The sequence below is a fragment of the Chryseobacterium ginsenosidimutans genome (assembly GCF_024807225.1).
In the GTDB taxonomy this organism is placed as follows: domain Bacteria; phylum Bacteroidota; class Bacteroidia; order Flavobacteriales; family Weeksellaceae; genus Chryseobacterium; species Chryseobacterium ginsenosidimutans.
In genome coordinates, this window is sequence record NZ_JANUCO010000001.1 from 1 (window position 1) to 922,746 (window position 922,746).

The 922,746-nt window shown below is 34.8% G+C and carries 840 protein-coding genes, 10 tRNA genes, 62 pseudogenes and 4 riboswitches (1 of these 916 only partly in view); of the genes and pseudogenes, 463 read left to right on the forward strand and 449 right to left on the reverse strand.

The genetic code is table 11. The features are described 5' to 3' along the window. The 11 genes and pseudogenes from J3D55_RS00005 to J3D55_RS00050 form a co-directional block, all read right to left on the reverse strand. Positions 1–392: pseudogene (locus tag J3D55_RS00005) on the reverse strand (outer membrane protein assembly factor BamA); the annotation flags it as partial. A 28-nt stretch (positions 393–420) separates the two neighbouring features. Next, positions 421–1,170 (reverse strand): undecaprenyl pyrophosphate synthase, encoded by a 750-nt coding sequence (gene uppS, locus J3D55_RS00010; protein WP_259127087.1) that lies wholly within the window; start codon positions 1,168–1,170, stop codon positions 421–423. Positions 1,171–1,173: 3 nt separating this feature from the next. Beyond that, positions 1,174–2,067, reverse strand: a complete 894-nt coding sequence (gene porG, locus J3D55_RS00015; RefSeq protein ID WP_259127088.1) for a type IX secretion system protein PorG — start codon at positions 2,065–2,067, stop codon at positions 1,174–1,176. Between the two features lie 214 nt (positions 2,068–2,281). Continuing rightward, positions 2,282–4,777, reverse strand: coding sequence for an exopolysaccharide transport family protein (locus J3D55_RS00020; protein ID WP_259127089.1), 2,496 nt, complete (start codon positions 4,775–4,777; stop codon positions 2,282–2,284). A 4-nt stretch (positions 4,778–4,781) separates the two neighbouring features. After that, entirely contained in the window at positions 4,782–5,657 is an 876-nt protein-coding gene (locus tag J3D55_RS00025) for a polysaccharide biosynthesis/export family protein (protein WP_374759515.1), read from the reverse strand. Positions 5,658–5,690: 33 nt separating this feature from the next. Beyond that, on the reverse strand, positions 5,691–6,113 hold the full coding sequence (locus J3D55_RS22250) for an MraY family glycosyltransferase (RefSeq protein WP_310466681.1): 423 nt from the start codon (positions 6,111–6,113) through the stop codon (positions 5,691–5,693). Further along, positions 6,067–6,819, reverse strand: a complete 753-nt coding sequence (locus J3D55_RS00030) for a glycosyltransferase family 4 protein (RefSeq protein ID WP_310466682.1) — start codon at positions 6,817–6,819, stop codon at positions 6,067–6,069. Before J3D55_RS00030 ends, J3D55_RS22250 begins: the two co-directional genes overlap by 47 nt. A 104-nt stretch (positions 6,820–6,923) precedes the next feature. Continuing rightward, the gene (locus J3D55_RS00035; protein WP_259127092.1) at positions 6,924–7,925 is read right to left on the reverse strand and encodes a glycosyltransferase family 2 protein; all 1,002 of its coding nucleotides are present in this window, start codon (positions 7,923–7,925) and stop codon (positions 6,924–6,926) included. Between the two features lie 3 nt (positions 7,926–7,928). Continuing rightward, positions 7,929–8,999 (reverse strand): formimidoylglutamase, encoded by a 1,071-nt coding sequence (locus J3D55_RS00040; RefSeq protein ID WP_259127093.1) that lies wholly within the window; start codon positions 8,997–8,999, stop codon positions 7,929–7,931. A 172-nt stretch (positions 9,000–9,171) separates the two neighbouring features. After that, a complete protein-coding gene (locus J3D55_RS00045) occupies positions 9,172–9,777 on the reverse strand; it encodes a glycoside hydrolase family protein (RefSeq protein WP_259127094.1) in 606 nt (201 codons plus the stop codon). Further along, positions 9,668–10,255 (reverse strand): glycoside hydrolase family protein, encoded by a 588-nt coding sequence (locus tag J3D55_RS00050; protein ID WP_259127096.1) that lies wholly within the window; start codon positions 10,253–10,255, stop codon positions 9,668–9,670. Before J3D55_RS00050 ends, J3D55_RS00045 begins: the two co-directional genes overlap by 110 nt. Positions 10,256–10,418: 163 nt before the next feature. Here J3D55_RS00050 and J3D55_RS00055 point away from each other — a divergent pair, with 163 nt between their 5' ends. The 3 genes from J3D55_RS00055 to J3D55_RS00065 all read left to right on the forward strand — a co-directional run bounded on the left by J3D55_RS00055 (position 10,419) and on the right by J3D55_RS00065 (position 12,343). Then, entirely contained in the window at positions 10,419–11,195 is a 777-nt protein-coding gene (locus tag J3D55_RS00055; protein ID WP_259127098.1) for an alpha/beta hydrolase family protein, read from the forward strand. 216 nt (positions 11,196–11,411) lie between these two features. Then, positions 11,412–11,585 (forward strand): ankyrin repeat domain-containing protein, encoded by a 174-nt coding sequence (locus tag J3D55_RS00060; protein ID WP_259134982.1) that lies wholly within the window; start codon positions 11,412–11,414, stop codon positions 11,583–11,585. Beyond that, positions 11,582–12,343 (forward strand): hypothetical protein, encoded by a 762-nt coding sequence (locus J3D55_RS00065; RefSeq protein ID WP_259127099.1) that lies wholly within the window; start codon positions 11,582–11,584, stop codon positions 12,341–12,343. The genes J3D55_RS00060 and J3D55_RS00065 overlap by 4 nt, the downstream gene beginning before the upstream one ends. Before the next feature lie 87 nt (positions 12,344–12,430). On the opposite strand, the gene topA is transcribed toward J3D55_RS00065, so the two are convergent. From topA to J3D55_RS00095, 6 genes are all read right to left on the reverse strand, one after another. After that, positions 12,431–15,004, reverse strand: coding sequence for a type I DNA topoisomerase (topA, locus tag J3D55_RS00070; RefSeq protein WP_259127100.1), 2,574 nt, complete (start codon positions 15,002–15,004; stop codon positions 12,431–12,433). Between the two features lie 49 nt (positions 15,005–15,053). After that, positions 15,054–16,202, reverse strand: a complete 1,149-nt coding sequence (locus J3D55_RS00075; RefSeq protein WP_259127101.1) for a hypothetical protein — start codon at positions 16,200–16,202, stop codon at positions 15,054–15,056. A 395-nt stretch (positions 16,203–16,597) separates the two neighbouring features. After that, on the reverse strand, positions 16,598–17,971 hold the full coding sequence (locus J3D55_RS00080) for a T9SS type A sorting domain-containing protein (RefSeq protein WP_259127102.1): 1,374 nt from the start codon (positions 17,969–17,971) through the stop codon (positions 16,598–16,600). Beyond that, entirely contained in the window at positions 17,919–20,129 is a 2,211-nt protein-coding gene (locus tag J3D55_RS00085; RefSeq protein ID WP_259127103.1) for a hypothetical protein, read from the reverse strand. The genes J3D55_RS00080 and J3D55_RS00085 overlap by 53 nt, the downstream gene beginning before the upstream one ends. A 320-nt stretch (positions 20,130–20,449) precedes the next feature. Continuing rightward, on the reverse strand, positions 20,450–21,589 hold the full coding sequence (locus tag J3D55_RS00090; protein ID WP_259127104.1) for an EpsG family protein: 1,140 nt from the start codon (positions 21,587–21,589) through the stop codon (positions 20,450–20,452). Continuing rightward, positions 21,586–22,521, reverse strand: a complete 936-nt coding sequence (locus tag J3D55_RS00095; protein WP_259127105.1) for a hypothetical protein — start codon at positions 22,519–22,521, stop codon at positions 21,586–21,588. Before J3D55_RS00095 ends, J3D55_RS00090 begins: the two co-directional genes overlap by 4 nt. Before the next feature lie 268 nt (positions 22,522–22,789). On the opposite strand from J3D55_RS00095, the gene J3D55_RS00100 reads away from it, so the two are divergent. From J3D55_RS00100 to J3D55_RS00220, 26 genes are all read left to right on the forward strand, one after another. Beyond that, a complete protein-coding gene (locus J3D55_RS00100) occupies positions 22,790–26,443 on the forward strand; it encodes an MMPL family transporter (RefSeq protein WP_259127106.1) in 3,654 nt (1,217 codons plus the stop codon). A 42-nt stretch (positions 26,444–26,485) separates the two neighbouring features. After that, a complete protein-coding gene (locus tag J3D55_RS00105) occupies positions 26,486–27,400 on the forward strand; it encodes a dialkylrecorsinol condensing enzyme DarA (RefSeq protein WP_259127107.1) in 915 nt (304 codons plus the stop codon). Position 27,401: 1 nt separating this feature from the next. After that, on the forward strand, positions 27,402–28,541 hold the full coding sequence (gene darB / locus J3D55_RS00110; protein WP_259127109.1) for a dialkylresorcinol biosynthesis protein DarB: 1,140 nt from the start codon (positions 27,402–27,404) through the stop codon (positions 28,539–28,541). After that, the gene (locus J3D55_RS00115; protein WP_259127110.1) at positions 28,541–28,972 is read left to right on the forward strand and encodes a hotdog family protein; all 432 of its coding nucleotides are present in this window, start codon (positions 28,541–28,543) and stop codon (positions 28,970–28,972) included. Before darB ends, J3D55_RS00115 begins: the two co-directional genes overlap by 1 nt. Positions 28,973–29,040: 68 nt before the next feature. Further along, the gene (locus J3D55_RS00120) at positions 29,041–29,484 is read left to right on the forward strand and encodes a hotdog family protein (RefSeq protein WP_259127111.1); all 444 of its coding nucleotides are present in this window, start codon (positions 29,041–29,043) and stop codon (positions 29,482–29,484) included. Between the two features lie 6 nt (positions 29,485–29,490). Then, the gene (gene DarG / locus J3D55_RS00125; RefSeq protein ID WP_259127113.1) at positions 29,491–29,895 is read left to right on the forward strand and encodes a flexirubin biosynthesis protein DarG; all 405 of its coding nucleotides are present in this window, start codon (positions 29,491–29,493) and stop codon (positions 29,893–29,895) included. Positions 29,896–29,946: 51 nt separating this feature from the next. Then, positions 29,947–30,942 (forward strand): BtrH-related acyltransferase DarH, encoded by a 996-nt coding sequence (darH, locus tag J3D55_RS00130; RefSeq protein WP_259127115.1) that lies wholly within the window; start codon positions 29,947–29,949, stop codon positions 30,940–30,942. A gap of 1 nt (position 30,943) precedes the next feature. Then, complete coding sequence (locus J3D55_RS00135; protein WP_259127116.1) at positions 30,944–31,699, forward strand: ABC transporter ATP-binding protein; 756 nt, start codon at positions 30,944–30,946, stop codon at positions 31,697–31,699. Further along, positions 31,686–32,957: an ABC transporter permease gene (locus J3D55_RS00140; RefSeq protein ID WP_259127118.1), complete on the forward strand. Its 1,272-nt coding sequence runs from the start codon at positions 31,686–31,688 to the stop codon at positions 32,955–32,957. The genes J3D55_RS00135 and J3D55_RS00140 overlap by 14 nt, the downstream gene beginning before the upstream one ends. After that, on the forward strand, positions 32,947–33,375 hold the full coding sequence (locus J3D55_RS00145) for an acyl-CoA thioesterase (RefSeq protein WP_259127119.1): 429 nt from the start codon (positions 32,947–32,949) through the stop codon (positions 33,373–33,375). Before J3D55_RS00140 ends, J3D55_RS00145 begins: the two co-directional genes overlap by 11 nt. After that, a complete protein-coding gene (locus tag J3D55_RS00150; RefSeq protein WP_310466683.1) occupies positions 33,375–34,130 on the forward strand; it encodes a beta-ketoacyl synthase N-terminal-like domain-containing protein in 756 nt (251 codons plus the stop codon). Before J3D55_RS00145 ends, J3D55_RS00150 begins: the two co-directional genes overlap by 1 nt. Further along, entirely contained in the window at positions 34,090–34,524 is a 435-nt protein-coding gene (locus J3D55_RS22255) for a hypothetical protein (RefSeq protein ID WP_310466684.1), read from the forward strand. The genes J3D55_RS00150 and J3D55_RS22255 overlap by 41 nt, the downstream gene beginning before the upstream one ends. 39 nt (positions 34,525–34,563) lie before the next feature. Beyond that, complete coding sequence (locus J3D55_RS00155) at positions 34,564–34,806, forward strand: addiction module family protein (protein WP_259127121.1); 243 nt, start codon at positions 34,564–34,566, stop codon at positions 34,804–34,806. After that, the gene (locus J3D55_RS00160) at positions 34,796–35,083 is read left to right on the forward strand and encodes a type II toxin-antitoxin system RelE/ParE family toxin (protein ID WP_259127122.1); all 288 of its coding nucleotides are present in this window, start codon (positions 34,796–34,798) and stop codon (positions 35,081–35,083) included. The genes J3D55_RS00155 and J3D55_RS00160 overlap by 11 nt, the downstream gene beginning before the upstream one ends. A gap of 19 nt (positions 35,084–35,102) precedes the next feature. Beyond that, positions 35,103–35,642, forward strand: a complete 540-nt coding sequence (locus J3D55_RS00165; protein WP_259127123.1) for a 3-oxoacyl-ACP synthase — start codon at positions 35,103–35,105, stop codon at positions 35,640–35,642. 76 nt (positions 35,643–35,718) lie between these two features. Next, positions 35,719–35,976, forward strand: coding sequence for a phosphopantetheine-binding protein (locus J3D55_RS00170; protein ID WP_259127124.1), 258 nt, complete (start codon positions 35,719–35,721; stop codon positions 35,974–35,976). Between the two features lie 79 nt (positions 35,977–36,055). Beyond that, positions 36,056–37,252 carry a beta-ketoacyl-[acyl-carrier-protein] synthase family protein gene (locus J3D55_RS00175; RefSeq protein ID WP_259127126.1) on the forward strand — a complete coding sequence of 399 codons (1,197 nt, stop codon included), beginning with the start codon at positions 36,056–36,058 and terminating at the stop codon, positions 37,250–37,252. Beyond that, the gene (locus tag J3D55_RS00180; protein WP_259127127.1) at positions 37,252–38,313 is read left to right on the forward strand and encodes a beta-ketoacyl synthase N-terminal-like domain-containing protein; all 1,062 of its coding nucleotides are present in this window, start codon (positions 37,252–37,254) and stop codon (positions 38,311–38,313) included. The genes J3D55_RS00175 and J3D55_RS00180 overlap by 1 nt, the downstream gene beginning before the upstream one ends. A 176-nt stretch (positions 38,314–38,489) precedes the next feature. Next, positions 38,490–39,221: a polysaccharide deacetylase family protein gene (locus tag J3D55_RS00185; RefSeq protein ID WP_259127128.1), complete on the forward strand. Its 732-nt coding sequence runs from the start codon at positions 38,490–38,492 to the stop codon at positions 39,219–39,221. A 56-nt stretch (positions 39,222–39,277) separates the two neighbouring features. Beyond that, a complete protein-coding gene (lolA2, locus tag J3D55_RS00190) occupies positions 39,278–39,904 on the forward strand; it encodes a flexirubin biosynthesis/transport protein LolA2 (RefSeq protein ID WP_259127130.1) in 627 nt (208 codons plus the stop codon). Further along, positions 39,870–40,505 carry a flexirubin biosynthesis protein LolB2 gene (lolB2, locus tag J3D55_RS00195; RefSeq protein WP_259127132.1) on the forward strand — a complete coding sequence of 212 codons (636 nt, stop codon included), beginning with the start codon at positions 39,870–39,872 and terminating at the stop codon, positions 40,503–40,505. The genes lolA2 and lolB2 overlap by 35 nt, the downstream gene beginning before the upstream one ends. Positions 40,506–40,512: 7 nt before the next feature. After that, positions 40,513–40,827, forward strand: a complete 315-nt coding sequence (locus J3D55_RS00200; protein ID WP_259127134.1) for an outer membrane beta-barrel protein — start codon at positions 40,513–40,515, stop codon at positions 40,825–40,827. Positions 40,828–40,867: 40 nt separating this feature from the next. Continuing rightward, positions 40,868–41,125, forward strand: a complete 258-nt coding sequence (locus J3D55_RS00205) for a hypothetical protein (RefSeq protein WP_259127136.1) — start codon at positions 40,868–40,870, stop codon at positions 41,123–41,125. A 4-nt stretch (positions 41,126–41,129) separates the two neighbouring features. Further along, positions 41,130–41,510, forward strand: coding sequence for an ApeI family dehydratase (locus J3D55_RS00210; protein WP_259127138.1), 381 nt, complete (start codon positions 41,130–41,132; stop codon positions 41,508–41,510). Next, entirely contained in the window at positions 41,507–41,983 is a 477-nt protein-coding gene (locus tag J3D55_RS00215) for a hypothetical protein (protein WP_259127139.1), read from the forward strand. Before J3D55_RS00210 ends, J3D55_RS00215 begins: the two co-directional genes overlap by 4 nt. A 4-nt stretch (positions 41,984–41,987) precedes the next feature. Continuing rightward, complete coding sequence (locus J3D55_RS00220; RefSeq protein WP_259127141.1) at positions 41,988–43,160, forward strand: DUF2062 domain-containing protein; 1,173 nt, start codon at positions 41,988–41,990, stop codon at positions 43,158–43,160. A 60-nt stretch (positions 43,161–43,220) separates the two neighbouring features. On the opposite strand, the gene J3D55_RS00225 is transcribed toward J3D55_RS00220, so the two are convergent. From J3D55_RS00225 to flxA, 12 genes and pseudogenes are all read right to left on the reverse strand, one after another. Then, on the reverse strand, positions 43,221–45,182 hold the full coding sequence (locus J3D55_RS00225; RefSeq protein ID WP_259127142.1) for an FG-GAP-like repeat-containing protein: 1,962 nt from the start codon (positions 45,180–45,182) through the stop codon (positions 43,221–43,223). A gap of 81 nt (positions 45,183–45,263) precedes the next feature. Further along, entirely contained in the window at positions 45,264–46,358 is a 1,095-nt protein-coding gene (locus tag J3D55_RS00230) for a hypothetical protein (protein ID WP_259127143.1), read from the reverse strand. 196 nt (positions 46,359–46,554) lie between these two features. Then, positions 46,555–47,808, reverse strand: coding sequence for an alpha/beta hydrolase (locus J3D55_RS00235; RefSeq protein ID WP_259127144.1), 1,254 nt, complete (start codon positions 47,806–47,808; stop codon positions 46,555–46,557). 6 nt (positions 47,809–47,814) lie between these two features. Beyond that, on the reverse strand, positions 47,815–48,180 hold the full coding sequence (locus J3D55_RS00240; protein ID WP_259127145.1) for a hypothetical protein: 366 nt from the start codon (positions 48,178–48,180) through the stop codon (positions 47,815–47,817). After that, positions 48,177–49,922, reverse strand: coding sequence for a C45 family autoproteolytic acyltransferase/hydrolase (locus tag J3D55_RS00245; protein ID WP_259127146.1), 1,746 nt, complete (start codon positions 49,920–49,922; stop codon positions 48,177–48,179). Before J3D55_RS00245 ends, J3D55_RS00240 begins: the two co-directional genes overlap by 4 nt. A 1-nt stretch (position 49,923) precedes the next feature. After that, positions 49,924–51,463, reverse strand: a pseudogene (locus tag J3D55_RS00250) (phytoene desaturase family protein). A gap of 222 nt (positions 51,464–51,685) precedes the next feature. Then, on the reverse strand, positions 51,686–52,570 hold the full coding sequence (locus J3D55_RS00255) for a lysophospholipid acyltransferase family protein (protein WP_259127147.1): 885 nt from the start codon (positions 52,568–52,570) through the stop codon (positions 51,686–51,688). A 122-nt stretch (positions 52,571–52,692) separates the two neighbouring features. After that, positions 52,693–52,947, reverse strand: a complete 255-nt coding sequence (locus J3D55_RS00260) for an acyl carrier protein (protein ID WP_259127148.1) — start codon at positions 52,945–52,947, stop codon at positions 52,693–52,695. Between the two features lie 4 nt (positions 52,948–52,951). Next, positions 52,952–54,173: pseudogene (locus J3D55_RS00265) on the reverse strand (beta-ketoacyl-[acyl-carrier-protein] synthase family protein). 100 nt (positions 54,174–54,273) lie between these two features. Further along, positions 54,274–55,006 (reverse strand): annotated as a pseudogene (gene flxB, locus J3D55_RS00270) (flexirubin biosynthesis SDR family reductase FlxB). A 16-nt stretch (positions 55,007–55,022) separates the two neighbouring features. Beyond that, on the reverse strand, positions 55,023–56,129 hold the full coding sequence (locus J3D55_RS00275) for a WG repeat-containing protein (RefSeq protein WP_259127149.1): 1,107 nt from the start codon (positions 56,127–56,129) through the stop codon (positions 55,023–55,025). Continuing rightward, positions 56,130–57,653 carry a flexirubin biosynthesis tyrosine ammonia-lyase FlxA gene (gene flxA / locus J3D55_RS00280; RefSeq protein ID WP_259127150.1) on the reverse strand — a complete coding sequence of 508 codons (1,524 nt, stop codon included), beginning with the start codon at positions 57,651–57,653 and terminating at the stop codon, positions 56,130–56,132. 97 nt (positions 57,654–57,750) lie between these two features. On the opposite strand from flxA, the pseudogene J3D55_RS00285 reads away from it, so the two are divergent. Further along, positions 57,751–58,996: pseudogene (locus tag J3D55_RS00285) on the forward strand (NAD(P)/FAD-dependent oxidoreductase). Between the two features lie 32 nt (positions 58,997–59,028). On the opposite strand, the gene J3D55_RS00290 reads toward J3D55_RS00285, so the two are convergent. The 3 genes from J3D55_RS00290 to J3D55_RS00300 all read right to left on the reverse strand — a co-directional run bounded on the left by J3D55_RS00290 (position 59,029) and on the right by J3D55_RS00300 (position 63,285). After that, positions 59,029–59,631, reverse strand: coding sequence for a hypothetical protein (locus J3D55_RS00290; RefSeq protein WP_259127153.1), 603 nt, complete (start codon positions 59,629–59,631; stop codon positions 59,029–59,031). A gap of 19 nt (positions 59,632–59,650) precedes the next feature. Then, positions 59,651–60,943, reverse strand: coding sequence for a flexirubin biosynthesis putative acyl-CoA ligase FlxY (flxY, locus tag J3D55_RS00295; RefSeq protein WP_259127155.1), 1,293 nt, complete (start codon positions 60,941–60,943; stop codon positions 59,651–59,653). Positions 60,944–61,605: 662 nt separating this feature from the next. Next, positions 61,606–63,285, reverse strand: a complete 1,680-nt coding sequence (locus tag J3D55_RS00300; RefSeq protein ID WP_259127158.1) for a M23 family metallopeptidase — start codon at positions 63,283–63,285, stop codon at positions 61,606–61,608. A gap of 290 nt (positions 63,286–63,575) precedes the next feature. On the opposite strand from J3D55_RS00300, the gene ileS reads away from it, so the two are divergent. The 7 genes from ileS to trpS all read left to right on the forward strand — a co-directional run bounded on the left by ileS (position 63,576) and on the right by trpS (position 70,751). After that, positions 63,576–66,962, forward strand: coding sequence for an isoleucine--tRNA ligase (gene ileS / locus J3D55_RS00305; protein ID WP_259127160.1), 3,387 nt, complete (start codon positions 63,576–63,578; stop codon positions 66,960–66,962). Positions 66,963–67,021: 59 nt separating this feature from the next. After that, positions 67,022–67,402: a TraR/DksA family transcriptional regulator gene (locus tag J3D55_RS00310; protein WP_259127161.1), complete on the forward strand. Its 381-nt coding sequence runs from the start codon at positions 67,022–67,024 to the stop codon at positions 67,400–67,402. 82 nt (positions 67,403–67,484) lie between these two features. Next, positions 67,485–67,730 (forward strand): DUF6576 domain-containing protein, encoded by a 246-nt coding sequence (locus tag J3D55_RS00315; RefSeq protein ID WP_259127163.1) that lies wholly within the window; start codon positions 67,485–67,487, stop codon positions 67,728–67,730. Between the two features lie 19 nt (positions 67,731–67,749). Continuing rightward, positions 67,750–67,947 carry a DUF2683 family protein gene (locus tag J3D55_RS00320; RefSeq protein WP_259127165.1) on the forward strand — a complete coding sequence of 66 codons (198 nt, stop codon included), beginning with the start codon at positions 67,750–67,752 and terminating at the stop codon, positions 67,945–67,947. Continuing rightward, on the forward strand, positions 67,947–68,585 hold the full coding sequence (locus J3D55_RS00325; RefSeq protein ID WP_259127167.1) for a lipoprotein signal peptidase: 639 nt from the start codon (positions 67,947–67,949) through the stop codon (positions 68,583–68,585). Before J3D55_RS00320 ends, J3D55_RS00325 begins: the two co-directional genes overlap by 1 nt. Before the next feature lie 15 nt (positions 68,586–68,600). Beyond that, the gene (locus J3D55_RS00330) at positions 68,601–69,245 is read left to right on the forward strand and encodes a SanA/YdcF family protein (protein WP_259127168.1); all 645 of its coding nucleotides are present in this window, start codon (positions 68,601–68,603) and stop codon (positions 69,243–69,245) included. 537 nt (positions 69,246–69,782) lie between these two features. Next, positions 69,783–70,751 (forward strand): tryptophan--tRNA ligase, encoded by a 969-nt coding sequence (trpS, locus tag J3D55_RS00335; RefSeq protein WP_259127169.1) that lies wholly within the window; start codon positions 69,783–69,785, stop codon positions 70,749–70,751. Positions 70,752–70,823: 72 nt separating this feature from the next. Here the strand turns inward: trpS and J3D55_RS00340 are convergent, their stop codons facing one another. From J3D55_RS00340 to J3D55_RS00375, 8 genes are all read right to left on the reverse strand, one after another. Next, the gene (locus J3D55_RS00340; RefSeq protein ID WP_259127170.1) at positions 70,824–72,101 is read right to left on the reverse strand and encodes a sensor histidine kinase; all 1,278 of its coding nucleotides are present in this window, start codon (positions 72,099–72,101) and stop codon (positions 70,824–70,826) included. Next, positions 72,101–72,772, reverse strand: a complete 672-nt coding sequence (locus J3D55_RS00345) for a response regulator transcription factor (RefSeq protein ID WP_259127171.1) — start codon at positions 72,770–72,772, stop codon at positions 72,101–72,103. The genes J3D55_RS00340 and J3D55_RS00345 overlap by 1 nt, the downstream gene beginning before the upstream one ends. A 93-nt stretch (positions 72,773–72,865) precedes the next feature. Then, positions 72,866–73,315, reverse strand: coding sequence for a PepSY-like domain-containing protein (locus J3D55_RS00350; protein ID WP_259127172.1), 450 nt, complete (start codon positions 73,313–73,315; stop codon positions 72,866–72,868). An 85-nt stretch (positions 73,316–73,400) separates the two neighbouring features. Continuing rightward, positions 73,401–74,096 carry a YjjG family noncanonical pyrimidine nucleotidase gene (locus tag J3D55_RS00355; protein WP_259127173.1) on the reverse strand — a complete coding sequence of 232 codons (696 nt, stop codon included), beginning with the start codon at positions 74,094–74,096 and terminating at the stop codon, positions 73,401–73,403. 203 nt (positions 74,097–74,299) lie between these two features. Further along, positions 74,300–74,890 (reverse strand): RNA polymerase sigma factor, encoded by a 591-nt coding sequence (locus J3D55_RS00360; protein ID WP_259127174.1) that lies wholly within the window; start codon positions 74,888–74,890, stop codon positions 74,300–74,302. Positions 74,891–75,087: 197 nt separating this feature from the next. Further along, positions 75,088–75,579 (reverse strand): hypothetical protein, encoded by a 492-nt coding sequence (locus J3D55_RS00365; RefSeq protein WP_259127175.1) that lies wholly within the window; start codon positions 75,577–75,579, stop codon positions 75,088–75,090. Between the two features lie 83 nt (positions 75,580–75,662). Then, positions 75,663–76,943 carry a methionine adenosyltransferase gene (gene metK, locus J3D55_RS00370; RefSeq protein ID WP_259127178.1) on the reverse strand — a complete coding sequence of 427 codons (1,281 nt, stop codon included), beginning with the start codon at positions 76,941–76,943 and terminating at the stop codon, positions 75,663–75,665. Positions 76,944–77,185: 242 nt separating this feature from the next. Then, positions 77,186–78,136 (reverse strand): LysR substrate-binding domain-containing protein, encoded by a 951-nt coding sequence (locus tag J3D55_RS00375; protein ID WP_259127179.1) that lies wholly within the window; start codon positions 78,134–78,136, stop codon positions 77,186–77,188. A gap of 133 nt (positions 78,137–78,269) precedes the next feature. Between J3D55_RS00375 and J3D55_RS00380 the strand changes: the two genes are divergently transcribed. The 5 genes from J3D55_RS00380 to J3D55_RS00400 all read left to right on the forward strand — a co-directional run bounded on the left by J3D55_RS00380 (position 78,270) and on the right by J3D55_RS00400 (position 82,534). Then, positions 78,270–79,757, forward strand: a complete 1,488-nt coding sequence (locus tag J3D55_RS00380) for a catalase (protein WP_259127181.1) — start codon at positions 78,270–78,272, stop codon at positions 79,755–79,757. Positions 79,758–79,862: 105 nt separating this feature from the next. Next, the gene (locus tag J3D55_RS00385; protein ID WP_259127184.1) at positions 79,863–80,630 is read left to right on the forward strand and encodes an enoyl-CoA hydratase/isomerase family protein; all 768 of its coding nucleotides are present in this window, start codon (positions 79,863–79,865) and stop codon (positions 80,628–80,630) included. Positions 80,631–80,675: 45 nt separating this feature from the next. Beyond that, a complete protein-coding gene (locus J3D55_RS00390) occupies positions 80,676–81,098 on the forward strand; it encodes a deoxycytidylate deaminase (RefSeq protein WP_259127187.1) in 423 nt (140 codons plus the stop codon). Positions 81,099–81,107: 9 nt separating this feature from the next. Next, a complete protein-coding gene (xerD, locus tag J3D55_RS00395) occupies positions 81,108–82,022 on the forward strand; it encodes a site-specific tyrosine recombinase XerD (RefSeq protein WP_259127189.1) in 915 nt (304 codons plus the stop codon). Beyond that, entirely contained in the window at positions 82,019–82,534 is a 516-nt protein-coding gene (locus tag J3D55_RS00400) for an NUDIX hydrolase (protein ID WP_259127191.1), read from the forward strand. Before xerD ends, J3D55_RS00400 begins: the two co-directional genes overlap by 4 nt. 142 nt (positions 82,535–82,676) lie before the next feature. Here the strand turns inward: J3D55_RS00400 and J3D55_RS00405 are convergent, their stop codons facing one another. The 9 genes from J3D55_RS00405 to J3D55_RS00445 form a co-directional block, all read right to left on the reverse strand. Beyond that, a complete protein-coding gene (locus tag J3D55_RS00405; RefSeq protein ID WP_259127193.1) occupies positions 82,677–83,135 on the reverse strand; it encodes a heme-binding domain-containing protein in 459 nt (152 codons plus the stop codon). 2 nt (positions 83,136–83,137) lie between these two features. Continuing rightward, positions 83,138–84,880 carry an Ig-like domain-containing domain gene (locus tag J3D55_RS00410; protein ID WP_259127195.1) on the reverse strand — a complete coding sequence of 581 codons (1,743 nt, stop codon included), beginning with the start codon at positions 84,878–84,880 and terminating at the stop codon, positions 83,138–83,140. Between the two features lie 25 nt (positions 84,881–84,905). Next, positions 84,906–86,168, reverse strand: coding sequence for a serine hydrolase domain-containing protein (locus J3D55_RS00415; protein WP_259134984.1), 1,263 nt, complete (start codon positions 86,166–86,168; stop codon positions 84,906–84,908). 362 nt (positions 86,169–86,530) lie between these two features. Beyond that, a complete protein-coding gene (locus tag J3D55_RS00420) occupies positions 86,531–87,460 on the reverse strand; it encodes a 2-hydroxyacid dehydrogenase (RefSeq protein ID WP_259127196.1) in 930 nt (309 codons plus the stop codon). Between the two features lie 57 nt (positions 87,461–87,517). Further along, positions 87,518–87,910 (reverse strand): GxxExxY protein, encoded by a 393-nt coding sequence (locus tag J3D55_RS00425; protein WP_259127198.1) that lies wholly within the window; start codon positions 87,908–87,910, stop codon positions 87,518–87,520. Positions 87,911–88,031: 121 nt separating this feature from the next. Continuing rightward, complete coding sequence (locus tag J3D55_RS00430) at positions 88,032–88,553, reverse strand: acyl-CoA thioesterase (protein WP_259127199.1); 522 nt, start codon at positions 88,551–88,553, stop codon at positions 88,032–88,034. Then, positions 88,554–89,306 (reverse strand): hypothetical protein, encoded by a 753-nt coding sequence (locus tag J3D55_RS00435; protein ID WP_259127201.1) that lies wholly within the window; start codon positions 89,304–89,306, stop codon positions 88,554–88,556. A gap of 496 nt (positions 89,307–89,802) precedes the next feature. Then, positions 89,803–91,908: a TonB-dependent receptor gene (locus tag J3D55_RS00440; protein ID WP_259127202.1), complete on the reverse strand. Its 2,106-nt coding sequence runs from the start codon at positions 91,906–91,908 to the stop codon at positions 89,803–89,805. A gap of 364 nt (positions 91,909–92,272) precedes the next feature. Next, complete coding sequence (locus J3D55_RS00445; RefSeq protein ID WP_259127203.1) at positions 92,273–93,043, reverse strand: WG repeat-containing protein; 771 nt, start codon at positions 93,041–93,043, stop codon at positions 92,273–92,275. Between the two features lie 442 nt (positions 93,044–93,485). Between J3D55_RS00445 and J3D55_RS00450 the strand changes: the two genes are divergently transcribed. Continuing rightward, a complete protein-coding gene (locus J3D55_RS00450; RefSeq protein ID WP_259127204.1) occupies positions 93,486–96,266 on the forward strand; it encodes a bifunctional aconitate hydratase 2/2-methylisocitrate dehydratase in 2,781 nt (926 codons plus the stop codon). 324 nt (positions 96,267–96,590) lie between these two features. Continuing rightward, positions 96,591–98,859: pseudogene (locus J3D55_RS00455) on the forward strand (aconitate hydratase). Between the two features lie 54 nt (positions 98,860–98,913). Here J3D55_RS00455 and J3D55_RS00460 read toward each other — a convergent pair. Continuing rightward, positions 98,914–99,600, reverse strand: a complete 687-nt coding sequence (locus J3D55_RS00460; RefSeq protein ID WP_259127205.1) for a LytR/AlgR family response regulator transcription factor — start codon at positions 99,598–99,600, stop codon at positions 98,914–98,916. Beyond that, positions 99,593–100,603 (reverse strand): sensor histidine kinase, encoded by a 1,011-nt coding sequence (locus tag J3D55_RS00465; protein WP_259127206.1) that lies wholly within the window; start codon positions 100,601–100,603, stop codon positions 99,593–99,595. The genes J3D55_RS00460 and J3D55_RS00465 overlap by 8 nt, the downstream gene beginning before the upstream one ends. Positions 100,604–100,762: 159 nt before the next feature. Between J3D55_RS00465 and J3D55_RS00470 the strand changes: the two genes are divergently transcribed. Next, on the forward strand, positions 100,763–101,599 hold the full coding sequence (locus J3D55_RS00470) for a DUF5694 domain-containing protein (RefSeq protein ID WP_259127207.1): 837 nt from the start codon (positions 100,763–100,765) through the stop codon (positions 101,597–101,599). Between the two features lie 70 nt (positions 101,600–101,669). Continuing rightward, positions 101,670–103,908, forward strand: a pseudogene (locus J3D55_RS00475) (TonB-dependent receptor domain-containing protein). 66 nt (positions 103,909–103,974) lie between these two features. Here the strand turns inward: J3D55_RS00475 and J3D55_RS00480 are convergent. The 13 genes and pseudogenes from J3D55_RS00480 to J3D55_RS00540 all read right to left on the reverse strand — a co-directional run bounded on the left by J3D55_RS00480 (position 103,975) and on the right by J3D55_RS00540 (position 115,867). Then, positions 103,975–104,685 carry a HesA/MoeB/ThiF family protein gene (locus J3D55_RS00480; protein ID WP_259127208.1) on the reverse strand — a complete coding sequence of 237 codons (711 nt, stop codon included), beginning with the start codon at positions 104,683–104,685 and terminating at the stop codon, positions 103,975–103,977. Between the two features lie 207 nt (positions 104,686–104,892). Next, on the reverse strand, positions 104,893–106,011 hold the full coding sequence (gene thiH, locus J3D55_RS00485) for a 2-iminoacetate synthase ThiH (RefSeq protein ID WP_259127209.1): 1,119 nt from the start codon (positions 106,009–106,011) through the stop codon (positions 104,893–104,895). Positions 106,012–106,021: 10 nt separating this feature from the next. Beyond that, complete coding sequence (locus tag J3D55_RS00490; protein ID WP_259127212.1) at positions 106,022–106,798, reverse strand: thiazole synthase; 777 nt, start codon at positions 106,796–106,798, stop codon at positions 106,022–106,024. 99 nt (positions 106,799–106,897) lie between these two features. Further along, positions 106,898–107,410, reverse strand: a complete 513-nt coding sequence (locus J3D55_RS00495; protein WP_310466685.1) for a thiamine phosphate synthase — start codon at positions 107,408–107,410, stop codon at positions 106,898–106,900. 3 nt (positions 107,411–107,413) lie between these two features. After that, complete coding sequence (locus J3D55_RS00500; protein ID WP_259127215.1) at positions 107,414–108,160, reverse strand: hydroxymethylpyrimidine/phosphomethylpyrimidine kinase; 747 nt, start codon at positions 108,158–108,160, stop codon at positions 107,414–107,416. Further along, positions 108,136–108,720 carry a thiamine phosphate synthase gene (locus tag J3D55_RS00505; RefSeq protein WP_259127218.1) on the reverse strand — a complete coding sequence of 195 codons (585 nt, stop codon included), beginning with the start codon at positions 108,718–108,720 and terminating at the stop codon, positions 108,136–108,138. Before J3D55_RS00505 ends, J3D55_RS00500 begins: the two co-directional genes overlap by 25 nt. Then, positions 108,717–110,529: pseudogene (thiC, locus tag J3D55_RS00510) on the reverse strand (phosphomethylpyrimidine synthase ThiC). The gene J3D55_RS00505 and the pseudogene thiC overlap by 4 nt, the downstream one beginning before the upstream one ends. 24 nt (positions 110,530–110,553) lie before the next feature. Then, on the reverse strand, positions 110,554–110,760 hold the full coding sequence (gene thiS / locus J3D55_RS00515) for a sulfur carrier protein ThiS (protein ID WP_259127219.1): 207 nt from the start codon (positions 110,758–110,760) through the stop codon (positions 110,554–110,556). Positions 110,761–110,818: 58 nt separating this feature from the next. Continuing rightward, positions 110,819–110,918, reverse strand: a riboswitch (TPP riboswitch). Positions 110,919–111,026: 108 nt separating this feature from the next. Further along, a complete protein-coding gene (locus tag J3D55_RS00520) occupies positions 111,027–113,096 on the reverse strand; it encodes an NIDO-like domain-containing protein (RefSeq protein ID WP_259127220.1) in 2,070 nt (689 codons plus the stop codon). A gap of 172 nt (positions 113,097–113,268) precedes the next feature. Continuing rightward, a complete protein-coding gene (locus J3D55_RS00525; protein ID WP_259127221.1) occupies positions 113,269–113,943 on the reverse strand; it encodes an RluA family pseudouridine synthase in 675 nt (224 codons plus the stop codon). 3 nt (positions 113,944–113,946) lie between these two features. Next, positions 113,947–114,273, reverse strand: coding sequence for a hypothetical protein (locus J3D55_RS00530; RefSeq protein WP_259127222.1), 327 nt, complete (start codon positions 114,271–114,273; stop codon positions 113,947–113,949). After that, positions 114,273–115,088 (reverse strand): 3-methyl-2-oxobutanoate hydroxymethyltransferase, encoded by an 816-nt coding sequence (panB, locus tag J3D55_RS00535; RefSeq protein WP_259127223.1) that lies wholly within the window; start codon positions 115,086–115,088, stop codon positions 114,273–114,275. The genes J3D55_RS00530 and panB overlap by 1 nt, the downstream gene beginning before the upstream one ends. A 65-nt stretch (positions 115,089–115,153) precedes the next feature. Then, a complete protein-coding gene (locus tag J3D55_RS00540; protein WP_259127224.1) occupies positions 115,154–115,867 on the reverse strand; it encodes a Crp/Fnr family transcriptional regulator in 714 nt (237 codons plus the stop codon). A gap of 89 nt (positions 115,868–115,956) precedes the next feature. Between J3D55_RS00540 and J3D55_RS00545 the strand changes: the two genes are divergently transcribed. The 9 genes from J3D55_RS00545 to J3D55_RS00585 all read left to right on the forward strand — a co-directional run bounded on the left by J3D55_RS00545 (position 115,957) and on the right by J3D55_RS00585 (position 125,592). After that, positions 115,957–118,326, forward strand: a complete 2,370-nt coding sequence (locus J3D55_RS00545; protein ID WP_259127226.1) for a heavy metal translocating P-type ATPase — start codon at positions 115,957–115,959, stop codon at positions 118,324–118,326. Positions 118,327–118,444: 118 nt separating this feature from the next. Continuing rightward, complete coding sequence (gene ccoS, locus J3D55_RS00550) at positions 118,445–118,669, forward strand: cbb3-type cytochrome oxidase assembly protein CcoS (RefSeq protein ID WP_259127227.1); 225 nt, start codon at positions 118,445–118,447, stop codon at positions 118,667–118,669. Positions 118,670–118,674: 5 nt separating this feature from the next. After that, positions 118,675–120,933 carry a cytochrome-c oxidase, cbb3-type subunit I gene (gene ccoN, locus J3D55_RS00555; protein ID WP_259127229.1) on the forward strand — a complete coding sequence of 753 codons (2,259 nt, stop codon included), beginning with the start codon at positions 118,675–118,677 and terminating at the stop codon, positions 120,931–120,933. Positions 120,934–120,952: 19 nt separating this feature from the next. Next, the gene (locus J3D55_RS00560; RefSeq protein WP_047398710.1) at positions 120,953–121,153 is read left to right on the forward strand and encodes a cbb3-type cytochrome oxidase subunit 3; all 201 of its coding nucleotides are present in this window, start codon (positions 120,953–120,955) and stop codon (positions 121,151–121,153) included. 10 nt (positions 121,154–121,163) lie between these two features. Next, the gene (locus J3D55_RS00565) at positions 121,164–122,045 is read left to right on the forward strand and encodes a cbb3-type cytochrome c oxidase N-terminal domain-containing protein (protein ID WP_259127232.1); all 882 of its coding nucleotides are present in this window, start codon (positions 121,164–121,166) and stop codon (positions 122,043–122,045) included. 184 nt (positions 122,046–122,229) lie between these two features. Next, positions 122,230–123,600: a cytochrome c oxidase accessory protein CcoG gene (ccoG, locus tag J3D55_RS00570; protein WP_259127234.1), complete on the forward strand. Its 1,371-nt coding sequence runs from the start codon at positions 122,230–122,232 to the stop codon at positions 123,598–123,600. A 9-nt stretch (positions 123,601–123,609) separates the two neighbouring features. Further along, positions 123,610–124,062, forward strand: coding sequence for a FixH family protein (locus tag J3D55_RS00575; protein WP_259127235.1), 453 nt, complete (start codon positions 123,610–123,612; stop codon positions 124,060–124,062). Next, complete coding sequence (locus tag J3D55_RS00580; RefSeq protein ID WP_259127236.1) at positions 124,053–124,820, forward strand: sulfite exporter TauE/SafE family protein; 768 nt, start codon at positions 124,053–124,055, stop codon at positions 124,818–124,820. The genes J3D55_RS00575 and J3D55_RS00580 overlap by 10 nt, the downstream gene beginning before the upstream one ends. A 16-nt stretch (positions 124,821–124,836) precedes the next feature. Then, positions 124,837–125,592, forward strand: a complete 756-nt coding sequence (locus J3D55_RS00585; protein WP_259127237.1) for a hypothetical protein — start codon at positions 124,837–124,839, stop codon at positions 125,590–125,592. A gap of 58 nt (positions 125,593–125,650) precedes the next feature. Here the strand turns inward: J3D55_RS00585 and serS are convergent, their stop codons facing one another. From serS to J3D55_RS00635, 10 genes and pseudogenes are all read right to left on the reverse strand, one after another. Next, on the reverse strand, positions 125,651–126,919 hold the full coding sequence (serS, locus tag J3D55_RS00590; protein WP_259127238.1) for a serine--tRNA ligase: 1,269 nt from the start codon (positions 126,917–126,919) through the stop codon (positions 125,651–125,653). Positions 126,920–126,986: 67 nt separating this feature from the next. Continuing rightward, positions 126,987–127,490 carry a hypothetical protein gene (locus J3D55_RS00595; RefSeq protein ID WP_259127239.1) on the reverse strand — a complete coding sequence of 168 codons (504 nt, stop codon included), beginning with the start codon at positions 127,488–127,490 and terminating at the stop codon, positions 126,987–126,989. A 39-nt stretch (positions 127,491–127,529) separates the two neighbouring features. Further along, entirely contained in the window at positions 127,530–128,786 is a 1,257-nt protein-coding gene (locus J3D55_RS00600) for an MATE family efflux transporter (protein ID WP_259127240.1), read from the reverse strand. Position 128,787: 1 nt separating this feature from the next. Beyond that, positions 128,788–129,918 (reverse strand): glycosyltransferase, encoded by a 1,131-nt coding sequence (locus J3D55_RS00605; protein ID WP_259127241.1) that lies wholly within the window; start codon positions 129,916–129,918, stop codon positions 128,788–128,790. A 117-nt stretch (positions 129,919–130,035) separates the two neighbouring features. Then, entirely contained in the window at positions 130,036–130,524 is a 489-nt protein-coding gene (locus J3D55_RS00610) for a hypothetical protein (RefSeq protein WP_259127243.1), read from the reverse strand. A gap of 24 nt (positions 130,525–130,548) precedes the next feature. Continuing rightward, complete coding sequence (locus tag J3D55_RS00615) at positions 130,549–131,688, reverse strand: hypothetical protein (RefSeq protein WP_259127245.1); 1,140 nt, start codon at positions 131,686–131,688, stop codon at positions 130,549–130,551. A gap of 43 nt (positions 131,689–131,731) precedes the next feature. Next, positions 131,732–132,517, reverse strand: coding sequence for a (Fe-S)-binding protein (locus J3D55_RS00620; RefSeq protein WP_259127246.1), 786 nt, complete (start codon positions 132,515–132,517; stop codon positions 131,732–131,734). 87 nt (positions 132,518–132,604) lie between these two features. Next, a complete protein-coding gene (locus J3D55_RS00625; RefSeq protein WP_259127248.1) occupies positions 132,605–133,939 on the reverse strand; it encodes a 4Fe-4S dicluster domain-containing protein in 1,335 nt (444 codons plus the stop codon). Positions 133,940–133,949: 10 nt separating this feature from the next. Further along, entirely contained in the window at positions 133,950–134,900 is a 951-nt protein-coding gene (locus tag J3D55_RS00630; RefSeq protein WP_259127249.1) for an MlaD family protein, read from the reverse strand. A gap of 129 nt (positions 134,901–135,029) precedes the next feature. Beyond that, positions 135,030–137,169: pseudogene (locus tag J3D55_RS00635) on the reverse strand (peptidylprolyl isomerase). 259 nt (positions 137,170–137,428) lie between these two features. Here J3D55_RS00635 and lon point away from each other — a divergent pair. After that, positions 137,429–139,834, forward strand: a complete 2,406-nt coding sequence (gene lon / locus J3D55_RS00640; RefSeq protein WP_259127252.1) for an endopeptidase La — start codon at positions 137,429–137,431, stop codon at positions 139,832–139,834. Positions 139,835–139,937: 103 nt separating this feature from the next. On the opposite strand, the gene J3D55_RS00645 is transcribed toward lon, so the two are convergent. Next, the gene (locus J3D55_RS00645) at positions 139,938–140,852 is read right to left on the reverse strand and encodes a helix-turn-helix domain-containing protein (protein ID WP_259127253.1); all 915 of its coding nucleotides are present in this window, start codon (positions 140,850–140,852) and stop codon (positions 139,938–139,940) included. A 169-nt stretch (positions 140,853–141,021) separates the two neighbouring features. On the opposite strand from J3D55_RS00645, the gene J3D55_RS00650 reads away from it, so the two are divergent. The 5 genes from J3D55_RS00650 to J3D55_RS00670 all read left to right on the forward strand — a co-directional run bounded on the left by J3D55_RS00650 (position 141,022) and on the right by J3D55_RS00670 (position 144,011). Then, positions 141,022–141,426 carry a GlcG/HbpS family heme-binding protein gene (locus J3D55_RS00650; RefSeq protein ID WP_259127254.1) on the forward strand — a complete coding sequence of 135 codons (405 nt, stop codon included), beginning with the start codon at positions 141,022–141,024 and terminating at the stop codon, positions 141,424–141,426. 52 nt (positions 141,427–141,478) lie between these two features. Continuing rightward, entirely contained in the window at positions 141,479–142,288 is an 810-nt protein-coding gene (locus J3D55_RS00655; protein WP_259127255.1) for an SDR family oxidoreductase, read from the forward strand. A 75-nt stretch (positions 142,289–142,363) separates the two neighbouring features. Beyond that, positions 142,364–142,594 carry a hypothetical protein gene (locus J3D55_RS00660; RefSeq protein WP_259127256.1) on the forward strand — a complete coding sequence of 77 codons (231 nt, stop codon included), beginning with the start codon at positions 142,364–142,366 and terminating at the stop codon, positions 142,592–142,594. A gap of 25 nt (positions 142,595–142,619) precedes the next feature. Further along, complete coding sequence (locus J3D55_RS00665) at positions 142,620–142,838, forward strand: nuclear transport factor 2 family protein (protein ID WP_259127257.1); 219 nt, start codon at positions 142,620–142,622, stop codon at positions 142,836–142,838. A gap of 60 nt (positions 142,839–142,898) precedes the next feature. Next, positions 142,899–144,011, forward strand: coding sequence for an AI-2E family transporter (locus tag J3D55_RS00670; RefSeq protein ID WP_259127258.1), 1,113 nt, complete (start codon positions 142,899–142,901; stop codon positions 144,009–144,011). Positions 144,012–144,107: 96 nt separating this feature from the next. On the opposite strand, the gene J3D55_RS00675 is transcribed toward J3D55_RS00670, so the two are convergent. After that, positions 144,108–144,359: a bacteriocin-like protein gene (locus tag J3D55_RS00675; protein ID WP_259127259.1), complete on the reverse strand. Its 252-nt coding sequence runs from the start codon at positions 144,357–144,359 to the stop codon at positions 144,108–144,110. Positions 144,360–144,512: 153 nt separating this feature from the next. Between J3D55_RS00675 and J3D55_RS00680 the strand changes: the two genes are divergently transcribed. After that, entirely contained in the window at positions 144,513–144,890 is a 378-nt protein-coding gene (locus J3D55_RS00680; protein WP_259127260.1) for a DoxX family protein, read from the forward strand. Positions 144,891–144,962: 72 nt separating this feature from the next. Here J3D55_RS00680 and J3D55_RS00685 read toward each other — a convergent pair whose 3' ends face one another. Next, entirely contained in the window at positions 144,963–146,321 is a 1,359-nt protein-coding gene (locus J3D55_RS00685; protein WP_259127261.1) for an acyl-CoA dehydrogenase family protein, read from the reverse strand. Positions 146,322–146,527: 206 nt separating this feature from the next. On the opposite strand from J3D55_RS00685, the gene J3D55_RS00690 reads away from it, so the two are divergent. Further along, on the forward strand, positions 146,528–147,439 hold the full coding sequence (locus tag J3D55_RS00690; RefSeq protein ID WP_259127262.1) for a DUF4349 domain-containing protein: 912 nt from the start codon (positions 146,528–146,530) through the stop codon (positions 147,437–147,439). An 88-nt stretch (positions 147,440–147,527) separates the two neighbouring features. On the opposite strand, the gene J3D55_RS00695 is transcribed toward J3D55_RS00690, so the two are convergent. Beyond that, positions 147,528–148,958, reverse strand: coding sequence for a glycoside hydrolase family 125 protein (locus J3D55_RS00695; protein WP_259127263.1), 1,431 nt, complete (start codon positions 148,956–148,958; stop codon positions 147,528–147,530). A gap of 121 nt (positions 148,959–149,079) precedes the next feature. On the opposite strand from J3D55_RS00695, the gene J3D55_RS00700 reads away from it, so the two are divergent. The 10 genes and pseudogenes from J3D55_RS00700 to J3D55_RS22635 all read left to right on the forward strand — a co-directional run bounded on the left by J3D55_RS00700 (position 149,080) and on the right by J3D55_RS22635 (position 157,511). Next, positions 149,080–149,952: a hypothetical protein gene (locus tag J3D55_RS00700; protein WP_259127264.1), complete on the forward strand. Its 873-nt coding sequence runs from the start codon at positions 149,080–149,082 to the stop codon at positions 149,950–149,952. A gap of 125 nt (positions 149,953–150,077) precedes the next feature. Then, positions 150,078–151,719, forward strand: a pseudogene (gene pgi, locus J3D55_RS00705) (glucose-6-phosphate isomerase). A 42-nt stretch (positions 151,720–151,761) separates the two neighbouring features. Then, complete coding sequence (locus J3D55_RS00710; RefSeq protein ID WP_259127265.1) at positions 151,762–151,980, forward strand: hypothetical protein; 219 nt, start codon at positions 151,762–151,764, stop codon at positions 151,978–151,980. Beyond that, positions 151,970–152,260: a type II toxin-antitoxin system RelE/ParE family toxin gene (locus tag J3D55_RS00715; protein ID WP_259127266.1), complete on the forward strand. Its 291-nt coding sequence runs from the start codon at positions 151,970–151,972 to the stop codon at positions 152,258–152,260. The genes J3D55_RS00710 and J3D55_RS00715 overlap by 11 nt, the downstream gene beginning before the upstream one ends. 41 nt (positions 152,261–152,301) lie before the next feature. Further along, positions 152,302–153,186, forward strand: coding sequence for a bifunctional 5,10-methylenetetrahydrofolate dehydrogenase/5,10-methenyltetrahydrofolate cyclohydrolase (locus J3D55_RS00720; RefSeq protein ID WP_259127267.1), 885 nt, complete (start codon positions 152,302–152,304; stop codon positions 153,184–153,186). A 7-nt stretch (positions 153,187–153,193) separates the two neighbouring features. After that, positions 153,194–153,823, forward strand: a complete 630-nt coding sequence (locus tag J3D55_RS00725; protein WP_259127268.1) for a 7-carboxy-7-deazaguanine synthase QueE — start codon at positions 153,194–153,196, stop codon at positions 153,821–153,823. Positions 153,824–153,866: 43 nt separating this feature from the next. Then, positions 153,867–155,237 carry an exopolysaccharide biosynthesis polyprenyl glycosylphosphotransferase gene (locus J3D55_RS00730; RefSeq protein ID WP_259127269.1) on the forward strand — a complete coding sequence of 457 codons (1,371 nt, stop codon included), beginning with the start codon at positions 153,867–153,869 and terminating at the stop codon, positions 155,235–155,237. A gap of 104 nt (positions 155,238–155,341) precedes the next feature. After that, the gene (locus J3D55_RS00735) at positions 155,342–156,094 is read left to right on the forward strand and encodes an MlaE family ABC transporter permease (protein WP_259127270.1); all 753 of its coding nucleotides are present in this window, start codon (positions 155,342–155,344) and stop codon (positions 156,092–156,094) included. After that, complete coding sequence (locus J3D55_RS00740; protein ID WP_259127271.1) at positions 156,094–156,909, forward strand: ABC transporter ATP-binding protein; 816 nt, start codon at positions 156,094–156,096, stop codon at positions 156,907–156,909. Before J3D55_RS00735 ends, J3D55_RS00740 begins: the two co-directional genes overlap by 1 nt. Continuing rightward, a pseudogene (locus tag J3D55_RS22635) lies at positions 156,893–157,511 on the forward strand (outer membrane beta-barrel protein). Before J3D55_RS00740 ends, J3D55_RS22635 begins: the two are co-directional and overlap by 17 nt. Positions 157,512–157,549: 38 nt before the next feature. Here J3D55_RS22635 and J3D55_RS00755 read toward each other — a convergent pair. Together J3D55_RS00755 and J3D55_RS00760 are read right to left on the reverse strand one after the other, a co-directional pair. Next, the gene (locus J3D55_RS00755) at positions 157,550–157,867 is read right to left on the reverse strand and encodes a hypothetical protein (protein ID WP_259127274.1); all 318 of its coding nucleotides are present in this window, start codon (positions 157,865–157,867) and stop codon (positions 157,550–157,552) included. Positions 157,868–157,963: 96 nt separating this feature from the next. Further along, positions 157,964–158,770 (reverse strand): M48 family metallopeptidase, encoded by an 807-nt coding sequence (locus J3D55_RS00760; RefSeq protein ID WP_259127276.1) that lies wholly within the window; start codon positions 158,768–158,770, stop codon positions 157,964–157,966. A gap of 108 nt (positions 158,771–158,878) precedes the next feature. Here J3D55_RS00760 and J3D55_RS00765 point away from each other — a divergent pair, with 108 nt between their 5' ends. Continuing rightward, positions 158,879–159,424: a DUF4251 domain-containing protein gene (locus J3D55_RS00765; RefSeq protein WP_259127277.1), complete on the forward strand. Its 546-nt coding sequence runs from the start codon at positions 158,879–158,881 to the stop codon at positions 159,422–159,424. A gap of 71 nt (positions 159,425–159,495) precedes the next feature. On the opposite strand, the gene meaB is transcribed toward J3D55_RS00765, so the two are convergent. Then, a complete protein-coding gene (gene meaB / locus J3D55_RS00770) occupies positions 159,496–160,488 on the reverse strand; it encodes a methylmalonyl Co-A mutase-associated GTPase MeaB (protein WP_259127278.1) in 993 nt (330 codons plus the stop codon). Positions 160,489–160,859: 371 nt separating this feature from the next. Between meaB and J3D55_RS00775 the strand changes: the two genes are divergently transcribed. Together J3D55_RS00775 and J3D55_RS00780 are read left to right on the forward strand one after the other, a co-directional pair. Next, positions 160,860–161,150: a cytochrome c family protein gene (locus J3D55_RS00775; protein ID WP_259127279.1), complete on the forward strand. Its 291-nt coding sequence runs from the start codon at positions 160,860–160,862 to the stop codon at positions 161,148–161,150. Between the two features lie 19 nt (positions 161,151–161,169). After that, the gene (locus J3D55_RS00780) at positions 161,170–161,460 is read left to right on the forward strand and encodes a cytochrome C (protein ID WP_259127281.1); all 291 of its coding nucleotides are present in this window, start codon (positions 161,170–161,172) and stop codon (positions 161,458–161,460) included. Between the two features lie 22 nt (positions 161,461–161,482). Here J3D55_RS00780 and J3D55_RS00785 read toward each other — a convergent pair whose 3' ends face one another. The 18 genes and pseudogenes from J3D55_RS00785 to J3D55_RS00870 form a co-directional block, all read right to left on the reverse strand. After that, positions 161,483–162,475: an enolase C-terminal domain-like protein gene (locus J3D55_RS00785; RefSeq protein WP_259127283.1), complete on the reverse strand. Its 993-nt coding sequence runs from the start codon at positions 162,473–162,475 to the stop codon at positions 161,483–161,485. 122 nt (positions 162,476–162,597) lie between these two features. Continuing rightward, on the reverse strand, positions 162,598–165,168 hold the full coding sequence (locus tag J3D55_RS00790) for a T9SS-dependent M36 family metallopeptidase (RefSeq protein ID WP_259127284.1): 2,571 nt from the start codon (positions 165,166–165,168) through the stop codon (positions 162,598–162,600). 82 nt (positions 165,169–165,250) lie between these two features. Next, complete coding sequence (locus tag J3D55_RS00795; RefSeq protein ID WP_259127285.1) at positions 165,251–165,772, reverse strand: tetratricopeptide repeat protein; 522 nt, start codon at positions 165,770–165,772, stop codon at positions 165,251–165,253. Beyond that, positions 165,759–166,457, reverse strand: coding sequence for a peptide chain release factor H (gene prfH, locus J3D55_RS00800; RefSeq protein WP_259127286.1), 699 nt, complete (start codon positions 166,455–166,457; stop codon positions 165,759–165,761). Before prfH ends, J3D55_RS00795 begins: the two co-directional genes overlap by 14 nt. An 85-nt stretch (positions 166,458–166,542) precedes the next feature. Continuing rightward, a pseudogene (locus J3D55_RS00805) lies at positions 166,543–167,935 on the reverse strand (RtcB family protein). Between the two features lie 27 nt (positions 167,936–167,962). Further along, positions 167,963–168,697: a hypothetical protein gene (locus J3D55_RS00810; RefSeq protein WP_259127287.1), complete on the reverse strand. Its 735-nt coding sequence runs from the start codon at positions 168,695–168,697 to the stop codon at positions 167,963–167,965. A gap of 494 nt (positions 168,698–169,191) precedes the next feature. Continuing rightward, on the reverse strand, positions 169,192–170,172 hold the full coding sequence (locus J3D55_RS00815; protein WP_259127288.1) for a M28 family peptidase: 981 nt from the start codon (positions 170,170–170,172) through the stop codon (positions 169,192–169,194). 17 nt (positions 170,173–170,189) lie between these two features. Beyond that, positions 170,190–170,681, reverse strand: coding sequence for a hypothetical protein (locus J3D55_RS00820; RefSeq protein WP_259127289.1), 492 nt, complete (start codon positions 170,679–170,681; stop codon positions 170,190–170,192). Between the two features lie 67 nt (positions 170,682–170,748). Next, positions 170,749–172,869 (reverse strand): methylmalonyl-CoA mutase, encoded by a 2,121-nt coding sequence (gene scpA, locus J3D55_RS00825; RefSeq protein WP_259134986.1) that lies wholly within the window; start codon positions 172,867–172,869, stop codon positions 170,749–170,751. Between the two features lie 934 nt (positions 172,870–173,803). Continuing rightward, positions 173,804–174,037, reverse strand: a complete 234-nt coding sequence (locus tag J3D55_RS00830; protein ID WP_259127290.1) for a hypothetical protein — start codon at positions 174,035–174,037, stop codon at positions 173,804–173,806. A 191-nt stretch (positions 174,038–174,228) separates the two neighbouring features. Further along, on the reverse strand, positions 174,229–175,350 hold the full coding sequence (locus tag J3D55_RS00835) for a serine hydrolase domain-containing protein (RefSeq protein ID WP_259127292.1): 1,122 nt from the start codon (positions 175,348–175,350) through the stop codon (positions 174,229–174,231). 93 nt (positions 175,351–175,443) lie between these two features. Then, positions 175,444–176,382 (reverse strand): annotated as a pseudogene (locus J3D55_RS00840) (prolyl oligopeptidase family serine peptidase); the annotation flags it as partial. Positions 176,383–176,529: 147 nt separating this feature from the next. Beyond that, positions 176,530–177,147 (reverse strand): CpXC domain-containing protein, encoded by a 618-nt coding sequence (locus J3D55_RS00845; RefSeq protein WP_259127293.1) that lies wholly within the window; start codon positions 177,145–177,147, stop codon positions 176,530–176,532. A gap of 98 nt (positions 177,148–177,245) precedes the next feature. Continuing rightward, positions 177,246–179,289: pseudogene (locus tag J3D55_RS00850) on the reverse strand (prolyl oligopeptidase family serine peptidase). Positions 179,290–179,480: 191 nt separating this feature from the next. Beyond that, positions 179,481–180,335 (reverse strand): DNA damage-inducible protein D, encoded by an 855-nt coding sequence (dinD, locus tag J3D55_RS00855; protein ID WP_259127295.1) that lies wholly within the window; start codon positions 180,333–180,335, stop codon positions 179,481–179,483. 187 nt (positions 180,336–180,522) lie between these two features. After that, positions 180,523–181,608: a peptide chain release factor 1 gene (gene prfA, locus J3D55_RS00860; protein ID WP_259127296.1), complete on the reverse strand. Its 1,086-nt coding sequence runs from the start codon at positions 181,606–181,608 to the stop codon at positions 180,523–180,525. A gap of 275 nt (positions 181,609–181,883) precedes the next feature. Continuing rightward, positions 181,884–183,182 (reverse strand): APC family permease, encoded by a 1,299-nt coding sequence (locus J3D55_RS00865; RefSeq protein WP_259127298.1) that lies wholly within the window; start codon positions 183,180–183,182, stop codon positions 181,884–181,886. A 4-nt stretch (positions 183,183–183,186) separates the two neighbouring features. Further along, a complete protein-coding gene (locus tag J3D55_RS00870; protein WP_259127299.1) occupies positions 183,187–185,607 on the reverse strand; it encodes a TonB-dependent receptor plug domain-containing protein in 2,421 nt (806 codons plus the stop codon). Positions 185,608–185,713: 106 nt separating this feature from the next. Beyond that, positions 185,714–185,821: riboswitch (SAM riboswitch) on the reverse strand. Between the two features lie 206 nt (positions 185,822–186,027). Between J3D55_RS00870 and J3D55_RS00875 the strand changes: the two genes are divergently transcribed. The 3 genes from J3D55_RS00875 (at position 186,028) to J3D55_RS00885 (ending at position 187,742) form a co-directional block, all read left to right on the forward strand. Further along, the gene (locus tag J3D55_RS00875; protein ID WP_259127302.1) at positions 186,028–186,546 is read left to right on the forward strand and encodes an alpha/beta fold hydrolase; all 519 of its coding nucleotides are present in this window, start codon (positions 186,028–186,030) and stop codon (positions 186,544–186,546) included. Then, entirely contained in the window at positions 186,476–187,036 is a 561-nt protein-coding gene (locus tag J3D55_RS00880; protein WP_259127303.1) for an alpha/beta hydrolase, read from the forward strand. Before J3D55_RS00875 ends, J3D55_RS00880 begins: the two co-directional genes overlap by 71 nt. A gap of 274 nt (positions 187,037–187,310) precedes the next feature. After that, positions 187,311–187,742 carry an organic hydroperoxide resistance protein gene (locus J3D55_RS00885; RefSeq protein WP_259127304.1) on the forward strand — a complete coding sequence of 144 codons (432 nt, stop codon included), beginning with the start codon at positions 187,311–187,313 and terminating at the stop codon, positions 187,740–187,742. Positions 187,743–187,895: 153 nt separating this feature from the next. Here the strand turns inward: J3D55_RS00885 and J3D55_RS00890 are convergent, their stop codons facing one another. Further along, positions 187,896–189,953: a T9SS type A sorting domain-containing protein gene (locus J3D55_RS00890; RefSeq protein ID WP_259127305.1), complete on the reverse strand. Its 2,058-nt coding sequence runs from the start codon at positions 189,951–189,953 to the stop codon at positions 187,896–187,898. A gap of 596 nt (positions 189,954–190,549) precedes the next feature. Here J3D55_RS00890 and J3D55_RS00895 point away from each other — a divergent pair. Beyond that, positions 190,550–191,419, forward strand: coding sequence for a helix-turn-helix transcriptional regulator (locus tag J3D55_RS00895; protein ID WP_259127306.1), 870 nt, complete (start codon positions 190,550–190,552; stop codon positions 191,417–191,419). Positions 191,420–191,521: 102 nt separating this feature from the next. On the opposite strand, the gene J3D55_RS00900 is transcribed toward J3D55_RS00895, so the two are convergent. Then, entirely contained in the window at positions 191,522–191,806 is a 285-nt protein-coding gene (locus J3D55_RS00900; protein WP_259127308.1) for a hypothetical protein, read from the reverse strand. A gap of 179 nt (positions 191,807–191,985) precedes the next feature. Continuing rightward, positions 191,986–193,594: pseudogene (locus J3D55_RS00905) on the reverse strand (fumarate hydratase). Positions 193,595–193,903: 309 nt separating this feature from the next. On the opposite strand from J3D55_RS00905, the gene fumC reads away from it, so the two are divergent. Together fumC and J3D55_RS00915 are read left to right on the forward strand one after the other, a co-directional pair. Beyond that, positions 193,904–195,298 carry a class II fumarate hydratase gene (gene fumC / locus J3D55_RS00910; protein WP_259127310.1) on the forward strand — a complete coding sequence of 465 codons (1,395 nt, stop codon included), beginning with the start codon at positions 193,904–193,906 and terminating at the stop codon, positions 195,296–195,298. A 158-nt stretch (positions 195,299–195,456) separates the two neighbouring features. Continuing rightward, on the forward strand, positions 195,457–195,651 hold the full coding sequence (locus J3D55_RS00915; protein ID WP_259127311.1) for a bacteriocin-like protein: 195 nt from the start codon (positions 195,457–195,459) through the stop codon (positions 195,649–195,651). 84 nt (positions 195,652–195,735) lie between these two features. On the opposite strand, the gene J3D55_RS00920 is transcribed toward J3D55_RS00915, so the two are convergent. The 10 genes and pseudogenes from J3D55_RS00920 to J3D55_RS00965 form a co-directional block, all read right to left on the reverse strand. Then, complete coding sequence (locus tag J3D55_RS00920; protein ID WP_259127312.1) at positions 195,736–196,173, reverse strand: hypothetical protein; 438 nt, start codon at positions 196,171–196,173, stop codon at positions 195,736–195,738. Beyond that, the gene (locus tag J3D55_RS00925; RefSeq protein WP_259127314.1) at positions 196,163–196,777 is read right to left on the reverse strand and encodes a hypothetical protein; all 615 of its coding nucleotides are present in this window, start codon (positions 196,775–196,777) and stop codon (positions 196,163–196,165) included. Before J3D55_RS00925 ends, J3D55_RS00920 begins: the two co-directional genes overlap by 11 nt. Positions 196,778–196,806: 29 nt before the next feature. Beyond that, positions 196,807–197,421, reverse strand: coding sequence for a hypothetical protein (locus J3D55_RS00930; RefSeq protein WP_259127317.1), 615 nt, complete (start codon positions 197,419–197,421; stop codon positions 196,807–196,809). Next, positions 197,408–197,968 (reverse strand): RNA polymerase sigma factor, encoded by a 561-nt coding sequence (locus J3D55_RS00935; protein ID WP_259127320.1) that lies wholly within the window; start codon positions 197,966–197,968, stop codon positions 197,408–197,410. Before J3D55_RS00935 ends, J3D55_RS00930 begins: the two co-directional genes overlap by 14 nt. Before the next feature lie 154 nt (positions 197,969–198,122). Further along, on the reverse strand, positions 198,123–198,938 hold the full coding sequence (locus tag J3D55_RS00940) for a T9SS-dependent choice-of-anchor J family protein (protein ID WP_259127322.1): 816 nt from the start codon (positions 198,936–198,938) through the stop codon (positions 198,123–198,125). Positions 198,939–199,092: 154 nt separating this feature from the next. After that, positions 199,093–200,313: an aminotransferase class V-fold PLP-dependent enzyme gene (locus J3D55_RS00945; protein WP_259127325.1), complete on the reverse strand. Its 1,221-nt coding sequence runs from the start codon at positions 200,311–200,313 to the stop codon at positions 199,093–199,095. A gap of 245 nt (positions 200,314–200,558) precedes the next feature. Beyond that, entirely contained in the window at positions 200,559–201,203 is a 645-nt protein-coding gene (locus tag J3D55_RS00950) for a 50S ribosomal protein L25/general stress protein Ctc (protein WP_259127327.1), read from the reverse strand. Between the two features lie 55 nt (positions 201,204–201,258). Then, complete coding sequence (locus tag J3D55_RS00955; RefSeq protein ID WP_259127330.1) at positions 201,259–202,197, reverse strand: ribose-phosphate pyrophosphokinase; 939 nt, start codon at positions 202,195–202,197, stop codon at positions 201,259–201,261. An 84-nt stretch (positions 202,198–202,281) separates the two neighbouring features. After that, positions 202,282–203,851: pseudogene (locus J3D55_RS00960) on the reverse strand (G-D-S-L family lipolytic protein). Between the two features lie 10 nt (positions 203,852–203,861). After that, the gene (locus J3D55_RS00965; RefSeq protein WP_259127331.1) at positions 203,862–205,097 is read right to left on the reverse strand and encodes an OmpP1/FadL family transporter; all 1,236 of its coding nucleotides are present in this window, start codon (positions 205,095–205,097) and stop codon (positions 203,862–203,864) included. Positions 205,098–205,373: 276 nt separating this feature from the next. Between J3D55_RS00965 and J3D55_RS00970 the strand changes: the two genes are divergently transcribed. The 5 genes from J3D55_RS00970 to J3D55_RS00990 all read left to right on the forward strand — a co-directional run bounded on the left by J3D55_RS00970 (position 205,374) and on the right by J3D55_RS00990 (position 212,615). Beyond that, positions 205,374–206,801 (forward strand): PSP1 domain-containing protein, encoded by a 1,428-nt coding sequence (locus J3D55_RS00970; RefSeq protein ID WP_259127332.1) that lies wholly within the window; start codon positions 205,374–205,376, stop codon positions 206,799–206,801. After that, complete coding sequence (locus tag J3D55_RS00975; RefSeq protein WP_259127333.1) at positions 206,794–207,258, forward strand: gliding motility lipoprotein GldH; 465 nt, start codon at positions 206,794–206,796, stop codon at positions 207,256–207,258. Before J3D55_RS00970 ends, J3D55_RS00975 begins: the two co-directional genes overlap by 8 nt. Positions 207,259–207,264: 6 nt before the next feature. Next, positions 207,265–209,643, forward strand: a complete 2,379-nt coding sequence (locus tag J3D55_RS00980) for a penicillin-binding protein 1A (RefSeq protein ID WP_259127334.1) — start codon at positions 207,265–207,267, stop codon at positions 209,641–209,643. A gap of 75 nt (positions 209,644–209,718) precedes the next feature. Beyond that, complete coding sequence (locus J3D55_RS00985) at positions 209,719–211,260, forward strand: protein adenylyltransferase SelO (protein ID WP_259127335.1); 1,542 nt, start codon at positions 209,719–209,721, stop codon at positions 211,258–211,260. 80 nt (positions 211,261–211,340) lie between these two features. Then, positions 211,341–212,615 carry a DUF6080 domain-containing protein gene (locus J3D55_RS00990; protein ID WP_259127336.1) on the forward strand — a complete coding sequence of 425 codons (1,275 nt, stop codon included), beginning with the start codon at positions 211,341–211,343 and terminating at the stop codon, positions 212,613–212,615. Positions 212,616–213,128: 513 nt separating this feature from the next. Here the strand turns inward: J3D55_RS00990 and J3D55_RS00995 are convergent. Further along, a complete protein-coding gene (locus J3D55_RS00995; RefSeq protein WP_259127337.1) occupies positions 213,129–213,668 on the reverse strand; it encodes an SPOR domain-containing protein in 540 nt (179 codons plus the stop codon). A 184-nt stretch (positions 213,669–213,852) separates the two neighbouring features. Between J3D55_RS00995 and J3D55_RS01000 the strand changes: the two genes are divergently transcribed. From J3D55_RS01000 to J3D55_RS01070, 15 genes and pseudogenes are all read left to right on the forward strand, one after another. Next, positions 213,853–215,211, forward strand: a complete 1,359-nt coding sequence (locus J3D55_RS01000; RefSeq protein WP_259127339.1) for a c-type cytochrome — start codon at positions 213,853–213,855, stop codon at positions 215,209–215,211. Between the two features lie 22 nt (positions 215,212–215,233). Further along, positions 215,234–218,302, forward strand: a complete 3,069-nt coding sequence (locus tag J3D55_RS01005) for a TAT-variant-translocated molybdopterin oxidoreductase (RefSeq protein ID WP_259127341.1) — start codon at positions 215,234–215,236, stop codon at positions 218,300–218,302. Positions 218,303–218,327: 25 nt separating this feature from the next. Next, positions 218,328–219,725, forward strand: a complete 1,398-nt coding sequence (nrfD, locus tag J3D55_RS01010) for an NrfD/PsrC family molybdoenzyme membrane anchor subunit (RefSeq protein ID WP_259127342.1) — start codon at positions 218,328–218,330, stop codon at positions 219,723–219,725. Then, on the forward strand, positions 219,712–220,233 hold the full coding sequence (locus J3D55_RS01015) for a DUF3341 domain-containing protein (RefSeq protein WP_259127344.1): 522 nt from the start codon (positions 219,712–219,714) through the stop codon (positions 220,231–220,233). The genes nrfD and J3D55_RS01015 overlap by 14 nt, the downstream gene beginning before the upstream one ends. 1 nt (position 220,234) lies before the next feature. Continuing rightward, positions 220,235–220,924 carry a c-type cytochrome gene (locus J3D55_RS01020; RefSeq protein ID WP_259127345.1) on the forward strand — a complete coding sequence of 230 codons (690 nt, stop codon included), beginning with the start codon at positions 220,235–220,237 and terminating at the stop codon, positions 220,922–220,924. 8 nt (positions 220,925–220,932) lie between these two features. Continuing rightward, positions 220,933–222,265, forward strand: a pseudogene (locus J3D55_RS01025) (quinol:cytochrome C oxidoreductase). A 156-nt stretch (positions 222,266–222,421) separates the two neighbouring features. Further along, positions 222,422–223,438 carry a hypothetical protein gene (locus J3D55_RS01030; protein ID WP_259127348.1) on the forward strand — a complete coding sequence of 339 codons (1,017 nt, stop codon included), beginning with the start codon at positions 222,422–222,424 and terminating at the stop codon, positions 223,436–223,438. Between the two features lie 49 nt (positions 223,439–223,487). Next, positions 223,488–224,687, forward strand: coding sequence for a hypothetical protein (locus J3D55_RS01035; RefSeq protein ID WP_259127350.1), 1,200 nt, complete (start codon positions 223,488–223,490; stop codon positions 224,685–224,687). Positions 224,688–224,690: 3 nt separating this feature from the next. Then, positions 224,691–225,227 carry an adenine phosphoribosyltransferase gene (locus tag J3D55_RS01040; protein ID WP_259127351.1) on the forward strand — a complete coding sequence of 179 codons (537 nt, stop codon included), beginning with the start codon at positions 224,691–224,693 and terminating at the stop codon, positions 225,225–225,227. 216 nt (positions 225,228–225,443) lie between these two features. Continuing rightward, on the forward strand, positions 225,444–226,139 hold the full coding sequence (locus J3D55_RS01045; RefSeq protein WP_259127353.1) for a YfgM family protein: 696 nt from the start codon (positions 225,444–225,446) through the stop codon (positions 226,137–226,139). A 3-nt stretch (positions 226,140–226,142) separates the two neighbouring features. Beyond that, positions 226,143–226,664 carry a 6,7-dimethyl-8-ribityllumazine synthase gene (ribH, locus tag J3D55_RS01050; RefSeq protein ID WP_259127355.1) on the forward strand — a complete coding sequence of 174 codons (522 nt, stop codon included), beginning with the start codon at positions 226,143–226,145 and terminating at the stop codon, positions 226,662–226,664. A 480-nt stretch (positions 226,665–227,144) separates the two neighbouring features. After that, positions 227,145–229,230: pseudogene (locus J3D55_RS01055) on the forward strand (LTA synthase family protein). A 78-nt stretch (positions 229,231–229,308) separates the two neighbouring features. After that, positions 229,309–230,163 (forward strand): KPN_02809 family neutral zinc metallopeptidase, encoded by an 855-nt coding sequence (gene ypfJ / locus J3D55_RS01060; RefSeq protein ID WP_259127356.1) that lies wholly within the window; start codon positions 229,309–229,311, stop codon positions 230,161–230,163. Positions 230,164–230,684: 521 nt separating this feature from the next. After that, on the forward strand, positions 230,685–232,289 hold the full coding sequence (locus J3D55_RS01065; RefSeq protein ID WP_259127358.1) for a helix-turn-helix domain-containing protein: 1,605 nt from the start codon (positions 230,685–230,687) through the stop codon (positions 232,287–232,289). A 299-nt stretch (positions 232,290–232,588) separates the two neighbouring features. Next, positions 232,589–233,386: a phage tail-like protein gene (locus J3D55_RS01070; RefSeq protein ID WP_259127360.1), complete on the forward strand. Its 798-nt coding sequence runs from the start codon at positions 232,589–232,591 to the stop codon at positions 233,384–233,386. 69 nt (positions 233,387–233,455) lie between these two features. On the opposite strand, the gene J3D55_RS01075 is transcribed toward J3D55_RS01070, so the two are convergent. Next, positions 233,456–234,307, reverse strand: coding sequence for a GLPGLI family protein (locus tag J3D55_RS01075; RefSeq protein WP_259127363.1), 852 nt, complete (start codon positions 234,305–234,307; stop codon positions 233,456–233,458). Positions 234,308–234,355: 48 nt separating this feature from the next. Further along, the gene (locus tag J3D55_RS01080; protein ID WP_259127364.1) at positions 234,356–235,273 is read right to left on the reverse strand and encodes a GLPGLI family protein; all 918 of its coding nucleotides are present in this window, start codon (positions 235,271–235,273) and stop codon (positions 234,356–234,358) included. Positions 235,274–235,488: 215 nt separating this feature from the next. On the opposite strand from J3D55_RS01080, the gene J3D55_RS01085 reads away from it, so the two are divergent. From J3D55_RS01085 to J3D55_RS01105, 5 genes are all read left to right on the forward strand, one after another. Continuing rightward, on the forward strand, positions 235,489–235,818 hold the full coding sequence (locus tag J3D55_RS01085) for a HesB/IscA family protein (protein WP_259127366.1): 330 nt from the start codon (positions 235,489–235,491) through the stop codon (positions 235,816–235,818). Between the two features lie 80 nt (positions 235,819–235,898). Beyond that, positions 235,899–237,347, forward strand: a complete 1,449-nt coding sequence (gene sufB / locus J3D55_RS01090) for a Fe-S cluster assembly protein SufB (protein WP_259127367.1) — start codon at positions 235,899–235,901, stop codon at positions 237,345–237,347. Positions 237,348–237,600: 253 nt separating this feature from the next. Next, positions 237,601–238,344, forward strand: coding sequence for a Fe-S cluster assembly ATPase SufC (gene sufC, locus J3D55_RS01095; RefSeq protein WP_259127368.1), 744 nt, complete (start codon positions 237,601–237,603; stop codon positions 238,342–238,344). Between the two features lie 163 nt (positions 238,345–238,507). Next, complete coding sequence (gene sufD, locus J3D55_RS01100; protein ID WP_259134989.1) at positions 238,508–239,815, forward strand: Fe-S cluster assembly protein SufD; 1,308 nt, start codon at positions 238,508–238,510, stop codon at positions 239,813–239,815. Between the two features lie 240 nt (positions 239,816–240,055). Continuing rightward, positions 240,056–241,534, forward strand: coding sequence for a YifB family Mg chelatase-like AAA ATPase (locus J3D55_RS01105; protein WP_374759516.1), 1,479 nt, complete (start codon positions 240,056–240,058; stop codon positions 241,532–241,534). A gap of 93 nt (positions 241,535–241,627) precedes the next feature. On the opposite strand, the gene J3D55_RS01110 is transcribed toward J3D55_RS01105, so the two are convergent. Further along, a complete protein-coding gene (locus J3D55_RS01110; protein ID WP_259127369.1) occupies positions 241,628–242,845 on the reverse strand; it encodes a spondin domain-containing protein in 1,218 nt (405 codons plus the stop codon). Positions 242,846–243,171: 326 nt separating this feature from the next. Beyond that, positions 243,172–245,373 (reverse strand): S46 family peptidase, encoded by a 2,202-nt coding sequence (locus tag J3D55_RS01115; RefSeq protein ID WP_259127370.1) that lies wholly within the window; start codon positions 245,371–245,373, stop codon positions 243,172–243,174. Positions 245,374–245,460: 87 nt separating this feature from the next. Between J3D55_RS01115 and J3D55_RS01120 the strand changes: the two genes are divergently transcribed. Then, complete coding sequence (locus tag J3D55_RS01120; protein WP_259127371.1) at positions 245,461–245,895, forward strand: META domain-containing protein; 435 nt, start codon at positions 245,461–245,463, stop codon at positions 245,893–245,895. 78 nt (positions 245,896–245,973) lie between these two features. Here the strand turns inward: J3D55_RS01120 and J3D55_RS01125 are convergent, their stop codons facing one another. The 3 genes from J3D55_RS01125 to J3D55_RS01135 are packed head-to-tail and all read right to left on the reverse strand — an operon-like array spanning position 245,974 to position 249,440. Continuing rightward, the gene (locus J3D55_RS01125) at positions 245,974–246,390 is read right to left on the reverse strand and encodes a hypothetical protein (RefSeq protein ID WP_259127372.1); all 417 of its coding nucleotides are present in this window, start codon (positions 246,388–246,390) and stop codon (positions 245,974–245,976) included. A 6-nt stretch (positions 246,391–246,396) separates the two neighbouring features. Then, positions 246,397–248,949 (reverse strand): beta strand repeat-containing protein, encoded by a 2,553-nt coding sequence (locus J3D55_RS01130; RefSeq protein WP_259127373.1) that lies wholly within the window; start codon positions 248,947–248,949, stop codon positions 246,397–246,399. Between the two features lie 5 nt (positions 248,950–248,954). Next, on the reverse strand, positions 248,955–249,440 hold the full coding sequence (locus J3D55_RS01135; protein WP_259127374.1) for a T9SS type A sorting domain-containing protein: 486 nt from the start codon (positions 249,438–249,440) through the stop codon (positions 248,955–248,957). Between the two features lie 167 nt (positions 249,441–249,607). Between J3D55_RS01135 and J3D55_RS01140 the strand changes: the two genes are divergently transcribed. Next, positions 249,608–251,614: a tetratricopeptide repeat-containing sensor histidine kinase gene (locus J3D55_RS01140; RefSeq protein WP_259127375.1), complete on the forward strand. Its 2,007-nt coding sequence runs from the start codon at positions 249,608–249,610 to the stop codon at positions 251,612–251,614. On the opposite strand, the gene J3D55_RS01145 is transcribed toward J3D55_RS01140, so the two are convergent. Beyond that, positions 251,594–252,301, reverse strand: coding sequence for a LytR/AlgR family response regulator transcription factor (locus J3D55_RS01145; protein ID WP_259127377.1), 708 nt, complete (start codon positions 252,299–252,301; stop codon positions 251,594–251,596). The two genes, J3D55_RS01140 and J3D55_RS01145, sit on opposite strands and share 21 nt — an antisense overlap. A 204-nt stretch (positions 252,302–252,505) precedes the next feature. Here J3D55_RS01145 and hflX point away from each other — a divergent pair, with 204 nt between their 5' ends. The 9 genes from hflX (at position 252,506) to J3D55_RS01190 (ending at position 261,900) form a co-directional block, all read left to right on the forward strand. Continuing rightward, entirely contained in the window at positions 252,506–253,741 is a 1,236-nt protein-coding gene (hflX, locus tag J3D55_RS01150; RefSeq protein WP_259127379.1) for a GTPase HflX, read from the forward strand. Continuing rightward, positions 253,741–254,370: a DUF4919 domain-containing protein gene (locus J3D55_RS01155; protein ID WP_259127380.1), complete on the forward strand. Its 630-nt coding sequence runs from the start codon at positions 253,741–253,743 to the stop codon at positions 254,368–254,370. Before hflX ends, J3D55_RS01155 begins: the two co-directional genes overlap by 1 nt. A gap of 28 nt (positions 254,371–254,398) precedes the next feature. Then, a complete protein-coding gene (locus tag J3D55_RS01160; protein WP_259127382.1) occupies positions 254,399–255,685 on the forward strand; it encodes a cation:proton antiporter in 1,287 nt (428 codons plus the stop codon). A gap of 15 nt (positions 255,686–255,700) precedes the next feature. After that, the gene (locus J3D55_RS01165; protein WP_259127384.1) at positions 255,701–256,420 is read left to right on the forward strand and encodes a DNA alkylation repair protein; all 720 of its coding nucleotides are present in this window, start codon (positions 255,701–255,703) and stop codon (positions 256,418–256,420) included. A 31-nt stretch (positions 256,421–256,451) separates the two neighbouring features. Further along, positions 256,452–257,120 (forward strand): hypothetical protein, encoded by a 669-nt coding sequence (locus J3D55_RS01170; protein ID WP_259127386.1) that lies wholly within the window; start codon positions 256,452–256,454, stop codon positions 257,118–257,120. Positions 257,121–257,126: 6 nt separating this feature from the next. Further along, entirely contained in the window at positions 257,127–259,178 is a 2,052-nt protein-coding gene (locus J3D55_RS01175; RefSeq protein WP_259127387.1) for a hypothetical protein, read from the forward strand. Further along, the gene (locus J3D55_RS01180; RefSeq protein ID WP_259127389.1) at positions 259,179–260,414 is read left to right on the forward strand and encodes a hypothetical protein; all 1,236 of its coding nucleotides are present in this window, start codon (positions 259,179–259,181) and stop codon (positions 260,412–260,414) included. It abuts the gene before it with no gap. A 13-nt stretch (positions 260,415–260,427) separates the two neighbouring features. Next, entirely contained in the window at positions 260,428–260,766 is a 339-nt protein-coding gene (locus J3D55_RS01185; protein ID WP_259127390.1) for a DUF6122 family protein, read from the forward strand. 63 nt (positions 260,767–260,829) lie between these two features. After that, positions 260,830–261,900: a calcium:cation antiporter gene (locus J3D55_RS01190; protein ID WP_259127392.1), complete on the forward strand. Its 1,071-nt coding sequence runs from the start codon at positions 260,830–260,832 to the stop codon at positions 261,898–261,900. 44 nt (positions 261,901–261,944) lie between these two features. On the opposite strand, the gene J3D55_RS01195 is transcribed toward J3D55_RS01190, so the two are convergent. After that, positions 261,945–262,325 carry a group III truncated hemoglobin gene (locus J3D55_RS01195; protein WP_259127393.1) on the reverse strand — a complete coding sequence of 127 codons (381 nt, stop codon included), beginning with the start codon at positions 262,323–262,325 and terminating at the stop codon, positions 261,945–261,947. 1,446 nt (positions 262,326–263,771) lie between these two features. Between J3D55_RS01195 and J3D55_RS22465 the strand changes: the two are divergent. The 6 genes and pseudogenes from J3D55_RS22465 to J3D55_RS01220 form a co-directional block, all read left to right on the forward strand. Further along, positions 263,772–264,002 (forward strand): annotated as a pseudogene (locus J3D55_RS22465) (helix-turn-helix domain-containing protein); the annotation flags it as partial. A 182-nt stretch (positions 264,003–264,184) separates the two neighbouring features. Beyond that, positions 264,185–265,156: an ion channel gene (locus J3D55_RS01200; RefSeq protein ID WP_259127395.1), complete on the forward strand. Its 972-nt coding sequence runs from the start codon at positions 264,185–264,187 to the stop codon at positions 265,154–265,156. Further along, a complete protein-coding gene (locus J3D55_RS01205; protein WP_259127398.1) occupies positions 265,157–265,648 on the forward strand; it encodes a YkgJ family cysteine cluster protein in 492 nt (163 codons plus the stop codon). It begins immediately after the preceding gene. A gap of 117 nt (positions 265,649–265,765) precedes the next feature. After that, a complete protein-coding gene (locus tag J3D55_RS01210) occupies positions 265,766–266,080 on the forward strand; it encodes a RodZ family helix-turn-helix domain-containing protein (protein WP_259127399.1) in 315 nt (104 codons plus the stop codon). Positions 266,081–266,191: 111 nt separating this feature from the next. Continuing rightward, positions 266,192–266,932: a LytTR family DNA-binding domain-containing protein gene (locus tag J3D55_RS01215; RefSeq protein WP_259127401.1), complete on the forward strand. Its 741-nt coding sequence runs from the start codon at positions 266,192–266,194 to the stop codon at positions 266,930–266,932. Positions 266,933–267,044: 112 nt separating this feature from the next. Next, complete coding sequence (locus J3D55_RS01220) at positions 267,045–268,562, forward strand: amidohydrolase family protein (protein ID WP_259127403.1); 1,518 nt, start codon at positions 267,045–267,047, stop codon at positions 268,560–268,562. A gap of 122 nt (positions 268,563–268,684) precedes the next feature. Here J3D55_RS01220 and gdhA read toward each other — a convergent pair whose 3' ends face one another. The 3 genes from gdhA to J3D55_RS01235 all read right to left on the reverse strand — a co-directional run bounded on the left by gdhA (position 268,685) and on the right by J3D55_RS01235 (position 272,358). Continuing rightward, positions 268,685–270,043 carry an NADP-specific glutamate dehydrogenase gene (gene gdhA / locus J3D55_RS01225; protein ID WP_259127404.1) on the reverse strand — a complete coding sequence of 453 codons (1,359 nt, stop codon included), beginning with the start codon at positions 270,041–270,043 and terminating at the stop codon, positions 268,685–268,687. 190 nt (positions 270,044–270,233) lie between these two features. Further along, complete coding sequence (gene dprA / locus J3D55_RS01230) at positions 270,234–271,343, reverse strand: DNA-processing protein DprA (protein WP_259134991.1); 1,110 nt, start codon at positions 271,341–271,343, stop codon at positions 270,234–270,236. 244 nt (positions 271,344–271,587) lie between these two features. Next, positions 271,588–272,358, reverse strand: a complete 771-nt coding sequence (locus tag J3D55_RS01235; protein ID WP_259127406.1) for a rhomboid family intramembrane serine protease — start codon at positions 272,356–272,358, stop codon at positions 271,588–271,590. Between the two features lie 272 nt (positions 272,359–272,630). On the opposite strand from J3D55_RS01235, the gene J3D55_RS01240 reads away from it, so the two are divergent. Continuing rightward, entirely contained in the window at positions 272,631–273,557 is a 927-nt protein-coding gene (locus J3D55_RS01240) for a DUF3078 domain-containing protein (RefSeq protein WP_259127407.1), read from the forward strand. A gap of 387 nt (positions 273,558–273,944) precedes the next feature. On the opposite strand, the gene J3D55_RS01245 is transcribed toward J3D55_RS01240, so the two are convergent. The 4 genes from J3D55_RS01245 to J3D55_RS01260 all read right to left on the reverse strand — a co-directional run bounded on the left by J3D55_RS01245 (position 273,945) and on the right by J3D55_RS01260 (position 277,613). Next, a complete protein-coding gene (locus tag J3D55_RS01245) occupies positions 273,945–274,913 on the reverse strand; it encodes a T9SS type A sorting domain-containing protein (RefSeq protein ID WP_259127409.1) in 969 nt (322 codons plus the stop codon). Between the two features lie 36 nt (positions 274,914–274,949). Then, entirely contained in the window at positions 274,950–276,341 is a 1,392-nt protein-coding gene (locus J3D55_RS01250; RefSeq protein ID WP_259127410.1) for a putative outer membrane beta-barrel protein, read from the reverse strand. 28 nt (positions 276,342–276,369) lie between these two features. Beyond that, entirely contained in the window at positions 276,370–276,939 is a 570-nt protein-coding gene (locus J3D55_RS01255) for an RNA polymerase sigma factor (RefSeq protein ID WP_259127412.1), read from the reverse strand. Positions 276,940–277,040: 101 nt separating this feature from the next. Continuing rightward, positions 277,041–277,613 (reverse strand): DUF4840 domain-containing protein, encoded by a 573-nt coding sequence (locus J3D55_RS01260; RefSeq protein WP_259127413.1) that lies wholly within the window; start codon positions 277,611–277,613, stop codon positions 277,041–277,043. Positions 277,614–277,816: 203 nt separating this feature from the next. Between J3D55_RS01260 and J3D55_RS01265 the strand changes: the two genes are divergently transcribed. From J3D55_RS01265 to J3D55_RS01295, 7 genes are all read left to right on the forward strand, one after another. Continuing rightward, positions 277,817–278,326 carry a hypothetical protein gene (locus J3D55_RS01265; RefSeq protein ID WP_259127415.1) on the forward strand — a complete coding sequence of 170 codons (510 nt, stop codon included), beginning with the start codon at positions 277,817–277,819 and terminating at the stop codon, positions 278,324–278,326. Next, complete coding sequence (locus tag J3D55_RS01270) at positions 278,323–278,670, forward strand: tRNA-binding protein (RefSeq protein ID WP_259127417.1); 348 nt, start codon at positions 278,323–278,325, stop codon at positions 278,668–278,670. The genes J3D55_RS01265 and J3D55_RS01270 overlap by 4 nt, the downstream gene beginning before the upstream one ends. Positions 278,671–278,711: 41 nt before the next feature. Continuing rightward, positions 278,712–279,416 carry a 3'-5' exonuclease gene (locus J3D55_RS01275; protein ID WP_259127419.1) on the forward strand — a complete coding sequence of 235 codons (705 nt, stop codon included), beginning with the start codon at positions 278,712–278,714 and terminating at the stop codon, positions 279,414–279,416. 3 nt (positions 279,417–279,419) lie between these two features. Beyond that, positions 279,420–279,746 carry an SUF system Fe-S cluster assembly protein gene (locus tag J3D55_RS01280; RefSeq protein ID WP_047398853.1) on the forward strand — a complete coding sequence of 109 codons (327 nt, stop codon included), beginning with the start codon at positions 279,420–279,422 and terminating at the stop codon, positions 279,744–279,746. A 203-nt stretch (positions 279,747–279,949) separates the two neighbouring features. After that, entirely contained in the window at positions 279,950–280,339 is a 390-nt protein-coding gene (locus J3D55_RS01285) for a hypothetical protein (RefSeq protein WP_259127421.1), read from the forward strand. A gap of 14 nt (positions 280,340–280,353) precedes the next feature. Beyond that, positions 280,354–280,548 (forward strand): hypothetical protein, encoded by a 195-nt coding sequence (locus tag J3D55_RS01290; protein WP_259127424.1) that lies wholly within the window; start codon positions 280,354–280,356, stop codon positions 280,546–280,548. Beyond that, a complete protein-coding gene (locus tag J3D55_RS01295) occupies positions 280,529–281,656 on the forward strand; it encodes a C2 family cysteine protease (protein ID WP_259127426.1) in 1,128 nt (375 codons plus the stop codon). Before J3D55_RS01290 ends, J3D55_RS01295 begins: the two co-directional genes overlap by 20 nt. A gap of 71 nt (positions 281,657–281,727) precedes the next feature. Here the strand turns inward: J3D55_RS01295 and J3D55_RS01300 are convergent, their stop codons facing one another. After that, positions 281,728–282,564 (reverse strand): sulfurtransferase, encoded by an 837-nt coding sequence (locus J3D55_RS01300; RefSeq protein ID WP_259127428.1) that lies wholly within the window; start codon positions 282,562–282,564, stop codon positions 281,728–281,730. Positions 282,565–282,663: 99 nt separating this feature from the next. Here J3D55_RS01300 and J3D55_RS01305 point away from each other — a divergent pair, with 99 nt between their 5' ends. Continuing rightward, positions 282,664–283,398, forward strand: coding sequence for an ETRAMP family protein (locus tag J3D55_RS01305; RefSeq protein WP_259127429.1), 735 nt, complete (start codon positions 282,664–282,666; stop codon positions 283,396–283,398). Positions 283,399–283,421: 23 nt separating this feature from the next. Here the strand turns inward: J3D55_RS01305 and J3D55_RS01310 are convergent, their stop codons facing one another. Next, positions 283,422–284,270, reverse strand: coding sequence for a hydroxymethylglutaryl-CoA lyase (locus tag J3D55_RS01310; protein ID WP_259127431.1), 849 nt, complete (start codon positions 284,268–284,270; stop codon positions 283,422–283,424). A gap of 186 nt (positions 284,271–284,456) precedes the next feature. Between J3D55_RS01310 and pepT the strand changes: the two are divergent. After that, positions 284,457–285,705: pseudogene (gene pepT, locus J3D55_RS01315) on the forward strand (peptidase T). Positions 285,706–285,765: 60 nt separating this feature from the next. Here pepT and J3D55_RS01320 read toward each other — a convergent pair. The 4 genes from J3D55_RS01320 to J3D55_RS01335 all read right to left on the reverse strand — a co-directional run bounded on the left by J3D55_RS01320 (position 285,766) and on the right by J3D55_RS01335 (position 288,335). After that, the gene (locus J3D55_RS01320) at positions 285,766–286,119 is read right to left on the reverse strand and encodes a hypothetical protein (RefSeq protein ID WP_259127433.1); all 354 of its coding nucleotides are present in this window, start codon (positions 286,117–286,119) and stop codon (positions 285,766–285,768) included. Positions 286,120–286,281: 162 nt separating this feature from the next. After that, positions 286,282–286,617 carry a hypothetical protein gene (locus J3D55_RS01325; RefSeq protein ID WP_259127435.1) on the reverse strand — a complete coding sequence of 112 codons (336 nt, stop codon included), beginning with the start codon at positions 286,615–286,617 and terminating at the stop codon, positions 286,282–286,284. Between the two features lie 80 nt (positions 286,618–286,697). Further along, the gene (gene thiL / locus J3D55_RS01330; protein WP_259127436.1) at positions 286,698–287,762 is read right to left on the reverse strand and encodes a thiamine-phosphate kinase; all 1,065 of its coding nucleotides are present in this window, start codon (positions 287,760–287,762) and stop codon (positions 286,698–286,700) included. 81 nt (positions 287,763–287,843) lie between these two features. After that, positions 287,844–288,335: an acyl-CoA thioesterase gene (locus tag J3D55_RS01335; RefSeq protein ID WP_259127438.1), complete on the reverse strand. Its 492-nt coding sequence runs from the start codon at positions 288,333–288,335 to the stop codon at positions 287,844–287,846. A gap of 295 nt (positions 288,336–288,630) precedes the next feature. On the opposite strand from J3D55_RS01335, the gene J3D55_RS01340 reads away from it, so the two are divergent. The 3 genes from J3D55_RS01340 (at position 288,631) to J3D55_RS01350 (ending at position 291,540) form a co-directional block, all read left to right on the forward strand. Continuing rightward, positions 288,631–289,845: a BaiN/RdsA family NAD(P)/FAD-dependent oxidoreductase gene (locus J3D55_RS01340; protein WP_374759517.1), complete on the forward strand. Its 1,215-nt coding sequence runs from the start codon at positions 288,631–288,633 to the stop codon at positions 289,843–289,845. A 142-nt stretch (positions 289,846–289,987) separates the two neighbouring features. After that, positions 289,988–290,626 (forward strand): DUF2306 domain-containing protein, encoded by a 639-nt coding sequence (locus J3D55_RS01345; protein WP_259127441.1) that lies wholly within the window; start codon positions 289,988–289,990, stop codon positions 290,624–290,626. Continuing rightward, positions 290,623–291,540, forward strand: a complete 918-nt coding sequence (locus J3D55_RS01350) for a YARHG domain-containing protein (RefSeq protein WP_259127442.1) — start codon at positions 290,623–290,625, stop codon at positions 291,538–291,540. The genes J3D55_RS01345 and J3D55_RS01350 overlap by 4 nt, the downstream gene beginning before the upstream one ends. Before the next feature lie 41 nt (positions 291,541–291,581). On the opposite strand, the gene J3D55_RS01355 is transcribed toward J3D55_RS01350, so the two are convergent. From J3D55_RS01355 to J3D55_RS01365, 3 genes are all read right to left on the reverse strand, one after another. Next, positions 291,582–291,977, reverse strand: coding sequence for a ribosomal maturation YjgA family protein (locus J3D55_RS01355; protein ID WP_259134993.1), 396 nt, complete (start codon positions 291,975–291,977; stop codon positions 291,582–291,584). A gap of 70 nt (positions 291,978–292,047) precedes the next feature. Beyond that, the gene (locus J3D55_RS01360) at positions 292,048–292,704 is read right to left on the reverse strand and encodes a thioredoxin family protein (protein ID WP_259127444.1); all 657 of its coding nucleotides are present in this window, start codon (positions 292,702–292,704) and stop codon (positions 292,048–292,050) included. A 10-nt stretch (positions 292,705–292,714) separates the two neighbouring features. Beyond that, entirely contained in the window at positions 292,715–293,191 is a 477-nt protein-coding gene (locus J3D55_RS01365) for a TlpA family protein disulfide reductase (RefSeq protein WP_259127445.1), read from the reverse strand. Positions 293,192–293,430: 239 nt separating this feature from the next. On the opposite strand from J3D55_RS01365, the gene J3D55_RS01370 reads away from it, so the two are divergent. Next, positions 293,431–294,249 (forward strand): hypothetical protein, encoded by an 819-nt coding sequence (locus J3D55_RS01370; protein WP_259127447.1) that lies wholly within the window; start codon positions 293,431–293,433, stop codon positions 294,247–294,249. 62 nt (positions 294,250–294,311) lie between these two features. Continuing rightward, entirely contained in the window at positions 294,312–294,740 is a 429-nt protein-coding gene (locus tag J3D55_RS01375) for an energy transducer TonB (RefSeq protein ID WP_259127448.1), read from the forward strand. A gap of 61 nt (positions 294,741–294,801) precedes the next feature. On the opposite strand, the gene mutS is transcribed toward J3D55_RS01375, so the two are convergent. The 3 genes from mutS to J3D55_RS01390 form a co-directional block, all read right to left on the reverse strand. Beyond that, entirely contained in the window at positions 294,802–297,396 is a 2,595-nt protein-coding gene (gene mutS / locus J3D55_RS01380; RefSeq protein WP_259127449.1) for a DNA mismatch repair protein MutS, read from the reverse strand. A gap of 227 nt (positions 297,397–297,623) precedes the next feature. Next, complete coding sequence (locus tag J3D55_RS01385) at positions 297,624–298,112, reverse strand: hypothetical protein (protein WP_259127451.1); 489 nt, start codon at positions 298,110–298,112, stop codon at positions 297,624–297,626. An 18-nt stretch (positions 298,113–298,130) separates the two neighbouring features. Then, positions 298,131–299,024 carry a cupin-like domain-containing protein gene (locus J3D55_RS01390; protein ID WP_259127453.1) on the reverse strand — a complete coding sequence of 298 codons (894 nt, stop codon included), beginning with the start codon at positions 299,022–299,024 and terminating at the stop codon, positions 298,131–298,133. 235 nt (positions 299,025–299,259) lie between these two features. Here J3D55_RS01390 and J3D55_RS01395 point away from each other — a divergent pair, with 235 nt between their 5' ends. The 10 genes and pseudogenes from J3D55_RS01395 (at position 299,260) to J3D55_RS01440 (ending at position 307,835) form a co-directional block, all read left to right on the forward strand. After that, positions 299,260–300,141, forward strand: a complete 882-nt coding sequence (locus J3D55_RS01395; RefSeq protein ID WP_259127454.1) for a bestrophin family protein — start codon at positions 299,260–299,262, stop codon at positions 300,139–300,141. A 62-nt stretch (positions 300,142–300,203) separates the two neighbouring features. After that, positions 300,204–300,734 carry an RNA methyltransferase gene (locus J3D55_RS01400; protein ID WP_259127455.1) on the forward strand — a complete coding sequence of 177 codons (531 nt, stop codon included), beginning with the start codon at positions 300,204–300,206 and terminating at the stop codon, positions 300,732–300,734. 260 nt (positions 300,735–300,994) lie between these two features. After that, entirely contained in the window at positions 300,995–301,567 is a 573-nt protein-coding gene (locus J3D55_RS01405; protein ID WP_259127457.1) for a CBS domain-containing protein, read from the forward strand. Positions 301,568–301,573: 6 nt separating this feature from the next. Continuing rightward, entirely contained in the window at positions 301,574–302,440 is an 867-nt protein-coding gene (locus tag J3D55_RS01410) for an NAD kinase (protein WP_259127458.1), read from the forward strand. 71 nt (positions 302,441–302,511) lie between these two features. Next, positions 302,512–303,583 (forward strand): annotated as a pseudogene (fbaA, locus tag J3D55_RS01415) (class II fructose-bisphosphate aldolase). Positions 303,584–303,673: 90 nt separating this feature from the next. Then, the gene (gene accD, locus J3D55_RS01420) at positions 303,674–304,528 is read left to right on the forward strand and encodes an acetyl-CoA carboxylase, carboxyltransferase subunit beta (RefSeq protein ID WP_259127460.1); all 855 of its coding nucleotides are present in this window, start codon (positions 303,674–303,676) and stop codon (positions 304,526–304,528) included. A gap of 54 nt (positions 304,529–304,582) precedes the next feature. After that, positions 304,583–305,092, forward strand: coding sequence for a DUF6973 domain-containing protein (locus tag J3D55_RS01425; protein ID WP_259127461.1), 510 nt, complete (start codon positions 304,583–304,585; stop codon positions 305,090–305,092). A 184-nt stretch (positions 305,093–305,276) separates the two neighbouring features. Continuing rightward, positions 305,277–306,681, forward strand: a pseudogene (locus J3D55_RS01430) (spore maturation protein). A gap of 9 nt (positions 306,682–306,690) precedes the next feature. Beyond that, complete coding sequence (locus J3D55_RS01435; RefSeq protein ID WP_259127465.1) at positions 306,691–307,425, forward strand: ATP-grasp domain-containing protein; 735 nt, start codon at positions 306,691–306,693, stop codon at positions 307,423–307,425. Positions 307,426–307,442: 17 nt separating this feature from the next. Then, positions 307,443–307,835, forward strand: coding sequence for a hypothetical protein (locus tag J3D55_RS01440; protein ID WP_259127466.1), 393 nt, complete (start codon positions 307,443–307,445; stop codon positions 307,833–307,835). A 15-nt stretch (positions 307,836–307,850) separates the two neighbouring features. Here J3D55_RS01440 and J3D55_RS01445 read toward each other — a convergent pair whose 3' ends face one another. Next, positions 307,851–308,072: a hypothetical protein gene (locus J3D55_RS01445; protein WP_259127468.1), complete on the reverse strand. Its 222-nt coding sequence runs from the start codon at positions 308,070–308,072 to the stop codon at positions 307,851–307,853. Positions 308,073–308,265: 193 nt separating this feature from the next. On the opposite strand from J3D55_RS01445, the gene J3D55_RS01450 reads away from it, so the two are divergent. Then, a complete protein-coding gene (locus J3D55_RS01450) occupies positions 308,266–308,523 on the forward strand; it encodes a hypothetical protein (protein WP_259127469.1) in 258 nt (85 codons plus the stop codon). Here J3D55_RS01450 and J3D55_RS01455 read toward each other — a convergent pair. The 4 genes and pseudogenes from J3D55_RS01455 to J3D55_RS01470 all read right to left on the reverse strand — a co-directional run bounded on the left by J3D55_RS01455 (position 308,494) and on the right by J3D55_RS01470 (position 310,517). Continuing rightward, positions 308,494–308,733, reverse strand: a complete 240-nt coding sequence (locus J3D55_RS01455; protein ID WP_259127471.1) for a hypothetical protein — start codon at positions 308,731–308,733, stop codon at positions 308,494–308,496. The two genes, J3D55_RS01450 and J3D55_RS01455, sit on opposite strands and share 30 nt — an antisense overlap. A 34-nt stretch (positions 308,734–308,767) precedes the next feature. Beyond that, positions 308,768–309,166, reverse strand: a complete 399-nt coding sequence (locus J3D55_RS01460; protein ID WP_259127472.1) for an ExbD/TolR family protein — start codon at positions 309,164–309,166, stop codon at positions 308,768–308,770. A 9-nt stretch (positions 309,167–309,175) separates the two neighbouring features. Continuing rightward, positions 309,176–309,880, reverse strand: a complete 705-nt coding sequence (locus tag J3D55_RS01465) for a MotA/TolQ/ExbB proton channel family protein (RefSeq protein ID WP_259127474.1) — start codon at positions 309,878–309,880, stop codon at positions 309,176–309,178. 174 nt (positions 309,881–310,054) lie between these two features. Then, positions 310,055–310,517: pseudogene (locus J3D55_RS01470) on the reverse strand (hypothetical protein). 277 nt (positions 310,518–310,794) lie between these two features. Between J3D55_RS01470 and J3D55_RS01475 the strand changes: the two are divergent. From J3D55_RS01475 to J3D55_RS01485, 3 genes are all read left to right on the forward strand, one after another. Further along, the gene (locus J3D55_RS01475; RefSeq protein WP_259127477.1) at positions 310,795–312,591 is read left to right on the forward strand and encodes a DUF885 domain-containing protein; all 1,797 of its coding nucleotides are present in this window, start codon (positions 310,795–310,797) and stop codon (positions 312,589–312,591) included. 91 nt (positions 312,592–312,682) lie between these two features. Next, positions 312,683–313,276: a hypothetical protein gene (locus J3D55_RS01480; protein WP_259127480.1), complete on the forward strand. Its 594-nt coding sequence runs from the start codon at positions 312,683–312,685 to the stop codon at positions 313,274–313,276. A gap of 5 nt (positions 313,277–313,281) precedes the next feature. After that, positions 313,282–313,725: a DinB family protein gene (locus J3D55_RS01485; protein WP_259127481.1), complete on the forward strand. Its 444-nt coding sequence runs from the start codon at positions 313,282–313,284 to the stop codon at positions 313,723–313,725. Between the two features lie 39 nt (positions 313,726–313,764). Here the strand turns inward: J3D55_RS01485 and J3D55_RS01490 are convergent. Next, a pseudogene (locus J3D55_RS01490) lies at positions 313,765–314,386 on the reverse strand (endonuclease III domain-containing protein). Positions 314,387–314,419: 33 nt separating this feature from the next. Between J3D55_RS01490 and bcp the strand changes: the two are divergent. The 3 genes from bcp (at position 314,420) to J3D55_RS01505 (ending at position 316,946) form a co-directional block, all read left to right on the forward strand. After that, positions 314,420–314,869, forward strand: a complete 450-nt coding sequence (gene bcp, locus J3D55_RS01495) for a thioredoxin-dependent thiol peroxidase (RefSeq protein WP_259127483.1) — start codon at positions 314,420–314,422, stop codon at positions 314,867–314,869. Positions 314,870–315,051: 182 nt separating this feature from the next. Continuing rightward, positions 315,052–315,462, forward strand: a complete 411-nt coding sequence (locus tag J3D55_RS01500; protein WP_259127484.1) for a hypothetical protein — start codon at positions 315,052–315,054, stop codon at positions 315,460–315,462. Further along, positions 315,423–316,946 (forward strand): T9SS type A sorting domain-containing protein, encoded by a 1,524-nt coding sequence (locus tag J3D55_RS01505; RefSeq protein ID WP_259127486.1) that lies wholly within the window; start codon positions 315,423–315,425, stop codon positions 316,944–316,946. The genes J3D55_RS01500 and J3D55_RS01505 overlap by 40 nt, the downstream gene beginning before the upstream one ends. 83 nt (positions 316,947–317,029) lie before the next feature. On the opposite strand, the gene J3D55_RS01510 is transcribed toward J3D55_RS01505, so the two are convergent. From J3D55_RS01510 to J3D55_RS01530, 5 genes are read right to left on the reverse strand one after another with little or no spacing between them, the layout of a single operon-like run. Then, entirely contained in the window at positions 317,030–317,572 is a 543-nt protein-coding gene (locus J3D55_RS01510; RefSeq protein WP_259127490.1) for a GNAT family N-acetyltransferase, read from the reverse strand. After that, positions 317,532–318,206 (reverse strand): hypothetical protein, encoded by a 675-nt coding sequence (locus tag J3D55_RS01515; RefSeq protein WP_259127494.1) that lies wholly within the window; start codon positions 318,204–318,206, stop codon positions 317,532–317,534. The genes J3D55_RS01510 and J3D55_RS01515 overlap by 41 nt, the downstream gene beginning before the upstream one ends. A gap of 33 nt (positions 318,207–318,239) precedes the next feature. Continuing rightward, the gene (locus J3D55_RS01520) at positions 318,240–319,325 is read right to left on the reverse strand and encodes a mannose-1-phosphate guanylyltransferase (protein WP_259127497.1); all 1,086 of its coding nucleotides are present in this window, start codon (positions 319,323–319,325) and stop codon (positions 318,240–318,242) included. Positions 319,326–319,327: 2 nt separating this feature from the next. Beyond that, entirely contained in the window at positions 319,328–319,918 is a 591-nt protein-coding gene (locus J3D55_RS01525) for a SprT-like domain-containing protein (RefSeq protein ID WP_259127498.1), read from the reverse strand. A gap of 1 nt (position 319,919) precedes the next feature. Beyond that, positions 319,920–321,242 (reverse strand): TolC family protein, encoded by a 1,323-nt coding sequence (locus tag J3D55_RS01530; RefSeq protein ID WP_259127500.1) that lies wholly within the window; start codon positions 321,240–321,242, stop codon positions 319,920–319,922. A gap of 98 nt (positions 321,243–321,340) precedes the next feature. Here J3D55_RS01530 and J3D55_RS01535 point away from each other — a divergent pair, with 98 nt between their 5' ends. The 3 genes from J3D55_RS01535 (at position 321,341) to J3D55_RS01545 (ending at position 322,811) form a co-directional block, all read left to right on the forward strand. Then, on the forward strand, positions 321,341–322,585 hold the full coding sequence (locus tag J3D55_RS01535; protein ID WP_259127501.1) for a bifunctional folylpolyglutamate synthase/dihydrofolate synthase: 1,245 nt from the start codon (positions 321,341–321,343) through the stop codon (positions 322,583–322,585). Positions 322,586–322,626: 41 nt separating this feature from the next. Next, positions 322,627–322,701 (forward strand) — tRNA-Val (locus tag J3D55_RS01540). Positions 322,702–322,736: 35 nt separating this feature from the next. Continuing rightward, positions 322,737–322,811 (forward strand) — tRNA-Val (locus J3D55_RS01545). A 105-nt stretch (positions 322,812–322,916) separates the two neighbouring features. On the opposite strand, the gene J3D55_RS01550 is transcribed toward J3D55_RS01545, so the two are convergent. From J3D55_RS01550 to J3D55_RS01565, 4 genes are all read right to left on the reverse strand, one after another. Then, positions 322,917–323,885, reverse strand: coding sequence for a glycosyltransferase family 9 protein (locus tag J3D55_RS01550; RefSeq protein WP_259127502.1), 969 nt, complete (start codon positions 323,883–323,885; stop codon positions 322,917–322,919). A gap of 2 nt (positions 323,886–323,887) precedes the next feature. Beyond that, positions 323,888–324,307: a SufE family protein gene (locus J3D55_RS01555; RefSeq protein WP_259127503.1), complete on the reverse strand. Its 420-nt coding sequence runs from the start codon at positions 324,305–324,307 to the stop codon at positions 323,888–323,890. A 297-nt stretch (positions 324,308–324,604) separates the two neighbouring features. Next, positions 324,605–325,702 carry a glycosyltransferase gene (locus tag J3D55_RS01560; RefSeq protein ID WP_259127504.1) on the reverse strand — a complete coding sequence of 366 codons (1,098 nt, stop codon included), beginning with the start codon at positions 325,700–325,702 and terminating at the stop codon, positions 324,605–324,607. Continuing rightward, positions 325,702–325,926, reverse strand: a complete 225-nt coding sequence (locus tag J3D55_RS01565) for a uroporphyrinogen decarboxylase (protein WP_259127505.1) — start codon at positions 325,924–325,926, stop codon at positions 325,702–325,704. Before J3D55_RS01565 ends, J3D55_RS01560 begins: the two co-directional genes overlap by 1 nt. Before the next feature lie 152 nt (positions 325,927–326,078). On the opposite strand from J3D55_RS01565, the gene J3D55_RS01570 reads away from it, so the two are divergent. Next, positions 326,079–328,610, forward strand: a complete 2,532-nt coding sequence (locus tag J3D55_RS01570; protein WP_259127506.1) for an ATP-dependent Clp protease ATP-binding subunit — start codon at positions 326,079–326,081, stop codon at positions 328,608–328,610. A gap of 230 nt (positions 328,611–328,840) precedes the next feature. Here J3D55_RS01570 and J3D55_RS01575 read toward each other — a convergent pair whose 3' ends face one another. Further along, positions 328,841–329,368 (reverse strand): hypothetical protein, encoded by a 528-nt coding sequence (locus J3D55_RS01575; protein ID WP_259127507.1) that lies wholly within the window; start codon positions 329,366–329,368, stop codon positions 328,841–328,843. 115 nt (positions 329,369–329,483) lie between these two features. Between J3D55_RS01575 and mnmA the strand changes: the two genes are divergently transcribed. After that, positions 329,484–330,671 (forward strand): tRNA 2-thiouridine(34) synthase MnmA, encoded by a 1,188-nt coding sequence (mnmA, locus tag J3D55_RS01580; RefSeq protein WP_259127508.1) that lies wholly within the window; start codon positions 329,484–329,486, stop codon positions 330,669–330,671. Between the two features lie 101 nt (positions 330,672–330,772). On the opposite strand, the gene J3D55_RS01585 is transcribed toward mnmA, so the two are convergent. Continuing rightward, complete coding sequence (locus tag J3D55_RS01585) at positions 330,773–331,180, reverse strand: winged helix-turn-helix transcriptional regulator (RefSeq protein ID WP_259127509.1); 408 nt, start codon at positions 331,178–331,180, stop codon at positions 330,773–330,775. A 116-nt stretch (positions 331,181–331,296) separates the two neighbouring features. Between J3D55_RS01585 and J3D55_RS01590 the strand changes: the two genes are divergently transcribed. The 4 genes from J3D55_RS01590 to J3D55_RS01605 all read left to right on the forward strand — a co-directional run bounded on the left by J3D55_RS01590 (position 331,297) and on the right by J3D55_RS01605 (position 333,619). Then, complete coding sequence (locus J3D55_RS01590; RefSeq protein WP_259127510.1) at positions 331,297–332,052, forward strand: SDR family NAD(P)-dependent oxidoreductase; 756 nt, start codon at positions 331,297–331,299, stop codon at positions 332,050–332,052. Between the two features lie 18 nt (positions 332,053–332,070). Continuing rightward, on the forward strand, positions 332,071–332,841 hold the full coding sequence (locus J3D55_RS01595) for an SDR family oxidoreductase (protein ID WP_259127511.1): 771 nt from the start codon (positions 332,071–332,073) through the stop codon (positions 332,839–332,841). Positions 332,842–332,991: 150 nt separating this feature from the next. Beyond that, positions 332,992–333,294, forward strand: coding sequence for a hypothetical protein (locus J3D55_RS01600; protein WP_259127513.1), 303 nt, complete (start codon positions 332,992–332,994; stop codon positions 333,292–333,294). Between the two features lie 118 nt (positions 333,295–333,412). Then, entirely contained in the window at positions 333,413–333,619 is a 207-nt protein-coding gene (locus J3D55_RS01605) for a hypothetical protein (protein ID WP_259127515.1), read from the forward strand. A gap of 286 nt (positions 333,620–333,905) precedes the next feature. Here the strand turns inward: J3D55_RS01605 and J3D55_RS01610 are convergent, their stop codons facing one another. Further along, positions 333,906–335,024 carry a glycine-rich domain-containing protein gene (locus J3D55_RS01610; RefSeq protein WP_259127517.1) on the reverse strand — a complete coding sequence of 373 codons (1,119 nt, stop codon included), beginning with the start codon at positions 335,022–335,024 and terminating at the stop codon, positions 333,906–333,908. Positions 335,025–335,138: 114 nt separating this feature from the next. Here J3D55_RS01610 and J3D55_RS01615 point away from each other — a divergent pair, with 114 nt between their 5' ends. Both J3D55_RS01615 and J3D55_RS01620 read left to right on the forward strand, forming a co-directional pair. Continuing rightward, positions 335,139–335,525, forward strand: coding sequence for a hypothetical protein (locus J3D55_RS01615; protein ID WP_259127519.1), 387 nt, complete (start codon positions 335,139–335,141; stop codon positions 335,523–335,525). A gap of 14 nt (positions 335,526–335,539) precedes the next feature. Next, entirely contained in the window at positions 335,540–336,034 is a 495-nt protein-coding gene (locus J3D55_RS01620) for a hypothetical protein (RefSeq protein ID WP_259127520.1), read from the forward strand. 41 nt (positions 336,035–336,075) lie between these two features. On the opposite strand, the gene J3D55_RS01625 is transcribed toward J3D55_RS01620, so the two are convergent. The 9 genes from J3D55_RS01625 to J3D55_RS01665 form a co-directional block, all read right to left on the reverse strand. Next, the gene (locus tag J3D55_RS01625; protein WP_259127523.1) at positions 336,076–336,819 is read right to left on the reverse strand and encodes a LytR/AlgR family response regulator transcription factor; all 744 of its coding nucleotides are present in this window, start codon (positions 336,817–336,819) and stop codon (positions 336,076–336,078) included. A 41-nt stretch (positions 336,820–336,860) separates the two neighbouring features. Beyond that, complete coding sequence (locus J3D55_RS01630) at positions 336,861–337,154, reverse strand: 2TM domain-containing protein (RefSeq protein WP_259127524.1); 294 nt, start codon at positions 337,152–337,154, stop codon at positions 336,861–336,863. Positions 337,155–337,187: 33 nt separating this feature from the next. Continuing rightward, entirely contained in the window at positions 337,188–337,481 is a 294-nt protein-coding gene (locus J3D55_RS01635; RefSeq protein WP_259127525.1) for a 2TM domain-containing protein, read from the reverse strand. Positions 337,482–337,804: 323 nt separating this feature from the next. Then, positions 337,805–338,374, reverse strand: coding sequence for a methyltransferase family protein (locus J3D55_RS01640; protein ID WP_259127527.1), 570 nt, complete (start codon positions 338,372–338,374; stop codon positions 337,805–337,807). 15 nt (positions 338,375–338,389) lie between these two features. Further along, positions 338,390–338,695 (reverse strand): 2TM domain-containing protein, encoded by a 306-nt coding sequence (locus J3D55_RS01645; RefSeq protein ID WP_259127528.1) that lies wholly within the window; start codon positions 338,693–338,695, stop codon positions 338,390–338,392. 9 nt (positions 338,696–338,704) lie between these two features. Beyond that, positions 338,705–340,021: a 2TM domain-containing protein gene (locus J3D55_RS01650; protein ID WP_259127529.1), complete on the reverse strand. Its 1,317-nt coding sequence runs from the start codon at positions 340,019–340,021 to the stop codon at positions 338,705–338,707. Positions 340,022–340,157: 136 nt separating this feature from the next. After that, positions 340,158–340,808: a hypothetical protein gene (locus J3D55_RS01655; protein ID WP_259127530.1), complete on the reverse strand. Its 651-nt coding sequence runs from the start codon at positions 340,806–340,808 to the stop codon at positions 340,158–340,160. Between the two features lie 69 nt (positions 340,809–340,877). Next, complete coding sequence (locus J3D55_RS01660) at positions 340,878–343,118, reverse strand: TonB-dependent receptor (protein WP_259127531.1); 2,241 nt, start codon at positions 343,116–343,118, stop codon at positions 340,878–340,880. A 294-nt stretch (positions 343,119–343,412) separates the two neighbouring features. Beyond that, positions 343,413–344,294 (reverse strand): AraC family transcriptional regulator, encoded by an 882-nt coding sequence (locus J3D55_RS01665; protein WP_259127533.1) that lies wholly within the window; start codon positions 344,292–344,294, stop codon positions 343,413–343,415. A 167-nt stretch (positions 344,295–344,461) separates the two neighbouring features. Here J3D55_RS01665 and J3D55_RS01670 point away from each other — a divergent pair, with 167 nt between their 5' ends. Next, positions 344,462–344,965: a superoxide dismutase family protein gene (locus tag J3D55_RS01670; protein ID WP_259127534.1), complete on the forward strand. Its 504-nt coding sequence runs from the start codon at positions 344,462–344,464 to the stop codon at positions 344,963–344,965. 73 nt (positions 344,966–345,038) lie between these two features. Here the strand turns inward: J3D55_RS01670 and J3D55_RS01675 are convergent, their stop codons facing one another. The 3 genes from J3D55_RS01675 to J3D55_RS01685 all read right to left on the reverse strand — a co-directional run bounded on the left by J3D55_RS01675 (position 345,039) and on the right by J3D55_RS01685 (position 347,934). Then, positions 345,039–345,371: a helix-turn-helix domain-containing protein gene (locus J3D55_RS01675; protein ID WP_259127536.1), complete on the reverse strand. Its 333-nt coding sequence runs from the start codon at positions 345,369–345,371 to the stop codon at positions 345,039–345,041. A 4-nt stretch (positions 345,372–345,375) separates the two neighbouring features. Next, positions 345,376–345,702 carry a type II toxin-antitoxin system RelE/ParE family toxin gene (locus J3D55_RS01680; RefSeq protein WP_259127537.1) on the reverse strand — a complete coding sequence of 109 codons (327 nt, stop codon included), beginning with the start codon at positions 345,700–345,702 and terminating at the stop codon, positions 345,376–345,378. A 105-nt stretch (positions 345,703–345,807) separates the two neighbouring features. Continuing rightward, positions 345,808–347,934, reverse strand: coding sequence for a carboxy terminal-processing peptidase (locus J3D55_RS01685; protein ID WP_259127538.1), 2,127 nt, complete (start codon positions 347,932–347,934; stop codon positions 345,808–345,810). Positions 347,935–348,079: 145 nt separating this feature from the next. On the opposite strand from J3D55_RS01685, the gene surE reads away from it, so the two are divergent. Beyond that, positions 348,080–348,850 carry a 5'/3'-nucleotidase SurE gene (gene surE, locus J3D55_RS01690; RefSeq protein ID WP_259127539.1) on the forward strand — a complete coding sequence of 257 codons (771 nt, stop codon included), beginning with the start codon at positions 348,080–348,082 and terminating at the stop codon, positions 348,848–348,850. Between the two features lie 90 nt (positions 348,851–348,940). Here the strand turns inward: surE and J3D55_RS01695 are convergent. The 3 genes and pseudogenes from J3D55_RS01695 to J3D55_RS01705 form a co-directional block, all read right to left on the reverse strand. Continuing rightward, a pseudogene (locus J3D55_RS01695) lies at positions 348,941–350,345 on the reverse strand (radical SAM protein). 9 nt (positions 350,346–350,354) lie between these two features. Beyond that, positions 350,355–350,588: a hypothetical protein gene (locus J3D55_RS01700; RefSeq protein ID WP_259127540.1), complete on the reverse strand. Its 234-nt coding sequence runs from the start codon at positions 350,586–350,588 to the stop codon at positions 350,355–350,357. A gap of 12 nt (positions 350,589–350,600) precedes the next feature. After that, positions 350,601–351,347, reverse strand: coding sequence for a prolipoprotein diacylglyceryl transferase (locus J3D55_RS01705; protein ID WP_259127541.1), 747 nt, complete (start codon positions 351,345–351,347; stop codon positions 350,601–350,603). A gap of 171 nt (positions 351,348–351,518) precedes the next feature. Here J3D55_RS01705 and J3D55_RS01710 point away from each other — a divergent pair. After that, a pseudogene (locus J3D55_RS01710) lies at positions 351,519–352,560 on the forward strand (GMP reductase). Positions 352,561–352,563: 3 nt separating this feature from the next. Further along, the gene (locus tag J3D55_RS01715) at positions 352,564–353,301 is read left to right on the forward strand and encodes a DUF1835 domain-containing protein (protein ID WP_259127542.1); all 738 of its coding nucleotides are present in this window, start codon (positions 352,564–352,566) and stop codon (positions 353,299–353,301) included. 15 nt (positions 353,302–353,316) lie between these two features. On the opposite strand, the gene J3D55_RS01720 is transcribed toward J3D55_RS01715, so the two are convergent. The 5 genes and pseudogenes from J3D55_RS01720 to J3D55_RS01740 form a co-directional block, all read right to left on the reverse strand. Beyond that, complete coding sequence (locus tag J3D55_RS01720) at positions 353,317–354,636, reverse strand: DUF6056 family protein (protein ID WP_259127543.1); 1,320 nt, start codon at positions 354,634–354,636, stop codon at positions 353,317–353,319. Between the two features lie 5 nt (positions 354,637–354,641). Then, positions 354,642–355,386 (reverse strand): annotated as a pseudogene (gene fabG, locus J3D55_RS01725) (3-oxoacyl-[acyl-carrier-protein] reductase). A 184-nt stretch (positions 355,387–355,570) separates the two neighbouring features. Continuing rightward, positions 355,571–357,046, reverse strand: coding sequence for a WG repeat-containing protein (locus tag J3D55_RS01730; protein WP_259127545.1), 1,476 nt, complete (start codon positions 357,044–357,046; stop codon positions 355,571–355,573). Continuing rightward, a pseudogene (gene rsmI / locus J3D55_RS01735) lies at positions 357,047–357,722 on the reverse strand (16S rRNA (cytidine(1402)-2'-O)-methyltransferase). Between the two features lie 8 nt (positions 357,723–357,730). Continuing rightward, entirely contained in the window at positions 357,731–359,257 is a 1,527-nt protein-coding gene (locus J3D55_RS01740; RefSeq protein ID WP_259127546.1) for a DUF8457 domain-containing protein, read from the reverse strand. Positions 359,258–359,318: 61 nt separating this feature from the next. On the opposite strand from J3D55_RS01740, the gene J3D55_RS01745 reads away from it, so the two are divergent. The 8 genes and pseudogenes from J3D55_RS01745 (at position 359,319) to J3D55_RS01780 (ending at position 368,583) form a co-directional block, all read left to right on the forward strand. Further along, complete coding sequence (locus J3D55_RS01745) at positions 359,319–359,909, forward strand: thymidine kinase (protein WP_259127548.1); 591 nt, start codon at positions 359,319–359,321, stop codon at positions 359,907–359,909. A gap of 53 nt (positions 359,910–359,962) precedes the next feature. Beyond that, positions 359,963–360,283 (forward strand): hypothetical protein, encoded by a 321-nt coding sequence (locus tag J3D55_RS01750; RefSeq protein WP_259127550.1) that lies wholly within the window; start codon positions 359,963–359,965, stop codon positions 360,281–360,283. Then, positions 360,264–360,569: a type II toxin-antitoxin system RelE/ParE family toxin gene (locus tag J3D55_RS01755; protein ID WP_259127551.1), complete on the forward strand. Its 306-nt coding sequence runs from the start codon at positions 360,264–360,266 to the stop codon at positions 360,567–360,569. The genes J3D55_RS01750 and J3D55_RS01755 overlap by 20 nt, the downstream gene beginning before the upstream one ends. Continuing rightward, a pseudogene (locus J3D55_RS01760) lies at positions 360,570–363,015 on the forward strand (bifunctional UDP-N-acetylmuramoyl-tripeptide:D-alanyl-D-alanine ligase/alanine racemase). A gap of 2 nt (positions 363,016–363,017) precedes the next feature. Next, positions 363,018–365,177: a patatin-like phospholipase family protein gene (locus tag J3D55_RS01765; RefSeq protein ID WP_259127552.1), complete on the forward strand. Its 2,160-nt coding sequence runs from the start codon at positions 363,018–363,020 to the stop codon at positions 365,175–365,177. 4 nt (positions 365,178–365,181) lie between these two features. Continuing rightward, positions 365,182–365,598 carry an rRNA maturation RNase YbeY gene (gene ybeY / locus J3D55_RS01770; RefSeq protein WP_259127553.1) on the forward strand — a complete coding sequence of 139 codons (417 nt, stop codon included), beginning with the start codon at positions 365,182–365,184 and terminating at the stop codon, positions 365,596–365,598. 188 nt (positions 365,599–365,786) lie between these two features. Further along, entirely contained in the window at positions 365,787–367,649 is a 1,863-nt protein-coding gene (gene mnmG / locus J3D55_RS01775; RefSeq protein WP_259127554.1) for a tRNA uridine-5-carboxymethylaminomethyl(34) synthesis enzyme MnmG, read from the forward strand. Between the two features lie 112 nt (positions 367,650–367,761). Beyond that, positions 367,762–368,583 (forward strand): class I SAM-dependent methyltransferase, encoded by an 822-nt coding sequence (locus J3D55_RS01780; RefSeq protein ID WP_259127555.1) that lies wholly within the window; start codon positions 367,762–367,764, stop codon positions 368,581–368,583. Positions 368,584–369,160: 577 nt separating this feature from the next. Here the strand turns inward: J3D55_RS01780 and J3D55_RS01785 are convergent. Then, positions 369,161–370,351 (reverse strand): phosphoglycerate kinase, encoded by a 1,191-nt coding sequence (locus J3D55_RS01785; protein WP_259127556.1) that lies wholly within the window; start codon positions 370,349–370,351, stop codon positions 369,161–369,163. A 640-nt stretch (positions 370,352–370,991) separates the two neighbouring features. Here J3D55_RS01785 and rpiB point away from each other — a divergent pair. The 9 genes and pseudogenes from rpiB to tsaB all read left to right on the forward strand — a co-directional run bounded on the left by rpiB (position 370,992) and on the right by tsaB (position 379,178). Then, complete coding sequence (rpiB, locus tag J3D55_RS01790; protein ID WP_259127558.1) at positions 370,992–371,426, forward strand: ribose 5-phosphate isomerase B; 435 nt, start codon at positions 370,992–370,994, stop codon at positions 371,424–371,426. A 338-nt stretch (positions 371,427–371,764) separates the two neighbouring features. Further along, a pseudogene (gene rnr / locus J3D55_RS01795) lies at positions 371,765–373,919 on the forward strand (ribonuclease R). A 199-nt stretch (positions 373,920–374,118) separates the two neighbouring features. After that, positions 374,119–374,805 (forward strand): LysE family translocator, encoded by a 687-nt coding sequence (locus J3D55_RS01800; protein WP_259127559.1) that lies wholly within the window; start codon positions 374,119–374,121, stop codon positions 374,803–374,805. Then, a pseudogene (locus tag J3D55_RS01805) lies at positions 374,802–375,732 on the forward strand (S66 peptidase family protein). The gene J3D55_RS01800 and the pseudogene J3D55_RS01805 overlap by 4 nt, the downstream one beginning before the upstream one ends. 2 nt (positions 375,733–375,734) lie before the next feature. Next, a complete protein-coding gene (locus J3D55_RS01810) occupies positions 375,735–376,220 on the forward strand; it encodes a hypothetical protein (RefSeq protein WP_259127561.1) in 486 nt (161 codons plus the stop codon). Between the two features lie 4 nt (positions 376,221–376,224). After that, the gene (locus tag J3D55_RS01815) at positions 376,225–376,596 is read left to right on the forward strand and encodes a YraN family protein (RefSeq protein ID WP_259127563.1); all 372 of its coding nucleotides are present in this window, start codon (positions 376,225–376,227) and stop codon (positions 376,594–376,596) included. An 85-nt stretch (positions 376,597–376,681) separates the two neighbouring features. Continuing rightward, on the forward strand, positions 376,682–377,443 hold the full coding sequence (locus J3D55_RS01820; protein WP_259127564.1) for an SDR family NAD(P)-dependent oxidoreductase: 762 nt from the start codon (positions 376,682–376,684) through the stop codon (positions 377,441–377,443). Positions 377,444–377,459: 16 nt separating this feature from the next. Continuing rightward, positions 377,460–378,461: a virulence RhuM family protein gene (locus J3D55_RS01825; RefSeq protein WP_259134995.1), complete on the forward strand. Its 1,002-nt coding sequence runs from the start codon at positions 377,460–377,462 to the stop codon at positions 378,459–378,461. A gap of 33 nt (positions 378,462–378,494) precedes the next feature. Continuing rightward, positions 378,495–379,178 carry a tRNA (adenosine(37)-N6)-threonylcarbamoyltransferase complex dimerization subunit type 1 TsaB gene (gene tsaB / locus J3D55_RS01830; protein ID WP_259127566.1) on the forward strand — a complete coding sequence of 228 codons (684 nt, stop codon included), beginning with the start codon at positions 378,495–378,497 and terminating at the stop codon, positions 379,176–379,178. Between the two features lie 56 nt (positions 379,179–379,234). On the opposite strand, the gene porW is transcribed toward tsaB, so the two are convergent. The 4 genes from porW to J3D55_RS01850 form a co-directional block, all read right to left on the reverse strand. Further along, positions 379,235–381,877, reverse strand: coding sequence for a type IX secretion system periplasmic lipoprotein PorW/SprE (porW, locus tag J3D55_RS01835; RefSeq protein WP_259127569.1), 2,643 nt, complete (start codon positions 381,875–381,877; stop codon positions 379,235–379,237). 87 nt (positions 381,878–381,964) lie between these two features. Beyond that, entirely contained in the window at positions 381,965–382,519 is a 555-nt protein-coding gene (locus tag J3D55_RS01840; RefSeq protein WP_259127570.1) for a Maf family protein, read from the reverse strand. A 10-nt stretch (positions 382,520–382,529) separates the two neighbouring features. Continuing rightward, a complete protein-coding gene (locus J3D55_RS01845) occupies positions 382,530–383,048 on the reverse strand; it encodes a KdsC family phosphatase (RefSeq protein WP_259127572.1) in 519 nt (172 codons plus the stop codon). Next, positions 383,038–383,793 carry a Rossmann-like and DUF2520 domain-containing protein gene (locus J3D55_RS01850; RefSeq protein WP_259127573.1) on the reverse strand — a complete coding sequence of 252 codons (756 nt, stop codon included), beginning with the start codon at positions 383,791–383,793 and terminating at the stop codon, positions 383,038–383,040. The genes J3D55_RS01845 and J3D55_RS01850 overlap by 11 nt, the downstream gene beginning before the upstream one ends. Before the next feature lie 497 nt (positions 383,794–384,290). Here J3D55_RS01850 and J3D55_RS01855 point away from each other — a divergent pair, with 497 nt between their 5' ends. The 4 genes from J3D55_RS01855 (at position 384,291) to J3D55_RS01870 (ending at position 387,141) form a co-directional block, all read left to right on the forward strand. Continuing rightward, on the forward strand, positions 384,291–384,842 hold the full coding sequence (locus tag J3D55_RS01855) for an RNA polymerase sigma factor (RefSeq protein ID WP_259127575.1): 552 nt from the start codon (positions 384,291–384,293) through the stop codon (positions 384,840–384,842). Between the two features lie 18 nt (positions 384,843–384,860). Next, positions 384,861–385,493, forward strand: a complete 633-nt coding sequence (locus J3D55_RS01860; RefSeq protein WP_259127577.1) for a hypothetical protein — start codon at positions 384,861–384,863, stop codon at positions 385,491–385,493. A gap of 5 nt (positions 385,494–385,498) precedes the next feature. Next, complete coding sequence (locus J3D55_RS01865; protein WP_259127578.1) at positions 385,499–386,011, forward strand: hypothetical protein; 513 nt, start codon at positions 385,499–385,501, stop codon at positions 386,009–386,011. A 98-nt stretch (positions 386,012–386,109) separates the two neighbouring features. After that, entirely contained in the window at positions 386,110–387,141 is a 1,032-nt protein-coding gene (locus J3D55_RS01870; RefSeq protein WP_259127579.1) for a hypothetical protein, read from the forward strand. A 38-nt stretch (positions 387,142–387,179) separates the two neighbouring features. Here the strand turns inward: J3D55_RS01870 and J3D55_RS01875 are convergent. Beyond that, positions 387,180–389,469: pseudogene (locus J3D55_RS01875) on the reverse strand (GH92 family glycosyl hydrolase). Positions 389,470–389,924: 455 nt separating this feature from the next. Here J3D55_RS01875 and lepA point away from each other — a divergent pair. After that, positions 389,925–391,721, forward strand: coding sequence for a translation elongation factor 4 (gene lepA, locus J3D55_RS01880; RefSeq protein ID WP_259127580.1), 1,797 nt, complete (start codon positions 389,925–389,927; stop codon positions 391,719–391,721). Between the two features lie 66 nt (positions 391,722–391,787). Here the strand turns inward: lepA and J3D55_RS01885 are convergent, their stop codons facing one another. From J3D55_RS01885 to J3D55_RS01895, 3 genes are all read right to left on the reverse strand, one after another. Further along, complete coding sequence (locus J3D55_RS01885; protein ID WP_259127581.1) at positions 391,788–392,564, reverse strand: hypothetical protein; 777 nt, start codon at positions 392,562–392,564, stop codon at positions 391,788–391,790. A 67-nt stretch (positions 392,565–392,631) separates the two neighbouring features. Then, positions 392,632–393,270, reverse strand: coding sequence for a DUF1579 domain-containing protein (locus tag J3D55_RS01890; RefSeq protein WP_259127582.1), 639 nt, complete (start codon positions 393,268–393,270; stop codon positions 392,632–392,634). Positions 393,271–393,411: 141 nt separating this feature from the next. After that, positions 393,412–395,538, reverse strand: a complete 2,127-nt coding sequence (locus J3D55_RS01895) for a glycosyl hydrolase family 28-related protein (protein WP_259127583.1) — start codon at positions 395,536–395,538, stop codon at positions 393,412–393,414. Between the two features lie 182 nt (positions 395,539–395,720). Here J3D55_RS01895 and J3D55_RS01900 point away from each other — a divergent pair, with 182 nt between their 5' ends. From J3D55_RS01900 to J3D55_RS01985, 18 genes are all read left to right on the forward strand, one after another. Further along, entirely contained in the window at positions 395,721–396,416 is a 696-nt protein-coding gene (locus J3D55_RS01900; RefSeq protein WP_259127584.1) for an NUDIX hydrolase, read from the forward strand. Positions 396,417–396,754: 338 nt separating this feature from the next. Beyond that, positions 396,755–397,297 carry a riboflavin biosynthesis intermediates N-glycosidase gene (gene ybiA, locus J3D55_RS01905; RefSeq protein WP_259127585.1) on the forward strand — a complete coding sequence of 181 codons (543 nt, stop codon included), beginning with the start codon at positions 396,755–396,757 and terminating at the stop codon, positions 397,295–397,297. A 29-nt stretch (positions 397,298–397,326) separates the two neighbouring features. After that, entirely contained in the window at positions 397,327–397,827 is a 501-nt protein-coding gene (locus J3D55_RS01910) for a 2OG-Fe(II) oxygenase (protein ID WP_259127586.1), read from the forward strand. A 53-nt stretch (positions 397,828–397,880) separates the two neighbouring features. Beyond that, a complete protein-coding gene (locus tag J3D55_RS01915) occupies positions 397,881–398,288 on the forward strand; it encodes a hypothetical protein (RefSeq protein ID WP_259127588.1) in 408 nt (135 codons plus the stop codon). Between the two features lie 2 nt (positions 398,289–398,290). Then, on the forward strand, positions 398,291–398,764 hold the full coding sequence (locus J3D55_RS01920) for a macro domain-containing protein (protein ID WP_259127590.1): 474 nt from the start codon (positions 398,291–398,293) through the stop codon (positions 398,762–398,764). Between the two features lie 9 nt (positions 398,765–398,773). Further along, entirely contained in the window at positions 398,774–399,415 is a 642-nt protein-coding gene (locus tag J3D55_RS01925) for a DUF4291 domain-containing protein (RefSeq protein ID WP_259127591.1), read from the forward strand. Next, on the forward strand, positions 399,402–400,313 hold the full coding sequence (locus J3D55_RS01930) for an ADP-ribosylglycohydrolase family protein (protein WP_259127593.1): 912 nt from the start codon (positions 399,402–399,404) through the stop codon (positions 400,311–400,313). Before J3D55_RS01925 ends, J3D55_RS01930 begins: the two co-directional genes overlap by 14 nt. Continuing rightward, complete coding sequence (locus J3D55_RS01935; RefSeq protein ID WP_259127596.1) at positions 400,303–400,812, forward strand: O-acetyl-ADP-ribose deacetylase; 510 nt, start codon at positions 400,303–400,305, stop codon at positions 400,810–400,812. The genes J3D55_RS01930 and J3D55_RS01935 overlap by 11 nt, the downstream gene beginning before the upstream one ends. A gap of 4 nt (positions 400,813–400,816) precedes the next feature. Further along, positions 400,817–402,796, forward strand: coding sequence for a TonB-dependent receptor (locus tag J3D55_RS01940; protein ID WP_259127597.1), 1,980 nt, complete (start codon positions 400,817–400,819; stop codon positions 402,794–402,796). A 1-nt stretch (position 402,797) separates the two neighbouring features. Continuing rightward, entirely contained in the window at positions 402,798–403,793 is a 996-nt protein-coding gene (locus J3D55_RS01945; protein ID WP_259127598.1) for an AAA family ATPase, read from the forward strand. Positions 403,794–403,982: 189 nt separating this feature from the next. Beyond that, complete coding sequence (locus J3D55_RS01950) at positions 403,983–404,669, forward strand: SIR2 family NAD-dependent protein deacylase (RefSeq protein ID WP_259127599.1); 687 nt, start codon at positions 403,983–403,985, stop codon at positions 404,667–404,669. Beyond that, a complete protein-coding gene (locus J3D55_RS01955) occupies positions 404,669–405,631 on the forward strand; it encodes an ADP-ribosylglycohydrolase family protein (RefSeq protein ID WP_259127600.1) in 963 nt (320 codons plus the stop codon). Before J3D55_RS01950 ends, J3D55_RS01955 begins: the two co-directional genes overlap by 1 nt. After that, positions 405,628–406,788, forward strand: a complete 1,161-nt coding sequence (locus tag J3D55_RS01960; RefSeq protein WP_259127601.1) for a hypothetical protein — start codon at positions 405,628–405,630, stop codon at positions 406,786–406,788. Before J3D55_RS01955 ends, J3D55_RS01960 begins: the two co-directional genes overlap by 4 nt. Continuing rightward, entirely contained in the window at positions 406,785–407,339 is a 555-nt protein-coding gene (locus tag J3D55_RS01965; RefSeq protein ID WP_259127602.1) for an RNA 2'-phosphotransferase, read from the forward strand. The genes J3D55_RS01960 and J3D55_RS01965 overlap by 4 nt, the downstream gene beginning before the upstream one ends. A 118-nt stretch (positions 407,340–407,457) precedes the next feature. Next, the gene (locus tag J3D55_RS01970; RefSeq protein ID WP_259127603.1) at positions 407,458–407,658 is read left to right on the forward strand and encodes a hypothetical protein; all 201 of its coding nucleotides are present in this window, start codon (positions 407,458–407,460) and stop codon (positions 407,656–407,658) included. A 201-nt stretch (positions 407,659–407,859) separates the two neighbouring features. Beyond that, positions 407,860–408,108: an RNA 2'-phosphotransferase gene (locus J3D55_RS01975; protein WP_259127605.1), complete on the forward strand. Its 249-nt coding sequence runs from the start codon at positions 407,860–407,862 to the stop codon at positions 408,106–408,108. Positions 408,109–408,304: 196 nt separating this feature from the next. Then, positions 408,305–409,036: a metallophosphoesterase gene (locus tag J3D55_RS01980; RefSeq protein WP_259127607.1), complete on the forward strand. Its 732-nt coding sequence runs from the start codon at positions 408,305–408,307 to the stop codon at positions 409,034–409,036. A 367-nt stretch (positions 409,037–409,403) separates the two neighbouring features. Further along, the gene (locus J3D55_RS01985) at positions 409,404–411,128 is read left to right on the forward strand and encodes a M14 family metallopeptidase (protein ID WP_259127608.1); all 1,725 of its coding nucleotides are present in this window, start codon (positions 409,404–409,406) and stop codon (positions 411,126–411,128) included. Positions 411,129–411,204: 76 nt separating this feature from the next. On the opposite strand, the gene J3D55_RS01990 is transcribed toward J3D55_RS01985, so the two are convergent. Beyond that, a complete protein-coding gene (locus J3D55_RS01990; protein ID WP_259127609.1) occupies positions 411,205–412,086 on the reverse strand; it encodes a cupin-like domain-containing protein in 882 nt (293 codons plus the stop codon). A 397-nt stretch (positions 412,087–412,483) separates the two neighbouring features. On the opposite strand from J3D55_RS01990, the pseudogene J3D55_RS01995 reads away from it, so the two are divergent. Continuing rightward, positions 412,484–415,193, forward strand: a pseudogene (locus J3D55_RS01995) (carboxypeptidase regulatory-like domain-containing protein). Between the two features lie 94 nt (positions 415,194–415,287). Here J3D55_RS01995 and J3D55_RS02000 read toward each other — a convergent pair. Continuing rightward, entirely contained in the window at positions 415,288–415,785 is a 498-nt protein-coding gene (locus J3D55_RS02000) for a DinB family protein (RefSeq protein WP_259127611.1), read from the reverse strand. A 308-nt stretch (positions 415,786–416,093) separates the two neighbouring features. Here J3D55_RS02000 and J3D55_RS02005 point away from each other — a divergent pair, with 308 nt between their 5' ends. The 8 genes from J3D55_RS02005 to J3D55_RS02040 all read left to right on the forward strand — a co-directional run bounded on the left by J3D55_RS02005 (position 416,094) and on the right by J3D55_RS02040 (position 425,310). Continuing rightward, complete coding sequence (locus J3D55_RS02005; protein ID WP_259127612.1) at positions 416,094–417,023, forward strand: GLPGLI family protein; 930 nt, start codon at positions 416,094–416,096, stop codon at positions 417,021–417,023. Positions 417,024–417,160: 137 nt separating this feature from the next. Continuing rightward, positions 417,161–417,415, forward strand: a complete 255-nt coding sequence (locus J3D55_RS02010; protein WP_259127613.1) for a FeoA family protein — start codon at positions 417,161–417,163, stop codon at positions 417,413–417,415. After that, positions 417,415–419,448 carry a ferrous iron transport protein B gene (feoB, locus tag J3D55_RS02015; RefSeq protein ID WP_259127615.1) on the forward strand — a complete coding sequence of 678 codons (2,034 nt, stop codon included), beginning with the start codon at positions 417,415–417,417 and terminating at the stop codon, positions 419,446–419,448. The genes J3D55_RS02010 and feoB overlap by 1 nt, the downstream gene beginning before the upstream one ends. A gap of 235 nt (positions 419,449–419,683) precedes the next feature. Beyond that, positions 419,684–420,520: a DNA damage-inducible protein D gene (dinD, locus tag J3D55_RS02020; RefSeq protein ID WP_259127616.1), complete on the forward strand. Its 837-nt coding sequence runs from the start codon at positions 419,684–419,686 to the stop codon at positions 420,518–420,520. 2 nt (positions 420,521–420,522) lie between these two features. Further along, positions 420,523–421,905, forward strand: coding sequence for a phosphoglucosamine mutase (gene glmM, locus J3D55_RS02025; protein ID WP_259127617.1), 1,383 nt, complete (start codon positions 420,523–420,525; stop codon positions 421,903–421,905). Positions 421,906–421,953: 48 nt separating this feature from the next. Beyond that, a complete protein-coding gene (locus tag J3D55_RS02030) occupies positions 421,954–422,532 on the forward strand; it encodes a Crp/Fnr family transcriptional regulator (protein WP_259127618.1) in 579 nt (192 codons plus the stop codon). A 214-nt stretch (positions 422,533–422,746) separates the two neighbouring features. Then, complete coding sequence (locus J3D55_RS02035) at positions 422,747–423,718, forward strand: quinone oxidoreductase family protein (RefSeq protein ID WP_259127619.1); 972 nt, start codon at positions 422,747–422,749, stop codon at positions 423,716–423,718. 212 nt (positions 423,719–423,930) lie between these two features. Next, positions 423,931–425,310, forward strand: coding sequence for a tetratricopeptide repeat protein (locus J3D55_RS02040; protein WP_259127620.1), 1,380 nt, complete (start codon positions 423,931–423,933; stop codon positions 425,308–425,310). Positions 425,311–425,343: 33 nt separating this feature from the next. Here J3D55_RS02040 and J3D55_RS02045 read toward each other — a convergent pair whose 3' ends face one another. The 3 genes from J3D55_RS02045 to J3D55_RS02055 all read right to left on the reverse strand — a co-directional run bounded on the left by J3D55_RS02045 (position 425,344) and on the right by J3D55_RS02055 (position 427,312). Continuing rightward, positions 425,344–426,087, reverse strand: a complete 744-nt coding sequence (locus tag J3D55_RS02045) for a DMT family transporter (RefSeq protein ID WP_259127621.1) — start codon at positions 426,085–426,087, stop codon at positions 425,344–425,346. A 137-nt stretch (positions 426,088–426,224) separates the two neighbouring features. Further along, positions 426,225–426,875 carry a leucyl/phenylalanyl-tRNA--protein transferase gene (aat, locus tag J3D55_RS02050; RefSeq protein ID WP_259127622.1) on the reverse strand — a complete coding sequence of 217 codons (651 nt, stop codon included), beginning with the start codon at positions 426,873–426,875 and terminating at the stop codon, positions 426,225–426,227. Between the two features lie 59 nt (positions 426,876–426,934). Continuing rightward, positions 426,935–427,312, reverse strand: a complete 378-nt coding sequence (locus J3D55_RS02055; RefSeq protein ID WP_259127623.1) for a DUF3127 domain-containing protein — start codon at positions 427,310–427,312, stop codon at positions 426,935–426,937. Positions 427,313–427,494: 182 nt separating this feature from the next. On the opposite strand from J3D55_RS02055, the gene J3D55_RS02060 reads away from it, so the two are divergent. The 3 genes from J3D55_RS02060 to J3D55_RS02070 all read left to right on the forward strand — a co-directional run bounded on the left by J3D55_RS02060 (position 427,495) and on the right by J3D55_RS02070 (position 427,748). Next, positions 427,495–427,576, forward strand: a tRNA-Leu gene (locus J3D55_RS02060). 6 nt (positions 427,577–427,582) lie between these two features. After that, positions 427,583–427,658: transfer RNA gene (locus J3D55_RS02065), tRNA-Gly, on the forward strand. Between the two features lie 6 nt (positions 427,659–427,664). Beyond that, positions 427,665–427,748: transfer RNA gene (locus J3D55_RS02070), tRNA-Leu, on the forward strand. Positions 427,749–427,817: 69 nt separating this feature from the next. Here the strand turns inward: J3D55_RS02070 and J3D55_RS02075 are convergent. Beyond that, the gene (locus J3D55_RS02075; RefSeq protein ID WP_259127625.1) at positions 427,818–428,051 is read right to left on the reverse strand and encodes a hypothetical protein; all 234 of its coding nucleotides are present in this window, start codon (positions 428,049–428,051) and stop codon (positions 427,818–427,820) included. Between the two features lie 217 nt (positions 428,052–428,268). Here J3D55_RS02075 and J3D55_RS02080 point away from each other — a divergent pair, with 217 nt between their 5' ends. The 10 genes and pseudogenes from J3D55_RS02080 (at position 428,269) to J3D55_RS02125 (ending at position 437,945) form a co-directional block, all read left to right on the forward strand. Then, entirely contained in the window at positions 428,269–428,976 is a 708-nt protein-coding gene (locus tag J3D55_RS02080; protein WP_259134997.1) for a response regulator transcription factor, read from the forward strand. Positions 428,977–428,979: 3 nt separating this feature from the next. Beyond that, entirely contained in the window at positions 428,980–430,389 is a 1,410-nt protein-coding gene (locus J3D55_RS02085) for a sensor histidine kinase (protein WP_259127626.1), read from the forward strand. A 269-nt stretch (positions 430,390–430,658) separates the two neighbouring features. After that, entirely contained in the window at positions 430,659–431,153 is a 495-nt protein-coding gene (locus tag J3D55_RS02090) for a hypothetical protein (protein WP_259127627.1), read from the forward strand. Positions 431,154–431,181: 28 nt separating this feature from the next. After that, entirely contained in the window at positions 431,182–432,033 is an 852-nt protein-coding gene (locus tag J3D55_RS02095; protein ID WP_259127628.1) for a YoaK family protein, read from the forward strand. Positions 432,034–432,330: 297 nt separating this feature from the next. Then, a pseudogene (gene mutL / locus J3D55_RS02100) lies at positions 432,331–434,122 on the forward strand (DNA mismatch repair endonuclease MutL). A gap of 2 nt (positions 434,123–434,124) precedes the next feature. Further along, positions 434,125–434,859, forward strand: coding sequence for a rhomboid family intramembrane serine protease (locus J3D55_RS02105; protein WP_259127629.1), 735 nt, complete (start codon positions 434,125–434,127; stop codon positions 434,857–434,859). Between the two features lie 7 nt (positions 434,860–434,866). Then, positions 434,867–435,862 (forward strand): endonuclease/exonuclease/phosphatase family protein, encoded by a 996-nt coding sequence (locus J3D55_RS02110; RefSeq protein WP_259127630.1) that lies wholly within the window; start codon positions 434,867–434,869, stop codon positions 435,860–435,862. 75 nt (positions 435,863–435,937) lie between these two features. Next, on the forward strand, positions 435,938–436,912 hold the full coding sequence (locus J3D55_RS02115; RefSeq protein WP_259127631.1) for an endonuclease/exonuclease/phosphatase family protein: 975 nt from the start codon (positions 435,938–435,940) through the stop codon (positions 436,910–436,912). A gap of 125 nt (positions 436,913–437,037) precedes the next feature. Continuing rightward, positions 437,038–437,280, forward strand: coding sequence for a hypothetical protein (locus tag J3D55_RS02120; protein ID WP_259127632.1), 243 nt, complete (start codon positions 437,038–437,040; stop codon positions 437,278–437,280). Between the two features lie 254 nt (positions 437,281–437,534). Then, positions 437,535–437,945 (forward strand): hypothetical protein, encoded by a 411-nt coding sequence (locus J3D55_RS02125; protein WP_259127633.1) that lies wholly within the window; start codon positions 437,535–437,537, stop codon positions 437,943–437,945. A gap of 31 nt (positions 437,946–437,976) precedes the next feature. Here J3D55_RS02125 and J3D55_RS02130 read toward each other — a convergent pair whose 3' ends face one another. The 26 genes and pseudogenes from J3D55_RS02130 to mraZ form a co-directional block, all read right to left on the reverse strand. Next, entirely contained in the window at positions 437,977–439,491 is a 1,515-nt protein-coding gene (locus J3D55_RS02130; protein WP_259127635.1) for a GH3 auxin-responsive promoter family protein, read from the reverse strand. A gap of 96 nt (positions 439,492–439,587) precedes the next feature. Continuing rightward, positions 439,588–439,833, reverse strand: coding sequence for a hypothetical protein (locus tag J3D55_RS02135; protein WP_259127636.1), 246 nt, complete (start codon positions 439,831–439,833; stop codon positions 439,588–439,590). A gap of 80 nt (positions 439,834–439,913) precedes the next feature. Continuing rightward, positions 439,914–440,147: a DUF6705 family protein gene (locus J3D55_RS22470; protein ID WP_374759454.1), complete on the reverse strand. Its 234-nt coding sequence runs from the start codon at positions 440,145–440,147 to the stop codon at positions 439,914–439,916. A gap of 56 nt (positions 440,148–440,203) precedes the next feature. Further along, the gene (locus tag J3D55_RS02140; protein WP_259127638.1) at positions 440,204–440,761 is read right to left on the reverse strand and encodes a DUF6705 family protein; all 558 of its coding nucleotides are present in this window, start codon (positions 440,759–440,761) and stop codon (positions 440,204–440,206) included. Beyond that, complete coding sequence (locus J3D55_RS02145; RefSeq protein ID WP_259127639.1) at positions 440,761–441,318, reverse strand: DUF6705 family protein; 558 nt, start codon at positions 441,316–441,318, stop codon at positions 440,761–440,763. Before J3D55_RS02145 ends, J3D55_RS02140 begins: the two co-directional genes overlap by 1 nt. Positions 441,319–441,370: 52 nt before the next feature. Next, positions 441,371–441,928, reverse strand: a complete 558-nt coding sequence (locus J3D55_RS02150; RefSeq protein ID WP_259127640.1) for a DUF6705 family protein — start codon at positions 441,926–441,928, stop codon at positions 441,371–441,373. A gap of 11 nt (positions 441,929–441,939) precedes the next feature. Beyond that, positions 441,940–443,406 carry a hypothetical protein gene (locus J3D55_RS02155; RefSeq protein ID WP_259127641.1) on the reverse strand — a complete coding sequence of 489 codons (1,467 nt, stop codon included), beginning with the start codon at positions 443,404–443,406 and terminating at the stop codon, positions 441,940–441,942. A gap of 108 nt (positions 443,407–443,514) precedes the next feature. Beyond that, a complete protein-coding gene (locus tag J3D55_RS02160) occupies positions 443,515–443,925 on the reverse strand; it encodes a BrxA/BrxB family bacilliredoxin (protein WP_259127642.1) in 411 nt (136 codons plus the stop codon). Positions 443,926–444,368: 443 nt separating this feature from the next. After that, positions 444,369–444,815 (reverse strand): GatB/YqeY domain-containing protein, encoded by a 447-nt coding sequence (locus J3D55_RS02165; protein WP_259127643.1) that lies wholly within the window; start codon positions 444,813–444,815, stop codon positions 444,369–444,371. A gap of 100 nt (positions 444,816–444,915) precedes the next feature. Then, positions 444,916–446,818, reverse strand: a pseudogene (gene ftsZ, locus J3D55_RS02175) (cell division protein FtsZ). A gap of 82 nt (positions 446,819–446,900) precedes the next feature. Beyond that, positions 446,901–448,292: a cell division protein FtsA gene (gene ftsA / locus J3D55_RS02180; protein ID WP_259127646.1), complete on the reverse strand. Its 1,392-nt coding sequence runs from the start codon at positions 448,290–448,292 to the stop codon at positions 446,901–446,903. A gap of 97 nt (positions 448,293–448,389) precedes the next feature. Then, complete coding sequence (locus J3D55_RS02185; protein WP_259127647.1) at positions 448,390–449,373, reverse strand: cell division protein FtsQ/DivIB; 984 nt, start codon at positions 449,371–449,373, stop codon at positions 448,390–448,392. 104 nt (positions 449,374–449,477) lie between these two features. Then, a complete protein-coding gene (locus J3D55_RS02190) occupies positions 449,478–449,855 on the reverse strand; it encodes a GxxExxY protein (protein ID WP_259127650.1) in 378 nt (125 codons plus the stop codon). Between the two features lie 117 nt (positions 449,856–449,972). Then, positions 449,973–451,332, reverse strand: a pseudogene (gene murC / locus J3D55_RS02195) (UDP-N-acetylmuramate--L-alanine ligase). Next, positions 451,333–451,992: a hypothetical protein gene (locus J3D55_RS02200; RefSeq protein ID WP_259127653.1), complete on the reverse strand. Its 660-nt coding sequence runs from the start codon at positions 451,990–451,992 to the stop codon at positions 451,333–451,335. Positions 451,993–451,998: 6 nt separating this feature from the next. Beyond that, positions 451,999–452,475, reverse strand: coding sequence for a hypothetical protein (locus tag J3D55_RS02205; protein ID WP_259127655.1), 477 nt, complete (start codon positions 452,473–452,475; stop codon positions 451,999–452,001). Between the two features lies 1 nt (position 452,476). Then, positions 452,477–453,617: pseudogene (gene murG / locus J3D55_RS02210) on the reverse strand (undecaprenyldiphospho-muramoylpentapeptide beta-N-acetylglucosaminyltransferase). A gap of 10 nt (positions 453,618–453,627) precedes the next feature. Continuing rightward, positions 453,628–453,870, reverse strand: coding sequence for a hypothetical protein (locus J3D55_RS02215; protein WP_259127657.1), 243 nt, complete (start codon positions 453,868–453,870; stop codon positions 453,628–453,630). A 12-nt stretch (positions 453,871–453,882) separates the two neighbouring features. Next, entirely contained in the window at positions 453,883–455,121 is a 1,239-nt protein-coding gene (locus J3D55_RS02220) for an FtsW/RodA/SpoVE family cell cycle protein (protein WP_259127658.1), read from the reverse strand. A gap of 11 nt (positions 455,122–455,132) precedes the next feature. Further along, a complete protein-coding gene (gene murD / locus J3D55_RS02225) occupies positions 455,133–456,473 on the reverse strand; it encodes a UDP-N-acetylmuramoyl-L-alanine--D-glutamate ligase (protein WP_259127659.1) in 1,341 nt (446 codons plus the stop codon). Between the two features lie 63 nt (positions 456,474–456,536). Further along, a complete protein-coding gene (gene mraY, locus J3D55_RS02230) occupies positions 456,537–457,778 on the reverse strand; it encodes a phospho-N-acetylmuramoyl-pentapeptide-transferase (protein ID WP_259127660.1) in 1,242 nt (413 codons plus the stop codon). Positions 457,779–457,805: 27 nt separating this feature from the next. After that, positions 457,806–459,266, reverse strand: a complete 1,461-nt coding sequence (locus tag J3D55_RS02235) for a UDP-N-acetylmuramoyl-L-alanyl-D-glutamate--2,6-diaminopimelate ligase (protein ID WP_259127661.1) — start codon at positions 459,264–459,266, stop codon at positions 457,806–457,808. 19 nt (positions 459,267–459,285) lie between these two features. Next, entirely contained in the window at positions 459,286–461,277 is a 1,992-nt protein-coding gene (locus J3D55_RS02240; protein ID WP_259127662.1) for a penicillin-binding transpeptidase domain-containing protein, read from the reverse strand. Then, positions 461,261–461,629 (reverse strand): FtsL-like putative cell division protein, encoded by a 369-nt coding sequence (locus J3D55_RS02245; RefSeq protein WP_259127663.1) that lies wholly within the window; start codon positions 461,627–461,629, stop codon positions 461,261–461,263. Before J3D55_RS02245 ends, J3D55_RS02240 begins: the two co-directional genes overlap by 17 nt. Positions 461,630–461,699: 70 nt before the next feature. After that, entirely contained in the window at positions 461,700–462,593 is an 894-nt protein-coding gene (rsmH, locus tag J3D55_RS02250) for a 16S rRNA (cytosine(1402)-N(4))-methyltransferase RsmH (RefSeq protein WP_259127664.1), read from the reverse strand. Positions 462,594–462,638: 45 nt separating this feature from the next. Next, on the reverse strand, positions 462,639–463,097 hold the full coding sequence (gene mraZ, locus J3D55_RS02255; protein WP_259127666.1) for a division/cell wall cluster transcriptional repressor MraZ: 459 nt from the start codon (positions 463,095–463,097) through the stop codon (positions 462,639–462,641). Between the two features lie 272 nt (positions 463,098–463,369). Here mraZ and J3D55_RS02260 point away from each other — a divergent pair, with 272 nt between their 5' ends. The 3 genes from J3D55_RS02260 (at position 463,370) to J3D55_RS02270 (ending at position 465,265) form a co-directional block, all read left to right on the forward strand. Beyond that, on the forward strand, positions 463,370–464,131 hold the full coding sequence (locus J3D55_RS02260) for an alpha/beta fold hydrolase (RefSeq protein ID WP_259127668.1): 762 nt from the start codon (positions 463,370–463,372) through the stop codon (positions 464,129–464,131). 68 nt (positions 464,132–464,199) lie between these two features. Then, positions 464,200–464,823, forward strand: coding sequence for a ribosome biogenesis GTP-binding protein YihA/YsxC (gene yihA / locus J3D55_RS02265; protein ID WP_259127670.1), 624 nt, complete (start codon positions 464,200–464,202; stop codon positions 464,821–464,823). Continuing rightward, positions 464,816–465,265, forward strand: coding sequence for a GNAT family N-acetyltransferase (locus J3D55_RS02270; protein ID WP_259127671.1), 450 nt, complete (start codon positions 464,816–464,818; stop codon positions 465,263–465,265). Before yihA ends, J3D55_RS02270 begins: the two co-directional genes overlap by 8 nt. A 58-nt stretch (positions 465,266–465,323) precedes the next feature. Here the strand turns inward: J3D55_RS02270 and J3D55_RS02275 are convergent, their stop codons facing one another. The 10 genes from J3D55_RS02275 to J3D55_RS02320 all read right to left on the reverse strand — a co-directional run bounded on the left by J3D55_RS02275 (position 465,324) and on the right by J3D55_RS02320 (position 472,098). Beyond that, complete coding sequence (locus J3D55_RS02275; RefSeq protein ID WP_259127673.1) at positions 465,324–466,214, reverse strand: hypothetical protein; 891 nt, start codon at positions 466,212–466,214, stop codon at positions 465,324–465,326. 8 nt (positions 466,215–466,222) lie between these two features. Then, positions 466,223–467,554 carry a beta-carotene 15,15'-monooxygenase gene (locus J3D55_RS02280; protein ID WP_259127674.1) on the reverse strand — a complete coding sequence of 444 codons (1,332 nt, stop codon included), beginning with the start codon at positions 467,552–467,554 and terminating at the stop codon, positions 466,223–466,225. A 6-nt stretch (positions 467,555–467,560) separates the two neighbouring features. Next, entirely contained in the window at positions 467,561–467,968 is a 408-nt protein-coding gene (locus J3D55_RS02285; RefSeq protein ID WP_259127676.1) for a hypothetical protein, read from the reverse strand. A gap of 5 nt (positions 467,969–467,973) precedes the next feature. Further along, positions 467,974–468,336, reverse strand: coding sequence for a DUF6804 family protein (locus J3D55_RS02290; protein WP_259127678.1), 363 nt, complete (start codon positions 468,334–468,336; stop codon positions 467,974–467,976). 29 nt (positions 468,337–468,365) lie between these two features. Further along, complete coding sequence (locus tag J3D55_RS02295) at positions 468,366–468,677, reverse strand: hypothetical protein (protein ID WP_259127679.1); 312 nt, start codon at positions 468,675–468,677, stop codon at positions 468,366–468,368. Positions 468,678–468,707: 30 nt separating this feature from the next. Beyond that, on the reverse strand, positions 468,708–469,124 hold the full coding sequence (locus tag J3D55_RS02300) for a DUF6232 family protein (RefSeq protein ID WP_310466716.1): 417 nt from the start codon (positions 469,122–469,124) through the stop codon (positions 468,708–468,710). Further along, positions 469,109–469,315, reverse strand: coding sequence for a hypothetical protein (locus J3D55_RS02305; protein ID WP_259127682.1), 207 nt, complete (start codon positions 469,313–469,315; stop codon positions 469,109–469,111). The genes J3D55_RS02300 and J3D55_RS02305 overlap by 16 nt, the downstream gene beginning before the upstream one ends. Before the next feature lie 143 nt (positions 469,316–469,458). After that, a complete protein-coding gene (locus J3D55_RS02310; protein WP_259127683.1) occupies positions 469,459–470,124 on the reverse strand; it encodes a response regulator in 666 nt (221 codons plus the stop codon). A gap of 6 nt (positions 470,125–470,130) precedes the next feature. Beyond that, the gene (locus J3D55_RS02315; protein WP_259127685.1) at positions 470,131–471,792 is read right to left on the reverse strand and encodes a tetratricopeptide repeat-containing sensor histidine kinase; all 1,662 of its coding nucleotides are present in this window, start codon (positions 471,790–471,792) and stop codon (positions 470,131–470,133) included. Between the two features lie 72 nt (positions 471,793–471,864). After that, positions 471,865–472,098, reverse strand: a complete 234-nt coding sequence (locus J3D55_RS02320) for a hypothetical protein (RefSeq protein ID WP_259127686.1) — start codon at positions 472,096–472,098, stop codon at positions 471,865–471,867. A gap of 378 nt (positions 472,099–472,476) precedes the next feature. Here J3D55_RS02320 and J3D55_RS02325 point away from each other — a divergent pair, with 378 nt between their 5' ends. From J3D55_RS02325 to J3D55_RS02335, 3 genes are all read left to right on the forward strand, one after another. After that, positions 472,477–473,328, forward strand: a complete 852-nt coding sequence (locus J3D55_RS02325) for a hypothetical protein (protein ID WP_259127688.1) — start codon at positions 472,477–472,479, stop codon at positions 473,326–473,328. Positions 473,329–473,404: 76 nt separating this feature from the next. Continuing rightward, positions 473,405–474,448, forward strand: a complete 1,044-nt coding sequence (locus tag J3D55_RS02330) for a metallophosphoesterase family protein (protein ID WP_259127689.1) — start codon at positions 473,405–473,407, stop codon at positions 474,446–474,448. 4 nt (positions 474,449–474,452) lie between these two features. Beyond that, the gene (locus J3D55_RS02335) at positions 474,453–475,196 is read left to right on the forward strand and encodes a hypothetical protein (protein ID WP_259127690.1); all 744 of its coding nucleotides are present in this window, start codon (positions 474,453–474,455) and stop codon (positions 475,194–475,196) included. Positions 475,197–475,430: 234 nt separating this feature from the next. On the opposite strand, the gene J3D55_RS02340 is transcribed toward J3D55_RS02335, so the two are convergent. Further along, positions 475,431–476,498 (reverse strand): phosphatidylinositol-specific phospholipase C1-like protein, encoded by a 1,068-nt coding sequence (locus J3D55_RS02340; RefSeq protein ID WP_259127691.1) that lies wholly within the window; start codon positions 476,496–476,498, stop codon positions 475,431–475,433. A gap of 326 nt (positions 476,499–476,824) precedes the next feature. Here J3D55_RS02340 and J3D55_RS02345 point away from each other — a divergent pair, with 326 nt between their 5' ends. Together J3D55_RS02345 and J3D55_RS02350 are read left to right on the forward strand one after the other, a co-directional pair. Then, positions 476,825–479,869, forward strand: coding sequence for a SusC/RagA family TonB-linked outer membrane protein (locus tag J3D55_RS02345; RefSeq protein WP_259127692.1), 3,045 nt, complete (start codon positions 476,825–476,827; stop codon positions 479,867–479,869). Positions 479,870–479,887: 18 nt separating this feature from the next. Then, the gene (locus tag J3D55_RS02350; RefSeq protein WP_259127693.1) at positions 479,888–481,654 is read left to right on the forward strand and encodes a RagB/SusD family nutrient uptake outer membrane protein; all 1,767 of its coding nucleotides are present in this window, start codon (positions 479,888–479,890) and stop codon (positions 481,652–481,654) included. Between the two features lie 207 nt (positions 481,655–481,861). Here the strand turns inward: J3D55_RS02350 and msrA are convergent, their stop codons facing one another. From msrA to J3D55_RS02415, 12 genes and pseudogenes are all read right to left on the reverse strand, one after another. After that, positions 481,862–482,416: a peptide-methionine (S)-S-oxide reductase MsrA gene (gene msrA, locus J3D55_RS02355; protein ID WP_259127694.1), complete on the reverse strand. Its 555-nt coding sequence runs from the start codon at positions 482,414–482,416 to the stop codon at positions 481,862–481,864. A gap of 823 nt (positions 482,417–483,239) precedes the next feature. Beyond that, positions 483,240–483,689: a transposase gene (locus J3D55_RS02360; protein ID WP_259127695.1), complete on the reverse strand. Its 450-nt coding sequence runs from the start codon at positions 483,687–483,689 to the stop codon at positions 483,240–483,242. A gap of 10 nt (positions 483,690–483,699) precedes the next feature. After that, positions 483,700–484,275, reverse strand: a complete 576-nt coding sequence (locus tag J3D55_RS02365; protein WP_259127696.1) for an IS110 family transposase — start codon at positions 484,273–484,275, stop codon at positions 483,700–483,702. Between the two features lie 371 nt (positions 484,276–484,646). Then, entirely contained in the window at positions 484,647–485,615 is a 969-nt protein-coding gene (locus J3D55_RS02370; protein ID WP_259127698.1) for an ROK family protein, read from the reverse strand. An 87-nt stretch (positions 485,616–485,702) separates the two neighbouring features. Next, positions 485,703–486,914 (reverse strand): PepSY-associated TM helix domain-containing protein, encoded by a 1,212-nt coding sequence (locus tag J3D55_RS02375; protein ID WP_259127699.1) that lies wholly within the window; start codon positions 486,912–486,914, stop codon positions 485,703–485,705. A 374-nt stretch (positions 486,915–487,288) separates the two neighbouring features. Continuing rightward, entirely contained in the window at positions 487,289–489,130 is a 1,842-nt protein-coding gene (locus tag J3D55_RS02380) for a TonB-dependent receptor (RefSeq protein ID WP_259127701.1), read from the reverse strand. After that, positions 489,099–489,407, reverse strand: coding sequence for a hypothetical protein (locus J3D55_RS02385; RefSeq protein ID WP_259127703.1), 309 nt, complete (start codon positions 489,405–489,407; stop codon positions 489,099–489,101). The genes J3D55_RS02380 and J3D55_RS02385 overlap by 32 nt, the downstream gene beginning before the upstream one ends. After that, entirely contained in the window at positions 489,404–490,603 is a 1,200-nt protein-coding gene (locus tag J3D55_RS02390) for a PepSY-associated TM helix domain-containing protein (RefSeq protein WP_259127704.1), read from the reverse strand. The genes J3D55_RS02385 and J3D55_RS02390 overlap by 4 nt, the downstream gene beginning before the upstream one ends. Before the next feature lie 42 nt (positions 490,604–490,645). Beyond that, positions 490,646–492,838 (reverse strand): TonB-dependent siderophore receptor, encoded by a 2,193-nt coding sequence (locus J3D55_RS02395; protein WP_259127705.1) that lies wholly within the window; start codon positions 492,836–492,838, stop codon positions 490,646–490,648. Between the two features lie 151 nt (positions 492,839–492,989). Beyond that, a pseudogene (gene secA / locus J3D55_RS02405) lies at positions 492,990–496,065 on the reverse strand (preprotein translocase subunit SecA). A gap of 124 nt (positions 496,066–496,189) precedes the next feature. Beyond that, on the reverse strand, positions 496,190–496,411 hold the full coding sequence (locus J3D55_RS02410) for a DUF2795 domain-containing protein (protein ID WP_047399050.1): 222 nt from the start codon (positions 496,409–496,411) through the stop codon (positions 496,190–496,192). Between the two features lie 139 nt (positions 496,412–496,550). Next, on the reverse strand, positions 496,551–497,573 hold the full coding sequence (locus tag J3D55_RS02415) for a GDP-mannose 4,6-dehydratase (RefSeq protein WP_259127708.1): 1,023 nt from the start codon (positions 497,571–497,573) through the stop codon (positions 496,551–496,553). Between the two features lie 91 nt (positions 497,574–497,664). Between J3D55_RS02415 and J3D55_RS02420 the strand changes: the two genes are divergently transcribed. Both J3D55_RS02420 and J3D55_RS02425 read left to right on the forward strand, forming a co-directional pair. Beyond that, complete coding sequence (locus J3D55_RS02420; protein ID WP_259127709.1) at positions 497,665–498,462, forward strand: DUF2797 domain-containing protein; 798 nt, start codon at positions 497,665–497,667, stop codon at positions 498,460–498,462. A gap of 36 nt (positions 498,463–498,498) precedes the next feature. After that, complete coding sequence (locus tag J3D55_RS02425) at positions 498,499–501,159, forward strand: hypothetical protein (protein ID WP_259127710.1); 2,661 nt, start codon at positions 498,499–498,501, stop codon at positions 501,157–501,159. 19 nt (positions 501,160–501,178) lie between these two features. Here the strand turns inward: J3D55_RS02425 and J3D55_RS02430 are convergent, their stop codons facing one another. After that, positions 501,179–501,520 (reverse strand): hypothetical protein, encoded by a 342-nt coding sequence (locus tag J3D55_RS02430; protein ID WP_259127711.1) that lies wholly within the window; start codon positions 501,518–501,520, stop codon positions 501,179–501,181. Positions 501,521–501,694: 174 nt separating this feature from the next. Between J3D55_RS02430 and J3D55_RS02435 the strand changes: the two genes are divergently transcribed. Both J3D55_RS02435 and J3D55_RS02440 read left to right on the forward strand, forming a co-directional pair. Continuing rightward, entirely contained in the window at positions 501,695–501,889 is a 195-nt protein-coding gene (locus J3D55_RS02435; RefSeq protein ID WP_259127712.1) for a hypothetical protein, read from the forward strand. 122 nt (positions 501,890–502,011) lie between these two features. Then, the gene (locus J3D55_RS02440) at positions 502,012–503,058 is read left to right on the forward strand and encodes a PA0069 family radical SAM protein (RefSeq protein ID WP_259127713.1); all 1,047 of its coding nucleotides are present in this window, start codon (positions 502,012–502,014) and stop codon (positions 503,056–503,058) included. 149 nt (positions 503,059–503,207) lie between these two features. Here the strand turns inward: J3D55_RS02440 and J3D55_RS02445 are convergent, their stop codons facing one another. After that, a complete protein-coding gene (locus J3D55_RS02445; protein WP_259127715.1) occupies positions 503,208–503,372 on the reverse strand; it encodes a bacteriocin-like protein in 165 nt (54 codons plus the stop codon). Positions 503,373–503,494: 122 nt separating this feature from the next. On the opposite strand from J3D55_RS02445, the gene J3D55_RS02450 reads away from it, so the two are divergent. Beyond that, the gene (locus tag J3D55_RS02450) at positions 503,495–504,394 is read left to right on the forward strand and encodes a hypothetical protein (RefSeq protein ID WP_259127716.1); all 900 of its coding nucleotides are present in this window, start codon (positions 503,495–503,497) and stop codon (positions 504,392–504,394) included. A 40-nt stretch (positions 504,395–504,434) separates the two neighbouring features. Here J3D55_RS02450 and J3D55_RS02455 read toward each other — a convergent pair whose 3' ends face one another. Next, positions 504,435–505,385, reverse strand: coding sequence for an isopenicillin N synthase family dioxygenase (locus J3D55_RS02455; protein WP_259127717.1), 951 nt, complete (start codon positions 505,383–505,385; stop codon positions 504,435–504,437). Positions 505,386–505,469: 84 nt separating this feature from the next. On the opposite strand from J3D55_RS02455, the gene menD reads away from it, so the two are divergent. Next, a complete protein-coding gene (gene menD / locus J3D55_RS02460) occupies positions 505,470–507,146 on the forward strand; it encodes a 2-succinyl-5-enolpyruvyl-6-hydroxy-3-cyclohexene-1-carboxylic-acid synthase (protein WP_259127718.1) in 1,677 nt (558 codons plus the stop codon). Here menD and J3D55_RS02465 read toward each other — a convergent pair. Together J3D55_RS02465 and J3D55_RS02470 are read right to left on the reverse strand one after the other, a co-directional pair. Next, positions 507,143–507,769, reverse strand: coding sequence for an aminotransferase class IV (locus J3D55_RS02465; protein WP_259127719.1), 627 nt, complete (start codon positions 507,767–507,769; stop codon positions 507,143–507,145). The two genes, menD and J3D55_RS02465, sit on opposite strands and share 4 nt — an antisense overlap. Beyond that, positions 507,753–508,730, reverse strand: coding sequence for an aminodeoxychorismate synthase component I (locus tag J3D55_RS02470; RefSeq protein WP_259127720.1), 978 nt, complete (start codon positions 508,728–508,730; stop codon positions 507,753–507,755). The genes J3D55_RS02465 and J3D55_RS02470 overlap by 17 nt, the downstream gene beginning before the upstream one ends. A gap of 47 nt (positions 508,731–508,777) precedes the next feature. Between J3D55_RS02470 and J3D55_RS02475 the strand changes: the two genes are divergently transcribed. The 4 genes from J3D55_RS02475 to J3D55_RS02490 all read left to right on the forward strand — a co-directional run bounded on the left by J3D55_RS02475 (position 508,778) and on the right by J3D55_RS02490 (position 511,666). Continuing rightward, positions 508,778–509,500, forward strand: coding sequence for a hypothetical protein (locus J3D55_RS02475; protein WP_259127721.1), 723 nt, complete (start codon positions 508,778–508,780; stop codon positions 509,498–509,500). A gap of 74 nt (positions 509,501–509,574) precedes the next feature. Then, the gene (locus J3D55_RS02480) at positions 509,575–510,312 is read left to right on the forward strand and encodes a beta-carotene 15,15'-monooxygenase (RefSeq protein WP_259127723.1); all 738 of its coding nucleotides are present in this window, start codon (positions 509,575–509,577) and stop codon (positions 510,310–510,312) included. After that, a complete protein-coding gene (locus tag J3D55_RS02485) occupies positions 510,313–511,398 on the forward strand; it encodes an AI-2E family transporter (protein ID WP_259127724.1) in 1,086 nt (361 codons plus the stop codon). A gap of 13 nt (positions 511,399–511,411) precedes the next feature. Next, positions 511,412–511,666, forward strand: a complete 255-nt coding sequence (locus tag J3D55_RS02490) for a DUF3820 family protein (protein ID WP_259134999.1) — start codon at positions 511,412–511,414, stop codon at positions 511,664–511,666. Positions 511,667–511,729: 63 nt separating this feature from the next. Here J3D55_RS02490 and J3D55_RS02495 read toward each other — a convergent pair. The 5 genes and pseudogenes from J3D55_RS02495 to J3D55_RS02515 all read right to left on the reverse strand — a co-directional run bounded on the left by J3D55_RS02495 (position 511,730) and on the right by J3D55_RS02515 (position 516,373). After that, positions 511,730–512,105: pseudogene (locus J3D55_RS02495) on the reverse strand (VOC family protein). Between the two features lie 57 nt (positions 512,106–512,162). Then, on the reverse strand, positions 512,163–514,154 hold the full coding sequence (gene uvrB, locus J3D55_RS02500) for an excinuclease ABC subunit UvrB (protein ID WP_259127726.1): 1,992 nt from the start codon (positions 514,152–514,154) through the stop codon (positions 512,163–512,165). Positions 514,155–514,584: 430 nt separating this feature from the next. Next, on the reverse strand, positions 514,585–514,791 hold the full coding sequence (locus tag J3D55_RS02505) for an energy transducer TonB (RefSeq protein WP_259127727.1): 207 nt from the start codon (positions 514,789–514,791) through the stop codon (positions 514,585–514,587). 34 nt (positions 514,792–514,825) lie between these two features. After that, positions 514,826–516,001, reverse strand: a complete 1,176-nt coding sequence (locus J3D55_RS02510) for a M56 family metallopeptidase (protein WP_259127728.1) — start codon at positions 515,999–516,001, stop codon at positions 514,826–514,828. Further along, positions 515,998–516,373, reverse strand: a pseudogene (locus tag J3D55_RS02515) (BlaI/MecI/CopY family transcriptional regulator). The gene J3D55_RS02510 and the pseudogene J3D55_RS02515 overlap by 4 nt, the downstream one beginning before the upstream one ends. 107 nt (positions 516,374–516,480) lie before the next feature. On the opposite strand from J3D55_RS02515, the gene J3D55_RS02520 reads away from it, so the two are divergent. Further along, positions 516,481–517,698 carry a PQQ-dependent sugar dehydrogenase gene (locus J3D55_RS02520; RefSeq protein ID WP_259127729.1) on the forward strand — a complete coding sequence of 406 codons (1,218 nt, stop codon included), beginning with the start codon at positions 516,481–516,483 and terminating at the stop codon, positions 517,696–517,698. A 72-nt stretch (positions 517,699–517,770) separates the two neighbouring features. Here the strand turns inward: J3D55_RS02520 and J3D55_RS02525 are convergent, their stop codons facing one another. The 5 genes from J3D55_RS02525 to J3D55_RS02545 form a co-directional block, all read right to left on the reverse strand. Beyond that, positions 517,771–518,928, reverse strand: coding sequence for a pyridoxal phosphate-dependent aminotransferase (locus tag J3D55_RS02525; RefSeq protein WP_259127730.1), 1,158 nt, complete (start codon positions 518,926–518,928; stop codon positions 517,771–517,773). Positions 518,929–518,930: 2 nt separating this feature from the next. Further along, positions 518,931–519,707, reverse strand: a complete 777-nt coding sequence (locus J3D55_RS02530) for an FAD-dependent oxidoreductase (protein WP_259127731.1) — start codon at positions 519,705–519,707, stop codon at positions 518,931–518,933. Then, positions 519,694–520,017, reverse strand: coding sequence for an FAD-dependent oxidoreductase (locus J3D55_RS02535; protein WP_259127732.1), 324 nt, complete (start codon positions 520,015–520,017; stop codon positions 519,694–519,696). Before J3D55_RS02535 ends, J3D55_RS02530 begins: the two co-directional genes overlap by 14 nt. A 208-nt stretch (positions 520,018–520,225) precedes the next feature. After that, entirely contained in the window at positions 520,226–520,843 is a 618-nt protein-coding gene (locus J3D55_RS02540) for a DUF502 domain-containing protein (RefSeq protein WP_259127734.1), read from the reverse strand. A gap of 12 nt (positions 520,844–520,855) precedes the next feature. Beyond that, complete coding sequence (locus J3D55_RS02545; protein ID WP_259127736.1) at positions 520,856–521,434, reverse strand: MiaE family protein; 579 nt, start codon at positions 521,432–521,434, stop codon at positions 520,856–520,858. Between the two features lie 152 nt (positions 521,435–521,586). Between J3D55_RS02545 and J3D55_RS02550 the strand changes: the two genes are divergently transcribed. After that, positions 521,587–521,820, forward strand: a complete 234-nt coding sequence (locus tag J3D55_RS02550) for a hypothetical protein (protein WP_259127738.1) — start codon at positions 521,587–521,589, stop codon at positions 521,818–521,820. Positions 521,821–521,835: 15 nt separating this feature from the next. Here J3D55_RS02550 and J3D55_RS02555 read toward each other — a convergent pair whose 3' ends face one another. Together J3D55_RS02555 and J3D55_RS02560 are read right to left on the reverse strand one after the other, a co-directional pair. After that, positions 521,836–522,924, reverse strand: coding sequence for an acyltransferase family protein (locus J3D55_RS02555; RefSeq protein WP_259127739.1), 1,089 nt, complete (start codon positions 522,922–522,924; stop codon positions 521,836–521,838). A gap of 112 nt (positions 522,925–523,036) precedes the next feature. Further along, positions 523,037–523,924: a neutral zinc metallopeptidase gene (locus tag J3D55_RS02560; protein WP_259127741.1), complete on the reverse strand. Its 888-nt coding sequence runs from the start codon at positions 523,922–523,924 to the stop codon at positions 523,037–523,039. A gap of 181 nt (positions 523,925–524,105) precedes the next feature. On the opposite strand from J3D55_RS02560, the gene rplU reads away from it, so the two are divergent. From rplU to J3D55_RS02580, 4 genes are all read left to right on the forward strand, one after another. Then, positions 524,106–524,681 carry a 50S ribosomal protein L21 gene (gene rplU, locus J3D55_RS02565; protein ID WP_259127742.1) on the forward strand — a complete coding sequence of 192 codons (576 nt, stop codon included), beginning with the start codon at positions 524,106–524,108 and terminating at the stop codon, positions 524,679–524,681. A gap of 12 nt (positions 524,682–524,693) precedes the next feature. Then, positions 524,694–524,951: a 50S ribosomal protein L27 gene (gene rpmA, locus J3D55_RS02570; protein ID WP_034701234.1), complete on the forward strand. Its 258-nt coding sequence runs from the start codon at positions 524,694–524,696 to the stop codon at positions 524,949–524,951. 203 nt (positions 524,952–525,154) lie between these two features. Beyond that, the gene (locus J3D55_RS02575; RefSeq protein ID WP_259127745.1) at positions 525,155–525,322 is read left to right on the forward strand and encodes a bacteriocin-like protein; all 168 of its coding nucleotides are present in this window, start codon (positions 525,155–525,157) and stop codon (positions 525,320–525,322) included. A 160-nt stretch (positions 525,323–525,482) separates the two neighbouring features. After that, entirely contained in the window at positions 525,483–525,668 is a 186-nt protein-coding gene (locus tag J3D55_RS02580; RefSeq protein WP_259127746.1) for a bacteriocin-like protein, read from the forward strand. A gap of 41 nt (positions 525,669–525,709) precedes the next feature. Here the strand turns inward: J3D55_RS02580 and J3D55_RS02585 are convergent, their stop codons facing one another. The 7 genes from J3D55_RS02585 to J3D55_RS02615 form a co-directional block, all read right to left on the reverse strand. Then, the gene (locus tag J3D55_RS02585; protein WP_259127748.1) at positions 525,710–526,090 is read right to left on the reverse strand and encodes a DUF5686 family C-terminal domain-containing protein; all 381 of its coding nucleotides are present in this window, start codon (positions 526,088–526,090) and stop codon (positions 525,710–525,712) included. Next, on the reverse strand, positions 526,062–528,239 hold the full coding sequence (locus J3D55_RS02590) for a DUF5686 family protein (RefSeq protein ID WP_259127749.1): 2,178 nt from the start codon (positions 528,237–528,239) through the stop codon (positions 526,062–526,064). Before J3D55_RS02590 ends, J3D55_RS02585 begins: the two co-directional genes overlap by 29 nt. Positions 528,240–528,417: 178 nt before the next feature. Then, on the reverse strand, positions 528,418–529,455 hold the full coding sequence (locus tag J3D55_RS02595) for a phage tail-like protein (protein WP_259127751.1): 1,038 nt from the start codon (positions 529,453–529,455) through the stop codon (positions 528,418–528,420). Between the two features lie 138 nt (positions 529,456–529,593). Further along, positions 529,594–529,667: transfer RNA gene (locus J3D55_RS02600), tRNA-Asn, on the reverse strand. Positions 529,668–530,005: 338 nt separating this feature from the next. Then, a tRNA-Asn gene (locus tag J3D55_RS02605) sits at positions 530,006–530,079 on the reverse strand. 81 nt (positions 530,080–530,160) lie between these two features. Next, positions 530,161–531,516: an RIP metalloprotease RseP gene (rseP, locus tag J3D55_RS02610; protein WP_259127754.1), complete on the reverse strand. Its 1,356-nt coding sequence runs from the start codon at positions 531,514–531,516 to the stop codon at positions 530,161–530,163. 104 nt (positions 531,517–531,620) lie between these two features. Then, positions 531,621–532,061: a DUF6646 family protein gene (locus J3D55_RS02615; protein ID WP_259127756.1), complete on the reverse strand. Its 441-nt coding sequence runs from the start codon at positions 532,059–532,061 to the stop codon at positions 531,621–531,623. Between the two features lie 103 nt (positions 532,062–532,164). Between J3D55_RS02615 and J3D55_RS02620 the strand changes: the two genes are divergently transcribed. Then, entirely contained in the window at positions 532,165–532,917 is a 753-nt protein-coding gene (locus tag J3D55_RS02620; protein ID WP_259127758.1) for a nitrilase-related carbon-nitrogen hydrolase, read from the forward strand. 186 nt (positions 532,918–533,103) lie between these two features. On the opposite strand, the gene J3D55_RS02625 is transcribed toward J3D55_RS02620, so the two are convergent. The 3 genes from J3D55_RS02625 to J3D55_RS02635 are packed head-to-tail and all read right to left on the reverse strand — an operon-like array spanning position 533,104 to position 535,229. After that, positions 533,104–533,403 (reverse strand): thioredoxin family protein, encoded by a 300-nt coding sequence (locus J3D55_RS02625; protein ID WP_259127760.1) that lies wholly within the window; start codon positions 533,401–533,403, stop codon positions 533,104–533,106. A gap of 40 nt (positions 533,404–533,443) precedes the next feature. Further along, on the reverse strand, positions 533,444–533,809 hold the full coding sequence (locus tag J3D55_RS02630) for a rhodanese-like domain-containing protein (RefSeq protein WP_259127761.1): 366 nt from the start codon (positions 533,807–533,809) through the stop codon (positions 533,444–533,446). A gap of 10 nt (positions 533,810–533,819) precedes the next feature. Then, positions 533,820–535,229 (reverse strand): MBL fold metallo-hydrolase, encoded by a 1,410-nt coding sequence (locus tag J3D55_RS02635; protein WP_259127762.1) that lies wholly within the window; start codon positions 535,227–535,229, stop codon positions 533,820–533,822. A 272-nt stretch (positions 535,230–535,501) separates the two neighbouring features. On the opposite strand from J3D55_RS02635, the gene J3D55_RS02640 reads away from it, so the two are divergent. The 4 genes and pseudogenes from J3D55_RS02640 to lysA all read left to right on the forward strand — a co-directional run bounded on the left by J3D55_RS02640 (position 535,502) and on the right by lysA (position 539,979). Further along, on the forward strand, positions 535,502–537,028 hold the full coding sequence (locus J3D55_RS02640) for a helicase HerA-like domain-containing protein (protein WP_259127763.1): 1,527 nt from the start codon (positions 535,502–535,504) through the stop codon (positions 537,026–537,028). 150 nt (positions 537,029–537,178) lie between these two features. Continuing rightward, complete coding sequence (locus J3D55_RS02645) at positions 537,179–538,402, forward strand: 3'-5' exonuclease (RefSeq protein ID WP_259127764.1); 1,224 nt, start codon at positions 537,179–537,181, stop codon at positions 538,400–538,402. Positions 538,403–538,425: 23 nt separating this feature from the next. Next, entirely contained in the window at positions 538,426–538,617 is a 192-nt protein-coding gene (locus tag J3D55_RS02650; protein WP_259127765.1) for a DUF5808 domain-containing protein, read from the forward strand. A 161-nt stretch (positions 538,618–538,778) separates the two neighbouring features. Beyond that, positions 538,779–539,979 (forward strand): annotated as a pseudogene (lysA, locus tag J3D55_RS02655) (diaminopimelate decarboxylase). Positions 539,980–540,240: 261 nt separating this feature from the next. Here lysA and J3D55_RS02660 read toward each other — a convergent pair. Further along, positions 540,241–540,777, reverse strand: a complete 537-nt coding sequence (locus tag J3D55_RS02660; protein WP_310467481.1) for a transposase — start codon at positions 540,775–540,777, stop codon at positions 540,241–540,243. Next, positions 540,746–541,069, reverse strand: coding sequence for an IS630 transposase-related protein (locus J3D55_RS02665; RefSeq protein WP_259127766.1), 324 nt, complete (start codon positions 541,067–541,069; stop codon positions 540,746–540,748). The genes J3D55_RS02660 and J3D55_RS02665 overlap by 32 nt, the downstream gene beginning before the upstream one ends. Before the next feature lie 50 nt (positions 541,070–541,119). On the opposite strand from J3D55_RS02665, the gene J3D55_RS02670 reads away from it, so the two are divergent. The 13 genes and pseudogenes from J3D55_RS02670 to J3D55_RS02730 all read left to right on the forward strand — a co-directional run bounded on the left by J3D55_RS02670 (position 541,120) and on the right by J3D55_RS02730 (position 553,865). Beyond that, the gene (locus J3D55_RS02670) at positions 541,120–542,853 is read left to right on the forward strand and encodes a thiamine pyrophosphate-dependent enzyme (RefSeq protein WP_259127767.1); all 1,734 of its coding nucleotides are present in this window, start codon (positions 541,120–541,122) and stop codon (positions 542,851–542,853) included. An 11-nt stretch (positions 542,854–542,864) separates the two neighbouring features. Next, on the forward strand, positions 542,865–544,088 hold the full coding sequence (locus J3D55_RS02675) for an MFS transporter (RefSeq protein ID WP_259127769.1): 1,224 nt from the start codon (positions 542,865–542,867) through the stop codon (positions 544,086–544,088). Between the two features lie 99 nt (positions 544,089–544,187). Further along, a complete protein-coding gene (locus J3D55_RS02680) occupies positions 544,188–544,673 on the forward strand; it encodes a hypothetical protein (RefSeq protein ID WP_259127770.1) in 486 nt (161 codons plus the stop codon). Between the two features lie 17 nt (positions 544,674–544,690). Continuing rightward, the gene (locus J3D55_RS02685; protein ID WP_259127771.1) at positions 544,691–545,107 is read left to right on the forward strand and encodes an energy transducer TonB; all 417 of its coding nucleotides are present in this window, start codon (positions 544,691–544,693) and stop codon (positions 545,105–545,107) included. After that, the gene (locus J3D55_RS02690; protein ID WP_259127772.1) at positions 545,094–545,822 is read left to right on the forward strand and encodes an energy transducer TonB; all 729 of its coding nucleotides are present in this window, start codon (positions 545,094–545,096) and stop codon (positions 545,820–545,822) included. Before J3D55_RS02685 ends, J3D55_RS02690 begins: the two co-directional genes overlap by 14 nt. Before the next feature lie 119 nt (positions 545,823–545,941). After that, complete coding sequence (miaB, locus tag J3D55_RS02695; RefSeq protein WP_259127773.1) at positions 545,942–547,381, forward strand: tRNA (N6-isopentenyl adenosine(37)-C2)-methylthiotransferase MiaB; 1,440 nt, start codon at positions 545,942–545,944, stop codon at positions 547,379–547,381. A gap of 3 nt (positions 547,382–547,384) precedes the next feature. Further along, a complete protein-coding gene (locus tag J3D55_RS02700) occupies positions 547,385–548,500 on the forward strand; it encodes a PDDEXK nuclease domain-containing protein (protein ID WP_259127774.1) in 1,116 nt (371 codons plus the stop codon). Next, positions 548,484–548,915: a hypothetical protein gene (locus J3D55_RS02705; protein WP_259127775.1), complete on the forward strand. Its 432-nt coding sequence runs from the start codon at positions 548,484–548,486 to the stop codon at positions 548,913–548,915. Before J3D55_RS02700 ends, J3D55_RS02705 begins: the two co-directional genes overlap by 17 nt. A 96-nt stretch (positions 548,916–549,011) precedes the next feature. Next, entirely contained in the window at positions 549,012–550,301 is a 1,290-nt protein-coding gene (locus tag J3D55_RS02710) for a sigma-54 interaction domain-containing protein (RefSeq protein WP_259127776.1), read from the forward strand. 17 nt (positions 550,302–550,318) lie between these two features. Next, positions 550,319–551,014, forward strand: a complete 696-nt coding sequence (locus J3D55_RS02715) for a hypothetical protein (protein WP_259127777.1) — start codon at positions 550,319–550,321, stop codon at positions 551,012–551,014. After that, positions 551,004–551,556, forward strand: a pseudogene (lptE, locus tag J3D55_RS02720) (LPS assembly lipoprotein LptE). The gene J3D55_RS02715 and the pseudogene lptE overlap by 11 nt, the downstream one beginning before the upstream one ends. A 1-nt stretch (position 551,557) precedes the next feature. After that, positions 551,558–553,561, forward strand: a complete 2,004-nt coding sequence (locus J3D55_RS02725) for a DUF8458 domain-containing protein (RefSeq protein WP_259127778.1) — start codon at positions 551,558–551,560, stop codon at positions 553,559–553,561. A 118-nt stretch (positions 553,562–553,679) separates the two neighbouring features. Further along, the gene (locus J3D55_RS02730) at positions 553,680–553,865 is read left to right on the forward strand and encodes a hypothetical protein (protein ID WP_259127780.1); all 186 of its coding nucleotides are present in this window, start codon (positions 553,680–553,682) and stop codon (positions 553,863–553,865) included. Between the two features lie 230 nt (positions 553,866–554,095). Here J3D55_RS02730 and J3D55_RS02735 read toward each other — a convergent pair whose 3' ends face one another. The 4 genes from J3D55_RS02735 to J3D55_RS02750 form a co-directional block, all read right to left on the reverse strand. After that, the gene (locus J3D55_RS02735) at positions 554,096–554,704 is read right to left on the reverse strand and encodes a DUF4126 domain-containing protein (protein WP_259127781.1); all 609 of its coding nucleotides are present in this window, start codon (positions 554,702–554,704) and stop codon (positions 554,096–554,098) included. A 223-nt stretch (positions 554,705–554,927) separates the two neighbouring features. Next, positions 554,928–555,302 carry a ribonuclease P protein component gene (gene rnpA / locus J3D55_RS02740; RefSeq protein WP_259127783.1) on the reverse strand — a complete coding sequence of 125 codons (375 nt, stop codon included), beginning with the start codon at positions 555,300–555,302 and terminating at the stop codon, positions 554,928–554,930. A 113-nt stretch (positions 555,303–555,415) separates the two neighbouring features. Beyond that, complete coding sequence (locus tag J3D55_RS02745; RefSeq protein ID WP_259127784.1) at positions 555,416–556,144, reverse strand: tRNA threonylcarbamoyladenosine dehydratase; 729 nt, start codon at positions 556,142–556,144, stop codon at positions 555,416–555,418. Beyond that, positions 556,137–556,763 carry a TatD family hydrolase gene (locus J3D55_RS02750; RefSeq protein WP_259127786.1) on the reverse strand — a complete coding sequence of 209 codons (627 nt, stop codon included), beginning with the start codon at positions 556,761–556,763 and terminating at the stop codon, positions 556,137–556,139. Before J3D55_RS02750 ends, J3D55_RS02745 begins: the two co-directional genes overlap by 8 nt. Before the next feature lie 96 nt (positions 556,764–556,859). Here J3D55_RS02750 and J3D55_RS02755 point away from each other — a divergent pair, with 96 nt between their 5' ends. The 10 genes from J3D55_RS02755 to J3D55_RS02800 all read left to right on the forward strand — a co-directional run bounded on the left by J3D55_RS02755 (position 556,860) and on the right by J3D55_RS02800 (position 567,142). Then, positions 556,860–557,489 carry a TetR/AcrR family transcriptional regulator gene (locus tag J3D55_RS02755; protein ID WP_047399110.1) on the forward strand — a complete coding sequence of 210 codons (630 nt, stop codon included), beginning with the start codon at positions 556,860–556,862 and terminating at the stop codon, positions 557,487–557,489. 103 nt (positions 557,490–557,592) lie between these two features. Beyond that, on the forward strand, positions 557,593–558,588 hold the full coding sequence (locus J3D55_RS02760) for an outer membrane protein assembly factor BamD (RefSeq protein WP_259127788.1): 996 nt from the start codon (positions 557,593–557,595) through the stop codon (positions 558,586–558,588). Between the two features lie 41 nt (positions 558,589–558,629). Further along, positions 558,630–558,953: a DNA-directed RNA polymerase subunit omega gene (locus J3D55_RS02765; protein ID WP_029298198.1), complete on the forward strand. Its 324-nt coding sequence runs from the start codon at positions 558,630–558,632 to the stop codon at positions 558,951–558,953. A 121-nt stretch (positions 558,954–559,074) separates the two neighbouring features. Continuing rightward, on the forward strand, positions 559,075–560,277 hold the full coding sequence (coaBC, locus tag J3D55_RS02770) for a bifunctional phosphopantothenoylcysteine decarboxylase/phosphopantothenate--cysteine ligase CoaBC (protein ID WP_259127793.1): 1,203 nt from the start codon (positions 559,075–559,077) through the stop codon (positions 560,275–560,277). A 36-nt stretch (positions 560,278–560,313) separates the two neighbouring features. Continuing rightward, the gene (gene porD / locus J3D55_RS02775; protein ID WP_259127795.1) at positions 560,314–561,222 is read left to right on the forward strand and encodes a type IX secretion system protein PorD; all 909 of its coding nucleotides are present in this window, start codon (positions 560,314–560,316) and stop codon (positions 561,220–561,222) included. A 64-nt stretch (positions 561,223–561,286) separates the two neighbouring features. Continuing rightward, positions 561,287–562,936, forward strand: a complete 1,650-nt coding sequence (locus J3D55_RS02780; protein WP_259127797.1) for a DNA repair protein RecN — start codon at positions 561,287–561,289, stop codon at positions 562,934–562,936. A gap of 329 nt (positions 562,937–563,265) precedes the next feature. Beyond that, positions 563,266–564,732, forward strand: coding sequence for a DUF5687 family protein (locus J3D55_RS02785; RefSeq protein WP_259127798.1), 1,467 nt, complete (start codon positions 563,266–563,268; stop codon positions 564,730–564,732). 1 nt (position 564,733) lies between these two features. After that, positions 564,734–565,456, forward strand: coding sequence for an ABC transporter ATP-binding protein (locus J3D55_RS02790; RefSeq protein WP_259127800.1), 723 nt, complete (start codon positions 564,734–564,736; stop codon positions 565,454–565,456). A 22-nt stretch (positions 565,457–565,478) separates the two neighbouring features. Further along, positions 565,479–566,402, forward strand: a complete 924-nt coding sequence (locus tag J3D55_RS02795; protein WP_259135009.1) for a Dyp-type peroxidase — start codon at positions 565,479–565,481, stop codon at positions 566,400–566,402. Between the two features lie 107 nt (positions 566,403–566,509). Next, positions 566,510–567,142, forward strand: coding sequence for an NAD(P)H-dependent oxidoreductase (locus J3D55_RS02800; RefSeq protein WP_259127802.1), 633 nt, complete (start codon positions 566,510–566,512; stop codon positions 567,140–567,142). 137 nt (positions 567,143–567,279) lie between these two features. On the opposite strand, the gene J3D55_RS02805 is transcribed toward J3D55_RS02800, so the two are convergent. The 7 genes from J3D55_RS02805 to hemA all read right to left on the reverse strand — a co-directional run bounded on the left by J3D55_RS02805 (position 567,280) and on the right by hemA (position 572,959). Beyond that, positions 567,280–567,510, reverse strand: coding sequence for a hypothetical protein (locus tag J3D55_RS02805; protein ID WP_259127804.1), 231 nt, complete (start codon positions 567,508–567,510; stop codon positions 567,280–567,282). Between the two features lie 257 nt (positions 567,511–567,767). Next, positions 567,768–568,799 carry a uroporphyrinogen decarboxylase gene (gene hemE / locus J3D55_RS02810; protein ID WP_259127805.1) on the reverse strand — a complete coding sequence of 344 codons (1,032 nt, stop codon included), beginning with the start codon at positions 568,797–568,799 and terminating at the stop codon, positions 567,768–567,770. A gap of 38 nt (positions 568,800–568,837) precedes the next feature. Next, complete coding sequence (locus J3D55_RS02815) at positions 568,838–569,524, reverse strand: uroporphyrinogen-III synthase (protein ID WP_259127806.1); 687 nt, start codon at positions 569,522–569,524, stop codon at positions 568,838–568,840. After that, on the reverse strand, positions 569,524–570,180 hold the full coding sequence (locus J3D55_RS02820) for a peptidoglycan recognition protein family protein (protein ID WP_259127807.1): 657 nt from the start codon (positions 570,178–570,180) through the stop codon (positions 569,524–569,526). Before J3D55_RS02820 ends, J3D55_RS02815 begins: the two co-directional genes overlap by 1 nt. Positions 570,181–570,185: 5 nt before the next feature. Beyond that, entirely contained in the window at positions 570,186–570,767 is a 582-nt protein-coding gene (locus J3D55_RS02825; RefSeq protein ID WP_259127808.1) for a DUF1287 domain-containing protein, read from the reverse strand. A 22-nt stretch (positions 570,768–570,789) separates the two neighbouring features. Next, positions 570,790–571,698 carry a hydroxymethylbilane synthase gene (gene hemC / locus J3D55_RS02830; protein WP_259127809.1) on the reverse strand — a complete coding sequence of 303 codons (909 nt, stop codon included), beginning with the start codon at positions 571,696–571,698 and terminating at the stop codon, positions 570,790–570,792. Next, on the reverse strand, positions 571,685–572,959 hold the full coding sequence (hemA, locus tag J3D55_RS02835; RefSeq protein ID WP_259127810.1) for a glutamyl-tRNA reductase: 1,275 nt from the start codon (positions 572,957–572,959) through the stop codon (positions 571,685–571,687). The genes hemC and hemA overlap by 14 nt, the downstream gene beginning before the upstream one ends. A 404-nt stretch (positions 572,960–573,363) precedes the next feature. Here hemA and J3D55_RS02840 point away from each other — a divergent pair, with 404 nt between their 5' ends. The 8 genes from J3D55_RS02840 (at position 573,364) to J3D55_RS02875 (ending at position 580,618) form a co-directional block, all read left to right on the forward strand. Beyond that, a complete protein-coding gene (locus J3D55_RS02840; protein WP_047399129.1) occupies positions 573,364–574,389 on the forward strand; it encodes a rod shape-determining protein in 1,026 nt (341 codons plus the stop codon). A gap of 27 nt (positions 574,390–574,416) precedes the next feature. Further along, positions 574,417–575,271 (forward strand): rod shape-determining protein MreC, encoded by an 855-nt coding sequence (gene mreC / locus J3D55_RS02845; RefSeq protein WP_259127811.1) that lies wholly within the window; start codon positions 574,417–574,419, stop codon positions 575,269–575,271. After that, entirely contained in the window at positions 575,264–575,770 is a 507-nt protein-coding gene (locus J3D55_RS02850) for a rod shape-determining protein MreD (protein WP_259127812.1), read from the forward strand. The genes mreC and J3D55_RS02850 overlap by 8 nt, the downstream gene beginning before the upstream one ends. Beyond that, a complete protein-coding gene (locus J3D55_RS02855) occupies positions 575,767–577,806 on the forward strand; it encodes a peptidoglycan D,D-transpeptidase FtsI family protein (protein ID WP_259127814.1) in 2,040 nt (679 codons plus the stop codon). The genes J3D55_RS02850 and J3D55_RS02855 overlap by 4 nt, the downstream gene beginning before the upstream one ends. Then, positions 577,803–579,032 carry a rod shape-determining protein RodA gene (gene rodA, locus J3D55_RS02860; protein WP_259127816.1) on the forward strand — a complete coding sequence of 410 codons (1,230 nt, stop codon included), beginning with the start codon at positions 577,803–577,805 and terminating at the stop codon, positions 579,030–579,032. The genes J3D55_RS02855 and rodA overlap by 4 nt, the downstream gene beginning before the upstream one ends. A 118-nt stretch (positions 579,033–579,150) precedes the next feature. Then, positions 579,151–579,732, forward strand: a complete 582-nt coding sequence (locus tag J3D55_RS02865; protein ID WP_259127819.1) for a pentapeptide repeat-containing protein — start codon at positions 579,151–579,153, stop codon at positions 579,730–579,732. A gap of 57 nt (positions 579,733–579,789) precedes the next feature. After that, entirely contained in the window at positions 579,790–580,113 is a 324-nt protein-coding gene (locus J3D55_RS02870; protein WP_259127766.1) for an IS630 transposase-related protein, read from the forward strand. Positions 580,114–580,186: 73 nt separating this feature from the next. After that, positions 580,187–580,618, forward strand: coding sequence for a transposase (locus tag J3D55_RS02875; protein ID WP_259135011.1), 432 nt, complete (start codon positions 580,187–580,189; stop codon positions 580,616–580,618). 238 nt (positions 580,619–580,856) lie between these two features. Here J3D55_RS02875 and J3D55_RS02880 read toward each other — a convergent pair whose 3' ends face one another. Both J3D55_RS02880 and J3D55_RS02885 read right to left on the reverse strand, forming a co-directional pair. Continuing rightward, entirely contained in the window at positions 580,857–581,570 is a 714-nt protein-coding gene (locus tag J3D55_RS02880; protein WP_259127821.1) for a C40 family peptidase, read from the reverse strand. Between the two features lie 340 nt (positions 581,571–581,910). Continuing rightward, a pseudogene (locus J3D55_RS02885) lies at positions 581,911–584,107 on the reverse strand (glutamine synthetase III family protein). Positions 584,108–584,562: 455 nt separating this feature from the next. On the opposite strand from J3D55_RS02885, the gene J3D55_RS02890 reads away from it, so the two are divergent. The 6 genes from J3D55_RS02890 to J3D55_RS02915 all read left to right on the forward strand — a co-directional run bounded on the left by J3D55_RS02890 (position 584,563) and on the right by J3D55_RS02915 (position 591,351). Continuing rightward, a complete protein-coding gene (locus J3D55_RS02890) occupies positions 584,563–584,862 on the forward strand; it encodes a hypothetical protein (RefSeq protein ID WP_259127823.1) in 300 nt (99 codons plus the stop codon). Positions 584,863–584,952: 90 nt separating this feature from the next. Next, on the forward strand, positions 584,953–585,711 hold the full coding sequence (locus J3D55_RS02895) for an IS5 family transposase (protein ID WP_259127825.1): 759 nt from the start codon (positions 584,953–584,955) through the stop codon (positions 585,709–585,711). Positions 585,712–585,957: 246 nt separating this feature from the next. After that, positions 585,958–586,497, forward strand: a complete 540-nt coding sequence (locus J3D55_RS02900; protein ID WP_259127828.1) for a TlpA family protein disulfide reductase — start codon at positions 585,958–585,960, stop codon at positions 586,495–586,497. Positions 586,498–586,911: 414 nt separating this feature from the next. Beyond that, on the forward strand, positions 586,912–588,603 hold the full coding sequence (locus tag J3D55_RS02905) for a DUF6909 family protein (protein WP_259127829.1): 1,692 nt from the start codon (positions 586,912–586,914) through the stop codon (positions 588,601–588,603). A gap of 204 nt (positions 588,604–588,807) precedes the next feature. Next, the gene (locus J3D55_RS02910) at positions 588,808–589,272 is read left to right on the forward strand and encodes a DUF1572 domain-containing protein (RefSeq protein WP_259127832.1); all 465 of its coding nucleotides are present in this window, start codon (positions 588,808–588,810) and stop codon (positions 589,270–589,272) included. A 234-nt stretch (positions 589,273–589,506) separates the two neighbouring features. Continuing rightward, the gene (locus J3D55_RS02915) at positions 589,507–591,351 is read left to right on the forward strand and encodes a M1 family metallopeptidase (protein ID WP_259127834.1); all 1,845 of its coding nucleotides are present in this window, start codon (positions 589,507–589,509) and stop codon (positions 591,349–591,351) included. A gap of 275 nt (positions 591,352–591,626) precedes the next feature. Here the strand turns inward: J3D55_RS02915 and J3D55_RS02920 are convergent, their stop codons facing one another. Continuing rightward, entirely contained in the window at positions 591,627–592,463 is an 837-nt protein-coding gene (locus J3D55_RS02920) for a M23 family metallopeptidase (protein ID WP_310466730.1), read from the reverse strand. A 9-nt stretch (positions 592,464–592,472) separates the two neighbouring features. Further along, positions 592,473–593,075, reverse strand: coding sequence for a hypothetical protein (locus J3D55_RS02925; RefSeq protein ID WP_259127836.1), 603 nt, complete (start codon positions 593,073–593,075; stop codon positions 592,473–592,475). A 159-nt stretch (positions 593,076–593,234) separates the two neighbouring features. Here J3D55_RS02925 and J3D55_RS02930 point away from each other — a divergent pair, with 159 nt between their 5' ends. After that, complete coding sequence (locus tag J3D55_RS02930) at positions 593,235–593,993, forward strand: type III pantothenate kinase (protein WP_259127837.1); 759 nt, start codon at positions 593,235–593,237, stop codon at positions 593,991–593,993. Positions 593,994–594,103: 110 nt separating this feature from the next. Further along, positions 594,104–595,054 (forward strand): hypothetical protein, encoded by a 951-nt coding sequence (locus J3D55_RS02935; RefSeq protein ID WP_259127839.1) that lies wholly within the window; start codon positions 594,104–594,106, stop codon positions 595,052–595,054. A 2-nt stretch (positions 595,055–595,056) separates the two neighbouring features. Here J3D55_RS02935 and J3D55_RS02940 read toward each other — a convergent pair whose 3' ends face one another. From J3D55_RS02940 to J3D55_RS03015, 16 genes are all read right to left on the reverse strand, one after another. Continuing rightward, positions 595,057–595,488 (reverse strand): nucleoside deaminase, encoded by a 432-nt coding sequence (locus J3D55_RS02940; protein ID WP_259127841.1) that lies wholly within the window; start codon positions 595,486–595,488, stop codon positions 595,057–595,059. Continuing rightward, positions 595,489–596,121: an energy transducer TonB gene (locus tag J3D55_RS02945; protein ID WP_259127843.1), complete on the reverse strand. Its 633-nt coding sequence runs from the start codon at positions 596,119–596,121 to the stop codon at positions 595,489–595,491. Positions 596,122–596,174: 53 nt separating this feature from the next. Further along, a complete protein-coding gene (locus tag J3D55_RS02950) occupies positions 596,175–597,095 on the reverse strand; it encodes a helix-turn-helix transcriptional regulator (protein WP_259127844.1) in 921 nt (306 codons plus the stop codon). A 92-nt stretch (positions 597,096–597,187) separates the two neighbouring features. Continuing rightward, positions 597,188–597,553 (reverse strand): hypothetical protein, encoded by a 366-nt coding sequence (locus J3D55_RS02955; RefSeq protein WP_259127847.1) that lies wholly within the window; start codon positions 597,551–597,553, stop codon positions 597,188–597,190. A 227-nt stretch (positions 597,554–597,780) separates the two neighbouring features. Then, complete coding sequence (locus tag J3D55_RS02960) at positions 597,781–598,149, reverse strand: hypothetical protein (protein ID WP_259127850.1); 369 nt, start codon at positions 598,147–598,149, stop codon at positions 597,781–597,783. Positions 598,150–598,220: 71 nt separating this feature from the next. Then, positions 598,221–598,577 carry a hypothetical protein gene (locus J3D55_RS02965; protein WP_259127851.1) on the reverse strand — a complete coding sequence of 119 codons (357 nt, stop codon included), beginning with the start codon at positions 598,575–598,577 and terminating at the stop codon, positions 598,221–598,223. A gap of 9 nt (positions 598,578–598,586) precedes the next feature. Beyond that, positions 598,587–598,829, reverse strand: coding sequence for an EndoU domain-containing protein (locus J3D55_RS02970; protein WP_259127853.1), 243 nt, complete (start codon positions 598,827–598,829; stop codon positions 598,587–598,589). Then, positions 598,777–599,094: a hypothetical protein gene (locus tag J3D55_RS02975; RefSeq protein WP_259127854.1), complete on the reverse strand. Its 318-nt coding sequence runs from the start codon at positions 599,092–599,094 to the stop codon at positions 598,777–598,779. The genes J3D55_RS02970 and J3D55_RS02975 overlap by 53 nt, the downstream gene beginning before the upstream one ends. 351 nt (positions 599,095–599,445) lie before the next feature. Then, positions 599,446–599,715 carry a hypothetical protein gene (locus J3D55_RS02980; RefSeq protein WP_259127856.1) on the reverse strand — a complete coding sequence of 90 codons (270 nt, stop codon included), beginning with the start codon at positions 599,713–599,715 and terminating at the stop codon, positions 599,446–599,448. A gap of 3 nt (positions 599,716–599,718) precedes the next feature. Beyond that, on the reverse strand, positions 599,719–600,375 hold the full coding sequence (locus J3D55_RS02985; protein ID WP_259127858.1) for a CdiA C-terminal domain-containing protein: 657 nt from the start codon (positions 600,373–600,375) through the stop codon (positions 599,719–599,721). A gap of 8 nt (positions 600,376–600,383) precedes the next feature. Then, complete coding sequence (locus J3D55_RS02990) at positions 600,384–602,141, reverse strand: phage tail family protein (protein WP_259127859.1); 1,758 nt, start codon at positions 602,139–602,141, stop codon at positions 600,384–600,386. A 378-nt stretch (positions 602,142–602,519) separates the two neighbouring features. Beyond that, positions 602,520–604,658 carry an SGNH/GDSL hydrolase family protein gene (locus J3D55_RS02995; protein ID WP_259127861.1) on the reverse strand — a complete coding sequence of 713 codons (2,139 nt, stop codon included), beginning with the start codon at positions 604,656–604,658 and terminating at the stop codon, positions 602,520–602,522. A 29-nt stretch (positions 604,659–604,687) separates the two neighbouring features. Further along, positions 604,688–608,329 (reverse strand): hypothetical protein, encoded by a 3,642-nt coding sequence (locus tag J3D55_RS03000; protein ID WP_259127862.1) that lies wholly within the window; start codon positions 608,327–608,329, stop codon positions 604,688–604,690. A 305-nt stretch (positions 608,330–608,634) separates the two neighbouring features. Next, the gene (locus J3D55_RS03005; RefSeq protein ID WP_259127864.1) at positions 608,635–608,880 is read right to left on the reverse strand and encodes a hypothetical protein; all 246 of its coding nucleotides are present in this window, start codon (positions 608,878–608,880) and stop codon (positions 608,635–608,637) included. A 396-nt stretch (positions 608,881–609,276) separates the two neighbouring features. Then, positions 609,277–610,314, reverse strand: a complete 1,038-nt coding sequence (locus J3D55_RS03010) for a patatin-like phospholipase family protein (RefSeq protein WP_259127865.1) — start codon at positions 610,312–610,314, stop codon at positions 609,277–609,279. 189 nt (positions 610,315–610,503) lie between these two features. Continuing rightward, complete coding sequence (locus tag J3D55_RS03015) at positions 610,504–611,004, reverse strand: M15 family metallopeptidase (RefSeq protein ID WP_259127867.1); 501 nt, start codon at positions 611,002–611,004, stop codon at positions 610,504–610,506. Positions 611,005–611,189: 185 nt separating this feature from the next. Here J3D55_RS03015 and J3D55_RS03020 point away from each other — a divergent pair, with 185 nt between their 5' ends. After that, positions 611,190–612,467: a Y-family DNA polymerase gene (locus tag J3D55_RS03020; RefSeq protein ID WP_259127869.1), complete on the forward strand. Its 1,278-nt coding sequence runs from the start codon at positions 611,190–611,192 to the stop codon at positions 612,465–612,467. Positions 612,468–612,481: 14 nt separating this feature from the next. Here the strand turns inward: J3D55_RS03020 and J3D55_RS03025 are convergent, their stop codons facing one another. From J3D55_RS03025 to J3D55_RS03035, 3 genes are read right to left on the reverse strand one after another with little or no spacing between them, the layout of a single operon-like run. After that, positions 612,482–613,093, reverse strand: coding sequence for a YdeI/OmpD-associated family protein (locus tag J3D55_RS03025; protein ID WP_259127870.1), 612 nt, complete (start codon positions 613,091–613,093; stop codon positions 612,482–612,484). Positions 613,094–613,096: 3 nt separating this feature from the next. After that, positions 613,097–613,540 carry a serine hydrolase gene (locus J3D55_RS03030; protein ID WP_259127872.1) on the reverse strand — a complete coding sequence of 148 codons (444 nt, stop codon included), beginning with the start codon at positions 613,538–613,540 and terminating at the stop codon, positions 613,097–613,099. After that, the gene (locus J3D55_RS03035; RefSeq protein WP_259127874.1) at positions 613,521–614,231 is read right to left on the reverse strand and encodes a serine hydrolase domain-containing protein; all 711 of its coding nucleotides are present in this window, start codon (positions 614,229–614,231) and stop codon (positions 613,521–613,523) included. Before J3D55_RS03035 ends, J3D55_RS03030 begins: the two co-directional genes overlap by 20 nt. 86 nt (positions 614,232–614,317) lie before the next feature. On the opposite strand from J3D55_RS03035, the gene J3D55_RS03040 reads away from it, so the two are divergent. Then, complete coding sequence (locus J3D55_RS03040; protein ID WP_259127877.1) at positions 614,318–615,616, forward strand: M48 family metalloprotease; 1,299 nt, start codon at positions 614,318–614,320, stop codon at positions 615,614–615,616. A gap of 25 nt (positions 615,617–615,641) precedes the next feature. Here the strand turns inward: J3D55_RS03040 and J3D55_RS03045 are convergent, their stop codons facing one another. From J3D55_RS03045 to J3D55_RS03055, 3 genes are all read right to left on the reverse strand, one after another. After that, the gene (locus J3D55_RS03045) at positions 615,642–617,171 is read right to left on the reverse strand and encodes a hypothetical protein (protein WP_259127879.1); all 1,530 of its coding nucleotides are present in this window, start codon (positions 617,169–617,171) and stop codon (positions 615,642–615,644) included. A gap of 103 nt (positions 617,172–617,274) precedes the next feature. Continuing rightward, entirely contained in the window at positions 617,275–618,039 is a 765-nt protein-coding gene (locus tag J3D55_RS03050) for a hypothetical protein (protein ID WP_259127882.1), read from the reverse strand. A 111-nt stretch (positions 618,040–618,150) separates the two neighbouring features. Next, a complete protein-coding gene (locus J3D55_RS03055; protein ID WP_259127885.1) occupies positions 618,151–619,692 on the reverse strand; it encodes a glycine--tRNA ligase in 1,542 nt (513 codons plus the stop codon). Between the two features lie 332 nt (positions 619,693–620,024). On the opposite strand from J3D55_RS03055, the gene J3D55_RS03060 reads away from it, so the two are divergent. The 3 genes from J3D55_RS03060 (at position 620,025) to J3D55_RS03070 (ending at position 623,336) form a co-directional block, all read left to right on the forward strand. Further along, positions 620,025–621,041 (forward strand): alpha/beta hydrolase-fold protein, encoded by a 1,017-nt coding sequence (locus J3D55_RS03060; protein ID WP_259127888.1) that lies wholly within the window; start codon positions 620,025–620,027, stop codon positions 621,039–621,041. 25 nt (positions 621,042–621,066) lie between these two features. Then, a complete protein-coding gene (locus J3D55_RS03065) occupies positions 621,067–621,762 on the forward strand; it encodes a pseudouridine synthase (protein ID WP_259127891.1) in 696 nt (231 codons plus the stop codon). A gap of 536 nt (positions 621,763–622,298) precedes the next feature. Further along, entirely contained in the window at positions 622,299–623,336 is a 1,038-nt protein-coding gene (locus J3D55_RS03070) for a quinone-dependent dihydroorotate dehydrogenase (RefSeq protein WP_259127893.1), read from the forward strand. 44 nt (positions 623,337–623,380) lie between these two features. On the opposite strand, the gene J3D55_RS03075 is transcribed toward J3D55_RS03070, so the two are convergent. The 4 genes from J3D55_RS03075 to J3D55_RS03090 all read right to left on the reverse strand — a co-directional run bounded on the left by J3D55_RS03075 (position 623,381) and on the right by J3D55_RS03090 (position 627,406). Then, a complete protein-coding gene (locus J3D55_RS03075; RefSeq protein ID WP_259127895.1) occupies positions 623,381–624,268 on the reverse strand; it encodes a hypothetical protein in 888 nt (295 codons plus the stop codon). A 27-nt stretch (positions 624,269–624,295) separates the two neighbouring features. After that, entirely contained in the window at positions 624,296–625,540 is a 1,245-nt protein-coding gene (locus J3D55_RS03080) for a DUF445 domain-containing protein (protein WP_259127897.1), read from the reverse strand. A gap of 128 nt (positions 625,541–625,668) precedes the next feature. Next, on the reverse strand, positions 625,669–626,598 hold the full coding sequence (locus J3D55_RS03085) for an amino acid permease (protein WP_259127899.1): 930 nt from the start codon (positions 626,596–626,598) through the stop codon (positions 625,669–625,671). Then, complete coding sequence (locus J3D55_RS03090) at positions 626,483–627,406, reverse strand: APC family permease (RefSeq protein ID WP_259127901.1); 924 nt, start codon at positions 627,404–627,406, stop codon at positions 626,483–626,485. Before J3D55_RS03090 ends, J3D55_RS03085 begins: the two co-directional genes overlap by 116 nt. A 247-nt stretch (positions 627,407–627,653) precedes the next feature. On the opposite strand from J3D55_RS03090, the gene J3D55_RS03095 reads away from it, so the two are divergent. Genes J3D55_RS03095 through J3D55_RS03105 form a run of 3 tightly spaced genes read left to right on the forward strand, consistent with a single transcriptional unit; the run spans position 627,654 to position 628,792 of the window. Further along, entirely contained in the window at positions 627,654–627,860 is a 207-nt protein-coding gene (locus J3D55_RS03095) for a hypothetical protein (RefSeq protein WP_259127902.1), read from the forward strand. Further along, positions 627,850–628,407 (forward strand): murein L,D-transpeptidase catalytic domain family protein, encoded by a 558-nt coding sequence (locus tag J3D55_RS03100; protein ID WP_259127904.1) that lies wholly within the window; start codon positions 627,850–627,852, stop codon positions 628,405–628,407. Before J3D55_RS03095 ends, J3D55_RS03100 begins: the two co-directional genes overlap by 11 nt. 4 nt (positions 628,408–628,411) lie before the next feature. After that, positions 628,412–628,792 (forward strand): cupin domain-containing protein, encoded by a 381-nt coding sequence (locus J3D55_RS03105; RefSeq protein WP_259127905.1) that lies wholly within the window; start codon positions 628,412–628,414, stop codon positions 628,790–628,792. Positions 628,793–628,868: 76 nt separating this feature from the next. Here J3D55_RS03105 and J3D55_RS03110 read toward each other — a convergent pair whose 3' ends face one another. The 13 genes and pseudogenes from J3D55_RS03110 to J3D55_RS03170 all read right to left on the reverse strand — a co-directional run bounded on the left by J3D55_RS03110 (position 628,869) and on the right by J3D55_RS03170 (position 641,719). Then, positions 628,869–629,987, reverse strand: coding sequence for a TlpA family protein disulfide reductase (locus J3D55_RS03110; RefSeq protein WP_259127907.1), 1,119 nt, complete (start codon positions 629,985–629,987; stop codon positions 628,869–628,871). 229 nt (positions 629,988–630,216) lie between these two features. Continuing rightward, positions 630,217–631,458, reverse strand: coding sequence for a beta-ketoacyl-ACP synthase II (fabF, locus tag J3D55_RS03115; RefSeq protein WP_259127908.1), 1,242 nt, complete (start codon positions 631,456–631,458; stop codon positions 630,217–630,219). Positions 631,459–631,460: 2 nt separating this feature from the next. Next, entirely contained in the window at positions 631,461–631,886 is a 426-nt protein-coding gene (locus J3D55_RS03120; protein ID WP_259127910.1) for a PaaI family thioesterase, read from the reverse strand. Between the two features lie 6 nt (positions 631,887–631,892). Beyond that, positions 631,893–633,161 (reverse strand): acetyl-CoA C-acetyltransferase, encoded by a 1,269-nt coding sequence (locus tag J3D55_RS03125; protein WP_259127912.1) that lies wholly within the window; start codon positions 633,159–633,161, stop codon positions 631,893–631,895. A gap of 10 nt (positions 633,162–633,171) precedes the next feature. Further along, positions 633,172–633,780: a TetR/AcrR family transcriptional regulator gene (locus J3D55_RS03130; RefSeq protein WP_259127914.1), complete on the reverse strand. Its 609-nt coding sequence runs from the start codon at positions 633,778–633,780 to the stop codon at positions 633,172–633,174. Between the two features lie 246 nt (positions 633,781–634,026). Next, positions 634,027–634,446 (reverse strand): OsmC family protein, encoded by a 420-nt coding sequence (locus J3D55_RS03135; protein ID WP_259127916.1) that lies wholly within the window; start codon positions 634,444–634,446, stop codon positions 634,027–634,029. Between the two features lie 88 nt (positions 634,447–634,534). Next, positions 634,535–635,401, reverse strand: a complete 867-nt coding sequence (locus tag J3D55_RS03140; protein WP_259127917.1) for a helix-turn-helix domain-containing protein — start codon at positions 635,399–635,401, stop codon at positions 634,535–634,537. 149 nt (positions 635,402–635,550) lie between these two features. After that, a pseudogene (locus J3D55_RS03145) lies at positions 635,551–638,218 on the reverse strand (TonB-dependent receptor domain-containing protein). 66 nt (positions 638,219–638,284) lie between these two features. Further along, entirely contained in the window at positions 638,285–638,572 is a 288-nt protein-coding gene (locus J3D55_RS03150) for a hypothetical protein (protein WP_259127919.1), read from the reverse strand. Positions 638,573–638,671: 99 nt separating this feature from the next. After that, a complete protein-coding gene (locus tag J3D55_RS03155) occupies positions 638,672–638,884 on the reverse strand; it encodes a hypothetical protein (RefSeq protein WP_259127921.1) in 213 nt (70 codons plus the stop codon). Further along, positions 638,865–639,314 (reverse strand): hypothetical protein, encoded by a 450-nt coding sequence (locus tag J3D55_RS03160; RefSeq protein ID WP_259127922.1) that lies wholly within the window; start codon positions 639,312–639,314, stop codon positions 638,865–638,867. Before J3D55_RS03160 ends, J3D55_RS03155 begins: the two co-directional genes overlap by 20 nt. 79 nt (positions 639,315–639,393) lie before the next feature. Continuing rightward, the gene (locus J3D55_RS03165; protein WP_027380477.1) at positions 639,394–640,080 is read right to left on the reverse strand and encodes a response regulator transcription factor; all 687 of its coding nucleotides are present in this window, start codon (positions 640,078–640,080) and stop codon (positions 639,394–639,396) included. A 91-nt stretch (positions 640,081–640,171) separates the two neighbouring features. Next, a complete protein-coding gene (locus tag J3D55_RS03170; RefSeq protein ID WP_259127924.1) occupies positions 640,172–641,719 on the reverse strand; it encodes a sensor histidine kinase in 1,548 nt (515 codons plus the stop codon). A gap of 203 nt (positions 641,720–641,922) precedes the next feature. Here J3D55_RS03170 and J3D55_RS03175 point away from each other — a divergent pair, with 203 nt between their 5' ends. After that, positions 641,923–642,408 carry an SRPBCC family protein gene (locus J3D55_RS03175; RefSeq protein WP_259127925.1) on the forward strand — a complete coding sequence of 162 codons (486 nt, stop codon included), beginning with the start codon at positions 641,923–641,925 and terminating at the stop codon, positions 642,406–642,408. 133 nt (positions 642,409–642,541) lie between these two features. Here J3D55_RS03175 and J3D55_RS03180 read toward each other — a convergent pair whose 3' ends face one another. The 4 genes from J3D55_RS03180 to J3D55_RS03195 all read right to left on the reverse strand — a co-directional run bounded on the left by J3D55_RS03180 (position 642,542) and on the right by J3D55_RS03195 (position 646,532). After that, entirely contained in the window at positions 642,542–642,886 is a 345-nt protein-coding gene (locus J3D55_RS03180; protein WP_259127926.1) for a hypothetical protein, read from the reverse strand. After that, complete coding sequence (locus J3D55_RS03185; protein WP_259127929.1) at positions 642,879–644,930, reverse strand: S9 family peptidase; 2,052 nt, start codon at positions 644,928–644,930, stop codon at positions 642,879–642,881. The genes J3D55_RS03180 and J3D55_RS03185 overlap by 8 nt, the downstream gene beginning before the upstream one ends. A gap of 87 nt (positions 644,931–645,017) precedes the next feature. Further along, positions 645,018–645,758: a uroporphyrinogen-III synthase gene (locus tag J3D55_RS03190; RefSeq protein WP_259135015.1), complete on the reverse strand. Its 741-nt coding sequence runs from the start codon at positions 645,756–645,758 to the stop codon at positions 645,018–645,020. A gap of 12 nt (positions 645,759–645,770) precedes the next feature. Then, positions 645,771–646,532: a DUF4271 domain-containing protein gene (locus tag J3D55_RS03195; protein WP_310466736.1), complete on the reverse strand. Its 762-nt coding sequence runs from the start codon at positions 646,530–646,532 to the stop codon at positions 645,771–645,773. Here J3D55_RS03195 and J3D55_RS03200 point away from each other — a divergent pair. From J3D55_RS03200 to J3D55_RS03215, 4 genes are all read left to right on the forward strand, one after another. Beyond that, on the forward strand, positions 646,516–647,232 hold the full coding sequence (locus J3D55_RS03200; protein ID WP_259127930.1) for a polyprenol monophosphomannose synthase: 717 nt from the start codon (positions 646,516–646,518) through the stop codon (positions 647,230–647,232). The genes J3D55_RS03195 and J3D55_RS03200 overlap by 17 nt on opposite strands. Next, positions 647,229–647,606, forward strand: a complete 378-nt coding sequence (locus J3D55_RS03205) for a DUF4296 domain-containing protein (protein WP_259127932.1) — start codon at positions 647,229–647,231, stop codon at positions 647,604–647,606. Before J3D55_RS03200 ends, J3D55_RS03205 begins: the two co-directional genes overlap by 4 nt. A gap of 6 nt (positions 647,607–647,612) precedes the next feature. Beyond that, a complete protein-coding gene (tgt, locus tag J3D55_RS03210; protein ID WP_259135020.1) occupies positions 647,613–648,746 on the forward strand; it encodes a tRNA guanosine(34) transglycosylase Tgt in 1,134 nt (377 codons plus the stop codon). Between the two features lie 101 nt (positions 648,747–648,847). Next, positions 648,848–649,960, forward strand: a complete 1,113-nt coding sequence (locus tag J3D55_RS03215; protein ID WP_259127933.1) for an LptF/LptG family permease — start codon at positions 648,848–648,850, stop codon at positions 649,958–649,960. On the opposite strand, the gene J3D55_RS03220 is transcribed toward J3D55_RS03215, so the two are convergent. Beyond that, complete coding sequence (locus J3D55_RS03220) at positions 649,954–650,667, reverse strand: biotin--[acetyl-CoA-carboxylase] ligase (RefSeq protein WP_259127934.1); 714 nt, start codon at positions 650,665–650,667, stop codon at positions 649,954–649,956. The genes J3D55_RS03215 and J3D55_RS03220 overlap by 7 nt on opposite strands. Positions 650,668–650,752: 85 nt before the next feature. Here J3D55_RS03220 and rsfS point away from each other — a divergent pair, with 85 nt between their 5' ends. From rsfS to J3D55_RS03245, 5 genes and pseudogenes are all read left to right on the forward strand, one after another. Further along, positions 650,753–651,115, forward strand: a complete 363-nt coding sequence (rsfS, locus tag J3D55_RS03225; RefSeq protein WP_259135022.1) for a ribosome silencing factor — start codon at positions 650,753–650,755, stop codon at positions 651,113–651,115. A gap of 22 nt (positions 651,116–651,137) precedes the next feature. Then, positions 651,138–653,150, forward strand: a complete 2,013-nt coding sequence (gene ftsH, locus J3D55_RS03230) for an ATP-dependent zinc metalloprotease FtsH (RefSeq protein ID WP_259127935.1) — start codon at positions 651,138–651,140, stop codon at positions 653,148–653,150. Positions 653,151–653,285: 135 nt separating this feature from the next. Then, entirely contained in the window at positions 653,286–653,867 is a 582-nt protein-coding gene (locus J3D55_RS03235; RefSeq protein WP_259127936.1) for an LUD domain-containing protein, read from the forward strand. A gap of 24 nt (positions 653,868–653,891) precedes the next feature. Beyond that, a pseudogene (locus J3D55_RS03240) lies at positions 653,892–654,765 on the forward strand (phosphatidate cytidylyltransferase). Positions 654,766–654,769: 4 nt separating this feature from the next. Further along, entirely contained in the window at positions 654,770–655,426 is a 657-nt protein-coding gene (locus J3D55_RS03245; protein ID WP_259127938.1) for a phosphatidylserine decarboxylase family protein, read from the forward strand. Positions 655,427–655,665: 239 nt separating this feature from the next. Here the strand turns inward: J3D55_RS03245 and J3D55_RS03250 are convergent, their stop codons facing one another. The 5 genes from J3D55_RS03250 to J3D55_RS03270 all read right to left on the reverse strand — a co-directional run bounded on the left by J3D55_RS03250 (position 655,666) and on the right by J3D55_RS03270 (position 659,681). Next, positions 655,666–656,013: a DUF1801 domain-containing protein gene (locus J3D55_RS03250; protein WP_259127939.1), complete on the reverse strand. Its 348-nt coding sequence runs from the start codon at positions 656,011–656,013 to the stop codon at positions 655,666–655,668. 24 nt (positions 656,014–656,037) lie between these two features. Continuing rightward, positions 656,038–657,876 carry an ABC transporter ATP-binding protein gene (locus J3D55_RS03255; RefSeq protein ID WP_259127940.1) on the reverse strand — a complete coding sequence of 613 codons (1,839 nt, stop codon included), beginning with the start codon at positions 657,874–657,876 and terminating at the stop codon, positions 656,038–656,040. A 171-nt stretch (positions 657,877–658,047) separates the two neighbouring features. Beyond that, the gene (locus tag J3D55_RS03260) at positions 658,048–658,848 is read right to left on the reverse strand and encodes a M28 family metallopeptidase (RefSeq protein ID WP_259127942.1); all 801 of its coding nucleotides are present in this window, start codon (positions 658,846–658,848) and stop codon (positions 658,048–658,050) included. Then, the gene (locus tag J3D55_RS03265) at positions 658,823–658,969 is read right to left on the reverse strand and encodes a hypothetical protein (protein ID WP_259127943.1); all 147 of its coding nucleotides are present in this window, start codon (positions 658,967–658,969) and stop codon (positions 658,823–658,825) included. Before J3D55_RS03265 ends, J3D55_RS03260 begins: the two co-directional genes overlap by 26 nt. A 322-nt stretch (positions 658,970–659,291) precedes the next feature. Continuing rightward, positions 659,292–659,681, reverse strand: a complete 390-nt coding sequence (locus tag J3D55_RS03270) for a DUF4293 family protein (protein ID WP_259127944.1) — start codon at positions 659,679–659,681, stop codon at positions 659,292–659,294. 146 nt (positions 659,682–659,827) lie between these two features. On the opposite strand from J3D55_RS03270, the gene rho reads away from it, so the two are divergent. The 3 genes from rho to J3D55_RS03285 all read left to right on the forward strand — a co-directional run bounded on the left by rho (position 659,828) and on the right by J3D55_RS03285 (position 664,774). Continuing rightward, positions 659,828–661,789 (forward strand): transcription termination factor Rho, encoded by a 1,962-nt coding sequence (gene rho, locus J3D55_RS03275; RefSeq protein WP_259127946.1) that lies wholly within the window; start codon positions 659,828–659,830, stop codon positions 661,787–661,789. Between the two features lie 167 nt (positions 661,790–661,956). Further along, positions 661,957–664,056: a DUF8189 domain-containing protein gene (locus J3D55_RS03280; protein WP_259127947.1), complete on the forward strand. Its 2,100-nt coding sequence runs from the start codon at positions 661,957–661,959 to the stop codon at positions 664,054–664,056. Between the two features lie 121 nt (positions 664,057–664,177). Then, a complete protein-coding gene (locus J3D55_RS03285) occupies positions 664,178–664,774 on the forward strand; it encodes a superoxide dismutase (RefSeq protein WP_259127948.1) in 597 nt (198 codons plus the stop codon). Between the two features lie 51 nt (positions 664,775–664,825). Here J3D55_RS03285 and J3D55_RS03290 read toward each other — a convergent pair whose 3' ends face one another. Beyond that, the gene (locus tag J3D55_RS03290; RefSeq protein WP_259127950.1) at positions 664,826–665,248 is read right to left on the reverse strand and encodes a DUF6146 family protein; all 423 of its coding nucleotides are present in this window, start codon (positions 665,246–665,248) and stop codon (positions 664,826–664,828) included. 51 nt (positions 665,249–665,299) lie between these two features. Further along, entirely contained in the window at positions 665,300–666,490 is a 1,191-nt protein-coding gene (locus tag J3D55_RS03295) for an endonuclease/exonuclease/phosphatase family protein (RefSeq protein ID WP_259127951.1), read from the reverse strand. A 251-nt stretch (positions 666,491–666,741) separates the two neighbouring features. Between J3D55_RS03295 and J3D55_RS22640 the strand changes: the two genes are divergently transcribed. From J3D55_RS22640 to J3D55_RS03305, 3 genes are read left to right on the forward strand one after another with little or no spacing between them, the layout of a single operon-like run. Then, positions 666,742–667,938: a carboxypeptidase regulatory-like domain-containing protein gene (locus J3D55_RS22640; RefSeq protein WP_445432962.1), complete on the forward strand. Its 1,197-nt coding sequence runs from the start codon at positions 666,742–666,744 to the stop codon at positions 667,936–667,938. Beyond that, positions 667,895–669,592, forward strand: a complete 1,698-nt coding sequence (locus tag J3D55_RS22645) for a TonB-dependent receptor (RefSeq protein WP_445432963.1) — start codon at positions 667,895–667,897, stop codon at positions 669,590–669,592. The genes J3D55_RS22640 and J3D55_RS22645 overlap by 44 nt, the downstream gene beginning before the upstream one ends. A gap of 29 nt (positions 669,593–669,621) precedes the next feature. Beyond that, positions 669,622–671,037, forward strand: a complete 1,416-nt coding sequence (locus J3D55_RS03305) for a M949_1556 family lipoprotein (RefSeq protein WP_259127952.1) — start codon at positions 669,622–669,624, stop codon at positions 671,035–671,037. A gap of 164 nt (positions 671,038–671,201) precedes the next feature. Here J3D55_RS03305 and J3D55_RS03310 read toward each other — a convergent pair whose 3' ends face one another. The 6 genes and pseudogenes from J3D55_RS03310 to J3D55_RS03335 all read right to left on the reverse strand — a co-directional run bounded on the left by J3D55_RS03310 (position 671,202) and on the right by J3D55_RS03335 (position 675,305). Continuing rightward, on the reverse strand, positions 671,202–671,573 hold the full coding sequence (locus J3D55_RS03310) for a DUF6896 domain-containing protein (RefSeq protein ID WP_259127953.1): 372 nt from the start codon (positions 671,571–671,573) through the stop codon (positions 671,202–671,204). Further along, positions 671,557–672,027, reverse strand: coding sequence for a DUF6702 family protein (locus J3D55_RS03315; RefSeq protein WP_259127954.1), 471 nt, complete (start codon positions 672,025–672,027; stop codon positions 671,557–671,559). Before J3D55_RS03315 ends, J3D55_RS03310 begins: the two co-directional genes overlap by 17 nt. A 58-nt stretch (positions 672,028–672,085) precedes the next feature. Then, a complete protein-coding gene (locus J3D55_RS03320; RefSeq protein ID WP_259127955.1) occupies positions 672,086–672,838 on the reverse strand; it encodes an LOG family protein in 753 nt (250 codons plus the stop codon). A gap of 7 nt (positions 672,839–672,845) precedes the next feature. Beyond that, a pseudogene (locus J3D55_RS03325) lies at positions 672,846–673,560 on the reverse strand (nucleotidyltransferase family protein). 85 nt (positions 673,561–673,645) lie between these two features. Then, a complete protein-coding gene (locus J3D55_RS03330) occupies positions 673,646–674,062 on the reverse strand; it encodes a RapZ C-terminal domain-containing protein (protein ID WP_259127956.1) in 417 nt (138 codons plus the stop codon). 223 nt (positions 674,063–674,285) lie between these two features. Further along, complete coding sequence (locus tag J3D55_RS03335) at positions 674,286–675,305, reverse strand: aminoglycoside phosphotransferase family protein (RefSeq protein WP_259127957.1); 1,020 nt, start codon at positions 675,303–675,305, stop codon at positions 674,286–674,288. Positions 675,306–675,353: 48 nt separating this feature from the next. Between J3D55_RS03335 and xrtF the strand changes: the two genes are divergently transcribed. Both xrtF and J3D55_RS03345 read left to right on the forward strand, forming a co-directional pair. Beyond that, positions 675,354–675,884 (forward strand): exosortase family protein XrtF, encoded by a 531-nt coding sequence (xrtF, locus tag J3D55_RS03340; protein WP_259127960.1) that lies wholly within the window; start codon positions 675,354–675,356, stop codon positions 675,882–675,884. Continuing rightward, on the forward strand, positions 675,871–676,296 hold the full coding sequence (locus tag J3D55_RS03345) for an exosortase F system-associated membrane protein (RefSeq protein ID WP_259127962.1): 426 nt from the start codon (positions 675,871–675,873) through the stop codon (positions 676,294–676,296). Before xrtF ends, J3D55_RS03345 begins: the two co-directional genes overlap by 14 nt. A gap of 13 nt (positions 676,297–676,309) precedes the next feature. Here J3D55_RS03345 and J3D55_RS03350 read toward each other — a convergent pair whose 3' ends face one another. The 25 genes and pseudogenes from J3D55_RS03350 to J3D55_RS03470 all read right to left on the reverse strand — a co-directional run bounded on the left by J3D55_RS03350 (position 676,310) and on the right by J3D55_RS03470 (position 709,867). After that, positions 676,310–676,717 carry a protease inhibitor I42 family protein gene (locus J3D55_RS03350; protein WP_259127963.1) on the reverse strand — a complete coding sequence of 136 codons (408 nt, stop codon included), beginning with the start codon at positions 676,715–676,717 and terminating at the stop codon, positions 676,310–676,312. 102 nt (positions 676,718–676,819) lie between these two features. After that, entirely contained in the window at positions 676,820–677,821 is a 1,002-nt protein-coding gene (locus J3D55_RS03355) for a cation diffusion facilitator family transporter (protein ID WP_259127964.1), read from the reverse strand. A 54-nt stretch (positions 677,822–677,875) separates the two neighbouring features. After that, positions 677,876–678,868, reverse strand: coding sequence for an aspartate-semialdehyde dehydrogenase (locus tag J3D55_RS03360; protein WP_259127965.1), 993 nt, complete (start codon positions 678,866–678,868; stop codon positions 677,876–677,878). A 32-nt stretch (positions 678,869–678,900) separates the two neighbouring features. Further along, positions 678,901–679,341 (reverse strand): hypothetical protein, encoded by a 441-nt coding sequence (locus tag J3D55_RS03365; RefSeq protein ID WP_259127966.1) that lies wholly within the window; start codon positions 679,339–679,341, stop codon positions 678,901–678,903. A gap of 95 nt (positions 679,342–679,436) precedes the next feature. Beyond that, complete coding sequence (locus J3D55_RS03370; RefSeq protein WP_259127967.1) at positions 679,437–682,079, reverse strand: TonB-dependent receptor; 2,643 nt, start codon at positions 682,077–682,079, stop codon at positions 679,437–679,439. A 209-nt stretch (positions 682,080–682,288) separates the two neighbouring features. After that, on the reverse strand, positions 682,289–683,149 hold the full coding sequence (gene nadC / locus J3D55_RS03375; protein WP_259127968.1) for a carboxylating nicotinate-nucleotide diphosphorylase: 861 nt from the start codon (positions 683,147–683,149) through the stop codon (positions 682,289–682,291). 10 nt (positions 683,150–683,159) lie between these two features. Next, a complete protein-coding gene (locus J3D55_RS03380) occupies positions 683,160–683,795 on the reverse strand; it encodes a hypothetical protein (RefSeq protein WP_259127969.1) in 636 nt (211 codons plus the stop codon). 13 nt (positions 683,796–683,808) lie between these two features. Beyond that, positions 683,809–685,381: pseudogene (gene nadB / locus J3D55_RS03385) on the reverse strand (L-aspartate oxidase). Between the two features lie 30 nt (positions 685,382–685,411). Beyond that, positions 685,412–686,038 carry an NAD(P)H-dependent oxidoreductase gene (locus J3D55_RS03390; RefSeq protein WP_259127970.1) on the reverse strand — a complete coding sequence of 209 codons (627 nt, stop codon included), beginning with the start codon at positions 686,036–686,038 and terminating at the stop codon, positions 685,412–685,414. A 127-nt stretch (positions 686,039–686,165) separates the two neighbouring features. Next, a complete protein-coding gene (locus J3D55_RS03395; protein WP_259127971.1) occupies positions 686,166–688,058 on the reverse strand; it encodes an FIDD domain-containing protein in 1,893 nt (630 codons plus the stop codon). A gap of 258 nt (positions 688,059–688,316) precedes the next feature. After that, on the reverse strand, positions 688,317–690,581 hold the full coding sequence (locus tag J3D55_RS03400; protein WP_259127972.1) for an FIDD domain-containing protein: 2,265 nt from the start codon (positions 690,579–690,581) through the stop codon (positions 688,317–688,319). A 498-nt stretch (positions 690,582–691,079) separates the two neighbouring features. After that, the gene (locus J3D55_RS03405; protein ID WP_259127973.1) at positions 691,080–693,074 is read right to left on the reverse strand and encodes an FIDD domain-containing protein; all 1,995 of its coding nucleotides are present in this window, start codon (positions 693,072–693,074) and stop codon (positions 691,080–691,082) included. A gap of 245 nt (positions 693,075–693,319) precedes the next feature. After that, positions 693,320–694,609: an FIDD domain-containing protein gene (locus J3D55_RS22265; RefSeq protein WP_510185687.1), complete on the reverse strand. Its 1,290-nt coding sequence runs from the start codon at positions 694,607–694,609 to the stop codon at positions 693,320–693,322. Continuing rightward, positions 694,575–695,582, reverse strand: coding sequence for an L-type lectin family protein (locus J3D55_RS03415; protein ID WP_259127974.1), 1,008 nt, complete (start codon positions 695,580–695,582; stop codon positions 694,575–694,577). Before J3D55_RS03415 ends, J3D55_RS22265 begins: the two co-directional genes overlap by 35 nt. A 191-nt stretch (positions 695,583–695,773) precedes the next feature. Further along, complete coding sequence (locus J3D55_RS03420) at positions 695,774–698,029, reverse strand: FIDD domain-containing protein (RefSeq protein WP_259127975.1); 2,256 nt, start codon at positions 698,027–698,029, stop codon at positions 695,774–695,776. Between the two features lie 164 nt (positions 698,030–698,193). After that, on the reverse strand, positions 698,194–698,670 hold the full coding sequence (gene rnhA, locus J3D55_RS03425) for a ribonuclease HI (protein WP_259127976.1): 477 nt from the start codon (positions 698,668–698,670) through the stop codon (positions 698,194–698,196). Between the two features lie 34 nt (positions 698,671–698,704). Further along, a complete protein-coding gene (dnaB, locus tag J3D55_RS03430) occupies positions 698,705–700,297 on the reverse strand; it encodes a replicative DNA helicase (protein WP_259127977.1) in 1,593 nt (530 codons plus the stop codon). Positions 700,298–700,436: 139 nt separating this feature from the next. After that, positions 700,437–702,449, reverse strand: a complete 2,013-nt coding sequence (locus tag J3D55_RS03435; RefSeq protein ID WP_259127979.1) for an FIDD domain-containing protein — start codon at positions 702,447–702,449, stop codon at positions 700,437–700,439. A 191-nt stretch (positions 702,450–702,640) separates the two neighbouring features. Next, complete coding sequence (locus tag J3D55_RS03440) at positions 702,641–704,710, reverse strand: FIDD domain-containing protein (protein WP_259127980.1); 2,070 nt, start codon at positions 704,708–704,710, stop codon at positions 702,641–702,643. 34 nt (positions 704,711–704,744) lie between these two features. Beyond that, positions 704,745–705,359, reverse strand: coding sequence for a tetratricopeptide repeat protein (locus tag J3D55_RS03445; protein WP_259127981.1), 615 nt, complete (start codon positions 705,357–705,359; stop codon positions 704,745–704,747). A gap of 90 nt (positions 705,360–705,449) precedes the next feature. Then, positions 705,450–706,685 carry an MFS transporter gene (locus J3D55_RS03450; RefSeq protein ID WP_259127983.1) on the reverse strand — a complete coding sequence of 412 codons (1,236 nt, stop codon included), beginning with the start codon at positions 706,683–706,685 and terminating at the stop codon, positions 705,450–705,452. 92 nt (positions 706,686–706,777) lie between these two features. Beyond that, on the reverse strand, positions 706,778–707,143 hold the full coding sequence (locus J3D55_RS03455) for a hypothetical protein (RefSeq protein ID WP_259127984.1): 366 nt from the start codon (positions 707,141–707,143) through the stop codon (positions 706,778–706,780). Between the two features lie 69 nt (positions 707,144–707,212). Further along, a complete protein-coding gene (locus tag J3D55_RS03460) occupies positions 707,213–708,712 on the reverse strand; it encodes a GH3 auxin-responsive promoter family protein (protein ID WP_259127985.1) in 1,500 nt (499 codons plus the stop codon). Between the two features lie 130 nt (positions 708,713–708,842). After that, positions 708,843–709,118 (reverse strand): hypothetical protein, encoded by a 276-nt coding sequence (locus tag J3D55_RS03465; RefSeq protein WP_259127986.1) that lies wholly within the window; start codon positions 709,116–709,118, stop codon positions 708,843–708,845. Between the two features lie 356 nt (positions 709,119–709,474). Beyond that, the gene (locus J3D55_RS03470; RefSeq protein ID WP_259127988.1) at positions 709,475–709,867 is read right to left on the reverse strand and encodes a hypothetical protein; all 393 of its coding nucleotides are present in this window, start codon (positions 709,865–709,867) and stop codon (positions 709,475–709,477) included. Positions 709,868–710,123: 256 nt separating this feature from the next. Between J3D55_RS03470 and mfd the strand changes: the two genes are divergently transcribed. The 4 genes from mfd (at position 710,124) to J3D55_RS03490 (ending at position 716,481) form a co-directional block, all read left to right on the forward strand. Continuing rightward, positions 710,124–713,495, forward strand: a complete 3,372-nt coding sequence (mfd, locus tag J3D55_RS03475) for a transcription-repair coupling factor (protein ID WP_259127989.1) — start codon at positions 710,124–710,126, stop codon at positions 713,493–713,495. Between the two features lie 586 nt (positions 713,496–714,081). Continuing rightward, on the forward strand, positions 714,082–714,900 hold the full coding sequence (locus J3D55_RS03480) for a hypothetical protein (protein WP_259127991.1): 819 nt from the start codon (positions 714,082–714,084) through the stop codon (positions 714,898–714,900). 16 nt (positions 714,901–714,916) lie between these two features. Next, complete coding sequence (locus J3D55_RS03485) at positions 714,917–715,732, forward strand: hypothetical protein (protein ID WP_259127992.1); 816 nt, start codon at positions 714,917–714,919, stop codon at positions 715,730–715,732. Positions 715,733–715,737: 5 nt separating this feature from the next. Beyond that, positions 715,738–716,481, forward strand: coding sequence for a hypothetical protein (locus J3D55_RS03490; protein WP_259127994.1), 744 nt, complete (start codon positions 715,738–715,740; stop codon positions 716,479–716,481). A gap of 310 nt (positions 716,482–716,791) precedes the next feature. On the opposite strand, the gene J3D55_RS03495 is transcribed toward J3D55_RS03490, so the two are convergent. Then, positions 716,792–717,544, reverse strand: a complete 753-nt coding sequence (locus J3D55_RS03495) for a phage tail-like protein (protein ID WP_259127995.1) — start codon at positions 717,542–717,544, stop codon at positions 716,792–716,794. A 138-nt stretch (positions 717,545–717,682) separates the two neighbouring features. Here J3D55_RS03495 and J3D55_RS03500 point away from each other — a divergent pair, with 138 nt between their 5' ends. From J3D55_RS03500 to pth, 4 genes are all read left to right on the forward strand, one after another. After that, positions 717,683–718,441, forward strand: a complete 759-nt coding sequence (locus J3D55_RS03500) for an IS5 family transposase (RefSeq protein ID WP_259127825.1) — start codon at positions 717,683–717,685, stop codon at positions 718,439–718,441. 243 nt (positions 718,442–718,684) lie between these two features. Continuing rightward, complete coding sequence (locus tag J3D55_RS03505; RefSeq protein ID WP_259127996.1) at positions 718,685–719,539, forward strand: hypothetical protein; 855 nt, start codon at positions 718,685–718,687, stop codon at positions 719,537–719,539. A gap of 95 nt (positions 719,540–719,634) precedes the next feature. Then, on the forward strand, positions 719,635–720,573 hold the full coding sequence (locus J3D55_RS03510; protein ID WP_259127997.1) for a hypothetical protein: 939 nt from the start codon (positions 719,635–719,637) through the stop codon (positions 720,571–720,573). Positions 720,574–720,661: 88 nt separating this feature from the next. Then, a complete protein-coding gene (pth, locus tag J3D55_RS03515; RefSeq protein ID WP_259127998.1) occupies positions 720,662–721,225 on the forward strand; it encodes an aminoacyl-tRNA hydrolase in 564 nt (187 codons plus the stop codon). 115 nt (positions 721,226–721,340) lie between these two features. Here pth and J3D55_RS03520 read toward each other — a convergent pair whose 3' ends face one another. The 12 genes and pseudogenes from J3D55_RS03520 to J3D55_RS03575 form a co-directional block, all read right to left on the reverse strand. After that, positions 721,341–722,375, reverse strand: coding sequence for an IS110 family RNA-guided transposase (locus tag J3D55_RS03520; protein ID WP_259127999.1), 1,035 nt, complete (start codon positions 722,373–722,375; stop codon positions 721,341–721,343). Between the two features lie 409 nt (positions 722,376–722,784). Continuing rightward, complete coding sequence (locus tag J3D55_RS03525; protein WP_259128000.1) at positions 722,785–723,207, reverse strand: hypothetical protein; 423 nt, start codon at positions 723,205–723,207, stop codon at positions 722,785–722,787. 434 nt (positions 723,208–723,641) lie between these two features. Then, positions 723,642–724,278: pseudogene (locus J3D55_RS03530) on the reverse strand (carbonic anhydrase). A 53-nt stretch (positions 724,279–724,331) separates the two neighbouring features. Further along, on the reverse strand, positions 724,332–725,924 hold the full coding sequence (locus J3D55_RS03535; protein WP_259128001.1) for a SulP family inorganic anion transporter: 1,593 nt from the start codon (positions 725,922–725,924) through the stop codon (positions 724,332–724,334). A gap of 147 nt (positions 725,925–726,071) precedes the next feature. Continuing rightward, entirely contained in the window at positions 726,072–726,371 is a 300-nt protein-coding gene (locus J3D55_RS03540; RefSeq protein WP_259128003.1) for a hypothetical protein, read from the reverse strand. A gap of 23 nt (positions 726,372–726,394) precedes the next feature. After that, positions 726,395–727,063, reverse strand: a complete 669-nt coding sequence (locus tag J3D55_RS03545; protein WP_259128005.1) for a carbonic anhydrase — start codon at positions 727,061–727,063, stop codon at positions 726,395–726,397. A gap of 298 nt (positions 727,064–727,361) precedes the next feature. Then, positions 727,362–727,919, reverse strand: coding sequence for a serine acetyltransferase (locus J3D55_RS03550; protein WP_259128006.1), 558 nt, complete (start codon positions 727,917–727,919; stop codon positions 727,362–727,364). A 43-nt stretch (positions 727,920–727,962) separates the two neighbouring features. Then, on the reverse strand, positions 727,963–729,114 hold the full coding sequence (locus tag J3D55_RS03555) for a glycosyltransferase (RefSeq protein ID WP_259128008.1): 1,152 nt from the start codon (positions 729,112–729,114) through the stop codon (positions 727,963–727,965). Further along, the gene (locus J3D55_RS03560) at positions 729,115–729,279 is read right to left on the reverse strand and encodes a hypothetical protein (protein ID WP_259128010.1); all 165 of its coding nucleotides are present in this window, start codon (positions 729,277–729,279) and stop codon (positions 729,115–729,117) included. Then, complete coding sequence (locus tag J3D55_RS03565; protein ID WP_259128011.1) at positions 729,242–729,679, reverse strand: DapH/DapD/GlmU-related protein; 438 nt, start codon at positions 729,677–729,679, stop codon at positions 729,242–729,244. The genes J3D55_RS03560 and J3D55_RS03565 overlap by 38 nt, the downstream gene beginning before the upstream one ends. Then, the gene (locus J3D55_RS03570; protein WP_259128013.1) at positions 729,676–730,839 is read right to left on the reverse strand and encodes a glycosyltransferase; all 1,164 of its coding nucleotides are present in this window, start codon (positions 730,837–730,839) and stop codon (positions 729,676–729,678) included. The genes J3D55_RS03565 and J3D55_RS03570 overlap by 4 nt, the downstream gene beginning before the upstream one ends. Further along, entirely contained in the window at positions 730,839–731,678 is an 840-nt protein-coding gene (locus J3D55_RS03575) for a glycosyltransferase family 2 protein (RefSeq protein WP_259128014.1), read from the reverse strand. Before J3D55_RS03575 ends, J3D55_RS03570 begins: the two co-directional genes overlap by 1 nt. A gap of 88 nt (positions 731,679–731,766) precedes the next feature. Here J3D55_RS03575 and J3D55_RS03580 point away from each other — a divergent pair, with 88 nt between their 5' ends. The 4 genes from J3D55_RS03580 (at position 731,767) to J3D55_RS03595 (ending at position 736,094) form a co-directional block, all read left to right on the forward strand. After that, entirely contained in the window at positions 731,767–732,537 is a 771-nt protein-coding gene (locus J3D55_RS03580; protein ID WP_259128016.1) for a class I SAM-dependent methyltransferase, read from the forward strand. A gap of 24 nt (positions 732,538–732,561) precedes the next feature. Then, positions 732,562–733,590, forward strand: a complete 1,029-nt coding sequence (locus J3D55_RS03585; RefSeq protein WP_259128018.1) for an acyltransferase family protein — start codon at positions 732,562–732,564, stop codon at positions 733,588–733,590. A 142-nt stretch (positions 733,591–733,732) separates the two neighbouring features. After that, the gene (locus J3D55_RS03590; protein ID WP_259128022.1) at positions 733,733–735,166 is read left to right on the forward strand and encodes an MBOAT family O-acyltransferase; all 1,434 of its coding nucleotides are present in this window, start codon (positions 733,733–733,735) and stop codon (positions 735,164–735,166) included. A 1-nt stretch (position 735,167) separates the two neighbouring features. Then, a complete protein-coding gene (locus J3D55_RS03595; RefSeq protein WP_259128023.1) occupies positions 735,168–736,094 on the forward strand; it encodes an SGNH/GDSL hydrolase family protein in 927 nt (308 codons plus the stop codon). Here the strand turns inward: J3D55_RS03595 and J3D55_RS03600 are convergent. The 24 genes and pseudogenes from J3D55_RS03600 to J3D55_RS03710 form a co-directional block, all read right to left on the reverse strand. After that, entirely contained in the window at positions 736,086–737,027 is a 942-nt protein-coding gene (locus J3D55_RS03600) for a glycosyltransferase family 2 protein (protein ID WP_259128024.1), read from the reverse strand. The two genes, J3D55_RS03595 and J3D55_RS03600, sit on opposite strands and share 9 nt — an antisense overlap. A gap of 22 nt (positions 737,028–737,049) precedes the next feature. Beyond that, entirely contained in the window at positions 737,050–737,991 is a 942-nt protein-coding gene (locus J3D55_RS03605; protein ID WP_259128025.1) for a glycosyltransferase family 2 protein, read from the reverse strand. Next, positions 737,992–738,927 (reverse strand): glycosyltransferase family 2 protein, encoded by a 936-nt coding sequence (locus J3D55_RS03610; RefSeq protein ID WP_259128026.1) that lies wholly within the window; start codon positions 738,925–738,927, stop codon positions 737,992–737,994. Beyond that, a complete protein-coding gene (asnB, locus tag J3D55_RS03615) occupies positions 738,927–740,723 on the reverse strand; it encodes an asparagine synthase (glutamine-hydrolyzing) (protein WP_259128027.1) in 1,797 nt (598 codons plus the stop codon). The genes J3D55_RS03610 and asnB overlap by 1 nt, the downstream gene beginning before the upstream one ends. A 6-nt stretch (positions 740,724–740,729) precedes the next feature. Continuing rightward, the gene (locus J3D55_RS03620; RefSeq protein WP_259128028.1) at positions 740,730–742,307 is read right to left on the reverse strand and encodes a hypothetical protein; all 1,578 of its coding nucleotides are present in this window, start codon (positions 742,305–742,307) and stop codon (positions 740,730–740,732) included. Positions 742,308–742,311: 4 nt separating this feature from the next. Continuing rightward, positions 742,312–743,097 (reverse strand): class I SAM-dependent methyltransferase, encoded by a 786-nt coding sequence (locus tag J3D55_RS03625; protein ID WP_259128029.1) that lies wholly within the window; start codon positions 743,095–743,097, stop codon positions 742,312–742,314. Positions 743,098–743,107: 10 nt separating this feature from the next. After that, positions 743,108–743,539: a DegT/DnrJ/EryC1/StrS family aminotransferase gene (locus J3D55_RS22650; RefSeq protein WP_310467487.1), complete on the reverse strand. Its 432-nt coding sequence runs from the start codon at positions 743,537–743,539 to the stop codon at positions 743,108–743,110. After that, positions 743,511–744,233 carry an aminotransferase class I/II-fold pyridoxal phosphate-dependent enzyme gene (locus J3D55_RS22655; RefSeq protein WP_310466743.1) on the reverse strand — a complete coding sequence of 241 codons (723 nt, stop codon included), beginning with the start codon at positions 744,231–744,233 and terminating at the stop codon, positions 743,511–743,513. The genes J3D55_RS22650 and J3D55_RS22655 overlap by 29 nt, the downstream gene beginning before the upstream one ends. After that, entirely contained in the window at positions 744,230–744,913 is a 684-nt protein-coding gene (locus J3D55_RS03635) for a GNAT family N-acetyltransferase (RefSeq protein ID WP_259128030.1), read from the reverse strand. Before J3D55_RS03635 ends, J3D55_RS22655 begins: the two co-directional genes overlap by 4 nt. Beyond that, positions 744,903–745,820, reverse strand: a complete 918-nt coding sequence (locus tag J3D55_RS03640; protein WP_259128031.1) for a glycosyltransferase family 2 protein — start codon at positions 745,818–745,820, stop codon at positions 744,903–744,905. Before J3D55_RS03640 ends, J3D55_RS03635 begins: the two co-directional genes overlap by 11 nt. An 82-nt stretch (positions 745,821–745,902) precedes the next feature. Beyond that, the gene (locus J3D55_RS03645) at positions 745,903–746,823 is read right to left on the reverse strand and encodes a glycosyltransferase family 2 protein (protein ID WP_259128032.1); all 921 of its coding nucleotides are present in this window, start codon (positions 746,821–746,823) and stop codon (positions 745,903–745,905) included. A 12-nt stretch (positions 746,824–746,835) separates the two neighbouring features. After that, entirely contained in the window at positions 746,836–747,504 is a 669-nt protein-coding gene (locus tag J3D55_RS03650) for an NAD-dependent epimerase/dehydratase family protein (RefSeq protein WP_259128033.1), read from the reverse strand. 26 nt (positions 747,505–747,530) lie between these two features. Beyond that, positions 747,531–748,400, reverse strand: a complete 870-nt coding sequence (locus J3D55_RS03655; RefSeq protein ID WP_259128034.1) for a glycosyltransferase — start codon at positions 748,398–748,400, stop codon at positions 747,531–747,533. 86 nt (positions 748,401–748,486) lie between these two features. Then, positions 748,487–749,584: a glycosyltransferase gene (locus J3D55_RS03660; protein WP_259128035.1), complete on the reverse strand. Its 1,098-nt coding sequence runs from the start codon at positions 749,582–749,584 to the stop codon at positions 748,487–748,489. A 28-nt stretch (positions 749,585–749,612) separates the two neighbouring features. Beyond that, positions 749,613–750,512 (reverse strand): glycosyltransferase family 2 protein, encoded by a 900-nt coding sequence (locus J3D55_RS03665; RefSeq protein ID WP_259128036.1) that lies wholly within the window; start codon positions 750,510–750,512, stop codon positions 749,613–749,615. Continuing rightward, on the reverse strand, positions 750,512–751,612 hold the full coding sequence (locus J3D55_RS03670; protein ID WP_259128037.1) for a DegT/DnrJ/EryC1/StrS family aminotransferase: 1,101 nt from the start codon (positions 751,610–751,612) through the stop codon (positions 750,512–750,514). The genes J3D55_RS03665 and J3D55_RS03670 overlap by 1 nt, the downstream gene beginning before the upstream one ends. Before the next feature lie 270 nt (positions 751,613–751,882). Next, the gene (locus J3D55_RS03675) at positions 751,883–752,434 is read right to left on the reverse strand and encodes an acyltransferase (RefSeq protein WP_259128038.1); all 552 of its coding nucleotides are present in this window, start codon (positions 752,432–752,434) and stop codon (positions 751,883–751,885) included. Continuing rightward, positions 752,424–752,846 carry a sugar 3,4-ketoisomerase gene (locus J3D55_RS03680; protein ID WP_259128039.1) on the reverse strand — a complete coding sequence of 141 codons (423 nt, stop codon included), beginning with the start codon at positions 752,844–752,846 and terminating at the stop codon, positions 752,424–752,426. Before J3D55_RS03680 ends, J3D55_RS03675 begins: the two co-directional genes overlap by 11 nt. After that, entirely contained in the window at positions 752,836–753,237 is a 402-nt protein-coding gene (locus J3D55_RS03685) for a sugar 3,4-ketoisomerase (RefSeq protein WP_259128040.1), read from the reverse strand. The genes J3D55_RS03680 and J3D55_RS03685 overlap by 11 nt, the downstream gene beginning before the upstream one ends. Beyond that, on the reverse strand, positions 753,234–754,493 hold the full coding sequence (locus J3D55_RS03690; RefSeq protein ID WP_259128041.1) for an ABC transporter ATP-binding protein: 1,260 nt from the start codon (positions 754,491–754,493) through the stop codon (positions 753,234–753,236). The genes J3D55_RS03685 and J3D55_RS03690 overlap by 4 nt, the downstream gene beginning before the upstream one ends. A 31-nt stretch (positions 754,494–754,524) precedes the next feature. Next, on the reverse strand, positions 754,525–755,373 hold the full coding sequence (locus tag J3D55_RS03695; RefSeq protein WP_259128042.1) for an ABC transporter permease: 849 nt from the start codon (positions 755,371–755,373) through the stop codon (positions 754,525–754,527). 177 nt (positions 755,374–755,550) lie between these two features. After that, positions 755,551–756,414 carry a glucose-1-phosphate thymidylyltransferase RfbA gene (rfbA, locus tag J3D55_RS03700; protein WP_259128043.1) on the reverse strand — a complete coding sequence of 288 codons (864 nt, stop codon included), beginning with the start codon at positions 756,412–756,414 and terminating at the stop codon, positions 755,551–755,553. Between the two features lie 17 nt (positions 756,415–756,431). Then, entirely contained in the window at positions 756,432–757,511 is a 1,080-nt protein-coding gene (rfbB, locus tag J3D55_RS03705; protein WP_259128044.1) for a dTDP-glucose 4,6-dehydratase, read from the reverse strand. Positions 757,512–757,515: 4 nt separating this feature from the next. Continuing rightward, a pseudogene (locus tag J3D55_RS03710) lies at positions 757,516–758,830 on the reverse strand (UDP-glucose dehydrogenase family protein). Positions 758,831–759,050: 220 nt separating this feature from the next. Between J3D55_RS03710 and rimP the strand changes: the two are divergent. The 13 genes and pseudogenes from rimP to pckA all read left to right on the forward strand — a co-directional run bounded on the left by rimP (position 759,051) and on the right by pckA (position 777,705). Beyond that, positions 759,051–759,518 (forward strand): ribosome assembly cofactor RimP, encoded by a 468-nt coding sequence (gene rimP / locus J3D55_RS03715; protein ID WP_259128045.1) that lies wholly within the window; start codon positions 759,051–759,053, stop codon positions 759,516–759,518. Between the two features lie 15 nt (positions 759,519–759,533). Then, on the forward strand, positions 759,534–760,769 hold the full coding sequence (gene nusA / locus J3D55_RS03720) for a transcription termination factor NusA (protein WP_259128047.1): 1,236 nt from the start codon (positions 759,534–759,536) through the stop codon (positions 760,767–760,769). Between the two features lie 77 nt (positions 760,770–760,846). Next, positions 760,847–763,877: pseudogene (gene infB, locus J3D55_RS03725) on the forward strand (translation initiation factor IF-2). Between the two features lie 291 nt (positions 763,878–764,168). Further along, complete coding sequence (locus J3D55_RS03730; RefSeq protein ID WP_259128049.1) at positions 764,169–765,677, forward strand: TonB-dependent receptor plug domain-containing protein; 1,509 nt, start codon at positions 764,169–764,171, stop codon at positions 765,675–765,677. Positions 765,678–765,765: 88 nt separating this feature from the next. After that, a complete protein-coding gene (locus tag J3D55_RS03735; protein WP_259128051.1) occupies positions 765,766–767,010 on the forward strand; it encodes a SusC/RagA family TonB-linked outer membrane protein in 1,245 nt (414 codons plus the stop codon). Between the two features lie 14 nt (positions 767,011–767,024). Then, positions 767,025–768,428 (forward strand): RagB/SusD family nutrient uptake outer membrane protein, encoded by a 1,404-nt coding sequence (locus J3D55_RS03740; RefSeq protein ID WP_259128059.1) that lies wholly within the window; start codon positions 767,025–767,027, stop codon positions 768,426–768,428. A 136-nt stretch (positions 768,429–768,564) separates the two neighbouring features. Continuing rightward, positions 768,565–769,524: a putative porin gene (locus tag J3D55_RS22280; protein WP_310466748.1), complete on the forward strand. Its 960-nt coding sequence runs from the start codon at positions 768,565–768,567 to the stop codon at positions 769,522–769,524. Then, entirely contained in the window at positions 769,463–770,503 is a 1,041-nt protein-coding gene (locus tag J3D55_RS22285) for a putative porin (protein ID WP_310466750.1), read from the forward strand. The genes J3D55_RS22280 and J3D55_RS22285 overlap by 62 nt, the downstream gene beginning before the upstream one ends. Before the next feature lie 13 nt (positions 770,504–770,516). Beyond that, positions 770,517–772,103 carry a bacillithiol biosynthesis cysteine-adding enzyme BshC gene (gene bshC / locus J3D55_RS03750; protein ID WP_259128060.1) on the forward strand — a complete coding sequence of 529 codons (1,587 nt, stop codon included), beginning with the start codon at positions 770,517–770,519 and terminating at the stop codon, positions 772,101–772,103. 36 nt (positions 772,104–772,139) lie between these two features. After that, a complete protein-coding gene (locus J3D55_RS03755; protein ID WP_259128065.1) occupies positions 772,140–774,089 on the forward strand; it encodes a LysM peptidoglycan-binding domain-containing protein in 1,950 nt (649 codons plus the stop codon). A 70-nt stretch (positions 774,090–774,159) separates the two neighbouring features. Further along, positions 774,160–775,035: an ACP S-malonyltransferase gene (fabD, locus tag J3D55_RS03760; RefSeq protein WP_259128078.1), complete on the forward strand. Its 876-nt coding sequence runs from the start codon at positions 774,160–774,162 to the stop codon at positions 775,033–775,035. Positions 775,036–775,050: 15 nt separating this feature from the next. Then, the gene (locus J3D55_RS03765; protein WP_259128079.1) at positions 775,051–775,956 is read left to right on the forward strand and encodes a GYDIA family GHMP kinase; all 906 of its coding nucleotides are present in this window, start codon (positions 775,051–775,053) and stop codon (positions 775,954–775,956) included. A 128-nt stretch (positions 775,957–776,084) separates the two neighbouring features. After that, positions 776,085–777,705 (forward strand): annotated as a pseudogene (pckA, locus tag J3D55_RS03770) (phosphoenolpyruvate carboxykinase (ATP)). A 117-nt stretch (positions 777,706–777,822) separates the two neighbouring features. Here the strand turns inward: pckA and J3D55_RS03775 are convergent. After that, entirely contained in the window at positions 777,823–778,233 is a 411-nt protein-coding gene (locus J3D55_RS03775; RefSeq protein WP_259128080.1) for a type II 3-dehydroquinate dehydratase, read from the reverse strand. A gap of 112 nt (positions 778,234–778,345) precedes the next feature. Between J3D55_RS03775 and J3D55_RS03780 the strand changes: the two genes are divergently transcribed. The 18 genes and pseudogenes from J3D55_RS03780 (at position 778,346) to J3D55_RS03865 (ending at position 800,320) form a co-directional block, all read left to right on the forward strand. Next, complete coding sequence (locus J3D55_RS03780) at positions 778,346–778,669, forward strand: DUF6660 family protein (protein ID WP_259128081.1); 324 nt, start codon at positions 778,346–778,348, stop codon at positions 778,667–778,669. A gap of 251 nt (positions 778,670–778,920) precedes the next feature. Next, positions 778,921–783,280: pseudogene (locus J3D55_RS03785) on the forward strand (CusA/CzcA family heavy metal efflux RND transporter). 1 nt (position 783,281) lies between these two features. After that, on the forward strand, positions 783,282–784,535 hold the full coding sequence (locus tag J3D55_RS03790) for an efflux RND transporter periplasmic adaptor subunit (RefSeq protein ID WP_259128082.1): 1,254 nt from the start codon (positions 783,282–783,284) through the stop codon (positions 784,533–784,535). A gap of 12 nt (positions 784,536–784,547) precedes the next feature. Next, positions 784,548–784,967 (forward strand): Fur family transcriptional regulator, encoded by a 420-nt coding sequence (locus J3D55_RS03795; RefSeq protein WP_259128083.1) that lies wholly within the window; start codon positions 784,548–784,550, stop codon positions 784,965–784,967. A gap of 45 nt (positions 784,968–785,012) precedes the next feature. Then, on the forward strand, positions 785,013–786,965 hold the full coding sequence (locus tag J3D55_RS03800; RefSeq protein ID WP_259128084.1) for a heavy metal translocating P-type ATPase: 1,953 nt from the start codon (positions 785,013–785,015) through the stop codon (positions 786,963–786,965). A gap of 334 nt (positions 786,966–787,299) precedes the next feature. After that, entirely contained in the window at positions 787,300–787,662 is a 363-nt protein-coding gene (locus J3D55_RS03805; protein ID WP_259128085.1) for a hypothetical protein, read from the forward strand. Between the two features lie 214 nt (positions 787,663–787,876). Beyond that, positions 787,877–788,152, forward strand: a complete 276-nt coding sequence (locus J3D55_RS03810; protein ID WP_259128086.1) for a YHS domain-containing protein — start codon at positions 787,877–787,879, stop codon at positions 788,150–788,152. Beyond that, positions 788,139–788,819 (forward strand): SCO family protein, encoded by a 681-nt coding sequence (locus J3D55_RS03815; RefSeq protein WP_259128087.1) that lies wholly within the window; start codon positions 788,139–788,141, stop codon positions 788,817–788,819. Before J3D55_RS03810 ends, J3D55_RS03815 begins: the two co-directional genes overlap by 14 nt. 116 nt (positions 788,820–788,935) lie before the next feature. Next, the gene (locus tag J3D55_RS03820; protein WP_259128088.1) at positions 788,936–789,610 is read left to right on the forward strand and encodes a superoxide dismutase; all 675 of its coding nucleotides are present in this window, start codon (positions 788,936–788,938) and stop codon (positions 789,608–789,610) included. A gap of 3 nt (positions 789,611–789,613) precedes the next feature. After that, positions 789,614–789,982, forward strand: coding sequence for a hypothetical protein (locus tag J3D55_RS03825; protein WP_259128089.1), 369 nt, complete (start codon positions 789,614–789,616; stop codon positions 789,980–789,982). Positions 789,983–790,230: 248 nt separating this feature from the next. Beyond that, the gene (locus J3D55_RS03830) at positions 790,231–791,058 is read left to right on the forward strand and encodes an MbnP family protein (protein ID WP_259128092.1); all 828 of its coding nucleotides are present in this window, start codon (positions 790,231–790,233) and stop codon (positions 791,056–791,058) included. Beyond that, on the forward strand, positions 791,051–792,094 hold the full coding sequence (locus tag J3D55_RS03835; protein ID WP_259135027.1) for a cytochrome-c peroxidase: 1,044 nt from the start codon (positions 791,051–791,053) through the stop codon (positions 792,092–792,094). Before J3D55_RS03830 ends, J3D55_RS03835 begins: the two co-directional genes overlap by 8 nt. A 12-nt stretch (positions 792,095–792,106) precedes the next feature. After that, the gene (locus J3D55_RS03840; RefSeq protein ID WP_259128093.1) at positions 792,107–793,048 is read left to right on the forward strand and encodes a transporter; all 942 of its coding nucleotides are present in this window, start codon (positions 792,107–792,109) and stop codon (positions 793,046–793,048) included. Between the two features lie 284 nt (positions 793,049–793,332). After that, positions 793,333–793,518: riboswitch (cobalamin riboswitch) on the forward strand. A 112-nt stretch (positions 793,519–793,630) separates the two neighbouring features. Beyond that, the gene (locus J3D55_RS03845; protein WP_259128096.1) at positions 793,631–795,652 is read left to right on the forward strand and encodes a TonB-dependent receptor plug domain-containing protein; all 2,022 of its coding nucleotides are present in this window, start codon (positions 793,631–793,633) and stop codon (positions 795,650–795,652) included. Next, positions 795,649–796,785 carry a YncE family protein gene (locus J3D55_RS03850; protein ID WP_259128097.1) on the forward strand — a complete coding sequence of 379 codons (1,137 nt, stop codon included), beginning with the start codon at positions 795,649–795,651 and terminating at the stop codon, positions 796,783–796,785. Before J3D55_RS03845 ends, J3D55_RS03850 begins: the two co-directional genes overlap by 4 nt. A gap of 13 nt (positions 796,786–796,798) precedes the next feature. Then, the gene (locus tag J3D55_RS03855; protein ID WP_259128098.1) at positions 796,799–797,995 is read left to right on the forward strand and encodes a cell surface protein; all 1,197 of its coding nucleotides are present in this window, start codon (positions 796,799–796,801) and stop codon (positions 797,993–797,995) included. Positions 797,996–798,027: 32 nt separating this feature from the next. Next, positions 798,028–798,819: a hypothetical protein gene (locus J3D55_RS03860; protein ID WP_259128100.1), complete on the forward strand. Its 792-nt coding sequence runs from the start codon at positions 798,028–798,030 to the stop codon at positions 798,817–798,819. Beyond that, positions 798,773–800,320: a T9SS type A sorting domain-containing protein gene (locus J3D55_RS03865; protein ID WP_259128101.1), complete on the forward strand. Its 1,548-nt coding sequence runs from the start codon at positions 798,773–798,775 to the stop codon at positions 800,318–800,320. The genes J3D55_RS03860 and J3D55_RS03865 overlap by 47 nt, the downstream gene beginning before the upstream one ends. Positions 800,321–800,382: 62 nt before the next feature. Here the strand turns inward: J3D55_RS03865 and J3D55_RS03870 are convergent, their stop codons facing one another. The 8 genes from J3D55_RS03870 to J3D55_RS03905 form a co-directional block, all read right to left on the reverse strand. Beyond that, positions 800,383–801,579, reverse strand: a complete 1,197-nt coding sequence (locus J3D55_RS03870) for an MFS transporter (protein ID WP_259128102.1) — start codon at positions 801,577–801,579, stop codon at positions 800,383–800,385. Between the two features lie 52 nt (positions 801,580–801,631). After that, positions 801,632–802,285: a FadR/GntR family transcriptional regulator gene (locus tag J3D55_RS03875; RefSeq protein ID WP_259128103.1), complete on the reverse strand. Its 654-nt coding sequence runs from the start codon at positions 802,283–802,285 to the stop codon at positions 801,632–801,634. Between the two features lie 197 nt (positions 802,286–802,482). Continuing rightward, a tRNA-Glu gene (locus tag J3D55_RS03880) sits at positions 802,483–802,554 on the reverse strand. A 97-nt stretch (positions 802,555–802,651) separates the two neighbouring features. Further along, a tRNA-Glu gene (locus tag J3D55_RS03885) sits at positions 802,652–802,723 on the reverse strand. 11 nt (positions 802,724–802,734) lie between these two features. Continuing rightward, the gene (gene rpsT, locus J3D55_RS03890) at positions 802,735–802,989 is read right to left on the reverse strand and encodes a 30S ribosomal protein S20 (RefSeq protein WP_259128104.1); all 255 of its coding nucleotides are present in this window, start codon (positions 802,987–802,989) and stop codon (positions 802,735–802,737) included. Between the two features lie 67 nt (positions 802,990–803,056). After that, positions 803,057–803,377, reverse strand: coding sequence for a hypothetical protein (locus tag J3D55_RS03895; protein ID WP_259128105.1), 321 nt, complete (start codon positions 803,375–803,377; stop codon positions 803,057–803,059). Between the two features lie 423 nt (positions 803,378–803,800). After that, positions 803,801–803,875, reverse strand: a tRNA-Glu gene (locus tag J3D55_RS03900). Between the two features lie 56 nt (positions 803,876–803,931). Further along, complete coding sequence (locus J3D55_RS03905; protein WP_259128106.1) at positions 803,932–805,218, reverse strand: N-acetylmuramoyl-L-alanine amidase family protein; 1,287 nt, start codon at positions 805,216–805,218, stop codon at positions 803,932–803,934. Positions 805,219–805,283: 65 nt separating this feature from the next. Here J3D55_RS03905 and J3D55_RS03910 point away from each other — a divergent pair, with 65 nt between their 5' ends. From J3D55_RS03910 to J3D55_RS03920, 3 genes are all read left to right on the forward strand, one after another. Further along, positions 805,284–807,872: a putative LPS assembly protein LptD gene (locus tag J3D55_RS03910; protein WP_259128107.1), complete on the forward strand. Its 2,589-nt coding sequence runs from the start codon at positions 805,284–805,286 to the stop codon at positions 807,870–807,872. 67 nt (positions 807,873–807,939) lie between these two features. Further along, positions 807,940–808,320 carry a RidA family protein gene (locus J3D55_RS03915; RefSeq protein ID WP_047401234.1) on the forward strand — a complete coding sequence of 127 codons (381 nt, stop codon included), beginning with the start codon at positions 807,940–807,942 and terminating at the stop codon, positions 808,318–808,320. Next, positions 808,320–808,772, forward strand: coding sequence for a hypothetical protein (locus J3D55_RS03920; RefSeq protein WP_259128137.1), 453 nt, complete (start codon positions 808,320–808,322; stop codon positions 808,770–808,772). The genes J3D55_RS03915 and J3D55_RS03920 overlap by 1 nt, the downstream gene beginning before the upstream one ends. Positions 808,773–808,835: 63 nt before the next feature. On the opposite strand, the pseudogene J3D55_RS03925 reads toward J3D55_RS03920, so the two are convergent. Continuing rightward, positions 808,836–810,369, reverse strand: a pseudogene (locus J3D55_RS03925) (trypsin-like peptidase domain-containing protein). 433 nt (positions 810,370–810,802) lie between these two features. Here J3D55_RS03925 and trhO point away from each other — a divergent pair. After that, a complete protein-coding gene (gene trhO / locus J3D55_RS03930) occupies positions 810,803–812,164 on the forward strand; it encodes an oxygen-dependent tRNA uridine(34) hydroxylase TrhO (RefSeq protein ID WP_259128138.1) in 1,362 nt (453 codons plus the stop codon). Positions 812,165–812,184: 20 nt separating this feature from the next. Next, positions 812,185–812,763: a 5-formyltetrahydrofolate cyclo-ligase gene (locus tag J3D55_RS03935; RefSeq protein WP_259128139.1), complete on the forward strand. Its 579-nt coding sequence runs from the start codon at positions 812,185–812,187 to the stop codon at positions 812,761–812,763. On the opposite strand, the gene J3D55_RS03940 is transcribed toward J3D55_RS03935, so the two are convergent. Further along, a complete protein-coding gene (locus J3D55_RS03940) occupies positions 812,709–813,299 on the reverse strand; it encodes a hypothetical protein (RefSeq protein WP_259128140.1) in 591 nt (196 codons plus the stop codon). The genes J3D55_RS03935 and J3D55_RS03940 overlap by 55 nt on opposite strands. Then, positions 813,283–814,446, reverse strand: a complete 1,164-nt coding sequence (locus J3D55_RS03945) for a hypothetical protein (protein ID WP_259128148.1) — start codon at positions 814,444–814,446, stop codon at positions 813,283–813,285. The genes J3D55_RS03940 and J3D55_RS03945 overlap by 17 nt, the downstream gene beginning before the upstream one ends. Before the next feature lie 183 nt (positions 814,447–814,629). Here J3D55_RS03945 and J3D55_RS03950 point away from each other — a divergent pair, with 183 nt between their 5' ends. After that, on the forward strand, positions 814,630–814,902 hold the full coding sequence (locus J3D55_RS03950) for a hypothetical protein (RefSeq protein ID WP_259128149.1): 273 nt from the start codon (positions 814,630–814,632) through the stop codon (positions 814,900–814,902). 176 nt (positions 814,903–815,078) lie between these two features. On the opposite strand, the gene J3D55_RS03955 is transcribed toward J3D55_RS03950, so the two are convergent. From J3D55_RS03955 to J3D55_RS03995, 9 genes are all read right to left on the reverse strand, one after another. Continuing rightward, positions 815,079–815,846 carry a TrmH family RNA methyltransferase gene (locus J3D55_RS03955; protein ID WP_259128190.1) on the reverse strand — a complete coding sequence of 256 codons (768 nt, stop codon included), beginning with the start codon at positions 815,844–815,846 and terminating at the stop codon, positions 815,079–815,081. A 109-nt stretch (positions 815,847–815,955) separates the two neighbouring features. Further along, a complete protein-coding gene (locus J3D55_RS03960) occupies positions 815,956–817,464 on the reverse strand; it encodes a DNA recombination protein RmuC (RefSeq protein WP_374759458.1) in 1,509 nt (502 codons plus the stop codon). Positions 817,465–817,523: 59 nt separating this feature from the next. Beyond that, a complete protein-coding gene (locus J3D55_RS03965) occupies positions 817,524–818,216 on the reverse strand; it encodes a hypothetical protein (RefSeq protein ID WP_259128192.1) in 693 nt (230 codons plus the stop codon). Between the two features lie 30 nt (positions 818,217–818,246). Continuing rightward, complete coding sequence (locus J3D55_RS03970) at positions 818,247–819,002, reverse strand: DUF5995 family protein (RefSeq protein ID WP_259128193.1); 756 nt, start codon at positions 819,000–819,002, stop codon at positions 818,247–818,249. A gap of 108 nt (positions 819,003–819,110) precedes the next feature. Then, positions 819,111–819,356 carry a hypothetical protein gene (locus tag J3D55_RS03975; protein ID WP_259128194.1) on the reverse strand — a complete coding sequence of 82 codons (246 nt, stop codon included), beginning with the start codon at positions 819,354–819,356 and terminating at the stop codon, positions 819,111–819,113. Between the two features lie 159 nt (positions 819,357–819,515). Further along, positions 819,516–820,106 (reverse strand): hypothetical protein, encoded by a 591-nt coding sequence (locus J3D55_RS03980; protein WP_259128195.1) that lies wholly within the window; start codon positions 820,104–820,106, stop codon positions 819,516–819,518. 81 nt (positions 820,107–820,187) lie between these two features. Next, positions 820,188–820,577, reverse strand: coding sequence for a YciI family protein (locus J3D55_RS03985; RefSeq protein WP_259128196.1), 390 nt, complete (start codon positions 820,575–820,577; stop codon positions 820,188–820,190). A 4-nt stretch (positions 820,578–820,581) separates the two neighbouring features. Then, positions 820,582–821,760, reverse strand: coding sequence for a nicotinate phosphoribosyltransferase (gene pncB, locus J3D55_RS03990; protein ID WP_259128197.1), 1,179 nt, complete (start codon positions 821,758–821,760; stop codon positions 820,582–820,584). A gap of 94 nt (positions 821,761–821,854) precedes the next feature. Beyond that, positions 821,855–822,331, reverse strand: a complete 477-nt coding sequence (locus tag J3D55_RS03995; protein WP_259128198.1) for a Dps family protein — start codon at positions 822,329–822,331, stop codon at positions 821,855–821,857. A 112-nt stretch (positions 822,332–822,443) separates the two neighbouring features. Between J3D55_RS03995 and J3D55_RS04000 the strand changes: the two genes are divergently transcribed. The 6 genes and pseudogenes from J3D55_RS04000 to J3D55_RS04025 all read left to right on the forward strand — a co-directional run bounded on the left by J3D55_RS04000 (position 822,444) and on the right by J3D55_RS04025 (position 828,239). Then, positions 822,444–824,033 carry a DUF8728 domain-containing protein gene (locus J3D55_RS04000; protein WP_259128201.1) on the forward strand — a complete coding sequence of 530 codons (1,590 nt, stop codon included), beginning with the start codon at positions 822,444–822,446 and terminating at the stop codon, positions 824,031–824,033. A 109-nt stretch (positions 824,034–824,142) separates the two neighbouring features. After that, entirely contained in the window at positions 824,143–824,556 is a 414-nt protein-coding gene (rpsL, locus tag J3D55_RS04005) for a 30S ribosomal protein S12 (protein ID WP_259128204.1), read from the forward strand. Between the two features lie 23 nt (positions 824,557–824,579). Further along, a complete protein-coding gene (gene rpsG, locus J3D55_RS04010; protein WP_259128207.1) occupies positions 824,580–825,056 on the forward strand; it encodes a 30S ribosomal protein S7 in 477 nt (158 codons plus the stop codon). Between the two features lie 6 nt (positions 825,057–825,062). Next, positions 825,063–827,180 carry an elongation factor G gene (fusA, locus tag J3D55_RS04015; RefSeq protein WP_259128209.1) on the forward strand — a complete coding sequence of 706 codons (2,118 nt, stop codon included), beginning with the start codon at positions 825,063–825,065 and terminating at the stop codon, positions 827,178–827,180. Between the two features lie 17 nt (positions 827,181–827,197). Beyond that, the gene (rpsJ, locus tag J3D55_RS04020; protein WP_002661363.1) at positions 827,198–827,503 is read left to right on the forward strand and encodes a 30S ribosomal protein S10; all 306 of its coding nucleotides are present in this window, start codon (positions 827,198–827,200) and stop codon (positions 827,501–827,503) included. 234 nt (positions 827,504–827,737) lie between these two features. Then, positions 827,738–828,239, forward strand: a pseudogene (locus tag J3D55_RS04025) (low affinity iron permease family protein). 29 nt (positions 828,240–828,268) lie between these two features. Here the strand turns inward: J3D55_RS04025 and J3D55_RS04030 are convergent. The 7 genes from J3D55_RS04030 to J3D55_RS04060 all read right to left on the reverse strand — a co-directional run bounded on the left by J3D55_RS04030 (position 828,269) and on the right by J3D55_RS04060 (position 837,547). Beyond that, positions 828,269–830,974 carry a hypothetical protein gene (locus tag J3D55_RS04030; protein WP_259128210.1) on the reverse strand — a complete coding sequence of 902 codons (2,706 nt, stop codon included), beginning with the start codon at positions 830,972–830,974 and terminating at the stop codon, positions 828,269–828,271. 125 nt (positions 830,975–831,099) lie between these two features. Next, positions 831,100–832,077, reverse strand: a complete 978-nt coding sequence (locus J3D55_RS04035; protein ID WP_259128211.1) for a hypothetical protein — start codon at positions 832,075–832,077, stop codon at positions 831,100–831,102. Continuing rightward, positions 832,077–832,490, reverse strand: a complete 414-nt coding sequence (locus J3D55_RS04040) for a hypothetical protein (RefSeq protein WP_259128214.1) — start codon at positions 832,488–832,490, stop codon at positions 832,077–832,079. The genes J3D55_RS04035 and J3D55_RS04040 overlap by 1 nt, the downstream gene beginning before the upstream one ends. Positions 832,491–832,865: 375 nt before the next feature. Beyond that, positions 832,866–833,666 carry a hypothetical protein gene (locus tag J3D55_RS04045; RefSeq protein WP_259128215.1) on the reverse strand — a complete coding sequence of 267 codons (801 nt, stop codon included), beginning with the start codon at positions 833,664–833,666 and terminating at the stop codon, positions 832,866–832,868. Positions 833,667–833,684: 18 nt separating this feature from the next. Further along, on the reverse strand, positions 833,685–834,416 hold the full coding sequence (locus J3D55_RS04050) for an MIP/aquaporin family protein (protein ID WP_259128217.1): 732 nt from the start codon (positions 834,414–834,416) through the stop codon (positions 833,685–833,687). Between the two features lie 25 nt (positions 834,417–834,441). Further along, a complete protein-coding gene (gene glpK, locus J3D55_RS04055) occupies positions 834,442–835,938 on the reverse strand; it encodes a glycerol kinase GlpK (protein ID WP_259128218.1) in 1,497 nt (498 codons plus the stop codon). A gap of 19 nt (positions 835,939–835,957) precedes the next feature. Next, positions 835,958–837,547 (reverse strand): glycerol-3-phosphate dehydrogenase/oxidase, encoded by a 1,590-nt coding sequence (locus J3D55_RS04060; protein ID WP_259128224.1) that lies wholly within the window; start codon positions 837,545–837,547, stop codon positions 835,958–835,960. Between the two features lie 115 nt (positions 837,548–837,662). Between J3D55_RS04060 and J3D55_RS04065 the strand changes: the two genes are divergently transcribed. The 29 genes and pseudogenes from J3D55_RS04065 to rplQ all read left to right on the forward strand — a co-directional run bounded on the left by J3D55_RS04065 (position 837,663) and on the right by rplQ (position 852,496). Next, positions 837,663–838,427 carry a DeoR/GlpR family DNA-binding transcription regulator gene (locus tag J3D55_RS04065; protein WP_259128225.1) on the forward strand — a complete coding sequence of 255 codons (765 nt, stop codon included), beginning with the start codon at positions 837,663–837,665 and terminating at the stop codon, positions 838,425–838,427. A 253-nt stretch (positions 838,428–838,680) separates the two neighbouring features. Next, a complete protein-coding gene (gene rplC, locus J3D55_RS04070) occupies positions 838,681–839,307 on the forward strand; it encodes a 50S ribosomal protein L3 (protein WP_259128226.1) in 627 nt (208 codons plus the stop codon). Next, complete coding sequence (rplD, locus tag J3D55_RS04075; protein ID WP_259128229.1) at positions 839,298–839,927, forward strand: 50S ribosomal protein L4; 630 nt, start codon at positions 839,298–839,300, stop codon at positions 839,925–839,927. Before rplC ends, rplD begins: the two co-directional genes overlap by 10 nt. 3 nt (positions 839,928–839,930) lie before the next feature. Further along, positions 839,931–840,221, forward strand: coding sequence for a 50S ribosomal protein L23 (gene rplW / locus J3D55_RS04080; RefSeq protein WP_259128230.1), 291 nt, complete (start codon positions 839,931–839,933; stop codon positions 840,219–840,221). 22 nt (positions 840,222–840,243) lie between these two features. Further along, complete coding sequence (gene rplB, locus J3D55_RS04085) at positions 840,244–841,065, forward strand: 50S ribosomal protein L2 (RefSeq protein ID WP_259128231.1); 822 nt, start codon at positions 840,244–840,246, stop codon at positions 841,063–841,065. Positions 841,066–841,067: 2 nt separating this feature from the next. Beyond that, on the forward strand, positions 841,068–841,346 hold the full coding sequence (rpsS, locus tag J3D55_RS04090) for a 30S ribosomal protein S19 (protein ID WP_259128232.1): 279 nt from the start codon (positions 841,068–841,070) through the stop codon (positions 841,344–841,346). Between the two features lie 2 nt (positions 841,347–841,348). Then, the gene (gene rplV, locus J3D55_RS04095) at positions 841,349–841,747 is read left to right on the forward strand and encodes a 50S ribosomal protein L22 (protein ID WP_055987504.1); all 399 of its coding nucleotides are present in this window, start codon (positions 841,349–841,351) and stop codon (positions 841,745–841,747) included. Positions 841,748–841,755: 8 nt separating this feature from the next. After that, entirely contained in the window at positions 841,756–842,517 is a 762-nt protein-coding gene (gene rpsC, locus J3D55_RS04100; RefSeq protein ID WP_259128233.1) for a 30S ribosomal protein S3, read from the forward strand. A gap of 97 nt (positions 842,518–842,614) precedes the next feature. Continuing rightward, positions 842,615–843,040 (forward strand): 50S ribosomal protein L16, encoded by a 426-nt coding sequence (gene rplP, locus J3D55_RS04105; RefSeq protein ID WP_259128234.1) that lies wholly within the window; start codon positions 842,615–842,617, stop codon positions 843,038–843,040. A 12-nt stretch (positions 843,041–843,052) separates the two neighbouring features. Beyond that, a complete protein-coding gene (gene rpmC, locus J3D55_RS04110; RefSeq protein WP_259128241.1) occupies positions 843,053–843,238 on the forward strand; it encodes a 50S ribosomal protein L29 in 186 nt (61 codons plus the stop codon). Positions 843,239–843,249: 11 nt separating this feature from the next. Further along, positions 843,250–843,504 (forward strand): 30S ribosomal protein S17, encoded by a 255-nt coding sequence (rpsQ, locus tag J3D55_RS04115; protein WP_027371715.1) that lies wholly within the window; start codon positions 843,250–843,252, stop codon positions 843,502–843,504. Beyond that, on the forward strand, positions 843,504–843,872 hold the full coding sequence (gene rplN / locus J3D55_RS04120; RefSeq protein ID WP_034684837.1) for a 50S ribosomal protein L14: 369 nt from the start codon (positions 843,504–843,506) through the stop codon (positions 843,870–843,872). The genes rpsQ and rplN overlap by 1 nt, the downstream gene beginning before the upstream one ends. A 22-nt stretch (positions 843,873–843,894) precedes the next feature. Continuing rightward, positions 843,895–844,221: a 50S ribosomal protein L24 gene (rplX, locus tag J3D55_RS04125; RefSeq protein WP_054512040.1), complete on the forward strand. Its 327-nt coding sequence runs from the start codon at positions 843,895–843,897 to the stop codon at positions 844,219–844,221. Between the two features lie 13 nt (positions 844,222–844,234). After that, complete coding sequence (rplE, locus tag J3D55_RS04130; RefSeq protein WP_259128249.1) at positions 844,235–844,786, forward strand: 50S ribosomal protein L5; 552 nt, start codon at positions 844,235–844,237, stop codon at positions 844,784–844,786. Positions 844,787–844,789: 3 nt separating this feature from the next. Further along, positions 844,790–845,059: a 30S ribosomal protein S14 gene (rpsN, locus tag J3D55_RS04135; protein WP_027387207.1), complete on the forward strand. Its 270-nt coding sequence runs from the start codon at positions 844,790–844,792 to the stop codon at positions 845,057–845,059. Between the two features lie 151 nt (positions 845,060–845,210). Next, positions 845,211–845,609, forward strand: coding sequence for a 30S ribosomal protein S8 (rpsH, locus tag J3D55_RS04140; protein WP_062162720.1), 399 nt, complete (start codon positions 845,211–845,213; stop codon positions 845,607–845,609). Between the two features lie 18 nt (positions 845,610–845,627). Further along, entirely contained in the window at positions 845,628–846,173 is a 546-nt protein-coding gene (gene rplF / locus J3D55_RS04145) for a 50S ribosomal protein L6 (protein WP_259128252.1), read from the forward strand. Between the two features lie 15 nt (positions 846,174–846,188). Next, positions 846,189–846,542 (forward strand): 50S ribosomal protein L18, encoded by a 354-nt coding sequence (gene rplR, locus J3D55_RS04150; RefSeq protein WP_259128259.1) that lies wholly within the window; start codon positions 846,189–846,191, stop codon positions 846,540–846,542. 18 nt (positions 846,543–846,560) lie between these two features. Beyond that, positions 846,561–847,082: a 30S ribosomal protein S5 gene (gene rpsE / locus J3D55_RS04155; RefSeq protein ID WP_042721505.1), complete on the forward strand. Its 522-nt coding sequence runs from the start codon at positions 846,561–846,563 to the stop codon at positions 847,080–847,082. Positions 847,083–847,092: 10 nt separating this feature from the next. Beyond that, positions 847,093–847,269, forward strand: a complete 177-nt coding sequence (gene rpmD / locus J3D55_RS04160) for a 50S ribosomal protein L30 (protein ID WP_029297759.1) — start codon at positions 847,093–847,095, stop codon at positions 847,267–847,269. Between the two features lie 19 nt (positions 847,270–847,288). Continuing rightward, entirely contained in the window at positions 847,289–847,738 is a 450-nt protein-coding gene (gene rplO / locus J3D55_RS04165; protein ID WP_259128267.1) for a 50S ribosomal protein L15, read from the forward strand. 9 nt (positions 847,739–847,747) lie between these two features. Then, positions 847,748–849,128: pseudogene (gene secY, locus J3D55_RS04170) on the forward strand (preprotein translocase subunit SecY). A 3-nt stretch (positions 849,129–849,131) separates the two neighbouring features. Beyond that, positions 849,132–849,347 carry a translation initiation factor IF-1 gene (infA, locus tag J3D55_RS04175; protein WP_047401287.1) on the forward strand — a complete coding sequence of 72 codons (216 nt, stop codon included), beginning with the start codon at positions 849,132–849,134 and terminating at the stop codon, positions 849,345–849,347. 62 nt (positions 849,348–849,409) lie between these two features. Further along, entirely contained in the window at positions 849,410–849,526 is a 117-nt protein-coding gene (gene rpmJ / locus J3D55_RS04180) for a 50S ribosomal protein L36 (protein ID WP_007839480.1), read from the forward strand. Between the two features lie 9 nt (positions 849,527–849,535). Next, positions 849,536–849,913, forward strand: coding sequence for a 30S ribosomal protein S13 (gene rpsM / locus J3D55_RS04185; protein ID WP_007839478.1), 378 nt, complete (start codon positions 849,536–849,538; stop codon positions 849,911–849,913). 12 nt (positions 849,914–849,925) lie between these two features. Further along, positions 849,926–850,315, forward strand: a complete 390-nt coding sequence (rpsK, locus tag J3D55_RS04190; protein WP_259128270.1) for a 30S ribosomal protein S11 — start codon at positions 849,926–849,928, stop codon at positions 850,313–850,315. A 19-nt stretch (positions 850,316–850,334) separates the two neighbouring features. Continuing rightward, positions 850,335–850,943, forward strand: coding sequence for a 30S ribosomal protein S4 (gene rpsD, locus J3D55_RS04195; RefSeq protein ID WP_259128289.1), 609 nt, complete (start codon positions 850,335–850,337; stop codon positions 850,941–850,943). Positions 850,944–850,975: 32 nt separating this feature from the next. Beyond that, positions 850,976–851,971 carry a DNA-directed RNA polymerase subunit alpha gene (locus J3D55_RS04200; protein ID WP_259128292.1) on the forward strand — a complete coding sequence of 332 codons (996 nt, stop codon included), beginning with the start codon at positions 850,976–850,978 and terminating at the stop codon, positions 851,969–851,971. Between the two features lie 6 nt (positions 851,972–851,977). After that, on the forward strand, positions 851,978–852,496 hold the full coding sequence (rplQ, locus tag J3D55_RS04205; protein WP_259128295.1) for a 50S ribosomal protein L17: 519 nt from the start codon (positions 851,978–851,980) through the stop codon (positions 852,494–852,496). A 55-nt stretch (positions 852,497–852,551) separates the two neighbouring features. Here the strand turns inward: rplQ and J3D55_RS04210 are convergent, their stop codons facing one another. Then, on the reverse strand, positions 852,552–852,977 hold the full coding sequence (locus J3D55_RS04210) for a hypothetical protein (RefSeq protein WP_259128296.1): 426 nt from the start codon (positions 852,975–852,977) through the stop codon (positions 852,552–852,554). Between the two features lie 179 nt (positions 852,978–853,156). On the opposite strand from J3D55_RS04210, the gene J3D55_RS04215 reads away from it, so the two are divergent. From J3D55_RS04215 to J3D55_RS04250, 8 genes and pseudogenes are all read left to right on the forward strand, one after another. After that, positions 853,157–853,489 (forward strand): LytR/AlgR family response regulator transcription factor, encoded by a 333-nt coding sequence (locus J3D55_RS04215; protein ID WP_259128298.1) that lies wholly within the window; start codon positions 853,157–853,159, stop codon positions 853,487–853,489. After that, positions 853,455–853,790: a response regulator transcription factor gene (locus J3D55_RS04220; RefSeq protein WP_259128299.1), complete on the forward strand. Its 336-nt coding sequence runs from the start codon at positions 853,455–853,457 to the stop codon at positions 853,788–853,790. Before J3D55_RS04215 ends, J3D55_RS04220 begins: the two co-directional genes overlap by 35 nt. Before the next feature lie 5 nt (positions 853,791–853,795). Beyond that, positions 853,796–854,590, forward strand: coding sequence for a hypothetical protein (locus tag J3D55_RS04225; RefSeq protein ID WP_259128301.1), 795 nt, complete (start codon positions 853,796–853,798; stop codon positions 854,588–854,590). Between the two features lie 599 nt (positions 854,591–855,189). Beyond that, entirely contained in the window at positions 855,190–855,975 is a 786-nt protein-coding gene (locus J3D55_RS04230) for a sensor histidine kinase (protein WP_259128302.1), read from the forward strand. Between the two features lie 133 nt (positions 855,976–856,108). Continuing rightward, positions 856,109–856,525, forward strand: a complete 417-nt coding sequence (locus J3D55_RS04235; RefSeq protein ID WP_259128309.1) for a hypothetical protein — start codon at positions 856,109–856,111, stop codon at positions 856,523–856,525. A gap of 9 nt (positions 856,526–856,534) precedes the next feature. Beyond that, positions 856,535–857,770, forward strand: a complete 1,236-nt coding sequence (locus J3D55_RS04240; RefSeq protein WP_259128311.1) for a hypothetical protein — start codon at positions 856,535–856,537, stop codon at positions 857,768–857,770. Between the two features lie 188 nt (positions 857,771–857,958). Next, positions 857,959–859,251, forward strand: a complete 1,293-nt coding sequence (eno, locus tag J3D55_RS04245; RefSeq protein ID WP_259128316.1) for a phosphopyruvate hydratase — start codon at positions 857,959–857,961, stop codon at positions 859,249–859,251. A gap of 90 nt (positions 859,252–859,341) precedes the next feature. Continuing rightward, positions 859,342–860,629, forward strand: a pseudogene (locus J3D55_RS04250) (citrate synthase). Between the two features lie 103 nt (positions 860,630–860,732). Here J3D55_RS04250 and J3D55_RS04255 read toward each other — a convergent pair. The 4 genes from J3D55_RS04255 to J3D55_RS04270 all read right to left on the reverse strand — a co-directional run bounded on the left by J3D55_RS04255 (position 860,733) and on the right by J3D55_RS04270 (position 862,974). Further along, positions 860,733–861,269 carry a transposase gene (locus J3D55_RS04255; RefSeq protein ID WP_310467490.1) on the reverse strand — a complete coding sequence of 179 codons (537 nt, stop codon included), beginning with the start codon at positions 861,267–861,269 and terminating at the stop codon, positions 860,733–860,735. Further along, a complete protein-coding gene (locus J3D55_RS04260) occupies positions 861,238–861,561 on the reverse strand; it encodes an IS630 transposase-related protein (protein WP_259127766.1) in 324 nt (107 codons plus the stop codon). Before J3D55_RS04260 ends, J3D55_RS04255 begins: the two co-directional genes overlap by 32 nt. 75 nt (positions 861,562–861,636) lie before the next feature. Then, the gene (locus tag J3D55_RS04265; protein ID WP_259128317.1) at positions 861,637–862,134 is read right to left on the reverse strand and encodes a hypothetical protein; all 498 of its coding nucleotides are present in this window, start codon (positions 862,132–862,134) and stop codon (positions 861,637–861,639) included. 45 nt (positions 862,135–862,179) lie between these two features. After that, positions 862,180–862,974 carry an SDR family oxidoreductase gene (locus J3D55_RS04270; protein ID WP_259128319.1) on the reverse strand — a complete coding sequence of 265 codons (795 nt, stop codon included), beginning with the start codon at positions 862,972–862,974 and terminating at the stop codon, positions 862,180–862,182. A gap of 123 nt (positions 862,975–863,097) precedes the next feature. Between J3D55_RS04270 and J3D55_RS04275 the strand changes: the two genes are divergently transcribed. From J3D55_RS04275 to J3D55_RS04350, 17 genes and pseudogenes are all read left to right on the forward strand, one after another. Then, a complete protein-coding gene (locus J3D55_RS04275; protein WP_259128327.1) occupies positions 863,098–863,469 on the forward strand; it encodes a winged helix-turn-helix transcriptional regulator in 372 nt (123 codons plus the stop codon). Between the two features lie 165 nt (positions 863,470–863,634). Then, the gene (locus J3D55_RS04280) at positions 863,635–864,603 is read left to right on the forward strand and encodes a helix-turn-helix domain-containing protein (protein WP_259128328.1); all 969 of its coding nucleotides are present in this window, start codon (positions 863,635–863,637) and stop codon (positions 864,601–864,603) included. 80 nt (positions 864,604–864,683) lie between these two features. Then, entirely contained in the window at positions 864,684–865,085 is a 402-nt protein-coding gene (locus J3D55_RS04285; protein ID WP_259128330.1) for a hypothetical protein, read from the forward strand. Further along, positions 865,069–866,880: an outer membrane beta-barrel family protein gene (locus J3D55_RS04290; RefSeq protein ID WP_259128331.1), complete on the forward strand. Its 1,812-nt coding sequence runs from the start codon at positions 865,069–865,071 to the stop codon at positions 866,878–866,880. The genes J3D55_RS04285 and J3D55_RS04290 overlap by 17 nt, the downstream gene beginning before the upstream one ends. Positions 866,881–867,356: 476 nt before the next feature. Beyond that, positions 867,357–868,272, forward strand: a pseudogene (locus J3D55_RS04295) (dimethylarginine dimethylaminohydrolase family protein). A gap of 97 nt (positions 868,273–868,369) precedes the next feature. After that, positions 868,370–868,762 (forward strand): four helix bundle protein, encoded by a 393-nt coding sequence (locus J3D55_RS04300; protein ID WP_259128333.1) that lies wholly within the window; start codon positions 868,370–868,372, stop codon positions 868,760–868,762. A gap of 103 nt (positions 868,763–868,865) precedes the next feature. Continuing rightward, entirely contained in the window at positions 868,866–869,789 is a 924-nt protein-coding gene (ctlX, locus tag J3D55_RS04305; protein WP_259128341.1) for a citrulline utilization hydrolase CtlX, read from the forward strand. 24 nt (positions 869,790–869,813) lie between these two features. Next, the gene (locus J3D55_RS04310) at positions 869,814–870,173 is read left to right on the forward strand and encodes an S-adenosylmethionine decarboxylase family protein (protein ID WP_259128343.1); all 360 of its coding nucleotides are present in this window, start codon (positions 869,814–869,816) and stop codon (positions 870,171–870,173) included. Then, entirely contained in the window at positions 870,174–871,643 is a 1,470-nt protein-coding gene (locus tag J3D55_RS04315) for a DUF4178 domain-containing protein (protein WP_259128344.1), read from the forward strand. Position 871,644: 1 nt separating this feature from the next. Further along, positions 871,645–871,839, forward strand: a complete 195-nt coding sequence (locus J3D55_RS04320) for a hypothetical protein (protein WP_259128355.1) — start codon at positions 871,645–871,647, stop codon at positions 871,837–871,839. Between the two features lie 11 nt (positions 871,840–871,850). Then, a complete protein-coding gene (locus tag J3D55_RS04325) occupies positions 871,851–872,066 on the forward strand; it encodes a DUF350 domain-containing protein (RefSeq protein ID WP_259128356.1) in 216 nt (71 codons plus the stop codon). Continuing rightward, on the forward strand, positions 872,059–873,573 hold the full coding sequence (locus tag J3D55_RS04330; protein ID WP_259128358.1) for a polyamine aminopropyltransferase: 1,515 nt from the start codon (positions 872,059–872,061) through the stop codon (positions 873,571–873,573). The genes J3D55_RS04325 and J3D55_RS04330 overlap by 8 nt, the downstream gene beginning before the upstream one ends. Further along, positions 873,548–875,131, forward strand: a complete 1,584-nt coding sequence (locus J3D55_RS04335; RefSeq protein ID WP_259128363.1) for an NAD(P)/FAD-dependent oxidoreductase — start codon at positions 873,548–873,550, stop codon at positions 875,129–875,131. Before J3D55_RS04330 ends, J3D55_RS04335 begins: the two co-directional genes overlap by 26 nt. Continuing rightward, positions 875,128–876,153 (forward strand): hypothetical protein, encoded by a 1,026-nt coding sequence (locus J3D55_RS04340; protein ID WP_259128364.1) that lies wholly within the window; start codon positions 875,128–875,130, stop codon positions 876,151–876,153. Before J3D55_RS04335 ends, J3D55_RS04340 begins: the two co-directional genes overlap by 4 nt. Positions 876,154–876,182: 29 nt before the next feature. After that, a complete protein-coding gene (locus tag J3D55_RS04345) occupies positions 876,183–877,718 on the forward strand; it encodes a discoidin domain-containing protein (protein ID WP_374759460.1) in 1,536 nt (511 codons plus the stop codon). A gap of 16 nt (positions 877,719–877,734) precedes the next feature. Then, a complete protein-coding gene (locus tag J3D55_RS22480) occupies positions 877,735–877,941 on the forward strand; it encodes a hypothetical protein (protein ID WP_374759461.1) in 207 nt (68 codons plus the stop codon). 177 nt (positions 877,942–878,118) lie between these two features. Then, a complete protein-coding gene (locus tag J3D55_RS04350) occupies positions 878,119–879,336 on the forward strand; it encodes a serine hydrolase domain-containing protein (RefSeq protein ID WP_259128366.1) in 1,218 nt (405 codons plus the stop codon). Positions 879,337–879,682: 346 nt separating this feature from the next. Here J3D55_RS04350 and J3D55_RS04355 read toward each other — a convergent pair whose 3' ends face one another. Further along, complete coding sequence (locus J3D55_RS04355; RefSeq protein ID WP_259128368.1) at positions 879,683–881,977, reverse strand: TonB-dependent receptor domain-containing protein; 2,295 nt, start codon at positions 881,975–881,977, stop codon at positions 879,683–879,685. Between the two features lie 324 nt (positions 881,978–882,301). On the opposite strand from J3D55_RS04355, the gene J3D55_RS04360 reads away from it, so the two are divergent. Beyond that, a complete protein-coding gene (locus tag J3D55_RS04360; RefSeq protein ID WP_259128369.1) occupies positions 882,302–884,083 on the forward strand; it encodes a peptidase associated/transthyretin-like domain-containing protein in 1,782 nt (593 codons plus the stop codon). Positions 884,084–884,142: 59 nt separating this feature from the next. Here J3D55_RS04360 and J3D55_RS04365 read toward each other — a convergent pair whose 3' ends face one another. The 3 genes and pseudogenes from J3D55_RS04365 to recJ form a co-directional block, all read right to left on the reverse strand. Continuing rightward, the gene (locus J3D55_RS04365; protein WP_259128371.1) at positions 884,143–884,481 is read right to left on the reverse strand and encodes a DUF3817 domain-containing protein; all 339 of its coding nucleotides are present in this window, start codon (positions 884,479–884,481) and stop codon (positions 884,143–884,145) included. A gap of 83 nt (positions 884,482–884,564) precedes the next feature. Further along, entirely contained in the window at positions 884,565–885,149 is a 585-nt protein-coding gene (gene nadD, locus J3D55_RS04370; RefSeq protein ID WP_259128372.1) for a nicotinate (nicotinamide) nucleotide adenylyltransferase, read from the reverse strand. Positions 885,150–885,173: 24 nt separating this feature from the next. Continuing rightward, positions 885,174–886,887, reverse strand: a pseudogene (gene recJ, locus J3D55_RS04375) (single-stranded-DNA-specific exonuclease RecJ). A gap of 203 nt (positions 886,888–887,090) precedes the next feature. Between recJ and J3D55_RS04380 the strand changes: the two are divergent. Next, a complete protein-coding gene (locus J3D55_RS04380; protein WP_259128378.1) occupies positions 887,091–887,906 on the forward strand; it encodes a M48 family metalloprotease in 816 nt (271 codons plus the stop codon). Between the two features lie 83 nt (positions 887,907–887,989). On the opposite strand, the gene J3D55_RS04385 is transcribed toward J3D55_RS04380, so the two are convergent. Then, positions 887,990–889,612, reverse strand: a complete 1,623-nt coding sequence (locus tag J3D55_RS04385) for an ABC-F family ATP-binding cassette domain-containing protein (RefSeq protein ID WP_259128380.1) — start codon at positions 889,610–889,612, stop codon at positions 887,990–887,992. Between the two features lie 205 nt (positions 889,613–889,817). On the opposite strand from J3D55_RS04385, the gene smpB reads away from it, so the two are divergent. The 5 genes from smpB (at position 889,818) to J3D55_RS04410 (ending at position 894,541) form a co-directional block, all read left to right on the forward strand. After that, positions 889,818–890,276, forward strand: coding sequence for an SsrA-binding protein SmpB (gene smpB / locus J3D55_RS04390; RefSeq protein ID WP_259128411.1), 459 nt, complete (start codon positions 889,818–889,820; stop codon positions 890,274–890,276). 77 nt (positions 890,277–890,353) lie between these two features. Then, positions 890,354–891,853 (forward strand): OmpA family protein, encoded by a 1,500-nt coding sequence (locus tag J3D55_RS04395; RefSeq protein ID WP_259128413.1) that lies wholly within the window; start codon positions 890,354–890,356, stop codon positions 891,851–891,853. 94 nt (positions 891,854–891,947) lie between these two features. Beyond that, complete coding sequence (locus J3D55_RS04400; RefSeq protein WP_259128415.1) at positions 891,948–892,688, forward strand: YebC/PmpR family DNA-binding transcriptional regulator; 741 nt, start codon at positions 891,948–891,950, stop codon at positions 892,686–892,688. Between the two features lie 57 nt (positions 892,689–892,745). Next, a complete protein-coding gene (locus tag J3D55_RS04405) occupies positions 892,746–893,573 on the forward strand; it encodes a UDP-2,3-diacylglucosamine diphosphatase (protein ID WP_259128427.1) in 828 nt (275 codons plus the stop codon). Continuing rightward, a complete protein-coding gene (locus J3D55_RS04410) occupies positions 893,570–894,541 on the forward strand; it encodes a glycosyltransferase family protein (protein WP_259128429.1) in 972 nt (323 codons plus the stop codon). The genes J3D55_RS04405 and J3D55_RS04410 overlap by 4 nt, the downstream gene beginning before the upstream one ends. Here J3D55_RS04410 and J3D55_RS04415 read toward each other — a convergent pair. Together J3D55_RS04415 and J3D55_RS04420 are read right to left on the reverse strand one after the other, a co-directional pair. Beyond that, a complete protein-coding gene (locus J3D55_RS04415) occupies positions 894,530–894,820 on the reverse strand; it encodes a GNAT family N-acetyltransferase (protein WP_259128430.1) in 291 nt (96 codons plus the stop codon). The two genes, J3D55_RS04410 and J3D55_RS04415, sit on opposite strands and share 12 nt — an antisense overlap. A 250-nt stretch (positions 894,821–895,070) precedes the next feature. Further along, complete coding sequence (locus tag J3D55_RS04420) at positions 895,071–895,820, reverse strand: RDD family protein (RefSeq protein ID WP_259128431.1); 750 nt, start codon at positions 895,818–895,820, stop codon at positions 895,071–895,073. Positions 895,821–895,847: 27 nt separating this feature from the next. Between J3D55_RS04420 and J3D55_RS04425 the strand changes: the two genes are divergently transcribed. From J3D55_RS04425 to J3D55_RS04465, 9 genes and pseudogenes are all read left to right on the forward strand, one after another. Beyond that, a complete protein-coding gene (locus J3D55_RS04425; RefSeq protein WP_259128432.1) occupies positions 895,848–896,831 on the forward strand; it encodes a stage II sporulation protein M in 984 nt (327 codons plus the stop codon). Then, positions 896,815–897,777, forward strand: coding sequence for a DUF4013 domain-containing protein (locus J3D55_RS04430; RefSeq protein ID WP_259128436.1), 963 nt, complete (start codon positions 896,815–896,817; stop codon positions 897,775–897,777). The genes J3D55_RS04425 and J3D55_RS04430 overlap by 17 nt, the downstream gene beginning before the upstream one ends. Further along, entirely contained in the window at positions 897,770–898,567 is a 798-nt protein-coding gene (locus J3D55_RS04435; RefSeq protein ID WP_259128439.1) for a DUF4129 domain-containing protein, read from the forward strand. Before J3D55_RS04430 ends, J3D55_RS04435 begins: the two co-directional genes overlap by 8 nt. A gap of 13 nt (positions 898,568–898,580) precedes the next feature. After that, entirely contained in the window at positions 898,581–899,735 is a 1,155-nt protein-coding gene (locus tag J3D55_RS04440) for a DUF4350 family protein (RefSeq protein WP_259128441.1), read from the forward strand. A 113-nt stretch (positions 899,736–899,848) separates the two neighbouring features. Next, on the forward strand, positions 899,849–900,880 hold the full coding sequence (locus J3D55_RS04445; protein WP_259128442.1) for an AAA family ATPase: 1,032 nt from the start codon (positions 899,849–899,851) through the stop codon (positions 900,878–900,880). Positions 900,881–900,935: 55 nt separating this feature from the next. Then, a complete protein-coding gene (locus J3D55_RS04450) occupies positions 900,936–901,286 on the forward strand; it encodes a four helix bundle protein (RefSeq protein ID WP_259128450.1) in 351 nt (116 codons plus the stop codon). Positions 901,287–901,350: 64 nt separating this feature from the next. Continuing rightward, positions 901,351–902,674: pseudogene (locus tag J3D55_RS04455) on the forward strand (DUF58 domain-containing protein). A gap of 56 nt (positions 902,675–902,730) precedes the next feature. Further along, positions 902,731–903,444 carry a phosphodiester glycosidase family protein gene (locus J3D55_RS04460; protein ID WP_259128455.1) on the forward strand — a complete coding sequence of 238 codons (714 nt, stop codon included), beginning with the start codon at positions 902,731–902,733 and terminating at the stop codon, positions 903,442–903,444. Positions 903,445–903,452: 8 nt separating this feature from the next. Then, complete coding sequence (locus J3D55_RS04465; protein WP_259128469.1) at positions 903,453–903,878, forward strand: OsmC family protein; 426 nt, start codon at positions 903,453–903,455, stop codon at positions 903,876–903,878. Positions 903,879–903,958: 80 nt separating this feature from the next. Here the strand turns inward: J3D55_RS04465 and J3D55_RS04470 are convergent, their stop codons facing one another. Together J3D55_RS04470 and J3D55_RS04475 are read right to left on the reverse strand one after the other, a co-directional pair. Continuing rightward, entirely contained in the window at positions 903,959–905,635 is a 1,677-nt protein-coding gene (locus J3D55_RS04470) for a T9SS type A sorting domain-containing protein (protein ID WP_259128477.1), read from the reverse strand. Between the two features lie 221 nt (positions 905,636–905,856). Further along, positions 905,857–908,472, reverse strand: a complete 2,616-nt coding sequence (locus tag J3D55_RS04475; RefSeq protein WP_259128479.1) for an MGH1-like glycoside hydrolase domain-containing protein — start codon at positions 908,470–908,472, stop codon at positions 905,857–905,859. Positions 908,473–908,660: 188 nt separating this feature from the next. Next, a riboswitch (SAM riboswitch) is annotated at positions 908,661–908,769 on the forward strand. Between the two features lie 67 nt (positions 908,770–908,836). Here J3D55_RS04475 and J3D55_RS04480 point away from each other — a divergent pair. The 7 genes and pseudogenes from J3D55_RS04480 (at position 908,837) to metF (ending at position 917,913) form a co-directional block, all read left to right on the forward strand. Then, positions 908,837–909,775, forward strand: a complete 939-nt coding sequence (locus J3D55_RS04480; protein WP_259128480.1) for an alpha/beta fold hydrolase — start codon at positions 908,837–908,839, stop codon at positions 909,773–909,775. Positions 909,776–909,836: 61 nt separating this feature from the next. Continuing rightward, positions 909,837–911,375: an ACT domain-containing protein gene (locus J3D55_RS04485; protein WP_259128486.1), complete on the forward strand. Its 1,539-nt coding sequence runs from the start codon at positions 909,837–909,839 to the stop codon at positions 911,373–911,375. A gap of 39 nt (positions 911,376–911,414) precedes the next feature. Then, positions 911,415–912,582: pseudogene (locus J3D55_RS04490) on the forward strand (O-succinylhomoserine sulfhydrylase). Between the two features lie 166 nt (positions 912,583–912,748). Continuing rightward, positions 912,749–913,759, forward strand: a complete 1,011-nt coding sequence (locus tag J3D55_RS04495) for a homocysteine S-methyltransferase family protein (RefSeq protein WP_259128492.1) — start codon at positions 912,749–912,751, stop codon at positions 913,757–913,759. A gap of 30 nt (positions 913,760–913,789) precedes the next feature. Continuing rightward, the gene (locus J3D55_RS04500) at positions 913,790–914,164 is read left to right on the forward strand and encodes a four helix bundle protein (protein ID WP_259128494.1); all 375 of its coding nucleotides are present in this window, start codon (positions 913,790–913,792) and stop codon (positions 914,162–914,164) included. Positions 914,165–914,171: 7 nt separating this feature from the next. Next, positions 914,172–916,863 (forward strand): annotated as a pseudogene (metH, locus tag J3D55_RS04505) (methionine synthase). A gap of 90 nt (positions 916,864–916,953) precedes the next feature. Beyond that, entirely contained in the window at positions 916,954–917,913 is a 960-nt protein-coding gene (metF, locus tag J3D55_RS04510; protein WP_259128495.1) for a methylenetetrahydrofolate reductase [NAD(P)H], read from the forward strand. 85 nt (positions 917,914–917,998) lie between these two features. On the opposite strand, the gene J3D55_RS04515 is transcribed toward metF, so the two are convergent. Continuing rightward, complete coding sequence (locus J3D55_RS04515; protein WP_259128497.1) at positions 917,999–919,150, reverse strand: hypothetical protein; 1,152 nt, start codon at positions 919,148–919,150, stop codon at positions 917,999–918,001. A gap of 99 nt (positions 919,151–919,249) precedes the next feature. Here J3D55_RS04515 and folE point away from each other — a divergent pair, with 99 nt between their 5' ends. The 4 genes and pseudogenes from folE to J3D55_RS04535 form a co-directional block, all read left to right on the forward strand. Then, a complete protein-coding gene (gene folE / locus J3D55_RS04520) occupies positions 919,250–919,918 on the forward strand; it encodes a GTP cyclohydrolase I FolE (RefSeq protein ID WP_259128499.1) in 669 nt (222 codons plus the stop codon). A 5-nt stretch (positions 919,919–919,923) separates the two neighbouring features. After that, positions 919,924–920,400: a hypothetical protein gene (locus tag J3D55_RS04525; RefSeq protein WP_259128501.1), complete on the forward strand. Its 477-nt coding sequence runs from the start codon at positions 919,924–919,926 to the stop codon at positions 920,398–920,400. Between the two features lie 131 nt (positions 920,401–920,531). Next, positions 920,532–921,999 (forward strand): annotated as a pseudogene (gene cysS, locus J3D55_RS04530) (cysteine--tRNA ligase). 331 nt (positions 922,000–922,330) lie between these two features. Beyond that, on the forward strand, positions 922,331–922,746 hold the 5' portion of the coding sequence (locus J3D55_RS04535) for a T9SS type A sorting domain-containing protein (RefSeq protein WP_259128502.1). It continues 751 nt past the right edge of the window; only the first 416 of its 1,167 coding nucleotides appear in the window; its start codon is at positions 922,331–922,333; its stop codon lies off the right edge, out of view.

Consider the following 922,746-nt stretch of genomic DNA (forward strand, 5'->3'; position numbering starts at 1 on the left):
TTACCAATCCCTTTACCTGTGAACTTCACTTCACCAAGGTCTTTCAGGTCCTGTAAGTAAAATTTTAAGATAATCGTCTCGCCTTCAATACTCTGAACATATACTTCCACCTCAGAAAAGGATTGAGTGTCCCAAAGTTTTTTTACAGCGTTACTGATTTTCTGCCCCGGAATATCTACAGTTTCTCCTTTGGATAACCCTGTAAATCTCAGAATCTGAGCCGGCGTATATTTTTTAACCCCATCTACAACGATGTCTTTCAGTGTGTATGTTCCTGCTTGGTTTTCTGCGTGTACAGATTTGCTCACCTGTGTGCTGTCTTGTGGAGTTATCTGTCCATAAAAATGTGCAGAAGCAACAAACATAATGATGGGTAATAGTCTAAACTTCATTTTATCGTAGTCTTTCTTTTCTTAAAATTTACTGGATCTTTATTTGTTCTCCGGTCATCCCGAATCTTCTTTCTTTGTTTTGATAATCAACAATACACTGAAAGAAAATATCTTTTGTAAAATCCGGCCATAGAACATTTAAAAACTGCAGTTCCGCATAGGCGATCTGCCAAAGGAGGAAATTACTTATTCTTATTTCACCACTTGTTCTGATTAATAAATCAACGGGTGGAAAATCTTTAGTATAGAGATAGTTTTCGAATAGTTTTTCATTAATATTCTCAACTTCTACCTTACCTTCCTTTACATCCTCGCTAATACTTTTTACGGCATTCAGTATTTCGCTTTGCGAACCATAGCTTATTGCTAATACCAAATTACCTTTTGTGTTTTCTTTTGTGAGTTCCATCACTCTAAGGAGCTGGTCTCTTACAAGCGACGGCAATATTTCAAGATTCCCAATCACATGCATTCTTAACCCTTTACTGAAAATTTCTTCAGCCTCGAGCAATAAAGTTTCTACAAGTAAATTCATTAAAGTATTTACTTCTTCTGCAGGACGGCTCCAGTTTTCCGAAGAAAAGGTATAAAGCGTTAAGTATGGAATATTTATTTCATTACAAGCATTAATGGCATTCCTTACCGCATCAATGGCATTCTTGTGACCAAAAGTTCTTTGCTCGCCACGAGATTTTGCCCACCTCCCATTACCATCCATGATGATTGCAACATGTTTTGGTAAATTCTCAGGATCTATTTTATCTTTTATCAACGACATATATTAATCACAATAGCATGGAGGTCTTCCGAATGAATACGTTAAGCCTAAACTCACGGTGTTCATCCAATCTTTAGACTTAAGATCTCCAACATTTCTTTGTCCTGCAAGAGCTGCTTCTCTTTCTTTAGATACTACATAATAAGCATCTGACTGAAGAAGCGAACCTCCTGTAATAGGACTTAAAATATCTGCATTATAGGTAGATACTACATCTTTACTCAAGATCTTGCTGTGATCCAGCTGATCTGTAAGAGTATATCTGAATGTAGCTTCTGCGAAGATCGCCCAGCTATAATTAAATTTATATTTCAAACCTACTCCAAAAGGAATATGCATGGTTGTCTTTTTCCCTGTACTATAAACTGCTGTACTTGTAAAGTCGAGTTCATTAATGGGAGCCTGCGCAACACCATCTGCATCTCTTCTAAAGTCGTTCACTATAGTCGCTTTCGGAGCATCGAACATTAAAGCTCCTACCCCACCAAAAATATATGGGCTCACCATGCCTTTCTGCTCATTATTCACAGGAAAGAAATTATATTCGAAAACTAAACTTGCTTCATACACATCGTTTTTTCCGAAAGCATTTCTGTTTTGCCTGTATTCTTCTTTAGCAACTTTGTCGCTAAACTGAATCTGGTTGTATCCTAGATCTAACCTTACTGTCTGATGAGGATTAAAATTAAACCTATATAAAATACCTCCATAAAACGGAACTCCCCAGTCCGACGCTTTACTTAAATCCAATGGCTTCTGTAAAATATAATTCGTTCTCCCTATATCCCCAACTAGGTTACTCATACCTAGACGAACTCCCAGTTCGTTTCTTTGAGCTTTAACACTTACCACCGTTCCTAAAGCGGCAAGGAAGCTAAACAATAATTTTCTATTCATAAAAGAATATGGATTTATGGTTATTTTAAAATTTAATTTTTGCAAATATAAAACATTTTTATATTAATGATAATCTTAATGTTTAGTTAAAAATAAACAAAAAAACATAATTTGTTATAAAGTAAACGATAAACTCGTTAAATTATTCTTTTTTTAATAGAATCAAAATTATCACTCCTATAATAAACCCCCATTAAATGAGGGCCTAAATGTATTATTTTTTATTGAATATAGACTGCACTTTATTCCGAATTCTTATCAACAATGGTTCTTTATAATTTTTATCTTCATCAAAATAGCCGTAACCGTAGCCGTAACCATAGCCGTAACCGTAGCCATAACCGTATCCCTGCTTCGTATTATAGTCATTGTAAACAAGTCCTAAATGATCAATTTCTCCGTTATGATATTTCTCGGTGATCATTTTCAGCATATATTTTTCTGTGTATTCATGACGAACAACGTAAATATTGGCATCAGAATGCTTCATTAATTCATAAGAATCTGCAACCAGACCTACCGGTGGAGAATCAATAATGATAAAATCGTACAGTTTTTTAAGGTCTTCGATGAACTGAATATTTTTATCGCCCATCAAAAGTTCTGAAGGATTCGGCGGAATAGGTCCCGATGTTGCCACATCAAGATTCGGAATTTTCGTTTTATTGATAATCTGGCCTATTTCTACTTCACCAGTAAGATAGTTCGAAATTCCATACTTATTATCAATATTAAAATCTCCGAAAATTTTAGGCTTTCTTAAATCCATTCCCAAAAGAATCGTCTTTTTATCACTTAAACCAAGAACTGAAGCTAGGTTGATGGAAACATACGTTTTTCCTTCGCCTCCAATAGAAGAAGTTATCAAAATTACTTTACTGCCTTCATTTTCGCCGAATAAGAATCTCACATTGGCTCTCGCTCCTCTAAACGCTTCTGAAACCGAAGATTTAGGCTGATTAAGAACAGTAAGCATATTATCATGGCTATTGTTCCCAATTACCCCAAGTAATGGTATTTTAGTGGCTCCAAGCAATTCTTTAATACTTCTGATTTTACTGTCTAGCAATTCTCCTACTAAGATAAATAGCAAAGGTAAAATCAGCAGACCACCTATGATACCTGCTTTTGTGGCTTTTATATTCGGACCGATTGGCGGCTGTCCCACATTTTTTGCAGGGTCAATCACACTGATATCAGACTGATTAGCAGCCATTCTCATCTGCGTTTCGTTCTGTCTTCCCAATAAGCTGTTATAAGTCGCCTCAATCATGTTATATCCTCTTTCGGCATCCAAATATTTTCTTTCCTTTTCAGGATAAGTAGCTAAATCTGCATTGGCATTGTTTACTTGCTGATTTATTTTATTGATTTCAGAATAATATCCTGTATAGTAATTTCTTAATGCTCCATTTGAACTTGTTTTGGCTTCATCAATCAATCTGTTGATCTCTTTCATGGGCTCAGAATTCGGCTTATAAATCAAAGCCATTTCTCTTCTTTTCAGATAGAGTGCTTTCAATTCTGAAACAGATGCCGTAAATAAACCGTCTTGAAAACCAGCAGCAGAGGTACTGATCATTTTTTCAAAATTCTGTGCTTCAAGGCTTTGTTTTATTTGATTTAATGAAGTTACTTTACTTTCAAGATCTGCTTTTTTGGCTTCAAGCTCTTTAATTTTAGATAAAGATTTTTCATCTCTGTCTTTAATATCATAAAGCTTTTCATTCGTTTTCATAAAATTCAAGACATCTGCGCTTGAATCTAATTTTTTTCTGATTTTTTCAAGATTTCCTTGTAAATAAATATCTGTATTCTTATCTACTGTTATTTTATCCGCAAGTCTTTTCTTCTGAAGCTGATTAACAGATCTGTTAAGGAAATTTACCGTATTATTAAGATTATATCCTTTTTTAGAAATAATCATAATGGTGTTGATCTCTTTATCAAATTCCACCCCTACCGTTGAAACAATATCATTAACCGACTGATTTACAGTAGTAAGATTAACAATAATATTATCTAATTTAATCTTTGTAGCAACAGGGTTTGAAATTAATCTGAATTTTAAATTCGGGGAAGTGTACCATTCTCCTAATTTTATAATTTTATTTGCCGGTCTTTCAAAAGGGTTAATCGTAGAAAATCCTTCCGTCCAATAGCTGTATAAATTTGTTGACTGCCCTTCTTCAGGTAAAACGACTTCAAAAGTATTCCCACTTTTAGGGATTAAAGTAATCGGATAGTCGACCTGTTGAGGGGTTTTTTTATCAATTTGTAAGAAAACAGGAGAATCATCTTTATCTAAATAAGTAGATTTTATGGTTCCTTTTGTAGAATAATTTACAAAAAGATCTAATTCTTTTACCAAAAATTCGTTATGAGTTCTCGATAAAAGCATTTTCTTTAAATACACTCCATCCTGATTTCCTCCCTGTCCCCAAATGAAATTAATCGACTGGGTTGGGGTAAAATAACTCGATGTATTATTAGATATACTTAAAGATAAATTAGATTCATAGATATTTTGTGCATAATATTTACTGTAAACCCAAGAAATACCATAGCCAATCAGCAACATCAAAACAAACCAATACCAATTTCTTAAAATTCTTCTTAAAAAGTGTTCAACATCAAACAGAGTGAAAGAACCTTGTTTTTCTTTTTGAGAATCAACCTTCTCTACCGTAGCATCTTTTTCTGGAATCATGATATTAAAGGTTTTTTAGAAGTAGATAAATTGATAATGCTGTAGTAATTACAGACACACCCGTCGTTAAAGTCTGAACAGGATCTTTTCCGAATCCGTTCAGGCTCTTTGCTCTTGTGTTCAGGTAGATTTCATCTCCGTTTTGTACGTAATAGTATGGGGAATTCATCACATCTTCACGGGTAAGATCTATTCTTGCAATTTTGATCCCTTCCGGAAGTTTTCTGTGAATAACAATATTTTTTCTGTCTACGGTTCTGTTTAAACCTCCACTAATAGATAATGCTTCCGTAATGGTAAGCGTGTTCTTATGAACTACTTTTTCACCTGTGATGCCTGTTGTTTCTACATCTCCAAGAATATAGAAAGTGATTCCGTTTGTATTTAATCGTACTTCGGATTTTCCTTCCTGGAAATTTTCATTTACTTTTTGCTGAATTTCTTCGCTTACTTCTTCTATCGTTCTTCCTTCCGCTTTTACGTATCCGATTCCGAAAATGTTTAAATCTCCTTTTGAATCTACCTTTAAACCACTAAAGTAAAAAACAACGTTTCCTCCGGAATTACTTCCTCCTGTTCCTGAAATCGAACCTGTCCCTCCGTTGGCAACAGCATTTGTACTCGGCGCTGTAGTAGATCCCGATGTATTTAAAGAAGAATAAAACTGTGCTGCATCTCCTTTGGGAGTTGTAACAATATTCAGGTTTAAGATGTCGTTCTTGGTAATCCTATAAATGGGAATATTATAGGGCACCAAACCTTCTTCGTTAATTACAAGGCTCTCATTTGGCTGCATGTATCGCACATCTTTTGTTGTAACACAAGATGTGGTAATCAGAAAAGGGAAAATTAAAAGTAATAAATATTTAAAATTCTTCATCATATTTTTCAAGTTGTTTGCAAAAATAAAGATTTAATTGATAGTCTTTTTATTATTTTTCAAAACATAGATAATATCAGGAATATAAGCTCCAAAAAAACCTAAGAATAAAATAATTAGCAATAATAAATTCACATCTATATGTCTGAAATAATAAGCTATAGTAACCACAAAAAGATAATACATAATGATATAAAAGCTAGATCTTCTATGGGTAAGATTTAGTTTTAAAAGCTTGTGATGTATATGATTTTTGTCTGCGTCGAAAGGAGATCTTTTGTTGATAAGCCTTATGATAATTACATTTAAGGTATCCACAATCGGTAAAATCAAAATTGCAACTGCCACTACCGGAGCAGACTGCAGGTGATATCTAGGAACATCAGGAAGCTTTTTATCAATAAAAATATCAATAAAACAAATAGAAGTAAATGCCAATAAAAAACCTAAAAGCATGGAAACCCGTATCTCCCATAAAGATCTTATTCGTCCTGTAATTTGATAAATTATAATACAAAAATGCCAAAACAGCTCCTATTATTATCACCGATAAAACCACCAACGGATAATTATATTCCCCTAATCTATAGTAACTTATCCCGAAAAGCGCACTGCAAATCACAGAATATCCGCCGGCAAGACCGTCAATTCCGTCAATTAAATTAAATGCATTAATAAGGATAATAAAAGTAGTAATACTAAACAAGATGCTTACAAGATAACTCATCTCATAGATCCCGAAAACCCCGAAAAGACTTCGGATTCTAATGTCTGAGCCCACCACAATTAAGGAGGAAACCATGATCTGCGCCACCAGCTTTTTATAAGCTCTCATCACCACAATATCATCCATTACGCCGATGTAAAGGAGAATAACCAGTGATGCAAATAAAAATTTATACAGATCAAAAAGCTCATAAGCAAAGACTGAAGCACTAATTCCTATGGAATAAAAAATAGCAATACCGCCAAGATTAGGGATTTTTCGCAGATGCGAACTTCTCACGCCCGGTTCATCCATTAAGTTTTTCCTTCTGGAAATCTTGATAATGGTAGGAACGGAGAAAAACGTGATTAGGAACGAGAATAAGAAACCCAACCCTATTTTTACGTAAAAAATAGGAATACCAGATTCAGTTAAGAACAATTCAAAATTCTTCATTTTTTTCTATTCAAGTACTCATGTTTCATTAAGGAAGGTTTTCTATCTTAAAAACGCAATCCCAAATTTTTGCAATACCGAAACAACAGTACTTACATTTGTGTTTAAACTAATTTTCTTATCAATTTTTTCTGCCCAGCAAAAAACAACAGATAAAATATCTTTTTTTTCAGTGGCAAAGATAACAGATAATTTTTACCAAAACGACTATAACCCAATATATCTTTCATTTTTATGCCTCTTTCCTTCATGAAAAGCTTCAGTTTTTCAGACATTTTATTAAAAGTTGTTTCATTTTTAACAAAGGCCAAATAAGCCAGAAAAGAATAAACGCCTTCAAAAATCTGGAAATTTTTAAGCTCTTTATTTTTATAAGAATAATTGGAGTTTTTGAAATAATTTTCTACATCTTCAACAGCTTTCAAAATATCAAGACCTTTTTCTGTGTGGGTTTTTGTGATAGAATCTGTACGCTCAAGATACTGATAATGAAAATTTTGAGTCTGCGCAATTATTTCACATTCCAACAAAAGCTGCGGAATGAGTTGAATATCTTCAAAATGAACCCCTTTTTTAAATCTTTTACCTTCAAAAAGCTCTTTTTTAAACAATTTATTGCACGCAAAATAACTTAAGTCAGCAAAAACAGAAAAGTTTTTTTTAAGATCAATTTTTTCGGGCATGTTGGGAATCTGCGTCAGCTTTTGAGTCACATTTCCGTTTTGATCTACTTTCTGAATATTGCAGATCACCATTTTCGACTGATGTTTTTCCGCAAGGTTTACCATTTCTGCAAACATGGTGGGCGTTACATAATCGTCGCTGTCTACAAAACCGATGTAATCTCCGGTTGCACGGTCGATTCCGAAATTTCGGGCATCACTTAAACCGCCATTTTCTTTCGTAAAAGGTTTAATTTTTTCAGGATATTTTTTTGCATAACCCTGAATAATCTGTTCAGAATTATCTTTACTTCCATCATTTACAACCAGAATCTCAATATGTTGATGGGTCTGATTTATCAAAGAATCAAGGCATTTTGCCAGATAATTTTCGACATTATAAACAGGAACAATGATGGAAACTTTTGAGGGAACGTTTGTCATACATTAAATTTTCGTCAGTCGTGCATTCAACCAGCCTTTTTTGGCTTCATCGAAATCTTTCCTCGAACAAGGAATACAGTTTTCTATATTTTCATCATCTCCAAAATACCAAAGATTACTGAAAATATCGCGCTTAAAAGCGTATTCTCTGTCATCAACAAGTACGTAAAATATTTCGTAATGCCTTTCTTTGGGATGAGATTGCTGAATATTGATTCCTTCCATCAAATACCAGATCATTTGTGCGAGAAGCTGGTGATTCAACTGGTTTTCAGAATAAATATTATAATTAAAAATCCCTACAGATTTCAGGTTTTCGCTTAACCCGATTTCTTTCATATAAGCACAGATTTCCCGTCGGTTTAATCCATTCACCTGCGGATTCATCGAAAAAGGCTCGCTGAAACTTTCAATCGCATCGCAATTTACCGTCACCAAATCTGCTTTTCTGAAGAAAGGCTCTGTTTTTTCGGTAGAATTCATCATTTCTGCCAAACGGATAATATCGAACTCCACTTCTTTAATTAATCTTACAGAATCTGCTTCATTCAAATGTTTCTGATAGCCTAAATGATGATAATTTTTAATGGCAAAATTCTTCGTCCCAAACATTTTACTTAAAAAAGTATGCTCGTTGATGGTTTCACCTTGTTTAAGAGAAATAATATTGCTTATCTGAGTATAATTAATACTTTTTGTATGGAAATTTAACGCCGAAAAAAGCGAGAATGCAAAATCATTAGAACCGCCAACAATCACCGGAATCGCTCTCTTGTAATGACAAGCCGACAACACCTCCTGCAAAATATAATGAGAATCCTGTACCGATTTCCCGGAAACCAAATCTCCCAGATCCACAATCGGAATTTCAAAATCCAGTTGTGATAATTTATAAAATTCTTTTCTGATACTCGTAAAATCCTGTACTTCTGCATCACCATTTGCACCTCTATAATCCGAAACAAACAGAAGAACAATACTGTCTTCCTTTATATGTTTTGTAATCCGATTCCCGATTTGCCAGCTTTCAGTTTTGAAATTTCTCGGGGATATGATAAAATCTTCAAAATTCATTTATATAATTAATCTATGTTTCGCAAACATACAAAAAACCTCTCAAGTAAGAATCCTATCACTCTTTTTGTCAATAAAAAAACCATTAACAAATTGTAAATGGTTTTGTATTATTTGATCAACCTTGTCAAAGTTTTGAACTTTGACAAGGATACTTTCTTCATTTTAAATTTCAGGATTTTAAAATCTCAAAAATAAAAGTCGTAGAAGTTTCAAATTCTCCACCTTGTGTTGCACCGACTAAAAATTTAGGCGTTTTTCCATCCTTATCCATTAAAATCATTGGGCGTTCCAGTCTTCCGAATCGGTTTAAATTTTTGGGAGGAGTCGGTTCCTGAATATAATGTTTCATTTCCAAATAAGCGATTTCCGGTTTCGTCCAGTGAAGTCCGTCTTTTGTGGTTAAATGCAAACCATATTCGTGGTTATAAAATCCCATATCGCGTGCTACCATGTGATATTTCCCGTTTTGTTTCCAGACAAAAGCATCTTCTAATTGAGCATTATTTGGTAACGATGAAAAATCAATCACCGGATTTTCAGACACTTTTTCATAAGGTCCCGTCGGAGAATCTGATTTTGCCAAGCCGTATTTTCTATTTCCTCTAATGGGTCCTTTCTGAGTTTCGTACTCATGGGTGTTCCAAGATTTATAAAACAGCCAATATTTACCGTCGTTTCCTTTTACAAAAGCGGGATTTGTAGTGCAATGGTCGTCCCAAGAAACCTTCTTTTCCGGGAAGAAGAAGAGGTTGATCAGGTCTTGTCCATTCACCATCAAGATCTTTTGAAGTCGCCAATCCTATCCTTTTGGTATTTGTCTTTCCATTAGAATTTCCCATGAAAAATAATAAATATTGATCTCCCACTTTTTTAATCAAAGGATTGTGACAGGTTGTTGCATCCCAAAAACCTTCACCTCTCGGCGTAAGAATAACCTGTTTATGTTCAAATTTATGAAAAGGAGAATCTGCTTCTGCGCGACAAATCTCAGAACCGTTGAGCCAACCTCCCATTCCTTTTTCTTTTTTCCATCTGGAATAAAAAAGATGAACCTTTCCGTCTTCACCCCAAATCGGAGAAGTACACCAAATGAAGTAGCCTTCCAAAGAAAATTGTCGCCCGATTGGTTTTAGATTAAAATAAGGCTTTTCTTCTGAAGATAATAAACTGGTAAATGATGATCCAAAAACCACAGCCATCATTCCTAAACCTGAAATTTTTAAAAAATCTTTGCGCGTGAACGGTTTGCTCATTTTATTTATTTGAAAGCTAATTTAGTACAAGTGTTTAAATAGAGTGTCCCGTACTTTGGGGTGATTGAATTATGATTATATTTGATTGATTAAAATAGGAAAAAAATTGTCTTCAATCCTATAATCGTAAGACTTTACATGAATAGAGAACAAATAATCTAAAATGAAAAATATAAATAAATTGACTATTTTTAAAAACACTGTAATTACAAAACAATTTTACAAGAATTTTCTTCTGCTATTATTTCTTTTTGGAACTATTACTCACGTATCGGCAATTCCGCCAAGCTTTACCACTAAGAATATAAAATTTATAAGTGAAGGAGATTCGCTTTCGGGAACAATTTTTAAGCCTGATCATATTTCTGCGGCTGTTGTACTTATTCATGGATCGGGGCAGGAAAAAAGAATGATAGAATTTGCAACATTATTAGCCAAAAATGGTATTGCTGTTTTTACTTATGACAAACGCGGTGTCGGAGAATCTGCCGGTCTATACGCAGGACCTGAAGTAGGAACCAATAATGTGGACGCCCAAAATCTTAATCTTTTATCTCTGGATGCGAGTGCTGCAGTGAATGTATTATCCAAAAATCTATCAAACAATAAAACACCCATAGGATTAATGGGTGGAAGCCAAGCCGGATGGATCATTCCGTTGGCTGCAGAGAAAAACAAGAAAGTCAAATTCATGACTATATTCAGTGGAGCATTGATAACCGTAAAAGAACAACTTAGGTTTCAGTTTTACACCAACGGAAATACAAATTTCTGGGATACCCACACAGAAGAAGACGCACGCAAACACACAATGACTGATCCCGATAAATACGAGTTCATTGACACAGATCCACTGGAAGTTTCTTTCCAAATTATCAATTCCGGGATTTTGGATTTATGGTGGGAAAGATATTCAGGTTCCTGTGAATCTATCCATTGAACACCTCAACACATTAAAATCCAAAGGCAAACGCTATGAATATAAATTATTTCCAGCATTAGGACATAATACGGCATTCTCAAAAGATGAAGAGCCTGTGAAGGATGCTATTGAATGGATGAAAAATGTAAAAGCATCTAAACCAAAAAAACTCTGACAATCAACAAAATATTACTGAAATTGGAAAACGAAGATAAATTATGGGAGTTACTTGAAATGTGCTTTTATGGTCATATTGATCAAGTGAAACTATTATTGGAAGAAGGTGTTGACATCAACGGAATTGGTTATAATGGAATGTCTCCATTAGATGCTGCTAAATATGGAGAAAATGACGATATCGTTGAATATCTTTTAAGTATCGGAGCAAAAGAAAAACAACCTAAATGAGAAACCGCATTTTTTTAATTGCATTCTTTTGCATGTTGGCTTGTAAAAAAGAAGTAATTTCCAAACCGACATCTCATAACGAGTCTCCCAATAAACAGCAAATCGACACGCTAAAAATTACAAAATCTAAAAAATCAATACTTTCTAATGACATTCAATTCATAAACGATTCTATTCTTGAGGGAAAATTTAAATTAGACATTTCAAAATACGAGTTAGAGAATTCAAAGAAAGGATGCTCTCCCAACTTACTCGAAAAAGAAGATTTTTTTGAATATTCGCTTGATGCGGGTAGAACACCTACTAAAGAGTTCAAAAATTTGGAAGACTTGAATGGCGACGGAAAAAAAGATTACGTTTTCATTTTACCAGCTTTAGGATGGTGTGAAGAGGGACAGTCTTATTATCTTACCGATAACAAAATTCCAAGAATACAAACAGAATCAAATTGCTGTCATATTGAAAGTGTATTTAGCATTGGTGATATCGATGAAGATGGAGGAAATGAAATTGCAGAATATAATTCATCGTGTGCAAGTAATTTTAAAACTATTAATATTTGGACTTTAAAAGAAAACAAATGGAAACTGGTTGATAGGTTTGAATTTTATTATAGTAATGGCAAATATCAGGCATTTAAAGATTTTCACAAAATGCACAAGAAAATTGCAAAAAACAAGTTTAAGTTCTTAGAAATATCAGACATGTTAGGAGATGGAGAATTGGTAATGGAATGGAAAACAGTAACAATGAAATAATTATCGGATTCTAAATTTCAAACTTATAATTAAAACAAAACCCCTTTTGAAATCATCAAAAGGGGTTTATATTTAAGTCTAAAACTATTATTTCTTAGCAGCCGGTTTTTTAACAGCCGGTTTCTTAGCAGTCGTAGTTGCCTTTTTTGCGGCAGGTTTCTTAGCTGCAGGTTTTTTCTTTTCAGCAAATGCTTTCGGATCTTGATCGGTGATCCATTTTTTAACCTCATCAAAAGAAATATCTTTCAATTCTTCTCCGTCATATTTGGTATCATCTGCTTTTTTCGGAATCTTGAACATTGTTTTTCCGAATTTAATGAATGGTCCCCATCTTCCGTTTTCAATGGAGATTTTTTCTTTTTCCCATTGTTGAATGTATCGGTTGGCTTCTTTTTCAAGCTTAGCATCAATCAATTCATTAATATCACTTTGAGAAAGATTGTCGAAGTCATATTTCTTAGGAACATTCACGAAAATACTTTTGTATTTGATGAAAGGTCCGAATCTTCCTGTTCCTTTTGTTACGCCTTCTCCTTTATAAGTGGCAATCGGCGCGTCTGCGATTTTCTTTTCACTAATGATTTCCTCCGCACGTTTTTGATCTACAGAAAGCGGATCTTCCCCTTTTGGAATGCTAATATACGTTTCGCCCCACTTCACATAAGGTCCGAATCTTCCGACCCCTACAGAAACCGGCTGTTCATCAACTTCACCAAGATCGAAAGGAAGTCTGAACAATTCCAGCGCTTCTTCATAAGTGATGGTTGCGATATTTTGACCTGTCATTAACGAAGCGAAGATTGGTTTTTCTTCATCCTCCGTTTCGCCAATCTGAATCATTGCACCGAATCTTCCGATTCTTGCATGAACATTTTTACCGGTTTTAGGATCAACTCCCAGAAGTCTGTCTCCCGTTGCTCTTTCTGCATTTTCTTCTACATCTTCAATTCTCGGATGGAATTTTGAGTAGAAATCCGTCATCATTTCTTTCCATTTTTGTCCACCGTTTGCGATTTCGTCAAAACTTTGTTCTACTCTTGCCGTGAAACCGTAATCTAAGATTTCCGTAAAATTATTCGTAAGAAAATCACTTACCACTTCACCCGTGTCTGTTGGAAGGAATTTATTTTTATCCCCTCCGAATTTCTCATCAAGGACTTCTTTTTTAATTGTATTTTTCACTAAAGACATCTTCACCACTTCTCTCGTCTGTGGATCGATTTCTCTTTTGTCAACATATTCACGATTTTGAATCGTCTGAATTGTCGGTGCATAAGTCGATGGACGACCGATTCCCAATTCCTCCAGTTTTCTAACCAACCCAGCCTCCGTATATCTTGCGCTTGGTCTTGTGAATTTTTCTGTTGCCGTGATTCTTTTATAGCCTAAAACTTCTCCAACGCTTACTTTCGGAAGTAATTTTTCGTTGTTTTCTTCATCTTCTTCCTCGGTTTTAACGATTCCGTAAGCTTTTAAGAAACCATCAAAAATGATAACTTCTCCTTGTGCTTCAAAGTTTTGAGGCAATTTTGCATTTCCTATTTCGATTACCGTTTTCTCAATTTTAGCATTTGCCATCTGAGAAGCCAGCGTTCTTCTGTAAATTAATTGATATAATCTGTTCAATTGAGCATCACCGATACTTTTCACCGCAAAATCTGTCGGACGGATCGCCTCGTGAGCTTCCTGTGCAGATGCCGATTTTGTGGTGTAATTTCTTGGTGAAGAATATTCTGACCCGTATTCTGAAGTGATCTGTTTTTTTGCCCCTTCAATGGCTTCCTGAGAAAGGTTTACGGAGTCTGTTCTCATATACGTAATGTATCCTTCTTCGTACAGCCTTTGTGCAAGACGCATCGTGTTGGTCACATTATATCCTAATCTTGATGAAGCTTCCTGCTGCAGCGTAGAAGTTGTAAAAGGTGCAGATGCAGAACGTGTTCCCGGTCTTGTTTCAACATTTAGAACTTTAAACTCGGTCGTTTTTGCTAATTCTAAGAATTTCTCTGCGTCTTCTTCTTTTTCGAAATCTTTTTTAAGCTTTGCAGCAATGTCCTGCTCGGTTTTATTTAAGAAAATTCCGTCTAATTTGAAACTCGCTTTCGGTTTAAAATCACGGATTTCTTTTTCTCTTTCAACAATTAATCTTACCGCAACCGATTGTACTCTTCCTGCAGACAATCCCGGTTTTACTTTTTTCCAAAGAACAGGAGACATTTCAAAACCTACAATTCTGTCTAGCAATCTTCTTGCCTGTTGAGCATTTACCAGATTTTGGTCTATATCTCTTGGGTTTTCAATTGCTTTTAAAATAGCATTTTTAGTTATCTCATGGAAAACAATTCTTTTTCTGTTTTCGGGTTTTAATTTCAACTCGTCCGCCAAGTGCCATGCAATAGCTTCTCCCTCGCGGTCTTCATCGGAAGCCAGCCAAACCATTTCGGCTTTCTTTACTGCGGCTTTCAATTCTGTTACTAATTTCTTCTTGTCGGCAGAAACTTCGTAATCCGGACTGAAGGTAGCAAGATCAATTCCCATTCCCTTTTTAGGCAAATCACGGATGTGTCCGAAGCTGGATTTCACATCGAAATCCTTACCTAAATACTTCTGAATAGTTTTTGCTTTTGCCGGTGACTCGACGATTACTAAATTTTTCGACATTCTAAAATTTTTGCAAAAGTAAAGTTTTTTTATTAGATAGGTTTTGGAATTACATTTTATTTAATAATTCGAGGGGTGCAATGAAGACTCTGTACAGAATTCCTTCGAAGGTAAAGCCCTTTCCGGACATCTCGACGCGATAAATTAATGAGAAAATAATAATGAATAATATAATGTAGAATTTTCTGTTGACAACAATTGGCTCAAATACGTATGCAGACTTGTCTTTCTTCAATAATAAAGCAAAAAGCACGATGATGAGCATCATATGAATATACATCCATCTTCCCCAATCGATTGCCAGATAAAACAGTGGAAAAGTGAACAAAAATGCACCCATTAATAAAATAGATAACACCTTTCTGTTGTTTAGATATTTTAAATAATATCCTACATGAAAAACACTGATAACAAGACTTATAAAATACAGAAGATATTCATTGATGTGTTGTTTGATATAATCTCTCTCATTAATATTCCAATAGAAAATTCCGTAGGTTGGATGAACTCCCCTTTCGGCAAGAATTTGTAACGACATTCCTTCGTTGACGTTTTTCCCGAATTTTAAAATCAAAAGTGTGGGAATCCCGACTGACAGGAAATATTTAATATATCTTTTAAACTCAAATTTTTCTGTTTTTACATATAATGCGATGGCAAAATAAGGAACGTAAAATAAAACCACTTCATGCAAAAAAGTCGTCACACAAAGTGCAATACAGAAAATATATTCTTTGTTTTTTGAAAGCTTATCATTATCCAAAAGATAAACAAACCAAGTGAATAAAAGAAAAACAAGAAATTCTTTTTTCCCCACATAAGTCACTGTATTTAAAAGCCCTACAAAACCAATGGAAGACAACAAAAGTGATAAATACAATAAATCTGTGACTTTATAACGAATCAGTTTCGTATACAACCAAAAGAATCCTGAAATAATTAAAAACTGAAAAAAATACACGAGATAATTCAGCCGGATATCCGTAATATCCTGCAACAGAAAAAAGAAACTTCCCGACAACCCTCTTCTTTTGAAACCACCATCCTGATAATTAATAAGCCAGTCGGCAAGAATATATCCGTCGTCCTTCAGATTGTAATAATAAGTAAAAACGAGTGTGTAAACAGCCGTAACTGCAATAAGAAAATAAATAAAAACCTTAATATTAAAATATGGTACAATCTTGTTTAGCTTCATAATGTGTTTTAAAAAAAATTGGGAACAAAAAAAAGAGAAATAAAACAGTTTTCGGTTTATATTCACCATTTTCAGACTTCAAAAATAATGATTTTAACTTAATGGGCGTTTTATTTCTCTTTAGCGATGTATTAAATCTCTTAGAGCTTTTTTAATTTTTTTAATCTAAATTTTCTTAATCTAAGGACTTGTTTGAATTTTACATCCCGTATTATTTTAGAAAGCAAAGGCAAATAAAATTTGCTTCGCAAAGCGTGAAAATAGCGCTTCATCAAATCAACTTGTTGATTCATCTTTGCTTACTTAATTAAATTACTATTGAATTAAAACTTTGCGTTAAAAAATCAGCATTACTTTTTAAAATGTTTGAATAAAATTTAAACAAGCTCTTTTACTTATTCTTTTATAATTTTCACCATTTCTTCAGAATCATTAATTCTTAACAAATAAGCTCCCGAAATCAAAGAAGAAAGGTCGGTTTTCCCGTTTTCAAACTTACCGGATTTCACAAGCTGACCCAACATATTGTAAACCTGATAATAATACCCGTCTTTATTATCTCGCGCCTGAATATGCAATTCATCTTTCACAGGATTCGGGAAAAATGAAACTTCATCTTCTTTCACAACATCCTGAACCTCTTTTGCTGCCAAAATTGCTGCAGGTTTTGCGATCGGCAAAGAAGTAACCGGAAGTCTAGGAATGACGCCTTCTTCATTTCCATTAGCATCATATTTTATTCTTGCACAACGACAGCTCATCCCGAAATAAGGATCATTATTATCCTGAAAAGCAATCATTCGGTTGGCTGTAGAAGCGGCATCAAATAAGATATTGATGGGTCTTCCGATATAATTGGTATTCAATGCGGCTGTCCAGACTCCGGGATATTGATAATTAATAGTGTTAAAAGTTCCCGTTGCCGTTTGATTTCCCGTAACACTTCGGAAACCTCTCGACCCCGAATTGGGATAGTTTCCGACTCTGTAAGAAGAATCATTGTAAATATATCCGATGGTATAACTCGCAGAAGCGCTTCGTCGCACTCTTTGTCCTAAATAATCATTAATAACACTGTAAGAAGTTGCTGCATTTTTATCTTTTTTATACCAAGGCGTCAAACCAAAATCTTGTCCGGAAGCAATTGCGACACCTGTAAGATCCGGAATTCTCCAACCTTCAGGACACGGATCAAAAGGAGATTTTTTTCCACCTCTTCCCCATCTGTCGGGCGCTAAATTCGGTTCGTTTGCCAACCAGTCTGTTCCGTTGGTATAAGCCGGAGTTACCGTATTGTATGTTGCAAAAGTACTCGGAATCATATATACCAAAGGGTTTTTCACGGAGTACGACAATACTTTCGCAATTTTATCAGCAACCTTATCCGTCGTTGCAAAATTAGCGTTTGCCGCATTTGTATACGTGTTGTAAGGCACAATATAATTTCCTGCCAAATCATTATAAGCAGCAGCATTAAGCGTGGTATAAACTGTTGTTCCGCTCGCTGTAACACTGACTAAATAAATAGAATACGAAGCTCTGTCATCCGCAAATTGGAAAACAGGAATCGGATCTTTTCTTCCCCATTGATAATGCATACCAGTGGAAGCTTTAATTTTCGCTAATTCCGCGGAAGTTGGTGTAAGCGGATTCGCAACAACCGGAAACGCATCTGTTGCTCCTAAGTTTCTGTCCATAAATTCTGTCTGGAAAACATTATCTGCTTTTGGAACATAATTTACATAATTCGTAGCCGAAGTTACGGGCAATTCTGTGGTATAACTGTAAGAAACCGACCGCAGTATCTGTCACCCAAATATGCCACGACCAGTAAACAGGATTTGAGACACTTCCGTTATGTAAAGTGACTACGGCATTTCCGCTTTGATTCGGATTGATTCTTACCGAAATTTTTGAAGATGAAATCGCTCCCAAAGAACTTGGTGATGGATTAATAACCGTTGCGCTACTTATTAAACTTGTATTTGTTGTCCAGAGAATATTAGCTTTAAGATTATTAAAATTAGCTGTATTTAAAATTTCTTTGTTATTTAAAAGCTGACTTTGCACAGAAAATGCCTTACTCACCGGAATATCAATTGTAAAAGCAGAAGCATTTTTTACAACCTGATACGTATTTGGATTATTAAGACCTTCGCGATATTCTGTTTCCGGGGCTAAATATTCCGTCGGGAAATCATAATCATTCACCACATACAAAGGATCTTTTATGCATCTGCAACCTGCCGCATCTGTCGTAGAATTACTTCCCAAAGGAAAATACCAGTATCTTCCCTGAACAGTTGGAAAATTAGAATCAGGAATATCTGTCTGCATTTTATCGGGAATCATAAACAAAGTTCTTGCTCCCACTGCAGGCGTTGCATCAAAATGTCTCGCCATTGTCGCCGTCCATAAAGTTGTCTGATGCTGATCTGTATACTGACCTTGATGCGCATTGAAAACCACCGCTCCTGTTCCGGGGAAAACACCCATATTAAAACCTCCTGCATTGGATAAATCAAATCCTAGATTTGGATAAAGCTTAAAATTGGTCATAAAACCCGGAACTCCAGAATCTGTAGGCTTTATTTTGTGATAATTATTAGCTTCAAAAACATTTTTAGCCATATTGGTTCTCACTCCGAAAGGCGAATAATCGACTCTGATATCATCCACATACGTCGACGAAGCCAAATTTGCAACCAACACCGAAGGAATTCTCCAACCGTTCGGACAAGGGTCATAAGGAGATTTGTTTTTATATGGCTGAGCTGAAGCATTATCATTGTAATTTGCATTAAGTCTTCCCTGAGAATTATCCGACCAAAGATTAAGCTCCGGCAATTGGTTATCATTCAGTCCAGACATTTTACCAAACCAATTCACCATAAGATTCGCATTATTATTGTAATAAGCAATTCCTGAATTGTCATCTTTGTTGACATACATCAGACTCATCGGGTTTTTCACCGAAAGTCTTATATTGTTGGTAACCGTCGCGTTAGAAAGCAGAACAAATTTTCTTAAGTTATCAAAATTCGTTGCGCCGGTGAAGTTTTTTGCTCCGCGATGTCTTATTCTTCCGATCGATCCGGAAACTTCATAGAAGTCATTTCCTTTGTAAACCAATGGCGGAATGGGATCTTTTCTTCCCCATTGATAAAGAAGTCCTCCGTTTTTAATCCACTCGTTTGCTGTAAGAGAACTGCTTACTGCTCCAAGATTTCTATCCATCCAACCCCAGTCTGTGTCGGGAATTACCTCAACGGTGCCGTCTGTTCTTTGTCTTTTTACGTTCGGATAACTTTTATATTTCGATCCGTTGGAAGGATCATCGGTTACCCAAACATGCCACGACCAAAAAATTTCTCCATCTACCCTGAAAGCAATGACTGCATTTCCTTTTTTTGCTTTATTGATAGGAACTTTGATCTTTGCATTCTGTCCGGAATCCAAAATTTCCAAAGCATAACCTGTTCCGGATTTTATTAAACCGGGAATATCTTCCCATAAAACATCGGCGGTAACTTTTCCGTTGGGAATGGCAGATCCTCCGATATATTTGTCTGAACTCCACATGTAATAAGCTTTTTTTACAGGAATATAGATACCGTCATTGCTTTGGTTTGGATCGAATATATAACTGTTGGGAGCTTTTGACCAATCCGGGAGAGAAGCTTCCGATAAGCTATTTAAGGTATTCGTTTTTGTAAAGACAGATTTTGTAGTATTTCCATCATTATTATTGTGTTTTTTATCTAAACTTCCAGAAGATTTAATTAAAGAATCCGAGCCTTTAAAATATATTTTTCTTGATATTTCAAAACGATCAAATTTCTTGATTTCCAACCCTTCTTTAGCATAGATTCCATGCGAGACTAGGCAATACAATATTGCCGCTAAATTTTTAATTGACTTTTTCATATCCTTGACTTTGTGCTGTTATATCAGAAATACAACATTTAAACCCTTGTTAAAAAAAATCAATTTATTTTATAAATAATCAAACAATAACAATACTAATCTGTAAAAACAGTAATATTATTAAATTATATATGCATAATTTTCATTTCAAACTTAGGAATTGCGAAAATACAGCATTTTCTAAGGAAATTTTTATGAGTATACTCAGTTTGAATTAATTTTAATAATAGAAAATTATATAGATGATGTAAATAATGCAACAACAAAAAGACAACGTTTATTCAACATTGTCTTTTTATTCGCCTTTATTTAACTTTATTTTAAGGTAAAATATGATTTTTGTAAAGTTCTGCGGTAAATCTTCCTCCGATAATATTCTTGAAACTGGAGAATACCACAAAGTTGAAAATTGTTAATGCTATAATAAAAGAATAGATCATCCTTTTTGAGTTTGCAGAAACCACATACATGGCATTAGGAATAATAATATAGGCAAAACCGATGAACGCTCCCGCCAATCTGGAAGAGAAAATAGGATTGCTCCTGAAAATAAAATAAAAACAGATCCCAATCACGACATAAGCCCGGTGATATTCGTAATAAGGGAATTTTTCTTTCATTTTGGTATCAAAAGTAAAGAGGAAAAATGTGAGAATGGCCATCATTACTTCCGGAATACCGATTGCTCCGTTCAATCTTTCTACAGACTCATCCACATATCCGTTGAAACCTACTGCAACTGTATTGTCTGCCGAAATGCTGGTCAGTAAATCACCAAATACACGATACACTTCAAACGGTGATAAAAATACCGAAATAATGATCAAACTGAGCATGACATATTTGTTCAGAGGAATTCTTACCAGCCAATACATTGGTAAAAATATATAACAAACCGTATGAACACCCGCTGCGAGATAGATACAAATAAGATATGCCCAGAGTTTCCGCTCTTTGATAAACCTTATCCCAAAATAGGCGATAAAGGAACCCAAATTCTGTCTGATCTGCCCGTTTTCCCCAATAAAAAACCCGGGAATGAACAGGAAAAGCATAAATGTAAACGGATAAAAAGTATTATCATCCGTATATTCTACTTTGAAATATATCGCCAGAATCGCAATCACAAAAGTAAGTATGTAAAACGGCGCATTGAAAATATTAAGTAACAGCTTATTGATAAATACATACAGCCATTCTACCTCCATCGGCTGCGGACCATTCATCCCAAATGCTTTCATGATGATCGTTATATACTCTTTGGTATCCGAATAAACATAAATCCCTCGATAACTTCCATAATCGGGTCCTACTTCATCACGAAGTCCTGCAATGATAATTAAATACACTCCTAAAGCCCAAAGCCACTTTTTTTCAACTTTACCATTAAATACTTCCTGATAACTAAAAATCATCATGTAGATAATCGCAATGATATAATATGGATGTAATAAACTCATTTGTTGGATATGATATTTTTAAACTGATAAGAAGCCATCACAATTCCTGTAAGAATTAAAGGCATAAACAATCTTGTTTCCCAAAAAAGCCCCACTAAAGTAATCATTATAAGATAAGGCGAAGAGAAAAACAGATATTTTTTAATCATCGTTTTCCCCGTTTCATCAGAAAATTTGTAACTGAAATAAATACTTATTATTCCAAACAAAAGTCCCATCAGATTATACGGGCTCGTAAAATTTTTAATTAAATAAATCCCTTCAAAGAAAGAAGTATGCTGATGAATCATTATTCTCAAACCGACATACGGCAAAATAAAAGCAATAATTAAAAAAACCAATTCTTTTACAAAAGCAAAATTTTTCTTCTTTATATTTTCAAAATCTATAAAAACCGCTGCAAAAAATGCAATATTCAGGCAGGCTGTCTCTCTTACGAATGTTGAAATAAAAATAACGATACTCAACCCAATCAAATCTGTCGGTTTTCTTTCCTGAAGATATTTTAAGGTAAAAAATACGCCCCACATATAAAAAAACGCGGCAATACAATCACAATTTGTAGGAACATACTGCAAGATCACCATAAAAAATATCGCGATAAGATGAACCATTCTTCTTACATTCTGATTCACGAGAAGTTCTACAGGCTTTAATTTTAAAATCCTATTCAAAACAATTGAAGTAAGAATAAAAAAGAAAACATTGGTAAGAAACGTACTGTGGTAAAATAACGAGCCTTGCTTCAAAAGAAAACTCTTGGCAAAAGGCAAATAATTATTCACGATAAAAGTTACCGTATCTGTCACATGTACACTCAGGAAATTCGGGATGACACGATAGGCGTAAACCGAGGAGAACATAAAATCCGGTGCTTTTTCCCAGGATTTGATTCCGACCACGTAAGAAGTCTCAAACCCGTAATAGGACATAAAAAAAAGCAGGAAAGGGAGAATTATTACAAATAAAAATCCATCAATTTTTTCATCAAATATTTTAAACATATCAAAATCTAAGTCTTATTACTTAGTTAATTTTTGTTTACAAAATGCGTTTCATTAAGTGGGAACTTTTGCAAAAGTAGATTTTTTTTTCATTTCGCCTAAATATTTTATTGATTTTCAGGTAAAACTTATTGTTAAAAACATTTTGAACTCGTCATGAAAAATTTAAATTTGCAAACTTGATTTTTACAATATAATGCATCGGTTCTTCATTTATTTATATTATCTGATCTCTAAAAACAAGCTTCTCTCTGTATTTCTTGCAGTCGGAATAGCAGTTTTGTGCGGTTTTTTTGCTTCAAAAATTAATTTTGAGGAAGATATTAATCAGATTATTCCCAAAAATGAAAAATCCGATCTTACCGCAAAAGTTTTGAAACAGCTTAATTTCTCGGATAAGATCATCGTTATTATTGAAAACAAATCCAAAGAAGACAATTTTCAGCTTTCGGAAACTGCTGATACTTTTTTAACCAAAATTGAACCTTTACAAAAATACATCGGCTCGGTTCAGGGAAAAGTGAACGATAATGAAATTTCGGAAACCTTCGATTTTGTGAATCAAAACCTTCCTTTATTCTTAAATGAAAACGATTACAAAGAAATTGAAAGGAAACTGCAGAAAGACAGCATTGCAAAACAAGTTGAAAATAATTACGTTTCTCTGGTTTCGCCGACAAGTTTGGTGACGAAAGAATTCATCAAAAAAGATCCGTTGGGAATTACTTTTTTAGGAATAAAAAAACTGAATGCCTTAAACATCAGTAAAGATTTCAAGCTGGAAGACAACTACATCGTTACCAAAGACGGAAAAAACCTCTTGCTTTTCATCGAACCAAAAAATAAAAGCAACGATACCAAAAACAACGAAACATTTATCAATCAATTAAATGAAATAAAAGAGGGCATCAACAAACAATTCAAAGGAAAAACGGAGATCAGCTATTTCGGTTCGCCTGTGATTGCGGTTGCGAATGCACAACAGATTAAAAAAGACATCCAAAATACGGTCATGATTTCGATGACGGTACTTTTGATTTTGTTGATTTATTATTTCAGAAACTTTTTCACACCGATTATTGTTTTTCTTCCGACCGTTTTCTCTGTTTTACTGGCTTTATTGATTTTATATTTTATTAAGGATAAAATTTCAGCCATTTCGTTAAGTGTAGGAGCTATTTTGATCGGGATTACGATCGATTATGCGCTGCATATTCTCACGCATTACAAACACAACAACAATATTGAAGAGCTTTATAAAGAAATTACGCAGCCTATTATTTTAAGCAGTGCGACAACCGCGGTTTCTTTTCTTTGCTTAGTTTTTGTTCGTTCGGAAGCGTTGAAAGATTTGGGACTTTTTGCGGCGATTACTGTGATTCTATCTTCAATTACAGCCTTGATAATTGTTCCTCAATTGTACAAACCGAAGCAAGATAAAAAGAATGTTAAAGTCAATTTTATTGATAAAATCGGTTCTTATCCTTATGAAAAAAATAAACCTTTAATTATTGTCTGTTCGATCATTATTCTGGCGTGTCTTTTTGGTTTCAGGCATGTTGGTTTTAATGAAGATATTGGAGACCTCAATTATATTCCGAAGGATTTAAAAATAAGTGAAGCAAAACTGGAGAAACTTTCCGACATCACTTCAAAATCTATCTACACAATTTCTTACGGAGATTCGGAGGAACAGGCTTTGGCAAGAAATTCTCAACTCAGCAACTTTTTAGAAAAAGAAAAAAAAGACGGAAAAATTTTAAGCTATAATTCTCTCGGAAATGTTGTTTTATCTAAAAAAGATCAACAGGAAAAGATCGAAAAGTGGCAGAAATTCTGGGATGCGAATAAGAAAAATCAAACGATTTCTGAATTGGTTAAAAACGGAAATCAATTTGGCTTCAACAAATCTGCGTTCGATCAGTTTAATGAAAATTTAAATAAAAACTACTCTACATTAACCTTAAAAGATTACGAGAAAGTAAAAGCGCTCCAAATTTCTGAGTTTTTAAGTCAGGAAAATGGTTTTTACACGGTTTCGAATGTGGTAAAAGTTAACGAAAATAAAAGAGATGCTTTCATTAAAGACGTTGAAAAAAAGCATGAAGCTTTGGCAATCGACCGTCAACAGATGAATGAAAACTTTTTAGGCTTATTGAAAAGAGACTTTAATACCTTAATTAATTATTCTCTTCTCGCCATTGTTTTAACCATCATTGTTTTCTTCAGAAACTTCGAACTGACGATTCTTACCATGTTTCCAATTGTGTTAACAGGAATTGTAACGGCAGGAATTCTCTATTTCCTGGGATTGGAATTAAATATTTTCAGCACGGTTGTCTGTACATTGGTTTTCGGAGTTGGAGACGATTTCAGTATTTTCCTTACGCAAGCGATGCAAAAGGAACATACGACAGGGAAAAATGAACTTCCGACGTATAGAACTTCAATTATTCTGGCGGTTTTCACTACCATTTTATCCATCGGATCTTTAATATTTGCAAAACATCCGGCTTTACATTCATTAGCATTGGTCGCTTTAATCGGAATGTTTTCTGTGATTATTATTACCTCAACATTATATCCGTTTTGGTTTAGATTATTAATTACCAACAGAGCAAAAAAAGGACTTTCGCCGATTACATTCAGATTATTTTTACGTTCTGTTCTTTCATTTATATATTACGGATTGGGCGGACTTATCTTCTCTTTCTTCGGACATTTCTTTGTAAAAAAAGCAAAAGGAAAAACATTAGACAACATCAAAAAAGCAATTGCTTTATTTTTGAAATCTGTTTTGCATCTTTCCCCATTTGTAAAGAAAACCGTGATTAAAAATCCGAATGAAGATTTCAGCAAACCTTCCGTGATTATCGCTAATCACACCTCATTTTTGGATACTTTGGCGTTGGCAATGGCAACTCACAAGATTATTTACTTGGTTAATGATTGGGTTTATGATTCTCCGGTTTTCGGAAAACTGGTAAAAGCTTTAGGTTTCTTCCCTGTTTCTCAAGGCATCGAAAACGGAATGGAGAAATTGAGAGAAAAAATCGATCAGGGATATTCTTTAATGGTGTTTCCGGAAGCGGAACGTTCTTATACCAATGATGTGAAAAGATTCCATAAAGGTGCTTTTTATATTGCAGAACAGTTTGGCTTGGATGTTGTCCCTGTCTATATTCACGGGAATTCGGAAGTGCTTCCGAAAGGTGATTTTATCATCTACGACGGCGCAATTACGGTGAAAGTTGGCGATAGAATTAATAAAGACGACTTGAATTTCGGGAAAACCTATTCTGAAAGATCAAAAAAAATAAATTCTTATTTTAGAAATGAGTTTGCAAAACTGAGAAACGAACTTGAAGATGAAAATTATTTTAAGAAAAAGCTGTTTTTAAGCTATTTGTATAAAGATAATGATGTTGTAAAAGAAATAAAGCAAGATTTTAACACCAACAAATCGGTTTACTTTGAGCTGAACAAAAATATTCCGAAAGATGCCAATATTTTGCATATTGCAAATGATTTCGGGCAAAAAGACATTTTATTAACGCTTCAGCAAGCAGGAAGAAGAATCTTTAGTTTCATTAAAAATGATGAACGAAGAGAAACTGCCGAACAGACTTATTTAGTAAAAAGAAGAAAAATAAATTACATAAAAGATACCACAGAAATCAATAAAAAAATTGACGTTCTTTTGGTTTCCGACGAAAATTTCAACATCAGTGAACTTGCAGAACTCCCTGAAACTGTCATTTTTGTAAACATAAAAAACACTTGGTCTGAAAATAATAATTATACGTTAGAATTCAGTTCTGAATCATTAAAAGTATTCAAGACTAAATAATAAATCTGAAAAGCATATTTTTGTAACCGATAAAAAAAACTAATGCAAAAAAATATACTCGTTATATATTATTCACAAACCGGACAATTAGAAGATATTGTAAGGAATGTTGCAAAACCTTTTGAAGAAAAAAAGGAAGAATATAACGTTACCTATTATAATATAGAACTCAAGAAAGACTTTCCTTTTCCCTGGTCGAATGATGTTTTTTTCAACACATTTCCAGAATCTTATCTTCAGATTCCCAGTGAAATTCTTCCGCCATCAGAAGAAGTGTTAAACAAAAAATTCGATCTTATTTTATTTGGTTATCAGGTTTGGTATTTAACGCCGTCTATCCCTATTATTTCATTTTTAAAAAGCGGTTACGCCGAAAAAATACTGAAAGACACTCCGGTTGTTACCATTTCGGGAACAAGAAATATGTGGATGCTTTCTCAGGAAAAATTAAAAGTATATTTAAAAGACTTAAAAGCCAAGCTTGTAGGAAACATAGCTTTGGTAGACAGACACGACAACTACACAAGTGTATTGACGGTGGTTCGTTGGATGGTAGGCGGACAAAAAGAAAAATCGGGACTCCTTCCTGCAGCCGGAGTTTCAGACGAAGAAATTATTGGTTCTGTGAAATACGGACAAATTATTGAAAAACATTTTTCAGGAAACACGCTGGAAAACCTGCAACCCGAGCTGGTAAAAAACGGAGCGATCGAGATCAGACCTTTCCTGGTAAGAGTGGAGAAAGTAGGGAACAAAATTTTCACAATCTGGTCGAATCTTATCATGAAGAAAAAAGAGAAGCGCCCATTGCTTATCAAATTCTTTAAGGTATATTTGATGGCTGCGATATGGGTTATTTCACCAATCGTATTGGTTTTACACCTGTTGACAACACCAATTTTTTGGGTTAAAAGAAAAAAACAAAGAGAATATTTACAAGGAATTAATTTAAAATAGAATGTACGACGTATTTATAACAAAAGCAGCAAAATACTTGCCCAATGAGCCGGTTTCTAATGACGAAATGGAAACGTATCTTGGTTATATAAATGGCGCGAGGTCTAAAGCAAAATCGATTATTTTAAGAAATAACAAAATCACGACAAGATATTACGCTTTAGACAAAGAAGGAAATCCTACTCATACCAATGCCCAATTAACGGCAAAGGCAATTGAGGGACTTTTTGATGAAAACTTCAAAAAAGAAGACATGAAATTATTGTCTGTAGGAACCACTTCTCCGGATCAGATCCAGCCTTCACACGCTTCAATGGTTCATGGTGAGCTAAACATCGGAAAATCTATTGAAATTAATACCGCTACAGGACTTTGTAATTCTGGGATGAACGCCCTGAACTACGGATTCCTTTCCATTAAAGCAGGAGTTCAGGAAGCTGCCGTTTGTGCAGGTTCCGAGAGAATGTCGGCTTGGATGACGGCTGATAAATTCAACCACGAAGCAGAAAATTTAATTTTACTGGAAGAAAGACCGATCATTGCTTTCAAAAGAGAGTTTTTGAGATGGATGCTTTCTGACGGAGCGGGCGCTTTCTTATTGCAAAACAAACCGAGAGAAAACGAAACCAATCTAAAAGTAGAATGGATAGATTTCTATTCTTACGCTCACGAAATTGAAGCTTGTATGTATTCCGGTTGCGAAAAACAGGAAGACGGAAGCTTAAAATCTTGGGCAGATTATCCATCAGATGAATGGTTGAAGCAATCTATCTTTTCTTTAAAACAAGATACTAAAATCTTAGATAAATATATTTTGGTAAAAGGTGCCGAAAGCTTAAGATCTTCTTTCGACAAGCATGATTTGGAACCAGAATCTATCGATCACGTTTTGGCTCATATTTCTTCAGGTTATTTTAAAGAAGGCTTAAAAGAAGAATTTGCCAATGTAGGATTGGATTTCCCTTGGGAAAAATGGTATTACAACCTTTCTGAAATCGGAAATATCGGTGCAGGTTCTATTTTTGTGGCATTAGAAGAATTAATGAATTCAGGGAAATTGAAAAAAGGAGAAAAAGTACTTCTTTGCGTTCCTGAAAGCGGAAGATTCGCTTATTCTTGTTCTCTGTTAACGGTTTGCTAATGGAAAACAACTTACCAACAACGGATCAGAATTTTGTGGAAAGTTTAATTCCCCAACGGTTTCCTTTTGTAATGGTAAACAGCATTGCAGAGTATTCTGAAACTCAATTGGTTTCAGGATTTGAAATAAAAGAAGACAATATTTTTGTTCAAAACGGAGTTTTTCAGGCTTCTGGATTAATAGAACATCAGGCGCAAAGTGTGGCTTTACACACCGGCTACAAATTCTATTTATTGGGAAAAGAAGCTCCGACAGGTTATATCGGCGCTATCAAATCTTTTGAAACCCATGAATTACCGAAAATTGGAGACACTCTGAAAACAGAAGTTACCATTCTGAACGAAATAATGGGAGTAACTTTGGTAGATGCCGTTACGAAGCTAAATGATGAGGTTATTGCAAGTTCTCAAATGAAAACTGTGGTAAAATAATTATTAAAAATTTGAATTAAAAATTGCGAATTTTGCAGTAAAAATAAATTCAGAAACAATATAATGTAATGGAAATCAAGGAAGAAAATATCATCAACATCCACAATTTTTTGCCGCATCGCGAACCGATGTTAATGGCAGATTATATCTTAGAATTAACTAAAGAAAAAGTGGTGACTTCCTTTGAAATCCTTGAAGACAATATTTTTGTTCATAATAATCATTTTGTTGAAGCCGGTTTGATCGAAAATTTAGCGCAAACCTGTTCATCTATTCTCGGACAAAGCTTCTTCGAAAATCCTGAAGCAGACACAAAAGTAATTGGTTTTATTACCAATATCAAAAAGATTGAAATTTTTGCCTTACCAAAAGTGGGTGACAAGATCATCTCAAAAGCGTCATTGATTTCTCAGTTTGAAAACATCTGCAATATTTTTTGTGAGACTTTTAATAATGATGAATTGTTGATACGAGCAGAAATTAATTTGTTTATTCAGGAAGTAAAACACTAATAGACCATGAAAAAGCAAGACCTTCCTCAAGACGAAAGCAATCTGAAGTCCGCCAACATGACAGAAGTTCTGTATGTGACTGATGAGAATAATAATTATACCACTGCAAACAGTGTGGGTTGGGATATTAAAAAAGCCGCTTTGGATGAATCTTTGGCTTTAATTAACGAAAGAATCGAAGAAGCAAAACAAAACGTTGCCAACAATATTGTAAGTCCGATTATCTATTTCATGGAATTAAATAAAATGGATGTACAGGTTCTTGCAGCCTATGTCGGAATGTGGCAATGGCGCGTAAAAAGACATGCAAAACCAAAAATTTTTAAAACACTAAGCGAATCCGTACTGAAAAAATATGCCGATGCATTCGGAATTTCAGTGGATGAATTAAAAAACTTTAACGGTAAATAGCAACCTTCAAGGTCTTAAAAACCCTGAACGTTTGGTAAAATCAAGCTAAAAATGGAACTCAATTTTGAACATCACCAGACAGCACATTGTGAAAATGGTGTTGCATCCAACTTATTACTCAACAGAGGGTTAAAACTCAGTGAGCCTATGATTTTCGGAATCGGTTCCGGATTGTTTTTCGTGTATTTACCTTTCTTAAAAGTAAATTTTGCCCCCGGTTTCAGTTACAGACCGATGCCCGGAGCTATTTTCAGCAAAGCGGCAAAAAGACTGGGAATTAAAATTAAAAGAGAAAAATTTTCTAATCCGGCAGAAGCTCAAAAGGCATTAGAAAGAAATTTGGATAACAATGTACCGACAGGTTTACAGGTTGGCGTTTTCAACCTTACGTATTTTCCTGAAGAATATAAATTCCATTTCAACGCCCACAATTTGGTGGTTTACGGAAAAGAAAACGGAAAATTCCTGATCAGTGATCCTGTGATGGATTACACAACTTCTCTTACCGAAGCCGAACTGGAAAAAGTAAGATACGCAAAAGGCGCACTTCCGCCGAAAGGTCATATGTACTACCCTACTTACATTCCCGAAAATGTAAATCTGGAAGAAGCCATCAAAAAAGGAATTAAAGATACCTGCAAAAATATGTTGGCTCCTGTTCCGATTATTGGAGTAAGAGCTATGAGATGGGTCGCAAGAAGCATCCCGAAATGGGCAGCAAAAAAAGGAACAAAAACAACCAATCATTATCTTGGTCAGTTAATCAGAATGCAAGAGGAAATCGGAACCGGCGGTGGCGGTTTCAGGTTTATTTATGGTGCATTTTTGCAAGAAGCTGCTGTGATTCTTAAAAATGATGAGTTGAAAGAACTTTCTAAGGAAATCACAACAATCGGTGACCTTTGGAGAGATTTTGCCGTTGATATTGCCCGAGTTTACAAGAACAGAAACTCGAAAAGTGATATCTACAACCAACTTTCAAAAACGATGCTTCATATTGCAGATCTGGAAGAAGCTTTTTATAAAAAACTGAGAAAAGCAATTTAACGTGGAGAATATCATTGAAATAAAAAACCTGTACAAAAAATACAAACACGCAGAAGAATTTTCTGTAAATGATATCTCGTTGAATATTGAGGAAAACGAAATCTACGGAATTCTTGGACCCAACGGAGCTGGGAAAACGACGTTGATTTCCATGCTTTCGGGTTTAATTAAGCCAACTTCGGGAACATTTAAAATTAATGGATTATCGCCTCAGAAAGACGGGTATAAATTAAGACAAATCATAGGAATCGTTCCACAGGAATATGCGCTTTATCCGACTTTAACGGCGAAAGAAAACTTAATGTATTTCGGAAGTCTGTATGGTTTAAGCCACAAAAAATTAAGAAATACGATTGATGAATCCTTAGAACTTATGGGTCTATCAAAATTCGCAGATAAAAAAGTAGAACAGTTCTCAGGAGGAATGAAGCGCCGTTGCAATTTGATTGCAGGAACTCTGCACAATCCGAAAGTGTTGTTTCTGGACGAACCCACCGTCGGTGTTGATGTACAGTCTAAAAAAGCAATCATCGATTATCTTTTAGATTTAAATAAAAAAGGAACGTGCATCATTTACACGTCGCATCACCTTTCTGAAGCGGAAGAATTCTGTACAAAAATTGCTATCATCGATCACGGAAAAATCCACGCTGTAGGAACTCCCGAAGAATTGGTGAATCGAGTGGCAAGTGCCGAGAATTTAGAAGATGTTTTCATTTCATTAACCGGAAAAGAATTAAGAGATGTTGTTGTATAAATTGTGGAGAAGTTTCGTTAAAGAAATCCTTTTGCTAAAAAGAGATATCGGAGGAATCGTCATTATTTTCGTGATGCCTTTATTGTTGATTATCACGATCACCTTAATTCAGGATTCTACTTTCAAAAATCTGGAAGGCTCAAAAATTCCGATTATTTTTATTGATAACGACAAATCAGAAATTTCAAAAAATATAAAACACGAGCTGGAAACCAGTAAAACGTTCGAGCTTTTGACCAATTATAATGAAAAATCTGCTCAGGAAGCCGTTTTTTCAGGAGATTATCAAATGGCGATCGTTATTCCTGAAAATTTAACCAAAGATTTAAATTCAAATATCGACTCCAAAGTTCAGACGATTGTAAGTTCGTTTGGATTGGAAGACAATTCAGATAAAAAAGCTCAGTTACCGGATGTAAAAGCGAAAGACATTCATTTGTATTTTGATCCTGCCACCAATATCGGCTTCAAAAACAATGTGATGAATGCCGTGAATAAAATGGTTTTTGAGATCGAAAATAAGAAGATTTACTCCGCTTTTCAAGATCAACTGGGAACAACCGAAAATCTTTCGGAGAATAAAAATTTAATCAGCTTTAAAGAAATCACTCCCAAAAAAGGAAAGATGGATGTGATGCCGAATTCCGTTCAGCATAACGTTCCAGCTTGGGCGTTGTTTGCGATATTTTTTATCGTCGTGCCTTTGTCTATCAATTTAGTTAAAGAAAAAAGTCAGGGAACGAGCGTGAGAGCAAGAATCAGCCCGACTCCTTATTTTGTGCATATTTTGGGTAAAACATTTACGTACCTTATCATCTGTATCATTCAGTTTTTGTTGATGGTTGCAGTCGGAATTTACCTTTTCCCTTATATGGATTTACCACAATTTGACGTCACCGGAAAAATGTTTCAGCTACTCGTTGTGACTTTATTTTCAGGTTTGGCAGCGATTGGTTTTGGTATTTTATTAGGAACCATTGCCGATACTCAGGAACAATCTGCACCGTTTGGCGCAACTTCGGTTGTTGTTTTGGCCGCTGTTGGAGGAATCTGGGTTCCGGTATTTTTAATGCCCGAATTTATGCAGTCCGTTGCGAAATTTTCTCCAATGAACTGGGGATTGAATGCCTATTACGATATCATTTTAAGAAACAGCGGAATCGGAGGAATTGCCAAGGAACTTGCTTTCTTATTCTTATTTTATCTTGCAATGGTCGGTATTTCATTAATTTACGAAAGAAAACAAAATGCAGTCTAAAGAACAAAACATATTAACTTGTACGGAAAAAGTCCGCGTAAGATTCAATGAGACAGATCCTTTGGGAATTGTTTGGCACGGACATTACATCGTATATTTCGAAGACGGAAGAGAAGCTTTCGGAAGACAGCACGGTTTAACGTATCTCGATATTCAAAAAGCAGGATTTGTAACGCCGATTGTAAAAAGTACTTGCGAACATTTTCTTCCTTTAAAATACGGAGAAACGTTCAATATTGTAACGACTTTCGTGAACTCGACTTCAGCGAAATTAATTTATCGATACGAGCTTTTTAACGAAGAAAATAAATTGGTGTGTTCAGGAGAAACCATTCAGGTTTTTCTGGATTCTGATAACAATTTATGCTTATACAATCCCGAGTTTTTTCAGGCTTGGAAAGATAAAATGGGATTATAATGAGCAAGGAAATTTACATCACAGATTACAACTGCGTCACGCCTTTGGGTTTTGATGTTTCCTCTAATTGGAATGCCCTTTTGGAAGGAAAATCCGGCGTAGCTTTACATAAAATCATAGAAAATCAAGACGCTTTTTATGCTTCGATTATTGATTCGGAAAAACTGGAAATTGAATTTAATAAATTCTTCGACATAGCTCAGAATGACAGTCAGGATTTTACAAGGCTGGAAAAAATGTTTTTGCTAAGCTTAAAACCTTTGGTTGAAAGACATCCTATTTCAGACGAAACGGCTTTCATTTTATCGACAACAAAAGGAAATATCAGTTTATTAAAAAATCAGACGGCTTTACCGGAAGGCGTTTTTCTTTCAAGTTTAGCTCAAAAATTGGCTGATTTTTTCGGATTTAAAACTAAACCCATTGTTGTTTCGAATGCCTGTGTTTCAGGAGTTATGGCGATTGCTGTCGCGAAAAATATGATTCAGGCAGGAAAATATAAAGATGCTTTTGTGGTTGCCGGAGACGAAATTTCAGAGTTTGTCATTTCAGGATTCAATTCCTTCCAGGCAATCGGAACGGAAATCTGTAAACCTTACGACAAAAACCGTGACGGAATCAATATCGGTGAAGCAACGGCGGCTGTTTTTATTACTTCAGAATTAAATCAAAACGAAAATTTTAGTTTTAAAATATTAGGCGACTCTGCCATCAATGATGCGAATCATATTTCCGGCCCATCAAGAAACCGGTGACGGATTGTTTGCGAGCATCAACAATGCAATGAAAGAAGCCCAAGTTTCAGCAGAACAAATCGATTTTATTTCTGCACACGGAACAGCAACAATATACAACGACGAAATGGAAGCCATCGCTTTCAACAGAATGGAATTGCAAAATGTCCCACTCAATAGTATGAAAGGTTATTACGGGCATTGTTTGGGAGCATCAGGATTATTGGAAAGTATTATTTCAATGGAATCTGCTTTGAAAAATACCTTAATTCCATCTAAAAACTTTGAAGAAACGGGAACTTCCAAACCTTTGAATATCATCAAAGAAAATCAACCCGCAGAAATCAAATATATTTTGAAAACTGCTTCAGGTTTTGGCGGATGTAATGCGGCAATTGTTTTGGAGAAAGCATAAAATAATTTTGTAATTTTGATAGAATTAAAGTTTTAGGAAATGGAATCTACTTTAGAAATCAGAAAAAGAATTCACGAGTTTATTGATATTGCAGACGAAAGAATCTTACGCATTATCAACGGAATTATAGATGCTGAAGAACAGGAAGATAATTATCCTGCAGTTCCGGATTGGTATTACGAAAAGCTTGAAATTGAAAGGGAAAAACACCTCAAAGGTGAAACAAAATCTTATTCTTGGGAAGAAGTTAAGCAAAGATTGATGAAAGATTATGACTTATAAATTAATTTTAAAGTCAAATGCTCACAAAGATTTAGCAGATGGAATTGAATATTATCAAAGCCAAAAAAAAGGCTTGGGTCTTCAGTTTTTAAAATGCGTTCAAAAGTTTTTTGACAGAATTAGTAAAAACCCATTTCACTATTCTTTAAAGAGCAATCAATTTCGCGAAGCATACATTCAGAAATTCCCTTACGTTATTATTTATCAAATTATAGAAAGTGAAATTATAATTTTCTCTGTTTTTAACACTCATCAAAATCCACAGCGAAAGCCTTAAACTTTTTTGAAATTTATTAATGAAAAAAACAGACAATTGCACCATAGAAAACTCAAAAATCATTCTCAATAACGAAATTATTTTTGAAACTCAAACTGAAAACTTTTCAGAATTTGCGAAAGAAGCCTATAAAAGTTTAGAACTGAATTATCCTAAATTTCATAAAATGGATAACTTAAGTAAATTGGCTTTTCTAGCTTCCGAGAAGATTTTAAAAGACGAAGATCACAGCAGAACGGCATTGGTTTTCGCCAACAAATCATCAAGTTTAGACACCGATTTTAAATATCAGGAAAGCATTAATTCTCAGGAAAATTATTTCCCGAGTCCAGCTGTTTTTGTGTACACTTTACCGAACATTTGTGTAGGTGAAATCAGCATTAAACATAAAATGCAGACAGAGAATGCTTTTTTCGTTTTGGACGAATTTGATGAAAAATTTTTAAATGATTACTCAGAACAGATTTTGCAGTCAAGAAAGGCTGACAAAGTGTTGTGTGGCTGGGTAGAACTATATCAGGAAAGTTATAATGCTTTCGTATATTTGCTAGCTTTATAAATGTAACAATATAACAGTGTAAAAATGTAACAATCTTAAAACTGGCACATTCATACATTGGTAAATTAAAGAAACTATGGAAAACTTAAGAGAAGAATTAAAACACAAAATCATTGAAGTTCTTAACCTTGAAGACGTTGCAATAGATGAAATAAAAGATACAGATCCTTTATTCGGAGGAGGTCTTGGATTGGATTCTATCGACGCTCTTGAATTAATTGTTCTTCTTGATAAAGAATACGGAATAAAATTAGCCGATCCTAAAAAAGGAAAGGAAATTTTTACATCAATCGATACAATGGCGAAATTCATTGAAGAAAACAGAACGAAATAAATTAATATACCAATGTATCAATGTAACAGTCTAGCAATTGGTAAACTGTTACATTGATACATTGTTACATTTTGTAAAAATGAGTCAGAAAATTGCCATAACAGGAATGGGCATCATTTCCTCCATTGGAAACAATGTGGAGGAAAATTTTATTTCGTTAACAACCGGAAAACACGGAATTTCAGACATTCAGTTGTTTGAAACACGTCATTCCGGAAACATCAAAACGGGCGAGATAAAATTGTCTAATGAAGAACTCGTGCAAAAACTTCAGTTGAGTGAAGATAATAATGCAACAAGAACCTCTTTATTAGGAATGGTTGCTGCAAAAGAAGCCGTAGAAAGTGCCGGAATTTCGGATATTAACGAATATAAAACAGGTCTGATTTCCTCAACCAGCGTTGGTGGAATGGACATCACTGAAAAATATTTCTACACCTACGAAGATTTTCCTGAAAAGCAAAAATATATCGACTCTCACGATGCCGGAAATTCATCATTATTGATTGCGGATTATCTTGGCTTAAAAGGGATGGTTTCGACGATCAGCACAGCTTGTTCATCTGCAGCAAACGCGATTATGATGGGCGCAAAACTTATTAAAAACGGAGTTCTTGACCGTGTTATTGTTGGCGGAACAGATTCTCTTTCAAAATTTACGTTGAACGGATTCAGTACGTTAATGATTCTTACGGATTCTTATAACACGCCTTTTGACAACGACAGAAAAGGTCTGAATTTGGGTGAGGCAGCCGCTTTCATCGTTTTAGAATCTGATGAAGTCGTGAAAAAAGAAAACAAAAAAGTGTTGGGTTATCTTTCCGGATATGGAAATGCCAATGATGCGCATCATCAAACCGCTTCTTCGGAAAACGGACAAGGCGCATTTCTGGCAATGGAAAAGGCTTTGAAAGTTTCAGGTTTGGGTAAAGAAAATATTGATTATATCAACGTTCACGGAACGGCAACTCCCAATAATGATTTATCTGAAGGTATTGCAATGATCCGAATTTTTGGCGAAAATAAAGTTCCAGAATTCAGCTCTACGAAAGCATTTACAGGTCATACGTTGGCTGCAGCGGCGGGAATTGAAGCGGTTTATTCATTATTGGCGATTCAAAACAATGTCATTTTCCCGAATCTGAATTTTAAAACTAAGATGGAAGAATTTGATTTGACACCTGTTACAGAATTGAAAGAGAAGAATATTAATCACGTTCTTTCCAATTCATTTGGTTTTGGCGGAAATTGTTCAACCTTAATTTTCTCAAAATAATGAGTGCCGTTTACATCAATAGTGCAGCCTGTATTTCAGTTCAGGACACGTTAAATGAAAATTTTTTCCAAAATCTTAAGCCTGAAAATTCAACTCAGGTTTTAAAAGCTATCGAACCGAATTACAAAGAATTCATTCCTCCCGCAATGAGCAGAAGAATGTCTAAAACGGTAAAAATGAGTTCTGTAGCATCGAAATACGCTTTAAAAGAAGCCGGAATCGAAAATCCTGATGCGATTATCGTCGGAACAGGAATGGGTTGTTCCCAAGATTCTGAAAAGTTTTTAAAAAATGTGATTGATAATAATGAAGAGTTTTTGACTCCGACGTTTTTCATTCAATCTACACACAATACCGTTGCGGGACAAATCGCTTTGGCTTTGCAATGTCACGCTTACAATTTCACTTATGTGAACACTTCTTCGTCTCTGGAATTTTCGTTTTTGGATGCAAAATTGCAGATCAACGATGGTGAAGCTGATAATGTTTTGGTGGGTTCAACAGACGAACAAACCGACAGAACAATGGAATTGTATACATTAAACAAAACCATTAAAAAAGAAGAAAATCTTCCGGTTGATTACTTAAACTCAACAACGGAAGGTGTAATTTGGGGTGAAGGTTCAAGTTTTTTTGTTTTAGGAAAAGATAAAACAGAAAATTCTTATACTCAACTCAAAGACATTCAGATCAGTAGCAGATTAGACATAGAAGAAACTCAACAATTTATTACGGATTTTTTAGCTAAAAATAATCTTACAAATAATGATATTGACGCTGTTATTTTAGGTTTCAGTGGAGATAAAGCATCTGATGTTTATTATACAAAAGCAATGGATTTATTTCATAATTCGGCTTTGTTATATTATAAACATTTAAGTGGAGAATTCAATACGGCAAGTGGTTTTTCAACGTTTATGGCTTGTCATATTCTTAGAAATCAAGAGATTCCGGAAGTGATGATGATTAATACTTTAAAGAAAGAAGGAATTAAAAATATTCTACTTTATAATCATTTGGGCGGAAATGACCATAGTTTGGTTTTGTTGGAGAAAGCTTGATTTATCAAATTAATTATAACGTAAAGTAATCAGTCTTTTTGTCATTCAGAGCGAAACGAAGTGGAGCGTGGAATCTAAGCAATTTTTAAAACTTTGCCGAGATTCCTACGGAATGACAAAAATACTGTTTAACCCCGTTAAAAAACTGAAAATTTTAAATCAAAAACAATAAAAAGATGAAACATTATCCATTTATCCTATTTTATCTTTTCTGCAACGTTTTCATCTATGCGTTTCACGGAGGTTTTTTGGTGTATTTCTTTTGTTTCCTTGGGTTTACAGCGGTTTTAGCTTGGGGTTCGTTTGATATTGAATTGGGATATTTTGTCAACAGCATTACTCATAAGCGAACGAAAATCAAAGAAGTTGCCTTGACTTTCGATGATGGACCAACTGAATTTACTCCAAAATTTTTAGATCTATTAAAAGAAAACAATACAAAAGCGACCTTTTTCTGCATCGGAAAACAGATCGAGAAATATCCTGAAACTTTCAAAAGAATTATAGAAGAAGGTCATACGATTGGAAATCATACCCTTTCACATTCGAACAATACTGGTTTTTTATCCACTTCAAAAATGGTTGAAGAGATTGAAAAATGCGATGAAGTGATGTTAAAAGTTGGAGATATTAAAACCAATTTATATCGTCCTCCTTTTGGTGTTACCAATCCAAATATTGCAAAAGCCATCAAAAAAACCCACAAAAAAAGCATCGGCTGGAATGTTCGTTCCTTGGATACGATTACAGACGATGAGAAAAAAATTTACCGAAAAGTCACAAAAGGTTTAAAAAAAGGAAGCATCATTCTTCTTCACGATACTTCGGAAAAAACGTATGATGTTTTGGTAGATTTATTGTTATTTTTGAAGGATAAAAAATATTCAACTTTTACAGTTGATAAATAAATCGTTTAGAATTACTGAAACCTAACGGGTTTTTGATAATACAAAAAAGTAAAACAATGATTAAAAATATAATATTAACAACATTTTTCTTAATTTCAAGCTTCTTTTTTGCACAAAATACAGCAATGTCCGGAGCTGAAGCAAAAGCATTCGTAACCAAAGTTTCATCCGAAACAAAAGAAATAAAAACATTACAAAGCGATTTTACTCAAACCAAAAAAATGGATTTTTTGGATAAAAATATTGTCACTTACGGAAAAATGTCTTTAAAAACACCTAATATTTTAAGTTGGAAATATGTAAAACCTTATCAATACAGCATTATTTTTAAGGATAATAAAATTTTCATTAACGATCAGGGGAAAAAATCTTCGGTTGATGCCAAGAGCAAAACTTTTGAGAAAATTAATAAATTAATTGTCGGAAGTTCAAACGGACAAATGTTCAATGACCCAGAATTTTCTGTAACTTATTTGAAAAACGCGAATTTCAACATTGCAAAATTTACTCCGAAATCTGCTCAATTATTGAAATATATTAAGCAAATCGAGCTTCATTTTCCTAAAAACCAATCAACGGTTTCGCAGGTAAATATGACGGAAGCTTCGGGAGATACAACGAATATTGTTTTCAAAAACACCAAAATCAATGCGCCGATTTCTGCTTCAGAGTTTTCTTTATAGTCTGATTTTCTTATTATTTGTTTCGTGTAAAACGTACAAATTATCGGACGCAAAACCTGTTTCAAATTCTGAAAAAACAGTCGAAAACCTATACTTTTCTTCCCAAGAAGACTATGTTTATAAATGCCAGATGGATATTTATAAAAATCACGTCAGCGGAATTTTAATATTAAAAAAAATTAATGACACCACTCACCGTGTTGTGTTAACTTCAGATTTCGGAAATAAATTAATTGATTTTGAGATTTCTGAGAATGATTTTAAGCTTAATTATGTTTTACCGGATTTGGATAAGAAAATTGTCATCAACTTTTTAAAGAACGATTTTCAACATCTTTTAAGACAAAAATATCCTGTTTCCGAAAGTTTTGAAAATGATAATTCTAACATTTATCTTTCAAAAATTGATAAGAAATCTTATTATTTATTCTTTAACAAAGAAAATAAATTCTTGAAACAAATCGTTTACACGAAAAATAATAAGGAAAAAATCGATTTTACTTTTGATGCAAAAAAACATATCTTCGCGGATAGTTTGAACCTTCAACATAAGGACTTCAAGATCAATATAAAACTATTTCAAATAACCGAAACCGAATAAATCATTCATGAAAAAATTTTATTTCTTAGCTTTTCTATTTTTTGCCAGTTTATCTTTTGCACAGGTAACTTTTAAGCTGGGACTAAGAGGAGGAGCCAATTTTTCGCATTTTTCACAAGGAAAAGGAGTTCAAGAATATTGGGATTATGACGAAAGCACGAATTCTTATGAAGAAGTAAAGCGTTCTTTCAAATTTACCAACAGAACAGATTTTTACTTTGGTATTTTCGGGAACATCAGATTGGCAAAATTTTATGCTTTACAACCTGAATTTAATTATTCAAGACAAGGTTCGAAGGTAGAAAGTTTCTGGGAAATATGATCGAGATGAATATAAGGTTTCTTATTTTGGAACTCAATTGGTGAATAAATTTTACTTCAAAAATTTCAATGTTCTTGTAGGACCGACAATCGATATTGCGGTTGAGAAAGATTTTGATGCTTCTTACGATTTCGATTTAGGAATTACAGCGGGAGCGGGATATGATATTACTCCAAATCTGGGTGTTGAAGCCAGAGTAAAACAAGGATTTTTACATACCATTAATAATTATCAGGGTAAACACGCCAATATTGTTTTTCAGGCGGGACTTTACTATACATTCAATCTGAAAAAATAATTTTATGCAGACCATTCTTACAGACTTTTATACGTTACAATCATACGAAAAGGCAGAAAACGGAAGTTTTGTAGCTACTATTTCTTTAAACAAAGATCATGATATTTTCAAAGGACATTTCCCTGGAAATCCGGTGACTCCGGGTGTTTGTATGATGCAGATCGTAAAAGAATTAACTGAAGAATTTACAGGCTTGCCATTATTCTTAAAAACGGCTTCTAATGTGAAATTCATGGCGATTATCAATCCTTTTGAAACGCCGGATCTGAAATTACAATTAGACATTACGCAAACCGAAGAAGAAGTGAAGGTAAAAAATATCACTTCTTTTGGCGAGACTATTGCATTAAAACTGTCAGTAAACTATAAAAAATTGGCATCATGAAATTGATCCTGTCATTCATCACAGCTTTTATTTTTTTCTTCCAGACCGATCTTGAAGCATTAAGAAACAGCTATGCAAAGGCAAATTCGTCTAATGCAAATACAGAAGCTTTCATCAATATTGCCGAAAAGCAATCCGGTTCTGATGCAGTGACCACCGGTTATAAAGCTGCTGCACAGATTATGGAAGCTAAAATTGCAATCAAAAACAGAAAAGCTCTTGTAAAATCGGGAGCCACAAATCTTGAAAGTATTATTAAATCTAATCCAAACAATATTGAACTGAGATTGATAAGAATGAGCGTTCAGGAAAATATTCCGAAAATTGTAGGATACAGAGGAGGTCTTAAAGATGACAAAGCATTTATCTTAAATAATTACAGCAAGCAAAATACAACGTTGAAAAATTATATTAAAAGATTTGCCGCTCAATCCAAAACAATGACAGAAGCAGAAAGAGCAACATTAAAATAAAACAATGACCCTTCCTGAAGTACAAAATGCAATTTCTGAAAAGAAAATATGCATTTTAATTCCTACTTATAACAACGAAAAAACTCTGAAAAGAGTGATCGACGGTGTGTTGGACTATACCGGAAATATTATTGTTGTAAACGATGGTTCTACCGATTCTACCTCAAAAATCCTTCTTGAATATCCTCAAATTAATACCATTAATCTACCGGAAAATAAAGGAAAAGGAAACGGTCTTAAAATCGGCTTCAGAAAGGCAAAAGAACTCGGTTATCATCATGCAATAACCATCGATTCCGACGGACAGCATTATTCGGATGATATTCCTGTTTTTGTAGAAGCTTTGCTTGGGGAAGAAAAAGATATTTTATTAATCGGAAACCGGAATATGTCGCAGGACGGAATCCCAAAGAAAAGCAGTTTTGGAAACCGTTTTTCTAATTTCTGGTTCTGGTTTGAAACAGGAATCAAGCTGGAAGACACGCAATCCGGTTATCGCTTATACCCTTTACATAAAATTCCCAAGAAATATTTCACGCCGAAATTTGAATTTGAGATTGAAATTATTGTGCGAACTGCGTGGAGACATGTTCCCGTAAAAAACATTCCCATTAAAGTTTTGTACGATCCTGCGGAAAGGGTTTCTCATTTCAGACCGTTCAAGGATTTTACCCGAATCAGTATTCTAAATACGATTTTGGTGACAATTACTCTGCTTTATATTATTCCGAGAAACTTCGTGAATAATTTCAGAAAAAAAAGTTTTAAAAGATTCATCAAAGAAGATGTTCTGGAAAGCGACGGAACCAACCGTACAAAGGCATTTTCTATCGCACTTGGAGTCTTTATCGGCTTTTCTCCTCTTTGGGGATTTCATACTTTATTAACGATTTCTCTTGCCGTTCTTTTCAAGCTGAATAAAGTATTGGCATTCGTAGCTTCCAATGTGAGTTTACCGCCTTTTATACCTTTTATTATCGCTGCTGCATTGTTTCTGGGATCGCCGTTTGTACACGGAGAAAGCAATATTCTAAGTCAGGAATGGAATTTTGAATTAATAAAAAACAACCTTCTGCAATACGTTATCGGAAGTTTCATTTTGGCAACCGCGATGTCTGCGATTTCTGGAATTGCCACTTTTCTTTTTCTGAATAAAGTGAGCCCGGATAATAATTAATTTTAATAAAAAACTGCAAAGCCTTTCGACCTTGCAGTAATTAATTATAGTAAAATTTTATTATTTCTTGGTGACTTTCTGTGAATATGTTTTACCGTTTTTATCCGTTAAAATCAGTAAATAATTACCTGTATTCAACTCTCTGATAGAGATTGAATTTCGTTCAACTTTTGTCTGTAAAACCATTCTCCCACTCATTTCGTATACTTTTGCCTCTACCGGAGTAAAGTTATTGGCCGTTTTAAAATTGATGATATCATGCGTCGGATTTGGATAAATCGTGAATGTTTCCTGAGAAGTCTGAACATCTTTCACATCTAAGAATGTTCCTTCTATGACGTGTAATGTTGTATTTGGTGTTACATTATTTATCACATCCACAATTCCTGAAGGCCATTTTACGACAACCTTTGTAATCGCTGTAGCCTGACCGATTCCGAAATGTGCATTCAGTGTATTCATATTTCCGAATCCGATTCCGCTCTGTATATCACGGATTTGTTTTCCCCATACACCATAGATTTCTACTCTGGCTCCTATCCCGTTTCTGTTGCTTTGTATTCCTTTCAGCGTTACTTTCAGCCATTTATTTGTATTTCCGGCATTAATTAGAATGTTATTACCATTCTGAATATCTAAAAATCCATCGTTATTTAAATCTCCGATGGGACGGTCATAGTAATCAATATTATAGACGCTTGCATTTGGAACAAACGTAAAATCACCATTTCCAAACATGATCGTATTACTAGCTCCTAAAACATCCAGAAATCCGTCATTATCAAAATCATACGCAACATATTCTCTGCTTAAAGCATTGGTCGTATCATAACCAGAACCTACCGACTTATCCGTAAATGTTCCGTCTCCGTTATTTTTCATTACTTTACTTAAGCCATTGCTTGTGGAATTAATTCCTACCACAGCGTCCATCCATCCGTCATTATTGAAGTCTCCCCATGCTGCAGACCATGTCTGAGTAGGATTCGCCATATTTGACGTAAGAGCAACATTAGTGAATGTTCCATCTCCATTATTTTTGTGCAGTTCATCAATATTTCCACCAGGACCTGAACCTCCTCCACTACATTTTGCAATATAGAGATCCATATCTCCGTCATTATCATAATCGATCCAGATAGAACCGTAATTTCCGCCGGAAGGGAAATCTCCCAATCCTCCCTGATGATGATTCATATTCGTACCATCATTTAAATAATATCTGTTCGGAGCGTTATCATCACAAATGAAAGCATCTAATTTTCCATCATTATTAATATCAATAAAATTGGTTCTCTGAACTAAAAAAGATTGTGTTTTCCTGTCTGAAGTATAAGCCGTTCCGTTTGAATTTGCCTTTAAAAAAGCAATTCCGCTTCCCGAACCATAAACAAGATCATTATAACCGTTATTATCATAATCTCCTGCAGCAATACTCCACGACGGAGTTATGGTAGTGGTAGGAACCGTATAACTCGTATTGGTAAATCCGCCACCCGTCTGTTGGTAAGAAATGTTAATTTGAGTAGGACTTACCACGGTAACAATATCATCAAGATAGTCTCCGTTCATATCCACAATACAATTGTTAAGAGTTCCTCCTGTTGATATTGATTGTGAAGTGAAAGACAAGCGATCCGGCACAACAACAACTTCAGAAAGCGTAATATTAAAGCCTAAGGAAGAATATTTATTATCAAATACAATATAATAAGTCGTCCCGGCAACTACATTAAAGGTAACCTGAGAAAATGTTCCTGCAAAATCATCATTAGCAGTAAGGCAGCTTAATGCTGTACAGCTTCCTGTAAATACAACCAAACGTGTATCTGCATTTTGTCCGGCAGTTGAAGTGGCTACTCTAATCGTTTTATTCTGTGTAGCAGTATATTTATACCATAAGCCTTTTGATCCGGAAGAACCTAAAGAACAGGCTGTTGTCGGCGCATCTCCTGTAACATCGGGTGCAGTGATTGTTCCCAAACTGAGGGGAAACTGCTGTGGCGCATGTGAGCTGAGCAAACATCCATGTGCTATTTAACAATAAGAAAAAAAGGGGGAATATTTTTTTCATGAGTTATAAGTTTTGTTATTATCAATTTTTTACGGACAATTCTGAGTTAATCCAGAAATCCATTGTTTTAAAAGATCAACACCTTCATCATGAACAATCGTTCTTCCTAATAAAGGCATTCTGTTGCTTTCATTAGTAGAACTCAACCTGAAATGCATCACAGATTTGCCAGGATTTCCGGGAGTGATAATTCTTTCCAATGATGGATCTATAGGCTCATCTGCGAATATGCAGACTCCTAATTTTGCCAAGTTTGTCGTCTGGCTGAAGCTTAATCGTATTGCCCGGTAATCGCAGCGTGCATTATCCTGATGACAATGCGCACAGTTGATATCAAGATAAGAACGTAAACGAATATCCAAAGGCTTACTTGTATCTTTATAATTCACTGTGGAAACAATATTGGAAGGATAGCTCTGAAGATAACCTTCATCCACCAGTTTTTGCAACTGATTTTTCAGTCCGTTGGGATAATTGTATGCTACGTTAAGGTTTTGAGGCTTTACACCAATCGGAACGGGTTTGTTATCTAATTTATGACAGGCGTAACATTCTGTTTCAGAAGGGATTCTATAATCAGTTGTAATCACATCGCCATTATCTTTTTTGAATGTAATATTTTTAGAACTCCCGCTCGTGAAGTCGGTTCCGGTAACTAAATTTGCTTCTGTCTGATCATCATTCCATAAATATTCAGCAAAAATCCAACCACTTGATTTTTTGATCATTAATCGAGTTTCGATAATTTTAGTGGTGTTTCCGGGTTGTATGGTGTTGTAATAAAAGTTTTTAATCAAAACCGTTCCCATAGGAAAATTCAGCGTTTTATCATCTGCATCAAAAGTAGCTTTTACATCTTGCGGCATCCAGATAAATCTCTTTTTTGAAGCATAATCGGTAAAAAGTGAACTCGCAGGTTCATAAGGAATTACTTTATCGACAGGATCTAAATTTTTAAGATCTCCTTTAAAAAAGGCATAAGTAGATAATTTGGAATAAGGAACTGCATTAATATCAAAATTAACAAAAGAACTTTCGACCTTTACTCCTTCCATTCTCTCATCATCTTTACAAGAGAAAATCATTAATAAAAAGATAAGAGATAAAAAATATATTTTTCTCATTCGCTTCCATGGTTTTAAGGAAACGAATATAAATAATAAAACTAGTAAGCGCCAAACATTTTACATCAAAAAAGCAAAATCAATTAAAATAATAAAATTAAACAGCTAAAACAAAATGAATAAATCAATAAAAATAGCACAAACGCTTATAAAATCATAAACAGAATTTATTACATGAAATGAAAATAATTTGAATCTATTTTAAAATAAACTGCGTCAAATCCTTCAAAAATTCCTCATCCACATTTCCTTTGATCTCATAATCTTTCGGAGAAGGCGTTCCGGAACCTTTTATAAATAAATGACTCAAAGTAGGATAAAATTTAAATTCCGCAGATTTATTATTTTTCAACTGATTTTTCCAAAGGGTAAAATCTTTTTCCGTTACCTGATAATCTCTTCCACCTTGTGCAAAAAACATCGGCACTTTGATTGATTTTACAGCGTCAAGAGGCTTATAATTAACCAAATATTTCCAATAAGCGGCAGGTTGTTCCAAAGGAAGATCTGATTTTTGAGAATTTAGATTAAATTTATTAGAATTCAAGAAATCAACTTGTTTCTTCATATTCTGAACATCTTTTTCAGAAACATTGGAAGGATTTATTTTATGAAGGTATTCATACTGTTCAACCAATAAATTCTGTAATGGTCTTGCATTTCCAGCCATGAAAACATACTTTGAAACCTGAGCTTTTTCAGCAATTTCCGGCATCAGAAAAGCACCTTGACTGTGTCCCAAAATAATAATCTGATACCCTTTAAAACTGTCGTTATTTTTAAAATAATTCGAAATATTTACCGCATCATTGATCGTTTCTTGCTCAACGGTAGACTGATCGTTGAAAGTTTCAGGATGTGAATAGGTTCTTTTGTCGTATCTGTACGAAGAAATTCCGTTTTTCAATAGGTATTCAGCAATATCTTTGAAAGGCTTATTTTCACCAATCGTTTCATCTCTGTCTTGCGGTCCGGAACCGTGAACAAGAATTACTAATTTTTTCTGATTGTTTTCCGTTGGCTGTAAAAGCGTTCCTTTTAACTCAATATCGTCACTTTTTATTTTCAAAGCAGTTTTATCGTCTTCTTTATCGAAAATTTTATGGGGTGTAAAATAAAAACCGATGATTTTATTGTTTTCATTAAATGTGATCTGAATATCTAATTTTGTCTTAGAAAACTCTGAATAGAAATAATACGTATCTTTTTCATTATTCACTTCAAGAATATTTTTAAGTTCGCCCAATTGTCCTTCAAGCTGGTCTGCAAGAGATTTTAAATCTGTTGTAGAAACCTGTCCGGCAATTGAAGAATCGAAAAAAGTATGTGCTTTCTCTACATTTTTTTCAACAAACAGATTTTTTATGAACTCATTTCCTGCTTCTTTTTTACTTTGAGCAAATGAAAATAATACACTAAAAATCAAAAATAAACTTAAAATTTTCTTCATGATACATTATTTATAAACAACATCCGAGAATAATAAAAGTGTTGTAATAATCGTTACAAATATCGCCATAATTACCAAAACGAGCTGTATGGTATAATATGTTTTTGCCTTATCTTCTTCTTTTATTTCATAGGGAAATTTGAAACTTTCGGGCTTTTTAATAGTCAGCCAAATGAAAAATAAAATAATAAGATTAAGGATAATCGGTAAAAACAGAAACATTTTGCTTCCGAACCCGTCCGTATTTTTTGAATATCCGTGAATCGGAATAATATCAGGAATCGAGCTGTATGTATTGATTAAATAAACAGAATAACAAACAATTATCACAAAAGGGACAGCAAACAAAATCTTTATACTTTTTGGAATCATTTTAACTTTTTTACTGTTTTCTGCAAATATTTTTCAACATTCTTTTTGTCGGGAACGGTTGTGATTTCTTTAGATAAAGCTTTTTCAAAGTCAATTTTTGCTTTAGAATATTCTTTTTTACTAAAATAATATTTTCCGGCTTGATAATAAACCAACCAAAAATCTGGGTTTAAATTTTTATAATGATTGATAAATTCTTCTGAAAGCACTTTTTCTTTATCATCAATAGCGTCTTCAATTTGAGAACTTAATTTTTTATATTCCTCATAATTTTTAAAATCCTGAGAATCTACAAAAGGATCTTTCGCAATATTTAAATCTGACTTGGCAAATTCGCCTTTTTTTAATCTTTTATCGGAAAAAATTTCATTCAGGTCATAACAGACAAATTCTCCCAATTGATACGGATTTGCAGAAACCCAAACCAGTTTTTTCTGAGGTGAAAAAATCACCGCATGATGCGCCAGTAATTGGTTAATTGCCTTTTCATTTCCATAACCGATCTTCTCCCCTTTTAAGCCCGATTTATCTCTTAGAATCGAAGCCATTTTTTCAGGATTCAATTTTTTGTTTTCCTCTAAAAGTTCCTGCAATTTTTCGTAACGGTATTCAGAATGACTTTCTAAAATATGTTTTTGATTTCTTTTATCATCTTTGTAAGCATCAGACTGAAAATGATTTGTACAGAAAACCCTGCTTGTATTTTCAACTTTATAGACTCCAAAATTATCCGGAGAAACTTCAATAATTACTGCATTTTTATCGTTCGCGCTTCCCACAAGAATCGATTCGGAAACAAAAACTTTACGCTTTTTGGCAATAGAAATAGCTTCATCAATATTTTTTGCATATTGTAAAATTTCCCGTGTCACCAAAGAAATAGGCGTTTTTGCCGTCAACGGAATTTTCGATTTTCCCGCATTGATTGTTACTGTAATTCCTTCTTTATTCATCCCCGAAACGACGCCGATCATTCCCGGCCAACTTACAGACATATAAGGAATTCCGTCTTCCGGTTCTACAAATTCGACGAGTTTATTTTTAGCAAAATCATCACCCACATAAAAGTCAAAATTTCTTCCGATCAGCAAATCTCCGTCTTCTGTATTTTCGTTCCAGACTGCGAGAGAAGTGCAACCAACAACCATCAAATCCTGCATTGCATGACCGATGTCGTGAGCGCCGTGTAAATATAAACTTCGAAGATACTTTGGGGCAATAAAATCATATTTATCCGATGAATATTGGGATAATCCGAACAATTCTGCCTGATAATCTTCTCTTACATTCAGATACATTTTGCGGTTGTACCATTTCAGAAAACCACGTAATAAATTTTGCTTAAACTTTGAAGGAACAAAACCTTCTACCTTTGAAAAGAAGATTTCTTCCTGTTTCTGCATTAAATTTTGCATCAAAGCTCCGTTATTATAGCCCAACTGCAAAGGATTCCCTTTGATATACAATTCCCAAAGCTGCTGTTTATTTTTTGTCAGATAATTTTGATTAAAACTAAAAGTAGAATCGTTGATTTTACTGACTTTCGGGATTTCTAATGAATATTGTTTTACGTCAGGAACGTGTTTTATTGATTTTCTGACACCACAAGATGTGAGATTGAAGATAACAAAAATACTTAATAAAAACTTCCAAATGTCATTTCGAAGAAAGGAGAAATCTGTCTTTAGAAAATTAGATTCTTCACTCCACTTCCTTCTGTTCTGAATGACAGTACGCCACATATTATTCTTCACTTTTATTCTTATTAATCATTTGTGTCAATCGATCATCGATCAGGCTTTTTCCCAACATTTCAGCGCAAGTATTGAACGCACCGATTGTACAACCCAAAATTCCGTGCATATTGACGGATTGTCCTGTGAGAAACAGATTATTAATTTTTGTACGTGGAGAAACCATCGTTTTCAGCGGGTTTTCCGAACTTTTGGCATAACCGTACATATTCCCCTCGAAACTTCCGATATAATCGCGGTAAGACAACGGAGAAGACGTATAGATTTTCTTAATTGAGTCTCTTAAATCCGGAATTTTCTTTTCCAGCGCCTCAATCATTTTTTCTGCTTTTTCCAGTTTAAATTTTTCATACTGTTTTCCTCTTTCGTGTTCATCCGCAACCGTATTCACGGTTTTTTCCCATTCTTTCACTTCCTCAAAATCCATGTACGAAATCGCGGTTAAGCTTTCTGCAAATTCGGGATCATGTTTCGATTGCGTGGAAGAAAGCATATAGGTTTCAGGCCAGTTTTCTTTTTTGTATTGATAGGCATTCCAAACCAGTTTCTTCCGATGAATAATGATAAATATTATAATTAAAATTCGGAATAGACTGAGATTTCAGCACAAAATAAACACTGAAACATGAAGGAACAGGTTCCCAACTCAGTACTCTGTTTAAAAAGGATTTTTTTAAATAAGCTTCACCAATCAGTTTAATCGTCGAACGGATCTCAATATTTGAAATGATCTGTTTTGCGGAATATTCTTTTCCTGATTTGGTTTTCGCACCTGTTAATGTATTATTTTCATTAAAAACAAATTCCGAAACTTCAGCATGTTTATGTACTTCTGCTCCGTATTGGCGAAGCTTTCGAATCAGTAATTTTGAAATCTGGCTTCCGCCTTTTATGCATTTATAAGCACTTTGAATGTAAGAATTCACCGTCAAAGCATGAACGTAAAACGGAATATTCTCTGAATCTCCCGCATACAGGAAATTTGAACCTAATAAAACCGATTGCAGCTTTTGATTAGAAGTAATCGATTCGATGAATCTTTTTGTATTGAGATGGAGAATTTCTTCGTTGTAATTATCTTTTCCCACCACATTATATCTCGGAAACTGACTGCAAACCCGCTGAATTTCTTCGCAATAATCTTCTAAATTTTCTCTTTCTTCAGGAAAATACTGAGACAACTGTTCAACAAAATTTTCATACCCTTGAGCATGAGGATATTCGATTTCATCGTCTCCAAAAGTGATTTTATCATAGCCGTTTTCATCCATTTGCTGGATTTCAAGATCATCCATAATTTCCAGATAAGAAAAATACTGATGGAGGTTTTGCCCTTTTGAAAGTCCGCCCAAATAATGAACTCCGGTATCGAAAATAAGTTTGTCGCGGGAAAAGGTCTGTAAGTTTCCTCCGTATTGATTATTTTTCTCCAGGACACAGACTTTCAAGCCTTCTTTCGCCAAAATTAGAGCCGAAACAAGACCTCCCAATCCGCTACCGATTACAAGTATGTCGTATTCTTTTTTCAATGGAGAAAATGCGTTTTCTTTAAAGGTAAGAAATTTGGGAATTAAAAGCTATATAAGTTCTCTTTTGTCTTACTGAAAGCATTTCAACATCGCTTAGATTCCTACGGAATGACAAACTTTGAGATAGCAATTAGGTACAAATTAAAACTGAATAATTAATTCTAAATAATCTTAATGGGTTTGAGTTTTAAATATTAGTTTTTCGGGAGTAAAAGTAGGAAATTAATCCATATCATCCCAAAAATCAAAGTAATTGAACCATTGAAGGGGATATTTTTTAATCATGGACTCCAGATTTTGGGTGTAAGAATTCAAAAGTCCTTGTGCATCACGTTTTTTGACTTGCTGAGCGACTCTTGCAAATAAGTGATAATGAAGGTTATTTTCTTTCATTACATAAACATACACAACAGGAACGCCCAGTCTGGACGCAATAAGGAAAGGACCTGCCGGAAATTTTGTACTTTTCCCGAGAAGATCTCCTTCCAGAAATTTTGAGCCTTCAAAATAACGGTCGCCGGTAAAACAAATCAATTCATTTTTCGACAACGCTTCATTGATGTCGAAAATATGCGACATATCGTCTTTTACATAGATGAATTTGATGTTGCTTTTTTTAACGGTAACGCTTTCAAGATATTCTTTAATGACGGTAACTTCCTGATCTGTTGTGACTAAATTAATCTGACAATCAAAATCAATATCTGCAAAAAAATGTTCTGCAATTTCAAAATTCCCGATGTGGGCGCTAATTAAAACGCCGCCTTTTTTTTCTTCTAAAAGATTTTTGAGGTTTTCGACACCGTCGAATTCGTAGGTATATTTATCTCTTAATCCTGCGGAAATAGCCGTTTTGTCTATCAAAACTTTTCCGAAAGTGAAATAACTTTTAAAAACAGAGATTTTTGTTTTCCAGAAACTGTAATTCAGTCGCCTTTTGAAGTAATATGAAATGTACTGATTGCTCTTTTTCTCAAATATAAAGTAATACGTTGCAACGAAATAAAGCACAAAATACGAACTTCGGATACCAATATTTCTAATACACCAGACAAATATTTTATAACCCAATATGGTGCCTTTAGATTTACCTTTCCACTTGTTCATAGTTTTAATTTAGCAATGTATCAATTTAACAGTGTAACAATTGATTAGACTTAAAAAAGCATTGCTAAACTGTTAAATTGGTATATTGTTATTTTTAATTTAGAGTAAATTTTAATCGATAATTATGCGTTTTTCTCAGCAATTTTGTTCTCGATCGTTGAATAGAAATCAGCGAAAGTGATCATTTTCTTGAAGTCAGCTTCACCCAATTTCACTCCGAAATTAGATTCAATCACCACAACCATATCAATATAATCTAAGCTGTCTAAGCCTAAAGTCGTTTTTAAGTTTGCTTCATTGCTGATCTCATCGCCGTCTACTTCGAATTCATTTACTAAAAAATCGTTCACAATAGCAATAATTTTCTCCCTTTCCATGTTTTTAATTAAATTTTTTAACGATTAATGCGGAATTGGTTCCCCCAAATCCGAAAGAATTCGACAAAAATACGTCAATTTTTTGACTTTTTGTTTTGGCGACTAAATTTATCTTTTTCGCCTCATCATCAGGATTTTCCAGATTGATATTCGGAGCAACGAAATCATTTTGCATCATCAAAATCGAGTAAATAACTTCACTTGCACCCGCCATCCAACATTCGTGACCGGTCATCGATTTTGTAGAAACTCACCGGAACTTCATTCCCGAAAATTTCGTAAATCGCTTTCGCTTCATTCGCATCACCAAGCGGTGTGGACGTCGCGTGAGCATTAATATAATCAATATCTTTCACCTGTAAACCAGACTGTTGCAGTGCTCTTTTCATAGCTAAAGCCGGTCCGTCTACATTGGGTGTAGAAATATGTCCGCCGTTTGAAGAAAAGCCATACCCTACAATTTCAGCTAAAATAGTTGCGCCTCTTCTTTGTGCAGATTCTAAGCTTTCGACAATTAAAGATGCCGCTCCTCCACTCGGAATTAAGCCGTCTCTATCTTTATCGAAAGGTCTTGAAGCTTTTGTAGGTTCGTCTTCTCTCACAGAAAAAACGCCCAATCCGTCAAAACTCGCCATCGAATATTTGTTGGTTTCCTGAGCTCCTCCACAAACAATCAAATCCTGAAAACCGTTTTTAATCATCATATAAGCGAGTCCCAAAGAATGAGAACCGCTTGCACAAGCCGCGCTGATGGTTAAATTGATTCCTCTTAACTTAAAGATCGTGGAAAGATTCATCGTAACTGTAGAGTTCATCGATTTGAAAATCGCTCCTGAGCCCATCAAAGTAGTATCTTTTTTTTCTCTTGCAATGTCGATAGATTCTACCACTGCCTGAGAAACACTGTCGTTTCCGTATAAAATACCGACTTCATTGTTGTCTAGGAAGTCCTGGTCTATATTTGCCTGTTTTAAAGCATTAAGCGTGGCAATATAAGCATATTCGCTTTCTTCGCCCATGCTTACACGTTGCCTTCTGTTCAAAAGATTTTTTAAGTCAGGCTTCGGAACAACACCCGATAATCCTGATCTGAAACCAAATTCTTTTCTTTCATCCACCAAAACAATCCCGGATTTTCCTTGAAATAACGATTCTTTCACCTCGTCCAAAGAAGTTCCGATGCAGGAATAAATTCCCATTCCAGTAATTACAACCCTATTTTCCATCTTTATAAATTTAACAATGTATCAATCTAACAATGTAACAATCGCAAACCCACGTTGTTATTCATTGGTATATCGGTACATTGGTATATTGTTACATTAATTAGGAGTAGATTCCGCCGTTGATATTAATCACTTCACCTGTAATGTACGATGATTTTCTGGAAGCTAAAAATGCAACTAAATCTGCCACTTCTTCTGCTTCACCAAATCTGTTCGCGGGAATCATTGCCTTCAATTCATCTTCGTTAAAATCCTGAGTCATATCCGTTTTGATGAATCCCGGTGCAACTGCATTTACAGTGATATTTCTTTTCGCCACTTCCTGAGCCAAAGCTTTTGTAGCTCCAACTAAGGCGCCTTTTGCTGCAGAATAATTGGTTTGTCCTGCCGTTCCTTTCACTCCGGAAACAGAAACCATATTGATAATTCTGCCGTATTTATTACGCAACAATTTTTGAATAAAGAAATTCGTTACGTTGAAAAAACCATTTAAACTCGTGTTAATCACCGCGTTCCAATCTTCACTCGGCATCCACATGAATAAGCCGTCTCTTGTGATTCCGGCATTATTTACGATCACTTCAACAATAGCTTTCGGGTTGTTTTCCTGCCATTCTCCTAAAACTTTAAGCGTTTCTTCGGCATTTCCTACATCGAATTTAAGAATTTCACCTGTAGAAACCCAATTCTTCAACTTTCGCCAACGTTTCCTTTGCTGCCGTTTCGTTTGAAGTATAATTAATTAAAATATGATAATTTTTTTCTTCCGCCAGTTTTATACAGATTGCCCTTCCAATTCCTCGGGATCCCCCTGTTATAATTGCACATTTCATGTCTTAGTATTAGTTTTTAATTTTGAAAAAGTTCGGCATTGTAGAACCATTTATCTCCTAATAGATTTCCAGATGTATCAACAAATCCCCATTTTCCACCTTTCTTTATTCTGGAAACACCTTGATTAAAGCCTTTATTTTTCTGTCCGAAACCGAAGCTTGACGAGATCTCGTATCCCATCGGAATAACTAATTTCCCGGTCTTATCGATAAATCCCCAACCTTTTCCTCTTACCGGAGCAAGATTATCATCGCTGAAAACTTCAGCATCGCTGTACATTGGTTCTACGACAAAATTTCCTGTTGTATCAATATATCCCCACTTACTGCCTACTGCAACCGGAGCCAAATTTTGATTAAAACTTCTTGCCTTATCAAATTTTGGTTCAATAATCCAGTTTCCTGTTTTATCTACAAATCCTACTTTATTATTTTTTCGGGCGTAAGTCATTAACTGACCTTCAAAATCCCAGATTCGATCAACCTCATCCATGATTTTAAACTCTTTTCCGTCAATAATTCCGTATAAGCTTCCTTTCTTAGCCCAAGTTGTTCCATCTGCATATTCTCCGATATCACCATATTCAAAAGGAACAATTACATTTCCTTTTGAATCAATAATTCCCCAACGGGTATCTTTAGAAGCTCTTGCAAAACCATTTTGAAAAGGTTTGATGATGTCATATTCCTCACGAATCACAACTTTGCCATTGGTATTGAATGCTCCGATTTTATCATTGATTTTCATGAAAGCCAACCCATTATTAAAATCATAGAGCTTTTCCGAAGAAGGCATTGTCAGTTTTTCACCTTTTTTATTGATGTACATCCATGCTCCGTCTTTTTCGACGATGCAAATTCCGTCATTGAATTCTTTTACGTTGGTAAAAGAAGGCTCGATAACCATTTTACCGTCTTTCCCGATGAATCCCCAAAGTTGCCTTATTTTCACAGCCGCTAAACCGTCCGAAAAACTTTTTGCGGTGTCGAAACTTGGTTCAATAACGTAGTTTCCGGATTTATCAATATATCCGATTTTCGACTTTTCTTTTACCAAAGCTAATTCCTGGGCAAAAAATATTTGTCCTAAAGCTAACAGAAACAAAATCAGCCCTTTTTTCATTTATTTTGTATTTTTAAGATATTGTTTTACTTTCTCCAAATACGGATACATTACCATATCATCTGAGAACGCAGGAATGATCTTTCTTATTTCATCGTACAATTCTTTTGTTGATGATGAGACTTTATCTTTAAAATCAAGATATTCAATCGCCTGAATAATCGTGATCGCTTCAATCGCCAACACTTCAAAAGCATTGTCGATTACCTTTCTGCAAATTACTGCAGCATTCGTTCCCATGCTTACAATATCCTGATTATCATTATTATTAGGTATGCTGTGAACATACATCGGGTTTGATAACATCTGACTTTCCGCCGTTGTGGAAGTTGCCGTAAACTGAACACCCTGCATCCCGAAATTGAAACCTAATTTACCTAAATTTACAAAAGGAGGCAAGATTTCGTTGATTTTAGCATTCAACAAATAGTTTAATTGTCTTTCGGCAAGCATTGTTAATTTAGTAACAACGATTTTCAACTTATCCATTTCCAGAGAAATATAATCTCCGTGGAAGTTCCCACCGTGGTAAACGTGCTGATTTTCAACATCTATGATCGGATTATCATTCGCTGAATTGATTTCGTTTTCCAACACTTTCTCCGTGTATTCCAACGTATCTAAAACAGGTCCTAAAATCTGCGGAACACATCTTAAAGAATAATATTCCTGAACTTTTTCTTTGAAGACCTTTTCTTGTTCCTCAAAATGAGTATATAAATGGTCTGCTCTTTTTCTGATCAATTGACTGTCAGACAAATGTTCGCGCATTCTTGCGGCGATTTTTTGCTGACCCGTGTGCAATTTCGTTCCGTTCAAAGCTTCCGATAAATGATCGTCGTACGCCTGAACAATTTCATTAATTGCACAAGATAATTTTATGGAAATATCAGTTAATTGATTGGCTTTGTATGCATTAACAATGCCAATTCCTGACATCACAGAAGTTCCGTTCATTAAAGCCAACCCTTCACGAATTTCAACTTGAATGGGTTCTAAACCTTCGATTTCGAAAACTTCCTTTGTCGATTTTCTTTCTCCTTTATAGAAAACTTCGCCTTCGCCAATTAAGACCAAAGCCAAATGCGCCAACTGAACCAAATCACCACTCGCACCCACACCTCCGTGTTCGAAGATCAACGGTGTAATATCTCTGTTTATTAATTCTTTAAGTAAATTAATTACAGAATGATGAACTCCCGAATTTCCTAGAGATAAGGTATTCAATCTTGCCAACATACAAGCTTTCACTTCTGTCGGAGGAAGCGGATTTCCGATTCCTGAAGAATGGCTTCTTATTAAATTATATTGTAATTGATGCGTGTCTTCATCACTGATTTTGAACTGTGCCATCGGTCCGAAACCGGTATTCACACCATATATTACTTTATTTTTGGAAAAATCCTTTAAGAAATGAAAACTTTTATCCACTCTGGCAAGAAGTGTTTCATCCAGTTCTATTTTTTCATTCTCAATGATGATTTTTTTAAAGTCACTCAGTTCTAAAAAGTTATTTATTTTCATTAATTAAAAGTAATAATAGATAATTTTGTAATTATTAATTAATTGTCATTAATTTTGCGGCAAAGATAGAAGTTATTATTAAAATAAAAAATCAAAGATGAGCAAAGAATTTGTTGATGTTCTCGTAATCGGCGCCGGACCGTCGGGTTGCGTATCTTCTTCATACTTAAAGAAGAACAATATCAACGTAAAAGTTGTTGAAAAGACAAAATTTCCAAGACTGGTTGTAGGCGAAAGCTTGATTCCAAGAGTAATGGACCATTTTGACGAGGCAGGACTTTTCCCCGCTTTGGATAAAATGGGCTTTGAAAAGAAATTGGGAGCTCGTTTTTTACGTGGCAACGAAGTCTGCATTTTTGATTTTAGTAACAAATTCGGAGAAGGATGGGACTGGACGTGGCAGGTTTCCGAGAGCTGATTTTGATAATGCTCTTGCTCAAGAAGTTATTAATAAAGGAATAGACCTTGAATTTGAAACTGAAGTGATCGGTATTGAATTTAACGGAACAGATTCTATCACCACCGTAAAAAACAAAAACGGCGAAACGAAGGAAATTCATGCCAAATTCGTGATCGATTCCAGTGGTTACGGAAGAGTTTTGCCTCGTCTTTTAGATTTAGAAAAACCTTCAAAACTATCTCCACATTCTGCCATTTTTTCTCATGTAAAAGATAGTAACAGAGAAGAAGGCACGGAAGGAACATTGATTTCTTTTGATATTATAGAAACTGAAGTCTGGCTTTGGGTAATTCCTTTTTCTAATGGAAACACGAGTGTAGGAATTGTCGGTCCGACTGAATATATCGATAAATTATCTGAAAACGGAGACACAATGGAAGCGTTGAAAAAAGCGATTTCACTTTCTGATTATTATGTAAAACGTTTCGGAGATGTAGATTTCCTTTTTGAACCAAAACATTTGAAAGACTATTCTTGTTCGGTTAAACAATTATTCGGAGACGGATTTGCGTTAACGGGAAATGCTTCGGAATTCTTAGATCCGGTTTTCTCATCGGGAATGGCTTTTGCAACGGAAGGCGGAATGACGGCCGCGAAATTGGCAATAAGACAACTGAACGGTGAAAAGGTTGACTGGCAAACAGAATTCGCCGATTATATTTTATACGGTGTTGATGTTTTCACGACGTATGTAAAAGAATGGTACACCGGAAATCTTCAGGAATTATTTTTCCATCAACCCGAAAATCCTGATGTTAAAAGAAAAATTTGCGCTGTTCTAGCAGGTTATGTTTGGGATAAAAAAAATACATTTGTGAGAATACACGATACCGCGATCAAGAATCTCGCAGAATTTATTAAAACAGAAAAAATACAATCATAAAAAATGGTCTGAGATTTTCAGACCGTTTTTGTTTATTTTTTATTAACGTAATGATCAACTTTCAGGGCAAGCATTTTTGAAGTTTTCGCATAACATTCTGCAATCCTGTCGTTGTTATTAGGAATTCCGATGACGTTGTCGCCTGTTGCTTTTATTCCTTCAACTACCATTAAGACATGGCTTGGATTATCTGTTTCTACAAAACTCATTCGTGTATTCAACAGAGCAGGATCATTCATTATTCCGGCAAACCATCCTTGAAAAATCCAAGTTGGCTCTACAATTAGTGTATATTTTGTTTTTTCAAAATTTGTGGAAGCTTCGATTTTAGTATTTTTATTCCATGAAGCCAGAAATTTATCCTGAAAAGTTTTGTCTTTAGAATATTCCCAATCTTTTTTCCATTTTTCCGCTTCTTCTTTTCCGTCTGTTTTCTCAATATCTTCCATTCTTTCGGCAATATATTGATCTTCTGTGATTTTTTTCTTGGCAAAAGTTACTCCTTCAAATTTGAAAACAACTTTTAAAAATTTCTCACCTTTCAAAAAATTATAATCTCCTGAAATTACCTTTACCCTTTGAGCCATTAAGCATGTCGAAAGAGTTATTAAGAATAGAAATAATGTTTTTTTCATTGTCATTTGTGTTTGCTTTTTATCTTAAATCTATAAATGTAATCGGTTTTCTGCTGTTAGGATTAAAGACAACTTTAGACAAAACATCAAAATCAACGATCTCAATTTTCGGACTTACTCTTAATTTTGCACGAAAATGGTCTCTTACTTCACTTACAAAATTTTCAGAATCGCTGTCTGTACTTATTTTAATGATAATTTCATCCAACCCGATTTCATTCGACTGAATAACGATCTGATAGCACAAAATATTATTAAAATCATTTAAAATATCATTCATTGCAGGCGGATACAAAGTCGTTCCTTTATATTTTATCATCTGCTGTTTTCGCCCGACAACAGGACCCAACCTCATTGTATTTCTTCCGCATTCACAAGGTTCGTAATGTGCTTTTACAATATCTCCCGTTTTGAATCTTAACAAAGGAAGCGCTTCAACGCCCAACGTTGTAATCGTTAATTCCCCGCTTTCGCCTTCCTGAACAAGGTTTCCATTGTCATCAAGAATTTCTGTGATGATTAATTCCGGATGTTGATGTCCTCCGATTTGATGTTCGCATTCCGTAAAAGCCGTGCTCATTTCTGTGGAAGCATAGGTTGAGAATAATTTAATATCCCACTTTTCTTTGATCTTTTGAGACAAAATATTATCTGTAAAATCCTGATTTTTGATGCTTTCACCAATACAAACTGCCCCATAAACACTGGAATTTTTATAATCTACTCCATGTTTTTCGGCATAATCGATCATTTTCAACAAAAACGATGGAACCGTGATCAGATATTTTGGTTTATATCTAAAAATAGAATCCCACTGCAATTCGGGAATTCCAGGACCCATTCTGACAACACTTGCGCCCATTTTTCTCAACCCTAAAAAATAAGCTAAACCAGCCATAAATCTTTTATCAATGGTTGTAATCATCTGTACGACATCTCCTTTCTGAACTCCTGCACACACAAAAGAAATTGCTTCGTTGTAAGCCAACCTTTCAAGGTCGTTGTCGGATAATCCGAAAGTTACGGGATCGCCCAACGTTCCTGAAGTTGTGCTGTAATCGACAATTTTATCGGGAGTGATGCAGAAAAAATCATCATTATTCTGCTGAATATCATTCTTGGTTGTCGTCGGGATTTTCTGCAAATCTTCCAACGTCTGAATATCAGTAATATTGATTTTGTTTTCCTTAAATAATTTCTGATAAAAAGGTGAATTGTTTTCAAGATACGTTAAAAGCTCCTGAAGTTTTTGCTCCTGAAACTTTTTTATTTCCTGAATATCTGATTTTTCGATTGATGGATAGAATTCCAATGGCTTTATTTTTAAAGGACAAATTTATTTAATTAAAATTAAAAGATCGGGTTATTAAAAATTTCTCCCACAGATTACACAAATTTTCACAGATGAGTGTGTTTTAATTCGTGATTATTTGTGTAAATATTCGTGCTATTTGTGTTTAATTAAACGCAAAGATTAATTTATTCATACTATTGATTTTAGAAGGCAAAGGCAAATAACTTTGCTGCGCGAAGCTTGAAAATACAGCTTCATCAAATCAACTTGTTGATTCTTCTTGGCTCACTTGAAATTGTTTATTAAATTAAAACTTTGCTTTAAAAAAAATCTCCCACAGATTACACAAATTTTCACAGATGACTGTGTTTTTACTTCGTGATTATTTGTGGAAATATTTGTGGTATTTGTGTTTAATTTAAACGCAAAGATTAATTTATTCATACTATTGATTTTAGAAGGCAAAGGCAAATAAATTTGCTGCGCGAAGCTTGAAAATACAGCTTCATCAAATCAACTTGTTGATTCTTCTTTGCTCACTTGAATTTAATTATCAATAAAATTAAAACTTTGCGTTAAAAATATTTCTCCCACATATTACATAAATTTTCATAGATGATTGTGTTTTTACTTTTGTGTTTATTTGTGGAAATATTTGTGTCATTTGTGTTTAAATAAAATTATCTCTGAAAAGTAAAAGTCTGCGTGTTTGCATTTCCAGCACTATTGACTGTTATCACTTTCAATGTATGCAAACCAGAATCTTTCGGGCATTTCTCATCGAAAACATAAACAAAATCATCTTTTACGCGAGAAAAACGAAGCCATTTTCCATCCAATTCTGCACGGAACGATTCAACGTCACCGATTTTTGTTGTTCCTTTTAGCCTTAATGAATTTGCGGTTACCATTACTCCTTCTTTCCAGTTTGGAGAAACAGAAGGCAAAGTATTATCCAATAACAATCGTGTTGTTCCTGATCTGTTGAATTGTCCTTCTGCCCAATCGCCACTCCATTTTGGTTTGATGATATTTTTATCGCTTCCGTAATTGAGTTCTATAACGGTTTTATCTTTTTCTTCGTTGGATAATTTTCTGTTGGTCTTAATTTTTAAAGTATAAAAATCATGAATCGGAATGTATGGATTATTTAAAACAATAGCATTTGAAACCGCTTCAGTATCGGGTTTTTCATACATATTAAAATTCACGGCATCATACATTGCATTTTTACTCAAATTAATTTCTGCATTCTCTGTTTTAATCGTTTTTGCTTCGTTTGGTTTTACTGTTTTATCATTCGATGAAATTTTATCTGACTCTTTATTGAACTGAACTTTTGTTGTCAATCGGCTTGTGTTTCCGTTGACATCTTTTAAAATAATTTCAATAGTATGAATCTCGTTATCCTGAAGATTGATAATCCCATCGGAGCCTGAACTGTAATTTTGTAATTTCATTCCCGGCAACGTTGATAAATGCTGAATGCTCATTTTATCTTTGACAAACTTTGTATAATCGACACAACCGTTAATGTAACGCGTATCGTCATAATGTATTTTATCAATTTTAAAACTGTAAACCAATTTGCCATCCATCAATAATTCTGCATCATAAATTCCCAGATTAAAACCTTTATTGGCTTTATCCACCGCTTTTATCGCAAAACTAATTGACGGAGAATTCACCTGAATAACATTAGATGTATAAACGTTTCCTGCTTTTTTCACAGCAATTCCCTTCGCTCCGGGTTCATACGTACTGAAACGTCGGTCGTACCAATACAATCCACTGATAATTGGTGCAATATTATCTGGAATATCAAAACCAAAAAGCAACGGATTGATACATTCTTCTGTTTTTGTATCCCTGATTTCAAAATGTAAATGCGGACCTGCAGAACCTCCTGTATTTCCGCTCAACGCAATTGGTTCGCCTTTCGTCACAGGAAACTGATTCGGTGAAAACGTAATATCCTGTTCCCATTTTTCGTCTTTGTATTGTTTTTCTTTTACAAATTCATCGAGCTTATCGAAATATTTATTTAAATGAGCGTAAAGTGTAGTGTAACCATTCGAATGAGTGACATAAACCGCATTCCCGAAACCATATCTTTCCACTTTTATTCGGCTTACGTAACCATCTGCAGCTGCAACTACGGGTAAGTTTTCCTGACTGTTGGTTCGAATATCCAATCCCATGTGAAAATGATTGGAACGAACCGCTCCGAAATTAGCAGCAAGATTAATCGGAATATTTAAAGGGTTTCGAAAATAATTCTGTGGATAATTATTTTGAGCTTGTGTTATCATTCCGATAAGAAAGCAAACAATGAATAGTAATCGTGAAAAGAATTTCATACAAATGGTTTTAGGTGTTATTTAAAGTTACTCAATTTTATTTTTATTTCCCACAGATTTCACGGATTTTCACAGATGTTTTCGTTTAAAATATAATTAAACTTTGCGCTTAATAATATGCGCAATCATCTGTGAAAATCCGTGAAATCTGTGGGAGAAAATCATTCAAACATATATATTTCTGAAACAGAACTTTTTAATACAAAATCTCAAAATAAAACATATATTATAAACCGACAAATTTTAGTAAATTTGCCAACTTAATTAATCAACGATATTGATATATTACAATGAGCCAATTTAAAGAATACAAAAACCTCAACCTTATTGACGTAGCAGAGAATGTAGCGGAATTTTGGAAACAAAATAAAACCTTCAATAAGAGTGTTGAGATTCGTGAGGGGAAACCTGAGTTTGTTTTTTATGAAGGTCCGCCTTCAGCAAACGGTATGCCCGGAATTCACCACGTTATGGCTAGAGCATTAAAGGATATCTTCTGTCGTTATCAGACTCAAAACGGGAAACAGGTTTTCCGTAAAGCGGGTTGGGATACACACGGACTTCCTGTGGAGCTAGGCGTAGAAAAAGAATTAGGAATCACTAAAGAAGATATTGGCAAAAAAATTTCTATTGAAGATTACAATCAGGCATGTCGTGAAGCGGTAATGCGTTACACCGATGTTTGGAACAACCTTACCGAGAAAATCGGATATTGGGTAGATCTTGAAGATCCGTATATCACGTATAAGTCAAAATATATGGAAACGGTTTGGTGGTTGCTGAAGCAATTGTATGATAAAGGATTATTATACAAAGGTTACACAATTCAGCCTTATTCTCCAAAAGCAGGAACAGGACTTTCTTCACACGAAGTTAACCAACCCGGAGCTTACCGTGACGTTTCCGATACAACAATTGTTGCGCAGTTCAAGACATTACCGGAAACATTACCTTCATTTTTACAAGGTTTTGGAGATGTACATTTCTTAGCGTGGACGACAACTCCTTGGACGTTGCCTTCTAACACGGCTTTGACTGTAGGACCAAAAATCGATTATGTTTTAGTAAAAACTTTCAATCAATATACTTTTGAGCCGATTAATATTGTTTTGGCTAAACCTTTGGTTGGAAAACAATTTGGAAAGAAATTCAGTGAAGGAACAGATGAAGATTTCGTCAATTATACTTCAGAAAGCAAAGTAATTCCTTTCAAAATTCTAGCAGAATTCAAAGGTTCTGATTTGGTTGGAATTAAATATGAGCAATTATTGCCTTATGCTTTACCTTACCAAAATCCGGAAAATGCTTTCAGAGTAATTTCAGGAGACTTCGTTACGACAGAAGACGGAACAGGTATCGTTCATACAGCGCCGACTTTTGGAGCTGATGATGCGAAAGTAGCAAAAGAAGCTACTCCTGAAGTTCCGCCGATGCTGGTTTTAAATGAAAACGGAAATCCTATTCCTTTGGTGAATTTACAAGGGAAATTTACGGCTCACATGGGAGATTTTGCCGGTAAATATGTAAAAAATGAATATTATGATGCAGGAACAGCCCCTGAAAAGTCTGTCGATGTTGAAATTGCTATCCGTTTAAAAGAAGAAAATAAAGCTTTTAAAGTTGAAAAATACGTTCACAGTTATCCACACAGCTGGAGAACTGATGAGCCGTTGTTATATTATCCGTTGGATTCTTGGTTCGTTAAAATGACTGCTGTAAAAGACAGATTGGTTGAATTAAACAAAGGAATCAACTGGAAACCAAAATCTACCGGAGAAGGACGTTTCGGCAATTGGTTGGAAAATGTAAACGACTGGAACCTTTCCCGTTCAAGATATTGGGGAATCCCGTTGCCAATCTGGAGAACTGAAGATTTGAAAGAAGAAATCATCATCGGTTCTGTAGAAGAATTGTACAACGAGATCGAAAAATCTATCGAAGCAGGATTCATGACAGAAAATCCATTCAAAGATTTTGAGATCGGAAATATGTCTGAAGAAAATTATTCTTTGGTTGATCTGCACAAAAATATCGTTGATAAAATTGTTTTAGTTTCGGCTTCAGGAAGAGAAATGAACCGTGAGAGTGACTTGATCGACGTTTGGTTCGATTCAGGTTCGATGCCTTATGCGCAGTTGCATTATCCTTTTGAGAATAAAGAATTAATTGATACTCATAAAGCATTCCCAGCAGATTTCATTGCGGAAGGAGTTGACCAGACTCGTGGTTGGTTCTACACACTTCATGCGATCGGAACGGCAGTTTTTGACTCAGTTGCTTATAAAAATGTAATGAGTAACGGTCTTGTTTTGGATAAAAACGGGGTGAAAATGTCAAAATCCAAAGGAAATGCAGTTGACCCTTTTGAAACTTTAGCTAATTATGGACCGGATGCAACGCGTTGGTACATGGTTTCGAATGCAAATCCTTGGGAAAACCTAAAATTTGACAGCGAAGGAATTGATGAAGTTAGAAGAAAATTCTTCGGAACATTGTACAACACCTATTCATTCTTTGCTTTGTACGCCAATGTTGACGGATTTAATTATTCTGAAAAAGAGGTTGAAAACAGACCTGAAATCGACAGATGGATTTTGTCTGAATTAAATTTATTAATCAAGGAAGTAAAAGCATTCTACGAAGATTACGAACCGACAAGAGTCGCAAGAGCAATCAACACATTTGTGAACGATAACTTAAGTAACTGGTACGTAAGATTATGCAGAAGACGTTTTTGGAAAGGAGATTATTCGGAAGATAAAATCTCTGCTTACCAGACTTTATATACTTGTCTTGAAACTGTAGCAAAATTATCTGCACCAATCGCTCCGTTCTTTATGGATCAATTGTATCAGGATCTTAATAAGGTAACAGGAAAGGAAAACAGTGAATCTATTCACCTGACAGATTTCCCGATTGCTGATGAAAGCTTGATCGATGAAGATCTGGTTGAAAAAACGCACTTGGCTCAGAGTATTACAAGTATGGTTTTCTCACTGAGAAAGAAAGAAAACATAAAAGTTCGTCAACCGTTACAGAAAGTTTTAATTCCTGTTTTGGATTCTAAAGTAGAAGAACAAATCTCGGCGGTTGCAGAATTAATTAAACAAGAAGTAAATGTTAAAGAATTGCAATTAATCAATGCGGAAGAAGCATCTCATTTAATTGTAAAACAGATAAAACCGAATTTCAAAACACTAGGTTCAAGACTTGGAAAAGATATGAAAACAGTTGGAGGAGAAATTTCAAATCTTACTGCAGAGCAAATTTCAGGTTTAGAAAAAGAAGGAAAATTAGACATTCAAGGGTACGAAATTACGCTTGATGATGTTGAAATTTCAACTAAAGATATTCCGGGATGGACGGTAACTTCCGACGGAAAAACAACTGTGGCATTAGATTTGACACTCACAGATGAATTAAAATCTGAAGGTATCGCAAGAGAATTCATCAACAGAGTTCAGAACCTGCGAAAAGAGAAGGATTTCGATTTGACAGACAGAATCAATATTTTCTTGGAAGAAAACGCTCCTTTCCTGAGTGATATTCAGAAAAATGAAGAATATATTTCATCGGAGGTCTTGTCAAATAAAATAGAAATTGTATCTTCACTTTCAAATTTTAACGAAATCGAAATAGATGAGGTTAATTTTAAGATAAATGTTGAAAAAAATTAACATATAGTTATTGTTTTTTAAATTCCATTTCATAATTTTATTAAAAAAGAGAAACGAACATGTCAGACGAAAGAGTAAGATACAGTGATGCTGATTTACAAGAGTTTAAAGCGATCATTAAGGAAAAAATAGAGAAAGCTGAAAAAGATTTACAACTGATCAGAGAGAGTTTTATCAACGACCAGAATAATGGGACTGATGATACCTCACCTACATTCAAAGCATTTGAGGAAGGTGCAGAAACGTTGAGCAAAGAACAGAATTCTATTTTAGCAGGAAGACAGGAAAAATTCGTACGCGATCTTAGAAATGCTCTTATAAGAATTGAAAATAAAACGTACGGAGTTTGCAGAGTAACCGGAAAACTGATCCCTAAGGAAAGATTGTTGGCCGTTCCTCATGCTACACTAAGCATCGAAGCGAAAAATATGCAGAAATAACCAATTAGGTTAGTTAAAATAAATTTGGGTTTATATCGTATTTCATGAAATACTTTATAAACCTAATTTGTAATGTATACCCATGACGGAATTATTATTTTTAGGCATTATTATTGCCGCTGTTTTAGCGTTTTTCAACAGAGACCGGATTAAGAACAGATTCTTTCCTGATAAACAACGAAATTACACGATGGATGATAAGTTTAATTCTGATAAACGGGACAGGGAAAAAGAGATTGACGAGCTTCTAAGCAAAATGGGCAAAAACGGGATCAATGATTTATCTGCGCGGGACCGAAAAAGATTGGATGAATTGTCCAAAAAATAAAAAATAAATTAGAATAAAGATGGAGGCATTAATTGTACACCCAAAGAATCAAATGGAGCTGAACGCACTGAAAAGCGTGATGAAAGATATGGGAATTCGTTACGAAAAATTTCATACAAGAGGAGCAAAAACTCAAACTTTCGAGCCACGAACAGCTCCTATTAAAAAAGAAAATACCGGGAAAAACTTTAAAGACAAACCAAAGACGAACCTGTAATGAAAAAGATATTATTTGTAACCTTTCTTATTTTATTAATTGATCAAGCTTCAAAAATTTACATAAAAACGCATTTCAACTTAGACGACAGTATTTCTATTTTACCGGGCTTCAAGCTTACTTTTGTAGAAAACCCGGGAATGGCTTACGGACTTCATTTTGGTGGAGTTATCGGCAAATATTCTCTTGTCTTGGTAAGAGTTATTCTGATCGGAGGAATGATTTATTTATTTAAAAAATGGCTTCAGAAAGGAGAATCCAATTATCTTTTGATCCCGATGGCAATGATTTTTGCAGGAGCTATCGGAAATTTGATTGACGGAATGTTCTACGGATTAATTTTCGACAGCGGAACCGTTTATGATGAAAGTATCGACCGATGGATCGGCTATGGCGGAATTTCTAAAGTCGTAGGATTTGGCCACGGTTATTCTACTTTCATGAGAGGTTGCGTGGTTGATATGCTGCATTTCCCATTGGTAGACTGGAATGTGCCTTCAAGTTGGCCTTTAATAGGAGGAAAACATATTGAATTTTTTAAATACATTTTCAACGTTGCAGATTCGGCGATTACAGTAGGTGCCGCTTTATTATTGATTTTCAGAAAAAAAGCTTTCCCGAACGGTCTGGAATTTTAAAGACTTTTACACACGATGAAAAAATTAATTAAAAATATTTTTAAAATTTTCCTGCTTCTTCTCGTTGCAGGAATTATTTTTATTGCCTGGTCAAATTACAGTATTAAAAAAAGTACGGAAGCCTATGTTTCCTACAATATTGCAGATGTTCCCGAAACGAAAACCGCTCTGCTTTTAGGAACAAGTAAAACGCTAAATAACGGTCAACCCAATGCTTATTTTTTTAACAGAATTCAGGCGACTGCAGATTTATACAAAAGCGGAAAAATTCAGTATATTATTGTAAGCGGCGATAACAGTCAAAAAGATTATAATGAACCTGAAGATATGCAGCTTGCTTTAATGGAATACGGAATTCCTAAGGATAAGATATTTCTTGATTTTGCAGGTTTCAGAACGCTGGATTCTGTTGTGAGAGCTAAAGAGATTTTCGGACAGACAAAACTGGTTATCGTTTCACAAAAATTTCATAACGAAAGAGCGGTGTTTTTAGCCAAACAAATCGGAATGGAAGCTTTCGGATATAATGCAAAAGATGTGAATAAATATGCAGGTTTTAAAACCAATATGAGAGAATATCTTGCTAAAGCAAAAGCGTATTGGGATCTTATTTTTGGGATTGAACCTAAGTTTGGGGGAGATAAGATTTTGATTCCTTAATTTTTTCTTGCTGATTGAGCTGATTTTTTTGACGCAAAGTTTTATTTTGTGAATTTTAAACTTAAAGGAGCAAAGAGGAATCAACAAATGATTTGATTAAGCTCTGTTTTTAAGTTTTGGCTAAAGCCAATTTTATAACTCTTTTTTGAAAACGGACTAAAGTCCGCTCCTATTGATACGCTACTTTTCATAATTTTCAAAGTCTGACACAATCATCTGTGAAAATTTGTGTAATCTGTGGGAGAAATTTACACAATCTTTTATTTTTTAGAAGTAATTTTTTGACGCAAAGTTTTTATTTGATAATAAACAGTTTCGAGTGAGCAAAGAAGAATCAACAAGTTGATTTGATGAAGGTTTGTTTTAAGCTTCGCGCAGCAAATTTATTTGCCTTTGCCTTCTAAAAGTAATCGGTTTAGAAATAAAATCTTTGCGTTTAAATAAAGATAAAGCACAATCATCTGTGAAAATCCGTGCAATCAGTGGGAAAATAATTAAATTTGCAATTCATTAATTTTTAAATATAAATTTTAAACAATGTCAAGAATTCTTACCGGCATTCAAGCCACCGGAACACCACACCTTGGAAACTTGTTGGGTGCAATTATTCCTGCGATAGAACTATCGAAACAGGAAGGAAATGAGTCATTTTTATTCATCGCGAATCTACATTCGCTTACCCAGATTAAAGATGCTAAAGAGCTTAAACAGAACACCTACGAGATCGCTGCGGCTTGGCTTGCTTGTGGATTAGATACCGAAAAAACATTTTTTTACAGACAGAGCGACATCCCTGAAACCTGTGAACTTTCTTGGCATTTATCATGTTTTTTTCCTTATCAGAGACTTACTTTGGCGCATTCGTTTAAAGATAAAGCAGACCGATTGCAGGATGTAAATGCAGGTTTGTTTACGTATCCTATTTTGATGGCTGCAGATATTTTATTGTATGATGCGGAAATCGTACCTGTAGGAAAAGACCAGCTTCAGCATTTGGAAATTGCGCGTGACGTAGCTTCCAGATTCAATAATCAGATGGGCGAGGTTTTGGTTTTACCTCAAGCTGAGCTTCAGGAAAGCACAAAATATGTTCCCGGAGTTGATGGACAAAAAATGTCTAAATCCAGAGGAAATATCATCAATATTTTCTTACCTGAAAAGGAATTGAAAAAGCAGGTAATGAGCATTGAAAGCGATTCTAAATCTTTGGAAGAGCCTAAAGATCCTTCTACAGATAAGACATTCGCGATCTATGAGCTTATTGCAACGCCTGAACAGACAGAAGAGTTAAGAGCTAAATATTTAGCAGGAAACTTTGGTTATGGTCATGCTAAAAAAGAGCTTTTGGACTTAATTCTTGTAAAATTCGAGAAAGAAAGAGAGTTGTTTTCTTATTACATGAATAATCTTGAAGAATTGGAAGCAAAACTTCAGGAAGGAGCAGGAAAAACAAGAGTTATCGCTACACAAACTATTAAAAGAGTAAGAGAAAGTTTGGGAATTTAATTCTAACTTTTTTTAATATAAGAAAGCCTTTCGATTTGAAAGGCTTTTGTTTTTTGTAATTTTAATTGAGTATTAATTTTTCAAAAGAATAAAACAATGCATCCTATCACTAAACTCATACGCAATATTCCACCGCGGATATTGTTTTATGATCGTTTTAATAATGGCCAATCCCAAACCTGTAGATCCATGATCTGAACCCTGCTTGTAAAAACGGTTAAAAATCTGAGATTTATCTAAAGGAATTCCGGAACCCGTATTTTGAAATATCAGTCTTTCTTTTTCTGTGATAATGGTAATGATTCCGTTTTGCTTGTTATATTTTACCGCATTTTTAAGCAGATTGGATAAAAGAATATTGGCTAAATCGGGATCAAAAGTTGCTTCAAAAACTTCTTTTTCTACAACATTCACGTCGATCTTTTTGTATTCAATAAAATCTTCATAGCTTTTCACCAAATCATTAATCATCAGATTAAAATTGACATTAGATATTTTATTAAACTGATTATTTTCAATCTTAGAAAGCATTAATAACGATTTATTCAATCCTGCCATTCTTCGGAGATCATTTTTTACCTCATTCAAAAAGTTGAGATTCTTCTTATCCAACTCATTGTTCTGAATCGAGAGATCTATTTTATTAATCACAATTGCTAATGGTGTTTGCAGTTCGTGAGAAGCATTTTCTATAAACTGTTTCTGCTGATGAAAAACGAGTTCGTTTCGCTCGATCATTTCATTAATTTCAATATTCAATTCCTCAAATTCTTTGATGGAATAATTTTGAGGTTCTTGAGAAGAAGTAACACCAAACTGATATTTTTTAAGCTTATCAAGAATTAAATAAAACGGTCTCATCGCCTTATGAAGCAAAAATCCGTTAACAGCAACAATACTTACGACCAACAGAAGGTACAGAACAATCAACGCTGTTGTAAGGTCATATACCAACTCATCCTCCTCTACTGTAGACGTTCTGATGATCAATTGCTGATGTTTTCCAAACTGGTCGATAAAATCTGTTTTAAGAACCCGATAGGGTTGTTCTTCGTCATCATATTCCATATAATACATTTTATTATACAGATTGTTTTTATCTTTATATTGTGATGCAGAAATTGGGTTTATTTTAAATTCATTAAAGCCAAATTCATTATTCTTTAGCAGATTTTCATCAAGATAAACCGCTTTAATAATTTGTATTTTCCTGTTTTTTAAACCATCATCTACATTATCATATACTTCATCTAAAATATAAGCGTAAAACAATGCCGCCCAAACAGCAATGATCAACAATAAGATTGCAATCAGATATTTTATGGTATAATATTTTAGAGAAATTTTCATTAAATAAATTTATAACCAATCCCATAAACAGCCTGAAAATCTGCTTTTGAATTGAATGTTTTCAATTTTTTACGAAGATTTTTTATCTGAGAATAAATAAAATCCAAACTATCTGCTTGATCGATATAATCTCCCCAAATCGCTTCTGCAAGCATGGTTTTTTGTAACGTTTTCTCCGGATTTACAACAAAATAATAGAGAAGATCATATTCTTTTCGATTAAGAATCAATTCATTATTATCAATCTTCACGATTCTGCTTTCCGGATCTATATGAATATTTTTGTAGCTGATTGTATTTTCACCATCCTGATTTTTTCTTCTGATGACAGATTTAATTCTTGCCATCAATTCCGCCAGATGGAAAGGTTTTGCGAGATAATCGTCTGCCCCAATTTCCAATCCGTTTACCTTATCGTCTACCGAATCTTTCGCAGACAGAATAATTACAGGATCTTTTTTGTGTATATTTTTAATTTCCTTCAGAAGATCCATCCCGTTTCCGTCCGGAAGCATGATATCCAAAAGAATACAGTCATATTCATAAGAGATAATCTTTTCTAAACCTGATTGATAATTTTCAGCATATTCTACAATGAAATGTTCTGCTTCAAGAAAATTTTGCACGACATTTCTTAATTCCGGTTCATCTTCTATAATCAAAATCTTCATGTTGTTTCTTATTTAAAATCCTTTCTTTCAAATATATAAAATTATTAACCTCCTGTTGACAAGAGGTTAATTTAGTTGTAATCGATAATTTTATTAATCATCAATTCGTTTAAAGTTTCCACTACCATCGAATTCCAGGTCTACTCCATTAGAAAGTTCGGCTTTATAAGACCATCTTTTTCTTTCTATGTTTGTGATATGCGTATTGGGAAAACTTTTGGCAACATAGTTTTTTATATTTGCCGGGATAAATCCGTAAGGCACTTTTTGATGTTCGCCATCCACTTCTTTCCAGCTTCCTTTGCTGTCGAATTCGGCTTTCATTCCGTTGGCTAAACGTACTTTATACTCATCAATACCATAAATTTCACGATCTTCTATCACAGAACTTACAGTGATCCCTTTAAAATTGGTGGCAAGAAAACTTTTAGCCGATTTCGGCAATTGGTTTGGGCTTATTGCTCTGTCCTGTGCAAAGACAAAGCCCGTCATCAATAAGAAAATAAAGGAAAATGTACCTGTGATATTTTTTAATTTTTTCATAATATAAAATTGTTTGTTCGTTATTATGAAGCAAAATTCTATATTAATTTAGGAAAGAATTAGGAATGAATCACAAAAGCAATTTTTACAAATATTCTTTAATCTGTAAAAGATGGGTGATCGACTTCAACCCTTCTTCCTGTTTATTCTCCTTGTATACATCAAAGAAAATAACATCCATGCCGAAATTTTGAGCTCCGACAACATCTGCAATCCAGTCATCACCAATTAAAATACTGTTTTCTTTTGTAGCATCAGAAAGTCCTAGAGAATATTCAAAAATCTCAGGTCGGGGTTTTCTTACGCCAATAGAATCTGCGCTGGTAATCGTTTGAAAATACTTGTCGATTCCTGATAAAATGCATTTTCTTTCCGTTACTTCTTTGAAGCCGTTGGAAATAATGTGCAGAGTATATTTTTTAGCTTTAAGATATTCTAAAATATATGCTGCGCCTTCTACCAATTCATTATGATTAAGAATTTTATCTAAAAAATGCTCTTCAAAATACATCGACAGTTCTTCGTCATCAACTCCGAAATGCTTGAAAGTATCATAAAAACGATGCTTTCTCAGATATTCTTTATCAATAATTCCGTCGCGGATTTTTTCCCAAAGACTTTCATTAACTTCATGATAAAAAGAGTGAAACTCTTCAAAATCAATACTATATTTTAACCCTATTTCTTCTTTTTCAAAAAGATTTTTGATGGTAAGATAGGCGTTCTTGCGGTGATCCCAAAGCGTATTGTCGAGGTCAAAAAAAATGTGCTGAATTTTCATACAGCACAAAATTAATACTTTTAATTTTTAGTAATCGGATAATTCTTGTTCTTGATTTTTACAATCTCAAGACTCTTCGAAAAACTGAGCAAAAACTCAATTGTTTGTTTCTTAGGTTTCAAAGTTTTCACTTTTAAGGAATCATTTTTTCTCATAGGCGGCTAAATGTTTTCCTTAAAACGAGAATTTTCCGAAATTATTATCTATCTCGTTAAGACAATATTTTTTTCTTCCATGATTTTTCTCAGGTTGATCAAAGCATAACGCACTCTTCCCAGTGTAGTATTGATACTCATGTCGGTATGATCTGCGATTTCTTTGAAGCTTAATCCGTCAAAAAATCTTAATTTAATTACTTCCTGCTGGTTTTGGGGCAATAATTGAAGCATTCTTAAAAGATCTTCCTGAATCTGGTTGGTGACCAACTGATCTTCAATATTTTCAGAAGGCTCCCTCAGCAAATCAAAAATAGAATATTCGTCTGTTTCAAAAGTAGTTTCCGAAACTTTAATATTTTTTGATTTTGATCTGAAATGATCGATAATAAGATTATAAGCAATTCTTTTTGCCCAAAGGATGAATTTTCCTTCTTCGTTGTAGCGACCTTCTTTTAGCATCACGATAATCTTCATGAATGTATCCTGAAACACATCGTTTGCTAGATCTTCATCATTAATTTTGTAAAAAATGAATGTAAACAGTTCTCTCTGGTGGCGGTGAATAAGGGTTGATAACGCCTCTTCGTCTCCTTTCTGGTAAAGGGAAATTAGTAAACTATCCGATTTTGATTTCATAACTTCTTCTCAATAAATATTTTCGCTGACAATCTTTTTTCCAGATATTTTATCTGGTTTCAGCTGTAAATACAAAACAATTCTTCAGAGTAAAGTATAATCAATAGGCGGATACAATTTTATATGGTGTAAATATAATAAAATTTTAATAACTGTTAACCTATTATTAATTTTTTAAGAGAAAAATTTAAAAAAAATCAGTTAAACATGTCGTGAATGAATACAGTAGGGATATTTAGTGTAAAATTAACATTCAAACCTTTCAATTCTTTGCCGTTTATTCCGCTATCTCCTATCGGAAAAGCATATCCTCCTGCCAAATCGAGAATCCCAAAGAGCGTAACTCCAATTTTCGGAGCCACATATTTGTTGGTTCCTTCTGCTCCGATCAGGAAATAATAAGAGTGAGTGAAGTCTACATTTTTTTCAAAATTTAACAAAACATCCGCGGAAATTTTTGGCATAATGGCAAATTGCGAATTCGCAGAACCCATCAACGCAGAAGCTCCCAATCGGTAAATAACATCATCATTTTTAAGGAAAAGCAATTTACCACCCAATTCCCCAAAACTCTGGTTTTGATAAGTATATCCTACATTTATCATTTTATGCACCGTGTATTGTGCGTTGGCAAATGTGCTCAGGAAAAACAGGGAAAGTATTGTAATTGCAAATCTAGCGTGCTTCATCTTCTATTTATTTAAATGTAAAATTAAAAAAAACTGCCTTACCGGAAAGATAAAGCAGTTATTTATTGTGTTAAAGAAAAAAATTAAATCCCGAAAGAAGCTTTAATTTCTTCTACTTTGTCTAGTTTTTCCCAAGTAAAGAATTCTAATCCTTTAAGAGTCAACTCGTTCTTGTGACCTTTATTGAAGGTTTTATCAGCTACATAAGGCTCTCTTCCCATGTGTCCGTAAGAAGCGGTATCCTGATAAATTGGGTTTCTCAATTTCAAGTTTTGCTCGATCGCGTAAGGTCTCAAATCGAAAATTGTAGATACTTTTTTAGCAATATCTCCATCATGAAGATCTACTTTTGAAGTTCCGTAGGTGTTGATGTATAAACCACAAGGTTCAGCAACACCAATCGCATAAGAAACCTGTACCAAAACTTCATCTGCAACACCTGCAGCGACTAAGTTTTTAGCGATGTGTCTTGTTGCATACGCAGCACTTCTGTCTACTTTTGAAGGATCTTTCCCGGAGAAAGCACCACCACCGTGAGCTCCTTTTCCACCGTATGTATCTACGATGATTTTTCTTCCTGTAAGACCTGTATCTCCGTGAGGACCACCGATTACGAACTTACCAGTCGGGTTGATGTGATATTTGATCTGATCGTTGAATAACGCTTTAATTTCGTCAGACTGCAAAGCAACCACTCTTGGAATCAAGATATTTTTAATGTCTTCTCTGATTTTGTTAAGCATTTCTTCTTCAGCCGCGAAATCATCGTGCTGAGTTGAAACTACGATAGAATCGATTCTTACCGGTTTGTGATCGTCAGAATATTCAATGGTAACCTGAGATTTTGCATCAGGACGAAGATATTTGATTTCAGAATCTTCTCTTCTGATTGCAGAAAGTTCTTTAAGAATAGTATGTGCCAAATCCAATGCAAGAGGCATATAGTTTGCCGTTTCATTAGTCGCATATCCAAACATCATACCTTGGTCTCCTGCACCTTGCGCGTTTGCTTTAGCTTCGAAAGACTCGTCATTTACAGCTCTGTCTACACCCTGATTGATATCCGGAGATTGCTCGTGAATTGCAGAAATAACTCCACAAGAATCACCATTAAACATATATTCTCCTTTTGTATACCCAATTCCGTTGATTACGTCTCTTGCAATCGTCTGAACATCAAGATAAGCATCAGATTTTACCTCACCTGCCAAAACTACCTGTCCTGTTGTCACAAGAGTTTCACAAGCTACTTTTGAAGTTTTATCGTATGCTAAAAAGTTGTCGATTAATGCATCGGAAATTTGGTCGGCGATTTTATCCGGATGTCCTTCTGAAACTGATTCAGATGTAAATAAATAAGACATATTATTCTATTTGTTTTTTAGATTAAAAAATTCACGAAGAAAAATAAGAATAATTGCCCAGAAATGTCTAAAAAAAGTAATACTGTTTTAGCATTTTTTTATAGAGGTTGCAATCAGGTCAAATTTTTCCTCGTTCGTAAACTTTGGCAAATTTAAGTACTATTTTTTAATACTCAAAATTTTTGCTTACTAATTATAATTTTCTTTAAATTAATGATTTATCAGGCATTAACAATAAAAAACTATTGTGGTTTTATGCTTACGAATTCTTTCGGGTTTTCATGATAATTCAACTTTTTCTCCAATGAAGTTCTGATAGAATGCGATAATTCATCAATAATTTTCTGTTTGAATGTCGGTTTGTAGTAAATAATACTGATTTCTCTGTATGGGAAAGGCTTTTTGAATCTGAAAACATTTTCTTTTTGGATCTCAGAAAGCTGGCTTAATGCCAATTCGGGTAAAATACTGATTCCCCCTACTTTATCTACCATATGCACCAACGTCTGAATATTTGAAGCCAAGAAATCCAAATTCTTAGGTTTCAACGTATTTTCTTTTAAATGACAGATATTTTCAAATTGATTTCTCAGGCAGTTTCCTTCTTCAAGCAACCAAACTTTTTCTACATTAAGATCTTCAGGAACTACGTAAGAATTCTTTTTATTAGCCTCAGTATTAGAACTATAAATCATCAATTCTTCATTAAATAAGAAATCCTGATAAAATTCGTCTGCAGTATCGTAAGGCGTAGAAATAATTCCTGCATCCAGTTCTCCTGCTTTTAAAGCTTTGATAATATTATCGGTTGTCATTTCCTTTACATTCATCTGGATTTTCGGATTATCTTCTAAAAACTTGAAAATCTCAGTAGGCAGAATAAAAGAAGAAACAGTAGGAATAATCCCAAGATTAATGGTACCTCCCAAAATATTATTCAGCAAATTGGCCTTATTTTTCAGCTCATTGACAGATTCTATGATGACTTTTGCCTGATCAATAATCTGCAGTCCTACATCCGTCGTACGGATTGGGTGTGTTGTTCTGTCGAATACTTTTACATCCAGTTCATCCTCAAATTTCTGAATCATTGCACTTAACGTAGGCTGAGTGATGAAGCACGCTTGAGCTGCTTTACCAAAATGTTTGTACTTATCTACAGCGATAAGATACTCCAGTTGCTGAATGTTCATTGTGATTAATATTATCTATTACAAAGATAAAATGTTTTTGCTATTAGTAATTAAAAATTGAAGTAAATTTGATATTTAATACGTCAATACAAATTGGTTTACGAACAAAACCGATTATTCAAATCATAACTCTATGGATTCTAAAAAATTAACATTAAGTAACGGCTCACCCTATTTCGAACATCAGGATTCACAAACAGCAGGTCCTAGAGGTCCGGTTCTTTTACAGGATTTTATTTTGCAGGAAAATCTTGCGCATTTTGTGAGAGAAAGAATTCCCGAGAGAATTGTTCATGCAAAAGGAAGCGGCGCTTACGGAACTTTCACCGTAACACACGATATCAGTCAATATACCAAAGCAAAATTATTTTCAAACGTTGGTAATTCATCCAGAATGTTTGCCCGCTTTTCTACCGTTGGAGGCGAAAAAGGAAGTGCAGATACTGCAAGAGATCCTAGAGGTTTTGCTTTAAAATTTTATACAGAAGACGGAAACTGGGATTTGGTTGGTAACAACACGCCTGTTTTCTTTATTAAAGATGCTAAAAAATTCCCCGACTTTATCCATACTCAAAAAAGAGTTCCGAAAACGAACTTGAAAAGTGCCACCATGATGTGGGATTTCTGGAGCTTAAATCCAGAGTCTTTGCATCAGGTTTTAATTCTAATGTCCGACAGAGGAACACCTCACGGATACAGACATATGAACGGCTTCGGATCTCACACTTTCGCAATGATTAATGATAAAAACGAAAGAACTTGGGTGAAATTTCATTTTAAAACAAAACAAGGCGTTAAGAATTTTTCTAATGATGATGCCGTAAAAATGGCAGGAGAAAATCCGGATTTTGCACAAGAAGATCTTTGTAACGCCATAGAAGAAGGAAACTTCCCGAAATGGACAATGTATATCCAAGTGATGACCGAAGAGCAGGCAAGAGATTTCAGATGGAATCCTTTTGATGTAACGAAAGTTTGGTTTCATGACGATTTCCCTATGATTGAAGTAGGAGAAATGGAATTGAATGAAGTTCCGGTCAATTATTTTGCCCATGTGGAGCAATCTACTTTTTCACCAAGCAACTTAATCAACGGAATTAGCTTTTCACCCGACAAAATGCTTCAGGGAAGATTATTTTCTTATCCGGATGCTCACCGATACAGAGTTGGTGTAAACTCTCATTTATTAGAAGTGAACAGATGTCCTTTTGCCGTTAATAATTATCAGAGAGACGGTTTCATGGCAGATTCAAGCGAATATCAGGACAAACCGAATTATCATCCGAATAGTTTTGATGATATTAAGGCTGATTCTTCGTATAAAAATCATGAATACGAATTAGACAGCGCTCATGTCGCAAGCTACAACAGAAACGAAAACGACGACGATCATTACACTCAGCCGGGATTATTGTATTCAAAAGCAATGAATGCGGAAGAGAGACAAAATCTGGTGAATAATATCATCGGAAGTATGAAAGGAATTACAGGTCCGAAAAAAGACGAAATCATTAATCGCCAATTGTGCCACTTTTTCAGAGCCAATATTGAGCTTGGCATGAAAGTAGCTTCACAACTTAATGTCGTTATTGATGCCAATATGATGAACCATTCCAAATAATTATAGTAAAGAATAATTTTAATCAAAAGGAAAAAAAGTCAATATTTTTTCCTTTTTTTTGCAAAAAATTTATAATTTGCAGGAAATAATATTTTAAAGTGAAAAATGAGTTTCGAAAACATATTATTAAATAAAGAAGATAAGGTATCTATAATTACAATAAATAGACCTGAAAGTTTAAATGCGTTAAATGCTCAAACAATCAGGGAAATAAGTTCTGCTTTGGACGAATTGAATTCGGACACCTCTTGCAGGGTAATTATCCTTACGGGAAGTGGCGAAAAATCTTTCGTTGCGGGAGCTGATATAAAAGAATTCAGTGATTTTGGACAGGAAAAAGCAGAAGAGCTTGCCAGAAACGGACAAAATACGTTATTCAACAAAATAGAAAATATGACCAAACCTGTAATTGCAGCCGTGAACGGTTTTGCTCTAGGAGGTGGTCTGGAGCTTGCAATGGCATGCCACATCAGATACGCATCGGAAAATGCGAGATTGGGACTTCCGGAAGTAACTTTAGGGTTAATTCCCGGTTATGGAGGAACTCAAAGGCTTCCGAAGCTTGTAGGAAAAGGTATTGCCAACGAAATTATATTCTCTGCCAAAATGGTTCCTGCTAAGAGAGCAAAAGAAATCGGCTTGGTAAATGAAGTGTACCCTATTGAAGAATTATTAACCAAAACAAAAGAATTAGCAAACGTTATTGCCCACAATTCACCGATGGCAATTTCTAAGGCGATTCATGCTGTAAACTTATCGGACACGGAAAAAGGTTTTGAAACTGAAATTAAATATTTCGGAGAGCTTTTTGACTTAGATGATAAAAAGGAAGGAGTTTCTGCGTTTTTAGAAAAAAGAAAACCGAATTTCTAACCTGACCTTAATACAAATTATTTCGAAAAAAAACAATGCTGCCGTATGAATAAGTTTGACAAAGCTTATCTAAAAATGGCTCAGGAATGGGCAAAACTATCCTACTGTAAACGAAAGCAAGTAGGAGCTCTTATCGTAAAAGATAGGATGATTATTTCAGATGGTTATAATGGTACTCCTTCGGGGTTTGAAAACTGTTGTGAGGACAATGAAGGCAAAACACACTGGTATGTGCTGCATGCGGAAGCCAATGCTATTTTAAAACTGGCAGCTTCCTCGCAATCTGCAAAAGGCGGAACGTTGTATTTAACGCTCTCTCCGTGCAAAGATTGCAGCAAGCTCATTCTCCAGGCGGGAATTGCAAGATTGGTCTACATTAATGAATATTCAGACGATGACGGGATATCGTTTTTAAGAAACCATAATATTGAAATAGAGCAAATTTCGGACTGTGAACTAAAAAAATAACACAACAACATGACTTGGGATGAAAAAATTAAGGATTTTGAAATATTTCTTCGCTTCGAAAGAAATTTTTCAGACAACACGCTCGACGCCTATATTCGAGACATTAAAAAACTAAGAGAATACGCAGTAGTAGATCTGGAAAACGTCGGACCAGACATCATAGGCTACGAAAACCTGCAAGAATACATCTTCAATCTTTCCAAACAAAAATTCAGTGAGAGATCTCAAGCGAGATGGATATCTTCGATTAAAGCATTCTTCAAATTCTTACTGGAGGATGAATATCGTGAAGATAATCCGGCTTCTCTGCTTGAAGGTCCGAAATTGGGTCTCTATTTACCCGATACATTAAGCCTGGTTGATATCAACAAAATCATCAGTGCCATCGAGATCAATTCTGATTTAGGAAAGAGAAATCAATGTATCATTGAAGTATTGTACGGATGCGGACTTCGCGTTTCGGAACTTATCGAACTTAAAATTTCGAATATTAATATCAAAGAACAGTACATCAAAGTAAACGGAAAGGGAAATAAAACCCGTTTCGTTCCTTTGGCTGATTATACCTCAGAATTACTGCAGGAATACATTAAGGAGACTCGTTCTAAGAATAAAATTAATAAAAAGTACGAAGACACCCTTTTCTTAAATAGCAGAGGAACATCGATGTCCAGAGTCATCGTATTCTTAATCATAAAAGAATTAACAGATAAAGCCGGTGTAAGCAAGAAAATCTCTCCTCACACATTCAGACATTCTTTTGCGACGCATTTGTTGCAAAATGGTGCAGATCTTCGTTATATTCAGGAAATGCTTGGTCATTCGAGCATTACCACAACGGAAATCTATACCCATCTGAAAACGGAGGAACTTCGAGATGTTATCTTGAATTATCACCCGAGAAATATTAATATTGTTCAATGAAAATATTGAAATATTGCCCAAGCTGTGGCAAAGAATCTTTACAATGGGACGGTGAAAAAAAATGGAGCTGCCCCAACTGTAATTTCACATTATACAACAACGTTGCAGGAGCTGTAGCCGTAGTGATAAGACATAATGATGAAATTTACCTTACAAGAAGAAACAGAGATCCGAAAAAAGGAAAACTCGATCTTGCCGGAGGATTTGTAGATCCAAAGGAAAGCGCGGAAGAAACGTGCAAAAGAGAGCTTTTTGAGGAATTGCAGCTTGATGTTGATATTTCAAATTTAAAATACTTAACAAGCCTTCCGAATGTATATCAATACAAAGAGATTGATTATAATACGATTGATCTTTTTTATGAATACAATGTTTCGGAAAAATTCAAAGTAAATCTTGAATTGTCTGAAATTTCAGAAGCAGTCTGGATTCCGTTAAAAGAACTGGATCTTGAAGACCTTGCTTTTGATTCTCAGAAAAAGTTTTTTGAAAAGTATTTAAAGAATATTTAATTTCTGACTAAAAATATTTTTCCCACAGATCTTACAGATTTTCACTGATGGTTGCGCATATTCTTTCTTTTTTAGAAGAATTTAAAACATAAACATCTGTTAAAATCTGCGAGATTTGTGGGAATTTTTTATTTAATCTAAATTAATACGTTTTCGATTTCAGCATTTCCTCAAAGTATTTTGTCAGCAATGTTCTTTCTGCATCGGATAAATTAGCTTCTTTATGATAAGCTATATATCCCGGCAACGGCATCAATTTCCCATGAACTGTTTCAATTACCTGACTAAGCATACTTTCTTTCAATTCTTTGTTGTAAGAATCCCAAATCGAAAAATTCAGGTGTTCTCTGCCTTCATTGACGTGGCTTTTTATCGACCATGAAATCGGTGCAATATAAGCGTATTTCGGATAAACCGTTTCATTGGAATGGCAATCGTAGCAAGCTCCTTTTATCAATCCTCTGATTTTTTCAGGAGTTTTTTTAGCATCCACAAAATTCACTTTGTGATCTATCGGTTGATTTACTTTATCCGTTGGAATAAACTGAATTAGAGCAAAACCAACTAAGCTCCAGAAAAGTATTTTTTTAAACGTTTTCATTTTTATCTCGTGGGTGATAACAAAGCGTTATCAGTCTTTAAATCCGGTTTCTTAGGATCTTTTTTCGGAATATCAGTATTTGTTTTTGGAATACTTAATTTTGAAACATCCAATACTCTGGTATTTTTCAAATCCCAGTTTTCAATGCCGTCCCAAAGCGGTCTCACAACCGCTGTTTTATAATAAATATAAGAATCTTCTGCAAAAACACCATTTAGGAAATCGGCTTCGTCCCAGAATTTATTTTCATTATTATCAACCAAAATTCTCACGATATATTCGCCGGGTTTCAGAATATCAAATTTAACTTCACTGCCTTTCGTATATTTTTGGAATAAAACTTTATCGGAAGCATCTAATAATTGAAGCCAATAGCTTGAAGTCGGTGCATTTTCTAAGATAAATTTCAAACTTCCGAAGTTTTCAATTTTATCAACTTCAAAATCAAAACGTTTAGACTGTGTATTTTTAGCATAAAAAGATGAAACCGTTTCTTTCGGAACTGTCAACTGATATTTTTTCCCGGAAACAAAATCTGCATTTACCTGAATCTGATAAGGATTTGTCTCTGAAATTTTTGCCGTAAAAGGAATCGTATTGATAGAATCTCCTCCTACTTTGAAAACCCATTTATCGGTATTAATTTTATCTAAATAATAATTCGAGCTGATCTTAAAGTCCGACTGTGGAGCCAACATACCGCCTCCATTATCGCTGTTGATATCCATCGTGCCTTTCGTATTGTACTTGTAAAACAGCGATGCATTATAAAGAGTATCTTTTTTGACATCTGCATTATAACCAAACTTCAAATTTTCGGTTGTATTTTGTCCGATCTCGCTTTTTACGGCATCAAACCAGATTCTTACCGTATCAGATTTCGGAGCGTGGGTAACTTTATAATCCTTAAGCTTTTCACTTAAAGGCTGAACTTTCACATTATTGGGTCTTCCTTCAAAAGCCATGACAATTCCACCTGCGGTTTCCTTCATTTCAAGATATTTCACTGCTTTTTTAGAAGGATATAATTTTAAGTTTAATCCAGAAACAGATTTCTCAACATCTACAGGATCTTTCTGGAAACCAACCTTTTCTTTACCCGCATCATACATTGAATTTCCGTTTTCATCTTCAAAAGCGATGATTTTATATTTTCCGGGAGCCAGATAATTCAATTCATAATATCCGTCGTCATCAACTTTTGTGATATAATAAGGTTTTTGCTTATAATTGATCGTATCTTTTACCTGATAAAGACCAACGACAAATTTATTTTCTCCGGCTTTTTTAGTGGATAAAGCGTCTTTAATTTCTCCACTCACGTAGAGATCATCCAGCTTTTCACCGGTAGAAAATGCAAAATTGTAATATCTTAAAATATTCGATTCATTATTATCCGCAATCGCATTTCCGAAGTTGAAATTGTACGTCGTATTTGCCTGCAAAGTATCTGTCCATTGAATCAGAACAAATTTATTCGCAATAGTAGAAGGAATAATACGCTTGATATTTTTAATCGGAGGAGAAATACTTAAATTCTTATTGATGTCTTTTAATGTCACATATTCATCAAAATCAAGACGCAATTCTTTAATATCTCTTGGAACATTAATTTTGGTCGTATCAATATTTGAACTTAAAAATTTCGGAGCTAAGGTATCTTTTGATCCACCAACAGGCGAACCCACTCTTGCACAGGACTGCAACAGAAAACCGACGGCAAATAATAGAAGAAGTCTTTTCATGAACATGTTTACGCAAAAATAAACATTATTCTCCATAAACTTCACTATGTCCGTTCAATGTATCTTTATCATCGCTCATAATGCTGTGAAGTTTGTCTTTCTGAGGCGGAAAATCCTCGAATAATCCGGATAAAGCCAATGCTGTATATACTCGGTTTGAATATTTATTTCCGATCGCAATAATCGTCACTTTTGATTTTAACAAATGGGCAAAAACAGAGTTTGTTCCGTGCCACCAACCGTTGTGATAGGTTAATTTTTCACCGTTATCAAAAATTTTCATTCTAAAACCGAAACCATAATTATTCATTCCGAATTTTTCGTTGCTGTAAGGCGTGAAAACCATTTCCATAACATCCGGTCTTAAAAAGTTCTTCGAAAACATCGCTTTTGAAAAATTATACAGATCTCTTGGCGTTGTATATACGTTTTTGTCTCCGTAAATTAAATCTAATCGATCTAAAGGATACAATTTGTTTCCACCATAATAAAATGATTGAGAAGCGGTCGGAATATCTTTTTCCTGAAAAATGTACGTATTTTTCATTTTTAAAGGATCAAAAACCATTTCTTTCATCGCTTGTGGAAAAGGTACTTTGGTTACTTTTTCGATCAGTAAAGCCAACATTGCAAAATTCGTGTTGCAATACATGAAACCTGTGTCTGTATCTCTTGCCAAATCAGGTTTGTATTTAATAATCATATTTAAAATATCCTGATTGCTAATAAAAGTCTTTGAAAGTTCCGCCGGAGCAGGCTGAATTTTTGTAATGAAATATTCGTATTTCGGAAGTCCGCTTCTTTGGGACAATAATGTTTTAACGGTGACATTAGGATAAGGAAATCCTGGGAAAAACTGTGTTAAATGATCCGTTAATTTGATCTTTCCTGCTTCTACCAATTTAAGCATTGCCATTGCCGTCAATGTTTTTGAAACCGAAGCTACGTGAAGCGGTGTATTTTTATCTATCGCTTTTTGATTGTCCTCTCTCGCGACACCCCTGTAATTTTCGTAAATAATATCGTCTCCTTTTGCGACCAAAATCCCACCACTCAGATCGCTTCCTTCCCAAACTCTTTTGTAATATTGGTCGATATAACGCACCAATGATGCTTTATCAGGAATCTGACTGTCCCCTTTCGTGAAAACATTGCTCAGGTCTACATTTCCGTAATTCGGAAGATTGGTCGTATTTTCAACGACGTTTTCTTGAGTTTCAGATTTTTTTTTGCAGGAAAAAAGGAATAAAAAGGCAGATAAAATAAGTACAAAATTACGCATCCTCATGAGTTTCAAAATGACCGGCAATTTAATAAAACTCAAAATAAATAGTAAATATTGAGGCTGAATTATGAATTATTTAACATAAAAAATGAAAATGATGAATAAGCTAAATTGGATACTTCGACAGTTTCAGCATAATATTCCTACTACTAATTCCTCTATTTTAACAGAATATTTCTAACGTTGTCAAGTTGAACCTGTCGGAACATTCTATACTTGGTGTCGTTAAACTAATATAGATTTTGAATATTTGATTGAAGTTTTTAAAATCATATGAAATTTAAAATGTTGATTTTCAAATTTATTCAAACCTAACAGGTTTTAAAAACCTGTTAGGTTTAATTTAACGATACCCTATATTTTAATTAAGCAAACCCCGTCACAATCTTATCTACAATCACCTGCGCCAGCTTTTCCTTGCTTTGAACCGTCCAACCTGCAATATGCGGCGTAACGATTACTTTTTCAGAATCTAAAAGATATTTTAGATCTTCATTTTCCATTTCTAGATTTTCGAAAGAGGATTTTTCATATTCCAATACATCAAGACAGGCTCCTTTTACTTTTCCGGCTTTCAGGGCTTCAACCAGACTTTTCGTTTCTATGTTTTTTCCTCTTGCGGTATTCACGAAATAGAAGTCGTTTTTCATATCAGAAATGAAGGGTCCGTCGATCAGATAATACGATTCTTCCGTCAAAGGAATGTGTAAACTTAATACTTCAGCTTTTTCTTTCAACTCTTGTAAAGAAACCTGAGTTGCATATTCATCAGAAAGATCAGGCAAGATATCATGGAAAATCACTTTACAGCCAAAACCCGAAAGTCTTTTTGCCGTTGCTTTTCCCATGTTTCCGTAACCGATTAAGCCTACCGTTTTTCCGAGTAATTCGTCGCCTCTGTTTTCTTCGCGAAGCCAGATTCCATTTTTCACTTCCTGAGATGCGATGAAAAGTCGGTTCATTAAAATTAATAACATTCCGACAACATGTTCTGCAACAGAATCTCTGTTTCCTTCCGGAGAATTGATGAGCTGAATTCCTAATTTTTCAGCAACCGGAATATCAATATTTTCCATTCCCGCTCCTACTCTTGCAATGAATTTCAGATTTTTCCCTTTCTCCAAAAAGTTTTTATCCAAAGGAATTCTGCTTCGGATAATAATCCCTTCATAGTTTTCAATCTTGTTGCAAACCTCATCATACGAAGATGTGAAATCTTCTTCCAGAATAAAGTTCTTTGCTAAAAGCTGTTCGGTAATTAATGGGTGATTTTTATCTAAAAGAAGGATTTTCATTTTATTTTTTTAACACAAATGACACTAATATTTTCACGAATAACACGAATGTACACGTTATAAATTTCCATTTATTACTCTTTTTACACCATTCTTAAAGTGAAGAGTATTGAAATTGATTAACATTCCTAATTTACAGTTACCTAAACGAAGGTAAGTTAAAATCTGAGCCAGATGAATATCGTTCAAAGATTCTACAGATTTAATCTCTACAATAAATTTATTTTCAATTATTAAGTCCAACCGATAACCTAAATCCAGCTTTAATTCGTCATAAATCAAAGGCATCGGTTTTTGCTTTTCCACAAGAAGATGATGTTTTTTAAGCTCATAAAACATACATTCTTCATAGGCACTTTCTAATAATCCGGGTCCTAAATTGCGATGAACCAAATATCCTGATTCATACACGATTTTCGATATATCATTCTCTGAAATATCTGTTTTCATATTTTTTCATCATTTTTTAAGTGTTTTTTATTTTTTAAACACAAGCAATTTTAATATTCTCACTCATAACGCGTTACATTATTTGTGAAAATCTGTGCAAAAAATTTGTGCTTATTTGTGTTTAGCTCGGCTCCTGGAAAAGCTTCTTCAATTCCACAGATTCTGAAGGTTTCATTCTTCCGGAAAGGATAAGAGAAAGTTCTTTTCTTCTTAAAGCTGCGGCAAATCGTTCTTTTTCAAGATCTGTTTCCGGTTCCATTTGGGGAATTGGGATAGGTCTGTTAAATTCATCTACTGCCACAAAAGTATAAATTCCTGTATTGGTCTGAATTTTTTTATGATTGATAGGATCATCCAACCAAACATCAACGTAAATTTCCATTGAAGTAGAAAAAGCTCTGGAAACTTTAGATTCCATCACGACAATTCCTCCTTCGGGAATCGGATGATCGAACGAAACATGGTTTACAGACGCCGTTACTACTCTTCTTTCGCAATGTCTTGTTGCGGAAATTGAAGCACATCTGTCCATTCTTGCCAACAATTCTCCACCGAAAAGATTTCTCAACTGGTTGGTATCATTGGGAAGTACAATATTCGTCATTATCGTCAGAGATTCTGACGCTTTTTTTATTTTTGCCATTTATTTCTTAGTGTTGTTTGTAGTTACAGGAGCTTTTACACTCTTTTCTACTGCAGGTTGAACGGGTTGTTTCATCACCGAATCTTTTTTCAGAGAATCTACAACCGGAGCATGAGTCTGTACTTTCACCGTATCTTTTTCGATTCTGTGGGTTTTTGTCTGTACAGAAATATTTGTTTTATCGAAAGATTTTTTCCCGAAAAGAAGTTCCTGTTGAGAATAAGCAACATACAAAATTCCCAACACCGGAATAACAATCAGGAAAGCCCAAAGAATGGACTTATTAAATTGATAATCCTTTTCCTTATTTACAGAAACATTGGGTTTCAAATCTTTATTATTGATATCCGAAATTTTAATTTCTTCCAACCCGTAAAAATCAGGATGATCAGACTGCAATCTGTTTCCTTTAAAATGAGTTTCACCGTCTTCAATAAAGATAATTCCCAAGCCCTGAATTTCCAAAGTCTGGTCTGCCTGCAGTTTTTTCTTCCAAAAATCGGTCTGAATCTGCAGATCGGTTTTCGAAGCTTCCAACGTCATCTGCTTTTGGTTGGCTATAAAACCTGCCAATTCATCGGACTGAACTTCATAATCCGAGAGATAGACAATTTTGCTGGCAGGAGGAAGAATACTCCCATTTTCGGAATTGATAATTGCTTTGGAATTTTCTAGAGAAAATACCCCAAAATTCGGAACCTTCACAGTTCCAAATTGTTTCAAATATTCTAAAATGTAAGCTGAAATATTCATTTGGTCGCAAATTTATGACTTTTTCGTGACTTTTGAGGAGATTTATTTTTTATGAACAAGACTTTAAATAGTTTTATATTTTACGAATTATTCAATTTCACAGTACAAGTTCGATATTACCTGATCTTCTTTATTTTTATGGTTGAAAATATTGTTTTTGAGTCTTAAAATTTGAGTTTTTTTTGAATGTTTGCTTTTAATGAAAATGTCTTTTTAACGCAAAGTCCGCAAAGATTTTTTACTACTAAATGCTTTTAAAGCTCGCAAAGGCGTTTCACTCAGCAAAGGACACAAAGCCTTTCAATTATGAAGCGAGTATTTGTGAGCCTTGTCAAGGTTTAAACCTTGACAAGGCTTTGATTGTTATTAATTATTAATGATGAATTATAATGATTTTAGATTTGTAGAAAAGCTTCAAATAAAAAAGACTGCCGAAGCAGCCTTAAAAAATCTAACTTTACTTTTTACTATAATTTATTAAATATAGCCTGATTGATTACTGAATTTTCCAGCTGATCCCAACCATAAAGTTGGTTCCTGCCTGAGAAAAATAGTAAGGTTCGCCGTCGTAAACAGCGCCATTGTTGACATATTTTTTATTGAAAATATTATTCACCAATAATTTCAACGCAATGTCATTATTCTTGATTTTAAACTGATATTGAGCATTAAAATCCGTCAAAAGATAGTCTTTCAACTGCAGATTTTGATCTTCTGTATTATCCAGATATTGTTTTCCGACATATTGATTCATCAAAGCAAACTGGAAATTTTTGGTGGGATTGAATTTCAAACCTAAATTGGCGATAACGTCCGGTGAGAAAGAAATCTGAGTATTTCCCAAGTTTTTTGCGGCATCTTCATTTTCGATTTTAAAATCTAAATTTCTGTTGTTACTGAAACTTACATTCCCCGTCAGTTCCCATTGTTTTGAAAGTTTCGCCAAAGCAGCCAATTCGATTCCGCTTCTGTAGCTTTTCCCTGAGTTGGTTCTTATGAAAGCTCCTACATTGTTCAGTTCGCCATTTAAAACCAACTGATTCACGTAATACATATAATATAAATTCGCCGTAAACGATACAATTCCGAATTGTCTTTCAAAACCAGCCTCGAAATCGTGAAGCTTTTCTGCTTTCACGTCATTGTTTGCCAACAAATCGTCTCTGTTGGGTTCGCGATGGGCATGTGCGTAAGAAACAAAGACTTTTCCACTTCCTATTCTATAATTAACCCCAACTTTTGGATTGAAGAACAGCCAGTTTTTGTCCAGATTTGCGCCTTCATCGTCTCCTGCAGTGATAATTTTTGTGTCGTAATCGATATTTCTCAACTGCAAATCTCCGAAGATTTCGAAATCATGAAGTTTAACCAACGCTTTTGCAAAACCTGCGACTTCATTTTTCACAGAACGACTTCTGTAATATTCGTGTTCATCAATTTGAGGCAAGAAAACACCGGTTACATTCCCAAAATGTCTTCCGTAATATTGATTGGCAACAGCTCCGAAATTAACATCAACAATTCCTAATTTTCCGTAAAGTGTGGAAACCATTCCGTAGAAATCGTTATTCAGCCATTTTTTTCTGATAAAATCTGAGTATTCTTCACCATTTACATCCGCCAAATTGTATCTCGCAAAAGGATCGCCTTGCTTGTAATTTTCGTAATATCCTTTTCCTTTCGTGTAATGTAAAGTGGTTTCTAAATTCCATTTATCATTAAACTTTTGTTCCCAAAGCAATTGATAATGATTTTGTCTGTAATTATCGGTTTCATTGCCATAAAAACCAACAATATTTTCCCAGTTTGCATCATAAATCGCTCCGGAATAATTGAACTTTGGATCTGTTTCCCAAGTTTTTCTGTCGATTCCGTTCCAAGCCTGATACGTTTTTTCTTTTCCTCCGAAAGCCATCAGACGAATTCTCGTATTTCCTTCTTCATACAAAGCCGTGAAATTGTAAGAATCTAAATTTGATGAAGCTCTGTCGATATATCCATCGGAATTAATGTGAGTATAACGTCCCATCACAGAAAGCTTGTTGCCCCAGAATTTTCCGGAACCGATTTCCGCAGAATATTTATACGTATTGAATGATCCGTAACTGTCATCTGTTTTAAAATAAAACTTTTCTTCCGGATCTTTTGAAAGTACATTGATACTCGCTCCAAACGCAGAAACGCCATTGTTGGAAGTTCCGACCCCTCTCTGAATCACGATTTGTGAAGCAGAGCTCGTTAAATCCGGAACATTCACGAAGAAAGTTCCCTGACTTTCGGAATCGTTGTACGGAACGCCATTCATCATGACATTAATACCGCTTCCCGAAACTCCACGAATTCTAAAACCTGTGTAACCAACGCCATTTCCGGCATCAGAAGTTGAAATTATGGAAGTTTGGTTTTTAAGTAAAATCGGTAAATCCTGTCCAAGATTTTTGCTATCAAGATCTTTGGCTACATTGATGATTTCTTTAGCAACAGGAAGTCTTTTGGTAAAATTAACTGCTTCAATTTCCCTTACTTTCAGAGAATCTGTATTCTGAGCTTGTAAAAAAGCGAAAGAGCCAACGGTAAGCCCTAAAAAAAATAATCCTTTCATTCTATAAATCTTTAAAATTTAATGAATAAAAGGGGCGGATTAAATAATGTAACAATTTATTAATTTAACAGTCTAACAATGCAAATTGGTATATTGTTTCACTGTTCCATTGGTACATTTTAAATTCCCTAAACAGCATTATCTGTTCCAGGTTCATTGGGTATAATCTCAGCTTGTTACAGCACCCCTTTATTTCAGCCGCGAAATTACAAAAAAATTATGAAATGTGAGTTGTAAGTTTTTTAAAGCGCTCTTTTTACAGCATTGAATTGTGTTATTCGTGAAAAATTTGTGCTGATTTGTGTTTAAATTTTTCTTCCACGGATTTCACAGATTGACACGGATGTTTGCGTTTTATTTAAACTTAATAGGTTTTATTTTTTGAATCAATATAATAGTAATTTTTGCCATCTTTGGAAACATCGAACATTCTGCCCAGTTTCCAGCTGAAATTACGTTTAATATCTTCATATTCAAAAGGGACAATGATGTTATTATGAACATCAATAACTCCGAATACATTGTTTTTAGACGCGATAATCATCGGATTCGACACATCATCGCCTTCCATAATATACAAATATTCATATTGAGGATAAATCTGAAACTGCTTATAATCCTGAGGATTTTTAAAGGTAGCTTTTTCAATAATTCCGAAAAAACCATTCATCGTATACGCCTGAAACAATTGCTGTACATATTCTTTATGAGCACATTGCGCAAGATCTGATTGCTTGAATTGATAGACTCTTTTCCCTTTTTTATCTACTCTGTATGAAATTTCATTCTTTTCTACCGTTGCATAATCTGCAGTCCCGAATTTTCTCACTTTTTCGTTGGGAGAATTCAACAGATTACAATCTTCATAGAAAAAAACAGCAATATGATATTCCGGCTGAATGATAAATTTCCCTTTCTGATTCACATATCCAAAATTTCCATTTTTCTTTTTCGGAATTAAAACAGGAAGTTCTTCATTGATAACAGGAAGATCCGGAACTTTATTTGCCGATGCGAAATTCTTTTTAACAGTAGTTTTAGACGTGTTTTTAATTGATAATTTCTTCACAGATTGAGTCTGAGAAAAAACAGAAATCGAAATAAAAAAGCACAAAAACGGAACTACATTTTTCATAATCATCATTTGGATGCAAAAATAGGATTAAAAATAGAAAATATAAAATTCATATTTATAAAGAATCTAAATAATTTCGAGTACAAAAAATAGTAAAAATCCGTAAATTTGGGAACATTTTTAAGTGTTTGATAATCTAAAAACGTTTTGGAGATATGTTTTTTGGGATTGATATTATCAAAAAAGTGTACCAATCTTACCTCAAAAGAGCCTTTTTTCAACAAGACGAATCGCAGGTAAGCCACTTACACTTCCAGAAAATCATATACTTAACTCTCTGAAACGGAACATTATCTCACATTTTAAAGGAGGTAGATTATGTTGTTATTACTAAAGTCGTTTTACGGCAGCTTTTAAATAATTTTATTGTAATTTAAACACTGTTAAGAAAAAACCTGACAGTATTAGCAACTGTTTTAAAATTGAAAAGATTTCTATTATTATGAATATTTATCAGGATTACATCCAAGAGATTGAAGAAAGAAAAAACCAAGGGCTTCATCCAAAGCCAATTGACGGTGCAGAACTATTAAGTGAAATTATTGCACAAATAAAAGATACAGCCAACGAATACAGAGCTGACTCTCTTAATTTTTTTATTTATAACACGTTACCCGGAACCACAAGTGCAGCGGGTGTAAAAGCCAAGTTTTTAAAAGAAATCATTCTGGGTGAATCCATAGTAGAAGAAATAACACCTGCTTTTGCCTTCGAATTATTATCTCACATGAAAGGTGGCCCTTCAATTGAAGTATTGCTAGATCTTGCGTTGGGTAACGATCCAGCTATTGCGAAAGAAGCGGCAAACGTTCTTAAGACACAGGTTTTCCTTTATGATGCTGATACAGACCGTCTGAAGGAAGCATTCAATAGCGGTAACGAAATCGCACAAGAAATTGTTGAAAGCTATGCAAAAGCTGAATTCTTCACTAAACTTCCAGAAGTTGCTGAAGAAATTAAAGTGGTTACATTTATCGCGGGTGAAGGTGACATTTCAACAGATTTACTTTCTCCGGGAAATCAGGCTCACTCAAGATCTGATAGAGAATTGCACGGTAAATGTATGATTACTCCTGAAGCTCAGGAAGAAATTAAAGCTTTACAGGCTCAACATCCTGATGCAAGTGTAATGCTTATCGCTGAAAAAGGTACGATGGGTGTTGGTTCATCAAGAATGTCGGGAGTAAACAACGTGGCTCTTTGGACAGGTAAGCAAGCAAGCCCATATATTCCATTTGTGAATATCGCTCCGATTGTTGGAGGTACAAACGGTATTTCTCCGATTTTCCTTACTACGGTTGACGTAACAGGTGGTATTGGTATCGACCTTAAAAACTGGGTAAAAAAACTGGATGAAAACGGAAACCCTATTCGTAACGAAAACGGTGACGTTGTTCTTGAAGAGACGTATTCTGTGGCTACAGGAACAGTTTTGACAATCAATACAAAAGAAAAGAAATTATATAACGGAGATCAGGAATTAATTGATCTTACAAAATCTTTCACTCCTCAAAAAGTTGAATTTATCAAAGCTGGTGGATCTTACGCTATCGTTTTTGGTAAAAAGCTACAAACTTTTGCTGCAAAACTTTTAGGAATCGAAACGCCTCTTGTTTTTGCTCCATCAAAAGAAATTTCTCACGAAGGACAAGGCTTGACTGCTGTTGAAAAAATCTTCAACAGAAATGCAGTTGGTGTTACTGAAGGAAAATTATTACACGCTGGTTCAGACGTTCGTGTAGAAGTAAACATCGTTGGATCTCAGGATACAACAGGTTTGATGACTGCTCAGGAATTGGAATCTATGGCAGCGACAGTGATTTCACCAATCGTTGACGGTGCTTATCAGTCAGGATGTCACACTGCTTCTGTTTGGGATAAAAAAGCTCAGGCTAATATTCCTAAATTAATGAAATTCATGAACGAATTCGGTTTGATCACCGCTCGTGACCCGAAAGGTGAATATCACGCGATGACAGACGTTATTCACAAAGTTCTTAACGATATTACGATCGACGAATGGGCGATCATCATCGGAGGAGATTCTCACACAAGAATGTCTAAAGGTGTTGCTTTTGGAGCTGACTCAGGAACAGTTGCTCTTGCTTTGGCTACAGGTGAAGCATCAATGCCGATTCCTGAATCTGTAAAAGTAACATTCAAAGGAAATATGAAAGAACACATGGATTTCCGTGATGTTGTTCATGCTACTCAAGCTCAGATGTTGAAGCAGTTTGGTGGAGAAAACGTATTCCAAGGTAGAATCATTGAGGTTCACATTGGTACGCTTCCTGCAGATCAGGCATTCACATTTACAGACTGGACTGCTGAAATGAAAGCAAAAGCTTCTATCAATATTTCTGAAGATGATACTTTAATTGAATCACTGGAAATTGCAAAAGGCAGAATCCAGATCATGATTGATAAAGGGATGGATAATCACAATCATGTTCTTCAAGGATTGATTAATAAAGCTAATAAAAGAATCGAAGAAGTTAAAACAGGTGATAAACCAGCTCTGACTCCGGATTCAAATGCAAAATATTACGCAGAAGTTGTTGTTGATCTTGATATCATCGTAGAACCTATGATTGCCGATCCGGATGTAAACAATGATGATGTTTCTAAACGATACACTCACGATACGATCAGAGCACTTTCTTTCTATGGCGGCGAGAAAAAAGTAGATCTTGGTTTTGTTGGATCTTGTATGGTTCACAAAGGAGATTTGAAAATTGTTTCTCAAATGCTTAGAAATATCGAACAGAAACAAGGTAAAGTAGAATTCAGTGCTCCTCTTGTAGTTGCTGCTCCTACTTATAATATCATTGATGAATTAAAAGCAGAAGGAGATTGGGAATTATTGGAGAAATATTCAGGATTCGAATTTGATGATAAAGCTCCGAAAGGTGCAGCTCGTACAGAATACGAAAACATGATGTATCTAGAGCGTCCTGGCTGTAACCTTTGTATGGGTAATCAGGAAAAAGCTGAAAAAGGAGATACCGTATTGGCAACTTCTACCCGTCTTTTCCAAGGAAGAGTGGTTGAAGATTCTGAACGTAAAAAAGGAGAATCTTTATTGGCTTCAACTCCGGTTGTTGTACTTTCTGCAATTATGGGAAGAATTCCTAATATTGATGAATATAAAGCAGCTGTTGAAGGTATCGACCTGACTAAATTCACCCCTTCAATTAAGGAATTGGTGCAGGTTGGTCATTAATAAAATTAAATAATAAGTCGAAAGACTGTTTTTAAATTATATAAGAAAGATTTTAGTCCATTGGATTTAAAATCTTTCTTTTTTTTATTTAGAACCTTTCCATTTAAGAGTCATGAGAATTATTTTAACTTATATCAATAACTCAAAAATTATTTTTCCTTAACTTGATAGGTATTTAAAATAGTAATCATTCATCTTATGTATGCCGTTTTATGCAGAGTAGGAATAGAATTTGATTAATTTGCGTTTGAGGAAATTTCCGGACTTTAATCTAAAATTAAAGCCTTGAAAAACTTATTGGAAAATAGAAAAATTAAAACAGATATGACTTTCGACATTGACATGATCAAAAAAGTATACGAGCGTTATCCCGAAAGAATTGCTGCGGCAAGACAAATCGTGGGAAAACCTCTTACACTTTCAGAAAAAATCCTTTACACTCACCTTTGGGAAGGAAATGCTACATCAGTACATGAAAGAGGAAACTCTTACGTAGACTTCGCACCAGACAGAGTAGCAATGCAGGATGCAACGGCGCAGATGGCGCTTTTACAATTTATGCAGGCGGGAAAACCCAAAGTGGCTGTTCCTTCAACCGCTCATGCCGATCACTTGATTCAGGCAAGAGTAGGTGCACAGGCAGATTTACAGGAAGGTCTTAATAAGAATTCAGAAGTTTTCAATTTCTTGGGTTCTGTTTGCGACAAATACGGAATCGGTTTCTGGAAGCCGGGAGCGGGTATCATTCACCAGGTTGTTTTAGAAAATTATGCATTCCCAGGAGGTATGATGATCGGAACCGACTCTCACACGGTAAACGCAGGAGGATTAGGAATGGTTGCCATCGGAGTTGGTGGTGCAGATGCCGTAGACGTAATGGCAGGAATGGCTTGGGAATTGAAGATGCCAAAATTAATTGGTATTAAATTAACAGGAAAAATGTCCGGCTGGACTTCCGCAAAAGACGTTATCTTAAAAGTAGCAGGAATTCTTACCGTAAAAGGTGGAACAGGATGTATCGTAGAATATTTCGGGGAAGGAGCGCAGTCTTTATCTGCAACAGGTAAAGGAACAATCTGTAACATGGGTGCTGAAATCGGAGCGACAACTTCTACTTTCGGATATGATGATTCTATGAGAAGATATTTGGCTTCTACGGGAAGACAGGATGTTGTAGACGCTGCAGACGTAATTGCAGAACATTTAACAGGTGATGCTGAAGTCTACGCAAATCCAGAACAATATTTTGATCAGGTTATTGAAATCAACCTTTCTGAATTGGCTCCACACTTAAACGGACCTTTCACACCAGATTTGGCGACTCCTGTTTCTGAATTTAAAGCGAAAGCGGAAGCAAACGGATGGCCAATTGAAGTAGAATGGGCATTAATCGGTTCTTGTACCAACTCTTCTTACGAAGATCTTTCAAGAGCGGCTTCTATCGTTGAAGATGCGGTTGCAAAAGGCGTGAAACCTAAAGCGATCTTAGGAATCAATCCAGGTTTCTGAGCAGGTGAAATTCACGGCGGAAAGAGACGGCTTCTTAGATTCTTTCAGAAAATTTGAAAATGCTAGAATCTTTACCAACGCTTGTGGACCTTGTATCGGACAATGGGACAGAGAAGGTGCTGAAAAAGGAGAGAAAAACTCAATTATTCACTCTTTCAACAGAAACTTTGCAAAAAGAGCAGATGGAAATCCAAATACTCACGCATTCGTAGCTTCTCCTGAAATGGTGGCTGCCATTGCAATTTCCGGAAGATTAGACTTTAATCCTATCACAGATACGTTAACCAATGAATCTGGAGAACAAATAAAATTAAACGAACCTCAAGGTTTAGAATTACCTGAAAAAGGTTTCGCTGTAGACGACAACGGCTATCAAGCTCCATCTGCAGACGGATCTGCTGTTCAGGTAAATGTAAGCCCAACTTCGGACAGACTTCAGTTATTGGAAGAATTCCCGGCTTGGAACGGCAAAAACATTATCGGAGCGAGACTTTTGATCAAAGCTTTCGGAAAATGTACAACCGACCATATTTCTATGGCTGGACCTTGGTTGAAATACAGAGGTCATCTTGATAATATTTCAAACAATATGTTGATCGGAGCTGTAAATGCTTTCAACATGGAAACGAATAAGGTGAAAAATGTATTGACTGCAGAATACGGTGAAGTTCCTGCTGTACAAAGAGCTTACAAAGCTGCAGGTGTACCTTCAATCGTTGTCGGAGACCAAAACTACGGTGAAGGTTCTTCAAGAGAGCACGCTGCAATGGAACCAAGACATCTTGGTGTAAAAGCAGTATTGGTAAAATCATTCGCGAGAATCCATGAAACAAACCTTAAAAAACAAGGAATGTTGGGATTAACTTTCGCTAATGAAGCAGATTATGATAAAATTTTAGAAGACGATGTTATCAACTTCTTAGATCTTGATCAATTTGCTCCTGCGAAACAATTGACTTTAGAGTTCATCCATTCTGACGGAACGAAAGACATTATCATGGCAAACCACACGTACAACGATCAACAGATCGATTGGTTCAAGGCTGGTTCTGCATTAAACCTGATTAAGCAACAAGAAAATTAATTGTTAGATTTTAATTAATCATAGAAAAAGCAACTTCAGACTGGAGTTGTTTTTTCATTTTATTTTCGTTAAAAGATTCATGCGGAAGCTCTCTCCTATCGGGATTTCCTGATCTGAAACCAAGGTTACTTTTTTTGATCCTAAACTTTTAATCTGATTTAAATTAATAATAAAAGACTTATGAATTCTCACAAAAGAACTTTCCGGAAGCTGCTGCTCCATCGATTTCAAAGTATCTAAAACAATATATTCCTGTTCTCCGGTTCTGATATTGACGTAATCTTTGATGCTTTCAACATAAAGAATTTCATCAAAACTAATTCTATGTTGCTGTCCCGAAGATTTTACAAAGAAATGAGAATCTTCTTTATTTTCATTGACAGAAAAACGTTCCTGGGCTTTTAAAGCACTTTTATAAAAACGTTCAAACGAAATGGGTTTTAAAAGATAATCGACAATATTGTGTTCATAGCCCTCCAAAGCAAATTCGGAATAAGCTGTTGTTAAGATATATTTTTGTTTGTCACCCAGAATTTTCATGAAATTAATTCCCGTAAGTTCCGGCATCTGAATATCGAGAAAGACAAGATCAGATTCATTATTTTGAATATATTCTAACGCCTCAATCGGATTTTCGGAAGAGAAAACCAGCTCCAGAAAAGGAACTTTCTGCACATAATTTTCCAACAGCGAAATCGCCAATGGTTCGTCGTCTACAATAATGCATTTAATTTTACTCATTTCGCAAATTGATTTTTAAATCTACGATAAATTCTGTTTCCGTATTTTTTATGTTTAATTCATATTTTTTTGGATACAGAATTTCCAGTCGTTTTTTCACATTTTCAATTCCGATTCCCGAAAGTGAGTCTTTCATTCGTTCTTTTTTATAATTTAAAAGATAAAAATGCAGGATTTGATTATCGTCAGAAAGTTTCATTTCGAAGCCTTTATTTCTAAAATCACCATGTTTAAAAGCATTTTCTACAAACGGAACTAAAATCATCGGTGAAATCTTCAATGTTGGATGATTGATGTTTTTTTCTATCATTAATAATTCCGGATTTTTAATCCTCAACTTTTCAAGAGCGGTCAAACTATCGATATAGCCAATTTCTTTATCCAGAGAAATTACATCTTTTTCGAGATCTTTTGTCGTGTATCTCAGTAATTTACTCAGTTCTTCAATTGCGGGTAAAGCGCTGTCTGATTTCTGATAGACCAAAGAATAAATATTATTCAAAGAATTAAAGATAAAATGAGGATTGATCTGTGTTTTTAAAGCCTGTAATTCTGCATTCTTTCTGGCTTTTACCAATTCTGTTTTCTCAACTTCAGTTTTAATAAAATACCTGAAAAACCAAAACGTCGTACTGATGAAAATCGTTGTGCTGCTGTAGAAAATATTATCAAAGTAATAATAAATAAACGGTGTTTCTTTCGCATAATTCCTGATCCCGAAAAAGGTGGGCAAAAACCATTCTTCCATGAAATAACGAACGCATACAAAACAGCTTGCACTCAAAAAAAATACAATGACAGATTTGTAAATTTTATCCCCATCAAAGAACTTTGGAACGACCACAAAATAATTGAAATAAAAGCAAATAATACTCGTGATAAAGAAAGTAACATTGAAAATCGTATTCGGGGAGTTATAAACAAAATAAGGAATAAGAACCGACCCAACGATATAGATCGACCAAAAGAAAATATGCAGATAAAGAAGCTTATTGATTTTCATAGAACAAAAATAGATTTTCTAAGAAATTGCAGGGCTTTTTTTCGACAAACCGTTCATTTTTTCCGATGAAAATGATTTCGTGCCATTTCAGCTTCCGTTGATCGAAACACTGTTTCATTCTATTTCCGGGAAATATAATTTTGTCAAAAAAATAATCCTATGAAAACATTATTGTATACTTTCTTACTTTGTTTATCAGCGGTAATTTCTGCTCAGAAAAAACCTTCAGACTATTTTCCAGATCCAAAAACTAAAGTTTTAGTTGTAGGATCATTTCACTTCGATTATCCGAATCTTGACGCCCATAAAACCGAGAAAGGAGATCAGGTAGATGTCTTGTCACCCAAAACAGCAAAAGAAGTGACTGAGCTTATTAATTATATCAAAAAATTTAAGCCTACAAAAATCGCTATCGAAGCTTGGCCAAAATGGAGTGCCAATCAAAAATTAAAAGAATACAAAGAAGGTAAACACAAAGATCAACGGGATGAACGTTACCAGATCGCGATGCGCCTTGCAAAAGAGCTTAATTTGAATGAACTATATAGCATTGATGCGAGTTCTGTTTTGGATGATCTTGGAGAAAAATTTAAGAAAGATTCTGTATACTTTAAAAATATGAGTGCAGATTATGATTTTTTAAGTGATGATGCTATTTCAAAACAATATGATACTTTCTTTAAAAACTCAGAGCGAAAAAACTTTAAATCGATTTTGGATCTTTTTAAATTCATGAACAGCAAAGAATATCATAAATATGAATACGGCGCTTATCTGAGTGGAGATTTTAAACTGAGAGCACACGACGGTGCAGATATGCTGGCTTTGTACTGGTACGACAGAAATCTGAGAATGTTTAGAAATATTCAGAACATTCCGCATACTTCGGATGACAGAATATTAGTGATTGCAGGAAACGGTCATGCATCTGTTTTACGACAATTATTTACTTCGTCTCCAGAGTTTGATTATGTTGAATTTGACTCATTAAAATAAAGCAAATAGGACATTTTTTGTAACAAAGCCAGATTTTCAACGTCTAACTGAATAGAGAAGAAAAAACATTATGAGAAAAACAATTATTGCTTTATCTTTTTTGGGTACGGTATTTACTTACGCCCAGGAAAAAACTAATAACCCGCCAACGCAAGAAAAACAGATCCAAGAGGTAGTTCTTACCAAAACTAAAAAAGCCGTTGAGCAGAAAGCAGACCGTACTATTTTTGATTTTTCAGAACAACCTCAGCTTAATAACGGAAACGTTTTGGAAGGTATTAAAAAACTTCCGGGATTGGTTTCTACAGACATCGCAGGAATGATGTATCAGGGGAAAGTTCTTGACGTTTATTTGAATGGAAGACCATTAAATATTACGTCCAACGAACTGAATTCTTTCCTTGAAGGAATGCCCGCAAACTCCGTCGACAGAATAGAAGTGATTACACAACCCGGTGCAGAATTTCCGGCAACTTCCGGAGGTGCGATCATGAATATTATTACGAATAAAAATGCTAATAAATATTTAACGGCAACCTATTCTGGAAATTATTCTTTTACGAATTCCAATAAATTCAGAAACAGAGCGACCAACTCGATGAATCTGAATGCCCGAAATAAACTATTCGGATGGCAATTGAATTTTGGGCAGAATTATCGTGAAAGTGGATTGAATACGAATCAAGATAATTTATTATTGAGCAATACAGACAGAGTGGGTCGCGGATATTTTGCCAAATCAGGAGTCACTTTCGATCTCGGACAAGATAGATTATTGCTGAACTACGATATTTATCATAATAATAATGACAATTATACTTTGAGTAACGGGGAAGGCGTTGAGAAACTTAAAGTTCCTAATACTAATCCACAACAATATCAATACAGAGATTTTATATTTGATGCTTCTGATGCCGCTCATACCAATAATATCAGACAGGAAGCAGTTGTTACTTATCAAAAACGTTTCACAGATAAAGCTCAAAAATTAGACTTCCAGTTTGGATATACAAAATCTGACAGCAAATTCGATCAGGACAATATTTTCAGAACAGGAAAATATTCTGATAACAATCAAGCAATTTCTATTGTTGGAGGGAATGTTCTAAACAATAAATCTGATATGAAAATTGCCAACTTCAAAGTAGATTATTCTCAGCCTTTAAAAATTCTTGACGGCGGAAAAGTGAGCTTAGGAGGTTTGTATGAAAATCAGGATTTTGATACGGAAAGCAAAGGTTTAACCAATTTGGAATATAAAAGACAAACAACCGCAACGTATCTGGAATTTCAGGCTAAACTGAAAAAGTTTGATTTTACGTTGGGAACACGCGCGGAAAACTACGATATTTCGGGGGTTACGAGAGTTCTGGACAGTACCAATACTGTTGTTCAGAAAGATTTACTTCCTTTTAATAAGTTTAAATTATTTCCGAATGCAAGTGTTCAGTATAATGTAATGAATCAGGTCTACGTTGCTGCGAATTATAATAAAAAGATCAGTTTACCGAGTATTTCTGCTTTAAATCCGAATAATACGACGTTTCAGGGACCGAATACACAGGTAACCGGAAATCCGAATCTACAGCCTACAATTTTTGATAATTATGAAATAAAAATTTCGGCGTTTGATTATGCTTTCATCGGATATAGCGTGAGTTTCTGCGAAAAATCAGGTGGCACAAATTATCAGAAAAGACGGAAAAAATCTTTACAATGAGCAGGTGAATATTTCGAGTATGAGAATTCACAATTTCAATCTTGGAGTGCCGATTCCGTTTATGATTTTCAGCAAGCCATTGAGTGAGATCATGAAGTTTGATTTTAATCCTGATAAAATTAATTTCATGTATCTGTACGCAGGATATCAAAAACATGATATCGACAATCTGGATAATAAAGGGTTCTGGATCTTCAATGTGATGGCTCAGGTTCTTTTACCAAAAGACATCAAGTTAACGGCGAATTACAGTTATTTAACTCCAAAAGCAGGATATTTCTACTTCACTGCAGAAAAACCTTTCAACAATAATGTAGACATTACTTTAACTAAAAAATTCATGGATAACCGCTTGACGCTTTCTGTTTTTGCGAATGATATTTTCAACGGACAGGTAATGCAGGTACGCTCTAATCCGCCTGGAGGAGGTGAAAGTGTAGTGCTGAGAAATAAATATGACAGTCGAAATTTCGGTTTATCAATCAATTATAAAATTCCAACAAAAAATAAATTGGCAAAAGAAGACACCAATATCTTAAATCAAACGAAGAAAGATGATAGCGGTGGTGTGATGCAGCAAGGACAATAATAAACGTAAATAATTAAAAACGAGTCAGCAAATATTTTGTTGACTCGTTTTTTTTAACAATATAATTTAAAAATCAATCGTCTGAAATCGCCAGTTCAGTGTATCGATTAATGTAATTTGGTTTAATTGTAAAGGTAAATCGGTTATTACTTTCAATGTCTGATTTGCCATCATACTTCCCACAATTCCTGACAAAGCACCTAAAACTCCGAGGCTGTCACAATCTGGAAGATTTTCATCAAAAGGCGGCTCCGGGAAAATATCTCTTAAGTTTTTGCTTCCTTTATGATTAAAAACCGCAACCTGCCCCGAAAATCCTAAAATACTCCCGTAAACCAAAGGTTTTCCAAGTTTCACACAAGTATCATTAATTAAATATCTTGTTTTAAAATTATCCGAACCGTCAACAATAACATCAAACTGTGAAAGAAGTTCTTCTGCATTCGATTCATCAATTTTACTTTCAATCCCAATAAAATTGACTTGATGATTAAGGTTTTTTATAAATTGCTCTGCACTTTTGACTTTAGAACTTCCAACAGAATTTTCATTGTGAATGATTTGTCTGTTTAAATTATGTAATTCAACCTCATCAAAATCGGCAACACCTAAAGTTCCGACTCCCGCCGCCGCCAAATATTGAATGACCGGACTTCCCAAACCTCCCGCTCCTATCACAAGAACTTTAGCATTCACGAGCTTCCGTTGACCTTCCAACCCTATTTCTTCAATAAAAATCTGTCGGCTGTATCGTGCAAAAATGTCTTCGTTTTTCATTAATAATTTATTGTTGAATTTTTTTTAACGCAGAGAACGCAAGGTAATTTTAAAATTATTCTGTAGATTTTTCGTTCGCAAAGGCATTTCATTCAGCAATGGGTGATCTTCGCTGAGTGCTATCGCCCTTGCGAACGAAAAAACATTATATAAGAAATAATTCTTTGCGAGCATTGCGTTAAAAATAATTTGAAATATTTATTAAATTTAAACTCCGCTATACACAGAATCCCAGTCCTTCATAATTGGGTCATATCCAGCTTTTTTAATAATATTTCTAATTTCATCCATACTCCTCTCATCACTCGTTTCAAACTGTTCCAAAGATTCTTTATCAACCGCATAACCACCCGGATTGGTTTTAGAAGCAGCACTCATCGCCGTGGCTCCTAATGAAATAATATGGTCTCTGAACTTTTCACTTTCTCTGGTTGAAATAGAAATTTCCAAATCTTCATTCCAAATTCGGTAGGCACAAATTAATTGTAATAAATCTTTATCAGACATAATAAAATTCGGTTCAATAATTCCTTCTGCAGGTCGAAGTCTCGGAAATGAAACTGAAAATTTACTCTTCCAATATTGCTTTTGAAGATAATCGATGTGAAGCGCATTGAAAAAACTGTCGACACGCCAATCTTCTAAACCTAGCAAAACGCCCAATCCCATTTTATGAATTCCTGCTTTCCCAATTCTATCGGGGGTTTCCAGACGAAAATTAAAATTTGATTTTTTACCTTTCGGATGATATTCTTTATAAACTTCCTGATGATAGGTTTCCTGATAGACCAAAACAGCATTCACACCCGCATCATGAAGTTGTTGATATTCTTCCTCCGACAACGGCTGAACTTCAATCGAAATATTCGCAAAATGCGGCTTTAACAAGCGAACAGCCTTCAGAAAATAATCAATTCCGACTGTTTTATTTGCTTCTCCGCTTACCAGCAAAACATGATTGATACCCATTGATTTTAAAACGGAAGCTTCAATCATTAATTCCGTATCAGAAAGTGTTTTTCTTTTAATGGAGTTATCTAAACTAAAACCGCAGTACGTACAAATATTCTGACATTCATTACTCAAATACAACGGCGCATACAACTGAATCGTTTTCCCGAATCGTTTTTGTGTAACTTGTTGTGTCATTTTCGCCATTAATTCTAGCTTTTGAGCAGCAACAGGCGAAAGAAAATTCAGGAAATCTTCTATTGTTTTATTCTTTTTTTGAAGGCTGTTTTCCACATCAGATAATGTCACTTTTTCAAGTTTCGTTTTCACCTCATCCCATTGATATTTTTCAAAAAAATCTTTAAAACTCTTCATAAAATTAAGTTTAATCAAACAAAAAAGATGTCAACGGACTTGATGCTTCTGCATGGTTTCCGATTGCTCCCAAACCAGATTCAAAAGCTCTTCTTCCGGCAATCACGCCTTCTTTAAAAGCCAATGCCATATTGATAGGATTTCTCGCAACCGCAATTGCCGTGTTCACCAAAACCGCATCAGCTCCCATTTCCATAGCTTTTGCCGCATCGGAAGGCGCACCAATTCCCGCATCAACGACAACAGGAACATTGCTTTGAGCTATAATTATTTCTAAAAAGTCCAAAGTTCTCAAGCCTTTATTGGTTCCAATCGGCGCTCCCAAAGGCATCACAACCGCTGTTCCTGCATCTTCCAAACGCTTACATAAAACCGGATCGGCATGAATGTAAGGCATCACGATAAATCCTAATTTTGCCAATTCTTCAGTGGCATACAACGTTTCAATCGGATCGGGCAACAAATATTTTGGGTCTGGATGAATTTCCAGTTTCACCCAGTTTGTTTCCAGAGCTTCTCTTGCCAATTGCGCTGCCAAAACAGCTTCCTTTGCAGTTCTTGCTCCTGAAGTGTTCGGTAAAAGGTGAGACTTCGTCGGTTTTAAAGCACTCAACAAATCGTCTTCTGAAGATTGAGAATCGATGCGCTTCAAAGCCATTGTTACCATTTCACTTCCTGAAGCAATGATGGAATCTGTCATTTCCGAGAGATTTCCGAATTTTCCTGTTCCTAAAAACAATCTCGATTCAAAAATTCTGTCTGCTATTAGTAATGGTTGATTTTTCATTGTAAAACGTTTTTAAATTCGTTAATAACGGAAGGCTGATTGGTGATTTGCCCTGAAACCGCCACTCCGTAAATTCCTATTTGTTGTAATAATTCGATGTCACTCAGAAACTACTCCACCGATGGCAAATATTTTTGGAATTTCTAATGATTTTTCTTGTAAAGTTTGAATGATTTTTTCATAGCCTTCAAAATCTAAAATCGGACTCAGTTTTTCTTTGGTTGAAGTAAATCTTAACGGACCTAAGCCGATATAATCACATCCTTCGTTCATTCTTTGAAGAACATCTGAAGCGGTATTTGCCGTTCCTCCAATGATTTTATTTTGACCTAAAATTTGTCTTGCCACTTCAACTGATTCATCATTCAATCCTAAATGGACTCCATCTGCATCGACCAATTTTGCAATTTGAATATGGTCATTGATAATGCAAATTGCCTGATTATCTGAACAAAGTTTTTTAGAGATTTCACAAAGCTTGATGAATTCATTTTCAGGAGCATTTTTCCAACGAACCTGAATCCATTTTACTCCGTTATCAAGAGCCTTTCGGATGTTTAGTTCCTGATCTTCTATGGTAAATCCTTGAGATATGTATTGTAATTTTTCCATTTTTTAATTTGAATGAAATCCTAGCAAAGTAGGATTGCTTGTTAAAAATTTTTCAATGTATAATTTTCCGTTTCGGCAGGCTTCTTCTACATTTTTTCCTAAAGCTAAATGACTTGCAATCGCTGAAGAAAGTACGCAACCGGAGCCATGTTTTGGATAATAAACAGAAGTTTCATCAGTTGGATGAATTGAAATTTCTTTTCCGTTTTCTATTAAAATATCTGTTCCTAATTTGTCTTCCCGATGACCTCCTTTAATTAAAACTGAGCAAGAATTTTCAGATTTTTTAAAAAGGCCAGCTTCCTGTAAAACCTTGTATTCATTGTAGTTTGGTGTAATTAAATCAATCTGATTCAAAACATTTTTCAACTCTGAAATTGTATTCAAATCAAAAAAAGAAAACTCTGAAGTACTTTTTAAAACCGGATCCCAAACAATTTTTGCTTCAGAATTATTTGATTTAATTGTTTTAATAATTTCACTTAGAAATCCTGCATCTTTAACCACTCCAATTTTTACAACCTGAACGGAATATTTTTTCATTAAGACATCAATTGATTTCAAAATTTCATCTAAAGGTTGCCAATTCAGGCTCAAGCATTGAGATTCTGTCTGTAAAGTCATTGCCGTACAAACTCCCAACCCTTGAACTTTCAATTGTTCCATTGTTTTGATGTCTGCTAACAAACCCGCTCCACCACTTGGATCGAAACCTGCAATACTCATTACGAAAGGACGTTCTGTCTGCATTTTTTGAAAACATTTATCGGTTCATTACTTTCCCAAATTGCCCCTAACAAAGCCACTCCGTCTACTCCACTTTCAAAGGTTTCATTGATATTTTTTTCATTAATTCCTCCCAAAGCAATTAGTTTTACATCTGAATTATTGCGGTTTTTAATATCATTTAAAATCATTGAATTTTCGCCATATCCTTTTTTAGAAATACTCGGAAAAACCGGACTGATAAATGAGTATTCCCAATCCTTATTCAATTCATTAAAACTTTTAATATCATGAACAGACGTTGAAATCGTTTTATCTGTGAAAGATTTAAACAAATCATTTTGTCTGTCAATTTCTCTGAAATGAAACCTTGAAATATCAAAATCTTTCGCCAAATCATAATGACTGTGCAACACCAACCGATGATGAAATTCAGAATTCATCTTTTGAATAAAATCCGCCATTTCTTCTGAATTAATGAAAGGTTTTCTGATGTGAAGCAAATCCAAACCTTCCTGAAATAATTCATTTATGATTTCAGTTTCGTTCATCATCATTTCTTCGGGAGTGATTACGATAATCATATATAAATTTCTTTCCCTTTTTCGATGAATTCCTGTGATTTGTCAAACATTCCTTTCTCTGCTGATTCACGGATTTCCTGTGTAATTTTCATTGAACAGAATTTTGGTCCGCACATCGAACAGAAATGCGCAATCTTCGCTCCGTCTGCAGGAAGTGTTTCATCGTGATAAGATCTTGCCGTTTCAGGATCTAGTGAAAGATTAAACTGATCTTCCCATCTGAACTCGAATCTTGCTTTACTCAACGCATTATCTCTGTATTGCGCTCCGGGATGTCCTTTTGCTAAATCAGCCGCATGAGCAGCCAGTTTATAAGTAATAACTCCAACTTTTACATCTTCTTTATTCGGAAGTCCTAAATGTTCTTTGGGTGTCACATAACACAACATCGCACAACCAAACCAACCGATCATCGCCGCTCCGATTCCTGAAGTTATATGGTCGTAACCTGGTGCAATATCCGTCGTCAAAGGACCTAAAGTATAAAACGGAGCTTCATCACATACTTCTAATTGCTTCTCCATATTTTCTTTAATCAAATGCATCGGAACGTGACCGGGACCTTCAACCATTACCTGAACATTGTGTTTCCAGGCGATTTTTGTCAACTCACCTAATGTTTCCAGTTCTGCGAACTGTGCTTCATCATTGGCATCGGCAATCGAACCCGGACGAAGACCGTCACCCAAAGAAAAGGCAACATCATATTTTTTCATGATTTCGCAGATCTCCTCGAAATGCGTGTACAAAAAGTTTTCTTTGTGATGAAAAAGACACCATTTTGCCATGATAGAACCTCCTCTTGAAACAATTCCGGTGACACGTTTTGCTGTCAAATGAATATATCTCAACAAAACTCCGGCGTGAATCGTGAAATAAGAAACTCCCTGTTCTGCCTGCTCAATTAAAGTATCTTTAAAAATTTCCCAAGTAAGATCTTCTGCAACACCTTTTACTTTTTCGAGTGCTTGATAAATTGGAACAGTACCAATCGGAAACTGGACTATTTCTGATGATCCATTCTCTGGTTTCGTGGATATTTTTTCCTGTGGATAAATCCATAATCGTATCGGCTCCCCATCGACAAGCCCAAACTGCTTTTTCCACTTCTTCTTCAATGCTCGATGAAACGGCACTGTTTCCGATATTGGCATTAATTTTAACTAAAAAATTTCGCCCGATAATCATCGGTTCGCTTTCGGGGTGATTGATATTGTTGGGAATGATTGCTCTTCCGGCTGCAATTTCGTCTCTTACAAATTCGGGAGTGATTTTACTTTTTGGAGTTCTTGCGCCAAAACTGTTTCCCGGATGTTGAAAAGCCATATCTTTTGAAACAGAATCCAATTGCTCGATTTTTTGATTTTCTCTGATTGCAATATATTCCATTTCGGGAGTGATGATTCCCTGTCTTGCGTAGTATAATTGGGTAACTTCTTGTCCTTCTTTGGCAACTTTTGGTTTGTGATTATAAGAAAAACGCAGTTCATCCAGTTTTGAATCGGCAAGACGTTTTTTTCCGTAATTAGAAGTAATTCCATCCAGAATTTCTACGTCATTTCTATCCAGAATCCATTGTTCTCTGATTCGGGGAAGTCCTTTTTCAATATCAACTTCAGAATTTTCATCGGTGTAAGGTCCTGATGTATCGTAAATTGTGACAGGCGGATTTTCTTCAATTTTTCCGTTACTGAGTTTTGTCGGACTTAAATGTATTTCTCGCATCGCTACATTGATCGGGTGAATTGTTCCTTCAACATAGATTTTTTTTGAGTTCGGAAACGGCGAACGTGTGATGTTGTGAGCCATAAAATGATTGTTTTTTTATGAGAATTAACCGCCTTGAGTAGCAGTGATAATTAAAATTGAATCTTTGTCGTTGAGAATGGTTTCCGCCCAGAATGATTTCGGAATAATGCGATTGTTGAGCGCTACAGCGATACCTTTTTTCTTTTCGGGTAATTCCATAGCGATGAGTGCTTCCAGATTTTCGGGAAGTACATCAAAAGTTTTTTGGGTGTGATTGATTGTGAGCTCCATTCCTAAATTTTTAAATATACTTTAGGAATGCCCATCATTGTACAATAGAATGTACAGCAAAAGTCATCTCACTTTTCCCTACGCTAGTATGATCTAGAAATCAGGTTCAAAGGGTAAAATCTCAGCCTGTTTGTCAACAGACACCCCTAAAGTTGGGACGAAGTTAGACATTTTTTTGAAATGCGCAAAATTTTGTTTTTTCCGGAAAATAGAAAAAGCGGTGTATATTCACCGCTTTTTAAATTAAAAATATTTTGTTTTATTTTTTATTTCTTAATAACCTTAATGGATTGTTGAGTTCCATTTTTCATTTCTAAAATTAAAATATAAAGTCCTTCTGAAAGATCTTGTAAATTTAAGGTAGACTGAGGATTATTAATTGTTCTAATTAATTTACCCGAAGTATCCATCACCTTAACAGTTCTTACTAATTCAGATTTATTAATATTGATTATTTCTGTGAAAGGATTTGGATGAATTTTTAGATTTTCTTTAACTTCAGCTTCAGAAACACCCAGACAAGCAGCCGCATCCAAAGTAGCAGTTACCTGCTGACGAGGAGATTCACACTCCGTTAAAATACCCCATTTGTAGAAAAAGTAATAATATGGGGTCGTTAAGCTACCACCAGTAATATCTACTACCCCTGCAAAAGAATATGGAAAACCTAAATTAGTACTATCCCTGTACATATTTGTAATCCCCGTCCATGCACCAACACCCAATCGATAATTGCTTCCCGGAGGTATAACAAAATCCAGAACCACTGTTTGCGGTATAGAATTAGCCGTAGAATTATGACCTATCACATTCACTACTTTAGATGCAATTACGGTACCTGATGAATTTCTTAATTCTATAGTAGCGGTTCCTGGAGTTCCATCAGTTGCAGAATAAGGATATAAATCTACTGTTTGTAATGTAAAAGTTGAAAATACCGAAAATATCATGTACGAAGATAGACCTCCTCCCGTTGACGCTCCCGTTTCGATAGTCTGCTTTCCAACAATTCCTGACGATGCTTTCGCAGCACTCGCCCAGTAGTTCGTTGTCGTTGTAAGCATTGGTGTGGTATATGAGTTTCCGCTTGCTATTGAAGTTCCTCCTGTTGCCGCGTCATACCATTTTACGGTCGCTCCTGCATCAGCTGTAGCATTCAAAGTAGCAGTTGTTCCTGAACAAATTGTAGCTCCTGTAGTCGAAATTAAATTTGGAGGTTGACAAGATGTATTGATGGAGATCGGCTCGGCAGACCATGTACTATAGCTTCCTGATCCACAATTAGATCTTACCCAAATATAATATATAGTCGCTGGAGCTAATGAATTAATTGTTGTAGACGTACCAGTAATATTAGTTTGCGTTGGCGTTGTAGTACTTATTGGCTCTGTATTGGAAGTACTATAATATATCTCATAACTACTTGGCGCCGGTGTAGGAGCAGTCCAATTGACTGAAATAGTATTTGGAGTAGCCGAAATTGTTGTTAAAGTAGGAGCAAAACAAGCAGGAGGAGTCCACGTATAAGTAAATCCTGCCGGAGGCATTCCAGATGCTGCAGAGGATGTTGTACTTGTATATTGTGTACTTGAATTTGCAGTTCCAGGGGTAGAGCTTACAAACGCTAAAGTACTCGCATTTAAACGATTGTTATAGTCTGTGTTGGAAGCACCTCGAAGTCCTATTTGAGCAGTTCCGGAAACATTCGTAGAACCAATAGCAAAAGCTCCGCTATTGTACACCATATCAATAACATTGCTTGTTTCTTTTAATTTAATTTGAAAAGAAAATGCATAGGCAGTTGTAGAAGAAGTACTGTACGCCGGTCTGAAATTCGTCCATTGAATAACCATTTCGCGATTAGGAGTAGTACCCACAACATCTGTTCTAATATCTCCGGTAAGCCCGCCTAAATTAGCAAAAGTATTTAAACTTTTACCAAATACAGAGATTGCTCCATTGTAAGCCTCTGTTGATGATATTGGTGTAGAATTAGAGTTCCCTGGCGAAGTTGTTCCAAAAGTAATATACCCATTAGAAGAGACTTTAATACTTGAGTAAACGGTACCATTATAATTAAAATTAAAAGGCAGTGCTACATCATAAGGCGGTACCTGATATAAGCTGGCTGTTCCTGAATTGGCTGTTGCCGTTCCTAAAACCGTTCCCCCGGTAACAGTTGTAAAAGTGCCTGTAGATTGGGCAAAAGAGTAAGCTTTAGCTTGTGCGTTAATAGGAGCGTATGAACCTAATAAAAATAGAGAACATAGCGCTGTTATTTTTAAGCTCCTTTTTTTAGAATTCTTAAAAATTTTTGATTTGTAAAAGTTTTTCATTGGAATTGGATTAGATTAAAAACTCCTCCAATTTAATAAAAAATCAACAAAATAACAATTAAAATATCTATACGATAAAAATATAATTAAATCATTGCACGCAACTCAAAACATCACAATTATACGAATTAAAATTACATCAAAAAAAATCCTGCAAATTGCAGGAAGTTTATTATTCACAAGCTCTCCAGATCGCATCATTCTGCGGAACGGGAGCTATAATTTCAACATTTTCTTTGGTGACAGGATGAATAAACTCCAGTTTTCTGGCATGAAGGTTTATTCCTCCATCGGGGTTGGAACGTGGTGCTCCGTATTTTAAATCTCCTTTAATCGGAACTCCTGTTTTCGACAACTGAGCTCTGATTTGATGATGTCTCCCTGTTTCCAGATCGATTTCCAGCAAAAGATAATTATCTAAACTTTTAATGACATTATACGTAAGAATCGCTTCTTTTGCGCCATCCGTCACTTTTGTAAAAACAATGGCCTTATTATTTTTTTCGTTCTTCTGTAAATAATGAACCAATCTTTGGCTTTTAGGAATCATTTCCTTTGCCACAACCGCCCAATAGGTCTTTTTAATCTCTCGGTTTTTAACCATTTGAGTCAAACGGGACAAAGCTTTGGAAGTTTTAGCATAAATCACCAAACCCGAAGTGGGTCGGTCGATACGATGAACCAAACCGAGAAAAACATTTCCCGGCTTGTCATCTCTTATTTTTATAAAATTCTTGATTGAGTCTAATAAAGATTCATCGCCGGTTTTATCGCCCTGTACAAGCTGTCCGACTTTTTTATTAATGACCAAAAGATGGTTGTCTTCATAAACAATCTGCTCCTTCATGACTTACTGACGATAATTGGGTCTATTTACAAATGACAGAATAATTCCTCCTAATAAACCGATAGTTTTAATAAATTCTAACTTAGAATCTCTAGGAATTAATAAACCTCCAAGTACGCAAATTGCCGCTGCTGCGTACATTGCATATGTGAAATTTTTGTTCTTCAGTGAAGGTGCCTGCAAGAAAAAACTTATCCCGATTAAGACATAAAAAACTCTTCGGGAAAGCAGATTATTGATTTCCGGAGAAAAGAGATTGAACCATCCTGCTGCAAGACAAAGCAAGGCAACAATAGATAAAATCCCTTGAGTAGACTGTTGGTTTCTCATTAATAACTTTCGTTTTCGTTAGGGAATTCCTGACTTTTTACATCTTTAACATATTGAGCGACTGCTCCTGTAATTTCTGTATAAAGATCAAGATATCTTCTTAAAAATTTCGGACTGAATCCTTTGTTCATTCCTACCATATCGTGATATACCAAAACCTGACCGTCACAATGAGCTCCAGCTCCGATTCCGATAGTCGGGATTGAAATGGCTTCCGTTACTTTTTTTGCTAAATCTGCCGGAATTTTCTCCAAAACAACAGCAAAACAGCCCAATTCTTCTAAAAGTTGAGCATCAGCAATTAATTTCTCGGCTTCCGCTTCGTCTTTTGCTCTTACTTTATAGGTTCCGAATTTGTAAATCGATTGAGGCGTCAAACCCAAATGTCCCATTACAGGAATTCCAGCGTTGATAATTTTCTTAATAGATTTTGAAATCTCCTTTCCGCCTTCAATTTTCACAGCATGAGCTCCTCCTTCCTTCATCATCCTTACTGCAGATTCCAATGCCTTTTCAGGATTGCTCTGATAAGTTCCGAAAGGTAAATCTGCTACCACCAAAGCTCTGTCGGTTCCTCTCACCACACTTTGAGAATGATAAATCATCTGATCCAACGTAATCGGCAGCGTTGTTTCAAAACCCGCCATCACATTAGCTGCAGAATCTCCTATCAAAACAGCATCAATTCCTCCCGCATCTACCATTTTCGCAGTGGTAAAATCGTATGCCGTAAGCATTGTTATTTTTTCCTTGTCGAATTTCATTTTTCGCAAGGTTTCAGTTGTAACTTTTTTAATTTCAGAATGAACAGACATAATTTATCTATTTTTAAAAGTTAAAAAAGTCGGCGCTAAGCCGACCTAAAGTTTTGTTATGATTTTTATAAAACTACGTGACCTAGTTTCATTAATTTGTCGTGGTTGAGGATTCTTATATTTCTCCCGTCTACTTCGATGAGATTATCTCCTTTAAATTCAGAAATTAAACGGATGGCACTTTCTGTAGCCGTTCCGATGATATTGGCAATTTCTTCTCTCGTTAAAGATATTTTGATAAATCCTTCAGGATCTACTCCCAATTTTTGCTCTAAAAGAATTAAAATTTCCGCTAATCTTTCTCTTACCGTTTTCTGAGCCAGGAAAGTAATCGTGTTGGATGATTCTCCCAATTCGTAAGAAATCTTCTGAAGCATCACAAAAGAAAGTTGAGGATCAACTTCCAGAAGATACATAAAAACATCTGCGGGCAAGAAAGTAACCTCAAGATCAGTCATTGCTTCAGCTTTTGCCTGAAAATTTTCTCCGCAAAGTAAAGACCGATAACCGATGATATCTCCTTCTTTGATAAACCTTAAAATCTGATCTTTTCCAAAAGCTCCCGATTTCGACAATTTGGCAGCCCCTTTTTCCAGGAAGTAGATTCCTTTTGGGATTTCCCCGTCCTCGAAAATGGTATCATGCTTTTGAAAAGTAAGTTTCTTTTTTGCGTTTATATATTTCTCAAAATCAGTGCTAGAAAGTCTTTCCTTAAATGATTTATCATTAAAAACTCTGGCGAACCTCTCCTCGATTGCAATCTGTTGTTCCTGCGACATTTTATATGACATTTATCACAAAAATAGAACTTTTTAACTCGATAAACAAAAAAAATTGTTATAATTTTGTCGTTCAATAATTTATGGTGGTGAGCGAGAACTGTTTTCATTGTGGTCAAGAGATCGAAAAGGAAAGAATTTTGTTTGATGAAAGAATCTTCTGTTGCAATGGGTGCAAATCGGTCTACGAAATTCTAAATACCAATAATTTAACTAATTTTTACGAGCTGAATAAGCGAGCGGGAATTCGTCCGGGTGATGAAAATTCTACGCAGTACGATTATTTAGACACTCAAGAAATCTTTGACAAGGTTACAGATTTTTCTGAAGGAAACACGAGCTTAGTCACATTTAAAATCCCTGTAATCCATTGTTCTTCTTGCATTTGGTTATTAGAAAGTCTTCATACCATTAATAAAGATATTAAATATTCTCAGGTTAATTTTACTAGAAAGACCTTACAAATCTCATTCAATCATAACGATATCAAATTAAGCGAATTAGCTAATTTTTTAACCAATTTAGGATATAAACCTGTTATCAGTCTTGAAACTGCCGATAAAAACGTAGAACACCTCGATAAGTCGTTACTGATAAAATTTGCCATTGCAGCTTTTGCTTTCGGAAACGGAATGTTCTTGGCTTTCCCGGAATATATTGGTGGCGAAGATTATTGGATGGATCATTACAAAGGTCTTTTCCGAGCTTTGATGTGCTTTTTGGCAATTCCGGTTGTGGTTTATTCTGCTTCGGATTATTATAAATCTGCTTGGTACGGTTTAAAAAACAAGATCGTGAATATTGATGTTCCTATTGTTTTGGGAATTATCGTTCTTTTCGGGCGAAGTTTATATGAAGTTGCCACGAATTACGGACCGGGATATTTCGATACCTTGTGTGGCCTTTTATTCTTCATGCTTTTGGGGAAAATTTTCCAGAAAAGAACGTACAGTGCACTTTCTTACGACAGAGATTACAAATCATTCTACCCGATTGCGGTAACGAAGGTTGATTTTGAAGGAAAACAGAACAATATTTTACTTTCCGAAATTAAAATCGGAGATCGAATTTTAGTCAGAAATCAGGAAATTATTCCTGTTGATGCCATTTTGATTAATGGGGAAGGAAATATCGACAACAGTTTTATTACCGGAGAAAGCGAAAGCATCAGCAAACAACCCGGAGATAAAATTTTCGCAGGAGGAAAACAAATCGGCTCTTCTTTGGAACTGGAAGTTATTAAAAATGTAGACCAAAGTTATTTAACCCAGCTTTGGAATAAAGAAGCTTTCAAAAAGCATGAAACAGGACTCGACACCCTTACAAACAACATCAGTAAATACTTCACATTCATTATTTTAGGCATTGCATTGGTTGCAGGAATTTATTGGTATTTTATTGATTTAAATATAATGTTCCAGGTGATTTCTGCGATTTTAATTATCGCGTGTCCTTGTGCGCTTGCGTTATCTGCTCCGTTCACTTTCGGTCACATTATGAGGATTTTAGGTCGAAATAAGTTTTACGTAAAAGACACTTTAACGATTGAAAAAATCGCGAAACTTGACACGATTGTTTTCGATAAAACAGGAACAATTACCCACAGAAAAAAATCTAATATTAAATTTGAAGGTTCTGAGATTAACGAATTTGATTTGCTGAATATCAAGACTTTACTAAAAAACTCCAATCACCCGCTTTCAAAATCTCTGTATGAATTTATTGAGATTAAAGATGATTATTTCCCTGTTGAACATTTTGTTGAAATTTCAGGAAAAGGTTATGAAGCGAGTGTGAGAGGAAATCTTTATAAAATCGGCTCTGCGAAATACAATAATCAGGAATCCAAAAATCTTGAAACAGCCGTTTATATCAGCAAAAACGATGCGTTTTTAGGGAAATTTATCTTTAAAAATGAATATCGTGAAAACCTTAAAGACCTCTTCAAAAAACTTACTCATTATAAAGTTTTCATCTTAAGTGGCGACAATTCTTCTGAAGAAAATCAACTGAAAGAATTAATTCCGAATTACGAAGGAATGGCTTTCAACCAAAATCCGGAAGACAAGCTGAATTATATCCAACATCTTCAGAATCAAAACATGAGAGTTGCAATGCTTGGAGATGGATTAAATGATGCCGGAGCTTTAAAACAAAGCAATGTGGGAATCGCAATTGCAGACGACTCCAACAGTTTTACACCTTCATCCGATGTCATCATGAATGGTGAAAAAGTAGTGGGATTAGACAAATACTTAAATGTTTGTAAAGGTTCGATCACGATTGTGAAAATTACATTTATAATTAGTTTTCTTTACAATATTATTGGTTTAAGTTACGCAGTCACAGGACATATGCATCCTCTTTTCGCTGCTATCTTTATGCCTGCAAGTTCTATCACAGTAGTTTCGTTCACTACACTTTCAACTTGGATTTTAGGAAGGAAATACTTCAAATAACGCGCTAAAAAGCCCTTATTTAGACTGATTTTAAATTAGCCAAAACCCGTATTTCGTGATGAATGTCATTATTTTTCACTAAATTTGAACCCCGAAAATAGGTTAATTTTGTTGTCTAATGGATATTCTATATTTAATGATCTTATGCAGTGTTTCTTTGGCTGCAGTTTTCCTGGTCGTGTTTATAGTATACGCCAGAAAAGGGCAGTTTGAAGATGATGAATCTCCGGCTGTTAGAATTCTTTTTGACTCCGAAATCATAACGGAAAAAGAAGAAACTGGCAACAAAGAAAGCGATAATGAAAAAGGAGAAAATAATAAAATTGAAGAAAAAAGTGAATAGTTGATATGGAAACACAAAAGTTTAGTTATGACAACAGTATTGTTCGGGCATTCCTTTATGCGACCGTAGGATTCGGGATCATTGGGTTTTTGTTCGGGCTTACAGCGGCATTAATGCTTTTCTATCCTGAACTTCCAGAATTCTTTTTTGGAACGGATGATACAACCATTAACAGTATTGGTGGTGGTATACAAGGGTTAATAAAAACACACGGTGCGTTTGGGTTCGGAAGAATCAGAATGCTGCACACATCCACTGTAATCTTTGCATTCGTAATGAACATCGTTTATGTAGGGGTTTATTACTCGCTACAGCGATTATTAAAAACAAGAATGTACAGTGATACATTGTCTTGGATCCACTTCTGGACTTGGCAAATCATGATTTTGGTGACTTACGTTACATTCTTTATGGGAATTAACACTTCTAAAGAATACGCAGAACACGAATGGCCAATCGATATTTTGATCACATTCTCATGGGTCATTTTCGGGGCAAATATGTTCTTAACGATTGCAAAAAGAAGAGTAAGACACTTATACGTAGCCATTTGGTTCTATATCGGAACTTGGATTGCGGTAGCAATGCTTCACATTTTTAACAATTTGGAAGTTCCGTTATCTTTCACAGGCTGGAAATCTTATTCAGCTTATGCAGGGGTAAAAGATGCTATTGTACAATGGTGGTACGGTCACAATGCGGTTGCATTCGTACTGACGACTCCGGTTCTTGGTTTGATGTATTATTTCTTACCAAAAGCTGCAGACAGACCGGTATTCTCATACAAACTGTCTATTATTCACTTCTGGTCATTAATTTTCGTATATATCTGGGCTGGTCCTCACCACCTTCAGTATACAGCTTTACCAGCATGGGCTCAAGCGGTAGGAACAGGTTTCTCTATCATGTTGATCGCACCATCTTGGGGAGGAATGCTAAACGGACTTCTTACATTGAGAGGAGCTTGGGATAAGGTAAGAGAAAATCCTATCTTGAAGTTCTTCGTAGTTGCTGTTACTTGTTATGGTATGGCAACATTTGAAGGTCCACTTTTGGCAACTAAAAACATTAACAAAATCGGTCACTTTACAGACTGGGTAATTGGTCACGTACATTTAGGTGCATTGGGATGGAATGGTTTCATGGCATTCGGTGTTATTTATTACCTGATCCCAATCTTGTGGAGAACGAAAATATATTCTACAAAATTAGCTAACTGGCATTTCTGGTTAGGAACATTAGGTATCATTTTCTATGCGGTACCAATGTATATCTCAGGATTTACTCAGGGATTAATGTGGAAACAATTCAACCCGGACGGAACTTTAGTTTGGAAAAACTGGTTGGATACAGTAACGGCGATTATTCCTTACTTTAAAATGAGGTTCGTAGGAGGATTATTCTATCTTTCAGGAGCTTTATTAATGGTTGTTAACCTTATTGCTACGGTAAGAAAAGGATCATTCCAGAAAGATGTACCTGCAGAAGCTCCGGCTTTAGCAAACATCGGAAAAAACAGAAAAGAAGGAGAAGGTACTCACCTTTGGTTAGAAAGAACTCCTATATTACTAGGTATTTTATCTTTATTAACGATCTCAATCGGTAGTATGGTGGAAATCATCCCTACTCTATCGCTTAAGAAAAGTGTACCTACGATTTCAGCAGTAAAGCCATATTCTCCACTAGAATTAGAAGGTAGAGATATTTATATCAGAGAAGGATGTAACGCTTGTCACTCACAGATGGTAAGACCATTCAGAGATGAGATTACGAGATTCAACGGTAAAAACGGACAGTACTCTAAAGCAGGAGAATTCATTTATGACAGACCGTTCCTTTGGGGTTCAAAAAGAACCGGACCAGATTTGCATAGAGAAGGTGGTAAAAACCCAAGTGCATGGCATTACAAACACATGTACAACCCAAGATCTACTTCTGCAGGTTCTATCATGCCTCGTTACCCTTGGTTGATCGCTACAGACTTAGACAGATCTAAGATGGTAGACAAGATTAAGCTGATGAAAAGTGCATTTGATGTACCTTACACAAAAGCAGGAATCGATTCTGCAAACTCTTGGGCAGACAATCAGGCAAAGAAAATCGTAAAAGAAATTATGTCTGAAGCACCTGACTTGAAAGATGCTTATGCTAAGAAACCGAAAGGAGAATTGGAGAAAAAAGAAATTGTAGCTCTTATCTCTTATCTGCAAAGATTAGGAACAGACATCAAGACAACTGAAATAAAAACAGCAAGTAATAACTAAACATTAAAAGGTTCACATCATGATACCTCAGAACTTTAAAGATATATTATCCAACACAGAAAACGCAGGTTTTTACCAAACACTGGCTCTGATTTTCTTTATGCTGTTCTTCGTAGCTCTGGTAATCTATGTTTTTAGCAAGCCTAAAAAATATTACAAAGAAGAAGAAGAGGCGCCTCTGCAGGACGATCAGGATGACGATTTTAATCTAAAAAATTAAACGACTTATTATGAAACAAAGAACACCGGTTGTTGTAAACATTTTAATAATAATTGGACTTTTAATAGTTTTCTATTATCTGTTTGTACAAAGTTATGCTTTCTTAGGATCTCCTTATTTCTGGGGAACTGTAGTGATTGGTGGTATTTTAGCATACATCCACAGTGCGATCGGAGATTTGATTGAGAATAATAAATTCAAAAAATTATCCTCTGAAGAAAAAGCAGCCTATTTAGCAGAAAAGAAAGTTCCTTTCTTGAAAAGAATGTATGATGCAGCTTTCAAAAAGCAATCTGCAGCTGAAGAAAAAGATATCCTTATCGACCATGGTTTCGACGGAATTATGGAGCTGGATAACCAATTACCAAAATGGTGGGTAGGTTTATTCTATTTTGGGACTGCTTTTTGTATTGTATATATCTGCGCATTCTCTTTCACAGATTTCGCTCACCCGTTAAGCGAATATGAAAAAGAATATAAAGAGCAATTGGCAGCAATTGATAAATACAACAAAGAACAACCTCCTGTAACGATTGAAACAGCTAAATATTCGGCTGATAATATTGCAGAAGGTAAAGAGTTATTCAAAACCAACTGTGCTTCTTGTCACAGAGAAGACGGTGGTGGTGGTATCGGTCCGAACTTAACAGATAATTTCTGGATCAATCAACCTGAGAAGACTTTGTTCAAGAATGTATTCCATATGGACTGGAACGGTTCGCCAAACAATCCTACCATGAGACCGTTCGGTAAAAACGGAGAAGTTTCTGGTGGTGAAATTGAAAAGATTGCAGCGTATGTGTATCACATCAACCAAGAACAGGCTCCTGTAACACAGGCTCAAGGTGGAGCAGCTCCTCAGGGAACTGAAGCTCATTGGGAAAAAGAATAATTTAACTTCAATAAATTAAAACATATGAATAGACATAATTTGTTATTACCTTAAAAATAGTAACGAATTATGTCTTTCTTTTTTTAAATACTTTACAAAATGTCAGATATAGAAGATATAGAAGTACGCGGCGGACAGGGACAAGTTTCTGGACCCTGAAACTTACAGAGATTCTATCGGGACAATGTATCAATCCGGAAAAAGGAAATGGGTATATCCCAGAAAACCAAAAGGTAAATACACCAATTATAGAAATCTTGTAAGCTATATTTTATTACTTGTTTACTTTGTTGTACCATTCATTAAGATCAATGGTAATCCGCTTATTTTATTTAATGTAATCGATAGAGCGTTTTTCATTTTCGGACAGCCTTTCTATCCTCAGGATTTTTTCATCCTTACTCTTGGAGCAATTGTCTCTTTAATATCAATTATCATTTTTACAATTGCGTTCGGAAGAATTTTCTGCGGGTGGATTTGCCCTCAGACAATTTTTATGGAATCTATATTTCGTAAAATAGAATATATTATTGAGGGTGACAGAAACAGCCAAATGAGACTGGACAGACAAGAATGGAACACCGAAAAGATCTGGAAAAGAAGTTTGAAATGGACTGTTTATCTTATCACCTCTCTTATCATCACTCACTTCATGTTCATGTACATTGTGGGTTATGAAGAGGTACTGAAGATTGTGTCTGAAGGGCCATTTACCCATCCTACCAATTTTATTGTAATGATTCTCTTAACGGCGGCATTTTACTTTGTATTTGCGTGGTTTAGAGAGCAGGTTTGTACATTGGTTTGTCCATACGGAAGATTACAAGGAGTTTTAATTGATAAAGACACCGTAAATGTTTTTTACGATTTCAACAGAGGCGAAGGCAGATCAAAATGGAGAAAAGGAGAAGACCGAAAAGCAGCCGGAAAAGGTGATTGTATCGACTGTCATCAATGCGTAGTAGTTTGTCCTACCGGAATCGACATCAGAGACGGGCAACAGCTGGAATGCATCAACTGTACAGCTTGTATCGATGCGTGTGATGAAGTAATGGAGAAAGTGGGCCTTCCGAAAGGTCTAATAAGATATGCCACAGAAAATGAAATTGAAAACCAGACTCCGTTTAAATTTACCGGAAGAATGAAAGGTTTTGCAATCGTTTTGGCACTCTTAACCGGAATTTTAGGCTATCTTCTTACCAGCAGAGGTGAAATGGAAGCCAAATTCATTAAACCGGCAGGAAGTACATTCTTTGTAAGAGACGGAAAAATTACCAATACCTACAATTATACTTTCTTAAATAAAACGAACGATAAGAAAGTGGTTACGATTAAAGTAATTGAGCCGATACACGGAGAAATTATCTACAGTGCTTCAAGCAAAATTACGGTAGACAGAGATAAAATCACGAAAGGAACCATTAATATCAGCTTCCCAGAAGATGATATGACACTTTCTAAACAGAATATCACGATCGGAGTTTATGACCTGAAAGGAAAACTGATCGATTCTTATAAAACTTATTTTGAAGGACCATTCAAATTACAATTTTAATTAAAAAAAATGAAAAAATTTAGTTGGGGACACGGTGTTGTAATCGCATTAGCGTCGTTCATTATTTTTATATTATCTATGCTGTTTCTTTTCCCAAACGGGCAAAAAAACTCTGAAATGGTAACCGATAATTACTACGAAGAAGAACTAAAATATCAGGATGTAATCGATGCTAAGAAAAGAGCAGACGAATTACAGGAAAAACCTGTTTACAGTCAGGATAAAAACGGAATTAAAGTAACTTTCCCGAAAGATGCTGACAATTCTAATACCACGGTAAAATTTGTTTTAAACAGAACCGACGACCAGAATTTAGATATTAAAAAATCTGTTCAGCTTGATGCCAATAAATCATTTACAATTCCTGCACAGGTTTTAAAAATCGGGAATTATACTTTAAGATTAAATTGGACGAAAGACAAAACAGACTACCGACTGGATTATGATGTGATATGGAAATAGCACTTATTGTATCGGCGATTGGGTTGGGTTTTGCTTCCGGATTTCACTGTATCGGAATGTGCGGACCTATTGCCTTGTCGATGGGATTAACGAAGAAACAGGCTACCAATTATTACCTTCAGAATCTTACCTATCAGTTCGGAAGAATTTTCACATACTCACTTTTGGGAGCCATTTTAGGAATTATTGGTGAAGGTTTTGAGATGGCTGGTTTTCAGAAATATCTTACGATTGCTGTCGGAATTTTATTGATTGTTATGGCTCTTTTTTCATTTGGCGGAAAAGATTTTGCTTCAAAAATTCCTTTCTTTTCTAAATTTTTATTTAAAGTTAAATCAAACTTAGGAAGGCTGCTCCAAAAAGCAGATTACCGTTCCAGATTCACAACCGGTGTTTTGAACGGTTTTTTACCTTGCGGAATGGTTTATATGGCTTTAACAGCGAGTTTAGCAAGCGGAGGAATATGGCAGGGAGCTTCCTATATGGCGTTATTCGGATTGGGAACACTTCCATTCATGTTTGCGGTAGTTTTGGTCGGAAATCTAATGAATCAGACTTTCAGAGTAAAAGTTTTAAAAGTGATTCCTTTAGTGATGATTATTTTGGGTGGATTATTTATTGTAAGAGGTCTTGAATTGGGAATTCCTTACATTTCTCCAAGAGCGGAAGCCATGACGATTTCAAAAGACAATCAAGGTGACTGTCATTTACCCGGAGATCACAGTACACACGATCACAGCAGGGTTAATTGCCATTAAAGAGATTCAAAATCATATGAAAAAGGTTTTATTTTTACTTTTAATCAGCTTTTTTGCGCTTCAGTCATGCTCAGTGGAATCTGAGGTTATTTTTCATAAAAACAGTACGTCAACCACAATGATTGATATTGATATGAAGGATGCGATGGCTGTTTTAAAATCAAGAGTGGCAGCCACTTCTCAAACCCAAAACACAGGACTTGAAGACCTCGGAAAATTACCAAAAAATTGGACGAGCGTTTATAAATTGGGTAAAGAAATACGAAAACTCGACATCAAAGATCCCGATTCTATTAAGATCATGAAAAAAATCTTCATGAAATCTAATTTTGATAAGGAGGAAATGAAAGGATTTGCCCTGAAAATGGATCATTTTTCACAAGACGATTATCAATCAGCAGGAAAATTATCAAAAAATTATCAGCTTCCGATCGATCGATTAGCAATGAATTCGTGGGACGGAAAAACACTGACTATTAATACGCAGGAACTTACGTTAAACGGGATTAAAAACATCCTCAACAACAAAGATATTTCTTCTTTACAAGCTCAGACTTCAGTGGAATATGTAAAAATGATGTACAAAAATATCGGTACCACCTTAAAATTTGAGAAGAAAATAAAATCCATCACCGGAAAACACGACTGGATCACAAAAACCGACGATTATTCTTTAAAGATAAATTATGATCTGAATTATTTATTCAGCCCGGAAAAGGATAGAAAACCTCTTTTGAATGGGGATGAAAGGATTGTTATTGTTACTGAATAAAAAAACAAAACCACCGAAAATTTCGGTGGTTTCTATTTATAACTTATATCATTCAATATTAATTAATCACATCAAATCTCGCATATTCAGCAATCTTCTTTGGAAGCTTAATTCCTTCCGCTGTCTGATTGTTTTCAAGCAAAGCTGCCATAATTCTTGGTAAAGCCATCGCTGAACCGTTCAATGTATGAACCAATTGAGATTTTCCGTCTGCTTTGTAACGGCATTTTAGTCTGTTCGCCTGAAAAGTTTCAAAATTAGAAACAGAACTTACTTCCAGCCACATTTCCTGAGCCGCACTCCAAACTTCGAAATCATACGTCATTGCCGCAGCAAAACCTGTATCTCCACCACAAAGTCTTAACACTCTGTAAGGAAGCTCAAGATCAGTCAATATTTCTTTGATATGTTCTACCATTTCCTCCAACACAGCATAAGAATTTTCAGGTTTTTCGATTCTTACAATTTCTACTTTTTCGAATTGGTGAAGACGGTTCAACCCTCTTACGTGAGCTCCGTAACTTCCCGCTTCTCTTCTGTAGCATTGAGAAAAAGCCGTATTTTTAATCGGAAGATCTTTTTCTTCCAACAAAATATCACGATACAAATTCGTCACAGGAACTTCCGCTGTAGGAATTAAATATAAATTATCTTCATTAATAAAATACATTTGTCCCTCTTTATCAGGTAATTGCCCTGTTCCGTAACCGGATGCTTCATTCACAACGTGAGGCGGATTTACTTCCATATATCCTTTCTCAACATTTTTATCCAAGAAATACTGAACCAAAGCTCTCTGCAATCTTGCGCCTTTTCCAAGATAAACAGGGAAACCTGCACCTGCAATTTTTACGCCTAATTCAAAATCGATAAGGTTATATTTTTTTGCCAGTTCCCAGTGAGGAATTGCTCCTTCACCAAGACCTTCCACATCGTGAGACTGAAAAATCATCTCGTTATCCTCCGCAGAAGCACCGCTTTTTACCAATTCATTCGGAATGTTCGGAAGCTGATATAAAATCTCTAATAAAGCCTTTTCTTTTGCATCTAACTGAATTTTCAATTCCGACGTCGACTCTTTGTATTGTGCTGTTTTAGATTTTGAGGATTCTGCTTCTTCTTTTTTTCCTTCTTTCATTAAAATCCCGATTTCTTTGGAGATTTTGTTGATTTCGGAAAGTTGAGAATCTAATTCAAACTGAATTTTTTTTCTTTCTTCGTCAGTAGCAATAGCCTCGTCTACCAACTCAAGATTCTTGAATTGTCTTTTCTTAAGACCTTCTAAAACGCGCTCTTTGTTGTCGCGCAAAAAATTGACTTGTAACATTTTATTTAGATGTTAGTTATTAGAATGTTGAGCATCAAAATGTCAACAGTTTTGCAAATGTAAAAAATTATTTTACGATAGTAACTACGTTTGAGCTTCCAGGTTGTTTTGTAAATCTCAACGTATCATTATAATATACTTTCGAGACTTCAAAAACCGACGGTGTCATTCTGTACTGAATTTCCAGTTTATCGTTAATTGTATCGAGAATCGTGGCATTCAATCTTTTCACCATGGAGACCGTAATTACCGAATGGTAGGTTTTATTGTTCGGATCAAGCGTGTCCAGTCCTACTCTTTTCGCGCCTGCAATATATTCTATAAAAAGTGTAGAATCTGCCGTTGCTCTCAATGAGCTGCTTACAGGAGCCAGATCTGCAAGTCCGTTTACATCATTCATTGAATAGGTGAAATAGGACATATCTTTCTTGGCATGAAACAAATCTCGTCCCGCACCATTTTTCACATAAACATTCAAGATCTGATCTATCTTCTGCACATCGTCTTCATCGCCTTTACAGCTTAGAAAAGCGAAGAAAATAATCAGAAATCCAAAAACAATATTCCTCATTTCCAACAAAGATAAAAACTTATTTTTAATTCTATAATCTTATTTTTTCTTTAAAACTTTATTTAAAAGTAAATTAATTTCAGATTTTGAAAGAATAAAATCATGAATATGAAATTCTGTAATCTTATAAAATCTCCAGAATAATAATCCTGACGACAAACAATACGAAATCGAAGTAATTACACAAGCTCCCCGAATTCCCCATTTCGGAATGATGAAAAAAGACGAAATTACGGTGAAAACAAGTCCGATAATTGCTTTGACATTTAAAATTCTCAGCTTATTAATTCCGGCAAAATAATATCCGATAATATTACTTGTTGCGATTGCTAAAATTCCGGGCGACAGAAACAGAACAATTTCTTTGGTCTGACTAAAATCTTTCCCGAAAATCATCGAATATAATGGTGCGGGAATTAGCAACATGACAACGATGAATAGCAAAGTAATCAAAAAACTGATCCGTAAAGAAACTTTTGTTTTTTCAATCGCTTCGTTTGAGTTCGTATTATTCACAACATCGGCGTAAAGCACTACCGAAAGGCTTCGACTTACCGTCCAGATCGCTTCTGAGAAAGCAATTCCGACAGAAAAAACGCCGACACTTACAATTCCTTTAAAATATTCAAGAAAATAGAATGACAACCTGTTATTTAAAAACTGAAGAAATGCACTTAACTGGGTTTTCCATCCATAATCGAATAACTTAACACCAATTGTTTTAGAAAACGAAATCTTTTTAACATCACAACGTTTAAGAACCTGAAAAGTACTCATCAGAAACAATACTCCAAAACAGCTTATCTGCGCCATAAAATAAGCATTAACGGAAGTAATTTTAACAATATAAACGATAACGGCAATAAATACAATGTGTATAATCTGCTGTAAAACCGTGTATAAATTGAACATTTTAATATTCTGCTGTCCGACAAACAGATTCACATTTGCGGCAAGAAGCGAAGAAAGGACAGAAAGTCCGATCAAATAATTTGAGTATTCTAAAGCATGATTAAAACTGAAAATTACAGGAATTAGAACGCCGACCAAAATCGACCAAAGATGAGCGAACGGTAAAATTTCTTCCGTTTTGAACTTCGAAGCAAAATAACTCATGCTGCTTCCCACGAAGATATTTGCAAAAAAACTGATGATCGTAAGATCGGCAATCACTATCGAAATAACTCCTTTCCCTTCACTTCCCCACTTATTTGTAGTGTAAATGACCAGTCCGAAATTTAATATCAAAATTAAAAAACGGGAAACAAAAGTTTTCAAAATAGTGCTCTTCATCATCTTATTGCATTGATTTTTTGATGAAGTCTACGAACTGATCTTTAATAACATTCCAATTGTATTTTTCCTCATATTCTTTTCTTGCATTCTGAGCTTGATTTGAATATAATTCAGGATTTTCGATATATTGTAGAATATTATTCGCAATCGCATCTGAATTTTCGGGATCAACCAAAAAACCAAATTTTGAAACATCCAGATGTTGTCTCGTTGCTTTCAGATCGGTATAAATAACAGGCTTTCCGGAAGCTGCATAATAAAATATTTTGATAGGCAGACAATGATGATTTTCGTAATTAACCGTTCTTACATCAAAACAAATATCTGCATCGGCATACGCTTCCGTAAATGTTTCAAAAGAAGTTGACTTCCCTATTTTAATATTTTCAAACTGATATTTTTTAACCAATTCAGAAAAATATTTTTCGTCTTTTTCCTTTCTTGAACCTCCGATTAACAGGATTGAAATATCAAGTTTAGGTTTCTTTTTTCTTAAATTATCAATTGCTGAGAAAAAATTTCCTATTCCTTTTTCTTCGGAAAATTGTCCGGTGTAGCAAAGCGTAATTTTATTCGGTTCTAATTTCTTTATATTTTGATGAATGTAAATATCATCGGGATAATACGGCGAAACAATACTTTTTTTAAACGGAAAAAAATAAGCCAGTGGAAATTTTTTCGTGTCTTCACCAAAAATATAGTGAGTACTTATGAATCCTGCATATAATTGAATCAGAAAAAATTTAAAAGCATGAATGATATTTAAAGGAAACGAATAATTTTCGACCATTCTCATCGAAGGATACCATTCTGTGATATCGTAAATAATGCTGATTTTATTCTTCTTTTTGAACTTTTTTGCAGCGATCACCGCCAAAGGTTCGGAACAGATAACAGAATCGGGTTGAAAAGAATTTAGCACTCTTTCGAAAACTGTCGTTTTCTCTTCCGTGCTTTTTTCTAAAACTGAATAAGACTCGACTTCAATTCCGTCAATAAAACCTTGAAATTCTGAAGAAAGACTGCAAATTTTAATCTCATTTCCCTGATTTTTCAACGCTTTTGCCTGATGATAAAAAATTCTATCATCGTCGTATCGGTGAGCGGTTGTTAAAAAAAGGATTTTAGACATCTATTTCCGAAAATTTTTAATCAAAATCTGTATAAGCATTGATTTTTTACAAATATACTTTAAAGCAAAAAAGTGGAACAACTCCACTTTTTATTTTTTTTTATTTAAATATAAATTTTATTTAATTCCGGATGCCCAACTTCTTTCGAAAGGCAAAAGGAAGTTCCCGATAAATTCCATATAGGTATTCTTTGAAAAATCAAAAACCTGAATGTCTTTAGAAATTTCTCCATTTCTTACTTTTGATTTAAAATCAATAAGCTTCAATGTTTTTACTTCGCCATTTTCTACAAAACTGGCTTTCATTCTGTCGAAAAGTCCCAACTGATATTCGCCATCAATTTCTCTCATGATCTTTCCTAATGCATCGATACTGCATCCGGAAGCCATTTCTTTTTCTTCATCCACGCAAATGACGATAAACTGATTTTTTTCAATTTTAAAAGATGAGGAAAGTGGTTTTCCGTGAGCTGCCCAAGTTGCCAGAAAATCGTACAATTTTTCGGTAATTACTTTCGCCTCTTTTGTCTCAAAAGGTCTTGACGCAGGATATATGATAACTCTATAATCGTTGGTTTCTACTATGCTTGATTCTTCAATCTTCATTTCTGATACATTTAGAGTTCAAAATTACGCAATTTTCCTGAGTTTGAAACCATTGTATTTTTTGCTTACTGCATACAAAAATACAATCAGAAGCATCATGATATAGCCGAAGAAAAATCTTAATCCCGATGAATGCGGGAAAAATAAAAATTTGATATAAATATTTACTAAAATAATCACAGCCAGCGTTCTTATCCAAGAATCTTTTGACAAATAAAATGTAAGTCCAAGAAGTCCAAAAGAGACTACTGTCACTTTTTTAAAGTAAATAATTTTTTTATAAATAATTGTAAGATATTCTTGAAGGCTAAAATCTGGCGACGATCCGGAAATAAAAGAACGTCTATGGATGAAAGTGTCGTAAAAAAGATGTTTCCAACCCGGATAATGAGAAATTTTGATAATTGCAAAATACAAAACCAAAAGAATTACACCCTGAATAACAAATCTGAAATCTAATTTTTTATTTTTAAAATATTCATAAATTCCTGTAATTCCCAAATAACTTAATGTGAACGGAGCATAATCTGGTCTTGTAAAAGTAATTGCAAAAAGTACTAAAAACATGATCCATGAGCTCCATTTTTTGATTAATGCTATCATAAAAACCAGCAAAAACTGCAAAATGAACATGTCCGGAGTTGCCACTCTCGACATATAAGTCATTGGTGGCAAAAGCATTATTCCAATAGTTAAAATAACTGTCACAAGATAATTTTCAGGAAAAATAATTTTAAGAATAAAAAAGAGGAGTAATCCAGAAATAAAATACGAAATAATACTTAAAAAAGTCACTGAATCGGGGGAAGAAAATCCCAGTTCATACAGAATTAAAATTCCGAGATTATATCCGACCTTAATCTGAAAGTAAGGCAATTGTTCGGTAAAAGCTTTTGTATTATTGGCAAAAGCCTGTCGCGCTTTGTCGGCAGGCTTTAACGTTCCTAGAATATCTTTATACTCCAAATCCGGAGCTTTTTTTTGTATTTCTGTGTAAGTAAGTTCCCGAATTTTATCAGGAGAATCCGGAAATTTCAAAGTATATAAACAACCTATATAACCCGGCATATCCCAATCATAGACTCTGTTTTTATAATTCCAAAAACTAAGAAATGTGATAACTGCTATTATGAAAAAAAAGGAAATTCTCCATTTTGTTTTCATGGAAATATTGATTCGTTTAAATACTTTTTGATTCCAATGATTATTATAGATCTTCCGCTTCTGCAAGCAGCTCAACAATATCTTTCACGGCAACTTCTTCGTTTTTATTGAAGTGTTTCACCCCATCTGTCATCATCGTATTACAGAAAGGGCAGCCTGTTGCGATTATTTTAGGCTCAGAAGATAAAGCTTCTTCAGTTCTTTCGATATTGATGTCTTTTTTACCTTTTTCAGGCTCTTTAAACATCTGTGCACCTCCTGCTCCACAACAAAGTCCGTTGGTTTTGCAACGCTTCATTTCTACAAGTTCGGCATCCAGTTTTTCAAGTAAAACTCTTGGCGCTTCATATTCGTCATTTGCTCTTCCTAAATAACAAGGATCGTGGAAAGTGATCTTTTTACCTTTGAAAGCTCCGCCTTCGATCTTTAATCGACCATCTTCCATTAATTTTCTAAGAAACTGAGTATGGTGAATAACTTCGAAATTCCCGCCTAAGCTAGGATATTCATTTTTAAGGGTATTGAAACAGTGCGGACAAGCCGTTACGATTTTTTTTACTTCGTAAGCGTTCAGAACTTCAATGTTCGTTAAAGCCATCATCTGGAAAACAAATTCGTTTCCTGCACGTTTTGCGGGATCTCCTGTACAGCTTTCTTCCTGTCCTAAAACAGCGAATTCAACGCCTATTTTATTTAATATTTTGCAAAATGCTTTCGTGATTTTTTTGGCACGGTCGTCGAAACTTCCTGCACAACCCACCCAGAATAAAACTTCAGGTGATTTTCCTTCGGCATCATATTCTGCCATTGTTTTTATATTGAAATCCATTTTAAATCAATTTATCAATATAGCAATGTAACAGTTTACCAATGGAATGATCGTTACATCGTTACATTATTTACATTGTTACATTAATTAATCATTTGCCCAATTCAGACGATCTGCCTGATTATATTGCCACGGTGCAGCATTATTTTCTACATTCGTCATCATCAGATTCAGTTCTTGTGGAGCAGCAGACTGTTCCATGACCAAGAATCTTCTCATTTCGAAAATAATAGAAAGAGGATCAAGCAATACCGGACAAGCTTCTGTACATGCATTACATGTCGTACAAGCCCAAAGTTCTTCTTTTGTGATATAATCGTTCAAAAGTTTTTTCCCGTCGTCTTCGAATTTACCGTTTTTATCGATATTTCTTCCAACTTCTTCCAGACGATCTCTGGTTTTCATTAAAATTAATCTTGGAGACAGTTTTTTACCTGTAATATTTGCCGGACAAACAGATGTACAACGACCACATTCTGTACAAGAATACGCGTTTAACAACTGAACCTGATTTAAATCAAAAACATCTTCAGCACCAAATTTTGAAGGAACATCCGCCTCACTTCCTTCTGCCGGAGCAGCGTAAGGATCTGCGTTTGGATCCATCATTAATTTAATTTCTTTCGTTACAGATTCCAGATTATTGAATTTCCCTTTCTTTTCTAAGTTGGCATACCACGTACTTGGGAAAGCCAAAATAATATGTAAATGTTTAGAATAATAAAGATAATTCATGAAAAACAGAATTCCCACAAAGTGAAACCACCAAGCTGCTTTTTCTGTAAAAATTAAAAATCCGCTGTCAAAGCTGAAAACTTCTAAAAACGGAACAAAAATCATTTCACTGATCGGGAAGCTCCCATGTTCCGGAAAAATACCTCTGTGTTGAAGAATCAAATCTGACGCATTCATTTTAAAGAAAGCCATCATTAAAGCAAATTCAATGATCAAAATCCAGTTGGCATCATGTTTTGGCCATCCGAAAAGTTCTTTCATTGTTAATCTTTTCACCCCATAAAAGTTTCTACGGATGAAGAAAGCAACAACTCCGATCACCACCAAAAGTGCTAGAACTTCTAATGTTGCTGTAAAGAAATTGTAAAAAGTATGTCCGAAAATGGATGATAAAAATCTATGTGTTCCGAAGATTCCATCGACGATTATCTCAATAAGTTCTATATTAATAATGACAAAACCGACATACACAAAAAGGTGTAAAACTCCTGCTACAGGACGTTTACTCATTTTGCTCTGTCCCATAGCTACTCTTGCCATGGTTTCCCAGCGCTCTCCTTTTCTGTCGTTTCGGTTGATTTCTCGTCCTAATCTGATGTTTCTGTATATCTTCTGCAGACTTTTTGCAAACAGCCCAAAACCTGCAACCAATAAGATCAGAAAAATAACATTATCGATATATTGCATGGTCTATATATTAGTCTTTACTGTTCTTACCGAAAACCGAGAAATTAACGTATTTCTTAGGGTTAGCTTTTAAATCTTCGATCAAAGCATTCAAATTGTTTGATGCTGCGTTAAGATTATTATAAAGCTGGTCGTCTTTCATTATTTTACCTAAACTTCCTTCACCTCTGTCGATCCCAGAAACTACGTTATTCAACTGACCAACAGTAGCATCTAAGTTTGCAATCGTTGCATTCAGTTTTTTAGTATCAATACTTTCTGCTAAATTTCCGTATTTGTCTAAAGTAACTTTACCAGTCTGCATCGTTACACTTGCATCATCCAAGACTTTCTGAAGCTTCGGATCGTTGTGCCCAACCAAAGAATTTACACTTCCTGCAGTTGTTTGTAGAGCAGCAACGGTTTTATTAAGATTAGCCAGTAATAGTTTAATCTCCTGTCTGTTTTGTGAGTCTACCAATTGATTGGCGTTCGTCATCAAAGAATCTACTCTATGTAAAACGGTCTGTAGCTGATCTTTCACTGGACCTACTTGAGAAGAAAGACTTCCTAGAGTTCCAAGTTTGAAAGCACCTTTTAAAGTATCGCCATCTTTTGCGGTTTGTCCACCATACATCAGATTGATTCTCATTTCTTTCCCGCCCATTAAACTCGGTTCAAAAATCTCTAATGTAGAATTTCTTGAAAACTCAAAATTGTTATCAACCGTTATTTTTACTAAGAAATCGATTTTTCCGTCTTTGGCTGTACGAGGAATGATTTTATCAACCTGCCCTACTTTCAACCCATTGATTGAAACAGGAGAAGATTGTGCCAATCCCTCTACATTTTCATATTGTGCGTAAAATATATTATCGGTAGTAAAAAGGCTTCTGCCTTTCATAAATTGAAACAGCACTACGAAACCAATAATGGCCAAAAGTGCGATCACACCAGCTTTTATTTCTTTACTGAACTTCACTTGCTAAATTTTTTCTAATGAGCAAATATACTACATTTAAATTAATGTTTTTCTGTATTGCTCTGCGTTAAATACAAAAAAAGCGGCAAAAACTTTGCCGCTTTTTTTCTCTGTGAGAAATATTTTTTATTATTTAGAACCTAACTTATTCCAGATTTCGATTCTGTAATCATCGATATCGGCGTTGTCCTGCAAGCTTTTTAACCAAGCCTGTCCGAACATTCCTGCACTTCTCTGATTAATAGATTCTGTGAATTGTTTAAGATCTCCAGGTTGTTTGTTTACTGTTTCGTTCTTTTTGATTAAAACATAAACTCCCGTTCCACCTTCAACCGGATTAGAAAGTTTCCCTTTCGCAACTCCGAATGCAGCACCTGCAACTTTAGGCTCCATAGAACCTGCAACTGATGGGCTTAACAGGTTAACCTGTGCAGTTTGTTTTGTCGTTGCAAATTGCTTAGCGATTTGATCCAGGCTACCTGCTTTACCAATTTTATCAGAAATTTGTTTTGCAGCCAATTTGTTTTTCACTACTACTTCGATCTGATCTCTTACAGATTCAGGATCTGCAGTTCCTTTTTCCTGCTTACCGTTTAAGTAAACTACGATTTTATCTCCTGTTCCGTCTACTGTAAAGAATTCAGTATCTCCTTTCTCTCTTTTCTTATCGAAAGCCCAAGCAAGGATTTCACCATCTTTATCAGTTCCCAACCCTTGAAGTTGTCCATCGAATCTCTTCGCCTGTTTAGGATTAGAGAACTGGAAGTTTCCTTTCTTAGCAATATTCACGAAATCGTTGAAAGATTTCCCTTGAATTTGTTGAATGAATCTTCTTGCTTTTTTATCCGTTTCAGCTTCTGTAGCATCAGACGGTTTTACAGTTTTCACTAAATGAGCTACTTTATAACCCATCGTTCCTGCTTTTTTATCTTCTACATTGATGATGTGGTAACCGAATTCTGTTTCCGCAAGACCTGTAGAACCTTTAGCATTGCTTGCCAAGAAATTAAGATATCCCGGAGCGAACTGACTCTGAGGAGTCGTCCAACCCACACTACCGTTTCTTTCAACCGCGTTTGGTTCGTCAGAAAGCTTAAGACCGTTTGCAAATGCAGCAGGATTAGCTTTAATAGCACCTAAAAGGCTGTCAGCAATCTTTTTCGCTTGCTCTTTGGTTCTTGTCGCTGTAGATCTTTCTGCACCTTTGTATGCAATCAAGATATGTTTAGACAATGTAGAGTCTGAAGCTTTTTTATCCAAAAGTTTAGAAACCACATAGAAGTTTTGTTCTTTGTAAGGTCCGAAAGTCTGTCCGATCGCCGCCGTTGCAACTTGCCCCTGAATAGTTTGTGGCAACTGAGTTGGTGGCACATACTGAGGGTTGAAAGGCATATCAGAATTCGCCATTACAAACATCGAGTCGTTCTTTGTATTCTGGAAGTTTTCTGTACCTCCACTTGCATCAGTTTCCTGCAGAGAATAATTTTGTAATCTCTTTTTGAGTTGCTGCATCATCTCCTGCACTTGGAGCAGAAGGGAAATAAACAATCCCTAAGTTTCTGCTTGGTTCAGCTTTGAACATTGTAGGATGCTTATTGATGTAATTTGCTAAATCTTCAGTCGTAACTTTGATATTGTTTTTTTGAAGATAAGTTGTATAATCAATTTTAACGAAATCGATATCAGCTAACTGATCTCTTTCTTTCATTAATTCTTCCGCTTCTTTTTTACCTGTAGTGATACCTGTAGAAACATTAGCAAAAACCTGTCTCGCCATCAATCTGTATTCAACTGATTTTCTGGTTTTCAACCATTGATTGTACCCTTCCGGAGAAGTTGCTTTCATGTCTTCGATCTGCTTCTTAAGCTCCTGAGTTTTGAAGTTACCCTTCTCATCAAAAAATTGTTTTTGCTGAGCAAACATTTGATCATACGGAAGTTGATTCCAGAAATAATCTTCTGTCATTTCGAAGCCCAGTTTCTCAAACTGCTGCTTGATAAGTTTGGATTGTACCAGTAGCTGCCAAGCTTGTTCTTCAAGACCATTTTTTGGTTGCCCTTGTTGATCAGCCTGTTGTTGCAGCACGAAAAGTTGATCGTCAAACTCTTCACGGGTAATTTTCTCACCATTTACTTTTCCTAAAACATCAGGATTTTTCCCAAAAACCTTTTCAATACTATCGGGGTTTACAAGGAACGCCAAAAGCGCCAATGCAATTACTCCCATCAAAAGCCAAGGTCTACTCCTAATTTGTCCTAAAATCGCCATTATATATATTATAGTTTTTTATCAGTTTGCGAAAATACACATTTTTAAGAAATTACGGAACTCCAAGTGCTTTTTTTAATTTTTAAAATTCAAATTTTACAAAAAAAGGAAATTTTGACCATATTTTTTACCAAAAAACAAATGGCATAGCTCTTGTGCAATCTAATGCCACATGCTATGTTACTCTATTTAAAAGCATACTGTGAAATTTCACGTTAACGAATAAAAACGACAATGACAATTTGTCATTCGATTTACTATGACAGAATTTGAAGATATAAGTTTAGAAGAAATGATAAGCGACGGATTTAATATTGTAGCCGAAGAGATCAACCTTGCTGATCTTGCGGAGACAGAAAAAAATTCTGAGCAAAAAATATTCCCCATCCTTCCTGTAAGAAATATGGTAATGTTCCCGAACGTTGTCATTCCTATTACAGCAGGGAGAAAAACATCGATACAACTTCTTGAGGAAGCTCAGAAAAACGGAGATCTAATCGGGATTGTAAGCCAGAAAAATTCTGATCTGGAGCAGCCGGGCGAAAAAGATTTTTATCAGACAGGAACTTTAGCCAAGATTATTAAAATCATTAAACTTCCTGAAGGCAATATTACAGCGATTACAAAAGGTTTCCACAGATTTAAGATCAAAAAAATTGTTGAAAACCAACCTTATTTCAAAGCTGAAATTTCAAAATTGAAAGATGGAAAACCAAAAAACAAGGAAGAATATGAAGCATTACTGGAAAATGTTAAAGATTTAGCTTTAAAAATAATTGAGCTTGATCCGAACATTCCCAATGCTGCAAATTTTGCGATAAAGAACATTAATAATAATGATGATCTGCTAAATTTCATCTGCACAAACGCCAATTTCCCTTCTACTGAAAAGCAAAAACTGCTTGAAGAGAAAAATTTAATGGAAAGAGCCAATAAGTGTTATGAAATGATGCACGAAGATTTCAGAAAGCTGGAATTAAGAAATCAGATTCATCAGAAAACATCAAAGGATCTCGACAAACAGCAGAAAGAATACTTTCTAAATCAACAGATTAGAACCATTCAGGAAGAATTGGGAGGCGGAACTGAAAGTGATATTGAAGATCTTATTGCAAAAGCAAGCAAGAAAAAATGGAGTAATGAAGTTGAAGAGCATTTCCAAAAGGAAATCAACAGATTACAACGTCAAAACCCCAATTCACCCGATTATAATGTTCAGAGAAATTACTTAGATTTTTTCACAGATCTTCCTTGGGAAACTTACACAAAAGACGTTTTTGATATTGCAAAAGCCGAAAAAGTTTTAGATAAAGCTCATTTCGGATTAGAAGACATCAAGAAAAGAATCTTGGAGCACATGGCTGTTTTAAAATTAAAAAACAACATGAAATCCCCTATTCTATTATTGGTAGGACCTCCGGGAGTGGGTAAAACTTCGTTAGGAAAATCTATTGCAGATGCGTTGGGAAGAAAATATGTAAGACTTTCTTTGGGTGGACTTCATGACGAAAGTGAAATCCGCGGACACAGAAAAACATATATTGGTGCGATGGCGGGAAGAATTCTTCAATCTATCAAGAAATCAGGAACTTCCAATCCTGTAATTGTTTTGGATGAGATGGATAAAATTGCTCAAGGACTGCACGGCGATCCAAGTTCGGCGCTTCTTGAAGTTCTTGATCCTGAACAAAATAAGTCTTTCTACGACAATTTCCTTGAAATGGGGTATGATTTGTCTAAAGTCATGTTCATCGCAACAGCCAACTCATTATCCACGATTCAAAGTCCACTTTTGGACAGAACTGAAATCATTCAGATTGCGGGATATACTTTGGAGGAAAAAATTGAGATCGCCAAAAGACATTTAATAAAAAAACAACAGGAAGAAAACGGATTGGATCTAAAATCATTCAAGCTTGGAAATCCTGAATTAAAGCATATTATTGAAGCTCACACTTCAGAAAGCGGGGTAAGATCTTTAGAAAAAAGAATTGCAGGAATCGCACGTTGGGTAGCTTTACAAACCGCTTTGGTAAAAGAATACGATCCTAAGATTTCGCTTGAAAAAGTGGATGAGATTTTGGGTGTTCCAAGACCGAAAAGCTTGTCGGAAATCACAGGAGTTCCGGGAGTTGTAACAGGTCTTGCCTGGACAAGCGTCGGAGGAGATATCTTATTCATTGAAAGTATTTTAAGCAATGGAAAAGGCGCTTTAACGATGACAGGAAATTTAGGAACGGTGATGAAAGAATCGGCAACGATTGCTTTGGAATATATTAAGGCAAAACATGACGATTTGGGCATTTCTCAGGATGATATAGAGAAGAAAAACATCCACGTTCACGTTCCGGAAGGTGCAACGCCGAAAGACGGACCTTCTGCGGGAATTGCCATGCTGACTTCTATGGTTTCTTCTTTCAAAAATAAAAAAGTAAAACCTCATCTTGCGATGACCGGTGAAATTACTTTAAGAGGAAAAGTACTTCCTGTAGGCGGAATTAAAGAAAAATTGCTGGCTGCAACAAGAGCCGGAATTCAGGAAGTGATTCTTTGTGAAGCGAACAGAAAAGATGTTGAAGAAATTAAAAAAGATTATCTTAAAAACCTTAAAGTTCACTACGTCAACAGAATGGAAGACGTAATTGACATTGCGATCGAAAAATAAGCAAACATATTAATATTCTCAATACAAGAAAACACGTCTCAGATTTTTGGGACGTGTTTTTTGTTTTTATGGTTAAATTATGTATTAGAATTTTAATTAAAAACTACTGCAAAACCCCTTTTCTAAAAGCATTCGGAGTAAAACCTGTATTCTTTTTAAAGAAAAAATTAAAATTCGGTTGGTCTGAAAAACCTACAGCATAACTGATTTGTTCCAACGTCCAACTTGTTTGTAAAAGAAGTGCTTTACATTCATCCAGAAGCCTTCCTTTAATATGTTTGCTTACATTTTGACCCGTTCTTTTCTTTAAAATTCTGTTTAAATAATTTGGGTGAAGCTTCAGAGAATCTGCAAATTCCTGGGCGGTTCTTAATTTTATTGGTCTTTCATAATTAATATTCGAAACCTCTTCTTCCAGTAATCCGAAAAAACGATGAATATGATCGTAATCCTCGCCCGTACTTTCAGGAATGGCTATTTTTGAAATTCTCGAGCTATCAATCATCAATAATTGAATATATGCCTGAATCGCATCATGTCCCAATTGATTTTCCTGTTCCTGATACATACTTTCCCAAAGACGTGTAAATCCCCGAAGATCATTTTCATCAACACAAATCACACTTTTTGATTTATCATTAAATAAGGAAAGCCTTTCCACCGTAGATTTCAACATCGGATGATGATTGATAAAATCTTTTTTGAACAACAAATAATATCCCGCCGATTCTCCCGAAGTTTTCTGCCACGAAATAATATCATTCGGATGAATGAAAATCATGGTTGGTTTATCGATCACATATTTATTTAAGCCTAAAGTAAAAATACCGTCGCCTCCCGTAATCATCAGAATCTTATAAAAATCTCTTCTGTTGGCGGAAAGATAATTTCTGCAGTCTTCAATTTCACGGTTGAAAACCTTAATCTGTTTAGAATCATGCGTTTCCCTGTAAATCGGAGTAAGATCCGGAAAGTCACGGAGAAGGTCTATTTCTTTGAGATCCAATGTTGTTTTCATCGTTTAATTAAGTTTTCGGCTTATAAAATTATGAAAATTCGCTCGAAACATTCAAAAGGTTTGATTTTCATAAAAACGGGCTTTTTTTTCCTATAAAAATCCGTCTTAAACTGACGCAACTTTGTCATATCAAAATGAAACAACAAAACAAAATTTAAAAAACAGCATTATGGAAATCAATCTCAACGAATCAAGACAAGTTGTACAACAGGCAAGAGCAAAAGCAATACAACTGAATGTAAATGTGAACATTGCAATTCTTGACACCGCAGGACACATGAAAAATTTTGAAAGAATGGATGATGCCTTTTTAGGATCAATGGATATCGCCATTAAGAAAGCAAAAACAGCAAGCCTTTTCAGAACAAGCAGCGAAAACGTAGGCGAATATCTAAAACCGGAATCTAAAACGTACGGAATGACAGCCACCAACGACGGATTAGTAGGTTTTGCAGGCGGACTTCCTATTCTTAAAAACCATGAAATCATCGGATATATCGGAGTTTCGGGAGGAGCCGTTTCAGAAGATCTTCAAATCGCTACAGCCGGAGCGGAAATTTTAAATCAAAATTAATTCAACACTTAAAAATTTAAACTTAATAAGTAATCACTAAAATTTTAAAACAATGGAAACTAAAACAATTTTAATCACAGGAGCAGGTACAGGATTCGGAAAAGGAGCAGCCATCGGAATGGCAAAAAACGGACACAACATTATCGCAACAGTGCATGTTTCATCACAGGTAACTCCGCTTCGAGAAGAAGTTGCCGCTTTAGGTTTATCAGATAAAATAAGAGTAGAAAGATTGGATCTTACCGATCAATACGACATCAAACAAGCTTTAAAATGGGACTTTGATATCCTTTGGAACAACGCAGGAATGGGAGAAGCCGGTCCGGTTTGGGAAATCCCTGTTGACATCGTGAGAAAAAATTATGAAGTAAATGTCTTTTTACCATTAATTCTTACACAAGGCGTTGTACAAAGATGGGTAAGAGAAGGCAAAAAAGGAAAAGTGGTGTTTACTTCTTCAATGGGAGGCTTGTTCACACCGGCAAATTGGGGAACTTATGTTTCCACAAAACATGCTTTGGAAGCTTTTGCAGAAGCGATGCAACAGGAGCTTGAATCTTACGGAATCAAGGTACAGACCATCAATCCAGGAGCTTATTATACAGGTTATAATGAAACGATGGCAGACAACCCATTCCGTTGGTTGGATGATGAAGTTAATTTCACAAAAAGAGCAGATCTACGCAAAGGTTTTGATGATTTCTTCGCAACACCGGAAGGAAAAATGGATCCACAGGAAATGATCGACCGTATGATAGAAATCGTGCCTTCTGATGAAGGAAAATTCAGAAATGTAGTTCCAAAAATAGTTGAAGATATGTTGAAAGATCATCAATTAAAAGCTTGGGAAAACACGATTTAAACTTAAAATTAAACAAACCTGAAAGCTTTTCGGGTTTGTTTTTTCTTTATCAAAGAAACTTTAAAATTAATTCTAATGAAAATTTTACTACTACTATTCGCTATGATTATTTTTTCAACCTCACATGCTCAAAACTACAGCCAAGAAGAACTTTTAAACAAAGAAATTATTACAAAAGCTTTTCAAAACTGGCACGACGGAAACGGAAATTTTTTTGATCTTTTGAATGACGACATGCATTGGGAAATTACGGGTTTCTACACCTTATTCCAAAGTTTATACTTCAAAACAGCAATTTCTGGATGAAGTTATTATTCCTTTAAATAAAAAATTGAAAGTAAAAATAAAACCGACCGTCAGAAATATTTTTGCAGATCAGGATATGGTCATTGCTTTGTGGGATGGTGAAGCTGTTGCTTTGGACGGCAAACCTTATCTTTCTACTTACTCGTGGTACATGAAAATGAAAGACGGAAAAATCACAAATGTGGTAGCTTTTCTCGATGGTATAGAATTTTCGGATGTGATGAAAAGAATTCACGTTAAATAACGAAATAAACCCTCCGAATCGAAGGGTTTTTCTTATTTTTATAGGGAAGATTTTGAAATTATGAATTTACTTCGGTTACCCTTTTTGGTGAAACTTACGCTTGTTGTCATTTCCATTATTGGTCTTGGTTATCTTTTAGCGTTGGGTCAAAGCATTTTAGCGCCTTTCTTTCTGGCATTTTTAATGGCGATGCTTTTTTTGCCGATTGCCACTTTTATGGAAAAAAGGTTGAGATTCACGAGATCTATGTCTACGATAACTTCTGTTTTGATTATGTTGATGATTTTAACGGGATTAATTTATTTCTTCGGATCACAATTATCAGATTTCAGTAAAGATATTCCACATTTGAGAGGACAGTTTACATCGGTTTTTGAAGATCTTCAACATTGGGTTTCAAAAACTTTTCATGTAAAAATTGATGAACAGTTTACTTATCTCGATCAAGGCTTGGATAAACTTCTCTCTTCTACAGGCGTTATTCTGGGTTTTACTTTTGGCGTTTTTTCGACGGGACTTGGTTTTATTGTTTTCTTTATCCTGTTTTTTATCTTCATCTTAAATTACAGACGACTTTTAAATAATTTCATCGTAACGGTTTTTAACGAAAAGCATAAAGCAAGCGTTCAGGAAATCGTGAATGAAGTGAGGATTATGACAAAAAAATACATCTTCGGACTTTGTCTTCAGGTGATTATTATGTCTATTCTTACCTCAACACTTCTTACTATTTTAGGTGTAAAATATGCTATTCTTCTGGGAATTCTGACTGGTTTATTAAATGTAATTCCTTATTTGGGAGTGTGTATTTCACTTTTAATTTCATGCTTTATTGCTTTTGCAACTACTACTCCATCCACTTGCATTTATGTAGCCATCGGTTATATCTGCATTCACATTGTTGACGGAAATATTGTTTTGCCATTTGTAGTGGGTTCAAAAGTAAAGATCAATGCCTTATTCTCTTTTCTTGGGATTCTTTTGGGAGAACATCTTTGGGGAATTGCAGGCATGTTTTTGTGTATTCCGGCAATCGCAATCATTAAAATTATTTTTGAAAGAGTGGACGGCTTAAAACCTTGGGGAAAACTATTAGGCGAGGAAGAAAAACCTCATAAAAAGAAAAAAAGCTATAAGATCTCGAAGAATATTACGTTGAAGGAAATGGACTGATTCATGGGTAATGAGTAATTGGTAATGAGTAATTTTTAAATTAATCAGTTTTTAATTTATATAAAGAAAGCCTTCAAATTGAAGGCTTCTTATTTTTTACAATGCGCAAAGTGGCTGTAATCCGTTTGGACAAGTTTCTGTACAAAAAATGTACGTTCCGCTGTCTGCACAAAATCCGATCGGGTCTCCCGGTGGATCAGTCGGTCCGCCTCCACCACCTAAACATGGATCTCCCGGTGGAATTTTACATGGACAACCGATGGGTCCGATATCGCATTGACCGCCACCACCGCCACCTTGAATTTCTTTTAAATCTGTACGATTTAATTTTTTAAGATTTTTCAACATACTATTCGTTTTAATTTGACTTGTCAAACAAATATATAAAATCAAAGCATACAAACTATTAAATATTTCTCCAAAAAGAGAATATATAAAATTTTTACTTCCTTTTTAATCAACGGATTATAATTTTATTTAATTTTAATAAAAAATCAACTCATGAAAATCATAAAATTTATTCTGTCCCTACTTTTCGGATTGATGTTTATCAATGCCGGATTAAACAAATTCTTTAATTACATGCCAATGGAGAAACCCACCCCTGAGCAAATGAAACTTTTTGCTGCATTTGCGGAAATTCATTGGTTGATGCCATTAGTAGGAATTGTGGAAATCGTTGGCGGATTATTATTTATTTTTCCTAAAACACGAGCTTTAGGAGCTATTGTTATTTTGCCGGTTATGGTAGGAATTGTTGTTCATGTTTTCACGATGGACAAATCTACAATGGGAATGTCAATCTCCGGAGTTCTATTCCTGATTAACCTTTGGATGATTATCGACAATAAAGACAAGTATAAAGCTTTATTTAGCTAAATCGTTAATGATTAATAGTCAATTGTGAATTTACTTGCATACAAAATTCACAATTGACTATTTACTTTATCATCATACAAATGCACTGAAACCCGTAATTGATCTTCCGACAATCAGTGAATTGATTTCTTTTGTTCCTTCGTAAGAATAGATCGCTTCCGAATCGGCTACAAATCTTGCCACATCATATTCAAGCAGAATTCCGTTTCCACCCATCACTTCACGGGCTCTGGAAACAATATCTCTTGTTCTTAAAGTACAGAAAACTTTGGCTAATGAAGCGTGTTCATCTTTTAAAATACCTTCATCCTGCATTTCAGAAAGCCTGAAAACCATGGTTTGCATTGCCGTCAAATTCGACAACATTTCTACCAAATGCCCCTGAATCATCTGAAAAGAAGCAATCGGTTTCCCGAATTGTTCACGAGTTCTCGTGTAAGCTAAAGCACTTTCATAGGCACCTCTCGCGCAACCTGTTGCCATCCAGGCAACTCCTGCTCTTGTCATTCTCAATACTTTTGCCGTGTCTTTGAATGAATTGGCATTTTGTAATCTGTTTTCTTCGGTAACTAAACAATCTTTCAATGTAATCAATCCGTTCTGAACAATTCTTAACGCCATTTTCCCTTTGATTTTCTCCACAGAATAGCCCGGATTATCTTTTTCAACAATAAAACCTTTTACTTCACCGTCACCTAAATCTCTTGCCCAAATAATAATTAAATCTGCAAATGTTGCATTTCCAATCCATTTTTTTTGTCCATTTAAAATCCAGCCTTCCGGAGTTTTTTTACAGGTTACCGTTAAACCTCCTGCAGCTCCGGAACCAACTTCCGGTTCTGTTAATCCAAATGCTCCGATTTTTTCAAACTTCTGCATTTGTGGAAGCCACTTTTGTTTTTGCTCTTCCGAACCGCAAATGTATATTGAACCCATCGACAAACCGGACTGAACCCCAAAGAACGTCGCAATCGAAGCATCAATTCTCGCCATTTCCATTGCAATAACGCCTTCCATTAAAAAAGGCATTCCCGGACAACCGTAACCTTCATACGTTACGCCACAAATATCCAGTTTTTGGAATTTTGAAATTAATTCAAAAGGAAATTCATCTCTCAGCCAATAATGATTCACCAAAGGTTTCACTTCTTTTTCCATGAAAGCTCTTACTTTCAACTGAATTTCCCGCTGTTCTGGACTTAATGTGTGATAAATATCGTAGAAATCACCATCAATGGGCGGAAGCTCTTTCTTTTTCTTGTTCGGATCGAGCATTTTCATCAATCCTCCAAGCTGTTTATCATCGAGTTTTGAGAAGTTTTGCATCAATTTCGGCAGGTCAACTTTTTGAGAAATAGCACTTAACTGATCAAAATCTATTGATCTGAATAGATCTATTGCGTTTCTGATTTTGGAAAAAGTATTTGACATAGTAATTGTTTGTGTGTTGATTTGTAAAAGTTAAGCAAAAATTAATCCGAAAACAAGCATCTCACATTCAATTTATTTTACAAAACACTGATCTTAAAACGGTTAAAACAGATTTTTCTTCTTTACAAATTTTTACCCGCAATTTTCAAACGTTACAAAAGATTCTGCTGGAACTTTGGAATAAGCAAAACATTAAAAATAAATATATGAAAACGACTTACATCAGATTATCAATCGCAACAGCGCTTTTATTAGGAATTTATTCGTGTAAAAAAGGAGAAGCTTCGGCAACAGAACTTGAAGCATACGCATCTGCAGATTCAGCCGTAGTTGTATCATCAGACAGCATTTCTTCCGTGGCAACCATGAAAGTAAAAGACAAACAATTCATCAAAACAGCGGATGTAAACATAGAAGTGAAAGATGTTTACGAAGCGACAATTTCCATTGAAAAATCGGTTCAGGAATTGGGAGGATTTGTGACACACAGCAATTTGAAAAGTAATGTCGTTTCAGAAGATACCTACAACACTTCAAACGAAGAAGCCATGTTGGTAAAAAAATATCAGACGGAAAACACGATGCAATTGAGAGTTCCGACCGAAAAATTGGGTGAATTGCTAACTTTAATCAACAGTAAAAAATTATTCCTGAATTCAAGATCCATCAATGCAGAAGACGTGACTTCAAGTATAAAATACGCTGAATTAGAAGGAAAAAGAATTAAAAAAACAAGCGAAAATATTGACCAACTGAAAACCAATAAAGACAAAGTCAATATGAGTAACGACAATATGTCGGAAAACAATCAACAGCAATTAGCAAACATGGATGTTACCGATAATCTTAAATACAGTACGATTGATATTTACATCAAAGAACCAAAACTTCGCATCGCCGAAATCGCGATTACCAATACAAAAAGCATCGATGATAAATATAAATTCAATTTCATGTACAGTGCAAAATCTGCTTTTGTGGAAGGATATTATTTAATCCAGAGAATTGTGGTGGGATTAATTACTGTTTGGCCACTTCTATTGATCGGAGCGGTGATTGTTTATTTTTTAAGAAAAAGAAAACCTGTTAAAAAAGAACAGGCAACCACCGAAATATAAGCTATCCTAACCTTTGGTTATCAATATATATCAACCTTTTTTTAGATTTTACAAAGAAACCTCCAGATTTTTCCGGAGGTTTTTATGTTTAAAATTTTCTTTTCAGAATTTCAGGTTTTGTTTTATATAAATGAAGAATCAGCTCGCCAAAAAGCGTATTTGCCCATGCAAACCAAGATCTCGTATAATCTTTCGGATTGTCTACATCAAAAGATTCATGGATAAAACCTGTTCCGGCGTGAGTTGCTTTTAATGTTTTTAAACAATAGATAATTTCCTCATCGTTATCGGTTGTCAAAGCCTGCATAATCAAACCGAGAGGCCAGATTTTGTGTTCTCCGATGTGCGGCCCGCCAATTCCTTTGGCAAATTTACCTTCACTGTACCACGGATTTGCTTTGCTTAAAGAAAACTTTCGAGTATTTTTATACACTTCATCTTCTTTTGAAGCATATCCTAAATAAGGAATCGACAATAAATTCGGAACATTTGCATCGTCCATAAACAACGCATTTCCGAAGCCATCGATTTCTAATGCGTAAATTTTTCCGGCTTCAGGATGATTTAAAATGGCATATTTCTGAATGGCTTCATCCACTTCTTTTGCTAAATTTTTAAATTGAGCTGAGGAATTTTCATCTTTTAAAATCTTAGAAAAAATTTCTGCCGTTTCCTTCAAAGAAACCACCGCAAACATATTCGAAGAAATCAAAAACGGATAAAAAGTAGCATCATCAGAAGGTCGAAACATGGAATGAATCAAACCGATTTTCTTTGTCGGATTTCCGTAACCACCGCCAAATTGTGTATCTAAAGGATTCCCATTCGATCGCTGAAAATGATAAGAACCCTTTGAATCTTTTCTTTGCTGTTCTTTAAAAGTCTGTAAAATCTGAAGCATTGCTTTTTTCCAATCCGCATCAAAAACTGAAGAATCTCCCGTTGTTTTCCAATAATTGTAAGACAAACGCATCACGTAACATAAAGAATCGATTTCCCATTTTCTTTCATGAATTCCGGGTTTCATTTCTGTAGAGTCGGCTTTCCATTCGCTTATTTTACTTGCATCATCAAAAAATGCATTGGCGTAAGGATCGAGAAGAACGCATTCAACTTGTTTATTAATAACGCCTTTCAACAGATTTTTCAGTTTTTCATCTTCATTCGCAAGACTTAAATAAGGATAAACCTGCGCCGAAGAATCACGAAGCCACATCGCATCAATATCTCCTGTGATTACGTAACTGTAAGGTTTGTTGTTTTTCTGGTAAAATTTTACCGTTGTATCCAACGTATTGGGAAAACAGTTTTCAAACATCCACGCCAATTCCGGATCAGCAATAGATTTTTTGATGGTTTTAATCGTATTTTCAACAGCCTGAGAAATGAATTTTCTTTGATCCAAACTCGGTCTTTTTGAAATATAATCTTCTGTAAATAAAAATTTTGCAGAAACCGGTAAAGCGAAAAACCCAAGTCCCAAAGATGATTTTTTTATGAAATTCCTTCTATTAAGCATGATTTTAATGAAAATATTAAACTTAAAAGTATACATTTTAAAGTTAACTTAAAATATAACTCTTGTAATTATTCAATAAAGCTTTATAAACTTCGTTAAAGAGACAAATAACAACTACAAAATGATCAAAAAAATCAGTATTTTGATAATTCTTTTATTTTCTATCGTAAGTTTTTCTCAAACTCAAATTAAAGTTGTAGACGCAGAAAACAAAAAGCCCATTCCTTATGCAAAACTTATTTTACAAGGCAAAGATTACTACAAAAACACAGAAGAAAACGGAGAAGCTGCTTTAGAAAAAGGTGAAAATATCTATGAAATAGAATCATTTGGTTACGAAAAAATGAATGTTTCAAAACAGGAAACCACGTATTCTTTACATCCAAAATTCCAGGAAATAGAAGGCGTTGAAATTGCCAAACCTAAATTTACAGAAGCATTTACATCGGGCTCTGTAAAAAAAGATAATTTTGGTTTTATGGGAACCAAAATATCTTGGAGTGTTATTGATTTTTTTGAAAACAATTTTGCCCACGAAAAAATATTTATAAAGAAAATTAAAATTCCTACGGATGTTAAAGACAGAAAAACTGATGCCGTTTTTAACTTGGTTTTCTACGAAAATATTGATGGAAAACCAGCTCCTGAAAAATTTAAAAACATTATCGTAACTTGTAAAAAAGGAAAGAATCTCACTGAAATAGATTTTTCTAAAAACCCTGTCACTTTTCCCAGAGAAGGAATATTTATAGGTATCGAATGGATTATTAATGAACAAAACCATTATTTAGACAAAGTCACAAAGATGAATCTTGACGGAAGCAAGGAAAAAAATGTAATTGTTGATCGAACAAATCCCTTTTTCTTTGGCTATGAATCAAAAGATTCAACCGTTTTCGGAAAATCTCAAAATAATTGGTACAAGATCTTTAACCATAAAGGAAATATTGTATCACCCCACAAATTATCTTTGGAACTCGAACTTACCAATTGATTTTTAATCATCAATTAACATCATTGAAGTAAAATTCCGTAAATTTGCAAATCAATAATTTTGCAAGAGGATTTGGCATTCAACAATCCTGAATCCAACGCTTTAAAACCCTAATTTCTAAATATATGCTATCAAAAATAAATCCTACCCAAACAAATAGCTGGAAGGCTCTTGACGAACATTTTGGAAACAATGATTTCGATTTAAGAAGTCTTTTTGCATATAATCCGGACCGTTTTAACGAGTTTTCTATCAAAAGAACCAATTTTCTTTTTGATTATTCTAAAAACCTTATCGATTCTAAAACAAAAAATCTTTTGTTAAATCTTGCGGAAGAATGTCAGTTGAAAGATGCGATTTCTAAAATGTTTTCGGGAGATAAAATCAACGAAACAGAAGGAAGAGCGGTTTTACATACAGCTTTGAGGGATTTTTCTGATAAAGAAATTTTGGTAGACGGAGAAAACATCAAACCTCAGATCAAAAGAGTTTTGGATCATATGAAATCTTTTTCTGAAAGCATTATTTCGGGAGATCACAAAGGTTTCAGCGGAAAAGAAATTACAGATGTTGTAAATATCGGAATCGGAGGTTCAGATTTGGGACCTGTGATGGTAGTTTCAGCTTTGAAACATTTTAAAACTAGGTTAAACGTTCATTTTGTTTCCAATGTGGACGGAAATCATATCGCAGAAGTTGTAAAGAACTTAAATCCTGAAACAACTTTATTCATCATTGCTTCTAAAACGTTTACAACTCAGGAGACAATGACGAATGCAAATTCAGCAAAAGACTGGTTCTTAAAAACTGGAAAACAGGAAGATGTAGCGAAACATTTCGTCGCTTTATCAACTAATGTTCAAGCAGTTAAAGACTTCGGAATCGTAGAAGAAAACATCTTCGAGTTCTGGGATTGGGTTGGCGGAAGATATTCACTTTGGAGCGCGATCGGCTTAAGTATCGTTCTTTCAGTTGGATATGAAAATTTTGAACAATTATTAAAAGGAGCAAACGATACGGATCAACATTTCCAGACGACAGATTTCTCTGAAAACATTCCTGTTTTAATGGGATTGATTGGAATTTGGTATCGTAATTTCTATGCAGCAACAACGTATGCAATTCTTCCTTATTCTCAATATTTGGATAGATTTCCAGCATATTTCCAACAGGGAGATATGGAAAGTAACGGAAAATGCGTCGACAGAAACGGGGAATTCGTAGAATATGAAACAGGACCAATTATTTGGGGCGAACCGGGAACAAACGGGCAACACGCTTTCTATCAATTGATTCACCAGGGAACAGAATTGATTCCTGCTGATTTTATTGCGTATGCGAAAAGCCCGAACAAAGTTTCTGATCACCAAGATAAATTGTTGGCTAACTTTTTCGCCCAGACGGAAGCACTTGCCTTCGGAAAAACAGAAGAAGAAGTTGAAGAAGAAACTGAAAGCTTCAGGAAAATCTGATGAAGAAATTGATTTCTTGTTAAACTATAAAGTCTTCCACGGAAACACACCTACTAATTCAATCATATTCAATGAATTAACTCCTTTTTCATTAGGACAATTGATTGCAATGTATGAACATAAAATTTTCGTTCAGGGAGTAATTTGGAATATTTTCAGTTTCGACCAGTTCGGTGTAGAATTAGGAAAAGTTTTAGCAAATAAAATTTTACCTGAACTTGAAAACAATGAAGCAGTTAACTCTCATGATACTTCTACAAATGGGTTGATTAATTATTATAAAGCGAATAAATAAATTGTTGTTGATTTTCATTAATTTTGATTAAAAATAAAAGATATGAGTACCATTACAATACATCTTAAAGATAAGGAAGAAGAAACTTTAATGGAAAGTCTTTTGAAAAGAATGAAAATTAGCTTTGAAAAAAACGAGGATGATTTTGAATTGACGGATGGGATAAAAAAAATGATCGATGAAAGATTATTAGAAGATAAGAATACGTATGTAGATGCTGAAGAATCTTTGAGAAAGATTTCTGAAAAATATGGTATATAAAATCGTTTTATCTCCAAAAGCTGAAATAGAAATTGATGATGCTATTAATTATTATAGTAAATTTTCTAAATCAGCTGCAACATCTTTTAAGAAACAACTTTCGGATTCATATAGAAAAATTCGACAGAATCCTTTTTTTGAAAAAAAATATAACGATGTAAGAATTTTACCTTTTTCAAAATATCCTTACATTATTATATTTCGGATTGATGAAACAGCAAAAAAGGCTTTTATACTTTCTATATTCTGCACTCATCAAAATCCGGATAAATATCCTTAAAAATCTAATAAAAAGTAAAAAATAAATCAATAAAAGTAAAAATGGCAGAAATTCTTGACGGATTAAAAGTATCCAAAGAAATAAAAGCAGAGATCAAGGTTGAAGTTGATAAAATCCTTGAAAGCAAAAGAAGAGCACCGCATTTGGTGGCTATTCTCGTTGGGAACAATGGAGCAAGTAAGGCATATGTAAATGCTAAAGTGAAAGACTGCGAAGAAGTAGGTTTTCAATCGAGCTTAGTTAAATTTCCAAGCACGGTTTCTGAATCTGAATTATTGGAAAAAATTGAGGAACTTAATAAAGATAAATCTGTAGATGGTTTTATTGTTCAGTTGCCTTTACCAGACCAAGTTGATCAGGAAAAAATCATTAATGCGATCGATCCGAGAAAAGATGTTGACGGTTTCCACCCTACCAATTTCGGGAAAATGGCATTGGAAATGGATACATTTTTACCAGCAACTCCATTCGGGATTTTAACATTATTGGAAAGATATAATATTGAAACAAAAGGTAAAGACTGTGTTATCATCGGAAGAAGTAAAATCGTAGGAAGACCTATGAGTATCTTGATGGGAAGAAAAGATTTCCCTGGAAACTCAACGGTTACTTTGACGCACTCTTACACGAAAGACATCGAAGAATATACTAAAAAAGCAGACATCGTAATTACGGCTTTGGGAGATCCTCACTTCTTAAAAGGAGAAATGATCAAAGAAGGAGCGGTAATTGTGGACGTAGGAATTACAAGAGTTGACAACGATTCTCCAAAAGGATATTATTTGGCGGGTGACGTAGATTTTGACAGTTGTGCTGCAAAAGCAAGCTGGATCACGCCTGTTCCGGGAGGAGTAGGACCTATGACAAGAGCGATGTTGATGAAAAACACCATCATTGCTTACAAAACTTCAGTCTATAACGACTAATTTTAAAATGAATAAAGAAGAAGATATTTTATTAAAAGAAGGTAAAATGCTCCCTGTAATGGAGCATTTTTACACTCTTCAGGGAGAAGGAGCACACACGGGGAAAGCAGCCTATTTCATCCGATTGGGCGGTTGCGACGTCGGGTGTCACTGGTGTGATGTGAAGGAAAGCTGGGATCCTACTTTACATCCATTAATGAATGCGGAAGATATTGCAACCACAGCGGCCAATCACTGTAAAACAATTGTTTTAACAGGTGGCGAACCATTAATGTGGAATTTAGATATTTTAACATCCAAATTGAAAGAATTGGGATGCACGGTTCATATTGAGACTTCGGGAGCTTATCCTATGAGCGGACAGATCGACTGGATTACCCTTTCGCCAAAGAAAACGGGACTTCCAAAAGAGGAAATTTACGAAAAGGCAAGCGAACTTAAAATGATTATCTTCAACAATAATGATTTTAAATTTGCCGAAGAACAGGCAGCAAAAGTTTCAGAAAACTGTACCTTATATCTTCAGAGTGAATGGAGCAAACGAGATGAAATGTATCCAAAAATTACAGATTTCATTTTAGAACATCCGGAATGGAGAGCATCAGTTCAGACCCATAAATATCTGAATATACCATAAAAAATATGTAACTTCGCTCTTCGTATCCCTAGAAAACCGATAGATGCAGAGAATTCGATACTCTAGATACCTTAAATCGATCATTATTTTGCTTGACCTTTTGGTTATTGCATCTATTTTCATATTCTTTTTCGTAAGCCGAAATCAGAGCCTTAAATATAATCAGGAAACATGGTATCAGAATTCTTTTTCGCTGGTGTTATTATTTTTGTTTTGGATGCTTCTAAGCGGCAGAACAAAGATTTATAATATCCCGAGAAACCTGACGTATACTTTGTTTCTCGAGAGGCTTCTCGTACACTTTTTATTATTTATTCTTGGAATTTTATTGATTGGAAAAGTCAGTTACAACATATTTTTTAATTCAGATATTTATTGGCTTTCGTTTTATCTGTTTTTCTTTATTTTCTTAGCAAAATCATTAATATTTTTTGGAATTAAATATTTCCGTAGTCTGGGGATTAACCATAGAAATATTATGTTTTTGAATGAAAACAGCTCCACGGAAGTTTTAAAAAATATTTTAAAGGACAGAAAAGATTACGGTTACAAAATTTTCGATTACAACAATCCTGAAATTAAAGCGGAAGAACTGATAGAATTCTGGAAAACAAACGGAATTCACACCTTATTTATTCCGACTGAAAATTCTTACAACGAAAGAACGGAAAAAGAGCTTTTCAGATTAGCCGAAGCTAACAAGGTTCACATTTCATTGATTCCCAGCATCACACAAAGCGATTTTTTCCTTTATGATATGGGATATATTCAGACGCAGCCCGTTCTTAATCAGGCAAGATATCCGTTGGATTACTATTCTAATTTTTTATTAAAAAGAACCTTCGATATTGCTTTTTCAGCGATTGTTTTGGTTACAATTTGTTCGTGGCTGTTTCCGGTTATTGCCATTTTAATTAAATCTTCATCAAAAGGACCTGTTTTTTTCATACAAAAAAGATATGGCTTTCATGAGGAGGTTTTTGATTGTATCAAGTTCCGAACAATGGTTGTGAATGATGAGTCTTCAACAAAAACGACCGCTAAAAACGACGCAAGAATAACGAAAATCGGTAAATTCTTAAGAAAGACAAGTCTTGATGAAATGCCACAGTTTTTGAATGTTTTAAAAGGACAAATGTCTATCGTAGGACCAAGACCACATATGTTGGCGGTCGACAATTATTATAAACCGAAAATCGGGCGATATAGTCTGAGAAGCATGGTAAGTCCGGGAATTACGGGTCTTGCACAGGTAAACGGACTTCGTGGTGATGCCGGAGATGTAGAAGTGGAGATGAATAAGCGGGTTTTGGCAGATGCTTTCTATGTAAGAAACTGGAGTTTTGTACTGGATTTGGTCATTACTTTGAAAACCGTTTTACTGGTTATCGGTGGAGATAAAAATGCAAAATAATAATTTTGGTCTACATTATGATATATAAGTTTAGTAGCAAAACGGAGGCTCAGTCTTCATCTCAAGTTTAATTTAATTCAATAAAAAAAGTCTAATTTAGCAGAATGTTAAAAAAGTTTTTCACAGCAGTAGGAGAATACATGATCCTTATGGGTAAATCCATGCAGAAGCCTCAGAAAATGAGGGTTTTCTGGAAGCTGTTCATGAGAGAAATCAATGATTTGGGAGTCAACTCTTTTGGGTTGGTGATCTTTACATCTATATTCGTTGGGGCGGTTGTTGCCATTCAAATGTTTAATAACTTTGATGCTTCAGATTTCCCGATTCCTCCTTCATTTGTAGGATATGCAACAAAGGCGGTTTTGGTTTTGGAATTTGCTCCTACCATTATCAGTTTGATCTTAGCCGGAAAAGTGGGTTCATATATTGCATCAAGTATCGGAACCATGAGGGTTTCCGAGCAAATTGATGCCTTAGATATCATGGGTGTAAACTCCCCTAACTTCCTTATTTTACCAAAAATACTGGCTTGTATGATTTTTAATCCTTTATTAATTGCCATCAGTATTGTCTTTGGTATCAGTGGAGGATATATCGCAGGAATTTTAACCGGAAACTGGACGACCAACGATTATATCATTGGTATTCAAATGTATATGCCCAATCTTTTCATTTATTATGCATTTTCTAAAACGATTGTTTTCGCATTCGTTATTGCAACCGTACCTTCTTATTTTGGGTATAATGTAAAAGGAGGTTCGTTGGAAGTAGGTAGAGCAAGTACACAGGCGGTAGTTTGGACGATGGTATTCATTATCCTTTCAGAATTACTATTAACCCAATTAATATTAAGCTAATGATTGAGGTAAAAGATCTTAAGAAAAGTTTTGATGATGTTGAAGTGCTTAAAGGAATTTCAACCACCTTTGACAAAGGAAAAGTAAATCTTATCATTGGGCAAAGTGGTTCCGGAAAAACCGTTTTCCTTAAAAGTTTATTGAATGTTTATCAGCCTTCATCAGGAGAAATTCTTTTTGATGGCAGAGACATCAATGTCATGAATAGAGAAGAAAAACAGCATTTACGATCCGAAATCGGAACACTGTTTCAGGGAAGTGCATTGTTTGACTCTTTAACGGTGGAAGAAAATATTATGTTTCCTTTGGATATGTTCACCAATTTGACGTTCAGAGAGAAAAAAAGAAGAGTTTTTGAGGTAATCGGAAGAGTACATTTAGATAAAGCCAACAGAAAATTCCCGTCAGAAATTTCTGGTGGGATGCAAAAACGTGTGGCAATTGCAAGAGCGATAGTAAACCACCCAAAATATCTTTTCTGTGACGAACCCAACTCAGGATTAGATCCTTATACTTCGAATATTATTGATGATCTTTTGCTGGAAATCACAAAAGAATACAACACCACTACCATCATCAATACCCACGATATGAATTCTGTAATGACGATTGGCGAGAAAATTGTATATCTGAGATTAGGAATCAAAGAATGGGAAGGAAACAAGGATATTCTGATCACGGCAGGTAATAAAAACCTGATTGATTTCGTTTATTCTTCGGAGTTGTTTAAACAATTAAGAGAATATATGCTCGAAAATAACAAAACTATTGAGAATACAATCACAAAAATTGACGATAATGAAAAAGGCATTTAGTATAGCATTAATAGGTTTTTCTATGTTTGCTTCTGCACAGATTTCTTTGGCAGGGAAAGCAAATTTAATTTTCCCGACAGGGTCAGCTTCTTGGCAGAATATTAAAGGAACAGTAAATCAGGCAATCGAAGGAGAAGGAAAAAACAATGTAGGTTTCAACGTTGGGCTTTCATTGAAAGCTAATCTTCCTGCATCATTTTTCGTAATGCCGGAATTGTACTACACTTCTTTTAAAAATGAATTTACAGATCCTACATCCAATACAACTTTTGATATCAAGAGCAACCGTATTGATTTGCCGGTTTCTTTTAGGACATAAAGTTTTAGGAGATTTCTTAGGAGTTTTCGTAGGTCCCGTTGCAAGTTATAATTTAAGCAAAGAAGATACTTTCAACGACTTTAAAGAAAATGCAAGAGATAATTTCACGGTAGGTTACCAGTTTGGTGCTCAACTTGAAATTAAGAAATTACTTTTGAATGCAAGATATGAAGGCGCTTTCAGTAAAGATTCTAGAAACTTCATCAATAAAGTTTCAGGAGACGAAATAAGATACGACAACAGACCAAATTTATTTATGGTAGGAGTCGGATACAAATTCTAAGTTCATAGAAAATATCAACTATAAAAAATCCTCAGGTCTTAGACTTGAGGATTTTGATTTTCTTGATTTCGAAGTTCAGCTTCACGTCTTGCAATTTCGGCAGCCTGCTTTTCAAGATCTTCTTTATCTTTTTGCAGTTGTTTGAACTCTTTCTTTTTTTGCTCTTGCTTTATCGCGCTTCCTTTACTTACATAACCTACCATTCCGCCGATGATTAAACCAATCCCAATTCCTCCCAGGATTCCCATAACATGAGACATTCCTAAATCATTAACTGTAAAATTAGATGATGTTAAATAGAATAAGAGCACCGATAATGCTAAAAGTACAAGTCCGATAATCGTTAAATTTTTCATAGTATTTTGTGTTTAAGTGTTTATATTAAAAAGCCTTACCAAATTTAGTGAAAATTCAATAAGGCTTTTACTCAAGATTAAAAAATTCTTTATTAATTATATTTTTCCACCTGCAGCCTTATAATATTCCAATGCTTTAGGTAAGTTTTTATTGATATCTGAAATCCTTGTTTCAGGATTCGGGTGGGTGGATAAAAATTCCGGCTGTCTTGCTCCTGAAGCCGAAGCTTCCATCCTGTTCCAGAAAGGAATTGCTTCTCTCGGATCGTAACCTGCCATTCCCATTAAATATAATCCCATTTGATCTGCTTCAGACTCCTGATTTCTTCCGTATTTCAACAATGCAACCTGAGAACCGATAGGATACACTTTCTCAAAAACACTTGCCCATTGACCGTTAGAGATTGTTCCTCCCAAAATTTGTCCTCCATATTGAGCAACCATTGCCTGAGAAATTCTTTCGTTTCCGTGTCCCGCCAAAGCGTGAGAAACTTCGTGTCCCAAAACTACAGCTAATCCGTTATCGTTTTTCGTAACCGGTAAAATTCCTGTATAAACCGCTACTTTTCCGCCCGGCATACACCAAGCATTCAATTCGGTACTTTGGATAAGATTAAACTCCCAATTGTAGTTCGCAAGATCTGCAGAACGCCCGATTTGCTGATAATATCTTTCGGCTGCAGATTTTATTCTGGAACCTACACTTGTCACTCTTTTTGCATCTGCCGTTCCCGCAATTACTTTAGACTTACCCAATGTCGTTTTGTATTCCTGAGCAGACATGGTCATAATTTCCGAATTATTTGCCAATTGCAAAGAAGATCTTCCCGTAATCGGGTTTGTAGTACAAGCTACAACTGACAGAGCAATGGCTCCCATTCCAAAAAAGTGTTTTATTTTCATAGTTTCGAGTGTATTAATTCAACCTTTACAATTTTTATTCCAAAATAGAATCTAAGCGATATATTTGCATACATTTTGCTATTTAAATTTAACAATTATTTTACTATCATGAAAAAGTATATTTCAATCATATTTATTTTTGGGTTTTTATTGATTTCCCAAAACGTTTTTTCTCAAAGCAATCTTGATACGCAAACCGTCACGGCACTTGTAAATTCGGATGATTATTCATTTCATGCACAAAGAGCCACGCCTACCAATTACGATGTTATTAATATCATGAACTCGATGCCGAATTCTACCTCAACCAGAATTCTGGATCTTTCGGGAAGCAATTATTCAATTGATTTAAGAAAGAATAATCTTGAAGTCACTTTGCCTTATTTCGGAAGAGTTTTTAATCCTACTTACGGAAATACAAGCCAAAACAGTTACAGATTTACCTCAAAAGATTTTACGGTAACTAAATCTCAAGGTAAAAAAGGAAAATGGATCGTGAAAATTAAGGTAAACGATCAAAGTACTGTAGATGAAATTATTATTGAGGTTTTCAAAAACGGAAAAGCCTACACCTCCATCAGAAGTAACGACAGACAGCCGATTTCTTACGACGGATATATTGCAAAAAATGAAGAGCAGAAAGAGAAACTTTAGTCGAGTTTTTGAGGTTCGTGATGCGTGATGCGTGATGCGTGATGCGAAGTTATTAAAACTCTGAAATCTCGCTACTCGGATCTTGAATCTCGTAAAAACTTTTCTACAAATAATTTTGCTTCGGTACTTGGATTTGAAACCATTGTCGAAGCATTTTTTTTGTGCTGAACATACGCTTCTTCCACAGAATTACTCTTCTTCATCATTGATAAAATATATGCCTGAACCCAATATTCAAAACGTTTTTCGGCTTGCTGCGTTCTTACTTCTTCGAATCGGTTGGTTTTCTTTTTAAGATTAATAAAATCATCGATTTTTTCAAAAACATCACTCAACCCTTCATTATGCAAAGCTGAACCCAATAAAACCGGAATTTTCCAATCTTTTTCTTTAGGCGGAATAAAATCCAGTGCCCGTTTTAATTCTAATCTTGTATTTTTTGCTTTTTGGAGATTGTCTTTTTCAACTTTATTAATGAAAATCACGTCGACCATTTCCATGATTCCACGCTTGATTCCCTGAAGTTCGTCGCCACCGCCAATTATTTTTAAAAACAAAAAGACATCGGTAATATCTGCCACCAAAACTTCAGACTGCCCTACTCCAACAGTTTCTATTAAAATATAATCATAACCTGCAGCTTCGCAGATCATCATCGTTTCAAAAGTCGTATTGGCAACTCCGCCCAAAAATCCGGAACTCGGAGAAGGGCGAATGAACGCATTTTCTTCTTTCGACAATTCTTCCATTCTGGTTTTATCGCCCAAAATACTTCCTTTATTAATGGCAGAACTGGGATCAATCGCCAAAACAGCGACTTTTTTACCATTCGAAATAACCAATCTCCCGAAATTTTCTATAAAAGTTGATTTTCCTGCACCCGGAACTCCCGTCACTCCTACTCGAATTGAGTTTCCTGTGAAAGGCATGATTTGTTTTAGCAGTTCTTCAGCTTGTTGTCTGTGTTCGGCTTTTTTACTTTCAACTAATGTAATCGCTTTTGCAATCAGGCGTTTGTTTCCCGATCGTATTCCTTCCATTAGTTCTTCTGTAGAAAATTTCATTGATTCAAAAATAAACAATTAAATGTCAACGATCAATAGTGAATTTGCTTTGCCGTCAATTTTTTACTGTTGAATATTATTTTAATTCATCTTAAATTCAAAAATGTAGAAGTTAATAATAGTGATGGTATCATGAGATTCTTGAAGTATCTATACACCACCTTATCAAAAATTCTTTCGAATTTTCGCCACTTCTCCAAAGAAGGGGAATTTACAGGGTAAAAATTTATTAATTGTTTAAAAAAATTACTGTTGATAACTCACATTCATTCTTTTTATTCTTCTAATTTGTATTTCTTCTAAATTATATACCGCCTTTTCAATGAGAAAGGGAATTTCCTACATTTGTTTTAATCAAATAGTTTAAACAAATGAAAAAAATAATCGCTGTAGCATCATTCAGTGCCGTTCTATTAGCGTCTTGTACACCAAAAGCTTCAACAGCAACAGCTCCGGTGGCTGCAACTTCTACAGCAGAGCAGATTGCTCAGGGAAAAACGATCTTCGAAAATTCATGCGGAAGATGTCACAAATTGCCAGATCCAACGTCTCGTACTTCGGTACAGTGGGTGGGAATCATGAATTCTATGGCTCCAAAAGCGAAACTTACAGATGAGCAGCATCAGTGGGTTTACGATTATATCGTATCTGTGAAAAAATAAATCACTAAAAAATAGCAGTATGAAAAAATTGATTTTGGGTATGATCTTAGGTTCTGCAACGATGGTTGTATCATGCGGACCGAAAAGTGTAGCCGTAACCGGACCAAAATACACTTCTTCTGAGCAATTTGCTCAGGGAAAAACAATTTTTGAAAATTCATGCAACAGATGTCACAAACTACCGGATCCTACAAAACACGACGATCAGGGATGGATAAACACATTGAGCAGAATGGCTCCCAAAGCCAAATTGAACGATGACCAACATCAAATGGTTTATGATTATCTGATTTCTGTAAATAAAAAATAGGCTTTCTTTTGAAAGTCTTTTTTTATTTTAACTCAATTCCCAAACCTGGTTTCTGGGACAGCATTATTTTGCCATTTTCTACAAAATTTCCGGTGGCATAATCATTGGAAACGAGATTGGCTCCGTCTAAATCTGCGTAATCAACAAGTCCGGTCAAAACACAGCCTGCGGAAATTCCAACGGTGGATTCTGTCATACAGCCGATCATAATTTTGTAGTTTAATTCACGCGCTTTTTTAATCATTTCTAATGCAGGAGTTAATCCGCCACATTTCATTAATTTGATGTTGACACTTTTGTAATAAGGAATTAATTCTTCCAAAGAATCCAGATTCTGACAATCTTCATCTGCCATCCAATTGGCAAAACCTTCTTTTTTTAAGATCTTGTAATGGTCGATCGGTCTTGGTTGTTCGAGATAGGAAAACTTCTGAACCTCATCGTTTTCCTGAAGCCAGACGCAATCTTCATCGGTGAAACTTGCGTTGGAATCTAAAGCCATATTTTTATTTAATAGTAAAAGTTTTTCGACATTTTTTTTATCTAAACCTTTGCATTTCACTTTGAATGTATTCCAACTGCTTTTTTCAATTTTCTGAATCTGTTTTTCTATTTCTCCGACGGAAATGGTGATCGAACTTTCTACTAAGTTTTCAGACGGAAGCTGATTTAATTCAATAAAATTTTTGTTCTCCAGTTTCCCAAAAAGATCCCAGTAAGCACAATCTAATGCAGAAAGTAAAAACGGATGAAGATTTAAGTTTAATAAAAATTGGAAAAATGCTTTCGGATGAATGATTTTCTGAGCTTCAATTTGGGTTTGAATTTCCTTTAATTTTAAAACAAAATTTTGAAGATCGATGTGATAATAATCGATCGCAACACATTCTCCGTAACCTTTGCAATTTTGATGAGATAATTGTATAAGCAATGCGTCTCTCTTGTTATAGTTCCCGTAAGCAATTGAAAATGTTTCTTTTAACCGTAATTCTTTTAGTGTGAAATTTATCTTCATATTTTAACTTACCCAATGATCATTAGTAAAAGCAAAAAGAATAACTATTACTTCATCTATTAAAGCTACAAAAAAGGAAGCCAAAACTGACTTCCTTTCTAAAAATTATTGTTTTAAGTATTTTATTTTACGATCAGTTTTTCAGTCTGAGTTTTTTCTCCCTGTTTGATATTAACCATATAAACTCCTTTCTGTAATCCTTTTGTTGAAAAGGCTTTTTTGGAAGTATTTTCTCTTGTATCAGACAATACCAATTTTCCTGACATGTCGAAAAGCTTCACTTTAACTTCTTCTTTTGACTTATCAATATTTCCTACAAAGAATTCATCATATGTCGGATTCGGGAAAACTACAAATTTTGTTTCTGAAGCTCCGGCTTCCTGAGTTGCCAATACAATATCGCATTCTGCAGGATACGTGAAATTTTCTACCTGATCTGTTCCCACAGTTTTACTACCGGTTGAAGCAGTAACTCCTAATCCTCTTTTTGCAAAAGCTTTCCAGATCATACATTTGTCTGCGCCTCCGGTTTTCACCTGATCTGCCTGAATGATGGCGTCTCTTCCGTCGATAAAACTAGGGCTACAAACCTGAAGTTTCAAGCCATCCATTACTAATTGTAAAATTTTGGCATTCCCAGAATTCGGATTGGCTAAAACATCATTATTATAACCATATTTTTCTACATATTTCCACGTAAGATCCCAAAGCATTGATGCCCATACAAAACCTATAGAGTGAGGATCACCAACCATCGTATTTGTATTGGCATATGTATAATTATTTACTGCAAAATCAGGAGAATATTTTGTCGGTCTTATTCCGTTTCCTGTAGTTGGCTGTTCAGCAACATAAGTTGCCATCCCTCTTGCCAAACCAGATGTATCACCCGGTCTTGCCGTAAGCATCAAAGCAAAAAAGTCTGACCAGCCTTCACCCATTTGTTCCGTAGAATTGGTTGTTGAAAGACAGCTGTATCCTTGTCCTGTCAATCTATTAGAAATTCCGTGACCGTATTCGTGCGCTATAACTCCATTATCCAGACTTGAATGTTTAAATCCGTTAAAATCGGTACCCAACGTAGTATTAATTACTGTTCCTCCAGTAATTTGAGCAACAAGATATTGCCCCTCCGTTTTACCGATCATAATTGTCGGAATTGTAATTGTAGAATCTGTTCCTCCTAATGCAATCGGAGTGTCACTTGATGGATGATATTGGATAACTCCCACTGCACCTGCATCTTGTAAGTTTTTTGTTTTTACCGTAAAATTACATCCTGCTGCATTAACCACTCCTATTTTCCCTGTCATGCTTCCTGCAGTAACGGCTGTACATGCATCAGCAGGTGAAGATACAGCAAGATCTCCTGTCACAGATTGCCCTTCAAACAATATAGATCCGAAAGTAGCTGTTTCCGACATCACTTTAGGTCGGCTTGTCACTGTTGCCGGAGAATTATACTGATATCTTGAAATAGGATCTGTCGCTGTCTGGCTTCTCGACCAAACATACATCTGCATTCTAGGTGCAAGAAGATAAGTTGTACCTGCGATTACCGTTTCATATCCCGAATTAAAATTGGCGTTATTTAATCCGCTTCCATCAAAAGCTTCAGCATTTACAGCATCTCCTCCAATTCCTGGGTTTCCAAAATTATTGGTCTGGAAATTCCTTGCCGCTTCAGTAAATCCGAATTTATAAAATACATCGTGAACCTTATTATTCATATAAAAAAGATTCGTAATAGCTGCATCTTTTTGAGCAAAAGGACTGACATATCTTCCTTCGGCAAACGGAAAATCAAAGTTTCTTGAAATTCCTCCATCGGGAGAATATCCCGGCGTATTTGCATTTGCCTGATCCGAGTAAGCATACACATTATTTCCTCTTGTATTGGTATAGCTGTCTGTTACTGTTGAATGCCACCCTTCCGGAGATGCTGTAATATCCCAAGGATTACTCAAAATAGAACGCGATCCGAAACTTGGAGCTTCAACCGGAAGAGGAAAAACATTATAAGACGCAGCAGACGGAACCAATAATAACGTGTTTTTCTGAGAATCTGAAATTTTAGTCTTGAATTTCACCGGTTCTGAATAATTTACATCTGATTCTGTATTGTTATGTTCAAAATCACAACTTACCGTCAAATTATCTTTTGCCAACACTTCACCTGTTGAAGCATCTGCAATGACATGCCAAACATCTGAAGATTTCTTATCTGATACGAATAATTCTTTTGCCAAAACAAATACATTATTTTTTTCAAAATAAACATTTGGCAGATATTGTACTCTTGAGATTTCCTGTAAGTTCAGATTTTGTTTTAATGTTTCTTCGGAAATTTTTTCCTTAGGATTTCCCTGATTTCCAATGACAATTTCTTTCTTGAAATCATTTTTTTCTGAGATAATCTTTTCGTCTCTTATAATCACTTTTCCAAGTGCATTATATACTCGCAGACCGTCATAAGTCTGTTGAACATTCACAATATTTGCACCTAAACTTTTAGAATTATCTTCATTAAGAATGATAAAATCTAATTTACTATCAAAACTATTCTTTTGAGAGAGCTGTGCGCCCTTTTTGTAATAATCCTGAATCAGTGCTTTAGAGTTTTGCCCGTTCATTGTGTTGAACGCAAATACTGCCGCTATCGAAAGCGGAATCATAAATAATTTTTTTGTCATATTACTCTGGTTTTTGACAAAGCTAACATATTTTCTGAACCATGAAAGAAAAATTATATTATGTTAAAAACCAGAAACTTAATCAATTCCCTTTCTTCTTTTTAACCCTTTTCTTATTAGACTTTCCAGGCATTTTTCCTTTGATAAATTTTTCTCTATTCTTTAAAAAATCTATCATAATTTGGTCATAAGCAAATTTTTTTGCTTCCTTTAATGGCTTCAAAGCTTTATTATATTCAAACTTGATCTCAAACAGCAAAGATTTGTGAATCAAAATTCTGCAATTATCTATTCCTTTGATTTTCAATGCATATTCGATTAATTTTTCAGCTTCTTGCAAATCTTCATTATCCAAGAGACATTTGATATAATATTGCGGCGTATTGAGATTAGCGACGTTACATTTCATCGCTTCTTCAAAATAGAGCTTTGCTTTTTCGTAGTCAGTCAACATTTCGCTGTAGATTCTTCCCATTAAACACAGGCTGTCTGCATCTTCGGGATCGTATGACAAAGCATAATTCAGAGCTTCCAGACAATCCGGTAAACTATAAGGATAATTATCTAAAGCCTCGAAGTAGTATTTACTTTTAGTTAAGGTCATTTTTGTAGTTTTTTAATTCGTTTTTCAGGACGTTTCTTTGTTTTTTGAACGATTTTTCCTGATAATTTTTTTTAAAATCTGTTCCCGAAAAAGTACGGATCGGGCTTCCTCTTTGCACCTGCAAATGATTGTTCCATGTTTCCTGCATTCTTTTTTGAAGCTGAATAATATTCTGTTCCAACACTTTTTCTTTTAATCTTGTGATAGACAGCTTTTTATTATCCAATTGTGATCGTGAATCTTGCACAAAAACACTTTGTCCTGTCGGCAAATGTGTCGCACGAACTGCGGTATTCACTTTATTTACATTTTGTCCTCCACTTCCCTGGCTTCTTGTTGTTTGAAATTGAATATCTTTTTCATTAAAATTAATTTTCTCCAATCCATCCAATTTAAAAATTCCGATGAACCAGTTGCTTCTTTTGTGTAGTTTCCGGAAGGTACTTTTCCCCGTCCAACAAATACTTCCCAACCATATTTTTAAAAATTCATTTAATTCTTTTCCTTTTAAAAGTAGAGTTACGGATTTCAATGTTAGATTTTCATCACCATTTTCACGGTGTATGATTTCGTAGTCTATTTTATTATCTTTTGCTTCCTCAAGGAAGACCTTCAGTACTTTCGCCACCACCCATTGGCATTCTAAAGGTCCTCTTCCTGAGGTTATTTGTATTAATTTATCCATTGTTTTTTGTTTGTTGTCGGTTGATGGTTGTCAGTTGATGGCGTTAAAAATTCTAACAACCATCAACCAAAAACTAACAACCAATTTACTTATCCATCCTCACAATTCTTGGTTGGAAAGTTCCGAGAATATCCACCAATTCGCTTTGGGCATTCATGACTTCGTTGATGTCTTTGTACGCCATTGGTGCTTCTTCCGTGTTTCCGCCCATCAAAGTGACATTCTTTAGTTTTAATTCTTTTTTGATGTCATTTTGAGTGAAAAGATTTCTGCATTCTCCTCTCGAATGAGCTCTTCCCGCTCCATGTGAAGCCGAGTTCAACGAATCCGGGTTTCCTTTTCCGCGCACGATGAAACCTTTTGCGGTCATTGATCCGGGAATCATTCCCAATTCATTTTCATTCGCGGGAGTTGCCCCTTTTCTGTGAACAATCACTTCTTTCCCATTATGGATCTCTTTCCATGCAAAGTTGTGATGGTTTTCAATTCTGGCTTTTACTCTTCCGCCGACTGCTTTCACCAATCTTCGGTGAATATCGTCGTGACAGGCTGAAGCGTAATCTCCTGCGAGATTCATCGCCATCCAATATTCTAAACCAAGGTGCGTATTCAAATCCAACCAAGCGAAGTTTTGAGCTTCTTTTGGTAACGGACATTGCTCTGTCGCAACTCTCGAATAATACTGAGCGATTTCTGCTCCTAAGCCACGCGAACCGCTGTGCGAAAGAATTCCAAGGTATTTTCCTTTTGGAAGGTTGATTTGTTCGTCTTCTTCCGTAATTTCGACTTCTCCGAATTCTACAAAGTGATTTCCACCGCCGGAAACTTCCCATTTGTTTGATGCCTTTTCCTTTTAATCTTCTTAAGATCGGGATCATATCGAAAGTATCTCTGTCGAAAATTTCGTGATCGATGTGAGATTTATGTGTTTCATACATCCCGAATTTGGTATGTTCGGCAAGAGCTTTTTCATATTTATCTCTTGCGCCGTCTAGATAAGAAACAGGGGTATCCAAAATACTGAGACTCATTCTGCAGCCAATATCCATCCCGACTCCGTAAGGAATTACAGCATTTTCAACCGCCAAAACTCCACCGATCGGAAGCCCGTAACCGCTGTGCGCGTCGGGCATTAAAGCTCCCTGCGTTGCAATTGGAAGTTTCAATGCAGTGTACAACTGACTTTTCGCTTCATCTGAAATATTGTTTCCGAAAATTTGGAAAGAAGTTCGATTGGTATTGAGCATTCTTTTTTCTGTTTTCTTGGATGAAAGCAAGGCTTCAGCGATTTGTCCAAAGGTTAAATCTTTTTCGTAATTCTCCGGATTGGTCAGGATTTCCTTTAAAAGAGATTTCACATGATGAATATTTTTAGTTGCAAAATTTCTTTTCATAACTTCCAAAGCGATGTTGACACTCTGATTGTTTGGATAGCCTAATTTTAATATATCTTTTCCTTTAAGTTTTAAATTTCCCATTGTTTTTGTTTTAAACATTTGTTGGACTCATTCGTCCATAAAATAATCTGCAAACGCTGTTGCGGACATGTTGTAGAGAAAGTATTTTTTACTTTCGTTGAGATCAGATTCATATTTAATTTTCCATGAATTTGATTTACCATAAATTTTCTTTTGAATAATCCCCTGAACTTTATATTGCTTTACATAAAATTCAACTTCTGCATATTCCTTTTCCAACTCTGCATTTACAGGTTTGTAATGTGTAATCATATTTGGTTTTATTCTTAACGTAAATCTCCAAGGTTCAATGAAATCGCAGTAATCGTAATACATTTTGCGGAAAGGACAATATTCTCTTCTTTTTAAAAAGTATTGTCTTTCTCGAGCTGTAAATTGGATTTTTGGATTATCCCATTCATAGGATGAAAGAGATTTTAATTTTTGTTCTCTCTCCACATAGATTCTTCGTCCGAATTTTCTTTTCTTTTTTAAAAAGTGTCGAATTTCCGAATACATGAATGTGTTGATTTTCTTAAGAATCCCTTCAAAGAATTCTGCGTCTTTCGTTCGCATTACTTCTTCTGTAACAGCGAAGAATCTTACAAAACCTCTTTGATATGGCTCTTCTAAAGGAATCCAAGGAATATCTCTCTTAATTTTCCAAAGTTCTTTACTACGTTTATACTTTTTTCTGATCTGTTTTTCTACATCTTTTTTTACTATTCTTTTTCTGCTTCTCAGACTTCTTAATCGAAAAGACAGAAGGTTATCATTTTCCATTTATTAATAAGATTTGGGATGCAAAACGGCAGATTTCAGACTTTCTGAAATGGTAAATTTTGCATTAAATCTCTGTCAACTAAAATTTTAGTTGATTGATTATTCAAACCTTGAAGGTTTATTGGCAGAGCGTTATTATTAGCCCCGATTGCAACGACATCCTTTTTTTGCGTGGGCTTGAAAAAAGCGTGGGCAAAAAAGATATAGCGGAAAGCGGGATTAAGCTCCTGATAAAAAAATAGATTTCGGGGAAACTTGATTTGAGTTTGAAATATTGCGCAATAAAAAACCCGAAATCTTACGACTTCGGGTTTTGATATTTCAATATACTGTTATTCTATGAGTGTACCAAACCACGAAGCCTCGCCTTTGCAAAAGGCAATCCTACTGATGAATGTTGATTGTATTTGAACATTGCTTCGTTGTTTTTTAAATGGTTAAACTTTATTTTCAGATGCAAATATATTAATTTTTCCGGAATTCCAAATATTTTTTTATTTTAAATGAATCAAGCTGAGGAAAATCCCGTCAATTACTTTTGTCATTCTCTGTAAATCCAATGTTTCCAACGTATCCGTTGGTTGATGATAATTTTTATTTCTGAAAAACGAAGTATCAGTAATCATCATGGCGGAATACCCAAATTTCCAGTAATTCAAATGATCGGAAAAATCGGTTCCTACAACAAATTTTGGAGATGAAAAGGTTTCTGTTTTCATCTGATTGGCTTTTTTAAATTGTTCACCGAAATTTTCTACAAATTTTCCGCCGCCGAACTTTTTAATCAATGTTATAAAATCTCCCTTATTCCCGTAATACCACGAAAGGATTCCCAAAGGATAGTTTTGAGAATTTTCTTCGTCTTTAAAATATCCTATCATTTCTACGCTTGCCATTCCGTACACATCGATATTGTTGTCTTTAAGGTATTTTGCATGAATGTAACTTCCCATATTTTCAGTTCTGAAATACGGAGGCTCTTCTAAAGTATAAGCGACAAGATCTATTCTGTAATTGAGTTTTTGACCTTGAAGCATTCTTGCCAATTCTAACAATGCCGTAACTCCGGTCGCATTATCATCGGCTCCCTGTTGATCTCCACAGACATCATAATGAGCTCCGATAATGATTCTTTTTTTGTTTTCTGTCCCGAAAGAGCAGATTACATTTTTATATATTTCTTCTCCAACTTGATACTCTTGAAAGCTTGTGCTGTCGCTGTATTTATTAAAATCTTGATGAATGTATTCCGCAATCGTATTAAGTTGATCTAAGTTTTTATAGTTGCGAAACTGAAGAGTTTGAGTGAGTGCAGTCAAATGTTCTTTAACTAAATTGATATCAGCCGGAACAGGTGATTTTTCCGGTATTCGATTTTCTTTAAAAGGATTAAAAATAAAAACACCTATAAAAAATAAACCCACGAAAAGAATGATTTTTCTCTTCGTAGGTTTTAGTATGTTTTTAATTTTCATTTTCTATAAGTGGTCATTTAATCTTTTGATCCAAGATCATCCATGGTATCGTCCATTCCTCTTGTATTTGGGCGATAAACCCTTTCGGAATCAAGAAAATAGATGTCATTTTTTGCTTTTGCAATGATCCCGTTATATTTTTCCTGAGACATTCCTTCAGGAGCTTGAGATTCGGGTTCATCTCCATGAACTTCAACCGCTCCTTTAGCATTAAGAATTCCTTTCGCCTTATGAGCTTCCTCAAGATTATCAGCGTACACAACAACGTTACTTTTTCCTACGCTGTGCTTGCTGTAAGCATCTAAAAGCTCCACATCCTGTGCAAAAACATAATCCCAAAAGCTTTTTGTTTTTGCATCATCTTCATAATTATCATGTGATGATTCGTCTTCTAATTTAGATTTTGAAACGATAATATTCGCATCGTCAAAACCCTGATCTCTCAAATCTTTTTTAATTTCCTCAGTATCTACAGTTGCCGGAAATACTGAAATTACTGTATAAGCCATACTATTTTGTTTTTTGGTTATGGTCTACAGTACAAATGTTATGCAATTTATTCTTTGAAAAAGTTAATTAATTCAAAAATCTCTTCAAAATATCTACGGCACATTTCGGAAGATTCGTTCCGGGACCGAAGATGAAATCTGCTCCGTTCGCATATAAAAATTCATAATCCTGTTGCGGAATTACTCCTCCTACAACGATCGTAATATCATCTGCACCCAGTTTTTTCAGTTCCTCAACCACTTGCGGAACCAATGTTTTGTGACCAGCCGCCAAAGATGAAACTCCCAAAATATGAATATCATTTTCTACTGCCTGTTTTGCCACTTCTTCCGGAGTCTGGAACAATGGAGCAACATCGACATCGAATCCCATGTCTGCAAACGCCGTTGCAACTACTTTGGCACCTCTGTCATGACCGTCCTGTCCCATTTTTGCGACCATTAATCTTGGTCGGCGACCTTCTTCTTCTTCAAATTTTTGAGTAAGAATAAGAGCTTCTCCGAAATATTCGTTTTTTCCTGCATTCATAGCATAAACTCCTGAAATTGTTCTGATATTTGCTTTATATCGACCGAAAGTTTCTTCCATCGCATCACTCATTTCACCAAGCGTCACTCTTCTACGAGCAGCTTCGATGCACAATGCCAAAAGATTTCCTTTTCCTGTTTTTGCAGACTCTCTTATTTCATTTAAAATCTGCTCAACTGCTTCAGAATTTCTTTCTGTTTTTATTGAATTTAATCTTTCGATCTGTTTTCTGCGAACTTCCGTATTATCAATATCTAAAATCTCGATTTGACCTTGTTTTAAAGTAGATCTGAATGAATTTACTCCAATAATAAATTCTTCGCCACTATCAATTTTAGCCTGTTTTTTAGCTGCAGCTTCTTCGATTCTCATCTTTGGAATTCCGGCTTCGATGGCTTTCGTCATTCCGCCTTCCTGCTCCACCTCATCGATGTATTTCATGGCTTCCTCAATCATTTGCTGAGTTAAGCTTTCCACTAAATTACTTCCGCCCATCGGATCTACAACATCGCAGATTCCGCTTTCCTGTTGAAGAATAATCTGAGTATTTCTGGCAATTTTCGCAGAATAATCTGTCGGAAGCGCAATCGCTTCATCCAAAGCATTCGTATGCAAAGACTGAGTTCCGCCCAACGCAGAAGATAATGCTTCAATCGCTGTTCTTGTGATATTATTGAAAGGTTCCTGCTCTGTTAAAGACCAACCGGAAGTTTGTGAATGCGTTCTTAAGGCTAAAGATTTTGGATTTTGAGGATTAAACTGCTTCAACAATTCAGCCCAAATATATCTTGCGGCTCTCATTTTTGCGATTTCCATGAAGTGATTCATACCGATTGCCCAGAAAAAGGATAATCTTGGTGCGAAATCATCCACATTCATGCCTGCTTTTATTCCTGTTCTTACGTATTCAAGACCATCTGCTAAAGTATAAGCCATTTCCAAAACAGGGGTCGCTCCAGCTTCCTGCATATGGTATCCTGAAATAGAAATTGAGTTGAATTTCGGAATGTTTTGAGAAGTATATTCAAAAATATCTGCAATAATTTTCATGGAAGGTGCAGGTGGATAAATGTAGGTATTTCTCACCATGAATTCTTTCAAAATATCATTCTGAATCGTTCCTGAAAGCAATTCCTGACCAACTCCCTGCTCTTCTGCAGCCACAATATAAAAAGATAAAATCGGAAGAACCGCTCCGTTCATCGTCATAGAAACCGAGATCTGATCTAATGGAATTTCATTAAATAAAATCTTCATATCCTCCACAGAATCAATCGCAACACCGGCTTTACCAACATCTCCAACAACTCTTGCATGATCTGAATCATACCCTCTGTGCGTCGCCAAATCAAACGCCACAGAAAGCCCTTTTTGACCTGCCGCCAAGTTTCTTCTGTAAAAAGCATTTGATTCTTCTGCCGTTGAGAAACCTGCGTATTGACGAACCGTCCAAGGTTTTTGAACATACATCGTAGAATACGGACCTCTTAAATAAGGAGCAATTCCCGGAGAAGTCTCTGTTAAAGCTTCATTTTTAACATCTTCTGCTTTATAGGATGATTTTAATTGTAATCCATCTTTTTCGAAAGGATAGACTTCCGTGATTTTTTCAGTGATATTATTAAATTGAGGAGTTTTATTCTGAACTGCCCTTCTCATACTTTCGGATTTATAGATGGCTAAAATTACACATTTTTGAAATAATAATTTTGCGCTCATTTTTTAATGAACATTGTTTTAAAATAGCTTTGATTGTTAATTCAATAAGAATCAAATGAATTTGTTTTTTTTGTTCCCACAGATTACACGGATTTACACAGATGATTGTGGATATTTGTGTAAAAATTGTACTAATTATAGTTTCAATGCATAATATTAATTTAAACACAAAACTCACAAAGATTTTTTAACTACTAACTGTTTTTAAGTTATACAAAGGCGTTCTACTTAAAAAAGAACACAACGTTTTCCATTACTTAAACAGGTTAGGTTTAAAAACGGATATTCAAATTAATATTAGTTTAAAGTAAGTTTGGCTAAAGCCAATTGAATTTATTCACAAAAAAACGGGCTAAAGCACGTTCCTATTGATGTTGATCGTTTATTTATAATTGAGATCTTACATGAGGTAACTTAATATTCTTAATTTCTTAAATAAAATCTTAATGGTTTAATTATTTTCCTAAGCTTTTTATTTCATATAAAGCAAAAGAAAGAAGTCTCCATTTTCACAAATTGACTGTTCTGTAAATCTTATTAAATTGAATTGAACTTAAAAACATTGTGCTCTTTATTGTCAAGGTTTTTGGAAGAATATACACTCATCTTGTTAAAATAGAAGTTTACAACGTGGCAATATAAAACATCATCATAAGAATATTGTTTTACATGATTAAAATATAAGTTTACATTGGCATAATATTATTCGACATCGTACCAATATAAAATGATATTAGGAAAATATAAAGTTACATCGTAAGAATATGACTTTACATCTAGAGAATATTAAACGGTGGAGCATCAATATGTGAAAATTTCAGGCTTTAGATTTTCCGACTAAGGGAAATGTACAAGTCATTGCGACTAACCGCTGTTAGAGATTTTTCCGTTTATTTTTTGAGATTAAAATTCTAATGTCTACATATAGATAAACACAAGCAGCCACAATTTCTCCAATTCCACGCAATTTATCTTTCGGAGTCGTCGGAGAATTTGTTAATGTATAAAATCCCAACCAAAGGAAGAATGCACAAAATGAATAAGCAAAAACCCGAACAATGGTCTTTTTTGAGATCCATTTGCTGTTTTCTTTTTCTGAATTTTGCATTGATTGATATTTGGTCGTTAATTTATTTTTGTCCTGTTGCTGGTTTCTTAGCTTGACTGTTTACGGCTTGGCGATGTGGCGGGTTTTTAGCACTAAAGTTCAATGGAATTACTGCTGTTGAACCCTGCACAAATGTTTCATAGAAGCACTTCTGCCGCCATATTGCCAAACCGATGTTAGCGGTAGGTTTTTTAATTCTCTTTTAAAGTAATTTCTAATTTATTTAAAGCATCTTCTATGTTTGTACCTGTATTTCTATCATTTTGATTTGCAATAATTAAAATGCCCAAATTGTATTTTGGTAAAATTTTAAGTACATTAGATATTCCATTTGAACCACCGTCTTTTATATAGTTTGTATTGCCATTATCATCTGCTATAGTGTCCCAAAAATATCCCATATTTATGTTTGAATAAACTTTTCTATGAGATTCAATAATAACCTTATTATTTGAATTTAATTCAAACTTGATAAATTTACTTAAATCATCCATTGTTGATTTGAGGAATTTTGAAGCACCCCAAATACTGATAGTTAAAGGTTCCATCGTATCACCTTTTGCATTATACCCATTTGCAAGAATCTCGTTATTCTCTAAATTAAGTTTTGTAGATTTCATTCCTGCTTTCTTAAAAATCTCCTCATTTAATAGGTCATTATAGCTTTTTTTATATACATTTTCTAAAATATAGGCACACAATTCTGGTGCTAAAGCACCATACTTATAGCCAGTTCCCGGAAGTGAATCTACTTTTACTTTTCGTAAATCAGCTAAGAAAAGTTCTTTTGTATATGCTTTATCGAGTCTATTTTTATAATAAAGGAAGCGTTCAGCAGGATATTTATCTCTTATTTGTTGAGTAACAGGAAAAGGTGTTTGTATTCCACTTCTATGGACAAGTAAATCCTTTATTTTTATTGGATTGCCTTGAAACTCTAAATTAGAAAAATCTTCATTCAGATATTTTCTAATATCGTCATCTAATCCAATTTTATTTTCTAATACAGCATTAGCCATAAGCGTTCCTGTAAATATTTTAGTTGTAGAGCCTATTTCAAAAAGTGTTTGATTAGTTGCTTTATTACCTTTTCCTTTATCCAACTCTCCGTAGTGTTTTATATATGTTTTTTTATTTTTAACAATTGCTATTGAAACAGAATTAGCTCCTGATTTTTTTAGAAAAGAGTCTGCAACTGTATCCATTGAATGGTATACAGATTTATCAAAATTATTTTTGCTTGAATTTAATTTTTTTTGTCCAAAAGAATGAACAGAAAGAAATACAAAAAAGATGAATGAAAATTTTGTCATAATGTTATTGCTCTAAAATTTAGTGGGTTTTGGAAACTTACCGCTAACTCCCAAACATACGCAAGTTTTCAAACCCTCTCAAAAAACAAAAAATTATTTCCCTAATTTTTTTATTCCCATTTCAAATAAAGCGAAAGAAAGTAAATCAGCATTTTCACCGATTATCTGATCTGTTGCTCTTCCCGCTCCGTGACCTGCATTTTTTTCAATTCGTAATAAAATCGGGTTGTTACAGGCTTGTTTTTCCTGTAATTCTGCTCCGAATTTGAAAGAATGCGCCGGAACCACCCTGTCATCGTGATCACTCGTAATAATCATTGTGGATGGATAACACGTTGATTTTACATTATGAACCGGAGAGTATGATTTTAAATATTCAAACATTTCTTTGCTGTCTTCCGCCGTTCCGTAATCGTAAGACCAACCCGCTCCTGCTGTAAATTTATTATACCTCAACATATCTAAAACCCCAACTCCAGGGAAAGCGACTCTCGCCAAATCGGGACGCATCGTCATTGTCGCGCCTACCAATAATCCTCCGTTTGATCTTCCGGAAAGTGCCATAAAATCTTTTGAAGTATAGCCTTTTGCCTGTAAATATTCTCCCGCTGCGATGAAGTCTTCGAAAACATTTTTCTTTTGCTGTTTTGTTCCTGCATCGTGCCATTTTTTACCGTATTCGCCACCACCACGGATGTTTGGAACGGCATAAATTCCTCCGTTTTCCATCCAGATTGCGTTGACAACGGAGAAAGCAGGTTGTAAACTGATGTTGAAACCTCCGTAAGAATAAAGGATGGTAGGATTTTTACCGTCAAGCTTAGTTCCTTTTTTATAATTAATCATCATCGGGATTTTTGTTCCGTCTTTTGAGCTGTAGAAAACCTGTTCGGAAACGTAATTTTCAGGATTAAATTTCACTTTCGGCTTCTGATAAACTTCTGATTTCCCTGAATCTGCATTGAATTTATACGTTGTTCCCGGTGTGATATAATTGCTAAATGAAAAATAAAGTTCTTTCTTCCGATGTCGCGGATTTGTAATCCGTGACTTTGCTTTATATTATACACACGGACTACAAGTCCGCGCGATCGGGTAAAGTAAAATTCAATGGAAGAACTATCGTTGAATTTTGCAGTTTAGCCTTACTATTGCAAAAGCCTAGTTGGCAGAATTTTTTTATTTTCTAAGGATTTCAATATTATATAAATTGTTCTTTTCATTAGTTTCAAGATTTTTAATATCATATTTCATTTCCATTATCTGGCTTGGATGACTAAAGCAATAGAAAGAAATTTTCTTTTTAAACAATCCAGTTTCTATTTTCTTGAAGAATACTTTGAAATTGAAATCTCCATTTATTTCTGCTACTTCTTTTATGGATTCGTCTAACATATTTTTCATTTTGCCAGAAACTTTTTCAACTACTAAATCATTTAGTTTGCTGTCAAAAATATTTATCTTTTCGATAAGTTTTTCATATTCATAAACTTTTCGATAGATATAGCCTTGCGCTATCATATTTTCGATTATTTTATTCTTTCCTTCATCTTTTTCTTCTTCATTTGCTATAGATAATTCAAGCATTATTTGATTTTTCATATCGTGATAAAGAAAACCAGAAACTATATTTATTTCTTTTTTGCAATTTGAACAAACATTTTCGTTCATTTTACCAGAAAGAACTTTGTTTTTCAGTTCTGGTTGTAGAGTAATATTTACAGTTTGGTAGTATTCTAATTCTTGTTCAAAATTACAATGAGGACAATTTTGCTTAATTCTATTATTTAAACTCATTTTCGATTAAATTTCGTTAAAGGGGGTCAGTTTTTATAAAACATCACATAACCCCTAAATATATGCAACTTTTCAAACCCTCTCAAAAATCAAAAAAATTATTTCCCTAATTTTTTTATTCCCATTTCAAATAAAGCGAAAGAAAGTAAATCTGCATTTTCGCCTATTACCTGATCTGTTGCTCTTCCCGCTCCGTGACCTGCATTTTTTTCAATTCTTAATAAAATCGGGTTGTTGCAAGCTTGTTTTTCCTGTAATTCTGCACCAAATTTGAAAGAATGCGCCGGAACCACTCTGTCATCGTGATCACTTGTGATAATCATTGTGGATGGATAACACGTTGATTTTACATTATGAACCGGAGAATATGATTTTAAATATTCAAACATTTCTTTGCTGTCTTCTGCCGTTCCGTAGTCGTAAGACCAACCCGCTCCTGCTGTAAATTTATTATACCTCAACATATCTAAAACCCCAACTCCAGGGAAAGCCACTCTTGCCAAATCGGGGCGCATCGTCATTGTCGCGCCTACCAATAATCCTCCGTTTGATCTTCCCGAAAGTGCCATAAAATCTTTTGAAGTATAGCCTTTTGCCTGTAAATATTCTCCAGCTGCGATGAAGTCTTCGAAAACATTTTTCTTTTGCTGTTTTGTTCCTGCATCGTGCCATTTTTTACCATATTCGCCACCACCACGGATGTTTGGAACGGCATAAATCCCTCCATTTTCCATCCAGATTGCGTTCACAACGGAGAAAGCAGGTTGTAAGCTGATGTTGAAACCTCCGTAAGAATAAAGGATTGTAGGATTTTTCCCGTCAAGCTTAGTTCCTTTTTTATAATTAATCATCATCGGAATTTTCGTTCCGTCTTTTGAGGTGTAGAAAACCTGTTCGGAAACGTAATTTTCAGGATTGAATTTCACTTTCGGCTTCTGATAAACCTCTGATTTCCCGGAATCTGCATTGAATTTATAGGTTGTTCCCGGTGTGATATAATTGCTAAATGAAAAATAAAGTTCTTTCTCCTTTTCTTTTCCGCCAAAACCGCCAATCGTTCCTTTTCCCGGAAGAGCAATTTCTCTTATTAATTTTCCGGTTTCTGTCGAATTGTTTTACCTTATCAATGGCATCGATCATATAAGTTGCGAAGAAATATCCTCCTCCAGTCGTAATTCCCAGCACATTTTCAGTTTCCGGAATTAAGTCTTTCCAAGTTTCAGGAGATGGATTTTTGATACTGGTTTTTACCAAACGCATATTCGGAGCGTCTTTGTCTGTGAAAATATAAAGATCATCGCCTTGAGTATCAACAATACTTACATTGATATCAAAACCTTTGTTGATCTGAACAAAATCTCCTCCGTTTTTTAAATCTTTGATGTACAATTCATTTCCGTTGGTCGCGTTTGCTGCAGAAATAATTAAATATCTCTGATCTTCCGAAACACCCGCTCCCAAATATCTTCTCGGCGTTTTATCACCTCCGAAAATCAATTGATCTGCCGATTGTTTTGTATTTAATTTATGAAAATAAACCTTGTGTTTATCTGTCATTCCGGAAAGTACGGTTCCTTCTTTCGGCTTGTCGTAGCTTGAATAATAGAAACCTTCATCACCTTGCCAAGAAATTCCGCTGAATTTCACATCAACAATTGTTTCGTCAATTTGTTTTTTGGTAATTGCATCGATGATGATGATTTTGTTCCAGTCGCTTCCGCCTTCCGAAATGGAATAGGCTGCCAAATTTCCTTTTTTGTTAAAAGAAAGCTGCGATAAAGATGTTGTTCCTTTTTCTGAGAATTTATTCGGGTCTAAGAAAACTTCTGTTGCTTTTGTCTTGTTATTGGTTCTGTATAAAACCGATTGCGCCTGCAATCCGTCGTTTTTGTAATAATAGGTATAATCTCCTTCTTTGAAAGGCGCTGAAATTTTTTCATAATTCCAGATGTCTCTCAACTGATTTTTAATCTGATCTCTGAACGGGATTTTCGAAAGATAATTCTGGCTGTTTGCCACTTCTTCGTCTACCCATTTTTTGGTAGCTTCTGAGTCGTTTTCCAAATCACGGTACGGGTCTGCAACGGCAGTTCCGAAATATGTATCTGTCTGATTTCCTTTTAATGTTTTTGGATAAATCATTTTTTGCGAATAAAATGTTGCCGAAAACAAAACTCCGGCGGTTAATAATATAGGTCTTAATTTCATATCAAAATGGATTTTACCAAAAATACATAAAGTTGAGGTAATAAAAAAAGCTTCCGAAAATCAGAAGCTTTAGATTATGTATTTTGTTGAATATCAAATTTATAATCTTTAACTTTAATATAAATTTATTTTAGTTTTTTTGATTGTTGCTCTAATTTACTTTTTTCCTTTTCCACATCTTTAATACTTTCAGCTACAGGCAAATTTTCCGGCATTGTTCCTCCAAGTTCTTGAATCGTTTTTCGAACTTTTGCCCCTACTTCAAAATGAGTTTTATTAGCATCTGCTTTCCCTTTAATCTTATCGTTTTTTAATTTTTCTTCAGTTTGTGTCGCCCGGAATAGATTTGCAGCTAATTCCGTACTATTCATATGATCTAATATTTGTTGGCTTTTCTTTAATCCTTTTTTATTATGTATTCCTTTTGCATCTAAACCTCCATAAAGACCTTTATAACCATGATTTTGAAAAATTGCATAATCTATCAGCTTTATAACTCCTGCCTCTTTTGCGGTTGCCGCTAAATGAATGTTGTGTTTTACCATTTCATTTCTTAGAAATAATCTTTTCTCGTCCTCCGAAGATAATTGATTATACTCATCTAATTTTTGGATTTCTTGAATTCTTGTTTGTACAGCAAAATATGTTTGTCCCAATGCAACAACTTCTTTCGCAGGATCTGCATTTTGAACGATTAAATAACATGCATAACGAGATAATTTTACACCATCATCAAAGCCTCTTTCAGCACCATATCCTATTTTAACCATTTCGTGGAATTCCACGAAATGGTTTCCAATTTCCTCTCCGCTATTCTCACATGCTTCTTTAGCTTTTTCTATAACTGGCTTAAAGTTTCTATATTCCGAATAATCTAAAACTTTACTGAGGTCTCGTGCGCTCCAAAATTCAATTCCATTCTGATCAATTTGCTCAATTTGTTCAAACTTTGAAAAATTATGCTCAAGTTTATTTTCCATCCAATTAATATTTTTTATCCTATAAATATAACATTTCTTTTAAGTCAGAATAATGTTATAGATTTTCAACTTCTTATCATATTACTTTAAAAAGAGTAATACATTATTATACTTGAAAATATTTTATTTTGAGAACAAAAAAAGCTCCCGATTTCTCAGAAGCTTTAGATATTTTAAAAGAAAGATTTTAATAATTATCTTCCTCTCCTTTCATTTTTTCGGCATTTTCTGCCATGATTACGGCATCGATCATTTCAGAGATATCTCCATTCATGTACGCATCAAGATTGTACATAGACTTGTTGATTCTGTGATCGGTAACTCTTCCTTGAGGATAGTTGTAGGTTTTGATCTTTGCAGAACGGTCACCTGTAGAAACCATTGATTTACGCTGTGCAGCAATATCTCCGACAGATTTTTGTACTTCGATATCATATAATTTGGTACGAAGCATTTCCATCGCCAATTCCCTGTTTGCTAACTGAGAACGTGCCTGCTGACAAACAACCACCATTCCTGAAGGTTTGTGGGTCAACTGTACTTTGGTTTCAACCTTGTTTACGTTTTGTCCACCCGCTCCACCTGAACGTGAAGTCTGCATTTCGATATCGGCAGGATTTAATTCAAAATCGATTTCTTCAGCTTCCGGTAAAACAGCAACGGTAATTGCCGAAGTGTGCACTCTACCTTGAGATTCTGTTTCCGGAACACGTTGTACACGGTGAACACCGGACTCAAACTTCATGATTCCGTACACGCCGTCTCCTTCAATTTTGATGATTAATTCTTTATAACCTTTTGCAGCTTCGCTAGAATCTGTTATTTCGTGCTTCCAACCTTTAGTCTTAAAGAACATGGCATATGCTCTGTAAACATCTTCCACAAAGATAGCCGCTTCATCTCCACCGGTTCCGGCACGAAGTTCTACGATTACGTTTTTATCATCGGTTGGATCTTTAGGAATTAAAAGTACCTTCAATTCTTCTTCCAAACCTGGAAGTTTACCCTGAGCTTCTACTTTTTCTTCTTTAGCCATATCGACCAAGTCTCTGTCTGAACCATCAGCGATGATTTCCTCAGATTCTGCGATATTATCTAAAGCGCCTTTATACTGATCGTAAACTCTTACAATTTTTCCTAAATCGCTGTATTCTTTGTTTAAAGAAGAATATCTTTTTTGATCTGAAATTACATCCGGCTGTATAATAAGGTCTGCAACCTCATTATAGCGTTGTTTTATAGCTTCTAATTTTGGAATTAATGATTTAGACATTATGAAAATTTTGTAGGAGCAAAGATACGGATTATTAATTCAATTTTAAAACTAATAGTTTGCCATTCTGAATGTAGTGAAAGCGTGGTGAAGAATCTATTTTTAATATAAAACTTACTCAACATTTGTCTTTTTGAAAAGCATCTAAGCTTTATTGAAAGGTCCTTCGACGAGCTCAGGATGACATTGCTAATACTAACTTTTCAAATTGCAGTCAGACTCAATTTAACACAACTTTTAACCAGTGTCAGTCTGAGCTTGTCGAAGACTTTAAATTAAATATTATTTTTAGAAAACTTTCTATCCATTAAATACAAAACAATTCCCAGTGCGACAATTCCCAATCCTATGATGCTCTCTTTCGGATTGTGAATCAATGTGAAATACAAAATATAAACACTGAACAACAAGAAAACAGTCGGGAAAACGTAAAATAAGTTGGATTTAAATATCTTTCTCTGATCTTTTTTAATAAAATAAGCCGTAGAAATCGCCAAACTTGCAAACAATTGAAGAATAAAAGCGGTATAAACGAAAATTTCTTTAAAACTTCCCGTTAAAATAATCAACGTTGCAATCACAGCATGCGCAAAAATGGCACGAACAGGAATTCCTTTTTTATTGCCGACGGATAAAGACTTCCACAATTTATTTTCTTTCGCAAAAGCCTGCGTCAATCTTGAACCGACCCACAAATATCCGCTGATCGTTGCTACCAATTGCAATGCGATAAAAACATTCACCACTTTTCCGAAAGTATGACCCAACATATTATTGGCAGCTTCTCCCATCACATCTTCTTTTCCCGCCAATTGATTGATTGGCGCATGTTTTAGCATGATAAAATTCACCAGAAGATAGCAAACCGTCACAAAAACCGTTCCCACAATCAAAGCTTTCGGAAGATTTTTCTGAACATCTTTAATTTCTCCCGCAATATAAGAAGCCGAGTTCCAGCCTGTATATGAATACGTTACAAAAACCAACGACGTTGCAAAAGCGGGAAGCATGATTTCATTTTTCCAGTCGTTTCCGAAATTTAAGCTGTTTCCTACTCCCGATTCTGAAAGTCCTACGCCGAGAATAATTAAAACAATAATAAAAGCTACTTTAATGAAAGTGAAAAAGTTATGAAACTTACTCGATGTTTTTAAACTGAACGACAAAGAAGCAGCAACCAAAAAAATAATCCCAATTGCAAAGCCGTTTCCAAAGGAATCATTGAATGCGGAAAGATATTTTGACATCGCCAAAGCCGCCAAAGCAACAGGCGAAGAAAACCCGATAATCAAAGAAATCCAGCTTACCAGATATCCCAAAACCGGATGATATGTTTCTTTAAGATAAATAAAATCACCGCCGTTTCCTTTAAAATGAGAACCTAATTCTGCATAACAAAACGCTCCAAAAAGTGCTAAAATTCCTCCGATCACCCAAAGAAAAATAATGCTGTAGGTATTGGTAATATCAACCAGCTGGAAACCCAAAGTCGTGAAAATACCTGTTCCGATCATGTTCGAAACAACGATTGCAACGGCGGTTTTCCAGCCGATCTGATGTGAAGTAGAATCCATTTAATTAAAAAGTAAAATTAAGTCTTCCGAAGAAATAATTCCCCAATGTTCCCATTTGAACCGGAGCATATTTGAACACTCCAAAATAAGAATTTTCGTAGATCTGCAAATCAGGAAAGACATCAAAAACATTATTTGCCCCAATTGTAAGGTTAATATTTTTCGTAAAATCATAACCAACACTTATATCTGTCACCACTTTTGGAGCAAATTCCTGAACACCGCCGAAAGGATAACCGTCTCTGATCACCTTTCCAAAATAAGTATTTCTTACGAGGAAATTGAATTTACCAATTCCGTAATTTAATCCCAATGTTGCTTTTGTTTTTGGTGATAATGTTTCAATGATGTTGATCTGATCCGGTCCGAAAAATTCATTCTGCGGAGTTTGCAGATTTGCCGGAAAATGGAAATCGGTGATTTTTGTTTCGGTGTAATTTCCTGCCAAATTGATGTTTAAATTTCCGCTGCCCAATCTCCAGTCGTAGGAAACAACCAAATCAACCCCTTTCGTTTCCGTATCAATGGCATTGGCAAAAAATCGTCCGCTTTCGACACCATAAGCCGTCAATCGATCGTCGGTAATATTACTTGTTATGACGATTCTGTCTTTCACTTTAATTAAATATCCATCCAACGTAATAAGAAGCTTACTGACTGGTTTTAAGGTAAATCCAACGCTTCCATTGACAGACGTTTCTTGTTTTAACTGATCAAAACCAAGCGCTTTTGCCGCTTCACTGTCACTGTTAAAAATCCCTTTTGTAACGATAGAATTTCCTGTCGTAGAAATATCTGCGTAAGAATTATTAAAATATTGCTGTTGCAAAGACGGCGCTCTGAAACCCGTTCCAACGGCAGCACGGATGGCATAATTTTTTACAAATTCATATCTCACGGCTAATTTCCCGTTCAATGTACTTCCGAAATCTGAATAATTTTCAAATCTTGCGGCAGCGTCGATATTTAATTTTTTATCTAAATCATAAGAAATATCTGCATAAACGGCGGTTGAATTTCTCGATTTCGTTAAAGCATTTTGCGGCGAAAAACCGATGAAAGACTGCGAACCACCATTTCCAACAGTTACAGAACCGGGAACGGCAATATTTCCGTTCACATCATATTTTGAATAAGACGCTTCTTCTCCTGCTTTGATGTCGTATTGTTCAAACCTGAATTCTCCTCCGAAAGCAAAATTGAAGTTTTTAACATTTTTAGAAATATCAAGATTAATTGTATTTTGAAGGAAACTGTGAGCTCCTGCATTGAAACTCGTCGGCGAATTTGCTCCTAGTGAAGCATTTACCGTATTATTGACATCATAATTAAAGGTGTTGCTTCCGAAAGTATTGCTCAGATCAAAAAACCAATCATTCATATTGTATTTAGCTCCGACTGCATAAGAAATATCGTACACTTTTGAACCCAAAGACGGCTGAAAACCGTTTGGATAAATAGATTCAACATTATTATCCTTTTCACTCGGAAGTCTTCTGAAGCCAAAACCTTCGCCTTCTTTTATGCTGAAACCTCCGAAAGAATATAATTTAAAATTGTCATTAAAAGGATATTCTGAATTAAAAACCAATTGAGCCTGCTTGATTCGGGCATCACCAATCTGGAAATTGAAATCATCTCTCGTTAAACCTCTTTGCTGAATGATGGCATCGTCTGCAGCACTTGCAGCAGCAGGATTATCGGCATAATCATACGCAAAATTATCTCCGAAAATATCCAGATTATGATTCTGTGTTCTGGTTGTTTTTCCTCTGTAATTTAATTGTAAAGACAAACTTACGTAGCTGTCTTTTTTACCTAAAGAAGTTCCGTAATTGGCTCCTGCTTGATAGGTATCACCGTCATTTCTGCCTGTAATTCCGTAGTTTAAACTGGCTGTTCCGCCAATATTTTTTTTAAGAATGATATTAATGACTCCCGCAATAGCATCTGAACCGTATTGCGCTGCAGCTCCGTCTCTTAACACCTCAATCCTGTCAATCGCAATTACAGGAATTGTGCCTAAATCTGTTCCGACAGAACCGTTTCCTACCGTATTCTGATAATTAACCAACGATGTGGAATGTCTTCTTTTTCCATTCACCAACACCAAAACCTGATCTGGTCCCATTCCTCTTAAACTTATAGGATCAATATGTTCCGTTCCGTCAGAAGCCGACTGGCGAACCGAATTGAACGAAGGAATCACATAATTCAGCAAATCCTGAACAGTTGTCTGCGGTGAAGATTTTTGTATTTTATCGATATTGATGATGTCTACCGGAACCGGAGTTTCCAATTTGGTTCTTTTAGCGTTACGATTTCCTACGATGATGACATCTTCGATCTGTTTTTCTTTTTCCTGTTCCTGTGCAGATAAAAATCCAACCGCCAAAAGCAGCACACTTACGCTGAGTTTCTTCATTTCCTTCAGTTTTTTTTTTATTTTAAACTAATTAATATTCGCTTACGAAACATCGCAAACCACAAAAAGACCTTCAAGAAAATGGAATAATATAGAATATTGACTTCACTTATCTTCCCCCAATCGGGTTGGAATTAGCACCTTTACACTCGTAGAACAGCGTTGGTTGCTAAGGTTTCACAGGGCCAAATCCCTCCACCTTTCTTGATAATCTACCGCAAAGGTAGACTATTGTTTTTGAATGGCAAAAAATGGAGGTTGAAATGTGGATTTGATTGTGAATGTTAAATGAAAAAATTGATGTTAAAAATCAAAATGTCTAATTCAAGGTTGAGTTTGTCCGGTTGAGCTCATTTGTGATGGATTTGCATGAATTCTGTTTCTACTTTTGACCCATCAAATTAAAAAAACTCAACGATTATGCTTACCCAATCAAACCAACAACAGATTTATTTTATTAAAAAATATATCATCAGTGCGATCCTCATTTTGATTTTCAATATGGGATTAAATGCTCAGGAAACAAAAAGTTCATTGGGAACTTTAAAACAAATCGACGCAGGTTTCCTGAACATCGGTTATACAGAAGCCGGATCTCCAAGCGGAACGCCTGTGATTTTACTTCACGGTTGGCCTTACGATATTCACAGTTATGAAGACGTTGTTCCGATGTTGACCGCAAAAGGTTACAGAGTAATTACTCCTTATTTGAGAGGTTTTGGAACGACAAGATTTCTTTCTGATAAGACCATGAGAAACGGACAGCAAGCCGCGGTTGCGAGTGATATTATTGCTTTAATGAATGCTTTAAAAATCGATAAAGCAATCGTCGGAGGATTCGATTGGGGCGCAAGAAACTGCCGATGTGATGGCTGCACTTTGGCCCGAAAGAGTAAAAGGTCTGGTTTCTGTGAGCGGTTATTTGATTACCAATCTTGAATTTAATAAAAAGCCATTGCCTCCTACAGCTGAATTGGGTTGGTGGTATCAATATTATTTTTCTACCGATCGTGGTGAAAAAGGATATAAAGACAATACGTATGAATTCAACAAACTGATCTGGAAAACCGCTTCTCCATTATGGAATTTTGATAAAGCAACTTACGATCAGACAGCGAAATCTTTCGATAATCCCGATCATGTCGCGATTGTTATTCACAATTACCGTTGGAGATTGTCTTTGGCAAAAGGAGAAGCAAAGTATGATGAGTTGGAGAAAAAACTTTCAACAAAGCCTAAAATTATTGTTCCTGCAATTACAATCAGCAGTGATTTTGATGGTGCTGCCATTAATGGTAAAGCGTACGAAAATCAGTTTACAGGAAAGTATTCTCATAAAATTTTAAGGGGAATCGGACACAATGTTCCGCAGGAAGATCCGAAATCTTTTGCTGATGCTATTGTTGAAGTTGATGGATATTCAAAATAATTCAACCTCACTCGGATGAGAGCTCTTATATATTTTAAACGCTATGATCGCAAAGTCTTTTTAATTAGGCTTGAAAAGATTTCCGTTCGCAAGGGCGTTTCACTCAGCTAAAATCGCAATTTTCCCGAACTCAGATTAACTTCATCCTTTTCAATGTCTTATTCAGGTTTATGATTGTCCGTTTCACCTATTTTATGGTTACACATCATTTTAATCTGAACTAATTTTGACTCATCATTTAAAACCAATTAATAACAATCTAAATTTTTTAATAATGGAAAATAATCAAACTTTACAAGCAGAAAAAGTATTATACACAGGAAAAACTCATACAACAGGCGGTCGCGACGGATTTTCTAAAAGTTCTGACGAGAACCTTAGTGTAAAACTTTCAACTCCGGGCGGAACAGAACCGGGAACGAATCCGGAACAGCTTTTTGCAGCGGGTTGGTCGGCTTGTTTTATTGGAGCGTTGGGAATTGCAGCGAGAAAAAGAAAAATCAGACTTTCTCCTGAAACAGCGGTAGATGCAGAAGTCGATCTTTGTATGAATGACGATGCTTATTTTTTACAAGCCCGTTTGAATATCAGTCTTCCCGGAATTGACAGCGAAACAGCGAAATTATTAGCCGAAGAAGCTCACCAAACGTGCCCTTATTCTAAAGCAACGAGAGGAAATATTAATGTAGAAATTAATATTATCTAATCTTTTTCATATCATCCCTATATTTTTTATGTAAAAGCGATTACGGCGATGTCCAAATGACATCGCCGTAATCTATGTAATTTAAATGAACTCGCTTTTAAAAACAAAAGGCTTTTTGCAAAGCCTTTGTCTATCAATCAAATATGGTGGAAATTAATTCTTAACCACTTTCTTAGAAATTATCTGTCCGCTTTTTAATTTTAATTCTATAATATATATTCCGTTGGGAAGACCTTGCATATTAATCTGATTATTAGAGAACTGAACATTTATTTTTTGTCCTACAATATTGGTAACATTTACTGTTTCAATAGCTGAATCTGCTTTAACATTCAGAATTCCGTTGGTTGGATTAGGATAAATCCCGATTGGCTTAATGGTAAGATTAATATCTGAAGTTGCCAATCCTGTGAAATCTTTGGTACATCTTACAGATTCTCCCTGTCCTCTCGGTCCTCCAGAAGTCGGAGTTACAATCGTTGTTCCTACATACAAATATTTACCTCCTGTACTTGCCGTATCCGAACTCCAAAAATATCCTCTCTGACCTACAAAAGTGAATCCTCCTGTTGAACTGCTTCTGTATCCTCCTGCAGGTAATTTTAAATAACTTGCATAGGCTGTTGCAGGATTATTAATCGATTCTGCTCCTACCAATGTTACCCATTCTGCAGTAGTCGGAAGTCTCCATCCTTGTCCGATTGCTTTACACGGATCTGCTCCGATTGCCGGACTAATATTCGCTGATGAAGAGGCATTCCAGGCATCACTTGTTGCATTAGTTCCCCACCAAGAAGCTGAAGAAGCACCAATAACGAAAGAATTTATTCCCGATAATCCATCAGGTGAATTGGTAGAAGGCGTTGAAATCGTTGTAGAATTTCTCAATTGGTGACCATCGTCCCATCTTCCCCACTGGAAAAGATCTCCAAAAGAATTGGCGTCATCAAAAGATGTTGCGACCTGGGAACTTCCTAAATTCTGTTGAAGCCAAACTTTTCCATCTGCTCCTCTTACGGTTGTATAACTAACTGTTTGTCCTCCGTAACTGAATTTCACACAGCCCAAATCACCTGCATTTGTTCCCGGATCCGTATTATTACAAGTCGGAGTAAGAGAAATTCTCTTCACTTTTGTTCCGTCTTGTGAATAAGCCAACACAAGATAATTATTGGTTTTGTCGACTGCTAAATCATTATAAGTTGCCTGTCCGTCAGAAATGAAATTTCCTCCGAAAGCTCCCCAAGTTTGCGTTGCTGTATCTAATTTATAAGCTGTATTTCTTAAAAAATCATCGTTTTCCCAACGGCTTGCTACCACATATGGAGTTCCTGTAGAAGTCACCGCGATGGCAACATGCTGTATTCTTCCGCTAGAAAAATTGGTATTTCCTACTTGTACCCAGCTGGTTCCGTCGAATTTTTTTACATTTAATTTTTGTCCGTTTGCTGAATTCGAAACATATGCTACATATAAATTGTTATTAGCATCAATTGCAATATCAGAATTATACTGCTCACTTGAAGATGCAGCGTCTACAATATTTCCACCAACCAATGTCCAGCTATCTGAAGCTGTTGCTGTAGTTGTATTTTCGTATACTCTCAGTCCGCTTGATACATTGCTTGTATAAACTTTGTTATTGGTACCAATTACCATTTCGGCAAAGGCTGCACCGCTGGAAAATCCTGTATTCCCCACCTGTTCCCAAGCTCCGTTTACGTAACGCTGAACTGTTCCTGAATTATGTGTTGAATAAGTAAATACAACATTTGAAGGAGAAACCGCAGAAGCCTGATAATTTACCGTCGTCGTTGTCGGACTTGGCAATTGCGTCCAAGAAGCTCCGTTAAACTGACGAACTTCTAAGCCCGTCCCTTGATTTGTATAATATAAATTACCTAGACCATCTATCGATAAAGAATTGTATAAAGCTGTTCCTGTCGTAATTCCTGCGCTTCCGCCCACATAAGACCAAGAAGTCCCGTTGAACATCTGCACAGAGCCTTTAGCAACAGAAGTATCGTAATAAGAAACATAATATTTCCCATTATTTATCACCAAATTATTAAAACTGCTTCCTCCTGCAGAAATCGTTTGTACACCACTTACATTTTCCCATTGCTGAGCATATGCATAATTCCCCGCGATACCCAACAACACTAAGCCTGCTCCAATTTTCCGCGCCGCAATATGTAATTTTCCAAACATAATTAATATTATTTTTATTTATTCTAAATTATACTTAATTTTCCGCAAAAGTAATTCCTTTTATCAAAAGACACTTATCATTTTCAACCTTTTAATTATCTTACCTGAAACTTTAGAGCCTTTTTAAATGTGGTTTAAATATTTTAAAAATCACTGCTCATTTTTTTAACGCAAAGTTTTGATTCAATATGATTTAATTAAGTGAGCAAAGATGAATCAACAAGTTGATTTGATGAAATACTATTTTTACGCTTCGCAAAGCAAATTCTACTTGCCTTTGCTTTCTAACAATAATGCAGTATGAAATAGATCTTTGTGTTAAAAAAATAACGGATTCCGTTTGAAAGAAATCTTAAGTATTTTGACACAAAAATTTTCACTTTCTAGAAAATTGCGGATAAAATATCTCTAAGACAAACTATTCACCTATCCATATTGACAATCATAAAAGTTTTATTTTTAATTATTCTAAATTTAATTTACATTTGTGCAAAATTAGCTGGTGTGATAGTTTCATAATAATCATTCCCGAACTTTTGGTTATCTGTACTCAGCTTTTATTTCAAAATGTACCCATGTCCGTAAAAACTGCTCGTATGAAGAATCAATCTCATCAAGGATTATTGTTCAGATCCGAAGACATTAAAATTTTAATGAAGGAAGAGATTTCTCCTGAAAAATTTTTAAAATCGAATATGATTGAAGGCAAATCGAGTTTTAATTTACTTTTTTTGCTGAGTCAGAATATCAATCTTGAAGCTGAGGATTGCGGAACGAAGTTTTTATTTAAAAAAAATCAATACATTCTTCATTATTCTCAGCAGGAAAGTGTGGCAGAATTGTGGACGGAAAATCAGGAAATACTGAAATATCTTCAGGTTCAGATTAATTACAATTACATTTTCAACCTCATCAATCCGAAATCCAACAGCGAAAGCGCCCATATTCTGGAAAGCATGATTCAAAACAATTATATTTTCCTTCACAAGCAGACTCCACCTTATATGACCGTTGAGATGCATATGATTTTAAAGGAAATTATAAGCTATTCTAAAAAAGGAGTGATGCAGAAATTATTCGTTGAAGCTAAGATTATCAAACTTTTAATTTTGATTTTTGAACAATTCAATGAAAAAAATACGGTTGAAGAAACGCCGCAAATACCTTCCATCATTAAAAAATTTGTTGATGAAAATTATCACAGAAATATCAAAGTAGAAGAAATCGGAAAGCTGATCGGGATTAATCAAAATAAAATCAGGAAAGAATTTAAAGCTCAATATCATATTACAGTGAGCGATTATATTTCGGAATTAAGAATGTTGAAAGCAAAAAAACTGATCATTAATAAAAATATCATGATTAAAGAAATCGCAATAGAATGCGGTTATGAGTACGTTCAGAATTTTACAAGAGCTTTCAAGAAAAAATTTGGTGTTTCTCCTGAAAAACTGAGAACACAATAAAAGAAACGAAAAAACCACCTAATAAATTAAGTGGTTTTATATATGTTGTTTTGCTTTGATATTACTTTTTCAGAATTCAGGTGAAAAAGCAATGACAATCAATTAATGATGTCCGTGACTATCATGTAAGAAAGGTCCGTTACCTTTAGGATTGCTGAAGATTACTTCTACACCTTCCTGTTCGTTCACTTGCTTTCTTCTAATATCTTCAGGATCAAAAGGTTTCACTTTTCCAAAATATTCCATCAACCCTTCAGTCAACCATATTGGAATAACCCATCCGAAGAACATAAAAATACACCAGAACCCTACCAAGAACATTGTTACGAAGAAAATTGTCCAAAGGAACTGGTAAAACGGCCAAAACGCTGATAAAATCGTTATCATTTCTTAAAGATTTTAGGCAAAAATAGGACTTTTTATTTGGGTACACAAAAGATATACATCCTATTTTTATTATTTATTTTAATTTTAAACTAAATTCAGATACTTAGATAATAGATGGATGGATAATAGACGCTTATCTATGCTCGATTTGCTATCATCTATTTGTCATTTATATAGTATTAATGCGCAAGATTTGCAAAGAAATCATTTCCTTTATCATCCGTAATAATGAATGCAGGGAAATCTTTCACCTCGATTTTTCTTACCGCTTCCATTCCTAATTCAGGGAAATCTACCACTTCAACCGACAAAATATTATCTTTTGCCAAGATCGCAGCAGGCCCACCAATTGAACCGATATAGAAACCTCCGTATTTGTGACAAGCGTTGGTAACATCTGCCGTTCTGTTTCCTTTTGCCAACATCACCATACTTCCGCCGTGGCTTTGGAATTCGTCTACATAAACGTCCATTCTTCCCGCCGTTGTAGGTCCGAAACTTCCTGAAGCCATTCCTTCCGGAGTTTTTGCAGGTCCTGCGTAATAAATCGGGTGATTTTTGAAATATTCAGGCATTGGTTGTCCGGAATCTAATAATTCTTTGATTTTTGCGTGAGCGATATCTCTTGCAACGATCAAGGTTCCGTTTAATTTTAATCTTGTTTTGATTGGATATTTTGAAAGTTCAGCCAAAATTTCTGGCATTGGTTTATTTAAATCAATGTCAACTGCAGCTTCCAAATGTGGTGGCGTTGCAGGTAAAAATTTCTTCGGATCTACTTCCAATTGCTCTAAGAAAATACCGTCTTTTGTAATTTTCCCTTTAATATTTCTGTCTGCCGAACAAGAAACTCCCATCCCAACCGGACAAGAAGCCGCGTGACGAGGAAGTCTGATTACTCGAACATCGTGTGTTAAATATTTTCCACCAAACTGAGCGCCAATCGCACTTTCCTGACAGATTTTCTGAACTTTTGCTTCCCATTCCAAATCTCTGAAAGCCTGTCCCGCTTCGTTTCCTTCTGTTGGAAGATGATCATAATATTTTGCTGATGCTTTTTTCACGGCAGCCAAATTTGCTTCCGCAGAAGTTCCTCCAATTACCAAAGCCAAGTGATAAGGCGGACAAGCAGCCGTTCCCAAATCTGAAATTCTCTCTTTTACAAAAGCCTCAAGAGATTTTTCATTTAATAAAGATTTTGTTTTTTGATATAGGAAAGTCTTGTTAGCAGAAACCTCCTCCTTTCGTTAAGAATAAAAATTCGTAGTAATCTCCTTTTTTAGCATAAATATCAATCTGTGCCGGAAGATTTGAACCAGAATTTTTTTCATCAAACATCGTTAAAGGAATAACCTGAGAATATCTTAAGTTTCTTTTTTGGTAAGTATTGTAAATTCCTTTGCTTAAATATTCACCGTCATCAACGCCTGTGTAAACATTTTCTCCTTTTTTACCCATCACAATCGCCGTTCCTGTATCTTGGCAAGAAGGTAAAGCTCCCTCAACAGCAACTGCAGCATTTTGCAACAAATTATAAGCAACGAATCTGTCGTTATCTGTAGCTTCAGGATCGTCAATAATTCTTTTCAAACTTTCTAAGTGAGAAGAACGAAGCATAAAAGAAACATCTGCCATCGCTTCTTCAGCCAATAACTCAAGACCTTTCGGATCGATGGTTAAAATTTCTCTGTCTCCCAGTTTTTCAACTTTTACATAATCTGACGTAAGCTTCTTATACTCCGTATCATCTTTCAAAATTGGATACGGATCCTGATATTTAAAATCCATTTACTTTCTATTTTCGGTGCAAAAATACGGCTTACCTAAAAAAACATGAGTAAAATCAGTGACTTGAATTGATATTTATAATGATTATAAATTGCGAGGTTTTTCATTTATAGTTAATTTTATAGAAACATATTTTAACCAAAATAGTCGCAATTTTTCGCATTCACTTTGTCATTCCGTAGAAATCTAAAGTATATACGTTAAATTCTTTGCTGAAATTCCTACGGTATGACAAAATAAGTGGATAATTATTACGGTTAAAATTTGTGATAAAAAATTAAACCTAAACAGAAATAAATTTCAATCACAATGAATTACAGAATAGAAAAAGACACCATGGGTGAAGTGCAGGTTCCTGCTGATAAGTTTTGGGGCGCGCAAACAGAACGTTCTAGAAACAATTTCAAGATCGGTCCGGAAGGTTCTATGCCCCACGAAATTATCGAAGCTTTTGCTTATCTGAAAAAAGCTGCAGCCTTTACCAATACAGATTTGGGAGTTCTTCCTGCTGAAAAAAGAGATATGATCGCTAAAGTTTGCGAAGAAATTTTAGAAGGCAAATTAAACGATCAATTTCCTTTGGTGATCTGGCAAACCGGTTCAGGAACACAGTCTAATATGAATGTGAATGAAGTTATTTCCAACAAAGCACACGTTAATAATGGTGGAAATTTAGGTGATAAATCTGAAATTCATGCAAATGATGATGTGAACAAATCTCAATCATCCAACGATACGTATCCAACAGCAATGCACATTGCAGCCTATAAGAAAGTTGTTGAAACGGCGATTCCTGCGGTGGAAAAATTAAGAGATACATTAAAAGAAAAATCAGAAGCCTTTAAAGATATTGTTAAAATCGGAAGAACGCATTTGATGGATGCTACTCCATTGACTTTGGGACAGGAATTTTCAGGATATGTCGCTCAATTAAATTACGGAATTAAAGCGTTAAAAAACACATTACCACATCTTTCCGAGCTTGCTTTAGGAGGAACCGCCGTAGGAACAGGCTTAAATACCCCTCAAGGCTATGATGTAAAAGTTGCTGAATATATTGCAAAATTCACCAACCTTCCTTTTGTAACGGCTGAAAATAAATTTGAAGCTTTGGCGGCTCACGACGCGATCGTAGAATCTCATGGAGCGTTGAAGCAATTGGCGGTTTCTTTATATAAAATCGCTCAGGATATCAGATTAATGGCTTCAGGACCTCGTTCCGGGATTGGTGAAATTCACATTCCAGAAAATGAACCAGGTTCTTCAATTATGCCCGGAAAAGTAAATCCTACTCAAAATGAAGCGATAACGATGGTTTGCGCTCAGGTTTTAGGAAACGATACAACGATCTCATTTGCAGGAACTCAAGGAAATTACGAACTGAATGTTTTTAAACCGGTGATGGCTTATAATTTTTTACAGTCGGCTCAGTTAATTGCAGATGCATGTATTTCATTTAATGATCATTGCGCGGTTGGAATTGAACCTAATATTGACAGAATTAAAGAATTAGTAGACAAATCTTTGATGTTGGTAACTGCTTTGAACACACACATCGGTTATGAAAATGCAGCAAAAATTGCAAAAACCGCTCACAAAAACGGAACTACGCTGAAAGAAGAAGCGATCAATCTTGGATTTGTAACTTCTGAACAGTTCGACGAATGGGTGAAACCTGAAGATATGGTGGGAAGTTTGAAATGATTTAAATAAATAATAGATTAAATGTTTGAAACCTTCAGAATTTCTGAGGGTTTCTATTTTTACTAAAATACTGATTTACAAATATTAATTCGATATATTTTTAATTAAATTTTTCATACATTAGGGATTAATTACAAATCACCATAAAACAAAACATTATGAAAAATTTAAAGAAAATTGACAGACAAAATTTAAAACAAGTTTTAGGAGGTCATACTTGTCCTGGAAATTTAATCCATCTGACATGGAATGGATATCATGCTTGCTGCATTACGCCACCTCCAGGAGGAAATCCTTGCAATGGAACTGCATGTCTGATTCCTGTTGATATGTGTGACGGTGGTCTAAATTAGATGAGTAATAAAATTTAAAAACAAAAAACGCTGAGAAAATTTTCCAGCGTTTTTTTATCAATTTATCTATGAATGTAATGTGTTTTACCACCAAAGTGCTACACCGAAAACCAACGCTTTATCGTTTTCAAACTTGTTGTCTTTAAAAAAGTTTCCGAAATCTTTTTTCACGAAAATACTGAAATCATCGTAAGAAACCGTGAACTGACCTCCGTAAATAAAAGGATTCACCTGATAATTCTCTCTTCCTCTGTCGCTGATTCCGTCGCCTTTTATGATATTATTAGTTGCCATTTTTACGCCTCCATAAATATTTGCACCGATTTTAAATCCATTATTATAATCTCTGTACTGAATATCCATTCCTGCATTTTTCACCTTAGAAAAATTATATTGAAGACCTAAAGGAACGATGATATAACCCGTTCTAAGTTTACTTTTGCTTAAATTCTTTTCATAATTTGCCAGAAAAACATCTGCATTTCCATCTTTCGCAAAATACATATTATTATCAATATTCAAAGTTTCTCCATGAAAATCCGATTCCAGAAATTAATCCCCACGGACTGGTTCTCCCAAACTGATAATTGAATTTCAACCCAAATTCAAAATTCCCTGCGTATCCGAGGTTTTTATCAAGACTATTATCGGCTTTGCTGTTTGTAAGATTCATAATTCCGTATGAAATATAGCCTGCAAAATTCTTGGTCGGTCTGAATTTCTTAAGAAGTTTCGCTTTCAATTCTTCATTGGAAGTCACATCAGAATTAAGAAGAGAGTATCTTACCTGCTTCTGAATCACCGTATCAAGATCAAAACCCAATTCTTCGATTCTCTGATCTATTTTTTCTGAAAAACGATCGGCGATGATTGATTTTTGCTTATCAAATTCGCTTTTGTCAAGGTTTTTTGCCTGAAGAGTAATCAATTCGGCTTCCATCAGCTTTTTTTCTTCCTGAATAATGCCGTCTATTTTTTTGGCATATTCATCCACTTTTTCTTTTACGATCGGGCTTACTTCCGTATCTTCTTTTGACTGGAGATTCAGTTTATTAAGGTTTCTTTGCGAATAAACAGTGCCGGATAAAAGGCATACGAATCCCATTAAGATAAATTTCTTGATCATATTATTAAGTTTTAATTGTTAAAAAAGTATTATTTTCCGTTCAGATCGATGGTTGCAACGTTACTTTGCTTCGTTTTTTCAATAACGTCTTTATGCTCCACCGAAAAAAGCAAAGTAGAAGGATCTACATATTTTTTCCTTTTTACGGGGCTTTTTGCAGAATCCGTTTGCGCAATAATTTTTTCTGCCGGAATTTTCGAAATATTGGATGCTATTTCAGAAGCATTTTCTTTTATTAAAGGCAATTCTTTTTTCTCTGTAACGATTGGTAGATTTACAATCTCTATTTTTTTCTCGGGAGAAATATTTTCTATGGCTACAGATTCTTTTTGATTTTGTCTGATTAATTCAGGAGATTTTACCGTTGTTGTTCTTATATTTTCCTGAATTTTTGGATTATTAACTTCAGCGACAACATTAGGTTTTACAATGTCGTTATCTTTTTTATTAAAAACCAAAACAGCTCCTAAACTGAATGTTAAGACCAAACAAGCCGCAACCAAAAACCAATTAACCTTTGTCTTTGACGGCTTTTCCGCAGATTGCATTTCAATTTCAGACCACAAATCTCTCGAAGGAGTAATTTCCCTTTCTGCAATTTGTTTTTTGATCTGATATTCTATTGTATTTTTAGTAGTGTTCATTTCTTACTGCTTTTTGTTGTTGAAAGTAGATTTTTCTCATCTTCTCTTTTGCTCTGAATAATTGCGTCTTGCTCACCGCTGTTGAAATCTGCAGCGTATCGGCAATTTCCTGATGCGAATAATCTTCCAGAACATATAAGTTAAAAACCATTCTGTAGGCATCCGGAAGCTGATCCAGAAGATCTTGCACATTAAAATCAAAAGCCACTTCTTCCTCATGAATTTCTTCCAGATAAGACTGGTTGATATCATCCAGATAAAAAACCGTTTTATGACTTTTAATAAAATTCAGGCATTCGTTCACCACGATTCTTCTTGCCCATCCGTCAAAACTTCCTTCTCCGCGAAAACTTTCAATACTTTTAAAAATTTTGCAAAATGCTTTGATAAGACAATCTTCCGCCTGATACAGATCGCTGATGTAGCTTCTGCTTACACTCAGAAATTTCTTTGCATTCTGATCATAAAAAATTTTCTGTGCAGCCGGATCCTGTTTTTTCAGGCGACTTAGCAAATCATCTTTTTTATTTCCGAACAAAAGCTTCATAATTATTTGTTTCTACTAGTAAGACAAAGAAAAGTTGAAAAGGTTACACAGTAAAGAATTTTTTTTCCAAAAAATAGTAAAAAATTTAATTTACATTAAAAGTAAACATTGTATTTAAACAAAAAGCTCCTGATTTCCAGAAGCTTTCGAGTTTTTATTCTTTTATAATTTTTTTCCTGATGGTTCCTTTATCGCTATCAATCAAGATCATATACGTTCCTTTCGGAAGATCTGATAGATTATATGATTCTGATTTTCCGGTGAACGTTTTCAATAATTTTCCGGACATATCGATGACAGAAATTTTTGAGTCAGATTTTAAATCAGATTTAATGTAAAGATTGTCTTTTACAGGATTTGGATAAATTTCAACTTTATCTTTAAGCGAAACATCAGAAGTCGCCAAAACATTTCCTGAAATAACAACATCATCTACAACAACTCCGAAAGAATAATCTCCTACATCATCGTAAACAAATCTAAGTTGGAAATTAGCATTTGCATATGGTGTTAAATCAATATTTGTAGCATTTGCATACGTAGTAAGTACGTAGGTAAGTGTACTCAAATCGATGGTAAAATCTCCTGCCGCTCCTGAAAAAGTGAAGACCTGAACCCAAGAAGTTCCGTTAAAAGCTTCAACTTTCAGGGTTGAATCATCGTCATAAATGATATTGGCATATTTAAAAGACAATTTAGGATTAGAAACTGCCGAAAGGTTAATCACAGGCGAAACCAATCTTGCATTGTGGTTTACACTTCCCGGTCCTGCATCGTCATCGTCAAAAAAAGCCGCACCATTCGGAAATGAAGAAAACCCGGCCGCTGCTCCCACCCCCCAGTTGTAAGCGGTATCGGGGTTATTGACAGTCCATCCGGAAGGCATCGTTCCAGCGTTGAAATTTTCGGAAAAGATTTGCGCATTGCTAAAGGCACACACAAACAAAAGGGGGAATAATAATCGTTTCATGGTAGTTGTTTTAGTGGTTATGCAAAATTAACCATTAATTTTTTAACATAATATGATTATGGTTGAAAAGATTGATATTTAACTTATTTATAAAATTAAAAAGACTTCCAAAAATTTTGAAAGTCTTTTATTATAATTTGTATTTAAAACTAGTTTAGCTTAGCATTTTTTGTGCTTTTTTTACCCCTTCTACCAATACATCAATCTCATTGAAAGTATTGTAAACGGCAAAACTTGCTCTCACGGTTCCTGCGATATTAAAGAAATCCATGATAGGCTGCGTACAGTGATGCCCAGTTCTTACGGCAACGCCTAATTTATCGAGAATCATTCCTACGTCAGAAGCAATTCCGATTCCTTCCAGATTAAAGGAAACAACACCTGTTCTGTTGGCTTTTTCGCCGTAAATTTTTAATCCTTCAATTTCCAAAAGTTGTCTTTGAGCATATTCCAGCAAAGCATTTTCATGATTTTGGATGTTTTCCTGCCCTACTTTCTGGATAAAGTCTATTGCTGCTCCTAACGCAATATTTCCACCAACATTTGGCGTTCCTGCTTCAAATTTAAAAGGAAGACCTGCATACGTCGTTCCGTCGAAAGAACATGTCGCAATCATTTCTCCTCCTCCATGAAACGGCGGCAAATCTTCAAGGATCTCCTGTTTCCCGTATAAAATACCTGTTCCCATCGGAGCATACATTTTGTGTCCGGAGAAAACGAAGAAATCACAATCCATTTTCTGAACGTCAATCGTAAAGTGTGGTGCAGATTGCGCGCCGTCGATGACAATATAAGCGTCTGAATTTTTTCTTGTTTTAGCAATAATTTCTTCGATAGGGTTTACAATTCCCAACGCATTTGAAACCTGATTAACAGAGACTACCTTTGTTTTTTCACTTAAAAATTCATCCAGATAATTAAGCTGAAGAATTCCATTTTCATCCATCGGGATTACTCTTAATTTTGCCCCTGTTCTGTCACAAAGCAATTGCCATGGAACGATATTCGAGTGATGCTCCAGATAAGAAATAATAATTTCATCGTCTTTTTTTAATTTTTGAGTTAAAATATAAGAGATGAGATTCAATCCTTCTGTAGTTCCTTTCGTAAAAATGACTTCAAAATCGTGTTTAGCATTAATGAATTTCTGGACTTTTCTTCTTGAAAGCTCCATTTCTTCGGTTGCCAACTGACTTAATGTATGAATTCCTCTATGTACGTTTGCGTTAAGCTCTGTGTAATATTGATTCCAAACTTCCAACACTGAATTTGGCTTTTGAGATGTCGCTGCATTATCTAAGTAAACTAATGGTTTACCGTTCACTTCCTTGTTTAATATCGTAAACTGACTTCTGATTTCCTGAATGTCAAACATTTATTAAATTTTTAAATTAAAACGCTCTTATTTAGAACACTTCAAATTTACGGCTTTTTTTCCGAAAGAAAGTTTTCAGGAGAGGGTTCATTGTTGTGGGTTGATAGAAAGATTCGATGAATAAATTATATTTCTTTAATCGCTTATCAGTAATTCAAGTTTATTAGCCTTGAAACATTGACTTTTGCGCATAAAAAAACCTGCCAATAAAATTGACAGGTTTAATATTTTCAAATAAGTAATCCTTATTCTGCTGCTGCTTCTTCAGTTGCAGGAGCTTCTCCTTCAACTTCAGCCACAACTTCTTCATCATCATCGTCATCTGCTGCTGCACCACCTTTAGCTGCATTTCTAGACATTTTAACAGCTACAACAACTGCATTGTCTGGGTGTACGAAAGAATATCCTTCTGTTTTGATACCTCCAACATAAAGTTTGTTACCAATTTTAAGCGCAGTAATATCTACAACGATCTCGTCTGGCAAGTTTGCAGGAATAGCTTTTACTTTCAATTTTCTGAAAGACTGACGTAAAACACCACCAGCTACAACACCTTTAGAACGACCTGTAATTCTTACCGGAACCTCCATAACAACTGGCTTATCCTCAGATAGTTGATAGAAATCTGCGTGAAGAATTTTGTCTGTAATCGGGTGGAACTGAATATCTTGAAGAACAGCAGGAATTACCTGTCCGTCAACCTCAATAGATACCGTGTGTGCTTCAGGAGTATATACCAAACCTTTGAATGCTTTCTCTGCTGCAGAGAAGTTCAATGGCTCGCCACCTCCGTAAACAACACAAGGAACTAATTCAGCATCACGTAAAGCTTTTGTCGACTTTTTGCCCACGCTTTCTCTTTTTGTACCTTGAATTGTAATAGATTTCATTTTATAAAAATTTAAAAAATTGTTTAATTTTAGTTTACAAACAGCTAAAAATCAATTAAATAACAAATTTACTGCTAATTGATTGATGCTCATGAACCATCTTCATAACGTCTGCAAATAATGGGGCGCAAGATAGCACTTTTATTTTAGTTGTCAAATTATTTTTTACAGGAATTGAGTCAGTTACAATAACTTCCAATAATTTTGAGTTCTCAATATTTTCATAAGCCTTCCCAGAAAGCACTCCGTGAGTCGCCATAGCTCTTACAGATTTTGCTCCTTTTTCCATTAAGATGTCTGCTGCTTTGCAAAGTGTACCTGCAGTATCGATCATGTCATCAATAAGGATAACATTCTTGCCTTCTACATCTCCGATAAGGAACATTTCCTCAACAACGTTTGCTTTTTTTCTTTCTTTATAAGCAATTACTACATCTGCACCAAGGTGACCTGCATAGTTTTTCGCTCTTTTTGCACCTCCCATATCCGGAGAAGCGATGGTAAGTTTATCCAATTTCAGATCTCTGATATAATCTACGAAAATTGTAGAAGCATATAAATGATCCACCGGAATTTCAAAAAAACCTTGGATTTGATCCGCGTGAAGATCCATCGTCATAATTCTTGTTGCTCCTGCAGCAGTCAAAAGATTTGCCACCAATTTTGCGCCGATTGGCGCTCTTGGCTTGTCTTTTCTGTCTTGTCTTGCAAGTCCGAAATAAGGAAGTACAACGGTAATGCTCTTTGCAGATGCTCTTTTTGCAGCATCAATCATTAGAAGAAGCTCTAATAAATTGTCTGCCGGAGGGAATGTAGATCCAATTAAGAAAACTCTTCCTCCTCTTACAGATTCATCAAGAACCGGCTCGAATTCGCCATCGCTGAACTCCTGAAAGTTGATTTTTCCTAATTCTTTCCCATAATGTTGGGCAATTTTCTCTGCCAAGTCCTTACTCGTCCTTGTACTAAATAGATAACTTAACTGATCGGCCATTTTTACTTTTTAAAGATTTTGCAAATTTAAAAAAAAACCACAAGAATTAGTCTTGTGGTTTCTAAGTTTTTATTTATATAAACATTAAGGGAATTTTATGCCCGAATATTTATTAGGATCTACCTCTGGAAGTGTAGATCTATATTTTTTATTTATTGATTTAATAAACTCATTGGCAACGATAGCATATCCTCTACCTGTAAGGTGAACTCCGTCTAGTGAGAAAGTACCCCCTGTAACGAATTTTGCAGAGTATTTTACTCCGTCCCAAGAAATTCCTGATTGAGAATTAAGATCAACCATTTTGTTGTTTGCATCTACGAACGCCAATCCGTAAGAATCTGCCAATCCCATGATTGCTGTATTATAAGCATCTACTGCTGTTTTTACTGCAGCTGCTTCTGTTTTAGATAAAACATGCTGATTTTCCAATGGGTAAGAAATTCCATACACATTAACCGGCGAAGGAGCTCCCGTCACAGGAGTTCCAATTACAGATCTTGAAGTAAGAAGAATATAGTCTTCTACTGTTGTCTGTCTTGCCTGTCCGAAAATCTGCCCGAAAGCTGTTGCCGTAGGAAGACCCAATGAAGGAGTAAGAGCAGCCGTAAGCTGTGCAGATAAATTAGGTAAAGAAACATCCTTTATTAAAACAGGATTTGAAGATGTAGAAGAAAGTAAATTAATTCTGTCTCCAGCTCCGAAAGCTGTTAAAGCTTGTTTTAATGGTCCATACAAATTCGTATTCAAAGTCGTTAGATTCGTGCCTAAAGCAGCAGGAGTCAAAGGATTATAAGGCACTGTTGTAAAAAACGGAATAGATGTAACATAAGGGATATTCGCAATAACACCTTTTGTAGCACCCCCTGCTTTTAATTTGTCTAAACCTGCTTTTATAGCACCCGCAACAAGAGCTGGGCTGGAAATATCATTAGGCTTATAAGTAGTAGCATCTACGCTGGTTTGTACTGTTGCGGGAGTATAAGTTGTAATTCCACCAACAATGGCTGAGTTTGTACCTCCGTTGGTTGCATAGCTTAACACATCGTTATTCCCTATCCAGTAAGAAAAGAATGTCGGGCTTTTCGCTACTGCATCATCTACAACAGACGAAGTATTGCTTGAAGAAAACCTTGCATAATAAGGATTTGCTGTTCCCAATAAAATTCCTGAAGGGTTTCCGTAGTTCGGAGCTACCAAATGAAATGATTTTGCGCCCGGAACCCCGAAATTATTTAGTGGTCCTGTAATTTTAGTTAAAACATTTGTAGTAGGAGTTCCTGCAACATTTATAATATCCGGAGAAACCGTTTGTAAATGATTTAATATAAAGTTTTGTTGACTGAATAGTATTTCCTAATAACACTAATCCTCCGTTATTATCCGCCATTAAAGGTTGTACGAAGTTTCCTCCACCTGCAAGTTTCATTTGCCCTGCAATAATGTTTGGATAAGATTCATTCTGCCCGTCGATATACAAAGCATTATCTCTATATCCTGAAGTCAGTGAATTTCCTATAGAAACATAGTTTTTAAAATTTGCTTCTCCGGAAGTCACCACAATATCTTGTACATCTTTATCGAAATCATCCTCGCAACTCGTCGTAAAGAGAAGTGCGGAAATAGCGAATGTAGAAATTATAATTTTTTTCATAGTCTTTCAATTAAAAAGGGTTGTAAGATAAACCTAAACCTAAATAGAACGCTGTAGCTTTAGCTTCTCCATAAAAGCCTAAAGCTTTATTAGTCACATTTCTTGTTTGTGGCATTGCATAACCTCCCGCAATATCAACTCCGAATTGTTTCAACTTAAATCCAACCCCACCCGTTACAACATATGTGTTGAATGAAGGCGTTTCTGCAATAAAGTTATCATCAGAATAAGGAGATTCATCATAATATGCACCAAGACGTCCGTAGATCATATTTGTGAAAGCATATTGAGTTCCTAATCTTACTGTTTTAGAATTTCTAAAGTTTTTAGGAGATACAGAAACCGTAGGATCTGCCTGATTTCCAACAGGAGCAGTGGCAAAATCCAAAGTCAGTTTGCTGTATCTAGACCATCCGTGGTAATTGAAATCACCAGAAATCAACCATTTTGGAGTAATCTTATATGTTAAACCGATTGTATATTCTTCTACCAAAGGTAACGTTGCCGAAAAACCGTCTGTTCCCGTTGATGCATCCAACCCTAATAACGGATAAATAGAAGCTGATGGGAATTTGAATGTAGCCGTACCGTCTTTAGCTTTCATATCAACCGGTGAACGGTAAGCAATACTTACATCCAACTTCGGGTCTGGTCTGAAATAGAACCCAAAACCGTAACCGTGTCCGCTCGCTTTACTGTCAAGATTAAGCTCTCCTCCGAATTGAGTAACGGCTTTATCCCAATTTACATTTCCTCTTGCATAAATATAGCTTGCTCCGAAAGCCAACCAATCATTAAATTTATATGAAACCATTGGCTGGAAATAGAAACTTTTCAGCTCAAGCTTTTCAACCATTTCTTTTCCTTCCCAATCACTCGGCCATTCAATAGTACTTCCAAAAGGAGTTGTAAAACTGAAACCAACTGATAATTTGGACGTTGCCTTATAAGCAATTGCCGCATAAAGTGGTGTTCCCATCGGGTTATCGGTGTGCGTACTTTGCAAAGTGTTTAAGTTCTGAAAAGTAACTTTGTTGCTTGCTCCAAATCCTCCCGCAACAATACTCAGTTTCGAAGGAATGAAAGACATACCCGCCGGGTTAAAGAATGCAACACTTGCATCTTCAGCATGCGCACTGGTATGTGCCATTGCCAATTGCTTTACCCCTTGCAGAGAAACCCTGAAGCCTCCCGCGTAAGATAAAACACCTGCCAATAATGCAGTTGATACTAATATTTTTTTCATAGACCATTATTATATAACCCAAATATAAAATTATTTTAGTTATACCTGTTAATAAATCATAAAATTTTAAACAATATAAACAAAGAAAATTATGTTTAAAATAACACTTTCACAAAAAAGGGACTTAAACAGATAGCTGTTAGAGGATTAATAGAATTTTAACGAACAATCTAATCATTTGTTTAATATTAAACAATCATGTTTCGGAATATTTGAGTATTTTAGAATTGCATAAAGATAAAAAATTATAAATTTGCAAGATTAAATATATAATATATGAGTTGTGGATGTAAAACATCCGGCGATTCTGCACATTCTTGCGGACCCAAGAAAACCGCGAATGGCTGTGAAAATGTAAATACCTGTGGTAATAGTTATAAATTAAGTGTTTTTGACTGGCTTTCTAACATCAACAATCCCACACAGAACAGATGTGATTTTGTGGAAGTTAGATTTAAAAATGACAGAAAATCGTTTTTTAAAAATGTAAATAATATCCCGTTACATATAGGTAGTGTAGTAACAGTAGAATCAAGTCCCGGACATGATGTAGGTGTGGTAAGTCTCACCGGAGAACTAGTGAAAATACAGATGAAGAAGAAAAAATCTTCTGAAGAATTGGCACTTAAAATATACAGACAGGCCAACCAGAAAGATCTGGAAGTTTGGCAGGAAGTAAGAAAAAAAGAAGATAACGTAAAAATAGACGCCCGAAAAATTGCTCACAGATTAGGTCTTGAAATGAAGATCACAGATGTGGAGTATCAAGGGGATGCATCGAAAGTCACATTCTATTACACCGCAGATAACCGTGTGGATTTCAGAATGTTGATTAAAGAATACGCCGGAGCTTTCCGAACGAAAATCGACATGAAGCAGATCGGTTTCAGACAGGAAGCTGCAAAAGTAGGCGGAATCGGATCTTGTGGAAGAGAACTTTGCTGTTCTACTTGGTTAACGGATTTCAGATCTGTAAATACCAACGTGGCAAGATATCAGCAATTAAGCATCAATCCTCAAAAATTGGCAGGACAATGCGGTAAGCTTAAATGTTGTCTTAATTACGAATTAGACAGTTATCTTGATGCATTAAGCAATTTCCCTTCTTCTTCAACCATGTTGGATACGGAAAAAGGAAGAGCTTTCTGTATTAAAATCGACGTTTTCAAAAAGAAAATGTGGTTTGCTTATGTAGACAGTTCTATGGCGTGGTATGATTTTGATATCGATTTGGTTAAAAAATTAATCGCAAAAAATAAAAAAGGCGAAAGAGTACCTCCTCTGGAAGACCTTAAACAACCTGAAGCTCCGTTGCAAACAATAGATCTTATTCAGGAAAACAGCGTAGACCGATTCGAGAAGAAAAACAGAAGCAATAACAACAGGAATAAACCTCAGAACAGACCTAATAATAATCAGAACAGTCAAAACCAACCTCAAGGTCAAGGTCCTAAAAAGCCCAACAACAGACCCGAAAGACAAGATCGTCCTGAGAGAACCGAAAGGCCTGAAAGACAGGAAAAGCAACAAAATCCTAATGCAAATTCTAACAACAACCAGCCAAGACAGCAAAAGCCTCAACAGCCGAAAGCTCAATTGGAGAAGATAGAAACTGCACCAAATGCTGATGCTGAGAAAAAACCGGCTCCGAATAAGAAAAAATTCAAAAAGAAATTTCCTCCAAAAAAAGACAACAATGCGTAAAATTTTAGGATTATTGACTCTTATCCTTTTCTTTAGCTGTAATTCTTCCTCTGAAGGAGAAGTTACAATGAATTCTGTTGATAATAAATGGAATAAGAAAAGCGAACAAAAATTTAATCTTGAAATTTCAGATCCCCAAAATCCTAAAAATATTATATTTGTTGTAAGAAATAACAATGATTATCCTTACAGCAACGTAAGGTTTATTGTTAATTTCACCGACCTTCAAACCAAGAAAAAAGAAACCGACACGTTGAATTACGTATTGGCAAAACCAAACGGAGAATGGCTTGGTACAGGATTTGGTGACACGAAGGAGACTTTATTTCAGTACAAAATGAACTATCAGTTTCCGAAAAAAGGGAAGTATGAAATTGGCATTACTCAGGCAATGAGAAATGATATCCTTCCGGGAATTGAAGACATTGGAGTAAAAATAGAAACGGCTAAACCGTAACCATAAATGGAAGAAAACAAAAAAAATACAGGAAATAAAGGGAAAACTTTCCCTCTTCCTCCCAAAAAGAAAAATACCGCTTGGAAAAGATGGGTTAAATTTATCTGGATCGGATTCATTGCTGTAGTTTTAGGAATTTCAGGAACTTTCTTCGCTGTTTCCCAAGGTTTTCTTGGAGAAATGCCCGATGTAAAAGAGCTTGAAAATCCGGATATTTATGTTGCCTCAGAAATCTATTCTTCAGATGGCGTTTTATTAGGCAAATTCGAAAAAGAAAAAACCCAGCCTATCATCTATAAAGACCTTCCTCCTTATTTAATTTATGCTTTACAGGCTAAAGAGGATGAGCGTTTCAAAGAACACTCAGGAATTGATTTAAAATCAATCTTAAGAGCTGTAAGATATGGTGGAGACAGAGGTGGAGGTTCGACTATTACTCAACAGTTGGCAAAACTTTTGTTCACAAAAGCGCCTTCTAAAAACCCTATTACAAGAGCTATTCAAAAGCTAAAAGAATGGGTTGTTGCTGTAAGTCTTGAGAAAAGATATACGAAAGAAGAAATTGTAACTCTCTATTTTAATAAATTTGATTTCACTTACAATGCGAACGGTATTGAAATGGCTTCAAAAATTTATTTCAATAAAAAAACCTCTCAACTTACACTTCCGGAAGCTGCCATGTTTGTTGCAATGCTAGAAGCACCTATTGCCAACAATCCTATGAGAAATCCGGAAAGAGCAAAAAGAAGAAGAGATGTAGTATTATCTCAAATGCTTGAAACCGGATATATTGACAAGGCTACTTTCGACAAAGCAACGTCAGCAAGTGTAGTTACAGATTACCATCCTATTAAAAGTATTAATGATGATTATTCTGCTTATTATAAGTTTTATTTAAGAAAGGAAATCGATCATTATCTTAGTGATTACGAAAAAGAGACAGGTAAAAAACTAAATCTTTATAAAGACGGTTTAAAAATATTCGTAACGCTTGATTCCAAAATGCAGAGATACGCAGAAGAATCAATCAGAGAACATTTAACAGATCTTCAGAAAAGATTTGATGCAGAGCAGAGAGGAAGAAAAAACTGGCCTTTCTATTATGTGAATGATAAACAAGTCAGTAGCTTAATGTTTCAGGCAATGAAGAGAACCGGACGTTACAAACAGCTGAAAGCTGCCGGAGTTTCTGAAGATTCTATTATGCTTGAATTCAAAAAGCCAATTAAAACCTCTCGTTTCACTTGGGCTGGAGAAGAAGAAGTTGAAATGTCACCTTGGGATTCTATCAGATGGCACAAAAAAGTTGCTCAGGCAGGATTGATGTCAGTTACACCAGGATCAGGAGAGATCAAAGCTTGGGTTGGAGGTATCGATTGGCAGCATTTCCAATACGATCACATTAAACAAGGGAAAAGACAGGTTGGTTCAACATTCAAACCTTTCGTATATGCAACAGCTATTATGAAACTTGGGATGACACCTTGTTCTGTAGTTTCAAATGCAAGTTTTAATAAAGGAACATATCACGTTCCGGGAAGAGGCGGAATGCTTACCTTGAAAGATGCTTTGGCATATTCGCAAAACCCTGTAGCATTAAGATTAGCTGAAATGACGGGAACTCAAAGTGTCATACAAACCGCAAGAGATCTTGGAGTAACAGAAGATATTTCTACAAGTTTACCGATGGCTTTAGGTTCTTCAGACATTACCATCTTCGAAATGGTAGGAGCTTACAGTACTTTTGCCAATTATGGTAACTACAACAAACCGGAAATGATCTGGAGAATTGAAGATGCCAACGCAAGAGTAATAAAAGAAGTAAGCGTAAATCCAAAAGAAGTAATGAACCCATTGTATGCTTACACCATGATTGAATTAATGAAAGGTGTTGCACAATTCGGTACAGCTTCAGGAGAGCTTGGAAGAAAAGGGATTTCAAAAGATGTAGAGATTGCAGGAAAAACGGGTACAACTCAGAATAACTCTGATGGTTGGTTTATGGGGATCGTTCCTAAACTGGCAACCGGAGCTTGGGTTGGATGGGAAGACAGAGCCACTCACTTCTTAGGAACCGGTGAAGGTCAAGGTGCGAAAATGGCACTTCCGATTTGGGCGATCTTCATGAAAAAAGTCTGGGCTGATAAAAGTTTAGGAATTTCACCTGATGATAAATTTGTAAAACCTTCGGAATGGAAAGACGGATGTTCTAATCTTAAAGGATTAGGCTCAGGCTACGGAGATGACGGCGGATTACAGACCATCGATGAGATTAAAAACCCTAAACCGGAAGAGACAAACGGAGAAAAAAGTCCGGGTAAAAAAGAAGACAACGTGAATGAAAATCTGAACACTGGTGAAGATATAGATTTCAATAATAAATAATTTCTCTTAGAGAAATACACAAGACCTTTCAATCATTTGGAAGGTCTTTTCTTTTATAATTAATATCTTTGAAGTATGAATATCGAAAACATCAAACAACCCTTTATAAAAATATTTCCCGGAGACTTTTCAGGCAACACGATGCAGAGAAACACTCCAAAAGTTTTGTTCTCGACCATCGATCCCGTTGGTTTTGATCATCCAAAAATGATTGCATTTAATGAACAACTGTCAGAAGAAATCGGACTGGGAAAATTTGAGGAAAAAGATCTTGACTTTCTGGTTGGAAACAATCTTCCCGAAAATGTAAAAACCTATTCCACCGCTTATGCAGGTCATCAGTTTGGAAACTGGGCAGGACAATTGGGCGACGGAAGAGCAATTCTTGCCGGAGAAATCACTAATGATTCCGGTAGAAAAACAGAAATCCAATGGAAAGGAGCCGGAGCAACACCTTATTCCAGACATGCCGATGGAAGAGCCGTTTTGCGTTCTTCTGTCCGAGAATATCTGATGAGTGAAGCCATGTTTCATTTGGGAGTTCCCACAACGCGAGCTTTAAGTTTATCTTTCACAGGAGAAGATGTAGTAAGAGACATGATGTACAGCGGAAATCCGCAGGATGAAAAAGGCGCTGTAGTTATCAGAACAGCAGAAAGCTTTCTTCGTTTTGGTCACTTTGAGTTGATGTCTGCTCAACAGGAGCACAAAACTTTACAGGAACTTGTCGATTTTACCATTGAAAATTATTTTAAAGAAATCACTTCGGAAGGCATTCAGAAATATAAAAATTTCTTTGAAAATGTGTGCAGAAGAACCGCCGATCTTATGGTTGAATGGTACAGAACAGGTTTCGTACATGGTGTAATGAATACCGATAATATGTCTATTTTAGGCTTAACAATTGATTACGGTCCTTACTCGATGATGGATGAATACAACTTAAATTTCACTCCAAATACCACCGACCTTCCGGGAAGAAGATATGCTTTCGGAAAGCAGGGACAAATTTCTCAATGGAATCTTTGGCAGTTGGCAAATGCGCTTCATCCGTTAATTAAGGATGAGAAGTTTTTGGAAGAAATTCTGAACGATTACGGAAGTTATTTCTGGGAATCTCACGATAAAATGCTTTGCAGAAAATTTGGGTTCGACGAATTGCTGAAAAGTGACGAAAGATTCTTCACCAATTGGCAGAGTTTAATGCAGAATCTGCAATTCGACTATACTTTATTTTTTAATGAACTTGAAAAATATGACGATCAAAAAGATTTAAGACAACAATTTGAAGATGTTTCTTATACTTTTTTAAATGACGAAAAATTGACCCAGTTGCAACATTTTATCACAGATTATATGTCGAGATTGGAGGAAAACACGATTTCAAAAGAAGAATCTTTGAAATTAATGCATACAACAAACCCAAAATTCATCTTGAGAAATTATCTTTTATACCAATGTATCGAAGAAATTAATGAAGGAAAAACAGACATGCTGCACAAATTAACGCATGCATTAGAAAATCCGTATAAGAGAATTTACCCTGAGTTTTCGGCAAAAAGACCTTCAGATTATGACGATATTTCGGGATGTTCGACGCTTTCTTGCAGTTCTTAATTTTAAATCATTCAAATCAATATACAAACTCATCAATTTTGATGGGTTTTTTATTTTATTTTTGCAAAAACTTTTAGCACGTGTCGAAGTTCAAAACAAAATTTATTCATTTTTTAAAGCTCCTCTTTCCTTCAACAGGGATTGAGTTGCTCGTTTTTCTTTTCTTTTTGGTCGTTTATGGATATTTGGGATCCTATATTGCCATTAATTATAAGATTATTTTCGACGATAGAATTCCTTGGGATGCTTATTTTAGTTTTGATAACAAATCGATCGTATTGTCCGGCGGAAGCTTTGAAAGACATCCTCTCTCCTACTATTTTTTCAATTGGATCAGAGAATTGGCGCTGCTTTTTTCTAATGGAAAAATGGATGGAAACTTTAGATTTGCTTTGGCGTGGTTCAGCAATATTGCGGTAAGTCTCAGTGTTCTTCAGATTTTTAAATATTTAAAAAACATTATCGGGCTTCCTTTGATGATAAATCTTTTGTTAGTCTTGTTTTTCGGATCATTTTCGACGACGATTTTGCTTTCATTTACTCCTGAAAACTTCACGTATTCTCTATTTTTTCTGACCTTATTTCACCATTATTCGGCAATAAAACTGAAAAAAGAAGAGAAGATTCCGGTTTTGGCTTTAGCCCTTTCGGGAATTTCTATAGGAGGTTTAACGGTGACAAATATTGCTAAAGTTTTCATTCCGGTTGCTTTTGAAAAAGGACTTTTCAGAAGTTGGAAAAAACTCGGAAATGCCATTTTTAGAGTAGCTTTTACCTGTATTTGCTTTATTTTACTGTATCTGAACAGAATTGATTTTAAATATGAAAATATCTTCAGCAAAACGAACGAACAGTACGAAAAGTTCTCGAATGTAAGATCGACTCCGACTTGGGATATGCTCCTTTCCTATTTTTTTGGCGGCAATATTTTGTTTTCAAATTTCATCGTTCGCGACAAGCATAATATGCAGGGTTTTGATTATAAAGGCATCATCATGGATGTCTATTCATCATGGATTCCTTATATTTTTATCGCTGTTTTATTGATTCTTATTTTTTGGAGTTATTTCAAAAATTTTAAAAATAAAATGGTTCAGGTCATCATGATTTCTTTCTTGTTGGATATTATTATTCATTGCATCATGAAATTCGGCTTGCATACCTCTTATATCTACGGCGGACATTTTGTCTTTGTTTATCCTTTACTTTTGGGCTGGCTTTTTTATGCTTACAAAGAATCTCCCAAAATGTTATCATTTCTTATGGCTGTTTTCTGCATTTTAATCACGTATCTCGCAACAAATAATTACCTGAGAATGACAGAATTCTTTTGGTTTTTAGATACTTACTATTAATAAATCTTTTTAAACAAATAAAAACTTAGCCACAAAAATTTATAAAGTTATTGTGTTCTTATTTAGAGTCTATTTAAATTTAATTCAAACATTTTAAAAGCAATACTAATTTTTTAACGTAAAGATTTAATTCATTATTAATTTAATTGAAGTGAGCAAAGACGAATCAACAAGTTGATTTGATGAAGCACTCTTTTCACGCTTTGCGAAGCAAATTTTATTTGTCTTTGCTTTCTAAAATAATGCAGAATGTAATATAATCTTTGCGCCAAAAACAATAGTAGATCCCATTTGAAAGAAGTCTAAGTCTTTCGATACAAAACTTTTACTCTCAAGAAAATATAAAAACTATATTTGAAACAGGGTTACAAAAATTTGTACTTTAAAATTTAAACAGACTCTTAAAATTTAAATCTTTTGCCACTTTTATGGTAAAATAAAAGCAACAAAAGTTTAATAAAAAAAGCCGGGAAATTTCTTTACCGGCTTTTGTATTTTATGCTAAAAAAAATCTTATTTCGCTTCAGCACAGAAGATTCTGTATTGTACAGCAATGGCAGATTTAAAATATTCTTTTACTTTTGAAAGATCAGATGCCGCACTTTGTTTTGTGAAATAACTTCCTGCCAAAATTTTGTAATTCGGTCTTAAAGAAGCATCCGTTTCCACTTTAAGATTCGGGAATCTTTTTCTGAAATACGATTTTACTTCATTCGCTTCCTCGTTACTTTTTACGGTTGTAATTTGGATTTTGTAGCCCAAAATTCTAGGATTTTTTCTGCAAATCTCCGCATTTGTCAGTTCTCTGCTCGGAACATAGATCTTTGTAGGTTTAGAATACGAAGAATCTTCATCGTCATCTCTCGAAGATATGGTACTTGTGGTTTTAGAACATTTGTCTTCTATACTTTCCAAAGCACTGTTTACTTTAGAATCCATAGTCATAATAAGCTCTGTTCCTGCCAAAGTATCTTTCCTCACAATCTGCTGTGCATCAATATTATAAAATGCTAATATAGATAATATCGAAAATAATTTAATCAAATTTTTCATTTAAACTTGTTTGCGCAAATTTAGACAAATTAAAAAATTATACCAAACACAGTTATTTAGAATAGTTACAAATTATACGTAAATGACATTTTCCCCTTTACTTATGCCGTTAAATTCCTGTTAAAAATATTATTTTTGCGGGATTGATTGAATGTTCAATATTTACTAACATAAGATAATTTAAATGATTAGTTGGAGAAAGCATTATAGACAAACGTTGATCGCAATAGGCTTATTGCTATCGACAAGTGCTTCAATTTACGGGCAGGACGGCGATCCTAAAAATGGAGAGAAGCTTTTCAAAGCAAATTGTACCGCTTGTCACGCACTAGACAAACAAGTTGTGGGACCACCTCTGAAGGGGATTGTAGAACGAGTGAAGACAGAAGGCGGTAAGGATACGGCTTGGCTTCATAAGTGGATCAAAAACAACAAAGAAGTGAGAGCTTCGGGCGACAAGTACGCTAACGAAATTTTCGAAAAATTCAACAAGACTGAGATGCAGCTCTTTCCTAATCTTACAGATAAGGATATTGATGACATCTTAGCATTTACAACTAATCCTCCGGCTCCAGAAGCGGCTCCGGCTGCTACAGCAGCACCAACAACCGATGCACAGGCAGCTCCGGCAAACTCTACTACAACAAGCGTAGTGATTATTTCACTTTTAGCAATTGCTGCTTTATTGGTTTGGATCTTAATTAAACTAAGACAATTAGTGAAATTAGGTCAGTCTGAAGACTTAGCAGGGCTGAACGAAACGAGAATAAAATCGTTTAGTGAAATCTACGAAAAGTACCATTATGTAGGTAAAGGATTGATCGCAATTCTTGCACTTCTGGCAACTTATGGCGTTTGGAACTGGATCATGTGGATCGGGGTTTACAAAGGGTACAAACCAGAACAACCTATCTATTTCTCACACAAAATTCACGCGGGAGAGCAAAAGATTGACTGTCAATTGTGTCACTCAAGTGCTAAATACGGTAAGGTATCTGAAATTCCATCAATGAACGTTTGTATGAACTGTCACAGAACAATTTCTGAGTACGGTGCAAAAGACTACATGGAACCAGGAAAAGACAAAGCATTCTACGACGGAGAAATCCAGAAAATATATGCGGCTACAGGTTGGGATCCTGCGAAACAACAGTACACAGGAAAAACTCAGCCCGTTGAATGGACAAGAATCCACAATATGCCGGATTTCGTGTACTTCAATCACTCTCAACACGTTGTAGCGGGTGAGCAAGCAATTATTAATTCTTTCAACAAAAAGAATCCTACCAACAAAATTGATGTTGTATGTAAAGCTTGTCACGGAAAAATTGATACAATGAATGTTGTTCAAATGGCTAATGACTTCACAATGGGATGGTGTATCGAGTGTCACAGAACTACTGAAGTTGATATGAACAACGGTTATAATAAAGAATACTTCAAGAATCTACATGACAAGTTGAAAAAACAATACCCGAAAGATGGTGGTAAGATTACTGTAGATGCAATTGGAGGTCTTGAGTGTGGTAAATGTCATTATTAATAACTAAAAATTAGAAGTATAAATGGCTTCAAACAAAATACAATTTAGAAGTATTCACGAACTTAAAGACCCGGCTTTAAACAATAAGCTGGCTCAGAAAGAGTTCCAGGAAGAAATTCCGGTAGAAGATTTCCTTGGAGATGCTGAACAGAATGGTTCTAGTACTTCAAGAAGAGATTTCTTAAAATTATTAGGATTCTCTACTGCAGCCGTAACATTGGCTGCTTGTGAAGCTCCGGTAATTAAAACGATTCCTTACGTGGTAAAACCTCACGATATTATTCCGGGGGTTCCTAATTACTACGCTTCAACATATTTTGATGGTTTCGATTTTGCTAGTGTTTTAGTAAAAACCCGTGAAGGGAGACCCATTAAAATTGATCCGAACCCGGCTGCTGGTGATTTAGGTAAAACTAATGCAAGAGCTCAGGCAAGTGTACTTTCTCTTTATGATAATGATAAAGTAAAACAACCTAAGTTCGAAGGTAAGGATGAAACTTTCGATAAAGTAGACGGTTTTGTAATTAAGGGGTTGGAAGAAGCTAAGGCTTCAGGTAAAAAAATTGTGTTATTATCACATTCTTTTGCTTCACCTACTTTCAAAAAATTATTCGCTGAATTTAAAGAAAAATATCCTACAGCTGAATTAGTAACTTATGATGCTTTCCCTTATTCTGCAGCATTAGATGCAGCTCAGGAAGTTTTCGGACAAAGAGCATTACCGGTTTACGATCTTAAAGGATCTGAATTAGTAGTTGCTTTCCAGGCTGATTTCTTAGGAGATTATAACGCAGGAAGTGTTGAAACTTCTTATGCAGCGGCAAGAAAACCGGGAGCAACCATGTTGAGACACGTACAAGTGGAATCAAACATGTCTATCACTGGTGCTAATGCTGACGAAAGAGTGAGATTAAAGCCAAGTCAGGTAAACAAAACATTAGTTGAAGTTTACAATGCAATCGTAGGAGGTGCTACTTCTGACAAAGTTGCTTCTGAGCTTGCAAAAGAACTTCAGGCAAAAGGCAGCAAAGCTGTTGTTTTCGCTGACGGTTCTAAAGGTGCTCAGGTTTTAGCTCATTTAATTAACCAAAAATTAGGTTCAGTTGCTTTCACTGGTAAAGCTAACTTCCTAAGAGATTTCGACAACGCAAGATTCCAGGAATTCCTAGGATGGGTAAATGCAGGTCAGGTTGGTGTTTTAATCACAAACAACGTAGATCCTATTTATTCTTACCACAAAGGAGAAGATTTCAAAAAATCTTTATCTAAAGTTCCTTACGTAATCGCTGTTGCCGATAAGAAAAATGAAATGTACAAAGCAGCTAAGGCTGTAATTCCTGTAGCTAACTGGCTAGAATCTTGGGGTGATATTGAACCTCAGACAGGTGTATATTCATTAATGCAGCCTACGATCCAAAAAATCTATAAATCAAGACAGATTGAAGAATCTTTATTGGTTTGGAAAAACGGAAAAAACAGCGCTGCTAATAATTACTACGATTATTTAAAGAATAGTGCAACTTCTATTTTAGGAGCTACTTCTTTCAACAAAGCTTTATATAACGGGATCAATGTTTCCAACAATGCAACGACATTGTCTTACGCAGGTGGAAACGGAGCTCAGGCTATTGCTGAATTAGGAAACTTTAAAGCTTCTGACTTAGAATTGGTATTATATACTAAGACTTCAATGGGAGACGGAACTCAGGCAAACAACCCTTGGTTGCAGGAATTACCGGATCCGTTAACAAGAATGTCTTGGGATAATTACTTGACAATTTCTCCGAAAGATGCAGAAAGATTAGGTATTGATAACGATCTGAATGCAAGAATGCAGCTGGATGGTTCTATCGTAAACCTTACTGTAAACGGAGTAACAATAAAAGATGTTCCTGTATTTGTACAACCCGGTCAAGCTGACGGATCTGTAGGTCTTGCACTTGGTTATGGTAAAAAAGATTCAGGAGCAACAGCTGATACAGGTGTAAATGCTTATCCTTTATTCGACGGTTCTAACTTAGTTGTTTCTAACGCTAAAATCGAAAAAACAGGAGAAGATCACGAATTTGCAGGTATCCAGCTTCAAAATACATTAATGGGACGTTACGAAATCGCGAAGGAAGTTCCTTTGGCTGAGTTCTTAAACGTAGCATTCGATGATGAGCATAAAGGATGGAATAAGCCTTTGGAATATCACACCATTAGTGGAGCTCTTCCGGCTAGAAAGATTGACCTTTGGGATGCTTTCGATGATACGGACGGACCTCACTTCAACTTATCTGTTGACTTGAACTCTTGTACTGGTTGTGGAGCATGTATTATTGCTTGTCAGGCAGAAAACAACGTTCCTGTTGTAGGTAAAGAAGAGATAAGAATGTCTAGAGATATGTATTGGTTAAGAATTGACCGTTACTATTCTTCAAGACAAAAAGTGGAAGTATATGAAGGATTAAAAGAAGGAATGGCTGTACCAGAATTGTACGGAACTGCTTTTGGCGGCGACGGAGGTGCATTGAACCACCCTGCTGATAACCCGGATGTAATCTTCCAGCCGGTAATGTGTCAGCACTGTAACCACGCTCCTTGTGAAACTGTATGTCCGGTAGCGGCTACTTCACACAGTAAGCAAGGACAAAACCACATGGCTTACAACAGATGTATCGGTACGAGATATTGTGCAAACAACTGTCCTTATAAAGTAAGACGTTTCAACTGGTTTACTTATAACCTGAATGATAAATTCGACTTTAATCAAAATAACGATTTAGGAAGAATGGTGCTTAACCCGGATGTTGTGGTAAGAACGAGAGGGGTAATGGAGAAATGTTCAATGTGTATCCAGGAAACTCAAGCTACAATCTTAGCTGCTAAGAGAGAAAACAGAAAAGTATCTGACACAGAATTTAAAAATTCTTGTGCTTGTGCTGCTGCTTGTTCTACCGGAGCAATGACGTTTGGAGACATGAATGACAAAGAATCTGAAGTGAGAGAATTATATTCTAGCAACAGAAGATATTATTTACTAGAAGAGATCGGAACAAAACCAAATGTGTTCTATCACACTAAAGTAAGAAACAGAGTAGAAAAATAAAGTTTAAATAATAAATAGGTAAAAAATGTCAGGACATTACGAAGCTCCGATAAGGGAACCTCTAATTATTGGTCACAAAACTTATCACGATATCACAGAAGATATTGCACGACCTATCGAAGAAAGAGCAGGTAAATTATGGTGGATCTCACTATACGCAGCCTTAGTTCTATTTTTATACGGATTCGGCTGTATCGCCTACACTATCGGGACAGGTATTGGAGCATGGGGGCTTAACAGAACTATTAACTGGGGTTGGGATATTACCAACTTCGTATGGTGGGTAGGTATCGGTCACGCCGGAACACTTATCTCCGCAGTATTATTATTATTTAGACAGCGTTGGAGAATGTCTGTAAACCGTTCAGCGGAAGCGATGACGATCTTCGCAGTTGTACAGGCGGCAATCTTCCCTGTAATCCACATGGGTAGAGTCTGGGTAGGATATTGGGTATTCCCTCTTCCAAACCAGTTCGGTTCTCTTTGGGGGAACTTCAACTCTCCTCTACTTTGGGACGTATTTGCGATCTCTACATATTTCTCAGTATCAACTGTATTCTGGTTCATGGGATTAATCCCTGACTTTGCAATGATCAGAGATAGAGCAAAAACTCCTTGGACGAGAAAAATTTATACATTCCTAGCATTCGGTTGGGGTGGTAAAGCAAAACACTGGCAGAGATTCGAAGAACTATCTTTGGTTCTTGCAGGTTTGGCAACTCCACTTGTATTCTCGGTACACACAACCGTATCTTTTGACTTCGCAACTTCGGTTATTAAAGGATGGCACTCTACGATCTATCCTCCTTACTTCGTTGCGGGAGCAATCTTCTCAGGATTTGCAATGGTACAGACCCTATTGTTGATTGCTAGAAAAGTTTGTCACTTAGAAGACTATATTACAATGTATCATATCGAAATTATGAACATCGTAATCATCCTTACAGGTGGTATGGTAACGGTAGCTTATGCTACAGAATACTTCATCGGATGGTATTCTGGATCTAGATTTGAAGACTTTACTTATCTTTCTCCGGGTGCTGCTGTTGGACCTTACTGGTGGGCTTTCTGGGCATTGATTACTTGTAACTTAATTGTTCCTGCTTCATTCTGGTTCAAGAGATTGAGAACGAATATTATCTGGACTTTCATCGTTGCATTAATCATTAACATCGGTATGTGGTTTGAACGTTTTGATATCATCGTTATCAACCTTTCTAGAGACTACTTACCAGGATCTTGGACAATGTTTAAACCAACGATCATTGATGTGGGTGTATACTTAGGAACAATCGGGTTCTTCTCTGTATTATTCTTATTATATGCAAGAACATTCCCTGTAATTGCACAGGCCGAATTGAAATCGATTTTGAAAATATCAGGTGAAACTTATAAATCAAAAGAAGGAGATGAGCACCACTAAAATTGTATATGGACTTTATGCTGACGACGACGATTTAATGAACGGCGTTAAAGCATTCAACGATAAAGGAATCGCAATAAACGAAGTTTATACTCCGTTTCCGGTTCACGGGCTAGACAAAGCTTTAGGGTTAAAGAAAACAAGAATTTCTGATGCTGCCTTCTTCTATGCTCTGTATGGTATCACCATCGGGAGTACTGTAACTTGGTATGTGATGAATCACGACTGGCCTCAAAACATTGGTGGTAAACCTGCTTTCGACTGGGCACACAATATGCCTGCTTTCGTAGTTCCAATGTTTGAATTGATGGTTTTCTGTGCCGCTCACATGATGTCATTAACTTTCTTAGTAAGAAACAAAATGTATCCTGGAGCTCCAGCTCAGAACCCAGATCCAAGAACGACTGATGATAAATTCATGATGGAATTCGTAACTGAAGATGTAGAATCTGTAAAACAGTTGCTTATTGAAACTGGAGTTGAAGAAATAACTGTTAAAGACGCTTAAAATGAAAAAGAATGTATTAAAAATTACAGCGGTTTTAGGTTTAACAGCAGTTTTGCTTAATTCTTGCGGACCAAAAGAAAATACACCATTGGTATATTTCCCTGATATGTATTTTCCCGTAGCTTATGATCCATTGATGAAAGCTCAGGATGCGTATTCAGATCATGAAAATGAAATTCCTGCATTTGTTAAAAATAACGGCGCAACAGGTCTTTCTCCTGTAGAAGGAAGTGTTGCTCAGAATAAAGATGGCGTTTTTGAAGAAAGCTTGCTTCCAAAAAACGTAAATGAATATAACGCTGGTTATGACGCATCAAAATCAATGACTTCTTCCCCTTTAAATCCTGCAAATGCTGCTAAGGACATCGAAAGAGGAAAAATGTTGTTCGACCATACTTGTTCTGCTTGTCATGGTGTAGGTGGAGATGGACAAGGACCAATCGTTCAATCAGGAGCTTTCTCTGGTGTACCAAACTATGCCGATAGAGAAATTACTGTAGGATCTGTTCATTATGTATTAACAAACGGTAGAAATGCGATGGGATCTTATGCGGGACAATTAAACGCAGGAGATAGATGGAGAGTAGCAATGTATGTGATGAGTGCCTTCAAAAAAGGAGGAGCAGCACCGGCAGCCGCTACAGCGACAGCGGAAGCAAAACCTGAAACTACTACCGAAACTAAAAAATAAGAAAAGAAATGTATAGTTTTTCACCAAAATTAAAATCAACTTCTTTAATACTTCTTGTTGCAGGTTTAGTTCTGTTCGGCATTGGTTTCTTTATGAATAAAGGACTTAGTACTGAAAAGATAGAACAAATGATGGAAGCTGTTCATGCTTCTGGTCATAATGCACCTACCCATTCAAGTGAAATGGTAGGACCACAAGATCACGCTGCTCACTTAGAGCACACTGAGCTTCAGGTTCACAACCAGCCTTTAGCAGCAATACATTTTGTAGCTGTATTTTTCTTCGGAGTAAGTTGTGCCGTACTGTTCTTTTACTGTATTCAGCACGCAGCTCACGCAGGTTGGCCAATTATTATTACAAGAGTCATGGAAGCTATTGCTTCTTATATTCCATACGGAGGAGCTATTTTGATCATTTTAATGCTTTTAAATATCACCCACCAAGGACACCTTTTCCATTGGATGGATCCGGATTTGACAGATCCTAATTCTGCTCATTTCGATGTGATCTTATTCGAAAAGAAAAGATTCTTAAACATCCCTTTCTATTTTGTCAGAACTTTCATTTATGTATTGGGAGCTTCTTTCTTCGCTTGGAAACTGAAAGCTCAGTCTAAAAAAGTAGATGAGACAAAATCAAAAGTAGAATACCAATTCCTTTACAGATGGGCAGTAGGATATATCGCATTCTTCGGATTTGCTTCTGCAGCTTGGGCTTGGGATTGGTTGATGTCTATTGACCCTCACTGGTATTCTACAATGTATATCTGGTATTCTATGGTTAGCTGTCTTTCAAGTGGTATTGCTGTAATTATCTTACTAAGTGTATATCTTAAGAAAAACGGATTCCTTCCTCAGTTCAATGATAATCACTTGCATGATTTAGGAGTATTCCTTTTCGCTACAAGTATGCTTTGGACGTATACATGGTTCGCTCAGTTTCATGCTATATTGGTATGCGAACGTTCCGGAAGAGGTGAACTACTTCTTTGGAAGATTCCAACACTATGGTATTACATTCTTACCAATGTTGATCATTAACTTCGTGTTACCATTATTGGTATTGGTAAGTTCAAGCATCAAGAGAAACTACAGAGTGGTTACCATTATGGCAGTAGTAGTGATCTTAGGTCACCTTTTAGATTACTTCAACATGGTAATGCCGGGAACAGTAGGACCATACTGGAACACTCCTGAAGTATTCTTATTAGTATTGGGAGCTGTTTTATTCGTAGTTGGATTATTTATGTTTACAGTGCTTTCAGCATTAGCTAAATTAAAATTGATCCCTACAGGAAACCCTTTCCTACACGAATCTGAAATTTACGAATACCCTTTTTAAGGATTTTGTAACAAAATAAATTTATAAAAGACTGATTAGTAAAATAATCAGTCTTTTTTTATGCAATAAAGTGAATAATGGAAAATTTCCCTGTAACCTTTTGTAACTTTACTTGTCTTACTGATCAAAGATGATATTTAAACTAAAAAAATAACTATGAAAAAAACCTTACTGTTACAAATCATTTTCATTTTTGCCTTGCAGTTTTTCAATGCACAGACCATCACTTTCATTTCAGAAAAAACAAATAAGCCTTTACCAAAAATATCCGTGTTCGGAAAAGACGGAAGCATTCTTGCCTTTTCGGACATCGACGGTAAAATTGAAAAACAATTATTAAAACCCGATCAGGAAAAATTTCAGATTGTCTATGATAATTTGTCGGTGGCAAGTTTATCGTATTCGGATTTTGATAAAGAAGTGATAAAGATTAATGACCGGATAAAAGACATCGAAGCAGTTGTCATCAAAAATAATAAACCTGCAAAATACATTTTTGTAAAAGGTAATTTCAATACTTACGTTACGGTAAACAGCAAACTGAATTGCTATGCCGACGGAATTGTAACTTATATTTTCGATAACAAAACAAAAAAACTGAAAAGCACGAATGTTGAACAATACCGTGTTTTCAGATTAGAAGATGTAAAGTTTGAGAAAAAACAAACTGCAATGTGGGATTACGATGCCACAATGGAAGTTCCGGATTTGAAGGAAGTCGGAAATATTTTAGATTACAAGCAAAGAAATTCTGTGATGAAAGAATTGAAAGGCGATCAAAAAGATCAGGTTGAAATTACCGGAGAAGCGTTACAGAAAAAAGAATTTGCTCTATTCGGATATCGATTTTTTGATATGAAAAGTATCTTGAATGTTTCTTACGAAAAAGCATCAAAAAAAACATTGAGAGATTTATTGGAATTTAACGAAATCGGTTTTATTAAACTTAAACATAAAAGCGAACCCGAATACAACCAACTCGTTCTTTATACCAACTTCTACCCTACAGAATTAGACTTCAAAAACGACAACGATATTGAAAAAGTAAAATTCAAAACAGACAACAGCGATTACACCACAAAATATTGGGAAGATTCTTCTTTTCCGAATATGCAGACTGTTTTCAGTTCGTTTTTTAAGGATGATTTAAAAGAGAAACAAAATAAAAAATAAAATCCTCTATTAATAAAGGTTTTAGTATTTTTGTGGTAAACCGAAAAAAATGAAAAAGTTTTCTTTTCTACTAATTCTCAGCTTATTGCTTTTTACAGCATGTAAGAAAGATCATGTAGATGCTACGAATACTAAAACTTTACAGTCGAGTATCAATGATATGACGGCTAGTCTTCCTACCATTAAACAAATTAAATTTAATGAAGCGCTTTACATCCTGAAAACTTTCGGTGTAGAAGCGGATGGCGATGTAGCAGAATTAAAAGCTCTTGGGCAATTGATTAACGGAAAAAAAGTTCCGGAAATCCTGACAATGGCAGACCAGACCGCACAGAAAAACGGCATCGAATGGGCAAGTACAGCCCCACCATCATTAGGAGAAATGAATATCTTCGGTGACGATAAAGCAAAAGAAAGCGATCCGAATGATGTAAAAGCAAATTCATTAAGCATCATCACAAGACCAACAGGAGACGACGGAGCGGGAGCACCAACAGCGCTTCAGATTGTACCAAGATTGGTAGACAATGCCGGAAATCCGGTTGCATTTACCGGTGCAGGTTTAGAAGCGACTTTAGAGGTTTTCAGTAATGGTGTAAAGCTTTCTACCGCGAAAAACTTAATGCAGGATAATAATTTCAAAGGATTTAATTTAAAATTCTCTTCAATTCCTGCAGCTCAGGTTGTTGATAATAAAATTGATATTACGATTTCGGTAAAAACTACGGCAAAAACTTTCAAAATGACTAAAATTGGGTTGGATGTAAATCCTTCTCTACTGAAAGTTCCTGCTGCTCCAAAAGTAGATTCAACAGCTGTAAACCAGGATCCAGCGGTAATCGATCCGAATAATCCGGGAGCAACTGTACCTACTACAGATCCAAATGCAACGACTACACCTGCGACAACTCCGGCTGCACCAAAACAGCCTGCAGATCCTAAAAATACAGTAAGCAGCTTCTTAAATAATGTAAGCTCACAAAATTTAAAGGCAGCATACAATTCGGCAAATAACCCAAGTTGGGGAAGCTATGAATCTTTTTCTAATCCAAACTCAGGGTTTGGATCTGTGAAAAATGTAAGTGTAAAAAACATTACAACAAATGCCAATAATGCAAGTGCTGCAAGTGTAAATGCTACTTATGACGTTACCGATAAAAGTGGAAAAACAACTTCCCTGAAAGTAACTTTCGGACTTAAAAATGTAAACGGAGACTGGAAAATCTCCAGCTACAAAATCAATCCGTAAAAAATGGCTTCGCAAGATTTAATTAAGAAATTAGAGGAAACGATTGAAAACATACCTGATTTTCCGATTCCGGGAATTCAGTTCAAAGACATCTCTCCTATTTTCTTGAATCCTAAACTGTACGAAGATGTGATCGCAGATTTAGTTGAGTTCAGTAAAGGAAAAGTGGATGCCGTTTGCGGAATCGAAAGCCGCGGTTATCTTTTCGGAATTGCGATTGCAGTAGCTTTGGAAGTTCCGTTTATCTTAATTAGAAAAGCCGGAAAACTTCCACCACCGGTAATTTCAGAAAAATATGATCTGGAATACGGAAGTGCCATCATCGAAACCCGTGAAGGACAAATAAAACCCGGACAGAGAATTCTCATCCACGATGATCTTTTGGCAACAGGAGGAACTACGGAAGCCGCAGCAAAATTAGTTGAAAAACAAGGCGCAACAGTTTCTCAATTCAGCTTCCTGATTGGCTTAAAAGAATTGAACGGAAAGGAAAAATTAAAAAAATTCAATGCAGAAGTTTATCATATTTTAGAATATTAAACTTTTGATATAAAGAATAAATGCTTCGACTCCGCTCAGCATGACAATGGCTAAAAATATAATTTCACAGATGTCACGCAGAGCGGAGTCGAAGCGTTTTAATGATATATAAATAGCAATTCGATTTAATTCTTTAAATAAAATCAATAATACTGACAAAGTATTTTGTAAATCACTCAGAAACAATTAAATTTGCAGTTCAATTTTTAATAATTTATGGCAAAACTTACAAACGAGCAAGAGGGTAAAGAAACAGTTGAGTTTTTTAAAGATCTTGACAGAGAGGCTTTAAACACAGAAAAATTCCTTGAAAAATACTCTAAACAACTAGCTATTGTTTTTGGAGTACTTGTTTTAGGTGTTCTGGGTTTCTTCGGTTACAAACAATTTGTTGTGACTCCTAAAAATGCAGAGGCTGTAAAAAGCTTCCTTGCAGCTCAGAAAAATCTTGTCGATGGTAAAGATAAAGAAGCATTGGGAGGAAAATCTGCTGCAAACCCTGGTTTTGTAGGAACTTACAATGAATATTCTGCAACAAACATCGGTAAACTTTCTGCTTACAACGCAGGGGTTTTGAAGTTTAAGGAAGGAAAATTCCAGGAGGCATATGATCTTTTAGATAATTTTTCGTCTGATAACAAAACCATGATGGCAATGAAATTCGGTGTAATGGCAGATGCAAAATCTGGTCTTAATAAGAATGACGAGGCTTTACAGTTACTAGACAAAGCGTCTTCTGCGACCAACGATCCTTATACGACGTATTATTTTACTAGAAAAGCTGGTATTTTGGCTCTAGGTTTAAATAAAAAGCCGGAAGCTAAAAAATATTTTGCTACAATTGACGAAAAATATCAGGACTACGACAACGGAATGTCTGATTCTTATATTGAAATGACTAAATATTACTAAACAATGGCAACAGTTAATCTTTCCGATTACAAGCCACTTAATATAACCAATGCCGATGAATTTTCTATCGGCATTGTTTTTTCTGAGTGGAATGATTTTGTAACCTACAATCTTCGTGATGCGGCTCTGGAAATCCTTCAAAAAGAAGGGGTAAAATCTGAAAATATCAAACTTTTTCCGGTTCCGGGAGCTTTCGAACTTAATTATGCAAGCATGCAGCTTTGCAAGGAGCGCAAATATGACGCGGTAATTTCCATCGGATGTGTAATCCGTGGAGAAACACCTCACTTCGATTACGTTTGCTCTGCAGTTGCTCAGGGAATCAAAGATTGTAACATTATGACAGACACTCCTACCATTTTCTGTGTATTGACAGACGATACGAAAGAACAGTCTATCGCAAGAAGCGGTGGAGACTTAGGAAATAAAGGAGTTGAAGCAGCAGTAACGGCTTTAAGAATGATCGATTTCAAGAAAAATCTTACCGACAGAAAAGGAAACATCGGCTTCGGACATTCTTCTTAAGATCTCTTATAAATTAAAATATGAAGGACTATTTTTTATAGTCCTTTTTTTTGTTGAGAAACAAAATATTCATTATTTAGAACCTGTTTAAATTTTATTCAAACATTTTAAAAAGCAATACTAATTTTTTTACGCAAAGTTTAATTCAATAGTAATTTAATTGAAGTGAGCAAAGATGAATCAACAAGTTGATTTGATGAAGCGCTGTTTTCACGCTTTGCGAAGCAAATTTTATTTGCCTTTGCCTTCTAAAATAATGCGAGATGTAAATATAATCTTTGCGTTAAAAATAATAATGTATTCCCCTTAAGTCTTTCGATACAAAACTTTTACTATCAAGAAAATATAAAAAACCTATTTCAAACAGTTACAAAAATTCTAAATGTCTTCAAAATTCATCATTAATATTACATTTTAGTTTTATATTAGATGATTCTATATATCAACTATATTTGTAAAAATTAATATAATCATAACGTAATGTTTATTCAAAAAATAAAACCTTTCCTGTATTTAGGAGTTTTTTATCTTATTCTTTCTTTAATTGTAAGATTGGTATTCATCTTCCATCCTATTACAACAGCCAGTTTTGGATTATTTGAGATACTAAAAATATTGCTGATCGGAATTCTAAATGACGCTTTGGTTTTCGTTTTAGCGAGTTCCTTTTTGGCGCTTTACTTTTTATTTTTATCTAATTCTAAATACAAAAAGCCTTACGGACAGATCATTTTAGGGATTTTAATATTGATATTTTTATACATTCTACTCATTCCAAATAATATTTTTAAGCAATATGGAGGTTCAATTGCAGAAATTGCTTTGGCTTTTATTGGTTTAAAAATAATTTTATCTGCTCTAATGCTTTTCTTACCGGAAAAACGTTTGAAAATCAGAAACATCCTGTATTTCATCACTGTTTTTCTGTATGTTGTATTAATTGTTTTCAATGCGGTAAGCGAATATTTCTTTTATAATGAATTTGGCTTAAGATATAATTTCATTGCGGTAGATTATCTTATTTACACCAACGAAGTCATTGGAAACGTGATGGAAAGTTACCCTGTCGTTCCTTTATTCTTGGGGATTTTTGCTATTGCCATTTCAATTACCATTTTCATTTATAAGAAAACAAAAAATGAACTTCTGGAGCTTCCGAATCTGAAACAGAAATTCGTTTTATTGGGTTCATTTCTAGTTTTAATTGCAATCAGCTTGTTTGGATTAAGTTTTACGACAAATTTTAAATCACCTAATGTTTTTGAAGAAGAAATTCAGGCAAACGGTTTACCCAAATTCTATTGGGCATTTACGCATAACGAATTAGATTATTTCCAGTTTTATCCTCAAATGAGCCAGAATCAGGCTGAAAAAAACTTTTTAAGCCAATATTCTCAACCTGTTTTAAAAAGAAATATTACTCCTGATCAACCCGAATTAAAGAAAAATGTTGTCTTAATCTCTATCGAAAGTTTATCGGCAGATTTTCTGGAACATTACGGAAATACGCAGAAAATAACACCTTTTCTGGATAGTTTAGCCGATCGTTCGTTGATGTTTACCGATCTTTATGCCACAGGAAACAGAAACCGTTCGTGGTCTGGAAGCTTTGACGCTTTGTATTCCGCCGACTGCAGGAGAAAGTGTGATAAAAAGAGAGAACAATAAAAATAAATTCACGACCGGAAGTGTATTCAAATCTAAAGGGTATGATGTGAAATTTTTATACGGCGGTTACAGTTATTTCGATAATATGCAGGATTTCTTTGCCGGAAACGGATATGGAATTGTCGACAGAAATAATTTTAAACCCGAAGAAATCACTTTTGCCAACGTTTGGGGAGTTGCCGATGAAGATATGGCGAAAAAAGCAATCCAGACGATGAATGCAGAATCAAAATCCGGAAAGCCGTTTTTCAATCATTGGATGACGGTTTCCAATCACCGACCTTTTACGTATCCGAATGGGAAAATAGATATTCCCGGAGATGCAAAATCTCGTGAAGGAGGCGTAAAATACACCGATTATTCTTTGCGTAAGTTTTTCGAAATGGCAAAAAAACAGGATTGGTACAAAAATACGGTTTTCGTCATCATTGCAGATCACTGCGCTTCAAGTGCGGGAGACACCGAGCTTCCGATGGATAAATACAGAATTCCGGCTATGATTTTCTCTGAAGGATTTATTCAGCCTCAAAAGTTTACAAAAACAATGTCACAGATTGATGTGATGCCAACTCTTTTCGGTTTGTTGAATTTTAATTATCAATCTAAATTTTTGGGTCAGGATATTTTCACAAAAGAGTTTCAGCCGAAAGCTTATATTGCAACGTATCAGGATTTAGGATTTGTAAAGGATAATTATTTAACGATCATTTCTCCGTTAAGAAAAGTAAAACAATATGCTTTAACTCAACAAAAAAACAATCTGAGTCCGGAATTTAATATTTATTTTGACGAAAAGCATTTAAATGAACCTGAACAGAATAAAAAACGTATTGACGAAACGATTTCTGCTTATCAGTCTACCTCATTCTGGTTGAAAAAGAATCAGCTTAACCGCTAATTAATGACAAAAATATTTTCTTCATTCATAGAAAGTATGCTTTAAATTTTTAAATTTACATACAAATAAATACAAACTATGAAATGGACAGACGACAGAAGCGATAATGTGGACGACAGACGCGGAATCGGCGGTGGAGCCGTTGTAGGAGGCGGATTGGGAACCCTTATTATTGCTGCAATTATATTTTTCTTAGGCGGAGATCCTTCAGCTGTACTTTCTTCGGGAAATACGGGAACGAACTCTGCAAGAACAGAACAAAGAGATTTAACTCCTTCTGAACTTAAGGTTCGTGACTTCGTGAAAATGGTGACCGCCGAAAACGAGCAAACATGGACGAAAGTGTTCGCAGAAAACGGCTTGAAATATACGCCTGCAAAAGTAGTTTTGTTTGAAAGCGCAACACAATCCGGTTGCGGAACGGCACAATCTGCGATGGGACCTTTTTATTGTCCTGCAGATCAAACCGTTTATATGGATATGAGTTTCTTTAAGGAACTGGAGCAACAATTTGGTGCAAAAGTGACAGAGTTCTCGATTGCTTATGTTATGGCTCACGAAATGGGACATCATGTTCAGAATCTTTTGGGAGTCTTAGATGAAACCAATAAAGCAAGAACAAGCGGAAATTATTCGGAGTCACAACTCAACAGAGTTTCTGTTGCCACAGAACTTCAGGCAGATTTTTATGCCGGACTTTGGGCGAAACAAACCGATAGCAGAGAACATATTTTAGAACCCGGAGATATTCAGTCTGCGATGGATGCTGCAGAAGCGGTTGGAGACGATAATATTCAGAAAAGATCACAAGGATATGTGAATCAGGAAAGCTTTACACACGGTTCTTCTGCGCAACGTAAAGAATGGTTCATGAAAGGCTACAACACCGGAGACATGCGACAAGGCGATACTTTTAATCAGCTTTTGAAATAATTAATTTAAATCATATAAAAATAAAAATCCCTGAAGAGTTTCTTCAGGGATTTGTTTTATTGTAATTCGATCGGATTACTGTTTTTCTTAGCATCATCTTTCACTCTCTCCTCCATTCTTTTTCTCATATCGGCAGGATTTTATAATCCGAGCCTTTGAGTTTATGCTTAAATTCTCAGGTTCATTTACGCTAGCTTTATATTTTACATTTCACACCATATTCCTGCATAATAAAATGAATCGATGGTTGGTAAAATCGATCGATTTTTTGTTTCCTGAATCCTTTTATATTTCCTTTTAAAATCCACAACATTATTCATTAATTTCTAATGGTTATATTCAAATTATTATCTTTTATAATGATATAGATCAGAAGTTTAACTGTTAATTTGTAATCTAGGGAATTGCCCAAAACCAAGCATCCGAATTTCATATATTTCAACAAATTTATTCCAGCAAATAATAAATTATTAAGAAAATAACTCTACTTTTGAGTATGTTTAGGTAGGGAAAATCACATCATGAAAAAATTTATTATTTTATTACTGTGTTTGCTTAGTAATTTTTGTTTTGCACAATCATATGCTAAGCTTTTAAGCAAAGAGGTTTTTGATTTGAATCAAGAAAGACTTTCAGACCCAGATAGAATGATTTCTGTGGGAGAGCAAATACTCAGTGTTTCAAAGAACCAGTATGATATTTCTGTGGGGTATTTCAACATAGCAAGTGGATACGGAAGAAAAGAAAATTTTGCTAAAGCCATTTTTTTTGCAAAAAAATCGGATTCTATACTTAAAAAGCTAAATATAGAAAAAGAGCGTTTTGCGATGAATTATCTTATAGGACTCGGCTATAAAAAAACAGGTTTAATGCCTCAAGCTTATGAGCAATTGACAGAATTAAAGAAAATGACGAAGCAGCTTAATAACCAAGATTATTATTCTAAAGTTTTACTTTTTGAGTCGTTGCTTTTATTTGATGATAAGAAATATTGCCAGGATATACCCGTAAAAGAAAAGACCATTAAACTTTATCTCAGCAATATTGACATTGCTAAGAAAAATAAAGAACCAAAAAATATACTCACTTCGATGTATATGATTCTTTCTAAACTGAGAGCCTATCTCTCGTTTGAATGTATTGCCTGTGGAGATTTTGTATCGGCTAAAAAACAGGTCTTAAGGTATGAAAAAATGTATGAGGACAAAGATATCAAACCTTATCTTGAGGAAAAGTTTGAGTTGTATTTTCTATCTAAGGCATTAATCGATACAAGAGAAAACCGTGTAAACAGCGCAAGAATAAATTTTGACAAAGCAGAAGGTGCCGTACGACACCGCAAATACAAGTCTATGCATCTTCTCATATTAGAACAGCGCCTGAAAGCCGATATTGATAGTAATGCAGTAAAGAATAAGCTTTTTGATGATTTTGTAAAATTAAGAGACAGCTTAAAAGAACATAGAACTCAGACAATATCTGTGGAAAGTGCTGTACAACATAAAAAAGCTGAATCTTTGAGCAAATCTAAAAATATTTTGCTGGTTATGGTCGGCTTATTAATGTTTGCAATTTTTACATTGGTATATTTTCACATAAAAAGAGAAAAAAGAAACCGGGAAAAGTTCAATAAAATTAATAAAACATTAGAAGAGAGTCTCAAAAAAAAGAAAGCTCGTACAGGTACACAAAATACTGTTGGCATTTTACCCATAAAGGAAATAATCGACAAAACAGGCTCAAGAATAATGTCTGAACAAAAGGAAGCCGAGCTCTTACAAAAGCTGAATGAATTTGAAAAAGGAAAACAATTTACCACAAAAAACTTCACGTTGAGCGATCTTGCCCATTTACTCAATACCAATACAAAATATACGAATTATCTCATCAAAAAGTATCGAAAAAAAAGCTATAGTGATTATATCAACGGATTGAAAATTCATTTTATTTTAGAATACTTCTATGAAGACCCCGTACACTTGAAATATAAAATTCAGTATTTTTCAGAATTGGCTGGCTTTTCATCCAGTGGTTATTTTGCTAAAATATTTATGCAGGAAACAGGACTTTCTCCTTCGAAATTCATTTCTTCTTTAAAAAAGCAACCACTCGCAACAAAACTCTAAAAATCTAAATATTAACCAATTGCAACTTTAATGTCGATAATATTCTGGAATATTATCGATATATTGTTTGTTTTTAACCTCATGTTAAGAGTAGTTTTGCAAAAGGTATCAGGCAATATGTTTGATTATATTTCATTCAAAACACACACACACTAAAAACATCAAGACGATGAAAAAAAAAGTTATTAACATCCCAAGCAAGTTAAAAACCAAAAAAATTTAACATTAAACAAAAAAAACAATGAAAAAATTATTTATTATTTCGAGTACTTTAATTTGTAATCTGATGTTCAGTCAAGTTGGTATCAACACAACAACTCCTGACTCAAGTTTCTGCACTTGATATTCATTCTGATAACAAAGGAACACTTTTCCCAAGAGTTGAAATTACGTCTGTCACAGATGCGGTTACGATCCCCAATCCAGCAAAAGGATTGATGATATACAAACCATCTTCCACAAACATAGAAGAAGGGCTATATGTAAATGTAGGAACGCCATCAAGTCCTAAATGGTATTTGGCTACCAATACAAAAAAAACCGACGCTGTCTTAACGAATCCTGCCTATATGATGGCGTATGAAAACGGAGTTACTGATCAATATATGGTCTACAGTCCCACAGTTCCTTTGTATACCTTTAAAACAATTGAGTTTAAGAGCTTCACAAGCCCAACACATTCTACAGAAATCACATTGCCAAAAGACGGTATTTTCGCCCTTTTGGTAAGACCTGCATTTAATGTCACCTTTAATTCTATTGCAACCAGAGCCACATCGAATGCATTTATGAAAGTTCAGTTCAAAGTTGACAAAACTGATCTGAACAATGTTACGTCAGTGTTTGATTTTTTTAGAACTCAGTTTTATATCCGTCCTGCGACTGGAACATCTAGTAACGACCAAACTTCACTTCAGGCAAGCACACTCTTTATCTCCGGAAAAGCAGGTGAAAAGTTTACTTTATCCGTAAGAATGGAACAATTGACGGATAATGATGGTCTAGTTGAAAGTGTGAGATTATTAGGAGGTAGCAATTCAGGATATTCATCTTTTGCCATTACTAATGCAGAATCTCCGGATCTGTATTTACAATAAGAATCATCATCATCATTAAAGTAAATATTTGTTATTAAGCCATCCCTTAAAAAAGGATGGCTTAATTTTTTATTGTAATTCGATCGGATTACTATTTTTCTTAGCATCATCTTTCACTCTCTCCTCCATTCTTTTTCTCATATCGGCAGGATTTTGGTTTCCACCACCGCCTCCGCCACGGTTTCCTCCTCCGCCGCCAATTCTCATGGGACCACCACCTCCACCTTGAGTCATAAACGACATCGGATCTTCCTGGAATTTTTTCTGCTGTTTCACATAATCTCCTCTTTTTACTTTAATGGTATTTCCAAATTGGTTTAAAGTTGGGAAATCAGCGATTTTATAGTTTTTCATTAAATCAAAAGAATATTCTCCTTTATCATCTTCCGCTTTTACAATTAATCCTGGAAGTCCCCCGAATTTATACGGTCCATCCTGATAAGGCAAATCTGTTGTAAACCAAGCCGTCCATTTTCTCCCTCCGAAATCCGCTTCAGCTTTCTGTACTTTGTACTCCCCTATTTTTGTGGTTTCAGAAGAGATTTTCCAGTTGATGGGTCTGTCTTCCTCATACGTATAAGCATCTCTGCCTATTCTGTCTTTGAAAGTTGTTTTTTGATTTTTTTTATCTTTTTCGATAGAATAATTGATATTCGATCTTAAACCTTCCATTTGATCTCTGTTGAAACTTCTCGCTCCGCCACTTTGAAAAGTCGCCTGCATGATAGAATCTCTTTTAATCCTGTTTTCAGAATAAAAAACAGATTTTTCAGGAGAAATATCTAGGTATGCATTTTCTGTTTTAACATCGCTTTTATTAGAAGCGTCGGGTTTCATGGTAACCTGATACACAAATCTGTTGGTTTGCGCAAACGCAGTCTGCATGAATAACGCTAAAGCAATAACGCCTAATTTTTTCATTTATATTATCTTATTTATTTTAATTCAATTGGGTTTTGACTTCCGCCGCTAAAAGAACCTCCGTCTTGGGTAGAAACCTTGCATCTGGAAACCATTTCCTCCACCCATTCCTCCTCGGTGCATTCCACCGCCACCGCCGTGACCACCGCCACCTCTCATTCCGCCCATTCCGCCGCCATTCATTCCTCCTCCTTGTCTTCCGCCACCGTCAAAATCCTGCATTTGTCCACTTTTATTTCCTGCCATAGATTTTCCACTTTTAACTTCTAATGCCAATGCGGCTTTATCTCCGTGGAAATTAATTCTTGTACTTTGTTTAGCTTCAGAACTTATGGGTTCTTCAAAAGCATTTTGAACGGTAATTTTTTTAACAAGATCAAATTTATAATCTCCGTTCTCGTCTTCCAGTTTCACAATGAGTCCCGGTAATCCGGAGAATTTATAAGGTCCGTCTGAAACATTTATATCTTTTGTAAACCACGCCGTCCAGATTCTGCCTCCAAAATTTACCGTCGCTTTTTGGGCAGAATACCCGTTTTGTTTTTCAACATCGTTTGTTATTTCCCATTTTATCGGTCGGTCTTCCTGATAATAAATTTGCTTCCCACCTACTCTGTCATAGTAATAAACCTTTTGCTCAGGAATACTTTTAGTGATGAAATATTCAAAAAAAGTGGGCTCGATATGCTTTTTCGTTCCCGATTTTGATAAATCTTTCCCTTCTTTTTTATTATTTTCTTTTTCGTCAGGTTTAAAAGAAGCAAAAAGAGAATCTTTTATTAATTTATTTTCACTGATGAATAAAGATTTACTGCCTTTAACATCGAGAAACGTTTTTTCGATCTTCATGCTTACCAGATTAATTGAATCCGGATTTACAGAAGTTTCATAAACGTATCTTGTAGTCTGCCCATGCGACATTGCTACTATAAACAATACAAAAAAACCAAGTAATTTTTGTCTCATTGTTAATTTTCTTTATAGATGAATAATATGATTCAAAGTTAAATCAAAAACAGAGTCTCAGCGGTTTTGCAAGAAAATTTATACAATTTTAACATTTTCAATTATCGTTAAAATAGAGTTAATAAGATCGGAATCATTAAAATAGATATCTTCGATTTGAGATTGCGGAAATTAGTTCGTATTTTTGCACTATTAAATCATTCTAAATAAATACAATGATAAAAGTATCAGACCAAGCAAAGGCAAAAGCGATCCAACTTATGACGGAGGATGGCTTCAACCCTGCTGAAGATTATATAAGAGTAGGGGTAAAAAGTGGAGGATGTTCTGGGTTAGAGTATGTTTTGGGATTCGACAATCAAAAAACAGACACAGATCAAATTTTTGAAGACAATGACGTGAAAATCGTTGTTGAAAAAAAAGCTATCCTTTATCTTGCAGGAACAGTTCTTGAATATTCAGGAGGATTAAACGGAAAGGGGTTTGTTTTCAACAATCCTAATGCATCCAGAACGTGTGGTTGTGGAGAGAGTTTTTCTTTATAATTAGAAATTAGAAGCTAAAGGTTAGAAATTGGCAGATCGCAAAAACTAACATTAAGGTCTAAATTCTATAATTTATTAAAATGAGTAAATATACTGAAGACGACTTAAGAGTCGATTTAGAAAATAAAAAGTATGAATTCGGTTGGGAAACAAAAATCGATTACGAAGATTTTCCAATTGGTTTAAATGAAGACATCGTTCGTGCAATCTCTGCTAAAAAAGAGGAACCGGAATGGATGACAGAATGGCGTTTAGAGTCTTTCAAAATTTGGTTGAAAATGATTGAGCCGGAATGGGCAAACATTAAATATACAAAACCCGATTTTCAGGCGATTAAATATTATGCGGCACCGAAAGCAAAACCTGAATTGGATAGCTTAGATGAAGTAGATCCGGAATTATTGGCAACTTTTGCAAAATTAGGAATCAATATCGAGGAACAAAAAAGACTTTCAGGAGTTGCTGTAGATATCGTAATAGATTCAGTTTCTGTAAAGACCACTTTTCAGGACACCTTGATGGAAAAAGGAATTATTTTCTGCTCTATCTCTGAAGCTATTAAAAATCATCCTGATTTAGTAAGAAAATATCTTGGAAAAGTAGTTCCGAGAGGAGATAATTTTTATGCAGCATTGAATTCCGCAGTATTTTCTGACGGAAGTTTCTGCTATATTCCAAAAGGCGTAAAATGTCCGATGGAATTATCTACGTATTTCCGTATCAATCAGGCAGGAACAGGTCAGTTTGAAAGAACACTTGTGATTGCAGATGAAGGAAGTTACGTTTCTTATCTTGAAGGTTGTACCGCTCCGTCGAGAGACGAAAACCAGCTTCACGCTGCGGTTGTTGAGCTTATTGCAATGGATGGTGCTGAAATTAAATATTCAACTGTTCAAAACTGGTATCCGGGAAATGAAGAAGGAAAAGGTGGAGTTTTCAATTTTGTAACGAAAAGAGGACTTTGCGAAAAAAATGCAAAAATCTCTTGGACACAGGTAGAAACAGGTTCTGCCGTAACTTGGAAATATCCTTCTTGTATCTTGAAAGGTGACAATTCAATCGGTGAGTTCTACTCTATTGCCGTGACCAACAATCACCAATATGCAGATACAGGAACGAAAATGATCCACATCGGGAAAAATACGAGATCCACGATTATTTCTAAAGGTATTTCTGCAGGAAAATCTCAGAATTCATACAGAGGTTTGGTAAAAGTAATGCCAACTGCAAAAGGAGCGAGAAATTTCTCTCAGTGTGATTCTTTATTGATGGGTAATGAGTGTGGAGCACATACTTTCCCTTATATCGAGATCAAAGATCCTACCGCACAATTGGAACATGAAGCAACAACTTCGAAAATCGGTGAAGACCAGATTTTCTATTGTAACCAAAGAGGTATCAGTACCGAAAAAGCAATCGCTTTGATTGTAAATGGTTTCAGTAAAGAAGTTCTAAATAAATTACCAATGGAATTCGCTATTGAAGCTCAAAAACTACTTGAGATTTCTTTGGAGGGATCTGTAGGATAAAATTTTAATTCGCTTAAATATGAGCGAAATGTCATTCTGAGCGAAATGAAATAGAGTGAAGAATCTCATGTTTAATAGATTTCTCATTCGTCGAAATGACAAAATGATACATTAGAATTAACTTAAATTCTTAATGTTAAAAAAATAAAAACGAAATAGTATTTCATTGATAAGCGTTAGCGCCTTTGTTTATCTTAAAAAAGCAAAGGAGATTAAAAAAATCTTAGTCTAGCCTTGCGATAAATTTAAATGTATGTTAAATATAAAAAACTTGCACGCCAAAATTGAAGACGGCGCAGAAATTTTAAAAGGTATCAATCTTGAAATAAAGCCGGGTGAAGTTCATGCCATCATGGGACCGAACGGAGCCGGAAAATCTACGCTTTCTTCTGTGATTGCAGGGAAAGAAGATTACGAAGTTACAGACGGAGAGATCTTTTTTGAAGGTGAAGACATCATCGAAGATGCTCCTGAAGATAGAGCTCACAAAGGTATTTTCCTTTCTTTCCAGTATCCGGTAGAAATTCCGGGGGTTTCTGTGACCAACTTCATCAAAGCTGCGATGAACGAGAACAGAAAAGCAAAAGGATTATCCGAAATGCCTGCAAAAGAAATGTTGGCGATGATTCGTGAGAAATCTGAGCAATTGGGTATTAAAAAAGATTTCCTTTCAAGATCATTGAACGAAGGTTTTTCGGGAGGTGAAAAGAAAAGAAATGAGATCTTCCAGATGATGATGCTTAATCCGAAATTGGCTATTCTTGATGAAACCGATTCAGGATTAGACATTGATGCATTGAGAATCGTTGCAGACGGTGTAAATGCTTTTAAAAATGAAGGGAATGCAGTGCTTTTGATTACTCACTATCAAAGATTGCTTAACTATATTCAACCTGACTTCGTTCACGTTTTAGCAAACGGAAAAATCATCAAAACCGGTGACAAATCTCTTGCTTTGGAACTGGAAGAAAAAGGGTACGACTGGCTTTTAAATTAATTAAAAGAGCAAAAAAATTCAGAGATTTATACATTTCAGTCTTATTATTTTTTAAGTTTAATAAAAGTGGAATCTCTGGTTTAATATATTATCCATTCTTCGGAATGACAGATTTCAGCCAAATAAAAAGAAAAAAATGGTGCAAACCACAGATATACCAGTAATGGCATTAAAAGAACAAATTATAGAAAATCACGGTGAATTTTTGGAGAGTCTTCGTCACAGATTTCTGGATGATGATAGAAAAGCTGCTCTTCGAAGATTTGAAAAACTTGGTTTTCCGACAAAAAAAGACGAAGAATATAGATATACCAACCTAAAGGAGATTACTGAAAAAGGATATAACTTTTTCCCGAAAGAAAGTCATAATATCACCAAAGAGCAGTTGGAAGACTTGCATCTCGGTGAAGAAAATTTTGACTGGATTACTTTTGTGAACGGTAAACTTCGCAAAGAATTATCAAAAGTTTCGATTGAAAACGTAGAGTTTCTTTCATTCAATTATGCCTTGAATGATGATAAGCACAGAGATATCTTCGATCAATATTTTAATACAATTGCTTCAGACAAATCTGCTTTCACGAATTTAAATCAGGCGTATTGCAAGTATGGTTTCTTTTTGAAAGTTCCTAAAAATGTGGTAATTGAAAAACCAATTCACGTTTTCTATATTTCTCAAAATCAGGAAGAAAATACCTTCTACAACACGAGAAATTTATTAATAGTAGAGGAAGGTGCAAAAGTGGAGATCATTGAAAGTCACCACAATTTTGACAGTACTTACGTTTTGACAAATTCTGTGACAGAAATTTTCACTCATCCAAATGCAAAAGCAGATTGGCACAAAGTTCAGAACGATAATGATACTTCTTATTTAGTTGACAATACTTTCGCAAAACAGGAAAAAGATAGTTTAACGACGGTTAATACGTTTTCTTTCGGAGGTAAATTGGTAAGAAACAACCTTGATTTTATTCAAAATGGATCGAATATCAATTCATTCATGAACGGAATCACGATTATCGGGAAAGATCAGTTGGTAGATCACCACACGGCGGTTCACCACAATCAGCCACACTGTGAAAGTTATCAGAATTACAAAGGTATTTTCAGCGGAAATTCTCACGGAGTTTTCAACGGGAAAGTATTTGTAGATAAATTGGCTCAGAAAACGAATGCTTATCAGCAAAACAACAACGTTTTATTAAGCGAAGGCGCTAAAATTGATACAAAACCACAATTGGAGATTTTTGCAGATGATGTGAAATGTTCTCACGGTTGTACGGTTGGTCAATTAAATGAAGATGCGATGTTTTATTTGAGAGCAAGAGGTATTTCTAAAAAAGAAGCTCAGGCTTTATTGTTGTATGCATTTGCAAACGATGCGATGCAAAACATTGATATTGAGCCTTTAAAAGAAAAAATTTCAAAGCTTTTGGCTGAGAAATTAGAAGTTGATATAGAGTTTTAACAATATATAGTAATTGATAATAAAAAAGGCTGTTTCATTCATGAGACAGCCTTTTTGAATTTTACACGCTCTGTGCATTATATTTTTCATCAGCAAAATAAATATTTCACCAATTTTCTATTTTTAATGTAAAAAATATATTTATTTAAAATAAATCATGAATAATATTTTAAGATTTATACTTTCAAATGAATTTTAATAAGAAAAACGAATAGTTTGTAGAAATTTTCTACATTTACAATAAACACAACACATGCTGATCAAAATTTATGGCAGCGCAATTCATGGAGTTGCAGCAATGCCATTAAAGAAAGCAGTTACAGAATTTCCGCGGCTTTGAAAAACGTAGGCTATAAAATTCCGGGAAAGAAAATTACGATCAATATGGCTCCTGCAGATCTCCGTAAAGAAGGTGCTGCTTATGATTTGAGTATTGCCATCGGAATTCTCGCTGCTTCAGATCAGATTCTTGCCGAAAATATTCAGGATTATGTTATTATGGGAGAACTTTCTCTCGACGGAACTTTGCAGCCGATTCAGGGCGTTTTACCGATTGCTATTCAGGCTCGTGAAGAAGGTTTTAAAGGCATTATTCTACCCAAACAAAATACGCGGGAAGCTGCAATTGTAAATAGTCTTGATGTTTATGCCGCAGAAAATATTAAAGAAGTTATTGATTTTTTTAATGAAGGAAAAACGCTTCCAAAAGTTGTAATCGATACCAGAAAAGAATTTCAGGAAAAGATTAATGATTTTCCGTTTGATTTTTCTGAAGTGAAAGGACAGGAAACCGCAAAAAGAGCAATGGAAGTTGCCGCAGCAGGAGGACATAACATCATCCTGATCGGACCTCCCGGAAGCGGAAAAACAATGCTTGCCAAAAGAGTTCCGAGTATTTTGCCTCCTTTAACATTAAAAGAAGCGCTGGAAACTACGAAAATACATTCTGTCGCAGGAAAAATGGGTAGAGAAACTTCACTCATGACGGTTCGCCCTTTTCGTGCACCTCATCATACGATATCGGATGTTGCTTTGGTTGGTGGCGGAAGCTATCCTCAACCCGGAGAAATTTCTCTGGCTCACAACGGTGTTTTATTTTTAGATGAAATGCCTGAATTTAAAAGAACCGTTCTTGAAGTGATGAGACAGCCTTTGGAAGATCGTGAAGTGACTATTTCCAGAGCTCGGTTTACGGTAAATTATCCTGCAAGTTTTATGCTGGTTGCTTCGATGAACCCAAGTCCGAGTGGCTTTTTTCCTGATGATCCCAATAATACCTCATCTGTTTACGAAATGCAAAGGTATATGAATAAGCTTTCCGGTCCTCTTTTAGATAGAATTGATATTCATATTGAAGTGCAGAAAGTTGAATTTGAGCAATTAACCGAAAAACGGAAAGGCGAGAAAAGTGAACAAATCAGGAAACGTGTTTTAATTGCCCGTGAAATTCAGGGTGAGCGGTACAAGGATTTAAACATAAGTTATAATGCACAAATTGGACCTAAAGAAATAGAAAAGTTTTGTGAGCTGGACTCCGCATCTTTCAACCTTATCAAATTAGCTATGGAAAAACTGAATCTTTCGGCAAGAGCTTTTGACAGAATTTTGAAAGTATCCAGAACAATTGCCGATCTTGAAGAATCTCCAAATATTTTATCTCATCATATTTCTGAAGCGATACAATACAGAAGCTTAGACAGAGAGTTTTGGAATGTATAAGTAATGTTTTGTTTTAATTAAAGACAAAAAAAGCTGCCTCACTTTTTATTGTGAGACAGCTTCCCTTATTATTATGAAAATTTATATATGAGACTAATTAATAGTTACTTTCAAAATATTTTTAACGGCAGGAATTGGGTATGTATTTCCTACTTTCATAATGACTTTGCTTTCTGCCTGAGGAGTTCCTCCAAATAAAGCCTGATGATTTCCGGCTCCAGGATATTGGCTGATCCCTGTTCCTGAATCAAATAACATCGTGTTTAAAGTAACATCACCTTTTGTATTGGCACTGATGCTTTGTTCGTTAGAAAAAAACCAGTCATTAGAAAATCCGAACATCGTTGCATAAGCAATCTTATCTCCGGGACTTGACTGGAAAGTAGTCATAACTTTAGTTCCTGGTGCAACCGGTGCACTTCCCGCTACATAAACGCCTTTTACATTTGGTAATGCTTTTAAGCTATTCTGAAGATTCGTAACATTTCCCATTTGCGAAAGTTCTTTTAATCCTTTACCAGCATCTAGCTGACCAAGCTCATAAATTGGGTTTTTATCTCCCGTATAAACCACCACCAAAGCTGGAGAAAGACCTGTCATAATTTCGGTGTTTGCGGTAAGCTTAGTTATCATCTTCGTAATATCGCCCATTTGAGAGATATCTGTAATCTCCGGATTAGACATTGCATTTGGAGTAAAGAAAGGTGCAGAATTCAATAATTGTGAACCATTATAATTAGAAACCGCCCAAGCTCCAGGGGAGAAAGGTGTCTCATTGGCTGTACCTCCTGATGTATTAGTGATCGTTAATGTAAATTCAGAAGAAATATCATCGTATGCAAGATTTAATTTCATAAGTTGAGAAGCAGTTACCCCAGGAACCTGTGCAATAACCTTGCTTTCTGCCTGTCCTGATGTATTATCTTTAGTTCCGTTATCCCATAAAAGGACTTGTGAAGAAACGTCTCCTGTAATTGCATTTCCACTACTATCAAATAGCTTGATTCCGGGTTGCTGAGAAGCAAAAAACCAGTCTTTTGAAGCTCCGTACATCGTTGCAAACATTAATGACTGTGCTTTTCCTGCACTAAATTTAAAAGAAGCAGATGTTCCCGGTGCAATAATGGAACCTCCCCCACCAAGGAAACTTCCACTTTCAACAAAATCTTTAGGAACTACAACATTTTCAAATGTAATTGTTTTTTCTGATGACGGATATTCTACTGTATCGTCATTATCACAAGATGTAAGACTGAACGCTGTCATAATACCAACTGCCAACGTAGCAATTTTAAAAATGTTCTTTTTCATAAATAAATTTTTGTAATTATTATATATATTACAATTACAGTCGGTATTGTCGCTAAATCCTGACAAAAAAATATATTTTATTTCTACATTCTATTATAACTAATTAATAATCAATATGTTTAACCTGTATTAAAAAAGAAGGTTTATTTTATTATCACTTTATTTTATTATCAAAAAATGTTGAGTTATTTTAGAAAAATTGATTTAAGTAATACAAAGACGATAATAAAAACCAATAAATTCTGCCTTTCCGAAAGGCTACAAAAACAAAAACCACCGAAAATTTCGGTGGTTTCTGTTTTATTAAGATTGTTTAGTCAGAAAGACTATTTTCCTTTTTTAGCTGCTTTCATTGGTCTAGCAGGTTTTGTCTTTGTGTCTGCAGGAGTGTTTGCATCTTTTACCAATTGTAATTCGTCAATTAGTCTTCTTGCACCCGCATATTTGTCGATTGTCCAAAGAACAAAACGAACGTCTACGTTGATTGTTTTTTGCCATTCTTGTTCGAAAACGATGTCACCACTTAAAGCCTCACTGTTTCCGTCGAATGCGATACCGATAAGGTTTCCGTCTCCATCGATTACCGGAGAACCAGAGTTACCACCCGTAATATCGTTGTTTGATAAGAAGTTTACCGGCATATACCCTTTAGCATCGGCATACTGACCGAAATCTTTGATGTTATAAAGATCAATTACTCTTTGTGGAAGATCAAATTCTTCGTCCCCTTTCTTGTATTTTCCTACAAGACCCGTCATGTCTGTATAATAGTTATCCGTAACACCGAAGTAGTTTCTGTCTTCTCTGATAGGCAATTTATCTACAGTTCCGTACGTTAATCTCATGGTAGAGTTTGCATCCGGATAGAATTTCTTTTCAGGCATTGTCTTCATTAATCCTGCTAAGAATAATCTGTTGTTTTTAGCAAAATTATCATCAATTTTCACAAATCTTTCGCCAGAAGCTTTTTGATCAGCAACAATTCCGTTTGCAATTTTCAAAAGCGGATCTGCATCTAATTTTAAACGGTCTGGGTTTAAAATAAAGTTTGTAGCAGAAGTTTTATTAGCAAAGATTGAAGAGTAAGCAACATTAGAAAGAGATTTTGCATCTAATCCCATAATTGTTTCAGAAGCTACATCTTTGTTCACTCTTGTCTGGTAAAGATTCACCATAGAGTTCATCATTTCCCCTTCAAGCTTTGTATTGATGTTTTCGTAAGCCGCTTTAATGGCAGCATCTACTTTTGGCTTCATTGCTAATCTTCCTTTCATATCCTGCTCAGCATACGCTCTAAGAACAGGACCTACCTGTAATGCAAGAGTGAAATATTTAGAATTTCTTAAAAGTTGAGAAGCATAGTTTCTTTCAACATTTCTGTCAGAAGTCTGCTTATAATAAATACCTATATCTTCTAAAACTGTTTCGTACTCAGCAATATTTGCAGGTTGTACAGCCCATGTTTTGAATTTTTCTTCGATCGCTTGTTTTTCCGTAATTGTTCCGTTTTTGATAACGGCATCAATTGTTCCTTGTCTATTTTTCCAGTAGTTTGCTACAGAAGCGTACTGAGAAGCATAGTTAAGTTGAGTTCCTTTATCTTTATCCATGTACTTCTTCATTACATCCATTGCCAATTTAGAAGCTTCAACCCAAGCCGGATAATCTTTACCTACCATTTGTTGAATTCCGTAAGAAGTCAAATAACGGTTTGTTCTTCCCGGATATCCCAAGATCATTGAGAAATCTCCCGGTTTCACTCCTTTAAGAGAAACAGGTAAGAAATGTTTAGGCTTTAAAGGAACGTTTGTAGGAGCAAATTCAGCAGGGTTTCCTGCAGCATCAGCATACACTCTGAAAACTGTAAAGTCTGCAGTATGTCTCGGCCACTCCCAGTTATCTGTATCACCACCAAATTTTCCTAATGATGAAGGCGGAGCTCCCACCAATCTGATGTCTTTGTAATCTTGATAAACAAAATAATAGAACTCGTTTCCGTTGAAGAAATCTCTTACTACTACAGTATATTTTCCGTTTTCAGAGTTTTCAGACTGGATTGCTTTAGTTTCAGCATCGATCACAGCTTTTCTCTCTGCAGCAGACATGTTGTTGTTTAGTTTAGAATTGATTCTCTGTGAAGCATCATCCATTCTTACCAAAAATCTTACATAAAGATCTTTTGCATTGAATTCGTCTTTTTGCTTCATTGCCCAGAACCCGTTCTTCAGGTAGTCTTTTTCCGGTGTAGAAGCCGCAGCTACAGCACCATAACCACAGTGGTGGTTTGTGAAAATAAGACCTTGGCTGGAAACAATCTCTCCTGTACAGAAACCACCGAAACTTACGATTGCATCTTTCAAGCTTGAATTGTTGACAGAATAAATTTCTTCAGGCGTAAGATGCAAACCTTCTTTTTGCATATCTACACCATTAAGTCTTTTTACGAGCATTAACAGCCACATTCCCTCGTCTGCCCTCATTTGAACAAAACTTAAAAGGAAAGTGAATAGTAGTAATATTCTTTTCATTTTATAAAATAATTTTTGTGTTGCTAATTTACTAAAATTTTTACTCTCTCCTATCTGTGATGGTATGAAAATGGATGAGAATGGGTTATGAAAAAAATATTATTTACGGTTTTAGCCGTTTTATGTCTAAGTTTTGTCTTTAATTGTTCTTCAGTTCCCACAAAAAATCCTCAAATCCAAAGAGAATGGATGTTGGTTTCTTTTGAAAATTATGCTAAACAAGATTTAATTAAAAGCAATGCTAAAATCAATTTAACCTCAGCAATCGAAAACGGAAAAATTAAAGGTGGAGCTTTTATGGGCTGCAACAATATGTTTTTCTCTTCTGAATTTAAAAAAGACGGTAAAGTAACAATCTCCGAAATGGGTTCAACGATGAAGGCTTGTCTGAATATGAAACTGGAAAGCGATTTTTCCAAGAGTTTTAAAGATATGACGAACTATAAAATTGAAGGGCACTTTTTGACATTCACTGATGATAAAGGAAATTCGATGAAGTTTATTGCCGCAGATTGGGATTAATTTTAATAAAAATTTAAATAGAAAAAGTCCACCTTGTTAGGTGGACTTTCTTTTTGTTGAAAAATCTAGTTGTTGTTATTAGTTTTTCGGAATAGTTTTTTTTATTTCAGCCAAAGTCGCTGTACTTGGTAAACCTTGTACGGTGCTACTTGAAGTTTTGGCTGCATGGTTTGCCGCTTTTCTGTTGGGTATACTAGCTTTTATTTCTTCAATAGTCGCTGTATTGGGCAACAATTTCCCTGAGTTTGCAGCTGCAACGACAGGCTGAGTTTTTGTCTCTTTATTTTTCACTTCAAGACCTTGGTCAGAAGCCAACCCTGTTGAAGCTTTCTTTTGAGGAGCATTTTCCAAAGACAATTTTGCCATTTGAGCCTCATTTTCTTTAGCCTGCTTTACAACTTGTGCCTGATCTTCAAGTTCTGAAACCTTCTTGTTTTCCTGGGCATAAATATTTAAGCTTAACGCTAAAAATGCAATGATATATAGTGATTTCATGATCGTTTATTTAATGTTTACTAATACTTTGATTTTTCCGATTCCGTTTTGGTCATAATCCTGAAGCGCTTTTCCGATTACCTGTCCTATTTTTACTTTTTTAGGATTGGCTCTCATCGCAACTCCCGATTTTGATGAAGTCACTAAAAGATCTCCTCTTTTAATATTTCCACCTTCAAGACAAACTTTCGTAGGAATTACCCCGATTACTCCCATCGGAACCTTTCCGATCAGTTCTGAGTCTATATTTTCTTCTGTTAAAAGCACTCCCGGTTTTGTAGCATAAACTCCCGCAACAAGGTTTGAGTAAGGTTTTGAAGATTTTTCTACTGTTCTGTCCGAATCTGTTGAAATAATTAAGATATCTCCCGGTTCGTATTCTGAAGTATTCCCTTCTACATCGAAAGCTTCTGCTAAATCGGCTCCACTGTTTTGTGTACCTCCGTTAAAAAATCCTTTTCCTGTTTTATCGATACGGGCAACGTTGGTTGATGCACTCTGATAAGTGGCAATACTACCCGATGGTCCCTGATGATTAATGAGTAAAGTAGATCCTGTACCAGTTGTGGTTATATTCACTACCGGTTGTCCATTAGCATTATTAAAGTTTCTGAAATATCCCGCTCTACCAGTCCCGAAATTAGGAACCCAACCATAAATAGCAGAACCCGTTCCATCTACTGTAGCTTCTACACCATCACCACTTCCGCCTGCATTTGCAGTAATCCCGTTTCCGTTTCCTTCTGTAAGCGCAATTAAAGCAGGTCCGTTTCCACCTGCATTACTTTGATAGAATAAACCTGCAAAACCGCCTGTTCCTGTAGATTCACCGTAAACTCCTGCAGTTCCGAAGTTAGCAAACTGAGAATTTACTTTTCCGTGTACAGCAGCTGAAGTTCCACCAGTATTGTCTACAAAGAAATCTCCTGCCATACCGTTTCCGACTGTTTTAGCGGTTACTACAGCGTTTGTATTTGATGTATTAAAATTCTGAAATTCAGCAGGTTTCCCTAAACTGAATGTAGGAGTCCAGCCATAAATTGCACGACCTGCTCCGTCTATATTGGCTTCTATTGCATCACCGTCTTTTCCTGCATTGGCGACGATGGCATCACCATTCCCATCTGTTATTGCAACTAAAGCACGTCCGTTTCCTGAAACGTTTGAAGCAAAGAAAAGACCTCCGAATCCTCCGGTTCCTGAAGCTACACCGAAAAGTCCAGCTGCACCAAAGTTTCCGAAAATAGTTTTGGTTTCACCTCTTACGGCTGCACTTACACTGTTTGTATTATTTGAAAGGAAAGACGCAACATTTCCTAATGTATTATCAGGAATATTTCCTGTACTGTTTGATTCTACTTCGAAAGTGTTTCTGTCATTCGCAGCGTTTAAATTTTCGAATCTTCCTGCACGACCTTTACCACTGTTTTGTCCAACTTGTCCTAAAACACCAACAGATGTTCCTGTAGCATTGGTTGCAACAAAACCTCTTACTCCATAACCTCCACCGTCATTTCTACCTACAACAGCTCCTGCAATGTCACTGGTATTTCTACCTACGACAGCTTCACCGCCTCCGTTATTATCGGCGATAACACCGGCAGAAGTTTGCTGACTGGTAATTCCATGTACTGCAAAACCGCTTCCTGTAGAACTTAAAACACCGGCTCCACTTCCTGAAGTGGTTACATTAATAACGGTTCCGTTTCCTAAAGTGGAAGCATTAAGTACATTATTGGCATTTGCATTATTTGATAATGAAATATTGGCTGCAACCCCATTGGTACTGGTCGCATTAAGACCAGTTCCTGTATTACTGTTGGCATATACTCCGTATCCTGCTCCTGATGAATTTCCGTAAACTCCCAAACCTGTTGGTGTAACACCGTAAACTCCCCATCCACTTCCGTTCTGGCTTCCCCAAACACCGACACCTAAACCTCCGGTTCCGTTATTGATCCCTCGAACTCCCGAAGAAAATCCTCCCGGAGATACATTAGTAACGATACCTCGAACAGCAGCAATACTTGATGAAGTTGTAGTATTGTTTCCTTCTATAGAAGTTCCGTCGCCGTCATTGGTTAAAGAGAAAAGAGTGGATGCATTATTAACTGTATTCGTATAAGGAATTGTAAAAGTTCCGCCACCGCTTAAAGCACCTGCTGATTTAGCAAACATGGCATAAGGAACGCTTAGCAACTGGCTTGTTCCTGTAATCGTATAGTTTGTTCCTCCAGCCGGGTCAGTTTCTGTTTTTAAATAATAACTTCCCGTTGGCCAGTTAATCGTATTAAAAGTTCCTGTAAGTACAGTTCCCGTACCGATTTCCATGGTGATAAGACCATTTGTGTTGGTGCTTCCCGTAAGTCTTTCAGAATAAACTACCGTTCCTGCAGGCGAACCCTGTAGAACGCTTACTCTTACTCCGATACTTTGGTTTTGTAATACCTGTCCTGTTGTATTTCTAATGATCGCTTGATAGCTCATTTTTTCGGGTGCTTGTGCAAAGGCCAGATGTGTGCCAAGCAGAAGTCCCGCCGTGATTAATATTTTTTTCATGGTTGTTATTTTTTAATGATTTTAAATGTTTTGATGTTTTTACCTTCCTGATTTATCCTGATGATATACATCGCAGATGGCAGATAAGAAAAATTGAATTCAGATTTAGACTGACTTATTTTATCTGTTTTAATTAATTTTCCCTGAGAATCAAAAAGTTGATACTCTGAACCTTTGAAATTATTTGTGGTAAAGTCCAGATACAAATAATCTTTAAAAGGATTAGGATACAGTAAAATGCCTTCTTCAGTTGAATTTGAGATTTCATTGGTTGCAAGTGTAGTAATTTCGAAGACCTGTTGTACGCCTTCAGAAACCTGACGGTTACTTCCCTTTACGAGATAAGCAACCTGCCCTACACTATAAGAAACCGAGCCGTTACTTCCTGTAGCGTTTGCTCCTGTTGCCAAAACTGCCGATTGCGCTTTCAGCAAAGAGATGGGGACCAGGAAAAGCATGAGAAAGAAGCATTGAATAGATGTTCTTTTCATATAAAATGGTTTTGTGGTTATTAATTGGTTATGTCAAAATTTTAAAGAGAATTCTGAATGGCTAAATTACCACATATGAAAGGTGGATATTTTTAAAATAGATGAACGACGAAAAAAATCGACGAATGACATCTAATAAAATATTATCTTAGTGAAAATAATGTATTATGATTACAAGATTTACACTGTTTTTCTTGTTCTTGCCGTTACTATTATTTCCGCAAGAGTTTTCTAAGCTTGAATTCTTCAAAAAAGAACTGAAAACAAATCCTTCTGAAGAAAAACGTTTTGCGCTACAGCAAAGTTTAGTCAATATTTACAGAATTTATAATCCCGACAGTTGCCTTTTTTATACGCAAAAGAATCTTGAACTGATTAAAAAAAACAAATGGAACTCCCGAAAAGGGAAAGCTTTTTTGGGCTTGGTAAGTTATTATACCGAAAAAAATAAAATCAGTCGGGCTTTTAAATACAATCAGGAATCCTTCAATATTAATACAAAAAACAAAGATGAATACACTTTGGCGGACAATTATTACATGTTCGGAAGGCTTTCTCATCAAAAAGGAGAACATGCAGAAGCTGTCAAAAATTATTTAAAATCAATTGATTTAGGTACGAAAAGTAAAAATCTTTGGATCGTCAATTCCGCGTACAGAAGTCTGGCTTTTCTTTATTTGGATGAATCTAATAAAGAAAAATCTTACGAAAACATCAATAAAGCTTTGAAAGCTGCCCAAGAATCTAATTCACCGGAAGCATTGGGATTTTGTCACGGTGTTTTGGCGGAAATCGACAGAAGTCTCGGAAATATAAAAGAAGCTCAGATTAATTTTGAAAAAGCCTATCAATATTTCAAAAAAACTCAAAACGAATACGGACAGGCTTGGCTTTTTACAAACTGGTCGCTTCTCGATGTCAGCAAATTGATGGAAAGCTACCAAATGCAGTTGAAAGCACAGGAAATTTGGGACAAAACTTCGCCCAATCATTATATGTCCGTCGCCAATCATTACAATATCGCTTATACGTATCTGGATTTTTACAAACAGTACGAAAAGTATCATAATCAGCTGAAATGGAGTAAGGATCAGCTTTTAAAAGAAGCCCGAAAAGAATTTGATATCAGTAAAAATATTGCCGCAAACAATAATAATAAACAATGGGTGATGTTCAATTATCTTGGAATGTCAGAATTAAGCAGACTAAAAGGTGATCTTGATGATTACGCTCAAAATATTCAGGAATATTACAATACACGGGATTCTATTTATTCTCAAGGCAGAAAAAACGAAATGGCAAAACTGGAAAGCCAAAAAGTTGTCGAACAGAAAAATAAGGAAATTAAATTTAACAAACTGATTATCAAAAATAAAGAGCAAGAAAGATTATATTACATTTTAGGACTTTTTGCACTTTTAACGATTGGAGTTTTGATGTTTTTCTTATATAAACAATCGAAAAAGAACAGCGATCGACTTCAAAAACTGAATACAGAACTCGATAAAGCCAATAAAACCAACATGAAGTTTTTTGGAATCCTTAATCACGATCTTCGTAGTCCGGTTGTGGGATTGATTCACTTTCTTCATTTGCAGAAAGAAGCTCCCGAAATCATGGACGACGAAACCAAAAACCGTCTTGAAAACAAAGTCATCAACGCTTCCGAAAAACTGCTGCAGCAAATGGAAGACCTTCTTCTCTGGAGCAAAGGACAAATGGATAATTTTTCACCCGATATTAAAACCGTTTTCATTAAAGATATTTTTAAAGACATTGAAGAAAGTTTTTCGTGGGTGGAAAATATCAAATTTACATTTGATTTCCCTGAAAACATGAGCATTTCAACAGATCAGGAATATCTTAAAACCATTACAAGAAATTTAACCAACAACGCCGTAAAAGTTTTAGAACAAAAAGAAGGCGATAAAATAATTCTTTGGAAGGCTTTTTCGGATGAAAATAAAAATTACATCAGTATTACAGACAACGGAGAAGGTGCTTCAACAGAGAAGTTCAAGGCTTTATTTGATGACAGTGTGACGATTGGAACCAAAAAAGGGCTGGGTTTACATCTCATTCGAGATCTTTCAAAAGCAATTGATATGGAAATTGAAGTTAAATCTGAACAAAATCTGGGAAGTACGATTACATTAAGCTCCAAAAAAGTCTAGATTACTCTTGTAAGTTCTCCCAATCGGCAATTTTATCTGATGCACCAATTCTACTTCATGCGTATTTTTACTTCTGATCAAATGTCTCGGAACGGCGTAACTCCTATGAATTCTAATAAAAGAACCAAAATAACTTTTATGCAAAATATTCCCGATAGAATCTAAAATGCAGTGCCTTTTCTCTGTCGTTACAATTCTGGTATAATCTTTCAAGGCTTCCAGATAAAGAATATCGCTGATTCTAATCTGCGAAATGCTGTTTCCTTCTTTTACTCTAATATTATTTTCACCAACAAGCGCATCAAAACTTTCAGACTTTTCTTTCATTTCAAAAAAATCAAAAAGCTTTTGCATAGAAGAGTTGAAACGTTCTGATTTTAAAGGTTTTGTAATAAAATCAAAGGTGTCTACCTCGAATGTATTGATCGCGTATTCAGGATGTGAACTCACGAAAATACACGCAGGAATTTTTTGCGTCATCTTTCTGAATTCAATACCGCTCATTCCCGGTAAATCTATATCTAAAATAATAAGGTCGATTGGCGTATTAAGAAACGGAATGGCTTTTTCAGCAGAATCAAAAGAGCCGACAACAGAAATGTTTTCAAACTGCTTAACATGCTGATGCAGAACCAGTCTATCCAGTTCATCATCCTCAATAATTATGCATCGTATGTTGCCAATCATGGTTTTCTCAGTGTTAGTTTTTTATAGTCATGCAAATTACGTTTATAAAATAAACAAATTCACAGGATAAAGGTATTAAATTTATATAGAACCCATGATACTATGAATTTAAATTAACAGTAAAAACAGCTACCACAAAAAATCATCTTGGTTTTTTTCCCGAAAAATGGTAACTTGTAAATCTTACAAACATAGACAGAATTAATGCTAGAAAAGAAAGAACATAATTACGAAAAGGCAATTTTGGTAGGTGTTGTTACGCAGCATCAGGATGAAGATAAGCTTCAGGAATATATGGATGAGCTGGAGTTTTTGGCCTTTACAGCCGGAGCTACAGTAGACAGACGTTTTACTCAGAAATTAACGCAGCCGGATTCCAAAACCTTTATCGGGAGCGGGAAAGCTCAGGAAATAAAAGAATACGTAAAAGAAAACGAGATAGGAACTGTTATTTTTGACGACGAATTGTCTCCTTCACAGCTTAAAAACCTGGAAAAAGAAATTGAAGTTAAAATCCTCGACAGAACCAATCTTATTCTTGATATTTTTGCTCAGCGAGCACAGACTTCTTATGCAAGAACGCAGGTAGAATTGGCTCAATATCAATATCTTTTACCTCGATTGACAAGAATGTGGACTCACCTTGAGCGTCAGAAAGGGGGAATCGGGATGAGAGGTCCCGGTGAAACGGAAATTGAAACAGACAGACGTATCATTCGCGACAGGATTTCATTATTGAAAGACAAGCTGAAAACGATCGACAAACAGATGGCAACCCAACGAAACAATCGTGGGAAAGTTGTACGTGCCGCTTTGGTAGGATACACGAACGTGGGAAAATCTACGTTGATGAATGCTTTGTCTAAATCTGATGTTTTCGCTGAAAATAAATTATTCGCAACACTTGATACAACGGTAAGAAAAGTCGTAATCGGAAATCTTCCGTTTTTGTTGACAGATACGGTAGGATTCATCAGAAAATTGCCTACTCAGCTTGTAGAATCGTTCAAATCTACGTTGGATGAGGTGCGTGAAGCAGATCTTTTGATTCACGTGGTGGATATTTCTCACGAAAGTTTTGAAGATCATATTGATTCTGTGAATCAGATCTTAATGGAAATCAATGCGCATCAGAAACCGATGATTATGGTTTTCAATAAAATTGATGATTTCAGCTACGAGAAAAAAGACGAAGATGATTTAACACCATCGACGAATAAAAACATTTCTCTGGAAGAATGGACGAAAACCTGGATGGCTAAGTCTAAATATCCGACTGTTTTCATTTCAGCTTTAACGAAAGAAAACTTTCCGGAAATGAAAAAAATGATCTACGATGAGGTCATGAAAATCCATATTTCAAGGTTTCCTTACAACGATTTCCTTTTCGAATATTTCGATAACGACGAGGAAGAACAAGAAAATACCGACGAAGATTAATGAAATATCCCTTTTTCCTGTTATTGCTGTTGGTTTCGGTTTTTGGCTTTAGCCAGAAATCAAAAATTGATTTTAAAGCGATTCAGAAAGATCTTAAAAACGACAAGTCTCCTTACAATTACGAGAAACTGATTTTTAAGTATAAAGGTTACCCAAAATCTTTGGACACAATAGAAAGCCAACATCTTTACTATGGAAGAAATTTCCGTAAAGATGTGGTTTCTACCACCGATGACGATTTTAAAAGTCTTGCGGAAGCTTACAAAGCCGAAAATTTTGACGAATGCATAAAGCAAGGCAAGGTTTTATACGAGAAAGATCCTACGAATATGGATATTCTTTTGATTTTGCTTAAATCTTATGATGTTAAACAGGATGCCGATAACGTGATTCATTATCTCGGTCAGTTCAGAGCTTTAACGGGAGCAATCCGAGCTTCCGGTGACGGGAAATCTGAAAAAACACCGTATCTGGTAAATTCTGTAGGCGACGAATATATTTTATTAAATATTCTGAATCTCGGACAAGAATATACAAGAGGATCAAAGTCTATGAAAGACGGAATTCTTGACATTTGGGAAAAAGAAAACAACAAAGTTTTTATCAAAGTACTTTACATCGATTATTAATTAAATAAATTAAAAAAAACACAGCTTAGTGGAATTATATTATTCATTTTCAGCTTTAATAGTTTTAGCATCAATATTTTCATACCTTAATTACAGATTCCTGAAACTTCCGAGCACCATCGGAATTATGGTCATTGCCATTGTCGTTTCAATATTTTTGGTTTCTTTCGGAGAAGCCATTTTACCGAGAACTTTCGGACACCTTAACAATCTGATGAACGGCATCGATTTTACAGAGGTTTTAATGGGCGCTATGCTTAATTTTCTTCTATTCGCAGGAGGAATTCACATCAATATAGACGATCTTAAAGAACAGCTTTGGCCTGTTGTCATATTTTCAACAGTGGGCGTTGTGATTTCCACATTTGTGGTGGGTTTTGGAGTGTTTTACTTATTGCCTTTGGTCGGGCTTCAACTTCCTTTTATTTACTGTTTGCTTTTCGGAGCACTGATCTCTCCTACCGATCCTGTTGCCGTTTTAAGTATTCTAAAACAGGCAAACGTTTCCAAAGCTTTGGAAACAAAAGTTGCGGGAGAATCTCTCTTCAATGACGGTGTGGCGGTTGTTGTTTTTACCGTTGTCCTTGAGTTAGCGATTGGTAATAAAGTTGATCTGGGCGTTGAAACGATTGGGCTTTTATTGCTAAAAGAAGCTGGTGGAGGAATTCTGTTGGGAGTCATTTTAGGATGGGTAACTTCAAAATTAATGCGTGAAGTTGATGATTATATTATTTCTGTATTGGTAACGCTATCTGTGGTAATGGGAGGTTATCTTATTGCAAGACAGATGCATATTTCAGGACCTTTAACGATGGTTGCAGCGGGATTATTTATGGGTAATTTTAATGTTAAATTTAAAATGAAATCCATAACGCAGGATTATCTGATTAAATTCTGGGAACTAATCGACGAGATTCTGAATGCCGTTCTTTTCCTTTTCATCGGTTTTGAACTTTTGCTGATAAAAGATTTAAAACACTTTATGATTCCGGGAGTTCTGGCGATTGCTGTCGTTTTGTTTGCCCGATTTATTTCGATTTGGGGACCTACGAAGTTTATGCCTTCTAAAACAAGATTCAGTCCGCAGACGGTAAAAGTTTTGGTTTGGGGAGGAATTCGTGGCGGTGTTTCCATTGCGTTGGCTTTATCCATTCCGAAGAACGAAAACAGTACGATTGTTTTAAGTATTACTTATTGTGTAGTCGTGTTTTCTATTATTGTTCAAGGACTTACAATTGGAAAACTTGCCAATCCGAAGAAGATTGCCAACGAAGAAGAATCAAAGGAAAGTGTTACTTTAGATAATATTGACTAATCATTTAAAAACCAAATGAGTAAAATCATTAAGGAAATCCAAGAAGCTCTCGCCGTTCTCTCAATTCCTGAAAAAGCAGAATTTTTCCCAAAATTTTTCAAAACAGGAAAAGGTGAATACGGAGAAGGAGATGTATTCCTTGGCGTAAAAGTTCCGGATCAAAGATCTGTGGCAAAAGAATATTATTCAAAGATTTCTTTGGATGAATTAAGCGAATTGCTGTCTTCAAAATATCACGAACATCGATTAACGGCATTGTTTATATTGATCTCAAAATTCGAAAAAACAAAAGATAAAGCCATAAAAGGTGAGATTGTAGCATTTTATCTGAATCACCTGCAACATGTTAATAATTGGGATTTGGTAGATTCGAGCTGTTATAAGATTTTAGGTCGGTATGCTTTTGAAAATCAGCGAGAAGACTTATTAAAAAAGCTTTCTGATTCCGATGAAATGTGGCACAAAAGAATCGCTGTTGTTGGAACAATGCATTATGTAAAAAAAGGTTCATTTGATCTTACAAAAGAATTGGTAACCCAAAATTTAAAGCATTCTCACGATCTGATGCACAAAGCAAACGGCTGGCTTTTAAGAGAAATGGGACAGAAAAATGAGGCAGAACTGATTACTTATCTCAACAAATATTACAAAGAAATGCCCAGAACCTGTTTGAGATATTCCATCGAAAAACTGGATGAAGAATTGCGTCAGGATTATCTGAAAGGCAGAATTTAGAAATATCGTACTTTTACAAAAAAACTCAACTATGAAAAATTTCCTTAAACAGCTTTTTCTGTTTATTCCTCTGTTATTACTTTCGAGCTGTTTCGATATTTTAGATAAAGTAAATGTAAAAGCCGATGGAAGTGGAGAATACACCATTATTCTCAACGCAAGCAAAAGCAAAACACGGTTGGCTTCCATTTCTAAAATGGAAACAATTAACGGAAAAAAAGTACCGAAAAGACCTGAAATCGAAAGCAAGATCAATGAAGCTTCAAGGATTTTCAAAGCAACGCCGGGAATTAGCAATGTAAAAACTTCAATGGATTTTGATAATTATATCATTAAATTGAGCTGTAATTTCAAGAAAATTGAAAACATCAATGCCGGATTAGAACAATTAAAGGCTAAAAATATTCTTGGAAAAATGATTCCGACACAGATTTACAGTCAGAATATTGCCGGTAAATCATTTACAAGAAACAAAGTAAATACCTTCAAAAGCGACTACGACAAGATGAGTAAGGCTGATAAAGAAATCTTTAACGATGCCAAATATACTTCCGTATTGCAATTTGAAAACACTATAAAATCGCAGACCAACAATTCGTACTTACTTTCTCCCAACAAAAAAGCGGTGAAACTGGAAGCCAATGTCTTAGATTTTATCCTTCAGAAAAAACAAATTCAAAATAATATTCTCTTTCAATAATAAACCATGAACTCTACTTTACAAAAAATACAAACAACGATCTTTTTGCTTTTCGGCTTTGTGCTGATATTTTCACAGCAAAAAATGAAGCTTCCGAAAGATGCCGTTTTCTATATGGAAATCAACGGAAAACAGCTTGATAAAAAGATAAACTGGGAAAAATTCAACCCTTTTTTACAGGAAGTCACCAAAAAAGGCAAGGAAAAACCGTCTTGGACAGATTATTCCAAAACAGGAATTAAATATGATGCTACACAATATCATTACGCAAGTTTTAATGATTCTGTGAAGGCTTATACAGCTCATTTTATTGTAGATAATAAAGAAAAATTTCAGGAATTCGTAAATTCTGTCAAGAAAAAAGGACTGGAAGTTTCTAAGAAAAACAACTATTCCTACATCAACCTTGATGATGATGTTTTCGTGGCGTGGAACGGAAATCGTGCCGTCCTGAAAATGATCAGCTACAGCAAACCTTATAAATATGATGATCTTGATGTTGCTGTTGATAGTGCTGCAATGGTCGTAGATACCGCTGCAGTAACCGCAGACAGTGCCGCTGTTGTTGTTGATTCCGCTTATGCTGCAGAACCTTTTAATTATAAAGAAGAAATCAACTATCTGAAAGATGATATTAAAGATTTAAAGGAAGACATTAAAGGGCACAACGCGGAAATTGCAAAAATGCAAAAGGATATCAAATATCTTGAAAAGCATCACGAATATCCGAAAGAGAAAAAAGATTCGACGGATAAAGAGTATTCGGATGAGCCGCAAGTTGAAGCCGTACCTCCGCCAATTATTGATGAAGATATGGCAGAAACGGAAGATGATTTAGCCTATAAAAAAGAAACAGATTCTCTGAATATTGAGAAATTTAAGATCGTAAAAAAACTGGCGGAAGCAGATTTCGACAGCTATTTCAATTCGAATCTCGACCTTGACGTTTCTAAAGATATTCTGGCTTTCCGAGACGCCAATTCTGATGTTTTTGTCTACACAGATTACGGCAGAATTGTGAATGAAGGGATTTATGGTAAAATGATGAAAGCTTACGAATTCGGACAGGTTTTCAATAAAATATACAACTCCAATTCTTCATACAATTTGTATTTTGATAAAGATAAAGTAAGATTGGTAAGCAGTTATCAGCATAAAGACCCGGAAGTTCAGAAAACCTTTTCTGCAATCTATAAAGGAAAGAAAAACAAGAAACTAATGTCGCTTATCAATGACAAAAGCATTGGCTACTACTCTATTAACGTAGACGGAAGCAAGTATTTTGATCTGATGTACAGTTTGTTTAAAAACTCCGGAGACTCAGATTATCAAAAGGAAATGGATCTGATGATGGAAACCATGAAAATTGTTCTGGACGAAGAAGCTATCTCCAAAATCGCACCTGGAAACGGGATTTTCGTGCTGAATGAATTAAAGACAAAAACGGTAGAATACACCGATTTTGACTACGACGACGATTACAACGAGAAAGAAGTAAAGAAAACAAAAGAAGTAGCAGTACCGAATTTCACGTTTGCTTTTGCTACAGAAAATGAAGGATATTGGAATCGCGTTTTCAATGTATTAACAACCAACAAAGTAACCGCAAAAAACTTCATCAAAAAAGGAGATTTTTATTCTTTTAAAGATGATAAAAAAGATGGTTATGTAGATCAGCTATTCTTCACGGTAAAAGACGGAGTCGTGTATGTGACGACTGCTACAGACAATATTCTTCCTAAAAACCAATCTGATATTTCTAAAAACTGGGCAAAAGATTCAGCGAAATATCCTGCGTCGGGAAGGTTTGATATTGAGAGACTTTTGACGGGTCTGGAAAAAGAATTCAAGAGCCCTTCTGAAAGAAAAACGTTGGATTTTATGAAGAAAAATGTGGGGGAAATGTATTTTAAATCTGAAGTAAAAAGCGATAGAATAGAAACAGAATTAGATTATACGATTAAAAACTCATCAGAAAACAGCCTGATGTATTTTTTCGATTTGTTTGATGAAGTCTACAAAAACAACGAATCTGAGAAAAAAACACCCATCTTATAAATGAAAAAGAAACTTATTGTCTTAGTTGTTTTTCTGTTTGCAGGGCTTATTTATTTTGTGTTTTATCACAAAAAAAGTTCTTTCACAATTGTTTCTGCAAATGCAGATGTGATTATTTTAGTCGATGCAAAAAAACTAACGAGACAATATGTTTACAGTCTTGCAACCCATCCTTCGCAATGGTCTGGAAGCAAAAATGAAGATAAAAATTCAATTTCTATATTAAAATCGGGAGTGGAAATTCCCGATTTTTTTCAGGTTTTCCATTTGAAGAATTCTAAATTTTCCGATTGGTACAGTGTTTTTGAATTAAAAGACAAGCAAAAATTTATTGCATTTTTAAAACAGCAAAAATTTTCAGACCAAGGAAATAATATCTTCAGAAAAGATCAGTTATACATTAAAATGTTGAATAAAAACTGTATCGTGGGAACTTCTGATCGGGGTTTTGAAAGTATCGATTATCAAAGGCTTCCTTCTTCTAAAATTAATATTCTTGATGCTGAAGAACTTATCACTGATGGTTTGGGAACTATTTTATTCACTTCTGAAAAAGGCGGCTCCAATCTTTCTATTGAATTAAATTCTGATGAAATTATAATTAAAAACAATTTAGATTCAAACGATCCCCCTTCTATAATTTCCAAACTGCAACAGACAAAATCTTTTATTGAAACTGAATTAAATGCCGAAAATATTAAGAATTTCAGTTCTCTTTTTGATAAAACTTTTGCAAAATCTTCACAAATCAATTATTTTAAAGCAACTGCGAATCTTGAACAAGTAAATGATACAATAATTACTTACGGTTACGACGATAATTTCAATGAAGTTGAAAAAAAGAGCATTCAAAAAATCGTTCAGCCGAATTATGTGATTGATCTTCAGAGTTCAAATCCAGAAAAAACAGAATATTATTTTCAGAATAAAAAATGGATCAATGCTCAGAAACAATTCACGGCAATTCCGTTTCAGCCTAATACTATTGAAAAAAATAAAACAGGTTTTGAAATAAAATCAACCAGAAAACCCATTCAATTATCGCCTAAGTTAAACGAAAATTATATTTTTGTCAGAAATAATGCCTCATTGCTGTCTTCTTTCAAATCTTTAACAAAACCTGAAAAGAAATTAATTTCCGATATCGATTATATTTTCTACGGAAATAATGAGCAGGATTATTATTTGAAATTACAATTTAAAAAAGGAAACCTGCCTTTAATTTTAAGATGGTAAAAAATAAATACTGATGGATTCTTCACAAATTGCTTTACTTAAAACTTTTACCCATTATTTCTTACATTTAGTATTTCCTGTTTTTATTGCCTTAATTTTCTATCGCGAAAACTGGAAGAAAGTGTATCTCATTCTATTGGCAACCATGCTTGTAGACCTCGATCACCTTTTTGCCACTCCTATTTTTGATCCGAACCGCGGAAGCATCGGATTTCACTTTTTACATTCTTATTATGCCATTGCGGTGTATTTTTTGATGCTCTTCTTTAAAGGAAATATAAGAATCATTGGCATCGGACTTTTGTTTCATATGTTGACCGATTTTCAGGATTTTTATTGTTGGAGTCATTAAACATTATTAATATTTTCTTTTAAAATATCAAATCTCATAGATTTTTTGTATTTTAGAGACATTATGAAATTAAAGGAACTTTTACATTATACTTACATTTTTCCTCTTTTGGCAGTGGGATATTATTTCTCAGGATTCATAGGAACAGGTGTTCTGTCTGATGTAATTGCCGGAATTTTATTAATAGGAAGTGTTTTATCTGCCGTTCATCACGCAGAAGTTGTTGCGCATAAAGTCGGCGAACCTTTCGGCACGATTATTTTGGCACTTTGTATTACGATTATTGAAGTCGCCTTAATCATTTCATTAATGGTTGCAGGTGGAGATGAAGCAATTACACTTGCCCGTGACACAATATTTGCCGCCGTCATGATTATCCTCAACGGGATTTTAGGAATCTGCATTTTAATAGGTGGTGTAAAATATTATGAACAGTTTTTCGCAAGAACCTCTGCTACAACCTATTTGGTAAGTATTGTTTCTATTTTAGTTTTAACATTAGTTCTTCCGAATTTTACTTCGAGCGTGAACGGACCTTTTTATAATACTCCTCAATTGATTTTCATTTCTATTGCGTGTCTCGTTATTTATGGAATATTTTTGATGGTTCAGACGGTAAGACACAGAAATTATTTCATCGTTCCGGAGGAACATCCAGAAGGAGTTTATATTCCTTCTTCTTCAAAAACTGTTATCAGCTTCGTTTTGTTGGTTATTTGTCTGGCAATTGTCGTGATGATGGCAAAAGGACTTTCTACAACGATAGAAAATATGGTGCGTGGTTTTGGAGCTCCAAAATCTTTGGTCGGAGTCATTATTGCAGGCGTAGTTCTACTTCCTGAAGGGGTTGCGGCGATCAGAGCGGCTCGAAGCAATCAGATTCAGTCGAGTTTAAATTTGGCTCTAGGATCGGCTTTGGCGAGTATCGGATTAACGATTCCTGCAGTTGCGATCGTTTGTATTATGTATGATATTCCTTTGGTTTTAGGATTGGACAAAAAAGACATTATCCTCCTTTCTTTATCGGTTTTTATCGTAATGCTTTCTTTAAGTCGCGGTAAAACAAACATTTTGTACGGAACGGTTTTATTGGTAAATCTTGCCGCCTATATTTTTACGGTAATCGTTCCTTAATTAAATATTATTAACAAAAACCCGCATCACGAATCTCGAAACTCTTACAATCTTCTCGCCAAATCCATTTTAAAAGCCATTAATTTGGCAATATTTTCGGATTTATAAATTGCTGTATCCGCATTTTCTCCGACAAAATTTTCCTCAACCGAAATTCTCCAAAGTTCCAGCCAGCGATTGAAATGTTTCTGCTCCATCGCCTGAATTTCATTAATCGGAAAATGAACCCCCATCGGATTTCCTTTGTAAGACATCTGTCCAAAAAGAATCGATTCCCAAAACGAATACATTTTCGGTAAATGTTTGTCCCAATCTACTTTAGCAACATCATTAAAGAAAAACCCAATCGTTTCATCCTTAACGACTTTGGCATAAAATGAATTCACAAGATGTTTAATATCTTCTCTTGATTCCAATTTTTTCATCCATCAAAGTTAATTTAAATTCAATTGAGAAATTCAATCATTGAGTTGATAAATTTCATTATCAAAAGTTTTTTTTAATCAAAAGTTTATTTTAGTTATGGTTGTAAGTCGCTGAAAACTAAGAGTTCTTTTGATAATTAAAATATTTAACCCTAAACTCTATATGCTTTTGAATTTCATTAAAAAGGAAAGAATTTAATAAATCTACAAGTACTAGCTTAATTTAAAATGATGTTCAATCTTCCAAGAGTTGTAATAATGATCTCATAATTTTTGATGTGAACAAGAATGGGCTTACTAAAAATTAGACAAGGCTGAAAAGTAAAAAAACTAAAATCAATATATTCTCAAAAAACGATGATTTGAAATACATTAAAACACCAACATATTCTGTAAAAATTGGAGATTTATTAGTTAGTTGTTGTACAGAGATTGAAGCATCAAGATTCAATTTATAATTTTCCCATTCTTTCCAGAGAAACAAGATTTCTTCATTCTCTTTAAAAAATAATTCATTTTCTACATTAATGTAATCTTCAAATGCTGACTGTTCTGGATACTATTTTGCTACACAATAAAAAATATAAACAATTAATTTTCAGGGATTATAAATGCTGTAGTATAAATGCAGTAGTATTTTTTTATTCCCATATTTATATATTTATGCGCTATAATTCAGCAACATACTATATCAGCAATGCTGAAATTCTATGTTTTGAGACAGAAAATATTTATAATGATGTTATTTAAATTTAAATTAAACATGTTCAGGAAAAAAAAGATTAAGTCATTATCCCTTGAAAAATTTTTACATTCCCAACCGTACTTAAGAAAAAAGCAGCAAAATCTACTTTCTCATGAGATGATAAAGATTGAAAATGGAGATGATTCAGTAGAAAGTGATTATATTAATCACAAAGGATATTACTATTATAACGGAAATAATTGGAAGAAACTAAAAACTGGAATTTTTAAAAATAGAATTTTAGATTGATGCTTTAGAAATGTATTTCTAAGCCTATTATAGATTTTGAAAATAAACTCAACGATCGGATTTTTGTTTTTCCTGTTATTCTTAATAGTTTAATGATAACAAATGGTTTAGTGCAAAAATTAAAGCAAATTCAAAAAAAATAAAAGCATCCGCAAGGATGTTTTTTTGTTAAAAATTGTTTATTCCCTTTTTCGATAAACCTTTAGCTAGGTGGTTTTACATTGGAAATCCCCTTTCATACCGCTTCTTTTATAGTTCCTTAATACAGCAGCTAATAATTTTTCGCGCCCATACATTGGCTCTTTATTTACTTAAAAATATTGCTTAGATTCTAAATTGATTTTGCCTGGTCTTCGATTTTTAAGCTTTAATTTTTTCTACTCTTAAAAATAAAGAGGATAAAAATCATGTCCTGAAAAAGGTAGAAACTCCCATCCTTTCTTGCCACTGAATTTAATACAAATAGCAGATACATTTCATATGTGGTAAAAAAATATAAGAATACTGATTTTAAAAATCATATTAATAAACTGAGGATCAATTACATTATCCACAAACTAAATACCTCAGAGATCCACAGAAGACATAAAGTAGGAGCTTTAGCGGAAGAATGCGGCTTTACATCACACAGTACATTTGCGACGGTGTTTAAATCTATCACAGACTTTATCAAAAGCTTTTGATAAATTTCATGAAAACAATATTTTATCTTTGCATATTGATTAACAATTTTCAAATTGAAAAAATTTGTAGAAAAATATACCCTCAAAGAATCTAAGCAATAATTATAATACTAAACCGCCGAGATTTCTACGGAAAGACAAAATAGACTTGATTTTAGAATTAAAAACTAATGAGATAAAAAATGGCAAGAGGATTCAGACAAAAAATTCCCCAAAAAAACACAGAAAATAGTGGTTTCGGAGACAACGCTTCCGGAAGATTTATCAATAAAGACGGGCTTCCGAACGTTCACAGAAAAGGGGTAAATATCTTCAATCGTTTCAGCTGGTATCATACGATGCTGGATTTGTCGACATTTAAGTTTCTTTCTTATTTGGTGATCGCTTATATTTTGGTGAATATTTTCTTCGCTTTCATTTATGCTGCAATCGGTGTAGAACACCTTACCGGAATCGATAAAAGTAACACGGTCAATGAATTTATCGACGTTTTTTTCTTCAGTTCACAGACTTTTACGACCGTTGGTTACGGGAGAATTGCTCCGTTGGGATTTACGGCTAGTTTAGTGGCTACATTTGAAGCTTTTCTGGGATTGCTTACCTTTGCGATTGCAACGGGACTTTTTTACGGGAGATTTTCCAGACCGAGAGCTTATTTAAAATTTTCTGATATTGCGGTTATTGCTCCGTTTAAAGGAGTTTCAGCGTTAATGTTCAGATTGGCACCTTATAAAAACAATGCTTTAACAGATGCAGATATTATTGTTTCAACAGCTATTGAAGTGATTGACGAAAGTGTTCCGAAGACTAATTTTTATACGCTAAAAACTCAATTAAACAAAATTAATACATTAGCGCTGAACTGGACAATCGTTCATAAAATAGATGAAGAATCACCGTTTTATGGATTTTCGGATGAAGATTTTAAGAATACGAATATTGAAATTATCGTTCATGTAAGAGCTTTTGATGAAGTATTTTCGAATACGGTGGTTCAAAGATCTTCTTATATTTCAAAAGAAATAATCTACGGTGCCAAATTTATCCCGATGTATTATCCTGATAAAGAGAACCTTTCCACGGTTTTGGATCTGGATAAAATTAATGATTATCAAAGAGCAGATCTTCCGGTTTTGATGGAAGAACAACTATAAATGGATTTAGAACTTTACAAAAAACAGGCTTTACAAAGACAAAAGGAGCATAAGAAATTTCTGGACGGATTGAAAAAGAAACCGCCCAAGAATCTCGATTATATTGTTCAGGAAACGCATGATGAAGTTTTTGAAAAGGTGATCGACTGTCTTCAATGCGCTAATTGCTGCAAAACAACCGGACCTTTATACACTGAAAAAGACATTGAAAGAATTTCAAAACATCTTCGCATGAAACCCGCCGATTTTGAAGAGAAATTTCTAAGAGTGGATGAAGACAATGATAAAGTACTGCAAAATCTTCCCTGTCATTTTTTAAATGATGACAATACCTGCTCGATCTACGAAGTTCGCCCGAAAGCATGCAGAGAATATCCTCATACCGACCGAAAAAAGATCTATCAGATTAATAATTTGATGATTAAAAACACAGTGATATGTCCGGCTGCTTATGAATTTGTGGAGAGAATTATGAAAAATTTGGGAAAGTAAGGTATAATCCAAAATCGGTCTTAAATAATTATAAAGTCCGTTAAATAAATACTTTAGACATACTATTCAATACTAAGGCGGCGTTTTATTTAAACAACCATTTAAAATATTAATATTATGAAAAAGTTAGTTTTAACAGCAGCGTTTACATTAGTCGGAGTAATCGCGGTATCGGCACAGACGCAAACAACAACGTCGCAAAACTCTAATAACCAAACGACAACTCAAGACCAACAAAAGAACGCACAGACCGCTTCAGGAACGGCTGTCCAAAGTCAAAATACAGCCGCAACCGCAGCGGTAGACTCAACTCCTGTTACAACAGCAACCGAAGCTCCTGCAAGTTTAAGTGCAGATACAGCCAAGGATGCAACAAAACCTGCAGACGCCGTGAAAGAAGAAAAGAAGTCTAAAAAGAAAAGATCTAAGTAGTATTAAATTCAAGCAAAGTAGAAATGAGATCCTGGAATGTAGTGTTTCAGGATTTTTTTTGTAAATATGTGCGAATAATTATTCAATATATAATCGCCATTTTCTTATTGCATGAAAAAACTAAACCCATCGATTAAGCATCATTTACTCATAGGAATCTTCCTCAGTATCTGGCTTTTTATCTTTGCTTTTTTTATAAGACCGTTTGACGATGGAACGATAAGTTTTAAAGTATGGATTATTATCAGCAGTGGCTTCAGCTTCATCGCATTTCTATGTTACGGCGTACTTGCTTTCCTTCAAAAAAAGATGTATCATAAGCTTTCAAAATGGAATATCGGGTTTGAGCTAGGAAGTCTTCTCTTTTTTCAACTTCTTTTTTGTGTATTTACTTTTTGCTTTTACAAAAGTCCTGTTTTACATGGAGGATATGATTTTTTCACCTTTTTAAAGATGATAATTCTTAAATCAGCTTTAATTTCAACCCCCATAATCGTGTTGGCAAGAATATATTCCGTTACATTAATTCCTGCGAAAGACAACAACATTATTATGAGAGGAGAGAATAAATTGGATATTTTAAAAATAAGAAAAGATGATCTGATCTGTGTTTCAAATTCGCAAAATTATGTCGAGATTTTCTTTATAGATGGTGGCGAACTCAAAACAAAACTCATCCGGAGTACGCTTAAAAAAATTCAGAATGATTTTGATTTTTTGGTTCAGGTTCATCGTTCACACTTGATAAATCCATCCCATTTTAAGGCGTGGAAAAATCAAGATACCATTTCTCTTACCCAAATTGAACTTCCTGTTTCTAAAAATTATAGAGAACATTTATTGGCTTTATAATTTCCGTACCTAAAACGGCGTATTTCATACCTAATCCCCATTTCAACATAGTTTTAGAGAGTATTTGTATTTATTTTGTTTTCAAATTAAACGAGATAATTTATGAAAAAACGTGGGGTTAGGAGAATTCTGTATTCAGTTTCTGGCATTATTAGGGGTTCTTATCTGTGCTTTTATTTGGGCAGATCATGAATTAAATAAAGTCACTGGAAAATCTACCAACAGTATTGATATTTCTTCAATTATTAAACCTTCTAAAATAATTCAAATAAGAAATGTCAACGTTCTGTCAGAAGATTGCAGTCATTTTATTAAAAATCAAAATGTACTTATTAAAGACGGCGTGATTATTCAATTAAGTGAAAATTTAGCTATAAATAAAGACGCAATTATTATTGACGGAACCGACCAATATCTGATTCCGGGTTTGGTAGACAGCCATGTTCATTTAAAAGAAAGTAAAAATGATTTGTTTTTATATTTGGCAAATGGCGTTACTTACATCAGAGAAATGGCGGGACAACCTGTTGTTTTAGAATGGAGAAAATCAATACAAAAAAATGGTCTCGGTCCGCGAATGTTTATTGCATCTCCGCCAATCTATAGCGAGAGCGGATTGATGGGTTATTATTACAGCTGGACAAGAAAATCTATCAACTATTCAAATAAAAAGGATGCCGAAAAAGCGATTAAAAAAATACGCGAACAAGGCTATGATGCCATTAAAATGTATGGTTTTGTGAATCCGGAAATGGTTAAAACAACCAACGAGATTGCTAAAGAAAATAATATTCCTGTGATTGGGCATATCCCTTTGGTTAATTTAGAAACATTTTATCAATCAGGTCAAAAAGAAGTAGCTCATATTGAAGAGCTTACCGTTAAAACGATCGATGAATTCGGAAAGCCAATTTCTAAAAATCCCGAAGAATATCTTACATTTTTAAAAGCACGTTCAACTATAATCGCGAAAAAGCTAAAAGAAAATAATATCAGTGTTACTTCAACGGTTTGGTCGTGTGAAAGTTTTGTGGGACAACGATTTAATTTAAAATCTAAACTTAAAGAAGTAGAATTAAAATATGTAAATCCCAAAATTATTGAAGGAACTCCGCTGTACAAACTAGGTTGGCTACCCAATAAAAACGGCTATGAATATGATGGAAAAGACGAACTCGACGCAAGAAAATCATCATTAACATTCTGGAAAACCTATGTAGAAGCTATACACATCATGACAAAAGCATTAGTCGATCATCATGTTCCCATTATGGCAGGAACAGATGCGAATGTACCTGTTTCTGTTCCCGGATTTTCTCTTCACAATGAATTGGAATCTTTGTCCAAATCCGGAATGACCAACTCACAAGCCCTTTATTCTGCAACGGTTGCGCCTGCCAATTGGATGAAAACCAAGACCGGAAAAATAAAAGCAGGATATTATTCGGATCTGGTTCTGCTTAGAAAAAATCCGTTAGAAAATATGAAGAATACAAAGACTATTGAATATGTGTTTTTTAATAAATATGCCATTAACAAAAGTCAAATCAAAACTATTTTGAAAGCCATAGAAGATGCGAATAACGAAAACAGAAGTATAAAAATTGATGAATATTTACATTTTAAATAACAAAAAAAAGCGTTGAAATAAATCAACGCTTTCTCCTTTCACTTTTTACTTTTTTCCCATTTATAAATCCCGGGAACAGGTTATATTAAAAAAGGTCGGGAAATTTTCCCAACCTTTATATTTTATACTACTCCTTGAGCCAACATTGCTTCTGCAACTTTCACGAATCCGGCGATATTTGCGCCTTTTACGTAGTTTACATAGCCGTCTTCCTCTTTTCCGTAGTCTCTACATGCTTTGTGAATTCCGATCATGATCTCTTTCAATCTTGCATCTACTTCTTCAGAAGTCCAGTTTAGACGAATAGAGTTTTGCGTCATTTCTAATCCAGAAGTGGCAACACCACCTGCGTTAGAAGCTTTACCCGGAGAGAACAATACCTTATTGTCTAAGAAATAATTGATGGCATCTAAAGTTGAAGGCATATTCGCTGCTTCAGTTACACACACACATCCGTTTTCTACCAATAATTTAGCATCTTCAAGATCCAATTCGTTTTGAGTTGCAGAAGGGATGGCAACATCACACTTCACTTCCCAAGGACGTTTTCCAGGGAAAAATTCTGCAGAAGGATATTTTTTAGCATAATCTTCCGCTCTGTTGTTTCCTGAATTTCTAAGCTCTAACAAATAATCGATTTTGTCTCCATCGATACCGTCTTTATCATAGACATATCCATCTGGTCCGGAAATAGTGACAACTTTTCCACCCAACTCAGATATTTTTTTGATAACTCCCCAAGCTACGTTTCCGAAACCTGAAACCGTTACCGTTTTATCTTTGAAAGTTTGTCCGATTGTTTTAAGCATTTGCTCAGCAAAGTAAACCACACCGTATCCTGTAGCTTCAGGACGGATTAATGAACCACCGTAAGCAAGACCTTTACCTGTCAATACACCTGTAAACTCATTTCTTACTTTCTTGTATTGTCCGAATAAATATCCTATTTCTCTCGCTCCAACACCGATGTCTCCCGCAGGAACGTCAGTTTCAGGACCGATATGCTTGCATAATTCTGTCATGAAAGCCTGGCAAAAACGCATTACTTCCATATCAGATTTACCTTGTGGGTCGAAGTCTGAACCTCCTTTACCACCTCCCATCGGAAGCGTCGTTAAAGAGTTTTTGAAAACTTGCTCGAAAGCTAAGAATTTAAGCACCGAAAGATTTACCGTAGGATGGAAACGAATTCCTCCTTTGTATGGTCCGATTGCAGAGTTCATTTGTATTCTGAAGCCTCTGTTTACCTGGATTTCTCCTTTATCGTCAACCCATGGAACTCTGAAAATGATTACTCTTTCAGGTTCCGCCATTCTTTCAAGAAGTTTCATTCCTGTGTATTCCTTTTTGGTCATAATAAACGGAATTACAGTAACAGCAACTTCTTTTACGGCTTGTAAAAATTCTGGCTCATTAGGGTTTTTTGCCTCAATTTTTGCAATAAACTCCTGGATTTTCTGGTCAATATTATATTGTTCCATATATTAGGGTTGAATATTATTGCCAACAAATTTAATTTTTTTTTCAAGATTCACAACACCTTAAAGAATGATTGTTGAAAATTTAATAAAATAATTACTTAATATTATTAAACTGATAATTTATGCTTTAATCTTATTAAAAATTAAATATTATCTCAAAAACAATGTAATATTAAGAAATCATTAATTGTCATATCGCTATAAATTGTCTCCCCGAAAATGATTTTAGTTTCCCTAAAAGCTCCAATTCTAGAATTATGGGTAAAATTTTGTGTGATGAAAGATTCAATTTCTCCACGATATCATCCAGAGAAATCTGTGGATTATTCAAAATTATATTAAATATTATTTCTTGATTTTCAGTTAATTGAATACTGATCTCATTGCGGGGAAATAGCTCCTCGGTTTTCAACTTTGCATTATTAAATCCTAAATTATCAATAAGATCTGTTATCGTTGAAATTGTCGTTGCTTTGTTCTGAAAAATCAACTGATTGCAGCCTTGGCTTTGTTTATCCGTAATTTTCCCCGGAAGCGCAAAAACTTCTCTGTTATAATTATTCGCAAATGTTGCCGTGCTTATTGAACCGCCGCCAAATGCCGTTTCTACCACAATCGTTGCAGGAGAAATACCCGCGACAATTCTGTTTCGCTGAATAAAATTTTCCCGATCCGGTTTTCTGGATGAATTAAATTCGGTGAATAAAGTTCCGCCTTCTTCAAGTATTTTCTCTGATAGTTTTTTGTTTTTTGAAGGATACAAAAGATGAAACCCATGCGCCAAAACCGCAGCCGTAGAAATCTGATTATAAATAGATTGCTCATGAACTTCCTTATCCACCCCCAAAGCTAAACCACTGACTGATATGCAATTATAGGATTTTATATCTTCAAAAAAATCCTGAACAAACTGCTTTCCGTAGGAAGTCATATTTCTCGTTCCGACGATACTTACTATTTGTTTGGAATTATCAAAATTCCCTTTTTGATATAAAATTGCAGGAGCGTCGTCGCATTCATTCAACAAATGCGGAAGATCGTTGAGATGTCTGATATTAATTTTAATGGTATTCTTTTCGCAAAATTCCAGTTCTTTTTCTGCAAATTTCAGATGTTCGGGATTTCCAATATCAGAAACTATTTTATGCCCGAATCCGTCCAGCTTTTTATACTCCTTTTTTGTGTTTTCCCAGGCATTTTTAGCGCTTCCGAAAATCCTGACAAGTTTATAAAAATTGATGTCGCCAATTAAGTTACATTCGCGCAAAGCGATCGCATAAAGATGCTCTTCAGAATACATTTGTGTTGTTTTCACAAATGTAAAAATTTTATGAATATATTTTGTGGATTATTTTAAGCTTGAGTTTTCAATTTCTCTCGCTGATTTTTATAATTAACCCTACTAAAACTTAGCACCAATGCTTCGAGAGCCTCAGTATGACATTTCTAACACTATCCTTAACTTACTGACAGTTAATTCCTAGCGATGTCATGCTGCTCTCGAAGCATTTTAAATTTATCTTAAATTGATTATATTTAAATTGTTATTTCCCTCTCAATTCATCCAGACGATCCCAGATATCGTCTTTCTTTTTATAAGGCAATTCCATAAAATCTTCAGGATGATTTTCTTTGTATTCCTGCCAAAGTTTATCGTCTTTTTCGCTATAATAATTAGGGAATTCCCAGATGTATCTTTTCTTTTTATCGCCTACTTTTTTAAACATAAAAGCAAGGATAATTCCTACAACCCCACCCGCAAGGTGAGCCTGCCAGGAAATTTTGCTCGGTTCCTGAAGATTTGAAAATAGTTCTTCGGGCAGCATTCCCCAAACCAGACTTCCATAATATAAAACAACAAGTAAAGAAATGGTCAAAAGTTTTGTATTCCATTTAAAAACTCCGCTAAAAAAGAGGAAAAAAGCAAGAACATATACAACACCACTCGCTCCGATGGTACAAGTATAAAGGTAATCTCCCGTCATAATATCGATCGGCGGAAGAAGCCACACCAAAAATCCTGTCGCCAACCAGCCAATAATAAAAACTCTGTTGGCAACCAAAGGATAAAATTGATACAGCAAAAACATCAACACCACAATCGGTATCGAGTTTCCTACAATATGATCTAGGTTTCCATGTAAAAGAGGTGAAGTGATAATCCCCAACAGACCTTCCGGCAACAATGGAATAATCGCCCCGAAACAACTTTGAAAAAAGCCCTGCAACTGAAGGAAGTAGCCCAACCACATTGCTGCAAGCATGAGCAAAGGATAGATAACGGCTGTTTTGGAAATTACACTATTTTTAAACATAACCTTTCAACGTCAAATGGAAAGCCAATGATAAATTTCGGAAAAAATGTCGATGAATTATTGACTTTCAATTTTATTTCAGACAAAAAGTTATGATTTTGATCAGTTTTAATTTTTTAGCGTAATATTTTGTCATTGAAATAATTAAAGTGGCTTGGTTTTAGCAGACAAATGAGAAAAATACATTGGGTAAGACATTTATAGTCTGTTTAAACCTTATTTTTAGTCAAAAAAATATATTTGATATTTTTGTAAACGAAAATTTTTGAATAATGAAGAAGTTTCTAATGGTTCCATCCATTTCTTTAGGAATCTTTGCTCATGCGCAAGAAGAAATAAAAAAAGATTCTGTAATTGTAGACACCGTAAAACACTGGTCGGTTTTGGGAAAACAATCCTTAATGATTAATCAGGCAGCTTTCTCCAATTGGGTCGGCGGTGGCGCAAATAATGTAGGCTGGCTTGCCGGACTTGATTACAATCTCACCTACGAAAAAGACAAAGATCTGTGGGAAAACCTCATCCTTTTAAATTACGGACAAAATAATACGCAAGGCATCGGTGTAAGGAAAACTCAGGATGTCATTAATATTTCTACAAACTATGGAAGAAAGGTTTCAAAAAGCTGGTATCTTTCTGTGGGAGCAGGTTTTCAGTCTCAGTTTTCGACAGGATATGAAGACGGAAATAATCCTGAAGCGAAAAAAATATCCAATTTTATGGCTCCCGGATATCTGAATGTCGGTATGGGGATCACGTATAGACCGAATGACAATCTCAATGTCACGCTTCGTCCCAGCAACGCGAGATGGGCTTTTGTTTTGGATAAAGATTTACAATTGGCAGGAAATTACGGTCTAAAAGCAGATGGCGATTCTTCTTTGCTGCAATACGGTTTCCTGGGAACGGCTTCCTATAAAGTTAAACTGATGGAAAACGTAAATATAGCAAACACCGCTTCTGTTTTCTCCAATTATCTGGATCACCCTGAAAGGCTGGTTCTGGCGTACGGAATGGTTTTGAATTTAAAGGTTAATAAATTCATTTCTTCAAATATAACGGTTGACGTGTTGTACGATCACAATCAAGTCCAAAAAACACAGCTTAAGCAGACGTTGGGAGTTGGTTTTGCCTACACTTTGAATAATGGAGTGAAGCGATCCGAAAGAAAAGACAGCCAATGGTGGATTAAGAAATAAATTTTTTGTTTAAAACAGCTGAATATCCGCTTTTAATAATAATATTTTTTGGTCAATCAAAATCGTTTGTTTTACTTTCATAAACGGAGTGGCTTTGTTTTCCTTTAATTAAAACGGTTTATTTTCAAAACTCTTTGTTTTCCCTTGTGATAATAAAAAAACGCAAAGCTATACAAAGACGATCCAATATGATAATCATTAAGCTAAACAAAGGCGTTTCACTTATTTTTGAAAAACAAAGATTCAAAATTTACAGATGAATAATAGTTACTATTGGAATGAGACAGTTCTTTACGCAATATCTATAAAAAAGAGACTGCTTAAAAAAACAGTCTCTTGAGAGAATTATTGAAAAAACTAAATCCACTGTATTGGATTTTCTATGCTCTATTTTTTGATGAATTTATTTCTGTACAGCTTTCCGTCTGCACTTTTAGAAACAATCATGTAGGTTCCCGGAACAAGGCTGCTTACGTCAATTGCTTCATTATATTGATGATTCTTTTTTTGCTGAATCAATTTTCCTGACATATCGATGATGGTAACTTCAGGATATTTTTTGTCGGATTCTCTTCCGATGTATAAAACCTGTGTCGCCGGATTCGGATAAATACTTAAACTGTTTTCTTTCGGTTTTGTTTCTCCTGTAGAAAGACTTTCACAGAAGTTCCAGTTTCCGAAATTTAATTTGATAAATGCAAAATCACCTAAAAACTCACATTGATCGGGGCAATATTGCGTACAGGCATAAAATCCGTAGTTTCCGGAAGTTGTTGCCGTGTAAGAATCTCCCGTTTCCCCCGGAATAATACAAGGATCCGTCGGTGAAGCCGGAATCGTTCCCGGAACACATTTAAACCAGGTATGAATTCCGTAAACCAATGGAAACCCGTCATTAAGCTGTACCGAAGCGCCATTACAAACATTATATTCACCATTCACTTCTTCGTACGTTCCCGGCTGAAAATCTGCCATCATAAACGGAAGTCCGTACACATATCCATCTGCCAAAATCGGCTCACTTTCACCGGCACAATCATTTTCATTTACGACTACTTTGAAATAATACAGCATGTCGCTTGATCCGTTAATCGTCAACGTCTGTGAAGTCGCTCCCGAGATTGCAACCCAAGGATTCGTATTCGGCGTTTGCCAATCCCATTCTTGTTTGTACCATTGATAAGTAGCGTAAGTCTGCGTTGTAGAAAGCGTTTCACTTTCCGAATTACAAAAAACTACTTCGTTCTGAAACATTGTTCCCAATCTCGGACTTGTAATGACTGGAGTACACTGCTGTGCTTTTAGATTTAGGGCACTTAAAAATAAAAGACTTAAAAAAATTAGTCTTGCTTTCATATAAAGAATTTATTTGATTTGGTGTTTAAGGCTTACTTAATCAAGCAATACTCTGATCCCGAATTTCAGATTGAAATTCATGGGTTTTTCTTTATAAATGGTATTTAATGAGCTGTTGTCATTAAAATGATATCCTATTCCCGGTTCGGCGTAGATCCCAATGTTTTTAATCAGCTTCAGCTGCAATCCGACCGCGGTATTTACTGAAACCTGAACTGGTTTTTCACGGATATCTTCCGTAGTTTCCTCCTTCACTACTCCATCCACGATATATTTGGTTTTAATATCTCCCGAAACGGCTTTTTCGACAACTCCACCTCCCGTCACATAACCTGTGAAAGCTCCTTTCTGAATCACATTATAATTAACCTGTACCGGAATTCCCACATAATGAATATTCTGCTCACTGCTGATAAAATAATTCTCGCTTCCGGAGGTAAGCCCCGCGGAAAGTTTTGTATAATTAATTCCCGTTCCGATTCCCCATCTTTTCCCGACATTATAGTAAACAGAAGCCCCGAAAGTGATCGGTGTTTTATGTTTTATCTTCGCATCCACTTTTTTATCCTGATTGGCTATAAGTATTGCCATCAAAGGATTTTCTTCATAACCCACGCTCCAAACATCAGGAAGACTTAGTGTAGTCCCATTTAAAGTAGCATATCCTGGGAACTGGTCGGTCGAATTCGAAGAAGCATTGCCTGTGAGTACTCCTAATATCCACATTCCTTTAGATTTATATCCAGCTGACTTTGCTTTTTTCGCTTCCTCAAATTTTTCCTTCCAGTCTCTTTCCTGTTTAGTAAGGAGCTCGTGAGTTTCTACCTCTTCATTGTTTTTTTGTTCTTCAACAGCAGTGCTGTTTTGTTCCTGAGCTAAGCTTTGATTATTTGGATTAAATAAATTCTCAGCCTGATTTTGTTGTTGGCTTTCAAGAATTTTGTTTGTCCAAAGATCCGTCTCAGGGTTTTTTGTTTTATTTAAAAGATTTTCAAGACTATTTTTCGTGAAAACCTGATTTGTATTTTGTTCTTTATCTGTATTAATTCTGTTTACGTCATTTCCTTTTTTAAAAGAATTTTCAACAGCCGTATTCTCTTTTTCGCGTGATAGTTTCTGATGATAAGAAATCGCTTCTTGGGGTTCGTTTTTGGTTTGATCGACATATTTTGGTTGTTGTAAGGGTTCTTTTTTGCCATTAAAATCAATTAACCTGCCCAAAATAAAGAACATTGCAATCGCTGCCGCAACACCGCCAATACGATAAAATAGAGATTTTTGATTACTTTCTTTCACAGTTTTTCCCTGCGCTTTCAGATCCTCATTCATTAAGCCAAGAACCGGGTTCTTCGCTTCATCTTCTTCAAATAATTCGTCCCTAATATCTTCCCACAATCCATCAGGAACACCTTCTGAGTGATCCTCCATTTTTCTGCGCAGATCATTTAACCATTCATTACTCATATTGCGCTGCTTTAGACTTTTTATATTCTTTTATTTTCTGGGCAAGCATTGATTTTGCTCTGTGAAACTGTGAGGCCGAAGAATTTTCAGCTATTCCCAGTGTTTCTGCAATCTCTTTATGGCTTTTCTTCTCGAAAACATACAGGTTGAAAACCGTTCTGTAGCCTTCCGGAAGAGAGCGAATCATCGTCATAATGGTCTCCTGCGAAATTTCTTCAAAATCCGGGTCTGCATCATCCTGCTCATCCGGAATTTCAAAATCCTCCGAAACTGATTTAAAATCAACATTTTGCTTGATGTGTTTTAAGGATTCATTTACCACAATCCTTGTAATCCAGGCTTTCAAAGAACCACTTCCTCTATATTCAAAAGAACCGATCGAACGGAACATCTGTATAAAACTATTCTGCAAGACATCGTGAACATCATCTCTGTCGATAACATATCGCGAACAGACATAGGTAAGACTGCCTGAATAAGCTCCGAAAAGCTCCTTCCAAGCCGCTTCTTCCTTTTGCAAAAGGCGGTTTACCAAAATCTGCTCCTTATTATTATCTTTCATTAACTATTGATGCCATCATCCCAACTAACTATCAATTTAACATAATGCAAAGATAGGCAGCCTCAAGTTGAGGCTTTACCTACTTGACAATAACCATTTATTTAATTCTTAAGACTGATCGGGATTTCATATTTTATGATCTGATAAGGAGCCAAATCTACTCCGTCAACAGTTATTTTTTCTGCTTCCAACCCAAATCTCATCGACCAGTCGTATCCTACAAAGAACCCTTTTTGCTTTGCTGCCAATTTCACCACTGTATTTTTCATCGCTCCGTTTACAGGAATCTGGAAAGACAGTGTTTTTGGTTCAAAAGACAATTCTACTACGTTCTGATCTGTATTTAATTTTGATTTATAATTTAATTTATATTCAATTTTTCCGATGTGTGCCAAAGCAGAATCTGCTTTCACCGGATCTGTCACAATCGTTTTTACAATTTCTCTCACAGGAAAATCCTTGAAAGTAATGATGGTATCTTTCGCCACAAAATCAATGATCTTATCATTAAACTTTCCGCCTTGTGAAGTAATCAATCTTGCTCTATAAGTTCCATTTACATCATTAAGCTTCACGGCAACCGGTTCATATCTGTCATCATTACAAGACATTAGGGAAAATCCCAACACTGCGGTCATTGCAACCATGAAAGATTTAAGTACTAATTTCTTCATTATTCTTAATTTTTTAGCATTAAACATTATTCCTTTGAGTACTCACTTATATAAATCCGTTTTTTTGCGAATCTTGCATGAGAATTAACAAAAATGTTTCAAAAACTTAATAACCAATTGATACTCAATAGTAAAATTTTTATATTTTAAAATCATTTCTTAAGTTTCATTATTTTAATACATTTGTTAAAACATATTATAAGATGAATTTCGAACAAGTCAATCTACATCTTGAGGCTTATAAAGAACACGACCAAATCATTGATGCGGCAGAATATTTAATCCGTTCTTTTGATCTGGAACACGAAAATTTCGGCGGATTTGGTTTCCGGGAAGAGCTTTCTCCCAACTCTTTGCTTTTGACAGCCGAAGGAGTTTTAGGAGGTTTACAAAAAGTAATGATTCCTAAGAATTTATTTGATTTTGAACTGGATTTGGTCTTGAATATGGTCGCTCATGAAATGCTTCACGTAAGACAAAAAGCTCCGGGACAAGTGATTGAAGATAAGAATGAAAGAGAATTTCAGGCATATTATGAAATGCTTTTTCATACCGTTTTTCCTCAAATTCCCGAAGTTTCCGATTTTTATAAAAAAGACTTCGGAAATAAAGCGCTGGAATATTACAAAAGAATGGGCGAAGGTTCTGAACTCCAACAAAAATATGCCGCACAGAAAACAGAAGTAGAACAACTAATCAATTCATTATCATGATTATAAAACCCGAAATCTCATGGACAGATTTTGAAAAAATAGACATCCGATGCGGAACCATCATCTCAGTAAGTGATTTTGAGAAAGCCCGAAATCCTTCTTATCAATTAGAAATAGATTTTGGAGACTTGGGAATCAAAAAATCTTCTGCGCAAATCACTTCATTATATCAGAAAGAAGAATTAATTGGTCAGCAGATTTTGGCTGTCGTCAATTTTCCAAAGAAGCAGATCGCGAATTTTTTCAGCGAATGTCTTGTGTTGGGAGTTTATGGTGAAGATAAAAAAGATGTGACGCTTTTATCGCCTTCACTTCCAACGAAAAACGGACTTCAAATTGGTTAAATATTTAACTAATCAAAATTCAATTAAACTCATCAAAGCAAATGATACAAAAAATTCCTTTAGAAAAAATCTTATTTATTGATATTGAAACAGTTCCGGGCTTTGGAATGTGGGAAGATTTATCTGAAACCGAACAAATGCTTTGGGATAAAAAAACCAGATATCAAAGGAAGGATGAATTTTCTGCTGAAGAGTTTTATCCCGAAAGAGCCGGAATTATGGCTGAATTTGGAAAAATTATCTGCATTACCATCGGAATGATCGAAAAAAATGACACTTTAAAGATCAAAAGCTTCGCGGATGATGATGAAAAGAAACTGTTGCTAGAATTTGGCGAGATTTTTAACAGTCAGAGACTTCGGAACGTTATTCTTTGTGCCCACAACGGAAAAGAATTTGATTTTCCGTGGATTGCGAGACGATTCTTAATCAACGGAATCATGCCTCCTACTCCATTTCAGTTGTTTGGGAAAAAACCTTGGGAAATCCCGCATATTGATACGATGGAACTCTGGAAATTCGGAGATTATAAAAGCTTCGTTTCTTTGGAATTACTGGCTCATGTTTTCGGAATTCCCACTCCGAAAGACGATATCGACGGCTCAATGGTTTCATCAATCTACTACATAGAAAAAGACTTGCAAAGAATAGTTGACTATTGTGAAAAAGATGTCTTAACTTTGGCAAACATTTTCCGACGAATGCGTCAGGAAGATTTGTTGAAAAGGTACATCAATTTAGATTAAAAAATGAAATTTACAGACGATCAGATTGCCGACATTGGTGAAGAAATCATCACAGTTCTAAAAAGCGTATATGACCCTGAAATTCCTGTAGACATCTACGAATTGGGCTTGGTTTATGACGTACAAATTTCCGATGATGCGGATGTTAAAATCATCATGACATTGACGACTCCGAACTGTCCCGTTGCTGAAACGCTTCCTCAAGAGGTAAAAGACAAGGTGGCAGAAGTAGAAAATGTGAAAAGTGTAGACTTGGAACTTACTTTCGAGCCTAGCTGGAACAAGGATATGATGAGCGAAGAAGCGAAGTTTGAGCTTGGAATGCTTTAAAATTTTTAATAAAGCTTAAAAGACACTGTTATTTTTCAAATACGGTGCTACAATAATTAATTTAATATCACGCTATTAAATAGTTGGCTGTTTCATTTTGAGACAGCCTTTTTCTTTATCCGTTATTTTCCCAACACGAATTAGTGTATTCCCTAATACATAGACAATCAGCTTCCTATACTTTTGGTGTAAGAAAAAAGAATATGAAAGCTAATAAAATTATTGTTTCATTTAATAACGGAAGTGTTCCGCCAATATATGCCTACAGGTATCAGATTGTGTTTTCTGAAGAAACAGGAGATGCAGACCTGAAACTTTTTAAGGGATATGATGTAAATGAAGAAATGATTTTATCTGAATCAAAGAAATTTAATCTTGAAATTTTCCAGCAGCTTCTTTCCTTATTAGAAAAAAAAGAGAATTCTGAAAAACTGTCAAATATGACAGGAGGAAGCCAAAGAAGTATCGAGATTAATGCTAAAAAAATCATGATCGAAGCTGATGATGAAGCAGGAATCTCTTTGTTCAACCGCTTTTTATATTTATACAATCCTGAGGTTTTACATCTCATTAACCAAAACATTAACCCTTAAAAAAACCAATTATCATGGATCAAGCACCTAAAGAAATGTTTGTAGGAGTAATCAATCCTTATGCATTAACCGAAGCTATTACAGGAAGAAGATTTGACTGGAAAGACCCAAGATCTTCCCAAATTATCGAAGAAGCCTTAGAAACAAATTACGCTGAACTTTTTGACATTAAATACAATTCTCCGCTATATGCAGGATTGGAAACTTAACCGAGACAATACCGTAAAAGCAGTAAAAGTGGAAGACATCAAACTGAGAGCGACAGACAAATTGCAGTCTATAAATCTTTCGAATATCAGAAGCCTTAATGATCTTTCAAATACAGGTATAAAAGACCTTAACAGCATCCCTGTAAGAAATGCAAGATTAGACAAAGGTGAAGTAAAAGTGGTATTAAATATCCCGAAACTGAACAATACAATTAATAATAAACTGATTTCTCCTTCTATTAAAAACATCCTTTTCGGAGTTGCCACTGCAACAGGATGGACACCCGCAAATACTTCATGGAGCGACAGAGGAAACTTTTTCAATGACGTTACAGAGTACAATGACCCAATTCAGGGATCTGTAGCCAACTGTTATTTCATCTCAGCTATTGCAGCTATTGCATGGGCATCGCCGTTTTCTATTGAACATAAAGTAAGAGCGACAGGAACAGGAGAAGCAGATCGCACCAATGCTATTCAGTTTTACACAAAAGGCGGCGGAAAAGACGCAGCGAGCAAATTGGTAGAAGTTACCGATAATACGATCATCAATTCTTCCAGCAATCCTGTGTATTGCAGAAGTAATGACGGCGGAGAAATTTGGCCTGCAGTCTACGAAAAAGCCTTTGCAAAATGGATCAACAATACCAACGACGACAAACCGGACATTTCTAAAACAGCGTATGGAGACCCTGTAAAAGCCGTTGCACAGCTCATTAATAAAACTCCGCTTTACTATTATACGACTCCAAGAACCGCTCTTGATCTTTTCGGAATTGTAAGAGAAAATTCTATGAGTCTTAAAACCATCAATCCTATGGTTGCGTGGACTTACGGATCAGGAAAAGATTATTCTGGATCGAATATCGTTGGAAATCATGCTTATACAATCTTAGGATGGTCTACTGTTAACAATAAAAACTACATCATTCTGAGAAATCCGTGGGGAGTAACCGAACCGAATGGTTTGAATTCTTATCAAGGATTAATCAGTTTCTTTGACGGAAGTTTCTGGAGACCCATTAATATGATCGGAAACGACGGAGTTTTTGCACTGGAAATCAATGCTTTCAAAAATTATTTTGAAGGGATGGGTGTTGCAAAATAAACAATAGAACACATTATAACCACTTTATATCCTTTTACTTTCACAGATTGTTATGATCTGTGGAAGTTTTTTTATATTTCTTTAGCCACTTCTTTTCCTTCTCTTCTGCTCCACTCACTCCAAGAACCAACATATAAATTCGGGATTTCCAACCCTGCATAATCCAGCGCTAAAATCGTATGACAAGCCGTCACTCCAGAACCGCAGTGGATGATTAAGTTTTGAGGTTTTCCCTGCAAAAGTTTAGAATATTTTTCTTTTAAAATTTCAGGAGAAAGGAAATTTCCGTTTTCATCCAAGTTTTCAGAAAAAGGAATATTGATAGCTCCCGGAATATGACCGGCAATCAAATCGATGGGTTCAGATTCGCCATTGTAGCGATAAGCATCTCTCACATCGATTACAGTTGAAGAATTGTTTATTAATTCATTTTCAATAGTTTCCAGCATCGAAGTAGGAAGAAGCCAATTGTCTTTTTTAATTAATTCTGTCTTTTCAAAAGTTTCTTTACCTGATGAAAATTCCAACCCTTCTTTTTCAGCAGCCTGAAAACCGCCATCTAAAACCTGTACCTTCTCAAAACCGAAAGATTTCAGCATCCACCAAGCTCTTGCCGCTGCATTTGCACCATTTTTATCATCATAAATAACGATATGAGAATCTTCTGAAATTCCAAGATTTGCTAGTGTTTCTGCAAATTTCTCAACATCAGGAAGCGGATGTCTTCCACCAAAAGCCGCATCTTCACCAATTTCCGCCAAATCTTTATCTAAATCTATAAATCTTGCTCCTTTGATATGCTTGTTTAAATAAGTTTGATGAATATCTTTTCCGACTCTCGCATCAAGGATGATAAGATTTTCGGATGGAAGATTTTTTAATTGGAATGGTGAGATGATTGGTGACATTTTGTTGATTTTTTTTGGTTTAATTACATTTAAGCTTAAGAAACTTAATAGACTTAAGCAAAAAAAGTTTTATTTTGTATAAAAATAAGAAAAATACAAATGGAACAAGAGAAAAAAAAATCAAGCAGAAAAAAAATCGTTATTTCAATTTTAGTCGTCATTTTAATAGCATGTTTAGGATTAAGTTTCTATGTCTATAAAAAAAATTCTGAAAAACAGGATTATGGCACAGATTCAACAACAACTACAGATGACTATAATTATTGGAAAGACACCACTTTCCGAGTGAGTGAATATGATGATATTCCTGAAAACTACAAAAGAGCAATTGTAAAACTCTTTATTGATAATAATTTCTACTCGCCAAAAGACGGAGAACCCTCTTATTATCTGACAAGAATAAAAGACAGAGCAAAAGATGTTTATGCTTTTGGGAACTTTACAGGAAAAACAGAACAGGATGGTGAAGATATGGCATTTATCTTAGAAAAAAATGACTTTAAAAGCAGTGCCATCTATATTATTTCCAGCGGTGGCGACCTTCTACATTGGCAAGAATATGAGGGAGAGCTTCCTATTATCAGCAGTTTTGCGAAGGGGAGCAAAATTTTTATGGACGATACCGTATTACAGCCATCTCCGGAAGACGGATTAATTGTAAAATTTAATAGTTACAGAAAAGTAGCCCTCGTTTATAACAGTAAAATCAAAAAATTCGAAGAGTACCATCAATATTCTAAAGACGAACTTGAAGATATGAAAAACCAAAGCGAATACGAGGAAGGCGATGAGGAAGAACCTGCTGTAGAAGCAATTAGTGATTCCGCAAAATAGGAACCACTAATTGTTTTATATCATTAAAAATGAAAAATATCCTTCGCTTTATTATAAGAACTTTCGAAGTTAAGCAGATTCAGTTTATGGTCTGCTTTTTCTACGCTCATAAAGTTGATGACCTGTTCGGTCGGCATATTTCCAACCAAGTCGTCTTTTGCCATCGGACAACCGCCAATTCCTTTTATGGCGCTGTCGAATCTTCTACAACCTTGGTCGTAAGCAGCTTTTAATTTAGAATAAGAATCTTCGTAACGGTTATGAAAATGCCCTCCGAAATTGATTTCAGGATATTTTGATGGTATTTTTTCAAACAAAAGAGAGATTGTTTCTGGTGTTGCAACTCCCGTTGTATCAGAAAGTAAGATATCTTTAACTCCAATTTCCGAAAACCTTTGAGCCCAGAAATCTACGTCTTCCCATTTCCACATTTCGCCATAGGGATTTCCGAAAGCCATTGAGAAATAGATATTTAATTGTTTGCTTTCACTTTTTACCAGCTCAAGCATTCTGACGATTTCACAGAAAGCTTCTTCCTGATTTTTATTGGTATTTCTGTGTTGAAAAGTCTCAGAAATAGAAAACGGAAAGCCGATAATATCCACCGACTGATGTTTTAGCGCCTTTTCAGCGCCTTTATAATTTGCAATAATTGCAGAAACTTTCGTGTTGGAGCGCGATTTATCGATATTTTCGGCAACCTCATCAGAGTCAGCCATTTGCGGAATCGCTTTTGGAGATACAAAGCTCAGACAATCCAATACATCAAAACCAACATCCATTAAAGAGTTGATATAATCTATTTTTTTATCGGTCGGGATAAATTCTCCCCAACCCTGCATTGCATCACGTGGACATTCAGTAAGAAACATTTTACTTTTAGATTTTCTCAAATATAACAAAACTAAACAAGTTTAGTCTCCTTATTCACAAATCTACCATTATTTTGATTATCAAATATTTATAACCCATTTAAAATTTCAATAACTGATATTGGATTACAAATAAATTATTCTGAAGATCAAAATTATTAACTTTGCCGGAAATTTATACGAATAATGAGTGCAATAGAATTCAACCAATTGTGGAAAGAAAAGTTACTGAACCGTTTTCTTACTTATGTAAAAATCTATTCAACAAGCGACGCAGAAAGCGAAACAACGCCTTCTACGGAAAGACAGTGGGACATCGCAAGATATATTGTTGAGGAACTACGAACCATCGGTCTTGAAAATGTTTCCATTGATGACAACGGTTACATTATGGGTTACGTCCCTTCAAACCTTGAAAATGATGATAAGCCTACAATCGGATTTATTTCGCATTATGATACTTCACCGGATTTTAGCGGGGAAAATGTAAAACCTCAGATTTGGGAAAATTACGACGGAAGTGATTTGGTCTTGAATCAGGCAACAGGATTCACTTTATCGCCTTCAAAATTTGAAAGTTTAAAAAGACATATCGGTCAGACTTTAATTACAACTGACGGAAATACCCTTCTTGGAGCCGATGACAAAGCTGGTTGCGCGGAAATCGTGACTGCGGCAGAATATTTAATCGCTCATCCAGAAATCAAACACGGAAGAGTTGCGATTGGATTTACTCCGGATGAAGAAATCGGAAGAGGAGCGCATAAATTTGATGTGGCTAAATTTGGGGCAGAATTCGCTTATACAATGGACGGAAGCGAGGTTGGAGAATTGGAATATGAAAATTTCAATGCTGCAGGAGCTGTCGTGAAAATCCACGGATTGAGCGTTCACCCAGGTTATGCTTACGGAAAAATGGTAAATGCAGTGCTTTTGGCCGCTGAATTTGCACAATCTCTTCCTGCAAATGAAACTCCGGCTACAACGAAAGGTTTTGACGGTTTTTATCATTTAATGGATTTAAATGCAGATATTTCTGAAGCTAAACTTCAATATATTATCCGTGATCACGATGCTGATAAATTTGAAGCGAGAAAGAAATTCATGGAAGAAAAAGTAGCAGAATTTAATCAAAAACATGGCGCTGGAACGGCTGAAGTTGAGATTAAAGAGCAATACAGAAACATGAAACAGCAGTTTGAAGGCAAAATGTACATCATCGATATTGCAGCAGAAGCTATGAAAGAAGCCGGAATCGAGCCGAAAATCAAGGCAATCAGAGGTGGAAACTGACGGAGCGCAATTATCTTACATGGGACTTCCTTGTCCGAATATTTTTGCAGGAGGTCTTAATTTCCACGGACCTTATGAATATGTGGCGTTGGAAAGTATGGAAAAGGCGACTGAGGTGATTATTAATATTGTGAAAGCGTAATATCTTACCTTATAAATTGAAAGCCAGCTTGATGAAGCTGGCTTTTTTGTTTCTAATATATTATTTTTCAAAAACATTATAATACCAAAGTCTTACTTCTCCTTCAAAAGAATCTGGTTTCTTATTTGGATCGAAAGGTTCTTCTCCTCCATTACCAATTACTTCTTGAGAATAACCTCTTTCTTTAAATATCCTTTCTCTATTTTTATTTGCTATAATTATAAAAAAGCTCAAAACAATAAGAATGACACCGACAAAAAACACGACATTTCTATAATTGTAGTAAAAATAACTATTTAAAAATTTTTCTTTTCTTAAATAAAGATAATTTGGAAGCCATATAATTGTCATAAAAATTAAAATATAAAACCCGGAAAATATATCATCATTAAAGCCTTTAAGTTCTGAAATCATTTTTAAACAAAAAATTATAATAACTATAATCAATGTTAAAATAAGTGAAGTCGTAAAAACTAATTTCGAGTGACTATCCTTCTTTTTAATTCTACTAAAAATTGAATAAATAGAAAATGCCAGATAATTGTAGAGTTTCATAAAAAAACAAAAATACTTTATTTAATTAGAGATTCCAGGTTGAGATAAATTCAATCTAAATACACTATCTTTTCTAATAACAGTCATATAAGTCGTTCCTTTTTTCTTTATAATACTATCTCCTATTGCTAATTTTTGAAAAACAAAGTTAATATTCATTGTTTTCCCATCACGTAAGATAGCAACAGGAACATGGTGACTATTAAAATCGCCTTTCAATTTCACAATTCGTCCTTGCATGCTTATTTTTTTCAAAATTGAATCATTAAACCCCTTGCTGGAAACATAATCCACAAGTCTTTTCATTATAAAAATTAATATTACAACCGTTAATATTGTGATGATGTTCTTTTTCATGTTAGATAGATTATTAAAATTAACCAAAAAAACCACTACAAAAGCAGTGGTTTTCACAATATTAAAAAATTAAATAAAATTTAATCATTTTGCTGATTCCCAAGAAAAGCATCCCAACCCTGCGCCGTTAAAGCAACCAATTGATTAGAACCTCTTGCTACCATAAAGTTTCCTTCTTCCTTATCAACCGCATGTCCGATAATGGTAAAATCCGGGTGGTTTTTCATTTTCTCAAAATCATTTGGAGAAATCGTGAACAATAATTCATAATCTTCACCGCCACTTAAAGCCGTCATGACAGGATTTAAATTAAATTCGTCCGCCGTCGTGATCGTCAGATTATCCATCGGAACTTTCTCCTCATACAATCTGAAACCAACTTTGGACTGATCAGAAAGATGCAGAATTTCTGAAGCCAAACCGTCAGAAATATCAATCATAGAAGTTGGTTTAATATCCAATTGTTCTAAAATCGCTTTTACATCCGTTCTTGCTTCCGGTTTTAATTGTCTTTCCAGAATATAGTCGTAGCCTTCCATTTCAGGCTGCATATTCGGATCTGCCAAGAAAACGGCGTGTTCTCTTTCCAAAATCTGAAGTCCCATATAAGCGCCACCCAAATCTCCTGTTACCACAAGAAGATCGTTTGGTTTTGCCGTACTCCTTTTTACGATATTTTCATCATTTTCAAGTCCGATTGCTGTAATGCTCATCACAAGTCCTGCATTTGAACTTGTAGTGTCGCCACCAATCAAATCAACTTTATATCTCGTACAAGCAGCCTGAATTCCTGAATAAATTTCTTCCAACGCTTCTACCGGAAAACGATTAGAAACTGCCAAAGAAACCAAAATTTGCGTTGGAGTTGCATTCATTGCTGCGATATCACTTAGATTCACAACAACCGCTTTATATCCTAAATGCTTCAACGGAACATATCCCAAATTGAAATGAACGCCTTCTGCCAAAACATCCGTCGTTAAAACAACTTTTTTATTTCCAGGATTAATAACTGCCGCATCATCTCCCACTCCAAGCTCCGAAGATTCATTGGACAAAGGAAAATGTTCTGTAAGGTGTTTTATTAAGCCAAATTCTCCTAATTTCGAGATCGGTGTTAATTCCGGTTCTTTATCTTCAAACATAAATTTTTATTATAAGTAATGTGTAAAAGGTAATAAGTAATGTTTTAATTTTTAACATTAATCTTTAAACCCTCAATTAATTTATACCAATTTTGCCGGATCAATATTTTCCGGACGGAAAGGAAGCTTTTTAAAATCTTCTCTTGTTAAGACCACTGTTTCCGGAGATTTGTATTTATTCATTGCTTCTACCACATCATCCGGCGGCGTTGTCATTTTTCTCAACATCGTATCGATCCAAACACCTGTTGCTTCTGAAGTGGCACAATGTTCTCCTTCAGGCGTATAAAACTTGTGTACAAAACGATAAATTGAGCAATCTTCCGCACATCCGTCAATCTCCAAACTTACGATAACGATCTGATCTGCAAATATTTCCTTAAAAAAAGAAAACCTCTCATGCATAATTACAGGACCAATTCCCCATCGGCTCATTTGGGTCACCCCCATTTTTTCCTGCTTCATAAAAGCCATTCTGGTTTGCGCACAAAATTGCACATAAGATGAGTTTGCTAAATGTTTGTTGGCATCAAGATCGCTCCAACGAACTTCGAATTTATGGTAAAAAATCATTTAAAATTGGTTTTAAAATATGAACTCCAGAGTTTATCAATCACAAATACTTAAGAAAATAATCGTCCTGTTTGTCATTCCGTGGGAATCTCAACAACATTATTCAAAATTCAGCTCAGATTCCTGCGGAATGACAAACTGAATGGATATTGAAAATCAGTAATTAAAAAACTTAAATTCCTTTTTATGGTTAATAATTTTCATGGTAAAGTTCAAAAAATTATATTCTTCAAAATTACTCAAATAAGATGGTTTATAAAAATTGTAGTTTTGTAAAAATAATCTTGAGCATAAGATTAATAAAACTATGAAGCAAATTATCATTATCGGAGGCGGTGCAGCAGGATTTTTCGCAGCAGCAAATCTTGACGAAAAGAAATATAAAATTACGATTCTCGAGCAAAATTCGGATGTTCTTCAGAAAGTTAAGGTTTCCGGAGGCGGAAGATGCAATGTCACTCATGCCTGTTTTGATCCGAAAGAACTGGTTCAGTTTTATCCTCGTGGAAATAAGGAATTATTAAGTGTTTTCACCAAATTTCAGCCAGGAGATACGATGGATTGGTTCGATCAGAGAAAAGTTTCGTTGAAAATAGAAAACGACAACAGAATTTTTCCTGAAAGCAATTCTTCACAGACAATTATCAATACTTTTTTGAATGAAATTCAGAAAAAAAACGTTGATGTCAAAACAAAATGTTCCGTCAAAGAAATTGAAAAACTGAACGAAAAATATATCGTTAAAACAAGTTTGGGCGATTTTGAAGCAGATTTTGTGATTTATACCACCGGAAGTTCTCCGAAATCGTTGAAAATGATTGAGAATTTGGGTCACAAAATCATTGATTTGGTTCCTTCGCTTTTTACATTTAATATTAAAGATGATTTGCTGAAAGATATCGCCGGAACAAGTTTTGAAATGGCAGAAACATCAATTCCGAAACTGAAAACGGAAGAAAGCGGCCCTATGATTATTACGCATTGGGGACTTTCCGGACCTGCGATTTTGAAAATTTCGGCTTGGGAAGCGATCAATCTGGCAAAAGTGAAATACAATTTTGAAATTGAAGTGAATTTTATTTCTAAAGATATTGATGATGCGGAAGAATTGTTTCAAAATTTCAAACAATCGAATCCGAAAAAAACCATTGGACAATCAAAGATTTTTGATATTACGAATCGTTTTTGGCAAAGGATTTTAGACGTTTCAAAAGTTGATTTGAATAAACAGGTGGCCCAACTTTCAGGAAAAGAAATGCAGACGATTCTTGAAAATTTATGCAAAAAGAAATTTCATGTGACCGGAAAATCGACTTTTAAAGACGAGTTTGTAACCGCGGGAGGCGTTGATTTAAAGGAAATTAACTTTAAAAATATGACTTCGAAAATTTTGCCTAATTTTTACGTTGCCGGAGAAGTGTTGAATATTGATGCGGTGACGGGTGGCTTTAATTTTCAGGCTTGCTGGAGTGAGGCTTGGCTGATTGCGCAGGATTTGAATTTTAAGTAATTTCGAAATAAAAATAATACATAACGTTTGTCATTCCGTAGGAATCTTACCAATATTATTTTAATAAAGAAGTCTAGATTTCTACGGAATGACAAACTCAACGTAAATACTTTTCATCTAGCAAAGAACACAAATAATTAGAATGCTTTTCGCTAAAAAAAATATTTCAAATACACTTAAAATCCTTTTAATCATCGGGTTTGGGTATTTCTTTTGGCTGATGCTGAAAATCACACTGGAATATGTTCCTTTAAAAACGGATGTGAGTTTTTTAATGATCAAACAGACTGAAGTCGGACAAAGATCAGAATATCTTTACTTTTTCTATACTCATGTTTACACTAGTATTTTTGTTTTACTGAGTGGATTTTTGGCGATTCTCAGAAGAGATTTTGGGTTAAAAAATTTCCATAAAAATGCGGGAAAGGTTTATATTTTTCTCATTTTGCTATTTGCTGCCCCATCAGGAATTTACATGGGTATTTTTGCCAATGGCGGAATTTTATCTAAGATTTCCTTCGTGATTTTGGGATGTTTGTGGTGGTTTTCGACCCTTAAGGCGTATCAATTAGCCAAACAGAAAAAATTTAAAGATCATAAACAATGGATGTGGCGAAGTTTTGTGCTCACTTTATCTGCTGTCACTTTGAGAATGTGGAAAGTAATTATTGTATATTTATTCCACCCAAATCCGATGGATGTTTATCAGATTATTGCTTGGCTCGGATGGATTCCCAACCTATTATTAATTGAATATTTAATTGCAAAAAAACATATATGAAAACTTTAAAATTAACATTAATCTCCTTATTTACAATTAGTTTAATCTCCTGCAAGAAGGATGGAAAGGTAACTGATTCTTCAAAAGACAGCCTTACTGCAAAAAAAGATTCTGTGGTCGTTCCTGAAATTTATAAAGAATATTATGGAATTTACATGGGAGATTTTGCGGGAAAAGGAATGGTGACTTCCGAAGACGGAGAAGAATATGAAGGCGAAATCTACAAGAAAATTTCTTTAAAAATTAACAGAATTACAAAGGACAGCGTTTACGGACAGAGTATTGTGGAGGGAAATCAGCGTCCGTTCCGGGGAGTTTTCAACGAAACGACGAAATCTTTTGTGTTGGATGAGCCCGGAAATGATAAAACCGATGGAAGATTTGAGGTTAAATTAGATCATGACAGTCTTACCGGAAACTGGAATGCATTTAATAAAAAAGCTGTAAAATCACCTTTAAAAACTTTAAAACTGATTAAAAAAGAGTTTGTCTACAATCCAAACTTTATGCTGAATCCAGACAACGAGCTGATCGACTGGGAAAATCCGAAAGATTTTATTGAAAAATATACCGACGAAGAAACAGGAAAAACAGAAACTTATACCGCTTCCAAGAACAGAATTGCTTCTGATGCTGTTTTTAAAATTAATGCTTCAAAGCAAAAATTAACGGAAAAAGACCTTAAAAATCTTCGAAAACTGGATATGGAAATCATTAAAAATTCGGTTTTTGCAAGACACGGTTATTCTTTCAAGAAGGCGACTTATAGGAATTTCTTTGAGCAGACAGATTGGTATATTCCGGTTTCAAACAATGTTGACAATCAGCTTTCTCCGATGGAAAAAGAAAATGTGGCTTTACTGAACCGTTTTATAAAATATGCGGAAGATAAATATGATCAGTTTGGAAGATAATTTTTAAATATCAACATGAAAATCCTTCGACTGCTTCGCGCTCAGGATGACATCGCTGTATTATTTTTCTGCAATTTCACAAAAAGAAAAAGCAACAAACATCCGGCTGCATAACACAAAATATCGATCCACGAAAACGAATTTCCGATCACGATATACATCAGGCTTCCTCTGCGGAAGCCTAATTTTTCTGCAATATTGAAGTATTGTGCAAACTCAACAAGACAGGAAAAAATAAGAATCCCGAAAATCAGTTTTTGGTTGTTGTTAATTGTAAAGAAACATTTGATAAAAGTATAGATCAATAGGATCACAATAACGTCTCCAAGATAGGCTCTGACGAAGAAAATGTCTTTTAATTTTGTGGCAATCAATACTTCTATTAAGAAAATGGCGATTGTAAGAAGGAAATATTTTAAGCTAGATTTTAATTTCATCATTTTAAATTTTCAACCATAAAAAATCGGTATCCAAATGAACACCGATTTATCATTTTTTGCAACTCTATTATTTCTTTACTTTCACTGTACATCCGATGGCGACAGTTTTTGTCATTTTTATCTGTTCATTTTTAATCAACGCATTTACGGCATCCTGAACATAATATTCTGAAACATCATTCGGATTTTCATAATTATTGTCGATCGCACCGATGTATTTTACGATATTTTTACCATTTTCCTTTTGCAGAAGAAAAACATGAGGCGTTTTTGTGGCTCCATATTGAGGGAAAATTTTCTGCCCTTCATCAACTAAATAAGGAAATGTAAACCCTTTTTCTTTTGCTCTTTCGATCATTTGTTTGTAGCCATCTTCAGGCTGTACAGACGGATCATTTGGATTAATTGCAATTACGGGGTAACCTTGAGACTTGTATTTCTTATCTAATTCTACAATCCTTTCTTCATATTTTTTGGCGTAAGGACAATGGTTGCAGGTAAAAACCACGATAAATCCTTTTGCGCTTTTAAAATCTGACAGAGAAACCATTTTCCCGTCAATATTTTTCAGCTTAAAATCTGTGGCTTCGTCTCCTACTTCATAGCCTTTTATAGAAGTTGTTTTTTCTTTTCCGGGCTTTGTATCATCATGATTCATTGTCGTAAAGCTCAGTAAACCAATTCCGACGATGAAAGCTGTTATTAAAATTTTAAAGTTTTTCATATTATTTTGTTTAATTCAAATTTTTTGTAATCGTATTTTCAAGATCTTCTTTACTCATTTCGCCGTCGTTAAAATGCACTTTCTCCCCGTTTTTATAGAAAATCGTCACCGGAATATTTCCGTCCCAGTCTTTTTCAAATTTTGGAATCCAGGTGTTCATTCTTTTGATATCGTCTAATAAAATAACTTCGGCAGTCAGGTTTTTATTTTTAATGAATTTAATTACCCTTTCTTTATCCACCAATCTGTCAAGAGAAACCAATATCATTTTAAACTTCGGATTCTCGGAATATTTTTTATTTATTTCCATAAAATGCGGCAGTTCTTTCACACACGGCGCGCAAGTGGTTGCCCAAAAATTCACGACAAGAAGTTTATCTTTTTCCTGTTGAATCCGCTTTTCCAAATCTTCATATTTTACAGATTCAACTTTTGTCTGCTGAGCTTTAAAAATCATCAATCCGAAAAACAGAAATAGTATTTTCATTAAATTCTTCATACTCAAAATTAAGGAATTATTGAATTCAAAAACTTGTCATTTCTTTTTAAAGATCGTTTTAACATTTGAAAAGTAAGAAAATATTGTTTATATAAAACAGAAGCTTTAGCTCTCTATACCTTTGTAAAACACTTATCTTCAATAAATTATTTTATTAAAATTTAATTCTTCAAAGAAATATATCGTTTTTTTATATATTTTTGCTTTTTTAATTTAAGAATTCAAATATGAAAAATTATTATTTACTATTGCCAATTTTTTTATTGGCATCTTGTTCTAGTGGTACTGATGAAGCCACAGACAACAGCGGAAGCGACAACAATACTCCTGTTTTAGTTACTAAAATGGTAGAAGATGGGGAAACTTATACATTCACGTATAATGGAACTAAAATCTCAGAAAAGAAACATTCAAGCGGAGATGCTACAACTTACACTTACACAGGAGATTTAATCACCAAATTTGTTGAAAAAGATGGAAGCATCACAGAATCAACTGTGTTGACTTATGACAGCAGCAGCAGACTTAGTAAAAAAGTGATGACCCATACGAGTACAGGAATCAATAATTATACAACAACTATTGATTACACTTATTTAACCATCAATAATGTTAAAATTGTAGAGACAACAAACAATCCTACCGCTAATTACACCAAAACTCATACAAGAGATGTTTTATTAAATACAGATAACTCACTTAAAGGCTGGACGACTACTGTAACCGAGACTCAGTCTTCAGGAACACTCACAGGAAGTGGCGGATTATTAGGAGTTTTATATGATTCATCTAATTCTCCTTTCAAAAACATAACAGGATATTTAAAAATCATTGATGCTGAAGGAATGACTGGCTCTCCTCATAATCTTTTGAATTATAGCGATAAAGTTTCCTATACAGACGGCGGATGGGAGACGACAATCTTCTCTTCTGTATTAGAATATAACTCATCAAGCTATCCTACAAAGGAAACAAAAAAGTATAAGGATCAAAATGGCACTTTATACTCCACAAGAATCAATACTTACGAATACAATCATTTATAATATCAGGAGAGCTTCGGCTCTCTTTTTGCTTTCCTAAAAAACATATCCTATTTTTGTAAAATATGAAGAAGATACTATTTTTTTTAGGTTTGTTTTTTAGCATTTCTTTATTTGCACAAACCGAATTCAATTCCGTTTCAGAACTTCCTGATTACGCTGTTTTAAAAACAAAAATGAAACTGGACGATGTGGTTACCAAAGCAGATACTCCTGCCGAATTTCCGGGAGGAATGGAGGTTTTCAAAAAGAAATTCGCAGAAAGCATGGATGTTATTGATGTAAAAACAAAAAAAATCAATACCCGTGTTTATTTTATTGTCGAAAAATCAGGCTATGTAAGATTCGTCACTGCAACAGGAAATGATCCCAAACATTCAAAAGCTGCAGAAGTAGCGGTAAGAAGGCTTTTTGTAAAATGGAAACCGGCTACCATTAACGGAGAACCTGTTCGTTACCTTTATACTTTTCCTTTGACTTTGAAAAAGTTTTAAACGAATAACTTATTTAAAATATGTCATAAAAAATCTCAAGAAAAACTCTTGAGATTTTATTTTATTTTCCAATCATTTTTTTTATCGAATTCAGCTTCATTAAAGCTTCAATCGGTGTCAAAGTATTAATATCAATTTTCGTCAGTTCTTCGCGGATATTTTCCAAAACAGGATCATCTAACTGGAAAAAAGACAATTGCATATTTTCTTCGGTTACTCTTTTTATATTTTCTGAAGAACCGCCTTGTGTACGGCTTGCTTCCAATGTTTTCAGGATTTCGTTGGCTCTGTTGACCACTTTTGCAGGCATTCCTGCTAATTTTGCTACGTGAATACCGAAACTGTGCTCACTTCCACCCGGAACAAGTTTTCTTAAAAAGATAATATTCCCCTTATTCTCCTGAATAGAAACATGGAAGTTTTTCACACGCTCAAAATTCACGGTCATTTCATTCAATTCATGATAATGCGTTGCAAATAAAGTCTTTGCCTGAGTCGGATGTTGATGAAGATATTCCGCAATCGCCCATGCAATTGAAACCCCGTCGTACGTGGAAGTTCCACGTCCGATTTCATCTAGCAAAATCAAACTGCGATCAGAAATATTATTCAAAATATTTGCGGCTTCATTCATTTCCACCATGAAAGTTGATTCGCCTGCAGAAATATTATCCGTCGCTCCTACTCTCGTAAAAATTTTATCCAACACTCCGATTTCGGCATGTTTTGCAGGAACAAAACTTCCGATTTGAGCCATTAAACAAACAATTGCTGTCTGACGAAGAATCGCCGATTTACCCGCCATGTTCGGTCCGGTAACCATGATAATCTGCTGAGAATCTTTGTCTAAGAAAATATCATTCGGAATATATTTTTCACCTAAAGGCAATGCATTTTCGATAATCGGGTGTCTTGCTTCCTTTAAATCTATCGAAAAAGTTTCGGTTAAAACAGGTTTTGTATAACTCTCAGAAACAGCCAGTTCCGATAAACCAACCGCAACATCCAACTGCGCAATAATATTAGAATTTTCCTGAATCTGGTCGATATAAATCATTGTTTCAGCACATACATTCCTGTACAGCTGATTTTCCAATACTCCGATTTTCTCTTCCGCGCCAAGAATCTGACTTTCGTATTCTTTTAATTCTTCGGTGATATAGCGTTCGGCATTTACCAGCGTCTGTTTTCTCAACCAATCACTCGGAACTTTATCTTTATGTGTATTTCGGACTTCAATATAATATCCGAAAACATTATTAAAATCAATTTTAAGACTCGTAATTCCTGTTCTTTCGATTTCTCGTTGGCACATTTCGTCTAAGAAACCACGCCCTTTAGATTGAAGACCTCTCAATCTGTCCAGTTCTTCAGAAATCCCTTCTTTAATGACGTTTCCTTTGGCAAGACTTACAGGAAGCTCTTCATTTAAATGATTTTGCAAGATTTTAATTAATTCATGCTGATCGTACAAAGGTTCAAGCCAAGCCAAAACATCAGCATGAGGATGAAGCAACGCTTTGATTTTATGAATATTAATTAAACTCTGACGCAAATGTCCCAATTCTCTAGGTGAAATTTTTTCCGCTGCCAGTTTTCCCATCAATCGATCCAGATCGGAAATTGATTTTAATAATTGGGAAATTTCATATTTAAGATGATCGTTTTCGTTTAAAAAATCAATTAATGATAGTCTTCTTCCAATTTCCTGTACTGATTTTAACGGTAAAATAATTCGCCTTCTCAGCAATCTTCCACCCATCGGTGTTGATGTTCTATCGATAATATCCAACAAAGATTTCCCTTGCGGATTGCTTGGATATACGATTTCGAGGTTTCTTAAGGTAAAACTATCCATCATCAGAAAATCCTCCTGCGGAATAATCTGAATTTTGGTGATGTGAGCCAATAAATTATGGTGTGTATCTTCAACCAAATAAGCGAAAATAGCTCCCGCTGCCGTAATTGCCAACGGTTGATTTTCAACACCGAAACCTTTTAATGAATTGGTTTTAAAATGATTGGTCAATTTTTCGTAAGCGAAACTATATTGAAAAGCCCAATCTTCAAGCTTAAAAGCATTTTTATTTTTAATCTGCTCCGGAACCTGAACACTTCTCTGATAAATAATTTCACTCGGATCAAATGTATTGATGATGTGCAAAATTTTATCTAAATTTCCCTCACTCACCAAAAATTCGCCCGTAGAAATATCCACCAAAGCGATCCCGAATTTCTCTTTTTCTTTATGAAGAGACAGCAGAAAATTATTCTTTTTTGAATTTAAAACCTGATCGTTAAACGTAACTCCGGGTGTCACCAATTCAGTAACGCCACGTTTTACAATTCCTTTTACTGTTTTCGGATCTTCCAACTGGTCACAAATGGCAACTCTCATCCCTGCTCTCACCAATTTTGGGAGGTAAGAATCTACGGAATGATGCGGAAAACCAGCCAATTCTATGTGTCCGTCTCCGTTTGCTCTTTTCGTAAGAACAATTCCTAAAATCTGAGAAGTTCTCACAGCATCCTGCCCGAAAGTTTCATAGAAATCTCCCACTCTGAATAGTAAAAGCGCATCCGGATATTTCGCCTTGATAGTGTTGTACTGCGTCATTAACGGGGTTTCTTTCTTTTCTTTCGTCGCCTTTGCCATTAAAATCTTTCTTAAAAAATTAGGATGGTAAAAGTATGAAATAAAACAGAAGGAGTAAAGTGCTTCCTAATTTAAAATAATTTTTCTCCCACTGATTTCACGGATTTACACAGATGATTCTGTATATTTTGTGTATTCACAATCCTTGTCAAGATTTTAAATCTTGACAAGGATAATTGAGAAAACGGTGGAAATCTACGGAACTAAGGATTTTTTTAAATAAACAATTACAACGTAATAATTTGTAAATTACTTTTTACGACTTGAGCTTTAGTTTTGTATTTGGTTTCACTTACTATTTCATTAAGGTTATTAATTAATTCTGTTTCATCTTCCAAAGTCATTATTATTTTGGTTGCTGATTTTTTATTGGATTCCAGATTATTAATCATAAGTCGTATTATTTCCAAACTAAATTTATCTTCAACTTTCTGAAACTCTTCAAAAACAAAAAGACAATTGTTATCGGAAATCCAATCCATATGAAAATCTAAAATTTGATTTAAATTATATTTTCCTTTTGTTTCGTAAAATGGAGAAAAGAGTTTTTTAGATTGAATTACATCCAGATAATCAGAAAATGATTTCAAAGATTTAGGAAACCTAATACATTCAAGATTAGAACACTCAAGAATGCGAGCCAAACTTTTTTGCCTTTCCATTTCAGTTTTTCCAACAATCAAAATATGTTTCTGAAAAGTAAAATTCTTATCCATTTTTTTATAAACCTATAGCTATTTGTAAATCCTTATCTCTTTTTTATTCTCAAATCTCCCCAAAGCTTTCAAGCTCTTTTCATACGCCCATTTCTGTTTGTAATTCACCCATTTAGCTTTAAAAATCTTCCGCATTAATTTATCTGTATACCTCATAATAAAAACATGATACAGCATATTAGCAAAAACATTCGGTTTATGGGGAAGCGCGCGAAGCGACATTGAAAAACCAGGTTCCAAATATCTGTTGAAATGCCAAAACGCTCCGGGAATAAAAAGCGCATCACCATGTTCCATGAAAATTTCAAAACCTTTGGCGTGCTTTAAGGCTGGAAATTTTTCATAATCAGGATTTTCATAATCCAAATCATAAATGGTATGAACCGACAACGGAACTTTATATAAAAACGCAGACTGCTTTTGATCGAATAACAAGATTCTTTTTTTTCCTTCAAAATGGATATGAAGAAAATCGCCCAAATCTACATCATAATGCATCAGAACATGAGCATCACTTCCTCCGAAAAACAAGGTCGGAAGGCGTTTAAAAAACTTCATTCCCAAATCCGGATACGTAAAGTTTTTCAACAGCTCCGGAAGGCGGTCTGTGATGATGTAAAAGAAAATACGAAGATCGGAAGGTTTACTTTTGATCGTATCAATATAATCCTTCATTTTCATCTTCATAATCGGTGCATCTGTGCTTTTTGACGCATCAGTAGGTTTGTTATCATACAAAGGAACTTCCTGTTCGCCGGCTTTTTCACGGATAAAATCGAAATTCCATTGGTCGAAAGCATCCCAACGACTCGCGAAGTTTTTGATCAGAAGAGGTTTGTGTTTTTTAAAATAATTTTTTTGAAAATCTTCCTTATTAATATCTGTTACAACATCTACGTTTTCGAGAATCATTTTGATTTGGTATTTAAAATGAGGACTAAAAATAGTGTTTTTTTGAAATTCAGAAAAATTTTGGGATTAAATTACTTCCCACAGATTACACAGATGTTTGAAAATAATTTTAAGAACTGTGCAAATCCGTATTATCTGTGGGATATTAATTTTCCGTTTTTTTTAAAATAATTTTAGTATCTCATCAAAAGAAAATGAGGTTGAAAAAATTATCTTTGTAAGACCAAGAGAATTTATGAGAGCCTACAACACCAAACATTTCCTGAAAATCCTTTTCAGTCTGCATAAAAGTGATACCTTAAAAATCTTATTTCCAAGTATGGTTCTTATAGGATTGTATTCTTGGGGCGTGAAGTATCTGGAAATAGAACATTTTCATTTAACCACAAAATCCGGAATCAGCAATGTGGGATTGATTCATTCTATGTTGGGTTTCGTACTTTCTTTATTGCTGGTTTTCAGGACAAATACAGCTTACGACAGATGGTGGGAAGGCAGAAAATTGTGGGGAAAATTGGTGAATGATACAAGAAATTTCGCTATAAAAATCAATGCAATTCTTGAAGACGACAGACAAAGTGCCGAACAAATCGCAAGATATCTAAAGTTTTATCCTCACTTTTTAGCAAAACATTTATCTAAAGAATCAACAAGACTGGCTCTGGATGAAGATTACACCGAACTTGAAAATCATATAAAACATCACGGACCAAGTGAAATAATAATTCTATTAACCCACAAATTGAACCAGTTAAAAAAAGAAGGAAAAATCTCTGATATCGAGATGCTGTATTTAGATACTCAACTTTCCGGTTTTCTTGATGTTTGCGGAGGTTGTGAGAGAATTAAAAATACGCCCATTCCGTATTCTTATTCTTCATTTATAAAGAAATTCATTATCCTTTATGTTTTTGCTGTGCCGATTGCTTATGTGATTAACATTGGGAATTTTATCATTCCGCTGACGATTTTTATTTATTATGTTCTTATGAGTCTTGAATTGATTGCTGAAGAAATTGAAGATCCTTTTAATAATGACGAAAATGACATTCCTATGGAAACCATCGCCCAAAATATTGAAAAAAGTGTACATCAGATTATGGGATTGAAAAAATAATAAAAATCCCTTCTGACTTAAAAATCGTAAATATTTATAGTTATTTTTGACAAAAAAATAAATTGGTACATAAATTAAAACTGGAAGAACTCAATAGAATCGACGTAGAAACCTTCAAGACTGTTGAAAAAATTCCGTTGATCGTGGTTTTAGATAATATCCGAAGTATGCACAATGTGGGGGCAACTTTCAGAACGGCAGATGCTTTTTTGGTTCAGAAGATCATTCTTTGCGGCATTACGCCTCAACCTCCGCATCGCGAAATTCATAAAGCTGCGTTGGGGGCAACGGAAAGCGTTGACTGGAGCCATGAGAATGATATTAATGTAACAATCAGCGATTTAAAATCGCAAGGGTTTGAAATTATCGGGATCGAACAGACTTCAAACAGCCAGATGATTTCAGATTTTAAGATTGATATATCGAAAAAATACGCGGTTATTTTAGGAAATGAAGTAGAAGGAATAAGCGATGAAGCGCTACCCAATATTGATACTTTCTTAGAAATTCCTCAGTTGGGAACAAAGCATTCTTTAAATGTAAGTGTTTGCGGAGGAATCGTAATGTGGGAGTTTGCAAAAGCCTTAAAATAAAAAAACTGCATGTGTCTAAAAGACAGTGCAGTTTGAAATAAATCTAATAAAAAGTAAAAATGAAAGGCGACAAAGATACTTTTTTTTCTTTTACAAACAAATTTTAGGTTCATTTTTCTTTATTTTATTGAAAAAAAGTTTGAATTTCAGAAAAAGTTTCATTTAATTTTTTATAAATTAGCACAATGTTTATCAAGGATTATATCTCAAAAGACTTTCCGTGTTTTAGTTTGACTGATTCGATAGAATCAGCAAGAGAAATGTTAGAAGCATTTGGATATTCCCATATTTTCATCAAAAAATCTCACCATTTTTACGGAGCCATTGCACAGGACTTTCTTTACGAAGACGGTATCCTGAAAAATCTTGAACACCAGATCGAGCGCTTTGCCATTCTTGAGGATAACAATATTATGGATAGCATCAGATTGTTTCACACATTCAATGCAAACGTAATTCCTGTTATTAATAAAGGTGAAAAATATTTGGGATACATAAGCTGTGAAGATATTTTTCAGGATTTGTCGAAATATCCGCTTTTTTCAGAGTCGGGAGCTATTCTTACGGTAGAAGTCCCGTCCAGAAAATATTCAATGACGGAAATTGCCAAAATTGTGGAAAGTAACAACTCAAAATTTTACGGCGCTTTTATCAGCTTCATGTCTGATGAAGTGATTCAGGTGACGATAAAAATCAGCAATGAAAACTTGAGCTCCATTGATGAAACATTCGACCGATATGATTATAGAATAGTCGAAAAATATTATTCTGATGAAAAATCGGATTTGTTTAATGACAGATTTGGGTTTTTCCAAAAATTCATAGAAATATAAAAACTAATGAAGGCAGCCATATATTCTCAAAAAAAGGATCTCGATACTTTTTTATATTTAAGCAAATTTATTTCCGAGCTGGAAAACAGAGGCGTAAAATCTGTTTTGTATGATGAAATGGCTGAAGCACTTCAGTTTTCAAAAATTTTCGAAACATTTAATAACAAACAGGATCTTCTGGATAAAGAAGTCGATCTTTTCTTCACTTTCGGTGGAGACGGAACGATCGTAAATTCTTTAACCTTTATCGAAGACCTTGAAATCCCGATTGTTGGTGTAAACACCGGAAGATTAGGGTTTTTGGCAAGTTTTACCAAAGAAGAAGCTTTTAAAGAACTAGATTCTATCTTAAAAGGTGATGTGAAAACAAGCCGTCGTTCTGTTATTCAGGTCGTTTCACCCGAATTAGAAGATTTTTTCCCGTATGCCTTAAATGATGTTACCGTTTCCAGAAAAGAAACAACATCAATGGTGACGGTGGATTCTTATATTAATGATGAATTTTTAAATGTTTTCTGGGGAGACGGTGTTATCGTTTCTACGCCGACCGGTTCTACCGCTTATTCTTTAAGCTGTGGCGGACCGATTATTTCTCCGAACAACGAAAATTTTGTCATCACTCCCATCGCTCCTCACAACCTGAATGTAAGACCTTTAGTAGTGAACGACAGCGTTGAAATTAAATTTAAAGTAGAAAGTAGAGTTTCGCAATACTCCCTTTCTCTGGACTCAAGATTGATCCATATAGAAACAGATAAAGAAATTGTTGTAAGAAAGGCTAGTTTCCAGCTTTTACTGGTTCAGCCCAACAATCTGAGCTTCTATGAAACCATCCGCCAAAAGCTACTTTGGGGAAGGGACAAAAGAAATTAACAATATCTTAAAAATTATTACCTTTACAGGAATTTAAAAACACCCTAATAATTTATATTAAAAAGTAAAACATGAGCAGAATTTTCCCGGCAGGAGTTGCCACAGGTCAATTAGTTACTGATATTTTTCAGCACGCTAAAGAAAACAAATATGCATTACCTGCAGTAAACGTAATCGGTTCTAGCAACGTAAATGCAGTATTGGAAACTGCAGCAAAACTAAACTCACCTGTTATCATTCAGTTTTCTAATGGTGGAGCTGTTTATAATGCAGGAAAAGGATTAAGCAATGACGGACAAAAAGCTGCCATTTTAGGAGCAATTGCTGGTGCAAAACACATTCATACTCTTGCAGAAGCTTACGGAGCAACTGTAATTTTACATACAGACCACTGTGCAAAAAAATTATTGCCTTGGATCGACGGAATCATGGATGCCAACGAAGAATTCTACAAGCAAACTGGTAAATCTCTTTATTCTTCTCATATGCTTGATCTTTCTGAAGAATCTTTAGAAGAAAACTTAGAAATTTCTGCTAAATATTTCGAAAGAATGGCTAAAATCCAGATGACTCTTGAAGTAGAAATCGGAGTAACAGGAGGTGAAGAAGATGGTGTTGACAATTCAGATGTTGATAACTCAAAATTATATACTCAACCGGAAGATATCGCTTACACATACGAAAAACTGAAAGCTATTTCTGATAACTTTACCATTGCTGCTGCATTTGGTAACGTACACGGAGTTTACAAGCCAGGAAACGTGGTTCTTACACCAAAAATCCTTGACAACTCTCAGAAATTTGTTCAGGAGAAATTCGGAACTGCTGATAAGCCAATCAACTTCGTATTCCACGGAGGTTTCTGGTTCTACTTTGGAAGAAATCAGAGAAGCGATCGATTACGGTGTGATCAAAATGAATATTGATACAGACCTTCAATTTGCTTACACAGAAGGAGTAAGAGATTATATGGTAAACAATGTTGAGTATTTAAGAACTCAGATCGGAAACCCTGAAGGAGAAGAAAAACCAAACAAAAAATTCTATGACCCAAGAGTTTGGGTAAGAAAAGGTGAAGAAACTTTCTCTACAAGATTGGTTCAGGCGTTTGAAGACTTAAATAACGTAAACACTTTAAAATAAGAACTGTACAATTGTATTCAATTAAAAAGTTTTACTAATTAAGATTTTTTAATTGAATACATTTTACATTTATACATTAATACAGACAATATGGCATTCGAGTGGTTTAAAAGAAAAGCACAAAATATTACGACATCTACTGATGAGAAAAAAGACGTTCCCAAAGGTCTTTGGCATCAGACTCCATCAGGAAAAGTGGTGGAACATGACGAACTGAAGAGAAATAATTACGTTTCTCCGGAAGACGGATTTCATGTAAGAATAGGAAGTGCAGAATTTTTTGATATCCTTTTCGACGAAGGTAAATTCACGGAGCTTGATGCTAATGTTGAAAGTATTGACATCCTGAACTTCAAAGATACAAAGCCTTACGCAGACCGTTTAAAAGAAGTAAGAGCTAAAACAAAACTGACAGATTCTATCAGAAACGCTGTAGGAACCGTAAAAGGAACTGAAATGGTGGTTTCTTGTATGGATTTTGCTTTTATCGGAGGTTCTTTAGGCTCTGTAATGGGTGAAAAAATCAGAAGAGCGATTGATTACTGTATGGCAAACAAGCTTCCTTACATGATTATTTGTCAGTCGGGAGGTGCGAGAATGCAGGAAGCTACGTATTCTTTGATGCAGTTGGCAAAAGTACAGTCGAAACTGGCTCAGCTTTCAGAAGCAGGATTGTTGTACATCGCTTATCTTTGTGACCCTACTTTCGGAGGTATTACCGCTTCTTTTGCAATGACAGCAGATATCATCATGGCTGAACCAAAAGCGCTGATCGGTTTTGCAGGACCAAGAGTTATCCGTGAAACAATCGGTAGAGATTTACCGGAAGGTTTCCAGACCTCAGAATTCCTTCAGGAAAAAGGATTTGTAGATTTCATTGTGAAAAGAACAGAAATCAGAGATACAATTGCTAAAACACTAAATTTATTAGCCGTAAAAGCTTAATAATTTGTAACAAAATACGATAATCTCTCTCTAATTAGGGAGAGATTTTTATTTATGAGAACGTTCAGAATATTTTTTAATACGATCCGAAGTATGAGTTTTAAAAAGATTATGCGTCTTTTTTCGCTCGTTCTGCCCCATCCTATTTTTTCTTTATTAAGTTTTCATGCAACAGTTCAGGCTTTCACAATTGCCCAGAAAAAATTCCCTGAAACAGCTTCTAATAATGGAATCGGAAATTCTTTCAGACATGCGCTTTGGTGTTGTTTTATCGCCATGTATTGTTCTAAAGTTTCATCTCCCGAAAAAGCACTCGATTTCTGCAAAAGAATCACAGATATGCACGAAGAACTCTTTCCCAACAAGCCTTTGGAAACAAAAATGGATCTTCATAACAATAAATTTGGGATGGATTATTTTAAAGAACTCTTACCGGGAGTTCACCGTCAGTTTTTTGAAAAAAGCTTTTTCATCGACGGCTTGGAAAAGAAAATGAAGGATGCAAAAGTCTTGAAAAATCTGGATGATGATTTTGAGGGCTTCTTGGTTTATTTAAATGAATAAAAATTAAATATCCTTCGAAAACCTCAGCGTGACATCGCTACAAAAGATCGTTAAATAAAGCAATTAGTATTAGAAATGTCATGCTAAGGCTCTCGAAGCATCTCAATAAAAGTTCAAAAAATAAAAGTTTCAATTTTTTTCACATTAAATTTATTATCTTTTCTAAAATTTTTAATTTAATCAAATGGTTCTCAGCAGAATTTGGTCCGCATTCATCATCATTGCTATTGCTATTGCAAGTATAAAATACGTTTCGTCAAGCCATTACAAAACCATCTTCAATGATATGGTTGTTGGGAAAGGTGGTGATACGGTGCAGATTGCAACACAGAAAATCAATGCCCTCTCTCCTATTGTCCGAGACAGTTTGATGAAAAAAAATGATTTTGCAGACAGCAGAATTCATTATAAAACAGATTCTCTGAAACAAGATGTAAAAGTGTATCGTGTTCAGGAAGCAGACGGCGTGATCGGAACTTCGAAAACTGCCGTAGATATCTGTATTGGTTTAATAGGAATCATGACCTTATTCATGGGATTCATGAGTATTGCAGAAAAAGCAGGCGGAATCAATCTGTTAAGCCGTTTAATTCAGCCGTTTTTCTCAAAACTATTTCCCGACATTCCGAAAAACCATCCCGCTTTCGGACATATGCTGATGAATTTCAGTGCCAATCTTTTAGGTTTGGACAATGCAGCAACTCCTTTTGGTTTAAAAGCCATGGAAAGTCTCCAAACTTTAAATCCAAATAAAGACACGGCAAGTAATTCTCAGATTATGTTTCTTTGCCTTCACGCAGGAGGAATGACTTTGATTCCGGTTTCTATTATTGCAATCCGGGCTTCAATGGGATCAAAAACACCGACTGATATTTTCCTTCCTTGTATGATCGCAACTTTTGCAGCGACTTTAGCCGCAATGATCGTTGTTTCTTTATATCAAAAAATAAATCTCTTAAAACCTATTGTTCTTGCCTATGTTGGCGGAATTTCGGCATTGATTGCACTTCTTGTTCTTTATTTAGTTCAATTAAGCAAAGATGAATTGGATACGTTCAGTAAAGTTTTAAGTAACGGATTGATTCTTTTTATCTTTTTAGCGATCGTTCTTGGGGCTGTTTATAAAAAAATAAATGTTTTTGATGCTTTTATTGAAGGCGCAAAAGAAGGTTTTACAACCTGTGTGAAGATCATTCCGTATTTAGTTGGGATGTTGATCGCTATTTCGTTATTAAGAACTTCAGGCGTTTTTGATGTTATTATTGACGGAATGAAATGGATCGCTTATTCCGCGAATTTAGATGCAAGATTTGTGGACGGACTTCCGACTGCTTTAATCAAACCTTTATCTGGTTCAGGAGCTCGCGGAATGATGGTTGATACAATGTCAACTTTCGGAGCAGACAGTTTCCAGGGGAAATTGGCAGCGGTTTCTTCAGGGAAGTTCAGATACGACGTTTTATGTGATTGCCGTTTATTTTGGAGCTGTAGCCGTGAAGAACACAAGATATGCTGTCATTGCCATGCTTTTGGCGGATTTGGTGGGTGTTATTACTGCGATTGGTCTTGCTTATCTTTTCTTTGCTTAAACTAAATTCATGAAAGCTTACATTCAGACCGATAAAGACGGTGAATTTTATAACGTTAATGCTTTTGTGGCTTTTGAAGGTTTCAAAAACTTTGGTTATGAAACAGAGAAGTTTTTTGATGCAGATGAAATTTCAGATGATAATCCCGAAAATATCCTCGTTGGTGGAATCGGAAATGTGAGAAAAAGACTTCAAAACCTAAATATAAATCGTCCCAAAAAAGAAATTGATTATCCTGAAGAATTAAAACCATTTTTAAAAAGAAAAATCTGGGAATCATCTATTAATGAAGTTTTCAATAAAAAAGAATGGAATATTTTCATTAAACCTAAAACTGAAACAAAATTGTTTACAGGAAAGGTCATTAACAACGAAATGGATCTTTTAGGATTAATGTATAAAGAAGATGACATAAAAATCTGGTGTTCTGAATTGATTGATTTTAAAACGGAATGGCGATGTTTTATCCGGTACAAAGAGATTTTAGATATCAGAAGATATAAAGGAGACTGGGACACGAAAATAGATGTAAAAACAGTTGCATCAGCAATAGAATCTTTCACTTCACAACCCTATTCATTCGCTTTGGATTTTGGTGTTAATAAGAATGGAGAAACTATATTAGTAGAAGTTAACGACGGGCATTCATTAGGAACTTACGGACTTTCATCGACTCATTATGCGAAATTTCTTTCAGCCAGATGGAGCGAATTAACCCAAACAGAAGATTATTTATATTTTTAATTAAAAAAATATCAACAATGATAACAGATAAAGAATTCACCTTACGACTGATCCGTCAGTTAACTCAAGCATTGGAAAAACTTATTTTAGACAAACCTGAAGAAAGTCTGATGCAGAAAGAATTAGATTTTGAGACTTTGATGAGAGATATTTTCAAATTTGATTTTACTACACTTTCCTCGAAATCAAAAGAAGAAATCATCGAAATCGTCAACGAAAGACAAGAAAGAGATCACAAAGATTATTACGAAATGCTTGGAAATCTTTTCTATTTTACAGGCAGAGGACAAAAAAATAATGACTTTTTAGATAAAGCAAAAACATTCTACGAATTGTATCTTCAAACCAGCGGAATTTTTGCACTTCCCGTTATCAACAGAATCAACGAAATAAAAAAAGCACTTGAATAAAGTGCTTTTGTATTTTTAGAATGTAATTTTATACGTTCCGGTGGAAGATGTGTTGGCTTTTTCGGCTTTTACATATTTCTTAACCCAGGAAACCGCGTTTGAACTGATGCATGGATCAGCCGTTCCTCCCGATCTTCTTGCAGAAACCACGTTTCCGGCTTTATCCACTGTGTAAGCAACGGTAATCGTTCCGCTTGCGGTACAGCTGTTTGATGGTTGCGATCCGCCTCTTCCCATCGTTCCGGGAATGAATCCGACCAGTTTCCTGTCGATTCCTACTTTGCTGTCACCATTTCCGTCGCCGCCTAAAGGATCTCCGTTATTTCCGATTCCTTGACCATCACCTTGGCTTCCCGCTTTTGTTCCTCTTCCTCTGATAAGGTTTCCGATTGCGGCAGTTCCTTTTCCGTCGCCGTTTCCGGTTTTAGAATTGGCAGTTGTAGCACCCGATTTTTTAGTATTCTTAGTTGCAGAAGTACTTGTAGCTGCTGCTTTATCAGATTTTTTTGATTCTTCTTTTTTCGGAACAGTGAGTTTAGAATTTTTTCCTGTAATGATTTTTTCCTTTACATCTGCCTTTTTCGTTTCAAGTTGCGGCTCAGGTTTTATTACCGTTTTTGTTTCAGGAACAGCCGCTTCTGCAGGTTCAGGAGTTACTTCAGCAACAGCAGCCAGACTTCCGGGTTGATCTGCAGGTTTCTTCCGCTCCTTTTCCGTTTCTGTTATCCCCGAAATTGACTAACATTGTTGTAATCACTTCCGGCTGTTCATCCAGTTCCGGTTTTAATTTATATAGAAAAACAAATAACAGGATGGCAGACCAAATCAGGATAGAAAGCAACGCGCTTTTTACCCTATCTCTGTTTTCCTCCTCTTTGTTTATAATATGACTTCTCATTTTAAAATGATCTTTTCCGAGATTTTCGGAGGTACTATTTATCTTTAACCGTTGCAATGGCAATATTGAATTTATTTTTTTCAGCAATTTCCATTACAAAAACGACATCTTTATGCATCGTATTTTCGTCTGCTCTGATCGTGAAAGATTTATTGATTTGATTGGTCAATTTACTCACAATCATTTGTTCCAATTCGCCTTTATTCACAGGATTATCATCTACAAAATAAGATCCGTCTGGCTTTATGCTTACCACCAACGGATTAGGAATATTGTCTTCTACTGCTCCCGCTTTAGGCAAATTAACTTCAATCGCACTTTGATTGGCCGCTGATGAAGTAATCATAAAGAATATCAACATCAGCAAGATAACATCTGTCATCGCTGCCAAACTGAATTCGGGGTTTGCTTTATTTCTTCTCTGAATTTTCATAAGAAAGAATTATAAAGGTTTATTGATAAGATCTAAAAATTCGCCGGACATATTCTGAGCTCTCAATACAAATTTATCAATTCTCGTTAAAAGAATATTGTAGAAAAAGTTGGCAGGAATTGCCACCGCAAGACCAACCGCAGTTTGTCCCAACGCTGTATAAATACCTTCAGACAAAGTTTTTGGAGAGAAAGATCCGCTTGCGTGAGATAGATTAAAGAACGCAATAATCATCCCGATCACCGTTCCCAGCAATCCCAACATCGGAGCAATACTCGGAACAACCGCCAAAAGGTTCAGGTTTTTCTCCATATTCGCTACTTCTATCTGAGCCTGAGATTCCATCGCGCTTACGATATCAGAAACAGGACGTCCCAATCTTGAGATCCCTTTTTCTAAAATCCTTCCTTCCGGTGAATTTTGTCTTTTACAATAATCTGCTGCAGATTCCATTTTGCCTTCTTTGATAAAATCTTCAATATTATCCATAAAGTTGGAGTCGGTTTTTGAAGCCAGTCTTTTAATAAAGAAAAATCTTTCAAAAAACAAGTAGACAGAAAAAACGCCAAGTGCCAATACAGTAAACATCACTATTTTAGCGAAAGCTCCTCCGTGGAACATGATCTTCCAAAATGAAAATTCTAAATCGTCTGCAGCTACAGCAGGTGCAGCAACCTGTGCAAATAAAATCTGAGTAAGTTCCGTTAACAGCATTAAAGTGTATTTTATAAAAGTTTTAACGACAAATGTAGTCGAATATTATGAATAGTACTCTTAAAAATTGCTTAAAAACAACTTAAAATTGTTATAAAAAGTAAACAGCAAATTTCTTTCCAAAAAAGTATTTGAAAAGAAATCTGCTTATAAAAAATACTGAGTATCGAGATTTTAATCTTCGTCTACTACAATATCGTCTTGTTTAAATTCGCATTTGAGTCTAAAAGGAATCGGAGTTTCCTGATCCTGTGTAGAAATCGTCGATCGTCCCTTTCCAGATTACCTGAAGTTCTCCTTCTTCGTTCTTTTCGAATAAAAGCTCATTATCATAGAGAAAAGCCTCTTCATCGTCGAAAAGATCTACTTCTGTGAAAGTATCTTCTTCAGAATCGTTTATGGTAATTGTTTTTCCTTCTATTTCCTCTGAATCAATGGGAAAATCGAAAACTTCTAGTGAAAGTTGCGGAAAATTGTACTGTAAAGAATCATCGTCTACATGATCCAGACCATCATCCGTGATAATTTCAACTTCTAATAAGTGTTGTTGATTGCTGTAAACCGCTTTACAATAAGTATTTCTAATATTGTACTTTAGCGTTTCTTCCGGATGGTAAATTTTTAAAATCCCTTTCATTATTTCCTAAAAAAAGAACTGTAATAATATGATTGTTAAACTGTTTCAGCAAAGATAAAAAATAGATTGATTGTGGAAAATTATTTGAAAATTATTTTCGAAAATTTGAGCATAATTAATAATAACATCATTTAAAGAGTCCGTTTTAATGATCAAAAAATAAAAACCTTTGTGATTTGCCAAAAGTTACTGTGTAAAATTATATCGTCTTAATAATCTTTTGCCCCTTTTATCGTTTTAATATTTACTTTTGTTTTTATAAAGAATTTCGAAAAAAATGAAAAATATCTTATCTAAAAGTATTTTAGGCTTAACCTTGGTGATGAGTCTTGCCTCGTGCAAAAAGAGCGACTCGCCTTTAACCAAAGTTACACCTTCCAATTTAGATTCTATTGCTTCCAATTATTATGAGCAATATTTAAAATTATATCCGTTGGATGCTACTTCACAAGGAGATTTGAGATATAACGACCAGCTTCCTATTAATATTGATAAAGATTTTATTTCCGGGGAAGTTGCTTTTTATAATTCTGTGCAGAAACAATTGGACAATGTAGATTACAAAAGCCTTTCCGATGAAGATAAGGTAGTGTATGATGTGTTGGATTATACTTTAAAAGATAAAACTCAAGCTTACATTTATCATCCCGAATACATTCCTTTCACGCAATTTGGCGGACTTCCGCTTACTTTCCCGTTGTACGGAAGCGGAGAAGGAAGCCAGCCTTTTAAAACAGAAAAAGATTATAGCGACTGGCTGAAAAGAATGGAAAAATTTTCGGATTGGATGAATGCGGCGGCTGATAATTTCCGTGAAGGAATTAATAATAAAATGGTTTTGCCTAAAAAACTGGTTGTTAAAATGATTCCTCAAATGAGAGCTGAAGAAATCACGACGACAGATTTAGACAAAAATATTTTCTACGGACCGATAAGAAATCTGCCAAAAAGCTTCACCAAAGAGCAAAAAGAAAAACTTTCAGCGCTTTACAAAGAGGCTATTACGCAGAAAATTATTCCGGCTTATACCAAAATGGGTAATTTCTTAGAGAAAGAATATCTGCCAAAAGCAAGAGATACAGATGGTTACAACAGCCTTCCAAACGGTAAAGAAATTTATCAGTATTACGCAAAAAGCTGGACGACAACTAATAAACCTCCTGAAGAGATCAATAAAATAGGTCTTCAGCAGGTCGCCATGCTTCGTGGAGAAATGGAAAAAGTAAAACAGCAGGTTGGTTTCACAGGAACGTTGGAAGAATTCATCAATTTTGTAAAAACCGATCCAAAAGCAATGCCTTATAAAACATCGGAAGAAGTTTTGGGAGCATTCAATGGGATTTTAGCTAAAATAACGCCGAAGCTGAAAACGATGTTCTCCGTAACGCCGAAAACGAAATTTGAGATCAGACAAACGGAAAAATTCAGGGAAGCAAGTGCGAGTGCAGAATACATTCAGGGAACTCCGGATGGAAAAAGACCGGGAATTTTCTATGTTCCGCTTCCTGATGCTTCAAAATTCAATGTAACTTCAGGGATGGAATCTCTTTTCCTTCATGAAGCAATTCCGGGGCACCATTATCAGGTTTCTCTTCAACAGGAAAATACGAAACTTCCGAAATTCATGAGATTTGGATGGTTTGGAGCTTATGGTGAAGGTTGGGCACATTATTGTGAGACTTTAGGTCCGGAATTCGGGCTGTACACCGATCCTTATCAGAAAATGGGATATTTGAGTGATCAAATGCTGAGAGCCGTGAGATTGGTGGTAGACACAGGGTTGCACACCGGAAGAATGACGAGAGAAGATGCAATAAAGTATTTCTTAAGCAATATTTCTTATGATGAAGCCGGTGCAACTGCCGAAGTAGAAAGATATATGGCAATGCCGGGACAAGCTTTAGGCTATAAAATCGGCTCATTGAGAATCCGTGAATTGAGAGAAAAATATCAGAAAGAACTGGGAAGTAAATTCAATCTGGCTAAATTCCATGATGAAATTTTGAGTCAGGGCTGTCTTCCTTTGGATGTTTTGAACAGAAAAATGGAGCTTTGGGCGAAAAATCAAAAATAATTTAGCGGAAGAAATTCTTCTTTATAAATATGAAAGTCACAAATTAATTTTTGTGGCTTTTTTGTTTAGCTTTATCTTTTTAATTAAAATCATGATAAAAACGTTTTATTTTATTGTAATTTTCATTTTTGGATTGTGCTTTTTAAGCTGTAAAAAAGGAGGAAAGAATGAAATAAACTTTGAAAAATTCATTGTAGATAAAGACCTTCCGCAAAACGATACGATTAAACTTCTTTCAAAATATCCTGAACTTCAATTATTTAATAGCGAAAAAGTTGAAAATCTAACACGAACTGCTTATATCGTGCAGGAAGATGGTTATTTTGAACGTGTTTTTTATGGAGAAAAAAGATATAAATTTTTTCAGTTTGATAATTATAAATGTAAAGCGATATGCAGTGGAGATACAATCAATATTTGGCTTAATAATTACAATGGATATTTTGGAAACGGCGTTTTGGTAAAGGTTTTTAATAATCAATTTTTAATTAAAGATATTGATCCGAAAACTTTGAAGGGTGAAATTAAGTTCATTGAAACTCATCCCAATTCTCAGAAACTGGTTCTTAATAGTGCTAAATTTCAGAAGAATGACAGCATGTATGGATTTATAGATTATAACACGAGTCTGGATTCCTTGGTCACAAAAAATTTTAAAGGATATTTTAAAACAAAAATTAAATAGAAAAAATGATACAAAGTCTACAATCACTGTTCACAAGAGATTTAAACAAATTAAAAACAGAAATCGAAGCGTACCAAAATGAAGACATTATCTGGAAAATCGATAAAAATATTTTAAATTCTGCAGGAAATTTATCCCTTCACTTAGTTGGAAATATCAGTCATTTTGTCGGAGCAATCCTTGGAAATTCAGGATATATCAGAAATCGCGAACAGGAATTTTCATTAAAAGATATTCCCAGAGCTGAACTTATTCAACAAATAGAAAACACCATTGAAGTGGTAAATTCTTCGCTTGAAAAACTATCTGCAGAAGATTTGGAAAAAGAATATCCTATCGAACCTTTGGGATATAAAATGACGACAGACTATTTTTTAATTCATTTGATTGGGCACTTGGAATATCATTTGGGACAGATTAATTATCATAGAAGATTGCTAGATAATTAAATACAAAACGAAAAACAACCTTTTCTCAAGGTTGTTTTTTTATTTCTCAAACATCATTTTCGTAATAAAATCTTTCTCTCCTTTTCCTCTTGCGGGAGAATATTCTCTTCCGTAGAAAATGATTTGAAGATGCAGTTTATTCCAAACGCTTTCTTTCCAAATATTTTTGGCGTCTTTTTCCGTTTCTACAACGTTTTTTCCGGAAGTAAGCTTCCATTGCGTCATTAATCTGTGAATATGGGTGTCGACAGGAAAAGCAGGAAATCCAAAACCTTGACTCATCACAACAGAAGCCGTTTTGTGACCAACTCCGGGCAGCGCTTCCAATTCCTCATAGGTTTGCGGTACTACTCCATTATGCCTTTCCAGAAGAAGTTTCTGCCATCCTTTTCAGGTTTTTGGCTTTTGTATTGGCAAGCCCGATTTCTTTGATGAGTTCTTTTATTTCCGGAACTTCCAGTTTTGCCATTTTTTCGGGACTTCCTGCTACTTTAAAAAGATTCGGCGTCACCTGATTCACTTTCTTATCGGTTGTCTGCGCAGAAAGCGCCACAGCAACCATTAAAGTATAGGCATCTGTATGCTCCAACGGAATCGGAACTTCAGGATATAATTTTTCTAATTCTATCTGAACGAGCTCGGCTCTTTGCTTTTTTGTCATTTAACCATTAAATTTGAACAAAAATAAATTATTATGTTGAAAGTTGGAGATAAATTACCTGAATTTGAAGGAGTAAACCAAGACGGAGAAACGGTAACCTCATCAAAATTAATAGGAAAAAAATTAGTCATTTTCTTTTATCCTCAAGCAAATACACCAACATGTACTGTTGAAGCGTGTAATCTGAGTGATAATTACTCAAAACTGGAAAAAGCGGGTTTTCAATTATTAGGAATAAGTGGTGATTCTGTAAAGAAACAGAAAAATTTTCACAGCAAATTTGCATTCCCTTACAGTCTTATTGCCGATGAAAATCACGATGTTATAGAAAAATTCGGAGTTTGGCAGGAGAAAAAAACTTTCGGAAAAACATATATGGGAATTGTAAGAACTACCTTTATTTTCGATGAAAAGGGAGTTTGTACAAGAGTTATCGAAAAAGTGACTTCGAAGACCGCTGCTGAACAAATTTTGGAAGAATAGGCTTGGTTATTGAGAATATTCATTTCTCACTTAAAATTTATTAATTCTTATGTTAAAATTAATATTGGTTAAATAATTTTTATTACATTTAGCTAAGTAATATATAGTTAACAATTAACTTATATATTTAATTATCAATTTTAATAAAAAAAAACATGAGAAAAATTTTATTTTCGAGCCTGATGCTATTCGGGCTTTACGCCAGTGCGCAGATTAATGTGACCGCAACAGCCGGCACAGCGACAGCAACCTACACTACATTAAAAGATGCGTTCGACGCTATTAATGCAGGAACACATCAGGGAAGCATCAATTTAAGTATTACAGCCAACACCACAGAAACAGCAACTGCCGTTTTGAATGCGGGTACTACGTATACTTCTATTATGATTAAGCCTACCGTTGCAGCTACGATCTCCGGAGCTGTTGCATCAAATCCTTTAGTGAAGATTTTAGGATCAAATGTTACTATTGACGGATCTACAACTAACGGAGGAACACCCGAGACCTTACTTTCAGTAATACTTCCACAACAGGTCCATCTGTTCTTTTTATGGGATCGCCAACAAGTACTGCTCCTCTTGCGAATGTAGCAGTTAAAAACGCAATTTTCATCAATGGATCTAATGGCAGTACAAATTTCGTAGTCGCAAACGGAGCAACTGCTGTCGGTTACTTCAATAATGTTACCGTGCAAAATAATGACATTAGAGTGGGATTTAATGGTTTATATGTTTTAGCAGATGCTACAGCAGCAGCAAACGGAAACAATTTATTAATCACTGGAAATACTATCAATAATAATATTCTTCAAAACGGAATATATGAAGCCGGGATTGGTGGAACAGCGACTATTTCTAACAATACAATAGGTATTGTTCGCACAACTTCAGGTACAACTACAACTGCAGCGGCGGCTTTTGGAATTTCTGTTTCAACCGGCTCCAACAATACGACCGTAAGTGGAAATACGATCAGTGTAAAAAATACTGCAACTTCTACCACAGGGATTAATTATAACATAGGAATCTCCATTGGTCCGGGAGCAACAAATGTTTCTACGCAGGTTTACAATAACACAATTACAGAGGTTAGCGGAATATTAACTTATGTAAACAGTAGCGCAATATATTTGGGAGGCGCAACAGCAAATGTGAGTATTTACTCTAATAAACTGTCTGGACTTAAAAACACGATGTCAGGAAACTTAATGCAGGCAATTGTTTTAGGAACTACATCAACCGCAGCTAATACGTTGGTATACAATAATCTTATTTCAGATGTTTTAGCAACCGGAGCAGGACAAGCTACCGGAATTTATGTCTATTCAGGAGCAGGATATAAGATATACAGCAACACCGTAAATCTTAATACCTCCAATGCTGAAACTGGAATATCTACCGCATTATCTGTTTTAGGAACAAATGTAACTGCCGCCAATGCTTTGGATGTGAGAAATAACCTCTTTATCAATAACAAGACATCGGGCTCAAGATTCGCTATTTATTCTACATCACCAAGTACCGTGTTCGGAAATATTAATTATAATGATTATGCTACTACAGGAACTGCTTTAGGATATATCGGCAGTGCAAACAAAACAACATTGGCAGACATCCAAACAGGATTCGGAGGAAATGCAAATTCTCTTAACATTTCTCCAGTTTTTGTAAGCGGAACAGATCTTCATTTAAATACTTCTGCACCTGCAAATTCAGGTTTAGACAATGCGGGCGTTGCTCTTCCTGAAGTAACCATGGATTTCGCAGGAATGCCAAGAGGTTCAACTCCCGATCTAGGTGGTTATGAATTCTCCTATCTTGTTCTTGCTACAAATGATGTAACTAAGAATAAAAATAATATCTCCGTTTATCCCAATCCTTTTGCTGAGACTCTGAAAATTTCAGATATAAAAGGTATTAAATCGATCAACGTTACAGACCTATCAGGAAGAAATCTAAAAACATTGTCTCCTTCGAATGAGCTTGATTTAAGAGATTTGAAAACCGGTTTATATGTGATCTCATTCCAGTTGGAAGATGGATCTAGACAGACCGTTAAAGTAATTAAAAAATAAATAAACTTCTCTTTTCATTAAAGCTCCGGCGACCTTTGGTCGCCGGAGCTTCTTATTTTCAACAAATCTTTGTTTAAAAAATTTTATTCTGTTTCGTAGTACATTAGTTCTTCCGGATCATCAGGAATTGTAACATATTTTTGAAATTTCAGCCCTAATTTTTCAATGAGTTTCTGAGACGAAAAATTATCTTTTGTCGTGATGGCCGAAATTTTATTTAAACCAAAATCATCCATTCCGATAGATTTTATTTTGAAAGCAGCTTCGTAAGCATAGCCTTTTCCTTCAAATTCATCCAATAAAGAAAACCCGATATCCACGACATCTAAACCTTCTCTTTCAAAGATTCCAACAGCTCCTATTTTAACATTCCCTTCTTTGGTGAGCATTAAATAATTTCCATAGCCAAGCTTTTCCATTTGAGGAAGAAACCTGTTTTTAATATAGTTTTCGGCATCAGAAACCGTTTTTAAATTGCGATCTCCTATAAATTGAATAAATTTTGGTCTGTTGTAAAGGTCGAGAATAAATTCTCCATCCTCCAAAGACACGGGACGAAGGATTAATCGCTCTGTTTCGTAGAAATTATCTGCGTTTTGTAGATCTTGTTGATTTTTTAGGCTCATCTTTGGGTTCTTCTTTTTTCTCGATTTTTAAAAGCCTCGGATTATTGGTGCATTTTTTATTGTATAGCTCAATATAAGCTCCGTTATCTTTAACATTGGTAATCGTTCCTGACGATTTACTGATTATTAATGTAAAATGTTTTTTCTGATAAGGGCATTCTTTTGAAGTAAGCTTCCCTAAATCCAGGTAATAATTAGATTTATCTTCATAATAATTTCCTGCCATATCTCTGAACTCTTCATCAACAATATAACCTTCTGTTGCTGCAAAAATGGCAGCATCCTCAATATCATCAACTTTTCCCACAAACTTTTTAAGCCCGTCAAAATCAGTTACATATTCCGTTTTACCACCTGAAGAATACACAATGTAGTAAAATTCATCCTCTTCGGCGATCCCCATATTAAATCCTGAAGATTGGGGAATATAATCTTTTACCGCTCCTGATTGTTTAATAATATTATCTTTTCCATAGCTTTTATGAATTAAAACCCATGAATCTGTTTTAATATTCGGAATAATACTCTGTAAAATATTCGAAACATTAGAGAACTGTTTTTTTTGCTGAGAATATGAAAATACTCCCAAAAATAAGAAAACGAATACACTAAGTTTATATGTAAGTTTCATCATAATTCAGATAACGCAGAAAGCATACCAATTATTTTACATGAATTTGTCTCCCTTTTTGAGGTTTTTTAGATCAAGAACATAATCTTTTATCAACTGATCATTATCTCTCGGGCAAATAAGCAGTGCTTTATCCGTATCTACGATGATGTAATTCTCCAATCCATCAATAATGACGGCTTTATTCGTATTTTTCAAACGAATAACGTTTCCTTTTGAGTTATAGGTAAGAATATGTTGTCTGGGTTTTATAGCATTTTGATTTTCATCTTTATCGGCATTTTCATAGACAGAAGTCCATGTTCCGAGATCACTCCATCCGAGATCCGCAGGAATTACATAAACATTCTTTGCTTTCTCCAGAATTCCGTTATCGATGGATATTTTCTGAACTTTAGGATAAATAAGATCAATACAGCTTTTTTCACTATCTGCATTATATTCACAAGCCATAAAATGCTGTGTCATTTCAGGAAGATACGTCGCAAAAGCATGATGAATACTTTTTACGTTCCAAATGAAAATCCCTGCATTCCATAGAAAATCACCACTTTCCAAAAAGCTTTTTGCAATTTCGAGAATAGGTTTTTCCGTGAAGGTTTTTACTTTATAATAATCGGAATTGTGCTTATCTACAAACTGAATATATCCATAACCTGTATCGGGCCTTGTAGGAGTAATTCCTAACGTAATCAAATATTCATTTTTAGCTGCAACATCGAAAGCCAGTTCTACTTTTTCTAAAAAAGTTTGTTCTTTTAAAATCAAATGATCTGCAGGCAACACTATCATTGTAGCATCCGGATTAATCTCAGCAATTTTATTTGCCATGTAAAGATTACAAGGTGCTGTATTTTTTAATAATGGCTCTCCAACAATATTTTCTTGCGGAATTTCAGGCAACTGCAGGTGAGAAAGCTCAATATATTCTTTATTTGTGATTACAAATATATTCTCATTAGGAATAATCTTACTGATTCTATCATAAGTTTGCTGAATCATTGTACGCCCAACTCCTAAAATATCCTGAAATTGTTTTGGAAACTTTTGCGTACTCATAGGCCAGAATCTACTACCGATTCCTCCCGCCATAATTACGCAATATCTATCTGATTTTGACATTCTTAAGTGCATTTTTCTACCCTTGCCAAAGGTTTGAAAGAATACTTTCTTCCAGTAGCGAGGTTCTTACAAAGATAGTTTTTTTTAATTAGACCTTCTAACAAATACTTTTCATTTCGGTAAATAAAGAAGTCTCCTTTTTGTAGTTTTTCGATAAACGAAAGGTTATCATCTTGTTTTTCAATGTGAAAATATTTAACCAAATCCGGACTCGCCATAAAATTGGCTTTTGGAGATTTTGAGAACCTCACAATGATTGGTCTTAGATTTTCGTCATACACTTCAAGACTTTGCAACAGCATTTGTCTGAAGGTTTCTTTCCACTCATTTCCGTGAGGAGAAATTCTTCTTCCGTATTTTTCAAACGCTATGAGATGTGCCAATTCATGAGTGAGCACAAAGAAAAAAAGCTCAGGAACCAACGTTGAATTGATCGTTATTTCGTGGGAATGATCCGGAAGTTTACGATAATCTCCTAACTTAGAATTCCTGTTTTTTGTAACTTTTATATGTATATAATAATCTGCAAACCAGATTTTTAAATATTGAAGTGTATCTTTTGGTAAATATTTTTCTAGCGACTGGATAGACATTTTACAAACTTAATGGAATTCCTGCATAGAAATTCAACAATTTAAGACTGAAAAGATAATTAAATTTAGCCTGAGCCACAGAACCTTGAGCGTTCGCGTAGTTATTTCTGGCAACATTCACATCATAGATTGTTGATCTTCCTGCTCCATAACTTTTATCAGCAAAATCCAAAGCCAGTTTTGTACTTTTCTCTGTTTGAACTGCTGATAAATAAATTTCATAATTGGCATCAACATCAAACTGAGCCTTCTGAACATTCTGTCTTACCGTCTGTTTTTGCTGTTCTAGCGTAACTTTAGCAATACTTTCATTAATTTTCGATTGTTCAACCTGCAGTTTGGTAATTCCTTTGTTGAAGATAGGAATATTAAGTGATAGCCCTGCACTTTGTCCAAATTGATCTTTATATTGCTCAAAAAAAGTTCCTTGTACAACGCCAGGAGGAACGTTAAATGATTTATTGTAAAAAGTATTAAGACCTGCACTGGCTGTTAATGTAGGCCAAAAAGCTGTTTTCGTAACCTCAGTCTGAGCTTCTGCAGATCGGATCCTACTTTTTGCCGCTTTTATCTGAGGCTGTGTTTCATAAGCTGTTGCTAAAACCTCTTCACCAGATTTTAGTTGTGCCTCCAATTGATCAGGAACATTTACATCTTCCACATCAAAACCTTTATACTCTTCCAGTTGTAAAAGCTGAACCAGAGAAAACAAACTGCGATCTACATTAATTTCCGCAGTTTTAAGATTTTGTTTTTCTCTTGCTAAACCTGATTCTGCTTCTGCAAAAACCGTTTGAGCTGTAGTCCCTACTTTCGTGGTAATTTTCGCTCTATCATATTGTTTCTGAGCATTTTCTACAGCTGCCTTAGAGATTTTTACAATTTCTTTATTTAATAACGTTGTTAAATATTGTTGTGCAATCTGAAGAGAAATATCATTTTTAATCGTTTCGATATCGTATTGACTTGCTTCTACATCAAATTCAGTTTTTCTAACGGTTTTTTCCAGTCTTCCATTGTTGTAAACCAAGATATCTGCCCCAAGATTGGGACTGTTATTGAACCTATCATTTCTATAACTTCCTGCTCCTAATGATCCCTGTCCGAAGCTCACGCTGTTTCCAATACTTGCAGATACGGAAGGAAGGTAATTTCTTTTGGCAACTTTCAGGTTAGAGTCCTGCATTTGTTTCGAATACTCATTTTGGATCACCTGAAGATTATGTTTGGTTGCGTAATCTACACATTCTCTCAACGACCACTTTTTCTGGGCATTGACAGCCAGGCAAGATAATCCCAAAATAATAGTCAAAACTTTTTTCATATTAGATTTTTCCCTATTAGACGAAGTAAATATAAAAAAGTTACAGTTTTAAAAAAATTATTGTTTCATTTTAATTAAACTTTTGAGAATTTTGTATCATGACAAACGAACAATATCAGGAAGCCGTAGATTGGCTTTTCGTACAAGCGCCGAATTACCAGATTGATGGAGAGAAAGCATATAAACCAGGATTAGACAATATCACGAGACTTTGTGAGTTTTTCGGGAATCCTCAGGAAAAAATAAAGTGCATCCATATTGGAGGAACCAACGGAAAAGGTTCTTCGAGCAATATGCTGGCTTCAGTTTTACAGGAATCCGGATATAAAGTGGGTTTATACAATTCACCTCATCTTATCGATTTTACAGAACGTATTAAAGTAAACGGTAAAAATTGTGATAAAAAATTTGTCTTCCAATTTATTCAAAAACTGAAAGGTCTTCCGGAAGATATTCTTCCTTCTTTCTTTGAATTTACGACGATTATGGCTTTTGAATACTTTTATCAACAGCAAGTAGATTTTGCTATTATTGAAGTTGGATTGGGCGGAAGATTGGATTCAACCAATATTATTACCCCTTTGGTTTCTGCAATCACAAATGTTCAATTGGATCATCAAAATATTTTAGGAGATACAATTGAACAAATTGCATGGGAAAAAGCCGGAATTGTAAAAAATAAGATCCCAATTATTTCCGGAGATGAAACCGATGCGGTAAAAAATATTATTAAAAATAAAGCAGAAAAGGAAAACGCGACTTTTATTGATGCAACTTTATTAAAAACAAATCTAAAATCTGATTTAAAAGGAAATTATCAGGAGAAAAACATCAAAGTTGTTGTAGCTTTAATGGAAGAATTAAGAAAATTGAATTTCACTATTTCTGATCAAAATATCGAAGAAGGTCTTTTAAATGTTCACAAAAACACAGGATTCATCGGTCGTTGGTTTGAATTTTCCAAAAACCCTCTGACAATCTGCGATACGGGACACAATCAAGCCGGTTTAGAATATGTTTTTTCTCAATTAAATTCTATCGATAAGCATAAGCACGTTATTTTGGGTTTTGTGAACGATAAAAAGATCGATGAAGTAATGAATTTACTTCCGGAAAATTCTGAGTTTTATTTTGCAAAACCTTCTATCAGCCGAGGCAGACACCCGAAAGATTATGAAGATTTGTTGATCGGAGCAAAAATTTTTTATAAAATTTTTGATTCTGTACAGGAAGCGTATCTTTCTGCAAAAGAGGAATGTACAAATGAAGAAATGATTTTTATCGGCGGAAGTAACTTTGTAGTGGGAGAATTTTTAGAAAAAAATTTGGAGATTTCCGAATAAGTCGTATATTTGCACCACTCTATACGAGGAAACAAGTATAGGGGCTCTTAGCTCAGTTGGTTCAGAGCATCTGGTTTACACCCAGAGGGTCGGGGGTTCGAATCCCTCAGGGCCCACTAAAAAGGATACTGAAGCCTTTCAAAAAATTTCAGGGCTCTTAGCTCAGTTGGTTCAGAGCATCTGGTTTACACCCAGAGGGTCGGGGGTTCGAATCCCTCAGGGCCCACAAAACCTCTCAATTTATTGGGAGGTTTTTTTTGTTATATAGCAATCACAATTTTTTGAGAAAAATATCGTCATAAAAAAAGTCCCTCAAACTGAGAGACTGTATTTATAAAACTTTATCTACAATTTTCTGCACATTAAGCTCCTCAAGACAAGCCCAATCTCCGCGATAACATTCTTTATCCCCAAAAACGGAGCATGGTCTGCAGGTAAGGTCACTCACCTGTACTACATCGTTTTCACTTTGTCCGAAGCCTAAAAATCCAGCATAAGGATGCGTCGAGCCCCAAACAGAAACACATCTTGTTCCCATTAAACTCGCCAAATGCATATTGGCAGAATCCATGGAAATCATTAATTCCAGTTGTGAGATTTTATTTAATTCTTCTGTAAGACTTAATTTCCCTGATAAACTAGACGTATTTGGGATTTCCCTCTCCCACTTTTCCAGCGTTTCGGTTTCTTGTTTTCCACCTCCAAAAAAGTAGATTTTATGCTTTTGAGACAGAATCTTTACCAGTTCATAAGATTTTTCCAAAGGAAGCATTTTCCCCCGATGCTGAGCAAAAGGAGCAAAACCAATTCCTAATTTATCTGTTGAAACCGGTCTTAATTGATGTGATAATTCAATTGTAAAACCCATTTCACGAAAAACATCCGCATAACGTTCAACTGTTCTTCGTAGCTGAACTTTATTCAGGTTCCAAATGTCAGTTAACTGTTCTTTTTCTTCTTTTCCTTTATTGATTTTAAAGACTTTAAGTCCTTTTCTTCTGTAGATTTTATCTAAAATTTTCGTTCTGATGACGTCGTGAAGATTCGCAACCAAATCGGGCTGAAATTCCTTAATTAATTCGTTCGCCAATCGTGTCAATCCAAAGAAACCTTTATAATCATCAAGGTTAATTCCTTTGAATATAACATTCGGAATATCAGTAAACAAAGCCTCAAAATTACTTCTTGAGACCATCACAATTTCCACATCCGGATTTTGTTCTAAAAACTCACGGAACACCGGCGCTGTCATCGCAACATCACCAAAGGCGGAAAAACGATATGCTAAAATCCTTGTCAAACCTAAGACTTGAGTTGATATGCTACTGCGTAAAATTTAATTTGTTTTGTCATCGCCATCAAACCGTTGGCTCTTGACGGAGAAAGAAACTCCTGTAACCCGATTTCAGAAATAAACTCGAAATCAGAATCCAAAATTTCCTGTGTAGAATGACCGCTATAAATCGTTACCAATAAAGAAACAATTCCTTTCGGTAAAATACCGTCAGAATCTGCATCGAAAAACAATTTTCCATCCTTAAATTCAGCGTCGATCCAAACCTTGCTTTGGCAGCCTTTGATCAGATTATCAACCGTTTTTTTGCTCTCCTGAAGTCCTTTCAATTCTTTTCCGAGATCAATGATGTATTCATATTTCTGCTCCCAATCTTCAAGAAACGCAAATTCGTCGATTATTTCCTGCTGTTTTTCTTTAATGGTCATTTCTATACTTTCTTTATGCAAAGTTAATCAAATTTAAAAAGATAATTTTAATATGGATGTAATGTGAAATCTATTTATAATTATTCTTAAATGATTTGATTTTTATTTTAACCCCAAGCTTAGGGAAGTTTATTTTAAACTCTTTAAAAATATTTAATGTCAAAAAAGTGTTCGCTTGTTTTAGAAATACGAGTTTTAGAATTATTTACTTTGTTTTACCTTGATAAGTGAAACGCCTCAGTTTACCTTTAAAACACACTCAATTTAATAATCTTTGTCTGACTTTGCGATAAAAATTTACTCAGAAGCCTTTTCAAACACCTGCAACAATTTCACTTCCTCATTTTCCCAACAAAGAATGTTTGCCGCTTTTTCAAGTTCAGGCTGATAATTTTTTCTTCCTTTATTTAAAATTAAATTAACTGACTCTGCAATAGTTGAAGGTTGATGATCTTTGATAATTTCTCCTACATCAAATTGATTTTTTATATATTGCATCTCTGGAAGCCCAGATAAAATCAAAGGAACTCGTGCCTGAATACAATCCAAGACCTTATTCGGCAAAGAATAAAAATAGCTTTCGCCCCCATTTTCCTCAATGCTCATTCCGCAATCTGCAGTTAAAGTGATTTTTCTTAAATCTTCGGGCAATAATTTTCCTAAAAACTCCACTTTATTCTGAAGATTTTCTTTAATAATTAATTCTTCATATTCTTTTCTTTTTGGTCCGTCTCCTGCAATTTTAAAAATAACATTGTCTAGATATTTCATTGCTAAAATAGCCTTATCAATTCCCCGAAACGGATTAATCACGCCTTGATATAAAAGAATTCTTGGATTGTTTTCAGGAATTTCAATTGTAAAATCTAATTTTCTCGGAGCATTTTGAACAACAACAGGATCAACTCCATATTGATTTTTAAACCAATTTGCATATCCCGAACTTGCCGTAATCATATATTTTATGTTCGGAACGACAGATTTTTGAAGATATCTCCACAATTTTTGTGACATTTTGCCCTGAATTGCCGGCATTTCGGAAAAAATTTCATGGCTGTCAAAAATTAACGGAATATTTAACTTTTTTGAGATCAAATAATTAGGAAGTAAAGCATCCAAATCATTGGCATGAAGGATTGTATTTTTATCTGCCTTTTTCTTTAATTCATGGTATAATTTCCAGTTGAATTCGAAATAAGCTGTTTTAAGATTTTTAGAAATTAATTTAATTCTTGAAAAAGAATACGGACGCGACATTTCTTCCGCGCCGCCCCAGTTATTTCCGATTAACTCAATGCTGTAGCCGTTTTCGTGTAAAGTACTGCATCCCTTTTCGATACGCTGATCTGTATATAAATTGCTGAACGCAGAGGTGATAATTTTTTTTCTGCTCATTACTTTTTCTTATTCGCCAAAAGATGGTAAATTTGTATAAAGCAGATCAATCCGTTGGGTATAATGACCGGCCAAAGCATTCCGCTGAATATGCCATAAATGACGAAACAGATACATCCGATCATATTAACGATTCTGATTTTTCTAATATCTTTCAAGATAAAGCTCAGAACAATGAAAAGTGAAGCGGAATATCCGATATAAGTAGCAATTTCGGGATTCATGAAAAAAAAATTATGAATAACAAACTTAATCATTTTCAATAAGATAATAAAATTTTTTCTGCCATAAAGTCATTTATTGATTTTTGGTAAAATATTTGTAATTTAGATAATGAATAAATGGCAATGTTGCTTTTATTCTAATGAGATATATTATGGATTATAAGTTTTCACAAGGTTTGAGCCAAGTGTTCAAACAAAGCAAAAGCGAAGCTAAACGGCTGAAAAGTGAATTTCTTAATACAGAACATCTACTTTTAGGTATTATAAAAACGGAAAACTCTGCAAAAGAAATCCTTCAAAACCTTAATGCGGATTTAACACAAATCAGAAGAAAAATTGAAACTCTAAACTCAGCAAGTCTTAATCCTATTTCTGAAGAGGTTACCAATATTTCTTTCACCAAGATGGCAGATCATGCGATCAAACGTGCGGAGTTAGAATGCAGACAATATAAAAGTAATGAGATTAATACCGTTCATTTGCTTTTAGGCATTCTTTATAAATATGAGGATCCTACTTCAAATATTTTGGGAGCTTACGATATCGACTACGAAGGTGTTTCAAAAGAGTACCAAACGATGCTTAAAAATTCTGGTCAGTCACCACAAAACAGTGCGTATGACGATGATGATGACAGAGAGGAATTTGAGCAAATGAGAAAGCCTACAGGAAATTTAGGTTCTGCAAAAAGTAAAACTCCTACTTTGGATAACTTTGGTAGAGACCTTACTTCTTTAGCTAGAGACGGGAAATTAGACCCGGTAATCGGTCGTGAAAAAGAAATTGAGAGAGTTTCTCAGATTTTATCAAGAAGAAAGAAAAACAATCCGTTGCTTATTGGTGAACCGGGAGTTGGTAAATCTGCCATCGCTGAAGGTTTGGCTTTAAGAATTCAACAGAAAAAAGTTTCTAGAGTTCTCTATGGTAAAAGAGTGATCACTTTGGATTTGGCGAGTTTAGTTGCCGGAACAAAATACCGTGGTCAGTTTGAGGAAAGAATGAAGGCGATCATGACGGAGCTGGAAAAAAACAGAGATGTCATCTTATTCATTGATGAGCTTCACACCATTGTTGGTGCAGGAAGTTCTACAGGAAGTTTGGACGCATCAAATATGTTTAAACCCGCTTTGGCAAGAGGAGAAATCCAATGTATTGGTGCTACAACTCTTGACGAATACCGTCAGTACATCGAAAAAGATGGTGCTTTAGAAAGAAGATTCCAGAAAGTAATGGTAGAACCTACCAATATTGAGGAAACGATTCAGATTTTAAATCAGATTAAAGATAAATACGAAGAACATCATAATGTAGTATATACACCGGAAGCAATTTTGGCTTGTGTCAACTTGACAGCAAGATATATTACAGACCGATTCTTACCGGACAAAGCGATTGATGCAATGGATGAAGCCGGATCTCGTGTTTATATTAAAAATATGAAAGTTCCTACCGAGATCATTGATTTTGAAAAACAAATCGAAGATATCAAGGAAATGAAGCAGAAAGCTGTAAAAGCTCAGGATTATCTTGAAGCAAGAAAGCTGAAAGATGAAGAAGAAAGACTTCAGATGGAACTGAATTCTGCTCAGGATAAATGGGACAAAGATGTAAAAGAGAAAAAAGAAACTGTATCTGAAGAGAGTGTTGCTGAAGTAGTTTCTATGATGAGTGGTGTTCCGGTAACGAAAGTTGGTAAGAATGAGCTTGATAAATTAGCTCAGATGGATGAAAAACTGAACGGAAAAGTAATCGGTCAGGAAGACGCTGTGAAAAAAGTTGTTAAGGCAATTCAAAGAAACAGAGCCGGTCTTAAAGATCCGAACCGCCCGATCGGTACATTCATTTTCTTAGGAACAACCGGAGTTGGTAAAACTGAGTTGGCCAAAGTAATGGCAAGAGAATTATTCGAATCTGATGAATCTTTGATCAGAATCGATATGAGTGAATACATGGAAAAATTCGCGGTTTCAAGATTGGTTGGAGCGCCTCCGGGATACGTTGGATACGAAGAAGGCGGACAATTAACGGAAGCTGTAAGAAGAAAACCTTATGCTGTGGTTCTTTTGGATGAGATTGAAAAAGCTCACCCCGATGTATTCAATATCTTGTTGCAGATCTTAGATGAAGGTCACGTTACGGACAGTTTAGGAAGAAAAATTGATTTTAGAAATACAATTATCATCCTTACTTCAAACATCGGAACGAGAGATCTTAAAGATTTCGGAGACGGTGTAGGATTCGGAACTTCGGCTAAGAAAACAAACACCGATTCCAGAGCGAGAAGCACGATTGAAAATGCCCTTAAAAAAGCGTTTGCACCGGAATTCTTAAACAGAATTGATGATATTGTGATCTTCAACTCTCTTGAGCAGTCTGATATCAAGAAAATCATTGATCTTGAATTGAATAAATTGTACAGCAGACTTGAAAAATTAGGATATAAAGTTGAATTAACTGAAGAAGCAAAAGACTTTATTTCTGAAAAAGGCTGGGACAAAGATTTCGGAGCAAGACCATTGAAAAGAGCGATCCAGAAATATATTGAAGATTTATTAGCCGAAATGCTTGTAAACAAACAATTAAACGAAGGAGAAACTGTAGTTCTTGAAGTGAATGAAGCGAAAGACGGTTTGACAGGAAAAACTTCAAAGCCAAAGAAATCAGCGGCTGAAAAGTCTTCTTAACCTTAAATAAATAATTTAATATAAAAAAGCATCGGGAATTTTCTCGATGCTTTTTTGTTTTCTCTTTTCTCCCACGGATTTCACAGATTTGCACAGATGATTACTACTAAAAATCAGCGTTATCTGCAAAATCAGCGAGAATATTTTTAAAACATAATTAATCCAAATATTTTTCAAAAATAAAAACACAAACATCCGTGAAAATCTGTGTAATCCGTGGGAAAATAAAATCAAAGTCCCACCACAAAACCAATATTAGGAACCAGCCCACTAGAAAAAATACTAGAATTTTCTTTCCAAAGCACATTATACATCAAGCCAAGCTGCATGTAAGAATTGTTCCCGATTCTTTGCATATAACCTCCGCCAAGATATAAAGCATCTTCTTCCGCATTCATTTTATAATCGTAAAATTTGTCTTTATAATTGATGAAATAATGCTGATAATTAGCGCTCAAATAAAAAGTTCTTGCAATATAATAATTCAGGAACGGACCAACTCCAAGCATTGTTGAACGGTAATAATCTGAGGTCTGCCATGAAACACTTCCGATTACTCCACCTTCCAAATCATCTGTAAGTCGGTAACCAACTCTCGGAGAAGCCTGTAAATAAAATGCACTTTGGCTTCCAAAACCCACTCCGATTCCGCCACCAAAAGTCCAGTGATTGTTATTTTCGGGTGTCGTTCCTACAGCGACTTGGGAAAATACAGATCCTGAAATCATTAAAAATAAAGAAATAATAAACTTTTTCATATAAATTGTTTTTATCGATGTTTAAAATTATGGTTTTTTTACGAATTTTTTTAGTTGTATTTTTGCCGCGTCAAACTAAGAACTCCCGTTAAGAGTTTCGTAAAATTGAAATACAATGAAAGTAGTAGTAGGATTATCAGGAGGTGTAGACTCCAGTGTTACAGCATATTTGCTGCAGCAGCAAGGTCATGAGGTCGTGGCTTTGTTTATGAGAAACTGGAATGATGCTTCCGTTACATTGGAAGATGAATGTCCGTGGATTGAGGACAGTAATGACGCTTTAATGGTTGCCCAGAAATTGGGAATTCCTTTTCAGGTGATCGATATGAGCGAGCTTTACAAGGAAAGAATCGTTGATTATATGTTCGATGAATATCAGAAAGGAAGAACTCCGAATCCTGATGTTTTGTGCAACAGAGAAGTAAAATTCGATGTCTTTATGAAAACGGCAATGTCTTTGGGTGCAGATAAAGTGGCAACAGGACATTATGCAAGAGTAGATTCTACTATTGATGAAAATGGGAAAGAAATTTTCCATCTTTTAGCAGGAAAGGATAACAACAAAGACCAGTCCTATTTTCTGTGTCAGTTGAATCAAGATCAATTATCTAAGGCTTTGTTTCCGATTGGAGAACTGACAAAACCTGAAGTAAGAGAAATTGCAAAAGAAATCGGCTTGGTAACCGCTGATAAAAAAGATTCGCAGGGATTATGTTTTATCGGAAAAGTAAGTCTTCCGCAGTTTTTACAACAGCAATTGGTTCCAAAAGAAGGTGAAATTGTAGAAATTTTCAAAGATTCGCCTTTATTTTCTCAGGAAACTCCAAGTTTTTCATCAAAAGAAGAAGAATTAGAATATTTAAGTCAAAAAATCAATTATAAAAAAGCAGACGGAAAAGTAATTGGGAAGCATCAAGGTGCTCAATTTTTCACGATCGGTCAAAGCAAAGGATTAGGAATAGGCGGACACAAAGAAAGCTGTTTTATCGTGTCCAGAGACATGGAAAACAACATTATTTTCGTCGGAGAAGGTCACAGTTTCCAAGGTTTGCATAAAAAAGCATTGAAAGTTGATAATCCGGAATTACATTGGGTTCGAGAAGATTTAAGGCTAAAAAACGGAGAATCTATGGAAGTAATGGCAAGATTCCGTTACAGACAGGCTTTGCAGAAAGCTACGATTTTCCAGTTTGAAAATGCTTTTTATATGGAATTTGAAGAACCACAATCCGCCATTGCAGAAGGACAGTTTGCATCGTGGTATATTGATGATGAATTGATAGGAAGCGGAGTTATTTCGTAAATATATTAAGACCTTTTAAAAAGGTCTTTTTTTATGGCTAATTTTAAACTTTTTAGGCTCTCGCTTATTAGACAGATTACGCAGATTTAAAAATGCTAAGCTTACATATTCTCAACTAAAACATTCTCCGCTTCTGTATGAGTAATTGTTTCGGAATTATTTCCTATAATTTCCTTTCTGTGTTTTATTCCCCAATCTTTTAAATTATTTATAATCGTTTGCAGCGACTTGCCATGCTCTGTAAGCTCATATTGAACTGTTATAGGTTGAGTATCTAAAACCGTTCGTTTAATGAGTTTGTTGATTTCCAGTTCTTTCAATTCTTTACTCAGCATCTTATTAGAAATCCCGATTACATCATTTAAGATATCAGAAAAACGTCTTTTATTGTAATAACAAATCGAAGAAATAATGGATATTTTCCATTTTCCCTGCAATGCATCCATTGAGTCCTGAACGGCCATCAAATCTTTTTTATGCTCTTCTGTTCTGATTGGTTTACAATTCATAAGGTTACTTTTATGTTACAACGTTACTCCGTAGTTACTGTTACTTTTAGTTACAAAGTTACCAAAATAAATTTAAATGTAATAATTTTGCTCTCAAGTTTTTAAACAAAAAAACAATGAATAAATTAGAAAATAAAGTAGCTGTAGTTACAGGTGCTTCAAAAGGAATAGGAGCATCAATAGCAAAACATTTTGCCGCAGAAGGCGCAAAAGTAGTCGTGAACTACGCATCAAGTAAAACAGATGCAGAAAAAGTAGTAAAATCTATCACCGATAATGGCGGAACCGCAATTGCCGTACAAGGCGACGTGTCGGTAGAAGCAGATATCATCAGACTTTTTGATGAAACAAAAAATGCTTTCGGCACATTGGATATTTTGGTAAACAATGCCGGAATCTACAATTACGAACCGATCGAACAGGTATCTGCGGAGACCTTCCATCAGCAATTTAACATTAATGTTTTAGGATCTATCTTTGCGATTCAATCTGCATTAAAATTGTTTGGCGAAAAAGGCGGCAATATCATCAATATCAGTTCTGGAGCAAGCAGATCACCATTACCTACAGGTTCTGTTTATTCTGCAACGAAGACCGCTTTAGATGCTTTTACAGTGGCTTTATCAAAAGAATTCTCTGGAAGAAATATCCGTATCAATTCTATTTTACCGGGTGTTGTAGAAACGGAAGGTTCTCACAGCGCTAGATTCATCGGCAGTGAGTTTGAAGCAAAATTGGTATCCACTACTCCGCTTGGACGTACCGGACAGCCGGAAGATATTGCAAAAGTTGCCGTATTTATTGCTTCTGATGATGCAGGATGGATTACGGGTGAGCAAATTGCGGTTTCCGGTGGAATTTATGGTTTATAAAAATTTAATCAATTAAAAATGAACAGATTAAAAAACAAAGTAGCCGTAGTTACAGGCGGTAATAGCGGTATTGGATTTGGCATTGCAGAATCATTCAAAAATGAAGGAGCGGTCGGAACGATTACAGGAAGAAATGAGACGACTCTAAAAATCTCTGCAGATGCTTTAAATAATGAATTTATCGGCATTAAAGGAGATGTCAACAATCTTGATGATCTTGAAAATGTATTTAAGAAAACAGCAGAAAAATTTGGAAAAATTGATGTATTAGTAGTAAATGCAGGAGGAGTTGTAGACGGTGTTCCGTTGGATAGTATCGAAAATGTGACTGAGGAAAGCTACGATCAATACATGGATTTAAATCTGAAAAGTGCTTACTTCACCGTACAAAAATCACTTCCCTATTTAAATGATGGCGCTTCTATCATTCTTATCGGATCAAGTGCTGCGCATCGTGCCGCACCGGGAATGGCAATTTACGGAGCCGCAAAAGCAGCAATTGTCTTCTTGGCAAAAGGTTTATCCCTAGATTTATTACCAAGAAAAATAAGAGTAAATACCCTTTCTCCCGGATCGATTGATACACCGGTATTCGGAAAACTTGTCCCTGAAGAACAGTTGGAGCTGGTAAAACAAATGTGGTCAGACATCACCCCAATTGGCAGACAAGGACTTCCTTCTGAGATCGGAAATGCTGCCGTTTTCTTGGCTTCAGACGAATCTTCTTTCATCGTAGGAACCGAAATTCTTGCAGACGGAGGTCTTACCAATATCAGTCTGATGAAATAATTTCTTCGTCGTCGATTAAATTTCACCATTCATCTATAAAAAAGGCTTATACTTCTATAAGCCTTTATTTGTGGCAGTTTCAGGCATATCTATTGTTTAGTATTAAGTAAGAAAAACAAAATAGATTATCAATCTTAAAATTTAATTATTATGAAAAAGTTAGTTTTAGTAGCAAGTTTATTTATCGCATTCGCTGCAAATGCACAACATAGAAACGACGACAGAAGAAATGACAACATCGAATATCACCAAGGTTCAAGAGGGTTTGAAGGATTGAGGTTGTCTCCTTTCCAGGAAAAACAAATCAGCATGTTGTCAAGAGAAAGACTGAACCCAAGAGAATATGACATCCGTCTTAGAAAAATCTTAAACAGAGGTCAATATGCTCAATATCAGAGAAATGATCACAATAAAGACAGAAGAGTTGCCGTAAACCGTGGTTTTAGAAAGTAAAAAACATATTAATGCTTATGATAAAGTCTGGAAATAAATTTTCCGGACTTTTTTATTTTTTGTAACATATTTTGAATTATTATACTTACTTGATAAATAACAATTTAAAATATTACTTATGAAAACTACTTTAAAAAATCAGTACACCATTACCAACCAGATTTTACTTGCCGTTGTATCTTCCACTTTCGGATACAATCTTTATCAGGCAATCGCACATCCCGAAAAATCACACCTTGTTTTGAGTATTCTTTTGCTTGCCTTCACTTACGTTATGGTAGAAAAATACGGAACCAAAATTGAGCACGAAAAGGAAAAGATATAAGCTATTCTGAGCTTTGGATAAGACTGGTTAACATATTTTCTTGATATAAATTATTTTAACGCAATGCTCGCAAGGTTTTATTAATAACTATTTTTTATTGTTCCGGTCGCAAAGACACTCTGTTCAGCAAAGGCTGATTGCGATATTAGCTGAGTGAAACGCCTTTGCGAACGAAAATATTTTCATGTTTAATTAAAAAAATATTTGCGATCATAGCGTTTAAAAGATATTACAAAGCCCGAAGCATTTTGTTTCGGGTTTATTTTTTGAAATAATCAGTGCGAAATTATTTCATTTTACACTTTAATTTAATCGAATTAACACACAGCATAACAATTAATTCCAAGAATAAAATCATGATTAAAAATCCGACAGGTTTTCCTAAGAATATTCCTCGTATTAATTTTATAATTCCTAAAATAAAAATAGAAATCATAAAGTAAAATGTCGTTTTGGAAACCTCTTCTTTAAATAATTGTAAGATGAAAACCGAGCTGTAAAATCCTAATAAAAGAATCTGGTAAAATTTAAGAAAATCAGATCCTTTCAAAAAAATAGGGTTAAAAGTATGATTGATTAAAACAAGCCAGAGAAAACTTATCAAAACCGGAACTGTGTGAATGATAATTTTTTTCATAATCTTCGGTTTTAAAATTAACTTCCGCCACAACCACCGCATCCACCGCCACCACAACTGCTTCCGCAAGAAACTGCTGCTGTAACCTGAGCTTCCTCCGCTGCAACTTCCCCCAAAAGTACTGTCGCCGCCGTCGTTTTTATTTTGACTTTTCGGATCATGATTTCCGCTGAAAACTTTGGAAAGAATAGATATCACTAAGAATACCAAAGGAATTACTATAAATATGACAGACAACAAATTACTTACATCATCTGAACAAGAACTTAAAATAAAACCAATCAAAATAACTGAGAAGATTTTAAACCTGTTCATCCAAAATTCTCTTTGTTTTGGCTTTTCATTTTGGCTTAACCAAATATCTTCCGGAGCTTTCTCCATGAAAATTTCTTGGTAATTTTTCAACGTATCCCGAAACCAGTTTTCGTGTTTTTCTGTTTCGTTTGAACCTCCTTTTGAAGGACGATGATGAAGTTTTTGCTGTAAAATATCCGGGCAGAATTCTTCCCAATAATTTTGTGTGTAGATTAAATGCATGTGCCAAACTTTGTCTACAATGTCACTCGGGGAAGCCCCGTTTGGAAGAATACAGCACAGATAAACGAATTTTTTATACTCTTCTATCGCTTTCTTAGTAAAATCTAAAGTCCAGTTTTCTTCTTTTGCCAGCTTTTTTGAAAAAGGAAAAGCGACATTCGGATTGTCTAATGAAAAACTCTGAAGTCTGCTCCAAAGAGAATCATTCTGTAATAAGATTTTTGTTTCCATTTGTTTTAACTTTTATTTCTATTCAAATATGGCTTTGATTTAAAATATAAAAGTCTTGCAAAAATCTTTTTTGGTTTTAAAATAATCTTAAATTAGTCTTACAAAAATAAACCAATGAAAAAAGAAGATATTCTGCATCTGGAGAAATTAATGAACTTCTTAAGCCTTCATTTTTTAAAGAAAAACCATTGGGAAGATGTTTCAAAAACCGAATGGTCTTATATTGTTGCAGAACTTAATGATTTAATTATCAACGAAAACACTGAAAAAAGCATAAAAAAAGAACCCGATGTATTAGGTTCAAATTATTTGTACGAACATTTGATTATCAATAAATTAAAGAAATATTATCATAATGAAAATGCTGTTTTAAGCAAACCGAATCTGGCAAAATTAAGTCTGATTGTCAAAGTTTTAGGTTATTCAAATTATATTGATTTCATTAATTCAAATACGGAATCGTTTGATTTTAATGATCTGAGAATTGATATAATAACGTAAAACAAAACACAGAATTGCTCGACAGACTCGTTGGTTGTTGGTATTCTTACAACAGAAATCTTCCCGACAATCCTTTGCTCGCGAAAGAAGACCGAATCTGGCGTTCTGCGACGGAAATCTACAAATCAGAAACTTCCGGTGAATATTTCGTTGAAAGAAGCGGTGGCGACCGTCACAAGTATTTTGGGAAAATTACAGCGTATTCAGATTATATTTTTATCATCATGAACAGCAATACGTTCATTCGTCAACGTCATTTTATTTCAAGGATAAAAGACATCAAGGAAAAGCTGAAAAATCCAGAATATAAGCTCCATGAGTTGCATTTTATAAGTACGTGTATCAGTTTTAATCAAGAGCCGATTGCTCTTTTCGAAATCTTTCAGAAAGCAGACAGAAAAAATTTTATTCCGGACTCCATAAGCTTTCCGATTGACAGCGATGAGATTCCAAAATCAATTATAAAACAGCTTGAAGACACAGAAGCTAACCGTATAGATTATAAGTAGTTGATGGGTTTTGGTTGATTGTTGATGGATTGAAACCTTACTTAGCCGACCAACCAATCTTTGAAATCTTTCACGCGATCTCGGCTTATTGTGATCTCTTCTTTTGGCTGAAATTCCATTTCAACTTTATAATTGGGGGAAGTGTGAATGTTTTTTATGTAATCCGAATTAATGATAAACTGTCGGTTGGCGCGGAAAAATTTCTTTTCATCCAAGACATCTTCCAGCTCATCCAACGTGAAATCTGACGGATAAGTACGTTCCTGAGTCTGCAGATAAACAATTTTATTTTCGCTGAAAAAACAGCTTACTTCATGCGTCTGAACAATTTTCAGATTATACCCGATTTTAACCAAGATTCTGGAAAGTGTCGTTTTATCTTTCTTAATTAACTGTTTGATTTCGTGTGAACTCACAGAATTATCTGCAGGAAGAAACGACTTGAATTTTTCAATAGCGCCACCCAAATCTTCATCCAAAATCGGTTTTAAAAGATAATCGATGCTGTTTAATTTAAATGCTTTCAACGTGTATTGATCGAAAGCCGTGGTGTAAATAATGAAACCTTTCGTAGGAACTTTTTCAAAAATATCGAATGATAAACCGTCGCCCAGAACGATATCCGAGAAAATAAGTTGTGGATGTTCGTTTTCAGAAAACCACTGAACGCCTTCTTCCACCGATTCTATTTTTGCAACGACTTCGATTTCAGGAAATTCGCTGAGCATTCTTTCTAATTTCCTTGAAGCCGGTTTTTCGTCTTCGATAATGACTGTTTTGATCATTGAGTTCCTGTTTTAGTTTTAAAATTTCGAAATAAAATTAGTCAAAACTTATCAGCTTTTAAAACTGAATCGGTTTCTTTCGTTTTTCTCATCTCTTTTTCCATCACATCTCTTTCCCATTCAGAATCCAGAAGGAATAGTTTTACAGCTTTTACAGTAAGAATAATTCCCCAGATTACCAGAAAAATTGATCCGTCCCAAAGTGAAAAATTGAAAATTCCTTTTTCAAAAATATCATCAAAGAAAATGATAAAAGTGACGATTCCGAACCATAAAACGCTTTTGTAGAATCTTTTAAGTTCTTTTACTCTTTGTGTAGCTTGATTGTAGTCCATTGTAGTAAGTTTTTAAGGTTATTTTTAAATTATTTAAAGTGTTTTTACGTTTCTTCTGTCTTCCTCCATCAATTCCTTGATTTTTTTCTCTTCCCAGGTTTTTCCGATTCCGAAAGTGTTCATTGCATGAGCGGCAATTCCCATTCCCCATCCTAACATCGGCCATAAAAACCATAAATATTCCGGAGCTGTTAAAAGATTCAATGCTGCTAAAAACGGAATTACCAAGCAATATGAAGTCAGATTTCCGTAGAATCCTTTTAATTCTTTTACCCTTCTTGCTGCTTTTCTGTAGGCTAAATTTTCTTTGTTGATTATTGTTTCCATCGTATTTATTTTAAAAGATGTAAGTTGTTTGTTTTTGTTGAGACAAATGTAGGTCAAGAATTACCCTCAAATCAATTTTATATGACCGAACCGTAGAAAATGAGACCTGAATTGTAAAAATCCCGACTCAACGGAGAATCGGGATTTTTTTGTTTTTATGTTTATCTGAATATTCTTACAAAGAGCAATAAATTACACAGATTTTATATCATATTGTCATTCCGTAGGAATCTCGGCAATCATATTAGAATTAGTGCTTAGATTCCTACGGAATGACAAACTTTATTAAAAATTATGCCTAAAAGATTCAAATATCTTTTCTTCTAATAAACAAAAGGAATCAGTTTCTTCGTTTTTCTTCTGTATTCCAAATATTCTTCGCCAAATTGTTCAATTAAAGCTCTTTCTTCAATGGTAATTCTATAACTGAATGCCAGAAACGTAGGAACAAATGCTAAAACCAATGACAACCAGTTGTTTAAATACAATCCAAGACCCAAAGATGTCAGTAAAGAAAATGCATAAGAAGGATGTCTGAGATATTTGTAAAAACCTTCTTTTTTGATTTTATGATCTTCTCGAATCGTCACATCAACGGTAAAATATTTTCCTAAAGATTTGATGATGATGAATCTTAAAATAATTCCGACTACAATAAAAATGACTCCTAAATAATAGATCCAAACCTCATCAGAAATCGGAAATTTTGTGTAGTAAGAAATCGTGACAGAGCTTGCAATCGAAAAAGGGATCGCGATCCAAAGAAGATTTAAGGTAGATTTATCTTTGTCTTTTTTATCTTTTTCGTTGGATTTTAAGATGTTTTTGTAAAGAATTTCACTTAAAAACCAAGCGAACATTGAAGCCGTGAAAATAATTTGGAGTGTTTTCATTTTGTGATTTTTAAATTAAACCTCCTTCTCTTTCTCCATCAGTTCTTTAATCTTCTTTTCTTCCCATTTGTTTCCCAAGATGAATCCCGGTAAAAAAACGCTCATTCCATAGCCGATTACGCCAATTCCCCAAAACAACGGAAGCGAAAAATATTTCAATTGCCAGATTGTTTCATTGGGTTTTAAATCTCTGTAATTCATATACAAAATAAAAATATTCACTGCGAAATAAATGAATATAAAAGTGTAAAATCTCCTGATTTTTCTCACTCTTCTTTCAGCTTCTTTGTATCTGATATCGTCTTTGCTTATATTTTCCATGATTATTTTTTATTGTTTATTTTGTTTTTCTAAAAGTTCTCTTATCTTTCTTTCTTCCCAGTTTTTACCGATCGCAAAAACGTTCATTCCGTGTGCTGCAAGTCCGATTCCCCAACCCAACATCGGGAAGTAAAACCATATATCATCGGGACTTGTCATGAGATTAATTATAATTAAAGCAGGAATCACAATACAGTAAGAAATCAGGTTTCCGTAGAAGCTTTTTATTTCTTTTACTCGCTTTTGAGCTCTTTGGTAAGATTTATCCTGATCGTCGATTATCTCACTCACAACGTTTGGTCTGGCTGATAATACCGGAAGTTTTACTTTAAAATAATCTTCAGATTTTTCGATGAAAACATTTCGTTTCGTGAGTAAAGAATACCGCTGAACAATATTCGACAACCCAATTCCTGAACTTTCTTTGATCTGTTCTCTTACCTGCAGATTATTTTCAATGCAAAGTGTATCATTTTCGGAGAAAATTTTAATAATTAAAGGTTTTGAAGAAGTCGCAAAATTATGTTTAATGCAGTTTTCCAAAAGCAATTGCAATGAAAGCGGAACGACAAATCTTCTGTAATCTTCTTTCTTCACATCAAAAACAAAATCTACACTGTCTTCAAATCTTGTTTTTAAAAGATCGCAATATGTTTTTGCAAATTCCAGTTCATCTTCTACGGTTACCAATTCTTTGTCTTTCTGTTCCAACACATATCTGTAAATCTTTGACATTGAAGCCGTAAACTTCTGCGCCTGTCTCGGATTTTCATCAATTAACGAACTTAAAACATTCAAAGAATTAAACAAAAAATGCGGATCTAATTGATTTTTAAGACTTTCAAACTGTGCGTTTGCCGATTTTGCAATTAATTTCTGTTCTACAACTTCTTTTTTGGACGTTTTTTTCAGTTCCTCCATGAAGCTTTTTGCATGAAGAAAAGCCGAAATCAACAAAGCGATGTTAATCATAAACCAATTCGACGTGTTGTATTTGCTTGAGAAAAACTCATCTATCGTCGCAGTTTTCTGAATGACCACAAAATTCATATAGTTGCAGAAATAGACCAGAATAAAATTGGCAATAAGAATAGAAACGACACTTAAAATCGCCCTCAACCTCGTTGTTTCAGACCATGGAAACTTTCTGTTGAGAAAATCATTTATAAATGCGTTTCCAAGCCCCAAAACGAACGAATACATCGTGGAAATCAAAAGAGTGATCGCAAAATTCTTGAAAGTCTTTTCGTCGTTAAAAACAAAAAAGAAAAACAAAGCCGTTCCCAGCGATACCCAAAATAATATTATTATGCCTTTACGTTTCATGATCTTTTATCTTGGTTCAAAAATACTCGATATTAAAAGTATTTAAAACTATTTTTCACCGAATCGTCATTTTTCCTGACTGAACTGCATAAAAAAACCTTCCGCGATGGAAGGTTTTATATAAGATATTTAAAATTTATTTTGCAGCACCGCTTACAAAGTATTCTGCTTCTGCTTTGCCCCAATTCGGGTCTATTCCAGATTTCGGAGCAAATGTTTTAAATTTTGTCAAAGCATCCTGAAATTGTTCCATTCCTTTTGTTTTGCTTCCGCCGTATTGTTCCGGTGTAAAGTAAGTATCTTCAGCTTTAATTAAAGCAACTCTAGGATTTCCCGGATCAAGACTTTCTGCTTTTTTAAGCTCTTCCATGGCTTTCATTCCGTCTGTCATGTATCTTTCTGCAGGGTTTTCCATCATTTTCAGAGAAGATGCCATTTTTTTAAGCAAATGAATCTCGGCATTGTCATTTCCAGCGATCGTTTCCGCCTGATCCAGATATTTTTCGGCAGCATTTGCCTGTGTAGAAAGTTCAGACATTTTACCGTCTCTCATTAATGTTCTTCCTTTTTGAATATAGGCGAAAGCGGCGTAATAAGAAGGCAGCCATTGTTTCGTTTCCTTTTTCCCGATTCTGTCGAAATCATTTGCCAAAGTTTGAAACTCATCGACCGATTTGCAGGCTTCAAGTTTGGAGATTTTTTCTTTCATTACTTTTTCGTAATCTGTCTGAGCAAAAGCCGTTAAACTCATAAAAGCTAAAGCAAAACTTAAGAGATATTTTTTCATTTTTTCTAATTTTTAATGTTGATATTTGATTTAATAAAGATAGATTTTTAGTTGATTGAAATTATTTTTTTATAAATTATTATTGATGGCATCTTGCGTTTTATCCACTCCAAAACTGATGAAAGCGCCTATAAAAACGAAAGTATTCACCGGTGGAACGACTGCAGAATTTCTAGATCCGTCCATTGAAAAATTGTAACCGTAAATATTTTTTGACCCTAAAACATTGGTAACACTCAATACCAAAACAGTAAATGCTTTTGCGTCTTTTTTACCCAGATTCGGAAGATAATTTACACTGAAATTCAATGCATTGTAATCTCTTAAACTTCCTTCATTTCTTACGAAATATTTTGGTTCTCCATTGACGTCTTTCGTTGCAATATCGTAATAAGGTCGCCCTTTTGCATACGTATAAGAAAGATTGAAACCTGTTTTCCATTTTGGAACAAATCTTTTGGCAACGGCAGAAATCGTATGTTCTGAAGCGAAATTTGGCTTTAAGCTCACCGGATAATTCAGGAAATCCCTTTTTGAATCGAGGAATGAATAACTGATCCAATAATCGATATTTTCAAACGTTTTTTTGTCTCTCCAGAATAGCTCCAACCCTTTTGCATACCCATTACCGCTGTTGTTATCCGCAGTCTGAACGTATTGATTTTGTCCGTCTACATATTCAAGATTTTTAACTTTTAACAAATCATCATATTTTTTGTAAAAAGCCTCAAACCTCAAACTTCTTCTATCCGTCGTTCTCTGCACCTGAAAAATATAATGCTGCGATTGCTGGAAACCTAAATTTGCAGGACCGTTGATATATTTACTTTCTGGATTTTGGTAGAACAGTCCATAAGCAAATGAAGTCGTCCAATCTTTCGCAAAACGGTAAGCCAAAGCTAAACGCGGCGCAATATTACTTTTTCCAAGATAAGATGAATGCTCTGCTCTCACTCCTATTTTTGCTGATAATTGATTACTGAAACCCAAATCTGTTTCCACAAAAGCAGCCGAAATTAAATCTTTGTAATTTTTTTCTACAAAATCATTGAAGTTCAGTTTTTCGTTGGTGCTGTTTAATTCAAAACCTCCTCTTAATGCGCTTATTTTATTTATTTTTCTTTCTAAAACTGCTTTAAAGTTGATATAATTTCCGTTGGTCAACAGTTTTGTATTTCCTGTTTCTATCTCATTTTTTTGAGTGGAAAAATCCAGATCCGATCGATTGAAAGAATAAGAAGCTCCTGCATTCAACAGATATTTCCCGAATTTTTGCTTGAAAGATAAATTGTGATACGTATTTTTCCCTTTTAATTTAACCAAAGATAGATCGTAATCTTCAGGCTCTAAACTCTCAGTTTGTACTCCCATTCTGTTGGAATCATACATTCCGTAATATTTGAAGAAACCGCCTGATTTTGTTTTAATTCTGAAATTAAAATCACCATTCAGACCTTGTGGAGCATCTGTAAAATTAGTATTAAAATTAAAAGCTTCCTGCATTAATTTCAAATTTGAATAACCCAACGTTGCACCAAAAGAATAGTTTTTATTGTCACTTAATTTTTGAAATCCGGCATTCCAAAAAATCGGGGAAACTCCGAAATCATAAGAACTCTGATCCGGAAGATCCACACTTTCCAACATCAACGCTCCGGAAAGAGCCTGTCCGTAAAGTGCAGAATATCCACCACTTGAAAATATATTTCCTTTAAAAAGCGAAGTATTGAAACGATCTCTACCCGCAATTCCAGGAACCGAGCTGGAGAAATAATTGTTAATCAAGCTTCCATCCATGAAAATTTTGGATTCCGTTCCTGTTCCACCCCTCACGAAAAGACCTTCCGTTTCGCCCACTTTCTGAACTCCCGGAAGATAATTTAAAGCTGAAGAAATTTGTCCATCTGCTCCGGCTGTGGTGTAAATATCAATCGGGGTCAAAAGTGCCGTCGCTCTTTTTCTGTCACTTGCTTCGATCGAACCTGCCGAAACGACAACCGCATCGATCTCATTGATCTGTTCTTTCAGTTCCGCATTTACAGAAACTTCCTGATTATCAATTACAATCGGTTTTTCAACATCGATATATTTCGGATGTGTGAAGACCAAGATATGATTTCCTTTTTCTGAAGTTTCAAAAGAGAAATTTCCGTTGGTATCTGTTGTTGCTCCGTCGTAAGTATCTTTTAATGTTACGTTTACCTCTCCTACTCCTTTATTTTTAAACGTTACTTTCCCTGAAATTTTTGTCTGAGCAAAACTCAGCGCAAATGAGAAAAAAGAGATAAGAAATAATAATTTTGTTTTCATAGTCGTTTTTATTTCGATTCAAAAATAAGATGAATTTTTATTGGTTTTAAATTTTTGTTGCTGAGTGGTAGAATTTGGATTCTGAATCGTTGATTTTGATTTTTTAACGCGATGTACGCAAAGTTTTTTTGAAAGTTTAATGTATATTTTTCGTTCGCAAGGGCGTTTCACTCAGCGAATGAAAAATTATTTGTCATTCTGACGAAGGAAGAATCTCAACAATCAATTATTAGAGATTCTTCAATACGCTTAGCTTCTTTCAGAATGACAAATGTAACGTCTTAAATAATCATTTTAATTAATAGGAATACAAAAATCGACGAGCATTTTTCCTTCGGGATGTTCTTTGAAGTTGGTGTGATAAATTTCGAAAGGAAAGGCTTTTCTTACGGAATAATTGTTTTCATTCATCCATAAAAACAGGGAAACCCAACATTGTTCAAAGTCGTTCAAGGTGACTTCACCGCTTCCGACGATGAATTTTCCGGCTTCGATGGTTTCAGGGAAAACCTGACCTTCCTGTTGTTTTAATTGTTCATCCAAAAGCATACATGCGTGAATTCTTACTTTATCCGGTGGCGTGACTTTAAAACTGTCATGATAAACAGAAATCATCTTTACGTTTTCTTTTGGGAATAGTTTTTTCTCTTTTGCCCAATCGATTAAGATATTAAAAGAAGGTTCAACATTGGCAATTCCAAGGCTCATAACTGCTGCCAAATTCATTTCCGGAAGCTCGGTTACTTTAATTTTTAAATTCATTGTCGTCCAATTTAATAGGTTTTCTATATTGCAAATATATTGTTGAAAAACCGCATCAGTTTGTCCGTTCTTGCTTTGTTTTAATTGAATTTTATGAAACTTTTCGGGAGCCGATTTTCTGAATTCAGAGGGAGATTTCCCGTAATATTTTTTAAAGGTTTTATTAAATGCTGAATGATTTGAAAATCCTAATTCAAGATAAATATCTTTTAAAATTATATTCTTTTTTACAGCTAAATAAAAGGCACTTTTTTCAATTCTTTTTCTGATAATGTAATTCTGCAGGGTTTCTCCAGTAATCAACCTAAAAACCCTGTGAAAATGAAAAGGAGAATACGCCGCGAGTTCTGAAACCTTTTCTAAAGAAAGCTCCGTATCGAGATTGTTATCAATGTATTGAATAGTTTTCACCATTCTTTTTTTGTACTCTTCCAAACCAAAAATGCTTCCGGTAAAGGTATCAACATCCAGTGAAAGTGATTTGTCTTTTATTGCTATTTATGAAAAAAGGACTGGAATCATAAGGCGCTTTGGAAAATGTTGTTTAAATTTAGCCTTAAATCACTTTAAATCATTTAAAAATGAAAGGCAAAACATTAGCATTATTAGCAGGATGTGCATTATTCGCTGTTTCTTGTGGAACTACGAATACGTACCAAGTCCTATCTAAAAGCAACACACAGACAGGTGGAACTGCAAAATTCACTCAAAAAGGAGACGAAGTTGTGATGAAATTGGATGTAACGAATCTTACTCCGGGAATTCACGCAGTACACATTCATGAAAAAGGAGACTGTTCTGCAGCAGACGGAACCTCAACCGGAGGACACTGGAATCCTTCTAAAAATGACCACGGAAAATGGGGCGCTGAACATTTCCACATGGGAGATATCGGGAATTTAGTGGCTGACCAAAGCGGAAATGCAACGTTGACATTTAAGACCAACAAATGGTGTCTTGGATGTGCAGATGAATCTAAAAACATCATCGGAAAAGGGATGATTGTACATGCAGCAGCAGATGATTTCCATACTCAACCGACCGGGAATGCAGGAGGAAGAGTTGGTTGCGTTGAGATTAAATAATACAACAATTTGACTTTAAATAAAAATACCGCTAATTTTCATGAGCGGTATTTTTATTTTTATTACTTTTAATTTAGCTTACTTCCAGCTCCAGTTCTTTATCTTCTAATTTAACTTTAAAACTTATGTCTGCATTAAGAGCATCAAAAACCTTTAGTATTGTTGCTATTGTAACGTTGTTTATATTGTTTTCTATTTTTGAAATTTGAGACTTTTGTACGCCTACCAGATTTCCCAATTCTACCTGTGTCAGTTTTCTTTCTTTACGGGCTGCTTTTATCAAATGTCCTAAAACATCCATTCTCAGGTCGTACTCATAACTATGTCTTTCTTCACTTCCTTCTTTGCCGATGTAGCGATCTTTCATCTCGGCAAGAGTATATTTTTTATTTTCTCTCTTAGCCATATCCTTATTTTAAGTAATTCTTTCTTATTTTCTCTGCTTTGTCGATTTCCTTTTTGGGAACCTTCTGATCCTTTTTTATAAAACCATGAGTAGCTATAACCAAAATCTGCTTATCATCTCTTTTATCCCAAAAAGCAAGCAGCCTATATTGATTTCCTAAATATTTTGTTCTGAATTCCCAAATTTCATTATTCAGTTTTTTAAATAGTTTAGGATCATTTGTTTGCTGTGCTAAATCAATATTATAAATGATTTTACCTGCCGATTTTCTATCTATTTTTGAAATGAATTCTTCTGCCTCTTCCAAAAATATTGTTTCAAAATATTTCACCGTTAATGTTTACTCAAAAATAGAAAAAAGTTTCCAAATATAGAAACTTTAGCAATAAAAAAAACCGTTGCCAAAATAACAACGGTTTCCTATTAAAATATTTTATTAAGATTTTACACCCATATCTGCAATAATGTTCATTGCTTCCTGAAGGTAAAGATCCTTCTTAAGATTTTTGATCCACATTTCAGATTTTTTCTTGAATGCTTCATCTTTTTTCTCTCTTTCCATTTCGCTTTCATACATAGAGAACTGAAGACCGTTTTCAAATTTCGTTAATGATTTGAATTTTTCGATCTGAGCTTTTCTTTGCTTCATTAAGTCATTAAACTTATTGAGATTAAGCGTAATGGTCTCTTCTTTATCCAGTTTTTCTCTCCATTGAGCAGATTCTAACAACAACTGATATTTTGCATTTTTCGCCATTCTGTCGTTGCTTGCTTTTTCAAGAGCCTGAACATTGAAATAATTCAGCTTTTGGAAGCTTGTAGCCGGAATTTTATCCCAAGCTAAAGCATAATCATCATATCTTTCTCCAACTTCAGCATATGTAAAGAAATCTTTCATCTGAATATCAGAAACAATTCCTTTTCTCTGAGTAGACTCACCCGTAATTCTGTAGAATTTCTGAATCGTTAATTTTAAAGATCCGAAATCATCTTCTGTATTTAAGAACCTGTTTAGATCAACAAAAGTCTGAACTGTTCCTTTTCCGAAAGACTGTGGCGAACCGATAATCATCGCTCTACCCGTATCCTGCATTGCACCTGCCAAAATCTCAGAAGCCGAAGCCGAAAGTTCGTTTTGCATAATCACAAGAGGACCTGTCCAGATCGGAGCTTCCTGTTTGTTTTTTAATGTCTGAATCTTTCCGTTTCCGTCTTTTACCTGAACATATGGTCCTGCATTCATGAAAAGTCCCATGATATCACCAACTTCCGTTAATGAACCACCACCATTATTTCTTAAATCTAAAACAATTCCTTCGATGTTCTGACCTTTCAGTTTAAGGATCTCGTTTTTAATATCGTCAGAAGCGTTTCTTCCATTAGGATTTTCAAAATCAGCGTTGAAGCTTGGTAAATTGATGAATCCGTATTTTTTACCGTTAGAATTTACGACAATACTTCTTGCGAAAGTATCTTCAATAGCAACCTCCTCACGAATCATGGTAACGTCTTTGGTTGTCCCGTCTTTTTTCTGAACCGTCAATGTAACAGGAGTTCCTTTTTCACCTCTGATCAAACGTACCGCTTCATCAGAAAGCATTCCGACAACGTTTACGGCATCTTCTTTAGGTTTAGATCTAACTTTTAAAATTTTATCACCTTCCGAAAGCTGTTTCGATTTCCAAGCCGGAGCTCCGATTGTAAGCGCCCCTAAATAAAGGTTTCCTTTTTTCTCCTGAATAATTGCCCCGATTCCGATTACTTTTCCTGTGAAATTAGTATCAAAATCTTCTTTATCTTTCGGAGAATAATAGTTGGTGTGCGGATCGAAAACTTCAGTATAAGCGTTCATATACACCGTAAACCAATCCATTTTCTTTCTCTTTTTAAATCTCGTAAATGTTTCTTTTACAAGATCTTTCACCTCATCAGTTGCTTTTTTCATCTTCTGATCAGGATTAAGAGGTTGATATTTGATGGTATCTTTTAAATTATACTTCTGAACAGAATCTTTCTTCTCTTTCTGAGCCTCTTCTTTGCTGTTCATCGATTCAATTTCCTGAAGAATATTGTATTTAATAAACTTTTTCCATTCTGTGTACTGTTCCTGTTTGTTGGCAGGTACTTTTTTCAGTTTTGGCTCAAGCGTTAAATTTTCATCTTCTTCCAAGTTGATCGGTTTGCTGAAAATATCCTGAGTGATTTTGTCGATTTCGTCAACTCGTTGATATAATCTGTCGATAGTAAGTTTATAAAAAGTAAGATCTCCCTGATTGATATAATCGTCAAGCTTGGTTTCATGCTTTCCAAACTCATCCATATCCGACTGCACGAAGTATCTTTTACCCGGATCTACCAACTCAAAATAATGCTTGTAAACATCCTTAGAATAAGCATCATTAATAGGTTTTGGGCTATAGTGCAAATAAGAAAGTGTATTTTTTACGCTCACCATTATCGTCTGCATTTTTTCGTCATCGTCTTTTGGCGAGTTGAAACAAAACATTAGACTTGTTAATGGAATTAGGAGTAAAAATTTATTTAGCTTAAAATTTTTCCACATAAATCTGTAATGTATTTTATTAATTTTTTAAAAAGTATTTTAATTAGTAGTAATTTTTAATTTCCTGTTACAAACTATCAAATTTAATACCTTATTTATAAATATCGGATAGTTTTAAGTATTTTTGTTAAAATTAAATTTTAATATGGAAAGACCACTTATTCTGGTTACTAATGACGACGGAATTACAGCACCTGGTATCAGAAATCTTGTAAGTTTCATGAACGAAATCGGAGAAGTAGTTGTTGTTGCTCCAAACTCCCCTCAAAGTGGCAAAGGTCACGCGATTACCATTAATTCTACCTTAAGTTACGAAGAAGTACAGCTTGAAGGCCCGCAAACAGATTTTTCTTGCAGCGGAACTCCCGTTGACTGTGTAAAAATGGCTCTTGACAAAATTTTACCGAGAAGACCGGATATCGTAGTTTCAGGAATTAATCATGGGGCGAATTCTTCTATTAACGTAATCTATTCCGGAACGATGTCTGCAGCAGTTGAAGCGGGCGTAGAAAATCTTCCTGCGATTGGTTTTTCGCTACAGGATTTCAGTTGGGAAGCAGATTTTACTCAGGCAAAAGAATATATTCAGAATATTGTAAAAAGAACGCTGGAAAACCCGATGCCAAAAGGAATTGTTTTAAATGTAAATATTCCTAAGCTTTTAAAAGACGAAATTAAAGGCATAAAAGTCTGCAAGCAGGCTAAAGCAAAATGGGAAGAAAGTTTCGACGAAAGAATAAATCCGCACGGTAAAAAATATTATTGGTTAACAGGATATTTCAACAATATGGATGAGTCTGAAGATGCAGATGAAACTGCTTTGGCAAACGGATATATCTCCATTGTTCCTGTAAAGTTTGATATGACGGCTTATGAATACATGAAGACTCTGGAAGAAGTAATGAATTTTGATTAATTATATTTAGATCTTTATAATTTCCCCACAGATTACACAAATTACACAGAAAAACCTGTCAGATTTGTGTAATCTGTGGGATTTTTTGTTTTAAAATAAGACCTTATCATCTTTTCTCAATTCCTCAAGATATTTGATTTTATCGTCTCTGTAAAAAAGATTCATCGTCTCAAAAGGAATTAATTTTAAATCTTTATTGACGATATGAACGCAAGATTTCTTCACCGCACGAACATCGAAATCATGAGCATCCATGAAATTCATAATAATAATTCTAAATAAATTATCATAATCGAGATTCGGAGCAGAAACTTCTGGAAGACAACACAATAACTGGTTCACTTTAGGCTGTACTTTATCTACCGAAATTCCAGTGCTGAAAATGTCCAAAAGCTGCATTTGCAATCCTGTATCCTGTTCGTAGACAATAGTGTTTCGGGTTTCATTATTCAGTAAATCAGCAGGATTGATATATCGTGTTAAAGGAATAATTTCATCTTCCAGCTTCAAAATATACCCCATCGCCAATGCATCAGGATTACACGGAAACCGGAATAATATCATCCGAATTAAGAATTGGAAACTGGTTTAAAATTTCCTGTCTTACTTCCGTCAACGTTATTTTTTCATGCGCTGAATCATCTCTGTTTCTCCCTGCAATCTCTACAGGCTGAAAAGTAATTCCGCGGACGCATTTTTGTTTTAAAGCAAAATCGATGATCTTCCCAATTTCATCAATATTTTTATCTTTTTGAAGAACGATAACGAGTGTTGTAGAAAGATTTAAAGCATTTAATTTTTCCAACGCTTTCATTCTAACGTCCGTAAGATCTTTTCCTCTGAAATCCTGTAAAACTTCCGGTTTAAAAGAATCAAACTGAAGATAAATTTCAAATTCTGGAGCATAAGTTGCTAATTTTTCGGCAAAACCGGGATCATTGGCAATTCGTACTCCATTGGTATTCAACATTAAATGTTTAATCGGTTTTGTTTTAGCAATATCCATTATTTTGAAAAACTCCGGATGAATGGTTGGTTCACCTCCACTGATTTGAACAACATCGGGTTCGCCTTCATTTTTAACAATAATATCAAACATCGCTTCAATTTCTTCCAACGTTCGATGGCTTCCGTAATGGGGCGAAGACATCGCATAACAGGTCGGACAAGTAAGATTACACCGATCCGTCACTTCCACGATAGAAAGACAGCTATGCTGCTCATGATCAACACATAAACCACAATCGTAAGGACAGCCATATTCAACATCTGTTCCAAAATGATGAGGCATTTCCGAAGCTTTATTATAATTTCTGATGTTTTTGTAATAATGAACATCAGAAGCAATTTTTGTCTTAAAAAATCCGTGATCAGGGCATCTTTTCGTCATGAAAACAGCTTCATCTTCTATGATAATCTTCGCTCCAACTCTTTTCAGACATTCCGGACAAAGACTGATTGTATAATCGTAATAGGTATAATTTCTTACAGGCATAATTTTATTTTATAGTCCACCACAAATAACACCGCTTATCAAACCGCAGATTAACAAACTAATAATCATTGTCTGAATAAACTGCTTTCGGGAAAATTTCTTATCATCTTTCCACTCGTACCATACTTTTATAATCGTTGTAAGCATAAACGAAAGAGATAATGCTACAAAAAGAATGATGAGGATGATTATTACAACTAATCCGTCCAGATTTCCGACCTCCAACAGTATTAATGGTTTCATATGGTGAATATTTTAATGTGAATTTACAGCTTTTACCTTTCTTATTTTAAAAATATAATAAATAATAACTCCAATACACATCAATTGAATAGTTCCTAAATTTTCTATCAATTCCTCTCTCGGTTTTATAAAATCCAACGAAAACCTAAACGTAAAATAACTCAACATAAATACCTGAAAGACAAAACCTGAAGGATATTTCTTTTTATTCTGAATGAGTTTTAAACAGATCCAAAGAATAACTAAAAAAGCAATTTCATATAACGAAACGGGATGTCTTAAATATTGATCCCCTAAATGCATTCCAAAAATCGAGTGTGTCGGCAGTCCGTAAGTTTCTTCATAAATTCCTGTCAGAAAACAGCCGATTCTTCCAATAATCATCGCCAACATCAAAGGAAAAACAATCAAATCTCCTGTACTTTCTTTGTGTTTCACAATTTTTTTTGCCAGTTCTACTCCAATTAAACCAAAAGCCAATCCCCCAACAATGGTGTTATTTGTCCAAAACGTTTTTAAATCAAAATGTTCAAAAAGTTTGTAAGGATTTTCGAGATTCCCAATTAATTTAGAACCCATTAAAGCTCCTGCTGTTGCTCCAATAAGAACTGCAGCCGAAGTATTGAATGATGTCTTTTCTTTTGATTTCCTTTTTAAATAGAAATAAAAACGCATCCCAATAAACATCCCTAAAGCTTCAAAAAGTGGATGCGCAAGAACGGTTTTACCGAAAATATGAAAACTGACAGGAAAATCCATAGTTTCAAAAGTATCGTTTTTAATTAAAACTGAATAATTTTATCTCACAGGTTTAGAAATTAAGCAGATTTTTTCATCATTGGTTTAATCTTAAAAAATTTATAAAATCCATTATTTTAAAACTTCCAATCAATCTTTTCCCTAAATTTAATTAAAATAATTTTCCAAATTATGAGAATAGAATACGATATAAAGTTAGGTTTTAAAGATGTCATGTTTCGCCCGAAACGTTCTACATTAAAATCCCGTTCGGAAGTTGATCTTGAAAGAGAATTCACCTTCTTACATACCAAAAAGAAATGGCAGGGAACACCGATCATCGCAGCGAATATGGATACGGTGGGAACTTTTGAAATGGCGGTAGAGCTCGCAAAAGATAAAATCATCACAGCCATTCACAAACATTATTCGATTGAAGAATGGAGCGAATTTTTAGATAATCAACCCGAAAGCATTCATCAGTATATCGCTTTAAGTACAGGAACAGGAAAAGCCGACGAAGAAAAGCTCAGACAAATCCTTGAAAAACATCCAAAAATCGAGTTTCTATGCATTGATGTTGCCAATGGCTATTCCGAGCATTTTGTGGGCTTTGTGAAGAAGGCAAGAACCAATTTTCCGGATAAAATTATTATTGCAGGAAACGTTGTAACCGGAGAAATGGTTGAAGAGCTGCTTTTGGTCGGTGCAGATATCATTAAAGTCGGGATTGGTCCCGGTTTCTGTCTGTACAACGCGTGTAAAAACCGGAGTCGGCTATCCCCAACTTTCTGCCGTTATTGAATGTTCTGATGCTGCTCATGGATTGGGCGGTCATATTATTGCAGACGGCGGTTGTAAAGTTCCGGGAGATGTGGCAAAAGCTTTCGGTGGCGGTGCAGATTTTGTGATGTTGGGCGGAATGTTTGCCGGTCACGACGAAAGTGGTGGTGAAATCATCGAAGAAAATGGCAAAAAATACCGTACTTTTTATGGAATGAGTTCAAAAACAGCCATGGATAAACATTCAGGAGGTGTTGCAGAATACAGAGCTTCCGAAGGCAAAACCGTGAAAGTAGCTTACAAAGGTCCGGTTTCGGAGACGGTGAAAGATATTTTGGGTGGCGTTCGTTCTACTTGTACTTATGTCGGAGCTTCAAAATTAAAAGAACTGTCGAAAAGAACAACTTTCATAAGAGTTCAAGAACAAGAAAATCAAGTATTTAAAGACTAGCAATTGAATACAATATTTAATATTTTAAATGGTGATTATCTCGCCGATCAATTAGATAAAACAATGATTGAAGGCGAGATCATTATTTGCAGAGAAGCTTTAACTACGGGTGACTTACAAGCTGATAATCTGGAAGATCTTTGGAAAACAAGAGCCGAATCTATCTCGAAAGATTATCAGGTTAAACAGAAAAGTTATTACAAAAAAGTCGTTTCTGAATTTGAAAAGATCTTGGATATTCCTGAAAATTCTGTGGTGAATCTTTGGTTTGAAGATGATCTATTTTGTCAGGTAAATATGTGGTTTTGCCTCTTTTTATTAAACAATAAAGACTTAAAAATCTACAGAATATTTCCGAAAACAACGAAAGAAAATAATTGGAAAGGGTTTTCTGTTTCAGATAATTTTGAGCTGGAAGAAACAGCAGAATCAAAGGTATTATTTAATGAAAAAGATATTGAATTAGGGATCAATCTTTGGAAAGCTTATCAGAATAATGACAAGAATTCTTTACAGCAACTTTCAGAAAATCAATCGGATTGCTTTCGTTTTTTACAGGAAGTCATTGATTCTTATTTGAATATAAATCCCGAAGTTCTGGTTAAAAATTTAATTAAAAGCGGAACAACGGATTTTAATCTGATCTTTGAAAAATTTCAGGATGAATTGGGAATTTTCGGTTTTGGAGATCTTCAGGTGAAATCGATTTACAATAAAATTCTGAGAGAAATTAAGAATTGAACGCCGAAAAAAACTCTATTTTGTTCTTATGTATTTCTTGTCAAAATATTTTTCCTGCTGCATATTTACATAACCGCGAGGTTCGTTAACAGAAGATAATTCTCCAAAATATAAAACTTTGGGAATTGTTTTTATCTTATCCAAAATCACAGAATCCTGCGACGAATTTTTCAGTGTATAAACTCTGTTTTCAATCTCCTGATCATACGTTTTCAAATCAGTTTGCAAGACTTCATGAGTAAGATTATTCACATTAAAATCAAGGTTAAAATTCGCATAATTTTGTGGAAAAAAGTTGGTTTCAGGTAAGAAAATAACAACACAGCTGATCCACCAGAATTTTTTAATCTTCTCAAATTTAAACATCGTCACAACCGAAAAACTTAGAAGATAAAAGAAAATAATATGCTCAAATTGTCTTCCGATGATATTCATGAGATAGCCTAAAAAGATCAATGGGAGAAAAGAAATTGACCAGATAATCAATGCCTTTTTTATGTTTATTTTGCTCTTGATTTCATTTAATTCTTTTTCAAAAACTTTAATAAAAAATGGAAGAAGTAAGAGTACTTTAATAGAAATATACCCTGTATTTGCCACAGAAAAAGCTATTCTTCTGAGCCAGGTTCTGTAAAAAGGTTCATCCAAATCAATCAATCTTTTAAAGTTTCCGGGAGCTAAAAAGGTGACTAAAATTCCTACACAACCAACTGCTAATAAAATTCTTGCTTCTTTGGACTTGTTTTGGGTATTAAAATAAACCAATATTCCGAGAAGAATTAATGCCAATATTTCATTTGAACCCATTAAAATGGCAATCAATAATAGACTTAGATAAAACCATATTTTTTTGCCCGTTTCTCTAAATTTGCCATAAAGGAAAAGCAAAAATCCGGATAAAATAGTCGGCAAAAAATATACATTTGACCCTGTAAACCAATAATAATGTTCAGAAATATTGACTAAAAGAACAGTGTAAAAGAAAAACAACAATAATCCTTTCACGATTGATTCACGAAGGGAATATTTAAAATATTGTTTAAAATTTAAAGCTGAAACACCAATAAAAGCGAAAAATAGAAATATGGGATAAATTTTAGGCAGAATATTTTCCGGATCTTTGGAAAGAGGAGTAAACATATTGATAGTATATCCGAAATATCTTCCGCCCCAATTCATGTAAAAATCCCGAATATTTCCTGCTATTCCAAGCGTTTTTGTGCTGTAGGAATATATATAATCATCGGTCTGATACACATTAAAAAAAGAAATGTAAACCAGACCGATGCATAATAAAATCGACAAGAATAAAGTGATATTCTGTGCTAATTTCATATTTTTTATGTCAATAAACCTCCGTCAACATTCAGTGTTTGTCCGGTAATGTAATTCGCCATGTCGCTTCCTAAAAAGATACACGCATTGGCAACGTCGGTCGTTTTTCCTAATTTTTTCATTGGGATGGCTTCATTCCATTTCTGGGTTGCTTTTTCGTCTAAAGCTGCCGTCATTTCAGTTTCGATAAATCCAGGAGCAATCGCATTACAACGGATGTTTCTAGAACCCAGTTTCCAATGCAACAGACTTTGTAAAACCAATTACACCCGCTTTTGAAGCTGCATAATTTGCCTGTCCTGCATTTCCGCTGATTCCCACTACTGAAGTCATATTGATGATAGATCCCGATTTTGCCTTCATCATCGGCTTTATCACCGCTTTTGTAAGGTTGAATACAGAATCAAGGTTTACTTTTATTACTTTATCCCAATCGTCTTTTGACATTCTTAGCAACAAATTGTCCCTTGTAATTCCTGCGTTATTTACAAGAATATCAATCTGACCAAATTCAGCCATTACTTCGTCTACTAATGTTTGAGCCGCATCAAAATCTGATGCATCCGATTGGTAACCTTTAATTTGAGTTACAGAACTTAAAGTCGCTTCTAATTCCTTTGCTTTGTCTACAGATCCGGCATAGGTAAAAGCTACTTTTGCACCTTGCTGAGCGTACATTTCAGCGATACTTTTACCGATTCCTCTTGTAGCTCCCGTTATTAGCGCTACTTTTCCTTCTAATAGTTTCATATTTATGACAATTATTTTCTTTATAACTTACTAGCTTTTTGAAAGTTGGCTAATATAACACATTTAATTCTATTCAAATTAAGCAGTGCGCAAAGATATTATAAAATGTTATTCAAAGCATTTGAAATGCCGTTTTTAGTAAAATTTTATAACTGTTTTTTGTCATAAATCGCATCAGAAAGTATTAATCGATAAAATTTCTGTCTTTTTGTTCCGTAAAATAGATGAATTCGGTGTCTTTTCCTTTGGTAAGCTTAATTCCTTTTTTGTCCGGGAAGTACTTTTCGAAAATAACTTCTGTCAAAGGTTCGTTCTTATGATTGGTAACGCCAAATTTGTTGTCTTTCTTTACGACAAACTCATTTGAGCCGAGAAAAGTGGTAATATCATCGTAAATAAATGGCACTACTTCATTTCCTTCTTCATCCATAACGCCGTAGAAATTATCTATATTTTTTCCTACCAACATCGGATATAATTCGGAAGGCTTTATTTCTTTGAAACCCTTTAGTTCCTTATATTTTCTGTCTTTCGGAGAGAATTCATAATACGTATCTTCTTTTCTTACAATCAATGTATTAGGAAATATTTTTTCAATTTCATAATCATCATTTAAAACACTTTTTAAATTTTTGTCTAAAAGCGTTTCTTCATCGTCTTTTCTTAAATATAGATATTTTTCACCTGCAATACTCAACCCTTCTATCCTGTCATATTCTTTTGGAAACACAATTTCTCCGTTTAATCGAACGACGGAAGTTTTAAGATTTTTCTGATCCTGAGAAGTTTTAAATAACCCGTTAAAAAGAGGGTTTACATAATGATAATCAAGATCATATACCTTCCCTTCTTTTTTAGAAAAAATGCTTACTTTATCGTCTTTTGTAAGATAAATATACTCTCTTCCCACAAAAGCCTGCTCGTAAATCTCGTCTGAAATTACGTTTTCCTTTTCATCAATAATTCCATATCTGTTTTTCGCGGTGTCGAGTGTCACCAAATAAGGAAAAGCATTGATATTATCGATATTATGATTGGAAATTGTGCTTAAAGTTTTGCCGTTGTTATCGATAATTTCACCGGATTTTTCCCCTTTTGTAAGAAAAGTTCTGCCCTTGTAAAAACGCAGATCGTCTGTAAATTCTCTGTCAGAAATCTTCTTTCCGTCAAAATCATAAATTAACCATACTCCATCATTTTTAACAAAAAGTCGGCTGTCGCTTGCAAATACGATCTTTTCAGAAAAAGGAATAATCAGTTTTCCGTTAAAATCATAAAAGCATTCTTTCCCTTTTTTTGAATAAATCAATCGGTCTTTATTCTCCCAGGTTCTGAATTTAAATTGATCCAAAGGAATCAGTTCTTTCCCTTTTTCGTCAATTAAAGCTGTTTTTCCGTTAGAACTTCCCGCTTTTACTCTTAAAATGAATCTGTTCTTCCACAAATGGGAAATCTCACTTTTAAAAGGAGAATCGAAGATAATATTGCCTAAAGAATCGACAATTCCGGATTTTCCGGTTTTGGTGTCGCTGATCATTCCGTAACCTTTCGAGTAGGAATGCACTTCTTTGCCCAGTTTTTTTGTTAAAAGTATCTGTTTGTACTGATCCGTCTGTGCAAGGCAAACCGACGAAAACAGCACGAAAATTAATTTTTTCAATTAAATAGAATTATTTACAATGAGTACGATCTCACCTTTTAAGGTTTTGCTTTTTGAGAATTCAATTAATTCATTGATGGTCCCGCGTTTCGTTTCCTCAAATTTCTTGGAAATTTCTCTGCTGAGACTTACTTTTGTTTCTTCGCCAAAGAATTCTTTGATCTGTTCTAAAGTTGTATTGATCTTATGCGGACTTTCGTATAAAACAATGGTCTTTTTTTCTTCTGCAAGCTGTTTAAGCTTCGTTTGTCTTCCTTTTTTCTGAGGCAGAAATCCTGCAAAAAGAAATTCGTTATTCGGCAGTCCTGAAACCACCAAAGCCGGAACAAATGCCGTTGCTCCGGGAAGACAGATCATTTCAATATTATGATCCGAACCTGCTTTTCCCAGCAAATAACCGGGATCTGAAATTCCGGGAGTTCCCGCGTCGGTAATAATCGCGATATTCTGACCGCTTTTAAGATCATTAATCACTTTTTCCGTCGCTTGATGCTCATTATGCAGATGATACGATTTTAAAGGCTTAGAAATCTCGAAATGCTTCAGAAGAATTCCGGAAGTTTCTGGTGTCTTCACATAAAATATAATCAACCTCTTTCAGTATTTTTACCGCTCTGAAAGTCATATCTTCCAAGTTCCCGACCGGTGTGGGAACAAAATATAGGATTCCGCTCAAAATCTAGTTTATAAAAATTTATTTTCTACCAATATCCAAAGTCGCTGAGCATATTCATCTACTTTATTCCATTTTTTGTGGTAATAAAGATCACTCAAATATTCTTTTGCGTCTTCAAGAGTCCCGAAACTGTTCAGATTATTGATCACTTCATTCATTTCAGACTGGCTTCCGCCGAATAGCATTTTTGAGAACGCAATTCTGTCATTCAAATCAAGCCTAAACTCCGGTTTTGGTTTCCCCGCCTCCATAAAGTTGGTAGGAATATTGGTTTTTAAAATGCTTCCTGTATCTTCTTTTTCTACAGGAATAGTTTTTTCTTTAGGCAATTCTCTCTCCAGATGATCGTCGTCAAAAAGTGACTGCACGGCTTTCATTCCTTTGATATTTGCCAGTTTTATTTTTTTCTCGTTCTGATAATCTTCTAAATTTTCGAAGCTTTCATCAGACGCCAATTTCTCTTTTTCAATCTCAGAAACAGGTCTGTTGATCTCAACAATTTTTCTTCTGTCATTAATTTCCGCTAAAACCGATTGCTCCTGTCTTTCTTCTACAAAAGCTTCATTTTTGATTTCGCTTACAATATTCTCAACATTAGAAGTATCTGTTGCCATCTCTCCCTGTTCTATCATAGCATTTGAAGTCATGAATCTTTCTTCCGTCTCTTCTACAAGAATTTCTTCTTCATCGTCCAAAATTTCAGTATCAAAAATACTTGGGATGGGTTCTGAAACTTCTGCTCCGTTTTTTACATTGGATTCAAAATTATCCTGAATTTTTTCCTCTTCTTCAAAACCTTCTACACTTCCCTGATCATCGGAAACTTCATTTTCAAACTCGTCAATTTCGTTTAATTGATTGTTAAAAATAACCTCTTCTTCCGTCGTTTTTTCATCAAACATTCCTTCATGGATGTCGTCATCATTTTCGGGTTCTGCATCTGCCAAAATTCTTTCTTCATCTACAAAATTAAGTGCACTTCCGCTGTAATCAGACGGTTCACATTCATCAATTTCGTTCAGCTGATTATTGAAAATAGCTTCTTCTTCCGTCACATCATTATGAATATTTATTCCTAAATCTTCAACGCTTTCGGGTTCAGAATTTTCTCCTGCAAAATTAACTAAAGTTTCGTGAAGTTCACCCTCAACGATCTCATTTAATTGATTATTAAAAATGGCTTCTTCTTCAATGCCTTTATTTGGGAAAGATTCGTTACCGTTTTTATCTATTTCGTTCAATTCATTGTTAAAAATCGCTTCCTCTTCCATCACTTCATCATTCAGATCATGAATTTCTTCAAGTGTTTTTGAAGAAAAATTCATCTGATTTTCTGAAACGACCGGAGAATTTTCGTTATCGAAATACTCGATATTTTTCTCAAGCAAACGCAGGAAAGAAATCCTGTTAGCAAGCTCATCTACAAGATCCAGCTTGGAAAGTAATTCGTTTACATTACCTATTTTGTCCAAAATACCAATGATATTCTTGGATTCAAAAAAAATCTTTTCCTTTAAATCTTGGATGTTCTGCATATTAAGAATCTTGTTAAAATTGCTTACTTTTGATCTTAAAAATATACGGCTAATTTAACAAATGTTTTTAGAAAATACAATTAATCATTCCAAACAAAGTGGTTGGATGGAAGTTATTTGTGGCTCAATGTTTTCCGGAAAAACCGAAGAGTTGATTCGAAGGCTGAGAAGAGCTGAAATGGCGGGGCAGAATGTGGAGATTTTTAAACCAAAACTGGATACGCGATATTCTGAAGAGGACGTAATTTCTCATAATCAGAATAAAATTCGCAGTACACCGGTAGAAAATCCCAACGAAATACTTTTGTTGGCATCCAATTGTGATGTCGTAGGAATTGATGAAGCACAATTTTTCGACGAAGGCATTGTAGATGTAGCAAATCAATTAGCAAATAGCGGAGTAAGAGTAGTGATTGCAGGATTGGATATGGATTTTTTGGGACGACCTTTCGGACCGATGCCGAATCTGATGGCAACTGCAGAGTATGTGACGAAAGTACATGCGATCTGCAGAAGAACCGGAAATCTTGCTAATTATTCGATGAGAACTTCTGCAGGAAAAGATCTTGTAGAGCTCGGAGAAACAGAATCTTACGATGCCGTAAGCAGAAGAGTTTTTGTGGATGAAGTTTTACATAAAAAGGACATTTAATATCAAATTTATTTTAAATTTGTTTAGAATTTAATAGTAAAAACTATCAAAAAATGATATTAGAAATCAAAAATTATATAAAAATCAGCAATTCTATTGATGAGATTTTGAAAAATTCGCCTTTCAAATTGAAATATATCATTGAAAAAAGCGGAATTTCTGAACCTACCTTTTTCAGAAAAATGAAAGAAAAAAAATTTCTTCCGGAAGAATTGTTGAAGATTGCAGAAATTATTGAGCCGGAAGAATCTTTTTTGAAATCTCTGGAAGAAGCAGAAAATGACTTCAAAAACGGAGTTTATTATTCCCATGATGAAGTAATGAAAATTTCTGAAGAACGTTTTCTGAAAAAATATGGAAATAAGGTGGTCTAGATTTGCCCTCCAAGATCTGGAGCAGATAGAAGATTATATTGGGAATAGGTTTACCTACAGAGAATATCAAAATTTTATGAATATTCTTAATCATAAGATTAGGATAATTCTCGATAAAAAAGTGGTATTTCAAAAGCTGGAAAAATTTCCTGACTACAATAAAATTTTAATTACAGAACAAACAACTCTGATCTACAGATTAGAATCAAAATACCTGAAAATATTGCGTTTGTATAATAATTTTCAGGATGAAGACAAAAAATTTATAATAGACGATTATTTATAAATGAATTATACAGTAGAAGATATTGCAAAAATTACCAATGCTCATGTAATTGGAGACGAAAGTTTAATAATTAAAAACATTGCTTTCGACAGCAGAATTATTTATTCTACTAAAAACATGGCTTTTATCGCCATCAATACTCCTAAAAATTCGGGAGAAAAATTCATTGAAGCTGCTATTGACAGAGGAATCAACGTCATTATTTCCGAACACCAATATCCTCAGTTTGAAAATATAACATGGATTATTGTTGAGAACTCTGTAGAGTTTCTTCAAAAATTGGCCAAATATCATTTCGAAAATTCACATTTAAAGTCTATCGGAATTACAGGAAGCAACGGGAAAACCATTTTAAAAGAATGGCTCTATCAATGTCTCTGGAATGAATTCCCTACGGTAAAAAGTCCGAAAAGTTTCAATTCTCAGATCGGACTTCCGCTTTCTTTGCTTCAAATAAATGATTCTCATGAACTGGGAATTTTTGAAGTCGGAATTTCCAAACCCGACGAAATGGAAAAACTCGAAAATATTTTCCATCCGCAGATTGGTTTGCTGACACATATCGGAAACCGCTCACCTTGCGAATTTCAAATCGGAAGAAGAATTGATTGATGAAAAAATTAAATTGTTCAAAAATTCTGAAGTCATTATTTACAATGGTGACAATTTATTGGTTGACAAAAAAATAAAGGAATTATATTCAAGCAAAAAATTAATCTCTTACGGTCTGAAAGAAAACAATGATGTTCATCTCGAAAAGAATGTAAAGGATGAAGATCTTATTGTGCAGTATTTTGAAGAAAAAATTTCATTTCCGGCAAACCAACGAGACGAAGCGACATTAACCAATGCTTTGGCGCTTCTAACGGTCTTAAAGGAGTTAGATATCGAAAATCAAAAAATCGTCCAAAAAATCAACGCTCTGAAAGCCGTTGAAATGAGACTTGAAGCCATTGAAGGAATTAAAAATAATATTGTTATCAATGATTCTTTTAATCTGGATCTGGATTCTTTGAAAACTGCCCTTCAATTTTTAAATGAATATAAGAAATCAAAAAAATCTTTGGTTTTAACGGATATTGTCGGAGTCAATTCAAATTCAAAAGAATTGTATGAAGAAGTTTCTGATTTGGTGAACGAACAAAAGTTTGATTTTGTTTTCCTAATTGGTAATGAAATATCCAAATTTAGTGAATTATTTAAAGCTAAAACTTTTACTTTTATTAATACTCAGGAGTTAATTGACAGTAAACACCTTACAGAAATTGAAAACCAGATTATTTTATTAAAAGGAGCAAGAAAATTTGAGATCGAAAGATTGAAAGACATTCTCGAGCTCAGAAAACATGATACGGTTTTAGAAATCAATCTGAATGCCATTCTTCATAACATTAATTATCATAAATCTTTACTGAAACCAACCACCAAAATGATGGCAATGGTAAAGGCAAATTCTTATGGATTAGGAAGTTATGAGATTTCAGAATTCCTACAGCATCATCATATTGATTATTTGGGCGTTGCTTTTGTGGATGAAGGGGTTGAGCTTCGTAAAAAAGGAATCACCGTTCCTATCGTTGTCATGAATCCTGAACAACACAGCTACGAAACTGTGATAGAATACAATCTGGAACCGGAAATATACAGTTTCAGAGTTCTCGAATTGTTTTATCAGGCTGTTCAAAAATCCGGTTACGATAAAAAATATCCCGTTCATATTAAACTGGAAACCGGGATGCATCGTCTCGGTTTTAAAGGATATGAATTGGATCAATTAAGCCAGACTTTAGATCATAAAAATTTAAAAGTTCAAAGTATTTTCAGCCATCTTTCGTCTTCAGATATACCAACTGAAAAAGAGTTTACTTTGCATCAGCTGGAAACATTTGAAAAAAATTCAACTTATTTGATTGAAAAACTGGGATATACCCCTATCCGACATATATTAAATTCATCAGGAATTACAAGCTACACCAATCATCAATATGACATGGTGAGAATTGGTATCGGAATGTTAGGAGAATCACCAAGTAGTGAAATACAGAAACAATTACAGTCTGTTGTAAGTTTTAAAACAGTCATTTCACAGATTTCAATTGTAGACAATGGAGAATCTGTAGGGTACAGCCGCAGATTTAAAACAGATCATAAAACAAAAATTGCCACCATTCCTGTAGGATATGCAGACGGAATCCCAAGATTAATTGGAAATGAGATCGGAAATGTAGGAATTAATAAAACGCTTGCACCGATCGTAGGAAGCATTTGTATGGATATGATGATGATTAATGTAGACAATGTTCCGAACGTAAAAGAAGGCGATACTGTAACCGTTTTCAATGCTAAACCAAGCCTCAAAGAATTCGCAGAATACTGCAAAACCATCACATACGAAGTATTAACCTCTATTTCGCCACGAGTGAAACGGATTTATGTAAAAGATTAACTATGAGAAAACTTCTGATTCTTTTTTTAATATTCCAAATGCTTTTGATCCAATCTCAGGTAAAAAAAGATTTGGTGATTCCTAAAAACCCAAGAATCGGACTTTCACTTGCCGGTGGCGGAGCTAAAGGATTTTCTCATGTCGGCGTACTTAAAGTACTGGATTCTTTGGGAGTAAAGGTCGACTACATTTCCGGAACCAGCATGGGAGCGGTTGTTGGAGGTTTGTACGCTTCAGGATATTCCGGAAAAGAGATTGAGAAGATTGTGATGGATACGGATTTCTATTCTTTAATTTTAGATCCGAAAGCAAAACGTCAGGAAACCAGTTTTTACAATAAATCCGTTGACAAATATCTTTTGTCAATTCCTTTAAAAAACGGAAAAATTACTCTACCCTCTTCCATCAGTTCCGGACAGAAAAATGTTTATCTTTTGAAAGAGCTTTTCAAAAATGTTTCGAACATCAATGATTTCTCAAAACTTCCCATTCCTTTCATGTGCGTTGCTACGAATCTCGAAAGCGGAAATATGCAGATTTTTGAGAAAGGAGATTTGGTACAGTCGATCATGGCCAGTTCTGCATTTCCTTCTTTGATGGATCCCGTAAAAATCGGAGACAGCATTTATATTGACGGAGCAATGACGGTAAATTATCCTTCAAAGCCATTAAAAGATAAAGGAATCGATATCGTGATCGGTGTAGATCTTAACCAGGATTTATCGAAAAGAGAAGATTTAAATAATATTATCTCCATTTTAAATCAAATCATAGATTTCGGAATTAAAAAAGATACAAGAAGACAATACAGATATACCGACATAAATATTAAGCCAGATTTAAAAGGCATGACCGCCACAAGCTACGACGATAAGAAGAAAATTCTCGACAGCGGTTATGTGGAAGGTCTAAAATACGTCAATATTCTGGATCAATTACCGAAACGCCCGTTTGACCGCATTAGACAGCGTATAAATCCAATATATTCTAATGTCTATAAGATTGACAGTGTTTCGATAGAAGGCGGCAGAATCTACGGTAAAAACTACGTTCTCGGGAAAATGGGACTGCGACTTCCCTCCATGCAAACCTATGGAAGCATAAATAAAAAAATTGATAAGCTGGTTGCTACTAATAATTATAAATTCATCAATTATGATATTATCTCGGAAAATGAAGCCAATTATCTCAAACTCTATGTAACCGAAGACGACGCACGACATTTCTTAAAATTCGGATTACACTTTGACGAAGTTTTCAAAACAGGTCTTCTTTTAAACTATTCAGCAAAACGTCTTCTATTCAGAAATTCAAATCTTTCATTTGATGTAATTATCGGGGACAAACCAAGATATTATTTAAATTATTTTGTAGACAACGGCTATATTCCCGGATTTGGAATCTATTCTTCAGGAATGAGTTTTAATGTAAAAGATATCAATAATTATGATGTCGATAAATGGGATTGGCTAAGAAACGAAATCTACATTCAATCGATCTGGAAAGACAAATTTGCCGTTGGTGGCGGAATCAGCCATGATTATTTCGAAGCAGAAACCGACGCAAATAATAAAAGATACAGTCGTTTTCTGAATCCTTATGTATTCTTAAAAAGCGATACTCAAAATGACAAAGACTTCCCTACCCGCGGAATTTTCATCAGTGCGGAAGGAAAAGTAATCGACTTAATGAAATCTGAAGTTGATAAAAGGCTCGTTCAGGTAAAAGCTGATATCAGGATAAATATTCCTCTTTCAAAACAATTTACCTATCGATTGAATCTCTACGGCGGAATTTCAATTGGAGAAAATCTTCCTCAGTTCTATCAATACAGATTGGGCGGGATTTTTGAACAGAATATTGTTAATTTCAAAAACTTCGGAGGTTTTTATTTTGGACAGTTAAACACCAATAATGTTGTTTTAGTTTCAAATGATCTTCAGTTTAAATTTAATAAGAACTATTTCATAAGCGGAAATTTCTCTTTTGCGAATCTTTCCGACGATTTGAAATTTGAAGATGCTGTAAAGTTAAACTACAGCTCTGTAGGGCTTAATGTAGGATACAAATCTCCTTTCGGACAAATTAAAATCAACTTCAGTCACTCACTTAAAAATAATCAAAAAGGCATATTCAGTGTTATTTTAGGGCACTGGTTTTAATACGATGATACAATTCTTTTACGAAAATTTACCAGAATCTGTAAATACAGATTACACAGCATGGCTGGAAGATATCATTCTTTCAGAAGGAAAAAAGCTTGGCGAAATCAACTATATATTCTGCGACGACGAATATTTGTTGAAAGTAAATCAAGATTATTTGCAGCACGATTACTATACAGACATCATTACTTTCGACTATGTGAAAGGCAAGACAATAAGCGGAGAGATTTTCGTATCTTTGCAGCGCATTTTAGATAACGCTTCTACTCTATCCAAAGAATACGAAGAAGAATTAAGAAGAGTCTTGGCTCACGGCATTCTTCATCTTTCAGGATACAAGGATAAAACCGAGCAAGAAGAACAGTTGATGCGAAGTAAAGAAGATCATTATTTAGCAAAATATCCTTTAAATAATTAGAAGCTATTTCCCGCTTTCCGCACTCGCTATTTTTCTTTTTCAAAGAAAAATGAGCTCAAACAAATGCTGCAATCGGGGCTAAATAAACAACGCCACAAGCCATTTTAGCTTGTTAATTTAAATAATGTTTCACGTGAAACATTTGTAAAAAAAATTAAAATTTAAGGCTTAAAACAAGCAATAAAGAAATGATTTCAGAAATATATGATGTAATCGTAGTTGGTGCCGGTCACGCAGGATGTGAAGCAGCAGCTGCAGCAGCCAATTTGGGCTCAAAAACGCTGCTTGTTACAATGAACATGCAGACCATCGGACAGATGAGTTGCAACCCCGCGATGGGAGGAATCGCAAAAGGACAAATTGTACGGGAAATCGATGCAATGGGAGGTTATTCAGGGATTATAGCGGATAAATCTGCTATACAATTCAAGATGCTTAATCTTTCCAAAGGTCCTGCAATGTGGTCTCCAAGAACGCAAAACGACAGAATGCTTTTTGCGGAAGAATGGCGTTTAGCATTAGAAAACACCCCTAATCTTGATTTCTTTCAGGATATGGTAAAAAGTTTAATTATTGAGAATAACAGAGCTGTAGGAGTTGTTACTTCATTAGGAATCGAGATCAGATCGAAGTCTGTAGTTCTTACAAATGGTACTTTTCTTAATGGATTAATTCACGTTGGAGATAAGCAATTAGGAGGCGGAAGAATGGGGGAACCAAGAGCTTTCGGAATCACCGAACAGTTGGTTTCTTTAGGTTTTGAAGCAGGAAGAATGAAGACCGGTACTCCACCGAGAGTAGACGGAAGAAGCCTTGATTATTCTAAAATGGAAGAGCAAAAAGGAGACGAAAATCCTCAAAAATTCAGCTATTTAGATACTCCTAAGTTAACCAAACAATTAAGTTGCCATATCGTTTATACCAACGAAACGGTACACGATATTTTACGTGAAGGATTCGACAGAAGCCCGATGTTTAATGGTACCATTCAGAGTTTAGGACCAAGATATTGTCCAAGTATTGAGGATAAAATCAATCGTTTTGCAGAAAGAAACAGACATCAGCTTTTCGTAGAACCGGAAGGTTGGAGAACGGTAGAAATCTATGTTAACGGATTCAGTTCTTCTCTTCCTGAAGATGTTCAGATCAAAGCAATGAAGCATATTCCAGGATTTGAGAACGTAAAAGTATTCCGTCCAGGCTATGCCATCGAGTATGACTACTTCCCTCCTACCCAATTAAAACATACTTTAGAGACAAAATTGATCGATAATTTATACTTTGCAGGGCAAATAAATGGTACAACGGGATATGAAGAAGCAGCTGGACAAGGTTTAATTGCAGGGATCAATGCTCACAATAAAGTAAAAGGAAAAGAAGAATTTATCCTTAACAGAGATGAAGCGTATATCGGTGTTTTAGTAGACGATTTGATTACAAAAGGAACTGAAGAGCCGTACAGAATGTTTACTTCAAGAGCAGAATATAGGCTTCTTTTAAGACAGGATAACGCAGATATCAGATTAACAGAAAAAGCTTTTGAACTTGGTTTAGCCAAAGAAGACAGATTAAAAAGAGTTCAGGAGAAAATAGCTAAAAGCCAGGAACTTGAAGCTTTTTTACGAGAAACTTCTTTAAAACCAGGATTGATTAATCCTATTCTGGAAAGTATCGAAAGTAATCCTGTAGATCAGGCTTACAGAGCTTCTCAATTCCTTACAAGACCAAATATTACGCTGGAAAAGCTTGAAAATATTGAAGCTATTAAAGAATTTACTTCTCAATTTGATGATGAAGTAAGAGAACAGGCAGAAGTAAATATTAAATATAAAGGATATATAGAAAAGGAAAAAGAAAACGTAGCTAAGCTGAATCGTTTGGAAAATATCAAGATTCCAGAAGATTTTGATTATAAAAGCATATCAAGTCTGTCTTCAGAAGCGAAACAGAAAATGTCTAATGTAAGACCAAAGACGATCGCTCAAGCAGGAAGAATCAGTGGTGTTTCACCTGCCGATATAAACGTTTTATTAGTCTTTTTAGGACGTTAAATTCAAAATGTTTCACGTGAAACATTTATAAAATAGAAGCAAAAATTAAGGTATTTAAGAGATTATTTCAAGCTCTGAATATCTTAATTTTTAATTTAAAAGAACAAATTCAATGAAAATAAAAGATCATTTTCTTTCTCAGGAAATATTTGAAATCAAAGAAACGGAAACAAAAGGTGTTTTCAAGACCTCCCCTATTCCATCAAATATTTCTAAATATTATGAAAGTGAAGATTACATTTCCCATCATCAGGATTCAGGAAGTTTAAAAGAAAAGCTTTACAAATTTTTACAATCCTTCAATTTGCAGTATAAAAAAACGATTCTTTTGGACAGAATAAATAAAGGTTCAAAGGTTTTAGATTATGGTTGTGGAGCCGGAGAATTTGTGAAATTTATAGAAAATGATTTCGAAACTTTAGGATTCGAACCTGATGCAGATGCAAGAAAAGCAGCACAGACAAAAATTTCAAAAGCTACCATTTTAGATAATATTAATCTTATTGAAAACGGAAGTTTAGATGCAATTACACTTTGGCATGTATTCGAGCACGTGGAAAATCAGGATGAGATGCTTCAGATTTTTAATAGCAAATTAAAAGAAAAGGGATTATTAATTATCGCTGTTCCCAACCCTACTTCTTACGATGCAAAACATTATAAAGAATTTTGGGCGGCTTATGATGTACCAAGACACATCTACCATTTTTCTAAAAACGGAATGGAAAATTTAATTGCAAAGAAACCAAATTGGAAAATGAGAAAAATCAAACCTTTGGTTCTCGATTCGTATTATATCTCTATGTTGAGCGAAAAATACAAGAAATCACCTCTTTTTTGGCTAAAAGCAACGATCTACGGAACGATTTCTAACGTAAAAGCCCTTTTTTCGAACGAATTTTCAAGTTTGATATACATTATCGAAAAAAAGTAGAAAATCGATTTTTAAAGCATTTATAGAGGTAAATTTTTACCATTTTTCACTAAAAATAGAAACTCGAGGTCATTTCTCGAGTTTTTTTGTTATCTATTAAATTATCCCTAGTCCACTATTTTTCATAAATTTTTTTATTAAAAATGAAAATCCGAAAAAATAAATAATATCTCCATTCAAATTGTTAGTAAAAAGTTAGTAAGCTTTTCAATAAAAAAGAATTCTTTAAAATAATGTTAACTGTGATAATAATTATTTCTAAATTCTTGTTCGAAAAAAATAAATAAGCGAAAATTTACATTTCAAAAAACAAATTCTCACAAAAACATATCATTTTAAGCCTTAATCATATTTTATGTGTTAATCGTCGGAAAATTATTATTTTTTAATTTTAAGCATCAATCTAAAAGCCAATTTTTAGTCGATTTTTAGAAATTTGTCCTTTTTCAAAATATTTTACGAATTTGAAGGACTGCAGTAAAAATTAAATTTTCATCAAAGAATTAGAATTTACTATAAAATAAAAAAGTCTACTGAAAAAATCAGCAGACCTAAATTTATATGAAAATAAAATTTCTTAATTATTAATCGCAGCAACTCCGGGAAGTTCGAGACCTTCCAAACTTTCAAGCATCGCTCCACCTCCGGTAGAAACATAACTTACTTTTTCGCCGTAACCAAATTGTTTTACAAAAGCAACACTGTCTCCTCCTCCAACTAAAGAGAAAGCTCCTTGTCTTGTTGCTTCGGCAATACTTTCACCAAGAGCAATTGTTCCTGCAGAAAAATTCGGCATTTCGAAAACTCCAATTGGTCCGTTCCAAAGAATTGTTCTTGAATCTAAAAGTACATCGTTGAACTGGTCTCTAGATTTTGGACCAGCATCCAATCCCATCCATCCTTCAGGAATTTCATAAATGTCCACTTCTTTTCTTTCAGCATCATTACTGAAACTTTCAGCGATGATTGTATCAGACGGAAGATAAACTTTTACTTTATGTTCTTTTGCTTTTGCAAGAATTTCAAGAGCAAGAGGTAATTTATCTTCTTCCACCAATGATGTTCCGATTTTACCGCCAAGAGCTTTAACAAACGTAAATGCCATTCCGCCACCAATGATCAAATTATCAACAGCCGGTAAAATATTTTCTATAATGGTAATTTTAGTTGAAACTTTTGATCCACCAAGTATAGCTGTTACAGGACGTTCACCTGATTTCAAAACTTTATCAATTGCCTGAAGTTCTTTAGCCATCAATAAACCGAAGAATTTAGTTGAAGGAAAAAATTTAGCAATCACGGCTGTAGAAGCATGAGCTCTGTGAGCTGTACCAAAAGCATCATTCACGTAAGCATCGGCTAATTTAGAAAGTTGCTCTGCAAAACCTTCATGCCCTTTTTCTTCTTCGTTATGAAAACGTAAATTTTCCAATAAAAGGATTTCCCCGGGTTTAAGCTCAGAAGCAGCCTGTTCAGCTTTCTCTCCTATGCATTCTTCAACGAATTTTACTTCCTGACCCAATACGTTAGAAACTTCATCTAGGATGTGTTTAAGTGAAAATTCATCTTTCACCTCTCCTTTCGGTCTTCCCAAGTGAGCCATTAAGATCACAGAACCTCCGTCTTTAAGAATTTTATCAACTGTTGGCTTTACCGCAACAATTCTCGTGTTGTCTGTAACTTTCAACTGGTCGTCCTGCGGAACATTGAAATCAACTCTTACCAGAGCCTTCTTGTCATTAAAATTGAAATCATTGATTGTTTTCATATGTCATTTTTATTATTTCTTCGGTCATATCGAATCGAGTCCTCGGGAAAGATTAGCAAACAACTTCGGCCAGGTCGATTTTATACATTTCGTTGAATTTTCGTTTCACAAATGTAAGATTTTAAAATTTTTGAAAAGCCGCAACCCGACAAAAGTTTTTGAAAAGTTTCCCCCAGACTCAACATTCATCTATCAACAATTTTCTCTTTTATTAAAAAAAAGAATATGGTATTGTTGTTGAGTGTTTGTTAGTAACGGGGATAAATTTTATGAAAATACTTTATCACATTTAATTTTTATGTAATTAACAATTTATAGACATTATAATCTGCTGTAAATAGGGTTTTTATATTCGTTACTAACAATTATGGATAACTTTTCCCCAATTCCCATTATTAATAACTGATTTATGGAAAAAGCACAGAATTCTCCCCAACAACTTTTTTGAAATTGTGGGCAAAAAATTTGGAGCATCTTTCCATTACAAAAAATTTTAATGTTACGAAAGGTTTACTTTCCAACATTTCTCCACATTTACTAACAATGCTTTCAACAATTAATTCCCAAAAATTTAAGAGTTATCCACATTATACTTACATTTGTGTGGAAATAAATCTAAAAAAGGCTTAATACAAGAATTATGAAAAGAAAAATCGCTATTGCTGCTGACCACGCTGGTTTCGAGTATAAGGAGATTGTTAAGAACTATTTATCAGAAAACTTTGAGGTTCAGGATTTTGGAACGTTTTCCACAGACAGTGTGGATTATCCGGACTTTGTACACCCTGCTGCAACGTCTGTTGAGAATGGTGAGAATGAATTGGGAATTTTATTTTGCGGAAGCGGAAATGGTGTTCAGATCACGGCGAACAAGCATCAGAAAATTCGTTGCGCTCTTTGCTGGATGCCGGAGATTGCGACGTTGGCAAGACAACACAATGATGCAAACATGATTTCAATTCCTGCAAGATTCATATCTAAAGAACTGGCGATCGAAATTGTAAATAATTTTCTTTCAACAGATTTCGAAGGTGGAAGACACCAGAACAGAGTTGATAAAATTGCATTTTGCTAAACATATAAAGGCTTGTAAATCAAATTATAAGCCTTATTTATTTTTTATTTTGTATCTTTGTGCCGTCCAATAGAAATTACCACTCTATTATTTCCATTTAAACCGATATCAATATTAAAAATTATTTAATAAAAGGTTTTTCTCCACTCTTCTCCATATTTGTATTAAATTTATACAAAACTAAATCTTCCGTTATAAAAGGTGGAAGGAAAATTGATGTTGTAGAATTTAAAGGGAACTTTAGAATACATATTAAAATTATCTTTATAATGAGTTAAGATAATTTTGAATAGTTTTAATCTACTATTAAAGCTATTACTAATTAAGAATAAATTAAAATGGCAAAAAAAAGAAAATATATAAGTCAGAAAAATGATCATAAAATCATGGAAATCGGAAGATTGATCCTGCGTTTTATGAATGAAAATTCCACGAAAGTTTATAACTATAAGCAGATTTCGGACGGAATAGATTATAAAAATCCAAGACAAAGAGAGCTTGTGATTCAAGCTTTACATAAACTTCAGGCTTCCGAAAGAGTGAAGGAAACTGATAAAGGAAAATATATCATCAACCTGAATATTGCAGGAACTTTGACGGGAGTTATCGATTTCAACCAATCAGGAAATGCTTACGTGAGAGTCGAAGGTATGGAAGATGATGTCTTTATTCACTCCAAAAACGTGAAAGATGCGTTGCAGGGTGATAAAGTTTTAATTGTAACATACACCTACAAAGGGAAAAAACTGGAAGGTTCGGTTCTGGAAGTGTTGGAAAGAACAAGAACAGAATTTGTAGGAACTTTACAAATGGTTCCTCATAAAGATTTCGGGTTTGTTGTTTGCGATAAAAAAACGATTAATACCGATATTTTTATTCCGAGAGGAAAATTCGGAGGTGCTGAAGACGGCGATAAAGTGATCGTAAAAATGACAGAATGGAGACCGGGAGATAAAAATCCTGAAGGTGAAATTATTAAGGTTTTAGGTGCTCCTGGAGAGCATGAAACCGAGATCCACTCTATTCTTGCTGAATACGGTTTGCCTTACACTTTCCCTGAAGAAGTGGAAAGAGATGCCGATAAAATCGACAGAACGATCAACGAAGCAGAAGTAGCGAAACGTTGGGATATGCGTGATGTTCTTACATTTACGATTGACCCGAAAGATGCCAAAGATTTCGATGATGCTTTATCAATGAGGAAGTTAGATAATGGAAACTGGGAAATAGGGGTTCATATTGCAGACGTTTCTCATTATGTAGTTCCGGGAACTCTTTTGGATGATGAAGCATATCAGAGAGCAACTTCGGTTTATTTGGTAGACCGTGTTGTACCGATGCTTCCGGAGGTTTTGAGTAACGATGTATGTTCACTTCGTCCGAATGAAGATAAATTTACTTTCTCAGCAGTTTTTGAATTGAATGATGCTGCGGAAATTCAGAAACAATGGTTTGGTAGAACGGTAACTCATTCCGACAGAAGATTCACGTATGAGGAAGCTCAGGAAAGAATTGAAACGAAAGAAGGAGATTTAGCAGAAGAAATTTTGGTTCTGGATAAACTGGCGAAAATTATGCGTCAGGCAAGAATCAAAAACGGAGCAATTACTTTCGACAGAAGTGAAGTTCGATTTAATTTAGATGAAAATAACCAGCCAATTGGGGTTTATTTTAAGATAAGCAAAGATTCGAATCATTTGATTGAAGAATTTATGTTATTAGCGAATAAAAAAGTATCTGAATTTGTTTCATTAAATAAAAGAGGAGATATTTCTCAAAATACCTTTATTTACAGGGTTCACGACGATCCGGATCCTGCAAAATTAGAGTCTTTAAGAGATTTTGTTTCTACTTTCGGATATAAAATGGATCTGGCTAATACCAAAAAAGTAGCAGAATCTTTAAACAGATTATTGCACGATGTAAAAGGTAAAGGCGAAGAAAATATGATCGAAACTCTCGCGATGCGAAGCATGAGTAAAGCGATCTATTCTACAGAACCGATCGGTCACTACGGTCTTGGTTTCGAGTATTATAGCCACTTCACCTCTCCTATCCGTCGTTATCCCGATTTGCTTGCTCATAGATTACTGCAACATTATCTGGATGGAGGAAAATCTCCAAGCAAGGATGAATTAGAACAAAAAGCAAAACATTGCAGTTCAATGGAAAGATTGGCAGCCGATGCAGAAAGAGATTCGATCAAATACATGCAGGTGAAATTCATGGAAAAACATTTGGGAGAAACTTTCACGGGTGTTATTTCCGGAGTGGCAGAGTTTGGTTTCTGGGTAGAAATTCCTGAAAACGGTGCAGAAGGTTTGATTAAATTAAGAGATCTGATGGATGATTCTTATATGTATGACAAAGCGACTCATGCGGTGTATGGAAGCAGAAACCGGAAACAGATATCAATTGGGAGATCAGGTTCAGATCAAAGTGGTGAAAGCTAATTTAATTCAGAAACAATTGGATTTCAAGATTGTTGATTAAGAACGATAAAATATACTTACGAAAAGCTGCTATTTATGGCGGCTTTTTTATTTTTAATCAACAATAAAATGATGATCTTATAAAAAATAATAGATAGGTTTCTGTTCATTGAGATTGATTTTCTTATTGATTAATTAAAACATAAAAGTTAACTTTGTATAAATGGGATGAAATTTTTTTTCATTTAAAAAGCTATTTAATGTTTGAACTCATACTATCTGCCGTTGTTTTAGGCTTTATGTTAAGCTTGGTTTTTATAGGACCAATTTTTTTCCTTTTAATTGAAACCAGCTTTTCGAGAGGACCGAAACATGCTTTGGCATTGGATATTGGCGTAATTTCCGCAGATCTTTTGTGTATTTTGGCAGCTTATTATGCGAGTGCAGATATTGTGACGTTAATTGATAAACATCCTGGTTTCTACAGAATTACGTCTATACTTATTTTTGTCTACGGAATTGTCATGCTGGTCACAAAAACCAAAATGCACATGCCGGGAGAAGAAAAAATAATCAATCAGAATTATCTGAAGACTTTTATGAATGGTTTTTTATTCAATCTTTTAAATGTAGGAGTCATTCTTTTTTGGCTGGTAACGGTGATTTCTGTGAGAAATCAATATCCGGATACCGGCAGTTTTGTTTTATACATCGGGATTGTGATCGGAACTTACCTTTTTATTGATCTGATAAAAATCTTTTTGGCGAAACAATTTCACGATAAATTAACACAAACTTTAGCCAACAAAATCAGAAGAATCGTTGGCGGAATTCTTATAATGTTCAGTTTCTTCATCTTTTTACAGAGCTTCAAAAAATTCAATCAGTTTGATAAACGACTGGAAGAAGCCGAAAAGAAAGAAGTAAAATATCAAAAAACCAAATGAAAAAAATAATCTTTCCAAAATCACTTAAAAAAGGTGATAAAATAGCTGTGATTTCCCCTGCAGGAGCCGTTGATACCACTCAACTTGAAAAGGGAATAGAAATGATTAAAAGTAATGGCTACGAACCTGTTTTGGGTGAACATCTTTACACGAAATTTTCTAATGGCTACAACTACGCAGGAACAGAGCAGGAAAGAATAAAAGACATCAACTGGGCTTTAAACGATAATGAAATCTCTGCAATCTGGGCTTCCAGAGGCGGTTATGGTTGTCAGCATTTGATCGAACATTTAGATCTTAAAAATTTTACCACAAATCCGAAATGGTACATTGGTTATTCTGATAATACGGTGATCCAAAGTTATTTGTTGAAAAAAGGGTTTGCTTCGATTCACGGACAAACCATTAAAACATCAAGTTTTGGAGTGACTGAAGAAAGTTATGATCTGATTTTTGATATTTTAAAAGGAAAAAAGCCAAAATATAGCCTTACATCGAATCAATTTAATAAGAAGGGTATTATTGAAGGTGAATTGGTTGGAGGGAATTTAGCCCTTATTTACGCCCTTCTGGGAACCAAATATTCTTTTGACTTTAAGGATAAAATTTTATTCATTGAAGATATCGGTGAAAATTTCTACGCTTTGGATCGAATGATTATGAGTCTGGAAACTTGCCGGAGTTTTCAATAAAATTTCCGGATTAATCATTGGTGGAATGACCAATATGGGCGATGAAAAGGAGAACAAACAATACGAAGAAAGCTTCGACGAATTTGCCTATCAATTAATTTCAGATAGAATTTCAAAGTATAATTTCCCTGTAGTTTTCGGTTTTCCGAATGGTCATATCAAAGACAACCGACCTTTGATTATTGGTGGGAATGTGAAGTTAAAGGTTGAGGATAAGGTTAAGATTGAGTTTTAGAAATGGATAAAATAATTCTTCAATATCATTATAGTCCTGGATTTATAGGAGATTTTGTAATGAAAGATTTATATATTTCAGAATCTTTTGAATTTTATCTAAAATTTTTCTGGAGTTATAAAGTTGAAACACTTTCAGACTCTGATTTTGAAAGAAAACAATGGAGAAGATTCACAACAATAAAAGATACTCTATCAGAAGAATTAAAACTGAAAGTTCAGGAAATTTTAAACTTAGATTTAAAAGTTATTAAACCTGAAATAGTAAAAACTGATAAAATTATTTATGAGACTTCTGAACATTCTAAAAGTGAATATTATAAATTAAAAGAAGAGAAAAGTATCAGTATTCCTTACAATCTTTCTGAAACAATGATTGAAGGAAAAAATAAAGAATTATTTATAAATTTTCATGAGGAATTAATAATCTGGATTGAAGAACAATTTGAGATCATTTCTGAGGGAAAAGCAATACGATTTAACAAATAATCAGATGGCGCAACACAACGACCTCGGAAAAAAGGCAGAAGATTTAGCTGCAGAATTTCTATTGAAGAATGGATACAAAATTTTAGCGAGAAACTTTCGCTATCAAAAAGCCGAGATTGATATCATCACCGAAAAAGATAGTTTAATTATTGTTGTTGAAGTAAAGGCGCGTTCAACAGACGTTTTTAATCTTCCCCAAGAAGCTGTCAATAAAAAGAAAATTAAATTACTAGTTTCCGCTGCAGACCATTATCTGGAAAAGTTTAATAAGAACCAAGAAGTAAGATTTGATATTATTTCTGTCCTCCCCGATGAAAAAGGAAATTTATCTATAGAACATATTATCAATGCTTTTGAAGCGTTTGATGCCAATTGATATACTGAGTATAATCTAACAATTTATCCATACTTGTCACTTTGATAAATACTGGATTGTAACATTTAAAAAATTACAATTTTTTATGAAGACAATATTAATCACCGGAGCTACGTCCGGAATAGGAAAATCCACTGCTGAGCTTTTTGCAAAACAAGGAAACAGAATCATTATTTGCGGAAGAAGATCTAAGGCTTTGGAATCAGTAAAAACTGAACTTTCTGCATTTACCGAAATATTTAGTTTAAAATTTGATGTAAGAAATTTAGAAGAAGTTGAAACAGCGATCAACTCGCTTCCGGAAGAATGGAAAAATATTGATGTTTTGGTGAACAATGCAGGAAATGCTCACGGTTTAGATCCTCTTTCTGCCGGAAAAACTGACGACTGGGATTCTATGATCGATGGAAATGTGAAAGGACTTTTATATGTTTCCAAAATGATTATTCCGATCATGAAAGAAAGAAATTCCGGACATATCGTAAACATCAGTTCTGTGGCTGCAAGACAAACGTACGCAAATGGAGTTGTTTATTGTGCGACGAAAAAAGCGGTTGACGTGATTTCCGAAGGAATGAGAATTGAACTGACAGAATTCGGAATCAAAGTAACCAATATTCAGCCGGGAGCTGTGGAAACAGATTTTTCTATGGTGAGATTCAAAGGGGACAGCGAAAGAGCTTCAACAGTTTACGCAGGTTATGAACCTTTGAAAGCCGAAGATATTGCAGATTCAATTGCCTATTGCGTAAACGCTCCAAAGCACGTCTGTGTTTCAGATATGACGATTTATCCGACGGCTCAGGCAGAAACCGCGAACGATTTACAGAAAATAAACTTATTTTAAAGTAAATAAATTTATGATGGAAAGTGATGCTCAAAATTTTTTGATTTACAATACTCCTAATGAAAAGATAAGAGTAGATGTATTTTTGCAGAATGAAACACTTTGGCTTACTCAAAAAGCTATGGCAAATTTATTTAATGTGAATGTTCCTGCCATAAGTAAACATATTTCTAATATTTTTGAAGAAGGAGAATTAAATCAAGAAGCAACTGTTTCCATTTTGGAAACAGTTCAACAGGAAGGTAACAGACAAGTAAAACGAAATGTAGAATATTATAATTTAGACGTCATCATTTCAGTAGGTTATCGTGTAAATTCGAGCAAGGCAACGCAGTTTAGAATTTGGGCAACACAAACGTTGAAAGAATTTATCATTAAAGGTTTTGTCATTGATGATGAACGGTTGAAGCAAGGTCAAACGGTATTTGGGAAGGATTATTTTAAAGAACTTTTACAAAGGATTCGTTCCATACGAGCAAGTGAAAGACGTATTTATCAGCAAATCACCGATATTTTTGCGGAGTGCAGTATTGATTACGACAGAAATTCTGAGATCACAAAAAACTTTTATGCTATAGTTCAGAATAAATTCCATTTTGCTATTACAGGAAAAACGGCTGCTGAAATAATCTATCAAAAAGCGAATAAAGATGCAGAAAATATGGGTTTGAATACATGGAAAAATTCACCGGATGGGAGAATTCTGAAATCTGATATTGTTGTTGCAAAAAACTATTTAGAAGAAACTGAAATCAAACAATTAGAAAGAACCGTAACAGGATATTTCGATTATATTGAAGGTTTGATAGAAAGACAAAGTACTTTTACGATGGAAGCCTTAGCTTTAAGTGTAAATAAATTTCTAGATTTTAACGAATATAAAATTTTAGAAGGAAAAGGAAATATTTCTAAAATAACTGCAGAAAAAAAAGCAATCGCTGAATATGAAACATTCAATAAAACTCAGAAAATAGTATCTGATTTTGATAAGAAGATAAAGAAAATCGGTAAAAAATAATGCTTTAAATTTGCGTAAAATTATTTAATTAAAATGAAAATTTTATACATAGAAACTTCCTCAAGAAACTGTTCAGTCGCTATTTCGGATAACGAAAAGGTATTGTGCGTGACGGAAGAGGTTTCTGAAAATTATAAACAGTCTGAAAGTCTGCATACTTTCATAGAATGGGCTTTGGAAGGCGCAGGAATTTCTATAAAAGAGATTGAAGCCGTTTCTTTGGGAAAAGGTCCGGGTTCTTATACAGGATTGAGAATTGGTGCTTCTTCTGCGAAAGGATTTTGCTATGGATTGAAAGTCCCATTAATCGCAGTGAATTCTTTGGAAACCATGATAGAGCCTTTTTTAAATCAAAACTACGACTTTGTTGTACCTTTGGTCGATGCAAGAAGAATGGAGGTTTATACGGCTGTTTATGATGGTAAAACGGGCGAAGAACTTTCTGAGACGGAAGCCAAAATTTTAGATGAAACTTCTTTTGAAGAATTTAAAGATAAAAAAGTACTATTTGTAGGAGACGGAGCGAAGAAAGCACGGGAAATTTTACAGCTTCCGAATGCTGATTTTAATGAAACGATCTACCCTTCTGCACAATATTTAATTAAGAAAAGCCTTGAAAAAATTGATAAAAAAGAGTTTGAAGATATTGCTTATTTCGAACCGTTTTATCTCAAAGATTTTCATGGAGTAAAGAAAAAGAAATCAACAGATTTATAAAAAAATAAAAAGCAACTGCATAAAAAAAGCGAAGAATTAATCTTCGCTTTTTTGTTTTATTGTGGTTTTGCAGGCACTGTTCCTGTGGGCTGCAAAGGCTGATTTGGATTTAGTTTTTTCTGTGGTCTGTTGCCATTTCCACCCGATGGTGTTGGTTGAGGATTATTCATAAAAGTGGTTCCATCCGGTTTTTGCGGAATACCAGTTGCGTTAAGTTGTTGTGAAGGTTGCTGCGGAACATTATTGCTCATATTGGCAGGATTTTGAGGCATCGTATTTCCTTTGTTATCCGTTGGTTGGAAAGACAGGTCTGTTTTTAAATAATTCAGCATTTCTTTGGCTTTTTCGCCTTCCGGAGTTTTAGCATAATTCAAAACAATTTGTTCCAGCTGAAGAATCATCACCTCTTTCCCACTCGATTTTCCTGAATTAAAGGCATTTAACAAATATAATTTAGGAATTAAAGCGTCTTTAGGATATTTCTGAATGGTCTGTTCAATAACATCTTTACTTTCCCCGAATTTCTCGGTTTCATATAATGCGAAAGCCTGTTTGTATTGATTTTCAACGTCTTCAGAAGATTTTACGAAAGTTTTATTCTTAGGATTTCTCGCAAATTCTGCATAAGAAGTGTAAGGATAATCAGTCATTAATATTTGTTTTGCTCTCTCCGATGCTTGCGGATTTTTCTCATAATTCATGGCAAAAATCTCATATAAAGCCTGCAACATTACCTTTTCCTCAGGTTTTACATCTACAAGATCATACAACGTTTTTGTCGCTAAAGAAGTATTGGTGAAATAATTCTGATACATCACGCCCAATCCTAAAGAAGCAGTGTCTCGGTCTTTCTTTAATTGATCTAATTTTGCAAGATCGGTAGGAATCTGCTCGATATAAAAAGCAGGTTCAAAACGTCTCGGATTCGGTGCTGCATTTGTTCCCAAAGCATCATTTTTCATATCCTCGATGGTTGCCATTTTCTTAGAAAAACGCCAGTTATCGATCAATGCTCTGTCGCCCCATGTTTGCTTAAAGGTAGAAGTTCCTTTGGAAACTGTTCCTGTATTTGAGAAATAGAAACCTTTTGTAGCCACTCCAAAATCTTCAAAAGAGTTTGAACTGTTGGCAAAAATTGATTTAGAATTATAATCCCCGGTATCAAAACCTTTCAGTCTTTCGGCACGTTTTCTTTCTAATTCCTCTCTTTCTTCTTTTACTTTAACTTTTGCGATATATTTTGTGAAAAAGTCAGTTTTCTGTTCCGGTGTCATTTTCGCTAAGTTCAGAACACTGTCATTTTTCTTGATTAAATAATAGTTTTTAGAGATCTTTTTGATGTAGATAGATTGGTCTGCCAAAAGAACTTTTGAAGGTTCGTACGTCATTACCGCCAAAGCTGAATCGTAGTAAGCTCCTGCTCCAATGTAATCGTTTTTATCCAAATATCCTTTCCCGATTTCATAATAAGCCAAACCACGGATTTGTCCGTCAGAAACCTTTTCTTTCAGAGATTTTCTGAAATATTCCTGCGCTTCATCTTTTTTACCTGCTTTGTTTGCCATTAAACCTAAAGCATAGTAAAATTCATTCTTTCTGGATGCGTAAGTTCCTTTTTCACTGATGTTTTCAAGATATTTTCTCGCACCACTGTAATCACCGTTTCCGTTGAAAGTTTTTGCAATTTCGATCTGAGATTTTACTTCAAATTCAAAATCGTTGGCATATTTGTAAGCTGCCATAAAGCTTTCTCTGGCTTTTTCATTTTGATTAAGATTTTCTAAAATTTGTCCTCTCAAGAAAGCAATTCTGCTTTTCAGTTTCCTGTTGCTGTTAAGTTCAAAAGCGCGATCAAGCTCTTTTACGGCTTCCTCTTTTTTACCTTCATCCAAATACGCTTCGGATTGGTAGATGCTTAAAAGCTTATCATACGTTTTACTTATTTTTTCCGTTTTAAGTTTAGCAAAAACCTCTTGGGATTTATGATAATTTTTAATCTCGGCATACGCAAGACCCTGATAAACTCTTGCTAAAGGAATCCTTTTATCGTCTTTCATGTGCGTGAAAACGTAGTTTAAGGCATCCAGAGCTTCCAAAGATTTTCCTCTGTAAATTCTTGACTGTGCAAGGATCATATAAGCATCAAAAATCTGCTTGTTTTGTTCTTCACCATGTCTGATGACAGAATATTTGTTGATTGCTTTTAAAGCTTTTGCTTCTGCGATTTCCAGTGTTGTAGCCCCCTTTTTTTCCGGCTCACCTTCCGAACCATTTCGTAATCCCATTTTATCCATTCCTCCATTTACAGCACCGGATAACTGAGCCATTCCCGGTCCGCCGGACGCTGGATTTTGTGGCATTCCCGGAGGTCCTCCTCTGCCATTGTTGTTTTGAGTAGGTCTGTTCACTTCCGCCATTTTCATAGAATTTTCTGCGAAAGCGGTAGATTGCCCAAGATCACTTCCTAAAGGCTGGTCTTCATAGGTAAGAATGGGAATAAACGGCGCATAAAAATTGTCTTTATGGGCTTTATCTCTTGTTTCAAACTCGTTATTTAATGCGTCTTTTGCATTAAAAAGCGTGTTGTAATATGTGGTAAACCCTTTCATGAACTTCGATCGCTGCTCCGGTCTCTTGGGTTTCGTGACACAGGAGACAACTATACAAAGGACTAAAAGGAAGAAAATATTTTTTTTCATTATTCAATATAACTCGCTAATCTACTTTTTATTATCCAGTAGGATTGATGATTTTGTAAAAATAATAAAATTTTATATGGAAACTCATTATATTTCTTTCAAAATTTTGTAAACCAAATGAGTAGGAAGTCCCATTATCGTATAAAAGCTGCCATTTATATTTTTTATTTTCGACATTCCAAGCCATTCTTGGATGCCATAACTTCCTGCTTTGTCAAAGGGTTTGTAGTTCTGAATATAAAATTCTATTTCGCTATCTGAAATTTCATCAAATTCTACATCTGCCACATCGGTTTCTGTAATGGTTTTATCTAAAGTTTTAATCGTAATTCCTGTATAAACCTGATGTGTTTTTCCTGAAAGAAGTTTCAGCATTTTTCTTGCATCGTCTTCATCCTGAGGTTTTCCAAGAAATTGATTGTCAATCGCAACAACCGTATCGGCTGTTAATAAAACTTCATCTTCTTCCAATTTTCGGAAAGCATCTGCTTTTAATTCTGATAAATATGCTGCAGACTCTCCTACTTTGATATGTTCGGGAACAATTTCTTCACAATCGATTTTCACCAACTCAAATTCGAAGCCTAAACTTCCCAGTAATTCTTTTCTTCTTGGAGATTGTGATGCTAATAATAATTTCATTGTCAATTAATTAAACAGATTGTGTGTTATCGTCATGCCAATTTCCCTGAACCTTCATTACCTGCTCGATCACATCGCGCACTGCTCCACTTCCGCCTTTTATCGGAGAAATATAAGTGGAAATCCCTTTTACTTCGGGCACTGCATTTTCGGGACACGCTGCAATTGCAGAATTTTCCATCATATGAATGTCCGGTAAATCGTCTCCCATCGTTAAAATTTCTTCGTTTTTAAGATGATGTTTTGCTTTAAAATCTTCAAAATCGACCATTTTATTATGAGATTTTGGGTAATAATCCTGAATTCCAAGGTAATTGATTCTGTGTTTCACCATTTCGTCATTTCCTCCTGTAATTACACCGATTATATAATTGTTTTTTAAAGCTTTTACGACTGCATAACCATCCAAGACGTTCATTACTCGCGACATATTTCCTCCCGGCATCAAATAGACGCTTCCGTCTGTGAAAACGCCGTCTACATCGAATACAAATGCTTTAATATCTTTTAATTTCTCTTTATAACTCATACATTTTTTGAATTGAGTGATTCATTGTTTTATAGATCTCAAGACTTTCATCTTTTAATAATTGCTCATGTAATTCCAGAATCCTTTTGTCGTTTCTTACGGCAGGTCCTGTTTGTGCTGATTTGGGTTCAATTTCATGAATTTTCTGAACGGTTTCATCAATTAACGGTAAAAAATAATCAAACGGAATTTCCTGAGAATCCGAAATTTCTTTTGCCCTTGAAAAAAGATGATTCACAAAATTACAGGCAAAAACTGCAGTCAAATGAATATATTTTCTTTTTTCATGCGTACTTTCCATGACGTTTTGGGAAATCTTGGAAGCGATTTCAAAAAGAATTTTTTTATCATCTTCATCTTCATTTTCTGTTTCAATAAAAAACGGAATTTTTGAATAATCCAGTTCTTTCGATTTTGAAAAGGTCTGCAAAGGATAAAGACTTGCTTTTCGATAGTCTCCAGCTAATATTTCTTTCGGTAAAGAGCCGGAAGTATGAGCAACAAGACAATCTTTTTTAGTAATCAACTCAGAAACTTTTTCTACAGAATTGTCGCTTACACAAATAATATACAAATCCGCGTCAACTAAAATTTTAGTTGAATAAGGAATATTTAATTCTTCAGAAATTTTATTTAATTCATTTTCGTTCCTGCCAAAAATCTGCGCCAAAGGAATATTGTTCAGAACAAAGGCTTTTGCCATGTGATAGGCTACATTTCCGGAACCGATAATTACAATTTGCATAAAACAAAGATAGGGTTTTTGGTCAGGAAGATGGGAGAGGGAAGTGGGAAGTTTTTATAATTTGAGGTTTTATTTTGGTTGTTTTTGATTTTTAATTTAAATTATTCTGTGTATTTTTTGTTTATAAAGGTACTATACTCTAAAAATAATATTGATATTCTTCCTACGTCAGATTGAGAAACGTCAGAGGTATTTTTTATTTATTCTCGCTGATTTTGCTGATTACGCAGATGTTTGTGTTTTTATTTGAGAAAAGATTCGTGAAAATCTGTGATTGAATGGTTGAGTAAATTTTTTTTAATCAAATAATTATCAGTTAAATAAGATTTTAAATAACTGTACCATCGAGTATAAAAGGGAAAATTAGAATTATTATTAAAATCCATTTTATGCGGAATAGTGAAAATTTATGTAAATAATTAATTTATTGGACTAAAAATTGAATAAGTAATTTAACTTTCAGCTATTTTTGTAATCCAAAACAGTGAAAGCATCTTATGAAGATTAAGGACGCGGAAATTATTTCGTTGATGCAAAATCCACGAACTCTGGAGCAGGGAGTTCGCGCGTTGATGGATGCTTATCAAAGTAGATTGTATTGGCACATAAGAAGAATTATTGTGGACGGAGATCTTGCTCAGGATACATTGCAGGAGACTTTTATTAAAGCTTATCAGAATTTTCACCAGTTCAAAAACGATAGTCAACTGTACACATGGCTGTACAGAATCGCTACCAACGAAGCATTACAGCAAATAAATAAGATGAAGAAGATGCAGAAAACTGATGAAGATCCTGAATATTATATGCAAAATCTGGTCGCCGATAATACAGAAGGAGATGCCGAGGAAATACAGATTCTACTACAGAACGCTATACAGAGCCTGCCCGAAAAGCAGAAACTGGTATTTATGATGCGGTATTATGATGATTTGCCTTACGAAGAGATATCAAAAATTGTAGATATGTCGGTAGGGACGTTGAAAACGAATTATCATTATGCCAAACAAAAAATAGAAGATTATATTAAGCAAAATTACGAGAGATAATTTTTGAAAAACAGCAAGATGAAAGACTTTGATCTAGAAAAATTAGAACGCAAAAATATCTATAAAGTCCCTGAAAATTTGTTTGAAAATATTCAAGGAAAGGTATTGAGCGGATTAAATGATTTTGATCTAGAAAAATTAGAACGTAAAAATATTTACACAGTTCCTGAGAATTTATTCGAAAATATTCAGGAAAATGTATTGAAGAATGTTTTGCCAGCCAAAAAAGCGCCAATTTTCAAGATGAATTGGGCATATGCTGCAGCGGCATCTTTGGCTTTGATTTTTGGAGCAACTTTTGTCTTCAATAATGATCATGCAAACGGAACGGAGAATTCTCAGGCGGAATATACTTCGAATACCTCGGAAACAAAGACTGAAGGCGAGATCGCTTATGAAACTTTAAAATCTGATTTAACTTCTGTTGAAAATAATAATCAAACAGTTGAAAATCAGATTGATGATAAATCTTATGCTCAGGATAATGGAGCGGGAAAGGCTATAACTGAGACAAAAGCTGAAACAGTAAAACCTGTTAAAAAACAAAATGAAGCTCAAGTAAACGAGTATCTGGATTCTTTCTCAAATTCTGAAATTTCGGAATTAGCAAGTAATTCTACTCAGGACGTTTATTTGGATTTATATAACTAAAAAAGATGAAAAAGATATTATTTACACTTTTTATTATTTATGGTTTTGGCTTGAATGCCCAAAGGACGGATTACGACTGGAAAAAAATGGACCCTAAACAAAGAAAAGAGGTAATAAACAATCTTTCTCCGGAAGAAAGAAAGTCGCTTCTCACCAAGTTCAGGAACAATATGGTAATGGATAATCTGAATATTGACCCAAGCGATAAAACTGAATTTACAGAAATTTATAATGAATATCTGGACAGTCAGAAGCAAATAAAAAGCCAGTTTAATTCTAATTTTAATCCCGAAACTTTATCTGATGATGAAGCCAAAGCCAAGCTACAGCAAAGCTTTGAAGTAGGGCAGAAATTATTAGATAACCGCAAAAAATATGCTGATAAAATGCAGCAGATAATACCTTGCCAGAAAGTCTTGAAGCTGTTTCAGTCTGAAGGAATGATGAGAGATAAAATGAACGAAAGAAAGCCTCACGGAAACAACAACAATGCTGCAAGACCGAAGCAAGACCCATAATAGTTTATTTTTTTAATGTTGGACGACTCTTACAAAACTTTTTTGTGAGAGTCGTTTAATTTTAAACTTATTTCTATTTTTGCGGGAAATTATTAATCATGAAAAAAACACTTTTGTTCTTTTTATTTTCAGTATTCATTTCTGCTCAGAAAAATCAGTTTATAGAACTTAGGGGTAATATAAAAGATAAAAATCATGTCGCGCAATCTCTTACTTTGCTTGATAAGAGAGAAGATAAAACCATAGGAATTGTTTCTCACAGGAAAAAGCCTTTTGAAGTAAAATTTGAAAAAGATGATCTGGAAAAATTATTTTCAGATTGGTTTTTAGAAGATAATAAAGAACGAGGAAAGACTCAATATTTCCTTATGTTGGAAGAACTAAAGGTTAATGATATTCCTGCTGAAAGATCAGTTACAGGACATCTGGAAATGCGGATGTCTACCTTTTTAAAAAGAAATGACAAATATTATTTTTTGAAGAAAATTAGAATTTCAAAAGATTATCCGCAAAGAGATCATGCTTATATCACGAGAGCTATCGCGGCCAAAATATCAGCAGAATTAACCAATATTGTAAAGGATTCATATACTGAAACTGGTTTGAATGTTCCTATTTCTGAGACCGATCTTGGAAATTATGAAAAAATAATTTCAGAACAGTTGCCGGTTTATAGTTCGCAGTCTTTTACAGATGGAGTCTACAGAGATTATAAATCATTTGCAGAACAAAAGCCGGATAAAGAATTTACAGTAAGAAAGAATAAAGATGGCATGATTAAAGGGGTGAAAAGAGTCGATGGTTATGATAATTTGAGTAAAGATATTTTTGCAATCATCGATAACGGAATTGCTTATAAAAAAACACCCATAAGTATCATCGAAATTGAAAAAGATGATGAAGGGATTTTTATAATGGCATCTCAGGAAGAAATCTTTCCTCAATATACCAGTACATCGATTATTGTAGGAAAAGGCGCTTCTGGTGTTATTGCAGGTATAGTAGTAGCTGTAATAGTAGATGTTGCAGCCTCAAAAATCCGCAAGCAGAATGCAATGTATTATAGAGTGGGAATTGATAAGCTTACAGGAGAATATATTTTGCCCGAAGACTTTGGTAAATCTAAATAGAACAACAAAAAAGAGAGACACACTGTCTCTCTTTTGCTTTATTTCTTATCTGTAGAATAAGAATAAGGAAAATCTTTTTCGTTGGTTCCCCTTTCTTTATTTGGTTGAGGAATCATATCAAACTTTAAGGTTACTCCTTTCATTAATTCTTCATGACTTAGCCAATTTTTAGAATATTTTTTACTGTTGAATTTTAATGAATTGACATATCGATTTTCGTCGCTATTATTATCAGCTTTAATCTCAATATTTTTTCCATTTTCTAAATGAATCGTAGCTTTTTTAAACAATGGAGCGCCCAGAAACATACTGATCCGTTGCGGGAGTTACAGGATAAAAACCAAGCGCCGAGAAAATATACCACGCCGAAGTTTGTCCGTTATCTTCATCACCACAATAGCCGTCGGGAGTTGGCTGATATAATCGATTCATTGTTTCGCGAACCCAATATTGTGTTTTCCAGGGTTCTCCGGAATAATTATAGAGATAAATAATATGTTGAGCAGGCTGATTTCCATGAGCATATTGTCCCATATTGGCGTTCACCATTTCCTGAATTTCGTGAATTGTTGAGCCATAATAAGAATCATCAAAAACAGGAGGCATTTCAAAAACTTTATCTAAATTTTTCGAAAACTCTTTTCTTCCGCCCATCAATTTTGCCAGTCCCTCAATATCCTGAAAAACCGACCATGTATAATGCCATGAATTTCCCTCTGTAAAAGCATCGCCCCATTTAAAAGGATTAAAAGGTGCCTGAAAACTCCCATCCTGATTTCTTCCACGTGCTAATTTTGTTTCCGGATCGATCACTTTCTGGAAATTCTGTGAGCGTCTGTAATATTCTCCCCATTCAGATTCTGGCTTTCCTAAAGCTTTTCCTAATTGAGCAATCGCGAAATCATCATAAGCATATTCCAATGTTCTCGCTGCATTTTCATCAATTTTTACATCATAAGGAACGTAGCCTAATTTTTTATAATATTCAATTCCCAATCTTCCGGTTGCTTGCGGGCCTTCATTATTTGCGCCGTGAAGCAAAGCCTGATACAAAGTTTCAATATCGTAACCTCGAAGACCCTTCATATAGGCATCTGCAACCACAGAAGCAGAATTATTTCCAATCATAATATCAGAATACGATGGGCTCGACCATTCCGGCAACCAACCGCCTTCTTTATAATCGCTTATTAAGCCTTTTTGCATCTCCACATTGATGCTTGGATAAACTAAATTTAAGAAAGGGTAGAGCGCTCTGAAAGTGTCCCAAAAACCTGTTCCTGCAAAGCGATATCCAGCTTCCGTTTTCCCTGAATATGGACTATAATGAACAATTTCTCCGGCTTTATTGATCTCATACATTTTATGCGGGAAACACAACATTCTGTAGAGTGAAGAATAGAAAGTTCTCATTTGGTCAATCGTTCCGCCCGCGACTTCAACTCTTTTTAATTTTTCATTCCAAGCTAATTTTGCTTTTTTAAAAGTATCGTCGAAAGAATCTTTACTTAATTCTCTTTGTAAATTCAATTCTGCCTGTTCTAAACTAATAAAAGATGAAGCAATTCTTAAATTCACTTTCTCACCTTTTTTTGTGGCAAAACCAACAACCGCCCCGCAATGATCTCCTGTAATTTCTAAGGTATCTTTTACAAAATCTTTATCTTTCCAAGTTGAATATTTTGTGAAAGGTTTATCAGCGTAAATCACAAAATAATTCTTAAAACCAACCAATTTTCCACGCGAATATTTCGTTGAATAACCAACAATTTTATTTTGAGAAGGAATAATCGTAATACTTGAACCTTTATCAAAAGCATCCACCACAAACCATGAATTCTTGGAATCGGGATAAGTTAGGCGCATTTGTGCGGCTCTTTCAGTTGGCGTTATTTCTGCGGTTACATTATGGTCTGCCAAATAAACACTATAATAATATGGTTTTGAAACTTCCGATTTATGAGAAAACCAACTTGCTCTTTCCTCTTCATTAAAACGCATTTTTCCGGTTATGGGCATGATAGAAAACATTCCGTAATCGTTCATCCAAGGCGATGGTTGATGGGTTTGTTTGATTCCACGGATTTTATCTGCATCGTAAGTGTATTGCCATCCGTTTCCGTTTTTTCCGGTTTGAGGTGTCCAGAGATTCATTCCGTGAGGAACAGCAATGGCAGGATACGTATTTCCGTTGGATAATGAAGGTTTTGAAAGTGAACCGATCAAAGGATTGACAAATTCTTCAGGATTTTCCGGTGCTTTTTCAATCCACTGCGATTTGAAATACACAAATGGAATAATTAAAAGGAATAAAAGAACTTTTTTCATGAGTAAAAGTAAGTTTTGGCTTTCTGTAAAGATTTTTTAAAGTGAAAAGTTAGAGAATTTATAAAGAATAAAAGTGAGTTTTTCATTTTTATTGGTTTTCCTCTCTGTTTGTCATCCCGTAGGGATCTAGGCAAAGTTATTAGATATTAATTTGGAAAGATTCGTGTTTAGATCCCTACGGGATGACAAACGGAGCGTTTATTCGAAATCTTGAAAGGAACGGCTGCAATCTTAGCCCCGATCGCAGCTTTTGTTTGAGCTCATTTTGTTTATGTATCGGCGCGGCAGCAAAGCCGCCGCGCCGATACATAAACAAAATAGCGAGTGCGAAGAGCGGGAAATAGCTTCTAAAAAAATTAAATCATTTTAAGCTTTAAATTAAATTTTTACGTGACAAAATAAGAATGAGGAATTGTCTTGCTTTTTTTTATCTTTGCAAATTACAAGGTTCTTAAATGAAAAACATACGAAATTTTTGCATAATCGCTCATATCGACCACGGTAAAAGTACTTTGGCGGATCGACTATTGGAATATACCAATACGGTAACCCAAAGAGAATTACAGTCTCAGACGCTGGATGATATGGATTTGGAGAAAGAACGTGGGATTACGATAAAATCTCACGCCATCCAAATGGATTATGAGCTTAATGGCGAAAAATATATTTTAAATCTGATTGATACACCGGGACACGTAGATTTCTCTTACGAAGTTTCCCGTTCTATTGCTGCTTGTGAAGGGGCGCTTTTGATTGTGGATGCTGCTCAAAGTATTCAGGCACAGACAATTAGTAATCTTTATTTGGCGTTAGAAAACGACTTAGAAATTATTCCTATTCTTAATAAAATCGATCTTCCATCTGCAAATCCGGAAGAAGTTACCGATGAAATCATGGGTCTTTTGGGATGTAAATACGAAGATGTTCTGAGAGTTTCCGGGAAAACAGGAGAAGGTGTTCATGATTTGTTGGAACAGATTGTCAACAGGATTCCGGCTCCGGTTGGAGATCCGAAAGCCCCGCTTCAGGCATTGATTTTTGACTCTGTTTACAATCCTTTCAGAGGGATAGAAGCATATTTCAAAGTGGTGAACGGAAGTATTTCTAAAAACGAAAAGATTAAATTTTTCGCAACAGGAAAGGAATATGGCGCAGATGAGGTGGGAACTTTAAAACTAAAGCAAGTTCCAAAGAAAACAATCGAATGTGGTGATGTAGGTTACATTATTTCTGGTATTAAAGATGCAAGAGAAGTAAAAGTAGGTGATACGATTACCTCTTTTGTAAATCCTGCGGACGCTGCAATCGATGGTTTTGAAGAAGTAAAACCAATGGTTTTTGCCGGAATTTATCCTATTGAATCTGAAGACTTTGAGGAACTAAGATTCTCATTAGAAAAATTAAGATTGAATGATGCTTCTTTGGTTTTCGAACCCGAAAGTTCAGCAGCACTTGGTTTTGGTTTCCGTTGCGGATTCTTAGGGATGCTTCACATGGAAATCGTTCAGGAACGTCTGGAGAGAGAGTTTAATATGAACGTTATCACAACGGTTCCCAACGTTTCATACCATGGATATTCTAAAAAAGACCCCGAAACTACAATTTTAATCAACAACCCGTCTGAAATGATTGATCCCAATCTTTTAGACCGAGTTGAAGAGCCTTATATAAAAGCTTCTATTATCACTAAATCTGATTTCGTGGGGGCTGTAATGACGCTTTGTATCGAGAAAAGAGGGGAGATTGTAAACCAAAGTTATTTAACGGCAGACAGAGTAGAACTAACCTTCAATATGCCTTTGGCAGAGGTTGTTTTCGACTTCTACGACCGTCTAAAATCCATTTCTAAAGGATATGCATCATTTGATTATTCACCAATCGGAATGCGTTCTTCGAAATTGGTGAAAATGGATATTCTGATTAACGGAGATATGGTAGATGCTTTATCTTCATTAATTCACGATTCTAATGCGTATTACATCGGTAAAAAGATGTGTGAAAAACTTCGTGAACTGATCCCGAGACAGCAGTTTGATATTGCTGTTCAGGCAGCTTTGGGAGCGAAAGTTATCGCCAGAGAAACCATTAAAGCATTAAGAAAAGACGTTACTGCAAAATGTTACGGAGGAGATATTTCAAGAAAGAGAAAGCTTCTTGAGAAGCAGAAAGAAGGTAAAAAGAAAATGAAGCAGATTGGTAGAGTAGAAGTGCCGCAATCGGCGTTTATGGCTGTTTTGAAACTGAATGATTAGTAATAAATAAGTCATTAAAAAGGCAAAAAGATAAAAGTGAATCCGCAGATTTTTTCTGCGGATTTTTTATTCAAGAAATCCTTCATGAAGCATTTTTCTTATAATATTTTCATCAACAGAAATTTCGAATTCTTTTGATTCGGCAGTTCCAAATTCGATTTTTGCTTTTCTTTTTTCTCCTTTTTTAAAATATGGACAAGAGTAAATTAATATTTCATCAGGCTTTAATTCAAAATATGAAATTTTTTGTAACTCGCTTCCCCGAAGTATATAATTACTATTTCTTACATGTCGAAATTGAGTATTATTTAAAATCCAAAGATCAACACTTTTAGGATCGGTAGGAATTTTCAAAACCTTAGTGGAGATATTTTTTATAATTACAGGAAAGGCCTTGTATTTCTTTATTTCGTTGGTTTTATAATATTGTTTATAAAGAGGAATTGTATCTTTTTCTCTGACAAGAATTGATAAATTCTTACTGTTTAAGGGGTCTGCGAAAACTTCGTTAGTTTCGAGAATTTTAATCTTTTCTGTTCTGAAGAAAGATTGTTGTGCCAGTTCAATAGAATCTTCAAACTTTTTTCTTGTTTTTGAATTTTGAATATCATCATTATAAGGTGTCACTGGCGGTATAATGTATTTGTAATATTTTACTGCAATTTGAGGACGAATTTCACCAATATAAATCAGTGGTGTGCCTCGGTGAGTTAAATCGTTATTAAACTCTTGAAAAGTCAGTTTTTCATCTTTCGGGAAATCCAAAACAATATCATCCCCAAAAGTTTTCTCCTCTTTACAACCTATTAATAATACGACTAAAACCAAAAGAAATTTATTCATTCACGTCTTTTTTAAAGAATTTTGAATGTACAAAAAAACCGCCTCAATCGAAGCGGTTTTTGGTTGATTATTTTTTGCGGGTATATTTTATTTCCATTGTTTTATACTCTTTTCCGGTCTTAGAATCGGGTCCGTACATTTCCATAACGTGATGATTATCGTCTACAATTGTGAAAACTTCTCTCACATCACAGTTTTCTCCGGGTCTTGTCGGATCTGTCATTTTTCCTTTAAATTCAATTGATTTTTTTGAGGAATTCCATTCGCCTTCCATATTCATAATTCCAGTTCCCATATTATCAATCCACGTACTTACAAACTTCTTTTTTGCGTTGTCATAACCCACGATGCTCATTCCTTCGAAAGGCATTCCCATGAAATTTCCTTTATGTTCGCCCACTTGATAACGTCCATCAAAAACCATTTTATTGGTAGCTTCCGAAGTGGTTGTCATTGGTTTTCCGCCGTTTTCCATCCACATTGTATTTTCTCCGGTCCATGTTCCGTCAGATTTTGCAAGCATTTTGTGCATTTCTCCCGGAGTTGCATAATCCATCCAGGCTTTGTTTGCTGTGGCAGAATCTACAGGTTTCCATTCTTTACTCGTTAAAGAATCTGCTTCTTTTCCTGTTTTCACATCCATTTTTACTTTGTCGCAAGCAATAAAAAGAAAAGCTGTTGAGACAGCAAAGAATAAATTTTTCATAATTGTTTAGTTTTAAGTTGTTTATAAATTTAATGAAAATTCTTTAATTGTAATGAAGATTAACTCAATGAAAATTAACAGAATAAAAAAAATGGTCGTAAAAGTTTCTTACGACCATATAGTTAATAATTTATAGTTTAATTAAATTACTGATATTGTTGGAGGACTAAAAGTAACTGGAGAATTGCTAAAATTGCTGGTTAAACTTTTATTCAGATAGAACTTTGTTCCGTTTTCGCAGCCAACTATTCTGTAGGTATCAGGTAAGTTTTCAAATTTTATATATTGTCCGATTGTAAACTTTTCAGAATTACTAACAGAATCTAGATATTCTTTCCCATTAGTTCCAGAGGCGGTTACGTTAGTTAAAAAGTTTCCACTATCTATTGTACCACTTTGTTTTACTACGTTAAGATTTCCAGCTGTATCTACAAACGTTTGCCCTTTTTCAAATGTGCCTACTTTTTCTACTATATTGGATTTTTGATAATATGGCAAAATTTTCGGATTTTCATCTTCAATTGTAAAATAGGTAATATCGGTGGCAATTAATATATTTTTTTCTTGAAGATTATACATTGTCAATCCTGCAGAAAAACCATTAAAATCAGTTGTAGAAGGATATAAATTCTCAGCTGGAAGAATAAGAATGAACAAACCTTCTCCTCCTTGTTGACTCAGCATTCCTTTTACATATTTTGGGGCAGGCAGTGAATGGATAATATTATTTTCTTGATAAAAGATACTAAAAAAACCATCTGAAGCAAAATTCCCTAATCTTTGGTCTATTTTAAAAGCAGCCCCTAAATATGCAGGGGTTTCTTTAAAAGTCATCGTAGCTCCGCCATTAAAAAAAACAGGAGAAGAATTATCTTTATTACCAAAACTATCATATTGCTCCCCGTTGATATACAATGTTTTTGAACTTGGCGCTTTTACGGTAGTAAGATTATTCAATGTATTATCAAAAAGATAAGAAGACCCTTTGGTATCGGAGAATTTGATTATAGTCCCATTTTTCTTTGCGTTTTTGTTGAGAAAAATATTGGGGGAAGTGGCTAGGTTTTCTACAATTTCGCAGGCATCAATGTAAAGATTAGATGTATCTTTATTAATAATTTGCAATCCTGAAAGATCAAATTCTATAAGACCAAAATCGGCAGCCATTCCATCTGTATTATTTCCTGAAATTTCAACTTTGTTTTGATTAGATAATGCGGTAGTATTCGTAAATGAAATGTAGTCGCCATTGCTATTTTTTGGTAATGAGGAAATATATACAGCGTTACTTTTCATTGTTTCAAAATGATTTCCAAAAAACTGAACGGTACAATTACTGATCTCAATATCAACTGCATAATGTTTAGGCTTTTGAGGATCTATGTAATAAGAAAAATCTGTTGAACCTTCAAAATTGTTATCTACTATTCTTACCAAATCTTTAGCAAATTTTCCATAGATTGTCCTTGCATTATCATGACATTTGTTATTTTCAAAAACAAATCCCCAGCAAAGATTACGCTTTTCGTTATCATCAGCAAAACCGAAATATACACATTCATCATTTTGAGAAAATGCACAGCCGGTAATTTGTACGAAAGCAACATTATAAGCAGTTACACTTTTAAATGATATAGCGCGATTGAAACCTCTGAAATGACAGTCTCTGACAATAAAAGGCCATGTAGGTCCGTTAAATTCAGACTTGAAATCAATAGCATAGGTTGTTCCTGGGGTTGTTTCTGTTGTTTCGATTCTTCCTTCTTTTGATAAAAATTGTATAGACTCTATAAATATAGGATCTGTTACTGTATTTTTAAATACAAAGCCACTGCTGTTTTGAGGAATTATCAAAGAACATCCTGAAAATGGAGAATGCGGCTGTTGTCCATTCCACCAACTTTCTTCTCTCAAAAGTGCGCCTGAACCAATAAATTTTACTCCACCTCTTGAGTTTTCAACAGGAGTATTAAGAAGGTAGTTTCCGGGCGGAAAGAACAACGTTTTTTGGGATGTTCTCTCGCAAAAGTCAACTGCTTTTTGGATTGCCTCCGAATCATCCGTTAATCCATCTCCGATAGCACCGTACATTTTTACAGTGATGTAGTCATTTAATACTCTTTTGTAATATTTGTGCTCATGCTGAATATACACTACATGATCGCAAAGGCTGTCATCCATAGGTGTAGTATTGTCATACCACATTTCTGTTTCTACATATTTACACTGTTCGCCAGTATATTTGTCAATAATTAATAAGTCGCTCATTTTTTTCAAATTAAATTATAAATTGGTGTTAGTTATTCTGCAGAATAATTGAACTTTCTTTAGCAAAAATACTTGCTGATAGCGACAGAAACTCGACGTATTAAATAAAATTTACAAATTAAATTAAGGTAAAAATTAATAAAAAGATGTAATTTTGTGTATTCACAACGCAAATTAAAACAATGGAGTCTCCAAAAAAATTACAGGATATAAAAGTTGCTGTAGATGCAGTTATTTTCGGATATTTTGATAAAAAAGATCTGCAGATTCTTTTGATTAAAAGAAATATTGATCCCTTCAAAGGAGGTTGGGCGCTTCCGGGAGGGTTGGTTTTAGATGATGAAAATCTGGATGATGCCGTAAAAAGGGAATTGCACGAAGAAGCAGGCATAAAACCAGATTTTCTAGAGCAACTCTATACTTTTGGTAATGTGGGTCGCGATCCGCGAAATAGAGTGGTTTCTATCGCGTATTTGGGGCTTGTCAATCCTTCTTATCACGAGCTTTTTGCTGATTCTGATGCAGAAGATGCGCAATGGTTCGGTATTAACAGTCTTCCGAAGCTGGCTTTTGATCATCAAAAAATTATTGATATTGCTTTAAAAAGACTTCGTACCAAAATTCAATACCAACCGATCGGCTTTAATCTTTTGAATGAAGAATTCCCTTTTTCAGACCTTGAAAATCTTTATAAAACGATCATCGGACAGGAAATCGACCGTCGAAATTTCCGCAAAAAAATAATGAGTTACGGACTTTTGAACGAAACAAATAACGTTAAAAAAGAAGGCAGCGGAAGACCCGGAAAATTATTTACTTTTAATCAGGAAAAATATAAAGAACTTGAAGAAGAAGGTTTTTATTTTGAAATTAAATAGTTTTCTAAACACGAAAAGCACAAATATTTTGAGCTAATTTTAACGAATATTTTTATTAAAATTTACAGATTCTTAAAAAAATAACAACAAATATCAAGATCAATAGCAACGGACTTCAGTCCGTTTTTTTATTTAGATCGAGCAAATGCTTTAGCTAAAATAGATAATAATCATTTAAATTGGTGTTACTTGTGAAAATATTTGCGTCATTCGTATTTAAATAAAATAAATTTTTATCATTGATAATCAGTTGATTAAATTAATTAGTGTAAAATTAACACAAATAAATTTGGTTAATAAATCCATATTATTTTAAATTTGTGTAAAAATAACACAATATGAAATACACATTACAAAATACAATAGAAAGCTTTCAGAGAAAAGAGAAGTTAAATTTTCTGTTCTTTTGGGGACACACGGTGAAAGATGAAATGACAAAAGCATGTTTCAGCCAATGGTTTCCTTTGGAGTTTCAGGAAGATGGAATTATTTACAAAACAGCAGAGCATTTTATGATGGCTGGAAAAGCAAAGCTTTTTAATGATAATGAAACGTTGAAAGAAATATTAACATCTGAAACTCCAAAACAGGCAAAAGATTTAGGAAGAAAAGTGAAAAATTTTGATGCTCAGCTTTGGGAAGAAAATAAATATGAAATTGTAAAAAAAGGAAATTTTTTGAAGTTTTCGCAAAATGAAAATCTAAAAGATTTTCTTCTTTCAACCCATGATAAAATTTTAGTAGAAGCAAGTCCGTACGACAGAATTTGGGGAATCGGAATGCTGGAAACAGATCCAAAATCACAAAACCCATCACTTTGGAACGGTGAAAATCTTCTGGGATTTGCTTTAATGGAAGTAAGAGACGAATTAAAAAGGTAAAAACAATAACGAAACACAAGATATTAAGTATGAAAAAGATAGAATTACATCCACAGATATTTTTGATTGAAAATTTTCTTTCCAATGAAGAATGTGATCACTATATAGAACTCACTCAGGACAAGGTTTTTGAAGAGGCAAAAATCAATATGCGTGGTCGACAACTCATAAATAAAGGAGTCAGAAATAATGACAGATTGATGATTTTTGATAAAGATTTGGCAGAAAATCTCTTCAGAAAATCAGTTGAATTTCTTCCTCTAATTCATCAGGATTACAAAATTTTAGATTTTAATGAAATGTTCAGAATCTATAAATATTCTCCCGGACAACAATTCAAGATGCATCACGACGGAAGCTATATCAGAAATGAAAAGGAGAAGAGTTTTTACACCTTCATGGTGTATTTAAATGATGATTTTGAAGGAGGTGAAACGGAATTCGAAAATCTATTCGAAGTTGCTCCAAAGAAAGGTTTCTGCTTTGGTTTTTCATCATCCGTTGAGACACGAAGGAAAAACTTTAATTAGTGGAGAAAAGTATGTTTTGAGAACGGATGTGATGTATTTAAAAGTTTAGAAAAATGAAAAAGATATATGTATCAGGAAATGGAAATCTATCTTGGGAAAATTTTCATCAATTTTATATTGAACCCTTAAAAAAATTAAATCTTTCCGAATGTGAGTTTATTATCAGAGATTTTTCAGGAACAGATACTTTAATGATGGAATTTTTAAAGGATAAATCTGAAAACGTTACGATTCTTCACGTCGGACAAAGACCAAGATATCTTATCAATAAGTTTAAAACCAAGGCAGAAAAATGGAATGTAATAGGCGGCTTTACTTCGAATTATGAAAGAGATCTATTCGGAATTGAATTGTGCACTCATTTTCTTGCCATCGATTTTAATACGGATGAAAATAGAAAAAGTGGGACATTAAAAAACATTGAAAAGTGTCTGAATTTAAATAAGATTAAAATCAAATAACCATGAAAACTATACAATACTTAAAAGGAGACGCTACAAATCCTCAAGCAGAAGGGAATAAGATCATTGTTCATATTTGTAATGATATTGGAGGTTGGGGAAAAGGTTTTGTAATGGCAATTTCCAAAAGATGGAAGAAACCAGAAAATGAATATAGAGAATGGTTTCAAAGTGAAGAGAATTTTAATCTTGGAGAAATTCAAATGGTTCAGGTTGAAAGCGATATTTGGATTTGTAATATGATTGGACAGCATAAAACAATTTCAAACTCCAAAGGAATTCCGCCGATAAGATATGAAGCTGTTGAAAGCTGTTTGGAAAAAGTTTCGATTGAAGCTTTAAAAATCAATGCAAGTATTCACATGCCGAGAATTGGCTGCGGTTTGGCAGGCGGGAAATGGGGAGAAGTAGAATCAATCATTACAAAGACATTATTAAAGGATGATGTGGAAGTAAATGTTTATGACTTTGGATAAATTAAAATCATGAAACTTAAATTAAAAAAATATAAAGAACAACTACAAGATTGGCCTCAAAAAGGGCATCACATCATGGCTCAGTATGATGATGAAAAAATAATTGTTTATCAGTCTTATCGAAAAGAAATTGGTGAATTTGCTATTCAAAATCAATATTTCGGAGGAGATTTCAGCTTGGAAAGAATGACCTGGATAAAACCAAATTTTCTCTGGATGATGTACCGAAATGGATGGGGAACGAAAGAAGGACAAGAATCTGTTTTGGCAATTCATTTAAAAATGGATGCTTTTAAAAAGTACTTAGAAAATGCCGTTTATTCTTCTTACAACGAAAGGTTAGAATTATCAAGAGAAGAATGGCAAAACCAGGTAAAAGAATCATCTGTGAGATTGCAGTGGGATCCGGATCATGATCCTTTCGGAAATAAATTGGAGAGAAGAGCAATACAAATTGGGTTGAGAAATGAATTCATCAAATCTTTTGCTCAGGAAGATATTATTTTAATCGAAAATATTTCAACTTTTGTGAAAGAACAGCATCAGTTTGTTTTAAATGATGGCTTGGATAATTTGATGATTCCTGAAGAAAGACCATTACTATTTGATGAAAATTTGAATAAAAAATTGAGATTAAATGAAAACAAATAAACTTATTCTTGCCGAAAAATCTTTAAAAGGAATTTCCTTTGGCGATGCTTTTGGAGAAAGTTTTTTTGGAGAAGAAAGCTTAATGAAGAACCAGATTCATCAAAAAATTCTGCCTGAAAGCTTGTTAGATTTTACAGATGATACAATTATGGCAATTGCTGTTTTTAAATCATTAGAAAAATTTGGAGAAATAAATCAGGATTTTCTGGCAGAAGAGTTTACGAAGAACTATTATTTGGATGTCAACAGAGGTTACGGACCGTCAATGCACCAATATTTCAGAGCTGTAAAAAGCGGAGAAAACTGGAAAGAAGTTTCTTATTCAAAGTTTGAAGGACAAGGTTCGATGGGGAATGGCGGAGCGATGAGAGCATCAGTAATGGGAGGCTATTTTTATGATGATTTGGATAAGCTTAAACTTAATGCAGAGCTTTCCTGTGAAGTTACTCACGCCAACAAAGAAGCGATAGAAGGAACAAAAACAATTGCGTTGGCGGCGGCTTTTGCCATTCAGGAAAAATTAGGAACTATACAATTGAATCAACGGGAATTTATCCAAAAAATTCAAAATGAGTTAGATGATTCGGATATGAAAAGTAAGTTAAATAAAGTTCTTTATTTAGAAGGAAATCCAAGCATTGAATTATTGGTGAAAACCTTAGGAAACGGAACGAAAATGACCGCTCAGGATACTGTTCCGATTGTTATCTGGATGATTTCAAGATACCGAAATAATTTTGAAGAATGTCTTTGGAATACCGTTTCTGCTTTAGGAGACAGAGATACGACTTGCGCAATGGCGGGAGGAATAAGCGCTTTATGTGGTGATGAAAATACAATTCCTCAGTGGACGAAAAATGTAGAAAATTGGAAAAAAAGCGAATTTTATGAAAATTGAATTAATAAAAGGCGATATCACCAAAATAAAAGCCGACGCAATCGTTAATGCTGCCAATTCATCTTTATTGGGAGGTGGTGGAGTTGACGGAGCAATTCATCGTGTGGGAGGAAAGCAAATTTTAGATGAATGCATTGAAATTAGAAATAGACAGGGAAAATGTAAAACCGGTGAAGCTGTCGTGACAACAGCCGGAAATCTTCCTGCAAAATATGTCATTCATACGGTTGGTTCGGTTTGGAATAATAATGAAGAAAAAAGCTCAGAATTATTGGCAAATTGCTATAAAAATTCTTTGAAATTGGCAGAAAGCCTCGATGTTAAAACCATTGCTTTTCCAAATATCAGCACAGGAGTTTATAGATTTCCAAAAGAATTGGCTGGAGAAATTGCTGTTCGTGAAGTCCAGAATTTCAAATCTGAAACCATTGAAAAAATTGTTTTTGTTTGCTTTGACGATGAAAATGAAATGATTTATAGACGACTTTTAAATCTTTAAAACCATGAAAAAAACACTACTTTTAGCAATATTGATCCCGTTTACCAATGCTTTTTCTCAGGAAAAAGATTCGATCAGAGATATTCAGGAAGTTGTGATACAAAGTGAGGCGGGAAGATTGCAGGCGGTGAATTTTCACAATATCAATCCGGCTAAAAGTATTCAAAATGTAGGGAAGGAGCCTTCATTTTTATTGTCAGAATCTGTTCCGTCGGTTACGGCATATTCGGATACGGGCGGAAATAATGGTTATTCTTATTACAGAATTCGTGGGATTGATCAGACGAGAATCAACATTTCTATGGATGGAGCACCGATGAATGAGCCGGAAGATCAGGGTTCTTATTTTTCGAATTATCCGGATATTTTTAATTCTTTTGATAAAATTCAGATCCAGAAAGGAGTGGGTTTATCGAAGAACGGAACGGCAAGTTATGGCGGAAGCATTCAGTTGTTTTCTCCTGATTTAAAAGAAAAAAACCTTGAATTTGGAGCAAATTATGGTTCGTACAATTCATTGAGGTTGTACGGAAAATACACTTCAGGAATTAAAAATAATATGGGAATTCATGTGAGATTATCCGAAATTTATTCTGATGGTTACAAGTATAATTCCTCTAATCATGGACAGTCTGCGTTTATCAGCGGCGGAATTTTCAAAGATAAAAGTATCTGGAAATTCAATGCATTGATGGGAAATCAAAGAAATCAACAGGCTTGGTTGGGTGTTACTCAGGAACAAATTGATAAAGATCCGCGAACGAATGGAAACAGGGATGAAAAAGACCGGTTTTTTCAGACGTTTCTGCAGGTTTTTAATCAGACGAAACTAAGCGAATCTTCTTCTCTTCAAAGCAGTATTCATTATACGAATTTGAATGGAAATTATGATTTTAACGTAAATAATTTCATCGGATTGCCGGAAAATGGAGAAATTTACAATTATGCTTTTAACTCGAATTTCTTGGGATTTTACACCAATTTTCAGAATAAATTTAAAAACGGAAAAATTGTCGCCGGAATTAATGGAAATGTATACAGTAGAAATCACACGGGAAGCGAGCTTTCTTTGGGAGAATTGTACAGAAATACAGGGTATAAAAATGATGTAAGTGCTTTTGCTCAGGCAGAATTTAAGGCTGGAAAGTGGGTTTTTTCCGGAGATGTTCAGTATAGATTTGCAGATTTCAGATATAAAGGAGATCTTTCGATGAATGAATTGGAGTGGAATTTCTTTAATCCAAAAGTTGGAATTAATTATCTGATTAACAATGAGTCAAACGTGTATTTCAGTTTGGGAACAGTAGGAAGAGAACCGACCAGAAATGATATTTTTATGGGAAATGATAACTTGATGTTGGGTGAAAATAATCAATTAGCGCTTGGAACCATTACGCCTGAATATGTGACTGATTATGAGTTAGGTTACCGTTTTAATAAAGAAAAAATAAAACTGGAATTCAATGTCTTTTACATGGATTTTAAAGATGAAATTGTCCTCAACGGAAACTTCGGACCCAACGGATTGGCGTTAACCAATAAAGTGGATAAAAGTTACAGATTGGGAGCAGAAATATCATTCAATTATCAGATGAATGAGCATTGGAATTTGAAAAATAACTCGTCTTTTTTGTATTCAAGAATTAAAGAAGAAAATATTTCGTTTAGTCCGGTATTGACTCCGAAATTTATTGTAAATCAGGAAGTAAGCTATAAATTGAAGAATTTTACGATTAACGTAAGTTCCAGATTTCAGGGCAGTTCGTATATGGATTTTTCAAACACTGCAAAACTTCCGTCTTATGTAATTTTGAATTCCGGAGTTTTGTATGATTGGAATCAATGGCAAATCGGATTTTTTGTGAATAATATAACGAACAAGCGGTATTATAATTACGGTTACACGGAAACAGATGGCACGGGAAAATATTTTATTCAGATGCCGAGGAATTTTATGGCTTCTTTAAAATTTAAAGTTTTTTAAAATGAAGGGTTTTGTATTTGGAAAGTTTTATCCGTTTCATATCGGTCATCAGAAGATGATCGAATTCGCCCTTGAAAAAGGAAGTGTAACGGTTTTGGTATGTGCCGAAGAAAAGGAAAAAATAGACGGAAATATCAGAAAAGAATGGATTAAGGAAACTTTTAAAGGGAACAAAAATCTGAAGGTTAAAGTTTTTAAATACGATGAAAATAATTTCCCTAATACTTCTGTTTCAGACTGGGAAGTTTCCAAAATATGGAGTGAAGTTTTTAAAGAATATTTTAAAGAGGAGGAGTTTCTCGTGACTTCTGAGGAATATGGCGAAATGCTTTCTATGATTATGGATATCGACCATTTTATGTTTGATGAAAACAGGGAAAATATTCAAATTTCAGCTTCAGAAATTCGTGAAAATTTGTTTGAAAACTGGAATTATCTTCCGTTATCTGTTCAAAAATATTTTGCTTTAAAAGTTGTTTTTCTTGGCACGGAATCTACCGGAAAAACTGTGATGACAAATAATTTATCTGAATATTTTGGAGCAAACAAGGTTTCAGAAGCGGGACGAGATCTTATTTCAGATTCAAAAGAATTTGATTGTAATGATTTGAAAAAAGTGTACACAGAACACGCCAATCGAATTGAAAATGTGGATTATCGTGAAAGTTTTTTAACGTTGATCGACACTGATATTCACATTACAAAATCGTATTCTGAATTTATTTTCGGTAAAAAATTATCGGTTCCGGAAGAAATTATAGAGAAAAATAAAGCCGATCTCTATCTTTATTCCACGAAAGATGCAGAGTATATTCAGGACGGAACAAGGCTTGAAATCGATGACAGAAATAAATTAGACGAAAGCCATCGAAACATTTTAAAAGAAGACAAAATAGATTTTTTGGAAATTTCCGGAAGCTGGAATGACAGGGAAAAAATGGCGGTTGAAAACATCAAAAATTTAATTTTGAAAAGACAAATGATGTTCAAAAATTAATCTGATTGTCCCATAATCCAGCAGAGTTGAAAAGACTTTGGGTTCTTTGCTAAGTAGAACGCCTTTGCGAACTTTAAAATCAACAGCATTATTTGCAAAAAATCTTTGTGGACTTTGCGTTTAAAAAAAGGCATTATTATTATTATTAAAAGCGGACATTCAAGAAAATTAATATTTAATAAAAAACAAATGAAAAAATTAACCATATTAAGCGGTGCCGGAATCAGCGCCGAAAGCGGAATAAAAACATTCAGAGACGGAGATGGTCTTTGGGAAAATCATAGTATAACAGATGTTGCAAGTCCGGAAGGATGGCGAAAAGACAGAGCTTTGGTATTGGAATTTTACAACCAGAGACGTCGCCAGATTCATGAAGTACATCCAAACGATGCACACAAATTAATTGCAGATTTAGAAAAACATTTCGATGTTCAGATCATCACACAAAATATCGATGATCTGCACGAAAGAGCAGGATCTACAAACATTCTTCATATTCACGGAGAATTGTTGAAATCTTGCTCATGCAATAATAAAAATCTTGTTTACGATCAAAAAGAAGATATCAATATCGGAGACAAAGCAGAAGATGGAGCTCAATTGAGACCTTTTATCGTTTGGTTCGGAGAAGATGTTCCTTCGATGAAAGAAGCGACAAAAAAAGCAAAAGAAGCAGATATTTTCCTGGTAATCGGAACGTCTCTACAGGTTTATCCGGCTGCAGGATTGCTTCATGATATTAAAGATGATTGTCTTTTAATTGTAATCAATCCCAACGAAACAGGCTTCGGATACGGACAAAGAGCGGTCGTAATGAAAGAAACCGCAACAAAAGGAATGCAATTATTATTTGATAAATTAGTAAATCTTGCCTAATGGAAAACATTGTAAAAGCTGGGGTTTTTGGGGTTTGCATCGCTGATGCGTTGGGTGTTCCGGTGGAGTTCAGAAGCAGGGAACAATTAAAACGCTCGCCGGTTACAAAAATGAGAGCTTTAGGAACACATCATCAACCTGCGGGAACGTGGAGTGATGATGGTTCTTTAACGTTATGTCTTGCAGATAGCCTTTGTAATGGATATAATTTGGAAGATATTGCTTTGAAGTTTTTACAATGGTACAATGCGGAAATTTGGACTCCACACGGAAGAGTTTTCGATATTGGAATAGCAACTTCACAAGCCATCCATAGAATTAGCAAAGGAACTTCCCCTACTTTATGTGGTGGAACAAGTGAGTTTGATAATGGCAATGGTTCGTTGATGAGAATTTTACCGTTATTATTTTATAGTAAAGATTTTCCTATTGAGAAACGTTTTGATATTACAAAAGATGTTTCCAGGATCACACACGGACACATTCGTTCTACTTTGGCTTGCTTTATTTATTTGGAACTCGCTTTGGAAATTCTGAAAGGAAAAGATAAATGGGATGCGTACAAAACAATGCAGACAACAGTTCGGAACTTTTTGGATCATAATCCGATTTGTTCTCAAGATGAAATGGATAAATTCCATCGAATTTTAGAATTAAAGGTTGGCGAATATGATCTGGCTCCGTTACATATTTTGAAAGAAGAAGAAATAAGTTCATCAGGTTACGTTCTCCACAGTTTAGAGGCTTCATTATGGTGTTTTCTAAATTCTGAAAGTTATTCTGAAGCAGTTTTGAAAGCAGTCAATTTAGGAGAAGATACCGATACAACAGGAGCGATTACAGGAGGAATTGCCGGAATTTATTATGGTTTTGAAAATATTCCTGAGGAGTGGGTTGCTGAATTGGTGAGGAAGGAGGATATTGGAAAACTGTGTGAGAAATTAAATGAGAAATTAAAATGAAAACAGTCACATTTTACGTCTTGCTTGGATTGAAGGATCTTGAGTTTTTGGATAAAAATAGTTTTACAGTACTACCATCTAATGAAATACCTTTTACTTTCAAGAAGGAGGATATTGAAAAATATGCAGAAACTTCAAAAGAGTATACAGATAATATTTTAATTACAGCAAGAGTTGAGTGTGACTTGGATCGGTTTACTGAATACAGAGATTCTCATCCAGACGAAAATTTGACTGAGTTTGGAGGACTTTCAGAAGTAAAAACGGATACGCTTAATCATTCTTTAATTGATAAAATTATAATAGAAAATGTTTTTGGAAAAGATCTTCAAAACTCTAATAATGAAAAAATACTATCAATTCTTGAATTTGAAGAGTCCTTTTTTAGTTTTAGATTGAGGACTTTTCTAAATACTAATTCCAGGGATGTAATTCCAGCGGATTATTTTGACGAACCCGTTGAGGATAATATTATGAAAGAAGAAAATGATGAAAATTTTAAAAAAATTGTCAAAGAACAAAGAGATTTTATAAATGAAACTAAAGAGATTACTTCAAAAATCAATACGGTGGAAGAGGCTGTTGACTTTTTAATTAATAAAGATTTAAACAAAAAGGATTTTGAAGAAATTAAAAATAAATCTGTAGCAAATCAATTTGAGGAAACTGTAGAACATTTTGGCTATGGAATGTATCTTCGCAATTTCTTTATTTATCCAAACGAAAATAAAATTTTTCTTGAGAATTTAAGAAACTATAAAGGTCATTATATAGATGATTTTGGGGAATTTGGGGTAGGAATCATCGGAGATTTACTATGGAGGAAAATAAATAATTGTGAAACAACAGAACAAAATAGTACAAAAATAAAAGAAATTCAAGAAAGAATTAACAGTGATATTGAAAGAGATTCTCATTGGGATTTGCATATCAAAATGAAACTTCTTTCTTATAATTTTACAGAAGATGAGATTGAAAAACATCTGAAATTACAAAAAAAGATGGATGATGAAAATGCTAATTTTGATGAATATTATTTTCAACAAAAAGCTCTTTTAGCAAGATTAAATGAAGAAGAAAAACAAACTTTCGAAAATTTGAAACAAGATTATTTAAACATACAAAATGTAATAAATAAACTAAAACACAAACCATGAACGAACAACAAAATAAAAAAACAAGCAAATTCCTGAGCTACGTTCTCAGGCATCATCCCGAAATTATCGGGTTGAATTTAGATGAAAACGGATGGGCAAATGTTGATGAATTAATCACAAAATCAAAAAGAGATTCTTATGAAGGTTTTACCTTTGAAGAACTGGATGAAATTGTGCAGACCAATGCTAAAAAACGATTTGCTTTTAATGAAGATAAAACAAGAATCAGAGCCAGTCAGGGACATTCGATTGATATTAATCTGGATTTAATTCCACAACAGCCGCCCGAATTTTTGTATCACGGAACGGCTCAAAATAATATCGATTCCATTTTAGAAAAAGGTATTGAAAAAAGAAACCGACAACACGTTCATTTAAGCATCGATAAAGAGACCGCAACAAATGTCGGAATGCGCCACGGAAAACCGATTATTCTGACCATAAGCACAAGGAAAATGTTTGAGGATGGTATCGAATTTTATCTTTCAGAAAACGAAGTCTGGCTGACGGATTTTGTGGATGCAAAATATATTGCGCATAGCAAAGATTAATATAAAAAAATAATACTCTTATAAAGAATATTTATTTATATTAAATATTTCTTATATTGGTGTATTAAATCGGGGTGTCCGAAAAACGTACAGAGTAGGAAAATCAAACAAAATCATTATGAAAAAATTAAACAAAATCTCAAGAGAAAATTTAAAATCTATTAAAGGAGGAATTACTCAGGAATGTGCAGCTTGGTGGGGATCAGGTAGACCATATTACAGTAATCAGGCAACCTGCCTTCAAGCTCCTTCAAGTGATCCTGAATTTGAAAATATTTGCACAAATCAATGTGGACGTTGGTATGTGGTGAATTACTAATTAATGAATAAAGTAAAAAATGCCCCTGTAAAGTATCAAACTTTTAGGGGTTTTTTTATGGAAAACAAAATTTACAGTTTAGGAAAATCAAAAAAAGAGATTCTCGTGGAGCTTTACCTCTTTTAACGAAGATAAAACCAGAATCAGAGCCAATCAATTGATATTAATCTGGATTTAATTCCACAACAGCCGCCCGAATTTTTGTATCACGGAACGGCTCAAAATAATATCGAATCCATTTTAGAAAAAGGAATTGAAAAAAGAAACCGACAACACGTTCATTTAAGCTTTGATAAAGAAACCGCAACCAGTGTTGGAATGCGCCACGGAAAACCGATTATTCTGACCATAAGTACAAGGAAAATGTTTGAAGACGGAGTTTTGTTTTATCTTTCAGAAAACGGAGTTTGGCTGACAGATTTTGTGGAAGCAAAATACATTTCGAGATGACGGATCGGGAATTTTTAGATGAGATAAAAAACTTTTCTCTTGATAAAGAAGATTTAATTAAAAAAGGTGATGATTTATTAGAAAAAGGGGCGAGTAAAGTTTCAATTATACACTTCATCATAGCACACAAAAATTGTAAATTATCAGAAGCAATGGAAATTATTGAATCTTGTCCGAATTATAACAAAAGATTTAAATGAAAAGAACATTAGCAATAGGAGACATTCACGGAGGATTCAAAGCTTTAATGCAAGTTTTGGTAAGAGCCCATGTTACCGAAAATGATACCTTAATTTTCTTGGGAGATTATGTCGACGGTTGGAGCGAATCTTCCCAAATTATCCGGTTTTTAATGGAACTTTCCCAAAGGCAGGAATGTATTTTCATTAAAGGAAATCACGATGCATGGACAGAAGATTGGCTTTCTTTCGAAAATGCTCCCGATGTATGGCTTCAAAATGGGGGAAAAAGTACAGTTGAGAGCTATTCCGATTATTCTTTGGAAGACTTGGAAAAGCATCTGGAGTTTTTCCAAAAAATGAAAAATTATTATGTTGACGAAGAAAACCGTTTGTTTATTCATGCGGGTTATTCGTCTATGCATGGTCCTGAAAAGGAAGTGTATTCCAGCAATTACCGTTGGGACAGAACGCTTTGGGAAACTGCTGTTGCGATGGATAAAAAACTTGCGAAAAACTCAGAATTATATCCCAAAAGATTTCTTTTATTCAACGAAATTTTCATCGGTCACACCCCGACTTTACATTTAGGAATTACTAAACCTGTCAACAAAGCCAATATCTGGAATCTCGATACAGGAGCAGCTTTCACCGGATCTTTGACGATGATGGATGTCAATACAAAACAATTCTGGCAAAGCGATCCGCTACCGTCTTTATATCTTGATGAAAAAGGGCGAAATAATTAAATTGAATAAGATATTCCCACAGATTTCACAGATGTTTATGTTTTAATTTCTTAAAAAAAATATGCGCAATCATCTGTGTAAATCCGTGTGATCTGTGGGAAATAAAATCACAAGTAAAGCTATCATTCCTTAGAAATCTAGACACGAATCTTTCCTAATTAATCTCTAAAAACTTTGCTTAGATCCTACGGGAAGACAAACAGAAAGGAAATAACAAACCTTATGTTTAATTCCTTTGCTGAGTGAAACGCCTTTGCGAACGAAAATATACGAACAGTTGTAAAAAAAAATCTTTGCGACCATTGCGTTAAAAAATATTTCTATTCTACAAAAACGAAGTAATTTTGAAGCTCGAAATATCACTTCAATGAAACTGAAATATCTTTTATTTTTCCTGAGTTCATCTTTGTTTTTTGCTCAAAATAATTTTCAGACACCTTTTGAAAAAGGAAATGGAAATCAAACCGTTACGTATGACGAAATGAATTCTTATTATCAAAATTTAGCAAAAAACTTCAATACGATTCAATATCTTAAAAAAGGAGAAGACGATAACGGAAAACCGATTTATGTCGTGGTTTACAATCCTTTTCCTGAAAAAGATGTAGATAAATTAAGAAAAGAAAAAGCCATTTTGTTCGTCAACAACGGAATTCATCCCGGTGAACCCGACGGAATTGATGCAACGATGATGTTGATGCGAGATTTAGCAACAAAGAAAATCAAAACGCCACAGAATTTTATTATTGCTGCGATTTCGGCTTATAATGTAAGCGGAATGTTGAATCGCGGTTCGTTTTCCAGAGCCAATCAAAATGGTCCTGAACAATATGGCTTTCGTGGAAATGCACGAAATTATGACTTAAACAGAGATTTCATTAAGACAGATTCTAAAAATGCCAGAAGTTTTCAGGAGATTTATCAATGGCTGAAACCTGATGTTTTTATTGACAATCATGTGAGTAACGGAGCCGATTATCAATATACTTTCACTTATATTTCTACTTTTAAAGAGCGTTTGGGGAATGTTTTGGGTGAGTATTTCTACAACAATTATCAGGCTAAAAACCTCGAAGATTTAAAGAAATTAGGGTATGAAAGTACACCGTATGTCAATATTCATGGGGATATTCCGGAGGTTGGTTTTGCTTCGTTTGAGGATTCTCCGAGATATTCTACGGGTTATACGACACTGTTCAATTCTTTGGGAACGGTTCCGGAAACGCATATGTTGAAACCGTATGATAAAAGAGTGGATGCGACGTACAAATATATGTTGGTCAACCTTCAGAATTTGGATAGAGATTATAAAAAAATCAAACAGCTTCGAATTGAAAATTTAAAACAATATCAAGCCGGAAAACAATATGGAATCCGATGGAAAATAGATTCTACGAAATATTCTACGATGGATTTTAAAGGATATGAAGGAAAATATAAACCGAGCGAAATTTCCGGAAAACCGAGATTGTTTTATGACAGAAATAAACCTTTCACAAAGAATATAAAACTGTTTACAACGGCAGTTCCTACAGGTTACATCACGATTCCGAAATATTATGTGATTCCGCAGTCACAATATCGTGTGATTGAAGAATTCAAGAGAAATAAAATTCAGATGAAACCGATTCAAAAAGACAGTACAATTGCGGTGGAATCTTATAAAATTAATGATTTTAAAACTGTTAAAAATCCTTACGAAGGTCATTACTCACATTTTGAAACAACGGTTGACAAATCAAATAAAAAGCTGATTTTTTCTGCGGGAGATTATATTGTTCCGACCAATCAGGAAGGGGTAAAATATATTATTGAAACACTGGAACCGGAAGCACTGGATTCTTTCTTCAACTGGAATTTCTTCGACGGGATTTTAGCGCAGAAAGAATATTATTCAGCGTATATTTTTGAAGATACTGCGGCAGAATTATTGAAAAAAGATAAAGATTTAAAACAAAAATTTGAAGCCCAAAAAGCTTCCGATAAAAAGTTTGCAGAAGACGGAACAGCTCAGCTGGACTGGATCTACAGAAATTCTCCTTATTTCGAGGAAAAAACTTTCAGACAATATCCGATTTATAAAGTCTTGTAGATTTTTAAATATTATGGAATTAAAGCTAACAGGTTTAAAATAAAAAAAGACGTTTCACACAGAAACGTCTTTCATTTTATCTTGGTAAGCCTCTTTTTAAAGCAATTTCTGCTCGTTTGACGGCTACTTTTTCTTTCCAGTCCATGTATTTCTTTTTGAACTTCTTCTTCATGACATCATCGAATTTACGCTGAACCGTAAGATTCCATAAAGATTGTGCTTTTACCGCCCACGATTTGTCCCACGCTCTTAAAGAAAGAGAGAAACTTCCGTCTAGATATTTCATCCAGTGCCACCAACCGGTTGGCATGAATAACGTATCGCCGTGCTCAAGATAGCAGTCGATTCCTTCGATACCATTTAAGGCAGGATATTTTTCGAAATCCGGATGTTCAATATCATAATCTTCCAAGGCGTAAGTAGCGTAAGGAAGCTGATAGAGTCTTTCTTTCCATTTGTTTTCAAATAACATCACATGCTTTCTCCCATTAAAATGAGTGTGGAAGATGTGCGCCAGATCGATATCATAATGCAGAAACGTCACAGAACCTTTACCCCCGAAAAACATTCCAGGATATTTGTCTAAAAAGCCACCCATCAATTCTTTTGGAGGAATATACTCTTCAAGTAGTTTTGAGGCGTGTTTTATTGGGTCAAAAAAGAAAATTCTAAGATCGGTAGGCTCTCTTTGGATGAGGTCTATATAATCTGCAAATTTCATTTTTGTAGTAGGAGTATTAAGGGGAACTGCAGGATCGGCTTTTTTAGAATCATAAAGGGGCACTTCTATATCTCCAACGACTTCCTTTACGTATTCCATGGTCCATTTTTGATATGCAGGCCATTTTTTCGCCATGTTTTTTATTACAACAGGCTTTCTTGGCTTTAGATATTTTTGAATGAATTCTTCTTGCGTAATGTCATCTACGATATCTATAGGCTTTAAGTTGATTCCCATTTATTAAAATTTAGTGTTACAAAATTATTAAATAAAAGTAGATGTTAACATGTTTAATCTTTTTTTAATCTATGATTCAAATCATTTTTACCTATTTGGACTAAATATATACATGAAAACTCTTTTTTAAGAGCCTTATTCTCGTATAAAGATAAACCCAGTAAGGCTTGTTTATATTTTTCAATTCTTTTATTAAATTACAACAATTTGCAGAAGCATCGCTTTTTTTATCAATTAAAGTGAAATACCAATAATCAATAAATTTCGGCATACAATAGAAAAATATCACTATGTTTGTAGTGATAAAAGATTGATTTAACTTTTCCATTTAAAATCAATCTTTATAGATGTGTAACAAAAAGCTTTAACCATTAACTAATTAGGCAAATAATAAATTATGAAAAAGAAAATATCTTTGTTCCTGATGATTTTTTTCTCCGTGCTTTCCTTTGCACAGAAAACAGTTTCGGGGAAAATCACGGATGAAGACGGCGTTGGGATTCCAAGTGCGAGTGTTACGGTAGAAGAGCCGGGAAAAGACGCGATCTTGGCTTATGCCATTACCAATTCTAAAGGTGAATATAAAGTAACGTTCACTTCTGCAGAATCAAATGTAGACCTGAAAGTAAAGGCTTTTAACCAAAGACCTTTAACCAAACAAATCAATAACGGCGACCAGACTTTAAGTTTTAAAATGGAGTCTGAAGCTACGGAAATTAAAGAAGTTCAGTTAAAAACAAAAATGATCACGTCGAGAGGCGATACAATTGCGTATGATCTTAAAGCTTTCGACAGCAAAAGTGACAGAACGTTGGCGGATGTAATGAAGAAAATCCCGGGAATCGAAGTCAATACAGACGGAACAATTCTTTATCAGGGAAACGCGATCAATAAATTCTATGTCAACGGAAAAGATTTAATGGAAGGCGGTTACGGAACCATCAACAACTCGCTTCCGAAAGATGCCGTACAAAAAGTTGAGGTTCTTGAAAATCACCAACCCGTAAAAATATTACAAGATAAAGTACCTTCTGATCAGGCAGCCATCAATATCAAACTGAAAAACTCTGTGACAATGACAGGTCGTGGTGAAGTAGGTGTAGGTGCAGATCCTCTCCTTTGGAATGTAAAATTGACGCCGATGTTTTTTGGACAGAAAAGTCAGTGGGTTGTTAATTATAAATCAAATAATGTAGGAGAACAGGTAGAAAACGAGGGAAATATTCTGGCTTTCGGAAACAGATTTGAGGGAAGAAGAATCAACGCTTCTCAAAACGATTGGCTGAATGTAGAAAATGCAAGCACTCCAAATCTTCCGGTGAAGAGATATTTGATGAACAGCGTTCATTATGTGTCTGCAAATTATCTTACGAATATCGATAAGAAAAAAGAATGGGAATTGAAGGTGAATGCTAATTATACAAATAATGCTGTTAACAGAGAATCTTATAGCGAAACAGATTATTTTGCTACAACAGATGAGCCTGCATCAAAAGTTACTCAGAATATTTTAAATAATTTTTATACCGATAAAGCAAAAGGGGAACTGATTTTCACGAAAAATGCTAAAAAAGGATTTTTCAAAAATACAACGAGCTTCTCCCAATATTGGAATGCAGATAGAGGAGTTGTAGATAGAACAGTTAATAGTTTCTGTAAATTCCACAAGACACGGAGAAGAGGCTATTGAATCTCCTACAACATCATTCCAAAACTCATTGAGTACAATAGTTCCATGGAAAGAGAAAATGGTAAATGTTTTATCTTTTATAAGTTATCAGACAGACAGACAGACTCTGGATGTTTCTCCGGCATCATATCTTACTATTCCTGGATTTAACGCAGGTCCTTATGCGGAAACAGTAAGACAAAATTTAAGATTGAAAACTTTTGAAGCCAATCATTCTGCAAATATTGGTTTCTCTACAAAAGGATGGACGTTTACTCCTGAAGTCGGATTTAATTTTAAATCAACAGATTTAAATTCTGCTTTAACAAATTATCAGGAAGGAACCTATTTCGGTTATGGACAGGCTTATTATAATGACTTGAAATACACCACTGCAACACCTTATGGAAGTGTAGGAGTAAATTATAAAAATGATTCATGGATGCTATATGCTAATTTCCCGGTAAATTCTAATAATATTAAAGCAGAAGATCCGTTGAGAAATGTTTCAAAAGATGTAAATAAAGTTACTTTTGAACCAAGTATCTTTGCGCAATATACTTTTGCTTCTTTCTGGAAAGCTTCGGTAAATACCAATATCAATAATAATTTTGGTGAGATAAATACAGCTTATTCAGGATTCTTAATGACCTCGCCAAATGGAATTAATGCAATGGATGCAAACAATCCTATTCCTCAAAACAACAACAAATCTGCAGGAACAAGATTAGAATACAGAAACCCGTTAAATAATTTATTTTTCAATGTCAATTATCGTTATTCGGATGCAAAAAGAAATTTAATTTCATCTCCGATAAGAAATAATTCCGGGCAAACTATTATGAGGTATTTAGAACAGGAAAATCATGCTTTAAGCAATGCTTATTCTGCTGAAGTGGGTAAATATTTTCCTAAATTTAAGACTAATGCTTCTTTGAGCTATAGCAACAATACTTCAAAATCTGATGCTTATCAAAATGATTTTGCTTATACAAGTAGAAACAATTCTCAGTCTTACGGATTTAAATTCAACAACACTTATTTCAGTTGGATGAGTATTGATTATAACTTTAATATTACAAGAACAAAACAGTTAAGTAAGAGTGTTACTCCACAGTTGAATAACGAAAACTCAAGAAGAGGATTTAACCATAATTTAGGAGTTTTCTTCTATCCGATAGAAAATCATACCATTGGATTCAATTGGGATCAGGTAAATACAAGCGCTGCTGATCAAAAATATAATAATGGATTCTATGATTTATCATATCAATTTACCTGGGCTAAAAAGAAAATCGATTTCGAATTGAAATGGATGAATATAGCGAATAAAAGGGTATTTGAAACATATGATATCAATCCACAAAATATTGCTTACACAAGAATACAACTTCGACCAAGTCAAGTCATGTTCACAGTAAAATTCAACTTTAAATAAAACAGAAACCCAACCTCACTGAGGTTGGGTTTTTTGATTATGATTAATGCGATTATTCTTAGATTAAACTCTAAACCCGAATCTCGTAACCCGACTAAAACCCCGGATTATCTGCACTTGGACCATAACTTCCCGGCAAAGGAATATCATTCAGTCTGTAATAAACGCCCAATTGTGCTCTGTGATGCGTAATCTGATTCAAGCTATGACGGATCGATCCGTATTTTGACCATTTTGCCATTTCCTCACCATTATTTTTCAATGCCCATGTTTCGTTGAGGTCGCTTTCATTGGCATTTCCTAATGCTTCATTACTGGCGTTATAATTTTCATCCAAAACTTTTAACAGGTCTTCTTTGGTTGATAATTTTTTAGGTTGATAATCGGTTGTAGCAAAATCCAGATCAGAGGTTTTCAGCATCGTATCTGTCCAGCCAAAAACTTCTCCGATATGAGTGGCAAGAGGCATCAATTTCATGCTTTTTTCGTGTGGAGCGAAATCATTTTTCCCTTCAGGATAAGCTTCAAAAAACTTTCGGGTGGTCTGATACTCTTCCTGAAGTTCGTTTTTTAGTTGAGATAATGTGTCCATAATATTTTGTTTTAAAGTAGCTTAAAGATAAGATTTTTAAAAATGAAAATATTTTAACGGAATCATAAAATTTGTTTTACATAAAATATAACGTCTTGTCTGTCATTCAGAACGAAGCGGAAACGCAGTGAAGAATCTATTATTCGAGATAGATTTTTCCTTTGTGGAAATGACAAAAGAAAATACTCTCAATCATCTATGAAAATCTGTGAAAACCGAGGGAAACAAAAATCCGAAAAATAAAAATCAAAAAAAATCTGTAACATATTTCTATAACTGTAAACTAATTATGTAAACCTCTATTAAAAATGAAAAAACTATTTTCAATATTTTTTATCGCTCTTTTTGCTTTTGCAAGTGCTCAGGATAATGATTCGAAAGAAACAGCCAACCGATTTTTTTATGAATTAACTTTTAAGCCGAAAAAAGATTCTGCAAAACTTGAAAAAGTAATGTCGGTTTTAGATATCGTAAAAGACAGATCGGTGTATAGAGACTACACGGTGATTGCACAGGATTCAATCATCAAAATTCAGATCGAAATGATGCAGAAATCAGGAGTTTTCAAAGATTTGTCTAAGTCGATCAGAATGCCCAAGTTTTCTGAAAAGATCGTAAAGACTTATCCCGACATGAAAATTCAGTATATCGAAAGAATAGCAAGCGGATTTTCACCATTGGGGATTGGGTACAATGAAACGATAAAATTCGATTGGAAAATTTTAAACGAAAAAGAAAAAGTAGGAGCTTACAACGCTCAGAAAGCAACAGTAGAATTCGGAGGAAAAAAATGGACGGCTTGGTTCAGTTCAGAGCTTCCGTTCCAGGATGGTCCGTATAAATTCTCTGGACTTCCGGGATTGATCGTGAAAATCGAAGATGAAGGCAAAAACTATTCTTGGGTTCTTCAGGGGAACAAAAAAATTCCGAATTGGGAAGAACTGTCTTACTCTGAAAAAATCTCGAATATGAGCTTGAAGGTAACGGAAATGCCAAGAGAAAAATTTGAGAAAACATTCAATGATTTCAAAAAAGATCCTTTTGCTACAGCAAGACCGATGATGACTCAGGAAATTATGTCTAAAACAATTCCGGGAATGGACGGAACAATCGGAGACATGATGAAAAAACAGGAGAAAATGTACAAAGATTTCTTCAATGCAAATGACAACCCGATCGAACCTCCTTACGAAAAATTAAAAGTCGGAAAAGTAGAGAAGGTAGGAAAAGCAGACTAAAAACAAACATTCATATCAACTAATTATATTTAAATCAACCCAAATGTATCATGCATTTGGGTTGATTTCTTTCATAGGACGATGTTATTTAGATTAGATTTAAATAGCGTATATTTGTAGACACAAAAATTTCGGCTTTGAAAGAGAAGGGTTTACATAAGTTGAGCGGATTTCCTAAAAACAAAATGGGAAAGATTTTGGGGTATGATAATAATAGTCTTAGAATGCCGAATAAAATCATCGAAATGGGACTTCTTCCCGAAACTTCTTTCAGGATTTTGTATCAGGCGCCTTTCAGCGGACCGATGTATGTGGAATTTGGGGATGAAAAAAGCCGGATTGCTCTTCGTGAGGAAGAAGGAGATTATATCATTGTTGAAGAATTGAATTAATGCAGGAAACTCAAAAAAAACAGGTACTTTTAGTCGGAAACCCGAATGTAGGAAAGTCTACGGTTTTCAATGCTTTAAGCAATAAAAAGCAGAAAACCGGAAACTATGCAGGAGTTACTGTTGCAAGCCATTCAGGGAATTACAGCTATAAGAATGAGGAGGTTGAAATTATAGATTTGCCGGGTTCTTACAGTATTTATCCGAGTTCGGAGGATGAAGCTATTTTTTCTAAATTTCTTATTGACAATCAGAAAGATTACGCAGGAGTGATCTATATTCTTGAAGCATTAAGCCTAAAAAGAGGTCTTCTTTTGTTCCAGCAGATTCAGGATCTTGGTGTTCCGATGATTTTGGTGGTCAATCAGATCGATCAGGCGGAAAGAAGAGGAATTAATATTGATATTGAACAATTCTCAGAAGCTTTAGGCATTAAAATTATTCAGACCAACGCAAAAGAACACGTTGGAATTACTGAAATTAAAGAAGCTGTTTTAAATAACGAATTTGCAAAGGCCGACAAAATCTCTTTTGAAACACCCAACGAACATAAAGATTTTATTCAGAAGCTTACTTCTCACAAAAGCTTTGAGAATGAATATAAAGCGTGGATGAGCCTTTCTTTGGGAACAGATTTGGGCAGAATAGATTCCATCATGGGTTTAATGAATGAGCCCGATTCTAAAAGCTTAGTTCCAAAAAGATTACAGGTTCAGGAAACGGTAAGAAGATACCAGAAAGTCGATAAAATCTTATCGAATGTGATCACTAAAAAACCGCAGTTCAAAGAATTATTAACGGAAAAATTAGACAGAGTTTTAGTTCATAAATTCTGGGGATATGTTGTTTTCTTATTGATTTTATTAATCATTTTCCAAAGTGTTTTCTTCTTGGCAGAATATCCAATGAACTGGATCGATGATCTTTTTTCTTGGTTAACAGCTTTTGCAGCAGAAAACTTACCAAAAGGACCCATTAATTCATTAATTTCAAACGGAATCGTTCCCGGAATCGGAGGAATCGTAGTTTTCGCCCCGCAAATCGGAATCTTATTATATTTCCTTTATTTATTGGAAGATTCAGGATATATGGCAAGAGTCGTTTTCCTGATGGACAGGCTTCTGCGCCCCTTTGGATTAAACGGAAAAAGTATCGTCCCATTGGTTTCAGGAACGGCTTGTGCAATTCCTGCGGTAATTTCAACCAGAAATATTGAAAATTTAAAAGAAAGATTATTAACCATTTTGGTAACGCCTTTCATGACGTGTTCTGCAAGACTTCCGGTCTACAGCATCATTATTGGGTTAATTATTTCAGATAAAACTTTTTTAGGAATAAAATATAAAGCTTTGGTGTTGATGGGAATGTATTTGCTTGGTTTTGCCGTAGCATTATTTTCCGCAGCAGTTCTTAAAAGATTTATTAAAAATAAAGGGAAAACCTATTTGGTGATGGATTTACCGACGTACAAAAAACCACTTTTTCTATATGATTTTAAAATGGTTTTGGGTAAAGTCTGGGATTTCATTACGGGAGCAGGAAAAATTATTTTCATCGTAAGTATCATCATTTGGTTCCTGAGTTATTTCGGACCAAAACAGAAACCCGACCAGTTTGTTGCTACCAATGTTCAGCTCGACCATTCTTATTTAGCAAAAATGGGAAAAGGAATTGAGCCTGTCATCGCACCGCTTGGTTACGACTGGAAAATGGGCGTAGGAATTCTGACAAGTTTCGTAGCGAGAGAAGTTTTCGTAGGAACAATGTCAACTTTATACAGCCTTGAAGATGATGCTCCGGAAGTAAAAGTAATCGATAAAATGAGACGCGATGTAAAGCCGAACGGCGAAAAAGTCTTCAGTTTTGCCACAGGAATTTCGGTGCTTTTATTTTACGCATTTGCAATGCAGTGTGTTTCTACACTTGCAGTAGTCTACAGAGAAACCAAAAGCTGGAAATGGACCGGCTTGCAGTTGACCATGATGACCGGTTTGGCATATTTTGTGTCGATGTTAGTATATCAAATATTAAAATAATGGATTTCTCATTAATTTTACAATACGTAATCGTCTTATTGATCGTTGCATTCGCCTGTTATTCTTTGTTTAAAATACTCAGAAAGAACTTTGCACCAAAAAAATTCAGCTCCAAAAGAACAGGGTGTGATAAAGATTGCGGATGTTCTTAAAAATTAATATTCCTTGTGGAGCATTAAACCTTTTTCAGATTTAAATTTTACTTATTTTTGTGAAAAATAACGCACAAAATAATATGAAAAAAGAATTAATAGAAGAACTCTTTCTAAAATTCGAAAATGCAAGAAACATTGTTGAAAGTATTGAATGTTGGAGTGCAAGAGATGTTCAGGAAATTTTGGGATATACAAAATGGGATAATTTTTTAAAGGTAATAGAAAAAGCAAAAAAATCTTGTGAAAATGCTGGTGGAGGCATTTCTGATCATTTTGCCGACGTCGGCAAAATGATCGAACTGGCTAAAGGTGCTCAAAGAGAAATTGCTGATATTGTATTAACTCGTTACGGTTGTTATCTTGTTGCTCAGAATGGAGATTCTTCAAAATCTGAAGTTGCTTTTGCTCAAACCTATTTTGCTGTTCAAACTAGAAAACAGGAGATTATTGAGAAGAGATTGCTGGATGTAGCAAGAGTAACGGCAAGAGAAAAATTATCAAAAACAGAGAAAAACCTTTCCGGTATTATCTACGAAAGAGGGGTTGATGAAAAAAGTTTCTCAATAATTCGCTCAAAAGGGGATCAAGCTTTGTTTGGTGGATTTACAACAAATGCTATGAAAACAAGATTGCATGTTCCACAAACCAGACCTTTAGCAGATTTCCTTCCTACATTGACAATAAAAGCAAAAGATTTTGCTACCGAATTAACGAGCCATAATGTTGTTGAAAAAGACTTAAATGGTGATTCTCAAATTACCAATGAACATATTGAAAACAATTTAGCAGTAAGAAAAATGTTGGGAGAAAGAGGTATAAAACCAGAAAATCTTCCTGCATTAGAAGATATTAAAAAAGTCCAGCGAAAACTGGAAGGTGATGAGAAGAAAATTTTAAAACAAACTAAGAAAAAATAAGAATGTCATTAATAAAAAGTATTTCAGGAATCCGAGGAACAATTGGCGGAAAAGTAAACGATAACTTAACGCCGCTTGACGTGGTAAAATTTGCTTCGGCATTCGGAACCTGGCTTCAGAACAATAAAAATAAAAAAGACTTAACGTTAATCATCGGAAGAGACGCCAGAATTTCTGGTCAGATGGTTTCTTCATTGGTGACGGCAACATTGCAGGGTCTTGGAATCAATGTGGTTGATTTGGGACTTTCTACAACGCCGACTGTTGAAATAATGGTTCCGGAATTGAAAGCCGACGGTGGAATTATCTTGACCGCTTCTCACAATCCAAAACAATGGAACGCTCTTAAATTATTAAATGAAAAAGGAGAATTCATCACGGGTGAAAACGGAGCAGAGGTTTTGGCTTTGGCAGAAAGTGAAGATTTCAACTATGCAGAAGTGGATGATTTGGGGAAATATGAAACGAGAGACGATGCTTTTGACATTCATATTCAGCAGATTTTAGATTTGCCGATGGTAGATGTTGAAGCGATTAAATCTAAGAATTTCAAGGTCGTTTTAGATGCGGTAAATTCTACAGGAGGAATTGCAATCCCAATGTTATTGGATAAATTAGGTTGTGAAACCGTAAAATTATATTGCGAACCGAATGGACAGTTTCCACACAATCCTGAACCTTTGAAAGAACATTTAGGAGACATTTGTGAATTGGTGAAAAAAGAAGGAGCAAATGTAGGAGTTGTTGTAGATCCGGATGTTGACAGATTGGCTTTAATCGATGAGAAAGGAGAAATGTTCGGCGAAGAATACACATTGGTTGCTGTTGCAGATTATTTATTGAAAAATAAAAATGGCGTGGCAATTTCAAATCTTTCTTCAAGCCGTGCTTTGAGAGATGTTGCGCAGACGCATAATTCAGAATATTTTGCAAGTGCTGTAGGAGAAGTGAACGTAGTTACTTTAATGAAAGAGAAAAATGCAGTAATCGGAGGTGAAGGAAACGGAGGAATTATTTACCCTGAATTGCATTACGGAAGAGATTCTTTGGTAGGTGTAGCCTTATTTTTGACTCATTTAGCGAAAGAAAATAAAACGGTTTCTGAGTTAAGAGCAGGATATCCGAGCTATTTTATGGGTAAAAAGAAAATTGAATTAACGCCGGAAATCAACGTAGATGATATTTTATCTAAAATGGAAAAAGAATATCAAAACGAAAATGTTTCCACAATTGACGGAGTGAAAATCGATTTTGAAAACAACTGGGTTCACCTTAGAAAATCAAATACAGAACCGATTATCAGAATTTATACGGAAGCTAAATCTCAGGAAGAAGCCGACAAATTAGGAGATGATATTATCGCAAAAATCAAGAGTTTGATTTAAAAAAATATAGGGAACGAGGCTTTTGGTCTCGTTCTTTTTTTAATTAAGATGTTTGAGCATTTACAAAACAGATTCTCTTTCCCGAAAGAAACTTGGGGAAAATACAGGAAGAACTTCACACGATTGGAAGTTCCGGCAAAAACGATTCTTTTAAATGAAAATGAAATTTCACAGAACGCCTATTTTATCGAAAAAGGAATTGTAAGAGCTTGGTACAACAACGACGGAAAAGACATTACCTTCCAGTTTTTCGTGGAAAATACAATGTTTTCTTCGCTCGAAAGTTTTAGAAAAGGATTACCGAGTATGGTTTCGTTTGAAACGATCGAGCCTTGCATTTTGTGGCAGATTGATAAACCGACTGCCGATAAGATTTTAGAAGAAGTTTATGAAGATCCAAAGTTGAGAAGTGAATTCATGGATTCTGTTTTCGAAAGGGTTTTCGATTATATGAAACATTTTTTTTCGTTCATTAAAGAAAGTCCACAAGAGCGATATCTCAATCTTTGTAAAGGCAAACCGAACATTATCAAAAGAGTTCCGCAACATTATATTGCCTCTTATTTGGGAATCACGACGGTTCATTTAAGCAGAATTAAAAGTAAAATTTTGAAAGAGAAGCTTTGAGAGGATGGAAGATGGGAGCTGGATGATGGAAGCTTCCTGTGCGACCGTATATAATTGCAAATTTAAAAAAGGACTTAATTTATTTGTCCTTATTTTTTTTAATTGACTTCAAAACCTTCCAGCTTCCATCCTCTAGCTTCCATCTCAACTCATAACAAATGTTATTGCACTTTGATACGTTTTCCAAATAATTTTGCATTACAATTTAAAACAAATGAAAGCAGCAGTAGTAATTGAAAAAGGCGGAATTCCTCAATACGCAGATTTTCCCGATCCGATTGTTAATAATGATAATGAGGCTTTAATATTCGTAAAAGCAGCGTCCATCAAACATCTCGACAGAGCCAGAGCGAGCGGAAAACATTATTCCACAGAAAATACCGAACATCAGCCAACAATTGTGGGAAGCGATGGAGTAGGTTTCTTAGAAAATGGTTCTAAAGTTTATTTCTTCAGTAAAAAAGGAACTGTTGCCGAAAAAGCAGTAGCCGACAAAAAAATGATCGTTCCCATTCCTGAAGAGTTGGATTTCGAGATTGCTGCAGCGTTGCCAAATGCGGTGATGGGTTCTGCAATGGGATTGAAGTTTAAAACCAATTTAAAAGCGGGAGAAACTGTTCTCATTAATGGAGCAACAGGAATCACCGGAAAAGTGGCGGTGCAAATTGCCAAATTATATGGCGCTAAAAAAGTTATCGCAACCGGAAGAAACGAAGAAGCTCTGCAATCTTTGCTTGAGTTGGGTGCAGATGAAGTTATTTCTTTACAATTAAGCGATGAAGATTTTAAGAAAAAAATTAAAGCCATTCATCAGGAAACTCCGATTGATGTTATTGTAGATTATATTTGGGGACATCCGGTGGAGATGTTATTATCAGCTTTAAAAGGTGACGGTACTTTTTCCCATAAAACCCGATTGGTTTCCGTGGGCGGAATGAGTGGCGACACGATTCAGTTATCCTCTCAGATTTTGCGCGGAACAGATATTCAGATTTCCGGTTCCGGGTTGGGAAGCTGGACGCAGGAGGAGATGAAATTGCTGCTTTCTGAGATTATTCCCGAGATGTTTCAGGCGGCAGTTAACGGGAAATTAAAGATTGATACAGAAACCGTTCACTTAAAAAATATTGAAACCGTTTGGGAAAGTGAAATTTCGAACAGAAAGAGATTAATTGTGTTAATTTAACAATAACTCTTCTTTTTTTATCCACAATTCTTTGATTATAATGTTCTTTTCACTATCTTTAAGATAGAAATTTACAAATAAAAATGTCAAAAAAAAGTTGCAACTTTGCATACATTTTGAATGTGTAAAATTTTCAGAAGTAATATTAATTTAAAAAGTTTGTCGAGGTTTGTAAGTAAATTCAAACATTGGCCTGACTAAGGATACAAGTATTGGAAGAGTATTTTGGAAATGAACTTGTGAAAAAGTTCGAAGAAATGATGGAAAATAATGACGAATTCTACTTTGATACAGAAGAGCTAGAAGACATCATTGTTTATTACTTGGAGCTGGGTGATTTTAATTACGCTGATACAGCGGTTAATTATGGTCTGAAGCTTCATCCCAATTCTTTAGATATCAAGATCAAAAGACTTGAAATTCTTCTGGAATGGGAAGATTATAATGCTGCAAAAGAACTTATCAATGAGCTAAAAGGTGCATCGATGGAGAACACCGACTTTTTGGTTTGCTATGCGAAGTATTATTCGAATTTAGGAAATCCTAGAAGATCCATAGAAATTTGCGAAAAAGCTTTGGAACTTAATGAAGAAGAAAATTTTCTTCACAACTTTATTGCAGATGAATATGTGAATTTGGGAGATCCTTTTAACGCTCTTAAACACTACAAGGAAGCCCTAAAAGAAGATCCGACGGATGAATATTCTTTGGAAAACTGTATGGTTTGTTTTGCAGATTTGAATAAGAGTGAGGAGGCAATTGTCTTTCTTAATGAGTATTTAGATGAATTTGCTTATTCAGAGCTGGCTTGGTTCGAGTACGGACAGTATTATTTCAACAGAAAAAATTATGAGGAAGCGATAAAAGGTTACGACTATTTATTGGCAATCAATTCTAGTTCTGTTGGGGTTTATGCAAACAAAGCGGCTTGTTATGAAGCTTTAGGGCAGTATAAAAAAGCAATCGAGGTTTATGAAGAAATGCTTGAGTTGGAATATACCAAAGCGTTTACTTTTTATAAAATCGGACTTTGCTATAAAGCTTTAAAACAGTCGATTGTAGCTTTAAATTTTTTCCAGAAATCGTTGAGAGAAGATCCTCAGTTTTATCTTGCAATGATGGAACAGTCTTATCTTTACGAAGAAATGGGAGGAATGCCGGAAGCGTTACATTTTGCAAAAGAAGCCACTCATTTGAATGATAGTAATCTTGAGTATCAAAAGAGATTAGCATTTTTGTTTATCGATTCAGGAAAGTTTGAGGAAAGTCTCTCTTGTCTGAAAAAATTGGTTGATGCCGAGCCGACAAGATTTTACAATTGGTACGCCTACTCGGAAGTATTGATGCTTTTGGGTGAATATGATGAAGCGGTAACTCTTCTGAACAAAGCAGTAAAAGCGCATCATAGAGCAGAATTGTATTATCAGCTAAGCAACTGTTACTTTAATCTTAAAGAGCAGGAAAAAGGCAAATCAACGCTTTTGGAAGCGATGGATATAGATCCTTCTTTGGTTTCGGATATGCAGAAAAAATATCCTTTCATTAAAGATGAGGTGAAAAAAGCCAGAGCTAAAGTCAAAAAGAAAAATTAATTTCAAATAAAGAATCCCGCAGAAATGTGGGATTTATTTTTTTATAATATTGGGTTTGGTTCTTAAAAAGATCAATCCCGCGATGATAATTCCGGTTCCTATAAATTGTACCAATCCCAATTTTTCACCATCTAAAATACCCCAAATAATTGCGACAATCGGCATCAATAAGGTTACTGTTGATGCAAAAAGCGACGAAGATACTTTCAACAGGCGATAATTCATCATCATTGCCAATCCTGTCCCGAAGATGGAAAGTAAGCTTACAAACATCAATCCGGTTAAATTATTTTCGTTAAAACTAAAGGTTGAAAAGAATCCTGTAAAGCTTAATGAAATTAATGAAGGGAAAAATAATACAAAAGAGAACACAAATGCAGATAAAACGGTAGAAGAAACGTCCATGAGTTTAGATTTTACCGTTGTTGTGCTTATTGCGTAGCATAATGTTGCCAATAATAACAGCAAAATAGGAATCAGTTTGAATTTTCCATCTTCACCATCTCCTCCAAAAGCGAGAAGACAAACGCCTGTAAAACTTATTAAAGTTCCTACCATCTGTTGTTTTGTGGTTTCAAATTTCCAAATCAAAGCACCGACAATAATCACGAAAATAGGCATCATGGAGTTGATAATTCCTGCAATACTGCTGCTTACCTCAGTTTCTGCAATCGGAAATAAAAACATCGGAATGAAATTCCCTGTAAAAGCTGCCAGAAGTAACCATTTTAAATGTCTTTTCGGAAATAATTTATATTTGGAAATAGCAATCGGCATTAAAATAATTCCGGCAATGAGAAACCCTCAAAGCTCCGACTTGATAAGGATTAAAATGCTCTAAGGATTTTTTAATTAAAATAAAAGACGATCCCCAGATGATACTTAATATTGCGAGAAGAATCCATTTTTCTTTATCAGCGTTCATTATTTTTGTATAAAATTTTTAAAAATTCTTTTTTAGAAATCATCTTTGCGCCAAGACTTTCCAGATGTTCTGTATGAGATTGGCAATCAATTAATTCTAAGCTGCCTTTGTGGGTTTCAACAAAATGAATAAATCCTGCTTTTGAAGCGTTGCTTACTTTTGCAAACATACTTTCGCCACAGAAAACGTTCCCGATTTGAAGACCGTAAAATCCGCCAACCAATTCTCCGTTTTGCCAGACTTCAATACTTTTTGCGACACCGTATTCGTGAAGTTTAATAAAAGATTCCATCAATTCATCCGAAAGCCAAGTTCCACTCTGTCCTTTTCTGTTGGTTTGCTGACAGTTTTTAATCACTTCTTTAAAGTTTTGATTCTCAGAAAATGTAAAAACCTCGCGATGTAAGATTTTTCTCATTGATTTTGAAACCTTTAATTCGTCAGGAACCAAAACAAATCGGGGATCGGGACACCACCAAAGAATCTCTTCCCCCGGATTATACCATGGGAAAATACCAAGTTGATACCCAAACCAAAGTCTTTCTAAAGACAGATCGCCGCCAAATGCAATCACGCCTTCGTGACCATCATAAAGCTCAGGATCGGGAAATGAAATCTCGTTTTCGTCTAATCGAACCATTGTAGTAAAAAAAATCCCACTTAAAAAGCAGGATTAATATTTTCAGTATTATCTTTTAATTAAAAAGGTAAATCGTCGTCGTCGTCTCCGGCAAAAGGATTTTCGTTAGAAACTGGAGATGCAGACTGAGAAGGTGCAGCTTGTGTAGGCTCTGAACCGTTATCTAAAACTTTCTCCACTCTCCATCCTGTAATAGAGTTGAAGTATTTCGTTTCACCTTGAGGAGAAACCCATTCTCTACCTCTGATGTTGATACCAATCTTTACATTTTCTCCTTCTTTAAGGTTATCTAATAAATTTATCTTATCAGACAAAAATTCTATGTTTATCGGCTGTGGATACTGTTCCTGCGTCAAAATCACCATTTCTCTTTTTTGAAAACCGCTCGCAAATGTCTGAGCATCAAATATTTTCTTTACCGTTCCTTGTAATTCCATATCATAATAATTAACGATGTAAAAGTAAGAAAATGAATCGTAATAAAGGCTACGAGAGAAAAAAAATGTAAAAATTTTAATTTTTTTCACAGAAAAATTTGGAGATAAAAGAAAATATCCTATCTTTGCACCACTGAAAAACGAAACACGCTCTTTAAAATACAATTTTCAGAATAAACAACGCGGATGTGGTGTAATTGGTAGCCACGCCAGACTTAGGATCTGGTGCCGAGAGGCGTGGGGGTTCGAGTCCCTTCATCCGCACAGTATGCGAAAATAGCTCAGCTGGTAGAGCACAACCTTGCCAAGGTTGGGGTCGCGGGTTCGAATCCCGTTTTTCGCTCCACTCCATGCCCTGGTGGTGGAACTGGTAGACACGCAGGACTTAAAATCCTGTGTTCGTAAGAACGTGCGGGTTCAAGTCCCGCCCGGGGTACTAAAACTCTCTGTAACTTTGTTATAGAGAGTTTTTTGTTTTAGAAGCTAATTAAAATATTCTCTATTATTAATTTATACCTTCTGTAGTTTGTTCTGGGAGGTTTACTTTGTCATTAGCTTTTTTCATAACCCCTTTAAATTTTAGAACACAAGCTACCGAAACCATATTGTTATTGTCAATAACGTGAGAAACAGAGACGATTTCCCAATCTGGGATGTTGTGTACGGAACGATCGATAAATTGTGTTGCTTCGATATAATTTTTTGCAACAAAGAATCTGACGATGTTTGGTGGATTCATAATAATAATTTTTAGGATTAATATTTAAAATGTTTATGTGAAATTAAAGAAATGAGATTCACTAAAAAATAACCATTTTGTGTAATATTTAAACTCGACTTCGTACAAAATATCAACACCCTACAGGTAAATTAAATAGGCTTAATTGACTTCCAACATCAGACTTCCTTCTTCAAACCAAAATAAAATTTCTACTTTTGTGAAATTCCTTATTTCAATGAAAAAAATTATTCTCATCGAAGACGAAACCAGTGTGGTGTCTTTTATAAAAAAAGGACTTCAGGAAAACGGATACGAAATTTCTGTAGCTTTTGACGGGCGAACAGGAGTTCAATTGGTGCAGTCAAACGACTTTGATCTGGTGATTTTGGATATTATGCTTCCGGAAATGAATGGTCTAGATGTCTGTAAAGAAATCAGAAAAACCAATCAACATGTTCCGATCTTGTTTTTGACGGCGTTGGGAACCTCCGAAAATATTGTTCTCGGGTTGGAAAGTGGAGGTGATGATTATTTGGTTAAGCCATTCAAATTCATTGAGTTGGTTGCCCGTATAAAATCTTTATTAAGAAGAAGTAATAACGGAAATATTCCTGAAATTGCTGAACCTGAAGTTGATAGCGAATATATTTTTCAGTTCTCGGATTTGATTTTAAACGATTATACAAAGAAAGTTACCCGAAGCGGGGAAGAAATTTCATTGACTTCCACAGAATATAAATTATTGATGTATTTCCTGAATAACCCGGAAAAAGTGATTTCCAGAACGGAAGTTTTGGAAGCAGTTTGGGGCGTGAATTATGAGCTGGGAACGAATGTTGTGGACGTTTACGTTAATTATTTAAGAAAGAAACTGGATAATCAGGATGATAATAAACTGATTCATACGGTGATAGGAATGGGATATGTTTTAAAAAAGCCTTAAAGAATGTTTAATAAAGTTGTCACAAATCAGACCAAAACGATGGTGCTTCTGATGTTGGTTTTTACGGCCATCATCTTGCTGTTCAGTGGATTGGTTTATTTTTCGATTGTCAACTTTTCTCATCAAAGGTTTTATGAATTATTAAAAATAAGAACCACGACAATTGTTCAGATTGAAAAAGGGAAAGGCGATCTCGATCTTCCTGAAAATTATATTTTAAACAGCCTAAACGACGAAGAACTTCCGATGGAGCGCGATTATGTTTTCGCCATTCCTACGGATTCTAATTATAAGAAAATCTCTCATGAAGTTCATATTCCGGATTATTTTTTCAAGAATATTGTCAAAAACGGGGAAGCCAACTATAATGATAAGGAGTTTTACTATATCGGGCAAACTTTTAAGCATGAGAATAAGAATTATATTGCGATAGCTTCTGCCAAAAACCATTATGTGGTGTATTATTTGGGGTTTTTGAAGCGTACTTTGATGACGTGTATCGTACTTTCGTTGTTTTTCAGTATGATTTTTTCTTTTTATTTATCTAAAACTTTATTTAAGCCTATTTTAAAAATTACAGGAAAAGTAAAGGAAATAAGCTCCGAAAATCTTCATTTACGTCTTGAATCTCAACCGGATAACAAAGAATTGAACGAACTCGTTGATACTTTTAATGACATGCTTAATCGTATTGAAACCTCTTTTGAAACCCAAAATCACTTGATTGGAAATGTTTCTCATGAATTGAGAACGCCTTTAACATCCATTATGGGAGAAGCGGATGTGGCACTTTCTATTTCCAGAACAAACGATGAATACAAGGAAACATTAGGAATTATTCTTGATGAAGCTGAAAAGCTGGATAAAAAAATCAATGCTTTATTAATGATTGCTCAAACCGGTTTCGACGGAAAAATCCAGAAAATGGATAAAGTGCGAATTGATCAGTTGCTTTGGGATGTTATCGAAACGTTGAGACGGATCAATTCAAAAAACAATATCTATTTGGACATCAGTATGTTGCCGGATAATCCGAAAAAACTGAAAGTTCAAGGGAACGAGCAATTATTGCATCTTGCGGTGACGAATATTATTCAAAATGGCTGTAAATATTCTAATTTTCAACAGGTTAAAGTTTCGTTAGGAGCAACCGACACAGATGTTTACATCATCGTAAAAGACAACGGAATCGGAATTCCTGAAGAGGAAATGAACAAAATCTATGATCCGTTTTTCCGTGCTTCCAATACAAAAAACTACGAAGGCTACGGAATCGGGCTTCCTTTAGCAAGAAACATCGTAAGAATGCATCACGGAGAATTAATTGTAAGTTCTCACGAAAATCAAGGAACGACGGTGCAGCTTCGTTTTCCAAATTTTTACAGCACGCAGACTGAAGAAAAGCTACTGTAAATAAGATGCTTTGACCTCGCTCAAAAGGATTTTCTAATACTAACTGTTTATTATAGCGTACTTTATTGGCGGTGTCATGTTGAGGTTCTCGAAACATTTCACATAAAATATAGAAGAAATCCTTTTCGTTATATTAACCATCGTTAACAATTTTCTAATCTCATTCTAATCTCTTTAATCACATTTTAATTCCGTTCCAAAGGGCTTCTAATCTGGTCGCTTTAGTTTTGTAGTATCAAAAAAGATACACGAACCTAAATCTTAATAATATGACTAAAACGATTTTAATAGCCACAGATTATTCTCTTGAGTCTTTAAACATTCTGAAAAAAGTGATGCGAGAGAAAGATGCTTCGGAAGACCAAAATCAATACAATATTCTTTTGGTTTCGGGATATGACACGGGAGATTCTATCAGAGATCTTTTGTTTAATACAAAAAGTACGATTTTCAATAAGTTGAGACCGCAGGAATTTTGCGATGCTTATGGAATTATCAATAATAAATATCCTCATTTAATTAATAAAATTGTCTGCGATATTTTCACGGGAAGTTTTCAAAGAACTTTCAATAATTATGTGAATGCAGAAAATATTGAGGAAGCGTATTATTCTCCATCGATTAAAAGCAAAGGAAAAGGGAAATTCGACTTAATTCCTTACATCAAAAAATGCAAAGACCTTGAATCTCACGAAATTTCTGTTGAGGTTCGCAAAAGCCTTCCCGAAAAAGGAAGACTGGCGGAGATTTTTGTAGAAGCTTAAAATAATACAACGCTAAAAAATTAAAAAAATGTTAAGGAATTATAGTAACAGCAGGACGTTGGGAGACAACATTAGACTGGGGACGCTGACTGCCTTTACGGCAGGTACTATAAATATAGCTTCTCTATTGATATTTCTCTCTTTTACGTCAAACGTGACGGGGCATTACGCCATTTTGGCGGCAGAGATCAGTAAAGGAAACTGGGCGCAGGTTGCCGTTGTAGGATTGTGGATTTTCCTGTTCTTCTTCGGAGGATTTGTATCTAATTTTATTGTCATTAATTTTAATAAGAAAAGTAAATATTTTGCCCATTCAATGCCTTTAATCTTAGAAATAATGTGTTTATTATTTGTAGGAATTTACGGACAGTTTTATTATCAGAAAACATTAGAAGAAACGGAATATCTGGTTGCACTCATGTTGTTTGCGACGGGTCTACAGAATGGTTTAACGGCAAGTATTTCAAACTTTTCGGTAAAAACAACCCACCTTACCGGTACAACTACGGATTTGGGGATTTTATTTTCCATGTTTACCCAGAAAAAATTCAGGAAGAATGGTGAATTGGTTGGAAGAGCAAAATTGCTCTCAAGTATCATGGTTGCTTATGTTTTTGGAGCGGTTTTCTCGGGATTGACGTATTATTATCTTGAGTTCAGGGTTTTCTATGTCATCAGTTTGTGTTTGTTGGTGGTTATCGGATATGATGCTTATAAAATTCATATAAGACATTTCAATACGCAATACAGATACAGCAAGATTTATAAAAAGCCGACTTTAATGGCTTATTTATACGACAAAATCCACGGAATTCCTGAGTTTAAAACCGAGATTAAAGAGAAGCGCGAGAAGAAAAGAACGCTTGTTTTTGAAGATTAAATGTTTATTAAAACTTGTAAATATTTTTACATACTCTATTTTTCAACAGACAATAGTAAGTAAGAGATATAAATATCAGTATTAATTTTGTGTAAACTAGCTGTGAATCAATCCTCTAATTGTATGGTGCAATTAGGGGATTGTGATTTTGTGCAAACAGTGATTAACAGGACATTTTGGCTAAAAATACGCTATGGCTAGGTTGTTGATATGTTGATAATTAAATTTTAATTCGGGGGTTTATTGTTTTAATTCTTGTTCTGAATGACTATTTTTGTAAGTTGATTTACGTTTTTTATGTCAGATATTATTCAGCTTTTACCGGATCATGTAGCCAACCAAATTGCGGCAGGAGAAGTGGTGCAGAGACCTGCGTCTATTGTGAAAGAACTTTTGGAAAATGCCGTTGATGCGGATTCTACGAAAATTGAGTTGATCATAAGAGATGCCGGAAAAAACTTAATCCAGGTTGTGGACGACGGTAAAGGAATGTCTGAAACAGATGCAAGAATGGCATTTGAGAGACATGCCACATCCAAGATCAGAGGAACAGAAGATATTTTCAAAATTTCTACGAAAGGCTTTCGTGGAGAAGCTTTGGCGTCTATCGCTGCAGTTTCTCAGGTTGAATTAAGAACAAAACAGAAAGATTCAACAATCGGGACGAATATTTATATTGAAGGCGGAGTTTTCCAGTTTCAGGATCCTGCACAAACTGCGGAAGGTTCTAATTTCTTGGTTAAAAATCTGTTTTATAACGTCCCTGCAAGAAGAAAATTTCTTAAAAATAATAATATAGAATTCAGACATGTCATTGATGAATTCCAGCGAGTGGCATTGGCTCACGAAAGCTTGGAGTTTTCTTTATTTCATGATGATGAAGCGGTTTTTAGGCTGAGAAAAGGAAGCCAGATGCAGCGTATTGTAGATATTTTCGGAAGAAAACTACAACCGCAGTTAATTCCGATTAAAGAAGATATAATCTGGTGCAAGCTTCACGGATTTGTTGCCAAACCTGAAGGAGCGAAGAAAACAAGAGGCGAACAATTCCTTTTTGTAAACGGAAGATATTTTAAAAGTCCGTATTTTAATAAAGCGGTTCAGGAAGCATTTGAAGGCTTGTTGTTACCGGGATATATTCCGACGTTTTTCCTGTTCCTGGAGCTTGATCCGGAGAAAATTGATGTTAATATTCATCCTCAAAAAACAGAAGTTAAGTTTGAAGATGAGCATTTAATTTTCGCCTTGCTTCGTTCAACAATTAAAAGATCTTTAGGAATTTATAATGTTTCGCCAAGCCTCGATTTCGAAAGAGATCCGGAATTGGATGCCATTATGCAGAAAACTTTCCCTAGCAAAAGCAATGGCAGCGGAGGAAGCGGGTTTCTTAAGATGCCTGAAATTATTGTAGATAAAGACTACAATCCCTTTTTGGAAGAAAGAGGAGTAAATCCTGCGGAAATTCAGAATCTTACAGAAATGTACCATCAGAATATCTCTGCAGAAACCTTCAAAAATTAATTTATTTGAAGATGAAGATTTCGATGAAGATCTGATGAGGTTGCCGAATGGATATTGGTTGTTCAACAAAGGCGATAGAACGTTGATGTTGGATTTGGGAAGAATGCACAGACTTTGGGTTTCCGAAAATACAAAACCTTTGAAAAAAGGAACGACAAACAGTCACGCATTGCTTTTCTCTCTTGAATATCACATGAATGAAATTGAAAAGACCAAGTATAAATCGATCAAAAAATATCTTCCGGAGCTTGGTTTTGAAACAAGTGTTGCTCATGAAAATGTAATGAGAATTGAAGCTGTTCCTGAAGGTTTGAAAGAAACTCAGGTCATGAAATTCCTGGAAAATCTCTTTGAAATTCTGGAGTATAAGACGGAGGAAGAATTTATGCAGTTTTATCAGAATCAATGGAGTAAAATGCAGTCGAAATCGAGGTTTGATTTTATTTATAAAAAAGACGCAGAACAATTAATTAAAGACTTCACGGCATTAGGTTTCCCGGAATTTTTACCGAACGGAAAAAGATGCTTTTTTGAAGTTCCTTTTAATGATATTAAAAATAAATTTTAAAGATGTTTAATAATATACCACCGATTACACGAAATATTATCATTTTAAATGTGATCGTTTTTATTGTGACATTGATTATGCCACAACTATACGAGACGCTTTCAGGATTTTATCCCTTTTCTCCAAATTTTAAATCTTGGCAGATTATTACGCATATGTTTATGCATGGTGGATATATGCATATTTTATTCAATATGTTTACTTTATTTAGTTTTGGACCTGTTTTAGAACAAGCTTTAGGTGAGAAAAAATATTTGATTCTTTATTTTGTAAGTGGATTGGGAGCTTTTTTCCTATTTAATCTTTGGAATTTCATTGAAGTTCAGCAAATTGTTTCCGGTTTAGAAAGTTTAGGATTAAATGCTTCAGAATTATACTCAAAATCGGTAATCGGTTATTCCGGAAATATGAATATCAGTGCAACCACAACTGAAGGAAAAGAATTATCCCAACAGCTTTATGATGTTTTAAGAACTCCAATGGTTGGAGCTTCCGGAGCAATTTTCGGGGTTGTAGCAGCTTTTGCGACACTTTATCCTAATGCTAAAATAGGGATTATGTTTATTCCGATTCCGATGAAAGTAAAATATGTTTTACCGGTTGTGGTAATAGGCTCTATATATTTAGGCGTTTCAGGAAATGGTGGAGGAATTGCCCATTTAGCGCACGTCGGAGGTGCAATTGTCGGTTTTATTCTGGCGAGAATCTGGAGAAAACATTTGTACAGATTTAATTAATTAAACTGTGAAAATCGTCCGCCTCATACTTCTGATTTTACACGTAGGAATATTCCTTCTTTTATCAGGAATGTTAATGAATACCTATGTTCCGCCCAAGATTTTTCCTTGGTTGAATCTCCTTTCTTTAGCTTTTCCGGGCTTAATATTTGGATATATTGTCTTAACGATTTTCTGGATTTTCAGTTGGAAAAAAAGAGCTTTTGTGTTTCTTTTCTTAGGGTTATTATTTTTTAACTCTACAATAAGATGGATCAATTATTCTCCTGCAAAAAATGAAACTCCTGATTTAAAAATTGTTTCTTTGAATGCAAAGAATGGAAATTTGGGGGTAAAAAACATAGAGTCTTTTATTAATGCTCAAAATGCTGATGTAGTTTTGTTGCAGGAATATGGAGGGGAAAAAGATTATCATTTAGATGGATTAAAAAGATTTCCTGATACTGCTATTGTTGCTGTCTTTTCAAAGTTTAGAATTGTTGCCCATAAAGAATTGGTCAAGGGTAATTACGATCATACTAATGTCTATGCAACCCAAGCCGATATTGCTATAAAGGGAAAGATCTTGCGTTTTATAAATGTGCATCTTCAGCCATTTAGATTTGAAAAAGATATGGTAAAACTTGAAGGCAGTAATTCTCAAGATAAAGAAAAACTAAAAAATATTGTTAAAAGGCTAATTCCTGTTTTCAAAACACATCAGGATGAGATTAAAATTATCCGGAAAGCTATAGAAGTTTCTCCTTATCCCGTAATTCTAGCCGGAGATTTTAATTCTGTTCCCAGTTCTTACGAATATTATCATTTGGTAGAAGGGTTGCAAGATGCCTTTGTAGAATCGGGACGTGGAAGCGCAACAAGCTTTCACGATTACAAATTTCCTATAAGAATTGACTATATTTTTGCTTCAAAAACAATACAACCAATCACTTATAAAGTGGATCGTTCTGTGCATATTTCTGATCATTATCCGGTAATTGCGACATTTAAATTAAACAAGTAAATCACAAAAACAGTTAAAATTATTCACCTTGGTAGGGTTTTTGCTTAAAAATCTGGGTATCCTTAGATTGTTTTCATGAAGCCGCGCCAGATATTGTTGTTTTCCCATATTACCGTTGTTATTTTACTCCTTTGTACATTAGGAAATGCTTGGATTCCGCCTAATCTTCTGGGCAATCTCAATCTCCTTTCTTTAGGATTTCCGTACTTAATTTCATTACACATTATATTTACCCTTGTTTGGGTTTTTAAAAGAAAAAAAATTGCCATTGCTTTTGTTCTGGGAACTTTTCTTTTCTATAATCCGATCAGAAGATGGGTGAATTTTACTCCCAAAAACGATAATTTAAAATCGATCCGAGATATAAAAGTGCTTACTTTTAATGTAAAATATGGTGATTTTGGCTGGGATAAAGTGAAAAAATACATCAAAGATCAAGATGCGGATATCATTTTAGTTCAGGAAAGGGATACGAATCGTGCACTGAGACAGGATCTTGTAAAATATCCTTCCGTTATTTTAAAAACAAAGCATAAGATCATAAGACAGGAAGAATTAATCACAGATAATTCCAGAGGAAATTCTTTCTATGCAGATGTTGATATTCACGGTAAAATAGTGCGGATTGTAAATGTGTATCTTGAGCCGTTCAGACTGCATAAATCGATGTTGCAATTTGATGGTTTGGGAAAAGAAGGCGGAAAAATTAATACCCTTCTTTCACACATGATTCCTACTTTCAAAGCACATGAAGATCAGATAAAAAAAATTAGAAAAGTGATCGATCTTTCGCCATATCCTGTGATTTTGGCGGGTGATTTTAATTCTGTTCCGAATTCTTATGAATATTATAATCTGGGAAAAGATCTTCAGGATGCCTTTTTGGAAGCCGGAAACGGAAGTTCTTCAAGTTTTCATGATTATAAAGTTCCTTTGAGAATTGATTATATTTTTACTTCAAAATCAATTATTCCATTAAGCTATAAAGTTGATAATTCTGTACTATTATCGGATCACTATCCTGTAATTGCAGAATTTCTACTAAATTAGTTCCATGAAAAATTTACTTTTTGCAGCCTTTATTTTTTTGGTTTTACTAGTTTCCTGTTCTAAGCAAGAAACCGGCAGATTTTTATCCTACAGACAGTGCAAAAGCGAGTTATGATACGATTCCCGTGGATTCTTTTTCGGATGGCGCTACTTCTGTTGATATTGTGGAACAGATCAGAATGTCTTCTCAGAAATATCAAGATTCTGTAAAAGAAGCTTTGAAACTTCAGGAGCAGGAGAAAAAACTGAAGGAAGAGCTGGAAAAAGAGAACAAAAAGAAGGCGGAAGACGAAAAGAAAAAAACTGATGAAGAGAAAAAACAAAAAGTATCTGAAACTCCGGCTGCAAATGGAACAAAAACAGAATAATATTTAAATCCGGATTTAAAATTTTCTACAAAGATTTTTTAACATTAAGGAATTAAGATTTTCAGGATTTTATTCTTAAAAAGCTTTAAAAAATCAACTCATTGATTTCTCAATTCTTAGTAAAGGGCAAAATTTCTTAAATTCTTAATGCTTAAAATAAAGAATAAACTTTGTTTATTTACGTTAAGAAAATTTAGATTATAAAATTTAAAGAAACTCTTAAATCAAACCACACTTTTAAATAATCAATACCTATGAAAAAAAGCATTTTATCAGCAGTAATGGTAGCAACATTGGTTGTATCATGTACAAAATCGAGTTCAAAAACAGAAAAAATAGAAAATCCTGATGGTTCGGTAACGATTACCACAACAACAGAAAGCCAGACCGGAATTGATGTTGATACCGCAAAAATCAATCAGGCAAAAGAAAAAGCACAGACGAAAATCGATGCTGCCGGAGAAAAGATAGACAAAGCTGCAGATGATGCGAAATCTAAAATCGATGCCACTGCAGATAAGACAAAAGAAGATCTTCACAAAGCAGGACAGGACATTAAAACTGAAGCGAATAAAGTAGGTAAAGATGTGAAAACTGCCGCTGCAAAAGGAGCTTCGAAAGTAGAAGAAGGAGCAAAAAAGCTGAAAGAAGATTTAAGTAAATAAAACAAAAACCGCAGAATCTCCTGCGGTTTTTTTATTTGTTCAATTCCAGTAAAGGATCGATATATTCTCTGTCGTTGCTCAATCTCGGAACTTTATTCTGTCCCCCGAGTTTTCCTTTGGATTCCAGCCATTGATAGAATAGCTTATCTTTTGCGATATGTACAATTGGTCTTTTCAATGTGAGATTGTTGTATCGTTTTGCTTCGTAATCCGAGTTGATGGATTTCAAGTGTTGGTCGAAAATGTCTATAAAACGCTCTAAATCGTTCGGTTTTTCGCAGAATTCGAAAATCCACTCATGAGCACCACCTTCATTTTCTTTCATGAAAACAGGGGCTCCTGTGAAGTCAGAAACCGCCGAGTTGGTTGCTTCACAAGCTTTGGAAAGTGCAGATTCTACGTTGGTGATCATTAATTCTTCCCCAAAAGCATTAATATAATGTTTCGTTCTTCCTGTAATCTTTATTCTGAAAGGATTAACTGACGTGAAAATTACAGTGTCCCCGATTAAATATCTCCACAAACCGCCGTTGGTGGTAATCACCATCGCATAGTTTTTCCCAACCTCTACGTCTTCAAGACTCACCACTTTTGGGTTTGAATAATGAAACTCATCCATTGGGATAAATTCGTAGAAAATCCCGTAATCGAGCATCAGTAGCATTTCATCACTATTCGATCTGTCCTGAATTCCGAAAAAGCCTTCAGAAGCATTATAGATCTCGTAATAATTAATGTTTTTCCCGATAATCTGTTTGTATTGTTCTTTATAAGGTTTAAAACTTATTCCGCCATGAAAGAAAACTTCGAGATTAGGCCATAATTCTGAAACGTTTTTAACATCCGTCTCTTTCATAACTCTCTGCAAAAGAACCAGCATCCAGCTCGGAACCCCCAAAATACTTCCGATATCTTGATTTTTAACCTCAGAAGTGATCGCTTTCAGTTTGCTTTCCCATTCTCCCATTAAAGAAACTTTCTTACTTGGAGTCGTGGTAATTTCTACCCAAAACGGAAGATTATCAATTAAAATAGCAGACAAGTCGCCAAATTTTGTGTTAAAATCCGCATACAATTCAGAACTTCCTCCTAAACGCAAGTTTTTATAATTAAAAAGCTGATTTTCAGGATGATTATTGGCATAAATGGAAACCATATCTTTTCCGGCTTTCATGTGACAGTATTCCAGACTTTCGGCTGAAATCGGGATAAACTTGCTTTTTGCGTTTGTTGTTCCTGAGGATTTGGCAAAATGTTTAATGTAACCGGGCCAGCTTACATCTTTGTATCCTTGCCGCGCTCTTTCAATATAAGGCTCCATTTCTTCATACGTAACAACCGGAACCTTGTTCTTAAAGTCCTGATAACTCGAAATAGAATTAAAACCATACTTCCTGCCGTATTCCGTATCTTCGGCATGAAACAATTGGGAAAATAAGATACCCTTCTGTGTTTCAATAGGATGATCCATGAAATTCTGAATCTGATCTATCCTTTGACGGATAAACCAATTCACCACAGTATTGAATAATGCTTTCGTTGCCATTTCAACAAATATAATAATATTTGAATTTTTATAGTATTTTTTATTGCGATAAATGGAAAAACCGCTACAAAATTTGTAACGGTTTGATATTTAGATTTACTGTTTTATAAAAATAGCATCATAAGGAAGAGGTTCTGGTCTCTGGTTTGGCGGATAATTGTAGTAAAAGCAATCCGGCTCAAGCCAGTTCTCATCTTCTCCATAATGCCATTTTAATTGTGTTTTAGTAGAATCTGTAAAATTAATTATTATAGTACCGGATCGCATACATAAATCCCTATCCACATATCCTAAAATATATTTTTCTTCTCCATTTTTGAAATTAATACCTTTTATTTTCACATTATCACCTGAAAGATTAGTATTATCAAATAATAAATTGCCTGAAGAATCTAAAACTTTGAAATTAATAATAAGATAATCTAAATATGAATATAAACCAGATCTATATTTATTAACTTCTTTTGATATATATATATATACACAGTTTTATTATTCCAAGTCGCCTTCCAAGTTCCGGTATAATCATTTAGTTCATTATTTGTATCTTTTAAATATGAATTATCGGGAATATCAGTGTACGTTCTGAGTGGATAGGTTTGAGATTTACAGCTGAATGTAAATAATATAAGTAATATTAAAATAATGTTTTTCATAAATGTGTTTGGAAATTAAAAACTATCCCTAATATAGAGAGATAGTTTTTGTTTATTTATTGTTTTGTAAAAACAGCATTGTATGGAAGAGGTTCTGGTCTTTGGTTTGGCGGATAATTGTAGTAAAAGCAATCGCTATCTATCAAATTTTCGGTTTCTCCGTAATGCCACTTTAATTGTGTTTTAGTACTATCTGTAAAACTTATATCAACAAATCCAGTGCGTAAACATAGGTCAGTATCTACATAAGTAAAATAATATTTATTTTCCCCATTTCTAAAATTAATACCATTAATCTTTACATAATCTCCGGTTAGATTTGTATTATCAAATAAAATATTACCTGCTATATCGGTTACTTTAAATTTAATAATAAGAGAATCAATATATACATATAACCCTGAATTATATTTATTTACTTCTTTCGATATATATATAAATATCGTTTTGCTATTCCAATTTGCTTTCCATGTACCAACATAATCAGCAAGTTCATTATTTGTATCTTTTAAATATGAATTATCGGGAATATCAGTGTACGTTCTGAGTGGATAAGTTTGAGATTTACAGCTAATTGTAAATAATATAAATAGTATTAAAATAATATTTTTCATCACTGCTTTATAAAAATGGCATCTTTAGGTATTGCCTCTGGTCTTTGAGCCGGTGGAAGACCATAATAAAAGCAATCTTGATCAATCCAGTTTTCAAATTCACTAAAAACCCATTTCAATTGTGTTTTGCTTGAGTCTGTGAAATTAATAGCTATAATACCAGATTTCAAACACAAATCCCTGTCCACATAACTTAAAGAATATTTATTAGTATTAGCTTTAAATCCTACACCATGTATTTTAATCTCGTCATTTGTAAGATTAGTGTCATTAAACAAAATATTACCTGCCAAATCTGTGACTTTAAATTTTATTATAAGGAAATCCATGTACACATATAAAGAAGATCTATATTTATTAACTTCTTTTGATATATATATATACACAGTTTTATTATTCCAAGTCGCCTTCCAAGTTCCGGTATAATCATTTAGTTCATTATTTGTATCTTTTAAATATGAATTATCGGGAATATCAGTGTACGTTCTGAGTGGATAGGTTTGAGATTTACAGCTGAATGTAAATAATATAAGTAGTATTAAAATAATGTTTTTCATAAATGTGTTTGGAAATTAAAAACTATCCCTAATATAGAGAGATAGTTTTTGTTTATTGTTTTGTAAAAACAGCACTTTGGGGAAGTGGTTCTGGTCTTTGGTCTAAAGGATAGTTATAATAAAAACAATCAGGTTCAAGCCAGTTTTCTTGTTCAGAATAAACCCAATTTAATTGTGTTTTGGTAGAATCAGTAAAATTAATTCGTATAAGGCCCCATTTTCCACACAAGTCATCATCCCCATATCCTAAAGAGTATGTATCAGTACCGCCTTTAAAATTAGATCCAAAAATTTTTGCATCATTGTTGGAAAGGTTAGTATTATTGAACAAGATATTACCTAATGCATCAGTGACTTTAAATTTAATAATCAGATAATCCTTATAAATATTTAAAGAGTTGTTATATTTATTAATTTCTTCGAATATATATATATATATGGTTTTATTGTTCCATGTGGCTTTCCAAGTTCCAACATAATCATTAAGCTCATTATTCATATCTTTTAAATATGAATTATCAGGAACATCAGTGTAGGTTCTAAGTGGATATGTTTGAGATTTACAGCTGAGTGTAAATAATATAGATAATATTAGAATAATATTTTTCATAATAGTAGGTTTTAAGGACACGGGGTTTCTTTTATTCTGTTAGGTGAAGAGAAATTATATTCAATTTTTGTGGCAGAGTTTGCGGCTATTCTATATATCTCCAAACCCGGTTTGTTGATTTTTTCTTTTATAAACCTTAAAAGTTCCGCTTCCACATCTTTTTGCGTATAATTTGGATTATCATATGCTCTTAATAGAAAATTAATATAATCATTTTTAAGTGTTTTTAATTGATTTGCGTTAATCTCTCCCGGATCGTTTGTTCCCGAATACATGAGCATATAATTTCCTCCAGAAGTGGTGATTAAAGAGTAGGCATTGGCATAGCTTCCTGTATTTGCCATGGCATGGGGCATAAGATCATTAATAAATGTCTTTATATCTATATGAGAAGGAAATTTCCCCGGTGGATAATCATCTGGGTTACAACTATGGTTTTGGTGATCGTGGATCAACCCATATACCATAGGATCTTTTACAATGGGTTGATTTCCTTCAGAAGCGCAATTGGGTAAATCTGTATTTATATATTCCGGCTCGGTATTCGCAGAACCAAGACTTGGGAATTTTACGGCATATACCTTTTCATGGTTCAGATTAAAAACAGAAGGTACATTTATTTCGTTATATTTATCTAAAAAGCCTTGCTGCAAAAAAAGTTCTGCAATTTTTCCGCAAGGTGTATCAAAATTAGGTATCCCTCCACTTCCATGCGGATTGTAAGGTCCGGTAGTAACCGGGCTGGTTCCAGGGCCATTACCTGGTGTAGCTCCACCGCCACCACAATCTGTAGGCAATAAAGTGTATTGTATAATATAAAATCCGTTATCTGCGGGAGTGCAGTCCATATGTCCGGGTGTACCGCATAAACAGGCCGGATCGCCGGTTTCATGTTGTTGGCTGCTGCTGCATACTCCGGGAACCCAAATGTATTCCTGAAAAGGAACTTGTGGGCAATACATTGCCTTTTGTGCTGATGGATTATCAGGTATTTGCCCCAAATATTCTACCTGAATGTGTTTAGGAACTTCTTCATTGCCAATAATCTGACTCTTCTGATTTACGATGGTGCTGTCGTAGCGGATAATATAAGCATCAAAAACTCCTCTATCCTGTTCGTTTAAAACATAGTTTTCAAGATACCAGGACTTTTCACCTTTTTCTAAGGTAAATGTATAAGTTTTTTTTCCGTCATCATGCTCAGAAACATATACATATTCTGCATCGACTGAAAAATCATTGATCATGAAGTTTTTTGCCTGTTCAGTTTTCTTAGACTTTTTGGCAAATTTTAATTTTAGATTTTCAAAGAGGTTAGGAGATTCATTTTTAAATTCATTGTAACGTAACTGCCGTACAAGATTTTGATTAGAACTGTTGTGGTAATCCTGCCCGGTTTGAAGAAGCTCACTCGTACAGGAGAAGAGAGTGAAGACAAAAGCCATCATCAATAAATAATGAGAAAATTTAGTTTTCATCGTTTTAGTTTAAAAAAAATTTCAAGATTTGTTGTGCAAATATAATTAATTCACATAAAAAAACCGCTACAAAATTTGTAACGGTTTGATATCTAGATTTATTGTTTCTTAGCAATACTCGTTGTAAGCTGCCTGAAGGTTTTCAGCAATTGCTCCTGCAGGATTTCCTTCAATGTGGTGTCTTTCCAGCATGTGAACCAATTCTCCGTCTTTGAAAAGAGCTACACATGGTGAGCTTGGAGGGAATGGAGCCAAATGCTTTCTAGCTTCTGAAACAGCGTCTCCGTCGAAACCTGCGAAAACAGTTGTTAAATGATCAGGTTTTTTATCTCCTGTTAAAGAATAAACAACTCCCGGTCTTGCAGCTCCTGCAGCACATCCGCATACAGAATTGATGACCAATAGAGTAGTTCCTGATTGTTTTAAAGCTTCTTCCACCTGAGCCGGAGTTGTCAAATCTTCGAAACCTTTATCTGTAAGTTCAGCCTTCATAGGCATTACTAAATCTGTTGGGTACATATTTTTGTTTTTAAATCTATGCAAAGTTAAGCAATTCTTTATTGTTCGTCAATTTATAAAAACTATTAAATCATTCAGAAAAGAGAATGATATAAACGGCTCAATGTGAATATTATTTAATGATATTTAAAATTAAGTAAAATTAATTTGTTAATAATCATTAAAATTTGCTAAATTTGAAATGATTCTGAAAACGATGACCATGAAAAAACATTTACAAACATCCCTCGACTTTTAAGTAACCTTTAAATCTGTCTGAAAAGACAGGTATGTTGAGTATTTAATTCGAAAAATAATGAAGCCCGAAACGTAAAGTCTCGGGCTTCTTTAAATCAAATCGATATGCAAAGGTTGGATATCCTTTAGTAAAATAGTTGATGGTTGTTGGGTTTTTGTTGATGGTCAGAAAGTAAAAACTAACAATCGTAACAATCTGCCAACAACTAAGAAAGCAGCTTTTTCGCCATCTCGGAAATACTTTTTCCGTCAGATTTTCCGGCAAATGTTTTTGATGCTACTCCCATTACCTTTCCTAAATCCTTCATAGATTCAGCGCCGGTTTCAGCGATAATATTTTTCATTTCCGCTTCTAATTCTTCAGCAGAAAGCTGTTTTGGTAAAAATTGCTCGATTATTTTCATCTGAGCGTCTTCTACTTCAGCAAGGTCATTTCTTCCCTGCGCACTGAACTGGTCGTAAGAATCTTTACGTTGCTTCACCATTCTCTGAAGAATAGCAATCTCCTGCTCTGGTGAAACTTCTGCGCCTACTGCTTCGGTTTTCAGTAATAATATTTGAGATTTTACAGCACGAAGAGAATCCAAAGCAACTCTGTCTTTCGCTCTCATCGCTGTTTTTATAGCTTCGCTTATTGTATTTTCTAAACTCATTTTATGTTAATTTACCAATGTAAAAGTGTAGCAATGTACCAATAATTAGCAATGCACAAAATTGTTACATTATTAGATTGATACATTGTTACATTATTTTTTAGTCTACATCTTTATTCAAGAATCTGTTTTCTCTGATCTGCATTGAACCGTTGTTATCAGACAAATACGTGTTGATATTCTGGTCTGAAGCATTGTTTCCGTCAAGGGAAATATTTTTTCTCTTGAACGCAGGTACGGATTCGAACTCACTTGAACTGTCAAAACTCTGATAACGGGAATTGAATTCTTTTAATTTATTTCTTCTTTCAATCACTCTATCCTGATCAACAGTTTTATTCACAAACGTGAATTCTTCTTCTGCAGGTTTCGGAGTTTCAATTTCTACTTTATTTTCAACAACAGGTTCTTCCTGAATATTCTGAAAGAAATGTTCTACTTTTTGAAGAGGTTTCTTCCGTTAATTGATTCACCTCAGTGGTAGAAACAAACTCAGCTTTTGGCTGTCCAAAATCAGATTTCGGTTCGTTTTTAACGGTTTCATTAACAAAGAAGCTAAATTCAACAGGTTTTTCCTCCGAAAAAGAATTGCTGATTGTATTTTGCTGAGGTTCTTCTTTTTTGCTGTCAAAATCAAACTTAAAAGATTCGATTTCCAAATCATGAGGATCCTCATTCTCATCGTCACCGGAAAACAATCTGAAAGATTCTTCCTCTTCTTCGTTTCTCCAGCTCTGGATAGGGTTGTTCAGCGTATCTTCCTCTTTATCAAAGAAATTGATTTCAGTTTTTATCTCTTCGCTCCCAATAGTCATTTTTTTTTCAGTAGATGTAGCCCCGAAATGTGGAGTATCGTGGTCTTCATCATCTAATCTGAAAAGGCTTTTTCCTCCAAAATCATAATCCTGCTCAGGAACCGCTTTTCTTTCTTCTCTTGATTTAAAAGGCGATTCTTTTGGAGAATCAAAGCTGTCATTTAAGCTGATCTTGATTTTCTCTGTAGGTCCTGCAAACTTTTTATCATCGTTTGAAAAACCTGTAGCAATCACAAGAACGCTTACCGCATCACCTAATTCTTCATCAGAACCAACCCCAAAAATGATATCTGCAGTGTGTCCTGCTTCTTTCTGGATATGATCCATGATGATACCGATCTCGTCCATTGTAACCTCTTCCGTACCGCTTCTGATCAACAATAGAACGTTTTTAGCACCGGTGATTTTGTTATCATTCAATAACGGGGAATCAAGGGCTTTTCTTACCGCTTCTTCGGCCTTATTTTCACCGGAAGCCAATCCTGTAGACATCAATGCTGTTCCGGAGTTTTGAAGCACAGATTTAGCATCTCTAAAGTCAATGTTGACATCAAAATACCCTGTAATAACTTCTGCCATTCCTTTTGCAGCATTCGTCAACACTTCATCGGCTTTCGAGAACCCTTGTTTGAATCCAAGGTTTCCGAATTGCTGTCTTAGCTTATCGTTATTGATTACAATAAGTGAATCAACATTATTTCTTAATTTATCAAGACCATTTTCGGCTTGTTCTAATCTTCTTTTACCTTCAAAACTGAAAGGAACGGTAACGATACCCACCGTAAGAATACCCATATCTTTTGCTACTTTAGCAATAACGGGAGCCGCACCAGTTCCTGTACCACCGCCCATTCCGGCAGTGATAAACACCATTTTGGTGTTTTGTCCCATGGCAGCTTTTATCTCTTCGATGCTTTCGATAGCCGACTTTTCGCCAACTTCCGGGTCTGCTCCTGCGCCAAGACCTTCAGTAATAGTAGTTCCCAACTGTACTTTGTTGGCAACCGGGTTGTTATCTAAAGTTTGGGCGTCCGTATTACAAACTACGAAATCTACACCATAAATTCCTTTCTCGTACATGTGCTTCAGGGCGTTGTTTCCACCGCCACCGACACCGATTACTTTGATGATCGATGAATTTCCTTTTGGTAAATCAAATGAAAATCCTTGTGTACCTATATTTTCCATACCTTTTTTTTAAATAATTGATAATCGACTGATGATAATTGATAAGAAAGACATTTATCGATTACCATTCATCATTTATATTTTACTCTACTTCTTCAAAGAATTTTTTTACTTTTTCCATCAGCGACTGACCGAAAGTCAGTTTTGCCGCTCTTTTTTGTCGCTGTTCATTCAGAATTTCCTGCTGCTGAATGGTTTCTACCTGCTGAACGGGCTGCTGAATTGTCTCTTCCTGTACAGTTACCGTTTCCGCTTTTGGCTGAGCTTGTTCCTGAACAATTTCTTCTTCTTCAGCAATCGTAATTTTTTTGTCCCTGATCTTTAAACTTTCCATTAATAATCCAATAGACGTAGCAAATTCTGGTCCTTTAAGATACTGATTTTTATCGTTCGCAATGTATTCATTTGCAAAACCTATTCTGCTGTCGAAACCTGTGGTATAATTGGCAAGCTGACGAAGATGTTTCAGGTTTGAACCACCTCCTGTCAATACGATTCCTGCGATCAGTTTTTTCTTCTGTTCGAATGCGCCGTAAGCCTTTAATTCGGTATTTACCATTTCCAAAATCTCTTCAACTCGGGCATTGATAATCTGTGCTAAAGTTTTCAGCGAAATTTCTTTATCCGGTCTCCCATGAAGCCCGGGAATGGTAACATAGGTGCTGTCTTTCTCCAATTCGGGAACGGCAGAACCAAATTTAACCTTTAATTGTTCGGCATGCTTTTCAATAATTGAACAGCCTTCTTTTATGTCTTCCGTAATAATCCCGCCTCCGTAAGGAATAACGCAGGTATGACGAATGATATTATCTTTAAAAATAGCAATGTCTGTAGTACCCCCACCGATGTCTACAATAGCAACACCTGCTTCTTTTTCTTCTTTTGTAAGAACAGCTTCCGAAGACGCCAAGGGTTCTAAGGTAAGAGCTTCCATTTCTAAACCAGCTTCACGAACACATCTTGCAATGTTTCGGATGCTGCCCATTTGTCCTACTACAACGTGGAAGTTTGCCTCTAAACGTTTTCCGTGCATCCCGACAGGTTCTTGAATTTCGCCTTCGGAATCCACTTTATATTCTTGAGGAAGGACATGGATGATTTCTTCTCCAGGAAGCATGACCAGCTTTTTCACCTGATCTTTTAATGCTTCAATGTCATCGTCTGTGATGAATTTATCCGGATGTTCACGCATAATATAATCGGAGTGCTGCAAAGAACGGATGTGCTTTCCTGCGATCCCAACCGTTACTTTACGGATAGGAACTCCTGAGCTAGACTGTGCTTCTGACACAGCAGCTTTGATTGAATTAATAGTTTGCGAAATATTATTCACAATACCTTTGTGAACCCCAAGACTTTTGGCCTTACCAACACCGAGAACCTCTATTTTCCCGTGTGCATTCCTCCTTCCGACAATCGCGACAATCTTCGTTGTCCCGATGTCCAGACCTACTGAATACTCTTGATTTTCCATTTTTTATATCGATTTGATTTTTTTGTTGTCTTGTTTTTATTGGGTCGACAGGATTTCATCCTATCTTATTTTAAATCGTCCTTTCAGGACTCTTTCTTTATTCTATCTTGACTTTAGCTTTTGTCTTCGGTTTTGTTGCCGTGTTTTTTTTCTCTGTCTTTTTGGTTTCCTTTGGCTTTGTTACAGCTTTTGGTTTTGTGCTTGTCTTCGGTTTTAGTGAAGTGGAGCTTGGCTTTTTAGTTTCTTTTTTTGCTTCAGCTATTTTTGGCTTGCTATCCGTTTTTTTTGCCGAAAATACCGGAGCTTTTGCAAGTTCTTGATTTCCGACTTTTAAAATACTGTCGTTTTCTTTAAAATGAGGATTTAAAGTGGTTACGATCTGATTCTGGTATTTCACAGAAATCATCTTGTACTTTTCCGGATCCTGAAAAACCAGATATTTTTCTACAAAAGTTTTAAAACCTTTCACTTTTAAGTCAATATTATCCAGATCTCCGATTTCTACTTTATAATTTCCTTCACTCGTCAGAAGATTATAATCATCATTTTTATCCTTTGAAATTCCGATAAAATATTTTTTGCTGAAATCATCTTTATCAATTTTCCCAACCAACTCAGCCAGCTTTTCGTATTCGTCTTGTTTCACATTTCCCGTTATAAGCATACAAGGATGTGAATATGCTTTTGAAATCGGAAACTCAGTTCCTTTTTCGTCTACGTAAAAATCTTTTCCCGCGTTATTTAATCTGAAAACAGGAACTCTCTGTATAATATCTAAATTTAATTTTCCATTTAAGTTTAAATAAACATTCGCACTGTCAACAGCAGGAAGATTTTTAATTCTCTTTTCCAACGCCGGAATATTAAGATTTCCCACTTTTCCGGACGGATTTTCTTGTTTTACAATCTCTATGATATCTTTCTGATCAATAAAATCGACCTGATTTTTTTCATGGATATTTACAGAAATATTATCATCCGTAATCTTCTGACCGCTGAATTTCTTCAAAGAGAAGCTCAACAGGAAACCAAGAATGATTACTGTGATGGCAATTTTTAATATTCTGTATTTATTTTTCATTTTTTTGTTTTGCTTTCTGTTTTTAACGCTATGTTCGCAAAGAATTTTTACATTGTTATTTCTTTTCGTTCGCAAGGGCGTTTCACTCAGCCACGGCTTAATTTTTATAATTTGTTTACTACTCTTTTTACGCCGTTTTTAAATAAAGTTGAATGAAAATTTAAAATCATTCCTAACTTCATGTCTGTTATTCTTAAATAATTTAAAAGCTGGAAAAAATGATAATCATTAATATCCGGGACTGCTTTTATTTCAATGATTACTTTATTTTCAATTAATAAATCTGCTCTGAATGCCTTTTCTATTTTTAAACCTTCATAGTCGATGCTAATATCTTTTTGGCTTTCAATGTGAAGTCCACTATTTTTCAATTCGTGAATTAAACATTGTTCATACACGTTCTCATAAAGCCCAATTCCAAGTCTGCGATGGATTTTCATCCCTGCATCAAAAACTAAACTTGAAATTTCATTCTCTGTCATGTGTGTTTTTTATTCTAAATGATATTTTCTGTTATCATTTGCTGAGTGAAACGCCCTTGCGAACGAAAATTATTTTCTTTTTAAATTTCCTTCGCGAACGTTGCGTTTAATGTAAACTCAGCTTTTATTCATCCACTCACAAATAGGATCATACAACGTATCAATATTTCCTGCGCCTACTGTAAGAAGAATATCAAAATCTTTTTCTTTTATTTTACTGAAAGCATCACTTAAAGCTGATACCTCTTTTTTATCTAAAGTCACTTTTTCTAACAACCAACTTGACGTAATTCCTTCAAAATTCTCCTGAAGCTCTCTTGCCGGATAAATATCAAGCAAAACCAATTCGTCAGCTTGACTCAGACTTTCCGCAAATCCGTCTGCGAAATCTCTCGTTCTGCTGAACAAATGCGGTTGAAAAGCCACCAATAATTTTTTTCCAGGATAAAAAGTTCGGATTGAGCTCATCACCGCATTGATTTCTGTCGGATGATGGGCATAATCGTCGATATAAATTTTACCTTTTTCGTATCTGTGTTTGGTATATCTTCTTTTTATGCCTTTAAAATTGGCAATTGCTTTCTTCAACGTTTTAAAATCTACTCCCAAATTGTTTAAAATAGCCAATGCAACCGTCGCATTTTCAACATTGTGGATTCCCGGAACGTCCCAGATGAAATCTTTCACCGTTTCAGTCGGAGTATGGAAATCAAAATAGATTTTATCATTCTCCATTCGTAAGTTATCTGAGTAATAATCAGCAACTTCATTTACGGCATAGGTAAGATGAGGTCTTCCAATTTCAATTCCTTTTCTTACAAAAAGCTGTTTGTCGTTCGGAAACTAAAGCCGCAAATTGTTTAAAACCCTCTTCAATCGTATTTTTATCCCCATAAATATCCAAATGGTCTGCATCTGTGGAAGTGATCACCGCCCAATCCGGAGAAAGGTTCAGGAAACTTCTGTCATATTCATCGGCTTCAACCACAGAATATTGTGAACCGTTGTACAGGAAATTTGACTTAAAATTCTCAGAAATACCGCCTAAAAAACATGAGAAAGGCAAATCTGCTTCCTTGCACAAATGAGCAACCAAAGTTGACGTTGTGGTCTTTCCGTGAGTTCCTGCAACAGCGATACAATCTGTGTTTTCGGTGATTAAACCCAACACTTTTGCCCGTTTCAACACTTCAAACTGATTCTCATTAAAATAATCTAAAATCCCCAGTTTTTTAATTGCCGGAGTATAAATTACCAATGTATTTTCTTTCTGAAGAGAAGTGATTTTTTCATCAGTTATATCATCAAAAACAATATCAATTCCCTCATTCAGCAACTGCTGAGTAAGCTTCGTATTGGTTTTATCATAACCCAAAACATTTTTACCCGAAGCATGGAAGTAACGAGCCAAAGCGCTCATACCGATACCTCCGATCCCGACGAAGTAAAAAGTTTGATATTTATTTATGATATTCATTTAATAATTTTTATTTATAAATCTTACAATAATCCAAAAAATAATTCCAATTATTGAACAGATTAAAATGTTTTGACCTTGTTTTCTGTCTTCTTTTCTATAGAGATAAGCTGAATTTCCATTTGATAAATTCCTTTTATAAGACATTATCGTATAGCCTATTATGACTCCGATAAACCCACCTATAATGGCAAATAAATATCCAAAATAAATCCACATTTTCGGAACTTCTTCTTCTTGTGATAATTCTTTAATCCTTTGCTTTGAAATCACATTTAGAAGCTCTGGTCTTATTTCTTTTCCTCTTTCTTTTAAAATTTTCTGAGCTAGTAAATAATCAAATTTGTTCCATTCTTCTTTTTTTAGAACAATTTCTATCAGTTCTTCATCAGAATATTCAAAAAGATAATAATCTCTTTCAATATTTTCTACATCATTTTTTACTAACTCTTCTTCTAATTTTTCAACGTTATCAAAATCTTCCTTCTGAATTTTTAACTCAAACTGTTTCGCATTAATATCTCCACCAAAACTTGAATCCAATCGTGAAGAATTATCTTCTAATTCAAATATTATTTCGTTTTGTTCAAGGGTTTTGATAAGTTCGAGAGCGTCATCTTTATAAATAAATTTTCGATATGTTGAAAAATTGTTTGACATTTTTATTTAATTATAACTGATAATTTTATCTTTATCTAAACCATAAGCATCGCCTTGGTACAAAAAGAATTCGGCTACTGCATCTTCCAGTGTTTCATTCGTATAACCTCCGTGAACCCAGAAGTAATACCTGAATGCCAATGAATTCTGACTTTCCTGATAACCAACTCTAATCATGCCTACATTATTGATTTGATTAACTAAGCTGTCGATTTTAGCCTTACTCGTCCCCGTTACGATAGAAATGTTTACGTTGAAAAGAATATATTTCTTATCTGCATCCAAATCCATGTACAGAAGAGATTTGTGACTGTTGGTAAGCTTTACAAACGTATCTGTCTGCTCGGCAATATCATATCCTTTGCTCTTTAAAAAAGTAGCAATCGATGGCATTTTAATGTCTGCAGGCTTCACTAAAGTCTGCGCAATGAATAGATTTGCAAAAAAACAAATCAGAAACGCAGTGATTAATTTTGTTTTCATATTATTCAAGGTTTAGTTTTTTTATAATCTCGTCTACAATCTCTTTTGCGGCGTTTGGCTTGGCAAAATATTGCTGGTTTTCAGACATTTCTTTTCTTACGCTTTCATTTTCACAGATTTCTGATAATGTATTCCAGAATTTCTCCTGCATTTCAGAATCTTTTACCATTCTTGCGGCATTTTTTTCAACCAAATTCATCGCATTTTTGGTTTGATGATCTTCCGCTGCAAAAGGAAACGGAACCAATAAAACCGGTTTTTGCGCCACCGCCAACTCAGAAATAGCAATTGCACCCGCTCTTGAAACAATTACATCTGCTGCAGAATAAGCGGTTTCCATGTCTTTGATGAATTCCTTGATTTGTATCTGGTTGTTGGTTGTTGGTTGTTGGTTGTTTGAATTTCCATCAACTGATAACTGACAACTATCAACAATCTCTTTATAATCCAGTTTTCCCGTTTGCCAGATTAATTGATAGCCTTTTTCTTTTAGCTTATCTAAATTTTCTTTCCAGCCGTTATTTAATGTTCTTGAACCTAAAGAAACCACCGACAGAAAGAATCGTCAGTTTATCTTTATCCAAGCCCATTTTTTCTTTTGCCTGAGCTGTTTCCTGCATTCCCGAAATAATCGTTGAACGAATCGGATTACCCAAGAATTTTATTTTTTCAGCCGGAAAACCTTCCACTTTTGGATAAGCTGTAAATACGGCTTGAGCTTTTTTACTTAAAATTTTATTCGTTACGCCTGCATGTGCATTTTGCTCCTGAATAAAAATCGGAATTCCCAATTTGCTGGCTTCATATAAAGCCGGGCCGCTTGCAAAACCTCCTGTTCCCACTGCGAAATCCGGAGAAAAAGCTTTAATAATTCTTTTAGATTTAGATAAACTTTTCAAAATTTTGAAAGGCAGACCTAAATTTGACAGCATATTTCCTCTGTCGATTCCCGCGATATCAATTCCTTCGATGTTGTAGCCAGCTTGCGGAACTTTTTCCATTTCCATCTTTCCGTTGGCTCCGATGAACAAAAACTCTGCATTAGGAAATCTTTTCTTGATCTCATCTGCAATAGCGATAGCCGGGAAGATGTGACCTCCTGTTCCGCCGCCTGATAATAGTATTTTTAGTTTTTTGTTCATTTTATCAATATTATGCTGTTGGTAGATTCTCAATTAAGTCGATAAAGTCAACAGATACTTCGATCTCGATTTTATCTTCAATTAGTTTTATTGAGATTTCTCCAACGTTATAAATAGAATCATTAAGTTCAATAATTTCGGAAAACTCCAACTTATAAGATTTCAAAAAATTGATAATTTGTTCATCGGTATCATAAACCGATAAATCCTCTGTGCTTTTCTTATCAATAAATCTTATTAATCTTGTTTCCATTTTATTTTGTTTTTAAGCAATATCATTTATCTCAGCAATACTTTGTTTTTTGCCCATTCCTTCTTCATCATATATTTGTATTCTTGAGCTGATGTTCAAGATAATTCCTAATTGCAAATACGTTACCAACATTGATGTTCCCCCGTAGCTTATCAATGGCAGCGGTTGCCCTGTAACAGGGATTAAATTGATTGCAACTGCTATATTTACAGCAAGTTGTATAAAGATCATCACCCCGAGACTGAGAACGAGCAAAGACCCGAAAAAAGCGGGCATCTTACTGGCTATCATTACGATACGGATAATCATAATTAAATACAAACAGATCAGAAATGCCGCTCCGATTGCGCCATATTCTTCAACAATTACTGCAAAAATAAAATCGGATGCAGACTGCGGAAGCATTTGTTTTAAAGCGCTTTTCCCGGGTCCCATTCCTGTAATTCCACCATGAACGATGGCAGCTTTCGCCTGCATGACCTGATAATTTTTTGCTTTAATGCTTTCATCATCCACGTCGGAAGTTTTTGCCTTGCTTGAAGTAAACGTTTCAATACGGCTCATCCAGGTGTGAACACGGTTTCCGCCGATCATGTTGGTATTTAAAGCAATCAATAAAAACAAAACAATGGCAATAAATGATGAGGAAATGAATCCTGCAATGTATTTCCAGTGCAATTGCCCTATAACCAAAACAACTACAGAAACCATTAAAATCATTAATGCTGTAGAACCGTTATCTTTTGCAACCAGTACGAAAACCAATAAAATAGGACCGAAAATGTACATAATGTTCTCAATCGGAAGCCTTTCTCTGGTTATTTTCTTGGTTAAATATCTGCACAAATAAATAATCAACATTAAAAAAGCAAACGAAGACGGCTGGAATGAAATCGGCGTTCCCGGAATTTTCAACCATCTTGAAGCACTCGCTCCATCGATTGTCTGTCCCGTAAACATGGTGACAACCAATAAGATAATCATTAAACCGAGCAAAATGCTGCTGAGTTTCCCGATGTATTCGTATTTCACCATTCCGACCACTCGCATGATCCCTAAACCTAAGACAACGAAGAACATATGCTTGATAACGTGACCTGTTGTAGTCCCGTTATTTACGATATATTCCAGATTCGAACTTGCAGAATATACAGGGAAAATAGAGAAAATGGAGATCACAAGGATGACCATCCAAAGCACTTTATCGCCCTTTAGAAATTCAAATCTGTTTTCTGTGTCTTGTTCGTTCATAATTAATGCTTTTAGCTGTGGCTATTAGCTTTTAAAACCTGCTCTTTAAACTGATTTCCTCTGTCTTCATAGCTTTTAAATAAATCAAAACTCGCACAACAAGGAGAAAGTAAAACTGTATCTCCTTTTTTGGCTAAAGATTTTGAGATCTCTACTGCTTTTTCCATGCTTGAGGTATCATAAATAAACTCTTTTTTATCTTTAAAGAAGTTGATAATCTTGTCATTATCAATCCCTAAGCAGATAATTGCTTTTACTTTTCTTTTAACTAAATCCTCAATTTCGGTATAGTCGTTTCCTTTATCTAAACCACCAACAATCCAAACGGTCGGTGTTTTCATGCTTTCCAACGCGTAATAGGTTGCATTTACGTTGGTTGCTTTACTGTCGTTGATGTATTTTACCCCTTCAATTTCAGTTACAAATTCCAGCCTGTGTTCAACTGCCTGAAAGGTCATTAATGAATTTCTGATGCTTTCATTATTGATTTCCAATATTTTACCTGCTATTGAAGCCGCCAAACTATTCGCAACGTTATGATTTCCAATCAATGATAATTCTTCAACTTTCATTGAGAATTCATCCTGCAGTTTTACTACAATTTTATCGTCGTTAATAAAACCTCCTTCAGACAGTTTTTCTTTTGTTGAAAAAGGAATCATTTTCGCTTTTATCTCTAATTTTTCAAGAAGATTTTTGCTCATTTCGTCATCTTTATTGTAGATGAAAAAATTGTCATTCTCCTGATTTTCAGTGATTCTGAATTTTGCTAATGCATATTCTTCATAGTTGTAATTGTACTGATCCAGATGATCCTGCGACAAATTCAACAATAAAGAAATATAAGGTCTAAAGTTTTGAATATCATCCAGTTGGAAAGAACTTACCTCCAAAACATAATATTCATGGTTTTCATCGGCAACTTGTTTTGCAAAACTGTAACCGATGTTTCCGCCCAAACCTACATTCAATCCGTCATTTTTCAGGATGTAATAGATTAAAGACGTGGTCGTTGTTTTTCCGTTGCTTCCTGTAATCGCAATGATTTTAGCATTGGTAAACTCCGAAGCGAACTCAATTTCAGAAGAAAGTCTGATTCCTTTCTCATGAATTTGTTGAATGATTCCTGCTTTTTTCGGAATTCCCGGGCTTTTTACGATCCAGTCTGCATTTAAAATTCTTTCTTCGTCGTGGCTTCCCTCTTCAAATTCAATTTCATTTTCGGTAAGAAACTGCTTATAGTTATCCTTAATGGCTCCTTTGTCTGAAAGAAAAACTTCCATACCCTGTTTTTTAGCCAAATATGCAGCTCCACAACCGCTTTCTCCTCCTCCTAAAACAACTATTTTCATATTTTTTTGATTTAATGATTGAAGAATTTTAATTATTCAGATTCTTCAATTTTTAAATTATTCTTATCTCATTTTTAATGTGATCAGACATACAATTGCCAACATAACACCGATGATTATCATTCTGTTAACGATCTTACTTTCGTGAAAACCTACTTTCTGATAATGATGATGTAAAGGTGACATCTTAAATAATCTATTGTTTTGGGCATATTCCAGCCCGAATTTTCTTTTTCTGTATTTGAAAACAACAACCTGAAGCATGACAGAGATGTTTTCAATTAAGAAGATTCCGCATAACACAGGAATCATTAATTCTTTTCTTAAAATAATCGCCAACACAGCAATTACACCGCCCAACATCAAACTTCCTGTATCGCCCATGAAAACCTGTGCAGGATACGTGTTGTACCAGAAAAATCCGATGACAGCTCCTACCATGGCGACGACAAAAATGGTGGTTTCCCCCATATTCGGGAGGAACATGATATTGAGATAATCGGCGAAAATGATGTTCCCGGAAACATACGTGAAGAATGCTAAAGCAAGCAGTATCACGGTACTTGTTCCGGCGGCGAGACCATCAATTCCGTCGGTAATATTGGCTCCGTTTGAAACCGCTGTCACGATGAAAATAACAATCGGGATGAAAACAATCCATGCCCATTCGTGAGCGTCTTTATCATTCATCCAGAATAGCATTCCGCTGTAGTCGAACTCATTATTTTTAGCAAAAGGAACGGTAGAAACAGCGATTTTTTCTGTAGGCATAAAATTTTGCTCTACATTATTTCTGTTGACCACTTTTGCATCTGCATATTTTCTTTTAACCGTAATGTCGGGATGGAAATACATTGTAACTCCGACAATTAGTCCTAATCCGACCTGTCCTACAATCTTAAGTTTCCCGCTTAATCCGTCTTTATTTTTCTTAACCTTTTTTAAATAATCGTCTATAAAACCAATAGCTCCCATCCAAACGACAGTAACAATCAAAAGAACAATATAAACATTGGTAATTCTTGTAAATAACAAAACAGGAACGAGCGTGGCTAAAATTATGATAAAACCTCCCATTGTAGGTGTTCCTTCTTTCTGCTTCTGTCCGTCTAATCCAAGATCACGCACCAATTCTCCCATCTGTTTTGCTCTCAGATAATTAATGATTCTTTTCCCATACACAAGAGCGATGGTTAAAGACAGCAAAACCGCCATTCCTGCACGGAAAGAAATGTATTTCAACAATCCTAATCCCGGAACGTGGATTCCCATGCTGGTAAGATATTCGTATAGATAGTATAACATGTTTCTTTTTTAAATCGTTAAATCAAACTATTTACTCATTAACTTCCAAAGCTCATTAATTACTTCTTTGTCATCAAAATGATGTTTCACACCATTAATCTCCTGATAGTTTTCGTGCCCTTTTCCGGCTACGAGAACGATATCTTTCGGTTCTGAAAACTTGATCGCCATTTTTATGGCTTCTCTTCTGTCGGGAATTGAAGTGTATTTGCTGAAATATTGAGGTTCAACACCTGCTTCAATTTCTTTTATAATTGCTGTCGGATCTTCTGTTCTCGGATTATCTGAAGTGATGATCGCCAACGTTGATTTTTTGCTGGCAATATTCCCCATTTCAGGTCTTTTTGAGTGGTCTCTGTCACCTCCGCAACCAAAAACAGTAATCAACCTTTCGTTTTTTGTTCTGATATCATTAATGCTGTCTAGGATGTTTTCCAACGCATCCGGAGTGTGTGCATAATCTACGATGAAGAAAATTCCGCCATCTGATTTGAAGGTTTCAAATCTTCCGGAAACTCTTTTTAATTTACTGATCGCCTGAAGAATTTCGTCTTGCTCAAAACCAAGTTCAGAAGCGATTCCGAAGACCAATAATAAATTGTAGACATTGAATTTTCCTGTTAATGTTGTCCAGAATTCTTTTCCGTTAAAATTCAACAGCATTCCGTTGAAATCAACTTCCAATGATTTTCCGTGAAAATCTGCCATCGTTTTCAAAGCATAAGACTTTTTCGTTGCCTTTGTGTTTTGAAGCATGACATTTCCGTTTTTATCATCAACATTCGTGATGGCAACGGCTGTATCTTCTAATTGATCAAAAAATCTTTTCTTCGTTTTTAAATATTCATCAAAAGTTTTATGATAATCTAAGTGATCGTGTGTAAGGTTGGTAAAACCTGCAATTTTAAAGTGAAGTCCTTCAATTCTGTTTTGAGAAATCCCGTGAGAACTTACTTCCATAAAAGCAAAATCACAACCTTCTTCAACCGCCTGAGCTAAAATTTTATTAATTGTAATAACATCCGGAGTCGTGTGAGTTGCCGGAATTATTTTATCTCCAATTCTGATTTCAACCGTTGAAAGCAAAGCCGAATCGTAACCTAAATTTTTAAAAACATCAAAAAGCAATGTAGAAACAGACGTTTTTCCGTTTGTTCCCGTAACTCCGATTAATTTTAATTTTTCAGAAGGGTTGCCGTAGAAATTGGAAGCCAATTGACCCAAAGTTTTAGAAGAATCTTTTACTTTAACATAGGTAACATTTTCATCTAAATTCTCAGGAAATTCTTCACAAACGATTGCGATTGCGCCTTTTTCAATAGAAGATGCAATAAATGAATGTCCATCCACAACAGTTCCTCTCATTGCGATGTACAAAGAGTTTTCCGTAACCTTTCTGCTGTCGAAAACCAATTCTGAAACCTCACGAGTTTCGTCACCGTGAATTTCTAATACTGGAATTCTTTTTAATAATTCAATTAATTGCATTTTTTTGATGCTTTATATTTTAATTCTGCAGAGACAAATAAATTCTCTGATTTTTACTGATTGTAGTGCCTTCCAGCGGGAATTGTTCTGTGATTCTTCCAACTCCTTTGAAATCGACACGATAGCCTAAATTTTCCAATTGCGGGATCACGTTTTTACCGATTAATCCAACCACGCTTGGCATTTGTTTATTATTAACTGCTACTTTCACATTGGGTTCAACCATTTTGTTTAGGTTTACCTTTCGGTCGACAAGCATTTCTTTTTCAACGTTTTGCGGGGTTTTCAGGAATGTTTTTCCTGCAATTTCCTTAAACACCGGTGCTGAAACGGTTGCTCCGTAAAACCCTTTTGCCGTATTGGGCTCACTGATCATCACGTAACACGTATATTTCGGATTATCAGCCGGATAAAAACCTGCAAAAGATGCACGGTATTTCATCGGACCAGGCAACCAATATTCAAATCTTGCGGTTCCTGTTTTTCCTGCCATTTTTAAATTCGGCGTGAAAATACTTTTCCCTGTTCCTTTTTCAACGGCTTTTGTTAAAGCACTCGTCATCATTTTGATGGCCTTTTCGGAAGCCATTTTATCAACCATTACTTCGGGTTTTGCAGTGTACATTACCTTTCCGTCTTTCATTATTTTATCGATGAATAAAGGCTTCAGCATTTTACCACCATTCGCAACTCCGTTGTAGAAAGTTGTTAATTGTAACAAATTGATATTCGTTGAATATCCGTATGCAATGGATGCTAATGTTGCGGCGTTCCATCTTTTGTTTTCGGGAGTTACAATTCTTGGTTTTGTGATTCCCGGAAGTTCGAGATCCATTTTGTCGAATAGTTTCCAACGTCTTAAATGATCAAGGAAAATTTGTGGCTTCTCTGCGTAATATTTTGTAATTAATTTCGCTGATCCCACGTTGCTCGATTTTGCCAAAACATCACTGATGTCGTAAATTCCGCCACCGTGCCCGTCTGAAATTCTCTGTTTTGAATAGACCCAAACTCCGTTTCCTACATCTACCGTAGTATTTTCATCGATAAAACCGTCGTCCATCGCTGCTAACAAAGAAATTGTTTTGAAAGTAGAACCAGGTTCGATATTATCTTTTAAAGCATAATTGTATGAATCGACATAATTTCCGTCGTCATCTCTTCTTAAATTAACCAAAGCGCGAACTTTTCCCGTTGCAACTTCCATAACAACTACAGTTCCGTGTTTTGCTTCGAAATTGATAAGTTGTTTTTGAAGAGCCGAATGTGCAATATCCTGAATTCTAAGGTCTAACGTTGTGTAAACATCTTCACCATCAGTTGGTTCCTGAACTTTCCAGAAATCGATTGGCTTCCATTGAGAAGAATTAATTCTTTGTTCTAATCTTTTTCCGTCGGTTCCTTTTAAATATTTTGAAAAAGCACCTTCCAATCCTGCTTTATGCTCGCCATCATCCATTCCGATGGTTCCGGCTCCGATTTCTGAAGTTGCCAATTCTCTTTTGTAGTTTCTGTCTACAATGAAACCGCCTTTATTTTTACCTCTTCTAAAGATCGGGAATTGTCTGATTCTGTCGTATTGATCAAAATCCAATCCTCTCGCCAAAGTGTAGTATTGGTTTTTTTTACTTCTTTGTTCGTCAAACTTTTTTCTGAATTCACTTCTCGGTTTTCCGAACATTTTGCTTAAAGAATCTGTTAAAGCACCAATGTTGTTGGTGTAAATGGTATCCTTCATTGTTTTAAAATCAAGAAAGATATCATAACGCATCACCGTTGTTGCCAAAATAGAACCGTCTGAAGCAAATAAATTTCCACGGGCGGCTTTAAGAGTTGCTGTACGATAATTTTTGTTAATATAATCGTCTTTGATCTCCTGAACATTGGTGTTTTGAAGAATCACAATTCTCGCCAGGAACAGTACAAATACGCACAAAGCCACCACTGCGAAGAGGTAGCCCCACCTTAACGTATTCTTACGTTTGTTGTCGTATTCACTTGGCTTTTGCATCTGTATTGTCCAGTTTTATTAGCAATTTATGAGGATGATTTTCCAAGGTCATTAAAGAGTCCTTGGCAACTTCTTTCCCCAATTCTGATTCCATTTTTACTTTGATAAGCTTACTTTGGGCGTAAGCGTTTCTCGATTTGTATTCTTCTGTTTGTTCTTTTAAAGCATTAACAATTTTAATTTTCTTATTGACGAGATGATTGCTGTAAATCATCGCCATCATTAGGATAAACAACAATAAAAAATACTTGTAATGTACTTTTATCTCATCACGGTTCAGGAAATTTCCTTTTATAATATCTATAAAAGTTAATCTCTTCTGAGGGCGATTTGTTGTTGTTCTTTTTGCCACCTTATTTATTAGTAATAGATAATTAGTAATGTGTAATATTTAAAATTACTTATTACCCATTGCTCATTATTTATATTTTTATTCCTGTTCTCATTTTAGCACTTCTGGCTCTGGAGTTTTCTTCGATTTCCTTATCGTCGGGAATAATCGCTTTGCTCTTTACCAATTCAAATGCTTTTTGATAATTTCCGTAAATGTCTCTTTGCGGTTCACCTTCAAACATTCCGTTTTTCAAAAATCTTTTTACCAATCTGTCTTCCAGAGAATGATAAGAAATTACGACCAATCTTCCTTCCGGTTTTAAAACATTGTAAGCCTGAACAAGCATTTCTTTTAAAACTTCGAGTTCCTGGTTTACTTCAATTCTTATCGCCTGAAAAAGCTGTGCATAAAACTTATTGATCTTATGCGGCGGAAGAAAATTGAATAATTTTTTCAGATCTTCCGTCGTATTGATGGCTTTAATTTTTCTGTGGTGAACAATATCTCTGGCTAATTTTCTCGATTCTCTGAGTTCACCGTAATAATAAAAAATATTTGCAAGCTGCTCTTCCTCATAATCATTGATGACTCTTTTGGCATCAAGACCCTGCATTACGTTCATTCTCATATCGAGAGGAGCGTTGCTTCTGGTAGAAAAACCTCTTTCTGCTTCGTCAAACTGATGAGAAGAAACTCCTAAATCTGCCAAAACGCCATCCACTTTCGGAACTCCGTACATCAACAAAGAGTTTTCCAGAAATCTGAAATTTTGATTAATTAATGTAAATCTTGAATCATCAATTGTATTTTTAAGAGCATCTAAGTCCTGATCGAAACCGAACAGTTTTCCTTTGTCGGAAAGTCTGCTCAATATTTCTTTTGAATGACCTCCGCCACCAAAAGTACAGTCTACATATGTTCCATCCGGATTCGTTACCAAATCATCAACACTTTGTTTCAGCAAAACGGGGTTATGATACATGTCTAAGTTGTGTTTTTTTACGCCTTTTTTTAATAATCAGCGTGGTTATTCTTCATCGAAGGCTCCCATTACATCTTCGGCAAGGCTCGCAAAATCAACTTCATTGGTAGAAATTACTTTCTCATAAGCTTCTTTATCCCAGATTTCGAATAATTCTCCTGCACTTGTAATCACAATATCTTTTTGAAGACTTGCGAAAACAGTGAGATCTTTTGAAATCTGTAATCTTCCTGCGTTATCCAGTTCTACAGTTTTTACTCCTGCCGTAAACATTCTAATGAAATCAGCATTCTTTTTAATGAATCTGTTTAGTTTATTAATTTTGCCCATCACTTTATCCCATGCATTCATAGGATAAACTTCCAGACAAGGTTGGAACACAGATCTTTTGACTACAAATGCCTTGTCTTCGAAGTCTTCCATCTGTTTGATAAGAGATGAAGGTACTTTTAAACGGCCTTTGTCGTCAATTTTACACTCATATGTTCCAATGAAACTTTTCATTTGGAGCAAATTTATATAATAATTTCCAAAATTTCCCACTTTTTCCCACTTTTTGACTCAATGTTAATAAGTTTTATTAAAGATTGAGATTTTGCTATGTAAGTATTTGATATTTCGCTGTTTGAAAAAGGTATTATTTGCGCCATAATAAAGAGATTTTCAAAAAAAAAGTTAAATAATAGGTTATTATATTATTTTTATTTTAAATTAGGGTAATCAAAATATTTTTGAGGTTTAATTTGTATTTTTGCAAGGCTTTATTAAGGCATCTTATGATATTTAGTACAAAAAAAGAAAAGAAATATACTTTTGTTGAGGCGGGAGAAGGACATCCATTGGTGCTGTTGCACGGTTTAATGGGTGGGTTGAGTAATTTCGATAAGATGGTAGATTTTTTTTCAGACCGAGGTTTCAAAGTATATGTTCCTCAGTTGCCGATCTACGATTTGCCGGTACTCAATACGAATCTTACCACGATCGCAAAATATATTGTCAAGTTTATAGAAAGTAATATTTCCGGACCTGTTACTATTGTAGGAAACTCAATGGGAGGTCACATCGGTCTTATTTTAACCTTGGCAAGACCCGATTTGGTTAAGAATCTTGTTCTTACGGGAAGTTCAGGTTTGTATGAAAGAACTTTCGGGGATAGTTTTCCGAGAAAGAACGACCGTTCCTACATAAGAAAGAAAACGGAAGAGGTTTTTTATGATCCGTCTGTGGCAACCGAAGATTTGGTAGATGAAGTTTTTGGCGTGGTGAATGACAGGATGAAAGGCATCAAAACCGTGATGTTGGCGAGAAGCGCAATTAAACACAATATGCTGAACGATCTCCCTAAAATTTTGACACCAACGTGTCTGATCTGGGGAAAACAGGATAATGTAACACCTCCTGAAGTTGCAGAAGACATGCACAAATTTATCCCGAATTCAGAGCTTTTCTGGATTGATAAATGCGGACATGCAGCGATGATGGAAAAACCAGACGAGTTCAACGAAATTCTCTACAGCTGGGTAAAAGATAAAGTTTAAAAATAAAATATAAATAAACCATTAGGAGCTTTCTTAATGGTTTATTTTTCTAAAAAAGAATCTAGAAAATGGTTATTAAAACAGCAACATTTGTAAAAAGCAGCGGAAAATGGCAGGAATGTCCCGAACCTGATATGGCAGAATATGCTTTTATCGGAAGATCTAATGTTGGAAAATCGTCGTTGATTAATGCAATGATGAATCATAAAGATTTGGCCAAAACTTCCGGAACTCCGGGGAAAACTCAACTTATTAATCATTTTTTAGTTAATGAAAGTTGGTATTTGACCGATTTGCCGGGTTACGGATATGCAAAGGTTTCGAAGTCGATCAGAAAAGATTTTGAAAAGCTGATCACCAATTATATTTTAAACAGAAAAAATTTAGTTAATCTTTTTGTGTTGGTAGACTCGAGACATACGCCGCAGCAAATTGACCTTGAATTTATCCAATGGTGTGGTGAAAGTGGAGTGCCGTTTTCAATTGTTTTCACAAAAGTTGACAAGCTGAAACCGAATATTGCGATTAAAAACGTAGAAAATTATAAAGCTGAGCTTCACAAAACTTGGGAAGACCTACCGGAAATCTATGTGACCTCAGCGGAAAAGAAAACTGGTGGAGACGAAATTCTGAATTTCATTCAGAAAACAAACGAGTTTTTAATCAATAATCACGTGAATTTCAATGAGTAATATTATTTGGAAAATCAAAACTTTCGAAGAATTTACTGTTCCTGAATTATATGCGGTTTTAAAAGCGAGAATCGATGTTTTTGTGATCGAACAAAACTGTCCTTATCCGGATCTAGATAATTATGATCAGAAAGCCATTCATATTTGGGCGGAAGAAAATGGAGATGTTTTGGCTTACTGTAGAGTTTTTGATAAAGGAATAAAGTACGATGAAACTTCATTAGGAAGAGTGTTAACAACAGAAAAAGCGAGAGGAAAAAGTCTCGGAAAACTGTTGATAAAATACGCTGTTGAAACCATCGAAAACCGTTTCCACACTTCTGAAATCAGAATTTCTGCACAGGATTATCTATTGAAATTCTATTCAGATTTTGGATTTGTAGATACAGGAAAAAAATATTTGGAAGACGACATTCCGCACACGGAGATGTTTAGAAAATAAAGAAAAGCGAGGAAATTATTCTTCGCTTTTTTTGATAAGTAAAATATATAGAGTGTTTTTATTTTCCGGAAATAGCTTTTAAAATAATAGGTTCAAGATTCGATGGGAGATCAGCCGATTTTATCTGATAATTCTTGATTTTCATTTCTTTGAACCAGTTTTCCCAGTATTCTTTGATGACATCACCTTCGAACGGATTTCCTTTCACCGGATTGATGCCCAAAACAATAACTTCTAGGTTGTCTAAATCATCATTAGCTTTAATAAAACCTAGACCTTTATCCTGAATTTTTGCTTTAAAATCTGAAGTATTCAGTTTTAATGATTTTACTAATTCCGGAGTCAGATATGAAGTCATTTTGCCTTCAGAAAACTTGGAGTCTTTATGATAAATATAGCCGTCTGTTAAAATGAAAAGGATATTTCGATGATTATCTTTAACACAATAATCTTTCACTTTGTTTTTAAAGAATTCCCAAATGTCGGAACCAACATATTGCTTGTCTTTTATGGCAGACTGATAAATTTGCAATGGTAAAGACGAGTATTTTTTATCGACGAGATTAATATTGTCTTTTGTTGTGTTTCTATCAAAAGAGACTTTCAATTCTTTTGTCAGTTCATTCATTTTCGGATCGGAAGGTTCCGGATTGAAGAAAACCTGCATCTGATCATTCAACTGAATTACTCTTTTGGTTTTAATGTGGTCTAAAAACCCTTTGTCTATGGCTTTGATATATTCCACATCACGCTGGAAATATTCCATTGTCGGGTTCGGATTTTTTTCGGGATCAATTCTATCGGAAAGATCGATCAGAACACTTACATTTAAATTTTTAAGATGAGCAGTATTGCTGACAGAAGCCGAAACTCCCTGAACCTGTTCTTTAGGTTTTCCACACTGAATAAAAAGTGCGGAAGAGAGTAAGAAATACATTATTTTTTTCATAACAGTTTTTATAAAATTGACATGTAAACAGTGTTCTGGCTATCGGAGCTTGCTCCAACTTTCTTGAGATTGGCGTTGTATCTTTCCATACATTCTTCGACTAGTTTCTGAGAGTGAATTCTTTCATTAATATTCGTAATCCAGCCTTGCATGTATTCTGAAGCGTACAATTTGTAATCTTTTGTGGGGATAATAGTACCATCAATAATATTCTGAAGCTCCTCGATTCTGCCTTTTGCTTTAGCAATCATTTCTTTGATGCCTCCGATAGCTGTACGAACCTCTTCTTTGTGTTTCTCATGATCTCCGATTTTTTCCTGATAAACCAAGATGTCTTGCTGCCTTTTTGTTTGCTCGTGTTTGATCTTATCTTTTTCTTTATGCTCCTTCATAACAAAATCAAAAACAAGTCCCCAAATAATGTAAACAATAAACCCGGCGAAAATAATTCCCCAAAACTGATTTTTTGTAAAAGCTATTGAAAGATCGAAAGGAGAGGAGTTGAAGGTTTTGTTTAATTCATATAATTTAGATTCAATTTCGTAGGCTAAAATCGCATCAAAAACGAATGTTATTATGAAAAGTAAGGCGACTTTGGAATAATTGACGAAACTTTTGTTCTCACCAAACATATGGATCAAATATCCCAATCCTAAAAAGACAAACGGGATCAATGTCACAAAAGCACCTTCCAAAGGACCTTCGTCCCACGCTTTATTGAAAGCCTGTGCATCCAAAACATTCTGAATGATGTTTCCGGTAGTGTCAAAATTTTTGAAGAATGCCGAATAAGAAGTAGAAATGTAAAAAGTGAAAAGGTATAAACTGATCGGAATCAAAATAATTAATCCAATCCAAAACTTTGTAGAAGCTCCTTTTGTGGCTTTAACATTATAAGTTTCGGGATTTCTTGGAAGATCGTTAATCTCGAATTTTATCTTTTCAATTTTATCCTGAACAGCTTCAATATCTTCACCAATATTTTTTAATTGATCTTCTTTATTGTCAAGAGAAACAGTGAGTCCTTTGATCTCGGTTTCCTTGTTTTTCTGCTCGTTGAGGTAAGGTTCTTTTAATTTTTTCTGTTTTTCGACAAGTTCTTTTTCTTCATTTTGAAATTTAGAATAGATTGCATCCAGACAGATGGATAAGGCGGTGTGATTTCCGTTGTTTCGGGTACTGTCTCTGTAGCCGTTTTCATGGTAACTTCTCTTTCTGTTTTCTTCCGTGGATTCAGAATTGGTCTCCATCTGAAATGTGACGGTATCGTCTTTCGAATCATCGATTGGGACGGGCTTTAATCGGAATAGGTTTTTAATATTGGTTGTCATAGTATTCATGGTTAATTAGCTTTTTAGATCATTGAGAATATCAGTTTTTGTTTTTCCTTGCTTTACAGCTTCGATGAAATAATCTGAAATATCTTTCACGTTTTCCTCCATAAAGCCGAACATTGCGACATATTTTTTCAACGCCGAATATTCGTTTTCGGAAACAATTCCATCTGCCCAGATCATTACCGTGAGATCAAATAGATATTCTACTTTTTCTTCAATCGTTTCGGGAATTAATGATTTTGAATTGATGGGATTTAAAAGAATTTCATCCAGTTTTTTAGGTGGAATTCCTCTTTCTTCTGCTGATTTATAAAGCATTTTAAGCTCTAAAGGACTGAAATCGTCGTCGCAGATTGCCATTTGATATAATCTTAGAAAATGAGCTTTGAGATTTTCAGGTATTTGTATGGTTTCCATAGTTTTTATTTAATTATTCGGTCTCGGGTTTTGGGAATTTCCTGATGTTTCACGTCAATGATTTCAGGTTCTTTTACTTTCTTTTTCGGGAGTAAGGTGTAGAAATAATAGAGAAACAAAAGCCCGACAACAATATCAATCATGAGCCAAAGTGACTTTAAATAAAGGTAAATGGGAATAATCGGATTGAATATTACAAAGATGAGTAAGAATGCAATAAGCCAAAAACTTCTGGTTCTGAATTCATTAACAATAATGACCAATGCCATAAACGAAACTAAAACCCGGAGAAATGTGTAATATCCGTAAGGCAGCTCGAAAATGCCGATGAAACAGAGAAGTGCGGCGATTATGATAAGGTATTTCATGGTTATGTTTTTATCGGGCTTTTGAAAATTTAGTTACAACCAGAACAATAAGATCTGTCTACATATTCTTTGCTGCTTCCTGAGTAATAATAGCATCCGCCTCTCGGACCAAGCGTTAAAGCATGACCATTATAAGTACAGCCTTTACTTTGAGAATAAGATCTTGAACTTCTTGCTTTGTTCCTTTTGCTTTTTCTGCTTTTTTTAGCACCCGATTTCTTTTTCTTTCCTTTTTTTGCAAAAAATTCTGTTGTTGAAGACGTGTGGTCTGTAGATGCTGAATAAGTTGTCGGTAATAATAAGCCTAAACCTAGTAAGCTTGTAAGTAATAGTTTTTTCATGGTAATTTTAATTTTTTAATGTTGAGTTGATTATCCTCTGTGAATAATTGCATCGTTCAATGCAGATACAATTTTTTGAACGTAATCTTTGTTTTTTGACACAATGCTGTTTGCTTCTCCCGCATTAGTGCTAATTCTTACTGCAAATTCATTTTTAATGGATAACAGTATTAATATTCCTAAAATGATTAATATTAAACCAATCCAAAAAATATCTCCAGAAAAAAGAAATGGAATTCCAAAAAGAATCATTAAAATAGGAATGGCTCTGCTTTTTTTAATTTCAAAAATATGAACAGAGGAAATGTTTCTCATCGCATAGGTTTTCGATTGTGTTATATATCTAGATTGAGTAACGGTGACAGAAACTATCCTGATAGAATGTAGTTTCATGTTGAATTTGAGTTTCCATATTTTTGAGTTTAAAATTATTAGCTTGTATGACATTCTTTAGAACATGTTTTACAGCCATTTGATTTAGAATAATCCTTTTTTGCTTCTTCTACTGCATCTTTACAGGAAGAGAATTGACCAAGGTATTTTCTGTTTTCTGTAGATGGCAGATAAATGCAATCTTCTTGGTGTACTTCATGATCACAATTGCTTTGAGCTTTTTTGTTTACGTAATACTTTTTCATAGCATTTAATTTAAATTGTTTAACACTCCAAAAGTATAACCCTTTAAAATCCAATCCTTACGGGAATCCGTAAAACCGGCAAAAAACAAGAAAACCTTTCATTTTTTGAAAGGTTTCTATTAAATAGGCTTGAAAAATTTGTTTTAAATAATTCCGATGTCTTTGCAAAAGGCGACCAATTGCTCGTTGCTTGTGACTTCGAGGTCTTCTTTTAAGCTGTTTAGTTTTTTCTCAACACTGCTTAAACTGTAAGGTTTTATATCTTTTTCCTGAAGATGAGTAGGAATATTTTTCTGTAAAATTCCTTTAGAAAGAAGAGAAACCAACGTAATATCGTATGCCGAAAACTCATAACTGTTGAATTTTTTCACATCCTGTTTCATATCAAGAGACAAATAATTTTCGTCGATATAAACCGATGCGATGGATTTTTTCAACTCTTTAGAATCATTTCTAGCTTTTCGTACATAACCGTTAATTTCATATTCCTTGAAAAGCGAATCTATAACTCCGGATTTGTGTTCGGCAGAAAAAACAATCACTTTTAAAGAAGGCTGAATTTCTTTTACTTTCTGAATCAATTCTCTACCGTCTTTAATTTCCTGCTCCCGATGGTCTTCTTCATAGTAAAGATCGGTAATCAGAAGGTCGTAAGGTTCGTTTTCACGGATTGATTTCTGAATTTTTGCCAATGCATCATCACAATAATACACATAATCAACATTCGGAATGTTGAGATCCTCCAATGTTTTCTGTACAGACAAATTGATGCTTTCGTGGTCTTCTGCGATTAAAATTTTTTTGAACATTCTTTTTTAGTTTTTAAGAACAGGAAATGAAATATTGATCTTCAATCCCTTTTCAATTTTGGTGTCAAAAATAATTTCTCCGTTGATAGTTTCTATACGGGAAACCGTAGAAGATAGGCCATTCTTATAAATTACATCTCCGGAAATTCCGATCCCGTTGTCGGTGTAAAAGATTTTGATGAGGTTATTCTCTCTTTCAAATCTGAAAACTACGCGATCTGCCTGGCTGTGTTTTTTCATATTGACAAGCAATTCCCGAACGATTTGATACACTTCTTCCTGAGTAGATTCCTTTGTGTTTTTCCAGATACCTTTTTCGTTTCCGGCGATATAAGTATTCACGGTTTCATTTTTAAAAGAACCGACTAATTCTGATATTTTTTCGCTAAAATCTTTCTCATCATTTTTAGGATCTGTTTTTTCGTAGGAAATATCTCTCGATTTTTCGTAAACAAATTCGAGTTCGTCCAGCGCTTCATTTTTATCAAAATGTTCCTGATTTTCAATCTTCGTCATCACCTGATAAATCCCATTAGCAACCACATCATGAACTTTTTTCGATATTTTGAGTTGCGTGTTTTTGACTTCGAGCTCTTTTTCTTGTTGAAGGCGTTTTCTTCTTTTTTTGTACCAGAAGAATGCAATAATTAATAGTAATGATAAGATTATTAAAACGACATTTCGATATAAAATATTAATTTTATTTTCAGTGTCTTGAAGTTTTAGATTTTGATTTTCAGTGTTTTTTTGATCTACATCATACCTTACAACTGCAAATTGATTTTTTGTTTTAGTTCTTAATATCTGTAAACTATCATTTAATACTTGAAATTGTCTGAAATAACTTAAATAATTTTTATTATCTAAATTGACTATTTTTTGTAAGGCTTGTAACTGATCCTCTTTACTATTATTTTTAGTTGATATTTTCAACATTTTTTTTGCATAATCAAGAGACTTTGCCTTGTCTTTGTCAAAAAAATAATCAGATAATGTCGCATAACTTGAATTTTGAGCAAAAGCGTCATTTTGTTCTTGCCTAATTTTTAAAGCTTCAAAAAATTCTGGAAGAGGATTATAGTTTTTATTTTCATAATATTTTGCTTTTGCTAGATTATTTAATGCTCTTGCATAATTGATCTTAGTTTTTGTTTGAAGAGCTATTTCGAAGTTTTGTTGTGCTTGTCTATATTTTCCTAAAGTCGTTAAGACGTCACCAAAATTATTATGATAAAGATATTTGCTTTCGGGATCATTTACATACTTCAGTGCTTCTTTGTAAAATTTTACAGAATTATCAAACTCATACAAATAAGATGAACAAATTCCCATACTATTGTAATTTGAAGCCAATGAAAATCTAATTATACTGTCTTCCAATTTTCTAAGAAACTTATTTGCTTCAAGGGAAGTTTCAATACTTCCATAATAATCACCACGGTCATGCTGAATAATAGCCATATTTACTAATGAACGACCAACTCCGGAAGAGTCTTTAATGTCTAAATATGAATTCTTTGCTAGATTAAAATAATAAAAAGCGGAATCATTGTCGATTTTCTTTGCTTTTTTATAATAAATATTGGCAATACTTTGATCTTGATTATTTGTTTTTTTGCTGCAAGACCAAAAGAATATTATAAAAATAAGTAAAAAATAGTTTTTCATAGGTTTTGTTAGTTTTTGAACTACAAAGTAAATAAAAAAGAGCAGATTTAAATGATCTGCTCTTATAATTAATTATGGTTGTGTAAACGGAGGAGGGTTTTGTCCTGTATTACCCCCTGTGCTTCCGCCGTTCCCCGGCCCCCCTGTTCCGTCACCTGGGTCAGTTCCCGTTCCCGGATCAGTTCCGCCACCTGGATTTGTAAGTTGAGTGGTTGGTTGTCCGTTATTATCGTGATTACATGATGATGTATTTGCATTATTATGTCCGAATGCCATTCCCAATAGCATCAATATTAATTGTAACATTGTTTAAAAATTTTAAGATTTTGAAATATTTTTCTTCCTCTCATGATTTTCTCATGAGCAGTACACGTTTAAAATTTCGAAGCGCTTCTTAAATTTTTTGGGAAGTGAACCTTCAAAAACGGAAGAGAAACATCTGCTTCCCAACCCGGAGTTTTCTTCCGTTTTATCTGGTGTTTTTGAAATCAGTTTTGTAAATTTGTTTTTGTAATGTTTTGTTTATCACTGATTTTCTGAAGCAAAGATGCGACAAGAAGTGACGCATGTGTTAGACAAAACATGGACATCAATAGACAGAAAATGGACAGGAATTCGTTACGGAAACCCGTAATGCGACACGGTAGAAAATCTTCTATTTTGTAATACCCTTAAAAACTAATTATGTCCAAAAGAAAACTACTGATTCATGAGGTATTTGAACAAGCTAAAAGAGAGTCACAAAAAGACACAAAAAGTGGTTTAGCTTTTTATCTTTGGGGAAGGCTTGAAGATAATCATGACTTTAAAATTTCGGAAAAAACTCTTATCAGATATTATGAGGCTTTTATAGAAAATAATAGCGATGTTAATATTGAACCATATAAGCTGGATAAACTAAGTCAATATATCGGATATGATGATTTTAAAGACTTTAATTACACATATGAAAAGAAAATTGAAGGGGAAGGAGAAAATACTACGTCAGTTAAATTTCTTTTAGATGGAGAAGAAGTATCTGTACCAGAAAAGATTTTTAATATTATTATTAAAATAACGAACAACCCGAATTTTAATGTTCCTGATTTCATGAAGAAAAACGGATTAGGTGTATTAGAATTTGTTTTTGTTGCACTCCTTGTTACTGGAGGTGTTGTATTTTCAAATCCTATCGATAAAAATAACAGAAATACATTTGGTTTTATGAATTCAAAATTTGATACTGAAAAAAGCTATATGTATTGGAATGGGGAAGAATACATTGGTACGGATAGCAGTTATATAAGTCCTGAATTTAAAGTTGTTGCAATGGACAAACAACAACATAAATATTTGAGAAGGATAACAAGAAAAGACACGATGACTGTTGATAATTCCCTTGGAAAAACGTGGTATTCAAAATATAACGGAGAGGTAGAATTTTTTACAAACGACGGGATAGATCCGGATAATGGTAGAGAATTAAAGAAGTCGACTTCGTTTATGATTGAAAAATATGCAGGAAAAAATATAGACTCAATCCAAGTCGCAGAATAATATTCCTTCACAATTATTTAAAATCCAGTTAAAACAATTCACGTAATATTCCTTTAATTTCGTTTTATTTTATAAGATGAATAAAGGAATATTCTCATTTTTACTTTTTACGTTTTCTATATTTTCGGCTCAGCAGAAACCTATACAGATCGCTTTTCTTTCGGATGTGCATTTTCAGGATTTGTTTGGAAGCTTTTCGGATAACGATTTTAAAGGAATTATCAATCCTAAAACAGGGAAACCAACGATTCTGAGAACGATGGATTCTCAGTTGCATTCCACCAGAATTTTTAATGAAAACTATTTTGCTTTCCTAAAAGCATTGGACGATATTGCGAAAAAAGGAATCAAAATTGTCGCGATGCCCGGAGATTTTTCGGATGACGGACAAGCATACAACATCCGCGGATTAAACAAAATTTTAGATCAATATCACAAAAATTACGGGATTGATTTTTATATTACGACAGGAAATCATGATCCGGTTGGTCCGTTTCGGCAGGATGCCGGAAAAGATGATTTTCTCGGACAGGACGGACATCCACTGGGAATTTACAGCACAGAAAATATCGGAAAAATCAGCAAGAAAATCATTACAAAAGACATCTCAGAATCCGGATATCTGGAAATTTTAGAGGAATTGAAAGACTTCGGTTTTTATCCTAAAAAAGAAAATCTATTTTGGAGCACGCCTTTTGATTCCGGTTCTTTTAAAAATTATTCCTATGAAAAAGCTTTGCAAAACGCCGATTATTCCAAGAGAATGTATGAAGTTGAAAAAGGTTTTTCTGTTCCGGATTTAAGTTATGTTGTCGAACCTGTGAAAGGAATTTGGATGATTGCGATCGACGGAAATACCTACATTCCGAAAAATATAAATGAAAATCCCAAAAATGCTTCAAATTATAAAGGCGCAAGTATCGGTTACAACAATGTTTTGAAGAATAAAAAACATTTGATCGAATGGGTAAGAAAAATTATGCAGGAAGCAAAAACCAACGGAAAAACAGTCATTGCCTTCACTCATTATCCGATGATCGATTTTAATGATGGAGCGACAGGTGAAATTAAAAATCTGTTGGGTGAAAAAAAATGGCAGTTAGAGCGAGTTTCCGGATGAAGAAGTGGCAAAAGCCTTTGCTGAAGCTGGTTTACAGGTTCATTTTGCGGGACATATGCACATCAATGACACAGGAATTCGAAAATTTGGAGATAAAATGTTGGTGAATGTTCAGGTTCCTTCGTTGGCGGCTTATCTTCCTGCGTACAAAATTCTCACAATTAAATCTTCTGGAAAGCTGGAAGTGCAAACGGAAGTTTTAAATGATGTTCCCAATTTTGATGAATTATTTCCACTCTACGAAAAAGAATATGAAGCCTTAAAAAAAGACAGCAGCAAAACCCGTTGGAATAAAGATATTTTACAGTCGAAATCGTATCATGATTTTATGTTGTTTCATCTAAAAGAACTGGTTCGTTTGAGAATGATTCCCGATGATTGGCCGAAAGATTTCGTCGAAAAAGCTGAAAAGTTGAATGGAGAAGACCTGTTGTTATTAATTCAAGATAAAGATCAGTTAAAGCAGAAAAAAATCAACTCTGAAATCTTCAGAAAATGGAATTTCGAAGATGTTTTACTTGACTTATATAAATTTCAATCTGCCGATGAATTAGCAAAAAAAGACATTCCGAAAGAGAGATTGCAGCAATATCAAACGTTGGAAAAACTATATCAGGAGAATCAATCAAAGGATTTATTTATTGTGAAACTGAAATCTGTATTTAAAATACTTTCTTTGCTTTCAAACGGCGATCCTGCAGATCATTTCGAAATAGATTTGAAGAAGCAGGAGATAAGACGACTGTGATTTTTTCTTTCCCACGGATCTCACAGATTTACACAGATGTTTGCGTTCAATTTCTTTGTGTTTATTTGTGAAAAACATTAGCTTCATTCGTGTTTAAAAGAGATCTGCGCAATCCGCCAAATCAGCGAGAAACAAAAAAATCTGTGTAAATCTGCGGGAGAGTAAACAAAAAACAGAAAAGACCATCAAAAATCTGACAGCCTTTTCCTAGTAAATCTAATCGTAAAAAATGTTCTATTTTCCGTTCACCGGATTTTTTCTTTCGTAAGTATTATTGTCAAAACTAATTTTATAGTTTGACTTAAAAAGTTTGCTCGGCTGATAATAATCCGTTGTAATAATCTGCGCTCCGCTTTCCTTTGCCTTTTCAAATCTCGAATAATCCTCCTTTCTTGCTTCCATTGTATCGGCATCCGCTCTTGTTCTGATAATATAGCCCTGTTTCACCAATTCTGCAATTTTCGGACTCGGATCATTCATCAGCATAACGGCAGATTCAGGCGTTCCCGGACTTGAATTTGTGAAAACCATTCTCCCTTTCAAAGAAGGATGATCTTTCATATAAATGTCACGGTTTTCGCTGTTGTTATCCAGAACAAAAAGAAATTTTCCCTTTGCATCTTTCACTTTCGGCCAGTTTTTATTTAAAACAGCTTCGTTTAATGTGTTGTAAGAGCCACGAATATCATCCGGAGTAATGATTTTATTTTTCCCTAAATATTTTTTCAGTTCATTATCCAGATCATCGAAAAGTTTTGAAGTATAATGTTCCGGTTCTGTTCCGAATTTATTGGCTTTTCCGTCTTTTGGCTCAAGCGTAATGAAAACTGGATCGTGATCAGGATGTGCATCAGACCATTTTTTCAGGTCTTTCAAACAATCTTCCAACGTATAATACCAAGTCTGATAATCAATATCCGTAATATGAATCATTTTATAACCCGGTTTTTTCATTTTTCCTTCCGGATCGAAAGGCTGCGTTGTTTTTACCAGATCTAAAATTTTTGGATGAGCATATTTTCCACCTTTGCTGTCTGCATACACATCAATTTCAAGATTTCTCAATCCCATATCCAATTGTTGTGGAATAGGAATGTGTTCATATTGAATTCTCGGAAGAAAATTCAGGGTATCTTTTTTAGATAAATAACTGTAAACTTCCGGAAGGATCGCCTTTTTATAAGAATTGTGCGAACCAATTACCTGAATTTCATTGATTTTTAAATCATTTAAATTTTGAGACTGTGCCCAGAATAGGTTTAATGAAGATAAATATAAACCTAGGAAAACTGCCTTTTTCATTACTTCAATTTTTGTAATGGCGAAATTAACGAGTCTTGATTCTTGAAAGTTTATATATTATGTTAAGTGTTTTTTAAGATTGTGTGAATGAAGAAAATTATAGTTTCATAACTCATTGATAATTAATGATATTTTATTTTCTCATTTTGGGATATTTATGTTTTATTGACTTTAAGATAATATTATGTTAAAGTGATTTCGTGGTATATCCTTTTACTTTGTATGCCGAAAAATGAAACGAAAGGTGAGAAAAAATACCGCCGTTGCGGGAACAACAGCGGATTTTTATTAAGCAGGCAACGTTTATAATTACTTTACTTAATGATATGTACCACAAAATTAATTTTTTTAAGTTTAAAAAACTAATTCCGATCGCATTGATTTTTTTGGTCGCAAACCAAGCTCATGCAGAAGGATTTACAAAAACGCATTCTGTTTTTTCGCAGGTGAATGAAACGATCACCGGAAATGTAACAGATCAGGAGGGTTCTACAGTTGAAGGGGCGAAAGTCACTGTTGTGGAAACCGGCGCTACAACCACTACCGATGCTTCAGGAAATTTCAGTATTTCAGCAAATATCGGGCAGACATTATCCATTTCTTACGAAGGATATGGAGTACAGATGGTGAAAATTTCAAGTACTTCGGTTTCTATTAATTTAAAATCTAAAAAAGAAGCAACTTCTATTGAAGAGGTAACTTTGGTGGGTTATGGATCTCAGAAAAAATCAGATTTAACGGGAGCTGTAAGCCAATTGAAAGCAGAGAATTTCAAGGAAGGAATGAATATTTCCGTTGATAATTTGATGCAGGGAAAAATCGCAGGTGTTCGTATCGTTCAGTCGAGCGGTGAACCGGGAGCGGGAGTGAATGTTTCGATTAGAGGTATTGGTTCTATCAGAAGCGGAAGTACCCCTTTATTCGTTGTAGACGGTGTCCCTTTGAGTAATGATGCAGTAAGCGCACAAAGCCCGAATGTTGGTCTTGGAAACACATCGGCAAAAAATCCGTTAAACTTTTTAAATACAAGTGACATTGAGTCCATCACTGTTTTGAAAGACGCTTCTGCGGCTGCGATTTATGGAGCGAGAGGTTCAAACGGTGTTGTCTTGGTAACGACAAAAAGAGGTAAAAAAGGCGAGCCGATGTTTACGTATGATACGTATTTAGGTTTTTCTTCTGTGATTAAAAAATTAGATTTATTGACTGCCAATGAATACAGATCAGCGGGAATAGATAAAGCGTATGATCACGGCGGAAATACAGACTGGCAAGACGAAATCTACAGAAATGCAGTGTCATCCAATCATTCGGTTTCATTCTCAAAAGCTACGGAAACAGGGAATTATTTTGCATCAATTTCTCACATGGATCAGGATGGTATCGTGTTGAACAGTAGTTTTAAAAGAACAACAGCTCGTTTGAATGCAGAAGAATCTTTTTTCGATAACAAAAGATTAAAAGTTAAAGTAAATCTTACGGCGAGTGACATTAAAGAAACAGGAATTCCGAATGGCGGAAATGCAGGATCGGACGGACAGTTGATTATCCACGCTTTGATGGCGAATCCTACCCGTTCTGTATATGATGAAAACGGAAACTATACCAACTTCAATATGAACGCTCATTACAATCCTTTGTATTTATTGAGTGTTTATACTGATAAAACCAATACATTCAGAGTGTTGGGGAATACAGAAGCGACGTTGAGGATTTTACCGGGATTAAATTATAAATTCAATTTGGGGATCGATAAAACAATGTCGGAAAGAAATACGACCATGTATCCGAATGTTACCGACAGAACGCCAAAAGGAATGTATGTTCAGGCAAATCTGGATTCTTATAATGTGCTTTTGGAACATTATTTAACGTATGATTTTAGCTTAAACAAGCATAATTTTAGTGCGTTGGGAGGTTTCTCTTATCAGAAATTCAAATCTACAGGAACTTATTTTGGACTAACAGATATTGCCGCTCAAGGAGCGGGAATTGCTCCGGAAATTAACCCTGGGTATTCAGGAAAAGCATTTGTTCCGGCAGCAGGTTATGCTCAGGAAAACGAATTGCAGTCGTATTTCGGAAGAGTAAATTACAATTTTGATAAAAAATATTTATTAACGGCTTCATTAAGAGCAGACGGTTCTACACGTTTCGGTAAGAACAATAAATACGGGTATTTCCCTTCTGTTGCCGTAGGTTGGACGATCTCTAATGAAAATTTCCTGAAAGGCTCTTCAATCATTAATGAATTAAAATTAAGAGGAAGTTGGGGACAAACCGGAAACCAGGAAGTTCCGAACAAAATTACACAGGCGAGCTCTTCATTGACGCAGGCTGCAGGATATTATTTATATGATAATTTAAACCTTATCAACGGAGTTTCGATCAACAGAACGGTAAATCCTGATCTGAAATGGGAAGTTGTAGAGCAAACCAATATTGGTGCAGATTTTAGTTTATTCAGAAATAAATTGTACGGATCATTAGAATATTACCACAAAACAACGAAAGATCCTATCTTGAATATTCCTTCAAGCCCTTTAAGTCCTACAAGTACAGTCTGGAGAAATGTGGATGCACAGATCGTGAATAAAGGTTTTGAATTCTCTTTAGGTTCAGAAATTATTAAAAACGAAAATTTCACTTGGAATCTTGATGTGAATGGAGCAACGGTAAACAATGTTGTTAAAGATCTTCCTGTTTCTGCAGTTTATTCAGGAGAAGTTTCAGGACCCGGACTTTCAGGAGTTACCGCGAATATCTACAAAAACGGTTACGAAGCCGGATCTTTCTATATGTACAATTATTTGGGAGTTGATGCCAACGGAAAATACATCTATGAAGATATAAATAGTGACGGAAGAATCGATCAGAATGACAGAAAAATTTTCGAAGGTGCTATTCCTAATTTCACTTTCGGAGTTAATTCTTACATGAAGTACAAGCAGTTTGATTTCTCATTCTCTTTCATCGGACAAACGGGAGGTTATTTGGTTAATAATACAGCATTAGATTTAAATATCAATAACTTGGCTTCAGACAGAAACGTGTTGAAAAACTTCTACGATTCAGGAGCAAGTTTTACCAACCAGCCTCAATTATCTTCTTTATATCTTGAAAAATCAGACTTTCTTCGTCTGAATAACGTAAGATTAGGATATACTTTCGATATGAAACAATTAAAATTCCTGAGAAGTATCAATTTGTATGTAAGTGCACAGAATTTATTTACAATTACAAGTTATACAGGGTATGATCCGCTTGTTGATACCAACAAACAAGTTGGAGGTAACCAGTCTTTGGGAATTGATTACACGACGTATCCGTCTGCGAAAACTTTCATTTTGGGAGCAACTGTTAAATTTTAATTTAAGTTAAAAGAAATCATGAAATCTAAATTTTTTAATATTAATAAAATCGTTTTATCCATTGCCGTATTGTCTTTAGTAGGATGTACAAATCTGGATGAAAAAGTGATCGATGAGGTTTTAGGTTCTGAAATTGCAGATCCTGAAGCGGCTTTGGCTGCAGCTTACAGCCAGCTTGGTGAAGGAACGTATGTAGACCATGGAAGTGTTTTTGCTCTACAGGAATATTCTACCGACGAAGCAATCTTGCCAACAAGAGGAAGCGACTGGGGAGATGGTGGAAAATGGAGAGCGATGCACGAATTTTCTTGGGATGCCAACAGTGATGTTGTAAAAACAACTTGGAATCAACTGAATTTCGGGATTACAAAATCTTTAACGGCAATATCAAGCGCCAACAAAAGTACCGGAACCAATAAAGCATTATTTTTAGCAGAAGCGAAAGGATTATTGGCTTATTATACCTATACAACAATCGATTTGTTTGGACAGGCGCCATACAGAGATCCGAACAATATCAATGCTCCGATCGAAATCAGAAAAGCGGAAACGACAATTGATGCTTTAATTACTGAAGTGGAAGGACTTATTCCAAATCTTGCTGAAATTAAAACTCAGAATACCCATGCGGGAAGATTCACAAAGCAGGCTGCTTATGCGCTGTTGGCAGATATGTATCTGAACAGGGCGGTTTTGAAGAATAGAACAGCGAGTAATTTTAATTTTCTGGAACAAGCTGTAAATGGAGGAGGAACGGATATGGATAAAGTGATTATGTATTCTGATTTGTTGATTAATAATGCAAACTTCAGTTTAGAATCAAATTATTTCCACAATTTTGATATCAATAATGATACGAGTAAGGAAATGATCTTTACAATCGTTCAGAAGAAGATTTCTGGCTCAGACAAAGGTTCGGATAATGACTTGGCATATATGTCAATGGAAAGAATCCAGAAACCTTCTCCTGACAACAGAGGAACAAACGCAAATTGTATCACTCCGGAATTCTATTATTCTTGGGATGGAAATCATAATGACCCTCGTTTTCAGAGAACGTATCAATATGCTGATGGAACATGGTTCAGAAATGACGGAACAGACGTAAGCGTACCATCGACAAGTAAAGTCGAAGGAACGGGAAAACCATGGTTTCATTTTAACAGAGGATTGCAGGTTGGTCAGCAATATGGTCCAAAAATTCTTTCGAACGGAGACTTTGATATGACTTCAGACGGGAGAATTAAGGTGTATAAATTATTTACAGAAAAAAATACGACACTTGCAGCGGATTTTACGCCTGAATTAAATTTTGATAACCCTTCAGAAGCCGTATTTACTCAAGCTCAAATCAACAGAGGAGTAAGAAACTTCAAATTCGAGTTCGACCCAAGTTTAGGAAACAACGGAACAAGCGGAATGGATGTTCCATTGTACAGATTAGGAACAATCTACATAATGAGAGCGGAAGCGTATTTCAGAAGCGGAAACGTGTCTGGAGCTTTGGCTGATATTAATAAATTGAGAACGAGCAGAACGAACGATGCTTTAAAAGGAAATACTCCTGGTGCTACGCTTACTTCTTTGGACGCAAATACATTATTGAGAGAGTCAGGATTTGAATTGTATTGGGAAATGTACAGAAGAAAAGCGATGATAAGATTCGGTAAGTTTGATCTTCCGGGAACTGCAAAACCAGCTTCTCAACCTTACAGACGAATTTTCCCGATTCCTCAGGCAACGCTTGATGCATCAAAAGATTTTACACAAAATCCGGGATACTAATTTTTTCTTCATTTAAAACGATTATTTTTTATAAACAAAAAGCGAAGAGGTTTTTATCTTCGCTTTTGTTATTTTATGATTTATATTATTCTATCTCCATCCAGTTTGTCATTCCGCAGGAATCTAAGCTCATTTTATAGAGATCGAATTATAAAAATTTATAAATCAAACCGGGTTTTAGTCAAAACTTAAAGAAGATTTAAAATCTTATTCCTCATTCAACATTCCCAATTCACCGAAATGTTTTTTAAACTTCTGAATTTTCGGACCAACAACAGCGCTGCAATAAGGCTGTGTCGGGTTTTCATTGTAATATCCTTGATGGTACTGTTCTGCAGCCCAGAATTTCTCGAATTTCGTTACTTCTGTGACATATGTTCCTGCCCATCTTCCTGATTCCTGAGATGCTTTGATCGCCTCTTCAGCTTTGGCCTTTTCAGCATCGTCTTTATAGTAAATCACAGAACGGTATTGCGTTCCGATATCATTTCCCTGTCTGTTTAATTGGGTTGGATCGTGAAGGAAAAAGAAAACATCCATCAATTGCTCATAAGAAATAATTGCCGGATCATAAGTGATCTGTACCACTTCTGCATGACCGGTTTCTCCGCCACAAACCTCTTCGTAAGTCGGATTATCTTTATGACCACCGGAATATCCTGAAATGGCAGATTTTACACCTTTTAGCATGTTGAAACAGCTTTCCACACACCAGAAACATCCGCCTCCGAAAGTGATCTGTTCTAAATTATTGTTATCCATTTTAAGTTGATTATTGTATTTAAATAGTTTCTCTTTTAAAAATTAATTTAACGCAGAAAAAACTAATCAAAAATAGGAAAAACTTTTTCAATTTATGCTTTATCAAACCTCCTAAACGCAAATTACAATAATAGATGAGACAAATTATTTTAAACACGAATTGTACAAATATTTTACACGAATAAACACGAACCATGTAGGCGAAATTCAATTTAAAATTAAAATCAACAGTGTTTTTGTCATTCAGGAGGAATCTGAATTTTATTATTAAAATCCTTCGACTGCTTTGCGCTCAGGATGACAACTTAGAAAATAAAAAGGTTGATAAATCTGCGTAATCTGCAAAATCAGCGAGATAATTTTTTAACGCAAAGATTTTATTTTAATACAATGAATATTTTAGAGAGCAAAGATGAATCAACAAGTTGATTTGAAGAAGCGAATGTTCAAGCTTCGCGTAGCAAATTTATTTGCCTTTGTAAGCCTTACAATCAGAAGTTAAAAGATTTAAATCTTTGCGTTTAAAATAAAACACAAAAGCCACAAATATGTTCACTAATAAACGCAAATATAAAGCGCAAACATCTGTGAAAATTCGTGAAATCCGTGGGACAAAATTTTAGGGAGCAAAGATGAATCAACAAGTTGATTTGAAAAAGCGGATGTTCAAGTTTTGCGCAGCAAATTTATTTGCCTTTGTAAGCCTTAAAATCAGAAGTTAAAAGATTTAAATCTTTGCGTTTAAAATAAAACACAAAAGGTACTGTGTTCATTTCCAAATATTTTCAGATATTTGTATAAACTATTTAAGGAGAATATTTATTCATCCTGTGTAGGCAGGCGCAACCCTGTCTATTTTTTTATTTTCTATATAATTAGGATCAAATTCCATATTGCTTTTCCAAAGTTTATAAATTAAAATGAGCAACTTTCTTGCGACTGCTATTACTGCTATTTTTTTCACAGGTTTTCTGTCTTTTAGATTGTTATAAAACTCTTTCATTAACGGATTGAATCTGGTTGCACATAAAGCGGGCATATATAAAGAATGGCGGATAAAACTGTTTCCCTTTTTAGATATTCTTGTCTTCCCTTCCTTATTCCCAGACTGATTGTGCTGAATATCTAAACCTGCATAACTTGCCAGTTGTCTTCCATTTGTTATTAACGCAAAGGCATTGGTTTCTGCAATAATACATATTGTTGTAATAAAACTTACTCCCGGAATACTGCATATTTTTTTAACTTTATCAGAAAACTCTGTATCAGACATTACTAAAAGCCTAAGTTTCCGACTCGATCTCCGATACCTGTACTTCTAATAAGGAAACCTGTGTTTTTAACCTTTTTTGAGTGGAGACAGGGCAGTCATGACTGTGATGTTTTGCATGAAGCTGATTCTTAGCCTGATTGATTTTAGCTTTTACTTCACGGTATTCACGGCTTAAAAATTTTAAATCACGCATAATTTTAGTAGGCATATTCCAGGTTCTTAATTTCCTTTCCAATCCTAACCTGCATAAAACCTCTGAATCCTTTTGATCTGTCTTGGTTTTCACATTAAGACTGCGGGAATAATGCTTCACCATATTGGGTAATAGCACAGATAATTTACAATGATGCTCATTTAAAAAATAAGCCAAATGCTCATAATAAACGCCCGTGGCTTCCATTACATAAAATACTTCTCTTGAGGCATTCTGTTCATCCGACCACTGCAATAATTCTTTATATCCACAATAGTCATTTTTAAATCTTTTACTCTTCCCAAATTTTTGATTTTGAAAGCTGTCTGAAGTTCCAAAACAACAGTCTAGATAATCTTTTGAAATATCAATACCGATACATTGCTTTTCCATGATGTTTAATTTTAAGTGAAAAAACTGCAGTTTCTTGTAATCTTTTCTCGCATTTATACGGAATGTAAAAACTTCCTAAGTACTGTTCAGATTTTAAAGAAACTTAGAGACAGAGAATCTTTCTTTTTCCGGTATATTAATAAAAATTACCTCTCACAAAATATTTCTGCTGCCTCTTAGTTTTATTATTTAAAGTAACTTATATTTATAAATACAAACATACGAGCCACAAATATATTCACAAATAAACACAAATATAAATAAAGCGCAAACATCTGTGAAAATTTGTGAAATCTGTGGGACAAAGAATTAACAAAAACAAAAAAGCACCCTAAAAAAGGATGCTCAATATCATTTAAGAAAGCTTTCAGTTATTTTTCCCAAACCAAAGCACTTGCGCCAAGAATAGCTGCATCCGCTTCGTCCAGTTCACTGAAAACCAATTTCACTTTATTTCTGAAAATCGGAAGAAGATTTCTTTCCATATGAAGTTTTGCAGGCTTTAAAATAAAATCTCCTGCTTTGATAACTCCACCAAATAAAAGAATAGCTTCCGGAGAAGAAAACATGACAAAATTCGCCAATGCTTCCCCTAATTTCTGTCCTGTATATCGGAATACTTCAATAGCAATAAGATCGCCTTTTAAAGCACATTCATGAACCGTTTTAGAATTAATTTCCTCTTCAGGAAACTGATTCAGCATAGATTCCGGGAATTCTGCTCTCATTTTTTTTGCTGTGATCGCGATTCCTGTTGCAGAAGCGTAAGCTTCCAAACTTCCTTCAGAACCTGTGCTCCAGTGTTTTCTTCCGCCCGGTTTTACGATCGTGTGTCCCAATTCTCCTGCAAATCCGTCATGTCCGTAGATTAATTTTCCGCTGGATACGATTCCGCTTCCTACACCTGTTCCCAGAGTAATCATGATGAAATCTTTCATTCCGCGAGCTGCCCCGAAAAGCATTTCACCAAAAGCTGCTGCATTAGCATCATTGGTCATGGTTGCAGGAAGACCGAATTTTTCAGTCATCAATTTTCCAAAAGGAATTACGCCTTTCCAAGGTAAGTTCGGAGCCTGTTCGATGGTTCCTGTATAGTAATTGCCATTAGGAGCACCGATCCCGATTCCGTCGAAGGTCCTCTCTTTGCTGTGTCTTTCTATCAATGGATTGATATTTTCGTACAAAGCATCAATATATTCCTCCACCGTTTCGTAGGCATCTGTACGCAGATGTCCTTTTTCAATAACTTCACCTCGGTGGTTTACAACTCCAAATTTCGTATTCGTTCCGCCTATGTCAATACCAAGGGCAACGTTTTTTGATAAATCGATTAATGACATTTTCTATTCTTATAATTCTAAAAGGTTAAAATTATAAAAAAGATTGTATTCTGAGACGATTAACCAAATATTTATTTGAAAAAAATATTATATTATTTTTACGGTTTTCTTTTTTCTTCTTCCCCACCAAATCATAAAGCCAGTCACTGGTAATGAGGCACATATCAAGCTTACGATGAATGCGATGATCTTCGTAGGAAGTCCCAAAATCGATCCTACATGGATATCATAATTGGCTCCGACCGTTTTTTCGCCGAAATTTTTGTCTTTCATGTCGTGAGTATGAAGCAATTCGCCTGAGTTTTCATCAAAGATCAAACTGCTGCTTTTGTGGTAAGAATAGGATAAATGTTTCACATAAACTTCGAAATTCGGATGTTCGTGATCATCCATATGTTCATGTCCTAGATCGATCGAGAAACCGAAAGAATCCGGATATTTAGCTTTAACCGTATTGCTGATTTTATCTAAAGTTCCTTCTGTTCTTAATTCAATCGGAGCTTTTGTTTTAATGGACGAAAAATCAGGATAAGCTGTTTTCCCGCCTGAAAAGATAAAATAAAATGCTGCCTGAACTAGAAAGAACGCATAGAAAAGTCCTGTTAATGAAAAAACTAATGCAAAAATAGAAGCGTAAAAACCTAAGACATTGTGAAGGTCATAATTCTTTCTCTTCCAGTTTTTTACATTCTGCCATTTGAAAGAGAAACGTTGCTTTCTTGCTGCTTTATTTTTAGGCCACCAAAGGATAATCCCTGAAATCAGCATAATGACAAAAATAATCACCGGAATTCCTACCACATAAGTTCCCCATTCCTGTTTTAAAAGATAACTCCAATGGATCATTTTTACGATTTGGAAGAAGCCGTTTTTTTCATCATACATTCTTAAAACTTTTCCGTTGTAAGGGTTGACGTACGCTGCTTTATAGATAGGGAATTCATCAAAATAATTCCAGCCTTTCGGGTTGTGTTCGTACCAGTAAAAGAGATAAGACATCTTTTTATCAATCGGGATATTCACCCAATGAACGGGATATTTTTCTTTCACCTGTTCCACCACAGCTTTCTCCAAAACGCGGATCGGAAGAACCTGTTTCTGCTCGATATTCTGCTCGTTGTGATAAATGACGTCTTTTCGGGTAATGTTTTCAATTTCATCCTTAAAAACATACAAAGCTCCTGTAATGGAGATAATAAAGATCAGAAATCCAATACCCAGACCGAACCACAGATGCAGTTTTCCTGTCCATTTTTTGAATGCGCTTGGTTTTTTCTTGTGATTATGTTTTTTCTTCATATTTTTCTTAAGTTCGACAAAGATAGGTCTTTTGATTTTTATTTAGAATGTTTATAAATTGTCTGGATTTGAGAGTTAAAACTTCCTTTAAACGCAAGTTGAGACAAAGTTTTTCTTCTAAATTTATTTTACACAGTTTGTCTTCCCGTAGGGATCTAGGCTCGAATCTTTCCATACTATTTGCTAATACTATGCTTAGATCCCTACGGATGACAATATTGTGTATATTTTACAATGTTTAAATTGATTCCTGTGAACTAGCCTCGATTGCAACGACATCCTTTTTCTGAAATGGCTTTGAAAAAAAGCGCTGGCGAAAAAGATATAGTGGAAAGCGGGAAAAAGCTTCAAATAAAAATCTAAACAGGCTTTAATTAAAATTTATATTCAACCATAAATGTTCCTCTCATTCCCAAAGAATTGGTAAAATCGGCGTCTCTTGCTCCCCACCAAGCGATTGCAGGTTGATACATTTTGTTGAAAACGTTTTCAACACCTAGAGAAACCTTCCAGCTTTTGTTAACGTCATAGCTTGATTTAAAGTTGAAAACCGTGTAATCCGGAACTTCTCCTTCACCGTAAACATATAATCCGGTTTTTGCATTGGGATCGAACCTGTCTTGTCCGAAAGCGTGAAGCATATCAAGACCGACAGATAATTTCTGGGTAGGTCTCACCTGAACATACGCCAATACTTTTGGAGCAGAAATTCTGCTGTTGTTGATCTTTGTTGAATAATCTCCATCGTCTTTCGGAGAAGTGATTCCTTCCATCCAGCTGTAGCTTCCTCCGAAGTTGATCCAGTTTGCGGGAGTGAAGTGTAAAAATCCTTCGACACCATAAACCACTTCCGGCGCTCTTTGAATCGTCAACGCTCTGTCCGGACTTTGAATGAAAGTTGCTCCCAATTTTGAAGTGCTTACATAAGAAGTGACTTCATAATTCAGCCATTTTGTAATGTTTCCTGTTGCTCCCAATTCGTAATTATTAACGATAATGGGTTTTGTTTCAAGATTATTGATCGTATCGGAAGTTGAGGTTCTCAAAATCCTTCCCAATTCATTGATCGAGTAAGCTTGAGAAAAGCTTCCGAAAATATTGATCATCGGATTGATGTTGTAACGAACTCCAAGATTCGCAACCAAAGCGTTGTATTCTAGATTTCCGCCAGTCACGAAAATACTTTTTGTAAATGTTCCGTCTGATTTTACAGTAGAAAGGGTGTTGAAATCGCCGACTTTCACCTTCATATTTTCATATCGAAGACCTCCTTTGATGGTTATTTTCTTTAATAAATCAATTTTAACCAAAGCAAAAGGAGCAATGTTGGTCATGTTCATATCGGGAGTCCAGTAACGACCGTCTTCCAACTTTTGAACAGTTTGATCGTTTAAAATATCAACTCCGTAAATAACTTCCGCCTGAGAATTTTTCGCAGTCCAAAGTTGAGTGTCGAAATTGGCTCTTGCTCCGTATTTTTTAGAAATTACATTCGACTGACCTCCGTTTAAGAAAGTATCGCTGTATCCGTAAACGGTTCGGAAATCCTGCATGTAAAGATTTACATTCAATGAAGTGCCTTTCCAGATATTTTTGTTGTCGTAACTTACTTTTACGTTATGGTTTCTTGGAGTTCCTTGTGGCGTGGTTTCCAAATTAAGACCTCTTCCTTCTCCGATTGTTGGAGTAATGCCGTATTTTCCTGTTTTTAAACCTAAATCCAAATCAGATCTTGAAGCATATCCAATATAAGAAGCTTCAATTCTTTGATTGTCATTGATGTTGTAGCCTAATTTCAACATTCCGTTGTAGTTATCCATTTTTGCAGGACTGTACGTCGGACTTAAATTTACGCCATCTGCATCTTTCATATAACCCGTTCTTTCGTAAGCGAATGACGCAACGTAATCGAACTTTTTAGCAAAATTTCCTGAAAGCAACTGGCTTACTCTGAAACCTAACGTTCCGCCATAAGGCTGTCCCGTAATGCCAACCTGAGAAATTCCCGAGATCTTTTTATCGGAATTGTTTTTTCTCGTAATATAATTAATGATTCCTCCGTCTGCACCGTTTCCGTAGATGGATGAAGCGCCTTTAATAACCTCAATTCTTTCAATAACAGAAGGGTCGATAGATCTTAAATCTCTCGCTCCGTTTCGAAGGGGAGTAGACTGTGGAACTCCATCAATTAAGACCAAAACCTGACGTCCTCTCAACGTTTGCCCGGTGTTGGAAGTCTGCCCAGAAACTTGTTGCCAAACTCGGAACCGTATATTGTAAAATGCTTGTAATATCAGAATTCACCGTCAATTGTGACTGAATCAGTTTTTGACCGACAATCGTTACAGAACTTGGTATTTCCTTGATGCTTTCTCTTTTTCTTGACGCCGTCATGACAACTTCGTCTACATCTTTTACCTGTAAAGAATCTTTTTGCTGTGCAAATGTGGTGATGGTAGCTAATGTGGCTACAGATAGTATTATTTTCTTCATTTTTTAATTCCTTTTTTCTTCTTCCCCAGCCATACCAAAAATCCTGTTACGGGCAATGATGCACAGACTAAACCTGTGATGAACCAGATGATTTTTCCAACGATACCGAAATACGATCCTGTATGAATATCATAATTCGCATTGGCGTATTTTTCTGCGTTATTGAGCTTCTGATGAGGTTTATTTGAGAGTAATTTTCCTGAGTATTTATCAAAAGCAAGCTGATTTCTGATGGCAAATTTTCCGTCTTCACCATAGACCGAAACCGGAATGTTTTTAAGATCTTTTCCTTTTTTATTTTTTCCGTTTAGCGGAATTCTGAAACTTGATGAGGTTGAATATAATTTTCTTGTTTCCTGAGCGGTAAGATCCAGAATCGCATTGTTTTTTGCTAATAATGAATCCGGAGATTTAATTTCTTTTTCTTTTGGAAGCTCAAGAGAACCCGATAATGTGAAATTGAAAGCATTTTTTACCCACGGATAAGCAAAATAAAGTCCTGATAAGCTTAAGATTATAGCAACAAATGAAGCATAGAATCCTAAAATATTGTGGAGATCATAGTTTTTGCGTTTCCATGTTTTTACGTTTTTCCAGTCGAATGAAAAACGTCCTTTTCTCATTTTTTTGTTTTTCGGCCACCAAAGAATAATTCCTGTAATCAGCATAATGATAAATAAAACCCCCGGAATTCCCACCACATATTTTCCCCAATCGGAATTCAATAATAAACTCCAGTGAATGGCTTTTAAAATAGGGAAGAGGTCATACTTCTCATTGTAAATTCCAAGAATCTGACCTGTGTATTGATTAACGTAAATAAGTTTATTGACTTTAACCTCATCGAAATAATTCCACGCTTTTTTATCTTTTTCGTAATAGATAAATTCGTAAGATTTGTTTTTATCTAAAGAAATCTCAACCGCAGTGATCGGATATTTTTCATTGACTTCCAACGAAACTTTTTCCTTCAAAACTTCAATAGAAAGCGGCTGTTGCGAAATCGTTTCAGCTTTTACATAAACGACATCTTTTCGTAAAACACCCTGAATCTCATCCTTGAAAATATACATCGTTCCCGTTAAAGCAACAATAAAGACAATAATCCCAACAGATAAACCAAACCACAAATGCAGTTTGGCAGACCATTTCTTGGTGAAAGAAGGTTTCTTTTTATGGTGATGCTTCTTTTTCATAGTAAAAAGCTAACCTTTTTGAGGGGTTAGCTTTTGTTTTATTTAGAATTTGTACGCTATTGATAATCTGAAATTTCTAGGAGCTTCTGCTTGGTAATAGTAGTAATTTCCATAAGGAGAACCTGAATAAAGATATCTGTTGAATACATTAAATACGTTAAGACCAACTCTGAATTTTGTGTTTTCCCAAGACGCACCTGCATCGAATTTCACATAATCATTCATTTGTAGAGTATTTGTTCCACCCCAATCCCAGCTACTTCTATCGCCAAGATAAGTTCCTCCGAATGATAATCCAAAACCTTCTAAAGCTCCTTCAGTAAATGTATAATTTAACCATGCGTTTGCCGTATGTTTTGCATATCCGGGAACTCTCGTTCCTACAGGATTATTAGCAGGATCGTTAGATTCTGTAATTTTGTTTTCTGTAAATGCATAATTGAAAATAGCATTGAATCCTTTAGTGATTTCTCCTTTTAAATCGAATTCAACTCCTTGTACTCTCGTTTTCCCTAGTAAAATTGAGTATTGCTCTGATGGGCTGTTTGTAGGATCTCCTACTGTAGCATTGTTTTTTATGATATTATATGCAGAAATTGTTGTGTTCCATTTTCCTCCAAACCAATCTTTTTTTACCCCAACTTCTATATTATTTCCAGTAATTGGTTTTACGGTGCTGCCATCTCTGAAAATCGCAGCCTGTGGAACAAACGCCTGATCATATAAACCATAAACAGATGTATTATCATCAATAGAATAGCTGATACCAACACGTGGAGTTATTTTATCTGCTTCAGATTTAGTTCCATAGTTATTTTCTGTTACGTTTGTGTAGCGTGCAGCAAGAGTAAGTCTTAATTTATCATTTAAGAATCCTAGTTCATCTTGTAAATACAAACCTGTATAATTTTGTACAATTGTACTTCCTGCTCCTGCTCTTACAGATAAAGGTTTGCTTGTTCCGTCAAATGCCACAAATGTATTATTTGGACCGTAGTAACCTCCTGTACCATTGGCGTTGTAGTTATTAGTATTTAAATTATACCAATAATTGTGATCGGCTGCTAATGAATAATCATCAGTTGCATTATATTTATCAAGGTTGTAGCCTTGAGACCAATCTGCCATATATTTTTTGCTTCCAAGATCAAGTCCTGCTAAAATTTTATGACTTACAACTCCTGTTTTTGCATAACCGTTTAAGAAAACCTGTCCAAATTTCATCGTGTTATCGGCTTCCCAATAGTTTAAGCGACGAATCATATAATTTCCTTCAAACATACTTGGCCAAAGATCGCTTCCTAATGTATACTCATTTACATACGTTAACTGAGAAGTTAATTTCCAGTTTTCGTTAAATTTATGCTGCAAATTAATATTTACAGTATTGTTATCAACTCTAGTTGGGTCAATTCCAGGATCTGTTTGTGTATAACTTTGAGGTCTTGTAGCATATCCGTCAAAGCTGAAAACATAGGCAGAACCTACTTCAGACATTTTTGCTTTTTGGTAGATATATTCTGCTGTTAAAGTAGTTTTATCTGAAAGATTTACTTTTAATGAAGGATTGATGATATATCTATCATTAAATTCATAGTCTCTGAAACTATTTTTGTTCTGAGCCATTAAATTTAATCTGAAAGCGACCTTATCAGTAATTTTTGTATCAATATCAGCTTCTCCTCTGTACATATTGTAGCTTCCAAGAGTTACTCTTGCAGAACCATTTAAAGACTGTCCTGTCGGTTTTTTAGTTACAATATTGTAAATACCGCTTGGCTCACCATTAGACATTAGAAATCCTGAAGGCCCTTTGATAAATTCGATATGATCGACGAAAGACATATCTTCACTTAATGGACCCCAGTTTGAAGTAACATTTACTCCATTCATGAAAGCCGCAGCTCTAGAACCTCTCATGTTTACTCTTGTATACATGTCTCCCCAGTGCTCTAATCTTTGTGCTCCGGCAACATTTCTAAGAACACCATCGCTCAAAGTAGTTACCTGCTGATCTTCTAACGCTCTGTTTGTAATGATTGAAATGTTTTGAGGAATCTTAATCAACTCTTCGTCTAAACGCATAGAAGATGATCCTTCCTTTTCTACATATTTTTTGTAATATTTTCCATTTACAACAACTTCTTCAATATCATTCGATTTGATAGAATCTTTTTCTTGTGCAAACGTTAGCATAGAGCCCAATAATGAAGCACAGATCAGTACATTTTTCATGAAAGTCTAATTTTGTGCAAATATATTGTTTTTAATTATTCTAAATAAATTACAGGATTGATATTTATCATATAATTGTTATACAATAAATAGCAAAAACCCGCAACAATGTGTATTGATGCGGGTTTCATATTATGAATTAATTATTTTCTTATGCAGGAATTTCTCCTTTGTACAAGAATGAAATAATTTCTTTGTTTAATTTGTCTATCATTTCACTGAATAAGTGGAAAGATTCTTGTTTGTAAATTACCAAAGGATCTTTTTGCTCGTAAACAGCTCCTTGTGAAGATCTTCTTAAATCATCCATTTCACGAAGGTGAAGTTTCCAGTTTTCATCGATAATTGAAAGAGTGATGTTCTTTTCAAAATCGTTGATTAAGCTTTCACATTGTGTATCATAAGCTTCTTTAAGATCTGCCACAATCGTCATTGTTTTGTGACCGTCTGTGAAAGGAACCTGGATCATTTTAAACATCGAACCTTGATTTTGGTATACATTCTCAATAATCGGGAATGATTTTTCTTTCAATAAGTTCAACTTCATCTGATAATCTTCCTGAGCAGCTTTGAATAAGATATTCGTCAAGTCCGGAACTTGTTTGTTACCAAAATCGCTTTCAGAAATAGGAGAACCCATTGTGAAATGTTTGATAATTTCAAATTCGAAATCTTTATAGCTTCCGTTTGCTTTTCCTTTCGCCACGATAGAATTAGCAACATCGAAAATCATATTCGTGATATCATATTTCAAGTGATCTCCGAATAGAGCGTTCTTTCTTCTCTTGTAGATTACGTCACGTTGTTTGTTCATTACGTCATCATATTCAAGAAGTCTTTTTCTTGTTCCGAAGTTGTTTTCTTCTACTTTTTTCTGTGCTCTTTCAATAGACTTAGAAATCATAGAATGCTGAATAACTTCACCATCTTTATGACCCATTCTGTCCATCATTTTAGCGATTCTTTCAGAACCGAATAGTCGCATCAAGTTGTCTTCCAATGAAACATAGAACTGAGAAACTTCCCGGATCTCCCTGACGTCCCGCTCTACCTCTCAACTGTCTGTCAACACGTCTGGAATCGTGTCTTTCTGTACCGATAATGGCTAAACCTCCTGCTTCTTTTACTTCTTTAGCCAATTTAATATCCGTACCACGACCTGCCATGTTGGTTGCAATGGTTACAGCTCCCGGTTGTCCTGCTCCGGCAACGATTTCTGCTTCCTTCTTGTGAAGTTTAGCATTCAATACTTGGTGCTGGATTTTTCTTAATTGTAATGCCTTTGATAGCAATTGAGAAATCTCAACAGAAGTCGTACCTACAAGTACAGGTCTTCTTGCTGCTGTTAATTTTTCAATTTCTTCAATTACGGCGTTATATTTTTCTCTGTTAGTTTTGAAAACTAAATCTTGTCTATCGTCTCTTAAAATAACACGGTTGGTAGGAATTACCACAACGTCTAGTTTATAAATTTCCCAAAGTTCACCTGCTTCAGTTTCGGCAGTACCTGTCATCCCCGCAAGTTTGTTGTACATACGGAAATAGTTCTGAAGCGTTACCGTTGCAAAAGTCTGCGTTGCCGCTTCAATTTTTACATTTTCTTTAGCTTCGATCGCTTGGTGAAGACCATCAGAGTAACGTCTTCCTTCCATGATACGACCGGTTTGCTCGTCAACGATTTTTACTTCACCATCAATTACCACATATTCATCATCTTTTTCGAATAATGTATACGCTTTCAATAATTGACTCATGGTGTGAACACGCTCAGATTTTTCAGCAAAATCAGAGAATAATTTTTCTTTAGCTTCGAATTCTTCTTCTTTCGTTAAATTTTTAGCTTCAACTTCAGCGATTTCTGTTCCGATATCCGGAAGAACGAAGAAATTGTTGTCTTCGTTTCCTTGAGACATATATTCAACACCTTTGTCCGTCAAATCAACCTGATTGTTCTTTTCTTCGATGACGAAATAAAGATCTTTATCTACGATCGGCATGTCACGGTTGTTATCCTGCATGTATTGACCTTCAACTTTTTGAAGCAATGCACGATTTCCGCTTTCCGATAAGAATTTAATTAATTGTCTGTTTTTAGGAAGACCTCTGTAAGCCTGAAGCAATTTAAATCCTCCTTCTTTTGTATTCCCTGCAGCGATTAATTTTTTAGCTTCATTAAAGATTACAGAAACAGTTTTCTTTTGAACTTCAACGATTCTGTCGATAGAAGGTTTAAGAACATCAAATTCCTGTCTGTCTCCCTGTGGAACAGGACCGGAAATAATCAAAGGTGTTCTTGCGTCATCTACCAATACAGAGTCAACCTCATCCACGATAGCAAAGTTTAGTTCTCTTTGTACCAGTTCTGAAGGTGAAGTTACCATGTTATCTCTCAAATAATCGAAACCGAATTCGTTATTTGTTCCGTAAGTAATGTCTGAATTGTATGCTTTTCTTCTTCCGTCTGAGTTGGGTTGGTGATTATCGATACAATCGATGCTCATTCCGTGGAATTGGTACAATGGTCCCATCCACGCCGAGTCTCTTTTGGCAAGGTAGTCATTCACCGTTACGACGTGAACTCCTCTTTCTGGAAGTGCATTTAAGAAAATAGGAAGCGTACCTACCAACGTTTTACCTTCACCGGTTGCCATTTCGGCAATTTTACCACTGTGAAGAATAACCCCTCCGATAAACTGGACGTCGTAATGTACCATATCCCAGTTTACAGGTGTTCCGGCAGCATCCCATGAGTTTTTCCAAACAGCTTGATCTCCCTGAATTTCTACGAAATCTTTACCGGCAGCAGCCAATTGTCTGTCCCAGTCTGATGCTGTAATACGGATTTCTCCGTTCTCAGCCCATCTTCTTGCTGTTTCTTTTACCACTGCAAAAGCTTCAGGAAGAATTTGTAGAAGAACTTTTTCTTCAATTTCGTATGATTCTTTTTTTAGAGTCTCAATCTTTGAAAAAAGAGCTTCTTTTTCGTCAACATTTGTCGAATTCTTTATCTGCTCTTGTGTCTGTTCTATTTGCGCTGTGATCTTACTGGTCGCAGATTTAATATTTTCTTTAAACTCAGCAGTTTTCTCTCTTAAACCATCATCAGACAATTGCTGAATAGACGGTTCAACAGCTTTGATTTTTGTTACAACTTTTTTTACTTCTTTTAGGTCCTGCGCTTTTTTGTCTCCCAAAAACCCTTTTAGAACTTTGTTTAAAAAACTCATAAATTTTTTGCTTTATGCCTAAAGTGATACTTTAAGCGTTTTTAATAACACTTATCGTGTAAAAATTGATATTTAAAAAAGGGCAAAAAAGCTCTAAGCAAGGCCTAAAGCTTAATGCATTTAATTAATATTCGTCTTCGTTCCAAAGATAATCTTCGTCCGTAGGATAGTCGCTCCAGATCTCGTCGATCGCGTCATAGATCTCTCCTTCGTCTTCGATTGCCTGAAGGTTTTCTACCACTTCCATAGGTGCACCAGTTCTGATTGCATAGTCGATAAGTTCAGACTTAGTCATTGGCCAAGGTGCGTCGCTTAAATATGAAGCTAATTCTAATGTCCAGTACATAATTTTCTAATTTTTTGCAAAAGTATAAAAATAGCTTATATTATATGCTTTTTTATACCTGATTTTCAATTCTTTTTATTAAATTTTGTTCATTATACGTCACAGCCCGCATTACAGCTATGTCGATAATTGCTTGATGTCATTTTCTCAAAAACCATTCCACAAATTTTTTTATGCCATTTTGGAAGTTTGTGTCAGGTTTGTAGCCAATTAATGTCTTGGCTTTTGTAATATCCGCATTGGTTTTCTGTACATCTCCCGGTTGCATTGGCAGATTTTTCCGGATGGCAGATTTTCCTAATGCTTTCTCTATGGTGGAAACCATTTCATTTAAATCAATAACCTGACTTTCACCCAAATTTATAATTTCGTAAATATCAGAATTGTTTTCAAGATAATGGATAGATTTTGTAATCCCGTCAATAATATCATCCACATACGTATAATCTCTGGCGGTCGTTCCGTCTCCGTAAAAAGGAATTTCCTGATTTTCTGAAATTAATCTCGTGAATTTATGAATCGCCAGATCCGGTCTTTGTCTCGGTCCGTAAACCGTAAAAAACCTCAATTGGATCATATCAAGATTGTATAATTGATGATAAACATGACCTAAAATTTCGCCACATTTTTTCGTTGCCGCATACGGAGAAATAGGATTGTCGACATTGTCGGTTTCTGCAAAAGGAACTTTTTCGTTGTTTCCGTAAACGCTTGAAGACGATGCACAAACGAATTTTTTAATAGTGAAATCGTTGCATAATTCCCAAAGATTCATCGTTCCGCGGACGTTGACTTCTTCGTATTCCAAAGGTCTTTCGATAGAAGGGCGAACTCCTGCAAGCGCCGCAAGATGGATAATTAAATCAATCTGATGATTTTTAAATATGTCTTCAAGCCCTTTTTTATCTCTGATGTCTTGATAATAAAGCGTGTAATTTTCTGATTTTGAAATAGAAACTAAATTTTTAATATCAGTCTCTTTGTCGCGGAACTCAAAAGCAGAATTTTTATCAATTGACGCTAAAGTGTTTTTAATCTTTATCTGATAATTATAGAAGTCATCAAAATTGTCAATGTTTATGACAGAATGTCCTTTTTTCAATAATTGCTCGACTAAGTGGGAACCAATAAAACCGCTTCCTCCGGTTACAAGATAATTCATCTGTATGTTTTTCTTACTGCAAAAATATAAATTTACTTCGTGAAAAATATAATCATTAAATTTACTTAAAAAAGTAATATAAAATTAATATATGCAGTTTCAAGGGCAAATTTTAAAGATGACGAGCTTCAATGACGAGCCGATTCAATACTATCTTAATCTTTCAGGCGATCTTATTCACATGAATGAGCTGTTTGGAAAAGAATTAACCATAAAACATACCGGTTTCCAATGTGTGAATTGTCAATTAAACAAAACGATTTACAGAATGGGTTTCTGCAAAAGCTGTTTTTTCGAAAGTCCTTATGCAAGTGATACCATTATCCGTCCGGAGCTTTCAACGGCGCATCTTGGTGTTGCAGAACGTAATCTGGAGGTCGAGCAAGAAATCCAATTGCAGCCGCACACCGTATATTTAGCTTATACGGGAGATGTAAAGGTGGGTGTGACGAGAAATACGCAAATTCCTACACGATGGATCGATCAGGGCGCGACTTTTGCTCTACCCATTGCCAGAACTGAAAACCGCTATGAAGCGGGAATGATAGAGGTTGCTTTAAAAAATCATCTTCCGGATAAAACGAACTGGAGAAAAATGCTTCAGGATGATTTTGAAGGAGAAATTGATTTAGCAGATTTTCAGCGAAAAATTAAAGAATATTTCCCTGAAGATTTTCAGAAATTCTACAGTGAAGGAGAAAATCTTTGGAAATTCGATTATCCTTTTGATAAACCTGAGAAAGTAACGTCTTTTACGTTGGACAAGAAACCTGAATTCACTGGGAAACTTACAGGAATTAAAGGTCAATATCTTGGTTTTGAAGGCGGAAATTTTATTAATGTAAGAGGACACGAAGGATATGTGATTGAATTGAGTGTAAGAAATTAACGAGATTTTTAAAATGAATTAAACCAAATCACGAATATGAAAAAATGGGTTAAGAAGTTAATGATTGGTCTTGGAGTTTTGCTGTTGGTCATTTTACTGGCAAACTTCGGGCTTAATATTTGGCTTAAAACCCAACTTCCAAACTACATCAAAAACAATACAGATTACAAGGTTTCCTACAAATTGTTGGAGGTAGATTTAATGTCCGGAAATATTCTTGCGACAGGAATTTCCGTGAACAGTAAAAATCCGCAAAACATTAATGTGATGGGGTTGCAAGGAACTATTGACACCTTGAAAATCACCCGTTTCGGTATTTATGATGCGATTTTTAATAAGCAGATCAGTTCTTCGGATATTTTGCTTTCAAAACCAAATTTAAACATCATTCTTGCTAAACCTGTCGATGCAAAAAAAGGTAAAAAAAGAAGTCCTTTTTTGTTTGAAAATATCAGAATTAATGAAGGAAATATCAGTGTTTTTCGATATACAAAACAAAAATTTCTTTCGGTTCAGGATCTTCATCTTTATGTGGAAAACCTGCAGATGACGGAAGAATCTGTAGAGGATAAATTGCCGGTAATTTTTGACAAATATGACATCAGAGGAAAGAATTTTTTCGTTCGTCCAAATACTATTTATGCATTAAAAATCAGTGCAATAAAGACTTCGAACGGTCATATGTCTGTTGATGATTTTCAATTGATTCCTTTGCTGAGCTTCGATCAGTTTAAAAAATATTATCCTAAAAAAACGAAACTTTTTCAGTTCAATATCCAAAAAATGGAATTCACGGATATTGTTTTGAGAAAAAATAAGGTTGCTCTTGCTAATGCGACTTTTTACAACCCTGATTTGTTGGTTTATACGACAAATGCACTTCCTGTAAAAGTAAAAAAGCCTGCCAATTTTGAACTTAATCTTGAAGATATAAAGTTGAATAATGCAACTGTTCAGGTTATGAAGCCAGATGGAAATAAGTTGTTGTACGCGAAAAATGTCAACTTAAATATTAATCAGCTAAAATTTGATAAGGGGACAAGAGAAGCGGTGATTCCTGTAGGATATAAAGATTTTCAGTTTTCGGGGAATGACATTTTGTATTCCAATCGTCAGAATTTCAATATAGGAAACTTGACTTTAAATCCTAAAAAAGGAGAAATAAAGAATATTTCAATTGTTCCGAATGGTTCTGCAAATGGGAAAACTTCAATGAATCTTGTTGCCAATTATATCGGTTTTACGATTAATAAATGGGAATTTGTAGATAAAAAACTTAGTCTTAACGTAAATGAGGTTCTTGTAAATAACGTGAACGGAACAATTAAAGCAGGTGAAATTAAGAACAATAAAAAAGCAAATTTGGCCGGAATTCAGTTTCCGATTGTCATAAGAAAAGTGATGTTGAAAAACTCTAATATTACTTATGATAAAGGAAATCAGCCGCTTATCTTTAATGGCCTTAATGCAACTCTGAATGATATTCAGCTTACTTCAAATCCGAATAAGTCGGGATTGGGCGTGAATATTAAAAATTATTCTGTTACAACTAAAAATTTCGCTTACAAAACACAGTTTTATAATATGACTGGCGGATTTTTAAAGTTGAATAAAAACAATATAGAAATCAATAATTTTGCGATGAAACCTCTCATTTCGAGAGCTCAGTTTATCAAAATGATTCCTGTTGAGAGGGATTTGTATGATATTAAAGCCAATCAGATTACGGCAGTCGGGACTTGGGATTTGTTTTCAAATAATAAATCGATCAATGCTTCAAATGTGACGATTCAATCTGCGGATGCCAATATTTTCAGAAGTAAAATTCCGAATGATGATACGAAAGAAAAACCGCTGTATTCCAGAATGTTACGATCGATTAAAATTCCGATGATTGTTAGTAATCTTAATCTTAAAAATTCAAAATTAGTATACGAAGAAGACACGCCGGAAAGTGCTGGTCCGGGGAAACTGATATTCAATGATTTTAATATGAATGTTAAAAATTTAAATTCAGCAAAACTTAAAGGAAAACCTACAAAAGTTGACATCAAAATAGACTGTTCATTCATGAATTTTGCACCACTTTCTGTCAATTGGAATTTTGATGTTGCCGATCAACGCGACATATTTTATATTTCCGGGAAAGCTGTCAATCTTCCTGCGGCGGGAATTAATCCTTTTATCCGCCCATATTTGCATGTGATAGCAACGGGAACAATTCAGGAAATGCTTTTTAATTTTAAAGGAGATCCGAAAGGACTGAACGGAAGTTTTAATCTGAGACACAAAGACTTGAAAGTTGCCATTTTAGATAAAAACAACCAGGAAAAGAAAGGCTTTTTGACAGCTGTTGCCAATTTGTTGGTGAAATCAAATTCCGGGAAACTTCCTGAAGATGTGAATGTGGAAGATGTAGAAAGAGATCCTACAAAGTCATTTTTTAATCTATTTTGGAAAGGAATTGAACAAGGTTTGAAGAAAACGTTAATAGGAATTAATATTGATAAAGCTAAAAAGACAGTCGATAACGCAAAAACTACCGTAAAAGAAGTGAAGAAAGATGTGAAAGAAATCGGTCAGGAAATTAAAAAGAATTCAAACGAAAATAAAGAGGAAAAACCAAAAGAAGAAACTGAGAAAAAAGGCTTTCTGAAAGGTGTTTTTAAGAAAAAAGAAAAGCCCGAAACTGAATAGTTCCGAACTTTTTTATATTTTAATAACTGTAATCTTCACTTTCCTCAACCGGAATATCTCTTAAAAATTTATCAAACTCTTCGCCCGGATAATTGCTGTCTGCACCGTAAGAATCAATGATCATACCCATATTTCCGGCAGTATCTTTTACTAAATAAAGAACCGCATTGTCATCCGGATTGCTGTCGCCCTCGAAACGATATGTTTTTATTATCGTTAGGTCAACAGGTTTGTAATTGGTATCCGAATTTTCGAATTTCATCTCACAATTTTCATTCATTCTGAATTCTCTGTGAACGCCTCTTTCTTTTAATCTTTCCATAACCTGGCTCAGGGTCGTCATGTTTTCTGAATTTTCCATAATGCTATTTTTCTTCTAAAATACAATAATTAAACCATTGATATTTAAATTGTGGTATTTTAATCGATTGTTCATTTCGCAAAAATTAAATCATATGTTAACAAAATTTATAATACAAGAACTTTAATTGGGTACACTTTTTGCAATATCATACTAAATTAAATCGGACAAAACATGAAAAAAGAGGTCGGCGTTTTACTGGCGGGAGGAGTTGGACTTTTGGCAGTATTAAGTATCATAGGAATAAAGAAAATATTAAACAGAAAAGATAAAAAATATAGTGATGCCTATTCGGATTATCACAGACATTTTGATGAAAAAAACCACGAAGATGAATATCACGGCGTGGAATTTTATGCACTGAAGTAGTTAAAAAATATATTCAATTATGTTGAAATCCGGCACTGTCACAGTGTTGGATTTTTTTGTGGAAAACTTTAGTGTTAAAACGTATTATTTTTGAAAAATTCTGTTTTAATTTTACACTTGAAATGCAGAACGAAAATATCATAAAAGGTCAGGGAGCTCAGCGAAATGTAATCAACCGTTTCGACCGATATACCTTTGAACCGGAAGATGAAGATTTCGAAACCGTAAAAACCTCCTTCATAGAAGTATTTCCGAAAACCATTGTAAATCAGGTGAAAAGCGAAGATTTACCGATGGAATATTCTATGAATCCTTATCAAGGCTGTGAACACGGATGTTCTTATTGTTTTGCAAGACCGACCCACGAATATTGGGGATACAGCGCCGGAATTGATTTCGAAAGAAAGATTATGATAAAGAAAAGTACTCCCGAATTATTGGAGAAATTTTTCCAGAAAAGAGGATACAAACCAGCTTCAATTTTGCTTTCCGGAAACACAGATTGTTATCAGCCTGCAGAAAGAAAATTTGAGATCACAAGAAAAATATTGCAGGTTTGTCTCGATTACAGACATCCTGTCAATATTCTGACAAAAAATGCTTTGGTTCTGAGAGATCTGGATATTTTAATACCTATGGCGGAACAAAATCTGGTTTCTGTTTCTTTAAGTATTCCGACAATTAATGAAGATCTGCGAAGAAAAATGGAGCCGAGAACAAGCTCTTCAAAAAATAAATTAAAGGCCGTAGAAATTCTTTCTGAAAATAAAATTCCTGTGAATGTGATGGTTGCACCCATCATTCCCGGGCTAAACAGCGATGAACCTTTGTCGATTTTAAAAGCCATTTCAGACGCAGGAGCACAAAGTTTCGGATATACGATGGTGAGATTGAATGATACCGTAGAACCTGTTTTTGTAAAATGGATTGAAGATGCTTTTCCGGATCGTGCCCAGAAAGTTTTAAATTTAATCCGTTCCATGCGTGGAGGAAAATTAGGCGAAAAAAGATATTTTGACCGACAAAAAGGAGAAGGAAATATTGCAGAAATGATTCACAATACCTTTAAAATAGGAAGAAAAAAATTCTTTGACGGAAAAGAATTTCCAAAGCTTTCAACCGCAAACTTTACGGGATCGAAAGATCAGCAGTTGAGATTGTTTGATTGAATTTAAGCAGAAGTTTACGGTAATTTACTGCAGATTATTAGTGTTTATTTGTGGAAAGCATTTGTGGTATTAGTGTTTAATCGGAATATTTTACCAAACAAAAAACCGCTCCAAAAGGAACGGTTTTCTTATGATTTGTAGATATAATCTTACATTGTGTTGTCATCCGGACATTTGAAGTCTTTGCTGCATGTTGCGCAGATTACCACATCGCCACAAACATACATACAAAATTCTGGTTCTGGAAGTTTAATTCCTCCTGCTCCTGTAATACTTTTTAATTGACCTTTGCTTAGTTTTTTTAGATTTTTCATATTGTTTTAGTTAAAAGTTTGATACTAACGTAAAGATAATCAAAAAAGTAATAACTCAACATACTGTGGTATATTTTTAATAAAAAATTGTTTTTCCGGACAAAATTCTTAAGTTTATAGCTATGATAAAGCATAAAAGATTAAAAGAAAGGACTCAATTGTTATTATTTCTATTATTTTCCTGCTTTTGTTCGGCACAGAAAATAACGATCGATAATAAAAGCGACTTTCCTGTTGAGATCGAATATTCTCATAAGAAAATGGAAATCGGAATTAATCAGAAACAAACAATTAATGAAAAAAACGGAATAAAAAATCTCTCCATACTTTACAAAAATGATAAGAAATTAAAAAGAAATATTCATGTGTTCCTAAGTCCTCAAGAATCTTTGAATATAAATCTAAGAAAAGACTCGGTTAAATTTAAAGGAGATAAAGACGCGCTTCATGATTATGTCAACGGACAATTTGGGGAATTGATGTTCAAAATTACTGAGTATCAGAAATATGCTCGAAATAATGATGCTAAAGGATTTATTCGAACTTCCGAAATGTATCTTGCAGATGTTCTCGCAAAGGCTGAAAAATTAAACAACTCGCCATCCGGAAGAGAAGATATTCATTACAAAGAAATTGAAAAATTGGTTAAAGATCGTTGGTTTTTTACTGTTTTTGTTAGCTTTAATGGGGGTCAACTGAATAATACCGGAAAAGAACTGATGCTTTATTATTTTGAAAAGTATTTTAAAAAAGATATTGGCAATTATTCGTGTAATGATTCATCCTATCAATATGAAATTATAAGGACATATTCCCAAAATATAAAATTACTCAATCTAAAGCTTCCGAAATATGAAATCGTAGAGCATTCTGAAGATGATGAAGTGAATCAATATCTGCCGACAAAATGTCAGGGAGAATATTTCAGAGGTTCTTATAACTTTTGGGTTCACAAAAAAGATTTGGTAAGAGCAGAAAAATATAAGAAGATTTTAGAAGAAAAGTTTCACGTGAAACGATAATAGAAAATAAAAAACCGCTCCAATTGGAACGGTTTTCTTATTATTTTTTGATCAAACCTAGTTCGATCAGTCTTTCATGTAAAAACTCTCCTGCTGTTGTGTCTTCATACAATTTTGGGTTGTTTTCGTCAACACAGTTTTCAAGGGCATTTAATGACATTGAACTTACCGGATGCATAAAGAAAGGAATAGAATATCTTGAAGTTCCCCACAATTCTCTCGGCGGATTTACCACTCTGTGAATCGTAGATTTCAGTTTGTTGTTGGTATGTCTCGAAAGCATATCTCCAACATTTATCATCAATTCGTCCGGTTCTGCAATCGCGTCGATCCAGTCTCCGTTGTGGTTCTGAACCTGAAGACCTTTTCCTTGGGAACCCATTAAAAGAGTAATCAAATTAATATCTCCATGAGCTGCAGCTCTTACCGCATCGTCTGGTTCTTGCGTGATGGGCGGATAATGAATGGGTCTTAAAATAGAATTTCCTTCTGCGATTTTGTCGTCAAAATAAAATTCGTCCAAACCAAGATAAATAGCCAAAGCTCTCAAAACATATTGTCCTGTTTTTTCAAGCATTTGATAGGCTTCTTTGCCTACCTCGTTGAACTTTGGAAGTTCATCTACAATTACGTTATCAGGATACTCGCTTTTGTATTTTGAATCATCAGACACATATTGTCCGAAGTGCCAAAATTCTTTCAAGTCTCCTTTTTTGAAGCCTTTTGCAGTCTCTTTACCGAATCCTACATAGCCTCTCTGTCCCCCAATTCCCGGAATTTCGTACTTCTGTTTCGTTTCCGTTGGTAATTCAAAAAAGTTTTTTACCTCTCCATACAATTCACTCACTAGCTTGTCATCAAGAAAGTGCCCTTTTAAGGCCACAAACCCGATTTCTTCATAAGCTTTTCCGATTTCATTTACAAATTTCTGTTTGCGTTCCGGGTCACCCGAAAGGAAATCACGCAGGTCTACACTAGGTATTTTATCCATTTTTAGAAATTTAACGAATGCTAAATTACAGATTTTAAATTAAATTCTTTTTTATGTTAAGCATTTATAAATTAAATTTGTGCTATGAAAAAATATTCTTCCAAAAGAAGTATTCAGATACTTGCACATCTTCTTCAGCAATACGGAATTTCAGATATTATTATTTCGCCGGGATCAAGAAATGCTCCTTTGGCGATTCATTTTTCGGAAATGGATAACTTCAATTGTTTCAGTATTGTGGATGAAAGAAGTGCAGCTTTTGTAGGAATGGGAATGGCGATGAGTGATAAAAAACCTGTTGCAATTACCTGTACAAGTGGTTCTGCATCAGTAAATTACTATCCGGCAATTACGGAAGCTTTTTATTCTAATATCCCTCTTTTGGTGTTAACCGCCGACAGACCAGTAGATTATGTGGATATTTTTGACGGACAAACCATCAGACAGAATAATCTTTTTCATCAGCATTCTTACGGAGATTTCCAGCTTTTGGAAGACAATAAAGAGCATGCAGAAGATATTAATTTTGAGACCATTAAAAAAGCAATCGAGCTTTGTATTGAAAAACAAGGTCCGGTTCATATCAATATTCCTTTGGAAGAACCTTTGTATGATTTGATTTCTGAACTTCCGACTTTTCCGACGGTTGAAAAAACGATCAAACATAAAGAATACGAAATTCCGTCAAATCTGGTTGCAGATTGGAATACATCTCAAAGAATATTAATTCTTGTCGGAACAAAAGATCACAGTCCGGAATTGGAAAATCAATTAACGCAATTGATTAAAAATCATTCTGTTGTAGTTTTAAGTGAAGCGAATTCAAATTTATATCACGAAAAATTCTTCAAGTACATTGATAGATACGTTTTCAATTTTACAGAAGAAGATTTTAAAACCTATGCTCCTGATTTGCTGATTACTGTGGGACAAAATGTGGTCTCCAAAAAAGTAAAACAGTTTTTAAGAAAAGCGAGACCAAAACAACATTGGCATTTGGATCCTGTTTGGCAGCCGGATACATATTTTGCATTGACCGAAAAAATCGAGATCAAACCGGAAATTTTCTTTTCTAAATTATTGAAATTCGTTAATCTTGAACCAAAACCTTATTTCAATCTTTGGGATGTTTTAAGGGATAAAAAAGATGCAAAACACGAAAAGTTCTTAAATTCTGCCGAGTTTTCAGACTTTTATTTCTTTAATAAAACTTCGCAGACGATTCCAGAGAATTATAATATTCATTTCAGCAACAGTTCGGCGATCAGATATGCGCAGCTTTTTGATTATGGCAAAAGAAAAATCTACTGCAACAGAGGAACAAGCGGAATTGACGGTTCGACTTCTACAGCGATGGGATTTGCGATCAAAAATGCTAATCCAACTTTGTTGATTACGGGAGATTTAAGCTTTTTCTACGATATTAATGGTCTTTGGAACCAATATATTCCGCCGTTTGTAAGAATTATGATCTTTAATAACGGAGAAGGAAATATCTTCAAAATTATTCCGGGACCGGGAAATGCAAACCCAAATACGCTGGATGAATTCATCGCAACGAGACATCACAAAAATGCAGAACATTTGGCGAAACACTTCGGATTCTCTTACACCAAAGTAGATGAAGAAGCTACATTGGATAGAGTTCTGGAGAATTTCTTCAAGCCGGATGTGCAACCTAAAATACTGGAAGTCAATACAAACGGGCAAAATAATGCGGAAGTACAGAAAGCTTATTTCAACTTTTTAAAAGAAAGCTAAAGGTCTAAATATTCTTCGTTACCGGGTAAATTTATAATTCTGTCTAGAGGATAAATAAAATTTTCATCAAAATCATTCAAAGCATTAATCAGTTGAAAATGAGTAAACTGCTTAATGTTTTGTAAGGTGATTTCCGTTTCTTTAATTTTCTTGTGCTTTAACAGATTTTGTCTCTGTACACCATTCAAAAGGTAAGAAGAAGGCGTAAACCAGTCTTTCCCTTTCAAAAACAGTAGATTGGAAAATGAAGTATCGGTAATATGATTGTTTTTAACGATAATAATCTCTTCAGCTTTAGATTTCATCTTCATTTTTTCCAGCTCTTTTCGGTCTTCAAATTTGAAAGAATAATCATAAATGTTATTTTCAACCAACTGAAAATCTTCTATTTGCGGAATCGCGTAAGGAATCATCTGTGTACGAACTTTTTTGTCGAGATCATAAACAATTCTTAATTTGTAAAGCCCATCTTCATCGTGCTCCAGATGTTTGTAAATTTTAGCAATATCTATAGAACCTTCTTTCCCAAAATGGGCGAAAGTCTGATCCACACGCTTCTGATGAAATTCTAATAAAAAAATTTCCTGATCTTCTATCTTAATACTTTCAATAAATTGGGACATAGATTTTGTTTTTCATTTCCTGATATTCGTCTTCTAATTTGCTCATGTGAGTGATTCCGCCACCGCTTTTGAAATAAAGTTCGTCACCTTCTTTTTCAATAAAGCGGATCATAACACAGCTGTCTACATTTTCACCATCAAACCATCCGCAAACTCCCGTGTAATAACCTCTTTCGTAGCCTTCCGCTTCAAGAATTATTTCCAAAGTTTTCGGTTTTGGAGCTCCTAAAATAGAACCTGCAGGAAGTAATTTTTTCATAATACTTCCCAGTTTTCCATCAAATTCAGGCTTTAAATTCCCCGAAATTTCGGAACTCATCGCATACAAATCCTTTTGCTGTGTTTTGATGAAATCAATGTGTTGGAATTTATCAACTTTCACATTGTCTGCCACCATGCTTAGATCGTTTCGGAGCAAATCTACAACCGTGTAATGCTCTGCTTTCTCCTTTTTATCGTTCTTCAGAACTTCCGCTGCGTTCTCCAATGAAGCATCGATTGTGCCTTTCATCGGATAAGTCAGAATTTTTCCGTCAATAATCTTTACAAAAGTTTCAGGAGAAAAAAATACAAAAAAATCTTTATAAAAAACTTTATATTTTGCACTGGAATGATAAAAAATTTCTTTAAGCGTCAAATTCGTCTTAATCTTAGTTTTTCTAGTATAATTTACCAAATAAGAATTTCCTAAGTGAATATTTTTCTGAACTTTATCAAAACCTGATTTAAAATTTTCTAACGTTTCAGGATAAGATTTCCATTCGATTTTTTTATGCAATTCGTGTTTGCTTTTTGCGTTTGAATAGTGTTGGAAATCAACTAATAAGTCTGATTTTTCAATTTCATTTTCTTTGAAGATTTCGACATTCTCCGTAAGGAAATCGATGATGAAAAAATAGGGAACATTCTGGAGTGAAAGTTCGTCCATTTCCATAAATTTTTGATGATTCACTGAAAACATTCTGCAAAAGTACTTATTGATGATTACTTTTGCACAAAATTTTTTTCATGCAGAACAAATATCCTCAGAAACCGGGACTAGATTTTATATTGAAGCAGGCATTTTTCTATTGGAATAAAACGCTGATTTTTCAGCTCATGTTTTCAATCATGTATTTTGGAATTCTTATGACAGTTTTCTTTTTCTGTGATTCTAAGTACGGAATCATGAGTCAATATATTGAAACGGCAAAGTATGCAAAAGACGGAATGCAGGTGTATACAGCGGAAATTCAGAAAATGCTTGCAACAGATTCTTTTCAGAATTTTTCTTTGTGGATAATAGGAGCGACGATATTTTTGTATCCTCTGAATCTTGGTTTTTATCAGATCTACAGAAAGATTGATCTTGGCGAAAAGCCTGAATTAAGTGATTTATTCGTTGGTTACAACGGCTTGAATTTTTTCAAATACATTGGATATTATATTTTTTGGTATTTTATTTTTGCTTACACGATTCAGACCGTAATTCTTGGAGTTCTTTGGGTGTGTCTCACAATTTTTGTAGCACCAATGATGTTCTTTATGAATAAAACGATCTTCGAAGCGATTTCTTTAAACTTTAAAGCATTGAAAATGTATTTTCTGGAAATATTTGTCTGCGTAATCGTGGCGATTTTCTTTAAATATATTGGTTTTGCATTATTTTTAGTTGGTGGATTATTCACTTTTCCGTTTTGGAATGCTATGATTTATTCGCTTTATAAAACCGTTTTTTCAGAGAAAAATTAAATTTTAACGGGTTTTAATGTTTTTCTATCGAAATAAAGTTAAATTTGGTAGAAACAACATAAAAAAATAACACCATGTCAGAGTTTAACGAATTTGATCAGCAGGGTTCTGTTCCGGAAAGAGATACAGGCTCGATTATTTCTCATGCTTTCGAAATGTACAAAGGGATTTTCCTGTACGCTATCATTGCAATGATTATATATTTGCTTGGAGATTTTGTATTGCAGTCCATTACAGGATTTAATTCTTGGGGCGGATTTTCGGATTTCAAAGATTTAGATGGAGATTATTCGCGATACGAATATTGGGACAAACCTGGTTTTTCTCTTTATTATTCCTCTTCCAGTATTTTGGGGATTTTACTCTCTCCTATTTATGTAGGCTTAATTTACATGGCTAATAAGTTTAATACCAAAAGCCAGATAGAGTTTGCAGATTTGTTTATAGGATACCGTCAGAATTTAGGAAATATCCTTTTATATAGCTTGATTACGACAATTATTTTCGGAATTTCTGCAGCAATGTGCGGGATTCCTTTCTTTTTTGTTTATCCTCTTTTTCTTTTGGGTTATCCAATCTTATTGTTTGAAAATTCTAATGCGATGGATGCAATTAGTAAGACTTTTAACATTGCAAAAGAAAATTACGGTACGTTTTTAGGTGCAGGTTTATTGGGCGGACTTATCAGTATCGCAGGGATTGTTCTTTGCTGCATAGGAATTATCGTTACGGCTCCATTTATCATGATCGTGATGTATTCTACGTATTGTGCTTTTTTAGGAAAACCAAGAGAAATAATTTTAAAAAAATAAATGAATAAAGATCAACAAATAAGCAGTGTTAAAATAAAACAGGTTTCCTTACTTGTTATTATTTTGGTGTTGGCGGGCTTAATCTGTTTTAATCTTGCACTTTTTATACCTTCCGTTTTGGGAGCGATTACAATTTATGTAGTTTGCCGAAGGTATAATTTTTATCTGCAGGAAGAAAAAAAATGGAAACCTTGGGCTTCATCACTGGTTTTAATGTTTGCAAGTTTGATAATTCTTATTCTTCCGCTTTATTTTATTGGAGATTTGCTGATTGAAAAATTAGGAAATGCGCAGGTTTACATGACGAAGTTTAATGTATTCCTTGAAAAAATTCACGCTTATATTTATTCAAAAACAAATTTTGATATTTTAAGTAAAGAAAATATGGATAAGCTGAAAGGCTTTGTCGGACAGTTTTCTACCAAGGCTCTTAGCGGGACATTCAATACACTTACGGTGGTAATGTCGATGTATTTTATTCTTTATTTCATGTTGGAGAAACCAAGGTTTTTTGAAAGAATTCTTTCTTCATCCGCACCTTTAAAAAGAGCAAACGTTTCTTTAATCGGCGAAAAATTAAGAAAATTAATCATGGCAAACGCGATCGGAATTCCGGTTGTAGCTCTAGGTCAGGGAATTGTTGCTTTAATCGGGTACTTTATTTTCGGTGCACCGAGTCCGGTTTTGCTTTTTGCTTTAACGGCGGCGGCATCAATGGTTCCGGTGGTGGGAGCGGCAATTGTTTATATTCCGGTTTGTATTTTCATCATTGCAGAAGGAAATACAGGAACTGGACTTGGTTTGGCTGCCTATTGTTTGGTAGTGGTTGGTTTAACGGATAATCTGTTGCGTTTCACCCTCCTGAAAAAACTGGAAGATATTCATCCTTTAAATACGGTATTCGGAATTATTATGGGAATGAATTTATTTGGCTTTATGGGGCTTATTTTCGGACCTATTTTGATTTCTCTTACCCTTTTGCTTATTCAAGTGTATAGAAACGAATTTTCAGACGATGATACTCCCGATCTTCAGTTGCCGGATAAAGATGATGATTTAGAACAAAGAATTGATTTAATTGTATAAAATGGAAAACGGAATAAACCCCGAAATATTAAAAGAAATCTGTGTCATGAAAATGCCTTTCGGTAAATATCAAGGTACAATTTTAGCAGACTTGCCGATAAGTTATCTGGAATGGTTTTATCGAAAAGGAATGCCAACAGGAAAGCTGGGAATGCAGTTGTCGACGATTTATGAAATAAAATTAAATGGTTTGATGGATTTGCTGACTCCAATTCGTGGAGGAAAGGTAAGTTATGAAAAACCTAAAACAAAGATTTACAAATTTTAGGATAGAGTTTCGGCGGCATCAAAGATGCCGCCGAAACTATTTTATATCAAGATAATTTCAATATTATTTAGGCTCCCAAAGTTCAACTTTGTTTCCTTCAAGATCAAGAATATGAACGAATTTTCCGAAATCATAAACAGCGATTTCGTCTACAATTTCTACTCCTTCTTTTTTCAATTCTGTAACCAATGCTTCTAAATCTGCAACGGTATAATTAATCATAAATTCTCTTGTCGACGGCTCGAAATATTTTGTTGTTTCCGGAGACGGGCTCCATGTCAAAGAAACCTTTTGGGTTTGAATCAGAAACCTCTTTCCAGTCAAAGGTTGCTCCGTATTCGTTAACATCGATTCCAAGGTGAGTTTTATACCATTCTTTCAATGCTTTCGGATCTTTGCATTTGAAGAATATTCCTCCAATTCCTGTTACTCTTTTCATTTTTATTATCGTTAGTTTTATTTTACAATATATTTTGAGATGCCGCCGAATTATTCATTATGCTCTTAAAGCAGCAATTTCATCTCTTAATTTAGCAGCTTTTATAAAATCAAGATTTTTGGCAGCGGCTTCCATTTCTTTTTGCTTTTGTGCGATTACTTTTTCCATATCTTCACTGGTGTAGGTTGCTTTTGCTTCGGCAACTTTTTGAAGAATCTCTTTTTGGGTATATTTTTCGTCAGGGAAATCTTTGCTTCTTCCAACGAGATTTTCAGAAATCTTTTTATTTAAAGCGACAGGAACTTGCCCGTGTTCTTCATTGTATTGAATTTGTTTTTCTCGACGGTATTCTGTTTCGTCAAGAGTTGCCTGCATCGATTTTGTGATCTTATCGGCATACATAATGGCTCTTCCGTTGATGTTTCTTGCGGCACGACCAACCGTTTGAATCATTGATCTTCTGCTTCTTAGCATTCCTTCTTTGTCGGCGTCGAGAATAGCAACCAATGAAACTTCCGGTAAATCCAGACCTTCTCTTAATAAGTTGACTCCAATTAAAACATCAAAAAGCCCCAAACGTAAATCCTGCATGATTTGAATACGCTCCAACGTTTCAACATCGGAGTGAATATATCTCGTTCTGATCCCAAATTTTACAAAATATTTGGTCAGTTCTTCCGCCATTTTTTTAGTTAAAGTTGTCACCAAAACCCTTTCATCGACATCCGATCTTTTTCGAATTTCTTCCATTAAATCATCAATTTGATTCAATGATGGTCTGATTTCGATAACCGGATCTAAAAGTCCTGTCGGACGAATAAGCTGTTCGATATAAGCTCCTCCTGTTTTCTCCAATTCGTAATCTGCAGGGGTTGCAGAAACATAAATTACCTGATTCTGGATGTCTTCAAATTCATTAAATTTCAAAGGTCTGTTATCCATTGCGGCAGGAAGTCTAAAGCCATATTCTACCAAAGCTTCTTTTCGGCTTCGGTCGCCTCCGTACATCGCATGAACCTGCGGAACGGTAACGTGGCTTTCATCAATCACCATTAAAAAATCTTTCGGAAAATAATCGAGAAGGCAGAAAGGTCGTGTTCCCGGTAATCTTCCGTCGAGATATCTCGAATAGTTCTCAATTCCTGAACAGTATCCCAATTCTTTAATCATTTCAAGATCAAGCTCGGTTCTTTCCTGTAATCTTTTGGCTTCTAATGGTTTTTCAATGGAATGAAAGAAATCCACCTGCTTCACCATATCGTCTTGGATATGTCTGATCGCTCCGTTTAAAGTTTCTTTTGACGTCACGAAAAGATTAGCAGGATAAATCTGAATTTGCTCAAAAGCTCCTGTCACATTTCCTGAAACAGGATCAAAACTTTGTATTTTTTCAATTTGATCACCAAAAAACTGAATTCTTACGGCATTATCTGCATACGCCGGAAAAACGTCAATTACATCCCCTTTCACACGGAATGTTCCTCTCTGGAATTCGTTTAATGTTCTGGCATATAAAGCATTCACTAAAGAATGGAGAAGAGAGGTTCTTGTTACCTTGTCGCCGATAGCGATGGAAATTAAAGACTTATGAAATTCCGTCGGGTTTCCGATACCGTAAATACATGAAACTGAGGCTACAATCAATACGTCTCTTCTTCCTGAAAGCAAACTTGCCGTTGCAGAAAGCCTGAGTTTTTCAACTTCCTCATTGATGCTCAAGTCTTTCTCAATATAAGTTCCTGATGAAGCAATGTAAGCTTCGGGTTGATAATAGTCGTAGTAACTTACAAAATATTCGACAGCATTTTCCGGGAAGAATTCTTTAAACTCCATGAAAAGCTGTGCTGCCAAAGTCTTATTATGCGCCAAAACCAAAGTCGGCTTCTGAACATTCTGTACAACATTGGCAACGGTAAATGTTTTCCCGGATCCGGTAACTCCCAATAAAGTCTGGTATTTTTCCCCAATTTCGAGGCCTTCGGTTAGTTTTTCGATGGCTTTGGGTTGGTCTCCGGTTGGTTTATATTCTGATTGAAGTTTGAAATCCATAGAAAAAGTGATCTTATATAACAAAAATACGAAAGAAATTTCTGATTAATGCTTTTCCTTGATTTTGAATTTAATAATGGTTTTAAAGGTCTTTATATTTTCTTGAGAGTAAAATTTTGTATCGAAAGATTTAGGCTTCTTTCAAATGGAATCCTTTATTTTTTAACGCAAAGATTATATTTAATCCCGCATTATTTTTAGAAGGCAAAAGCAAATAAGATTTGCTCCGCGAAGCGTTAAAACAGTATTTCATCAAATCAACTTGTTGATTCATCTTTGCTCACCTCAGAGTAAATACTATTGAATTAAAGCTTTGCGTCAAAAAATGAGCAGTGATTTCTAATATGTTTGAATCAAATTTAAACAGACCCTAAGTGGAAATGAAATAGGTTAAAATAAAAACAGCACTCAAACCGGGTGCTGTTTTTGTTTATTCGAAAGACATTGTTAATGGAATTCTCATTCTGTAGCGAACAGGTTTTCCGTCTTTTTCTGCGGGTTTCCAGGTTATATTTTCATTAGCTCTTTTAAAGGATGATACTGTTTCATTATTAAAAAGTTCATTATTTCCTGAAGCCTTTATATCTGCTAAACTTCCATCTTCTGTGACTGTATACGAAAGATTAGTTTTGTACATTTCCTTACTTTTGTTAGGTGCTATTTTTGCTCCGTCAAATGACTTTGAAATTTTGTTTCTCAATTCGTTCATGCCACCAGGATATTCTGGAAACTACCGTGACTTCTTCATTTTCTCCAATATTTATATTTTTGTTTTGTGAACTTTCAGGAGCTACATTTACATTTTGATTAGCTTTCGGGCGAATCGTATCTGAAATTTTTTCATCATTTGTTGTTTTTAAAGGCTCTTTTTCTGCTGTATTTTCTTCAATTAATGTAGTTGAGTCATTATTTAAAGGGGCTTGGACAGTATTTTCAGAAGTAGATTTCTTTTCCGGTTCTGAAAGTTTGCTCTGTGTTTCTTTAATGATATGTTCAATATTATTTGCATAGGTTTTTTGTACAAATAATCCGAATGCAGCAATCAAAATCGGAATACTTACCGCTTTTTTAATGTTTGCCAGTTTTGATTTTTTGGTGTTCATCATAATAAATCGTTTTTTGGTGTTATTAAAATTGAATGTATGCGTAAGGTTATAGTTTTGAGAGAAAATAATTTCGTCAAGAATTAAATTCTGATAATCTTTTACGTTAAAATCATTTTTTAAGACAGATTCATCCGCCAAAAATTCATGATTGGTTACAATCGCTTTTTTATAAAAATAAACGGAAGGATTAAACCATGTGAAAATCTTTAAAATTTCAATAAATAAAAGATCAATGCTGTGTTTTTGCTCCAAATGACTCTTTTCATGAAGAAAAATCCTTGAATCTATTTGGTTATTAATCAAATAATTCTTTCCCAAATAAATCGTTTTCCAAAAACTGAAAGGCGACAGATTTTCTTTGGTTAATACAATAATTTGATCTTGATAAATAATTTTTTCGCCTTTTAAACTTTTAATTTTTAAAATCGAAATAACTCCTTTTATTAAGAAAATCAACGTGATAATTCCGTAAAATATCCAGACAATATTCGCCCAGTTGAAACTTTCGTGTGTGGAAGTAAGATCTAAAACCTGTTGTGTTACTGCGATCGTTGTTTGCAGACGATTTGCCGGTTTTGGAGTTTCTGTTGTAATGGAAATAAATGGAACGGTGTAAGAAAACATCAGTGCAAAAAGTAAATAAAACCTGTTGAAAGTAAAGGTTTTTTCCTTTGCTAAGAATAGGTGATATAAGCCTAATAAAAGCCCTGAACACAAAATTATTTTTAAAAGAATAATCATTTTTCGTCGATTTGCTGGTCGATAATTTCTCGGAGTTTCTTTCAGTTGTTTTTGTGACAGTTTTGTATTTGATGTGAAAAATGATGCAAACTGAGTCACGGAACTGTTGAAAAAACGGTCAATCATAGAAGACATTTCTTCCTTGAAATATTCCCCTTTGGCAACTTTCGGAAAGTATTCGCGGGAATTTCCATACAATGTGTAGCCGACAAGATCTTTGTTTTGCATTCTTTTCAGAAGCGTAGCAACGGTTGTTGTCGCTGGTTTGGGTTCGGGATAGGATTCTAAAATATCTTTCATGAAAATTTTTTCTTTTTCCCAAAGAATTTCCATGAGGTCTTTTTCAGAATCGGTGAGTTTTATTTCTTTCATATTCTACGAGGTGTTACTTTGTTCTACAAATGTAGAGTAAAAAATTAAACTACCAAATTTTATGGCATTATTTTTCCATTCATTTTGAAACTCTTAATCATAACAATATGAAATTCAATAAATTTTACATTTCAGCAGTCAGTTTATTTATAATTTTTTCGTCGTGCCAGAAAAATAATGCAAACGCCCAAGTTGGTAAAGACGGAAGTGTGGAAACCAATAAACCGAATTCTCCGGACTACAAACCTGCGTTCGTTGGACAGACAAGAATCAAGGCGGTAAAAAGCTCAACTCCTTATAATATTGAAATTTTAAATAAAGATTTGGGTCGACCTTGGGGAATTATCAATTTACCGGACGGAAGATTTTTAATTACAGACAAGAAAGGATATATGAACGTAGTTTCTACCGACGGAAAACAGGTTGCAAAAATTGATGGATTTCCAAAAGTAGATTCAAAAGGGCAGGGCGGAATGCTTGACGTTGCTCTTGATCCTGATTTTACAACCAATAATATCATTTATTTCAGCTTTTCAGAACCTTATGAAAAAGGAAATCATACTGCCGTTGCAAAAGGAATGCTTTCTCAGGATTTAAAAAATATTTCTGATGTACAAGTTATTTTCCGGGCAACTCCAACTTATGATGGTGATAAACACTACGGAAGTCGATTGGCTTTTGACAAAGACGGAAATTTATTTGTAAGCACAGGCGAAAGATCGGATAAGCAAACAAGAGTGTATGCTCAAAGAACGGATAATTATTTGGGTAAAATTTTAAAAATAACAAAAGAAGGAAAACCCGCGCCGGGAAATCCTTTCATCGGAAAATCGGGATTTAAACCTGAAATTTATGCCTATGGAATCAGAAATCCACAAGGATTGGCGATCGATCCGAGCGGAAATCTTTGGGATGTGGAAATGGGACCGAGAGGTGGTGATGAAATTAATTTAATCAAACCCGGAAAAAATTACGGTTGGGGAGACGTGACGTATGGAATCGAATATTCAGGCGAAAAAATAAATAACGGAACCACTCAAAAAGCAGGAACAGAGCAGCCTGTTTATTATTGGGATCCCGTGATTTCTCCCAGCGGAGTTACTTTCTATACAGGAAATATCGATGAATGGAAAGGTAATTTAATGATCGGATGTTTAAGCGGCGAACATATCAACAGAATTGTCATCAAAGACAATAAAGTAGTTGGTGAAGAGCGTCTTTTGGCAGATCAAAAAGAAAGATTTCGTGATGTTCTGAATGGAAGTGACGGAAATTTGTATGCCGTGACGGATAGCGGGAAATTGTATAAAATTTCGAAGAAATAATAAAAAATTCCCACAGATTTCACGGATTACACAGATTTTGTGCGATTTGTGAAATCTGTGGGAAAATAGTATTTAAAAGCTATTAATAACCCTGTGTAAACCTTCAGTCAGGATTTCTTGCGAAGTAGAAAAACAGATTCTGACGTGACCTTCTGCGCCCTTTCCGAACCATCTTTCGGAGCCGGGAACGATGGCTACTTTTCCTTGTTTTAAAACGTGTTGTGCAAACTCGTCACTCGACATTCCGTTTTCAATTTTAGGGAAAATTACGAAAGTTGCTTCAGGCAAATTAGGTGTTAAAATTCCTGAATTGCTTAACATGCTATGAGCTAAATCTCTGTTATGCTGTAAATGCGTCAGGAAATCATTAAACCAAGGTTTTGCTTTGTCAATCGCAACACTTGCAGCAATTTGAGACAATGTAGAAACGCCTTCAATCGTAGAATTGAATTGAGATTTTTCGGTAAAATCATCCAACAAATCCTGATCATTACATAAAACAGCACCGATTCTTAATCCTGCAATTCCGAAAGATTTTGAAAACCCAAAGACCGTAAAACTTTTCTTTTTCGCTTCCTCAGAAACAGAAGAATATGTGTTGAATTCTCTTTTATCATAGACAATATCACTCCAGATTTCGTCACTCATTACCCAAAGATCATGAGCTGCAGCGATTTCAGAAATTTTCTGTAGAATTTCTTTAGAATAAACTCTACCAACCGGATTGTGAGGATTACAGATGCTGATTAATTTTGTTTTTGGTCCGATTAAAGAAACCAACATTTCGAAATCGATGTCTCCGGTTTGAGAATCTACAGCGCACAATTTAATGTTTCCGCCAACGGCATCTACTGTTTTTTTAAACAAGAAATCAACCGGATCGAAAATAATGGCTTCGTCACCCGGATTTAAAACATATTTCGCAACCATAAACATTCCCATTGCGGCACTGTTTACAGCTAATACGTTTTCAGGAGTGAAGTTTCCATTTTTTCCTGTGTTAAAGTGCTCTGCAACACTTTTTTTGAACTCAGGAAGTCCTGAAAAAGGACCGTAACTTAAATAACCATCCTTAATATATTCAATAATTCCGTTTTCTATTTCTGTTGACATTCTGAAGTCAGGATCTGCTGCCGTTAAAGGAATTATTCCGTCTTCCAGTGTCGCCCATCTTCCGTTGTAAGCTTTTCTTTTCAGAGCTTCGAAGTTGATATCTTTATTTGTAAACATGTTTATTTATATGAAATTGGTAATGTGTTTTTCGGTTGTTCGCTTAGTGGTAAAAGGAATTGATCGAGCAATGCTCTTCCGTTTTTGATGTGAATGTCGATTTCCGGTCTTCTGTTGTCTTCATATGTTTTGAAGGTTTCCTGAAGATTGTTTCCTTCTACTAAAAGATTAGTTAAAGTAAAAGAATCCTTCAATGCAGAAGTAACTCCCTGGCTTGTAAAAGGAATCAATGGATGTGCTGCATCGCCGATGAAAACTATATTTTCGTGATAAAAAGGATTTAATTTTTCCAATTCATACACTCTCCAGATGTGAGCGTTTTCGTAGCTTGAACCTTCAATAATTGATGAAACCAAAGGATTCCAGTCACCGAAATTATCCAGCATGAATTGTCTGATGCAATCCGGCGTGTAATCTTCATTAATGAAAAATTTAGTAATATCAAACTGACAGTACCAAAGGATTTTTGAAGAAGAAAGTTTTAAAACACCAAAAGTAAGTCCTCCCTTTTCATGATGGAATTTCAGGAAATTGCTTTCAATCTGGCTTGCTAATTCTTCGTTTTCGATGATGTTTACAACTTCGTTTTCCAGCACCGCTTTCATCGTTTCCTCCTGAAAAATGGTTCTTCTGATTCTGCTTCTTGAACCATCTGAAGCAATAACGATATCCGCCTCAAGAGAATTGTTTTCATCAAGCGTAATGTTTGCTTTTCCGTCAGAAAATCCGTTAAGAGTAACAGTCGATTTGTATGAAATTTTGTCTTTAGGAAACTCCATTTGCCAAGATTTCTATCAAGGCACTTCTGGAAACTACAAAAACATCATCAAGATCTTTTTCAGAAATAATTTCTCCGTTTTGGCTGTAATGAATGTATTTTTTCAGGAAACTTCCCTTTTCGTAAAGATCATCAATATTAATAATGTTTGAAAGAAACTCAATGCCTTCTTTTGGGAGGATAAATCCGTGTCCTTTCAGGTCATTTGGGGTTCTTCTTTCGTAGAGATGATAGTCAATATTATTTTTTTCTAAATAATTTGCCATACTCAAGCCAGAAACTCCAGCTCCTATGATTGCAACTTTGCCCATCGTTTTAATTTAAGTATTGTTAGTTTTATTTGTTTAAATCTGTAATGTCTGAATCAATAAAACGGATAAACTGTAAGAAAATATTTTTCTTTCGGCAGAATATGTTTTGTTGATATGAGAAATGATTTCTTTAATCAAGTGTATTTAAATAAAGAAAAGTATAGTTAATAATACCTGATTTTGATATTATTATAGAAGTAAAAAAGCCCTATTCCGGTGCTTTGAAAATATTGTCATCAGAATGGAACCCTGCAACACCGCCACTTACCGCAAATTTCATTGCAGAAGCAGCTGTCATACCCACAACGGGTTTGATGTTTTTTTCCTCAGTCACGATTACCCAACCCGAAATTGCGTAAGAATGAGGAAGATATACGGCTACATAATTGTGTTTTTCAACGTCTGCCATTTCCTTTTGAGTTAAAAATCCGATTCTCCATATTTCAGGATTTGCGTTTGTCTTAACCCAAACAGGATCATTAAATTTTTTCTTATCCCCTACAAATGAAGACATGACGTCTTTTGTTGGAGTGTAAATGTGCTTTACTCCGGGAGTTTTTTCCAATAGACTGTCCATCGTATCGAAAAAGAATCTTCCGACAACGAATTTGTTTCCTAAAAATCCTAAAATCGCAGTAATTAAAATAATTGAAATAAAAACTAACCCCGGAATTTCCTTTGCAACAGACGGAATAATATTGTCAATAGATGTGATGACATACCAAATCACAAAAATTGTCAGCCCGATCGGACCGATAATTACTAATCCCTGAAAGAAATTTTTCAGGAAGAAATTGGCAATATTTTCAAACGTCAGTTTTTTCAATGCAAATATTTTTTATCCGTGAATAGTTTCGCTTTTTCCATAAGACTGAATGATCTTTGCTTCATATTCCAGCCATTCTTCCCAACGCTTATTTACAACTTCCACATCGCCCATTTGTCTTGCAAACCCGATGAATGTGGTGTAATGATTGGCTTCGGAAATCATTAATTCTTTATAAAAAGTTTTTAATTCTTCGTCTTTTATGTTTTCTGTCAGTACTTTAAATCTCTCACAGCTTCTGGCTTCAATCATCGCTGCAAAAAGTAATTTGTCGACAATAAGTTTCTCTCTTGTTCCCTGAACTACAAATTTAGCAAGTTCATTCACATAATCGTCTTTTCTTGCTTTTCCAAAAATGTAACCTCTTTTCTTAATGATCTCATGAACCTGATTAAAATGATCAAGCTCTTCCTGAGCAATTACGAGAAGTTCGGTAACGATTTCCGGATATTCCGAAAGCATAATAATAAGGCTGATCGCATTGGTAGCTGCTTTTTGCTCGCACCAAGCATGATCGGTCAAAATTTCCTGAATGTTTCCTTCTGCAATATTTGCCCACCTTGGATCGGTAGGAAGTTTCAACTTAAACATGTTTTAAAAATTTATGCAAAATTAAAATAAATTGCGATACGATAGAAGTTTTATTTTTGATTAAAATTTTTCGTCAAAGTTCTTGCTTTCATGTAAATAGATAACCAGATGGTCTCTCTTTTGATATTATTTAAACAATTAAACTCAAAACAATGAAAACCATCACAATTATTAAAAAGAAAATGAATGCCTTGTTCATCTTTGCATTCACAATGTTGATGTCTTTATTTGCTTTTGCTCAGGATACAACCGGAGTTGTTACAAAAGAAAATAAAACGACGACCACAACGACGACAGAATGGTATGCCGATCCAATGTATCTTATTGGAGGCGGAGTTTCTTCTGCTCATTATTATTGTTTTAATAGCGAGAAGCGGAAGAAATAGAAGAGACTAAAAAATTTAAGAAGCGGTTTTTCTTCTTAAAAATTCTAAGACTTTCCAGCCCAACTTATCAACCTTCTTCAGTCCGATCGAAATGATGAAGGCTAAAATGATATTGATAACATACACGATAATCATTAAAACCCACCAAGACATATTTTCTTTTAAAGGAACAACCAGAAAATAAATAAGAGAAGAGCTGATTCCCTGTGCGAAATAGAAGAATATGGCGTTTTTCCCGATATGCGTTACAAAACTTTCTTTTGTGATCTTTAATTTGTTGTAAAAAACGAATAAAGTAACCAAAGAGAATGAAGCCCAGATAATGTAAGGTATTTTCGGGGGGAATTTATTTCTGTTGATTTTGTAAAATATATCGTTTCCGTAATTCCAGAACATCCATATCAAAGCTAATGCTACAATACTATAAAGAACTGGAATCATTTTCACAGGAATTGTTTTTCCTCTCATTTTGTTGGCGACTAAAAAAACGGTCATATAAAAAGCAACGTAACCAACCTGTCCTGAAGGATAAATTTCCGGTAAAATATTAAATAGTAAGGTTAAACCGATGCAAATTCCAATAAACCAATTGATATGTTTTGGGAAAAATCTTAATATTAAAACTCCAAAAACCGTTAAAATAAAATAAACTCTTAAATACCAGAAACTTCCCATAACTACAGGAAAAGTATCTGCATTCGTATATTGATGAAGATACCAGTTGCCCAGATTTTCCCATTGTGGAACTATAGAAATACTTGTTGCCGCATATTTTGATCCAAATGTTGAATAAAAACTTTGCAGCCATTCCAAAGAGAAAAAAGTTAACCCAAAAACTTTAAAAAAGTAATCCAAAAAGAACAAAAAGGTTACAAAAATCATGTAGGTGATCTGTAACTTTAATAATCTGTATAATGTTTTTTCGATATTTGAACCAGAAGTAATTCCACTTAACGCATAAAATAAAGCAACATCAAAGACCAGAGAAAATACCCTCACTTCAGCCGGAATATAAAGTTGTCCCGACCAAAAAGCGGTATGGATAAATATAATGGAAAGGGTTGCCAATCCTTTTGCAAAATCAATGTAAAGGTCTCTGTTCATGTTTTAGATATGATTTTCAAATGTAAATAAACTTTATGAATTTTTTGGATAAAGAAAAAGAGGCAAGGACGATGCCTTACCTCTTGAGAAAAGATATATCAAAAATGAATGTTTATTGCAGGTCTTTAAATTCTTCCGCAGAAATTTCTCCGTTCTGAATTTTTCTTAATTCGTCCATATATTGACTCATGTAAGCGTCAAGTTCAGGATTTTGAGTGTTTTTCCCCATTTTATAAGTTCCGTTTAGAACTCCCTGATAATAATAGAAAAAGTTATAATCAAATGAAGAAGCAGAAAGATCGTATTGTCCTAAAAGGAATCCCAGACGAACTGCAGATCTTCTTTGTGGAGGCGTTCCGTGGTGTCCGGAACTTGTCGTTTGATAATCGCCGATGCTTTGTGCAAATTCATAAGCTGCTGCGATCTGAGCAAAAGTGGTTTGGTTGTAGCCATTTGGTCTTCTTAGATAATATCCTGCAAAACCGTCTGCTTCCAGTTCGTTTGGTCTTGCTGTAGATTCACTTACGGAAGGCAATCCGAAAATGTACTGCAACTGATGTCCGTATTCATGAGCGAGAATCATTGCGTTCACAATATCGCCTCCTTTTGATTTAGCATCATAATAGATAGCGTAACCATAATAGATTTTTCCTGTTGAATAGGAAATCGCGTTGTACGTTGAATTAACATTCGAAGGATCGTTCACGAATCTTAAAGTTGGATTGCTTCTTCCCCAAAGGCTTGCAATTTTCGTCATTTGAGAGTTCATAAAATTGGTATCTGTGGAATTTTGCAGAGAAGTTGCCAAAACAGATGAAGAACTCCAGTACTGATCTACGTAATAGCATACTTTTTCAAGTTCGTTTGGCTGATCGATTTTTAAGTTTTCTGTCTGTTGTTCTGGTTGTACGGGAGTTTCCAGATTGTCGTCGTTACATGCTGATAATGAGAGTACAGCAAAAGCTCCCGCAAGTAAGCGGAAATTAAAGTTTGTTTTCATATTAAATAAATTAGGTGTAAACGAAGATATTAATTTAAACGGAAATTAATATCACTTTATTGTGAAAAATTATTCAAAACATAGTTAAAATTTTAATGCTAAAAAAAGATGGGTTTGATTGTAAGCTATTTAGAAAAAATTCTTATATTTGCACCTCGAAATAACTAAAAATTTATAAACAATGTTTGCAATTGTAGAAATAGCAGGGCTTCAATACAAAGTTGAGCAAGACCAGAAGTTGTTTGTGAACCGTTTAAAAGGAGACAAAGGAGGAAAAGTATCTTTCGATAAAGTACTTCTTACTGTAAACGGAGCAATCACTGTAGGCGCCCCAGCTGTAAGCGGAATCACTGTGGAAGCAGAGATCCTAGACCACGTAAAAGCTGATAAAGTAATCGTTTTCAAAAAGAAAAGAAGAAAAGGTTACCAAGTGAAAAACGGTCACAGACAATCTTTGACTCAAATTCAGATTACTGGTATCACAGGATTTGATGCTGCTCCAAAGAAAGCTGCTAAAAAAGAAACTGCTAAAGCGGAAATTCTTTCTGACAACGCAACTGTTAACTTCGGTGAAGATCACGAATTGAACTACCACTTGAAGAAAAACAACTTGTCTCAGTCTAAAGAAAACAGAGAAACTTTAATTACTTTAGGTAAAGCAGTTAAAGTTGAATTAGAAAAGACTGTTCTTACACACGAAGAAGTAGATGCTGCTATCGTAAAGAACATTGATACTTTTAAAGCGTTAAATAAATAATCCACTAATAAAATGGCACACAAGAAAGGAGTCGGTAGTTCCAAGAACGGTAGAGAATCTCACTCTAAAAGATTAGGTGTGAAGATCTTCGGAGGACAAGAAGCTATTGCCGGAAACATTATTATCAGACAAAGAGGTACGCAACACCACCCAGGTACTAACGTGGGAATGGGTAAAGACCACACTTTGTTTGCTCTAGTAGACGGTAAAGTAGTTTTCAGAAAGAAAGCAAACAACAGATCTTTCGTATCTGTAGAACCAAACGCATAATTTTTAAGCGTTTTATAAAAATTAAAACCTCAACATTTTTGTTGAGGTTTTTTTGTGTTTAATTAATGTTAAAAAAGTTAAAAATTTTCATAATTATTCTAATTAATGTGAAATATTTATATATTTGGTAACAATCAAATAACAAATCATTTGCGGAAGCCGAAAAGCGAATAGAGTAGGCGTCAAATTAAAACGAAATATTTATGAAAAATTTAAAAAAATTGACAAAGAAGAATTTAAAAAACATTAATGGAGGTGCTGAAAGATGTCCTCCTCTGGCAAGCTGGTGTACAGAATGGTGTACTTGGTCTGCATGGCAAAAAGAACATTGCCTAAATGCGGTTCTTGATGTTATGCCATGCGATTGTTAAGAAAAATCACTCATATTTGTTATATGCCTCATTTTATGGGGCATTTTTATTGATATAAATAACTAAAAGAAATTTTCTATATTTGTTAAGTATCAAACACTAAATCAATTGCGATTGCCGAAAAGCATAAAGAGTAGGCACAAAACTAAAACAAAATATTATGAAAAATTTAAAGAAAATCAAAAGAGAAGAACTTAAAAATGTAATGGGAGGAGCGCTTCCGGTAAAAGATTGTTTGCCATGTGGTGTGTACTGCAAAATCCCGGAGGGGGAAAGACCTTCTTGTGGTATTGTTTATATTGTAGCCCATTGTAATAGCTGCAAAGATTATCCTGTAGAATCTTAATAAATAAAAAAATCTCCTTCAATTTGAAGGAGATTTGTATTTTAAAAACCAACCTGGAATCCTGCTTTGATTCCGAAAGTTGAAATATCCGGTCGGTCGAGATAATTTCCTCGCCAGTTAAAATCTACACGGAAAATTCTAAGATTTCCAAAACCTATATTTTCAATTCCGACACCGTATTCGTAATAAATATGTTCGCTTGGTGCAGAATATTTGAAGCCTTCTACATTAATGGCTTTTGAAGCATCACTCAAAGTTCCGTAAGCTCCTCTGATAAACGCAATTTCTCTTAATTTTAATTTCTTAATCAAAGGAATGTAAGAAAGTATTTTACCGTTAAAATGATGCTCTAAATGAAGTGTTGTATAAGTGTCCGCAACGAATTCATAATAATTAAGCTGAGCAAAAGTATTTTGAGCCAAACTGTAAGACTGGTTTCCAGGAAACTACATTCTGTAAAGCCAAAGGAACGGTATTAAAGTTTTTCCCAGCCTCGAAACTGATCAGGGTTTTTCCCCAACTTCCGATTAAAACAGGCTTGTAAAACATGAACTGTAATTTATTATAATTAAAGTCCGATCCGAACAATCCCTCAACACCTCTCGTGTATTTCAAAACGATCGTCGGAGCCAATGTTCCGTGTTCGTATCTGTCGATTCCGGTTTGTGAGAATTTTGCGCCCGGTCTTGCGATTAAGCTTAACGTGAAGTGAGAGTCATTCGTAGTTTTTCTCAAATCTCCGTTTTTATAATACATTAGATTAAATCCATCCGGATTAGCAGATTGAATGCTTTGCATTGTTCCGTCTAGCCTGATCTGGAAGTTTTTCCAAGGTTCAATAGAAGTGAAAACATTGGTTTGGTTTACGGAGCTTAATGAAGCGTTTTCTCCTCTCGCAAAAAGAGTGGAAGAAGCAAATGTTCTCGCCATAATTCCGTCGTCGTTGGTTAATTGAACTCCCAATTGCAGGACGTCTCTTCTTGTTCCCGCTCCCACTGTAAATCGGTTCACTCTGTTGAACATGAATCTCCCTTCAGCGCCGTATTTTACCTGATGGTCTTTGAAGCCATAAGCCGTATAAAACTGAACTCTCCAAGGGTCGTTTCTTGTAAAGTACGTTCTTGCGCCCAATCTTATTCTGTCGCCCTCGATTTCATTTTTACCGTAAATAGAGAAAATAGGACCTAAATCAAGACCTAATTTCTTAACATTGTAATATCCTGATCCCAAAGTTTCATACAGCTTTACGATTCTGTTGAATTTTGGCGTCTGCTGAAGCTTATCAAGCATATCGTAGATTCCTTGTTCGCTTTTTGATAATGAATCGGGTCTTGCTTTTAGCCAATAACTATCGTCTTTATCAACGAATTTATCACTGTATTCCTCTTCCGTTCTCTTGAAAAGTTTGTCTTCAAGAGGTTTATTAAATTGATAATCAGAATAATCGACAGATCTTTTAGCAATAATACTCTTCGAGGTTTTCTTTTTCGAAAATGGTGTCATTTCAATCTCGGTCACGAATTTTCGTGGTAAGAAAGTATTTTCGTCGGGATTATCGTATTCCAGCTCTGTTGAAATTCCGTTGATGAAATTAACGTTGATTTTCTGTGTGGATTTTAAAGTAGCTCCCACAACAGCATAACTGTCGGTATCGATAAAAAGATACCCTTGAAATGCTAAAACTTCCGTTCTTTTCGGCTGATATCTTATTTTAAAAGCTCTTTCGCCACGGATGGAAATGGTATCAGTCAAATTATAATCATACGTACTGAACCCGTTTTCTCCTACTGGGCTTGGAAACCCAATATCAAAGTAATTTAAAGTATTATCGTAAATATTAATATCACGATAAAGATTTTTCGCCGTTAAAGTAATAATCTGATTATCCTGAAAACCTGATGTTTTCTGAGCCACTAAAAGTCTTTTTGTTTTTTTTGAAGGCTTGTTTTCACCGTAATTTTCATAAACGGCTTCATTTAAGAAAACAGGAAGACCTATTTTTCCGCTTGCAGTAGAATCTTTATAATCAAAAATAAATTCAAGTTTGTTGAAGATTTTTCTCTTCATAAAGGCACTGTCCAGATTATTAGCATCAAACTGAATTTTCTCGTATTCTTTGTAAGTGTAGGTGTCGAATTTGTCTAATCCGTTGTTCCTTTTTCTTTTCCAGACTTCCTGCATGATCGCGTAAGCCGGATTTTCCTTTTTGTTTTTGTATTTAGGCTTTTCGTTGTGGATGACAACTTCCTGAATATTGCTCACCTTTTCCTGAGAAAGTTTCACGAAAATATTTGAAGCCTTTTCGGGACTAACTTCTACGCTTTCTAACGAATAGTTTTTTCTTAAAAATTTTAATTTATAGATAATACTGTCGGACTGAACCATAAAGTTTCCCGAAGTAGTCGTTAAAGCAGGGTTTTTATCTTCATTGATGAATACATCAACGCCGCTGATATCTTTATTTGTTTTGGCATCTACAATTCTGCCGTTTGCCGAGTTTTGTGCGTAGACGAAATCAGCAAAAAAAAGAAATAAAAAGAGGGAGTAATATTTAGAGTTGTTAATTGACATTTGTTGTTCTTCAAGCTATTTGCATAAACAAAAAGTATGCAGTTTTATTGTAAAAAGTAAATAATATTTAAACTTTAATTAAATTAATTGTAAAACGGCAAAGGTAACAAAAATAACACCATCAAAATGACGGTGTTATAGTTATTAATTTGTTAAAAAAGCTGAAAATCTAAACAGGCTATTTCTGAAGTTCTACAAAAATGTATCCTAATGCTCCAAAACCTAAACTGTCAGTATCTGAAATGTTTATATTAACTCTATAAAAAGTTCGGTCTGTATAAGAGAAAAAAATAAATTGTGCGTGGCTGTCATTTACACAGTTTAAAGGGATTCCAATATCAGCAAAACTAGTTGTATAGCCTACTGGTTGCGTATTAAGAAAAGAGGATGTATTTTGTGCTGTTAAGAACGTTGCGTGTTGTGCTCCTAAATTAGTAGCCCCGCTTGTAGATCTTACCTGCATAAAAGATGAAGAATCTGTACATGTAGTGGATGGATAGCGAAACTCTAATGATCCGATAGTGATTAATGAGTTTACAGCACTGTTTGCATTAATATTGAAAGATTTAAAAGCTGTGGTTAAGGGAGCTGTATTTTGTATTACCACATTTCCGGTGGCATCAACTCCTAAAGCTGCCACATTTTGTGTAGTCGTTGTTGAGCTGTTCATATTTGTGAATTTTAATCCTGAAGCTCCGGCAGTTCCCGAATCTACTTCCAATTTTGCAGTAGGGGCAGTTGTTCCCACGCCAACTCTGTGATTGGAAGCGTCTATGGATAATGAAGTTCCGTCCACCGAAAAAGCATTTGTTGCAGATCCTGTAAATGCCAATGTAGAAGCTCCTTGTGTTACTGTTCTGTTTCCTGTGAGTGTTCCGTTGTTTTCGTAGACGTTGTTGTCTGTTTTTATCCAAGCTGTGCCATTGAAATAATAGAAGCCTGGAGTGCCCACGTTTGCTGTAGTTCCGGTTTGTGTTCCTGTAATAACTTCATTGATGTAAATCATGGTTGAAGTGGGTACTCCGGTCATGTTTTGGGCTCTCTCTCTTGTTACTCTTGGGATAAGTATTCCTTCTGTTGTGGTTGTTGTTCCTGTCGCTACTTTTGCTGTTACATCTAATGTAGCTGATGGATTGGGTTGGTTGATCCCAATCTGTGCAAGTGATATTACGGACAAAAATATTGCCCATGTAATAAATAATTTTTTCGTATACATCTGATTGTGTTTTTTATCAAATTTATTAATAAATTATTAATAAAACAATAGAATTATTATAGAATTTTTAAATGAAAAAGGAGTTGCTTGATAGAGTGTAAAAAACAAAAAAGACCTACATTGCTGTAAGTCTTTTTGCTCCTCCTCTTGGGCTCGAACCAAGGACCCTCTGATTAACAGTCAGATGCTCTAACCAACTGAGCTAAGGAGGAATGTTATTCCCTTTTGGGTGGTGCAAATATAATATGAAAAATAATATTATGCAAATAATTATTTTAAAAATATTGAATTTTTTCCTTTGGTGATGGGTGTTTTGAAGTTATTTTGTTATTTTTCAGAGATTTAGGTTGAAATAGTTTTTTCCTTTGCTTTCTAAATTGATTAAAATAATTTTCTTGAATTAAAAGCTCTCATGAAAAAGGGTAAGATTTGGAGGTGGTTGAATAACGGTCTCCCTCTTTTTCAAACTTAAAAGGAAATGATTAACTATGGAATAAAATTTATGATTATAAAAACGAAAAAAGACTCACATTTCTGTAAGTCTTTTTTGCTCCTCCTCTTGGGCTCGAACCAAGGACCCTCTGATTAACAGTCAGATGCTCTAACCAACTGAGCTAAGGAGGAATGTCCTTTGTTTTTAGTGGTGCAAATATAGGACGAATATTTATACCTTACAAATATTTTTATTAAAAAATTTTAAAAATATTATAGCTTGTTAGTGAAGATCTTAAAGATATCACTTCCAAAGATTACTAACATTAAGCCTAACAGGAAGATAACTCCTACCATCTGTGCATTTTCCAGTATTTTTTGAGGTACAGGTTTCCCGACAATCATCTCATATAATGTGAAAATAACGTGTCCACCATCCAATCCCGGGATAGGAATTAAGTTCAAAAATGCCAACCAAACAGAGAACATCGCTGTGAAACTCCAGAAAGCCGGCCAGTTGATTCCGATACTTCCGTCAGCAGATTTGTCAACAGGCATGTTTTTTATGATCGCAATCGGTCCACCGACATTTTTATACCCTTGAATTTTAGAGTTAAACATAATTTTAAACTGTTTAACCTGCATTGTCAAAGCCTCGATTGATCTTTCAAAACCTCTTGGGATTGCTTCTCCGAAAGAATATTTCTTATTGGTTGTGATAGATTTTAAAATATCTTTTGTGTTAACCTGAACACCCAATTTTCCGTTTTTATCTACAGAAACTGCAGGAATATTCTGAACCGTTCCGTTTCTTTCAACATCTATAGAAACTGTTTTTCCTTTATTTTGATTCAAAAGAGCTCCTACTTCATCGTAATACGCTGCTTTTTGTCCGTTAATGGCGATCACTTTATCTCCTTTAGCCAAACCTGAAGCCTGAGAAGCTGGTGTTGCCAAAGACTCAATTTGCATGGCAATTCTTGGAGTAAGATATAATCTTGCCTCTTTTTGTTTTAAAACTTCAGCAACTCCTTCTGTATTTACAGGGAAAGTTACTTCCTGTCCGTTTCTAAGAACCGTAACGTTGTCACCTAAAAGAATATTAATAGAAGTGTTTTCTAACCTTTCAGCTGGTTTTCCGTCAACGTTTACAATTTTATCACCGTTTTGGAAACCCATTTTCTTTCCGGCAGAAGTAACTTCTACACCGTTTGTGAATTTATTAAGATCCGTATACGTTTCGCCATTGAAAAGAGAAAGGCAGCTATAAATCAACCAAGCCAAGAAAAAGTTTACCGTAACTCCTCCCAACATGATGATCAGCCTTTGCCAAGCCGGTTTTGCTCTGAATTCCCAAGGTTGAGCAGGTTGCTTCAATTGCTCGGTATCCATGCTTTCATCTACCATTCCGGCGATTTTTACATATCCTCCGAAAGGAAGCCAGCCAATTCCGTATTCTGTTTCGCCAATTTTTTTCTTAGCGATAGAAAACCATGGATCGAAGAAAAGATAGAATTTTTCAACTTTGGTCTTAAAGTATTTTGCTGGTAAGAAATGCCCAAGTTCATGAAGGATTACCAAGATAGAAATGCTCAATATAAATTGAAACAGTTTGATTGCTATTTCCATTAATGCTTTTTATGTTTAATTTGCAAAGGTAAGAATTATCAAAACTATGCCAAATAAAAAAGCTCCCCGAAACGAGAAGCTTTGTCATATAATAGAATGATTTCTTATAAATTGATGGAAACTCCCAGACTGCCATTGTTGCCGACTTCTGCGAATACCCCGATTCTGTCAGTAAAAAAGTATCTTGCACCGATGTGAGCACCGATTCCGAAATCTTTTCCTAAAACGCCGACATCAACTCCCGGATAAATATCCAGTTTTTCAGGTAATTGTAACGTTTCTTTCAGATGGAAATTCACTCTTCCGAAGACAAAAACCCTGTTGTCATCGTTATTATCTTTATAATCGCTAAAATATCCGTTGATACCTGCTCCCACAGAGATTAATTTGTTTAAACCATAATCATAAGTTCCTGTAATTCCCGTTCCATATCCCCAAGCGCTCAATCCGGCATTGATTTTCTGATCTCCTTTTCCTGTCCAAGCTTGTGCATTTGCTGTAGCTCCTGCGAAGATCAGCATGAACATAAAAACCAATTTCTTCATAATTTTTACTCTTTTACTATTATTACTAAAAAATATCCGCAACAAAAATAGAACCGAAATCATTGGAAAATCGTATTTTTAATGAAGTTTTTTAACAAAGTTTATGAAGATCACAGGACTGAATTTAGATATCATCTGGAAAAATAAAGCAGAAAATTTTCAATTAATAGAAAAGGAATTACAAAATCAGGAAGCTGATCTTTTTCTTTTGCCGGAAATGTTTCCAACAGGTTTTTGCATGGATGCTTCCGAAGTTTCAGATAGGAATTGGGAATCTTTGGAGTTTTTAAAAAAGATTTCAAAAGAAAAAAATGCTGCATTTTGCGGAAGTACTCCGGTTGAAGATGGTGGTAATTTTTACAACAGAATGTATTTCGTTCAGCCCGATTCTCAGGTTGATTTTTATGATAAAAGACATTTGTTTTCTTTTTCCGGAGAAGATAAAGTCTACACGCCCGGAAAAGAAAGGGTAATTGTGAATTACAAAGGTTTCAGAATTTTACTGCAGGTTTGTTATGATCTTCGTTTCCCTGTTTTTGCAAGAAATAATGATGATTATGATGCCATTTTGTATGTTGCGAATTGGCCCGAAAAAAGAGTGGGAGCTTGGGAACATTTGCTGAAAGCCAGAGCGATTGAAAATTTATCTTTTGTTTTTGGTTTAAACAGAATCGGAACGGATGGAAATAATCTTTTTTATCAGGAAAGCTCGCATTGCTTTTTCGCGGACGGAAAAGAAATTTCTCAAAAAAATAGAAATATCGTTTCTGCAGAATGGAATTTGGATGAATTAAATGATTTCAGAAATCATTTTCAGTTTTTGAATGATCGTGATGCTTTTTCGATTGAATTGTGATTTTTCTCTCACAGATTTCACAGATGTTTGTGCGGCGTTTTTTTTCAATAATCCTTGTCAAGGTTTTAAAACCTTGACAAGGGTTAAGATTACAGCTTACATTTAAAATGAGATTATCCACAGTCATCTGTGAAAATCTGTGAAATACGTGGGAAATAACTAAAAAAAACTGTGAAAAATCACAGTTTAAGCATATTGTTGTAAAAGTTGCGTCAACGTATTCACGTCATGCACGCCGCTTTCTTTCCAGAGCATTTCTCCTTTCTTGAAGATCGCTAACGTCGGAACTCCACGAACGCCGTATTGAGAGGCAAGAGCAGGATATTGATCCACGTCTACTTTTATAATTCTGGCTTCTTCGCCAATTTTTTCTTTTACGGTATTCAAAACCGAAGATTGCACTTTGCAAGGTTGACACCAGGTTGCAAAAAAGTCGATCAAGACTGGTCTTTCGGAGTCTATAATTTCCTGAAATTTTTGTGACATAGCTTTAATTTTTAATTTAATTCAGAATTGAACTTCTTATTTAAAGAGTAGATTCCTGAACAGCTTTTATATTTTGTATACTCGTTCCGTCATAAGCATCAACGCCGTTTTTCTTTAAAATCTTTACGGCTTCATCAGCTTGTATTCCTTTATTGCAAAAGACAACGACCTTTTTTCCTTTTAAAGAAGTCGGATTTTTCTGAATTTCCGCTAAAGGAACATTAATAGCATTTTCAATTGATCCATTCGCAAACTGTTCCGGAGTTCTTACATCTACAAAAGTAACATTTGGATCGGTGATTGCTTTTTTAATGCTTGCATTTGAGACAGCTTCATTTTTCGCTGTTTTACAAGCAGTTAATACTAAAGCTGAGGCAAGAATTAATCCAATAAATTTATATTTCATATCTAAAATGTTACAATGTTTTCGATTGACAAACAAAATCTGAAGTCGGGAATTTTTCTGTTTTCTTAATTCCGCTAAAACCACCGTCGATCTCCGTAAAGTTTCTGATTCCGTGTGAATTAAGAATGCTTGCGGCAATCATACTTCTGTAACCTCCTGCGCAATGCAAGAAAAAATGTTCAGAATCGTCGATCGTTTTTACCCAATCGCTGATTAGATCCAAAGGTTTATTATACGCATTATCAATATGTTCTGCAGAATATTCTGTGATTTTACGAACATCAATTACTTTTGAATTTTCTGTAAACTGTTCTGCAAAATCAGCCGCAGAAATTCTGTTTACCTCATCGGTTTCCTGTCCTCCGTTTTTCCAGGCTTCAAAACCTCCATTTAAATATCCTACCACATTATCAAAGCCAACTCTGCTTAATCTTGTGATCGCTTCTTCTTCCGTTCCTTCGTCAACGATTAATAATAACGGATGCTTTACATCAACAATTAAGGTTCCGACCCAAGGAGCGAAATCGCCTTTTAAACCGATGTTTACTGAGTTCGGAACAAATCCTTTGTAGAATTCTCCCGGACTTCTTGTATCTAAAATTAAAGCTCCGGTTTCTTCCGCATACGCTTCAAAATCTTCAACTGCAATTGGAGATAATCCTTTATCCATTACAATATCAAGACTTTCGTAACCTCCTTTATTCATGGCTACATTCATCCCAAAATATTTTGGCGGCGCTGTCAATCCGTCCAGAACTTCTTTAATAAAAGATTCTTTATCCGGCTGATTCAGAGCGTAATTCGTTTTCTTTTGATTTCCTAAAATATCAACCGTTTCTTTCTGCATATTCTTTCCGCAAGCAGAACCTGCACCATGAGCCGGGTAAACCGTAATGCTGTCGTCTAAAGGCAATATTTTCGAGTGTAAACTCTCATACAAAATTCCTGCAAGATCTTCCTGAGTAAGACTTCCTGCTTTTTGAGCAAGATCCGGTCTCCCCACATCTCCTAAAAACAACGTGTCACCTGTGAAAATTGCCGTTTCTACCCCATTTTCGTCGATCAAAAGGTAAGTAGTACTTTCCATCGTATGACCGGGAGTGTGAAGTGCTTTTATTTTTACGTTGCCGATTTCGAAAATCTGTTCGTCTTCCGCAATTGTTGCTTCAAATTCCGGCTGAGCAGTAGGTCCGTAAACAATCGGAGCATTTGTTTTTTTGCTTAAATCCAAGTGTCCCGAGACAAAATCTGCGTGGAAGTGTGTTTCAAAAATATATTTTAAAGTTACATTGTCTTTTTCCAAACGATCCAGATAAGGTTTTACTTCTCTTAGAGGATCGATGATTGCTGCTTCATTTTCCGACACGATGTAATACGCGCCTTGAGCGAGGCATCCTGTATATATTTGTTCGACTTTCATTATGTGATTGTAACCGTTTTAATGTTTTAATTGAAATACAAAAATCGGCTTTATTTTTTTAAATCAAAGTAAAATAAATAACCGATAATGATAGAATAAATCTATAAAGCCTTTATTTGTTCTAATTTACTTAGCTTATATTGAATGATTCAGAATTTTAAGTGTTAAATTAACATATTTATAAAATTTAATCATTAAAATTAAATATGATTACTATTCAATACTCGAATATTTTCCAGAATATTTTATATTTATAAGTTAAAAAATAGCAAATGGCAGACAAAGCAAAATTTATTGAAGAACTGAATGCAAGATACACTCCGAAAGGAGAACACATTATATTGGGAAAAGGAATGTTGGACGGAGAAGTTGTTCCGGAAATCAATGTGACGATTCCTTTAAAAACCATCAACCGACACGGACTTATTTCCGGCGCAACAGGAACGGGGAAAACGAAAACTTTGCAGGTTTTTGCAGAACAGCTTTCTCATCAGGGAATTCCTTCTTTAGTTTTAGATATTAAAGGAGACTTTTCAGGAATTGCAGAAGCTGGAACAAAAAATCCGGCGATTGAAGAACGATATGCAAAAACGCAGCTTCCTTACAATCCGCAGCCGTTTCCTGTAGAATTGATGACGATTTCGGGAGAAAGAGGGGTTAAATTGAGAGCTACCGTTACGGAATTCGGTCCTGTTTTATTAAGTAAAATTTTAGAATTGAATGACACTCAGCAAAGTATCATGTCAATCGTTTTTAAATATTGTGATGATAAAGGACTGCCTTTAATTGATTTGAATGACCTTAAAAAAGTTCTTCAATATGTCACTGAAAATCCACAAGGTAAGGCTGAGCTTTCTTCTAATTACGGTTCAATTGCTTCGGCTTCTTTGGGGGCGATCTTAAGATCAATCGTTGCTTTGGAACAGCAAGGAGCGTCGAGTTTCTTTGGAGAATTGAGCTTTGATGTTCATGATTTGTTGGAGATAAGAGACGGAAAAGGAGTTGTAAATATTTTGAGAGTTGCCGATATTCAGAGTAAACCGCAATTGTTTTCAACATTTATGCTTTCTCTTTTTGCAGAAATTTATATGACTTTTCCGGAAGAGGGCGACAGCGGAAAACCGAAACTGGTTTTATTTATCGATGAAGCCCATTTAATTTTTGATGAATCTTCAAAAGCGTTGGTTTCTCAAATCGAAACAATGGTAAAACTGATCCGCTCGAAAGGAGTAGGAATTTATTTTATTACTCAGATTCCGGGTGATGTTCCTGAAGCGGTTCTTTCTCAATTAGGATTAAAAATTCAACATGCGTTGAGAGGTTTTACGGCAAAAGATAAAAAAGAAATATCGAAAGCAGTAGAAAATTATCCTACAACAGAATTTTATGATGCTTCCACTTTAATTCAGAATTTAGGAATCGGAGAAGCATTTATTACAGCTTTGGATGAAAAAGGAATTCCGACGCCGCTGGTTCACACCTATTTAATTTCTCCGGAATCAAGAATGGATGTTTTAAACGATGCAGAAATCTCTGAACTGACAGGTAAATCTGCCTTAGTTGCTAAATATGAGAAAGTTGTAGACAATGAATCTGCTTACGAAATATTAGTGAAAAGAATGGAAGAAGCTGCAGAAACAGCCGAGCCGAATCAAAAAACTAAGCCCGTAAAAGAAGAGCCAGGAATGTTTGAACAGGTGTTGCAAAGTAAAGCGGGAAGAACTTTTACGAGTACTTTGATGCGTGAAGGAGCGAAAGCAATTCTGGGAATGCTTGGTTTAGGTGGAAGGAGACGATAGGATTTATATAAAAATTTATTATTTTAGCAGGATTGGCTAAATTCAAGAGAATGTATTGGCATAAGTTATGTATCTAAGCTTATTAGATTAAGCTAATACCTTTTGAAAAAGGAATAGAATTAATATTAAAGAAATTTGTATAAAAATTTAATGTATTCAATAATTGACATAGAGAGCAATGGTGCAGGTTACAGACAAGAATGCATTATAGATATTGCTATTTTCAGGTACGATGGTCAGAAGATTGTTGACCAGTTTATTTCACTGGTAAACCCTGAAAGTGATATCACCCCTTTTGTACAGAAACTGACCAATATTGCGCCGAAAATGGTGAAAACGGCTCCGAAATTCCATGAAATTGCCAAAAGAATCGTTGAAATTACCGCCAATACAACATTGGTAGGTCACAATATCGATTTTGATTACAGAATGCTGCGCCAGTCTTTTCAAAGGTTGGGTTATGATTTTAAAATCAATACGCTCGATACCATTCCTTTGGCGAAAAAACTGATTCCAGATGAAGTAAGTTATTCTCTTGGGAAATTGGTAAAATCTCTCGGAATTCCCTTAACCAATCATCACAGAGCAGAAGGTGATGCTCGTGCAACATTGGAATTGTTCAAGCTTTTGGTGTCAAAAGATACCGAAAATGAGATTGTTCAAAATCAATATGACGAATCTAATGCGAAAACGTATATCAATAAGATTAAAATATTAACGCAGGATCTTCCGAACGAAAAAGGGTTTGTTTATTTTCAGGATGAGGCGGGGAAAATTATTTTTTCGGATCATGTTCAGGATATTAATAAGTTTTCAAAGAAAATTTTTAATTCTAAATCTGCAAAATGGGAAGCCATTCAGAGAGGTGTTGAACAAATTAATTATGAACTTACAGGAACAGAGGTTATTGCTAAATTGATTTTAAATTCTAAAGGAATCAGGAAAAGAGATACCCTTGCTTTCGGGCTTTATCACAGAAGCAACAAATATATCGTTGAAAAAAATAAATTAAATAAAGCTGATAAACCAATCCTTAAATTCAGATCTTTCACGCAAGGATCAAAAGCCGTACAGTTTATCGGAAGGCTTGAAAAATACAATGATATTGAAGTTTTCAAAAATGAAATCGATTTCAAAAAGCGAAACGAACTTTGGCTTGGACAAGGAAGGAAATTAGGCGAAAAACTATTCCTGATTGTAGAAAACGGAAAAGTGCTTTCTTACGGTTTTTACGATCTTTTCACGCAGATTCAGACATTGAGCAAGCTTTCAAAATTAAAGATAGATCTCCAATATCAATCGACAGATCTTAATAATGAGCTGCAATTGGCTTTGCTTCGCGGTGATTTTGAAACATTGCCGCTGCCGAAATAATTCGATGTAATAAATTCGCAGTTATGGATAATTTTAATAAAAAATCTTCTCCTTGGAAATTAGGTGTTTTCTATTTCAATAAAGAAGATAAAAGATTATTTCCACCAAAAAGAATAGGATTGGGTTGGACGATTAACTTCGCAAATCCGCTTTCTGTTATTGCGTTTTTGCTACTTTTAGTTATAATTGTTTCAATCGGGAAACTCTTTAAATAACGGAGGTAAAAAACTTCTTAAATTTCCTAAAAAAGTTTTTTATTCTGTAAAATCGAAATTATAAGAATAATGTTCTATGTGATTGATTTTAAAATATAAACAATTTCTCACTACATTTGTACTTTCTTAATAACAAAAAAAGAAGTTTTACTTAATTAATTATGAATTCAAAAGAATTACTAAAGATTGCCAATGAGTTTGGCACACCGGTGTATGTTTACGATGCAGAATCGATTAAAATTCAATACGAAAAACTTACATCTTCTTTTTTAAAACACACAAAGTTCTTCTATGCTGCGAAGGCGTTGACCAACATCAACATCCTTAAGTATGTCAAGAACTTGGGTGCTTCTTTGGATTGCGTATCGATTAATGAAGTGAAGCTTGGTCTTAAAGCAGGATTTCCGAAAGAAAAAATATTATTTACTCCAAACTGTGTAGACTTGGCTGAAATCGAGGAAGCAATGGCACATGGAGTACATATTAACATTGATAATATTTCTATTCTTGAGCAATTCGGGAACAAATACGGAAATACATATCCTATTTTAGTAAGAATCAACCCGCATATTTTTGCTGGCGGAAACTATAAAATTTCTACAGGTCACATCGACAGCAAATTCGGGATTTCTATTCACCAGGTTCGTCATATCGAAAGAGTGATGAAAAGTACGAATCTGAATGTTGAAGGGCTTCACATGCACACAGGAAGCGAGATTAAAGATCCTGAAGTTTTCTTACAGGCGTTGGATATTATGCTGGAACTTTCTGAGCATTTCCCGAATCTGAAATATCTGGATATGGGAAGCGGTTTCAAAATTCCTTACCAAGACAGCGAAGAAGAAACGGATGTAAAAACGTTGGGTAAAAAAGTAGAAAGAGTAATTTCTGAGTTTTCAAAATCGACAGGAAAGAAATTCGAGCTTTGGTTTGAGCCGGGGAAATTTTTGGTTGGAAAAAGCGGTTATTTATTAGTTAAAGCGAATGTAATTAAGCAAACTACAGCTACGGTTTTTGTCGGAGTAAACTCAGGATTTAATCACTTGATTCGTCCGATGTTCTACGATTCTTATCATGTTATCGAAAATTTATCTAATCCAAAAGGCGCGGAAAGAATTTATACCGTAGTCGGAAATATTTGTGAAACAGATACTTTCGCGTGGGACAGAAAGCTGAATGAAGTAAGAGAAGGTGATATTTTGGCGTTCCATAATGCGGGAGCTTACGGTTTTGAAATGAGTTCAAACTTTAATTCAAGATTAAAACCTGCCGAAGTTTCTTTACTTAGACGGAAAAGCTCATTTAATCAGAAAAAGAGACGAATTTGAAGACCTTTTGAGAAATCAGATTGAAGTATTGTAGATTTTTTCTCACGATAACAGCTTCATGTAAGAAATAATTAAATTTTAAAAATAATAGAAGACTTTGCAATCCTGCAGAGTCTTTTTTTTGATTATAAGTAAATTTTAATATTCAGGAATCTTTAAAACATTTATTATTCCTTAAATTTGAGAGAAAGAGATTTTTTTAATTAAAGAAATGTCTTCATTAATCCATATTCCTACTCATTTTTTCAAATAAATTTAACCACCAAAAATATTATAGTTAAATCAGAATAAAATGTCACAAATCTGCGTAAATAAAAAGCTCTTCTGGTGTATATCCGAATTTTCTTCTTATGCTTTTTGCTTGTGCCCACTTTTTTTCAATTGGATTTAGGTCTGGACTGTAAGGCGGAAGAAATAGCAAAATATGACTTTGTTCTTGAACCTTCAATAGAGCATCTTCTCTTTTGTGAAAAGTAGCATTATCCAGCACAATAACTGAATTAGGAGCAATAGAAGGTAACAATTCTTGCGTAAGCCAGGCGAAGAATACATCAGCATCTATATTACAATTGAATAAGCAAACATTGAATAGTTTGAAGTCCGTTATTGCTCCGATAGCATTTACCCTTCCTCTGGCATGCCAATCTTTACTTGCATAACATTTTTCTCCTTTTTGACTGTAACCATTTTCTCTTGGCATATCTAATGCAAAGCCACTTTCATCCAGATAAATAATAGATCGTTTTTCTATAAACTCGTATCGGAATAATTTTAATTGAAAGATAAGCCTAGAGAGTTGATCAGTTTTTGGATGGAATAGCGTTTTTTTTATTACTTATTCCCAAACGCTTTAAAGCATAGAATATCGTGCTTTGACCTACTCCAAATTTCTTGGCTCGTTCATATTGGTAATGGTCAGGGTTTTCTACAACATCTTGTCGTAAAGCTTCGACATCAACTTTTGTTGATGGTTTGTTGCGTTTTATTTTGGGCTCTATACAATTATTCCATCTGAAAAGTGTTCTTATTGGAACGCCAAATCGTTCACTGGCTTCTTGATAAGTAAGATTGTCTTGATCTTTAATCTTAAATAATTGCTTGCGAAAATCTATTGAATAGCACATGCTCAAAGATATAAAATATTATGACAAATTATAATGATTTAACTATAATTATGGCTAAAAACATAGCAGAGCAAATTGTTGAAATGCTCGAAAATGCAAATGTGAAAAGAATTTATGCAGTAACCGGCGACAGCCTTAATCATTTAAATATTGCCGTTAAAAAAAGCAGCATCGAATGGATTCACGTAAGACATGAAGAAGTTGGAGCCTATGCTGCAGCGGCAGAAGCGGAACTTGACGGTTTTGCTGTTTGTGCAGGAAGTTGCGGACCGGGACACGTTCATCTGATTAACGGAGTTTATGAAGCGCACCGTTCTCACATTCCAATGTTGGTGATTGCTTCCACGATTCCTAGTGAAGAAATGGGAATGGATTATTTTCAGGAAACAAATACGATAAAATTGTTCGACGATTGCAGTCATTACAACCAAATGATTACAAGACCGGAACAGGTTCAAAGGACTTTGCAGACCGCGATTCAGCATGCGATTTCTAAAAAGGGAGTGGCGGTAATCGGACTTCCGGGTGATGTTTCAGAATTGGATGCTGAAGAAGCGACCACTTCCAATAAAATATTTAAAACCAATCCGATTATTCGACCTTCTGATGAAGAATTGAATCAATTGGCAGCTTTAATCAACGAAAGCAAAAAAGTGACCATCTACTGCGGAATTGGTGCAGAAAAAGCCAATGCTGAAGTTATAGAATTATCAAGATATTTAAAATCTCCTGTTGGATATTCTTTCCGCGGAAAAATGGCAATTCAGCCGAATAATCCTAATGAAGTTGGCTTAACCGGACTTTTGGGACTTCCTTCCGCTTATCACGCGATGCACGAAGCAGATCTGTTGTTGATGTTGGGAACAGATTTTCCTTATCAGAAGTTTATGCCTGTTAAAAATAAAATCGTTCAGATTGATGAAAGCCCTGAAAGATTGGGCAGAAGAGCGAAATTGGAACTAGGATTAACGGGCGATGTGAAAGAAACAATTAAAGCTTTATTGCCTTTATTAAAAGAAAAAACAGATGTTCACTTTTTACATCAGCAATTAGAATTTTATGAAAAAGTAAAAGAAACACAATTGACTTATGTAAAAGATTTCGGGACAGAAAATGCGATTCAGCCGGAATTTGTAGCGCATACTTTAGATAAATTAGCAAAAAAAGACGCGATTTTCACCGTAGATACAGGAATGTGCTGTGTTTGGGGAGCAAGATATATTACAGGAACGGGTGAGCGAAAAATGTTGGGTTCATTCAATCACGGTTCGATGGCAAATGCAATGCCGATGGCAATTGGCGCTTCTCTGGCTCATCCGGACAGACAGGTGATTGCGATGTGCGGAGACGGAGGTCTATCAATGTTATTAGGAGATATGGCAACTATTTTTCAATATAAATTACCTGTAAAACTGATTGTTTTCAACAACAGAGCGTTGGGAATGGTAAAACTGGAAATGGAAGTCGGCGGAATGGCCGATAATGAAACAGATATGATAAATCCTGATTTTGGAATGATCGCTCAGGCAATGGGCTATCCCGGGAAAAATGTTCACAAACCGGAAGAAGTTGAAGCTGCGATTAAAGAATGTCTTGATCATAACGGACCTTATTTACTCAATATTTTCACGAATCCAAACGCGTTGGCTTTACCTCCAAAAATTGAATTCGACCAAGTGATAGGAATGACAAAATCTATGGCACAACTGATGTTGGGTGGCAAAATGGAAGAAGCTTTAGATACGGTAAAAACAAACTATAAACATATTAAAGGGTTGCTATAATGAGTGCGTCTTTGAAGAAATTCTACATCATTGCCTGGGTTTTTGGGCTTATTTTTTACTTTTTAGATTATGTCATCAGATCTGCACCGGCGGTTATGATTCCTGAATTGGTTAATAATTTTAATACCACCGAACTGAAACTGATCAGCATGGTGGGAATGTATTATTATACGTATTCCACATGCAGTTTGATTGCGGGAATTGCTTTAGACAAATTCGGCGGTAAAAAGTCTCTTTTTATCGGAACGTTGATTTTAGGAATAGGATGCTTATTATTCTTAATTTCCAGTCAGGTTGCGGGAATTTCGGGGCGATTATTACAGGGAGCGGGTTGCGCTTTTGCATTTCCGGGCTGTGTTTATCTGGCGAGTAAAGGTTTTTCTTCAAAGTCTTTGGCTACAGCGATCGGTTTTACTCAATGTATCGGAATGTTGGGCGGAACGGCAGGTCAGTTTATCGTCGGACCTTGGGTTGAAGAAGGCGTGAATATTCATACTTTTTGGCTTTGGGCAGGAATTTTTACCATTATTACGGCATTTGCATTGTTTTTTGTTATTCCTAAAGAAGATAAATCTGAAGATTCACAGGAAAATAAAACACATCATTTAGGATATTTAGAACCATATAAAATTGTCTTTAAAAATCCACAATCATGGTTGTGCGGAATTATTTCGGGACTATTATTTGCGCCTACCACGATATTTGCAATGACTTGGGCAGTCGCATTTTTCCAAAAAGACAAAGGATTTATCTTTCATGAAGCGACGATTACCAGTGCGATGGTTGCCTTCGGATGGGTTTTTGGATGTCCGTTGTTGGGTTTTATTACCGATAAAATAGGTCGCAGAAAGCCTGTTTTGATAGCTGGAGCTGTATTGATGATCTTAAGTTTATTACAATTGATTTATTTGCCTGATGTATATCCTGCAAAAATCAGCATGTTTATTTTTGGTTTGGGTTCGGGCGCAGCAATGATTCCGTATTCTGTGATTAAAGAAGCCAATCCTGATTTTGTAAAAGGAAGTTCTACAGGAGCGATTAATTTTATCACTTTCGGAGTGACGACTTTGGTAAGTCCTCTTTTCAGCAGATGGTTTGGGAAAAGCCTTGAAGCATCCTCCGGAAATATTCATTTTCAGCAATCCATTTTATTTTGGATTGTGGGAATTATATTAGCAATTTTAGTTTCATTATTTCTTAAAGAAACAGGCAGTAAAGCGCAGTCTGAGATTTAATTTATCAAGATAAAAATTAATAAGAAACTTCGCTGTAAGGTGAGGTTTCTTTGTTTTTTGGTTGTAATTTTGTTGTATCAATTTCAAAAAATTAAGCTTATGAAAACATTCGCATTGTTTATAGGACTTCTGGTATCCAATTTTGCCTTTGCGCAAGTTGATGTTGAAGAAAGAGATGATAATATGATTACAGAAAACAATAAAAATATTCTTAAGATAGACATCAAAGAACCTTTGCTTCAGGTTGCTGTAAAGAATTGTAGCGATTTTAAAGCAGCCAATTTTGAAGGCGGAATTCCGGCTTACAAAGAAACATTGAGAAAGTATATGTATGATTATCTGAATACGGATTTTTATGTTCTTAACGGAGATTTTACATTCACTCTCACAGTAGACCAAAAAGGGAAAGTTACCAATATCGAAGGTTCTCCAAAGGTTTCCAACAGCCAGGTTTTCTTTGATGATATGAAGTATGTAGTAAGAAGAATTAAAAAAGGATGGATTCCCGCAACATGCAATGGACAACCAGTAACATCGCAAGTGAAAATAAAAATAAATCTCTCTTCAATTGCAACAGACGTATAAACCGATCTTTATTAACCATGAAAAAATATCTTTTAATTCTTCCTTTATTGTTTTCGAGCGGTAAAGTATTTTCGCAGGAAACTGCAGTTCAGGCTCAGCAAACATCTACCAATTATCACAAAGCAGAATTTCCCGGTGGCAACGAAGCTTTCCAAAAGGAATTCATGAATATGGTTCATGCTTACATTGATATTGCTTTATATGCAATTCAAGGCAAGGTTACCTTTATATTTAATATTGATACAAAAGGAAAAATCGACAGGATTGATGTTCTTCCGAAATTCAAAGACAATGAAATGTTCATTGATGATATAAAATATGCTGCCAAAAAAGTAAAAGGCAAATGGAGTCCTGCAACACAAAACGGAGTTGCGGTAGATTCTAAATTTGTGATGAAAGTTAATTTTAGCCATGATGTATATGATGTTGATTAAGAGAATTTTATTGTTGTGTCTGATTTGTGTTTCATTCATTTCTAATGCACAAATCCTTGAAAGTTATCCTGATGGAATGGAGTTTTATAAAGGAGGCAGAGTCGAATTTTACAAACAATTCCATAAAATACTTTTAGAAAAAAATCTTAAACCTTGTGATGATAAGAATGAATTTTATCATTTGGAAATAGTTGTATATCCTGATTCTACAATAAAATTTGTAAAACAGGATAGCGCTAAAATTTCCAATTCTAAGTGTACGTTTGATCTCACAAGAATTGTTTTAAAATACATGAAAGATTGGACTCCTGCTGAGGTTGATGGTAAAAAAGAAGCAGCTTTAGTAAAAATTCAAATCTTCGCTGATGATTTGTTTGAAAAATATGTAGATTCTTATCTTCCGGAAATGTATTCTAAGGCTCCGGAATTCGAGGGTGGAATTCAGGAGTTTAGAAAAAAAGTGGCAAACAGTATAGATACAAGAAGGTTTTCAACAAAAGCTTCCGTCAAATTTACGGTCGAGGCAACCTTTGCTATAAACTCAGAAGGAAAAATAGAAGATGTGAAATTATCAAAAGAAACCGATAGCAAAGATTTTAATGAAATGATTTTAGCATCAATAAAATCTATTAAAAAGAAATGGAAACCTGCGACTTATCACGATATTCCTGTGAAATATCATTTTAGACTTCCTTTAACATTTAACTTCGACTAATCTCCTGCCATTCTGTCACAAGATTTTGTATCTTTGCAAATTAATTCAAAAGTTCAAAGTTTAAAAAATCAAAGTCGGAAAACCTTGAGCTTTAAATTTTAAACCTTAAACAGACCATTGTGCAAGAAAAATATATAGACGAAACAAAACAGGGAGAGGCTTTTGCCATTGCGGAAAGAGACGGTAACTCAAAGAAATTATTCTTGGAGAGTTACGGTTGTCAGATGAATTTTTCTGATTCTGAGATCGTTGCATCGATTCTTAATGAGCAAGGGTATAACACAACTCTGAAGGTAGAAGAAGCAGATCTTATCCTTTTAAATACATGCTCCATCCGTGAAAAAGCTGAGCAAACCGTGAGAATGCGCCTTGCACAGTTTAAAAATCTTAAAAAAGAACGACCAAGCATTACGGTTGGTGTTCTTGGATGTATGGCTGAAAGATTGAAAACCAAATTCTTAGAAGAAGAACAATTGGTTGATCTTGTAGTTGGTCCCGATGCGTACAGAGATTTACCAAACCTTTTAAAAGAAACCGAAGACGGAAGAGATGCAATTAACGTGATTCTTTCAAAAGAAGAGACTTACGCAGATATTAATCCTGTTCGTTTAGGTGGAAATGGAGTTACGGCTTTCGTTACGATTACGAGAGGCTGTGATAATATGTGTACGTTCTGTGTGGTTCCGTTTACGAGAGGTAGAGAAAGAAGCCGCGATCCGCATTCTATTTTAGAAGAATGTAAAAACCTTTGGGAGAGCGGTTATAAAGAAATTACCTTATTGGGGCAAAACGTTGATTCTTACCTTTGGTACGGAGGCGGTCCTAAAAAAGATTTCGCCAAAGCTTCAGAAATGCAGAAAGCAACGGCTGTTAATTTTTCGCAATTGCTTGATTCGGTGGCTAAAGCTGTTCCGCAAATGAGAATTAGATTCTCAACTTCCAATCCTCAGGATATGGATTTGGAGGTGTTCAGAATGATTGCAAAGCACGATAATATCTGTAATTATGTTCATTTACCGGTTCAAAGTGGAAGCAATAAAATGCTGGAAGCGATGAACAGACAACATACAAGAGAAGAATATTTAGAATTAATCAGAAAAGCGAAAGAAATCGTTCCTGATATTTCTTTTTCACAAGATATGATCATCGGTTTCTGCAATGAAACAGAAGAAGATCACCAAGATACGTTAAGTTTAATGAGAGAAGTAGAATTCGACTACGGGTATATGTTCTCTTATTCCGAAAGACCGGGAACTCCGGCTCACAAAAAGATGGAAGATAATATTCCTGCCGATGTTAAACAAAGACGTTTGGCGGAAGTAATTGCTTTACAGGGCGAACTTTCAAGAAAAAGAATGGAAGGTTATGTCGGAAGAGTACATGAAGTTTTAATCGAAGGAATTTCCAAGAAAAATAAAAACCAGTGGAAAGGAAGAAATTCTCAAAATGCTGTTTGTGTATTTGATATGCAGGAAGGGCAAAAAATGGGTGACCTTGTGAATGTTTTTGTTTTCGACAATACGCAGGGCACACTTTTAGGGGAAACTGTTACAAAGTAAAATATGTCTAAGGAATTAACGAAAGAACAGCTTTTGAAAAACATTTCTGCATTATTGGAAGATGCAAGAAATAGAGTTGTTGTAGCCGTTAATCAGACCATTGTTCTTACGTATTTCGAAATTGGCAGAATGATTGTCGAGGACGAGCAAAATGGAGAAAATCGAGCTGAATATGGTAAAAAACTTTTGAAAGATCTGTCAGTTCATCTGACAGATAGATTTGGAAAAGGCTTTTCTGTAGAAAATCTTGATAGAATGCGATTTTTCTATAAAACTTATTCTGAACAAATTTCGTCAACACCGTTGACGAATTCTTCAAATCCAATTTCCGAAACACTGTCTCGGAAATCTCAAAACTCAATGGGTAAAGTGTCTGATGTTTTTCAAATTCCGCAGACACCATCTGCGAAATTCAATCTTTCATGGTCGCATTATTTGAAATTAATGCGTATAAAAGATATTGGGGAACGAAAATTCTACGAAATTGAAAGTTTCAAAAATAATTGGAGCTTAAGAGAATTGCAAAGACAGTACGACTCCGCTTTATATACAAGATTATCTTTAAGTAAAAATAAAGAAGAAATTCTTCAACTTTCTGAGAAAGGTCAGATTTTGGAAAAGCCAAAAGATCTCATCAAAGATCCTTACATTTTGGAATTTCTTGGTCTATCTGAAAAAGCAAATTACTCCGAAAATGAACTGGAATCTGAATTAATAGATAAATTAGAACATTTTCTGTTAGAATTAGGGACAGGTTTTACATTTGTTGCAAGACAAAACAGAATAACGTTCGAAGAAAAGCATTTTAAAATAGATTTGGTTTTTTACAACAGAATTTTAAAATGTTTTGTATTAATTGATTTAAAAATCGGCGAACTGAAACATCAGGATATTGGGCAAATGCAGATGTACGTTAATTTTTATGACCGTGAAATAAAATTAAACGACGAGAACAAAACAATAGGAATTATACTCTGTCAGGATAAAAGTGAAGCGTTGGTGCGATATACTTTGCCGGAAGATAATGAGCAGATTTTTGCAAGCAAATATTTTACGGTATTGCCAACTAAAGAAGATTTTATTAACATTTTAAACTCAGACAATGGAAAAATTTCATAAATATTGCCTAAGTGTATTGTTGGTAATAATCTGCAGCAATATCTCCGCGCAGGTAAGCAACGGATCTATCAAAAGTGAAGATTGCAAACAGCTGTATGATATTTATAACCGAATTTTAGGTCATGAATGTGAAGCTTCACAAGAGTTTTGTTTAAAGGATGCGCCGATCCGCAATTTTGCCATTGGTCACAAACAAAATGCGATTGATCTTATTGAGAAATTCTTCTCAGGAAAACAACAAAACAATTCTTATAAAAATAAATCCGAAGCAGATTTTTCTGAAAAAGAAAAACACAATCAGCTTCTGAAAAATTTCGAGAAAAATAGTAAAGAAAGTCTCTTTGCTGATATTTTATATTTTAAAACTAAAGTTTCAAAAGTCAGAAATAAAGATTATTTAAGCATAATCGGTTAATTATTATAAAGATAAAATTAAAATCATTCTTAACAAATTAACTCAACTTCTACAGATGAAAATTAAAACTGTAGAAAAATAATCTAAAACTTACTTATGAGCAGCGAGCTACAAAATATAAAAAACCGTTTCGGAATTATCGGAAATTTTCCAGCCTTAAACCGAGCATTAGAAAAATCGATTCAGGTGGCACCAACAGATATTTCAGTCCTTGTGATTGGAGAAAGTGGTGTTGGTAAAGAATTTATTCCGAAAATCATTCACTCAGAATCAAAAAGAAAACATCAGCCGTACATCGTCGTAAACTGTGGAGCCATTCCGGAAGGAACGATCGATTCCGAATTATTCGGGCACGAGAAAGGCGCTTTTACAGGAGCTACAGCAACCAGAAAAGGATATTTTGAAGTCGCAGATGGTGGAACAATCTTTCTTGATGAGGTGGGGGAATTGCCTTTGCAGACGCAGGTTCGTTTGTTGAGAGTTTTGGAAAGCGGTGAATTCATGAAGGTAGGTTCTTCACAGGTTCAGAAAACGAATGTGAGAATCGTGGCGGCAACCAATGTGAATATGATGAAGGCAATTCATGACGGAAGATTCCGGGAAGATTTGTTTTATCGTCTGAATACGGTACAGATTGATATGCCGGCTTTGAGAGAAAGAAAAGGTGATATTCATTTATTATTCAGAAAATTCGCGATAGATTTTGCCGAAAAATACAGAATGCCGGAGCTGGAATTGGAACCAGGAGCCGTTCATTATGTAGAAAATTACACTTTTCCCGGAAATGTACGTCAATTAAGAAATTTGGTTGAACAAATGACGGTTGTTGAAAGAAATAGACACGTTACCGTAGAAAAATTAGCCGAATATATCCCGATGGAAACCCATCTTCCGATGGTGGTAAATACACCGAATTCTCAAAAACAAAGTGATTTTGGCAGTGAAAGAGAAATTATGTATAAAATTCTCTTCGACATGCGAAACGATATTAATGATTTAAAATCCTTAACTTCGGAATTGATAAAAAATCGCGGAAATTCTGATCTGAGCAATCAGGAGAAAAATTTAATCAACAGGATTTATACTCCAGAGCCTCAGCAGAATACAGCTCCAAATTCTTTACTGTATTTTGAAGATAATAGTAATAATCAGACGGTTCAGACTCCAACGATTATTTCGAGTCCTGAAGACAGCTATGAAGATTTTGAAGATATTGAAATTGAAGAAAACAGACCAGAATCTTTATCTCTTCAGAATAATGAAAAGGATTTGATTATCAAAGCTTTAGAAAAACATAAAGGAAGAAGAAATAAAGCGGCAGATGAATTAGGAATTTCACAAAGAACATTGTACAGAAAAATAAAACAATATAACTTAGAAGAATAAACTAAAAAAATTAAATTATGATGAAAATTAATGCGAAGCCGGTCAATTTTAAAATGGGAGAATATATCAGCAACGGATATGAGTTTCTGAAAAGTAATTTCGGAAGCCTGTTTGGAGCATTTTTATTGACCATGTTGATGTCAATTATTCCTTTCTGCGGTCTTTTGGCTCTCGGGAATTTTTACAAATATTGTAGAGATTTAAAAGCAGGAAAAAATGTAAGTGCAGGAGATATTTTCAATTTTGACGATTTTTCACCATATTTAATATTACAATTAATTATTTTAGGGGGAGTTATTGCCATCTATATTCCTTTAATGATCATAATGCTTATTTCAGGTGGTTTTTCAGAAGATCCTTCTCCAATGGCTTCAGTAATTATGGTTCCTTACATTATTGCTGTTTACATTGGCGTTTTTGTGGTTGTTTTAAAAGGATTTTATATTCCTGCATTGATCTCTCTGGGAGGAGTAAAAGATATCAAAACAGCTTGGAAGATGTCTTTGCCAATGACAAAAGGTAATTTGTTAACAATATTTTTATACTCACTTGTTATTGCAATTCTTGGGCAACTGGGAATTATAGCTTGTTTTATTGGAGTTATTTTTACTTTACCATTGGTTTATACGTCTCATTATTTTGCTTATGAAGATGCAATGCAACAGGTTATGCACGACGAAATACAAGAAATCGGAACTAAAAATGAATTTTAAGATTAAAAATATCAACATCAGACAACCAAAATTCTGGTTGTTATTATTATGTTTAGGAGTTTTAAACTCTTGTTACAGCTTTACCGGTTCGTCTCTTAAAGATGAAAAAACGATACAGATCAACGAATTTCCAAACAATGCGGCTTTGGTGAATCCTACATTGGCACAGCAGTTTTCAACAGATATTCAGAATCGTTTTTTACAGAGAACAACTTTAAAAGGAACAAAAGAAAATCCTGATATTCTGGTGGAAGGAGAGATTACAGATTACTCTATAACACCGACGACGATTGGTTTCTACTACGACAACGAATCAAAATACGGGAGGGATAGTAAACGAATCTCAAAATAAACTGACAATCACGGTGAAAGTGCATTACGAAAACAAAATTCATCCGGATTCCAGTTTCGACAGATCATATTCTGACGAGGCGGTATTCAACAGCAATCTTTCGCAGTCTGAGATCGAAACTTCTCAGGTGAAAATTGCAACGGACAGAATTATAAACAAGATATTTAACGATATTGTAGCGAATTGGTAAGATGAATCATAGAGTTTTAGAATTATTAAAGACCCCAAAAAACATTCAATCAGAGGATATTGATCTTCTGAAAGAGGAAATTAATTCTTTTCCCTATGTTCAGAATATCAGAGCTTTATATTTGTATGGAGTGCATTTGTATGATAGAGACAATTATCAGAAGGTGCTTTCTACAACGGCTGCTTATACGACGGATAAGAAGATTTTATATCAATTAATTAACGGTAAAATTCAGGAGCGACCAAAGCCGGAAATAAAGCCTGAAATGGTGAAGGAAAAGAGTATTCCTAAAGAAAATCCGCTTTCACTTTTACAAAAATCGAAAGCTTCAGGTTTTCCGATTAAAAGAGAAGAAGTTCCTGTTGCGGAGGTTCAGCCTGAAATTTTGGAAGAACCTAAAGAGAAAGTTCCTGAAAGAAAGCTGGAAAACTATATTCTTCCGGCTCCAAAGCAAGAAATTAAACATCTGTATGTAGATGGAGAGCGCAACAGAATTTTATTTGAGGGTGAAGAAAACTTCCTTGATGATGAGGATGTTGAAAGAATTGATCTTGAATCAACACTAGAATCCGGATCTATCGTTACTCAAAAAATTGAGAAAAAGCAAGAACCGATTAACGCAGAAGAGAATATTCAGGAAGAAGAAACTCCAACTGAAAATAAAGAGGCGGAAGTTGTTGACGAAATTCAAGAATTCACTCCCGAAACAGTTATTGAAGAAGAAAAAATAACTTCTGAACCTGAAAAAGAAGAAATTCTAAATGAATCAGACGTAAGTTTTCATGAAACAGAATCTTTGGATGATGAGATTGAAAATGCGGGTGATGAAGTTCAAGAAGAGGTTACAGAATCTAAAACTGTTGTTGATGAATCAGAAAATTTAGGTTTAAATAAAACAGAGGAAACAGCAGAATTCACCTCCGAAACAGTTATTGAAGAAGAAAAAATAACTTCTGAACCTGAAAAAGAAGAAATTCTAAATAAATCAGACGTAAGTTTCCATGAAACAGAATCTTTGGATACTGAGATTGAAGATGCTGGAAATGAAGTTCAAGAAGAGGTTGCAGAATCTGAAACTGTTGTTGATAAATCTGAAAATTCAGATACAAATAAGACAGCAGAATTTACTCCTGAAAAAATCATTAATGAAGATCAGATTTCATCCGAAAAAGAAGAAAAATCTGTTCAGGATGAATCAGAATTAAGTTTCCACGGTATGGAATCTTTCTTGCCGGAAGTGAAAATTCAAGTGAATAATTCGGAAGAAGCTTTATCTGAAACTCCTCAATCAATCATCAATAAGCACGAAGATGAAATGCGTCGTTTGATTGAAGAGGTTGAGAAAAAAATGAAAGAAAAGGCTGTTTCAGAAAAAAATAAAGAAGAAGAGCCCGAAAATACAAGTCATGATATCAGTTTTGCGGAAACTCAAAGTTTTGAGGTGAAGCCAACTGAACCTGAAGTTAAAGAAGAGAGTAACGAAGAAAGCTCAACTGAAGAAGTTCAGATTGAAACAGTTGAAGCACCGCAAGCAGAACAGATTTCAGAAGAACCAACAGACATAAAATCTGCTTGGAAACCAATGTCTCTGGAATCAAATGTGCCTGATTCTTTGCTTCATAAACCTGTGGAAATTCCTCAGCCAAAAGTAGATGATAAAGCTCAAAAAATAGAAGTTTCTCAAACGGAAACTCAAAAAAGAAAAGGCTTTTTAGATAGGATAAAAGAAGTTGATGAGTCGGATGAAGAACAAAACGATGAAGAAACACCAAAATCTGTTGATGAAAACAGAGAAAACGGTAGGGTGATGAATGTATCTTTCTTTGGAGCAGATATTTTAAAATGGAATGTAGCAGAGTCGAAAAAAGAAGAGGAGAAAGTGGAAATTAAGGAGGAGATTAAAGAAAATCCGGTTCAGAAAACAGTTACGAATTCCATTAATAGTAATATTCCGGGATTTATCAATACATGGCAAAGTTGGCTTAAAATCGACAGAAACCGATGATGTTGAAGAAGTAGAAGAAGTTCCGAAGGAAAAGATAGAGTTAAAAAATAAGGTTATTGAAAACTTTATTGAAACGAATCCCAGAATCAGTCAGCTGAAAGATGAAGTTTCATTTGTGGTGAAAGAGAAAAACGATGATATTTCGCACTTAATGACAGAAACTTTGGCGAATCTTTATTTCGAACAGAAATTATATACAAAAGCCATTAAAGCATTCGAAACCCTGATCAAAAAAATTCCCGAAAAGAAAGAATATTTTGAAGGAAAAATTCAGGAAATAAAAGATTTTAGAACTAAAGGATAAAGTATATGAATTTATTATCAATTACACCCTTTCAAATACTGTTTGCTGCGATTGCAATAATTGTATTATATATTTCAGCGATCATGATTTTATTTAAAACAAAATCGGGTATTTTACCTTATCTCGCATTAATTCTTTTTCCGATACTCGGTCCTTTAGGAATCGTATTTGGAAATTATACTAAGAAAATAAAATAGAAACGGGCGGAAATTTTTTCCGCCCGTTTTTTATTAAATCTGATTAATTACATCCTTTTTCTTCCTGAATTTTCGCCATATTTTTCTACCGAAGAATATCATTAATACAACAACACCAATGGCGCAAATCGCTGCAATAAGAGGAGCTACCATTGCTAAAATAGCCATAATTCCTGCTCCGGCTGTTTCGGCTGTTCCGACGACAGAATTTCCCAATCCACCTGTTGTTGCGGTGGAAGCTGCCCGAAGTCCTGCAAACCCTGAGCTTATCGTTGCTGCCGTTCCACCACCTGCAATCAATGCTAAAGCCCATTGCGGGAATGTTCCCAAATCTGCAAACTGACTTGCAAATAATACCGAACCCGCAATTGTCGCCATCGGAACAGCAATAGTGTCCAATAGATGATCGATAAAAGGCAGGTAATAGGCTAAAATTTCCACGATCGTTGCAATTCCTGTGGTAATGAGTGTCGGAAGTCCGGCAAGCCATTCAAAGCTCTCATTCATCGGAATCCAGTGGAGGTATGAAGCCAAGCTCACGGCAAACATCGGTAGAAATACCCTGAAACCGCTTGCTGCAGCCAAACCAATGCCGATAAATGCACTCAGTAGATAAGGTAAATAGGGAAGATTGTCTAACATTTTGATTTTCAGATTTATTGTTTTCCCTAAAGTTACAAAAATTTATATTCTCATAAATTCTCTCAAAAACTATCAAGAAAATATTTTCAAACATCTGTGCAAATCCGTGAAATCCGTGGGAAAAAAGAAAAATCAGCGAGAGAAAAATTTCAACGACAGATTTCCACAAATATCCACAGATTTTTGCGTCTTATTTAAAAGATTTCATTAATCGAAAAAAAAATTAAGGTTTTTTCTGAGCCTGACAAAATTTAATAAATTGTGCTTCCACATCTTGAAATTTTTCCGGCATTTCCGGAGAAGCCCAAAAAAGCATTGCCGCTGTTTTATCTCCGAAAGCTTCTGTAAACAGGTCTTTATTCAGTCGGTAACATTCGCGCAAAAGCCTTTTGATACGATTTCTGTGAACCGCTTTTTTGAAATATTTTTTAGAAACTGCAACGGCGAATTTTGTGCTTTCAACAGGGGTTGCAGGTTTGTTTTTAAGGATAATAATTCTCAAATTCCCACTCGTTCTCCATTTACCTTTTTCGAAAAGTAAAGAGATCTCTGTATTTTTTTTGAGTTTTTCGGCTCTGGGATATTTGAAATTTGTCATTTACGGAGTGTAAATATAGTCTTATTTTAACTTTCTTCCACAGACTTCACAGATTTACACGGAAAAATTAAACATAATCATCTGTGCTAATCTGTGAAATTTGTGGGAATATTTTAATCTTCTTTTTCCAGTAAATGATTAATCACTTCAGAAGCCGTGTACAATCCGAAAATGGCAGGCATATAGCTTATCGTTCCGTAGAAAGATCTTTTGTAATTGGTTCCGTCGGTCATTTTCAGGCTGTCTTCATCCTGAATATCATTGGCAAAAACACAACGAACACCTTTATCGATTTTCACTTTTTTAAGCCTTTTTCTTACCTGTCTTGCAAGGTGGCAATGTTCTGTTTTGCTGATGTCTCTTACCATCACTTTGCTTGGGTCGGTTTTTCCGCCGGCTCCCATTGAGCTTACGATTTTTATCCTTCTTCTTTTAGCAGCAATAATTAAACTCAACTTTGGAGTCACACTGTCGATACAATCCAAAACATAGTCGAATTTTGCAGAATCCAGAACTTCATCCATTCTTTCGGGATTTAGAAACTCATTGATTTTGGTTAAATTAAGATCCGGATTAATATCTAAAAGTCTTTCGGCAACAACTTCTACTTTATGTTTTCCAACGGTGGAGCGTAAAGCGGGTAACTGTCTGTTAATGTTGGTGATATCAACGGTGTCGCCGTCTACAATCGTCATCGTTCCAACTCCGGCTCTTGCCAGAAATTCGGCTGCAAAAGAACCGACTCCACCCAAACCGACAACCAAAACCGTCGCTTTATTCAATTTTTCCAACCCTTCTTCCTTTACCAGAAGTTCCGTTCTTTCCAACCAGTATTTATCCATTTTTTATCGTCTCTAAATTTTCTAAAATTTGTTTGTTTAAATTTTCCAAAGAAATTCCCTTTATTTCCGAAACTTTCTGATACAATTCTTCGATATTGAAATCTTCATTGTCCGTTTCTAAAAATATCTTGTCTAAAGGAGTACTTTTCAAAGTATTTTGCAAAGATAAATTATACAAAACCGCTTTTCCAAAACTCAGATAAAAATTATTTTTAAGCAGGTCTTTTGCAATGTTCTCTTTTTTATTAAAACCATGAATAATCATCGGCTGTTCCGCATGTTTTTTAAAAGAAATCACTTCATAAAATTTTCTTACACAATGAATAATGATCGGTTTTTTTAATTCATTGGCAATTTTAATCTGTTTTAAAAAAATTTCCCCCTGAATTTTAAGATCAGTCTTTACAATAGAATCTAAACCGCATTCTCCAATCGCAAAACAATTTTCTGTAACATTTGAACGCAACCAATCGAATTGATTTTCAATATTGTTAACATCAATATCTTTCGGATGAATCCCGATGGAATAGGGAAAATCTTCCGGACAGCTTTCCAAATCGAGATTGTAGATTCCGTACGAGATATTTTTTTTATGATGATGAAAATCGAAAAATTGCATTTTCAAAAGTACTATTAATTTAGAATTAATGTAAATTTCTTAAACGAACGTTTATAAATCTGTTAAAAATTTCTTAACTTTACTCAAAGTCACTGCATGAAGAAAAAATTTACAGAAAAACAAATCCATATTTTAGACATTGCCGAAGAGCTCATTGCAAAAAAAGGCTACGAAGGCACATCCGTGAGAGACATCTGTTCCAAAGCGAATATCAACGTCGCGATGATCTCTTATTATTTTGGTTCCAAAGAAAAAATGATGTCTTATCTGTATCAGTACAGAGTATTGAAAACCAGAGAAAATTTTTCAGAATTTGCTGATACCATCAAAGACGGAAAACCCGAAATGCAGCTGAAAGAAATTATTAAATATATTGTTGCTCAGTTATTTAAGTATAATTATTTTCACGGGTTTGTCACTCAGGAACTTCGTCACACAGAAAATTTGAAAGATGAGCTGCTCGATTTTTATCAGTTATTTGTCAAAAAATTAGATGATGTTATAAAAAAAGGCGTGGCTTCCGGAGTTTTTACGTTTACTCCAAAACCTGAAGATATTCTGACAACGATTATTGGCTCTACATTATTTGTTATCCGCAACAGAAATTTTTATGAATTGTATGTTCCGAATAAAAACGAAGAAACCTATTCGAAAGAAGCCGAAAAAAAAGTAAGAATGAATCTTTTAATGAGCGTTTTTGCAATTTTGGGATACGCTGCAGACTAAAATTACGTTAAATAATCATAAAAAAAAATGTATTGATAAAAAAGTTATATTTTTGCAAATTAGTAAATCGGCCGTGTAATCCGAAAACTGTTGAATTTTTTATATGAAAAAATATATTTTAGGTATTTTTGCTGTAGCGGTAGTAGCATCGTGCGTAAGTAAGCAGGAAAGAGCAATGAAAAGTGCGGATAAGAACCTCATTTTAAAAACTGCCAATGAAAGTTTTGCTAAAAAGAAATGGAAAAATGCTTTGGCACTTTATGACAGGCTTCCAAATCTTGTTGCAGGAACAGATGATGCTCCGAATGTAGTTTTCAATTCTGCGTATGCAAATTATTATGACAAAAATTTTAGATTAGCAGGAAATCAATTTAAAAATTTTGCAATAAGTTTTCCTCAGGATAAGAGAAAAGAAGAGGCTTCATACATGTCGGCTTTATGTTATTATGAAGGATCTATGGACTATAACCTGGATCAGTCTACGACACAATCGGCAATCAATGAGCTTCAGGATTTCTTGAATAATTACCCTAATTCTGAAAGATCTAAAAATATCAATACTTTAGTTGATGAGTTGTCTTATAAGCTGGAATTCAAAGCGTATGAAAATGCAAGACAATATTTCAGCATGGGTGAATACAAAGCTGCAAATACGGCATTAGAAAACGTATTGGATGATTTCCCAAGTACGAAACTTCGTCCGAAAATTTATGATTATATCGTAAAATCTCGTTACGAATTGGCAACGAAATCTGTATATGATCTTAAAGATGAGCGTATTGAAAGTGCTTTAGCATTTACAAGACAGGTAGAAAAAGAAATGCCCAATACAGACGTAGCAAAAACAGCTTTGGATATCAGACAAAAACTTGAAAAAGAAAAGAAAGATTTTGTTGTGGTTAAAAAAGAAACAGAAGCAAGAATTGCAGTTTTAACTGAAAGACAGAAAAAACAGGTTGCCCAAGTTGCAGAAAAGAACAAAACGGAGCAGCAGATGAAAGATCAGATCGATGCTGAGAAGAAAGCAGTGCAGATCCAGAGGGACAGTGCGGCAATTAACACACCTCCGCCGGCGGCGACTTTCAAGATTCAAAGATAATTCGTAAATTTGCGAACTTAATTAAAATTAATATTCTCAAAATGAGTGTAAAAGATACAAAAGCAGAAGTAAATACTATTACTTACGATAAGGACAAGATTGAGGACAAAGTGGGTTCAATCTACGAAGCGATTGTTATCATGGGGAAAAGAGCAGAGCAGATCAATGCAGAAATTCGTACAGAATTGCACAATAAGCTTGATGAATTCGCTGTTCATAATTCTACATTAGAAGAAGTTTTCGAAAACAGAGAGCAAATTGAAATCTCTAAACATTACGAAAAACTTCCAAAACCAACTTCTATTGCTATCGAAGAATGGTTAAACGGAGACGTATACTTCAGAAAGACTGAAGAAAGAAAATAAAAACATTCGTGTTTTTTATATATGAAGGTCATAAAGGAAATCTTTTCTTTATGACCTTTGTTGTTTAAACAGTTTGTGAGAAAAAATAAGTAATTTAGTATTCTTAAAAAATTAAAACTAAATGAGTCTTTCCGGGAAAAAAATTCTCATTGCGATTTCTGGAGGAATTGCAGCCTACAAAGTACATTTTCTGATCAGAGATTTTGTGAAGAAAGGAGCGGAAGTTCAGGTGATTATGACTCCTGATGCAGAACATTTTGTAACCAAACTGAGCATTTCTACTTTGTCTAAAAAGCCTGTCTATACAGAGTTTTACAGCGACAACGGAACCTGGAACAGTCATGTGGAAATGGCTTTGTGGGCAGATGTAATGGTTGTTGCGCCTTGTACGGCAAATACGTTGTCGAAGATGGTTCATGGGATGTGCAATAATCTGGTTATCGCAACGTATATGTCGGCGAAATGTCCTGTGTTTATCGCTCCTGCAATGGATTTGGATATGTATGTGCATCCTTCCACAAAGAAAAATTTGGAACAGGCAGAAAGTTTCGGACATATTATTATTCCTGCAGAAAATGGAGAATTGGCAAGTGGATTGATCGGGCAGGGCAGAATGTCGGAACCGGGAACTATTGCTAAGACGGTCGAAGATTTCTTTAATTCAAATATCGAAAAAACGTTAGCCGGAAAAACTATTTTAATCACAGCCGGACCTACTTATGAAGCCATTGATCCCGTAAGATTTATCGGGAATCATTCTTCAGGAAAGATGGGGTTTTCTTTGGCAGAAGAGGCTTCAAAGAGAGGTGCGAAAGTTATTTTAATTTCCGGACCGAGTTCGCAAGTTATTGACGATAAAAACGTTACTTTACATAAAGTGACTTCAGCAAAAGAAATGTTATCTAAAGTTTTTGAATTTTATGATACAATAGACATCGGAATTGCAAGTGCAGCAGTAGCAGATTACGCTCCGAAAGAAGTTGCCAAAGAAAAAATTAAAAAGAATGATGATAATTTAACGATCGAACTGGTTAAAAATCCAGATATTCTTAAAACAATGGGCGAAAAGAAAACCCATCAGTTTTTGGTAGGTTTTGCGTTGGAAACTCAAAATGAGGAAGAAAATGCAAAAGGAAAATTAGCCAAGAAAAATCTTGATATGATCGTGCTAAATTCGCTTCGTGATGAAGGTGCAGGTTTTAAAAATGATACCAATAAAATAAAAATATTTACCCCAACGGAAAAGAAGGAATTCAACCTGAAATCTAAAGATGATGTCGCAAAAGATATTTTGGATTTTGTTGAGTCTCAACTTTTAAAATAATTTTAATAAATTTCCGTTCTCAATTTTTAATAGAAAATGAAAAAAATTTTAAGCATATTTTTACTTCTGTTTTTATTCAATCTTAGCTTTTCTCAGGAATTACTGGCTACGGTTCAGGTAAATTCCCAGCAATTGGGAGGAAGTAACCAATCCGCTTACAAAGCGTTGGAAAAAAGTCTCAGAGATTTCATCAACAATACAAGCTGGACAGGAAAAAGACTACAGAATTTTGAAAAGATAAAATCAAATTTTGCGATTGTTATTGATTCAAGAGAAGGGAATAGATTTTCAGGAAAAATTGTCGTTCAGGCGGTTCGCCCGGTTTTTAATACAACGTATGAGTCTCCGATCGTTAATCTTCAGGATACAAGATTTTCTTTTGATTATGTTGAAAATGAGAATCTTATATTTAACGAAAGACAGTTTTCGGGGAAAAACCTTATCGATGTTATAAGTTTTTATGTCTATGTGATTTTAGGAACCGATGCAGACAGTTTCCAGTCGATGGCGGGAACACAATGGTTTCAGAAAGCTCAGCAAATTGCTCAGAATGGTGAATCTCAGACTGTTTATGACGGTTGGAAGCAGATCAGTGAACCAAGAAGCCGTTCTATTTTAATCAAAGAAATTATGAGCCCGAGCTGGAGCCAGCTTCGTGCATCGATATATTCGTATCACAGAGCAGGTTTGGATAACTTATTTAACCAAGATCAGGCTGCTGCGAAAAAAGTTATTTTTGATGCCTTAATGCAACTGAAACAATACGAAAATTCTTTCCAACAGGCGTATTTTTTCAATATTTATATAGATGCCAAAGCGGATGAAATATTTAATATTTTCAATTCCGGAGATAATGGAGGACTTGTGTTAGGAGATTTAAAGCAGGAAATGACGGTTCTTTCTCCCAAAAATACGGATGCCAGATGGAGCAAGTGGAAACAATAATCTTAACTTGAATTCTGAAATCTAAAGTTCTATATTTGCAATGGCTAAATAATCGCTATTATCAATGCTGTCGAGAATTTATATTAAAAACTTTGCCCTGATTGATACGCTTGAAGTATCGCTGCACAACGGTTTACAAGTAATCACTGGGGAAACCGGTGCGGGAAAATCTATTATTTTAGGTGCTTTGCGACTGATCTTGGGAGAGAGAGCAGATGTGAAATCTATTTCGAAAGCAGAAGAAAAAAGCATCGTAGAAACAGAATTTTCTTTAAATAATCAGTTCAAAAAATTCTTCATCGAAAATGATCTTGATTATGAACATCAGACGATCATTCGCAGGGAAATTTTGCCTTCCGGAAAATCGAGAGCGTTTATTAATGACGTTCCGGTGACTTTGGATATTTTGAGAGAGCTGTCTTCAAAGCTGATCGATATTCATTCTCAGTTTGAAACGTCCAATCTTTTTACTTCAGAATATCAGTTTAAAATTATTGATGGACTTTCTGAAAATAAAACTCTTGTTGAAGACTATCAAAACGATTTTTTTGACTTTCAAAGTTTAAAAACTCAGCTTAAAAAGCTTCAGACACAGCTTTCTGAAAGCAGAAAAGAAGGTGATTATAAAGAATTTTTGCTGAATGAGCTGGAAGAACTGAAACTGGATGATATTCATTATGAAGAACTTCAAAACCAGCTTTCTGTTCAGGAAAATGCTGAAATGATTTCTGAGAATCTTGCACAGGTTTTGGCGAGATTTCATCAGGAAGAAATCGGGATTTTGTCTTTCTTTAATGAAGCTAAAAATAAATTATCAAAAATAGCAGAAGTCTCCAACGGCTTTTCAGAGCTTGATGAGAGATTGGAAACCTCTTTTGTGGAATTAAAAGATATTATTTCCGAGCTTGAAAATGAAGCCGAAAAAATTGAAATTAATCCTGAAAACTTAGCATTATTAATTGAATTAAATAGCAGAATCAACAATCTGTTTGTGAAGCATAATGTTTCTGATATTAATGATTTAAGAGAAATCAGAGATCAACTATCGGGCGATCAAAAAGGCGCTTCCGAATTGGAAGAAAATATTGCTGAAATCGAAGAAAAAATTTCTAAAAAAGAAAAAACACTTCAGTCTCTTGCCGAAAAACTTTCAAAGAACAGAAAGAAAAGCGTTCCCGTTTTCATTAAAAAAGCGGAGGAATTGCTTAAAAAATTAGGCTTGGAAAAAGCCAAAGTTGATATTGAATTGCAGGATTCTGCAGATTTCAATCAATTCGGAAAAGAAAATATTCAGCTTTTATTTCAGGCGAATTCAGGTTTTCCTTTAAAACCGATTCAGACCGCAATTTCTGGTGGTGAAAGATCGAGAGTGATGTTGGCGGTGAAAAAAATTATTGCAGAAAGCGATGAACTTCCGACATTAATTTTAGACGAAATCGATACCGGAGTTTCCGGAAAAGTAGCCGAAGAAATAGGAAACCTGATGCGCGAAATGTCAACAGATATGCAGCTTATCGTGATTTCTCACTTAGCACAGGTTGCCGCAAAAGGAAATAATAATTACAAAGTTGTAAAACAAGATATTTCTGGAAAAACGCAATCGACGATTATTGCTTTAAACGACGAAGAAAAACTCAACGAAATTGCTCAATTGCTTTCAGGAAGTAAGATCACGGAAGCGGCTTTGGCGCAGGCGAAAGAGTTGATAGGGTAAATTTAATCAATTAAAATATAGTAGGACTTCTGATGACTCGGAAGTCTTTTATTATTTTTAATGCAAAGATTATATTTATATTCTGTATTATTTTAGAAAACAAAGGCCAATAAAATTTGCTTCGCAAAGCATGAAAACAGCGCTTCATCAAATCAACTTGTTGATTCATCTTTGCTCACTTCAATTAGATTAATATTGAATTAAAGCTTTGCGTTAAAAAATTAGTATTGCTTTTTAAAATGTTTGAATAAAATTTAAATAGTCTAAGCTTTTAAATAAAATTCTGTAACAATTTAAGCCATATATTTACTAATGTAAAAAAGTAAACTATGTTTTTAAAATTCCTGAGATTAGAGTTCAAAAGTTTTTTTCGTGGCAGTTCTTTGGGGATTAATCTTGCGATGAAGATTCTTCGTTTTATCGGGATTCTTTATTTTATGCTGTGTTTGGCGGGAGGTGCATTTGCTGCATTTTACTACATTCAGGAAGAGATGCATCAAGATCCTTTAAAAATTGTTTCTAAATTTTTAATTATACTTTGGGCGGTCGATTTGATCCTCAAATATCTGTGGCAGGAAATGCCGACACAGAATATCAAGCCTTTTCTTACTTTAAATATTCCTAAGAAAACATTGGTCAATTATATGCTGAGCAAGACTTTTCTGTCGGCTTTCAGTTGGCTGAATTCAATATTCTTTATTACGTTTTCCGGAATTGCGTTATTCAACGGATATAGTTTTGTAAGTATTTTGGGATGGTTTATCGGGGTTTCGCTGTTGTTTTATCTTAATAATTTCATCAATATACTTTTTAACGATAAAGAAATAGTCGCGATTGTTGTCGGATGCGTTTTTGCTGCAGTTGCAGGTTTGACGTATTACAATATTTTACCGACATTATCTTATTCACAGGTATTTTTCTATGTTTTTTTTGACAAGCCTTACTTAGCCTTAATTTCCGTTGCTTTGTTTTCGGCTTTATGGTGGATTTGCTTTAAACATATTCAAAAAGTATTTTATCTTGATGAAGGTCTGGAAGCGAAAAAAGCGGTCGGAAAAACTGAAAATATCGCTTTCTTAAATAAATACGGAGCTATCGGAACATTCATCAACAATGATATTAAAATGTTGAGAAGAAATAAAGTAACCAAAGGTATTTTGCTGGGAAGTTTTATGTTTCTTTTTTACGGAATGCTCATGTTTACTTCTTCGATCTACAAAACGCCTGCAATGATTATGTTTATGGGATTATTTGTAACGGGAGGTTTCCAGTTTATGTTTGGGCAGAGAGTTCCGGCTTTCGACAGTTCTTATTATCCTTTAATGATGACGCTGAATGTTCCGTATAAAGAATATTTAAAGGCAAAATGGTGGCTGATGAATATTGTGACAGCCGCGTCCATGGTTATTGCAGCGTGTTATGCCTATTTCGGATGGGAAATGTATGTCACTTTTCTGGCGGCAGGAATTTACAATATCGGCGTTAATTCTCAGTTTACGCTTTGGTCGGGAGCTTTCAACAAGACGCAGATCGATCTTAATGCGAAGGAAAAAAGATTCGGGCAGAAAAATAGTTTTAATATGAAATCATTGCTGTTATTGATTCCGAAAATGTTTGTACCGATGGTGGTTTTCGCATTGATGCAACACTTCTTTAATATCACGGCAGGAGTTATCAGTATTGCGATTTTGGGGTCGATAGGGTTTTTATTAAGAGAAAAGATCTTCGATATCATCGTAAAACACTATAAGGTAGAAAAATACAGTACACTAGAAGCATTCAAAAACAAAGATTAATATGATTACGATTAATAATTTATCAAAAACATACGGTAAAGCAACCGTTTTAAATATAGAAAACCTTGAAATCCCCAATGGCGAAACTTTCGGTCTTGTCGGAAACAACGGCGCAGGAAAAACAACGCTTTTCAGCTTGATGCTTGATCTGATTCAACCAACGACTGGTTTTGTAAGCATTGAAGGAATTAAAGTAAACGAATCTGAAGCATGGAAAAACAAAGTTTCTGCTTTTGTTGATGATTCTTTTTTAATTGGATATTTAACACCCGAAGAATATTTCTATTTTATCGGAGAATTAAGAGGACAGAATAAAGCTTCTGTTGATGAATTTTTAAAACAATTTCATGATCTTTTTAACGGAGAAATTTTAAATTCCGGGAAATATGTGCGTGATCTTTCAAAAGGAAATCAGAAAAAAGTAGGAATTATCGGTGCAATCATCGGAAATCCTGAAATCATTATTTTGGATGAACCTTTTGCGAACCTGGATCCTTCGACGCAGATTAAACTGAAAAATTTAATTAAAGAATTATCAAAACAAGACGGCGTAACTTTCCTTATTTCGAGTCACGATCTTTCACATACGACAGAAGTTTGTAATAGAATTGTTGTTGTGAATAAAGGACAATTGGTAAAAGATATTCAGACGAATCCTGAAACATTGAAAGATTTGGAGCAATATTTTGCAGATCAGGTTTCTCAACCGACTGAAGCTGTTTAATTCAAATTAAAAACTAATAATGATGAATATTGAATCTCAAAATGTCACCGATTATCCGAACAGCAATACGATTTTCATGGTTTGGAGATTGGTCGATGATCCAAAATTAAAAGAGGTTTTCCAGCAATTGTGTGCTTTGGTTTTGAATCTTAATAATTCCGTTTTCAACAGATTTCCCGACAGCAGAGCAAGTTGCGTGATGGGAATCGGTTACAATGCTTGGGATATTTTAAATCTTCCGACTCCGCTTCCAAAGGAATTGGTGAATTTTGAAGAAATTAAAGGCGAAAAACATACCGCAGTTTCCACATCAGGAGATTTGCATTTTCATTTAAGAGCAGATAATCAAAGCATTATTTTCGATATGGCGATTGAGATTTCAAAATTATTAACGCCGGTTGGAGAAGGTATTCTGGAGATTCATGGTTTTAAATATTGGGACGACCGTTCGATTCTCGGTTTTGTAGACGGAACGGAAAATCCACACAATGAAGACAGAGATTTTTTCGCTAAAATCGGTGATGAAGATTTGCAATATAAAGGTGGAAGTTATCTTTTTACTCAAAAATATCTTCATAATATGAATACGTGGAGAAGCCTTTCAACCGAAGATCAGGAAAAAGTAATCGGAAGATCGAAAGAAAATGACATCGAAATGTCGGATGATGTAAAACCGACGAATTCGCACATCGCATTAGCAAATATCGGCGACGATCTGAAAATTGTAAGAGACAATATGCCTTTCGGAAACCCTTCTATGGGAGAATTTGGGACTTATTTTATTTCTTATGCAAGTAGTTTTTCTACCACTAAAAAAATGCTGACGAATATGTTTATCGGCGATCCTGTTGGGAATTACGATAGAATTCTGGATTTCAGTACAGCAGTTACGGGAACACTTTTCTTTGTTCCTACGAGAAATATGCTGGATGATTTTTCGGGATAATATTCTTTAATTTATCAATAATAGATATTAACGATACGTCAAATTTGAAAATCTGTGATTACTATTTGGAGAACATCTGCTAATTTTGTTCGGTCAAAATTTAATCTATGGAATTAATTGAAAAATTGAACTGGAGATTTGCTACCAAAGCAATGAACGGTCAAAAAGTACCACAGGAAAAAGTGGATAAAATATTAGAAGCGGCAAGATTAGCACCAACTTCAAGCGGTCTTCAGCCTTTCGAAATCATCGTGGTGACGAATCAGGAAATCAAAGAACAAATCAAACCAAATGCTTGGAATCAGCCGCAGGTTACAGATTGTTCGCACCTTTTGGTTTTTGCAGCTTGGGATAATTATACGGAAGAAAGAATCAACAATATGTTTGATTTGACGAATGATATCAGAGGTTTCAAAAATGAAGGCTGGGAAAATTACAGACAAATGTTGTTGGGTACTTATCCTCAAAGATCAGCAGAAGAAAACTTCACACACGCAGCAAAACAGGCTTATATTTCTTTCGGAGCGGCAATTATTGCAGCAGCATTCGAAGAAGTGGATTCTACCCCAATGGAAGGTTTTTCACCTGAAGCGGTTGACGAAATCTTAAACTTAAAAGAAAAAGGTCTGAAAAGCGTTCTATTGCTGCCAATCGGTTACAGAGATTCTTCAAACGACTGGTTGGTGAACCTTACGAAAGTGAGAAAATCTAAAGAAGATTTCATTACGGAAGTCAACTAATTATTAAATTAATTTACTCATAACAAACTCCCTTTCAATTGTTGGAAGGGAGTTTTATTTTTCTCTGTCTATCTTTTCTGGATTTTGCCTTGTGTCAAAAACATCAGCAATTTTGATGTAATGATTTTCTTTGTCTTTTAATATTTTGAAAGTAATTCGGAAGTGGTTTTGAATTTTTTATTTTTGAAATCTTCTTCAGATTTTGAAATTCTGTCATTCATTTCTTCAATAGAAAATGGCTCAAATTTATTTTCAACGTCAATATTTTTGGTATTCTTCAGGAGTTTTTCAAACTGAGCGATGGCTTCCTCACTCTGAAGTTTGAGGAAAGCTTGTATGAACTCTAATTTTCTAGTTTGAATATCCATTTTTAGAAATATTTGATAATCAAATGTATAAAAAATATTTTAAAATTAAAAATCCCCTTCAATTGCTGAAAGGGATTTTGTTTTTTTATTTGAACTAAAATTTTACACAAAGTTTACGATAAGTTTGTCATTCCGTAGGAATCTCAACAACGTATTTTGTAAAATAATATTTAAATTCTAAGTCTAGATTCCAACGGAATGACAAGCATAATTAATCTGTGTCAATCAGTGAAATCTGTGGGAAATTAAATAAATAATTAATTATTAGGTTTCCAATCCACCACCGCTCGGATAAACGCTTCCGCATTTTCCAAAGGAATATTAGGCAGAATTCCGTGTCCTAAATTCGCAATATATCTGTCTTTTCCAAAACGGTTAATCATTTCTGTAACCATTTTTTTAATCGTTTCAGGAGTCGAATGTAATCTTGCAGGATCGAAGTTCCCTTGAAGCGTCATCGTGTGATTCGTCAATGTTCTTGCAAACTCAGGTTTAATTGTCCAGTCAACACCCAAAGCTGAAACCGGAGATTGAACCATGTCTTCCAATGCAAACCAACATCCTTTTCCGAAAACCACAACGTGCGTCAACGGGCTTAAAGCTTCAACAATTTGATTGATATATTGCCAAGAGAACTCCTGATAATCAGCCGGAGAAAGCATTCCGCCCCAAGAATCGAAAACCTGAACGGCAGAAACGCCTTTTTCAACTTTTCTCTTCAAATAAGCAATCGTTGTATCTGTGATTTTTTGTAACAATTTGTGCGCCGCTTCTGGCTGAAGAAAGCAAAATGATTTTGCCATATTAAAATCTTTGGATCCTTTTCCTTCTATACAATAACAGAAAATCGTCCAAGGCGAACCGGCAAAACCGATCAACGGAATCTCGTTGTCTAATTTGATTAAAGTGAGTTCGATAGCATCAAAAACGTACCCTAAAGTTTCATTCACATCCGGAACAACTACATTATCAACTTGTTCTGCAGTTCTGATGGGTTCGTCTAGCCAAGGTCCAACAGATTCCTTCATTTTAAAATCAATTCCCATCGCTTGAGGAACTACCAAAATATCAGAAAACAAAATCGCTGCATCCAAAGGATATCTTCTGATGGGCTGTACAGTGATTTCAGAAGCCAATTCCGGAGTCTGACATCTTGTAAAGAAATCATATTTGTCTCGTAACGCAATGAATTCCGGCAAATATCTTCCGGCTTGTCTCATCATCCAAACTGGCGGTCTTTCTACGGTTTCTCCGCGAAGTGCTTTTAAATATAGGTCGTTCTTAATCATAATTTTTAGTTGATCGTTGTTGGTTTTTAGTCGATGGTTTAAGGATTATTATCCTTTAAAATATCTCTGATTACCGACAACAGGTTTGCTAAAGTACTTTTTTTACTTGTAAAAATTTCAGATTTTGTATGTTTTCTCATCTCATTAGAAGTCGTTTCACCGATCGAAAAAAGCATCATATCCTGAAAAGAATTTTGATTTGCAAAACTACGAACTCCACTCGGACTAAAAAAAACAGCGGCATGATATTTTTCAGTTATCACGGGATTGATTTCCGAAGTGTTGTAAACCGTAATTTTTTTATACTGAATATTTTGCAAAGGAAGGTCATTATCTAAAACACTTATCGCTAAATTTCCGCAAAAGTGTACGAATTTCTCGTGCTGACAATGATTTGTAATGAATTTTGAAAGGGTTTCCGCGTTTTTCAATACTTTAAAAGTTCCGAAACCATGTTTTCTTACTTCGCGTTTTGTTTTTTCGCCGACGCAATAGATTTTGTTGTAATTCTTTGCGGTGAAATCTTCATTCGGCTTAAAACCATTTTTAAAAAAAGAAATCACTCCATTCACGCTTGTGAAAATCAATGAAGAATTTTTCAGGTCGAATGGCTTTGTCTTTATAGAATCTGTCTTAATTACCTCAACACAGTCAACCAAAATATCCTCTCCTAATTCTTTGGATATAATTGTTGGATCTATGTTTTTGGTAAATAAAATCTTCATTAAGGTTTGTCTTTTAAATGTAAATCGGCGACTTGAAGCCTTACTTTATTCATGAAATCTTTTCCCGGATCTTCTTTTGCTGTGAAATAATTCGGGTCAGATTCTTTCCATAATTTAGAATTTCTAAAAACTCCATATTCCGAATGACCGATGAGATATTCTATTTTATATTTCTGGGTTAAATATCTTACCAATTGTGCATTGGCTGCAATTTGTTTTTCCGTAAGCGGTTCTTTTTGGCTCCCGATATTTTCAATTCCGATGGCGCAATAATTCAATCCGATCGTGTGTCTTGCGAATGTATTGGGTTCCATCAGCTGATAAATCGTTCCGTCTCTGTCTATGATAAACTGTGAAGAAACATTTAATGTACTTTGCTTTTTTAACGTGTTTCTAGCGCTTTCAAGATTGGTTTTATTAAAATATTTAAAATTGCTTTCCACAGTTCCGCCCGCCGTGTAATGAAGAACGATCATTTTAGGAACAATCGTCGGCGTTTTTTGCACCAACCCGTGATGTTCTTTTAAATATTCTAAACTTAAACGAATTCTTTCCGCAGAATAACTGATAGGCTTGATAATTATTTTAGGTTCGTTTTTCTGTGCTGTCACAAAACCTACTATCAATACAAGCAAAAAGCAAATAATATTCTTCATACGCCTTATTTCTGATACTGATAATGTCCTGTGATGGTAAATTTAAACAAACAATCTTCGAGAACCTGTCCTCCTCCGATATTATGTACAATTAAATATCTTTTTCCGTCGGCAGATTTTTTGTTGACAACAATTCCGATGTGCGTCAGATTTCCTGGCAGAAGCCACGTCACAATATCTCCGGGAAGATAAAGTTCCGGCTTGGTTTCGATAGATTTTGATTTTCCGAATCTGGCGAAGAAAACTCTGAGGTTCGGAACTCTGCGATGATCGATATTTGTATCAGGTTTTTTCAAACTCCAAGTTTTAGGATATTTTGAAAAATTTTTAGCCATATCTTCATGCACTTCTTTTTGAAGATCGATTCCCAATTTTCTGTAGGCTCTAATCACGACATCGGTACAAACTCCTTTGTCCGCAGGAACATCTCCGTTCGGATATTTTAAGGTGAAATAAGCGGGATCGTAAGTTACCTTGTCCTTTGTTAAACTTAAAGCCGCATCAGATAATTTTTGGGCAAACTGATTTTGTGCTTTTGAAGTAAAAACACAAAGTATAATGAGAAGGATGGATAGATACTTTTTCATTGCCCGGAAATTCAGAATCAAATTACATCTGATTTTTAATTTCTGCCATCAATTCTTTTCCGCCATTTTCAAGGACAGCTTTTGCAAACTTCTTCCCAAAATTTTCTTCTTCATTATAGACAAAACTTTCATCAGTAGAGATGCAGTTTTTGCCATCTAATGAACAAAGACCTGCTCTGAAACGAACTTGATCTTCAAAAATCTCAGCAAAGGCTCCAATGGGTGCAGTACAACCGCCTTCCAGCGTATTCAGGAAGCTTCTTTCCATTTCTACACAGATTTGGGTCTGTTTGTGATTGATTAAACTAAGAATTTCGTTGATTTCTTTTTTGTCAGAATGTCCCGCCACGGCAATTACACCTTGCGACGGAGCTGGAATTAAAAACGGAAGCATTTCATAATCAATATCCATTTTCATTCTTTTGATTCCGGCTAAAGATAAAATAGTAGCGTCAAAATCTCCGTCTTCCAGTTTTTGAAGACGAGTCTGAATATTTCCGCGAATATCAGAAAATTCTGCATTCGGATAATTTTTTAACCAAAATGCTCTTCTTCTTAAACTGCTTGTTGCCAATTTCAGTTCGTGGAATTCTTTATCTTTTGAAGATTCTTTTCGGATTAAAACGTCCTGAGGAAAATCTCTCTCCAGATAAGCAATGATCTCCAGGTTTTCCGGAAGATTGGTCGGTACATCTTTTAAAGAATGCACTGCAATATCGATCTCGTCATTTAATAAGGCGACATCAAGATCTTTGGTGAAAACTCCCGTGATTCCTAAAGCATAAAGCGGCTGAGTAAGATTTTTATCGCCTGAAGATACGATAGGAACGATTTCCGTTAAATAATTGCTGTTTTGAAGATGTCTCTCCACTTCTCTCGCCTGCCAAAGTGCAAGGGCGGAATTTCTGGTTCCGATTCTAATGCTTTTCATTGAATTCGTTGTTTGGTTGTTCAACTAATATTTCGTGCATTAATTTACTAATTTCTTCGGCTTTTAACGGATTATCGATGATATATTTTGCAAAACGGTTGGTGATTTTCTGAATCATTTTATCGGAAAGTTCCATGTCCGTGATGTTTATGTATTTATTTTTTCTGTAAAAATTGTGCATTTCGTTGCGTTCCATATTCTTTAAAACCGCTTTGAAATGATGGATGTTTGGAGCCAGTTTTCTCTTTTTTTCCCATTCAAGGAACTCTTTGGCCATTTCCTTGATGATTTTTTCAGCTTTCGGAATTTCCTTTTCTCTCTGCTGAATGGTCTCCTGAATCTGTTTAGACAGTTCATCAACATCGATGAGGGTTACGTTTTCGTTTTCCGTAACATCTTTTTCAACATTATGCGGAATCGAAAGGTCGATCACCAACGTTTCTTTTCCGTTCGGGAAATGCGATTTGTTAACGATCGGGTGTTTTGCTCCGGTTGCCACGATTAAAATATCGGTATTGCTTAATTCCTTATCAAAATCAGCATAATCGATGTGGGGAATATTATATTTTTCAGAAATTTTTGCTGCTGTTTCCTGCGTTCGGTTGGCAATTTTAATTTTTGGTTGAAAAACATGTTTTACCAGATTTTCAACGGTATTTTGACCAATTTCGCCAACTCCCAACAAAAGAATGTTTTTTTCGGCAATTCTTTTTTGATTATTTAAAATATAATGAACAGCGGCATAAGAAACGGAAGCTGCTCCGTTGGAAATTCCTGTCTCATTTTTAATCCTTTTTGAAATCTGAATCGCAGAGTTTATCGCTCTTTCCAGATAAGGATTAGAATTTTGTCTTTCTTTTTTGAATCTTGCGTATGCTTTTTTGATCTGCCCGATAATTTCAAAATCACCAATAATCTGACTTTCCAATCCTGCCGCTACTCTGAACAAATGGATCAAAGCTTCTTCCTTTGTCAGGATATTTGCAAACTGAAGAAAATCCATCAAATTCACTCCGATGGTTTTGCAATATTCTTCGGCAACCAGAAGGTAATTGGGGGAGGTGGTGTAGATTTCGGTTCTGTTACAGGTAGAAACCACAAATGCGTCTCCTAAATCTTCATCATGAATTCGGGTGACAAAATTTTTGATATTTTCATCAAAGAAGGCAAATTTACCCCTCGTCTCTACGTCAGCTTTTTCAAAGCTTATAGAAAGTACGGAAAAATTAGACGTTTGATGTATGTTGGAATACTGTAACATAAGCGGGGCAAATTTACGTTTTTTTTAGTGAACCGTTTTTTGAAAATGTATATGATAATTATCGTAAAAAACTATTTTGGGATGGTTCTAAATAAGATTTATAGGATTGCAGAAAGTGAAATTTTGATTTTTATGTTAACGTTTTTAAGACTTATGGGTGATTTAAATTTCAAAGTTTTACATTTTTTTCAAACGATAAAACTTTGATGCTCTGTTTCATGGCTTTAAACCTGTAATAATCTTAAATCTGGTTGAAATTAAGGTCTGTAAATACTTCATGTGAAACTTAATAAGCGATTATAAAATTTAATAAAATTTTAACCAAATTATATGCTCGCGGAATTTCTTTAGTAGTCTTAAATTTATATCTTTGTAACTCTTTAAAAAATCAGAAGTAAAAAAGTATGAGTTTATTCGATATGTTTACGCAAGAGATTGCGATAGACCTTGGTACTGCCAACACGCTTATCATCCATAATAATAAAATTGTTATAGATCAGCCGTCAATTGTTGCGATTGAACGTTCTACGGGTAGACCGATTGCTGTAGGTGAGCAGGCAAAACATATGCAGGGTAAAACTCACGAGGATATTAAAACGATTCGACCGTTGAAAGATGGGGTAATTGCAGATTTCCATGCTTCTGAGCACATGATTAAAGAATTTATCAAATTAATTCCTGGAATTAAAGGTAAATTCATTCAGCCTGCTTTGAGAATTGTGATCTGTATTCCTTCCGGAATTACAGAGGTTGAAAAAAGAGCGGTAAGAGATTCTGCTCAAAAAGTAAACGCTAAAGAAGTTCGTTTGATTTACGAACCAATGGCTGCTGCAATCGGAGTTGGAATTGATGTACAGAAACCTGAAGGTAACATGATCATCGATATAGGTGGTGGTACTACCGAAATTGCTGTGGTTGCTTTGGGAGGTATTGTTTGCGACAAATCTGTGAAAATTGCAGGTGACGTATTTACAAACGATATTGCTTATTTCTTAAGAACTCACCATAATTTATATATTGGAGAAAGAACTGCCGAGAGAATTAAAATCGAAGTAGGTTCTGCAGTTGAAGATCTTGACGTTGACATTGAAGACATCCCTGTACAAGGTAGAGACCTTATCACGGGTAAGCCAAAAGAAATCATGGTTGGATACAAAGAGATCGCACGTGCATTAGACAAATCTATCATCAGAATTGAAGATGCCGTAATGGAAACTCTTTCTCTTACACCTCCGGAATTGGCTGCTGATATTTATAAAACAGGTATTTATCTTGCTGGTGGTGGTGCATTATTGAGAGGTCTTGCAGACAGATTACACAAAAAAACCGGTCTTCCTGTATTTGTTGCAGAAGATCCGTTGAGAGCTGTAGTTCGAGGGACAGGTATTGCGCTTAAGAATATGGATAAATTCAATTTCTTAATTAAATAATTTTAACTTTTTACGACACACATCTGAATGGGATTTTTGCTGAGATTATTTTCGAAGAACGCACTTTTTGTCTTCTTTATATTCCTGCAAATTGTTGCTCTGGTTTTGATATTCTCTAAGAATGCCATGCAGAAATCTTGGATCGCGGGTCAGTCGGCTACAGTGAATTCATGGGTTTCCGGGTATATTGATGAGGGAGTTTCGTACCTTAAGCTAAAGCAGATTAATGATGATCTTGTGACTCAAAACAAGGCGTTGATGATCGAGCTTTACGGTAAACAAGGGGCAGCGAATCCTAAATTCAGAAAAGTTCATGATACGTTGGGAGGCGGACAAATCTATACATTTGTAGATGGAGAGATCGTTTTCAACAGCATCAACAGAAGAAACAACTATTTCACCATAAACAGAGGGAGAAGAGATGGCGTATTTCCGCAGATGGGAGTTATGGCTCCGAAAGGTATTGCAGGAATCGTGATTAATTCTACCGATAGTTATGCATTGGTTCAGTCGGTTTTAAGTGTAAATACGATCAGAATTAATGCAGCTCTTAAAAACTCCGGATATTTCGGAACTTTAACTTGGGGTGGAGATAATTCTCGAGTAATGCACTTAGCAGATATTCCTAAATATGTTGCTTTGAAAATCGGTGATACCGTTGTTACAGACGGAAAGTCAGCGATTTTTCCTAAAGGTGTTCAAATAGGTACAATTGCGGGTTACTCCGTAGATAATAAAACAGGATTCTGGGATATTTCAGTAGAATTAAGTGAGAAAATGGGATCTTTGAACAAAGTTTTCGTTGTTAAAAATCTTAAAAAAGCTGAAGTTCAAAAGATTCAAGATACAATGCAAGCTGTAATAAAAAAGGAAAATGATTAGCAGGACTTTATTTACGGACATATTAATCATGATTTTCTTGGTTGCATTACAAATTTTTGTATTGAACAGGATTACTATTTTCGGAAAGTACACTCCGGTCTTGTATCCTGTATATGTCATGTTTTATCCTTTTTTCAGAAATAAATTTCAGTTTTTAGCTTTAAGTTTTTTGATAGGCTTATCGGTTGACGCGTTCCTCTATTCATGGGGAATCAATGCTTTTGCAACAACCCTTATTGCTTACTTCAGAACCTTAATTTTCAGGACTTCTACAGATACTTCTACAGACTTTTTCTCTTTTCAGTCCCTACAATGGGCGCAGTTTTTGCTGTTCTTATTCTCGAGTATCTTTTTACATCAGCTTTTAGTACAATATATAGAGTTCTTTAAGTTGAGTAGATTTTTTGAAATATTAGTTAATGTATCAGTAACTAGTGTAATTTCATTTATATTTATAGTTATTTACGCATTAATATTTAAAATCAAACAAAAAGTTTGAACACACGTTATTTAAAAATCTTTTCCGTTCTTGTAGTTATCGCTTTGATTTTCATAGCGAGGCTTTCTTATTTACAGCTGTTTACAGATCGTTATGCATTAAATGCTGCGAATACTTCTATTAAAATTGAATACGTTATTCCGCAAAGAGGAGTAATTTTCGACCGAAATGGGAAAATCATGGTAGGAAATCAGCCTGCTTATGAAATTTCTTTCACGCAAGCATTGATGAAGCCGGATTTTGATACGATGGCTTTCTGTAATTTAATGAAAATCTCTAAGGCAGATTTAATTAAAAGAATCAACATCATTAAGAAAGAAAAATATTATTCTAAACTGACTCCGATGACTTTTCTGAAAGATCTTAGCAGGGAAGATATTGCAAGAGTTCAGGAAATTATCTTTAAATATCCTGCATTTAGTATTGTTTCCAGACCTCAACGTCAGTATGAAGTTTCTACTTCTGGAAATCTTTTGGGATATACAAGTGAGGTTAATGAAAGAGAAATTAAAAAAGATTCCATTTATTATTTACCAGGAGATTTCATCGGTAAAACTGGGATTGAAAAAGCATATGAAAAAGAGCTTCGTGGCGTAAAAGGCATGAAGTATATTCAAAAAGATATTAAGCTCCGAAATGTAGGTTCGTATAAAAACGGATCTCTGGACAAAGATGTTATCACAGGAAAAGATATTACCTTAACGATTGATTATGATCTTCAGAGAATGGCTGAAGAAATGATGGTGAATAAACATGGTGCCATTGTAGCTCTAGATCCTAATAACGGAGAAGTTTTAGTGGCTGCAACAGGTCCGGATATCGACCCGAATCTTTTTACAGGTCCATACAAATCGAAAAATCTGTACGCTTTATCCAAAGACACACTTTACGAAAACAAACCTACTTTCGACCGTTCTTTACAGGCAGCTTATCCTCCCGGATCAACTTTTAAATTACTTACCGCTTTATCTGCAATGCAGATGGGCGTGATGGATGAAAATACTATTTTCCCTTGTGGTGGCGGATTTAATTACCGAGGATTGAGAATTAAAGGACACGGTGGCGCAGATCCGCTGATTCCTGCGATTCAGATTTCAAGCAACTGTTATTTTTCTTACGCCTATTTAGCAATCTTGAATAAGTATCCCGGAAATCCTTCAAAAGGAGTCGATGAATGGAAAGCGATCTTGAGCAGTTTCGGGGTAGGAGAATTTTTGAATAATGACTTTGCAGTGGGAGCGAGAGGTAGAATTCCGTCCGGAGAGTTTTATGAAAAAAGAATGAAGTCTATTCTTAAAGCAAGCGGTTCAAAGAAAGATTACAAAAACTGGGATCCTTTGGCTACCGGTGCCGTATTCAACGGAATGGGACAGGGAGATGTCATGGTGACTCCTCTTCAATTGGCAAATTATGTGGGAGCTATTGCAAATAAAGGATGGTATTACACGCCTCATATTGTAAAGGCTATCGACGGAAAACCCAATCCTGATAAAAGATTTAAAGTAAAACATAAAACATTAGTAGATCCTAAGCATTTCGGACCTGTATTGAAAGGTATGGAAGCCGTGGTATTAAGAGGTACAGCTCACAGTTTGAAGTCTAATGATTTTACCATGTTGGCAAAAACGGGTACAGCACAGGTTCCGCAAGGAAAAGATAACTCTATCTTCGTGTTGATCGCACCTGCAGACAAACCGAAAATTGTAGTGGTTGCTGTAATGGAGCACGCCGGATTCGGTGCAACTTGGGCAGGTCCCGCAGCTACAGTAATTGCTGAAAAATATATTACAGGGGATCTTAAACGTGAAAATCTGTACAAAAAAATGACGGGAGCGAGCTTCATGCCCGAATATAAGAGACAATGGATCGCAGACTTGAAACGTAAAGGTCTTTATAAAGATCCCGCATTAGATTCCGTAAGACAAAAAAGGATTCTGGACAGCTTGAATTTCATTAAAGAACAAAAAGCAAAATTGCAGAAACAGATCGATCTCGAAACGACAAATAATAAAACTACAAAACCTGTTAAGGAATGAAATGGGCAGAAGGAATAGATAAATTAGGTCTTGGACTCTATTTTTTGCTTTGCATTTTTGCCATCGCAAATATTTACAGTGTAGATCAAAAACTGGGAGAAAAACAATTGGTTTTCTTCTGTATTTCCTTGTTTGTCGGGCTTATTATTTTTGTTGGAAGAAGTAAGTTTTTCGAAAATATGTCGGGAATCATTTACATTGGCGGCGTTTTGCTTCTTATTGGTCTTTTTCCTTTTGGGAAAGAAATTTTGGGGCAAAAAAACTGGTATAAAGTCGGGAGTTTCACGATGCAGCCTGTAGAATTTGCAAAAATCGGGACAGCTTTAATGCTTTCCAATTACGTTTCCGGATCCGAATTTAATTTAAAAAATAAAAAATCACTTTATACAACATTGGCTATTGTAGGAATTCCTGCGGTGGTGGTTTTAGCCATTCCCGATGTGGGTTCGATGTTGGTTTTCATTGCATTTTTCATTGCTTTATATCGCGAAGGTTTAAATGGATTGCTGTTCGGAGTGGGATTCCTTTTTGCAGGGGTTTTCCTGATTTCTCTGGCTATAGATCCCATTTATGTTGCCGGCACGATTGTTTTGATTGTCGGAGGCTGGATTGCGCTAAACTACTATAAAATGTCTTGGAATGTCATTTCAATTTCAAGTATTGTAGGTTCTGTTGTCATGTTATGTGGATTGGCTTTCGGTTCACCTTATATTTTAGAAAAACTTCCAAAACACCAGAGAGAAAGAATTGAGGTTCTTTATAAAGGTGAAAAAGCATTCAGAGATACTTCCGGATACAATTTATTATATTCAAAAACGGCGATTGGCTCTGGCGGATTGTTGGGTAAAGGATATCGTGAAGGTTCCGTTACACAAGGGAAATTCGTTCCGGAGCAGGAAACCGATTATATTTTTTGTACGGTTGGCGAAGAGTGGGGATTCGCAGGAAGTGCTATTCTAATTCTTTGTTATATGGTTTTCATCGGAAGGATCTACTATCTCGCAGAACAACAGAAATCCGGCTTTAATCGTGTTTTCGGGTACTGTTTTGCCTCAATCCTTTTAATGCACTTTACCATCAATTTAGGCATGGTTATGGGGCTTTTCCCGACCGTTGGTATTCCGTTGCCATTCTTTAGTTATGGAGGGAGTTCGTTGCTTGCCTTTTCTATGATGACTTTTATTTTCTTTAAATTAAATTATTCTGATAAAAACAGCTTGGTGTAAGCGGGAAGTTTGAAGTTGGATGATGAAAGCTTACAAACATTCCGTTTATTTTTTTAGTTAAAAAATCTGCTCAATCAGCAAAATCAGCGAGAGAAAAATTATCAAATCATAAAATCTTATGAAAGAAGCCTATGTTTTAGATCAAAATTTTGAAAATAAAGATTTCGTACAATCTCCATTAGAAAAAGGTGAGTATGAAAACTGTACTTTTAAGAATTGCAATTTTGAATATGCTGATCTTTCTTTTTTTAATTTTAACGATTGTGAATTCATCGGATGCAATCTAAGCATGGCGAAGCTTCTTTCAACGGCTTTCCGTGATGTGATTTTTAAAGGATGTAAAATGTTTGGGCTTCATTTTAATGACTGTAATGAGTTTGGAGTTTCTTTCAGATTTGAAGAATGCTTATTAAACAATTCTATTTTTTATAAAACTAAAATTAAAAAGACTTCATTTAAAAATTCAAAATTAATTGAAGTTGATTTTGCAGAAAGCGATTTATCAAATGCAATATTCGCAGGTTGCGATCTTTCAGGAGCTATTTTCGATAACACAAATCTTGAAAAAACGGATTTTAGAACTGCATTCAATTATTCAATTAATTCTTCTTTAAACAAGCTTAAAAAGGCAAAATTTTCACTCTCCGAAATCCATGGTCTTCTTCGTCATATAGATATTGAAATCGATAAAAATTCTTGACTTTAGAAGTTATAGTTAAATCATTATAATTTGTCATAATATTTTATATCTTTGAGCATGTGCTATTCAATAGATTTTCGCAAGCAATTATTTAAGATTAAAGATCAAGACAATCTTACTTATCAAGAAGCCAGTGAACGATTTGGCGTTCCAATAAGAACACTTTTCAGATGGAATAATTGTATAGAGCCCAAAATAAAACGCAACAAACCATCAACAAAAGTTGATGTCGAAGCTTTACGACAAGATGTTGTAGAAAACCCTGACCATTACCAATATGAACGAGCCAAGAAATTTGGAGTAGGTCAAAGCACGATATTCTATGCTTTAAAGCGTTTGGGAATAAGTAATAAAAAAAACGCTATTCCATCCAAAAACTGATCAACTCTCTAGGCTTATCTTTCAATTAAAATTATTCCGATACGAGTTTATAGAAAAACGATCTATTATTTATCTGGATGAAAGTGGCTTTGCATTAGATATGCCAAGAGAAAATGGTTACAGTCAAAAAGGAGAAAAATGTTATGCAAGTAAAGATTGGCATGCCAGAGGAAGGGTAAATGCTATCGGAGCAATAACGGACTTCAAACTATTCAATGTTTGCTTATTCAATTGTAATATAGATGCTGATGTATTCTTCGCCTGGCTTACGCAAGAATTGTTACCTTCTATTGCTCCTAATTCAGTTATTGTGCTGGATAATGCTACTTTTCACAAAAGAGAAGATGCTCTATTGAAGGTTCAAGAACAAAGTCATATTTTGCTATTTCTTCCGCCTTACAGTCCAGACCTAAATCCAATTGAAAAAAAGTGGGCACAAGCAAAAAGCATAAGAAGAAAATTCGGATATACACCAGGAGAGCTTTTTATTTACGCAGATTTGTGACATTTTATTCTGATTTAACTATAGATGCTAGAAATTAGTATTAAAGACGTAAAATTCATTTTCTGTAAGTCAGATTTCAATCTTAATTTTATTCTGAGCCACGAAGTGGCGATGTAATTCAGGATAGGATGAAGTCCTATCAAACAAAAAACATTCAATTCAAGTTACAAAACCTCATCCCAATAAAAAAACCATCAAAAATTTTGATGGTTTCATTATTTAATTCAATTATTTAATCTTAAAAACTTGCCTCGTTTGTTGCAGGAGTTGTTGCAGCAAGATTGTTGGGAGCTTCTCCGTTTTCGTTGATGATTCTTTTTCCGAACCTGTATTTAGGTCCCCAATAAGAGTCATTAAGCGAAGAAATCATTACTCCTTTTGATGTAGCTGCGTGGATGAATTTCACTTCACCGTCTTCAGTTACTTCTTCTACGATTCCTACGTGAGAAATTCTACGACCGTGAGAGAAAAAGATCAAATCTCCTTTCTGAAGGTTTTCTTTTTCAATTTTTTCTCCTTCCTGAGACTGAGAAGCTGCTACTCTTGGTAAGCTAAGACCTGCTGCTGCACCGAAAACTGAAAGAACAAAAGCTGAACAGTCGATACCGTTTCTTGTCATTCCTCCGTATCTGTAAGGAGTTCCAAGGTAGGTTTCTGCCTCAGTTAAGATACCGTCGATCGTTTTATTGTGTCTGATTGATTTTGCAATATCAGAATTCTTAATTGTATTTTTTGCATTTACTAAAGTAGCTGCCTTTTCAGCAAGAAATGAATTGATCAATTTCTGCTTATCCTGCTCCATTTTGTTAGGTTCAAGTGAAGCTAGTTTGGCATCTGTTTTGTATTCTTTAGCGTAAGTTGCTGGTTTTGAAACTACGTAATTTGTAACACACGATTGTAACGATACAGTAGAAACTAAGGCAACTAGGTAAAACAAAACTCTTTTCTTCATATATATTTGATTATCGTGTTAGATAAATTGGGATAGTATTTTTCAAAAGCATTACAAAAATATGTATTCCCATTAAAAGAGCCCCGATATGATAATTGTCAGGTTCTTTATTTAACACATTTTAACATATTGTTTAAGTATGTTAAAGAAAAACAAACCGTAGCCGCCCGTTTTAGGTGAGTCTGCGGTTTTTTTTATTAAGATTCTTTAACATAATAATTGATATTTCCTCTATTAATCATAGCTCGAGTTTTAAAACTCTAATTCTCAGGACTGTTAACAAATCAAAAACTCCCCGAAAAAATCGAGGAGTTTCACTAATATGGAACTTTACAAAATGTTATTTTGTAAATAACATTTCTCTGTATTTCGTCAATGGCCAAAGTTCATCATCAACCATCATTTCCAGGTCATCAGAAGCTTCTCTGATGGCGTCAAATAATGGGATTACCTTGGTGCAGTAGTCTTCTGCCTGCTTTTGACTTTCTGATACCGCTTTTGCAGCTTCTCTTGCTATGATAAGATCTTCTACACCTAATTTGATCTTAGAAACGTTTTCAGAAATATGGCTAATTAAGCTCATTTGCTCTTTTGCCAATTTTTTGAATTCTTTATCGTCAAAAATTTCTTTAAGACCTTTTACGTTTTCGATCAGTCTGTTTTGATATTTTAAAGCAGAAGGAATAATGTGGTTTCTTGCGATATCACTTAAAACTCTTGCTTCAATATCAATTACGGTAGAATATTTTTCTAATTTAATTTCGTTTCTTGCCTCAACTTCTCTGTGATTGAAGATTCCCATTTCTTCGTAAAGATCAAGGAACTTCTGATTCATTTCCTGGTTAAGCGCTTCAGGAGTGGTTTTCCAGTTATTCAAACCTCTTTTTTCAGCTTCTACAGCCCAGTCATCAGAATATCCGTCTCCTTCAAACATGATGTTTTTACACTGCTTAATGTATTCTCTCAATACATTGAAGATCGCTTCGTCTTTCTTAAGACCGGTTTCAATTAAAGCGTCAACTTCTTTTTTGAAATCACCCAATTGTTTTGCTGCAATCGTATTCATTACCGTCATAGATTCTGCACAGTTTGCAGAAGAAACCTACCGCTCTGATCTCAAATTTATTTCCTGTAAATGCAAACGGAGAAGTTCTGTTTCTGTCAGTATTATCCAACAAAATTTCAGGGATTTTTCCAACTACATTTAATTTTAAGTCTGTTTTTTCGTCCGGTGAAAGTTTTCCTTCCGTTACTTTTTCAAGCTCTTCCAATACTCTGAACAATTGACTTCCGATAAATACAGAAATAATTGCAGGTGGAGCTTCATTCGCACCCAATCTGTGGTCATTACTTGCAGAAGCGATACTTGCTCTTAAAAGATCAGCGTATTCGTGAACTGCTTTAATGGTATTAACGAAGAACGTTAAGAATTGTAAGTTTTTCTTAGGATTTTTTCCTGGGCTTAATAGGTTTTCACCTGTATCAGTTGCTAAAGACCAGTTGTTGTGCTTTCCGCTTCCGTTTACTCCTGCGAATGGTTTTTCGTGGAATAAAATATGGAAATGGTGTCTGTGAGCAATTCTCGCCATAACGTCCATCAACAAAGAGTTGTGGTCTACCGCAACGTTTACTTCTTCAAACATTGGAGCAAGCTCAAATTGGTTTGGAGCAACCTCGTTGTGTCTTGTTGTTACAGGAATTCCCAATTTCATACATTCGATTTCCAGCTCTTTCATGAAGTTCATTACTCTTGTAGGAATCGAACCGAAATAATGGTCATCCAATTGTTGTCCTTTTGCAGGAGAATGTCCTAATAAAGTTTTACCTGTTAAAACTAAATCCGGACGAGATTGATACAATGCTGAATCAACCAGGAAATATTCTTGCTCCCACCCTAAAGTTGGAGTTACTTTCGTTACATTTTTGTCAAAATACTGCATTACGTTTGTTGCAGCTTCATCTACAGCGTTCAAAGCTCTTAAAAGAGGTGCTTTATAATCTAAAGTTTCTCCTGTATAAGAGATGAAAATTGAAGGAATACAAAGAGTAGTTCCCATAATAAATGCCGGAGAAGTAGGATCCCAAGCCGTGTAACCTCTCGCTTCGAAAGTGTTTCTGATACCACCGTTCGGGAAAGAAGATGCATCCGGTTCCTGCTGAATCAATAAGTTTCCGCTGAATCTTTCGATCGCTCTACCTCCTTCAATTGGAGTAAAGAAAGAATCGTGCTTTTCTGCAGTACTTCCTGTCAAAGGCTGAAACCAGTGAGTGTAGTGAGTTACTCCTTTGCTCATTGCCCAGTCTTTCATTGCTACAGCTACCTGATCTGCAATGTGTCTCTGGATTTTAGTTCCTTTTTTCATCGCATCCAAAATAGATTGGAATGCTTCTTTCGTTAAATATTCTCTCATTGTTTCCTCAGAGAAAACATTTTGACAGAATAATTCTGATAATTTTACAGGAACTTCAACCGAGTTATCTCTTCTAAAGTCCTTGAATGGTAAAGTTTCTAACGCTTTGAATCTTAAAGTTGACATATTAGGTTTAATTTTACGGGGCAAATTTACGAAAAAAATGAATTGAAAATATTTTTACCCTAAAAATTTAAGGGGTAATTTTAATTTTAACTAAATTTTAAACAATGATTTGAGTTTTGAGAGGGGTAAAGCCAATTTGAAGTTTAGAATTGAAGATTTCGTGTTTTAAAACTTCTTAGAATTTTTGATACCTATTATAGAGTACAATTTACGAATTTAAATGTTATGTTAAATGGTTTATTAAAAGATACTTAAAATAAGTCGATCGGGGATTTTATATATTTGTGTGAAATTTATTTTATGACAAATTTTAGAGCAAGAGAAATAACGGAAGCAATTGAAAGATTGTATATTTTTGTGGAAGAGCCGATTCAAATTGCGCGAGACAATAATAAATAATTCCATCACAAAAAGCAAAGAACACTTTTTTGAAAGTGTTCTTTTAAATATTTTATATGAAAAAAATAATCGTATTCTTATTTTTTACCTTTTTTTTGTGTTCCGCACAAAAAAAAATTACAATCAAAGGCTATTTTGACGAACGTTTAAACGGTAATATCATGCTTCTTCGTGCTTATGATGATAAATACCAGGATTCTCAAATAAAAGATTCTGCAGAAATAAAAAATGGTGTTTACGAAATTAAAAACTTTGAAATTAATCATCCGGGATTGTACAAGGTTTTTATCACTTGGGGAATCAATCACCGGGAAAAAATAGAAAGCATTTATTTGGATGCAATCAATAAGACTTAGAGCCTGTTTAAAAAATTAATAAAAAAAAAGAGTAAGGGTAAGAAGTTGAATAAAAATTGTCATTTTAGAGTTGCAAAACAAAAAACTTCAATGTATCCAACAGACTTAACCCAAACTCAGTGGCAATTTATAAAAAAAGCATTAGATTTTGATGACAGAAAACGAAAATATGATTTGATTATCATTTGGAATGCTATTAATTATTTGGTAAAAACAGGCTGCCAATGGAGACTTTTGCCTCATGATTTTCCAAAATGGCAATTGGTTTATTACTATTATTCAAAATGGTCAAATCTGGAGATTTTCGATTTATTATTATCAAAATTAAGAGAGAAAGTACGTCGGGATAGAGGCCAGAAATCGCAGGCAAGTTTAGGAATTATGGACAGCCAGAGTGTTCGTTGGGGAAATAACCGTTCACTCAATGGCTTTGACGGAGCCAAAAAAGTAAAAGGAATCAAAAGACACGTCGTGGTAGATAAAAACGGGTTTTTGTTAGCCGTAATGGTAAGTGTAGCCAATATTCATGACAGTAAAGCGGCATTATTGCTGATGAAAACATTGCGATATTTACTAATTCCGCTTCAGGTAATCTTAGCGGACGGAGGTTACAGAGGGGGTATTATTGAGGAAATAAAAACTAAATTAGGCTATATCATTCAAATCGTTATGCGGAGTGACAAAAAAGAAAAAGGATTTGAGCCACTCCATAAAAGATGGATTGTTGAACGTACTTTTTCATGGTTTGATAATGATAGAAGGCTATGCAGAAATTATGAACTCCTAATGGAAACTTCCGAAAATATGGTCAAATTATCCGCTATAAAATTATTACTTAATAAAATTTAAACAGGCTCTTATTATTATGACAATGAAAAGAATATAAAAAAAGTTACGGGGATATCGAAAGACCAAAAAGAATATAATGATTTTTTTGCTGAGGTTTCTGAAGATGAAAAAGCATTATTTAAAACTAAAACCAATGGTGTCGATGATTTTATGAAATTAAACTTGCCAATACTGCAAAAGGAAGATACATTATTGCTTAAATTTACTAAAAAACATCCAAATTCTTATTATGCACTTTGGCAATTGGTGAAAAAACAAAAAAATGATGGGTACAAAATAATTAATGAAAATGCATTTGATAATTTATCACCAAAAATCAGAAAATCAAAATTAGGATTACAATTTTCAAAAGATATTACCGCTGCAAAACAACTCTTAGTTGGTAATGTATTCCCTACAGAACAATTCAATAATCCTTCAAAAATAATCCTTGGGGAAAAGTACACGTTAGTAGATTTTTGGTTTTCTTATTGTGGTCCTTGTATAGCACAGATACCAAAGTATTTGGAAATTAATAAAAAATATAGTGGTAAAGATTTTCAAATTGTACAAATTTCTACGGATGTTACAAAAAATGTAGATAACTGGAAAAGAATTGTAAAAAAATATGATTTGCCTTGGCAAAGCCTCTTAGATGAAAATGCGAAAATTTCTACAGCTTTCAACATCAATGTTTTTCCAACCAACTTTCTGTTAGATTCTCAGGGGAAAATTTTAAAGCGTGATATTTCTCAGGATGATTTAGAAATTTTTTTAGGAGCAAATATTAAAAAAGTAAATAATTAATTTTGAAAATTACTGGGTTTTCTAAAATTAGACATACAAGAATTTATTTTCCATACCAATCTCTCTTAAAGTTGCTCATTTAATTTTATAGTTAATGAGACAAAACTATAGTTCAGCAATGTAAAAAGTTAGTGTGTTAAATTATTATTGCAAGATTTTAAAGAGGTCTCTGTTTCTTTAATAAGATTTAAAAAATAAATTTAGCTATATATAAAGTGAGATGAAATTCTCCTAATATGAAGAAAACTTATTCTCAATTTCTTTCTGAATAGAAGGGTAAATCTTAACTTTAAAAACCTTTTTAATTAACAATTAAGATTCTGTATTGAATGTTTAATTAGTTGATTTTTAATACGTTAAATTATTAAAAATAAATTACGTAACTTAGCAGACTTTTTATAAAAATTTTAATATATGACAAATTCTAGAGCAAGAGAAACTACCGAGGCAATTGAAAGACTATACATATCTATGAGACACCTGTTTTATAGAGGTTTTTTCAAGCCGAGCGGAGTTTCTGGAGAAAGCATTAGAAGTTTGTTGAAGACGATCAATCCGGAGATTTATGGAACGATGAATATTCCTAATAAACTGGAATTGGATGGTTTGATGTATGTTTTAGACAGACTTCCTGAGGGAATTGAAGAATGCGCTTTCATTCATCTTACATCAGACGAAGGTTTTGATAAAGGAAGCTTCGAGCCGATCGTTCCTAAAAAGAGAAGAAGAAACTGCTACAGAATAGACGAACACCAGATGAATATCGAGGTTCTTTTGGGGCGTTCTGAAATCTATGACATTCTTACTCACCTTACCTTTTTATTTATAGAAGCAGATAAAGTTAGAAATTTAGCTTTCATTCAAGATGAAAACTGGAAGCCGACCCGTGCTTTTAAAATCATTGAAGAAGTGGTAAAAGGCGAAAAGAAATTCAGCAGAAAAGAAAAAGAAGTTGCTTTGATTCATTTGTCTTCTTTAATAGGAAGAACTTTTGAAGAAACATTGAACGCTTACAATACTTTCGGAGATGACAATAATCCTGATCGTTTATTTAAAATCATCTACAACTTAGGAAAAATAAGTCTTGAGGATGCAAAACAGACGAGAGAAAGAGAAATTCATTTCAGTGCAATATTAAAGGAAAGAGTAGGTCATCACTATTTCGGTGAAAAATGGGCGAATAAAGTGAAAGAAGTTTTATTTGAAAACGACCTTCACATGAGACCGTTGCATATTATTTCTGCGAACATGCACTCCGTGAAAAATATGCTGTATGCGAATGATGCTTTAAAGAAAAAAGATCCAAAAGAAGTAGATTACAAATTATACGGAGATATTTCCGATAAAAAAGAACTTCGCGACAAGGTTTCAAAATACGCCTTAGAAGAAGGAATGATCTATATTAATGATAAGAGCGGAAGTAATATCGATGTTCAGATCATTGATTTAAGCAAAACAAATCTTAAAAACACACCTTTCGGTCATACAAAATATGGCGGAGACGATGTAATCATGGTTTTCGATTACGCTTTTGGTGAACAGGCTTATGAAGTAATGGATGAATTATTGAGACCTTTCGAACAAAAAGGAGAGGTGTATATGATGAAAGTAAAATCTGTTTCTATCATGGGTAAAGCAGGAATTCTTTCCGGCGGAAAAGGAGATATTATGATTCCGACTTCTCATATCTTTGAAGGAACGGCAGATAATTATCCGTTTGAAAATGCTTTGAAACTGGATGATTTTGTAGATGATGAATTAAAAGCTTTCGAAGGACCCATGATTACGGTATTGGGAACTTCGCTTCAAAACAGAGATATTCTTCAATATTTCATGAATACTTCATGGAAAGCAATCGGACTTGAAATGGAAGGCGCACATTACCAAAAAGCAATTCAGGTGGCTTCTAAAATCAGACATCATATTGCCCCGGATTTATTCGTTTGCTATGCATATTATGCTTCGGATAATCCATTGGAAACAGGAAGTACACTTTCTTCAGGAGGGTTGGGTCTTACAGGGGTAAAACCAACGTATCTGATTACCTTAAGAATCCTTGAAAAGATTTTACTAAGCGGAAAGAAAGAGATTTCTCCTAAAAAATAATTTTTAATTTCGATTAAGAATCAATCTAATCCTTCAAGGTTTCAAAGACTTTGAAGGATTTTTATTTCTAATAGGTTTCTCGAAAATGATGAAAAATACGCACAATCATCTGTGAAAATCTGTGCAATCTGTGGGAAAAACACAAAAAATAGCGATACCAAAAAACAAAATTAATTATCTTTAGAAACCACAAAAATTAAAATAATGAGTTCAACCTCACAATTAGCAAAAAGATTCAGGGAAGTACTGCTTAACGGACTTTGGATTGCCAATACGAACTTTAAAGATCAGCTTCAAGACGTTACTTGGGAACAGGCGACGACAAAAATCGGTTCTTTAAATACGATTGCAATGCTTACTTTTCATATTGATTATTATATCGCAGGTTTGGTGAATGTTTTTGAAGGCGGTGATTTGGAAATCAGAGATAAATACAGCTTCGATCTTCCGACAATTGAATCTCAAGCGCAATGGGAAGAGCTTTTAAATAAACTTTGGAATGATGCTGAAAAATTCGCAATCTTATTAGAAGAAATGCCTGATTCTAAAATGAATGAAGTTTTTGTTGATGAAAAATACGGAACTTATCTTAGAAATATCGACGGAATGATTGAACATTGTTATTATCATTTGGGACAGATTACTTTGATTAAAAAATTGTTGGATTAAACACAAATAAGCACTAATGTTTTCACAAATAGCACGAACTTATTTGTGTTTAAAATTGTGCATTTATTTGTGATATTCGGGTTAAAAAAATCCGCGTTATCTGCAAAATCCGCAAGATAAAATTTAACAATCAAAATAAAATCAATCTAAAACAACAACAAACAAAACCTCATCAAAACTCCACATTTGAGGCTTTTATTTTAATTACTTATCTTTAAAAAAATAAAATTTTAAATGAAAAAATCGGTTGCAATCCTATTTGCATTTATCATTTCTCAATTTCAGGCACAGCAAGGCGCTTATTATCAGCAAGGTGCGAAGTATAAGATGGATATTGATGTGAATGCAGAAAAATTTACGTACACAGGAAATCAGACTTTAGAATACACCAACAACTCACCCGACGAACTGAACGTTGTCTATTTTCATCTGTATTGGAATGCTTTTAAGCCTAATTCCATGATGGATCAACGAGTTGCAGGTCAGGGAAAAAATGGCGATTCAAGATTGCAGAAAGACGGGATTTCAAGATTAGCTTCGATTCCGAAAGAGGAAGAAGGGGCACAAAATATTCACTGGATCAAACAGAATGGAAAGACTTTAAAGTTTGAAGTTCAGGAAACCGTGATGAAAGTCTATCTGGCTGAACCGATTAAACCAAATTCTACCACAACTTTCACGATGGATTGGGATGCGGTAATTCCTCAGCAAATCAGAAGAAGCGGGAGAAACAATAGGGAAGGCGTTGATATGACCATGACACAATGGTACCCGAAAATTGCGGAATACGATTACGACGGTTGGGCAACTTTCGACTATATCGGAAGAGAGTTTCATGCGCCGTTTTCAGACTTTGAAGTTAATATTAAAATTAACAAAGATTATGTAATCGGAGCAGGAGGAATTCTTGAAAATCCTTCCGGTGTTAAAGGATATCAGGAAAAATCTTTATTAACAGTTGATAAAAATAATAAAGTTATCTGGAAATGGACGGCAAAAAATATGTTGGATTTTGCTTGGGCAGCCGACAGAGATTATGTTGTAAAGAGTTTCGATGTTCCGGAAGGTCCGAAAGTTTTCTTGGTGTATCAGAATAATGATAAAACCAAAGTTTGGGAACAAGCTCAGCCTTATCTTACAAAATATTATCAGTTGATGAATGCTCATTTCGGGAAGTATGTTTATCCGACATACGCTTTTATCCAAGGTGGTGATGGCGGAATGGAATACGGAATGTGTACCATGATTTTAGGAGAGGCTAAAAATATTGAAGGTTTAATGGGATTAATGGCTCATGAAGGCGCTCACTCTTGGTATCAGCAAATGTTGGCGACGAACGAATCGATGCGTCCATGGATGGATGAAGGCTTCACAAGTTATGCCGAAGGTTATGTAATGAATCAGATTTTTCCTCCAAAACAGGAGCTTCCGAATCCGTTTGCGAATTCGGTAAATGCCTATAGAAATTTCGTTAAAAAAGGCATTGAAGAACCTGCAATCTGGTTGGGCGATCACCACGACAATGGGACTTCTTACACCTATGCTTCTTATGTGAAAGGTGAATTGTATTTAGTGGAATTAGGTTACATCATGGGAGAGCAGAATTTAGCGGAAACATTGAAGCAATATTATGATCAATGGGCTATGAAACATCCTTCTGACAGAGATTTCCTGCATATTGCCCAGAAAGTTTCGGGGATGGATCTTAAATGGTTCCAGAATTATTGGATCAACACTACAAAAACCATCGATTACGCCATAAAAGATGTGAAGTACGATGCAAAATCCACAACAATCACTTTGGTAAATAACGGACAGGTTCCGATGCCGATTGATTTCAGTGTGATTACAAAGGATAAAAAAATGGTGACCTATCAAATTCCGATGAATATGACGCATACCTGGAAAGAAAAAGATGCGTATGGTGATTTCAAAACAATGCCTTACTGGCCTTGGACGCAGAAAGAATATACCATAACAGTTCCTTATAAAAAAGACCAGTTGTCTGCTTTAGGAATTGATTTCAGCCAAAGAATGGCGGATGTAAATTTGGAAGATAATGTTGTTGAAGTGAAATAATTAACTTTAGATAAATAAATGATCCCCGAAGATAATTCTTTGGGGATCATTTATTGTAAATTAAATTGCATTTGGTTGCGCGCAATGTTGTTTGGAACAAAAGTATATTGCATTTGGTTTAAAACAATAATGATTTAGACTTCCGTAAATTGTATTTTATTACAAACAATATTGTTTTACTCTAATGTAGTTTGCATTTTGTTTAAAACAACCTTGTTTATAACCTTCGGAGAAAGTATTTGGTTACAAACAGACTTGTTTAAGTTTAAGAATTTTTAATATTGCTTTGAGTAAGTCTTCTTTTCAGATAAATACTCAGTTTTATTTCCGTCTCCCGTTCTGAAAAGTGTTTTAGCAGTATTTCTTTGTTTCGGACTTGATGCGCTTGGAAGAAAACATACAAAATGAAGATGAGGTCCGTTTGTCCAGCCTGTGTTTCCGCTTAATCCGATTACGTCTCCTCTTTTTACGATATCTCCTGCTTTTACTTTTACACCATTTTGCTTTAAATGAAAATATTGAGCAATCGTTCCGTCAGAATGTAAAATCGAAATATAATTGGCAAGATTAGCACAGCTTACGGTAGGACATCCTGTATTGTTACTCTGAACAGCGTCGATCACTTTACCTTCTCTTGCAGCAGTGATTTCTGTTCCTTCCGGCATTGTGAAATCTAGAGAATTTTCATTTTGATGAGAAAAAATTCCGTTATAGCCTTGGTGAACGGTGAAAGATTTTCCCTTTTGAAAAGGCAGATCATATTTATAATCCGAATCGTAGGTTTTTATCGTAGCATCTCCTGCTAATGTATAATAAACAGGCATTTTCTTTATCTTCCAGCCTTTTTTCTTATCATTAACAACAAGAGCAAGTACCTTATTTTTTGTAGATTGAGGCGGCAATACCTGAATTGTTTTAAAGGTTTCCGGTATCCGCAGATTCTCAAGTTCAGGTTGTCCTTCGAAGGCTATAGAGATAGGATATATTTCAATATTATCGGCATAATAAATGACGCTGTCCTTTTTTACTTCAGGATACATTTTGGCACTTTTCTGGGAAAATGCGAGAAAGGATTGAATAATTAAAATTACGGTAATTAGTTTTTTCATCATGTAAGTATTTTATTTAATCTCAAATTGTTTTACCATCCAGTGATTCGGATGATTTTTAATTAAATCGTTTTTGATGGATTCATCTTTCGTCGTCATATAGCTGTAAACTTTTAACGGAACAGAATCCGGATATTCTTTCAACCCTTGAATTGCGACGGCTTTTGCTTCATCTTTCTTTTCGCCGCTGTCTAATGCTTCATATTTATAAATGTAAACAATGGCAGGAATTTTCCCGTAAACACTTTTTGTTTCATCTTCCAGTAATTTCATCGTTGCGATCTGAAAATCAGGATTAGGCTTTTTCCCGACCGCTGCAGTCTGGCTGATGTGTTGCTGATACATGAGAAAAAGAATCAGAATATGAATATTTTTTGTAGTAGAATCTGAAGCCAGTTTTTGAATTCTTTCTATAGTTTCAGGCGTCATTTCATCGTTTTCTGCCTGTAGATTTTTGTCATAAAATTCGTCGAGAAGATTATAAATTGTTTTGTCGTTTCCGTCGATTTGTGATTCCTTTTTTATTTTCTCGAATACTTCTTTTGCTGCAGCTGCGGTTTGCGAAAAAGCATGAATACCCAAGAAAAATAAGAATAGTAAGACCAGTTTTTTCATGAAAGTGGAGGTGAGGTGATTTTAGATTTTAAATATAATTAATTGTTTTAGAAAGAACAAAGTATTTTATGGAAGATTGAGAGGTAGGTTTTATTTAAATTGTTAAATTTAAACCCTTAAAATTAATATAAGGTTTTCATCCTTTTGAAAATTAAATAAATGAATTCAATCGTAATAAATATAGGAAACAGCAATATCAGATTTGGTCTTTTTGATGATGACAATTGTGATATTTCGTGGGTAATCAATACAAAACCGTACAGAACGCCGGATGAATTGTATGTTCAGATGTCGATGCTGTATCAGACGTATAAAATCGAGCCCAAAGAAATCAGTAAAGTGATTATCGGTTCCGTTGTACCTCAGCTTACCAAAGTGATGAACGCGGCAATTAAAAAGATTCACGATCTGGATCCTGTTATTGTAGACCGAAACACGCCATCGGCAGTAGTTGCAAAATCTAAACAGATGGGAACGGATATTTATGCCAATCTTGTGGCGGCTCATAATTTGTATCCCGGAAGAAAGAAAATCGTTCTCGATTTCGGTACAGCACTTACGGCGAGCTGTGTTGCAGAAGACGGTGAAACGTTGGGAGTAATTATCGCGCCGGGAATTATAACCGCCTTAAACTCTCTCATTGCCCAAACTGCCCAACTTCCGGGAATAGAATTGGTAAAACCAAAAAAAGTATTGGGATTAGACACGGTGAGTTGTATGCAAAGCGGGATGGTTTATGGGTTTTTGGGAATGGTGGAAGGTTTCATCGATAGAATTAATGATGAGGTAAATGATGATTGTTTTGTCGTGGCAACAGGCGGAGTTTCTCATGTTTATAAACCGCTCACAGAGAAAATTCATGTGATGGACAGGCTTCACACCTTAAAAGGATTATACTTTTTAGGAAAAGATAAATAAAATAGCAGCCTTGAAAAAGGCTGTTTTTTGTTTTTAGAGGAGTTCATGCTCAGAATTCGTAAATTTATCATTGTCAATAAATTTTCATTTAAAAAAACAATAACCCGATCATGAAAAATACAATTATTTGTTTCTTTTTACTTCTCCTGTCATCTGTTAATGCGCAGACCAAAATTGCGGGAAGTTATCACGTAAGTTCGGGAAATCCTGATGATGGCGGCTACAATTGGGTTTTAATGGAAAATCATGAGTTTGCGATGTTCACTTTCGGGCAGATTATTGCCGGAAAATGGGAAATCAATCAACAGAATGTCATTACTTTTTCACCCAATATCCCGAAATATCCTTTTGATGTTTACGGAAGATACGACCCGAAAGTGAAAGGAACAAAGGTGATGTTCAGTAATTTTGATAGTAATGAAGATGCTTTTATCGGAAATTCTGAAGCCGGAATTCAGCCTGTTTTGAGTCAAGATGCCAATTGTCTTCCTTATCCGTTGGTGAATGAATTTAAGGATAAATTTAAAGACATTATCCTTTCAACACCTCTGTATCATGAGGAAAAAGAGAGTTCTTGTAAGGCAGATTTCCAGAAATATAATGATTTTATCATCACTTATTATTCTTCGAGCAGGAGAGTTCCTCCGTTTAAGGCAGAGTTTAAGGATGGAAGGTTGTATTTTAATAATGCTCAAAAAGCTTCTTCAGAGCGTAAAGATCTGAAATCGGATGAATTGACGGAAATAGGAATGTATGTTTCGCAGGGAGCTTCTGAAGTTTCAAAAGAGACGATTGTCGCCAATAAAGTGTACAATGTTATTTCTTACGGAATAGGAGAATCGCAGGAAAAATTTGATGAAGAGTCGTTTTTAAAATTCAATTATAATTATGATCCTTCCACTGAAATTTATACCGCAAAAAATAAATATAAAGCCGCAAAAGGAGATGAGTTTCATGATCTGAATATTTTGTATCAATATCATAAAATCGAACTGAAACCTAATGAAAAGTCTTACAAAAAATCCGACAAAAGCATTTTTAATATTACCTGTAAAAACTGATGTTATCTTTTTGATTTAAAGAATTCTCTCACAATCGAAGAGCATTCGTTTTCCATAATTCCGGTTACGATTTCCGTTTTAGGATGAAGGGAAAGATTTTTATTGATAAAACCTCTCTGTTCGTCTCGCGCGCCAATCACCACCTTTGTAATTTGCGCCCAGGAAAGCGCCCCAGAACACATAACGCAAGGTTCGAGCGTTACATAAAGAGTGCAGTCTTTTAGATATTTTCCACCCAAAAAATTGGCAGCAGAAGTTATCGCCTGCATTTCTGCATGAGCGGTAACATCGTTCAATGTCTCCGTAAGATTATGGGCTCTTGCGATTACACGATTGTTGGAAACCACGACACAGCCAATCGGAACCTCATCTTTTTCCAAAGCCATTTCGGCTTCATTAAGAGCCATTTTCATGAAATATTCGTCGGTAAACATTTAGTCTTCAAGATTCATAGTTAAAGGAAGTCGGAATCGGTATCTTACCGGATCTCCGTTGTTGATTGCCGGAGAAAATTTTTGCTGAAGAGAGTAGAGTGCAATTTCCGCCTGTCTGTTGAAGGTGAAATTATCTCCCTGTGCTTCCACATTGGTAATACTTCCGTCTTTTTCTACAATGAAGGCAACATTGGCTTTTACAGTTTTAATGTCGGAATAGACCCCTCCAAGATAGAAAATATCGGCAACTTCTTTTCGAAGTTCGTTGATTCCGCCGGGATAATCGGCAACTTTATCAATAACCGGAGAAGCCAAAACAAGAGCTTCTGCAGGTGAATTCTTTTTTATTAACTGTAATTTGTTGAGGTCTTCGAGGTTTTTTGTTTTCAATAAAGCTCCGGTCAGCGCAATATTTTCGATACTGTCCATTTTTTGCATGAACAGAACATAATCAAGCTTGATGGAAGCCTTATGGTAATTATCAGTTTCGGCATCAAACTTTTTCTTAAACTCTTTACCAAGCATGGATCGATGCTGATTGTAATAGTTTTTAATAAGCTTGAATTCTTCGGTCTGCTGCGAGAAACAGAGAGAAGAAATAAGGCAGAAAAGATAAAGGAAAAGAGATTTCACTTTTGATATATTTATGTAAATGTAATCAAAAAATATGAAATACTTTGACGTGCTTAACTTTCCAAATAGCTGTTCAGGGATTCCTGCAAGTGATTACGGATGTCTTCAACTAAGCCTTTAGGTTCTAAAACCTGAACTTCTTTTCCATAAGAAAGAATTTCCTGCATAAAGTCGTAAGTCGGGTGTAGAAAAAACTCAAAAAAGATCTTTTCAGGCGTTTCTTTGGTTTCTTTCTGAGACTGATGAAGCGGAAAGCTTTTGATATATTCTCCCTGATGTCGGCTGCATTTCAAGACGATTTTTTGAGGATTCTGTTCCGTAAGATTCATCACTCCGAAAGCATTTTTAAAATGTTCGCGGAAATTGTATTTATATTTTTCCCTAAACTGTTTGTCGCTCACATCAAGATAATTGATCCTGTCTAAACCGAATGATTTTAAGGCTTTATCTTTTGTGTCAATCGCAATAAGGTACCATCTGTCTTTTGATTCCTTCAAAGCTAAAGGATGAACTTTTCGGGAAGTCATGATCTTGTTTTTGTAATTGTAATGCTCGAAAGAAACGATTCTTTTGTTTCGAATGGCGAAAAACAGATCGTAAAAATTTTCAACTCCCGTTGGTTTTCTGCTTTCAAAAAAGATAAAATCTGAGAAATCGGGATGAAGATTCAGAGCATTGCTCACCTGAAAAGATTCCAGTAATTTTTGGTTGTATTCATCCACCTCCATGTTCGGACGGCTCTCAATATAATACCGGTTGTCACCCTTTTTTTTATTATGAATGGAAAGACTAAAAAGACCTGAAATCTCACGAATATCCCTCTGCAAAGTACGGATGGAATAGCTCTTGATATCTGCATCCTGAAATTCGAAAGAGTTGAGTAGATAGTCCTCCAGCTGCGAATAGGTAGCCGGAGAACTTTCTAATCTTTTTATAATTAAGGCATATCTTGTCAGGTAAAAATCTTTTTTCATGAATGAATTTTATAAGACAAATATATGGGGTTAATGCGACAAAAGGTGTCGTGTTTTATTTTTTTGTTTAGGATTTTAGATTTTCTTTACATTCAGGTTGATATATTATAATCTAAAATAATGGAAGTAATATTGTTTTGTTTTTTAAATTTTAGCGAAAATATTTTAAAACGTTCATACTCTTCTGCTGTAAAAGAATCTATAGTATGTTTATTTTGAATAATGCATAATGCCCAATGTAGAGGAATTTGATGATTTATGAAATCCACACCTTCATAATCTTCTAAATCATTTAAAAGATTTACAAAGTAATCATAAAATTCATTTTGAATAATTTTTTTTTCAAAAAAATCTGTAATCAGCTGACAAACAAAATCAAAATATTTTTCGCGTAGAAAAATTCTTTTTTGCCCATCTTCATCAGTAAATAAGAATTCATTGTTTTTAATATGTTTCATAACTATTGTTTTAATTCTTTTTGTAAAAATTTTGTTACCCAGCTATAATCAGTACCCGTGATAAAATCTAAATGATATTGTTGTAACCATTTGATGTTATTTCTAACATTTTTTCTGATTTATATTCAAAATAGGTAATTTTGTTCCTTTATTACTTTTAAGAAAGATCTTTCTTTACAGTTAAATTATGAATAAAAAAGTACGGCAACTTGTGGTTGCTGTTAGGATTATCTTCCAATGTCGGCAAGAAATTTTTTAAAACTTTTCATAAACCCTATAAACTCATCAAATGTCCAAATAAGATCTGCTTCTTCTCCATCATTTGTCTTATCAAAAAAGTATACCCTATCTTTGTGAATATAAATCATCAAATCGCTTCCTTCCACTTGATATCTATATTTTGCATCTCCTGTTAAAGCACTCGAGTTATTAATTATTAGCTGAACTTCATTACTCGTCCAACCGTGCCAAGCTATTTCAAATAACACCTTATGCATTTCATCCAAAGACTCGTAGTCAACACCAAAATCGTATGTTATTTTATCTTTTGGCATAGTTCCGTAACTGAAGTCTATTTTTTTAAATTTGTACTTCATTTTTTTATTTTTATGTAATTATATAATAGGTGAAGCATTAGTAATATTACCCAAGCTATCAAATTCTATTTTTATTTACCTATACTTTTTAGAAAATCATACATTTGCTGAAGAATATCTAACACTTCATCAAAGGTCAATCTAAGGTATTCTTTATCATCATATTGCCCCGTTACAAAACCTCCAAGATCATTGAAAACGGTTATAAGTCCTGGCGAGCCTTCAAATCCAATGTCGAACCCATCATTTCCATTTTCATCATTGAATGTGCCCTCTTTACATTGTTTAGCCCACTCAATATCTTCTTTTACACGATCTGATCGCCAATGCTTATTTCCTATTAACTCAATTGAACTATACTTATTTTCAATTGGTTTAATAAGAAGCCAATCAGACTTTTGATCATACTCGAATTTTAATTTTATCAAATTATATTTTTAATTAATTCTTGGATGGCTAACTTTAGGAGGAGTAGTTATTAATTTTCCATCATTATAAATAAATTCTATCTCCATGCCAGTAGTTGTTTTTCCTATATAGTTTTCAACTAAAACAATATCTTGAAGCTTAGATGCTGTTTTAATTTTATTTTTATAAGCAACTGCAACCTCCCCATCAATACGTAAATCATCCCAATTTTTTCGGAAACATTGTCGCAGCTCCTCTTTGCTGTTTACCATCAATTCTAATTGTTGAATTATTTTTATTAATAAAACCTTCTGGAGTTGGATTATCTTTATCATACATTTTTAGTAGTGCTATAAATGGTTCGTCATCTTTAGGATTAAGAGGTATGGTATTTCCCTTTATTTGCAATAAACCATCTGTTACCGCTTGGTAGCTATGTCCTCCTATTCCGGTTTTTCTTATTCTTTCCTTTCCAAATTCATCAAGTTTTTTAGTAACCTTCACTTCACCATTTCGATGTTTTTTCAGTTTCGCCATAAATTCTGCCCCGAATTCTTTGATAAATTCTTTTAGAGAATTGTTTCTATAAGTATTTTCTAAATACTCATTTGCCGTTTTCCCTTCCTTTTTCGCTTTCTTCTCAATATCATCTAAAAGATCATCAAATTTTTCTTCTGGTATATCATCAAAATAAGTAATATTTCCTTTTTTAATAGAGCATAAAAAAACGGCAATTTATGATTGCCGTTATAGAATGATTCTTAAATTTAATCTAGACCATTATAAAAATTTGTATTGTTATTTCGTTTAACAACTCCATTTTCTCTTTTTTCAAATATATAATCTCCATTAAGATCAAAATAATAATCCTCATCAGGATAAATTTCATTAACTATTGTATATACTATATCTAAAATAGAATTTCTTAATAGAATTGGTTTCTGCTTCTTTATCTATAATGTCAAGTGATATTTCTGAAATCTCTCCAAGATCAATATTAATAATAGTTCCATCAAAATTTCCATTTATAAAGCCATATTTAGTATTGTATAAATCAGAAATTAAAAAAAAATTGCTTTTATTTTTTTTTATCAAGTCAGATATTTCCTTTTTCTTTTCAACTTTTCGTTTAAATTTTAAATAATATGTAAGTGCCATAATTTATTTTGTTAGTTTTAAATGATCAATTTTATTGTTTTTTGTTATGTAGATAACCTCTTCCAATCCTTCAATAGGCCAGTCTGAAAATTGTTGCTGTAGTTTTGTTAAATCTCCTTTCCAAATTTTTAATTGTAAAACAATTTTTTTTGTCTGACCCTTTTCAACTTTTTTAGCGATTTCTGTCCAGACTCCACGAACAGCTTTGTCTTCACTAGGAGAGTAACAATCAAAAATGTTTCCTTCAATTTTGTAATCGGGATTTTTTAGTGTTTCTCTTACTACAGGATTTTGCTCTATATCATAGCCTTCTTTCGCTAAAATTTCAGCTGCTTCATTTTCTAATTCTAAGGAAATTTTATTATACTCTTCTAAATTAGGTGAAATTTTTGTTACTCTACCACTAGGTTTTGCAAACGGATTTTTTGATTTACTTGGTTTTGTCCTATTCCTTAATTCTGCTAATTCATCCAAATACTCATTCGCTGTTTTGCCTTCTTTTTTGGCTTTTGCCTCAATATCTTTAACAAAATCATCTAAACTTTCTTCTAGTATATCATCAAAATAAGTAATATTTCCTTCTTTATTTTTAATAGCACAGACCTTCTTACCATCTTTTACTTTGGTGTCTAATATAATACAATTCCATAAATTTCCCATAGTTTCATTTATTTTATTGGACACATATTAAATACACCGTTTTCATACTTGGTAGGGCGAAGTCCTATTTTCTCTAAGTATTCACGTACTTTCGGACTAAAGAAATCATCGTAAATGTCTTTCACAAAGTTTTTCACTTTTCCACCAAGGCTAAAAATATCATCAATCCATTTGGATAATTGCTCGAATAAGGCTTTACTACCTTCTTTTAGTTTTTTAATAATATATCGGATAAATTCGATGCCCATTGCAAATGCGTCTCCGGCAGTTTTTAAAATACTTGCTATAGATTTACTAAGATTTTGCAAAGGGTTTTTCATGAAAGAAGCAACGCCTTCAAAAAGTTTCACAACATCTGCAACACCACCTGTAAGTAATGTTTCCAGAACAATGTCTATAATCATTCCGATAATATATCCTAAATAATAAAAAACCTGTTCTAAGGTGACTCCTACTGCACTTTTTGTCAACCATTGATAAAGTTTTTGTGCTGCTTGTGCTTGGAAAACGATACTATCTACAAAAAAATCAATAATATCAAAAGTTCGTAAACTTTCAATTATGCCTTCTACGATTTCAAGAAAATATTCTACGTAAATGTAAGGATCTTTAGATAATTCTTTAGTCACTTTGTCCCATTCTACTTTAGCTTTGAAAAAGAACCCGATAAGGGAAAAAACACCAGCGATTACATCTATTAAACTATTATATATGCCACATACTAACGCATTTGCAGAAGTGAAATCTCTATAAATGATTGCTTCTAAGGAAGGTAGTTTTTTTCTCAAAGAATTTTTAATATTAACTACTTTATTAAAAAACTTATTTATTTCCAGACTCAGCATGCTGTAAATGGATTTTGGCAAATAAGATTCCATTCCTGCGATTATTGATGTGAAATTTTTTTTAGTATTTTCTACTAAACCAAAAAGATTGTCAAAAATATCTAATATTACTTTTTTATAATTTTGGACATTCTTATTAGTATCATCATTCGTTTTATGCTCGTAAAATGGTTTCATTGTCTGCCAAACGCTTTCAGGAATTAAGACAGGATTATATTCTCCTTTTTCTGTTTTTGGGTTCCAACCTGTTTCATCTATTTTTAGACTTTCTATTCCTGTTGCAATGTCATCAAAATACTTTGCTGCAGCATCAAAAGCTTTATCTTCAAAAAAATCAAATATTTCTGAAACAGGAGATTTTATAATTTTCATCAGCCAGTTTAAAAAGCTTTTTTTATTTGCTAAAACTTTTTTCTCGATAAGATTTCTCATTTCTTTAGGCGAAATTGTGATACTATGTTCTCTAACGAAATCTAGAATTTTTGCAAATGGGACTTTTTGAGTGTCTGTTAAATCTTTTGAAACTTTCATCCTCATTACCGTATGCAGATTATATTTATCATCAATTTCCATAAACAAAACAATTGTATTATCTGTAGGATCCTGAAGTTGCCTGTATCTTTCTAAAAGAAAAATACCATCTTTGCTTGCAAAAAGTTTTACAGTAATATCTCCGAAAATTCCTTTATAATATTTATAAACCAATACTTCTTCAATTTGCTGCTCTTTAATGGGATCTGTTTTATCGGTATAAACCTCATAATTTTCAGATTTGATTAATGGCTTTCCTCCAAAAAATTGATCAGCCATTTGCTGTGTCGTAAGTTTTTCTTCCTTATTTGATTTTTCTACACCGAATGCTTCCCAATTATTTTTTGAATATTCTTTAAAGGAAGGCTTGTTATTTATTTCTAAACTCATTTTGTGATTTTTAAGGTTAAAAAAGGCAGAGTTTTTTAGGCTTTCCCTTAATAAATTTTATAAATAATTTTAATTATTTATCTAGCGCTATAAAATTTTGTGAATTAGTTTACTAATTTTGTTTAAAAGATTAATATGAATTTTCGTGCATTTTTATTTTCACTATATATTAATGAAAATAGACTAGATAAAAAATTATTAAAGTTTAAAACAGAATTCGAGAACCTTGATCTAATTTCGGATGATAAAATGGATAATCTCCGAGAGAAGATCTTAATTACTAATGAAAAACCGGAAAGGATTTTCTATAAAACTGAACTTAGAGATGAATATCAGTTTAGAATTAATGAGTTCACTGAAATCAATGTTTTGTAAACTTTATATAACGGCATTAATTATCTCAGCTTTTTTTAAATGTCCTGCATTATTAAGATGTAACTGATCTCCAGAATCATAAATCAAAGCCAAAATATTCGGGTTTCCATCCATAAGTGGAGTATTAACATCAATTTTTAAGTCTCTTGAAAACTGAGGTTCTGTTTTTAGAAAGTCAATAATTTGAGTGGCTCCAGTTCTAGGTGTAGGAAAACAATGTATAACCTCAATATCTTCACTAACTAAGGTATTTCGTATTGTTTTTAAATTTTGTTTCAAAATATTTAAGGAAATTCCTGAAAGAAGATCATTACCCCCAATATCTAGTAAAACATATCTAGGATTAATTTTTAATATTTCGGGTAATCTTAATAAGATATCTCCGGATGTATCAGCTCCTCCTCCCATTACTAAGTTATTACCATTAAGCATGGTTGCCCATCTTTGGGCTTCAGTTGATGCTGCCTGACCGAAAGTAAGACTATCTCCTTCAACAGCTATTTCAATATCTTTTGCAAAACAAACGTGTTTGTATTCAAAAATACTTACATTACCCGAATAAGAAGTAATTGCAGGTGAGGCTGTGTTGTGTGCAGTAAAAGGGATACTTGTGGGCGTGGTAAATTGCTCCGTTTTTAGTGTCCATCCCTTAGTTAGATTTTGTACAAAAAATATATATTTCAATCCTTTTCTTCTAATTCCTAGTTTTAAATAATCACCAATAGAATAATTTGTATTGATATCTGTTGAAAGTTGAGAGTATGAAAGGTTATACTTTGCAATAATTTCTAGTTTTCCTTTATTTACTCCAGTTGTATTATATCTCAAAAAAACATGATGTTTGTAATTGACCAAGTTACTAAAAGAGTTTGTGGAATTAAATCCAAATATAATATTGCTGGCAAGATTTTCTTTATAAATCACTGTAATTTCAGAGTCTTCGTTCAATGTGCTTTCTTTCACTATACCATAAGAATTAGCTCCTGAAAGCATTAAAATTCCTGATCCTATAGAAGCGTTGCTGACTGAAATATTATTTGAAGAAAAATTAGTAATTTGATTTAAAATGATTGGACCTTTGGGTTTATCAATTAATTGAATAACTTCTGCGACTTCTGTGTTGATATATTTTATAACAGCATCTGGCTGATACATAGAATGATTGTCTTTAATTAATTGAATTATAGGAGTTTGGTTTAAACTTGTTGTTAGGTTTCCAATAGAAATAGATAAAGAATCATATTCGGAAATGTCAAAAATTTCATCTACAGATGTTTGAGAATATGGAGGAGTGTTTGGGACTAATGCGGACTCTCTAATTACAATCTTAGTCCCATCGGTTTTTATTCCTAATATTGAACAATATTCATTTGCTAAACTCTCTGTGATTACGGCAGGATAACATTTATATTGTAGTTTATTATATTCTTTAACATCAATATTTTGTTGTATCTTATTTTCGGTATTTGAAAGTGTAGAGTTATCTCTTCTTAGATATCCGTTGATAAAACTTGAAGAAATATCCATTTTAATACTATCACTTAGAAAACTTTGGAGTACAGTTAGAGAGGGATCATATCTTGTTGCTGTAGCTTTCATCGTAGATGAATTAGTATTATCATTAGGATTGAATACTTGCTTCGCATTTCCTCCTACTTTTTCATATGACACTTTCTGACTAACTCCATTTTTTACCCAAATCTGAATAAAATTATATTTAATATCGTCTGAAGAAATTAAGATAGAATTATTATTGGAGTCTTTAAAATTTGTATAAACACCCTCAGTGATGACATCCCATTTCTCATATAAGCCATTAGCATGGTCAGATGGATTATAAGGAGTAGGAAAGCTAGATGGAGTGGCTTCTCCTTTTAATGCGGTTAATTGAGCTTGTGAAATTTTTTCATTTACTTGTAGCTTAGTATCGACATTTCCTGTTAAGCCTGATGCTGGAATATCTATTGTAGCTATATTTTCTTGATTTGTGATGGCATGGGTTTTCAGATCTCCATTAGCATCAATGGCATAGTCTGTATAAGTAGCTGCACCTGGTGCAGCTACTTGGTAAATGACATTGATTTCTCGTTCTCCAACTGGTGGCAATGCATTTACTCTTATAATTTTTCCTATATTGGACATATTATTGTTTTTTTTAATTAGTAGTTTGATTAAAGCCAGTCTCCGGTAATAATTTTTTCTTCATCACCCGGTTGGATGCCAAGAAGGTTTTCATTAGTTTCAAAATTGAACTTCTCTTCAGTAATTACTTCAGAAGGAACTTCAAAATCATCAGGATTTTCTGTGGTAAATGGTAATGCGTGAGCTACTTTTAATCCGATGCTTTCTGCCTGAAGAATGTTTAAGGTTGTTGGCAGTCTTGTTAACCATGCTTTTCCTTGTTTTTCACCTTTCGGTTCTTTCATTTCATCCACAATAGATAAATAAAGTTCATCTCCAATTACAGGAACTTCACCACCATTCCAGATTTTACCCGTTGATAAGTAAAATTGTACCACATCTTCAAAGCCTGGACGAACTGTTGCAACGACTCTAGCCATACCACTTTGTAAGAAAGCTCTGAATAAAGGATCTGTGTTTTCAGACTGATATAATTCTACCCAGTTTTGTTTATTTCCCCAGTAATAAGGATACAGGTAATAAGAAAGATTTTCCCACTCAAAGGCTTGCTCCATGAATTTTACAAAGGCAGTGTATTTATCTAATTTAGAGGAAAGAGTAGTTTCATAATCTGTAAATGTACTTCCTTGTATTAATCCTGATAGTCCATATCCATGAGTAGAACCAACAGCTCTGTCTGCCATGTATGAAATACAGTTTTTACGTAACACAGTATTTTCTATCTGTCTGTAAAAATTAGGATTTGAATCTTTGATCTCAACCGCTTTGCTTTGCTCTTCTGCAAGTTTATTATTATAATCTACTACAGCTTCTTCATAGGCATCAATAATGGCTTTGAAAGTCTTTTGTTGAAATTGTTTCTTATATTCATCTGACATAAAACAATGTACATCCACTCCAACACTCAAAGCATGATAATTGGTTGAATGATAACTCACACTTATTGATTTTGTAATATTACTCAATGGAATCCAATTGTCATTAATATAGCAATCTTGTCTTCTTTCAGATATGGATATAATCTTTTTGCCAACTGTTACAGCAAAAGAATGATATTGACTGCTATCAGAATCATATTTAGTATAACCATTTACATAGGCATCTGTCGCAATATATCCTTCGGGGATTTCTATAGCTTCATTTTTACTAAATACCTCATTAGCACCAATATTTGCTTCCGAAAAAGATTTACTCAAAACAATTTTATTTAATGGAGTAGCTATCTCAACATTATATTTACTAATCCAGTATTTTAAAACATTCTCGTCATTAAGAGCCGTGAAATCCTGCATTTGCATTGATGTTGATTTTCTTGGATCTTCAGGTTTTATTAATTCTGAGGCATTTTTATTTAAAGCCATTCCTAATAAATGAAGTTTGGCAGGTTCAGGAATTATGAATTCAAACATCATACGTTTACCATAGTTATAGATTTGGTTTTTCATCAGCTTATCTACCCATCTGTAAACTCCTACAACATGTTTATCTCCTTTTCTGTTATCTAATCCGTGAGAATTATTTTCTTCAAATTCATCTATAATTTTTTCAATTCTTTCTTCATGTACTTTTGTCACAATTCTGTCCATTGCTCTTGAAGTAACATCTTGAGCTTGAGTCATTGCTTGTCTAGTGCTTTCTTCTTTAGAATTATGATGAGCATTGCTTAGTCCTAAGTTTGTATTAATATTAAAACCGCCTCCACTGTATCCGGCACTTACTCCAAATTGTGTACTATTATCAGAAGCTTCCTGCATTATTTTTGAAATTTCATTCTGCATTTCAAAACGATTGGCTGTTGTAGTATCGGTAAGCTGCTCTTTTTCTGTATCAGTAGATGATGTTGTTGTATTTTCGCTTCTTCTAAGTCTTCTTGTAGATTTTTCACGATACTCTCTTGCCATCACATTTTCGATATTGGCTACTTCTCCTTCAACATAAGCATGAGTACTTTGTTCTACTTTTAAATAATCGGCAACACCAATATTTTTGAAGCCAAATCCCGAAGGAATGAAATTATCTTCGTCTTCAATAATTACAGGTGGTTCTCCTTCTTCAACTTCTAGAAAGAAATTTCCCGAGCTACACGCTCTTGCCTGAATTTTAGGCATGAAAATCTCGGTAGCTTTTCCGTTAGAAAAAATAATTTTAACTCTTAAAGCAGCATCCTGAATACTATAAAAATCTACTCCCGGACTATGCATGTCATTCAGGAAGATTGTATTTCCTGTTCTTGATTTTACATAATAATCGCCATCAATACTTGTTGTTGAGCCATTAGGAGTTAGATTATAAGAAATATAGCTTACGTCCCATGATGCATCTGGAACTGTTAGTGCCAAATCGTTCACATATTCTTTGTAAAGAAACTTTGGACAAACCTGATAAGTAAAAGGAACGGAAATGGTTCTTGCTGTAGGTACAATTACCCCTCCAATACTTGTGTAAACCTCTTCATTACTTTGGGTATTTTCAAGAATTATATTATTAAGCCTTTCTACAGTTTCATTGATTACAGATGTGATTTCTGTAAAAGTATCTCTACCGTCCAACAATAATTCTAAATCATTGATATTATCTTCAGCTGAACGGGAATCATTTGTTTGCTGAGGCTCAAATTTATACCCTAAAACATCAAATAATGTTTCAAGACTTTCTTCTTGTAATGATTCTGTAAAAGATTCTGCGGTTACTTGATCTCTGAAATTGAACTCAAAAGGCGGCAATTTTGGATATGGTACTTCTTTTGGATGTTGACAAGGATCTTCCGGATTATATTCTGTTCCGGGAGGTCTCATTCCGCAATATTCTTCTTTTGCTGCAACAACTGCCTCGTTGTATGCTGCAATAGTTGGAGCGATTCTATCCTGATGTGCTACTTCTTGAACTTTATATTCAGCCTGATATTCTTTGTTGTATTGTTTTTCTGTAGAAGTTAGATTCTTTTTTAAGCTTTCAATTCTTCTAAGCTTGGTTTTTGCAGAAGAAACCTGCTGTTGCTGTTTCATTTCCTCAGAAGGGAAGGTTTCTTTAACTTCACTACCTGCAATTCTAGAAGTATTAATAATGTTTGAAGTATCATCTACCATCATTTCTTTTGGAAGAACAACCCTTGCAGCTAGTAAAACCTTTGTTTCTTCTTCATTGTTTATAAGTTGAAGAGTATGCAAGGCTAATATCATCTGCATCATAACCTCTTTGATGTAAAAATCCTTTTGGGTTACAACCTGATAAATGAAATTATCCCATAATGTAGTCATTTCCGGAACTGGATAATATTGAAGGAGCAGAGCGGCTGTTTGGGCGTTAAATTCTGAATAAGTACAAGTACTTTTATTTCTGGCTACCCATACTGAGAAATCATAAATAGCTTTATAAGATCTTTTAAAATTCTCTAAGGTGTTATGCGTCAGACTTTCTTTAGAGATGCAATCTGATGATGTAGCATAGCTCGATGCTTGTGCAAGAAGAAGTTCCTTTTTTGAACTTGTTCCCGAAGTAACCGGACCATAAAAATGTCCATCAGTTTTTACATCTTCAGGCATAAGAACGAACCTCTTATCCTGATCTTTTTCATCAGATAATTGTGGACTTCTTAAGCTTACGAATCTAAATAACGTTTGTGTTGGTGTGTTTTCTGCAATCGGCGTTGCAGGGTTTTCATTTTCTGCCATTTTGTAATTTTGTTTTTATAAATAGGTTAAAATTTAAAGTCTCTTTTCATTATAGAAACTTCGATATTGTCCATTTTTTTAAGTGGTTTCAGACAAAAACTTTCCACTTTTCGAGTTAAATTTTCTTTTTCATTGTATGTTATTTTAATATTGATTTTTAAACACAGTTCTGGCTGTCCAACATGTTGTGAATGGTGAATTCAAAGGGTTTTTGTGAGGTTTTTTAAAGGATTATTTTGTGTTTTATTGATGTTTCAAAGGTAGTATTGGAGAGCGACAGAACTTGACGTGTTTAAAAGTTTAGTTTAATAAATATCTTCTTCAAGAGTATCGTTTTCAAAATCTTCGCGGAAGAAATTTTCAATATCGTTGAGGTTGTTATCGTAGTCGATCTCGGCGTTTTCGATGTCGCTCCATTCAATGGTGTAGAGCTCTTCATCGAAGAGTATGTCTGGATTGTGATTTTGTGTTTCCATGTTTTGTGCTTTGATGTTTGGGTTAAGATTTGAACAGAATTTTGGCTGTTCAGCATTGGTTAATGTTGAACTCAAAAGGTTTTTTAAAGTTTTTTAATGATTGATTTTGTGTTTTATTTATACTTCAAAGATATAGGTGGAAAGCGACAAAACTTGACGTGTTTTTAAATGTTTTAGAAAAATTTTAAAACTTTCTTTTTATATATTTTCTGATCAGAATGAAAAATAAAACAGAAGCAATAAATGATATAATTATTGAATAGAAAATATTTCCAATCGGCATATATTTATGACCGTCTTCTGTAATGGGTGGATTGAAATAATCAAATAAAAAATATAAAATGACACCCTCAAAAATGAAAAATATAATGCTCATAAAAAGTGATGCAAAGGTTGCTTTCATACTGTTAATCATTTTACATTTAAATATAATCAAAAAAGCTTATATTGATCTATTATAAGTTTAAAAGCTTATATTTTATTTTTAATCAATTTCTGTACAATTTGGTTTAAAGTTTCTCTATTGTCATCAATATAGCTCAATCCGGCTTGTATCAGATTTTCAATATTCGATCTGTTTACATTATCCATCGCAGGTGAAGCGTTTTTCAACGAAGGATTTAGTCGATAATAATTCTTCTGATTTCTTAATCCCAATGTCTGAAACATCTGACAAAGCTGATAATCCACCGTTTCTGCATTGGCAGACATCAAAATATCAATTATTGGATTTACCCAGCCTATTTTTCCGGCTTTTTCTAATTTTTTAAATGAATAAGGTCTCGCTTCAATTCCTGTTCCGATCGAAACGACAATCATATCATTTACACTCGGATGATTAGCTTTCTGATGATTTTTTAAAACTTCCGCAAAAGGAATTTTTCTGGCTTCCGCATAAGCGCAAAGTGCGGGATTATTGGCAAACATTCCGCCATCAATTAAGCTGAAAATCTGTCCGTACATCGATTTGATCTGAACGGGTGTAAAATAAGTTGGAGCCGCTGAGGTTGCTCTGCAAACATCTTTTACATAAAAATTATCGGTACTCAAATTTGCTTTCCATGAGTTGAATAGTTTAGCTCTTCTGTTTTCTATGTCATAACTTGTTATTAAGCAGGGTTTTATTAATTCTTTTAGTTCTAATTTTCCAAAAAAGTCATTCAAGTTTTTTTCAAGCTCATCTTGAGAGATTTTTTCGTTCAATAATCCAAACGGATTTATTAATCGCTCCCAAAAAGAAACCTGAAATATGTCACCCCCTTTTTCAGCATACAATTCCAATCCTTTCTGGATCGAATATTTTGCTTTTCGGTGTTCATCGGGACAGAGAATAATAGATGCAATCAAGCCTCCTGTACTGCTTCCCGCAACCAAGTCAAAATAATCACCAAGTTTTGCACTTGGTTTATCATAAAACTGCAGTTGCTCTTCTATGTAGCGCAGAATAATGCAGGTGATAATTCCCCTGATTCCGCCTCCGTCCAAAGAAAGAATGGTTGTCTTTTTCATGTGATTTTTTGCTTTTTTTAGTGAAACATTTAACAATTTTAGACAAGTAAAACCAATAGTTTTCCGAAAAAATGACTATTGGTTTTAGCTTATTATAATGATTGTTATTAGTGCTTTTCTTTACAATAAAGATAACGCGGGGAAGCGACAGAACTTGTCGTATTAAAAATAATTTTCAATTAAAAATAATTAAATTATGATATAATTTTCATTGTCTCTGAGCATCTTAGACAAGGTTTTCCAACTCGTTTTCACGACGCCTTTCTTCGTTAATATGTTCTTCTTTTCAAAGTGCGGAAGATCTTTAAACGTTTTCCAGTTTCCTCCCCAATTCCAGCCATATTTTGCAAAAATTTTCACACATTCGTACCAATCGGCGACTTTATCATTATCCCAGTCTTTTACGGTGTCCCAACTTGCGGTTTTTCCGTCAATCATCATACAAATATCAACGGCAAGTCCGTAATTGTGGATGCTTTGTCCGGCTTTTGCGTTGGTCACTTTTTTCCCTGATGTGATTCTTCCGATGGCGTATAATTTTTCCTGCTCTTCAAAACTTCTCAAACCTTGGGTTATTCTCACTTTTGCTCTTCCAGTCAGAGCTTCGTCACATTCTTTAATAATTTGCTTCATTTCCTCTCTTACAATCAGGTGAAGTTTTTCAATTCTTTGTAAAGTCACTTTATCCATACTATCAATTTTTTATGCTTTTGGAAACCAAAATTACAAGCTGGATGCGACAAAACTTGACGTATTTAAAATAAATTAATACACTGTAAATCAATTAATTAAAATTAATGTTAAAGTTTAAATTAAACATAATATTCTACTTTAAAAGTTATAATTTTGTATAGCAAAAAGTTGATTTATTTATCATGTACGCCTTAGTTGATTGCAACAATTTCTTCGTTTCGTGCGAGAGAACTTTAGATCCTTCCCTCGAAAACAAACCCGTTGTGGTACTTTCCAACAACGACGGATGTGTTGTGTCCCGAAGCAAAGAAGCGAAAGATCTGGGAATTCCGATGGCGGCTCCGGCTTTCAAATATAAAGAGCTTTTCAAAGAGCATGATGTGAAAAGTTTTTCCGCAAAATTTGAATTATATAATTTTAAAAGTCAGCGTGTAATAGAGATATCCACAGCGTATGTGGATAAAGCGGATTTTGAAGTGTATTCAATCGATGAATTATTTCTAGATCTTACCAGTTTTAAATACATTAATATTCATGATTACTGTATTAAAATCAAGAATGACATCCATGATCAGGAAAATATTCCTGTAAGCATCGGGATTGCGCCCACAAAAACATTGTGTAAAGTAGCCAATAGAATTGTGAAAGATTTTCCTAAGAAATTTAATGGAGTTTATATGTTAGACACTCCCGAAAAGATAGAAAAAGCCCTGAAATGGATGAATATCGGCGATGTTTGGGGAATCGGGCGAAAACTTGCTGTAAAAATGCACGACAATGGCGTTCATAAAGCTTGGGATTTACTACAGAAACCCGAAATGTGGGTTCGGAAAATAATGGGAATTCATGGCGTAAGAATGGTGAATGAATTGAAAGGAATTCGCCAATTGGAACTGGACTCTCCGTCTCCAAAAAAATCCATTGCAGTGACCCGAAGTTTCATGGAAATGCTGACGAAAAAAGAGGATGTACGAGAACGTGTAGAAACCTACGGAATGTACTGTTCGGAACGTTTGAGAAAGCAAAATACCTGCTGCAAAATGGTGACGGTTTTTGTACAAACCAATCGTTTCAGAAACGATTTACCCGAATATAGAAATGCACTCACTCAGATTCTTCCCAATCCTACCAATTCATCTATTTTGATCGGCAGAGTAGTGAATGAGCTTTTCGAAGCTATTTTCAAAGAAGGTTTTCATTATAAAAAAGCCGGAGTCATTGTGAATGATTTTGTGCCTGAAGATCAGAGGTTGATCAGTCTCTTTGAAAAAGATATTCAGAATCAGCATTTGCCGATGATGAAAGCGATGGATGCGATGAATAAAAAGTATGGAAAAGATAAAGTTCGTTTGGGAAGCATGAGCGGAGAAAATACTTTCGGACGCAAACAGATATCTCCGGAATATGAAGCTTTTCTAAAAAATAATACTTTAACAGAAGCTAATTTTAGATTCCACTAAGAATTTAGTTTAAATTATTTTCTTTCGTATTTCCAGTTTCTGCTTTTCCCTTCAGAAATCCATTCTATGGCTTGTTCCATGCGTTTATTTCGCGTGGTTTCGGTTTTCGCTTCTGTGATCCAGTTGATATATTCTTTTCGGAAAGAGGGAGATGATTTTGTAAAAACTTCCAGTGCTTTTTCATTTTCATTTAAAGCATTTTGAAAATAATCAGGAACTTCAATTTCTGTTTTTGACGGAGCTGCTTTTTTCAGCGTAACGCCCATTTCTGTCAATTCCATTGCCTCTAATATCATTTTTTTAAGCTGAGGTTTTGTAGGAAGATCATCAACTCTAGTTACTTTTCCTAAGCTGAATACATTGGTTTTTTCAACATCAGTTTCAATGTTTTTAAGGGTTTTCATTTCGTTATGAAGCCAAAATCCCATGCTGCAGTATTGTTTAAAAGACACCATTGAGCACAATATTTTTCCTTTATACATAAAGGTGGGGAATTTCCACTTGATGGCTTCGTTCGTATCGGGACAGAATTCATGAACGGTTTCACGAATGTAATTCAGAATGGGTTTTGCAAAATCCTGAGATTTTTCAATGTATTCATCGACTTTTGGGTTGTATTTTTCCATATTTTATTGAAATAATTTCACGGTTTCATTCACCAAAAATTTCACCTGATCCGGTCTTCCTCTATCATTTTTAGGGAGATTATTGTAGCTTCCGGTTCTTACAATGACCATATTGTGGTCAGGAATCATAATGATATATTGCCCCTGAAGTCCTAAAAAATAATAATGTTTAATAGGATTGTCGTAATTAATCCAGAATCCCATTCCGTAAATTTCTTCCGATTTTTGAGTCGGTGTTCTCATTTTTTCAATAAAATTGAGATCCAGAATTTGTTTATCGCCCACTTTTCCGTTATCTAAAAATAATTGACCTAATTTTGCAAAATCTCTTGCGTTGGAATGAATGCAACAATACGCTTTTTCCATTCCTTCTTCATCGGTGCTCCATTCTGCATTTTGTTCCATTCCCATCGGAATCCAGAATTTTTCAGATAAATAATCTGCCAAAGATTGATTGACCGCTTTTCGTATCGCAAAACTTAAAAATTGCGTAGAAACCACTTTGATATTCAAATTTTTCACCCGGATTTTCTTTAAAGTTTCTTGACAAGGTAGATTTCAAAAGGCTTTTCCCGTAATAAGCTCTTGCATTCGGTAAAAACGGGTTTTTGTAATCTTCACTCCAATCCAGTCCGGATTCCATTTGAGCCAAATTTTTTAAGGTTAAATTTCCGGCAAATTCTTTATTTTTAAATTCTTCAAAATAATCAGAAAACTGATCATCAATATTTTTGATTTTTCCTTCTTCCAGAGCTTTTCCCAAAAGCATTACCGTAACGGCTTTTGCCATTGAAAAAGAATTGGTTTTGGATAATTGATCGTATCCATTCCAATATTGCTCATGAATCAATTTTCCGTTTTTAATAACGATGAAAGAAGCTGTATTGGAATTAATTAAATCTTCAACTATATTTTTAGGCAATTCCTTACTGTTGTAGTCGGGATCTTCTTCCCAAAGTCTCGGTGATTCTGTATGGATGAGGTTGCTGGAGAAAAGTTTTCCGTCGTCTATATTGGCGCTGGTTTTCCCTTTTAAATAGGTTTTTGAAATTCCGTTAAAGATATAGCCATATCCCAAAATATAGAAAAGTACCGCAACAATGACGATAAAAGAAACAAAAAATATAAGAATTGTCATAACAATCGATCTTGAAACAAATTTAAAATAAATTTGAAAATATGAAACGAAATGATTTATTTTTGTGATTATTGACATTATTTACGATGAAAAAACTAATTTCCTTTTTATTTCTTTATGCTTTTATAATTTCTTTCGGACAGGTTTATCAACCGATAGATACAGCAGACTATGCGCAGAGAAAGGATTTTCTTAAGATTTTTTCTGTCAATGCTGAAAATCTGATCAAAAAGAGCAAAACAGATTACTCCGGAAAAAAAGGAAACGAGCTGTCGAAATATTATAAAGAATTCGAGAAAGATTTTGAGGGAAAAGTAAAAGAAAAAGACTTTGTTTTCAATTCTGTATTCGATTCAAAGGTGAAAAGTTTGATTGAACGTTTGAAGAAAAACAATCCTCAGATTCCACAAAATTTAAAAATCCTTGTCGCAAAAGACAATACTCCGAATGCTTACTGTTTTGCTGACGGAACGTTCGTGATTAATATGGGACTTTTTAACTGGCTGAATAACGATGATCAGTTGGCTGCTGTGATTTCTCACGAACTGGGGCATAAAATCTCAGAGCATACTTTAAAAACGCTTCTGAGCATCATTGATCAGGATCAAATGGACAGAACGGTGGTTCAAAGCATTAAATCAACCAAAGAAAACAGGAATCAAAGGGCTTTTGATGTGCTGAAAAGCAGAATTTACAGAAAAGGTGCAGAAAACAGAAGACAGGAAATGCAGGCAGATTCTTTAGGATATGTTGTTTTTAAAAATAGTGATTTTAAGAAAACGGAATTCATCAATACGCTGAAAAGACTGGAAGATTTTGACACGATTTCGCCAAGAACATTGAAAGTGGAAACTTACAAGAAATATTTCAACCTTCCGCAACAGGCATTTAAAGATAAGTGGCTTAAAAAGGAAGATTTTTCGTTATACAACTATAATCATTTTAAAGAAAAACTGGATAAAGATTCTCTTAAATCGCACCCTGAAATTGTACTAAGAATCAATAATCTGAAAAAAATATTTCCTGAACTTAAAACCGACGTTGCGGATGAAAAACCTTCTGATTCTTACAAAACCTTAGAGAAAATCGCAAGAATGGAAACCTTGCCGAATTTCTATCATTCTGAAGATTATGGAGTTGGGATTTATGCAAGTCTGCAGTTTTTGCAGGATGAAGAAGAGGAAAAATATTATAAAAACTGGCTCGGAAAATGTTTTGCTAAAATCTATGAAGCCCGGAAAAATTATAATTTAAACCGATATTTGGATAGAGTAGATCCTAAAAATCAAAGTGAAAGTTACCAGCAATTCCTGAATTTTATGTGGAATCTAAGTCTGGATGAAATAAAAAATATCGCAGATTACTATCGAACGGAAAAATCCTGACCGTCGGTCAGGATTTTTTTTATCATTAATAATTTAATCTTTCAAGACGAACTTTATTGAACTTCTCTTTTTCATTATACTCACGAAGCAAGATGTAACCTTCTTTTGCAACATACGGCGTCACGGTATAATTATCTTTTTCAGAAATAGGAATGATTTCCTGCTTGAATTTTCCGTCGATAATGGTGTTGATGAAGAGATTCCATTTTTTCTCCTTTGTCACCTGATCTTTCTGATAATCGCGGTAGAAGAAGACCACGTCTTTTCCGTCATTTAAATACTGTGAGAAAAGATAATCGCTGTTTACCCATTTGGATTTCTCTTTTTCGAAAACCTGTACGTCTTTTACTTTAAAATCTTTATCAGTATTAATGTAAACCAAATCAGTCGTTTTCGGAGCATTGTATTGTCCCGCCGGTTTGAATTTCTCCGAAAGAATTCCTACACTTCCGTCGCTCATGAAATAAAGATCTTTGGTCTGAAGGTAATACCCATTTTCCACACCTCCGTCGGCGCTTAGTTTTGGAATATGATTGGAAAGATCCGGTTTGTAGCTCAATGTTTTAAGGTCTACGTTGTAATTGTTTTTATCAAGGACAAATCTTGCAAAACCTCTGTTATCTTTCGAGATATAATTTCTTCCCAAAAGAACAATTTTATCATCAAAAGTTTTATCATTATCGATTCTTCCGCTTCCTGAATTTAAGACATCAATATTATAAATAGTTTCCGGAGAAAGTCCTGTAATTGGCTTGTTAGAAAGTTCTTTTCCGGTTTTCATATCAATGACCAGAAGAGAAAAAGTTTTGTCATCGTCGTTTACTTTTCTTAAAATTCCGTACAGATTATTTTCATCTTTATCAAGAATCGTAAGATCCGAAAATACTTTTTTGTCACCGTTTGTATTGTAACGGTATCTCCAGATTTCTTTTTTGTTTTCGTCGAATTTTATAAGGCTGTTGTGATTCACATATTTTCCGTAATCATTGTATTCTATGGCAATATAGCCACCTTCTTTAATTTCTCCGACAGACGAAATGTAGTTGTATCCTTTATCTTTTTTCTCTGCGCGGTTTTCTTTTCTTTCTTCTTTAAAAGTTTTTGGCTGACTGATTTCTTTGAAAGTTCCATCTTCCTGATAATCATAATAAACCTTTGGCTTTACCGTGTTTGTTTTAGGATCAATTACCATAGAAACCGGTGCTGCAGCATCTTTTGCAAAAGCCTGCAAATAATTAAAATCCGAAGGTCGAAGAATAATCTGCCCTTTAAAATCTACATATCCCGTATAATTGGAAACAAGAGTTCCTGCTTCAAACTCTTTATTGGCAACAGGATTGAGGTTTTTATCTAAAATTACATATTCGAATTTCTGGGTTTTCTTATCCGTTTTTCCATAAGAATATAATGAAACATAGCCATATAGATTGTCTTTGGTGTCAAATAAGGCATTCATTCCAATATTTTGTCCTAAAGCTAAAGAGGCCAAATCCTGAGTCTGAGAATAGGCAAAGGTCTGGAACAGACCAAAGATCAAAAGAGTTATTTTTTTCATGGTTAAAATTTGAGTTTCAAAAATAATGATTTCAAAGATAATTTTAATTAAAAATAAAAAAGCCCTGAAGAAATCAGGGCTGTATTTTAAAAAAAGAATATGATTACTTGTTATATTCGTACATATAGGTATGCGAATTGGTAGCATGAAGAGAGCTTGTAAATGTCATCACTGTTTTTGTAGGAAAGTCATGACCATTATACGTATGTACAGCACTATTACCATAAGTAGCAGGTACAGCTCCTGTTTGTACAGAACTGCTGTTCACAAGATTATTAGATGCATAATCTCCTTCAAGAGAAAGCAGGAAATTGATTTTCAGATATCCTTTTATGTTTTTATAAGGATTGTTTTGCCCGTCGTACGTGTTAGTGAACGTTCTTATTACAGAACCGGGACTCCATGTTGCGATCTTTATATTTCCGTTGTTGGATAGATAAATATCATTTCCTTCTCCGTTTTTGGTGAATGTTACGTGATTATCACTTAAATATTGAAATGCTATTGTCGTAACGAGTGGAAGCGTGGAGTTGTAAGTAGTGGTTGTTTCAGATGTCACTCTTCCATTGGTATATACAAATTGTCTTTTATAAGTTAAATTCGTACCGGTATAATCTTCAGTTTTTGAAATCAAATCTCCGTTATACGTGTAAACTGTTTTTTTGTTGCCGGAAGTTTCCTCAAGCAATTTAGTTCCGTCGTATTTATACTCTGTCACATAGGTTTGATTATCCTGAGTAATTTCAGTAAATTTTGTAGGAACAATCGTTGTAGGATCTACAACTGGGTTTTCTTCTACAGAGTCATCTGATGATGAACAGTTTATAAGGGCAAATATTGCCAAAGATGAAATAATTAATTTCTTCATAGTTATTAGTTTAATGCTTTTTAATTGAGACAAAAATAATAATTTCTATGAGATAATTTTCTATTGTGGTATAAAAAAGAAAAAGCCCTGATTTCTCAAGGCTTTCGTAATCTATAATTTAGAAAGTAAATTTCTGAAGTTCGTTTTCTCATCGATAATTCTTCTCAACTCAGAAACAGGAACTCTTTCCTGCTGCATCGTGTCTCTGTCTCTTATGGTCACCGTATGATCTGTAAGAGAATCGTGATCGATCGTGATACAGTAAGGTGTCCCGATCGCATCCTGTCTTCTGTAACGTTTTCCGATCGCATCTTTTTCTTCGTAGAATAAATTGAAATCGTATTTTAAGTCGTTGAAAATTTGCTCTGCATATTCTGATAAACCATCTTTTTTCATTAATGGAAGAATCGCTGCTTTAATTGGTGCTAAAGCCGGAGGTAATGATAAAACCGTTCTTTCCGAACCGTCTTCCAATACTTCGTCTCTCAAGCAATGAGAGAATATAGAAAGGAATAATCTGTCTAAACCTACCGAAGTTTCTACAACATAAGGAACATAGTTTTCATTTCTTTCTGGATCGAAGAACTGAAGTTTTCTTCCTGAGAATTCTTCGTGAGCCTTTAAATCAAAATCTGTTCTTGAGTGAATACCTTCCAGTTCTTTAAATCCAAACGGGAAATTAAACTCAATATCAGCAGCAGCATTTGCATAATGCGCCAATTTCTCATGATCATGGAATCTGTAATTGTCGTTTCCTAAACCAAGAGCTAAATGCCAGTTCAGACGTTTTTGCTTCCATTGTTCGTAGAATTCCAATTCTGTTCCGGGAGCAACGAAAAATTGCATTTCCATTTGTTCAAATTCACGCATTCTGAAGATGAATTGTCTTGCAACGATCTCATTTCTAAATGCTTTTCCGATTTGTGCGATACCAAAAGGAAGTCTGTGACGTGATGTTTTCTGTACGTTTAAGAAATTAACAAAAATACCTTGAGCCGTTTCCGGTCTTAAATAAAGATCCATTGCAGAATCTGCAGACGCCCCTAATTTAGTTCCGAACATCAAGTTGAATTGTCTTACTTCCGTCCAGTTTTTAGAACCTGTGTCCGGATCAGCGATTTCAAGCTCTTCAATTAAAGCTTTTACATCAGCAAGATCTTCATTTTCAAGAGATTTTGCCAGTCTTGAAAGAATAGCTTCTCTTTTTGCTCTGTATTCCAAAATTTTTGGATTCGTCGCAACAAACTGATCTTTATCGAAAGAATCACCGAATCTCTTCGCTGCTTTTTCAATTTCTTTGTTTTCTTTATCTTCAATTTTCAGACAGTAATCTTCTACCAGAACATCTGCTCTGAAACGTTTTTTAGAATCTTTATTGTCAATCAATGGATCGTTGAAAGCGTCTACGTGTCCCGATGCCTTCCAAGTTGTAGGGTGCATAAGGATCGCCGAATCGATACCTACAATATTTTCGTTAAGCTGTACCATTGCTTTCCACCAATATTGTTTGATATTATTTTTTAGTTCGGCACCGTTTTGTCCATAATCATAAACTGCGGATAAACCGTCGTAGATCTCACTAGAAGGGAAAATAAAACCATATTCTTTAGCGTGAGAAATCACTTTCTTGAAAACATCTTCTTGCTTTGCCATAATTTTTTTAACGTCTGAAGTGCAAAAATAGTGAAAAAGCGGGAAGATGTGAGATGTGGGGATGAAGTTTTTAAAACACTTTCTAAACCTTCAAGGTTTTAGAAACCTTGAAGGTTTGCATAGTATAGATTTCAGGAGCCGGGAACCTGCTTTCCGCTGTATCTTTTGCTCCACTTCGTTCCACAAAAGGATGTCGCTGCAATCAGGGCTAAATCAGACAGTGAATAAAATTTCACCATTAATGTCTTAATTTGAGACAATTTGACGAAATTTGTTTTACTTAAAATTTTACAATCAAAAAATCCGGTTTTCTGATTTTAGTTTTTGTTTTATTGACGCAGCTTTTATGGTCTCAAAAAATCGCTGAAGGAAATGTAGTCACGACTTACATCACTGCCAAAACCTTACAAAATAAAGCCGGCGAAAATCCCAGACGAAGAGTTTCGGTTTATCTTCCGCCCGATTATGACAAATCGTCAAAAAAATATCCTGTCATTTATTATTTGCACGGCTTTTTCTGGAGCGATAGTTTGTTGGTAAACAGTGATAAAATCAATCATATTATTGATCGCGCAATTAATTCAAAAAAGATAAAACCGATGATTGTAGTAATGCCGAATGAAAGTACGGTTTTCAAAGGAAGTTTTTATGCCAATTCAAAATCCTCCGGAAACTGGTCAGATTTCACTTCAATTGAACTCGTCAATTTTATAGATAAAAACTACAGAACAATCGCCAACAAAGACAGTCGCGGAATTTCAGGACATTCCATGGGCGGAAATGGAGCATTGCGAAATGCTTTTCTTCATCCCGAAGTTTTTTCGTCGGTTTATGCTTTGTCTCCCGGAATTCTGGATGCTCAGTATTTTGCTTTAACAGAAATAGATTCATATAAAAATGTGGAAAAGATTAAGGAAGTAAAAGACCTTTCAAAACCTGAAAATGCAGGAGCCAATATCATTTTTGCCATCGCAAGAGCCTATAACGGAAATGAAAATAAACCTCCGTTTTTTGCAGATTTACCCTTTTCTTTTGAAGGTAATGAATTAAAAATAAATGCTTCAGTTGCAGAAGAATTGAAGAGAAATTCGACTTCAGAATTGGTTTTTTCTCAATATGAAAACATTAAAAAACTAAAGGCAATAAAATTCGATTGGGGAAGAAATGACGAACTGAAACATATTCCGCCAAGCTGTATGAATTTAAGCAAAAACCTTGAAATGTTGAAAATAAAGCATGAAGCTGAAGAGTATATCGGAACACACGGAAGCGAAGTCAGCAAAGAAAACGGAAGAATAGAAAACCAAATGCTGCCATTTTTCAATGACCATTTAAAGTTTGAGGAATAAGGATAAAAACCTCTACTTTTGTCCCATGTTAGAAATCCTTTATCGCGACGAACATCTTATTGCCATTAATAAACCAAGCGGATTGTTGGTTCATAAATCTTTTTATTCCGGAGAAGCCGATACGTATGCTATTCAGGAATTGAGAAAGCAAATTGGGCAAAAAGTTTATCCTGTACATCGGTTAGACCGAAAAACTTCGGGTGTTTTGTTGTTCACTTTAGATAAAGAAACCTTGAGAACGATGAGCGATCAGTTTGCATCACGAGAAGTTGAAAAGAAATATATAGCGATTCTACGAGGCTGGGCGAAAGAGGAAGAAACCATCGATTATGATCTGGTTAATGAAAACGAAGTCAAGCAAAACGCGATTACATATTATCATCGTTTACAGACTTCGGAAATAAAGTTGCCTTTTTTAAAACATCAAACTTCAAGATATTGTTTAGTTGAAGCCATTCCTAAAACAGGAAGATTTCATCAGTTGAGAAAGCATTTTAAGCATATTTTACATCCGATTTTAGGCTGTCGTAAACACGGTTGCAACAAGCAGAATAAGTTGTGGCTGGAAACCTTTGAGATAACAAAAATGACGCTTCACGCTCATCAATTGATTTTTAATCATCCTATTTCTAACGAAAGGATTACGGTAAATGCCACTATAGATGATGAATTCAAAAGAGTAGGAGACATTTTGAATTTCGATTTGAGTTCGTATTCGTAGGTTTTAGATTTTTATTACCATAAAGTTTGTCATCCTGGAAGGATCTAAGCATAGTGTTAGAAAATCAGATAAAAGATTCGAGTTTAGATTCCTACGGAAGGACAAATTTTGTGGTTATTTCATAATGTTGAAATAAATGACTATGACCTAGCCCCGATTGAAATGAAAATCCTTTTTTGCAAAAAAAGATTGCAATGGAAAGCGGGAAAAAGCTTCAAATAAAATCTGAAAATTTTAATTTAAACGCAAAAATTTAATTTTCTTACACTGCTGATTTTAGAGGGCAAAGGCAGATAAATTTGCCTCGCGAAGCTTGGAAATATAGCTTCATCAAATCAACTTGTTGATTCTTCTTTGCTCACTTGAATGTATATTTAAAAATAAAATCTTTGCGTTAAAAAATATCTCGCTGATTTTACAGATTACGCAGATTTTTGTGTATCATAGATGCTGTTTATAAAACATTTTTTCATAAAATATCACATGTTAACCAAAGATTAATTTTAAATTGATTATTTTTGTAAAACTTTTTTTCAATGTACAAAAGTATCATTAGACCTATTCTTTTCAAGTTTGATCCTGAAGAAGTTCATCATTTTACATTTTCAATGCTCAAAAATTTTGGATTTCTTACTCAATTATTTTTCCCAAAAACTATTGAAGACAGACGTCTGGAAAGAGAAGTTTTCGGATTAAAATTTAAAAATCCCGTAGGATTGGCTGCAGGTTTCGATAAAAATGCAGTGTTGTTCAATGAATTGGGAGATTTAGGTTTCGGATTTGTAGAAATAGGAACGGTAACTCCAAAAGCTCAAGAAGGAAATCCTAAGAAAAGATTGTTCCGTCTGATAGAAGATGGCGGAATTATCAACAGAATGGGTTTTAACAACGACGGTCTTGAAGCTGTGATCGAAAAACTGAAAGGCAATAAAGGAAAAATAATCATCGGTGGAAACATCGGAAAAAATACAGATACAAGTCCGGAAAATTATACGCAGGATTATCTGGATTGTTTTGAAGGGCTGCATTCTCACGTAGATTATTTCGTGTTGAATGTAAGCTGTCCGAATGTAGGAAGCCACGCCAAACTGGAAGATGTAGAATATCTTCGCGAGCTGATTACAGAAGTAAAGAAAATCAATCAGTCAAAATCTGTACAGAAACCCATTTTATTGAAAATCGCTCCTGATTTAAACAATCAGCAATTGGACGAAATTATTGATCTGATTGCAGAAACAAAAATTGACGGAATTGTGGTTTCGAATACATCGGTTAACAGAGAAGGTTTGAAAACGTCTCCTGAAGTTTTAGCAGAAATAGGAAACGGCGGTTTAAGCGGAAAACCTATTCGTGAGAGAAGTACAAAAATGATCAAATATCTTTCTGACAAAAGCAACAGAGCTTTCCCGATCATCGGAGTTGGTGGAATTCATTCTGCAAAAGATGCTATCGAGAAACTGGATGCAGGAGCAAGTTTAATCCAATTATATACAGGTTTCATCTACGAAGGTCCGGAATTGATCAATGAAATTAATAAAGAGCTTTTGAAAAGAGCAAGCAGATTGCCGAGATAAACAAAAAATATAAAGAAAAGAGAGTTTTTAAGCTCTCTTTTTTGTTACCTTGATTTTGTAATGGTTGCATTTTTCACATCAACCGTGAAACTATAAGCCGGAGAAACGGATGACTTTTTTACATTGAATTTTAAAATTTTTGATTCTTTCGATCTTGTTGAGGTTGTATCATAAATATTCTCAATACAGCTTTCTGTAAGGAAATCTTCATGACTTTTAAAATTCCAGTCGTTGGTAAAATAAAGAATTCTGTAGCCTTTTTCGCCGTCGCTTGCGCCGCACATTCCGCAGAAATTAAAGTTGGAAACCTCTTTGAAGTATAGTAAAATTCGATTTCCGGATTTATCCGAAGCGTAAGAAATCAGTTCGTTTCCACCAATAGGATTAATAAAATCATACGTATTTATTTTTTTGTTATTCGGCAAAATAAGATAATTATTATAACGATAAATCCTGCTGTCTTTTGTATATAATTTTGAAGAGTATTTTTTATTTCCAATACTCACGCTTCCTGCAACTTCTTTTTTATTTCCATATTCTCCATCGAAAATTAAAGTTTCTTTTGGTTGTAAAGGTTTCACGAGGCTGTCAATTTTTTCTATTAATTGAAGGCTTGTAATATTTTTATGTAATATTTTTGAATTTTTATCTTGTTGATTTCCAAAATTATAAAGATATAAATTAGCCAAATCATAAACTCCGGTCAATGGAATTTTCTTTTTGTATTTATCATAATAATACCAACCTTTTACAAAATGCTGATATTGATTGCAATCGATAATTCCGTCAAAATTAAGTTGCATGGTGATAGGATTTCCGGCGATTTCTCCCTTAAAAATCTGTGAAGAATCGGTTACTTTCTTAAGCTCAACTTTTTGACAGAGAAAAAAGGTTATGCTTAAAGAAAATAATAAAATAAAGAGTTTTTTCATGGTTTGATTTGGTTGTAGTTTAGTTTTTTAAAGGAAAAAGTTGGCGATCGTATAAATAATCAATCCTACCAATCCGCCGACCAAAGTTCCGTTGACGCGGATGAATTGCAGATCTTTTCCGACTTCGAGTTCCAGTTTTTCGCTGAGTTCTTTTCCTTGCCAGTTTCCGACGGTTGAACTGATGAGGTCGCCGAATTGATGGGTGTTTTTAAGAATATATTTATAAGCCGTTACGCGAACCCAATGATCGATTTTATTCTGAAAATTTTCGTCGGTTTTTAAATTTTCTGAAAATTCGTTCAGGTTTTTAGATAAATAATTTTTTAATGAAGATTGATCTTCCTGCAATTCTTTTTTCAACGTATTTTTAATAGAAATCCAGATGTCATTGGAATATTCTTCGAGTTTATCACCTTTTAAAAGATCGTTTTTAATGGTTTTAAATTCATCATTCCATTTCGGATCTTCTTTTAAATCAATTGAAAATTCATGAATTTTTTTGGTAATTAAATTTCTGATTTCGTGTTGAGAATCTTCTTCAATCTCTTTGAAAAAATCTGCAAGTCCGCTCGCAATTTTATCTGCAATTTTATTGTCCACAAAAGAAGGAATGAAAGTATAACTCCCTTTTTTCACACGGTCTTTTATCATTTCTTCATTTTCAGTAACATAATTTTTTATCTGTGCTGAAAGATTCGTGATGATTTTCTGATGATCGTTTTTTTCTAAAATATAACCGATTCCGTTTCCTACGATTTTATTAAGTTGAATATTATCAGTCATTTCAGAGACTTTTTTGCTGATAAAATTGCTTACCTCAGAATCATCGAGCTTGTTTAAAATATCTAAAACAATATCCGAAAGATTTTTAATTAAAACTTCCTGATTCTTCTCTTTTCCCAGCCATTCACCAACAAAGCCCGAAATTTTCAGCTTTTGAATATAAGGTCGGATATTTTGAGGCGAAAGAAAATTACTCACCACAAAACTTCCCAAATTATCACCGAGTCTTTGTTTGCTGTTTTCAATTAAGTTTGTGTGAGGAATCGGTAGCCCGAGCGGATGTCGGAACAAAGCCGTCACCGCAAACCAGTCTGCCAAAGCACCGACCATCGCCGCTTCAGAAAAGGCACGGACATATCCCATCCAATGAGAATCGTTGTTTTTTTGTAAGATTGTCGTAATAATAAAAATCACCGCCATCAAAACAAATAATCCTGTGGCAAATGCTTTATATTTTCTTAACTGTTTTCTTTTTGCTTCATCATTCATATTCTCAAATTTAGTAATGAAATTGATATGTTGACAACTTATTTACATCAAAAAACAATCCATATTACAGAAAAAATGTATTATACAAAAATGCGGAAATGTATTCTGCATTTTATTATCAATAGTATTTATAAAATAAGTCTTACACCTCCCAAATCCTCAACTCTGTGGCTAAAACGTTCTCCTGGTGAAGAAATGAACATGAAGTTTTTAGGAATGTTCCAACGGATGCTAAGTTCATCAACTTTTTGAGGAGTAAATTGTCCTTCTTCAATGATGTATTCCATATCCACCTCCGGATAAGCCCGGTCCAGCGCGTCAAAATCAGAAAGAAATTGATGGGTAGGATTTTGATATTCTTCCAACACAGAGACGATTTTTATTCTGTTGGTCACTTCATTTTCATGAAGATACATCATTACTTTATTGAGGGTAGAAATATCATCCCCTTTAGAGAAAAATACAAATTGCTGCTCGGTAAGCCTGTTGATAGAGAGATTTAAAGACCTTTCGCCTTTAATGATATGCTTTCTGTAGCTTTTTTTGGTAGACTTGAGTATTTTAGCGATAAAAAACATGATGTCTTTTCTTCCCAACATTGCCGTAACGATTAATATGGAAGGAAAGAAATAGGTGAGAAATGTAAGGAGATAAGCTGGTTTGGTTTTAATATTTCCGTAAATAGCGACGATTACAGCAATTAAAGCTATCAAAACTGAAATGGGTGACGCATACTCCGGTCTGGGAAGTCGGGCACGACGTATTTTCAATAAGATATTTCCAATGGCAAAAAAAGCCATGACGGTAAGAAAAGAGAGCGCATAAACTCCTGCTAAAGGTCCGATTTCTCCATTGGTAACCAACAGAACCGATACACACAGCAAAAAGAATAATATTAAAATTCTATACGTACTTCCTTTTTTGTTTTCTTTTAAAAAATAATTAGGAAGAATCCTGTCCAGCGTCATTCTTTTTATCAAGCCGTTTACTCCGACAAAAGAGGTAAGAACAGCTCCACTTAAAACTAATACAGCGTTTACAGAAATAATTGTTGCCAATATTTTTCCGCCAGTAAGTTTCTGCCATATGAGAGAGGAATGAGTTTTTGTATTCACTCACTTCAGAAAGCGGCATGATTCCTATTGCTAAAATAGCCATTAAAGGATTAAGCACTGAAACGGCGATCCACATATTTTTCAAAGTTTTTGGGAAAACTCCGGGTTTTTGTTCTTCCACGAAATTGGCAGAACTTTCAAATCCTGAAATTCCAAGCATTGCCGCACTGAATCCTAATATTAATGCTTTAAAAATTCCTCCGCTTTGTAAAGGCATATGCCAGTTTTGAATGAAGAAATCAACCCCGTGATTTACTATAAAAATGCCACAGAAAATAATGAGAACAAGCATACATGTTATATGCAAAATAAAGATAATTAAAGCTACAATAGCACTTTCTGAAATTCCCTGTACAGTAAGTAATAAAAACAATAATAACAAACCAAGAGTAGCCAGAACGACATTGAAACTCGGAAAAATATGATGTAAATAATGCATCCCTTCAGATGCCGAGATTACTGCGGTTGCCATATAAGATAATATAGTAAGAGTGGCTGCAATGGCAGCATTGTTTTTGGAAGACGAATTAAGGAGAACGTTATAAGCTCCGCCATTCAAAGGAAGCGCGCCGACAACTTCACTATATATTTTCCTGAATAAAAAAAGAGTTCCAGCTACCATGAGCAGCGAAATCCATGCATATTGTCCGGCAACTCCTATGGTAAGTGCAGACACATATAAAACGGATGAGGTAATATCATTTCCACAAATAGCCGTTGCGTTCCATTCGCCAAGTTTCTTGTGAGACATATCAATGTGTTTTTTTAATTAAATTTTTAATTTTTCTTTTTGCTAATGTATCATTTATAAAATATAAAGCACCTTAAAACAGAATTGTTTTACCAATGAAAGTTAATGATTTAATAGATTTTATCTAAAATGTGTTGCATAGCTATTGTTAAAAAATATTAAATTGAGTTAAACTTTACTGTTTCAACTGGTTGATAATTATGTTTTTATACATTTGCAGACTGAAATCTAATTAACATAATATTGAATGAAGGGATTATTTAGCTTATTAGGTGCTGTATATTTAATCACAACCTCTTTTTATCTTTCTCCTGAGAAAAAGGAAATAAAGAAGGAAAATATCTCCACCAAAAAAATTGAAAGATTAGCCGACACAAAACCTGAAAAGAATACAAGATCTTCATCAGAAGAATTATTCAAGGCGATTACGTTTGAACCGGGACATGAAACTTAACGAAGAAGTTTTCTTTAAAGCTTTAACAGGTTTTGAAAATTTGAAGAAAGCTGGTTTGCTTAATTCGGAGTCGCATTTACTTACAGTATGTGATTTTTCTATGTCCTCGAATACGAAAAGACTTTGGGTGATTGATATGAATGAGAAAAAAGTATTATTTAATTCTCTTGTTGCTCACGGGAAAAATACGGGTGAAGAATTTGCCACCAATTTTTCAAATACAGAGAGCTCACTTCAAAGCAGCTTAGGATTTTATATCACAGATGCTACTTATGACGGAGATAACGGATATTCTCTGAGATTATTGGGAATGGACAAAGGCTTCAACGACGCTGCATACAAAAGAGCAGTGGTGATGCATGGAGCAGATTATGTAAGTGAAGAATTTGCAGCAATGCACAAAAGAATCGGAAGAAGTTGGGGTTGTCCTGCTATTCCGAAAGATCTTACACAACCAATTATTAACACGATAAAAGGAAGAAATTGCCTTTTTATTTACTATCCCGATCAGAATTATCTTTCTAAATCGGAATGGTTAAAAGCTTAATTGTATGACTGATACTTCGGAGTTTATTGCTGCTGTAAGACTGAGAAATAATCCAGATGGAAAATCTACGTTTGAAATAGGGAAAATCCCTACTTTGAAACCAATGAATACGACAACCTTCTGGATCAATAATAAAACCGAAGAATGGGAAAAAATTACACATCCTGCCCCAAGAAGGCAATATGTGGTGACGCTGAAAGGAATGATCAGATTTAAAGTAAGCGATGGATCAACATTTCTTATTGAGCCCGGAATTATTCTTCTGGCGGAAGACGTTGAAGGAGAAGGTCACAGTTGGGAAATAGTAGAAGGTGAAAAATGGGAGAGACTCTATATTCCGATTGTTGAAAATGCAGAGGATTTTTTTATTCCAAATTCGCAATAGAAAAATTCTTTCAAATTTATTTTTACTAGAATTAATTGATTTATAAATAGAAAAGCAGCCAAATTTTGACTGCTTTTTATTTTAAATATTCAGTCATTTTCTTTTTTACTTCTTCGATATCGCCCATACTTCTTGCAATTATTTTTCCATCTTTATCAATTAAAAAATATAAAGGATAGGACGTGGCATTTACTTTCTTCTGAAAATCTTTATTACGATCAAAAAAATTGGTCCATGTTACGTTGTTTTTTTTCAGAATATTTTTCGCCAACTGCATTCTTTCAGTTTTATTTTCATCTGTTATTGTTATAAAATTTACATTTTTAAATTCTTCATGCAAAGCCACAATTTCAGGCATGCTTTTTATACATGGTGCACAACTTGTAGACCAATAATCGATAAATGTTAAACTATATTTTTTAAAATCTTCAGTCATTAATTTGTTTTGTTTATCAAAATAAATATCAGGAATTTTGTTGCCAATAGCGGTTAAACTTTCGGATTTTAAGCGACTTTCTATATTTTTGAACAGTTTATTTTCTTTAAATTTTGTTGAAAATAATTTCATGTTTTTTAAATAGTCAGAATGATAATTGTACAGCGTGTAATCATTCAGAATTTCCCATAATGCAGCATATGAATCGGATCTTTTTTTGATGTATTCGCCTAAGATTTTTTGTTTTTCTTTTAAGCTTATCAGACTGTCCATTTCATAAGGCTTTTTAGATTTTACATAGACAGGCTCTAAAGTTTTTTGCAAATTTTTGTAATCGAGATTTGTTGGTGATTCAATATTTATTTCTAAACCATTACTGAGGCTTGGCAAATCGATTTTATATTTTCCTTTTTCAAGAAAAAATATTTTAGAGCTCGAAGCAGATTTATTTTTTTTATCTAAATGGACAAAAGAGACTGGTTGCGGATATTCTATAAAACCATTAATTGTATTTTCTTTTTGAATTTTTAAATAATATACAGAGTGATCCATTGTAATCTTTTGCCCAAAATCTGAAACGTTTTTATTCGGAGATATTTTAAAAGTATAAAGATCACCAAACCCGTTTCTTGTGGAAGGAGCTCCAAACATTAGGCTATCATTAATATAGGAATTTGCTGTAAGATTTATTTCAAAATTATTTTGAGAATAAATGAAATTGGAAATAAAAATCAGAAAGATGCAATTAATTTTTTTCATAAAATTAGTTTGTGCCGTTATGCTAACTTACAAAAAATTAGATACATAAAAAATCCTTGCGCTTTGAAAACACAAAGACTATTTTTTTATTAAACTCTACACTCCAATTGTCATTCTAACGAAGGAAGAATCTAAAATATTTATTTTTATCTCTCACAGATTTAGCAAATTATTATATTAAAAAATCTGCGTCATCAGCTAAATCCGCGAGAGAATTAATTATTAAGAATTAAGAAAACTTCTTGAAAACCAAAGTAGCATTATGTCCTCCAAAACCAAAAGCATTACTTAAAGCAAAATTGATATCCTTTTCTTTAGCTTCTCCAAAAACAATATTCACATCTTTCGGGATATTTTCATCAATTTTATGAAGATTGATTGTTGGTGGAATAATTCCGTTTTCAATAGCTTTAATTGAAAGAATAGCTTCCGCCGCTCCTGCTGCTCCCAACAAATGTCCTGTCATCGATTTTGTTCCGCTGATGTCAAGGTTTTTACTTCCGTTGAATAATTTGCTGATCCCTCTTAATTCAACCAAATCTCCCATTGGAGTAGACGTTGCGTGAGGATTTAAATAATCAATATCTTCCACATTTGCACCTGCTTCATCAAGGGCTAATTGCATGGCTTTTATCGCTCCAACTCCATCCGGATGAGGTGCGGTCATGTGATACGCATCGGCGGTCATTGCTGCTCCTACCAATTCTGCGTATATTTTTGCGCCTCTCGCTTTTGCATGTTCATATTCTTCCAAGATCAATGATCCTGCTCCTTCACCCATTACAAAACCGTCTCTGTCTGCATCATAAGGACGACTTGCTGTTGCAAAATCATCATTTCTTGTTGACATCGCTTTCATAATAGAGAATCCTCCGATGGAAGATGGTGTAATTGCTGCTTCAGAACCACCACTTACAATCACTTTTGCTTTTCCGAGACGGATATAGTTGAAAGCATCCATTATAGCTGTATTTCCTGTTGCGCAGGCTGAAATCGTAGTATAATTAATTCCTTGAAGTCCAAATTTCATAGAAATCATTCCTGAAGCCATATTCGCAATAAATTTAGGAACGAAAAACGGATTAAAACGAGGCGTTCCGTCACCTTTTGTGAATTCTGCAACCTCACTTTCGAAAGTCCACATTCCACCTTGTCCTGTTCCCCAGATGACACCGGTATCAAACGGATCCATATTTTCCAGCTCAAGTCCCGAATCTTTAAGCGCTTCTGCCGTTGAATACATTGCGTATTGGGAAAACAGATCACTTCTTTTTATTTCCTGGTGTGTTAAATGAACTTTCGGATCAAAATTTTTCACCTCACAGGCAAAATTTAACTTAAACTTTTCTGTATCGAAATGGGTTATTTTATTTGCCCCGCTTACTCCATTAATGCTGTTTTGCCAAAATTCTTCGATATTATTTCCCAAAGGCGTCACTGCGCCGAGTCCTGTAATGACAACTCTTTTCATACTTAATTATTGATTTTGAATAAATTGGAGGTTCCTCTTGCAATAAGTCTTGTTTTGTCTGCATTCCATATCTCGCACTGTGCATTTACAAATTGCTTTCCTCTTTTAATGATTTTAGTTTCAGCTACAATATTATCATTTTCTTTTGCGGTTGAAAAATAATCAATCACATTATTGATGGTCGTCATAAAAGAATTTTCGTTTAAAGAAAACATCGTTGCTCCGATAACATCGTCAACAATTGCGGCTGTTATTCCGCCATGAAGATTTCCGATCGGGTTCAGCCATTCCGGTCTTATAGTGTATTGAAATTCCAGTTGTCCTTCTTCTGCAGAAAGGATAATGGGATTAAGCCATTTCATAAAAGGAGAGGGCGATTGATCAAATTCTTTCCCGATGAATTGTTTTAATTGTGCTAATCTATCCATATCTGTTTATTTTTCTAAAATCATCGTCACGCCTTGTCCACGAGCGGCACAAATTGAAATAAATCCTTTTCCGCTTCCTTTTTCGTGTAAAATTTTTGCCAGCGTCCCGATAATTCTTCCGCCTGTTGCTGCAAATGGATGTGCTACAGCGAGACTTCCGCCTTTTACGTTTAATTTATTTCGATCGATTTTTCCTAATGCTTTTTCCAAACCGAATTTTTTAGCCAAATCATCATTTTCCCAGATTTTTAAAGTGGCTAAAACCTGCGCTGCAAATGCTTCATGGATTTCATAATAATCAAAATCTTCTAAGCTCATTCCTGCTTTTTTAAGCATTCTGTCCGCCGCAAAAACGGGAGCGAGAAGTAAGTCTTGCTTATTTTCAACATATTCAATTCCTGCAACTTCGGAAAAAGTGATATACGCTAAAATCGGTAAATTATTCGCTTTTGCCCATTCTTCACTCGCCAACAAAACCGCAGAAGCTCCATCGGTAAAAGGGGTGGAATTTCCGGCTGTTAATGTTCCGTTTTGTTTGTCGAAAGCGGGTTTTAAAGTAGCTAATTTTTCTAAACTCGTGTCACGACGAAGATTATTGTCTTTGTCTAAACCAAAAGCTGGCGTGATCATATCATTAAAGAATCCTTCATCATACGCTTTTGCCATATTTTGATGACTTTTAAAAGCCAATTCATCCTGATCTTCACGGGAAATCTGATAATATTTTGCAGTGATTTCTGTGTGACCGCCCATTACCAAACCTGTTTTGGGTTCTTGCCCTTTGTAAGGAATCGGCATCCAGTCTTTCAGTTTTGGACTTAATAATTGCTTGAGTTTTCCAAAAGCAGACTTTTCTTTATTGGCTTTTAATAAAGCTTTTCTTAATCTTGGTGAAGACTCAAAAGGGATGTTGCTCATCGCTTCAACGCCACATGCAATTCCGCTTTCGATTTGTCCTAAAGCAATTTTGTTTCCGATGTATACTGCGGCTTCGATTCCTGTATCACACGCTTGCTGAAGATCGCACGCGGGAGTTCCGGGATCGAGAGAAGTATTCATAACCGTTTCTCTGATGAGGTTGCTTTCAGAAATATGCTTAATCGTCGCTCCTCCGGCAACTTCGCCGAGAAGTTTTCCTTTAAGGCTGTATCGATTGATTAAACCATTCAGAGCGGAAAGCAGTAAATCCTGATTTCCTTTGTCTGCGTAAGCTGTATTCATTCTGGCAAACGGAATTCTGTTGTATCCTACAATTGCCACTTTTTTTGTTTCCATATGATGAAGTTTATGATGGAAGGAGTTTTAATTCTTTATCAATAATCAATAAAATTCTGTCTAAAGCAAGGTTGAGATATTTTTCATCGCCTGTCGTTTTGGAAAGTAAAATTCCGCCTTCGACAAGCATAATAAATAATGATCCGAATTCTTCAGCATTTACATTTTCATGAATTTCTCCATCTTTTTGACCTTTAATAATAACTTTCGTAATGTTTTTTATCCAGCCTTCAAAAGATTCTGTGACTTGCTTTTTTAATTTCGGAAAAGTGTCATCGGCTTCGGTTGCGGCGTTCATCAAAGGACAACCTCCGGTTTCGAAAACAAAAGGCCAGCTTTTACGATAAAAATTAACAAAAGCATATAATTTGTCAATAGTGGTCGGAAATTCTTCTCCAAGCGATCGGGACATACTTTTCCCCAACAAACCTGAGTTGTATTTGTAAACCTCAAGCGCAACTTCATCTTTATTTTCAAAATTTCCGTAGATACTTCCTTTCGTCAATCCTGTTGCTTCTGTAATGTCGGAAAGAGACGTGGAAATATAGCCTTTGGTATTGAACAAAGATGCCGTTTTTTCAATAATGAATTGTTTTGTCTTTTCTGCTTTCGTTGACATTGTCAATTAATTATGATACAAAGATACAAAAAATATACCGATTGGTATATTTTGTTTTAAGATTAAGTCTGAGCTGTTGAATAAACTCAGACGTAATTATTATTTTCTGTGCGTCCAGTTTGTGATTTCGATAGGAATCTAGACATTATTTTTAAAATTTTATTTCTATTAAATGTTTGCTTAGATTCCTAAAGAATGACAAAAATGGTGTTTTACTTTTGCGTAAAATGTTTCTTACGATTAAAATTAATTCGCCAAAGTAGCATTCAAAGTAATCTCAAAGTTGAAAGCTGCACTTACAGGGCATCCTTCTTCTGCGATTTTAGCATATTTTTGAAAATCTTCTTCAGAAAGTCCCGGAACTTTTGCTGTTAAAGTCAATTCAGATTTTGTAATTTTTCCGATGTTTGGATCAAGAGTGATGACAGAAGTTGTTTTTAATTCTTCAGGAGTAAAACCAGCCTGAGAAAGCTCTGCGCTTAATTTCATCGTGAAACATCCTGCGTGAGCGGCTGCCAATAATTCTTCAGGGTTTGTTCCCACTCCGTCAGCAAAACGGCTGTTGAAAGAATATTGCGTTTCGTTCAAAGTCGTGCTTTGAGTTGTGATGTGTCCGTTTCCTTCTTTAATGTTACCGTTCCAAACGGCTGTTGCGTTACGTCTCATAATGTTTGTTTTTGTTTATTTAATGTTGTTTGTTTTTGATGATACAAAGATATGTCGGATATACGTTTAAATAAATAGATAAAAAGACCTAAGTATTGTACTTTTTTCCCGAAGTGTAATTTCTTTTGAAGTTTGTCGGAGTGCTTCCGATTTTATTGGTGAAAAGTCGGTTAAAATAAGCCGGATCTTCATAACCAAGATTGTAGGCAATTTCTTTAACGGGTTTATCGGTATAGAACAATAACCTTTTGGCTTCCAACAGAATTCGATTGATGATAAACTGATTCGGAGAGTCTAGATTTAAGTTTTTGAATTTATGAGTCAACGTTTTTGGAGCGATGTGAAGCAGATCTGCATAATCTGCAACATTGTGCTTTTCTCTGAAATGAATTTCCAGATGTCTGCTGAAATCACGGAAAACATCCAATTCGTTACTCGGAATTCTCACGTTATCATTATCAATATTTTGTTTTTTCCACTTTCTGGTGGCGCGAATGATGATTTGTTTCACATAAGTTCGGATCATTTCTTCGGCTGAAGAATCTTTCCATTCCAGTTCATCTTTTATATTTTGAAATAAATCTTTTACGATAATCGCTTCCCGATCTTCAAGTTCTACATTAGGGATTTCAAAAACATTATGAAAAAGAAGTCCGTCACAAGCAACTTCTTTATCATGAATCTGAATGCAGTAAAAATCGCGGTTGTAATGCAAAAGCACAGATTCGCCTTCTGCTTTTTCAATATTCAGAAGTTGGTTGGTAAGAAAAAATAAGGAAGGTCTTTGGGTTTTGTAATGATTAAAATCCACCGTTAATTCATAACCCGCAGGAACAAAAAGAACTTTGATGTCCGTCCGAAACTTATTTTCATTGAAATTCTCCACATTTTCTTCCGAAAAAATACTGAAGCCGAATTTTTTGTAATTATCTTCAAAAATAAGGGTTTCTAACATGTCGTAAGTTTAGTTAAAGATACAAAAAAGCATGATTTCATAATCATTAAATTATTGAAACCATGCTTAAATTTTTTTAATTTCCCACAGATTACACAAATTTATTTCTGTGAGATTAGTGTGATCTGTGGGGGATTTTATTCTTAAAATTAAAAAGTAACGTCCAATCCAACGTAAAGATTAGCCTTCATAATGGGTGCATAAACCATTCCGCCATCAAAATAATTTCCGAACGGGTTTTTAAAATCCACAATCGCATTTTTTTGATAATAAGAAGTCAGGTTTTCACCTCCCAAATAGGCTCTCAATTTTTTATTGAAATTTCTTGAGATCTGTGCATTTAATACTGCATAAGATTCAGAATAGGTTGGTAACTGAAATTCTTCAGGATTTGTTGAAGTGTTCGGAAGTCTTTGTTTTCCGACCCAGTTTAAAGTCGTGTCAAAACTCCAGAATCCGCCGTTGTTATTTTTATTTGTCGAATACGCCAGATTCAGAAAACCTCTGTGTTTTGCCATAAACGGAACTTCTCGTCTTCCATCTAAATAATCTGCCTGAACATCATAATATTTGTAAGCTAATCTTACATCAAAATTTTTGAAAGGTGTAAAATCCCACTGCGTCTGAAATGAATTGGCGAAAGATTTTCCTTCCAGATTGTAAAATGTCAATTGCTGAGGCGATTTGTCTAAATCCACCAAAACCTGATCCTGGAAATCGGTTCTGAAAAAATCGGCTACAATTGAAGATTTTCTTCCAAAAAGCTTGAATTCCTGTTGTAAACTGACGCCGTAATTCCAAGCGATTTCGGGTTTTAAACCATAAATATTTCCTCCGTTTTGTAAGATTTGAATACTACGATTTGATGCAAAATATTGTTGGTTTTCCGCAAAAACATTTGCCGTTCTGAAACCTCTTCCCGCAGAAAGTCTTACAATAGTTTGTGGTGTAATGTCATATTTAAAATTCATTCTTGGCGTAAACTGCGTTCCAGCCAAATTATGAAAATCTGCTCTTGCTCCTGTAACCAACGTATATTTTAAACCTGTCAACGTATATTCTGCAAAAATCCCGGGAACAATCTCGTTTCGCTTAAAATTATCAATCAGATATGTTTCTTCATAACCGTCATACATAAAACTCGCTCCGGCTTTATATTTATGATTCGTATTTCCCAAAATACTTTCAAAAATTAAGTTTGAATAATACGTATGCTGCTTTCCGGAATAATTTCTCAAACCAAAAAAGCTATCCTGTTGATGATAAACATATTGGTTCATCCAGCCCAAACTTTGGTAAGGTTTTCCTTTAAAAACATATCCCGTTTTATTCCAAACCTGAAATCTTGAAATATCAATTCCGACTCCGTAAGCAGTTTGTTCGTTTTGGTCTAAGCTTTTATTGAAGGCAGTTTGTCCTGCAGTTTCTTTCATCTTTAATGAAATTAATTCCGAAATGCGAACCAAATCCTGATTTTTCCAAATCATTGTAATTCAATAAATAAGCTGCATTGATCTGAGTTCCTTTCGGGCGATCGAGAAAACCGTCATCGTTCATATCGGTATTCCCAAAAGTTCCGTTTCCGTGAAGTAAAAACGTTTGCGACCATTTTTCGTCGATGCGGGAAACGCTTGTGATGTTGGCTTCGGCTCTTCCGTTAAAATCTGCGAAAAGATTTAATGAAGTTTCAGGTTGATCGGCATTTTTTAAAAACTCGGTGTTTATTTGTCCTGTAATGCTTTCATAGCCGTTGGTTACCGTACTTCCGCCTTTTGTCAGCTGAATACTTTCGATCCATCTTCCGGGAATGAAATTTAAACCATAAGCAGAAGCAAGACCTCTAATTTCGGGCAACAATTCTTTCGTTAAACTCGTATATTTCTGGTCTAAACCGAGCATTTTTAGCTGTTTTGTCCCTGTCACCGCATTACTGAAAGAAACATCAACGGTTGCATTGGTTTCAAAGCTTTCTGATAAATTACAGCAAGCTGCTTTTAACAGTTCTTTTCTGTCAATATTAAAAACCAATCCCGCTTCTTTTTTGTTTAAAGATGTGGCTGCTTTTGAACCTGTGACCGTAACTCCTTCAATACGTTTTTCATTTTCATCAGAAGAATTATGATCGGAATGTTCAGATTTTTCGCCTTCTTCAGAATGTACTTTCGGATTGGCTTCACCAAAAGGTATTTCTCTGTCATAAAGGCAACAAGAAGGCAAATTTTTGTACGTATTATCTTTTGATTTATACTTTTCGTTGTCGTGACCGACGTCTGCAATTTTCTTTAAAATTTTATCTGAAGAAGTCTTTTTTGAATCAAAATTTAAGAGAACAGTTTGTGTTTCTGCGCTCCATTCTGCGGAATCTGCACCGGCATCTTTCGCTGCCTTTTCAATTCTTGCTTTACAAGATTCGCAGTTGCCTTTTACATAAAATTCATTCTCTTTTTTTGAATGAAGATCATGGTTTTCTACACTTGAAGTTGGTACATCTCTTTCGTAATGACAACATTCCGGAAGTGCTTCATAATTGGCGTCCGTTGATTTAAATTTTTCGCTGTCATGACCGGCTTCAGCCACTTTTTTTAAGATATTGTCTGTGGAAACATTGTTATCCGTTTCTAAGGTTAAAGTTTGTGAATCGACAGAATATCTCGCTTCATTTGCACCTGCTTTTTTGGCGGTACTTTCAATTCTTTCTTTACACATTTCGCAGTTTCCTTTTACTTTAAACTGGTTTTTAGAAAGATTTTGAGCGAAAATAAATGGTGCAGATAATAAGAATATACCAAGAATAATCCTGGAAATATATAATTTCATTTTGTTTAAAATTTAGATTAATTAAAAAACAGTTCACTAAAAATTAATGAACTTTTGTTGATTGAATTAACCTATTTTCGGCGGTTGCCAAATCTCTTTTAAACGGCTGGAAAGGTATGGGTCGGAATATTCGAACTGAGAATTCTTATTGGATTTATAATAAGAATATTCCAGCTGTAAACTTTTTGAAAAAGGAGTTTCTATAAAAGTATAACATGCAGCACAGGTTGAGCAACAATCATCATTGCAAGAAGATTTTTGCTCTTTTTTGCTGTGATTATCTTTAGAATGTTCTTTGTGGTCGTTTTTACAACAATCCATTCCGCTCTGTGATTTGCAGCATATTTCCTGCATATTTTGAGCATAGAAACTATCTTTAGGAATTAAGAAAATTCCTAAGCAGAAAATAATAGATATGATCTGAAATAACTTCACTGCTGCAAAAATACGAAATTATGGTAAGGTTTCTCCCACTTTTACAGCACAATTATGCCAAGGTTCTCCATGTGGAGGATTAACTGCAGGTTTAGGACCTGTAGGAGCCGGCGTTGGAGCGGGAGTCGGTGTGTTTTGGGCTACAGTCTGTACTTGTTGTTGAACTGGAACGGGTTTACTGTTCAAAGGCTGCCCAACTTGGATGTCACATCTATGTCCCGGTTTCTCCATGAGGAGGGTTCATTCCCGGAGCTGTTTTTACGGTTTTTGCTTTACCGTTTTCCATGGTGAATTTCCCCGGTTGTACAGAATTGGGATCAATTTGTACGGTTTGTCCTTGATTGGTATTAACGGTTACGTTCTGAGTTCCCTGTTGTGGAACAGGTTTGCTGTTCAAAGGTTGTCCAACAGGAATGTCGCATCTGTGACCGGGTTGTCCGTGAGGTGGATTCATTCCGGGTGCAGTAACTGCTGCGGTTGGAGCTACATTTTGAGTAGACTGAATTCCAGCCTGATCCAAAAGAGAAGGTTTTGGGGCGTTATTCACTGGAACAGGCTGTTGAATGGCTGCTTCTTCTGTTAAATAAGTTGCTCTTTCGTCTTTTTTACAAGAAACTGTCAGTATTGAGATGGCAATTACGCCTAAAAATGTGTTCTTCATATCCTTTTGGTATAAAACAAAATTAGCAAAACATTTTTAATTGCTTTGCTAATTTTATATTTATGATACTATTTTAGAATTAATTCTTAACCAAAAGTCTGAATCCTTCCCCGTGAACATTGATAATTTCCAAACCTTCGTCGTCTTTTAAAAGCTTACGAAGTTTTGCGATATAAACGTCCATACTTCTTGCGGTAAAGTAGTTTTCTTTCTTCCAGATTTTTCTTAGCGCAAGATCTCTCGGCATAAAATCGTTTCTGTGGATGCAAAGAAGCTTCAACAGTTCGTTTTCTTTTGGAGAAAGTTTGTATTCGTTATCACCAACTCTCAATTGTCTCAACATAGAATCGAAGAAAATATTACTGATCTTGAATTGCTCCTGCTCTTCATTTTCCAAGGTAGAACTTCTCTGAAGAATTGCTTTTATTTTATATAGAAGTAGCTCAGTATCAAATGGTTTTGTGATGTAGTCATCTGCTCCCAGCTGATAGCCTTTTAAAATATCTTCTCTCATGTTTCTTGCGGTAAGGAAAATGATCGGCGTATTTTTATCTATTTTTTTTACGTCTTCTGCCAATGAGAATCCGTCTTTTTTAGGCATCATTACGTCGAAAATACAGATGTCAAATTCATTTTCTGTAAATTCTTTCAATCCTTGTTCACCATCTGTGGCAAGAGTAACTTCGAAATTATTTATCGTTAAATAATCCTTCAACACTGCCCCGAAACTTTGGTCGTCTTCTACTAATAATATTCTGTTGCTCATAGTTTTAACTAATTAATAATTAATGATTAAGAATGAACATCGTCACTCTTGTCTTCTTATATTCTGTTTATTGGTTGCTATTTTGTTTATTTTAACTCATGGGCAGTTTTATCGTAAACGTACTTCCCTGATCTTTATGGGAGTCTACAATGATCTGACCTTTATGGAGTTCTACAATTTTTTTAACGTAAGAAAGTCCTAAACCTTGTCCTTTCACATTATGGATATTTCCGGTTTCTTCTCTAAAGAATTTTTCGAAAATCTTTGTTTTATTCTGGGTTTCCATTCCCATTCCTTTGTCGGAAATTTCGATGACGTACCAATGCCCTTCATTATTGGTTTTAATACTAATTTCAGGTGCTTCCGGAGAATATTTATTGGCATTGTCCAAAAGATTCACCAGCATATTTGAAATATGAAATTCGTCTATTTTGAAGGTGTAATTTGTAGCATTAAATTCCTGTATTAGAGTTCCGTTTCTTTGCTGTATAATCAGATTGAAGGATTCTGTTGTTGTTCGGATCAGCTCTCTTACGTTGGCTTCTTTTAAGAATAGTTTTACCTCATTCCTTTCAAGTTTAGACATATTCAGGACGTTTTCTACCTGTTTTTTCATCCTCAGATTTTCCTGTTTGATAAGGTGCGAATAGTATTTAACCTTATCAGGATTCGTCGCGATTTTATCATTCGCCAAAGAATCTGTCGCCACAGAAATCGTTGCTAACGGAGTTTTAAATTCATGAGACATGTTGTTAATGAAATCCGTTTTCACTTCCGCCAGCTTTTTCTGCCTCATCATATAATTAATGGAAATAATATAAATCCCCAAAATCGTCAGCAATGAGAGAAATGTACCTAAAAGCATCGGCCAGTTGTTCATTGCCAAGGAATATTCTTTTTTCGGAAAAACTAAGGCTAAGCTGTACAAAGTTCTTTCTTTTGAGTCTGTAAAAAGAGGATAATTGTACGTATTGTTGTCTTTTTTCTCCTTGTAAAGTTTGTTGACAACGCTTGTGAGTGTATTGTTCTTATCCGTAATTCCATATCCGAATGTCGCGGAAATTCCCCTTATCCTCAATTCTTTTGTAATAACGGAATCCAGAATTTTTTCATCAACCCTTTTTGTGATGGGTAAATTGTTTCCATTCACTTTCACAAATTCTTTCATGGCATAATCGCCATTCTCGATGTCTCGGTTAAGATCGGCTGTCAAAAGTTCGCGACTTGTAGTGTCTCTTTTTATTTTGTAGGCAGCTTCATCGGAATATAAAGTGGTTAATTTTAAAGAATCTCCTTTTTGGGATAATGGAAGCTGGTTTTTTTCAATAATGCTTTTTGAATAAACAATCTGTCTCTGTGTACCGGAATCTTCCACCTGTTGAATGGTCGTTAAAGATGGTTGGCTGCTATTGGCAAGAATATTTGTTCTGAAATCTTTATTGTCTTCATTCAGGTATTTGTTGACCTCGATTTCACCAATGGTTTTTGAAGTATTTTCTAATGCAGAATATACTTTGGAAGAAAAATCCTGATCCAATGCACCATAATAACGTTTCAGCCAATAAAATTGGAGCGTGACGAAGACAATCAACGAGATCGTCATAAACACCGAAATTATTGGGATGAATTTATTATTCATTTACTATATTTTATAAATTTATTAAAGCGAGTGTTAAAATTAATTATTTTAAGACTAGATAAACAAAAAACGAGCCAAAAAATTGTGTTATTATTCTTAAAAGTATGTTTTTTAACATTTAATTATAAATTTTTGAATACTTGTCCTATGGAAAGTGTTGTAAAAGAAGAAAAAAGTAGCTTTGTGTAAACAAAATATTATTTATGGAATCTAATATCATTTTTAACAAAGATTTTGATTCGAGCAGTGTTTATGTAATGAAAATCTATGACGCTGAAGTTTCAAAAGTGTGGGATTATTTTACAAAGTCTGAATTATTGAACGAATGGTGGGCTCCAAAACCCTGGAAATGTGAAACGAAAAGTCAGAATTTTGCAGAAGGCGGAATTTGGCTGTACTCAATGGTCGGTCCGGAAGGAGAAAGACATTATGCGCAGGTGAAGTACGGCGAAATTATGGAGCACAGAAGTTTCGACGGTACAGATACTTTTTGCGATGAAAACGGAAATGTAAACCCAGATTTTCCGGAAGCAAAATGGCTGTTTGGCTTTACAGGAGTGGAAGAAGGAACAAAAGTAACGGTGAATATCCACTTTCCGAACTCTGAAGCGATGACAAAATTGATTGAAATGGGATTTGAGGAAGGTTTCAAAATGGGACTAAACCAATTGGAAGATATTTTGAAATGATTTTTTTAACCATTAAGATTTTATTTAATAAGTTTAGTCTAATTAAGATGAATCATTTTAATCTTAATGGTTTAAACCAACAAAAACAAAAATGGAAAGTAAAATTTACTCTCCATTTTTTATTTTAAATCAATTAAATTAATTCTTCGTCCTGAAAATACTGAATAATCGCTTTTTTCATGAGAATCTGCTGTTCATTCGGTTTTAGTTCCGGAAGTTTTTCCAGTTCCTCGAAATGAGGAAATCCGTCGTCGTCATAATGCGAAAATTTATAATATCCAAAAGGTTCCAACAATCTGCAAACCGCGATGTGAAGTAGATTAAGCTTGTCGTCTTTCGTATATTTCTGTTGTCCGCTTCCCAATTCCTGAAGTCCTATTAAAAACAAATAGGTTTCAATGGGAGCGTCTTTTTCGGTGTCAAAATTTTCAATGAAAAACTGTTGTATTTTCTGCCAATATTCTGCGTCGTTACTCATCTTTTTTCTTTTCTAATTTTAATAAAAAGGCATATTCTAATGCGTCTTCCTTCAATGATTCAAATCTTCCGCTTGCTCCTCCGTGTCCGGCGCTCATATCGGTTTTAAAAACTAAAAGATTGTCATCTGTTTTTAATTCTCTCAACTTTGCCGTCCATTTTGCGGGTTCCCAATATTGAACCTGGGAATCGTGTAATCCTGTTGTAATCAATGTATGTGGGTAATCTTTGGCTTCAATATTGTCGTAAGGCGAATAAGATTTCATGTAGTGATAATATTCTTCGTCATTCGGATTTCCCCATTCGTCGTATTCACCGGTTGTTAAAGGAATTGTTTCATCCAGCATTGTTGAAACTACATCCACAAAAGGAACTTGCGCTACAATCCCGTTGAATAAAGCAGGGTCGTAATTCATGACAGCTCCCACCAACAATCCTCCTGCGCTTCCGCCCATTGCGTACAGGTGTTTTGATGAAGTGTAATTTTCTTTAATTAAATATTTTCCGGCATCGATAAAATCAAAGAACGTGTTCTTTTTAAACAACATTTTCCCGTCTTCATACCATTCTCTTCCTAAATATTCACCGCCACGAATATGGGCAATTGCATAGATGAAACCTCTGTCTAAAATCGACAATCTTACATTCGAAAAGCTCGCATCAACCGTATGTCCGTAACTTCCATATCCGTATAAAAGGACAGGTGTATCTGCAGATTTTTTAGTGTCTTTATGATATACCAAAGAAATCGGAACTTTCGCTTCTCCATCTCTGGAATCTGCCCAGATTCTTTCGGAAATATAATTTTCAGCAACGAATTTTCCACCCAAAACTTCCTGTTGTTTTAGAAGTTTGGTGGTTTTTTCCTTCATGTCATATTCATACGTCGAACTTGGCTGAGTAAGAGAAGTGTAACCATAACGCAAGATTTCTGTATCAAACTCCAAATTAACCCCGATATAAGCGGTATATGTAGGATCTGAAAAAGGTAAATAATACGAATCCTGAGTTTTTTCGTCGATGATTTTGATCTGTAATAAGCCTTCTTCTCTTTCTTCAAGAACAAGATAGTTTTTAAAGATCTCAAAACCTTCCAATAAAACTTTTTCACGGTGAGGAATTACATCTACCCAGTTTTCCATTCCGCAATTGTCGATTTTTGCTTTTACAATTTTGAAATTGAGAGCGTCATCTGCGTTGGTAATGATGTAGAATTCGTCTTCGTAATGTTCCACGGAATATTCCAGATCTTCAATTCTTGACTGAATGATCGTCCAATCTGTAAAAACATTATCCGCCGGAATAAATCTGTGCTCATCCGAAATCGTACTCGAACTTGCAATGAAAATATATTCCAACGATTTTGTTTTAAAAACAGTGACATCAAAAGTATCATCCTTTTCATGGAAAATTAAAATGTCTTCTGAAGAATCTGTTCCTAATTTGTGTCTGTACACCTGAAAAGCTCTTAAACTTTCATCTTTTCTGGTATAGAAAACATGCTCGTTGTCTTTTGCCCAGACTGCTTTTCCTGTGGTATTCAGGATTTTATCAGGAAGAAATTCTCCTGTTTTTAAATTTTTAAAATTAATGGTGTAGATTCTACGGCTTACATTATCGCTTGAAAATGAAGCTATTTCGTTATTTGGAGCAACCGAAACACCTCCGACTTCAAAATAATCTTCTCCTTCTGCTAAAATATTAACATCAAGAATGATCTCTTCTTCGTTGTCTAAGCTTTTATATTTTCTGCAAAAAATAGGATATTCTTTTCCTTCCTCATAACGCACGATGTACCAGTATTCGTTGAAGAAATACGGCAAAGATTCGTCATCTTTTTTGTATCGCGCCTTCATTTCTTCAAAGAGCTCTTCCTGAAGAGTTTCTGTATCTTTCATCACAAATTCTGCGTAGGCATTTTCTTCTTCAAGATATTTTGTGACCTCGGGATTTTCTCTTTCGTTGAGCCAAAAATAATTGTCAACTCTTTTATCGCCGTGTATTTCGAGTGTTTTTTCTATTTTTTTTGCCTGTGGAGCTTTCATTCAATATTAATTCTTGTTCAAATTTAATTAAAAAAAAACCATCTTTCCTGTATGAAAAGACGGTTACTTTATTTTTTATATTAAAACCTATTTGTGCAAAGCTTTAATGTACTTTTCCAATGCCATTGTCATGGACGGAGTTTCTTTTGTAGGAGCCATTAAATCTACCTTTAATCCCGCTTCTTCCGCTGCAGCTAAAGTCGTTGATCCGAAGACACCGATTTTAGTTTCATCTTGTTTGAAATCCGGGAAATTCTGTTGTAATGACTTAATTCCTTGAGGACTGAAGAAAATTAGCATGTCGTAATCCTTAATCGTAACATCAGTAAGGTCACTGCAAACTGTTTTATACATGATTGCTCTTGTCCAGTTGAGATTGGCAGCATCTAATGTTTTAACGGTTTCCGGGCTCGATACATCTGAAGATGGCAACAAATACTTTTCAGTCGGGAATTTTTTGAAAAGAGGAAGTAGATCTGCGAAGTTTTTCTCCCCAAAACTGATCTTTCTTTTTCTGTAAACAATATGCTTTTGAAGGTAATTGGCAATTGCTTCCGACTGACAGATGTAACGCATCGTATCAGGAACTGCAAAACGTAATTCTTCAGCTAATCTGAAGTAATGATCTATGGCATTTTTACTCGTGAAAATAATCCCCGTGTATTGCGTAAGATCAATCTTCTGAGTTCTTAATTCTTTATTGTCAACTCCTTCGACGTGGATGAAAGGGCGGAAATCAATCTTTATTTTTTCCTTCTTTGCTATATCCAAGTATGGAGAGGACTCACTAGGCGCAGGTTGTGAAACCAATATAGACTTTATTCTCATCATTTACTTTTATTAAAAAAATAATAGTTTCCAAAGCAATAATAATGGTGCTATTTGGAGGGTGCAAATATACAAAAATTTATAATACCATTTCTCGGGTAAGATCTTGTTCTTGTGAAATAAATAGAAAAAAACTTTGAAAATGAATACTATAGCGAAAAATGATAAATAATATAAAAACAATTTATTTCTGTCGACCGGGAAATAGTAGTGGGTTACACATAAAATTATTAATAAAAATGACAGAATGAAATAAAATTTTGTGGAGGTGAAGTAGAAAACAGTCCATTTTTTTCCGTCACCTATACTTTGATAGAATAAAAACCCTAAACTTGATTTTATTAAATAAAAAAGTACAATTGCAATTAAACAAAACCCAAATTTGTTCAGTTGATATCCCGCAATCTGTAAATCGGCAACAAATTTCGGGACAGTAGGGACGTATTGTGAAATTAAAACCGCTAAAGTGAGAGCAATCACACAGGACGTAATTACCCAGCTCGGAAGGTTGTTACTCGCATCAAAATATTTTTGAAGCAGGAAATCTTTCAGGTTGGCTTCTCTCTCTACGATATTCATCATAAAAAGGTATAAAAATATGCAGCCCAACAATATAAAGATTACCCAATCGTTGTTCTCAGGTATTCTTATATGATTTGTAATATTTTGTGATAACAGCAAAGGAATGTTTTTTGCAAAATTATAGATTATTTTGTATAAAATAAAAAGGTTAAATAAACTATCTTTGCAAACTGAAATGAAAAAACTGGTCATAATTCCGACTTACAACGAAAAGGAAAATATTGAAAATATTATTTCCGCAGTTTTCGCATTGGAAGATGACTTCCATATTTTGGTGGTGGATGACTCGTCTCCCGATGGAACGGCGGAGCTTGTGAAGGATTTGCAGAAGAGGTTTCCGCACTATTTGCACTTGTCTATCAGAAAGGTGAAAGATGGTTTAGGAAAAGCTTATATCCACGGTTTCACATGGGCGATCGAAAATAAATACGATTATATTTTTGAAATGGATGCCGATTTTTCTCACAATCCAAACGACTTGCCGAAACTTTTTGAAGCCTGTAAAAATGCAGATATGGCAATCGGTTCCCGTTATTCTAAAGGAGTAAACGTTGTGAATTGGCCAATGGGAAGAGTTTTACTTTCTTATTTTGCTTCAAAATATGTGAGATCTGTTTTAGGACTTTCAATTCATGATACGACGGCAGGTTTTGTATGTTTTTCAAGAAAAGTGCTTGAAGATGTAGGGTTGGATAATGTAAGATTAAAAGGGTACGGATTTCAGATTGAAATGAAATTCAGAGCTTTTAAAAAAGGATTCAAAATTGTAGAAGTTCCTATTATTTTTACAAACAGAATCTTGGGAGAAAGCAAAATGAATGGCGGAATCATTCATGAAGCGGTTTTTGGAGTATTAAATTTAAAATGGAAATCTATAATCAACAGATTATGAAAAAATTGATCTTCATTTTCGTTCTGATGTGCATGTTTTCTTGCGGAGATTATATCGACAAGCCTAAAAATCTTATTCCTAAAGATCAGATGGCAGAAATTCTGGCTGATTTATCAATTAATGATCAGGCAACTTTCATGTATCCGAATTCCAATCTGGAAGCCGGAACGAGATATGTTCTGAAAACGCATAATGTAAAATCCAATGATTTTGTAGAAAGTTTTAAATACTATACCATCAAAGATAAAATGAAGGGGATTGCAGAAGATGCCCAAAAAATATTAGTAGAAAAAGATCCGAAAGCAGATAAATACATAAAGGATAAAAAAAGTAAAACAATAATTCCTCAAAATATTCCTGCTTTATCAAGATAATTAATGATGCAAAAATTTTTTAATATAGAAAAAACCTCGGAGGGGAAGGCTAGAGCAGGAGAACTTATCACAGATCACGGTAAAGTTCAGACGCCGATTTTTATGCCTGTAGGTACTGTAGCAAGCGTAAAAACAGTACACCAAAGAGAATTAAAAGAAGATATAAAAGCCCAGATTATTCTGGGTAACACGTACCACCTTTACCTTCGCCCGGGAATGGAAACGATGCAGGATGCAGGAGGTTTACACAAATTCATGAACTGGGATCTTCCTATTCTTACAGATTCAGGAGGTTTTCAGGTATTTTCACTTTCAGGAAGCAGAAAAATGTCTGAAGAAGGAGTGAAATTCAAGTCTCATATCGACGGAAGCTATCATTTGTTTACTCCGGAAAAGTCAATGGAAATCCAAAGACAGATCGGAGCAGATATTTTCATGGCTTTTGACGAATGTGTTGCTTATCCAAGTGGATACAACCAGGTAAAAGCTTCTATGGAAATGACTCATAGATGGCTAAAAAGATGTATCGACTGGAATGAAAAAAATCCGGAATTATACGGTTACAAACAAAGATTTTTCCCTATCGTTCAGGGTTCTACTTTTTCAGATTTAAGAAAAATCTCAGCGGAAGTAATTGCAGAAGCAGGCGCAGAAGGAAATGCAATCGGCGGACTTTCTGTGGGTGAACCTGAAGATGAACTATACAGAATCACTGATGAGGTGACTGATATTTTACCCAAAGATAAACCCAGATATTTGATGGGAGTAGGAACTCCATGGAATATTCTGGAATCCATCGGATTGGGAATCGATATGATGGATTGCGTAATGCCGACAAGAAATGCAAGAAACGCAATGTTGTTTACTTGGCAAGGCGTCATGAACATGAAAAATGAAAGATGGAAAAAAGACTTTTCGCCTTTGGATGAGTTTGGAACGAGTTTCGTAGATAGAGAATATTCGAAAGCGTATGTGCGTCATTTATTTGTTTCTAAAGAATATTTGGCAAAACAAATCGCTTCAATTCATAACTTGGCATTTTATTTAGATTTAGTAAAAGTAGCGAGAGAACATATCTTAGCAGGAGATTTCTACGAATGGAAAAATTCTGTAGTGCCCGTTCTTCGTCAAAGACTTTAATTAAAATGTAGGGGAGTCCCGAAGGGACGACTTAAAATACGGTAGGATAAAATCCTGTCAGACTTAAAAACAGAATAAGGAAAAAATAAAAACGCAGTAAAATGCTAAAAATTATAGACCGATATATTGTTAGAAAATACCTTGGAACTTTCAGTTTCATGTTGATTTTGCTGTCTATAGTTGTTTTGGTGATCGATGTTCAGCAGAAAATTCCTAGAATTGAAAATGCAACGGCAATAGATCCCAAACTGAATGTTACTTACTTTTTAATTCATTTTTACCCATTCTGGATCATCAATCTGGTGATGACTTTCCTTTCGATTTTGGTGTTTATTTCGGTGATTTATTTCACATCGAGAATGGCAAATAATACCGAAATTGTTGCTGTAATCAGCAGTGGCGCCAGTTTTCACAGATTTGCAAGACCCTATTTACTTACGTCTTTGTTTATTGCGATTTTGTCGTTGGGAATCAATCATTTTGTATTGCCTTGGGCGAATATTCAGAAAAACCAATTAGAAGCTTATACGTACAATGCTGCCAATAAAGAAAAGGTTTTGGGGACAGCTCCGGTTTCCGCACAATTAAGCAAAACAGAATATATTTTCATTAATTCGTGGAATAAAGGTGCACAAAGAGGGTCAGGATTCTTATATCAGAAGTTTGATAAAAACAGAAAAATGATGTATGAATTAAAGGCTTCCGACGTTTCCTGGGATAAAGATAAGAAGTATTTTGTACTGAATTCTTACACCGAAAAGACCATCAATAAAGACAATACTGAAAAATTAGCCAGCGGTTTTGATGTAAAGAAAAAATATGGTCATGGTCCGGAAGAGCTTTTTCCGAACGAACTTTTAGGTCAAAATAAAACAACTCCCGAACTTTTAAAATTCATTAAAAGAGAGACGGAAAAGGGAAACAGCAATTTGAATACCCACCTGAATGAGCTTTATCAGCGGACTTCAATGCCTGTTTCTGTTATTATTCTTACGTTTTTGGCACTTTCGCTTTCCTCGCAAAAGAAACGTGGAGGGTTGGGAATTAACCTGGCTTTAGGTATTTCCCTGGCTTTCGTATTTGTATTCTCATTTGAAGCCTTAAAAGTGGTTTCCGAGAACAAAAGTATGTCTCCGGCTTTGGCAATGTGGTTTCCCAATATTGTCTTTTTCCCGCTTGCGGCGTATCTTTATCTAAAAAGAGCGAATCAATAAAGCAATTTTATTTCTTTGTGATAAAAAGATTGTAAACCGTCTTCCAGCTCAATCCAGAGTTCACCTTTTTCGTCAGCTTGTCTGATGATGCCATTTTGTCGTTTTCCGTTCAATTCAAAAACCGAGATTTCATCTTTTCGGAATAAATTAGCATTAAAACGATCCATAATTTCCTGTTCGGAAGGAATGTTATTTAATTTTTCGATTAAAAAATCATGAAGGCTTAAAGTGAATTTATCAAGGTTAAAATACTTTCCTGTCTGGGTTAAAAGCGATCCTGCATTAGATATTTCCTCAAATTTTTCCTGAAGAATATTAAATCCTGCACCGATAATGAAATAATTATTTTGGTTAATTTTTTTCTTCTCAATTAAAATCCCAACGATTTTTTTATTTTTTAAAATAATATCATTCGGCCATTTTATTTTCACTATATTTTCAGTCAAATTGGCAAGGAAATCGCTAATGATAATTGCGGTATAGTAATTGAACATAAAATCCGAGATTGTAAAGTGCATGCTCTTTACAGCCAGAGTAAAAGCTAAATTCTTTTCAGCCGTTGATGACCAGGTATTTCCATACTGACCGCGACCTTTCGTCTGGTTGAATGTATGAAGGGAAATAAAATCCGAATTTTCGTAAAGTAAAAACTTTGAAATTTCGTCATTAGTAGAAGAGCACTCCTTTAAGTAGAATAATTGACTCATTTAAGAAAACTTTAAGACTTTAAAAGGCTAAAAGTAAGGCTAAAGTAAAAGAAAAACAATAAATTTGCAGATTATAGATATTTTAATGAACAAAACAGCAGAAAAGCAGGCGCTAATAGATAAAATTGTAGAGGCTATCCAAGATGTAAAAGGAGAAGATATTATGATCTTCGATCTTTCTAAAATTGAAAATTCAGTGGCAGAAACCTTTGTGATCTGTAGTGGAAACTCGAATACACAAGTATCTGCATTAGCGGGAAGCGTAGAGAAAAAAGTAAGAAACGACCTTAAAGACAGACCTTGGCACGTAGAAGGTACCGAAAACTCAATGTGGGTTTTGGTAGATTATGTGACAGTGGTAGTTCATATTTTCCAAAAAGAAACCCGTGAATATTATGATATTGAGGAACTTTGGGGAGATGCGGCAATCACAAAAATCGAAAGTTAATATTAAATTTTAAAAAGTATAAATGAACAATAAAGGATTTAACTGGTTTTTTCCGATTGCGATCATAGCTCTTTTGTTATTCTTTATCCCTAATTTTTTAGGCGATAGCAGTGCGAAATCTATTGATGAGGATGGTTTCTTCAGGGAAATGCAAACGGGGAAAGTTCAGAAGGTGTTAATAGATAAGCAGGCTCAAAAAGCTGATGTATTTTTAACACAGGCTGCTAAAACAGCAACCGTAAAAAAAGACGATAAAGCAAACCCTTTTTCAAGTCTTGTAATGACTCCTAAGGCGGATTATAGCCTTAAATACGGAGACTTAAGACTTTTCTTAGAAAAATTTGATGCAGTAAAACAGCAAAATCCGGCAATAAAGACATCGAAAGATTATGCAGAAGGAGAAAGTCCGTTAACGGGATTTCTTGTTCAGGCATTAATCTGGATCACCATTTTAGGATTATTTTATTTCCTTCTTTTCAGAAAGATGGGAAGTGGAGGTGGTCCTGGTGGACAAATTTTCTCTATCGGAAAATCTAAAGCTAAACTTTTCGACGAAAAAGAAAGAATTCAGGTAACATTTAAAGATGTTGCAGGATTGGAAGGTGCAAAAGAAGAGGTGCAGGAAGTTGTAGATTTCTTGAAAAACTCAGAAAAATATACGAAACTGGGAGGTAAAATCCCTAAAGGTGTACTTTTGGTAGGACCTCCGGGAACAGGTAAAACGTTGTTGGCGAAGGCTGTAGCGGGTGAAGCTAAAGTTCCTTTCTTCTCACTTTCAGGTTCAGATTTCGTAGAAATGTTTGTGGGAGTTGGAGCTTCGAGAGTAAGAGATCTTTTTGCTCAGGCTAAAGCTAAATCTCCAGCGATTATCTTTATCGATGAGATCGACGCAATCGGTCGTGCAAGAGGAAAAAACAATTTCTCTGGCGGAAACGACGAAAGAGAAAATACATTGAACCAACTTCTTACTGAGATGGATGGTTTCGGAACAGACGTGAACGTTATCGTAATGGCTGCAACCAACAGAGCGGATATCTTAGATAAAGCTTTAATGAGAGCAGGTCGTTTTGACCGTTCGATTTATGTAGACCTTCCGGAATTACACGAAAGAAGAGAGATTTTTGATGTTCATTTATTGAAAATCAAATTAGATGATACTGTTGACAGAGATTTCTTAGCAAAACAAACTCCGGGATTCAGCGGAGCAGATATTGCTAATGTTTGTAATGAAGCAGCATTAATTGCAGCTAGAAATAGCCATACTTCGGTTACAAAACAAGATTTCCTTGATGCCGTAGACAGAATTATCGGTGGTCTTGAAAAGAAAAATATGGCAATCAAACCTTCAGAAAAAAGGAGAGTTGCTTATCATGAAGCAGGACACGCTACCATCTCTTGGTTGGTAGAACATGCTGCACCACTTTTAAAAGTGACGATTGTACCGAGAGGACGTTCTTTAGGAGCAGCTTGGTATCTTCCGGAAGAAAGACAATTAACGACTACAGAACAAATGTTGGACGAGTTATGTGCAACATTGGGGGGTAGAGCTGCAGAGCAGGTGATATTTAACAATATTTCAACAGGTGCGCTTTCTGATTTAGAAAGTGTAACGAAAAGAGCTCAGGCTATGGTTACGATCTATGGACTAAGCCCGAATATTGGTAATATTTCTTACTATGACAGTTCAGGTCAATCGGAATACAGTTTCGGAAAACCTTATTCTGAAGAAACGGCTAAGAAAATTGATGTTGAAATTAAATCAATCATCGAAAACCAATATCAGAGAGCAGTTCAGATTCTTACTGATAATAAGGATAAACTGGATGCTTTGGCGACTAAGCTTTTAGAAAAAGAAGTGATCTTCCGTGAAGACCTTGAGGATATATTCGGAAAAAGAGCATGGGATCCTGAATTGACAGAGAGACCTGTAACGAATACAATTCCTGTGGTTGGAGAAATTGGAGAGCCAATTGTTATCAAAGAAAAAGAAGGCGAAAGTGAAATTCAGGCTCCTGAGAGTCCGACTCAACTTTAAAAATTCTTTAAAACAAATAGATAAAACCTGACAGTTTCAAAATTGTCAGGTTTTTTCATATTTATCGGCATATTTTTGGATTTCTATCTAATTAATTTTATATTTTTGTATAAAGTTGATTAAAAATAAATTAAGTTGAATTTATTCAAGAAGATTGTAAGCAAACTTACCAACCAGCCTGAAGAAGACGAAAAACAGAGTCTGGAAAAGCTAGGAGATTCGCTAAAAAATGCGGATCTCGACTATAAGTTTGCCCAATTGTTTACGCATTCCGGAGGTTTTTTTAATTATTGTGCAGATGAAGCGGAGGCTTTGCAGACGCTAAACCAGATCATCAAAATAGAAGGAATCAACAATCTTTTTTGTTGGGATAAAGATCTTCAGAACTTTTTGAATGTCGTAAAGACTCCTTATACTTCCGAATTGCAAAGCCAGAATGACGCAAGTTTCATCACCTGCGAATATTTAATTGCTTATGACGGAAGGATCATGCTTTCTCATAATAATATTCTTCATTACCATTCTTCAAGATTGCCCAATAAAATTATCATTATGGCAAATGTTTCCCAGATCGTGAATAATCTGAACGATGCAATGGGAAAAATAAAAAGAAACGGAAATATCAAAAATCTTACTTCTATCAGCGGAGGACAATCGAAACTCGATACCTCTTCCAATACCAATACAAAACTGTTTTTATTGCTGCTTGAAGATTAAGCATCAACTTCTAAATTTAAAATTTTGGACAAAAATCTCATTCAAAGAACCCTATCAGGAATTGTTTACGTTGCCGTCATCATTCTTTGTACAACTCCGCTTGGAGCGCATTTAATCAATAGTATTTCTCCCGGTCTTGTAAAGCAGGAATATTTATACTACGGTTTAATCACGTTTTTGATGAGTGTCGGTTCTTGGGAATGTTTTAAAATAATGAAATTCGGGAAAGGCTACGAAAGATTCGTTGTGTTTCCTTTAGTGATTTTTATCTTTTTTGTCTTTTCTAAAAGATATTTTCATTTTGATTTCTTCTTTGATTTCAGGATAAGTGAAATTCTGGCGTTGGTATTAATTATCATTGCTGTAGTCACTTTATTTAAATATCCGAACGAACTGTACTTCGACAGCGGAAAACTGATTTTCACGGTCATTTATGTGGCTCTGCCGTTCAGCTTTGCATTAGGCTTACCCAAGTTTCTCCAGCTTTAACGATTCATTTTCACTGGAGGTTCTTTTCCTGTTTATTTTGATATGGAGTAGCGATACTTTTGCGTATTTAACGGGGAAATTCTTCGGAAAACATAAAATGGCTCCTAAAATTTCTCCTAAAAAAACCTGGGAAGGCTATATTGGCGGAGTAGTTTTAACTTTAATTTTATCTTATTTCATCGAGCAATATCATCCCGATCTTCGCGGAAACTGGATGATTGTCGGGTTTTTAGTGGCCGCATTTGCTCCTGCAGGAGATTTGGTGGAAAGTCAGCTGAAAAGAAATTTCGCGGTAAAAGACAGCGGAAACATCATTCCGGGGCACGGTGGAGTATTAGATAGGCTGGATAGTTTTTTAATCTGCGTTCCTGTCGTATATTTGTACTTTATTTTAGAAAAATTTATTTAATCTCATGAAACTACACAGAGAATCAAAAGGAACGATTACTGTAGCAACCATCCTTTTTATTATATTGGGTGTACTGGCTATTTATTTTCTTAAAATGTGGTCGTTGTTGATCATCCTGCCTTTATTGGTAATTTACAGCTTAGTATTTTGGTTCTTCCGAGTTCCGAACCGTGATATTCTGGATCACAAAGAAAACGTTATCGCTCCTGTTGACGGGAAAGTGGTGATGATAAAAGAAGTGGATGAGGATGAATTTATTAAAGGAAAAGCCATTCAGGTTTCTATTTTTATGTCTCCTTTAAATGTTCATATTTGTAGATATCCCGTTTCAGGAAAAGTGATTTACAAAAAATATCATCCGGGAAAATACTTGGTTGCTTGGCACGAAAAATCTTCCACAGAAAACGAAAGAACAACCATCGCTGTTGAAAGTTTAACTAACCATAAAGTGGTGTTCAGACAAATCGCAGGATATGTTGCAAGAAGAATTGTATTCTATTGTAATGAAGGCGATGACGCAAAAGCAGGACATGAGTTCGGTTTCATCAAATTCGGTTCAAGAATGGATATTTTTCTTCCTTTGGATACGGAGATCGTTTGCAAAATCGGAGATATCACAAAAGGTGGTATTGATGTGATTGCAAGAATGAAAGAAGATTAAGATTTAATCAAAATATATTAGAAGACTGTTTCGGAAGAAGCGGTCTTTTTTTGTTTTATTTAAACACAAATATCACCAATATTTTCACGAATGAACACGAATGGTAATATTTAAACGTAATATTTTCATCAATAGGAACGGGCTTTAGTCCGTTTAACAAAAGTAAAACCATCAAATTGGCTTTAGCCAAAACCTAATACCTCTCGAATTACTGCAACCTAAAAACTACAATCTGCAACCTACTTTATATACTGCTTCACTTCATTAATCAACCTCAAAATAAACTCCACCGGCAAATCCTCCTCGCTATCAATTAACAGGATTTTAAACTTCTTTCTACCTTCCTGAAGCAATTCCGGATGATCGAGTCTGTCGCCGTGATAGAAACTTACGTAATGTTTCTTGTGTTTTTTGCTATAATACAAATAACACAGCATTTTCTTTTTATACTTAAAAAATGGAAGCCCAAAGCTCAATGTTTCGGTTATATTTTCAGTATCGGATTCAAGGATCTTTTTGCGCAAAAAAAGAAGAGTACTTCTATCAGGCTCTTCAATTCTGTAGAAATACTCTTGTATGGGGTTCATTTTAAATTGTAATTTAAAAAGATTTTAATCGAAATTCTGTAGCTCAACCAATTTGTTATACATTCCTTTTTGGGCGATAAGCTCGTGATGGGTTCCTTGTTCTACGATGATACCTTTTTCCATCACCACAATCCAGTCGGCTTTTTGAATGGTTGAAAGTCGGTGGGCGATTACCAAAGAAGTTCTGTTTTCCATCATTTTTTCCAACGCGTCCTGAACAAATCTTTCGGATTCTGTATCCAACGCAGAAGTTGCTTCATCCAGAATCATGATCGGTGGGTTTTTCAATACGGCTCTTGCGATAGAAACCCTTTGTTTCTGACCTCCGGAAAGCTTTCCTCCATCATCTCCGATATTGGAGTCATATCCTTGTGGAAGATGGGTGATAAATGCATCTGCATTGGCAATTTTCGCTGCTTCAATCACTTCTTCTCTCGTGGCATCAGGTTTACCCATCAAAATATTGTTGTAAACCGTATCATTAAATAAAACGGATTCCTGCGTTACCATGCCGAGAAGTTGGCGGTATTGCTTTAATTTTAAATTTTTAATATCAATTCCGTCAATGAGAATTTCACCTTCCGAAACATCATAAAATCGTGCTAAAAGATTGGCAATCGTAGTTTTCCCACTTCCACTTTGTCCGACAAGCGCAACGGTCTTCCCTTTTGGAATGGTTAATGAGAAATTCTTAAGTATGGTGTGGTCTTTATCATAATAAAAACCAATATTATTAAATTTAATTTGCTCGTTAAGCGTAGAAATGTCAACAGGATTTGCTACTTCATCAATTTTTACATCTGCATCAAGGATTTCCAAGACTCTTTCCAAAGAAGCTTCTCCTTTTTGAACGTTACCGATGGAAGTAGACAAACTTTTCACAGGAGGCAAAATCTGGAAGAAAATACCTAAGAAAACAAGAAAATCTGCAGGGGAAATACTTTGTTCTACGATAATCTGTTTCCCACCGTACCAAGCAATAATTAAAAAAGTAACAGAACCCAAAAATTCGCTCATCGGAGATGCCAGTTCTTTTTTTCTTCCTAATCTTATCGAGCTGTTGATCCATCTTTGCATAGACTGCATAAAACGGTTGTCCATTATTTTTTCAGCACTGAAAATCTTAATCACTTTTGTAGATTTCAGCGTTTCGTCTACGATAGAGAAGATATTTCCCATCTCGTTTTGAGCTTCATGAGAATCTTTCTTCAGACTTTTCCCGATAAGAGCAATCATCGTTCCCATTACCGGTAATACAAGCAATGAGAAAAGCGTCATTTCTGTACTTAAGAAAAAGAGCGTCACCAATGTACTTACCAACATAAATGGCGCATTGATTAATTCTACCAAACTTCCCAAAATATTTCCTTCTACTTCACCAACATCATTGGACATACGGGACATTAAATCTCCTTTTCTGCTTTCTGTAAAAAAAGATACAGGTAAAGCAAGAATCTTTCTGTACATCGCACCTCGAAGGTCTTTTGTAACTCCTACACGATAATTGATCAATAAAAAGGAACCTAAATATCTGAAAAGATTTCTCAGTAAAAACATAAAAGCCGTTATAACACACAGCCAAGCCAATACTTGAAGAGCGCCATGTTCCGTAACTAAATTCTGAACATAATAATTGGCATAATCTTTTAGATAAGAGAAAAAATCTAAGATCTCCCCGGAATAAACAGGAGCAGTTTCATATTTTTCTGGCTTAATGGTTCCGAAAAGCATTCCCAAAACCGGCAAGATTGTCCCTAAGGAAGCAATCTGAAATACAGAATACATAAGATTGAAAAATAAACTTCCGTAGATGTATTTTCTGTGTGGTCTTGCGAACTTTAGTATTTTAAGATATTGGTTCATTTAATGAAAAAATTGGATAGCAAAATTACGTAAAATTAAAAGATTAGACGTTTCTAACTTGATCTTACTTTACTAATATGTTTGAATTGTAGTTTATTTGTTACAATATATTTTAATTAGAAATGAAAAACCACCAAAAAATGGTGGCCGTGCGATATAATTAAAATTTTATTAAAATCTCACTTTGTCGTTATACTTCGGAGTAAAATTAGTCGGCGTCAGTTTTTCCAAAGTCTTTCCAAAATTATTGATGATCTGTGTCATATTATCAAAATCTACAACATGAAGATCATCGCTTTCATTGTGATAATGCGTTGCTTTAGTCATATCAACCGTTGAAAAAGAGTGCGCAATGATTTTCTTTTTTACAAAGCTTACATTATCCGATCTGTAGAATAACTGTTCTGAAGCATAAGGATCCGGATTTATTTTTAAACCGTTCGCCGCACTTTTATTAAATAATTCATCTAAATCTGAAACATCGTCACCCGTCATGAACAAAGCATTTTTTCCGAATGCAGATTCTGTTGCTACCATTTCAAAATTGAAAAGTGTAGCAAGGTTGTTATAAATTTTATCTAAATTCTGATCTTTAGAAATCGCTCTTGATCCCAACATTCCTTTTTCTTCGCCATTAAATGCTATGAAAACCATTGAGAAATCCGGAGTTTTATTTTTAAAATAATCTGCAATTCCTACCAACGTTGTGATTCCGCTTGCGTCGTCGTCTGCTCCGTTGTAGATGTTGTCTTTAGGATTTTTACTCGTTCCGATGTGGTCGAAATGTCCTGAGAAACCTAAATATTGAGCAGTTTTTCCTTTCTTAACTCCACAAACATTATAAACTGTTTTTCCTTTATAATCAAACGGAACCAAATAAGAATTTCCGGTACAATATTCTAAATTGTTTTCCTTGAAAAGCGTTGCAATATAATTGGCAGCATTTTCATTCTCCTGAGTTTCCGATCTCACGACCTTTCATATCGTCCGAAGCCAATGTTGAAAGTACCGTCTGGATTCTTTCTTTTGAAACTTCCTGCGCGAAAGTAAATAAGGAGAAGAGTGAAAAAGTAAGATAAGTTAGTTTTTTCATTTTAAATTAAAATTTATTTGGTAATCTGTCGCAGTTTAAACGGAAATGTTGCAGTTAAATTTTATTTTCCCTTTTTCTTCTCTGATTTCACCGCTGATTGTATAGCTTTTTTTGTTGAAAGATCCTTGTCAAGGTTTTTAACCTTGACAAGGATTAGGAAGTACAGATTTTAAGGGATAGTTGTGCATACTTTTCTTTTCAATCAAAAAATATAATATAAAAATCTGTGAAATCCGTGGGAAATAAAGAAGAATTTAAAGTTAAAAAACAAAAAAACAGCTCCTAAAAAGAAGCTGTTCTCACTCAAAAAATCGTTGTAAGGTTATCGAAGTCTGTCGACAGATTTTACGAGCCTCTCATCTTTCTTGATATAACTGTTTGAAATAAACAAACAGATCATCGCAATCAATGGGAAAATTGGCTCAATACCCTTCTCAGGAATTTGCATTCCTCCGGATAATTTTAGCAACCAGTAAATCAATACACCAATCAACAAAGCGTTTATAATGATACTGATGTTATTCAGCAAAATTTGTCTTTTTCTGTTTTTAAAGCTGAATACACTTAGTAATCCAACCAAAACAAGTACCACACAACCGATATTAATTACAGGAATGCTATCGGAAATGATAACATCTTGCCCTGTAACGAACAGGAACACAGCAGCCAAAACTGCTAAAAAAGTCCATATAGTCTGTATTCTTTGTAGCATCGAATATTAAATTCTAGGCAAAAGTACTATAAATTTTGCACAATTCAAAAATAAGTGTAGATTTGCATTATACGAATGCACTTGAAAATAAAAGTCACCCGACTTACTTTTCTTATTCACAATTAATTACATTTTTTACATTAAATATGTTTAACATTGAAACGTTAAGGTCAAAATCCGTAACGGAGCTGACTAAAATCTTAAAAGATTTGAGCGTTAAAGTTGCAAGAAATAGCACTGAAAATGACAAAATCTTTGCAATTCTTGACTTTCAGGCTTCCAATCCCAAAGTGGCAAAAGATTATTTCAACACCACAGAAACCAGCATGACTACGGAGGAAACACAAGCAGAAAAACCTGTGAAGGCTCCTGTCAAAAAAGCTGCCCCGAAAAAACCTGCGGCTAAACCCAAAGTAGAGGCAAAACCACCGGTAGAAACACAACCGACACTTGAAGAAAAGGTAGAAGTAGAAGTGAAGCAGCCAGTTTCTGAAGAACTAAAACCGGAAGAAACAAAAGGTACACCAATAGCAGCTAAAGAAGGAGCAAATGCAACTGCGCAGTCTAAACAAAAGAGGAAAAGAGTATTGCCGCCAAATACCGGAAATACAGAAACGCCTCAGGAAAAAATAGAAGCTCCTAAAAACACAGAATCCCAAGAATCTGCTCCCACAGAAGAAAAGCCAAATACCCCTCAACATCAGGCTAGACCTCAAAAAGGACAACACAACAATCCGCAACATAACAGCGGAAACCAACATAGGAATCAAAATCAAAATCAGAATCAGAACCAGAATCCTAACCAAAACCAAGGTTCTAATCAAATCCCTAATCAGGGACAGGGTCAAAATCCTAACCAAAATCAGAATTCAGGTCAAAACCAGCATCAGAATCCTAACCAGAATAATCCTAATCAAAATCAGAACAGACAGCAACAACAGCAGCATTCTGACAGACAGGAAGAACACCACGAACAGAAAAAAGAGTATAGTTTCGACGGACTGGTAACTATTGAAGGTGTTTTGGAGATTTTACCGGATAATTATGGTTTCTTACGTTCATCAGATTTCAGTTATATTTCTTCGCCGGATGATGTGTATGTTTCTACGGCTCAGATCAGAAATTACAGCCTTAAAACCGGAGATACGGTAAGAGGAATTGTAAGACTTCCGAAAGAAGGAGAAAAATATTTTTCTTTATTAAAACCAACTGAAGTTAACGGTCGCGATTTAGCTTTCATTAAAGACCGTGTTGCTTTTGAATATCTTACGCCATTATTCCCGGAAGAGAAATTCAATTTATCAGGAAGTAATTCTACAATGGCGACAAGAATTGTAGATTTAATTGCACCGATCGGAAAAGGACAAAGAGCAATGATTGTTGCCCAGCCAAAAACGGGTAAAACAATGTTGCTGAAAGATATCGCTAATTCTATCGCAGCCAATCACCCTGAAGTCTATATGATGGTTCTTTTGATCGACGAACGTCCGGAAGAAGTTACCGATATGGAAAGAAGTGTAAATGCGGAAGTTATCGCCTCTACATTTGATGAAGCAGCAGACAAACACGTAAAAGTAGCCAATCTTGTTCTTGCAAAAGCGCAAAGAATGGTAGAATGCGGACACGATGTTGTGATTTTATTAGACTCAATTACAAGATTAGCAAGAGCTTACAATACAGTAACTCCTGCATCTGGAAAAGTGCTTTCCGGTGGTGTTGATGCGAATGCTCTTCACAAGCCGAAAAGATTCTTCGGAGCAGCGAGAAAAATAGAAGGAGGCGGATCTTTAACGATCATTGCAACCGCTCTTATCGATACAGGTTCTAAAATGGACGAAGTTATCTTTGAAGAATTTAAAGGAACGGGTAACATGGAGCTTCAATTAGATAGAAAAATTGCCAACAGAAGAATCTATCCGGCAATTGATTTAGTAGGTTCAAGTACTCGTAGAGACGATCTTCTTTTAGATGAAGTGACCTCTCAGAGAATGTGGATTCTAAGAAAATACCTTGCTGAAATGAATCCAATAGAAGCAATGGAGTTTGTAAATAAAAACATCAAAGGAACTCGTAATAACGAAGAATTCTTGATGTCTATGAATAAATAAAGGAGTATTTTCTCCGTTAAATAATGAAAAACCGCTATCAATAGCGGTTTTTTTGTTTTTATATTAAAAACCCATTTGTTTTAGGTATTCCTCATTAAATTAATTTAAATTCTAATAAATCGTTTAAATATTTTTATATTTAATAGACAAATTTAAATTAAAACACTATGGAAAATTTTAGAACAATTAAGGGAGAAGATCTAGATCCGAAATATCTTCCGATCGCAAACAAAATAAGTGACAGCGTACTTTCTGCAGCGCACAAGGCGTTACTCAGTATCAATAATCCCAGACAGTATGCTTTAAATAATGATAGTATTGAATTTAATATTAAAAACTATCTTAGTACAATTCCTCAAGTTGAGCTGCAAAAAGGGGTTCAAAAAGTAATTCAGGGAGGTTCTCTCCCAAAAGTCTCAGATCTTGTTTTATTGAAGAATTTACAAAATAAAATAGTCATTACAGATACTCTTTTTAGTAAAGTAAATGTTACTACAAAGCCAATGAGCTTAAAAGTTGACTTTTTAAATAAAGGGAATTCTAATTTCATGCTGAACGTCACCCAATTACGCTGCAACGAAGAAACAGGAGCAACAAGCGCAGGGAGCGACCATGTTTTTGTACAGGCTGTGAAAATTGATGGATTTGGTAATTCAATTAAAGCTCCTGTAGTAGATCTGGAAGGAGGATGGGACAATGGGAATGTGGTAAACTGGAAAAATAGAGGAGAAATCAAAAATTTTGCAAATTTTAATCTTGATTATGGCAAAGGCTGGCCCAGAAAATGCACCGTTGTACTTGCGATGTCTATCCGCTCTTCGGAAGGATTGGAAAAGCTTATGGATCAGATTGCTGCTAAAGCAAAAGAAGAAGTCATTAAATATCTTTCAGCAGCAGCAGGTGCAATAGCCGGAGCGAAAATTGGCGCAGCTATCGGAACGGGATTCGGACCGATCGGAACTATTGTAGGAGCGGCAGTCGGAGCCATTGTCGGAGCTATAGTTGCATATGTTTTTGATAAGCTTTACGGTTGGTTCAAGGATCTCTTTTTCGGTACAAAATTATTTAAACCCGTTACTATCGAATATTCGATTCCTTATAGTGGATATAAAACTAATAATGAAGGATATACGGTAACATGGACGGGGCATTACGGAAAATATACGGCTGATATAGAAGCAGTTTTGGAGTGGGGAAAAGGAAGAGGTGTTTCAACGGCTATAAAACACGGAAAATTTATTCAAAGTACTGTTTATAAAGTTAATAATGAAAATAAAATAGGCTTTTACTGGAATTACAGCAAATTGAGCAATTCAGGAAAATGGGGCGATACAAAAGGAATGGCTTCCGTGGATGCACCCATCACTGCTGTAGGAAATTTTGAAAGCGGACAGGTGGAAATTTTGGTTATCGGATTAGACGGCAGAGTTTGGAACAGTAAAGCTTTAGTTCAGCTAATGACAAATACGAATGGGATGAAATATGGTGAGTTTAATGGATGGATTCCTGTTCTTGACGGTGTTTTTGTGCAGGGAACAAAAGTGGCGGGAGCTTCCAGAAGTGCCAATATGATTGATATTTTTTGTTTAGGAACAGACGGACAGGTTTGGACTGCTGCAAAAGGACCTCAAACCAAAAATGTATGGGCCGGTTGGTGGCCGATTGGCGGATTGCAAGGAATTCCTGGTACCGCTCTGTCTGTGGTTTCCAGATCTGCAGGAATATTGGATGTCTTTGTTGTGGGGCTGGATGGAAGGGTTTATTCCACAAGTTATGATCCTTCATCTTCAGGGAAATGGATCAACTGGTTTTATTTTATAGATTATGATAAACTTATCCCGGGAATTGAAGTCACTGCCGTTTCAAGAAAACAAAACCTTATTGAGCTGTTCGCTGTAAATGTGGATGGCGATTCTATAACAGCTTCATGGTCTCCGGCTACAGGATGGAAAGGTTGGGAAAATATACAAGCAGGGAAATTTACACCAGGAACTACAATTTCGGTGGCGAATCATTCTCCGGAAAATATAGATATTTTCGGAATAAGTACAGACGGTAGAGTCTGGACTGCCGCAAAAGGGCCTCAAACCAACAATAAATGGGCAGGATGGTGGCCAATCGGAGATATGGTTTTTGAAGAAGGTTCTACACTTTCTGCCATTTCCACTTCGCCGAACATGTTGAATGTTTTTGTGACAGGAAAAGATGGAAATACCTATGCTGCAACTTATGACGGCAGCAAATGGCAATGGGATAATATTGGTTAATAAAAAAATAATATGAAATCAATGAATATATCAATGTTAAAGATTTATTAAAATAATACGCATTTTTTGAAAATAGCTCAAATTATGGCTAAATTTGAATAATAACATTAAAAATAAAATTATGTCATTTGAATTACCAAAACTAGGATATGCTTACGATGCATTGGAACCGACTATTGATGCAAAAACAATGGAAATCCACCATACGAAGCACCATCAAGCATATATCGACAATTTAAATAATGCCATTAAAGGAACTGACCTGGAAGGAAAAACAATTGAAGAAATCTGCCAGACAGGAACTGACAAAGCACCGGTAAGAAACAACGGAGGAGGTCACTTTAACCACTCTTTGTTCTGGGAAATCTTAACTCCAGGAGGAAGCAATGAGCCTGTAGGAAATGTAAAAGCTGCAATCGAAGCTTATGGAGGTCTTGAAAAATTCAAAACTGATTTTTCTGATGCTGCTAAAACAAGATTCGGTTCTGGATGGGCTTGGTTGGTAAAAAATGCTGACGGTTCTGTTTCTGTATCTTCAACTCCAAATCAAGACAACCCGTTAATGCCTGTTGCAGACGTAAAAGGAACTCCGGTTCTAGGACTTGACGTTTGGGAGCACGCTTATTATTTAAACTATCAAAACAGAAGACCAGACTACGTTGCAGCGTTTTTCTCTGTAGTAAACTGGGATAAAGTAGAAGAATTATTCAACAAATAATTTTAAACTATTTATAAAAATGAAAAGGTTCAGAATTACTCTGAACCTTTTTTAATATCTTGTTGTGTCGCTTCCTGAAAGCCCACTCATACGCAATCCATACTTCCAATTCACGTATGCAAAAACCTGATACAATTTGTACTCAAATTTTAATCCGTACTTTTCTTTTGGATCATAATCAATTGATGATTCTATGACATTTCTATATCTTCCGGAAGAATAATAAGAATTCCATTCGCTTGCCAAAAGCGTATTTCTTGTTTTTAAATAAGATTCTGAATATTGACTGATTGGTTTGGCAACGGCATTCAGAAAATAATCAAACTGAGTATCAATAACCGTAAGATCCCATTCGCCATCATCGTTTTTCGAAGGTTTCATCTCAGATTTCTCTTTATCACTTTTAGGATCAGTCTGTGCTGTGCAACTCAATGGTAAAAGAAAAATAATGAATAATAAGAGTAAGTTTTTCATAATCATAAATGTACATAAAAAAAAGACACTCATTTTGAGTGCCTTACATCTTTATGGTTCTTTCTGGAGAATTACAAATGCGGGGAAGTGATCGCTGTAACCACCTGTAAACTGATCCCCATTCCAGGATCGGAAAGGATAGCCTTTGTAATTTCCTTCTTTATTTACTAAATAAGCAGGAGCAAAAATTTCTGCTTTGTATACCGAATAATCTTTTGTTACCTGATCTGTCACTAAATTTTTAGAAACAATAATCTGGTCAAACAAATTCGGAGCATCCTGATACGCCAATGATGCCACACCTTTCTTATATAAAGGATACATTAAATTTAGATAAGGATTGGTATCGCTTAAATCTTTCGGACTTGCCTGAGCTTTCAGGTGATTTTTTAAACTTGAACTTACAGGATCATCATTAAAATCGCCCATTGCAAACAGTTTTGTTGTAGGATCTGCTGCTCTTACACTGTCCATTTGTTGTTTCAATAAAGCTGCTGCGGCATTTCGTTTTGGTAACGAAATCGCTTCACCACCTCTTCTTGAAGGCCAGTGATTCATAAAGAACGCCACTTTTTCGTTATCCAAGAAACCTGTTACCACCAAAATATCTCTTGTGTATTCTCTTTTCCCATCATCACCGAAAACTTTTAGTTCTTTTTTTAATGAATTTGTTGGGGTAAATCTTCTTTTCTGATAAATTAAAGCAATATCAATTCCTCTGTAGTCATAAGAATTGTAATGAATAATTCCGTAATCATACTTTTTCAATGCCGGTTCATTCACAAGATCCTGAATCACCTGTCGGTTTTCGACCTCAATTAAACCTACAATGGCAGGAGCTGTTTTTGTGTACTGAGCTCCCATTTCGGAAATTACTTTCGCTTCGTTGGCTAATTTTGCCTTGTAAACTTTAGTGCCATAATTTTTTCCGCTTTTTGGGGTAAATTCGTCAGATCCGCTTTGGTATCTTACTACTTTTTTACCTATTAAAGCACCGTCGCTCCAAGTTCCATCGTATTTTTCTGCTTCTAAAAATTTAATGGAATCAAGAGGAATGCTTCTGTGAAAAGCAGGATTCTTTACATCTTTGGTTCCGTCGATATAATCTGCTGAGCGAATTGTGTCCCAAAGGTTTTCTACATTTAAAAAACCTACTGTTGCTACTTTTCTCAGTTTTCCCTGTTGTTGTGAGAATGCCATGATTGAAAAAATAATGGCAAACAAACTCGAAAATTTCTTCATCTTCTTTAGAGTTATTATTAATATTATTTAATTTGCTAATTTACTTTTTTTTAATTCATACAATTTTAAATATTTGTAAATTTAAAATGTGGTATTTGTGTTTTCTTACATAATGATTCTTAAAAGATTGTCATGTTAAGAAGAAATAACGTTAAAAAGTTTGTTAATTGTAAATTTTGACTAAATTTGCCTCCCCAGCTTTTAAAGTGTTGAAAATTAAAGAGAAAAGTACAAAAAAAATAAATATACACATGATTAAAAAACTATCATTAGTCTCTTTATTTACTTTGCTTCCTGCTTCCTATTATTTTGCGCAGACTACAGTTTCAGCGTATCTTAAAGATGCAGATGGAAAACCTATCGAAAGGGCAGAAGTAGATCTTAAAGGGAATGACAATGATGTAACGGCAGACAAAATTGGATACTTCCAGTTTGTAGATTTGATGCCGGGACATTACCAAATTGTGATTACGAAACCGAATTACGAAACCAAAGTAATGGAGTTTGACGTAGCCAATGAGAAGAAAAAGGATCTAGGGATTGTTACCCTTTATTCTACACTTACGAGTACGGATCAGGGTTTAGCCATTATCGATAATAGTAATGGTGACGACGAAGACAGCAATAGCGGACAAGCTTCTACAGTTGGTTTATTACAATCTTCTCAAGATGTTTTCAACAGAATTGCTAGTTTTGATCTGGGTGCATATTGGTTCCGACCAAGAGGTATTGACGGAAGAACTTCTGAAAATATGATGAATGGTGTCTCCATGGTGAAATCGGATAATGGAAATGTAGATTTTTCTAACTGGGGTGGTCTTAACGAAATTGTAAGATATCCGGAAATTTCTTCAAACCATTCACCTTCCGAATATGCTTTTGGTGGTGCTAGTGGAGTTATTTATAAAAATACTAAAGCCAGCGAATACAGAAAAGGATTTCAGGCTACTTATTCTATTACCAACAGGAATTACCGTCAGAGAGTTTCTTTGAGGTATACTTCTGGAATGAGTAAAAAAGGTTGGGCATTTACCGTAATGGGTGCTAAAAGATGGGCAGAAGAAGGTATCCAGGAAGGAACTTTCTATGATGCTTACGGGACTTATTTGGGTGTGGAGAAAAAATTTAATGATAACCATTCTATTACTTTCAATGCATTTGCTTCTCCCTACAGAAGGTCTACATCAAGCCCAAGTACGCAGGAGGTTTATGATTACAGAGGCGTACATTACAACTCTTACTGGGGATGGCAAGATGGAGAAAAAAGAAATGAAAGGGTAAGAAAAGGTTTTCAGCCGATCTTCCAATTACAGGATTTCTGGAAAATCAACAAGAAATCTAATTTATGGACGACTGCTTCTTACCAATTCGGAAAAGATAAAGGGTCTAGATTAGATTGGCAGAATGCACAGAAACCCATCTCCGACTTATTACAAAAAACTACCTAGTTATTATTTAAATAGTATTATTTTTAGTCAATTACATAATAATACGCCTGCTGACCAGTATACTGCACTATTAGACGGGTATAATGAAGCAAATCAAAATTGGACAAATAATAATACAGATGTTACCCAGATCAATTGGAATAATTTGTATGCTGCTAACCGCGGTAGTGCTGATGGTAGCGCAAAATATTTCCTTGTAAATGATGTGAGTGATGATAAGATTTTTAATGCTGCAACGCATTATACTTATAACTTCAATGATAAGACAAGATTTTTATTAAACGTTTCTTATCAGAATTTCAAGTCAGAATATTATAGAGAAATCAACGATTTATTAGGGGCTAATTATGCTTTGAATGTAGATCCTTATGCAGATTCAAACAGAACAGGATCTACTGGTTTCTATAATATGAATGACACCGAAACTCAAAAGCATGTAGGAGACAAAATAAATTACGATTATATTCTTAGAAGACAAGAGGTAAAAGTAAATCCGGGTCTTAAATTGTCAACAGGACAGTTCGATGTTTTTGTAAGCGGTTTAGTTGGATATTCTACATCAAGCAGAGAAGGGTTATTTCAAAATTATCTTTACCAGAATACATCTTTTGGAAAAAGCAAAGATTATAATTACTGGAATTATGGCTTGAAAGGACAAATTATCTATAGACTTAATGGTAGAAACTTCTTTGTTTACAACGGAGCATATTTCTCTCAGGCGCCTTTCTTAGAAGATATTTTCATCAACGGAAGAGTTAATAACTATACAGTTCCAAATATTAAAAATGCAGTAGTAAGTGCAAACGACATCAGTTACGTAATGTCTACCCCTTTCTTAAAAGTAAGAGCGACTGCTTATCTTGTGAATACACAAAACGACACCAATGTTCAGAGATTCTTTGCAGATGGATTAACATTAAGTGTTGATAATTCTGATACTGGAGGTACTGAAGATAAAACGGCAAGTGCATTTGTTACCCAGACAATGTCGAACGTTAACAAAAGAAACATGGGTGCAGAGTTAGGAGTTGATGTTAAAATTTTACCAACATTATCTTTACAAGGTGTTGCAAGCTGGGGAGAATATAAATATACAAACAATCCGAATGTATATATTTCATCAGACGTAATGGCTGCTCCGTATGCTAATTTAGGTACAGCTTATATCAAAGATTTCAAAGTTGGAGGAACAGCTCAGAAAGCTTTCTCTGCGGGATTTAGATATAACTCACCGAAATATTGGTGGTTTGGAGCAAGCTGGAATTATCTTGATGATAATAATCTTGATCCTTCTGCTATCCTTAGAACAGATGAATTTATCCAAAATAACAACAGCAACACTCCATTTGTGAATCTTGATGATCCGAAGATCGAACGTTATATGAGACAGGTTCAGCTTCCTTCATCATTCTTTGTGAATGCAAACGTTGGGAAATCTTGGATTATCGGTAAATATTATGTGTTGATTTCAGGATCTGTTAATAATATCCTTGATAACACAAAATATATTACAGGAGGTTTTGAGCAAATCAGAAGCTCAAACGGAAATGTAGATTTTGAAAACGATTATAACAGTAAGAACCCAAATTTTGCCCCAAAATACTGGTACACACAAGGGCGTTCTTATTTTGTAAACTTACAAGTTAGATTCTAAAAAAAAGTAACCAATAGAAATAATAAAAAATGAATATAAAAAATTTCTTAAAGATGAGTTTGGGTGCAGTTGTATTAGGAGCTACCCAAATCGCGTGTATCCACGATGATAAATGGGATGCACCAGAGATTACGTGTAATAATAAATTTGATGCTGCTACTATGACGATGGCACAGGTTGTAGCATTGTCTCCAGCTGCAGGAGTTTATACAATCCCTGCGCAAGATGCTACACACCCGGCTGTAATTTTTGATGGATATGTTATTTCATCTGATGCAAACGGGAATTTTTACAAGACTCTTGTTTTCCAGGATAAACCACAAAATCCAACTGTAGGTTTGGTTTTAGGGCTTAATAAATCTTTAAACTATACAGATTTTCCTGTAGGAGCGCATATCAGAATTAAAGCCAATGGAATGGTTATCGGAAAATCAAACGATGTAATTACGTTAGGAGTTACAGATCCTGATTTTGCGATTGGTAGAATTCCTGAATCTATTATCGGTAGATATATCGGTGGTGTTTGTAACGGATCTGGTCTTGAGATTGTAAATATTGTTCCTCAGGAATTAACGTTGGCTCAAATTAAACAAGATGCTAGATATGTTAATACCTTAGCAATCATTAAAAATGTACAGTTTACAAAAGGCGAAATTGGTTTATCTTTAATGAATAAAGATGCTTCTGGTGCTAATGTTGATACAAACAGAAACCTGGTTGATGCTGTAGGAAATACAGGAATTGTAAGAACTGATGGGTTTTTCAAACCGTCATCTTATATGATTCCTGATAAAAGTGGAGATATCACTTTGGTTGTAAGTAAATATGGTACAGGAACTGCTCCTTATCAAAATATTATCAGAGGAGTAAGCGATATCAATTTTACAAAAGAGCGTTTTGCTGAAGGAATTTTAGGAGGTTCAGCTATTGCTTATTCTGGTTCTTTTACAGAAAACTTTGAAAGTTATCCAGCTGTAAGTCCTTATTTCAATAATTTTCCTAAATATTTAAATTACGCTTATGTTGGAAACAGATATTGGGAAGTAAGATCTTTTAACGGTAATAAATATATACAATTAACGGCGAACGGTGGGGCTGCAAGTACACCTTATGAAACCTATTTCATGGTGCCTGTAGATTTTACAGCTGCTAATACTTTGGCATTTAGAACTACAGTAGGTTTCTACAACGGTGCTGGTCTTAAAGTGTATACAACAACGAATTATACACCGGGTGCAGATCTTTCTACTGCTACTTTGAATGAGATTACTTCTAACTTTACATTCCCTACAGCACCTGCAAGTGGTTACGGAACTTTAGCTCCGGCAGGTACATATAACCTTCCAGGTGCCCTTACTGGTAATGGATTTATAGTATTTAAGTATACAGGAAACAGTTCTGGAATTACAACAACATATCAATTAGACGATATTACAGTTAATTAATTGAGTTCTAATATTTTAAAATAAGGAAGACTGTCTTTTATTAGGCAGTCTTTTTTATTTAAATTTATAATGATAAGTCTGATAAACCACATATTCTTCTATATTCCAAGATAAAACATCTTTTTCAATCAATCTATATAATTCAAGTTCTAAATATTTTTCAGTTAGATATAAGTTTTTGTATGTATCACTATAAACTGTCTAAAATTCCATATAGAAAAAGTGATGTTATTTATAAAATAATTATAATGACACTCAGTTTCATTAATTTCTAAGCTGCATCCGCTTCCATGGAACCAGTAATTATACTCACCGACAATTCCTTTTCTTTCAAAACGGGTTCCAATTCCGGCAACAGTTCTTTCATTTTCATTTAGATGATGTTTTTCTCGTATTAATATTTCAAAATCTTTTATGTAGTTTATATAATCTGAAATTATAATTTCAATCATAACATAAATGTAACCAAAAAAACCACCGCAATTGCAGTGGCTTATATTAACTAACTTAAATTTTTTTCTAAAATGAAACTTCATTCACTTCTTTTCCTCTTTGGAAGTTCATTACTTTCTGACTTCCTTTGTAAGCAACAGTAACAATATTGATCTGCTTCGGAAAAGCGCTTAAAAGTATCGTGTTTTTTATCTTTAAGGTATTGATATCCGAAACGCCTCCGGCTTCAAAATATACCCATACAGTTTCTCCGCTTACCTGACTTCCGGTGAAGGTTATTGTTTTTGGCGAGCCATTGACATACACATCAAAATTATTATTTACATATTTTTTTACTTCTGCCTCGAATCCTGCTGTGTTAGGATTAATCTTAATAGCATCCGAAATATGATTCGTATTCATTTTTGTGGTGAACTTCAATGTCTTGCTTCCATCAATATAATCCACTTTTGTCATTGAAGAGAAAAAGTCTACATACGTGAAACTCATTAACACAAAAAATGTTAAAATTCCTGTTATATATAAAAGTTTTTTCATCTTAATTAATAGATTTACAATCATGCTTGTTTGTATTAAGTGACAAATAATATGCCAATTAAAAATTAACGTTTACAGAATACTTATCGTAGAACGCTTTAATGTGAGCTACCGCTTCGTCAGCAGTGTCTACCACCCGATAAAGATCCAGATCTTCCTCGTGAATCATTTTTTCTTTAAGCAAAGTTTCTTTAAACCAATCCAAAAGTCCGCTCCAAAATTCGGATCCTACCAGAACAATCGGAAACTTGCCGATTTTATTGGTTTGAATTAAAGTCATGGCTTCCGTAAGCTCATCCAAAGTTCCAAAACCTCCCGGCATTACGATAAAACCTTGAGAATATTTCACAAACATTACTTTTCTCACGAAAAAATAATCAAAGTTCATGGAATATGATTTATTGATATAAGGATTAAAATGCTGCTCAAAAGGAAGATCAATATTCAATCCGATCGATTTTCCGTGTGCATTGAAAGCGCCTTTGTTTCCCGCTTCCATGATTCCTGGACCGCCGCCGGTAATGATTCCAAAACCGATCGCTGTGATTTTCTCTGCAATTTCTACCGCCATTTTGTAGTATTTGCTTTGAGGTTTTAATCTTGCAGAACCAAAAATAGAAACACAAGGTCCTATTTTGGCTAATTTTTCATAGCCGTCCACAAACTCCGCCATCACCTTGAAAACCATCCAGCTGTCTTTCATGATGGTTTCGTCCCAGTTTTTTTGTCTGAGGCTGTTTTGTAGCTTAGTTTCGTTACTGTCAAGTTCAGGATTCACCAAACTTTCGTCTCTGTTTCCTTCCATTCTCATTGCAAAATTATTTAAAATGTTTTTCGGCTTCTATTACAGATTCCGGTCTTCCTACGTCTATCAGAATACTGTCGTGTACAAAACCGTGAATATGTTCGGTCTGCATTAAGTCCAGATATTCTTCCATAACAGAAAATTTGCCCTTTCTTTTTATCTTTTCAAAGATACTCGGATTGATGCAGTGAACGCCGCTAAAAGCCAATGCCTTGAATCCTTTGTTGAATTCTGCGAGTCTCTGTTCACCGGTTTGCACATTCAGCCAGCCTCTTAAAACCAAATCATCATTGAAAAGCAATTTCCTTGAGCTTTCTCTATCCGAAACGGCTAATGTAGCAAAATCTTTTATCTTTTTGTGGTATTCTACAAGATCTGTGATATTTATGTTGGTTAAAATATCGGCATTCATGATTAAAAAATCTTCGCCGTGATCGAGAAATCGTTTGGCAAAAATCAAGCCGCCACCGGTTTCCAAGAGTTCTTCAGACTCGTCGGAAATTTCAATTTGGCATCCGAAATTGTCGTTTTGTTTTAAAAAATCAACAATCTGATTTCCGAAATGATGAACATTAATTACAAAATCTTTGATCCCGAAAGTTTTAAGATACGTAATATTTCTTTCCAAAAGCGCGATGCCATTTACTTTTGCCAATGCTTTCGGATGATGATCTGTGAAAGGTTTTAGTCTAGTTTCCTTTTCCTGCAGCGAAAATTAAAGCCTTCATATTTTATAAATAATGAGTGATGAGTAATAAATGATGATGTATAAATAATATAATTAACGAAGTTAAAAACATTACTCATTACCAATTACTTATTACCTATATTAAGTTGGTGTTGTTCGTCATGGTGAAGGCTGATTTCAACTTTTTCACCGTATTTTTCTTCAACAAAATGAGCGATTTTAATCGCAGAATATACCGATCTGTGTTGTCCTCCCGTACATCCGAAATTAATCTGAAGATTTTCAAAACCTCTTTCCAGATAATTGTCGATGTTGATGGATACTAAGCTTTTAATTAATTCTAAAAACTTTGGCATATCGGTTTTCGTTTCCAGATATTCCTGAACACCGATGTCATTTCCGGTCTGGATTTTATATTCTTCCACTCTTCCGGGATTCAGAATTCCGCGGCAGTCGAACGTAAAACCACCTCCGTTTCCTGTATCATCTTTCGGAATTCCTCCTTTTTTGTACGAAAAACTGTGTATGTCGATGTGTAGCATTTTCTATTTTTTTAAATTTTTTATTTGAAACCATTAAGTCCATATAGTTTATTGTTAATTTTCCCGTCGCTTTTTTCAGCCACTTTTGTTATTCCGTAGGAATCTCGTGGAATTTACTCTTTATAAATCCTTCGAGAACCTCAGGATGACATCGCTAATACTAACTTTTTAAAATTAAATCAAGCGCTATTCAATCAGTGTCAGTCTGAGCTTGTCGAAGACTTTAGTTATTCAAAACTTCTTCAATTTTCAATTGCGTTTTCTCCAAACTGAGTTGTTTAATCACTTTTTCCAACTCGGGATAATTTTTCATTTTTTCCCAGGTTTTTGCAAATTCGGTAATATTTTCAATTCCTTTTTCTATGCTTGCAATAAAATGTTGTTTCCTCTGTATCAATCCTCTAAAGCCATACGCGCCTAAAACCTGTAAGAATCTCATCAACTGAATTGGCTTCACCGAGTCTTTTAGTTGAGATTGAGTTTCTTGATTTTCAAATTGTTTACTATAAAAATCAAGCATTTCATTTTTAAAATCTTTAGGAAAATTGGCTTTAGCCTGAAACAGAAACGAAATCACGTCATACATCAAAGGACCTTTCATAGCCGATTGATAATCGATAAATGAAACCTCGTTTTTTTTATTCACCATGATATTTCTTGCCTGAAAATCGCGGATCATTACACCTTTCGGTTCAAGATTTTCGATGAGGTTCACGATTTGTTTGAACTCCTTTAAAAGAGTAGATTTATGATATTCCAGTTCCAGAACATCAGCTACAAAATTTTTAAAATAATATAAATCGTGCGTTACAGGAAGTTCATCATAACTTTCATATTCAAATGTCTTGGTGAAATCTATTTTATCCTGCGTCGAAATTTGTAACTGATACAATTTTTTTAAGGTTTGTTTTACCAAAGATTTTACATTTTCAGACAAACCTTCTTTTGAAATAACTTCCGAAAGTGTATTTTCTCCCAAAAATTCCTGAATATAAGTTTTCCTGTCATCAGAAATTTTAAAGATTTTAGGAGTATTGAGGTGTAAATCTGAGAAAATTTCAGAGTAATACAAAAAACTTTCGTTCTCCTGAATGTTTTCGTTGTAGGTAATAATATACTTTGTATTTCCGGTTTTAGCCAAAAAATTTACTCTCGCAGAACCGCTTTGAGCTAAAATAATAAACTCAGAAGAGTTTTTACCGGTATAATTTTCAAAAAATCGCTTGACGTTTTCGGAATTCATAGATGAAACAAATATAGTAATTTACAAGCTAATTTCTATATTTGCAATATGCTAAAGGATTTCAAACCAGTTTTAAGCATTCTGTTGCGCTTCATCATCATTTATCTGGTGTTGCTTTTTGCGTATCAGTTTTATCTCAACAGTTTTCAGGATGAAGGTCTAGATCCTTTTTCGAGAATGATTGCTGAGCAGGTGCGCTATATCCAAAATGTATTTGGGTATCAGACTCAGCTTTATGATGATGTGAAAGGAGAGCAGGTTTATTTTTATGTAAAAAATCAATATCCGACAAGAATGGTGGAAGGCTGCAATGCTATTTCGGTGATGATTCTCTTTGTAGCTTTTGTTTTTGCCTTCTACAAAGGAAAAAAGACATTTGTTTTCGTATTGATTGGTCTTGCTTTGCTTTATATTATGAATGTATTGAGAATTATCGGGCTGAATATCGTAGTGACGGATTACAAACAATATGCAAAAATTTCGCATGATTATGTTTTTCCGGCGGTTATTTACGGGACGGTTGTTGTTCTTTGGTTGGTTTGGATTAAATTTTTTGCTTTAAAACATGAAAATTCTTAGCTGGTTTCTCGTCATCGTCGGAGTTTTTGGACTTGTAAGTGTGAGAGCGCTTGAAGACCAGATCTTTTACGACCCTTTTCTCAATTATTTTCATGAAGCGAATAAAAATATTCCGTTTCCGCCTTTTGAATGGGGAAAATTAATCATCGGATATTTGTTCAGATTTGTTTTAAACTTAATTTTTTCATGTTTAATCATCCATTTTTGGTTTAAAAATAAACAATGGACGATCCAGGGTATGATTTTAATTACGATAATTTTCCTCATCACTTTCCCGATTTATCTGTATTGTATTAATGACAGATTCGATATCGGTTATCTATTTTCTTTCTATATGAGGAGATTTGTGATCCAGCCTTTGATTTTATTGCTGATTATTCCGATGTTTTATTATAGAAAGAAAATAGAGTAACTGTTAGTCTTTATTAGTTTTCTACAACAAAATAAATCGTTTTTGTTTCAGTGATCTCACCTGCAGGAGCTGTATTTTTGAAATCAATTTTGCATTTCCCATTTTCTTTACCCAGAACGTCTAAGGTTCTGATTCCTGGTACTCCCACCATTCCCGGAGCACTGTCATTTTGTTTGTAAGTGTCGTTATCAATCGCAACCGAACAGTTTTTTTCTGTCTCTATTGCCCAATGATAACCTGTTGACGGGTTTTCCTCTATTTTTAAAGCAATGCTTCCTCCTTTTTTTAGTTTGATGATATCAGAATTTTTAGAATCACTAAAAAGAATTTCCTGAGCCTTATTTTCACTGTTTGTGTTTGGCATGTTTTTACAGTTTAAGAGAGCTGTTCCAAAGATGGAAAGTAAAATGTATTTTTTCATGGTTTAATTTTTATTGAATATAAGGCTTTTCCAAACAATAAATAATTAAATGAAAAATTTATCAATTTAGTTGATCGTTAGAATGTTATGTGTTTTGGTGCATTAATGATCCACCGTGTGTTTATCCACTCGAGTCACATTTTCCGGAGTCCATGTCACTCTTTTTACAAAATCTTTTTCGCGGACAGGACAGTCTTTTATCTGACAGAGAGGACACGAAATAGGCTTACAATCATCCATATGAAAATTAAACTCGATATCTCTATTTATGTTTTCGGCTAAAAGAATAATCATCTTTTCCATCTCGTTGTGGGCGTCACGAAGACTGTAATACCAAGGTAAAGTGATATGTGCATCAATGTGTAGATTGGCTCCGAACTGCTGGATTTTCATGTTGTGTACGTCGATCCATTCAGTTCTTCTGTTATCTTCAAGAACTTTAATGATCTGATTTAATAATTCAGGATCTTGTTCATCCATAATTCCGCTTAAAGATTTACGAACGATCTTATATCCGACAACGATGATGTAACCTCCAAAAATAAGGGCTACAACAGAATCTATCCAATAAATTTTAGTAAAATAAACGACAACCAAACTTATGACAACGCCAAGAGTAGTAATGGTGTCTGATTGCAGGTGTTTTCCGGATGAAATTAAAACCAAAGAATTTTCCTGTTCCCCTTTTTTAATGGAAATATATCCCAGAAAATAATTGACAATCGCTGTTGCTGCAATGATCCAGATTCCCCAATCGAGTTTATTTAAAATTTTTCCGACAACTAAACTGTTTACACCTTCATAAATAATCATGATTCCGGCAATGGCAATCAAAGCACCTTCGATTCCTGAGGTCACGAATTCTACTTTTCCATGTCCGTAAGGATGTTCTTCGTCTTTAGGTTTTGCAGCAAGATAGAGAGAATAAAGCCCCATAAATGCACTGATGACATTCACGATACTTTCCATGGCATCAGAAAAGACCGCGTCGGAATTAGTAAGTTTCCAGGCGACGATTTTTCCGATGAAGAGAATAACTCCAAAAACGGCAATCAGCTTTTGAAAGGCTAATTTATCTTTATTATTAATCTTTTGAACGTTCATAGGTTTGATAAAAAAAAGAATCTCAATTTTGAGACTCTTTTTATTTTTGTTAGTTTATACTAAGTTATTTGCTACAAGGTATTCTGCGATCTGTACTGCGTTCGTTGCAGCTCCTTTTCGCAGATTGTCTGCCACAATCCAGAGATTCAGGGTCTTTGGCTGTGAAAGATCTCGTCTTATCCTTCCCACGAAAACGTCGTCTTTTCCTTCTGAGTAAAGCGGCATCGGATATTCGTTGTTTTTCACGTTATCCATTACCACAACTCCCGGAGTTTCAGATAAGATTTTTCTTACTTCATCAAGCTCGAATTCGTTTTCAAACTCGATGTTTACACTTTCTGAGTGACCTCCTTGAACAGGAACTCTCACTGCAGTTGCCGTTAAATTAAATGTATCATCACCTAAAATCTTCTTAGGCTCTTTCATTAATTTAATTTCTTCTTTCGTGTAATCGTCATCCGAAAAAACATCACAGTGTGGCAATGCATTTTTGAAGATTTGATAAGGATATACTTTTGCAATAGTTTCGTCTCCGCTGATCTCTCCGTTTAATTGGTCTACAGCAGCTTTCCCAGTTCCTGTTACAGATTGGTACGTGGAAACAATTACTCTTTTTAAATCATATTTTTTGTTCAAAGGTCCTAAAACCATTACTAACTGAATAGTAGAACAGTTCGGGTTTGCAATGATCTTATCTTCTTTCGTCAACACATCAGCATTGATTTCAGGAACGATCAATTTCTTGTCAGGATCCATTCTCCAAGCTGAAGAATTGTCGATCACGGTTGTTCCGACTTCTGCAAATAAGGGAGCAAATTCTAGTGAAGTTGAACCTCCTGCAGAGAAAATTGCAATATCCGGTTTGGCAGCTATAGCGTCCTTTATGCTTACAATCGTAAATTCTTCCTGTTTATACTTCACCTTTTTACCAATAGATCTTTCCGATGCTACCGGAATTAATTCTGTGATAGGGAAGTTCCTTTCTTCTAGAACTTTAAGCATAACTTGTCCAACCATTCCTGTTGAACCGACTACAGCTACTTTCATTGATTTAAATAAAAATTATTATGTTAATATATTTATGCCCCAAAGACTCTTGCCCAAGGGAACGCGAATGCGAATAAACCGGCTGCAATTAATCCCATAATTACAATTCCTAAAGAAATGGTAGGATTAACTTTCACTTTTTTGTTAACGATTGTCATCAAAACTGCAGCAACCAACATTGAAAATGGATGTTCTACATATTGGAATCTTGAATATGGATCCTTCATTAATGTTCCCGCGTCCAAAGCAGCTTTGAAACCCGGAGAAAATATGAATAATAAACATACTCCCACCAAAAACTGAACATGGAAGAAGATCATCGTGAAAAGCGTAGTTTTCTTTAAAAACTTGTTCACTTTTCCGCTGAACCCAAACATGGTCGTTAATAATGCAATAATAAATAAGGCTACTAAAACCAATTCTAAATACCCGAAACCTTTATGGGCACTAAGAAATACTTTGTAAAAATCCATAATCCTATTTTTTCTTTTTTCTGAAAGCAAATATAGCAAAAATCCCGGCGAAAAGCCGGGATTAGTATTTATAAAATCTAATGTTTTTTAGATTATTAGAATTTAAATGAAACGGTTCCAGACCATGTTCTTCCAAATCCGAAGTATACATTATTACTTTGTTTGATTCCTTTGTATTCTGGTGTTGCTAAATATGCCTGGTAAGCTGCTGCAGTCGAGAAGTTCTTCTGTGTAAGTCCTGAAAGAATATTAGAAGTACCTTCAGAGATATAAGTCGTATCTAATACATTATACACATTGAATCCGAAAGTTAAAGAGTTTTTCTTAGAAATATTCAAGGTGTAATTAGCTCCTAGATCTAATAAGTTATAATCAGGAAGTTTTAATGCGCCTTTTTCTATTGCACCTGGTGTATAAGTAGAAGTAACAAGAGAAGAGTCAAAATCATTTATACTAAAGTTAGAATATAAATCTCCATACCATCTCCAGTTTGCAAATATTCTAAGTCCTTCCAAAGGTTTTACTGTAGCACCTAAAGAAACGTTTTTCTGTGCAGAGTTACCAACTTTTACATTATCTAATGCTAGAACAGTACTGTTAGAACCAGCCTTTAAATTTACTGGTACGTTGTTGTCGTCATATACAGATCCCGCAGCATTTCCTTTATATTTATAATTTCCAAGAGAAGCAGCAGCATCTAAATCTAAAAATTTATTTACAGTATAAGTTGCATCAAATTCTATCCCTTTGTGTATTTCTTGTAAACCTGAGATTTCTGCATAAGCATTAAGAACTTGGATGTTGTCAGAATTAGTAACAGTAAGACCAGTTTTTCTTTGGAATCTGTCTTTCCAGTTTGTGCTATATACATTTACGTTAGCACGAAGTTTACCAAGTCTTAATCCGTATCCTAATTCTACACTGAAGATTTTCTCATTCGTAAGATTTGGATTTAAGGTTTGTTTGTTATTTGGATAAACTGCTGTTAAAAACGGTTGCTTAGAAATATATCCAATATTTCCAAAGAAGTTATTATTGCTGTCAAGATTATAGTTTAGACCTCCTTTTACGTTGTATCCAATTAAATCTTTCATTCCTGTTTTGGTATTAACGATTTGGTCGTTTTGTTTCGTAACTCCGTCGATTACCCAGTTGTCAATTCTTTGGTAAGATTGATTAGATAAAGCCCCTGAAACAAAAGCTGAAAGTTTCTCAGTTGAGTATTCCAATTGTCCAAAACCACCATACCAAAGTACCTCACCATTATAATTTCTACCTAGAATCTGACTGTCATCTTTTATTGCTTTTACAAAAGGATTAGCTGAAGGAGTTGCAGATGAAGTTTGGTTAATCAAATATCCTGGCTGCATATTTAGGTTTCCTTTTTCAAAATAACCGTTTGCACCTAAGAAATTAGTGGCTACAGCTGGGTGATAACCATAATAATATCTTGTATCAATACCTACAGAGAAATTAAAGCTATCATTAAATTTATGATTAAATGTCGATAGTAACCCATACCAGTCATGAGAATTGACATTCGCTCTTTGTATAATACCTAAAGAAGAATTATTTACTAGATTTCCATTAGGATTAGTTCTTATTGTTCCAAAAGCATTCGGCTGACCTTGATTCCATTTTACTATCTCATCCCATTGAAGTAAACCATCTGCTGTTTTTGGTAATGCATTTATCCCTGTACTTGTAGTTGTTGTACCATTTTTCACAGGAATTGCACCTAAAATTCCTGTTCCGCCACCTCTACCAAAAGAAGCATATCCTACAGTAGATAGTTTTGATTTTTCAGAGATTTTCCAATCCCAGTTGAATGAAATTACAGGTTTTGAATAATAGTTAGTTGTCTGGCTAAACTCCTTACCATTTAAATATCCCCAGTTAGAGTTGTATCTTCTATTCGGTTCATCAACACCATTTCCGTATTTAATGTCGGTTGCAATTGTATTAGCAAAGTTTTGATTGTGCCATTGTGGAGCACCAGTCATTGTAAACTGGAAATCATGCTTCCCGTTTTTGGTTTGATACCCTTGTGCGAAATAATAATTATATCCTTCAAATTGCGAACCGTCAAAATACATAGATCCTGCTGTTCTGCTCAATAAAAATGAAGTTGACCAACCTTTTGCAGATTTTCCTGTGTTATAGGCAAAAGATGCTTTGTAGTATCCGTCATTTCCAACACCAACTGTAACATTTCCACCTTGCTTTTTATCAGAAGATCTTGTTAAGATATTTATGGTTCCTCCCACGGAAGCAATTGCTAATTTTGAAGCTCCAAGTCCTCTTTGTACCTGCATTGCAGAAGTTACATCAGATAAACCAGCCCAGTTAGACCAATAAACAGTACCTCCTTCCATGTCATTCACTGGAACACCATTAATCATTACTGCGATATTGGCATTTTCAAAACCTCTGATTCTGATAGTTCCGTCTCCGAAACCACCACCTCCTTTGGTAACATAAACCGAAGGTGTTGTATTTAGAATTTCAGGGAATTCCTGATTTCCTAATCTCTCAATAATTTGAGCTTCTTTGATTGTTGAAACCGCTACAGGAGTTTTTCTATCCTTAGCGATATCGGCAACTCCGGTTAGTACAACTTGTTCAATGTCTTTGGATCTTGTGTCTTTAACAGTGTCCTGAACTTGTTGAGCGTAATAAACACTAGCTGTTGATAATGTAATTATCGCAGTTAGCATTGATTTGTTGATTAATTTCATAATCGTTAGTAATAGTTAGATTTAATTTTCTGCAAAATTCGGGAAATAAACTTTAACTAATATTAACTATATGTTAATTTTTAATGGATCTTAATAAGGGTTATTTTTTTGATTTACAATGCATTAAATAATAATTAACTTTTCATATGAAAAAAATCACATTATTGAATTTTTAACAAATAGGCTTCATTTTTATTAAAAATTCAACGCTATTTCACTGCTTTGAGACTCAGATCCATATTTTCTGCAGAATGGGTAAGTGCTCCCGCAGAGATGTAGGTAACGCCTGTAGAAGCGATTTCTTTGAGCTGTTCGCGGGTAATTCCGCCGGATGCTTCGGTTTCACAAGCGCCATTAATTAGTTTAACCGCTTGTTTCATCGTTTTTACATCCATATTATCAAGCATGATTCTGTCCACTTTTTCTTTGATGGCTTCCTGTACTTCTTCAAGGTTTCTGGTTTCAACCTCTATTTTTAACTTCTTTTTATTTTTTTTAACATAATCTTTAGCCATTTTTACAGCATTCGTAATGCTTCCGTTGTAATCAATATGGTTATCTTTCAGCATGATCATGTCATAAAGTCCGTATCTGTGATTGGTTCCGCCGCCGATTGCTACTGCCCATTTTTCACAAACCCTGAAGTTGGGAGTCGTTTTTCTGGTATCTAAAAGTTTAGTTTTAGTTCCTATTAATCTTGAATCCCAGTCATGAGTAAGCGTTGCGATTCCGCTCATTCTTTGCATACAGTTTAAAACCAATCTTTCCGTTGAGAGGATTGATCTTGCGCTTCCCGTTACAATAAAAGCAACGTCGCCAACTTTCACAGCGTCACCATCTTTTACAAAGGTTTCAACTCTTAAGTTTTTATCAAAAGTTTTAAAAATAATTTCAGCCAATTCAACTCCGGCAAGAATGCAATCTTGCTTCACCAAAAGTTTTGCGCTTTGCTCCAAGTCTTTCGGAATTGTAGAAAGGGTAGAATGGTCGCCATCCTGAATGTCTTCCTCCAAAGCATTTTTAATGAATTGTTTTAAAACTTTATCTGTAACGTATGCGGGTCTTTTCATATTTTTAATTTTAGTAATAAAATGAAGATCTTTTTCCGAACAATAGATCATGAATCACAAAAAGTAGCAGAACTTCGTTCTCCCGTGCGTTTATTTTTTCAAAATCTATATTGTCTTTTATTTTTATATTATTTTGATTTATTCCCTCAAATTCCAACACTTGTTTTTCGTTTCGCCCTTGAGGTACGATTTTATAACTCCATTTAAATGTTGTCCAATCATATTCTTGAGTGTAATAAATGATTTTATTATTGTCAAACTGTAAAATTGGGTATTGATTATTATTGATATAATATAACGTTAGATGTAACTTGTTGTCTTTAATGATGTTATTTAAATCAAATTTTAAACTTCCATAATAATCTGGCTTTCCTAAGCCGTTAATATTACATAAAAGGTTTAATACTAAAGGATATTTTGATAATGGAACTAAGATTTTCTTCATTATTGTAATTCCATATAATCCACAAATTGCAGCTATAAGAATTAATCCCATCATAATAATCCCATCAAAAGTATTATTAGCTTTAAAATCTCCGCCTGAAAAAAAATACATCAACATGGCACCACAGATCAATGAAATTATTATTCTTGAATAGAATAAAATATTGACTGTTGTAAGAATATTTAAATTCAGAGTTTTCATTAATTAAATGAAATTATACCAAATCCTTATTATAAAACGCTCCTTTATTCTCCGTCATTTCCATAGATTGGGTAATGATGAGGTGGGCAACGGTTGTTAGATTTCTTAATTCCGATAACTGCGGCGAAAGAATAGAGTAGTGGTAAATTTCGTTCACGGCAGCGGCGATTTCCTGATGTTTTTGTAATGCCATACTCAGACGGCGGTTGCTTCTTACAATTCCTACAAGATCGCTCATCATTTCCTGAAGCTGTTTTCTTAGATAAGAAACGATCACCATTTCGTCCATGATTTTCATACCTTCTTCATTCCATTCCGGAACGGCTTTTAGATCGTCGAAGTTGAAATTATTTTCATTTAAAAGATCAACGGTTTTCATAGCAGCATTATGTCCGAAAACCAAACCTTCCAACAAAGAATTTGAAGCCAGTCTGTTCGCTCCGTGAAGTCCGGAATTGGTACATTCTCCCACGGCAAAAAGGTTTCTGATAGAAGATTGTCCGTCTGTGTCAACTTCAATTCCGCCCATTAAATAATGACAAGCAGGAACTACAGGAATTAGTTGCGTGAAAGGATCGATTCCTTCGTCTTTGCATTTTTTATAAATATTAGGGAAATGTTCCAGGAATTTTTCATGATTCATTTCCTTGCAATCTAAACCGACATATTCGTCTCCGGTGATCTTCATTTCGGCATCAATCGCTCTTGCAACGATGTCTCTTGAAGCCAATTCTTCACGCTCATCATATTTATGCATGAATTTTTCACCTTTTTTTGTTCTTAATCTTGCACCATCTCCACGTACGGCTTCGGAAATTAAAAACAGCATACCATCCATTTTACTGTATAAAGCGGTCGGGTGAAACTGGTAATACTGCATATTGGAAACATTTCCTTTTGCTCTTGCTACAAAAGCGATTCCGTCTCCTGTTGCAATTGTAGGATTGGTGGTGTTTTTGTAAACGTGACCAGCTCCTCCTGTCGCAACTAATGTTATTTTTGAAGTGATTTTTTTAATCGTTTTAGACTTTTCATCCAAAATATAGGCGCCGTAACAATGGATGTCGCCTTCGTTCAGTTTCTTTTCCCGGAACATGGTGTTGCGTAATGATATCGATAACGTAATGATGGTCGAGAATCTCAATATTCGGGCTGCTTTTGGCGGTTTGTAATAAAGCTCTTTCGATCTCAAAACCTGTAATATCTTTATGATGAACAATTCTGTTTTCGGTATGACCGCCTTCTCTGCCTAAAGCAAATTCGCCGTTTTTCATATCGAAATTTGCTCCCCATTCTACAATTTCTCTGAATCTTTTTGGGGCTTCCGTAACGACCATTTCTACAACATCGCGTTTGTTTTCTCCGTCTCCGGCACGCATCGTATCTTCAATATGTTTATTGAAATTATCGTTTTTAGAATCTGTAACTACCGCAAGACCGCCTTGTGCATATTTGGTGTTGCTTTCGTCTTCGTCAGATTTTGTTACGATGATTATTTTGGCATCAGGAAGCTGCTCAGAAACTTTTATGGCGTAGGAAAGTCCCGAAATACCGGAACCGATTACTAATACATCCGCTTTTATCATATCCTTAGTTTAAGACAATCGTCTAAATAATTAAATAAATTTAAACAATTTTTCGTTTGGTTTTCTTACTTTTTTCATGTGTTGGAAATGATCTTCCTCCGAACGGTAGCCTAAAGCGAGACTTACAGTTACTTTTTCGGTCTCAGGATTTATATCTAAAATCTGTTCGATAAGATCCTGACGGAAGCCTTCCATAGGGCAAGTGTCTACATTTTCAAGAGCTGCGGCGTACATAAAATTCGCCAAAACGATGTAAGACTGCTTTTCTGCCCAATTGAAAATTTCATCTTGGGTTTTTTGATTAATATGTTGATTGATGCTGTTTTTAAAAAGATCGAGTTTTTCCATCGGAGTTTCCCGAACGTCTGAAATATGTCTGAAATATCCGTTGATATAGCTTTCATCAACTGTTTTTTTAGAAATAATAACAAGCAAATGAGAGCATGTGGAAATCTGTGACGGATTATAAAAGGCAGGAATTAATTTTTGCTTCATTTCCTCACTTTCCACCACGAGAATTTTGTAAGGCTGAAGACCAAGAGAGCTTGCCGATAATTTTCCCGATTCAAGAATATTGTGTAATGTCTCCTGAGGAATAATTTCGTGATTAAATTTTTTTACAGAATATCGTCTGCTCAAAGCCTCTAAATAATTCATATGACAAATTTAAGAATTGAATATGAATTAAATAAGCTTAAGACCAAATATCTCGTTCTAAATTAGGGCTAAAAAAGATCACTTCAGGTTTTGAAGTGATCTGTTATGGGTTATATATAAATTTTCATTACTTTCTATTTTTTACAAGAATCCACCCTGAATATTTAATTGGCGTGTTTTTCTTGTTATTTTCGTTCCAAGAAACAGAAAACCAGTAGCTTCCGGTCGGGACTTTTCTTCCGCCTACAGTTCCGTTCCATCTGTATTTATTGGATTGATTTGCCTGATGGATTTTTGCGCCATATCTGTCGAATACATCGAACACAAGATTTTGTTTTCCTCCCAATGCGGAATAATCGATAAAATCGTTGATTCCATCTCCATTTGGCGTAATTACGTTGATGAGATTAGGAACTACGATGTTAATGACGATCGGTTCACAGTCATAATCATCTTTCACATAGATTTTTGTGTCTCCTCTCGCTACATTTTTAAATTCGTTGGAATCCTGCCAATGAATTCCGTTCATTGAATATTGATAAGCCGGAGTTCCGCCCACGACATTTACTGTAACTACATTGTTTGAAATATCAATACTTGAAATCACAGGCTGTTCTGAAGCATAGACTTTTACATTTTGAGTGACAAAGCATTCTCCGGTTTTGAGTTTTACCCAATATGTTCCGACTCCTACATTGTCAATTGATTGGGTGGTGTCGCCTGTACTCCATTGATAAGATGCAAATCCGGGACCTGCATCTAAGGTTGTCTTATCTTCGATACAGATAATTTTATCTTCCAGAATATTAGAAAAAACCTGTGAAATCACCTGTAAAGTAACTTCAGCAATATCAAAACATCCGAAACCATTGCTTACTCTAATGTAAGCTACTCCTGTCGGTGCAATATAATTAATGGGATCCGGAATGGCATTGGTTTGATTTTCAGCATCCGTTAAAGAAGGGTAATATTCTTTGGTAATTCCCGGTAATGTGGCTATTACCGAAGCTGTTGTAAGGTCGAAAAGTCCTGTGGAAGGTTTTGTTTCAATAGCACAAGATCTTAAAGAAGCGTCCATGGTTGTGACTGATGGGGCAACTCTTAAAGTGATCGTAGCATCATTATTGTCACATAAAATCTTCGAAGGATCTTTGATGACAACAGAAATATTGGTGTTGGCGTTGTATTGAAAATTGGTAGGATTGGGAATCGGTGTTCCGCTTCCTGTAATGTAGTATGTGAAGTCGTAACTGGTGGAAGTTGCCGTCAATTGGGGATTAAACGATGTTAAATCAACCGTAGCGAATCCTGTATAATTGGGGCAGATATCTTCTGTAATCGCGCCCTGTAATAATTGAATTTTATCTACGTATACTTTTACATTTTTAATAGAATGTCGGGAATTTGCTCCTCCTGTAGAAGCCGAAAACCCGAAATATCCTACTGTGATTGCGGCGGCAGCGGCTCCTGCTGGTGCAAAAGACTGGTCGCAGATCAGTGTCCCGTCGAGGGTTATTTTTATAATCCAGTTGGCGGGAGCTGCAGGATCTACTTCTGCTGTTACTTCAACATGTTTATAGGTGGGTCCTTGAAAAGGTTGGGTAGCATTAAGATCCGGAGAGTGAAAAGAACTCCCCGGAACATTGAAGAATTCTACATTGTTGGTGTCGGTTGTATTGGGAATCTGTCCGTAAGCAACGTGTACTTTACTCATTCCTGAGGTTGATGTCATATTATTATAAGAATCAAAAGCTACAACCAGCCCGATGGCGTTCTGAGAAATACCGATTCCTGCACCTTGTACACTTGTAAGTGGTGGATTTTGGAGATACCAAAAGGCGATTCCGTCACCGTTGTAGTTTTGGAAGGAATCCATTCTAAAATCAAATTCTATTCTCCATTTATCGCAAAATTTTAGGTTGATAGGTTCATTCAGGCGGATTGCTCCGGCGGTGTCATTGATATCCGGAGTCAGCTGAATAAAATCTCCACCTGCTCCGAGAACTGTAGGATCAACCATCGTCCATCCTGTCGTGTTGATAGGAAACTCCTGTAAGTTGGTAGGTTTGCGAATAAAATCTGTTTGAAAGAAAAAGTAAAATAATGAAACATAGAGAGGGGAAATTTTTTTGCATAATAAATAGTTTATGGTTTAATAAAAATATTTAATGTATCGTTCAGGCAGATTATTGATTCGAAGAGAAGACCTCGAGTTGAGTCTCGGGGAACATTTAGAAATCAAAAATTGAATGCAATACATCCTGATTTCCGTAATCGACTAAATCCTTTTTATAATTTTCAACAATACCCAGCCGTTGTAGGTTGTAAGAGTGCTTTCTTTGTTGTTTTCATTCCACGTGATGGTGTACCAGTACGTTGCTGTCACTACTTTTTTTCCACCTGCTGTTCCGTTCCATTTGTAATTTCTTAGCTTGTTGGCTTCGTACAGTTTGTTTCCATAACGGTCGTAGATGGTGAAAACTAAGTTTTTCTTGTATGCCAAAGCGGTATAATCGATCACATCATTCAGATTATCTCCGTTTGGAGTGATGGCGTTGATCAAATTCGGCACTGTAATTTGAACATGAATTGGTGTACAATCGTAAGAATCTTTTACATAAACCACAACTTCACCTCTTGCAAGTCCTGTGAAAATATTAGAATCTTGCCAGTTTATTCCATCCAGAGAGTATTGATAAGGTCCTTTTCCTCCGATTACATTTACCTTAATTGTATTATTTGTGATGTCGATACTCGAAATTACAGGTTGAGGTGCAGCATTCACTTTTACAATCTGCATGGTGGTACATTTTCCTGTTTTCAATTGCACCCAATAAAGCCCCGGAGAAACATTCTGGATCGACTGTGTTGTCGCTCCCGTGTTCCATAAGTATGAATCAAATCCGGCTCCAGCGTCAAGATTGGTTGTATCATCGATACAGATCGTTTCGTCTTTTAATAGAGAAGAATAAATTGGTGGTAAAAGTTTTAGATTTATTTTAACAATAACAAAACAAGTGGCAACGTTTGTGATTTTTACATACACTGTTGATGAGGTCGAGATATAAGCTGTCGGATTTAAAATCTCATTCGTTCCCGCCAAAGCATCGGCTTGAGTTTTATAGTATTGTTTGGTAATCGCCGGTGCCGAAGTTACGTTCGCTTGAGTTAAATCAAATGAAGCGGTTGTAGGATCACTATCGATAAAGCAAGATTCTATTGTTGCATCATTCGATACGATTGCAGGGAAATATGCTAAAGTGATCTCTGTAGAACCAGTACATCCAAGTGGAGTGGTTACTTTTACATAAATTGTTGTTGCTGCTGAAACATAGGCGGTAGGATTCAAGATCTCATTGGTTCCCGCATTAAGATCTGCTAAAGTTTTATAGTACTGTTTCAAAGAACCCGGTGGTTCGTTTACGTTAGCAAGACTCAGGTTAAAAGTTGCTGTTCCCACATTGTTATTGTCACATTCGGTAAGTGTTGCAGGAGATGCGGTAAATTCAGAAATGTTCAGTTGTATTTGTCCATCCGGATTATCACAAAGCACTCCGGAATTATCTTTAATTAACATTGAAACCGTTGTATCTGCACCAAACTGATAGTTCGTAGGATTCGTAATCGGAGTTCCGGTAACACTGTAGGTGAATGTATAGTTTGCAGGATTTGCAATAAATTGGTTCTCATAACTGGTTAAGTCTGCTATTGCCTGTCCGGTCGTAGGATTCGGGCAGTAATCATCTGTTATGGTATTCTGGTTGATCGCTACTTTATCTACATAAATTTTTACGTTTTTAATAGAATGTCTGGATCTTGAACCTCCTGTAGAAGATGAAAACCCGAAATATCCGGCAGTTATTCCTGCTGCTGCACCTGAAGGAGCAAAAGACTGGTTGAATATTTGAGTGCCGTCAATTGTCATTTTTATGATCCAGCTTGTGGGAGCTGCGGGATCTACTTCTGCCGTTACTTCTACATGTTTGTAGGTTGGCCCCTGAAACGGTTGTGTTAAATCAAGATTCGGAGAGTGAAAAGAACTTCCCGGAACATTGTAGGCTTCTACAGTGTTGTTTTCGGTTGTGTTGGCAACCTCTCCATAAGCAACGTGTACTAAACTCACACTTGGTCTTTCTATAGCATTGAAGTAAGTGTCGAGAGCTACAATTAAGCCGACTGCATTTTGCGAAACACCGATTCCTGCGCCCAAAACGCTTGTAAGTGGTGGGTTTTGGAGATACCAGAAAGCGATTCCGTCGCCATTATTGGTATCGTTAGAATCCATCATGAAATCGTATTCCACTTTCCACCTATCGCAGTATTTTAGGTTAATGGGGTCATTTAGTCTGATAGATCCGGCGATTTCATTCACATCCGGAGTCAGTTGAATGAAGTCGTTTCCCGTTCCCAATACTGCAGAACCAGCCATCGTCCATCCGGCTGTGTTTATAGGAGTTCCTGTTAGCTGATAAGTTTGCGAGTAGAGTCTGGCTGGTAGAGAAAGTAGAATAATAAGATATAGAAAAAGATAAATGTTTCGCATAAGAAGAAGTTTGTAATTTGAGAATTTTTAAATATAATTAATTTATACGATCTCAAATGATGTGTTTTTTGCGATTATCTTAATAATTTAGTATTTAATTATGATTTTAGTAATGTCTAAAGATGTTTAATGAGCTGTCATTCGGATAAATTATTCGTTGCACACGAAGGGATAGTGCTATCGATTTTTAATGCTCCCAAATAGGGATAAGGAAATAATATGAAATATCTATCTTTTAAGAGATTGATAGTTTATCACTGTAAAAGATGAAGTATTTTTAATTTTTAATAAATTTTTAGTTGAAATAATGTTATTCCGTTAATAAAAATCAAAATATGATTTTGGTTAAATAAAACATGACTTTTTTGTGTTTTAATCCGTTGAAAATAAGTTTATTAAATGAGTCTGTTTAGAAGTTCTCGATCCGATTTTAAGGCAAGTAAAAAGATCACTCCAAAACTGGAGTGATCTTTTTATTGATGAAAAAATGTAATAAAATTAGTCTCTATTTTTCACAAGAATCCACCCTGAGTATTTAATTGGGGTATTTTTCTTATCATTTTCGTTCCAAGAAACGGAGAACCAGTAGCTTCCTGTGGAGATTTTTCTACCGCCAACAGTTCCGTCCCATTTGTATTTGTTGGATTGGTCTGCCTGATGGATTTTAGCTCCGTATCTGTCGAATATATTAAACACAAGATTCTGTTTTCCTGCAAGTGCGGAATAATCGATCACATCATTGATTCCGTCACCGTTTGGCGTGATCACGTTGATCAAATTCGGAACGATCACAGTAATGATGATCGGTTCGCAGTCGTAATCGTCCTTCAGATATATTTTTGAGTCTCCTCTCGGTACGTCTTTAAATTCGTTTGAATCCTGCCAATGAACTCCATCCATCGAATACTGGTAAGCCGGAGTTCCGCCTACAGCATGCACTGTGATGGTGTTGTTTGAAATATCAATACTTGAAATCACAGGTTGCTCTGAAGCATACACTTTTACGTTTTGAGTCACAACGCATTCTCCGGTTTTAAGTTTTACCCAATAGGTTCCGACTCCTACATTGTTGATTGCCTGTGTTGTAGCACCTGTGCTCCATTGGTAAGTTGTAAATCCGGGACCTGCATCTAAGGTTGTTTTATCTTCAATACAGATAATTTTATCTTCCAGAATATTAGAAAAAACCTGTGAAATCACCTGTAAAGTAACTTCAGCAATATCAAAACATCCGAAGGTATTGCTTACTCTGATGTAAACTACTCCCGTTGGTGCAATATAATTAGCAGGATCTGCAATGGCATTGGTTTGATTCTGAGCATCCGTTAAAGAAGGATAATATTCTTTGGTAACTCCTGCTGTGCCGATTACCGAAGCTGTTGTCAGGTTAAATAATCCTGTCGAAGGCTTTGTTTCAATAGGGCAAGACCTTAAAGAAGCATCTGTGGTTGTGACTGTCGGAGCAACTTTTAAAGTAATGGTAGCATCATTGTTATCGCACAATACCTGCGTCGGATCTTTGATGATTACCGAAACCGTTGTATCGGTAGTGTATTGATAGTTAGTAGGATTGGTAATCGGAGCACCTCCTGTAAAGTACGTAAAGTTATAATTGGTTGGAGTTGCCGTCAGTTGAGAATTTAATAAAGTTAAATCCACTGTAGCCATTCCCGTAAGATCTGGACAGATATTTTTTGTAATCGCACCCTGTAATAATGGGATTTTATCTACAAAAACTTTTACATTTTTAATGGAATGTCTTGATCTTGCTCCTCCTGTGGAAGCTGAAAATCCAAAATATCCTACTGTCATTGCCGCTGCTGCGCCTGAAGGAGCAAAAGACTGGTTGCAGATCAAAGCGCCGTCGAGAGTGATTTTGATGATCCAGTTTGCGGGAGCTGCAGGATCTACTTCCGCTGTTACTTCAACGTGTTTGTAGGTCGTTCCCTGAAAAGGATGGGCAACATTGATATCCGGAGAGTGGAAAGAGCTTCCCGGAACATTGAAGAATTCTACGTTGTTGGTATCGGTGGTGTTGGCAATTTGCCCGTAACCGACATGCACTTTACTCATTCCAGAGCTTCCTGAGGCGTTGTTGTAAGAGTCAAAACCTACAACTAAACCGATTGCATTTTGGGAAACACCGATTCCTGAACCCAAAACACTTGCAATGGGTGGATTTTGAAGGTACCAAAAAGCGATTCCGTCACCGTTATAGGTTTGGTTGGAATCCATTCTAAAGTCGAATTCTACTCTCCATTTGTCGCAATATTTTAGGTTGATGGGTTCATTCAGACGAATCGATCCGGAATTATCGTTAACATCCGGAGTCAATTGAATAAAATCTCCACCTGTTCCCACGACTGTAGGACCCACCATCGTCCAACCCGTCGTGTTGATGGGAACTCCTGTAAGCTGATAAGTTTGTGAATAAAATCGAGTCGAGAGAGAGAGTAAAATAATGAAAAATAGAAAGGGGTAGTTTTTTTTCATATAAATAAGTTTGTTAGTTTAAGAATTTGTAAATATAATTAATTATGTTGTTTTATATAATGTTATTTTGATGATTATTTTGTTAATTTATTAATTAAGGTTTGATTGTGTGCAAAAATGTTTAATGAGATATTGTTCGGACAAGCTATTGATTTAAACCAAGAATTATTCTTCTTAATTTTAAATAAAAAAAGATCACTCCAAAACTTGAAGTGATCTTTTTTTTATGATGAATGGTTATTAAATTAATCTCTGTTTTTCACAAGAATCCAGCCTGAATACTTGATTGGTGTATTCTTTTTGTCATTTTCATTCCATGAAACAGAATACCAGTAACTTCCTGTAGGAACTTTTCGTCCACCTACTGTTCCGTCCCATTTGTATCTGTTTGCTTTATCAGCTTGATGAATTTTTGCTCCGTATCTATCGAATATGTTAAATACAAGATTTTGTTTACCTGCAAGAGCCGAATAATCAATGACGTCATTAATTCCGTCTCCGTTTGGCGTGATCACGTTAATTAAGTTCGGAACTACGATGGTAATGTTGATCGGGTCGCAATCGTAAGCATCTTTTACGAAAATGTGGTTATCACCTCTTGGAACATTCGTGAATACATTAGAATCTTGCCAGTTGATTCCATCCATTGAATATTTGTAAGGTGCAGCTCCTCCATTTACATACACTGTAACGCTTGTGCTTGAAATATCAACAGTTGTAATTACAGGTTGCTCGGAAGGATAAACTTTTACATTTTGTCTTACGGTACAATCTCCAGTTTTAAGATCTACCCAATACGTTCCAACAGTTACATTGCTAATGGTTTGAGTCGTTGCTCCGGTGCTCCATTTATAAGCTGTAAATCCAGGACCTGCATCCAAAACTGTAGTGTCTTCCATACAGATTATTTTGTCTTCGAGAATATTTGAATATACCGGTGGAATTACAATTAAAATCACTTTAGCAATCGCATAACATCCGTTTCCGTTAGTCACTTTAATGAAGATAACTCCGTTTGGAGAAGTGTAGGTAAGTGGTGTTACAATTTCATTAGTTCCGTTTTGTGCATCAGCCAAGGAAGGATAATATTTTTTAGTTCCCGCTTGTGTTGTTACGGTCGCTAACGTAAGATTGAACAGCCCTGTTGAAGGTTTTGCTGCAATTGAACAAGTTCTCAAAGTAGCTTCCTGTACTTCTACAACCGGAAATAAAGCCAATGTAATTTGCGCAACATCCGTACAGCCTAATGGAGTTGTCACCTGAGCAAAAATGGTTGCTGCCGGAGAAAGATAAGCTGAAGGATTTGTAATAGGATTGGTATGATTATTAAGATCAAACATTGTATTATAGAATACCGATGTGCTCCCTGGAACTGAAGATAATGCCGCAGCAGTAAGATCGAATATCGCTCCTCCTGCATTGTTATTATTACAGCCTGTCAAAGTTACATCACTCGCTGCGAAAGGAGTTGGCGTTAATACAATTTTTCCGTCTCCGTTGTCACAAAGTGTAGATGATGGATCTTTTACAATCACTGTAACATTGGTCGTGCCCGTTGTGTATTGATAATTGGTAGGGTTGGTAATTGGAGTTTCCTCCCGGTCCAAGATAAGTGAAAACATAGTTTGCCGGATTCGTCACAAATTGGTTTTGGAAAGATGTCAAATCTACTGTTCCGTTTCCTGTAGCAGGATTTACACACACAAAAGGAGTAACTGTATTCGTTAAAATTGGAACTTTATCAATATAGATTTTAGCATTTTTAATAGAATGTCTCGCACTAGCTCCACCTGTTGCAGCAGAGAATCCGAAATATCCTGTAGTCATCCCGACTGCTCCTCCTGAAGCAGTAAATGCTTGATCTACAAGTAACACGCCGTCTAATTGGATTTTAATATGCCAGATATTTGTATTCACAGGATCCATCTCGCCGTTTACGATGACATGCTTGTAATTTGCTCCTACGAATGGTTGTGTAGGATTCAGATCCGCGGTGTGGTATGTGCTTCCTGCAGTCGTATTATATTCAATATTGTTGTTTCCGACAGGTAAATTATTGGTTCCGTATAGAACGTGGATTTTACTCATCTGTCCTTCCGTGCTGTTGTTGAAAATGTCGAAACCAACCATCAATCCATTTGCGTTAGCCGGTATACCAAGACCACCTCCACTGGTAAATCCGGTTGGCGGATTGCTCAAATACCAAAAGGTGAAGCCATCACCTCTTCCAAATTGTGTTGTTCCGTTTCCGTCGATTCTGAAATCGAATTCCACTTTCCATTTATCACAATATTTAAGGTTAATCGGGGTTGATAATTTTACAACTCCAAATTGGTTTCCGATATCTTGGGTAAGCTGTATAAAATCCCCACTTACTGAGGCATTGGAGACAAGATCCCATCCTGTGATATTTACAGGATTTCCTGTAAGCTGATAGGTTTGTGCGGAAAGTTTTCCTGTAAGACAAATGAAAATGATAGAAAAATAATAAAGGAGTAATTTTTTCATTTAAGTGAGCTGGTTAAGTTTATTAATGTTTGATATTCAAGGATTTAATTTTTAATTTATAACTGAATGCTACTTTATTTATAAATCAAAAATCGAATGCAATACATTCTAATTTGCGTAATCGATTGAATCTTTTTTATAAAGAAATAAAAAAAGACCACTCCCTGATTGAAGTGATCTTTTATTGTAAATTATTCGAAATTTTTAACCAATACCCAGCCGTTGTAAGTTGTCTGAGTGTTGTTTTTGTCGTTTTCGTTCCAAGTGATCGTGTACCAGTATGTTCCGGTAACTACTTTTTTGCCACCTGCAGTTCCGTCCCATTTGTAGTTTCTTAGCTTGTTGGCTTCGTACAATTTGTTTCCATATCGGTCGTAGATGGTGAAAACTAAATTCTTCTTGTATGCCAAAGCAGTATAATCAATCACATCATTCACATTATCTCCGTTTGGAGTAATGGCGTTGATCAAATTCGGAACCGTGATCTGTACGTGCATTGGGGTACAGTTGTAAGAATCTTTTACATACACTACAACTTCACCTCTTGCAAGACCTGTGAATACATTAGAATCTTGCCAGTTTACACCATCTAAAGAGTATTGGAAAGGTGCTTTTCCTCCGGCTACGTTTACCGTAATGGTATTATTTGTAATATCAATGCTTGAAATTACAGGTTGAGGCGCCGGATTCACTTTTACAAGCTGCATCGTTGTACATCTTCCTGATTTCAGTTGTACCCAGTAAAGACCCGGAGAAACATTTTGGATCGCCTGTGTTGTTGCACCTGTGCTCCATAAGTACGTGTCAAATCCTACTCCTGCATCAAGAGTGGTTTTAGCATCAATACAGATGGTTTTATCTTTTAAAACAGAAGAATAAATCGGCGGTAAAACTTTCAGATTTATTTTAACAATGATAAAACAAGTAGCAACATTTGTAATTCTTACATACACTGTTGATGATGTTGTAATATAAGCTGTCGTTGGTCCGATCGGGTTGGTTCCCGCTAAAGCATCAGCTAAAGTTTTATAGTATATTTTAGTAATACCCGGCGCAGAAGTTACATTGGCCTGCGTTAAATCAAATGAAGCTGTTGTAGGAGCACTTTCGATAAAACAAGACTCTATTGTTGCGTCATTCGATACGATTGCAGGGAAGAATGCTAATGTAATAGGAGCAGAACCTTGACATCCAAGAGGTGTGGTTACCTTTACATACACTGTTGTCGGTGCTGAAAGATAAGTCGCAAAATTAGAGATCTCGTTCGTTCCCGCATTAAGATCTGCTAAAGTTTTATAATACTTTTTCGCAGAACCCGGTGGTTCGTTTACGTTGGCAAGAGTCAGGTTGAAAGTTGCAGTTCCTGCATTGTTATTGTTACATTCAGTAAGCGTTGCGGGAATTGCTGTAAACGGAGAAAGATTCAATTGTATTTTTCCGTCCGGATTATCACAGAGCACTCCTGCATTATCTTTAATTAAGACAGAAACCGTCGTATTTGCAGCAAATTGATAACTAGCAGGATTCGCAATCGGGGTTCCGGCAACGCTATATGAGAAGGTATAGTTTGCAGGAGTCGTTACGAATTGATTTTGATACGTTGTTAAATTAACTGTTCCCTGTCCTGTAGAAGGATTCGGGCAGAAAGTATCGGTTACGGTAGCTTGAGTTAAAGCAACTTTATCTACATAAACTTTTACATTTTTAATAGAATGTCTCGATCTGTTTCCACCTGTAGAAGCTGAAAAACCGAAATATCCCACTGTCATTGCAGCTGCAGCACCTGCAGGCGCAAAAGCCTGATTACAGATTTGAGTACCGTCGATTGTAATTTTTATCATCCAGTTTTGAGTACCCGGAACGACTTGTGACGTTACTTCAACGTGTTTGTAAGTAGTTCCCTGGAAAGGCAACGTTGTATTCATATCAGGAGAGTGGAAAGAACTTCCTGCAGTATTGAAAAACTCTACGTTGTTGCTGTCTGTTGTATTGGCAATTTGCCCATAACCGACATGCACTTTACTCATTACGGCTGTAGTCGTGTTGTTGTAAGTATCAAATCCTACAACGAGACCGATTGCATTCTGGGAAACACCAAGACCTGAACCTAATACACTTGCAATTGGTGGATTTTGAAGATACCAAAAGGCGATTCCGTCTCCGTTAGCTGTTTGGTTGGAATCCATTCTGAAATCGAATTCCACTTTCCATTTATCGCAGTATTTTAAGTTAATGGGGTCATTAAGTCTGATAGATCCTGATTGGTTGTTGGTATCCGGAGTTAGCTGAATGAAGTCGCCTCCTGTTCCTACTACGGTAGGTGAAACCATTGTCCATCCTGTGGTAGTTATTGGGGTTCCTGTAAGTTGGTAAGTTTGAGAAGTAAGATGTTGTGAAAAAAACAGCAAAATACCTACAAACCAAAAAAGGTAGTTTTTTTTATTCATTTATTGGTACACTTAAAATTAGACGTGTCAAAGATATTAAATCCCAATCAATAAATATATATTTAATGTTAATTTTGCTGAAATTGATGGCTATTACGTAAGAAATGATAAGTTAAAAGACGAAATACTGAAAACTTTTTATAGAGGTTTGGTCTTGTTATAAATTAGAATAAAGAATTGTTTTCAAGACTTTCGAAATAAGAGTCTATTTCTAAATTACCTGATGCAGCGGCAGTTACGGCGAGTTTGTCGCAGAGTTCGTTCTCAAAATGTCCTGCATGACCTTTAATCCAGTGCATTTTAGGCTTATGTAAATTGTATAAAACCGCGAATTTTTGCCAAAGATCAGGGTTCTTCACATTTTTCCAGCTTCTTTTGATCCAGCCGGCCAACCAGTTCTGATTAATGGCATCTGCAACATATTTGCTGTCCGTAAAAACATGAATGTCGTTGTCCGGAGATTTCAACTTTTCCAATGCGGTGATGACAGCCAGAAGTTCCATTCTGTTGTTGGTGGTTTTTCTGAAACCTTTGGAGAAAGTTTTCTGGTAGCTTTTTTCGGGAACGCGCATAAGAATTCCATATCCGCCTTTTCCGGGATTTCCGCTGCAAGCGCCGTCGGTGTATATTTCTATTCTCAAATTTCTATTTAAAATTAAATTTTAACCTAAAAAATTAAAAAGGAAAATCATCCTCATCATCAAAATCATTCATCGAAGAACCCGAAAGTTTCGAGCTGTCAGGAAGATCAAATGCTGCACCCGGCTGAATCGTAGTTTTAATTTTATCAAAACCACTTTGCTCTGTTTTCCCGAAATTAGAAGGATATCCTGCATCCATACTTCCGTTTAACGCTGCTTCCACATTGTCAAATTTTGCGAAATGCTTTAAGAAAGACAATCTCACATCGGCGGTGGCACCGTTTCTGTGTTTTGCGATAATTAATTCTGCCTGATTTTCGGTTGTCGTTTCCTGTCCTTCTTCATCGTTGTCCCAAACGGTAATTTTATAGTATTCGGGTCTGAAGATGAAAGATACAATATCCGCATCCTGCTCGATCGCTCCGGATTCCCTCAAATCTGAAAGCTGAGGTCTTTTTCCAGGACGTGTTTCCACACTTCTTGAAAGCTGAGAAAGTGCAATTACCGGAACGTTCAATTCTTTTGCAATCGCTTTTAATGAACGCGAAATCATGGAAATTTCCTGTTCACGGTTTCCTCCGCCTTTTCCGCCACTACCGGCTGTCATCAGCTGAAGATAATCGACCATGATCAGTCTTACGCCATGCTGCATTACCAGTCTTCGGCATTTTGCACGGAAGTCGAAAATAGAAAGGGAAGGGGTTTCGTCAATATATAAAGGAGCGTTTTCCAATTCTGAGACGTTGGAGAACAGTCTTTGCCATTCTTCATCGTCCAATGTTCCTTTTCTTAATTTTTCTGATGAAATTCTTGTTTCGGAAGCAATCATCCTCGTGATCAACTGTACCGAAGCCATCTCCAGTGAGAATAAAGCCATCGGGATTTTGTGACCCACTGCAATATTTCTAGCCATCGAAAGCAGAAACGCGGTTTTCCCCATCGCCGGACGTGCCGCGATAATAATAAGGTCGGAGTTTTGCCATCCTCCGGTTTCTTTATCCACATCTCGGAATCCTGAAGGTACTCCGGAAAGTCCTTCTTTATCCTTCAAAGATTTGATGGTTTCGATTGCTTGTTTTACTAATGAATTTGCCGTGTCGAATCCTTTTTTAATGGTTCCGTTGGTGATTTCAAAAAATGACTGTTCAGCTTTATCTAAAAGCTCGAAAACGTCTGTTGATTCTTTATACGAAGCATCAATTACGTTTGCGGAAACATTAATTAAGCTTCTTAAAATGTATTTTTCTAAAATAACACGAACGTGATATTCAATGTGGGCAGATGAACTTACCCCCATTGTTAAATCAATAATATAATGATCGCCACCTGCCTGATTCAGTTTATCTTCCTTTTTCAGTGCCTGAATAATGGTCATTAAATCGACAGGCTGATTGCCTTCGTATAATTTTAAAATGGCTGTAAAAATTACCTGATGTCTCGGATCGTAAAAAACTTCAGGTGTTAGTAAGTCGATAGAATGATCAAGTCCTTTTTTATCAATTAAAAATGTACCAATAACCAGTCTCTCAAAATCAAGTGCATTTGGAGGCATTTTTCCATCAGCAATAGAGAGTTCTTTCGCAAAGTTTCCGTTCGTCAAAGAAGATAATGTTTCTTTCTGCGCCATAATGGTGCAAAGATAGTTTATTTGAAAAAAAAATTACTAACATTTTACTCCCAAAACTCGCAAAGCCTCTGATACAGGCATAAAAAAATCACCTCAAATTTTGAGGTGATTTTAAGTGTTTGATAATTAATTGTTTTAATTATTCTATGTTCTTAACCAATATCCAACCGCTGTATTTTGTCTGGGTATTGTTTTTGTCATTTTCAGTCCATGAGATGGTGTACCAGTAAGTTCCTGTTTTGATTTTCTTACCACCTGAAGTTCCGTCCCATGTGAAGTTTCTGATTTTATCAGCCTGATACATCATATTTCCGTATCTGTCGTAAACCGTAAATATCAGATTTTTCTTATAAGCCAACGCTGAATAATCAACATAGTCATTTTTATTATCTCCGTTTGGCGTAATCGCGTTCAGAAGATTCGGAACCGTTACCTGAACTTCGATAGGATTACAATCATATGCATCTTTTACATATACTTTGTTTTCTCCTCTAGGAAGACCTGTAAATACGTTAGAATCTTGCCAAGTAATTCCGTCTAATGAATATTTGTAAGGAGCTTTTCCTCCATTTACAGTTACTGTAAACGAATCGTTGGTGATTTCAATATTCGTAATTACCGGTTGTGCAGACGCATTAACGTGTACTTCCTGTAAAGTAAAACATTTTCCTGTTTTAAGCTTCACCCAATAAGCACCTGCTCCAACATTTGAAATAGATTGAGTTGTAGCTCCTGTGCTCCATTCGTAACCGTCGAATCCTGGTCCTGCATCTAAAACAGTCGTGTCTTCCATACAGATAATTTTATCTTTCAGAACGTTAGATTTTACAGGAGGTAGAACTTTTAAGTTAATTTTTGCAATGGCAAAACAGTCGTTTTCGCTGGTTACTCTTGCGTAAACAGTAGTCGTAGCTGTAATATACGTATTTGCAGGTGAAATCTCATTAACTCCAGCTAAAGCATCAGCTTGAGTTTTGTAATATTTTTTAGTCATCCCACCTTGAGAATTCACTGTCGCAGTCGTAAGGTCGAATGAAGCTGTTGTAATTGCAGTTTCAATATAACAAGACTCAAGAGTTGCTTCTGTTACTACAACTACAGGGAAGAATTGTAAAGTAATCTCAGCGTCATCAGAACATCCGTCTGAAGTTGTTACTCTTACATATACTTTTTTCTCTCCGGATACATACGCTGAATAATTAGTAATCTCGTTTGTTCCAGCTAATAAATCTGCCATTGTAGGATAATATTTTTTGGTAATATTATTTCCTGAATACACAGTAGCCAATGTAAGATTGAATGTTGCAGTTCCTGCTCCGTTATTGTTACAAGCAGTAAGGCTTGCATCCGAAGCGGTGATATTTCCTGTTTTAAATTTGAATTTTCCAATCTGGAAACAACCGTTGATAGGGTTGGTTGCGTTTGCAGGATCTGTATATTTTAATCTGTAATAGTAAATGGTAGTTCCATTCACCATTATTGGTGTTGTAATAGGAGCGGTTCCTGTAATGGCATCATTACTCGTCAAGTGATATGATACTGTAAAGTTTGGATTACCATTGATGATTCCGGTAGATAATGTACTGAAATCAAACATTGTTGGTAATGAACATTTTAAAATTTCATTCGGATCAGCAGGATTCGCTGCAGGTGATCCTGGAGGGATAAATGGATGAGGGGTTAATGTAGGATCAGTGAATGCTGATGTTAAAGAGGCAGTTCCTCCCCATGTTAAAGAAAATCCTAATGTATTATGGCTATAGTTGTCTACCAATAATACATAAGTTTCTCCGGCATTTACGTTCATAGGAGCATTGTAACCTGCATTGGGAGCACTTGGCGGATTGGCGGATAATCCTGTAGGATTTGGCCATGCTCCTGTAGTTCCTGCAAAATTACATGTAACAGGTGTTCCTAAATTTCCACAAGTAGGACTCGGTCCCCAAACTGCCCAGTCGTAATCGGCAGAGTTTCCTGGAGCGTTCGGACCTGCAGCAATATTAACATTTGGAGTAATTTCAAAAGTTATTGTACCTGAAGTAGCTACAGTGAAAGTGTACCAAACAGAATAATGTTCTCCTCCTTTAAGGCAAAGCCAATCCGGCGCAGGATTAGGAATATCTACAACAGTTTCCGGGTCCTGTAGGGTCATAGGAAATATTTGAATTTCCACACACGGGAATTGCCGTAGCACAATCTGATTGTGAGAAGAACAATTGTGACAGAAATAAAATAGTCAACAGTAGTAATTTCTTCATTAGAAATGATTTTTAAAATATATTAAACGTTATTATGTGAAAAAAACCGCTTTTTTCGAGCGGTTTTTTTATAAATATTTGGTGATTATTCTCTATTTTTTACCATTACCCATCCTGAGAATTTGAATGGCGTATTTTTCTTGTCGTTTTCATTCCATTCTACAGAATACCAGTATGTTCCCGTAGGTACTTTTTTACCAGCTGTAGTTCCGTCCCATTTGAATCCGCTGAATTTATCAGCCTGACCAACTTTCACACCATATCTGTCAAAAATACTTAATACCAAGTTTTGTTTTCCTGCTAATGCTGAATAATCGATCACGTCGTTTACGCCGTCTCCGTTTGGAGTGATTACATTCACTAAGTTTGGAACGACTACCGTTACTGTAAGCGGATCACAGTCGTAATCATCTTTTACGAAAACTGTATTGTCGCCTCTTGGTACGTTGGTGAAGACATTAGAGTCTTGCCAGTTGATACCGTCTACTGAGTATTTGTAAGGAGCAGTTCCTCCTACTACATTTACAGTAACTGTATTGTTTGTAATGTCTATGCTTGAAATAACAGGCTGCTCCGAAGGATAAACTTTTACATTTTGTCTTGTCGTACAATTTCCTGTTTTAAGATCTACCCAGTAAGTTCCAACCGTTACGTTGCTTATTGTCTGAGTTGTTGCTCCTGTGCTCCATTTATAAGCTGTGAATCCTGGTCCTGCATCTAATGTTGTAGTGTCTTCCATACAGATGATTTTATCTTCCAATAGGTTAGAGTATACCGGTGGCAGAACGATTAGAATTACTTTTGCAACTCCATAACATCCGTTTCCATCGGTTACTTTAATGAAAACTACTCCGTTTGGAGAAATGTATGTATTTGGATTTGATATAGCATTAGTTCCATTTACAGCATCCGTCATAGATGGAAAATAAGTCTTAGTACCTGGTTGTGTTGTTACTGTAGCTAAAGTAAGGTCAAATGAAGCCGTAGCAGGATTTGTTTCAATGAAACAAGATCTTAGTGTAGCTTCTGTTACCACTACTACCGGGAAGAAGCTTAGTGTAATTTGTGCAACATCTGTACATCCGAATGGTGAAGTTACCAAAACAAAAACAGAACCACCGGCAGAAACATACTGATAAGGATTCGTGATTTCATTCGTACCCGCATTAAGATCAGCCAGTGTTGGATAATACTTTTTAGTTACGGTAGGATCTGCAATTACATTCGCCGTAGTCAAATCAAATATGGCGGTACCCATATTATTGTTATTACATTTCGTAAGTGTTACATCAGTCGCTGTAATGGCACGCTGGATAAATTTCAGATTACCCGGAATTCTACACCTGTTAATGGCACTCGCCGGTGCACCCGGAACAGAGTAGGTAATCGCGTAATAATATATATCTGTAGTATTTACGGTTATTGGAGCCGTTATTGGGTTGTTACCTGTAATCGCATCATTTGAGTTATAATAATAAGATACCGTAAAGTTTGGATTGTTATTTACAATTCCCGCAGTTAAACTTGTGAAATTAAAAACAGCCGGGTCTGTACAAACAATAACTTCTCTAGGAGAGTTTGCTGTCGGTCCGGGAGTTCCTGGCTCCATAAAAGGATATGGCTGGAAAGCACTGTTAAATGGTGAAACCAAAGTAGCAGTTCCTCCCCATGACAATATAAATCCATTAGCACTAGAAGAGAAGTTATCTACAAGTAGATAGTAGGTCTGCCCAGCCACTACATCCATATAAGAACAGAATGGAGGACCTCCTGCACCTTGAGTAGTAGCAGTTGATGTCATATCTAGTCCTGTAGGACCGTCTGCTGCAGAATAGTTACATCTGATAGGACCTCCTAAGTTACCACAGGCAACATTGGGACCATAAACTGCCCAGTCATAATCGTCTGTGAAATTGTTAGGATTGATATTAAATGTTAATGTTCCGGATGAAGCAATAGTAAATGTATACCAAATGGAGAAATGCTCTACACCCAGACATCCTCCTAACGTTTCAAGAACAGCTCCTGGTCCTGTAGGAGTAAAAGATATAGGTGTATTTCCGCAGACTTGAACATTTCCACCACAATCTGAACTCGATTGGGCGAAAATCATCTGAGATATAAAAATCAAAAAAATGTATAGAGTTTTTTTCATTTTGATCAATTTAAAGATGTTTTTAATCCGAAGATTAATTAGTTGATTGAATTAACTGTCTGCCCCAAGTTGGTACAGCGCTGCCTGAAGAATTGGTATTCTCAAATCCGGTTGATGCTTTCTTGTATAAAGTTTCAGCATTTTCTTTGTTTCCGGATCTTTCTTGTAGTTTAGCCTTTAGAATAGCTAATCTAGGATTGTTTGGCGCACTTGCTTCAGCTTTTGCTATCATTTGCGAAACAATATCCAAATCTTTTTGTACATCTTTAGATTCTTTGATCTCTATTTTCTGAAGATAGATCAGTCCTAGTAATATGTTCGTTTCGGCATTATTTTGCTGAGAATACGCTCCTTTAGCAAATTTTCCTGCAATGGCATTAGATCCTGCAATATCCTGATGTACCGTTTTCTTTAGTTGTTGCTCTGTCTTAAGATACATTGAAACAGCAGCATAATAATAAGCTTGCCACCTGTCAGATGTCTTTGTCTGAGTAAATTTAGAAAACTTGTTGAAAACGTTGTCGTAGTCGTTGTCTGTTTTAGCGGTATTTACCTGCAAAACAGATTGTTGAAAGTCTTTTTCCGTAAGATTTTGAGCATTGATACAAAAACCTAATACGGAAAACCAAATTAGTAGAGTTTTTTTCATGTAGGGGAAATTTTATAACACAAATATAAAAAATTATTAATCTTAATTTAAAGTTTTTAAGATTAATTTAATAAAAACGTGTATATTGTTTTAATATTGCATTTTTCTTAATTTAGGATTTGTACTTCCAACGACCAGTGCAACGAGCACCGTCATCGTTCCGCCAAAGATTACAGAGCGCACAACGCCGAGTAATTTTGCCGAAAGCCCGCTTTCAAATTGTCCCATTTCGTTACTCGACATAATGAAGATTGAGTTTACACTCAAAACCCTTCCTCTTATATGATCCGGAGTTTTCAGCTGAACAATTGTTCCTCTGATTACGACAGAAATTCCATCCAACATTCCACTTAAAACAAGGAAAAAGAATGAAACCCAATACCAAGTTGACAATCCGAAACCGATTATACAAAGTCCAAATCCTGTAACCACGGCAAGCAAAATCTTACCCTGATTTTTTCTTAACGGAATTATTGATAAAATCGTAATGATGCACATCGCTCCTATATCGGATGCGGCATTCAATAATCCGAAACCTTCTGCACCTACCTTTAGAATATCAGTTGCGTACACCGGAATCATCGCAACGGCACCTCCGAAAAGAACAGCAAACATATCCAAACACAGCGCACCCAAAATTTCTTTCGTTTTAAAAATGTAAGAAATTCCCTCACGCATACTATCTATAACGTTAACATTCTCTTTTTTGTATTCGGAATATTGTTTATTTAATTGAAAAAAGAATAGCGAAGCCAAAATTATTAGAGAAATAATAACAATTAATGTAAATTTAATTCCGACGAAACCGATCAAAAATCCGCCAATTGCATGTCCGCAAACAGAAGAAATAAGAAATGTTGCCTGGTTTAAAGTAACTGCGTTGGGAAGATTTTCTTTTTTTACAATTTTAGGAATCATCGACGGCACAATCGGTCCGATAAAAGCTCTCGCAATCCCAGTAAAGAAAATGACTCCGTAAATGAAGTAGGTGATTTGAAGTCCCGTAAAATGCAGTTCTACATTAAGGAAAGCAGGAATTAATAATAATCCGATTAAAAAAACGTAAGCGAAATTACAGATTAATAGTAATCTTTTCTTTTCAGTCGTATCAATGACGTGACCCGCATACAACGCACAGCTCACCGCCGGAATTACTTCCGAAAGCCCGATCAAACCGATAGAAAAAGGATCTTTTGTTAATTGATACACCCACCATCCCAATAAAGTAGCGAGCATTCTGAAAGCTAAAACAATAAAAAATCTTCCGGTAAGAAGATTTCTGAATTCGACATTTTGCAACGTCTGTAACGGGGTAAACGAAATCATCTACAAAAATAGCCTCAAATATTGATTTAAGGCTATTCATATTATATTTTTTTGAATGATAAATTAAATGGGTTCTAAAAGATAAAATCTATTTAGTTATCAGCTCTTGTAGAACTTAGAACCAATGCCGCAACTCCCGCAGCTCCGATTACAACGGCTCCTGCAGTGATTCTTGCTTTTCTTACATCTTTTACAGCAGCTACATTAGCTTTTGGTATCGTCACAACTGTACTGTCTTTTTTCCCGGCTGTACCGATTAGATTATCGCCATCAACATTACGGAATAACATTTTTTGTTTTTTTGAACCATCTTTCATTGTTACAGAATATATTTTTCCTGCTTCAAGATTAGAATAATCATTTTTTGCGGTATCCTCCGTGTATTTTGTAGTTGCACAAGATGAAACTACAAATAATGATGTCAATAAAGATGATTTTAGAAGTACAGATGCTTTCATTATTATTTTTTAGTTTTCCAAATTTATAATTTTTTTCGAATATACGTTTCCGGAATTGAAAAAATGTGTTTAAAGTTTATACATTTCTAATAAATCGGCAACTTTTCTGTCATTTCCAAGTCGCGGAGTTTTGTTTTGACCGCCCAGTTTTCCTTGGGATTTGGCATATTCCTGAAAAGCATTTTTCTTTAAATTGGCAATATGAAGTTTTTGCAGAATATTTCCAGAAATAAGGTCATCGTAATACGTATTGCGTTTTCTGAGTTGGTCGTCGAGCTCATTTTTAAATAAATCTAAATGTTCAGGCTCTTTCTCAAACTCGATAAACCACTCATGATAAGGAAGCCCTTTATTGGGATTTACTTGTGGAGCGAGGTGAAATTCTGTAATCTGCGCAGGATGTTTTTCTAAAGTCGCCTTCATTGCTTCTTCCACTTCAAAAGCAATCACATGTTCGCCAAAAGCTGAGGTGAAATGCTTCGTTCTTCCGCTTACCAGAATTCTGTGCGGTTTTTTATCAATAAATCTTACGACATCACCAATCGAATACGCCCACAATCCTGAATTTGTCGTTAAAATTAACGCATAATCTTTATTAAGCTCAACCTCTTTTAACGTTAATCTTCTCGCTTCAGGTTTTCCATATTCTTCAAGAGGAACGAATTCATAGAAAATTCCATGATTGGTTAAAAGTAACAAACCTTCTTTGGTATAATCATCCTGAAACGCAAAAAATCCTTCGGAAGCCGGAAATGTCTGAACAATATCTACTTCTCCGCCCAGCAATTCTTCCATTTTATCGCGGTAAGGTTCGTAATTTACGCCTCCGGTTACGATCAATTGAAGATTCGGAAAGAGTTGTTTTATTTTTTTACCGTTCTTTTCAATTAATTTTTCAAAATACATAATTAGCCAAGGTGGAATTCCAGAGATCAATGTCATATTTTCCTTCTCCGTTTCCTCAACAATTTTATCGACTTTCGCTTCCCAGTCTTCCATCATGTTGGTTTCCAAACTCGGAAGTCTGTTTTTCTGTAAATATTTTGGAATGTGATGCGCTACAATCCCGGAAAGGCGACCGGTTTTTATCCCGAAAACTTCTTCAAGTTCCGGACTGCCCTGTAAAAAGATCATTTTTCCTTTTACAAAATCGGCGTTATTTTTCTTAGCAATATAATGGAAAAGCGCACTTTGAGCTCCTTTAATTTGAAATGGCATTCCTTCTTTAGAAATAGGAATATATTTTGAGCCCGAAGTCGTTCCTGAGGTTTTTGCAAAATATTCAGGAGTTCCTGTCCAGAGAATATTGGCCTGTCCTTTTTTTACTCTTTCGATATAAGGTTTAAGATCTTCATAGTCTGCAATCTGTACTCTTTCCTGAAAATCTTTTGTAGACTGAATATTTTCAAAATCATGTTCTCTTCCAAAAAGAGTTTTTTTAGCAGTTTCTGTTAATGACAAAAGCAGATCTTCTTGATTTTTCTCTGCATTTTTCTTGAATTCTTCAGCTTTTTGAACATTCTTTTTTGCCCAAACCAATGCCGCATTTTTCTTTAGGAAGTTTAACATGGTTCAAATTTATAAATAACTGAAGAATCTGTTGTCATTTTCATGAAATATGCACATAAAAAAAACCGATGAATGAGTGTACATCGGTTCTTCGAAATTTGATTATGAAAATAACAACTATATGTTGAGTTTATTTATTTGCTTTGTACCTCTTGTCTGGAGTACCGTCTTTTTTTAAATTTTTATTGTCCTTGTATCTTTTATCAGGTGTTCCGTCCTTTTTCATTTTTGCAGCAGGAGCGGCTGTCGATGCAGGTTTTGCTGCTGTAGCAGTAGGAGCGGGTTTCGCTGCCTTTGCTGTTTTTGCAGTCGGATGAGGGGCAGCTTTAGTTGCCGGAGCAGTTTGTTGAGCTGTTGCAAATCCTAGTCCTAAAACTATTGACATTGCGGATAATAATTTTTTCATAAAGATGATTTTGGTTGTTTTTCTTGAGTCAAAGTTATACAAAAATCAGACTGAAAATCTTGGTTTTAGAAACTTAACTAAAGTTTATCACAGCTTAAAAAAAGATTAAATGCGATTTTTTTATTGACAGAGATTACTCCCATCAATAGGAACGGGCTTCAGCCCGTTTAAAAATAAATAACGTGGATAATTGGCTTTAGCCAAAACGTATACATTAGTACAAAATAAAGCATGTCAAGATTTCAAATCTTGACATGGCTATTTCCACCAATATTCACTCACATAATAATTAAAAAACAAAAAATCTGCTTCCCCAAAATGAGAAAGCAGATCCTAACATATGTATGAAAAGTTGGTTAACGCGTACAATTCGCTGTCCACGTTTTGCCATCTTTGATGAATAAAATTTTCAATTCATTGTTATCAATTCTAATGTAAGATGTAGCTGTTGATCCTATCATTACTAAAGTATTATCGCCTTGCTGATTAAATTCAATTCCATTCAGATCGGGAATTCCGTTTGAGAAGGCGAAGTTGTATTTTGTTCCGCTTGCAATTTTGGTGACAAATACGCTTCCGTCGTTCGAATTTATATCGTTATTACTGTCATGGTAGGAAATATTTCCTTTGTAAGTTCCTGCGAAAAAATCGTTGTTGGTGGGATCATCATCACGGCTGCACGATGAAAATGACGTGACGACAAAAAATACCAATAGGAACAGTCCTAAGATTTTAGTTACTTTTTTCATAATATTATTTCTTTTAATGGTTTGGTGTACATTGAAATTTTCAAACATTATGCCACGAGATGAAATGAGAATTGTTTTAACTTTTTATTAGATTTTTTAGTAAAATATTAAGATTTATAAGGTTTTTAATGATTTATTTTAAATTTTGAATACTTCGCAATGTCTTTTAAAAAGAAAAAATAATCCTTACCTTTGTGTAAATCAAACGGTTTCGGGACTCCCGAAATCGCTTTTGTCGTTTATACATTTACTATTTATGCAGTTAAAAACCATCAACGAAAAGTTCCTTCCGGATTTGCTTCAAAAAGAATTTGGAAAGGAGATTTTTACCCAACTGGAAAATAATCAACATATTTCTGTAAAAGGAAGTGCCGGATCTTCGGTTTCTATTTTTGTGGCAGAGCTTTTTCTCACGCAAAAAAAACATATTCTTTATCTGATTGATGATAAAGAAGATGCGTTATACGCGAATACAGAAATGGAAGATTTGTTGGGCAAAGACAAGGTTCTGTATTTCCCTGCAACCCATCTTGAGCCTTATCAGATCGAAAGAACGCAGAATGCAAACTTGGTTTTAAGAACAGATGTTATCAATAAAATTACGTCAAGCAAATCTCCGAAAATCATTGTTGCTTACTCCGGAGCTTTATCGGAAAAGGTGTTGAAGAAAGAAGATTTTAAGGCAATTTCTCATCATATTAAAGTTGGGGATCAACTGGATTTTGATTTTGTGGATGAATTGCTGAATCATTATAATTTCCAACAGGCAGATTTCGTTTCCGAGCCGGGAGAATTTTCCGTGAGAGGAGGAATCGTCGATGTTTTCTCTTTTTCTAATGAAAAACCCTATCGTATCACCTTTTTCGGAAATGAAGTTGAAGGGATTAAAACTTTCGACATTGAAACTCAGCTTTCAATAGAAAAAGTGACCGATTTTCAGTTGGTTTCCAATATGAATTTTACGGTGACGGGAAGCCGAGTTTCGTTGCTTCAATTGTTGCCTAAAGAAAGTTTTGTAGTTTCTAAAAATGGAATCGTCGGAATGCAAAGACTGAAATCGTTCTATGAGAAATCGCTGGAAAAGTTTGAGACTTTAAGCAAAGATATTGCGCACCGATCGCCACAGGAATTATTTATTTCTGATCAGGAATTTTTATTTGATTATAAAAAATTCAAAACAATTGATTTTGGAAGTGTTTCCATTGAAGGACTGATCGAATTAACGGAGATGAAAATCAACCAGATTTCACAGCCTACTTTTCATAAAAACTTTGAATTATTAACTGAAGATCTTGAAGAAAGACAAAATGAAGGTTTTGATACATGGATTTCTTTTTCCACCGAAAAGCAAAAAGAAAGATTAGAATCTATTTTTGAGGAACTGGAACATAAAGCGCCTTTTAAAAGTTTTAAATCCGAACTTCATGAAGGTTTTGTAGATCAGGATCATAAAATTTTGGTCTACACCGATCACCAGATTTTCGACCGTTACCAAAGATATAAAGCAAAAAATACGTTTGCAAAATCGGAACAGTTGACATTGAAAGATTTAATGTCTCTGAAAATCGGAGATTATATCGCCCACATCGACCACGGAATAGGAAAATTCATGGGATTGGTGAAGGTGAATAACGACGGAAAAATCCAGGAATGTTTTAAACTGACGTATAAAAACGGAGACCTATTATATGTAAGTATTCATTCGCTTCATAAAATATCGAAATACAACGGTCCAGACGGAAAGGAAATTGTCTTAAGTAAATTAGGTTCACCAACCTGGAAATCTTTAAAACAGAAGACAAAAGCGAAAGTAAAACAGATTGCATTCGATTTAATAAGATTGTACGCCGAAAGGAAAACAGCGAAAGGATTTGCTTATACTCCCGATTCTTATTTGCAGAATGAATTGGAGGCAAGTTTCCTTTACGAAGATACTCCGGATCAGGAAAAAGCAACCATCGATGTGAAAAATGATATGGAAGCCGATACCGTAATGGATCGACTGATTTGTGGAGACGTAGGTTTTGGTAAAACGGAAGTGGCGATTCGTGCAGCATTCAAAGCGGCAACAGACGGAAAGCAGGTTGCGATTTTAGTTCCGACTACGATTCTGGCTTTTCAGCATTACAGAAGTTTTAAAGAAAGATTAAAAGATTTCCCTGTGAATGTAGGCTATGTCAACCGTTTCAGAACTGCGAAACAGAAATCCGAAACATTAGCTGATCTTAAAGACGGAAAGCTTGACATTATCATAGGAACGCATCAATTGGCGAGCGCTTCTGTTAAATTTAAAGATTTAGGACTGTTAATTATTGATGAAGAACACAAATTCGGAGTTTCTGTAAAAGATAAATTAAAGACACTGAAAAATAATGTGGATACATTGACTTTAACGGCAACGCCAATTCCGAGAACCTTGCAGTTTTCTTTAATGGCGGCAAGAGATTTATCCGTTATTAAAACGCCACCGCCAAACAGACAGCCTGTAGATACACAATTGATTGGTTTTAGCGAAGAAATTATTCGTGATGCCGTTTCTTATGAACTTCAGCGTGACGGACAGGTTTATTTTATCAATAACAGAATTGAAAACCTTAAAGATATTGCAGGATTAATCCAACGATTGGTTCCGGATGCAAGAGTAATTATTGGTCACGGACAAATGGAAGGAAAGCAGCTGGAAAAGAATGTTTTGGATTTCATGGAAGGAAAATACGACGTTTTGGTTTCCACCACGATCGTAGAAAGTGGAGTAGATGTTCCGAATGCCAATACGATTTTTATTAATGATGCTCAACGATTCGGGATGGCAGATCTTCACCAGATGAGAGGTCGTGTCGGGCGAAGCAACAGAAAAGCTTTTTGTTATCTCATCACGCCGCCTTATGATATGATGACTGCTGATGCGAGAAAGCGTCTGGAAGCGATTGAGCAGTTTTCCGATTTGGGAAGTGGTTTCCAGATTGCGATGAAAGATCTGGAGATTCGTGGAGCCGGAGATTTATTAGGTGCAGAACAAAGTGGTTTTATTAATGAAATGGGCTTTGAAACCTATCAGAAACTAATGCAGGAAGCTCTTGAAGAATTAAAAGACGATGTAGAGTTTGAAAACTTATTCGAAAATGAGGAGGATAGAAATAAGCTATTCAAAACCACAAAAGATGTGAATATCGATACCGATCTGGAGCTTATGTTGCCCGATTGGTATATCTCGAATACAGAAGAAAGATTATTGCTTTATCAAAAGCTAGCAGAGATTAATAATGAAGAGAGTTTATTAAAATTTGAATCTGAATTGATCGACCGTTTTGGCGAATTACCGAAAGAAGCCGTCAATTTATTGAAAAGTGTCAGTTTAAAATGGCTCGCTTCCGATATCGGATTCGAGAAGATTGTCATGAAAAATGGAGTGTTTCTGGGTTATTTCCCGGGCAATCCTCAGGATAAATTCTACCAGACCAATAAGTTCAGAACCATTATCAATTACTTGACGAAAAATCCTGCAGAAGCTCAATTGAAGGAGAAAGTCGGTAAAGAAGGAAATCAGCTTATGATGAGAAAAGATAAGGTAATTAATGTGGATGAGGTTAATTATCTTTTAAAATCAATTTTAAAAAGCGAGGTGTAATTCAAATTACCGAAAAAATAGTAAATGCCGTATTGAAAATAAATCAATGCGGCATTTTTTATGTCTTATCATCGTTTTTTAAGCATAAAATTCATTGAAATTTAAGTTTAGATTAATCGTAATTCGCTGTTTTACTGCTTGTAGATAAAAATCTACAAAAAAAATTATTTAAAAAATATAGTGTTTTTAATGGTTTATAGCCATTTTTTTATTAGAATAAATTGTGTTAAAAAAGGGTGTGTTTCAGACGGTTGAAAACTAATAATTCTAATAATTTATCACACAGAATAGATTAATCATATTGCATTATACTTGTCTATTTCCTTTATAAAACATGTTGGAAAGAAGAAATGTTTAATCATAAAGTCACTTTTTAATGATTAAATATGAAGTAATAATTCACATAAGAGGAAATTATTGCCTGAAATCTATTAATTAAAATGATAAAACCTAACACTTGTTCGTAGTAATAATTCTACTTTTTGCAAAAATTATATTATGCTGTAATTAGTTAATTTATATAGTCTTAGAATGAGTAACTCTACTTTTTGTTGTTATTTTTATTTACCTTTGTCACCCCTTATTTATGAAAAAAACTGTGTATTGCTGCGTAGCTGGATTGTTCATTTCAATCCATGCTTACGCACAGGTGGGAATTGGTATAAGTACGCCAAATTCTGTTCTCGATGTCAACGGGAAAACCACCTTAAGAAAAGAACTTAGAGTAGGCGGTACTTCGACTACAGTCGGTAATCCCGGCTTAAACGGCCAAGTGTTGGTTTCCCAAGGAGAAGGTTTGCCTCCTGTCTGGAAATCATTGAATGTTACCTTCATAGAAGAAGGACAGTACAGATTAGTCAATTCGTACTTATCTACAGACGAAGTGGGTATTACAACACTTTCTAATGGTGTTACAGCCGACGGTATTTATCTGAACAGTCTCGGTGACGATATTACGGATACCACAAAAGGAAAATGGGTGAAAATCGCAGGTCTTGAAAACAATTTCACTGTAAAAGATGCCAGAAATAAACTTACATATCAATTTCAGTCTGGAGTTGAGATGAAAGCGCCGAATGCAACGACATCTCAGAATGTCAGCTTTGCATGTGGTGTTTTCAGGAATAGTAAGCTTGTGGCAATACGCCCGGATAAAATCTCTTCAACCAATAATTCTGGAAAATCAGGAATACAAGATTATATTTTTACATTGAATTATACGGAACAGAACGTTCCGGTAGGAACTCAGAAAGTTGAGGTTGCTTGTAGGAAGATTACTTCATCCAATTCAACTTCTCAATTTACGATTGGGCGAAACGTATCGAATGCAAACAATGTATCGAATGCGTTTACTCTCGAATCTATGATGAAAATTGATGTCATAGAATATGTAACCTACAACTAAACCTTAAAAGTAATTCATGAAAAATATATTTTCTATCCTATTCATCGCAATAGGGCTGTCACTTTCTGCCCAAGTCGGAATTAAAACTGAATCTCCAAAAGCTACGCTAGACGTGAACGGAGACACGAATTTAAGAGGAAGACTTGCTGTTTCAAATGCCACAAACGCGAGTATTTCAGAAGGATTCGATACTCAGATATTGGTTTCTCAGGGAGAGGGATATGCGCCGATTTGGAAGACACTTAGAATCCCTGAATATCAGACGAATCAGTATTATTTAATTTTTAATAATTCATTTTCGGATGATGTGGGCATTTCATTTACAGCTTCTGAAGAATCTACAATCGCTTCAAGATCTACAACTTTTGCTAAAAATAATGCCTACACCAATTTTGCAAATTTTAAAAAAATCCCGGGACTTACCCAAACCATTAATGTTTACAGTACGCTAAGTAAAGCTTATTTCCAGTTTGAAACGGTAGTTCAGGCTACTTATGATAATACAGGAACTACGGATACTTCGATTGATTATGGTTGCGGAATTTTTGTGGATGATAAATTGGTGAACCTGAGACAAGGGAATTTAAAAGCAAGCAGTGCAAACAATCCTTTTCTTACCCATAACCAGATTGGTCTTATCGAGAATCTTTCAAAAGGTACGCATACGGTAAGTGTGGCTTGTTCAAGACTTGATTCTTACAATGTAGAGAACGGAACGCTTTTAGGAATCGGAAAAGCGGTATACTCTAATATTGATGGTTTTATTGCCAAGTCTTCTCTGAAAGTAGATGTATACGAAGTTCCACAAGTATTTAATACAATTACAAATTAATACAAATGAAAAAAATATTGCTAATAACGAATTTGCTTGTAGCATTTTTATATAACGCCCAAGTTGGAATCAATACTACTACTCCGGTAAACATGCTCGACATCAACGGTGATTTGAATGTAAGAAAGGAATTAAGAACAGGAGGTACAAATACCGTAAAAGGTTCTGCAGGCGCAGCAGGGACAATTTTTCATAATAACTCCAGTCTTACTGTAAACGACTGGAAGGATATTAAGGTTGCAGACGGATTGACAAGCATGTCTTTATATTCCATGAACACACTGGAAGATAAGACCGGAGTATCTTTTTCAGGGAATAATGGCTCTACTTTGCCGTATGGTGAAGGTTCTTCAATTACAAATTCGTGGGCTGTTTTAACGGGAACTTCATCTACTTTTTCTATTACAAATGCTACGAATAAAGTGACGTTCAATTTCCAGACAACAGCTCAGAAAACTGCAGGCGGAAGTGAATCTGCAAGTTTTGCGTGCGGAATTTTTGTTGATGATAAATTAAGAGCCGTAAGAACAGACATTGTACTTGGTGCTGCAGGAACGAATAAGATTTTTAATCTTAATGCAACATTAACAAATCTTCCTCCAAAAAACAATTACACGGTAAAAGCGGCATGTATTAAAAGAAGTATCAACACCAACACTTTAGGAATCGGTAAAGCAGTTGATGGAACGTATTTGAATGCTGATATGTCGAAATCTGTTTTAACGTTGTCGGTTTTACAACCCTACTAATTTTTTCAGGAAAAAATGATAATTAAAAATCTAAAAGCAAAAGCTTTTAGATTTTTTTTGTGTTAAAAGAGAAAATTACAATTTTACCTTGATAGAAAAAAGCTTCAGATTGTAATTGGTTTTATGGGATTATACGAATTTAGAAGGCGGCAAAATAAAATTTAATGAGCTACATCAAATTTTTATTTTGCCGCCTGATTTTTTTAATGATTATTGGGGGTAAATTTTATATTTTAACAGTAATCGAAATTAACATCAATTATATTTTAACACAATCTCTTCGATTACAAAAATAAAATAAGTGAAGATATTATGGAGCTACTTTCTGTATAGCCATAGTTGCCTCCGATACAGCATAAATAGTTGTGGTACATCCACCGCTACAAGTTTGAATACTAACAGAAATAGTATCTCCTGCTGCTAAACGAAAAGTAGCCGAACCACTTCGGGAATCGGGAAAGGCATCAGCTTGGCTATTAACCTGAATGATATTCGAACTTTGAGTACCGGCATTTATACGTACACCAAAACTATTGGCAGCACTGTTTACGTCATGTTTTGCTTTTACGGTTACTAGATAGGTTCCTCCTCCGGCAGGCACCGTATAAACCCCAGTAGTTGTGTTATAATTACCATCATTAATATCAGCCGTAGGAAATAGCATATTTAAATTTGCTGCTGGTCCTACATTCTGAGTGGTAGTACTACGAGCAGACAGAACTACAGCTGGAACAAAAGTATTATTCGCGGTGCTTATTTTTTGCCATATACTCCCGTTAAAGAAATAAAACCCGGTAGAATCTATTTGCACAGCAGTTAGTGTGGCAGTTCCTGTCGCGATGTTGTCTACATATATTAAAGTAGAAGTGGTAACCCCTGTCATGCTTTGCGCACGCAATCTATCTACACGAGGAATCAACAATCCATCAACTGTGGAAACAGCTCCTGTAGGTGTTTTTGCCGTGATATCCAATGTAGCGGCAGGTGTAGTTGTGTCAATTCCTACTTGGGCGGAAATAGAAAAGCTAACTGCTAAAAGCATAAAAGAAATAAATTTTTTCATATTATAAGTTTATTGATTGTTGTGAAATTACAAAATATTTATATTAAGAGCCTGTTTAAAAAATTAATAAAAAAAAAGAGTAAGGGTAAGAAGTTGAATAAAAATTGTCATTTTAGAGTTGCAAAACAAAAAACTTCAATGTATCCAACAGACTTAACCCAAACTCAGTGGCAATTTATAAAAAAAGCATTAGATTTTGATGACAGAAAACGAAAATATGATTTGATTATCATTTGGAATGCTATTAATTATTTGGTAAAAACAGGCTGCCAATGGAGACTTTTGCCTCATGATTTTCCAAAATGGCAATTGGTTTATTACTATTATTCAAAATGGTCAAATCTGGAGATTTTCGATTTATTATTATCAAAATTAAGAGAGAAAGTACGTCGGGATAGAGGCCAGAAATCGCAGGCAAGTTTAGGAATTATGGACAGCCAGAGTGTTCGTTGGGGAAATAACCGTTCACTCAATGGCTTTGACGGAGCCAAAAAAGTAAAAGGAATCAAAAGACACGTCGTGGTAGATAAAAACGGGTTTTTGTTAGCCGTAATGGTAAGTGTAGCCAATATTCATGACAGTAAAGCGGCATTATTGCTGATGAAAACATTGCGATATTTACTAATTCCGCTTCAGGTAATCTTAGCGGACGGAGGTTACAGAGGGGGTATTATTGAGGAAATAAAAACTAAATTAGGCTATATCATTCAAATCGTTATGCGGAGTGACAAAAAAGAAAAAGGATTTGAGCCACTCCATAAAAGATGGATTGTTGAACGTACTTTTTCATGGTTTGATAATGATAGAAGGCTATGCAGAAATTATGAACTCCTAATGGAAACTTCCGAAAATATGGTCAAATTATCCGCTATAAAATTATTACTTAATAAAATTTAAACAGGCTCTAAATCTACTTTAATTTTTGTTTTTATAAAGAAAAAGATAAAGAATACTAGGTAATAATAGTTTTATGTAATTGATATTAATTGTTTAAAATCTTACTAAAGAATAAATGTTTTTAACTGATTTAAGTGAAAAAGCATAAAAAGGTTGGTTATTATGCTATTTATTTTGAGAATTTTAATTTCATAGTAAAATAAAATCAATTATATTTGACGGCATTAAAAACTTAATAATAATATGACAAAAAAATACCTTTTTTCAACTTTTGCAGCATTAGCTCTTTGTTTTGTGGTGTCTTGTGATAATACAACAGACGATCCGCCAAATCAGGATAAAACAACTCCGCCAACATCGACAATTACAGGACCGAGAATTTTAAGTAAAGTGAATAACGGAACTAAAGATCTTGAAGAGTATATTACAACAATTAATGGAGCACTTTCTCAGGCTTTTACAAGAGATGCAGGCTCAACGAATACAATGACTTCTACTGTGACTTATAGTGGGAGCAAGATTTCTCAGATCAAAATTCAGGATAATGTAACTCCTCATGTAACTGATAATACGTATGTACTTACCTATACAAGCGGAAAATTATCAAGCTTTACGATGGATCAGACCCTATTAGGATCTCCCAATCATAGCGATTTTACAGTGTATTATGATGCAAACGGAGAGCTATATAGAGTGGTGGAGAAGAAAAAACTAGGTGGAAGTACTTCGTATTCTCATTACTATGAAGCCAAATACACTTTTTCCGCAAGTAATATTGTAAAAACAGATTACACAGGAATGCTAATGAACGGAGTAAATCCTGATCCTTCTACAGCATCTACTACCTCTTATCTGTATGAAAATTACGATTCTAAGATAAACCCTTATACTACATTGCCGAAAGAATATCTTATCATTTCTCTTGCATCGACAACTCAGCTTAACTCTTATTTGCTTTCGACGAACAACGTAGGTAAAGTAACCATCCAGAGTCCTTTAGCACCTCCGATTTCTTATCCGAAATTGTATTCTTATGATTCTGCAAATTATCCGATTTCGGATCAGGGTATGCTTCATTATATATACAAACCGTTATAATTATATTTTAATAGTTTTGCGTGAAAATGAAGAAATATCTGATTTTTCGGCAAAAAAAAATTATATTTGTGAAAAAATAAATAATCCCTTTTGGAATGAAACGACTTTTTTATTTTATTTTACTATTGGTAGGTGTTTCTACAATCCATTCTTGTAAAGATTTATTAGATGAAGATGGAAACCCACTATTAGATATAAATACAAACAGCGGACTGAATGGTCCAAGAGCTTTATACAGAGAAATCACGAACTCAGATACTTTGGCAACGTATTCCTATAATGGGTTGCAGTTAAGCAAAGTAATTACTCCTGGAGTAGGGTACAAATACAAATCTTCTACAGATATAGCTTGGAGTGGTGATAAAATCAGTAGAATTGATTTTAAAGGACATGTAGATGAGGATAATAGTGGTATTGTGGATCAAGATAGTACGGTATACACTCAGCTATATACTTACAATAATTTAGGGAAGCTGGAAACTATTTCAGAGAACCGTTCTGTTTTCAAACGTGGAACAGCAGTTCCGCCGGCTGTATTAGGTCCTTATGCAATATTCAGAAAATCAAAAACTCTTTATAATCTGAAATACAGCACTACAACCTCTAAACTGGCATCTATCACGATGCAGACAGGAGAAGATGTGTTGCCTTTCAATTTTACCAACTATTCTGAAACAGCTTACCAATATTCGGGAGACAATGTTTCTAATGTAACAAGACAGTATGGTCCTATGGCAGGAGGTGTATTCGGAGCACCTGTAAGCAGATATGGGTATGCATATTCAAATTATGATAGTAGAATCAGTCCGTTTACGTTAATACCTTTCGCCTATAAGATTTCAAGAATTTTAAGAACCGAAATCAATGATGTAGACAGCTGGATTTTATCACCGAACAGCCCGCAAAGATACTCAGTAACAGATCTTGTACCGCCGGTTCCTGTTCCTGTAGTATTCACAACGAATTACAACTACGATCCTCAAACCTATATGCAGAAAGGATACGGAGTAAATTATATTTACAAACCATTGTAAAAACAATTTTATACAATATTTTAAACTCAATCTTTCCGAAGGTTGAGTTTTTTATTTTTAATGCCTTAATTTTGCAAAAAATTTCTCGATGAAATATTTAATAGTCGGTCTTGGAAACAAAGGTCCGGAGTACGAAAATACACGTCACAACATCGGTTTCAAAGTAGCGGAGAAAATTGCGGAAACATTGGATGTTTCATTTAATACGACAAATTTTGGCTGGATGGCCGATGGAAAATACAAAGGAAGAAGAGTATTGGTTTTAAAGCCGGATACCTACATGAATCTTTCCGGAAATGCCGTGAGATACTGGATGCAGAAAGAAAATATTCCTTTGGAAAATGTGTTGATTGTGACGGATGATTTAGCATTGCCTTTCGGAACGTTAAGAATGAAAGGAAAAGGTTCAGACGCAGGACACAACGGATTGAAAAATATCAATGAAGTTCTTCAAACCCAAAATTACGCAAGACTTCGTTTCGGGATTTCTGCAGATTTTTCTGAAGGAAGACAAGTAGACTATGTTTTGGGAACCTGGAATGAAGAAGAAAATAAAACGCTCTCCGAAAGAATTGAAAAATTTACAAAAGCATCTTTATCATTTGTTTTTGCCGGAATTAATAATACAATGTCTGCTTTTAACGGAAAATGATCGGCAAAATTTAATATAATTCTTGTTTAGATTTTTTTATTAACCACAAAAGGTACTGTGTTCATTTCCAAATATTTTCAGATATTTGTATAAACTATTTAAGGAGAATATTTATTCATCCTGTGTAGGCAGGCGCAACCCTGTCTATTTTTTTATTTTCTATATAATTAGGATCAAATTCCATATTGCTTTTCCAAAGTTTATAAATTAAAATGAGCAACTTTCTTGCGACTGCTATTACTGCTATTTTTTTCACAGGTTTTCTGTCTTTTAGATTGTTATAAAACTCTTTCATTAACGGATTGAATCTGGTTGCACATAAAGCGGGCATATATAAAGAATGGCGGATAAAACTGTTTCCCTTTTTAGATATTCTTGTCTTCCCTTCCTTATTCCCAGACTGATTGTGCTGAATATCTAAACCTGCATAACTTGCCAGTTGTCTTCCATTTGTTATTAACGCAAAGGCATTGGTTTCTGCAATAATACATATTGTTGTAATAAAACTTACTCCCGGAATACTGCATATTTTTTTAACTTTATCAGAAAACTCTGTATCAGACATTACTAAAAGCCTAAGTTCCGACTCGATCTCCGATACCTGTACTTCTAATAAGGAAACCTGTGTTTTTAACCTTTTTTGAGTGGAGACAGGGCAGTCATGACTGTGATGTTTTGCATGAAGCTGATTCTTAGCCTGATTGATTTTAGCTTTTACTTCACGGTATTCACGGCTTAAAAATTTTAAATCACGCATAATTTTAGTAGGCATATTCCAGGTTCTTAATTTCCTTTCCAATCCTAACCTGCATAAAACCTCTGAATCCTTTTGATCTGTCTTGGTTTTCACATTAAGACTGCGGGAATAATGCTTCACCATATTGGGTAATAGCACAGATAATTTACAATGATGCTCATTTAAAAAATAAGCCAAATGCTCATAATAAACGCCCGTGGCTTCCATTACATAAAATACTTCTCTTGAGGCATTCTGTTCATCCGACCACTGCAATAATTCTTTATATCCACAATAGTCATTTTTAAATCTTTTACTCTTCCCAAATTTTTGATTTTGAAAGCTGTCTGAAGTTCCAAAACAACAGTCTAGATAATCTTTTGAAATATCAATACCGATACATTGCTTTTCCATGATGTTTAATTTTAAGTGAAAAAACTGCAGTTTCTTGTAATCTTTTCTCGCATTTATACGGAATGTAAAAACTTCCTAAGTACTGTTCAGATTTTAAAGAAACTTAGAGACAGAGAATCTTTCTTTTTCCGGTATATTAATAAAAATTACCTCTCACAAAATATTTCTGCTGCCTCTTAGTTTTATTATTTAAAGTAACTTATATTTATAAATACAAACATACGAGGCACAAAGATTTAGATATTATATTTTAAGTTTATCAATAAACCGTAGATAAGAGCACATAAGTTTAAAAAAATCTTTGATTTTTATTCTTTTGAAAGCTTGCTGTATAAATATCTTTTGCCTCTTTTGCGGTTAAATTTTAAATATACTTATAAAAGAAAACCTCCAGTTTAGGAGGTTTTTGTTATTTATAAACGACAATATCTCGTATCACTTTCTTCTCAAAGTAATTTTTTTCGCTTACTGTAAAACCGTAATTATGCTCTTCCTGCAAAAACTCTATCTGAGTCGTCGCTGCATTATCCGGTTTCCATCTGATGACAAACGTTACCTCGTTTCCGGAATTGATGTCTTTATCGGAAAATTTAAATAATGTACTTGGTAACGTATTGTTTTGGTCGAATCTTATATCAGATTTTGATTTTTTAAACTGCAGTTGAGTCATATCTTTTAACAGCAGAGAAAAAGGTTTTCCGATGTATTTTTCTTTATTCGTTTCAAATTTTTTAGCATAAGCAAGCGTATCGCTCACGGGCTTCTGAGACTTTAAAAAACCATTTGAAAAAAGTAAAATTCCTATCAGGAGTATATTGGTAAGTATTTTCATAAGTTATCCACAACATTTATTGGAACATCAAAAGTAAGTATTTTCAAAACAGATTTGGCTTGGCTTTTAGTTAAAACTTAATTAAAATTAAAAAACAAATGGCACAAATATTTTCACTTAATTAAAAAATTAACAGACTATTCTTATCAATAGAAATGGACTTTAGCCCATTTTCAGAATGTAAATAATCAAATTGGCTTTAGCCAAAACATATTAAAAAGAATAAAGATATCCACAATCATCCGTGAAAATTCGTGAAATCTGTGGGAGAAAACTCTTCATTTTGACAAAGGAGAAATCTACTCTTTATTATAGATTCTTCACTCCGCTTTCTCTCCGTTCTGAATGACAATCTTTTTTAATAAAAAAGACCACCGAAAAAATCGATGGTCTCCCAATGTATTCAAAATTTATCTAACTATACATTTTATCTCTTACAGCCAGCTTACAGCGCCTGTTTCAACGTCGTAGTTTGCACCTACTATTTTTATTTTACCTTCATTTTCAAGGTTGCTAAGCGTAGAGCTTTGTTTACGGATGTCTTCAATCGCATTTTTTACATTCTGCTGATTCAGTCTTTCCAATAGTGGACTGTTTTTAGAAGAACGTTCTTCCCCTTCTTCGATTATTTCATTGATGATCGGGTCAAAATGATTAATCAGGTGGTTCAGGTTATCCATTCCCAGTCCTTCTATTTGCGCTGCGTCAAGACCGCCTTTTAAAGCGCCGCATTTCGTGTGTCCTAAAACTACGATAAGCTTAGAAACCAGCCACATTGCAGCCAAATTCCATTGAACCTAAAATATCCTGATTAACAAAATTACCCGCAATTCTGATGCTGAAAACATCTCCCAATCCCTGATCAAAGATAAGCTCAGCAGAAGTACGGCTGTCGATACAGCTTAAAACCACTGCGAAAGGCCATTGTCCTTCACGGGTAGCATTTACCTGTTCCAAAAGGTCTCTGTTTGCTTTAAGATTGTTTACAAATCTTTGATTTCCTTCTTTTAAAAAGTCTAATGCTTTTTCAGGAGTAATGGTAGACTGGGTTTCAGAAGTGTGTGCTTTCATATTGTTTTATATATTGATTTTTATTTAAAGTTAAAAAAATATTGATGATGAGCTTACATCGCTCTTCGGTGGGTAACCAAAATGTGAGAATCTTCATCCGTCTCATAGTCTCGGTATGAAGTTTTGAAACCTAAAAGTTCAACGGTAATGTCTTCTTCTTTTGCACGGATGTTGGCAAAATCCTGAATCATTTCCAGAACATCGGTTGCAATGTATGATGTTCCTCTTGCATCGATGGTTACGGTAGAATTTGGTTTAATGTTTTTCAACGTTTTTTTGATGGCTGCTTTGTTTAAAAATGAAACTTCCTCAGCAAGCTTAATATTGATTTCGTCTGCATCATTCAGTTTTTCTTTGCTTAAATAATAAGCTCTCTTCATATTTCCCTGAAGAATATAGAATACTGAAATCGCAAGACCGATTCCCACTCCTTTTAATAGATCTGTCGCTACCACTGCCACAACTGTAGCAACAAACGGAATAAACTGGAATTTACCCAACTGCCAGAAATGTTTGAAAGTCGCAGGTTTTGCTAATTTATATCCAACCAAAAGTAATACTGCCGCCAAAGTTGCCAACGGAATTAAATTTAAAATCACAGGAATAGAAAGTACACAGATTAGTAATAAAATTCCGTGTATTATTGCTGATGATTTGGATGTTGCTCCTGCGTTAGCATTGGCTGAACTTCTTACCACAACCGAAGTCATTGGAAGCCCACCGATAAATGAACTGATAAGATTTCCGATTCCCTGTGCTTTTAATTCTAAATTCGTGTCTGTAACTCTCCTTTGCTGGTCTAGTCTGTCGGATGCTTCAATACAAAGAAGCGTCTCAATAGAAGCTACAATCGCTATCGTTGCGCCTACGATCCATACTTTCGGATTGGTAAAACCATTAAAATCCGGCATTATGACCAAATTTTTGAAATCGTCAAAAGACTGGGGAACAGGAAGAGAAACCAAATGCTGAGTCTGGATTGCCAATGAACTTCCTGTCATTTTAAAAATCTGGTTCAATACAATCCCTGCAACTACGGCGACCAAAGCCCCCGGAAGCATTTTTATCCTTTTTAAGGCGTGAACTTTATCCCAAGTAATAAGAATTGCAATGGAAACCAAAGTAACGATAATCGCACCCGGATGAATTGCTCCCAATAATTCAGCGAAATATCCGAAGTTTAGCCCATTATCAAAAATAGATTCATGACCTTCATAATCTTTATCAAATCCCAACGCGTGCGGAATTTGTTTTAAAATAATAATAATACCGATGGCTGCAAGCATTCCTTCGATGACATTATTAGGGAAATAATTAGAAATACTTCCTGCTCTTATAAATCCTAAGATCAATTGAATAAGTCCCGCAATAATTCCTGCACAAAGGAAAAGCTCGAATGCGCCAAGATCTGTAATTGCCGTTAAGACAATTGCCGTTAAACCTGCTGCAGGTCCGGAAACCGATATATTAGAATTACTGAGTGTTCCTACGACTAAACCACCTACAATCCCGGAAATAATTCCTGATAATGGTGGTGCTCCTGATGCCAAAGCAATTCCTAGGCATAAAGGAAGGGCAACTAAAAATACAACGAGTCCTGAAGGGAAATTCTCCTTAATTCCTCCTATTAATGATGTTTTTTTCATGATGTTAAGCTGTGAGAGATAACCGATTTATTTGCATTTAAATAAATCAATTAATTGTAAAAGATTGGAAATTTAATTTTTAAAGCACATGTATATTCGATACCAAAAAAATGATATGAATAGGAATCAAAAAAATCTAACTTACAATTAAGCTTCCGGAGGCGGAGAAAATATGGTTAACAAAGGCGACAGATGAAAGGAATCATCTACCAGTACAAAAGATTTGCCTTCTACAGAAGGTTCAAAAAACTTCAGATAATCGAATACGTCTAAAGGTTTTGGAAGTGTTTTTTCGTAAACAATAAAGGGTGTCGTGTGAGAATGTGGTTCTTCTTCATTGATAATTACATTCGTTCTCGTAAGATCCCAACCGAAAACCGCAGCAATGCTTGGCAGCGCTGTAAAGTTGAGGAAGAACAATAATGTAATAATACTCCAAAGTTTCATTTCACTTTCTTTTTTTAGAAAAACTATTTTGTCTTTCTGCTCATTACCCAATCAGAACTTGTAAGATTATAGATCTTTTGGATGTCTTTCAAAACTTTTTCGAAGTCGATCTCCAGATCAATAATTTTTCCGGTTCTAAGGTCAAAAACCCAGCCGTGAACAACAGGATACTCATCTAAGATGTATCTTTCCTGCACACAAGCCATTTTAATGACGTTGATGCATTGTTCTTGTACATTTAGTTCTACAAGTCTGTCATAACGCTTACCTTCATCTTCAATAGCATCTAATTCAGCTTGATGTAATCTGTACACATCACGAATATTTCTCAGCCAAGGATTTAATAATCCCAAATCCTGAGGCGTCATCGCTGCTTTTACACCACCGCAGTTGTAATGCCCGCAAACAATAATGTGTTTTACTTTTAAATGCTCTACAGCATATTGAATAACGGCTGTTGAGCTCATATCCAAAGTATTTACAAGATTGGCGATATTTCTTGTTACAAAAACTTCACCTGGTTGCGTACCCATCAATTCTTCTGCTGTCACTCTGCTGTCGGAACATCCAATATAAAGATATTCCGGGTTTTGGGTTTTAGCTAATTCCTGGAAGAAATTAGGGTTGTTTGCAATTTTAGATTCTACCCATTTTCTGTTGTTTTCGAAAATAACCTCGTACGATTGTGACATAATTAAAAAATTTAAAGGTGTATAATTATTTATTTCGTTTAAATTATTTTCAAAATCAATAGACTAAATCAATAATAGTGCAAAAATATAATTTTTGATGAAAAAGCAAAGACTTTTAACAAAGTTTAATAGTAAAATATGCTTAAAATCATATGTAAATAGGGGTTTTACTTTTACTCTTTTTCTTTTTAAGAAATTATTTTGCTGTTTTAATAATCCAAACGTATAATAATTAAAGATAAAAGTACAAACAATCAGTAAGATAACAATGATTCAGGAATTAAATATTCTTGAATTATTATACTTTATTATTAATATAACCTTCCGTAGCATTCTCTGCTTCGTAGATTTTCCCCGGATTTCCCATCACAATAGAATTTTCCGGAACATCGAAGTTTACATAAGAATTGGGAGCAATAAGGACATTATTACCGATCGTGATTCCGCCTACGATTACAGCATTTGTGCCGATCCAGACTTCGTCGCCGATAGTTGGAAAGCCTGTGTTTTTTCCGCGGTTTTGCTGTCCGATAGTTACACCTTGAGCAATATTGCAGTTTTTCCCGATTACAGTATTAGGATTGATGACCAGACTTCCCCAATGTCCCAAATAAAAACCTTCTCCGATCTTGGTTTCAGGATAAATCTGGAAACCATATTTGATCTGGTAATGTCTCAGAATAAACTTCCAGACCATTTTTAAAATCGGGGTATTTTTATATTGTTGAGATTTTCTTAAGACATAAATAAAATGAAGATTCGGATTGATACATTTTGTCCAAATTTCAAAAGTAGAAAGCCATTTTCCACTTTCTCGGTAAAAATCTTTCTGAAGAGTAGAATATTGATCTGCCATAAAACAAATGTATGAAATCTAGGATTTTCGAGAGTTGATTTAGTTATAATTCGTCTAAAATAGAAGCTATTTTTCTGACGGAATTTTCAAGATTGAAAGGCATTGCGTAATCTTTCAGCTTTTCTGAGTATTTTTCAAATGATTCAGGATGAGTTAATGCTTTTTTCATCCCGTCATAAATTCCTTCTTCTGAATTTTCTACAATTAAGCCCAATTTGCCATTATTCAACATTTCAGCCGAACCAGAAACTTCCGTAGAAATTATTCTCTTTTTCAACGTAATCGCTTCAAAAAGTACCGTCGGAAAACCTTCATATCTCGAACTTAAAATATAAAAATCCGCTTTTTTGAAATAAGGATAGGGATTATCTGTAAAACCAAACATTGTCGCTGTTTTATCAACGCCAAGATCGGATTTTAGTTTTTTAATATTTTCAAAATCATATCCATCACCTACAATCAGAATTTTATGTTGAAGACCTTCATTCAGAAGCCTTTTGTGAACTTTTAATAATCTGTCAAACCCTTTTTGAGGAAAAACAGTTCCAACGGAAATAAAAGTAGGAATAGCTTTATCAAACTCATAATTTAAAACAGGAAGATCTGCTTTTGCCGTAAATTCTTCGGTGTCTAAAGGATTATAAATTTTTACAATTTTCTGTTTTTCTGTTTCATTTTTCGCTAAACTATGAAAAAGCTGTTCAATCTTTTCAGAAATAACCATGATTTTATCAAAGCCAAAAAACTTACGGATTTCGTCATTGGTATAATCTTTAACTTGCGAAAGATCATTATGAATCCATACAATTTTTTTCGAATTTTTCAGCGGTGAACCGAGAATTTCATCACGCATTCCGTGGATTGCGGCAAACTCGATGTCATATTTTTTATCCTTTAATTTTCTTTTGTAAAGAAGATTCGGGAATGTTCTTAATGTTTTTTCATGAAGTACTCTCGCCGCCTTTCTGGGGATTTCGTGAGGACGGTTGGTTGTGATCATTTCGCCTTTGTGGAGGTATAAAATATTGATCCATTTCGGGACTTCCGGTAAATATTTTCCGGAATGAAGATTTAATAATAAATCTATTTCATATTGATCTTGAGGGAGATTTTTAAGAAAGGTAACCAATACTTTTTCCGCACCGCCATGACGCAGAGAGCCTATACGAATGAGGATTTTCTTTTTTTCAGCCATTTATTTTTTTGAAGGTTTGTAAATATGAGGGATGTGTTCTTTTATATATGCTTCCAGTTTTGCTCTGTCGGGTTCCAATTCTCTTGGATACATAACATTATTTTCCAAAGCTTTATCGCCATATTCTTCAATTGTACAAATGAATTTTGCAGGAGTTTCCCGCATAAACCGAATTATCCAACATACTAGAATTGAGTACAGATCCTGCTCCCAAAATACAGTTGTTGCCCATCTGAGATCCGGGAAGAAAAATACAGTTATTTCCTACAAAACAATTTTTTCCGAGTTTTATTCTACCAAAATTTCTAGCATCTTCATACTTTTCCATACTTCGGATGACGTACATGGCGCCATCATGGTTGATAAATTTACAGCCTGCCGTTATTTTCGTTCTGTCGCCAATTTCAATTAAAAAAGGTTCGGAACCAAAATCCGGAGCTTCTACAAATATGACATCTTTCCCTACCTTCAAGCCTCTTGCAATAGAGATCTTGATGTAAATATGCTGAATGAATTTCTGATAAATTGTATGCAGCTTCAGGATGAGACGGTATATAAAAATCATTTTTCTTTTTTTGATAAATTAATGATAATATTTTCAACAGCATCAAAAATCTTCTGATTGTCGAACTGTTTTTCAATATCTTTTAAATTCTCTTTGATCTGCGAAACGAATTGAGGCTCTGTAATGAATTTTTTCATGGATTCATACATTTCTTGGGTTTCATAATTGATGAGGTAGCCTGTTTTTCCGTGTTCAATCATTTCCGGAATTCCTCCGACATTGGTTGAGATAATGGGTTTTTGAAGAATTAAGCTGTCCGCAATAATTAAAGGCCAACTTTCGGATTCTGATGGAAGAATAAAAAAGTCGGCATTTTTCACATGAGGATAAGGATTCATCGAAGAACCCAACAATTGAAAACTATCTGTAACGCCAAGATTTTCTGTCTGTTTTTTTAGATTTTCCATTTCTTCGCCATCACCGATAACGATAATATGATGATCAAAACCATCTTTTAATAATTTAGCGTGAGCATCCATTAATTTATGGAAACCCTTTCGGCTGTGAAGCCTTGCAACGGAAACAAAAATAGGTTTATTGGGTAGTTCAGGCTTAAATGCCAATGCCTTTTGTTTTAATTCTTCAATCGGGATTGCATTTAAAATAACCTGATTTTCAGGAATTTTAAGATCAGGATAGGTTTCAATTAAAATATCTTTAGTCTGCTGAGATCCAAAAATAAAATAATCAAACTGAGGAATCTGCTTTAAAATTTCAGGAACCAACGGTTGCAGTTTCGGTAACGTAATATCCGAATGAAACCAGCCGATCTTTTTTGAATTTTTATTAAGCGAATTCAAAACTGCGGAAAAAGCCGCGTAAGTTGGAGCAATTTCTACATCAAAATTGTCATTAAGAATTTTCTGAGCAATAGAAGGATTTCTCAATGCTTTCTGAAGCCTGAGTTTTCTTTTCGCCAATTGTATTTTCTGGATCAGTGAATTTCGGGAAAGATCTTCTCTGCCGTCTGTAAGATAAGTTTTTCTTACATGTTTGGGGATTTCGTTTCGAAGTTCTCCCTGATTGATATTTAAGCAAATAGTCAGGTCAAATTTATCTTTATTAAGATGATTGAGCATGCTTAAAACTACTTTTTCCACACCTCCCATTTCCATAGAACGGTGTCTGAACAGCACTTTTATCTTTTTATTTTCTGGCATTATCCGAAAAATTTTTGTATTCTGAGTGTGATTTGTTTTTTTATCCGAAACGGTATTTTATTCTGATATTCTAATAAATCAAAAATTTCCTGAGGATCAGAATAGCTTTGAGGGATAGCTTTTCCGTTGATTTCTTTTAATTTTCTGCGCTGCATGGCTTCCCAGATTGCCTGTGCATAATAGGCGTAAGACTTTTGCTTATTATGATTTTGAGAAATTCCGCCAATGTGAGCTCGGTATAAATAATCGGTCTGATTGATGAATTTTACTTTGCCTACCTCATACATTTTATAGTATAAATCTTGATCTTCCGCGATCTTCAGTTCAGGATTAATCTTAGATGTTGTCATATAAACGTCTCTTCGGAAAGCTACAAAAGGTGCAATCTGAATCGGGAAATTGAAAAAATATTTTTGCCCGTTCGGAACTTGCATGGCAGATTTAAACTCTTTTAAAATATTTAGATTTTCATCACATTTTGCAAGTCGGGAATAAGTAAGAACGACATCTTTTTTCTTTTCTAACACTTCAACAGCACTTTTTAATGCTTTAGGTTTTATAATATCATCGGGATCCAGATAACCGCAAACATCGCCTGTTGAGCGCTCAATGAGTTCAGATTTTGTGACTCCGACACCGTAATTGGCTTCGTTTTCATGTAATTTGAATCTTGGGTCTGTTCCTATTATTTTATTAATAATTTCAACAGAGTTATCCGTAGAACGGTCATCAATAATCACAACTTCCCAGTTTTTATATTCCTGCGCTATAATAGAATCGTAGCAATCCTTAAAGAATTTGCCGTTATTATAGTTGGCAATTAAAATAGAAAACTTCATCTTTTTTGTGTTAATAAATTTTTACAAAGATAATTATATCCTAAAGATAAAGGAAAAATCTTTATTTTTGTGTTCTAAATTTAACACAGTGAGTGAAATATCAAGAGTTTTCAAAACATTTGTAGCCTATCTTAAAAGGCCAGATCTTTATCCTGAATTAGGAAGAAAGATCGTCAAAAATACCGTAAACAGGGGGAATGCATTTAAAGGAAAAGAAAAAACCAATTCTTGGGCAGCTTCCAAAGCGATTTCTCAGAAAGAAGCAGTTTCTAAACTTTTCGGGATCGATATTGATCCTTTTAAAAATAATTTTTCTGAAATTTTAAAAGAATCAGAAAAAAAACAAAACGAATGTCCTATTAAAATGGGTGGTGCAGGAGCTTTAGAATTAATCTATTATTCTTGTGAATTTACAAACGCTAAAAGTGCCGTAGAAACAGGAGTTGCTTATGGGTGGTCTTCTTTGGCAGCACTTTTATCTTTAGAAAAAAGAGGCGGAAAGTTATACAGTTCCGATATGCCTTATCTGGCGCAGGATGGCGATCAGTATGTAGGATATGTAGTTCCTGAAAACCTTAAACCCAGCTGGAAATTATTCCGTTTTGCTGACAAAGAATCTTTACCAAAAATTTTTGCAGATAATGCATCTTTTGATGTACTACATTATGATTCTGATAAAAGTTATAATGGTAGATTCTGGGCTTATACCGAGCTTTACAATCATTTAAGAAAAGGCGGAGTTTTCATTAGTGATGATATTGGTGACAATTCTGCTTATCAGGATTTCTGCGAAAAAAATAATATCGCAACAACGGTTGTAGAATACGAAGGGAAATACATCGGTGTTTTTGTAAAATAAATGTTTTAGATGTATTTTTGATTCGTGAAAATAAGTCAGATTACATTTACCCGATTTGTCGCTGCAATGGCGATTGTCGTTTCTCATTTTAATAAAGAATTATTTTTATATAAAATCAATTATATCTCCGACATTTTCCTCAGGGCGAATGTCGGAGTTAGTTATTTCTTTATCCTTTCCGGATTTATTATGATTGTGGCATATCATAAAAAGGCACAGATTAATTATCTGGATTACTACAGAAACAGGTTTGCGAGAATTTATCCGCTGTATGTTGTCGGGATGTTGCTGCTTTTGGTGACGAAATATGCTGATTTTAGCTTTCACAAAGTATTTTTGTATCTGTTCGGGATTCAAAGCTGGATTCCGGGAAATGCACTGGTTCTGAATTTTCCGGGATGGTCGATTTCTGTAGAATTTCTTTTCTATTTAATTTTTCCTTTACTGTACAATCATTTTTATTCAAAAAGGAATAAAAGTATTTGGATTGTAGCAATTTTGATTTGGGTTGTCACGCAGGTTTTTTCAAATCTGTATGTAAATTCTCTGATGTATAAAGGTCCGCACACGATGAGCCATGAATTTAGCCACTATTTTCCGCTTTGGCATATCAATGAATTTTTGGTGGGAAATCTTGCAGGTTTGTATTTCGTTAAAAACTTCAGGGAGAAGAATTATGATGTTGCGATTACGTTAATTTTTACAGCCATTTTATTGTCTTTAATTTTCATTCCGTTGAACTTTCACAATGGTTTGATGGCGGTTTTATTTATTCCTTTAATTTATTTAATTTCATCTAATAATGGGACTTTAACCAAAATTTTTTCGCTAAAACCATTAGAATATTTAGGCGAAATCAGTTATGCAGTCTATATCGTTCATATTCCTGTCTTGTATATTTTAAGATGGGTTTTGTGGGAGAATTTTCAGGTGTATGAAAACAATACAATATTTTGGATCTATATTCCTGTTTTACTAATTATTTCGGGGATTTTTTATCAATTTATAGAAAAACCTTTTAGAGATTATTTAAAGAAAATAAAAGTTAGATAAAAATATTTACTTTTGCTAAACATAAATGAATTCACTATGATTGAAATGATGTTCCCCAAAACATTTTTTATTTTAAAAAAAACTGTATTAAAAGATATAGATCGTAAAATTTCGTAAGAAAATTAATTTTTAAGAAAATTTTATGCTATTTAATTCAATAGGTTTTTTGATCTTTCTGCCAATCGTTTTTATACTGTATTGGTTTGTTTTCAATAAAAAATACCAGCATCAGAATTTGCTTGTTCTTTTAGCGAGTTTTTATTTCTATGCTTGTTGGGATTGGAGATTTCTTTTCCTGCTTATATTTTCTATCGGTTTGGATTTCTTTTCAGGAATTCAGATTGAAAGAAGCAAAAGTAAAAAGGAAGCGCAAATCTGGCTGGCTATAAGCATTATCATCAATCTCGGATTTTTAGGTTTCTTTAAATATTACAACTTTTTTATAGAGAGTTTCTCAGAATTATTGGGTGGTTTTGGTTTTCATGCCAATGTATGGCTGCTTAAAGTGGTGCTTCCTGTGGGGATTTCGTTTTATACATTTCACGGGCTTTCTTATGTTATTGATATTTATAAAAAGAGAATTTCGGCAGAGAGAAATTTTATCGATTATGCCGTTTTTGTAAGCTATTTCCCCTTATTAGTAGCCGGACCGATTGAAAGAGCGACGCACCTTTTGCCACAGATTCAAAGAAAAAGGGTCTTCAATTATGAGCAGGCTGCAGACGGAATGCGACAGATTCTTTGGGGTTTCTTCAAAAAAATGGTGATTGCAGATAATTGCGCACCATTAGTAAACGAGATTTTTATCCATTATCAAACGGAAAGTGCTAGCAATTTGGTGTTGGGAGCGGTATTATTTGCTTTCCAGATTTATGGTGACTTTTCGGGATATTCTGATATTGCTTTAGGCGTTTCGAGATTATTCGGGATAGAATTATTAAAAAACTTTTCGTTTCCTTACTTTTCAAGAGATATTGCAGAGTTTTGGAGGAGGTGGCATATTTCATTATCCTCATGGTTCAGAGATTATCTTTATATTCCTTTGGGAGGAAGCAAAGGCGGATTAATGATGAAAATACGAAATACATTTATCATTTTTCTTGTTTCAGGATTCTGGCACGGGGCAAACTGGACTTTCATTATTTGGGGCGGGCTGAATGCGCTCTATTTCATGCCATTATTAATAACAGACAAAAATCGCCAAAACCTTAAAGTCGTTGCTATAGGGAAATGGTTTCCTTCTTTTAAGGAAACGTTCCAGATTTTAATCACATTTTCGCTTACCTGTTTTGCATGGATTTTCTTCAGAGCAGCTTCAGTTTCTCAGGCGATTTCTTATATAGGAAAGATTTTTAATAAAACCATACTTTCGATTCCACCGCATTTACCGTATAAAGTTTTATCACTTGTCGGGATCATGCTTTTGATTGAATGGATTAACAGAAATAGGTTTCACGGTCTCGAAATCGAGAGATTTAATCCATGGCTGAGAAGAATATTGTATGTAGTGATTATGTATATCATTCTCCGTTATGCTAATTTCGGTAATAATGAATTTATTTATTTTCAATTTTAGTATGAAAAAGTTTTTACTCAAATTATCGTTTTATTTAGCTGCAGGAATGTTGGTTTTTGCTGTTCTTGGTTCATTTGCAGACGGCAATACGGATGATAATTACATGCATTTTGCGGTAGAAAAACCTCATAATATTATTTTAGGAGATTCACGAGGTTCTCAGGCGGTATTGCCAAGTATTCTGAAGGATAAACTTCATCAAAACTTCGATAATTTTTCACTGAATGTCGTACAGTCACCTTACGGACCGATTTATCTGGAAGCTTTAAAAAGAAAAATAAATCCCGATACCAAAAACGGGGTGTTTATTTTAACGGTAGATCCGTGGAATTTATCCTTAGATAAGAATGTGAAAAGCCCAAAAGATTTCCCGGAAGAGCATTCTCCGTTAAAAAATATGTACACCTATGATTTTTCTCCGAATTACGAATATCTGTTAAGAAATTATGGCAGAAGCTGGTTTAAGATTTTTACTGAAAGAGAAGCTAAAGGTAGATCCAACACCTATTTGCATAAAGACGGCTGGCTGGAAGTGAATGTGAATATGCAAAAAGATTCGGTGGCAAAAAGAGAAACCGAGAAGATTGATGTTTTTTATGCAAATTTGGTGAAAACTCAATCTTTATCGAAAAAAAGATTAAATTCCTTGGAAGATATAATCCAGTATTTGCAGCCGAGAGGAACTGTTTATTTGGTCAGAATTCCTGGCTCTGAAAGACTAATGAAACTAGAAAATTCTTATACACCTGATTTTAGCGAAAAGATGAAAGCAATTTCTAAAAAATATGGGATTAAATTCTTCGATTTTTCTTCAAAAGCTAAAGATTATATTTACACAGACGGAAATCACATGTACAAAGAATCCGGAAAAGTTTTTACAGCACAAGTTGCAGATTCGATTCTTTTACATACAAAAATTTCAAAATAAATATTCGCGGAAATTAATATTATAAAGTCCCGATCTTATGCTCGGATAATCGGTGATGATATATTTCGCGATCATTCCCCATTTTTTTACGGTTGGAGCAAGAGCAATTTCATAGCTTCGGTGTATTCTTTTGATGTGTAGTTTTACCTCTTCGGGAATTGTATTTTCGCTCTTCGCCCAATCATTAATTTCTTTCCAAAGCAAGACTTTTGTGGTTGCTGGTTTTATTTGTTTTGCGTCTACAACGGTAATTCTGTTATTTTCATGAACGCCTCTTACGGCAACGGCTTTATCTAAAATTCCGGGATAAAGGTCGAGATAATAAGAAAGTCTGAACAAAAATTCTGTATCCTGATGAAGTCTTAAATGTGTTTTAAAAAATGGCTGTAATTTCTTCACCATGGCATCTCTTCTTATCGTTAAACAATCGATACTGAAAAGTCCGAAACTTCCTCGCATACCGATTTGTCCGGGAAAAACATCTTTAGGATCATGCTTTTTGTAAACCGTCGTCAGATCGTCTCTGAAAAGCTTATAATATTGGTCTTTCGCCTTTTCAGAATAATAATGAACGCCCAAAGCTCCGTAAACACCTTCTACTTTCGGATCTTTGAAAAGCTCTTTTTCTGCGTCAAAACGGTTCGGAAGATAATAATCATCCGCATCCAAAAACGCAATAAAATCTCCTGTAGCATTTTCTAATCCCAGATTTCTCGTTGGTCCCGCTCCATGATTTCCCTTGTCGGGATGTTGAAAAAGCTTCACCCGATCGTATTTTTCAGCCAATTGTCTGCAAACTTGCAATGCATTATCCGGCGATTTGTCTTCAACCAGAATAACCTCATAGACTTCTTCAAATTGAAGGGCAGATTCTACAGCCTGAGTTATATATTTTTCAGCGTTGTAAACGGGAGTGATTACGGAGATTTTCATTCTATATTGTATGTAAACAAATTTAAATTATAGTATTTCTGAAATTAATATTGTATAATCCGGATCTTATACTTTTGTAATCAAAAACCAAGTATTTCAGAATCATTACCCATTTCTTTGGTCGCGAAGCTTTGGCAATTTCATAGCTTCGATGCATCCTTTTGATATGTATTTTGATATTTTGGGGCATTGTTTTTTCGTGTTGTGCCCAATCATTCACATCATTCCAAAGAATTGATCTTGATAATATGGGTATTTTTTTATCAACTCCAATTTTTGTGATCCTGTTTTCTTCATGAACGCCTCTTAAAGCGACCGCTTTATCAATAATTCCGGGATAAAGATCTAAATAATAAGACAATCGGAAAAGAAATTCGGTGTCTTCATGAAGCTTTAAAGTAGATTTAAAAAGAGGATTCATTTTTTTTAACAACGCATCTCTTTTCACTGTTAACGTATCAATACTGAACATTCCGAAACTTCCCAACATATACAATTGTCCGGGAAAAACTTCTTTGGGATGATATTTTTTATTAACGGTTGTCAAAGCATTTCTAAAAACCGTATAATACTGTTCTTTTGCTTTTTCAGAATAAAAATGAACCCCCAAAGCTCCATAAATACCTTCAACTTTCGGATCTTTAAAAAGTTCTCTTTCTGCATCAAAACGGTTAGGTAGATAATAATCATCGGCATCCAGAAAGGCAATATACTCTCCCGTTGCTTTTTTTATTCCTAAATTTCTTGAGGCTGAAGCGCCGTGATTTTCTTTATCGGGATGTTGAAAAAGTTTTACGCTCTTATGCTTTTCAGTCAATTCCTGACAGACTTTTAAGGCATTGTCGGGTGATTGGTCTTCAATTAAAATAACCTCGCAGATTTCCTCAAACTGAAGAGCAGATTCTACAGCCTGTACAATATATTTTTCCGCATTATAAACGGGTATCACTACGGAAATTCTCATTTATCTATAATAATTAAAACGGTATTTGGTTTTCAGTATTTCCGGATTTTTAATTCCTTCCAGTAAAATATTGATGTACTTTGTGAGTCCTTTTTTCTGTGAAAGATCAAAAGATGTAAAGCTTAAATATATTCTTTTTTTATATTCCTGAGGTAAATTATTTGCACTTGCCCAATCGTACAAAGATTTCCAGTAAATATGTTGTCTTTGGTTGTATTGAGGAGAATACTGAACAATTTTCGTAATTCTGTTATCATCATGAATTCCCCTGATAGCAACTGCTTTATCAATAATTCCGGACTTTAAATAACAGTGATAAGAAAGTTTAATATTAAAATCTGAATCCTGATGTACCCGAAGATTTTCGTTAAAACGAAGCTTATTTCTTTCGATTGCAGATTTTCTGATAGTCAATGCATTCAAATGAAAAAATGTACCGAAAGTTTTAGGTGTCAAACTTAATAATCCTCTGAAAACTTCTTCACCTTCTGCGGGGTAATTAACGGTTGTGAGCGGGGAATCCTTAAATTTTGTAAGATATTCCTGCTTTCCTTTTTCCGTTAAATATTCAACGCCGATGGCACTGAAAACACCTTCGATTTTTGGATCATTAAAAATTTCTTTTTCCGCATCAAAACGATTGGGAAGATAATAATCATCGGCATCTAAAAATGTAATGAAACTTCTTGTTGCTTTTTCTATCCCTAAATTTCTTGTTGCTCCAGCTCCATGATTTCCTTTATCCGGATGTTGGAATAATTTGATTTTAGGATTTTCTGCAGCTAATTTCTTACTGATTTCCAAAGAATTATCCGTCGATTTATCTTCAACTAAAATAATTTCTTTTACTTCATCAAAATGCACAGCAGATGCTACCGCCTTTTCTAAAAACTGAGCTGCATTGTAAACGGGAATAATTACGGAAATATCAATCATTATAAAACATTTTGATTGTTGTGTGTCCAAAGAGCCAATTGCAATAAATTCCAATGTTTATGATCTTTATTTAAAAACTTCTGAGTCGCTTTGAAATCAATATAATTGAAAATTTTCTGATCAGGATTTTTTAAAAGATCATTAGAAAGGTTAACTAGGTTTTCTTCTTCAAACCAACTTTCTATACTCATTCCAAAGCCTTGCTTATGGCGTTTTCTGATGGTTTCTGTCCAGTAAGATCCCATCGATTCACGAAGAATGATCTTATCGTTCTCGTTGGTCAGTTTCAATTGTTCGGGAAGCTGAATACAAAATTCTGCAAAATCAAGATCCAGGAAAGGCGTTCTTACTTCCAACGAGTTTGCCATTGCCATTCTGTCGGATTTTACCATCATATTTCCGGGAACATATCCTTCGAGATCCACTCTCATAATATCGTTCAATGAATCTGGATTCGCAGTGAAACTATAAGGCTGAGAATATGCTGAGGTAATTCCCAAAGCATTTTTTTCTTCTTTATTAAATGAATTTCTTACAAAATTTTGATGGAAATCCAGAATGTTTTCGTGCGCCATATTTTTTTGAGTAATGAAAGAAGTAGGTCTTACTTTTTCATATAATTTTAACCCGAATTTAGCAATGATATTGTTATAGCTAAAATGGTTTCTTAGCTGATTTTCAACGCGATAAAAGTTATATCCGCCAAATAATTCATCCCCGACATCTCCGGAAAGAACCACGGTAAGATTTTTTTTCGCATTTCTGCAGATCTCAAAATGCGGGATAAAAGAAATATCTGCAAAAGGTTCATCAAAAAACGGAGAAATTTTTAAAAGTGAAGTTGCCAGATCTTGTTTTTTTTCATGAACTTCAATATGATGGGTCTTGTATTTTTCTGCGATTTCTTTTGCATATTTCAGTTCGCTGTCTTCATGATCGTACCCAAAACTAATGGTTGTCTGCTTGGGTAAAAACTCGGCGACTAAAGCCACAATTGATGATGAATCGAGTCCGCCACTCAAAAAACTGCCTACTTCTACATCGGCAACCAATTGTTTTTTTACTGCATTTTTTAAAAGATAAGTAAATTCTTCTTTTGCATCAGATAAACTTAAAACCCTGTCTTTTGCAGGAAGACTGTAATATCTTGAAACAGAAAATTTTCCGTCTTTCCAAATCAATTGATGAGCAGGAGGGAGCGTGTGAATATTCTCATAAATGCTGTGATACGTGCTCACATAGCCATACTGTAAATAATGCGAAAGCGCTTCCTGATTTACTTTTGGCTGAATAAGTCCTGAAGCCAGAATTGCCTTTATTTCTGATGCGAAAATGAATTCATTGTTTTTTCCAATAGCATAGAAAAATGGTTTTTCGCCAAAACGATCTCTTGCACAGAATAGCTCCTGTTTTTCGTTGTTCCAGATGGCAAATGCGAACATTCCCGGAAGATCATGGATGAGATTTTCCTGTTTTCTCTGATACATCGCGAGAATAACTTCCGTGTCGGAGCTTCCGTGATACGGATATTCGGGATATTGTGCTTTTATTGTCTGATAGCCGTAGATTTCACCATTCAGAACGATACATTCATTTTTTGTGCCGGAAAACATCGGCTGTTTTCCATTTTCAGAAAGATCAATAATAGAAAGCCTGCGATGGCCTAAAGCTGCATTTTCATAAAATTCAAAATGTGAAGAATCAGGACCACGATGCGCGATGGCATCCGTCATTTTTTTCAGTTCCTCATGATAATTTCTAGCATTATTTGCTATAATTCCTGCTATTCCGCACATGTGTTTTTATTTTTTTTGATAATTTGAGGGAAGATATAATGTGAATCTCCCGGCTTTTACTACTTTATATTTTTCCGGGTGGCTCACGAATTTCAAAGGTACAATTTCTTTGGAATAGAAAGGATAGTCATTACTTTCGATATATATGAAATCATCCGGAGTTTTATTCACTTTTTTAATGATGAACTTTACATAGTCCTTTAAAGTAAAATAATAATAAATAGGCGGAGAAGCATCTAAAATATAAAGATATCCCATCAAGTGATTGCTCGAATAAATGATATTATGTTGATTTTGCAGATAAGGGCGGAGATCTTCAATATCTTTTTTTCTTCCTTTATCCAGATATAAATCATATCCGTTTATTTTTACTTTTTCAGTTTGTTCGGTGAAAGTGAAATCTTTCCAACCTTTATCTTTTAATAAATTTGGAAAAATCAAGCATTGATAAATAAAAATCAACAAGCAAATCATAAAAGCTCGGATGTTATACAAAGACAATATGATTACAATTAATGCTATATAATAATAAATATTGTACGCATTTCCTCTTACGTCAAAATAAGCTCCAGAGCCAAAAGAAAGACCAAAAGGGATGAGTGCAAGTGCAATGAGCATTGTCTTTTTTTCAAGGCTAATGTCTTCCAAAAAATATCTGTAAATCATTAAAGCCAGAAACACATAATTGATATAAATTAAAGGATAAAATAAAATCGAAAATATGAAAACTGCAGCAAGAGCAATCAGAATGTAATTCAGATGTTGAATTTTGTTCTTTGAAAATTTGTGAATATACGCAATGAGTATCCCCGCCGGAATCAGAATAAATCCTGCGACTTTTAGAATCCAAATGACAAAAAATCTTTTAGGATGCTGTTTTGTATGAAATCCTTTGTAATATTTTATCCATTCAAACTGGGAAACAAATTTTGAAAAATTTTCGATACAAGTAAAATAAATAATAATCCCAAGTAATCCTCCGACAATAATATAGATGATCGGTTTTTTATCTTTTTTCCAAAAATTATACAACAAAAATGCCGCAATCGGGATGATCACCAAAGTATGCGGAATCCCATCGAATAACAATATTCCTAAACAGAATCCTGAAATTATTAATGGAAATAATTTGTTGTAAATCAAATAAATAAAGAGTAATGATAAGGAAATATTTATTAGAATTGTATTTCCGATATACTGATGCAAAACGATATTGCTGATTCCCCAAGTTGTAAAATTGAGGGTTACTCCCAAAAAGGCAAGCAGAAATGCGTTTACTTTCAGTTTGTAATATTTATTCGCAAAGAAGTAAAGCAGAAAAGTGGAAATATTTAATAATCCATACGTTATTACCCGGAATAAATAAATGTTTTCTGTATAAATAAACCTGAAAATCCGATAAAAATTGGTAGCATCAACTGTAGGCAATGTCTCATGATCTCTGTAAAAAAACAAATAAAAAGCTTCATCATTAAAAATGAAACCCTTATTGAGATTAGTATAAACAATATAGCCTGTAAAAAGTGCCCCGATAACAAAAATCAAGCTTAATACATTTTCATATTTGTGTTGAATTTTTTCCATGAAACTATTTTTTTTCTGCCCAGATACTGAATCCTGAAGCCATATTTTTACTCATCGGATAATATTGTAAAATCACATCCAGAAACTTTATAGGGAATGTAAGGATCATGAAAAGTAAATAGAGGAACGTGTGAAGAGGCTTTATTCCGAAAGAGAAAACCAATGCAAACCATTCCTGAACCACCCAAAGCATTCCTGATGTGGGACCTACCGGTTTTAATTTTAAAATTTCAAAATCTTTGAATTGATGTTTCATTCCTTCATACGTAAATCGTTGAAAATCATACGGTGATGCATGAAAAGGCTGCATAAAAGGGATAAAACAGTAGATTTTTCCACCAGGTTTTAAAATCCTGTGAATTTCTGAAATTACTTTCTGAGGATTCGGGACGTGCTCCAAAACCGCAATATTAACGATGTAATCTACAGAATTATCTTTAAAAGGAATTTTTTCGATGTCACAAATTACATCCACATTTTCATAAGGAAGCAAATCAACATTCAATAAATCATCTCCAAAGTCGGAATTTCCGCTTCCCAAATTCAGGGCGACTACATTTTTTCCTTTAATTTCGTTGCGAATGAGGCGTTTTGCATCAAAAAAAGGTTGAGGATAAACAGGACTGATAATTTCAATCAATGCACTGTAGATCTTGTTGAATTTTTTTATTTTATATTTAATTTTATCAAGAAAATCAGTAACAACTTCTTCCTGCACCGGTATGAAAATATATTTTCCATCTTTTACTTGATATTCGTCTTTAAATATTTCAGAATTTATGTTTTTCATGGAAATATATTTAAAATTGATTGATGATATTAATTACTTTTTGTTGCTCTTCTTCAGTTAATTCATAAAATAAAGGCAATCTTAAAAGACAATCTTCAAATTTATCCGAATTCGGAAGATCTCTGCTATCATGCTTTTGAGTATAAAATTCACTTTTATGCAAGGATAAGTAATGAAATACCGCCAAAATATCATTCTCCTTCAGCTTTTTGATAAGTTCAGCCCTGAAATCAAGATTTTTACAAACAATATAAAACATGTGAGCATTATTTGTCGCATATTCCGGAATGACAGGCAAAGAAATATTTTCATTATTCTTTAAGCCTTTATGATATTTTTCCCAGATTTCAAGTCTTTTTTTCTGAATATTTTCAATATTTTCTAATTGAGCCCAAAGAAAAGCTGATATAATTTCACTTGGTAAAAACGAAGAAACCCGTATCTACCCAACCATATTTATTGATCTCACCGCGGAAAAACATAGAACGGTTGGTTCCTTTTTCCCAGATAATTTCAGCTCTGTTGACAAATTTTTCATCATTAATAGTAAGCATTCCACCTTCTCCTGAAATAATATTTTTGGTTTCATGAAAGGAAAATGCTCCTAGATGACCAATACTTCCCAACGCTTTTTTTGTTCCGTTTTTGAAAACGTAGTAGCTATCGATCGCTTGTGCTGCATCTTCGATCAGGATGAGGTTGTATTTTTCTGTGATCTCAAGAATTTTTTCCATATCACAGGCAATTCCGGCATAATGTACAACGACAATTGCTTTGGTTTTATCCGTGATTAATTCTTCAATTTTATCAGCATCAATATTGGGATTATTCTCGTAAGAATCTGCAAAGACAATTTTCGCATTTTGTCTCACAAACGGCAACGCCGAGGAAACGAAAGTATAGCTGGGAACAATTACTTCATCTTCAGGTTTGATATCGGCAAGAATTGCACACATTTCTAAGGCATCTGTACACGAAGTTGTAAGCAAAGTTTTTTTGAAGCCATAGGTATCCTCAAAAAATTTCTGACATTTTTGAGTAAAAATGCCATTTCCTGAAATCTTTCCGGAAGCAACAGCTTCTTCTATATATTTTGTTTCTTTTCCTGTAAGGTAAGGTTTGTTAAAGGGGGTCATTTTCTCCAATAGTGTTTTATAATAATTTCATCTTTTATGTCGTAGCCTTGCTTTTTGTAAAATGAGCAAGCCTGAATGTTTTCTTTTTGTGTTGGAATTTCCAAGTGTGTAATTCCATTTTTTAAGCAAAAATTTTCTGCTTTCTGCAGCAGTTTTTTTCCAAATCCTTTTCCTTGAAAATCGGGATGAGTGGCAATTAAACCGATCTTTCCGAGATCGTTATATTTTTGAAGCGTTACAAAACCAATGGCTTTTCCAGCTTCTTCCGTATAGAAAGTTTTAAGAGCAAATTTTTTGTTAAGACTGTTGATTACCCAAATATCGTAAAGCTCTCTGAACTTTGCTTCTCCGAATTTTTCGTCTAATAAAAAACGACTTTTTTTTCCGCTTTCGTATGCTAATTCTTTGAAAAAATCTGCGTCTTTCTCGCGGTCGTCGGTATCCTTAATTGTTTCATAATCCTGCAGACTTTTATCATCAAGTTTTTTTATAAAATTAACCTTTGTCTCTTCAAAGGAAAGAGTAAATCCAGTAATATCGATTTCAAAATCAGAAAGTTGCTTTACAACAATGAGATCGTAATCTTCTGTGTCGCTTACAATCTCTTGTTTTTCAACTGTAATATCTCCAATTTTTTTATTGAAGAAATCGCTGTCCCATTGCAAAAAATTAATGTTCATAAGCTTCATCAATTATAAAAACAGGTCTGTTTTTGGTTTGGTTAAATGTCTTTCCGAGATAAATGCCGACAACGCCGATACAGCTAATAATCACACCAGATAAGAACCAAATGGAAAGAATAAGTGAACTGAAACCGGGCTCTGTGATTTTTCCCTGAAAGAAACTTATCATAAAATAGGTGCCGACAAGAACTGACAAGAGTGAGATAATGGCTCCAAAACTGACAAAAATCTTTAAAGGTTTATCTGAAAATGAAACAATGACATTGAATGCCAATGAGAAAAGTCTTGAGAGGTTATATGAAGATTTCCCTTCTTCTCTCGAACTGTGTTCTACGGAAACGGTGGTCGTTTTATAGCCCACCCAATTTACAAATAGTGGAAAAAATTTGATATTATCATTGATTGTCAGTATAGACTGAATGACTTTTTTATGATAAATTCCGAAATTAGCAATCTCGTTATTAATCTGGATACCAGCAAGATAATTAAATACCCTGTAAAATATTTTAGAGCTTAATTTCTTAAACAAAGAATCAATTCTTTGTTCTCTTTTTGCCAATACCACATCGAAACCTTCGAGAGCCTTTTCGTACAATTTTTCAATTTCTTTGGGCTGATCCTGCATGTCACAATCCATCACTACAACCCAATCTCCTTTAGCTTTTGAAAGCCCGGCAATGATGGTGGCGTGCTGACCAAAGTTTCGGCTGAGCCTGAAGATTTTTAGGTTTTTATTTTCTACGGACAGATTTTTCATTACTTCCCACGAGTTATCGGGGCTTCTATCGTCAACGAGAATGATCTCATAATCCTGTCCAATCTTATTGGCTAATTTGGTAATTTCAGAGACCAAAACAGGAAGTATTTTTTCTGCGCGATAAACAGGACTGACGATACTAATCATGAATTATGGGAATAATAAATTTTTTCAAATATATAAATAAACGTTCTATTCTGTTCAAATAATAAAAGTAATCCTTTTTTAATTAGATAGTAAGGAAACAATTTGGCTCATTTGTTATTTTTTCTTTAATTTTTAAAAGCTCATCGGTGTTATTATTGATGTTTTTATAACTTTTATAAAGCTTTTTAGCCTTCTCCAGATTTCCGGTGAGTGAATTTTTTAAGATACTTTGAAGTAAAGCCTTCTTTTCCTGTTGTAAAGAGTTGGGAAGATTAGGATTCAGTATTTTTGTTTCGATGCTTAAATCCTTGTATTTATTGTAATCTATTTTAGCTAATGATTGCTTGCCGTCGTGTACAACTTTACTCCCCGGTACAAGAATCGTTTTCTTTTTATGATATTGTAGCCTGTTCACATATTCGTTATCTTCACCATAATGAAAGAAATACGGATTAAAACCGCCAACAACATCTATCGTTTCTTTAGGCAAAAGCCAATGTGCTGCATTTATAAAATCAAGCTCATAATAGGGTTTCACTGTTTGAAAATACAGATCTGAAATCAATCTGGTTTTGTCGCAGTTATAAGAAATGTATTTGTCTAAGAAGATATCTAACTGCTTTTCTGTCCCATCAACATGCATTGGGCTTATGATACCAATTTCTGTCTTATTCGGATAATTGTTGTAAACTTCCAACAATTTTTCAAGACTGTCTTCATAAAGCCATGCATCCTGATTCATCAGATAAAAAAAATCTGCACCTTCTTTATAAGCCTTTTCTATCCCGATGTTATTGGCTTTCCCGAATCCTAAATTTTCTTTGGATTGAATAAAATCTATTTCCGGGAAAATAGCTTGTATATATTCCTGAGTACCATCTGTAGAACAATTATCGACCACAATACACTGAACCGGAACAGAAGATTGCCTTAAACTGGTAAAGCATTTTTCTGCCCATTTCATGGCATTATAAGTAACGATAATAAAATAAATCTTTGGCATTTGTGTTTTAATTTAGATATATTTTTCTGCTAAAATTTTTAAATATTCGTTGGGTTCAATCCCGGTGAAGAATTCGTTTGTAATGTCGTCAAAATCTACTTTATAAAAATCTCCTTCATCAGACTCAACATAATTGGCATTTTTTTGAACCTGATCCTGAATTGCTCCTATAATTTCTTTTAAATCATAGTAAAAGGGATAAGCGAAATTAATCGTTTTATTTTTTATAGTAAGGCAATTCGTGCTTAGAAATTTCGGAATATCATCTATATCAAGCAATAATCTTCTTGCTTTGCGGTGTACTTTAAATTCGCTGTTATTGGCAATCTGGTTTTTAAGGAAATTAAATAATGTATTTGGGTTTCCGCCCTTACCAACAATGTTTCCTATCCTTAAAATAAGATAATTGCTGCAATTATTTTTGATAAAGTCTTCAATTTCCAGTTTATGTAATACGTAATGACTGTCTTGTTTCGATTGGTCATTCACGCTTAATGTCGAAAAATAAACCAATTTGCGATTACTATTTGCTTCAATACTTTTTTTCAAAAGCGAAAATTCTCTTTCAAACTCTGAGCTTCTTGTTTCGAGGGAATTAGAGACTCCCGAAGCGAAAAATAAATTCTCTTCGGAGTCTATGTTTTTTAATGAATTTGCAATAAGCCCACTTCCTATGATCATATTCTTATGTTTATTTGCTATAAATTTTAATTCTTTGTGTTTTGTTTTTTATTGATACTTCCGGCGTATCTTATGTAGTTGAAATATTTCTTTGCTATTTCCAAATGATCTTTAAATTTAAGTTTTTTAGGATAAAACTTCAGGGTAAGTAAAATGTTTTTTCTGTTAACAGGATAATATTCAAAAAATTGATATAAAAAACCTAGAAAAGCTTTTTTCTCTGTTGTTGGATCAATTTCTTTCTGAAAATCAGTCTGTATATTTTCCCGCACTTTGATATTTGAGTCTAGCCATTTTTTGTCCAGATTTCCGCCCGAAAAATGCTGGATAAGAATATCATCTACCACATAATTCTGAAGCTTTTCAGAAACTCTCAAGCTAAAATCAAGATCATATCCGTGGAATCCTTTTAATAAATGGTCATTAAATTTAAAATCGAGATAATTTTCTTTTTTTATTCCTAAAAAAACACCGTCAACAGCAAAAACTTTGTTTCTGTTTTGCTTCGTTGTACGGATTGGAAATGATTCGTTATTTTCTTTATTTCCCTGTGAAATATTTACAACATTATATTTTTCTGAAACCGTCCAGCTCGACGGAGCAGAAGGAACGTAAGATGAGCCTGCCACACCGATAATTCCTGTTTGTTTTTGATCTAAATGCGCAAGCAATTTTTGTCCCCAATTCTTGGTTTTAAACAAAATATCTTCATGTGTAAAAAGAAGATAATCATATTGAGATTTTGCAGCACCTTTGTTATAAGCTTCACAAATTCCCATCAATCCGGGATTATCAATCCGGATAATTTCATAAGGCATACCAATTGTTTCTGCGATATTCTTTTCAAGCGCAGAAAAATAATGGGGAAGGTATGAGGAGATGACAATGGAAATCATATTAAACTAATTCATCAATAATTGCAAATATTTTTCCGGCTAGCTTTTTATCGGAATATTCTTCTTCCAATCTTTTATGGATATTTTCACCATAGGTTTGTCTTAAAGTATGATCTTGCATTAGTTTTATAACTTCTGCCGACATTGCATCCAAATCCAAATAAGGGGCAAGAAACTCCATGACCATTTTCTAAGAATTCTACCGCTCCACCACTTTTTTCGAAGGCTACAATAGGTTTTTTAAGTTTTGCAGCAGTAAGCATTACCAAAGGAAACGGGTCTTCACGAGACATCAAAAGGAAAATATCAAATAAATTGATGTAATCGTTGGGTGTTTTATTATGATCAATAAAAATCATATTATTTTCCACCTCTAATTTTTCTGCATCCAGTTTTGCGCATCGTACAGCAGGACTTTTTGAATTTCCTCCGAGATTAATAAATTTAAAATTCAGATCTGTCTTTTGTTTTATTTTTTGCACAAGCATCGGAACCATATCCGTTCCTTTTCTTAATTCCTGAGAGCTTGCAATACCGATTATAAGTTCCTCTTTTTTGATATTGAGTTCGTTCTTAAGACTTCCTTTGTCTTTTTCAATGGTAAGAAGTGTATCTACAAACGAATGAACTGTATTTACTTTTTGAGGATCTGCATTATATTTTGCAATAAGATTATCTGCCACGGCCTGTGAACCGGCAATAATTTTTGTGATATTTGAAATGTTTTCTAAAATAAATTCTTTTGGATAGGTACTTTCTATTCCGAAGCTAAGCTCATGAATCGCGACAATAGTCGGGATGCCTTTTTTGTAGAAGGGTAGCGTCCAAATCAAAGATTCCATGGTATTTCCATAAACTAGATCATATTCATTCTGTAAAAGAGTAGTGGTGACCTTATTTATTTTGTCCTGCTGTGTTTCTTTTTTTCTGAAAACAATAGACTGAACCCTTTTCAGATTTCTTTGTAAAAAAGAAAATGACTGAAGGTGATAATGTGCGACAACAATATTATTTGAAACTTTTGCAAATTCTTCATATAATTCTCCACCTCTTATTAATAAGACATCAATGATATAGTTTTCTTTTTCCTGCTTTAATCTTTTAATTAAATCTAAAACAAGAATGGGAGCGCCCGAAAGAGAGGCTTCATGAGAGATGAATAATATTTTTTTGTTTTTTTCCATTTGTTATTAATAAATTAAAACTTAAATTTTATTTTAGAAATCTGTATTTTAATTTATAGATTTTAGGTGATATTTTATATTTTAGGCAAAAATTTAACCAAGGTTCTTTACCTTTATATGGCTTATATTTTTGATATACTATGTTAAGTTCAGTTTTATTGGTAGATGAAAAATATATTTTTTTAATACTATTATTGAGTTCAGATTTATTTACTAAACTTGTATCATATTTAATTCTGAGCAATATTTCTTCGACAAATACTTGTCTTTCTCTTATTGTAGAAATGTTGTTACCATGTTGCCTATAATAAGCTAATTTGTCAGGTACTAAAGCAAAAAAGTATTTTTCATTAATTCTTAACCACCTGTCATAATCTTCAAGAAGTATATTTTTATCGTACAAACCTGTTTCTGTTATCGCACTTTTACGTACCAAAGCTGTTAATGTAGAAACATAATTTCTTTTTTTTAGAATATTTCTGAATTGATTTTCATTTTGATAAAAATCCAAATTTGCATAATAATCAGTAATAGTTTTATCTTGATTCACAATAAAAGCTGCAGAAAAAACTACAGCAAATTTCTCTCCTTTGTTTTCAAGGGTAGAAAGACTTTTCTCCAGAAACTCAGGGTGAAAATAATCATCGGCTGCAATGATATTTACATATTTCCCTTCCGTCATTTCAACACACTCGTTCAGTGTGGTTGCAAAACCTTTATTTTCGGTATGAAAGTTTGTCTTGGCTGAAACGTTATTTTCCTGAAGCCAATTTTTTGCTGTTTCCGCAGATTTATCTTTTGAAGCATCGTCTGCAACAATAAGCTCCCAGTTTTTATAAGTCTGGTTTTTTATGCTGTCTAAACATTCGGTGATAAATTCCGAATGATTATAAGAAACAACAATAAAACTTACCAAGGGGCTTTCCATTAGAATTTATTTAATAATTCAATTACTTTAGTTATATCTTCATCTTCCATCACAGGAGAAATAGGTAAACTCAAAACTTCATTATGAATTTTTTCACTGATGGGAAACGAAAGATCATTCCATTCTTTGTAAGCCTGCTGTTTATGAGGCGGAATAGGATAATGGATCAATGTCTGAACACCATTTTCCGTAAGATAACTTTGCAAACTATCTCTTTTCTGTGTTCTGATCACGAAAATGTGCCAAACATGTTCTTTTTCATCTTCAGGGTTTTCGGGAAGAATGATTTGAGGATTTGAAACCTCGTTGATATAACGTTTTGCTATGTTTCGTCTGACTGTATTTTCGGCATCAATATATTTTAATTTAACATCTAAAACGGCAGCCTGAATTTCATCCAATCTGGAATTTAAACCTTGATAAATATTAACATATTTTTGATTTGAACCATAATTTGCCAAAGCTCTGATTGTCTTTGTAAGCTCTTCATCATTTGTAGTAATCGCTCCGGCATCCCCTAAAGCACCAAGATTCTTCCCCGGATAAAAACTGAAACCTGAAGCGTCTCCCAGATTCCCTGTTTTTTTACCATTCCATTCTGCACCAATTGCCTGAGCATTATCTTCAATGATTTTCAGATGGTGTTTCTCTGCTAATTTTTGTAATTCTTCCGAAAAAATCGTTCTTCCATACAGATGGACAATTAAAATCCCTTTTGTTTTTGAAGTTATTTTTTCTTCAATTTTATGAATATCGATATTGTAATGCTCAATACCAGGTTCTACCAAAACAGGAACTAATCCATTATCTGAAATTGCGAGAATAGAAGCAATATAAGTATTTGAAGGAACCAAAATTTCGTCTCCTTTTTTCATTACTCCCATTTCTATATAAGCACGAAGGATAAGACGAAGTGCATCTAATCCATTGGCAACGCCAATCGCATGTTCTGCTCCAATATATTCAGCAAGATTTTTTTCGAATTGCTTAAGATCATTACCCATTAAATACCAACCGGAACGGAATGTCTGTAATAATCTGTTTTCTATTTCTTCTTGATGTGTTAAATTGATTTTTTGTAAATCAAGGAACTTAATCATGATAATAAATTTTTTATTTTTTTATTAAATGGTTTTTCTATTACCTCAAAAGCAAATATACTGGTAATAAGTGTAATGATGAACATTGCTGCAGCAAAGGGAATGCCTTTCAAATAAATGCCCATTAAACCATTGTATTTCATTAAATATGTTATAACTAAATAGTGAATCAGATAAAATCCGAAACTTATCTCACCCAAATAAACCAATGTTTTTGAAGATAAATAGATGATCTAAAAAGCAAAGAAGAACCTTAAAGAAGTTAATGGTTTAATCATTTTTCAAAAATTCATCATTTAGGAAATCATAAGAATTACCTTCTTTATCAGTCATTTTTAAATCTAATATTTTTCCTTCAGAAGTAATGTAACCTGTATGTTTTGCGGGATTTCCAAACCAAACCGTATTTGCTGGAATATCTTTTGTCACGACACTTCCTGCTCCGATTAATGAATTTTCACCGATGGTATTTCCTGCAATAACGGTTGTATTTGCACCAATAGATGCTCCTTTTTTTACTAAGGTTTTACTAAATTCTACAGGATATTGTTTTGAACGTGGAACTAAATCATTAGTGAAAGTCACATTCGGACCGATAAAAACATTGTCTTCTAAAGTAACTCCGTCCCAAACCTGAACTCCGGGTTTTATGGTAACATTGTCACCTATTTTCACATCATTTTCAATAAAAACATTACAGTTGATATTGCAATTTTTACCAATTTCTGCACCTATTAACACGACACAGAATTGCCATATCATGGTGTTTTCTCCTATGCTTTCGGTCTGAACATCAGCTAAATTGTGAATTTTATATTTCATTTTGTGTTTTTAAAAATGTGTCATAATCTCTCACATAATCTTGTTCGTTATACGTGTGAGAAGCTAAGACTAAGCAAATTGCCCCTGAAGAAAAATTAATTTCCGAAGCCCAGATTCCGGGTGGTATATGTAACCCGATGTCAGGACGATTGAGGAAAACCTGTCTTTTAAATTTACCATCATCTAAGGAAACCTCAAAGCTTCCGCTTGCGGCAATCAGAAACTGGTGGCATTCTTTGTGGGAATGAGCTCCACGGCTTTCTCCACCGGCAATATCATATAAATAAAATATTCTTTTAACATCAAAAGGAAAGTCTGAGTTGTTTTCAACCACAGTAAGATTTCCTTCATCAAAATTGATTTTACCCAAATCTATAACGCTACAACTAAATACTGAGGGTTTATTTTTCATGGGTAAGCTTTTTAAATTCTTCAAAATCTCTTATATAATCGGCCTCATTGTATGATTGATCGGAAACGATAAGCGCCAAAGAATTGGTTGAGAAATTTTCTAATCTTCGCCAGTACATTTTCGGAATATACAATCCGTAGTATGATCTGTTTAAAGAAAATCTTTGCTCTTCTGTCCCATCATTGATAACTACATCAAAGCTTCCTGAAAGCGCAATAATAAATTCCTGCTGTTCTTTAAAAGCATGACTTCCTCTTACTTCTCCTCCCGGAACATCATAGATCCAATACGTTCTCTTGATCTCGAAAGGAAGCTGATTGGGATGTTGAAAAAAGGAAAGATTTCCTCTTTTGTCATATATCTTGGGAAGTTCAATTATTTTTGGAATCATGGCATTTGTACTTTATAATCAAAATTAGGTCTTGTAATTCCCGGATAAATATGCAGTTTGCTGCCAACTTTTACATTCTCCACTTCAAAGCCGACGAAATTGTCGATATTGAATAAGACTTCTGTCTGATTTTTCCCGAAAATTAGTTTAAAATAATAATTTCCGGCATTTATTAAACCTGCAGGAATGTCAAATTCTACGGTATAATCTCCAACTTTAGAATCATTATCCTCAGTAATAAGTTTTCCTACGTGGAAAATGACAAGCTCTTCATAATTTCGCAATTCGAATGTTGTATCCAGATTGATGTTAGAAATATTATTCTGGAAAGTCAGTTTTACCCTTACTCCGGAATCAATATCGATAAGATCTCCATGAATAGGGGTCACTGAAAATTCTTTTATTCTGATATTATCATTTCCCAAAGCTTTGCTGATATCTCCATTATAATGATAATATGTTGCAGTAGAACTACTTTTTTGATATTCTATAATGGTATTCAGCATGTCGCCTTCATAAGTAAGAGTACCCTGATTGAGAAGAATACCTTTGTTGCAAAGTTCTTTTACAGCAGTCATGTTGTGACTTACAAAAAGGATGGTTCTTCCTTCGCCTTTCGCAACATCATTCATTTTGCCCAAACATTTTTTCTGAAAATCGGCATCTCCAACTGCTAAAACTTCATCTACAATCAATATCTCAGATTCTAAGTGAGCGGCAACAGCAAATGCCAAACGAACGTACATTCCGGACGAATATCTTTTTACGGGAGTGTCAATATATCTTTCAACCCCTGAGAAATCTACAATTTCATCAAATTTTCTTGCAATTTCTTTACGGGTCATTCCAAGAATTGCTCCATTCAAAAATACGTTTTCACGACCTGTCATTTCAGGGTGAAACCCTGTTCCAACTTCTAATAATGAAGCGATTCTTCCGTTGGTATATATTTTACCTGTGGTAGGTTTTGTTACTTTACTTAAAAGTTTTAATAGAGTGGATTTTCCGGCTCCGTTTCTTCCAATGATCCCGACAGCATCTCCTTGTTTAATTTCAAAATCAATATCACGAAGCGACCAAACGTACTCGGAAGTTCCTTTTTTGGTTCTGTCATTTACTTCTCCGATTTTCAGATAAGGGTCTTCTTTTCCTCTTACCTTATGCCAAAATCGGTTAAGATCATGAGATAATGTGCCTGTTCCTACTTGTCCCAGACGATATTGTTTTGATATGTTTTCTGCTTTTAAAGCCAGCATTTTTATTTAATTTGGGAAATTAATAAATTTTTTAAACGGTATCCATGAAGGTTTTTTCAACCTTGTTGAAGATAAATGTACCAATTATTAATAAGATAAGGATAATAAATGTACTAATTATCAGCATTAATGGAGAAAAATCTCCAACACCAAGCCATGCGTATTTGAAACATTCAAAAATACCTGTCAATGGATTGTAAAATGATATTTTTTTTAAGAAATCAGGTAAAGCTGAGGTGGGATAAATAACAGGTGTTGCATACATATACAAGCTGACACCAAATCCTAACAGCATACTCAGATCTTTATATTTTGTGGTTAATGCAGAGAAAATCATTCCTACTCCTAAAGCAAAAAGTGCCATTAAAATAATAAGAAGAGGAGTCGCTAAAATCCATAGATTGGCATGAACTTCTCCTTTTGAAAAATAATATATCCAAGCAATGATAAATAGTAGGAATTGTACCCCAAAACGCATTAAGTTTGAGATTACGATTGATAAGGGGGTAACCAATCTCGGAAAATATACTTTCCCAAAAATAGTAGCATTTCCTACGAATGTGGAAGATGTTCCTAAAAGACAGGAAGAAAAATAATTCCAAAGAGTAACACCTGCAAGATAAAATAATAAGGGTGGTGCTCCGTCTGTAGGAAGATTGGCAATTCTTCCAAAAACTACCAGATAGACAATGGTTGTTAAAATAGGATTAATAAAAAACCAGATTGGTCCTAAAATCGTCTGTTTAAAACTGGATATAAAATCTCTTTTTACAAACATGTAAATAAGATCTTTATATCTCCAGACCTCTTTCAACTTCAGGTCAAATAAAGAATGGTCGGCTCCAATCGTTTCGGTCCACTTTTGTTGTGGTTCATTCATCTGTGTAGAAATTTAATGCAAATTTATAAATAATTAATTGATTCCTAATTTCATGTATTGTGAAACATCATTCACATAAAACAGGAAATTAACAACTAATGTATTAATTTTTGTCAGTACAAACAAAAACTATTAGCCATAAAGCCAATAGTTTTCGAATTTATTAATGTTGATTACTTATTTACGTACCAGTTGTTTCAGGTATTCTCCGTAACCACTTTTTCCGTATTTAATAGCGGTTTCCAGTAATTTCTCTTCGTTGATGAATTTATTTCGGAAAGCAATTTCTTCGATACATCCGATTTTGAAACCCTGTCTCTTTTCGATTACTCGTACAAATTCGGAAGCATCGTTCAGAGAATCGAATGTTCCTGTATCCAGCCAAGCTGTTCCTCTATCGAGAACGCCGACTTCAAGTTTCCCTTTTTGAAGATAAACGTTGTTAACGTCTGTGATTTCCAGTTCGCCTCTCGGAGAAGGCTGAATGTTTTTTGCAATTTCCACAACTTCATTGTCATAGAAATAAAGACCGGGAACAGCGTAATTTGATTTTGGTGTCAAAGGTTTTTCTTCAATAGAAACGGCTTTGAAATCGTCATCAAATTCTACAACACCATATCTTTCAGGATCTGAAACGTGGTAGGCAAAAACAACACCTCCTTCCGGATTTGTCTTGTTTTTAAGCAGAGTTCCCATTTCGGAACCGTAGAAAATATTGTCTCCCAACACCAATGCTGCAGAATCATCCCCAATGAATTTGTCACCTAAAATAAATGCCTGTGCTAATCCGTCCGGACTTGGCTGTACCACATACTCGATATTACAGCCGATTTGTGAACCGTCGCCTAAAAGCTTAACGAATCCTTCCTGATCGTGAGGAGTCGTGATAATTAAAATATCTTTAATCCCTGCCAACAACAACGTTGACAGCGGATAATAAATCATGGGTTTGTCATAAACAGGCATTAATTGCTTACTTACGGCAATGGTAAGAGGGTAAAGTCTTGTTCCGGAACCTCCGGCTAATATTATTCCTTTCATGAATTTTGTGTTTCGTATTAATTATATTGTGTTTCGTAGTATTTCTGGTAATCTCCGCTTGTTACATTCTCCAGCCAGTCTTTGTTTTCAAGATACCAATCGATTGTTTTTCCCAACCCTTCTTCAAAAGTTACAGACGGTTTCCATCCAAGCTCTGAATTTAATTTAGTTGCATCAATTGCGTAACGTTTGTCGTGACCTGGTCTGTCTTTCACATAAGTAATTAATTTTTCTGAATGTCCTTCAGGGTTTCCTAATTTTTCATCCATTTGTTTAATTAATTCTTTTACCAGATCGATATTCTGCCACTCGTTGAAACCTCCGATGTTGTAAGTTTCTCCTGTTTTGGCTTCATTAAAAATCTGATGAATTCCTTTGGCATGATCGATTACAAATAACCAGTCTCTTGTATATTTTCCGTCGCCGTAAATGGGCAATGGTTTTTCATTAAGAATATTAGAAATACAAAGAGGAATCAGTTTTTCAGGGAAATGATTTGGTCCGTAGTTGTTTGAACAGTTTGAAACGATAAACGGCATTCCATACGTGTTTCCGTAAGCTCTCACCAAATGGTCAGAAGCTGCTTTTGAAGCAGAATATGGAGATTGCGGATCGTAAGCTGTTGTTTCTAAAAAGAACCCTGTTTCACCTAAGCTTCCGTAAACTTCGTCCGTAGAAACGTGATAAAATAAGTTTGTTCTTTTCTCATTCGGGAATCTTCCGTGCGTATGATCCGGATTTAATGTCCAGAATTCTTTACAAAGATTCAGAAGATTGGCAGTTCCGTTTACATTGGTGTTGATGAACGCCATCGGATCTGTGATGCTTCTGTCGACATGACTTTCTGCAGCCAGGTGTACAACAGCATCAGGATTATATTTTTCAAAAACTTTTCTAAGTTCTTCAGGTTTTGTGATGTCTGCTTTTTCGAAAACATAATTAGGCTCATTTTCAATGTCCTTTAGGTTTTCAAGGTTTCCCGCGTAGGTAAGCGCATCAAGATTGATGATTTTTGTGTCGGGATTATTTTTTACAAATTCTCTTACAACATGGGAACCGATGAATCCTGCTCCTCCTGTGATAATTATATTTTTCATCTGATTAATTTACAATTGTTTTACGTCCAATACTTTTATAATAGAATCCGTTTTGCTCAGGAATTTCCAACGGATACATATTTCTTCCGTCGAAAATTGCTTTATTTTTCATTTTTTTAGCCATCAATTCAAAGTTCGGATTTTTGAATTCCGACCATTCTGTAGCTATAAATAAGGCATCTGCATTTTCCAGCGCTTCATACATGCTTTTGGCATATTGTATTTTATCTCCAAGAAGTTTCTGCACATTGCTTTCTGCAACAGCGTCGTAAGCAACGATTTTTGCTCCTTTTTTCAATAAAAGATCAATATTGTCCAAAGAAGAAGCTTCTCTGATGTCGTCTGTATTTGCTTTGAAAGCCAATCCCCATAAAGCAATCGTTTTTCCTTCGATGTTTCCGCCGAAATATTTTTCAATTTCTGAAACTAGGATTACTTTTTGGGCAATATTTACGTTTTCTGTCGCTTCTAGGATCTGGAAATTAAAATCTTCCTGCTTTCCTGAGTTGATTAAGGCTTTTACATCTTTCGGGAAACAGCTTCCTCCGTATCCGATTCCCGGGAACAAAAATCGGTGTCCGATTCTGTCGTCACTTCCCATTCCCAGTCTTACTTTATCTACGTCTGCACCTACTTTTTCGCAATAATTGGCAATTTCATTCATAAATGTAATTTTTACAGCTAAAAATGAATTGGCAGCGTATTTCGTTAATTCTGATGATTTCTCATCCATAAATATAATAGGAATACCGGTGTTGGTAAATGGCTGATAAATTTTAGCCATAATATCTTTTGCTTTATCAGAGCTAGATCCTACAACCACTCTCGCTGGATTCATAGAATCTTCAACGGCAAAACCTTCTCTTAAAAATTCGGGATTAGAAACTACGTCGAAAGCGATGTTGGTTTTTGAAGCAATTACTTCGCTCACTCTGTCGGCTGTACCTACGGGAACGGTACTTTTATTCACAACAACTTTATATTCTGTCATCATTTCTCCGATGTCGTTCGCTACTTTCAGTACATAAGAAAGATCTGCAGAAACCGTCTTCTCCCGGAGGAGTTGGGAGAGCAAGATAAATAACTTCGCTTTTGTCTAAGGCTTCTTTTAAATTGGTCGTGAAAAACAATCTCTCAGCTTGGATGTTTCTGAGAAACATTTCTTCAAGATTCGGCTCATAGATGGGAACTACGCCGTTTTTCATACCTTCTACTTTTTTCTCATCAATATCTACACAGTATACTGAATTGCCAAGTTCTGCCAAAGTTGTTCCTGTAACTAACCCGACATAACCTGTTCCTACAATAGTAATATTCAAAATGTATGTTTTTAAAAATTAAGCAACAAAAATAGTAAAAATACAATCATTAAGACCCTTAATTTAATGTAAATAAATATTAACTTATCCTATTGATAATAAGATGTTTTGATTTTTTAATAAAAATTTGTATCTTTGCATTGGATTTACAGAAAATAATGGGAAGGCCTTCGGAAGAAAGCCTTTTTTCGTACAGTAAATCAAAGATTTCAAATAATTTATGGAGTTTAGAAAAAGAATTGAAGAACTATTAAATGAATTCCTTGAAACCAGAAAAGATTTATTTCTTATCGATTTAAAGTTTTCTGCGGGGGATGACATCACGGTGATTTTAGATGGTGACAACGGAGTTTCTTTGCAGGACTGCCTTGATGCAAGTCGTGCTATAGAATTCAATATGGATCGTGAGGAGCATGATTTCAGCTTACAGGTAATGTCGGCGGGATTGAGTGAGCCTCTTGCAACTCCGAGACAGTTTGCTAAAAATTTAGGAAGAGAAATTGAAGTTTTATTAAATAACTCTGAGAAAATTGAAGGCGAATTGGCTAAAGTAGATGAAGAAAAGATTACGCTTATTCTGCGTTACCGCAAACCGAAAGAGGTAGGTAAAGGTAAAGTAGATGTGGAGGAGGAACAAGAAATTCCGCACTCTGAGATTAAAAAAGCATTAGTAACAATTAAATTTTAAAAGAAAAAAGAATAGATGGACAATATAGCGTTGATTGAATCCTTTGGTGATTTTAAAGACGAAAAAGGGATCAGTAAGATTGATCTTATGGCAATTATTGAGGATTCACTGAAGACACTTTTGAGAAAAAGATACGATTCGGATGATCATTTTGATGTGATTGTAAACCCTGATAAAGGAGATTTTCAGATTTTTTTAAATAAAACAATCGTAGACGACGAGATGTCTGAAGACGATGATTTGGAAATCGAGATCTCTGAAGCTAAGAAAATTGATCCTACTTTTGAAGTTGGAGAAGATTTTACAATGGAAATTCCTGTTGCTCAGTTAGGAAGAAGAAATATCCTTACTCTGAAACAGATTTTAGCTACTAAATTGCAGGAGCACAACAATGCAATGTTGTACGAGCAGTTTAAAGACAGAATCGGGGAGATTGTGGTAGGAGAAATTCACCACATCCGTCACAAACATGTGATCTTGCTGGATGATGAAGGAAACGAATTCATTTTGCCTAAAGAAAATCAGATTCCATCGGATTTCTTTAAAAAAGGTGAGAATATCAGAGCTATTGTGGAAACAGTAGATTTCAAAGGTTCAAAACCACAGATTATTATTTCCAGAACTGCGCCTAAATTCCTAGAGAAATTATTAGAGCTGGAGATCCCTGAAATCCAGGATGGTACTATCATATTGAAAAAGGTAGTAAGAATTCCTGGTGAGAAGGCTAAGATTGCAGTAGATGCTTACGACGACAGAATTGATCCTGTAGGAGCTTGTGTGGGTGTGAAAGGTTCAAGAATTCACGGAGTGGTAAGAGAGTTGAAAAATGAAAACATCGATGTTATTCAGTGGTCGAAAAACCCTGAGATCTTGGTGAAGAGAGCTTTAGGAAACGTAACAGTTAATAAAATCGACATCAACGAAGAGGCAAACTATGCATTAGTTTATACTCCGGTTGAAGAGATTTCTAAAGTAATCGGTAAGCAAGGACAGAATATCAGACTGGCTTCTTGGTTGTCAGGATACGAAATTGATGTGTATAGAGAAGCTAGCGAGGATGACGATGTTGATTTGAGAGAATTTAATGACGATATCGAGCAGTGGATTTTGGATGAATTTAAAAAAGTAGGTCTTACTACTGCCAAATCGGTTTTGGATAAAGAAACTGAGAGTCTATTAAATATGGTCGATCTTGAGGAGGAAACTATCGAAGATGTAAAACGTATTTTAAGAGAAGAATTTGAAGATTAAGATTTTAATGAAATTTTAATGAACAGTAAAAAGAAATACTTTAATTTTAAGAATTAAAAAAATAGTAAATAATATAGATGCCAAAAATAAGATTAAATAAAGCGGTTAAGGAATTCAACATTTCGATGTCCAGATTAGTGGAATTTTTACAAGCTAAGGGTATCGAGGTTGAAAGCAATCCTAACGCTCAATTAGAAGAAGCGGCATATTCTGCATTGGAAGCTGAGTTTGCCAAAGATGGCGAGCAAAGAAAAGCTTCCCATGAGGTGGTAATTACTAAAGTTCCGGAAGAAAAACTGGAGATTGAAGAAAAGAAAACACCTGAAGTAATAAGAGCTAAAGCTAATAAACCAGAAACTAAAATTTTAGGTAAAATAGACTTAGAGCCTAAAAAACCTGAAGTGGAAGAAATTCCGGTTGCTCCTGCAGCGGCACCTGTTGTTGAAGAAAAGAAAAAAGAAGAAGAAGTGAGACCAGCAACACCAGAGCCGGAAGTAAAGGCAACACCTGAAAAACAGGAATTTAAAGTTCTGGATAAAATAGATTTGTCTCAAATAGAATCTAGAAATAGACCAACTAAAAAAGATAAACCTAAAGTGGAGGAGAAAAAAGCAGAGGAAAAACCTATTGAAAAACCAGTAGCAGCACAGCCTGTGAAGGAAACTCCGAAACCGGTTGTTGAGCAGCCCGTAGCTAAGCCTGTTGAGGTGAAAGCCGAGCCTCAAAAACCAGCTGTTGAGGAACCACAGGAACCTCAAAAAATTGAAACTGTGTATCAAAAACTTGACGGTCCTAAGATCGTCGGAGAAAAAATTGATTTAACACAATTCGCACCTAAAGGAGCCGGAGCGAAGAAGAAAAGAAAGAGAATTGAAAAACCTGGAGGTAACAACCAACAAGGTGGAAACAATAATCAGCAAGGCGGAAATAACAACAACAACCAAGGTGGTGGACAAGGAAACCGTCCTCCAGGGCAAGGTGGTCCTCAAGGAAACCGTCCTCCTGGTCAAGGTGGGCAAAACCGTCCTGGTGGTCCTCAAGGAAACCGTCCTCCTGGTCAAGGTGGTCAAAACCGTCCTGGTGGTCCTCAAGGAAACAGACCTCCTGGTCAAGGCGGACAAAACCGTCCTGCAGGACAAGGTGGTGGAAACCGTTTTGGAAACAACAACAGACCTGGGCAAAGAACAATGCCTGTTGAATTAACAGACGAGCAAGTTAAAAACCAGATCAAGGAAACCCTTGAAAAATTAACAAATAAAGGAGGTAAATCCAAATCTGCTAAACACAGAAAAGATAAGAGAAACTTCCGTAGAGAACAAGACGAGCGTCAGCAAGAAATTGATGCGCAAGACAGAACATTAAAAGTAACGGAATTCATCACGGTTGGTGAATTGGCGAGTTTAATGAACGTGTCTCCTACAGAAGTAATTTCTGCTTGTTTCTCATTAGGTGTAATGGTTACCATGAACCAAAGATTGGAAGCTGATACTTTATTATTGGTAGCAGACGAATTTGGTTATAAAATCGAATTCTCTGATGCAGATCTTGGAGAATCTGAAGCAGAAGAAATTATTGATTCTGAAGAAGATCTATTACCAAGAGCTCCGATCGTAACAGTAATGGGACACGTAGACCACGGTAAAACTTCATTATTGGATTACATTAGAAAAACTAACGTAATTGCAGGTGAATCTGGTGGTATTACACAGCATATTGGTGCTTACAACGTGAAATTGGAAAACGGTCAAAGAATTACATTCTTAGATACTCCGGGTCACGAAGCCTTTACTGCGATGAGAGCGAGAGGTGCACAAATCACGGATATTGCAATTATTGTAATTGCTGCCGATGATGATGTGATGCCTCAAACGAAAGAAGCTATTTCTCACGCACAGGCTGCAGGTGTACCAATGATTATTGCAATCAATAAAATTGATAGACCGGGTGCCAATGCGGACAATATTCGTCAGCAACTTTCCGGAATGAATATTTTGGTGGAAGAATGGGGTGGAAATGTTCAGGCTCAGGAAATTTCAGCAAAATTCGGTAACAATGTAGATACGTTATTAGAAAAAGTATTGCTTCAGGCAGAAATGCTTGAATTAAAAGCTAATCCTAATAGAAACGCACAAGGTGTTGTTATTGAAGCATCGTTGGATAAAGGTAGAGGATATGTGGCTACCATGTTGGTACAGTCAGGAACTTTAAAAGTTGGAGATTATGTATTGGCAGGTAAAAACCACGGTAAGGTAAAAGCAATGCTTGACGAAAGAGGTAGAAGCCTTCCGGAAGCGGGACCTTCAATTCCTATCACTATTCTAGGTCTTGATGGAGCTCCTACTGCAGGGGATAAATTCAAGGTTTATGAAGATGAAAGTGAAGCTAAAACGATCGCTAATAAGAGAGAGCAGCTTCAGAGAGAACTTTCTATCAGAACTAAGAAACATACTACACTTGAAGAATTGGGTAGAAGAATTGCTCTTGGTGATTTCAAAGAATTAAACATTATCCTTAAAGGTGACGTGGATGGTTCTGTTGAAGCATTATCAGATCAGTTACAAAGACTTTCTACTGCTGAGATCAACGTAAATATCCTTCATAAAGGTGTTGGACAGATCACTGAATCTGACGTTAACTTAGCGGCTGCTTCAGATGCAATCATTATCGGATTTAATGTAAGAGCTGGTGCCAATGCAAAAGATCTTGCGGATAAAGAAGAGATTGAAATCAGAAACTACTCTGTAATCTACGCCGCTATTGAAGAAGTGAAAGAAGCAATGGAAGGTATGCTTTCTCCTGAAATTAAAGAACAGGTAATCGGTAGTGTTGAAATTAGAGAAGTATTCAAAATCTCTAAAGTTGGTACAATTGCCGGATGTATGGTTCTTTCAGGAAAAGTTGCAAGAAATTCAAAAGTAAGAGTCTTGAGAGACGGTATCGTTAAATTCGACGGAGAAACTTGAAAGCTTGAAGCGTTTCAAAGATGACGTAAAAGAAGTAACAAAAGGTTACGAATGCGGATTGAACCTGAAAGGCTATAATGATATCGAACAAGGTGATATTCTTGAAGTTTACGAAGAAGTTGCTGTGAAGAAAAAGTTGAAATAATTCAATTTTTGATATAATATAAACCACTCTTGAAAAAGAGTGGTTTTTTTGTGTAAATAAATTTAGAATTATTCTAAATAGTTTTTTAATAATTATTTAATAAACGTTAAAATTGAAACTAAATAGCTATTATTTATTTTAATTAATTATTATTAAATTTAATATATAAATATTGTTAATTTTGCTTTTTTTGATTTAATATGTGTTAAAATATTATAAAAAGATATTAATGTGAAAAAATTGCGAGTGTTAAAATTTATTAACATATTTGTTATTCTTAAATTTATTAATATGAATGTGAAATTAAGTGTATTAAGTGCAGGTGTGTTGTTCTTTATAGGAGGACAAACAGTTTTAGCACAAAAAGCAAAGCAAGATACCGTAAAAGAGCAACAGATTGAAGAAGTTGTTATGGTAGGCTTCGGGCAGAAAAGAGCTGTTACAGAATTAACGGGAGCTGTTGGAACTATTAAATCAGATGCAATTGAAAATGTTCCGGTAGCATCGGTAGATAAAATGTTGCAAGGAAGAGTTTCTGGTGTACAAACAGGGAACGCTTCAGGGCAACCTGGTGGATTTGCCTCTGTAAGAGTTAGAGGTATTGCTTCGGTAAATGGAGGTGTTAATCCTATTTATATTGTAGATGGAATTAGAGTTACTTCAGGAGATTTAACTAGAGGGGCAATTACTGCAAATGCATTGGCAAACCTAAACACAGATGATATTGAAAGTATGACTGTGCTTAAAGATGCGGCTTCTACCGCTATATACGGAGCTGATGCAGGAGCTGGTGTTGTGATTATTACCACTAAATCAGGTAAAAAAGGCAAGCCTAAAATTAGTATCAATTTTGAACATGGTACTAATTCAAGAGCAATTGAAGGTCAAAGAGGTTTGAATACTGATCAATATAGATATTTATTATCATATACATTTGCTAATAACCCTGCTGCATTAGGTGAAACGGCTCCTTTTACTCCACAACAGTTTATAACCAATGCGGTTAATGGTGATTATGGGGCAGATCTTCAAAATATTTATACAACAACTAATAATACCGATTGGAGAAAAGCCTTAAGCAGAACGGCATACCAACAATCTATTAATGCATCTATTAGTGGAGGGAATGATAAAGTTACATATTACAATTCAGCAAGCTATTTTTTACAAGAAAGTGAAATAAAAGGTTCCGATTTCAAAAGAATGTCTTTCACAAGTAAAGTAAATTATGATGCGTCAGACAGATTGAAGATTGGTTCAGATATTCAATTGGCTTACAGTAGAATTAATACACTGAATAATGGTGGAGCTTTTGCAAACCCGATTTTAACAGAGCTATTTGCTAGACCAACAGATGCGGCTTATAATGCGGACGGAAGTTACAATTTGGGAACAGCCGGAAGATTGAGTAACAATTTATTCAATAACGCATATCTGGCGGATCATAATTATTACAGAGCTGAAACAGCAAGAGTTTTTGCAAATTTAAATGCTGACTATAAAATTCTAAAGAATCTGACATATAGATTCGTTTTAGGGGGAGAGTTTTTGAATGTTGAAAATAATACTTACCTAAATCCCGTTCATGGTGATGGCTATCAGGTAAACGGTAGAAAAACAGAATCAATTGAAAGATTTTTCAATTGGAACTTACAAAATATTTTAAGTTATAACTTTAAAGTTGGAGAGAAAAATAATTTTGATGTACGTTTGATTCAAGAAGCATATCAAAGACAAAATCATGCTGTAGGAGCAGGTGCTACTTCAGTAGGTTTCTCCAACATTAGAGTCGTTAAGTAATTTTGTTAAACCTGCTTCATTTTTAGGAGAAAGAGGTAAAAGTTCAAGAACAGGGTATGCTGTGGCTTTCAATTATAACTTTGATAAAATGATTACATTTGATGCATCATATAGAAGAGATGCATTATCAAACTTTACCAGAGATCAGAAATGGGGAGATTTTTACTCTGTTGGTTTAGCTGCTGATTTGGCAAGAATTGATTTTATAAAGAATCTCAATCAGATTTCATTATTCAAGCTAAGAGCTTCTTACGGTAAAGTTGGAAATCAGATTTCTAGTAGTCCTTATTCATTGTATGCTTTTACAACAAATTATAATGATTTAGCAGCTGCAACTTATGGAGGAGTATATAATCCTGATTTAAGATGGGAGAGTATTAGTCCTTTAAGTGTAGGGATTGATGCAGGTTTATTTAAGAATAGATTGACTTTCACTGCTGAGTACTATAGCAAGAAGACAAATGATTTAGTTTTTGGTCAACCGCTTTCGTTAGCTCAAGGATTAGCTTCGTATGATGTAAATGTAGGTTCATTAGTTAATAAAGGATGGGAGTTTACTGTAAATGGTGAAATTTTTAATAATGATAATTTCTCTTGGTCATTAGGAGGTAATTTCAGCACATTAAAAAATGAACTTACCGAACTTTACGGAGGTCAAGATATTATTTCGGGTTCAACAATTCTTAGACAAGGGGAAGCAGTTGGAACATACTATATGAGAAAATGGGCTGGAGTAGATCCTTCCAATGGAAATGCTCTATGGTATAAAAACGGTATGGATGGAGAAACAACTTCGAATTATAATGATGCACAGCTGGCTGTTCAAGGTAGTAACTTTGCGAAATATTATGGTGGTATTAATACTAGAGTAGCATACAAAGGATTTAGTTTAGAGGCTTTAGCAACTTACGGTTTTGGAGGAAAAGTTATCAATGACTGGGCTAATTATACACAGTCAGATGGACAATATACTTATAACTATGCTGGGTCAACAGATCAACTTGATTTTTGGACTCCACAAAATCCTAATGCGGCAAATCCAAAGCCAATCTATAATAATGCAACTTTATCAAATAGAATATCAACAAGATATTTATCTAAAACAGATTATTTCAGATTAAGTAATATTAAAATTGGGTATAAGTTTAACGCTAATATGCTTAAAGGAAGCGGAATGACTTCATTTGAAGTGTATGTACAAGGAAATAACATCTGGACTCATCTGTATGACGATACTTTAAGGTTTGATCCCGAAAATAATTTAACTACTACAAATAACCTTAACTTACCAATACAGAAAACGTATTCATTAGGTTTTAACCTGCAATTTTAAAAAAGAAGATAAAAATGAAAAATAGTATATTAAAATATGCATTCATATGCATGTCTGCAGGAACAGTATTAACATCTTGCAGTGATGATTTTGTCGAAACAGAATTTTTTCAGTCAATCGAACAGAGACCTCTTGTATCAATTGAGGAATTAGAATCTACCGTAAGAGGGCAATATAATGCAATGAGGAGTGCATCGTATTATGGATGTGATTTTCCTATGATTGCTGAAGTCAGAAGTGATAATATGTTTTCTAATAATGCTAGTGGTTACTACAATACTGTAAGTAACTACTCTATGGTATCAAATGACGCTTACGCATCTGGACCTTATACACAAATGTATAGAGTAGTAGCTTTGGCAAATACAGTAATAAATAATCAACCGGCAACTCCGCTTACTTGGAAGTCAAGTGCCGATCCTGCGGTTATAACAGCTAAGGCAAATTATCTAAAAGGTCAATCGTATGCAGCTAGAGCATTAGCTCTTTTTGATGCTTTAAGATTGTATGGACAAGAATATGCTGGTGGTACACTTGGTGTTGTTACTCCTACAAAATATGATCCAACAGCACTTCAGGCAAGATCATCAGTGGCGCAAACTCGTACTCAAATTGAAAACGATTTTGATCAGGCTATCGCTTTAATGAGTCCGACATTGGATGGAACAGATAAAACTGTATTAAATACAATATCGGTAAAAACTTTAATGACAAGGTATTATCTTTACAAGGGGGATTATCTTAGAGTAAGAACTCTTGTTAATGAGATTGTTGCTGCAAACAAATATTCAGTAATCGGAAGAGGAGACTATGCTAATAGCTTTAGAAGTACTTCTGCACAAAACTCCATGTTTGAATTAGCTATCGGGACATTAGGGGACTTAGGGACTACTTCTACGTCATACAAGCTTTTAGTTGCTCCCAATGGATATGGTAATATGAAGGTTTTAACGGCACTTAGAACATCTTATAATACTAATGATATTAGATTGTCAGGTATCAGTACTGCTTTGGTGTTGACGGGCAAATATATTAATACCTTTGATAATATTAAGTTAGTTAGATATGAAGAAGCCTTGTTAAATGGAGCTGAAGCTGAATTAAATCCAGGAGGGACTGCAAGTAAGGCTGTAACTTATTATAATACTATTTTACAAAATAGAATATTAAATTACACTCCTGTTACTTCTGTAACTCTTAATGATATTTATCAAGAAAAAAAGAAAGAATTTGTAGGAGAAGGATTTGGGATGTTTGACCTTTTAAGAAGAGGACAGCCAATTACTCAGAGAAATACTGCGGGAGCTGCCGGTACAGTAAGAAATATTGGGAATAATTTATTAGCTTTCCCAATTCCAAGAGTAGAGGTTAATGTTCCTGGAACTCCTGTTGTTCAGAACCCTGGATACTCAAATTAATAATCTAAAATATTTATGAACCCCGCATACTCAATGCGGGGTTTTTTATTCCCCATTATTTCTTATTTTTGCTGTACAAAATTTGAAATGAAAACTATTTGGTTGGAAAGTTCATTTTGTATAATATAATTAGCACATGAAGTACATACTTTCAATAATATTTTTCCTCAGTCTCACGGTGCATGCACAAGTCGTAAATAAAACCGACTTCAACAAGCTTCCGAAGAAAGACGAAGACACTTTGGTGATTGATTCCGGGAAAAAGGATTCCTTAAAAATATTTAAACCGACGATTAATGATTATCTCTATCAGACACAATTTTCAGAGAAAAAGGTGTTTGATACGGTGATGACTTTCGACAAAACGTATATTTTTTCTCAGTACAATAATAAAGACAACTTTGGAAGAGCTCAGTTTGCGAATATTGGAGCAGGTTTCAATCCTTTATCTTTTGAAGTGAATGCAGAAGAAAACTTGGCTTTATTACCAACTAACAAAGCCTATGGAATTCTGGGAGTTAATGACATTCATTATTATGATGTGAAAACCCCGACCGCAACTTTCATTTATCATAATGCAATGAAAAACGGGGCGGCTTTGAATTCCACTTACACTCAAAATATAGGTAAAAGATTCAATTTTGCTTTAGAATATACAGGATTGCGTTCTCAGGGAATGTACAGAAACTCTTTAGCTGCTAATAACAAAACATTGTTTTCCGGACATTATGTTTCCAAGAGTGGGAATTATGAGTTGTTTGCGCATTATTTGCACCAAAATGTAAACAATCAGGAAAATGGAGGAATTGCAGTTGACAGTCTTTTCCAAAATGGGGACAGCAACTCCAAAAACAGACTGAATATGCAGGTGAATTTGGCTTCGTCAAGTTCGCAATTTTCTTACAGAAGATATTATTTGACGCATCAGTTTACACCATTTAATCCGGAAAAATATCCTTTCAGAATCAGACATACGATTTCTCATCAAGGAAATAAATATTATTACACCCAAAACTCACCGGAAACTTTTTGGTATGCTGCCGAAGCAGAAACTGGTTCCGAATGCACCTCTTACCTCAAAAAAATATTCAGATAATTTCAGCAATACGGTAAGTTTGGTTTGGGATAATGAAAAATTTAAACTAGATGCAGGTCTTCGTTATCAGATGATAAAAATGGGAGCCAACGAAATTGTTCTACCCCTGTTACAAATTCCTACAGAAATTAAAGAAAGCAGAATCGGAGCCGTTGGAAATTTACAGGTCAAGCTTTTTGATAAAATTCAGTTAAATTCATTCTTAGAATTTTCAAATGGAAGCCAGTTCGGAACTTACATGAAAACAACGAATAATCTGAAATTTGAACCAATTAAAGATTATTTTGTCAATGCAAAAGTGAATTTCCAGAGCGCTTATCCGTCGTTTAATTATTTGTTGAATACTTCGATTTACAACAATTACAATTATTATCTTCAAAATGCCGAAAACCAAGCTATCACAGAAGTTGGAGGAAGTATTAATCTGAAATGGTTCAAAACAGAATTGTTTGCCAATTATTTCAGAATTGATAATTACACCTATTTCGATGTGACGGCGACGCCGAGACAAAGCGCAAATCCGGTGAATATTTCTCAAATTGGAGGTGATGCAACATTTAGTTTCAGAAGCTTTCACTTAAACACAAGAGTGCAGATTCAGAATGCGTTGACGAACAAAGATCTTTTGCCAATGCCGAGTTTCATCGGTCGTGCCAACTTCTTTTATCAGGCAAAAGCGTTTAAAAATGCTGCCGAAGTTCAGGCAGGAATAAAAGTTTATTATTTCTCAAAATTTGCGTCGAGAGAATATTTCCCGATTCTTAACGAATATATATTACCAAATGCCGGTTCATTTTCAATTGGCGGACAACCGATCGCCGATGTTTATTTTAACATGAAGGTTAAAAAAATGTTCTTCTTTATCGAAGGACAACAGATCGGAACTATCTTTTCAAATAATCAGGCATATGCATTTCCAAGTTACCCGGTTTATGACTTCAGGTTAAACATTGGAATTGTTTGGTATTTGTTCAACTAAAATTAAATCAAAGTTGAAAACTATAAATAAAATAGCATTTCAGGATATAGAAAGTATTCCTCAATTAATAAAGGATTTTTTGAATCATAAAATTGAGGGTTTTGAAGAAAGCACATTTTCTTTAGATAATTTTGAAAAACAAATTCATTTAAAGCAAAATTCTTTCACTTCAAGTCAGAGAAATATTTTGTCGAGTACTTTAGAAAGGCAGCTTTCGGGTCTTAAACTTTCGTCGAAACAAACGGAAAACATAGATCATTTAAGGTTTCCGAATACATTTACGATTACAACCGGTCATCAGTTGAACCTTTTTTCCGGGTCTGCTTTTTTTGTGTATAAAATTTTACAGACGATTAAAACCTGTACGTATTTAAAGCAAAATTTCCCCGATTTTAATTTTGTTCCTGTGTATTGGATGGCTTCCGAAGATCACGATTTTGTGGAAATCAACCATTTTAAAACGGAGAATAATTATTACGAAATCAATGGGAAATCGGGTGGAGCAGTTGGAAGAATAGAAATAAACGATACTTTTTTCATTTCTGAATTTGAGAAGGAATTTAAAGATTCTATTTTCGGAACGGAGCTGATTTTAATGGTAAAAGAAGCCTATAAAGTTGGAAATACTTTAACGGAAGCTATTAAAACCTTAGTTAATCGTCTGTTCTCAGAATTTGGTTTGTTGATTCTTGACGGAGATTCAAAAGAGCTTAAAAATCAAATAAAAGATACTTTCAAAGACGAACTTTTGAACTTTAGCTTACATAAAAATTCAAAAGAAAAAGTAGATTTTCTGACGAGAAAATACGGAAAAGTTCAGGTGAATCCGCGTGAAATTAATCTTTTCTATTTATCTGAAACAAGAGACAGAATAGATTTTGACGGTCAGAAATATATCATTGTTGATAAAAATATCCATTTCACGAAAGAAGATATTTTAAATGAACTGGAAAATTATCCTGAAAAATTCAGTCCGAATGCATTGATGCGTCCTGTTTATCAGGAAACGGTGTTGCCGAATCTGGCTTACATCGGGGGAAATGCCGAGATCATGTATTGGCTTGAATTGAAAGATTATTTCACAAAGATCAATATTCCGTTCCCCGTTTTGATTCCCAGAAATTCAATGTTGTTTTTAAAGGAAAAGACTTTAGGGAAAATTGAAAAACTTGATCTTAACATTGAAGATTTCTTCCAGAATTTTACAGCAATTACCAACAGTAAAATCTTAGAAGACAATATCATTTTTAATGTATTGGAAGAAAAAGAAAATCTCTTATTAAATCAATTTTCTGAATTAAAGACAATTGCCGAAACCACAGAAAAATCTTTCGGGAATATGGTAAAAGCGGAAGAAGTAAGACAGTTGAAGTCTTTCAAAAGAATGAAAAAACGTCTTCTTCATGCAGAAAAAATAAAGAAAAGCGAATTGTTAGAAAGACTGGAAAATCTGTTTTTAGATGTACATCCTTCTAAGAATTGGCAGGAAAGGGTTTATAATTTTAGCGTATTTTTTGCAGATGAAGGATATGCATGGCTTGAAACTTGTTTAGAAGAAATGCAAATTGAGGAGTCAAAACTAATTATAGTTGCCATTTAATTTTAAAGAAGTATTTTTGTAATATAATCACAGAAAATGATAAAGAGGTTTTTTATTCTATCCAGTTTATGTATGGTTTTGGGTGTTTCTGCCCAGAAATCGCACACCGTTATGAAGGGCGATACTCCTTATAATATTGCAAAAAAATACGGAATAACTGTAGATGAATTGCTGAAACTGAATCCCAAAGTGAAAGACGGAAAGTTGGCGCTTGGAGATATTTTGACAGTTAAAAATGATAAAACTGCTGCTTCAGCACCAAAAGCTGTTGCTACACCAAAGCCGATAAATAATTCTCAGGTTGGGAAGATCGTTCTTCAGCCCAAACAAACGATTTACGGCATCACAAAACAATACAGAATTTCGGAAACTGATCTTAGAAAACTGAATCCTGAGCTGGATTCTAACATGAAGATCGGGGACGAAATTGCCTTACCTCTTGAAAGTATTAAAAAGTATGGAGGAAACCAGCCACAAACGGTAGCTGTAAATACTCCTGCAGCAACAAAACCTGTTGAAACTAAAGTGGAAACATCGGTTGCTGCACCTTCAGAAGGTGAATATGTTGTTCAGCCAAAAGATAATTATTATAGAATTTCAAGACAATTCAATATTAGCAAGGATGAGCTTTTTGCTTTAAATCCTGGATTGGAAGAAAAAGGATTGAAGGTTGGTGAATCGATTAAAATCAAGAAATCCGGGAAAGCAAATTCAGGAGCTGATGTTTTTGAAGAAAAAACAAACCCGAAAACCAAAGTAGATTCCGGAAACGAAAAATCTTCATCCAATACCAATACAATTGCCAATGATGAATATGTAACATACACCGTTCAGCAAGGCGACACGGTTTTCTCTATCGTAAATAAATTCGGAGTTTCAATTGATGAATTAATTGCTTTGAATCCCGATTTATCTCACGGATTAAAGGCAGGAATGGTTTTAAGAATCAAAAAACTTGATCCTGCATACGTGAAGAAAAACGGTGATGCATTGAGCGTTGTTTTAATGTTGCCTTTCGGATACAGTACCAATGAAACTCAATACAGAACAATGGCGATCGATTTCCTGACAGGTGCAAAACTTGCTATTGAAAGAAATGCCAGAAACGGACAAAAATTAGATATTAAAATAGTGGATTCAGGAAATGAAGCATCTTTCCGAAATTCATTAACACAAATAAATCCTGATAATACAGATTTGATTATCGGGCCATTCTTCAAGTCGAATGTTGTTGACATTTTAGACTTTACTAAAAATCAGAAAATCCCGGTTGTAGCCCCTTTTGCCAATTCTCCGGAATTGTACAATTACAGCAACCTGATTATTGTTGAAACCAGCGATAGTACGTATGCTGATAAAATTGTAGAGGAAGTAAAAGCTGCTTTTTCAGATCAGAAAATTTATGTCGTTGCAGATGCGAAAAAAGAAAATGCAAATTACATCAAGGCAGGTCTTGAAAAAACATTGAAAAGCCCGAATGTGGTGATTGTAAATTCTCCGGCAGATATTCAGCTTGATCAGAATATGATGACAGGACAATCGGCTCCGGTTATTGCCATTTTGGCGAGCGACAACGATGCAGTGGGGGAAGCTTTTGCCAATAAAGTAATTGCTTTGTCTAAAGAAGTACAGGGAGTGAAAGCTTTCAGTATGCATTATGTTCCTGTTTTTGAGAAAAAAGTGGACGAGCTTAGTCAGGCAAATTTAGTTTATCTGATGGACAGAAAGATCAATACTGATGGAAGCTTTGAGAAAGAAATTCTTGCTGCTTATAAAGGGAAATACTGTAAAACTCCTCCAAAATTTGCGATCGTAGGTTTTGATGTCGTAAACGATATGTTGACGAGAGAAAATAAAAAAGGAGAGATTTTCAAGCAAATTAACAAAGTGCAGACTCAGTTGGCTACCAAATTTGAGTTTGTGAAATCTAAAGCAAACGGTGCTTATGTAAATACAGGATATCGTGTTATTAGATTAGTTCCCTAAATGATTTAAATCGCTTTTAAAGAATATTGTTAACATTATATTTATATTTGCATAATATTTAAATTAATACATGAAAGCACTTGTATTTCCAGGGCAGGGTTCTCAGTTCGTAGGAATGGGAAAAGAATTGTACGATTCTAGAAAAGACATTAAAGACTTGATGGAATCTGCCAACGAAATTTTAGGGTTCGATATCCTTTCGATTATGTTTAACGGAGCGGATGAAGATCTTAAAAAAACAGAGGTTACTCAACCTTCAATTTTTATACATTCGGTTGCTGCACTGAAAGCTGTAAACGGTCTTGGAGCCGAAATGGTTGCAGGGCATTCTTTGGGAGAATTTTCAGCATTGGTTGCCAACGGAGTTTTATCTTTTGACGACGGTCTGAAATTGGTTTCTGAAAGAGCAAAAGCAATGCAGGCAGCTTGTGATGCAAATCCGAGTTCTATGGCTGCAATTTTAGGATTGGATGATGCTAAAGTAGAAGAAATCTGCGCGCAAATCAGCGGAATTGTAGTTCCTGCAAATTACAACTGTCCCGGACAATTGGTAATTTCAGGTGAAACAGCAGCTGTAGAAGAAGCTTGTGCAAAACTGAAAGAAGCAGGAGCAAAAAGAGCTTTGTTATTGCCTGTAAACGGCGCTTTCCATTCTCCATTGATGCAACCTGCACAAGAGAGATTGGCAGCAGCGATTGAGCAGACAAAATTCAGAAATGCTACGATTCCTGTTTATCAGAATATCACAACGACAGCAGTTACAGATCCTAATGAGATCAAACAAAATCTTATTGCACAATTGACAGGTCCTGTAAAATGGACACAATCTGTACAGAATATGATTAAAGACGGGGCAAACAATTTCATTGAAGTTGGTCCCGGAAAAACGTTGCAAGGATTAATCAAGAAAATTGATTCTTCTGTAGACGTTGCATCTGCAATTTAATTAAACTAAAAAATTATGGGCGAAATATTTTCACCGGGAAAGCTGATGCTTACTTCAGAATATTTCGCGATAGACGGAGCTCTTGTCCTTGCTGTACCCACAAAGCTTGGACAAGAGTTTTTTTTTGAAGAAAAAGATGATGAAAAATCCCTTATTTTCTGGGAAGCTTATCATCAAAACAAATTATGGTTGAAAGCGGTCATCGATTACAAAAACTGGCAGATCGTAGAAACCAATATTCCTTCAAGTGCTGAATTTATTTTAAAGACTTTAAAAAACGTTCAGTTACTTTCTACAACTAAATTCAAAGACAATTTTACTTATAATTTAAAAACCAACCTTCAGTTTCCTGCAGACTATGGTTTAGGCAGCAGTTCTACTTTAATGAACAATCTTGCGGAATGGGCAGAGATCGATCCTTTTTATTTAAATACGATAAGTTTGGGCGGAAGCGGATATGATATTGCGGTGGCAAAAGAGAAATCTGCCGTTTTGTATCAAGGCGTTCCTGAAATTAAATATGAAAAGGTAGATTTTAATCCTTCTTTTAAGAATGAACTTATTTTTATTCACTTAAATCAGAAGCAAGATAGTCGTGAAGGAATCAACTTTTACAAGTCAAAAAAGAAGTCCCAAAAACTGGTTGACGAATTTTCGAATCTTACAAGAAATATTTTAGTATGTAATGAATTGGAAAATTTTTCTCAGCTAATGTTAATTCATGAGCAAAAAATATCGGATTTCCTTGAAATTCCCACAGTTAGGACTAAGTTTTTCGCCGATTGCCCTGTTTTCGTGAAAAGTTTGGGCGCTTGGGGTGGAGATTTTGTCATGAGCTCAAAATTTGATGGGTTTAAGGACTATTTTTGGGGAAAAGATTTTAACACTATTTTTGAATGGTCGGATTTAATTGGTTTGTAATCAGTAGATTATAAAGTTGATTTTTTATTTGCCATTTTGACTTATATCATTATATTTAAACCACTTTTAACAATTAATTAATATTAATCTTGTTGGGTCTCAAAAAAGAAATAGAAAATATAAGTAAAATGAAACACGCTAAAATCATCCAGGATTTAGAAAAATTAGGGATTAAAGGAAATTATGAAGTCGTTTATAATCCTTCTTATGAAGAATTGTATCAGGCTGAAGTTTCTCCTGAAAATCAGGGCTTTGAAGAAGCTGAGCTTACGGAATCTGGTGCAGTATCAGTAAAAACAGGGATTTTCACAGGTCGTTCACCTAAAGACAGATATATTGTTCAGGATGATGTTACAAAAGACACAATTTTCTGGGATGGTAAAGTAAACTTGCCTACAACTTCAGAAATTTTTCAGTCTTGTAAAGAATTAGTGCTGAACCAGCTTTCTACGTCTAAGAAAATGTATGTTGTTGATGCTTTTTGCGGAACAAATGCAGATACAAGATTAAAAGTAAGGTTCATCGTTGAAGTAGCGTGGCAGGCGCATTTCGTTACTAATATGTTTATCCGTCCTTCTCACTACGAGCTGGAAAACTTCGGAGAGCCGGATTTCACGGTAATCAATGGTTCTAAAACGACAAACCCGAACTGGGAAGCTCAAGGATTGAATTCTGAAAACTTCGTGATGTTCAACCTTACAGAAAAACTTCAGATCATCGGAGGAAACTTGGTACGGTGGAGAAATGAAAAAAGGGATGTTTGCGATGATGAACTATTACCTTCCATTAAAAGGGATGGCTTCAATGCACTGTTCTGCAAACGTAGGTGAAGAAGGAGATGTTGCTCTTTTCTTCGGACTTTCAGGTACAGGAAAAACGACTTTGTCAGCTGATCCGAAAAGATATTTAATCGGTGATGATGAGCATGGTTGGGATAATAATGGTGTATTCAATTATGAAGGTGGTTGTTATGCAAAAGTAATCGACCTTTCTGAAGAAAAAGAACCGGATATTTTCAGAGCAATCAAAAGAGATGCACTGCTGGAAAACGTAGTTGTAAACAACGGAATTTCTGATTATACAGACGGATCAATCACAGAAAACACGAGAGTTTCTTATCCGATTTATCATATCAATAAAATTGTTTTGCCTTCAAAAGCGGGACACGCAAGCAAGATTGTTTATCTTTCTGCAGATGCATTCGGAGTATTGCCTCCGGTTTCTGTATTGGATGAAAATCAGGCACAATACCACTTCCTTTGCGGCTATACTTCAAAATTAGCAGGAACTGAAAGAGGAATCACTGAACCGGAACCATCTTTCTCTCCGGCATTTGGTGAAGCATTCTTAACATTACACCCGACAATGTACTCTAAAACATTGATCGGAAAAATGAAAGAACACGGTGCTAAAGCTTACTTGGTAAACACAGGTTGGAACGGTACAGGAAAGAGAATTTCTCTAAAAGATACAAGAGCAATTATCGACGCAATCATTGACGGTTCTATCGAAGATGCTCCAAAAACAAGAATCCCGATCATGAATCTGGAAGTTCCTACAGAATTACCAAATGTTTCTGAAGGAATTTTAGATCCAAGAGATACGTACAACGATGTTGCTGAGTGGGAAGAAAAAGCAAGAGATCTTGCTGCAAAATACATCAAAAATTTTGATCAGTATTGCAATACGGAAGAAGGGAAAAAGCTTATCGCTTCCGGACCTCAATTACAACAACAAACAACAAATTAAAAAATAGAAATCCTCATCAAAGCGATGAGGATTTTTTTATTTTTAAAGCTAATTTGTAAAATTTCACAGTTCAAAAATACATACAAACATCTGTGTAAATCCGTGGGAAATAAAAAATTAAGATTTCAAACTCAAAATAGCCAATCGATATCCCTCCATTCCAAAACCGGACAAAACCGCATCAGTATTGGCTGCCGTTACAGATTTCTGACGAAATTCTTCTCTTTTATAAATATTACTGATGTGAACTTCCACTTTTGGTTTATTAATATTCTTTAAGCAATCTGCAATAGCGTAAGAATAATGCGTAAAAGCTCCGGGATTAATTACCAGCGCATCAAAATCATCTTTTTGAATATAATTAATAATTTCTCCTTCAATATTCGATTGGTAATAATCTAATTCAAATGAAGGAAATTCGGATCTTAAAGCATCCAGATAATCTTCCATAGAAACTGTTCCGTAAACTTCCGGCTCTCTTGTCCCCAAAAGATTTAAATTAGGACCATTGATAATTAAAACTTTCATAGTATAAAATTAAAAAGTTTTTTTAATTAAAACTTAAGAATAATTTGAAATAACTAATTTTTGTATCTGAGCTTTTTAGTCGATTAAATTTTAAATCTCTACCTTTGTCAATATGAACCTTTTAAGATTTCTACTTGCATTTTATTTCATGGTACTTTCGTTGATGCCATGTGAAGACGTGCAGAAAAAATCAGGTTCTAATTTTTCACAACAATCTTTTACGATCGGAGAATCTCATTCAAAAGATAAAGGAGATATTTGTTCTCCTCTGTGTATTTGTAACTGCTGTCAAATGACGGTCGCAACCTTTAAAATGGATGCTTTGTTGGAAATTCCACATCAGGTTCAGTTTTATTTTTCAAAGAAAATTCTTTTCCAGAAGAATAATTTCGCATACCAGGTTTACGATTATATTTGGCAACCGCCTAAGATTTAATTTTCATCAATTTTTTAATACTTGAAACTTTGCAATAGTGTTGCAGGGGTTTTCACGATATTTTTGCATCTCATTTTGAATGAAATGTAAAGCCTATTAATTAAAATAATGGATTGCCTGTCTTTGAATCTTCATTAAGTATAACGCCATTGCGAACTTAAGAAGATTTAGTTTATCAAAAAATAGTTGCGCATTTTACACTGAAAAATTCAGCATAATACAACAGGCAATCACAAATTAAATCTCAATTTGTGTTAGATAAAATCATAAAATTCAGCATCAAAAATAAGATTGTCATTGGTATAATGACCTTACTTTTGATTATTTGGGGCGTTTGGAGCGCTACCAGATTACCAATCGATGCTGTTCCTGATATTACAAATAATCAGGTTCAGATCATTACAGCCTGCCCGACATTAGCGGGACAGGAAGTCGAACAATTGGTCACATTTCCTATCGAACAAAGTATTGCCAATGTTCCCGATATCGAAGAAACGAGAAGTATTTCAAGATTCGGGTTGTCGGTGATTACGGTTGTTTTTAAAGAAAATGTAGACGTATATTTTGCCCGTCAGTTAATTAATGAAAAATTAAAAGAAGCTGCCGAAGAAATACCAAAAGGAATCGGAACTCCAGAATTAGCGCCTGTAAGTACAGGTCTAGGCGAAGTGTATCAATATATTCTTCACCCTAAGAAAGGAAGTGAAAATAAATATGATCCTAAAGAACTTCGTACAATGCAGGACTGGATCGTGCGACGACAGCTCAACGGAACTCCAGGAGTTGCGGAGGTTAACAGTTTTGGAGGTCAGCTAAAGCAATATGAAGTTGCCATCGATCCCAATCGTCTAAAGGCAATGGGAGTAAGTATTACGGATATTTTTACCGCTTTAGAAAAAAACAATCAAAATACGGGAGGAGCTTATATTGATAAAAAACCGAATGCCTATTTCATCCGTGGAATCGGGGTTGTAACTTCTTTGGAAGACATAAAGAATATTGCTGTAAAAAATGAAACAGGAAGTGTCCCGATTTTTGTAAAAGATGTCGCAGAAGTGGGTTTTGGAAGTGCAGTTCGTTACGGAGCAATGACTTACAACGGGAAAGTAGATGCCGTTGGTGGAGTTGTGATGATGTTGAAAGGGGCAAATAGTAATGAAGTTGTTAATAATATCAAAGCAAAAATTCCTACAATTCAAAAGTCGCTTCCGGATGATATTGTCATAGAACCGTTTCTCGACAGAACAGATTTGGTAGATCGCGCAATGAAAACCGTAGAAAAAAACTTAATTGAAGGTGCTTTGATCGTCATTTTTGTTCTTGTTGTTTTTCTTGGAAATCTTCGCGCAGGATTAATTGTAGCTTCCGCAATTCCGCTTTCGTTATTATTTGCGTTGGGAATGATGAATGTTTTCGGAGTTAGCGCCAATTTAATGAGTCTCGGAGCAATCGATTTTGGGTTAATTGTCGACGGAGCTGTAATTATCGTGGAAGCCACGCTTCATCATTTAGGGTTGAGAAAATCTACCCAAATGCTCACTCAAACAGAAATGGATGAAGAGGTTTTTCTTTCTGCCTCAAAAATCAGAAGCAGTGCAGCTTTTGGAGAAATCATTATCCTTATCGTTTACATTCCGATTCTTACATTGGTCGGAGTTGAAGGTAAAATGTTTACCCCGATGGCAAAAACGGTTGGTTTCGCCATTTTGGGAGCATTAATTTTATCCTTGACTTACATTCCGATGATGAGCGCATTATTTTTATCTAAGAAAATATCCCACAAAGAAACTTTTTCAGATAAAATGATGAATAAGCTTCAAAGTATTTATCAGCCATTATTACAGAAAGCGATTAAAATTAAATATATCATTGTTTCGGCGACAGTTGCTGTTTTTATCATTACAATTTTCATTTTTAAAAGCATGGGAGGAGAATTTATTCCTCAGTTGCAAGAAGGAGATTATGCATTTCACTGTATTTTACCACAAGGAAGTTCGTTAAGTCAGAGTATTGAAACATCGATGCAGGCTTCAAGAATTATTAAAAGTTTTGATGAAGTAAAAATGGTTGTCGGGAAAACTGGTTCAGCAGAAGTTTCCAACCGATCCGATGCCGCTTGAAGCTTCAGATTTAATTGTTGTGTTAAAACCTCAGAGCGAATGGAAAACCAAAAAATCTTACGAAGAACTCGCAGATGAAATTACAGAAAAATTAGAGGTGATTCCCGGAGTATTTTTTGAAAAAAATCAACCGATTCAGATGCGTTTTAATGAATTAATGACGGGGATTCGCCAAGATGTTGCCGTTAAAATTTTTGGTGAAAATCTAGATTCATTGTCAATTTACGCAGATAAAGTCGGGAAAATTATTCAGTCTGTTGATGGCGCTACTTCTCCACAAATCGAGCGTATAAGCGGACTTCCGCAGATTAATGTGGAGTACGACAGAATACGAATGGCAAATTACGGTTTGAATATCGAAGATGTGAATAACGCTGTAAGTACCGCTTTTGCAGGAAAAAGTGCAGGTCAGGTTTTTGAAAACGAACGGCGTTTTGACTTGGTTGTGCGTCTCGACAGTATTCACAGAACGAATATTGATGATGTTAATAATTTAATGATTTCCACCAATTCGGGGGCGCAGATTCCGCTTTCTCAGGTGGCGAATATCAGTTATAAATTAGGTCCTGCACAAATAAGCCGTGACGAAGGAAAACGCAGAATTGTTATCGGGTTTAATGTGAAAAACCGCGATGTACAAAGCGTTGTAAAAGATATTCAGATAAAATTGGAGAAGGTGAAATTACCATCTGGTTATTATTTTACGTATGGAGGTCAGTTTGAAAACTTACAGGCTGCAAGCAAGCGTTTGATGATTGCTGTTCCGGTTTCTTTATTGCTGATTTTCATGTTGTTATATTTTACTTTTCATTCGTTTAAACAGGCAGGTTTAATTTTTAGCGCCATTCCGATGAGTGCCATCGGAGGTGTTTTTGCATTGCTTTTTCGGGATATGCCTTTCAGCATCAGTGCGGGAATCGGTTTTATTGCTCTTTTCGGAGTTGCCGTTCTGAACGGAATTGTCTTAATCGGAACTTTCAATCACCTGGAAAAAGAGGGTGAAAAAAATATTTTTAAAAGAGTATTCGAAGGAACAAAAATAAGATTAAGACCGGTTTTAATGACAGCAACAGTGGCGTCTTTAGGATTTTTACCGATGGCAATTTCCACGGGAGCAGGAGCGGAAGTTCAGAAACCTTTAGCAACAGTCGTTATCGGAGGTTTGATCACTGCAACTTTCCTTACTTTATTTGTTTTACCAATGCTGTACATTATTTTTAATTCAAAAATTTCAGGGAAAGGTTTTAAAGTAAAACCTGTAACGACAGTTTTAATGTTGGGATTTCTGTTTTTCGGATCAACTTTTAAGGCTCAAATACAACAGCTTTCTATTGAAAATGCAATGGAAATGGCGGTTAATAATAATTTAAGTTTACAATCAAAAGAAGTAAGCATACAATCTACAGCAGCTTTGAAAGGTACGGCAAACGAACTTCCGAAACTGAATTTCGAGGCGCAGTTGGGACAATACAACAGTCCGAAATTCGATCAGTCGTTTTCGATTTCACAGAGCATTCCTTTTCCGACTTTGTTTAAGGCAAGAAAAGAATTGATTAATGAAAATATTAAAAGCAGACAAATTGATAAAGAAATTATGGCAAATGAGCTGATGAAGCAGGTTCGAACGTATTTTTATCAGATTGAATATCTGCAATACAATCAATCAAAATTAAAAAATCTAGACAGTCTGTATCAGGATTTTATCCGAATTGCAACGGTAAGATTTAAAGCGGGAGATATTAAAAAGATTGAAATTAATACGGCAGAAACGCAAAAAGGTGAAATTGATTTGCTGTTAAAGCAAAATGAAGTGTATTTAATGAATGCCTACAAAAATTTAAAAACACTTTTAAATACTTCCGAAAATTTTGAGATTCCATTAAATATAAAATACGAGCCTTTAAAAGCAGAAAACGTTTTGGACAGCACAGCAATTGCTAACAATCCGACGGTGAAATCTTTTTATCAGGAAATGGAAATCGCAGAAAAGAATAAAAACGTTGAAAAATCTCAAGGTCTTCCTGAATTTAGTTTAGGCTACACTAATCAATCGTTGATTGGATTTCATACCAGAAACGGACAGGAACAGTTTTATAATGCCGGAAACCGATTCAATTCTGTAACGTTGGGAATTGCAATTCCATTAACATTCGGAGCTACGAAAGCAAGAATGAAGTCTTTGGAATACCAAAAACAAGTCGCGGAAATGAATGCTAAACAACAGCAAAAACAACTTTCTGTACAATTGGAAAATGTGTTTAATCAGTATGAACAAGATGTTCAGCGGTATGATTATTACGTCAGTCAGGCAATTCCTAATGCCGAAAAAATTGTAAAAGCGGCACAATTAGGATATAAAACAGGAGAGATTTCTTATATGGAATATCTTTTTGCATTGCAGACTGCGACCAATATTCAATTAAAATATTTAGAATCTATTCAGCAGGTTAATGAATCTGTAATCACTATCAATTCAATCATTAATAAATAGTATGAGACTGAAATACAACATCATATATCTTTTATTCACTGCAATTTTTGTTTTAAGTTGTAATAAAAAAGAGACTTCTTCTGAAAATTCAGAAAAAAAAACCGAACAGGCAGAAGAAAATCATGAAGAAACTCCGCAAACAGTCGCTTTACTAACGGAAGATCAGATAAAAGCGGTCGGAATCACTTTAGGAACTATTGAAATGAAGGAATTGACTTCCACCATTAAAGCCAACGGATTATTAAGAGTTCCGAACAACAATAAGGCCACCATCACTTCTCTGTACGGCGGAATTATTAAAACCTTAAATGTTCAGGTCGGAAGTTTTGTAAAAAAGGGACAGGTGATTGCGACGATTACGAATCCGGAATTTATCCGATTGCAAGAGGATTATTTATCCACAAATAGCAGAATCACGTATGCCGAACAGGAATACAGAAGGCAAAGAGAACTTTTTGACAATGATGCGGGTGCAAAGAAAAACCTTCAAAGTTCAGATGCGGAATTAAAATCTTTAAGAACGAAAAAGGCATCACTTTTGAGACAGCTTCAAATGATGGGAATTAGTCCGGGAAAAATAAATAACGGAAATATGAGATCGGGTTTGGTGATTACAGCGCCAATTAGCGGGACGATTAGCAGTATTTCTTCGCAGATCGGAAGTTATGTTGATGTTTCTTCGCCTGTTGCGGAAATTATTGATAATAATTCGATTCACCTTGATCTGCAGGTTTTTGAAAAAGATTTGCCTAAAATGAGAGTCGGACAGATTGTTCATTTTAAACTGACGAATAATCCTGAAACTGAATATGATGCGACGATTTACAGCATTGGTTCTTCTTTTGAAAACGACAGCAAAACGATTTCCGTTCATGCCAATGTTACAGGAAATAAAACCGGATTGATTGACGGAATGAACATCACAGGAATTGTAAGTCTTGATAAAACAACGACGCCCGCAATTCCTAACGACGCCATTGTAGAAGCCGACGGGAAATTTTATGTCTTTGTGAAAACAGATAAAAAACCTGAAGCGCATGATGAAGAAAAACCTAAAAAAGAAGCTGGAAATCCTACCGAAACGAAATCAAAAACCATTAACTTTGAGAAAGTGGAGGTTGTAAAAGGTTCGTCAGATATGGGTTACACTGCGATAACTTCAGTGAAAGAAATTTCGCCTGATGCAGAAATTGCCACAAAAGGAGCGTTTTTTATTAATGCAAAACTGACGAATTCGGGAGAACATGAACATTAATTTGAGAAGATCATGAAAAAAGATATCGAACATAAATTAATAGATAAAAATACCAAACCCACAAGCATGAGGATTTTGGTGTATGATTTTTTGAGTTCTCAGGAAACCGCTTTGTCATTATCTGAAATCGAAAATCATTTTGAAAATGCAGATCGAACTACTATTTACCGAACCTTAAAAACCTTCGAAGAAAAAGGAATTGTTCACGGTATTCAGGAGAATGCAACGACAAAGTATAAGCTCTGCCACGACGGTTGTGATGAAAGTACACACAAAGACTGGCATCTTCATTTCTATTGTAAAATCTGTAAACAGACGACTTGTAAAGAAGATATTTCCTTTCCTGAAAATAGGCAGACCAATTTCAGAATTGATGAAATAAGACTTTTTGCAAAAGGAATCTGTGAAAATTGTCTTGAAAGTTTGCAATAGTATTGCATTAAGTTTACACTTAATTTTGATTAAAATTATTCAGTTATGGAAGAATGCTGCAGTACAAAACCAAAAAAGGAACACAATCACAGTCATGAAGGTCACGACCATGATCATTCTCATGATACGGGAGATAAATCTACTTTTCAGATGTTTCTTCCTGCGATAATCTCTTTTGGGTTGTTGTTGATCGGAATCGCCTTAGATTATTATATAAAACCCGATTGGTTTACAGGCTGGGTTCGTTTAGTCTGGTACTTGATAGCCTATATTCCTGTTGGATGGCCTGTCTTAAAAGAAGCTTACGAAAGCATCAAAAACGGTGATGTTTTTTCTGAGTTTTTCTTAATGGGAATCGCTACAGTAGGAGCTTTTGCCATCGGTGAATATCCGGAAGGTGTTACCGTGATGCTTTTCTATTCTGTCGGCGAAGTTTTTCAGGCAATGGCGGTGACAAGAGCAAAAAGTAACATCAAATCTTTACTCGATCAGCGTCCTGATGAGGTGACGATTTTAAAAGCAGGAAAACCGGAAACTATAAAAGCCGAAAAAGTAAATATCGGAGAAATTATTCAGTTAAAATCTGGTGAAAAATTGGGATTGGACGGAGAATTATTATCTGAAACCGCTTCTTTCAATACTTCTGCATTAACAGGAGAAAGTAAACCCGATACCAAAACAAAAGGCGAAAGGGTTTTGGCAGGAATGATTAATTTAAATATGGTAAGTCAGGTAAAAGTAACGACGGCTTACAAAGACAGCAAGTTGAGCAAAATTTTAGAGATGGTTCAAAATGCAACTTCTCAAAAAGCTCCTACAGAATTATTCATCAGGAAATTTGCAAAAATTTATACACCGATTGTGGTTTTTCTGGCGATTGGAATTACCTTTTTACCGTATTTTTTCGTTGAAGATTATCTGTTCAGAGATTGGCTGTATAAAGCGTTGGTATTTCTTGTGATTTCGTGTCCTTGTGCTTTGGTGATTTCCATTCCTTTGGGGTATTTCGGAGGAATCGGAGCGGGAAGCCGAAACGGAATTTTGTTTAAAGGAAGTAATTTTTTAGATGTTATAGCGAATGTTCAAAACGTTGTAATGGATAAAACCGGAACGATGACGGAAGGGGTTTTCAAAGTTCAGGAAGTCGATTTCAACAATGAATTTAATAAAGATGAAATTTTAAAATTCGTTAATGCTTTGGAAAGTAAAAGTTCACATCCCGTTGCAACAGCTATTCATGAATATGTCGGAGAGATCGATCATTCTATTCAATTAGAAAATGTAGAAGAAATTGCAGGACATGGCTTAAAGGCAACGATCAACGGAAAAGAATTGTTAGTTGGAAATTTCAAATTGATGGATAAATTCAACATCAATTATAATATCAAACCTGAAAATATTGTCTATACTTTAATCGCGATTGCTTACGATAAAAAGTTTGTTGGGTATCTCACGATTGCAGATTCCATCAAAGCTGATGCAAAATTAACGATCAATAAATTAAAATCATTAAACGTAAAAACTACGATGTTAAGTGGCGATAAAACGTCTGTTGTAAAATTCGTTGCCGATCAATTGGGAATTCAAAACGCTTACGGAGATTTGCTTCCTGAAGATAAAGTAAATAAAGTCAAAGAAATTAAAGCAAAAAATCAAACCGTAGCTTTCGTCGGAGACGGAGTAAATGATGCTCCGGTTGTCGCTTTAAGCGATGTCGGAATTGCAATGGGAGGACTCGGAAGTGATGCTACGATTGAAACTGCGGATGTCGTAATCCAAGACGATATGCCGAGTAAAATCCCAATGGCAATCAATATCGGGAAACAAACGAAAAAGATAGTTTGGCAGAATATCATTCTGGCATTTACTGTAAAAGCCATTGTTTTAGCTCTCGGAGCAGGAGGTTTAGCGACAATGTGGGAAGCTGTTTTTGCCGATGTCGGAGTCGCATTATTGGCTATTTTAAATGCAGTCAGAATCCAGAGAATGAAGTTTTGATGAGGATTGGAAGAGGGAAGATGGATGCTGGAAGTTTAAAATCTTGCGTTTATATTCTATCAAAGTAAACTCAATTATCAATAGGAACGGACTTTAGCCGAAACTTAATTTACTCCCACAGATTACACAGATTTGCACAGATGTTTATGTGATATTTTAATTAAAAGATTACGCACAATCATCCGTGTAAATCTGTGTAATCCGTGGGAAATAAAACAAAAAAACGTTACGATCCATCAACAATCAACTAAAACCTATCAACAAAAAAATGATTTTCATCATAAACAAAGCATAAATTCAATTTGAATGGTATATTTGTACTACAGAATTACCATTGAAGTTTTTCATTTCCATATTCATTATTTTTACGATTGCATTACGACCGGTTTTGCCATTGATTAATTATGCAGTTAATTATGACTACATCGTAAAAAACCTTTGTGAAAATAGAAATATTCCTCAATCTACCTGTAAAGGAAAATGCTACGTCGAAAAAGAATTAGCCAAAACAGAAAAGCAATCCAACAATAATCAAAATATAAAAATTGCGGGATTAGACGTTTTTTTATCTAACGAAATACTTTCTTTTTCAAGCAAAAATCAATCTGATATTTCAGTAAAAAATCCCAACTCGGATTATATTGATTTCCATACTTCAGAATATTTTTCCCGAATATTCCATCCTCCTCTAGCTTAAATTCTATTTTAAACTAATTTCTTAGTCGAATTTAATATTAAAAAACTTAGTATTCATTGCTGAGTGTTAACGCCTTTGCGAACGAAAAAGGGTTCTGTATTTTAGAAATCCTAGCGAACGTTGCGTTTAAAATAAAAATAGTTCAATATTAAGTTTAGTTTAAAAAATCAATCCATTTTCATTCAATACGAATATTAATTTCAATTTAAATAAAATGAAATCAAAAATTATTTTAACGGCATTACTATCCGTTTCCTTAATGGCTTGTGCTCAGGAAACGCCTAAAGTAAAGCATAAAAAGAGTACTGCAGCTTCAAAATCAAATATCAAAAAAGTGAAATTTGCCAATGCAGAAGATCCAATTTGTCATATGCCGACAGAAAGCGATATGAAAGACACAGCAGTTTATAAAAACAAAACGTACGGTTTTTGCAGTGTTTACTGTAAAGACGAATTCAAAAAAGATCCTGAGAAATATGTCCAAAAATAAGAAGACCAACAATACAAAGAGTAAAGTAATTATTCCGATTGCGATTATTGCGTTGCTTTTCTTGGGTATCGGTGTCGGAATGGGATATTTCAAAAAGAATCTTTATACCGTGATGAAAGTTCCGGATTTTGAACTTACCGATCAGAATAATAAAAAAATCACCAATAAAGATATGCTTGGAAAAGTGTATCTGGTTGAGTTTTTCTTCAGCAGATGTCCTACGATTTGTCCGGTGATGAACACGAATATGAGAGCGATCGAGGATGAAATCAACAATCCCGAATTCGGAATAATTTCCATAAGCATCGATCCCGAAAATGATACTCCGGAATTGTTGAAAGAACATGCCAAAAAAATTGGTGCGAAGTCTCCGAATTGGCATTTTTTAACGGGAAGGAGAGATTACATTGGTAAAATTGCAGATCAGTTCAATATTTATGTGGGAGATAAAGAAGACGAAAGCGAAAGTCTTAATCACAGCGGAATGATCGCGCTTGTCGACCAGGACGGAAATATCCGTTGCAGATATAACAAAGAGAATATGCCGATTCTGTACTATTCAGGATTGAATTACGAAGACGCAGAAGGAAAAACTCCGAAACTGACAGGGAAATACCATCCCGACAGAGAAATATTAATTGAAGATATTAAGAAATTGTTGAAATAAAAAGGTTGGAAGATAGAAGTCAGAAGAAGGAAGTTATTAACAGAGTTATAGTAAACTTCCAGCCTCCAACTCCTATCTTCCCACCAAATAATAAACCACACAAAAAACAAAACGTTATGAAGATTTTGAAAGTAGCTGCTTTAAGTGCAGTATTTGCGGCGCAGTTTGCGTTTGGACAGTTTAAGCAGACGGCTTTACCTTATGCTTACAATGCGTTGGAAGGCAATATCGATGCGCAGACAATGGAAATTCATTATACGAAACATGCGGCGGCGTATGTGGCTAATTTGAATAAGGCGATTGCGGGAACGCCACAGGAAAAGCAGACCTTGTTTCAGATTATGTCGAATGTTTCTAAGCTAAGTCCGGCTATCAGAAATAATGCGGGAGGTCACTACAACCACGAATTGTTCTGGACGGTTCTTACACCTGAAAAAAATACGCAGCCATCGGCAAAATTAGCAAAAGCGATCACTGAAACTTTCGGAAGTATGGATGCTTTCAAAGAAAAAATGGCTAAAGCTGGAGCAGATCGTTTCGGTTCCGGTTGGGCTTGGTTGTCTGTGGATAAAAGCGGAAAACTATTCGTTTCATCGACTCCGAATCAGGATAATCCATTGATGGATGTTGTGGAAGAAAAAGGGACACCTATTTTCGGAATTGATGTTTGGGAACACGCGTATTACCTGAAATATCAGAACAAAAGAGCAGATTATTTAGCTGCCATCTGGAACGTAACCAACTGGAAAGAAATCAGCAGAAGATACGAAGAAGCGACCAGCAAAAAATAATTTATGAACTTCATTTGCAGCATATTCCTCACTTTATTTGTGGTATTCAGACCTCTGATTCCCTTGGTGGAATATGCTGTAAATTATGAGTATATCTCCGAAGTTTTGTGTATCAACAAAAGCAATCCGGAGCTTCACTGTAACGGAAAATGTTACCTGAGCAAAGAAATTGCTAAAACCAATGATACCGATTCTTCCCCTTTAAATAAAACAAAAAATTCAGGACAGAAATTACTCGATATTTATATTCTTCCTGACGTTACAGAAATCCGAAATACAGAGAAAATTTCTTTTTTTGATTTCAAGTTTATGTACAAAACAGATTATTCTTTTCTGTTTTTAAATCCCATTTTCAGACCACCGGTTTTTTAAGTTATTTTTTTTAATCTTGTTTTAACTGTAAAAGTTTTGCATTTGTTTTAAAATTAACATGTAGTTGTCATTCCGCAGGAATCTCGGCAAACATTTTCACGTAATAATTTTTAAAACTCCGCTTAGATTCCTACCAGAATGACAAAGTGAGCGCTTGATGCTGTGCAAACTTTTACAGTTTAAAAAATTGAATATTTTACTATTCAATCACTATTTCTATTTAAAAATTTCAACTTAAAAAATCAACAATGAAAATCTATAAATTTTTATCATTATTCCTTATTGCCTTTACTTTTTTCACTTTTACCTCTTGCCGAAATAACGACGAAGACGATTCATCACCTGAAACAACCGGAAATCTTCAGATCAAATTTGAAAACGGATTTAATAATCTCGGAGATATTGTTTTAAATCAAACCACTCAAACATCTTCACAAGGTCAGAAACATCAGTTTTCGAATATAAAATATGTGATCAGCAACATCAGTTTGATTGACGAAAACGGTAACGAATTCAAATACAACGAAAATAATCCCGACAAAGGAGCTTTCATTATCGATCAAGCGGATGCAGTCGCAGGAATTAATTATGTTAATCTGAATGAAGTTCCGAAAAACAATTATAAAAAGATAAAATTCGGATTCGGAATCAGCCAGAATGCTTATCTGTTGGGACAAGACGGACAGGCAGAATTCTGGAATAAAGCCAAACAAAAAGGAATGACGTGGTCTTGGGCTGCAGGTTATGTTTTCGTAAAACTCGAAGGAAAATACGGTACAAATTCTCCCGATACAGAATTCATGAATCACACCGGAAATATGGGAAATGTGGTGGCAAACGGAACACCAGATCTTTACCGAGAAATTACGTTGAACCTTCCTATAACGGCAAGAGTAACGAATCAAATTACGCCATCCATTCATATTTTGGTAGATTTTAATCAGTATTTAAGTGGCGATACACCGCTTATTTTGAATTCTACGAATGATATGATGATGGGGTCAAGTCAGCATTTGGTAGATATGACGAATAACCTGACGAAAATGTTTAAAGTAGACCATGTTCACAATGATTAAGATGTTTAAAATAGGTTTAATTCTTTTAGTATTCTTAAGTTTTGTCTCTTGTTCCGATGAGGTGATGGAACCGTTGGAAAAAGATAAGGTTTATAATCTCTCGTTTCCGTCGTACTTTCCGGAAATGACTTTCGATACTTCGGGAAATCCTGTTACCAAAAACGGAGTAGAGTTAGGACGAAAATTATTCTATGAAGGTCGACTTTCACGAAATAATACAATTTCCTGTGGATTCTGCCACATTCAGGAAAACGCATTTACGCATCACGGTCACACCGTGAGTCATGGAGTTGATGACAGGATTGGAATTCGTAACGCTCCGGCGATTCAGAATATGGCTTTTCTAAAGCGATATATGTGGGATGGAGTGATTCATAATCTGAATGAACAGCCGATTATTCCGATAACCAATGAAGACGAGATGGATAGTTCGATGCCGGAAGTAATCTCAAAATTAAGTTCGGATTCTAAGTATAAAAAGTTATTCAAATCAGCTTACGGAGATGAAAATATGACGGGAGATAGAGTATTGAAAGCATTATCACAATTTATGGTAACGATGATTTCTGCAGATTCTAAGTATGATCGAGTTAAGCAAGGAAGAGAAAATTTTTCATCAGAAGAAGCAAAAGGGATGAATTTATTTCAGCAGAAATGTGCTTCTTGTCACAGCGGAGAATTATTTACGGATGAAAGTTTCAGAAATACCGGAATGTATTACAACACGCAATTTAAAGATGCAGGACGTTATCGAGTGACACTTGATCAAAGCGATTGGATGAAATTTCGTGTGCCAAGTTTACGAAATGTAGAATATACAGCGCCTTACATGCACGACGGAAGATTTTACAGTTTGGAAGCTGTACTTAATTTCTATTCAGATAACGTAGAAGACAATCCGAATCTTGATCCGCAATTGAATCAAAACGGACACGTCGGAATTGCAATGAATACTCAGGAAAAACAATTTATTATCGCATTTTTGAGAACATTGTCCGACAAGAATTTTATCTCTAATCCAAAATTTGCAGAATAATTTTTAGTTAACATGAAGAAAATATTTTTAATCATAAGTCTGATTTTGATTAATTTAAATCAGGCTAAAACAATTAATGACAGTCTTTACATTCCGAATGATTTTCATGCGATCGTTTTTGATGATTGTGATGCTTGCGGATGTGCTGCAGGAAACGGTTCATCCGGTTTTGAATCTTTATTAAATCCACAATTTATCGGAATTAAATATTTTGCCCAATATTACAAAGCAAAAGAAAATTTATTCGTAAAAGATTTAACGCAGGATCAATATTTCAATACGATTCAGCTTTGGGGTAAAATTCCTTTGACTAAAAAACTGAGTGTCTATGCGAGTTTGCCATTTCATTTTCATGAAAAGAAAACGTTGCAGGGGGATATTAGAATCAATGGAATCGGAGATTTAAACTTAATGGGAATTTACCAATTGTTGAATTCACAAGACAATATTCATCAGTTAAATGGAGGAATTGGTGTAAAAGTTCCATTGGGGAAATTTGATGATAAGGGAATTTCGGGTGTCAATCCGAGTTTTCAGATGGGAACGGGAAGTTGGGATTATCAGATGGTTTTAAATTATAAATTTCAGAAAAATAAACTAGCTGTTCTCCTCAATACAGATTACACGATTAAAACCGAAAACAAAAAACAGTACCATTTCGGAAATCAATGGAATTATACAGCAACAGGTTTTTATCAGATTTTATCCAATGAAAAAGTAATTTTCTCCGGAAAAGCAGGTTTGCAGGGAGAAGTTTATGACAGGAATAAACAATTTGATGAGGTTTTGCCCAACACAGCCGGAAGTGCTTTATACGGAAAGCTGGGTTTTGAAGCTTCTTATAAAAAGTTCAGTCTGGGAAGTGAGATCATGCTTCCTGCGTATTCCAATTTGGCGGGAGGTGATATTGAAGCGAAATCTCGTTTCAGTGTTTTCCTGAATGTTGGGATTTAAGTAAGAATTTTGTTTTTTAACGCAAAGTTTTTGTTTAACTCTAATAACTTTAAGGGAGCAAAGTTTCTGACAGCAAGCTGTCTGATTAAGCTGTCTGATTAAGCTGACTGTAAACGTTCGCTTCTTCAAATCAATTTTAATTGATTCATTCTTTGCTTCCTAAAATATTGTCAAGAGAAAATAAAACTTTGCGTCAAAAAAATACATTTTCTCAAATCAAAAAATAAATTTATTTAATTGAAAATCATAGAATTAAATTCAATTTTGATTCTATGATTTATTTTCTATCTTTGCCGAAATCTGGTGAGCCATAAAAAGCGCTTAAAAGGGAATCCGGTGAAAATCCGGAACAGACCCGCTGCTGTAAGCTCCACAAAACAAGTTTTTGAAGATAATATCCACTGTTTTTTAATGGGAAGGATTTCAAAAATGGAGTAAGTCAGAAGACCTGCCAGAAGATTTAACGTTTGACGCTTTCGTGGAATAAAGCTTTAGGACATCATTGATTCTGTGCAGTTTACAGCTGTGCTTAGTCGCTGTATTCTTATATCCATTAGCGTCATCATTATTCTAAATGAGCTAATGGTGACAACATTTTTTACATCTCAACTTCAGAAGGTTGTTTTCACAGTTTTTGTGTTAACGGCTACGCTTATATTCTCACAATCCAGAAAAGATACGATTAAGGAACAGACAATTGTGACCGTTAATGTCAAGAAGAAAAATTTTAAAGAAATTCTTCCTGCACAGGTTTTGTCGGGTGAAGAGCTGGAGAGGCTCAACAGTCAGTCGGTTGCTGATGCATTGAGGTATTTTTCCGGAATTCAGATCAAAGATTACGGAGGAATTGGTGGGTTGAAAACGATCAATATCCGAAGCATGGGAAGTCAGCACGTCGGGGTTTTTTATGACGGAATCCAGATTGGGAATGCTCAAAACGGAGTGGTGGATTTGGGGAGATATTCATTGGATGATCTGGAGGAAATTTCTCTCTACAACGGACAAAAAAGTGAAATTTTCCAACCCGCAAAGGATTTCGGTTCTTCGGGTTCTATTTATCTGCAGCCGAAAGTTCCAAGTTTTAAAGGAAATCGTAAAACAAATTTAGTCGTAAGATTTAAAAATAGTTCTATTGATCTGTTTGATCCTTCTTTTCGATTGGAACAGAAAATTTCAAAAAATATTTCAGCAAGCTTTAGTTCAGAATTTATTCAGAGTGATGGTATTTACAAATATCGTTATAAGAAAAAATATCCCGACGGAGACGTTGCTTATGATACAATTGCCAAAAGATTAGATTCTGATATTCGTGCAAAACGTTTTGAAACGAGTTTAAATGGAACACTCAATAACGGAAGTTGGAATTTGAGAGGATACGGTTATATGTCAGATCGTGGAATTCCTGCAGCAATTGTCAACAACCGTTTTGATGGAAGAGGAGAAAGACAGACCGACGAAAATTTCTTTGTTCAGGGAAGTTTTAAGAAAAAAATATTTCCAAAACTGGAAACTCAGATTAAGGCCAAATTCGCGTACGATTACACGCATTATATTGATACAGTTTCATCCATAAAAATTCAGAATCAGTATATTCAACGGGAACTGTATGTATCTAGCTCCAATTTATTTTCTATTACTTCTGATTGGGATGTCAGCGCGAGTGTAGATTTTCAATATAATAATCTGGATGCGGATTTGGTTAATTTTTCTTACCCGACACGGTATACAACGTTGGCTGCTTTTGCGACGACGTATCAATGGAGACGTCTTAAATTCCTGGGAAGTGTTTTGGGAACTTTTGTTTCGGAAGAGGTGGAAAAAAATACAAAATCACCGGACAAAACAGAATGGACGCCTTCAGCTTTTCTGAGTTATCAGCCTTTTGCAGGAAAAGATTTTACGGTAAGAGCTTTCTATAAAAGAATTTTCAGGATGCCGACTTTCAATGATCTGTATTATACGATGATCGGAAATACTTCTTTGAAACCCGAATTTACCAATCAGTATAATCTTGGTTTTGCTTATTCTAAAGGTTTTTCAGGCTCTGTTTTACAAAGAATTTCGGCTAAAGTTGATGGTTATTTTAATAAAGTTGAAGATAAAATCATCGCCGCTCCGAACGGAAGTATGTTCCGATGGACGATGCTGAATCTTGGGGAAGTTGAAATTCTCGGAACAGACATCAATCTTCAGGCTGATTTTCTTTTTGGGAATGTTAAAATCCGTCCGTTAATAAGTTATACTTTTCAGCGAGCAAGAGATTTTTCCGACAGGGAAGAATCGTATTTCGGACATCAGATTCCTTACACGCCTTGGCATAGCGGATCTTTTTCGTTGATGTCTGATTACAAAGACTGGAGTTTCAATTACAGTTTTATCTATGTTGGTGAGCGCTATGATGTGAATCAGAATAATATCCAATATAATTACATTCAGCCTTGGTATACACACGATTTGTCGGTTCAAAGAAAAATAAAATGGAAAGAGCATCAGTTCAAGGCCAGTTTTGAGGTTAATAATATTTTCAATCAATATTATGATGTGGTACTGAATTATCCGATGCCGGGAAGAACTTTTAAACTCATTGTAAGCTTTACATTATGAAAAAATTAAACTTTTATCTTCTGATTGGTGTACTGTTTTCATTGATTTCGTGCAGAACGGATGAATATATTACCCGTGAAGAAACCGAAACAGGACTTACACAGCCTGAAAATACGGCTATCAAAGGATTTTACCTTTTAAATGAAGGAAATATGGGAAGCAATAAAGCTACCCTTGATTTCTTTGACTATACGACAGGAACGTATCACCGGAATATTTATGCTGAAATTAATCCGAATGTGGTGAAAGAGCTTGGAGACGTTGGAAATGACATTCAGATCTATGGAAATAAATTATATGCCGTCATTAATGTCTCCAATAAAATTGAAGTGTTGGATGCAAAAACGGCTAAAAGAATTAAAACCATTAATCTTGAAAATTGCCGTTATATCACCTTTAAAAACGGAAAAGCCTATGCTTCAAGTTATGCAGGTCCGGTTGCTTTAGATCCGAATGCACCGCTGGGAAAAGTGGTTGAGATTGATACGGCTTCTTTAACGATTCAAAGAACGGCGGTTGTCGGTTATCAGCCGGAAGAAATGGAAATTGTAGGAAATCAGTTATTCGTCGCCAATTCCGGAGGGTATAAGTTTCCGAATTACGATAAAACGGTTTCTGTGGTTGACTTAAATTCTTTTACGGAGACTAAGAAAATTGACGTTGCCATTAATCTTCACAGGATTAAAAAAGATAATTACGGCGATCTGTATGTAAGCTCAAGAGGTGATTATTATACGGTTCCTTCAAGTTTATTTTTGGTTGATGCGGCTACAGGATTGGTGAAAAAAGATTTTCATATTTCGGTAAGTGAAATGACGATCGTGAATGACAAGCTCTATTATTACGGAAACGAATTCAACTATAATACCCATGCTTACACAAAATCTTTCGGAATTATTGATGTAAAAACCGAACAGATTATCTCTAATAAAATCATCGATCAGGAATATGTTGATGCCATCAAAACGCCTTACGGAATTGCGGTGAATCCTATTACGGAAGATATTTATATTACCGATGCGAGAAATTATGTTTCAACCGGATATGTCTATTGTTTTGATAAAAACGGACATTTCAAATGGAAAACCGAAGGCGGAAATATCCCTGCACACTTCACTTTTTTGTATAAATAAATCAAATTAAAAAATGGAAAGAAACATTTTAAAAATTATAAAAACAACACTTTTTTCAGTCATTCTATGGGGAACAATTGGCTGTAAAAGTGACAGAGATGAAGACGATTCTGCTTTTAAAGGCTTGGAAGAATCTTATACAATCGATCGTTTCAAGGTCTTAAATATCGATCCGAAAACAGGTGGAAACTTTATATGGAGCATCAATGATTCTATTATTTCTCAGGATTCTCAACTGGATTTTATCAGTCCTGTTGTGAAAACATATCCTTTAACTTTAAAAATGGAGGTAAACGGAACTGTAAAAACGTATAATTCTAAAATTATAGTGAAGCAGGAAACGGGAACGTACAGCAAATATATTTCTAATGTTTTCGATTTCCGTCCCGCAGTCGGACAATTCATCAACGAAATTCCTGAATACGAAAACGGAGATACTTTTACTAAAATGCTTCAGAAAGCTAAAGAATCTTTGGTCGGCGGAAATTCTTCAATGCTGACTTTAGGAGGTTTCGGAGGATATGTAGTTTTCGGTTTCGATCACACAATTCCGAATATGAACGGAAGAGATTTTAAAATTTTAGGAAATGCTTTTTGGGGAAATGATGCAAGTCAGCCACGTTCAGGATCTTGCGAACCGGGAATTATCATGGTTGCCTATGACAGAAATAAAAACGGGAAACCGGATGACAACGAATGGTACGAAATCGCAGGAAGCGAATATTTCAAAAATACAACCGTAAAAGATTATAGTATAACATACTTCAAACCCAATGAAAATAAACCTCCCGTTCCGGGAAGTGAGTTTTGGGAAACTGATGCAGAGTATATAAAATGGCAGGACAATCTGGGGAATTTAGGATTTAAAACAAAAAACACCTTCCATGCGCAAAGTTACTATCCAATGTGGCTAAGCGATACTTCTTACAGTTTTACCGGAACAAAACTGATGAACAATTATTTTGATCAGAGCGGAACGGGATCTTATTGGGTAGGGAAATCTTATGATTTCGGATATGCAGACAATGCTCCGAACAACGATGAAGCTTCTAATATTGATATTTCTTGGGCAGTCGACAGAAACGGAAAATATGTGAAACTTCCGGGAATCGATTTTGTAAAAGTTTATACAGGAACCAATCAGGAAGCGGGCTGGTTGGGCGAAGTTTCTACGGAAGTTGCAGGAGCTTACGATTTATATCTTAATTAAAAATCAACAATAATAAATAGTTATCATTAAAAATGAAAAAGTTTTATCTTTTAACAATGCTTTTTCTGTTTGCATTTTTTACGAATGCGCAGATAAAAGTGCAGGGATTTCCCCGAAATGACCTTCAGCTGAAATCTTCCCCGAAGAATCAGTCGGCTAAAAACATTACAACGACCGTTAATTTTTCTGATATCCAATATTGGGTAGGAACAGGAAGTAATGAAGCGGCTTTTGTCGTGCAGTGGAATGACGGTAAAAATGCTGATGCTCTAGTTTGGGGTTTCAGATGGAACGGAACGGCGACAGGTGAAGATATGTTGAAAGCAATTGCAACGGCAGATCACAGATTTTATTCATTGCTTTATCAGGGAACAGGACCTTACGGAACAGCGATCGGTGGTTTCGGTTTTGATCTTAACGGAACAGGAACAAACGCCCTTTACAAAAGCGGAAACGTAACCTATCCTTATTATCCGGTAAGCGGAATTGTAAACACAAGTTCTTATGATTTTGATGATTACACGGCTGCAGATACCAATGATCACTGGTCTTCAGGATGGACAACCAACGGATATTGGTCTTACTGGGTAAAAGATCCTACAGATCCTGATTTCGGATATTCGGGAGTGGGAGCAACAAGCAGAACTTTGGTAAATGGTTCTTATGATGTCTGGAATTTTTCGGCAGGATTTGCAGATACTCCGATTTCTTCAACAATGACTCCGGTTTCGCCGTATGTTGCGTCATCAAACTTTACCAACGGATATTTTATGGTGAATGAAGAATGGTTCGGTCATACCAACGGTTTCTGTGAATTTTATTGATAATAACGGAAACGTAAATTACAGAGTTTACAGCAATGCCAATGCTAATCAAGCTTTCGGAGCGACAACTCAATACGGAACGATTTATGGAGATAAATTTTATTTCATTTCTAAACAAGCTGCAGATGGTGGAGATACACAATATACTCCTGGAGGAAGATTAGTCGTTGCCAATGCGCAAACCATGCAGAAAATTGCAGGATTCAATAATATAGGTGGCGGAGACGGAAGATCTTTTGTCGGAGTTAATGAACACAAAGGGTATATCGGAGCTTCCAACGGAATTTATACTTTTAATATTGATAATTTGCAGGTCGGAACTTTAATTCCTACAACAGGAGGAGGAAGCCAATACGCAGGACAGATTGGAAACATGATCAGAACTTCTCAATATGTTTTTGCCGTGAAGCAAGCTGCAGGAGTTTTAGTGATTAATCCGAATACAGATACGGTTGTTACTACGATTGCGGGTTCTTTTCATTCTATTGTTCAGGCGAAAGACGGAAGTGTTTGGGCGATTCAGGATCAAAAATTAGTTAAAATTAATCCTACGACTTTTACTACGACAGTTTACAATATCCCTACTACAAAATATATCGGAGCTTGGGGAGCTTGGAATGCAGGAAGTTTAACGGCAAGTAGTCAAAACAATACATTATACTGGATCAATTCTATCAGTAGTTTTGTTTCCGGAACTCAGATTGTGAAATTTGACGTAACTTCGGGCACTTTTAATGAAACTTTTGCCGCTATTCCGGGACAAACAGGGACTTATAAGCAAATTCCTTACGGTGCAGCGTTAAGAGTAAATCCTGTTACCGATGAATTGATTTTAAATACAACAGAAAGCGGTTACGGAGCACATTATCAAAATAACTGGATTCATACATTTAATAATACAGGAACTTTGACAAACACGATAAAATTAAACGATTATTACTGGTTTCCGGCAATTGCTGTGTTTCCGGATAATACCGTTCCTGTGATAAATAATACGCTTCCAACGCAGGTAAGTGCAAATTCTGTTACGACAATTGATCTAAAAACCGTAACTTCAGATACAGATAATCTTGCTGCGGCAATTGTAAAGTCTGTAAAATCAAACAGCAATCCATCAGCGGTTTCGGCAACGATTACTACAAATGATGAATTGGTTATTACGCCGATAGGAAACGGAACTGCAAGTATTGTGGTAAGTTTCAATTCTAACGGCAAGGTTGTTGATAAAACGTTATCAATAACAAGCTCGACTTCAGTACTGGCAACAGCTGAGGTTAAAAAATTAGAATTCAGTATTTACCCTAATCCGGTGACTGATATTCTTAACATTCGAACTCAGGAGAAGGTTTTAAACGTTTCTGTGTACGATATGTCTGGTAAATTGGTGAATGCGCAGTTCAGTAATGGACAGGTAAATGTAAGTATGCTTCCGAAAGGAGTGTATATTTTAATTGCAAAAACTGAGAAAGCAGTCTATCAGCAGAAATTGATTAAAAACTAATCTTTAGTAGCATATCCAAATTTTGTTTAGCCCCCACCTTTTGCCTTTGGTGGGGGCTTTTTTTATTTTTTAAGGTTGGGTAAAAATGCGGTGATGATTCCCATTAACGGTAGAAATGCACAGATTTTAAATACATATTCGATACTTGTATCATCCGCGACGGCTCCCAAAACAGCAGATCCGATTCCGCCCATTCCGAACATAAATCCGAAGAATAATCCTGCCACCAATCCTATTTTGTTAGGCAAAAGATCGGTCGCAAAAACCAAGATGGCTGAGAATGCCGAAGCAATGATTAATCCTATTAAAACAGCAAATGTAATCGTCCAGAACAACGATAGATAGGGTAAGAACAAGGTAAATGGTGCAGCTCCTAAAATGGAAATCCAAATAATTTTCTTTCTGCCGTATTTATCCCCTAATTTCCCGCCTAGGATCGTTCCAACGGCAACAGCTGCTAAAAACATGAATAAATACAGTTGAGAATCTTTTACCGAAACGTGAAATTTATCAATCAAAAAGAAGGTAAAATAATTCGTCATGGAAGCCAGATAAATATATTTTGAGAAAACCAAAGCCAATAAAATCGTAACTGAAAAAATGACTTTTCTACGAGATAATTGAATATTAATAACATCACTCGGATGCTTCGCTAATTTTTTTAAATTTAATCTTTCCGCATACCAATTTCCGATTCTCCATAGAACGATAATCCCTATAAATGCTGCAATCGCAAATAAACCAACATACCCTTGACCTAATGGAAGGATAATTAGAGCCACCAATAAAGGTCCGATTGCACTTCCCGAATTTCCTCCTACCTGAAAGATAGATTGCGCCAAACCTTTTTGTCCGCCAGATGCCAATTGGGCAACTCTCGATGCTTCAGGATGAAAAATCGATGATCCCATTCCGATTAACCCGACAGCAATAAGAATTACGTAATATTGATGAGCGGCAGCCAATAATAATAAACCTGCCATCGATAATCCCATTCCGATCGAGAGCGATCTGGGATTTGGTTTCTTGTCAGTATAAATTCCTACAAATGGCTGTAAAATTGAGGCGGTAAGTTGAAATACCAAAGTGATAATACCGATTTGGGCGAAAGATAAACGGAATTCACCTTTCAAAATCGGATACAATGAAGGAATGGTAGACTGGATCAAATCATTCAGGAAATGTGAAAAACTGATCATAAATAAGATAGGGTAAACAATTTTCGTACTGTCAATTGTTTTTGTTGCGATATTTTCCATAGTAATTTATAATTCATCATATCATCTGATGAATTTTGTTAAAGTTTATATTTTAATAAATCCGATCAACAATTTGCTGAGCGATAATGGCAGCATTTTCTGCATCTTTATTTTCGATAGCCAAATAAAGACGATTGTGAATATCCTGAGAATCTTTGAAAGATTCTGTATCAGTATGACTGTTTTCAAAAGATCTTAAGATATGGGAACTTGCTACTTTATAGATTTCTTTCAGAAGAATATTTCCGCAAGCTTCAGCGATGGCAACGTGAAAATTAATATCAGCGTGATAACATTCTAAGATTTTGTTTTCCTCAGCCAGTCTGTTTCTCAGATCCAAATACAGTTTTATATTTTTTAATTGCTCCTTACTACGGAAGAAAGCCGCTTTTGCCGCGATTTTTGAATCAAGAAGAGAACGTACTTCCTGTACATCTCCAATTTGCGCTTTATCCATCTGTGATTCCAAAGATTCCTGCATATTTTTCGAAACTACAAAAGTTCCCAATCCTTGATGTACATTCAATACCCCTTTAATGGAAAGTATTTTTATCGCTTCGCGGATACTGGAACGTCCGACACCATAGATCTTCATTAATTCAGGTTCTGTCGGCAGTTTTTCACCAACAGGATAATCATTATTGAGGATTCCTTCAATTAATCTGTCCGCTACTTCCTGCGCTAAAGTTTTTCTTTGAATCTGCATTGTATTAAATACATCATATCATCTGATGAATTACAAAGGTATGCATTTTTAATTTAACTTGATTAATAAACTTCTTTTAAATAGATTTTCCTTTAGTAGTGTGTGTTTACAATGAATTTAGGAGTAATAAAAAGCGAACTAAATCACTATTAAGAGAAATAAAAAAAGAGATCCAAAAAAATTGAATCTCTTTTAAGTAGCCCGTAGGGGAGTCGAACCCCTCTTACCAGAATGAAAATCTGAGGTCCTAACCGATAGACGAACGGGCCATCTACCATAGCTGTAATTGCTTACAGGGTTAGTATTTTGTTTTTATAAGTTTACAACTCTTATTTTAATTACCCGGTTAGTAGTAATTAAGTTTTGTAGCCCGTAGGGGAGTCGAACCCCTCTTACCAGAATGAAAATCTGAGGTCCTAACCGATAGACGAACGGGCCAACTATACTTATTAAGCTAGTTTATTAACGTGCTTAGTTAATTTGCTTTTTAAGTTAGCCGCTTTGTTTTTGTGGATAATATTTTTCTTAGCTAATTTATCCAACAAAGAGATAACTTTTGGCAATTGCTCTGAAGCAGCAGCTTTATCTTCTTCATTTCTTAACACCTTCAATGCTGTTCTTGCAGTCTTGTGGTAGTATCTGTTACGAAGCTTTCTTACTTCGTTTTGTCTAATTCTCTTTAATGCTGATTTATGATTTGCCATATCGTTCAAATGTGAGTGCAAAAGTATAAACTTTTTTTTTATCTACCAAATTTATTTTTAGAATTTTTTAATTTTCTTCTGATAAATATTTTCGTAGTTTATCTATTGCCTGTTCTATTTTAATATTCTCTTCTTCTCTTTCTAATTTTTTGATGGTGCTCGCAAGCATTACCATCGCATTGTTCCATTCCCCAGTGGTATTGGTGAAGGTAAGTCCGTCAATCGTTACTTCAAAAGCGACCCTCTCTCCGGTCCTGTCAAGTCTGAAACTTATTTTATCATCTCTGCCTGTAATCCCATCTTCATTGATTTTTAAATCGTAACTTTTTGGGTTAGAGTGGATTTTCTTAAAAAGCAATTTCGCTTCCTGTATTTTTAAATCCAACATGATATAAATTTGTACCTAATGTAAGAGAATTTAATTGTTTTTCAAAGTACCATGAATAAAGAAGATCGATATTGTTGATGCCAAAACTTTATTTTATGAAACTTTAATAAACGATGCTCTCCGTTTTAGGAGGTGCAAATATAATATTTTTTTCTTTTAATTAAAATTTTATGATAATTTTTAGATACTTTTTTCTGAAAATTTCCCAAATCTGAAGCCAACCAAACAATTACAAGAGCTTTTTTATATTTTACAACCATAAAATTGATCTTTTTTACAGGGGGCAAAATCTAATATTATTGAACTTTTAGAATTTTTTTTAACAGAATTAAGATATAAAACGCTACAATCGATAAGAAATATTTGAAAATAAAAAAAGCCCTGCAGAGAGGGCTTTTTAAGGTATATGAAATACACTAAATTTGGTAGTCTATAGGAGAATCGAACTCCTGTTGCAAGGATGAAAACCTTGAGTCCTGACCACTAGACGAATAGACCAAATTTTGAGGTTGCAAAAGTAATAATTAACTTTTTAACTTCAAAATTATTTTTGATTATTTAAAAACTTTTTGAATTACCGAATTCTTAATTCCTTTAGCTTCAAGGTCTTTCTGAAGCTTCACGGCATCCTCCAAACTGTACACTTTTCCATAAGTATAATAGAAAACGCCATCTTCTTTGTTTCTTTCGGCATCTTTTAGGGTTTGTAGTACGAATGAATTTCCGTTCAGTTTTTCTCCTACATATACTTCGATCGTGTAGTAACCCGTGCTCAGTTTTTGATTCGGCATGAAACCTACAGCATATGCATTTCTGAATCCGGCATCTTTGGCTGTTTTAATATTAATATCTCTTACAGAACCAAGATTGGTTACTCCGTAGTAATATTTGTAGAGTCCGTTTTCTTTAAGAGGTAAAATATAATTCAAACCTTTTAAAGCAGGATCTCCGTCGTTATACTTCGTTGGAGAGCTTAATAATAAAATTCTGAAATCGTTCTTTAAAGCCACTTCTGCCAATCTATCTGGTTCAGGCTTTTTTACGATTACCGGACTTCCCGATTTTCTGTCAATTGCTTTTTTGTAATCAATGATAGCCTGATAAATACTCTCTGAAATCTCATCCTGACCTTTTTCCGAAGCCAGATAATGACTTTCTTCAGGATGATTGATGAATCCGGTTTCAATAAGTACCGAAGGCATCGCATTCATACGAAGAACGTGCAGGTTTTTCTGAAATACACCTCTCGAAGATCTTTTATCTTTATTCACAAAGTTATCTTCCACCAAACCTCCCAAAAGAAGACTGGATTCCAGATATTTGCTTTGCTGAAGTTTTAAGGCAATTAAAGATTCCGGAGAACCAGCATCATAAGATCCGAAGGTCTGCTTATCTTTTTCATCCAGGAAAATCACGTCATTTTCTCTTTTTGCCACCTCAAGATTGGTGTCATTCTGATCGGGACCTTGTACGTAAGTTTCCGTTCCGTAAGCTGTAGGTCTTTTTGAAGAATTACAGTGGATGGACACAAAAAGGTCGGCTTTGCTTCTGTTCGCCAAGTTCGTTCTGTCGGAAAGTGAAGGGTATTCGTCTATCTTTCGGGTATAAATTACTTTAAAATCTTTGTTTTTTTCTAGCATTGCCCCAACTTTCAGGGTAATAGCAAGGGTGACATCTTTCTCCGCGATCCTTCCGATGTCTGCATAACTTCTGTTAGCTCCATGATCACTTCCTCCGTGTCCAGCGTCTAAAACAACGGTTAATTTCTTTTGCGAAAAAATAAAGTTGCTAAATAGAATGAGGAGAAATGATAAAATTATTTTAAAATTTACTTTGTACATCTTACAGTTTTAAAAATTATATTAATTTTGAGCCTTAATTGTATACAATAAATATAAACAAAAAATTGGTCAAAACCGTCTCCAAAAATATATTACAAATTTTAATTATCCTAATTTTTAACAATTTTTTAGCACAAGAAACTTCTAAAGAATTACCTAAAAATGTGGCTAATGATACTATTTCCAAAAAGGATACCATAGTATTGAAAAAAGAATCGCTGGAAGATATTCTTCAGACAAAAGCTGATTTTCAACGTAGAGATTTCCAGAAAAAGATGATTTATCTGAACAAAAATGCTCAGGTAAAGTATCAGGATCTTCAGATTGATGCAGATTATATCTCCATCGACGAACAAAAAAATCTGATGTACGCTCGTGGAAAACAAGATTCTTTAGGAAAAATTATAGAACCTGTAATTACAATTCAGGCGGGTAAAACATATGAAACGACAGAGTTTCAATATAACACCAAAACCAAACAGGCGATCGCATTTAATGCCAGAACGGAGGAAAGTGAAGGAGTTATTGTAGCCAATAAAACAAAGAAATATAGTGATTCTGTCTTTGCCATGAGACAGGCAGATTATACAACGGATGATTATTATATTAAGAAAAAGGATACGGCAGCCGATTATTTTTTAAGAGCTAATTATCTTAAATTAATTAAAACTAAAAATAAATCGTCCATCGTTTCCGGACCTATTCAGTTGTATATTGAGCAGGTTCCGACTCCTTTGATTATGCCTTTTGCTATTTTACCTTTTTCAAGTAAGAGAGCTGCAGGTATTTTGATTCCGAGTTTCGGGGAAAGACAGGATGTAGGTTTCTTCCTGAACGGATTGGGGTATTATCAGCCGATCGGGGAACATTTTGATTTAAAGATTCTTACCGATATTTATACCAAAGGAAGTTTTAATTTCAGACCTGAAATGAACTATATAAAGAAATACCGCTACTCCGGGAATTTCTCTGCAGATATAGGAACTGCGGTTCGTGGGATCAAAGGGTTGGATGATTACGGAAAAACAAGTACCTACAGAATTGCGTGGAGACATACGCAGGATACAAAGGCAAATCCTTTCCTTAATTTCTCTGCTTCAGTAGATGTGGTAAGTACAAAATTCTATAATAATACCCTGAATAACAATTATATTTTAAATCAAAACGTATTAAATACCCAGCAAAACTCAACGGTAACGATTACGAAAAGATTTTTGAAACTGCCTGCAACGATTACGGGAACGGCTTCTTATTCTCAGAATTTTGCAACGGGATTATCCGATCTTCGTTTGCCGCAGATGAATGTTGCGATCAATCAGTTTTATTTATTTAAATCAAAAACTGGTGTTAGAAGCGGATTGTTGGAAAATCTTACGGTAAATACAGGGCTTAATTTAACAAACTTTGTGCAAACCGACGAAGGTGAACTTTTCAAAAAGGCAATGTGGGATAAACTACAAACCGGTTTGAAAAATAATATTGCTTTAGGTACCAATACAACGGTTGCGAAATATTTTACGTTCAGTTTAGGAGCTAATATTGATAATGCTTTAACGACAAAAACGGTAGACAAATTTTACGATCCTATTCAGAATAAAGTTGTTACGCAAACCGACAAAGGGATTTCTGGATATTCTACATTTTCAAGTACAGCAAGTATTCAGACGACATTATATGGTATGCTGAACTTTAAAAAAGGTTCTGCGGTTGAAGCAATCCGACATATGATGACACCAAGTATCGGTTTTACGTATTCACCTGATTTTGGTGGTTCCGGTTTTGGGTATTACAAAAATTATTATGATGCAAACGGTGCTTTAACGCCTTATTCAATTTTTGAAGGAGGTATCATCGGAAGCCCTTCAAGTGGAATGGTAGGTGCTTTAGGTTTCAATATCGGAAACAATATTGAAATGAAAGTAAAGTCTAAAAGCGATTCTACAGGTGTGAAAAAGGTAAAACTTTTTGAATCTTTAAATCTTTCCGGAAGTTACAACTTTGCTGCAAAAGATCATCCTTGGTCAATCGTGACGATCAATGGACAGTCTTCTTTCTTCAATAATAAATTAAGCGTAAACACAAGTGTTTCTTTAGATCCGTATAAAATTATCTATCTTCCGGGACAGGAAACGGGAATCAGAACGGAAGAATTCGGGCATTTCAGTGTTCAGGGATTCAATGTTCAGATGTCTTATCCTTTAAGCAGCGAAATATTTGGCGAAAAAACAGATTATGCTAAAAAATACAAATCGAAAGGAGAGGTAAGGAATGAAAATTATTATTTTGATGATGATAATTACGCTCATTTCGATCAGGCCTGGACGTTGAATGTGAATGCCAATTATGCCTACACAAGAAGTACAGCTTCAAGAACGCCGACAAAACTGGCTTCAGTTGGGTTGGATGGAAGTCTTAAATTAACACCTTACTGGAATATCAACGGAAGTACGCATTACGACATGGTGACGAGAGAATTGGCGTATACAAGAATCGGTTTTGCGAGAGATCAGCGAAGTTTTACGATCAATTTCAACTGGGTTCCGTTTGGTCAGTATAAAGTGTATGACTTCTTTATCGGTATCAAAGCCAATATCTTAAGTGATGCCATTAAGTATAAAGACAGAAGTTTCACACAACCCAATGCGCCTTTCTAATATCGGATTGATATTTGATTATAGAAATAGAATATAAATTTTATATTTGCACCCAAAATAAATTCTAATGAAAAAAATAATCAACACTGTTAATGCTCCTGCAGCTATCGGACCTTATTCACAAGCCAACATGGCAAATGGTGTATTGTACATCTCCGGTCAGATCCCTGTAGATCCTGCAACGGGTAAATTGGTGGAAGGAATTGAAAAAGAAACGCATCAGGTAATGAAAAACCTAGAAGCGATCCTTACAGAAGCAGGAATGACTTTTAAAAATGTTGTGAAAGCTACGATCTTCCTTAAAAGTATGGATGATTTTGCTGTAATGAATGATATTTATGCTTCTTATTTGGATGCAGAAAGCTTTCCGGCTCGTGAAACGGTACAGGTTTCTTGCCTGCCGAAAAATGTTGATATCGAAATCTCTATGATCGCACATCAGGATTAATGAACTTTATAAGAAATACACTTGCGGCTATTATAGGTCTCGGAATTGCCGGCCTTATCATTACTCTTGGTATAAGAGTATTTCCGCAATGGGTTACTTTCGACGCTTTTGCTCCGTTTGAGCATTGGCAAAGGTTTCTTCAAAGCATGCAGCATAACGATGCCTTTTTTGGCTTCCTGTTGTTTATTTCCGGATTAGGAACTACTGTGGGAGGTGTGGTAACGGCTATTATCGTTAAATATGCTAAAGTGGCTTATGCTATTCTTATCGGCTTCATCATGTTGTTTATAGCCATGTTGGACGTTATTGTTTTTCCTTATCATCCAACGTTTTATAAAATCTCTATTTTCCTTACTTTCTTCCCTTTTGCGTGGATGGGAGGTAAGATTGTAGAAGTCATTTATGAACGGAAAAAGAAAAGAAGAATCGCTGAAAAAATGAATAAATCATAAATAAAAAACGCTGCAATTTGCAGCGTTTTTCGTTACTATGAAAAGTGAAGTTTAGTTCTTCAATTAAGGCATTTTAAAACCTCTTTGATAACCTCTTCCATAGTCGTCCAGATATTTTATTTGTACTGTTCCGGAGAATTTATTCAGTAAGTTTTCCACATCTTTTTGAGAATTTACAGGTTTACCATTGATTTCAGTAATAATATAGCCATCTACAATACCTGCTTTAGCCATTTCGCTTCCTTCCATAACATTTTTGGCTACAGCTCCGCTATTGACTCCATAATACGCTTTCGTTTTATCATCTATACTTTGGAATTCTGCCCCGATTTTTTCAGTTACACTAAGGTCTGCCTTTGTTCTTGTAGCAGTTCCGCCTTTTTGATCTCTTAAAGTAACAGTAGTTGTAGCATCTTTACCGTTTCTAGAATAAGTAACCTGAACTTTATCTCCAGGACGTTTGCTTCCTACAGCCATAGAAAGATCTGCAAAATCTGTAATTGCTATATTATCAATTTTAGTGATAACATCTCCCAGTTTCAGACCTGCATCTTCAGCACCGCTGCTTTCTCCAAATCCTGTTACATATATTCCGGAACCAGCTTTAATATTTGTATTCTTTTGCTTGTTGTAAGCTGCAACCAACTGGTCATCTGATAAATCTAATGAAGTTACCCCCAAGAAACCTCTCTGTACAATACCGAAATTCTTGATGTCCTCAACAATTTTTCTTGCCAGATTCGCAGGAACAGCAAATCCGTAACCTTGATAATAACCTGTTGTTGATTGAATGGCAGAGTTGATACCAATAAGATCTCCGTTGGTATTTACCAAAGCTCCTCCTGAGTTTCCAGGATTAATCGCTGCATCGGTCTGAATAAAGCTTTCAATCGGGTTGGTTGCTTTTCCTTGTCCACCCAAAATTCCGATTCCTCTTCCTTTTGCGGAAACAATTCCTGCTGTTACGGTAGAATTTAATCCAAGCGGATTTCCTACGGCAAGAACCCATTGTCCGACTTCAATATTATCAGAATTGGCAAAATTTAAATAAGGCAATCCTTTTTCTTCAATTTTTAATAATGAAATATCCGTATTCGGGTCAGTTCCTATTAGGGTTGCGATATAAGATTTTTTATTGCTTAAAACAACTTCAAGTTTATTTGCTCCTGCCACAACGTGGTTATTTGAAATAATATAACCATCCGGCGAAATAATAACACCCGATCCCATTCCTGAAGGCATATTATCCGGCACTTGCTGCTGTTGCTGTCTTTGTCTTTGCTGCCCTTTTCCTCCAAACGGATCTCCAAAGAAGAAATCAAACATATCCTGTTCCGAAGCTCTGCTCGTCGTTCGCGATTGGTAATTTTTAATCGTTACTACAGCCGGAAACTGTCGTTTTAGCTGCTTTTACAAAATCATCGCCCACTGCTGCAGAATTCATTCCTGCAAAAGAAACATTTGAAGCTTTCGTAAAGTATGATTGATCTCCGTTGTTGGATTCATGATTGAAATATTGTAATGCTCCAACGGTAGTAGCTCCGGACATAATGCCTACTACTGCAAATGGTAATAGTTTTTTTAAAGTACTCTTCATTGTATCTTTCTTTGTTATTTATTATGTTGTATTTTTTTTCGTTTTATTGAAAACAAATTTAATGCTAAATAGGTAGGCAATTGGTATGGATTGTTTCATTTTTAACTAAATTTTAACAACAATAGGAATAATTTATGTATTAAGCCATAATTGTTAAAGTCTCAATTAACAAACCTTAAAAATTTATTAAAGACAATATGACATATAGATGGTTGAATTGTCATGAAAGTTAAATGTAGTAAATTAATTTTATCTGAAGTAGCCATCCTTGTCAAAGTTCAAAAACCTTGACAAGGATTAGAATTAAATTAAAAGGTGAATCACCAATTATCAATCCAATTCACTTATTTACCGTGATTTTATTCATAAAAACCCATATTTGAAAAATTCTTATCTTTGCAAAAATATTTTTCTCACTTAAAACGTTTATAGCATGCAACTGTATAACACCTTAAGCGCAGAAGAAAGAGCTCAACTTATTGATGAAGCTGGTAAGGAACGCCTTACATTGTCTTTCTATGCGTATGCCAAAATTCAAGATCCCAAAAAATTTCGCGACGAATTATTTATAACCTGGAATGCACTCGATGCGCTCGGTCGTATCTATGTTGCCCATGAAGGAATTAATGCTCAGATGAGTATTCCTGCGGATCAGTTTGAAGCATTTCGCGACACGTTAGAAGTTTACGATTTCATGAAAGGTATTCGTTTAAATGTAGCGGTAGAGCAAGACGATCATTCTTTTTTAAAGTTAACAATAAAAGTACGACATAAAATTGTTGCCGATGGTTTGAATGACGAAACTTTTGATGTTACCAACAAAGGAATTCATTTAAAAGCGCAGGAATTTAATAACTTACTGGAAGATCCGAATACAATTGTAGTGGATTTCAGAAATCATTACGAAAGTGAAGTCGGTCATTTTGAAGGGGCAATTACTCCGGATGTAGAAAATTTCAGAGAAAGTTTACCGATTATCAACGAACAGTTACAGGATTTTAAAGAAGATAAAAATCTGTTAATGTATTGTACAGGCGGAATTCGTTGTGAAAAAGCGAGTGCTTACTTTAAACATCAAGGTTTTAAAAACGTTTTTCAATTGGAAGGCGGAATTATTGAATATACACGCCAAATTAAGGAAGAAAATATCGAAAGCAAATTCATTGGGAAGAACTTTGTATTTGATCATCGATTGGGCGAAAGAATTACAGATGATATTATTGCGCAATGCCACCAATGCGGAAAGCCTTGCGATAACCATACGAATTGTGCCAATGATGCTTGTCATTTATTGTTTATTCAATGTGATGAGTGTAAAGCAACGATGGAAAATACTTGTTCTACAGAATGTTTTGATATCATACATTTACCTTGGGAGGAGCAGGTTGCCTTAAGAAAAGGGTTGCAGGTTGGTAATAAAGTGTTCAGAAAAGGAAAATCTGAAGCATTGAAATTTAAAAATTCCGGAGATCTTTCAACTCAGACTTTAGCGAAAGCTGCAGCTGTTGAAACCAAAGATATTCGTCAGAAAATAAAGGTTAAAAAAGTTTTGATCGGAAAGGCAGAACACTATTATACAAAATCGAAAATCGCACAGTTTTTAATTGAAAACAAAGAAATTTCAATAGGAGATAAGGTGTTAATTTCTGGTCCTACAACCGGTGAACAGGAAATTACAATTACCGAAATTTTCGCCAATGGAGGACCTTGTGAAACGGCAAAAATAGGAGATCAGATTACTTTTGAACTTCCATTTAAAGTTCGTTCATCAGACAAATTATATAAAATTTTTTAAGCTGAAAATACATACATAATATGTTAAAAGCTGAATTGAGAAAAAAATATATGCAAAAAAGAAAAGCCTTGTCAACTGATGAGGCTTTCTTGTTATCTGAAAATATTTTTCAGCATTTTATTGATTATTTTAAACCTATTTCAGGTCAAAAAGTGCATGTTTTTATTCCTATCGAGAAGTTTAAAGAATTTGATACTCAACTATTCATCACATATTTTTTAAGTCGAAATATCAGAGTTTTTGTGCCTAAAATTGTTGATACGAAATTGATTTCTGTTGAGATTTTTAAAGAAACAAAATTCGAACTGAATCATTGGGATATTTCGGAGCCTGTTTCTAATGAAGATTCCGAAGTTTTAGATTTTAATTATGTCATTACACCTTTGTTGTATTGTGATAAAAAAGGAAATAGAGTAGGCTACGGAAAAGGTTTCTACGACGGTTTTTTCGAAAATCTTTCTTCTGAGACAAAAAAAATCGGAGTTAATTATTTTAACCCCGATGAAAATATCGATGATGTCTGGGAAAATGATATTCCGCTGGACTATTTGGTGACGCCGACTGATGTGCTGTCTTTCTTCAATAACGGATTAGAATAAAAATTCAAAAAGAAAAATTTAAACTCTTTTTTAAATTTCACAGGCGCAGATTGCAAAATATATTGAGCATTTTTCTCAAAAATTCCGAGAGATCTATTCTTATCGTCAAAATATTCTACATTGAATTTTGCGTAATCCAACGTATCGTTTTTATAAAAATCTTTATACACTTCAAGGCTGTTTACCTTTACACTTTTTACCTTCAAACTATCCAGTTCACGGAATAATTTTTTGAACGTTAAAGTATCCGGTTTATGGAAATAGCTTTGCATCTGCGAGTAGATCACCGTGTCTATTTCCGTATCTTTGTTTCCTGAAAGATAAAGCGTGGATAAGTCTAAGAGTTCCTGCACTTTTTGTTTCGTAATAGAATTTACCGCTTGCATACTGTCCATTTGTACAGCAGGATAGCTCTTTCTGTTGTTGCTGTTTCTTAATTTATCTAGGTCGCTTATTGAATCCGTTTTTTTGTTGTTACAAGCTGCAAGAACAAGGGATAGCATTGCAAAAATTAAGAATTTATTGAGGTTTTTCATCAGTCGTTGCAATTTTAAATTTAATGGAGATTATTTTTCCTTTATCTTTTTTCATTTCGATTACACTTAGATTCTTCAATGATGTGGTGGGTGTTGTTACTAAGGTAATATATTTTTGTTTGTCTAAAGTCTCAATTCCGTACGTCGCATTGTCGTAAACCTGATAAATAACGGCATTGTTGCTGATCAGATTTTCCAGTTGCTTACGTTTTTGTTTCAAAAGCTCAGGATTTCCGTTAGCATCTTTCACGGAGAAATAGTTGACCGCCATTTTATAATCATCGGGTTTTAGCTCAATGGTTTCTTCATCAGGCGCATTTTGAAGGCTTCTGCTTACTTCCAGATATTCATAAAAAGGCGAGCTGATCTGCATTTTCAGAATTTTATCTTTGGTAGAGTAGTAAAAACATTCTCCCGGTTTTATTTTATAGAGAATAGGAGATTCGTTTTCTTTAATCACTTTTATTTCCAGTGTATTGATTACTGAAGCACCTCTGTCGGCATCCGTAAAACAATATTTATATGTTTTTGAAAATATGACATCTTTAAAACCTAAAAGTCCGGTTGTAATAATCAAAACTGATGTAATGATTGCCCAAGCGTTCTTTTTGAAGAAATTTTTCTTAGGTTTTACTGCTTCTGAATTAGAAATTTGAGATACTTCTTTATTTTGACTAATTGATTGATTTTCAGTATTTGATTTTTGTAAATCAGTATTTTCTGAAGCCTTTATTTCCACTTTTTTAGGCTGAATCTCACTTTTCGGAAGATTAAGCGATGCAGAAACTGTTTTCTCTAATTCTTGGAGTTCATGATCCTCTATATCTTCATCGTCTGTGAGTAATTCGCCTGCAAAAAGATGCTGTTTTTTAAACTCATACCAAGAGCCGTAACCTGCATAAATACTCAGTAAATTAAGCATGTCGATTCTTGGTAATTTGGTAACCGGTGAATTTTTGAAGTACGTGTAAAAAGATTTTTCGCTAATGTTTCCTTTAGCCTTTTTACGAAGATCTTCCTGGAAGTATATGATATCTATACCCTTCCATTTTGATATGTCATCATGGGAAGGGGTGTATTCTTTCAAATATTGAGCCTGTACATCCTTTTTTAGCTGCTCAAAATGTAATAGATCTAAATCCGTCAATTTATTTAAAATGATTAAATTATTGATTATCAGTTATATTTATTTGTAAAACTATTTTACAAAGGTATTACAATTATTTTTCATAAACAAATTTTCTATCTGCTATACCTTTGTCTTGTTCAAATATCAGAACAGAAATAAAATTTTATAAAACAATATTAACAAAATTAAATTTAATTTATTATGAAAAAGTCATTATTCGTAGCTGCTATCGCTGCAATCTCTCTAGTTGCTTGTAAAAAAACTGAAGCTAACTCTACTGAAGCTTCTGCTGATTCTGCTACAACTGCAATCGATTCTACTGCTACTGCTGCTGATTCTACAGTAACTGCTACTGCTGATTCTGCTACTGCTGCTATCGATTCTGCTAAAGCTGGAGTTAAAGAAGTTGCTAAAGATGCTAAAGCTGAAGTTAAAGCTGACGCTAAAGCTGCTAAAGAAGAAGTTAAGAAATAATTCTAGCTTACGCTTAAAAATAAAAGAACCGTGTCACCTAGTGATGCGGTTTTTTTATGCTTTATAGTTTAGATAGAAGTTTGGAAGATGGATGCCGGAAGTTGCATTGATCTGCTAATTCTAAATTAGTCTTAAAGAACTTCGCTCCTCAAACTTCAAACTTCCTTTCCAAAAAATTATCCTTTTTTCTGTTTCAATGTTTCATAACAAGTAATTGCAACCGCATTACTCAAATTCAAAGAATCAATACTTCCCGACATCGGAATTAAAGTGTTTTTTCCTTTCCCTATCCAGAAATCACTTAGCCCAGAATGTTCCGTTCCGAATAAAACCGCAGATTTCTGCTTAAAATCTCTTTTATAAAGATCTTCCGAAGTTTCATCCATAATAGTTGTGTAGATATTAAAATTATTTTTCTGAAGAAATTCTAGCGTTTCCTGATTTTCTGCCTGAAAAACATCCATTCCGAAAAGACATCCAACACTTGATCTGATCACATTTGGATTATAAAAATCCGTTTTCCCATCAGAAACAATTAAAGCATCAACGCCGAAAGCTTCGCAGCTTCTCAGAATTGCCCCTAAATTTCCTGGTTTTTCAACGCCTTCAACAATAATTATGGTAGCATCTTCTTTTGGTTTAAATGAAGATAAATCTGCTTCTTTTGTTTTATAAACTCCGATGATCCCTTCAGAACTTCCTCTGTAAGCTATTTTTTCATACACTTTATCACTTACCAAATGAACTTTTCCTGTCGGAAGCTTTTTCTGAAAAATATTTTCACAGATAAAAAACTCAACAGACTCAAATCCAAATTGCTGAGCGCGTTCATTTTCCTGTTGACCTTCTACTACAAAAACATTCGATTTTTTGCGAAATCTGTTGTCTGTAAGGAGTTTGGTGACGTGTTTTACCTTTTCGTTCTGAAAGCTTTCTATTAACATTCTGCAAAATTATGTAAAATTATTTTTAAGAGTCTTTTAATTTGAATTTTAAGCCAATAAAAACCCCGATCAATCGACCGAGGTTTCCTTTATTTTTGATAAGAAATCTTTATTCATCTGCATTATCCATCGAAATTTGCGAGTTATCGATCATACTTTGCGGAAGATCTTTTTTGTTTTTAATTCCTAAAGATTTCAGTTTCTGCGTTTGAGTGATAAGATTGTCATTTCCGGTTGAAAGCTGTTTGTAAGCATCATTGTATACGTTTTTTGCCAGATCAAGATTCCTTCCGACCTTTTCCAGATTGTCGACAAAACCTACAAATTTGTCATATAATTTTGCTCCTCTTTCAGCAATTTCAAGAGAATTCTTGTTTTGATACTCGCGTTTCCAAAGATCGGCGATCAGTTTTAAAGAAGTAATTAAATTGCTCGGATTTAATAATAAAACTCTTCTGTCATACGCATAGTTCCAAAGATTCTGATCTGCCTGCATCGCTGCAATATAAGCCGGTTCACTCGGAATAAACATCATCACAAAATCCAAAGATTTTCCGTAATCATCATACGCTTTCTGGCTTAATTGGGTGATGTGATTTTTGATAGAAGATAAATGCTGATTCAGTTTTATCAAATAAATATCCTGATCCGTTTCATCCACCAATTCTGTAAAAGCCGTCAAAGAAACCTTAGAATCGATGATGACATTTCTCTCGTCCGGATATTTTATAACGGCATCGGGACGCATTTTTTTACCTGAAAACTCTGAAAAAAGCGCTTTGTTGTCTTCATCCCGAAGCTCATGCTCGAGGAAATATTCTCTGCCTTTTACCAAACCGGATTTTTCAAGGATGCTTTCCAGAATCATTTCTCCCCAATTTCCCTGGGTTTTGCTTTCGCCTTTTAAAGCTCTTGTGAGTTTTTTGGCGTCTTCAGAAATCTGTTGATTCAGTTCGGCAAGTTCTTTTACTTTTTCAGCGAGAGAAAAACGCTCTTTATTTTCCTTTTCATAAGCTTCATTCACGCGATTTTTAAGGTCGGTAATTTTTTCCTGAAAAGGTTCAAGAATTGTTTTTAAATTATTTTGATTTAAAGTCGTGAATTTCTCCGTTTTTTCTTCTAAAATTTTATTGGCAAGATTCTCAAACTGTAATTTTGATTCATCCTGAATTTTGGTAATTTCTCCTTTTTGAGTTTCTAACGATTTTTGTAACCCTTCATTTTTAGCAGAAAGCTCTGAGTTTTTTGCGAAAATATCCTGTTTCTCCGTTAGAAGATTTTCAATCTGAGAAGTTTGTTTGGCATTAATTTGTTTCTGTTCCGAAAACTGAGCACTCAAAGATGAATGGACTGCGGAAATTTTAGCAAATTCATTTTTAAGATCATTAAAAAGATCTGTTTGCTGCAAATTGAATTCTTTTTCTTTAGTAATATTCTGCGTTAATTCCTGAATTTTGAGATTAGAATTCTCTAAATCAGAATTTTTTTTAATGTGTAAATTATTCAGTTCATCATAAGATATTCTTGAAACCATCGACGATTTCAACACAAAATATAGAACAACTGCGCCCAAAATTCCTCCGGCAATAAACCCTACAATTAAATATGTCATCTCCATTTTTCAAAATTACAAAAAGATAAATTGATTTGTTTTACGGGAAACCTCAAGATTGCTTGTTACCAAAATTTCCACCATTTTTTGCTTTCTTTTTCTTGCGGTGTCTTTATTGTTTTTTCAGTTTCTCCTACTTGTCTTTTTTGTATAAATCCAAATGGTCGTAATTCCTTATCCTGAGTTTCTGCTAAATTAAAAATAATAGAATCCCCTTTATTTACTCCGAGTTTTTGAAATGGCTGAACAAGTAATGTACCAAGTCCGGTTTCTTTTTCTGCATCAAAAGATTCTACTCTTATCCAAATATTTTCGGTTTTGAATTTGCCTGTTTCATCTGAAAGAAAAACGCTGATATCATCAGGAAAACCTTTTGCAGCGAATTTTTGATAAATTTCATGTTCTCTAAATTTTTTAAGATCATACCTCTCATGTTGTCTGATATAATCTGGGAATTCAAGATTTAAAGATTCTAAAGCGTTAAGATTGGCAATTTCAAAGTACAAACCCGCGAAATGTTCAAATCTTAAAATAGCTCTCGATTTATCGGCAATAAGATTCTTGGTAATGATATATTTTCCCTCTTTTTCTTCGAACAACTTAAAGATATCAAAGGTAATTCCCTGTTCGTGATCGATGTAACTGTACCCAATGAGATTCTCACCTTCATAGCCTTTTAATAAAGCAGAAAGTATCGGATATTGGTTGAAGTTTTTAATTATAAAAAATTGATTCCAAAAGGTTGAAGTTCTAGGCATTTATTTTTTTTCTTTTAAAATTAATTTCGATTAAACGTTTTTCGTTGAAGCTAGAATTTCAATATTCTTCACGACATCGCTGCTTTCACATTTCTTCAATTCCTTGGTTAAAGCGGGAGTAAGAATTTTTGGATTTAAAATTTGTGAAGCTACTTTTGCAGCGGCGTAATCAACAATTCCAATGACGGAGCTTCTTAAGAAATTCGGTGTGTTGGAAGTCATTACTGCAGTTGCCCAAGACGTTTCTCTCGCTCTTGAGATGGCAAAATCTAAAACGGCATTGTCTTTTCCGTTCGATATTTTATCAATTAATTCTACGGGATAACAGATTTTATTTAAAGAATCCTGAACTTTTTGATTAATGGATGAAATGACGTTATTGATATTTTCAAAATCTTTTTTCAAAGGATTGATTTTTCGATAAGGCATAATTGTCGCCGCGGAAATTCCCAGATCGAGATTGATGTGCGCATTCATTCCTAAGAAAATATGCTGTAAAATAAGAAGATTTTTGTTTTTCGTTGCTTCAAATGCAAGATACCATGAATTGGTACATTGCTGACCTTTTGAATACGCGTCCCAAGCTTCAAGATATCGGTTTGCAAAAGCAAGATCAAGCTGAGTCATTCTCGGATTATCTTCAAATTTTTTCTGCTGAATTCCTTTTAAAACCTGCGCCGTCATAATTCTGTAGGTACAAGCAAAATATCCGACCGGACTTTGGTTTTCTTTAGCCCAAATAATGATTTCATCTAATTTTTTAAGAACTTCTTCTATGGTTTTCATGTGGTTTTGTTTTTATAAATATAAGAAAAAACCTCGTCGGAATAACGAGGTGATTTGTTTATTAAAAAAGTAAACAAAAAGATTTAATTTACTTTTCTTAATACGGTTTTAAGGTTCTAAAGTAATAGGTCCTTCAATTTCCAATGGCGGACAAAATCCTGTATTGAGCATACATTTTCCTCCCATACAGCCATAATTTGTCATTGAAGATGTTCCGTTTGGGCACATGATTAAAGCTTCGCCGTATTTTGCGCATTCTCTGTCTGAATAGCATTCTAAAGCCGGGTAAAGTGTTCCTCCAAAAACATCTTTCAATGATTGTCTTGAAAGCTTCGTTAAGTTTGATTTTTTCATAGAATAAGTTTTTATGATTTGGTGAATTGTTTTTAACTTTCTTATAATGAGTTTTTTAATTATAAAAAAGAGATAAACTAAGATAGTAAAAAATTAGTAAGGATTCTCAAACCTCACAAATTTTATGAGGTTTCGTTATTAATATTTAGTGGAAAATTTTTAATTAATTAAAAGAATAAAAAAGATGAGATTTAAAACCGTTGCAATAAATGTTGCGATAAAAACAGCCAAATTATCTCGTGTTTTTTTAGTGATGCGCCTAATCACAAAGTAATTAATAATGTAAGCCGGAATAAGCAAGAAGAAATGAAACGCAATTAATGCATTGATTGAGAAAATAAGGATAAAAATAATTATAGAACTCACAAATGGAGCGATCATTATTCCTACAAAACTTTTCAATAAGGTGTCTGAGTCTACATTTAAATTTTCAACATTCTGATGAATATGAGAATATTTTTCTTCGACAAGAATTCTAATTTCTTGTCTGGATAGCAAATCAGATTTTAATAATGAAAGAGATTCTTCTTTTGAAGATTTATTGAAATAATGTTGATGAATTTCTCTAATAATTCTGTTGCGCTCGTTCAATATTCCTTTCTGATTTTCAATGATAGCTTGAAAATTTTCAAGAGTAGTCCTGCTTGTAATTTCTTCTAAAAGTTCTTGTGTTGCTTTGCCTTGATAATCAATCTGATTATTATAAGATTCGATTAAGTCTTGGTCGGAAAATTTACTATAAAAGCTCATAACTAAGGATTCTCTTTTGAAATCTCTTTATGATGCTCCAGATAAGTTGGCAACGCAGCCGAGCCGTACCAAGGGAAAATTTCATAGTTGAAAACTCCTGCCTGAAACCGCGGGATCAGTTTTTACCCAAAGTTCTGCTTCTTGTTTGGATTTTGTGTTGAAAATGAACATTCCACGGTAATTTTCTTTATTTTTCTCAAGAAAAGGACCGGCAACAATTATTTTTCCTTCATCTGCTAATTTCCCAATATTGGCTAAATGTCCTTTCATTAATTCTCCCATTTTAGCTTTATCATCGATTTTTGTGGAACCGCTTGTCAGCATTACAATCGTGTAAGCTTTCATTCCGTATTGGTCGGCGCCTAATTTTGTGGCAAGTTCCTGATTGAATTTCGGTTTTTCCGTTGTCTTTTGGGCAAATGAAAAAATTCCCGCGAAAAGCAATACTACTAAAATGGCATTTGTTTTCATGGTATTATTCTTTTATTCTTAAAAACTCTTTTGCCAGTTCGATCATTTTGGGATCTCCGGTGTATTTTCCGTGTTCGTCGGAAAGTTTTACCGTTGGAATCCATTCTTGGTTGGAAGCCTGAACTCCAATTAATTTCATCACGATATTCATTGGTTTTAAACCAACATCATTTGTTAAGTTTGTTCCGATTCCGAAAGAAATACCGATTTTTCCTCTGCAATAATTGGTAATTTCCTCTACTTTTTCGAGATTTAAAGCGTCTGAAAAAATGATATATTTAAATAAAGGATTGATTCCGTGTCTTTCATAATGAGCAATGGTTTTGTCTGCAAACACAAGCGGATCTCCACTGTCATGACGAACGCCGTCGAAAAGTTTTGCGAATTTTTTATCAAACTGCTGGAAGAAAACATCCGTTGTATATGTGTCTGAAAGCGCAACTCCCAAATCGCCTCTGTAAACATCTACCCAATGTTCCAGCGCTAATTCGTTTGCCATTTTAAAACCATATTCAGCAGCATGGAACATAAACCATTCGTGAGCGTGAGTTCCGATAGGTTTCACTCCGTATTTCATGGCAAAATGTACGTTTGAACTTCCTATAAATGTAGATTCTTTTTTCTGTGTTAATGCTTCTACGACCAAATTCTGAACTTTATAAGAGTGTCTTCTTCTTGTTCCGAATTCGGCGAAATTTACACCCAATTTTCCTAAGCCTTCAGCTTTTTCAATGGTTTTGCTTACCACGACTTCGTTGGAGTCTCTTTCCAAATGGTTCATTTCGTAATGAAGTTCGCTGATTAAGGCTAATAAAGGCACTTCCCAAAGAATCGTTCTGTACCAAAGTCCTTCAACGACCACAGAAAGATCGCTTCCTTCCTGATGAATTTTGACTTCAGACGGATCGAAATGATAGCCTTCAAGAAAATCTAAATAGGGAAGATCAATATATGGACAAGTTCTTGCCATGAATTTTTTTTCATCTTTCGTCAGTTTAAGTTCTGCCATTTTGTTCACGGCTTCTCTTAAAGCGGCATCAAAACCATCCGGAAACTCGTGCTTTCCTCTGTTGATGAACTCGTATTTTACTACTGAACTTGGGAATAATTTTACCACCGCATTTTGCATGGTAATTTTATAAAAATCGTTATCTAGAATAGAATTCAATCGTACGTCGTGCATAATTGTGTAATTTATACGCAAATTTAATAATTAAAAATAAAATCACCTAAATGTAAGGTGATTTTTTTAATATTTTCTGATAAATCTTCTATGTTTACTTTCCGAGATAAGAGTTGTACATCCAAACTTCTTTCTCCTGTTCTGTGATGTAGTCGCTCATTTGCGAGTTGGTACCTTCGTCTCCGGCTTTATCTGTAACGTTTAAAAGTTCTCTCTGTAAGTCGATCACAACTTTGAAAGAATTTAAGATAATTTCAACACTTTTTGTTCCGTCGCTTACTTCCTGGCTTTCTTTAATGGTTGCCACTTTTAAATAATCTGAGTAGTTGTGAGCCGGTATTGCTCCTAAAGTCAAGATTCTTTCAGCAATTTCGTCGATTTTCAATACCAAGCTATTGTACAGTTCTTCAAATTTTGGGTGAAGGGTGAAAAATTGCTCCCCTTTGATGTTCCAGTGAGAACCTCTTGTATTTTGATAAAAAACGGAATAGTTTGCCAAAAGGATATTTAATTTTTCTGCGATTTGTTTGCAGTCGGTTTCTTTTAGACCGATGATGTTAGAATTTTTCATATTATATAGTAGTTTATTCTTTTCTAAAGCAAAATTAAGTAAATATTATGCCGAAAATAAGGATTCATGATTGATGATACTTATCTTTGAGATTCTTATAATATATTTAAATATGAGCCTTTTTTCAAATGTTAGTATAAAGAGTTTCGGGATAGCGATTTTCCTGTTTCTAGCTGTTTGTTTTGGATATTATCTTAATTTAGTTTCGAAAACCGATGGGCATTATGTTTATCTTATTGATGATGCTTATATTCATTTGGCGATGGCAAAAAACTTTGCGTTACATGATGTTTGGGGAGTGACGAGATATGAATTTTCTTCTACGTCTTCTTCACCATTATTCACTTATCTTTTAAGTGTTTTGATTAAGATTTTCGGGAATAATGATCAGATTTCGCTTTATTTTAATTTGATTTTAGGAGTTGGAATTGCTTATGTTTTGAATCAATATTTTTTAGGAATTTTTAAAAGTGTAAAGAATATTGTAAGCGCGGTTTTGTTTACCTTATTTTTTTCTGTGTTACATTTGCAGCTTTTATCGGGAATGGAGCATATTTTTCATGTGTTTTTATTTGTATTAAATATTTTCTGTCTTTCGAATTTTAAAAATAAAACTGCCGTCCTTGGATTTTACCTTTCCTTATTATTAATGGGATTGGTGCGTTTCGAAAGTATGTTTTACTTCGTCATTCTGGCTTTTGTTTTTATGTTAATTAAAAAATGGAAGGAAGCGTTTTTTACATTAGCTGTAGGGTTTGTTCCAGTCGTTATTTTCTGTTATTTTAATTATCAGCATGATGGCTATTTATTTCCAAATTCTGTGTTGGTGAAAGGAACGAAACTTACTTTAGACTCTAATTTTCCTAATCAGCTAAAATCGATTTTCTTAGATAATTTTTTATTCAATATAAGTTTCTACAAAATAGGATTCTTTCCTATTATAATGGGTCTGATCTTTGTTTTTAGGGATGTTAAAAAGAAAACTTTTAATGATTTAATTAAAGATAATTTTCTTCTGATCGTTATTTCCTTACTGATGATATGTCATTCTATGTTTGCAGATTTAAAAGGAATCTTTCGATATGAAGCCTATATTTTAGCAGGTTTTTCAATGGCTTTGATCCCAAAAGTGAAAGGTTTTTTTGAAAATTTTAAAAATTATATTAAAAAAGAAAAACTTCTTTCCGGATTAATAATACTAAATGTCGTCTTGCTGATCTACAAATGTTCTTTTGCACATACAATGTTGAACAACGGAGGGAAAAACATTTACGAACAGCAAATTCAATCAGCCAAATTTTTGCATACCTATTACGATACATCCAAAGTTGTCGCAAATGATATTGGTGCTATTAGTTATTTTACGGATATCCATTTATTGGATATTGTTGGGTTGGGATCAAAAATCATGATTCCGTTCACAGAAAATAAAAAACCGATCGATAATCATTTTGAAACTTTCCTGAGTCAATATACCATTAATAATAAGTATGATGTTGCAATCATTTATGACGAATGGTTTCAGGGGCACGTTCCCAAAAACTGGAAGAAAGCTGCTGTTTTAAAAATAAAAAATCCTATTTCTGTTTCTCGGGATAAAGTTTCAGTCTATTCTATTAATAAGGAAAATCTTTTACAGCTTAGGCAAAATATTAAAAAATTTAGCTGGAACAGAAATGTACAGGTGACAATCGTCGATTAAATGTAACTGTCTGTGAATTAATTTTTAATAAAAAATATAATTTATGTCTGAGTGCTTGTTAATTAAAAAAAAAATATTAAATTTGCACCCTAAAATAAAAAGCAATTAAATGCCTACTATTCAACAATTAGTAAGAAAAGGAAGAGCCACGCTTGCCAAGAAGAGCAAATCGGCTGCCCTAGATTCTTGTCCACAAAGACGTGGTGTATGTACGAGAGTATATACTACTACACCGAAGAAACCTAACTCTGCACTTAGAAAAGTAGCAAGGGTAAGACTTTCTAACGGTAAAGAAGTGAATGCCTATATCCCGGGCGAAGGACATAATCTACAGGAGCACTCGATAGTATTGGTTAGAGGCGGAAGGGTGAAAGACCTACCGGGAGTACGTTACCACATCGTAAGAGGTGCTTTAGACACTGCAGGTGTAAGTGGAAGAACACAGAGAAGATCGAAGTATGGAGCTAAGAGACCTAAACCAGGTCAGGCAGCAGCTGCACCAGCTAAAGGAAAGAAAAAATAATCATTAAATAAGGTACAGAAGCAATGAGAAAGACAAAAGCGAAAAAAAGACCGTTGTTACCAGATCCGAAATTTAATGATCAATTGGTAACGAGATTCGTAAACAACTTAATGCTTGACGGTAAGAAGTCAATCGCATTCAAAATTTTCTATGATGCATTAGAAATCGTAGAAGGTAAAAAAGGAGAAACGGAAAAAACTGCACTAGAAATCTGGAAAGATGCATTAACTAACGTTATGCCTCACGTAGAAGTACGTTCTAGAAGAGTAGGTGGAGCTAACTTCCAAATTCCTATGCCAATCAGAGCAGATAGAAAAATTTCTATGGCAATGAAATGGTTAATTCTTTACTCTAAAAAGAGAAATGATAAGTCAATGGCTTTGAAATTGGCTAACGAAGTGGTAGCTGCTTCAAGAGAAGAAGGTGCTGCTTACAAGAAAAAATCTGATACTCACAAAATGGCGGAAGCTAACAAAGCTTTCTCACACTTTAAATTCTAATTAGAAATGAGTAGAGATCTTAAATTTACTAGAAACATTGGTATTGCTGCGCACATTGATGCTGGTAAAACTACCACTACAGAAAGAATCTTATTCTATACGGGAGTAAACCACAAAATTGGTGAAGTACATGATGGTGCTTCTACAATGGACTGGATGGAGCAGGAAGCAGAAAGAGGTATTACTATTACTTCTGCTGCAACCACTTGTTCTTGGAACTTCCCTACAGACCAAGGTAAGCCATTAGCTGAAACTAAGCCTTACCACTTCAACATTATCGATACACCAGGACACGTTGACTTCACAGTAGAAGTAAACAGATCTTTGAGAGTATTGGATGGTTTGGTATTCTTATTCTCTGCAGTAGATGGAGTAGAGCCTCAGTCTGAAACAAACTGGAGACTTGCCGACAACTACAAAGTTGCAAGAATGGGATTCGTAAACAAAATGGACAGACAAGGTGCTGACTTCCTTAACGTGGTAAACCAGGTTAAGACTATGTTAGGATCAAACGCAGTTCCAATCGTTTTACCAATCGGTGCTGAAGAAGATTTCAAAGGTGTAGTTGATTTAATTAAAAACAGAGCGATCGTTTGGGATGAAGCAGGACAAGGAGCTACTTTCGAAGTAGTGCCAATTCCTGAAGATATGAAAGCTGAAGTTCTGGAATACAGAGAGAAATTAGTTGAAGCAGTTGCTGATTATGATGACACTTTGATGGAGAAATTCTTCGAAGATCCAGATTCAATTTCAGAAGACGAAATCAACGAAGCTCTTAGAAAAGCTACTATTGATTTATCTATTATCCCAATGACTTGTGGTTCTTCATTCAAGAATAAAGGAGTACAGTTTATGTTGGATGCAGTATGTAAATACTTGCCTTCTCCATTGGATAAAGATGATATCAAAGGTACTGACCCAAGAACAGATGCTGAAATTTTCAGAAAACCATCTGTAGATGAGCCTTTCGCAGCATTAGCATTTAAGATTGCTACCGATCCTTTCGTAGGAAGATTGGCATTCTTCAGAGCATACTCTGGAAGACTAGATGCAGGTTCTTATATCTTGAACACTCGTTCAGGAGATAAAGAAAGAATCTCTAGAATCTATCAGATGCACGCTAACAAGCAAAATCCTGTAGAATATATTGAAGCAGGAGATATTGGTGCAGCTGTAGGTTTCAAATCTATCAAAACTGGTGATACAATGTGTGATGAGAAAAACCCAATCGTTCTTGAATCGATGGTTTTCCCTGATCCGGTAATTGGTATCGCTGTTGAGCCTAAAACTAAGGCAGACCAGGATAAAATGGGTAACGCTCTAGCTAAATTAGCTGAAGAAGATCCTACTTTCCAGGTTAAAACTGACGAAGCTTCTGGTCAAACGATTATCTCAGGAATGGGTGAACTTCACCTTGACATTCTTGTAGATCGTATGAGAAGAGAATTCAAAGTAGAAGTTAACCAAGGACAGCCTCAGGTAGAATACAAAGAAAATCTTACAAGAGTTGCTCAACACAGAGAAGTTTACAAAAAACAATCTGGTGGTAAGGGTAAATTTGCTGATATCGTATTTGAACTTGGACCTGCTGAAGAAGGTAAAGTTGGTTTAGAATTCATCAATGAGATCAAAGGTGGTAACGTTCCTAGAGAATTTGTTCCAGCTATTGAAAAAGGCTTTAAAGCTGCAATGAAGAACGGTCCTTTGGCTGGTTTCGAAGTTGAAGGTATTAAAGTTACTCTTAAAGACGGATCTTTCCACGCAGTGGATTCTGATGCACTTTCTTTCGAATTAGCTGCTAAATTAGGATTTAAAGAAGCGGGACGTGCTGCTAAGCCAGTAATCATGGAGCCTATTATGAAATTGGAGGTTGTAACTCCGGAAGAATATATGGGTAACATCATTGGTGACCTTAACAAGAGAAGAGGAACAATCAGTGGACAAGAAGAAAAGAACGGTGCCGTTGTTATCAAAGGTTCAGTTCCATTATCTGAAATGTTTGGATATGTTACGACTCTAAGAACACTTTCATCAGGAAGAGCTACTTCTTCTATGGAATTAGAGAAGTACCAAGCTACTCCTCAAAACGTTGCTGAAGATATCATCGCTAAAGCAAAAGGTTAATTTTTTAAATTAAAGAAATGTCACAAAGAATCAGAATAAAACTAAAATCTTACGATTACAACTTGGTAGATAAGTCTGCTGAGAAAATCGTAAAAACGGTAAAGGCTACTGGTGCTGTTGTAAACGGACCAATTCCATTGCCAACTAATAAGAGAATCTTCACTGTATTGAGATCTCCACACGTAAACAAGAAAGCTAGAGAGCAGTTCCAATTATCAGCTCACAAGAGATTGATGGATATCTACTCTTCTTCTTCTAAAACTGTGGATGCTCTAATGAAATTAGAGTTACCTTCAGGTGTAGACGTTGAAATTAAAGTGTGATAAATTGCTGGAAGATGGAAGTCTGATGACGGAAGTTTTAAAGCAACACCTTAAATATAATAAATCCCTTTTCGAAAGAAGAGGGATTTTTTTGCTTTATAAAGAATTTTTTTTCATTTAAAACTAACAATGTCAATTAGCAAAGAAAATAATATATAATCATTCTTGTAAAAGTCAAAAACGTATGACTTCGGCGGAGTTTTTGATAGTTAAAAGTTGATTAAAACTAATAAAATGGCTAATACAAATAAAAGTGTTTTCGAAAAATTTTCAGACTGGGCAACCAAATTTACAGGCAGTTTCTTACGCATTTTTGGGTGCGACGGCAATTGTGGTAGCTTGGGCATTTTCAGGACCTGTTTTTAATTATTCGGAGACTTGGCAATTGGTAATTAATACAGGAACGACGATTATTACCTTTCTAATGGTTTTCCTGATCCAAAAAGCTCAGAATAAAGATTCAAAAGCTATTCAGATAAAACTGAACGAATTGATTGCTGCCAACGAAAAAGCAAGCAACAGAATTGTCGACATCGAAGATCTCACAGAAAAAGAGCTCGATCAACTTCATTGTTACTACGAAAAGCTGTCTGATTTTGCAGAAGAAGATGAAGATATACATACTTCACATTCTATCGATGCAGCCAAGAGAAATCAGAATTATAAGCAGCAATACTTCGAAAAAAAGCATAACGAATGGCTTCAGAAACAGCCACAAAAAAAGGAATCAATTTGATTCCTTTTTTGTTTCTATAATTCAAAAATTTACTTCATAAAATACCCAAAATAAGAACAGCTTCCCATAAGGTTTTTCGTAACCTCTGCATCTGCATATTGCGTTTTCAATAAAGCAAAATAGGTTCTGTATTTTTGATTTTTAAGTTGGTCCAGTTGTGTTTGATAAGCATCACTTTTCTTACTATAATCAGGATCTGAATAATCAACTTTTGAAGGATTCTTAGCTTCATACTGATAATATTTCCCCTGTTCTGCACTTGCCATCTGGAAAAGAACTCTTGCTTTTTGTTCTTTATTGGCTGAAATGTCCAATGCTTTTTTATAATAATTGATAGCAAGATCAAAATTATCAGGTTCAATATACGTTCGATTCAGGAAGTTTTTATAATAATATTGATAAGGATTTTGTTTATCCGTACTCCAGAAATCGTACTTTCCACCGTTTGTATTGTCAATATCCATGACGAATAATTGTCTGTAATATCCTAAAATAGAAGTGTTGTATAATAAATTTCCTATTAATTGATTAGCAGTTGCAGATTTTTCATCTTTTCCGACTCCGATTTTTTTCAACTGAATTAATGCGTCTACCAATTCCAATTTATTCATCATGGGCTTAATGAAAGGGAATTGTGAGTAATCTTCTTTTTCCATGCTTTCATCAGACGAACTTTGGTAGCTTTCCCAAACATTATGACCGAAAACAAGATCTGAAATATTATTAAATCCATTATAAGCAGTTCCAGAATATTCAAGAGGTGTCGTTTTCTTAGCATCATAATTCCATTCGGATCTAGGAATTCCCGAGAAACTCTGTGCTTTTGCATAATAAGATTTAGCTTTTTCAAAATCTGCCTGTCTCATGGCTCTGTCGCCATAAATTACCGCAAAAAACGCATCAATATTTCCGACATCATTAATATTTTTAGCGATGATTTGTTCTTCAAACTGAGTCTTATTTGGTTTTCTATAAAAATCTTCTACACTTTTTACCAAAGTGGAATTCGGGTTGTACTGCAGGTCCGAAAGTTTATTATTCATCAGAAAAGATTTTCCGTCTTCGCCTTGAAGGAAATAACGGTTTGCCAAAACATCTTTCAGGAAATCTTTCGTTGAAGGGACTTCACCATAATAATCATATTCACTGGTTTCCGTGCTGTCTTTTTTCACTTCCGGCTTGTCCACAAAATATTCTGCGTAATCTTTCATTAAATGATCTTCATATTCTGCATCGATTTTGGGTTGAGAAACAATATCATTCAGCACTTTCATCCTTTTTATTTCCTCCAAATATTCCGGATTGGTGGTTTTAATATCTTCTAAAACTTTCGTACTTGCTTTGTAATCTTTTTTCAAAAACTTCAGGTAAGCATCGGCAATCTGCCAATATTCATCTTTCGATTTCTCTTTGGTTTTATCGGTGAATTTTTCCAACTCATCCAAAAAGTCTTTCGTCTTTTCATCATACCAATAATTATTCTTTGTAAAAACCGGAATTCTGTTCGGATTGTCTAATAATTCATCATTACTTTGATCTGCTTTACTTTCTGCAGGACTTTTATCTTTTATTCCGAATAGCTTTTTGAAAAACAGGACAATTTTTTGCCAGAAAGAAAGTTCTTTTTTCGGCTCTGTTTCAGTTTTTACCTGATCTGAAGTTTTGTTTGAATTGTCAACTTTATCAACCTGAACTGTTGAATTTCCATCATTATTGTTGTAATAATAAATCGGAAGATAATTTCTTTCCAATTCATTAATACTTCTCACTGCCATTACTTTCAGGATCTCCGAATCGGGATCAATCTCAAACATTTTTTCCATAATCGGAATAGGATTGTTGAAATCTTCATATCCCAAAAGAAAATACGCCATATTTTTCTCGTCATTCGTTCCGGCTCTTTTCAAAATATTATTAAAAGAAGCGGTGTCAGAAAGTTTCATCGAAACGAAAGCAGACTCTTTACGGCTTTTACTGTCTTTGAAAACCTGAAAGAAATTCCAGTTGGCATCGCTTTTCATACCCAATCCTCGTTGCGCTCCTGCAAGTTGGTCAAGCGCCATAATGTAAGGCGCACCTTTCGATTTTATAGGCAGAACATACGTTTTAAAAGCCTGAACCGCCACATCATAATTTCTCGTATAATGATTGAAACGAACCAATTGATAACCGTATCGCTGCTTAATTTCAGGATTTTTTGCAGCATTGTAAAGTGATGTTAATGCTGAAATCGTTTTGTTATAATCAAGATTGGTGGCATTTTTATCGGTTGTGTTTTCTCGGTAATAAAAAGAATCGGCACTTTCCACATAATTGATTTTCATGTAAGGCTCAAGATATTTTGCCTCAATCAGATAATCAATTCCTTCATGATATTTTTGATAAAAACCGGCACCTAATTTTATTAATAACTGATTGGTCGGAGTTCCTTTTTTTAAGGCATTCAAATCATTGATGTTCATTTTATTCACCAGATAATCCGTTTCTGCATAACTCAACTGATTATTGAAAAACTTCTTCCATGCATAAATATTCTCGTCCGGAATTTGGGAAGGTTTAAAATTGGTATAAAACGCTTCCGAATAAGAATGAAGAAAAGGCAGGTAAGATTTGTCCCTAATGATACTTTGTGTAAAGAGATTAAAATATTCATAATCCGGATCCGACCACGCACAAGCATCAGATTTCGTATAAAAAAGCGATAAGACCGCAAGTGAAAGTAAGTACTTTTTCATTGTATGGATGGTGTTTTTTTTAGTTATAGTTTTAAATCCAAGTATCTGTGTAATCTGAGAAATCTGCGGGAGATATTTTTCCCACTGATTACACAGATCTTAACAGATTTATGATGATTAAATTTTTAAAAATTAAAATTCTGTTCTGTAACAAATTTACTATCTAATTGATAATAAATAATATTGAAATGCTGTATTTTTTTCTCTAAGAAATCAACGACCTCCTGAATTTGTTCATCAGAAATTTCTTCAACTTTTATTCTGAAACCTTTATTCAAATAATTTCCAAAGTAAAATCCGTCTTTCCGGATTTCAATTTCTGTAGTAGAGATTTTTTTAAAATGGGGATTTTCCAGATCTTTTTCAGATAAGGCATTGATTAATTTATGTTTTCCTAAATAATTGGTGACAATTCCCCAAGAATAAATCGGAAGCGCCACTTCAATTTTTTTAATAGGATATTCATCAATTTTTGACAAATAACTTTTCAACGTGTTCACATCTAAAATTGAATTTTTATCTGAATTTTCCAGCGGCGAAGAAGTAGAGTAGCACATCAGATACACTTTTTCAACAGGCGGAATTCCCGTCTGAACTTTATCTTTCACCTGATGAAGACGAAGTGTGCAGGTGATTTCTTTTCCTGAGATCTTTTTTAACTCTTTCAAAAATTTAAAATAATCATCTCTCGTTCCTGCGGTCCAGTCACAGTCGATCTGGATTTCACTGCTGGTTTTAAAATGATATTCCGAAATTTTTTTCTGAATTAAACTGTTGATGCTTTCTGCTAAAAATTTTATTTCCTGATCTGTGATTTTTAATAAAGTTCGGTTAGTAATGAAAACAGTCGGAACAATTTGTTTGTCGGTTTCAAAACTTTTGTCTTTTGTAATCGCTCCGATCGGTTGAAATTTGCCATTAATTTTATCAACATCAAAAAACCTCGTGTATAAATAAGGTGTTGTCGCTTTATTCAAAATTTCCTTTTCGGTTTTGTCTAAAGCCAATTTGGTTTTCCAGTAATAAAATGTATAATCGTGATTCTCTTTTTTCGAGCATGAGAATAGGAAAACGAAGAGAAATAAAAATCTAAGAACTTTCATTATTGATACAATGTGCCTCCGCATTCACAATTCTGTTCGTCCATTTTGGAAACAGGACAACAGTCGTCTGATTTCATAATTTTCCCTTTTTCGTCGGTAAGGTAAATTTTTTCTTTATCGAATTTCACGTAAAAAGTTTCATTGTAGGTTTTGAAATATACCTTCATCACTTTCGGGTTGTATTTTCCGGCGTTAATTTCTTCTTTCGTTTCCGCTCCATCCGCCTGATTAATTTGTACAAAACCAAAGTAGACCTCTCCATTATTTTTCACGTCAAGATAATAAGACGGAGTTCCCGTTCCGCTTACTCCCTGTTCAATATTGAAATCCCGCTTTCCTGTAAACGGTGCTTTCGATTGTGCAAACGACAGAATGCAAAAGCAGAAAGTAAATAAAGCCAAAAACTTTTTCATATGCTAAAATTTCTCAAAAGTAAAAATATCCCAGCAAAAATTAAACCGTAAAATCACGGAGATTGCTTTTAGAATGGGCTTTTAGATAAAAGATTCAGTTAAATGTTTTAAACGCTATGATCGCAAAAGCTTTTTTAATTAAACTTGAAAAGATTTTCGTTCGCAAAGGCGTTTTACTCAGCTAAAATCGCAATCAGCCTTTGCTGAGTAAAACGCCCTTGCGAACGGAAAAATAAAAAAAGATATCAATAGAACTTTGCGGACCTTGCGTTAAAAAGAATGTATACGAAAAAGCTCATTGGGATTTTTATAGTTTTAAAAACAAAAAACCATCCCGAAATCGGAATGGCTTGTAAAATACTAACAATTTTTAATTTAAAATACCGTTGCGGCAAGTTGAATTCTCGCAAACTTATTCGCAGGATTCCACATCGCCATCATTGAAACAGGCAACGTATAATGTTCTGTAATTTTCAACGATTTGCTTGCTTTTACTCCAACGTTGACGATGTCAAAACTATTCGTTCCGTTTCCGTACAGAAAGTTCTTGTCGTTTAAAGCAAAACCAGCTGCTACAAAAGCATCAAGATTTACTTTTTTATCTTTAATCACAGGATAACTCGCCTGAACATATGTGGAATATTTGTTCTTTTTATAACTTCCATCCGGCTCAAGAACAACTTCTCCTGCGTTTGCTCCACCGTAAAGCATGATGTCTGCTTCAATATTTAATGGAAACGAAGGTCCGAAAGTATAGTTGGTTCTTAAATCAATAATATGCGCGGTTTTTCTGTTTGAATAATTAAAAATATCATCCGAAGCAACTGCCGTATTAATGTTTCTTGAATTAAATAAATCCCACAAACCAATATACAAACGCCCGTTGGAATACTGAACGTAATAATTGATTTCTTTGTAGTGCGTTCCGTCTTTATCATCAGTCATGGAAGATGCTCCCCAAATCCCGACTTTCCATTTTTTGTCTTTATCTAATGCGTAGGAAAGATTTCCCATGACAACGGGCTTATCCGTAATAATCAAACCTCTCCAAAGGTGATTGTTTTGAATATTGGCTGTGAAATCCAGCCTGCTGTCTTCCTGATTTTCGGTATTTTCCTGAGCAAAAAGATTCCCTGTGCCTAATAAAATCAGGCATATATAAAAGAGTTTTTTCATTGTGTAAACTGTCTGTGGTTAACTTAAAGCCAGGTGCAGTAAAGCTGCGAGACCTGCTCCGATAATGGGTCCTGCAATAGGAATCCAGGCATAGCTCCAATCACTGCTTCCTTTTACCGGAAGAATGGCGTGCATAATTCTTGGCCCTAAATCTCTTGCGGGATTGATGGCATAACCAGTCGTTCCTCCTAAAGATAAACCAATTGCCCAAACCAAAAGGGTAACAGGCAAAGCGCCAATCGTTCCCAAACCGATTTTTGCGGTCGGATCATTATTCAAAGCAACACTCGGATCTGCAAAATGGAAAATCACAAAAACAAGAACGAAAGTTCCGATGATTTCACTGATTAAATTTGAAATAGGTTTTCTGATTGCGGGACCTGTACTGAAACAAGCCAGTTTTGCACCTTCATCTTCAGTGATTGCAAAATGATCTTTATTAAACAACCAAACGAGAAAAGCACCCAACATCGCCCCGATCATTTCTCCGGCAATATAAGTAGGAACCAAATCCCAAGGGAATTTTCCTGCAAAGGCCAATCCTAAAGTCACCGCGGGATTCAGATGTGCTCCGCTTATTGGTCCTGCAACCGTAACGCCGACAAAAACTGCCAAAGCCCAAGCTGTTGTAATCACGATCCATCCGGAATTATTTCCTTTGGTTCCTTTCAAAACAACGTTTGCTACCACGCCGTTTCCTAAAAGTATCATCAGCATAGTGCCGATTATTTCTGCTACAAATGGAGTCATAATTTTAATGTGTTTTTAAATGTGATTAATCTTCGATCCAGTTTTGAGAACGTTGTACAGCTTTTTGCCATGTTTTGATCATTTTCTCCACTTTTTCTTCTTCCATTTGAGGCTGAAAATGTTTATCAACAATCCATTGAGATTGGATTTCGTCAATGTTTTTCCAGTATCCGACAGCGAGTCCGGCAAGATAAGCCGCTCCTAAAGCTGTTGTTTCCAGTGTTTTTGGTCTTGTAATTTGAAAACCGAAAATATCCGACTGAATCTGCATTAAAATATCACTTGCAGAAGCACCTCCATCTACTCTCAGTTCCGGACTTTTCTTCCCTGAATCTGCTTCCATTGCTTTTACAATATCATAGACCTGAAAAGCAATTCCTTCCAAAGTAGCTCTTGCGATGTGAGCATTTGTCGTACCACGAGTTACCCCTACAATCGTTCCGCGAGCGTACTGATCCCAATAAGGGGCGCCCAAACCTGTCAACGCAGGAACAAAATAAACACCGCCGTTATCTTCCACAGATTGTGCTAATGTATTTACTTCTTCTGCAGAATTAATTAATTTTAAACCGTCTCTTAACCATTGAATGGCTGCTCCACCTACAAATACACTTCCTTCCAACGCATAATTAACTTCTCCATTAATTTTCCATGCAACAGTTGTTAACAAATTGTTTTTCGAGGCAACGGCTTCTGTTCCTGTATTCATCAAAAGAAAACAGCCTGTTCCATAAGTATTTTTTACCATTCCGGGAGTTGTACACATCTGTCCGAATAAGGCTGCCTGTTGATCTCCAGCAATTCCGGCAATCGGAATTTTTGTTGAAAATAGAGTAGTGGCAGTTTCTCCGTAGATTTCGCTGCTTTGTTTTACTTCCGGCAAAATCGCTCTTGGAATGTTAAATAATTCTAATAAATCATTATCCCATTCTAAGGTATGAATGTTTAAAAGCATTGTTCTGCTCGCATTCGAAACATCGGTGATGAACATTTTTCCACGTGTCAGTTTCCAGACAAGGAATGTATCAACCGTTCCGAAACATAGTTTTCCTGCTTCCGCTTTTTCTCTTGCACCTTCTACCGTGTCTAAAATCCATTTTAGTTTTGTGGCAGAAAAATAAGCGTCTAAAACAAGACCTGTCTTTGCTTTAATCATTTCAGCATGACCCTGTTCTTTTAATTCGTCGCAATATTTAGACGTTCTTCTGTCTTGCCAAACAATCGCATTGTAGACGGGTTCTCCGGTTTCTCTGTCCCAGACAACGGTAGTTTCACGTTGATTGGTGATTCCGATAGCGGCAACTTCTCTTCCTGAAATTCCTGCTTTGGCGATTACTTCTGCCGCTACAGAAACCTGAGAAGACCAAATTTCGTTGGGATCATGCTCTACCCAACCCGGGGTAGGGTATATCTGTTCAAAACTTTTCTGAGAAACAAATTCTATTTCTCCGCTGTGATTGAATAAAATGGCTCTTGACGAAGTCGTACCTTGGTCTAGAGCGAGAATTAACTGGTCACTCATGCTGTGATGGTAATTAAGGTTAGATAGATCTTGGAGAGTAAGGAGTCAATAGATATCCTCTCGCCAATTCGATAAACTGGTTTTCCTGTTCGTTTGCCCATTCCGTAGAATGTCCGTTTTCTTTTGCAATAATAGAAGCGATCTTATGCGCACTGTCGATCGCTGCTCTTGCGTCCAAAAATAAAAGTCGTACCCTTCTTGCCAAAATATCTTCAATAGTCTGTGCCATTTCGTTTCGGATTGCCCAAACTGCTTCTGCTATTGTGAATGGATGATCAGGATGTATTTTTTCTGAAAATTCAGGGTTGCTTTGTTGTAATTTTTTAATTTCAGGAATATCTGAACCGTATACATATAAATGATTGGTTCTGTCCACCGTTTCAGGTTTCACATTTCCATGAATCGAAAGATGTTCTGTTTTGGAAGTGGTAGTTCCTAAATTGTGAACTTTCATCGCTTCGTTGATGGTATCTTCTGCCATTTTACGATACGTCGTCCATTTTCCACCGATGATGGAAACCAAACCTGTATCGGAAGTTACCACTTTATGACTTCTCGACACTTCTTTTGTGCTTTTGCTTCCGTCTTTCGGCGCGGCAAGCGGTCGAAGTCCTGCGAAAACAGATTTTACATCTTCGCGGGTTGGTTTTTTAGATAAATATTGTCTTGCGGTATTTAAAACAAATTTAATTTCCTCTTCTAAAGCTCTTGGTTCGAAACTTTCGTTTTCTAATAAAGTATCGGTTGTTCCTACCAAAGCTCTGTCGTGCCACGGAACGACAAATAATACTCTTCCGTCTGAAGTTTTAGGAATCATGATGGCGTCATCGCTTCTTAAGAAAGATTTATCCAAAACCAAATGAATTCCCTGACTTGGAACTACGAATTTTCCGTGTTTCGGATTATTCATATTTAAGATGTCATTCGTGAAAATTCCGGTTGCGTTGATAACCACTTTTGCTTTGATTTCGAATTGCTCTTTCGTGAACTGATCTTCTGCAAGAACTCCTGTTATTTTATTGGAATCATTTTTAATTAAATTAATCACCTTAACATAATTAACGGCTGTTCCTCCTTTTTCAGTGATTGTTTGTGCTAAATTAATAGCCAATCTCGCATCATCAAACTGTCCGTCCTGATAAACGACTCCGCTTGCCAAACCTTTTTGCTCGATCGTCGGAATTTTTTCAATGGTTTTTGCTTTGCTGATGTATTTCGTTTTACCTAAACTTAATTTCCCGGCAAGGAAATCGTAAACCGAAAGTCCTATTTTATAATAAATTCCGCCCCACCAAGTATAATTCGGAATAATAAAAGACTGGTTTTTTACAACGTGAGCTGCATTTTTTGCCAGTAAACCTCTTTCCTTTAAAGCTTCTTTTACTAAACCGATATCTCCCTGAGCCAAATATCTTACTCCTCCGTGTACCAATTTTGTACTTCTGCTGGAAGTCGCTTTCGCGAAATCATGTGATTCCAACAGTAACGTTTTAAATCCTCTGCTTGTAGCGTCCAATGCCGAACCTAAACCACTCGCTCCTCCACCAATAATTAGAAAGTCCCATTCTTTTACGGAAGTTAATTTGCTGAGTTCTTCGTTTCGTTTCATAATATTTCGTTATGTTTCGTTTTCAAATGTATAAATTAAAAACGAAACTAAAAAGAAAATAAATGAAATTTTTCGAATCAAAATAAAATTGGTATTTTTGATGAAACGAAACGGAATGGAAAAATTACTGCCAAGACATAATGATATACTGAAAGAATTGGATGAAAAAGATCATGTGCTTGTTCAGGATTTGTGTGAAAAATTTAATGTTTCGTCGGTTACGATACGAAAGGATCTGAACTATCTCGAAGGTTTAGGGTTGCTTTTCCGAAATCATGGTGGCGCAAGTAAGCATGTAAGATATGCGTACGAAAAGAATGTAGATGAAAAGGAAAACATTAATGTGGAAGCGAAACAGAGCATCGCAAGAGCTGCTTTGCCTCTGATTCAGGAAAACGACTGTATTATTCTGGCTTCCGGAACGACGATGCATTATTTGGCGAGAATGCTGGTGAATTTTGGTCCGTTGACGGTTCTTACTTCTTCTTTACGTGTTGCGATCGAACTTTGTAATAATCCTAACATTAATATTATACAATTGGGGGGCGAGGTAAGAAAAAGCTCTACTTCTATTGTAGGTTCTATTTCGGAGGGGATTTTGAAACAATTCTCTTGTAATAAATTATTTCTTGGAGTAGACGGAATCGATATGGATTTCGGAATCAGTACTTCCAATGCTGCAGAAGCTCACCTGAATCAATTGATGATTGATTGTTCTGAGAAAGTTGTCATTCTCGCAGATTCTTCCAAACTGAATGTAAAAGGTTTCGGAAAAATCGCTTCTCTGGATAAAATAGATTATCTGATCACGGATAATGGTATTTTAGAAGAAGATAAAAATAATCTCGAAGAAATTGGCGTGAGTGTAATTATTAAATAAAAATCAACTCATTTTTAAATTTTCTGTAATTCAAAACTATTTCAGTGAAAATTTCTCCCGAATTTTTCGAAATTTCCCTAAATGATTAAAAATCAAAATATTTTACTATAAATATTTGTCAGTTATAAAATTATTCTTACATTTGCACACTCATTTTACGGGCGTAGTATGCCTATATCAAAAGTAGAAATTGCTTCAGACTCGGAAAAATGGCGAAATATAAAGAAGATAAATTTTATTTATAATATAAACAATGTCAGGTATTATTGGAAAAAAAATTGGGATGACTTCTCTGTTTGACGAAAACGGCAAAAATATGCCGTGTACCGTTATCCAGGCAGGTCCTTGCTCAGTTTTACAGGTCAGAACCATTGAAAAGGACGGCTATAAAGCAGTTCAGTTAGGTTTCGATGACAAGAGTGAAAAGAACGTAGGTAAAGCGTTAGTTGGCCATTTTAAAAAGGCTGGTTCAGCTCCTAAAGCTAAGTTGGTAGAATTCTACAGAGAATTCGTAGACCAAGTAACAGTAGGAGAAGATGTAACTGTGAAACTATTCGCTGAAGGCGAATTTGTTGACGTAACAGGTACTTCAAAAGGTAAAGGCTTCCAGGGTGTTGTTAAAAGACACGGATTTGGAGGGGTAATGCAAGCTACTCACGGCCAGCACAACAGATTAAGAGCTCCAGGTTCTATCGGTGCGGGATCGGATCCTTCGAGAGTATTCAAAGGAATGAGAATGGCAGGTAGAATGGGAGGTAAGCAGGTAACTGTACAAAACCTTCAAGTATTAAAAGTGGATCAAGAACAAAATCTTTTAGTAGTAAAAGGTGCTGTTCCGGGAGCTAAAAATTCTTATGTAATTATCAGAAAATGGAACTAGTAGTATTAAATACATCAGGAAAAGAAACCGGAAAAAAAGTAACTCTAGACGAAACAGTATTCGGAATTGAGCCAAACAAGCACGCGGTTTACTTAGAAGTTAAACAGTACCTTGCTGCACAAAGACAAGGAACTCATAAATCAAAAGAAAGAAGCGAAATTACTGCTTCTACTAAAAAACTTAAGAAGCAAAAAGGATCTGGATCTGCTAGATACGGTGATATTAAATCTCCTACATTTAGAGGTGGAGGTAGAGTATTCGGACCTAAGCCAAGAGACTACAGATTCAAATTGAATAAAGCTCTTAAGAGATTAGCTAAAAAATCTGTTCTTTCTCAGAAAATGAGAGACAACAGTATTAAAATTGTTGAAGGATTGAGCATCAATGCTCCTAAAACTAAAGATTTCATCACTATCCTGAATGCATTGGCATTGAACGATAAGAAGTCTTTATTCATTCTTCCTGATACAAACAAGAATGTGTATTTATCTTCAAGAAACTTACCTAAGACTAAAGTTATGAAATTCAACGAGATTTCTTCTTATGACTTAATCAACGCAGGTGAGATTGTATTCTTAGAAGGTGCAGTTGAAAAATTCCAGGAAAATTTAAAGAAATAAGTCATGTCAGTTATTATTAAACCAGTTATCTCAGAAAAGGCTAATTACCTTACAGATTTAAGAGGTTCTTATTCTTTCTTAGTACAACCTAAGGCGAATAAAATCCAGATTAAAAAGGCTGTAGAAGCAGCTTATGGTGTAAAAGTAGCAGATGTTAATACAATGATTTATGCTCCGAAGGTTTCTTCGAAATACACTAAAAAAGGTCTTCAAGTAGGAAAGACAAACAAATTGAAAAAAGCGGTAATTAAACTTGTAGAAGGTGATGTTATCGATATTTTCGCTGTAAATTAATTATTAATTATAAATAATAGTAATGTCTGTTAGAAAATTAAAACCTATCACCCCAGGACAGAGATTCAGAGTTGTAAACAATTTTGAGGAAATTACTACCAACAAACCAGAGAAATCTCTTACAGTTGGTATTAGTAAGTCAGGTGGACGTAACCAAACTGGTAAAATGACCATGCGTTACACCGGAGGTGGACACAAAAAGAAATACAGAATTATTGACTTCAAAAGAAACAAAGCAAACGTTGAAGCCATTGTAAAAACTGTAGAATACGATCCAAACAGAACTGCATTTATCGCTTTATTAGAATACGCAGACGGAGAGAAGAGATATATCATCGCTCCAAACGGTATCAAAGTAGATCAAAAAGTAGTTTCAGGTGAAAGCGTAGAACCTAATATTGGTAACGCAATGAAATTGAAAAACATTCCATTGGGTACTGTAATCTCTTGTGTTGAAATGAAGCCTGGACAAGGTGCTATTTTAGCAAGAAGTGCTGGTTCTTCAGCTCAACTTACTTCAAGAGACGGAAAATATGCAATCATCAAATTGCCTTCAGGAGAATCTAGAATGATTCTTGTTGAGTGTATGGCAATGATCGGTTCAGTTTCTAACTCAGATCACCAATTAACTGTATCAGGTAAGGCTGGTAGAAGCAGATGGTTGGGTAGAAGACCAAGAACAAGACCAGTAGTAATGAACCCTGTAGATCACCCAATGGGAGGTGGTGAAGGACGTTCTTCTGGAGGTCACCCAAGATCTAGAAACGGTATGCCAGCTAAAGGTTACAAAACTAGAAAGAAAAACAAAGCGTCTAACCGTCATATCATATCTAAACGTAAATAATTATGGCAAGATCACTTAAAAAAGGACCATTCATTCATCATACTTTAGATAAGAAGGTTCAGACAAATATAGAAGCTAATAAGAAAACTGTTATCAAGACTTGGTCTAGAGCATCGATGATCTCTCCGGACTTCGTAGGACAAACTATTGCTGTACACAACGGGAAATCTTTTATTCCTGTTTATGTTACAGAAAACATGGTTGGTCACAAGTTAGGCGAATTTTCTCCAACAAGATCTTTCAGAGGTCATGGTGGTAACAAAAACAAAGGAAGCAGATAATCATGGGATCAAGAAAAAGAGAAAGTGCATTAGCACGTAAATTAACAAATCAAGATGTAGTAAAAGCATTACATAATGATTGCCCGTCTTCTCCGAGAAAAATGAGATTAGTAGCTGATATCATCAGAGGAGTAGAAGTAGACAAAGCTTTATACATTCTAAAATATTCTAAAAAAGACGCTTCAAACAAATTGGAGAAAGTATTACTTTCTGCAATGGCAAACTGGCAGTCTAAAAACGAAGGTGCTGATATCGAAGAAGCAAACCTTATCGTTAAAGAAATTTTTGTAGACAGTGCAAGACAATTGAAGAGACTAAGACCAGCTCCACAAGGTAGAGGGTACAGAATCAGAAAAAGATCAAACCACATTACATTAATCTTAGGTACAAAAGAAAATTAATTCAAGGTATGGGACAGAAGACAAATCCAATTGGTAATAGATTAGGTATCATCAGAGGATGGGATTCTAACTGGTTTGGTGGTAAAGATTATGGAGACAGAATCGCTGAAGACTACAAAATCAGAAGATACCTTGAAGCTAGATTATCTAAAGGTGGGATTTCAAGAATTTATATTGAAAGAACATTAAAATTAGTAACAGTTACAATCACTACTGCTAGACCGGGACTTATCATCGGTAAAGGAGGTCAGGAAGTTGATAAATTGAAAGAAGAATTGAAGAAACTTACTAAAAAGGATATTCAAATCAATATTTTCGAAATCAAAAGACCTGAGCTTGATGCAGTATTAGTTGCAGACAGCATTGCTAAGCAAATCGAAAACAGAATCTCTTACAGAAGAGCTGTTAAGATGGCTATCGCTGGTACAATGAGAATGGGTGCAGAAGGTATCAAAGTTCAAATCTCTGGTAGATTGAACGGTGCTGAAATGGCAAGATCAGAATCTTTCAAAGACGGAAGAATTCCTTTGTCTACTTTCAGAGCAGATATCGATTATCACATTGGTGAAGCATTAACTCAGTACGGAAAGCTAGGTGTTAAAGTTTGGATCATGAAAGGTGAAGTTTACGGTAAACGTGATCTTATGCCATTAGTGGGACAACAGAAAAAAGGAGGTCCGTCTGGAGATAGAAGAGATAATAGAGGAGGAGGCGACAGAAGGGACAATAGAGGACCTAGAAAGAACAATAATAATAACAATAATAATTAAAAATTTTAGATAGAAATTTTGAATTTTAAATTACCGTTACTTTTTTAAAATATAAAAAATCTAAAATCTAAAATCTAAAATCTAAAATTTAGAAATTATGTTACAACCAAAAAGAACCAAGTTCCGTAGAGTTCATAAGATGAAGATGAAGGGGAGTGCCCAAAGAGGTAGTCAACTTGCTTATGGAACTTTCGGAATCAAGGCGACAGAAGGTGCTTGGATTACTGCAAGACAAATTGAAGCTGCTCGTATTGCTGCGACAAGATATATGAAGAGAGAAGGTCAACTATGGATCAAAATCTTCCCGGATAAGCCAATTACTAAAAAACCAGCCGAAGTAAGGATGGGTAAAGGTAAAGGTGCCGTGGAATATTGGGTAGCCGTAGTAAAACCTGGTAAAATTATGTTCGAAGTTGGAGGAGTATCTTACGATATCGCTAAAGAAGCTCTTAGACTTGCTGCACAAAAATTACCAATCGTTACTAAATTTATAGTTGCTAACGATTTTGTTAAACCTCTTTAATCTTTGAATACAATGAAACAAGCTGATATTAAAAATTTAAGCGCAGAGGAAGTTCAGGCTCAATTAGCTGATGCAAAAGTTCAATTCTCAAAAATGAAATTGGCTCACAAAATCAGCCCGCTTGAAAACCCTATTCAAATCAAAGATTTGAGAAGAACGATCGCAAGACTAAACACTCAGTTAACTAACAAACAATAATCCTTTTTACAATGGATAGAAATTTAAGAAAAGAAAGAATCGGAGTGGTTTCCAGCAATAAAATGGAAAAAACTATTGTTGTTAGCGAAACTACAAGAGTAAAGCACCCGATGTACGGTAAATTCGTATTAAAAACGAAAAAATATACTGCACACGACGAAAACAACGAATGCACAGAAGGAGATACAGTTCTTATCCAAGAAACTAGACCTTTGAGCAAGAGCAAGAGATGGAGATTAGTAAGAATCATTGAAAAAGCTAAGTAATGTTACAAACAGAATCAAGATTAAAAGTTGCTGATAACACTGGTGCGAAAGAAGTACTAGTAATCAGAGTTCTGGGTGGTACCAGAAGAAGATATGCTTCAGTTGGTGATAAAATCGTAGTTACTATTAAAGATTCTACACCATCAGGAAACGCAAAGAAAGGTCAAGTATCTAAAGCAGTTGTAGTAAGAACAAAAAAAGCAGTGAGAAGAAAAGATGGTTCATACATCAAATTCGAAGACAATGCTTGTGTATTACTAAACGCTGGTGGAGAAATGAGAGGAACTCGTGTTTTCGGGCCTGTTGCTCGTGAGTTGAGAGACAAAGAATATATGAAAATCATTTCATTAGCTCCTGAAGTACTTTAATATTTAAAATTTTTAAAAGAAAATGTCAAAGTTAAAAATAAAAAGAGGAGATAACGTAATCATTACCACTGGTAAAAAAGATATCAAAGGTAAAACTGGTGAAGTTATTGAAGTGATCAAAAAAGAAGGAAAAGACCCTAGAGTAATCGTTGCAGGACTTAACATCGTTAAAAAACACGTTAAGCCTTCAGCTTCAAATCCTCAAGGAGGAATTACTGAAAAGGAAGCTTCTATTCATATCTCAAATATAGCTTTAGTTGGTAAAGACGGAAAAGCTATCAAAATCGGTTACAAAATCGACGGAGATAAGAAAGTAAGAATCGACAAAAAAACGGGTGAAACTTTATAATTTTAAATAACACATGGAATATATAGCAAGACCCAAAAAAGCATATAATGAAACGATTGTTCCTGCAATGATGGAAGAATTCGGGTACAAATCAGTAATGCAAGTACCTAAATTAGAAAAAATCATCCTTTCTCAAGGGTTAGGTGATGCCACTGCAGACAAAAAAATCATCGACTATGCTGTTGAAGAATTAACGAACATCACTGGTCAGAAGGCTGTAGGTACTATCTCTAAGAAAGACGAAGCTGCTTTCAAATTGAGAAAAGGGATGCCTGTAGGTGCTAAAGTTACTCTTAGAGCTCACAAAATGTATGAGTTCCTAGACAGACTTACTGCTTCTGCTTTACCACGTATTAGAGATTTTTCTGGTATTAAAGCTGATGGTTTCGACGGTAGAGGTAATTATAACTTAGGTATTACTGAGCAAATTATCTTCCCTGAGATCGCAATCGACAAAGTGAAAAAAATCCAAGGGATGGACATCACTTTCGTAACATCTGCGAAAACAGATAAAGAAGCTAAAGCATTATTAACTCACTTCGGTTTACCTTTCAAAAAGAACTAAGAGATGGCTAAAGAATCAATGAAAGCGCGTGAGCGCAAAAGAGAAGCACTAGTTGCTAAATACGCTGACAAAAGAAAAGCTTTAAAAGAAGCAGGTGATTACGAAGGTTTACAAAAGCTTCCTAAAAACGCTTCTCCTGTAAGATTACACAACAGATGTAAACTAACAGGTAGACCAAGAGGATATATGAGAACGTTTGGTATTTCCAGAGTAACTTTCAGAGAAATGGCAAACAACGGTCTTATCCCGGGTGTTAAAAAAGCAAGTTGGTAATTATTCATTACTAATAAAAAATTCGGAACAATTAAGTTGTTCAGATACTAAAGATAAAAATATCAGACCGAAGTTTTCTGAAGTCTGATATTTTATTCTTCAAGTCTTTGCAATACTGATTGTTCTTTAACCAATAATTTAAAACAAAGAAATGGTAACAGATCCAATTTCAGATTTCCTAACAAGAGTAAGGAACGCACAAAGCGCAGGCCACAAGGTGGTGGAAATTCCTGCATCGAAAATCAAAAAGGAGATTACTAAGATCTTATTTGATCAAGGGTATATCTTAAACTACAAGTTTGAAGATAGCGCTGTTCAAGGTACGATCAAAATCGCTTTAAAGTACGACAAACAAACTAGCAAACCAGCTATCAAGTCTATTCAAAGAGCTTCTAGACCTGGTTTGAGACAGTACAAAGGTTCTACAGAACTTCCAAGAGTACTAAACGGTTTGGGTATTTCTATCATCTCTACTTCTAAAGGAGTAATGACTGACAAGAAGGCTAGAGAAGAGAAAGTAGGCGGTGAAGTAATCTGCTATGTTTATTAATTTTTAATCAGAAGGAAAATGTCAAGAATTGGTAAAGCAATTATAACAGTTCCTGCAGGAGTTACAATCACTGAAAACAATGGTGTAGTAACGGTAAAAGGTCCTAAAGGAGAATTATCTCAGGAGCTTACAGCGGGAATTACTTTAGAACAAAAAGATGGCGAACTTACTGTAATCAGACCATCAGATTCTAAGCAACACAGAGCGTTACACGGTTTATACCGCGCGCTTATCAACAACATGATTTTAGGAACTACAGAAGGTTTCACGAAAAAATTAGAACTAGTAGGGGTAGGATACAGAGCTTCTCATTCAGGTCAAAAACTTGAATTAGCTTTAGGATTCTCTCACGGTATCGTTTTAGAACTTCCTAGCGAAGTTGTAATTGATACATTGACTGAAAAAGGTAAAAATCCAATTATTACTTTAACGTCTTACGACAAGCAACTTCTTGGAATGGTGGCTGCAAAGATCCGTTCATTCAGAAAGCCTGAACCGTACAAAGGAAAAGGTGTGAGATTCGTTGGGGAAATTGTTAGACGTAAAGCTGGTAAATCTGCTTAATAAATTATAAGTATTATGGCATTAAGTAAATTAGAAAAAAGAATAAGAATAAAGAGAAGAGTAAGAGGAAAAATCTCTGGATCTTCTGAATTGCCAAGATTATCTGTATATAAAAGTAATAAGGAAATTTACGCTCAGTTAATCGATGATAACAGTGGAAAAACTTTAGCTTCAGCTTCTTCAAGAGAGAAGGGTGTTGATGCTAACGGAACTAAAACTGAAGTTTCTGCCGCTGTCGGTAAAGCTATTGCTGCTAAAGCGGTTGCTGCAGGAATTGAAACTATTGTGTTTGATAGAAACGGTTTCGTATATCACGGAAGAGTGAAAGCTCTTGCTGATGGTGCGAGAGAAGGAGGACTTAAATTCTAATCATTAAATTTCGGAAATATGTTAGGACTAGATAATATAGAAAGAGTAAAACCGGGAGGATTAGAATTAAAAGATCGTCTCGTAGCTGTTAACAGAGTAACAAAAGTAACCAAAGGGGGTAGAGCTTTCGGATTTTCTGCAATTGTTGTTGTAGGAAACGAAGAAGGTGTTATCGGTTTTGGTTTAGGGAAATCTAAAGAGGTTGCTTCTGCAATTGCTAAAGCAGTTGAAGACGCTAAGAAAAACCTTGTGAAAGTTCCTGTAATGAATCACACAATTCCTCACCAGACTACTGCTAGATACGGTGGTGCAGATATCTTCTTAAGACCTGCTTCTCATGGTACAGGGCTTATCGCTGGTGGTGCGGTAAGAGCGGTACTTGAATCTGCTGGTATTCACGATATCCTTTCAAAATCTAAAGGATCTTCTAACCCTCACAACGTGGTGAAAGCTACTTTCAAAGCGTTATTGGATATCAGAAGACCTGAAGAAATTGCAAGAATGAGAGGAGTTTCTCTAAGTAAAGTGTTTAACGGTTAATATATAAACAATGGCAACAATTAAAGTAAAACAAGTAAGAAGCGCTATTGGTAGAACAAAAACCCAAAAGAGAACGCTTGAAGCATTAGGATTAAAGAAACTTCACCAAGTTGTAGAGCACGAAGCTACTCCTTCTATCTTAGGAATGATAGCTGCAGTTAGTCATTTACTTGAAGTTCAAAAATAATTTTTAAAATAATTTTAAAATGAATTTAAACAACATAAAACCAGCTGCAGGATCTACTTTCAATTCAAAAAGAATTGGTAGAGGTCAAGGTACTGGAAAAGGAGGTACATCTACAAAAGGACACAAAGGTCAGAAAGCAAGAGCTGGTTATTCTCAGAAGATCGGTTTTGAAGGAGGTCAGATGCCTTTGCAAAGAAGATTACCTAAATTCGGATTCAAAAACGTAAACAGAAAAGAGTTTAGAGGAATTAACCTTGATACGATTCAAATTTTAATTGAAAATAAATCTATCACTGGAGATATTACAAAAGAAGTTTTAATTGAAAACGGATTAATTACTAAAAACGAATTAGTGAAAATTATGGGTAGAGGAGAATTGAAATCTGCGGTTTCAATCTCTGCTGACAAATTCACTAAATCTGCTGAAGAGCTTATTTCTAAAGCAGGTGGTAAAGCAATTACTTTATAATAATTACTAATGAAAGAATTTATACAAACCCTCAAAAATATTTGGAGCCTAAAAGAATTAAGAGATAAAATTATCTTCACTTTAGGTATTATTCTTGTGTATAGATTCGCATCTTATATCTCCTTACCTGCAATTAACCTTGCACAAGTAGGAGATCTCTTAGAGCATTATAAAAATCAAGGCGGTAACAAGCAAGGAGCAGGTCTCCTTGGCTTGCTTTCGTCGTTTACGGGAGGAGCTTTCAGCCACGCTTCCGTGATGGCGTTAGGTATCATGCCTTATATTTCTGCTTCTATTATTGTTCAGTTGATGGGAATGGCTATTCCTTATCTTCAGAAACTTCAGAAAGATGGAGAGTCTGGTAGAAATACATTGAATCAAATTACTAGATGGTTAACGATCGGAGTTTGTCTTGTACAGGCACCTTCTTATTTAACATCTATTACTCAATTATTTTTACCGTATGCTCAGTTTCCAGTCTGCATACTATGTAGAGCCAACTTCTATCATGTTCTGGTTGCCAAGTATTGTAATCTTGGTAGGCGGTTCAGTATTCGCAATGTGGTTGGGTGAGAAAATCACCGACAAAGGTATCGGAAACGGGATCTCTATCCTTATTATGGTGGGGATTCTTTCAAGATTACCTGAAGCATTCGTACAGGAAATGGCAGTGCAGAACGGAAAAGGAGGAATGGGATCTATCATGATCCTTATTGAAGTAATTTTCTGGATGTTGGTTGTTCTTTTAGCAGTGGTCTTATCCGTTGCTGTCAGAAAAATCCCTATCCAGTATGTAAGCAGAGCTCAGGCAAGAGGAGGTGTAAACAGAAATCTTATGCAAGGAGCAAGACAGTGGATTCCATTGAAAGTGAATGCAGCCGGTGTAATGCCGATCATTTTTGCGCAAGCATTAATGTTCGTACCTGGTTTGTTAACAAAAGTAGATGAGTCTAATACTTTTCTTGCAGGTTTCAAGAATGTTTTTAGCTGGCAATACAACGTATTGTTTGCACTATTAATTATTATCTTCTCGTTTTTCTATACTGCAATTACAATTCCGGTGAACCAAATGGCTGATGATTTGAAGAGAAATGGAGGTTTAGTACCGAAAGTAAGACCAGGAAAAGAGACAGCTGATTATTTAGATGATATTTTATCAAAAATTACCTTGCCAGGTGCAATATTTTTATCTATCTTTGCAATCCTTCCGGCAATTGTGCATGGAAGCTTTGTTCAGACAGATGCGTTCGCCTTATTTTTCGGGGGGACGTCGCTATTGATTATGGTGGGAGTAATTTTAGATACTGTTCAACAGATTAATACTTATCTGCTGAACCATCATTATGATGGCTTAATGCAGTCTAAATTATCAAGAACGACTGGATATTAATTTATGGCAAAACAAAAACATATTGAACAAGACGGCGTTATAACGGAAGCACTTTCGAACGCCCAGTTCCGTGTAGAGCTAGAAAATGGGCATATGCTTATCGCTCATATCTCTGGCAAAATGCGAATGCATTATATTAAACTTTTACCCGGTGATAAGGTAAAATTAGAAATGTCTCCTTACGATTTAACAAAAGGGAGAATTACATTTAGATATTAAAACAAACGCCAAATGGAAGAGAAATTCCATTTGGCTATTGTTAAAAAATAAATACTATCAAAATGAAAGTAAGAGCATCAATTAAAAAAAGAAGTGCTGATTGCAAAATCGTACGCAGAAAAGGTGTACTATTTGTAATCAACAAGAAAAACCCCAAATTTAAACAAAGACAAGGTTAAAATTAAATTATGGCGAGAATTTCAGGTATTGATTTACCAAAGAACAAAAGAGGAGTTATCGGTTTAACTTATATCTACGGAGTTGGAAGAAGTACTTCTTCTGAAATCCTTAAGGCTGCCGGTATCAGCGAAGACAAGAAAGTCAACGAATGGAATGACGATGAATTGGCTGCAATCAGAACTTATATCTCAGAAAACGTAAAAGTAGAAGGAGAGCTTAGATCTGAAGTGCAATTGAACATTAAGCGATTAATGGACATAGGATGCCAACGAGGAATACGTCACAGACTTGGATTACCTTTAAGAGGCCAGAGAACGAAAAACAACTCTAGAACTAGAAAAGGAAAGAGAAAAACTGTTGCTAACAAGAAAAAAGCTAGTAAATAATCGTTAGGAATTATGGCAAAACAAACTAAAGTAGTTAAGAAAAGAAAAGTAAAAGTTGAAGCTATTGGAGAAGCGCATATTCAAGCTTCTTTCAATAACATCATCATTTCTTTAACAAATAAAAGCGGAGAGGTTATCTCTTGGGCTTCTGCCGGTAAAATGGGTTTCAGAGGTTCTAAAAAGAATACTCCATTTGCTGCTCAAATGGCAGCTGAAAATTGCTCTGCTGTAGCTCACGAAGCTGGTTTAAGAAGAGTAAAGGTGTTTGTAAAAGGTCCAGGTGCAGGTAGAGAATCAGCGATCAGATCTATTCACAATTCAGGTATTGAAGTAAGTGAAATCGTTGATGTGACTCCTATGCCACACAATGGATGTAGACCACCAAAAAGAAGAAGAGTTTAATTTTTAGAATTTACCCATTATGGCAAGATATATTGGACCTAAAACTAAGATTGCTAGAAAGTTTGGTGCTGCAATCTACGGAGATGATAAAAACTTCGAAAAAAGAAAGAACCAACCGCCAGGACAACATGGCGTTAACAAAAGAAGAGGAGCAAAGAAATCTGAATATGCTGTTCAGTTGATGGAGAAGCAAAAAGCTAAATATACTTACGGTATTTTAGAAAGACAATTTGCTAACCTATTTGATAAAGCACACAGAAGTAAGGGCGTAACAGGTGAAGTTCTATTACAACTTTGCGAATCAAGATTGGATAACGTTGTATACAGATTAGGTTTTGCTAAAACTAGATCTGGTGCAAGACAATTGACTTCTCACAGACACATTACTGTGAACGGAGAAATCCTTAACATCCCTTCGTATTTGGTTAAAGCTGGTGATGTAATCGCTGTAAGAGAAAAATCTAAGTCTCTTGAAGTTGTTACAGATGCATTAGCTTCTAAAGCAAATTATGAGTGGTTACAATTCAACGATGAGAAGAAAGAAGGTACCTTCATTTCTGCTCCTGAGAGAATCCAAATTCCGGAAGACATCAAGGAGAACCTTATCGTGGAACTTTACTCTAAATAATTTTTAATCAAATTTTTGCTCAACCCAATAATATGGCAATTTTACAATTCATAAAACCCGATAAAGTAATATTACTTAACTCTGATGAATTTAGAGGTCAGTTTGAATTCAGACCACTAGAACCAGGTTTCGGGCTTACAATCGGTAATGCTTTGAGAAGAGTGTTGCTTTCTTCTCTGGAAGGATACGCTATTTCATCTATCAAAATAGAAGGTGTAGAGCACGAATTTTCAACTATTCCAGGAGTAATCGAAGATGTTACCGAAATTATTCTTAACCTTAAGCAGGTAAGATTAAAAGCTACGGCAGAAAACCAAGCTTCAGAGCAGGTTGTTGCCAAAGTTTCGGGTCAGACGATTATTACTGCTGGAGATTTAGGTAAATCGATGAACGGATTTGAGGTGCTAAACCCGGATTTGGTGATTTGTAACCTAAACAGTGATGTAACTTTCGAAATTACTTTCAACCTAGAAAAAGGTAGAGGATATGTTCCTTCAGAACAAAATAAGTCAAACAATGCACCAATCGGTACTATTGCTATTGACTCTATTTTCACACCAATTAAGAAAGTACAATACAGTATTGAAAATTATCGTGTAGAGCAAAAAACAGACTACGAAAAACTTATATTAGATATAGAGACTGATGGATCTATCAGCCCTCAAAATGCTTTAACAGAAGCTTCTAAGATATTAATTTATCACTTCATGTTGTTCTCTGATGAGAGAATAACGCTTGAAACTGAAGCTGTAAAAGCATCTATCCAATATGACGAGGAAACTCTTCATACAAGACAACTACTTAAGTCTAAATTAGCAGATATGGATCTTTCTGTAAGAGCCCTAAACTGTCTGAAAGCTGCTGAAGTAGAAACTCTTGGAGAATTGGTTTCTTATAGTAAGTCTGATTTGATGAAATTCAGAAATTTTGGTAAAAAATCTTTGACAGAACTAGAAGAACTAGTGCATTCAAAAGGTCTTAACTTCGGTTTCGACGTTGCAAAATATAAGTTAGACGCTGATAAATAATTAATAATGAGACACGGTAAAAAATTCAATCACTTAGGAAGAACAGCTTCTCATAGAAGTGCTTTACTTTCTAATATGGCTTGTTCTCTAATTGAGCATAAGAGAATCAACACTACTGTAGCTAAAGCTAAAGCTTTAAGAGTATATGTTGAGCCTCTATTAACAAAGGCAAAAGAAGATACTACACACAATAGAAGAATTGTTTTTTCATATCTTCAAAGTAAAGAGGCTGTTACTGAACTTTTCAGATCAGTAGCTCCTAAAATCGCAGAAAGAAACGGCGGATATACAAGAATCATCAAGACTGGTTTCAGACAAGGTGATGCTGCTGATATGGCTCTTATCGAGCTTGTTGATTTCAACGAACTTTACAATCCTAATGCTGAAGAGAAAAAAGCTACAAGAAGAAGCAGAAGATCTACATCTACTGCAAAGGTAGCTGTTGAAGCTCCTGTAGTAGAAGAAAAAGTTGAAGAGCCTACGGCAGAAGCAACTGATTCTACAGAGGAAAAAGCTGGAGAATAATATTCATTCAGATATATAAAAAAACCGCTCAGATTTCTGAGCGGTTTTTTGTTTTTTAGATCTTTGTCTTTACAAGCTCTATGATATTGTTTCCCTGATCCAAAATCAGACTGTCTTTCTTTACAGTGGCTTTCATATCCATTTTTTCGTAAGTCGTTTCATTGCCTTTAGATTCCACTTTATTTAAGATAAAAGTTTTATTATTACTTCTTATCGTAAGCGTACTTTCCTTAGGATCGTAGTTGAAAACAACCTTTACCAGATTCCCGTCACTCGCTTTGTACACGTAATTTGTTTTCACAGATTTTTTTCCATTCACATCAGTATCATAACTTATGGTTGAATCTACTTTTCCGTTATCTGCCAAAATCGTTTCTGTACCATCAGCTTTAATCACGTTTTTGTTCCCACCTTCATCTTTTTTACAGCTTATTAATGATAATGCTATACAGGAAGCGGCTATTACAAGTCCTTTTTTCATGTTATTTATTTTTAATATATGAATTTAATTATTTTTTCAAACGTAAGAGAAATTTCATTAAATTTAGTAAAAACAAAAACTAAACCAATAACCGCGAACTCAAAACTTTAAAATTACCCAAATGTGTAATTGTTTCTGCTTTGTTTTCTGTAGATATTTGTCTTAACAAAATTACCAACATGAGCATTTCCATAGCCATAGTAGAAGATGAAAAAAACTACAACAATGCGTTGAAGAAAGTCATCAATTATCAGGACGATATGAAAGTTGTTGCCCAGTTTTTTGATGGAAATGACGCTCTTAAAAATCTCTCTGATATTTCTCCGGATGTTGTGATGATGGATATTCAGCTGCAGGACATGCTCGGAATTGAAATCATCGAAAAACTTAAAAAAGAAATGCAAAACACCCAGTTCATCATGTGTACAAGTTTTGAAGATGATGATAAAGTGTTCAGTTTCTTTAAAAGCCGGAGCAATGGGATATCTTGTGAAAGGGGAGAGTATGGATAAAATCCTTTCTTCTATCCGCGATGTCTACAACGGTGGTGCACCGATGAGCTTCTCAATTGCCCGAAAAGTTTTAAGTCATTTTGAAAGAAAACTTCCCGAAATAAAAGGCTTCGACGAACTCACCAAACGCGAAAAGGAAATGCTGGAGCTTCTATCTCAAGGTCTTCTCTACAAAGAAATTGCCGACAAAAAATTCATAGGTATCGACACCGTAAAAAAACACATCGGAAACATCTACAGAAAACTCCACGTTAACAACAAAGTGGAGGCTATTAATAAATTTAACCATTTTAAAAACTAAGAGTTATGAAAAATCCAGACAAAATTGATAACATTTCTAATCTAATAAAAGAAGAGTATGTACAGCATGGAATCAATTCAGATACTTTAAATGAAATTATAAAACTCTGTAATGAATTAATTTCAGAGAATAATAAGACCACTTATAAATCTTTTATAAGCAATAAGAATTTTAAAAATATAAAGCTATATAGTAGTATAAATTTCATTGATGGATCAGATTCAGAAGAATTTCCTGCAGGAGCAAAAGAGCCTGGGAATTTTATTAGGGCTTTTGTAGATAATGCGAAGTTTGATAAAAAATTTCAAACAACAGAACGTATTTATAAACAAGTTTTAGAAAAATTATTTAAAAATTCAAATGATAAAATCGAAATTTATTTAGGACAGGTTGGAGATGACATCATTTTTTGTATAGAAGAGCATGGAAATTATTATAGAATAAATGATGTAGAAGAACCTACTTTGGTAGACTCACAATATATTATTGATTTTAATGATAATTTTGGAAAAACTTTAGATAGTTATCGTATTGATTTAGGATATGAAGAAATAAGAAATACAAGAAAATTTGAAATAACAAGAAATGTGTATGATTACTTAATTAAAAATGGATTTGAATGTGTTTTATGTTTCCCTTGTATTTGTATGGATAATGATACTAAGAATCCTCATGGAGTATCATATATAAATAGATATACTTACATGATGACATTTGGGAAAATAACTTCTGAATACCAGGAACTTCCGGATGTAGCAGTTTTTGACAGAAATGGTCTTTGCCCTCCTGGAAATTGCTAAAAAATGGATACTCTTGATGTATTATACTATATCATAATTATTATGAATTTTATTGTTTCCATAGTCTATAAGAGATTATGGAAACAATTATTCTGGCTTTATTTTGGGATAACAATACTAATTGAAATATTATTTACTACTAAAGCGGGCTTTATAACGGCAAGAATGTATAATTATTTGGATCTGTTTTGTATAATCTATTTTGGATACATTTATAGTAAAGAAATTAAAGATAGTTATGTAATTAAAGTAGTATCGCTTTCATTTTTTATATTGGGAGGAATATTTATTTTCATATCCAAAACTAATTATTCAATTATTACAGGGTATCTCTATTGTATTTTTTTAATTTTTATCTCTCTGTTTTGGTTTTACAAAAAAATATCAAATAAAAATCAAGAGGAAAATATTTTGAATTTATACTTTTTTTGGATTAGCAGTTCATTATTATTTTGGGCGATGTTTTATATTTTCAGGATGTTTCCTATGTATTTTTTTGATAAAAAAGACCCTGAATTTTTAAAAGAAATTTCTAAAGTATTTACTATGATTAATATAATTACATATTCACTATTCTTACGAGGCTTATTTTGTAAACAATGAAAAATCTTCCTGTAGAAATAAAGATAGTATATATAACTGCAATAATTGTAGTGATGTTATTTGTTGTTTTCATTATTTTCATTGTGTTAGTATATAACAGAAAGCAGCTTCTGAATTTGAAAGAAAAACAGCTTCAACAATCCGAACACCAAAACCAGCTCCTTCAAAAAGAACTCGAGAAACAAAAATCAATAGAACAAGAGCGTGAAAGAATTTCTCACGACATGCACGACGATCTTGGAGCAGGGATTTCTGCACTAAAACTTCAGGCAGAATTTTTAAAACAACGGGCAGAAAATGATGATTTAAAAAGTGATATCGATGAAATGTTGAAAACCTCTGAAGAAATGAATCTTTCCATGAGAGAAATGCTTTGGAGTCTGAATTCCGGAAACGATACATTAGGAAGTTTTATAGATTACTCAAAAATGTATGCTCATAATTTCCTTAAAAAGACAAAAATTCAACTTGTCATTGAAGATCAAGATATAATTTTTGAAACGACAATTACGACAGAACAAAGACGAAATCTGTTTTTATGCTTAAAAGAAGCTCTGAATAATGCTTACAAGCACAGCGAATCTAACCAGTTAAAACTTTCATTTATCCAGAAAGGTCAAGAATTCATGATGAGAATCTCCGACAACGGAATTGGAATCAATCCCGAAAAATCGGAAGGAAACGGACTTCGAAATATGAGACGCAGAATGAAGGAACAAAACGGGCATTGCGAAGTAACCACTGAAAACGGAACGCATTTGTTTTTCAGAATCGATTTATAATTAATTTCAAAATAAAATACGAACAGCATCATTTTATGGTGCTGTTTTTTGTTGTGAAATTCACCCGTTTGGGTAATTGACTTGGGTTTATTTTAAGAGGAACTTTGAACTGTTAATCAAAAAACTAAAAATCATGGCAACAAAAACAAAACAAAACAGTGTGATCGCTTTAACTCCAAAGGAACTTGTAAAATATAGTCTGGCTGAGCGTTCGGTATTTTATGCACAATATAATGTACTTGATCTTGAAGGGGGAGATGTTTCCTTGAGAACTTCAATAAGTGGCGTTGTAACTGCAGGAAATGCACAATATAAATTAAATGGAGAAGTTCATGAAATTCCTGAAGGTGGAACAGCAACAATTGGTGTGAATAGAGATCTTCACGGAAAGAGAATAAAAATCGTAAGAAGTGTCTCTGGTGAAGAAGGAACTCCTTGTATGTTCACCATTACATTTGCGGGAGGTTATAAAGATGCAGAATATCATGTGTCTTCTAAAATAGACAATATTGGTGTTACGGCATTTGTGGCATTTATAGATTTTATATAAAATAATGCGATGAAAATAATTTATGTCTTATTAATTGTGGTTTCAAATATCCTTTTTGGACAAGTAAGCCCAGAATTATTACAAGCACCAGCTTCTCCCGCATCGAATCTATTGGGAGTCGCAAATAGTGAAATTAATAAACCGACAGACGTGGCAACTTTAATGGTGGGACTTCAGAATCTTTCTTTTAATTTTATTGAAAAGGGATCATTTTCAGTAGATGTTGCTCCTTATTGGATATCTCCAAATAAAAGTGACAAATCCATATCTCAAATGTTGACGAATAAGCATTCTATTCCTCAGACATTCGTGTTATCATTTGCTGTTAAAAATATAGATGAGGATGCAGAAAATATGATAGGAAATTCTATTTATACGGCAGTAGGTTTGAAATTTTCTGTATTAAGGGGATATGCTAATCAAGAAACCCGTACAAAGCATGCTTTATTGAAAAAACTATTAACAAGGCATTCTGGTTTTGTACTTGAAGATAGCGAGATTGATAATATTATAGACGCTGATAACCAATTGAAGAGAATTAAATCTAAAATGGGAAAAATGCTGGAGCCGGCGGGAAGAAATGATTCTAAACAAGAAGAAATTAAAAGCTCTACTAAATATAAGATTTTATTAGTGGATATGAACAACAGGATAGATTCATTAAAATCTATGTCTAAAAATGCAGTTGAAAAATCGAATGAGGATTATATAGTTAATCTAGCCGAGATTCAAGCTATTCAAAAAGATTTTAAAATTGTACGTACGGGTTTTCTATTAGATTTCGCAGGCGGTACAAGTATCCAATTCAAAGAAAAGCGATTTAATAATTCTAAAATATATAACGCAGGTGTATGGACGGTTTTGGGTTATGCAACCGAAAAGTCAGGAACTCCTTTGCTTCTTGTTCGTTATATGTACAATCCCAAAAGTGATTGGATGACTGTCGAAGACTTCAAACCAGAAGGGAATTTCTCAACATTTGATGCTGGCGTAAAGTATGAATACTCCCCTAAAGACTCAAAATTTACAGGAAGTTTGGAAGGTTTATACAGAAGTTTTATTTCGGGATCAGATTTAAAACCTACTTGGAAATGTGTTTTGAATTTAGACTATGCAATATTTGCCAATCAGCATTTAACGCTTTCGTTAGGCAAAGATTTTGACAATAATATTATTAAAAAAGGAAATGTAATTGCAGGATTATCTTTTTTAAGTGGTATTGGAACCAAAAGGAAAATTCAATAAAACGAATAAATTTTATTTCTGACCTCCAAAATTTAAAATTTGGAGGTTTTATTATTGTTTCAAATCATGAATTACAGCAATCTCAATATTAACTAAAATTTAACTCAGAATAAACGTATAAATTAGCCCTTCCGTGCTTTCAAAAGTTAAAAATTGATTAAATTTGTCTAAACTATAAAAAAAGAACAATGAGTTACATTTCTTACATAGAAGCGAGACAAATTTTGGATTCAAGAGGAAATCCTACAGTTGAAGTAGATGTATTCACGGAAAGTGGTGCGATGGGTCGTGCTGCAGTTCCTTCTGGAGCGTCTACGGGAGAACATGAAGCGGTTGAATTGCGTGATGGTGGTTCAGAATGGATGGGAAAAGGTGTTTCTAAAGCTGTAGAGAATGTAAGAGAAGTAATTTCACCGGAATTGGTGGGTCTTCCTGTTTTTGATCAGAATCTTATCGATCAGATAATGATTGATTTAGACGGAACAAGCAACAAAGGAAGCTTAGGAGCTAATGCAATTCTTGGTGTTTCTTTGGCTGCTGCAAAAGCTGCTGCAAACGAACTAAAATTACCTTTATATAAATATGTTGGAGGTGTTAATGCCAATACACTTCCGGTTCCGATGATGAATGTTATCAATGGTGGTTCTCACTCAGATGCACCTATCGCGTTCCAGGAATTTATGGTAATGCCTGTAAAAGCAGATTCTTTCTCTCACGCTTTGAGAAAAGGAACTGAGATTTTCCACAATTTGAAAGCTATTCTTCATTCTAGAGGTCTTTCTACGGCTGTAGGTGACGAAGGTGGTTTTGCACCAACTTTCAAAGGAACAGAAGATGCTTTGGATACTTTGCTTCAGGCAATTGAAAAAGCAGGTTACAAACCTGGTGACGATGTAATGATCGCATTAGACTGTGCTGCTTCAGAATTCTATAAAGACGGAATTTACGATTACAGAAAATTCCAGACTCCGGATGCTGCTCAGTTTACAAGCAGCGAGCAGGTTTCTTACTTAGCTGAATTGGCAAATAAATATCCTATTATCTCTATCGAAGACGGTATGCAGGAAAATGACTGGGAAGGTTGGAAAATGTTAACCGATAAAATCGGTGACAGAGTACAATTGGTTGGTGACGATTTATTCGTAACGAATGTTGAAAGATTATCGAGAGGGGTAAAAGAAGGAATTGCAAACTCAATCCTTGTAAAAGTAAACCAAATTGGTTCTCTTTCTGAAACAATGGCAGCGGTACAAATGGCTCAACACAACAAGTTTACGTCTGTAATGTCTCACAGATCAGGTGAAACTGAAGATTCTACAATCGCAGATTTAGCAGTAGCAATGAACTGTGGGCAGATTAAAACAGGCTCAGCTTCAAGATCAGACAGAATGGCGAAGTACAACCAATTGTTGAGAATTGAAGAAGCTTTAGGCGAAACTGCAGTTTTCCCAGGATTGGATGCTTTTAAAATCAAAAGATAATTAATCGAATTTATAAATAACGGCAAGCGAAATTTTTAGTTTGCCGTATTTTGTAATAAGTAGTATATTTAAAAAAAAATAAATTAAATAATGTCAGACAACAAAGTAATATTGAATTACGATGGTAATTCATATGAATATCCTATCGTAGATAGTACTATCGGAGACAGAGGAATCGATATTTCAAAATTAAGAGACCAGACAGGTTTAATCACGTTAGATTTAGGTTACAAAAATACCGGAGCTACCCTTAGTGAAATCACTTACTTAGACGGAGACAAAGGAGAATTATTCTACAGAGGATATCCAATCGAGCAGATTGCAGAGAAATCTAACTTCACAGAAGTAATGTACCTTTTGTTGCACGGTAACTTACCAACTCAAGACCAATTCAATACCTTTAACGGTAATATCAAAAAATATAACTTCGTAGCAGAGGAGATGAAAAAAATCATCGATGCTTTCCCTCGTTCTGCTCACCCAATGGGAGTTTTATCTTCTTTAACTTCTGCTTTAACTGCCTTCAACCCGAAAGCGGTTAACGTAAATTCTAAAGAAGAGATGGACCTTGCTGCAGAATTGCTTATCGCTAAATTTGCTCACCTTGCTGCTTGGACGTACAGAAAAACGTTGGGTCTTCCATTAAACCACGGAGACAACAACCTAAACTATGTAGAGAACTTCTACAAAATGGCTTTCAGACAACCAAATGCTGATTTCGAAATCAATCCGGTTGTAGTTGGAGCTTTAGACAAATTATTAATCCTTCACGCAGACCATGAGCAAAACTGTTCTACATCTACTGTAAGAATGGTAGGTTTCTGCTCACACAGGTCTTTTTGCTTCAGTTTCTGCAGGTATTTCTGCACTTTGGGGTCCACTTCACGGTGGTGCAAACCAAGCGGTTATCGAAATGCTTGAATTGATCGAAAAAGATGGTGGTGATGTTAACAAGTGGGTTGAAAAAGCGAAAGATAAAAACGATAGCTTCCGTTTAATGGGATTCGGACACAGAGTGTACAAAAACTTCGATCCAAGAGCAAAAATCATCAAAAAAGCTGCTGACGATTTATTACTTGCATTAGGAATTGAAGACAAAGCGCTTGAAATTGCAATGCAATTAGAAAAAGTAGCTCTTGAAGACGAATACTTCATCGAAAGAAAATTATATCCAAACGTAGATTTTTATTCAGGAATCATCTACAGAGCATTAGGAATTCCTACAGAAATGTTCACTGTAATGTTTGCATTAGGAAGACTTCCGGGATGGATCGCTCAATGGAAAGAAATGAGAATAAAAGGAGACCCGATCGGAAGACCAAGACAGGTTTACCAAGGTGCTCAACAAAGAGACTATATCGATATGATGAACAGATAATATCTGATAGATATAAAATTAAACTCCCAAGTTTTTGCTTGGGATTTTTTGTTTTAAGGCTGGAATTTTATGATTAAAACTATAGTTAAATCAAAATAAAATGTCACAAATCTGCGTAAATAAAAAGCTCTCCTGGTGTATATCCGAATTTTCTTCTTATGCTTTTTGCTTGTGCCCACTTTTTTTCAATTGGATTTAGGTCTGGACTGTAAGGCGGAAGAAATAGCAAAATATGACTTTGTTCTTGAACCTTCAATAGAGCATCTTCTCTTTTGTGAAAAGTAGCATTATCCAGCACAATAACTGAATTAGGAGCAATAGAAGGTAACAATTCTTGCGTAAGCCAGGCGAAGAATACATCAGCATCTATATTACAATTGAATAAGCAAACATTGAATAGTTTGAAGTCCGTTATTGCTCCGATAGCATTTACCCTTCCTCTGGCATGCCAATCTTTACTTGCATAACATTTTTCTCCTTTTTGACTGTAACCATTTTCTCTTGGCATATCTAATGCAAAGCCACTTTCATCCAGATAAATAATAGATCGTTTTTCTATAAACTCGTATCGGAATAATTTTAATTGAAAGATAAGCCTAGAGAGTTGATCAGTTTTTGGATGGAATAGCGTTTTTTTTATTACTTATTCCCAAACGCTTTAAAGCATAGAATATCGTGCTTTGACCTACTCCAAATTTCTTGGCTCGTTCATATTGGTAATGGTCAGGGTTTTCTACAACATCTTGTCGTAAAGCTTCGACATCAACTTTTGTTGATGGTTTGTTGCGTTTTATTTTGGGCTCTATACAATTATTCCATCTGAAAAGTGTTCTTATTGGAACGCCAAATCGTTCACTGGCTTCTTGATAAGTAAGATTGTCTTGATCTTTAATCTTAAATAATTGCTTGCGAAAATCTATTGAATAGCACATGCTCAAAGATATAAAATATTATGACAAATTATAATGATTTAACTATAAATAAAATTTCAAGCTTTGTATTTAATTTTAATCATTATTAAATCGCTTGTTGACTTTATTGTTCCAAATATTAGCAACCTTTTCAACTTGTGCTTCTGTTATTACTTGAATATCTATTGCGGTTTTTATACCTTGTACCATAATCATTGAAGCTCTTCTTGTTTCGATAAAATATTTTAAGATCTCCCCACTTTCCAGTTCAACCTTTCCAAAAGTAAAATCTTCATCTTTACTTTTAAAATCTCCGTACAATCTATTTTTAGCATTAATTAAACTTCCAAAATGGAGAGTTCCATTTTCATTGGTGATGAGTTTTCTAGTTGTTAAAATGCTAAAATTGGATGAATCAATAATGGATGAACAAATAATCAGTTCATCATCATGTAGTTCAAACGGATAATTCTGAAATAAACCCCTAGAATCATTTTCGTAAAATATTGACCATTTGAAATCATAAGGCTTCATGGTACTTCTTTTGATCTTAGCAATACAAATTCTATGAATGGATTTATCAGATTTTCTCATTGTCATTTTAATACGTGACTAAAATACAAAAGTTTAAAATATAATTTAAATAGTAGGAATCGTTCCTCCATCAATCACATATTCAGTTCCGGTTAAATAACTGGCTCTCGGAGAAACCAGAAATCCTACAAACTCTGCAACATCTTCCGGTTGAGCAGGTCTTCCGATGGGAATTCCTCCCAATGCATCCATCACACTTTGGGTCGCTTCTTCTATTGTTGAATTCGAACTTTCAGCAATACGTTCCATCATTCTCGTCGCAGAATCTGTCATAATCCAACCTGGTGAAACCGTCAAAACACGAACTCCTTTTGAGGAAACTTCTTTTGATAAACCTTTGCTGTAATTAATCAAACCCGCTTTTGCCGCCGCATAAGGCAAAGTAGAATCATAAAGCGGCAATCTCCCCTGAATTGATGCGATATGAATAATTACACCATGTTTTTGTTCGATCATTTGTGGTAAAAATCCTCTGTCTAAACGAACAGGAGCTAATAAATTGGTCTGAAGTGATGTTTCCCAATCTTCATCCGTCAAAACAGAAAATCCGCCACCTTGAGTTTCTGAACCTCCAAGAGTATTGATCAAAATATCAAGTTTTCCGAATTTGGATAAGACTTCATCGACAACTTTTTGTGTCCCTTCAGCTTTGCTTAAATCTGCGGCGATAAAATGAAGTTTTTCATTCATCATTTCCGGTTGATTTCTTGCGGTTACGATTACTGTTGCACCTGCAATTAATAATCTTTCTGCGATGGCTTTTCCTGCGCCTTTTGTTCCGCCGGTTACCAAAGCTGTTTTGTTGCTTAATTCATTATTGAAATTAAATTGCTCGTTCATATATTTAAAGTTTGGTACAAATTTCAGGAGTATGATGAGTTTATACAAGTACGGAAATACGATTCATATAGGGAAAAATTTTTCCCCTATTGTTGTTTTTAGAACATTGAGTAATTTTGTGATATGTATGAAAGAAAAATTCCGCCCAACTTAAATTGTGGACTAGACTTAATCGGTGAAGTTCTTTACGGCAAGTGGAAAATCCGTCTGTTGTGGTTTATTAATGAAGGTTTTCTGCGACCAAGTGAGTTGCAGAAGAAAATTCCGGATGCTTCCCGCAGAGTTTTGAATATTCAGCTGAAGGAATTAGAAGAGCATGACTTAATTACAAAGAAAATCTATGCCGTCGTTCCGCCAAAAGTAGAATACAGCCTTACCGATTTTGGAAAAACTTTGATTCCGGTGATCGCTGTTCTTGGTGAATGGGGCGATAAAAATGAAGAACATCTTAGAACGGTTATTTTCAATCGGTTAGAAAATAGGGCTGAAAAATAATATTTTATACTTTTATCTAAAATTACTTCTCAGAATTTATTAAATTTACCTTTCATAAAATGGTAACAAACAATGAGTTTCGGACAACAGATGTTATTTTTTTTTAGTGTAATAGGAGCTTTTAACGGGCTTCTGCTTGGGATTTACCTGTTGTTTGTGAAAAAAATGAAACATATTCCGGATTTCTTCTTAGGATTAATTTTATTGACATTAAGCATTCGCGTAGGAATTTCTGTATGTATTTATTTTTATCCGGATTGGCCTAGAATTATCCCACATTTGGGTTTATCGGCGCTATTTTTTACGGGGCCGGCTTTGTATTATTATGTCCGTTCTTCTTTTTTACAAGAGCAGTTTAATCTTAAAAACGCTGGGAACTCTTTTGGTATTCTCACACTGATTCTTGGTATAGTCGGGCTTTTGTATTTAATTTTCCCTATTACTTGGGATGATAATTTTGCTAGATTTATTTATGGAGTTTGGACGGTTTTCATTTTTCTATCAGTTTATGAATATTATATTTTTTCAAAAAAAGAAGGAAAGAACCCTACTCAGTTTATCCTTCCTGTTTTATTAAGTAATGTGATCATCTTTTTCGCATATCAACTGATGTCCACAGGATGGATTCAAGTGTATTGTGCGGGTGGAAGTCTTGTATTTTCTTTGCTTTTGTATGGGAATGTTTTGATCTTTTTCAACAATAAAAACAGATCAGTAACAGTAAAAGAAGAAAGTAAATATTCCAATAAAAAAATATCAGATCAACAGGCAGATAGTTTTGTTTCCAAATTAGAAAGATTGATGAATACGGAAGAATTGTATAAAAATCCGAATTTAAAATTAAGTGATCTAGCCTTGAAAATGAATATTTCAGCCCATCAACTTTCACAATTACTGAATGATAATCTGGGTAAAAGTTTTTCAACCTACATCAATGAATACAGAATCAATGAAGCCTGTGAAAAAATTGAAAACGGCTCTTATCTGAAAATTGAAGAGATAGGATATGAAGTAGGATTCAATTCTAAATCCACCTTCTTTTCTACTTTCAAGAAAATAATGAGTACAACACCGCTATTGTACAAACAATCTCAAATGCCTTCTGAGACGGGACTCCAGAGTTCAAATTTATAATTCTGTACTTCGGAATTTTAACTTCAAAACCTACTTTTCATCGACGTCCAATACTTTTGGTCTCATAAAATTTAAAGTTTATGAACGCCAAATTATGGATTTTTATCTTGTTGCTCTTCTTATCGTTTTTTGCAAAGTCTCAGGAAATTCTCAATGCTAAAGTTTCCGATTCTATAAAACAAAAAGATTCGATCGCAACAATTTCAGAAGTTATTATTCAATCTTCTCGCAGAAATTTAAAACTCAATCAGGGAAATATTGTGATGAATGTTTCCGGTAATAAAGATTTTAAAACATCAACCAATATTCTTGAGGTTTTAAGAAAAACTCCGGGTGTGACGGTAGATTCTGAAGATGGGATTTTTGTTGGAGGAAGAACCAGTCCTGCCATTTTTATCAATGGAAAACCTGTGGTCATGAGCAGTCAGGAAACTGCAGTTTTATCTGAGATCTCTGTCGCCGGAAATGGTAGAATCTCTTGAAGTCAATACAAATCCTTCTTCAAAATATGATGCCGAATTTAAAGGAATTATTGATATTAAATTAAAGAAAAATACCAATCTCGGCTGGATAGGAAATTATATCGGAAACACGAGTATCAATACATTTAATTATAAAGAAAACAGCCTTAATCTTTCTTATAACACGGAAAAGATAAGCTATAATTTACAGTTAGGGTATAATAATGGTATCTCAACATATCGTTATAATGCATTGCAACGCTTGGCAAATACGAATGTGATGAGTACGCAGACTTACCAAAAAGATGATACAGAAATTTATACTGTTCAAATGGGAATCGATTATAAATTGAATGACAAAAATAGGTTTGGCATCAATGTAAGAGGTAACTTCAGAGATAGTGATCGAATTCGTTTGGGATCATTGTATACTGTAAATAAAGATGAAACGCAGTTGGTTTTTAATACAGAAAGTAAAAATCCGAGCAACTATTTTCAAGATAATTACGGAATAACCACAGATTATTCTTTCCAGTACAAAAATTTTAAGCTGAATTTTTTAGGCAACTATCTTTCGGTTAAAAATAAGCAGCAAGATGATTTTATAAATAGCGATAAGCCGACTTCACAGCTTTTATCTTATTGGAAATCTGATCTGCTCAACAAAATTAGTATTTATACAGGGCAAGTTGATGTTTCTCAGAAAATAAAAGATGCAACTTTCGAGGCAGGTGTAAAATTGAGTGATACTAAAACGAATAATATGATTAGATATGATACGTTGTCGGTGAATCAGCAATTTGTTTTTGATCCGACGAGAAGCAATCAATTTTCATATAAAGAGAAGATAGTTGCGGGATATTTGGCGTACAGTCAGAAATTTAATAAGCTTCAGATTAGTGCAGGATTAAGATTTGAAAATACACAAAGTATTTCTAATGCGGTAACCGTAGATTCTGTGGTCTCAAGAAATTATCTGAAATGGCTGCCATCTTTCAGCGCAAGTTATGCCTTCAACAAATCAAGTGAGCTCTCATTTTCTTACAGCAGAAAAATGACAAGACCGGTTTTTTCACAGCTTAATCCGTTCAGGTTTTATTACAGTCCGCTGAATTATTGGATCGGGAATCCTTATTTGCAACCTTCTTTTACCAATCAGATGAAAGCAACGTATCGATATAAAAATTGGGTAACGGCTTTTACCATGGGCAAAGAAACAGATGTGATGACGCGATATCCTATCTATAATCCTGAAACGAATGTGTTGGAATATTTAGGAGCCAATCTGCCTTATCGAAATTTTGCCATTATAGAAACGAGTTTTCCCGTGAAAATAACAAAGTGGTGGAATATAAATACTCAAATCACGGGATATTATAATCACGAATTCAGACCGTATCTGGATGAAGTTTTTGCCTTGAAAATTTATAATTACGAGATGAGGTTAAATCAGGTTTTTTCTTTGCCTAAAGGCTATACAATTAATCTTTTTGCCAATTACGAATCCAAAACCGGGAATAGTTTATATATAATTAAGCCAAGATATACAGTTGATATTTCGGTTCAAAAAGCATGGTTTGATAATAAACTGAATACGAAAATAAGCTTCAACAATATTTTTGATTCTTACGACCAACGTTTGGAGTTCAGGCACAAACAGATTATGGATAATCGATTTACACATTGGTGGGATACTCAAAAGTTGATTTTGTCTTTAAGCTACAATTTTGGAAACTCAAAATATCAGACAAAGAATATACAAAAAACAGAGCCAGATAAACAGGATTATATGTTGAATACCCGTTTTTCAATCTAAACTATTTAAATAAAGAAAAACTTTGTGTTCTTTTTTAAGTAGAACGCCTTTGTGTAGCTTAAAAGCGATGAATCGTTAAAAAAATCTTTGTGAACTCTGCGTTTAAATTAAAGAGTTTATTGTCCTGATTAAAAGAGAGAAAATCATAAAATAAACTTCAGATTAATCTTCGACGTTATTACTTTATGAAAGATAAAAATGATTCTATATTTTATTTAAACCTTAAAGGCAGAAAAGGGAGAGTAAATATTGAATAATTTTTAGATATTGTTAAAGAATAAAGAATTGCTTCGTAAATAAATATCTGGAAAATCATTTTAAATCAAGAGTAAATACGTGTTATTTGAGAAACTGCAATTGTAAAAACTGGATTTTAAATAATTTTTAGTGTAAAACTCGACTTTCATTTATAAAACATTTTAAAAGTTTCGCAGATACAGACCTTTACTTATATTTGTAGCATTGCATAGATCTTTATGAAACTAAATATAAAAAACGAAACGGGAAGGCTGAAATCTGTGGTTTTAGGTCAACCCAATTCAATGGGAGGAATTCCGACGCTGGAAGAAAGCTATGATGCGAAGTCATATTATTCAATTGAACATAATATGTATCCCGTAGAAACGGATATCATCAATGAGATGAATGCTTTTGAAGCCGTTTTAAAGAAATATGATGTTGAGGTTCTTCGTCCGAGCATCATCAAAGATTATAATCAGGTTTTTGCAAGAGATGTCGCTTTTGTGATTGATGATAAAATGATTATTTCCAATGTCATCGCAGACAGAGCCGATGAACAGGAAGCCTACAAAAAGGTTTTTGAAAAAGTAGCTTGGAGGAAAATTATTAATCTTCCGGAAACAGCTCATATTGAAGGTGGCGACGTTATTGTCTGGAATGATTTCTTGTTTATCGGAACATGTTTCAGTGAAGATTACAGAAGCTATAAAACAGCAAGAAACCAACGAATATGCCATCGAAATTCTTAAGGAATATTTTCCGAAAAAGAGAATTATCGACCTTGAATTAAAGAAAAACGATAAGATTCCATACGAAGGTATTTTACACTTAGATTGTACTTTCAATCCTATCGGTAAAGACAAATGTATTATTTATAAAGACGGTTTTGTAGACGAAAGCGATTACCGTTTAATTATCGATATTTTTGGTGAAGAAAACTGTTTTCACGTAACCTCTGAAGAAATGTTTGACATGTGTCCGAATATTTTCTCTATTTCTCCGGAAATTGTAGTCTCAGACAAAGCATTCACCAGAATGAACGATCACCTGAGAAACGAATGGGGAATGACCGTTGAAGAAATTCCTTACAGAGAAATCTCTAAAATGGGAGGATTGTTGCGTTGTTCTACGATGCCTCTTGTTAGAGAGTAAAAGTGTCGGAGGGTAATAGAGTTTTGGAGTTGGAGAATTTTGGGATTGAGGATTGAAGTATTATTGATATTTTCTTATTTTAGTTGAAAATACAAATATGTCAACAATTAGGTTTCATCAGGATTTAAAAGTTTTTCAAAAATCTTTTGAAACGGCAATGACGATTTATGAATTGTCGAAATCTTTTCCTAAAGAAGAACTTTACTCTCTTACAGACCAAATCAGACGCTCGTCGAGATCGGTTTCAGCCAATATCAGTGAAGCTTGGGGAAAAAGGAAATATGAAAAGTCTTTTGTTGCCAAACTCACCGATTCTGAAGGTGAAGCAAGAGAAACGCAAACCTGGCTTCAGTTTACATTTGCGTGTAAATACATTAATGAAGAACAGTTTAATAATTTAAATAATCAGTATAATCAAATAATCGGGATGTTGGTTAATATGATGAGTCAATCGCAGAATTGGTGTACATTTTCCTCAACAAATCAATAAGAAATATTTTTACACTAAAACACTAAAACACTAAAACACTAAAACACTAAAACACTAAAACACTAAAACTCTCAAACCCAACAACACCTCAAACCCAAACAGCATGCAAACAACAGATACAGTATTAATGATAGAGCCGATTGCTTTCGGTTTTAACGAAGAAACGGCAAAAAACAATTATTTTCAGGTGGAGCAGAAAGGCTTTGATATTCAGTTTAAGGCTTTGACGGAATTTAAAGCTTTTGCTGAAAAATTAAGAAGCAAAGGAATTAATGTGATTACTGTTAAAGATACATTAGATCCTCACACGCCGGATTCTATTTTCCCAAACAACTGGGTAAGCTTTCACAATGATGGGAAAGTGGTTTTGTATCCGATGTTTGCTTCCAACAGAAGAGTAGAAAGAAGAGAAGATATCATTGAAACTATTAAAGATCAAGGATTTGATGTTGATGAAATTGATGATTGGTCACTTGCTGAAATTCAGGGTCACTTTCTGGAAGGAACGGGAAGTATGATTTTCGATCACGATAATAAAATTGCTTACGGTTCGGTTTCTTTGAGGTTGGATGAAAATTTATTTAGAAAGTTTTGCGAAAAATATGGTTTTACACCGATTGTTTTCCATTCATTTCAAACGGTAGGTTCAGAAAGACTGCCGATTTATCATACCAATGTTATGATGTGTGTTGCAGATAAATTCGTTGTAATTTGTCTGGATTGTATCGATAATGAACTGGAAAGAAGCAAAGTTATCGAAACCATTAAAAATTCAGGAAAAGAAATCATCGAAATTTCTGAAGAGCAAATGCAGCAATTTGCAGGAAATATGCTTCAGGTTCAAAATAAAGACGGCGAAAAGTTTTTAGTAATGAGCGAAACAGCTTATAAATCTTTAAACGAAAATCAGGTTTCAGCGATTGAAAAATACTGCGAAATCATCTATTCAGATTTAAATACCATTGAGGTAAACGGCGGAGGAAGTGCACGTTGTATGCTTGCCGAAGTTTTCTTACCAAAAAAATAATATATTTGCTGAAAATATAATTAATTGGAATCAGCAACCAGTAAAGGTTTACATATTCTTCTGACTTTGGAAACGGAGTCAGAAGCTTTGTTATTAGACGGTGAAGGTTTTTTGGCATTTACGAAAAGTATGCTGGAAACAAAAGACGTGGAAATTGTAGGAATTACCAACCATGTTTTTGAAAATCAGAGTTTTACTTCGGCGGTTTGTCTTAAAGAATCTCACCTTTGCATTCACACCTGGCCGGAATTTCGACAGCTTACTTTCGATGTTTTTCTTTGCAATTACACGCAGGACAACACCGCAAAAGTTGAAAAAATTGCCGATGAGGTTGTGGAATATTTTAAAGCTAAAACCATTCAGAAACACAAAATTTACAGATAAATGCATTACACTTGTCCCTTGTGTAAGACTGAGAATAAGATTGATGTAGATTTTCAGATCACAGAATATATTTGCCGATCTTGCTCGAATCTTATTGATATTGATAAAAATACTTCTACAAAAGTTGTTAAAAAACCTGTGGAAAATGTTGTTCTGGAAATAGGACAAAAAGGAATTATCAACCACATTGAATACAATATCGTAGGAATTGTCATCCGAAAATATGGAACCAGTATTTTTTGGAGAGAATATTTTCTGAAAGATTATAAAGGAAATGATGCTTTTTTAAGTGAAAGCGATGGGCATTGGGTTTTCCTTCATTCAATCAATGGAATGGATGTCAAGAAAAAACTGAACGGAAAAGCAGCAGAATTACATGGAAGAAATTACCGTTGGTATGAAACTACGGAATGTTATATTCATGCAGCTTCCGGTTTTTTTGAAGATAGGCTGGATTTCGGATTGGCAACTTACAGAGAATATGTTAATGCAACTCAGATGATTTCTCAGGAACAGTCAAAAGGTTCAAATGAATATTTTTTTGGCAGACATATTTCTAAACACAAGGTAAAAAAAGCTTTCCATATTCAAAATCTACCGAATTATTCAGGAGTTGGAATTATACAGCCATTTTATTTTAATTTTAGACAGACTATAAATGTTATGGCTATTACAGCCTTATTGATTTGCCTTGTTCAATTGTATGTCGTTACATCCAGAACGAATAAGTCTGTTTTCGAACAGGAAATCAATTTTGCAGATGTAAAGGACAAAGAAATGGTGAGCAAAAGCTTCGAATTATCGGGTGGTTCCGCACCTTTGAAGGTTGATGTTTCTTCTAATGTAGATAATTCCTGGGCGAATGTGGGATTAAGTCTGGTGAATGAAAATACAAATGAAATTGCCTACACTTCGAAAGATATTGAAGAATATCACGGTTATGAAGACGGAGAAAACTGGAGTGAAGGAAGTAAAAGCTCAGAATTTAATTTCTGTGGCGTCGCACCGGGAAAATACCATTTTTTAATTTCGGCGGAGAAGGAAAGTAATATTTCTGATCCGTTTAAATCGGGATATCAGGTTGATAATGGTAATTATTCCGTTATTCAGGATGGTAGGGGATATTTCTATATGAAGGATAATAAAACGTCTCAAATTACAACTTACTCGGATAAAGTAATTTTGAAGAATGAATTAACGGGAATGAATCTGATAAAGGAGCCCAAAGAAGTTCAGAAAATGGATTCTATTCTCTTTTATGCTGTTCCTACGGAATACAATTATGTAGTAAATTCGGATACCAATCCTACAGTAAAAATAAAAGCCGAATGGCTTCCTGTTTCTTTCTGGAATTTTGCTATAGTAATTATTTTATTAATCATTTTTGTCGGAGCATGTTATTTAGGAAAAAGAATTTTTGAATCGAGTAAATGGTTGAACAGTTCAAACTCACCTTATCCACAATCTTAATATGAAAATTATCAATTACATAAAAGAAAACTGGCTGTTGTGTCTTATCGGAATTTTTTTTCTGGGCTGGTTTACTTATCTTACCTATAATGGAAACCAATTCTGCGACTGCGAAAAAACAGAAACCTACCGCGACGGAGCTACAAGAAGACATCATTCTTCAGGAGTCGGCTACTACAGATATTATCACAAATAAAAATATAAACTATGGATCAGATAAACTTTTTACCCATCATCAATTCGATTATTTATTCTTTTTTAGGAATCGCCATTTTGCTGGTTTGTTATGTTATCATCGAAAAAATAACGCCGGAAAAAACATGGCATGAGATCGCTCAGAATAAAAACACGGCTTTAGCGATAATTTTCGGAGCATTCATCATTGGGATTTCAATTATTATAAGCGCGGCAATTCATGGATAAGAAGAGGATTCCTCTTGAGCTGTTATTAATGTTTTCGGTGTTTGTCATTGCGACTTGCGGACTGATCTACGAATTGGTTGCAGGAGCTTTGGCGAGTTATCTTTTGGGAGATTCTGTGAAGCAGTTTTCTTTCATCATCGGCGTTTACCTTTTTTCGATGGGAGTGGGTTCTTACTTCGCAAAATTCATCAAAGGAAATCTGATTGATAAGTTCGTGGAAATTGAGATTTTAGTAGGAATAATCGGCGGAATCAGTTCGGTGGTGCTGTTTATTTTGTTTAATACGTTGGCACATTTTGAAGCGGTTTTATATCTTTTTGTATTTTTTACAGGATGTTTGGTCGGTGTGGAAATCCCACTTTTGATGAACATTTTAAAGGATAGAGTTCAGTTTAAAGATTTAGTCTCCAATGTCTTCGCCTTCGATTATATCGGAGCTTTACTGGCTTCGATTTTATTTCCGCTGGTCTTAATTCCTCAGTTAGGAATCGTAAAAACGCCTTTGTTTTTTGGATTAATTAATATTTCGATCGCCATATTTTTATGTTTTTATCTTAAAAGAGAACTTTCAAAACCGATTTCATTAAGGATAAAATCAATCGGAGCATTTATTTTTCTACTGGTACTTTTCATTTTTTCGGATAAAATTTTGTCTTATTCTGAAGAGAAATTGTACGGTGAAAATGTTGTTTATACTAAAAGTTCACCTTATCAAAGAATTGTTTTAACGAGAAATAGCCGCGAATTCAGATTATATTTAAATAATAATTTGCAGTTTTCATCAACTGACGAATACCGCTATCACGAAGCATTGGTTCATCCCGCAATGTCGATGGCAAAAAATATCGACAACATTTTAATTTTAGGCGGCGGTGACGGTTTTGCCGTTCGTGAAGTCTTAAAATATAAAGACGTAAAAAATATTACATTAGTCGATTTGGATGGAGAAATGACGAATTTCTTTAAAACCAATGAAACAATGCGCCAGTTAAATCAAAGCTCTTTGTCCAATCCAAAATTAAAAGTGATCAACAAAGACGCTTATATTTGGGTAAAAGAAAACAAACAAAAGTTCGGTGTCATCATCATCGATTTTCCTGATCCATCCAATTACAGCTTAGGAAAATTATATTCCCTACAGTTTTACAAAGAATTGGAAAAACTGGCAACTCTTGATACAAAAATTGTTGTTCAGACAACTTCTCCCTATTTTGCGCCGAAATCTTTCTGGTGTATAGAAAAAACGATCAATCAGATTTTTCCGTTTACTTCGGCGTATCATACGTATGTTCCGTCTTTCGGGGAGTGGGGATTTTCGATGGCGTCTTTTGAGCCGATCAATAATAAGATTTACAGACGAATTCCTAATTTAAAATTCTACGATTATAACTTCTCGCAATTGTCATATTTCACAAAAGATATGAAGACGAAAGATATCGAAGTCAATCGATTGGATAATCAAATTTTAGTACGCTATTTCGATGAAGAGTGGGGAAAAGTACAGTAGAAAAGATTTCCTGAAAACCATATTTCTAGGCAGTCTCATGATTCCTTTTTTACAATATTGCAGTAAGAAAGGGAAGTCTTTATTGCTTAAAATCACCGGAACAAACCACGTTTTCGGTCATAAACTTTGGGCTAAAGATTTTCCGAAACCAACAGAAGAAATTCATACAAAATATCTCATTGTTGGTGGTGGTATTTCCGGACTTTCGGCGTGTCGATTTTTCAGCCAGAACAATGAAAATGATTATCTGTTATTGGAAATGGAAAATCATTTGGGCGGAAATTCATCAAACGGACAAAATCAGTTTTCGAAATTTCCTTTGGGAGCGCATTATTTACCATTGCCGAATAAAGAAAATATTGAAATTATTGAATTTCTAAAAGAATGCAAAATTTACCAAGGCGATGATGAAAACGGTGATCCGATTTTAGATGAATATCAAATGACTTTTCCGCAACAGGAACGTTTGTTCTTCAAAAATTCTTGGCAAAACGATATTGTTCCCCAAAAAGGAATTTCTCCCGAAACTCAGAAAGAAATGGATCGGTTTTTTAAAATGATGGATCATTTCCGGGATAAAAAAGACCTGAGTGGAAAATACTTTTTCGCCATTCCTCTTGAAGATTCCAGTGCAGAAGATGAGGTTCTACAATTGGAAAAGATGATTTTTAAAGATTGGCTACATCAACAAAATTTTAAATCCGAAGAACTCTTTTGGCTGTTGGATTATTCCTGTCGCGACGATTACGGATTGGGAATTGACTATGTTTCAGCTTGGGCAGGAATCCATTATTTTGCCGGACGAAAAAATAACTGGAGCAAAAAATATAAAGATCAGGTTTTCACCTGGCCTGAAGGAAATGCACGACTGGCAAAGCATTTTTCAAAATATACAAATGGGAAATCTTCACCGAATCATTTAGTTTTCGATGTTAAAATAAATGATACTATTGAGGTTTTAAGTTTTGATAACATTCAGAAAAAGACCAAAAAAATCATTGCTGGAAAGGTTCTTTTTGCAACGCCGCAATTTGTCAACGAAAGAATTTTTAATCATAAAAGAGCTGGAAATTTTAATTATGTTCCGTGGCTTTTAACGACGATTACGCTGAAAAATGAATTCGGGGGTGATGAAGAATTGGCTTGGGATAATGTAATTTACGGTTCGGACGGGTTGGGTTATATTTACGATCAACACCAAAATATAGATCAGATTTTAGGCGAAAAAGTGATAACTTATTACAGAAGTTTTTCAACGGCTGACTGTAAAAAAGCAAGAAAAAAATTATATGCCTTAAAAGAAGATCAGCTTAAAAATCTGGTGTTGGATGATTTAAAAAAAGCGCATCCTTTAATTGAAGATTTTATTATTGAAATGCAGTTTCACAAGATCGGTCATGCGATGATTGCTCCCGTTCCGAATCAGATTTTTGGAAAACAAGAAGTAAAACAGCCAATCGACGGAAAAATTTTCTTCGCCCACTCCGATTTATCAGGGATTTCAATTTTCGAGGAAGCCTTTTATCAGGGATTAAGAACCGCAAAAGATATGTTATGAGGCAACCTTGGATACATAACGTAAAGACTGATAGTTGGTTTATTTTATCCCCGCCATTTTTGATTTTGCTGATTGTTTTCCTTTTTCAGAAACAAATTCAGGGGCTGGAAAATCATTATTCTTTCTATACATGGCTTTTTCTGATCGTTTTTGTGGATGTTGCACATGTATATTCAACGTTGTTTAAAACGTATTTTGTCAGAGAAGAAATTCAGAAAAGAAAGCTTTTGTATTACGGAATTCCGGTGCTGAGCTGGGTTTTGGGATTGATTTTATATCAGTTCGGAAGCTTAACATTCTGGTCGGTTTTGGCTTTGGTCGCGGTCTTTCATTTTATCAGGCAGCAATATGGTTTCATGAGAATTTATGCACGTTTTGAACCGAATAACTGGAGCAAAAGAATCGATGAAATTGCGGTGTATTCCGCTACAATTTTCCCGATGTGGTATTGGTTTAAAACTCCACGAGCTTTTACATGGTTTGTTGAAAATGAGTTTAACTGGCTTCAGAATATCCCGGATTACACGAAATTAATTACCGTTTTATATTTCTCCATACTCATAATTTGGGTAGTAAAAACAGTCTTTGAAATTTTTAAAACAAAACAATTCAATATTCCCAAAATCGCTTTAATTTCAGGGACTTATCTTTCATGGTATTTTGGGATTGTTTATTTTAATAACGATTTGGTGTTCACTTTTCTGAATGTCATTTCACACGGAATTCCTTATGTCGCTTTAATTTATATCAGAGAAATCAGGCAGAAAGAATCTCAGAAATTGAACTGGCTTTCTGTTTTCAGATCTACTTTCGGAATTTTTTTATTCATTTTAGTTATTCTTTGTTTTGCTTTTTTTGAGGAATTTTTATGGGAAATTCTAGTTTGGAACGAACATTTTTCATTGAATTTAAATGTTTCGTTACAATGGTTTCAATTCTTAATTCCTTTATTGGTCGTGCCGCAGCTTACACATTACTTATTGGATGGCTTTATCTGGAAAAAACCAAAAAAAGTTAACTAATTTTGCTTCATAAGTTAAAACATATGAAAATGAAGAAGTACCTCCTTTCATTAATGATTTTGTTGGGAATATGTAGCTTAAATGCTCAGCAAAAGACATTTTGTAACCCCATCAATATCGATTACGGTTACACGCCGTTTGAAGTCTTTTCAAAACAAGGGAAACACCGTGCTACAGCCGATCCGGTGATTGTTAATTTTAAAAATAAACTGTTCCTTTTCTCCACCAATCAGGAAGGATATTGGTACAGCGACGATATGCTCGATTGGAAATTTATACACAGAAAATTCCTCAGAGATAAAAAATATATTCATGACCTGAATGCTCCCGCAGTTTGGGCGATGAAAGATACTTTGTATGTTTTTGGGTCAACATGGGAACAGGATTTTCCGATCTGGAAAAGCACAAATCCTACAAAAGACGACTGGAAAATCGCTGTTGATACCTTAAAAGTCGGAGCTTGGGATCCTGCTTTTCATTATGATGAAGATAAAAATAAACTGTATTTATATTGGGGCTCTAGCAACGAATGGCCGTTACTGGGAACTGAAGTGAAAACAAAAACATTACAATCAGAAGGGTTTGTAAAACCGATTTTAAGGCTAAAACCTGAAGATCATGGTTGGGAAAGATTCGGGGAATATAATGACAATGTTTTTTTGCAGCCTTTCGTGGAAGGAGCCTGGATGACAAAACATAACGGAAAATATTATATGCAATACGGAGCTCCTGCAACGGAATTCAGTGGATATTCTGACGGAGTTTATGTAAGTGACAAACCTTTGGAAGGTTTTGAATATCAGCAGCACAATCCGTTTTCTTATAAACCGGGAGGTTTTGCGAGAGGAGCGGGACATGGAGCAACTTTTGAAGATAATTACAAGAATTGGTGGCATGTTTCAACGATTTTTATTTCAACTAAAAATAATTTTGAAAGAAGATTAGGGATCTGGCCTGCAGGATTTGATAAAGATGATGTGATGTACTGCAACACGGCGTACGGAGATTATCCGACCTATCTTCCGCAATATGCACAAGGAAAAGATTTTTCAAAAGGACTTTTTGCAGGTTGGATGTTGTTGAATTTTGATAAACCGGTTCAGGTTTCATCGACGTTGGGCGGTTATCATTCCAATTATGCGGTGGATGAAGATATTAAAACCTATTGGAGTGCCAAAACAGGAAATTCAGGAGAGTGGTTTCAGACAGACTTAGGGGAAGTTTCTACGATCAATGCTATTCAAATCAATTATGCCGATCAGGATGTTGAGTTTATGGGGAAAACGTTTGGGAAAATGCATCAGTATAAGATTTACGGTTCAAATGACGGTAAAAAATGGAATGTGATTGTTGATAAAAGTAAGAATACCAAAGACGTTCCTCACGATTATGTAGAGCTTGAAAAACCTGCCAAAGCAAGATTCCTGAAAATGGAAAATCTTAAAATGCCAACAGGAAAATTTGCATTAAGCGGATTCAGAGTTTTCGGAAAAGGAGCGGGAACAGTTCCTCCGAAAGTTTCAGGGCTTTGTTCCTTTGAGAGCGGATGCAAAAAAATATGGTGAAAGAAGAAGTATCTGGATGAAATGGCAACAAAATTCCGATGCAGACGGTTATGTAATTTATTGGGGAAAGTCTCCGGATAAATTATACGGAAGCATCATGGTGTACGGAAAAAATGAATATTTCTTCACCGGAGCCGACAGAACGGATGCTTATTATTTCCAGATTGAAGCCTTCAATGCGAATGGCGTTTCGGAAAGAACGGAAGTTTTTAAATCAGAATAAGAAATTAAAATATAAATGAAACCCTCAGAAATTCTGAGGGTTTTGTATTTATGAATGTTTTTAATAAAGAAATTTTAACGATAAAAAGAAATTTTTAAACTCATAATCCCAATTCTTTGAAATATTTCTAGAAAATAACGAAATTAGTGCCCGTTAAATAAAGCTAATTAATACACTATGAAAAAACTCAGACTTCTTGCATTTTCGTTGTTGCTGCCGTTCATTTTTGGAGGTTGTAGTGATGATGAAACTGAAAAGGATTATCAACTTGAATTGGATGGTGCCATGAAAAATATTCACGCCAATCTTCAGACAAGCCTTAATACGGATGTTCCTTCGCTAAGCGTGTATATTGTGTCTCCAAAAGGAACTTATTTCAGTACGGTAAAAGGAACAAATGGGAGTGTGGTAACTCCAAATACTTATTTCCGTTTTGCAAGTAATACAAAAAATTTCACATCAACAGCGATTCTGAAAATGATGCAGGACGGTTGGCTGAATCTGGATGATAAAATCACCGCCAATATTCCGGGAACGACTGTTTCATACGTACCAAATATTGCAGACTGGAATTTCCCTCACAAAAATGAAATCACCATTCGTCAGCTTTTGCAGCATAATGCAGGAATTTATGATGTAAGCAATGACATCTCTCAATACAATGTAGGAGGGGAAACGTATACAGATCAGATGTTGGCAACGCAGCCGAATTTCCAGTTTTCGCCTTCAGATTATGTGAAGGTTTTAACAGATCATAATTTGACTTACGGTACGCCAAATACGGTTTATCATTATTCAAATACAGGATTTTCGATTTTAGGAGAAATTATTTCGAGAGTGTATTCTGAAAAGAGTAATGCGGTGAAAACGTACGGGGATTTTATGTACGATAAAATTACGGGTCCGAGTGCGAAGAAACCTTTGGGAATCAAGTTTCCTGAGTTGGCTTCTGATCAGCAGTTGCCTTCACCTTATGTGAAAGGACTTATCAAATATTCCGATCATGATGAGATAACCGATCTCAAAAATGCAAGCGCCCATATCGCGGAAGGAAATGGAGTAGGAACAATGGTGATGTTGACACAATATATCAGAAGTCTGATGAAAGGGGAAAATGTGCTGTATTCTTCCAGTGTGGAATTGATGAGAACAAGCAAAGGTCCGGCAACGACTTCAGGTTACGCGTTGGGATGTTCTAATTTTACAGGAATCGGATACGGTCACAACGGGGCAACAGAAGGGTATTTGTCATTAATGGCTTATGATCCGCAATCCGATGTTTCTGTCATCGTTTTATTGCCTTTTTGGGATTTGAGCAGTACAGCTAAGTTTGAAAAATGTTTAACTACATTGAATACAACAGCAATTGAAGCCAAAAGAACATTGGGATATTAATAATATCTGAATTTGAAATAAATAGAAAGCTTTGAAAAATTTTTTCAGAGCGTTTATTTTTTGAACTGTTTGATTTTTAATATGTAAGAATAACACATAAGATATTTTAAGTTCATTATTAAACTGCAAATAAGAACACATTAGTTTTTAAAAATCTTTGATTTTTGTTCTTTGTAGGCTTTTGCTTTCTAAATAAGGAAAATTTTAACTTCAATAATGGCTTTTGCCTCTTTTGCGGTTAAGTTTTTATCAGTTAAAAAAACGTTTAACTTTAAAAATAGAAAAACCCGCCGATTTCTCAGCGAGTTTTACCACAAAATAATAAATATGAAGAAATGATTGTTTTTTATCTGGTTCTGTTTTTAATATCGTCTGAAGCAGCTTCGATGTCTCTTACTTTTTTCACTTTGCTATTTCCGAAATTGTAAGTGATGCTGAATGTCATTCCAAAATTATATCTGTTTTGGTGAATATAATTGTAGTTTCCGTTGGTTTGATAATCTTCAATCTCGATAACGTTTGTTTTCAAAATGTCATTTACATTTAAAGCAAAAGTCCATTCGTTCCAGATTTTTTTAAGACTCATATCAAGACTCATCAGGTTTTTCAAGACACCAAGTTCAATTTGTTGTTTATCTACAAAGAAGTAATTAACTCCTAAAAACCATGTTTTCTTTTTATCCAGACGAATTGTGTTATTGGTTTGGATAACGATACTTGTAGACTTTCTGTTGTTAGTATATACAAGCGGATTACCGTCTTTATCTAAGAAAGAATCTCCTGTTGTAGGGTCTATTGCCAAAGTTCCGTTGTTGATATTGTGCTGAACTCCCACATTAAAATTGGTCGTAAGATATTGCTTGAAGAATGATTTTTGCATCCCCAACATCGCAGACATTTCCTGTTTGTCGCCAAAATTGGTTCTAATGTATCGGAGCACACTTTTTTCGCTTATGGTACCGTTCGGAGATTTTGCAAAACCCTGAAGCGGAATCTGTGTAATAACATCTTTGAATAACGAATGATTCAAGATCAAGAAGTAAGAGCTTTTATACATGTACGTCAACTCTTGGTTGTAAGTAGATGATGCTTTTACAAAAGGGTCATTTTGGGTATAGTTGGTCTGTGTAAGAATATTTCTGATAGGATTCAGTTCCCAGAAACTTGGTCTTCTCATTCTGCTTGAAAATGCATAGGAAATATTATTTTTATCATTAATAGCGTAATTAAAGCTTACATAAGGCAATAAATTATTATACTTTCTTTCAATTTTTTGCAAATCTAGAGTGGGTGCATTGTCTGATGTTCCCACACTGTTTGTGATCTCATATCTCGCGCCCAGTTTTCCTGAAAGCTTATCGTTAAATTTCTTTTCAAGAGTCAAATAAAGGCCATAGATATTTTCATTATATACAAAATGATTAGGCGATGGTGTATTTTTAATGTCTATAAATGTCCCGTCGTCTTCATCATAATTATAATCCAGAGTATTATTTTTGGTATCATTGTCGGTTTTTGTTTTATTGTAATTTCCGCCAACTGAAACTGTAAAATCATTTTTAAATTTTTGAATATAATCTACTGTTCCCGAAAAGTTGTTGATAAGTTGAGGTAAAACCTGAATTACCTGTTGCTGGGGAGTAGTATAATTTCCTAAATCGTCTTGTGACCACGTTCCGTTATCTGTAAACTGGAATCTTTTATAATTAAGATAAGCTGCATTCACATTTAGCTTGCTTCCCAAAGAATCGGTTTTAAGCTCGTAGTTCAAATTAAGAGAATTGTTGTAAGAACGTGCATCTTCTCTGTTTCTCGAATTGGTATAGCTTGTGTCGAAAACTTTAGTGTCTGTATTGTATGAACGAACAGTATTGAAAAGATTAACAGTAGAATTATAACTTTTGTTTGCTGATGAATTCCATGTTAATGCTAAGTTGCTTTTGTCAGTTAATTGATAATCAATGTTTAGATAACCTCCTATGTTTTTGTTAGGATCATTTATATCTCCAACAGATTCGTTAGAATATTCATCGTTTCCGTTTCTTAAAGTATATGTTTGAGCTTCAATGTTTTCTCCTCCGTTAAGATTGGCGCTGATTCCCAATTTATCTTTTCTGTAATTTACAGAGAAACTTGCAGAGCTTGCATTGAATTTATTTTGTGAGTTAGACATTCTCATGTTTCCGCTGGTTCCGTCACTCATTTTTTTCTTAAGAACGATATTGATAATTCCATCAGAAGATTCTACCTGATATTCACTTCCGGGAATAGTAATTACCTCTATTTTTTGGATATTTTCGGCAGGAGTATTTTTTAAAAATTGAACTAATGAATCTGCATCCATATTGGTTTTTCTACCGTTGATATAGATTAATGCATTGTTTTTTCCTGCAATTTTCAACGTCTTATCATCTGTAGAAGAGAGTAGCGGTGTTTGCTTCAAAAGATCAAAAGTTGTATTTCCTTTTGCAACAGGTGAAGCGGCAACGTCATATACAAAACGGTCGCTTTGTTTTTTGAAAACCTGTTTTGTTAAAGTTACTCCTTCTATGCTTTTTGTTTTTACTGAATCTTGTTTTTTTTCCTGTGCGAATGTCAGTCCGCTAAAAAATATGGCTGCGATAAGAATTGGCGTTTTCATGATATTTTATTTTAGAGAGTTTAATAGCTTGTATTTGTTATTATTTTACATTGCAAAGATATGTAATAAATTTAGTATCATGCAATACAAAGTACTTAAAATGTTTTTGAATGATATTTAACTATTTGATTTACAGTATATAAAATTTTAAGTTAAATTTTTATTTAAAAAGACTTTGTTACTTATTAGACAATTAAGAATAAGATCTTGTTACATGCAGATTGAAAATTGATGAGATTTAAAAAATATTTAATGAAAAATCAGAATAAAAATGAAGATCTCGATTTTATGATTAATTTAGCATAAACTAAAAATTAATAACATATGAGAAAATTTTACCCTCTATTCTTGCTATTATTGTTACTGTTTTCATGTAAAAATGAAACATACTTAGACATTGATGACAACAATTCAACCCCTGCATCTAATTTTAATTTTGGAAGCTCAGCCCAAAGAAACTTTCAGGGTGTCGTACTCGATACCGGTGGAAATCCTGTAAATGGAGCAACGGTAACAATCGGAGCAAGTACGGTTACAACCAATCTTAAAGGTTTTTTTACCTTTAAAAATGCTGCGGTAAAAGAAAATTTTGCCCATGTAAAAGTGACAAAATCCGGTTATGTGAATGCATCACGTGTTTTGGTTCCTACCAACGGGATGAATCGCGTGAATATCATGATGATTCCTGCGACGACAACTTCTACGGTTTCAGCAGGTTCTACATCTACCGTTTCATTGCCAAACGGAACAAAAGTGAAGTTCGACGGAAGCTTCAAAGATGCAAGCGGAAACGCATATTCAGGAAATGTAAGCGTTGCTGTATTTCATTTAGCTCCTTCCAATCAATATTTAAATGAATTAATGCCGGGATCGCTTTTGGCAACCAATTCAGGCGGAAATGCAAGAGTAATGGAAACTTTCGGAATGTTGCACGTACAATTAACAGGAAGTTCCGGACAAAATCTTCAGATTGCAAATGGGCACACTGCGGAAATTACAGTTCCCGTAGATGCTTCTCAAACTTCGACTTCGCCCAACACCATTCCATTATGGTCATACGATGAAAATACCGGAATGTGGAACGAAGACGGTTCTGCTACGAAAGTTGGGAATATGTATGTAGGAACAGTGAGTCATTTCTCTTGGTGGAACTGCGATGCCCAGTTTGAACAGGCAATCCTGAAAGTAATCGTGAAAAATACGGCAGGACAGGCTTTGTCAAATATTAAAGTAGCTTTAAAAAGAAGTTCTCAAACCTATGAAACGTATGGTGTGACAGACAATATGGGAATGATCTCAGGAATTGTTCCGTCAGGTGAAGTTCTTACGTTGAAGATTTATGATATCTGTAATAATGTGATTTATTCGGCTAATGTCGGACCTTTTGCGACCGGTTCCACAACGACTTTACCGGATATTACGATTACAACAACAGCATCAACAACCTATACGATTCAGGGAAATTTAAAAACTTGCACAAATACGGATGTTATAGATGGTTATGTAAGTTTACGACCTGCTGTGCCTACAAATTATTTTCAGTACGTGAATGTTCCGGTAAGCAGTACAGGAGCTTTTGTGATGACTACTTATTCTTGTACTGCAAATCCGCAATTTGTGTTAGAAGGATTTGATGTAGCGAATTTGCAGACGACAAATGATATTCCTTTTACGGCAACATCTACTGTTACGAATTTTAATAATCTTTCGGTGTGTAATTCTGTAATGGAATTTATCAGCTATAAAATAGATAGTCAGCCGATAACATATATTGTAGGATCAATTAATGCACAATGGACAGGTCTTACTTCATCAACACCCAATTATCCTGCAAAACAGCTAAAAATAGGTTCTGTAATTCCTGCAGGGCCCTATTTTTCAATGACTCAGAATAATATGTTGGGAGTTGCGGCAAGCTTCACCACCGATTATATGTTTGAACTTTCAGGTGCTGTCATTACTCCGAGTAATGGAAATCTGGTTATCAACATAGCTACCTTCGGAGCTGTTGGAGACTATATCGATTTTACGGTTAACGGAACTTTTACCAATACATCGGGAAGCCATACCATTACAGCAACAGGACATGTAAAAAGAGATTTGTAGAATATTAAAATATAAAAGAAAAGGACCGATAAGGTCCTTTTTTTATGTCGTATTGTTATTTATTCTCTGTCGAAACGCGCGATTTTTTTGTCTATCCAAATCGTAGCAAAAGGGAAAAATGCAGAAATCAATGCGAAAACACTGTCTTCATCATCCCAAGTATATATTTTTCTTGTAGCAGGTAAAAATAGCAGATAAAGTGTGAAAAATAGTCCGTGAATACTACCAATAGTACTAATATATACGATCGGAAGAACTCCTTCCGGATCTGTACGTATCCAAGTCATTGCGGTGAATAAAAAAAACCATGAAATAGCTTCAGCCAAACAGATTTGCTTAAACCATTTAATGACTTTTTCCTGAGGATATTTTGAGAAAAAATTTTCGATAAAATGCATGTCTTGAGTATATGAATGATGAATTATACGTTATGAATTAAGACAAATACCGAATTCTATAACCTAATTTCTGAATTACAAAATTACTTATAAAAACTACTACCGTCCAAATATTCGAAGACTTCGGGAGGAAGCATCGGTCTTACGTTTTTTCCTGTCTTAATCATATTTCGGATTTCCGTTGCAGAAAGTTCAATAACGGGAGCTTTAATGAAAGAAATATTTTCATGTTGAAGATATTCAGAATCTTTCTTTTCATCATCAAAAACCCTTGGATAGACGATAATATGATGATTTTTAATTAAAGTCTCATAGTTTTTCCACTTATGCAGATTGTCGAGATTATCTTCTCCCATGATTAAACTAAAAGAATAGTCGGAGTATTTTTCGTGAAGATAAGTCAACGTATCAATCGTATAACTCGGCTGTGGAAGCGAAAATTCTACGTTTGAAGCCCTCATTTTTGGGTAATTTTTCACGGCAAGCTGTACCATATCAAGTCTGTTATGATCCTTCAGCAAAGATTTTTTTTCTTTAAAAGGATTTTGAGGACTTACCACAAACCACAATTCATCCATATCAGAATTCTCCAGAATATAATTGGCAAGAATAACATGACCAATATGAATAGGGTTGAAAGAACCGAAAAAAAGACCGATTTTTTTCATGAATTGATAGGTTTTAATTTAAATTTAATCCCTGAATTTCACATCTTTAATATTAAGATAATGCGTAACATTTCCTTTCCAGTGATTTTCTTCTAAAGTGAAGGCAAGATCGAAATTCTTAGTTCTGAAATCATCCGCAAACTGACCTAATTTAAAGCCGACACATTCAATATTTCTGCCTGTAGATTCCTGTTTTACGTAAAACTTAAGGTGATTATTATCTTTCCCCATCGTTTTAATGTATCCCGAAAGTTTTTGGTTGGTCAGCGCCAAAATAGGTTTCATATTGTGAGGTCCGAATGGAGCTAATTTTCTGTGGAAATTTATAAATTCCCTGTTGATTTCTTCAATATTAATTTCAGAATCTATGCTTACGGTAGGATCTTTTTGGTGATCTTTAATTTTTTCGGAAACTACTCTCTCGAATTTTTCTTTAAAAGCCTCAAATTTATCTTTCTCCATCGATAGTCCTGCAGCAGCATGATGCCCTCCGAATTTTAAGAAATATTCCGAGCACATATCCAACGCTTCATGAACGTCAAAATCTGATACAGATCTCGCTGAAGCTACCATTTCTCCATTGTTTCCGTCGGTGAAAACGAGTGTCGGTTTGTAATACGTTTCAATTAATCTTGAAGCTACAATCCCGATGACTCCTTTGTTCCAATCAGGATGATAGACGATGGTTGATAATTTTGCTTGTTGCTGAGATTCAATGATTTGATTCAATGCAGACATGGTAGAATTCATATCCAGTTCACGCCTCTCATCGTTCAGGCTCATGATGTCGCTTACAATTTGATGAGCATGTTTCAGGTTATCAGAAACCATCAATTCAACAGCTGCTTTTCCCTGAGAAATTCTTCCTGCAGCATTGATTTTAGGGGCAATTTCAAAAACAATATTTGAAATTTCGAAATGAGAAAGCTTGTCATCAGGAATTAATAATCTTAAACCTAAATTTCTCGTTTTTCGTAATATTTTTAATCCCATTTTAGCCAAAACCCTGTTTTCGCCCGTCATTGAAACAATATCGGCAGCGATGGAAATGGCAAGGAGATCTGTTAATTCAAATAATTCCGCTTCCGGAAGCTTGTAGATGGTATTTAAACCTTGACAAAGCTTAAAGCCCACTCCGCATCCAGAAAGTTCTTTGAATGGATATCTGCAGTCACTTCTTTTTGGATCCAGAACGGCAACAGCATTCGGAATTTCATCGCCTGGTAAATGGTGGTCGCAAATGATAAAATCGATGTCTAAAGTCTGGGCATAATTAATCATGTCCAGCGCTTTGATTCCGCAGTCTAAAGCAATGATTAGCGAAAAGCCGTTTTGCTTCGCAAAATCAATTCCTTCTGTTGAAATTCCGTATCCTTCAGAATTTCTGTCGGGGATATAAAAATCCAGATATTTTTTCTGAACAATTTTGCTAAGGTACAGATACATCAAAGCTACGGCAGTAGTTTCCGTCTACATCGTAATCTCCGTAAACAAGTATTTTTTCTCCGTTTTCAATTGCATTGGCAATTCGCTCTACAGCTTTTTGCATATCTGCCATTAAAAATGGATTATGAATGTCGGTAAGGTTTGGCTTGAAAAATTCTCGGGCCTTTTGATAATTGTCAATCCCTCTAAGAACGAGGAGCTTAGATTCAAAAGTTCCAAAACCAAGTGACGAACTTAATCCGTCTACAATTTCCTCATCGGGTTCGGGTTTGTAAATCCATTTTTGACTCATTTCACAAAAATAGGTAAAAAAGTTCTAAAAGCCTATTTTAAAAATGAGCAAGTTGGATTTAAGATCTTAGGGAAATTGTTCTTAATAAAACTCGTATTAAAGTAAAAAAACTATTTCCATTGTAGTGGATTTATAGAATTATTTTTATGAATTAATATTGGTGAAAATGCATATCTTCACCATGCGAAATATTAAAATATATTATGAAAAAAATTACTGTTTGCCTGATGTTAATCGGAGCAGCACATTTTGTTGATGCACAGAAAATCAGCTTAGGAAAAATTACTGATGTAGCTTCTAAAGGTTCTAAAGCACTTACTTTTACCAACGAAGATGCTGTAAAATTATCCAAAGAATCTGTAGATTATATGGATAAAAATAATGCCGTTGCAGGTCCGAAAGATCCTTACACGGTAAGACTGAATAAGCTTTTTGGAAAGCACAAATCTCAGGACGGATTAACCCTTAATTACAAAGTTTACAAAGTTACGGATATCAATGCTTTTGCATGCGCCGATGGAAGTGTACGTGTTTTTTCGTCTCTGATGGATATTATGACGGATGATGAATTGCTGGCTGTAATTGGTCACGAAATCGGTCACGTAAAAAATCAGGATACAAAAGATGCTATTAAATCGGCTTATTTAAAAGCTGCTGCATTGGATGCTGCTTCTTCTGCTTCAAGCACCGTTGCTACGTTAAATGACAGTCAGGTAGGTAAAATGGCAAATGCTTTTCTTGATGCTTCTCACAGTAAGAAGCAAGAATCTGAAGCGGATACGTATTCTTATGACTTCATGAAAGCAAATAAATATAATGTTGTAGGAGCTTACACGGCATTTAAAAAGTTAGCTTTATTGTCTGAAGGAGGAACTGCTCAATCAGGGTTTCAGAAAATGTTTAATTCGCATCCGGACAGTAACAAAAGGGCAGAAGCGGTGAAAAAACGTGCTGAAAAAGACGGTTTATGGAAAGATCCCGGAACGGTAACTTTACCTAAAACAAAATTGACAAAATAGTTTTAAGCTAAATAGTAAAAATAAAAAATTCCTCAAAGTTGATTTGAGGAATTTTTTTATGAATTTTAATGTGGTCTTAATGATTAAGAATACATTTTTTCTCTTAATTCTTTGATCTTTTTGTCAGAAAGATATTCGTCGTAAGTCATTTCTCTGTCGATGATTCCGTTTGGAGTCAATTCGATGATTCTGTTACAGACAGTTGAAAGCATTTCGTGGTCATGAGAAGACAATAAAAGATTTCCTTTGAAGTTTGATAATGAGTTGTTCAAAGTCGTGATACTTTCAAGGTCTAAGTGGTTTGTAGGTTCGTCTAAGAGAAGAACGTTTGCTTTCTGAAGCATCATTCTGCTGAACATACATCTCATTTTTTCACCTCCTGAAAGTACTGTACAAGATTTCAGAGCTTCGTCTCCTGAGAATAGCATTCTTCCTAAGAATCCTCTCATGAATTCTTCGTGACGTTCTTCGTCATTTTTAGTAAATTGTCTCAACCAATCAACCAAACTGATATCTTCCTGGAAGAATTTAGTATTGTCTAAAGGCATTTGAGATTGGTTCGTCGTAACTCCCCAAGCAACAACTCCTTTGTCTGCCTGAATGTTTCCTGCCAAAATTTCAAAAAATTCTGTAATTGCTAAAGAGTTTTTAGACAATACAGCAACTTTATCTCCTTTTTTAAGGTTTAGATCGATGTTTGAGAACAATAATTCTCCGTCTTTAGTTTTTTCAAGACCTTTTACATCTAAAATCTGATCTCCGACTTCTCTTTCCATTTCGAAAATAATCGCAGGATATCTTCTTGAAGATGGTTTAATATCATCGATGTTTAATTTGTCGATCATTTTCTTTCTCGCCGTTGCCTGCTTAGCTTTTGCAACGTTTGAACTAAATCTCGCGATGAAATCCTGAAGTTCTTTCTTCTTTTCCTCCGCTTTTTTATTAGCCTGAGATCTTTGTCTTGTCGCTAACTGAGAAGCTTGGTACCAGAAAGAGTAGTTACCTGTATAAAGGTTAAGTTTAGCATAATCTAAATCTCCGATGTGCGTACAAACCGTATCCAAGAAGTGACGGTCGTGAGATACAACGATTACCGTATTTTCGTAATCAGCAAGGAAATCTTCTAACCAAGAAATTGTATCAATGTCAAGGTCATTCGTAGGTTCATCCAAGATCAATACATCAGGATTTCCGAAAAGCGCCTGAGCCAAAAGAACTTTTACTTTGTCCTTGTTTTCAAGTTCGCCCATCAACTGATAGTGCATATCATCTTTCACTCTTACGTTTGAAAGCATTGTTTGTGCATCAGATTCAGAGTTCCATCCACCCATTTCGTCATAGATTACACCTAGTTCTCCTGCTTTAATTCCGTCTTCGTCAGAGAAATCTTCTTTCGCATAAAGCGCATCCATTTCCTCTTTTATCTCGAATAATCTTTTGTTACCTCTTAAAACAGCTTCAAGTACCGTATATTGGTCGTAAGCAAAGTGATCCTGCTCAAGAACTGACATTCTTTTCCCAGGTTCTAAAGATACATGCCCTGTTGTCGGATCTTGCTTGCCAGTTAGTATTTTAAGGAATGTAGACTTTCCTGCACCATTTGCTCCGATGATCCCGTAGCAGTTTCCTTTGGCAAACATAATGTTTACCTCGTCAAAAAGAACTCTTTTCCCGAATTGTAAAGATAAGTTAGATACTGTTAACATATAGTTTTGTAAATTTGGCGCAAAATTACGAAAAGAATTTGGGTATTTCGTAATAATGTAATATTCAACTTTTTAATGTGGGGTATTTTTTATATATTTCATAAAGGAAATTTAATGAAATGCTAAAGTCTTCTATGGACAGCTTGATGTAGCATTAAGTGCAACTTTATTAAATTCAGACATCATTTATATATACGAACTTAAAATGAAGATTGAAAAAACAGTCAATATATTTAACAGAAGAGCCAGATTCGAGTACGAAATCATGGAAGAATATGAAGCCGGGATGGTTTTAACGGGTACGGAAATAAAATCTTTGCGCTCTTCTAAGGCTTCTATTACAGAATCGTTCTGTCAGTTTATTGATGGGGAATTATACATTATTAATATGATGATTGATGAGTACAAACTGGGTACTTTTTACAATCACAAGACAAAAAGGGAACGGAAATTGCTCTTGCACAAAAAAGAATTGCAAAAACTTGAAAAAAAATTAAAGGATGCTGGTAATACTGTTGTACCTTTAAAATTATATATCAATGACAAGGGAAAAGCAAAGGTCTTGATTGCCCTTGGTAGAGGGAAAAAACTCTTCGATAAAAGGGAGAGCATAAAAGATAGAGAAAATAAACGAAACCTCGATAGAATATTAAAGAAAAGTTAAAAATCATCGGAAAAACTTTGTTTATAAAGAAAAATTATATTTATTTTGCATTATCAATTATTTAATCATTTAATTCTATGAAAAATCTAAAATTAGGAATTTCAGCATTGGCACTTACTGTTGCTTCTACTGTGTTCGCTCAGACTACCAACAATCCGTGGTTAATCGGAGTTGGTGCTCACGCGGAGAACCACTTGGCACAGAGAGATAGTTTCAGTAATACTTTTGCTGCTAAAAATTTGACGAAGACAATGTTCAATATGAACAACTTCTCTATTACTCCTCCATTATCTAAACTTACTGTTGCTAGAAACATCGGTAAAGGTTTGGTTATTGACTGGCAGACTACTGTTGGAAATGTTGAGAACAAGAGATTTAACATGGGTAAAGAATTCATGTTGATGACTGGTCTTGGTTTCCAAGCTAAAGCTGCAGGTCTTTTATGGAATGAAGAATCTTGGTTTGACCCATATTTAAGAGTTGGGGCTAACTACCTAAGACATGATTACTCATCTCTTACTTTCCCAAGAACTGATGCTAATGGTGAGTATACAACAAACGGAAGTGATGGTAACGAAAACGGTAAGTCTAACTTCTTTACTGTTGCTACAGGTGCTGGTGTTAATTTCTGGGTAACTAAAAACTTCGGTTTAGGGGTGCAAGGAGATTACGTATCAACTCCAGGTGATAAATCTACAGTTGCTAACTTCTGGCAAGCTTCTGCTTCATTGAACTTTAGATTCGGAAACAGAGACAGAGATAAGGATGGTATCTTAGATAAAGACGATTTATGTCCTGATACACCAGGTTTACCAGAATTCCAAGGATGTCCTGATACTGACGGTGATGGAGTTCCAGATAAAGACGATCAATGTCCAGATGTTGCTGGTCCGGTTGAAAACAACGGATGCCCTTGGCCAGATACTGACGGTGACGGTATAATCGACAAAGATGATGCTTGTCCTACAGTTGCAGGTCCTGCTGAAAACAACGGTTGTCCTTGGCCAGATACAGACAATGATGGTATCTTAGATAAAGATGATGCTTGTCCTACTGTACCAGGTCTTCCTGAATACAACGGATGTCCTAAGCCTAAAAAACAAACTGCTATTGATGTAGAGAATGAAGTTAAGAATGTTTACTTCGATTTCAATAAATCTACAATCAAAGCTGAGTCTTCTTCTGCTTTAGATAGAGCTGCTAATATCATTAAGAAAGATGGAGGTAACTTCCTATTAGAAGGTCAAACTGATGCAAAAGGTGCTGAAGCTTACAACTTGAAATTATCTAGAGAAAGAGCTGCTTCTGTAGTTGCTGCTTTAGATGCTAGAGGTGTAGATGCTAATGCTCTTAAATCTATCGGTGTTGGTGAAGCTAAAGCTACAGTTTCTGAAAAAGCAACTGATGCTGAAAGACAAGTTGACAGAAAAGTAGTTGTAAAAGCTATCGAAAGTGCTGACGAGTGGAATGCTATCGCTAAGAAAGACTACACTGACGCTCCAGTTGTTAAAAAAGCTGTTGCTAAGAAAAAAGTTGTTGCTAAAAAGAAAAAAGCTACAGCTAAAAAGAAAAAATAATTAAATTTTTCTAAATATAAATACCTCCAGTTCTCTGGGGGTATTTTTTTTTTTGTTGACTTTTAGTTAATTTTGTTGAAAATTTAAAATAAAAATGGGAAGAGCATTTGAATATAGAAAGGCTTCTAAAATGGCACGTTGGGATAAAATGGCCAAAACTTTCTCTAAAATAGGTAAAGATATTGCACTTGCAGTAAAAGCAGGAGGAACAGATCCCGAAGCGAATCCGGCTTTGAGAAGATGTATCCAAAATGCGAAAGGAGCAAACATGCCGAAAGATAATGTTGAAAGAGCAATTAAAAAAGCAGGTGGGGCAGATGCAGAAAACTACGAAGAGATCACTTATGAAGGATACGGACAAGGTGGTGTTGCATTTTTCGTGGAATGTACTACAAATAACCCAACAAGAACTGTTGCCAACGTAAGAGCTATTTTCAATAAGTTCGATGGAAACTTGGGTAAAAACGGTGAATTAGCATTTATCTTCGACAGAAAAGGAATTTTCACGATCGATTTAGCTCAAATTAAAATGGATTGGGACGAATTCGAAATGGAAATGATCGACGGTGGAGCAGAAGACGTAGAAAAAGATGAAGAAGAAGTAATGATTACAACGGCTTTTGAAGATTTCGGTTCTTTGTCTCACAAATTAGATGAGCTTAAAATTGAAGTAAAAAGCGCAGAATTGGAAAGAATTCCAAACAATACGAAAGAAGTAAACGAAGAACAGTTCAAAGCGAATATGAAAATGCTTGATCGTTTTGAAGACGACGACGACGTACAAAACGTTTACCACAACATGGAAATCACAGAAGAGCTGATGAACTCGCTGTAAAAAATAATATAACATTCATATACAGTTAACTTTCAAGTACTTTCTTTGCATAAAACTATGAAAAGAAACGTTGAATTAGTTGTCATATCGGATGTTCATTTGGGAACTTATGGATGTAAGGCTAAAGAATTACTGAGATATCTTAATTCTATTCAGCCGAAAACTTTAGTTTTAAACGGTGATATCATTGATATCTGGCAATTCAAAAAGTCTTACTTCCCTAAACCTCATTTGAAGGTGATCAAAAAGATCCTTTCATTTGCTACAAAAAATACCGATGTGTTCTACATCACCGGAAATCACGACGAGATGTTCCGAAAGTTTACCGATTTTGAATTGGGTAAATTAAAAGTCTGCAATAAAGTTTTCCTAGACATCGACGACAAAAAAACATGGATCTTTCACGGAGATGTTTTCGATGCTTCCGTTCAGCATTCCAAATGGATCGCCAAATTGGGTGGCAAAGGCTACGATTTATTAATCGTAATCAATAATGTTGTAAATTGGTTCTTAGAGAAAATGGGCAGAGAAAAATATTCGTTTTCAAAAAAGATTAAAAACAACGTAAAAAAAGCAGTAAAGTATATCGGTGATTTTGAATTGACGGCTTCAGAATTGGCAATCGACAATCATTACGACTACGTCATTTGCGGACATATTCATCAACCGCAGATTCGGGAAGTTGTCAACAAAAAAGGATCTTGTACTTATCTGAATTCCGGAGACTGGATAGAAAATCTTTCCGCTTTGGAATACAACGATAAAGAATGGAAAATTTTTTATTATGATGAACATAAAGATTCATTGAAAGACGATGTAACAGATGAAATTCAGGATATCGACAGTGCCGAACTTTTAAAAATAGTAACCAATTTCACACAATGAAAATTTTATATGCATTTCAGGGAACCGGAAACGGACACGTCGCAAGAGCGCAGGAAATTGTTCCTATTCTAAAAAAACACGCTTCGGTTGATACTTTGATCAGCGGACATCAATCGCAATTAAAAGCTGATTTTGACGTTAATTTCCAGCACAAAGGTGTTTCTCTTCTTTACGATAAAACAGGCGGTTTATCCTATAAAAAAACGTTTACAGATAATAGTTTTCTCAAAGCATTCAAAGCGATCAGGGAAATTGAACTTTCACAATACGATTTAATCATTAACGATTATGAACCTTTGACGGGTTGGGCTTGTAAGTTTAAAAAGTATCCGATGATCGAATTAAGTCATCAAGCTTCCATGTTGTTTAAGGAAACGCCGAAACCTGAGAAGAAAGATTTTTTGGGAGAAATGATTCTTAAATATTATGTTCCGAGTGAAAGACATATTGGTTTTCATTTTGAAAATTATCATCCACAAATCAAAAAGCCTGTTATCAGAAGGAAAATCAGAAATCTTAATCCTGATAAAAAAGGTTTCTATCTCGTGTATCTTCCAAGTTTTTCAGACGAAAATATTATTAAAGTTTTAAAACAAATTCCTGTTGAATGGAAAATTTTTTCTAAATATTCTAAACTTCAGTTTAAAGATGGCAATGTTGAGGTTTTTCCGATCGATGAAATTCAATATTTAAAATCTTTTGAAAACTGCGACGGAATTCTTTGTAACGCCGGTTTTGAAAGTCCTGCAGAAGCACTTTTTATGGATAAAAAATTATTCGTAATCCCGATTCACAATCAATATGAGCAGGAATGCAACGCATGTGCTTTAGACAAAATGGGAATTCCGAATTCTAAGGTTTTAAAACTGGAAGAAATACAAAATTGGGTAGCTTCCGATCATCATCTTAAAGTCAACTACCCCGATAATATTGAAGATATTTTGGTGAATGAAGTTTTAGTTCTTTAAAAAAACATCGTCTACATCACTCATTCTCGTCATCACAGATCTTGCATAAGAACAGTGTGGATAGACTTTCCAGTTGTTTTCTCTTGCAAATTTGATGGCTTCTTCGACCAAATATTTTCCCATTCCCCGTCCTTCAAATTCGGGATGAACCAACACAAAGGAAATGATAAATTTATTGTCTTCCGGAAAAATGGTATAGGTTAATCGTCCGATTTCTTTGATTTCATTATTCAAAGTAAGAAATCCTCCGTTTCCTGATTTATTATTTTCAAATTTCATAATCTAAGTTTTAATTAAGAATAAAAATACAAAAACTGCACCGCGAATGCTTTGATGTAAATCAAGAAAATTTTTAAGGTGGATTTATTTAAAAATAAATTTCACTAGTGTTTTTCACAAATAGCACAAATCCAATTATAAAAGGAAATTTGCATCAATAGGAACGGCATGTCATCCTGAGCTCGTCGAAGGAAGCCCGTTTGATAGAAAGAATGAGAGACGATTTGGCTTTAGCCAAAACTTAAATAATCTAACTGTCTTTCCCTGTGTAATAATTATAATCTTTAATCACAACTCCGATAAACTGTCTTTCCGTCATTTTTGTAGGATCGATTTCAAGTTTAAGAATGCCTTTAATTTTATCCGAAAGTTTAGAAATAATCTGTCTGTCGTCTACTCTCATGGCTTTCAGGTAATTATCTTTAATGATTCTCATGTCGTTGTCACTCAAAGCGATAACCTGCGGAAACGTCGGAATATAGTCCTCTTTTATATTTTCTAAAATTGTATGAGAAATATTAATATTATTCTTTAGCGAAATCACGGCTGTTCCGGAAGCGATATCACCCAAACGTTGATTATTTTTAGATATAATCATAGAAATTAAACCGACAACGCCCAAAAATAAGGTGTCAATAATTCTGAAAACCCAGCGAATCAGATAGTCTCCGAATCCCGCCTGATAACCGTCGATTTTTACCACACGGATTTTCATTACCTTTTTACCGGGAGTTTGCCCTTCCATCAGGCTTTCCAAGACAATCGGGTAAATTGCCGTAGGAAAAAGAAGAAGGGTATAAACCGCTACAACAGACCATTGATCGAGACCATTCAGCAAATATCCCAGATCCAGAAGACTGAAAAAAGTATACAGAATAGCAATCACATAAGCCACTTTTATCAGAAGATCAAGAATAAACGCAATCATCCGATCTCCAACACTGGCAATGTTGAAATTAATATTTACATTTTGTGAAGTATTAATCGCAATTTGAGACATAATTTTTATTATTTTAGCCTTACAATTATGAGAGAGGTTTATTTCATTAAACAAAATAAAGAAAAATGGTTGGGAATCGAACAGGTTATTCAAGGGAAAATTAAAAAAAATCCTGATGACCTGTCCTCGTTGTATATTAACCTGATCAATGACCTGTCTTTTGCCCAGACTTACTACCCAAAAAGTAATACAACGGTTTACCTGAATCATTTGTCTTCTCAGATTTTTCAAAAAATTTATAAAACCAAAAGAGTAGAAGAAAACAGGTTTTTGTATTTCTTTAAAACTGAAGTTCCTTTGCTGGTTTATCAGTACCGAAGATATTTGGGATATGCTTTTCTGTTTTTTACCTTGTTTACTTTAATCGGATTGCTTTCTGCAATTTACGATAAAGATTTTGCGAATATTATATTGGGTGAAGATTACGTCAATCAAACCATTGAAAATATCAAAGCCGGAAATGCAGTCGGAGTGTATCAAAGCGGTTCAACTTGGGGAAGCACCATCGGAATTATTTTCAATAACATCAAAGTCGGCGTAAGATTGTATATCTATGGAATTACAGGAGGCGTCGGAACTTTGTACGCGCTTCTTTCGAACAGTGTGATGTTGGGCTCTTTCCAGTATTTTTTCTACGATTACGGAGCGTTGAAAGACAGCGCAAGAGGAATCTGGCTTCACGGAGTTTTCGAAATTTTTGCCATGGTTGTAGAAGCAATGTGCGGATTAATTTTGGGAGCATCGATCTTATTTCCAAGAACTTTTTCGAGATTTAATTCTTTTAAAAACGGATTTAAAGATTCATTTAAAATATTTTTAAGCACAGTTCCATTTACGATCTGTGCAGGAATCATCGAAGGATATGTGACGAGACACGCGCTGAAAATGCCGTTGTTTCTGAATTTAATCATCATTTTCGGGTCACTTATTATCATCGGATTTTATTATTTTGTGTATCCTTCCATTGTCAACAAAAAAATTAATAACCAGATCAATGATGCAATTTTATAAAAAGAGAGATTTTGGATCTTTTATCAGTGATAGCTTTGCTTTTTTTAAACTTTATGGAAAAAATTATTTTAAAAGCTATATTTTAATTAATGGGCTTTTATTGATTTTACTTGGAGTTATCGGATTTATTGGTTTCCGTGATTTTTTTGGAAAGTTTTCCAGCTCAAATCTAAATGGAAATGTAGGCTATTTTGAACAATCTTTAGAAGATAATCTGGGGCTGTTTATTGTTATAGGAATATTAATATTTCTACTTTATTCGGCTTTGGCAACTATAAATTTTCTGTTTCCTGTATTTTATATAAAAAGAGTTTCTAAGGGAAGTCTGCATATAAAAACAGATGAAATCATCAGTGATTTCAAAACCAATGCAGGAAAAATTTTCAAATTGTACTTGGGAATTATATTTCTTATTATACCGGGATCAGTATTTTTAATAGGTATTTCTAGTGCATTAATGCTTGTTTTAATTGGTTTTGTATTAATTTTATTTGTTATCCCTACACTGTTTAATGTTGTGACATTTCTTACTTATGATTATTTTGATAGTAAACGTGGTTTCTTCGAAAGTTTAAGTTATTCGATAAGATCTCAATTTTCTTACCCGAATGGGAGAGAAAGTTCACCATATTGGAAATATTGGGGAGCATCAATTATTCTAGGTATCATTTATTATGTAATCAGTCTGATGTTTTCTCTTGTTCCAAAACTGTTTTTTTATGGATCATTATTTACAACGACTCCAAATGCAGATTTCGAACAAAATCCTTTTACAGGAACTATGGGAATAATTTTCTTTATAGTTTCTATAGTATCGGCGATAGTTTCCATGATATTGATGAATGTTTTATATATCAATTCAGGATTAATGTATTACGACAGCCGTACCGATCTTCATCAGAAAATGGAACTGGCAGAAATAGAAACCATCGGTATTAATGAATAAAATTCTTCTCCTTTTACTGATTTTTTTCTCTGTTGAATTTGCCTACGCTCAGACAGAAAACGATCCGCCACAGTCGATCGAGGAAGTGTATGTAGATTCTGCGGACACGGGACATTACAAAAATATGTACCGTGCAGATTCTGTTTTGTATAAAAATCCGGTGACGGAAAACAAGCTCTATCCGAAAAAATTTAAAGAAAATATCAATTCAAGATACAAAGGAAAAGAGTTCGATTATACAACAGTAAAACCGAGAATGTCTTTCTGGGAAAAGCTGATGAGGAAAATCGGTCAAATTTTGGAAAGTCTTTTTGGAGAAACTGTTTTTACGAAATCCGTAGGCTTTGTTGGAGTTTTGATCCGATTGTTTGTTATTCTTCTTGTCGGTTTTCTTATTTATTTTATCATTAAATTTTTAATCGGGAAAGACGGAAGCTTCTTTGGAAAGAGGAATAAAAAAGTGGACATCAGAGACGAAGAATTGCATGAGAATATTCATGAGATCAATTTTCCTGAGAGTATTTTAAAGTTTGAAAAATCAGGTGATTATCGATCTGCGGTTCGTTATCAGTTTTTATTTGTCCTTAAAAAATTAAGCGATAAAAAGCTCATCATCTGGAATCCCGAAAAAACCAATAAAGATTATGTGGCAGAACTAAAAGCTCCCCATTTAAAGGACGGATTTTACGATCTTTCTTATATTTTCGAGTATGTTTGGTATGGAGAATTCAGTATTGATGAAGAAAATTATCTGAAATTTAAAAACCAATACCAGTCATTTAAACCGTAATTAAATTGTTATTATGAACAAAACTTTCAAAATATATGCTATAATTTTCATCATTGTGATGGTGATTTTGGCGTTGTTTGAAGTGAATAAAACAGAAAGTACGGATTGGCGGAAAAATTTCAAAACCACTGAGAAATCACCGTTCGGATTGTTTGTTTTTAATAATGAAATCAAAGATCTTTTTAAAAATAAGGTTAAGAAAATCGACCAGACTCCTTACGATTATTACAGTCAGAATAAAAAAGGAAACCACAATATTTTAGTCATCGAACATGAAGTTGACGGTGAATCCTGGAACAAAATTCTGGATCAGGTTTCCAACGGTTCGGATGCGATGTTGATTGTCAACGAAATCCCGAAAGAGATTTCCGACAGCATCGGGTATTACGATTCGCAGATTTCTTTTGAGGATGAAAATGTTTTGAAATTAACGGATACCAACTACCAAAACGATTTTATTAAATTAGATAAATTCCCATCCGGAAAAGGTTTTACATTCATTAAACCTGGAGTCGAAGTTCTTGGGAAAACCGTTGAAAAAAATAATTCTGATCAGGCGAATTTTATCAAAGTGAAATTCGGAAAAGGAAATATTTATGTTCATTGTGAGCCGCTTTTTATCACCAATTATTATCTTTTAAAACGCGGAAGTTTAAAATATGGACAGGACGTTTTTTCGTATCTTGATGATAAAGAAACGCTGTGGTTTGTAGAAAGCAACGCGAAAGAATCACAGTTTTTCCTGAGATTTATTCTTTCAAATCCTGCGTTGAAATATGCTTGGTGGGTTTTGTTAGGCGGATTGGTTTTGTTTATCTTTTTTAATGCTAAAAGAAAACAGCGCATCGTTCCCATCATTGATCCGTTGAAAAATACTTCGGTAGATTTTGTGAAAAGTATCGGTAATTTATATCTGCAGGAAGGGGATTTTCATGATATGATGGCGAAAAAAGCCCAATATTTCCTGAACAAAGTAAGAATGGATCTTCTGATCGATACCCAAAATTTAGATGAAGAATTTGCGAAAAAACTTCAGCTGAAAACGGGAAAACCGATCGAAATGATTAATGAAGCAATTAATCTGATTAAAAAAGGACAAGATCCTTACGCTCATGTAATGAAAGAAGATCTTGCAAAAATGAATAAGTTACTGGACGGAATAATTTAAAAAATTATAGTGTAACAATTTAACAATGTAAGAATATAACAATGGTGAAAACAACTCCAATCTATTGGTAAACTGTTATATTGATACATTGTTACATTGAAAAATATATTAATATGGAAAACTTTGAAAACCCAAATATAGAACCTCAAAATTCTATCAATCTTGATAAAAAAGAAGATCAGTTTCAGTCGAGAATCGATATGATTGAGCTTCGCGTAAGTTTAGAAAAAGTAAAAACTGAGATCGCCAAAGTAATTGTCGGTCAGGAAAGTATGGTAGAGCATCTTTTGGCGGCACTTTTATCAAACGGTCACGTTTTGATCGAAGGTGTTCCGGGAGTTGCAAAAACAATTACGGCAAAATTATTGGCAAAAACGATTGATGTAGGATTCAGCAGAATTCAGTTTACACCGGATTTGATGCCTTCTGATATTTTAGGAACATCGATTTTTAATGTAAAAAATTCTGAATTTGAGTTTAAAAAAGGTCCTATTTTCTCTAATTTTATTTTAATCGATGAGATCAACAGATCGCCTGCAAAAACGCAGGCTGCATTGTTTGAAGTAATGGAGGAAAGACAGATCACGATGGATGGAATTCGTTACATTATGGATGAGCCGTTCCTGGTTGTTGCAACACAGAACCCGATTGAGCATGAAGGAACGTACCGACTTCCGGAAGCTCAGCTAGACCGTTTTCTGTTCAAAATAAATGTAGGGTATCCAAATCTTGAGCAGGAAATTGCCATCATCAGAAATCAGCACGAAAGCAAAAGAGAAGATAAAACGGAGGTTGTCAATAAAGTAATCACTTCTCAACAACTGAAAAGTTATCAACAGTTGGTAAAAGAGATCATTGTTGAAGCTCATTTGATGGAATATATCGCAAAAATCATTGTGAATACAAGAGAAAACCAGTTCTTATATTTAGGAGCTTCTCCAAGAGCAAGTTTGGCTTTATTAACGGCTTCAAAAGCATTCGCAGCGTTAAGAGGAAGAGATTTTGTAACTCCGGAAGACATCAAAGAAGCAAGTTATGCCGTGTTGAGACACAGAGTAATCGTATCGCCGGAAAGAGAAATGGAAGGCTTAACTGCAGACGAAATCATCAGACAAATTTTAGAAGGAATAGAAATACCTAGGTAGCAGGTAAAAGGTTTTAGATTATAGGTAAAGGGATTGAGTTTTAAAGATTTTAGATATGGCTAATTTTAAAGAGCTTTTAGTTTGGCAAAAATCTGTTGATTTTGTAACTGAAATCTATAAGTTTACTGATAGTTTTCCTAAAGAAGAGACGTTTGGGTTAAAATCTCAAATTAGAAGAGCTTCAGTTTCGATTCCGTCTAATATTGCTGAAGGGAATTCTAGAAGAAGCAAACCTGATTATGTGCAATTTTTAAAAATTTCCAGAGGAAGCTGCGCTGAGATGGAAACACAATTGATTATTTCAAAAAATCTTCATTTTTTAGATGAAAAGATCTATTTAAAACTTAATCAAGATATCATAGAAATTTCAAAAATGCTAAACGGTCTTATTAATTCTTTAAAATAACTAACAACTTCTTAACAGTCACAAAACTGTAACCTAAAATCTAAAAACTGCAACCTTTAAAAAAATGAAAAACTTATACATCAATACACGCTTTTTTTTCGCGCTCATCGGAGTGGGAATACTGTATGTTTTTGCATTTTTCTTTCCGTTTTTGATGATTGTGGCGCATATTATTTTGGTGTTGTGTTTTTTGGCGGTGATGGTGGATTATCTTTTTGTTTTCAATCATAAGGATGGGATTTTAGCACAAAGAATTTTACCCGAAAAACTGTCAAACGGTGACGAAAATCCTGTGAAAATTGACATTAAAAATAATTACGGTTTTAAGATACATGTGAAAGTCATTGATGAAATTCCGTTTCAGTTTCAGAAAAGGGATTTTATGATTGAAAAGCAGATCGAATCGGGAAAAAACAGTTTCTTTCAATATATTTTAGAGCCGAAAGAAAGAGGAGAGTATAATTTTGGAAGTTTAAATGTTTACGTTTCATCGCCTTTGGGTTTTGTTTCTAAGAGATTTAATTTTCAGAAAGATGCCAATTTACCCGCTTATCCGTCGTTTATTCATTTAAGAAAATATGAATTAATGGCGATCCAGAGTGAGTTTTTGCTGGGTGGAATTAAGAAAATCCGAAAGCTGGGACATACGATGGAATTTGAGCAGATAAAAGAATACGTTCCCGGAGACGACATCAGAAACCATCAACTGGAAAGCCACTTCAAAGACCAATCGTTTGATGGTGAATCAGTTTCAGGATGAAAAATCGCAAAGAATTTTTATGCTGATTGATAAAGGCAGAACAATGAAAATGCCTTTCAAAGGATTGAGTTTGCTGGATTATTCGATTAATGCAACAATGGCTTTGTCACACATTATTTTGAAAAAAGGCGATCGTGCAGGAATGATGACTTTCTCAAAGAAAACGGAAAATAAAATCGCTGCAGAAAATAAATCAGGACAGCTAAAAAAAATATCGGAGGCACTTTATAATATCAAAACAGATTTTTTTGAAAGTGATTTTAACAGGCTTTATCAGGATGTAAAATATTCATTAAATCAGAGAAGTTTAATATTATTATTCACCAATTTTGAAACGCTTGATGGATTGAACCGTCAGTTAAAATACCTTCGGGGAATCGCGAAAAATCATTTGCTGGTCGTGGTTTTCTTTAAAAATTCAGAGCTTCAGACGTTAATCCATAAAAATCCGGAAAGTACGCAGGAAATCTATGATGAAATTATTGCGGAAAAATTTGAGTTTGAAAAAAAATTAATCATTCAGGAACTTCGCAAATACGGAATTTATACGGTTTATACGTTGCCGGAGAATTTAAATATCGATGTTATCAATAAATATTTGGAGATAAAAGCGAGAGGGATTTTGTAACTTTGGAAACTCAATTCTAAGCTACTCGCTTTATGATTTTTATTTAAATATATCAGATGAGAATTCCATTAATCATATTGTGTTTTTACTTCATTTTGTCTTGTAGTGACAAATTGAAAAATGAAAATGATTTTGTAGTTTTTAAGGCAAATCCAAAAGTTGAAAATGTTTCGCTTTATTGGAAGAATGATGATGGAGTAATTCTTAAAAGCATTAATAATTTAAAAAATAAAGTAGAACGAGATAAAAAAAGATTGAAGTTTGCCATGAATGGTGGAATGTTTGAAATAAATAATTCTCCAAAAGGACTTTACATCGAAAATTTTAAAATTCTAAATAAGATCGATACATTATCAGGAAAAGGGAATTTTTATCTCAATCCTAACGGTGTGTTTTATCTTACAAAAAACAATGATGCTGAATTAATTGATACGAAAGCATTTAAGTATAATTCAAATATTAAATATGCTACTCAATCTGGTCCGATGTTGTTGATTAATGAAGAAATAAATCCAATTTTTCAAGTACATTCCAAAAATGTTAATGTCAGAAATGGAGTAGGGATTTTAAAGAATGGAGATATCGTTTTTATCATGTCTAAGAAAGAGGTTAATTTCTATAATTTTGCTTCTATATTTAAAGAACTAGGGTGTACAAAAGCTTTGTATCTTGATGGTTTTGTTTCAAGAGCTTATTATCCTGAGAAAAAATGGATTCAAAAAGATGGCGATTTTGGAGTCATGATCGGAGTAACTGAATCGAAAAAATAAATTTAAAAATGAAAATAACACTTAATAGAATCAACGACGATTTTTTATTTGAGGCTACCAATTCACAGGGGAACTCAATTCTTTTAGATAATACTTCTCAACCGGGAGCAAAAGGTGTTTCGCCGATGGAAAGCGTATTGATGGCGGTTGCAGGATGCAGCGGAATAGATGTGGTTTCTATTTTGAAAAAACAAAGACAGGAAATTACAGATTTTAAAGCTGAAGTAGAAGGTGAAAGAGTTCAGGTAGATGATGCAAAACCTTTCAAGGCCATTAAAGTTAAGTTTCTTCTGGAAGGAAATATTGATCCTAAAAAAGCTCAGAAAGCGGCTCAATTGTCTTTTGAAAAATATTGTTCTGTTTCTAAAACCTTAGAACCAAATGTAGAAATTGGCTATGAAGTTTATGTAAATGGAGAAATTGTAGAAGCTTAGATTTAATTAAACATAAAAAATAAACCGGGGATAAAAATTAATTTTTATCCCCGGTTTTTAATATGAATGTGTGTAAATTATTATCTTTTAATCGTTTTCATACTTTTCACAGAACCGTCTTTCATGGTTACTGTTAAAATATACATTCCGGATTTTACGCCTCCTAAGAATAGATCTGAAGACGGATTTTCAACTGTTTTTATCACAACTCCCGAAAGATCTGTTACGACAGCTTTTTTCACGTTTTCTGCTTTTTCGATGTGTAAAGTATCCACAAACGGATTCGGATAAGCAATTCTTTCTTTCTCTTTTGTATTCACTTCGTTTGTTGCCAAAACAAGTGGCTGAAGTGTCACTGTTACTGTAAATGTTCCGTTGTCCACTTTATTATAATCTGTGCTGCAGTCGGATCCTCCGTAGGTTCTCCAAGCTCTAAGATCGAAGTTTACGGTTCCTGTAAGATCATTGGCAAGCGTAAGTCCTGTTCTGTTATAAGAATAAGTACCTCCGTTTTGTCCCACTCCTGATGTTATTGCTGGTTCGGCTGTTCCGTTTGTAGAGCATACCAATAATGTTCTTTGCTCAGACATCCATCCGTTACTTGCGGTGGTCATGTTGTAAGAAACACCTGTAGATTTTACTTTATATCCTACCGGAACATTCACAGTTACACTTCCTGCGCAGTTGGTAGAAGTTGATGTATCCGGACTGAAATTATATTCTGTATTAATATCTCCCAACGTATAAGTGGAAATAACCTGCCCTGTTGCAAATTCTTTCATTTTCCAGAAACCTTGTGAACCTCCACAGTTAGATCTTACCCAGAAATAATAAGTTTCTCCGGTTGTTAAGCTGTTAATGGTTGCACTCGTTGTTCCTGCCGGTACACTTCCTGTAGGTGTCGTCGTTGCTGAAGGAGCAGTAGGTGATGTGCTATAATAATATTGATATCCTGAAGATGGTGCAATCGATGGCGCAGTCCAGCTCAATGTTGCACTGTTCATCGTAGAAGTATAAGTGATGTTTGTAGGAGATCCGCATGCGCTGTATGCATCGGCTGCAAATGCGAAAATATTAGGAATTCCTCCTGATCCGGTTTTGGTTATCGTTACACTTTTTACATTTTTAGATTGATTGGCTGCATCAATTGCCAAAGGGATTTGATATAATCTAGGGTCTGTTCCGTACCCTGATTCTAAATTATCATTTGCAATATTAATTCTTCCGATTCCCTGAATCGCATAATTGCTTCCGTAATACCAGTCTGTAATAGCGAGTCCTGTAAATGTTTGTGAAGTATTATCGGTAAAATTTACATCAACATCCACTGTACAGTCTCCACTTCCTCCTGTTGCCATCATGTATAAGCTAACAACCGGAATTGGTGTTGAAAACAGTAAAGTACCGTTATCATTGGTGTTTTGCAGTCTCAATGAATTGTTGGCACTGTAAGATGCCATTTGATAAGAGAGTCCCGAAGTTGAACCAACAGCAGAATTGATAATCCCATTTATGGGAAGTCCATAAGTAAGCGGTGTACTTGCAGCGGTCAATTGAAAATCTTTTGAGATAAACGCATAACTTACACCGTCAACATCATTATTGGTTGAAGATGCAGAAGGACCTACTCCGTTGGCAATAACGTCGGCATTGAATCCGCTTTGGATTGGCATCGGCTGATATTCCTGAGCTTTTAAGTGAGTACTAAGCATGGCTGAGAAGACCAAGCTTGCGAGAGGTAGAAGTTTTACTTTCATAAAATATTATTAGGTTTTATGGCGCTAATATAGATATTTTGTTATTAGAAATTCAACATAATTAAATTAAAAATGTAGAATTTTCATATATATTAGATAAAATATATTGTTATATTATTGGGAAAATAGATTTTAACTATAATTGATTCACTTTTTATTGAAATAGTAAATATAGGTGATAAAACAGCAAAGAAAAAGCCCCTTAAATAAGAGGCTTCAAACTATATCGTTAATCTAGGTTTCATCAGTTTGGCGACCGTGGCAGTCCATCCTGTTTGATGCGATGCGCCGACTCCGCGACCATTATCTCCATGAAAATATTCGAAGAAAGTAATATAATCTCTAAAATTTTCATCGTAATTAAATTTTGCATTTCCACCGTTGAAAGCGCGTTCTCCATTTTCATCTTTCAAGAAAATAGAACACAATCTTGCACTGATATTCTGTGCCACTTCATCAAGGTTTCTCTTGTTTCCGCTTCCTGTCGGTAATTCCACTTTCAGACTGTTCCCATAATAAAAATGGAATCTCTGTAAGCTTTCAACAATCAAAAAGTTAATCGGAAACCAGATCGGACCTCTCCAGTTGCTGTTTCCGCCAAACATTCGGCTGTCACTTTCTGCAGGCGTATAATAAACCATATTTTCAGCACCATGAACGGAGAATACAAAAGGATTTTCTTCATAAATTTTCGACATTGCACGAATTCCGTAATCGCTTAAAAACTCCTTTTCATCAAGCATTCTTGTTAAAACTTTTGTTAAACGGTTTTTACGCAAAATACTCATCAGATGTTTTCTTCCATGACCTTCTTCTTCCCAATGAGAAACAAGCTTGGTCAGTTCCGGCTTGTTCTTTAAAATCCATTCCATTCTTGCCGTGAAGTTGGGCATTTTATCGAGCAAATGATGATCAATAATTTCTACAGCAAACATCGGAATCAATCCTACAATACTTCTTAATTTTAACGAAACACTGTTGCCGTTTCCAAGCTGCAGAACGTCGTAGAAAAATCCATCTTCCTCGTTCCAGAGTCCTTCTTTTCCTTCACCCAGATTTTCCATCGCTTCGGCAATATAAAGATAGTGCTCGAAAAATTTGATCGCCATATCTTCATAAACCTGATAATATTGAGCCAACTCCATGGCAATTCGCATCATATTTAATGCGTACATCGCCATCCAGCTCGTTCCGTCGGCTTGCTCAAGATGTTGCCCGTCTTTTAATTCCATATTTCGGTCAAAAGCACCGATATTATCGAGTCCAAGGAAACCTCCGCCAAAAATATTGTTGCCGCTTTTATCTTTTCGATTTACCCACCAAGTGAAATTCAGAAGCAGTTTCTGGAAAACTTTTTCTAAAAATAAAAGATCGGGTTTTCCGTTTTGTTTTTCATCAATTTTAAAAACACGGAAGCAAGACCATGCATGAACAGGCGGGTTTACATCACTCAGATTCCATTCGTAGGCGGGAAGCTGTCCGTTGGGATGCATGTACCATTCTTTCGTTAACAAAAGAAGCTGCCCTTTTGCAAATTCGGCATCAATAATCGCAAACGGAACACAATGGAAAGCCAGATCCCAAGTCGCATACCAAGGATATTCCCATTTATCGGGCATCGAAATAATGTCTTTATTATGAAGATGATTCCATTCGGTGTTTCTTACATAATTATTAAAATCTCTCGGAGCTTCAAAATTGGGGTCTCCTTTCAGCCATTTTCCAACATTGTAATGATAAAACTGCTTATTCCAAAGCAAGCCTGCAAAAGCTTGTCTTTGCACATTTCTTTCATCATCACTCGTTACATCATTCTGAATTTCAGCGTAAAATTCATTCGCTTCATGAATTCTTGTGTTTAATATATGGTCAAAATTCTGAAAAGGTTCATCTGTTTCATTTGGAGACAACCTGAAATCGAACGTTTTTGATTGTCTGGCTTCAATTATTTCATCAATTAAAAAAGAAGCTTTTGTTCCTCTTTTTTCAGGATTTATGGTGTTGCTTTTAAAGATGATATAATCATTAATTCCATCTTTAAAATAAGAATTTCCGGGATAAGGTGTTCCGTGTAATTTCGGATTATTGGTTTCGTTTTCACAAAAAACACTTTCCGAATTGCTGTTTCTCGAATAAAACTTTTTAATAGAAATACTGTCGTGATTGATGTCGATACATCCTTCGGAAGCAGCAGAGGCTTGTCCTTTATAGGTATTGTAACCCCATTTCCAGTTGTTTCTGAACCAGACAGTTGGCGCCACTACAATCGGAGCATCGATGTTGCTTCTGTTGCAAACGGTAACGCGTACTAAAATATCATTATGATCAGCTTTGGCATATTCAATAAAAATATCAAAATATTCATCATTATCGAAAATTCCGGTGTCAATAATTTCGTATTCAGGTTCTTTTTTGCTCCGTCTTGCATTTTCAGCGCGAATATCATCGTAAGGAAAAGCATTGAGGGGATATTTATACACCAGTTTCATGTAACTGTGAGTGGGCGTATTATCCAGATAATAAAAGATTTCTTTAATATCTTCGCCATGATTTCCCTGAGGATTGCTCAAGCCAAAGAAACGCTCTTTCACCATTTTATCCTGCTTGTTCCAGAACGAAAGGGCAAAACAAAAAAGCTGCTTCACATCAGAGATTCCCGCGATTCCTTCTTCACCCCAACGATAAGCGCTGCTTTCGGCATTATTATGATTGGCGAAATTCCATGCGTCGCCGTTTGAGCTGTAGTCTTCACGTACATTTCCCCATTGTCGGTTGCTTACGTAAGGTCCCCAGTTTTTCCAGTTTGTATCTTGTAATCTTTGTTTCTCGGCACTCATATTTCACCATTTTTCAATACGAAGTTAGTTTTTTTGAGAAAAAATTCCAACCTCCCAAATTTGAATTATAATTAATATACTCTTGAAAACCTTGTATTTATCAGTGTTTACAGTATTAAATTAAATTTTTATAAATATTTAAAAGAAAAGTCTTATCTTTGCGCCATTCGATCATTCACATATTGAAAATGTTATCAAGAAAGGTTGAGGGATAGACCCTGTGAAACCTTAGCAACCCTTCGTGCAAGCGAAGAAGGTGCTACGTTCTACCAAATTTTTATTTTGGACAGATAACTTACTGAAGTTCTTTTCAGCCATTTCTTAATGGCATTTTCAAATTGTATTATCATAAAGTATAATAGAATTGAAAACAGAACTAAACTATATTAATTTTTCGTATCAAACCAATTCCAATAAGGAATATCATATCTCGTTGAGCTACCAGCTTTTCGGGAAAGACCTGTTTTCTGCACCTGTCATTTTAGTGAATCATGCTTTAACAGGGAACTCAGATGTTTCAGGAGAAAAAGGATGGTGGAAACAATTGATCGGTGAAAATCAGACGATCGATACGAACAAATACACCGTTTTGTGCTTCAATATTCCCGGAAACGGATATGATAATTTTTTAATTGATGAATACGAAGATTTCAAGCCTTCAGATATTGCAAATATCTTTTTAAAAGGACTGGAAATTTTAAATATTAAAAGTTTATACGCCATTATTGGAGGTTCTCTGGGAGGCGGAATCGGTTGGGAAATGTTGGTTAAACACCCAAATCTTACCGAATTTTTTATTCCTATTGCCTGCGATTTTAAAACCCACGATTGGCTTCACGCTCAATGTCTGGTTCAGAAATTTTTATTAAACGGAAATGACGAACCACTACAAAAAGCCAGAATCCATGCGATGTTGTGCTACAGAACCCCTCAATCTTTAAATGATAGATTTCAAAACAGATACAATCAGGAAAAACAGAGTTTAGAATCGGAAGACTGGCTTGTTTATCACGGAAATGCTTTAAACGAAAGATTTAGTTTAAAATCTTACAAACTGATGAATCATTTGCTGATGAATATTAATACAGATGAAACTCAATTAGAGAAAATTCAGGCACGAATGCACATGATCTCCGTTGATACAGATTTATTTTTCCCCGCTTCTGAAATCCGAATGTGCTTTGAAAAGCTAAAAAAGAAAAAGGAAAATGTTTTCTATCACGAGATCACCTCAATTCATGGGCACGATGCCTTCTTAATGGAATACAAACAATTAAATAACATCATTAAAAATATTTTGTAGAAATGAAATTGAGCTTTTGCGAAATTCCATCTTACAAAATGAATAAATTAAAAGTTACCAGATGAAAAATGCTAACGAAATAAAATTTTTAAAAAACAGATCAATCATCAAATTTGAAGGAGAAGATTTCTTAGGTGAAATCGGGATTGACGGACGAATTTTTAAAGCGCTTACTTTGGCGCGAATCAGTGTGGGAGTAATTTCTCAACAGGCAATCGAAAACGGATTATCAATTTTGGTTCAGGAAACCGATTCCGAAAAAGCCGTAAATTGTCTGATTGACGAATTCGAAGCAGAAAGAAAATCAGGGAAAGTTTCTCAGATTTACAGCATAAATAATGTTTCTGTAATAGGTTTTGTTGCAGAAGATTTCAATAAAGTGTTGGCAGAATTAGCCAGAAACAACGTTTTTCCATTGCTTTTAAATCAGGTAGCGAGCGAAAAACGCATCAATATCGTGGTAACTTCTTCGCAGGACGAAAAAGCAAAAAATATCATCGAATCTGAAATTTCTAAAAAACCTAAAACGGTTCATTTAGCAATTATCGGTCACGGAAATGTTGGAAAAACTTTAATAGAACAGGTTTTACAGTCATCAGAAGAAATCAGAAGACGTAAAAAAATCGATCTTAAAGTGGTGGCTGTTGCGAATTCAAGAAAAATTGCCTTTAACAAAAAAGGTTTTGATGCGAATTGGAATGAGGAGGTTTTAACGGCAGAAAGTCCGTCTGATGTTCAGGAATTAATTAATTTCTCAAAAGAAAATCAACTAGAAAACCTGATCGTTGTGGATAATACGGCGAGTAAAGATTTTGTTCACAACTATCATGCGTTGGCAGAAAATGGCTTCGACTTGGTTTCTTCCAATAAAATTTTCAATACACTTCCGATCGAAGAATATCGTAAACTAAGATATACGTTGAACAAAAATAACAGACGTTATCTATATGAAACCAATGTTGGCGCAGGTTTACCATTAATTGATACGATAAAATTATTACACCTTTCAGGAGAAAACATTACAAGAATAAAAGGCGTTTTCTCAGGAACATTGAGTTATGTTTTCAATAATTTTTCTTTAAGAGACGATAAATTTTCAACGATCATCAACGAAGCGTTGGAAAAAGGATATACAGAACCGGATCCGAGAGAAGATTTGTCAGGAAACGATGTGGCGAGAAAGTTATTGATTTTGGCGAGAGAATTAGACCTAATCAATGAATTTGGTGATATCAATATTCAAAATCTTGTTCCTGAAGCTTTACTTTCTGTTTCAAAACCGGAATTCCTTACAAGACTGGAAGAATTAGATGAAGAATATCAAAAAATCAAAGAAAATCAAGAGCCGGGACATGTGTTGAGATATGTTGGAGACTTGCACGGAGATTTACAAAAAGAAAAAGGTGAATTGGATGTAAAATTAATTTCTGTTCCTGCAACTTCTGCTTTAGGACAATTGAAAGGTTCAGATTCAATCTTTGAAATTTATACCGAAAGTTATGGTGAAAACCCAATCGTAATCATGGGAGCCGGAGCCGGAGCTCAGGTTACCGCAAGAGGTGTTTTCGGAGATATTTTAAGAGTAAGCGAAACGAAATAAATTATTCATCAAACCTTCAAGGTTTAAATAGTAAAAAAAATGGAAAACGAAAATTTCGAAACATTAGCCATAAGAACGCAAACCGAAAGAAACTCAGTTTGATGAGCATTCAACGCCTTTATATCTTACCTCCAGCTTTGTTTTTCAAGATGCGGAAGATATGAGAGCGAGTTTTGCAGAAGAAAAACCGAAGAATCTATACAGTCGATTTTCAAACCCGAATGTCACAGAATTTACAGATAAAATCGCAAAAATGGAAGGTGCAGAAGCGGGTTATGCTTTCGCAACGGGAATGGCGGCAATTTATTCCACTTTCGCAGCTTTATTGAATGCGGGAGATCACATCGTAAGCTGTCAGTCAGTTTTCGGATCGACACATACATTGTTCACAAAATATTTCCCGAAATGGAATATTGAAACAACGTATTTCAAAGCCGGAGATTCAGAAAACGTAGAAAAATATATTCAGCCCAATACAAAGATTTTATATCTGGAAACTCCTACAAATCCCGCGATTGAGGTATTGGACTTAGAGTTTTTCGGACAGATTGCAAAGAAGCATAATCTTATTTTTATTGTGGATAACTGTTTCGTGACACCTTATTTGCAGCAGCCGATAAAATACGGAGCAGATATCGTTGTGCATTCGGCTACAAAATTAATTGACGGTCAAGGTCGTGTTTTGGGTGGAGTAGCGGTCGGTAGAGAAGATTTGATTCGTGAAATTTATCTTTTCGCCAGAAATACGGGACCTGCAATGTCGCCTTTCAACGCTTGGGTTTTATCAAAAAGCTTGGAAACATTAGCCATTCGTGTCGATAGACATTGCGAAAATGCTTTAAAAGTAGCCGAGTTTTTAGAAAACCATCCGAATGTAGAACTGACGAAATATCCGTTTCTGCCATCTCATCCAAGCTATGAAATTGCAAAAAAGCAAATGAAATTGGGCGGAAATATCGTCGCTTTCGAGATCAAAGGTGGCATTGAAGGTGGTAGAAACTTTTTAGATAAAATAAAAATGTGTTCGCTTTCTGCAAACCTTGGTGATACAAGAACAATTGTGACGCATCCGGCTTCTACAACGCATTCGAAGCTGTCGGATGAAGAGAGAAATGAAGTAGGAATTACGGCTGGTTTGGTTCGTTGCTCTGTTGGTCTGGAAAATGTAGAAGATATCATTGCAGATTTAAAACAGGCATTGGATTAAAATAATTTGGGCAGCTATTTCCGCCTTCCGCTCCCGCTTTTTTTGTTTCGCTTTGCTACACAAAAAAGAGCTCCGCTCAAGTCGGGCTGCAAAAGAACATAGGTTCAATAAACCAGCCTTGTCAAGGTTTAAAACCTTGACAAGGCTCTCAAATCAAAATAAAAGAATGAAAAATTCAGAACAATTATATAAAGCATTATCCGAGAGAATTCTTGTTCTCGACGGTGCAATGGGAACGATGCTTCAGCGATACAAATTTGAAGAAGAAGACTATCGTGGCGAGCGTTTCAAAGATTGGGAACATCCGGTGAAAGGAAATAACGATCTGCTTTCATTGACGCAGCCTCATTCCATTGAAGAAGTTCATAAAAAATATCTGGAAGCAGGAGCAGACATTCTGGAAACCAATACCTTTTCCGGAACTACTATTGCGATGGCAGATTATCACATGGAAGATTTAGTTTATGAACTGAATTACGAGTCTGCAAAAATTGCAAGAAAAGTTTGTGACGAATTTACAGCGCAAAATCCTGACAAACCGAGATTTGTAGCGGGTTCTATCGGACCCACGAACAGAACGGCAAGTTTAAGTCCCGATGTTAACGATCCCGGTTATAGAGCGGTTACTTTCGAAGATCTGAGAGTGGCTTACAAACAGCAATGTGAAGCTTTATTAGACGGTGGTTCAGATATTTTATTGGTAGAAACAATTTTCGATACACTGAATGCAAAAGCAGCATTATTTGCCATCGACGAAATTCAGGATGAGAGAGGAATCGAAATTCCAATCATGGTTTCCGGAACAATTACCGATGCTTCAGGAAGAACGTTAAGCGGACAAACGGCAGAAGCATTTTTGATCTCAGTTTCTCATTTAAATTTATTAAGTGTAGGTTTCAACTGTGCTTTGGGAGCGAATCAATTAACACCGTATTTAGAAACACTGGCTCATAATTCAGAATTCCATGTTTCGGCGTATCCGAATGCAGGTCTTCCCAACGCTTTCGGAAAGTACGACGAAACACCTGAAGATATGGCGAGTCAGATTAAAGAATATGTAGAAAAAGGATTAATTAATATCATTGGAGGTTGCTGCGGAACTACGCCGGAACATATCAAAGCTATTGCGGATCTTGTTGAAAAATATGAGCCGAGAAAAGTTGTATATGGTTTTTAGGGTTTGGTATTTAGATTATTATAACGATTTATGAGTTTGCAGGATTTTAAAAAATTAGATGTTTGGTTATTTGCAAGAAAATTAACCAATTCAATCTATACTATAACAAAAGAGTTTCCTGGTAATGAACAATTTGGTTTAACCAATCAAATGAGAAGATGTGCTATTTCTGTTACATCAAACATTGCAGAAGGATGTGGAAGAAATACTTCAAAAGGAACTTTAGTTTTTTTATACATCTCTCGAGGTTCTCTTTTTGAATTAGAAACTCAACTATATATTGCGTTTGATCAAAATTATATTGATGAAACTTTTTTTATTAAAATTGATGAAGAAATCCAGACATCCAAAAAATTGTTGAATGGATTTATTAATTATTTCAAAAAACAAGAAGATGGAAAATAGAGAAGAAATGCTAGACCCTAAACACCAAACACTACACACAAAATACCTTCGCTTATCGGGGCTTGAGCCTTTGATTATTACGCCGGAAAGCAATTTCATCAACGTTGGTGAAAGAACGAATGTTGCCGGTTCAAAGAAATTTTTAAGATTAATTAAAGAAGAAAAATTCGGGGAAGCGCTGGATATTGCCCGTCATCAGGTTGAAGGTGGCGCACAGATTCTTGATGTCAATTTCGACGACGGATTGATCGACGGAAAAGCTTCTATGATTAAGTTTTTAAATTTAATAGCTTCCGAACCGGATATTTCCAGAATTCCTTTGATGATCGACTCCTCAAAATGGGAGATTTTGGAAGCCGGACTGCAAGTGGCGCAAGGAAAATGTGTGGTAAATTCCATCAGCTTAAAAGGTGGGGAAGAAGAATTTATTAAGCAGGCAAAAGCAGTAAAAAGATACGGTGCAGCGGTGATTGTGATGGCTTTTGATGAAGTCGGACAAGCCGATACCTACGATCGTAGACTTGAAATTACACAACGTTCTTATGATATCTTGGTCGATAAAGTGAAATTTGCGGCTGAAGATATCATTTTTGATTTAAATATTTTCCCTGTAGCAACAGGAATGGACGAGCATAGAAGGAATGCAATCGACTTCATCGAGGCAACAAGATGGGTTCGACAAAACCTTCCGTATGCATCTGTGAGCGGAGGTGTGAGCAACGTTTCGTTCTCCTTCCGCGGAAATGATACGGTGAGAGAAGCGATGCACTCGGTTTTCCTGTATCACGCGATTCAGGCGGGAATGAATATGGGAATTGTAAACCCTGCAATGTTGGAGGTTTATGATGAAATTAATAAAGAATTATTAGGTCTTGTAGAAGATGTAATTCTCGATAAAAGAGAAGATGCAACAGAAAGGCTTCTGGATTATTCTGAAAAGCATAAGTCTGTTAAAAAAGAAGTCGTTGAAGAGCTTGAATGGCGAACCAGACCTTTACAGGAAAGGATTACGCATTCTTTAGTAAAAGGAATCGACCGTTTTATTGAAGAAGATGTAGAAGAAGCAAGGCTACAATCTGCAAAACCTTTACATGTTATTGAAGTTAATTTAATGACGGGAATGGGCGTTGTCGGAGATTTGTTCGGAAGCGGAAAAATGTTCCTTCCACAAGTGGTAAAATCGGCGAGGGTAATGAAAAAAGCCGTTGCTTATTTACAGCCATTTATTGAAGCTGAAAAAGATGGTGAAAGACCTGCGAACGGAAAAATATTAATGGCAACGGTAAAAGGTGACGTTCACGATATCGGTAAAAATATTGTAAGCGTTGTATTGGGATGTAACAATTACGAAATCGTTGATCTTGGAGTGATGGTTCCTGCCGAAAAAATTATTCAGGCTGCGATAGAGCATAAAGTTGATGTTATTGGTTTAAGTGGTTTGATTACACCAAGTTTAGACGAAATGGTTTATATCGCGTCAGAATTGGAAAGACAGAATTTAAGTTTTCCTTTATTGATCGGTGGTGCGACAACTTCGAAAGCGCATACTGCGGTAAAAATCGATTTAAAATATAAAAACGCTGTTGTTCACGTTAATGATGCTTCAAGAGCCGTAAACGTAGTGAGTTTCTTTGTTGGGTGACAGGACTAAAGAATATGTAAGTGATTTGAAAAATGACTATTCAGATTTCCGTGAAAAGTTCCTGAACAGGCAGATTGATAAAGATTATGTGTCGATTCAAGATGCAAGAAGAGATAAATTTAAAATTGATTGGGAAAACGAAGAAATTTTCACTCCGAATAATTTAGGGATACAGGTTTTTCAGGATCAGGATCTAAATGAATTGGTTCCTTTCATCGACTGGTCGCCGTTTTTCAGAAGTTGGGATCTCCACGGAAAATACCCGAATATTTTCGATGATGAGGTTGTCGGAGCTCAGGCGAAAGAATTGTTTAAAGATGCTCAGGTTATTTTAAAGAAAATTTTAGATGGAAAATTATTAACAGCAAAAGCCATTTTCGGAATTTTTAAAGCGAATTCTACCGAGTCTGATGATATTTTAATTTTTGATGAAAATGATAAGGAACAGGTTAAATTTTTAACATTAAGACAGCAGCTTCAGAAATCAAAAGGTAAAGATTACATCGCGTTAAGTGATTTTATTGCTCCTCAAAGCTCAGGGAAAGCCGATTATATGGGAGCTTTCTGTGTGACAACAGGTTTCGGAACAGATGAATTGTCTGAAGAGTACGAAAAAGCAAACGACGATTACAATGCAATCATGGTAAAAGCTTTGGCAGACCGTTTTGCAGAAGCTTACGCCGAATTTTTGCATAAAAAAGTAAGAACCGAATATTGGGGATATACCAATCAGGAAACGTTGAGCAACGAAGAATTAATTGCCGAAAAATATAAAGGAATTCGCCCGGCTCCGGGTTATCCGGCGTGTCCCGATCACTTGGAAAAACATGCGATTTGGGATCTTTTAAAAGTGGAAGAAGAAATAGGGGTTTATCTTACGGAAAGTCTAGCCATGTTCCCGACTGCTGCAGTTTCAGGATATTATTTCGGAAGTCCGCACGCAAAATATTTCGGGTTAGGAAAAATAGCAGAAGACCAGTTGAAAGATTACTCAAAAAGAAAAGGAATTTCTTTACAGGAAGCCAGAAAATGGTTGTCACCCAATTTAGCAGATTAATAAAATAGTTAGTGGTTGATAGTTGTTGGTTGCTGGTTTTTGCCATTATGACTGTCAACTAACAACTTTCAACAATCAACAAAATATATAATGAAGATAACAGACCACATAAAAAACGCAAACGGAAAAACCTTGTTCTCCCTTGAGGTTGTTCCGCCTCAAAAGGGAATCGGGATTGAAGATTTGTATACGAATATTGATCCTTTGATGGAATTTAAACCGCCATTTATCGATGTTACGACTTCTCGAGAAGAATATATTTACATTGATAAAGGAAACGGTTTGATGGAGCGCAGAATCACAAGAATGCGCCCCGGAACATTGGGTATTTGTTCGGCAATTCAGCATAAATATAATGTAGATACTGTTCCACACTTGCTTTGCGGAGGTTTTACCAAAGAGGAAACAGAATATCTTTTGGTAGATTGTATGTATTTGGGAATTGATAATATTATGGCATTAAGAGGCGATGCAATGAAGGGGCATCAATATTTTGAAGCAACTCCGGGAGGTCATTCAAGCGCGATGGATTTGGTACATCAAGTGAATAATTTAGGAAGAGGTAAATATCTTCATAATGACGATAAAGTTTGTGATGAACCGAATAAATTCTGCATCGGTGTCGCAGGTTATCCCGAAAAGCATATGGAAGCTCCGTCTATGAATTATGATCTAAAGTGGCTAAAACAAAAAGTTGATGCAGGAGCAGATTATATCGTAACGCAAATGTTTTTTGATAATAAAAAATTCATTGAGTTTGTTACGAAAGCAAGAGAAATGGGAATTACCGTTCCGATTATTCCGGGAATTAAGCCGATTGCAACGAAGAAACATTTGAAAATTTTACCTCAGATTTTTAAAATTGATTTGCCGGAAGAATTAATCAATGAAGTGGAAAAAGCAAAAAATAACGAAGCCGTAAAACAAATCGGAGTCGAATGGGCAATCAACCAATGCAGAGAATTGCTGGATTTTGGAGTGCCTGTTTTACATTTTTACTCGATGGGTAAAAGTGATAATATTAAAAAAGTAGCCGGAGAGCTATTCTAATAAAGTAAAGTGATATTTGATTTTAAAGCCTTGTTTCAACAAGGCTTTTTTGGTTGTAGCTTTGCCGCCGCCGAAACTACCAAATCTACAACATCGGATGTCTTTCAAACTCCTTATTTCGATCAAACAAATATCTGAAAGTTGCTAACTTTCGGGTAACTTCAGTTTCAAGATGTTTGGCAAGACCAAGCATTTTAGGATTAAAATCACCAATCCATTGCATTTCAAAATCAATAAAATCGGTGTCTACCTGAAAATGTTTCGCAGCTTCTACGATGAGGTATCCTTCCACCCCTTTATTTTGCCATTCCGGAACGACTCCGAAAATTAGTCCGACAAATTTTGTGTTGATTTTTGTTGCTTTATAGTATAAAAATTTAAGCTTATCAAAGAATCCAAATTTTCCATTCAAATATTTAAACCATTGGTTAAGATCCGGAATATTTATCCACATCGCAATAGGTTTGTTATTTTCGTAGGCAAACCACGCAATATGCTCATTCATTACGGGTTTCATATTATTAAACATTTTTTTAACCTCTTTTAAATTCATCTGCTTTCCGCCGCCGTGGCTTTCCCAGGTTTTGTTGTAAAGCTCAAAAAAATCTTCTGCAAAGCGGCTGATTTCCTTTTTAGTGACAGGTTTTGCTGTGATATTTTCATTTTTAGAATGCTTCGCGTGCATAATGTTAAAAATTCTTGAAGTCGGAGCATGAGCTTTTCTGCTGAAACACAACATATCGTAATATATCTGAAAGCCATAATTTTCAAAAAGATCCTTGTAATAAGGGAAATTATAGTTCATCCCATATAAAGGCTGAGTAAAACCATCGATTAAAACGCCCCAAAACTTATCGCGTTCTCCAAAATTAATAGGTCCGTCCATTGCTTCCATGCCTTTTTCCTGAAGCCATTTTTTGCAATAATCAAAAATAAAATTGGCGGTTTCCTGATCGTTGATGCAGTCGAAAAAACCAATTCCGCCAGTCGGCTGTTTTTCCAAATATTTATGGTTGACAAAAACACCAACTTTCCCAACGGTTTTCCCTTTATTGGTGAAAAGAAAACGCTTGCATTCTCCGTGTTCAAAGAATTTATTTTTGTTAGTATCAAATACCAATTCAATATCTTTATCTAAAGGTCGGATGTAATTTTTATCGTGTTGGTAAAGTCTCGCGGGAAACTCTAAAAATTCCTTTCTTTGATTTTCATTTTGGACTTCTACAGCAATAATCATAGCATTAAATGAGAATAGAGGTTAAAAGATAATATTTTTAGTTTCAATCAAATAAATGAAAAAGATATTATCCGTATTTTTGCTGCAAATTAAATAAAAATGGTTGATTTTACGGATAACGATGATGATATTTTCACAGGGAAAGAACATACGCCTATAAGGAAAGATGCTTTTGATAAATCACCACAGGAAAAAATAGAGAAGATTACAGAACTTTTTGGAGAAATCATGGAAACGTTGGGAATGGATATGACCGATGATTCTTTGAAAGATTCTCCGAGTCGTGTTGCGAAAATGTATGTGAACGAAATTTTCGGTGGACTTCTTCCGGAAAATAAACCAGGAATTTCTACATTTTCAAATAAATATAAATACCGCCAAATGTTGGTGGAAAAAGATATTACAGTATATTCGTTCTGTGAACATCATTTTTTGCCGATTATCGGAAGAGCGCACGTTGCTTACATTTCTAACGGTGAGGTGATCGGTCTTTCAAAAATCAATAGAATTGTTGATTATTATGCGAAAAGACCTCAGGTTCAGGAAAGATTGACGATGCAGATTGTTGATGCATTAAAAGAAGCATTGGGAACAAAAGATGTCGCTTGTATCATCGATGCAAAACATCTTTGCGTAAATTGCAGAGGAATAAAAGATACTTCAAGTTCTACGATTACAGCAGAATTGAGCGGTATTTTCAGAACAAATCCTATTACAAGACAGGAATTCCTTCATTATGTGGGAAGTCATGCGAAATTGGATTATTAAGATAAATGATTAACAAAATCATAAAGAAAAATATCAGATTGCTTTCCGAAAGATATAGCCATGGAATATCTTATTTAGAAAGTATAATTGTGATAAAGAATGAAAAGAATTTTATTGAAATTTTTCCTCAGTTCAATGAAAATATTTTAGTTAAATATAATTTTGAAAAAGGAATTGATGAAGTTAAAATTCAGGATTTTGAAATTTATGATTTATTAATTAAAATTTTTCGAAGAAGAGATTTAGAAAAGGTAAATTTGAATCCCATGTCACCTTTAAATCTTGATGATCTTGAGGAAGAATTTGGAGATTTAAATAAACTTGAAGAAAAATTAATAGCTCTTATAAATTCAAAAACTGATTATTCGGATATTGGAGGAAACCGAGTGCTGACAGAGCTTTACAAAAGTATTTTAATTTTAAGAGATGACATTGGAACAGCGAAATCTAATGTAATAAATTTAAGTAATGATAAAATTTAAAAAAGTTTCAGATAAGATTTTTGTAGCCACAATTATTTGTTGTTGCTGTGAATGCTGTTGTTAAAGGATTTCGGTCTTTTAATTAGAAAAACTTTACACTAAATTTTAAAATCATTAAATCAAAATAAAAAATGCAATTAAAAATATACAACTCGCTTACTGCGGAAAAAGAAATATTTAAACCCATTTTAGAAGGAAACGTCGGAATGTACGTTTGTGGACCTACCGTTTACAGCAATGTGCATTTGGGAAATGTAAGAACTTTCCTTTCTTTCGACTTTATTTACAGAAGTTTGACGCATTTGGGTTACAAGGTAAGATATGTAAGAAATATCACCGATGCAGGTCACCTTACGGACGATGGAGACGTGAATAACGACCGTTTCGTTAAGCAAACCCGTCTTGAAAAACTAGAACCCATGGAAATCGTACAGAAATATACGGTAGATTTTCATAAAGTTCTGGATATGTTCAATTTACTGCCTCCAAACATCGAACCGACCGCAACCGGTCATATTGTTGAGCAGATTGAATTGACTCAAAAATTAATTGAAAAAGGATTCGCTTACGAAAGCAACGGTTTCTGTGTATTTCGACGTGTTGGAATACAACAGAAGAGGCTTGAATTACGGCGAATTGTCAAAAAGAAATATTGAAGAACTTTTTGCTAACACCCGCGATTTGGACGGACAAGGTGAAAAGAAAAATCCACAAGATTTTGCACTTTGGAAGAAAGCTTCTCCGGCACACATTATGAGATGGAATTCGCCGTGGGGAGAAGGTTTTCCGGGATGGCATCTTGAATGTACTGCCATGAGTACGAAATATTTAGGGGAGACTTTTGATATTCACGGAGGTGGAATGGATCTGAAATTTCCACACCACGAATGTGAAATTGCCCAAGGAAAAGCTTGCAATGATGTATCTCCGGTAAATTACTGGATGCATGCTAATATGTTGACAATGAATGCGCAACGTATGAGTAAGTCAACCGGGAATTACATTTTGCCGATGCAGTTGATGACTGGTGAAAATGATTTCTTTGAGAAACCTTTCCATCCGTCGATTGTACGTTTCTGCTTTCTGCAGGCTCATTACAGAAGTGTTTTGGATATTTCTAATGATGCGATGTTGGCAAGTGAAAAAGGTTTCATCAGATTAATGGAAGCAATTAAAGTGTTGAACTCAATTACTCCAAATGATGAAAAACAATCCGGTTTCAATCTTGAAGAGTGGAAAACTAAAGCTTATGATGCTTTAACAGACGATTTCAATTCTCCGGTTTTGATTGCGCATTTATTTGAAGCGGTAAAATACATTTTTGCTTTAAATGATGACAAAGAAACGATCTCAACTAAAGATTTAGAGGATTTAAAATCTACGTTGCATGCGTTGATTTTTGATGTTTTAGGTTTGCAAATGGTTGAGGAAAACAACAATGAAAAACTTGATCAAACATTACAGGTTTTAATTGAATTGAGAAATCAGGCAAGAAAATCGAAAAACTTCGATCTTTCAGACCAAATCCGCGATAAGCTCCTTGCAGAAGGTATTGAATTGAAAGACGGAAGAGACGGTACAACTTACGTTTTAAATTAAAATAGAGCTTCAAGCTTTTAAATATAGCTCTCGCAGACTTTACAGATTACGCAGATTTTTAAATACAATCATCTGCCAAATCCGCAAAATCTGCGAGAGTTTTTTATCATTCAAACATTCCAAATAAACCACTCACTTTGTCATTCCGTAGGAATCTAAGCAAAGTTTTAAAGATTCGTGTCTAAGATTCTTTCCAAAATGACAAACCGAAAAAAAACGACGACTTACTAGAAAAAATTTCTTTTCAAACAACTTATATTTTTGTTTTTTCAATCTAAAAATTATGTAACTTAGTCATACTAAAATGATTAAAAACTAAAATTTATATAATATGAAAAAACATTTATTCCCTTTATTTTTGCTTTTACTAGGAGCGAATGCGAATGCACAACAAGATTTTTTTGCGTTGGTCGGGAAAGATACTCCAACTATTACGTTCAATGATTTTCGTGCAATTGATGCGGTAAACGGTACTTCCGGAGAGAAAATTTTCACTGCCGATTCTTCTGTCAACGTCTTTTCACAAACGAGAAACGGCTCGGTAACTGAGGATAAAAATGCATACAATAATTCTCAGGCGGTGAATATGGCGACGTTGGCTTATGATTCTTCCAATAACAATCTTGTTTACATGCCGATGTTTTCTTCGAATATCTATGTTTTAAATGCAAAAACAAAAGAAATCACTTTGGTAGAAAACAGCGTTGCGAGAGTAACTTCATGCGACATCAATTCTCATATCACAAG

What these genes read in the sequence shown, in the direction of transcription:
- uppS (WP_259127087.1), bottom strand. Translation starts at nt 1,170, where the DNA reads ATGTCGTTGATAAAAGATAAAATAGATCCTGAGAATTTACCAAAACAT.
- porG (WP_259127088.1), bottom strand. Translation starts at nt 2,067, where the DNA reads ATGAATAGAAAATTATTGTTTAGCTTCCTTGCCGCTTTAGGAACGGTG.
- J3D55_RS00020 (WP_259127089.1), bottom strand. Translation starts at nt 4,777, where the DNA reads ATGATTCCAGAAAAAGATGCTACGGTAGAGAAGGTTGATTCTCAAAAA.
- J3D55_RS00025 (WP_374759515.1), bottom strand. Translation starts at nt 5,657, where the DNA reads ATGAAGAATTTTAAATATTTATTACTTTTAATTTTCCCTTTTCTGATT.
- J3D55_RS22250 (WP_310466681.1), bottom strand. Translation starts at nt 6,113, where the DNA reads ATGCTTTTAGGTTTTTTATTGGCATTTACTTCTATTTGTTTTATTGAT.
- J3D55_RS00030 (WP_310466682.1), bottom strand. Translation starts at nt 6,819, where the DNA reads ATGAAGAATTTTGAATTGTTCTTAACTGAATCTGGTATTCCTATTTTT.
- J3D55_RS00035 (WP_259127092.1), bottom strand. Translation starts at nt 7,925, where the DNA reads ATGACAAACGTTCCCTCAAAAGTTTCCATCATTGTTCCTGTTTATAAT.
- J3D55_RS00040 (WP_259127093.1), bottom strand. Translation starts at nt 8,999, where the DNA reads ATGAATTTTGAAGATTTTATCATATCCCCGAGAAATTTCAAAACTGAA.
- J3D55_RS00045 (WP_259127094.1), bottom strand. Translation starts at nt 9,777, where the DNA reads ATGGTGAATGGACAAGACCTGATCAACCTCTTCTTCTTCCCGGAAAAG.
- J3D55_RS00050 (WP_259127096.1), bottom strand. Translation starts at nt 10,255, where the DNA reads ATGAGCAAACCGTTCACGCGCAAAGATTTTTTAAAAATTTCAGGTTTA.
- J3D55_RS00055 (WP_259127098.1), top strand. Translation starts at nt 10,419, where the DNA reads ATGAAAAATATAAATAAATTGACTATTTTTAAAAACACTGTAATTACA.
- J3D55_RS00060 (WP_259134982.1), top strand. Translation starts at nt 11,412, where the DNA reads ATGTGCTTTTATGGTCATATTGATCAAGTGAAACTATTATTGGAAGAA.
- J3D55_RS00065 (WP_259127099.1), top strand. Translation starts at nt 11,582, where the DNA reads ATGAGAAACCGCATTTTTTTAATTGCATTCTTTTGCATGTTGGCTTGT.
- topA (WP_259127100.1), bottom strand. Translation starts at nt 15,004, where the DNA reads ATGTCGAAAAATTTAGTAATCGTCGAGTCACCGGCAAAAGCAAAAACT.
- J3D55_RS00075 (WP_259127101.1), bottom strand. Translation starts at nt 16,202, where the DNA reads ATGAAGCTAAACAAGATTGTACCATATTTTAATATTAAGGTTTTTATT.
- J3D55_RS00085 (WP_259127103.1), bottom strand. Translation starts at nt 20,129, where the DNA reads ATGAAAAAGTCAATTAAAAATTTAGCGGCAATATTGTATTGCCTAGTC.
- J3D55_RS00090 (WP_259127104.1), bottom strand. Translation starts at nt 21,589, where the DNA reads ATGAGTTTATTACATCCATATTATATCATTGCGATTATCTACATGATG.
- J3D55_RS00095 (WP_259127105.1), bottom strand. Translation starts at nt 22,521, where the DNA reads ATGTCCTATTACGGGTTTGAGACTTCTTACGTGGTCGGAATCAAATCC.
- J3D55_RS00100 (WP_259127106.1), top strand. Translation starts at nt 22,790, where the DNA reads ATGCATCGGTTCTTCATTTATTTATATTATCTGATCTCTAAAAACAAG.
- J3D55_RS00105 (WP_259127107.1), top strand. Translation starts at nt 26,486, where the DNA reads ATGCAAAAAAATATACTCGTTATATATTATTCACAAACCGGACAATTA.
- darB (WP_259127109.1), top strand. Translation starts at nt 27,402, where the DNA reads ATGTACGACGTATTTATAACAAAAGCAGCAAAATACTTGCCCAATGAG.
- J3D55_RS00115 (WP_259127110.1), top strand. Translation starts at nt 28,541, where the DNA reads ATGGAAAACAACTTACCAACAACGGATCAGAATTTTGTGGAAAGTTTA.
- J3D55_RS00120 (WP_259127111.1), top strand. Translation starts at nt 29,041, where the DNA reads ATGGAAATCAAGGAAGAAAATATCATCAACATCCACAATTTTTTGCCG.
- DarG (WP_259127113.1), top strand. Translation starts at nt 29,491, where the DNA reads ATGAAAAAGCAAGACCTTCCTCAAGACGAAAGCAATCTGAAGTCCGCC.
- darH (WP_259127115.1), top strand. Translation starts at nt 29,947, where the DNA reads ATGGAACTCAATTTTGAACATCACCAGACAGCACATTGTGAAAATGGT.
- J3D55_RS00140 (WP_259127118.1), top strand. Translation starts at nt 31,686, where the DNA reads ATGTTGTTGTATAAATTGTGGAGAAGTTTCGTTAAAGAAATCCTTTTG.
- J3D55_RS00145 (WP_259127119.1), top strand. Translation starts at nt 32,947, where the DNA reads ATGCAGTCTAAAGAACAAAACATATTAACTTGTACGGAAAAAGTCCGC.
- J3D55_RS00150 (WP_310466683.1), top strand. Translation starts at nt 33,375, where the DNA reads ATGAGCAAGGAAATTTACATCACAGATTACAACTGCGTCACGCCTTTG.
- J3D55_RS22255 (WP_310466684.1), top strand. Translation starts at nt 34,090, where the DNA reads ATGATGCGAATCATATTTCCGGCCCATCAAGAAACCGGTGACGGATTG.
- J3D55_RS00155 (WP_259127121.1), top strand. Translation starts at nt 34,564, where the DNA reads ATGGAATCTACTTTAGAAATCAGAAAAAGAATTCACGAGTTTATTGAT.
- J3D55_RS00160 (WP_259127122.1), top strand. Translation starts at nt 34,796, where the DNA reads ATGACTTATAAATTAATTTTAAAGTCAAATGCTCACAAAGATTTAGCA.
- J3D55_RS00165 (WP_259127123.1), top strand. Translation starts at nt 35,103, where the DNA reads ATGAAAAAAACAGACAATTGCACCATAGAAAACTCAAAAATCATTCTC.
- J3D55_RS00170 (WP_259127124.1), top strand. Translation starts at nt 35,719, where the DNA reads ATGGAAAACTTAAGAGAAGAATTAAAACACAAAATCATTGAAGTTCTT.
- J3D55_RS00175 (WP_259127126.1), top strand. Translation starts at nt 36,056, where the DNA reads ATGAGTCAGAAAATTGCCATAACAGGAATGGGCATCATTTCCTCCATT.
- J3D55_RS00180 (WP_259127127.1), top strand. Translation starts at nt 37,252, where the DNA reads ATGAGTGCCGTTTACATCAATAGTGCAGCCTGTATTTCAGTTCAGGAC.
- J3D55_RS00185 (WP_259127128.1), top strand. Translation starts at nt 38,490, where the DNA reads ATGAAACATTATCCATTTATCCTATTTTATCTTTTCTGCAACGTTTTC.
- lolA2 (WP_259127130.1), top strand. Translation starts at nt 39,278, where the DNA reads ATGATTAAAAATATAATATTAACAACATTTTTCTTAATTTCAAGCTTC.
- lolB2 (WP_259127132.1), top strand. Translation starts at nt 39,870, where the DNA reads ATGCGCCGATTTCTGCTTCAGAGTTTTCTTTATAGTCTGATTTTCTTA.
- J3D55_RS00200 (WP_259127134.1), top strand. Translation starts at nt 40,513, where the DNA reads ATGAAAAAATTTTATTTCTTAGCTTTTCTATTTTTTGCCAGTTTATCT.
- J3D55_RS00210 (WP_259127138.1), top strand. Translation starts at nt 41,130, where the DNA reads ATGCAGACCATTCTTACAGACTTTTATACGTTACAATCATACGAAAAG.
- J3D55_RS00215 (WP_259127139.1), top strand. Translation starts at nt 41,507, where the DNA reads ATGAAATTGATCCTGTCATTCATCACAGCTTTTATTTTTTTCTTCCAG.
- J3D55_RS00220 (WP_259127141.1), top strand. Translation starts at nt 41,988, where the DNA reads ATGACCCTTCCTGAAGTACAAAATGCAATTTCTGAAAAGAAAATATGC.
- J3D55_RS00230 (WP_259127143.1), bottom strand. Translation starts at nt 46,358, where the DNA reads ATGAGAAAAATATATTTTTTATCTCTTATCTTTTTATTAATGATTTTC.
- J3D55_RS00235 (WP_259127144.1), bottom strand. Translation starts at nt 47,808, where the DNA reads ATGAAGAAAATTTTAAGTTTATTTTTGATTTTTAGTGTATTATTTTCA.
- J3D55_RS00240 (WP_259127145.1), bottom strand. Translation starts at nt 48,180, where the DNA reads ATGATTCCAAAAAGTATAAAGATTTTGTTTGCTGTCCCTTTTGTGATA.
- J3D55_RS00245 (WP_259127146.1), bottom strand. Translation starts at nt 49,922, where the DNA reads ATGTGGCGTACTGTCATTCAGAACAGAAGGAAGTGGAGTGAAGAATCT.
- J3D55_RS00255 (WP_259127147.1), bottom strand. Translation starts at nt 52,570, where the DNA reads ATGAACAAGTGGAAAGGTAAATCTAAAGGCACCATATTGGGTTATAAA.
- J3D55_RS00260 (WP_259127148.1), bottom strand. Translation starts at nt 52,947, where the DNA reads ATGGAAAGGGAGAAAATTATTGCTATTGTGAACGATTTTTTAGTAAAT.
- J3D55_RS00275 (WP_259127149.1), bottom strand. Translation starts at nt 56,129, where the DNA reads ATGAAAAAAGGGCTGATTTTGTTTCTGTTAGCTTTAGGACAAATATTT.
- flxA (WP_259127150.1), bottom strand. Translation starts at nt 57,653, where the DNA reads ATGAAAATAAATAACTTTTTAGAACTGAGTGACTTTAAAAAAATCATC.
- J3D55_RS00290 (WP_259127153.1), bottom strand. Translation starts at nt 59,631, where the DNA reads ATGAAAAAAACATTATTTCTATTCTTAATAACTCTTTCGACATGCTTA.
- J3D55_RS00300 (WP_259127158.1), bottom strand. Translation starts at nt 63,285, where the DNA reads ATGAAATTCTTTTCACGATTACTATTCATTGTTTGCTTTCTTATCGGA.
- ileS (WP_259127160.1), top strand. Translation starts at nt 63,576, where the DNA reads ATGAGCCAATTTAAAGAATACAAAAACCTCAACCTTATTGACGTAGCA.
- J3D55_RS00310 (WP_259127161.1), top strand. Translation starts at nt 67,022, where the DNA reads ATGTCAGACGAAAGAGTAAGATACAGTGATGCTGATTTACAAGAGTTT.
- J3D55_RS00315 (WP_259127163.1), top strand. Translation starts at nt 67,485, where the DNA reads ATGACGGAATTATTATTTTTAGGCATTATTATTGCCGCTGTTTTAGCG.
- J3D55_RS00320 (WP_259127165.1), top strand. Translation starts at nt 67,750, where the DNA reads ATGGAGGCATTAATTGTACACCCAAAGAATCAAATGGAGCTGAACGCA.
- J3D55_RS00325 (WP_259127167.1), top strand. Translation starts at nt 67,947, where the DNA reads ATGAAAAAGATATTATTTGTAACCTTTCTTATTTTATTAATTGATCAA.
- J3D55_RS00330 (WP_259127168.1), top strand. Translation starts at nt 68,601, where the DNA reads ATGAAAAAATTAATTAAAAATATTTTTAAAATTTTCCTGCTTCTTCTC.
- trpS (WP_259127169.1), top strand. Translation starts at nt 69,783, where the DNA reads ATGTCAAGAATTCTTACCGGCATTCAAGCCACCGGAACACCACACCTT.
- J3D55_RS00340 (WP_259127170.1), bottom strand. Translation starts at nt 72,101, where the DNA reads ATGAAAATTTCTCTAAAATATTATACCATAAAATATCTGATTGCAATC.
- J3D55_RS00345 (WP_259127171.1), bottom strand. Translation starts at nt 72,772, where the DNA reads ATGAAGATTTTGATTATAGAAGATGAACCGGAATTAAGAAATGTCGTG.
- J3D55_RS00350 (WP_259127172.1), bottom strand. Translation starts at nt 73,315, where the DNA reads ATGAAAAAATTAAAAAATATCACAGGTACATTTTCCTTTATTTTCTTA.
- J3D55_RS00355 (WP_259127173.1), bottom strand. Translation starts at nt 74,096, where the DNA reads ATGAAAATTCAGCACATTTTTTTTGACCTCGACAATACGCTTTGGGAT.
- J3D55_RS00360 (WP_259127174.1), bottom strand. Translation starts at nt 74,890, where the DNA reads ATGAAATCAAAATCGGATAGTTTACTAATTTCCCTTTACCAGAAAGGA.
- J3D55_RS00365 (WP_259127175.1), bottom strand. Translation starts at nt 75,579, where the DNA reads ATGAAGCACGCTAGATTTGCAATTACAATACTTTCCCTGTTTTTCCTG.
- metK (WP_259127178.1), bottom strand. Translation starts at nt 76,943, where the DNA reads ATGTCTTATTTATTTACATCTGAATCAGTTTCAGAAGGACATCCGGAT.
- J3D55_RS00375 (WP_259127179.1), bottom strand. Translation starts at nt 78,136, where the DNA reads ATGAACATTCAGCAACTGGAGTATCTTATCGCTGTAGATAAGTACAAA.
- J3D55_RS00380 (WP_259127181.1), top strand. Translation starts at nt 78,270, where the DNA reads ATGGATTCTAAAAAATTAACATTAAGTAACGGCTCACCCTATTTCGAA.
- J3D55_RS00385 (WP_259127184.1), top strand. Translation starts at nt 79,863, where the DNA reads ATGAGTTTCGAAAACATATTATTAAATAAAGAAGATAAGGTATCTATA.
- J3D55_RS00390 (WP_259127187.1), top strand. Translation starts at nt 80,676, where the DNA reads ATGAATAAGTTTGACAAAGCTTATCTAAAAATGGCTCAGGAATGGGCA.
- xerD (WP_259127189.1), top strand. Translation starts at nt 81,108, where the DNA reads ATGACTTGGGATGAAAAAATTAAGGATTTTGAAATATTTCTTCGCTTC.
- J3D55_RS00400 (WP_259127191.1), top strand. Translation starts at nt 82,019, where the DNA reads ATGAAAATATTGAAATATTGCCCAAGCTGTGGCAAAGAATCTTTACAA.
- J3D55_RS00405 (WP_259127193.1), bottom strand. Translation starts at nt 83,135, where the DNA reads ATGAAAACGTTTAAAAAAATACTTTTCTGGAGCTTAGTTGGTTTTGCT.
- J3D55_RS00410 (WP_259127195.1), bottom strand. Translation starts at nt 84,880, where the DNA reads ATGAAAAGACTTCTTCTATTATTTGCCGTCGGTTTTCTGTTGCAGTCC.
- J3D55_RS00415 (WP_259134984.1), bottom strand. Translation starts at nt 86,168, where the DNA reads ATGAGGATGCGTAATTTTGTACTTATTTTATCTGCCTTTTTATTCCTT.
- J3D55_RS00420 (WP_259127196.1), bottom strand. Translation starts at nt 87,460, where the DNA reads ATGAAAATCCTTCTTTTAGATAAAAATCACCCATTAATTACCGAACAG.
- J3D55_RS00425 (WP_259127198.1), bottom strand. Translation starts at nt 87,910, where the DNA reads ATGAAAACAGATATTTCAGAGAATGATATATCGAAAATCGTGTATGAA.
- J3D55_RS00430 (WP_259127199.1), bottom strand. Translation starts at nt 88,553, where the DNA reads ATGGCAAAAATAAAAAAAGCGTCAGAATCTCTGACGATAATGACGAAT.
- J3D55_RS00435 (WP_259127201.1), bottom strand. Translation starts at nt 89,306, where the DNA reads ATGAATATTTCAGCTTACATTTTAGAATATTTGAAACAATTTGGAACT.
- J3D55_RS00440 (WP_259127202.1), bottom strand. Translation starts at nt 91,908, where the DNA reads ATGAAAGGATTATTTTTTTTAGGGCTTACCGTTGGCTCTTTCGCTTTT.
- J3D55_RS00445 (WP_259127203.1), bottom strand. Translation starts at nt 93,043, where the DNA reads ATGAAAAATGTAGTTCCGTTTTTGTGCTTTTTTATTTCGATTTCTGTT.
- J3D55_RS00450 (WP_259127204.1), top strand. Translation starts at nt 93,486, where the DNA reads ATGAATATTTATCAGGATTACATCCAAGAGATTGAAGAAAGAAAAAAC.
- J3D55_RS00460 (WP_259127205.1), bottom strand. Translation starts at nt 99,600, where the DNA reads ATGAGTAAAATTAAATGCATTATTGTAGACGACGAACCATTGGCGATT.
- J3D55_RS00465 (WP_259127206.1), bottom strand. Translation starts at nt 100,603, where the DNA reads ATGAAAATCAATAAGCTTCTTTATCTGCATATTTTCTTTTGGTCGATC.
- J3D55_RS00470 (WP_259127207.1), top strand. Translation starts at nt 100,763, where the DNA reads ATGAAAACATTATTGTATACTTTCTTACTTTGTTTATCAGCGGTAATT.
- J3D55_RS00480 (WP_259127208.1), bottom strand. Translation starts at nt 104,685, where the DNA reads ATGAAAAACGAAGACATTTTTGCACGATACAGCCGACAGATTTTTATT.
- thiH (WP_259127209.1), bottom strand. Translation starts at nt 106,011, where the DNA reads ATGAAGAGTTTTAAAGATTTTTTTGAAAAATATCAATGGGATGAGGTG.
- J3D55_RS00490 (WP_259127212.1), bottom strand. Translation starts at nt 106,798, where the DNA reads ATGAAAAATCAACCATTACTAATAGCAGACAGAATTTTTGAATCGAGA.
- J3D55_RS00495 (WP_310466685.1), bottom strand. Translation starts at nt 107,410, where the DNA reads ATGGAAAAATTACAATACATATCTCAAGGATTTACCATAGAAGATCAG.
- J3D55_RS00500 (WP_259127215.1), bottom strand. Translation starts at nt 108,160, where the DNA reads ATGCAGACAGAACGTCCTTTCGTAATGAGTATTGCAGGTTTCGATCCA.
- J3D55_RS00505 (WP_259127218.1), bottom strand. Translation starts at nt 108,720, where the DNA reads ATGATTATCGTAATCACTCCCGAAGAAATGATGATGAACGAAACTGAA.
- thiS (WP_259127219.1), bottom strand. Translation starts at nt 110,760, where the DNA reads ATGGAGCTCACAATCAATCACACCCAAAAAACTTTTGATGTACTTCCC.
- J3D55_RS00520 (WP_259127220.1), bottom strand. Translation starts at nt 113,096, where the DNA reads ATGAAAAACTTTTACAAATCAAAAATTTTTAAGAATTCTAAAAAAAGG.
- J3D55_RS00525 (WP_259127221.1), bottom strand. Translation starts at nt 113,943, where the DNA reads ATGAAGGAGCAGATTGTTTATGAAGACAACCATCTTTTGGTCATTAAT.
- J3D55_RS00530 (WP_259127222.1), bottom strand. Translation starts at nt 114,273, where the DNA reads ATGAGAAACCAACAGTCTACTCAAGGGATTTTATCTATTGTTGCCTTG.
- panB (WP_259127223.1), bottom strand. Translation starts at nt 115,088, where the DNA reads ATGTCTGTTCATTCTGAAATTAAAAAAGTTACAACTGAAACCTTGCGA.
- J3D55_RS00540 (WP_259127224.1), bottom strand. Translation starts at nt 115,867, where the DNA reads ATGTCGCAGGAACAACAGATTGCAATCGAGGAGAGGTTCGCCAGAGTT.
- ccoS (WP_259127227.1), top strand. Translation starts at nt 118,445, where the DNA reads ATGGATATTCTATATTTAATGATCTTATGCAGTGTTTCTTTGGCTGCA.
- ccoN (WP_259127229.1), top strand. Translation starts at nt 118,675, where the DNA reads ATGGAAACACAAAAGTTTAGTTATGACAACAGTATTGTTCGGGCATTC.
- J3D55_RS00560 (WP_047398710.1), top strand. Translation starts at nt 120,953, where the DNA reads ATGATACCTCAGAACTTTAAAGATATATTATCCAACACAGAAAACGCA.
- J3D55_RS00565 (WP_259127232.1), top strand. Translation starts at nt 121,164, where the DNA reads ATGAAACAAAGAACACCGGTTGTTGTAAACATTTTAATAATAATTGGA.
- ccoG (WP_259127234.1), top strand. Translation starts at nt 122,230, where the DNA reads ATGTATCAATCCGGAAAAAGGAAATGGGTATATCCCAGAAAACCAAAA.
- J3D55_RS00575 (WP_259127235.1), top strand. Translation starts at nt 123,610, where the DNA reads ATGAAAAAATTTAGTTGGGGACACGGTGTTGTAATCGCATTAGCGTCG.
- J3D55_RS00580 (WP_259127236.1), top strand. Translation starts at nt 124,053, where the DNA reads ATGGAAATAGCACTTATTGTATCGGCGATTGGGTTGGGTTTTGCTTCC.
- J3D55_RS00585 (WP_259127237.1), top strand. Translation starts at nt 124,837, where the DNA reads ATGAAAAAGGTTTTATTTTTACTTTTAATCAGCTTTTTTGCGCTTCAG.
- serS (WP_259127238.1), bottom strand. Translation starts at nt 126,919, where the DNA reads ATGTTACAAGTCAATTTTTTGCGCGACAACAAAGAGCGCGTTTTAGAA.
- J3D55_RS00595 (WP_259127239.1), bottom strand. Translation starts at nt 127,490, where the DNA reads ATGAGGAATATTGTTTTTGGATTTCTGATTATTTTCTTCGCTTTTCTA.
- J3D55_RS00600 (WP_259127240.1), bottom strand. Translation starts at nt 128,786, where the DNA reads ATGATGAAGAGCACTATTTTGAAAACTTTTGTTTCCCGTTTTTTAATT.
- J3D55_RS00605 (WP_259127241.1), bottom strand. Translation starts at nt 129,918, where the DNA reads ATGTCTAAAATCCTTTTTTTAACAACCGCTCACCGATACGACGATGAT.
- J3D55_RS00610 (WP_259127243.1), bottom strand. Translation starts at nt 130,524, where the DNA reads ATGAAGATTGAAGAATCAAGCATAGTAGAAACCAACGATTATAGAGTT.
- J3D55_RS00615 (WP_259127245.1), bottom strand. Translation starts at nt 131,688, where the DNA reads ATGAAAACAAAATGGAGAATTTCCTTTTTTTTCATAATAGCAGTTATC.
- J3D55_RS00620 (WP_259127246.1), bottom strand. Translation starts at nt 132,517, where the DNA reads ATGGATTTCAATATAAAAACAATGGCAGAATATGATGCCGAAGGAAAA.
- J3D55_RS00625 (WP_259127248.1), bottom strand. Translation starts at nt 133,939, where the DNA reads ATGCAATATATCGATAATGTTATTTTTCTGATCTTATTGGTTGCAGGT.
- lon (WP_259127252.1), top strand. Translation starts at nt 137,429, where the DNA reads ATGACAGAATTTGAAGATATAAGTTTAGAAGAAATGATAAGCGACGGA.
- J3D55_RS00645 (WP_259127253.1), bottom strand. Translation starts at nt 140,852, where the DNA reads ATGAAAACAACATTGGATCTCAAAGAAATAGACCTTCTCCGTGACTTT.
- J3D55_RS00650 (WP_259127254.1), top strand. Translation starts at nt 141,022, where the DNA reads ATGGAAATCAATCTCAACGAATCAAGACAAGTTGTACAACAGGCAAGA.
- J3D55_RS00655 (WP_259127255.1), top strand. Translation starts at nt 141,479, where the DNA reads ATGGAAACTAAAACAATTTTAATCACAGGAGCAGGTACAGGATTCGGA.
- J3D55_RS00660 (WP_259127256.1), top strand. Translation starts at nt 142,364, where the DNA reads ATGAAAATTTTACTACTACTATTCGCTATGATTATTTTTTCAACCTCA.
- J3D55_RS00670 (WP_259127258.1), top strand. Translation starts at nt 142,899, where the DNA reads ATGAATTTACTTCGGTTACCCTTTTTGGTGAAACTTACGCTTGTTGTC.
- J3D55_RS00675 (WP_259127259.1), bottom strand. Translation starts at nt 144,359, where the DNA reads ATGTTGAAAAATCTTAAAAAATTAAATCGTACAGATTTAAAAGAAATT.
- J3D55_RS00680 (WP_259127260.1), top strand. Translation starts at nt 144,513, where the DNA reads ATGAAAATCATAAAATTTATTCTGTCCCTACTTTTCGGATTGATGTTT.
- J3D55_RS00685 (WP_259127261.1), bottom strand. Translation starts at nt 146,321, where the DNA reads ATGTCAAATACTTTTTCCAAAATCAGAAACGCAATAGATCTATTCAGA.
- J3D55_RS00690 (WP_259127262.1), top strand. Translation starts at nt 146,528, where the DNA reads ATGAAAACGACTTACATCAGATTATCAATCGCAACAGCGCTTTTATTA.
- J3D55_RS00695 (WP_259127263.1), bottom strand. Translation starts at nt 148,958, where the DNA reads ATGCTTAATAGAAGGAATTTCATAAAAAAATCATCTTTGGGACTTGGG.
- J3D55_RS00700 (WP_259127264.1), top strand. Translation starts at nt 149,080, where the DNA reads ATGATCAAAAAAATCAGTATTTTGATAATTCTTTTATTTTCTATCGTA.
- J3D55_RS00710 (WP_259127265.1), top strand. Translation starts at nt 151,762, where the DNA reads ATGAGTACCATTACAATACATCTTAAAGATAAGGAAGAAGAAACTTTA.
- J3D55_RS00715 (WP_259127266.1), top strand. Translation starts at nt 151,970, where the DNA reads ATGGTATATAAAATCGTTTTATCTCCAAAAGCTGAAATAGAAATTGAT.
- J3D55_RS00720 (WP_259127267.1), top strand. Translation starts at nt 152,302, where the DNA reads ATGGCAGAAATTCTTGACGGATTAAAAGTATCCAAAGAAATAAAAGCA.
- J3D55_RS00725 (WP_259127268.1), top strand. Translation starts at nt 153,194, where the DNA reads ATGAATAAAGAAGAAGATATTTTATTAAAAGAAGGTAAAATGCTCCCT.
- J3D55_RS00730 (WP_259127269.1), top strand. Translation starts at nt 153,867, where the DNA reads ATGCAGAGAATTCGATACTCTAGATACCTTAAATCGATCATTATTTTG.
- J3D55_RS00735 (WP_259127270.1), top strand. Translation starts at nt 155,342, where the DNA reads ATGTTAAAAAAGTTTTTCACAGCAGTAGGAGAATACATGATCCTTATG.
- J3D55_RS00740 (WP_259127271.1), top strand. Translation starts at nt 156,094, where the DNA reads ATGATTGAGGTAAAAGATCTTAAGAAAAGTTTTGATGATGTTGAAGTG.
- J3D55_RS00755 (WP_259127274.1), bottom strand. Translation starts at nt 157,867, where the DNA reads ATGAAAAATTTAACGATTATCGGACTTGTACTTTTAGCATTATCGGTG.
- J3D55_RS00760 (WP_259127276.1), bottom strand. Translation starts at nt 158,770, where the DNA reads ATGAAAATAAAACACTTTTTTGGAATGGGAGCCATTGCTCTGTCAGTT.
- J3D55_RS00765 (WP_259127277.1), top strand. Translation starts at nt 158,879, where the DNA reads ATGAAAAAGTATATTTCAATCATATTTATTTTTGGGTTTTTATTGATT.
- meaB (WP_259127278.1), bottom strand. Translation starts at nt 160,488, where the DNA reads ATGAAATTTTCTACAGAAGAACTAATGGAAGGAATACGATCGGGAAAC.
- J3D55_RS00775 (WP_259127279.1), top strand. Translation starts at nt 160,860, where the DNA reads ATGAAAAAAATAATCGCTGTAGCATCATTCAGTGCCGTTCTATTAGCG.
- J3D55_RS00780 (WP_259127281.1), top strand. Translation starts at nt 161,170, where the DNA reads ATGAAAAAATTGATTTTGGGTATGATCTTAGGTTCTGCAACGATGGTT.
- J3D55_RS00785 (WP_259127283.1), bottom strand. Translation starts at nt 162,475, where the DNA reads ATGAAGATAAATTTCACACTAAAAGAATTACGGTTAAAAGAAACATTT.
- J3D55_RS00790 (WP_259127284.1), bottom strand. Translation starts at nt 165,168, where the DNA reads ATGACAAAAAAATTATTTATGATTCCGCTTTCGATAGCGGCAGTATTT.
- J3D55_RS00795 (WP_259127285.1), bottom strand. Translation starts at nt 165,772, where the DNA reads ATGACCTTAACTAAAAGTAAATACTACTTCGAGGCTTTAGATAATTAT.
- prfH (WP_259127286.1), bottom strand. Translation starts at nt 166,457, where the DNA reads ATGGATAAATTAATACAAATAACCTCAGGAAGAGGACCTTTAGAATGC.
- J3D55_RS00810 (WP_259127287.1), bottom strand. Translation starts at nt 168,697, where the DNA reads ATGGAAAATGATAACCTTCTGTCTTTTCGATTAAGAAGTCTGAGAAGC.
- J3D55_RS00815 (WP_259127288.1), bottom strand. Translation starts at nt 170,172, where the DNA reads ATGAAAATTAAAAACATACTAAAACCTACGAAGAGAAAAATCATTCTT.
- J3D55_RS00820 (WP_259127289.1), bottom strand. Translation starts at nt 170,681, where the DNA reads ATGGCTTATACAGTAATTTCAGTATTTCCGGCAACTGTAGATACTGAG.
- scpA (WP_259134986.1), bottom strand. Translation starts at nt 172,869, where the DNA reads ATGAGAAGGGCAGTTCAGAATAAAACTCCTCAATTTAATAATATCACT.
- J3D55_RS00830 (WP_259127290.1), bottom strand. Translation starts at nt 174,037, where the DNA reads ATGCAAAATTCAGAAAAAGAAAACAGCAAATGGATCTCAAAAAAGACC.
- J3D55_RS00835 (WP_259127292.1), bottom strand. Translation starts at nt 175,350, where the DNA reads ATGACAAAATTTTCATTCATCTTTTTTGTATTTCTTTCTGTTCATTCT.
- J3D55_RS00845 (WP_259127293.1), bottom strand. Translation starts at nt 177,147, where the DNA reads ATGAGTTTAAATAATAGAATTAAGCAAAATTGTCCTCATTGTAATTTT.
- dinD (WP_259127295.1), bottom strand. Translation starts at nt 180,335, where the DNA reads ATGGAAAATAAACTTGAGCATAATTTTTCAAAGTTTGAACAAATTGAG.
- prfA (WP_259127296.1), bottom strand. Translation starts at nt 181,608, where the DNA reads ATGTCTAAATCATTAATTCCAAAATTAGAAGCTATAAAACAACGCTAT.
- J3D55_RS00865 (WP_259127298.1), bottom strand. Translation starts at nt 183,182, where the DNA reads ATGGATTCTACTTCACATCAGATCGGCTGGAAAACCGCCGTTGCAATC.
- J3D55_RS00870 (WP_259127299.1), bottom strand. Translation starts at nt 185,607, where the DNA reads ATGAAGAAACTCAGCGTAAGTGTGCTGCTTTTGGCGGTTGGATTTTTA.
- J3D55_RS00875 (WP_259127302.1), top strand. Translation starts at nt 186,028, where the DNA reads ATGCTTACCCAATCAAACCAACAACAGATTTATTTTATTAAAAAATAT.
- J3D55_RS00880 (WP_259127303.1), top strand. Translation starts at nt 186,476, where the DNA reads ATGGCTGCACTTTGGCCCGAAAGAGTAAAAGGTCTGGTTTCTGTGAGC.
- J3D55_RS00885 (WP_259127304.1), top strand. Translation starts at nt 187,311, where the DNA reads ATGGAAAATAATCAAACTTTACAAGCAGAAAAAGTATTATACACAGGA.
- J3D55_RS00890 (WP_259127305.1), bottom strand. Translation starts at nt 189,953, where the DNA reads ATGTTTGGAAAATTACATATTGCGGCGCGGAAAATTGGAGCAGGCTTA.
- J3D55_RS00895 (WP_259127306.1), top strand. Translation starts at nt 190,550, where the DNA reads ATGAAGAATCAATCTCATCAAGGATTATTGTTCAGATCCGAAGACATT.
- J3D55_RS00900 (WP_259127308.1), bottom strand. Translation starts at nt 191,806, where the DNA reads ATGATAACGATTTTATCAGCGTTTTGGCCGTTTTACCAGTTCCTTTGG.
- fumC (WP_259127310.1), top strand. Translation starts at nt 193,904, where the DNA reads ATGAATTACAGAATAGAAAAAGACACCATGGGTGAAGTGCAGGTTCCT.
- J3D55_RS00915 (WP_259127311.1), top strand. Translation starts at nt 195,457, where the DNA reads ATGAAAAATTTAAAGAAAATTGACAGACAAAATTTAAAACAAGTTTTA.
- J3D55_RS00925 (WP_259127314.1), bottom strand. Translation starts at nt 196,777, where the DNA reads ATGATCAAGAAATTTATCTTAATGGGATTCGTATGCCTTTTATCCGGC.
- J3D55_RS00930 (WP_259127317.1), bottom strand. Translation starts at nt 197,421, where the DNA reads ATGAACACTACTAAAAATACAATAGAATATCAGATCAAAAAACAAATT.
- J3D55_RS00935 (WP_259127320.1), bottom strand. Translation starts at nt 197,968, where the DNA reads ATGAAGCTTTTGTTCGGAAATAAAAAAGATGATTTGCTAAGTCGCCTG.
- J3D55_RS00940 (WP_259127322.1), bottom strand. Translation starts at nt 198,938, where the DNA reads ATGAAACGATTATTATTCCCCCTTTTGTTTGTGTGTGCCTTTAGCAAT.
- J3D55_RS00945 (WP_259127325.1), bottom strand. Translation starts at nt 200,313, where the DNA reads ATGTTTGACATTCAGGAAATCAGAAGTCAGTTTACGATATTAAACAAG.
- J3D55_RS00950 (WP_259127327.1), bottom strand. Translation starts at nt 201,203, where the DNA reads ATGAAATCTATTACAATTCAAGGTACAAAAAGAGAAAGCGTGGGCAAA.
- J3D55_RS00955 (WP_259127330.1), bottom strand. Translation starts at nt 202,197, where the DNA reads ATGGCCGATCAGTTAAGTTATCTATTTAGTACAAGGACGAGTAAGGAC.
- J3D55_RS00965 (WP_259127331.1), bottom strand. Translation starts at nt 205,097, where the DNA reads ATGAAAAAAATATTAGTATCAACTGCATTATTGGCAGGTGTTTTATCT.
- J3D55_RS00970 (WP_259127332.1), top strand. Translation starts at nt 205,374, where the DNA reads ATGAGTTGTGGATGTAAAACATCCGGCGATTCTGCACATTCTTGCGGA.
- J3D55_RS00975 (WP_259127333.1), top strand. Translation starts at nt 206,794, where the DNA reads ATGCGTAAAATTTTAGGATTATTGACTCTTATCCTTTTCTTTAGCTGT.
- J3D55_RS00980 (WP_259127334.1), top strand. Translation starts at nt 207,265, where the DNA reads ATGGAAGAAAACAAAAAAAATACAGGAAATAAAGGGAAAACTTTCCCT.
- J3D55_RS00985 (WP_259127335.1), top strand. Translation starts at nt 209,719, where the DNA reads ATGAATATCGAAAACATCAAACAACCCTTTATAAAAATATTTCCCGGA.
- J3D55_RS00995 (WP_259127337.1), bottom strand. Translation starts at nt 213,668, where the DNA reads ATGAAAAATTTGATTAAATTATTTTCGATATTATCTATATTAGCATTT.
- J3D55_RS01000 (WP_259127339.1), top strand. Translation starts at nt 213,853, where the DNA reads ATGATTAGTTGGAGAAAGCATTATAGACAAACGTTGATCGCAATAGGC.
- J3D55_RS01005 (WP_259127341.1), top strand. Translation starts at nt 215,234, where the DNA reads ATGGCTTCAAACAAAATACAATTTAGAAGTATTCACGAACTTAAAGAC.
- nrfD (WP_259127342.1), top strand. Translation starts at nt 218,328, where the DNA reads ATGTCAGGACATTACGAAGCTCCGATAAGGGAACCTCTAATTATTGGT.
- J3D55_RS01015 (WP_259127344.1), top strand. Translation starts at nt 219,712, where the DNA reads ATGAGCACCACTAAAATTGTATATGGACTTTATGCTGACGACGACGAT.
- J3D55_RS01020 (WP_259127345.1), top strand. Translation starts at nt 220,235, where the DNA reads ATGAAAAAGAATGTATTAAAAATTACAGCGGTTTTAGGTTTAACAGCA.
- J3D55_RS01030 (WP_259127348.1), top strand. Translation starts at nt 222,422, where the DNA reads ATGAAAAAAACCTTACTGTTACAAATCATTTTCATTTTTGCCTTGCAG.
- J3D55_RS01035 (WP_259127350.1), top strand. Translation starts at nt 223,488, where the DNA reads ATGAAAAAGTTTTCTTTTCTACTAATTCTCAGCTTATTGCTTTTTACA.
- J3D55_RS01040 (WP_259127351.1), top strand. Translation starts at nt 224,691, where the DNA reads ATGGCTTCGCAAGATTTAATTAAGAAATTAGAGGAAACGATTGAAAAC.
- J3D55_RS01045 (WP_259127353.1), top strand. Translation starts at nt 225,444, where the DNA reads ATGGCAAAACTTACAAACGAGCAAGAGGGTAAAGAAACAGTTGAGTTT.
- ribH (WP_259127355.1), top strand. Translation starts at nt 226,143, where the DNA reads ATGGCAACAGTTAATCTTTCCGATTACAAGCCACTTAATATAACCAAT.
- ypfJ (WP_259127356.1), top strand. Translation starts at nt 229,309, where the DNA reads ATGAAATGGACAGACGACAGAAGCGATAATGTGGACGACAGACGCGGA.
- J3D55_RS01065 (WP_259127358.1), top strand. Translation starts at nt 230,685, where the DNA reads ATGAAAAAATTTATTATTTTATTACTGTGTTTGCTTAGTAATTTTTGT.
- J3D55_RS01075 (WP_259127363.1), bottom strand. Translation starts at nt 234,307, where the DNA reads ATGAAAAAATTAGGCGTTATTGCTTTAGCGTTATTCATGCAGACTGCG.
- J3D55_RS01080 (WP_259127364.1), bottom strand. Translation starts at nt 235,273, where the DNA reads ATGAGACAAAAATTACTTGGTTTTTTTGTATTGTTTATAGTAGCAATG.
- J3D55_RS01085 (WP_259127366.1), top strand. Translation starts at nt 235,489, where the DNA reads ATGATAAAAGTATCAGACCAAGCAAAGGCAAAAGCGATCCAACTTATG.
- sufB (WP_259127367.1), top strand. Translation starts at nt 235,899, where the DNA reads ATGAGTAAATATACTGAAGACGACTTAAGAGTCGATTTAGAAAATAAA.
- sufC (WP_259127368.1), top strand. Translation starts at nt 237,601, where the DNA reads ATGTTAAATATAAAAAACTTGCACGCCAAAATTGAAGACGGCGCAGAA.
- sufD (WP_259134989.1), top strand. Translation starts at nt 238,508, where the DNA reads ATGGCATTAAAAGAACAAATTATAGAAAATCACGGTGAATTTTTGGAG.
- J3D55_RS01110 (WP_259127369.1), bottom strand. Translation starts at nt 242,845, where the DNA reads ATGAAAAAGAACATTTTTAAAATTGCTACGTTGGCAGTTGGTATTATG.
- J3D55_RS01115 (WP_259127370.1), bottom strand. Translation starts at nt 245,373, where the DNA reads ATGAAAAGAATATTACTACTATTCACTTTCCTTTTAAGTTTTGTTCAA.
- J3D55_RS01120 (WP_259127371.1), top strand. Translation starts at nt 245,461, where the DNA reads ATGAAAAAAATATTATTTACGGTTTTAGCCGTTTTATGTCTAAGTTTT.
- J3D55_RS01125 (WP_259127372.1), bottom strand. Translation starts at nt 246,390, where the DNA reads ATGAAATCACTATATATCATTGCATTTTTAGCGTTAAGCTTAAATATT.
- J3D55_RS01130 (WP_259127373.1), bottom strand. Translation starts at nt 248,949, where the DNA reads ATGAAAAAAATATTAATCACGGCGGGACTTCTGCTTGGCACACATCTG.
- J3D55_RS01135 (WP_259127374.1), bottom strand. Translation starts at nt 249,440, where the DNA reads ATGAAAAGAACATCTATTCAATGCTTCTTTCTCATGCTTTTCCTGGTC.
- J3D55_RS01140 (WP_259127375.1), top strand. Translation starts at nt 249,608, where the DNA reads ATGATTACAAGATTTACACTGTTTTTCTTGTTCTTGCCGTTACTATTA.
- J3D55_RS01145 (WP_259127377.1), bottom strand. Translation starts at nt 252,301, where the DNA reads ATGATTGGCAACATACGATGCATAATTATTGAGGATGATGAACTGGAT.
- hflX (WP_259127379.1), top strand. Translation starts at nt 252,506, where the DNA reads ATGCTAGAAAAGAAAGAACATAATTACGAAAAGGCAATTTTGGTAGGT.
- J3D55_RS01155 (WP_259127380.1), top strand. Translation starts at nt 253,741, where the DNA reads ATGAAATATCCCTTTTTCCTGTTATTGCTGTTGGTTTCGGTTTTTGGC.
- J3D55_RS01165 (WP_259127384.1), top strand. Translation starts at nt 255,701, where the DNA reads ATGAGTAAAATCATTAAGGAAATCCAAGAAGCTCTCGCCGTTCTCTCA.
- J3D55_RS01170 (WP_259127386.1), top strand. Translation starts at nt 256,452, where the DNA reads ATGAAAAATTTCCTTAAACAGCTTTTTCTGTTTATTCCTCTGTTATTA.
- J3D55_RS01175 (WP_259127387.1), top strand. Translation starts at nt 257,127, where the DNA reads ATGAACTCTACTTTACAAAAAATACAAACAACGATCTTTTTGCTTTTC.
- J3D55_RS01180 (WP_259127389.1), top strand. Translation starts at nt 259,179, where the DNA reads ATGAAAAAGAAACTTATTGTCTTAGTTGTTTTTCTGTTTGCAGGGCTT.
- J3D55_RS01185 (WP_259127390.1), top strand. Translation starts at nt 260,428, where the DNA reads ATGGATTCTTCACAAATTGCTTTACTTAAAACTTTTACCCATTATTTC.
- J3D55_RS01190 (WP_259127392.1), top strand. Translation starts at nt 260,830, where the DNA reads ATGAAATTAAAGGAACTTTTACATTATACTTACATTTTTCCTCTTTTG.
- J3D55_RS01195 (WP_259127393.1), bottom strand. Translation starts at nt 262,325, where the DNA reads ATGAAAAAATTGGAATCAAGAGAAGATATTAAACATCTTGTGAATTCA.
- J3D55_RS01200 (WP_259127395.1), top strand. Translation starts at nt 264,185, where the DNA reads ATGGCAAGAGGATTCAGACAAAAAATTCCCCAAAAAAACACAGAAAAT.
- J3D55_RS01205 (WP_259127398.1), top strand. Translation starts at nt 265,157, where the DNA reads ATGGATTTAGAACTTTACAAAAAACAGGCTTTACAAAGACAAAAGGAG.
- J3D55_RS01210 (WP_259127399.1), top strand. Translation starts at nt 265,766, where the DNA reads ATGAAAAAGTTAGTTTTAACAGCAGCGTTTACATTAGTCGGAGTAATC.
- J3D55_RS01215 (WP_259127401.1), top strand. Translation starts at nt 266,192, where the DNA reads ATGAAAAAACTAAACCCATCGATTAAGCATCATTTACTCATAGGAATC.
- gdhA (WP_259127404.1), bottom strand. Translation starts at nt 270,043, where the DNA reads ATGGAACAATATAATATTGACCAGAAAATCCAGGAGTTTATTGCAAAA.
- dprA (WP_259134991.1), bottom strand. Translation starts at nt 271,343, where the DNA reads ATGTATTCTGAAGAGCATCTTTATGCGATCGCTTTGCGCGAATGTAAC.
- J3D55_RS01235 (WP_259127406.1), bottom strand. Translation starts at nt 272,358, where the DNA reads ATGTTTAAAAATAGTGTAATTTCCAAAACAGCCGTTATCTATCCTTTG.
- J3D55_RS01240 (WP_259127407.1), top strand. Translation starts at nt 272,631, where the DNA reads ATGAAGAAGTTTCTAATGGTTCCATCCATTTCTTTAGGAATCTTTGCT.
- J3D55_RS01245 (WP_259127409.1), bottom strand. Translation starts at nt 274,913, where the DNA reads ATGAAAGCAAGACTAATTTTTTTAAGTCTTTTATTTTTAAGTGCCCTA.
- J3D55_RS01250 (WP_259127410.1), bottom strand. Translation starts at nt 276,341, where the DNA reads ATGGAGGATCACTCAGAAGGTGTTCCTGATGGATTGTGGGAAGATATT.
- J3D55_RS01255 (WP_259127412.1), bottom strand. Translation starts at nt 276,939, where the DNA reads ATGAAAGATAATAATAAGGAGCAGATTTTGGTAAACCGCCTTTTGCAA.
- J3D55_RS01260 (WP_259127413.1), bottom strand. Translation starts at nt 277,613, where the DNA reads ATGAAGAAATTAGTACTTAAATCTTTCATGGTTGCAATGACCGCAGTG.
- J3D55_RS01265 (WP_259127415.1), top strand. Translation starts at nt 277,817, where the DNA reads ATGAATTTCGAACAAGTCAATCTACATCTTGAGGCTTATAAAGAACAC.
- J3D55_RS01270 (WP_259127417.1), top strand. Translation starts at nt 278,323, where the DNA reads ATGATTATAAAACCCGAAATCTCATGGACAGATTTTGAAAAAATAGAC.
- J3D55_RS01275 (WP_259127419.1), top strand. Translation starts at nt 278,712, where the DNA reads ATGATACAAAAAATTCCTTTAGAAAAAATCTTATTTATTGATATTGAA.
- J3D55_RS01280 (WP_047398853.1), top strand. Translation starts at nt 279,420, where the DNA reads ATGAAATTTACAGACGATCAGATTGCCGACATTGGTGAAGAAATCATC.
- J3D55_RS01285 (WP_259127421.1), top strand. Translation starts at nt 279,950, where the DNA reads ATGAAAGCTAATAAAATTATTGTTTCATTTAATAACGGAAGTGTTCCG.
- J3D55_RS01290 (WP_259127424.1), top strand. Translation starts at nt 280,354, where the DNA reads ATGGATCAAGCACCTAAAGAAATGTTTGTAGGAGTAATCAATCCTTAT.
- J3D55_RS01295 (WP_259127426.1), top strand. Translation starts at nt 280,529, where the DNA reads ATGCAGGATTGGAAACTTAACCGAGACAATACCGTAAAAGCAGTAAAA.
- J3D55_RS01300 (WP_259127428.1), bottom strand. Translation starts at nt 282,564, where the DNA reads ATGTCACCAATCATCTCACCATTCCAATTAAAAAATCTTCCATCCGAA.
- J3D55_RS01305 (WP_259127429.1), top strand. Translation starts at nt 282,664, where the DNA reads ATGGAACAAGAGAAAAAAAAATCAAGCAGAAAAAAAATCGTTATTTCA.
- J3D55_RS01310 (WP_259127431.1), bottom strand. Translation starts at nt 284,270, where the DNA reads ATGTTTCTTACTGAATGTCCACGTGATGCAATGCAGGGTTGGGGAGAA.
- J3D55_RS01320 (WP_259127433.1), bottom strand. Translation starts at nt 286,119, where the DNA reads ATGATTTCAGAACTTAAAGGCTTTAATGATGATATATTTTCCGGGTTT.
- J3D55_RS01325 (WP_259127435.1), bottom strand. Translation starts at nt 286,617, where the DNA reads ATGAAAAAGAACATCATCACAATATTAACGGTTGTAATATTAATTTTT.
- thiL (WP_259127436.1), bottom strand. Translation starts at nt 287,762, where the DNA reads ATGTTTGAAGATAAAGAACCGGAATTAACACCGATCTCGAAATTAGGA.
- J3D55_RS01335 (WP_259127438.1), bottom strand. Translation starts at nt 288,335, where the DNA reads ATGATTTTTTACCATAAATTCGAAGTTCGTTGGAGCGATCTTGATGCC.
- J3D55_RS01345 (WP_259127441.1), top strand. Translation starts at nt 289,988, where the DNA reads ATGCTTTTCGCTAAAAAAAATATTTCAAATACACTTAAAATCCTTTTA.
- J3D55_RS01350 (WP_259127442.1), top strand. Translation starts at nt 290,623, where the DNA reads ATGAAAACTTTAAAATTAACATTAATCTCCTTATTTACAATTAGTTTA.
- J3D55_RS01355 (WP_259134993.1), bottom strand. Translation starts at nt 291,977, where the DNA reads ATGAAATTAAAATCTAGCTTAAAATATTTCCTTCTTACAATCGCCATT.
- J3D55_RS01360 (WP_259127444.1), bottom strand. Translation starts at nt 292,704, where the DNA reads ATGAAAAACTTTAAAATTTTAATAACAGCTTTCATCGTCGGAATTGGT.
- J3D55_RS01365 (WP_259127445.1), bottom strand. Translation starts at nt 293,191, where the DNA reads ATGAAAATACTATTTCTGTTTTTCGGATTGATGATTTTTAAAGCTCAG.
- J3D55_RS01370 (WP_259127447.1), top strand. Translation starts at nt 293,431, where the DNA reads ATGAAAAATTATTATTTACTATTGCCAATTTTTTTATTGGCATCTTGT.
- J3D55_RS01375 (WP_259127448.1), top strand. Translation starts at nt 294,312, where the DNA reads ATGAAGAAGATACTATTTTTTTTAGGTTTGTTTTTTAGCATTTCTTTA.
- mutS (WP_259127449.1), bottom strand. Translation starts at nt 297,396, where the DNA reads ATGGCAAAGGCGACGAAAGAAAAGAAAGAAACCCCGTTAATGACGCAG.
- J3D55_RS01385 (WP_259127451.1), bottom strand. Translation starts at nt 298,112, where the DNA reads ATGGATAAGAATTTTACTTTTCAGAAACATATTTTGATTGTTGGAAAA.
- J3D55_RS01390 (WP_259127453.1), bottom strand. Translation starts at nt 299,024, where the DNA reads ATGATTCTCGAAAACGTAGATGTTGTAACAGATATTAATAAGGAAGAT.
- J3D55_RS01395 (WP_259127454.1), top strand. Translation starts at nt 299,260, where the DNA reads ATGAGAGCCTACAACACCAAACATTTCCTGAAAATCCTTTTCAGTCTG.
- J3D55_RS01405 (WP_259127457.1), top strand. Translation starts at nt 300,995, where the DNA reads ATGTTAGAAGCATTTGGATATTCCCATATTTTCATCAAAAAATCTCAC.
- J3D55_RS01410 (WP_259127458.1), top strand. Translation starts at nt 301,574, where the DNA reads ATGAAGGCAGCCATATATTCTCAAAAAAAGGATCTCGATACTTTTTTA.
- accD (WP_259127460.1), top strand. Translation starts at nt 303,674, where the DNA reads ATGGCATTCGAGTGGTTTAAAAGAAAAGCACAAAATATTACGACATCT.
- J3D55_RS01425 (WP_259127461.1), top strand. Translation starts at nt 304,583, where the DNA reads ATGAGAACGTTCAGAATATTTTTTAATACGATCCGAAGTATGAGTTTT.
- J3D55_RS01435 (WP_259127465.1), top strand. Translation starts at nt 306,691, where the DNA reads ATGAAAGCTTACATTCAGACCGATAAAGACGGTGAATTTTATAACGTT.
- J3D55_RS01440 (WP_259127466.1), top strand. Translation starts at nt 307,443, where the DNA reads ATGATAACAGATAAAGAATTCACCTTACGACTGATCCGTCAGTTAACT.
- J3D55_RS01445 (WP_259127468.1), bottom strand. Translation starts at nt 308,072, where the DNA reads ATGGGAAGAGGCGGATCGCAACCATCAAACAGCTGTACCGCAAGCGGA.
- J3D55_RS01455 (WP_259127471.1), bottom strand. Translation starts at nt 308,733, where the DNA reads ATGAGAAGTCATATTATAAACAAAGAGGAGGAAAACAGAGATAGGGTA.
- J3D55_RS01460 (WP_259127472.1), bottom strand. Translation starts at nt 309,166, where the DNA reads ATGAAAATTCAGAGAAGAAATAAAGCAAACCCCGAATTCAGTTTGGCA.
- J3D55_RS01465 (WP_259127474.1), bottom strand. Translation starts at nt 309,880, where the DNA reads ATGCTGTTAACGGAACTTACTCAGATTTTATTTGCACAGGTTGCTGCA.
- J3D55_RS01475 (WP_259127477.1), top strand. Translation starts at nt 310,795, where the DNA reads ATGAAAAATATCTTATCTAAAAGTATTTTAGGCTTAACCTTGGTGATG.
- J3D55_RS01480 (WP_259127480.1), top strand. Translation starts at nt 312,683, where the DNA reads ATGATAAAAACGTTTTATTTTATTGTAATTTTCATTTTTGGATTGTGC.
- J3D55_RS01485 (WP_259127481.1), top strand. Translation starts at nt 313,282, where the DNA reads ATGATACAAAGTCTACAATCACTGTTCACAAGAGATTTAAACAAATTA.
- bcp (WP_259127483.1), top strand. Translation starts at nt 314,420, where the DNA reads ATGTTGAAAGTTGGAGATAAATTACCTGAATTTGAAGGAGTAAACCAA.
- J3D55_RS01500 (WP_259127484.1), top strand. Translation starts at nt 315,052, where the DNA reads ATGCTATTCGGGCTTTACGCCAGTGCGCAGATTAATGTGACCGCAACA.
- J3D55_RS01505 (WP_259127486.1), top strand. Translation starts at nt 315,423, where the DNA reads ATGGGATCGCCAACAAGTACTGCTCCTCTTGCGAATGTAGCAGTTAAA.
- J3D55_RS01510 (WP_259127490.1), bottom strand. Translation starts at nt 317,572, where the DNA reads ATGAGCCTAAAAAATCAACAAGATCTACAAAACGCAGATAATTTCTAC.
- J3D55_RS01515 (WP_259127494.1), bottom strand. Translation starts at nt 318,206, where the DNA reads ATGATGAAACTTACATATAAACTTAGTGTATTCGTTTTCTTATTTTTG.
- J3D55_RS01520 (WP_259127497.1), bottom strand. Translation starts at nt 319,325, where the DNA reads ATGTCAAAATCAGATAGATATTGCGTAATTATGGCGGGAGGAATCGGT.
- J3D55_RS01525 (WP_259127498.1), bottom strand. Translation starts at nt 319,918, where the DNA reads ATGTCTATCCAGTCGCTAGAAAAATATTTACCAAAAGATACACTTCAA.
- J3D55_RS01530 (WP_259127500.1), bottom strand. Translation starts at nt 321,242, where the DNA reads ATGAAAAAAGTTTTGACTATTATTTTGGGATTATCTTGCCTGGCTGTC.
- J3D55_RS01535 (WP_259127501.1), top strand. Translation starts at nt 321,341, where the DNA reads ATGACAAACGAACAATATCAGGAAGCCGTAGATTGGCTTTTCGTACAA.
- J3D55_RS01555 (WP_259127503.1), bottom strand. Translation starts at nt 324,307, where the DNA reads ATGACCATTAAAGAAAAACAGCAGGAAATAATCGACGAATTTGCGTTT.
- J3D55_RS01560 (WP_259127504.1), bottom strand. Translation starts at nt 325,702, where the DNA reads ATGAGCAGAAAAAAAATTATCACCTCTGCGTTCAGCAATTTATATACA.
- J3D55_RS01565 (WP_259127505.1), bottom strand. Translation starts at nt 325,926, where the DNA reads ATGAATCCCGAAATTGCTACTTATATCGGATATTCCGCTTCACTTTTC.
- J3D55_RS01570 (WP_259127506.1), top strand. Translation starts at nt 326,079, where the DNA reads ATGGATTATAAGTTTTCACAAGGTTTGAGCCAAGTGTTCAAACAAAGC.
- J3D55_RS01575 (WP_259127507.1), bottom strand. Translation starts at nt 329,368, where the DNA reads ATGAAAAAGTTTATTATTTCTTTATTTTTAATGATTTCAGGATCTGTA.
- mnmA (WP_259127508.1), top strand. Translation starts at nt 329,484, where the DNA reads ATGAAAGTAGTAGTAGGATTATCAGGAGGTGTAGACTCCAGTGTTACA.
- J3D55_RS01585 (WP_259127509.1), bottom strand. Translation starts at nt 331,180, where the DNA reads ATGAATTGTAAACCAATCAGAACAGAAGAGCATAAAAAAGATTTGATG.
- J3D55_RS01590 (WP_259127510.1), top strand. Translation starts at nt 331,297, where the DNA reads ATGAATAAATTAGAAAATAAAGTAGCTGTAGTTACAGGTGCTTCAAAA.
- J3D55_RS01595 (WP_259127511.1), top strand. Translation starts at nt 332,071, where the DNA reads ATGAACAGATTAAAAAACAAAGTAGCCGTAGTTACAGGCGGTAATAGC.
- J3D55_RS01600 (WP_259127513.1), top strand. Translation starts at nt 332,992, where the DNA reads ATGAAAAAGTTAGTTTTAGTAGCAAGTTTATTTATCGCATTCGCTGCA.
- J3D55_RS01605 (WP_259127515.1), top strand. Translation starts at nt 333,413, where the DNA reads ATGAAAACTACTTTAAAAAATCAGTACACCATTACCAACCAGATTTTA.
- J3D55_RS01610 (WP_259127517.1), bottom strand. Translation starts at nt 335,024, where the DNA reads ATGGAAACAAAAATCTTATTACAGAATGATTCTCTTTGGAGCAGACTT.
- J3D55_RS01615 (WP_259127519.1), top strand. Translation starts at nt 335,139, where the DNA reads ATGAAAAAAGAAGATATTCTGCATCTGGAGAAATTAATGAACTTCTTA.
- J3D55_RS01625 (WP_259127523.1), bottom strand. Translation starts at nt 336,819, where the DNA reads ATGATCAAAACAGTCATTATCGAAGACGAAAAACCGGCTTCAAGGAAA.
- J3D55_RS01630 (WP_259127524.1), bottom strand. Translation starts at nt 337,154, where the DNA reads ATGGACTACAATCAAGCTACACAAAGAGTAAAAGAACTTAAAAGATTC.
- J3D55_RS01635 (WP_259127525.1), bottom strand. Translation starts at nt 337,481, where the DNA reads ATGGAAACAATAATCAACAAAGAAAATTTAGCCTACAGAAAAGCAGCA.
- J3D55_RS01640 (WP_259127527.1), bottom strand. Translation starts at nt 338,374, where the DNA reads ATGAAAACACTCCAAATTATTTTCACGGCTTCAATGTTCGCTTGGTTT.
- J3D55_RS01645 (WP_259127528.1), bottom strand. Translation starts at nt 338,695, where the DNA reads ATGGAAAATATAAGCAAAGACGATATCAGATACAAAGAAGCTGAAAGA.
- J3D55_RS01650 (WP_259127529.1), bottom strand. Translation starts at nt 340,021, where the DNA reads ATGAAACGTAAAGGCATAATAATATTATTTTGGGTATCGCTGGGAACG.
- J3D55_RS01655 (WP_259127530.1), bottom strand. Translation starts at nt 340,808, where the DNA reads ATGAAAAAATATCTCTTAAGTTTTGCTTTAGCTTTTATGAGTTTAACG.
- J3D55_RS01660 (WP_259127531.1), bottom strand. Translation starts at nt 343,118, where the DNA reads ATGAAAACAAAATTATTATTTCTTATCTCTTTTTTCTCATTTGCGCTG.
- J3D55_RS01665 (WP_259127533.1), bottom strand. Translation starts at nt 344,294, where the DNA reads ATGGTGAAAACTATTCAATACATTGATAACAATCTCGATACGGAGCTT.
- J3D55_RS01670 (WP_259127534.1), top strand. Translation starts at nt 344,462, where the DNA reads ATGAAAGGCAAAACATTAGCATTATTAGCAGGATGTGCATTATTCGCT.
- J3D55_RS01675 (WP_259127536.1), bottom strand. Translation starts at nt 345,371, where the DNA reads ATGGCTAAGAGAGAAAATAAAAAATATACTCTTGCCGAGATGAAAGAT.
- J3D55_RS01685 (WP_259127538.1), bottom strand. Translation starts at nt 347,934, where the DNA reads ATGTGGAAAAATTTTAAGCTAAATAAATTTTTACTCCTAATTCCATTA.
- surE (WP_259127539.1), top strand. Translation starts at nt 348,080, where the DNA reads ATGGAAAGACCACTTATTCTGGTTACTAATGACGACGGAATTACAGCA.
- J3D55_RS01700 (WP_259127540.1), bottom strand. Translation starts at nt 350,588, where the DNA reads ATGAAACCATTAATACTGTTGGAGGTCGGAAATCTGGACGGATTAGTT.
- J3D55_RS01705 (WP_259127541.1), bottom strand. Translation starts at nt 351,347, where the DNA reads ATGGATTTTCCTGTCAGTTTTCATATTTTCGGTAAAACCGTTCTTGCG.
- J3D55_RS01720 (WP_259127543.1), bottom strand. Translation starts at nt 354,636, where the DNA reads ATGAAATTAGCACAGAATATCACTTTATTCTTGTCGATTTTATTATGC.
- J3D55_RS01740 (WP_259127546.1), bottom strand. Translation starts at nt 359,257, where the DNA reads ATGCAGAACATCCAAGATTTAAAGGAAAAGATTTTTTTTGAATCCAAG.
- J3D55_RS01745 (WP_259127548.1), top strand. Translation starts at nt 359,319, where the DNA reads ATGTTTTTAGAAAATACAATTAATCATTCCAAACAAAGTGGTTGGATG.
- J3D55_RS01750 (WP_259127550.1), top strand. Translation starts at nt 359,963, where the DNA reads ATGATATTAGAAATCAAAAATTATATAAAAATCAGCAATTCTATTGAT.
- J3D55_RS01755 (WP_259127551.1), top strand. Translation starts at nt 360,264, where the DNA reads ATGGAAATAAGGTGGTCTAGATTTGCCCTCCAAGATCTGGAGCAGATA.
- J3D55_RS01765 (WP_259127552.1), top strand. Translation starts at nt 363,018, where the DNA reads ATGAGAAAACTTCTGATTCTTTTTTTAATATTCCAAATGCTTTTGATC.
- ybeY (WP_259127553.1), top strand. Translation starts at nt 365,182, where the DNA reads ATGATACAATTCTTTTACGAAAATTTACCAGAATCTGTAAATACAGAT.
- mnmG (WP_259127554.1), top strand. Translation starts at nt 365,787, where the DNA reads ATGATTTCAGAAATATATGATGTAATCGTAGTTGGTGCCGGTCACGCA.
- J3D55_RS01780 (WP_259127555.1), top strand. Translation starts at nt 367,762, where the DNA reads ATGAAAATAAAAGATCATTTTCTTTCTCAGGAAATATTTGAAATCAAA.
- J3D55_RS01785 (WP_259127556.1), bottom strand. Translation starts at nt 370,351, where the DNA reads ATGAAAACAATCAATGATTTCAATTTTAATGACAAGAAGGCTCTGGTA.
- rpiB (WP_259127558.1), top strand. Translation starts at nt 370,992, where the DNA reads ATGAAAAGAAAAATCGCTATTGCTGCTGACCACGCTGGTTTCGAGTAT.
- J3D55_RS01800 (WP_259127559.1), top strand. Translation starts at nt 374,119, where the DNA reads ATGTTTGAACTCATACTATCTGCCGTTGTTTTAGGCTTTATGTTAAGC.
- J3D55_RS01810 (WP_259127561.1), top strand. Translation starts at nt 375,735, where the DNA reads ATGGATAAAATAATTCTTCAATATCATTATAGTCCTGGATTTATAGGA.
- J3D55_RS01815 (WP_259127563.1), top strand. Translation starts at nt 376,225, where the DNA reads ATGGCGCAACACAACGACCTCGGAAAAAAGGCAGAAGATTTAGCTGCA.
- J3D55_RS01820 (WP_259127564.1), top strand. Translation starts at nt 376,682, where the DNA reads ATGAAGACAATATTAATCACCGGAGCTACGTCCGGAATAGGAAAATCC.
- J3D55_RS01825 (WP_259134995.1), top strand. Translation starts at nt 377,460, where the DNA reads ATGGAAAGTGATGCTCAAAATTTTTTGATTTACAATACTCCTAATGAA.
- tsaB (WP_259127566.1), top strand. Translation starts at nt 378,495, where the DNA reads ATGAAAATTTTATACATAGAAACTTCCTCAAGAAACTGTTCAGTCGCT.
- porW (WP_259127569.1), bottom strand. Translation starts at nt 381,877, where the DNA reads ATGAAAAAAAATATTTTCTTCCTTTTAGTCCTTTGTATAGTTGTCTCC.
- J3D55_RS01840 (WP_259127570.1), bottom strand. Translation starts at nt 382,519, where the DNA reads ATGAAATTATTATTAGCATCACAATCTCCAAGAAGAAAAGAATTACTG.
- J3D55_RS01845 (WP_259127572.1), bottom strand. Translation starts at nt 383,048, where the DNA reads ATGAGTTATAAAGAGAAATTAAAAGATATTAAAGCATTTGTATTCGAT.
- J3D55_RS01850 (WP_259127573.1), bottom strand. Translation starts at nt 383,793, where the DNA reads ATGCAAATTGTAATTATCGGTTCCGGAAATGTAGCCTATCACATGGCA.
- J3D55_RS01855 (WP_259127575.1), top strand. Translation starts at nt 384,291, where the DNA reads ATGAAGATTAAGGACGCGGAAATTATTTCGTTGATGCAAAATCCACGA.
- J3D55_RS01860 (WP_259127577.1), top strand. Translation starts at nt 384,861, where the DNA reads ATGAAAGACTTTGATCTAGAAAAATTAGAACGCAAAAATATCTATAAA.
- J3D55_RS01865 (WP_259127578.1), top strand. Translation starts at nt 385,499, where the DNA reads ATGAAAAAGATATTATTTACACTTTTTATTATTTATGGTTTTGGCTTG.
- J3D55_RS01870 (WP_259127579.1), top strand. Translation starts at nt 386,110, where the DNA reads ATGAAAAAAACACTTTTGTTCTTTTTATTTTCAGTATTCATTTCTGCT.
- lepA (WP_259127580.1), top strand. Translation starts at nt 389,925, where the DNA reads ATGAAAAACATACGAAATTTTTGCATAATCGCTCATATCGACCACGGT.
- J3D55_RS01885 (WP_259127581.1), bottom strand. Translation starts at nt 392,564, where the DNA reads ATGAATAAATTTCTTTTGGTTTTAGTCGTATTATTAATAGGTTGTAAA.
- J3D55_RS01890 (WP_259127582.1), bottom strand. Translation starts at nt 393,270, where the DNA reads ATGAAAAATTTATTCTTTGCTGTCTCAACAGCTTTTCTTTTTATTGCT.
- J3D55_RS01895 (WP_259127583.1), bottom strand. Translation starts at nt 395,538, where the DNA reads ATGAGCGACTTATTAATTATTGACAAATATACTGGCGAACAGTGTAAA.
- J3D55_RS01900 (WP_259127584.1), top strand. Translation starts at nt 395,721, where the DNA reads ATGGAGTCTCCAAAAAAATTACAGGATATAAAAGTTGCTGTAGATGCA.
- ybiA (WP_259127585.1), top strand. Translation starts at nt 396,755, where the DNA reads ATGAAATACACATTACAAAATACAATAGAAAGCTTTCAGAGAAAAGAG.
- J3D55_RS01910 (WP_259127586.1), top strand. Translation starts at nt 397,327, where the DNA reads ATGAAAAAGATAGAATTACATCCACAGATATTTTTGATTGAAAATTTT.
- J3D55_RS01915 (WP_259127588.1), top strand. Translation starts at nt 397,881, where the DNA reads ATGAAAAAGATATATGTATCAGGAAATGGAAATCTATCTTGGGAAAAT.
- J3D55_RS01920 (WP_259127590.1), top strand. Translation starts at nt 398,291, where the DNA reads ATGAAAACTATACAATACTTAAAAGGAGACGCTACAAATCCTCAAGCA.
- J3D55_RS01925 (WP_259127591.1), top strand. Translation starts at nt 398,774, where the DNA reads ATGAAACTTAAATTAAAAAAATATAAAGAACAACTACAAGATTGGCCT.
- J3D55_RS01930 (WP_259127593.1), top strand. Translation starts at nt 399,402, where the DNA reads ATGAAAACAAATAAACTTATTCTTGCCGAAAAATCTTTAAAAGGAATT.
- J3D55_RS01935 (WP_259127596.1), top strand. Translation starts at nt 400,303, where the DNA reads ATGAAAATTGAATTAATAAAAGGCGATATCACCAAAATAAAAGCCGAC.
- J3D55_RS01940 (WP_259127597.1), top strand. Translation starts at nt 400,817, where the DNA reads ATGAAAAAAACACTACTTTTAGCAATATTGATCCCGTTTACCAATGCT.
- J3D55_RS01945 (WP_259127598.1), top strand. Translation starts at nt 402,798, where the DNA reads ATGAAGGGTTTTGTATTTGGAAAGTTTTATCCGTTTCATATCGGTCAT.
- J3D55_RS01950 (WP_259127599.1), top strand. Translation starts at nt 403,983, where the DNA reads ATGAAAAAATTAACCATATTAAGCGGTGCCGGAATCAGCGCCGAAAGC.
- J3D55_RS01955 (WP_259127600.1), top strand. Translation starts at nt 404,669, where the DNA reads ATGGAAAACATTGTAAAAGCTGGGGTTTTTGGGGTTTGCATCGCTGAT.
- J3D55_RS01960 (WP_259127601.1), top strand. Translation starts at nt 405,628, where the DNA reads ATGAAAACAGTCACATTTTACGTCTTGCTTGGATTGAAGGATCTTGAG.
- J3D55_RS01965 (WP_259127602.1), top strand. Translation starts at nt 406,785, where the DNA reads ATGAACGAACAACAAAATAAAAAAACAAGCAAATTCCTGAGCTACGTT.
- J3D55_RS01970 (WP_259127603.1), top strand. Translation starts at nt 407,458, where the DNA reads ATGAAAAAATTAAACAAAATCTCAAGAGAAAATTTAAAATCTATTAAA.
- J3D55_RS01980 (WP_259127607.1), top strand. Translation starts at nt 408,305, where the DNA reads ATGAAAAGAACATTAGCAATAGGAGACATTCACGGAGGATTCAAAGCT.
- J3D55_RS01985 (WP_259127608.1), top strand. Translation starts at nt 409,404, where the DNA reads ATGAAACTGAAATATCTTTTATTTTTCCTGAGTTCATCTTTGTTTTTT.
- J3D55_RS01990 (WP_259127609.1), bottom strand. Translation starts at nt 412,086, where the DNA reads ATGGGAATCAACTTAAAGCCTATAGATATCGTAGATGACATTACGCAA.
- J3D55_RS02000 (WP_259127611.1), bottom strand. Translation starts at nt 415,785, where the DNA reads ATGGACACATTATCTCAACTAAAAAACGAACTTCAGGAAGAGTATCAG.
- J3D55_RS02005 (WP_259127612.1), top strand. Translation starts at nt 416,094, where the DNA reads ATGAAAAAACTATTTTCAATATTTTTTATCGCTCTTTTTGCTTTTGCA.
- feoB (WP_259127615.1), top strand. Translation starts at nt 417,415, where the DNA reads ATGCAGGAAACTCAAAAAAAACAGGTACTTTTAGTCGGAAACCCGAAT.
- dinD (WP_259127616.1), top strand. Translation starts at nt 419,684, where the DNA reads ATGAAAAAAGAATTAATAGAAGAACTCTTTCTAAAATTCGAAAATGCA.
- glmM (WP_259127617.1), top strand. Translation starts at nt 420,523, where the DNA reads ATGTCATTAATAAAAAGTATTTCAGGAATCCGAGGAACAATTGGCGGA.
- J3D55_RS02030 (WP_259127618.1), top strand. Translation starts at nt 421,954, where the DNA reads ATGTTTGAGCATTTACAAAACAGATTCTCTTTCCCGAAAGAAACTTGG.
- J3D55_RS02035 (WP_259127619.1), top strand. Translation starts at nt 422,747, where the DNA reads ATGAAAGCAGCAGTAGTAATTGAAAAAGGCGGAATTCCTCAATACGCA.
- J3D55_RS02045 (WP_259127621.1), bottom strand. Translation starts at nt 426,087, where the DNA reads ATGCCGATTGCTATTTCCAAATATAAATTATTTCCGAAAAGACATTTA.
- aat (WP_259127622.1), bottom strand. Translation starts at nt 426,875, where the DNA reads ATGGTTCGATTAGACGAAAACGAGATTTCATTTCCCGATCCTGAGCTT.
- J3D55_RS02055 (WP_259127623.1), bottom strand. Translation starts at nt 427,312, where the DNA reads ATGGAATTACAAGGAACGGTAAAGAAAATATTTGATGCTCAGACATTT.
- J3D55_RS02075 (WP_259127625.1), bottom strand. Translation starts at nt 428,051, where the DNA reads ATGAATCCACCAAACATCGTCAGATTCTTTGTTGCAAAAAATTATATC.
- J3D55_RS02080 (WP_259134997.1), top strand. Translation starts at nt 428,269, where the DNA reads ATGAAAAAAATTATTCTCATCGAAGACGAAACCAGTGTGGTGTCTTTT.
- J3D55_RS02085 (WP_259127626.1), top strand. Translation starts at nt 428,980, where the DNA reads ATGTTTAATAAAGTTGTCACAAATCAGACCAAAACGATGGTGCTTCTG.
- J3D55_RS02090 (WP_259127627.1), top strand. Translation starts at nt 430,659, where the DNA reads ATGACTAAAACGATTTTAATAGCCACAGATTATTCTCTTGAGTCTTTA.
- J3D55_RS02095 (WP_259127628.1), top strand. Translation starts at nt 431,182, where the DNA reads ATGTTAAGGAATTATAGTAACAGCAGGACGTTGGGAGACAACATTAGA.
- J3D55_RS02105 (WP_259127629.1), top strand. Translation starts at nt 434,125, where the DNA reads ATGTTTAATAATATACCACCGATTACACGAAATATTATCATTTTAAAT.
- J3D55_RS02115 (WP_259127631.1), top strand. Translation starts at nt 435,938, where the DNA reads ATGAAGCCGCGCCAGATATTGTTGTTTTCCCATATTACCGTTGTTATT.
- J3D55_RS02125 (WP_259127633.1), top strand. Translation starts at nt 437,535, where the DNA reads ATGAAAAAAAGCATTTTATCAGCAGTAATGGTAGCAACATTGGTTGTA.
- J3D55_RS02130 (WP_259127635.1), bottom strand. Translation starts at nt 439,491, where the DNA reads ATGGCAACGAAAGCATTATTCAATACTGTGGTGAATTGGTTTATCCGT.
- J3D55_RS22470 (WP_374759454.1), bottom strand. Translation starts at nt 440,147, where the DNA reads ATGAAAAACATTATTTTAATATTACTTATATTATTTACATTCAGCTGT.
- J3D55_RS02140 (WP_259127638.1), bottom strand. Translation starts at nt 440,761, where the DNA reads ATGAAAAATATTATTTTAATACTATTTATATTATTTACAATTAGCTGT.
- J3D55_RS02145 (WP_259127639.1), bottom strand. Translation starts at nt 441,318, where the DNA reads ATGAAAAACATTATTTTAATACTACTTATATTATTTACATTCAGCTGT.
- J3D55_RS02150 (WP_259127640.1), bottom strand. Translation starts at nt 441,928, where the DNA reads ATGAAAAATATTATTCTAATATTATCTATATTATTTACACTCAGCTGT.
- J3D55_RS02155 (WP_259127641.1), bottom strand. Translation starts at nt 443,406, where the DNA reads ATGAAAACTAAATTTTCTCATTATTTATTGATGATGGCTTTTGTCTTC.
- J3D55_RS02160 (WP_259127642.1), bottom strand. Translation starts at nt 443,925, where the DNA reads ATGTACCCAACAGATTTAGTAATGCCTATGAAGGCTGAACTTACAGAT.
- J3D55_RS02165 (WP_259127643.1), bottom strand. Translation starts at nt 444,815, where the DNA reads ATGAGTTTAGAAAATACAATAAGCGAAGCTATAAAAACAGCGATGAGA.
- ftsA (WP_259127646.1), bottom strand. Translation starts at nt 448,292, where the DNA reads ATGGAAAATCAAGAGTATTCAGTAGGTCTGGACATCGGGACAACGAAG.
- J3D55_RS02185 (WP_259127647.1), bottom strand. Translation starts at nt 449,373, where the DNA reads ATGAAAAATAAATACAGAATATTAAAAATTGCCATCACAGTAATCATT.
- J3D55_RS02190 (WP_259127650.1), bottom strand. Translation starts at nt 449,855, where the DNA reads ATGACAGAGAATGAAATTTCAAGTTTAGTTTTTGATGCAGGGATGAAA.
- J3D55_RS02200 (WP_259127653.1), bottom strand. Translation starts at nt 451,992, where the DNA reads ATGTCAAACAATTTTTCAACATATCGAAAATTTATTTATAAAGATGAC.
- J3D55_RS02205 (WP_259127655.1), bottom strand. Translation starts at nt 452,475, where the DNA reads ATGAAAACAAAATTAATCACTGCGTTTCTGATTTGTTTTTTTGCAAAT.
- J3D55_RS02215 (WP_259127657.1), bottom strand. Translation starts at nt 453,870, where the DNA reads ATGGAAACAAGATTAATAAGATTTATTGATAAGAAAAGCACAGAGGAT.
- J3D55_RS02220 (WP_259127658.1), bottom strand. Translation starts at nt 455,121, where the DNA reads ATGAACGAACAAGACACAGAAAACAGATTTGAATTTCTAAAGGGCGAT.
- murD (WP_259127659.1), bottom strand. Translation starts at nt 456,473, where the DNA reads ATGAAAATAGTTGTTTTAGGAGGAGGAGAAAGCGGTTGTGGAGCTGCA.
- mraY (WP_259127660.1), bottom strand. Translation starts at nt 457,778, where the DNA reads ATGTTATACTATCTATACGAATATCTTACCAGCATGGGAATCCACGTT.
- J3D55_RS02235 (WP_259127661.1), bottom strand. Translation starts at nt 459,266, where the DNA reads ATGCAATTAATTGAATTATTAAAAAGAATTCCAGTATTAGAAATTCAC.
- J3D55_RS02240 (WP_259127662.1), bottom strand. Translation starts at nt 461,277, where the DNA reads ATGCAAAAGCCAAGTGAATACGACAACAAACGTAAGAATACGTTAAGG.
- rsmH (WP_259127664.1), bottom strand. Translation starts at nt 462,593, where the DNA reads ATGTATCATAACCCCGTTTTGCTGAAACAAAGTGTTGATGATTTGGTA.
- mraZ (WP_259127666.1), bottom strand. Translation starts at nt 463,097, where the DNA reads ATGAAAAGTTTCATTGGAACATATGAGTGTAAAATTGACGACAAAGGC.
- J3D55_RS02260 (WP_259127668.1), top strand. Translation starts at nt 463,370, where the DNA reads ATGATATTTAGTACAAAAAAAGAAAAGAAATATACTTTTGTTGAGGCG.
- yihA (WP_259127670.1), top strand. Translation starts at nt 464,200, where the DNA reads ATGGTTATTAAAACAGCAACATTTGTAAAAAGCAGCGGAAAATGGCAG.
- J3D55_RS02270 (WP_259127671.1), top strand. Translation starts at nt 464,816, where the DNA reads ATGAGTAATATTATTTGGAAAATCAAAACTTTCGAAGAATTTACTGTT.
- J3D55_RS02275 (WP_259127673.1), bottom strand. Translation starts at nt 466,214, where the DNA reads ATGAAAAAAATAATGTATTTCTTACTCTCTTCCGCACTTTTTATTCAG.
- J3D55_RS02280 (WP_259127674.1), bottom strand. Translation starts at nt 467,554, where the DNA reads ATGAATACTATGACAACCAATATTAAAAACCTATTCCGATTAAAGCCC.
- J3D55_RS02285 (WP_259127676.1), bottom strand. Translation starts at nt 467,968, where the DNA reads ATGGAAACCATACAAATACCTGAAAATCTCAAAGCTCATTTTCTAAGA.
- J3D55_RS02290 (WP_259127678.1), bottom strand. Translation starts at nt 468,336, where the DNA reads ATGAAATACCTTATCATAATCGCCGCACTTCTCTGTTTCATCGGCATT.
- J3D55_RS02295 (WP_259127679.1), bottom strand. Translation starts at nt 468,677, where the DNA reads ATGAAAAAACTATTACTTACAAGCTTACTAGGTTTAGGCTTATTATTA.
- J3D55_RS02300 (WP_310466716.1), bottom strand. Translation starts at nt 469,124, where the DNA reads ATGTCATACAAGCTAATAATTTTAAACTCAAAAATATGGAAACTCAAA.
- J3D55_RS02305 (WP_259127682.1), bottom strand. Translation starts at nt 469,315, where the DNA reads ATGAAAAAGTATTACGTAAACAAAAAAGCTCAAAGCAATTGTGATCAT.
- J3D55_RS02310 (WP_259127683.1), bottom strand. Translation starts at nt 470,124, where the DNA reads ATGTTCAAAAAAATTTTAATCGCAGAAGACCACGAAAGCATCAATTTG.
- J3D55_RS02315 (WP_259127685.1), bottom strand. Translation starts at nt 471,792, where the DNA reads ATGAAAAACTATTTTTTACTTATTTTTATAATATTCTTTTGGTCTTGC.
- J3D55_RS02320 (WP_259127686.1), bottom strand. Translation starts at nt 472,098, where the DNA reads ATGTTACAATTAATATTGATGCTATTGGGAATGGCATTCGGACATAAT.
- J3D55_RS02325 (WP_259127688.1), top strand. Translation starts at nt 472,477, where the DNA reads ATGTCCAAAAGAAAACTACTGATTCATGAGGTATTTGAACAAGCTAAA.
- J3D55_RS02330 (WP_259127689.1), top strand. Translation starts at nt 473,405, where the DNA reads ATGAATAAAGGAATATTCTCATTTTTACTTTTTACGTTTTCTATATTT.
- J3D55_RS02340 (WP_259127691.1), bottom strand. Translation starts at nt 476,498, where the DNA reads ATGAAAAAGGCAGTTTTCCTAGGTTTATATTTATCTTCATTAAACCTA.
- J3D55_RS02345 (WP_259127692.1), top strand. Translation starts at nt 476,825, where the DNA reads ATGTACCACAAAATTAATTTTTTTAAGTTTAAAAAACTAATTCCGATC.
- J3D55_RS02350 (WP_259127693.1), top strand. Translation starts at nt 479,888, where the DNA reads ATGAAATCTAAATTTTTTAATATTAATAAAATCGTTTTATCCATTGCC.
- msrA (WP_259127694.1), bottom strand. Translation starts at nt 482,416, where the DNA reads ATGGATAACAATAATTTAGAACAGATCACTTTCGGAGGCGGATGTTTC.
- J3D55_RS02360 (WP_259127695.1), bottom strand. Translation starts at nt 483,689, where the DNA reads ATGTCTGATACAGAGTTTTCTGATAAAGTTAAAAAAATATGCAGTATT.
- J3D55_RS02365 (WP_259127696.1), bottom strand. Translation starts at nt 484,275, where the DNA reads ATGGAAAAGCAATGTATCGGTATTGATATTTCAAAAGATTATCTAGAC.
- J3D55_RS02370 (WP_259127698.1), bottom strand. Translation starts at nt 485,615, where the DNA reads ATGTCATTAATCGATTTATCAAAAAACGTTGCCCTTGGTATTGACATA.
- J3D55_RS02375 (WP_259127699.1), bottom strand. Translation starts at nt 486,914, where the DNA reads ATGAAGAAAAAACATAATCACAAGAAAAAACCAAGCGCATTCAAAAAA.
- J3D55_RS02385 (WP_259127703.1), bottom strand. Translation starts at nt 489,407, where the DNA reads ATGAAGAAAATAATACTATCTGTAGCCACATTAGCTACCATCACCACA.
- J3D55_RS02390 (WP_259127704.1), bottom strand. Translation starts at nt 490,603, where the DNA reads ATGAAAAAGAAGCATCACCATAAAAAGAAACCTTCTTTCACCAAGAAA.
- J3D55_RS02395 (WP_259127705.1), bottom strand. Translation starts at nt 492,838, where the DNA reads ATGAAAAATGTACTGATCTGTGCTTCATTATTGGGCTCTATGCTAACG.
- J3D55_RS02410 (WP_047399050.1), bottom strand. Translation starts at nt 496,411, where the DNA reads ATGTACTGGACATTAGAATTAGCTTCATATTTAAGCGACGCACCTTGG.
- J3D55_RS02415 (WP_259127708.1), bottom strand. Translation starts at nt 497,573, where the DNA reads ATGAATTATCTTGTAACCGGAGGAAGCGGTTTTATTGGTTCCCACTTA.
- J3D55_RS02420 (WP_259127709.1), top strand. Translation starts at nt 497,665, where the DNA reads ATGCAGTTTCAAGGGCAAATTTTAAAGATGACGAGCTTCAATGACGAG.
- J3D55_RS02425 (WP_259127710.1), top strand. Translation starts at nt 498,499, where the DNA reads ATGAAAAAATGGGTTAAGAAGTTAATGATTGGTCTTGGAGTTTTGCTG.
- J3D55_RS02430 (WP_259127711.1), bottom strand. Translation starts at nt 501,520, where the DNA reads ATGGAAAATTCAGAAAACATGACGACCCTGAGCCAGGTTATGGAAAGA.
- J3D55_RS02435 (WP_259127712.1), top strand. Translation starts at nt 501,695, where the DNA reads ATGAAAAAAGAGGTCGGCGTTTTACTGGCGGGAGGAGTTGGACTTTTG.
- J3D55_RS02440 (WP_259127713.1), top strand. Translation starts at nt 502,012, where the DNA reads ATGCAGAACGAAAATATCATAAAAGGTCAGGGAGCTCAGCGAAATGTA.
- J3D55_RS02445 (WP_259127715.1), bottom strand. Translation starts at nt 503,372, where the DNA reads ATGAAAAATCTAAAAAAACTAAGCAAAGGTCAATTAAAAAGTATTACA.
- J3D55_RS02450 (WP_259127716.1), top strand. Translation starts at nt 503,495, where the DNA reads ATGATAAAGCATAAAAGATTAAAAGAAAGGACTCAATTGTTATTATTT.
- J3D55_RS02455 (WP_259127717.1), bottom strand. Translation starts at nt 505,385, where the DNA reads ATGGATAAAATACCTAGTGTAGACCTGCGTGATTTCCTTTCGGGTGAC.
- menD (WP_259127718.1), top strand. Translation starts at nt 505,470, where the DNA reads ATGAAAAAATATTCTTCCAAAAGAAGTATTCAGATACTTGCACATCTT.
- J3D55_RS02465 (WP_259127719.1), bottom strand. Translation starts at nt 507,769, where the DNA reads ATGTCCCAATTTATTGAAAGTATTAAGATAGAAGATCAGGAAATTTTT.
- J3D55_RS02470 (WP_259127720.1), bottom strand. Translation starts at nt 508,730, where the DNA reads ATGTTTTCAGTGAATCATCAAAAATTTATGGAAATGGACGAACTTTCA.
- J3D55_RS02475 (WP_259127721.1), top strand. Translation starts at nt 508,778, where the DNA reads ATGCAGAACAAATATCCTCAGAAACCGGGACTAGATTTTATATTGAAG.
- J3D55_RS02480 (WP_259127723.1), top strand. Translation starts at nt 509,575, where the DNA reads ATGTCAGAGTTTAACGAATTTGATCAGCAGGGTTCTGTTCCGGAAAGA.
- J3D55_RS02485 (WP_259127724.1), top strand. Translation starts at nt 510,313, where the DNA reads ATGAATAAAGATCAACAAATAAGCAGTGTTAAAATAAAACAGGTTTCC.
- uvrB (WP_259127726.1), bottom strand. Translation starts at nt 514,154, where the DNA reads ATGGATTTCAAACTTCAATCAGAATATAAACCAACCGGAGACCAACCC.
- J3D55_RS02505 (WP_259127727.1), bottom strand. Translation starts at nt 514,791, where the DNA reads ATGTACAAAACTAATCTTTCGTATACAGTCACAGAAGATGGAAGTTTA.
- J3D55_RS02510 (WP_259127728.1), bottom strand. Translation starts at nt 516,001, where the DNA reads ATGATTATTCTTTTAAAAATAATTTTGTGTTCAGGGCTTTTATTAGGC.
- J3D55_RS02520 (WP_259127729.1), top strand. Translation starts at nt 516,481, where the DNA reads ATGAAATTCAATAAATTTTACATTTCAGCAGTCAGTTTATTTATAATT.
- J3D55_RS02525 (WP_259127730.1), bottom strand. Translation starts at nt 518,928, where the DNA reads ATGTTTACAAATAAAGATATCAACTTCGAAGCTCTGAAAAGAAAAGCT.
- J3D55_RS02530 (WP_259127731.1), bottom strand. Translation starts at nt 519,707, where the DNA reads ATGGAGTTTCCTAAAGACAAAATTTCATACAAATCGACTGTTACTCTT.
- J3D55_RS02535 (WP_259127732.1), bottom strand. Translation starts at nt 520,017, where the DNA reads ATGGGCAAAGTTGCAATCATAGGAGCTGGAGTTTCTGGCTTGAGTATG.
- J3D55_RS02545 (WP_259127736.1), bottom strand. Translation starts at nt 521,434, where the DNA reads ATGTTTAAGTTGAAACTTCCTACCGATCCAAGGTGGGCAAATATTGCA.
- J3D55_RS02550 (WP_259127738.1), top strand. Translation starts at nt 521,587, where the DNA reads ATGAAAACCATCACAATTATTAAAAAGAAAATGAATGCCTTGTTCATC.
- J3D55_RS02555 (WP_259127739.1), bottom strand. Translation starts at nt 522,924, where the DNA reads ATGAACAGAGACCTTTACATTGATTTTGCAAAAGGATTGGCAACCCTT.
- J3D55_RS02560 (WP_259127741.1), bottom strand. Translation starts at nt 523,924, where the DNA reads ATGAAAACAAACTTTAATTTCCGCTTACTTGCGGGAGCTTTTGCTGTA.
- rplU (WP_259127742.1), top strand. Translation starts at nt 524,106, where the DNA reads ATGTTTGCAATTGTAGAAATAGCAGGGCTTCAATACAAAGTTGAGCAA.
- rpmA (WP_034701234.1), top strand. Translation starts at nt 524,694, where the DNA reads ATGGCACACAAGAAAGGAGTCGGTAGTTCCAAGAACGGTAGAGAATCT.
- J3D55_RS02575 (WP_259127745.1), top strand. Translation starts at nt 525,155, where the DNA reads ATGAAAAATTTAAAAAAATTGACAAAGAAGAATTTAAAAAACATTAAT.
- J3D55_RS02580 (WP_259127746.1), top strand. Translation starts at nt 525,483, where the DNA reads ATGAAAAATTTAAAGAAAATCAAAAGAGAAGAACTTAAAAATGTAATG.
- J3D55_RS02590 (WP_259127749.1), bottom strand. Translation starts at nt 528,239, where the DNA reads ATGTCAATTAACAACTCTAAATATTACTCCCTCTTTTTATTTCTTTTT.
- J3D55_RS02595 (WP_259127751.1), bottom strand. Translation starts at nt 529,455, where the DNA reads ATGTATACGAAAAAATTATTTATTACATGGGCAATATTTTTGTCCGTA.
- rseP (WP_259127754.1), bottom strand. Translation starts at nt 531,516, where the DNA reads ATGGAAATAGCAATCAAACTGTTTCAATTTATATTGAGCATTTCTATC.
- J3D55_RS02615 (WP_259127756.1), bottom strand. Translation starts at nt 532,061, where the DNA reads ATGAAGAAATTGGTTTTTATGTTCATGCTGATCTTCGCAGGAGCTACA.
- J3D55_RS02620 (WP_259127758.1), top strand. Translation starts at nt 532,165, where the DNA reads ATGAAGATCACAGGACTGAATTTAGATATCATCTGGAAAAATAAAGCA.
- J3D55_RS02625 (WP_259127760.1), bottom strand. Translation starts at nt 533,403, where the DNA reads ATGTCACAAAAATTTCAGGAAATTATAGACTCCGAAAGACCAGTCTTG.
- J3D55_RS02630 (WP_259127761.1), bottom strand. Translation starts at nt 533,809, where the DNA reads ATGAAATATAAATTTATTGGATTAATTCTTGCCTCAGCTTTAGTATTA.
- J3D55_RS02635 (WP_259127762.1), bottom strand. Translation starts at nt 535,229, where the DNA reads ATGAAAGTCGAACAAATATATACAGGATGCCTCGCTCAAGGCGCGTAT.
- J3D55_RS02640 (WP_259127763.1), top strand. Translation starts at nt 535,502, where the DNA reads ATGGCAGACAAAGCAAAATTTATTGAAGAACTGAATGCAAGATACACT.
- J3D55_RS02645 (WP_259127764.1), top strand. Translation starts at nt 537,179, where the DNA reads ATGTATTCAATAATTGACATAGAGAGCAATGGTGCAGGTTACAGACAA.
- J3D55_RS02650 (WP_259127765.1), top strand. Translation starts at nt 538,426, where the DNA reads ATGGATAATTTTAATAAAAAATCTTCTCCTTGGAAATTAGGTGTTTTC.
- J3D55_RS02665 (WP_259127766.1), bottom strand. Translation starts at nt 541,069, where the DNA reads ATGTGCTATTCAATAGATTTTCGCAAGCAATTATTTAAGATTAAAGAT.
- J3D55_RS02670 (WP_259127767.1), top strand. Translation starts at nt 541,120, where the DNA reads ATGGCTAAAAACATAGCAGAGCAAATTGTTGAAATGCTCGAAAATGCA.
- J3D55_RS02680 (WP_259127770.1), top strand. Translation starts at nt 544,188, where the DNA reads ATGAAAACATTCGCATTGTTTATAGGACTTCTGGTATCCAATTTTGCC.
- J3D55_RS02685 (WP_259127771.1), top strand. Translation starts at nt 544,691, where the DNA reads ATGAAAAAATATCTTTTAATTCTTCCTTTATTGTTTTCGAGCGGTAAA.
- J3D55_RS02690 (WP_259127772.1), top strand. Translation starts at nt 545,094, where the DNA reads ATGATGTTGATTAAGAGAATTTTATTGTTGTGTCTGATTTGTGTTTCA.
- J3D55_RS02700 (WP_259127774.1), top strand. Translation starts at nt 547,385, where the DNA reads ATGTCTAAGGAATTAACGAAAGAACAGCTTTTGAAAAACATTTCTGCA.
- J3D55_RS02705 (WP_259127775.1), top strand. Translation starts at nt 548,484, where the DNA reads ATGGAAAAATTTCATAAATATTGCCTAAGTGTATTGTTGGTAATAATC.
- J3D55_RS02710 (WP_259127776.1), top strand. Translation starts at nt 549,012, where the DNA reads ATGAGCAGCGAGCTACAAAATATAAAAAACCGTTTCGGAATTATCGGA.
- J3D55_RS02715 (WP_259127777.1), top strand. Translation starts at nt 550,319, where the DNA reads ATGATGAAAATTAATGCGAAGCCGGTCAATTTTAAAATGGGAGAATAT.
- J3D55_RS02725 (WP_259127778.1), top strand. Translation starts at nt 551,558, where the DNA reads ATGAATCATAGAGTTTTAGAATTATTAAAGACCCCAAAAAACATTCAA.
- J3D55_RS02735 (WP_259127781.1), bottom strand. Translation starts at nt 554,704, where the DNA reads ATGTTAGACAATCTTCCCTATTTACCTTATCTACTGAGTGCATTTATC.
- rnpA (WP_259127783.1), bottom strand. Translation starts at nt 555,302, where the DNA reads ATGACAAATTTCAAATATCCCAGAGCCGAAAAACTCAAAAAAAATACA.
- J3D55_RS02745 (WP_259127784.1), bottom strand. Translation starts at nt 556,144, where the DNA reads ATGGATAAATACTGGTTGGAAAGAACGGAACTTCTGGTAAAGGAAGAA.
- J3D55_RS02750 (WP_259127786.1), bottom strand. Translation starts at nt 556,763, where the DNA reads ATGCAATTTTTCGATTTTCATCATCATAAAAAAAATATCTCGTACGGA.
- J3D55_RS02755 (WP_047399110.1), top strand. Translation starts at nt 556,860, where the DNA reads ATGAAGAAAAAATTTACAGAAAAACAAATCCATATTTTAGACATTGCC.
- J3D55_RS02760 (WP_259127788.1), top strand. Translation starts at nt 557,593, where the DNA reads ATGAAAAAATATATTTTAGGTATTTTTGCTGTAGCGGTAGTAGCATCG.
- J3D55_RS02765 (WP_029298198.1), top strand. Translation starts at nt 558,630, where the DNA reads ATGAGTGTAAAAGATACAAAAGCAGAAGTAAATACTATTACTTACGAT.
- coaBC (WP_259127793.1), top strand. Translation starts at nt 559,075, where the DNA reads ATGAGTCTTTCCGGGAAAAAAATTCTCATTGCGATTTCTGGAGGAATT.
- porD (WP_259127795.1), top strand. Translation starts at nt 560,314, where the DNA reads ATGAAAAAAATTTTAAGCATATTTTTACTTCTGTTTTTATTCAATCTT.
- J3D55_RS02780 (WP_259127797.1), top strand. Translation starts at nt 561,287, where the DNA reads ATGCTGTCGAGAATTTATATTAAAAACTTTGCCCTGATTGATACGCTT.
- J3D55_RS02785 (WP_259127798.1), top strand. Translation starts at nt 563,266, where the DNA reads ATGTTTTTAAAATTCCTGAGATTAGAGTTCAAAAGTTTTTTTCGTGGC.
- J3D55_RS02790 (WP_259127800.1), top strand. Translation starts at nt 564,734, where the DNA reads ATGATTACGATTAATAATTTATCAAAAACATACGGTAAAGCAACCGTT.
- J3D55_RS02795 (WP_259135009.1), top strand. Translation starts at nt 565,479, where the DNA reads ATGAATATTGAATCTCAAAATGTCACCGATTATCCGAACAGCAATACG.
- J3D55_RS02800 (WP_259127802.1), top strand. Translation starts at nt 566,510, where the DNA reads ATGGAATTAATTGAAAAATTGAACTGGAGATTTGCTACCAAAGCAATG.
- J3D55_RS02805 (WP_259127804.1), bottom strand. Translation starts at nt 567,510, where the DNA reads ATGGATATTCAAACTAGAAAATTAGAGTTCATACAAGCTTTCCTCAAA.
- hemE (WP_259127805.1), bottom strand. Translation starts at nt 568,799, where the DNA reads ATGATTAAGAACGACCTATATTTAAAAGCACTTCGCGGAGAAACCGTA.
- J3D55_RS02815 (WP_259127806.1), bottom strand. Translation starts at nt 569,524, where the DNA reads ATGAAGATTTTATTTACCAAAAACATAGATCCAACAATTATATCCAAA.
- J3D55_RS02820 (WP_259127807.1), bottom strand. Translation starts at nt 570,180, where the DNA reads ATGAAGAATATTATTTGCTTTTTGCTTGTATTGATAGTAGGTTTTGTG.
- J3D55_RS02825 (WP_259127808.1), bottom strand. Translation starts at nt 570,767, where the DNA reads ATGAAAAAGTATCTATCCATCCTTCTCATTATACTTTGTGTTTTTACT.
- hemC (WP_259127809.1), bottom strand. Translation starts at nt 571,698, where the DNA reads ATGAAAAGCATTAGAATCGGAACCAGAAATTCCGCCCTTGCACTTTGG.
- hemA (WP_259127810.1), bottom strand. Translation starts at nt 572,959, where the DNA reads ATGTTACAGTATTCCAACATACATCAAACGTCTAATTTTTCCGTACTT.
- J3D55_RS02840 (WP_047399129.1), top strand. Translation starts at nt 573,364, where the DNA reads ATGAGTTTATTCGATATGTTTACGCAAGAGATTGCGATAGACCTTGGT.
- mreC (WP_259127811.1), top strand. Translation starts at nt 574,417, where the DNA reads ATGGGATTTTTGCTGAGATTATTTTCGAAGAACGCACTTTTTGTCTTC.
- J3D55_RS02850 (WP_259127812.1), top strand. Translation starts at nt 575,264, where the DNA reads ATGATTAGCAGGACTTTATTTACGGACATATTAATCATGATTTTCTTG.
- rodA (WP_259127816.1), top strand. Translation starts at nt 577,803, where the DNA reads ATGAAATGGGCAGAAGGAATAGATAAATTAGGTCTTGGACTCTATTTT.
- J3D55_RS02865 (WP_259127819.1), top strand. Translation starts at nt 579,151, where the DNA reads ATGAAAGAAGCCTATGTTTTAGATCAAAATTTTGAAAATAAAGATTTC.
- J3D55_RS02870 (WP_259127766.1), top strand. Translation starts at nt 579,790, where the DNA reads ATGTGCTATTCAATAGATTTTCGCAAGCAATTATTTAAGATTAAAGAT.
- J3D55_RS02880 (WP_259127821.1), bottom strand. Translation starts at nt 581,570, where the DNA reads ATGAAGAAAAGAGTTTTGTTTTACCTAGTTGCCTTAGTTTCTACTGTA.
- J3D55_RS02890 (WP_259127823.1), top strand. Translation starts at nt 584,563, where the DNA reads ATGAAAAAAATAATCGTATTCTTATTTTTTACCTTTTTTTTGTGTTCC.
- J3D55_RS02895 (WP_259127825.1), top strand. Translation starts at nt 584,953, where the DNA reads ATGTATCCAACAGACTTAACCCAAACTCAGTGGCAATTTATAAAAAAA.
- J3D55_RS02905 (WP_259127829.1), top strand. Translation starts at nt 586,912, where the DNA reads ATGACAAATTCTAGAGCAAGAGAAACTACCGAGGCAATTGAAAGACTA.
- J3D55_RS02910 (WP_259127832.1), top strand. Translation starts at nt 588,808, where the DNA reads ATGAGTTCAACCTCACAATTAGCAAAAAGATTCAGGGAAGTACTGCTT.
- J3D55_RS02915 (WP_259127834.1), top strand. Translation starts at nt 589,507, where the DNA reads ATGAAAAAATCGGTTGCAATCCTATTTGCATTTATCATTTCTCAATTT.
- J3D55_RS02920 (WP_310466730.1), bottom strand. Translation starts at nt 592,463, where the DNA reads ATGATGAAAAAACTAATTACCGTAATTTTAATTATTCAATCCTTTCTC.
- J3D55_RS02925 (WP_259127836.1), bottom strand. Translation starts at nt 593,075, where the DNA reads ATGAAAAAACTGGTCTTACTATTCTTATTTTTCTTGGGTATTCATGCT.
- J3D55_RS02930 (WP_259127837.1), top strand. Translation starts at nt 593,235, where the DNA reads ATGAATTCAATCGTAATAAATATAGGAAACAGCAATATCAGATTTGGT.
- J3D55_RS02935 (WP_259127839.1), top strand. Translation starts at nt 594,104, where the DNA reads ATGAAAAATACAATTATTTGTTTCTTTTTACTTCTCCTGTCATCTGTT.
- J3D55_RS02940 (WP_259127841.1), bottom strand. Translation starts at nt 595,488, where the DNA reads ATGTTTACCGACGAATATTTCATGAAAATGGCTCTTAATGAAGCCGAA.
- J3D55_RS02950 (WP_259127844.1), bottom strand. Translation starts at nt 597,095, where the DNA reads ATGAAAAAAGATTTTTACCTGACAAGATATGCCTTAATTATAAAAAGA.
- J3D55_RS02955 (WP_259127847.1), bottom strand. Translation starts at nt 597,553, where the DNA reads ATGAAACATATTAAAAACAATGAATTCTTATTTACTGATGAAGATGGG.
- J3D55_RS02960 (WP_259127850.1), bottom strand. Translation starts at nt 598,149, where the DNA reads ATGAAGTACAAATTTAAAAAAATAGACTTCAGTTACGGAACTATGCCA.
- J3D55_RS02970 (WP_259127853.1), bottom strand. Translation starts at nt 598,829, where the DNA reads ATGGTAAACAGCAAAGAGGAGCTGCGACAATGTTTCCGAAAAAATTGG.
- J3D55_RS02975 (WP_259127854.1), bottom strand. Translation starts at nt 599,094, where the DNA reads ATGGCGAAACTGAAAAAACATCGAAATGGTGAAGTGAAGGTTACTAAA.
- J3D55_RS02980 (WP_259127856.1), bottom strand. Translation starts at nt 599,715, where the DNA reads ATGGCACTTACATATTATTTAAAATTTAAACGAAAAGTTGAAAAGAAA.
- J3D55_RS02985 (WP_259127858.1), bottom strand. Translation starts at nt 600,375, where the DNA reads ATGGGAAATTTATGGAATTGTATTATATTAGACACCAAAGTAAAAGAT.
- J3D55_RS02990 (WP_259127859.1), bottom strand. Translation starts at nt 602,141, where the DNA reads ATGAGTTTAGAAATAAATAACAAGCCTTCCTTTAAAGAATATTCAAAA.
- J3D55_RS02995 (WP_259127861.1), bottom strand. Translation starts at nt 604,658, where the DNA reads ATGTCCAATATAGGAAAAATTATAAGAGTAAATGCATTGCCACCAGTT.
- J3D55_RS03000 (WP_259127862.1), bottom strand. Translation starts at nt 608,329, where the DNA reads ATGGCAGAAAATGAAAACCCTGCAACGCCGATTGCAGAAAACACACCA.
- J3D55_RS03010 (WP_259127865.1), bottom strand. Translation starts at nt 610,314, where the DNA reads ATGAAAAAGACAACCATTCTTTCTTTGGACGGAGGCGGAATCAGGGGA.
- J3D55_RS03015 (WP_259127867.1), bottom strand. Translation starts at nt 611,004, where the DNA reads ATGGATAAAGTGACTTTACAAAGAATTGAAAAACTTCACCTGATTGTA.
- J3D55_RS03020 (WP_259127869.1), top strand. Translation starts at nt 611,190, where the DNA reads ATGTACGCCTTAGTTGATTGCAACAATTTCTTCGTTTCGTGCGAGAGA.
- J3D55_RS03025 (WP_259127870.1), bottom strand. Translation starts at nt 613,093, where the DNA reads ATGGAAAAATACAACCCAAAAGTCGATGAATACATTGAAAAATCTCAG.
- J3D55_RS03035 (WP_259127874.1), bottom strand. Translation starts at nt 614,231, where the DNA reads ATGACAATTCTTATATTTTTTGTTTCTTTTATCGTCATTGTTGCGGTA.
- J3D55_RS03040 (WP_259127877.1), top strand. Translation starts at nt 614,318, where the DNA reads ATGAAAAAACTAATTTCCTTTTTATTTCTTTATGCTTTTATAATTTCT.
- J3D55_RS03045 (WP_259127879.1), bottom strand. Translation starts at nt 617,171, where the DNA reads ATGAAAAAAATAACTCTTTTGATCTTTGGTCTGTTCCAGACCTTTGCC.
- J3D55_RS03050 (WP_259127882.1), bottom strand. Translation starts at nt 618,039, where the DNA reads ATGAAGAAATTAATTATTTCATCTTTGGCAATATTTGCCCTTATAAAC.
- J3D55_RS03055 (WP_259127885.1), bottom strand. Translation starts at nt 619,692, where the DNA reads ATGGCAAAGCAAGAAGATGTTTTCAAGAAAGTGATTTCTCACGCTAAA.
- J3D55_RS03065 (WP_259127891.1), top strand. Translation starts at nt 621,067, where the DNA reads ATGTTAGAAATCCTTTATCGCGACGAACATCTTATTGCCATTAATAAA.
- J3D55_RS03070 (WP_259127893.1), top strand. Translation starts at nt 622,299, where the DNA reads ATGTACAAAAGTATCATTAGACCTATTCTTTTCAAGTTTGATCCTGAA.
- J3D55_RS03075 (WP_259127895.1), bottom strand. Translation starts at nt 624,268, where the DNA reads ATGAAAAAACTCTTTATTTTATTATTTTCTTTAAGCATAACCTTTTTT.
- J3D55_RS03080 (WP_259127897.1), bottom strand. Translation starts at nt 625,540, where the DNA reads ATGAATGATGAAGCAAAAAGAAAACAGTTAAGAAAATATAAAGCATTT.
- J3D55_RS03090 (WP_259127901.1), bottom strand. Translation starts at nt 627,406, where the DNA reads ATGTCTCACAAGAAACTTGGCGAATGGAACGCAACGGCTATTTGTGGA.
- J3D55_RS03095 (WP_259127902.1), top strand. Translation starts at nt 627,654, where the DNA reads ATGAAGGGATTATTTAGCTTATTAGGTGCTGTATATTTAATCACAACC.
- J3D55_RS03100 (WP_259127904.1), top strand. Translation starts at nt 627,850, where the DNA reads ATGAAACTTAACGAAGAAGTTTTCTTTAAAGCTTTAACAGGTTTTGAA.
- J3D55_RS03105 (WP_259127905.1), top strand. Translation starts at nt 628,412, where the DNA reads ATGACTGATACTTCGGAGTTTATTGCTGCTGTAAGACTGAGAAATAAT.
- J3D55_RS03110 (WP_259127907.1), bottom strand. Translation starts at nt 629,987, where the DNA reads ATGAAAAAAATTAATTGCATCTTTCTGATTTTTATTTCCAATTTCATT.
- fabF (WP_259127908.1), bottom strand. Translation starts at nt 631,458, where the DNA reads ATGAAAAGAGTTGTCATTACAGGACTCGGCGCAGTGACGCCTTTGGGA.
- J3D55_RS03120 (WP_259127910.1), bottom strand. Translation starts at nt 631,886, where the DNA reads ATGGATAGATTAGCACAATTAAAACAATTCATCGGGAAAGAATTTGAT.
- J3D55_RS03125 (WP_259127912.1), bottom strand. Translation starts at nt 633,161, where the DNA reads ATGGAAACAAAAAAAGTGGCAATTGTAGGATACAACAGAATTCCGTTT.
- J3D55_RS03130 (WP_259127914.1), bottom strand. Translation starts at nt 633,780, where the DNA reads ATGTCAACGAAAGCAGAAAAGACAAAACAATTCATTATTGAAAAAACG.
- J3D55_RS03135 (WP_259127916.1), bottom strand. Translation starts at nt 634,446, where the DNA reads ATGAGACGTAACGCAACAGCCGTTTGGAACGGTAACATTAAAGAAGGA.
- J3D55_RS03140 (WP_259127917.1), bottom strand. Translation starts at nt 635,401, where the DNA reads ATGTTAGAAACCCTTATTTTTGAAGATAATTACAAAAAATTCGGCTTC.
- J3D55_RS03150 (WP_259127919.1), bottom strand. Translation starts at nt 638,572, where the DNA reads ATGCAGGAAATATGCTGCAAATCACAGAGCGGAATGGATTGTTGTAAA.
- J3D55_RS03155 (WP_259127921.1), bottom strand. Translation starts at nt 638,884, where the DNA reads ATGGAGAAACCGGGACATAGATGTGACATCCAAGTTGGGCAGCCTTTG.
- J3D55_RS03160 (WP_259127922.1), bottom strand. Translation starts at nt 639,314, where the DNA reads ATGAAGAACACATTTTTAGGCGTAATTGCCATCTCAATACTGACAGTT.
- J3D55_RS03165 (WP_027380477.1), bottom strand. Translation starts at nt 640,080, where the DNA reads ATGAGCAACAGAATATTATTAGTAGAAGACGACCAAAGTTTCGGGGCA.
- J3D55_RS03170 (WP_259127924.1), bottom strand. Translation starts at nt 641,719, where the DNA reads ATGAATAATAAATTCATCCCAATAATTTCGGTGTTTATGACGATCTCG.
- J3D55_RS03175 (WP_259127925.1), top strand. Translation starts at nt 641,923, where the DNA reads ATGGAATCTAATATCATTTTTAACAAAGATTTTGATTCGAGCAGTGTT.
- J3D55_RS03180 (WP_259127926.1), bottom strand. Translation starts at nt 642,886, where the DNA reads ATGAGTAACGACGCAGAATATTGGCAGAAAATACAACAGTTTTTCATT.
- J3D55_RS03185 (WP_259127929.1), bottom strand. Translation starts at nt 644,930, where the DNA reads ATGAAAGCTCCACAGGCAAAAAAAATAGAAAAAACACTCGAAATACAC.
- J3D55_RS03190 (WP_259135015.1), bottom strand. Translation starts at nt 645,758, where the DNA reads ATGAGAATAAAGTCTATATTGGTTTCACAACCTGCGCCTAGTGAGTCC.
- J3D55_RS03200 (WP_259127930.1), top strand. Translation starts at nt 646,516, where the DNA reads ATGAAAAAACTGGTCATAATTCCGACTTACAACGAAAAGGAAAATATT.
- J3D55_RS03195 (WP_310466736.1), bottom strand. Translation starts at nt 646,532, where the DNA reads ATGACCAGTTTTTTCATTTCAGTTTGCAAAGATAGTTTATTTAACCTT.
- J3D55_RS03205 (WP_259127932.1), top strand. Translation starts at nt 647,229, where the DNA reads ATGAAAAAATTGATCTTCATTTTCGTTCTGATGTGCATGTTTTCTTGC.
- tgt (WP_259135020.1), top strand. Translation starts at nt 647,613, where the DNA reads ATGCAAAAATTTTTTAATATAGAAAAAACCTCGGAGGGGAAGGCTAGA.
- J3D55_RS03215 (WP_259127933.1), top strand. Translation starts at nt 648,848, where the DNA reads ATGCTAAAAATTATAGACCGATATATTGTTAGAAAATACCTTGGAACT.
- J3D55_RS03220 (WP_259127934.1), bottom strand. Translation starts at nt 650,667, where the DNA reads ATGAGTCAATTATTCTACTTAAAGGAGTGCTCTTCTACTAATGACGAA.
- rsfS (WP_259135022.1), top strand. Translation starts at nt 650,753, where the DNA reads ATGAACAAAACAGCAGAAAAGCAGGCGCTAATAGATAAAATTGTAGAG.
- ftsH (WP_259127935.1), top strand. Translation starts at nt 651,138, where the DNA reads ATGAACAATAAAGGATTTAACTGGTTTTTTCCGATTGCGATCATAGCT.
- J3D55_RS03245 (WP_259127938.1), top strand. Translation starts at nt 654,770, where the DNA reads ATGAAACTACACAGAGAATCAAAAGGAACGATTACTGTAGCAACCATC.
- J3D55_RS03250 (WP_259127939.1), bottom strand. Translation starts at nt 656,013, where the DNA reads ATGAACCCCATACAAGAGTATTTCTACAGAATTGAAGAGCCTGATAGA.
- J3D55_RS03255 (WP_259127940.1), bottom strand. Translation starts at nt 657,876, where the DNA reads ATGAACCAATATCTTAAAATACTAAAGTTCGCAAGACCACACAGAAAA.
- J3D55_RS03265 (WP_259127943.1), bottom strand. Translation starts at nt 658,969, where the DNA reads ATGAAAAAACTAACTTATCTTACTTTTTCACTCTTCTCCTTATTTACT.
- J3D55_RS03270 (WP_259127944.1), bottom strand. Translation starts at nt 659,681, where the DNA reads ATGCTACAAAGAATACAGACTATATGGACTTTTTTAGCAGTTTTGGCT.
- rho (WP_259127946.1), top strand. Translation starts at nt 659,828, where the DNA reads ATGTTTAACATTGAAACGTTAAGGTCAAAATCCGTAACGGAGCTGACT.
- J3D55_RS03280 (WP_259127947.1), top strand. Translation starts at nt 661,957, where the DNA reads ATGGAAAATTTTAGAACAATTAAGGGAGAAGATCTAGATCCGAAATAT.
- J3D55_RS03285 (WP_259127948.1), top strand. Translation starts at nt 664,178, where the DNA reads ATGTCATTTGAATTACCAAAACTAGGATATGCTTACGATGCATTGGAA.
- J3D55_RS03290 (WP_259127950.1), bottom strand. Translation starts at nt 665,248, where the DNA reads ATGAAAAACTTACTCTTATTATTCATTATTTTTCTTTTACCATTGAGT.
- J3D55_RS03295 (WP_259127951.1), bottom strand. Translation starts at nt 666,490, where the DNA reads ATGAAGAAATTTTCGAGTTTGTTTGCCATTATTTTTTCAATCATGGCA.
- J3D55_RS22640 (WP_445432962.1), top strand. Translation starts at nt 666,742, where the DNA reads ATGATTAAAAAACTATCATTAGTCTCTTTATTTACTTTGCTTCCTGCT.
- J3D55_RS22645 (WP_445432963.1), top strand. Translation starts at nt 667,895, where the DNA reads ATGCACAGAAACCCATCTCCGACTTATTACAAAAAACTACCTAGTTAT.
- J3D55_RS03305 (WP_259127952.1), top strand. Translation starts at nt 669,622, where the DNA reads ATGAATATAAAAAATTTCTTAAAGATGAGTTTGGGTGCAGTTGTATTA.
- J3D55_RS03310 (WP_259127953.1), bottom strand. Translation starts at nt 671,573, where the DNA reads ATGAAGTTTCATTTTAGAAAAAAATTTAAGTTAGTTAATATAAGCCAC.
- J3D55_RS03315 (WP_259127954.1), bottom strand. Translation starts at nt 672,027, where the DNA reads ATGAAAAAACTTTTATATATAACAGGAATTTTAACATTTTTTGTGTTA.
- J3D55_RS03320 (WP_259127955.1), bottom strand. Translation starts at nt 672,838, where the DNA reads ATGAGAATGGAAGGAAACAGAGACGAAAGTTTGGTGAATCCTGAACTT.
- J3D55_RS03330 (WP_259127956.1), bottom strand. Translation starts at nt 674,062, where the DNA reads ATGCTACACATCGACATACACAGTTTTTCGTACAAAAAAGGAGGAATT.
- J3D55_RS03335 (WP_259127957.1), bottom strand. Translation starts at nt 675,305, where the DNA reads ATGAATTCCGAAAACGTCAAGCGATTTTTTGAAAATTATACCGGTAAA.
- xrtF (WP_259127960.1), top strand. Translation starts at nt 675,354, where the DNA reads ATGCTAAAGGATTTCAAACCAGTTTTAAGCATTCTGTTGCGCTTCATC.
- J3D55_RS03345 (WP_259127962.1), top strand. Translation starts at nt 675,871, where the DNA reads ATGAAAATTCTTAGCTGGTTTCTCGTCATCGTCGGAGTTTTTGGACTT.
- J3D55_RS03350 (WP_259127963.1), bottom strand. Translation starts at nt 676,717, where the DNA reads ATGAAAAAATACATTTTACTTTCCATCTTTGGAACAGCTCTCTTAAAC.
- J3D55_RS03355 (WP_259127964.1), bottom strand. Translation starts at nt 677,821, where the DNA reads ATGAACGTTCAAAAGATTAATAATAAAGATAAATTAGCCTTTCAAAAG.
- J3D55_RS03360 (WP_259127965.1), bottom strand. Translation starts at nt 678,868, where the DNA reads ATGAAAGTAGCTGTAGTCGGTTCAACAGGAATGGTTGGACAAGTTATG.
- J3D55_RS03365 (WP_259127966.1), bottom strand. Translation starts at nt 679,341, where the DNA reads ATGGATTTTTACAAAGTATTTCTTAGTGCCCATAAAGGTTTCGGGTAT.
- J3D55_RS03370 (WP_259127967.1), bottom strand. Translation starts at nt 682,079, where the DNA reads ATGAAATTAATCAACAAATCAATGCTAACTGCGATAATTACATTATCA.
- nadC (WP_259127968.1), bottom strand. Translation starts at nt 683,149, where the DNA reads ATGAAAAGACCCGCATACGTTACAGATAAAGTTTTAAAACAATTCATT.
- J3D55_RS03380 (WP_259127969.1), bottom strand. Translation starts at nt 683,795, where the DNA reads ATGAAAACTCTGAATTTAAATATTCTTACAACAGTCAATATTTTATTC.
- J3D55_RS03390 (WP_259127970.1), bottom strand. Translation starts at nt 686,038, where the DNA reads ATGAATTATTTAGAGGCTTTGAGCAGACGATATTCTGTAAAAAAATTT.
- J3D55_RS03395 (WP_259127971.1), bottom strand. Translation starts at nt 688,058, where the DNA reads ATGGTTGATCCTACAGTTCTCGGAGCAGGTGGAGATTTTATTCAGCTG.
- J3D55_RS03400 (WP_259127972.1), bottom strand. Translation starts at nt 690,581, where the DNA reads ATGCGAAACATTTATCTTTTTCTATATCTTATTATTCTACTTTCTCTA.
- J3D55_RS03405 (WP_259127973.1), bottom strand. Translation starts at nt 693,074, where the DNA reads ATGAAAAAAAACTACCCCTTTCTATTTTTCATTATTTTACTCTCTCTC.
- J3D55_RS03415 (WP_259127974.1), bottom strand. Translation starts at nt 695,582, where the DNA reads ATGAAAAAATTACTCCTTTATTATTTTTCTATCATTTTCATTTGTCTT.
- J3D55_RS03420 (WP_259127975.1), bottom strand. Translation starts at nt 698,029, where the DNA reads ATGAATAAAAAAAACTACCTTTTTTGGTTTGTAGGTATTTTGCTGTTT.
- dnaB (WP_259127977.1), bottom strand. Translation starts at nt 700,297, where the DNA reads ATGGCGCAGAAAGAAACATTATCTTCTTTGACGAACGGAAACTTTGCG.
- J3D55_RS03435 (WP_259127979.1), bottom strand. Translation starts at nt 702,449, where the DNA reads ATGACCCTACAGGACCCGGAAACTGTTGTAGATATTCCTAATCCTGCG.
- J3D55_RS03440 (WP_259127980.1), bottom strand. Translation starts at nt 704,710, where the DNA reads ATGAAAAAAACTCTATACATTTTTTTGATTTTTATATCTCAGATGATT.
- J3D55_RS03445 (WP_259127981.1), bottom strand. Translation starts at nt 705,359, where the DNA reads ATGAAAAAAACTCTACTAATTTGGTTTTCCGTATTAGGTTTTTGTATC.
- J3D55_RS03450 (WP_259127983.1), bottom strand. Translation starts at nt 706,685, where the DNA reads ATGATTTCGTTTACCCCGTTACAGACGTTGCAAAATGTCGAATTCAGA.
- J3D55_RS03455 (WP_259127984.1), bottom strand. Translation starts at nt 707,143, where the DNA reads ATGAAAGCATCTGTACTTCTAAAATCATCTTTATTGACATCATTATTT.
- J3D55_RS03460 (WP_259127985.1), bottom strand. Translation starts at nt 708,712, where the DNA reads ATGTTAAACTTCCTAAAGAAAAATGCGGCATTGGTTTGGGCAAAAAAG.
- J3D55_RS03465 (WP_259127986.1), bottom strand. Translation starts at nt 709,118, where the DNA reads ATGAAAAAATTATTATCCGCAATGTCAATAGTTTTAGGACTAGGATTT.
- J3D55_RS03470 (WP_259127988.1), bottom strand. Translation starts at nt 709,867, where the DNA reads ATGAAAAAAGTAACTAAAATCTTAGGACTGTTCCTATTGGTATTTTTT.
- mfd (WP_259127989.1), top strand. Translation starts at nt 710,124, where the DNA reads ATGCAGTTAAAAACCATCAACGAAAAGTTCCTTCCGGATTTGCTTCAA.
- J3D55_RS03480 (WP_259127991.1), top strand. Translation starts at nt 714,082, where the DNA reads ATGAAAAAAACTGTGTATTGCTGCGTAGCTGGATTGTTCATTTCAATC.
- J3D55_RS03485 (WP_259127992.1), top strand. Translation starts at nt 714,917, where the DNA reads ATGAAAAATATATTTTCTATCCTATTCATCGCAATAGGGCTGTCACTT.
- J3D55_RS03490 (WP_259127994.1), top strand. Translation starts at nt 715,738, where the DNA reads ATGAAAAAAATATTGCTAATAACGAATTTGCTTGTAGCATTTTTATAT.
- J3D55_RS03495 (WP_259127995.1), bottom strand. Translation starts at nt 717,544, where the DNA reads ATGAAAAAATTTATTTCTTTTATGCTTTTAGCAGTTAGCTTTTCTATT.
- J3D55_RS03500 (WP_259127825.1), top strand. Translation starts at nt 717,683, where the DNA reads ATGTATCCAACAGACTTAACCCAAACTCAGTGGCAATTTATAAAAAAA.
- J3D55_RS03505 (WP_259127996.1), top strand. Translation starts at nt 718,685, where the DNA reads ATGACAAAAAAATACCTTTTTTCAACTTTTGCAGCATTAGCTCTTTGT.
- J3D55_RS03510 (WP_259127997.1), top strand. Translation starts at nt 719,635, where the DNA reads ATGAAACGACTTTTTTATTTTATTTTACTATTGGTAGGTGTTTCTACA.
- pth (WP_259127998.1), top strand. Translation starts at nt 720,662, where the DNA reads ATGAAATATTTAATAGTCGGTCTTGGAAACAAAGGTCCGGAGTACGAA.
- J3D55_RS03520 (WP_259127999.1), bottom strand. Translation starts at nt 722,375, where the DNA reads ATGGAAAAGCAATGTATCGGTATTGATATTTCAAAAGATTATCTAGAC.
- J3D55_RS03525 (WP_259128000.1), bottom strand. Translation starts at nt 723,207, where the DNA reads ATGAAAATACTTACCAATATACTCCTGATAGGAATTTTACTTTTTTCA.
- J3D55_RS03535 (WP_259128001.1), bottom strand. Translation starts at nt 725,924, where the DNA reads ATGAAAAAAACATCATTAATAGGAGGAATTAAGGAGAATTTCCCTTCA.
- J3D55_RS03540 (WP_259128003.1), bottom strand. Translation starts at nt 726,371, where the DNA reads ATGAAACTTTGGAGTATTATTACATTATTGTTCTTCCTCAACTTTACA.
- J3D55_RS03545 (WP_259128005.1), bottom strand. Translation starts at nt 727,063, where the DNA reads ATGTCACAATCGTACGAGGTTATTTTCGAAAACAACAGAAAATGGGTA.
- J3D55_RS03550 (WP_259128006.1), bottom strand. Translation starts at nt 727,919, where the DNA reads ATGGCAGATCAATATTCTACTCTTCAGAAAGATTTTTACCGAGAAAGT.
- J3D55_RS03555 (WP_259128008.1), bottom strand. Translation starts at nt 729,114, where the DNA reads ATGGCTGAAAAAAAGAAAATCCTCATTCGTATAGGCTCTCTGCGTCAT.
- J3D55_RS03560 (WP_259128010.1), bottom strand. Translation starts at nt 729,279, where the DNA reads ATGCGGGAAACTCCTGCAAAATTCATTTGTACAATTGAAGAATATGGC.
- J3D55_RS03565 (WP_259128011.1), bottom strand. Translation starts at nt 729,679, where the DNA reads ATGATTTTTATATACCGTCTCATCCTGAAGCTGCATACAATTTATCAG.
- J3D55_RS03570 (WP_259128013.1), bottom strand. Translation starts at nt 730,839, where the DNA reads ATGCCAGAAAATAAAAAGATAAAAGTGCTGTTCAGACACCGTTCTATG.
- J3D55_RS03575 (WP_259128014.1), bottom strand. Translation starts at nt 731,678, where the DNA reads ATGAAGTTTTCTATTTTAATTGCCAACTATAATAACGGCAAATTCTTT.
- J3D55_RS03590 (WP_259128022.1), top strand. Translation starts at nt 733,733, where the DNA reads ATGCTATTTAATTCAATAGGTTTTTTGATCTTTCTGCCAATCGTTTTT.
- J3D55_RS03595 (WP_259128023.1), top strand. Translation starts at nt 735,168, where the DNA reads ATGAAAAAGTTTTTACTCAAATTATCGTTTTATTTAGCTGCAGGAATG.
- J3D55_RS03600 (WP_259128024.1), bottom strand. Translation starts at nt 737,027, where the DNA reads ATGAAAATCTCCGTAATCACTCCCGTTTACAACGCTGAAAAATATATA.
- J3D55_RS03605 (WP_259128025.1), bottom strand. Translation starts at nt 737,991, where the DNA reads ATGAGAATTTCCGTAGTGATACCCGTTTATAATGCGGAAAAATATATT.
- J3D55_RS03610 (WP_259128026.1), bottom strand. Translation starts at nt 738,927, where the DNA reads ATGATTGATATTTCCGTAATTATTCCCGTTTACAATGCAGCTCAGTTT.
- asnB (WP_259128027.1), bottom strand. Translation starts at nt 740,723, where the DNA reads ATGTGCGGAATAGCAGGAATTATAGCAAATAATGCTAGAAATTATCAT.
- J3D55_RS03620 (WP_259128028.1), bottom strand. Translation starts at nt 742,307, where the DNA reads ATGGAAAAAATTCAACACAAATATGAAAATGTATTAAGCTTGATTTTT.
- J3D55_RS03625 (WP_259128029.1), bottom strand. Translation starts at nt 743,097, where the DNA reads ATGAAAAACATAAATTCTGAAATATTTAAAGACGAATATCAAGTAAAA.
- J3D55_RS22655 (WP_310466743.1), bottom strand. Translation starts at nt 744,233, where the DNA reads ATGACCCCCTTTAACAAACCTTACCTTACAGGAAAAGAAACAAAATAT.
- J3D55_RS03635 (WP_259128030.1), bottom strand. Translation starts at nt 744,913, where the DNA reads ATGAACATTAATTTTTTGCAATGGGACAGCGATTTCTTCAATAAAAAA.
- J3D55_RS03640 (WP_259128031.1), bottom strand. Translation starts at nt 745,820, where the DNA reads ATGATTAGTATCGTCAGTCCTGTTTATCGCGCAGAAAAAATACTTCCT.
- J3D55_RS03645 (WP_259128032.1), bottom strand. Translation starts at nt 746,823, where the DNA reads ATGCCAAAGATTTATTTTATTATCGTTACTTATAATGCCATGAAATGG.
- J3D55_RS03650 (WP_259128033.1), bottom strand. Translation starts at nt 747,504, where the DNA reads ATGATCATAGGAAGTGGGCTTATTGCAAATTCATTAAAAAACATAGAC.
- J3D55_RS03655 (WP_259128034.1), bottom strand. Translation starts at nt 748,400, where the DNA reads ATGATTTCCATTGTCATCTCCTCATACCTTCCCCATTATTTTTCTGCG.
- J3D55_RS03660 (WP_259128035.1), bottom strand. Translation starts at nt 749,584, where the DNA reads ATGGAAAAAAACAAAAAAATATTATTCATCTCTCATGAAGCCTCTCTT.
- J3D55_RS03665 (WP_259128036.1), bottom strand. Translation starts at nt 750,512, where the DNA reads ATGGAAAGCCCCTTGGTAAGTTTTATTGTTGTTTCTTATAATCATTCG.
- J3D55_RS03670 (WP_259128037.1), bottom strand. Translation starts at nt 751,612, where the DNA reads ATGATTAAGTTCCTTGATTTACAAAAAATCAATTTAACACATCAAGAA.
- J3D55_RS03675 (WP_259128038.1), bottom strand. Translation starts at nt 752,434, where the DNA reads ATGAAATATAAAATTCACAATTTAGCTGATGTTCAGACCGAAAGCATA.
- J3D55_RS03680 (WP_259128039.1), bottom strand. Translation starts at nt 752,846, where the DNA reads ATGAAAAATAAACCCTCAGTATTTAGTTGTAGCGTTATAGATTTGGGT.
- J3D55_RS03685 (WP_259128040.1), bottom strand. Translation starts at nt 753,237, where the DNA reads ATGATTCCAAAAATAATTGAACTTCCCAAGATATATGACAAAAGAGGA.
- J3D55_RS03690 (WP_259128041.1), bottom strand. Translation starts at nt 754,493, where the DNA reads ATGCTGGCTTTAAAAGCAGAAAACATATCAAAACAATATCGTCTGGGA.
- J3D55_RS03695 (WP_259128042.1), bottom strand. Translation starts at nt 755,373, where the DNA reads ATGAATGAACCACAACAAAAGTGGACCGAAACGATTGGAGCCGACCAT.
- rfbA (WP_259128043.1), bottom strand. Translation starts at nt 756,414, where the DNA reads ATGAAAGGAATAATATTAGCCGGAGGTTCCGGAACAAGACTTTACCCT.
- rfbB (WP_259128044.1), bottom strand. Translation starts at nt 757,511, where the DNA reads ATGAAAAATATAATTATCACAGGAGGAGCAGGATTCATCGGTTCCCAT.
- rimP (WP_259128045.1), top strand. Translation starts at nt 759,051, where the DNA reads ATGGAGTTTAGAAAAAGAATTGAAGAACTATTAAATGAATTCCTTGAA.
- nusA (WP_259128047.1), top strand. Translation starts at nt 759,534, where the DNA reads ATGGACAATATAGCGTTGATTGAATCCTTTGGTGATTTTAAAGACGAA.
- J3D55_RS03730 (WP_259128049.1), top strand. Translation starts at nt 764,169, where the DNA reads ATGAATGTGAAATTAAGTGTATTAAGTGCAGGTGTGTTGTTCTTTATA.
- J3D55_RS03735 (WP_259128051.1), top strand. Translation starts at nt 765,766, where the DNA reads ATGATTACATTTGATGCATCATATAGAAGAGATGCATTATCAAACTTT.
- J3D55_RS03740 (WP_259128059.1), top strand. Translation starts at nt 767,025, where the DNA reads ATGAAAAATAGTATATTAAAATATGCATTCATATGCATGTCTGCAGGA.
- J3D55_RS22280 (WP_310466748.1), top strand. Translation starts at nt 768,565, where the DNA reads ATGAAGTACATACTTTCAATAATATTTTTCCTCAGTCTCACGGTGCAT.
- J3D55_RS22285 (WP_310466750.1), top strand. Translation starts at nt 769,463, where the DNA reads ATGCTGCCGAAGCAGAAACTGGTTCCGAATGCACCTCTTACCTCAAAA.
- J3D55_RS03755 (WP_259128065.1), top strand. Translation starts at nt 772,140, where the DNA reads ATGATAAAGAGGTTTTTTATTCTATCCAGTTTATGTATGGTTTTGGGT.
- fabD (WP_259128078.1), top strand. Translation starts at nt 774,160, where the DNA reads ATGAAAGCACTTGTATTTCCAGGGCAGGGTTCTCAGTTCGTAGGAATG.
- J3D55_RS03765 (WP_259128079.1), top strand. Translation starts at nt 775,051, where the DNA reads ATGGGCGAAATATTTTCACCGGGAAAGCTGATGCTTACTTCAGAATAT.
- J3D55_RS03775 (WP_259128080.1), bottom strand. Translation starts at nt 778,233, where the DNA reads ATGAAAGTTTTAATTATCAATGGTCCTAATTTAAATCTTTTGGGGACA.
- J3D55_RS03780 (WP_259128081.1), top strand. Translation starts at nt 778,346, where the DNA reads ATGAACCTTTTAAGATTTCTACTTGCATTTTATTTCATGGTACTTTCG.
- J3D55_RS03790 (WP_259128082.1), top strand. Translation starts at nt 783,282, where the DNA reads ATGAGACTGAAATACAACATCATATATCTTTTATTCACTGCAATTTTT.
- J3D55_RS03795 (WP_259128083.1), top strand. Translation starts at nt 784,548, where the DNA reads ATGAAAAAAGATATCGAACATAAATTAATAGATAAAAATACCAAACCC.
- J3D55_RS03800 (WP_259128084.1), top strand. Translation starts at nt 785,013, where the DNA reads ATGGAAGAATGCTGCAGTACAAAACCAAAAAAGGAACACAATCACAGT.
- J3D55_RS03810 (WP_259128086.1), top strand. Translation starts at nt 787,877, where the DNA reads ATGAAATCAAAAATTATTTTAACGGCATTACTATCCGTTTCCTTAATG.
- J3D55_RS03815 (WP_259128087.1), top strand. Translation starts at nt 788,139, where the DNA reads ATGTCCAAAAATAAGAAGACCAACAATACAAAGAGTAAAGTAATTATT.
- J3D55_RS03820 (WP_259128088.1), top strand. Translation starts at nt 788,936, where the DNA reads ATGAAGATTTTGAAAGTAGCTGCTTTAAGTGCAGTATTTGCGGCGCAG.
- J3D55_RS03825 (WP_259128089.1), top strand. Translation starts at nt 789,614, where the DNA reads ATGAACTTCATTTGCAGCATATTCCTCACTTTATTTGTGGTATTCAGA.
- J3D55_RS03830 (WP_259128092.1), top strand. Translation starts at nt 790,231, where the DNA reads ATGAAAATCTATAAATTTTTATCATTATTCCTTATTGCCTTTACTTTT.
- J3D55_RS03835 (WP_259135027.1), top strand. Translation starts at nt 791,051, where the DNA reads ATGATTAAGATGTTTAAAATAGGTTTAATTCTTTTAGTATTCTTAAGT.
- J3D55_RS03840 (WP_259128093.1), top strand. Translation starts at nt 792,107, where the DNA reads ATGAAGAAAATATTTTTAATCATAAGTCTGATTTTGATTAATTTAAAT.
- J3D55_RS03845 (WP_259128096.1), top strand. Translation starts at nt 793,631, where the DNA reads ATGGTGACAACATTTTTTACATCTCAACTTCAGAAGGTTGTTTTCACA.
- J3D55_RS03850 (WP_259128097.1), top strand. Translation starts at nt 795,649, where the DNA reads ATGAAAAAATTAAACTTTTATCTTCTGATTGGTGTACTGTTTTCATTG.
- J3D55_RS03855 (WP_259128098.1), top strand. Translation starts at nt 796,799, where the DNA reads ATGGAAAGAAACATTTTAAAAATTATAAAAACAACACTTTTTTCAGTC.
- J3D55_RS03860 (WP_259128100.1), top strand. Translation starts at nt 798,028, where the DNA reads ATGAAAAAGTTTTATCTTTTAACAATGCTTTTTCTGTTTGCATTTTTT.
- J3D55_RS03865 (WP_259128101.1), top strand. Translation starts at nt 798,773, where the DNA reads ATGAAGAATGGTTCGGTCATACCAACGGTTTCTGTGAATTTTATTGAT.
- J3D55_RS03870 (WP_259128102.1), bottom strand. Translation starts at nt 801,579, where the DNA reads ATGGAAAATATCGCAACAAAAACAATTGACAGTACGAAAATTGTTTAC.
- J3D55_RS03875 (WP_259128103.1), bottom strand. Translation starts at nt 802,285, where the DNA reads ATGCAGATTCAAAGAAAAACTTTAGCGCAGGAAGTAGCGGACAGATTA.
- rpsT (WP_259128104.1), bottom strand. Translation starts at nt 802,989, where the DNA reads ATGGCAAATCATAAATCAGCATTAAAGAGAATTAGACAAAACGAAGTA.
- J3D55_RS03895 (WP_259128105.1), bottom strand. Translation starts at nt 803,377, where the DNA reads ATGTTGGATTTAAAAATACAGGAAGCGAAATTGCTTTTTAAGAAAATC.
- J3D55_RS03905 (WP_259128106.1), bottom strand. Translation starts at nt 805,218, where the DNA reads ATGTACAAAGTAAATTTTAAAATAATTTTATCATTTCTCCTCATTCTA.
- J3D55_RS03915 (WP_047401234.1), top strand. Translation starts at nt 807,940, where the DNA reads ATGAAAAAAATAATCAACACTGTTAATGCTCCTGCAGCTATCGGACCT.
- J3D55_RS03920 (WP_259128137.1), top strand. Translation starts at nt 808,320, where the DNA reads ATGAACTTTATAAGAAATACACTTGCGGCTATTATAGGTCTCGGAATT.
- trhO (WP_259128138.1), top strand. Translation starts at nt 810,803, where the DNA reads ATGCAACTGTATAACACCTTAAGCGCAGAAGAAAGAGCTCAACTTATT.
- J3D55_RS03935 (WP_259128139.1), top strand. Translation starts at nt 812,185, where the DNA reads ATGTTAAAAGCTGAATTGAGAAAAAAATATATGCAAAAAAGAAAAGCC.
- J3D55_RS03940 (WP_259128140.1), bottom strand. Translation starts at nt 813,299, where the DNA reads ATGAAAAACCTCAATAAATTCTTAATTTTTGCAATGCTATCCCTTGTT.
- J3D55_RS03950 (WP_259128149.1), top strand. Translation starts at nt 814,630, where the DNA reads ATGAAAAAGTCATTATTCGTAGCTGCTATCGCTGCAATCTCTCTAGTT.
- J3D55_RS03955 (WP_259128190.1), bottom strand. Translation starts at nt 815,846, where the DNA reads ATGTTAATAGAAAGCTTTCAGAACGAAAAGGTAAAACACGTCACCAAA.
- J3D55_RS03960 (WP_374759458.1), bottom strand. Translation starts at nt 817,464, where the DNA reads ATGGAGATGACATATTTAATTGTAGGGTTTATTGCCGGAGGAATTTTG.
- J3D55_RS03965 (WP_259128192.1), bottom strand. Translation starts at nt 818,216, where the DNA reads ATGCCTAGAACTTCAACCTTTTGGAATCAATTTTTTATAATTAAAAAC.
- J3D55_RS03970 (WP_259128193.1), bottom strand. Translation starts at nt 819,002, where the DNA reads ATGAAAACCATAGAAGAAGTTCTTAAAAAATTAGATGAAATCATTATT.
- J3D55_RS03975 (WP_259128194.1), bottom strand. Translation starts at nt 819,356, where the DNA reads ATGAAAAAATCAAACTTAACGAAGCTTTCAAGACAATCATTGAAAGAT.
- J3D55_RS03980 (WP_259128195.1), bottom strand. Translation starts at nt 820,106, where the DNA reads ATGAGCTTTTATAGTAAATTTTCCGACCAAGACTTAATCGAATCTTAT.
- J3D55_RS03985 (WP_259128196.1), bottom strand. Translation starts at nt 820,577, where the DNA reads ATGAAAACAAATGCCATTTTAGTAGTATTGCTTTTCGCGGGAATTTTT.
- pncB (WP_259128197.1), bottom strand. Translation starts at nt 821,760, where the DNA reads ATGCACGACGTACGATTGAATTCTATTCTAGATAACGATTTTTATAAA.
- J3D55_RS03995 (WP_259128198.1), bottom strand. Translation starts at nt 822,331, where the DNA reads ATGAAAAATTCTAACATCATCGGTCTAAAAGAAACCGACTGCAAACAA.
- J3D55_RS04000 (WP_259128201.1), top strand. Translation starts at nt 822,444, where the DNA reads ATGAGCCTTTTTTCAAATGTTAGTATAAAGAGTTTCGGGATAGCGATT.
- rpsL (WP_259128204.1), top strand. Translation starts at nt 824,143, where the DNA reads ATGCCTACTATTCAACAATTAGTAAGAAAAGGAAGAGCCACGCTTGCC.
- rpsG (WP_259128207.1), top strand. Translation starts at nt 824,580, where the DNA reads ATGAGAAAGACAAAAGCGAAAAAAAGACCGTTGTTACCAGATCCGAAA.
- fusA (WP_259128209.1), top strand. Translation starts at nt 825,063, where the DNA reads ATGAGTAGAGATCTTAAATTTACTAGAAACATTGGTATTGCTGCGCAC.
- rpsJ (WP_002661363.1), top strand. Translation starts at nt 827,198, where the DNA reads ATGTCACAAAGAATCAGAATAAAACTAAAATCTTACGATTACAACTTG.
- J3D55_RS04030 (WP_259128210.1), bottom strand. Translation starts at nt 830,974, where the DNA reads ATGAAAAAGTACTTACTTTCACTTGCGGTCTTATCGCTTTTTTATACG.
- J3D55_RS04035 (WP_259128211.1), bottom strand. Translation starts at nt 832,077, where the DNA reads ATGAAAGTTCTTAGATTTTTATTTCTCTTCGTTTTCCTATTCTCATGC.
- J3D55_RS04040 (WP_259128214.1), bottom strand. Translation starts at nt 832,490, where the DNA reads ATGAAAAAGTTTTTGGCTTTATTTACTTTCTGCTTTTGCATTCTGTCG.
- J3D55_RS04045 (WP_259128215.1), bottom strand. Translation starts at nt 833,666, where the DNA reads ATGAAAAAACTCTTTTATATATGCCTGATTTTATTAGGCACAGGGAAT.
- J3D55_RS04050 (WP_259128217.1), bottom strand. Translation starts at nt 834,416, where the DNA reads ATGACTCCATTTGTAGCAGAAATAATCGGCACTATGCTGATGATACTT.
- glpK (WP_259128218.1), bottom strand. Translation starts at nt 835,938, where the DNA reads ATGAGTGACCAGTTAATTCTCGCTCTAGACCAAGGTACGACTTCGTCA.
- J3D55_RS04060 (WP_259128224.1), bottom strand. Translation starts at nt 837,547, where the DNA reads ATGAAACGAAACGAAGAACTCAGCAAATTAACTTCCGTAAAAGAATGG.
- J3D55_RS04065 (WP_259128225.1), top strand. Translation starts at nt 837,663, where the DNA reads ATGGAAAAATTACTGCCAAGACATAATGATATACTGAAAGAATTGGAT.
- rplC (WP_259128226.1), top strand. Translation starts at nt 838,681, where the DNA reads ATGTCAGGTATTATTGGAAAAAAAATTGGGATGACTTCTCTGTTTGAC.
- rplD (WP_259128229.1), top strand. Translation starts at nt 839,298, where the DNA reads ATGGAACTAGTAGTATTAAATACATCAGGAAAAGAAACCGGAAAAAAA.
- rplW (WP_259128230.1), top strand. Translation starts at nt 839,931, where the DNA reads ATGTCAGTTATTATTAAACCAGTTATCTCAGAAAAGGCTAATTACCTT.
- rplB (WP_259128231.1), top strand. Translation starts at nt 840,244, where the DNA reads ATGTCTGTTAGAAAATTAAAACCTATCACCCCAGGACAGAGATTCAGA.
- rpsS (WP_259128232.1), top strand. Translation starts at nt 841,068, where the DNA reads ATGGCAAGATCACTTAAAAAAGGACCATTCATTCATCATACTTTAGAT.
- rplV (WP_055987504.1), top strand. Translation starts at nt 841,349, where the DNA reads ATGGGATCAAGAAAAAGAGAAAGTGCATTAGCACGTAAATTAACAAAT.
- rpsC (WP_259128233.1), top strand. Translation starts at nt 841,756, where the DNA reads ATGGGACAGAAGACAAATCCAATTGGTAATAGATTAGGTATCATCAGA.
- rplP (WP_259128234.1), top strand. Translation starts at nt 842,615, where the DNA reads ATGTTACAACCAAAAAGAACCAAGTTCCGTAGAGTTCATAAGATGAAG.
- rpmC (WP_259128241.1), top strand. Translation starts at nt 843,053, where the DNA reads ATGAAACAAGCTGATATTAAAAATTTAAGCGCAGAGGAAGTTCAGGCT.
- rpsQ (WP_027371715.1), top strand. Translation starts at nt 843,250, where the DNA reads ATGGATAGAAATTTAAGAAAAGAAAGAATCGGAGTGGTTTCCAGCAAT.
- rplN (WP_034684837.1), top strand. Translation starts at nt 843,504, where the DNA reads ATGTTACAAACAGAATCAAGATTAAAAGTTGCTGATAACACTGGTGCG.
- rplX (WP_054512040.1), top strand. Translation starts at nt 843,895, where the DNA reads ATGTCAAAGTTAAAAATAAAAAGAGGAGATAACGTAATCATTACCACT.
- rplE (WP_259128249.1), top strand. Translation starts at nt 844,235, where the DNA reads ATGGAATATATAGCAAGACCCAAAAAAGCATATAATGAAACGATTGTT.
- rpsN (WP_027387207.1), top strand. Translation starts at nt 844,790, where the DNA reads ATGGCTAAAGAATCAATGAAAGCGCGTGAGCGCAAAAGAGAAGCACTA.
- rpsH (WP_062162720.1), top strand. Translation starts at nt 845,211, where the DNA reads ATGGTAACAGATCCAATTTCAGATTTCCTAACAAGAGTAAGGAACGCA.
- rplF (WP_259128252.1), top strand. Translation starts at nt 845,628, where the DNA reads ATGTCAAGAATTGGTAAAGCAATTATAACAGTTCCTGCAGGAGTTACA.
- rplR (WP_259128259.1), top strand. Translation starts at nt 846,189, where the DNA reads ATGGCATTAAGTAAATTAGAAAAAAGAATAAGAATAAAGAGAAGAGTA.
- rpsE (WP_042721505.1), top strand. Translation starts at nt 846,561, where the DNA reads ATGTTAGGACTAGATAATATAGAAAGAGTAAAACCGGGAGGATTAGAA.
- rpmD (WP_029297759.1), top strand. Translation starts at nt 847,093, where the DNA reads ATGGCAACAATTAAAGTAAAACAAGTAAGAAGCGCTATTGGTAGAACA.
- rplO (WP_259128267.1), top strand. Translation starts at nt 847,289, where the DNA reads ATGAATTTAAACAACATAAAACCAGCTGCAGGATCTACTTTCAATTCA.
- infA (WP_047401287.1), top strand. Translation starts at nt 849,132, where the DNA reads ATGGCAAAACAAAAACATATTGAACAAGACGGCGTTATAACGGAAGCA.
- rpmJ (WP_007839480.1), top strand. Translation starts at nt 849,410, where the DNA reads ATGAAAGTAAGAGCATCAATTAAAAAAAGAAGTGCTGATTGCAAAATC.
- rpsM (WP_007839478.1), top strand. Translation starts at nt 849,536, where the DNA reads ATGGCGAGAATTTCAGGTATTGATTTACCAAAGAACAAAAGAGGAGTT.
- rpsK (WP_259128270.1), top strand. Translation starts at nt 849,926, where the DNA reads ATGGCAAAACAAACTAAAGTAGTTAAGAAAAGAAAAGTAAAAGTTGAA.
- rpsD (WP_259128289.1), top strand. Translation starts at nt 850,335, where the DNA reads ATGGCAAGATATATTGGACCTAAAACTAAGATTGCTAGAAAGTTTGGT.
- J3D55_RS04200 (WP_259128292.1), top strand. Translation starts at nt 850,976, where the DNA reads ATGGCAATTTTACAATTCATAAAACCCGATAAAGTAATATTACTTAAC.
- rplQ (WP_259128295.1), top strand. Translation starts at nt 851,978, where the DNA reads ATGAGACACGGTAAAAAATTCAATCACTTAGGAAGAACAGCTTCTCAT.
- J3D55_RS04210 (WP_259128296.1), bottom strand. Translation starts at nt 852,977, where the DNA reads ATGAAAAAAGGACTTGTAATAGCCGCTTCCTGTATAGCATTATCATTA.
- J3D55_RS04215 (WP_259128298.1), top strand. Translation starts at nt 853,157, where the DNA reads ATGAGCATTTCCATAGCCATAGTAGAAGATGAAAAAAACTACAACAAT.
- J3D55_RS04220 (WP_259128299.1), top strand. Translation starts at nt 853,455, where the DNA reads ATGGGATATCTTGTGAAAGGGGAGAGTATGGATAAAATCCTTTCTTCT.
- J3D55_RS04225 (WP_259128301.1), top strand. Translation starts at nt 853,796, where the DNA reads ATGAAAAATCCAGACAAAATTGATAACATTTCTAATCTAATAAAAGAA.
- J3D55_RS04230 (WP_259128302.1), top strand. Translation starts at nt 855,190, where the DNA reads ATGAAAAATCTTCCTGTAGAAATAAAGATAGTATATATAACTGCAATA.
- J3D55_RS04235 (WP_259128309.1), top strand. Translation starts at nt 856,109, where the DNA reads ATGGCAACAAAAACAAAACAAAACAGTGTGATCGCTTTAACTCCAAAG.
- J3D55_RS04240 (WP_259128311.1), top strand. Translation starts at nt 856,535, where the DNA reads ATGAAAATAATTTATGTCTTATTAATTGTGGTTTCAAATATCCTTTTT.
- eno (WP_259128316.1), top strand. Translation starts at nt 857,959, where the DNA reads ATGAGTTACATTTCTTACATAGAAGCGAGACAAATTTTGGATTCAAGA.
- J3D55_RS04260 (WP_259127766.1), bottom strand. Translation starts at nt 861,561, where the DNA reads ATGTGCTATTCAATAGATTTTCGCAAGCAATTATTTAAGATTAAAGAT.
- J3D55_RS04265 (WP_259128317.1), bottom strand. Translation starts at nt 862,134, where the DNA reads ATGAGAAAATCTGATAAATCCATTCATAGAATTTGTATTGCTAAGATC.
- J3D55_RS04270 (WP_259128319.1), bottom strand. Translation starts at nt 862,974, where the DNA reads ATGAACGAGCAATTTAATTTCAATAATGAATTAAGCAACAAAACAGCT.
- J3D55_RS04275 (WP_259128327.1), top strand. Translation starts at nt 863,098, where the DNA reads ATGTATGAAAGAAAAATTCCGCCCAACTTAAATTGTGGACTAGACTTA.
- J3D55_RS04280 (WP_259128328.1), top strand. Translation starts at nt 863,635, where the DNA reads ATGAAACATATTCCGGATTTCTTCTTAGGATTAATTTTATTGACATTA.
- J3D55_RS04285 (WP_259128330.1), top strand. Translation starts at nt 864,684, where the DNA reads ATGAACGCCAAATTATGGATTTTTATCTTGTTGCTCTTCTTATCGTTT.
- J3D55_RS04290 (WP_259128331.1), top strand. Translation starts at nt 865,069, where the DNA reads ATGGTAGAATCTCTTGAAGTCAATACAAATCCTTCTTCAAAATATGAT.
- J3D55_RS04300 (WP_259128333.1), top strand. Translation starts at nt 868,370, where the DNA reads ATGTCAACAATTAGGTTTCATCAGGATTTAAAAGTTTTTCAAAAATCT.
- ctlX (WP_259128341.1), top strand. Translation starts at nt 868,866, where the DNA reads ATGCAAACAACAGATACAGTATTAATGATAGAGCCGATTGCTTTCGGT.
- J3D55_RS04315 (WP_259128344.1), top strand. Translation starts at nt 870,174, where the DNA reads ATGCATTACACTTGTCCCTTGTGTAAGACTGAGAATAAGATTGATGTA.
- J3D55_RS04320 (WP_259128355.1), top strand. Translation starts at nt 871,645, where the DNA reads ATGAAAATTATCAATTACATAAAAGAAAACTGGCTGTTGTGTCTTATC.
- J3D55_RS04325 (WP_259128356.1), top strand. Translation starts at nt 871,851, where the DNA reads ATGGATCAGATAAACTTTTTACCCATCATCAATTCGATTATTTATTCT.
- J3D55_RS04330 (WP_259128358.1), top strand. Translation starts at nt 872,059, where the DNA reads ATGGATAAGAAGAGGATTCCTCTTGAGCTGTTATTAATGTTTTCGGTG.
- J3D55_RS04335 (WP_259128363.1), top strand. Translation starts at nt 873,548, where the DNA reads ATGAAGAGTGGGGAAAAGTACAGTAGAAAAGATTTCCTGAAAACCATA.
- J3D55_RS04340 (WP_259128364.1), top strand. Translation starts at nt 875,128, where the DNA reads ATGAGGCAACCTTGGATACATAACGTAAAGACTGATAGTTGGTTTATT.
- J3D55_RS04345 (WP_374759460.1), top strand. Translation starts at nt 876,183, where the DNA reads ATGAAGAAGTACCTCCTTTCATTAATGATTTTGTTGGGAATATGTAGC.
- J3D55_RS22480 (WP_374759461.1), top strand. Translation starts at nt 877,735, where the DNA reads ATGAAATGGCAACAAAATTCCGATGCAGACGGTTATGTAATTTATTGG.
- J3D55_RS04350 (WP_259128366.1), top strand. Translation starts at nt 878,119, where the DNA reads ATGAAAAAACTCAGACTTCTTGCATTTTCGTTGTTGCTGCCGTTCATT.
- J3D55_RS04355 (WP_259128368.1), bottom strand. Translation starts at nt 881,977, where the DNA reads ATGAAAACGCCAATTCTTATCGCAGCCATATTTTTTAGCGGACTGACA.
- J3D55_RS04360 (WP_259128369.1), top strand. Translation starts at nt 882,302, where the DNA reads ATGAGAAAATTTTACCCTCTATTCTTGCTATTATTGTTACTGTTTTCA.
- J3D55_RS04365 (WP_259128371.1), bottom strand. Translation starts at nt 884,481, where the DNA reads ATGCATTTTATCGAAAATTTTTTCTCAAAATATCCTCAGGAAAAAGTC.
- nadD (WP_259128372.1), bottom strand. Translation starts at nt 885,149, where the DNA reads ATGAAAAAAATCGGTCTTTTTTTCGGTTCTTTCAACCCTATTCATATT.
- J3D55_RS04380 (WP_259128378.1), top strand. Translation starts at nt 887,091, where the DNA reads ATGAAAAAAATTACTGTTTGCCTGATGTTAATCGGAGCAGCACATTTT.
- J3D55_RS04385 (WP_259128380.1), bottom strand. Translation starts at nt 889,612, where the DNA reads ATGTTAACAGTATCTAACTTATCTTTACAATTCGGGAAAAGAGTTCTT.
- smpB (WP_259128411.1), top strand. Translation starts at nt 889,818, where the DNA reads ATGAAGATTGAAAAAACAGTCAATATATTTAACAGAAGAGCCAGATTC.
- J3D55_RS04395 (WP_259128413.1), top strand. Translation starts at nt 890,354, where the DNA reads ATGAAAAATCTAAAATTAGGAATTTCAGCATTGGCACTTACTGTTGCT.
- J3D55_RS04400 (WP_259128415.1), top strand. Translation starts at nt 891,948, where the DNA reads ATGGGAAGAGCATTTGAATATAGAAAGGCTTCTAAAATGGCACGTTGG.
- J3D55_RS04405 (WP_259128427.1), top strand. Translation starts at nt 892,746, where the DNA reads ATGAAAAGAAACGTTGAATTAGTTGTCATATCGGATGTTCATTTGGGA.
- J3D55_RS04410 (WP_259128429.1), top strand. Translation starts at nt 893,570, where the DNA reads ATGAAAATTTTATATGCATTTCAGGGAACCGGAAACGGACACGTCGCA.
- J3D55_RS04415 (WP_259128430.1), bottom strand. Translation starts at nt 894,820, where the DNA reads ATGAAATTTGAAAATAATAAATCAGGAAACGGAGGATTTCTTACTTTG.
- J3D55_RS04420 (WP_259128431.1), bottom strand. Translation starts at nt 895,820, where the DNA reads ATGTCTCAAATTGCGATTAATACTTCACAAAATGTAAATATTAATTTC.
- J3D55_RS04425 (WP_259128432.1), top strand. Translation starts at nt 895,848, where the DNA reads ATGAGAGAGGTTTATTTCATTAAACAAAATAAAGAAAAATGGTTGGGA.
- J3D55_RS04430 (WP_259128436.1), top strand. Translation starts at nt 896,815, where the DNA reads ATGATGCAATTTTATAAAAAGAGAGATTTTGGATCTTTTATCAGTGAT.
- J3D55_RS04435 (WP_259128439.1), top strand. Translation starts at nt 897,770, where the DNA reads ATGAATAAAATTCTTCTCCTTTTACTGATTTTTTTCTCTGTTGAATTT.
- J3D55_RS04440 (WP_259128441.1), top strand. Translation starts at nt 898,581, where the DNA reads ATGAACAAAACTTTCAAAATATATGCTATAATTTTCATCATTGTGATG.
- J3D55_RS04445 (WP_259128442.1), top strand. Translation starts at nt 899,849, where the DNA reads ATGGAAAACTTTGAAAACCCAAATATAGAACCTCAAAATTCTATCAAT.
- J3D55_RS04450 (WP_259128450.1), top strand. Translation starts at nt 900,936, where the DNA reads ATGGCTAATTTTAAAGAGCTTTTAGTTTGGCAAAAATCTGTTGATTTT.
- J3D55_RS04460 (WP_259128455.1), top strand. Translation starts at nt 902,731, where the DNA reads ATGAGAATTCCATTAATCATATTGTGTTTTTACTTCATTTTGTCTTGT.
- J3D55_RS04465 (WP_259128469.1), top strand. Translation starts at nt 903,453, where the DNA reads ATGAAAATAACACTTAATAGAATCAACGACGATTTTTTATTTGAGGCT.
- J3D55_RS04470 (WP_259128477.1), bottom strand. Translation starts at nt 905,635, where the DNA reads ATGAAAGTAAAACTTCTACCTCTCGCAAGCTTGGTCTTCTCAGCCATG.
- J3D55_RS04475 (WP_259128479.1), bottom strand. Translation starts at nt 908,472, where the DNA reads ATGAGTGCCGAGAAACAAAGATTACAAGATACAAACTGGAAAAACTGG.
- J3D55_RS04485 (WP_259128486.1), top strand. Translation starts at nt 909,837, where the DNA reads ATGAAAAATGCTAACGAAATAAAATTTTTAAAAAACAGATCAATCATC.
- J3D55_RS04495 (WP_259128492.1), top strand. Translation starts at nt 912,749, where the DNA reads ATGAAAAATTCAGAACAATTATATAAAGCATTATCCGAGAGAATTCTT.
- J3D55_RS04500 (WP_259128494.1), top strand. Translation starts at nt 913,790, where the DNA reads ATGAGTTTGCAGGATTTTAAAAAATTAGATGTTTGGTTATTTGCAAGA.
- metF (WP_259128495.1), top strand. Translation starts at nt 916,954, where the DNA reads ATGAAGATAACAGACCACATAAAAAACGCAAACGGAAAAACCTTGTTC.
- J3D55_RS04515 (WP_259128497.1), bottom strand. Translation starts at nt 919,150, where the DNA reads ATGATTATTGCTGTAGAAGTCCAAAATGAAAATCAAAGAAAGGAATTT.
- folE (WP_259128499.1), top strand. Translation starts at nt 919,250, where the DNA reads ATGGTTGATTTTACGGATAACGATGATGATATTTTCACAGGGAAAGAA.
- J3D55_RS04525 (WP_259128501.1), top strand. Translation starts at nt 919,924, where the DNA reads ATGATTAACAAAATCATAAAGAAAAATATCAGATTGCTTTCCGAAAGA.